Source organism: Rhizobium sp. P1_B8 (genome assembly GCF_056406515.1).
Map to the genome: position 1 here is coordinate 117,844 of NZ_JBFTZZ010000001.1, position 668,352 is coordinate 786,195.

Sequence of the window (668,352 nt, forward strand, 5' to 3'; positions counted from 1 at the left end):
CCTATGTCGTGCAGGAATACATAACCTCCGCCTTTCCTGAGCTTGCCGATTATTCGCTGGCCTTTGCTGTGCCTGCGGCCTTCGTCTTTACCGGCTTCGTCGGTCTGTTGATCGAGCGCGCCGTGATCCGCTATCTCTACGGTCGGCCGCTCGAAACGCTGCTCGCCACCTGGGGTGTGTCGCTGATCCTGCAGCAGGCGGTGCGCAGCATTTTCGGCCCGACCAACCGCGAGGTCCGCAATCCGACCTGGATGTCCGGCGTATTCGATCTCGGCGGGCTCTCCATCACCTGGAACCGACTGTGGATCATCGTCTTTTCGATGGTGGTCTTTGTGGCGCTGCTCCTGCTGCTCAAGCGGTCCGCCTTTGGCCTGCAGATGCGCGCCGTTACGCAGAACCGCCGCATGGCATCGTCGATGGGCATCCGCACCGGTTGGGTCGATGCCTTCACCTTCGCGCTCGGCTCGGGCATTGCCGGCATCGCCGGCGTGGCGCTCAGCCAGATTGACAACGTCTCGCCAAACCTCGGTCAATCCTACATCATCGACAGCTTCATGGTCGTCGTCTTCGGCGGTGTCGGCAATCTCTGGGGTACGCTGGTCGGTGCACTCTCGCTCGGCGTCGTCAACAAGTTCCTCGAGCCCTTTGCCGGCGCCGTGCTCGGCAAGATCCTGGTGCTCGTCCTCATCATTCTCTTCATCCAGAAGCGTCCCCGCGGGCTCTTCGCACTCAAAGGAAGGGCGGTGGAAGCATGATTACGGCCTTCCTTCTCCGATCACTCGATCGCAAGATCGTCATTGCCATCGCCCTCCTGCTTCTGGTCGCGGTCCTCGTGCCGGTCCTGAACCTGATGACGAAGCCGACCAATCCGCTACACGTGCCGACTTATATCATGTCGCTGTTCGGCAAGTATCTGACCTATGCGCTGCTGGCGCTGGCGCTCGACCTCGTCTGGGGCTTCTGCGGCATCCTCTCCCTCGGCCACGGTGCCTTCTTTGCGCTCGGCGGCTATGCGATGGGCATGTATCTGATGCGCCAGATCGGCACGCGCGGCAGCTACGGAGATCCTGTTCTGCCCGACTTCATGGTGTTCCTGAACTGGAAGGATCTGCCTTGGTTCTGGTACGGCTTCAACCATTTCTGGTTTGCGGCGCTGATGGTCCTCGTCGTACCCGGTCTGCTCGCCTTCGTCTTCGGCTGGTTTGCCTTCCGCTCACGCGTCAACGGCGTCTATCTCTCGATCATCACCCAGGCGATGACCTACGCGCTGCTGCTGGCCTTCTTCCGCAACGACATGGGCTTCGGCGGCAATAACGGCCTTACTGATTTCAAGGACATTATCGGTTTCAACGTACAGGCTGACGGCACGCGTGCAGCCCTCTTTGCCGCAACTGCGATCTTCCTCGCTCTATCGCTGATGATCGCTTCGGCGATCGTACGCTCGAAGTTCGGCAAGGTGCTGGTCGGCGTGCGCGATGCCGAAAGCCGCACGCGCTTCCTCGGCTACCGCGTCGAGCATTTCAAGCTCTTCACCTTCGTCGTCTCGGCGATGATGGCGGGCATTGCCGGCGCGCTCTACGTGCCGCAGGTCGGTATCATCAATCCAGGCGAATTCGCCCCTGCCAATTCGATCGAAGTCGTCATCTGGACCGCGGTCGGCGGGCGGGCGACGCTGATCGGGCCGATCATCGGCGCGATCCTCGTCAACGGCGGCAAGACGATCTTCACCGGCCTCTTCCCGGAGTTCTGGCTGTTTGCACTCGGCGGTCTCTTCGTCGCCGTCACGCTGTTCCTGCCGAAGGGCGTCGTCGGCACGATTTCGCAATATCTCGGCAAGCGGAAGCTTGTCTCCAAGGCGGCCCCACCGGCGGCTGAGGAAGACGGTATCGAGCCGAAAATCCAGGCAGCGGAGTGAGCGCCATGATTCCCGACGTCAAACCCAATAGCGTGCTTTATCTCAACGGCGTCTCGGTTTCCTTCGACGGCTTCAAGGCGCTGAATTCGCTGTCGATCGTCATCGAGCCCGGTGAACTCCGCGCCATCATCGGCCCGAACGGCGCCGGCAAGACGACGATGATGGATATCATCACCGGCAAGACCCGGCCCGATGAGGGTGAGGTGTTCTTCAACGGTACGATTGATCTCACCAAGAAGGATGAAGCCGATATCGCTCAGCTCGGCATCGGCCGCAAGTTTCAGAAGCCGACAGTCTTCGAAAGCCATACGGTGTGGGACAATCTGGAGCTGGCGCTGAACCGACGTCGTGGTGTGTTCTCGACGCTGTTCTACCGGCTTTCGGGCGAGGACAAGGCACGCATCGAGGAAATCCTCGACACGGTGCGGCTGACGCACCGCCGCGACGAATTCGCCGCCAATCTCTCGCACGGGCAGAAGCAGTGGCTGGAGATCGGCATGTTATTGGCGCAGGAGCCGAAGCTTCTGCTCGTCGACGAACCGGTGGCCGGCATGACCGATGCGGAGACTGCGGAAACCGCAATCCTGCTCAAGGATATCGCCAAGACCCGGTCGGTCGTCGTCGTCGAGCACGACATGGGCTTCATCCGCGACCTCGGCGTCAAGGTGACGTGCCTTGCGGAAGGCTCGGTGCTGGCGGAGGGGTCGATCGATTTCGTCAGCTCCGATCCGAAGGTGATCGAGAACTATCTGGGGCGGTGAGGGATGATGGGTCCATTGAATGTTGGGGAGGGGTCTATTGCGGACCCACAAAGATTCAGGAGACGGCATCATGCTGACAGTTGAAAACGCAAACCTGCATTATGGCGCCGCTCAGGCGCTGCGCGGCATCTCGATCAAGGCCGAGATGGGCAAGATCACCTGCGTGCTGGGGCGTAACGGCGTGGGGAAGAGTTCTCTTCTGCGCGCCGTTACCGGCCAGCATCCGCTGTCGGCGGGCACGGTCACCTTCAACGACACCAGGCTCAACGGCCTGCCGCCCTTTGCCCGCGCCAAGCAGGGCATCGGCTATGTGCCGCAGGGGCGCGAAATCTTCCCGCTGCTCACCGTCAAGGAAAACCTCGAAACCGGCTTTGCCCCGCTTGGCCGCCGCGACCGCAACATCCCCGATGATATCTTCAGTCTCTTCCCGGTGCTGAAGTCGATGTTGTCACGTCGCGGCGGCGATCTTTCCGGCGGGCAGCAGCAGCAGTTGGCGATTGGGCGCGCCATGGTGACGCGGCCTAGGATTCTCGTGCTCGACGAACCGACCGAGGGCATTCAGCCCTCGATTATCAAGGACATCGGCCGGGCGATCCGCTACTTGCGTGACTCCACCGGCATGGCGATCCTTCTCGTCGAACAATATCTGGATTTCTGTCGAGAGCTCGCCGACTACGTCTACATCATGGATCGCGGCGAGATCGTCCATGAAGGGCTTGCCGAAACGCTGGATACACCGGAGGCCCGCCGCCATCTGACTGTCTGACCGGCAAACGCCGCATTTTGCAGCAAGGGACACGGAGCCTGGAAAATCTTCCTCTGCCTCTGCTGGTCTGCTCCAGACGGCATAGGAATTGCTTGCTTTCCGTCATCCGCGCGATTGAATGAAAACGGTGGCGCGACCGAAAGGGACGATATGACGACCGTGGCGGCGAGTACGAGACCGCAGAGAGCGGAAGGGCGCGGGCATCTGGCGGCGAAGCTGTTCGATGGCCGCACGCGCATTCGTGAACTCTATCAGGAAGGGGCGGCGAAGATCCGCCTGCCGGATACCTTCGATGCCTCGATGGAAGCAGTCATCATCAACACAGCAGGCGGACTGACGGGCGGCGACCGGATGGACTGGAGCGTTGATGCCGGCACCGGCACGCGTATCGACGTTACCACCCAGGCTTGCGAGAAGATCTACAAGGCATCGGCCGGTACCGCCGAGGTGACGACCAGCATCAAGGTTGGAGCTCAAGCCCGTGTCGACTGGCTGCCGCAGGAAACGATCCTCTTCGACCGGGCAGCGCTTTCCCGCCGCTTGGATGTCGATCTTGACGAAGACTCCGAATTTCTGGCCGTCGAAGCCGTGCTGCTCGGCCGCAAGGCAATGGGTGAGACGGTGGAGACCGGGTTGTTTCGCGACCGCTGGCGCATCCGCCGCTCGGGGCGGTTGATCCATGCCGAAGAACTGAGGTTGTCCGACGGCGTAGCGGCCCTTGCCGCGCGCCAGGCCGTGCTCGGCGGGCAGGTGGCGTTTGCGACGCTGCTTTATGCCGGGCCGCTTTCGGAAGCCTATCTTGGCAAAGTCCGGCCGCTCGTCGAAGGATCGATGGGCGGTGCAAGCGCCTGGGACGGCAAGCTCGTTGTTCGCCTTGCAGCAGCCGACGGCTTCTCACTCAGAAAAATCCTGATCCCGATCATTTCCGCCTTGCGAAATGGTGCGCCTGTGCCGAAAGTCTGGAATCTATGAATCTGGAGCATGATGCCGAAAAGTGTGAGCGGTTTTCGGGCGACGTCATACTCTAACTCTTTAATGTAGAACAGGATCATCCTGTTCCAGGCATGAAGCAGATGGGCAAGCAATGAACCTCACTCCGAGAGAAAAAGACAAGCTGTTGATATCAATGGCGGCGATGGTGGCACGCCGGCGGCTGGAGCGCGGCGTCAAGCTGAACTATCCCGAAGCGATCGCGTTGATCAGCGATTTCGTCGTCGAAGGCGCTCGCGACGGTCGCCCGGTTGCCGAGCTGATGGAAGCCGGCGCCCATGTGATCGGCCGCTCCCAGGTGATGGAGGGCGTTGCCGAGATGATCCACGACGTGCAGGTGGAGGCGACGTTCCCGGATGGAACCAAGCTCGTCACCGTGCACGAGCCGATTCGGTGAGGAGATAGGAATGCTCGAGCTCAGGCCCAATTGCGAATGCTGCGACAAGGATCTGCTGCCTGATAGCACTGAGGCACGGATCTGCACCTATGAATGCACTTTCTGCGCGGATTGCGTGGACGGTGTGTTGAAGGGTGTCTGCCCGAACTGCGGCGGCAATCTCGTCGCGAGACCTATTCGGCCGGCGGCCATGCTTGCTAAAAATCCGGCTTCGAGGAAGCGTGTGCTGAAGGCCGAGGGCTGTGCGCCCAAGGCGGCTTAAGGAGGACGAGATGATTCCAGGTGAGATCATTGCCGCAAGCGGCGACATCGAACTGAATGCCGGCGCGCAGACGGTGACGCTGGAGGTTTCCAATACAGGCGACCGACCGGTGCAGGTCGGCAGCCACTATCATTTCGCCGAGACCAATGCCGGGCTTTCCTTCGATCGCGCGGCGGCGCATGGCAAGCGGCTCGATATTCCGGCGGGAACGGCCGTGCGCTTCGAGCCGGGGCAAACGCGCTCGGTGACGCTGATCCCACTTTCCGGCAAGCGCGAGGTCTATGGCTTCCGTCAGCTGGTGATGGGTAAGCTTTAAGAACAATAGGCTGGAGGAATGCATGCGTTTGAATGTCTGCCTCGTCGGGGCGGCGATGCTGCTGACGGCAGGTGCTGCCTCCGCTCAGGATATCGATTGCAACAATCCCAAGACGCAATCGGACATGACTGGCTGCGAGGCGGCGCGCCATGAGGTCGCCGACAAGGCGCTGAATGCGCAATACAAGAAGACCCGGGCCGCGATGGTGGCGATCGACAAGGATCTCGACGGCGATATGAAGGGCGCAGAGCAGGCGCTGGTCAAGGCGCAGCGCGCCTGGATCGATTATCGGGACGCCGAATGCGACGCCTTCGGCTTTCAGGCCCGTGGCGGCACGATGGAGCCGATGCTGGTCGCCGGATGTCTCGCCAACATCACGGACAAACGTACAAAAGAGCTGAAAGAGCTCGAAGACACGATGAGCAATTAAGGTGATCAGGAAGATCATGATCGTCGGCAATGGTGAGATCGCGGAGGCAGAGGCAGGCATCATCGATGCCGCCGATTTCGTCGTCCGCTTCAACGATTGCCGCTCCTATGACACCGGCGGCCGGCGCACGGATGCCGTCGCAGTCTGCAATACCGGCCGGCCGGCGAAGGCGATGCTCGGTTCTCTTGAGTGGCGCGCTCATCCCGGCGTCGTTTCGGCTCGCGAAATCTGGAGCGTGCGCGACCCGGAAAAATTCGCCTCGATGCGGGCGCCGCTTGCCGTCTCGCATCCGGAACTCGAAGATTTCTGCGACGACTATACCGATGAGTTTAGCGCCTTCTGCGTCGACACCGACAAGGCGCACATCGTCATCGGCAAATCGGTTCACGAGGCCGTCGATGCCTCGCTTTCGGCCCTTGCTCCGGCGCCCTATGTCGTGCCGAGCAGTGGCATGATCGTCATTGCCGAGGTTTTGAACACATATGCCGAGGCCGAGGTGGTACTTGCCGGCTTCGGCCACTCCGGCTGGGAATGGCACCCATTTGCGGCCGAACGACAGCTTGTCGATAGTTATATTGCCGCCGGCCGCCTCACGCGGCTTGGCGGAGATACACCTGTTTCTTCCTCCCAAGGAGCCTGATGGATGCCCTATAAGATCTCGCGCGCCGCCTATGCCGGCATGTTCGGACCGACCACCGGCGACAAGGTGCGCCTTGCCGATACGGAGCTTTTCATCGAGATCGAGAAGGATTTCACCACCTATGGCGAGGAGGTGAAGTTCGGCGGCGGCAAGGTGATCCGCGACGGCATGGGCCAGAGCCAGGTGACGCGGGCGGATGGCGCGGTCGACACGGTCATCACCAATGCGGTGATCGTTGATCATTCGGGCATCTACAAAGCCGATATCGGGCTCAAGGACGGGCGCATCGTTGCGATCGGCAAGGCGGGCAATCCCGACATGCAGCCTGGCGTCAATATCATCGTCGGCCCGGGCACGGAGGCGATCGCCGCCGAAGGCAAAATTATCACCGCCGGCGGCATGGACAGCCATATCCATTTCATCGCGCCGCAGCAGATCGAGGAAGCGCTGATGAGCGGCATGACCTGCATGCTCGGCGGCGGCACGGGACCGGCGCACGGCACGCTTGCCACCACCTGCACGCCCGGTCCCTGGCATCTCGCGCGCATGATCGAGGCGGCCGACGCCTTTCCGATGAACCTTGCCTTTGCCGGCAAGGGCAATGCCTCGCTGCCGGGGGCGCTGACCGAAATGGTGCTGGCCGGCGCCACCTCGCTGAAACTGCACGAGGATTGGGGCACGACGCCAGGAGCCATCGACTGCTGCCTGTCGGTTGCCGACGAATACGACGTGCAGGTGATGATCCACACGGATACGCTGAACGAAAGCGGTTTCGTCGAGGATACGATCGGCGCCATCAAGGGCCGCACCATCCATGCCTTCCACACGGAAGGGGCGGGCGGCGGCCACGCGCCTGACATCATCAAGATCTGCGGCCAGCCAAACGTCATTCCGTCGTCGACCAATCCAACACGGCCCTATACGGTCAATACGATCGCCGAGCATCTCGACATGCTGATGGTCTGCCACCATCTGTCGCCGTCGATTCCCGAAGACATCGCCTTTGCCGAAAGCCGCATCCGCAAGGAAACAATCGCTGCCGAAGATATTCTGCACGATATCGGCGCCTTCTCGATCATTTCGTCCGACAGCCAGGCGATGGGCCGCGTCGGCGAAGTGGCGATCCGCACCTGGCAGACGGCCGACAAGATGAAGCGTCAGCGCGGCCGGCTGAAGGAGGAGAAGGGTGACAACGACAATTTCCGCGTCCGCCGCTATATCGCCAAATACACGATCAACCCGGCGATCGCCCATGGCCTCAGCCGTGAGATCGGCTCGGTCGAAGTCGGCAAACGTGCCGACCTCGTGCTGTGGAATCCGGCCTTCTTCGGCGTGAAGCCCGACATGGTGCTGCTCGGGGGCTCGATCGCGGCCGCGCCGATGGGTGATCCAAACGCTTCGATCCCGACGCCGCAACCGGTGCACTACCGGCCGATGTTTGCCTCCTACGGCAAGAGCCTCACCAATTCCTCCGTCACCTTCGTCAGCCAGGCGTCGCTCGATGCCGGCCTGAAGGGCCGGCTCGGCGTCGCCAAGGAACTGGTCGCGGTGAAGAATACACGCGGCGGCATCTCCAAGGCATCGATGATCCACAACGACCTTACACCCGAGATCGAGGTCGATCCGGAAACCTACGAGGTCAGGGCGAACGGGGAATTGCTGACTTGCGAGCCGGCGACGGTGCTGCCGATGGCGCAGCGCTATTTCCTATTCTAGACCCACGTCCGATGTGCAACGGGCGGTTCCGATGAGGACAGGTATCCGCTGGTTGTTGCGGATCGTATTCCTGCTTGTGCTTTTGGTGGCCTGCGGAACCTTCATTCCCCGGCCGCTGATTGCGCCGGTCAAGGCGTCGTCCGTCGCAGTGACACATCGGATTCTTCTGCTGTCGGGACCAATCCATACCGATATTGCCATTCCGCTCGACGAGGAAACGCGGGCTGCCTTTTCCTTCCTCGGTAATACCGATTTTCCGCTCGCCCATCCGAATGCGGAGTGGCTCATTATCGGCTGGGGCGGTCGTGCTTTCTATCTGGAAACGCCCACATGGGCGGAACTGAAAGCACTGCCGGTGCTGCGCGCGCTGACGATCGACCGTTCAGTGCTGCATGTGGACCTTGCCGGTCATATCACCGAGCCGCAGTCCAACGTCGCGGCATTCAATGTCAGTGACGATCAATTGATGCGGCTGCGCGACTTTATCTCGGACAGTTTCGTGCGCGACGCGGGCGCGGTCGTGCCGATCCCGGATGCGGGCTACGGCGAGATCGACCGGTTCTTCGAGGCAAAGGGATACTTCAATGCGCTCTTCGGCTGCAATACCTGGACTGCCGCTGCCCTCCGCTCGGCCGGGCTTCGAACCGGCTTATGGAACCCGTTTCCACAAGCATTGCGATTGTCTGTTGCTGTCTACAATTGAAGCAACCGTCGGGCCATCCCGCTCTTAAAGTGAATTGTGAACAGCACTCTCCATCCGGTTGTAAAAATCGGTGAAAAAATCGCTGTTTTCCCCAGCTAAACCATTCTGGAACAACGGCACTGCACAATTGAATAAATCAGTTATATATCAATAGCTTAAGTGTATCTCGATAGTGTTCGATTCAGGGATTGGAAAGCTGCATCCCCTGCTAGAAAAATTCTGTCCACCGAATCGTCCAAAGTGGCTCGAATTTTAACGAGTTGATTAAGACCCCCGCAGCAATTGGGCTCTTATCAATGCCTTGAAACGCCGGGCAAGAAGGTTGATTCTCATGAGAAACTGGATTTCGCTGCAGGCCGATTTTGGCGATCTTCAATACCGCAGGAACGTCTATGTCTTCGCCCTGAAGATGAGCTTTCTTGCCGTCATTCTCTCCGGCGTCATTATTGCGCTGACGATGCCGTCGCTCGATCTTCTCGGACTTTTGCCGGTGACGCTCGCACACGCAATTGGCTTCAGCGCGATCTTTTCCTGGCTGATCGGCGGCACGGTTTCCGGCATGCTGTCGCTGTTTGCCGGCTTTGCCATGCGCGATCTTGCGCTCTCGCGGGCGGAATTCGAAAAGCTGAGCCGCACGGATACGCTTTCGGGACTGCACAACCGGCGTGCCTTTACTGAGGCGCTCGATAACGTCGATAGCAACGCGTCGCTGGTGATTTTCGACGTCGACCGTTTCAAGGCGATCAACGACCGCTTTGGCCACGGTTGCGGCGATGCCGTCATCATCGCAGTTTCGGCCATGCTGACATCCGCCTTCGATGAGATGTCCGTCGTCGCACGCCTGGGTGGCGAGGAGTTCGGCGTCATCGTCTCCGGCGAACCTCTAGAGGCGCGGATGGAGCGGATCGAGGGTGTCCGGGCTCGGATCGCTAGCGGCGCCATCAAGGCAGAGGGGCACGAGATCCGCATCACCGTTTCCGGCGGTGTTGCCGATCTGGTCACCGGGCGCCACAAGCAGGCGGTCTATGCCTCCGCCGACCGGGCGCTCTATCTCGCCAAGGCGCTCGGGCGCAATCGCGTCGTACACGAACGGGAAGGCCTTCATCACGCCTGGCACGGGCTCGTCGATAACGGCGTTGATGGCGAGAACAGAGGCCCGGAGAGCGACAATGTGATGCAGGCTTACGGAATATAAAAGCCCAAGCCGGACGAAAGGCCATTGGTGCTTGCATCGGGAAGAGCTATTTTGCATGGTCGTCCTCTCAGCAAAACGGACATGTCATGCAGCGCGTCACCTCCTATCTTCCCGCCGGAACCCCTTCCTCCCACCCGATCGCCCAGGTCAAGCTGCCGCATGATCTGCGCCATCTGCGCCGCAAGCTGCTGCATCTGGAAAATGGCGAGATGGTCATGCTCGATCTCAAGGATCCGGTGCTTTTCGCCAATGGCGACCTGCTGGTGCGCGACGACGGCGAACTGATCGAGATCCTCGCCGCCGACGAGAAACTTTTCGAAATCCGCGGTCGCGACCGCACCCATCTGGTCGAGCTCGCCTGGCATCTCGGCAACCGGCATCTTGCCGCTCAGATCGAGGAAGACCGCATCGTCATCCTCCGCGATCATGTCATCCGCACCATGCTGCAGGGCCTCGGCGCCGTCGTCCTCGAGATCGACGAGCCGTTCCAGCCGGCGCGGGGCGCCTATCATTCTCAAGGCGGGCATTCGCATGGGCATGATCACGATCACAATCATGACCACGGGCATGACCACGGGCATGATCATAGTCACAGCCATGACCATGATCACGAACATGGCTATGAGCATGAGCATGAGCACCGCCACGATCGCGGTCATGATCATGACCACAAGCACGACTGAGCCTTGATGACCAGGGATCGCGAGCTGCAGGCATTGCTGCGCCTGACGGCATGGCTGTCACCAGCCTTTCCGATCGGAGGCTTTGCCTATTCGGGCGGGCTGGAGCGGGCGGTGGCCGACGGGCTCGTTACGGATGCGGCCTCGCTTGCGGCCTGGATCGGCACGCTGGTCGGCAATGGTTCGGCCTGGAACGATGCGGTGCTTCTGGCCGAAAGCCATAGGCAACAGGCACAGCCCGCACGCCTTGCCGAAGTCGCTGCACTCGCCGAGGCGCTGGCCGGATCACGCGAGCGGCATCAGGAAACGATGCTGCTCGGCGAGGCTTTCCTCGCAGCGGCGCGGGCCTGGCCGGACGGGGTGTTCGAGCGGCTACCTGACAAGGTCGCTTATCCCATTGCGGTCGGGGCGGTTACAGGCGCCCATGGCATAATGCCCGAGAAGGCGCTCGCCGCCTTTCTGCATGCCTATGTCTCACAAGCGGTTTCATCCGGCATCCGCCTCGGTGTCGCCGGGCAAAGGGATGGCCTCGCCGTTCTTGCCGGTCTGGAAGACCATATCGCGGAGGTCGCCCGGCGGGCGGCAGCCTCGGCGCTTGACGATCTGGGTTCGGCGACGGTGCAGGCCGATATTGCCAGCCTGCGCCACGAGACGCAGGCGACGCGGCTGTTCCGTTCGTGATTGTCTGAAATTATCGCTGTGGCTGCGTCATTTGACGGTGGCGCCGGCGGGCGGCTTCGCTATCATCAAGGTTCGATTGGAGTAAGGAATATGAAATCAAGAAACGGACCTTTGCGTGTCGGCATCGGCGGGCCGGTCGGCTCGGGCAAGACGGCGCTGACCGAAAAGCTCTGCAAGGCGATGCGCGACGACTATTCTGTCGCCGTCGTCACCAACGATATCTACACGACAGAGGATGCCGAGGCGCTGGTGCGGATGCAGGCATTGCCTTCGGACCGCATCGTCGGTGTCGAAACGGGCGGCTGCCCGCATACAGCCATTCGCGAGGATGCGACGATCAATTTGCAGGCGATCGCCGGCCTGAACCAGCGGATTCCCGATCTCGACGTCGTCTTCATCGAATCCGGCGGCGACAATCTGGCGGCGACCTTTTCGCCCGATCTTGCCGATATCACCATCTATGTCATTTCCGTTTGCCAGGGCGAGGAAATCCCGCGCAAGGGCGGGCCTGGTATCACCCGGTCGGACCTGCTCGTCATCAACAAGAAGGATCTGGCGCCTTATGTCGGCGCCGATCTCGAGGTGATGGACCGGGATGCGACGCGCATGCGCGCTTCGCGCCCCTTCGTCTTCTCCGACATGAAGCGCGGCGACGGTGTCAGCTCGATCGTCAGCTTCCTCAGGGAGCAGGGCGGTCTCTAGATCCAGATTTTAGGCCGGATCAAAGTCGAAGAATTAGAGGATGATATCGTCCGAAAACCGCTCACACTTTTCGGCATCATGCTCTGACGGTTAGATCCGTCGGAGCAGGTTGACGTCGCTGATGGCGATCGTCCGGCCGCGCACCGTGACACCTTTCGTCTTCAACGCCGAGAAGGCGCGCGAGAGCGCCTCCGGTGCGAGGCCAAGTTTGCGGGCGAGCAGGTTTTTCGGAAAGGGCAGCCGCAGCGAAGCGGCCGCACCGTTCTCGGCGCAGTGGGTCAGCAGATAATGCGCCACGCGCTGCGGCGCGGTCTGCATGCGGTCGCTTGCCAGGCATTCCATCATCGAGATCAGATGCAGTGACAGGCTGCGCGTGATCGCCTTGCCGATCCGCGGCCGCTCCTCCAGCAACAGCCGAACCTTTGCGATATCAAAGCACGCCAGCACGGCATGATCCATTGCTTGCGCGCCGTAGTGATAGGTTTCGTCGGCGTGGATCAGGCATTCCGCGAAGCTGTCGCCGGGCTCGCAGATGCGGATATCGGCCTGCCTGCCGTCGCCGTTGCGACGATAGAGCCTGACATAACCGCTCAGCACGCAATAGAAATAGGCCGCCTTGTCGGCCTCCTCGATGAGAACGTCATGCGGGTCGCAGAGGCGAACGGTGGCGCAGGCGCGCAGGGCTTCAGCCTCGTTGTGGTCGAGCCCGGCCATGAGGGCGGCCCTGGCGAGCACAGCGGCCTCTTGGCCGTTGAATGTCAGCGTCCTGTTCATCTCCCGGTCTCCTGATATGGCCGGTCTTTCCAATTCCATGTGCATGCCGGGCAAAATACGGGAAGGAGATGGCGGTGGATTTGATTTCGGTCAATCGCCAGAAGTGAACAGCAAAAACGAAACGGGCCGGGAGATCGCTCCCGGCCCGTTCATTTCCTGGGCTTTGCCTATTCCGCCGCGAAGGGCGGCAGGCGCAGCACGTTGGTGTCGTTGCCCTTGGCGCTCTTGCGCTTGCCTTCCGGCTTTTCGATTGCGGTCAGGCGCTCCTCCAGCGAGTCGATTTCGCTGCGGTTCTCGCGGGTGACGCGGGTGAGATCCTCGCGCGACAGCGGCAGCTCCTCCTCGTCCTTCCTGCCGACCAGGCGGCCGAAAGCCCAGCCGAGCAGGCGGGACAGGTCGTCCATGATCAGGAAGAAGGAGGGCACGACGACGAGCGAGAGTACGGTCGAAACGATGATGCCGCCGATCACTGCAATTGCCATCGGCGCGCGGAACGAGCCGCCTTCGCCGACACCAAGCGCGGAAGGCAGCATGCCCGCCGACATGGCGATCGAGGTCATGATGATCGGCCGGGCGCGCTTGCGGCCGGCTTCGACCATGGCCTCGACACGAGGCATGCCCTGATGGCGCATCTCGATTGCGAAATCGACCAGCAGGATGGCGTTCTTGGTGACGACACCCATCAGCATCAGGATGCCGATCATGACAGGCATCGACAGCGGATTGCTGGTGAGGATCAGGCCGGCTGCGACGCCGCCAATGGCGAGCGGCAGTGAGAACAGGATGGTGAAGGGCTGGATCACGTCCTTGAAGAGCAGGATCAGCACCGTCAGCACCAGCAGCAGGCCCATCAACATGGCGTTAACGAAGCTCTGCTGCATCTCGGTCTGCACCTTGGTGTCGCCGCTTTCGGCAAGGTGCACCGTGGCCGGGATATTGGCGTCGTTGACGATCTGACGGAAGCGGGCCGAAGCCGTGTCGAGTGCTACGCCCTGCGGCAGGTCGGAGCCGATCGAGACGACGCGGTTGCGGTTGTTGCGCTTGATCGAGCTTACGCCTTCCGAATAGTCGATATTGGCGACGCTCGCGAGCGGAACGGTGCCGCCGCTGGCGGTCTGGATCTTCAATGTCCGGATGGCCGCCAGATCGCGACGCATGTCGAGTGCGGCCTGAACGCGGATCGGGATCTGGCGATCGTCGAGCGAGATCTTGGCAAGGGCGGCATCGACATCGCCGATGGTGGCGACGCGGATCGTCTCGGAGATCTGCTGCGGCGTAATGCCGAGGCGGGCCGCCTCATCCATGCGCGGGTGAACCTGCAGCTCCGGACGGGGCAGGGAGCCGTCGGCGCTGACATTGGCAAGCAGCGGATCGGCGCGCAGCTTGGATTCCAGAATGCCTACGGCGTCGTTCAGGTCCTTGTCGTTCTTGGAAAGGAAGTTGAAGGAGAGGTCGCGTTCGCCGCGGTCATTGAGCTTCAGGATCCGGACGTCGGGAATATCGCGCAGCTTGGCGAAGACTTCCTTTTCGATATCCCATTGCGGGCGTTCACGGCCGTGGACCTCCACCTTCGGCAGTTTCGGGCCAATGACGGGGATATGGCCGAGCACGTCGTTGACCATCTTCTTGACCAGCGATTGGTCGAGCTTGTCGAGTGCCAGCGTGATGGTCGCACGGCGCAGTTCGAGATCACCCTTCGGCGACGCGCCGCCGAGGACGAAGACGCTTTCGACGCCATTGATGTCCTTGACCCTGTCATAGATCGCATCCGTCGTCTTCTCGGTGTCGTCAAGGCGCGCATTGGGCGGCAACTCGACGGAGAGAACGATGCGTGAGGCATCTTCCGGCGGCAGGAAGCTGCCGGGAACCTGCATCAGCAGCAAAACGGAGCCGACCAGGAAAGCGAACGCGACAATCAGCGTCGCATACCGCGTGTACCAGCGTCCAGTCGTGCCACGTATGAGACGGGTGTATCCCCGCATCAGCAGGCTGTCATTGTCGTGATGGTCTTCCATGCCGTCTTCGGCGCGCATCAGATAAGCGGCCATCATCGGGGTGATCAGTCGCGCGACCATCAGCGAGAAGAAGACGGAGAAGGCGACGGTCAGACCGAACTGGATGAAGTACTGGCCCGGAATGCCCGGCATGAAGGAAACAGGCACGAAAACGGCGATGATGGTGAAGGTGGTGGCGATGACGGCAAGGCCGATTTCGTCAGCCGCCTCGATCGCCGCTCGATAGGGCGTTTTGCCCATCTTGATGTGGCGGGCAATGTTTTCGATTTCGACGATCGCATCGTCGACAAGGATACCGGTGGCCAGCGTCAGAGCGAGGAAGCTGACGAGGTTCAGCGAGAAGCCCATCATGTCCATGACCCAGAAGGTCGGGATCGCAGACAGCGGAAGGGCGATTGCAGAGATCAGGGTCGCACGCCAGTTCCTGAGGAACAGGAGGACGACGATGACGGCGAGCAGCGCACCTTCAAGGAGCGTATGAATGGCGGCCTCATAGTTGCCGTAGGTGAAATAGACCGAATCGTCGATCAGTTCGATCTTCACATTGGGGTTTTCGGCCCGCACCTTGTCGAGGTTCTGCGCCACGGTTTCGGCGACGCTGACCTCACTGGCGCCCTTGGAGCGGAAAACGCCGAAGGTAACGACCGGCGTATCGTTGAAGCGCGAGAAGGATTTCGGCTCCTCATAGGTGTCCTTGATGACGCCGAGATCGGACAGTTTGACGAAACGGCCGTTCGGCAGGCCGATCGTCGTGTTGGCGAGGTCGGCGACGTTGCGGGCGTCGCCGAGAACACGGATCGCCTGTTCGCTGCCCGCCACCTGGCCACGGCCTGAGCCGAGGTCGATGTTGGTGCCGCGCAGCTGCTGGTTCACGCTCGCGGCGGTGATGCCGTAGGCATTGAGCTTGTCAGGGGTGAGTTCGATGCGTACTTCGCGCTCTGCACCGCCGTAACGGTCGACACGACCGATGCCGGCCTGGCCCTGCAGTGAACGCTTGATCGTATCGTCGACGAACCAGGAAAGTTCTTCGAGCGACATGGCCGGCGAGGAAACGGCGAAGGTCTGGATCGCCTGTCCTTCGACATCGACCTTGGAGACGATCGGTGCTTCGGCCGTCGCCGGCAGATCGCTGCGGATGCGGTCGATCGCATCCTTGGTGTCCTGTACGGCCTGTTCGGTCGGCACTTCCATCCGGAACATGACGTTGGTTTGCGAGCTGCCGTCGGTCACCGTCGACTGGATTTCGTCGATACCGGTGATGGAGGCGACCGCGTCTTCGATCTCCTTCGTCACCTGCATTTCGAGTTCAGCCGGCGAAGCGCCGCTCTGCGTCACGCTGATAGAGACGAGCGGCACGTCGATATTTGGAAAACGCGTGATCGGCAGCGAATTAAAGGACTGCATGCCGATGAACACCAGCAGGCAGAAGGCCAGCAGCGGCGCAATGGGATTTCGAATGGACCAGGCTGAAAAATTCATCGCGGATGGTCTCTTTAGTTGGAAGCCGGGAGCTGTTCACGCACCGGCGTGATGTGGTCGCCGTCGCGGACGTAAGCGCCCGCCTTGGCCACGACCTCGTCGCCGGTCTTCAATCCATTGATGACCTCGACATAGGCGCCGTCCTGGATGCCGGTCTCGATCTTGGCGAATTTCACCACGCCGTCCTCGACTTTGCGGGCGGAGGAACCTTCGTTGCCGGTGAGTACCGCGGTCAGGGGAAGCGCTACGCCTTGCGTCTCGCGCACGATGATCTCGGCGCTGCCATACATGCCGGAACGCGCCTTGCTGTCATCATCGATGGAGATATGGACGAGGCCAAGGCGGGTAACCGGATCAACAGTCGGCGAAACCAGGCGGACGGCGCCGGAAAGCTTGTCGCGGCTGCCGGAAAGCGAAATCGTTGCCTTTTGGCCGGCCATGATCCTGACAACATCGCTTTCGGCGACCTCAGCGACAAGCTCGATATCGCCGTCGCGGATGATGGTGAACAGCGGATCGCCATTGCCGGCGGCAATGGCGCCGACCTTGGCGTTCTTTGCCGAGACCGTGCCGGCGACCGGCGTCTTCACATCGGTGCGCGCCAGCTTCAAATCTGCATCGGCGATCTGGCTGTCGAAGACCTTGAGATCCGCTTCGGAGACCTCGATCGCCTGTTCGGCGGAGACGACGCGGGCATTGGCTGCGGCGGCAGTCGCATCGGCCTGTTCGACCTGGGCGGTGGAAACGGTGCCCTTCTTGCCCATTTCCTGAGCGCGGGCCTGCTGCTGCCTTGCCTGTTCGGCATTGGCCTGCGCCTCGATGAGCTGGGCGCGCAGCTGGGCGAGGCTTGCCTCGCCCTTGGCCTTCGTCGCCATCATCTGACTCTTTTCCAAGACCAGCGCGTCATCGTTGAGCGTCGCCAGCGTGCTTTCCGCCTGAACCTTGTCGCCGACATCGGCTTTCAGCGTGCGAATCGAGAGGCCTTCGACCTGCGGCTGGATATAGACTTCCTCGACGGGCTTGACCGTTCCGGTGCCGATGACACGGTCGACGAGGGTGCGGTTCACCGCCGTGGTGACGACGATCGCCGGCAGGTTCTGCTGCGGTTTTGCGACCGGCGCTTCCTGCGATAATGCGGTAGATGCAGCAAGTACCGCTGCAAAAAGAGTAAAGGCGCCTAGAATTCCAATCGGCTTGCGTGCCATGCGTCTTCGTCCAATCTTATGATAAGGTTGGCCGAACTCGAGCGTCTGCCACTCAGCGCGCGATCAGGCCACTGCCCTTCCTGCATTCTCAGAGGTATCCGCCGATCCTTTGCCGTCTTCATCCCTCGTCGGCAAATTCGGCCTGTAGGTGGTATCGATTTGCTCGATCTACAAGTCCGGCAGAAAACAATTCCCCATTAGGCGATAATAATTACCATTCTGACGTCAATCAATCACCGCAAGGTTATGTCAACATTACGAAGATTGATCGCGCCTCTATCTCTAAGACGTTTGACGCCCGATAAATGCGACAGTTGCAAGGGATTTTTTTCGGTTGCCGGCTGCTGATGATTTAGGCCGACCGGCCTTAACTCTGAATCACCATCCAAATCAAATAAATAGAGCACGATGTCGTCCGAAACCCGCGTACACTTTTCGGCATCATGCTTTAGCGCATGTCGCGCAAAAGTGTGCAGCGGTTTTGCGATATCGACATGCGTAAAAACAAAGACCTAAAGCGCAACAAGCGAAATTGAAAGATCGCGACGCGCTTTAGAAAAAGATAAAACGCGCGGGAAAACTCCCGCGCGTTTCGCTTAGCATCTTGCCGAAACTACTTGGAAGCGGCGTCGGTGATGTCGTGCGTCCAGGCGCCTGATGGCTCCTTGCTGATGATCTTCTGGTCGAGCAGCGCCTTTGCCGTGCGGGCATAGAGCGCCTCATCCAGCTTGCCGGAGCTGTCGCCGACCAGCTTGGCGACTTCACCCATCATGCGCTTCTGATGGTTGTCGTCCTGGCCGCCATTGTCCATGACGATCTCGGCGGCTTCGTCGGGATTCTCGGTGGCATATTTCCAGCCCTTCATCGAAGCGCGGACGAACTTGACCATCTTCTCCTTGAAGGCCGGGTCCTTCAGCTTGTCTTCCATGGCATAGAGGCCGTCTTCAAGAAGGTCGTTGCCCATTTCAGTGTAATTGAAGACCGTCAGTTCTTCCGGCTTGAAGCCGGCATCGATCGCCTGCCAGTATTCGTTATAGGTCATGACGGAGATGCAGTCGGCCTGCTTTTGGACAAGCGGCTGCACATCGAAGCTCTGCTTCAGCACGGTGACGCCGTTCGGACCGCCTTCTGTGGATAGGCCGAGCTTGTTCATCCAGGCGAAGAAGGGATACTCGTTGCCGAAGAACCAGACGCCGAGCGTGTGGCCCTTGAAGTCGGCTTCGGTCTTGATCGGGCCGTCCTTGCGGCAGACCATTTCCAGGCCAGCCTTCTGGTAGGGCTGGGCGATGTTGACGAGCGGAACGCCCTTTTCGCGGGCAACCAGGGCGCCGCCCATCCAGTCGACGATGACATCGGCGCCGCCGCCGGCGATCACCTGCTCGGGGGCGATATCGGGGCCGCCTGGCTTGATGTCGACGTCGAGGCCTTCTTCCTTATAGAAGCCCTTGTCCTTTGCGACGTAGTAACCGCCGAACTGGCTCTGCGTGACCCATTTCAGCTGCAGCACCACCTTGTCGGCGGCCATGGCATGGGCCGATGCAAGCGACATCGCGCTCGCCATCATTGCAACCATCAACTTTCTCATTTTCTTATCCTTACCCTCTGAAGTTATGCCCGGACCCGTTTCTGGAGTCCGTGCGCGCCTAGCCACCACGGATAGACGGATGCCAGAACGTCACCGCCCGTTCGGTCAGGGCGATGATGCCATAGAAGATCGAGCCGGCCAGCGCCGCGACGGCGATTTCCGCCCAGACCATGTCGACATTCATGCGGCCGATCTCGGTGGAGATGCGGAAGCCCATGCCGACGATCGGCGTTCCGAAGAATTCCGCAACGATGGCACCAATCAGCGCCAGCGTCGAGTTGATCTTCAGTGCGTTGAAAATGAAGGGCATTGCCGCTGGAAGCCTGAGCTTCAGCAGCGTCTGCCAATAGCCTGAGGCATAGGTGCGCATCAGGTCGCGCTCCATGCTGCCGGAGGCGGCAAGGCCGGCGACGGTATTCACCAGCATCGGGAAGAAGGTCATGATGATGACGACGGCGGCCTTCGACGGCCAGTCGAAGCCGAACCACATGACCATGACAGGGGCGACGCCGATGATCGGCAGGGCCGAAACCATGTTGCCGATCGGCAGAAGGCCGCGGCGCAAGAAGGCGATGCGGTCGGCGAGCACCGCGACGACGAAGCCACTGAGGCAGCCGACGATATAACCGATCAGCACCGCCTTGAAGATCGTCTGCCTGACGTCCGCGCCGAGGATCGGCAGCGACGCCATGAACCGCGCGCCGATGGCGCTCGGTGGCGGCAGCAGGATGAAGGGAACGCCGGCGCCACGCGTGACCGCCTCCCAGAGAATGAGGATCCAGGCGCCGAAGATCGCCGGGATCAGCAGCTGCAGTGTCGACTTGCCGAAAGTGGTGACGGGCTGCAGTTTCGACAGCTCGGTGACGCATCGCCAGGCAAGCAGCCAGCAGGCGAAGAGCAGTAGGAAGAAAGCCCGCGTCCCTGCGCCCTCGTTGCCGGAAAGAGCGGAAAGCAGCATCCAGGCGGCGCCATGCGCGCCGATAAACAGCACGGTGGCTCGATAGGCCGGCGGTTGCGGCGCTAGGGACAGCAGGGCAGCCGCGATGACGATGATGAAGATGAGGCTTGCCGTGCCGTCGGTGAGGGGTCGCGTCGCGCCCTCGGCCAGGAGCGGCAGGGCCGTCAGTGCCCCGATGCAGAGGAGGAGAGCAACCACGCCTTGCCAGGAGAAGGTCAGATGTCTCATGCCGGCCTCCCGCCCATGGCGCGGTCGACGATTTTCGCCGCAACGCCGACAATCGCAACCAGGATGCCGGCCAGCAGCGATCCGGCGACAAGCGCCGCCCAGATATCGATGGTCTGGCTGTAATAGGAGCCGGCGAGCAGCTTCGAGCCGATGCCGGCGACAGCACCCGTCGGCAACTCCCCGACGATGGCGCCGACGAGGCTGGCGGCGATCGCAACCTTCATCGAGGTGAAGAGGAAAGGGATCGACGCGGGAACGCGCAGCTTCCAGAAGGTCTGCATCGGGCTGGCATAGTAGGTGCGCATCAGGTCGAGATGCATGATCTCGGGCGAACGCAGACCCTTCACCATGCCGACGGCGACCGGAAAGAAGGAGAGGTAGGTGGAGATTAGCGCCTTCGAGACGAGGCGGGAGGCGTCGGAATCGAGATTGAGGAGATGTGCAACGGCATTGTCGCCGGTCAGCACGTTATAAGAGATGATGACGATCATCGGCGCGATGGCGAGGATCGGTATGGTCTGGCTCGCCACCAGCCAGGGCATCAGCGAGCGGTCCATGGCGCGGTTATGGACGATCAATACGGCGAGAAGGATGCCGAGCAGCATGCCGAAGCCGAAGCCGAGCAGAGTGGAGGAGAGCGTTACCCAGCTGTGATAGACGAGGCTGCGGTTGCTCGAAAGGCTGCGCAGGAAGGTGTTCTCGTAGACGTTCTGCGCCACCTGATGCGGCGCCGGCAGGATCGGCTTCGGCTGGGCGAGCGTCTTGCCGATGAATTCGAGGGTCGAAGGTGTGGCGCCGGCGCGGCCGTCCATGTCGCGCTGGAACGGCGCGTTCATGAGGATGGCGGCGACATACCAGATGGCGACGAGCGCCAGCAGGATGGTGGTGACGGGGACGATCTTGTCCTTGAGGGTGTCGGCTTTCATGGGATTCGCTCCCATGTGGTGTTGAGCCTGCAGAGCCCGGAAATCAAACCCCTATTCCTCATGCGTGCCCCGTCCTCAGCCCTTCGCGGACGCGGTGGGCAATCTCCAGGAACTCGGGAGTTTCGCGGATGTCGAGCGGGCGCTCGGCCGGCAGGGTCGAGTCGATGATATCGGTCACGCGGCCCGGGCGCGGAGACATCACCACGATCTTGGTCGAGAGATACACCGCCTCGGGAATGGAATGAGTGACGAAGCAGATTGTCTTGTTGGTGCGGGTCCAGAGTTTCAGCAGCTCTTCGTTCAGATGGTCGCGCACGATCTCGTCCAGGGCGCCGAAGGGCTCGTCCATCAACAGCAGGTCGGCGTCGAAGGCGAGCGCGCGGGCGATCGAGGCGCGCTGCTGCATGCCGCCGGAAAGCTGCCAGGGGAATTTCTTCTCGAAGCCCGAAAGACTGACGAGATCGAGCGCTTCGGCGACGCGCCTCATCCGGTCGGCGCTGGAATAGCCCATGATCTCCAGCGGCAGGGCGATGTTGTTTTCGATGGTGCGCCAGGGATAGAGCGCCGGCGCCTGGAAGACATAGCCATAGGCACGGGCCTTGCGGGCTTCCTCCGGCGTCATGCCATTGATCGAGATCTCGCCCGACGTGCTCTTTTCGAGATCGGCGATGACACGCAGGAAAGTGGTCTTGCCGCAGCCCGATGGACCGATGAAAGAAACGAAATCGCCCTTGCGGACGTCGAGATTGACATTGCTCAGTGCACGCACCGGGCCGTCATTCGCCTGGTAGGTGAGACAGAGATCCTTGGCGGATACGACGGAGGGTGTTTGCATCAATGCGACCAGTCTTGTTTTCCCCGCGGGAGCGCGGTTTGCATGTTATCATTACCGCCGGTTTTATCGACGACACACTCCATGGAGGATGAGGATGGACGCGACATCAAAGCCCACCTGCCACATCGTTCGCCCCAATCATGCCTATGACGGCAAGCAGGGGCTCAGCTATTTCGCAGGTATCGCCGCCGAGACGGTCGGCGCCAAGGGTATCTGCATGCACCTTCTGACGATCCCGCCTGGCGTGCGCGCCAAGGCGCATCTGCACGAGGCGCACGAGACGGCGATCTACATGCTCTCCGGCGAGGCCCATACCTGGTACGGAGACGAACTTGAACATCACGTCATCGTCCATGCCGGGGAACTTTTCTATATCCCGGCCGGTGTGCCGCACCTGCCGGCGAACCTCAGCAGCACGCCGTGCACGGCGATCATCGCGCGCACCGATCCGAACGAGCAGGAAAGCGTCGTGCTTCTGCCGGAGTTGGACGCTTTGGTGCCGGCGTGAGGTCATTGGCATAGAGGAAGCGGTCTCCGATTGATGGCCGTATCGTCATGCGCCATCGTCATACGCCGCTTGCCGGAATGCCGCTGCGAGTCACCTTGCGCGGCGCGGTGATGTCCTTCCACTGGGAAAGCGCCTTGCTGACAGCCGTGACCGGCTCGCGCCTGACGAATTCGCCGTGGCCCTCGCGGGTCTTGATCGCGCCTTCCTCGATCGCCACGACGCCGCGTGTCAGCGTGTAGCGGGGCAGGCCGGTTACTTCCTTGCCTTCGAAGACGTTGTAGTCGATCGCCGACTGCTGGGCCTTGGACGAAATGGTCTTGGAACGTTGCGGGTCCCAGACGACGATGTCGGCATCGGCGCCGACAAGGATCGCGCCCTTCTTCGGATAGATGTTGAGAATCTTGGCGATGTTGGTCGAGGTGACGGCGACGAATTCGTTCATCGTCAGCCGGCCGGTGTTGACGCCATGCGTCCAGAGCATCGGCATGCGGTCTTCGAGGCCGCCGGTGCCGTTGGGGATCTTGGTGAAATCGCCGACGCCGAAGCGCTTCTGGGCCGTGGTGAAGGCGCAATGGTCGGTGGCGACCACCTGCAGCGAGCCGGAGGCAAGGCCTGCCCAAAGCGAGTCCTGATGCTGCTTGTTGCGAAAGGGTGGCGACATCACCCGGCGGGCCGCATGATCCCAGTCGGGATTGGAATATTCGCTCTCGTCGAGCGTCAGGTGCTGGATCAGCGGTTCGCCATAGACACGCATGCCTTTGGCGCGGGCGCGGCGGATCGCCTCGTGTGCCTGTTCGCAGGAGGTGTGGACGATATAGACCGGGCAACCGGCCATATCGGCGATCATGATGGCGCGGTTGGTGGCTTCGCCTTCCACCTCGGCCGGGCGGGAATAGGCATGCGCCTCGGGGCCGTTATTGCCCTCGGCGAGCAGCTTTGCCGACATCGAGGCGACGACGTCGCCGTTTTCGGCGTGCACCAGCGGCAGAGCGCCGAGTTCGGCGCAGCGTTGGAAGGAGGCGAACATCTCATCATCGTCTACCATCAGCGCGCCCTTGTAGGCCATGAAGTGCTTGAAGGTGTTGATGCCCTTGTCGCGGACGATGGTCTCCATCTCCTTGAAGACCTGCTCGCTCCACCAGGTGACCGCCATGTGGAAGGAATAATCGCAATTGGCGCGGGTCGATTTGTTGTCCCACATGGTCAGCGCCTCGAGCAGCGACTGGCCGGGGGCGGGCAGGGCGAAATCGACCACCATCGTCGTGCCGCCGGAAAGGGCGGCGCGCGTGCCGCTTTCGAAATCGTCGGAGGAATAGGTGCCCATGAAGGGCATTTCGAGATGCGTGTGCGGATCGATGCCGCCCGGCATGACGTAACAGCCGGTCGCATCCAGCGTCTCGTCGCCCGAGAGGTTCGGCCCGATCTCGATGATCTTGCCGCCGTCGATTTTCACGTCAGCCTTATAGGTCAGGTCGGCGGTGACGATGGTGCCGTTTTTGATGACTGTGGTCATGATTATTCCCCGTTCTTGTCTGCACATTCGGCTGGCGAATAGAAGCCGGGCAGTTCTGAGCTGACCTCGATCCGGCCCTGCAAGGCCGCTAGAATCGTTTCGAGTACTGAGCGGCGTTCGCGCGAGATTTCCCGATTCCAGAAGCGCAGGACGGAATAGCCATTCACATTGAGCCATTCGGTTCGGCGTTGATCGGAGGCGCTATCGGCATGCTGGAAGCCGTCGACTTCGACGATCAATTGTTTTTCACGACAGAGGAAATCGACTATAAATGGGCCGAGGGGAACTTGCCTCGCAAACTTATAGCCGTTCAAGCGGCGGGCGCGCAGGTCGCTCCAGAGGTGGTATTCCTCTTCAGTTTCGTTGCGGCGAAGAGTTCTCGCCTGGTCGGTCTTGTTGGTGCGATGCTTCCGGATATCCTGCTTGATAATTTTCGTTGCGCCCGGGGCCCCCTCATCCGCCCTTCGGGCACCTTCTCCCCGAGGGGAGAAGGGGGAGACCGCTACGTCTACCGATCCCTTCTCCCCAGCGGGGAGAAGGTGGCCCGAAGGGTCGGATGAGGGGGCTCCGGGCGCTACATAAGCCATCACACCACAATCTCCGCCGTCTCCACCACCGCATGGAACAGCACATCGGCTCCCGCCATCGCCCATTCCTTGGAGATTTCCTCAGCCTCGTTATGCGAGAGTCCGCCGACGCAGGGGCACATGACCATCGTCGCGGGTGCGACCTTGGCGGCCCAGCAGGCGTCGTGGCCGGCGCCGGAGATGATGTTCATGTGGCTATAGCCGAGCCGCTCGGCGGCTTCGCGCACCGACGTGACCAGTTTCGGATCGAAGGTGATCGGCTCGAAGTGGCCGATCGCTTCGATGGAACAGCCGACACCGAGCGCATCGGTGATCTCAGGCGCCTTCGCCTCGATCTTTGCCCGCATGCGATCAAGCTTCTCCTTGTCAGGCGAGCGGATGTCGACGGTGAAGACCACTTTGCCGGGCAGCACGTTGCGCGAATTCGGCGAGAAGAATACCTGTCCGACGCCGCCGACGGCGCCCGGCTGTTCGCCCATCGCCACGTCCTGGACCATTTCCAGAATGCGGGCCATGGCGAGACCGGCATTGACGCGCAGGTTCATCGGTGTCGAACCGGTATGGGCTTCCTTGCCGGTCAGCGTGAATTCCAGCCACCAGAGGCCCTGGCAATGGGTGACGACGCCGATCTGCTTTTCCTCGGCTTCGAGAATCGGCCCCTGCTCGATGTGATATTCGAAATAGGCGTGCATCTTGCGGGCGCCCACTTCTTCATCGCCGACCCAGCCGATGCGCTTCAGTTCGTCGCCGAACAGATTGCCGTCGGGGTCCCTGCGGTTATAGGCAAAGTCCAGGCTGTGCACCCCGGCGAAAACGCCTGACGCCAGCATGGCAGGGGCAAAACGCGCGCCTTCCTCATTCGTCCAGTTGGTAACGACGATCGGATGTTTGGTCTTGATGCCGAGATCGTTCATGGTGCGGACGACTTCGAGGGCCGCAAGTACGCCGAGCACACCGTCATATTTGCCGCCGGTCGGCTGGGTGTCGAGATGCGAACCGACATAGACGGGCAGGGCATCGGGATCGGTGCCCGGGCGGGTGGCGAACATCGTGCCCATGCGGTCGATACCCATGGTCAAACCGGCATCGTCACACCATTTTTTGAAAAGGCTGCGGCCCTGCGCATCGGCATCCGTCAGCGTCTGGCGATTGTTGCCGCCAGCGATGCCGGGGCCGATCTTCGCCATGTCCATGAGACTGTCCCAGAGACGGTCGCCATTGACGCGCATGTTCTCGCCTGGTGCTGCCACCATTCTTTATGCCCTCACCTGTTTGCGGCAGTCATGCAAAGAGGCATGCCCGCCTGTTCCCGTGGTCCTTTCCTGCGCCCCCTTATTGGTTTTGTCGAGCGCCGGAAAATCGCCAGTTGCCTTTGTTTTGCATCTGACGGATAATTTGACCGATTGGTAAACATTACAACTTCCACCGCCGGGCTCAAGACGAAAATCACGAAAATTGCTGATAAAAATGCGGGCAGTTGCTCAAGGACGCGGCGAGGGTCGTCCCCAACCCAAATTTGAGCGAAGAAGTTGAATTTCAAGGGGAAACGACAGCCTGTGACCATACCGAGAGCAGCGAAAACCCTGAGGCGGACGCGAATCCAGGAGGAGAAGGAAGAGCAGATCCTGGAAGCGGCGCTCGACGTGTTTTCGGCAAGCGGCTTCCGCGGCTCGACCATCGACCAGATCGCCGAAGTGGCCGGCATGTCGAAACCCAACCTGCTCTATTACTTCCGCACCAAGGAAGCCATGCACCGGGCGCTGATCGACCGGGTGCTCTACACCTGGCTGGAGCCGTTACGGGCCTTCGACGCCGAGGGCAATCCCGAAGCGGAAATCCGTAGCTACATCCGTCGCAAGCTGGAAATGGCGCGCGACTTTCCGCGCGAAAGCCGGCTCTTCGCCAATGAGGTGCTGCAGGGCGCGCCGCATATCGAGGACGAGCTGAAGGGGCCGCTGAAGGAGTTGGTCGATGAGAAAGCCGAGGTCATCCGCGCCTGGGCGAAAGCCGGCAAGATCGTCAAATGCGATCCCTACCACCTGATCTTCTCCATCTGGTCGACGACGCAACATTACGCCGATTTCGACGTCCAGGTGCGTGCCGTGCTGGGGCAGGAACATTCCGGCGAAGGGCGTTTCGAGGATGCGGCGCGGTTTCTGGAACAGCTCTTCATCGGCGGGCTGCGACCGGATCCCCTTGGCGGCTGAGAGTTTTACCCTCTCCTCGGAAGCGGCACCCGGGCAAGAATATCCGTCACGCCTTCCATCGTATAAGGCTTCTGTAGCACAGGCGCGTCCGAGTGGCTGTTTGCCTGGGCGATGCCTTCCCCATACCCCGTGGCAAAAACGAAGGGCACGCCATCGGCTGCCAGCCGGTCGGCAATCCCGAAACTCGTCTCATCGCCAAGATTGACATCGAGAAGCGCCAGATCGAAGGACTGGCCGGCGAGAATTTCCATCGCCTCAGTGACACTTGGTGCCGTTGCTACGTCGGCGCCCAGGCGGCGCAGGATGTCTTCGCCATCCATGGCGATGATCAGATTATTTTCCACCAGTAGCACGTTCAGGCCGGAGAGCGGCTGATCGTCGGGAATCGTCTTGCGTCCGGTCGCTCCGACCGGAAGCGGATTTGACCGTTCGCTCGTCGGGCCGACGACATGTCGTGCCGGAATAGAGAAATCGGCCTCGAGCCTATCCTCGACGTAGCGGACCTCCGCCTTGCCGCCAAGGTCATAGGGGATCGAGCGGCGGATGATGGTCGAACCGAAGCCATGACGTTTGGGTTCGACGACGGGCGGGCCATCCTTTTCGCGCCAGCCAATGCGCAGATTACCCTCGTCGTCGCGATGCCAGCGGAGTTGGACCGTGCCGCTGCCGGTACCGGAAAGGCTGCCATATTTGGCGCTGTTGGTCATCAGCTCATGGAAGACAAGGGCGGCGGTGGAAAAAGCCTGCGGTTCCAGCAGCACGTCCTCGCCGCCCATCTGAATGCGTTGCGCATTTTTCCCCAGATAGGCGGCGGTCTCTGCCAGCAGCAATTGCCGGAGCGAAGCGGGCGCCCAATGATCGCGGGTGATCTGGTCATGGGCGCGGGCGAGCGACTGGATGCGGCCCTCGAGCTGGCGAATGTAATCGCCAAGGCTGACCGACGTTGCCTGCGACTGCCGAATGATGCCGGTGATGAGGCTCAATATGTTGCGGACGCGGTGGTTCAGCTCGGCGATCAGCAATTCCTGACGCTCGTTTGCCGTCTGGCGCGCCATGCTGACCTCGTCGGTGAGGCGCAACACCACCTCGATCAATGTGACGCGGATGGTTTCGGCGACACGGCGCTCTGCTTCCGTGAAGGGGAGGGAGCGGCCACGCACCAGTTCCGACCAGGCCTCGAAACTCTTGCGCGGTGTCAGCCGCGGGCCATTGGGCCCGTATTCCACCGGCTTGTGCGGGTCGCCGCCCCAGCGAACGGTGCGCACCAATTCCTGACGGAAAAGCACGACATAGTCGCGCGGCGATCGTGAGATCGGGATGGCGAGCATGCCTGCCACCGCATCGTCGACCTCAAGATCCGGATAGGTTTCCGCGAGCCTGTCCACGGCGTAGATGCGGCCGGCGGCGTTGCGGTTGAGGTGTCGGACGAGGGCTGCGAAACTTCTCTCATCCGGCCCGATGCCGGCAAGTGCCAGCCGGCCGTTGATCCAGACGCCGATCCCGTCGGCAGGAATGGCGTCGGCGAGCGCCTCGATCAGCCAAGCCGGATCGTCGAGCAGGCTGGCATTGTCTGCGACGGAGGTGAGGAGCCGGTCGGCGATGCGGCGCGCCTTGGTCTCGTAATCGAGAGCCAGTCGCCGTTCGCGGCTTTCAAGGCGCGAGGCAAACATCTGGCCGAAGAGTTCGGCGGTGGAGCGGCTTTGGGCCGAAGGCAGACGTGGACCGTAGTGATGGCAGGCAAATAGCCCCCAAAGCTTCCCGTCGACGACGATCGATATGGAAAGCGAGGCGCCAACGCCCATATTTTTCAGATATTCGATATGGATCGGCGAGACTGAACGCAAGACCGACATGGAGAGGTCGAGCGGCTGGCCGTGCTCGTCCAGCGGCGGCAGGATCGGGACCGCGATGGCGTCGACATCGGCAATGATGCGGAACAGGTTGCGCAGATAAAGCGCGCGCGCCTGTATCGGAATGTCGGAAGCCGGATAGTGCAGCCCGAGGAACGATCCGATGCCGGCCCGAGCGGCTTCCGCCACCACTTCGCCGGAACCGCTTTCGTCGAAACGGTAGACCATGACCCGATCGAAGCCGGTGAGCGCCCGCGCCTGTCTTGCGCCTTCGCGGAAGAAAGCTTCCAGTGTTTCCGTGTGATCGAGGCGGGACATCATGCTGCGCATGGAGAGCGACGCAGCGTCGTGCCGGTCTTCCTGGCAGCGCTCGCCTTCGATGATGACCTGACCTTCGTTCAGATGCACGGCAAGGTCGAAACTGTTTTGATCGGGCGTCAGAGCAATGCCGAAAATACGCTCGACGACGTCGGAACCGCGCAGCGTGGTAAGTTTGTTGCGGATTGCGTGGAGTGCTTCGGGGCTGATCAGAGAGATAACGGGACGGCCGAGCGCATTGGCCTCTGTCACTCCGAGAAACTCCGCCAGATTTGCGGAGGCGCGGATGACAATCCAGTCTGAGGATACCGCCAAGAGAAAGCCGAAGGGCTGGACCGAGCCGAGCTGGTGGATCGGCTCACGGTCGCAATTGGTGAGATCGACGGGTTCGTGCGTGCCGCTCATGGGACGGCTTCCAGTTCGACTTGCCCCGCTTTGAGGAAGAGATCGAAGACATCGCGGGCTGCGGCGACAGCAGCACCGGGATCGTCCACCTTGCTCGCGTCAAGACGATCCATGAAAAGCCGCATGGCGCCCTTCGGCCCTTGCGGGCTCAAGTAGCTGCTGGGCAGGTGGTCAGGCACGGCCTTGGCGAGCAGCGCGCCGCCGAGCTTGGAGCCCTCAAGGACATAGGCGGCACCCCAGACTGCCGCTTCGCAGCGCAATGCCGGTCGCGGAAGCGGTACGGGCAATCGATCATCGAGTTCCCTTATATCGGCGGCCAGCAGATGCGCGCGTCTTCGTTCCGGCCAGTCCGGCAGCAGGCTGTTGATTCCGGCTTCCTCAAGCGCATGTTCGACTGATGGTACGACCCGGGCATGCGCGCGCAGGAACGCTTTGTAATCCTGGGTGCGTGAGAGGTTGAAACTGCCGAAGAGGGTGTCGACCACGGCGTGGCAATCTGCAGTTTGTGCGCGGAGGGCGCTGCGAAGTGACATGCTGACGTTTTTCCGAGTGATATGGCCGCCGCCCAAAAGGGACGACGAACTAGCGGATATACTGCGGCATCGCGTTATTTCCAGAGAAACGCCTAGGAATAACATGGGTTTCTCGCCGCTCGCAGACGCGTGGCGAGCGCTTCAGCCCATCATTGCCGGCAGCCCCGCGGCGAGCGTATCAATCGCGAGCCGCACCTTCGGCAGCATCACCGGGGAGCGCAGCCAAACGGCATGGGCATCGAAGACATTGGCCGGTTCATGCTTCAACACCTGAATGAGCCGGCCCGCCAGCACCTCCTCGCGGACCAGCCAGCAGGGCAGCCAGGCAAGACCGCGCCCGGCGACGGCCGCATCGGAAATCGAAGCGAGGTCGTCGAGCCGCAGTCGCGCCTTTGGCGCCAGCCGCCGCCCGGGATCGGCTGCAGTCGGAAAGATCCAACCCTTGTCATCATCGCCCCGCCTGTAGACGATGCCCTCATGCTGGGGAATATCGAAGACTGTCTGCGGTGCGCCATGTTTTTCCAGATAGGCGGGCGATGCGCAGACGGTCATGCGCTGGCGGGCGATCGCCCGGGCCATCAGATCCGGATTGTCCTTCAGCGGTCCGTTGCGGATCACAAGATCGAAGCCGTCCTCGAGCAGGTCGACGATGCGGTCGTTGAAGGAAAGGTCGAGTTCGAGGTTCGGATGTTCATCGAGCAGGCGTGCGAGAATCGGCGAGATGCAATGGCGGCCGAAGAGCACGGGCATCGAGATGCGCAATCGGCCGCGCACATCGCGCCGGCCGGATTCCAACATGGCTTCGCCCAGGCGGATTTCCTCGACCGCCCGCAGGCAGCGCTCGTAGAAGAAGCGGCCTTCCTCGGTCAGGCTCTGCATGCGCGTCGTACGGTTGAAAAGCCGCACGCCGAGACGCTGTTCCAGCCGTGCGATGGTCTTGCCGACCGCCGAACGCGTGAGATGAAGCCGCTCGGCAGCAGCCGAAAAGCCACCGGCCTCGACGGCTTCGACAAAGATCGAGATACCCTTCAACTGCTCCATTTGTTTCCTCTTTGGAACCATTCTGGAGAATTAATATCGCAACTGGTGCGAAATATTCAACGGTATGGTTTCGGCTCCCTGCAATGGACAAGGAGCAAGACAATGCAGACAACACGGCAATGGCAGATCGACACGATCGGACCGGAGCGCCAGCTGACGATCGGCGAGCGGAGGCTCGAACCGGTTTCGGGAAACAGGGTTCTGGTCCGGACGGAAGCCGTTTCGCTCAATTTCCGCGACCGGCTGGTGCTGGAGAGCGGCATGGGATTGCCGCTGCAATTTCCCTTCGTACCAGCTTCCGATATGGCGGGGGTTGTGGAGGCGGTCGGACCCGAAGTCAGCCGTTTCAAGCCGGGCGATCGGGTCATCTCGACGTTTTCGCCCGACTGGATCGACGGACGCGGGTTGGGCGATGCGCGCACGCCACCCTACAGGACACGCGGCGGCTTCTATCCTGGCGTGCTCTCGCAATATACCGTGCTTTCCGAGGAGTGGTATTCACGCGCGCCTGACACGCTCGATGCGGCGCAGGCGAGCACCTTGCCCTGCGCCGGGCTGACTGCCTGGTTCGCACTGATCGAATGCGGCGGTCTGAAGGCTGGCGACAAGGTGCTGGTGCAAGGCACCGGCGGCGTGGCGCTCTTCGGTCTGCAGATCGCCAAGGTGCATGGTGCGGAGGTCTTCATCACATCAGGCAGCGCCGAGAAGCTCGGGCGCGCCGCTGCCCTCGGCGCCGATCACGTGATCAACCGCCATGAGGGCGACTGGGTCGAACAACTCTATCAATTGACCGGCGGCTATGGCGCCGATCACGTGCTTGAGATCGTCGGCGGCCCGCATCTCGGCCAGGCGCTGAAGGCGGTGGCGATCAATGGCCGCATTTCCGTTATCGGCGTGTTCGAGGGGTTCGAGGTTTCCGGCCCGGCCGGCCCGCTGTTGCTCAAGGCGCCTGTTGTGCAGGGCATTTCCGTCGGCCATCGCCGTGCGCTGGAAGACTTGGTGCGGGCAATCGACCAGACCGGGCTGAAGCCCGTGATCGACAAGCGCTATGCCTTCGACGAATTCCCTGAGGCGCTCGATCATCTCTATCGCGGGCCTTTCGGCAAGGTGGTCGTCGAGTTCTGACGGTCGCGATTTTCCCTTCTCCCTGCTGCATAAAATTATGCCGCAATTCAAAGTGCGACAGCGCCGCGCGTCTGAAAAGATGCGCGGCGCTGTCGGCGGAGAAGGGAGGCTGCTCAGGCGGCGGCGGGAACGCCCTCTTCGAAGGCGAAGCCTTCATCGGCCCAGCCGGTCACGCCGCCGATCATCAGTTTCACCGACAGGCCGAGGCGGGAGAGGCGAAGTGCGGCCTTATCAGCGCCGTTGCAATGCGGGCCGGCGCAATAGACGACGAAAAGCGTATCGGAGGGCCATGCCGACATGCGATGCGCAGTCATCTTCCCATGCGGCAGGTTGATGGCGCCGGGAATGTGGGACTGTGCAAAGAGCGTCGGCGAGCGCGCGTCGAGCAGAACGAAATCGACCTTGCCCGATGCAAAGGCGGCGTGGACATCGGAGCAATCGGTCTCGAAGGCAAGCTTGGCTCCAAAATGGGCGGCGGCGATTTCAGCGGCGGCGGCGGGGATTTCTGCGACGGGGCTTGGCATTGCGATTTCCTTTTGGGTTCGAATTGCCGCCTGGTATCGCCGATGCTAAAGCTTTGCGAAATTGGCCATCATGACTGACAGCGTAAAGATCATGCCAAACTCATCGCCACAGCAGACGAAAGGACCGCTGGTCGCAGCGCTTGCCTATGACGGGCTCTGCACCTTCGAATTCGGCATCGCTTACGAGGTCTTCGGCCTGCCGCGCCCGGAGATGGGTGAGGATTGGTATCGCTTCTCCGTCTGCGCCATCGAGCCGGGGCCGCTTCGCGCTGCGGGAGGACTGACGGTCGCGGTCGACAAGGGCCTGGAGGTGCTCGATGAGGCGGACCTGATCGTCGTGCCCGGCTGGCGGGCAATCGATGCGCCGGTGCCAGCACCACTCGCCACAGCGCTCAGGGCAGCGCATCAGCGCGGCGCGCGCATCATGTCGCTCTGCTCGGGCGTTGCGGTTCTTGCCGGATCGGGGCTGCTTGCCAACCGCAGGGCGACGACACATTGGCGCTATGTCGCCTCGATCGCCGCACGTTATCCCGACATCACGCTTGATGCCGACGTTCTCTACATGGACGAAGGCAGCCTGCTGACGGCGGCGGGCAGTGCGGCCGGCATAGATCTTTGCCTGCATGTGGTGCGCGGCGATTTCGGTTCGGAAGCCGCAAACAGCGTGGCAAGACGCCTCGTCGTGCCGCCGCACCGCGAAGGCGGACAGGCGCAGTTCATTCATGCGCCGGTTCCCGAGGAGCGCGAGGGCATCCGCTTGGGGCCGCTGATCGAATGGATGCGCGAAAGCCTGTCCGAGGACCAGCCGATCAGCCTGCTTGCCAAAAGAGCCGGCATGAGCATGCGCACCTTCCAGCGGCGCTTCGAAGCGACAACGGGTGTCAGCGTCGGCGAATGGCTGCTCACGGAGCGGCTGCGGCATGCCCGCGATCTGCTGGAGAGGGAACTTGCCGTTTCGCTCGACGATATCGCCGCCGCCAGCGGCTTTGGAACACTGGCGACGATGCGCCATCATTTCCGCAGGCGACTGGGGACGAGCCCCAATGCCTATCGGAAGTCATTCGGCGGTTAGAGCATCCCATGCTTGCATTTCTTTGCCACTTCACTTAAAGGGGCGCTCTCGATTGTTTCTGGAAAGGGAGCGCCACGATGACAAATATCTCAGTACGCCCCGAGAGGGTTTCGGCTTAACTCGGCCAACCGGCCGATGAATGCCGGTTGAACATCGCCATTTTGGCGATGAAAGACCACTCACATCCAGAGTTCATTATCATGGGCAATTCCATTGGGAGCGGAAGCTCTCCGATGACGTCGTCGGCACATCCGGCAGTCATCAATCATTTCTTTTCCGGTAGCGCATGGATCGAAGGCGCCGCTTTAGACCAACTTGACGAAATGTCCCGGCTGCCGGGTGTTTTGGAAATCGCCGCCTTTCCGGATCTGCACCCCGGAAAATATGGTGCGACCGGCGTTGCATTGTTGTCGTCCCAGCTGCACCCGCTGTTGATCGGTAACGATATCGGCTGCGGCATGTCGCTCTTCGGCCTGGACCTGCCTTTGCGCAAGCTGAAGGTCGACAAGGCGGCGGAACGGCTTCGCCGGCTTGAGGCGCAGGCGATCGCAGATGTCTCCGACCTGCTTGCGCAGGCGGATTTGCCCACCGATCTGGCACCCAACGCTCTGGGCACGATCGGTGGCGGCAATCATTTTTGCGAATTGCAGGCGGTGGAAGATCTTGCCGATGGTGGATCTGCTGCCGGCTTCGACGATCAGGGGCTCTATCTGCTGGTTCACTCCGGTTCGCGGGCTCTTGGCGCCACTGTATTTTCGGAGACGGTGGCCGGTCATTCAAGGCTCGTTGACGGTCTCGACCCCGGTTCGGAGGCCGGTGCCGCTTGGCTTGCGAATCATGACAGGTGCGTAGCCTGGGCATCACTGAACCGTCAGCTGATCGCTGCGCGGGCTGCCGCGGCGCTTCGGGCCGATCTGCGCCTCATCAGCGACGTGCCGCACAATCTCGTTCGCCCGTCCAATCGTGGTTTCGTGCACTACAAGGGCGCGGCGGCGGTTGGAGCCGGCGAACTCGCGCCGATTGCGGGATCTCGTGCAAGCCTCAGCCATCTGGTCCTTGCGACCTCAGGCGTTGTCCGCTCGCTGGGCGGCATCTCTCACGGGGCCGGTCGCAAATACGACCGCGCCACCATGCACGGGCGTGTCGGCCGCAATCGGTCCGAACGAGAACAACTGCTGCGCAATTCCTGGGGCGGTATCGCCATCTGCGACGATCGCTCCCTTGTCGTCGAGGAGGCGGCCTCCGCATACAAGGATGCTGAGCAGGTGGTGACTGATCTGGAAAACGAGAGCCTTGTCGTCAGGCACGCCAGCTTGCGGCCACTTGTCACCTTCAAGAAGGCCGTTGACGAAGCGGAGGTCGAGCAGCGCCGGCGAAAACCTGAATATCGCAGGGAGGGAGGGCGTGGCCATGAGCGCTATTGATCTTCTCATTACCTCAGGCAACGGTCCGGTGGAATGCCGCATGGCGCTCACTGCGCTTCTCGGCATCATCGAGCGGGAGGCTATCCGGTTTGATTGCTCTTTCGAGACCAGCCTTGGCCCGACGCCGGATCAACACGGTGCGAAGTCGGCGATCGTCAGCTTGGACGGTTCCGAGGCGGAGCGGATCGCCAGTGACTATTGCGGTACGATCCGGTTCACCTTCAAGAGCCCGATACGTTCGGGCCACAAACGGCAGAACTGGTACGTGGCTGTTCAGCGTATCGATTCACAACCAGATGGTGGCGAGGTGACGATCAATCCGGCGGACCTGCGTTTCGAGACGCTGAGGGCGGGCGGACCGGGTGGGCAGCACCAGAATACGACTGATAGCGCGGTTCGCGTTCTGCATCGGCCGACCGGTCTCGTTGTGACGGCGCGCGACGAGCGCTCCCAGCACCGCAATAAAGCCTTGGCGCTCCGGCGTCTTGAGGCGATGTTGCGCCATCTCGAAGTGGAGAAGCAGGAGGCGGCCAAATCCGGACGCTTCATCGCCAACCGAACCATCGAGAGAGGCAACGAAGTTAGGAGTTTCAAGCTGTAATCCGCAATCGTATGGACTGACCACAAATAACAAACGGCGCCCTTCCGTGAAGGGCGCCGTTTTCACAAGTCACGACATGCCGCAGATCTCCGCGGCGTTGCAGATCCTTACTCCGCCGCCTGGCGCGCCATCGGGTTGTTCGGGTGCGTCGTCCAGTTGGCGTAGTTGGGGTCGACGACGCGGCCGGTGCGCTTGTCGAGAGTGCCGGCGGGAAGCTGCTCCATGGTGATGCAGTTCTCCACCGGACAGACGCTGACGCAGAGATTGCAGCCGACGCATTCCTCGTCCATCACCTCGAAATGACGCGCGCCGTCGACGAAGTTGGTGATCGCCTGGTGCGAGGTATCCTCGCAGGCGATGTAGCAGCGGCCGCATTTGATGCAGGCGTCCTGGTCGATCTTCGCCTTGGCGATGTAGTTGAGGTTCAGATACTGCCAGTCGGTGACGTTGGGGACGGCGCGCCCGGTAATGTCGTCGAGGCTGCGATGGCCTTTTTCGTCCATCCAGTCGGAGAGGCCAGTGATCATCTCCTGGACGATCTTGAAGCCGTAGGTCATCGCCGCCGTGCAGACCTGAACGTTGCCGGCCCCGAGCACGAGGAATTCGGCCGCGTCCCGCCAGGTGGTGATGCCGCCGATGCCGGAGATCGGCAGGCCGTAGGTTTCGGGATCACGGGCGATCTCGGCCACCATGTTGAGCGCGATCGGCTTTACCGCCGGGCCGCAATATCCACCATGACTGCCCTTGCCGCCGACCGTCGGGTTGGGGGCGAAGTTGTCGAGATCGACGGAGACGATCGAATTGATCGTGTTGATCAGCGATACGGCATCGGTGCCGCCGGCCTTAGCGGCGCGGGCAGGGCGGCGGACATCGGTGATATTGGGCGTCAGCTTGGTGATGACGGGCATGCGGGTGTACTGCTTGCACCAGCGCACGACCATCTCGATGTATTCCGGCACCTGGCCGACCGCCGACCCCATGCCGCGCTCCGACATGCCGTGCGGACAGCCGAAATTGAGCTCGATGCCGTCGGCGCCGGTCTCTTCGACCAAGGGTAGGATCGCCTTCCAGGCCTGCTCCTCGCAGGGTACCATGATCGAGGCGATCAGTGCCCGGTCCGGCCAGTTCATCTTCACCTGCTTCATTTCGCGAAGGTTGGTGTAGAGGTCGCGGTCGGTGATGAGCTCGATATTGTTCAGACCGAGCAGGCGGCGGTCGGCGCCCCAGATCGCGCCGTAGCGCGGGCCGTTGACGTTGACGACGGGCGGGCCTTCCTCGCCCAGCGTCTTCCAGACCACGCCGCCCCAGCCGGCCTTGAAGGCGCGCTCGACATTGTAGGCTTTGTCGGTCGGCGGCGCAGACGCCAGCCAGAACGGGTTCGGGGATTTGATGCCGACGAAATTATTGCGGAGATCAGCCATTGTTCATTCTCCCCTTCAAGCAACCGCGACAGCCGGAGCGGCTGCTGCGGACAGGGCACGATGGATGGATTCAGCCGCGTCGCGACCGTGGGCGACGGCGGAAACCGTGAGATCTTCACCACCGAAGACGCAGTCGCCGCCCGCCCAGACGCGGTCGAGCGAGGTATGGCCTTCGCCATCGACGGCGATACGGCCGGATTCCATGCGCAACGAACCGAGTCCAGAGGCGTCAAAGGTCTGACCGATCGCCTTGAAGATCTGGTCGGCGGCAATGACACCGGTTTCGCCGGTGCCGACCAGGCGGCCTTCGCGAATCCTCGTATATTCCACCTCGATGGCGGCGACTTTGCCGTCCTGTGACAGGATCGATTTCGGCGCCAGCCAGTGGCGGATGATGACACCCTTGGAGCTAGCCAGATCCTGCTCGAATTCGGAGGCGTTCATGTGTTCCTTGCCACGGCGGTAACAGATCGTCACCTCCTCGGCGCCGAGCAGCTTTGCCTGCACGGCGGCGTCGATCGCCGTCATGCCACCGCCAAGGACGACGACGCGGCGGCCGACGGCGATTTCGCTCTTGTTTTCGGCCTGACGGAGAGCCGCGATGAAATCGACGGCGTCGTCGACGCCTGCGAGGTTCTCGCCCTCGATGCGCAGCGCGTTGACGCCGGCAAGGCCGATACCGAGGAAGACGCCATCATATTGCCCTTCCAGATCGGAAAGCGAGAAATCGCGGCCGAGACGCTGCCCATGCCGGACCTCGATGCCGCCGATCGAGAGGACGTAATCGACTTCCTTCTGGGCGAAGTCGTCGACGGTCTTGTAAGTGGCGATGCCGTATTCGTTGAGGCCGCCGGATTTTTCCCTGGCATCATAGATAGTGACGGAATGGCCCTTGACGGCCAGGCGATGGGCGGCGGCAAGGCCGGCTGGGCCTGCGCCGACAACGGCGATCGTCTTTCCGGTCGGTTCGGCCCGGGCATAGAACTGCTTGCCGGCCTGCATGGCGGCATCGGTCGCATAACGCTGCAGGCGACCGATCTCGACGGGCCGCTCCTCGGCCGTGTTGCGCACACAGGCCTGTTCGCAGAGTTCTTCGGTGGGACAGACGCGGGCGCACATGCCGCCGAGGATGTTCTGGTCGAAGATCGTCTTTGCCGAGCCGATCGGATTGCCGGTCGAAATCTGGCGGATGAACAGCGGAATGTCGATCGAGGTGGGACAGGCCGTCATGCACGGCGCGTCATAACAGAAATAACAGCGGTCGGCGGCGACCAGCGCCTCGTGATTGTCGAGGCGCGGATGAAGATCGGAAAAATTAGCCTCATACTCGGCGGGCGAAAGCCGGCCGGCATGAATCCCCGTTTCCAGTCGTTCCATTGAAGTTCCCTCATTATTGGTAAACGGCCTGTGAGGGAAAGCGTAACTCAGGTTTAAAAATTTATCAAACGGTAAAATTTTGACGATTTTCTCTTGCCGTCACGCCAGTAATCCGCTGTTTTTGCTGGAAGAATTTATTCGGCCTGCATCGGCAAAACGGCTGAACGCGCGACGAGGGAAGGGCATCCGAAAAAAGATTCAAAAAAGTCGAATTTTTTTCGGATGGCAGGGAACCAAAGTTTGATGTCGTCGTTATTGCGATATCCGGATGGTGATCGCATCGACCCAACATGCGCGCCCCCAACCCACTATCCGGACGTACTCACGGTCCCCTCCCGGTGAGTGAAGACAGCCGGTGCGCCGCCCTCGCACCGGCTGTTTTTCGTTCTCGATTGTCTCCAGGGCTTTTACACTCGCTTGAAGATCTCGAATTCGGTTTCCGGAATGGTCAGACGATATTCAATGCGGCCGGGAACGAGGTTCAACTCCGCCTTGCCATTGACCGACGATGGCACGACACGCTCCAGCACGGTGCGGCCGAAGCTGTTGTCGCTAAATTCGTGGACTTCCGACTGATCGTGCAGAACTTCCGCCCAGGCGACTTCGATTGCCTTCCTGTCGTTGATCATGGCTTCGCGGCAATTCAGCGTGATGGAGGCGGCGCCGCCTGATATCGCGCCAAAGGAGGCGGAGTTGACGATGAGTTCGTGGAGGGCGAGCCCGAGATGCACGGCGGCATTCGGTGTCAGGTGAGCGTTGATGCCATAGATCGGCATGGAGCCGGCCGTCTCCGGCCAATAGGGGGCGAACTGCTTTTCGGCGAGTTCGAAGAGGTAGGCGCCGCGCCAGCTGGAATCCGTGATCAGGTCCTGCGAGTTGGAAAGTGATTGCAGCCGTCCGCGGAACTTGAGGAGGAAGCTGTCGAGAGAGAGCGTGTTGCGCGCCGTCTGCGTGGCAATGCCCTGGATGATGGCGAGAAGGTTCTTCGAGCGGTGCGAGAGTTCGCGAAGCAGCGATTTCAGAACTTTTTCGCGATGCCGGCTTTCGGTGACTTCAGTCATGACGGACAGAAGTCCATGTACGCGTTCGCCGGTGCGCTGGATCTTCAGTTCATACGTGCGCCTTTCGCCGTCGACGTCGATCTCAACTTCGGCATTGTTGGGGATGCCGGTTTCCAGCACCTTGTGTTTCAGCGCGGTCAGATATCGCCCATGGGCGTCGCCGAAAAGGGCGGCGTCGCTGCAGCCGGGCATAAAGAGCGCTGCGAAATGCGGCGGCAGATTTTCGGCGTAGAAGATCGACAGCCGGGCGTCCTGGCAGAGGATCGAAATCCCGGCGCTGCCGAGCGCGCGTTCCATCATTGCGGCTTTGCCCTCGAAGGTGAAAGGCATGCCGGACAATGGTTCAGTCGTATTCACGCGGCCGCCTTTCCTTGTGACATCTTGAACGTCGCTGAAGGGAGCGCCCTTACAGACACCGCCTGCCAACTCTAGAACAAAGCGCTGCAAAAACCGTTAAAGCCACCGGAGCGTCCCGGTAGCACCGGAACGCCTGCCTTGGCGATTTGGTTCCGAAGGCCGGAAAATTGCGTCTTAGGCGGCTACTCTGGTCGATTCATTGAAGAAAAGCGCTTGGCTGATCAGTGCCTTGACCATGTCGGGATTGAAGGGCTTGGTGACAAGGAAAGTCGGTTCCGGGCGCTCGCCGGTCAGAAGCCGTTCCGGGAAAGCGGTGATGAAAATCACCGGCACGCTCGACGTCTTGAGGATGTCGTTGACTGCGTCGATACCGGAGCTGCCGTCGGCAAGCTGGATGTCGGCCAGCACCATGCTCGGCTTGGTCTTGTTGTAGAGCGCCACGGCCTCGGCATGCGTACGGGCAATGCCGGTGACGCGATGGCCGAGGCTCTCGACCATCTGCTCGATATCCATGGCGATCAGCGGTTCGTCCTCGATGATCATGATATCGGTTGCGACCTGGCGGGAAATCTCCTGCGACGCCACGTCGAGCAGATGCATGACATCCTGTTCTTCGGTTTCCAGGATTTCGGCGATTTCAGCGACGCGGAAATTCTCTACGGAGGCGAGCAGGAAGGCCTGACGGGCGCGCGGCGAAACCTTGGCAAGGTTCAGCGTGGCGCGTTGCTCCCAGGCATAGGGCGAGGTCGGCTCTGGAATCTGGACTGCGGTGGAACCAAACAGTTGCGTGAACAGTTTGTAGAGTGCGACCCGGTCATTCGCCGTATCCGGGAAAATCGACAGATCGGCGATGATGGCTTCGAGAACGGCGGCGACGTAAGCGTCGCCCGAAGTCTGAGTGCCGGTAAGGGCGCGGGAATAGCGGCGCAGATAAGGAAGGTGCGGCGCAATCCGAGTAGAAAGTGTCATTCATGGCTCCTGCATACAGGCCGGCATTGGCTTCAATGAGCGGTTAACGCCGCCTTGGTAAAAAAGTTCCGGAATGGCAGGAACTTTTTTCGTCGCGCCGCATTATTCCAGCCGACGAAGAAAGGGCGTAGCGTTGTGACCCATGCAGCGGCAAATACCAGCGACATCGACAATCGAACGTTCGATGTCGATGGTTGAAATTGTGATTGATCCCATCCACGCCCCGCGAACAGACAACCGGCGAGAAGACGAATTGATGACTACACGCAAGAAAGAAGCAGCCGATCAGCGAAAGCTGGAGCTGCGGGCAAGCGACATCTTGGACCCGAACAATCAGATCGGCGTCAGGCTGAGGTCGCTTTATGCGGCCGCACAGGATGAGGCGATCCCCGATCGTTTTCTCGACCTTCTCGAAAAGCTCGACCATGCTGAAATGATGGCTTCTGCCAAGATGGCCGAATAGGATCGCCCGCATGGAAGATAAATCGCAACCCAGCTTCAAGCGGGAACTGCTGGCGGCACTCCCAAGTCTTCGCGCTTTCGCAATCTCGCTCATCGGGCGGCACGACCGTGCCGACGATCTCGTCCAGGACACCATCATGAAAGCCTGGGCCAAACAGGATCATTTCGAGATGGGCACCAATATGAAGGCCTGGCTCTTTACGATCCTGCGCAACGAACTCTACAGCCAGATGCGCAAGAGCGGCCGCGAAGTGCAGGACAGCGACGGGCTGTTCACTGAATCGATGGCGATGCACCCCTCGCAATATGGCGCTCTCGATCTGCAGGACTTCAAGAAGGCGCTCGACCAGCTGCCGCCGGATCAACGCGAGGCGATCATCCTCGTCGGCGCCTCGGGTTTTTCCTACGAGGAGGCGGCCGAAATCTGTGGCTGTGCCGTGGGCACCATCAAGAGCCGCGTCAACCGGGCCCGCCAGCGGCTGCAGGAGTTGCTGCAGATATCAGGCGAGGCTGATTTTGGCCCCGACGCCACCTCGGCGCCGCTAACGTCGAAGGCCTTCGCGTTCTGACAAGAGTTATATTTGGGAGGAAAGCCGGTCGCCCCTCGGGGCGCCGGCTTTTTTGTTTTGGGAGAAGGGCGCATATCCAAGTCGTGGATAGCTGTTCAAGGCAACTACCTCACGCTCCCTCATTCCTGTGACACGCGCACAGCGTGAGGGAGCGTGAGATGGCGCCCTTGCCTAATTTTCCGCTCGTATGTGAGGGGGAAAGTGTTCACTCTCTCCATTTTCGTAGCGAGTACGCATAGAGCGAGTCCCTCAATCAATCGTCGCGCTTCGAGCCCACCAGATTGGCTGCGACGATTGCTGCCAGAACACCGGCGGTCAGCAGCGGCTGGGCGCGGATAAGGCCGAGTCCGACCGTTGCCAGAGATTCCACCGCAGCACGGCGTTCACGGGCGCGGCGTGCTTCCCGGGTGTTGATGATCGACATCGCGACCAGGGCGATGATGGCGATCAGCAGCGCGCAGGCGGCCAGGAAGAGGGCAGCCCCGACTGGGCCGTAGATGCCGGCGAGCCAGATGGCGCCGGCGGTGACGGCCAGCGCGTAGGCGGTGAGAAGGAAGAGCACGGCAAGCGCAATGAAGATGCCATTGCGCTTGGCGCGCGCAACGGTCCGGTGCACGCTTGCGCCCGTCAGCAGGCTGAGGATCGAAAACAGCATCGCGCTTCCTCAGCGCCGGGCGAGGAAGGCGATGGCAAGGCCGAAAGCGGCTGCGGCGCCGATGGTTGCCAGCGGATGCTTGCGTACGGTATCGCGCATTTCCGTCGCGCCGCGCTCATAGCCGTGCTGCAATTCGCGCAGCAGATCCTCGCTGCGGCCAAGCAGTTCTTCGTAACCGGCGCCGGCCTGGCTGCGGATTTTCTCGCCTTGGTGGCGCGAGCTCTTGCCGACGAGGCGCGTCAGTTCCGCGAGTTCGTCGCGCAGCGCCTCGATCTGCTCCTCGATGCCGGATTCCAGATTGTGGAAGGTGCCGTTGCGGCGGCTGCGGGCGGACTGGAAGATAGAATAGCTCATGGCTGTCTCCATTGGCTGGGGCGCGCGCAAGCCCGCCTGTTTCGCACGAGGGTCACCACCGTCCGTTGCATGAATGATATCGCCCGGCATTGACCCAGATCATGCCGAAAACGTGCCGGACGATCAAAAGTTCCGCCGGAGCAGTGCTCAGGGGCGGGAAACGGCACTGTGGGCGAGCACGAAGGGCGTGCCGTCGGCCGGCACCTGGTTGATGCGCAGCGCGCAACCGAATACCGACAGCATCGTTTCGTCCGTCAGCACTTCAACGATCCTGCCGGCGGCCGCGAGCCGGCCGGATTTCATCAGCACGATGCGGTCGGCAAAGAGCGCCGTCAGATTGAGATCGTGCATGACGGCGATGACACCGCCGCCGCGTTCGCAGAAATTGCGGGCAAGCGTCATGATGGTCAACTGGTGGCTGATGTCGAGGCTCGAGACCGGTTCGTCGAGCAGCAGCCAGGAGGGCTTGCCGTCGACGACGGGCTCGGCGATCTGGCAGAGAACGCGGGCAAGCTGCACACGCTGCTGCTCGCCGCCGGAGAGCTCCTGATAGAAACGGCCTTCGAAGCCGGTCAAGTCGACGGAGGCTAGTGCTGTGGCGGCCGTTTGCTCGGCCTTGTCGGGATGCAGGTTGAGGCCTGATGTCAGGCCCATGCGGACGATCTCGCGTACGGTAAAGGGAAAGGAGATGGTGCTCGCCTGCGGCAGCACACCACGAATGGCGGCAAGCTGCCAGGGTTTCAGCCCCTTCACCTCGTCGCCGCCGATGCGCACCGAGCCGCTATAGGCAAGTTCGCCGGAGATGGCTTTCATCGTCGTCGTCTTGCCGGAGCCGTTCGGCCCGGCAATCGCCGTCAGTTCGCCGGCCTTTGCCGTGAAGGCGACGTCGCTGATGATGGTCTTGCCGGAAAGGCGCACGGAGACGCCGGAAACTTCGATCATCGCAATGTCACTCACGGGGTCACTCACCGGGGTCACTCACAGGGCAAGGCGCGAACGCTGTCTCAGCAGGATCCACAGGAAGAACGGGCCGCCGACCGCCGCGGTGATGATGCCGATCGGCAGCTCGGCCGGGGCAACCAGGGTGCGAGCCAGGACATCCGCGAAGATCAGAAGAGAGCCGCCGAGCAGTGCTGCGGCCGGCAGCAGGAAACGATGGTCGGGGCCGATCGCCATACGCAGGATATGCGGCACGACGATCCCGACGAAACCGATACCGCCACTGACGGCGACGGACGCGCCGGTCGCCGCGGCGACGCCGACGATCGCGACATTCTTCAGCCGCTGCACCGGCACGCCCATATGAAAGGCGGCCGCTTCGCCGAGCGTGATGGCATTGAGGCCGCGGGCCATGAAGGGCAGGGCGATGAAGGACAACAGGATGATCGGGCTGGCGGCAGCGATTTTCGTCCATGTGGCGCCGGCAAGCGAGCCCATGCTCCAGAAGGTCAAGTCGCGCAGCTGCTGGTCGTTGGCCATGTAGATCAGCAGTCCTGTTATGGCGAGGGCGAGCGCACCGAGCGCGATGCCGGCAAGCAGCATTGTCGCAACCGAGGTCTGGCCATGACGGGTGGCGATCCTGTAGAGCAGTAGCGTCGTGACGAGGCCGCCGCCGAAAGCGGCCGCCGGCAGAGCGTAGATGCCGAGAAGCGCCTGGAGTGGAGCTGCAAGGCCGCCGCCGAGCACGATCATCGCCACCGCGCCGAGGCTTGAGCCGGCGGAGACGCCGACCAGGCCGGGATCGGCCAGCGGATTGCGGAACAGGCCTTGCATCACCGTGCCGGAGACGGCCAGCGAGGCGCCGATCAGGAAGCCGAGGATCGCCCTGGGCAGGCGGATATCGAAGATGATGATCCGGTCACGCGTGCTCAGCGCAGTCTCAGAGCCGGACATGTTGCTGATGACGTCGAGAATCGAGGCATCCGAGGCGCCTGTCGTCACGGAAAACAGCATCGAAAAGACCGAGCCGACGACGAGCAGCGCGATCGCCAGCAAGGCGAGCCGCGTCCTGTCGCCCGCCTGCCTGATTTCGCGGATGTCCGCCATCGGGAATGGTCGCCTTCGTTCCGTCATGGCTTGCGGCAGGGCCATGATCAGCCCCCGTAGATCGCCGTGTTGAGCTCCCGCGCGGCGGCTGCGGTGCGCGGGCCGAAGCCGAGCAGGTAGACGCCGTCCATTCGGATGATCGCTTTTTTCTCGCCAGCCGGCGTCAGCGCGATCGCCGGCTGAGCCAGCAGGTCCTCGTTCTTGGTGCCGGCGCCATCGCCGCGGTTCATCATCAGGATGATGTCGGGCTTGGCTTCGATGATCGCCTCGTCCGTCAGCGGCTTATAGCCCGGGAATGCGCCGACGGCGTTGATGGCGCCGGCGAGCTTGACGATGCCATCGGCGGCCGTGCCGGTGCCCGATGCCATGATCCGGCCGTTCTGGGCGCTGAGGATGAAGAGAACGCGCTTGCGCTCGGCCTCCGGGCGCTTTTCGGCATCGGCGATCGCCGCGTCGAGATCGGCCGCGACCTTTGCTTCAAGTGCCTTCGCCTTGTCGGGCACGCCAAGCAGCGTGCCGACACGGTCGATCTTGGCGATGATACCGTCGCGGGTAAAAGCGCTCGGCACGGTTTCGAAGGGCACGCTGGCATTCTTCAGCACGGTCAGCGCCTCCTGCGGGCCTGAACCGTCGACGGCGATGATCGCCGTCGGGTTCATGGCGAGGATGCCTTCCGGCGAGAGCGCGCGCATGTAACCGACGTTGGGCAGCTTCAACGCCGCCTCCGGATACATGCTCGTCGTGTCGCGGGCAATCAGCCGGCTTTCTTCGCCGAGCGCATAGACGATCTCGGTGATGTCGCCGCCGACCGAAACCAGGCGCGAGGTGTCGAGCTTCTTTTCTTCAGCGTGGGCGGCGCGGACGAAGGCGAAGCCTTCGATTGGGCGCGCCGTCGGGATCAGCGGCAGCGCCATGACGGCCGCCGTCAGGGCCAGTTCCCAAGGGCGGATCCGGCGCAGATTGTTACGCATCGTCATCGTTGCGATCCTTATGCGGCCACGCTTGCTGCCCGCGGCAGGTTTTCCATGATCTCGCGCCATGCGGCGCGTTCGTCGGAACCTTCCTGCCGCTTGCCGAAGAACTGGATGATCATCTCGCCTTCTGCGTTGTAAGCCTCCAGCGAGGTGACGTGGCCGTCCGTGGTCGGCTTGCGCACGGCCCAGGTCTCGGCGATGTGATCCTGGCGCAGATGCAGGTGGAAAGTCGGGTCCATGATATTGATCCACGGTCCCATCGACTGCACGTTGAAGATCGGGCCGGAATGGATCTGGACGATGCCGTCATTGGCGACAAAGCACATGATCGGCAGGCCAGATTTCACAGAGGCATGCATCATGTCTGCCGTTGCGCTGTTGTCGAGCCTCCAGGCATAGTCGTCGCCGACAGTGCGCACCGCCGCCTGGCGGCCGATCTTCAGGCGCTTCAGCATGCCGAAGAACTGATGCGTATCGGTGAGCTTGCTCCAGTTGTCGCGCAGTTCGTCGCGGCTGACGTCGGCAGTATCATCGGCGGCGTTCGAGGTTTCAGCCTCGACAAATTCCTGCGATTGGTCTTCCAGCTTCAACTCGGCGACGATCGCGTGATAGGCCTCGAGATTCGAGCTCGGGCGCATGTGCACCTTGTGCACGGCGTTGCCTGTCTTGTCGAAATATTGCAGGCTGAGGCGCTCCTGGTCGCCATCCTTCTTGGATACGGCGAAACCATGCTCCCAGCGGCTCGGGAAGATGCGCAGGTCGATATTCTCGCCGAGAACGATCGCGGCCTGCGCACCGCTCTTGATGTTTTCGAAGACACCGATCTTCTCGTGCACGGCACTTTCGTTGCGCGACAGCGCCATCACTTCGCCGAGGCCTGCCACGCGTTCGAGAAGCTTCAGTGCACTGCCATCGATGCGGGTCACGCTGATGCCGGTTTCGGCGGCGACGAGGGCTGCCTCGGAAATCTTCAGCTGCGCGGCGATATCGCGCTCGCGCATTTTCGGATTCTCGGCGCGAAACGCGCGGATTTCGGCTGGCGCCGGTCTTGTCTGTTCGGTCATGTCCTACCCTACTTATTGAGAATGAGCTTGCCCTGACGGGTGATCTTCAGGCGATAGACCAAGCCGTCGTGTCTAATCATGATCTCGTTCGTGCCGCGGAAGAGATCCGCGCTTTCGACGATCCGGTGCTGCGCCGCAGGCTCGCTCTGCAGCGGCACGTGCTTAAAGTTATCTGGCTTTTCAACCATCATTTCAGTTGGCAATTCCGTGAGACCGGTGATCAGGGTCCCCTGTTGTGATGACAATTATCTTGACTTTCTTACTCATAGTTTTTTAAAGACGCAATAGGAGACTAATACAGTCAAGTTTTTGAGATTGCTGATATGAAGCCGCCTGGCGGCGGTTCGCGACAATGGCGGAGAAGATGATGACGGTTAGGTTTGCGGCTGTTGCAGCCGGCATGGTGATGGCGGTTTCAAGCGTATGCCAGGCGCAGGATGCGGCAACCGCCAAGCTGGATGTCGAACTCAACGCTTTGGCGCCGTCGCAAAAGGGCTGCATGATGACCTTCGTCGCCGAGAACAATCTTCAGGCGCCGATCAACAAGATCTCCTTCGAGCTCGCTTTCTTCAACGACAAGAATGCCGTCGACCGCATCACCGTGCTCGACTTCCGCGATCTGCCGCAGGGCAAGAGGCGCGTGCGCCAGTTCGATATGCCGAATGTGAAGTGCGAAACGGTCACGCGCATCATCATCAACGACACGCCGGTCTGCGACGGCCCGGCGACGGGCGAATGCATGAAGGGTCTTGTTACCCGTTCACAGATTTCCGTTCCCTTCGAGGGCTAAGAATACGCCGGGAATGAATCCCGGCGGGCATGGTCAGACTGTCCGAGGCATACAAATGGCAATTTCAGCGAAGTCCAGATCGAGACAGGTGCTCATCGGGGAGCCGGACGCTGACGGCAGTCTGAACGACAATAACATACATCCCGGCCACGAGCTTTCCGACCTGCGCAATGTGCAGCGGCAGCCGGCTGGCGAGGCTGTGGTCCACTATGCGCGTTTCGCGCAGATACCCTCCTTTCCCGATCATCCGGTAGCCGAGCCGATAGCCTCCGTTCCTGCGCCGCCGCTGGATGCGGCGGTGGAAAAGCAGGAGGACGAGAAAGCGCCGGTGCGGCGACGGATGGCGCTGACTTGTATTGGTTCGTTCTTTTTTCATGCAGGTCTGGTGGTTGCGCTTAGCGTGTTCATGCCGACGCCGCCGAACGAAGCGATTGAAGATGCTGGTGAGGCTGTCAGCGTCGTCGTGTATGGCGACTCTGACGTTGACCAGACATCGGCCGGCGATCCAGAGTTAGAGCGCCAGCCCGAGCAAGTTGCCTCTGAGGAGGTTGAGCCGGATACAGTTCAATCGGAGGAGGCCACCGAACTAGATGCCACGACCGTGCCGCCGGAGCAGGCCCAGCCGGTCGAAACTGAAACGATGGAGACCGTTCAGTCGGTGCAGGAAGTTACGCGGGTTTCCCCTGAGGCCGTTGTTGCCGCCGAGCCAGAGGTGCTTGTCTCCGAGAGCCCTGCAGAATCTTTCGTCGCTCAGCCGATGGCAACGGCTGTGCCCGAACAGCCCATGCCTGATATCGCGCAGGCAACAGTACCGGAAGAAGTAGTGCCAACGGCTGTCCAGCCCACCGCAGTTCCGCCGGAAGAAGTAAAGCCTGTCGAGACTGTCGAAGTCTCGCCGGAACCTGAAGACAAGCCGGTGCCGAAGGCTGAAAAACCGAAACCGGTTGAAAAGAAGCAGTCTCAGAAGAGGGCCAAGCCTGCTGGTGGGAAAGAGGGCTCAGATCGTGAGGACTCGACGAGGGGCATGGTCAACGGCCAGGACGGGCCGCAAACTGACGGCACGTCAACCACGACAGGCGGAACTGACGGTATGGGAAGTGCTGCCGTAGCCAACTACCCAGGTAAGATACAGAAGCGGATCCGTCGCGCTGTTCGCGTGCCTGATGAATACAAAAACAAGAGCGGCGGTATGACCGTAAGGATTCAATTGACGATTAGCGGAACAGGCAGGGTAGCGTCGGTCTCTGTTGCTCGCAGTTCGGGTATTGCAGAATTGGATAAAGCTGTTCTGGATGGTGTGCGGCGCGCGGCGCCGTTTCCGCCGCTGCCCTCCGAGTGGGGTAAGCCTAGCTGGACTTTCGCCCAGGAAGTTCAGGTCACTAGATAATATGATAAAAATAATCAACTTTATACTTTACTCTAAAAATCAAGTTTAATAAGGTCCGCTCGCACACGCAGGAATCGTGTGACGATCAACGAGCGAACGGGTGGTATATGGCTCGCAAGGGCAAGAAGGGTTCGAACCGGGAGGTCCGCGACAGCGCGGGCGAGGACGCCGGTCAGGCATCCCTTGGGCGATCCAAACTGGATGGCCGCAGTTTCCTCTATGTCGGCGGCCGTGACTGCCAGGTGGCGCATCTTCGTCAGATATGCAGCAATTTCGGTGCAGAGCTCATTCATCACGACGGGGGCTTACGCGAAGCGGTTTCGCGCATCGATACCGTCCTTCCCTCGGTCGACTGCGTGTTCTGCCCGATCGACTGTATCAGCCACGATGCCTGCCTGCGCGTGAAGACCGGCTGCAAGAAGTTCGGCAAGGCCTTCATCCCGCTTCGCAACGGCAGCAAGTCCAGCCTGGAGCGTGCGCTGCAGACGATGAACGAACGAGACAATTCCCGATGAACGACCAGCGCCCCGACGGCTTCACCATGATCGGCCTGCACAAGCTTGCCGCGCAGACAGGCGAGGGCCTCGTGCCCGAACTCTACGAGCTTTTCCAGCAGCATGCCGAACGCCAGCAGATCTACCAGAATGTGATGTTCTTTCCGACCTGGGAAGCGCGCATGCCCGGAGAGGCGGCAACAAGACCGCTTGGCCCGGCGGCGGCAAACGGCGATAATGTTCTCGCCTTTCCCTCGCGTGCGGCAAGGGCGGGCAAGAGGAAGGCGTAAGGAGATTTCATGTATATCGCAATGAACCGCTTCAAGGTTGCAACCGGGAGCGAAGGCGATTTCGAGACGGTCTGGCGCAATCGCGATTCCAGCCTGCCCGAGGTGCCCGGTTTCGTCGAATTCCGCCTGCTGCGCGGCAAGGTCAACGACGAGGAAGGCTACACGCTCTATTCCTCGCACACGGTCTGGAAAAGCGAAGCGGATTTTCAGAACTGGACGAAGTCCGAGAGCTTTCGTGCAGCGCACCGCAATGCCGGCGATCACAAGGCGATCTACAAGGGACCGCCAGTCTTCGAAGGCTTCAACGTCGTCGACGGCATATGAACGAAGGGCCGGATCGCATCGCGGTTCTGCCGGTCCTGCCGTCGCTCGATATCGATGAGACGCTTGCCTTCTACCGCGATGCGCTCGGCTTTACCGAGATCGTCTATCGGGCGGCGGACTATCTCGTCCTGCGGCGCGACGACATGGAGCTGCATTTCTGGCGGACGCAGGATGCCACGCTTTGCCAGAACAGCTCCGTCTATCTCCGAGGCGGCGGCATCGGCGCCCTCCACGCGGAATATCGCGAAAAGGGCGTCGAGCGCCTGAGCAATATGGAGGTGCGGCCATGGAACATGGAGGAGTTCTACATCCATGATCCGCACGGCAATCTGCTGCGCTTCGGCCGTGTGCCGCAGCCGCGTGACTAGAGCAACTCCAGCCAAAGTGCGCAGCGGTTTTGGGTCCGGATTGCGAGAAAACAAAACATAGAGAAATTCCCTCGCTCGGGAATAACGGAAATGCCCTATGCCTTGACGCGGAAGACAGCGCCTGCCGCAACGGCCAGCCAGCCAAGCATCATCGCCCAGCCGCCGGTCGGCGCGGCATAGGGGAAGAGGCCGGAGCCGGTAAAGCGCAGGGTGACGAGATCGCCCGCAAAAAGCAGCGTTCCGACAATCAACAGGAAACCGGCCAGCCAGGCGGTTCTGAGCCTGGTGTTGCCGAGAGCCAATGCCAGCAGGGCAGGGGCGTGGGCAAGGCACATGGCAGATGCGGATGCCGCAAGATTGGCCTCGCCGCCGCCATGGGCAGCAAGGGCGGCAAGCGCCACGCCGGCTACGCCGAACAGGCCGGCAAAGAGATAGAGCACCGGTTCCAGACGCGCGTTCAAGCTCATGGTTGTTCCTTGTGGTCAGGCGCCTTGTTCTGCATATGGTAGGCGAGTCGTTCCACCGGCGCCCAGATGAGATCGCGCAGCGCTTGGCTTGCGATCGTCTCGTCCAGGGCGCGGCGGAAGCAGAGCAGCCATTCGTCGCGTTCGACAGGGCCGATCTCGGCGACGAAATGGCGGCTGCGCAGGCGCGGATGGCCGCGCTTATCGGTATAGAGCGGCGGGCCGCCGATATAACCGCTCATATATTCGTAGAATTTCTCTTCACTGCCGGTAAGGCTCGGCGGATGCACGGCGCGCACGTTTCTCGCCTCCGGCAGCGTGTCCATCAGCTCATAGAAGCGGTGCGTCAGCGCCCGTACGACAGGATCGCCGCCGATCGCCTCATAGAGTGTGGTGACCTTCTCCGTCACGAAACCATCCCATGCCATCCTAATACCCAGGCCCTTCATGCACCGGGCGGAAAATGATCGCAACTGTCATCAAGGTGCCGCGGCATTTCGCGCATAATGCAGGCACGGCAGGGGTTGTGGCCGATTCTCCTTGACAAAACCGTCCGGACGGTATCTTTTAATTTGCATGTCGAACGCTCATCATCGCAAGAAGCAGCCCGTCCTCGTGCGCCAGCAGTTGCTGGAGGTCGCCGCGCGCCTTGCTGCCAGCGAAGGCATGGCCGCCGTCACGCTCGATGCGGTTTCCGCTGCGTCCAGCGTCAGCAAGGGCGGGCTGCTGCATCACTTCCCGACGAAGAATGCGCTGCTCGACGCCTTGTTCGAGAGCCTGCTCGAAAAGTTCGACGCCGATATAGAGGAACTGATGCGCGGCGATCCGCTGCCGCAGGGCCGCTTCACCCGCGCCTATCTCAGGGCGGTATCCGGTCTCAAGGATCGTCCCGACGATTCCAGGAATTGGACGCAGGTGACGATCGCGCTTCTTGCCGAACCCCGGTTGCGTCTTCGCTGGCGCCAATGGGTACAGGCGCGGGCGGAGGAATATATCGGCACAGACTCCTCCCTCGACGCACAAGTCGTGCGTTTCGCCGCCGACGGACTTTGGTTCGCAGATACGTTGGAAAGCCATGATATCAACGGCGTTCTGAGGCGGGATCTCATCGATCGCCTTGTCGAACTGACCGGCAAGTAATTCGAAAGGGATTCGCCATGAGCCAGGCCGCCGTCTACGGGCTGCTGTTTGCAGCTATTGTGCTCGAAGTCATTGGCACGACCGCGCTGCAGCTATCGCAGCAGTTCACCCGCATCGGGCCGACGGCACTCGTCGTCGCCTGTTATGCGGCTGCCTTCTATTGCCTGTCGCTGACGCTGAAAAGTATCCCCGTCGGTATCGCCTATGCGATTTGGAGCGCTTTGGGAATCGTGCTGATTTCCTCGGTCGGTCTGGTTTTCTTCAAGCAGCGCCTCGACCTGCCGGCAGTCGTGGGGCTCGGGCTGATCATATCGGGCGTTGTGGTCGTCAATCTATTCTCGAAATCCGTTTCGCATTGATATTGCTGTGATATTTTCAGGCCGTTTCTCCGCCTCAGGCCGGTAAATTTTCCCCTTTGTCAAAATACCGACAAAGGTCTATGTGTTCTTTGGACGTGGAGGAGACGAGGCGCAGCCAGCGCCATTTTCCAAAGCGCTTTGAATCCTGCCTTCCCGCCTATCGATACTTCCAGGTTCTACAGGAGCACATCATGGCCATTCGCACCGTCGTCTGGGGAGAGAATATCCACGAGAATACCAATGCCATCGTCCGGGATATTTATCCCGAAGGCATGCACACGACGATCGCCAACGCGTTGAATACCGATTCCGATATCTCGGCGACGACAGCGACGCTGCAGGAGCCGGAACACGGCCTCAGCGAAGCCCGCCTTGCCGAAACCGACGTGCTGAGCTGGTGGGGCCACAAGGATCACGGCGCGGTCTCCGACGTCGTCGTCGAGCGTGTTGCCAAGCGCGTCTGGGAAGGCATGGGCCTGCTGGTGCTGCATTCGGGGCATTTCTCCAAGATCTTCAAGCGGCTGATGGGTACGCCCTGCGCGCTGAAATGGCGCGAGGCGGGTGAACGCGAGCGGCTGTGGACAATCAATCAGCGCCATCCGATCGCAGCAGGCATCGGCGAGCATTTCGAGCTCGAGAACGAAGAAATGTACGGCGAGCAGTTCTCGGTGCCGGAGCCGCTCGAAACGGTGTTCATCTCCTGGTTCCAGGGCGGCGAAGTGTTCCGCTCGGGCCTGACCTGGCGCCGTGGCGCCGGCAATATCTTCTATTTCCGCCCCGGTCACGAGACCTATCCGACCTATCACGACGTCAATGTCCAGAAGGTGCTGATCAACGGCGTGAAGTGGGCCTATAACCCTGAGGGGGCGTTGACTGGTATCACCGACGCTCCAAATGTCCCGGTAGAAAAAGCACTGGAGCCGATCGTCGAACGCGGCCCGAAACTGCACCAGGCCGGCGAAGCCGGTTACCGCTGAGGAGCATCCATGCGATTACTCGTTCTTGGCACCGGGGTGATGGCGAAAAACCAGCTCGCCCGCTTCCCCCTTATCGACGGCGTGACTGTGGTCGGTGCCGTCGACACCGATCCTGAGCGGCTTTCGGCCTTCGCCGACAAGTTCAACATCGAAAAGCGGTTTCTTTCACTGGAGGAGGCGATCGCCTGGGGTGAATTCGATGCGGCGACGAACGTGACGCCCGACCGCATCCATCACCCGACGACGATGGCTCTGATTGCCGCCGGCAAGCACGTCTTCTGCGAAAAGCCGCTGGCGGAGAACTATGCGAAGGCGCTGGAGATGACGGAGGCGGCCGAGAAAGCCGGCGTCATCAACATGGTCAACCTGACTTATCGCAACGTCGCGCCGCTACAGCGCGCCCGTGAGATGGTGCTCGCCGGCGAGCTCGGCACGATCAGGCACGTGGAAGCCTCCTATCTCCAGAGTTGGCTCGTGTCGCGCGCCTGGGGCGACTGGCGCACGGAATCGACCTGGCTGTGGCGGCTTTCCACCGGCCACGGCTCGAACGGCGTGCTCGGCGATGTCGGCATCCATATCCTCGATTTCGCCGCCTATGGTGCGGCGACCGACATCGACCACGTCTTTGCGCGGCTGAAGACCTTTAACAAGGCGCCGGGCGGCCAGATCGGCGAATATCTGCTCGATGCCAATGACAGCTTCACCATGTCTGTCGATTTCGCCAATGGTGCACTCGGCGTCATCCATGCCAGCCGTTGGGCGACAGGGCATTTGAACGAGTTGAAGCTGCGGATTTATGGCGAGAGGGGCAGCCTTGAGGTCATCCATCGTCCCAGCGGTTCCGAGCTGCATGGCTGCCTCGGCGAGGATGTCGAAACCGCCACCTGGACGAAGATCGAGGTTGAACCGGTGGCGACCAACTACGAGCGTTTTGCCGAGGCCGTGGCAAGCGGCATCCAGCCGGATCCGAACTTTCGCCACGCCGCCAACCTGCAGAAGGTGCTCGATCTTGCGATGGTGACCGAGCGCGAGCGGCGCGAGCTGAAGGTCTGATCCTGCTTGACTGACAAGCCGCCGTTCCAACGGCGGCTTTTGCAATGCATCAGCGCGTCGATCCGCTTTCAGTTTGCGAGATTTTCACGCTATGCTTCTGCATGGGCAGCTCGACGCTTTCCTTTGGTCCGTTCCTTTACGATCCCGTGACAGGAAGCCTGTCGCGGGAAGGGAAATCCGTTGCGACGGGACCACGGCCGGCAGCTCTGCTCGGTTTGCTGCTGGAGGCTGAGGGCCGCGTCGTCACCAAGGCGGATCTGATGGACCGGGCCTGGCCGGGGCTTGCCGTGGAGGAGGGCAACCTCACGGTTCAGATTGCCACGCTCAGGAAGATTCTCGGCGCAAGACCCGATGGCACGGAGTGGATCGTCACGGTTCCCAGGGTCGGTTATCGCCTGCCGCGCCAGGACGATGCCGGGATGGCGCCCGTGGCGCCGCAGCCGCCCTCCGTCGCGGTTCTTCCCTTCGTCAATCTCGGTGGCGATGTCGACCAGGATTATTTTGCCGATGGCGTGGTGACGGAGATCATCACCGCCCTTGCGCGCTTCCGCTCCTTTTCGGTCGTCTCGCGCCATTCCGCCTTTATTTACAAGGGACGCAGCATCGATGTGCGACAGGTGGCGGCGGAGCTCGGAATACGCTACGTGCTCGAAGGCAGCATCCGGCGGGAAGGCGGGCAGGTGCGTATCAATGTGCAGCTGGTCGACGGCGTGACCGCGACCAATCTCTGGGCCGATCATTTTGAAGACGGCATCAGCCACATCTTCGCCTTCCAGGACCATATCACCGAACGCGTCGCCTCGATCGTTGAGCCGGCGATCGAGATCGCCGAAATCCAGAGGTCACGACGTGACCGGCCGAACAGTCCGGCAGTTTACGATCTCTATCTGCGTGCGCTTGCCGCGATCATCGACGAGTCGATCGAAAGTAATGCCGCCGCCTATGCCTTGCTGCAGGAAGCGCTCGCCATGGAGCCGGAAAATGCGATGCTGCTTTCCCATGCCGCATGGGCGCTCGAACATCGCATTACCATGGGTTGGCCACGGCTCGGGACGGACGACAAGGCGGAATGCATCAGCCTTGCCCGTCGCGGGCTTCAGCATTCGGCCGGCGATCCCCGCGTGATGGCCCATTGCGGCATGGCATTGCTGCAGACGGGCAAGGATTATGAAGGCGGCATGGCTGTGTTGGAGGCCGCCGCAGCCGCTAATCCCAACGATCTTATGGTCGCGGCATGCTCCGGAATTGCAGCCTTGCACTGTGGCGATATCGATCAGGCGCTCGAGCGCCTGCACCGTGCCGTGAGATTGGGACCCCGCGATCCGGATGCGCGTTTTTCGCTGACGGGCATCGCCATGGCCGAAATCTTTCGCGGCAATTACGAGGCGGCAATTTCATACGCCTCTCGTTCGCTGGCACTGAACGCCCATTTCGACCCGACCTACTGGATGCTGATCGCCGCACATGCGCATCTCGGCAATATGGAGCAGGCGCGCCAGTTCCTCCATGCGCTCGAGGCGATGGCACCTGATGTGACGCTGGAAGGCATTCTGGCGGGTCAGCCGGCCAAGGATCCGCAGCGTTTTGCGCCGGTTCTGGAAGGGCTGGCGCGCGCCGGGATGCGGCCGCGGCTATAGGCTTTTGCAAGTTTTTGCAGCTTTTAGTCGGACTTTAAAGACCCAGCCCCGTCGCTTCGGCGACGCTGATCCCATCAATCAGGATGGAGGATCGGCTCATGCTTTCCAGCATGCATATTCTATCGCTCAAACAGGGCAAGCTTTACGGCGACCGAATTCCGATAGAGGCGCTGCCACAGGGGTTTGGAGCCTTTCCTAGGAAAGGCTCCAAGTTGCCACGGCACCTTGTCGTTCTGTTCTCGCTGATCGGCAGGTGGCGCAAGCGCACGAAAAAAGGCCCCGCCGAAGCGGGGCCGGAAGTTGCCGAGCCGCAACAGGCGGCTTCGGTTGCCTGATTATTCTATGACCTGCACCACACGGTGGCTGCGGGGTTCGACAATCACGCGTTGATTGTTGATGACCGTGTAGGCATATTTCGGATTGTCAGGCACCGGCGTCACGACGACGTCTGCCGGAAGCGGCTTGCCGACGACGATCGGTTCCTGGACTACCACGGAGGCGGTCGGGGCCGGCTGCTGCTGGACATAGGTAACGACCTCGCGCGGCGGCGGATCGACAACGGCACCGGCGACACCACCGGCCACGCCGCCAATGGCAGCACCCACGGGGCCGCCGACGATTGCGCCGGTGATGGCACCACCGGCTGCACCGGTCACGGCTCCATCAGCGAGCGCATTGGTTGCAAGTGACGACAGCGCAAGGGCGCTGGAGACAAGTAGGACCTTGTACATTTTGCTTCTCCTTTGCTGGGGTTGCGTTTGGGTAACGACCACGCCAATCCGAGGTTCCAGCAGGAGAGAGTCACGCTTTGGAAGGCCGGTTCACATTATGTGAGGCGGCTGAAGCCGGGGTTGGGAGGCGTTATTCCAGCCGCCGGCGGAAGAGCCAGGCGGCGGCGCTGAGCGTAACGGTGGCGATCAGCGCCAGCGGGATCGTCTGGTTCACCACCTCGCTCAGCGGAATATCCTTGAGGAAGACGCCTTTGACGATCACCAGGAAATAGCGCAGCGGGTTGATCAGGGTCACCGGCTGCAACCACCCCGGCATGTTCTCGATCGGCGTCGCAAAGCCTGAGAGCAGCATGGCCGGAACCATGAAAAGGAAGGCGCCGAGGATCGCCTGCTGCTGCGTCATCGACAGTGCCGAGATGAAGAGGCCAAGGCCGGCGACCGAGCCGAGATAGAAGATCGCGCTGCCGTAAAGCAGGAAGAGCGAGCCGCGCAGCGGCACTTCGAAGAGGAAGACTGCGGCCAGGATATAGACGGTGATGTGGAAGAGGCCGATCATCATCGGCGGGATCAGCTTGCCGATCAGGATCTCGTGGATGCGCAGCGGCGAGACCATCAGCTGGTCGAAGGTGCCGAGTTCGCGTTCGCGGGCGATCGACAGCGCCGTGACGATCAGGCCGATCAGCAGCGCGATGCTGGCGATCAGGTTCGGCACCATGAACCATTGGTAGGTGAGGTTCGGGTTGAACCAGTTGCGCGGCACGGTCGACACGATATCGGCGCCGGCGCGTTTGCCGGCCGGGGTCTCGGCAGCGAGCGCTGCACCGATCTGCGAGAGATAGCCCGCGACGATCTGCGAGGCGTTGGAGCGGCGACCATCAAGCACCATCTGCAGGTCGGCCGGCGCTCCCGCCTCGATATTGCGCGAAAAGTCAGGGCCGATCTCGACGGCGGCAATGGCCGTCTGGTTGTCGATCGCCACCCGGACCTCCGCTTGGCTGGAGGCGATCTCGATCTTCCGGAAAGTCGGCGAGCCATCGATGCGCTCGATCAGTTCCTGGCCCCAGTGGCCGCTGTCGCGGTTGAGGATCAGGACGTCGACATTGCGGACCTCGAGCGTCGCCGCATAGGAGAAAACGAGAAGCTGGACGATCGGCGGGCCGATCAGGATGGCGCGGCCCTTGGGGTCGCGCAGGACGGCAAGCAATTCCTTGACGATCAGGGCGTAAAGCCTTGTCCACATCTCAGCCGATCCTTTTTCTGGTGCTGCGGGCGGCAAGCATGAACATGATGGCGCCGATCGTCAGCATGACCGATATCGCCCGCAGGAACATCGGCCAGATGTCGCCGGCGAGGAACACCGTCTGCAGGCTGGGGATCAGGTAACGCGCCGGCACGATGAAGGTGATCCACTGGATCACGGTCGGCATGGAATTGATCTCGAAAAGGAAGCCAGACAGCAGGAAGGCCGGTAGAAAGGCGGTTATCAGCGCCAGTTGCGAGGCGAGGAACTGGTTCTTCGTTGCCGTCGAGATCAACAGGCCCTGGCCGAGCGCCGGGATCAGGAAGGCGGCCGACAATGCGTAAAGCGCAGCGACAGAGCCGCGGAACGGCACGCCGAAGAGGAAGACCGCAAGCAGCACGCAGAGCGTCATCGAGGTGAGGCCGAGCAGGAAATAGGGCAGGATCTTGCCTGCGAGCAGCTCGACCGCCGTCACCGGCGTCGCCATCATCGCCTCCATTGTGCCGCGCTCCCATTCGCGAGCGACGACGAGCGAGGTCAGGAGCGTGCCGACCAGCGTCATGACGATGGCGATCGAGCCCGGCACGAGGAAATTGCGGCTGGTCAGTTCGGGATTGAACCGGAAGCGTTGCTCGACCGAGATGGCAGGACTCTGCACGGCGACGTCCGCCTGCCTCTGCCGCTCCCAGTTGGCGACGGCGCCTTGGGCATAATTCTGCACGAAATTCGCCGTGTTCGGATCGGAGCCGTCGACGATCACCTGGATATCGGGGCGATTGCCGGCGGTGTAGCGCGTGGTGAAGTCGGCCGGAATGACGACGATGCCGCGCACCTTGCCGAGCACGAGGTCTTCCTCGAACAGACGCCGGTCGCGTCCCATGGCGACATCAAAATAGCGTGAGGCCTGGAAACTGGCCGACAGATCCTGCGTCAGCGGCGTCATATCCTCGGTCACGAGGCCGATGCGCGTGCGGGTGGTATCGAGCGAGACGCCGTAGCCGAAGAGAAAGAGCAGGATCAGCGGCAGCACGAAGGCGATGAGGATGCTGCTCGGATCGCGGATCGCCTGCAAGCTTTCCTTGCGCACCAGAGCTGAAAGACGCCGAAGCCTGCCGGAAGAGGCGCTCATGCGACATCCTCCGCTTCCGATTGCTGGACGAGGGCGATGAAGGCATCCTCCATCGTCGGGTCCGGCTGCTCCTTGGTCGCGACCCGGGCCTTCAATTCATCGGGCGAGCCGAGCGCAATCGAGCGGCCGCGGTAGATCAGCGAGATGCGGTCGCAATATTCCGCCTCGTCCATGAAATGGGTGGTGACGAGCACGGTGACGCCCTTTTCGACCAGCGCATTGATATGCGTCCAGAATTCGCGCCGGGTAATCGGATCGACGCCGGAAGTCGGTTCGTCGAGGAAGAGGGCGCGCGGCTCGTGCATGACGGCGCAGGCTAGCGCCAACCGCTGCTTCAGGCCGAGTGGTAGGTCCTTGGCCGGTTGGCCGATATGGCGGTCGAAATCGAAGATGCCGGCCATGAGATCGATGCGCTCGCGCCGGTGTTTTCCGCGAAGCCCATAGACACCAGAGAAGAATTCGAGGTTCTGCATGACTGTGAGATCGCCGTAGAGCGAGAATTTCTGCGCCATATAGCCGAGCTGGTTGCGGGCTTCGGCGGCATCGCGGCGAAGATCGAAACCAGCAACACGGCCTTCGCCGCCGGTCGGCTTCAGTAGGCCACAGAGCATCTTGAAGGTGGTGGACTTGCCGGCGCCGTTCGGACCGAGCAGGCCGAAGATCTCGCCACGGCGGATATCGAAGCTGATGTCATCGGCAGCGGTGAAATCACCGAAGCGCTTGGTCAGTCCCTTGGCCTCGATCACCGGCCGATCGCCATCATCCTTCACTGGCTCCTGCGCCTCTGCCAGCCGCGAGCGGCCGCCGGGACCGCCGCCCAGCATGTCGATGAAGGCATCCTCGAAGCGCGGCGGGGCAGGGGCGAGCGTTGCGCCATCGCCCGCCTTGCCGATATCGGGCTTCTTGCCCTTCGCCGCGACGATGCGGATCGCCTCGCCCTGGATCACGCCGTCGATGACGCCATCGGCCTGCAGGAGTTCGGCGAGCACCTGCCGGCGGCGGCCGCTGACATCGGATACCCTGAAGACCCGGTCCTTGACGCGCTCGGTCATTTCCATCGGTTTTCCCGAAAAGAGCAGCTTGCCCTGGTTCAAAAGCAGCACGTGATCGCAGGCTTCCGCCTCATCCAGATAAGCGGTTGACCAGAGCACGCCGATGCCTTCCTTCGTCAGGTTCTCGACCATCTTCCAAAGGTCGCGGCGCGAGATCGGATCGACGCCGACGCCCGGCTCGTCGAGCAGCAGCAGGCGCGGCTTCTTCAGAAGCGCGCAGGCAAGGCCGAGCTTCTGCTTCATGCCGCCGGAGAGTTTTCCGGCCAGCCGGCCGGTGAAGCGTTTGAGGTCGGTGAAGGTGAGCAATTCGTCGAAGGCGCCTGCTCGTTCGCTCTTCGGCAGGCCGCGCAGATCGGCATAGAGATCGAGGTTTTCCTGCACCGACAGGTCCTCATAGAGACCGAAGCGCTGCGGCATGTAGCCGATCGCCGCCTGGATGCCGGCAGCGTTTTTGCGCGTATCGAAGCCGAGAACCTCCATCGTTCCCACGTCGGGCAACATCAGACCGGTCATCAGGCGGATCAGCGTTGTCTTGCCGGCGCCATCAGGGCCGACGAGGCCGGTGATCGCGCCGCCGCCGATCGCGCCGGAGACGGCGTCAAGGGCGGCCGGCGCGGTGCCGAAGCGCTTGGTGACGCCGTCGATCCGGACGAGCGGCTTGTCGTCCCGGCCGGTTTCGGCGGCGCTCATTGTCCGCCCGCTGTCGGCGTGGGAAAGCGAACGGTGACCGGCATGCCTTGGCGCAGATCCGGGCCGGGCTTGTCGATGACGATCCTCAGGCGATAGACGAGGTCGGTCCGGAGCTCCGGCGTCTCCACCGATTTCGGGGTGAACTCGGCGACCGGCGAGATGAAGCCGATCGTGCCTTCATAGGGCTTGTCAGGCGACGTATCGGAGGCGACAGAAACCTTCATGCCGGGATGGATGCGGCCGAGATCAGGCTCGGCGACATAGCTGCGCACCCAGACAGGTTCGGTCAGAGATAACACGAAGACCGTGTCCGCCGGCGAGACGATCGCGCCATTTTCCCGCACGCGCGAGAGGATGACGCCGTCGTTCGGGGCGCGCAGCTCGGTATCATCGAGCGAAGTGCGGGCGGAGGCGAGTGTTGCCTGAGCCGCCTTCAACTGGGCGTCGGCGGAGGCGATATCCTCAACACGGGAGCCTTCCAGCAGCAGTTTCAGTGCTTCGTTGGCGGAATCGGAGCGTGCGGCGGCCATCGCCCTTGCGGCAGTCGCCTGGTCGAGGCTCGCCTCAGAGATTGTGCCCTGCGGGCGCAACTGGCGGGCGCGGTCATAGGCGAGGTTGGCATTGCGGAGATCGGCGAGACTTTCGTCATAGGCGGCGCGCGCTTGGGCGATCTCGGTCGGCCGCGGACCGGCCTTCAGCTTGTCGAGCGTCGCCTGAAGGGCTGCGGCATTGGCCTCGCCCGAGCGGACCGCGAATTCATAAGGAGCTGCATCGAGCTTTGCGAGAACGTCTCCGCTCTTGATGACGTCGCCTTCGTCGGCGTGGAGTTCGGCGAGGCGGCCGCTGACACGGAAGCCGAGCGAGACCTGACGGATATCGACATTGCCGTAAAGGACGAATTCGCGGCTGGCCTCTGGCAACCAGCCGAGCTTTTGGGGCAGGGCGTACCACCAGGCAGCGGCCCCTGCCGCAACGAGAAGAAGGATGGCGATGGGAAGGATGCGTTTCATGCTGCACTTCCATTCAGCGGGCCGATGGCATCGACCAGCTCTGCGGCCAGGCAGCGCACGGTTTCCACCTGTTCGGGGCCGACGCCATCCCAATCCATCTGGGCGAGCACGGCTGCATGGGCAACGCGGAAGACGAGGATGCTGCCGAGAAGGGTGAAGGTGCGCAGGCGCACATGTTCCGAGGCGGGATCCTCATGAAGGATGGCGCCGATCAGCCGCCGGCCCATCTCAATCATCGGCCGCATGAGGCCCTGATAGACCCGTGTGAAGGCTTCCGTCGGTTCCATCTGCTCGCGGATCAGGAAGCGCGCCCAGGATTCGGATTCCCTGCCGACGAACAGCGTCACCATGGTCTGCAAAATCTCGGTCAGGAAATGGCGGGCCTCAGCTTCACCAAGCGGTTTGCCCGCAGCATCGAGCGCCAGCAGATGCGCGCCGACGCGCGCCCTCATGTCACCGATATGCGTATTGATCCGCATCATCAGATATTCGGCCGTGGCGATGTAGAGGCCTTCCTTGCTGCCGAAGTAATAGGGGATGGCCTGCAGGTTGACGCCGGCCGCTTCCGTGAGCTGGCGCGTCGAGGCGCCGTCGAAGCCATAGCGGCCGAAGACGTCGAGGGCAGCGGACAGCATCTTCTGGCGTGCGATCTCTGCACGGGCGGAGGCCGGTGGCTGGTTGTCGTGTTCTTGGGTCATGACAATTTTATAACATTGACAGGAAAATAAGTCAATCGATTGATATAGTTTTAGGCGGCGCTATCACTCTTGCCTTCGCTGATGCGAAGGCAAGAACCAGAAGAAGGCATCCGCTATCCGGATGTCTTCAATTCGATGGACGCAATGCTTGGGTGGCGATCAGAGGCCTAGGAAGTAATCCCGGCTCGACGGAGCCTTGGCAGGGGCAAACCAACGCCCCTGCCAGCTTGCCTTGGCGTTGAGGAAGCCACCCGATTCCGCCTTGGGCGGCCGGCCCGTGGCAATCAACGACTGGCGCAATTCCTCCTGCAGCTTGGCGCGCAGGACATAGTGGTCATAAACGTCGAGAATGTGGATCGCATAGGCGACGGCAAGCGACTGGTTGCCGCGGACGATCAGCAGGTTCTCGTCGTTCTGGTAGGAGGCCTTGTAACCCAAGTTGTGGCTGCCGGTGATGACAGTGCAATTGTCAGGATGGAGCGGGTCGATGACGACGATCTTGTCGTGGATGATCGCGTGGCCGGCGCTCAGCAATTCGGGACGAAGATCGCCGAACTGGGCGGAGATGGCCGCTGCGCGCACCATGACGACACGGCCGGTATCGCCGTCCGGCCACCAGATCGCCCGCTGCGGCAGGTCCCTGACCTCGCCACCCGGCTGATGGACATAGGTTGTGGGTTCACCGGGTTTTGCCGGCGGCAGTGCTGCCGGATTGCTGATCGCGCCCTGGACGAGCAGGTCCGGTCGCTTGACGGCAAGCTCCGCTGCCTGGCCGATGACGTTCTGTTCGCCGCGCACACCGGGATAGAAGGTGAGGAACAGGATGGCGCTGTCGGCATGCTCCATCAGCGAATAGACGCGGCTGAGATCGACGGGTGTCGGTGAAGTCTTGTTCTTGCTCGGCGCCTTGGTGTTGGGTGAAAACAGGATTTCGACGGTGGTCTTTCCGTCCTTCAGCGTCACCGGCCCGGTCGGCGCGGCATTCGCCAAGCGCAGGGCGGGGCCCTGGACGCCCTTGCTCGGGGCAAAGCCCTCGGCGGTCTCCCCATGGTTGGAAACGGTCAGCGGAACGCCCACAGGTTGCGGATCGTCCCGCAGAAGCTTCCAATAGGCGAGGAAACGGGCGGCGACATTCTTGTCCTCGATCAGGATGACGTTGTTCGACTGGGTGCAGAGGCCGGTTTCGGTCCAGTTGGTGCTGCCGGTCATCACGGCTCGCGCGACGCCACCCTCGACATAGACGGCGAACTTGTTGTGGCCGATATGGCTGTTGTTGTTGAAGAGGCGATCCTGCATGCGCTCTGCCGCGGGAGCAGCGGCATGGAGGCCGATGCGTGCATCATGGTTGCCGGTGTCCCAGACGACCGGTTTCCTCGGCAGCGGGTCGCCCTTCTTGTTGAGATCGGTCGAGCCCGAGGTGGAGAGGATCACATGCGCCTTGCCGGCCTTGACCAGTGCCGTCAGCCGCTCGATCAGTTCGGGGTCGTGCAGCTCGTAGAGTGCGAGATAGAGCTCGCCGTTGCCCGTCTCGGCGCGGTCGATCAGCATCGTCAGGAAGCTCAGCACATCGGCGGTCAGGAACAGGCGGATCGGATCGCCCTTCTTTGGGATGTGGGCCTTCAGCGTCTTCAGCAGGCCTTCGGTAATGCGCATCGCCGGGCCGGGGGCAATATTCTCCGGCTTGACGCCCTGGACCTTTTCCAGCTGGCGCAGCAGGTTCTGCGTCGAAAGGATGCCGTTGGTATAGGTCGCCTTGATGGCGCCGCCGCCCGGGAAATCATGGGTGACGTCGATGCTCTCGGTCTTGAAGGGTTCGTCCAGCAAAAAGAGTGGCCGTGGCGGCCCCACATAACGCGGCTTGCCGTTTTCGTCGCGATAGGGGGCGGTGTCGGAGGCAGGAACCGGTTTCCGGCCGGGGCCCGCAAGGCCGACCGGCGTAATTTCATAGTGAATCCTGAAATCGATCGGCCGAACGGTCGCCTCGTCGCGGGAGCGGCGCAGCGTCAGGTCGCGCCATTGATATTGCTGGATCGGCCAGACCGAACTGTCCTGCTCCAGCCAGTCTGGATTCGACTGGTCGGTAAAAGCGATCCAGGTCGGCAGGATGCGCCGGGCTCCGGCCTCCGGCCCGGTCTCGTGTACGCGGGTGATCATGAAGCCGAGGCAATCGGCAATCGGGCCGTCAGCCATCCAGGCGAGGTAGGCGACCTCGCCGTTGCACCATGCGCCTGCCTTGGTAATCCTTCCCATGCCTGCCTCCCGCCCGTTGTTTGCTCAGACCACGATTGCATCCGCCATGACGATGAAGATCGCATGCGCCTGCCATGCCACCGGTTGCCGGGGCAATTGGCTCTGCAGGCATGCGCACCCCAGATCTCGAGTGAACCAACTCTATCGTCGGTTGAGTCCATTTCAACACATATAGGCTAACGATACTAAAGTAACGTGACATCGCTCATGGCGGGACGCGTGCCTGATTGGGATCGAGATGCGCGGTTCAGCGTCTATCGGATCTGGCGATCTCAGCTGTTCCGGAAAGAAGGCAAAGAGGCCCGTGGAGAACGGACCTCTCAGGGTTCTCGGGGTGGGAAGAGGAACCAAGCCTCGGGGTCGGCTGCTAACAGGTAGCGATACAATATCGCTAATTTTCACGACACTAATATGTCTGGCGCCTGCCGGCTGCGAAATAAAAGAAGTGCCACTTTTTGTGATTCCTGTGGCTATGTTTTGACACAAAACTGCCTTGCTCTTTCCGTATCGCCGGTTCGATGCGTATTCAGATTTATATCATCGCGCTGCTGCTCAGCGCCATCATGTGGTCGATCTCGTTCGATGCGGCGCGAGAATCCTATCATGCCGCGCAAAGCGCAGGATTGATGCCGAACCTGCACCTCAACAAGAAGCTGGATCGCATTCTGTAGACTGCGATGCAGCGTCCAGGTCATCAACACGTTTTCTGATGTTGCGTTGTTGGCCTGCAGGCCAGCAGAGATATTTCCTTGTGCGTCCCGAGCCCTTCCGGACAGAAAGTCAAATTTCGTAAAATTTGACCGATCCGCTTAAAAGCCCTGAAAATACTGATGTGTAGAGTGCCTCATGAAAGCGACCGAGGCGTGGACAGACGCATCGATCGTTCGGAGCCGGGCAAACCGAAAGCCCGCCGATCCGCAAACGGGGACTTCGACATGCACAGAACTCTTGCCGCCATCGCCTTGACTCTGACCATCGCCGCCGCTTCCGAGCCGGCCTTCGCCATCGGTCCAGCCAGCCTTGCCCGCGACCTAATGTACACCTCCGCCATCGGCCATTCACCCGAAGTTCCGTTGACGACACGCGCCGGTTTCGTGCGCCCTGGCGTTCCTTTCGTCCTGCGCAGCCCCGCGACCGTCGAGGGCGAGGGCTCCCGGCTCAAGACCTATTCGCAGAGCCTCACCGTTGTCGTCGGTTACGTGTTTTCGACGGCGGTCGAGGCCGTGCAGGCAGTTGCGTTTCTTCGCTGACACTTAGCCAGAACTTAGGCCGATCCGACCTACGATCGTCCGCACCTAGAGCAATTTCAGCAAAAGTGCGCAGCGGTTGCGTGAAAACAGAGAGCTCTAGGTGTCGAGCTCACCGCGCACGTCGAGATACCAGTCGACGAAGGCCTTGACGCCGACCTCCAAGGTCGTATCGGGCTTGTAGCCCGTCAGTGCGACGAGCAGATCGGGGGCGGCGAAGGTACGCGGCACATCACCCTTTTGCATCGCCAGCATCTTGCGGATGGCAGGACGGCCGAGCGCCTTTTCTACCGTTTCGACGAAATCCATCAGGCTGACCGGCTGGCCTCCGCCAATATTGACGACGCGAAAGGGCGCCTGGCGCGAAAGCGTTTCGACAGCCGCGTCGTCGAGACGGTTTTCCTCGCTCGGGCCGATTGCCGACAGTCTGACGATCGCTTCAATAAGATCGTCGATATAGGTGAAGTCACGGCTCATCTTGCCTTCGCCGTAGATCTCGATCGGTTGGCCTTCAAGCATGTTCTTGGTGAATTTGAACAGCGCCATGTCGGGCCGGCCCCACGGACCATACACGGTGAAGAAACGAAATGCCGTAGTTGGAATCTTGTGAAGATGGGCATAGCTATGCGCCATCAGCTCCATCGATTTCTTGGTCGCAGCATAGATGGTCAGCGGCTCGTCGGCGCGATCGGTCTCGCGAAAGGGGACGGTCGCATTGGCGCCATAGATCGATGATGTCGAGGCCAGCATCAGATGGCGGATTTCGACGCGCCGCGCGATTTCCATGATGTTCCACGAGCCTTCGACGTTCGAACGAAGATAGGCCTCTGGATTTTCCAGGCTGTAGCGCACGCCGGCCTGTGCGGCGAGGTGGATCAGAATGTCGGGCTTGGCTTCCAGAACGGCCGCTTCCAGTGCTGGGCGGTCCTCGAGCATCGCGATGACGGGTTTGAAGGTCGGAAACTGGGAGAGTGCCGCATGGCGCATCTCCTTGAGCTTGACGTTGTAATAGGGAGTGAGGCCATCGAAGCCTGTGACGTCATGCCCTTCTTGCAGCAGGCGCCTGGCCAGATGAAAACCGATAAAGCCGGCAGTCCCTGTAATGAAGTAGCGCATTCCCACCTTTTCTCGGCTCCCTGCCGGCGGCAAAGAGCCGATTCCGTATCAAGTGACCCCACTTACAAGATAAAAAGAGGCCGAGTCGATAGGTCTTTGAAAGAGAAGGTCACAGCGCTGTCTCTACTGTCGGCGGCCTGTCCGCCGCTGCCTTGCCGGATGAGGGCGAGACCATCGATATCGTCTGCCGATCAGCCGCGGCTCTCGGCCGCTATGCTGCATTGCAACATGATTGCTTGCATGTTATGGCCGGCCGGTCGTCTGCAAGCAGGTCAGGATCGATGAGAGATATAATTTATTGGATTCTCTGCGCGTTTCTGACCGTTGCCATCGCGATCGTGTCGTTACGCTATGTCACGAACTTCTGGCTTCTGTCCTTCGTCTACAGCTTTCAGGTTCACCTCGGCGTCGTGTTCGTCGCCGCGAGTCTCGTCGTTCTGGGCATCAAAAGGCAGATTTACGGCTTTATCCTTCTGCTTGCCTCGCTTTTTCTCGCCGCTCACGGCGTCATCATGCTGGGCGAGTTCTCGCAGGACGACAGAGCGATGAAAAAGCCGCCGCTTTTTCGTCTGATGTCGTTCAACATCGCGATCGATAACTGGAAAAACTCGACTGAAATCACCGACATGGTGATCGCGTCGAATGCCGATGTCGTCAATCTGCTCGAAGCCAAGCCGCTGACGTTCCACCTGCAGCAATTGTTCAAGGCCTATCCCTACCATATCGGCTGCGATGCCGGGAAGGATACATGCGATACGCTGGTGCTCTCCAAACGCCCGTTCGTCAGCCGGCAGGTCGCAAGTATGGGCAGTCTGCGAAAAAACAGGCTTGTTATAGCAAGCGTCGACTTCGGCGGCGAGACTATCAATCTGGTCTCAGCGCACCTGACCAAACCATATTTCGACGATTTCCAGATGGCTGAATTGGACGATCTCGGCAAAGCGCTTGGCTCGATCGACGGCCCTCTGGTGCTGTCAGGTGATTTCAATTCCTCGGCGATCGCCCCGAGCATCCAAGCTTTCCTGCGTGAGCAGAAGCTGAAAACGATCACGCCAGAACCGGCAACATGGCCGATCGGCGCCGGCGCGCTCGGGATCGCCATCGACCACATATTTGCGCGCGCGCCGCTTCATCTGACATCGCTGAAACGTCTCAAGGATAATCTCGGCTCGAACCATTCTGGCCTGGTCGCCGACTTCGTTCTCGACAAGGACGGCGAAACCTCACCGGCAAAATGACTTTGCCTGGGCAAGGAAATCTTGCCGAGGCTACAAATCAGAATCTGGTTCGGCCGCCTTTTTTGTCGATCATTTGAAACGTCTTGCCGTCGGTCTTCACGTTGACGCAATCGGTCTTCTTGCTCGGGAACAGGACGCACACTTGGCCATTGGTTATCTTGTAGCCATTCTTATTGCCGTCGCGATATTCGTAGCCGTTCTTGCCTTCTTTCAATTCGGACGTACCGGGCAGGTGCTGGCGAATTTCCGACTCGCTTGCGGTTCGCATGATTGCCGTTTCGGCAAACGCCATTCCCGCCACCATGATTGCAAGAAATCCGGCGAGGACGGGCAAGGTACGCATCAAGGGGATATCTCCGGTCATGTCTGTCGGTACATCCATTCTACGAGAACCCCAAGAGGAAATTCAACAGTGAGGATGGTTGCGCCGGAAAAGGCCCGACCATCGCTCCGGCTGCGATTTTACGTTCTTCCAAACTCATCGACGATGCGGATGATGTCGTCCTCGCCGAGATAGGAGCCCGTCTGAACCTCGATGAGCTCGAGAAGAATCTTGCCGGGGTTGGCGAGGCGGTGGACTTCGCCGAGCGGAATATAGACGCTTTCGTTCTCGCGCAGCATCCGCACGGTCTCGCCGACCGTCACCTCAGCCGTTCCCTTGACGACGACCCAGTGTTCGGAGCGATGGTGGTGTTTTTGCAGCGACAGCTTCTTGCCCGGCGTGACGAAGATGCGCTTCACCTGGAAACGATCGCCGTTGAAGATGGAGGTATAGCCGCCCCAGGGGCGATAGGATGTCGGATGGGTTTCGGCGAATTTCGCCGTGGCGGACCTAGAGGCCAGCATCTTGACCAATTGGCCGACATTCTGGCTGTCTTTGAGCGGTCCGACATAGACGGCGTCTTCGCTGGCGATGACGGCGACATCATCCATGCCCTGGACGGCAAGATGCACGCCATGGGTCATGACGAGCGAGTTGCGGGTATTGACGACGGTGGTGTTTGCGGCGGCGACGTTGCCGTTTTCGTCGCGTGCGCCTGATTTCCAGACGGCATCCCAGCTACCCATGTCCGACCATTTGAACGGCGAGGGGACGATTGCGGCCTTGGACGTCTTTTCCATGATCGCATAGTCGATGGAGATATCGGGGCTCTTGGCGAAATGGTCGGCGTCGAGGCGGGTGAAATCGAGGTCGCGGCTTGCTTTCGAAACGGCCTTGCTGGCCGCCTTCAGCACATCGGGCGCATATTCCTGCAGTTCGGCGATGAGTTCCGGCACCGGGAACATGAAGATGCCTGAGTTCCAGTAGAAGCCGCCGTCGGCGAGCATCTGCTCGGCCTTCTCAAATGCCGGCTTTTCGACAAACCGCTTGACCTTGTGTGCACCGTTTTCGAGGGCATCGCCGATCTCGATATAGCCATAACCCGTCGCCGGCTCCGTCGGGGTGATGCCGAAGGTTACGAGCTTGCCATCGGCAGCGGCATCGCGGGCGATGCGGATGCAATCGAAATAGCTCTTGTCGGCAAGGATCTCGTGATCCGAGGCGAGCATCTGGATGATGGTGTGCTTGCCGAACAGGTCGGCGGCAAGCGTTGCGGCCGCGGCCACCGCTGCGGCTGTGTTGCGGGCGACTGGTTCGAGCAGGATCGCTGCGAGCGGGATGGCGCGCTCGCGAGCTTGTTCGGCGACCAGGAAGCGGAATTCCTCATTGGTGACGACGATCGGGGCTTCATAGAGTTCGGGATCGGAAACGCGTTCGAGAGTTTCCTGAAACAACGTCTTGTCGCCGACAAATTGGATGAATTGTTTCGGTGCGGTGGCACGGGAAAGCGGCCAGAGCCGCGTGCCTTTGCCGCCGGCCATAATCACGGGAATGATTTTCTGCGTCATAGGCGGGTTCCTTGAAATAAACGGCTTGTTCGTCGCATGTTGCCGGGCGCCTGCCCAGTCTCTTATTCGATTGAGCCCGGCATTCAGCAGGTCCCGGGCTGCAGCTTCGCTGCCGGCCTCCGTGTAGCAGCGCATTTCCGGCGCATTGCCCGACGGGCGGAAATGAATGATCCCGCCATCCCTTAGCGTCACGCGAAGTCCGTCGATGTCGGATTTTGTCGCTACCTCGCCGATCGGCTGCAGGAAAGCCGAGAGATTTTCTTCCGAAGCGCGCAGATGCGCCATCAGCGCGGCACTCGTCTCCAGCGGAAAATTCTCCAGGCGATCGGCCGCGGCAAAGGGCAGGTGATAGGACGCGGCAACGGCAGAAAGCGGCTGCCTGCGAATGGCAGCGAGCGAGAGGATCGCGAGCATCGGGATAAAGCAATCGCGCGTCGGCAGGGCTCGCACGGCTCTGTCGTTGATGTCGAATGGGGTTGCAGTCAGCAGCCCGCCATTGGCTTCAAAGCCCATGACATGATCTTCGCCGGCCGCTACGGCCTCTTCCATGCCAGCGATGACGAAGGGCGAGCCGACGCGGGTGCGCCTGACGGCGAAAGAGCCCGCGGCCTCGATGCCCGAATTGGAGGTAACCGGTGTCACCACCGTGCCGGCGCCGAGGAAATTGGCTGCCACAAGACCGAGTAGGTCACCGCGCAGCGGTGTGCCGGTTTCGTCTGCGACCAGCGGGCGGTCGCCGTCGCCATCAGTCGAGACGATCGCATCGAACCTGTGCTCGGACACCCAGCGCTTCATCAGCGTGATCGTCTCGTCGGAAACGGCTTCGGTGTCGACGGGAATGAAGCTCTCCGAACGTCCGAGAGCGGTGATCTCGGCGCCGTAATGGGCGAGAACGTCAACCAGCAGGTCGCGGGCGACGGTGCTGTGCTGGTAGACGCCGATCTTCAGGCCGGACAGCGCGCCTTGCGGAAGCAGGGCGGCATTGCGTTCGAAAAAGAGCTGCCGGCAAGCGGCCTCGTGGTCTTCCGTCACGGCCGGTGCTTGTACCACCGTTTCGCCGTTTCGTTCGATCTCGGCAGCCAATGCGGTAATCGCCGCCTCGTCCGATTTGTCGATCTCGCCATCCGGCCGATAGAACTTGATGCCGTTGCGGTCCGCCGGAATATGCGAGCCCGTGATCATCAGGCAGCCGGCGTTTCTTTCAAGGCCATAGAGGGCGAGTGCGGGTGTGGGTACATTGCCGCAGTCGAATATCCGGAAGCCGAGCGCAGCGAGTGCATCGGCGCAATTTCCCGAGATTTCAGGGCTAGAATCGCGAAAATCGAGGCCGATCAGAATGGCATCGCCAGCTTTGGCCCTGCCAGTTCCGATCAGATATTTGCCGAACGCTGTGGCATAAAGGGCGGAGGCATGTCCCTTTAGATCCACTGAAAGTCCGCGAAGGCCGCTCGTGCCGAATTTCATAGGAAGACATGACTCCGATTTCACAATCAAGGTTCTACTCAGGCCGCCTGCCGGCGTAAATACCGAAGCTATCATATAGTTAAACACGGACGACGGTGCCTCGGACAGCCTCTCGCAATCCTCGCTCACCGAATTCTCAAGGTGTGAACCTATCGCCGAGCCGGCAGGCATTGCAGCGTAGATCGATTTTGTTAGAACCGTGTGTCCGTTGTTTCGTCCTATGCGAAGGATTTTCCTAGATGAGCGATACATCCGTCAGTCTCGAGGAGAGCTGGAAGGCTGCGCTGGAGGGGGAGTTTTCAAGCCCCTACATGCAACAGCTCAAATCCTTCCTCATCGCGCAGAAGCAGGTCGGCAAGCGGATATTCCCCAAGGGCAGCGAATATTTCCGCGCTCTTGATCTGACGCCAATCTCCAACGTCAAGGCCGTCATCCTCGGCCAGGATCCCTATCATGGACTCGGGCAAGCCCATGGGCTGTGCTTCAGTGTCCGGCCGGGCGTGCGCATACCGCCCTCCCTCGTCAATATCTACAAGGAAATGGAGACGGATCTCGGCATAGCACCGGCACGTCACGGTTTTCTCGAACATTGGGCAAGACAGGGCGTGCTTCTGCTGAACAGCGTGCTGACCGTCGAGGAAGGGCAGGCGGCTGCCCATCAGGGCAAGGGGTGGGAACGCTTCACCGACGCCGTCATCCGCAAGGTCAACGATGAATGCGAATCCGTCGTCTTCATGCTCTGGGGCTCCTATGCTCAGCGCAAGGCCGCCTTCGTCGATACGAAGCGCCATCTTGTGCTCAGGGCGCCGCATCCCTCGCCGCTTTCGGCCCATAACGGCTTTTTCGGCTGCGGGCATTTTTCGAAGGCGAATGCCTTCCTGCAATCGCGCGGGCGCGCGCCGATCGACTGGCAATTGCCGGCCAATCCCCATGATGCTTAAAGCGCGTCGCAATCGTTCAGATACGCTCCTCGCGCTTTAGCTCTTTGTTTTTACGCATGTCGTTATCGCATAAACCGCTGCACAGTTTTGCGCGACATGCTTGAGATGTGAACGCGAGTCGGTGTTCGTTCACTAAAAGAAGACAATGCGTTTTGGTCTGCGGGTCTGTTCTGTGGGCGCTTCAGCGCGCATCTTAGCCTCATCGAAAGCCCGCAACGGCGGGCATGAAAGGGGTTTCATATGCTCGATCAGATCAAGGGTCTGCACCACGTCACGTCAATGGCGGAGGACGCCCGCACCAACAACCAGTTTTTCACCAATGCGCTCGGCCTGCGCCGCGTCAAGAAGACTGTGAACTTCGACGCGCCTGATGTCTATCACCTCTATTATGGTGACGAGACCGGTGCCCCCGGCACGGTCATGACCTATTTCCCGTTCCCGAAGATGGCGCAGGGCCGCCCCGGTACCGGCGAAGTCGGCACGACGGTGTTTTCCGTTCCACAGGGCTCGATCGGCTTCTGGAGCGATCGGTTTGCCACGCTTGGTGTCGGCGGCCTGAAGGCCGAGGAAAGTTTCGGCGAAAAGCGGCTGGACTTCTCCGGGCCCGATGGCGACGGCTTTGCGCTCGTCGAGGTCAAGGATGACGCCCGTCAGGCCTGGACACATGGCGGCATCAGCGAGGACCATGCCATTCGCGGCTTCCACTCCGTCGCCATGCGGCTGAGGGACGAGGGCGCCACGGCCGAACTCCTGAAGTTCATGGGCTATGAAGTTGCCGAGGAAAGGGACGGCGTCAAGCGGCTGATCATGCCCTCCGGCAATGGGGCGCATCGCATCGATCTCGAGACCATGCCGAACATTGCCCGCGCGCTTCCCGGCGCCGGCTCGGTCCACCATGTCGCCTTTGCCGTCGAAAACCGCGAGAAGCAGCTCGAAGTGCGCAAGGCGCTGATGGACACCGGCTATCAGGTCACGCCGGTGATCGACCGCGATTATTTCTGGGCGATCTATTTCCGCACGCCGGGCGGCGTGCTGTTCGAGGTCGCGACCAATGAGCCCGGCTTCGACCGTGACGAGGATACGGCCCATCTCGGCGAAGCACTGAAATTGCCGCAGCAGCACGCCCATCTTCGCGCGCTGCTCGAGCAGCACCTGCAGCCGCTCGAAGCATAGGGAGAGGCGATATGACCGAAACTGGATATGTGCACCGGCTGCATGCCGGCGCACCTGATAAACCCATCCTGCTGCTGCTGCACGGCACCGGTGGCGACGAGAACCAGTTTTTCGACTTCGGTCGGCGCCTGCTGCCCGAAGCGACGATTCTCTCGCCGCGCGGCGACGTTTCTGAACATGGCGCGGCGCGGTTCTTCCGCCGCACCGGGGAGGGGGTCTACGACATGGCGGACCTTTCCCGGGCGACGGAGAAGATGGCGGCCTACGTTAAGGCATTCGCGGACGAGTACCAGGCTTCCGATATTCTCGGCCTGGGTTTTTCGAATGGCGCAAACATTCTTGCCAATGTGCTGATCGAGAAGGGTATCTTCGATGCCGCGGTTCTGATGCACCCGCTCATTCCGTTTCAACCCGAAGCCCAGTCGACGCTGGCGGGAAGAAAGGTGCTGATGACGGCCGGGCAGCGAGACCCGATCGCGCCTGTTTCCATGACCGAGGCGCTGTCCGAACATCTGAAACACCGAGGGGCGGAGGTCAGAACGGTCTGGCATCCCGGCGGTCACGAGATTGCGCCGCTCGAGATCGATGCGGTTCGCGATTTCCTCGGCGGTTATTGACGCGTGCACCGCCGCTCGGCGGGAAAACGATTGCGGGACCGGGAATGCCGGTCCCGCATCTTTGCTGGAACAAGGATCCTATCGTCGTGATCGATAGGACATTAGGGGCGAGGAGGATATTTGCCCCTGATTGCCTTCATGTAGAAATTTCCCGGTGATTCCGCCATCGTCAACCCGACGACGACGCCCTTGGGAACGCCTTCATATTCTCGCCTCTGACCATTGGTCAGATAGACCCGTAGATGCCGGCTGTCTTCGTCGTAGGTGATCGCCTCGATAAGTTTCGAATCAACCGCAGTTTCCACTTTGCACCCCGCAGTTTTGGATCTGAGATTCCTGATCAAGAAATGTCATTCACACTCGCAACGCGCCATCATTATGCTGCGCCGCGGGGGCGTCAAGCATGATCTTCTTTAACGTTTATTTTTTCCTGATGGCTCTCGTTATAGTTGATTTTTACAGCTTTTTCGGACGCCTTGCCTGTGGATATTCGATGCCTGCGCCTCCTCCATTTGGGGAATATTGGCCGATAAAGTCGCGAGAAACGCAATAATCGCCGGTTTAACGCCGGATTAACCATCATATAGCAAATTATAGCGTAATATTAACCGCAGCACTCCCAAGTATGAATGATTACAAATGGCCGTTTCTCGCGACAGTCGGCTTACTTTCGTTGGCGAGTTGCGTGAGCGGCCCTGCCCACCTGGTCGTTCGGGCCACCCTGCCGATTTTCAATGGCGGACGGCTGCGCGCGAATGTGGAGATTACTAGATCCGATTCGAAGATGCAGTATCTCGCGTGGCAGCAAAGCGTTCTGACCGCCATCGAAGAGGTCGAGAAGGCATTGTCGTCCGTTCACCGCGACACACAAACCGTTCAGGCGCAGCGCGCTCAGGTGAAGACCACGCAGGAGACTCTTGCGCTTTCAATCGGGAGCTACAAGGATGGACAATCATCCTTGCTTGATGTGCTGGATGCGCAGCGTTCGGTGGCGACCGGCCAGGCGAACGTGGCGCAAGCGGCGCAGCAAATGGCGAAGAACTATGTCGCCACCAATGTGGTGGTTCCGGTTACAACTTCGGTGGGGCCGCGATCAGGCCAACTTCTTATGGAATACTGAGCCTCATGCCGTTGCAGCGATGGATAAGAGATGGATTATTTCAGACAACCCACCATTCGGTCGGGTCTCATAAATGGGTTACATGTTTAACTATCTAGGGCCGTGGCGACAACAGATACCGATACTGGCTGGCAACCGCAAAGGACGCGCTCGGTTGACGTTTGCCGAAGGCGAATTCGCTGCGGTCTACGCGATGAGCGATGTTCACGGATGTTATAATGAGCTCGTCAAGGCGCAACGCCGCATCGAGGAGGACGCCGCGCGCATTCCGGGACCGAAACTCATCGTCATGCTCGGCGATTATGTCGATCGCGGGCCTGATTCGAGCGCGGTGCTGGAGTTCCTGAGCAAGACCCCGCCGCCGGGATTTCAACGTTTCGTCCTGTGCGGCAATCACGACGCGGAGCTGGTGAAGCTCTATCGCAAACCGGCGCGCATTCTCGAATGGCTCGGCTTTGCCGGACCGGAGACGCTGCACTCATACGGTATCGATATCGAGCATCTGCTGCAGTCGGCGGCTGGAAACGAAACAATTGCCCGCGTCATTCGCAACATGATACCCGAACGACATATCCAATTCCTGGAATCGCTGCCGATCATGCTGCGGATAGGAAGGGTCCTCTTTGTTCATGCGGGCATCAAGCCGGGCATCGACCTCAAAAAGCAGAAAGACAGCGACCTCATGTGGATCCGTCAGCCCTTCCTGGATGAAGGACCGCAGCTTCCTGTCCTCGTGATCCACGGGCATACTCCGGCGCGAACCCCGACATTCGGGCCGCAACGGATCGGTATCGACACTGCGGTTTCGGCGACGGGCCGGCTGACCGTGCTGACGATAAAGGGAACACGGGTCGGGATCCTCTAGCGACCTGCTTCCCAAAAATCGGAATCGATTTTCGGGGAGCAGGATGCGAGGATTGAAAGAGTTAGTGCGTCCTTTGCGCGTCTGAAAGACGACGGTGCTGTAAAACCAAACGCCGCGGATTGTGTTCCGCGGCGTCAGGAAGATCAGCTCTTCAGCAGGCTATTTCAGGTGTTGGTCACATCCTGATAGAGATTGGTGCCGATGCCAGTATAGGTAAACCCGTACTTCCGGACCTCGTCGCTGCGGTAGATATTGCGCAGATCGACCAGGATCGGAGCGCGCATCGACTGCTTCAGGCGGTTGAAATCGAGCGCGCGGAACTGGTTCCATTCGGTGACGATGACAAGCGCATCCGCACCAGCCGCCGCTTCGTAGGGTCCGCTCGCATATTCGATGTTCTCGATCACCTTGCGGGCGTTTTCCATGCCCTCGGGATCGTAGCCGACCACTTGCGCGCCGTTGTCCTGCAGGGTCTGGATGACTGCGATGGCCGGGCTGTCGCGCATGTCATCGGTGTTCGGCTTGAAGGTCAGCCCAAGGATCGCGATCTTCTTGCCGCGAATGTCTCCGCCGACGGCCGAAATGACTTTGCGTCCCATCGCCCGCTTGCGGTTGTCATTGATCGAGATGGTCGTCTCGATGAGACGCATCGGCGCATCGTAATCCTGCGCCGTCTTGGCAAGAGCAAGCGTATCTTTGGGGAAGCACGAACCGCCGTAACCCGGCCCGGCATGCAGGAACTTGGAGCCGATACGGCCATCGAGACCGATCCCGCGCGAAACGTCCTGGACGTTTGCGTCGACCCGTTCGCACAGATCGGCGATCTCGTTGATGAAGGTGATCTTCATCGCGAGAAACGCATTGGCCGCATATTTGATCAGTTCCGAGGTGCGGCGGGTGGTGAAGACCAGGGGTGCCTGGTTGAGGTAAAGCGGGCGATAGACCTCGGTCATGGTTTCGCGTGCCCGGTCGTCGTTCAGCCCGACGACGATACGGTCAGGACGCTTGAAATCCTCGATGGCGGCGCCTTCGCGGAGGAATTCTGGATTGGAAACGACGGCGACATCCGCCGTGGGATTGGTTTCGCGCATGATACGCTCGACTTCGTCTCCTGTGCCGACCGGTACCGTCGACTTGGTGACGATAACAGTGAAGCCTTCCACATAGGTGGCAATCTCGCGCGCAGCGGCGTAGACATAGGAGAGATCCGCATGGCCGTCGCCGCGCCTGGAGGGCGTGCCGACTGCGATGAACACGACGTCAGCGCTGCGGACACTTTCGCCGACATCCGTCGAAAATGACAGCCGGCCGGTGCTGGTGTTTTCAGCGACCAATTGCTCCAGACCCGGCTCGTAGATCGGAATGCGGCCTTCGCGAAGGGCTTCGATCTTACTCAGATCCTTGTCGACGCAGATGACGTCGTGGCCGAAATCCGCAAAGCAAACGCCTGAAACGAGGCCGACATAACCTGATCCAATCATCGTGATGCGCATATTTCCCTCAAATCATTAGAGTAGAACGTCATGCTGCGTCGCAGCATGACGATCGTCATAGTTAATCTGGACGAAAAGACAATACCGAAGATCGCCTGAAACCCACATCGAAAATCGAACTCCGGGCACCGCAGCTTGCCGCGCGCTGCCCCGTCGATAGCCAAAACATAGGTTTGTGTGGGCGATATGACAAGTCGAGCGGCTCGTCAGAGCAGGCTCGACTTCAATCCGGAAACAGGATCAATCAGTCTATGTCGCTGCCTCGGCCGTTATAGCCGGTACCAGACGTAGGGGTCTGTCCCCGATTGAATCTTGTCCCAGCGCAGATCGGTATCGCGCCAGTTCTTGATGCTGCTTTTCCTGTTGTCGAGGACGAGATCGCCCTTGTCGGTTCTGACGACGAGGACCGCATGTCCTTCACCGGAGGGCGTATATGCCGTCGCGATCCGCAACGCGCGCGACGACCAGCCCATCGCGATCAGCCGGCTGCGTTTGGTTAATGCGAAATCTTCGCAGTCGCCGCTGCGCACATTCACCTTCCAGACGTCGCCGTTCAGTTCGCTGCTGGAGTCGTTGCGCCCGATCATCGTCCGATTGACCGTGCTGTTCACATTTTTCAGCTGCAGCATCTGCTCGTCGGTGAGCGCAACGACCGAGAGCCCATTGTTGTCACGGCATTCGGCCGGGTTCTGGGCGCAGAACAATACCTGGGCGAAGGGTGGGATGATCTTGCCTTTTTCGGAGATATAGCTGACCGCCGAACTACCGGTCAGACCGCGGGCAAAACCTGCGGGACCGGCGGCAAACGCCGAGCACGCATTGCCGGCTGTAAGGGCCAGCGCCAGAAGTGTAACGAATGTTTTCTTCATCTCTTAAATCCCCGTCAGGACAACCGATTGAGATCAGGCTTGCCTTTTTTCTCGGTCAATGGCATGGCGATCTGATGATCTGCCAAGTATTGGGCGCAGAATATCTGTCCCGTTTCTGCTGCTTGGAAGGAGCATAGCCGGGCCTTGTCTCGATTGGCTTAAACCTTTCGCGACAATTTTAAACGATGTGGAATTCTGTTACACTTTAGCACGCAAGTGCTTGATGTTCAACTTATGTTAGTACGAGTAAATTAATCTCTTTGGTTGCAATGGCTTTGGTCGCCGTCTACTCTGGTAAACGAATTCACATGTTCTCCAACCTCATCAATAAGCGGGTCTTGCGAGAGGTTTTGCTTTTTGCCTTCATCGGCCTCGTTATATTGACGCTCATACCGTTCGGGAGCGTTACACCCTTTCCCTTCGCCTTCGCCGCGATCGGGATGTTTGCCCTCGCCATCATTTCGGGACTGCTGTTCGGAGAGCCGAGACAAAGCAGATGGGTTTTCAGTATCGCTTTGTTTCTACTCGTCGTCCTGGCGGGCTGGGCGTTCATCCAAACCATCGAACCGCCCGCCAATTGGTTGGCGAATCCCGCCTGGAATGCCGCGCGTGACCTGGCAGGTGCCCAGTCCGCGGCGATCTCGGTCGAACCGGCCGACACGCTCGCGTCGATCCTCTGGGTCGCCCTGCCTTTCGTCACATTTCTGACCGGGCTTCTCTTATGCGATACCGATCAGCGCGCGCGGAAAGTGCTCACCGGGCTCGGGCTTACCGCGGGCATCATCGCTGTTTTCGGCCTGCTGCAGTTTTTGCTGTTTCCCAACATCCTGATCGTCGTGGAGAAACGCGCCTACCTCGACAGCCTGACCGCGGTCTTCGTCAACCGCAATACCGCCGCGACCTTCCTCGGGCTTGGAACGCTGCTGATGCTGACCCTGGTCAGGGACATTACCCGAGCCTATTCGAACTATCCGCCCGGCGAGCCGGGCCGAAACGCGCTTCTCTTGAGATCGTGGATCTATATCCTGCTCTTGTGCGCATGCTTCACCGCGCTGATGCTGAGCCGCTCGCGCGCCGGGATCTTTGCGACCTTTGTTGCCGCTCTCATCTATTTTCCATGGCTTGTCATCAATTGGAACGGCTCGAGACGTCAGCTGAGACCGGCGCCAAGATGGCGTTCGATGCTGAAGCTCCTCTCGGCGATTGGGTTCGTCGTAGTGTTACTGACGGTGTTTGCAGGCCAGGCGATTTTGCGCGCGCAAGAGCGGCGGCTCGAGGATGATGATCGGTTCTGCATTCTGCCTGGCATATGGCGTGCCATTTCGGATCACTGGTGGACGGGGACGGGGCTCGGAACCTTCCGGACGGTGTTTTCCGCCTACCGCGATCCGGCTTGCGGAATTTTCGGGGTCTTCGACCGCGCGCATAATTTCTATCTTGAAGGATTTCTGGGCCTCGGAATATTGTTCCCGATTACGGCGGTCCTTACCTTCTCGGTGCTTGCCAGGGTGTTCTGGCGCGGGCTCGCCCAAAGACGGCGTCTGAGGCACTATGTTCTTCTTGGCCTGGCGGCGACGGTTTTGGTCGCCCTTCATGCGGCGGTCGACTTTTCGCTGCAGATACCGGGTTTTGCGGTGTTTTACTCCGCCTTCCTCAGTGCGGTTGTCGCGATAAGCCTCGGGCGCAGCAACGGAGAGGCGGACATGGCATATGAGGGGCCGTTAACCACTTAAAGTTTAAATGGATGGATTTTAATAAGATTTTCGGAAAAGATCGATTGTGCAGGTGCGAACGGTTGACTCTGAAACCCAAGAAATTTTATAGCGGGTGCAGCCTTCGGATTGTTGCGACGCCAGAAAAGTCGGACCGAAGTCGGTTTTCGCTTCCTAAAGGGCTCGGCGTTGCCAGCCTGCCACAGTTAGGGGAATGTTAATCGGCTTTCAGTGTTATTGATCGGGGATCGCCTTGTATTTTGTCAGATTGCGGAGCAGTAGCGTCAGGGGCGTCAACACAGGGTATTCTATGGGTTGTTCTCGTATCGGTAGTACACGCGTCGCCATTGTTGTAGCGCTAACGACTATATTGGCAAGCTGCACATCGTTGCCAAGATCCGGCCCCGATCACAAAGATGTTGATCGGGATGCAGCAGTGAAAGTGACAACGAAGGAGCGTCGGGTCGGTATCGACTACGCCCTGATTGATCTCAGCAAGAACGTCCTGTCGTATTTTTCCGCTCCCCAGCCGACCTCCTTCAAGGGGTTTGGCGGTGGTCGAGGCGGGGCGCCTGAAATTCCGCTCGGTTACGGTGACGTCGTTGAGGTCGCCATCTTCGAAGCTCAGTCCGGCGGTCTTTTCATTCCGTCCGATGCCGGTAGTCGACCGGGTAATTACATCTCTTTGCCGAGCCAGACTATCGATAGAAACGGGACGATCACAATTCCCTATGCAGGTCGGGTTCCGGCTGCCGGTCGCCTCAAGGAGACTGTGGAGCAGGACGTCGAAGATCGCCTGGCGAGCCGCGCGATCGAGCCGCAGGTGGTTATTACGACGACGACGAGCCGCTCCAGTCAGGTTGCCGTGCTCGGTGATGTCAACAATCCCCAGCGCATCGAGATCAGCCCGGCCGGTGAGCGTGTTCTCGATGTCATTTCCGCCGCGGGCGGTTTGACGACCAACAATATCGAGACGAATGTGACGCTGCAGCGTCGCGGCAAGACGGCAACTGTCGCCTACACGACGCTGTTGAAGAACCCGGCCGAAAATATCTATGTCGCACCGGATGATACGATCTCGATCGATCATGAGCGCCGTACCTATCTTATGCTCGGCGCCGCAGGCACGAGTGGCCGCTTCGATTTCGAAGAATCCGACCTGACCCTTGGAGAGGCAATCGCCAAGGCGGGCGGCCTGCGCGACGACCGCGCTGATCCGGCTCAGGTCCTGCTCTACCGCCTTGTCCCCAAGAAAACGGTTGCAGCGATGCACGTGGACGCGACGAGGTTTACGGGTGAAACGGTTCCGGTGATCATCCGCGCCAATCTTCGCGATCCGGCAACCTTGTTTGCTGTTCAGCAATTCAAGATGGAAGACAAGGATATTATCTATATTTCCAATTCGGACTCTGTTGAATTGGTCAAGTTCCTTGACATCGTAAACTCGGTATCGTCCACTGTTTCCGGCGTGACCGACGATGCGAATGATACCCGTAACGCGGTCCAGGATCTTGGAAATTGATTGAAATAGGCGGGCTGTCATCGATCGCGAACGATCAATGACGGCGGCCTATATAGCGGATTTGATGAAGGACGATGGTTATGGCAAGGTCTGGTGTTTATCGTAAGCTTGCGTATAGCGGAATTGTCGTCGCGATGTTTGCCGGCATGAATTCAAGCGCTTTTGCGGCAGCTTGCTTGGGTCCGGCAAGTCTGGCTTCCGGCGATATTAGTGGATTTTCAGCTAATCCCGCCGTTCTGCTCGACATGTCCGATCCGTTGGTTTTGTCATCGCGTGTTCGCGCGCTGGTCGGGAGTAGCAATGACGCGCTGTCGCTGGTGATCGAGCAGGCCAAGAAGGCTAGCGCCGCACAGATGGCGGCTATCGGCTCCGGTCTGGCGCGGGCCGCAAACAGCTGTCAGGTGCCGGATCCGCAGTTCAAGCTGGCGATCGAAAAAGCCGTTGCCGACGCCGCGATTGCCGATCCCAATCTCGCGCCGCTGCTTGCCGCCTTTGCGAAGGTTCTCGCCGAAGGCGGAACCGCAGCTCTTGGTCCGGGTGGAAGTGCTGCAGCAGCCGCATCCGGTATCGGCAATGATGGGTCGATTGGCCAGACGGGGCCTGGGGCAGACGACGGTACGCCGTTTGACGGCAGCGCGACGACCGCCGGTACGCTGAAGGTTTCAAATGCCGGCGCAGATAGTTCAACGACCACGACTACGATCGTCAGCACAGGAGCGGGAGGGCAGTCGTCCACCGATCCGACGCAGTCGACGAGTCAGAGTGTCCCGGTCATACAATAGCTGGAATTGCCCGTAGATCTTAGCACTTGACGCCTTTGTTGGAGATCGAAATTGCTATCGCCAGATAAACTTACGCCACGTATCGACCCCTCCCGCGATACGGGAAACGAAGCTGACTTCATCGATTTCGACAAGCTCATCGCAATCGCCCGCCGACAGTGGCGGATGGTTGCGGCGTGCGGTTTCGCCTTCGCCATTCTGGGCATTGTGTATGTCCTGACCTCGGTGCCTGTCTACACCGCCGACACAAGCGTGTTGATCGACCGCAGCGATAGCCAGGTGATCAACCAGCTGGCGGCTTTCGGCCAGATGGACGATGACGAAGGTACTGTCCTCAGTCAGGTCGAGCTTTTGAAGTCCGACACCATCGCCTATGCCGTCGTCGACAAGCTGAAACTCGTCGACAATCCCGAGTTCATGGGACCGAAAAGCTCGCTTTTTTCTGTCTCAACGTTGAAATCCTTCATGAATTTTCGGTCGTGGTTTGCCGATGACGTAGCCGTCGCACCTGATCCGGAAATGAGGCGGCGAGGCGCGGCGGAGACCGTCGCAGGCAATATCGACGTCGAACGCGTTGGCAAATCCTATGTTCTCGATGTCAGCTATACCTCGCAGTCACCGGATCTAGCGCGTGATATCGCGGCTGCCATCGCCGACGTCTATCTGGTCGACAAGCTCAATTCGAAATACGAGGCTACACGCCGGGCCGGCGAGTGGCTACAGGAGCGTATCGAAGAGCTCCGGCAGCAGGCGCTGGACACTGACCTGGCCGTGCAAAAATTCCGCAGCGAGCATGGACTTGTCGAGGCTGGATCCGGTACGCTGATTAGCGATCAGCAGCTTTCCGAGATCAATACCCAATTGATCAATGCGCAGGCCGAGACGGCGAAGGCCGAGGCAAAATATGCGCGCGTCAAGTCGATCATCGACGCCAAGCAGACCGATGCGATCGTCACGGATGTGCTCGATAGCTCCATTTCGAACGACCTGCGCAAGAAGTATCTGGAGGCTTCCAAGCTCGAAACTGAAATTGAGGCGCGGCTCGGTCCCGATCACGTCCAGGCGGTTCGGCTTCGTGCGGAAATGGAAGAATATAAAAGGCTCATGTTCGATGAGTTGAACCGCATCGCCGAGAGCTATCAAAGCGAGCTGCAGGTCGCGAAATCTCGGGAAAATTCTTTGCGCGACAGTGTCACACAGGCGACGGGCGTTGCTGCAACGGCTGGTGAAACGCAGGTGCAGCTTCGCGAACTCGAGCGCACGCGCGATACCTATAAGAATCTCTATCAGAGCTTCTTGACGCGCTATCAGGAAGCAATTCAACAGCAGAGCTTTCCGATTACGGCTGCGCGCATCATCACGACGGCGGAGACGCCAACGAAGCCGAGCGCTCCGAAGAGAGCTCTGGTCGTTGCTTTCGCGATGTTCCTGGGATGTGCATTCGGAAGTGGTATAGCGGCCTTCCGCGAATTCCGGGATCGGTTCTTCCGCACCGGCGATGATGTCCGGGACGTGCTTGATGTCGAGTCTCTCGGTGTCATGCCACTGATTGAAAATAACGTCGACGATCCGACGCTCGTTGATCCCAGCAATCCGCGAAGCATCGCCAGGGGCGGAAAGACCACGACCTATGTCGAGGAGCATCCGCTCTCGGCATTTGCCGAGACGCTTCGAAGCGCCAAGATTGCCATCGACCTCAGTGCTGCCGATCAGCGCTGCAAGGTCATCGGCGTCGTGTCGAGCTTGCCCGGCGAGGGGAAGTCGACGACATCCATCAATTTTGCCAAGCTTCTGGCAATGCAGGGTGCGCGTTGCCTGCTTATCGACGGTGACATGCGCAATCCCGGTGCCACCCGGGCGATTGGCCGCCATGCCGAGGCCGGCTTGCTCGAGGCGATTGTCGACAGCCGTCCGCTCAAGGATCTGATCCTTCTCGATCCCAAAACAAAGCTCGCATTTTTGCCGACGGTGGCACGGTATCGTGTTCCGCATTCGTCGGAGCTGCTTGCGTCACGCGGCATGGATCAGCTTCTCCAAACGGCGCGTCAAAGCTTCGATTATATTATCGTCGACCTGCCCCCCTTGGCGCCGGTTGTGGATGCACGCGCCATCAATTCGAAGCTCGATGCGGTGGTTTTCGTTATCGAGTGGGGAAAGACATCGCGCAAGGTCGTGCAGTCGACCCTGCTGTCCGAGCCGGAACTCTATGCGAAATGCGTCGGTACTATATTGACCAAGGTCGACCCATCGCAGATGAAACTTTACCGGACATTCGGTTCGAGCGAGTATTATTATAAGCGCTATTCGCGATACTATACCGAAAGCTGATGTTCCGCGGTCAGTTCGTTTCGGTTACAAGGATCGCTTTCGTTATCGTCACCGTTGTCTTTGTGGTGCTGGCCGGTCGAGAGCTGTACGCTTCGATAAGAACGGCCAGCATCTCGATCGTCGCCGAAAGAATCGAGCGTGGAGAGACCGTCGCGGACGATGTCGTGACCAAATATGCGTCGCGTAGTGTCGACGCCGTTGACGGTCATTATTGCCGATCCGACATTGTGGCTGCTGGCGTAACCCTCGTTCTGGCGCAACTCGATCGGCAGAATGTCAACGTCAACTACGACGCCTGGGCGGCTGCGGCGTCGAGTGCGCGCCAGTATCTACGGTATGCGCTTTCGTGTATGCCGACGAACAGTAATTTTTGGCTTCGTCTTGCGGCCGTGCAGTCGACAATTGCGGAAGAACCGGTCGCGATTGCGGGGATGATGAAGCGTTCGGTCGTGCTCGCGCCTTACGACCAGGTGATGATCCTGACGCGATTTTACTTCTGGAATGATTTCACCGATGCAACACTTGCCGCGGCAAAGAGCGCGCTTGACAGCGATCTCACGACGATGCTGAAACTGGGCGATCGTTGCAGGGTCAATGCCACGATAAGACAGATCAGTCCGCAGCTTCGTCCGATCTTCGATCGAACCTGGGCGAGCGTTGGAGACGCTGCGACGGCGCGGTTCCGACAGCGTTGCAGCAAGTAAATCAACGAAGCAGGCGTTTGGAGACAGTTCCAAGCTCAAACGGCACCGGACTGCATATAATTCGTGCGTTCCGGGGTGGTCGTTCCGAATATTGCAAAAAGCTCGAAGCGGTGTAAATGGTTGCCGACCGTTGAGCACCTACCGCTCATTCTCGTGACGCGGCTCAACTTATATAAAGCAACGCCCGTCCTCCGCGCGACGGGCGTTGCTTTTTAGTTGGTTATTGAATGATCAGACGTCTGCGTCCGCGCCAGTGATGTTGAGTGTCAGAACGCCGACGTCGGTGTGGCCTTGGCCGTCGGAGATCTTGTAGTACTGGACCGTTTCCGTCACGTGATCGCCCGGAGCGATATCTGCTGCCAGATCMTAGGTGAATGTTCCATCCGCCTTAACATGGAACGTGCCATAGGTGCCGGCGACGTCGGTCGTTACGCTCGGATTGCCATCTACGGCCTTGCCGTCGAACTGACGGAGGAAAAGCTTACCATTGTCGCCGGGAATATCGTTGTCCAGGGCGTTCCCACCGATGGCGTCGCCTTCGGTGAAGCTGTAGTGGTCGTCGACCGCGATCGGCTTTACCTGGGTTACGCCCTGGATGTTCAGGGTGAACAGGCCGAAATCGGTATGACCGCTGCCGTCTGAGATCTTGTACGAGACCTTCTCCTGGAGCAATTCACCATTGGTGAAGCCGATCTTGGCAGCGTCGCTCAAGACATAGGTGTAGCTGCCATCGGGCTTGACGAAGAAGGTGCCGTAGTCGCCCTGGATCTCTGTGATTTGGCTGTTGCCGCTCTTGGCGCCAACGCTCGCGCCGTCGAAGGCGCGCAGGAACAGGTGTCCGTTATCGGATGAATCGTTGGAAAGCAGATTTCCTGAAATGGCGTCGGTTTCCAGGAATGTTGCACTATCGTCGGTTGCGTGAACAGCCATCGGTTCTCTCCTTGAATAGTTCTTTGATAGGTCAATTCTGACCTTTAGCGAGCTGCCCGATTAAGGATATCTTAATACAGAGAGTCAAGGGCGTAATTAACAGCAAGTGAACATTTTCTGCTGTATTGTACAATAATGACACACCTGCAACTCGCATAAGATAATGAAACGCCTGGGGTTTGTTGCATTAATAATACGTGAAATTGTCAAATGAGAGATATGAATTCATATTTCTTCAGGAGGGAAGAATGTTTATTCAGCGGCAATTTATAAGAATACGTTGAGGTTCTGATGTGCAGATGAGATGTTTGATGTAATCACTACGGGCTATGGCGTGATATCGCTGTTTTGTTTGGTTGCCCGCTCTATCTCATGCTTTTCGGCGAAGTAACTGATGTTGTTCTCTTGTAACATGTGTTTATCAAGTAATGTCTCTTTCGAGGTGTAATTTTTACAAATTAAGATGCGTGTTCTAGGACATAATCTTATTGCCGCTGCCGATATCAGGTAACTTGTTCATAATTGTGCAGTGCAACTTTTTTTGCAATGCGAAATATCTGAGAAATGAAAGATATTTTGCAGCGAAGGTAAGAATTATCGCGAGATAGAACGCATTTTAGTGTTCCATTTTAGGAGGCAGAGAGAGGTCCGCGGGTAAAAGGTTTTCCAGTATCTTTGGGAGATCATGGCGTGACCGTCTACTATGTAAATTCGGCAACGGGATCCAATCAGAATAGTGGAGTGAGCGAGCAGGCGGCTTTCGCGACGCTTTCCGCTGTCGAGGCGCTCAAGCTCAATCCGGGCGATAGCGTGCTCCTGGCTGCCGGAAGCGTGTTCAACGAACAGTTCGATTTGAAATACTCCGGCAGCGTTGCCGCTCCGATCACGATCGGCCGTTACGGTGTTGGCGATGCGCCGGTCATTCACAGCAGCAATGACGGCATCCACGGTTCCAAGGCTTCGAACATCGTCATCGAGAACATCAAGATCGCCGATACCGGCGCCAACGCGATATATGCAGGGAATGTGTCGAACTGGACGGTTCGCAACGTCGAGGTGACAAATACAGGCCTTGCTGGAAAGCCCGGCTCGATCAGCTTCCAAAGCAGCCAGAACATTACGATTGAGAACAGCAAGCTGACCGGGGTGCATGCCGATGGCATCTGGATGGACAAGGTCAACGGTGTCACCCTCGTGAACAATACCGTCACCAACAGCCAGGGTGCAGCGGCAGACGCTATCCAGCTCAATGATAGCAGCAATATTCTGGTCAAGGACAATCATCTGGAGCAGACGGAGACCAATAGCGCCAAGGGTGTCCTCGTATTGGTCAGGGCTGTAAACGCCGTGGTCGATGGCAACACGCTCATCGGCGGTGGCTTTGGGTTGAGTGCCCAGGCGGGCACGAATATCGCCATCCACGACAACGACATCTCGGGATACGGGGGCTATATCTGGTCCTACGGTATCGGCCTTGGAGATCAGGGCGATGCGAAGAACTACGACATCAGCGGAAACTATGTGCATGGTGGCGTTTATGGCGTGCTGGTTAGCGCAGCGGGCTATCCAAACTACGTTCGTGAGAACATCGATATCCATGACAATGTCTTTGACGACCTGTCCTCGTCAGCGCTGAAGGTTGACAGGTCCGCATCGGGTTCTTTTCATGACAATATCATCGACAGCCTGGTATCGACGCTGACGATGCCGCTCGCAATTGCTGCTCAGAACACGTTCTCCATCGGCGAGAACAAGACGCTCGAACAAGCGCAGGCCGAGCTTGACGGCGCCGCTGGCAGCACGAACAGCAATACGTCATCCAACATTGAGCAGACGCCTACCGTGCCAGTCGTCGAGCAGCATGTGGAAGTACCAGCGCAGCCGCAAACAATTACCCCGGCACCCGCAACGGAAACGCATACCGCGCCGCTGGTTGCGACGCCAAGAATCGTCGCGGTTCATGACAACCTGAAAATCTCGACCGACACCGGCAGCGCCTATCACGGCAATCTTCTCGCAAACGACAATGCCTCCAACGGGACCGTGCTGCTCCGCCGCTTCGGTGACAGTGCTGTGGACAAGCATGGGCTGACGCTGACCGGGAAATACGGCGTCATCCATGTCGACAGCGATGGCGACTATACCTATACGGTCGATGCGGCAAAACTCGCCGGCATTAGCGGAAACGTCAGCGAATCCTTCCAGTACAAGATCTCCGACGGTGCTTCACACATCGATACGGACTCGTTGAGCGTCTCCATCAACGTGGATGCATTTCATGGCTCACATCTGCTGGTCTGAGTCAGACGGGACGGGTCGGCGGGGCCGCCTTGCCAGCCGTTTTATCTCGACATTAAAGCTCGATGATGAGTGCTCGCCGGCGGTCGAGTCGGGGAATGGTCGCTGACTTAATATTTCAGCCGTTCATCTTCAGAGTAAAATATGGACTGAATATATAGTTAATGCCCGAGTAAACATCGTGTTTAAGCACGCGGCACGGCTATCCCTTTGGCCCGTTATTGGGCGGTTTGCGATTTTCACTTGCTTGGGCCGGTATATTTAGCGTAGCGTCAAGTTAGAACCCCTGAAATCGCGCGCGCTATAAATTGGAATTTCTTGGCCATTTTTCGGTGGGATTCATATAATAGATGTGAGCTTGCAAGCGGAAGATCGGCACCGGTGCCGACAAGCCAGATGCGGCTGTGTTATTGATCGGGCTTGATGGACCCGTAGCTGCAGTGCGCTGGCATGTATGCCTGTGGGTTATGCGGTAAGAGAGGGATTACTTCGTGTTTCAGAGTTCAACAGCGGATGCGAGCGAGCCATCCAAAGCCTTGAGGAAATGCAAGGGGGGGCTTGTTTTCATTGGAATAGCAAGTGCGCTTATCAATATCCTCTATCTTACAAGTTCATTTTTTATGCTTGAGGTGTATGACCGGGTCATCCCCAGCAAAAGCATACCCTCGCTGGCTGCCCTGGCAATACTTGCGTTGATGCTTTACGCCTTTCAAGGAGCGTTCGAGGTTCTGCGAAGCAGGATGCTCGTGCGTGTTGCCGGTTCGCTTGACGAGATGGTGAACGGACGTGTGTTCCGGGCACTTATCAAGGCTCCGCTGAAGGTCAAAATCGGCGGCGACGGGCTTCAGCCGTTGCGCGACTTCGACCAGATCAGAACCTTCCTGTCCGGTATGGGCCCGACAGCGATGTTCGATCTGCCGTGGTTGCCTTTCTATATCGTGATCTGCTTCCTGTTCCATCCGGCGATCGGATATATCGCGATCGGTGGATCGCTGGTTCTCGCCATCCTGACGTTCATGACCAATCAGGGAACGCGGACGCTCTCGAAAAAGCAGTCTGACTCCGCCAATATGCGGAATGCCTTCGCGCAGACCTCGATCCGCAACTCCGAGGTCATTCACGCCATGGGCATGGCAGGCACGATGGCCGAAATCTGGGACCGCAAGAACAGCGAATACCGGACGATCACCCGGCAGGCATCGGACGTCGGCAATGGATATGCGACCTTGTCGAAGATTTTCCGTATTGCTTTGCAATCGGGAACGCTCGCGACCGGCGCAATCCTGGTCATTCAAGGGCAGGCCTCTTCGGGAATTATCATCGCCGGCTCGATATTGACCTCTCGCGCCCTGGCGCCTGTCGAAGCGGCGATCGGAAATTGGCGTGGATTCGTTTCTGCTCAGCAGAGTTGGGCGCGGCTTTCGAGCCTGCTGAAGACCATTCCTGAGATTCCAGCCCCTCTCGCGCTCGCGGCTCCTACCAAGCAAGTCACTGTCGAGGGCCTGGCGAGCGGACCGCCGGCGGGTCAGCGCCTGGTCATCTCCGATGTCAGCTTCGGCTTAAGGGCAGGGAGCGCGCTTGGGGTCATTGGTTACAGTGCCTCGGGCAAGTCGTCGCTGGCGCGGGCGATGATGGGCATCTGGCCGACCGTCAGAGGATCCATTCGCCTTGATGGCGCGGCACTCGACCAGTGGGACGGCGACGCACTTGGCCGGCATATCGGGTATCTCCCGCAGGATGTGGAGCTTTTCTCGGGCACCGTTGCTCAGAATATCTGCCGCTTCGCGAAGGAGATGTCGCCCGAGACAGTGGTTGCCGCAGCGAGGGCGGCGCGTGTACACGATCTTATCCTTCGTCTGCCGAACGGTTACGAAACCGAAATCGGAGAAGGTGGTGCCGCGCTTTCGGCCGGCCAGAGGCAGCGTATCGCGCTTGCAAGAGCGCTGTACGGCGAACCATTCCTCGTCGTGCTCGACGAGCCGAACTCCAATCTCGATGAAGAAGGCGAGCGAGCGCTGAGTGCCGCGATCATGAGCGTGCGGGCGCGCGGCGGCATTGTCGTTGTCATCGCACATCGGTCCGGCGTTCTGGCGGTCTGCGACTTCGTGTTGATGATGCAGGATGGCCGCATGATCGCGTTCGGTCCCAAAGAGGAAGTTCTGGCAAGGGTCAGCCGGCCGGAAGCGGCGCGCACGCCGATTGCCGAGCGCGTGGCTCAGCTTAAAGTCGTGGTCGACGGCATGAATGCGGCCGAATAGGCCAGAGGGAAGATTGTGAGTAAAGTTATCAGTGAATCGAAACGCTCCCTCAATCGGCATGTTGCCGTTGTCGGTGCGTTGTCGCTAGCCCTCGTTTGCGGCATTGGCGGTTGGGCGGCGACGACAGAGCTTTCGAGCGCAGTCATCGGCGAGGGCGTGATCGTCGTCGACGGCGATGTCAAGAAGGTTCAGCACCTGACAGGTGGTATCGTGTCGGAACTGCTGGTCGCCGAAAACGACCACGTGACGGCAGGGCAGGTGTTGATACGGCTCGATGGGACGACGACAAGAGCGAACCTCTCGATTGTCGAAAGCACGCTCGCTCAGCTTTATGCGCGCCGCGCCCGTCTGAAGGCGGAACGGATCGGCGCCGATTCGTTCGAGGTCGAGGAAAACATCAGTGATCTGACATCTAGCACCTCCGCGGAGAAGCTTCTCGATGGTGAGCAGAAGTTGTTCGACAGTCGCAGGACGGCGCTTATCGGAATGAAGAGCCAGTTGGCATCGCGCAAGGATCAGCTGGGCGAGCAGGTAAAGGGGTTGGTCGTTCAGATCAATGCCACCAATGATGCGTTGGGCTTGATCGAACAGGAGCTTGAGGGCATTGATACGCTCTACAAGAAGGGGCTCGTCACGCTTCAGCGTTTGAATACGCTCAAGCGCGCACGCGCCGATCTCCAGGGCAACAGCGGCCAGGAAATCGCAGCAAAGGCGGAGGCCGAGGGTAAGGCAATCGAGATCGATCGCCAGTCGATCCAGCTGGATGAGGATCGTCGTTCGGAGATCGCAAAGGACCTGACCGACGTCGAGGCACAGATTGCCGAATATGAAGAGCGCCGCGGAACCGCACTCGATCAGCTGCACCGTCTCGACATTACCGCGCCGCTGACTGGGCGAGTTCACGAACTTTCGGTTCACACCGTCAATGGCGTCATCGATCCCGGTCAGACGTTGATGCTCGTCGTTCCCGAAAATAACGAACTTACGGTCGAGGCGAAAGTCGCCACCCGCGATATTGACCAGGTTCACGTCGGCCAGTCCGTCGATGTGCGTTTCAGTGCTTTCGATCAACGCACGACGCCTGATGTGAGCGGTGAAATTACCTCAATCGCCCCTGATATCGTCAAGGATGAGCGCACGGGCATCAGCTACTATCCACTGCGCGTCAAGCCGAAAGCTGAAAGCATTGCCAGGATGAAGACGATAAAGCTCTATCCCGGCATGCCGGCCGAGGTCTTTATCAAGATCGGCGACCGGACCGTCATATCCTATCTGACGAAGCCGCTGACCGATCAGATGCAGCACGTATTTCGTCAGGAGTGATTGGCGGCTGTCTTCATTAAAGTCACCTAGAGCGATTCACGGCTCGGTGGCCGGATACTGGGAAGCATTGATCACAGCAAAGGCAGCGAAAAGAAAAGCCCGTCATGCGAAGTGACGGGCATTTCGTCATACAAGGTGCCCATCGCCGAAAGATGGTAGATCGCGCGATTTACGCTATGCTTTCTTGCTGCAATGCAATATCAAGGCTGTTTCTGAGCTGAAATAGCTGGGAGCCCGGACATGCGGCACATCAGGGAATACGACGGACTTCGCGGAGTAATGGCCATTTGGGTTTTGCTTGGTCATTTCACCTCATCCATTTTCCTTTCTATTCCCCACATTCCCGCGAACCTGTCCAATAGACAAGCGGTCGACGTGTTCATCATTCTAAGCGGGTTCGCCATTGCGGTCCTGATAGACCGGTCTCATGAGCCTTACGGCATCTACATTGCGCGCCGAGCCTTGCGCATCTTCCCTGTCTATTGGGTCTACCTGTCGGCCTCCGTCGCCATAACCTTGTTGCTGCCCTTTGTTTGGCAGGATGCCCCAGCTGGGGCGATGAAAGAGGCTCGATCGCATATTCTTGCTTCGTCGATCTCCTATTTTTGGCCGAACATCGCCACCCACATCCCCGCCCTTCACAGCCTCATTCCGGACCGCATCATTCCCCAAGGAGAATATGCGTTTCTTGGTCAGGCGTGGAGCATTTCGCTTGAATGGCAATTTTACCTAATCGCTCCGTTTGTCATTCCGGCGCTTCTCGCGGCGAGGCGATCATGGTCCATGGCCCTCGGACTTTTGGCGGTGTTTTTGGTCTTGGCCTTCATAGGCAGGGCGATGCCCATGGGCTTTGTCGGGAGATATGCCATCTTTTTTGCGATAGGCATCGCTACACATCATCTACTGAATTGGCAGAAAACGCGGTCGATTCAAATCTCCACGATTGCCACTATCGCCATTTTTGTTATCGGAGCCCTGGTCCTTCTCAGGGTGCCCAGCGTACTTCCGATCTCTATTTGGGTTGCCGTATCGGCTTGCGTATTGGCCCACATAAACGCTTACAAGTCGAGGCTGTCTCAGCTACTCACCAGCCGTGTTGCTTTGTGGATCGGTGAGAGATCGTATTCCGTCTATCTGGCGCACATGATCCCGCTCACCATCGGAATGAACGCTTTGGAGAAAGCCGGAATAGAGGAGCCGATAACGCATGCTGTCTCGTTGCTGATTATTACGGTTCTTGGAACGGTCGCCCTAGCTTACCTCTCTTTCAGGTGGATTGAGCAGCCTTTCCAACGGCTCGGAAAGCAGTTGTCAACTCGTGCTCAACAAGCTCCAGCGTAGGGTTTGGAGCCTCTTCCAGCCGGATCGGCTGCCGCGTAACGTGTAGGCTCCGCCGAGATATGGTGTCTTTATGATATATTTGCGGCTTTGGCGAGCGGTGCAAACTGAGAGACGACTGGTTTGTGAGCTCATTCTCTTTTTCGCCTGCCTCGTAATATTTTCAATGACTCGGGCTACCTTTGCCGAGAGCCTTCCGCCACTGAAAATAGTGGCTTTCGGAACATCCCTGACGGCCCGCGGGGGATGGCAGCCCGCTCTCGAGACAGGGCTTTCAGCCTGCCTGCAAAGGCCCGTGAAAGTCGAGAGCGTTGCAAAGAGCGGGGAGACGTCGCTATGGGCCCTGACCCAGATTGATCGCGTCGTTGCCGCGCAGCCGGATATTATCCTGATTGAACTCTACGCTAATGATGCGACATTGCATCGGTTCGTGTCGCTTGCGCAAAGCCGAAAGAATATCGGCGACATCCTCGACCAGTTCCGGCAGCGCCTGCCGCAAGCGCGGATCATCGTCATGGCCATGAATCCGTTTTCAGGATTGCGTGGGCTAATCCGCCCCTTTGCCGACAGCTATGTCTCTGCCCATCAGGCAGAGGCGGAAAAACGTGGTCTGGAGTTTGTCGACCACCGGCCGCACTGGGAGCGTCTCACGCCGGATGATCTGGCCGCGGCAATTCCTGATGGCGCGCATCCTCTGCCTGACATGGCCTCCAAAATCATCGCGCCTGAACTCGTCAAACGTATCGCCGGCAACAATTGCGGAGAATGAAAAATTCTCTCATGCCCGTCGCTGTCCCTGACGGCTCTCAAGGTTCAGACTGCTGCGATATAGTTTTTCAGGTAGGTGACTAGTGAAGCCCGACCGGCCTCCGACGAATCTTCGTGAGACGGGCTATCCAGGTCTTCGAGCAGATAGTTCCTGAGATCGTCATCGGTATGTGCAACGTAGATACCCGGTCGGCCTGCGAGTTGGCCTACCGTGGCAAGCTGATGATCGTTTCTATGCTCGCCGAGAGATGCCTGCCGGGGAACGAGAATGATCGGCTTTCCAAAACGTTTCGCCGTAAGCACAGTGCCAATTCCCGCGTGAGAGACGATGACGCTTGCATCGAAAAAGACTCTATCGAAGTCCGCGGGCTCGATATTCTTGATCCATTTCATGTTCTGTGGCGTGTAGGTGCCCTTGCCGATCTGCGCCAGAACCGGTTTGGACAGTTCCTTTGCGAAGGTGTCGACAGATTTGACGAGGCGATCAAACGGCAGCTGCGTTCCGACGGTGACAAGGATCAAAGGACAGCTCCTGCGTAGTGGGGGCCATCCGGCCGTGAAAGATGCTGCCATTGTGTGAGCCAGAGCGTCGCAATATGGCCAGCCAGTTTTCCTGATAGGGAGAGCTTCTCGACATTGGCGACGCTATCGATCCAGATCGTCCGCTTGCCCGTCAATTTACCGGCAAGCAGGCAAAAAAGCCCGGGCGCGGCACCGGTCGAGATGACAACGTCGGGCCTCTGTTTGATGACGATGGAAAAGGCGCTGAAAAAGCACCGGATCGACATGGTAATCGAGTCGCGGCTGCAATCGGGAAGCACTAGTCCGTCCCGAATATCGTATTTTGCAAGCAGTCCCGGGATGGTCGTTGCAAAGACGATATCGCAGCCCTCGAATGCGCCGCGCATGGCCATCAACTGCTCCCAGTGGCCGCCTCCTGACGATGCAGCGAGAACCTTCAATTTCTTCTCAGTCATAGACAGGCATCTCCTATATTTGACCGATGATAGGGGCGAAAAACCGTTCTGTACGAACAGCGATTGTGTCACGATAGTTCAATAGAAGTGTACCATTTTTGGCCCGGTTGATTGAAGCCTTGAAGTTCATGGACAGCCAATCACTCATTATATTTTCAACTGGAACATAATAAGGGTCAAAACTCTTCCAAGGGCGCTCGCGCAAACAAATATCAGAGAGCGGCATTGGGCTTGTATTCCTGGTATGCATGGCCGAGAATCCCGTTAACCATGCCCGCGCCGCGCAGAACATGGGTGAGGGCTCGCATGCCCCAATAGGGTGAAATCAAGATCGCCGGCAGCATGACCAGTCCGAGGATCACTCTCGTGGCGCCATAGGCCGCGCGATAGATCCGACGCTTGAGGTTACCATGCAGGACCTCGCTGACTGCGAAGGTATTGCCGAGCCGGTATTGTCTTTGCAATACCCATTTCCAGGTCATCCGGCTGGCCGGAACGATATCATGGACAAGCGCCTTGTCAGCCCAGAAGACCTGCATGCCACGGCGGATGGCTTGGTTGAAGAAGAGGTAATCCGTGCCCCCGGTGAAGCGCATCTTCTCTTCAAAACGCAGATTCCATGAGCGGATCAGGGGATAGTCGAACATGACGTTGTTCGAGGCCGCATAAGAAATGCGTTGACCGTCCGTGTTCTTCTTGCGCTCGAACACCTTTGCCTTGATGAAATATTCCGGCGGGTTTTCGGGATAGACCGGTTGGACGGGGCCATAGACGCAATCGGCGCGGTTTTTCTCCCGTGTCTCCAGCATCGCATCCAGCCAGCCGTCGACCGGCCATTCGTCATCGTCGAGAAAGCAGAAGAGGTCGGTGCCTGGAGGTGCCGAATCCAGTGCGCGATTGCGTGCAAAGGGTATGCCCTGGTTTTGTTCGATGACGTAGATCAGGTCGTAGGCACCTGTTTGGCCAAAGCTCTCTACCGTGGTCCTCGCGCTGCCCGCCGCATCGTTATCCACGATCACCATGGTGAGATGATAGGGGCGAGCCGGGTGCCTGACTTGGCGCGTCATGACGTCAAGCAGCTTGGCAATCCCGTCGAGGCGCCGATAGGTCAGCACACCGACGGCGATCTTCAGTGGTGCGACGCCTGCTTCTGTGCCGACGGATGAATGCGGAAAAGTCTCTTGCTGATTCATGACTGTCCTCTCCGCAGCATATTTCCCAAACGCTTGCGCGCCGCCATCAAGGCCACTTCGGTCGCGGCAGCATCGCCGAACGGACCGCCGGCCACCGTGTTGCGAGCTTCGCCCCGGAGTTTCAGCAGCGATGTCGTTTCGGCAATTCCGCCGGCCACGAGGCTCTTGCCGAGTGCCTGCAGCCCGTCGTAGCGGCGTGCCAGTTCGAGCCCTGTCGCGATCATGATCCGTGGGCGCAGCGTCTTTGCCCTGCTTGTGCCCGTGTATCGGTTCGACTCATGAATGCGCTGAAACGTCAGCGGTGTTTCGACGATCGCGCCGCGACCCAGAAAGGCAGCAGCAAACTTGATATAATTGTCGCTGAGGACGACGTCAGTCGCGACGGACATCGGCAGTATCTGGGACAACAGCCTGCGGCGGAAGCTCAGGCCGGATGTCGGCACCGGAAGCGACGGAAAGCCACCCCTGCGAAGCGTGTCTCGCTTGTCGAACAGTGTCACTTGCAGTTCTGCTGGAGGCTGGTCGCTTTCCTCAGTCGTCACCCGGTCGAAGCACCAGTCAATCTCGCTGCGGTCGTAGATTTCGGCTATACGAGCGAGTTTGCCAGGCAAAAATGCATCATCGGCATCGAGGAGAAAGAGGATATCACCGCTTGCGGCCGCAAAACCCGCGTTGAAGCTCGAGGCCTGGCCGCCATTTTCCTTCAACACGGTCAGGATCCGCTCGCCATAGGAAGCAAGAATCTCTTGGGAATCATCGGTGGAACCATCGTCGACCACGATCACTTCGAAGTCGGGGTATGCCTGCGACAGAACGCTGTCGATGCATGGGCGCAAAAAGCGGCCGTAGTTGAAGTTGTTGATCAGCACCGAGAGTTTCAAATTTACCGCCTCCTGGGCCACCGATCACCGCGCTAGCGTCGCGGGCGCGTATCTGCGAATTCCGGCACGATACCCACGCATGTAGTAATACTTCCAGATAGCCCAGAAACGCGTCTTCGATTGCGGCAAGAGATAAAGCATGGCTGCCCGCAGGGACCATTGCACGCTTTCGACCCAGGTCCGCAGCGGAACTCCGCGTAGCCTTACCCCTCCAGGAACCTCATCCGGAAAGAGCGCGGGAATACCGTATCCTAGCCGTTCGCCGCGCTTCTGAATCCAAAGTTCGTTCACGCTGGATGCAGGAATCCAGTGGTGAACAATTGCTTCAGCGCAATGATAGGGTTTCACGCCGCGTCCGGAAAGTCGCATGATGATTTCCTGATCTTCGCCCATGGCGAACATCCCCCCCGGCAGAGGTCCGATATCTTCCCGGTAGCGCACGCTTGTTCCAAGCAGCTCTCGCCGGATGATCGTGTTCGGGCCCCAGACCTTTGTCGGGTCACACGGCCCGCTTTGCGTTTCATTGGCGATCGCAAATGTCGATCCCATCGGAATCCAGTTGATAAAGAGGCCTTTGGGTTCTTTTTCCCAATCGGGGACAATCCGGCCGCCGAAGACGCCATAGCCCGGGTAGGCGACGGCGCAATCAACGATTGCTTTCAGCCAGTTAGGTTCCGCGCGGATATCGTCGTCAGTAATGACGACGATATCTCCATTCACCCGATCCAGAGCCAAATTGAGCGCCCCGGACTTTCCCGGCTTGCGCTGTTGCAGGATGGTGATCGGAAGCTTGTCGCTATACGACGTCAAAAGATCGAACGTGTCGTCATTGCTGTTGTTGTCGACCGCGACCAGTTCCCATCGGTCATGGGGAAGGTCCTGGCACACCAAGGATTCCAACATATGGCGCAGCCGGCGGCTGGCGCCGTTGTAGGATGAAAAGAGCACGCTGACGAATAGATCCGACATCAGTGACCAATCCTTTTGGTGAGGTCGAAAGAGAAAAGCCTCATGTTTTTGCCCGCTGAAACGCTCTGCTGCCACGTCAAAGCGGCGATCTTTGAGGTATTTTTCGATAGCGGCGGTATATTTTCGCAAGAACCTTCGCGATCTCGGCTTCAATGCCGATCTCTGAACGACCCCCAACTACCCATAGAAATGCGTGAACCCCGCAATAGACAATTCCACCAACAGAAATCATCCAGGCCAACGCATACGCCGCATCAAGGTGACTGGAAATCGGCGCGGAGTTCGCGCCTAATCCCAGAACGACCGCCGCCATCGCAAGACCACTGACCCAAGAACGCCAAGTGACGCCAAGTTGGTCCCACAACGTCAATCCGGTAAGTTTTTTAACCACGTAGATATTGACGATGGAAACAACGATCCCACCCGATATTGCTCTCGATATGAGCAGCCCGGGCAGTCCATAGAAATACAAGCCGATAAACACAATTGGCACTCTAAAGATCAGGAGAAGAAGCGTCCTGTTGAAGAGCATCTTTGTCTCGCCAAGGGCGGAAGCGAGCGCATTTGCCGGGCCAAAGACTATCTGCCAGCCCAAGATCGGAGCGATGACCTGGATTACGAGTATCGCTACGGGCCAATGAGGTCCCAAAGCAAGATACACAAAGGGCTCGGCAACCAGAGCTTGGCCGGCACCGACAGCCATGCCGATCGCGAAAAGCGAGGATTGACTCCTTTGAAATGCGCTTTGAACGCGTTGCTTGTCATGGGATATTTTCGCAAAACTCGGGAATAGAACGCGCTGTAGGGGCAAAATAGCTGACTGGGTTATCAAACCTGCAGTATTGTTACCAACGTTGTATGCGCCAAAGGTCGCGATGCCGAGCCACCCGCCGGCCAGGAAGTTATCAAATCTGTTGCCTACAGCTGAGACGGCTTGGTTCAGCGTCAGCCATATAGAAAAATGCAGAAGCTTGGATAGCGATCGGAATGAAAATTTCGGGACGTAAGGTGACGCCATATACGTCATGACCGTTCCGACAACGCTCGCCGCTACCGTTCCCGCAACGATTGCCCAGTAGCTGTCGGTCAGATAGGCCCATGCGACGGAAACGACGAATTGTATCGTGAAATTCAGCCCCTCTTGGAAGGCTACAGTCCCGAAGCTCAATTCTTTAGAGTAAGTGATGTACTTCGGGCTTCCGAGGCCGGTTAGCAGTGGTCGGACGGCCAAACCTGCACATACACCGATTAGGCGCTCATCATGGTAGGCTTCCGCCATTATGTAGCCACTCACCACCATAAGAGCTGCAAGCAAGACGCCTCTGATCGCCCCTAAGGTAAAGGCTGTATGAAAATCATCTTCCGTGATTTCCTTTTGATGAATGAGTGCGCTGCCGAGGGATAATTCGGTTATCGCAAGCAGAATCGTTAAAAGGCTCGTTCCCAATGCAACCAGCCCGAAGTCTTCCGGGGATAGAAGGCGAGCGAGGACGACCGTCGTTGCGAGGAAAACAGTGCGATTATAAATCACACCAAAAAGCAAGATCGCTGACGCATTTAGCGCCCTTGCCCCGATTTTTTCGTTCTTCTGGCCAGCCAAGTTTGCATTCTCCAATTGTTCAACGAGCCCTTGCTCAGGATACAAATTTTTCAACCGTCCTGATCGCCTCTTGCATCCTTAGGAGCTTCTCATCGAACAATGCCTGTGCACTTAGGTACTGAGGAGATTTCATAGCCTCTCCCAAGGCCCGCGTGGCGTTAGCTTTGCATAAAGGTTTGGTGATTCGAGCAAATTTTGAAGCGGCCTTTCGGATATACTGTATGGTGTTCGTGAGGTGGTGTAGTTGTTCGTAGCTTGGCGAAAATCGACGACTTAGGTAATCTAAGTATATGTTCCTATCTTGGCCCGGCCGAATTGTATCTGTGCCGTGGATGCCGATTTTCTTCAGGTTCCCGCGAAGGCCTTGATAATAAATAAAATCATCTGCGCTTATGGGCGGTAGTGATACTGGTCTGTAATCAAGGTCCATTGAATACGCCCAATCTTTCCATTTGAACTCATCAATGTGAGGATGAATCGTAACTGGAATCCACGGGATTCTCATCGTATCCGCGACGATAGCGCCATGCATGGCTTCAGTTATGACCAGCTTTGCCTCGCCGAACTTCCTCAAAATTTCGAGTGTATCTGTTTGAGGGCTGACATATTCCAAGCCCAATTCGGTTGCGATCGGTTCCCACGAACCTCTTTGAAGGGACGATCTATGTGGCATGAATATGATTTTTTCAGGCTTGTGGTGTTTTGTGTAAAGATTCTTGGTCAGGGCAAGCAGGATTGCCCCGTCAGTGACCGATAGATTCGGCTGACCCAAGACCGCAGCCGATAGGGGGCCTCTAACCGCCGCCAGACACCAGCCCGACATATCAGACGGGGGCGTTCCGTAAGATACTCCGGTACCTAAAACTGCTATTTTCCTGTCGCCGCCGACGAACTTCTCTAGGCGCTCTGAGGTGAGAATGCTCCCAATGCCAACGAGGGTCAGATCCGGCGATTCCAGGACGTTTTTTGGCAAAACCTCCTTCCAGACATAAGCATTCAGATCGTCTCCAAAATTGAGTTTCGGATCTTTGAAATAGAATAAGTCCATGGATGACGTCCTATACGTTCTTGAATTTGCTTGCGATCTTCTTGATGATCGCGCGGCTTAGAATCCTCGATGGAATATCCGCGTTCGAAAAATCGCCAAATACAGCGCGAACCAAAGCGAGATGGTTTCCGGATACCATATGGTGGTGACATGCTCGCTCTGTAGATAAGCGGAGGAGTGCCTTTTTCCTTGTTGAAAGAAGATGCTTTGCCGATTTGTCGGCTGCGACCCTTCGATCTTTCATCAGGCGGGCAGTCGCTTCAACCTGATCCCGATAGTCGACTGCCGTGCGACTCCATCCCGAGGATCTGGTCGTGTAGATATAGCCAGGTTCTCTCAAAAGCAGCATATGGCCCGTGTGCAGAAGAATGTTGACGTAAATAAGAAAATCTTCCCCGTGCCGCCACTCTGTCGGGTAAGTTATATCGCGCTCAATGAGGAATGAACGCCGATAGATTGGTTTCAGAAGGCCGTAGTCGGCTTCCGTTGCATAAGGGCGCGCTTGGCGTAGGAAACTATGAAGATCGACCAGTTCCTCTTTCGGCAGCGTGGAGAGGGCGGACCTTCCAATTTCTCCGGATTGGGCGTCAAAATAAAGGAAGTTGTCAGCTGCGAAGTCCACAGAATGCCGTTCAGCAGCTTCAACCAATCGGCTGATCCGTCCAGGCGCATATGCATCGTCAGCATCCAGCACAGAAATCCACGTTCCACGCGATGCCGAAATTCCAGCGTTGCGGGCGGCTGATGGACCGCCGTTTTTTTCAAGCTGAACAAACCGGACCCGCTTGTCTTGCTCCACCAGGGCGCGGACAACGTCGGCGCTGTTATCGGTGGAGCAATCATCAACCACGATTACTTCAATACGGACGTCCTCTTGCGACAGGGCGGAATTGATTGCTCGATCTACAAACGGCGCGCAGTTATACGCCGCAATAACGACCGATACGTCAATTCGTTGAAGTTCATACATCAGTTGAACGTACCTTAGTTACGAAGCCAAGTGTGGGGCACAGCGTCAGCTTATGCTGCTTAGTGCATCGAAGAGCTTTTGTGCTTGTTTTCGCTCGTCATAGTGTTCCTCGATAATGGCGCGCCCCTCGCGTCCCATCGATGCAATTTTTTCTGGTTGCTCCGCGAGCGCCTCCATGGCTGCACGTAGTGCCTCGACGTCACGTTCAGGCACCAACAAGCCAGATTTTCCGTCTGCCACGAGTTCCGGGATGCCGCTATGGTGCGTGCTGACAACGGCAAGCCCCAGCGCCATGGCTTCCATGATGGCAACCGGTATCCCCTCCATGTCGCCATCGGCAGCAATCACGCTTGGCAGCACAAATATATGAGCGTCGTTCAGAAGCGTTCGTACCTTGTCATGCTGTACGCTGCCGTGTAGGACCAAGCGGTCACCCAGCATAAAATCGTCGGCAAGTTCGCGAATATTTTTGAGCAATGGACCGTCGCCAATCATGTCCAGCCGAACATCAAGATCCGGCCTGTTCGCAACCAACCGAGCGAACGCCTCGATGACGTAGCGTTGACCTTTCTTTTCGGTCATGCGGCCAACTGAAATAAAGCGCAGGGGGGCATCGTGTCGCTTTACTCGTTCCTTAAAGCGGAAGGCGCTACAATCAATGCCAAGGCGCTGCGTCCGGATCTTCTCAGGTGATGCACCAAGTTCGATCAAACGGCGGTGCCACAGATCACTGATGGGCAAAAGAAGATCTGCCTGTTCGAGCAGATCGTCGTATATGTCCGCACGCTTGTCCTTCATATATTGTGTGAGGTCGTAACCATGAAAGACGGCGGTTAGCGGAGCATCCACCAGCCCTGCCTTCTTCAACTGCGCGACGACAAGACCGGCGGTACCGAAATGGCAATGGATGATAGCCCGATTTTGCTTTGGCTGCAGCATCGTTGCAAGTATAACTCTAGTCGAAAGTGGTGTGCCATTGCCACTGTGTCGCCGCCTAGCGATGGATGCCAGGAGGCGGTAAGATGTCTTTAGCGGCAGCTTGAACAGATTTCTCAGTAAGGAAGAGACCCTCTTGGCCCTATTGGATCTGCCTGTCCCGTCGATGGCATAACGAATGTCAGTAAAGCCATATTTCTTGGGTAGATCAGATGGGTTGCTGGTTTCCTGTTTCTGAGCCACAACATGAATTGCGACTCCGATGTCACGCAGCCCCCGCATTTCATTGTAAACGAAGGTTTGACTTAATTCGGGAAAGTTACAAGAAAAATACACAACATCAAATTTTGGCATATCTTTACTAATATGCTTGCTGTCATTTTCCATATCGACGGCAGCCAAATTATTTAACTCCCGCGGCAGATCTATTGTTGGCTTCATTGAACTGCTCAATGATTCCCTTCCTAAGTCCTTGATTCCATTTTATTTTAAAGGATAGTTTACTTCTTGGCACGTACCGCATCATCTGAATGACAGGTTTCATTGCCGTCCAGGTCAAAAATGCTCCGACGGGGACACCTTTAACTTTGAATTTTCTATCAAAAAGCTCCGGTCGAAGGATGACCATGCCCTTCCCGTATCGCTCTGCTCTTCCGAGAATCCAGCCCTCCGACACGTATTCTTTCTTGATTATATGCCTAATCCTAGGCTTCGTAGAGTGATAGGCGCGTCCACCCTTCTTCTCCAGGCGCAGCGCAAACGCAGTATCCTGTCCCATGGCGTATTGTTTAACGACTGCATTGGGGCCGAGATTGGCGTGAACGACATAGTCCTCGCCGATGATGGAGCGGCGAAACGCTGAATTCGGGCCAAAGATAAGATAGGCAGGGATGGGCCCGATCTCGAGCTCGCTGTTGACAGCGTAGAGAATGCTCATATGAGCATATTTCAAAACCCAATCCTCGGGCTGCTGTTCCCACTCCGGCAGAATTAGTCCGCCGAACATGTTGTAGTCTGGCTGCTCCTCGGCGAGCCTTACAAATTGCTCAACCCAATCGGGGTCCGGAATAACGTCGTCATCCGTTAAAATGGCGAGTTGGCCTTCTAGATGTTTGAAGCCTGTCGCAAGCGCGTTTTCCTTGCCTTGCTTGGGCTCGAAATAGACTTCCAATGGAAGCCTTGCCTGAAAGGTTTTAAGGATCTCGGCTGTGGCATCCTTGCTGTTGTTATCGACGGCCACGATCTTCCACTGGTCGCGCGGAAGCGTCGTTTGGGTTAGTGCCTCCAGCATCCGAGGTAGCGTCTTTGCGCCATTGTAGGTCGAAAAAAGAATGGTGACCTTGATCGCGCTCATCTTACTCGCTCCGACCCGTCCGAAGGTCGCACCACTTCCTTGAATTCCGCGGTGGGAGGATGACCACTGCCCTCTGCCATGCGTCCGTAACGCGAAATGATTTTGATGTCGCTGCGGATTATCTTTGCCGGATTGCCAGCGACGAGCGAGCGCGGCGGCACGCTCTTGGTTACCACTGAGCCCGAGCCGATGACGCATTCGTCGCCGATCTCGACGCCGGGCAGAATGATACTGCGGGCGCCGATGAAGCAGCGCTTGCCGATCCTCGTGTGGAGATAGAGCCCGCGCGTGAGATCGTGAGTCAGAATCGCTGCCTCAAAGGCGACGTAAGTTTCCGCGCCGATATGCAATCCCCTAGGGTTGGTCTTGTCGAAACGCACGCTCAAGGAAAAGCTGGCCGTCGGATCGATGTCCATTCCCCAGAATTTCGTATAGTAGAGCCACTTGGCCTTCACAAATCCGTTCCGCAGTGGCCGAAATACGTTCAGTCCCCACTTCGGCTTTTTTCCTGTCTGCACCATCAAGTCCGACCCCGGCTGGAAAATTCGTCTAGCACGGAACTGTAATAGTCCTCGAGCGTCCCCGTCTGACGACGTAAGTCGAAGCGCTCGGCCACCAGAAGCGGTGCCCGCGCGCTAAAGGCTGTCCACAGGGTCTGGTCGTTGAGCAGTCTTCCGACCGCGTCCGCCATTCCTGCGACATCCCGCTCCTCCACGAGATAACCAGTTTTCCCCTCTTCAATCGCTTCGCCGACGCCTCCCGAGCGAAATGCGACGACCGGAGTACCGACGGCTTCCGCCTCGAGATTTGCGAGGCCGAAAGCTTCGGCGTGACCATTGTCGAGGGTCACGCTTCCATGGAGATAAAGCTCCGCACTGGCGAGCAGATCTCTTATCTCCGTCTGCGACAGATTTTCATGGATCGTGACGCTTGGCAAGGAACGACGCGCCAGTGCTTCGATTTCCTCCTTCAAGGGACCCTGGCCGACCATGACGAATTCGACCGGGGTGCCGGCGGCAGCCACACGCGAAAGCGCATCGATCATGAAACGATGGCCCTTATAGTCGACGAAGCGGGCAATTGAAACCACGCGCCCTTTTTTTCGGGGACGGGGTTCCATTTTGAAGAGATCGAGATCGATGCCGATATGATGGCGATAGACGCGATCGGCTGGAAAGCCGAGTGCCAGCAACCGGTCTCGGATGAAATCGGAAACGGCGATGTTCCAACTGTTCCATCCGGCCATCTCACTCCGGCCCTTGGCGAAGAAACGCACCTGATTGAAGCCGCCCGGCTTTTTCGGATCGCCGCCATAGGTGGCGTCAAAGCCGTGAAACGTCGTGATCAGCGGCTTGCCGGCGGCCCGGGCCAGCGGGCCGATGACATAGCCGTTCTTTCCAAAATGGGCGTGAACGAGATCGGCTTTGCCGATCGCAGGAAAGAGGAAGGGAAGGCCGATCTGCGGGATTTTCAGTAGCAGTTCACCGGCCCGCGCAATGGGAGAGCGACGGATGTCATGAACCGGAACAGTGGATTTTTTTGTATGCGCCGAAGAAATTCGAGAGCCGGCAAGAATTTCAGCTTCGAAAGAACGAAACGCTACCGCCTGGTTGAGAACAAACGCCTGGCTGGCAGGCAAAAATTTTTCCACATAAATAACGGCTTTTTTCATGAATCTGTTCGCGTCTCCGTTGTCTTGTGCATCACATCGCCTCTATTGCCCGCCGGATACCGTCGATCGCACTTCTTGGCGCATTATTTTCGTCGTAAAGATTAACGCGCTTCGTGCAAGCCGCAGCGGGATCGGCCGCTTTCTCATCGCGCTCGCCGTATTTTTCCGACATGCCCCATACTGTCACGCCTTTCAAGTCGCCATGTTCGGCCGCCACGGTGATCACGTCACTAAAAATATCGGCGTAGGATGCCGGCGTGAAGGCTTTGTCGCGGTTCAGGAAGTGGCAGGACGCATCCAGTTCGGTGATGAAAACGCCGACACCCATGTCCTTCAGCGCCGCGCAGAAGCGTCCCATTCCTTCCGGATCGATCCGGTCGAGGCCGGGGCGGAAATGCGCCTGCAGCCCTACCGCATTGATCGGCGTTTTTTTGGCGACGAGATCCTCGACGATTTTCAGGATGCGCGCACGCTTCTGTTCGAACACGTCGGATTTTTTCTCCAGATGCGTTTCGTTGAGGACCAGCGTCGCGCCGGGATTAGCTTGGTGCGCCATGTCGAAACTCATACGGATATAATCGTCGCCAAGAAGGCGTCGGAAAACACAATCCCGCAGATCCGCTGCATCATACTCCAACGGCTCGTTCACCACATCCCAAGCATCGATCGAGTTCTTATAGCGAGTGACAACCTGTTTTATATGACGGTTCATGGCCGCCTGAATGGTCTTTGCGTCCGTGATATCAGACACCCAGCCCGGGACGCGATACCAGATCAGCGTATGGCCATAAACCCTCATGTTGTTTTTACGTGCAAATGCAACCATGCGGTCGGCGCTACCGAAGCTGAAAACACCCGGTCTCTTTTCCGTCGCATTCCACTTCAGCTCGTTTCGCGGCGTTATTGAATTGACGTTGTCGATGTAAATCTCGGAAGCGATTGGATCGTTGATGTTTTGCAGGTCGATTGCCGATCCGAATCGGAACGACTTCCTATCGGCGAGGGCGCGCAGCCCTGCAGAGGCAGGCACCTGCGCTAGGGCCTGGCCCGCACGAACATACAACAGAGCGAGCGGAACCGAGGCGAGGAAACGTCTTCTATTCATTCTATCTCTCACTGTTAGCTTTTTTCATGTCCGCGGTGGAATTTGAAGGGCCAGGCTCGTCGGCACCGATCCATCACGGGATTCGCGTTCAATTCAGCAGAGTAATGCAACCTCAAATATACTTTCGCCGCAGGGGATATTGTTGGTGTCTGCTAGACTTTTCAGCATATTCCAAGATATAAACCGCTCGGGGAGGGCGCTCGTGATGGAAGATTGGTCCAGCTATCTGATGAGCTATTTTTATATGGCAATTCAAAATGCCGTTTTTTTTATGGCGCCTGTTCGAAACGATCTATCGCTCCTCGATGACCGGCAGTTCGCAGCCCTTGTTCTCGGCATCATCGGCGTCATTTTCCTCCCGCTTGCAGCGCTCGTCAGAATGTCGTGGCGGCTGCGTCAATCGGAGATCGTCATTCGCTCGCTGAACGAAGACCTTGCGCAAGTCACGCAGGACCTCAATGTCGAGCGTGTCTGGCGCCTGGCGGGTGGGGACAGCACCGAAGGGCCGAGTGCGGACAGTTTGAAAGAGCTTTACAAGATTCTGGCCAGAGATCACGACGATGCAAGTTACATGGCGAGATAAGTCGGCGCGCGGCGGGAAGTCAGAAATCTAGAAGATGTCCGCCTTTTAGTGCTCTATCTCTTTGTTTTTGCACAATTTCTGTGAAGCCGGCGCACCATTGGAATTGCTCTAATGCCGATGCTCCGGACTTTCTGCCGGGGCCCCGGCATTGGAAGGCTCGGAGACTGATTCCGGTTGCGCGCTGTTGATGTCGACCGCATGGTCGGGCAATGGCAGCCATATTCTGCCGGAAAAGTAATTTCTCGTTCTTTTCTGTGGTCCTGAAGTCGCATCCAGCGAGAGTGTGAAATTGTAATTCCCGGGATTGAGCACCTCGCGGGTGAAGCTGATACTGGCTCCGAAGCCGTCTTCCTTGATATCCCTCAGGTTCTTGATGGCGTTCAGGGTCTCGTGAAAATCGAGCCATTGCGGTTGCCGCAGCATGATTTGGAAAATTCGCAGAATGCCGGGATCGAGCTGGCCATTTTGATCGGTCTCGGGATTGACGATCTTCACGCGCATATTGTTGATCGTGCCGGCGGCGTCGCCGCGAACGATGACGAAGATGGAGTTCGGGAGCTGATCCTTTTCCCGCTTGCCGCTCTGCTCGAAAAAGCATTCGAACGTATCAGCGTTGAAGCTCGTCGCCGCCCAATCGGTGGTTTCGATGCCGGCATTGCGCAGCGCCGCACACATTGCGGCGCCGGATATCCGCCATGTCCGTAGAAAAGTCGACGCGGTCTGTGCGGCCGGCGGTTCAATGACATGCAAGGGAAGCGCGAAGGTGGCTGGAGGCGCCGGACGGGGAAGAGCTTTGGGCGGCGGCGGCCTGACCTCAGGGAGAAACAGATCGAAGCTAAAATAACGGCTGACCGTCTTTAAGTGTTTCATGTCGTTGGAAAGCAGCACCGTTCCCATAACCAGCGAGAGGGAAATCGTCAGCAGCAACCAGAAGACAACGGGAATCCGCGGTTTTCTCACCGGCTGTTTCGCATATGCGGACGACGAAGTATCGGGCAAGCTTGTCTTCTCCGGCGTGCGAGAAGGGTTTCGATCGGGCGGTCTAGAGCATTTCCGTTTTTCTCCAAGCCACGGAACCCTCTATCTTTTTGTTTTTGCGCAATTCCGGACTCAAACCGCCGCGCACTTTTGCTGGAATTGCACCAAAGCATGTCGCGCAAAAGTGTGCAGCGGTTTTGCGACAACGACATGCGTAAAATCAAAGACCTAAAGCGCGAGGAGCGAATCTAAAAGATCGCGACGCGCTTTAGGCCAAGCATATACATTCAGCCGTTAAATATCTTTGGCTTCGTGTCGGCAATTGGGCACCTTTGTGTGTCATCAGGAAGCGAGCGCTGCAGATTTCGGCGGAGGCGCTTCAACCTGATGTCGATTGGGAATCTCCAATATAGCTAGGAGCAATCGCGGTGGCAGATGGCGAATGATCTCACCATTCGGTCTATGAATCGATCAGCGTTAGCTCGGCTTCCGCGTGATTTCGACGGATTATTCTTATCGTTATTATGATTAAGATGGGATATTCTGGATAATTTCTGAATTATTATATGATAACTATCCATATGTAAGTATATACTATATTCTCTGTCTATTTTCGCGCAAAAGTTTTTATTTTTATTATGAAACCATAGATTATATTTTGGATATCCTTGGAATCGGACGGGTTTTGGTGATTTCCATCAAATTTTCGACGTATTCTTCGATAGGGTTTGCCGCGCAATCGCCGAGGGGAAGGGATATGTCCGTCGAGCTAGACGCAACCAGCTATGTTCACGCCAAACCGACCACCGCGCACGCCTACATCTTGCCCGCCGTGCTCGATGTGCTGGAGAGCCATTTCGACGGTTCTCTTGAGAAAGACGTCTTTGATTTGGGATGCGGTACCGGCGGGGCAGCTGCGGCTCTTGCAGGAAAGGGATATTATGTCGTCGGCGTCGATCCTTCCAGCGATGGCATCGCGAAGGCCAATATCAATTATCCCGAACTGCCGCTGAATGTCGGCTCGGCGTATGACGACCTTTCCAGGGAATATGGCACATTCAATGCCGTCATCAGCCTGGAGGTCGTCGAGCATGTCTACGATCCTAAGGCTTTCACCTCGACGATGTACGATCTCGTCAAGCCGGGCGGCATCGCCGTGATTTCGACGCCCTATCATGGGTATCTGAAGAACCTTGCCCTGGCTGCGGTGGGGAAAATGGACGACCATTTCATGCCGTTGACGGATCATGGGCATATCAAGTTCTGGTCGAAAAACACGCTGAGTACGCTGTTGCTGGATGCCGGCTTCGACAATGTTCATTTTGAATATGTCGGAAGGATTCCCGTTTTCGCCAAGTCGATGATCGCTGTTGCGCAAAAGCCTCTTAGACACGGCGTCGGAGCTGCACTGATTTCGGACGGCATTCGTCCGCTGCGACGTGCGCGATAAAGCACGGCGCGCACCCGCGCCAAATGCCGCCCGTTGCAATAATCCACAGGTTGCTTTTACTGTCTGCACTGCTGAAAAAAACCCTTACGAAATATTTACTTTTAGTTGCATTCTTGCTTAAACTCTCCATTATACAGCTGGGCGTGCTGATAACGCGGGAGACTTATTCACATGAAGGCTAAATCGCCGAATTCGATCGACGTCTATGTTGGCAATCGCGTGAGAGTTCGGCGGAAGACGCTCGGGATGACCCAGAACGGCTTGGCCGAACTTCTGGGCATTACCTTCCAGCAGATCCAGAAATACGAAAAAGGAACGAATAGAATAGGCGCCAGCCGTCTTCAGCGCATATCCGAGATTCTTCGCGTGCCCGTCGGCTTTTTCTTCGAGAACGGCGGCGCCGGGCCGATCGATGGCGAGACGAGTGAATTGAACAGCTTTTTGTCCTCGAAAGAGGGACTGGCGCTCAACAAGGCATTCATCGCCATCGAGGACCCGAATATCAGGCAAAAGCTGGTGGCGTTGGCCAAAAGCCTGGCAGCCGCGGGATTGCCTGAAAGCGACATTGAGTTGCACGATTCGGTTATGAACAGCTGAGGACGTATCGTGCTCCATCTGCAGACATTCGGCGATCTGCGGTTGATCGAGACGAATGGCGATCCGGTTCGCTATCCGATCAAGGGCCTGTTGATGATGGCCCATCTCTATGCCGGCGCGGGCCATGAACACAGCCGCTATGAATTGGCTCAGTTTCTATGGAATGACGTCGAAGCTGATCTGGCGCGGCTCAATCTGCGCAAACTGCTTTCCCGCATCCGCGAGACAGACGGCGGACGCGCCGAAATGCCCTTCGATTTCACCGCCACCACGGTTCGTCTCAACACGCAGGTAGTTTCCAGCGATCTGGATATTTTTCGCGCCGGCGGTTCGCCGCTGGAGCGGCTGAACGCGATCGCCGAACTGACCCAGCGCGGGTTCATCGGAAATATCAAACCAGCGACAAAGTTGATAGATGCGTGGATCAGGGCGCAACGGGACACTCAGGCGCTGCAATTGCGGCAGGCATTGCTGGATGCGCTGCCGGATGCGCAAAAGCCCGGCGCGACGCGCACCATTTCCAACGCCGCCCTGCAGATCCTCGAACGGGATCCGAAAGACGAGCAGGTCAGAGCCTTACTGCACCGGCTATCTGGCAGTTCGTCCCTCAATGAGAGCTTGTCGAACGGCGACGATCATGCCCGGGTACAGGTGAAGCGGTCAGAGGCCGGTGGTGAGACACCTGCCGACATCGAGCGTATATCGCCGATGCCGCTGATCTTGCCTCGCCTGGTGCTGCTTCCCCCGACGTCGAAACATGCCGATGCCGGACTTGCGCTTGCCAACGCCCTGATCGAAGACGTCACGATCGAACTCTGCGCGCTCAGAAACATTTCCATCGTCGCGCCACATACGGCCGGCCAGATCCGCCGCGACTCCGAGAAGGCTGCCGTGGTCGCCCGTCATTCGATCGCCTATCTTCTGGATACAAAGCTTTCCGAAGAGGGATTATTCGCCCAGCTGGTTTATTTTCCCACGGACGAGATTATCTGGGCCAATCGCTTTGCGATGACGCCCGATATATTGCCGCGTCAGAGACGGCTGATCGCGCAGCAGCTGACCATGTCGGTGGCCCGCGAGCTGGCTGAAAACGAGGAAGAGCGCTTACGTTTCGAAGCCAATCCTGAGGCCTATCACGCCTATCTGGTCGGCTCGAGCCTGATGAGCAAGTTGACATTGCCGCATATCCGCCGGGCACGGAAGGCATTCAAGCAGTCATTGTCGCACAAGGCGGATTTTTCTCCGTCATTTACCGGGCTGGCGAGGACCTTCACCAGCGAGTGGCTCGTGACGGCGCAGGGAAACAATGAGCTGCTGCATCTGGCGGAACAGAATGCACTTCGGGCCATCGAGCGGGATCCGGCATCGGCGGCGGGCCATCGCGAGCTTGGCGTCACCAAACTCTATCTCGGCGATGTCGATGCCAGTGTCGCAGCACTTCATCTGGCGGAAGAACTCAGCCCGCATTTTGCCGATGTCATCTATAGCCATGCCGACACGCTCGTGCATGCATCCCGCCCCGGCGATGCGCTCGCCAAGATCAAAAAGGCGATTTCGCTCAATCCGATAGCGCCTGACGCCTATCTCTGGTGTGCTGCGGGAGCGAGTTTTTTCCTGGAACAGTACGAGGAGGCCATCGCCTATGTCGAGGCGATGAAAGACAAAGCGCCGGCCCATCGCATCGCCGCGGCCAGTTGCGCAATGATCGGCGATCGAAAACGGGCGCTCTTCCATCGGCAACGAGCCGAAAGCATCAACCCGGTCTTCGACGTCGAGAAGTGGCTCGCCATCGTCCCCTTCAAGGAACATTGGCAAAAAGAGCTATATCGGGAGGGCCTATTGAAGGCCGGTTTTTAACAATAACTTAGGGGCATTACATGGCGAAAGTTGTCATTTTAGGTATACCCGGCGAGGCGGGTCTCTGGCTTGCCGATCTCGGCGCGGGGACGGTCAAGCCTCTTAATCCGACGGGGGATTTGGGGACTGCGAACGACCTGCGCAAAGCCGGCGGCACATTTGTGAAGGGCGTCGACCTCGCCGTCGCCGTTTCGTCGGCGCAGGTTGCCCTTTCCGGTCACGTCGACGGCTGAGCCGGCATTCTGACGGACTGGTCCGTATATTCCGAGAGGGTTATGTCGCCGCGGGAAACCCTTTCCCGCGTCGAACCTCTTTTGGCCGGGTTCGGCATTACCAGAGTTGCGCGACATACTGGACTGGACGACATCGGAATCCCGGTCTGGTGCGCATACGCCCCGAATTCCCGCTCGATCGTGATTGCCCAGGGAAAGGGCCTGACCGATATCGACGCCAAAGTATCCACTGTCATGGAAGCCCTCGAACGGGCGGTTGCCGGCGAACCCTCCGTCGATCTCGTCCACGGCACCTCTTCCCGTCTGCAGGCGATGGGACGCAAGACCGACATGCTGAACTGCCTGACCGCTCTTCATAAACCCGATCTCGGACCGGACGAGGAGACGGAATGGGTTGCCGGCGTCAATATCCTCACCGGCGACGAGGTTTATGTCCCCTTTGAAGCGGTGGTGCTCGACCGCACCCGTGACGCGCGATACTGGATGTCTTCGGACGGCCTGGCGTCGGGTAACAATGCCGAGGAGGCGATCTTTCATGGCGTCCTGGAGCGCATCGAGCGTGACGCCCATGTGCTGTGGCAGGTGGGCGCGGAAGCGGATCGTTACGCTGGTTGCGTCGATCCTCGCGGCTTTAAGGACGGCGCTTTGGGCGGGCTGATCGACAAGATCGAAACATCGGGATTGGCGCTCAGGCTCTTCGATATCACCAGCGACATCGGAATCCCCTGTTTCACCGCCATGCTGGGCCCTGGGGATCTCATTCCGGGCCGTCGGGCTCTTCGCGGCGACAGGGACATTCGCCTCGTGGAGGTGACCGGCGGCACCGGCGCGCATCCGTCTCCCGTGCGCGCGGCCATTCGGGCGGTGACGGAGGCAGTGCAATCCCGACTGACCTATATCAGCGGAGCCAGGGACGATATTTCTTCCGCAACGTTCTCACGATGCTTGCCGCCGCTGATGCGGCAGGCCTTCGCTGCGGTTGCGGCACCGCCCACTGCCGCCATCGGCCATGACGAGGTGGCAGGACATGGGCAGCAGGATCTGGCCCACTTGCTGCAGCATGTGCTCGACCGGCTGCGCAACAGGCGGATCGCTTCGGTGATCGCCGTGCGCCTTAGCGACGACACGCTTCCCTTCAGTGTCGTCAAGATTGTCATTCCCGAGCTTGAAAATCCGGAGGGGGAGCGCGCCCGGCGGTTTGGAACGAGGGCGCTTGCCAGGGCAATAGGGTTTTGAAGATCATTTTCGCAGGGCCCAGTCTTTCCGATGCGGCGTCGCTTGCCGGCGAGAGGATAGGCGTCCTACCGCCTGCGACGCAGGGCGATGTCTTGGCTGCGTTGGAACAGGGCGCCAATGTCATCGGCCTGATCGACGGCGGCTTCGAATATGCCGCACCGGTCTGGCACAAGGAAATTCTCCATGCTCTTTCGCTGGGCGTCGCGGTTCTCGGGGCGGCAAGCATGGGCGCGCTGCGCGCTGCCGAATGCCATTCGTTCGGCATGATCGGGATCGGCCGCATTTTCGAAGACTATCGCACCGGCCGGCTGGTCGACGATGCCGCCGTCGCACTCACTCACGCGCCGAGCGCGCTGGGCAGCAAGCCGCTGACGGTTCCGCTCGTCAATGTCAGCGCAACGCTCGATGTGATGCAGGATAGCGGGCAGCTGGCCAGTGGGTTGCGTCAAGAGCTCGAAGATGCCGCAAACGCGATATTCTTCAAGAAGCGAACGTGGCGGGCGGTCGTCGAGCAATGTGCAGGGCTGGCCGAGCCGGATCGTCCGCGGCTGCTGGCGGCACTTTTGTCGAATGCCGTCGATCAAAAACGCATCGATGCCTTGGAATTGTTGAAAGCCGTGCAGGACGCCCGCGACATTCGCTCGAATGCAGATTTGCCGTGGAAACTGCACGAAACCGCATTCCCCACGCGCCCTGCATTGTGAATTGAACTCGGCATTTGTCACCGAGGGTTGTGTCACGCTTTTTTCACGGGCTGGATCACGTCCACAGGCGTATCATTCCTTCAATTCATTGGAGAAATGGGGCATGGGCGTGACATCGGTTGTCAAGATAAAAGCAGACCAAGGGGCAGAAGACGGACTGGAAGAACTCGTCGCATTGGCGCGGATGATCGCCTATGCGCGACAGGTCTCTCAGGATGTCAAACTGCCGTTTGCGACGAATTGCCTCGACCTTGCGCTTGAGGCGGTGAAGCAGGAGGTCGGGGAGGGCTTGACCAGGGAATTGGCCGAATTGAGCTCCCCGGTTCCGCAAGTGAGCGTGAGAAGCCATTAGACCGGCATGCGTCCGATCGGACGCACTGGAAACGCTCTACCACTTCAAACACATGCATAACCCCGAAAATCGGCACCGATTTTCGGGGTTATGCATGTGTTGCTGTGCAAGTGAGCGGTCAATCGAAGTCCATCTGTGAGCTGGCGCGAATTGTAGGTTGGGAGAAGCCCGCCTCGTTCTGGGCCGCGCGCGCGGAAGCGGCGGCGATTTTGGGTCTCACACATCGTGCGGACGATCGGCCGATTGGCGGCCGATCCGTTGACCTCAATGGGTCAAATTGCGCTTCTGGGCCAGCAGCAAAATGTAATCGTCGGCAATGTCTGCTATGGCCATGGCGACTTCCGCCGGATCGCATCCCTCGACCTTCGTATTTGTAATGAACTGATAGACCGCCTTTTCGATCTGCTTCCGGCAGATCATCACGCGCTCATCGTAACCAAATTCCGGAATCTGCGATGCCATATCACTCATCAGGTCGGCTCCCTCGCTACTTACAGTGACCATGACACAAATTATAAGTTGAGCAAGCAAATGCTTTATGAAGGGTTAATTCGCTGGCGAGGTGCGACCATTTCGACACAGGTCGGGGCATGTCGGGGCCTCCGATGTATTGAATCAGGACTGTCCAACTTCGCCCAAGCATATCTCGCCAAGAGGATAGGAATTTCTGACGCCGCAAGGACAGCCTCATATGCCGAGACTTGATGTGACAGGCCGAATGCTGTTGGCTGAATCGGCCAGTCCAGATCGTATTGAATTGTATAATAACTTTATTTATCAGGTTGTTAATATTTCGTGCGGCGGTGTTAAATTGCATCGGCAACTTTTCCACGCCCGGCCAGCCCAGGACTATTGGGCCATCGGCCGTAACAACCTCACCAGTGCGCCGGCAGGTTGTCGGACCGTTGAGAACCGGGGAGGGAAATAACTTTCGGGAGATTTCTCCGAAAGCTAAACGCCGATTCTTGTGAAATGAAGGAGCTAATAAAACCAATAACGATAATTGAGTAGAACAAATAAAATTTATCAAAAGGTAAATTTATTGTTTTCAGATAATGGTTGTATTTAAACATCAATTATAAGACGATTTAAATTATATCAAACTATAATCATAGGGTGCGTTCTTCTTGGGAACAGCAGCGATAATTATAAATTTCTATTGGAAAACAATATCAACTTCATGACGATTGCGCCGCTTCCGCAATTTCATTGCTGATCTCGAAATATCCGGAGATAAATTGCAATTATGGTCAAAATATTAAGCAGGGAAAGCCGGAAATTCGACCGTCACTTGCCGATGATGCGGGATTTTCTCATCAAGCCGATCTCAACAGCGTAATATCGTCATCCGAAGGAAGATCTATCTACGCTGATGCAGCGACAACGGCGACCGCATTTGTGCAACCAGCCGAGAAGCAAAGTTGAGGACCCGCCGGGGTGGGTGACGGGTCCTCCAGTCGGAATGCCTGCACTGTACGTAGGTATGATTTCAGTTAAATTCGACATTGTCGAAGATCATTATTGGGGTAGTTCTTTTTTTCTTTAGATTACTCTCTTTTTTAGCAATTGCTATTCTACATCAATATAAAATTTCATAGTACAAAATAGTGAGATAGTCACCAGGCTGATGGAAAGGGAGGGGTTTCAAACCTTTGGATGTTTGACGGCGCTCGATCTCTTCGGCGCGACAATAGCGGCCGAGCGGAAAACGCCGTCGACAGCCGTTCAGCCGACAGATTCAAGCCTCCTGCAATGAGGTCGCCGCAGCGCATTCGTCAGACCGATCGATCTCAGATAAGCGGCTGAGCAATGTCTTCGTTCTGAAGCGAGACCAACCGCCGACCAAGGGCAGAAGCGGGTCTATCTCTTCGAATTTCCTCAGATTCTTTTGCTTTTGCTCCCTCGCTGGCCAGATTTTCGACAACGCCCTGCGTGCGGCTCTGTCAGATTTTGTAAAGATCAATCTGGCGAGGACGCCGGAGGCGACCATAGGGCTATGATGATAAATGTGTTTGAGCGAGGTTGCAGCGCTGGGCCAATCTTTCAAAGCGGCAAATTTTGAAAATGCATAAAGATGCGCCGACGCGCGGGCGCAGCTGACGACAAATGCCGGAAGCTGGGGATTGCGAGCGATACATCGCTCGGTCACCGCCAGAAGCGATCGCGCCATCCGCGACCTGTCTGAAGACATGGCTGCGGAATGTGAGCGATAGCCCACCAGACCCAACGGCACCGTCTCGATCTTGAAATGTTCAGCGGTGCGGAGTTCGAAATCGAAATCCTCGCATCCTCCAATCCCCTTTCTGGCATAGCTTGAATCGTAGCCGCCGATCTTGTCGACGACAGCGCGGCGAACCATGAAGCCGCTGCCATTGCCGACGAAGCGGAATACGAGATGACGGTTGAGAATGCTGTCGCGGGCGTTCAGCGACGAACCGGATCTCGTGCAATATCCTTCGGTATCGATGAAGCGGTGAAGGGCATAGACCGCGCCCCAGGCGTCCGGCAGGGGATGGAGCGCCGCAAGCATTCTTTCGACATAGGTCGGATGCCATATGTCGTCCGCATCGAGGAAGGCGATATAGGCGGATTTCGATGCTTTTATTCCGGTATTGCGGGCCGCAGCGACGCCACGGTTTTCGGTCGACAGAATCCGCATCCTTGGGTCGCCCGCAGCGAAGCGGCGACAGATCGAGACCGTGTCGTCCGTCGAACCGTCGTCGATGATGACGATTTCCAGTGCCTTGTGGGTCTGGTTGCTGACCGACTGGAGCGTGTGGGCAAGGTAGCGGCTGGCGTTATAAGCAGGGATAATGACGGCCACTTGAATGCGGGATGTGGTTGGCATCTCCATCGCTGTCACCCGAGCTTGGATGTGGGGGTGGGGGGGCGGAGATCGATCCGGTTCTTCATCAGCCTGGCCACAGCGGGCCGATGGCTAACGACGATCAGCGTTCTGCCGGCGTCTTCTTTCATCGCCGAAAACACCCGCATTTCTGTCTCTTCGTCGAGTGCGCTTGTTGCTTCGTCCAGCAGCAGGATCTGAGGCCGGCCGGCGAGCGCGCGCGCCAGACCTATGCGCTGCCTTTGTCCGCCCGAAAGCCGGATCGCCTCGTCGCCCAGCCATTCATCAAAGCCATACGGCAGATCTTTGATGAATTCCGTTGCGCAGGCCACATCGGCCGCCCAGCGGATATCCTGCTCCGAGATATCACGACGAAACCGGATGTTGTCGAGGACCGTGCCTTCCATCAGTTCAACATCCTGGCCCGACACGGAGAGCAGTTGCAGCCAGCTGGAATGGTCGATGGTTGTCAGATCCCTGCCGTCGACTGTGATCAGCCCCTGGGTCGGCGGGTTGAGATCGAGAATCATATTGAGGATCGTGGTTTTGCCGGAGCCACTCGGCCCCGTCAGAGCCGTCGTCTCGCCTGCTCTGATTGCGAAGCTGAGATCGTGAACCGCCGGGGCGTTCGATCGCTCATAGGCGAACGAGACGTTGTGGAAGACAATCGCCTCCGCCAGGCGGCTTACCTTCTCCCCTTGCGATGCCTGCTTGATGTCATCCTTCTCTGAAAGCAGGGCCAGGACGTTTTGCAGGGACGCTTCCATCTCGTAAAGGCTGAGAATCTGGGAATCAAATCCCTTGATATGCGGCTGAAGCCTGTAGAGAAGGATCGTGGCCGAGAGCGCCGCCTTGAAATCGACCGGCAGGAATTCCGAGGACAGAATGATCGTCAGGATGACCCCGAAGGTCAGCATTTCGCTGAGAAGCGAGGTTATCGCTCCCATCCCGTCTGACCGGCGCCAGGTCTGGCCGACGTCGTTGGAAAGCGCCTCGAAGAGTTGTTGGTGGCGCTTTTCCATGCCGAAGCTTTTGACGGCCTTCAAAGTCTGCAGCGTTGTCCAGCTCAACTGTGTCAATGCTTCCACCGCAGCCAGTGCAGAGGCACCGAGACGGCGGTAGGCACCGGCAAAGAAACCCAATACAAAATTATGGATGAAGCCGAAGGCGAGAGCCAGCAACGCGATCGGCCAGGCCATTATCAGCATGCCGACGCCGAAAATCACAATCGTCCCGAAATTCACCCCCAGCCGTACCAGACTGGCATGCGCCGACGATACCGCATAGGATTCGGTCGCGATGACGTTGATCAGGTCGCTGCGCTCATAGTCTTGAAAGCGCTGGAAGGGCATGGTCAAGACCTTGGCGTAGAGGCGGTCTCGCATGCGGTCGCTAATTCGGTGGTTCACTGCGCTTGCAATGAGCGAATTGGCGCATCCCAATAAAATCCGGAACAGGATGGAGCCGATGAGGATGCCGATCAGGACAGGCTTCGAAAGACTGAGGTCGATGCCGCCAAAAATCGCTGGAAGCCATGCCACGGCGGAGCCGGAAACGGGACCTTGCTGCCCGAGAAGAAAGACGAGGCTGACCAGAAAGGTGATGCCGACCATTTCCGAGAACCCTGTGAGAATTCCCAGGATGATCATTACCGTCATCTTGAGCCGCAGCGCCGGTACGAGTTGCCGAAGCTCGCGAAATCGAGACGCAACGACCAGGTTGTAGGCTCTTGCGGGCATGGCGGAAGGCGGCTTTCGAAACCTATTCATTGTTGACCATCCGCGAAGAGGTCAGGCCAGTTGCTTCCCTGGCAGGCATGGCCGTGAAACGATCGCTAAATGCTGTTCCGGGTTGCGGAATGATCGCGCCGGCGAAGCGGGTTTTTGGCCGGGCCGGAGGTTTGCCGAGCGCGCGCTTTGCTATACCCCTGGCGTTGCGTTTCGCCTGGCGCCAGCCTTGCTGCACGCCATGGACGATGAGCTGTAAGGAGTATTTTCTTACCATCATCGGCGCCAGCTTGTTGACTTGCGCATAATCGTTGCCAAGAAACGCCTTCTTGAAATACCAGCTCGCCGTGTTGAATTCCGCTGTCCGGATATCGCGCGCAAGCTGCGGATAGCGTTCGATGATCGGGGCCATCACCAGCGCATGGGACTTCAGCATCCGGTAGGCGTTGCTGGACATATTTCCCTTGGTGAAGCGATAACCGGTCAGGAAATCGGGAACCAATGCGAAGGGCAGCGTCTCGGCCAAGGCCAGATAAAGTTTCAGATCTTCACATCCCTCGGCCCCGTTGTCGCGCAGGCCGGCGTCATAGCCGCCGCAGCGAAGGATCTCCGTGCGCGGCATCAGGGGTGTGCTGCCATTACCGATGAAATTTTCCCTCAGCAGAGGTTCGAAGATGTTTCCTTGATGCATGACCGGTCGTGAATGGCCGAAAATGATGCCGTTCTCGTCGATCGCCGCATACCAGTTGTAGGCGACCCCCTGTCCGTCGGGAAATTTCCGCAGCGCCTGAAGCTGGAGCTCGATCTTGCTGGGATGCCATGTGTCATCGGCATCAACCGGGGCGATGTAGGGGCCGCGGGCCTCCTGGATGCCGCGGTTGCGCGCGCGCGCAACCCCTCCATTCTCCTGGCGGAGAACCCGTACACGGCGATCGGTCAGGCCATAGTCGCTGGCAAGTTCGAACGTACTATCCCGCGACCCGTCGTCGACCACAAGGATTTCGAGCTTGTCGTAGGACTGGCTGGAGACACTTTGCAATGTTTCGGCAAGCGTCTTCTCGGCGTTGTAAGCCGGTATGACGACGGTGATGAGAGGGGCCGCAACGCCAGTCATGGTATTGTCATCCGATATAAGCTCCCGGCAGGCCCATAAGTTCAGGGAAGGCTTCAAGAGGGTGATCGCCACGGACTTCGAGGCGTGGCAGACCGAAGAGATTATCGGAAAATGTGGCTTTTGCCGGCCGTGTCGTGAAGCCGATCCCGTAGCCGGCAAGCGCCAGAATGCCCGGGACCCTGAAGTCTGTCCCGCCATAGGGAAGCGCGATCGATTCCACGGAGGTGCCGAGTCGGCTCTGCAGCGCATTGCGCGACAGCATGGCTTCGGCCAAAAAGACTTCGTTGTCCATCGCACTGGCTGGTGTGTGGGATGCGAGGTGGGAGCCGAAGCAGATGCCCTTTTGGTGCAGCTCCTGAATGTTCGACCACGACATCAGCGGCGCAGGTTCTCCATAGGCCGAATCCCAGTCTGACCGACCGCCGACTTTATCGGTCACGACGAACACCTCGGCGCTGAAATCATTCTCGGCAAGGATCGGGAAGGCGTCCGTCAGGAAGTCCAGGTAGGCGTCGTCGAAAGTCAGCATGACAGGCCGGCCCTGGATCGGCTTGCCGCTGCGCAGAAGATCCGCCAGGGTCTGCGCCGTCAGGGTATAAAAACCCTGTCGCCGAAGGAACTGCATCTGCCTGCGGAAGATCTCCGGCGGGGTGCGGAAGCGCCGGAGTGCCGTGGGTCCTCGCTCTGCGATCCTGTGATACATGAGAATGGGAACCGAGGTCGTGACCTCCGTCGTCCATGCTACCTCGCGGTTTACGCCAGCCGGTCCCCAGATGATGTGTTTCGCCACATCCGCATCCAATGGGGTTCCATGCCCCTCGATGCGCAGGACGGGATCGGCCACGGGGCCTTTTCGGAACCGGTGGATGGCGTAGAGTTCGGTCTCGATCGTCTCTTCCAGGGCCAGATCAGCTTGTGCGGCCAGGACCTGTTTGATCGTCCCGACACCGAAGGGATTGCCCCAGTCGAAGCCCGTCCGGGCGGGTTCGTCCTCACGGATATGCGCATGGGCGGAAATCAGATAGCCGTTCGGCTTCACCGCTGCGGCCATCTTCTGACAGACTGCCGCAAGCATCTCCTCGTCTTTCATGTAGTAAAGGACTTCGGAGCAGATAACGAGGTCTTGTTCGGGCGGAACATCGCTCTTGACGAAGTCAAGCACGCGAAGCTCGACGTTTCGATGGTCTCGGCAGCGCTCGACCGCCCTGTCAATTGCCCGCTGGGAAATATCGGTGGCCGTCAGCCGGCCGACCCTTCGCGCCAGCTTTTCGGTGAAAATCCCTTCGGCGCAGGCGAGTTCCAGGGCCTTCTCGATCCCTTCCGGGATCAGGTTCAACGTCTGCTCATATTTAACCTGCTCGTAGACCGAAACGTAGTTCCATGGATCGGGACGTTCGAAGATATGTTCCCAGTACTCTTCTTCCGAGCGAACGGGGGGAGCGGCGTTTCTTTCCTCCGGCTGCGGGCCAGAGGGGTCTGAAAACAGTGGGGCTGGATCTCGCTCGAGATTCCGAAGGATGTCGGACAGTCGGGCGTCGTTGTCTTGTTTGTCGCTTGGCGCGGAGGCAAGGAGAGCCTTGCGTCCGAGATGCGCCAAAAGCCGTTCGAGACGTCCTCGCCGACGGCCGTTCCGGATGATGAGGCCGCCGAAGGCTCTGTATCCGCGTAGCGCCTCCCTTGTCCAGGAACTGATATAGGCGAGCGTGGGCGGGTTTTGCAGATGCTCTTCGGCCTGCATCTCATGCATGATCAGCCTGATCTGCGCCCGGATCGATAGATCGCCCCAGAGCGGCCCGACAAAGGTGCCGACGTGCTGTCCGCCGGACAGGGCGTGCATGACGAGCGTGTCGGCTGGCTCGGCCTTGGGGATTCGCGAAAGCGTTTCGAGCGCGGCACTGACCACTTGGACATTGCCAAGCGCGAATGATCGCAAAGGGTTTGCGGCGGATATGTGCCAAGACACGGCCTCAATGATCTTGCGCCCAGTGCCGGGTAAGGAATTTTTCTCAATCAGCTGGATGAGCAAAAGGAACGCCGGCCGCCATTTGTCGAGCACATCAACGAGATCGTCGGCGCGATCCATAGAGAGCCCGGTCTGCAGGCCATGCAGGATTACACCGGCAAGAAAGTTTTCGTAGCCCCCAGCGTCCGGCATCTCAGGCAGAAGCGCTGCAAGGGCTGCAATATCCACCTTCGGGTCGAGCCCGGCCGACACGACCCAGGCGAGCATGCGCAGCTGGCTGACGGGGGGCGTTATCCAGCCTGTCTCCGGCCCCTCGGCCGACAAGCCTTGCTGCGTCTGCAGCGCTTGCGCCTTCGATGTCACGCGAATGGCATCACGCACCATCTTGATTGGATCGCCGGAGAGCGAGTCCACCTTCATGCGATAGAAAGCGAGGCATTGGTCGACGCGACGAAATTCGGCGCCGGAAAAGGCCATGCGAAGCCAGAGATCCCAGTCCTCGCAGGTCTGCAAGGTCTCATCCATGCCTCCCACTAGCTCAAAAAGGCTTCTGGGAAAGACAACCGTATGGATGGCGAGTGCACAAAAAGAGGAGAACTCACGCTTGGCGACGTCTCCCGTCAAGATGGGAGGTTGTTCTACCTGCATAAGCCTGCCGTCCGGGGCGACGCGGCGGAAGGCGCAATAGGCGATAACTGCTGGAGATGAATTCTCCGCCACTGGCTGCATGTTTTCGATGAAGGTCGGATCCAGCCAGTCGTCGGCATCCAGCATGCAGAGCAGGGGCGCGGCTGCCAGTCTTGCGGCGTGATTTCGCGCCGCGGCCGCACCAGCATTCGGCTGACGGGCGGGGAGAATGCGGCTGTCCGTGTTTGCGATGCTCTCGAGAACCTCCCAGGTGCGGTCGGTCGAGCCGTCATCGACAACGACGGCCTGCCAGTTCGATCGCGACTGCTGCTGCAGGCTGGCAAGACATTCGGCTAGCGTATCGGCTGCATTGAAGGCGGGGATGAGGAATGAAATGTCAGGCGTTGCGGCGATCACCATGCGGGCCTCTTCCATCGCCGCAGAACGTAGAGAGCGCCATTTACGCTTCCGAGCATCTCCTGCTTCAGGAAGACGTCGTGCGACGTCGTGCCTTTGCGAAGCCGTCTTCGGAGCCTTCCGGCGTAATATTTCGGAAACGAGAGCAGGATGCGCCGCAGATTGGCGTTATTTCCTGTGTTCTGATACTGGACCAGCAGGGCTGCGACATGGCCACTCATATATTGGTAGATTTGTTTGGCGAGCCCCTTCATATCCTTGCGATGAAAGTGCCAGGCGACCGCCGTCGGCTCGTAGCGGCAGACATGACCATGATGGAGGAGCCGGTTCCAGTATTCGGAATCGCCTGAGCATCCGGCAGCGCCCATGTCCAGGCGGACATCGAACAGGCCGATCTCGTCGAAGACCTTGCGGCGGATGGCCTGACTTGCGCCGGCTCCTATCGTCCAGACCGGAGCGCCGTAACGTGCATCCCTGGTGTAGAAGTCCTGATTGAAATCCTGCCGCAGATAGCCACGGCCGAAACCCCAATGCTTTTCGAAGATAAACTGCGCAGGCGTTGCGAGTTCTCCGGGAAGGACCAACCCGGTGACGCAGGCGATCTCCGGCAGATCGAACCCCTTCATCAGGTTCTCCAGCCATCGCTCATGGAGGACGACGTCATCGTCCGTAAACGCGACGAATTCGGTTCTTGCCGCACGAACCGCCGCATTGCGCGCATAATCCAGCCCGACTCGATCTTCACGGACATAGGTTGCGCCCGATTCCTCGACCACGCGACGCGTTGCCTCGCCTGCAGAGGCATTATCCACCACGATGATCTCGACGGGGCTGAGCGACTGTTTGGGGATCGAGGCCAGGCAACGGCGTAGTTCCTCCGGCCGGTCCTTTGTGCAAATCAGAATGCTGACGTCACGGTTGCCCACAGGGGTTTGCGCGACTTGAAGCGCATGCTCGAGCGTCTCGGGCCGCACGACACGCTCAGCGAGTGCCGCCGCCGCCTCGGGCCTTTCGATATAGGCTTGTCCTACGGGAAGACTATCCGACAGAAAGACCACGAGCCCATCGGAGACCGGGGGCGAATCGGCGAGGTGAGAGGTGGCGAGATCGAGATAGTGAATCGGTATGGGAAAACTTATATCCTTCAGATCGGACGGAATTGGTTCTCGCATCATTACTCTCTCAATCGCACCGTGAACATACGCCACCTGCATCCAGGACGCGAGTCTCGAAAGTCATCGTGGTTTATTCGGCCGCGTGCGCCTTCATTTGGTCCCTGAACCAATCGAGCGTCATCGCCACGCCCTGTTCGTAGGTGATTTTGCACGACCACTCGGGCATGACATAGTGCGCATTGGTCAGGTCCGGCCGTCTGTTCGTGGGGTCCTGCGGCGGTGACGGCTCGAAGACGATCGGCACGCCGCCGACGAGTTTGGAGACATATTGCGCGACCTCGAGAACCGAAATCTCGCGATCATTGCCGACGTTTAGGGGCCCCTTATAGTCGGTTTCATTTATCCAGAAATATCGTGCGAAACCATCGACAACGTCATCGACATAGCCCCAGCTGCGTGACTGAAGGCCGTCGCCGAACACGGTAATCGGGCGGCCCGAAAGGGCCTGGGTGATGAAATTGGAGACCGCGCGCCCATCGTCGGAGCGTGTCCGCGGACCGTAGATGTTGAAGGGGCGGACGACCTTGACGTCGAGCCCTTGGGTACGCTGCATCTCGAACAGCAGCGACTCCGTGCACCTTTTGCTCTCGTCGTAGGATGAGCGCGGTCCGGTGCAGTCGACCTGACCCTTGTAGGATTCCGGCTGCGGCGACACCAGAGGATCGCCATAGACTTCGGAAGAAGAGGTGAAACCGAAACGTCCGCCCTTCTTCAGCAAGTCGAGCAACCGGAACGCACCGAGAAGATTGGCGGAGATCGTTCTCTTCGGCTCCTTCATGTACCATGGCGGCGATGCGGGGGATGCAAGGTGATAGATTTCGTCGAATTTATCCGAGGTCTGCAGCGTCTCGACGTCGGATTTCACGAAGTGGAAACGGGGGTCCCGGATGTGGGCGATATTTTCGAAAAGCCCGGTCCAGAGGTTGTCAACAACGACCAGCTTCTGAATATCCGTCCTCAGCAAAAGTCGATCACACAAGTGGGATCCGATGAAGCCAGCCCCGCCAGAAATCAATACGCTTTTCATTGCTTCGTGCCTCGTGACTTGAGATTAACCAACTTGTTTATTAGCATTGCCTGTAATGCATGACAATTATTTAGAAGAGTTCTAAGAAATACTCACTTATTAATGTCAATTGTTAAAAGTACCTACTTTAAGGTGTTTCTGTCGATGCCGCGCTCGATGACGAGCAGCCGGGCCGGACCGGATGCTACAGCCGATCGTGGCGCGATCATGACGACCTGCCCGATCTCGACTATCCCCATGAGACGGTCTCCGCCATTTGCGGGTTCGATCGAAGGAGCCGGCATGGTATTGAGAACCTCTCCGACGAGTTCCGGATCCAGGGAGCTGAGGTTGCCTGTGGAAACGGGCATCCGAATGTCTGCTATATTTTCCAAAGGTCCGGTGCAAAGATTGTCAACAACAACCAGTTTCTGGGTCTCATTTTCTAAGTAGAAGTTGTCACGTAAATGCGATCCAATGAAGTCAACGCAGTTTCTCACATCGTCTCGCTTCGTTACTTGAGAATATATTATTGTTATTACAGTGATCGAACGTTTTGTATGGGCACGAAGTCCGGGGTGGATCGGACTTTGGTCTGAGTTTGCGGGCGCGGAAACGGGGGGCATCGTAGTTCGACCATCAAAATGACGGCGCCCGCGCGCCTTTTCAGGCAGGCAAGGATACCGCAACATTTTGCCGGGTTTATGCGTCTGGAAGTGTCTTCGCCTGTTCCAACGGAAATACGAACTCATTGGCGTACACGTCGACATGCTTGTCGCGCAGGCGGTGATATGAGCGCGAACCGGATAAGCCATATTTCGAAAGAGTTCATTCGTCTGGAGAAGGAAAGGGGAGTAGAATAGCGGAGGCCGGAGGAGTGTTCCCGTCGACCGAAGGATCCGCTAAGCGTGGCTTTCGTCACCTCGCTGGAGAGGATGACCATGGGAGACGATCATGCCGAGCGGCGGCTGGTTGCAATTCTCGCCGTCGATATCGTTGGTTATTCAAGACTTATCGAGGATGACGAGGCCGGTACGCTGGCCGCGATGAGGGCATTGCGCTCCGAAGTCTTCGACCCACTGCTCGCGGAATATCACGGACGCACAGTGAAGCTCATGGGCGATGGCGCGATCGTGGAATTTGGCTCCGTCGTGGATGCTGTCCTATGTGCGGTTGCCCTGCAAAAGCAGGTTGCAGCACGGCAAGTGGATATCCTGCCCCAACACCGGCTTCTCTTCCGCATGGGCGTCAATCTGGGCGACGTCGTCGTAGAGGGCGATGATTTGCTGGGCGATGGGGTCAACGTCGCTGCTCGCCTGGAGCAGATATGTGAGTCCGGAGGGCTTTTTGTATCCGGCACTGCTTTCGATCATTTGCAAGGCAAGCTCGAACTGCCGCTTGAATTTATTGGCGAGCAGCATGTCAAAAACATCGCGCGCCCCGTACGCACCTATCGCGTGCTGTTCGATGGAAACGCTCCTCGTTGGCAGTTCAAAATCCAGCGTCTTCGCAGTTGGGGACCGCTGGCGGCGGTGGCTCTGGTGCTGGTGGCTGCCTTCGTCGCAATATGGCTGGGTCCATGGACGACCAGTGCGGAAACGGCATCGATCGCACGCATGGCACTCCCGCTGCCTGACAAGCCGTCAATTGCCGTCCTGCCGTTCGACAACCTCAGTTCCGATCCGGAACAGGCCTATTTCGCCGACGGCATGACGGAAGATCTGATCACGGACCTTTCGAAGCTGTCCAGCATCTTTGTTATCGCTCGAAACTCCACCTTCGCCTACAAGGGCAAGCCCATCAAAGTTCAGCAGGTGGCCGAGGAACTCGGGGTCCGTTATATCCTGGAAGGCAGCGTGCGCCGCCAGGGCGACCAGGTCCGCATCAACGCACAGCTCATAGACGCGCTCGGCGGCCATCATCTATGGGCTGACCGCTATGACGGCGCGATGAACGAGATTTTTACGCTTCAGGATAAGGTCATCGGCGAGATCGTGTCTGCGCTCACCGTCAAGTTCACGATGGCGGAGCGATCTCAGTCCGAGCAGGCGGAGACGAATAGCCCGCAGGCTTACGACGCTTTGCTGCAAGGCTGGGATCACCTGCGCCACGACAGCGAGAATGAAACCCTCAAGGCAATTCCCTTTTTCGAAAGGGCGATCGAGCTCGACCCCGATTACAGCCGCGCTCATGCGGCGCTCGCTTCGGCGAATTGGAGGATTGCCGTTTCCAATTGGGAGGCCGCCAACCTTGGCTTCGAGAGGGCGATGGAACGTGTGGATCGGCACTTGGCTCTTGCGACCCGAGAGCCCAATTCGCTTGCCTATGCGATCTCCGCTGAGGTGCTCGCAAGGCAGGGCCGGTATGCTGACGCCTTTGCCAAAATCAGTCGTGCCATGGAACTCGATTCCAATGATCCCGAAAATCACCTCAGCAAAGCACGCATTTTGAACGCAACGGGCCAGGCTCCGGAAGCCGAACGCGAAGTGCAACGAGCTATGCGTGTCGACCCGCAATATCCGCCGAGCTATCTCAGGGTTCTTGCGATTTCACAATTCCACCAGGAGAAATATGAGGAGGCGGTGAAGAACCTCGAACTGCTGGTGATCAGGCAATCAGACGTCAGTGAAGACTACGCCACGCTGGTGTCGAGCTTCGGCCACCTCGGGCGGACGGACGGAGTTCAGGATAACATCGAAAAATACAACGCGCTCGCGGTTCCCGCCGGCTACTCCCCGCTGACGGTGCAGGAACTGGGATGGTACTGGTACGGCGACATTTTCAACTACGATTCGACCTATCGCGAGCGCCTGAAGGAGGGCTTGCGCAAAGCCGGCGTGCCGGAGGGAGCGGGCACAGATATTTCCTATGACGAATACGCTCGCCTGATCGGCAAAAGCAACGGGGAATACAATATCAAGGGAGCCACTGAAATAGACGCCCCGACGGCCAAGCGGCTGCACGACCGCGGCGTCAAGCTCGTCGATGTGCGCACCGCTCTGAGCTTTGGTCGCGGGCATGCGCCGGGAGCCATCAACCTATCGGTCGTGGAGGTTTTGGCAAAGGACACGCTGTCGAAGGCCGTGAGCAGGGAGGAGGAAGTGATCTTCTCATGCCATGGCAAATATTGCGGCGATTCCGCCTACGCATCGGCCAAAGCCTTGGTATGGGGGTTTAAGAATGTCTACCACTTTGCCGGTGGCTTTCCCGCGTGGGAGGATGCTCACTACCCCATAGAGACCGCTCCGGGACATTAAGCGGATACCGCGCCGAAGTCGCATGTCGTAAGAGGTGCTGCGCATCAAGCCTTGATGATTGAGGTCAGCCCTCTGGATGCGACGCAAACCGGCTGGCATCGAACAAGTCTGCGGCGGCGAGCGGAATGATGTTCTCACCGGATGTCGCGACATTGACCTCCCGATGAACCGTGCGGGGGGAAACGCGAGGCGCGTTCAATTCCATCACCTCGCCGGGAGAATGCAGCGCCCATTTCATCAGCGCCGCGTCGGACGTCGATTCAAAGAAATTTGCTTCTTCCCAGGAAGCGGTCATCGGCAGGGAGGCGATCATATCAGCGCCCTGCTTGGCGGCCTGGTGTGCAACACGGAGGGGTTCGAAGCGCGCGTAGCCCGGCAATGCAGGCGCCGGTTTATCCGGAAGCACATCAATTGGGCCGATCGATGCAGTCTCCAGTTTGTCATCCATATCAGCGTCGTGCTCGAGGGTGGGCGGCCGCATCGCCGGTATCGGAATCGGCAAAGATGAAACATCTGGAGCGGACCGTTTGTCATCCCGCTCGACCGCGCCGGTCTGCAGCGCCAGCGCATTCACTGCCCGGCTTCGGGGCGTGGGCAGAAGCGCCGTCACGAGGTTGTTATCTCTAGTGTCGCCGCCCGGCCTAGTCGAGGTTCCTGCGTCTTCGTCGTCTCCAGCGGTGCTGGCGATCTGGATCGAGGCGGGGCCGACGCGCTTCTTGTAGTTCGCAATCGCCTGATTGTATCCCGGCAGCGGCCGGCCATCGGCAGGCAGATGCATCGTCTGCCCATTCGGGAATAGTCGAGCGAGTTCCTGCCGGGACATGCGGGGCCAGGCCCTGACATTGCCGACGTCGAGATGCACGAAGGGCGATCCCGAGGTCGGATAATATCCGACACCGCCGACCTGCATCTGCATCGCAAGCGCACGCAGCGTCGAAAGCTTCACGCCGGGAACGTAGAAGTCCATCGCCTTACCCAGCATGTGCTGGCTCTTCTTGGCGACGCCCGTGCTGCGCGAGCGGTTGCGGAGCATGTTGTTGGTGGTGGGCGAACGATAGGCGGAGACGATATGGATGTAGTCCTTGCCGCCGCTGCGCTTGTACACCTCCCAGACCAGGTCGAGCAGCCGGGGATCCATCCGGGTCGGCTCGTTCCGTCGCCAGTCGCGCAGAAACCGATTGATCTGGGCGAGGCCTTTGGGATCGAACTTTCCGTCCCGCTTATAGGTAATCGTGGCCCTCTCGCCCGTATGGGTAAAGAACAGCTTCAGGGCCCGATCTTCCGCCGAGGCAAATGATGCAGAGCCGACAAGGGCCGGCAGCGCCAATAGAGCCGGCAGAATGGTCTGCGCGACCAACCGTTCCGCACGCGACAGTAGCGTGGCAATTCCGCCCAAGGCCCCGGCCGACAATCCTTGCACTGGATACTTCAACACGAACAAACCCGCCCACACCAAACACTCGACGACGGGCGGGAACCTCCGCATCCATCACGCTTAGTAAAGCCAGCTTATGGTCAACAAATTGCTAACGAGCGGATGCGTGAGCTTGGCGAATTGAGGATGCGGGCCCCAACCCGAGGCGAAATCGCGCCCCTGCGCCCATTCATGGGAGCTAAGCACAAATACGCTTCCACGACCGTGACGTACTGGTGACCGATTGCGGCCGCATCTGCATGTACCGCAAGAAGATCAATATCTTCACAGTCATGGCCGGCCAGAGCTCGACATCGAGGAGGTCGATGACGGCGTTTGGCTCGTCAGCTTCATGCGCTATGATCTCCGATACATCGATCTGGAGCAGAGGACTTTGCAAACCATCGAGAACCCGTTCGGCACAAGGTTGTCACCCATGTCTTAGGGACGTTCTGTTACCTATGTCTCCGGTATGGGCAGGCAGATCTCCGGAACGATGCGGCGGACTCGGATGCCCGACAATTAAGTCGCCGTTGCTCGCCCAGGTGACACCCAGTAGTCTCGCCGTCTCACCGACATATCGGCAGTGGCACGCAGCGATTCCATGGCAATTCTCTTCAAAACAACAATCACCGAAAACACGGCATTCGAGATGATCGAACGGTCACTGTCAGGCGCCTACCGATATGACGGTTACCTCAATGTCGTTAGCGATGCGGGCGAGACGGCATTGTCTTGGGGTCCGGCAATGCATGCCGAAGAGTTCAAGGCAGAGGTCAGCCAAATCCTACGGCAGACTTGGGATGCTGCCCGCTTCTGGGTCATCTATGAGCGCCGCGAAGACCGGAGGGATCCAGAAGGGACCGACATCCGCAACGCGGCTTTCCGCCTGACGCGCGGATACAGTGGCGTTATCGTTGTCACGCTCAGTCTCCTTGGGAAGCGCGACAGCGCCAATGACCTGGAACTCGTCTTCGTCTGCTTCGAGCAGGATTTTCACAGGAGGAATTTTCGCGTGCGCTACGAGGGTAAGCCGTTACCAAACCAGGGTTGATCTTGCTCGAAGACGTGTTGCTCACGCGCGCGACCGTTCTACGTTCGATTTGAAGGCGAGGGGCAGGAGAACAGGGCGACCATTGCTTCGCTCATCGAGCCGTCGATCCGCAGACCTATCTGACCGCCACGCTCACTGCCATCGTCAATAGTCACAAGCAGAGCCGTATCGATGAGCAATTGCTGTGGAAGGAATCACAGACTTCGACTTTGACGACCGCCCGCTTAAGATGCGATGGAACTGGCAACACCATCGCACGCAAGATGCCCCGACAGATTACCTATACCCTATGATCAATTGGAAGGTTGGCCGCCCGCAAACCGTCGGTGCCGAGGGTTAAGGGGGGATTCCCGAAAACGAGTTTGAAAAGGGTGCTCCGGATCAGGGGCAGACACCCTTTTCGTGCTGAGTTTTGCAGTCTCAGCGGAACGGAAATTAGCAGAGAGATTGCTGTCTACCATCGGACCGAAGTCCGACTCACTCGCGATAATTCGTCGATGTCAGCGCCGAGGCGACACCATCAATGTGATTATTCGGGTGGGAGAAGTCGACGGTCGCACGTGCCGGAATCGGTCGGAACTTCGTAATGCTCGTCGCAGAGCTAGATACCGCGAATTCGCCTGGAGGAGGCGCCTGCGGAGCTTATCCGCAGGCGGAGTCGCTAGATAGGTCTGCCGTCCACAACGCCGCTCGTCGAGGTAAACGCAACGGCGCTGCCTTAATGCAGAGGGCCACCCATACCACTGCCGGCTGGACTGCCGGCTGGACCTCCCATACCGTTGCCGGCTGGGCCCATACCGCTCGGCGGGCTTGAGTGGGTCGCCGAGTTAGGTTGGCTCGGCGCGTTTTCAGCACTGCTTGACGAGCCGCCTTTGTTCGAAAGAAACTTGTCGTTCGGTCTAAATGTTTGGGCGTTCCGTGTGTCACTCTGGCATCCCTGAAGGATGCTCGCGGCGCTTAGAAGAGCCGCCGAAATTACAAAAAAATATCGAGTCTGTCTTACTTGGATTGGCATGCGAGTATTGTCCCCGGCAAAATCGCGCGACCTTTGAGTCAACGCGGCAGAAAAAATCTACAACCACTTGTTGCTATTGCTCGCTACCAAATGGAATCCGGGAAGTCTAGGGCGAGTTCAGGCATAACTTGGTTGGACGTCCAAGCAATAAGGCCGGGACGTATCCCAGTTGCCTCGCAAATCACACCCGCGATCCTATACACGAATGGTTCTGTTTTCAAAGCCGCCACTGTTCAATAATCATTCTTAGTCAATTGCTTTTTGAGGTGTTGCTGTTGAACTGCGGTCGTGACAAAGCGCGCCTCGCAAGCCTTCCATGCCGCTGCTGCACGAAGGTGCGCTGCAAGTCTGGCGAGACCGCAGACACAAAAAAGGCCCCACTATGGAGCGGGGCTAAGGTTGAGGTGGGTCGCATGTAGCGAAGTGTAACGAATCTCCGCACGACCCGAAGGTTTTACGATCAACGGAGCATATTGTTCCCGTGCCGACAGATTTTTTTGAGTTCGTTTCCCTGTTTCGGGCTCCACGTCGTAGCGAAGCCTTACTTTCAGTTGAAGAGCGTTATCGACTTGCCGGCGACCGTGCAATTCCAGTAGTTTTTCAGGACGCGTCGACTCGCAAATCTGCGAGTGATCCATCGGCGACCGTCGAGCGAATGGCAGTCAGGTTTGGAAACATACGATAAACGTTTGAAAAGACTGGCGCACCCGACAGGATTCGAACCTGTGACCTTTGGAATCGGAATCCAACACTCTATCCAGCTGAGCTACGGGTGCATGCCGAAGGCGGTTTGAATCGCCTGTCCGATGGGTGGTTCTTAGCCTAGCTTGCGGCTGGCTTCAATCGCGAAATTCTCGGAAATACCGATGCTTGCGATTTGGCGGACGTTTTTATCCGTCAGTCCGGTGAATGCATATGAAAACTCCGCCGGCCTTGCGGGCGGCGGAGCGTGATTGTTGTCGACTGTCGCCTGGCGGCGGTCAGATCTGCATGGCGCCGGGGCCGGGGATGGCCTTTGGCGGCACCTTGCCGAGGATGATCATCCCCAGCACTTCGTCCTTGGTCACATCCTCGGTGCGGGCGTGGCCGACGACCTGGCCGTTCTTCATCACCGAGACGCGGTCGGCGAGGTCGAAGACGTCGTGGATGTCGTGGCTGATGAGGAAGATGCCGATACCTTCCTTCTTCAGTTGCTTGATCAACTCGCCGACCTGCGCCGTCTCCTGGGGGCCGAGTGCTGCCGTCGGCTCGTCCATGATCAGGATGCGGGCGTTGAAGAGGATCGCACGGGCGATCGCCACCGATTGCCGCTGGCCGCCCGAAAGCGCCTTCACCGGCTCCTTGAAGCGCTTGAAGTTGGGGTTGAGGCGCCCCATCACCTCGCGGGCCGAGGCCTCCATTGCGACGTCGTCGAGCGTGCCCCAGCGGGTCTTCAGCTCGCGACCGAGATAGAGGTTGGCGGCGGCGTCGACATTGTCGGCGACGGCGAGCGTCTGGTAGATCGTCTCGATCCCGTATTTCTTGGCATCGCGCGGATTGCGGATGTCGGCAGGCTCGCCATTGATCAGGATCTCGCCGCCATCGCGCTTGTAGGCGCCGGAGAGGATCTTGATGAGCGTCGACTTGCCGGCGCCGTTGTGGCCGAGCAATGCGACCACTTCGCCGGGGTAGAGATCGACCGAGGCATTGTCGACGGCGTGAATGCCGCCGAAGGAGATCGAGATGTTTTTCAGTTCCACGAGGGGAGTGCGTTGATCAGCCATATCTGGGGCTCCTCTCACTTGGCACGGGCGCGGTAGACGGTGTCGAGCCAGACCGCCACGACAAGGACGGTGCCGACGACGACGCTCTGCAGCGGCGTATCGACATGCGCGAGCACCATGCCCGATTGCAGCGACTGCATGACGAGCGCGCCGAGCATGGCGCCGGCGATGGTGCCGGTGCCGCCAGCCAGCGACGTTCCGCCGATGACGGCGGCGGCGATGGTGTAGAGCTCGTCGAGCGTACCCTGCGAGTTCGTCGCGGCGTTTAGGCGGGCGGTGGAAATCGCGGCCGCGATAGCGGCCAAAATGCCCATCAGCGCGAAGATGCGTACGGTGACCCAGCGCGTCTTGATGCCGGCGAGCTCGGCCGCTTCGGGATTGCCGCCAATTGCGAAGACATAGCGGCCGAAGCGCAGCCTTGTCGCGATGAAGGTCATGATGATGCCGACGACGATCGCGATCAACACCGGCACGGCGATGCCGTAGGGAATGTCCAGGCCGGTTTCGGGCCAGGGAATATTGTTGGTCTCGGCATATTTCTTGGCGATGTTGATCGGCCAGTAATAGCTGTTGGCAATCCAGACCGCGCCGAGGATGAGCACGCAGCTCAGGATGGCGAGGAAATATTCAGCCCACATCGGCCGGCGCGGGAAACCGAAGCGCCGGCGCTGCCGGCGTGAGCCGACGATGCTTGCGATGACGAAGAGGCAGGCGCCGATGCCGACGATCCAGCTCCAGGTGGCGCCGATCGAGCCCTCGGCGCCGCCGCCCATGATGCGGAAGGTCTGGTCCATCGGGGCAACCGTCTGGCCGCTGGTGACGAGCCAGGTGGCACCGCGCCAGACGAGCAGGCCGCCGAGCGTGACGATGAAAGAGGGAACGTTGAGGAAGGCGATGATGATGCCCTGGAAGGCGCCGATCAGGCAACCTGCCGTCAATCCGACCAGCAGCGTGATCGCCCAGGTGAAGGGGCTGTCGAAGCCGATATATTCCGGCAGGATCTTGGCCTGCGTCACGCCCATGATCATGCCGCAGAGGCCGAGCACGGAACCGACCGACAGGTCGATGTTGCGGGTGACGATGATCAGCACCATGCCCGTCGTCATGACGGCGATGTCGGTCGTCTGGACCGAGAGGTTCCAGAGATTGCGCGGGGTCAGGAAGAGACCGCCGGTGATGATGTGGAAACCGATCCAGATGATGATCAGCGCGCCGATCATGCCGAGCAGACGCGTGTCGATCTCGGTGGCGCGGAAAAAGCGGGTCACCGGACTGGCTTCCGCCGCTCGCGGTCCGCTTGATGTTGTGGATTTTACCATTTCGGCCATGGGTTTGCCGTTCCCCCACTTTGTTTGGACGGACGCGCCGGCGTGCTAGAGGCTGCCATCGGCGTCATGCGTCTGTTCTTCAACTCACCATCGCGATGCTTCCGGAAACCGGTCGTGTGGCGTCGCGACACCGTTCCGGCAGGGAATGAAAACCCGCGATGGTGCGGCGAGGCGGAGAAAACTTCGTCGTTGGAGTTCTCATCCGCATCCGGCGCCGCAACGGTGTTCCGCTGCGGCGCCGGCAATTTCAGTTTACAGCCCTTGGCTTACTTGCAGGCAGCGACGCTGTCTGCCTTGACGCCCTGGCACGCTTCAGCCTTGGAGATCCAGCCGGCGTCGATGACGACGTTCAGGTTTTCCTTGGTGATCGCAAGCGGCTTCAGGAAGACCGACTGCATTTCGACGCCCTTGGGGCCGCCCTTGAAAGCCTGGGCGCCGTCGATCTTGCTCATATCCTTGCCGCCGGCGAGGTCGAGAGCGATTTCAGCGGCGCGCTTGCCGAGTTCGCGGCTGTCTTTCCAGACGGAAACCGTCTGCGTGCCGAGAGCGATGCGGTTGAGTGCTGCCTTGTCGCCGTCCTGGCCGGAAACCGGAACGGAGCCGGCGAGGCCCTGTGCGTCGAGAGCAGCGATCGCGCCGCCGGCGGTGCCGTCATTCGATGCGACGACGGCGTCAACCTTGTTGTTGTTGGCGGTCAGGAACTGCTCCATGTTGCGCTGAGCGTTCTCCGGCAGCCAGCCGTCCGTATAGGCCTCGCCGACATTCTTGATCTTGCCGGCGTCGATGGCGGCCTTCAGCACTTCCTGCTGGCCCGAGAACAGGAAGTCAGCATTCGGATCGGAAGACGAGCCCTTGATGAAGACGTAATTGCCTTCCGGCTTGGCCTTGAAAACGCCCTCAGCCTGCAGGCGGCCGACTTCCTTGTTGTCGAAGGTGATGTAGAAGGCAGCCGGGTTTTCGATCAGGCGGTCATAGCCGACGACCGGGATGCCTTCAGCGGCGGCCTTTTCGATCGCCGGGCCGATTGCGTCGGAGTCCTGGGCGAGAATGATCAGCGCGTTGGCGCCCTGCGAGATCAGCGATTCGACGTCGGTAAGCTGCTTTGCGGCAGAAGACTGCGCGTCAGCGGAAATATACTTGGCGCCCTTGGCTTCGAGAGCCTTCTTGATGGCGGCTTCGTCCGTCTTCCAGCGTTCTTCCTGGAAATTCGACCAGGAAACACCGACGACGAGATCGGCAGCCATGGCAGCGGTATGCACGGAAACGAGGATGGCCGCACCGGCCATCAATTTCAAAATCGACTTCATAATGTCCTCCCGAGTGGATTGCGACCGGCCCAGCCCATGCTTCCTCCGGCCACCGCGAAAAGCTGTCGAGAAAGGTTCGGATTTTTTTCTCGACAGTCGAGAAATTTAGTGTCAGAGATTTTTTCAACTGTCAACACTGCACTGCCGGCTTAATTTCCTTGCGAAACATCGGCTGGAGATGCAGTGGAAACCAAGGGTGGAGCAAGCAGGGAGAGAGGGCGGCGTTCATGCTGACCAAGTCGAGCACGGAGCTGGTCCGGCAGAGAAACAGCGTGCTCGTGCTGTCCGTGCTGCGTCGCCACGGTGCGCTCGCGCATACCGAAATATCCGATTTCACCGGGCTGTCATCGGCCACCATCTCGGCCATCACCACTGAGCTGGAAAAAGCCCAGATCATCGAAAAATCTGAACATCAGCCGGCAAGCGGCCGCGGCCGGCCGCGCGTGCTGCTGCGGCAGCGACGCGATTGCGGCTATCTCATCGTCGTCATCATCTCCTCGGATGCGGTGCAATATTCGCTGGTCGATTATGCCGGCAAGCTGATCGACCGCTTCAGCGAGGAACGTTCGCATGATCCTGCGGGTGCTGGCCGCTTCGTCGCGGCAGTGCGGGCCGGGCTTTTGCGTATTCTCGATCGCTCGAAGATCAGCCAAGAAAAGGTGCTGCTGATCTCGATCAGCAGCAAGGGGCTGGTCAATTCCACCGAGCCGGTTCTCGTCTGGTCGCCGATTTTCGGCAGTGACCAGATCGATTTCGAATCGGCACTGCGGCCGGAATGGCAGGCCAAGGTGATCCTCGACAACGAGACGCTATTGGTCGCGGCAGCGCTCGGCGCGCGTGAAGAGATGGTGAAAGGCGCCGATTTCCGTTCGCTCGCCGCCCTTTCGCTCGGCCATAGCGTCGGGCTCGGCATCGTCAGGCGCGGAAACCAGACGGGCCAGGAGATATCGGCGCCGAATTTCGGGCACATGCTGCACATGGCCAATGGTGGGCTCTGCCGCTGCGGCACCCGCGGCTGCATCGAGGCCTATGCCGGTTTCTACGCGATCCTGCGCAGCGCCTTCGAGGTGCCGCTCGATACGATTCCGGCAAAGTTCGTGCCGGTGGCGGAACTGGACAAGATCGCCGCCAAGGCGCGCCAGGGCCACCGCGTCCCCGCCTTCGCCTTTCGCCAGGCAGGGCTGGCGCTCGGCAACGGGCTGTCGCGCATGCTGAGCCTGACGGAGCGCATGCCGATCGCCATCACCGGGCCGGGCACCCGCTATTACGACCTTCTTCGGCAGGGGATCGAAGAGGGTCTGGGGCAGTCGCATATCGTGCGCATGGAAGGCATGCCCGAGATCAGGGTGGTGGCCGACGAGCAGATCCTCGTCTTCGAAGGACATCTGAACCGGGCGCTGTCGGTGATCGACGAGGATATCGTGCTCTCGGGCGTGCAGGGATCGGCGGCCACTCAAGAGACGGATTGAGGGTTTCTTTCAACCGGCGTCTGGGGATCGCAGCAGCAACGGGCTAGTCTGTAGTATGCGACTTTGAGGGGGCGCGAGACAGCACGTTGCCTGATTGAATGTCTGCCGAACGCAAAATGGCCGGGCGGGTGCCCGGCCATCTCATGCATGGCTTCCGGTCGGGAGAGGGCCGTCAGCCGATCTTGATAAGCTTGCCTTCCTTAACGGACTGAACCGCGGCATCGGCGAGCGCGAGCGCTGCGAGACCATCGGCGCCCGAAGGCGAGATCTTGGAGCCCTTCTCGATGGCGGCGATGAAGGCTGCGATCTCGTTGGCATAAGCTTCGGTATAACGGGTCATGAAGAAGTCATGCAGCGGCGGGCGGGTGTAGCCTTCGCCGTTTGCGACTTCGATGGAGACCGGGCGCTGGTTTTCGGCCGAGACCAGGCCCTTGGAGCCGTGCGCCTCGATGCGCTGGTCGTAGCCATAGGTGGCGCGGCGGGAGTTGGAGATGATGGCCTGCTTGCCGGACTTGGTCTGCAGGATCACCGAAACGCTGTCATAGTCCCCAGCTTCGCCGATCGCCTTGTCGACGAGAACTGCTGCGGTCGCGAAAACCGACACCGGCTCTTCGCCGAGCAGGAAGCGGGCCATGTCGAAGTCATGGATCGTCATGTCGCGGAAGATGCCGCCGGAACGCTTGATGTAATCGACCGGTGGGGCGCCGGGGTCACGCGAGGTGATCGTCACCATTTCGACATCGCCGATCTTGCCTTCGTCGATGACTTTGCGCACCGCCATGAAATGCGGGTCGAAGCGGCGGTTGAAGCCGACCATCAGCTTGGCGCCGGTCTCTTCCACCACCTTGATGCAGGCCTTGACGCGGGCGACGTCGAGATCGATCGGCTTTTCGCAGAAGATCGCCTTGCCTGCGCGTGCGAAGCGCTCGATCAGATCGGCATGGGTATCCGTCGGCGTGCAGATGACGACGGCGTCGATATCCTTGGCTGCCTCGATCGCCTCGATGGTGCGGACTTCGCAGCCATAGGCGGAGGCGATCGCTTCGGCGGCCTGCGGAAAGGCGTCGGCGACCGCGACGAGCGTCGCATTGGCGTCGCCGCTGACGGCCTTTGCATGGACCTTGCCGATGCGGCCGGCGCCGAGAAGACCAAATCTCACTGTCATTCTAACCTCCCTTGAATTCGGAACAAATAAACCGAATTGCCAATATTCTGGAATTTTCATTCCATCTTCTGTGGACCGCGTCAAGCCCGCGGATCTTTCACATTTGCAAGATTCGAACCAGAGCCCTTCATGGTCGGCCAGAGCCTTTCATGGTCGGATTGACGTATTCTGCCGGAGCAGGTTTTGGTCAGGGCAGAGCCGATAGCCTCTGATCCTGGCGGAAAGTGCCCGGCCTTTCAGCCAAGAGACTACTTTAATCTGGCCAGGAAAGGCTCTAGAGACAATCGCGGCACGGGCCGAAGGCAGTGCGACAAATGCGACCGCGGGGCAGGAATGAAACTCATCGATCCGAATCATCCGGCATATCGGCGCCTCTGGGTGCGGATTGCCATCGTTGCCGTTTGCTTCGGCTGGGCCGTGGTCGAACTTGTCACCGGCGATCCGTTCTGGGCGGTGCTGGCCGGCGGGGCAGGCGCCTATTCCTTCTATATGCTGTTCTGGACCTTCAATCCGCAGCCTCCGGCCATCGAGCCGCCCGTGCAGCCTGACGCCGAGGACGAGGACGAACCCGCTGTGACCGATGAAAAACCTTCGAAGGACGGGCAGGCGGAATAGTCAGCGGCTCAATCGCCGCAGCGCTTCGTCGATCAGCAGATTGGCCAGCATCATGCGCTTCGTCGCATTGTCACGGAAGGGCAATTCTACGCCATCGGGATGATTGGCGCGGGCGAAGGCGCGGCGCTTCTCGCGGAGCGTCAGTGGCGTATCGGCGGCGGAGATCGCCAGTTCGGCGGCAACCTCCTCCGGTGCCGTGCGGGTGAGATGATCCGGCATGACGGGCCCGGCTGGAGGCGCAGACGCCGGTTTCTCCACGACCCCAGCGGCGGCATCGAGATCCAGATTGTCGAAATAAGCCTGGCCGACGCGCTGCGACGCGACTGAGACGCCCTCCATGACATCGAAGGCAAGCCCGGTGCCGAGGCCGGACACGCGATGGGCGGCCGGCGCTTCGGCGTCTTCGGCCATCTCGTCTTCCGCCTTCAGCCGCTCGAGGACTGATTGAAATACCGACTGCCCGAACAGCATCCGCCTTCCTTGAGAGCATTTCCGTTTTTCTTCGAACCACGGAAATGCTCATCTCCTTGTTCACGCAATTGCGGACGCAAAACCGCTGCACACTTTTGCTGGAATTGCTCCAGGCGCATTAGAAGAGAGCAAGATGGCGCAGGGCTTGCGGGTGTCGTCAGCCGGCCTGCTTGCGGCTCTCCTCGAGGATGATGTCGTAGAGCAGCCTTGCGCTCGGCGGCAGCGCCCGCTCCCTCGCCGTGATCATGCTGTAGGGCTTGACGTTGATGTCGAAATCGATCGGCAGCATGCATACGTCCGAGGCATTCGAGCCTTGGCTGGCAAGGAACTGGGCGACGTCGACGGCGACCGGAGCGATCGCATCGGATTCGCAGATGATGGCGCAGGTCAGAAGCAGCGAGGAGGTGTTGACGATATTTTCCGGCAGCGCCACACCCTGCGACAGGAAAACGTCCTCGATCGTGCGGCGCAGCAGCGTGCCCGGCGGCTGGAACACCCAGTCATAATCCCTCACGTCGGAAAGGCTGCTGGCCTTTTGCTTCATGAGCGGATGGCAGCTGCGCACGATCAGGCAAGCCCGCTCGATGCCGATCTCCGTCACCTCGAACAGGCGCGGGTTGAGATCATCGGGAATGCGGCCGATGATGAAGTCATGGCGGGCGGCGAGCAGCTCGCGGGCAAGCACGTTGCTCGTCTCCACCTGGATGTTGATCTCGATGCCGGGATAGGCCTTGCGCACCTTGTTGATCGCCGGCACGACGAGGCTCATGGCCGGCGCCGTCACCGAGCCGATGAAGACCGAGCCGCCCTTGCCGCTTTTCAGTTCGCCGATCTCGCGGCTCGCCTCGCGCAGTTCCAAAAGGATCTTCCGGGCTCTCCGGGCAAGGGCTGCGCCGAAGGTCGTCAGCACCACGCCGCGGGCCACGCGCTCATAGAGCGATGTCTTGGTGATTGATTCCATTTCGGACAACATCCGCGATGCGGCGGGCTGCGAAATGTTCAGAACCTCCGCTGCGGCGGAAATCTGTCCGCTATCTTCGATTGCGACGATCATCCGCAGGTGATTCAACTTAAGTCCTGCACGCAAAAGGCTGTCATCGCCGAAATTATCGCTGTGGATATCGACGTGATCCATCGAAAATGGCTCAGAAATAACCGTCATGGTTGCAGCCTCCTCGCTGCGCTCCATCAAAAGTAATACTTTTTAACGATATACCAAAATTGTTATGCACGTTAGCACTTATTCTATTTGACAGTTATAGGAATCCATACCAGTTTGCCGCCGTGTGCTGGTTGGCACTCAACACGTGTGAGATCGTGGAGGAGACCTACTTCGTTTCTCACCATCTGAAGTAACTATCCAATACGGAACCTGCCACAGTTTCGGGGCGGGCGATTTTTCGTCCGCTGCTTATTAACAAGGGAGAGAGAAATGAAATCCATTATCTCATTGATGGCCGCGGCTGCCTTCGGCGTCGCTTCGTTCGTTGCACCGGCTCTGGCCGCGGATAAGGGCACTGTCGGTATTGCGATGCCGACCAAGGCTTCTGCCCGCTGGATCGACGACGGCAACAACATCGTCAAGCAGCTCCAGGCTGCCGGTTACGGCACTGACCTGCAGTATGGCGACGACGACATTCCGAACCAGCTTTCGCAGATCGAAAACATGGTCACCAAGGGTGCCAAGGTTCTCGTCATCGCTTCGATCGACGGCACGACGCTTTCTGACGTTCTCCAGAAGGCACACGACGCCGGCATCAAGGTCATTGCTTATGACCGTCTGATCCGCGATTCGGGCAACGTCGACTACTACGCGACGTTCGACAACTTCCAGGTCGGCGTTCTGCAGGCTGGCTCCATCGTTGACGGCCTCGGCCTCAAGGATGGCAAGGGCCCGTTCAACATCGAACTGTTCGGCGGCTCGCCTGACGACAACAACGCCTTCTTCTTCTACGATGGCGCAATGTCCGTTCTGCAGCCCTACATCGACAGCGGCAAGCTCGTCGTGAAGTCCGGCCAGACCGGCATGGACAAGGTCGGCACGCTGCGTTGGGATCCGGCAACGGCCCAGGCCCGCATGGACAACCTGCTCTCGGCCAACTACACCGACGCCAAGGTCGATGCCGTTCTGTCGCCTTACGACGGTCTGTCCATCGGTATCATCTCCTCGCTGAAGGGCGTTGGTTACGGTACTGCGGCTCAGCCGCTGCCGATCGTCACCGGTCAGGATGCTGAAATCCCGTCGGTCAAGTCGATCATCGCTGGCGAACAGCACTCGACGATCTTCAAGGACACCCGCGAACTCGCCAAGGTCACCGTTGCCATGGTCGATGCCGTGATGTCGGGCAAGGAGCCCGAGGTCAACGACACGAAGACCTACGACAACGGCGTCAAGGTCGTCCCGTCCTATCTGCTGAAGCCGGTTGCCGTCGACAAGACCAACTACAAGCAGATCCTCGTCGACAGCGGTTACTACTCTGAAGACAAGCTGAAGTAATGAGAAGGACCGGAGCCCGCGCTTGCGGGTTCCGGTCTTCGATTTTATGATCGCCCAGCCGCTTGACGGCTGCAGGCGCTGGAACTTTGACTATGGACAATACTATCCTCGAAATGCGGAGCATCACCAAGACGTTCCCGGGCGTCAAGGCGCTGGAGAATGTGAACCTCAAGGTTCGCCAGGGTGAGATCCACGCATTGGTGGGCGAAAACGGGGCTGGCAAATCGACCCTGATGAAAGTGCTATCAGGCGTCTATCCCACGGGAAGCTATGAAGGCGACATCGTCTATGAAGGCGAGACGCGCAACTTCAAGGTCCTGAAGGACTCCGAAGAAATCGGCATCGTCATCATTCACCAGGAACTGGCGCTCGTGCCGTTGCTGTCGATCGGCGAAAACATCTTCCTTGGCAACGAGAATGCCAAGAGCGGCGTCATCAGCTGGGACGAGACATTCAACCGCACCAAGCAGCTGCTGAAGAAAGTGGGCCTGTCCGAATCTCCGAACACGCTGGTCACCGATATCGGCGTCGGCAAGCAGCAGCTCGTCGAGATCGCCAAGGCGCTGTCGAAGAGCGTCAAGCTGCTCATCCTCGACGAGCCCACAGCCTCGCTCAATGAACGCGATTCCGATGCTCTCCTCAACCTGCTGATCGAGTTCCGCAAGCAGGGCATCACTTCGATCATCATTTCCCACAAGCTGAACGAGATCCGCAAGGTCGCCGACCAGATCACGGTCCTGCGCGACGGGATGACCGTCAAGACGCTCGACTGTCATGCGGACGAGATCAGCGAAGACATCATCATCCGCAACATGGTCGGTCGCGATCTCGAGGACCGCTATCCGCCGCGTTCGGTGCCGATCGGCGAAACCATTCTCGAAGTGAAGAACTGGAACGCCTATCACCAGCAGCACCGCGACCGTCAGGTCCTGCACAATATCAACGTCACCGTCCGCAAGGGCGAAGTCGTCGGTATCGCTGGCCTGATGGGGGCAGGGCGCACCGAATTCGCCATGAGCCTCTTCGGCAAGGCCTATGGCCACAAGGTTTCGGGCGAGGCGCTGATGCACGGCAAGCCGGTCGACGTCAGCACCGTGCGCAAGGCGATCGATGCAGGTCTCGCTTACGTTACCGAAGACCGCAAGCAGCTCGGTCTCGTGCTCAACGATACGATCCTGCACAACACGACGCTCGTCAATTTGAAGGCGGTGTCGAATGCGTCCGTAATCGACAGCGTCAAGGAATCGAGGGTTGCAACCGACTATCGGTCGAAGTTGCGCATCCGTTCCTCCAGCATCTTCCAGGAGGCGGTCAATCTTTCCGGCGGCAACCAGCAGAAGGTGGTGCTGTCGAAGTGGCTGTTCTCGGATCCCGATATTTTGATCCTCGACGAGCCGACGCGCGGCATCGATGTTGGCGCAAAATACGAAATCTATACTATCATCAACCAGCTTGCCGCCGATGGAAAGGGCGTTCTGATGATCTCGTCGGAAATGCCCGAACTGCTCGGTACGTGTGACCGCATCTACGTGATGAACGAAGGACGCATCGTCGCGGAACTGCCGAAGGGAGAAGCAAGCCAGGAAACCATCATGCGCGCTATCATGCGCTCAGGGGAGAAGAAACAATGACGCCGATCAATCAACCCATCGCTGAGCAGGGGCGTGTCGTCTCCGTCGGAGACTACGTTCGCGGCAACATCCGCGAATACGGCATGTTTATCGCGCTCATCGCGATTATGGTGTTCTTCCAGTTCTCGACCGGTGGCGTTCTCTTCAGGCCGCTCAACCTGACAAACATCATTCTGCAGAACTCGTTCATCGTCATCATGGCGCTCGGCATGCTACTGGTGATCGTCGCCGGCCATATCGACCTTTCGGTTGGGTCCGTCGTCGGCTTTATCGGCGCTATCGCCGGCGTCATGACGGTGCAATGGCACACCAACTATGTCCTGGCGGGTATCGTATGTCTGGCCATGGGTGCGCTTGTCGGCGGCATCCAGGGCTATTTCGTCGCTTATCACAAGATCCCGTCCTTCATTGTCACGCTGGCCGGCATGCTGGTCTTCCGCGGCCTGACGCTGTTCGTGATGACGGCATCGGGGACCGGCACCAGCATCGGTCCTTTCCCGCCGGCTTTCCAGCTGATCAGCATCGGCTTCCTGCCGAACGCTTTCGATATGGGCGGCATCAACTCGACCTCGATCATTCTGACCGTTGTCGGCGCCGTAACCCTGTTCTATCTGGCATGGCGCAAGCGCCTATCGAATGAAAAGCATGGCAATGACGTCGAGCCGCTGGGCTTTTTCCTCGTCCAGAACGCCCTCGTCACCCTCGCCATTCTGGCGCTCGGCTACCAGCTGTCGATCTATCGTGGCTTCCCGAATGTGCTGATGGTCATGCTCGTTCTGGTGGCTGCCTATGCCTTCATTACCCGCCGCACGACGATCGGCCGCCGCATCTACGCCATGGGCGGCAATGAGAAGGCGACGAAGCTTTCCGGTATCAACACCGAGCGGCTGACCTTCCTGACCTTCGCAAACATGGGCCTGCTTGCCGGACTGGCCGGACTGATCGTTGCCCTGCGTCTCAATTCGGCGACGGCCAAGGGCGGCTTCGGTCTTGAACTCGACGTGATTGCGGCCTGCTTCATCGGCGGCGCATCCGCCCAGGGCGGCGTCGGCAAGGTGACCGGCGCTGTTATCGGCGCTCTGATCATGGGCATCATGAACAACGGCATGTCGATCCATGGTCTCGGCACCGACTCGCAGCAGATGGTCAAGGGTGCGGTGCTTCTCGCTGCCGTGTTCTTCGACGTTTACAATAAGAACAAGGGCTGAGCTTAGCTCGGCACCCGCATCGCAGTCATAAGAAACCTGAATTCCGGCTCCGCATGGAGCCGGAGAGGCGTAGCTGTGCCATCGCCAAAGGAAAAGGATGAGTAACGTGCTTATTTCACAGATCAAGGGTGCAAACGGAGAGATCATCGTCGCCGTGCGCGAGGCGGGCGGCGCTGCCAGGTCGATCAAGAATGCCGTCAGCGTCTATGCGCTGGCGATGGAAGCCGCAGACGGCGGCAAGTCGCTTGCCTCGGTCATCGAAGCGCATGGCTACGGCGATGCCGTCGATCTTGAGAAGGCCTATGCGGACGGCCGCTTCCTGCCGCCGATCACCCATCCTGACGCGGCCCACCTGCATCTGACCGGCACCGGCCTGACGCATTTGGGATCGGCGGCAACGCGCGATTCGATGCACAAGAAGACCACCGAAGCCGCCGAGGAAACCCTCACGGACTCGATGAAGATGTTCAAGATGGGCCTCGAGAACGGCAAGCCGAAGGCCGGCGAAAAGGGCGTCCAGCCCGAATGGTTCTACAAGGGCAACGGCTATGGCGCCGCAGCCCCCGGCGCGCCGCTCATCTCGCCCTCCTTCGCGCTCGACGGCGGCGAAGAGCCTGAAATGGCTGGCATTTACGTGATCGCCAAGGACGGCACGCCGTTCCGCATCGGCTTTGCACTGTCGAACGAGTTTTCGGACCACGTCACCGAGCGGATCAACTATCTCTTTCTGGCCCACTCAAAATTGCGCCCGGCCGCCTATGGTCCGGAAATCCGCGTCGGCGCGGCGCCGGACGATATTCGCGGCACCTCGCGCATCAAGCGCGGCGACAAGGTGATTTTCGAAAAGCCGTTCCTGTCCGGCGAGGCGAACATGTCGCACACCTTCGCCAATCTGGAATATCACCACTTCAAATACGGCCTCTTCCGTGTTCCGGGCGATGTTCACGTCCATATGTTCGGCACGGCGACCCTTTCCTTTGCCGATGGCGTCAAGACGGAAGAGGGCGATGTCTTCGAGATCGAAGTCGCCGATTTCGGCCTGTCGCTCCGTAATCCGCTCAAGATAGCCGCCGAGGAAGAGATCGCCGTCAGGCAGCTCTGAATTCAAGGCCTGGCCGCATTGGCGGCCGGATCTTTGCTCGTAAACGGTAAAGGAGGCTTGTTAAGCCCATGACCATTTATCAAAATCTGATCGCCGGCGAATGGGTCGGCTCGAACGCGACGAAGAACATCAATCCGTCGGATACGAATGAGGTCGTCGGCCTCTATGCCGACGGCAGCGCTGATGACACGAGAAACGCCATCGCTGCGGCCAAGGCCGCTTTCCCGGCCTGGTCGCGTTCGGGCATCTGGGAGCGCCACGTCATCCTGAAGAAGGCCGGCGACGAGATCATGGCGCGCAAGGACGAGCTCGGGGCGTTGCTTGCCCGCGAAGAAGGCAAGACCCTGCCGGAAGCCACCGGTGAGGTTATCCGCGCTTCGCAGATTTTCGAATTCTTTGCCGGTGAGGCGCTGAGGCTCGCCGGCGAGGTCCTGCCGTCGGTTCGTCCGAATATCGGCATCGAGATCACCCGCGAGGCTCTCGGCGTCATCGGCATCATCACGCCGTGGAATTTCCCGATCGCCATTCCCGCCTGGAAGATCGCGCCGGCGCTCTGCTACGGCAACACCATCGTCTTCAAGCCGGCCGAACTGGTGCCCGCCTGTTCCTGGGCGATCGTCGATATCCTGCATCGCGCCGGCCTGCCGAAGGGCGTGCTGAACCTCGTCATGGGCAAGGGTTCGGTCGTCGGCCAGGCCATGCTCGAAAGCGCCGACGTTCACGGCATCACCTTCACCGGTTCCACCGGCACCGGCAGGCGCGTTGCCGCTGCCTCCATCGAGCATAACCGCAAGTTCCAGCTGGAAATGGGCGGCAAGAACCCGATGGTCGTGCTCGACGATGCCGATCTCAACGTCGCCGTCGAGGCAGCCGCCAATTCCGGCTTCTTCTCTACAGGCCAGCGCTGCACCGCGTCATCGCGCCTTATCGTCACCGAGGGCATCCACGACAAGTTCGTCGCGGCGCTGACCGACAAGCTGAAGACGCTCGTCGTCGACAACGCCTTGAAGGCCGGCACCCATATCGGCCCCGTCGTCGATGAGCGGCAGCTGAAGACCGATACCGACTATATCGAGATCGGCAGAAAAGAAGGCGCGAAACTCGCCTTCGGCGGCGAGGTGATCGCCCGCGAAACGCCCGGCTTCTATCTGCAGCCGACGCTGTTTACCGAAGCGACCAACCAGATGCGGATCTCGCGCGAGGAGATCTTCGGGCCTGTTGTGTCGGTGATCCGGGTCAAGGATTACGACGAGGCGCTGGCGACGGCCAACGACACGCCGTTCGGGCTCTCTGCCGGCATCGCGACGACGAGCCTGAAACATGCGACGCATTTCAAGCGCAATTCCGAGGCCGGCATGGTGATGGTCAACCTGCCGACCGCCGGCGTCGATTTCCACGTTCCCTTCGGCGGCCGCAAGGGCTCGTCCTACGGCCCGCGCGAGCAGGGCAAGTACGCCGCCGAATTCTACACAACCGTCAAGACCGCCTACACGCTGGCTTGAGACAAATGCGATGAACCGGGCCGTACGAGGCGGTCCGGCGATATCCCGAAGGATAGAGACGATGAAAAAGAAAGCGGAATGGCCGCGCAAGCTGAGGTCGCAGGAATGGTACGGCGGTACGAGCCGCGACGTGATCTATCACCGCGGCTGGCTTAAGAACCAGGGTTATCCGCACGACCTGTTCGACGGGCGGCCGGTGATCGGCATCCTCAACACCTGGTCGGATATGACCCCGTGCAACGGGCATCTCAGAGAGCTCGCTGAAAAGGTGAAGGCGGGCGTATGGGAGGCCGGCGGCTTCCCGCTTGAGGTGCCGGTGTTCTCGGCATCCGAAAACACCTTCCGCCCGACGGCGATGATGTACCGCAATCTTGCTGCGCTCGCGGTGGAAGAGGCAATTCGCGGCCAGCCGATGGATGGCTGCGTATTGTTGGTCGGCTGCGACAAGACCACGCCGTCGCTTATCATGGGGGCGGCTTCCTGCGACCTGCCTTCGATCGTCGTCACCGGCGGGCCGATGTTGAACGGCTATTTCCGCGGCGAACGGGTCGGCTCGGGCACGCATCTGTGGAAGTTTTCCGAAATGGTGAAGGCCGGCGAGATGACGCAGGCCGAATTCCTCGAGGCGGAAGCCTCGATGAGCCGTTCGTCGGGCACCTGCAACACCATGGGCACCGCCTCCACCATGGCTTCCATGGCCGAGGCGCTCGGCATGGCTCTCTCCGGCAACGCCGCGATCCCGGGCGTCGATTCCCGCCGCAAGGTCATGGCGCAGCTTACCGGCCGGCGTATCGTGCAGATGGTCAAGGACGACCTGAAGCCCTCCGAGATCATGACGAAGCAGGCCTTCGAGAATGCCATCCGCACCAACGCGGCCATCGGCGGATCGACCAATGCCGTCATCCACCTGCTCGCCATCGCCGGCCGTGTCGGCATCGATCTTTCGCTTGACGACTGGGACCGCTGTGGCCGTGACGTCCCGACCATCGTCAACCTGATGCCGTCGGGCAAGTACCTGATGGAGGAGTTCTTCTATGCCGGCGGCCTGCCGGTGGTGCTGAAGCGCCTCGGCGAGGCGGGTCTCCTGCACAAGGATGCGCTGACGGTATCCGGCGAGACCGTCTGGGACGAGGTCAAGGACGTCGTCAACTGGAACGAAGACGTTATCCTGCCGGCCGAAAAGGCGCTGACAGCTTCGGGCGGCATCGTCGTGCTGCGCGGCAACCTCGCGCCGAAGGGCGCGGTGTTGAAGCCTTCAGCGGCTTCGCCGCATCTGCTGGTGCACCGGGGCAGGGCTGTTGTTTTCGAGGACATCGACGACTACAAGGCCAAGATCAACGACGATAACCTCGACATCGACGAAACCTGCATCATGGTCATGAAGAACTGTGGGCCGAAGGGCTATCCCGGGATGGCCGAGGTCGGCAATATGGGGCTGCCGCCGAAGGTGCTCAAGAAAGGCATCCTCGACATGGTGCGCATTTCCGACGCTCGTATGTCCGGAACGGCCTACGGTACCGTCGTGCTGCACACCTCGCCGGAAGCGGCGGTTGGCGGGCCGCTCGCGGTTGTGAAAAACGGCGACATGATCGAGCTTGATGTGCCGAACCGTCGCCTGCATCTCGACATTTCCGAGGAAGAACTGGCGCGGCGGCTCGCCGAGTGGCAGCCGAACCATGATCTGCCCACATCCGGCTATGCCTTCCTGCATCAGCAGCATGTCGAAGGGGCCGATACCGGCGCCGACCTCGACTTCCTCAAGGGATGTCGCGGAAATGCGGTTGGCAAGGACAGCCACTAGTCGGGTTATCCAAGATTGGAAAAGGCGGGGCATCACCCCGCCTCTTTCTTGTCTGCCGGTTTTCTCGCCTGATGGCGATCAGGCGTTCGAGACCGCGATGTGACGATCTTCATCGGCGCCATGTTCGAAGAGTGCGCGGATCGCCGGCCATTTGTCTTTGCGGTCGGCTCAACTCTGGCTCTGGCTTTGCATCTGTCCGCCGTCCTCGACCTTCACGGTAACCGACAGCGTTTCGCCCGGCGTGCCGATGCGCATGCCTGAAATCGGCGCGGCGTCGCGATAGCAGAGGCCGGAGGCGACTCTGATGTAGCGCGCGTCCGGGCAAATCTCGTTCGCGGGATCGAACCCGACCCAGCCGAGGCCGGGAATATGGGCCTCGGCCCATGCATGGGTCGCAGCCTGTTCGATCTTTTCCTCCATCATCAGATAACCGGAGATGTAACGCGCCGGTACCTGCAAGGCGCGGGCGGCGGCAATGAAAATATGCGCATGGTCCTGGCAGACGCCGCTCTTCTTCTCCAACGCCTGTTCGGCGGTCGTCTCGGTGTTGCTGGTGCCCGGCTTGTAGTCGACCGTTTCGTGGATTGCGGCCATTAGCGCGTGCATGCGGGCGAGCTCGTTATCGCCACCGACGCCCTTGATCAGTTCCTTGACCAACTTGCCGCCCTTGGTCAGCGGCGTGTCGCGCAGGAAGAGCCAAAGCGGGCAGAAGCCGGCATGCGGGCCGGTGACGCCGTTATTGTCCTCCGTCTCGACCTCGCCTTCGGCGAGGATGCGCGTCACATCCTGCTCGCCTTCCAGCGAGACCAGATTGACGTGATTGCCGTACTGGTCGTCATATTCCACTTCGGGCGTGGCGCCCTCGACGTTCAGTGCCCAGCCGAGCACTTTCTGAGCGGGGCTCGTCGGCGGCGTTAGCCGCAGCCTCTGTAGCGAGAACTGCGTCGGTCCGTCGTAGCGGTATTCGGTGAGGTGGCTGATCTTCAGTCTCATGTTGTTATCCGCTTATACATAGAACCGGTAGCCGTCGGAAATTTCCGCGCCGAGCTTGTTGTTGCGCGAGACGAAATCCTCCAGGAATTCGTGCAGGCCCTGATCCATGATATCCCGGATCGCTCTCGTCTGCAGTGTCTTGCGGATCGCATCCGCGGTATCGTGGGCAGGGAGCCGCTCCTCGTAATCCTGGGCGAGATAGCCGAGATTGCTGACGATCTTCTCGTAGCAATAGGCAAGCGAGCGCGGCATCTGGACATTGAGGGTCAGGAAGTCGGCGATGTTCATCGCCCGGTATTCGCCGTCATAGGCCCAGCTATAGGCGCGGTGGGCGGAGACCGAGCGCAGGATCGATTCCCACTGCACATTGTCGAGAGAGGAGCCGACGGCCGAGACCGAGGGTAGCAGCACGTAGTATTTCACGTCGAGGATGCGGCTGGTATTGTCGGCCCGCTCGATGAAGGTGCCGATGCGGGCAAAATTATAGAGCTCGTTGCGCAGTGTCGAGCCATGGAAGGCACCGCGGATGAGGCCCGCGCGGCGCTTGATGACATCGATCACCTCTGGCATTTCGGCCGCCTTGACGCGCTTTTCGAGCAGCGACTTCAAGTCGATCCAGCATTCGTTGGTGGCTTCCCAGGTCTCCCGCGTCAGCGCGGTGCGCACCATGCGGGCATTGTTGCGGCCGGACTCGATGCAGGACATGACGCTTGATGGATTGGCGCGATCGCGCAGCAGATAGTCGATCGCGTCGGCATTCGTCAGCTTCGTGTGGCCCTCGTCATATGCCTCGCGCACCCCAGCGCTTTGCAGCACGCCATCCCAATTGTCATCGCCTGCGCTGCTGCGGGTGAGCGACATGCGCAGCCCAGCATCGACGAGGCGGGCGATATTTTCGGCGCGCTCGATGTAACGGAACATCCAGTATAGGCCGTTTGCGGTTCTTCCGAGCATCAGTCCTCCAATACCCAGGTGTCTTTGGTGCCGCCGCCCTGGCTGGAATTGACCACCAGCGAGCCCTGCTTCAGCGCCACGCGGGTGAGACCACCCGGAATGATCTGAACCTTGTCGGATACAAGCACATAGGGGCGAAGGTCGACATGGCGCGGCGCGATGCCCTTGTTGACGAGGATCGGCACAGTGGAGAGCGACAGCGTCGGCTGAGCGATGTAATTGTTCGGCTTGGCCTTCAGCTTCTCGGCGAAATCGGCGCGCTCCTTCTTCGATGCCGTCGGGCCGACCAGCATGCCGTAGCCGCCGGAGCCGTGCACCTCCTTGACCACCAGCTCTTCCAGATGCTCCAGCACATATTTCAGGCTATCGGCTTCCGAACAGCGCCAGGTCGGCACGTTTTCGAGCAGCGCCTTGCGGCCGGTATAGAATTCGACGATCTCGGGCATATAGGAGTAGATCGCCTTATCGTCGCAAATGCCGGTGCCCGGCGCATTGGCGATGGTGATGTTTCCGGAGCGGTAGACATCCATGATGCCGGGAATGCCGAGCGCGGAATCGGCCCGGAAAGTCAGGGGATCGAGGAAGTCGTCGTCGACGCGGCGGTAGAGCACGTCGATCGCTTCGTAACCGCGTGTCGTCCTCATCTTCACCTTGCCGTCGATGACGCGCAGATCCGAGCCTTCGACCAGTTCGACGCCCATCATGTCGGCGAGGAAGGAATGCTCGTAATAGGCGGAGTTGTAAATGCCCGGCGTCAGCACGGCGACGCGCGGCTTGCCCTTGCAGCCAGGAGGGGCGAGCGAGGCGAGGCTCTGACGCAGCAGATAGGGGTAATCCTCGACACGCTGCACCTTGTTCTCATGAAAGAGTTCAGGGAACATCTGCATCATGGTTTCCCGGTTTTCCAGCATGTAGCTGACACCGGAGGGCGTGCGGGCATTATCCTCCAGCACGTAAAACTGGTCCTCTCCGGTGCGCACGATGTCGGTGCCGACGATGTGCGTATAGACGCCGCCGGGCGGCCGGAAACCGATCATTTCGGGGATGAAGGTGACGTTGTTCTCGATCAGTTCACGCGGAACGCGGCCGGCGCGGATGATCTCCTGCTTATGGTAGATATCGTCCAGAAAGGCGTTAAGCGCGATCACCCGCTGCTCGATACCTTGGGCGAGCTTGCGCCATTCGCGAGCGGAGATGATGCGGGGAATGATGTCGAAGGGGATGAGTTTTTCGGAACTGTCGGCGTGGCCGTAGACCGCGAACGTGATGCCGGTCTTCCGGAAGATGTTTTCCGCATCGCGTGACTTGGATATCAGATGCGCCCGGTCTTGGCTGTTGTACCACTCGAAGTATTTTTCATAAGGCGCGCGAGGACTTTCGTCCCCGGTAATCATTTCGTCAAATGCCAAAGGCTCGGCTCCCCTTTTTGTTCATTTGAATACAACGCAAATGGCAATGCAAGAACCATGCGCAGTTCGAGGAAAAGATTTTGCGCTGCGGGAAACGGGTGAAAATCTGGGCATTTAAGGTGATGCGGGGCGGCATGGCGGATAATCAATCGCAAGGGCTGCGCAAAATCTGAGCATGTGACCGTTTTTCGTTCGGCCAGGGCGATCGAATATGGTCATGTGCGCGAGCTTCGGCGCCCTCCGTGGCAACCGCCATCCGGTCGTTGCATCAGCGAAATTTCAAATAAGCATCAACGCTTCGCTTTTGACTGCAGCCGCCGGGTGGGGCTATCAGCACGGCGAACCCTTCTCTCCCGAGCCATGCCCCATGTCTCTCGATCGCCTTGCCCCCGCCGTTTTCGTCCTGCTCTGGTCCACGGGCTGGGTGGTGGCGAAATACGCCTCGCTGCATTCCGAGCCCTTCACCTTTCTTTCGATACGCTATGCGCTGTCGGCGGCGGCATTCCTGGCGCTCTGCCTGGTGGTGCGGGCGCAATGGCCCAGCCGGGCGGCGACGCTGCGCGCCGTCTATTCCGGCTTCTTCCTGCATGGTTTCTATCTCGCCGGTCTCTGGTGGGCGATCGCCAATGGCGTGCCGGCCGGCATATCGGGCATCATCGCGGCGCTGCAGCCGTTGCTGACGGCGATGGCAGCTCCCTTCCTCATCGGCGAACGGCTGCAGCAGGCACAGAAGCTCGGCCTTGCTCTCGGCTTCATCGGCATTGCCATCGCCGTTTCGCCGAAGCTGCTCGATCCGGCGACCGCCGATCTCACGCATGCCGCCCTGCCGCTGGCGATCAACCTGGTCGCCATGGCGTCCGTCACCTACGGCACGCTCTATCAGAAGAAGCACCTGCAATCCGGCGACCTCAGAACCATCGCGACCTTGCAATATATCGGAGCACTGATCCTCACCCTGCCGCTTTCGCTGATCTTCGAGCATCAGCATTTCGACGGCGCCGCACAGGCCTATGGCGCGCTTGCCTGGTCGGTCTTCGGCCTGTCGATGGGCGGCGTCGGGCTGCTGCTTCATCTGATCCGTCGGGGCCAGGTGTCACGCGCCGCCTCGCTGATCTACCTGATGCCGCCAGCGGTCGCTCTAGAAGCCTTCATCGCCTTCGGAGAACCGCTGACCCTGCCATTGATCGTCGGCACCGTAGTGGTCGTGACAGGCGTCTATCTCACCAACCGCAAGGCGTTCAGCGAGCATAGGCCTGCGGAGGTTTAGAGCGCCGTGCGTCCTTTCGGACGCACAAAGGACGCTCTAACTCTTTGAATCTACGCATCGTGCTTTCCGAAAATCGATTCCGATTTTCGGGCCGATGCGCTGGATAACAAAAAGGCCGGAGATATCCCCGGCCTTTTTGATTTTCGATCGTTCAATTATCAGGCGCGTTCGCGGCGCTGGCCGCCGCCGTTGCGGGAGCCGGAGCCACCGCGACGGTTGCCGCCGTTGCCATCCCGGCGCGGTTCGCCGGCCTGGGCCTGCTGCGCGCCGCGGTCCTCGCCGTGCTTGCGGGCCGGACGGCCATGGGCGTGACGGCTGTTGCCGCGGTGATGACCGCTCGGTTCACCATTGGCATGGGCGCCGTGATGGGCCGGACGCTGTGGCTTTGCAGAGGAGCGGAAATCGGAGGTCGAGGCCAGATCGTTGTCGGGGCCGAGATCCGGGGTCGCTTCACCGCGGCGCTGACCGCGGAAATCCTCGTTGCGGCTGGTCGGGCGCTCCGGACGCGGACGACGCTCGTCGCCGCCGGCGCGGACTTCGCTGCCTTCACCTTCGCGGCGCGGGCGGCGTTCCTGACGGTTGCCGCGATGCTCCGAACGGTTCTGGTCGCCACGGCCTTCGCCACGACCCTGACCTTCGCGACCCTGGCCGCCATTACGGCTGCGGTTGTTGCCATTGCCGTTGGCACGGCGGGGTCCGCCGCTGATGTTGGCCGGCGGTTCGCCGCTTGCGACAGCGATGTCGATGCCCATCAGGCGCTCGATATCACGCAGCAGCTTGGCTTCGTCGGGAGCGCAGAAAGCGATGGCGATACCGTCGCGGCCGGCGCGCGCCGTGCGGCCGATGCGATGGACATAGGCGTCAGGCACCTCAGGCAGGTCGTAGTTGTAGACATGGCTGACAGCAGGGATGTCAATGCCGCGGGCGGCGACGTCGGTGGCAATCAGCGTCTTGATGCTGCCGTCGCGGAAGGCCTTCAGCGCCCGCTCGCGCTGGCCCTGGCTCTTGTTGCCGTGGATCGAGGCGACGGAATAGCCGATATTCTCGAGATGCTTCATCAGCTTCTCCGCACCGTGCTTGGTGCGCAGGAAGACCATGGCGCGGCCGTCAGGGTTTTCGGTCAGCGACTTGCGGAGCAGTTCCGTCTTGTCGTTCTTGCCGCCGACGAAATGGACGTACTGTTCGACCTTGTCGGCAGCCTTACCCGGGGGCGTGACTTCGACCTTGACGGGATCGACGAGATATTCGCCGGCGAGATCGGCGATCGCCTTCGGCATGGTGGCCGAGAAGAGCATGGTCTGGCGCTTTTTCGGCACCATCTTGGCGATCTTGCGCAGATCATGCACGAAGCCGAGGTCGAGCATCTGGTCGGCTTCGTCGAGCACGAGATAGCGGACCGTGGTCAGCGTGATCGCGCGGCGATTGACGAGGTCGAGCAGGCGGCCCGGCGTGGCGACGAGGATGTCGGTGCCCTTTTCGAGCTGAAGCTGCTGCTTGTTGATCGAGACGCCGCCGACGACGACGTTGATGCGCAGCGACGACTTGCGGATGAACTTCTTCAGGCTCTCGGCGATCTGGTTCACCAGTTCGCGGGTTGGCGCCAGGATCAGCGTGCGCGTCGTGCGGTTGTCGGGACGCCGCTCGTCGGCGAGCAGCTTTTCAATCAGCGGCAGGCCGAAAGCGGCGGTTTTGCCGGTGCCGGTCTGGGCAAGGCCGATCAGGTCGCGGCCTTCGAGGAGGAGGGGAATGGCATGTTCCTGGATGGGCGTCGGCGTCTCGATGCCGAGCTGGAACAAAGTAGCGACGATCGGCTTGGAGACACCAAGCGATTCAAAATTAGTCAAGGTATAACCTTTCGGGGCGCCACAATGACTATCGCCGGAACGCACCATGCGATCCGGTTTCATTCTGGCGTCAAGAACCCCGCGTGAAGTGGGAACTTGTGAGTTGGAAAAAGCTTTCCAGCGCTTCTGGCCGCTCATGGGAGTGCGGCGCTCTATCGAAATGCGCTTTTGTCCCTTCTTCCTGCGTCTGTATTTTTCAGCAGGGGCACGCTCACGCGGCGGCCGGAAGGGTGAAAGCTGACCCGCATTTGGGCTAGTTCGCGTGGAAAGTCAAGTGCAGTGCACAAGAAAGCCTCAAGCCGGGTCAGGGGAGGGCATGACGAGGACGAAGCTTTGCGATGCGGTCTCAACGCCGTTGACGAGGATGGCGATGCGATGTTCGCCTGGATAATAGCGTCGCGTCGTGATTGGCCGCATCGCGTGGCGGCGCCCAATTGTATGGCTTTGCCCCGGAGCGAGCATTATTGCCTTGCACTTGAAGACCTTGGGTGAGAGCGAACCGTCGCTCTTCATATGGTGAATGGCGTAGTCGATCATCAGCGACTGCGCTCGCTCGCCGGCGTTTGTTACCAGGATTTCGAAATCCAGCCCTTCGCCGAACATCACCTCAGCATTCCGGAGCCGCAGTTCGCATTCGAGCGAAGCGGCCGCGGCGAAGCCGAAATTGGCGAGCGCCTGCGCGTGGCCTTTCTTCAGAAGCGTGCGCGAGGCGTGTTTCAGCAGCCAGCGACGTTCGGATGAAGCGCCGTCGATATGACTGGCGATGAAGGCGGCGACCAGGTCCGGGTGGTCCTTGGCGACGTCGTTCAGGCTGTTGGCCACGGAGCGGCGCACATAATCTTCCGGATCATCCATCAGCGCGGTCAGGATAGGCAGGATCGGCGCTGGATTCTTCACGAGCTGCGGCAGACGCATCGCCCAAGGCAGGCGCGGCCGCGTTCCTTCGCTCGCCAGCCGTCGCACATGCTGATCGGGATCGTCGACCCAGCCTGAAATGATGGCCAGCGCGCGCTGCTGGTCGCGGTGGATAAAGGGGCGGATGCCGTATTCGGCTGTGAAATGCGGCGTCAGCGACTTCAGGAGAGCAAGACCGAGATCGAAGTGATCGGGGCCGCGTGCGGCGATGAACTGATTGACCGGCAGCAGCATCCAGCCGGTGAGCCCCGGCCTGCCGGCGGCGGGCAGGCTCGCCTTGAGCATGGCTGCGGCCTCTCGGAAATCACCGGGAAGTGTTGCAAACAGTGCGTCGCGGATCAGGGCCGAGCGCTCCATCAGCTCCAACGCGGTGAGGCCCTCGGTCGCCAGCGTCACGAAGCGGCTTTTATCGAAAGTCGGCGCGTTGCCGGCAATGCGGTCGGCCATATCGCCGACCAATGCCTCATGCAGCAGGTTCTTGAGCGGTTCCGGCATGCTGGTCCTCCTACTTATCTGGCGGCCGCGAACGTTAAGTTCGGGTAGAGCCGTTTAGCGACGGCGCGCCTCATGGCGATAGCCAGATCGTCGTGGAAGATTTCCAGCGCTTTGCTCGCCTCCTTTGGTGCGAGCCAACCGTCAGCAAGACGCCAGCGGCGGAAGAACAGCCAGTCAAGTTCGGCCCGGCGTAGGAACTCCAAACCTCTTCTTGCCTGTTCAGGAGTGTCGGGTGGGCCTATAGAGGCGTTCGGCCCATACTTAGCGCGCGTCTCCTCTGCAGCTGACGCACTTCGCTTCACTGCGGCCGTAACATCCGTGTTGGTGATGGTGACAAGCTTGTCCATTTCGGCGCGGATATCAGCTGGTATCGTAGCGAGCGCTTGCTCGACGGCATCAGAGAAACGGGGATCGGAGTTGAAATCCATTTCCCATTCCTCTGGCCAGTCTCGCCAGAAGACGGTTTCAGCAATCTCGGTCCAACGGCCTTCGGTCAGTAACCCCAATGCCCGAAGGACCGTCAAAACCTCGGATGTTGCGAACGCGGGACCAAGACCGTTAGCAGCAGCGATGTTCGGTGGAGGCGGAGGTGGTGCGCCTATCCGGTAAATGCCCCAGTCACCCGTCGCTAGAGGCACACTGCCGTCAGGCAAGCGATAAAATAGCAACCTCTGCTGTGCCGCCAGTCGAAGCACTGAGACGCATAGGTCGTCCCAACGCGGCAACTCGTCAGGTAGTCGGGCATTCTTACGCGGGATCGTACCTCTGCTGGTTTCATCAGCCTGACCAAGCGCCACCAGAGCTTCGCAACCGATCTGATAGGCCGTTAGGAACATATGGTCCCATCCGTCTTCCTCATCGTTGCGAGGGAGGTTTCGGGATAGGAAATCGACGACGTCGGCCGCCCAACCGGCAGCCGGGATGTTCGCGGCCATTCCGTCTCTGCCCCTCTGCATGCTTAACGTCCGGCTGAATGCTTGAAATGCGATCGATAGCGAAAGCAAGATGCATGAACGCTACGAGCGGGTTACTAGCTGCCTTTTGCGATATTTGACAGAGCGACGAACAAATTGCCAATCGAGGATTTAGCGCGGAATTGTTGCTCTGGCATTGTGGAGCAAGGCGTTTTATCGAATTGAGTGATGTCGCGTGCATTGCGTTACCGGCATTGATGCCGAAGCTCATTGTTGCTTTGCCCCGGCGCCGCCGGAGGTCAAGCGGCGCCGGCTGCGGTTTTCCTATTCCGGGCAGACTTTGACGCGGTAGGGCTCGCCCCAGCGATCGTGCCGCCATTCGATATGGCAATATGACGGCCGGTAATAGGTCCTATAGACGGGATAGGGGCGATAAACAGGGTAAGCCGGATAGACCGGGTAGGCGGGACGGGCGGCCTCCGACAGCAGGGCGCCGCCAACGACGCCGGCGGCAAGGCCGCCCCAGAAGGCATCGCGTGGACGGGCATCGGCGGTGGTGGCGGTGGCGAGCGAGGCGCCGGCGAAGGTCAGGGCGATCAGGCCCGTCGCCATGGTCTTATGAAAAACGGACATGGTATTTTCCTTTCATGGGCATGGCTTCCATAAAGCCATGCCGAGACTCGGCCCGGATCGCGGCGGCGCAATGGCCGCGCAAGCGGCTCCGGCATTAAATTTTCGTCATGATTTCAAGGGATCCCGACGTCGAAAGAATTATTGCGGGCGTTCTTTCAGTCTCGTGCAAGCCGGGGCTGGTAATCTCGAATTATCTTCAGCTTGGTGAGCCGGCTCGTAAAATTCCGCTGTCGAAATTTATGGTTAAAACCTTGTTAAAAGCCTTGGCGTTATAGTTTTTGTAGTCGATATTTCATTCATTGCGGGAGCGATATTTTTTGAAATCAGCCGGGGAACTTTTGGAGTTGGCTTGTCGCCGGATCGCTGATCTGGATACCCCGGCCTATGTCAAGAACAGCGAGTTACGCTATGTCGCCGTCAACGAGGCCTATGCCCGTTTTCTGGGTCGCGAAATCTCCGATTTCATCGGCAGGCGCAGCCGCGAGCTTCTCGACCGTCCCGAGGAAGAGGATCGTGAGGACAAGGAGCGCCGCGCGCTGGTATTCGGCACTGAGGAAAACGCAATCTGCTTCGATGCGGCGGGCCTCAGCCATGAACGCATCCAGATAGAAAGCTTTTCGCCATCGCTGGACCGGGCTTACGTGCTCGGCATTTTCGAAGTGCGCGCCGCGCCGCGCCGCGCCGCCGACGATAGCGACGACGCCGCCGATTTCGCCCGCGTGCGCGAGGCGCTGGAACAGCTCGACCATCCGATTGGCATATTTGCCGAGGATGGCCGGCCGCTGGTCGTCAACGCCGCCTATCGCAACGACGCAAAGCCTGCGGCTGTCAGCGACACGGCCTGGCACGAGAGCGTCAATGAGCTCGACCTGCTGCGGACCATCCTGGAGGACCTCCCGGTCGCGGCCTTCGTGCGCGACGAGAAGCATCGCCTCGTCTATGCCAATCAATATTACGAAACCTTCAGCGGCCATAGCCGTTCTCGGGTCCTTGGGATGACCGAATACGAAATGTTCGGTCCGGAAGGGGGCGAGGCGATCTACCAGGAAAACCTGCTGGCGTTGGAGGGAGGCAAGTCGAAGGAGATCGAAAGCCTGCTGCCGAGCAAGGACGGCCATATCTATTCCGTCCTCTCGCGCGTCAACCGCGTCGTAACAGCGGATGGTCGGCCCTATGTCGTCGGCTCCTTTTCAGACATCTCACCACTCAAGGAACGAGAGAAGGCGCTGATCGAGGCGCAGAAGCAGGAAGAGGTGCTGCACCGGGATATCGAGAATATCCTACGCTCGCTTCCGATCGGCGTGCTGATCCTCGATAACGACCACCGGATCCTCTCCGTCAACGACGAGTTCTACAGCATCTGGGAGTTGCCGCTCGACGATCCCTTCGACGGCCGCCCCTTCATCGACGTCATCCGCCGCAATTATGAGCTCGGTCGCTACGACGGCACACAGACGCCCGAGGAAATCTACGCTTTTCGCAAGCACCTGTTCGAAACCGAGGAGCCCGAGCCGATCGAGCTCGGCTGGGCGGGTGGCAAATCCGTCATATTCGACAGCCGCCGTATCTCAAACGACCGGATACTGCTGACCTATGCCGACATCACGGCAGTGCGTGAGCGGGAAAATGAGGTCCACGAGGCCCGTGCCGCGCTGGAGCATCTCGGCGAGATGATGCGCGACGCGACACACGCCATGCCGCAGGGCCTCGCCATCGTCCAGGACGGCATTATCAAGATGTCTAATGAGGCGCTGGCTCATATCCTGGAGATTCCCGCCACCTATATCGAGACCGGGCAAGGTTGGCTCGGCATGTTCGAGTTCTGCGCTGCGCGCGGCGACTTCCACGAGGACGCGGCCGAGATTCTGCAGGGTTGGCGCGACAATATCGCGGCGAGGTTGCCCATCTCCACTGCCTTCCATGTCGGCGGCGAGCGCTGGGTGAACATGGATGCAACGGTCAGCCGGGGACAGCATTGGGTGGCGCTTTTTACCGATGTCACCGAACTCAAGAGCCGCGAAGAGGAACTGCGCCAGTTGCTGTCGCGCGCCGAAGCAGCCGACCGCGCCAAATCCGAATTCCTCGCCAATATGAGCCACGAGATTCGCACACCGATGAACGGCGTGCTTGGGATGGCGGAACTGCTTGCCAAGACCAATCTCGATACGCGCCAGAAGACCTTCGTCGATATCATCGTCAAGTCGGGCAATGCGCTGCTGACGATCATCAACGATATCCTCGACTTCTCGAAGATCGATGCCGGGCAGATGAAACTGCGCAAAGCCGCCTTCGATATCACCGAAGCGGTGGAGGACGTAGCGACACTCTTGTCCTCGCACGCCGCCGAGAAGAACATCGAGCTCCTGGTGCGAGCCGCGCCCGATTTGCCCGCTGCGGTCATTGGCGACGCCGGGCGCTTCCGCCAGATCGTCACCAATCTCGTCGGCAACGCCGTCAAGTTCACCGAGCGCGGCCATGTCTTTGTCGATGTCGGCTTCCAGCCGGCCGCCGGCGGCGAGATCATGGCGAGTATCCGCATCGAGGATACTGGTATCGGCATTCCGCCGGAGAAGCTCGAATCGGTCTTCGACAAGTTCTCGCAGGTGGACGCCTCATCGACCCGGCGGCATGAGGGTACAGGCCTCGGTCTTGCGATCACCGCCGGGCTCGTCGACCTCTTCGGCGGTTATCTCAATGTCGAGAGCGAATGGGGCAAGGGTTCGGTCTTCACCGTCAACCTGCCGTTTGCGGTTGCGGCCGCCCGCCTTGAGCCGAAGCCGTTGCCGATCAACGTGCAGGGTGCGCGCATCCTCGTCGTCGACGACAATGAAGTGAACCGGCGAATCCTGACCGAACAGCTGTCCCTTTGGGGCTTCGACGGCGTGGCCGCCGAAGGCGGCGGTACCGGTCTTGCGATTCTGGAGGCGGCGGCCAATCTCGGCGTCACCGTCGATGCCGTCGTGCTCGATTATCACATGCCCGATATGAACGGCGCCGATGTCGCGCGCAGGCTACGAGCCGATCCCCGCTTCGTCGAACTGCCGATCATCTTCCTGACGTCGATGGATATTTCCGGCACGGAAAAGGAATTCGCGGCGCTGAACGGCCACGCGCATCTGATGAAGCCGGCGCGCGCCAACGTGCTGCGCAACACGGTCGTCGAGGTGGTGCGCGCCAGCCGCGTCAAGCAGGCATCCGAGGCCGAGATTGCCCGGCTGCAGACGGAAGTGGCCGTGCAGGCGCCCGCGCCTGCGCCGCAGAAGCGAACCGCTGAATTCGTCGACGTGCTCGTCGCCGAGGACAACGAGGTCAACCAGATCGTCTTCACACAGATCCTGCAAGGCACGGGTCTTTCCTTCCTCGTCGTCGACAATGGCGAGGAGGCGGTCGCCGCCTGGGAGCGGTATACGCCGCGCATTATCATGATGGACGTCTCAATGCCCGTCATGAACGGCCATCAGGCGACCCAGACGATCCGCGCGCGCGAAAACGGGCAGGGGCACCGGGTGCCGATCATCGGCGTCACCGCCCATGCGCTCGAAAGCGACCGCGAGCTCTGCCTCGATGCCGGCATGGACGACTACATGTCGAAGCCAATCAGTCCCGAGCTGCTCGAGGAAAAAATCCGCCAGTGGCTCGGAACGAGCGAGCAGCAGCCGGAGCGCACCAGCTACTGATCTGCGCGCTGACTGGGGGATGCCTTGATGCCACAGAGCATTTCGCGCTTGCCGGCGAAGCCCTGGCGGCGCTCGACGGCAAAACCCGCGGCGATGAGATTGCGGCGCACGAAGCCGGCCGCCGCATAGGTGGCGAAAGTGCCGCCGGCTGCGCTTTTCTCACAGACGAGCCGCATCAGTTCCTCCGACCACATATCGCTGTTGCGCGACGGGGCGAAGCCGTCGAGATACCAGGCGTCGAAGTCGTCTTCGGCTGCCGCGACGCCGTCCAAGGCATAGCCGCATACGACGCTGAGCGTCGTCTGGGCGTCGAGATCGAGTCGCACGATACCGACCGGTATTTCCGGCCAAGCCGCCGTCAGCACCTGACGTTCGGCATCGATCTCCGGCCAGTGCGACAGCGCCCGGCCGATTTCTTCGCCGCGCATCGGGTGGAGTTCGAAGGAGGTGAAATGCAGGTGCTGGCCGTCGGCACGGTGGAGCTTCCATTGCCGCCAGGTTTCGGCGAAGTTCAGGCCGGTGCCGAAGCCGAGTTCTCCGATCCGGAATCTCTGCCCGTTCCAGCGTTCCGGCAGGCCGTTACCGGCGAGAAAAACGTGGCCGCATTCCAGCCGCCCATCGGTCTGGCAATAAAAATGATCGCCAAAGGCGGTGGAATAGGGCATATCGCCGTCGCGCCATTCGAGCGGCTGCGGCGCGCCCGCGCCAATCTGATCGGGGTTCACGTCTGTCATGGAAAAAGCCGATAGTCCTCAGCCGGTCTCAGGTCAATCATCCTCAGAATTGCTGATCGTCGGCGGCGGCATCATGGGGCTCTGGGCGGCCGTCCATGCCGAGCGCCGGGGCATCCGTACTCTTGTTGCTGACGCCGGCAGGTTGGGCGAAGGTGCAAGCGGCGGCCTGCTCGGCGCGCTGATGCCGCATATGCCGGACCGATGGTCGGAGAAGAAGCAGTTCCAGTTCGATGCACTGGTCTCGCTCGAAGCCGAAATCACAGCGCTCGAAGCCGAGACCGGGCTTTCCGCCGGGTATAACAGGTCCGGACGGCTGATCCCGCTGCCGAAGCCGCATCTCAAAAAAATAGCGCGCGGCCATTTCGAGGACGCTGAACAGCATTGGCGGGTGGGCGAGCGCCGCTTCCATTGGCATGTGCTCGACAGGCCACCGGTCAACGGCTGGATCGAGGCGTCCGCCGGCGAGAGCGGCTTCGTGCACGACACGCTCGCCGCGCGCGTTGCGCCCCGCTTGCTGATCGCAGCGCTTATCGCCTTCCTTCGGCGAGCAAAGCATGTTCGTATCCTGGAGCATGCGACGGTTGCGTGCCTTGACCCTGATCGCGGCACGACCGAAATCAACGGTGAAACGATCGCTTTCAGTCACTGCATCGTGGCCGCCGGCCATCGCTCCTTTCCATTGCTGCAAGAACTGACGCCGGGGCTGAAACAACCGCTCGGCCAGCCGGTCAAGGGGCAGGCAGCACTGTTGAAAGCCGATATTGACCCGGCGCTGCCGACGATCTTTCTCGACGGGCTCTATGTCATCGCGCATGAGGGCGGGCACGTGGCAATCGGCAGCACCAGCGAGAACAGTTTTGACGATCCCAGCTCGACCGACGCCCAGCTCGACGTGCTGATCGAGGCGGCGCGCGGCATCGTGCCGACGCTTCGCGACGCTCCCGTTGTCGAGCGCTGGGCCGGGCTTCGTCCGAAGGCGATCGACCGGGATCCAATGATCGGCCGCCATCCCGATCACCGGCGCCTGATCGCGCTGACCGGCGGCTTCAAGGTCAGCTTCGGCCTCGCCCACCGGCTGGCGGAGGCGGCGATATGTATCGCAGGCGATACAGACTGCGGATTTCTGCTGCCGGAAAGCTTCGCAATTTCAAGCCACATCGCCGCGGCTTCACGTTAAACGTGAATTAGGCGGCGCTGCGTTTCGTTATTCTGTCATGCAAATCACCTATCTGCTTGCGCATCGACAGCGCCGGATCTCACCGGCGCTCACTTCCTTGATGGAGGAAATTGCATGCGCTATGCCATTTGCTTCACGCCGCCGGCGAGCGATCCGCTGTCGCTCGTGGCCGCCAATTGGCTTGGCCGAAACGTGTTTTCGGGCGATATGATGGAGCCTCCGGCAGTCCGTGGCCTCGGCATTCACGAGATCGCCTTCCATACCGCCGTGCCGCGGCGCTACGGATTTCACGGCGTTTTGAAGGCGCCGTTCCACTTGTCCCGCGACATGCCCGAATCGCAACTCCTGCGCGATCTGATGCGTTTTTCCGGGACCTTTGTTCCCTTCCAGATTCCGCGCATCGAAGTCGCCCGGCTCGGCAATTTCTACAGCCTGCTGCCGAGCACTCCCTGCGAGCAGATCCAGTATCTCGCTTCGGCGATCGTGCAGGAATTCGATCGTTTCCGCGCGCCGCTCAGCGAGGCTGAGATCGAACGCAGCGATCCGGACGGGCTATCGGCGACGCAATTTGCCAATCTGCATCGCTGGGGCAATCCCTACGTGATGGAGGAATTCCGCTTTCATATGCCGGTGACGGGTCCCGTCAACGCGATCGACATGCCGCGCCTCGAGCCGGTGTTGCGGACAATCTTCGAGCCTGTCCTCACCGAGCCTGTCACGGTTTCGAACGTGGCGCTGATGATAGAGGAGGGCACCGGCGGCCCTTTCCGCGTTCACTCGCTGCATCCGATGGGCAAGGTCAGCGCGCGCAAAATCGCCTAAGGATGCTGATGAGCTAAAGCCTTGTGCCGCAAAGGCAAAATCCGGCCGAGCAGTTTCCGTCTCGACATTCCGGCTGCGGATGCTACCGTTCCCCGTCTTTTCAGAAGGTGATTTGATGGTATCCGAGACTTATCCGCGCAATCTCGTTGGTTACGGGCGTCTGACGCCCGATCCGAAATGGCCGGACGAGGCACGCGTCGCCGTGCAGTTCGTCATCAACTACGAGGAGGGCGGCGAAAGCTCGATCCTCGACGGCGATCCAGCTTCCGAAAACCTGCTGTCGGAGATCGTCGGTGCGGCCGCCTGGCCAGGGCAGCGCAACCTCAACATGGAATCGATCTACGAATATGGTTCGCGTGCCGGCTTCTGGCGGCTTTGGCGCATGTTCACCGATCTCAAGGTGCAGGCGACCGTCTACGGCGTGACGCTGGCGATGGCCCGCAACCCCGAGGCCGTTGCCGCGATGAAGGAGGCCGGCTGGGAGATCGCCAGCCACGGCTACCGGTGGCTGGAATATAAGGATTTTCCCGAAGATCTGGAGCGCAAACATATCCTCGAAGCCGTGCGACTGCACACCGAACTCACCGGCGTGCGGCCCTACGGCATGTATCAGGGCAAGCCTTCCGACAACACGCTGCGACTGGTGCAGGAGGAGGGCGGTTTCCTTTATTCCTCCGATTCCTACGCCGACGACCTGCCTTACTGGGTGAAGGGCGTCGACGGGAAACCCTTCCTGATCATTCCGTATACGCTTGAAACCAATGATATGCGATTTGCGACGCCGCAGGGCTTCAATGCCGGCGATCAGTTCTTCACCTATATGAAGGATGCCTTCGATACGCTTTATGAGGAAGGCAAGACGGGCAGCCCGAAGATGCTGTCAGTCGGCCTGCATTGCCGCCTCGTCGGACGTCCCGGCCGGGCAGCGGCGCTGAAACGCTTCATCGAATATGTGCTGAAGCACGACAATGTCTGGATTCCACGCCGCATCGAGATCGCCGAACACTGGCACAAGCACCATCAGCCGGAAGCGCTTTGATGGTGTCGCGCGAGGATTTCGTCTCCCGCTTCGGCGGCGTCTTTGAACATTCGCCTTTCATCGCCGAGCGCGCCTATGACGCCGGCCCCGTGATGGAGCCGCTGACGGCGGCCGGCGTGCATGCGTCGCTAACCGCCATCTTCCGCGCGGCAAGCCCGCAGGAGCGTCTCGGCGTGCTCAACGCCCATCCTGACCTTGCTGGGCGCCTCGCGATATCGGGCGAACTCACCGAGGACAGCCGGAAGGAGCAGGCCGGCGCCGGTCTCGATCGCTTGAGCCCAGCCGAGTATGCCCGATTCACCGAACTCAATTCGATCTATGTCGAAAAATTCGGCTTTCCCTTCATCATCGCCGTCAAGGGGCTTGGCAAGGACGATATCCTGTCGGCGTTCGAAACACGGATCGGCAATGATCGGCATGAGGAATTTGTGACCGCGACGGCGCAGGTCGAACGGATCGCGCTGCTGCGGCTGACATCGATGCTGCCGGAGGCTGAATGAAAGAGCGGCGCGCCATCGACTATCTCAATGAAATGTATGAGGCGGCATCCGAAGCGCTGTCTTTCGTCGGCGGAATGGATGAGGCGGCGTTCGCCGGGGACAAGCTCACCTTCAAGGCTGTTGCCTTCTGCCACTTCACCATCGGTGCGGCGGCGTCCCGACTGCTCGTCAACCATCCGGAATTTGCGACTGAGCATCCCGATCTGCCATGGACGAGAATCTGTGGCATGGGTAACCTTATCCTCGAGGAAGTCTTCGATCTCAGTCCGTCGAACATATGGGAGGCGACCTATCGCACGCTGCCGGAGCTTCTTTCCGCGATCGATGCGGTCCGTTACTGGCATGCCCAAGGCGAATGAAGCCATGTCCGAATTTCTCGAGATCCGCCCGCTCACCAAATCCGCCTTCGCTCCCTTCGGCGAGGTGATTGAGGCCGATCCGGCCTCGATGCGGTTCATCAATGGCGGCACGACGGAGCGTTTTCATGCGCTGGCCACCGCTGATGCGACGGGCGAGGGCGCAGGCGTCATCATCAACCTCTTTCGCGGACAGCCGCGCAGCTTCCCCTATGACGTCGGGATGATGGAGCGCCACCCCCTCGGCAGCCAGAGTTTCTCGCCGGTCTCGGGCCGTCCTTTTCTCGTCGTCGTCTCCGAGGACGAGAACGGCCGCCCGGGCAGGCCGCAGGTGTTTCTGGCGCGCGGCGACCAGGGCGTAAACTACCGCCGCAATGTCTGGCATCATCCGCTGATGGCGCTCGACCAAGCCTCAGACTTCCTGGTCGTCGACCGCGACGGGCCAGGCAACAATCTGGAAGAATTCTTCTTCGAAGCCCCTTTTATCATCAAAGAGCCAGCCCCATGACCGGACTGACCACGCATGTTCTCGACACCGCCCTCGGCAAGCCGGCCGAGGGCCTGAGGATCGATCTTTTTCAGCTCGACGGCGAGATTCGCAGGCATCTGAAGACGGTCGAGACCAATGCCGACGGCCGGGTTGATGGCGGCCCTATCCTCATTGGCGAAAATTTTCGAGCCGGTACCTATGAGCTGGTCTTCCACGCCGGCGATTATCTGAGGGCGAGCGGCACGCCTCTGCCGCATCCGGCCTTCCTCGATCTCGTGCCGATCCGCTTCGGCATTGCCGACGTCACGGCGCATTACCATGTGCCGCTGCTGATTTCGCCCTATGGCTATTCTACCTATCGAGGGAGCTAAAAAATGCGGTTTGCGGCAATTGCCGATATCCACGGAAACCATCTGGCGCTCGAGGCGGTGCTTGCGGATATTCGTGCACAGGGCATCGAGGAGATCGTCAATCTCGGCGATTTCTTTAGCGGGCCGCTCGAAGCCGGCAAGACGGCAGACTTGCTGATGCCGCTCGGCCTGACCTCGATCCGCGGCAATCACGACCGCTACCTGATCGAACAGGATCCGGCGGCGCTGCATGTTTCGGATGCCGCCGCTTATCACCAATTGTCGCCAGCCCATCTCGATTGGATCCGTAGTCTTCCATTCGATACCGTCTATTGCGATGAGGTCTATCTCTGCCATGCGACGCCGAAGGACGACAATCTCTACTGGCTGGAATCCGTTTCGCCGGAGGGTTTCGTCTTCCTGAAGCCGATCGAGGCAATCGAGGCGCTGGCCGACGGCATCGACCTGCCGCTGATCCTTTGCGGCCACAGCCACATCCCCCGCGCTATCAGGCTTTCCGACGGCCGTCTCATCGTCAACCCCGGCAGCGTCGGCTGCGCGGCCTATGACGACGAGCTGCCCTATTACCACAAGGTGGAAGTCGGCCATCCGCTGGCGAGCTACGCCATTCTGGAAAAGACGGCGGCCGGATGGATATGGCAGTTCCGAACGGTCGCCTATGACCATATGGCGATGTCAGCACTGGCCACCGAAAGGGGCCGTGCCGACTGGGCAGGCGCGCTGGCAACGGGTTGGGTGAGATAGAGCATGATGCCGAAAAGTATGTGCGGTTTTCGGGCAACATCATGCTCTAACTATTTAATTTAGAACAAGATTCAGATTTTAGGCCGAACCGGCCTAAAATCTAACCCGGAAAGGCTCTAGTCCAGACCCGCTTTCGCGGCGATCAGTCCTTCTTTGGTGCCGGCTTCGGGGCCGGAGGGATGATCGTTTGTGTCGGGGCTGGGGCCGGTGTTGCCGGCTTTGCCGGGGCTGCGGTGGTTGCCGGTCTTGCCGGTTTTGCGCCATCGAGATTTCCAAGAAGTGATGAGATGGCATCGTCGCCGTCGAAGCCGGCTTCCTTCAGCAATTTGTCGAGGATCGGTTTATTCGCCTGATAGGAGAGGAGCTGGCTGGCCAGCCCTTCGCCGAGCCCGATGCCGTTTCCGCCGGCCGCTCCGTTTCCGCGGCCGAGCATGCCGCCGGTATCGAATATCCTGATATCGGAGATCTTCTCGATCGGCTTGACCGCCTCGGCGAGCGCCTGCGGAATGATGCGGATACGTTCGCGGGTGATCTCGAACTCGATGATAGCAGAGCTCAGCTTGTTACGCGCGTCGTTGAGCAATGCTTCGCTCTCGGCCGCGGCCTTGCCGGTTTCGAGAATGCCCTTGGCCTTGATGATCGCCGCATCCGCCTCGGCGGTTGCGAGCGTCTTGATGGCCTCGGCCTGGTCGCTTGCTGCCTGCTTTTCGGCCTCCGCGCCGACGGTGACGGCGGTTGCTTCCGTCTCGGCTTTCTTGCGTGCGTCGATCACGGCAATCTGCCTTTCGCGTTCGGCAATCTCGATCGCCTTGGCGGTGCCGACCTTTTCTTCTGCCGCTATCGCCAGCGCGCGGGCCGCTTCCGCAGCCGCCTTCGCTTCGGATTCTTCACGGCTCTTGTTGGCAACGGCGATGGCGCTTTCCTGCGCCACGATCTGCAGGTCACGCTTGGCTTCGGTGTCGCGCTGCTGCACGGCCCGGGCGGAATCGATGTTGGCGCTCTCGCGGGCCTGCTTGGCGGATGCCTCGCGTTCGGCGATCGCCTGTTCGGAGGCGATGCGGGCTTCCTCCTCGGCGCGTTTTGCGGCCTGCTCCTGCTGCGCGGTTTCGGCGCGGGTCGCCGCGGATTTGTTGGCGATGTCTCTTTCCTGGCTGAGTTCGGCCTCTCGCTTCGTCCGCTCGATGGTCAGCGATTGCTGGCGGGCCTCGAGATCCTTCTGGGCGATGGCGACTTCGGTGTCGCGAACGATCTCATTTCGCTCCTTCTTGCGTCCCTCGGTGATGCGGGTCAATGCCGCCAGACCTTGCGCATCGAAGAAGTTGTTGGCGTTGAAATGCTTGATATCGGTCTGGTCGAGGCGTGTCAGGGAGACGGATTCGAGCTCGAGGCCGTTCGACTGGAGATCGGCGCCGACAGCTTCCTGCACGGCCTTGACGAAATCCATGCGCTGTTCCTGCAGCGCGTCGAGGTTCATCGTCGCGGCCACCGAGCGAAGGCCGTCGACGAATTTCGCCTCGATCAGGATGCGAAGCGCCTCGGCATCGTTGGTACGGTTGCCGAGCGTCTGCGCAGCAAGCGCAATCGAAGAGGCATCGGGCTTGACGCGGACATAGAATTCGGCGCCGATATCGACTCGCATCCGGTCCTTGGTGATCAGCGCATCGCCCTCGCCGCGGCGAACCTCGAGCCGCAGCGTCTTCAGGTTGACCCTGGCGATCGAATGGAAGATCGGCAGGACGACCGAGCCGCCGTCGAGCACGACCTTTTGGCCACCGAGGCCAGTGCGCACATAGGCCTCATCGCGGCTGGAGCGCGTGTAAAGAGAGGCGAGGACAAAACCGATGCCGAAGATCAGAACAATCCCAATGCCGGCTGGTAGAATAACGTCGTATATCATTGCTGCTCCCTCAAAGATTGATTGTCCGCATCGGTGGGGTCGACCGGCGCGGGAATGGCGATAAACACATTGGCCTTGTGATCGACGAGAAGAACCGAAGCGCCGATCCCGAGTGGATCTTCGCCCTTGGCGGCCCGGGCTCGAAGCACATGCCAGTTTCCATGCTGATCCTTGACGCGGACGCGGCCCGGCAGTCCCTGATCGAGCGGGCCGATCGACACCTCGGCGGTCCGGCCGAGCAAGGCGTCGAGATCGACCGCATAAGTTTCGTCGTGCGGTACGACCCGCGCCACGGTTCGGCTCGATGCCCTGACCATGGGGATGGTTGCGAGCGCGGCAGGTATGACGGCGATGAAGCTTGGCAGCGGCGCCCAGAAGGCGTTGGCGACGGCCTGCAAGGCAAAACCGGTCATCGCGAAGAAGCCAAGCGTCAGCATCATGAGAATCAGCAGGGGAACACCGCCGAGATTGAGCCAGGACAGGTATGCCAGGATGCCGTCATGGCCATGAGCCTCCGGCTTTCCCAGAAATTCGGTCATCGAAAAACCCATGACCATCGCGAGCATCTCGATCGCGGTCAGACCGACGAGGATCGCTGCGGCGATGGCGAAGGGCGCACATTCCTGCGAGAAAAGGAGCTCCATCGGCGTTACCGGTTATCCGCCTTGAAGCGGGCGAGGCGCGCCTCGATCGCCTGTTCGCGGTGCAACCGGTCGAGTTCGTCCAGTTCGGAACTATGGGCATGCTCGCCAGTAGGAACCCCGGTCAGCCGCGAGACTGCCGCGGCAGCGCGGGCAGCATCTGCACCCGGTGCGGGCTGGCTGTGGCCGGTCGCGGCGTGTTCGGGATGCCGCGCGATGCTGCGCTTGAAATCGGCAAGGCGAGCGTCCGCCTCGCGGCGCGTGGCGAGGACGGCCTGCAAGGCTTTCTGGCCTTCGTCCACCTGTTCCCTGGCATCGGCCAGCGCCTTGTCGAGCGCTGCGATCTGGGATTCGAGATCGATCTGGCGGGCAACGCCGGCCTTTGCCAGGTCATCCCGCTCTGACGAGACGGCGATGCGGATCTTCTGGTCGAGCGCGTTCAGGTCTTCGACGATTTCGTCCCTGCGGCTCTGGATGCGGTATTCCTCCGCGCGCGCCTTGCCGAGATCGGTGCGGGCCTCATCCGCCGCTGCATCGATCTCGCGGATCGCCTGTTCGATGACGGCGATCTTGTTTACGCCTTCGGCCTTGTCGATCGCCGCATTCGCGATGCCCGCGATCAGACGGCCCATGCGTGAGAGAATGCCTTCGTTCGTCATGTTTTCCTCCATCCGAGCGGAATTCGGCGTAACGCCGATGTGAATCTCGTAGCGATCCTGGCCTGCAACGAGGTAGGCCGGAAAAATACTCTCCCATCCCCTGGAATAACCCGCGACATCGAAGGGCACGGCAACACGTCCGTGCACCGTGGCGATCGTCAGGTCCGAGGGGCCTTTGATGGCGAAGAGCTTGTCATCGAGCGGCAGATGCGGCGGATCGGCGGTGACGCCGCGATTGGCGGCGAAATCGCGAAGGCCGAGCGTGACCAGCCTTGCCGGCAACCCCGTCTGCTCGCGGACGGTTTCATAGGCAAGGTCATGCAGCACGACGAGATTGGCGCCCGTCCTGTCGGAGACGAGGCCAGTCAGGATTTCGATCATCCTGAGATAGGCGGCAATGGTATCGTCCAGCGCCTGCCGGGCGTTGTCGTCAGGCGCCAGCGTGTAGCGCAGCAGCGATGGATGCGGTGTCTTGCCTGTGATAACCATAGGTAAAACATAAAGCACCGCTTTTGTGCTTTCAAGGGCTGGCGATAAAAATACAACCTAGGCTTAACGTGCGGTTAGAAGGACTGAGGCAGTGTCCATTATCGAGAGATGTCGCGAGCTGGCGGCAGTGAGCAGCCTTGTGAAAAGAGTCACGGACTCTTGAAGCCCAACGCGTGACCGGCAGCAAAAGCCTCGACACAATTCCAAATCACATGTGCCGATGAAAGAACCGGCAGCAGATCGGCTCCGTTCCCTATCGGGCGGCCGTATGCGCCTCGCGAATACCGGCGCTGATACGGTTGATGGTGGTCCATATGAGAAGTAGAGCCACCACCGCCCAGAGCCACGAAGTCCATGCTGCAAATGTACCACCAACCGCGACAAAGATGCCGAGCGCGCCGAAAAGGACCGCGCGGTCGCTCTTGCCCAGCGGCCCGTCGTAACGCCGGCTTGCCCCGACCGTTTGACCCAGAACGCCGGTAAATTCCGTCAGCGCCGAGAGGAATATGACCGCCATCGCCGGCACCAAGCCGTTCGGATCGATGAGCGCAAACGGCAAATACAGGGCGACATCCGACACGACATCACCGATCTCGTTCAGATACGCGCCTAAAATGCTCTTCTGCCCATGTTCGCGCGCGAGCATGCCGTCGATGGCGTTGAGACCCATGCGCAGGAGAAACCATACAGGCACCAGCAGGAACCAATGCGGCAGCGGGGCGACGCTCAGAAAAAAGCCCAATGCAACCGAGACGGCGGCGGCAACTGAAGTCACCTGATTGGCGGTGACGCCTCGCGCCGCGAGGGAACGCACCAGAGGGCGAAGAATATTCTGAAATCGGGACTTCAATTGATAGACAGACATGCTACCTCATTGGAATTTCGTGCATCGAAATAGTCTATCCCCGCCTCTCGCGGGTGCAGATCATCTTAGTTATGAGGAAAGCCACACTTCATATCGGTTCTCGTAAAGGACTTACATTTGCAACTAGACTTTTGCAATGCAGGCAAATCACTGTTCCCGCCAATGGTTGTAACCCACCCACCAATCAGAATTGGAGAAGACCGTGCTGCAAACTGCCGATAGTGGGCAACCGTCCTCGACGGCCAGACCAATGCATGAATCCGAATTCGCATCGCATGATGGCACTCGACTCTTTTATCGGGCGTGGCCTTCGACGGGCGCTGCACCGAAGGGTGTAATCATTCTTCTCCATCGCGGCCACGAGCATAGCGGCCGCGTCACCCACCTTGCCACCGAGCTCGGCCTCGATGATTTTTCCTTCTACGCCTGGGACGCACGCGGCCATGGACGCTCGCCGGGAGAGCGCGGCTATTCGCCATCCTTTGCTGCCTCGGCGCATGATCTCGATTGTTTCGTCCGCCATGTCAGCGAGACAAGCGGTACTGCTGTCGAAGACATCGCCGTCATTGCGCAGAGCGTCGGCGCGGTCCTCGCCGCCACCTGGGTGCACGACTATGCGCCGCCGATCCGTGCGCTCGTGCTTGCCTCACCGGCCTTCAGCGTCAAGCTCTACGTGCCTTTCGCCAAAGAAGGCATTGCACTCTGGGAAAAGGTTAAGGGGACATTCTTCGTCAATTCCTATGTCAAGGCGAGGTTCCTGACGCATGACCCCGAGCGCATCGCCTCGTACGAATCCGACCCATTGATATCTAGGCCAATTGCCTCCAACATCCTGTTGCAGCTCTATGAGGCGGCAGCCCGCGTTGTCGGCGACGCCCGCGCCATCACCGTCCCGACCCAATTGCTGATCTCCGGCAGCGACTGGGTGGTGCGACACGCGCCGCAGCACCGGTTTTACGAAAATCTCGGCAGCCGGATCAAGGAACGGCATGTGCTTGCCGGCTTCTACCATGACACGCTTGGCGAAAAGGAGCGCGCGATTGCCCTGGCCGAAGTCCGCCGTTTTATAGACGCGCGTTTCGCCGAGCCCCGGGCGCCTGCCAACCTTTGCACCGCCCATATCCAGGGCTATACAAAGGACGAGGCCGACCGGCTCGCGAGCCCGCTGGACGCCACATCCCCACGTGGCATCTACTGGGCGCTCAGCCGCCTCAACATCAAGATCGGTGCTTTGGTGTCTGAAGGCATAAAGACAGGGGTCAAGACCGGTTTTGATTCCGGCTCGACCCTCGATTACGTCTACGAGAACAAGCCGCGCGGGCTCGGTCCCGGCGGGCGATTGATCGACAAGGTGTTCCTCGATGCGATCGGCTGGCGCGGCATCAGGCAGCGCAAGCTACACTTGCAGGAACTGATCGACCGCGCGCTGCAGCGCCTGAAAGCAGTCGGCCGCAATACCCACATGCTCGACATAGCGGCCGGGCACGGCCGTTATGTCCTTGATGCGATCGAGACAGCTGCCGTGCGTCCCGATAGTGCGCGGTTGCAGGACTATTCCTCTATCAACGTCGATGCCGGCCGCAAGAGCATTGCGGCGCGTGGACTGAGTGATTTCGTCAGCTTCCGCCAGCAGGATGCCTTTGACTGCGAGGGGCTGGCTGCAATCACGCCGGCTCCGGATCTCGCGATCGTCTCCGGCCTTTACGAGCTGTTTTCCGACAATGCGATGATCGCCGCGTCGCTCAACGGGATCGCCCGCGCGATGCTGCCCGGTGGTCTGCTTGTCTACACCAACCAGCCATGGCATCCACAACTGGAGATGATCGCCCGCGCACTGACCTCCCACCGCGGCGGCGAGGCGTGGGTGATGCGACGGCGGACGCAAGAGGAAATGGACCAACTGGTCGCCGCAGCCGGTTTCCGCAAGATCGAACAGCGCATCGATCAATGGGGCATTTTCACTGTCTCGCTGGCCGAGAGAGTCTGAGGGCAAAGCGTGGAGAGGGCACGTTCTACTTTTTCCGCGGCAGCACCGGTCCCGAAGCGGGCGGCGCTCTGGCTCGTCTTCCTGGGACCGTTCTTCTATCTGAGCTATGGCGGCGCCAATTGGCTGGCATCGCAACGCGCTCATGTGCCGAACGTCGCCTTCGCATGGGAAAGCGCCATTCCGTTCCTTGGATGGACTATTATTCCATATTGGTCGATCAATCTGTTCTATGCACTCTGCCTGTTCATCAACACGACGCCGCGCGACGTGGATATGCTCGCGCGACGTTATCTGACGATCCAGATAGTAGCCGTCGCCTGCTTCGTCGCGTTTCCGCTCGAAGCGACTTTCGTACGGCCGGCAACGAGCGGCCTGCCCGGTTTCATGTTCGCCGTCCTCGGCGGCTTCGATAAGCCGTTCAACCAGGCGCCGTCGCTGCATATCGCACTCCTGGTGGTGATCTGGGATCATCTGCGCGGCCGGTTGCCGCGGAAGGCACGGCTTCTTTGGCACCTTTGGTGCCTCCTGATCGGTGTCTCCGTGTTGACCACGTGGCAGCATCACGTCATCGACATACCGACCGGCATGCTGCTCGGTCTGTCTGCCGTCTGGCTTTTTCCGCGCGATGCCGGGTCGCCTCTCGCGAACTTTACGATGAGCGGCGATCCAAAGTCGCGCCGTCTCGGCATCTATTATCTGTGCGGTGCCGTCGCATTTCTCGGCCTTGGAGCGCTCTGCACGCCTCTATCGGCCGCAGCGCTTCTGTTGCTCTGGCCGGCTGTTGCGCTGGCGATCGTCGCAGTCGGATATTTCGGCGCCGGCCCGCAGATATTCCAGAAACGCGTCGATGGCCGGGCCACGCTTGCCAGCCGCTGGCTATTGGCACCCTACCGGCTCGGCGCTCTCATCAACATTCGGCTCTGGACCCGGAGAATGCCGGCTTCTGTTGTGATCGCTGACGGCGTCCATCTCGGTCGTTTTCCGCGTGGCCACGAGGCCGACCGTTTTGCCACGGTGATCGACATTACCGGCGAACTTCTGCGCCCCGGCGGGACACGCGCGCGCTGGTGCAGCTTTCCCACCCTTGATCTTACAGCCCTCGACAAGATCCAGACGCTCGCCGCAGCGAACCTCGTCGAGGATGCGCGCCAGCAGGGACCGGTCCTCGTCTGCTGTGCGCTAGGTTTCCAGCGGAGCGCCTGCGTTATCGTGGGCTGGCTGCTCATCAGCCGACGTTGCGAAAATCCAGCCGAAGCACTGCGGCTGATCGAACGGGCGGGGTGGCGCGTTCATCTGCCGGCGGAAAGTATCCATGCCATAGCGGAGGGCGTGCAATGACGCAGTGGAATACCACGGCCTCGGCGGCTGCGCGAAATCTCGGCCGCAATTCAATCTTCTGCGGGCTGACAGCGCTGTTGCCACTGATTGTCGGCCCGATCACCGTGGGATATCGAGGCTTCGCTCCACCGCTCGGCTGGATTTTGATGCTCGTTTTCTGCGTGATTGTTCTTGCGCTGGCGATCCATCTCCTCTTCGATGCGCTGTTGTTTCGCCTCGCGGCGAGCTACGAGACCGAGACGGCCGGTCTTGCCGCCATCGACGACCTGTTGTCCCGAATGCAGCTTCGCAAGCCTGACGGGATACCGCCTGACCTCGAGAGGCGGATTGCCGGATCGCGCCGCATCGTCTGGCGGCAGCGTTTTGCGCTCGCCATCTCTCTCGTGATTTTCGCGATCCTTCTGCTCGATGCGACCGATGGGCAGCCGCCCTGCTGAATACGACGGCAGGCGATAGATGCGGGTGCTCTCCGGCACGCGTCTGGCAGGTCTTGCCCACGCCATTAGGGACGTTCAGCCAGTGCCGATTTCTCTCCTTGAGCCTCTTTGCTGTTATCTGGCGTTCGAGGTGGAATACCAGAAACGGACGCCCGGACAGCATGCTCTCAGAATCGTGTGCTCAATGACTCAGCAATCGCGACGGCGATTCCGGGATTGGTGACTCTCCTAAGCTGGCTTCTCAAGCAGGTCATTGCCGCCCTGCGATGATCGACGAATTTACGTCATTGATGTCGCGCCTGCCGCAGAGCGCCATGGTGATGTCCATCTCCTTGCGGATGATGCCGAGCGCCAGCGATACGCCTTCCTTGCCCATGGCGCCGAGGCCGTAGAGGAAGGGGCGGCCGATATAGGTGCCCTTGGCGCCGAGCGCCACGGCCTTCAGCACGTCCTGGCCGGAGCGGATGCCGCCGTCGAGATGGACCTCGATACGGTCACCAACGGCGTCGACGATCTTCGGCAGCATGCTGATCGAGGAGGGGGCGCCGTCAAGCTGGCGGCCGCCGTGATTGGAGACGACGATCGCATCGGCGCCGGTGTCGGCGGCCGCCTTCGCATCCTCCGGATCGAGTATGCCCTTGATGATCAGCGGGCCGCCCCATTGTTCCTTGATCCAGGCGACATCCGCCCAGGACAGCCGGGGGTCGAACTGCTCGTGCGTCCATGCGGAGAGCGAGGCAATATTGGAGACATTCTTCGCGTGGCCGACGATATTGCCGAAGGTGCGGCGCTTGGTCTGCAGCATATCCAGGCACCAGAAGGGCCGGGTCGCCATCTGCCAGACATGTTTCGGCGTGAATTTCGGCGGCGCCGACAGGCCGTTGCGCAGGTCTTTATGCCGCTGGCCGAGAATCTGCAGGTCGGCGGTCAGCACCAGCGCCGAGCATTTGGCGGCCTTGGCGCGGTCGATGAGGTTGAGGACGAAATCCTTGTCCCTCATCACGTAGAGCTGGAACCAGAAAGGGCGCGTCGTCACCGACGCGACGTCCTCGATCGAGCAGATGCTCATCGTCGAAAGCGTGAAGGGAACGCCGAACTCCTCGGCGGCGCGCGCCGCCAGCATCTCGCCGTCGGCATGCTGCATGCCGGTCAGGCCGGTCGGCGCCAGGGCTACCGGCATCGACACTTTCTGGCCGATCATCGTCGTTTCCAGCGTGCGGTCGGTCATGTCGACCATCACCCGCTGGCGCAGCTTGATCTGACTGAAATCGCTCTCGTTGGCCGCGTAGGTCGATTCCGTCCAGGCGCCCGAATCCGCATAGTCGAAAAACATCTTCGGCACACGGCGCTGTGCAAGCTTTTTCAGGTCAGCGATGGTGAGCGGAGCGGCCATGAATTGAACCTTCACATCTGAATGCGGCTATCGGCCATAACATGAATTTGGCGGGAGTGTTACGGGAAACTGGCCGTGCCGGGCAGCTTTCACGGTCCGATTTCAAGGGTGACAGGGCGTCTCATTGAAGCTCCTTCTTCGACGCAACGCCGGCCACATAGGTCTCGGCGATCGCCCGGTCGTCGCCCATCGTCTGCAGCAGGAAAAGCTCCTCGGGCAGCGTCTTCACCACTTCCATCTTCAGCGCCATGGCCGGTGTCGCCGTGGCATCGAGAACGACGAAATCGGCCTCGGTGCCGGGTTCCAGCGTGCCGATCCGGTCCGCCAGCGACAGGGCCTCGGCATTGCCGCGGGTCATCAGGTAATAGCTTTCCAGCGGGTTCAGCCGTTCGCCGAGCAGCTGCTGGATCTTGTAGGCCTCGTCCATCGTCCGCAGCATCGAATAGCTGGAACCGCCGCCGATATCGGTCGCCACGCCGATGCGAACCGGCTTTTCGCGCCGTGTCAGCGCCTTCAGCGGAAACAGGCCTGAGCCGAGGAAGAGGTTCGAGGTCGGGCAGTGGACGGCGATGGCACCCGCCTCGCTCAGGGCGTCGGCTTCGCGCTCGGACAGGTGGATGGCGTGGCCGAAGAGGCTTTTCGGCCCGAGCAGGCCATAGCGGGCGTAGATGTCGGTATAGTCGAGCGCGTCGGGATAGAGCTCGCAGGTGAATTTGATCTCGTCGTGGTTTTCCGAAAGATGCGTCTGGATGTGCAGGTCGGGAAATTCGCGGGCAAGCGCGGATGTCGCCTCCATCTGCGCCGGCGTGGAGGTGATGGCGAAGCGCGGAGTGATGGCGACATGGTTACGGCCCTTGCCGTGCCAGTCCGCTATCACTTGGCGGGTCTCATCATAGCCCATCTCGGGCGTGTCGAGCAGGCCTTGCGGGGCATTGCGATCCATCATCACCTTGCCGCCGACCATGCGCATATTGCGCCTCAGCGCCTCGGCAAAGAAGGCGTCGGCCGAGGTCTTGTGCACGGAGCAATAGGCGACCGCCGTCGTCGTGCCGTGGCGGATCAACTCGTCATAGAAATGCGTGGCGATCCTTTCAGCATGCGCACTTTCGACGAAACGGCATTCCTCGGGAAAGGTGTAGGTGTTCAGCCACTCGAGCAGGTTGGCCGCATAGGAGGCGATCACCTGCATTTGCGGAAAATGCAGGTGCATGTCGATGAAGCCGGGCATGATCAGATGCGGGCGGTGGTCGATCTCGACCATGTCCTCGGTTGTTTTTGCCTTGATGTCGGCATAGGGGCCGACTGCCGCGATCAGCCCATTCTCGATCAGCAGGCCGCCATCCTCCTCGTAGAGATAGCTTTGGCTGTCGGTAAGGCTTAGCGGCGCGCGACGGAAGGAAAGCAGGCGGCCGCGCAGGAGTGTCGTCGTCATTGTGTCTTGCCTTCGACTGCGCTCTCGAACCAGGCGACGAGCAGCTTGCGTTCATCCGGCGTGATGTCGGTGATGTTGCCGGGCGGCATGGCATGGCTGCGGCCCGCCTGTATATAGATTTCGCGGGCATGGGCGGCGATTTCCGCGTCATTTTCGAGCAGCACGCCCTTCGGCGGTCGCACGATGCCCTCATAGACGGGCTCGGCCGCGTGGCACATGGAACAGCGCGTCGAGACCAGTTGCTTGACGGCGGGGAAATGCGGATCGCCGGCGAATTGCTGGAAGGCGGGCGCGACCGCGGCCGCATCCGTCTCGCCCGTCAGCAGCTTCGGCGCGGTTGAAAGCCACATGATCAGGATGAACAGGATGACGGTGACGATCCACGTCCAGGTCGGCCGGCCCTTTCTGGCATGCGTGGTGTTGAACCAGTGACGGATGGTGACGCCCATCAGGAAGACCAGGGCGGCGATCAACCAGTTGAACTGCGTTCCGAAGGCCAGCGGATAATGGTTCGACAGCATGAAGAAGATGACGGGCAGCGTCAGGTAGTTGTTATGCAGCGAACGCTGCTTGGCGACCTGCCCGTATTTCGGGTCGGGCGTGCGCCCGGCGATAAGGTCGGCGACAACGATCTTCTGGTTCGGAATGATGATCATGAAGACGTTGGCCGACATGATCGTGGCGGTGAAGGCGCCGAGATGCAGGAAGGCGGCGCGGCCGGTGAAAAGCTGCGTATAGCCCCAGGCCATGAAGACGAGCACGACATAGAGCACCGCCATCAGCCCCCAGGTATTCCGCCCAAGCGGGGATTTGCAGAGCAGGTCGTAGACGATCCAGCCGAGGGCAAGCGACGCCAGCGAGATCAGGATGGCGACGGGCGGGCTGATATCGAGCACATGCCGGTCGATGAGGAAGAGGTCGGCGCCGCCATAATAGACGATGCAGAGCATCAGGAAGCCGGAAATCCAGGTGAAATAGCTTTCGTATTTAAACCAGGTCAGATGCTCCGGCATCTGGGCGGGCGCCACCAGATATTTCTGGATATGGTAGAAGCCGCCGCCATGAACCTGCCATTCCTCGCCATAGGCGCCGGGCGGCAGATGCGGGCGCTTCACCAGTCCGAGATCGAGCGCGATAAAATAAAAAGACGATCCGATCCAGGCGATCGCGGTAATGACATGGAACCAGCGCGCCGCGAAGGCGAGCCATTCCCATGCTATGGCATATTCATACATCGAGTTCCCCTATCTTCCTCCGACTCGTGACATTGCGGAAATTTTGGCGGGGAGGGAAGAGGAGATTGAAGAACTGCACACGCGCGACGACCGGCGCGGCCAAAGGAGCAATGGAATGATCACCGGCTCGTCGAGATCTTCAGCGGTTTTGCAGAAGCTGCCGATCGCGGACGGATCGCCGATCTGCTGTCGCGTGCCTAAAAGCTGCCGAGAAGGCTGTGCATTATCTCTGCCTTATACTGAATCTGCTAATTCAGCAGATCTGGAACTGCGACGACTCGATTACAGTTATTTTTGCAGGCCGCCGGAATAAAATAAGAACCCTTAGATCATCGGCGGCGCATTCATCGACGGAGAAGATGCCCATGCGCAGCATTCTGACGTGCGTGATGATTGCGTATGCGTCGTTGGCGACGGCTCACGACGCACCTTCGGGGTGGAGTTATGACCCCTATTGTTGCAACGGCGACAGTCATAATGGCGATTGTCAGATGATCCCTTCGAAAAGCGTGGCGGTGACGCCAGGCGGATATCGTGTGACGCTGATGCCGGGAGACCACCGGTTGGTGACGCATGCTCATGTCTTCCTGCTGCCAATGACGAAGGCAATGCAATCCGGCGATAACGACTATCATCTCTGTCTGTTCCCGAACGAGGATACGCCGCGCTGTTTCTATGCGCCGGAAATGGGATATTGAAGGCGGACCACAGCACCGGACCCGGCTCACCAACCGGGTCCGGTATGTCGTTGTCCGAAAACCGCTGTACAGTTTCAGGCGGCATGCATCAATTTCCGGCTGCCTTCATCTCCTCAAGGATCCAGTTGCGGAAGGCCTTGATCTTGGGCACGTTGCGACGGTTTTCGGGGTAGACGAGCCAGTAGGCCTTGCCGTCGCTACGGGTCAGTTCGAAGGGCTGGTAGAGCCGGCCGAGCGCGATCTCGGCCGCATAGAAGGCCGGATGGAGAATGGCGACGCCATGGCCGGCGATCGCCGCATCGGCTTCCACCGCCTGGGAGCCAAGCTGGTTGCGCGGGCGCCGATCGAGATCCGTCTCCGTGACGCCGGCTGCCTCGAACCATTGTTTCCACCAGATGTCGCCGGCGTCGAAGAGATCGAACTTCAGGAGATCGCGCGGCTCGCTGATGCCGCCTGCCGTCTCCGCCAGCTTTGGGCTCAGCATCGGGGTGAACTCCAGGCCCATCAGCCGGTGCAGCGTCAGCCCCGGCCAGTTGCCGTCGCCCCAGCGGATACCGACATCGATCTGCTCGCGGGCGAAGTCGATGATATCAGAGCTCGCCTGAAAGCGCACCGCGATCGCCGGATGTTTCAAGTGGAAGGAGCCGAGGCGCGGCGCCAGCCATTTCGAGGCGAAGGTATGGGTCGAGCTGATAGCGAGCGTGCCTTCGACGCTGTCGCGCGCCGTCGCCATCGCGTCGTGCAGCATGGCAAAGGCTTCGGTTACCTTCGGCGCCAGCCGCTCGCCGGTCTCCGTCAGTGCGATCTGGCGGGGACGGCGCAGGAAGAGCGGCTCGCCGACATTCTCCTCCAGCAGCTTGATCTGGTAGCTGACGGCCGTCTGCGTCATGCCGAGCTCGTTGCCCGCCTTGGTGAAACTTCCGAGCCGGGCAGCGGCCTCGAAGACGCGCAGCGCATTCAGCGGGAATTGTTTGGAGAGTTTCATGGATAAGTTCTCTTGATGCAGGCAGACGGTCGTTCGATTGGAATTGCAGCATTTTTACCGTCAAACTGCAACTCATACCATCAAACCATCAAGGTGATGTCATGGATTGCTATGCTATCGAACAGAGCCCGCCGCAGCAGACCATCGGAATTTTCCGGCGCATCGGCGGTCGGCTGACGCGGATCTGGCGCATGCCCAGCCTCGATCTCGACACGGTGCCGGATCGCGTCAAGCGCGATCTCGGTTTTCTCGACGGACGCGATCCCTATTACGAGGACGAGCGCATGCGGTAGGCCGCGAGCGCCGTCAGGATTTCGGCGGCGGTCATGGCGGCGATCACCTCAGGGCGCTTGTCCCTGACCGCCGAGCCGCCGATCGGCAGCGTCAGCCGCTCCATCCAGCCGCGCTCTCCGCCACCTTCGCGGGAAAGCCAGCTTGCAAAGGTGGCGCGTTTGGTCGCCGAGCCGATCATGCCGGTATAGGCGAGGTCGGTCTTTTCCAGCGCCTCGCGGGCGATGAGGAAATCCAGCGCGTGGTCGTGCGTCAGGATGACGACCACGCCGCCGGCCGGAATATCCCTGACCAGTGCTTCGGGCATCGGCACGAGCCGCGCCTTCGTCTCTGCCGGCAGGTTGGCGAGCTCTTCCTGCCGCGTTTCGACGACCGTCACCAACAGCGGCAGCGGCGCCAAGGCCGCAGCCAGCGCCCGGCCGACATGGCCGGCACCGAAAAGATAGACCTCCGGCAGACACTCGATCTCACTGGTTAGCCTGGCTTCGATTTCTTCAGCAACCGCCTTTGTCACCCGGCGAAACCGCAGCTGCGTGCGTCCGCCACAGCACTGGCCGATGTCGGGCCCAAGGGGGATATCCATCTCCGCCACCCCACCGGTTCCCGCGAGCATGTCCCGCGCATTCGCGATCGCCATGAACTCGAACTGGCCGCCGCCGACCGTGCCCCATAACGCGGTTTGCGATGCCAGCATGAAGGTACCGGCCTCACGCGGGGTGGAGCCCTGCGTACCGGTGATGTCGATGAGGATGCAGTCCGGGTGGGCGGCGAGGAAGCGGCGGATGTCTGTCATGGGTGGCTGACCGATGGGTTCGCCGCCGAGGCCAACAAACGAGCCGGACGCATTCGCATCTGCTACACCCGCTTCATCCGCTCGACCGCCATCAGCACCCGCTCCGGTGTCGCCGGTGCGTCCAGCCTCGGGCAGACCCGATAATCCGCGACACTGCCTACCGCCATCGACAGTGCCTCCAGCACCGAGATCGCCAGCATCAAGGGTGGTTCGCCGACGGCCTTGGAGCGGCCGATGGTGGCCTCAGTGTTCTCGGACCATTCGGCGAGGCGCACGTTGAAGATCTTCGGACGGTCGGAAGCGAGCGGGATCTTGTAGGTCGAGGGGGCATGGGTGCGGAGCCGGCCCTTGTCGTCCCACCAGAGTTCCTCCGTCGTCAGCCAGCCCAGGCCTTGGACGAAGGCACCTTCGACCTGGCCCATGTCGATCGCCGGATTCAACGAGCGGCCGACATCGTGGAGGATGTCGGTGCGGTCAATCAGATATTCGCCGGTCAGCGTGTCGATCGACACCTCGGTGCAGGAGGCGCCGTAGGCGAAATAATAGAAGGGCGTGCCGCGGCCGGCCTTGCGGTCCCAGTGGATCTTCGGCGTCTTGTAGAAGCCGGCGGCGGAAAGCTGGACGCGGGCGAAATAGGCCTGCTTGATGAAATCGGGGAAGGGGATCTCGATCTCGCCGACGCGCACGCGGTTCGGCAGGAAGACGACGTCGGCAGGCCCAACATCCCACTTCTCGGCGGCGAAGGCGACCAGCCGTTCTTTGATCTGGCGAGCAGCGTCATAGGCGGCCATGCCGTTCAAGTCCGAGCCGGAGGAGGCGGCAGTGGCCGAGGTGTTCGGCACCTTGGCCGTCGTCGTCGCGGTGATCTTCACCCTGTCGATATCGACCTGGAAGCTGTCAGCCAGCACCTGCGCCACCTTGGTATAGAGGCCCTGGCCCATTTCGGTGCCGCCATGGTTCAGGTGGATCGAGCCGTCCTGGTAGATGTGGACGAGGGCGCCGGCCTGGTTGAAGGCAGTCATGGTGAAGGAGATGCCGAATTTCACCGGCGTCAGCGCGATGCCCTTTTTTATATAGCGGCTGTCGCGGTTGAAGGCGATGATGGCGTTGCGCCGTGCCTGGTATTCGGACGTTTCCTCCAGCTCCTCGACGATGCGGGGGATGATATTGTCCTCGACCTCCTGATGGTAGGGGGTGAGCGTGCGCCCGGAGCCCGGCTGGCCGTAGAAATTCAGCTTGCGGACATCGAGCGGATCCTTGCCGACGGCATAGGCGATTTCCTCGATGAAGCGTTCGGCCCCGAGCATTCCCTGCGGCCCGCCGAAGCCGCGGAAGGCGGTATTGGAGACGGTGTGCGTCTTCAGTGGTTTCGACGTCAGATGCACATGCGGGTAGAAATAGCTGGAATCGGCATGGAAGAGGGCACGGTCGGTTACCGGCCCTGAGAGGTCGGAGGAGAAGCCGCAGCGTGCCGCATAGGTCGCGTCGACCGCGTGGATGCGTCCTTCGGCATCGAAGCCGAGCTCGTAATCGACGAGGAAATCGTGGCGCTTGCCGGTAGCGCTCATATCCTCGTCGCGGTCCGGGCGGAATTTGATCGCGCGGCCGAGCTTCTTGGCGGCAATCGCCGCAAGTGCTGCGAACTGATTGCCCTGCGTCTCCTTGCCGCCGAAGCCGCCGCCCATGCGGCGCACGTTGACGGTCACGGCGTTGGAGGGAATATCGAGCACATGGCCGACGATGTGCTGGATCTCGCTTGGATGCTGCGTCGAGGACCAGACGGTGACCTCGTCGTCCTCGCCGGGGATCGCCACGGCGATATGGCCTTCGAGGTAGAAATGCTCCTGTCCGCCGATGCGCATCTGACCTTTCACACGCATGGCGGCATTCGTCATTTCCGTATCCGGCTCGCCGCGCCGCAGCGTCATCGGGGTGATGACGAGCGGGCTGCCATTGGCGAGCGCCCCGTCGATATCGCTCCAATGCGGCAGGTCGCGATAGTCGATCTTTGCCAGCCGCGCGGCGCAGCGGGCGGCATCACGCGTCTCGGCGATGACGGCAAAGATCGGCTGGCCGTGGAACTGAACTAAAGTTTCGGCCAGCAGCGGCTCGTCATGGCTGCCGTTGGAGCTGACGTCGTTGACGCCGGGCACGTCTTTGCCGGTGAAGACCCAGACGACGCCGGGATAGGCGGCGACCGCGGAGAGATCGATAGCGGCGATTTCGGCATGTGCCCGGTCAGAGAGGCCGAGGGCGCCGTGCAGTAGACCTGCGGGTTCCGGAATATCGTCGATATAATCGGCGGTTCCGGTCACATGTTTATGCGCTGAATCATGTCGCTGCGAGCCGTGCATCGGGCCTGCGATGATGGCCTTGCGGTCTTCGAAGGTGGACTTGTCCATTAGCGCCTCCCTCCGCGAAGGGAGTGAGGGGAGGCGACCGCGACCGTTCCCATCGAAGCTTGCCACCAGGTCTTGGAGATCAGGCTGAAGATCGATTTTTCCATCACGCCACCTCCTCGAACCGCTTCAGTTCGGCCGGCGCGCCGACGGTCTCAAGATAGAACCGCGTCAACAGGTTCTTCGCCGTCAGCTGGCGGTATTCCGCCGTCGCGCGCCAGTCGGTCAGCGGCTGGTAATCGGCGTCGAATGCGGGGCGGGCTGCCTCGATCGTCACTTCCGTCCATGGTTTGCCAATCAACTCGGCCTCCACCGTGCGGGCGCGTTTCGGCGTCGCCGCCATGCCGCCGAAGGCGATGCGAATATCGGTGATCATCTCGGCATCGTCGAGCGTCAGCAGGAAGGCGCCGAGCACGGCAGTGATGTCCTCGTCGCGGCGCTTGGTGATCTTGTAGGCGGCAAAGCGGCTCATTGCTACGGGGTAGGGCACGAAGACGCTCTCGACGAATTCGCCGGGCTTCCGGTCCTGCTTGCCATAGGCGATGAAGAAATCCTCGAGCGGCATTCTGCGCTGGCCTTGCAGGGATCGCAGCGTCAGCGCCGCGCCGAGCGCGATCAGCGGCGGCGGGCTATCGCCAATCGGCGAGCCGTTGGCGATGTTGCCGCCGATCGTGCCCATGTTGCGCACTTGCTCGCCACCGATGCGATCGATCAGCCGCCCGAGCGCCGGGATTTTCTTGGAGATCGCCTCGAAGGCCCTGGTGTAGCTGACGCCGGCGCCGATGGTGACGCCGTCCTCGCCTTCCGTAACCGACTGCAATTCGCTGAGGTGATTGATGAAGACGACCGGGCTCAGCCTGCGCATCTGCTTCGTCACCCAGAGGCCGACATCGGTCGCGCCGGCGACGATAATCGCGTCGGGTTCCTGTGAAAGGACCTCGGCCAGCGCCTGGACAGAAGCCGGCACGATCAGCCGGTCTTCGCCATTCCCAATCCTGATCGTGCCGCTCGCCTGCATTGCCCAAAGCCGCGCGACGATTTCCGAGCGCGTCCGTTCCAGCGGGTCGAAGAGCGTACTCGGCCGCACCAGGCTCACCTGCTCGGCGGCCTTGACGATCGGCTCGTAGCCCGTGCAGCGACAGAGATTGCCTTGTAGCGCCTTTTCAATTTCCTGGCGGCTCGGCTTTTCCTTGGCGAGCCAGAGACCGTAAAGCGACATGACGAAGCCCGGGGTACAGAAGCCGCATTGCGAGCCATGACAATCGACCAATGCCTGCTGGACGGGATGCAGCGCGCCGTTCTTGCCGGCCAGATGCTCGACGGTCACCACATGGCTGGCATGCAGCGAACCCATGAAACGAATGCAGGCATTGACGGATTCATAGGCGAGCTTGCCGTCGGCCAGCCGGCCGACGAGCACGGTGCAGGCGCCGCAATCGCCTTCCGCGCATCCTTCCTTGGTGCCCGTCAGTTGTCGCTTCAACCGCAGAAAATCGAGAAGCGTCTCGGTTGGCCTGACATCGGTAAGCGTGACGTCCTCGCCATTCAGGATGAAGCGGATGCTGTCGTTCATGATGTTCCTGTTGTTGTTTTCCAAATGGTTAAGCCGCCGTCCAGCCACCGTCAATCGAGATGTGCGTTCCCGTCACCTGCCGGGCGGCATCGCTGGCGAGATAGAGCGACAGTGCGCCGATTTCTTCGGCCTTGACGAATTCATGCGTCGGCTGCGCCTTGAGGATGACCTCGCTCTTCACCTGTTCCTCGGTCATGCCGCGGGCCTTGGCGGTATCCGGTATCTGCTTCTCTACGAGCGGCGTCAGCACGTAGCCGGGGCAGATGGCGTTCACGGTCACGCCGAATTCGGCGAGCTCCAGCGCTGCCGTCTTCGTCAGGCCTAATATACCATGTTTTGCCGCGACATAGGCGGATTTGAAAGGGGAGGCGACGAGCCCGTGGGCCGAGGCGATGTTGATGATCCGGCCGTACTTCTTCGCTTTCATCAGCGGGATCGCGGCGCGCATGGTATGAAAGGAACTCGACAGATTGATCGCGATGATCTGATCCCATTTCTCGATCGGGAAATCCTCGACCTTCTCGACATGCTGAATGCCGGCATTGTTGACCAGGACATCGACGCCGCCGAAGGTCTTGGCCGCCGTTTCGATCAGGTCGGCGATCTCTGCGGGCTTGGTCATGTCGGCCGGATGATAGAGCGCCCGGCCTTTGGATAATGATTCAAGCCGTTCGACGATCGCCTTGATTTCATCAGCCTTTCCAAAACCGTTGATGACGATGTTGTCGCCCGTTTCTGCGAAGGCAGTGGCGATCGCAAGGCCGATGCCGCTGGTGGAACCGGTGACGACGACTGTTCTGCTCATGCTGTTCTCCCTGAAATGGCGATGCTGCGGTGCAGCGCTTAGCTGCGAGGTTATGCCCAAAGCCGGCGGGCTGGCAATTCCGCTTTATTCGCTTTTCTCGCTCCCATCCGTGTCCTATTGATTTGCTTCGACAATTGACATGCTGAGGGAGGGTTTTCATGAGCGGATATGTTCTGGCGATCGATCAGGGAACGACGTCGACGCGGGCGATCGTCTTCGATGGCGACATGCATGTCGCCGGCAAGGGCCAGAAGGAATTTACCCAGATCTACCCGCGCTCCGGCTGGGTCGAGCACGATCCCGAGGAAATCTGGGATTCGGTCGTCTCCACCGTCCACATGGCGCTGCGCGATGCCGGGATCGAGGCTAGGGATCTTGCAGCACTCGGCATCACCAACCAGCGCGAGACGGTGGTCGTCTGGGAACGCGAGACGGGTCGGCCGATCCAGAATGCCATCGTCTGGCAGGACCGGCGCACGGCAAGCTATTGCGACAATCTGAAAAGGCAGGATCTCGAGCGGCTGTTCACGAAGAAGACCGGCTTGATCCTCGATCCCTATTTTTCCGGCACCAAACTTTCCTGGATGCTTGCAAACGTGAAGGGCGCGCGGGCGCGCGCTGCCAGGGGCGATCTCTGCTTCGGCACGATCGACACTTTCCTGATCTGGCGGCTGACGGGTGGCAAGAGCTTCGTCACCGATGCCACCAATGCCTCGCGCACGCTGATGTACAATATTGCCGAAAACGCGTGGGACGAGGATCTGCTCGATATTCTGAGGGTCCCCGCCGCGATGCTGCCGGAGGTCAAGGATTGCGCCGCGGATTTCGGCACCGTCGATCCTGATATCTTCGGTGCTGCTATCCCCATCCTCGGCGTTGCCGGCGACCAGCAGGCGGCCACCATCGGCCAGGCGTGTTTTGCGCCGGGCATGATGAAATCGACCTATGGCACTGGCTGTTTCGCGCTGCTCAACACCGGCGCCGACATGGTGCGTTCCAAAAATCGGCTGCTGACCACCATCGCCTATCGCCTGAACGGCGAGACGACCTATGCGCTGGAGGGTTCGATCTTCATCGCCGGCGCCGCCGTGCAATGGCTGCGGGACGGGCTCGGCATCATCGGCAGCGCGGCGGAGACCAACGCGCTTGCCGAAAGGGCCGATCCGACGCAGGAGGTCTATCTGGTGCCCGCCTTCACCGGTCTCGGCGCGCCGCATTGGGATGCCAAGGCGCGGGGCGCGATCTTCGGGCTGACGCGCAACAGCGGCCCGGCGGAACTCTCCCGAGCGGCGCTGGAGGCCGTCTGCTATCAGACCCGCGATCTGCTCGACGCCATGCAGAAGGACTGGAAGAACGGCACTGAGGACACAGTGTTGCGCGTCGACGGCGGCATGGTCGCCTCCGACTGGACGATGCAGCGCCTTGCCGATCTGCTCGATGCGCCGGTCGATCGCCCGATGATCCTGGAGACGACGGCGCTGGGGGCTGCCTGGCTCGCCGGCAGCCGGGCAGGGGTGTGGCCGGACAGGGACGGTTTTTCGGCGACCTGGAAACGGGATCGGCGGTTCGAGCCAGACATGGACGAGAAGGTGCGGGCGGCGAAGCTCAAGGGTTGGAAGAATGCGGTCAAGCGGACGCTGAGCGAGGGCTGAGGCGCGATCAGCGCCCTCATGTAGCGCCGCTCGTCCCGGGAGATGCCAGCCATTTCTTCAGCTATGACGCCGTCCGTGCTCCGGAAGATCACGAATTTCCGGTCAATAATTTTTTGATGCGGCCTGTCGGGTAAGCGGTTACTCCTTCGTCATTCAAAAAGAGGAGTGAGCGATGCTTTATGCAATCCTTTGTTACGCCCATGAGGAAACTGTCTTCGCCTGGTCCAAGGAGGAAGAAGCTGCCGTCATGGAGAAACTCTACGCCGTGCAGGAGCCGCTTGCCGCAGCCGGCAAACTCGGCCCCGTCGGCCGGCTGATGCCGACGACGGCTGCGACCACCGTGCGCAAGGGCAAGGACGAGCCCTTGGTCATTGACGGACCTTTTGCGGAAACGAAAGAGGCGCTTCTCGGCTTCTACGTCGTCGACTTTGAAACGCTCGACGAGGCGATCGCCTTCTCGAAGCAGCTTTCATCCGTCAATCCAGGTTCCACCTCTTACGAAATTCGGCCTTTCTACGTCTTCAGGCCCGGAGATGCTTCATCATGACAGACATTGCCTGGATCGACCTCGCGCTTGCATCGGCCCGCCCGAAGGCGCTCGGCGCGCTGCTGCGCTATTTCCGCAATCTCGATACCGCGGAAGAGGCCTTTCAGGAAGCGTGTCTGAGGGCGATCCGAACATGGCCGGAGAAAGGGCCACCGCGCGATCCCACAGCCTGGCTCATCTTCGTCGGTCGAAACAGCGGCATCGATGCGGTGCGCAAGCGGGCGAAGATCCAGGCTCTGCCGGATGAGGACGTCATCTCCGATACCGAGGATGCCGAAAGCGACATCGTCGAGCGGCTGGACGATTCCAATTATCGCGACGATATTCTGCGGCTGTTGTTCATCTGCTGCCATCCCGATCTACCGGCGACCCAGCAGATCGCGCTGGCGCTGCGCATCGTCTCCGGTCTTTCGGTGCCGCAGATCGCGCGTGCCTTCCTGGTTTCCGACAGCGCCATGGAACAGCGCATCACCCGGGCCAAGGCGCGCGTCGCCAAGGCCGGCGTGCCTTTCGAAACGCCGAGCCCGCAGGAGAGGGCCGAACGGCTCTCGATCGTCAGCACGATGATCTATCTGATCTTCAACGAGGGCTACAGCCAGGCCGATCCCAGGCATGAGGCGGCTGCCTTCAGCGACGAAGCGATCCGGCTGGCGCGATTGATGCTGCATATCTTCCCATCCGAACCGGAGTTGATGGGGCTGCTTGCGCTCATGCTTCTGCAGATCTCGCGCCGGCCGGCACGCTTCAACGCCGGGGACGAGATCGTGCTGCTCGAAGATCAGGACCGGTCGCTGTGGAACCAGCCCTTCATCAATGAGGCCTTAGCGCTGCTCGACAAGGCGCTGCGTCATCGTCAGCCTGCCCCTTATCAGATTCAGGCGGCCATCGCTGCTGTTCACTCCCGCGCAAAACGCGCTGGGGATACCGACTGGGTGGAGATCGATCTGCTTTATCGCGCGCTGGAGCGTCTCCAGCCGTCGCCTGTCATAACGCTCAACCGGGCCGTCGTCGTCTCCAAGCTCCAGGGTGCGCAGGATGCGCTCGACCTCATCGATCCGCTTGGCGAAAAACTTGGCGGCTATTTCTACTATCACGGCTTACGGGGCGGGCTGCTGAAGCAGCTTGGCTTGACCAGTCAGGCGCGCGAAGCCTTCGACCGGGCCATTGCACTTGCCCATTCGGCGGCTGAGGCAGCCCATATCCGCCGACAGATCGACAAGATGCAGGAAGAGGCTACGCATCCGGTCGCAAAATAAAATGCGAAAAGAACTGCGCGCTGTCGGAACGGCGAACGTCGACACGTCCTTGTAGCAACCTGATAGGAAACAGGTTTCATTCAAATGGAGAGAATGTCGATATGACCGCCAGCACGCAACATGAACTCGTCCTCGTTCGCGAATTCGACGCGCCACGCGAGAAGATCTACAAGGCATGGACTAATCCTGATCTGCTGAAGCAGTGGTTCGTGCCACGTCCCTGGGGGGTGGAGGAAGCGACGCTCGACGTCCGCCCCGGCGGTTCCAGTGTGGTCGTCATGCATGACCCCGAGGGCAATCAGTACCCAAACCGCGGCGTCTATCTCGAGATCATCGAGAACGAGAAGATCGTCTTCACCGATGCCTATACAAGCGCCTGGGTGCCGTCCGAGAAACCTTTCTTCACGGGCGTCATCCTGCTCGAAGATCTCGGCAACGGCCGGACGAAATATACGGCCAAGGCGCTGCACTGGCGCGCCGAGGACAAGGAAGCGCACGAGAAGATGGGCTTCCACGAAGGATGGGGCAAGGCAGCGGACCAGTTGGCGGAGTTGCTGGCGAAGATGTAAGCGGGAGGCGAGGCTGCGCGGCGAGACCGCGTCGTCCTGACGCTTCAAGCAAGGTTTGAGACGGTTCGAAAGATGATTCCGCCGGCGCTTCGAAGTCGTTGAATTCAGATTCGGATTGGTCGCCGATCGGACTTCCGGATCCCCAAAGACATCATGCCGCCCATCGAAATTCTCGAACATTCCGTTCCAGAATTTGTATTTGCGCTCTATCCCCGGCATCCTTATCTCAGCCGAGAATTCAACAGGATGCAGATGATGGAACTGGGGCTTTACACATTCGCCGACGTCAATCCCAACCCTGCGGGCAGCAGAGGCGTCGAAGGGGCGGAGCGGCTGAAGAACCTGATCGAGGAGATCGAGCTTGCCGATCAGGTGGGGCTCGATGTCTTCGGGCTCGGCGAGCATCATCGGCCGGACTATGCGGCATCCGCTCCTGCAGTCGTCTTGGCCGCGGCCGCGGTCAAGACTAGGAATATCCGGCTGACCAGTGCGGTCACCGTGCTCTCTTCCGATGACCCGGTGCGCGTCTTCCAGCAGTTTTCGACGCTCGACCTGATTTCCAACGGCCGGGCCGAGATCATGGCGGGGCGCGGCTCCTTCATCGAGTCCTTCCCGCTATTCGGCTACAATCTCGAAGACTACGACCAGCTTTTCGAGGAGAAGCTTGATCTGCTGCTGGCGCTGCGCGACAACGAGGTTGTGGAATGGAAGGGTGAGCTTCGCGCGCCGATCAACGGGCGCGGCGTCTATCCGCGACCGCTGCAGGATCCGCTACCGCTCTGGGTTGCCGTCGGCGGCACGCCGCAGTCGGTGGCGCGCGCCGGCGCGCTGGGCCTGCCGGTGGCGCTGGCGATCATCGGCGGCGAGCCGCGGCGTTTCGCGCCGCTCTTCGATCTCTACCGCGAGGCGGCGCGCCGGGCAGGTCAGGACCCGGCGAAGCTGAAGACCAGCATCAACGTCCATGGCTTCATCGCCGATACAACGGAGGCGGCGGCCAATCAGTTCTACGGGCCTCAAGCCGAGGTGATGAACCGCATCGGCCGTGAGCGCGGTTGGGGACCGACGAACCGGGCGCATTTCGACATGTCGCGCGGGCCGAATGGCGCGCTCTTCGTCGGTGATCCCGAGGCGGTCGCCGAAAAGATTATCGCCCATCACGCCCTCTTCAAGAACGACCGCTTCCTGCTGCAGATGGCGATCGGCCTGATGCCGCATGCCGAGATCATGCGCGGCATCGAGCTTTACGGCACGAAAGTCGCGCCGATCGTCAGAAAGGCATTGACTGAAAGGGGCGAAGAGGCGAAAGCCACGGCCTGACGAGCGCACAACGTCGAACATCGGAATCGATTTTCGAAAAAGGATTGTGCGCCACTTCAACGTGATGAGCGTCCTTCGCGCGTCCTGTCGAACGCGCGGCGCTCTAGAACAGGATGATTTTAGACCGGGTCGGCCTAAAATTTGAATCCGGTTCTAAATTAGATAGTTAGAGCATCATGTTGTCCGAAAACCGCTCACACGTTTCGGCATCATGCTCTGAGGCGGCCGCGGCCGTCCTGCGCAAGGCCGGAACAGACGAATGGTTATCGCAAACGACGACGAACTGGTAAAGCTCAAGGAGATCGGCCGGATCTGCGCCAACGCCATCCAAGTGATGGCAGCGGCGATGGAGCCCGGCATGACGACGCTGGAGCTCGACCAGATCGGCCGCAAGGTGCTCGAGGATTCGGGCGCGCGCTCGGCGCCAGAGTTCTGCTACCAGTTTCCCGGTGCCACCTGCATCAGTATCAACGAGGAAATCGCCCACGGAATTCCCGGCCCGCGCGTCATCCGCGCCGGCGATCTCATCAATATCGACGTCTCGGCGGAAAAGGATGGCTTCTTTGCCGATACTGGCGCTTCCTTCGCGGTGCCGCCGATCAAGCCAAAGATCGAGCGGCTCTGCCGCGACGGCAAACGGGCACTCTGGGTCGGGCTCAACCAGGTCAAATCGGGCGAGCCACTGGCAAAGATCGGCACCGCCGTCGGCGCCTTTGCGCAGAAGAACCGCTATACGCTGGTCGCCAATCTGGCGAGCCACGGCGTCGGCCGCTCGCTGCACGAGGAGCCGGCCGAGCTCTCGACCTGGCCGGACCCTTCGGAAAAACGGATGATGACGGAAGGTCTCGTCTTCACCGTCGAACCTTTTCTCTCGCTCGGCGCAACATGGGCCGAAGGCGGCGACGATGCCTGGACGCTCTATGCCGATCCGAAGGCGCCGACCGTGCAATATGAGCATACGGTGGTCGCAACGCGCAACGGGCCGGTGGTTCTGACCTTGCCGGATGAGCGGGCGTAAGACCGGTACTGAACAATGAAGAAAGGCGGCGGGAGCTGACTCTGTCTCAAATCCCGCCGTACAGTCTTCGTCTCAGCTCCGCGTTTCCGGCCTGCCGCCTTGCAGGATTTCGGTGGCGGCGCGTTCGAGGATGCCGGCGATGCGGGCAGCTTCGGGTTTCGACCAGGGATAGCGCATGCGCATCGCCGAGCGCAGCAGCATACGGGCGGCGCGGATATCGCCGCCGTCCTGCATGAAGTCGCCGTCATCACTGTCGTCGGCGCCGTGACGGTCTGTTTCGAAGACACGCTTCACGTGGGCCATCTTCTCGCCGATGCGTTCCAACTTGGCGAACGTATGCAGGATCATGGCACGGTTTTCCTCGACGCGGCGGCGGCCGGCCTCGGTGATGCGATAGAGCTTCTTGGCGCCCTCAGCCTCCACCTCGGCAAGACTGGTTTCCTCGAGATAAGTGAGGGCGGGATAGATGACGCCCGGACTCGGCACGTAGAAGCCGCCCGAGCGCTCTTCCAATATCTTTATCAATTCGTAGCCGTGGCGCGGCTGCTCAGCGAGCAGTGCCAGGATGACCAGTTGTAGATCGCCGGCCGCGAATTTGCGGCCCATGCGGAAATCTCCGCCGAACATGCCGCCTTTAAAACCTCTCATGATTCTTCCTTTCATCGTTAGAAGTATCGTTAGCTATGTCGTAAAATATATATCGTAAGATATTCGCTTTCAAGCGCGACCGAAAATTTTTGACGTTTCTGGAAATTGATAGATCGATCAGAATTACTTGATTGTGATGCCGGTGCTGCAGCGCGATAAACGCGGCATGCTCGTCCGCACCCGTCACTCCCCGCCGAACCTTGTTTCCACTGCCGCTGCCGGCGCCGTTGCCATGGCCGCCGCCATGGGCTTCGGGCGCTTCTCCTACACGCCGATCCTGCCCGGGATGATCAGCGGCGTGCCGCTTTCGGCAGCGGATGCAGGCTTCATCGCGTCGGCCAATTTCGTCGGCTATCTCGTCGGCGCCGTGCTTGCAGCCTATGGCTGGGCGGCGGGGCGGGAGCGGCCGGTGGCGCTGTTGTCGCTGCTGGCAACCGCGATCCTGCTTGCCGCCATGGCCGCCACCGATTCCGTCGCCGTCTTTGCCATCATTCGTTTCTTGGCCGGCGTCGCCAGCGCCTTTGCGATGGTCTTCACCTCGTCGATCGTGCTCAGCCACGGGGCTGCCGCTGGCAACGATCATGTGCAAGCAGCGCATTTCGGCGGGCCGGGTGCGGGTATCGCGCTGTCTTCGGTCATGGTGCTGCTGATCGGCCTCGGCTTTCACGATGAACCGGGCGGCTGGCGGGCCGATTGGATCGGCGGGGCGCTCTATTGCGCAGCAAGCCTTGTCGTCGTCTTCCTGCTATTGCCGTCGGCGCCGGCGCAATCGGCGCAGGTGGGCAAGGAGCCGGCGCTCACCTGGAACCGGCCAATGGTGCTTCTGACGCTGTCCTACGGCCTGTTCGGCTTCGGTTACGTCATCACCGCGACCTTCCTCGTTACCATCGCGCGCCTTTCTGCAACCGGACCCTTCGTCGAATTCCTCTGCTGGTTCATCGCCGGCCTGACGGCGGCGGTGGCGCTGTTTGCCTGGAAGCCGCTGGTCAAGCCGCTCGGGCTTGGCGGGGTCTATGTCGCAGCGCTTCTGATCGAGGCCGCCGGTGTGCTTGCGACCGTAGCGCTGCCGCCTTCCGTCGCACCGCTGATCGGCGGGGCGCTGTTCGGGGCGACGTTTCTGGCAATCACTGCTTATGGGCTGCAGATCGGCCGCAAGCTTTCGCCTGACAGTCCGCGGCGGATCCTGGCGATGATGACGGCCGCCTTCGGCCTCGGCCAGATCGTCGGACCTGTTGTTGCCGGCTGGATCGCCCAGCGCAGCGGCAGTTTTACCGTCCCGACGGTGATCGCCGCGATCGCGCTCGTCGCCTGCGCGGCGCTGGTGATGCCCGTGATCAAGAAAATCTCTTAACCGGTTACATCTCCGTAACAATCGGCCGAACCCATTGCTGCTTCCTTCGAACTGCCTTAGTTTCCGGCACAATCAGTGTTCGACGACACTCCCGAGACTCACAGTTCAGGAAAGCAAAGCCTCCCGTGTTTCATTCCTTTTTTCCGCAGCCAAAGGCGTTCTTTAGTTCGCTCGTCGTTTGGACCCTGATTTCCATTGCCGGCTGGTATCTCTTCGCCGCGAGCCTCGGTGTATCGCTCGGTTATGCGCCGGTTGCCGAAGAGCAGCAGCCGATCGACCTTTCGTTCTTCCTGCTGCCCGAAAATGTCTGGTTCTACGGCTATTTCTTTCTGTCGGCGGTGGTCTTCTGCGGTGCATGGCATCTGAAGGCGCTGAACCACCCCTGGAAGATTTGGTCGATCTGGGGTTCGGCACTGATCATCTTCGTGACCTACTTTGGCGTCCAGATTAGCGTTGTGATCAATAACTGGCGCCGGCCGTTTGGTGACCTTCTGCAGAACGCATTGTCGAAGCAGCCAGGCATTTCCGTCGATAATTTCTACAGCCTGATGTGGGTCTTCTGCCAGATCGCATTCCTCAGCATGTTCGTATCGATCATGACCGACTTTTTCACCAGCCATTACATCTTCCGCTGGCGAACGGCGATGAACAATTTCTACATGTCGAAGTGGGAAAAGCTTCGTCACATCGAAGGCGCCTCCCAGCGCGTTCAGGAAGATACGATGCGCTTTTCGAGCACGCTCGAAGGTCTTGGCATCAGCCTCATCAACTCGGTGATGACGCTCGTGGTATTCCTTCCGATCCTTCTGGCCCTGTCGCATTACGTGACCGAGTTGCCGTTCATCGGGCCAGTGGCGAATTCGCTCTTTTGGCTAGCGCTGTTCTGGTCGGCTTTCGGCACGCTTCTGTTGGCGGTCGCCGGCGTCAAACTGCCGGGGCTGAATTTCCGCAACCAGCGCGTCGAAGCGGCGTATCGCAAGGAGCTCGTCTATGGTGAAGACCATGCGGAACGGGCTGAGCCGCTGACCGTCAGGGAGCTCTTCGGCAACGTTCGCCGGAACTATTATCGCATGTATTTCCACTACATGTATTTCAATGTCGCCCGTTATTTCTACATCCAGGCCGACGCGCTCTTCGTGGTCTTCATGCTGGTGCCGACGATCGTGGCGGGCACCATCACTTACGGTATCTTCCAGCAGATCTCGACCGCCTTCGGACAGGTCAGCAACTCGTTTCAGTATCTCGTCAACTCCTGGACAACGATCATTGAACTGCTCTCGATCCACAAACGCCTCAAGGCCTTCGAGGCTGCGATCGACGACGAACCGCTGCCTGAAATCGACCAGCGCTACCTGGAGCGTGAGACGGGGGTCGTGCACGCCGACGGCTGATGGGCAGGGAATCTTTGCGAGCATCGGAAGATTGGCGTTTGGGGCGCCTCCTCCTCGCTGGGTAGGAGGGGCAATCGCAGCGTCGCAACGAATCTCTTCTCCCCCGCGGGGAGAAGATGCCGGTAGGCAGATGAGGGGGCGGCCAGGCACGTCGTCTCGTTCAAGGGAACTTAGAGACACCCTGAAGGCTCGACAGCGCCATAGCCGCCATCAAAGACCTGACGTCTGCAATCTGCCGCGGGCCTCGATCATCGGGATCGCCTCCGAATAGCTGACGCAGGCGACGTCGGCGCGGTGGCAGACGTCGCTGACCAGGCGGTCGAGCGCCCGCCAATAGGCGCCGCCGTTCATTTCGACGAAGTGGAAGCCGAGCTGTAGCGGGACGCGGGCGCCGGCATACTGTTTGTCGAAAGCTTCCTTGAAGGCGGCATAGGCGCGATCCTCGAATTCCGCGGAATCGGCCGTATCCTCCTCACCCTTTGAATGGCGGACGAAGAGATTGTAGTCCATGCCGATGATCGGCTTCTCGTTCGGGCCTTCGGGGATCAGCGGCAGGCCGAAGCGGATGATGCCGTCTTCCTCGACAGGCATGGCAGGCCCTTTGGTGACCAGGCTCGCATCATAAGTGAAGCCCGCCTTCTTTTCGGCGGCGATCATGTCAGCGCCCGCGGTTGCCGAGAGATAGGGGGCGCGAAAGCCCTTGATGGCGTGATCGACCAGATCCTGCCAACCGGTCGGCTCCTGCAGGCCGACGCTCTTCCAGGCGTTTTTCAACGTCGCATGAAAGGTTGCGTATTCGGCCGACCAGTCGGCCTCGCTCCAGAGGCGGCCGTCGAAATGGCCACAGGCATGGCTCGATATGTCGTGTCCTTCGAGGTGGGCGTGCCAGATATTGCCGAGGCGCTCGCGGATCTCGTCGTCGCTCTGCGCGAAGCCGACATTGGATTTTCCGCGTTTCTGGTGCGGCGCCTGATAGGCCTTCTTCGCCGCCTCATTCATCAGGAAGGTGCAGGAGAGAAAATAGGTGAAGTGGGCGCCGTTTTTCGCCGCCATCTCGCGGCTCTTCAGCCAGAGCGCGTTGTCGTGGGCGCCGTCGAAGGAAATGATGACGAGCTGTTTCGGCCGGTCGGCCGCCTCGGCGATTGCCGGGAGCAGGAACGAGGCAGCCAGACAGGTGGAGAGGAGAAGACGGGACATGGACACCGCGACAATTTGTTCGCGGTTTCCCTCCGATAGAATTGCGGCGAAGCTGCGGTCGCGCTGGCATTTTTTCACGCCAGCCCTTAGAGCCTTTCCTGGTCAGATGTGACAAACGGTACGGAAGGGATCCGCAATGACATTGCTTATCGTCGGCATCATACTTTTCCTCGGGGTGCATCTGGTGCGGGTGGTGTCGCCCGACTTTCGCCGCTCGATGATTGCAAGCCTCGGCGAGAAGGGCTGGCGGGCGGCCTATTCGATCGCCAGCATCGCCACGCTGGTTCTTTTGATCTACGGCTTCGGGCAGGCGCGTGATGTGACCGGCATGCTGTACAATCCGCCGGTCTGGATGGCGCATATAGCAATCACGCTGATGCTGATCGCGATGATCTGTCTCGTCGCCTCGCTGCTGCCGGCGGGGCATATTGCAACCAAGACCAAACATCCGATGGTGCTGTCGGTGAAGATCTGGGCGCTGGCGCACCTGCTCGCAAATGGCGAGACGTCGTCGGTCCTGCTGTTTGCCGCCTTTCTCGGCTGGGGCGTCATCCTGCGCATTTCCTTGAAACGGCGGCAGCGGGCGGGCGAGATCACGCTCCGGCCGTTCGTCTCGGCCAAATACGACCTCTATGCCGTCGTCATCGGCATCGTCGTTTGGGCGCTGATCATCTGGAAGCTGCACGAATGGTTGATCGGGGTTTCGCCGCTCGTCATGTGACCGGCGCATAACCCCGAAATTCGATTCCGATTTTCGGGAAGGATTATGCGCGGATTCAAAGTGTTAGAGCGTCCTTAGCACGTCCTGTTGGACGCGCGGCGCTCTAATCTTTCACATCCCCCTTACAACGGCTGCAAAATGGGGTAGAAGGCCCGATAATATGCGTTTTGCATTGTGTATGGGTATTTCCGCGGCCGGAGACGAGAATGGCATTCAACGACGACAGCTTCATCCGTGAAGTCAATGAGGAATTGCGATCCGACCAGATGAAGGGTGTCTGGCGCCGGTTCGGCCGCTATATCATCGTCGTCGCCATTCTGATCGTCGTCGGCACAGCCGGCAAGGTTCTCTACGAGTATTGGGACGACAACCGTTCCTCCGGCACCGGCGACCAGTTTCTGGCGGCGATGAAGCTTGCCGACGAGAACAAGAACGACGAGGCGCTGGCCGCGCTCGACAAGCTCGAGAAGGAAGGCCATGGCGCCTATCCGGTGCTGGCGCGGATGCGGGCCGCGACCGTCCAGGTGCAGAAGGGCGATACCGCCGCGGCAATCGCCGCCTTCAACGAGATCGGCAAGGACAATGCCGTTCCGGCCGCCGTGCGCGATGCCGCCAAGATGCGTGCCGGCTGGCTGCTCATCGAGAACGGCGCTTACGAACAGGTTTCGGCCGCGATCGAGGAAATGGCTGTTCCCGGGAACGCCTTCCGTCATTCGGCGCGCGAGGCACTCGGCCTTGCCGCTTACAAAGCCGGCAACATGGCGCAGGCGCGGCAGTGGTTCCAGTCGATCGTCGATGATACCGACAGCCCACGCAATGTTGCCAATCGCGCCCATATGATGCTTGATCTGATTACCGCATCCGGCAAGGCGCCCGCCGCTCAGGGCTGATCGCGTTAAGGACAAGATATGAGTTTCACGGTCGCCATCGTCGGTCGTCCGAATGTCGGCAAGTCGACACTTTTCAACCGGCTGGTAGGTAAGAAGCTGGCGCTTGTCGACGACACGCCGGGTGTTACCCGCGACCGCCGGCCGGGCGATGCGCGGCTGATGGGCCTGACCTTCACGATCATCGATACAGCTGGTCTGGAAGAGGCCGACGCGGAAAGCCTGCAGGGCCGGATGCGTGCGCAGACGGAAGCGGCGATCGACGAGGCGGATCTTTCGCTTTTCGTCGTCGACGCCAAGAGCGGATTGACGCCCGTCGATACCGACCTTGCCGAAATGTTGCGCCGGCGGGGCAAGCCGGTGGTGCTTGTCGCCAACAAATCCGAAGCGCGGGGCTCCGACAGCGGCTTCTATGACGCCTACACGCTCGGGCTCGGCGAGCCGACGCCGATTTCGGCCGAACATGGGCAGGGCATGCTCGACTTGCGCGATGCGATCGTTGCGGCAATCGGCGAGGACCGGGCCTATCCCGCCAAGGAGGATGTCGCCGTCACAGATGTCGACATTCCACAGACGGAAGGCGAGGACAGCGACGCGGACGAAGAGCCGGCCTATGACGAGACGAAGCCGCTCAGGGTGGCGATCGTCGGCCGGCCGAATGCAGGAAAATCGACGCTGATCAACCGTTTCCTCGGCGAGGACCGGCTTTTGACCGGGCCGGAGGCAGGCATCACCCGCGACTCCATCTCGGTCGAATGGGACTGGCGCGGTCGCACCATCAAGATGTTCGATACGGCAGGCATGCGCCGCAAGGCGCGGGTGATCGAGAAGCTGGAGAAGCTCTCGGTTGCCGATGCGCTGCGCGCCATCCGCTTCGCCGAAACCGTCGTCATCGTCTTCGATGCGACGATCCCCTTCGAAAAGCAGGACCTGCAGATCGTCGACCTGGTGCTGCGCGAGGGCCGTGCCGCCGTGCTCGCCTTCAACAAGTGGGACATGATCGAAGACCGGCAGGCGGTGCTTGCGGATCTGCGCGAAAAGACCGACCGCCTGCTGCCGCAGGCGCGTGGCATCCGCGCCGTGCCGATCTCCGGCCAGACCGGCTGGGGACTGGACAAGCTGATGCAGTCGATCATCGACACGGACAGGGTCTGGAACAAACGCATCTCGACGGCGCGTCTCAACCGCTGGCTGGAGACGCAGCAGATTCAGCATCCGCCTCCGGCCGTTTCCGGCCGCCGCATCAAGCTGAAATATATGACGCAGGTCAAGGCCCGCCCGCCGGCCTTCATGATCTCCTGCACCCGCTCGGATGCGCTACCGGAATCCTATACACGCTATCTAATCAACGGGTTGCGCGCCGATTTCGACATGCCGAGCGTGCCGATCCGCATCCATTTCCGTTCGCCTGATAATCCGTTCGAAGGCAAGAAGAGGCGGACGTAGGGTTCAGGGGGCCGTGGTGGGAACACCCCTCTGCCTTGTCGGGCATCTCCCCACAAGGGGGAGATCGGATGGCCGTTGAGGCTTCCCAAAACAACTCCGCTTGGCGATTAAATATCGACAGAGAGGGACGAAGCGCTCGCCTCCTGCTGATCTCCCCTCCTATGGGGGCGATGCCCGGCAGGCAGGGGGCATACCACAAGCGCTGTGATACCCAGTCCGGTTAGCTGCTAAACCACGCTTCGATTCAGCGCCTCACGCAGCGCCACGATCTCGGCCTGCAGGCGGGTGAGATCAACTGCATCGCGACCGCTGGCAGCGGCGATGCAACCCGGGATGCCGATCGCCTTTTCCTTCAGGCGAATGCCTTCTTCGCTCAAGCGAATGACGACGACGCGTTCGTCCTCCCGGCTGCGTTCGCGTCTGACATAACCTGCGGTTTCAAGGCGTTTGAGCAGCGGGGTCAGCGTGCTCGATTCCAGGAAGAGCTTCTCACCCAAGCCGCCGACGGTCTGGCCGTCCTGTTCCCAGAGCGAAACCATTGCCAGATATTGCGGATAGGTGAGGCCGAGCGTGTCGAGCAGCGGCTTGTAGACGCGGTTCAGTGCGTGGCTTGCCGTATAGACGGCAAAGCAGATGAAATTGTCGAGCTTCAACTGATCCTGCATGGGAAATCTCCAAAATCAAGCGAATTTACATCGTGCGATAAATAATCGCAGCCGCTTTTTATGCATGGTAGCTATGCAGAAATATAAATTGTGCGATAAACAATCGTGCGCGATATAATGTCAGTGTTCACAACGAACATCGAAACCGAGAGGACAAGACAATGTCGACCATCAAGACCGTAGTTTCCGCAGCAGCACTGCTCGCAGCCTCCGCCGTTGGCGCGCTTGCCGATCCGGTACTCGAGCCGACAACGCAGAAATTCATCGACGGGCTTGCCGGCGGCAAGCCGATCTACACGCTGTCGCCGGCCGATTCCCGCAATGTCCTGGCCGGCGCGCAGAAGGGCGATGTGAAGAAGCTTGCTGCTAAGGAAGAGGACCGGGTCATCAAGGCTGGTCCGACAGGCAGCATCAAGCTGCGCATCGTCCGCCCGGAACATGCCAAGGGCACACTGCCGGTCATTCTCTATTTCCATGGCGGCGGCTGGGTGCTGGGCGATGCGGATACGCATGACCGGCTGGTGCGCGAGATCGCCAACGGCGCCGATGCCGCTGTCGTCTTCGTCGACTACGAGCGCTCGCCGGAAGCCCGCTATCCCGTTGCCATCGAGCAGGCTTATGCTGCGACCAAATATGTCGCCGAGCATGCCAAGGAGTTCAAGATCGACGCCTCCAGGCTCGCGGTCGCAGGCGATAGCGTCGGCGGCAACATGGCGGCGGTGGTGACGCTGCTTGCCAAGGAACGCGGCGGTCCTGCCATCGATCAGCAGGTGCTGTTCTACCCCGTCACCGACGCCAATTTCGACAATGGTTCCTACAACCAGTTCGCCGATGGCCCGTGGCTGACCAAGGAGGCGATGAAGTGGTTCTGGAACGCCTATCTGCCCGACGAAGCCAAGCGCAAGGAGCCGACGGCTTCGCCACTGCAGGCATCGCTGGAGCAGTTGAACGGCCTGCCGCCGGCGCTCGTCATCGTTGACGAGAACGACGTGCTGCGTGACGAGGGCGAGGCTTATGCCCGCAAGCTCAGCCAGGCCGGCGTGAAGGTCACGTCGATGCGATACAACGGCACGATCCATGACTTCGTGCTGCTAAACGCCATTGCCGAAACGCCTGCCGCACGCAGCGCGATTGCGGTCGCGAACGACACGCTTCGCAGCGCGCTTCACAAGTAAAACCAATCAGTCTGCGGACGGGAGGGGCCCGGCGGTTTCGCCGGGCTTTCTGCTTCTTGGAAGCGATTTGGCAAACTGCCACGCCTTCTTCCATTTCGGCGTGATGACGCCGTTGGCGGCGCGGATATTGTTGATGAACTGCAGTGTCGCCGCTTCCCAGGAATATTGCATGGCGAGTTCACGCGCCTTGCTGCGCGAGGCGGAGAGGGCGGCAAGGCAGGCGGCTTGCAGGTTGGCGTCGAGCGCCCCGACGTCACTGTCCTCGCCGATGATGTCGAGCGGGCCGGTGACCGGGTAGGCTGCGACCGGCACGCCCGATGCCAGTGCTTCGAGGATGGTGTTGCCGAAGGTGTCGGTGAGCGAGGGAAAGACGAAGACGTCGGCCTGGGCATAGGCTTTCGCCAGATCCTCGCCGAACTGCACGCCGGCGAAGAAGACGTCGGGATATTGCTTTTCGAGCTCGGCGCGGGCCGGACCGTCACCGACGACGACCTTGGAACCCGGCAGGTCGAGATCGAGGAAGGCCGGCAGGTTCTTTTCCAGCGCCACGCGGCCGACGGTCATGAAGATCGGACGCGGCAGGCCGAACGGGTTTTCCTCGAGCACCATCGGACGGAACTGCGTGGCGTCGATGCCGCGGCTCCAGGGCATGAGGTTGCGGATGCCCTTTTCCGACAGTTCGCGGGCAAGGCTCGGTGTCGCCACCATGCAGCCTGCGCCGCCATTGTGGAACCAGCGGACAAAGGAATAGAGCCAGCTCTTCGGTATGGGCAGGCGCGCGGAGACGTATTCCGGAAAGCGGGTGTGGTAGCTCGTCGAAAACGGCATGCGGTTCTTCAGGCACCAGCGGCGGGCGGTCAGCCCCAGCGGACCTTCGGTGGCAATATGCACGTAGGAGGGATTGTGCTTTTCGATCTCGCGGGCGATGCGGCGGTAATTGGCGATCGATAGGCGGATCTCGGGATAAGTCGGGCAGGGGATGCTGTTGAAGCGCTCCGGCGTCACCATCGAAACCTCGACGCCCATCTTCGCCAGTTCGCGATTGGTGTTCTCGATCGAGCGCACGACGCCGTTGACCTGCGGGTGCCAGGCATCGGTAACGATCACCAGCCTTTCGGGCAGGTTTCCGGCGGCTGCGGCATTCGCCCAGCTCTCGCCGCTATAAGTGTTTGCCGGACGTTGCAGCATGTCACGATTTCCATCCGCGTCGCAGTGATCTGGCAACGCTCAACCCCTCAGCGGGGTTCCGGAACGGCGATTCCCGCTTGCTTATTTTGAGGCATGACCATGATGGAAATATTACAGCCCATATTGCAAGGATTGCAGGGGCTTTCGCTGGCCTGATCGCCTCGATTATGTCGGCGGCGGGCGGCGGTTTCATGCATAGAGAATGACGGCGCCGGTCCAGGACCGGCGCCGTTTGGGAGGTTAAGCGGCAGCGGAAGCCGAGCTTGCTGTCGGAACTTCCGAGATCGTCTTCAGAACCTGCGAAGCGATCTGGTAGGGGCAGCCTTGTGAGTTCGGGCGGCGATCTTCCAGATAGCCCTTGTAGTCGTTCTTGACGAAGGAGTGCGGAACGCGGATCGAAGCACCACGGTCGGCAACGCCGTAGGAGAACTTGTTCCACGGTGCCGTTTCGTGCTTGCCAGTCAGGCGCTTGTCGTTGTCAGGACCGTAGACGTTGATGTGGTCCATCAGGTTCTTTTCGAACTGCGCCATCAGCGCTTCGAAATAGGCCTTGCCGCCGATTTCGCGCATGTACTTGGTCGAGAAGTTGCAATGCATGCCCGAGCCGTTCCAGTCGGTGTCGCCGAGCGGCTTGCAGTGATACTCGATGTCGATGCCGTATTTTTCGGTCAGGCGCTGCAAGAGGTAGCGTGCCATCCAGATCTGGTCGGCGGCTTTCTTGGAGCCCTTGCCGAAAATCTGGAATTCCCACTGGCCCTTGGCCACTTCGGCATTGATGCCTTCGTGATTGATGCCGGCAGCGAGGCAGAGGTCGAGATGCTCTTCGACGATTTCGCGGGCAACGTCGCCGACGTTCGAATAGCCGACGCCGGTGTAGTACGGACCCTGCGGAGCGGGGTAGCCCTGCTCAGGGAAGCCGAGCGGACGGCCGTTCTGGTAGAAGAAATATTCCTGCTCGAAGCCGAACCAGGCGTCTTCGTCGTCGAGGATGGTAGCGCGGGCATTCGATGCATGCGGCGTGACGCCATCCGGCATCATGACTTCGCACATGACGAGAGCGCCGTTGGTACGGGCCGGGTCGGGATAGATGGCGACCGGCTTCAGCACGCAATCGGAGCTGCGGCCTTCAGCCTGCTGTGTCGAGGAGCCGTCAAAGCCCCAGAGCGGAAGCTGTTCCAGCGTCGGGAATGCGTCGAATTCCTTGATCTGCGTCTTGCCACGCAGGTTCGGTACCGGAGTGTACCCATCGAGCCAAATATACTCGAGCTTATATTTTGTCATCGTGACTCTCTCAATGCTACGAAGGTGAGCAAATCCGGAGGTGATCTCGGCGCGCAAGCGCATCCGACCGCCAGGGATGACGCTTTAAAAGCACGTAGCGTGCCAGTTTTGGCGCCACGCAAAAGAAAAATCGCGAATCAGCGTGCCGGCCGATTTTTTCTCTTTTGGAAAATCGGGCTGTTTTTAACGCTCACAGGCGGTATCGCCCATCAAAACGCACTTTTCCCATCTGGAACTGGATGAAAATTGCGGCGTTAGGCTGAAATGATGAAGTGTTAAACAAATTATCGGAAGCTTTTAGCCGAGACAGCATGCCGACCGATCACAATTGTAACATTGCCCTTATTTTATGCAATTTGCATAAACTATGTGCATTGTGCTATGTAGATGGTCCTGAAATGTTGATGCGCCGAACTGAATGGAGGCGATCTCATGCCCACCGGTTTCCATCGTGAATCCGCAACGATCTACCAGTTTCCCGTTAAGGCGATACGAAACGCCAACCGGTTCGAACGCGCCAGGCTGATGGAGCGCGAGGCAGCAGACGTCTGCGATGCTGCGCTCGACAGCTGCTGGTACCATGACGAGGCAGTTCGCGAGTCCGATCGGCCGACGAAGTCCTGATTTCGTATAACCCTGAAATCGGATCGATTTGAGGGGGATCAGCGGAGCAAACGATGCCGACAAGGCGGAAGCGCCTGTGCATGGCGTTCGTACTGCGTCAGCATGTGCGGCTAGCCGCCATCCAATCCGAGCTTTTCCCTTACGACCAATGCACCATGTTCGCTGACGACACGGGCAGCGACCTTTGCTGCGAAGCGGGCGGCGGCAGGCGCATCGCCTGCTTCGAGGTATCGTGCGAGAAAGGCGCCGTTGAAGCTGTCGCCGGCGCTGGTGGTGTCGACCACCTTCTTCACCTTTTCAGCCGGAACGAATGTTTGCTCGCCGGCAAAATTCAGCGTGACACCGTCAGCGCCGTTCTTGACGACGATATCGACGGCGCCCAGTGCGCGATAGCGGTGGATCGTCGCCTCAATGGAATCATCGCCGAAATGGGCCGCCTCGTCGTCGAAGCTCGGCATGACGAGCACGGAGGAGCGGGCGCCTTCGCTGATTGTCGTGTGCATCACGTCGTAGCTCGACCAGAGGCGCGGCCGGATGTTCGGATCGAAGACGACGAGCTTGCCGGCGGCCTTGGCGCGACGGACTTCGGCAAGCAAAGTCTCGGCATCCTCATGTGGCAGGATGGCAAGAGTGATGCCGGAGAAATAGATGACGGCAGCGCTCTCCACCGCCTCGCGCAGGCGGTCCGGATCAGCCGCCAGGCTGCGGGCAGCCGAGCTGTCGCGCCAGTAGCTGAAGGAACGTTCGCCGTTCTTCAGATTGATCATATAGAGGCCGGGCGTCCTGCCCCTGATGCGGCGGATGAGGCTGGTGCCGATGCCTGATGTGTCGATGAAGGCCAGCATCTCATCCGACATGGCGTCGTCACCGAGGGCGGTGAAATAATCGACCGACCAGTCGGCGGCAAGGCAGGCGCGGGCATACCAGGCGGTGTTGAAGGTATCCCCGGCAAAGCCCTTGCGCAGCAGGCCGTCACCTGCCTGCGAGAGTTCCACCATGCATTCACCGATCGATAGAAACCGTCTGCTCACCTTGTCCTCCCGGCTTAGAGCGCTGCGGATCCAACAGGACGCGCTAGGGACACTCTATCACTTTGAATTGGCGGATTATCCGCAGGTCTTCATTCGCTGATACGCGGAGCCGGGCAGAGTGACAAGCGTCGATATTGCGGGAGATGAAAGCCCGTCTTCGCGGGCGAGGCGAAGGCGGGCTTTCAGAAGGACGCCTATTCGTGGATGGTGTAGCTGCCCATCGCGCAAAGATCTTGCGTATCTTCCGTGGTTGCGAGGTTTGAGCCTTCTTCGAATTCGAAGCGCATGTCGTATTTGCAGACGGTGCGGCCATCGGCGATGGTGATATCGATGCTTTCGCCCGGATTGAGAACGTCGTCACCGAAGACGTCTTCTTCCCATTCGCCGACGCCGGTCGGCGAGCTGTAGAAACGTGTCAGGACGGAGTTCGTCCCGTTGGTGAGCTTGAAGTTCAGATCTTCGGCATGCGACGAAACGGCGGAGGCGGCGATCATCGTGGCGGCGAGTGCGATCAAAGCTGATATTTTCGATTTCATGTATGCGTTCCCCTGGCTTGCGATTAGGCCGAAATGGGATAGCATTCGCTCATAAAATCTTTCTTATCGGGGACTTTAGATCCAAAAATAGTCCGCTTCGTCCCGGGATGGACGGCGGTCGGACATTCAAGGCGAGGGCCGCCTGGGCGGCCGTCTTTCCGTTCATGGCCTGTCCATATGATAGCAGGCGGCCTTCTGCCCGGGGCGGACCTCCTCGGTCGGCGGCATTTCGGTGCGACAGATGTCGGTCGCCTTCCAGCAGCGCGGTGAGAAGACGCAGCCCTTCGGCGGGTTGAGCGGCGAGGGCGGGTCACCCTGCAGGCGGATGCGTGTTCGCAGGCGCGCAAGCTTCGGATCCGGGATGGGCGCGGCGGAGAAGAGCGCCTGCGTATAGGGATGGGCCGGATGATCGAAGACGGTGGCGCAGTCGCCGGCTTCCACCACCCTGCCGAGATAGAGCACCAGCACATCGTCTGAGATCAGGCGGACGACGGAGAGGTCGTGGCTGATGAAGATCAGCGTCAGGCCGAATTCCTTGCGCAGCTTGCGCAGGAGCGTGATGACCTGACCCTGGATCGAGACGTCGAGGGCCGAAACCGGCTCGTCGCAGATGATGAGCTTCGGTTTGGTGACGACCGCGCGGGCGATACCGATGCGTTGCGCCTGGCCGCCGGAGAATTCGTGCGGATAGCGGTTGATCATCTCCGGCACCAGGCCGACGGCGGTCATGATCTCGCGGACACGTTCGGTGCGCTCGGCTTTGGAGAGTTTCGGCTCGAAGACGGTGAGCGGCTCGGCGATGATGTCGCCGACCGTCATGCGCGGGTCGAGCGAGGCGATCGGATCCTGAAAGATGATCTGCATGTCGCGGCGCGCGGCGCGCATTTCCTCATCCGACAGGTCGAGCAGGTTCCGGCCCTGCCAGAGGATGCGGCCCTTCTGCGATTTCAACAGCCGCAAGATGGAGCGGCCGAGCGTGGACTTGCCGCAGCCGGATTCGCCGACGATGCCAAGCGTGCGGCCTTCGCTGAGGTCGAAGCTGACATTGTTGACGGCGGTCAGGAAGATCGGCGGCTTGAAGAGGCCTTTTGTCGGCAGTTCGAATTGGGTCGTCAGGTTCTCGACCCTCAGAAGCGATCGTTCAGCCATGGTTCAACAGCTCCTCGCGACGCGGGAAGGGGTGGTAACAGGCGGCGCAATGGTGCGGTGCCAGCGTTTCGAGCGGCGGCGGCCGGTCGATGCAATCGTCCTGGACCTGCGAGCAGCGCGGCGAGAAATTGCAGCCCTTCGGCAGGTGCTTCAGGTTTGGCGGACGGCCGGGGATGACGACGAGGTCGTCAACATCCTGGTCAGGGCGCGGGATCGAGGCATGCAGTGCTGCGGTATAGGGATGGGCCGGATTGTCGAAGAGTTCGTCGACCGGAGCCTCCTCGACGATGCGGCCGGCATACATGACGGCGACGCGGTCGGCGAGGCCGGCAACGACGCCGAGATCGTGGGTGATCATGACGAGCGCCGTGTTCATCTCCGCCGTCAGGTCGTTGAAGAGATCGAGGATCTGCGCCTGGATGGTGACGTCGAGCGCCGTCGTCGGTTCGTCGGCGATCAGAAGCTTCGGCCGGGTGAGCAGCGCCATGGCGATGACGATGCGCTGGCGCATGCCGCCGGAGAGCTCGTGCGGGTAGAGATGGAAGCGTCGTGTCGGATCGGGGATGCCGACGCGTTTCAGCATGTCGAGTGCGGCGGCGGATGCCGCGCGCGCCGTCAGCCCGCCGTGAACCTCGAGCTGCTCCGTCAGTTGCCGGGAGATCTTCAGCGATGGATTGAGGGCGGTCATCGGGTCCTGGAAGACCATCGCCATGTCCTTGCCGCGGATCTGGTCGAGCTCGCGCGGTTTCAGCGCCAGCACGTCCTTGCCTTCGAGCAGCGCCTGTCCCGTCGTTTTGCCGTTCTTGGCGAGCAGGCCCATGATGCCGAGGAAGGTTTGGCTCTTGCCGGAACCGGATTCGCCAACGATGGCGATGCGCTCGCCGCGCTTGACGGTCAGGTTCATGTTCGAGACTGCCTTCACCTCACCGTCCGGCGTTTTGAAGGTGATCGAATAGTCTTTGAGTTCGAGGAGGGTATCCGTCATTTAACGATCCTTCGGGTCGAACGCGTCGCGCAGGCCGTCGCCGATGAACAGCAGGCTGAGCAGCAGGGCCACGAGGAAGCTTGCCGGGAAGACCAGCAGCCAAGGCATGCTTTCCATGGCATCGGTCCCCTCGGCGATCAGCGTGCCGAGCGAGGTCAGCGGTTCCTGCACGCCGAAGCCGAGATAGGAAAGGAAGCTTTCGGTGGCGATGATTTCAGGCACCGTCAATGCTGCGAAGATGACCACGGGTCCGACGAGGTTCGGGATAATGTGCTTGATGATGATTTTGAACGGCCGCTGCCCGGATGCGCGGGCCGCTTCGATGAATTCGCGATGCTTGATCGATAGCGTCTGGCCGCGAACGATGCGGGCCATGGTCAGCCATTCCAGCGCGCCGATGGCGGCAAAGAGCAGATAGACGTTGCGGCCGAAGATCACCATCAGCAGGATGACGAAGAGGATATAGGGAAGCGCATACATGATATCGACGAAGCGCATCATGATCGCATCCAGCCTGCCGCCGATATATCCCGATACCGCACCGTAGAGGACGCCGATGAAGACGGAAACGACGGTCGCCGTCAGCGCCACGGCCAGCGAGACGCGGGTGCCGTAAAGGACGCGGGCGAGAAGGTCGCGGCCGTTCGGGTCGGTGCCGAAATAATGACCGGTCTCGAACGAGGGCGGGATCCGGAAGGCCGCCCAGTCGGGATCTTCATAGTTGAAGGGAATGAACCAGGGGCCGATGAAGGCGACGAGGATCAGCAGCGTGAGGACGACGATCGACAGGACGGCTGCCTTGTTGCGGCCGAGGCGGCGCAACGCATCCTTAGTGAGCGAGCGGCTTTCGGGTGCAAGGCCTTCCGCCGCCAGCAGCTCCTGGGCAAGCAGCTCGCGTTTTGCGGGGTTGAGGATCATCTGTTTCTCACTTTCGGATCGAGCCACGCATAGGCGATATCAACGAGAAGGTTCAGGAACACGATCAGCACCATGTAGAAGATGACCGTGCCGAGAACCATGCCGTAATCACGGTTCAGCGCTGCGTTGACGAAATAGCGGCCGATGCCGGGCAATCCGAAGATGCTCTCGACAACAAGCGAGCCGGTGAGAAGATAGCTTGCTGCCGGACCCAAATAGGAGACGACCGGCATCAGGGCGGGCTTCAGCGCGTGGCGCATGACCGTCAGTCGAGGGCCGATGCCCTTTGCCTTGGCGGTACGGATAAAATTCTGGTTCATCACCTCGATCATCGAGCCGCGCGTGATGCGCGAGATTCGGCCGGCATGCGGCAGTGCGAGAACGACGATCGGCAGGATGAGGTATTTGATCGAGCCGTCACCCCAGCCGCCGACTGGAAACCACGCGAGATGGATGCCGAAGACGAGCTGCAGGATGGGCGCTATCAGGAAGTTCGGTAGCACGACGCCGATCAGGATGAGCGCGCCCAGAATATAATCCGGTGCCTTGTTCTGATAGAGCGCCCCAAGACAGCCGACGGCGACACCGACGATGATGGCAATCAGGAAGGCAGCCGTACCGATGGTGAAGGTGTAGGGCAGACCGATCATGATCTGCTGGGCGACGGTGAAATCTTCGCTGGCGAAGGAGGGGCCAAGATCGCCCCGGAGCAGGTCACCGACATAGATCAGGTACTGCTGGATGAGCGGCTTGTCGAGATTGTAGTGGATCGCAAGGTTCTTCAGGATCACCGGCGGCAATGGCCTTTCGCCATCGAAAGGGCCGCCGGGGGCAAGGCGCAAAACAAAAAACGAGGCTGTTACGGCGATCCACATGACGGGGATCGTCGACAGAAGGCGACGGAGTGCGTATTTGATCATGGTCGTGGGCCGGTCCTTTCCGCAACGCGCGGAAAGGACCGTTTTCCCTTACTCTTTCATCGACAGCCAGCGGGTGCGGTGGATGTCCTGGATGTTATCGACGAAGCCTTCGATTTTCGGCGAAACGACGTTCTTCGAGACATAGTAGTAGATCGGCAGGGCGGCGGAATCATCCAGCGCCAGCTGTTCGGCCTTCTTGAAGATCGCGGCACGCTTGGTGAGATCCGTCTCGGCGTTGCCTTCCTTGATCATCTTGTCGTACTCGGGATTGGACCAGCGGCCGTAGTTCATCTGGACGCCTGTCACCAGGAGGTTCAGGAAGTTGTCCGGATCGTTATAGTCGGCGAGCCAGCCGGCGCGGCCGATTTCGACCTGGCCACGCTGCATCTGGTCGTAATGCACCTTGGTTTCGGCGTTGACGAGCTCGACATCGACGCCGAGCGGCTTCCACATGGATGCGATGGCGACGGCGATGCGCTTGTGGTTGTCGTTGGTGTTGTAGCTGAGCACGGCGTGGAGCGGCTTGTCCGGGCCGAAACCGGCTTCGGTCAGAAGCTTCTTGGCTTCGGCGACCTTCTCGCTATAGGGCAGGTCCTTCCAGCTGACATAGGCCGGATCGCCGTAATTCGCCGTGCCCGGCGGAACCCAGGAATAGGCCGGCAGCTCGCCGGTGCCGAGGATCTGCGGGCCGATGACCTCACGGTTGATCGCCATGGAGAGAGCCTGGCGGACGCGCTTGTCGCTGAAGGGCGGCTTCTGTGAGTTGACGACGTAATAATAGAGGCCGGAGAAGGGGGCGACATGCGCCTGGCCCGGCAGGTTCTTCTTCATCCACTCGTATTGGTCGGTCGGGAAGTCGGTGAGGATATCGAATTCGCCGGCGCGGTAGCGTTTCAGCGCGGCTTCCTGGTCTTCGAGCACGAAGAACTTCGCTCCGTCGATCTTCAGGTCCTTGGTGTCATACCACTGGTCGTTCTTGACTGTGGTGACATGCGAGCCCGGAACCCATTCGACGGGCTTGTAGGGGCCGTTGGTGACGATGTTGCCGATCTTGACCCAATCCTGGCCCTTTGCCTCGACGACATGCTTCGGCAGCGGGTAGGCGGTGTAATGCATCAGGGCATTGATGAAATAGGGGGTGGCATTTTCGAGGGTGATTTCGAGCGTCTTGTCGTCGATCGCCTTGACGCCGAGCTGGTTGAGATCGGTGATCTCACCCTTGTTGATCTTTTCGGCGTTCTTGATGGTGAACTGCAGATAGGCATAGTCAGCGGCGTTCTTCGGGTCGACGAGGCGCTGGAAGGCGAAGACGAAGTCTCCTGCCGTTACCGGCTGGCCATCTGACCATTTGATGCCGTCGCGAAGCTTGAAGGTGTAAACCTTGCCATCAGGCGAAATCGTCCAGCTTTCGGCCTGGCCGGGGATCGGATTATCCTTGGCGTCCTCGGTAACGAGGCCTTCGAAAATGTCGCCGGCGATACGGTTTTCCCAGTCTCCGGAAAGCTTCTGTGGATCGAGCGACTGCGGGTCGCCACCATTGTGAATGTTGAGCGTAGCCGCATGGGCCGAAAACGCCAGCAATGTGCCAAGCATTGCAGAGGCGAGAAATTTTTTCGCGAAATGGTTCATGGTGGGTCCACCTTTCTAGGCTTTTCGCCTTTATTAGACATTTGTTCCCGGTGTTTGACCTCTTACGTGCAGGTCAGCGCGCACATTATCGCAAAGGCTTTGCGTTGCAACCCCAAATCCGGAGTGTGGAAACGGGTTGTGGACAAGCCTATATACGTCTCCCCCTTGTCGGATCGCGACGACGCGCCGTGACATCCGCCACGCTCTCATCACGGCTTCACCCGGTTGTCTTTTGTTTTGTCCGCTTTAGTGTGGCGAGCGCAAACGAGGCAGGAGATGTAGCCGATGGCATTGCAGGCAGGCGGGAGTGCGGACTGGTGGCGCGGCGCGGTGATCTATCAGGTCTATCCGCGCTCGTTTCAGGACACCAACAGCGACGGTCTCGGCGATCTCAGGGGAATCACCCGCCGGCTGCCGCATATAGCCAGCCTCGGAGTCGACGCGATCTGGCTTTCGCCCTTCTTCAAGTCGCCGATGGCCGACATGGGTTACGACGTTTCCGATTATTGCGACGTCGATCCAATCTTCGGGACGCTCGCCGATTTCGACGAGATGATGGCCGAAGCGCACAGGCTCGGCATCAAGGTTGTTATCGACCAGGTGATCTCGCACACTTCCGACCGGCATCCCTGGTTCGTCGAGAGCCGGTCGAGCCGGACCAATCCGAAGGCGGATTGGTATGTCTGGGCCGATCCGAAGCCGGATGGTACGGCGCCGAACAACTGGTTGTCGATTTTCGGCGGGCCGGGCTGGGAATGGGATGGCGTGCGCCGGCAATACTACCAGCACAATTTCCTGACCTCGCAGCCGGACCTCAACTTCCACAGCAAGGCCGTGCAGGATGCGGTCCTCGAGACGGTGAAGTTCTGGCTCGACCGCGGCGTCGACGGTTTCCGCCTGGATACGGTCAACTATTATTTCTGCGACAAGCTGCTCAGGAGCAATCCGCCGCATGAGCCGGATGAAGATGACGCCGGCCTCGATGCGCCCGACAGCAATCCCTACGGCATGCAGAACCACCTCTACGACAAGACGCAGCCGGAAAATGTCGATTTCCTCAAGCGCTTCCGGGCGCTGCTCGATCAGTACGAGGATCGCACGACTGTCGGCGAAGTCGGCGATGGCGCGCGTTCGCTGAAGACGGTTGGCGCCTATACGAGTGGCGGCGACAAGCTGCACATGTGCTACACATTCGATCTGCTCGGGCCGGATTTCACCGCCGAGCATATTCGCGGCTGCGTCGAGGCGTTCCACAAGGCAGTCACGGACGGCTGGGTCTGCTGGGCTTTTTCCAACCACGATGTCATGCGCCATGTCAGCCGTTTCGCGCGCACGGAGGAAGAACGGCCCGTCATCGCCAAGCTGGCGGTCTCGGTGCTTGCGGCGCTACGTGGCTCGATCTGCCTCTATCAGGGCGAGGAACTCGGCCTGCCGGAGGCAGAGCTCGCCTTCGAGGATCTGCGCGACCCTTACGGCATCCGCTTCTGGCCGGCCTTCAAGGGCCGCGACGGCTGCCGCACGCCGATGCCCTGGGAAGCCGGCAAGGCGCATGCGGGCTTCACATCCGCGGAAAAGAGCTGGCTGCCGGTGCCTTACGAGCAGGCAGCACTTTCCGTCGATACGCAGGAGGCGAGCGACAGCTCGGTGCTGCATCACTACCGCAAGACGCTTGCATTCCGGAAGAGCCATCCGGCGCTGGTCGACGGCGACATGACCTTCATCGGTACCAACCAGGACCTGCTCGCCTTCACCCGCGAAAAGGACGGAGAAAAACTGCTCTTCGTTTTCAACCTGACGCGCAAACCGGCGGAATTCCGCCTGCCTGATGGCATCGTGCTCGGAGAACCGCTTGATATGCCGGGCTTCGAGGCGGTAGTGGGCGCGGGATCAGTGAAGCTTGCGGCGCTCGACGGGTTTTGCGCGCGGGTTTGATGTTCGACTGCTGTGTCTCTGAAGGCGAACGTCGAGAGGTTGTCCACCGCGGAGCCAGCCCTGCTTCAATCGCATCACCCGATGAGCGCGAACTTGTCCACATCCACCATGCCGCGGTCGGATATCTTCAGGTGCGGGATGACCGGCAGCGGTAGAAAAGCGAGCTGGAGGAAGGGTTCTTCCAACGTGGCGCCGAGCGCGAAGGCGGCCTTGCGCAGATGGTGCAGGATGTCGCGAACCGTCTCATAGGGCTCGAGGCTCATAAGACCAGCGATGGGCAGGGCGATTTCGCCGGTGACCTTGCCGTCTTCGACGACGACGAAGCCGCCCTTGATCTCGCCGAGGCGGTTTGCGGCGCGCGCCATGTCGTCCTCGCTGACACCGACCACGCAAATATTGTGGCTGTCATGGCCGACGGTCGAGGCGATCGCACCCTTCTTCAGGCCAAAACCCTGGACGAAGCCGTTGGCATGGTTGCCGTTCTTGCCGTGGCGCTCGATGACGGCGACCTTGATGATATCATTGGCAAGATCGACCGTCGTCTCGTTGCCCCTGACGGGCAGGCGGTAGCGGCGATGCTCGGTGATGATCTTGCCCGGCATGACGCCGATGACAGGCGTTTCGCCCTCGGCGACCGGGACGCCGAAATGGGCGGCGTTGACGGGCCTGGCCTTGACGCTGTCGAGGCCGATCGGGGCAACCGGCCTGCGCGAGGAAAAGAGCGCATCGGTGACGCGGCGGCCGGCGGAAAAGACCATGTCGGCACGGCAGTTTTCCAGGGTGTCAAGAACCACCAGATCGGCGCGCCAGCCCGGCGCGACCAGGCCGCGGTCCCTGAGGCCGAAGGCGCGGGCGGCCGAAATCGAGGCGGCGCGGTAGATCGCCAGGGGCTCGACGCCGCTTGCGATCGCCGTGCGGATCATATGATCGAGATGGCCCTGTTCGGCGATATCGAGCGGATTGCGGTCATCGGTGCAGAGTGCCAGGTAAGGGGAAAGCCGCTCGGTGATAATAGGCATCAGCGCCGCGAGATCCTTGGATACCGAACCCTCGCGCACAAGGATATGCATGCCCTTGCGGATCTTTTCCAGCGCTTCGGCGGCAGTCGTGCATTCGTGCTCGGTGCGGATGCCGGCCGAGAGGTAGCCATTGAGGTCGTTGCCGGACAGTAGCGGCGCGTGACCGTCGATATGGCCGCCCTGGAAGGCATCAAGCTTGGCCATGCAGACGGGATCCTTGTGGATCACGCCGGGGAAATTCATGAATTCGGCAAGGCCGATGACCTTCGGGTGGTGGCGGTAGGGCAGGAGGCGCTCGATCGGCAGGTCGGCGCCGGAGGTTTCGAGATGCGTCGCCGGAACACAGGAGGAGAGCTGGACGCGGATGTCCATGATCGTCTCCAGCGCCGATTCCAGAAAGAATTCGATGCCGGCGGTTCCGAGCACATTGGCGATTTCGTGCGGATCGCAGATCGCGGTCGTCACGCCGTAGGGCAGAACGCAGCGATCGAATTCATGCGGTGTGACGAGCGAAGATTCGATATGCAGATGCGTGTCGATGAAGCCGGGAACGACGATCCTGCCCGATATATCGATTTCGGTCTCGCCATCATAATCGCCTGAGGTGCCGACGATGCGATCGGCGCCGATCGCAATGTCCGACAGGACGAGTTCGCCGGTAACGAGATCGAAGAAACGGCCGCCCTTCAGCACGATATCGGCCGGCACGCGGCCGACGCCCTGGTCGATGAGACGTTCGAGCTTGGTGGTCATGGCATTGCTCACATTACAACCGATTCCGAAACTTATAACCGATCTGCCGCCACAAGCGAGTGCCGCAAAACGAAACCGGGCGCCATAGGGGCGCCCGGTGGTCGACGGTCCGCGATGGTTTACTCGGCGGCGACGATCTTGCCGGCTTCCCATTTGTAGAGCGAGAAGCTCTGCGAGGTCAGGTCGCCGGTTTCGCCGTAGGTGACCTTGCCGATGGCGGTCGGGATTTCTTCGCCGCCCTTCAGCGCGGTTGCAACGGCTTCCGCATCCTCGGCGCTGCCGGCCTTCTCGATGCCGGCCTTCAGCACTTCGACGGCGGCATAGGCGTTGAGCGTGAAGGCCTCGGCCGGGATGTTCTTCGCGGCGAGCGCGTCGGCTGCGGCTTTGGAATCCGGGCTCTTCGTGGCGTCCGAAGCGTTGGTGAAGATGGTGCCTGCTACCGCATCGGTGCCGATTGCCCAGAATTCGGTGTTGGAGAGGCCGTCGCCGCCGATGATCGTCGCGTTGGCGGCGAGGTCATGCAGCTGGCGGGCGAGCAGGCCGCCTTCCGGGTGGTAGCCGCCGAAATAGACCACGTCGACCTTTTCCGACTTGATGCGGGTGGTGAGCGCGCTGAAATCCTTGTCGCCGGGCGTGATCGCGTCATTGACGACTTCGGTGATGCCTCCGGCGTTCAGCGTCGCCTTGAAGGCGTCGGCGAGGCCCTTGCCATAGGCGCCCTTGTCGTTGACGATGGCGACGCGCTTGTCCTTGAAATTCTTCAGCACATATTTGGCGGCGACTTCGGCCTGCTGGTCGTCGCGTCCGCAGGTGCGCAGCACGTTGGTGAGACCGCGCTTGGTCAGGTCAGGGGCGGTCGCGGTCGGGGTGACCATCAGCACGCCGTTTTCAGCAAGCACGTCCGAAACGGGAATGGCGACGCCTGAGGTCACTGGGCCGACGACGAAACGGATGCCGTCGCCGACGACCTTGTTGGCGGCGGAAACGCCCTGCTTCGGCTCGCCGGCATCGTCGGCCAGTTCGAGGACGACCTTCTCGCCGAGAATCCCGCCCTTTTTGTTGATCTCGTCGACGGCTGTCTGAGCGCCGTTCTTCACCTGGTCGCCATAGGCAGCGACGGGGCCGGTCAGCGGCGCGATCAGGCCGATGGTGATATCGGCGTGGGCAAGCGGCGCAAAGGCGAGTGACGCGACGAGGGTCGCCGTCAAAGTCTTGAGGGTCATTGTCTGTCTCCTTGGATGGGGTCATTCGACCCGCGATGAAGCGTCGCGCCGGCTTTTCCGGATCGTTCAACGGCCCTAAGGCCGTGCCAAGGACGATCGATATCGGCGCGATCAATGCGCCCTCCGGCCATATTTGGCTCGAATGGGTGCAACGGCAAGATTTCTAGGAATTTTGGTGAGATTTCGCAAGTTGATAGCAAAATGAAACGAGAATTGAGCCGATCCCGTGCGAAATCGTCCGAAATCGTCGATTTTGACGCCGTCTGCCGATTTCTAGAGGGTGCCGGTACCCCGCGTCAGCGATGCGCCGATGAAACCTGGCGAATTTCGCGGAGGCTCTCTTCGTCTTTCTGAATATTCGAATTCTGTTTCGAGATTAACATTTGATTCTACCAATTAGGGTAGAACCATTATTCGCGCATATATTGCTGCGATGCAAAAGAACGGTCGACAATAAACAGAGAGTTATTTCAGGAATAGAGAGCTGGATGCTCAAGCGGGTCGAAGCCAGGCAGGTGCGCACCGGAATGTTTGTAGAGGCCATCGAGGGTGCATGGCACGATCCCTTTCTGTCCAAGCGCAGATTTCTTCTGCGCCGTGAAATCGATGCCCAGAAGCTTCGCAAGAACGGCATGATAGGCGTGATCATCAACACCAGCAGAGGCCTGGATATTGACGGCCTGCCAGGTGGCAACATCGAGATCGACACCAAGGCGGCACGCGAGACCATCCAGAAATCCATGCAAGTGCTGGAAAGCGTTTTCGGTCGACTCCAGCATGGCGATGAGATCAGCGTCGATCAGGTGGCGCCGGTGATTTCCTCAGTCTCCAAGTCTATCGATCAGAATCCCACGGTCTTTCTGAGCGTTACGCGTCTGAAATCCAAGGACGAGGCGACGTTCCTGCATTCGATTTCGGTGAGCGCGCTGATGATCCTTTTCAGCCGTCATCTCGGACTTGACGAGACAACTGTTCAGATGCTCGGCACAGCAGGATTGCTGCACGACGTCGGCAAGCTCGAAATTCCGCTCGAGATACTCAACAAGGAGGGCCCCCTGGACGAGGACGAGATCAAGATGATCCGCGACCATCCGGAAAAGGGACACGCAATCCTGTCGCGCCAGGAAGGCATTTCGGAAATTGTTCTCGACGTATGCCTCAACCATCATGAGCGTATCGACGGCAAAGGCTACCCCCGCAAACTTTCCGAGGCGCAGGTCAGCCTCCATGCGCGTATTGCTGCGATTTGCGACGTCTACGACGCCATCACCTCGGTGCGGCCGTACAGGGCGCCATGGAGCGCGAGCCAAGCACTGAAATGGATGCTTGGTAACGAAGGGCATTTCGATCGCCGGCTGTTGAAGAAATTCGCCCTCTGCCTTTCCGTCGCCGCCGTGACCTGAGGTCTATCCAGCTTGGCAACAAACCGGCCTGCGTGGACTTATAGCGCCGCGCGTCCTTTCAGACGCGCGGCGCTATAACACTTTGACGTGCTGCATGCCCTTTTGCCGGAAATTTCAGAGCTTCTCAGATGTTGTTCTGCAGGATGGTCCGCAGCTTGTCGAAGAGCTCGTCGATATGGTGCTTCTCGATGATCAGCGGCGGCGAGAGCGCGATGATATCGCCTGTGGTGCGGATCAGCAGGCCGCTTTCATAGGCTTTCAGGAAAGCGGTGAAGGCACGCTTGGTCGGCTCGCCGGCGATCGGGTCGAGTTCGATCGCGCCGATCAGGCCGGTGTTCCTGATGTCGATGACATTGGGGCAGTCCTTTAGCGAATGCAGCGCGTCGGCCCAGTAGTCGGAAAGCTCGGCGGCGCGTGTCAGCAGCCCCTCTTCCTTATAGGTGTCGAGCGTGGCGAGTGCGGCGGCGGAAGCGATCGGGTTGCCGGAATAGGTGTAGCCGTGGAAGAACTCGATCATGTGCTCCGGGCCGTTCATGAAAGCATCATGGATCTCGGAGGTGACGAAGACGGCGCCCATCGGGATGACACCATTGGTCAGTCCCTTGGCGGCGGTGATCATGTCGGGCTTGACGTCGTAATACTGGGCGGCGAAGGGGGCGCCGAGGCGGCCGAAGCCGGTGATGACCTCGTCGAAGATTAGAAGGATGCCGTGTTTGGTGCAGATCTCGCGCAGCTTCTGCAGGTAGCCCTTGGGCGGGATCAAGACGCCGGTGGAGCCTGCCACCGGCTCGACGATGACGGCGGCGACGGTAGAGGCGTCATGCAGGGTGACGATACGCTCGAGCTCGGTGGCGATGTCGCCGCCATGCTCGGGCTCGCCGCGGGTGAAGTTGTTCTTGCCGGGTTGGTGGGTGTGCGGCATGTGATCGACGCCGGTTAGAAGCGTGCCGAACATCTTACGGTTGGTGACGATGCCGCCGACGGAGATGCCGCCGAAATTGACGCCGTGATAGCCGCGCTCGCGGCCGATCAGGCGGAACCGTGATCCATTGCCCTTCACCCGGTGATAGGCGAGCGCCACCTTGAGCGCGGTCTCGACGGATTCGGAACCGGAGTTGGTATAGAGAACGTGGTTCAGGCCTTCCGGGGCAATGTCGACCAGGCGGTTTGCCAGTTCGAAGGCCTTGGGATGGCCGAGCTGGAAGGCCGGCGCGTAATCGAGCTCGCCGGCCTGCTCGCGGATCGCCTCGGTGATCTTCGGGCGGCAGTGGCCGGCATTGACGCACCAGAGGCCAGCGGTGCCGTCCAGCACCTGACGGCCGTCATGGGTCGTATAGTACATGTCCTTGGCGCCAACGAACAAACGCGGCTCCTTCTTGAACTGGCGATTTGCCGTAAACGGCATCCAGAAGGCGCGAAGATCGTTCGGTGCGTTGAGGCGATTGGACATGCTGTTCTCCTGGCCGCTGTCGGCCCTTTCCCGGGGGCTTTACGCCCATATTTTTACTGCCCGGTCAAATTATCAGGGCTTCCCAAGGCGTCAACGGGAAAAGTCCCGAGAACGGTTCCTAACGGGAAGCTCAACTTGTCTGGGTCGATCACGCGGCGAGCGCTTCAGCGCGATCAGGCTGCAATTCTTTCCCCGCCGGCGAAAGGAGCAAAAGACCGGGCGCGCAAAGGCACGACCGGCAAATCGCAAATTTGCCGGTCGTGCCATAAGGTTCACGTGCTGAAATATCGTTGCCAAGCCTCCGGGAACATTCCCTTGCGGCATGGCATCGGCCGACTTCATGTCAGCGCTATCATTAAGCGGCGGATCTGTTCCGGTTCTGCACGAGGTAGATATCTTCGAGCGTTGCCAGGATCTTCATGACCGGCTCGGAGGTGCTCGAATAATAGATGGTCTGTGCGTCCCGACGGGTCTTGACCAGCTTTTGAGCGCGCAATTTCGACAGGTGTTGAGAGAGAGCCGACTGGCTGAGCCCGACCTGCGTCGCAAGCACGCCGACGGCCACTTCGCCCTTCACGAGGCTACACAAGATCAGCAATCTCTTCGGGTTTGCCATGGCCGACAATAAAGCTGCCGCCACGTTCGTGTGATCGGCCAAATCAGAGGTTTCCATATGTTATCTTCCTAATGCGAAACGTACATCAAGTGTGTTGGCGCAGGCCGCCAGCCGGGATTTTGACTGACATCAAAAACTAGCAACTGGGCTCGAAGATTGTATATACCTAAATTTAAGGTATCGAGTATGCTATTTTAGATATGTTTGAACAAATGTGATCGGCATCCACAGCGAGGGTTTCGAACTCGTATCGCAGCAGAAAATCGCCGGAAATCATGTCGAAACCTGAGGAATCCACACCACAAATGCGCCAAGAGCCCGATTCCGGCGCCTTTAGCCTAGTAGCAAGGCTTTCCTCCACATCGGGGTGGCGTTCTACTAAATCTCGCACTGTCTCTGTTGCCCTGGCGGCAATCTCCTCATTCGCGGCCGACTGGATTACGAGATCGTTCCCATCGAGTTGGTAGGCGCGGCCGAAACCGCCATTGAGGCTGGCCTGCTCAGGCTTGAGACGGAAGAACAGGAAATCAGGAAAGTCGATATAAAGTTTCGCCTTGGGGTGGCGAGCGAGAAAACGCGCGCGGATCCGCGCGTAGAATGGATTGCTGTGCTCGATGGGTTCTGCCAGGCATTGGGTCGTCAGACGGGGATAGGCAAGGGGATCCCCCTTGCCGGGCTCGCCGGTCAGGAGCGAGGCGCGCGGGTCTCTGGCGAGCGCCTTGGTATGAGCCGACAGCTGCGAAACCAGGATGACGGGGATGCCGTCGATATCGGTGGCGACGAGCACGCGGCTGGCGAAGGGAAAGCCGGTCTCGGGGGCGAGAACGGCAATCGCCGCGTGCCTGGCGGAGCGCAGAAGCACGCGGGCGAGCTTTCGGGCATTGTCGTCGGTTTCGCGTAGGGGCGAGGGCTGATCTTTCATATCCACTTTGTGACAAAGCGGATGGAAAACATCAAGCTTCCTGCTTGCGGCGATGGCGGGTGAGGCCGGCAACGATATCCTGAGCCGAGATGGTGCCGACGATCGCGCCGTTCTCGACGATGCCGATACTGCCTGGCTGGCGGGCAAGGGCATCGAGGATATCGATGAGCGGGGTCGCGGCGCGGGCCGTGGCGCTGACGCTCATGCCGGCGGCAGTCTGGCCAAGGCCCGGCTGCATGACGTCGGCCGCCGTCAGCATGTTGATCGGATTGAGGTTCTGCACGAAATCGGCGACATACTGGTCTGCGGGGTTCTTGACGATGTCGTGGGGCGTTCCGCACTGGATGATGCGGCCGCTCTCCATGATGGCGATGCGATTGCCGATGCGGAAGGCCTCGTCGAGATCGTGGCTGACGAAAAGAATGGTCTTCTTCAGCCGCCGCTGGAACTCCAGGAGCTCGTCCTGCAGGCGGGTGCGGATCAATGGGTCGAGCGCCGAGAAAGGCTCGTCCATGAGCAGGATCGGGGCGCCGGTGGCAAAGGCGCGGGCAAGGCCGACACGCTGCTGCATGCCGCCGGAAAGCTCGTTGACCTTGCGGCCCGCCCATTTCGTCAAGTTGACCAGTTCAAGCTGCTCGCCGACGCGGAGCTTGCGTTCGGCTTCCGGCATGCCGGCGAGCTCGAGGCCGAAGCCGACATTCTCGGCGACCGTGCGCCATGGCAGGAGAGCGAACTGCTGGAACACCATGGAGACGGTGTGCGTGCGCAGATCCCGCAGCGCCTTGGCATTGCATCTGTAAGGGTTGACGGGGCCGGTGGTCGTGGAGACGGCGACATCACCACGCACCACGGGAGCGAGCCCGTTGACGGCGCGCAGCAGCGTCGACTTGCCGGAGCCGGAAAGGCCCATCAGCACCAGGATCTCGCCTTCCTCGATCGTCAGCGAGGCATCGGCGACGCCGAGCACCAAGCCGGTGGCGGCGCCGATTTCGTCGCGCGATTTGCCCTGATCGACCATGGCAAGCGCGGTTTCCGGCCGATCGCCGAAGATGATGCTGACATTGTTAAAGCTTACCGCGGTCATGCACCGCCTCCTTCACCCGCCGTGCGGAACATCCGGTCGAGAATGATTGCCAGGATGACGATGCAGAAGCCCGCCTCGAAGCCCTTGGCGATATTGACGGTGTTCAGCGCACGGACGACGGGCACGCCAAGCCCGGGAGCGCCGACAAGGGCGGCGATGACAACCATCGACAGCGACAGCATGATGGTCTGGGTGAGACCCGCCATGATCTGCGGCGTGGCGTAGGGAAGCTCGATCTTGCGCAACACCTGTATCGGCGTCGCGCCGAAAGCGACGGCGGCTTCGACGAGGGACGGCGGCGTCGAGATGATGCCAAGGCGCGTCAGCCGGATCGGGGCGGGGATTGCGAAGATGACGGTGGCGATCAGGCCCGGCACCATGCCGAGGCCAAACAGGATGAGCGCCGGGATCAGGTAGACGAATGTCGGTATGGTCTGCATGAGATCGAGTACCGGGCGCATGGCAGCATAGATCCAAGGGCGGCGGGCGGCAGCAATCCCTAACGGAATGCCGATCACCATACAGACGAAGGTGGCGGCCAGCACGAGGGCGAGCGTCTCCGTCGTTTCCTTCCAATAGTCCTGGTTCACGATCAGCAGCAGCCCGAGACAGGTGAAGACGGCGACCGCGATCGAGCGGCGCAGCCAAAAGGCGATGGCGGTGATGGCCGCGATGACGATCAGCGGATGAGGCTTCTGCAGCACGAAGAGCAGGCCGTCTATGGCGCTCGACAGCAGGAAGGCGATCTGGTTGAAGAACCATTCGCCGTTCGAGGTCAGCCAGTCCACAAAGGATTTGGCCCAGGGGCCAACGGGAATCTTAAATTCGGTGATCCAATTCAAGGGCGCGCCCATCCAGAAAAACAACAATCGGACAAAAATGAAACGGGGCGGCGAGCCGCCCCGTTCGTATCATCAGAGGCCGAGGCCGGTCTTGGCGGCGGCGAGAGCGTCGCCCTTGCCATCGCGGGTCTTGACGCCCGCGAGCCAGGGCTCGAGTGCTGTGGGGTTCGCCTTCAGCCATTCGGAAGCTGCAGCCTCCGGCTCTTTGCCGTCGTTCAGGATTTTGCCCATGATGTGGTTCTCCATGTCGAGGGAGAACGTCAGGTTCTTCAGCATCGTGCCGACATTCGGGCATTCGTCGAGATAACCGGCGCGGACATTGGTGAAGACCTTGGCGCCGCCGAAATCCGGACCGAAGATATCGTCACCGCCAGTCAGGTAGGTCAGCTTGAAGTTGGTGTTCATCGGATGGGGTTCCCAGCCGAGGAAGACAACGGGCTTGCCTGATTTGTCGGCGCGCGCGACCTGAGCGAGCATACCCTGCTCGGAGGACTCGACGACTTCCAATTCCTTCAGGCCAAAGGTGTTCTTTTCGATCATGTCCATGACGAGGCGGTTGCCATCATTGCCGGGCTCGATGCCATAGATCTTGCCATCCAGCTCGTCCTTATGAGCGGCGATGTCCTTGAAGTCCTTGATGCCAAGCTCGGCGCCCTTGGCGTTGGTGGCGAGCGTATACTTGGCGCCGACGAGGTTGGGGCCGAAGGATTCGACCGACTTGTCGTCGAGATAGGGCCGGACGTCCTTTTCCTGTGTCGGCATCCAGTTGCCGAGGAAGATGTCGATGTCCTTGTTCTTCAGCGAGGTGTAGGTGACCGGCACCGAGAGAACCTTGATGTCGGTCTGATAGCCGATGCTCTTCAGGACGACGGATGCGGTGGCGGTGGTAGCGGTGATATCCGTCCAGCCGACGTCCGAGAAATGAACGGTGGAGCAGCTGTCGGGATCGGCGGCGAAGGCGGCGGTCGCGACGGAGAGGGCGGCGACGGCAGTTGCGGTAACGAGTTTGAACGTGCTTGTTGTTTTCATTTTAGACTCCCAGTCTTTAAGTTCCCAAGCCAACCATCAATAGCCGAGTTTGACAAGCGACCTCAGTGCGTTTGCGTCGTATCGACCCATGCGATTGCGACGTCGGTGGATTTTTTCGCGACGCCTTAGTTTCTGGGCTTTTGGCGGTTTTTGAGCGTGGATTCCTGTGATTATCGCCGTCACGGGGCTTTTCTTTGCCATTCCAAGCTTTCAATAAGCCGATTAAGGAGAAATCGGATGGCAAAACTCTATTTCAACTACTCGACGATGAACGCCGGCAAGTCGACGATGCTGCTGCAGGCCTCCTATAATTACCAGGAGCGCGGCATGCGGACGGTGCAGTTGATCGCCGCTTTCGACGAGCGCGCGGGCCGAGGCGTCATCGGCTCGCGGATCGGCTTGGAGGCGAGCGCCATTCCCTTCGAGCCGCACGAGGATCTGTTCCGGTTGGTTGGGACGCTGAGCGGCGAAGGAGCACCGATTTCCTGCATCTTCGTCGACGAGGCGCATTTCATGACGCCTGTCCATGTCTGGCAGCTTGCCCGCGTCGTCGACAGGCTCGGAATCCCTGTGATGGTCTACGGGCTGAGAACCGATTTCCAGGGCAAGCTGTTTCCGGCCTCGCAGGAACTGCTGGCGATCGCCGACGAAATGCGCGAAGTGCGCACGATCTGCCATTGCGGGCGCAAGGCGACGATGGTTGTGCGGCTCGACGGAGAAGGAAAAGTGTTGCACGAAGGCGCCCAGATCGATGTCGGCGGCAACGAGAAATATGTCTCGCTCTGCCGCAGGCATTGGGACGACGCGATGAACGGTGCCTGGATCGCCGAGCCGGTCTGAAGCCGGCGACGCCGCCTGTTTTCTTTGGCGCCGCAAGCGACTAGCTTGGGGTCAGGAGATTCCCTGGAGAGATCAGGTGCGCAAACCCCCGCCATTCGACAGCCAGTACGAAGCCGCCGACAGCCTTGCCGAGAGGATTGCGGCCGAGGGGTCCTATTGCGTGGCCGCGATCGGCGCCTTCGGCGGCGACGAAACACGGTCGGCCGACGAGGTCTTCCTCGAGCAGAATGCCCGCTTCCAAGCACATATCGCCGATGCTGCGACGCTTGACGCCCAACTGGCCGAGCTGGTTTTTTCCCTCGACCGGCTGACGGCCGAGGTTTCTGCCGATCTCGATAGTTTCCGGGGGCTGACGCCGCGTGAGAAGATGGCCGGCTGGGTGTCGCGCCAGCGGATGTGGCGCATGTATACGGAACGCGTGCGCGAGGCGCCGGTCATCGAACGGCTGCTCGACCTTCTGACGAAATCGGACGCGCTCGCCAGGCTGATCGCCGGCCAGCGCGCCGCGCTCACCGAACGGCACAGGGCAGCCGAACTCAACCTCGTCGACATCGTCGAGCAAAGGCGCCGACTGGTCGTTTCCATCGATATCGCCCGTCTCAAGATGAAGGAGCTCAATGCCAAGGCGCTGACGACGCAAGGCCGTATCGGCGTCTATGGTAACAGGGCGCACTGGGAGCAGATGGAGGCGGAGCGGCGGGCGCTGAAGGCGGAAGCCGAGCGGATTTCCGCCGGGGAACACGAGATGCGCGACGACAGCCAGCGGCGTGAGCGCTTCATCGGCCTGTTCCAGGCTTTTGTCGATTCGCTGAATGGTCGGATCGCTGCCTGCAACCTGCTGCTGCGCAAGCTGTTGATCGACGTAGAGGAGCGGCTGATCATCTACCAGGCGCAGGTCGATACCGACCGGCCAGGCATGAAGGTGAGGATCAAGCCGGAACTCTTTCCTGATATCGCTGCGCCGATCAGGCTGTTCGAGAAGGGCATGCTGGTCGCCCAGGATCTGGAGCGGCGCAAGAGCCGTGTCGATCTCGAATTCGCCAGAAGGTTCCCGACCTATGCCGAACTGCCGCCGGAAACATCGGGAGCACCTCTGATCGACACAGCGCGCAGGTCCTTCCGTTTCAGCCTGCCTTTCCTGCGCTCCTGACCCACAGGCGCAGACAATACCCCTCTTCCCAATGCTTTCATTCCGGAAAATCGAAGGGCTCGTGTTGTGCTCGGCCCATCGAGCGCATATGTGGGATGCAGCGGGGCGGCAATGTCCCGATGTTCGCCTCGCCTGACAGGAGACGACGATGCTTGACCGGATAGCCGGTTTTTTCAGGCTGATCGGCCAGATGATCGGCCGCTGGGCCCGCCTGTTTTCCGCCTGGGCCTTCTGGCCCTTTCTTGCCGCGCACGGCTGGTATCAGCGCCGGAGCTGGATGATCCGGTTGCCGGTCATCGCGTTCGTGGCGCTGCTGGTCGCGCTCTACGGCTATTTTTTCTGGGAGACGCAGGTCTGGTCGAATTTTAACACCGCCTTTGTCGACCAATATCGGCTTTCGGAGCGCAAGGTCGCCGCCGGGCAGGATGTGCCGGTCGCCGAGGGCGCCAATACGACGGCGCCGAAGACCTGCCAGCGCTCGGCGATCGTCGACGTCGCGGCCGATCTGACCGATTTCAATGTCAACCAGAACGCATGGATCTCCTCCATGGTGCTCTACAAGATGGGTTTCTTCGGCATCGACTGGGATCACACGCCCTTCCTCGACAACAAGGCGTCGTTCCAACGCGGCGTCAACCAGGCGGTCCGGCGAACCTCGGTGGAGCTTGTCGATACGCTCGGACGTGTGCGCGGCACATCGGGCATCAACAACGACCTGCAGAACGCACGTGGCAACCTGCAGTTCGACGAATATAGCTGGTATTTCGGGCTCAATCCCTTCGGGCCGAAGACGCCGACGCCTTCCTATTATCGCTCGGCGATCGGCAGCCTGCGCAAGTTCAACACCGATCTCGCCCTCTGCAACGCCATTTTCGACGGACGTGCCGACAATCTCGTCCAATTCATCGACCGCATCGCCAACGATCTCGGCGGCACCTCCGACATGCTCGCCGAGCGTTCGGAAAACCACAACCGTGGCTGGTTCGATACACGTGCCGACGACCGGTTCTGGTTCGCCTACGGCCAGCTCTACGGCTATTACGCGATCATGGCGGCGGCTCAGGCGGATTTCTCGCAGGTGGTGGCGGAACGCAATCTCGGAGCGATCTGGGGCGGGACCATGCGGCAGTTCCAGTCGGCGCTGCGCATTCAGCCGGCGATCATCTCGAACGGGCGTGAGGATGGCTGGATCATGCCGAGCCATCTCGCCACGATGGGCTTCTATATTCTGAGGGTGCGCTCGAACCTCGTCGAGATCCGTTCAGTGCTCGACCGCTAAAGCGCGTCGCGATCTTTCAGTCGCTCCTCGCGCTTTGGCTCTTTGATTTTACGCATGTCGGTGTCGCGCGACATGCTTTGGATCCTGCGCGTCCAGCAGGACGCGCTATCGTTGTTGAATCAGCGGGGTATCGTGTTGTCCTCGAAGCCGACGACGCGCAGTCTTTCGACGAATTCATAGGTGACGCCGACGATGCCGCCGCCGCTTTCATCGTCACGGAAGCGGCCGACGCTGCGCACCAGCTTATAGCCGCCAAGCCGATTGTCGACGCGATAGACGAAATGGAAGCCGACGCCGTGAAGGCTTGCTTCTTCGAAGGTTTGGGCGATCAGGCTGCGGTCTTCCTCGTGGATGCGCGACATCAGCTCTGTCAGGTTGACAGGGCCGTCGCTGTAAGGGAGGCCGAAGATCGCGTGGACATCCTCGCTTGCAAAGAAATGTCCTGTCTCGATGTCGATGCGCCAAAAGCCAAAAAGACGGTAGGCAGCGAGCATCTGGACGACGTCCGCATCGGTAATGCCGATGTGGGCGCGGGATTGTTCTGTCTTGTCAATGACGGGCTGTTCGAAGTGAAGAGGCACGATTCCCCCAGATCACGGGACGACGTGCCGACTCTCTTCCGATTCCTCAGTTGATCAGCTTCAATCGAATTGCCTTAGCTACCAACTGGGTGCGGTTGACGCAATCGAGTTTTTTGATCGCATTCGTCATATAGGCGTTCACCGTATGGTCCGAGAGCGTCAGGATCTGGCCGATTTCGATCGAGGTCTTGCCCTGGGCCGTCCATCGCACAACTTCTAGTTCTCGGTTCGATAGCGCGGTATGCGCGCATTCCTCGTTGCGCTTGACTGCATTGTATGCATCGAGTGCATGGAGAATGATCATTACCAGCTCGTTGATCTCGCTCTGGCCGAGTGCGGTGCGCTCGCCGCAGAACCAAAAGACCAGGCGCTGGCCGTCGGCTGCGATGGTCGGCATGGCAACGCCTGCCGGTATGGCATGGCGCAACATCAGGGCGCGCAGTTCGGCGGGAAAGGCCTGACCACTGACGGCGTCGTTGAGATGCCAAGCCGGCGGCACAGCGGACTGCCTCAGCCTTAGGCCGAAAGGGCAGCCGCGCATCATGTGGGCGCGGTCGAAATCCCTGACATAGGCGGCCGGAAGCGAGCTCTCGATCAGCAGAGGTTTCAAGAGAAGGTCTTCGGGGGAGGGGGCGTGCATCAGCGTCGCATGCGACAATCCGAAGGCTGTGGAAACCCTGCCGAGCGCCTGCGCAAAAAGGCTGCGCGTTCGAGCGGTCGCAAGCTCTGCCGAAAGCAATGACTGTCTTTCAGAGGTAGTCATGTAAGACATTTGTACGCCTCCGGCAGCCTCAATGTTACCGCTATCAAACACAGAAAATCTGCAGGATGCTAGCCCCAATTAACTTAAGGCAGGCCGATTCATTCAAATTGTGAGAAATTAGCCACGGGAGATCGCGCTCTGATTGAGTTTCGACTTGCAAAGATAACGTTGCGGTATCTTGAGGCGCTTCGTGACGGCATAGCTATGGCCTCACGCAGCAGGGCAGGCGGAGAATCACCTGAGTGAGTTCGATGAGAACTCCGGTCTTCTCGCACCGGCGTAAAGGCGATGGACCGGTCCACCTGCAGCGCTTTGCGCTGGAGCAGATGAACTGCGTGAACACTGCCGCAGCGGGGCGCCATGTAAGCCGGATTGCGAATGAGAGAACAAGCCTAAGAGGGCCGCAGCGGGCGTCGAAATCCGGCTTGCTGGTGTTCAATCCAATTGCTAAGCGTATGTTCAGTACAACTGAGGCAATTTAATCGTGCGCTTTGCAGTTTCCTTTTTGGTGAAGTGTCTATTTTCCAGATCATTACTTGTTTTTCTCCTTTTGACCTTACCGATCGGAGCGGTAACCTCGCAGGCTGCCGAGAAGAAGAAGGCAGCACAGCCGCCGATGAGCTTCATCCTCGTGCGTAGTTTTCTCTGCCAGGAAAACTGTCCGGAATGGATATCGGCGGAGGGACGCATAACGTCCGATACCCCCGCGCGGCTGAGAAAAATTCTCAAGAAGATCGGCGGCCGGAAGTTGCCTGTCGTCTTCCGTTCGGAGGGTGGCGATGTCGATGCCGCCTATGCGATGGGCCGGATAATTCGCAAGGCCGGGCTGGAAACGGCGGTAGGCGGTACGCGGCTGAAGGGGTGCCCCGTTGGGGATACGCGCTGCGAAGCCGCTATTGCGAAGGACGGTGCCTCGGGCGGCTACACTTATTCTGCTGGTGCATACTGTCTTTCCGCCTGTCCGCTGGCGTTAGCGGGCGGTGCGTCGCGTGTCTCGTCGCAATGGGCCTTTATCGGCGTCCACCAGATCACGACCGTCTACAACAAGGTGCGTGTTTCCTATCGCATCGAATACAAGATCGTGAACGGCAAGAAGAAGGAAATCTCCCGCAAGGAGGTTGGGCGCAAGGTGGCGGGGCAGAGCAGTTCCACCAAACTTGGAAAGAAGGCTACCGCTGCCTTGACGGCCTATTTGAAAGAAATGGGCGTCAGCGAAGATGTGATCGGTCTGATGATGAGCGCCACGCCTGACAACATCAATATCGTACCGGCTGCAGAGGCACTTCGAACAGGTCTCATCACGGACATGCTGTCTTACAATGAGTGGCCCGGCATGCCGCTCTGCGCGCCGGATGCAGCGGCCGAAGCTGTGTGTCACGGCCATCCGGTAGCCGAAGCGCCCGTGGCGGCTAAGGCGCCTGTATCTGAGACGCCGGTGTTTGAGTCGCCCGTGCAGGATGCGGCCGCAGACATAAGCGAGAGACTGCCGAGAACCCGACCGATGGACTTTCTCCTGATGTACAATGGCAATTGCCAGGAGGAGTGCACGCAGTGGATTTCCGCGGATGGAGACATCACGCCGGACACGCCGGCTCGGCTGAAGGCGATGTTGATGACGCTCGGCGAAAGAAAGCTGCCGGTCGTCCTTCAGTCTAATGGCGGGGACATGGATGCGGCTTTCGCGATGGGGCGTATGATCCGTGCGGCAGGTCTGGAGACATCAATTGGCAGAACGCAATTGCCGAATTGTCCTAAGCTGGATCCGCGTTGCATAGCCAGCATCGGCAAAAGCGGACCGACCGAAGGCGAAGTCTTTGCCGGCCGTGCGTACTGCCTTTCGACCTGTACGCTTGTCCTGATGAGCGGAACGCCGCGGATTGTCGGATATTCGGCGATCGGCCTCGTTAGGCCCACGACGGCTGAATATACGAGATTTTTCGCTTATTTCGACGAGATGGGCGTCAGTGCCGAAACATACGAGACGATGATGCCTGCCACATCAACTGAGCGAGGAAGTATCATGCTTCCTTCTCAGGCGCTCGAGCTTGGCATCATCAATGGGATCATCCCTTATGATGAGGAGCCCGGTTATCACCTGTGTGGGCCGGATGCCAAGGAAAGCCTTCGATGCCCCAGGAAAGCTGAAGCAGAGACCGTTCCTGCTGCTGCTTCGGTCAATTGATATCGGGACGCGAAAGAGCATAGCTCGGCGTTTTGCGTCGGGCAGCTGTTTGTTCACCCGCTCAAAGGGCCCCCTGTGCCGTCCTCTAAGCCTTATCCTTCAAATCGTTCTTTGACGTGACGCTCATGAGCTTCTCCAGGAAGCCGAGCATGACGGCGGAGGCGACGAAGGCGAGGTGCATCAGCGTGAGCCACATGATCTTGCCGTCCTCGTATTGGTCGGCGTTGAGAAAGACCTGCAGCAAGTGGATGGAGGAGATGGCGACGATCGAGGAGGCGACCTTGATCTTGAGGCTGCCTGAATCGAGCTTGCCGAGGAAGGAGACCTCGTTGTCGGCCTCGCTGGCCTCGTCGAAGCGGCTGACGAAATTCTCGTAACCCGAGATCATCACCATGACGATCAGGCTGGCGACGAGGGCCGCATCGATCAGGCTGAGCATGGCAAGGATCATCTCCGCCTCGTCGAGGGCGAAGACGCCGGAAGCGATCTTCAGGAGCTTGTAGCCGAAGGAAACCGCGTAGACGGCGAGCGCCGCTACCAGGCCGATATAGAAGGCGACGAGGATCCAGCGGCTCGACAGGATGATGCGCTCGATGATGAGTTCCAGTGCTTTCATGTCTTCACCCTGTAAAACCGCGATCGTTGCCCGCCACATAAACATCCGGCGTGGCGGCCGCAAGGCGCGGCGCTATTCACACCCCGCCGATATTTCGCTATCCCGATAAAGAGAGAACAAATAACTCCGCGTCTGCGGAGGTCGGGACGGGGAACATTCATGCCATCCATCAAATCCGATATCGAGATCGCGCGCGCCGCAGCCAAGAAGCCGATTTTCGAGATCGGGGCGAAGCTCGGCATTCCGGTCGAGCAGCTCGCTCCCTATGGTCACGACAAGGCAAAGGTCAGCGCCGAGTTCATCGCCGCGCAGACAGGCAAGAAGGACGGCAAGCTGATCCTCGTCACCGCGATCAATCCGACGCCGGCGGGCGAGGGCAAGACGACGACCACCGTCGGGCTCGGCGACGGGCTGAACCGGATCGGCAAAAAGGCGATTGTCTGCATTCGTGAGGCTTCTCTCGGCCCCTGCTTCGGCGTCAAGGGCGGGGCGGCCGGCGGCGGTTACGCGCAGGTCGTGCCGATGGAAGACATCAACCTGCATTTCACCGGCGACTTCCATGCGATCACCTCGGCGCACAATCTGCTGGCGGCGATGGTCGATAACCACATCTACTGGGGCAACGAAGAGAATATCGACATCCGCCGCATCACCTGGCGGCGGGTCATGGACATGAACGACCGGGCACTCCGCAGCATGGTCTCTTCGCTCGGCGGCGTTGCCAACGGCTTTCCGCGCCAGGGCGGCTTCGACATCACCGTCGCCTCCGAGGTGATGGCGATCCTCTGCCTTGCCACCGATCTCAAGGATCTGGAGCGGCGGCTCGGCGACATCATCATCGGCTATCGTTTCGACAGGACACCGGTGCATGCGCGCGACCTGAAAGCCGACGGCGCCATGGCGGTGCTGTTGAAAGATGCGATGCAGCCGAACCTCGTGCAGACGCTGGAGAACAATCCGGCCTTCGTGCATGGCGGGCCCTTCGCCAACATCGCCCATGGCTGCAATTCGGTAACGGCGACAAAGACGGCGCTGAAGCTCGGCGACTATGTGGTGACGGAAGCAGGCTTCGGCGCCGATCTCGGCGCGGAGAAATTCTTCGACATCAAGTGCCGCAAGGCCGGGCTGAAGCCGGATGCGGCGGTGATCGTCGCCACCGTCCGGGCGCTGAAGATGAATGGCGGGGTGAAGAAGGACGATCTCGGCACGGAGGATGTCGTCGCATTGAAGAAGGGCTGCGCCAATCTCGGCCGGCACGTCGCCAATGTCCGCCGTTTCGGCGTGCCCGTCGTCGTGGCGATCAATCATTTCGTCTCGGACACCGATGCCGAGATCGCCGCGGTGAAGGAATTCGTCTCGAGGCTCGGCGCCGAGGCGATCCTCTGCCAGCATTGGGCGCTGGGTTCGGCCGGCATCGAGGAACTGGCACACAAGGTGGTGGAACTGGCCGAGTCAGGACAGGCGAAATTCCAGCCGCTCTACGGCGACGATCTTTCGCTGTTCGAGAAGATCGAGATCGTCGCCTCGAAGATCTATCACGCCGGCGAGGTGACTGCCGACAAGGCGGTGCGCGACCAGTTGCAGACATGGGAAGAGCAGGGTTACGGCAAGCTGCCGATCTGCATGGCGAAGACGCAATATTCCTTCTCGACCGATCCGAACCTGCGCGGCGCGCCGGAAGGCCATATCGTCACGGTGCGAGAGGTGCGGCTTTCGGCGGGAGCCGGTTTCGTCGTCGCCATCACCGGCGAGATCATGACGATGCCCGGCCTGCCGAAATCGCCATCGGCGGAGCGGATTTTCCTCAACGATCAAGGTTATATCGAGGGATTGTTCTGATCCTGGGAGCGCTGGACGGGCCGTTCGGCCAGACGACGCGGGCGCTTCTCAAAGTCCGGATCGATGAACAGCCAGATGAACAGCTTTTCCAGAGGGGCGGAAAACAGCATTCCGATGACAAGGAACCAAGGCAGTTCGCCGGTAACCGATCCAATGGCGACGAAAAAGAGAGCCGCAATCAGGTATGCGATGATCTTCATTCGCCGCCAACCCTTGTCTTTGCTTTTGCATCTTTGATTTGGATATTTCACGGCCTGATTCAATCGTTGATTGCAGGCTTTTGAAACAATTATGTCCTCTGCTCACAAACAGCAACGTCCGGTTTCAGATGGATCGGACATAGACGGGCCGTTGAGGTATTTGCAGAAGCGCCAACGACCGCCATGCCCATCATGCTCGTTCAACGTTCAGTTCTCGGCCAAAGCCAAACTGGCAGGCCGCGATGCGTTTGCAGAAACCAGATGCTACATGAGTTAGATTTCTTCTGGAGGTTGTAAAATGAGAGACTGAACAGGTTTTGGCGGCGTGCTATGATTGAGGCCGCATTCACGACAACACGCCTAGAGATGACCGAGGACCGGGAGGCAGGGGTCCTGTCGTTGAGGCAGATCAAAGGATGCCCCGTCAGGCGATGTCAGTATGACGCGGAAGAAAAAGGGGGGAACGATGAAAAACACATCCGTGAAGCTGATTCTTGCCGGGCTCATCAGTCTGGGCTTTCCCTTGGCGACCGCAGCCCAGGAGGCCACGGATATCGGCGCGCTCGATAAGGCCACCGCCAATAGGGCGTTTGCCAGCAAGCCGGCCTATTCGCCCTATGCAGGGCGTAACTTTCCGACCCGGCCGTTTTTCGGCGACACTCATTTACACACCGGAGCGTCGTTTGATGCCGGGGCATTCGGTGCGAGGCTGACGCCCCGCGATGCATATCGCTTCGCGCGCGGTGAGGAAATCATGGCGTCGAGCGGCCAACCGGCCAAGCTGTCGCGGCCACTCGATTTCCTGGTGGTCGCAGACCATTCCGATAATATGGGCATGTTTCCTGATCTTTTTGCCGGTAAGCCGGATGTTATCGCCGATCCGCAGGCCAAGACTTGGTACGATATGATCAAGTCGGGTGACGGCGGCACGGCAGCGCTGGAGATCATCTTCAGCTTCGGCAAGGGAACGCTTCCTAAGTCGATGATCTATGGCCCGGAGACGCGTCCCTACAAGACAGCGTGGCAGGATACGGTAAAAGCCGCCGAGGAGTACAACGATCCCCGCCGATTCACCGCCTTTATCGGCTACGAGTGGACCTCGAACACTGCAGGAAACAATCTGCATCGCAATGTGATCTTCCGCGACAACGGCGACAAGGCGGATCAGGTCGTTCCCTACACGACCCTGAAGCCGTTGGGCAGTGACAACCCCCGCGACCTGTGGAAATGGATGCAGGCGTATGAAGAGAAGACAGGCGGCAATGTGCTGGCGATCGCCCATAACGGCAACCTGTCTAACGGTCGCATGTTTCCGATGATCGAGTCATTCACTGGCAAGCCGGTCGACAAAGAATATGTCGAGGAGCGTGCAAAGTGGGAACGTCTCTACGAGACAAGCCAGACGAAGGGTACCGGTGAGGCCCATCCCACTCTGTCTCCAAACGACGAGTTCGCCGATTTCGAGATCTGGGATTTCGGCAATCTCGATGCCAGCGTCCCCAAAACTCCGGATATGCTCGAGTTCGAATATACGCGGTCCGCATTGCGAAATGGCCTCAAGCTCGAAGCGCAGCTTGGCACGAATCCGTATAAGTTCGGCTTGGTCGGCAGTTCCGATGCGCATACAGGACTTGCGGCCATGGAGGAGGAAAACTTCTTCGGCAAGACCACGCCGCAAGAGCCAAGCCCGGAGCGTCTCACGGCGACTTTCGTAAAAAATCCTAAAACGAATATCATGGTCATGGATTGGGAAGTGGGTGCGTCGGGTTATGCCGCCGTCTGGGCGATGGAAAATACCCGAGAGTCGATCTGGGATGCGATGCAGCGCAAGGAGACTTACGCCACTACTGGACCACGCATGACCGTGCGCTTCTTTGGCGGCTGGGACTTCGAGCCGGCCGATGCCCAGAGCCGCAATCCCGGCGCTGTCGGATATAGCAAGGGCGTGCCTATGGGCGGCGACCTCACTACCGCCCCGGAAGGCAGGGCGCCGACATTCCTCGTCGCTGCGCTGAGGGATCCGATCGGGGCCAATCTCGACCGCTACCAGATTGTGAAGGGCTGGCTCGACGAGAACGGCGAGACCCGCGAAGAGGTTTACGACGTTGTCTGGGGCGGCGACCGCAAGCCGGGCGCCGACGGCAAGGTGCCGCCTGTCGGCAACACTGTGGACATCGGGAATGCCAATTGGACCAATACCATCGGCGCACCGGAATTGATCGCGGTCTGGAAGGATCCGGGCTTCGATCCGAAGCAGAAGGCCTTCTATTACGGGCGCGTCATTGAGATTCCGACACCGCGCTGGACCGCCTATGACGCCAAGCGGTTCGGCGTCAAGCCGCTGGAGGGGACGCGGATGACCGTCACCGAACGCGCTTACACCTCGCCGATCTGGTATACGCCTTGATGTAAGGGCATTTTTTCACGATGCCGGCGGCTATGTGGGCCGCCGAACCTTTCGGGCCCATTCACTCCGTAAACGAGCAAGTGCGATGGTGTTGAAGAGTGTTTTGAGGGAGCCGCTGGTCCACTTCCTGCTGTTCGCGCTACTAATTTTCGCGGCCTATGGGGCAATCGGCACCGACGCGAAAGACAGGCCGGACAGCATCGTGGTAACGGCACCGAAGATCGAGCAGATGGCCATCTTGTTCACCAAGACCTGGCAGCGTTCACCGACTGCGGAAGAACTCAAGGGCCTCATCGACGACTATGTGAAGGAGGAGATCCTCGTTCGTCAGGCGCTTGCGCTTGGGCTCGACAAGGACGACACGGTTGTTCGTCGCCGCTTGCGCCAGAAGATGGAGTTCCTGAACGTCGCGGACGCCGATGCGCTCGGTGCCACCGATGCTGAACTGGAGGCCTATCTGGCGGCCAATCCGAGGGCGTTCGATGTCGATGCGAAGCTGGCATTCCAACAGATCTTCCTCAACCCGGAGCGGCGTGGCGAGACAGTCGCACGGGACGCAACCTCCAACCTGCAGGTACTGCTGACCAATCCTGCGGTAGATTACACATCGCTCGGCGATGCCACTATGCTTCCGTCCGATCTGCCACTTACCGACAAGACATCGATCGCTCAGACTTTCGGGATGGATTTCGCCGAGGCACTCGACAAGGCTCCTGTGGGGCAGTGGACAGGTCCCGTCCTTTCGAGCTTTGGATTTCATCTCGTCCGGGTGGTGGAACGCAAGCCAGGCCAAGTGCCGAGCCTCGACGAGGTGCGCGACGCCGTGACGCGCGAGTGGATCAATGCAAAACGGAGGGAACTCGATGACCAACGTTTTGCGGAGCTTCTCAAAGGGTATGTCGTGCGCATCGAGAGCCTAACCGACGCGAAAACCAGCCCATGATGCGGCTCGGAGCCCTACTGGGCCTACTCCTCCTGGTATTTCTAAGCGAGCCGGGATACGGCCATGAAATTCGACCAGCTTATCTCGATATGCGGGAAACCGCCCCGAACGAGTTCGCGGTCGTCTGGAAGATCCCGGCGCAAGGCGAGATGCGGCTCGGCCTTTACGCTCGCCTGCCGGTCTCGTGCGGGGAGAAGGCCATGCGCACGAAGTCGATCGAAGGTGGCGCATATATCGAGCGATGGACGGTCACCTGCGCAGGCGGGTTGAAAGGTGGCGAAATCGGTATCAACGGGCTGCAGTCAACCATGACCGATGCCCTGGTCCGCATCGAATACGCGCGCGGCAATAAGGAGATTGCCCGTCTCAAGCCGGAAATGCCATCCTTCGCCGCAGCCGGCGCGCAAACCAGCATCGCGGTGGCGAAAACCTATTTCCTGCTGGGGGTAGACCACATCCTTTCCGGCATCGATCATCTGCTTTTCGTTTTTGCTCTCATCCTGCTTATTCGGGATCGATGGATGCTGATGAAGACGATCACGGCCTTCACCGTCGCTCACAGCATCACTCTGGCTGGAGCGTCGCTTGGATATTTCAGTCTGCCCCAGAAGCCGGTAGAAGCAACGATTGCCCTCAGCATAGCGTTTGTCGCCAGCGAACTGATCAAGATCAGGCCGGGCGAAACGCGACTTTCCGAGAGCTATCCGTGGGTCGTGGCTTTCGCGTTTGGGCTGCTGCATGGTTTCGGCTTTGCTGGCGCTCTCAAGGAGATCGGTCTGCCGCAATCGGATGTGCCGCTCGGCCTTCTGACATTCAACCTTGGCGTCGAGGCGGGACAGCTGATCTTCGTGGCCGCAGTGCTGATCCTGTTCAAGGTGGCGGGCGCCTTGAGCACAATACGGCCCACGCTGGCACGTCAGGGGGCAGCCTACTTCGTGGGCACGGCCGCGATGTTCTGGCTGGTCCAAAGGATCGCAAGCCTGGCGGCTTGAAACCGCGATCCACCGGAAAGTCTGCTTCACGCGCCGTAAGCGGAAGTCGGGGTGCTGAGCGGCAATGTCGCATCTGGAGGCCAAGCAGATTGCGCTTGGCCTTTCGGCCTGCCGAGAAGGACCATGCGATACGCAAGCTCGCCGCCATCCGGCTTTGCTTTCAGCATTATGCTTTAGTGACAATAACGATAGTTGCCCTTCCTCTCGATGACGTCGAGATGGAAATGCGTTTCGTGGGCGGCGTCGCTTTCCGGGTCGAGGACGGTGGTGAAGTAGAGGCAGCCGGCGGCGCTGACGGTGCGCTGGAAGGCGCCGGTGAGCGTCGGATCCTCGCGGCGAGAGCGGACGGCGACATCCTCGCCCTTTTCGAAATGGAAGCTCGCAATGTCGATGGCGTTGCCGCGGGCATGTTCGGAGATCTTGCCCGTTTCGGCGCCGTTCCGCAGGCGGCACATATAGGACGTTGCCTGGTTGACAGTGGTGATACGGCCCCGTTCCGGCAGAGCGGTGGAGGCCGCCGGGATGACGCTCTCCTTCATCCAGCGGGCAAGGGCAAGGGCTGCCGGGCAACGGATCGTCGCCTCCGGCTTCAGCTTGATGCCGGGCAGGGCTTCGGAGACGATGATCGGCTTGTCGATGCCGCAGCCATTGCCGTCGTCGATGCGCGGCGCGTCCTTGAAGACGACGCCCAGGGCCTGAAGCGCAGCCGTGCACTCGGCGTGTTCGGCATCGCTTTCGGGCTCGATCGTCAGATGCTGTTCCTCAAGTGTTTGTGCGGCGGGGGGCTTGTTCTCCTCAGTCGGACCCTGCGGGTTTTCCTTCCCTGGGGGAAGTGGCGGACCCTGCATTGGTTTGGCGGGTTCGGTTTTCGGCGTCGCCGGTTCGTTCGGCATCGATGTCTCTGGTTTTTGGGTCTCTGGTTTTTGATTGTCGGGCTTCGGTTCAGGAGTGGGCATTTCTGCGGCCGGCGGCGGTTGCGTGCCTCCGGCATTTGAAGCGGGGGTGGGTGCGGAAGTGCCCTCGATATCCGGCCTTTGTTGTGGCAGAGGGCCGTGAACGGGCAGGCGGGCACCGGCAAGAACGGCGGTTGCGGCGAGAAGGATCGCCAGTATCGCAAGTTTTCTCAACGCATCCGATTCCCTGGTGTCGATAGCTAGGGATAACGCAAGCGGGCGGATTTCGTTGCAATTTCGCAACGTCGGGAGAGATCATTAAAACTTGATAGTTTTATTCAACATAAGTCGCTGGTTTATGTTGACAATACTTCTCATGTTTTTTATGCGGCAAAAAGAAGGCGAAATTCTGCATCGTCTTCATCCGCAAAAGCCCAGCCAGCCCATCGAGCGTTCGACGCGCCACGACCAGCCAGCCCGGTAATCATCATTAAGGGGTAGGTTATGATCGTCCGGCATTGGCGTTCGGTTCTATTGGTCTGCACGGCAGCCACAGTTGTTCTTCCTGTTTCGCAGTCTTTCGCGCAAAGCGCTCCGGCAACCACGCCACAAGCCACGGCGGATGACAGCACCGTCCTGCAGAAGATCGTCGTCAAGGGCAAACGCGTGGCGCCGGGCAGCGTCGCCGACACGCCGCTTGCGACCGAGATCACCGCCAAGACGCTGGAAGAAAAGCAGGTCACCAATTTTGACGATATCGGCCGCAGCGTCGATGCAGGTGTGAACTATTCACGCGGCGACGCGGGCTTCAACCTGCGCGGCCTTTCCGGCGCTCGCATCCTGACCACCATCGACGGCATTCCGATCCCGTATCTTTCGAATAGTTCGCGCCAAGGCGCTTTCGCGCCGGCCAACGCCAATGGCGGCGGCGACACCTTCGATTTCGATTCGCTTTCCTCGCTCGATATTGTGCGCGGCGCGGATTCGAGCAAGGGAGGCTCGGGAATGCTCGGCGGCGCCATCGTTCTCAATACGCTCGAGCCGGAGGATCTTATTCCCGAAGGCCGGGATTGGGGTGCGATCGTCAAGTCGACATACGACAGCGAAGACCGCAGCATTTCCGGCTCGGCGGCGGCTGCCAAGAAGATCGGCAACACGTCGATCCTGTTTCAGGGCGGCTACCGCAAGGGCCATGAACGCGACAATATGGGTGACAATGACAGCTATGGCCGTCCTCGTACCGAGGCGGATCCCGCCGATTTCGACCAGCACAACCTGCTCTTCAAGCTGCGCCAGGAGCTCGAAGGTGGTCACCGCATCGGCCTGACGGCCGAACGCTTCCGGCGCGATCTCAAGACCGACCTGCGCGAGCTCCAGGGCGGCACTACGCCCCGCAACTTCCTGATCGACAATTATGACGGCCGCGAATTGCGCGACCGCGACCGCGTTTCTCTCGATTACGATTATGAGGCGCAGTCTTCCGACGCATTCTTCAGCAGTGCGCGAGCCACGCTTTACTGGTTGGATTTGAAGAAGGAAGCCGGCAGCAGAGGCCGTACGACTGCCAATGTGGCTTATGGCCGTAACAACCAGATAGAAAACGAAACCTGGGGCTTCAGCGGCACGGCGACGAAGGATTTCGAATATTCCGGTCTCAGCCATTCCGTTCGCGTTGGTCTCGACGTGGGCGTTTCGAGCTGGAGCCAGTATAGCTGGGCCCTTTGCCCGACGCCCACAACGTGCCCGGCGCTGAACAACCAGGCGGAGGTGCCCAATGTCGACAGCCAGAATCTTGGGCTGACCTTCGAAGACAAGATCGAAATCGGCAATACCGGCTTCGCGCTGACACCCGGCTTTCGCTTCGACTGGTTCAACTACAATCCCTCGACCGGCGGAAGTTTCGCAAACAATACCGGGCTTACCCGTTTCGGGGACCTGAACGATCGGACGGAAGCCGGCCTGTCGCCGAAGATTCTTGCGACATACGAGCTGACGCCTGACGTGCAGATTTACGCACAGCTGGCAGTCGGTTTCCGTGCACCCACCGTGGACGAGCTTTACAGCCGCTTCTACAACCCGACGGGTCGTTATGCCCAGCTTGGCAATCCTGATCTGGAACCGGAAATCGGCCGCGGCGTCGAAATCGGCGCCAATTTCGACACGGGCGATTTTACCGGTCGGATTGCGGCTTTCCACACCCGCTACCAGAACTTTATCCAGACGGTGACGAGCGTCGACGCGACCGGCTTCACGACATTTAATTACACCAACGTGTCTGCCGCCACGATTTCGGGTGTTGAAGCCAGTGCCGTCAAGACGTTCAACAACGGCATCAACCTGCATGCGTCGCTTGCCTATGCCTATGGCCGCAACGAGGATACAGGCAAATATTTGCGATCGGTTGCTCCCTTCAAGGCGATCATCGGCGGCGGTTGGAGCAACGACAACTACGGTTTTGATCTTTCCTCGACGCTTTCGGCAGCCATGCCTGACGACGATGTTACGACCACATTCGATGCGCCCGGTTATGGTGTCGTCGATCTGACGGCATGGTGGACGCCGGAACAGTTGAAGGGTCTGCGGATCCAGGGAGGTGTCTACAACATCTTCGATCAGGAGCATTACAATGCGCTCGCCGTGCGCGACGTCAACCTGACCTCGGTGACGGCGTCGCAGCCGCAGGAGTGGTATTCGGAGCCGGGCCGTACGTTCAAGGTGTCGATCACCAAGACTTTCTGATCGCGATCACCTCTTCAAGGCTGGGGGGGGGCGGCTTTCGGGCCGCCCTTTTTCATTCCCGCATTCGCCTCTTGCGCAATGGCTGATCTCAGGCTAACAATTTTTCCATGATCAAGTCCTTGAACATTGCAGTTTGGTGGTGGGTTCGCTAAGGCGGCCTCGACCAATCGTGTTCAAAGACGACGAGTGAGCCGCCCGAAACTTCGAGGCGGCTTTTTTTGTTTTATGGCCGCCTGTCGTCCAGGCCCCGATAACGGAGTGGAACAATGGTAACGATCCTGCGGGATGATGGTGCGGAAATCTACGAGACCAAAGGCGGCATATCAGTCACGCGGCAGCGGCGGGCGATCCCCTACGGCGATGCGGTCTCTTCCTATGTCGACAAGCTCGACGAGCGCCGCGGTGCGGTGTTTTCGTCGAATTACGAATATCCGGGCCGCTATACGCGCTGGGATACCGCCGTCGTCGATCCGCCGCTCGGCATATCTTCCTTCGGGCGCGACGTCTGGATCGAGGCCTATAATGAACGCGGCGAGGTAATCCTCGGCTTCGTGACCGAGCGGCTGAAGACGGTGTCCGACATCGTGCTCGGCGCTTCCTCCGCCCGTCGCCTCGACCTCACCGTCAAGACGCCGGACCGGGTGTTTACCGAGGAAGAGCGCTCGAAGATGCCGACGGTCTTCACCGTGCTGCGCGCCGTCACCGACCTGTTTTATTCGCAGGCTGATGCGAGCCTCGGGTTCTACGGCGCCTTCGGATACGACATCGCCTTCCAGTTCGACGCGATCGATCTGAAGCTGACGCGACCCTCCGACCAGCGCGACATGGTGCTCTACCTGCCGGACGAGATCCTCGTCGTCGACAACTACGCCGCCAAGGCCTGGGTCGACCGTTACGACTTCGAAAAAGACGGCGTGACGACGGAGGGCAAGGCCCAGCATATCGCAGCGGAGCCCTTCAAACACACGGATGCCATTCCGCCGAAGAGCGATCACCGGCCAGGCGAATATGCCGAGCTCGTCACCAAGGCGAAGGAAAGTTTCCGCAAGGGCGACCTCTTCGAAGTCGTGCCCGGGCAGAAATTCATGGAGCGTTGCGACAGCAAGCCGTCCGACATTTCCAAGCGGCTGAAGGCGATCAATCCGTCGCCCTATTCCTTCTTCATCAATCTCGGCCATCAGGAATATCTGGTCGGCGCCTCGCCCGAAATGTTCGTGCGCGTTTCCGGCCGCCGCATCGAGACCTGCCCGATTTCGGGCACGATCAAGCGCGGTGACGATCCGATCGCCGACAGCGAGCAGATCCTGAAGCTCCTGAATTCGAAGAAGGACGAGTCCGAGCTCACCATGTGCTCGGATGTCGACCGCAACGACAAAAGCCGTGTCTGCGAGCCGGGTTCGGTCAAGGTGATCGGCCGCCGGCAGATCGAGATGTATTCGCGCCTCATCCACACGGTCGACCATATCGAAGGGCGGCTGCGCGACGACATGGACGCTTTCGACGGTTTTCTCAGCCACGCCTGGGCCGTCACCGTCACCGGCGCCCCGAAGCTCTGGGCGATGCGCTTCATCGAGAGCCATGAAAAAAGCCCACGCGCCTGGTATGGTGGGGCGATCGGCATGGTCGGCTTCAACGGCGACATGAACACCGGCCTGACGCTGCGCACCGTGCGCATCAAGGACGGTATTGCCGAGGTGCGCGCCGGTGCGACGCTGCTCAACGATTCCATTCCTGACGAAGAAGAAGCCGAAACAGAACTGAAGGCCTCTGCCATGCTTTCCGCCATCCGAGACGCCAAGACCGGCAATTCCGGCAGGGTCCAGCGCGACGTCGCGAGCGTCGGCAAGGGCGTCAGCATCCTGCTCGTCGATCACGAGGACAGCTTCGTCCACACGCTCGCCAATTACTTCCGCCAGACGGGGGCGACGGTTTCCACCGTGCGCACGCCGGTGCCGGAGGAAATCTTCGACCGGTTGAACCCGGACCTCGTCGTGCTGTCGCCTGGACCTGGAACGCCCAAGGATTTCGACTGCAAGGCGACGATCAAGAAGGCGCGGGCGCGCAACCTGCCGATCTTCGGTGTTTGCCTCGGTCTGCAGGCGATCGCCGAAGCCTATGGCGGGGAACTGCGCCATCTGGCGCTGCCGATGCACGGCAAGCCGTCGCGCATCCGCGTGCTGGAGCCAGGTATCGTCTTCTCCGGCCTTGCCAAGGAGGTGACGGTTGGTCGCTATCACTCGATCTTTGCCGATCCCTCGACGCTGCCGCGCGAGTTCATCATCACGGCGGAAAGCGACGACGGCACGATCATGGGCATCGAACATGCCAAGGAGCCGATCGCCGCGGTGCAGTTCCATCCGGAATCGATCATGACGCTCGGTGGCGATGCAGGGATGCGGATGATCGAAAATGTCGTGGCGCATCTGGCACGCAAGGTGAAGACGAAGGCTGCCTGACCGCAATTTCGCCTGGCCCTTCCTACTGTGGGAAGGGCCGGCCATTGGGCCGTCGGGCCGCGACTTGACTTCTTCCGGCAAATCAGAACATTTCAGGAACGATCAATTGGAACCTATCGCCGTGGCCAATGCTGAAAAGTTCATCGTTCTCCCTTACCGCAAGAACCGCGGCAATCTCGTGCCCGGCGAAATGCGCCAGGCATCGAACTCCGTCAGCGCGGAAAAGATCGCTTCGGCGATGGCTGAGCGTTTCGTCGGCGTGGCCGCCTATGCCGTGATCGTCGACGAGGAAACCGGCGACATGTCGTCGCCGCGATTGCTTGCACGATATGGCGAGATTGCCGATCTCAACGCCGCCTGAGGCGCCGTTTTCACCATGGAGACGTCGCTCTACCTGCCGGTCAAAGCCTTCCTGGAGGCGGCCGGTTATGTCGTGAAGGGCGAGGTCGGCGGATGCGATCTCGTCGGCTTGAGCGGTGCCGAACCGCCGGTCGTGGTGGTCTGCGAATTGAAACTCTCCTTCAACCTCGAACTGCTTCTCCAGGCGGTCGATCGCGCGGCGTTGAGCGATGAAGTCTGGGTTGCGGCCCGCGTTTCCGCCAAGGGCCGCGGGCGAGAGGCCGATAGACGCTACCGCGATCTCTGCCGAAGGCTCGGTATCGGCATGCTCGGCGTCTCCGATGGGGGCGAGGTCAGCGTCATCGTCAGTTCCGTCTCGCCGATGCCGCGCACCAATCCGAAACGGCGCTCGCGCCTCGTCAAGGAGCATCAGCGCCGCCGTGGGGATCCCGCCGTCGGTGGTGGCTCGCGGGCGCCGATCATGACCGCCTATCGCCAACAGGCGCTGCTCTGTGCTTCAGCACTCGCCCAGGGACTGGTGCGGCCGCGGGATATGAAGGCGCTTACGCCCAAGGCCGGCTCGATCCTGCGTGACAACGTCTACGGATGGTTCGAACGCGTGGACAAGGGCGTCTACGCCCTGACGTCTGTAGGGCAGGCTGCTCTTTTGCGCTGGCCGCAATCTTTGCTCTCCGACCCCGCTCGTTGAGCCGCGCTGTACCGGGCATCGGGATCGCTCGTTGGGGCTGTTTTCCGGCCGGGGACGGTAACGCCTGTGAAGGGCGTGTCATTCCCCTTTGACAAATCCTCCATCATCGCCCATATCACCCTCAACTGAACCGCCTGCGCGACATTCGCGTGGGCGGTTTTGCGTTTCAACGGCTTAGATGCTGCAATTCATTCGCAACCGCAGGGGGACGATATGAGTGACAACGGCGATCTTACGGTTCGGAAGCTGGCGATGTGGGGGATCCCACTGTCGCTCGGCGTCATGGGTCTGAAGATGGTGGCGTGGTGGGTTACCGGGTCGGTGGCGCTGCTGTCGGACGGGCTCGAATCGTCGGTCAACGTCGCTGCCGCCTTCATCGCCTTCTTCGTGATCCGCTATGCGCAGAAGCCGGCCGATCACGATCACCCCTTCGGCCATCATAAGGCGGAATATCTGTCTGCCGTGACCGAGGGCGTGCTGATCGTCGTCGCTGCCCTGCTGATCGTCGACGAAGCCGTCGGTTATCTCGCCGCGCCGCGCATGCTGGACGCACCTGTGCTCGGGCTTGCGATCAATTTCGCGGCCGGTGTCATCAATGCGGTCTGGGCGCGGTTGCTGATCAGAACCGGACGCAGGCATCGTTCGGCGGCACTGACGGCGGATGGACAGCACATCATGTCCGACGTGGTGACCTCTGTCGGCGTGCTCGTCGGTCTGCTGCTGGCGCTGGCAACGGGCTATGCGATCTTCGACCCGGTGCTTGCCATTCTCGTTGCCGTCAACATCCTCTATCAGGGCTGGAAGGTGATCTCGCAATCGATTGGCGGGCTAATGGACCAGGCGGTGGAGCCGCAGGAGGAAGAAGCGATCAAGCAGGCGATTGCCACCCATGCGGCGGGTTCGATCGGCGTGCACGACCTGAAAACGAGGCGGGCAGGCACCGTCACCTTCATCGATTTTCACATGGTGGTGCCCGGTGGGATGTCCGTGCGGCAGGCGCATGATATATGCGACCGCCTTGAGGATGCCATCAGGGCAGTGCACGAGGGCGCCACTATCGCAATTCATGTGGAGCCGGAGGGCGAAAAGGCTCACGGCATCCGCGTCAAAGTCGTCAAGGAGGCATAATGCCGAGTACCGATGTTTCCAGCCTGTCGATGCTGGGTCAGCAGACCGAAACCGCGCAATCACCGGAGGAGGCGGTGCTTGAAAAAGTGCCGTCCAACCATGCCGGCACCGATTACGTCGTGCGCTTCACCGCGCCGGAATTCACCTCGCTCTGCCCGATGACCGGGCAGCCGGATTTCGCCCATATCGTCATCGACTACATTCCGGGCGAATGGCTGGTGGAATCGAAGTCGCTGAAGCTCTTCCTGCATTCCTTCCGCAATCACGGCGCTTTCCACGAGGATTGCTCGATCTACATCGCCAAGCGCATCGTCGAGTTGCTCGATCCCCGGTGGCTGAGGATCGGCGCCTACTGGTATCCGCGTGGCGGCATTCCGATCGACGTCTTCTGGCAGACGGGCAAGCCGCCGGAAGGCGTGTGGCTGCCGGAACAGGGCGTTGCCAGCTATCGCGGCCGTGGGTGAGTTGCGTTCGGGCGCAGCCCGAGCAATCGATCCAGTGAATCGATTGCAGCAGCGAACGCCCTGAGCCCAAGCGAAGGGCCGGGCGACGGTGCGGCAATGTAAAGCCAACGGCCGCCCATTCTTTGGCCGCTAGATCTCACACATCCGTAACGTCGTCGCTGGACGAGTCGTCGGCGTAATCGTCGCCGTCGTCGTAATCGGCCTGCTGCACGTTGGCGTTGTCGTCGTCCTTGTCGCCGGCGTTATCGGAGGCCTGGCGGGTGTCGTCATTGCCGTAATAGTTGTTGATGACGGTTTCCTCGGTGGGGGCGCTGGCATTGCCGAAGGGATTGGCGCCGAAGGGCGAGCCCCAGCCGAGCGAGGACATGTGGTTGCCGAAGATGCCGCTCAGCGAATTGGCAAGCAGCATGCCGCCGGCAACGCCCGCTGCCGTGCCGAGTGCGCCGCGCAGGAAGCTGCCGCCGGCCGACGGCGCATAGGCCTGCTGGCTCCAGGGGCCGGTCGGCTGTTGTGGCGTCTGGCGGACATTGCCGTCGCGGGGATCGTCATAGCTGCGGGACTGGCCCCAAGGACCGGGGTTGGACGGAACTGGGGCCGGCTGCTGCGTCTGGGTGTTGCCGAAGATCGAGCTCAGGAAGCCGCCGCCCTGTTCGGCCTGGCGGTGTTCGCTCACGCCGGCTTCCAGCTGGCGAACATGCTCCTCGAGTTCCTTGATGTGGTTGGCGGCCGCCTCCAGCCCCTTTTCTTGAACAATGACGGCCTGGGCCAGATAATAGGTGGCCGACGGCTGCTCACGCGTCGCTTGGTCGATCAGGGCTTCGGCGTCGCGGTCGCGCGGCGTGGCTGCGGCGGTGCGCACGCGGTCGAAGAGGGCGGTCAGCAATTGGCGTTCTTCGGGTGACATTGTCCTGCCTCCTAATGATCTGATGCGGCATTTGCCGCGTGAGGCTGAGGTAGGAACCGATTTAGGCTTTTCAAAGCCTTTCGCCGTTACAATTCAGTAAGGCTTGCAGAACCGCGCGCGGCTTCTTAAGGATATCTCCATCGCTTCGGTGCCTTGTGTTTTTCCCGCATTGTTTTAGGCATTGAGTCGCACTATGTGCGAGGAACCCGAATTCATCTCCAAGAGGTTCGAATGAACGACGAAGACCAGGACGACAAGACGAAGGAACTGCCGCTCGGCAAGGAAACGGAGGCGAATCTTTTCAAGTCGCGTTCGATCTTCATCTACGGACCGATCAATCAGGAATTGGCGCAGAAGGTCTGCTCGCAGCTTGTGGCGCTTGCTGCTGCCAGCGACGAGGACATCCGCATCTATGTCAATTCGCCCGGCGGCCACGTCGAATCCGGCGATTCCATTCATGACATGATCAAGTTCATCAAGCCGAAGGTCTGGACGATCGGCACCGGTTGGGTCGCCTCCGCCGGCGCACTGATCTATGTCGCCACTCCGAAGGAGCGGCGCCTGTGCCTGCCGAACACGCGCTTCCTGCTGCATCAGCCCTCCGGCGGCACGCGCGGCATGGCATCCGACATCGAAATCCAGGCGCGCGAGATCATCAAGATGAACGAGCGTCTGAACAGGATCATGGCAGCGGCCACCGGCCAGCCGCTCGACAAGATCGACAAGGATACGGATCGCGACTACTGGCTTTCGGCCGAAGAGGCGAAGGAATATGGCCTCGTTTCACGGATCGTGACGTCGCAGGCCGATATCTGAGTTTTCTCAGCCAAAACTGCAAGAACCCGCCCTTGCCTGCCGATCGCAGGTGAGGGCGTTCTGTTTTCGGACAGTGCTAGCGGCAAGGTCTGAACGGAAAGCAATGAATCCGGACTTGCGCCTGCGACAACCATCATGCTCCATGCGGCATTCGCGCAGCTCGAGTCCCGCCATGCTCAAAGATTTTTCCGTCCAAGCCCTGTTCATGGGGTTGCTGACCGCCTTCGTCGGTTCCGCCAGCTCCTTCGCCGTTGTGCTGCACGGGCTGCAGGCGGTCGGCGCCACGGATGTACAGGCGGCTTCCGGGCTGATGGCATTGTCGATTTCCATGGGCGTCTGCGCGATCGTGCTGAGTGCCGTGACCCGATTGCCGGTCAGCATCGCCTGGTCGACACCGGGTGCCGCACTGCTGGCAAGCACCGGAGCGATCGAGGGCGGCTTCAATGCGGCGGTCGGGGCATTCCTGATCTGTGCTGCGCTGATTATCGTTGCAGGGCTGTTCAAGCCACTCGGGAGAGCGGTTGCCGCAATTCCGGCACCACTCGCCAATGCGATGCTCGCCGGCGTGCTGATCGGCCTCTGCTTCGCGCCGGTGAAGGCGATCGGCTTCAATCCGCTGTTCGGCCTGCCGATCGTCGTTGCCTGGATCGTTGTCGGCGCCTTCAAGCGGCTTTGGGCGGTGCCGGCAGCACTCGCGGCCTTCGTGCTGGTGCTCGCCTTCGGCGTCGATATCCCTGACGATGCGCTCGGCTCGCTGGAACAATCACTGGTGCCGACGGTGGAGATTGTCCGGCCGGTGTTCAATCTTGCCGGCCTCGTCTCGATCGCGCTGCCGCTGTTCATCGTCACCATGGCCTCGCAGAACATTCCGGGTATCGCGGTGCTGAAGGTCAACCACTACGATCCAAAGCCCGGTCCGCTCTTTGCCGTCACCGGCTTCTTTTCGCTACTGTCGGCGCCGTTCGGCGGCCACGCGGTCAATCTGGCAGCCATCACCGCGGCAATGTGCGCCGGACAGGACGCCCATGCCGATCCGAAGCGGCGCTATTGGGCGTCACTGATCGCCGGCGTCGGTTATATCATTCTCGGGCTGCTCGCCGGCGCGGTGACGGCCTTCGTCGCACTCGCGCCTTCGATCCTGATCGAGGCGGTAGCGGGACTGGCGCTGGTCGGAGCCTTCTCGTCCTCGGCGATGTCGGCCTTCCAGGCGCCGGACTCGCGCGAGGCGGCGGCAATCACCTTCCTTGTCACCGCCTCCGGCGTTTCCTTCGGCGGCATTTCCGGTGCCTTCTGGGGCCTGATCGCGGGTGGGCTGATGCTGGCGCTGTCGCGGTTGGTGAAGATTTGGAAAGACCGAGCTCAGTCGAGGTAACGGAAGGTCGTTGTGCTCTCCAAATGCCGGATTCTGGCGCTTTCAAGCAGCTCCGCCGGCAATAGCTGGGCAGTTCGTCGAATGTTGGCGGCCACCAAAAGCCGGCCAAGGACTTGCCAGCTTTACCGTCCGAGGCTATAAGCGCGGGCATGAAGACCACTGGCGCCAGAATTTCTGACACGATTGCACGCGGCCGCATCGCCCTGCGTGACAATACGCGCGCCCTGACCTCGCTTCTTCTCCTCGGCCTTACGCGCGGTTGCCGGGTCCTTTGAGGAGCGCCCGGCGGCCGAAAGCCCGCCGGCCATCGCTCCTCGCGACTCACTTTCAAAATTGACCTAACGACCGACAAGGTCCGCATTTGGTTATCGCCAAGCCCGACGTGATCGGCTAAGAGCGGGCAAATGCCGGGACGAGGAGACGATACGATGGACGCGAAGACGCAATCTTCCCAAAATAAGGTGGCCTCCACAAACAAGACGGCCCCCGCAAAAGGCATGCCCGACGCCGCGGTGAAATACCGAGCCTATCCGCAGGTGAACATTCCCGACCGCACATGGCCGACGAAGACCATTACCAAGGCACCGGTCTGGTGCTCGGTCGACCTGCGCGACGGCAACCAGGCGCTCGTCGACCCGATGGGCCACGATCGCAAGGCGCGCATGTTCCAACTGCTGATCGAGATGGGCTTCAAGGAAATCGAGATCGGGTTCCCCTCGGCTTCGCAGACCGATTTTGACTTTGCCCGCTGGTGCGTGGAGGAGGGCAATGTGCCCGACGACGTCTCCCTGCAGGTATTGGTACAGTGCCGCCCGGAACTCATCACCCGTACCTTCGAAGCACTGGAAGGCGCAAATCGGCCGATCGTGCACTTCTACAACTCCACCAGCGAGTTGCAGCGCCGCGTCGTCTTCGCCAAGGATGTGCAGGGGATCAAGCAGATCGCCGTCGATGCCGCCAAGATGATCACCGATATGGCCACCAAGGCCGGCGGCGGTTACCGTTTCGAATATTCGCCGGAGAGCTTTACCGGCACCGAACTCGATGTGGCGCTGGAGATCTGCAATGCCGTCATCGAGGTCGTCAAGCCGACGCCCGATAACAAGCTGATCATCAACCTGCCGTCCACCGTCGAGGTGGCGACGCCGAACGTCTATGCCGACCAGATCGAATGGATGTGCCGCAACCTCGACAATCGCGAGAACCTGATCGTTTCCCTGCATCCGCATAACGATCGCGGCACCGGCATCGCTGCTGCCGAATTGGCATTGCTGGCAGGTGCCGACCGCGTCGAAGGCACGCTGTTCGGCAATGGCGAGCGTACCGGCAATGTCGACATGGTGACGATGGCGCTGAACATGTTCACGCAGGGCGTCGATCCCGAGATCGACTGCTCGAATATCGAGCGCATCAAGGAAGTGTTCGAATATTCGAACCAGATGGCGATCGGCGAGCGTCATCCTTACGTCGGCGAACTGGTCTACACCGCCTTCTCCGGCTCGCATCAGGATGCGATCAACAAGGGTATGAAGGCAGCACAGGTCGCCAATCATCCCGTGTGGGAAGTCCCGTACCTGCCGATCGATCCGCGCGATGTCGGTCGTTCCTATGAGGCGATCATCCGCATCAACTCGCAGTCCGGCAAGGGCGGCATCGCCTATATCCTGCAACAGGATTACGGGCTGAACCTGCCGCGCAACCTGCAGGTGGAATTCCGCGAGGATATCCAGCGCATCACCGACGTAGAGGGCAAAGAGCTTCCATCCCGGCGCATCTACGACCGCTTCATCGAGCGCTACGTGACGCAGCCGGAAGGGCGCCTGCGCTTCGTCGACCATCACACCTATCCTGACACTGAGCACAAGGGCCAGCGGATCGTCGCAGCCGAGATCACCGACAATGGCGAGATCAAGCGCATCGAAGGGCGCGGCAACGGTCCGATCGACGGCTTCATCAATGCGCTGTCGCATTATCTCGGCATCGAGATGTCGGTCGAGGACTATTCCGAGCATTCGCTCCAGCATGGCTCGAACGCAGCGGCAATCTCCTACGTCGAGACCTCCTATCCCGGCGGCAAACTCTTCGGCGCCGGCATCAATACCAACATCGTCGCAGCTTCGCTGGAGGCGATCGTCTCGGCCGCCAACCGCGTGCTCGACGTGAAGGCTGGCAAGGCCTGATTTCGGCAGGTCTCAGGCCGCGATCGCACTACTGCATAATTCCTTAGATTGGAATCGATTTAAGGATAAAATTATGCAGCAATTCAAAATGTTACAGCGCCCTTTACGCGTCTGAAAAGACGCGCGGCGCTGTAGCGCGGCGCGGCCTGACGATGCAGTCGGCGATCTCGTCGGCCTCGTCGCGCGCCTCGGCGTGCCGCTGACCCCATTGGCAGAGCGCCAGCAACACCGGTTCGAGACCGAGACCGAGTTCGGTCGCGCTGTATTCGACGCGGGCGGGGACTTCGGCGAAGATCTGGCGGGCGACCAGCCCGTGCTCCTCCATCTCGCGCAGTTGCTGGATCAGCACCTTCTGGGTGATGGCGGGCATCATCCGCTTCAGCTCCGACAGACGCTTCGGGCCGGAGAAGACGTAATAGAGGATGACTGGCTTCCAGCGCCCCGAGATCACCTTGAGCGCGCGCTCGACCGGCAGTTCCGGCAGTCTTTTCATCGGCTCAGCCATGGTCACCTCCTGGTGGGTAGGGCACGAAAGAGTGTGTATTTTTGCCTGATATCCTATTGCTAAACCTGCCCCACGCCAATCAGACGTGAGGTTCATCTGCCATGAAAGCCGTTCAATTCACTCGCTTCGGTCCACCCGATGTCCTCGAGCTCGTGGAACTGCCGGTTCCCGAGCCGGGCCCGAGCGAGGTTCTCATCCGCGTTCACGCGGCGGGTGTCAACTTCTTCGAGGTGTTGATGCGGGCCGACCGCTATGCCGCAACGCCTGACCTGCCGATGTTTCCCGGTGTCGAGGTCGCGGGTATAATCGAGCGAGCAGGGCCTGGTGCCGACCGCTCGCTGATTGGCACGCGGGTTGCCGTTCCTCTCTTTGCGATCGGGCGCGGTTCGGGCGGTTATGCCGAGTTCGCCGCGGTCGATGGCGGGGCGGTGGTGCCGCTGCCCGACGCGGTCTCCTTCGAGGCGGCTGCTGCGCTGATGGTGCAGGGGTTGACGGCGCTGCACCTCCTACGCCGCAGTCCCGTGAAAGGCAAAATCGTTCTCGTCAACGCAGCAGCCGGGGGTGTTGGTTCTCTGCTCCTCCAACTGGCGAGGCGCGACGCGGCGAAGATGGTGATCGCAGCGGCGAGCAGTGACGAAAAGAGGGCGCTTTCCCTATCTCTCGGCGCCGATCATGCGGCCGATTATACGGCGCCCGGCTGGCAGGAGGACGTCAAGAGGCTGACCGGAGGGCTCGGCGTGGATATCATCTATGAAACCGTCGGCGGGGCGTTTTCACGGGCGGCGGTCGATGTGCTGGCGCCTTGCGGCGAGCTGGTGCTGGCGGCGATGGGGCGGTTTGGGCTTGAGGCGGCCGATGTCGAGCACATGCTTGATGACAATCAGTCAATCAAGGGATTTTCGCTATTGCCGCTGCTGACGCCTGAGGGTGTGCGGGAGGATCTTGCCGCGCTCTTCGAGCTTGCCACAGCGGGCGCCTTGACGGTTACCGACGGCGGTCGTTTCCCACTGCATCAAGCGGCGGAAGCGCATCGCGCCATCGAGGAGCGGAGGGCGGTCGGCAAGGTGGTGCTGGTGCCTTAAGTCAAAGAAGGCGAGCACGACGTCGTGCGAAACCGCTCGTCATCATGCTCCGGCAATCAGATCGCGGTGGCGATCTCCATGGCAAGCTGGCCGAGCGTTGCTTCGGCGGAAGGGCCGGCTAGCACGTAGGAGGTGCCGGCATTGTGCCAGGTCACGAGGCCGATCTCGTCCTTGATCGTTTCCTTGAAGTCGTCGGTCTCCGGCGGCTGCGCGTCCTTGCGGAAGCAAATGGAAATGATGTCGCCATCGGCATTCGAATAGACGAGCTGCCCGACAGGGCGGCTGTCGCCGAGGATGACGCGCGCGCCCTGGAAGGTCCAGGCTTCGGCGCTCAGATCCGGCACGCGGAAGGGCACACCGATCGCGGTCGTCAGCCAGCTGGAGATTTCCTCGGCCTGCGAAGCGGGCACTTCGACGAGATGACGGGGCTGGCGGATCAGCAGGCGCTGATAGGCGGTGACGTCGCCGAGCCAGTCGTTGGTATTGGCCGGAGCCGTATTGGTGGTAGCCGTGGTGGCAATCTCGTCGGCATCCGGGGCGGTGCCGACAAAATAGCCGATACCGCAACCGACGGCAAAGAGGATGAGGGCGGCGGCCAGCGCCTGCGGGCCGCTCGGCGCCAGTTTCACTTGCGGGCGCGTGGCGCGCTGGGCGATCGACGTTTTCGGCGGTTGCGTGCTCTTGATGGAACGGACGAGGGCGAGCGGCACCGGCTCCTTCAGTATATCGTCCAGGCGGCGGCGGCCGAAATCAGCCCCATGGCGCAGCTTCTCATGCAGCCGGCGCGCATTCTCGTCGCTTGCCAGACGCTGCTCCAGTTCGTGCCGCTGTTCGGGCGAGACTTCGCCATCGAGAAGGGCGGTGAGCTGGGCTTCGAGCGGCAGTTTCCTAAGATCGAGCAAATTCAGAACCTGTGGATCGGGTGGGTGCCGGCAAGCCCGGCAAATTGCAGCCTTGCGGTGGCAAGTTGCGAGACGACGTTTGCCACCGGAATGCCCATGATGTCGGCCGCCTGCTGGTAGCTGTGGCCTTCGACGTCGACAAGCAGGAACATGCTGGAAACGCCATCCGGCATATCGGAAATCATGTGATGGATGGTGTCGGGATCGACTGCGGCCGAGCGTTCACGCGCGGCTTCGCGAATATCGGTGACGTTGCCACGGCCGGAAGCCTTCGGCTTCCGCTTGCGGTTGTCGTCGGTCCATTGCTGGCGGGCAAGCGTGTAGATCCAGCTTTCCAGCCGGCCTTCGCCGCTCCATTGATGACCTTTGGCGATGGCGCGCTGACAGACGGACTGAACGAGTTCATCGGCCACAGCAACCTCACCCGCGAGCGTGATCGCGAAGCGGCGGAGGCGGGGCAGGAGGCCGACGAGATCACGCCGGAGATCGATGGTCGTTGCGGGCTGACGCATTGTCTATCCAAGAAGCATTCACAATGGTTTCGCGGTCGAAGGGTTCGCCCTCGGCGCGAAGCCGACATGGTTGGCGCCGGCGATACATGTGCTTTATGAAACAAGTCTCCTGCACTTCGCAAGCATCCGGTCGTCTTCATCCCTCTTTCCCAAGGGATTTTCGTATTGTGGCCCGCAAAGCTTGCGTCAATATGTCTTGTAGCCGTTCAAGCTTTGCAGCAGAGCGCGATAGGCCCAAGTGCCTTCGCCGCCGCGATCACGGATTTCGACAAGCTGGACGCGGGCGCCCTGGATATCTCCCTGTTCCACCAGCGCCATGCCCATGTAGGAGCGGGCGAGGATGTAATTCTCATCCGCCTGCAGCGCCTTGCGGTAGTAGGACATGCCGAGCTCCACGCGGCCGGCCTTGCGGTTGGCGTAGCCGAGATAGTTCAGGATGCGCGGGTCGTTCTGGTTGCGGGCGAGATTGAGCACGGTGATGGCGTTGTCATACTGGCCGGCATAGGCAAACTCGCGGGCGAACTTATAGAGATCGTCGTCGTTGAAGCTGCTCTTCTTCGGGTTGACACATTCCTTCTTGGCCTTGTCCCAGACCTTGCCGCCGGTGCAGGTCTTGGTCGTCTGGGTCTTCGGCGGCGGATTGGTGTCATCGTTGTTGTCGCCGACCGCGAAAGCGGCCGTGGCGATGCCAAAGGCAAAGCCGGCGGCGAGCGAAAGTCTGGACAGGTGACGGAAAGAAGAAGTCATCGGCGCGCTCCGTTCTCAGGCAATGCAGTTGCTCGGATTGTACGCTTACCACTAAAAATACCAAGAGGGTAAGCAACCTCCATGGCAAATGTTGCGACGGTGGCCGGATGTCCTCGCAGATCGATTCAAGTGCTGCATAAAAGGAGTCCGGACCCGGCGCTAAGGTGCGAAAATATTGGCACTTTCCGGCATCACCGCGTCGCCGGTCCTGTTGAGGCTGAAGCGCTCGCCGCTGAGCTCCCAGGCGCCGGGAGAGCCGTCGATGGAGAAGAGGTTGTAGGCGGCGGGCGGCTTGATGCTGCCCGGTCCCTGCGAGGCTGACGCGATGCCGACGACCGGCACTGGCTGCACCTGGCCGCGCAGCCAATGCAGCGTGTTCAGGTGCGTATGACCGTGCAGCACGAGTTCGGCGCCGCCCGTCGAAATCACGGCAGCGAAGCGGCGGATGCCGATCATCCGTTTGTAGAAGGCCGTGGCGCCGCGGATCGGCGGGTGATGGATCATGACGACGCGGAAGAGACCGGCTTCGCCAGCCGCACGCAGTATGTTGACAGTATCGCGGGCCTGTCGCGCGCCGAAAAAGCCAGATGCGGCGAAAGGAGGGGTGGCGACCGCCGTCGAACAGCCGACAATCGCGACTTTGCCGCGGACGCGCAGATAGGGGAAGATATGGCGGTCGTCCTGCCATTGCGGCGGGGCCAGATCGCCGCGGACATAGTCGTACCAGGCGCGCATCGACTTCTCATAGGCGCCTGGCACATAGGCGTCATGATTGCCGGGAACGACTGACGTGTTCGCGGGATCGCCGAGCGCGCGCAGCCATGCGGCGGCAGCGCGGATCTCAATGCCGCTCGCCAGATTGACGAGGTCGCCGGTGACGGCCACGTGATCGGCCTGATGGGCGCGGATGTCGTCGAGCAGCAGATCCAACGTGCTGCCGAAAAGGTGCTTGCGTCGATTTCGATGCCAGTTCACAAAGCCTGTTATGCGTTTTGAAAACAGCTCCTGAATGGAAAGACTGGGCAACGGCCCAAGGTGGACGTCGGAGATATGCGCGAGCTTGAACATGTTACGAGACATAGACCAGCTTATTGACAAATCAAACACATCGGGCGCGATGAAGAGCTGAAACGGAGCGATATGGATAAAGAGAACAAGCCCCTCTACACGAGGCTGGCGTTGCGCCTGCTGCATGTCTATTTCAGTTTCGTCCGCAGCATGACCGTGGGCGTGCGGGCCGCCTGTTTCGATGAAGACGGACGCATCTTTCTCGTGCGCCACAGCTATATCGGCGGCTGGCATATGCCGGGCGGCGGGCTGGAGCGCAACGAGACGGTCGAGGAAGCGCTTGTCAAGGAATTGCGCGAGGAGGGCAACCTCAGGATCATCGGCAAGCCGCAGCTGATCCAAGTCTATTTCAATACCACGACGACAAGGCGCGACCATGTCGTCTTCTACCGGGCGACCGTCGAGCAGACGGCGCCGCGGCCGCCGGACTGGGAGATATCCGACAGCGGCTTCTTTTCCCTCGACAGCTTGCCCGAGGGTACGACCAAGGCGACGCATCGCCGCCTCGCCGAGCTTCGGGGCGAGCAGGAGCCCGATCACTGGTGGTAAGAAGTATCAGGCGGCATTTAGCCTGGCGCGGCCATGCGGGCTGTCGAGATCGAGCGCCGGACCGACGGGGACGATGCCGGTCGGATTGATCGTCTTGTGGCTGCGGTAATAATGCTGCTTGATGTGGTACAGGTTCACCGTCTCGGCCACGCCTGCCGTCTGGTAGAGGTCCCTGAGATAGCCGGGCAGGTTGCGGTAGTCGGCGATGCGGCGGATGTTGCACTTGAAATGGCCGACATAGACGGGGTCGAAGCGCACCAGCGTGGTGAACAGGCGCCAGTCGGCCTCGGTCAATCTGTTGCCGAAGAGGTAGCGGCCCTTGCCGAGGCGTTCGTCGAGCGTGTCGAGTGTTTCGAACAGCTTGCCGACATTTTCCTCATAGGCTTCCTGGGTGGTGGCAAAGCCCGCTTTGTAGACGCCGTTGTTGACGGTGTCGTAGACGGTCGCGTTCAGTGCATCGATGTCGGTGCGAAGGTCCTCGGGATAGAAATCAGCTGTCGAGCCGGTCAGCCCGTCGAAGGCACTGTTGAACATGCGGATGATTTCGGCGGATTCGTTGCTGACGATCGTGCCGGTCTTCTTGTCCCAGAGCACGGGAACGGTGACGCGGCCGGAATAGTGCGGATCGGCCCTGACATAGATCTGCCAAAGCGCGGACGCTCCGAAGAGGTGATCGCCGGTGGCGCCGTCGCCGACCTTAAATTCCCAGCCGTTCTCGACCATCAGCGGATCGACGACGGAGACCGAGATCAGCTCTTCGAGCTTCTTTAGCTTGCGGAAGATCAGCGTGCGATGCGCCCAGGGGCAGGCGAGCGAGACATAAAGATGGTAACGCCCGGCCTCGGCCTTGAAGCCGCCGCTGCCGGAAGGGCCGGCCTCACCGTCTGATGTCACCCAGTTGCGGAACTGCGAGGGCTGCCGCCTGAAATGGCCCTTGCTCTCCTTCGTGTCGTACCAGGCGTCATGCCAAACGCCGTCCACCAGCATTCCCATGGTCTTCATTCCCTTGATTGCGTGTTGGAATGGAAGATATCGCAGATGGCAGGGCTTTACAGGCGGCAAAGATTGAACAGTGCGTCACGTCGTGCATTTTGCGTTGGACGGCGGAAATTTTTCCTGCTATCGGCCTTTTCACGATTTTCGGACCCCTGCTTGATGTTCATTTCCAGAAACCCGCGACGACGCTGATGCTCCCGAACGCCCAAGGCGTGTTCGAGACCCATCAATCTGTCCATCCGGTTTCTGTCATCATGTACAAGCACGATCTCGTCTACCTCACTGAAGACGCGTCCCATGACGCCGCCATCGAACACATCAACGAAGAAGCCTTCGGTCCAGGCCGCTTCACGCGCGCCGCCGCGCGCATCCGTGAGCAGGGACCGCATGACCTGTCGCTTTCCTTCATCTGCACCGATAACGGCGAGACGATTGCCTCCGTGCGCATGACGCCGGTACTGGCCGGTACAGTGAAGGGCCATCTGCTCGGCCCGCTCGCCGTCCGTCCCTCTCACAAGAACAAGGGCATCGGCCGGGAACTGGTGCGGATCGCAGTGGAGGCGGCAAGACGCAAGGGCTCGGAAGCTGTCATCCTCGTCGGCGACCCGCCTTATTACGGACCGCTCGGCTTCGAGAAGGTCGCCTACAACGCGCTTTCTTTTCCAGGCCCGGTCGATCCCCGTCGTGTGCTCGTCGTTCCGATCGCCGAGGGCGTGCACGAGCGGCTGAAAGGCACGATCGCCTGGCGCGAATGATTTAGAGCGCCGTGCGCGGACGCACAAAGGACCTCTAACTCTTTCAATCCTCGCATCCTGCTAGAGGCTTTTCCGGAGGAAGCTGCGCGTGCGGCCTTCCGGGAAATCCTTGAGCTCTCCGAAAATCTCATAACCCTGACGCAGATAGACGCGCAGAGCCTGAGGGCTGAACGTGTCGATCCAGGCGCCGCGGCACCCTCGCGCCCTGGCCTCTTCTTCCGCCTTTGCGAGGATATTGCCTGATATACCGGTGCCGCGCAGTGTATCGGGAATATAGAGCATCTGGGTGAAGAGCCAGCCCCAGGCGGTAAAGCCGGAAAGACCGCCCGTCACCTTTCCGTCGGTGTCGCGGATGAGGACCACAAGCGGCCGGCGATTCGAGGGGCCGACATCGCTGTTGTTGAAGGCCGAGAGCGCATCGGTGATCGCCGCCAGTTCCTCCGGCGAGGGCGAAGCGGTGAGCTCGAATTCCGGCATGAGATTACCGCCCCTCGCGCCACCACATGGCGCCGAAGGCGAGAAGCAGGATGCCGACGCCAGCGAACCCGGCAAAGAGCGGCAGCGTGTTGATGCCCTTCAAGACCGTCTCGCTGGTCATGCGGATCATCATGCGATCGTTGTCGGAGACGCGAACCTGGCCGCGCACCGGCAGGATCGGCGGGACGGAGATCGCGCCATTTGCATTGGAAACGCGGGCGACGAGACCCTTGCTTCTGTCGGCGACCGGCTGCAGCACATCGGTTGTCGAGATCATCGCCTTGAATTCCGGCGCGTCGACGGCGCCGATATGGACAAGCGTCGACAGCTTGCCGTTGCGGATTTCGAAGAGGCCGATCTCGTCCATCCTCTTCTCGGCCTTGTAGAGGCCCGGTTCGGACTGGGTGAGCGGCAGGGTTTCGGTCTTGCCGGAGGGATAACGCACGGTGGCGTTGCCGGGATTGTCGCCGATCGTCTGGCGCGTGACCTCAAGGGTCCGGCCGGAGGCGCGCGCCGTCAGCGCTTCTTCCTCGAGCGCCGGCTCCTTCATCAGCCAATGGGCGATACGGCGATAGAGCGAAACGTTCGGACCGCCGCCTTCGAAGCCGCGCGCCCAGAGCCAGCCCTGATCGGAAAGCAGCATGGCGACGCGGCCCTGGCCGGCGCGGTTCAGCACCAGCAGCGGGTGGTTGTCGGCGCCGAGCATGATCGTCTCGCCCTGCGGCCGGTCGACATCGACGCTGCGGAACCATCGGCCCCAATGCGGCGGCTCCTCGCCCGAACCATCAAGGCCGCGCGTGACGGGATGTTTGCGGCCTTCCTCGGAGAGGCGGGGATAGAAGGCCTTTTCGATCATCTCTCCGGTGGGCGTTGCTGGCAGGACCGAGGAGAGTGGCGTCAGTGCAATGGAATCGGGGCCGGCGTGCTCGGGGCCGGCGGCGATCAGCAGCGCGCCGCCATTGTCGACATATTGCGCGATGTAATCGTAATAGAGCAGCGGCAGCACGCCGCGGTGCTGGTAGCGATCGAAGATGATCAGGTCGAAATCCTTGATCTTGTCGACGAAGAGTTCACGCGTCGGGAAGGCGATCAGCGACAGCTCGTTGATCGGCGTGCCGTCCTGCTTTTCCGGAGGACGCAGGATGGTGAAGTGGACGAGATCGACCGACGCATCGGATTTCAGCAGGTTGCGCCAGGCGCGCTCACCGGCATGCGGCTCACCGGAGACAAGCAGGACGCGGAGATTCTGGCGGATGCCGTCGATGACGTGGACGGCACGGTTGTTGGCGGTGGTGACTTCGCCAGGAAGTGCTGCGACCGAGAATTCGAGCACATTGCTGCCGCCACCCGGCACCTTGAAGGAGAAGGGCGTATCCTGCCCTGGTGTCGCCTGCAGGGTGGCGATCTCGTCACCATTCAGCTTCACCGTGACATCGGCCGCGCCGCCCGGGCTCGGACCGTCGTCGAAGACGCGCAAGATCACCTGCTGCTCCTCGTTGACGATGCCGAAGCGCGGCCCCTTGATGACTTCGATGCGGCGATCGAATTCGTTGGCCTTGCCGGTTATGAGGCCATGGATCGGCGCGTCGAAACCGAGCGCCTGATTGGCGGCCGGAACATCATGGACCTCACCGTCGGTCAGCATGATTGCGCCGCCGATACGGGCGGGCGGGACATCGGCGATGTTGGCCGACAGCGCGTCGAACAGGCGCGTGGACGGCACGTCGGAATTGACGTCGCCTTCGACATCGACGAAGCGGGGCTCAATCTGAGGGAAGCGGGCGAGCTGTCCCTTCAAGGCCGCAAGCGCATCGTCGGTCATCTTGACGCGATCGGGCGTCTGCTGGCTCTGGCTTCGATCGACAAGAACCGGGACGATCGTCGACAACTGATCCCGGTCTTCCTGCAGGAGCACAGGATTGGCAAGGGCGGTCAGCATGGCGAGTGCTGCGAGCGTTCTGATCCAGGCGCCGCGAATGCCGCGCCAGATCGCGAAGGCGGCGATAACAGCGCTGACGACGGCAAGTGCAGCCAGAACCGACCAGGGGAGGAAGGGCGAAAAGTCGAACGTCATCTCATTGTCCTAACCGTTCGAGGAGGTCGGGAACATGGACCTGGTCGGTCTTGTAGTTGCCGGTCAGCATATACATCATGATGTTGACGCCGGAACGGTAGGCATATTCGCGCTGCGTTTCATCCGACGGCACGGTCGGCAGTATCGGTACGCCGTTGTCGTCGATCGCCCAGGCGCCGGCGAAATCATTGCCGGTGATCAGGATCGGCGAAACGCCGTCGGCCGTTGCCGCCGATTTTTCGCTCGGCCCCTGACCACCCTGCCGGGATTCGATCCAGAGGGGGCTGCCGGTATAACGACCGGGAAAGCTCGACAGGAGATAGAAGGATTTCGTCAGCACATGGTCTGATGGAACCGGTTCGAGCGGCGGAATGTCGAGATTGGCGAGGATTGCCTGCAGCCTCTCACCGTTAGCGCTGACATTGCCGCCATTGTCCAATGCGCTGATCTGATCGCGCGTATCGAAAAGCACGGTGCCGCCGTTGCGCATATAGGCATCAATACGGCTGATCGCTGCGGTCGACGGCATCGGCGCCGTTGCCGAAACCGGCCAGTAGATGATCGGATAGAAGGAGAGCTCGTCTTTGGTGAGGTCGATGCCCACGGGCGGTGCCGGCTCCAGCGTCGTGCGGAAAGTCAGGAACTGGGTGAGACCCTCGAGACCGCGCTCGGAAATATTGTCCACGTCCTGTTCGCCGGTGACGACATAGGCGAGGTGCGTGTTATCAAGCCTCTGCAAGATGAGGTCGTCGCCGGGCTGGGAGTCGTCGGCGTGAAGCGTGCCGGGTTGCACGAGAAAGCCGGCGCCGACGGCGACCGCGATCATCGCGGCGGTGCGGACAGCCGGGCGCAATCGCGAGAACGCGCCATTCATGAAGAGGACGATCAGGCTGTCGGCCAGCAGCAGCAGAAAGGCTGCGAGAAAGAGTGCGGGTTTTGCCGACCAGCTTTCGCCGCCGATCAGGCCTTCGCGCACGGCATTGGTCCCTGCCGTGTCGAGCGGCGTCAGTTCGGCGTTCTCGGGCAGCACGTTCAGGGAAGTGAAACCGTCCTCCGAACCGTAGAGCCCGGGCGGGTTGTCGAAATTCGCCGTCGGTTCAGCTCCGGCCTGCGGAATGAGCGGCCGCGCCGAACCCGTCTCGGAGACCAGCGTGCCCTTGGCCGTCAGCATACGGAATGGCGGCAGGGTTTCGGAGACACGCGCATTGCCGCGCGCCTCCGACGTCACGCCGCCCGAGCGCGATATCTGCAGGAGGTGACGCAGCATGTCGACGAAAGTGCCTGAGATCGGCAGATCGGACCAGGTTGCTTCCGCGGTGACATGAAACAGGACGATCTGGCCGGATGCGATCTGCTTCATCGTGACGAGCGGCGTGCCGTCAGCCAGGCTAGCCCAGGTGCGCTCGGCAAGATCGGGCGTCGGTTCGGCAAGCACCTGCCGCTTGACGACGACATCGGCAGGGCGCGCTATGCCGGCAAAAGGCCCGAAACTCGGAAATTCGGCAAGCGACTGCGGCTCGCTCCAAGACAATGTGCCGCCCAGCGCCCGTTCTCCCTGGCGCAGGATGACAGGGATCAGCGGATCGTCTGCGGGAGCCGCCGCCATGCGCGGGCCGGCAAAACGCAGGAGCATGCCGCCATTCGATATCCAGCGCGTCAGAGGTTCGTAGGTCTCCTCCGGCAGCCGGCCGATATCGGCCATGATGATGATGGAGGGATTGTTGGCGAGAAGTTTTGGTATCGCGACCGAGAGATCGGAATCGGCGGGCTGGATCAGATCCGCATAGGGCTGCAGTGCCCGCTGGATATAATAGAGCGGCGAGAGCAGCGGCTGGAACTCATCCCCTCCTTCGCCCGACAGCAAGACGACACGGCGACGCTTGAACGCGTCGTCGAGAAGATGGACGGCGCCGGCCGTCGCGCCATTGTCGACGCTGACGCGCGCGAAATCGTTGCGCATCTCGAAGGGTGCTGTGATCGAACTTGTCGCAACACTCTGGCCGGGGCGGAAATCCACCCTGCCATTGGCAATCGAGCGCCCCTGGCTATCGACGGCGTTCAGCGCCACGGATGCGGCCTGCGATGTATTGAGCCGCGTGACCTTGACGGCCATGGCATCAGCCGCATTGTTGGCCGCGGTGATCGCGACCGTCCTTGCGGCATCGCCCTCAATCAGGCGCAGATCAGCGGGCTGGAGTTCGGCCAGCCTGCGCACCGTCGTGTCGTCGGCCTTGGCGGCGGCACCGTCGGTCAGGAAGGCGAGGGTGCCGGGCTTTATGCCGTTCAGGGCGGCGCGCAGCGCCTGGAAGGCGCGCTCACGGTCCGGTACCAGCGGTCGCGGCTCGGCAGCGCGCAGCTTGTCGCGAGCGGCAGCGGCGGTGCCGGGCACGGCGTCGTTGGTCGGATCGGCGGTGAAAGCGATAGACACGGGTGTGCCGGCGGATTCGGCATCGTCTATCAACGCGTCGGCGGTCTGGATGCGGCGCTCCCAGTCGGGTGCCGCCGCCCAGCTGTTATCGACGAAGAGGACGAGCGGGCCACCTGATGCGAGCGAACTGGTGCGCGGATTGAAAACCGGATCGGCGATCGCAAGGATGATGGTGGCGGCGAGCAGCATGCGCAGCAGCGTCAGCCACCAAGGGCTTTGCGCCGGCGTCTCCTCGCGCTTCAACACCAAGGCGAGGATCTTCAGCGGCGGGAAGACCTCGGTCTTCGGACGTGGCGGTGTCAGCCGCAGCAGCCACCAGATGACCGGCAAGGCAACGAGCGCGCCGAGAATGGCGGGATAGGCGAAAGCGAAGGGAAGGGCGTTCATAGCTGCCCTCCATGTGTTGCTTTGGCCGGCATGCCGGACAGATACATGTGCACCGCGACCAGCGCTTCCGAAGCAAGATGATCGGTGCGGTGGGTCGCGAAGGTCCAGCCGAGATGGCGCAGCGACTGTCCGAGGCTGTCCCTGCGGGCGAGGTAGGCGTTGCGATAGGCCTCGCGGATGTGTTCGGCGCGGCCGGAAACGAGCCTGGCGCCGCTCTCCGGATCGGTGAATTCGGTGCGGCCGCTATAGGGGAATATCTCTTCGGCGGGATCTGATATCTCGACCACGTGGCCACGCAGGCCGCGGCGGGCGAGCGGGCCGAGCCGTTCCATGATTGCCGGCGCATCGTCGAGGAAATCGCCGATGAGGACGAGGTCGCTCCAGCCGCGGATCATCGCCGTTTCCGGCAGGCCGCCGGTCAGCGGCGTGTGCATGAGCGCGGCTGCGAGGCGTTCGGCGGCGTTGCGGGCGGAGGCGGGTTCCATGATGCCGGGGCAGCCGATGCGCTCGCCGGAGCGGGCGAGGATTTCGGCAAGCGCCAGCATGATGACCAGCGCGCGGCTTTCCTTGGACACGTTGCCATAGCTCGACTTGTACATCATCGAGGGCGACATGTCGCACCAGAGCCAGATCGTGTGCGCCGCCTCCCATTCGCGCTCGCGCACATAGGTGTGGTCGTCCCGGGCGGAGCGGCGCCAATCGATGCGCGACAGGCTCTCGCCCTCGGCATAGGGACGGAACTGCCAGAAATTCTCGCCGATGCCGCGCTTGCGGCGACCATGCCAGCCGGCGATCACTGTGTTGGCGATGCGCTTGGCTTCCACCAGGCAGTCCGGCACCAGGGCGGCCCGCTGCCTGGCGCGAGAAAGGGCATCGCTGCCGGGTGTCGGATTGACGATCTGTCCGATAGATGCCACGCGTCCGGCTTCCTTATCCCTTTGCCTGCTTGACCAGTCCGGCGATGACGTCACGCACCGACATGCCTTCGGCGCGGGCGGCGAAGGTCAGCGCCATGCGGTGCTGGAGAATGGGTTCGGCGAGCGCGAAGATATCGTCCAGAGACGGTGCGAGACGGCCTTCGTAGAGCGCGCGGGCGCGTGCGCAGAGCATCATTGCCTGGCCGGCGCGCGGGCCTGGACCCCAGGCGACGTTCTTGTCGGTCGAGGCATTGCCCTGTCCGGGGCGGGCGGAACGCACCAGCGCCAGGATGGCATCGACGACCGTGTCGCTCACCGGCATCTGGCGCACCAGGGTCTGGATCTCGATCAGCCGCTGCGCATCGATGACGGCTTCCGGCCGGGTTTCGCCCAAGCCCGTCGTCTCGAGCAGGATCTGGCGCTCGGCGGCGAGTTCGGGGTAGTTGACGTCGACCTGCAGCAGGAAGCGGTCGAGCTGGGCTTCGGGCAGAGGATAGGTACCTTCCTGCTCGAGCGGGTTCTGGGTGGCGAGCACATGGAAGGGCGCCGGCAGGTCGTAGCGCTGGCCGGCGATTGTGATGTGATATTCCTGCATGGATTGCAGAAGGGCGGACTGGGTACGCGGCGAGGCGCGGTTGATCTCGTCGGCCATCAGAAGCTGGGCGAAGACCGGGCCCTTGACGAAACGGAAGGAGCGGCGTCCACTGTCGTCCTGGTCCATTACCTCGGAGCCGAGAATATCCGAGGGCATCAGATCCGGCGTGAACTGGATGCGGTTGGCGGCAAGGCCGAGCACCTCGCCGAGCGTGGTCACCAGTCTGGTCTTGGCAAGACCGGGAACGCCAACGAGCAGGGCATGACCGCCTGACAGCACAGCGAGAATGGTGTTCTCGACGACGCTTTCCTGACCGAAGATCACTTTCGAGACTTCCCCGCGGATGGCGGCAATATCGGAGAGCGCCTTTTCGGCGGCGGCGACGATCGCCTTTTCATCGAGGCTGGCTTCGGTCTTCATCATACCCATGCGTATCTCCAACGGCTGAAATCATTCGGCAGCGAATCGGCGGACTTATACATGTGCCTCATACCCGATAGAGTTATGGAGATGTGACGGGCTGACAAGTTCGTTGCGAATGACTATCTCGTGACTTTACTTCGTTAAGGACAAACCGGGACGGAAGAATGGCAGCCGAGGAAATCAGCGGACAGGCGGATGCGGCGGGACTTGCCGCACTGATTTCGCGTGCGTCTGAGGAAAGTGGCGAGAAAAAACGAGGGTTGCCGCCGGTCGAACGGTGGAATCCGCTTTTCTGCGGCGATATCGACATGGAAATCCGGGCTGACGGCACCTGGTTCTACATGGGCACGCCGATCGGCCGGCCGGCGCTGGTGCGGTTGTTTTCGACGGTTTTGAGGAAAGACGACGACCAGAAGACCTATCTCGTAACTCCTGTGGAAAAGGTTGGGATAAGGGTCGTCGACGCGCCTTTCATCGCCGTGGAGATGAGCGTGACGGAGAGCGAAGGCCAACAGGTGTTGACCTTCCGCACCAATGTCGGCGATGTCGTGGAGGCGGGAGGGGAGCATCGGCTGCGCTTTGCCATTGCTGACGGCAACGCCGAATTGAAACCCTATCTGCATGTGCGCGGGCGGCTGGAGGCGCTGGTGTCGCGTGCAGTGATGTATGAACTGGTCGCGCTCGGCGAGACTTTCGACGTGGAGGGGCGGGCGATGTTTGCGATCTGCTCCGCCGGCGAGGTCTTCCCGGTCATGCCGGCCGACGAACTGGATGCGCTTTGCCGATGAATGATGCGATCACCCACCGCTACCCGCTGTTTTCCGCAACCGAATTCCGCCGCCGTGCGCTCAATCAGAATGGCGGGCCGGTCGACCATGCCTGGCGCGATCACGGGGACCATATCCTCAACCCCGACATCGTCGCCGAGGTCGAGACCTTCAAACTGCGCGACGCCGCCGTGCTCGTGCCCGTCGTCGACGACGGCGAAGAGGCGCATGTGATCTTCACCAAGCGCACGGCGACGCTGCGCAAACATTCCGGGCAGATCGCCTTTCCCGGCGGCTCGATCGATCCCACCGATATCTCCCCTGAAATGGCGGCGATCCGCGAGACGGAGGAGGAGATCGGACTGGCCGGTTCCTTCGTCGAAACCGTCGGGCGGCTGCCGAATTACCTTGCCTCGACGGGCTTTCGCATCACGCCGGTGCTCGGCGTCGTCACGCCGGGCTTTGCGCTGACGCTGAACCCGACCGAGGTGGACGACGTGTTCGAGGTGCCGCTTTCCTTCCTGATGGATCCTGCCAATCACACCCGCGACAGGCGTGTCATCGACGGCATCGACCGGCATTTCTACCGCGTGCCCTATGAAACCAGAATGATCTGGGGCATCACCGCCGGCATCGTCCGCACGCTTTACGAAAGGCTTTATGCATGACCGGCCTTGCCGACCAAGCATGGTTCCGCGACCCGGCGCTCGGCCGGATCTTAGCACTTCTCAGCGCCGATGGCGGGGAAGGGCGTGTGGTTGGCGGGGCGGTGCGCAACAGCCTGATGGGCCTGCCGGTCAATGATGTCGACATAGCCACGACACTCAGACCGGAGGCGGTGATGGAGCGGGCGGCGGCGGCCGGCATCAAGGCAGTCCCAACCGGCCTGGAGCACGGCACGGTGACGCTCGTGATCGACGGCAAGCCCTTCGAGGTGACGACGCTTCGCACCGACGTCGAGACCGACGGACGCCACGCCAAGGTTGCCTTCAGCACAGACTGGAGGGCGGATGCCGAACGGCGGGATCTGACGATCAACGCGCTTTATGCCGATGCCGAGGGCGAGGTGGTGGATCTCGTTGGCGGACTTGCCGACATCGAGACGCGCAACATCCGCTTCATCGGCGATGCCGCAAGGCGTATTGCCGAGGATCATTTGCGCATCCTGCGCTTCTTCCGCTTTTTTGCCTATTACGGTTCCGGACGGCCGGATGCCGAGGGGCTGAAGGCGTGTTCCGCGGCGCGTTCGAAACTGACGACGCTTTCAGCAGAACGCGTCTGGTCGGAACTGCGAAAGCTGCTTGGCGCCGGCGATCCCGGCCGGGCGCTGCTCTGGATGCGGCAGGTGGCGGTGCTGACGGAAATCCTCCCGGAATCGGAACGATGGGGGATCGATGCGATCCCTTCGCTGATCACCACCGAAAAGGCGCTCGGCTGGACGCCCGATCCGTTGCTGCGCCTTACGGCGATCGTGCCGCCCGATGCGGCGCGCATGGAGGCGCTCGCAGCCCGGCTCAAGCTCTCGAATGCGGAAGCGGCCTATCTCAAGGCCTGGGCAATGGCAGCGCCTGTTAATGACGACGTGTCGTCGGCGGCCTTCGAACGGCTGCTTTACCGCAACGGTGCCGATGGCATCACGACACGGCTGAAGCTGGCGCTTGCGGTTGCGCGCGGCAAGGCTGAAAGCGATTTCGACGAAATGGCGCGGTCGGCGCGGCTTATCAAGTTGCTGGACAAGGCAATGCACTGGAAGAAACCGCAGTTTCCGCTGAATGGCGGTGACGTGATTTCGGCAGGAATCGCGTCCGGTCCGCGCGTCGGCGAGTTGCTTGCCGGCCTGGAAAACCAGTGGGTGGAGGAAAACTTCGTTTCCGACCGGGCGGCGCTGCTCGCCCGGCTGCAGGAACGCGTGCAATAATCAGGCGGCGGTCGCTTCGTCACGGATGCGAGCCTTGATATTATCCACCATGTTCTCGCGGATCGTGGTTTCGCCGTGAGCATCTTTCAGGTGCTCGACGGCACGGCGAACCACCTCGGCGTCGCTATCCGCCCGTGTATGCCAGGCGCAGCCCGGAACGAGAGTGCCGCATTCGAAAAGTCGCATGGTCTTCTCCTCTGTTCAAAACACAACGACGATCGCGATCTTACACGATTTAAGAATGTGCGGGGGGAGGGAAGGTTCCGGCCGGCATCGACATGCCGGCCAGTAAAGGCCGTATCAGTCGGGCATCGCCCAGGCTTTGTAGGTATCCGAAAGCTGACCGGGCATGTTGCTGTTGGCGGCCGCTGCTTCGTTCTGCAGCTGTTCCGGCGACTTCCCGCCGGCCAGTTGCAGCTTGACCTGCTCGATGAAGCAGGACAGCGGCAGATCCGAGCCGCTCTTGGTCCGCAGTTTCTCGGCGATGCGCGTCAGAAACTCGGATGTGTCAATCGTGCGGGATGTTTCCTGGACATCCGTAGACGCTGGCGAGCCACTTTGTATCGTCATGACAATCCTATTGTTACGCACATACTATAAAGTTAGGACGCACTGAATTTTCGTGAAGGTCTATCACCTCGAATTTATCGACGAGATATCACAGTTTCATGGCCAGCGGACGACGGGGGGCAACGAAGAGAGAATGGATTCAACGTTGCCGCCGGTCTTCAGGCCGAAGATCGTGCCACGATCATACAGCAGATTGAATTCGACGTAGCGGCCCCGGCGGATCAATTGTTCGTCGCGATCGGCCTCTGTCCACAATTTGTTGAAGTTGGAGCGGACGATTTTTGGATAGACCATGGCGAAGGCCCGGCCGACATCACGCGTGAAGGCGAAATCGGCGTCCCAGCCGCCGGCTTCCTCGCCTGAATGCAGCCAGTCGTAGAAGATGCCGCCGATGCCTCGGGCCTCGTTGCGGTGTTTCAGGAAGAAATATTCGTCGCACCAGGCTTTGTACGCATCGTAATCGGCGACGGCATGATTGCGGCAGGCGATCTCCATGGCCTTGTGGAAGAGCTGGCTGTCTTCGTCCTCCTGCGTGCGGCGGCGTGACAGCACCGGCGTCAGGTCGGCCCCGCCACCGAACCAGCGGCTGGTGGTGACGACCATGCGAGTGTTCATGTGCACGGCCGGAACGTTTGGGTTCACGGGATGGGCGATCAGCGAGATGCCCGAGGCCCAGAAACGCGGATCGTCCTTGGCGCCGGGTATCTGGGCGCGGAAATCCGGGGCAAATTCGCCGTAGACGGTGGAGGTATGGACGCCGACCTTTTCGAAGACGCGGCCTTCCATCATCGACATCCGGCCACCGCCGCCGGCGCCGTTTTCGCGCGACCAGTCCTTGGCGACGAAGCGGCCGGGCTCCTGGTCGGAGAGTGGCCCTTCCAACTCATCCTCGAGGGTCTCGAAGGAGGCGCAGATCGTATTGCGCAATCCCTCGAACCAACTGCGGGCGGCAGCCTTCTTCTCTTCGATATCGTCAGGCAAGCCGATCGGCAGTTCCGGTCTTTCCATTTACGCCTCCGACGGTCGACATCTCCTTCGGAGGCGACTCGCTCATTCTTGATTGCGCGCCATGATTAGCAGTTGGTGCTGCATCTCGCCAAGCGTGGCCAAGCACCGCTGAGCGCTTCCAAGATTCGACTCGCAAATCAAGAATTTCGATACTACCTTTTCCGAGGAGGTAGGTTTGATGAAAAAAGTTCCAGGGCCTCCGTCCTTCGACGGCCTGAAGCGCAGGATAGCGAGACATCGGGCGGAAAATCCCCCGAGCAGGAAAGACCATTTCGTGCGTGAGACATATTGCCTCGGCCTCATGGACGCACGCGCCAAGGCGCGCGAATGGTTCGACGAATATCCGAAAGCCGCCTACTGGACCGAGGTGGAGAGCTGGCGTCAGCTCGACGGCGATCAGATCGAATTCACCATGCGCCGCCTGCCTTCGGCCGACTGACGGTCACTTCGTAGTCGCCCGCACACGGCTTTCGATCAGCAGGCCGTTTTCGTCCATGATCGGATGCGCCACCGAGACGATGTGGGCGTTGAGGCGCTTCAGGTCGCGCAGCATGTCGAGATGCAGAGAACTCGTCTGCAGGCTGTCGGCGCGGCCGTCACGCAGACGTTCAAGGTGGCGCTCGGCAGACTGTTTTTCCATCCGGCGCACCTCGACCTTTACCTCCATCATCTGGCGCGCGAGATTGAAGTCACGGGTGACGAAGATCGTCTGAGCGACGCGCAGATTGTCGATCGTCAGATCGAACAGCTTCCGCAGTTCCTGATGACCGTCCTCGGAAAATTTCAGTCCGAGGGAGATTTTCTTCGCCACCTGCTCCAGCAAGCCCTTCTCGATGATGTCGCCCATATGTTCGAGGTTGATCGCATAATCGATGACGACGATCGAGCGGCGTGCGTTCTCGTCGCTGAGACCCTCGCGACCGAGCTTCGAGAGATAGACCTTCACCGCCTGCTGCAGTCGGTCGACGCGCTCTTCGAGGGCGGATATCTCGGCAAGCTTCGATGCGTCGTTACGCTCGAAGGCTTCGGAGACCCGGATCAGCATGCGCTCGATCAAGTCGCCGACGCCGAGCACTTCGCGGGTAGCGCTGGCGAGGGCCACGACCGGCGTCGAAAGTTCCTGCGCATCCAGATATTTTGGGGCGCTGTCAGGCTCGGCCTGATCCGGCACCAGGCGGGCCATCAGGGTGGCGAGCGGCCGGGAGAATGGCCAGGCCAGCGCCGCCAGCAGAAGGTTGAAGGCAAGATGCGCATCGACCGGCAGCTTGGCAGGACCGAAGGGCAGCAACTGGATGAGTTCCGCCCCATAACCCGCCAGCGGCAAGGCGATAAGGCAGCCGAGCGTGCGGACGGCGAGATTGCCGAGGGTGACGCGCCGGGCCGAAACCGGACCGGACAATGTCGCGACGACAGGCGGTATCGCGCCGCCGAGATTGGCGCCGAGCACGAGCACGATGACGAGTTCGGCGGAGACGACGCCGGCCGAGGCGAGCGACAGGATGAGCACCACCACCGCAAGGCTCGACGAGGATGCGAAGGCAAGTGCTGCCGAGACGATCATTGCCACGGGCAGGGCGCCATCCAGCAGGCCGATGAAGGCGGCGAGAGCAGGGGAGGCGCGCATCGGCTCCGTCGCAAGACCGAGGAGGTGCAGCGACAGCAGCATCAGCCCGATACCGATCAGCGCTGTGCCGCCGCCCTGGCTGGTGCTTGAACGGCCGCGGTAAAGCACAATGCCAACAAGAATGAGAAGAGGAGAGAGCCATTCTATGCCCGTTGCCACGATCCAGGCGGTGATCGCGGTGCCGACATTGGCGCCGAGCAGAACAATCTGCGCCATGCGCGGCTTGATCAGGTCACGCTCGACGAAGGAGGCAGTCATCAGCGCCGTTGCCGTCGAGCTCTGCAGTGCGACGGTCGCAACGAGGCCCGACAGGAAGGAACGAAGACTGCCGCGTGTGCCGGTCGCCAGCCCCGTTCTCAGGCGGGCGCCGAAGGCTCTGGATACGCCATCCTTCACCTGCGCGAGGCCGAACAGCAACAGAGCCACGGCGCCGAACAGGTTGATCATGATGATTGTAGAGTCCATTTTGTTGTTTTTATTCTTCTTTCACAGATCTGGAGAAATGCGGTTTTCCTCACATGGCCATTCCAACGTGTTGGAATCATGGAGGCCAATACTGAATTTTTGATTGCCCGGCTAATAAATATACGCCGGTTTGAGAGATAGACAACGCTATTTTGCGACATAGTCTGGAGCGGATCGGCAATTCCGCGGGCTTTGCTCCCTCGGCGCCGGTGTCCGTCAGGCCCAGACGGTTTGGCGCATCGCCTCGCCGACGATCATGGCGGCCGAGACGGCGACGTTGATCGAGCGCTGGCCTTCGAGCATCGGGATCAGAATGCGGGCGTCGGCCCTCTGATGCACCTGATCCGGCACGCCGGCGCTTTCGCGACCGAAGAGCAGGATATCGTCCGGGCGAAAGGCAAGATCGGTGTAGCGCGCCGCAGCCTTGGTCGAGGCGAGGATCAGGCGGCGGCCGGTGGTCAGACGCCACGCCTCGAAGCGGTCCCAGCTGACATGGCGGGTGAGGGCGGCGGCGGCAAGATAATCCATACCGGCCCGTTTCAGGTTGCGGTCGGAGATGTCGAAGCCGGCCGGTTCGATCAGATCGACCGCGAAACCAAGGCAGGCGGCAAGGCGCAGGATCGTGCCGGTATTGCCGGGAATATCCGGCTGGTAGAGTGCCAGTCTCAGTGAAGTCATGATGCGCTATCTTTCCGCTTTCACCGCAAAAGGCCTAATGCAACTGTGATTTCGACGCAACAGGGCGCGTTTGGACCCGAAAAGATGAATTTTTCGGCAGAACAGGGCTGGAAAATTCCTCGTTTTCGCGTTATCGGTGCATATCTTTAATCGCCAGCAAGGAGCGCCAGAATGAATATTTTGCTGTATGTGCGCCTCCCGGCCGTGATGCCAAGCGGTGCGATTTTCCGCCGATAGTGCGGGTTTCTTCCCTGAATTTCCTTTTTTGATCCATTGTGCGGCTGTCTCAGCCTCGCCCCTTGAACGTTCGGTTCCCATATGTGCTTGCAGTGCGCTGGGATGGCGCGAAGCCGGGAGCCGGAACGGTGACGTTTCGGAGCAATTTCATGTTTGGCTGGTTCGAACAGCGACTCAATCCCTTTCCAAGCGAGGACCCTGTCGCCCCGCCGAAAGGTCTTTTTGCCTTTTGCTGGCACTACAGTAAACCAGCTGCGCCCTGGCTCGGCCTGATGGCCGTGCTCACCGCGCTGATCGCGATCGGCGAAGTGGCGCTCTTCCAGTTCCTCGGCGACATCGTCGACTGGCTGACCAATGCCGACCGCGCCACATTCCTGGAGAGAGAAGGCCACAAGCTTTTCTGGATGGCGGCGCTGGTGCTGGTCGGCCTGCCGCTGACGGCCGGGCTCGATTCGCTCATCATGCATCAGATGATGCTCGGCAATTATCCGATGATCGCACGCTGGCAGATGCACCGCTTCCTGCTGCGCCACAGCATGTCGTTCTTCGCCAACGAGTTTGCCGGGCGTGTCGCGACCAAAGTGATGCAGACGTCGCTTGCCGTGCGCGAGACGGTGATGAAGATCCTCGACGTCTTCGTCTATGTCGTCACCTACTTCCTGACGATGATCATCGTTATCGCAGCGGCCGACTGGCGGCTGATGATCCCGATCCTCGTCTGGCTCGCGGTCTATATCAGCATCGTCGCCTATTTCGTGCCGCGGCTTCGCAAGATTGCGGCGGCGCAGGCGGATGCGCGCTCGATGATGACGGGGCGCGTGGTCGACAGCTATACGAATATCGCGACCGTCAAGCTGTTTTCGCATGCGGGCCGCGAGGAGGTCTATGCCAAGGAGGGCATGGACGAGTTCCTGCAGACCGTGCACAAGCAGATGCGCAAGGTGACGCTCTTCCATATTTGCGTCTACGTGAACAACTGTGTTGCGCTCTTCGTCATCTCGGGCCTGTCGATCTGGTTCTGGCTGAACGGCGCGATATCGGTTGGCGCCATCGCCATCGCCATCGGTCTTGCCATGCGCGTCAACGGCATGTCGCAATGGATCATGTGGGAGGTTTCGGCGCTGTTCGAGAATATCGGCACGGTCTATGACGGCATGGAGATGATGAGCAAACAGCACGACATCGTCGACAAGCCGGGTGCACCCACCTTGACGGCGAAGAAGGGCGCGATCCATTACGACCGCATCCGCTTCCACTACGGCAAGAGCAAGGGCGTCATCGACAACCTGTCGCTCGACATCAAGGCGGGGGAGAAGGTCGGCCTGGTCGGCCGTTCCGGCGCCGGCAAGACGACGCTGATGAACCTGCTGCTGCGCTTCTACGACCTGGAGGCCGGTCGCATCACCATCGACGGGCAGGACATCGCCGGCGTCTCGCAGGAAAGCCTGCGCTCGCTGATCGGCGTGGTGACGCAGGACACCTCGCTGCTGCATCGCTCGATCCGCGACAACATCGCCTATGGTCGTCCCGAAGCAACGGACGACGAGGTGATCGAGGCCGCCAAACGCGCCAATGCCTGGGAGTTCATTGAAGGCCTCGTCGACATGCAGGGCCGCGCAGGGCTCGACGCACAGGTCGGCGAACGCGGCGTCAAGTTGTCCGGCGGCCAGCGGCAGCGTGTCGCGATCGCCCGCGTCTTCCTGAAGGACGCGCCGATCCTGGTACTCGACGAGGCGACCTCGGCGCTCGATTCGGAAGTCGAGGCCGCGATCCAGGAAAACCTCTTCGCCCTGATGGAGGGCAAGACGGTGATCGCGATCGCCCACCGGCTTTCGACGCTGACGGAGATGGACCGGCTGATCGTGCTCGACAAAGGCCGGATCATCGAGGCCGGCTCGCATATCGAGCTGGTCGAAGGAGGCGGCATCTATGCCGACCTCTGGAACCGCCAGTCCGGCGGCTTCCTCTCCGATCACGCCGAGGAAGCGGAGGTGGCGGCGCAATAAGATGCAATGGGGCCCTCCCTGCGAAAGCGGGGAGGGCCTCTTGAATTCTTAGGATGGCTATAAGCTTGCCGGACGGTTGCTGAAGAACTGACTCCGTTTGCCTCTTATCCGTTCAAAGGCTGTCGGCCCAATCGATCACGCGGTGATGCTCGACGACGACCATGGTGTTGACAGCCGCGATCGTGCGCAGGGCGACAAGGCGGCGGTGCTCCTCCTGATCGATCCAGGTGGTGATGGCCTCGGCGATGATCTCGTCGCGCGGCAACCCCAGGGCGAATGCCAGGGCATCCAGCCTTTCTGCAAGCGGAAGCGGAACATGCACATCGAGCATTTTCGTTTCCATGGAAGTGGTCTCCGGTAAACCGCGATCGTAACGTGAGATTGTGACCAGTTCGGGGGCATTCAATGGGTATGCCGCCGATGTTACCGATAATTACCAAAATATAACATTCTGTCCGCTTTTCATTCCCTTTGCCGGCTCGGCTAATCCGCCTATATCGCTTCTATGTTGCTGAACCCCATCCTCCGCCGGTTCGAAACCTGGATCGATCCGTTCCGCCCACGCGCCAATCTCCAGCCGCCGCGCTCGACGCTCGGATTCATCTGGTTCTATATCGGCCAGGCGAGGATGCCGTTCGTCGCCATGCTCGTTCTGGGCGGCACGTCGGCGGCGATCGAGGCCGCACTGTTCTGGTTCGTCGGACGCCTGGTCGATATCCTCGGCAGCATCACGCCTGGGGCCGGCTGGAACGGTCTTCTCGCCGCCCATGGCGGCGAATTGTTCGGCATGCTCGCCCTCATCGGGCTCGTGCGTTTCGTCGTCGCCTTCCTGATTGCCCTCGTCGACCAGCAGGTGATCACGCCGGGCTTCTATAATCTCGCACGCTGGCAATCTTATCTCCACGTCTCCAGGCAGTCGTTGTCGTTCTTCCAGAGTGATTTCTCCGGGCGCATCGTCACCAAAGTCTGGTCGGCCGGGCAGGCAACCGGCGATCTTGTCACCTCGCTGATGGAAAGCGTCTGGTTCGTCGGCATCTATGCCGCAACGACGCTTGTGCTCGTTGCCCGGCTGGACTTTTCCCTGGCTGCCGTCGTGCTGTTCTGGCTTTGCGCCTTCAGCCTGCTTGCCCGCCACTTCGTTCCGCGGATTCGTCATCATTCTCGCGAAACGGCGGAGGCCGGATCGATGCTGAATGGCCGGATGGTCGACTCCTACAGCAACATGCAGACGCTGAAGCTGTTTGCCCGCGACGAGGAGAGCGACCGCTATATGCGGCAGGGTTTCGATATCTATCAGGATACGGTGCTGCGCTTCACGCGGTTCATCACGGGCGTCAGGGCCTCGATGGCGCTGCTCTCCGGCCTGATGATCGTGACGATGGCGGGGTTGAGCGTCGATCTCTGGTTGCGCGGCCTGGTCAGCTCCGGTGCCGTGGCATTCTCGTTGGCACTGGTGCTCAGGTTGAATTTCCTGCTCGGACGGCTGATGACGCAGTTCAACGGCATCATGCGCAATCTCGGCACCATCCAGAACGCCGCCGAGCTGATCTCCCAGCCTCTGGGGCTCGTCGATCGGTCGGATGCCAGAGGCCTGGTGATCCGGCAGCCCGGCATCCGCTTCGACAATGTTTCCTTCCGCTACGGCAAGGGTCATCAGCCGGTCGTCGAGAATTTCTCCCTGACCATTCGGCCGGGCGAAAAAGTCGGGATCGTCGGCCGTTCGGGCGCGGGGAAATCGACGCTGATGAACCTGCTGCTGCGCCTCTACGATATTCAGGACGGGCGCATTCTAATCGACGGCCAAGATATTGCAGCCGTGACGCAGGAATCTCTCAGGATGCAGATCGGCGTCGTCAGCCAGGATACCTCGTTGCTGCATCGTTCAGTGCGCGACAATATCCTATTCGGACGGCCCGATGCCGGCGAGGAGGGGCTGGTCGAGGCGGCCGGGCGCGCCGAAGCCATCGAGTTCATCGAACGCCTGCAAGATCAGCAGGGCCGCAGAGGTTTCGATGCGCATGTCGGCGAACGCGGCGTCAAACTGTCAGGCGGGCAGCGGCAGCGCATCGCGATTGCCCGCGTCATGCTGAAGGACGCGCCGATCCTCGTTCTCGACGAAGCGACGTCGGCGCTCGATTCGGAAGTAGAAGAAGCAATCCAGTCCAATCTCCATCGGATCATGGAAGGCAAGACGGTGCTTGCGATCGCCCATCGGCTGTCGACGATCGCAGCGCTCGACCGGCTGATCGTCGTCGATCTCGGCCGGATCATCGAGGAGGGCAGCCATGACGAACTGCTTCGCCGCGGTGGACTCTATGCGGAACTTTGGGCGCGCCAGTCTGGCGGCTTCCTCGCTACGGATGAGGATGCGGGCCTAGGGGTTGACGACGAATTCCGCCATCAGGCCAAAATGATTTGATCCGAAGCCGTTCTCGATGCGGCGAACCGATTTCAGCCGCAGGGGCGCGCGGGTAAAGATATGATCGATCGGAATGCCGAAAGCACCGGCGCGGATCGGCCATGTCGCGGGCTCCAGCGATACCGTGCCCAAGCCCTGGCTACGCATGAGATACTGCACGTCGGGCGCCAGAATCGACGTATTGAAATCGCCGGCAAGAACGAGCGGTCCCGAAAGGGAGGGAATGATCTCCGCAAGATCCTCGATTTCCAGGCCGTGGAATTCGTCGTAATAAGGTTTGGTCAGATGCGCGGCGAGGAAATTGATCTTCTGGCCATCGAAATCGATCGTCGAGATCGTCAGCCGGTTGCGCCAGAGCAGGCCGAGATTGCGGATACGGGGTTCGATTAACGGACGCTTCGACAGCACCAGCGTATCGCATTGCTCCATGCCGACACCGCAGCCGATGTAATAGGGATAGATCTTCAACAACCGCGGCAGTTCCGACAGCAGCGGTTCGGCCTCCAGGATGCTGACGACGTCGGCGCCTGAGGCAATGACCATATCGGCGATGTCAGGGCCGTTTGCGAAATTATCATTCTCGATATTGAAGGACATCAGCCTGAAGAGGGCGGGGCGGCTCTCCTCGACAGCCGGCTCGACGAATTCGCGCATCATCACGACACCATGGACGGCAAGGACCACCGATACCGCGAGGGTCAGCAGCGCATACCAGTGCCGCTTGACGAGAAGGGCAGCGACCGAGGCCACGGCGCCGGCCACCGCCAGATGGACCTGGAAGCTGTAAAAGAAGGACAGCAGATAGAAATCGGTGAAGTATCGGAGGGAGACAATGGCGAGAACGAGCGTCGTGAGAACGCTGAATACGCAAAAAATCGTGTCTCTCATCCGCTCCGGTCCGGCTCGCTGGCATGGCTGCGACTGCGCCTATCACGGGGGCATTTTTGTTGCAATGCAACATAATGGCAAGCGCGTGTTTGCCTTAAAAAATTCATCCGAAATTTCCCGCGACATTGTGCCCTCATCCCCTTGCCAAGGCTGGACATAATTTGCGATCAAGCATAGAACGCGCCGGATTGCCGGGGAATCTATGGCCGAATTGTGTCCAGAGAGATTCGCCGGTAGAGGGGGCAGGGCGGAATTCCGCGAAAATTGCGCAGAGGATGTTAGCCGTGAGCGAACACGAAACGACAAGCGAGGGCATGGGCGAACCCACTCGCCGTGATTTCCTTTATCTCACCACTGGTATGGCAGGCGCCGTCGGCGCCGTTGCGGTCGCTTGGCCGTTCATCGATCAGATGCGTCCTGATGCTTCGACGCTCGCTCTCGCCTCCATCGAAGTCGACGTTGCCAGCCTTGAGCCCGGCATGTCGCTGACGGTCAAATGGCGCGGCAAGCCGATCTTCATCCGCAATCGCACGCCTGAGGAAGTGGAAGCGGCAAACGCCGTCCAGCTTGCTGATCTAAAGGACCCGATCGCGCGCAATGCAAACCTTCCTGTCGACGCTCAGGCAACGGCTGTTGACCGTTCGGGCGGCAAGGGCAAGGAAAACTGGATCGTCATGATCGGCACCTGCACGCATCTCGGCTGCGTGCCGCTCGGCCAGGCCGGCGAATACAATGGTTGGTTCTGTCCCTGCCATGGCTCGGTCTACGACACGGCCGGCCGCATCCGCAAAGGCCCGGCGCCGCAGAACCTGGCGATTCCGACCTTTTCATTTTTGTCCGATACCAAGATCAAGATCGGTTGAGGGGAGACTGATTAATGAGTGGCCATTCCAGCTACGAGCCATCAACCGGCCTCGAGAAATGGGTCGATGCGCGCCTTCCGCTGCCGCGCATGGTCTATGACAGCTTCATCGCCTATCCGGTTCCGCGTAACCTGAACTATGCCTATACGTTCGGCGCCATGCTCGCCGTCATGCTGGTGGTGCAGATCCTGACGGGCGTCACGCTCGCCATGCATTACGCCGCCGAATCGTCGGTCGCCTTCAACTCCGTCGAAAAGATCATGCGCGACGTCAACCACGGCTGGCTGCTGCGCTATATGCATGCCAACGGCGCATCCTTCTTCTTCGTCGCGGTGTACCTGCACATCGCCCGCGGCCTCTATTACGGCTCCTACAAGGCGCCGCGCGAGATCCTCTGGATACTCGGCGTGGTCATCTACCTCCTGATGATGGCGACCGGCTTCATGGGCTACGTTCTGCCCTGGGGCCAGATGTCCTTCTGGGGCGCCACCGTCATCACCGGCTTCTTCTCCGCCTTTCCGCTGGTTGGCGAATGGGTGCAGCAGTTCCTGCTCGGCGGCTTCGCGGTTGAAAACCCGACGCTGAACCGCTTCTTCTCGCTGCACTACCTGCTGCCCTTCATGATCGCCGGCGTCGTCATCCTGCACATCTGGGCGCTGCACGTCGTCGGCCAGACGAACCCGACGGGCGTCGAGGTCAAGACGAAGACGGACACGGTGTGCTTCACGCCTTATGCGACGATGAAGGATGCTCTCGGCGTCTCGATCTTCCTGCTGGTCTATGCCTATTTCGTCTTCTACCTGCCGAACTTCCTTGGCCATGCCGACAACTACATCCCGGCCGACCCGTTGAAGACGCCGGCCCATATCGTTCCGGAATGGTACTTCCTGCCGTTCTACGCGATGCTGCGTTCGATCACCTTCAACGTCGGCCCGATCGACTCCAAGCTCGGCGGCGTGCTCGTGATGTTCGGCGCGATCATCGTGCTGTTCTTCCTGCCGTGGCTCGATACCTCAAAGGTCCGTTCCGCCGTCTACCGCCCCTGGTACAAGCTGTTCTACTGGCTGTTCGTGATCAACGCGATCATCCTCGGCTGGCTCGGCTCGCAGCCGGCGGAAGGCTTGTTCACCACGATCTCGCAGATCTGCACGCTCCTCTACTTCGCTTTCTTCCTGGTCGCGATGCCGGTTCTCGGCTTGGTGGAAACACCGCGCCGCATCCCGAACTCGATCACCGAAGCGGTGCTCGAAAAGCGCAACAAGACCCTAGCGGTCAAGGCATAAGCGAGCGACGGAAGGGAATAGAAATATGAAAACGCTTGTTACAAGCATTCTCTCGTTCGCATTCGCTGCCAGTCTTGGCAGTGCCGTGCTGGCCCAGGAGGCGACGCCCGCCAACGGCGCGGCTCCTGCCCATCACGCGGAAAGTGAGACGCCGCACTATCCGCTGAAGGAGCCGAAGGAGGAGGAATGGACTTTCGCCGGTCCGTTCGGTCATTACGATAAGGGTCAGCTTCAGCGTGGCCTCAAGGTCTACACCGAAGTCTGTTCCGCCTGCCACTCGATGAACCTCGTGCCCTTCCGCATGCTCGATGAGCTCGGTTATTCCGAGGCGCAGGTAAAGGCTTTCGCTGCGAACTACGAGGTTCAGGACGGCCCGAACGCGGCCGGCGAGATGTTTAGCCGCAAGGCCGTCCCTTCCGATCACTTCCCGGCGCCTTTCCCCAATGCAGAGGCCGCTGCTGCTTCCAACAACGGTGCGGCTCCGCCCGACTTTTCACTGATCGCCAAGGCCCGCGAGGTCGAACGCGGCTTCCCGCAATTCGTCTTCGACATCTTCACGCAGTATCAGGAGGGTGGCCCGGATTACATCCACGCGCTGCTGACCGGCTATGAAGAGCCGCCAGCCGGCTTTCAGGTGGCGCAGGGCTCACATTACAATCCATATTTCCACGCTGCAGCCGTCCTTGCCATGCCGAAGCCGCTCTCCGACGGGCAGGTGACCTATGACGATGGCGCGCCGGCGACGGTCGACCAGTATTCGAGAGACGTCTCCGCCTTCCTGATGTGGGCCGCAGAGCCGCATCTCGAGGAGCGCAAGCGCACCGGCTTCATGGTCATGATCTTCCTGGCGATCTTCACGGTGCTGATCTACCTGACGAAGCGCTCGATCTACGCCAACAAGGAACACTGAGCGGTTTCCGATCGACATTCAAAAGGCGGCCTCGGGCCGCCTTTTTTGTTGGTTCCACCCCTGGCAATTGATAGGGTGCGGCCAGTTTCATGCCCTCGCAGAATATGGACTTTCCATGGACAATACGACTTCGGAGCTCGCAGCCAGCATCCGCTCCATTCCCGACTATCCCAAGCCCGGCATCATTTTCCGTGACATCACCACGCTGCTCGGCAACCCCCGTGCGTTCCGCCGGGCGGTCGACGAACTCGTGCAGCCCTATGCGGGCATGAAGATCGACAAGATCGCCGGCATGGAGGCGCGGGGCTTCATCCTTGGGGGCGCGGTGGCGCATCAGCTTTCTTCCGGCTTCGTGCCGATCCGCAAGAAGGGCAAGCTGCCTCACGAGACCGTGCGTATCGCCTACAGCCTGGAATATGGCGTTGACGAAATGGAGATGCATCGCGATGCGGTGCAGCCTGGAGAGAAGGTGATCCTGGTCGACGACCTGATCGCCACCGGCGGTACGGCTGTGGGTGCCACGAAACTGTTGCGCCAGATCGGCGCTGAAGTGGTCGGCGCCTGCTTTGTTATCGATCTGCCGGACCTTGGCGGCCGCAAGAAACTGGAAGAGCTCGGCGTTGTCGTGCACACTCTGGTCGAATTCTCCGGGCACTGAACCCTCGTCCGACCGCCTGCAGTGTCAGTCGAATTCGAGCACGCCGCTTTCGAAGCGGATAACGGGATCGCTGTTTTGATTGACACCCTCGCAGAGGATGGTGTTGAGGTGCCAGCCTGGTCGCGATGCGAGCGGCCGGCTGGAGAGGAAGGCGACGGAATAGGTGACGACGTCGCCGACGAAAACCGGCCGCAGCCATTGCAGTTTCTGGAAGCCGGGTGAAGGGCCGAGGTTCGGCGATGTCAGACCCTTTTGCGCGAGGGCGGCGCTCTGCCTTTCCCAAAAGGCGAGGAAGGTCCGCATCCAGGCGGCGGTGGTGTGCCAGCCCGAGGCGCAGAGGCCACCGAAGAGGGTGTCTTTGGCGGCTTCTTTGTCGACGTGAAAACGCTGCGGATCGTAGCGCGTCGCGAAGCGGATGATGTTTTCCTCGGTAAAGGTGTAGCTGCCGATCTCGGCCTTTTCGCCGACGGTGTAAAGCTCGGACATCCTCATGCGGATGTCTCCGGGCTTATGCCGATATCTGCGGGCCGGACGCGCATGCCGAACATGACCGAGTTCTCGGAGACGCAGACGAGTTCGCCGCGCTGGTTTTCCACCTCGTGGCGAAACTTGACGATGCCCATGCCGGGGCGCGAGCGCATCGGCCGGGCTTCGAGCACGGTCGAGCGGCCCGACAGCGTGTCGCCGGCAAGCACCGGCTTTCGCCATTCCATCAGATCGACGCCCGGCGCACCCTCGCAGAGCGAATGCAGCACATAGCTCTCGGCCATCATTCGCATGAACATCGAAGAGGTATGCCAGCCGGAAGCGGCAAGCCCGCCGAGAATGCTGGCGCGACCGGCAGCCTCATCGAGATGCATCGGCTGCGGGTCGAATTCGCTTGCGAACTCAATGATCTCCTCGGTGGTCACCAGCTTCGGGCCGAGCGTGAAGCGGCGGCCGGGCTGGAAATCCTCGAAGGAAAGCTTTTCTGCCGACATTCGCTCCTCCCGCCATATGCAGCGCACAATGCTTACAATAGCATCCGCGCGGGCTCAATGATTCCGGGGAGATAAACCGGCATGACTGAACTAAGGTCGATACTCGATGAGGCCGTGCGCCAAGAGCTGATCTCGCCGGAGGCCGGCGGGCGGCTTTTGCCGTTCCTGACGGAGCGCGGTGTCGGCGTCGCTGAGGCGCAGCCGGCAATGGCGGCGGAGGGACAGGTCTGGTCGGATACCGAGACGCCGCGCTTCGTGCGCGGCTTCCACGATGTGCTGATCACCATCGGCGTCGCCGTGGCGCTCGGCGGTCTCTGGGGGCTTGCCGCGCTCTATGCCGTGCTGCCTGCAATCATCGTGCTCTCGGAAATCCTGGTACGCCGCCAGCGGCTTGCGCTGCCGGCCGTCAGCCTGACAATCGCGCTGTTCTGTTGGACAGTCCTGCTGATGTCCTTCTTCTTCAAGCCGGGAACAGCCTTCTTTAACGACATCGGGGCGGACATGACGCAGTTCGTCGCCGGCTTCCCGATCATACTCGGCCTCTATTATGCCCGTTATCGCGTGCCGCTGTCGCTGGCGCTCTGCATCATGTCGGCCCTTGCCCTCGTCCTCGCCCTGCTTTTGCGGCTCGTGCAATGGGCGAGCGGGGATCCTGCGTTTTTCGGCAACCATCCCATGGTGCTGGCGGTGGCCTTCCTCGCTTGCGCGCTGGGCTTGTTCGCGACGGCGCTCTATTTCGACCTTGGCGATCGGCTGCGCCGGACGACACGCTCCGATATCGCCTTCTGGCTTCATCTGGGTGCTGCGCCGGCGCTGCTCTTCAGCGTAAGGCTGCTGATTTCGTTCGACGGCAGTTGGCTGGATGTTGCCCAGTCGGTGTCGATCAAGACGCCCGTCGTTGTTATCAGCGTGGCGGTGTTGATGCTGATCGGCCTTGTCATCGACCGCCGTGCCTTCGTCACGTCAGGCCTGCTGTCGCTCGGTTTTGCGATCTATGGCATTTTCCGGCAGGGGAGTGCGACTGTTGACACCTATATCTACACGACGCTAATTGTCGTCGGAGCGATCGTACTCATCATCGGAACAGGCTGGATGCCGCTGCGCCGCATCGTGCTGCGGGCGCTGCCAGCCGCTATTTCGCAAAAACTGCCGCCTGCTGTCTTAGCGGCGACGTCGTAAAACAAATGTCGCCCAATCTGCTCAGCAGTTGGGCGACAAGCATTGGTCGAGATAGCAGCGATTTCCGGTTAGAGCGGTTCAGCTTTTCATGGAAGCACAGAACCGTTCTAACCTTTTGTTTTCACGCAATTCCGGCAAAATCGCTTTGCGCTTTGCCTGGGAAAATCACTTCGCACTTTTCCTGGAATTGCTTTAGGTGTTGAAGCGGAAATGGATGACGTCGCCGTCCTGGACGACGTATTCCTTGCCTTCGTCGCGCGCCTTGCCAGCATCCTTGGCGCCGACTTCGCCGTTGTATTTGATGTAGTCGTCATAGGCGATGGTGTTGGCGCGGATGAAGCCGCGCTCAAAATCCGAATGGATGACGCCGGCGGCCTGCGGCGCCTTGGTGCCGCGCTCGATCGTCCAGGCGCGCGTTTCCTTAGGGCCGACAGTGAAATAGGTGATGAGGTGGAGCAGCTTGTAGCCGGCGCGGATCAGCCGGTCGAGACCTGCCTCGTCAAGGTCGAGGGCGGAGAGGAATTCCTTGGCTTCCTCTTCAGGAAGCTGGGCAACTTCCGCTTCGATCGCCGCCGAGATGACGACGGTTTCGGCACCCTGTTCCCTAGCCATCACGGCGACGGCTTCGGTGAACTCATTGCCGGTCGAGGCATCGCCTTCGGCGACGTTGCAGACGTAGAGCACCGGATGCGAGGTCAAAAGATTGAGGCTCTTGAGGATGACGATCTCTTCCGCATCGAGCGTCGAGAGCAGCGTGCGCACCGGCTTGCCTTCGTTGAGCAGCTTCAGCGAGGCTTCCATGATTGGCAGCATCGCCACCGAATCCTTGTCCTTGCCGGTGGCACGCTTGCGCGTCTGCTCGGTGCGGCGCTCCAGGCTTTCGAGGTCGGCGAGCATCAGCTCGGTCTCGATCGTCTCGGCGTCGGCGACAGGATTGATGCGGCCCTCGACATGAGTGATGTCGCTGTCTTCGAAGCAGCGCAGCACATGGACGATGGCATCGACCTCGCGGATATTGGCGAGGAACTGGTTGCCGAGGCCTTCACCCTTCGAGGCGCCGCGCACGAGGCCGGCGATATCGACGAAGGAGATGCGGGTCGGGATCAGTTCCTTGGACTTGGCGATGTCGGCAAGCTTGCGCATGCGCGGATCGGGAACGGCGACTTCACCGGTGTTCGGCTCGATGGTGCAGAAGGGATAGTTCGCCGCCTGTGCGGCGGCCGTCTTGGTGAGCGCGTTGAAGAGGGTCGATTTGCCGACATTCGGCAGCCCGACGATACCGCATTTGAAGCCCATGGCTTGATCCATATCTGTTTGCAACTTTGCCCTGCCTATGCGGGAATGGCCGCCCTGGGTCAAGGGTTCGCAACAGGAATTGAAGTTCAACGGCTCTCCGGATGACAGGAAGGCTGCGGCGATTCTCGAAAAACGTGGCCGGGATTGCCTCCGCTTTCCGCTGAGTGATATTTACGTCATTGAACTGCCGTGCTTACGGTGCAATATATTGTCGGCGGACGTTTTCTCCGCCTTTTCCATGTCATCAACGGGTGGATTTTTCCGATGAGTGACAATGACGTTGCCCTGAAACCGAAGACCAAGGTGAAGCCGAAGCTGGATAAGCCGAAGCTCTACAAGGTCATTCTGGTCAATGACGATTATACGCCGCGCGAACTGGTGATCATGATCCTGAAGTCCGTCTTCCGCATGAGCGAGGAGACCGGCTACCGGGTGATGATGACGGCGCACAAGCTCGGTTCCTGTGTGGTCGTGGTCTGCGTAAGGGACATCGCCGAGACCAAGGCCAAGGAAGGCATCGACCTCGCCAAGGGCATGGGCTTTCCGCTGATGTTCACCACAGAGCCGGAAGAATAGGCGCTTTGCCGGGGGCAGTCCCGAGAGGGGCTCAGCGTCGGCGGATCTGGTAGCCGGTCTTGTCCTGAGCGAAGCCACAATTCTCGTAGAAGCGCAGCGTGGCCGGATTCTTGGAGCCGGTGAGCAGCATCACCTTGTAGCAGCCTGCGTTCCAGGCGTCTGCGATCGCGTGGCGGATAACGGCGCCGGCGTAACCGCGCTTGCGATGATCGGCGTGGGTAACGACGTTTTCGATGAGCCCATAAGGAGCGCCGCTCCGCGTCAGGTTCGGCACGACGACGGTTGTGACGGTTGCGGCGGCGACATCACCGGCATAGCCGATGAACACGGTCATGCCCGGCTGCAAGAGGATGGCGGAGAAGCGTTCCTCGGCAAGTGCCTCGTCGAGAACCGGATCGGTCGGGTTCAGGTGACGGTAAAGCGTCATGAGACTGGGGAGATCGCTGCGGGCAGCAGGGCGGATGACGAAGTCCCGGTCCGTCATGGCTTCAGTCGCCCTTGTTGCCGAACATCTTCTTCAACATGTCGGCCATCGGCCCTGATGTCAGCAGCTTCGGCTGATTGTGGTTGCGGGCCTGATGGATATGCGACTGGCCGGCCGGCTTCTTTTCGGTACTCTTGTTTTCCTTTCGCGGTTTCTCCTCCTCGGCCTTGTCGCCGAGCGCCAGCGCGATCTTGTTCATCAGCTGCGAATCCTCGTTTCGTACCAGCATGTCGGCATTGTCGGCGAGCGTGTCGAGAAGCGGTTCCAGCCAGGCCTTGTCGGCTTTGGCGAAATCGCTGAGCACATGGTTCTGCACCATTTCCTTGACGCCGGGATGGCCGATACCGAGGCGTAGCCGCCGGTACTCCCTGCCGCAATGGGCGTCCAGCGACTTGATGCCGTTGTGGCCGCCATGGCCGCCGCCGGTCTTGAGCCGCGCCTTGCCCGGGGGGAGGTCGAGTTCGTCGTAGATCGCGACAAGGTCGGCGGGCTGGAGCTTGTAAAAGCGCATCGCCTCACCGACGGACTCACCGGAGAGGTTCATGAAGGTCTGCGGCTTGATCAGCAGCACCTTTTCGCCGGCGATCTCGCCCTCGGCGATCTCGGCCCTGAACTTCTTCGACCAGGGCGAGAAGCTGTGGCGCCGATGGATGGCGTCGACGGCCATGAAACCGACATTGTGGCGGTTGCCGGCGTATTTGCCGCCGGGATTGCCGAGACCCGCGATGATCAGCATGGCCTGTCTTCCCTCGCTAAAACTTCCCGCCGTTCACCACCGCGAAACGAAAGCAAAGTCAAGCGGAAAGGGCAGCAGCCCGCCGAGCAGGGTCATTCCGAGAGGTTCATACCGTATTTCAGGAAGATCTGCTTCTGGTCGCCATCGGCGATCAGCTTGTCGAGGGCAGCCTGCATCCTGGTGAGCAGATCGTCCGGAAAGTTCTTCTCGCAGGCGATGCCCATCGGCTGGGCGGAGAGCACGGTCACCATTTCCACCGGCTGGTCGACCTTCAGCTTTTCGAAATAGAGTTCGGAGATCGGCATCATGTCGATGCGCCCGCCAAGCAGTTTGCGCAGCGTCGCGTTGAAGTCGCTGGCGACATCGAGCTTGGTGAAGCCCTTCTCCTTCAGGATCGTCTCGGTGTAATCCTCGCGCTGAGTACCAACCGTATATTTCTTTGCCTCGTCCAGATTGCCGGCGGTGACGCCCGAACCCTTGCGAGTGATCAGGATGTTGCGGTCGATGAGCAGCGGCTCGACCCATTTGAACAACGGGTCGCGCGCGCCGTTGTGGGCGGTCGCGAAGACACAGGTCATCGGCGCCGTGCGGGCAAGGCTAAAAGCGCGCGCCCAGGGCATGATCTCGATCGTGTAGTCGACGCCGATTGCGGCCATTACCTTTTCGACCTGCTCGACGGTCGCGCCCTTGATCTCCTTGCCTTCGCGGTAGTTGAAGGGGGCATAATCCTCGGTCGTGAAGGTCACACTTTGCGCATGGGCGGTGCAGGGCAGCGCCAGGCATGCGAGAAGCAGGAGCTTTTTCATCGGCATCATCTCCTTCGTTCTTCGTTTACGAGGCGCGTGCGACGGCCGATTGCGAGGCCATCAGGTTCTCGATCAGTGAGGCTGCATGCTGCGGACGGTGGAAGAGGTAGCCCTGACCATAGTCAAGCCCCATCTGGTGGAGCGTGCGGCATTCCTCTTCGGTCTCGATACCCTCGGCAATGACGGTGCAATTCATCTTGTGGGAGAGCGTGGTGATGCCTTCGATTAACATACGGCTTTTCTGGCGCACGTCGTCGTCGCCGTCGTTGATGGCGCGGGTGAAGGACTGGTCGATCTTGATGATGTCGACGGGGAAGCGGTTGAGGTAGCTCAGCGACGAATAGCCGGTGCCGAAATCGTCGAGCGCGATACGGCAGCCAAAGCGACGAAGCTCCGTGACGATCATGCGAATCTCAGGATTGTCGTGCATCAGCACGGCTTCGGTGATCTCGACGACGATGCGCTCGGGGCGGATGCCGTGGCGACCGACGAAGGCGGCAAGACGGGCCGGCAGCGCCGGCTCGAACTGCAGTGGCGAGAAGTTGATGGCGAGATAGGTATCCTGCATGCCTGATATGCGGGAAATTTTTGCGAGGTTGGCGATCGCCTTTTCCATGATGACGTTGCCCACCCGGACGATCTTTGCCGTCTCCTCGGCGACGCTGATGATCTCGGCCGGCGGCATCAAGCCCTTCTGCGGATGGTTGAGGCGCATCAGCGCCTCGAAACCGGCAATCCCGCGGCCGTTCAGGTTGACGATCGGCTGCAGGAAGGCCTCGAACCAGTCGTCGACGAGGCCGGCTTCGATGTTGGCTTCGATTTCGGCGCGGCTGCGGGCACGGTCGAGCATGGCATTGTCGAAGAGCTGCGCGCCGTTCTTGCCGTCGCGTTTCTTTGCATACATCGCCATGTCGGATTTCTGCAGCAGTTCGGCCGCGGTTGCAGCATGATGCGGATAGATGGCGATGCCGACGGAAGCGCTCAGATGCATGTCGGGGGCGAATGGCGTTTCGAAGATCGAGGCAATCTGCTCGCACATCACCCTGGCGCGTTTTTCTGCATCCTTCGCCGGCAACAGGATGGCAAATTCGTCGCCGCCGAGACGGGCTGCCTCGTCGGAAGGGGCAAGATGGGCCTTCAGGCGCTCGACGAGCTCGACCAGCGCCATGTCGCCGGCGGCATGGCCCATATTGTCGTTGATCCACTTGAAGCGGTCGAGATCGACGAAGAGACAGGCGAGTTCCTGGCCGGCGGCGTCGGCGGCGGCGATCTTGTTGTCGAGGACGGCTTCGAAGCCCTGGCGATTAAGAAGCCCAGTCAAGTGATCGGTGATTGCCTGGCGGTGGTTGCGGTCTTCGGAGGCCTTGAGTTCGGTGACATCGGTCATGACCGATAGCGAGAGGCGGTCGTGAGCGCCGGCTCCCGCCTCCGATTCCATGATGAGGACGTCCATCGTGCGGCCGTCCAGGCAGACAAACTTGACGGTGACGGTCAAGCCGCTTTCGGCCCGGCGGCGCTTAACGAATTTGTCGCGGGTGGTGGGGGTGACGAGATCGGCGAAGTTGCGGCCGATGACGGCAGCGCGGTTGTAACCTGTGGCAAGCAGCCAATAATCGCTGACGGCGGTGATGCGATCCTCCTCGTCGAGCGAGAAGAGCATGGCGGGAGTCAGATTGTAGATGTCGGTGGCGCGGCGGTGGGCGAACTTCAGCTCCTTTTCCTCGCTTTCGAGCTTGGTCTGCATCTCGTTGAAGCTATGGGCAAGTCGCCCCATCTCGTCGTTCGACTGCCAGTCGACATGATGGCGGGAGCCCAATTGGCGGGTGGCTTCGATCGCTGCCGTCAGCCGCATCAGCGGCTGGATGACGAAGAAGCGGTTGCCGATCAGTGCCGTGCCGAAAACGGTCAATACCGCAAAGATGAAGATCGAGATGAAGACGACCTCTTCCTGCTTCAGGCCGGAAAACAGGCCGAGCGCGGGATAATAGACGCTGATGCTGCCGAGGTTCCTCGGACCGTCGACGGTGTTGTAGATGATGGCGCGCGACACCTGCACCAGCTTGCCGTCGAATGAGCGCGGAATGGTGGACTGGCTGACGTCGAGCTGGCCTGACTGGTCACGCACTTCGACCTTGACGATGGCGCCTTGGGAAACGACCGTCGCGCTGATCTGGGTAACGCTGTCTTCATCGAGGTCCCACAGGGGTTTGGCCAGCGCCTGGGCATTGGCGACAAGAAGAACGGAGATATGGTCACGTATTTCCTTGTCGGCCCGTTCCGAGGAAAGAAAAAGGAAGAGAACAAAGAGGGGAGCGACAAAAACGAGCAGCGCTCCGCAAACTATCGCAAAAAATCTGTTCTCAACGGAATTGTTCATGGTTCCGTCTACTCCCCAGGCCGACCATATTTGCTGTCGCGCGTTGAGGCGGGCTTCTTCGCAGCTGACGGATCATGCTTTCACGAATTTGTTAAATGTTGCTGAAACGGGGCATTTCCGGGCAATGAAAAGCCCGCCTTCCAGGGGAAAGCGGGCCATATGCTTTATAAATTGGTCGAAGCGATCAGGCTTCGGCTTCGCCTTCCGCGGCGCTCTCGTCGATGCCGGCAGCCGGAGCGATAATCGTCGCGATCGTGAAGTCGCGGTCGATGACCGGGGTCACGCCCTTCGGCAGGGTGACTTCCGAGATATGGATGCTGTCGCCGATCTTCTTGCCGCTGAGGTCAATGTTGAAGAACTCAGGGATCGCATCGGCCGGGCAATGAACTTCGACTTCATGGCGAACGATGTTCAGAACGCCGCCGACCTTGAGGCCCGGGGACTTCTCTTCGTTGATGAAGTGAACGGGGATTTCGACGGTCACCTGGGTGTTGCCGGAGACGCGCAGGAAATCGACATGCAACGTGAAGTCACGGACCGGATCGAGCTGGTAGTCCTTCGGCAGAACCTTGTGCTTCTTGCCGTCGATTTCGATCGTCGCCACGGTGGTCATGAAACCACCGGCGTGAATGCGCTTCGTCACCTCATTGGTGTTGAGAGCGATGGCAATGGGGGCCTGCTTGTCACCATAGATGACAGCGGGAATCAAACCGTTGCGGCGAAGTTCACGGGCGGACCCCTTACCAACCCGTTCGCGCGCCTCGGCCTTGAGCTCGTAAGTTTCCTGGCTCATGGCTATTCCTTTCGAGGTTATATGGAGAGTTCGGCGGCGGGCAAAAGCCTTGTTCCGACGAACCGGAGGCGGTATGACCCGACCTCATCCGCGTTGCCTCCAAGGGTGTCTACACGGACCGGTGGCCTATATTATAAGTCGATCGGAAACGCAAGTTGCGGATTCGGGCTGTTTTCCGGTGATATACACGCTTCGACAAGCCGAAACCGCATTCGAGCATTGCGTCGATCGTCAACGGCGAGCCGAATGGCGCATACGAGGAGGCGATATCCTCGCCCGTCCGAAATACGCGGCCGTATGAACGGCGAAATTGCCATTCTCTGCCACAGCTGAGGTTGACATCGGCGCGCTTCGCATCTTTGGATGGCCGCATTCAAAAAAGGGGCTGAGGAGAAATCGGACTATGCGTCTCAAACTTGTCACGGCAACGAGCTTGCTGGCACTTTGCCTTGTCACCACGGCTCAGGGTGTCGAGATCAATCAGGATGGCGCCAATGCGGTCAAGGACAATCTGACGAAGCTGCTTCCCGAGGATCTTGCGAAGAGCGGCCTGCTTACCGTCAATCCGGCAGGTACTCGCTACGAGATCATTTACGATCTGGCGAAGCTGCTTGCCAAGGCCGATCCGGCGACATTCGCGATCAACGGGCTGACGCCGTTCTCGATGTTCGCTACGCCGCTCGACAGCGGGCTCTGGAACATTGAGGGTGACAACAAGCTCAACGTCTCCGGCCATTTCAAGGGCCCCGACCAGAAGCCAACGGATTTCTCCTACTCCATCGCTTCGCTTGTCTACACCGGCGTCTTCGATCCGGCGATCAGCTATCTGCGCTCCGGCACTTTCACCGCCAAGGACATCAAGGTCGCCAGCAAATCCGACACCGAGGAAGTCCATGCCAGCTTTGCCGGGATGGACCAAAAGCTGACTTCAACGGACAGCGCAGGCGGCAATGGGCGTATCGATTTTGCCGGTAGCGGCTCGATGTCGACTTTCGTCGAGCAGGTTTCCGGCCTGCAAATGCCGCCTGTTGAAATCCGTGCCGACTCCATTGATTTCGATGCCAAGGTGAACGGCCTGCCGGCCAAGCAAATCCGCGAGATCGTCCTTTTCATTCTCGACCATCTCGAGGAGAAGGAACTAAGCCCGGAGAACAGCGACAAGATAAAGGGAATGCTCAAGCAAGCCTTTCCGATTCTTGCCTCGTTCAGCGAGACAATCGGGGTCAATAACCTGACCATCAGCAGCCAGGTAGGCAATGGCGGCGTCAAGGCGTTCGGTTACAACCTGGCCATCGATGGGCCGAGCGATGCCATGCGTTTCGGCTTCGGTATCGACGCTCAGGACATCAGCCTCGACAGCCCGGCGATGCCGGCAAGTTATTCGCCCTTCGTGCCGACCAATTTCGATCTGCAACTCGCCATTCCGAATCTGGATTTCGCAACCTTCGGCGACGCGCTCATGGCGATGGATTTCAACGCCAAGCCGCCGGAGCAAAGCGGCGACGAGATGGCGAAAAAGCTCTTCCGCGATGGCCGGCTCACCGTCGAGTTTCCGAAGGTCAGCGCCAAGTCCGATGTCTACGACGTCGACATGACGGGCAAGATCGAGGGACGCGTCGATACTCAGAAAGACTATTCGATGGAGGCGACCATCCTTGCCCGCGATCTCGACAAGACGATCGCCGCGGTTCAGGAGCTTGCCAAGACAGATCCCGACCTCAACCAGGTCTCCTTCGGCATCATGATGGTGAAGGGCTTTGCCAAGACCGATGCAGATGGCCGCTCGCGCTGGGACATCAGCATCAGTCGCGATGGTTCCGTGGCGATCAATGGCCAGCAGATCAAGGGTCCGGATGGTCCTGATCAGGATCAAGATCAGGAGCTGGAGCCAGACCAACAGGAACCGGATCAGGGTCAGGACGCGGTACCTGCGCCGCCGCAGCAGCCTTGAGCGTTATCAATTGGGATCAGAAATGAAAGAGGCCGGCCTTGTGCCGGCTTTTTGCGTCTTGCGTCACAAGCCCTGCGGAGACCAACGATCGGGACGGCGGTTTGCGCGGCCCGCGACGATCAACGGCCAGCAATTCATGCGGCTCGGAGAGCATGCCCGGCAATAGCTTGGTCCATCTGAAGTAGAAATTGAAAGAGCCGGTCGAACGCCGGCTCTTTTAATCGAAGAGGCTGGAGACGGACTCTTCCTGAGCCGTGCGGCTGATGGCTTCGCCGATCAGCGGCGCCGTCGTTACGACGCGGATATTGTGGGCCGAGAGGACGGCCGTGGTCGGCTGGATGGAATCCGTGATGACGAGTTCGCGCAGCTTCGAGGAGGTGACGCGGGTGACCGCGCCGCCGGAGAGAACGCCGTGGGTGATATAGGCGGTGACGCTGGATGCGCCCTTGGCCAGCATCGCATCGGCCGCGTTGCAGAGCGTGCCGCCCGAATCGACGATATCGTCGATCAGCAGGCAGTCCTTGCCGGCAATGTCGCCGATGATGTTCATGACTTCGGATTCACCCGGCCGATCGCGACGCTTGTCGACGATGGCCAGAAGACAGTCCAGGCGCTTCGCGAGCGCGCGGGCGCGAACCACGCCGCCGACGTCGGGCGAGACGACCACGACGTTGCTGAGGTCATAGTGGCTCTTGATGTCGCGGGTCAGCACGGGCATGGCAAAGAGGTTGTCTGTGGGTATATCGAAGAAGCCCTGGATCTGCCCGGCATGGAGATCGAGCGTCATGACGCGGTCGGCGCCGGCTTCGGTAATGAGGTTTGCGACCAGCTTGGCGGAGATCGGCGTGCGGCCGGAGGCCCGGCGATCCTGACGGGCATAGCCGAAATAGGGTAGGACGGCGGTGATGCGGCGGGCTGACGAACGACGCATCGCGTCGATCATGATCAGCAGTTCCATCAGATGGTCGTTGGCGGGAAAGGCGGTCGGCTGCACGAGGAAAACGTCCTCACCGCGCACATTTTCCTGGATTTCCACGAAGATTTCCTGATCGGCAAACCTTCGAACACTGGCTTTCCCCAAGGGAACATTGAGATAGTTGCAGATCGCTTCGGCGAGTTGCCGGTTCGAATTGCCTGCGAAAACCTTCATTTTGGTCCGCCTGTTACGCGCTGATAGCCGCGCTTTTTAGTCAGCTTCCCCGTGAATGCAAGGGCAAAGGCGCCACAGGCTTCCATATTTGCAAAAAGTTTGTGACTAACCGCCTTGAGTCTGCCGCCAGGAGGAGAATTCCGCGATGGTTTTTGAGCCGATTTGCTGCATCACCGAGGCTGGAACGCCCGCCCAGGGATCGGTCGCGGCCGTCGGCACGCTTTCCTGTCCCTGGATGCGATGCAAGCGGCCGCCGCCGCTGTCGAGAACGTCCCAGACATAGACAACGGTAACCTTGCCGTCGTCGCTGAAGGCGGAGAGATAGCCTTTGAGGATGTAATCGCTGCTCGCATCGTTCGAGCTCTTGATGGAAAGGCCGTGCGCGCGCGCCTCGGTGCCGAGCTGGCGCGAGAGCGGTGTCACGGCCTGCACCGGCGCGCCGATGATCGGCAGGAAGCGCACGGTACTGCCGCGAACGGAGGAGGAACTGGAGGGGAGGGCGGCGGTCTGCTGCGGCTGTTGTGCCTCGGCCGGCTGAGCCGACTGTGCGGGAAGCCCACCACTGGCCACCGGCGGTGGCAGCGATTGTCCGTCGATCGGGGCGGAGGCGGCCGGCGAGGAGCTGCTCCTCGACAGGGCGTCTGCCTGCTCCTGCATCGTCGTCGGCGGCGCGCCGGTGCCGGGCCGATAGGCCTGCTGTGACTGATCATAGGCTGGATGGTAGCCGCCCTGCTGCGAGCTTGCCGAGAAACTCGGCTGGCGGGTGCCCGCCAACCGCTCGGCTTCGCTCTGCGTTACCGGGCTCGATGACGGGCGGCCGGAGGAATCGCCGATATCGACCTGCGGCGTCAGCGCATCGGTGGTGTTGCAGGCGGTCAGCAGAGCCATGACGAACAGGAACGTGGGCACAATCGCAGCTCGCGTCATCCCTTGATCCGTCCTTCCCACAATCGCAATCAGCCCCACCCGAATTTATGCGGGTGGGGACGGTCGTCTGTCAATTCCGGATTCTCACCGGTCAAAGCCCGATGAAATCGAGCGGATGGCGCGACAAGGCGCGCGGCGCATCCGCTGTTGTCAGATAAGTTTGGCCGAGCGTCATCGCCGTGCCCGTATCGGAATCGGCGATGATCATGTGCACGAAGAGCGACATGTTCGGCTCGATCGGCTGCGGATTGCCGACATGGAACATCTGATGCTCCATCCAGGAGGGCGAGAAACGGGCGCCGAGCGAATAACCGCAGGCATTCAGCCGGTGGCGGGCCAGGCCGCGCTCATCGATGATCCTGGCGTGCATATCGAAGACATCGCCGAAGGTCTGGCCGGGCTTCAGCACGGTCTCGATCGCCTCGATGGTTTCGCGGCAGGCGTTGTAAAGCTCGCGATGGCGATGCGTCGGCTCGCCGATGACGATCGTCCGCATCATGGCGGCATGGTAATGCGCATAGGCGCCGGCCCATTCGAGCGTCAACTGGTCGCTGGCGTCGAGCTTACGGCGGCCGGCCTTGTAGCGGCAAAGCAGCGCGTCGGCGCCGGAGCCGATGATAAATTCGTTGGCGGGATAGTCGCCGCCGCCGGAAAAGATCGCACCCTGCATGGCGGCGAGGATATCGGCCTCGTCGGCGCCGGGTTTTGTCAGCCGGATCGCAGCATCGAGCGCATCGTCGGCGAGAGCGGCGGCGCGCTCGACATAGGCGACCTCCGTCGGGCTCTTGATCAGGCGCAGGCGGCTGACGAGGTAGGAGGCGTCGACGATCTGGCCGAAGGTGGTCAATTGCGCGTCCAGCAGGCGGGCGACGCGGCCGGTCATGCCATGCGTATCGTATTCGACGCCGATGCGGGCGCCGAGCAGATCCATCTCGACCAGCAGGTTCTTCAGGTCGAGCGTCGGGTCGGCATTGACCCGGTCGACCCAGATATGGATGTCCTCGAGGATTGAGGTATGCCTGGCCTGGCGAAGATCAGCCGAGCGGGTGATCAGCGCCATGGTGCCGTCGCTCTTGACGACCAGCGTCTGGAAGAAGCAGTAGCCGAAGGTGTCGTAGCCAGTCAGCCAGTACATGCTTTCCTGGGCGAAGAGCAGCAAGGCGTCGAGCTTTTCTTCCTTCATCTTCTCGGTGAGGCGCGCAAGCCGGCTTGCGAATTCGGCCTTTTCGAAGTGCAGTGCCATTCTGCTCAAGTCTCCCTGATTGATATCGCGGAAATCTGGCGGCCGTAATCCGGCTCCTTGCGATGTGTCGTCCTGCGGTAGGAAAAGAAGCGCTCGTTGTCCGGATAAGTGCAGAGGCCGAGGCTTTCGGCCCGCACGCCGGCTTTCGCCAGCCGGTCGACGGTCAGCGCCGGCAGGTCGAACATGGCGTGGCCGGGCGTTGCGGAAGGCACGAAAAAGCGCTCGTCGTCCGGGTTTTCGGCGACGAAACGCTCGACGAATTCGGGACCGACCTCATAACTTGCCTGGCTGATCGAGGGGCCGAGGCAGGCGACGATGCTGCCGCGGTCCGCACCCAGCGCCTCCATGGCGGCGACGGTATTTTCGAGCACGCCCGTCAATGCGCCCTTCCAGCCGGCATGAGCGGCGCCGATGACGCGATTGTCCGGGTCAGCAAACAGGATCGGTCCGCAATCGGCGGCAAGCACGCCAAGCACAATACCAGGGGCTGCCGTTACCATCGCATCGGCGTCGGGGCGGATGCCGTCATAATCGGCGCCGATCGTCACGACATCGGGGGAATGGACCTGATGCACGGTTGCCAGCCGCTCGACCGGCAAGCCGAACCAGGCGGCGACGCGACGGCGATTTTCCAGGACCTTGTCGCGTTCGTCGCTGGAGCCGAGACCGACATTAAGGCCGCGATACAGCCCTTCGGAAACGCCGCCGGCCCGAGTGAAATAACCGTGCCGGATCGTGCTGCCCGCCGCCTGGTTCAGCAGCGCGCTTTCGATCGGTGCGGGAGAGGCCGCGTCCTGCATCTGTGATTCCGGGGTTTTCGAGGGGTTTGTCATGATCCCAAGCGCATCGCATATGCGGCGCGCTTCAAGTTCTTGTTTCGGGCGGATGTTGAACCAGCCGCGTGCGCCCTGTCAATCCACCGGACGAAAGGGCATGAGATCGACGGCGGGATAGGAGACCGCCATCACCTTGAAGAGTTCGCCCATCCGGCCTTCACCGGCGCCGGCGAGCCTTTCGACCGCCGTCTGGATGACCTGCTGGGTTTGCAGCTCGCGATCGCGGCCGAGGGCGGTTGCGCGCTCGAGGATGCCGAGGCCGGTCAGAAAATCACCCTGATGCAGGGCGCCGTTCAGATGGAGGCCGGCCGCAAGCGCCGTTTCGGCGAGCTGCTGGAAGTCGACATGACTCGTCAGATCGGCTTCACCTGGATGGGCGAGCGGCGGGTCGAATTCATGCATGCGCACGGCCTGCAGCGTATCGCCGAAGCCGGTGACGAGATGGCCGTAGTCGATCGTAAGCGCCGTGCCGCCGAAGGCGCGCAGCCGCTCGCAGATCGCCATCATCACCGCCTGGCGGGCAGGCGAGATCTCGAAGAGCGTGCCGACCGGCACGTTCTGCACCGGTTCGGGCAGCAAGGTGGGGTCGATGCCGGCGACGCCGGCGGCAAAGGTCAGCTCGCCATCGGTGTCGATGCCGACCATGCGCTCGCGGAAACCCGTCGGCATGCGAACGAACTGGCGGATGGGGATGGCATCGAAGAGTTCGTTGGCGGCAATCAGCGTGAAGCCGGGCGGTACTTCATCGAAGCCATCGTGCCAAGTGATCTTCTCGCCGTGGGGTTCGAGCGTCTGGCTCTGGACGTCGCGCAGGCGCTCGCTGGTTTCGACGAGATGCACGGTCATGGCGTCGAAAAGCGGTGGAGCGATGCGGGAGATGACGCGCAGCATGTCGGCCATCATGGTGCCGCGGCCGGGGCCGATCTCGACGAGGCGGACGTCCGTCGGTGTGCCGTGGCGCTGCCATGCATGGACGATGAAGACGCCGATCATCTCGCCGAAGATCTGGCTGACCTCGGGCGCGGTGACGAAATCACCGGAACGGCCGAAGGGCTCGCGGGTGCGGTAATAGCCGTGTTCGGGGTCTGCGAGGCAGAGCGAGAAATAATCGGTGACGCTGATCGGGCCGTTGGCCTGGATGATCGCCTTGATCTTTTCGCCTAGAGCGGTGGTCATGTCGCGCGTCCTGCCGTTTTCAGAGCTGCAGCGCAGCCTGGCGGCGGGCCCGCAGCATCGCCCAGAGGCCGAGTAGGATCATCGGGGAGGAGAGCACCATGCCCATGGTCAGCCAGTTCGTGCCCAGGAGGTAGCCGAGCTGGGCGTCAGGCTCACGGAAGAATTCGACGAAGATGCGCGACAGCGCATAACCGCAAACGAAGACGCCTGTAATGAAGCCGGGGCTTTTCAGCGCGCGCATGCCGTAGACCAAGGCGGCCAGCACCAGGAGCAGAACGATGCCTTCGAGGCCGGCTTCGTAAAGCTGGCTCGGATGGCGGGCGAACGGGCCGCCAGTCGGGAAGACCACGGCCCAGGGCACGTCGGTCAACCGGCCCCAGAGCTCGCCATTGATGAAATTGGCGATGCGGCCGAAAAACAGGCCGAAGGGAACGACGGTGGCGACGATGTCGAACAGGCTCCAGATCGGGATGGCGTTGCGGCGGGCAAAGAGGATCATGGCGATCGTCGTGCCGGTCAGGCCGCCATGGAAGGACATGCCACCGTTCCAGATCTCGAGCGCACGGACGGGACTGCGCAGGACGGCAGGGAGATCATAGAAGAAAATATAGCCGAGACGGCCGCCGAGGACGACGCCAAGCGCTGCCCAGACGATGAAATCATCGAGCTGCGTCCTTGATATCGGCGAGACGTTGCCGGGCCAGAGACTTTCATTGGCGGCGAGGCGGCGCGCATAGGCCCAGCCGAGCAGGATGCCGGCGACGTAAGCGAGGCCGTACCAGTGAATCGCCAGCGGACCGATCGAAAAGGCGATCGGATCGATATCCGGGAAAGGCATGATGGCAAGGAGATCGGCTGTTATCGGCAAGGTTTTCCACCTGTTGAGTTGCGCGGAACATGCCGCTGCGATCCCGGACGGTCAAGTCCATTGTTCGTGATGGCTCGTTCCCGGCCGGTTCCGGCAAGCTTATCCCGTGCAAAGCGCTTGCATCGTCGATGGTGAAGCCCTACCTCAACTCTTGAAGCCCTGAAGGGCTGAATTCACCTCATGCGAAGGGAGAAAACCGCCATGACGACCGGAACGAACCGCATCATGGACGAATTCGCCAAGCTGATGACCGATGCGGCCGGTGCCGCCCAGGGCGTCCGCAAGGAGATCGAAACCGCCTTCAACGCCCAAGCCGAGCGTTGGCTGAACAGCATGGACATCGTCAAGCGCGAGGAGTTCGAGGCTGTGCGCGAGATGGCGATCAAGGCACGCGACGAGAATGAGGCGCTTGCCGCCCGCATCGCAGCACTCGAGGCAAAGCTTGCCGGCGAGGGCGCTTAAATCCTAGTACGACACAGATGCGGCGTTGCCTTCATGCCACACGCCGCATCTTCCGTAAAAAAACCAGGTGAGTTTTCCACCTGTGGACACTGCCAAAAAAGCCAATTCGCAGAGTCGCTTATTCTCCCTTCTGAATTGAATTTCGAAGAGCCTTTCCACAGTGGCCGGTCCTATTTTCCGTTCGGGGGGCTGGCAGGGGGCAAGGGGCGCTATACACTGATTTTAAATGATGATTCGAAGCGACTTGGTAAGCTCCGGGCAGGTTATCTGCGTTAAGTCTGGCAGCGGTTCAACGATCATCCGAGTGGTGGTTTCCGGTATTTGCGTGTGTCTTTCTTGTGTTCGTACACCAAGTTAGGTCGCATTCGTTCCGGTCAAGAAGGTGCTGCATGAACCTGATGGAATTGGAAGTCGAGCGTCAGTCGAACCCGGTCGACATGATCGAGTACGTTGCCTCCAACAACGACTGGTCGTTCGAACGGTCCGGCGAGGACGAGATCGCGATGACGGTCGAGGGGCGCTGGACGGACTACCACGTCTCCTTCTCCTGGATGGAGGAATTCGAGGCGCTGCATCTTGGCTGCGCCTTCGATATCAAAGTTCCCGACATCAGGGTCAACGAGGTGGTCAAGCTGCTCTCGGCGATCAACGGGCAGGTGCTGATGGGTCATTTCGATCTCTGGCGCCAGGAAGATGTCGTCATTTTCCGCCAATCGCTGCTGCTTGCCGGCGGTGCGGAGCCTACCAATCGCCAGGTTGAGGTGCTGCTTTCCAGTGCGCTTGATACCTGCGAGGCCTATTTCCAGGCATTCCAGTTCGTCGTCTGGTCCGGCATGGAAGCGACGAAGGCGATGGAAGCCGTGCTGTTTGAAACGGTCGGCGAGGCTTGAGATGCCGACGAAGGCTTTCTCCTCGACACATCCCGTCGTTCTGATCGGCGCCGGAAATATGGGCGGGGCGATGCTCTCCGGCTGGCTGAAAAGCGGCGTTCCGGGCTCAGCCGTCATCGTCGTCGATCCCGGCCCATCGCCGGCGATGCTGGCGACGATCAACGAGGCTGGCGCCACCCATCTGACGGCGCTTCCCAGGGACTTGAAGGCAAGCGTGCTGTTCCTGGCGGTCAAGCCGCAGGTGATGGAGACGGTGCTGCCGGCGGTGAAGAGCGCCGTCGGGCCGGACACGGTCGTCGTCTCGGTCGCGGCCGGCAAGACGCTCGGTTTCCTCGAGAAACATCTCGGCAAGGCCGCCATGGTGCGGGCCATGCCGAACACGCCGGCCATGGTCGGGCGCGGCGTCACCGGTGCCTTTGCCAATTCAGGGGTCAGCGACCCGCAGCGCGAACGCGTCCATTCCCTTCTGCGCGTCTCGGGCCCGGTCGAATGGGTGCCGGCGGAAGCCGATATCGATGCCGTGACGGCGCTTTCGGGCAGCGGTCCGGCTTATGTATTCTATCTCGTCGAATGTATGGCGGAGGCAGGCCGTAAACTCGGTCTGCAGGCGGACCTCGCCATGCGTCTTGCGCGGGAAACAGTCGCGGGGGCTGGTGAACTCATGCACCAGTCCCCCGACGACGCTTCGCGGCTGCGGGAGAATGTAACCTCTCCCGGTGGCACGACGGCGGCGGCGCTGGCCGTACTGATGGCCAAAGACGGCATGCAGCCCTTGTTCGACGCAGCACTCGCGGCGGCGCGCAAGCGGGCCGAGGAACTGGCCGGCTGACGGAGACCATATGGCCGAAGAGATCACCTACGCCGATTTCGAGCGTGTCGACATTCGCGTCGGCACGATCATCGAGGCCAGTCCCTTTCCGGAAGCGCGCAAGCCGGCGATCAAGCTGGTGATCGATTTCGGCCCTGATATCGGCACCAAAAAATCCTCAGCGCAGATCACCGTGCATTATACGCCGGAAAGCCTGCTGGGCCGGCAAGTGCTCGGCGTCGTCAACTTCCCGCCGCGCCAGATCGGACCTTTCCGCTCGGAAGTGCTGACGCTGGGATTCGAGGACGAGAACGGCGCGATCGTGCTTGCTGCCGTCAAACAGCCGGTCCCGAACGGCCGAAAGATGATGTGAGCTCAAGCTCACACTTAAGCGCGTCGGGTCGAATCGGATTCATGCGACGCGCTTTAAGTCCTTGTTTTATGCATGTCGCCCAAAACCGCTGCGCACTTTTGGGCGACATGCTTTAGTTGTTCGGGGCTTCGCCTGATGTGCCGGCATCGGATCCTCCACGAGGTCTGATCTCCCGTAGAAATGGATTGCTGCGCCGCTCGTCGCCGATGCGGCTGCCCGGGCCGTGGCCGCAGATGAAGCCGACGTCGTCGCCAAGCGGCAATACCTTGTCGCGGATCGAATCGAGAAGCTGCTGATGATCGCCGCCCGGCAGGTCGGTACGGCCGATCGAACCGTTGAAGAGGACATCGCCGAGATGGGCGAAATTCTGCGCACGGTTGAAATAGATGACGTGGCCGGGGGCATGGCCGGGCGTGTGATAGACCTCGAATTCATGGGCGCCGAAAGAGATCTTGTCGCCGTCTTTCAGCCAGCGGTCGGGCACGACGTTACGCAATCCTGATATGCCGTATTTCGCGGCCTGGGTCTCGATCCGCTGCAGCAGTGGCAGGTCGTCCTGATGCGGGCCAACCACGTCGATGCCGAGAGCTTCCTTCAGTTCACTGGCGCCGCCGGCATGGTCGAGATGACCGTGTGTCAGCCAGATTTCCTTGATGGTTAGGCCGTTCTGGGCGATCGCCTGCAGGATGAGCGGCACGTCGCCGCCGGGATCGACGACGATGCCTTCCTTGGTATCGGGATCGAAGAAGATCGTGCAGTTTTGCTGGAAGGGTGTCACCGGAATGATGCCGGCCTGGAGCATGCCCATAAGTGCCTCGCTAGGTGTCTCTGCTGCTTCGGGTATAATCCGAAACCGCGGCAAGGACAGCCGGAATCTTGTGCCATGGGCGGTGTGCCTCACGGTAAAAAGACGGACTGCAACAAGAATTTATGCCCCTCTTTGCCATCGTCGCAGGGTGATAAAATCGTTTTTCTCTCAATTCTTCCAAACATTTGCATGAAATCTCCCGCAGGTAGTGTTTCGCTCGGCGGAGCACAGGGGAACATCGTGGAACCCCGTGCGTTGTCAGCCCATCGAAACCAAGGAGACGCTCATATGACCTTGAAGAGAAACATTCTGCTGGCAGGCGCGGTGCTGATGGCTAGCGCCGGTCTTGCGCAGGCGGAGATGATGGCGACGACGGTCAACGATCTCAACGTCCGTGCTGGCCCCGGCCCACAATATCCCTCGGTCGGTCTTGCCACCCGCGGCTCCACCGCAGTCCTCGACGGCTGCATCGAAGGCAGCCGCTGGTGCCGTGTCGACGTCAACGGCATGCGTGGCTGGGTCTATGCCGATTATCTGCAGGTCGATCACGGCGGCAGCTCTGTCATGGTCGAGCAGCACCGCTCCGAGATCGGCGTTCCCAGCGTGACCTACGAGTCGACCGCGAGTGTCGTTCCGGCCGAGCCGCAGCCGGCGCCGGGCGACGAGTTGCTCGGCCCCGTCGGGTCGGTCGAGACTATCGCCCCGCCGGAGACGGTCCGCACCTATATCGACACCAACCCGGGTGAGACGGTGCAGCTTGGCGGCGACGTCGTCGTCGGCGCGGAAGTGCCTGCCGATGTCACCTTCCAGACGATTCCCGACTACGAGTACCGCTATACGAGGATCAACGATCGGCCGGTGCTGGTCGATCCCGGTACGCGCCGGATCGTCTACGTCTATCAATGACGTGATCGGCAGAAACTCAGGCGAGGCGGACGTCGGACCGCCTCGTTCCGGGGCGCTTCTTCCTGCCTTAATCCCGCATCGGTTGATTTTTCTTAACGCTTTCCTCTGAAATATGATAAAATACTAATACGCCAAAGATCGGCGTAGCCGGGCGATCGGGGAGATCGCCAGAGGAGGAAATCATGGAAGCCCTACTTCCGCTCATCACACAATTGATTGCCGGTGCAATCGGCGGCAACGCCGCGAGCGCCGCTTTGAAGCAGCAGGCGATCAACGTCGTCGCCCGTACGATCGCAGGTGCGATCGGTGGCGTTGCCGGCGGTATGCTGCTCAGCATGGTCGGTGGGGAAGCGGCTATGACCGGCCTGATCGCCGACGGCATCGGCGGCCTGATCGGCGGCGGCATTCTCTCGACGCTCGCCGGACTGGTCATGGCACGGGCACATAGGTAAAAAGGCCCGGCAGGCGTTTATCTCCAGCGCCGCGCGTCTTTTGAGACGCGCAAAGAACGCTGTAGCACTTTAAATTGCTGCATAATTTTATCCTTACATCGATTCCGATTTAAGGAATTATGCAGTAGCCGGCCGATTTCCTGAGGGTCTTATTCGGCGGCGATCACTGCCGGATAGACTTCCTTCATGTAGTCGTTCATTTCGGAGATCGTCGACGGCGTGAAGCGGTACGGGCCGGTTTCGGGAACCGGGGTCACTTCCGCAGCCGAACCGGTGAAGAAGCACTCGCTAAAGCCGGGGAGTTCCTCCGGCAGGATCGCGCGTTCGATCACCTCGATGCTGCGGCGTTTTGCAGCCAAGGGCTACGCCGATGCTATGGTGCTCGATTATCGCGGCCAGGTCGCCGAAGCGACCGGCGCATCCCTATCTCCTCCGGCGCTTCACGCGCCATGCCTGTTGATTGTTGTCCCCATTACGTTTTATCCACAGACGCAAGGGGAAATCGCGTATTGCGTCGGAGTTGCCGGACGGGCCTTAGCTTCCAGGGAAGTGCCAGGGAAATGATAGACCGTGCGGGCCTCCCGCAGAGTTCGAGGAAGCTAAGCGGCAAATTTATGTCAATAAAGCTGACATATCTTCGCGAAAGTTTCACGTAGCGCGCGGAACGAGAAAGGAATGCCGAGTGTCACGACAGACCGGCCCGAAAGTAGGCAAGCCAGAGCCGCTGGGCACGCCGATGGAAGATACTGATATCATCGATTTCGAGATCATCGAGCTGTTCTTCTTCGCCTATCGCGACTTCGTTTCCGATCCGGATGCCATCCTCGAAAAGAGCGGCTTCGGCCGGGCGCACCATCGCGTCGTGCATTTCGTCAACCGCAATCCCGGCATGACGGTGGCTGATCTTCTCGATACCTTGAAGATCACCAAGCAGAGCCTCGCAAGGGTGCTGAAACAGCTGATCGATTCAGGCTATATTCGCCAGGTGGCAGGTCCCGAGGATCGGCGGCAGCGCAAGCTTTATCCGACGCAATCGGGACGAGAGCTGGCGCTTGCCCTTGCCGAGCCGCAATCGCGCCGCATTGAGCGGGCATTCGAAGGGGCTTCTGCGGAGGTGCGGGAGGGCGTAAAAGCTTTCCTCAGCGGCATGCGGGACAGACAGAGGGCGGATTGAATGGCGGTCAAGACAGGTATTTCCGACGATGCGGCGCATTTGCTGGTGGTCGATGACGACTCCCGTATCCGCGCGCTGCTCAATCGTTATCTCGCCGAGAACGGCTTCCGCGTCACCGTCGCCGCCGACGGCGCCGAGGCGCAGCGCAAGCTTGCGGGTCTCGATTTCGACCTGATCATCATGGATGTGATGATGCCGGGCGAATCCGGCATCGACGTCACCCGCGGGCTTCGCGCCATCAAGAACGTCCCGATCATCATGCTGACGGCGCTGGCAGAATCGGGCAACCGCATCGAAGGCCTGGAGGCGGGCGCCGACGACTATCTTTCCAAGCCCTTCGACCCGCGCGAACTGGTGCTGCGCATCAACAACATCCTGCGCCGCAACGCCGGCGGCGAGGGACCGAAGATCGAACAAGTGATGTTCGGCCCCTACACCTTCTCGCTGACCCGCAAGGAGCTGAAGAAAGCCAGCGAGGTGATCCGGCTCACCGACCGCGAGCAGGAGATCATGCTGCTCTTTGCACGGCGCGCCGGCGACACGATCCCCCGCCATGAACTGATCGGCAACGATACCGAAGTCGGCGAGCGGACGATCGACGTGCAGATCAACCGGCTGCGGCGTAAGATCGAGGACGATCCCGCCAATCCCGTCTGGCTGCAGACCGTGCGCGGCATCGGATACAGGCTGAGCATCGACTAAACTCAAGGTTCGGGACCGGCGCTGATGGTGACGATCGACAGCTTGCGGCGGGAAGACCGCACTTCTGCGCCGGGCTGGCGCTGGATCGTCCGGTGGCTGCGCCGCCGGCTGCCGACCGGACTTTACGCGCGCTCGCTGCTGATCATCATCATTCCAATGGTGCTCTTGCAATCCGTCGTCGCCGCCGTCTTCATGGAGCGCCACTGGCAAATGGTGACGGAGCGGCTGTCGCTTGCCGTCACCCGTGACATCGCCGCCATCATCGAAATCATCGAGACCTACCCGCAGAACTCGGACTATAGCGAGATCATCCGCATCGCCCGCGACCAACTCAGCCTGCAGATCTCGATCGAGCCGGACGGCGATCTGCCGCCGCCGCGCGTCAAGCCTTTCTTCTCGATTCTCGATGGCATCCTCAGCGACGAGATCACCGACGAGATCCACCGGCCTTTCTGGATCGACACGGTCGGCAATTCAAACCTCGTCGAGATCCGCATCAAACTCGACAACAAGATCCTGCGGGTGCTGACCAAACGCAGCCAGACCTATGCGTCGAACACCCATATCTTCATCGTTTGGATGGTTGGCACCTCGCTGGTGCTGATCGGCATCTCGATCCTCTTCCTGCGCGGGCAGATCCGGCCGATCCTGACCTTGGCGCGCGCGGCCGAAAGCTTCGGCAAGGGGCAGAAGCCCGATAATTTCTATCCGCGCGGCGCCGACGAGGTCAGGCGCGCCGGTCTTGCCTTCATTCTGATGCGGGAGCGAATCGAACGGCAGATCGAACAGCGCACCGCGATGCTCTCCGGCGTCAGCCATGACCTGCGCACCATCCTCACCCGCTTCAAGCTGCAACTGGCGCTGGCTGGCGACAATCCCGACCTGCATGGGCTTAACGATGACGTCAACGACATGCAGACCATGCTGGAGGCCTACATGGCCTTTGCACGCGGCGAGGTCGAAGAGGATGTCGGCGAGCTGAAACTCAGTGAGATCTTCGCGAAGCTGGAATCCGATTTCGCCCTGCACGGCAAAAAATTCAGCTATTCCATCGAAGGCGATGACGACATATCCGTCAGGCCGAACGCTTTCATGCGGCTCGTCACCAACCTTGCCTCGAATGCTCGGCGTTATGCCAATAGGCTCGACATCGAAGCCAAGCACAACGCCAAATGGCTGACCGTCGTCTTCGACGATGATGGGCCGGGCATTCCTGAGAAGAACCGCGAGGACGTGTTCAAGCCATTCTTCCGGCTGGATACGGCGCGCAACCTGGATGCGTCGGGCACCGGCCTCGGCCTTGCGATCGCCCGCGACATCGCCCGCAGCCACGGCGGCAACGTCACGCTCACCGACAGTCCGCTCGGTGGGCTGAGGGCAACGATCCGCATTCCGGCTTGAAGGCATGTCGCGCAAAAATGTGCAGCGGTTTTGCGATAACGACATGCGTAGAAACAAAGACATAAAGCGCAAGGAGCGAATCTGAAAGATTGCGACGGGCTTTAGACGCCGGCGGCCGTCAGCTTTACGGCTTTGCGCGCATCGAAATCATCCAGGTGTTCGACGATCCAGCGCCAGAGCGTGACGACTTGCATGAGGAGGTCGCGTCCGAGCGGCGTCAACTCATATTCGACGCGCGGCGGCACTTCGGGATAGAGCGTGCGGATGATGAGGCCATCTCTTTCGAGGGTGCGCAGCGTCTGCGTCAGCACTTTCTGGCTGATGCCCTCGACCCTCTCCATAAGGCGTGAGAAGCGCAGGGGTGCGCCGGCATCGGAGAGTACGTGCAGGATGCGCAGCGGCCATTTCGCCGCCGCCCGCTCGATCAGTTCACGGGCCCGCCCATCCTGTTCGTCCGTCATACTGCTGCAGAAATCGAAGATGTCACTGGTCAAGTCAGTTACCTCAAGGTGTGTATAGATCGTCCGGGTACCTTCTTTCGATTGGATACAATAGACCATACATGAGCCGGGAACCAAAGCAGGAGGGTTTCCGATGTTCAGAGTCTGGTTGATAACAGGGAGTTCGCGCGGTCTTGGCCGGGCGCTGGCGGAGGCGGTTTTGGCCTCCGGCGACAATTTGGTGGCAACTGCGCGCGATCCCGGCCAGCTTGCCGATCTTTCCGAGCGGTATGGCGATCAGGTCCTGACGCTGGCGCTTGACGTGACCGACGAGGTGGCGGCAGCGGCAGCAGTCGAGGCTGGTGTGAAGAGGTTCGGGCGCATCGACGTGCTCGTCAACAATGCCGGCTACGGCAATGTCGGCTCGATCGAGGATACCAGTCTTGCCGATTTCCGCGCCCAGATCGAGACCAACCTCTTCGGCACCATCATCATGACCAAGGCTGTCATCGCCCTGATGCGCGGGCAGGGGGCGGGGCACATCATCCAGTTCTCATCGGTCGGCGGCCGGATCGGACCCGCCGGGCGCGGCGCTTATTCGGCGGCGAAATTCGGTGTCGAGGGCTTTTCCGAGGTGCTGTCGAAAGAGGTCGCGCCGTTCGGCATCAGGGTGACGGTGATCGAGCCCGGCGGCTTCAGGACCGATTTCGCCGGCTCCTCGACGGTGCTTGCCGAAGGGCGGCAGGACTATGCGGAGACGGTCGGTGCTACGGTGCGTTTCCAGCGTGAGTACGATGGTCGCCAGCCCGGCGATCCTGCCAGAGCGGCGGCAGTCGTCATCCACATCGCCGGTCTCGACGAGCCGCCGTTCCGGCTGCTGCTTGGCAGCGATGCGGTACTCAATGTCGAAAAGGCGGATGCGGCGCGTATCGAAGCCGATCGGATGTGGCGCACCGTGAGCGTCTCGACCGATTTTGATGCTGAGGCTGAGTTCATGCCCTGGAACAAGAAGACCGGCTGACGCAGGCAAAACAAAAGCGCCGCTGAAAAGCGGCGCTTTGCATCAGGGATATTCGACGATTCAGCCGGCGGTGCAGAAGTGGCTGCGGCCGTCATTGCCGACATAGGTGCCGCTGCGCGGATCGAAGGAGCGGTAGCGGTAAGAGCAGTAACGCTCCCATTGCGGCGACCAGGGCTCCACCGCCGTGCGGACCGGCGCGTAATATTGCGGCTGATCGACATAGACGCGGCGGGGCGCGCGATAGACCGGGGCGGGCTCGTAATAATCCGGCTCGTAGGCCGGGTCGATGTAGCGGCGTTCTTCGTAGACCGGACCATTATTGGCGTTGGCGATGGCCGAACCGACGATCAGGCCGGTGGCAAGGCCGACGGCGCCGCCGACCCACGCATCGTTGTTGCCGTGATTGCCGTGGCGCCAGTGGCGGTCGCGGGCCGACGCTTCACCGATGGCAGAAAGCGTGAGTGCGGCAGCGGTTGCCGTCAGCAGAATGGTCTTGGCGAGCCTGTTCATAAGCATAAATCCTAATCCCGGGAACCGAACGCCGGCCCCTTTCTCGATGATGAGAGAAGTACGGATTTGTAGCTGAACGAAGGCTGAACGACAAAACCCGGCATTGCTGCCGGGCTTCAACTCGAACTCGCCAGCCTTGTTAAGGGTTCAGCCCGCAATCTGCAGATTGACGGCCTTCGGGCCCTTGCCGCGGCGATCCGGCTCCGTGTCGAAGCTTACCTTCTGGTTTTCCGTCAGACCGGCCAGGCCGGAGGCCTGAACGGCAGAAATGTGAACGAAGATATCGGCGCCGCCCCGGTCCGGCTTGATGAAGCCGAAGCCTTTGTCGGTATTGAAGAATTTTACAGTGCCAGTCTCTGCCATGCCTCAGGTCCTTTTCTCTCTGCCCGCCATCCACACGGGCAGCATCATAGCATTGCCTCCTTGCGGAGGTGTTGGCAGGCAATTCTTGAAATGTGAGAAAAAGGTCCCCTCTACCTCGGCCTGTTCCAGGCAGGACTTTCGCCCGCCATTTTCGGAACCGGCTGACCGGAATATTAGCGTTCCCGGCGCGCAAATACTTAAGGACTTCCCATGCTCGCAAAATGCCCGAACGCGCTGAGAGTGCTGCGTTTAAAGGATTTTGGCAAGCAAAAGTTTTTTAACGTGTCGTTCCGGGCACACCCCTGCCGACATCCAATTTGCGAAAAAACGCAAAATTTCCTTCGCTGATAGGGAATGATTAACGTTTTATATCGTCTGCAATATAAGTTCCGAGCAGATTTTCCCAAAAATGCAACGTGAACGCGTCTCTCGCGGCAAATGAATTTTTTTTCCGATGCGTGACTCACCCATATTTGGACGCGTGTTCACGCGGCTGGCAAGCGCCGGCGGGTCAGTCCCGGCACGAGTTCGACTACAAGCATAGCGATAAACATTAGCGCGCAACCTGCATAGCCTGTTACCGGCATCGTCTCGCCGAGCAGCAGGGCAGCGAGTGAGGCGCCAAAGAGTGCTTCGGAAGAAAGGAAGATCGCGGCCTGCGAGGGCGTCGTGTAGCGCTGGCCGATCACCTGCAGCACGAAAGCCACGCCCGAGGAGAAGATACCGACATAAAGGATCTCCGGCGCCGCGGCCCGTATCGCCGAAAGGCTGACCGGTTCGACGGCTGCGGCAACGGCCAGCGCACAGACTGCGGTGACGGCGAATTGCACCGCGGAGAGCGCGAGCGGCCTTCCGGTCTCCGAAACGGTCGTGCCGGCAAGGGTGATCTGGATCGCCCAAAAGGCGGCGCAGACGACGGTCAGCAGATCGCCTGGGGTCAGTGCCGAGAGATGGCCGCCGGACAGGAGATAGATGCCGGTGACCGCCATCAGCGCGCCCGGCCAGATGACCCAATGCGGGGCACGGCGCAGGAAGAACACGGCGATCAGCGGCACGAAGACCACATAGAGGCCGGTGATGAAGCTGGAATTCGTCACCGTCGTCGTCTGCAGGCCGACCTGCTGCGTGGCCGCGCCGCCGAAAAGGGCAAGGCCGATCAGGATATAGAGCTTCGCATGGCGTGCGCTGGTCTTCTCCTTTGCCTTGCGCGCTTCGAAAAGGACGAAGGGCAGCACGGCCAGCGTGGCGACGGCAAAACGCAGGCCGATGAACCAGAAAGGGCCGATCGCCTTCATCGCCGTCGACTGCGCGACGAAGCCGCCGCCCCAGATGGCGGCTGCAAGCAATAGGAGGAGGTTCGCCTGAACGCGCGTCACGTCGTCCTCGATGGGGAAGGGAGATGTGCGCAAGCGGTTAGCAGTTGCGTTTCCTTTCGGCAAGGGTGAAGACTTCGTGCCGGTTGACGGAGGTGAAGGCATGCGAGGCGAAGAACGGAAGCCGGCCGGCGACGTGGCCGCGCCGAGGGCGGCAGGCTATTCCGGCACGCCGCTCGTCAGGAAACTCGGCCTTGCACAGGGGCAGTCAGCCGCTCTTCTCGGCATTCCCGAAACGATCGGCGACATCAATGGTTTCGACGGTTTTGCCTCGGTCGTTCGGGCGCTTCCGGAGACGCCCGCACGCGTATTCGACTATGTGCATCTCTTTACGACCGAACGGGCCGTGCTAGAGCGGACCGCGCCTGCGCTCCTGCCTGTTCTGGTGCCGAATGGCATGGTCTGGATCTCCTGGCCTAAGAAGAGCTCGAGGGTGCCGACTGATATCACCGAGGACGTGCTGCGGGAGGTTCTGCTTCCGATGGGCCTCGTCGACATCAAGGTCTGCGCCGTCGACGAAATCTGGTCCGGGTTGAAATTCGTCATCCGCAAGGAACTGCGCGGCGCGTTGTGACGTCTCAGCCGTTGCGGGCCTGCGCTCTGGAGATCCTGAGCAGCGCGCCGTTGTCCTCGTCCGTCACCATCAGCAGGGCGCCGTCGGGTGCGACGACGACGTCGCGGATGCGGCCGTATTCGCCCTCGAACAGACGTTCTTCGGTGACGAAGGCGCCGCCGTCGTCGCGCTGCATGCGCGAGAGCAGTTGGAACTTCAGCGCCGCGACGATGAAATTGCCGTCCCATTCCGGGAACATGGCGCCGCGATAGACGACGAGCGCGCCGGGTGCGATCGAAGGATCCCAATAGTGCAGCGGCTGTTCCAGCCCTTCCTTGGCCGTGCCTTCGCCGATCTCGGCACCCGAATAATCGCGGCCATAGGTGATAACAGGCCAGCCGTAATTCTTGCCGGCCTCGGGCTGGTTGATCTCGTCGCCGCCGCGCGCGCCGTGCTCGACGGTATAGAGCTTGCCATCCTTGGCGTCGAAGGTGATGCCCTGCGGGTTGCGGTGGCCTTTCGACCAGATTTCCGGCAGCGCCTTGCCGCCGTCTTTGAACGGATTGTCGGCAGGGATGCTGCCGTCGGCATTGATATGGATGATCGAGCCGGCATCGTCCTGCCAGTCTTGCGAGCGGTCGCGGTCGCCGCGGTCGCCGACGCTGATGAACAGCGAGCCGTCTCGGGCAATCGCGATGCGCGAGCCGTACTGGATGTTGCCTGACGTGAAGCGCTGCATGGTGAAAACAGGCGTCACGGCGTGAAGCGTCTTTTCGTCATTTGAAAGCGTGGCGCTGAAGGCTTCGGTGCCGGAGCCCCGGCTGTTGGCGATGGCGGCGGTGAAATAGAGCTTGCGGCTCGTCGCAAAATCCGGTGCGAGCGCCACGTCCATCAGGCCACCCTGGCCACGGGCGCTGACCTTAGGCACGCCGCCGATCGGGTCGGAGACCTTGCCGTCGCGGACGATGCGCATGCGGCCCGGCCGCTCGGTGACGAGATAGGCGTCGTCGGGCAAGACCTCGACCGCCCAGGGATGTTCGAGGCCGTCGGCGAGCTTGTCGACCCGCACCGCGAGATCCTGCGTGTTGACAGTATCAGCTGCATCCGCCGATACGGTGCCGAACAGGACCAGCGCTGCGGCGAAATGGAAGGCGGACATTCTCTTCATCGTGCATCCCCGTCGTCTCTCAGGCTGAACGTGGAGCGGGCAGGGGAGGGCTTCAACCCTCATTCGACCTGCAATAACGGCTTTGTGTTTACCGGTTGAACTGATCCCGTTATCCAGATTCAAAAGAGGTAGAGCGTCCTTTGTGCGTCCAAGAGGACGCACGGCGCTCTAGCCATCGACCAATTCCGCCTCGAGGATGTAGCGCAACGGCCCGCGTTCCGTCGCGTCGAAGGGCCAGCAGGTGGTCAGCACCAGGCGGCGGCCATCGGAGGTGGGATCGATGCCGCTTGCATCCCACGGGGCGATGCGGCCCTCGCCGGCCTTGAAGGTCAACAGTTTGCCGTCGCGGCGCGTGACTTCAATCGTATCGCCGGGCCTTATATATTGCAGCCAGCGGAAATGCGTGTCGCGATGGGCAGCAATCACGGAGGTGCCTTCCTCTCCGGGCTGTGGCGTGTTGACGAGCCAGGCCGGACCGAAGGCGAGAGCTTCGCCGGAGGCGCCGGAGAGCACGATCGCCTCCTTGCCGAGGCGCGGGGCGCGTACCTTGGCCTCCGTGGTGAAATCCGCCCAGGGCCAGGGTTTTGTTTCTTCGCCCCGCAATTCGGCGGCGAAGGCGCGTTTCAGCAGAACCTGGGAAAGCTCCGCCTTCGCCTTCAGCAGGAAGCCGTCGCCGATCAGCGCCAAGCCATAGAGGGCAAGGCCGGCGATGGCAAAGGCGATTGCTTTTTCGATCGAGGAAAGACGCCAGAGGAAGAAACCCTTCTTCTGGCGCATCTTCGGTCGGTCATAGGCCGTGGCGGCGGCCATGGCGAGTTCCAGATAGGTCGGAAGCGGCTCGAATTCGGCCACTTCCTCATTCTGGCTTGCAGAGAGCCTAGAGACCATTTCGTTTGGCTCCGACGGCAATAATGCCCTTGAGGCGCCGCCGCCAGACGGCCAGCCCGCTTGCCGCCATCAGCGCGAGGAGCAACATGGTCAGCCCCCGGATGATCTGCTCGTCGGCGCGCGTCGCCGTCTGCGGCAGGTTCACGGTCGTGCTTTTTTGCGCGATCATGGTGGCGGCCTTGGCGGTCGGGGCTGCAGCCATCATGTTTGCGATCTCAGGCGATGCGATGAGTTTCTGTGTTTCGGCCTCAGCCTGCTCCGGTCTGGCGCTTCCCGTAGGCGTAGCCGAGCCATGGCGCTCTGCGTCGTCACGAGGGACAGGGTTTTCGCCGAGGACCTTATCAAAGTCCCAACCTTCCGGCAGGTTGAGCGGCAGCTTGGTCGAGCCGAGCGGCTGATCGACCGGGCGAGACGGGGTGACGTCGACGGCAACCAGGCTGGTGACGCGGGAGACGAGGTGATGGGCGAGCGCGACGGTCTCGATATCCTTGTCGAGCGCGGCCGGATCCTGACGTTCATAGGCGCGCGCCTCGAAATCGTCGATCTTGCGCCGCGCCCAGAGCTTGGAAATGCCGTTGCCGTTGGCGGCATTGGCGATATTCATCTCGACGCGCCAGGGCTGCTCGCCTGTCTTGCCGAAGATCTGCAGCTTGCCGGCGGGCTTATCGTCAGGCAGTCGCGCGGTCAGCACGACAGGCTCGCCGCTATAGAGGTCCGGCATCGGGTTTGGCGTGATATCCTCGGCAGCGATGCCTTCGAAGGTTGCGGCGATATCGGTTATGGCTGGGTTCTGCAGCTTGGCGAAAAGCTCGCCCATGCGGCTCGCCACCTGATCGGTCGAGCCGATCGCCGTAAAGGTGCCGCGGCCGACTTCGGCGGCCTTGGTCATGAAATAGGTGTTCGGCGCCGAGCCGATGCCGACGGTGAAGACGCGGGCATCGCCGCGGTTTGCGGTGATCTCCTGGAAAAGCTGCTGTTCGTTGCCGATCGCGCCATCCGTCAGGAACACGACCTGGCGCAGCGCTCCGGTTGCGACCGGTCCCTGGTTACGCAGCGCAGCCTGCAAGGCAGGTAGCATTTCCGTGCCGCCGTCGGCAGTCAGGCCTCTGACATAGGCAATCGCCTTTTCGCGATTGTCAGGGGTGGCAGTGACGAGACCCTTGAAATAATCGGTCATCGTATCGTCGAAACGGATGACGTTGAAGCGGTCGTCGGCGTTCAGCTTGGAGATCGCAAGCGCCAGGCTCTGCCTTGCCTGCTCGATCGACGGGCCGGACATGGAGCCGGAATTGTCGATGACGAAGACCACCTCGCGTTTCGCCGGCGGCGCTGCCGTATCGGGGGCAGTGGGCGGGGTGACGAAGGCGAGCAGATAGGTCTTACCATCAATCACTTCGCGGAAGAGGCCGGCACTCGGCATCTTGCCGGGGGCGGCCTTCCAGGTGAGCTCGAAATCCTTGTCGGCGGGAACGGAGTCCGCCTTCAGGCTGATCGTTCTCGCCTGGTCGCCGTCCTGGCTGATATCGACCGCGTGGAAGGAGGATTTGACGTCGCCGAGCGGGAAACCGGCCTTGAGATCGACGGTCAGCGAAACCGGATTGATCCTGGCGTTCTCACGCGGGTCAAGCACGGTGGCTTCGATCTTGTCGCGGTTTTCCACCGGGTCGCGCGGTGTGGCAAAACCGGCGCCGTTGTTGAACTCGACGGTCTGGACGATCGGCGCCGGATTGTAGCGCGGGGCGACGACCATCGGGACGCGCAGCGAGAACTCGCCGCCCGATTGGTGGATCATCTGCTGATACTCGATCTGGACGACGATGGTTTCGCCGGGACCGATATTGGCGACCTGGTTGGTGAAGATGTTCGGCCGCTGCTGTTCGAGCAACGCCGTCTTCTTGCCCTCGGCCTTGGCCTGCTCGTAGATCTCGCGGGCTTCCTGGCGCGGCTTGATCTGGCCTTCGATGAAGCGTTCGCCGATCTGCATTTTCAGGGTGTCGACGGCGGAATTATCCGGCAGCGGAAAGACGTAGGTGCCCTCGACCCAACCCTGGCTCGGATTCTGGAAGCGTTGCGTCACCTTCACCCTGGCGATCGGGCCGGAGACATCGATGGCGACATCACTCTTCAGCCGCGGCGCTTCGACATAGAAGCCCGGCTCCTTCGACGGAAAGAGCAGCGAGCCGCTGCGGACGTCGTTCGGCCGGACAAGTGCTGCGAGCTCAGCGGATGCCTGCGGCGTCTCGGCCGCGCGGGCGGCGGAGGCAAGTCCCAGCACCGCGGTGATGCAGGCCGCAAAGATAGTGAATGCAACAAGGACTGAAACGGAAATTCGGCGCGCGCGAATGCGCCCTATGGCAAACTCATCTTCCAGAAACATTGGCATACCCTCAATAACCAATTTCGGATGCCGGATGATGCGGCTTCGATCTCGGCGCGCTCGCGACCGAATTGCGGCGCGGCGCGGCATTTGTTGCGGCTTATTCGTGGCGATGGCCAAATTCGGCGATGCCACTGATTTCAGGGAATAAATCCGGATGACGTCAGAGATTGATTCAAGATCTGCGCATGGCGTTTCGACCAGGTGACGCAAGCCTCTCCCAAGGGCGCGGCATGCCGGGCTGATGGTGCGGCGAACCGATCAATAAGAATCATGCCACCATGACGCCTTTCCGCTTGAAATGCCGCCATACATTGGACATAGAGCTAACCGCAGAACTCCGGTCCCGGCTTTCTGCCCGTTTCAACCATTAGGACCGTTATCATGGCTTTCCTTGCCGATGCTCTTTCCCGTGTGAAGCCTTCAGCCACCATCGCCGTCTCCCAGAAAGCGCGCGAGCTGAAAGCAAAAGGACGTGACGTCATTGGCCTCGGCGCCGGTGAGCCGGATTTCGATACGCCCGATAATATCAAGAAGGCGGCCATCGACGCGATCAACCGCGGCGAAACGAAGTACACGCCGGTTTCCGGTATCCCGGAATTGCGCAAGGCGATCGCCGCCAAGTTCAAGCGCGAGAACGGCCTCGACTATTCCTGGGAGCAGACCATCGTCGGCACCGGCGGCAAGCAGATCCTTTTCAACGCCTTCATGGCAACGCTGAACCCCGGCGACGAAGTCGTCATTCCGGCGCCTTACTGGGTTTCCTATCCTGAGATGGTGGCACTGTGCGGCGGCACGCCGGTTTTCGTTTCTGCCACCCAGGAGCATAACTTCAAGCTTCAGGCGGCCGATCTCGAAAAGGCGATCACGCCGAAGACCAAGTGGTTCATCTTCAACTCGCCGTCCAACCCGACGGGGGCCGCCTATACGCATGACGAGCTGAAGGCGCTGACGGATGTGCTGATGAAGAATCCGCAGGTCTGGGTGCTGACCGACGACATGTACGAGCACCTGACCTATGGCGACTTCAAGTTCGTTACGCCTGTGGAAGTCGAGCCGCAGCTTTACGACCGCACGCTGACGATGAACGGCGTCTCCAAGGCCTATGCGATGACCGGCTGGCGTATCGGCTATGCGGCCGGCCCAATCCAGCTCATCAAGGCCATGGACATGATCCAGGGTCAGCAGACCTCGGGTGCTACGTCGATCGCCCAGTGGGCGGCTGTCGAAGCGCTGAACGGCACGCAGGACTTCATCCCCGAGAACAAGAAGATCTTCGAAGGCCGCCGCGATCTCGTCGTTTCGATGCTGAATCAGGCCAAGGGTATTGTCTGCCCGGTGCCGGAGGGCGCCTTCTATGTCTATCCCTCGTGCAAGGGTCTGATTGGCAAGACCGCGCCCTCCGGCAAGGTCATCGAGACGGACGAGGATTTCGTCTCTGAACTTCTGGAATCGGAAGGCGTTGCCGTTGTTCACGGTTCGGCCTTCGGCCTCGGCCCGAACTTCCGTATCTCCTATGCGACTTCGGAAGAGCAGCTCGAGGAAGCCTGCCGCCGCATCCAGCGCTTCTGCGGCGCCTGCAAGTAAGCGGGTTTTCAAAAACACCGATCGAAGGCCTGCCGGCGACGGCGGGCCTTTTTGTTTGCGGCGACGTTGGGCTGGCGCTGCGATTATCGCTCACATCCCGATTCAACATGCTGCGGAGTTGATTCCGCTTTGCCTCTCAAGTCGTTGAAATCCGATTCAAAACGTGACGGCAGAGTGACGGTCCGGCGGGTGATCTGCGGTTGCGGGTTGCCATCAAACCAACTAGATATCCGGCATCAAGTTTAAGTGCCGCTTCGGGAGGCCGGGATTTTGCAGCAGAGTGCCGTGATCGTCTGTTCGGATGTCAACATGCTGCCTGCCGCCTGCTGCACCCTGCTTTCCGTCAAGCGCAATCTCTCAGGTCCTGCCGTGGAGTTCCTGCTTCTCGGCATCGACCTCAAGCCGAACGAGATCGCCGAGGTGGGAAATTTCGCGCGGCTGCATGACATGGCGATCAGGGTGCTGCCCTACAATACGCCGGATACGGCGCTGCAGGCGCGGGGCCGCTGGTCGGGCGCGACATTGGCGCGACTCTACATGGATCTGCATATACCCGATCATATCGAGCGCCTGCTCTATCTCGACGCCGATGTGCTGGCGGTTTCGCCGGTCGACGAACTCTTCACGAGAAATTTTCAAGGCAAAGCGCTGGCTGCGGTCGACGATTATGTCATGGCCTTTCCTGAAAAGGCCGGTGCCCGGCAGCGGAAGATCGGCATGCGCGAGGGCGGCCGCTATTTCAATGCCGGCGTGCTGCTGTTCGACTGGTCGGCCTGCCGGGAGAGGGAGCTTTTTGCGAGGACACGGGAGATCTTCGAGGAGCGGTCGCATCTTTTCGAGAATAACGACCAGGATGCGCTGAATGTCATCTTCGACGGCGACTGGCTGGTGCTCGGTCCGCGCTGGAACACGCAGACGGGCCTGCTGCCCTTCGTCGACCGGCCGGCGATCCTTCATTTCACCGGCCGGAAAAAGCCGTGGCAGGCCACCGTGCCCTGGGTGCACCGGCGGATGGCCAAGCACTATATCGAGGATCTCAGCAACACACCGTGGGCCTCTTTCTGCGGGCAGCCGTCAATGGCGGGTCGAGTTGCGGGTTTCTTCTCGCATTTGGGAAAGCGCATCGGCGGGCTGACGCGGCTGGCACGAACGCGCGCCTATTTCAGCAACAGCTAGTAAGGCGGGCAGAGCGCATCGTCCTTGGAAAGTGCATGTGAGCCGGTATGGAAGCAATCCCCAGTGATACGCAGAGTGCCGCCGCCGCAGATGGCGGCTTCAACGTCCTGATGCCGGAGGCGTGGAAGGCGTTGCTGTCCCCCTATTCCCACGTCGTGCTGGTGGCAAACAGCGAGGCGGTCGATTTCGGACGGCTGCGAAGCGAATTGCCGGAGACAGCGCTCTACGTGTTCTTCAACAATGTTTATAAGGTGCTCGACGAACCCTTCGCCGGCCATGCGGTGCTGATTGCCCGCAGCGGCGTGATGGGCGCCAATATCGTTCACCGGCGCGAGGTGGTGGATGTCCTGCGTTTCTTTGCCGGCGACGATTTTCTGGGCGTCGTCAACATTCGCGTCTCCCCGGAGGAGAACTTCAGTGACGCGAGCGGCTTCAAGGGCGCCAGAACCCGCCATCTCGATCTGACGCAAGTGCTCGGCGACCTCTATCCGACAGGCAAAATCGCGACGAGCGGCTTTGCGATGGCGCTTTGGCTTGCCGAGTTGCAACTGCCGGGCAAGATCCTGCTCGCCGGCTTTTCGGCCAAGAGGAGCGAGAAGTGGAAGGTCTTCGACGTGCACGACTGGACGTTCGAGCAGATCTTCCTGCGTCTCTTTGCCAGGATGGGCACGATCTCGATGATGGGCGGCGTGGACGCCGGCCCCTATGCGGCACTCGCCAAACGCTTCCCACAGGTGCCGCCGATCGAGATCGCGATGACTGCGGCTGAAGTTCTGTCGGAACGGCTCCACAATGCGAACGGCCAGATCGACAGGCTGATGTCCGTCACCAAATCGATCCGCGCCATTGAGGGTTTCTTCCGGCGCTTCAAGCCGAAAACCCGCAAGCAGCGTTTCCTCGAAAAGTCGAAGGAATGACTGTCGAAAGCCCTCCCCAAAGGCGAGGCTGTCGAGAAAGCTGTCTTTGAGCTAACGTTCCGCGCGCGGATGGCTGCTCTCCATTCCCCTGTCGGGGAGAAGGGGAGCCCTCAAAGTCCCAGCGCCGTCAGCATGACGAAGGTGGCGAAGAGGATGAAATGCGTCATGCCCTCGATGGCGTTGGTCTCGCCGTCGTTGAGGTTGATCGCGGCGGCAATCAGCGTGATCGCCACCATCACCGTCTGCACCGGGGTCATCGCCATGATGAAGGGCTGGCCAGTATAGAGCGCGATCGCCTCCATGACGGGCACCGTCAGGATGACCGTCGACAGCGAGGCGCCCATGGCGATGTTGACCGTCGCCTGCATGCGGTTCCTGAGTGCCGCCCTTAATGCGGTCAGGATCTCGGGGGCCGCCGAAATCGCTGCGACGACGACGGCGGTCACGGCGATCGGCGCGCCGCTGTCGCGCAGGCCTTCGGTCATGAAGGCCGCCATGAACTCCGCCAGCAGGCCGATGATGACGACGCCGACGAGAATGGTGGCGATCGAGATTGCAGTCGACTCGTCGGCGCCATGCTCGTCCGGAGTTTCTTTCTTCCGTTCGGAGCGCGGGTAGCTGTAGCTGAAGAAATAGCTGTGCTGGCCAACCTGCATGCGCAGGAAGAGGCCGTAGAGCGCGATCATCGCGACGATGGTGAAGGCGGAATAATAGTGCCATTTGTCGCTCGGCACGAATTCCGGCACGATCATCGAGATGCCCATGGCGGTGAGGATCATCACGCCGTAGGTCTTGCCGGAATTGTCGTTATAGGGCTGTTCACCGTGCTTGAGGCCGCCGAGCAGGGCGGCAAGGCCGAGAATGCCGTTGATATCGAGCATCAGGGCCGAGTAGATCGTGTCGCGCACCAGCGTCGGCGAACTCTCGCCGCCCATCATGATGGCGAGGATGATGACTTCGACGGCAACAGCCGAGAGCGTCAGGATCATCGTGCCATAGGGATCACCGACCTTGACGGCGAGCAGTTCGGCATGATGGGCGACGCGGATCGAGGCGAGCACGATGGTGCCGACCAGGACGACGGCTGCGATCAGCGCGACCCCGCGCCCCATCCCAATCACGGCGTGTTCCAAGAGATAGGCGATCGCTGCAACGACAAGTGCGGCGACCAGAAACTTTTCTTCTTTAAAGCGTGACGCGATCCTCAAGCCTCAGCTCCTGTCCAGATTCACGCATTTTTATCTAAGTCGCTGATTTCGCCTATCAAGCGAGCTCCGGTCGAGTGCCATTTGCAGTCTTCGGCGTTTAATGGAATACTGAACGTCATCGGGGCCGGAAAGCAGATCGCGGCGTCCTCGAATTCTCGTCAAGCGGCCGCGATGATCCGGATCCTGTCCGGAAGCGTGCGAATGCGCAACAAGAAGATGAGGAGACGGATGCATGATCAAGGTGGTCTACGAAGTCGTGCCACATGACGGCGGCTGGGCCTACAGGCTGGGAGGTGTCTATTCCGAGGCATTCCCGACCCATGCCGAGGCGCTCGAAGCTGCGCGCATCGTCGCGGCCGAACAGCAGGTCGGCGGCGATTCCGCCGAGATCAGTTGGCAGGACGAGAACGGCAAATGGCATGAGGAATATGCCGAGGGCGGCGACCGGCCGGAAACCGAAGTGGTGGACGGTCTGTGGAAGGACCGTACGGCCGAGGCCTCGCAAGGCATTTGAAGCTAAGCATCGCCCGTCAATGCCCGCGCGACGATCGCATCGACGAATTCGCGCTTATGCGCAGTGTAGCGGTCGCCGTCCATCCTGAATTCGGCTGCCAGCCTGCGTTTGAGCGCGGTATAATCGGCCGCCGCTTGCGGATGCGCGATGAGATAATCCCGGAAAGCCAGCCTGTTTCGATGCGTGCCGTTGCCGGAAGGGCAAAGGTAGACCCGTTCCGCCGGCACTGAACCTCTCGATAGAAAAGCCCAAACCTCGTCGTCATAGCGGTTGCCGCGTGGCTCGTAGCCTTCTACCAGGAGCACGCGTGTGGCGCCCTCGATATGCCCGAGGTCGGGAAGAACGATGTCGATATCGATAAGCGGCTTGGCTGTCATGCCCGGTATGGACGTGCTGCCGATGTGATCGATGGAGAGCGCCTGCGGCAGCAAGGTCAGCAGCCTGTTGCGGATGCGCTGGAAGGCTTGCGGCCATTGCGGATCGTGAGGCACGAGTTCAACCGGGCTGTGCGTTATCATTTTCATCCCGCTGTGGTGCTCGACGCGTTAAGGAGGCTCTATCGCTTCGAAATTTGCGCATGATTCTTTGCGAAAATCGATTCTGATTTTCGCGATTATGCGCTGGTCGAATATCGGTGATAGTCCTGAAGTCCCTTGACCAATACATCAAAGGTAGCGCGGCAGCGCGGCGAAGACTTCAGGCTCTCATGCATCGCCACCCACGTGCCGAGCGGAATGCTGAAGGCATCAGGCAGGATGTGAACAAGGTCTGGATTTTCACGCGCGAGCCCTGTCTGGCAGATGCCGATGCCAACGCCTGCACGGATCGCCGAAAGTTGGGCAAGGTTACTGTCGGAGCGGAAGGAGAACTCGATGCCAGGCACCGCATAACGTTTCATCACCATGCGGACATAGGCCGTCTGCCGGTCGAAGCCGGTGAGCCGGTGGTTTGCGAGGTCAGCCAGGGTCTGCGGAATGCCGTATCGTTCGAGATAGCGGCGATGGGCGTGAAAGCCGAGCGGGATATCGCCGATTCGGCGCACGACGAGTGCGTCCTGCTGCGGTTCGGCCATGCGCACGGCAATATCGGCTTCGCGGTTCACCAGGTCCTCGATCGTATCGGAAGCCGAGAGCTCGATTTGAAGTTCCGGATAAGTCTCCTGCAGCGGTCCGAGAATCGCAGGCAGTACTTCGACGGCGATGACCTCGCTGGCGCTGACCCTGACCGTTCCCGTCACGCAATCGCGCTGGCCGGATGCTGTGCGCAAAAGGGCGGCGGTGGTTGCCGCCAGCGTTTCGGCATAGGGCTTGAGCGCCAGTGCGGCGTCGGTCGGCAGCAGGCCGTTCGGTGAGCGGGTGAAGAGTTCGGCGCCGATCGCCAGTTCCAGGGCGTCGACATGGCGGCCTATGGTCGGTTGAGTCAGCCCCAGTTCGCGGGCGGCGGCTGACAGCGACCCTTGCTGGAGCACGGTCAGGAAACTGCGGTAGAAATCCCAGCTTGGTTCGACGCTCATATATTTTTGTATAGCAGATGCATTTATTTCGTCAATTTCGTTTATTCCCTTCTGGGGGCATGATCCTCTCATCCGATCGAAGGAGATGATTGTCATGAGCAGCAAAATGAAGACGACGGCCCTCATTCTCGGCGCCACAGGCGGTATCGGCGGCGCGGTTGCCCGCAAGCTGCTTGCGCGCGGCTGGCGCATCCGGGCGCTGAACCGTGACGCCGCCAAAGCGTCGAGGAACGAGCCGGCTTTCGAATGGGTGCAGGGCGATGCGATAAATGCCGGCGACGTCCTGAGGGCCGCTGAAGGCGTCGGCCTGATCGTCCATGCTGTCAATCCGCCCGGTTATCGCGACTGGGAAACGCTGGTGCTGCCGATGCTCGACAATACCATCGCCGCTGCTCGCGTAGTCGGCGTGCGCGTCGTGCTGCCGGGCAACGTCTATAATTTTGGTCCCGATGCCCAGCCGGCGCCGACGGAAGAAAGCCCACAGAATCCGGTGACGAAGAAGGGGGCGATCCGCGTCGAAATGGAGAAGCGGCTGAAGGCGGCGTCGCAGTCCGGCGCCGGCGCCATCATCGTCAGGGGAGGGGATTTCTTCGGTCCAGGCACGACGGCCAATAGCTGGTTTTCGTCCGGCCTCGTGACCCCAGGCAAGCCGGTCGGCACGATCAGGAACCCGGCACGGCGCGGCATCGGCCATCAATGGGTCTACCTGCCCGACATGGCAGAAACCATTGCCCAACTCGTCGAGCGGGCCGATCGACTGCCGCCTTTCGCCGTCTATCACATGGAGGGCTTCTGGGATGCGGACGGCATGCAGATGGCCGAAGCGATCAAGCGCGTCGTCGGCGGTAGGGCGAAGATCGGCAACTTCCCTTGGTGGATCGTGCCGCTGACCGCTCCTTTCGTTCCCGTGATGCGGGAGATCAAGGAGATGCGCTATCTCTGGAAGGTGCCGGTGCGGATGCGGAACACCAGGCTTGTGGCCGAACTCGGCAAGGAGCCGCAGACGCCGATCGACGAGGCGGTCAGGGCTTCGCTCGTGGCGCTTGGCTGCCTGCCCGAACCGCACCGTCAAGCCGCGGCCGCCCTTATCGGGCACCCGTCGCAGAACGCGGGTTAGCTCTCGAGTTCGGCCAGCGCGATCCGGGCGATCGTCAGCGCTGTCTCTGCCTGCTGAATATTCGGATCGCCGAGGAACCAGGCGGCGGAAAGACCGGAATAGGCGGCGATCCATTGCAGCAGCCGCTTCGGCTCCAGCTTCGCCTCTGCTGAGACGATGGCGAGCTGGCGGCGGAAACGGGCGGGATCGGTGATCGTTGGCAGTTCCTCGTTGGCGAAGATATTGGCGAAATCGAAGCCGCGTTCGCCATGGAGCCGCTTCGGATCGATCGCCAGCCAGCCGCGTGCCTCGAAATCGAGGATATTGTCGTGGTGGATGTCGCCGTGGAGGATGGTGACTTCACGCTGATCGGCAATGAGGACGTTGGCGATCGCCGAGCAATCGGTAAGCGTGCCGCCATGCTTGCCTGCTGCCGGCTCCAGATCGCGGAACCAGCGGGTGAGGGGTATGGGATCGGGAAGCGGTTTTTCGCGCGGCGCATGCAGCCGTGCCGCTGTCCGGCAGAGGATGCGGCTTGCCTCGTCGTCCTCGCCGTTGATCGCCATGGCAAGCAACGAGCGTTTTCCCGTCGCCCTTTCCAGCAGCACGGCGTCGCCCTCATGGGCGTAGACATAGGCTGCGCCGTCGCCGTCCCACCATTGCATCAATAGCGCGCCATAACGTTCGTCGATATCGGCCGCCACTTTCAGCATGGCTGGCCTGCCCTGCCAGCGGACCGGCAGCAGACGGCTGGAATGGGTGATGATGGGTTCACCGTCTGATATCAGCGACCAGCGATCAAGATGGGGACTAAACATGGTGCAACTTACCGAGAGGTCGTGAAAATGGGAATCCCGCCTTTCGGCGGGATTCCCATTCGTGTGTGAAAGGTTCAGGCGACTTTTTCGAGAACGGGATAGTCAATATAGCCCTTGCCGGTGCCGCCATAGAAGGTCGACTGGTCGGGCGTGTTGAGCGGCAGATTGTGTACCAGGCGCTCGACGAGATCGGGATTGGCAATGAAAGGCTTGCCGAAGGCGACGAGATCGGCGCGGCCGCTTTCGACGACGTCGATCGCCAGATCGCGATCGTAGCCATTGTTGACCATCCAGTCGGCTTTGCCGCCGGCCTTTTCATAAGTCTGGCGCAGTGCCTTGTAATCGAAGGCGGGATTGTCGCCCTGCTTGTAGTCGCGGTCGCCGCCGGTCTGACCTTCGATGACATGGATATAGGCGAGGTCGTATTTGGCCAGTCCCTCGACGACATGGGTGAAGGTCGCCTGCGGATTGGAATCGTAGCTTTCACCGGACGGCGTCACCGGTGAGATGCGGATCGCCGTGCGGCCGGCGCCGATCTCCTTCACCACGGCATCGACGACTTCGAAGGTCAGACGGGTGCGGTTTTCGATCGAGCCGCCATATTGGTCGGTGCGATCGTTGATACCGTCGCGGATGAACTGGTCGAGCAGGTAGCCGTTGGCGCCGTGGATCTCGACACCGTCAAAGCCGGCGTCGATCGCCGCCCGGGCAGCCTTGCGGTAATCCTCGATGATGCCGGGGATTTCGGCGGTTTCGAGCGCGCGTGGTTCGGAGGTGTCGGCAAAGCTGCCGGTGCCGTCGGCATTGACCAGATAGGTCTTGGCCTTGGCGACACGATTGGTCGATGAAACCGGCTTGCCGTCGTTCGGCTGCAACGTCGTGTGCGAGATGCGGCCGACATGCCACATCTGGACGACGATCTTGCCGCCTGATGCATGGACTGCGTCGGTGACACGCTTCCAGCCGTCGAGAGCCTCTTTGGTGTAGAGGCCAGGCACGTTGGCATAACCCTGGCCCTGATGGGTGATCGCGGTTGCTTCGGTGATGATCAGGCCCGATGTGGCGCGCTGGCGGTAATATTCGACGTTGAGGTCGTTGGGGATTGCGCCCGGCGAGCGGTTGCGGGTGAGTGGCGCCATGACGATGCGGTTCTTGACTGATATGTCGCCGACTTTCGTGGGTTCGAAAAGCTTGGCCATGATGGTCCTTTCTTTTGCGGGAGGATCACTCGGCAGGGGCGAGGGCGGCCCGGCCCCTGGCGGAGAGATAGGTGAGTGCCGTGGCGCCGAGGCCTATCAGGGCCATCAAAGCTGCGGCGAGCGGAACGCGGGTGAGATCGAAACCGGCGTCGATGACCAAGCCGCCCACCCAAGCGCCGAGCGCATTGCCGGTGTTGAAGGCGCCGATGTTGATCGTCGAGACGAGATTCGGAGCGTGTTTGCCGAAGCCGACGACGCCGACCTGAAGCGCCGGCACGGCGGCAAAGCTTGCCATCGCCCAGAGGAAGAGGGTGATTTCAGCCGGGATGAAGAAGCGGCTCGTATAGCTGAAGGCGATCGAGGTGATGGCGATCGCGGCGAAGACGCCGGCAAGCGTCGCGCCGAGCCGCCAGTCGGCAAGCTTGCCGCCGACGAGGTTGCCGATGGTCAGTCCGAGGCCGATCAGAAACAGCGTCCAGGTGACGCCTTCCGGCGAAACGCCGGTGACGTCGCGCAGCAGCGGCGCAATATAGGTGAAGAGAGCGAACATAGAGGCGGCGAAGAAGACGGTGGTGGAGAGTGCCAGCCACAGGCCGCCATTCCTGAGTGCTGCGATCTCACGCAGGATGCTGCCGTTCTCTTGCTGCTTATCCCTGGGCAGGATGGCGATCAGGCCTGATATGGTGACGATACCGATGACGGTGACGACGCCGAAGGTGGCGCGCCAGCCATAGGCCTGGCCGATCGCGGTGCCGAGCGGCACGCCAAGAACATTGGCGAGCGTCAGGCCGGTGAACATCAGCGCGACGGCGCGGGCCTTGCGATCCTCGGCGACGAGGCCGGCGGCAACCACCGAGCCGATGCCGAAGAAGGCACCATGGCAGAGTGCCGTAACGACACGGGCAATCATCAGCACCCAATAATCGCTCGCCAGAGCGCAAAGCAGGTTGCCGGCGATGAAGAATGCCATCAGCGCAATCAGGGCGGTACGGCGCTTCAGCTTCGCAGTCGAAATGGCCATCACAGGGGCGCCGATCGCGACCGCCAGGGCATAACCGGTGACCAGCCACCCGGCCTGCGGGATGCTGACCGAGAGATCGGCAGCCACCTCCGGCAACAGACCCATGATGACGAATTCGGTGGTGCCTATCGCAAACGAGCTCAAGGCGAGAACGAGGAGGGCGAGGGGCATTCTAAAGATCCTGCGTCAGTTGCTTGAGGAAGGCGGCGATCGTTTCTTCGTTGCGCTTGTAAAAGATCCACTGGCCAACGCGTTTGGTGGTGACGAGGCCGGCGCGATGCAGCGTGCCGAGATGGGCCGAGACCGTCGACTGCGACAGGCCGCAGCGCTCGAACTGGCTGGCGCAGACGCCCATTTCGAAAGGGTGCTCCTGCGAGGGGAAATGTTCCTCGGGGTTTTTCAGCCAGCTCAGAATGTCCATCCGGGTGGGATGGGCGAGTGCCTTGATAATTTCGTCTTTGTCCATCGTCATTCGCCGAATTATAAATCGTGTTTAATCGATATATTGATCGTCAGGCTTCGATATGCAAATCACGGAGGCGTGAGGCCGTGGTTTTTAGTGAGTGCGCAAATTTTGGGCAAAAAAAGAGGGCCACCGGAAAACCAGGGCCCTTGTAATTGTGAAGGTCAAAAACCTCCAGAGGGGAACAGCTAATGCGGTGGTACTGGGAGAGAAACCACAAGATGCATCAGCTGAGAGAGATATGGTGCTTCCTTGAGCAGGTTTCAATGCTTTTTTGTGCATGTCTGCTATGCGCCGCACAATTTTTTTGCGGTGCGGCATTTATCGAGGAAGTAAGGGCAAAAAAAGAGGGCCACTGGAAAACCAGGGCCCTTATAAGTGTGAAGGTCAAAAACCTCCAGAGGGGAACAGCTAATGCGGTGGAACTGGGAGGAAAAGCCACCATGTGCATCAGCTATGTGCGATATGGTGGTTTATTGGGCAAACGGCAACCCTCATTTGTGCATGTCAGTCATGCACGTTCTGCATAGTCGGCGATTCATCAATAAAACCGGGCTCAAAAGTTCCAGTTTCTGGCCTTGCTGACGATAAAATCGCGGAAGGCTTTCAGCTTCGCGGCGTTCTTGATCTCGTCTGGATAGCAGAAATAGGTGTCAAAGGAGGGGACGTCGGCATTGATCGCCAGCTGAATCAGGCCGGGGTCGCGACCGACGATGTAATCCGGCAGGCAGGCGACGCCGATTCCGAGCAGGGCGGCGCGTTTGATCGAGGTCTGGCTGTTGATCTGCAGATGCGGGATGCGCTTGTTGTCGGAGGAGCGGCCGGCGACCTCAAGCCAATTGACATCCAGCAGGTAACTCGGCGCCGGCTCGCCAAAGGTGATGATGCGGTGATTGTCGAGATCCTCGACCTTCTGCGGCTCGCCGTGGCGGTTGATGTAGGACGGGGCCGCATAGACGTGCATGTGCACGGTGAAGAGCTTGCGCTGGATGAGGTCGGATTGCTGCGGCTGGCGCAGGCGGATCGCGCAGTCGGCATGACGCATGTTCACATCCACTTCCTCATTGTCGAGGATCAGCTGGATCTGCACATCGGGATAAAGCTGCAGGAATTCCTGGATCTTGTCGGTCAGCCAGCCCTGGCCGAGACCGACCGTCGTCGTGACGCGCAGCTTGCCGGATGGCGTCTCGGTCGTTTCGGTGAGCTGCATCTTCACGGTTTCGAGCTTCAGCAGCACGTCATGGGCGGTGCGGTAAAGCAGTTCGCCCTGTTCCGTCAGAATCAGGCCGCGTGCATGGCGGTGAAACAGCTTGGTGCCGACATCCTGCTCCAGCGCGCTGACCTGGCGGCTGATGGCGGATTGGGACAGATGCAGTTTATCCGCCGCATGCGTGAACGAACCCGCCTCGGCAGCTGCGTGAAAAATACGCAGCTTGTCCCAATCCAATGGCATTCCCCCACCCCTCATGCCGATCTTACTCCGCGGCCACGGCGACGGGCATGTGGCCCGTCAGATATCGCTCGGCTTCAAGTGCAGCCATGCACCCCAGGCCGGCGGCAGTGATCGCCTGGCGGAACGTATCATCCGTCACGTCGCCCGCGGCATAGACCCCGTCCAGGCTGGTCGCGGTCGAATCCGGCGCGGTCCAGAGATAGCCATTGTCCTTCAGCTTCAGCTTGTCCTTGAAGAGTTCGGTTGCCGGCGCATGGCCGATCGCGACGAAGACGCCATCGATCACCATGTCGGTGATCGTGCCGGTTCTGACGTCACGCAGGCGCGCGCCGGATACGGATTGCGGCATTGGCGGCTTGGCCGGTGTGCCTGTTATTTCGGCCACTTCGGTATTCCACAGCACCTTGACATTCTCCTTGGAGAACACGCGTTCCTGCAGGATCTTCTCGGCTCGGAAGAAGTCGCGCCGGTGCACTAATGTAACCGACTTGGCGATGTTGGAGAGATAGAGCGCCTCCTCGACGGCGCTGTTGCCGCCGCCAACCACGATCACGTCCTTGTTGCGATAGAAGAAACCGTCGCACGTGGCGCAAGCCGAAACGCCGAAGCCCTGGAAATGCTGCTCGCTCTCGATGCCGAGCCATTTGGCCTTGGCACCGGTGGCAATGATCAGCGTATCGGCGGTCCAGACCTGGCCGCTGTCGGTGCGGGCGACGAACGGACGCTGATTCATGTCGACTTCGGTCACGAGGTCGTTGACGATTTCGGCGCCGACATGTTTTGCCTGCTGCAGCATTTGTTCCATCAGCCAGGGACCCTGGATCGGATCGGCAAAGCCCGGATAGTTCTCGACATCAGTGGTGATCATCAGCTGTCCGCCCTGTTCGAGACCGGCGATCAAAACCGGTTTCAGCATGGCGCGCGCGGCATAGACCGCGGCAGTATAGCCTGCGGGTCCGGAACCGATGATGAGCACCTTGGTGTGGCGGGCGGGCATGTCATTTCCTTTCGACTGGCAGGAGGGCGGCGGCTAAGTGGCGATTGCGGCCGTTTCGCGGTCCATGCGCCATTTATGAACCTCCAATGCTTTTATTCAAGGGCAGCCTTGCGTTACCAACAAGGCAAATCGCCCAGATGTGCAAGAATCCGTCATCGGCGTGAAACTTTCTTGCGTATTCCGCGGCTTTATATAGAAGCTCCCCGCGGAGAATTAAAGAAAGGCAATGATGTGGGGCGTGCGGAACTCGACGTCATCGATATAAAGATCCTCCGGGAACTGCAGGCCGATGGCCGCATGACCAATGTGGAGCTCGCCGATCGCGTCGGCATCTCGGCGCCGCCTTGCCTGCGCCGTGTGCGCAAGCTCGAGGAAGCCGGCATCATCGAGGGCTACCACGCGATGCTGAACAGCCCGAAGCTCGGCTTCGACCTCGTCGCTTTCTGCATGGTCGGCCTCAAGCACCAGTCGGAAGGCAATCTCAAGGCCTTCGCCGCTGCCACCGCCGAATGGCCGCTGGTGCGCCAGGCCTGGATGGTCTCGGGCGACAGCGATTTCCTGCTGCATTGCGTGGCGGAGAACCTCACCCGCTTTCAGGATTTCGTCATCGAGGTGCTGACGGCGAACGAACATGTCGATACCGTGCGCACCATGCTGACGATCCGGCAGGTGAAGAAGCTGGGACTGGTTGAAGTCTAAAACGACCTTGGCAGGTTAATCGTCGTCACGGATTACTTGCGCGAGCTATAGCCGCCCCGGTTGATGCCGTGGCGCTGAAGTTTGTCATAAAACGTCTTTCTCGGAATGCCGAGCGCCTCGATGGTGCGGCGCACGTCGCCGTCATTGGCTGACAGCGTGTCGCGGATGATCTCCGCCTCGTAGCGTTCCAGCCGTTCGGGGAGCGTCGCACCCGTCGGCTGAGGAGGGACCGCTGCCGCTCCGCCGCCTTCCACGCCAAGCACCACGCGTTCGGCATAATGCGAGAGCTCGCGGACATTGCCTGGCCATGTGTGCGAGGCGAGATGCCGCCGTACATCAGGTGAAAGCGGTGGGACATCGCGACGGAAGCGCTCCGCGGCGCGAGCGGCGAAGTGGGAAAACAGCAGCGGAATATCGTCCCGCCGTTCTCTCAGCGGCGGAATGGAGATCGTCACGACATTCAGCCTGTAATAGAGATCCTCGCGAAAATCGCCGCGAACCGCGGGATCCCCGAGGTCGATCTTGGCAGCCGCGACGACGCGAAGATTGACGGGGCGCACCTCATTGGTGCCGAGCGGCGTGATCTCGCGCATCTCCAGCACCCTCAGCATCTTGACCTGCGTGGCGGCCGGCATGCTTTCGATCTCGTCGAGGAAAAGTGTCCCGCCGCTTGCATGTTCGATGCGGCCCGTGCGGCGCTTCTGGGCGCCGGTAAAGGCGCCGGCCTCGTGGCCGAACAGTTCGCTTTCGATGACGGTTTCGGGCAGGGCGCCACAGTTCAGCGCCACGAAATTGCCTTTCCGGCGGTGGCTCCACTGATGCAGGATCTGGGCGACCACTTCCTTGCCGCTGCCCGTTTCGCCGGCGACGAGTACGTCCACATCGGTATCGGCGATGTGGCGAAGAATGTTTCTGAGGTTTTCCATCACAGGCGTCTGGCCGATCAGCGGCAAATTCTCCTGCGCATCTTCGGCTGCTTTCCGCAGCATGCGGTTCTCCAGAACAAGCCGGCGCTTCTCGCTTGCGCGACGCACGCTCTGCACGAGCCGATCGGCTGCGAAGGGCTTGGCGATGAAATCATAGGCGCCGTCCTGGATCGCCTGAACGGCCATGGGAATATCGCCGTGGCCGGTCATCAGGATCACCGGCAGGTCGACGTCCATCCCTTGCAGCGTGGCGAAGAGTTGCAGTCCGTCGATCTCGGGCATGCGGATATCGGTGACGACGGGGCCGGCAAAGTCCGCCGGCAGGTCTGCCAGCGCGGCTTTCGCACCGTCATAGGCGGAAACGGAAAATCCGGCGAGTTCGAGCGTCTGCGCGGTGGCACGGCGCAGATCCTTGTCGTCGTCGATCAGCGCAACGGGCATCAGTGTGTCCATGACCTCAAGCCTTCCTCAGCTGAACGATAAACCGGGTACCACCGCTGTCGCTTGCAACGTCCATCCGGCCGCCGTAGTCGCCGACGATATCCTTGGAGATAACGAGGCCAAGGCCGAGACCGCTTTCCTTCGAGGTATTGAACGGCGTGAACAAGCCTTTGCGGATTTCCGTGGGAATGCCGGGGCCGTTGTCGGCGACTGTCACCGTTACCATCCCCGCGTCAGTTGATGTTCTGATCTCGACGCGACCCTCTCCGGCCTTCGGCGCCACCGCCTCCAGGGCGTTCTGAAGCAGGTTGATGAGGACCTGCTCGAGACGAATCCGGTTTCCCATCACCTGCAGTTCGTCGGGCGGCAGGTCGATGTCGAGCGTATCCATGCGGCCGGCAAACCGGCTGCGCAACAGCATCACCGCGCCCTCGATGACGTCTTTCAATCCTGTTGGTTCGGCGCTGCCGCGGCCCTTGCGGGCAAAGGTCTTCAGCTCCTCGGTGATCGAACCTATGCGCTCCGTCAGCGCCGCAATGCTTTCGAGATTTTCGCCGGCAGGCGCAGTCTGGCCGCGATCGAGGAAGGTGCGGGCGTTATCCGCATAGGCACGGATGGTCGCCACCGGCTGGTTGATCTCATGAGCGACGCCGGCGGCCACCTGGCCCAGGATGGCCAGCCGATTGGCCTGCACCAGATCCTGCTGCACCGCCTGCAGCTTTTGCTCGGTGCTCTTGTGGCCGATGATTTCAGCCTGCAGCCGGTCCCGCGCCTGGCTGAGATCCAGCGTCCGCTCGACTACCCGCCGTTCCAGTTCCTCTCGTGCTTGCTGTTCGCTCGAGATCCGCAGGGCGATCGTATGGCGGCGGCGCAAGAGGAAGGCTGCTCCAGCCAGCAGTGGCAGGAGTATGAGCAATGCCAGCATGCGGGCTTCGCGAATCCCCGCATCGACCGACGGCCCCAGCGCCACCAGATGCTGCAAATGCCATCCGGTCGCCGGCACCGACGTTGCGACATCGAGAAACCTGGTTTTCCCGGCATCGCCGGGCATGACGATCTCGACGACATCGAGCCCTTCGCCGAGGTTTCGGACCATGTCGAGGGGCAGGGGTTGAAGTGGCGCAGCGCCGAATTGGAGGCTTTCGCGGATCGCTGTCAGCCGGTCTTCGGCGATCCGGCCGATTGTCATGAACCGCCATGATGGAAGACTGGTGATGAGGACAATGCCACGCTCGTCAACGACGTAGGACGGGGTGCCGGAGGCATTCCAATCCGCCTCGACGTCGTCGAATTCGACCTTGACCACGACGACACCCAGCAAGCCATTGCTGCCCGAAATCCGCTGCGAGATATAAAGACCCGGTTTCTTGCTGACCGTGCCGAGCGCGAAGTGCTCGGCCTGTCCTCGTTCGACCGCCCCCTGAAAATACTCCCGGAAGCGGTAGTCATTGCCGACGAAGCTCGTCGGCTCGCGCCAGTTGCTGGCCGAAACCGCCATGCCGTCCTTGTCGATGACATAGATGACGGCGGCCTTCGTGCCCGCCGCCAGCATTTCCAGCTTCTGACTGAGCCGCTCGAACGTGCCGGCATCGTTTCCCACCAGCGCCGCGGCGAGCGCGGTGTCCTGCGACAGCACGAAGGGAAGCGCCCGGTATTTTTCGAGGACCGTGCGCAGCAACGCCGCATTCAGCGTCACATCCATGCGGGCCTGCTCCTCGAGGGCAGCCTCCGCCCGGTGCTGGCCGATCTCGCCGCTGGTCCAAAGGCTTGCGACGACTGCGAGGAAGGCGAGCGCGGCATAGGTCCACCACATCCGGCGGATGCGGTGTTGCAGGGGCAGGGAAGGCCACAATTTCTGCGACACGGACATGGCGGATTTGTGCATTTTTCTGCACGAAACGCAAATGGATTTGTGCGGATTTCCGCATTGATTAATGAGTTGTCAGCAGTCTCGTAAATTTTTCACTAATAAATTCAATCGGTTGGTTGGCGACTTAAAACTGGCACGGCGATTGCGAAGGAGGTGGCAACAACGGCTGAGCTGTTGGACTTGAAGCGAACGGCTCGGGAGGCCGGAGTTCGTTCCGGACGAGCCACTAGGAGGACATCATGATCGCAGCACCACTCGATGCAGTCGCAGGCAGCAAGGGCAAGAAGCCCTTTTATAGCCATCTTTACGTTCAGGTTCTCGTGGCCATCGCTGCGGGTATCCTTCTCGGTCATTTCTATCCCGAACTCGGCACCCAGCTGAAGCCGCTCGGCGATGCCTTCATCAAGCTCGTCAAGATGATCATTGCGCCGGTGATCTTTCTGACGGTTGCGACCGGCATTGCCGGCATGAGCGACCTGCAGAAGGTCGGCCGCGTCGCCGGCAAGGCGATGCTGTACTTCCTGACCTTCTCGACATTGGCGCTCATCATCGGCCTGATCGTCGCCAATGTCGTCCAGCCAGGCGCCGGCATGAACATCGATCCGGCCTCGCTGGATCCGGCCGCCGTCGCCACCTTTGCCGCCAAGGCGCATGAGCAGAGCATCGTCGGCTTCCTCACCAACATCATCCCGACGACGATTGTCGGCGCCTTTGCCGATGGCGATATTCTGCAGGTTCTGTTCTTCTCGGTGCTCTTCGGCATTGCGCTCGCCATGGTCGGCGAAAAGGGCGAGCAGGTCGTCAACTTCCTCAATTCCCTGACGGCTCCCGTGTTCAAGCTCGTCGCCATCCTCATGAAGGCTGCCCCGATCGGCGCCTTCGGCGCCATGGCATTCACCATCGGCAAGTACGGCGTCGGATCGATCGCCAACCTTGCCATGCTGATCGGCACTTTCTACATCACGTCTCTGCTCTTCGTCTTCATCGTTCTCGGTGCTGTTGCCCGCTACAACGGCTTCTCGATCGTGGCGCTGCTGCGCTACATCAAGGAAGAACTGCTGCTGGTCCTCGGCACCTCGTCTTCGGAAGCCGCACTTCCGGGGCTGATGAACAAGATGGAAAAGGCCGGTTGCAAGCGCTCGGTCGTCGGTCTCGTCATCCCGACCGGCTATTCCTTCAATCTTGACGGCACCAACATCTACATGACGCTGGCTGCCTTGTTCATTGCTCAGGCAACCGGCATCCATCTCTCCTGGGGTGACCAGATCCTGCTGCTGCTGGTGGCGATGCTGAGCTCGAAGGGTGCCGCAGGCATCACCGGCGCCGGCTTCATCACGCTTGCCGCAACGCTCTCCGTCGTCCCATCCGTGCCGGTCGCTGGCATGGCGCTCATCCTCGGCATCGACCGCTTCATGTCGGAATGCCGGGCGCTGACGAACCTCGTCGGCAATGCGGTGGCGACGATCGTCGTGGCACGTTGGGAAAACGAGCTGGATACGGTGCAACTCGCCGCAGCACTGGGCGGCCAGACCGGAGAGGATACTTCGGCTGCCGGGCTGCAGCCGGCCGAATAGTCAGCCGCTATCCCCTTATCCTTAAAAGTCCTGCAGCGGCCCGTCATCCAACGGGCCGTTTCTCTTTTCTGCTTCAGCTGCGATTGTCGCCGAGAAGACTGTTATAAACGGCGCCGATCGCACTTGCTTCCTTCTCCAGCGCGAAATTCGCGCTGACATGCCGCAGCGCATTCTCGCCATGCGCGAGCGCCAGAGCGGGATCTGCGATATAGGGCGCGATTGCCCGCGTCAGCGCCTCGCCATCGCCGGCGGCGACGACCGAACCTGTCTCGCCCGTGACGATGAGCTCGGCATAGGCGCCCGCATCCGATGCCACCACCGCGGTTCGCGAGGCCATGGCTTCGAGCGGCGTCAGGCCGAAGCCCTCGTTGCGGGAGGGGGCGACGTAAAGCGTCAGGCGGCGATACCAGATCTTGATGTCAGGCACTTCGCCGAGAAAGAGGATACGGTCGCTCAGTCCGGCGGCGACGACATCCGCCTTGAGTTTGTCTGCGAATGCCACGTGCTCCGCCGTCACGCGGCCGGAGACGACTGCCGTCCACTCAGTATGTTGCGGCAGCAGTTCGATCATCGCCCTGACGAAAAGATCAGTGCCTTTCTGATGGCGCACACGGCCGAAGCAGCCGACCAGATGGCGGCCGGGCAGGCCGGTGGCGGCGATGCCGTCCTCTGCGGTTTCCGGCGGATGGAACAGAGCAAGGTCGACGCCGTGCTGGATGACCGTGTGCGGCACCTCGAGGAACGAGCCGGAACGGTCGCTGGTCGCGATGACGGCGTCCATGCGACGGATCAGCCATTTCGTATAGGCGGTGTGGCGGCGTTGCGCGGCCGAGGTGAAGAGAAGCTTCAGCGGCATGCGCGTGAGATGGCGAAGCAGGATGCCGACGGCCATCTCGTTGTTGCGGCGAGCGTGCCAGACACGCCGGCGCCGGCGCGCCGGCGGGCGCCAAAGGCCGAGGAGCTGCCGCCACTTCAGTTTCGGCAGGTCCTCCGGCAGGCCGGGGCCGAGTGTCGCGATCTTGATGCCGAGCCGGATCTGGCACGGGATGAGCTGGACGATTGTCGACGTGACGCCGGAGAGCCGGCGCTTGAAATTGGGCGCAATGATCTCGACGTCACGGATATCAGGCAAGGGAGGGGTCTCGCGGCTCGCGGGCGATCAGCCCCAGGAAACCTGGAGGATTTCGTAGGCCTTGGAGCCGCCCGGCGCGTTGACCTCGATGGAATCGCCGACTTCCTTGCCGATCAGCGCACGGGCGATTGGCGAGGAGATGGAGATGCGGCCGGCCTTGACGTCGGCTTCCTGGTCGCCGACGATCTGGTAGGTCTTTTCTTCCTCGGTGTCCTCGTCGATGAGCTTCACCTTGGCGCCGAACTTGATCTTGTCGCCCGACATCTTGGTGAGGTCGATGACCTCGGCGCGCGCCGTCAGGTCTTCCAACTCGCTGATGCGGCCTTCATTGTGGCTCTGGGCTTCCTTGGCGGCGTGGTATTCGGCGTTTTCGGAAAGGTCGCCATGAGCACGGGCTTCGGCGATCGCCTCGATGATTCGGGGGCGCTCCTCCTGCTGGCGCCAGCGCAGCTCTTCCTGCAGCTTGACGAAACCGCCCGGTGTCATCGGTACCTTTTCAACCATTTTTCTGTCCTTCAATCCTCGTATCCGCACAATCAGCGGCGAACACAAAAGAAAACAGGTCCCGAAGGGGAGCTTCGGAACCGTGCCACAATCTTAGTCGGACGCTTATAGCAGATCGCCAAGGCCGATTTCCAGAAAATTCGCATAAGAGAAACGCGGCCCGCCCCGATATCAGGTGGTGCGCCTTGAAAATGGGCAGAAATCCGATCGTCCCAATTGACTCCGCTCAAGAGAACATATAGTGAACATACTAATGAAGAAGTCGCTCACAGAACGCTTGGCCATCCTTTCCGATGCCGCGAAATATGACGCTTCCTGCGCTTCCAGCGGCACGGTGACACGTGATTCCCGGGCAAGTGGCGGGCTCGGTTCGACCGAGGGGTCCGGCATCTGTCATGCCTATGCACCGGACGGGCGGTGCATTTCGCTTCTAAAAATACTGCTGACCAATTTCTGCATCTACGACTGCGCCTATTGCGTCAATCGCTCGTCGAGCAATGTCGAACGGGCGCGCTTTACGCCCGAGGAGGTCATCTGGCTGACGCTGGAATTCTACCGCCGCAACTATATCGAAGGCCTGTTCCTTTCCTCCGGCATCATTCGTTCGTCCGATTACACGATGGAAGAGATGGTCCGCATCGTCCGCGAACTGCGTGTGCCCCATAATTTCCGCGGCTATATCCATCTGAAATCGATCCCCGAGGCGTCACCGCGTCTGATCGAGGAGGCGGGGCTTTATGCCGACAGGCTGTCGCTTAACATCGAGTTGCCGACGGACAACGGCATCACCCGCTTCGCGCCGGAAAAGAAGCCTGCCAATATCCGGCGATCGATGGGAGATCTGAGGCTGAAGATCGAGGCCGCCAGCGAACCGACGCTGCGGACGAAGAAGCGTCAACGTTTCGTGCCGGCCGGCCAGAGCACGCAGATGATCGTCGGCGCCGACGGGGCGAACGATGCGACGATTCTTGCGACCAGCGGCCGGCTTTACAGCAGCTACGGCCTGAAGCGCGTCTATTATTCCGCCTTCAGCCCCATCCCGGACTCGTCGAAAAATCTGCCTCTGATCAAGCCGCCGCTGATGCGCGAGCACCGGCTCTATCAGGCCGATTGGCTCTACCGATTCTACGGTTTCGGCATCGACGAGATCACCGCGAACCAGGCGGGTGGCATGCTCGATCTCACGCTCGACCCCAAACTTGCCTGGGCGCTCGCCAACCGGGCCGAGTTTCCCGTCGATATCAACAAAGCCGAGCGTGAACGGTTGCTGCGCGTGCCCGGTCTCGGCACCAAGACAGTCAAAGCGATCGTTTCGGCTCGGCGTTTTCGCCGGTTGCGGTTGGACGATCTCCAGCGGCTCGGCATTTCGATCAAGAAGGTCCAATCCTTCATCTCGGCGGAAGGCTGGTCGCCGCGCCGATTGATCGAGCGCCCCGACCTTCGCGCCATGTTCGAACCGCAACCCGAACAATTGTCGTTGCTGTGATGCGCCGGGTCGTGCTTACGGGACGCGGGGAGCTTGCCGAATGGCGCGACGCCGCGCGCGCTTTCGCGGCTGCGGGCATCCTGCCGGAAGAGATCGATTGGCGCGAAAAAGGCGCGGAGGCGGACCTTGCGTTTCAACGCGACGCCATGCCGCCGGCGCCTATCATGGCACGCAAGCCGATGACGGTGCCGCCCGCCTTCATCGAGCTCGCGCAGACAGTTCTCTGCCATTCCGACCCGGCGCGCTTTTCCCTGCTTTACCGTCTGCTCTGGCGGCTGCAACTGGACCGGCAACTGCTTGAAGTGGCTTCCGACGAGGACGTTGCCCGTGCCAGGCTGTTGGCGAAAAACGTTCGACGCGACGCGCACAAGATGACGGCCTTCATCCGCTTCAAGGAGGTTGGTACGGTATCGGCTGACCGTCGAAAATTCCTCGCCTGGTTCGAGCCGGATCACCATATCGTCAGGCGCACTGCCCCCTTCTTCCAACGGCGCTTCACCGACATGGACTGGCTGATCGTCACGCCCAAGGGATCGGCCGCCTGGGATGGCGAGCGGCTGACGATGAGCGACGAGCCGTGCGAAAAACCCAATCTCACCGATGCTGCCGATGAACTTTGGCGCACCTACTACGCCAGCATTTTCAATCCGGCGCGATTGAAGCTGAAGGCGATGCAGGCGGAGATGCCGAAAAAATACTGGAAGAACCTGCCAGAAGCCGATCTCATCCCTGGGCTAATCGCATCGGCGGAGAGCAAGGTGCGGGCCATGGCCGCACGAGAGGCGACCCAGTCGTTGCCTTTTCATGACCGGCTTCAGCAGGCGGCACGCAGCCTTCCCGCCGAACCTGAAGCACCGGCGGGCACGCTGGAAGCGCTGCGCGCGGAAGCTGCCGCCTGCACCCGTTGTCCGCTTCATGCGAAGGCGACGCAAACCGTGTTCGGGGAGGGGCCGCGCGATGCCGAGGTGATGTTCGTCGGCGAGCAGCCGGGCGACCAGGAGGATATATCAGGGCGCCCCTTCGTCGGTCCCGCCGGCAGGCTCCTCGATCAAGTGATCACTGAAGCGGGCATCGACAGCTCATCGCTTTACGTCACCAATGCCGTCAAGCATTTCAAATATGAGCCGCGTGGCAAGCGTCGCATCCATCAGAAGCCCAATATGGGCGAGGTAAAGCATTGCCGCTGGTGGCTCGATCTGGAGATGGCGCTGATCAAGCCGAAGCTGGTCGTCGCCATGGGCGCGACGGCGCTTGCGGCGCTGACCGATACGAAACAGCGGCTGCAGGATGTCAGGGGGAAAGCGATCGCGATCGACGAGAGGCGAACGCTCTTCGTGACGGTGCATCCATCCTATCTGCTGCGTATTCCCGACGAGCGGCTGAAAGCGGATGAACTGGCACGATTTCGCGAAGATATGCTGACAATTCAGCGCCTTATGCTGGCGGCTGCATAAACTGATTCCGAAGCCTCCGGCGATGCCTCAGCGGCAAGGCTGGCGCCATCGCTCATCGAGCGGTGGCGTTCGGTATCTCAGGCGAAATAGCTCTGCAGCGGCCGCACTTCCAGATTGCCGGCTTTTAGCGCCTTGATCGCCTGGGCGGCGGCCTCTGCGCCTGCCATCGTCGTGTAGTAGGGCACCTTCTGCATCAGCGTCGCACGGCGGAGCGACTTGGAGTCCGAGATCGCCTTGTTGCCATCGGTGGTGTTGATGACGAGCTGGACCTGGCGGTTGCGGATCGCGTCCTCGATGTGCGGACGGCCTTCGAGCACCTTGTTGATCTTGGTAGCGGTGATGCCGTTTTCGCCAAGGAAGCGGGCAGTGCCGCCGGTCGCCAGCACTTTGAAGCCCTGCTCGACGAGGATGCGGATCGCCGGCAGCACGCGCGGCTTGTCCGCGTCGCGGACGGAGACGAAGACCGTCCCGTCACGCGGCAGCTCGACGCCGGCGCCGAGCTGCGACTTGGCGAAGGCCAGCGCAAAATCGGTATCGAGGCCGATGACTTCACCCGTCGAGCGCATTTCCGGGCCGAGCAGTGTGTCGACGCCGGGGAAGCGGGCGAAGGGGAAGACGGCTTCCTTGACGGCGATGTGCTTCAGCTTGCGCGGATCGGGCTTTTGCCCATAGGCGGCAAAGGTCGCATCGAGTTTCTCGCCGGCCATGACGCGGGCGGCGATCTTGGCGATCGGCGCGCCAATGGTCTTTGCGACAAAGGGCACGGTGCGCGAGGCGCGCGGATTGACTTCGAGAACGTAGACGGTGCCATCCTTGATGGCGAACTGGACGTTCATCAGGCCGCCGACATTGAGCGCCTTGGCCATGGCCTTGGCCTGGCGCTCCAGCTCGTCGAGCAGTTCGACCGACAGCGAGCGCGGCGGCAGCGAGCAGGCGCTGTCGCCGGAATGGATGCCGGCTTCCTCGATATGCTCCATGATGCCGGCGACATAGACATCGGTGCCGTCGGAGAGGCAGTCGACATCGACTTCGATGGCGTTGCTGAGATAGCTGTCGAAGAGCAGCGGGTTCTTGCCGAGCAGGGTGTTGATCTGGCCGGTCTTGTCGTTGGGATAGCGCTGCTTGATATCCTCAGGCACGAGTTCAGGCACGGTATCGAGCAGGTAGCTCTGCAACTGGCCTTCCGAATGCAGGATCTGCATGGCGCGGCCGCCGAGCACGTAAGAGGGACGTACGACCAGCGGGAAGCCGATTTCGGTGGCAACCATGCGGGCCTGCTCGACCGAATAGGCGATGCCGTTGTTCGGCTGATTGAGGTCGAGCTTCATCAGGAGCTTTTGGAAGCGGTCGCGGTCCTCGGCAAGGTCGATCATGTCAGGCGCGGTGCCGAGGATCGGGATGCCGTTCTTTTCGAGGGCCTCGGCGAGCTTCAGCGGCGTCTGGCCGCCGAACTGGACGATGACGCCGACGACTTCGCCCTTTTCCTGTTCTGCCCGCAGGATCTCGATCACGTCTTCGGCCGTTAGCGGCTCGAAATAGAGGCGGTCCGACGTATCGTAGTCGGTCGAGACGGTTTCCGGGTTGCAGTTGATCATGATCGCCTCATAACCCGCATCCTTGAGCGCGAAGGCGGCGTGGCAGCAGCAATAGTCGAACTCGATGCCCTGGCCGATACGGTTCGGGCCGCCGCCAAGGATAACAACCTTCTTGCGGTCCGACACTTCAGCTTCGGAGCGAGCGGCGCCGACGAAAGGCGTCTCATAGGTCGAATACATATAGGCGGTCGGCGAGGCGAACTCGGCCGCACAGGTATCGATGCGCTTGAAGACAGGCCGGACGTTCAGGCTGTTGCGGAATTCGGCGACTTCCTTCGGGCGCTTGCCGGTTAGCGTCGCCAGGCGCGCGTCGGAAAAGCCCATGGCCTTCAACTTGCGCAGGTTAGCGGCATCATCAGGCAGGCCGTGCTCGCGGATCCGGGCCTCCATCTCGATGATCGCCTTCAGTTCGGCGATGAACCAGGGATCGATCTTGCAGCCTTCGTGGACTTCGGCTTCGCTCATGCCCTGGCGCAGCGCCTGGGCGACCATGCGCAGGCGATCGGGCGTCGGCGTGCCGATTGCGGCGCGGATGGCGTTCTGGCTGGATTCGCCTTCTTCAAAGCCGGGGATCTCGATCTCGTCGAGGCCGGTCAGGCCGGTTTCCAAGCCACGCAGCGCCTTCTGCAGCGATTCGGCGAAGGTGCGGCCGATCGCCATGACTTCGCCGACCGATTTCATCGCGGTCGTCAGCACCGGCGAGGCGCCGGGGAATTTCTCGAAGGCGAAACGCGGGATCTTGGTGACGACGTAGTCGATCGACGGTTCGAAGGAGGCAGGCGTTGCGCCGCCAGTGATGTCGTTATCCAGTTCGTCCAGCGTATAGCCGATGGCGAGCTTGGCGGCGATCTTGGCGATCGGGAAGCCGGTGGCCTTCGAGGCGAGCGCCGACGAGCGCGAGACGCGCGGGTTCATTTCGATGACGACGAGACGGCCGTCCTTCGGATTGACGGCGAACTGGACGTTCGAGCCGCCGGTCTCGACCCCGATTTCGCGCAGCACCGCGATCGAGGCGTTGCGCATGATCTGATATTCCTTGTCCGTCAGCGTCAGCGCCGGCGCGACGGTGATCGAATCGCCGGTGTGGACGCCCATCGGATCAATGTTCTCGATCGAGCAGATGATGATGCAGTTGTCCGCCTTGTCGCGGACGACCTCCATTTCATATTCCTTCCAGCCGAGCACCGATTCCTCGACCAGCACTTCGGTGGTCGGCGAGGCGTCGAGGCCGCCGCCGACGATCTCGAAGAATTCCGAGCGATTGTAGGCGATGCCGCCGCCGGTGCCGCCGAGCGTGAAGGAGGGGCGGATGATGGCGGGCAGGCCGACATGGTCAATCGCCTGGGCGGCAATCGCCATGGCATGGCTCATATAACGCTGCTTGCGGTCGCTCTCGCCGAGGTTCCACTGGTTTTCCAGCTCGTCCAGCGCCTTGTCGAGATCGGATCCGGAGAGGCTTTCGCGCAGCTTGTTGCGCTCGGCCTCGTGCGTCTTGCGGTCGAGGTCCTTGATGTCGGTGGCGTTCGCCAGCATCGAGCGCGGGGTTTCCAGCCCGATACGGGCCATCGCCTCGCGAAACAGCGCGCGGTCCTCGGCCATGTCGATGGCGGCAGGCTTGGCGCCGATCATCTCGACATTGTAACGGTCGAGCACGCCCATGCGCTTCAGCGAAAGCGCGGTGTTCAGCGCCGTCTGGCCGCCCATGGTCGGCAGCAGCGCATCCGGGCGCTCCTTGGCGATGATCTTGGCGACGACTTCGGGGGTAATCGGCTCGACATAGGTGGCGTCGGCAAGGCCCGGATCGGTCATGATCGTCGCCGGGTTGGAGTTGACGAGGATGACGCGGTAGCCTTCCTCCTTCAGCGCCTTGCAGGCCTGGGTGCCGGAATAGTCGAACTCACAAGCCTGGCCGATGACGATCGGTCCCGCGCCGATGATGAGGATCGATTTGATATCTTGGCGCTTCGGCATGAGTGCTTCCGTTTTCTGGCTGCGCAGAAAGCCGGCCAGGGTGGGAGATCACCGGGTCGGGTCGCGCATGCTGGGTCTTTTCAGGCTAGAAGCGGCTTATAGGCAAATGTATTTGCAAACGGAACCCCATAAATCGCGGAATCGACAGGAATCCAACACGGCGCGAAAGACTATTTTCCATCAGACACGACCGCCACCCGGATTTCGCCGCCGCCCTGCTTCCGGAAGAGCGAAAGCGGGAGTCCCGTCAAGCGCTTGGCGCGTCTTCTTTAGGTGAAGCGGCGGCGCACATCCTCGATATAGCTGCGGCTAACCGGGATTCTCGTGCCGTCGCGGGTGAGGATCAGCAGCCTGCCATTGTCGCGTTTCAGGCTTTCGACATGGGCGTCGGCCACCCAGTGCGAGCGATGAACGCGAAGGCCCGGCGTTGCGGCGGTTTCCTTCAGCGCGTCGGCGAAACGCAGCAGCACCAGTTCGCGCCCGCGGCCGGTCACCACCTCGGTATAGTGATCCTGGACGGAAAGGCGCAGCAGCGAGCCACGGTTCTCAGGCTTCAGTCGGTCGAGGATCGAGGTGCCGGGGCTGGTTTCGTGAGGTGCTGCGGCTTCGGCGATTTTCTGGCTCATCGCCATGTAGGTCAAAAGGCAGAAGAGGGCGCAGAGCGGCACCGCAAAAAGCGCGCGCTGCAGGCCGCTTTGCACCGTAGTCGTTTCGCCGGTGAAGACATAGTCGACGAGGCCGATGGCAAAACCGATCGGCAGGGCGGCGGCGAGCGAACCCGTCATCATGCGGGCGAACATGGAAACGATCACCTCCCGCAGCAGTCTTTCGGCCGCGACCGCCCAGAGGATGGCGATCACCCAGGCAAGGGCATGCAGGCTCAGCCAATAGGCGAGGCGTTCGCCGAAGGCCATGCTTTGCATCGTGCCGTAGGGGCCGGTGAAGGCAAAGAGCAGGACGATCGCGGCAAAGGTTCCCCAGAAACGCCGGGAGTGGAGAAAGACCTGCAATTCGCGAAGCGTGGATTGCAAGAAGGGGTGAATCACGAAGTTTTCCTGCCGTTCGCGCGGTTCGGATTGAGGCAGATGAAGTCTTGGCGGAAAGAGCGATCGAATTCAACCGGATGCCGCTCATGACCCTCGAACCGCTCTTCGACGCCCCGCTCGCCGTTCAGATCCACGTCGCCGCTGTTACGCCGGCGGCCCTTCTCGGCGCCTATATCCTGCTGCGCCCCAAGGGCACGCTGCTGCACCGGCTGCTCGGCAGGATCTGGATGGTGCTGATGATTGTAACGGCAATATCGAGCTTCTTCATTCACCAACTCGATCTCTTCTACGGGTTCAGCCCGATCCATCTTTTGTCGATCTCAACATTGTTCGGCAGCTGGAATGCGATCGCGGCGGCCCGCCGCGGCGATATCCGTCTGCACAAACGCATCGTCGCCGGCCTTTATTTCGGCGGCATCATCCTCGCCGGCCTGTTCACTTTCGTGCCTGGCCGGATCATGCATGCGGTCGTCTTCACCGGAGCGGAATGGCCGGCTGCCCTTGCTGCGGCGGTGATCGGCTCGATCCTGGCCGCGATCGTGCTGCGCCGCCGACGCAGGCGCCTGATTGCCCGATGAAGTCGCTGGAATTCCAGCCGCCGACGGATATATAGACTCCTTGAGTGCAAGCACAGGCATTGCCGGGGAGAGCGAAGATGGAATGGAGAGGCCGGCGTCAGTCCGACAATATCGAAGATCGCCGCAGCGATCCGGCCGGTGGCGGTTTCGGCCGCGGCGGCGGCTTTAATTTCCCTTCCGGCGGCGGCGTTCGCCGCGCCGGCGGCGGCCTCAGCATCGGTACGATCATCTTCCTCGTCGTCATCTATTTTATCTTCAAGGCGATGGGCATCGACCTGATGCAGGTGCTCGATACCGGCGGCACGACGAGCGGTCCCGGCTACGAGCAGAGCCAGTCCGGCGGAACACGCACGCCCGCCAATGACGAGATGACTGCTTTCATGCGTACCGTTCTTGCCGAGACCGAAGATACCTGGCAGGGCATCTTCCAGGCGCAGGGCCAGAATTACGAGGAGCCACGCCTCGTGCTGTTCTCGGGCTCGACGGCATCGGCCTGCGGCTCCGCATCATCTGCAACAGGCCCGTTTTACTGCCCCAGCGACCACAAGGTTTATCTCGATACCGAATTCTTCCAGGAGCTTTCCGACCGCTTCGGCGCGTCCGGCGATTTCGCCGAGGCTTATGTCGTTGCCCACGAGGTCGGCCATCACGTGCAGAACCTGCTCGGCATCCTGCCGAAGTTCAACCAGGCGCGTCAGCGCATGAGCGAGGCCGAAGCCAACAAGATGTCGGTGCGCGTCGAGTTGCAGGCCGATTGCTTCGCCGGCATCTGGGGCAAATATACCCAGCAGAAGGGCCTGCTGGAGTCCGGCGATCTGGAGGAAGCGCTGAACGCCGCCCAGCAGATCGGCGACGACTCGCTGCAGAAGCGGTCACAGGGCTATGTCGTGCCGGAAAGCTTCAACCACGGCACCTCGGAGCAGCGCGTCAGATGGTTCAAGCGTGGCTTCGACAGCGGCCAGTTGTCAGCCTGCGATACGTTCTCCGGCCCGATTTGAGGAGTAGAGAGAAGGGGCGCATGGCACAAGCACATCGCAGCCCCTTCCATCCCTTGCTTACTTCTCGCTGTCCATATGCTGCAGCATATGCTCGGGATAACGCCCACCCGCGGCCGCGTCTTTCGGCACGGCGCGTTCGATAACTTCGAAATCTTCTGGCGACAGGTCGACGGCGCGTGAGCCGAGCGCCTCGCTCAGTCGGTCGCGGCGGCGAGCGCCGATGATCGGGACGATATCCTTGCCCTTGGCGGCGACCCAGGCGATGGCGATCTGGGCGACCGAGACGCTCTTTGCCTCGGCGATCTCGCGCAGCTTCTCCACCAGAGCGAGGTTCTGCTCGATATTGCCTTCCTGAAAGCGTGGGCTGTAATTACGGAAGTCGCCTGCCGTCGCACCCTGGCCCTTCTGCCAGTGGCCGCTGATCAGGCCGCGCGACAGCACGCCGTAGGCAGTGATCGAGATGCCGAGTTCACGTGTCGTCGGCAGGATCTTCTCCTCGATGCCGCGTGAGATCAGCGAATATTCGATCTGCAGGTCGACGATCGGGGCAACAGTGGCGGCGCGGCGGATCGTATCGGCGCCGACTTCCGACAGGCCGATATGCCTGACATAACCCGCCTTGACCAAATCTGCGATGGCGCCGACGGTGTCCTCGATCGGCACGTTCGGATCGAGGCGGGCGGGGCGGTAGATGTCGATATAGTCGACGCCGAGGCGCTGCAGCGAATAGGCGAGGAAATTCTTGACCGCGACCGGGCGGGCGTCAATGCCGTTCCAGCCGCCGACCGGATCGCGCAGGCCGCCGAACTTGACGCTGATGACGGCGTTCTCGCGCCTGCGGCCCTTCAATGCCTCGCCGATCAACATTTCATTGTGGCCCATGCCGTAGAAATCGCCGGTGTCGAGCAGGTTGACGCCGGCATCGAGCGCGGCATGGATCGTCGCGATGCTTTCTGCGCGATCTGAGGGACCATACATGCCCGACATGCCCATGCAGCCGAGGCCGATGGCCGAGACATCAGGTCCGGTCTTTCCCAAACGATAGGTCTGCATTGTCTTCTCCTTCTTTGCGCCGGAGCGGCGCGCTATCGGACGTCCGCGCCGGGGCGGCGCTGCCGGACACCGTTTTAGCGCTTTCGTATTTGTGCGATAATCCGGATAGTGTCGAACAGGCCGTACGGAAAAATGCACAATGAGCGATCTTCCCTTGAGTGATCTGGATGCCTTCACGGCGATTGCAAGGGAGCGCAGCTTTCGCGCCGCCGCCCGCAAGCGTGGGGTTTCGGCCTCATCGCTCAGCGACTCGCTGCGGCGGCTGGAAGAGCGGCTCGGCGTGCGCCTGCTCAATCGGACGACGCGCAGCGTCACGCCGACGGCCGCCGGGGAACGATTGTTGGCGCAACTAGAGCCGGCGCTCGGCGAGGTCGCCGCCGCACTCGGGGCGCTCGACAATTTCCGCGACAGGCCGGCCGGCACGCTGCGGCTCAACGTGCCGACGGTCGCGGCGCGGCTGTTCCTGCCCGACATTGCCTGCCGGTTCCTGAAGCTCTATCCCGAGATCGAGCTGGAGATCGTCGCCGAGGATACGTTCATCGACGTGCTCGCCGCCGGTTTCGACGCCGGCATCCGTTATGACGAGCGCATCGAGCGCGACATGATCGCCGTGCCGATCGGTCCGAGCCGGCAGCGCTATGTCACCGCCGCTTCACCGGCTTATCTGCAGGAAAGGGGCATGCCGCAACATCCGCGTGACCTGCTGGAGCACAGCTGCATCCGGCATCGCTTTCTCAGCGGGATCGGGCTCACCTGGGAATTCGAGCGCGGCGGGGAGACTTTTGCCATCTCGCCAAGCGGTGCGCTTACGTCAAATTCGATCGAGATAGAGCTCGCCGCCGCCGTCGCGGGGCTGGGCATCATCAGCTCATTCCAAGAGCTCCTGGAATCGGGCCTCGCCTCCGGTCAACTGGTCGCTATCCTCGACGATTGGGCCAGCGAATTTTCCGGTCCGTATCTTTATTACGCCAGTCGACGGCATATGCCGGCACCATTGCGCGCCTTCGTCGATTTTCTGAAGCTGGAACGGCAGCGCGCGCCCCTCGGTTGAGACGTCTCATAAACTTCCCGTTCTGCATTATCAAAAACTTTGAAATGTTCACGGATTGTTTCGGTTTCCTTTCTGAGCTATGTCACTTTCTTGGCGACGAGATCGTCTTTTCAGAACCGATCGCTGTAGAGATGCCTCATGCTTGACCCTAAATTCGTTCGCCGCGGCCTTTTTCTGGTCTTTATCATCCTCTTCCTCGACATTATCGGCATCGCCATCATCATGCCGGTGCTGCCCGCTTATCTGGAGCAACTGACCGGCGGCAGCGTCAGCGATGCGGCGATTGACGGCGGCTGGCTGATGCTCGTCTATGCCGGCATGCAATTCCTGTTTGCGCCGCTGCTCGGAAACCTGTCCGACCGTTTCGGCCGTCGGCCGATCCTTTTGCTTTCGGTGCTGACCTTCGCGATCGACAATTTCATCTGTGGCATCGCCACCAGCTACTGGATGCTGTTCGTCGGCCGCGTGCTTGCCGGCATCAGTGGCGGCAGCTTCGCCACCTGCTCGGCCTATATTGCCGATATCAGCACGGAGGAGAACCGCGCGAAGAATTTCGGGCTGATCGGCATCGCCTTCGGCGTCGGCTTCACGATCGGTCCCGTCATTGGCGGTTTGCTCGGCGAATTCGGCCCGCGTGTGCCGTTCCTCGGCGCGGCCGCGCTATCGCTGGTCAATTTCATCGCCGCCTGCTTCCTGCTGCCGGAAACGCTGGAGGCGAAAAACCGCCGCCGGTTCGAGTGGAAGCGCGCCAATCCGCTCGGCGCGTTGCGCCAGATGCGCCATTATCCCGGCATCGGTTGGGTCAGCCTCGTCATGTTCCTGTTCTTCCTGGCGCATGCGGTCTATCCCTCGGTCTGGTCGTTCGTCTCGACCTATCGCTACGGTTGGAGCGAGGGACAGATCGGTTTGTCGCTCGGCATTTACGGCATCGGCGCCGCGATCGTCATGGGCCTGGTTCTGCCGCGGATCGTGCCGGTGCTCGGCGAGTGGAAGACCGCTCTTCTCGGCCTCTGCTTCTCGGCCGTCGGGCTCACCGGTTATGCCTTCGCCTGGGAGGGCTGGGTCGTCTATGTCATCATCGTTGCGACTGTCATGGAAAACGTCGCCGATCCGCCGCTGCGCAGCATCGCCGCCGGCATGGTGCCGCCCTCGGCACAGGGCGAGCTGCAAGGCGCGCTCACCAGCCTCAGCAGCATTACCACCATCCTCGGACCGCTAATCTTCACGCAGATGTTCGGTTATTTCACGCGGCCCGAGGCGCCGGTCACTTTTGCCGGCGCGCCCTATCTTGCCGCCGCCCTGTTCATCCTGTTGGCCGCCGGCGTGTTCCTCATGCGGGTCCGGGTCCGTGAGCCTGCCCAGGCGCTGGAAGCGGCAGGTTGATCGATCAGAAACGCTGATGCGATGATGAATTTTTCATCATTTGCCTCATCTGGGGTAGTTCTTTGCGGGGCTTTGCTCTAAGTCCGGATGTTATTTCGCCGCAAGCTGCGGCGACGCATATTTCAATCACAGGACTGGTGTCATGGACACGCCGATCGACACGCGCAGGCTTGCGCCGACAGCCGATAATCGTTGGGGCGCACATTTCCGTGCAACGCTGGCGCTCGGCATTCCGCTGATCGGCGCGCAGCTTGCCCAGCTCGGCATCAACACCACCGACGTCATGATCGTCGGCCGGCTCGGCGCCGAGCATCTAGCGGCGATGGTGCTTGCGGCGCAGTTCCTGTTCACGATCCTGATCTTCGGCTCGGGCTTTGCCATCGCCGTCATTCCGATGGTGGCGCAGGCCTATGGCCGCGGCGACGTCGTGTCGGTGCGCCGGTCGCTGCGCATGGGTCTGTGGGTGGTGATCGCCTATTGGGTGATCATGCAGCCGGCCTTCTTCAATTCGGAGCAGATCCTTCTCTTCGCGCAGCAGAAGCCCGAGGTGGCCAAGCTCGCCCACGGCTACATCATGATCGGCCAGTTCGGCGTGCTGCCGGCGCTGCTCTTCAACGTCATGCGGGCGCTGGTCAGCGCCATCGGCAAGGCGGGTATCATCCTCAACGTCACCATCGCCACGCTGGTGATGAACGCGATCTTCGCCTATATCCTTGTCCTCGGCCATTTCGGCTTTCCGGCGATGGGGCTCGAAGGTGCTGCGATCGTTTCGGTCGTCGTGCAGACGGCCGGCTTCATCTTCATCCTGGCTTTCGTGCAGCGGCGGGAGGAGACTCGGCGCTACGAGATCTTCGTGCGGTTCTGGAAGCCCGACTGGCATGCGCTGCTGGAGGTCATCCGGCTTGGTTTCCCGATCAGCGTCACCATCCTTGCCGAGGTCAGCCTGTTCACGGTGGCTTCGCTCCTGATGGGCTATATCGGCACGATCGAGCTTGCGGCTCATGGCATTGCCCTGCAATGGGCCTCGATCGCCTTCATGATCCCGCTCGGCCTCAGCCAGGCGGCGACGGTGCGCGTCGGTGTCGCGCACGGGCAGGGTGATTATCAGGGGCTGGTGCGCGCTTCGATCACGGTGCTCGTCCTCGCCTGCGCCATTTCGGCGGTGGGTTCTGTGCTCTTTGCCACCATGCCGCAATTCCTCGGCAGCTGGTTCCTCGACGTCAATGCGGCCGAGGCGCCCGAGGTCCTTGCCTATGCCGGGCCGCTGATCGTCGTTGCCGGGCTTTTCCAGCTCGTCGACGGGCTGCAGGTGATCGCCAATGGATTGCTGCGCGGCCTCAAGGACGCACGCGTGCCGATGATCATGGCGTTGATCGCCTACTGGCCGATCGGCTTCTTCCTTGCCTGGGCCTTTGCCTTCCCGCTGGGTTTCGGCGGCATCGGCATCTGGTTCGGCTTCCTCGTCGGGCTGGCCGCCGCCGCCGTCATGCTCTGCGCGCGCTTCTACCTTCTCCTTCGCCGCGAAGGAGTGACGGCCGGCGCCTGATATCTCCTGGTCAGGCTGCGACCGGCTTGTAGCCGGCGATATCGGCGCGGATGCCGAGCCGTTCGAACGTTTCCTGCGGACTAAGGTTTGCCGTCGCCTGCGCGGCGGCGACCGCTGCCTGCGCCTGCTCGAACGCCTCGGCATTTTCCCATTCGGCGATCGTCACGAAGTTGAATTCGCCGGGGCCGGCGACCTGCTCCAGGACAGAGTGTCGGGTGAAGCCTTGCTGCGCCTGCAGCAAGGCATGTGTGCACACCATATGCATCAGGAACTCGTCGCGCGCCGGGGCCGGCACGGCGAACTTGTCGATCCTGTAGAAAACGCCGTTCATCCGGTTTTCTCCCGCATCAAATGTTTGCAGGCAGATCTGTAGTTCCTCAAGTTAAGTTGAGGTCAACAGGCGATTAAAGAAAAAGGCCCACTTGGGTGGGCCTTCATCTGAAATGGGCATTGTTTGAAATCAGCGCTCGGCGAGCGCCGGTTCGCCCTTCTTCTCACGCACCATGTTGATGAAGCGACGGAAGAGATAGTGGCTGTCCTGCGGGCCCGGAGAGGCTTCCGGATGGTGCTGGACGGAGAAAACCTGCTTGCCGAGGACACGCAGGCCGCAATTGGTGCCATCGAAAAGCGAAATATGAGTCTCTTCAACACCATCTGGCAGCGACTTCGAGTCGACCGCGAAGCCGTGGTTCATCGAGACGATCTCGACCTTGCCTGTGGTATGGTCCTTGACAGGGTGATTGGCGCCGTGATGGCCCTGATGCATCTTCTCGGTCTTCGCGCCGAGTGCGAGGCCCAGCATCTGGTGGCCGAGGCAGATGCCGAAGACCGGGATATCGGTCTTAACAAGCGTCTTGATCACAGGCACGGCATATTCACCGGTTGCCGCCGGATCGCCCGGGCCGTTCGACAGGAAGATGCCGTCCGGCTGCATGGCGAGCACGTCTTCGGCACTCGTTGCGGCCGGCACGACAGTCACCTTGCAGCCGAGGCCGGCAAACAGGCGCAAGATGTTGCGCTTGACGCCGTAATCCAGGCAGACAACGTGGTATTTCGCCTCCGTCGCCTTGAGTTCACCGTAACCTTCATTCCACACCCACGGCGTTTCGGTCCATTGCGAGGACTGGCCCGACGAGGCGATCTTGGCGAGGTCGAGACCTTCGAGGCCGCTCCAGGCTTTGGCTTCGGCCTTCAACGTCTCGATGTCGAAGACGCCGTTCGGGTCGTGGGCGATCACCGCGTTCGGGGCGCCGTTCTCACGGATCCAGGCGGTCAACGCGCGCGTGTCGATGCCGCAAAGGCCGATGACGCCGCGGGCCTTCAGCCATTGGTCGAGGTGTTTGGCGGCGCGGTAGTTCGAGGGGTCAGTGATGTCGGCCTTGAAGATGACGCCGACGGCGCCGTGACGGGCGGCAGGCGTCAGATCCTCGATGTCTTCATCGTTGGTGCCGATATTGCCGATATGCGGGAAGGTGAAGGTGACGATCTGGCCGAGATAGGAGGGATCCGTCAGGATCTCCTCATAGCCGGTCAGCGCGGTGTTGAAGACCACTTCGGCCGGCACCTTGCCGGTGGCGCCGATGCCCTTGCCTTCGATGACCGTGCCGTCGGCAAGAACGAGCAGGGCGGTCGGCTTCTCGATTGTCCAGGGTGCTGTCGCGGTCATCTTCATCCCGTTTCCGGCGTTCGGTGCGCGCGTTGCCGCGGCTCGCCGCCTTTTGATCTCGCAGGCGCGTGGACGCGGCAATGCCGCGCGCTTCAGGCCTGATCACGAATTTTGGTGCAGGTGGCGGTAAATAGCCACGCAATCGCTTAGCGTCAATCTTTGTAGCCGAGATTGCTGCCATTTTCCTGCGCTTTATCGCACTGACCGCGCAATTTATTTGATCCCCCGCATCAGCGTGGTTTATGAAGCGGCATCAAAACAGGAGTGAAGACCATGCTGCGCGATCAACTCGCCACCCAGCTGAAAGAGGCGATGAAGGCCAAGAATGCAGAGCGGCTTTCCACCGTCCGGCTGATCCAGGCCGCGGTCAAGGACCGCGATATCGCCAATCGCGGCATTGGCAAGGAACAGGCGAGCGACGACGAAATCCTGCAGATCCTCGCTAAGATGGTAAAGCAGCGCGACGAATCGGCAAAGATCTACGAGGAGAATTCCCGGCCGGAGCTTGCCGCCAAGGAGCGTGCCGAAATCATCGTCATTCAGGATTTCATGCCGAAGCAGCTTTCAGACAGCGAAGTGCGCGCCAACGTGTCGGCGATCATCGCCGAGACGGGTGCAGCGGGCGCCAAGGACATGGGCAAGGTGATGGCGGCGCTGAAGGAGCGTTATGCCGGCCAGATGGATTTTGCCAAGGCGTCGGCGACCGTCAAGGAACTGTTGAACGGATAAGCCTCAGATGACGAGCCTTGCCTGCGGTTCGTTACGAACCGCAGGCCCGAGCACCGCTTCCGCTGCGGCATCGATGATGGCGAATTTCGCCGCCTGATAATTCCAATATTCGCCGATGAAGTGGCCCGACAGCCAGAAGTCGCCCTTGCGGGAGGGTTCTGTCCAGCCAACGCTTTCCATGGTCGCTGCCTGCGTCAGAAGCCGCTTCAGGTGGGTGTTGGAGATCATGAACTGTTCACGGATTTCCCTGAGCGACAGAGGACCGAGAACGACGCGGTCGGCCGTCCTTGGAAATTCCGGAAGCCGCGAGATCAGGTAATCCATCACCAGGCCGCCGGAATTTGCCCAGTTGAAGAGGTTGAAGGTGGCGCCCGGATTGCGCACCGCTTCACTCCCGATGATCGCCCTTGCGATCAGCGGCTGGATTGCTGCCATCATCGCAGAGGGATCGGCGGTGATCTTATCGGCGCGCTCACCGCCGTCGAGACTGTCGAGGATCATCATATGGGCGACGAGCCATCGGGTGAAATGCTGCTCGGCGATTTCGGTGGGCTCGAGGTAGCGTGTGCGCTTGTCGGGGCCGGGAACCGGTCGCAGGAAGCGATAGGCCAGCATCTCCTGCATGAAGGCCGCGGCCGTGTTGCGGCTGGCGATGTCGTTCCTGACCGCAAAATCGATGAAGCGGCCGGAATAGAGGCCGCCGCTCTTCCCGTCGTCGGAATAACCGTAATGAAGCGCGAAGCCGGCATGGGCCATCAGCCAGCGCTGCTGCGCGGCGAAGATCGAGGCGATGCGCGGGCTCTCACGATAGATGGAGAGCATCTGATCGGCGCAATGCAGGATGGCAGCGAGAAAGCGATCGTCTGCTGCAAGATTGTCCGCGGTAAAAGCCATTTGGAGAGGTCCAGGGAGTTCGGCGCATACATCTTTCATGCGAGCGCCGCCTGTCAATGGTTTTGTCAATAAGCGGTTAATTTCAAAGGGAGAGTTGTCGCAGGGAGAGCCAAAAATTTAAGAAGGCAGGAGCTGGGGGCGCTCCTGCCTTCTTGCTCTTTGCTTCCACCGGCACGCAGGGCCGAAGCCCAAGCCGGAGGGTATTTGCAAAGGCACCCTTGCGAAGCGGCGCCGGGGGTAGGGATGGTGCTTCGCTCGGGGATCGCTTTGTTGAGATCGAACCTATTGCGGTGCGGCGGCTTATTCAAATTACAAAAAAATAATAATTGCCGGAATCGGCGGTTTGGGAGGCGTCGAAGCGGAGTCTCGGGAGGTGGCGCGGAGGTTGATGAGGTGCAATCATCAGAGGTGCTAATCTTTTGTTTCTAAAGGGGATTCTTCGTCTCCGTCAGAGACCGCTGCGCTTGCTGAAGTTTTTCTGCCGGCGGAATTCCGGCTCTGAAGGGACAATAATGTCGCACCCTGTCGCAGGGGGCGATAACGCGTTGTTGATCGGATAACCGGAGCCGCCGATGACGGCCACATAGCCTGTGAATAGCGGGTTTTCATGACAAGTTTCGTGGCATGGAGCGGCAAAGCAGCTTATATGGAGGTTGGCCAAGAGGTATAAATGCGCTTTTCCAACACCTTTCTCGATGATATCCGCGACCGCGTTCCGATTTCGAACGTGATCGCGCGCCGCGTGAGCTGGGATAAGCGCAAGACCAATGTGTCGCGCGGCGATTATTGGGCCTGCTGCCCGTTCCACGGCGAGAAATCGCCGAGCTTTCACTGCGAGGACCGAAAGGGCCGCTATCACTGCTTCGGCTGTGGCGTCACCGGCGACCATTTCCGCTTTCTCACCGAGCTGGAGGGCCTGAGTTTTCCCGAGGCGGTGCAGCAGATCGCCGATATGGCAGGCGTGCCGATGCCGCTTGCCGATCCTGTGATGGAGAAGCGCGAGAAGGAGCGCGGCTCGTTGATCGACGTCATGGAAATGGCGACACAATTTTTCCAGGATCAGTTGCAGACGGCGAATGGGGCGAGGGCGCGCGCCTATCTGCGCGACCGCGGATTGACGGGGCGCACCATCGAGACCTTCCGTCTCGGCTATGCGCCCGACAGCCGTAATGCGCTCAAGGAATTTCTCGCCGGCAAGGGTGTCTCCAAGGACCAGATCGAGGCCTGCGGTCTGGTCGTCCATGAAAACGTGCCGGTTTCCTACGATCGTTTCCGCGACCGCATCATGTTCCCGATCCTTTCGTCGCGGGAAAAGGTGATCGCTTTCGGCGGCCGCGCCATGTCGGCCGACGCGCCGGCGAAATATCTGAACTCCAACGAGACGGAGCTCTTCCACAAGGGCAACGTCCTTTACAATTGCGCCCGTGCGCGGCGCGCAATCCAGGGACCGGGCCGCGGCGATTCTCAGGATGACAATGCGACCGGCACCATCATCGCCGTCGAAGGCTATATGGACGTGATCGCGCTGCATCAGGCGGGCATCGAGAATGCCGTCGCGCCGCTCGGCACAGCGCTCACCGAAAACCAGCTCGAGCTGCTCTGGAAGATGGTGCCGCAACCGGTGCTTTGCTTCGACGGCGACGGCGCCGGCATCCGCGCCGCCAATCGCGCCGCCGAACTGGCGCTGCCGCATCTGAAGCCCGGCCGTTCCGTTCGCTTCGCGCTTCTGCCCGACGGCAAGGATCCCGACGATCTCGTGCGCGATGACGGGCGCGCGCCTTTCGACAAGGTGATGAGCCAGGCAAAGCCGCTCTCCGAGATGCTTTGGAGCCGGGAGATCAACACCGGCAAGTTCGATACGCCCGAGGCGCGCGCCGAACTGGAGGCGCGGCTGAAGCAACTGGTCGCCGTCATCGCCGACGAGAACGTGCGCCGCCACTACCAGCAGGATATTCGCGACCGCCTGAATGCCTTCTTCCAGCCGCAGTTCCAGAACCGCAACAATGGCGATCGCCGTGGCGGCTTCAACGGCAATGGCAATTACCGGGCGGGCCGCGACAATGCGGGCAAGGCAGGGCCGAAAAGCCCGAGCGTCATTTCCGAAAGGCTCGCCCGCTCGGGCCCCGTGCGCGGCCACCAGAACAATACGGCGCTGCGGGAAAGCGTGCTGGCGCTGACCGTCGTCAATCACCCCTCGCTGATGATCGACGATTATGACGAGATCGCCGCGATCGAATATGACAGCCGCGAGCTGCAGCGGCTCTGGTCGGCGATGCTGGGGGCAGCCGCGGCCGTCGCCGGCCCGCATCTGACGCGCGAATATCTGACCGAAAGGCTGGAATTCGAAGGCTTCGGCCCGCTCATCAAGAGCCTCGACCAGCAGGTGCGCAATGCCCGGCTGTGGATCGCGACCGAGGAGGCGGCGATGGAGGACGCGCGTGAGGGATACCGCCAGGCGCTGGCCTCCCACAAGCGGGCGAAGGCGCTGCGCCGGCAGAAGATCGAGCTCGAGCGCGAGATCGCGCTGGCGACCGAAGCCGGCGACGGCGAGGCGATCGTTCAGCTGATGCGAGCGCAGCAGGAAGTGCATTTCGAAGGGGTGCGCCTTGAGAACCAGGAGGCAATCATCGATGGCTTCGGCGTGCTTTCTGGCCGCGTCAAAGGGGCGGCGAACCACTGATGTCGCTGACTGAACGGAATGAACCGGGTTTTTCCGCTTCCGGCGCGTTGTTTTCTTCCGGCCGCTCGCCGCTCGATATTCTCAAGCAGGTCTATGGCTATTCCTCCTTCCGCGGCAAGCAGCAGCAGGTGGTCGAGCACGTGGTTTCCGGCGGCGATGCGGTCGTGCTCTTTCCGACTGGTGCGGGCAAATCACTGTGCTTCCAGATCCCGGCGCTTTGCCGCGATGGCGTCGGCATCATTGTTTCGCCGCTGATTGCGCTGATGCGCGATCAGGTTGAGGCGATGAAGCAGCTCGGCATCCGCGCCGCGGCACTCAACTCGTCGCTGTCGCGCGAGGAGTTCGTCGAGGTTCGCCGCGCGCTTTCGGCGGGCCAGCTCGACCTTCTCTACGTCACGCCCGAGCGCATTCTGACCGATGGTTTCCGCGAGCTGATCGCCAACGAGAAGATCGCGCTGTTTGCCATCGACGAGGCCCACTGCGTCTCGCAATGGGGCCATGATTTCCGGCCGGAATATCGCGCGCTAGGCCGGCTCGGCGAGCAATATCCCGGTGTGCCGCGCGTTGCGCTGACTGCGACGGCCGATCCGCACACACGCGACGACATCATCGAGCGGCTGGGGCTCGATGCCGCCCAGATATTCACCACCAGCTTCGACCGACCGAACATCGCCTATGAGATCGTCGAGCGTGACCAGCCGCGCCAGCAGCTGTTGCGGTTCCTGTCCGGCCACAAGGGCGACAGCGGCATCGTCTATTGTCTGTCGCGCGCCAAGGTCGAGGATACGGCCGAATGGCTGAACGGTCAGGGCATCCGCGCGCTTGCCTATCATGCCGGCATGGACAGGTCGGTTCGTGACGCCAATCAGGATGCCTTCCTCAAAGAAGAGAACCTTTGCCTGGTCGCCACCGTTGCCTTCGGGATGGGCATCGACAAGCCGAATGTGCGTTATGTCGCCCATCTCGATCTGCCGGGCTCCGTCGAGGCCTATTATCAGGAGACCGGGCGTGCCGGCCGCGACGGCCTGCCGTCCGAGGTCTGGATGGCCTATGGCATGGCCGACGTGATCCAGCGCGGCCGGATGATCGACGAGGGAAATGCCGCCGCGGAGATCAAACGGGTCGAACGCGCCAAGCTCAACGCATTGCTGGCGATCTGCGAGACCGCCTCCTGCCGCCGCCAGGCGATCCTTGCCCATTTCGGCGAGGCGCATGCCGGCCATTGCGGCAATTGCGACACTTGCCTGAAGCCGGTCGAGACCTGGGAGGGCACGGAGGCGGCGATCAAGGCGCTGGCCGCCATCTATCGCACCGGCGAGCGTTTCGGCGCTGGCCATGTCGTCGACGTGCTCCTCGGCAACGTCAACGAAAAGACCGAGCGTTTCGGCCATGCCGAAATGCCGGTCTTCGGCGCCGGCAAGGATATTTCGGCGCGCGTCTGGCAGTCGGTCTTCCGCCAGTTGCTTGCCATGGGATTGATCCGCGTCGATCATGAGGCTTACGGGGCGCTGAAGCTGGAACCGGAGGCGCGCGCCGTCTTCAAGCACGAGCGACAGGTGTTCTTCCGCAAAGACCGGCCTGCCTCGGAACGGCGCACGAAGAAGGCGGAGCGCAGCGAACGCAAATCGGGACTATCGGGCGCCGACGGCAGTCTCTTCGAGGCGCTGCGGGCCGAGCGTATGGCGATTGCGAAATCGCTCGGCGTGCCGCCCTATGTCGTCTTTCCCGATACGACGCTGATCGCCTTCGCCACCGAGAAGCCGCGCAGCCGCAAGGAATTGCTCGCCATATCAGGTGTCGGGCAGGCGAAGCTCGAACGCTACGGCGATGCCTTCCTGGAGATCATCCTGGCGCAGGACAACGGCCCGCCTGATCCTTGAGATCGGGCGAGGGGGCATGGTAGTGCTGCCTCTGAAGGAGGAGCGCCGATGGCCCAGAATATCTACGACCGACTGGAATTCTTCGCCGGATATAGCGGCATGAGACGATCCGTTCACGGGCTCGACGGGGCGTCCGAATGGCCGGCCGTGCGTGCGCTGCTGCCTGATCTTGCCGGCAAGCGTATCGTCGATCTCGGCTGCGGGTTCGGCTGGTTTTCGCGTTTCGCCATGAGCCAGGGTGCTGCAAGCGTGCTGGCGCTCGACATTTCGGAAAAGATGATCGCCAGAGCGAGGGCCGATACGGCTGAAGCCGTGATCACCTACGAGATCGCCGATCTCGAGCATCTGACGCTTGCTCAAGCTTCTTTCGATTTCGCCTACAGCTCGCTGGCCCTGCATTATATCGAGGATTTCGCCGGCCTGGTCGCGACGGTTTATCACGCGCTTTTGCCGGGATCGCAATTCGTCTTCACCATCGAGCATCCGATCTTCATGGCGCCGACCAACCCGGCCTGGACGGCCGATGCCGAGGGGCGGCGCATCTGGCCGCTCGACCGCTATTCCGTCGAAGGTCCACGAACCACCGACTGGCTCGCCAAAGGTGTCGTCAAGCAGCATCGCAAGCTCGGCACGACGCTCAACACCTTGATCGCGGCCGGTTTTGCCATTCGCCATGTCGAGGAGTGGAGCCCGAACGAAGATGAGCTCCACGACAATCCAGATTGGGCGGAGGAGCTGGACCGGCCGATGTTCCTGCTGATCTCGGTCCAGCGCTGAAGAAGACAAGCAGATGGTGATATGCTAACTCGGCTGGCGCATCGGCCCGAAATTGGAATTGATTTTCGGAAAGCACGATGCGCAAATTCAAAGTGTTACGGCGTCCTTTGCACGTCTGAAAAGACGCGCGGCGCTGTAGAGAAATCTTCACGAAGGGCCGCCCCATGACCTCGCAATTTCTCTCCCATCTCCAAGCTGAAATTTCGGCGCTGAAGGATGCCGGCCTCTATAAATCCGAGCGTGTCATCAGCTCCAAGCAGGCGGGCGAGATCGCGATTTCCACCGGCGAGCGGGTGCTGAATTTCTGCGCCAACAACTATCTCGGCCTTGCCGACAACGAGGAGCTGGCAGAGGCCGGCAAGAAGGCGCTCGACCGATACGGCTATGGCATGGCCTCGGTGCGCTTCATCTGCGGTACGCAGGAGGAGCATAAGCAGCTCGAAGCGCGCATCTCCGCCTTCCTCGGCATGGAAGACACGATCCTCTATTCCTCCTGCTTCGACGCCAATGGTGGTCTCTTCGAAACGCTGCTCTCGGAGGAGGACGCGATCATCTCGGACGCGCTGAACCACGCCTCGATCATCGACGGCGTCAGGCTTTCGAAGGCCAAGCGTTTTCGCTACGCCAACAACGACATGGCGGCGCTCGAAGAGGAACTGAAAAAGGCCGAAGGCAGCCGCTTCAAACTGGTCGCCACCGACGGCGTCTTCTCGATGGACGGCATCATCGCCAATTTGGGCGGTGTCTGCGATCTCGCCGAGAAATACGGCGCGATGGTCATGGTCGATGACAGCCATGCCGTCGGTTTCGTCGGTAAGAACGGTCGCGGCTCTGCCGAACATTGCGGCGTCGAGGGCCGGATCGACATCATCACCGGCACGCTCGGCAAGGCGCTCGGCGGCGCCTCGGGCGGCTATACCTCCGCCAAGGCGGAAGTCGTCGAATGGCTGCGACAGCGCTCGCGGCCCTATCTGTTCTCGAACACCCTGGCCCCCGTCATTGCCGCTGCCTCGCTCAAGGTGTTCGACCTCATCGAAAACGGCGATGCCTTGCGCAAGCGTCTTTCCGACAATGCGGATCTGTTCCGCACAGAGATGACCAAGCTCGGCTTCACACTTGCCGGCGAAGGCCATCCGATCATCCCCGTCATGTTGGGTGACGCCAAACTCGCCCAGGATATGGCCGGCCTGATGCTGAAGAAGGGGATCTATGTGATCGGCTTCTCCTTCCCCGTCGTGCCGAAAGGCCAGGCCCGCATCCGCACACAGATGTCGGCGGCGCATTCGCGGACGGATGTGGAGCGGGCGATCGCGGCCTTTGCCGAGGCAGGGCGGGAACTGGGTGTGATTTGAGAATAGCGTTGCCATCTCCCTCTTCTCCCCAGCGGGGGGTCCCAAGGACGGGTCGAGACCCGTGGCTCGACCCAGGCAGAGATGTCCGTCAGGATAGAAGAGGGGGAGGAGCGAAGCGACGTTTCGAGCGGTAAGCGAGGAACAAAGTAAGGTTTATATGGCGTGCCGTGCCGCCCCCTCATCCGCCCTACGGGCACCTTCTCCCCGACGGGGAGAAGAGGGAGTCGCAAAGTCGGGCACCAGAACAAGGCGGGATATCGTTGATGTCGAACATGATGAAGGCGCTGGTCAAAGCGAAACCGGAAGTCGGGCTTTGGATGGAGAATGTGCCGGTGCCCGAGGTCGGGCCGAACGATGTGCTGATCCGGGTGAAGAAATCGGCGATCTGCGGCACCGACGTCCATATCTGGAACTGGGACCAGTGGGCACAGAAGACCATTCCGGTGCCGATGGTAGTCGGCCATGAATTCTCCGGCGAGATCGCCGAGATCGGCTCGGCGGTCACCCGCTATCATGTCGGCGAGCGGGTCTCCGGTGAGGGGCATATCGTCTGCGGCAAGTGCCGCAACTGCCGGGCGGGCAGGGGGCATCTCTGCCGAAATACGCTCGGTGTCGGCGTCAACCGCCCGGGCTCCTTCGGCGAATTCGTCTGCATTCCCGAAAGCAATGTCGTGCCGATCCCGGATGATATATCAGACGAGATCGCCGCGATCTTCGATCCGTTCGGCAATGCCGTGCACACCGCGCTTTCCTTTGATCTCGTCGGTGAGGACGTGCTCGTCACCGGTGCCGGGCCGATCGGCATCATGGGCGCGCTCGTCGCCAAGCGATCCGGCGCCCGCAAGGTCGTCATCACCGATATCAATCCACACCGGCTGGAGCTGGCGCGCAAGCTCGGCATCGATCACGTCGTCGACGCATCGAAGGAAAACCTCACCGACGTCATGAAGGCGATCGGCATGACGGAGGGTTTCGACGTCGGGCTCGAAATGTCAGGGGCCGCACCCGCCTTCCGCGACATGATCGACAAGATGAACAATGGCGGCAAGATCGCCATTCTCGGCATCGCGCCGGCGGGCTTCGAGATCGACTGGAACAAGGTGATCTTCAAGATGCTCAATCTCAAGGGCATCTACGGCCGCGAGATGTTCGAGACCTGGTACAAGATGATCGCTTTCGTCCAGGGCGGCCTCGATCTCGCGCCCATCATCACCCACCGGATCGGCATCGACGATTTCCGTGACGGTTTCGAGGCGATGCGGTCGGGCAATTCCGGCAAGGTTGTCATGGACTGGATGTAGGGAGGACGACATGCGCTATGAAGGAAGCTGCCATTGCGGCAATGTGGCTTTCGAAGTCGAAGGCGAATTCACCGAGGCGCTCGACTGCAACTGCTCGCTCTGCCGCCGGCGGGGCGGACTTCTGGCCTTCGTGCCGCGCGAGAAGCTGGTGCTGAAAACACCGGAGGACAATGTCTCGACCTACACTTTCAACCGGCATGTCATCCGGCATCACTTCTGCGCCAATTGCGGCATTGCACCGTTCGGCGAAGGCGTGGCCCCGGACGGCGCGGCAATGGCTTCGATCAATCTGCGCTGCATTCCCGCGGTCGATCTCGGCGCGCTGACAGTGAAGGCGTATGACGGCGCGGCGCGTTAGCCACTATTTCTCAGGCCGGTGCATCGGCCCGAGAATCGGAATCACTTTCGGAAAGGACGATGCGAGGATTGAAAGAGTTAGAGCGTCCTTTGTGCGTCCGAAAGGACGCACGGCGCTCTAAAGGTGCATATACCGTCTGCACAACTGCAAAGATGATGGAAACAACTGGGTACGGCCGGCAAAATATTTGCTGCCCTTGTCTTTTGTTCGCCGCATCTTAAATAAGGGTTCGCAATCGCTGCCGCGGTTCAAAGCCTGTGGATAAGGCTTTTTCCGTATTTTTGTGGGCTTTTTTTCTGGAAAAGCTTGACGAGAACAAAAAATGTGGGAATCACCGTTCGACTTGTTGAATGGTGAACTGGGTCAAGGCGGATCGCGCAACCATGGCCGGAAATCCAAGAGCAAGAAAGCTTTGCTGTCCGGTGCCGGTAATCGTGGTTAATCAGGCTTTAAATGTCATCCCGTTAGGTGGGCAAAGGTGATTCGAGGGCGGCGCGTGCGGCGCGTCAGGCCCTGAGACAGCCCGTTCACCGTAGCGAGATTGGATAGCGTCAGGAAGGCGACGATATAAATGGCAACCAAGGTCAAAGAGAACGAAGACGCGGAAGTCGAACGCGACGGCGCAAGCGACGGCCCTCTTCTCGATCTTTCCGACGACGCGGTCAAGAAGATGATCAAGGCCGCCAAGAAGCGCGGCTATGTGACCATGGACGAGCTTAACGCGGTCCTGCCGTCCGAAGAAGTGACGTCCGAGCAGATCGAAGACACGATGTCGATGCTGTCCGACATGGGCATCAACGTCATTGAAGACGAGGAAGCCGAGGAAGCCGGTGCTTCCGGCGGCAGCGATGACGACGACGCCGGCGGCGACGAGGAGAGCGAAGGCGGCGAACTCGCGCCTTCGAGCGGCACGGCGCTGGCGACCGCCAAGAAAAAAGAACCGACCGACCGTACCGACGATCCGGTTCGCATGTACCTGCGCGAGATGGGCTCGGTAGAGCTTCTTTCCCGCGAGGGCGAAATCGCGATCGCCAAGCGCATCGAGGCCGGCCGCGAGACGATGATCGCGGGTCTCTGCGAGAGCCCGCTGACCTTCCAGGCGCTGATCATTTGGCGTGACGAACTCAACGAAGGCACGACGCTGCTGCGCGAGATCATCGATCTCGAAACGACCTATTCCGGCCCTGAAGCCAAGGCTGCGCCGCAGTTCCAGAGCCCGGAGAAGATCGAAGCCGATCGCAAGCTCGCAGAAGAGAAGGAAAAGACCCGTCGCGCCCGCTCCGGCGACGACGACATCACCGATGTCGGCGGCGAAGGCCTGCCTCCCGAGGAGGAGGAAGAGGACGAGGACGAATCCAACCTTTCACTGGCGGCGATGGAAGCCGAGCTTCGCCCGCAGGTGATGGAGACGCTCGATACGATCGCCGAGACCTATAAGAAGCTGCGCAAGTTGCAGGACCAGCAGGTCGAGCAGCGCCTGTCGGCTTCCGGCACGCTGTCCACTGCCCAGGAGCGCCGTTACAAGGAACTCAAAGATGAGCTCATCAAGGCCGTCAAATCTCTGTCCTTGAACCAGAACCGCATCGACGCCCTCGTCGAGCAGCTCTACGACATCAACAAGCGTCTCGTTTCCAACGAGGGCCGCTTGCTGCGTCTGGCCGAATCCTACGGCGTCAAGCGCGACTCCTTCCTGGAGCAGTACCAGGGCGCCGAACTCGATCCGAACTGGATGAAGTCCATCGGCAATCTGGCCGCCCGCGGCTGGAAGGAATTCGCCAGGGGCGAAAACACGACGATCCGCGACATTCGCCAGGAAATCCAGAATCTGGCGACCGAGACTGGTATCTCGATCTCGGAATTCCGCCGCATCGTCCATATGGTGCAGAAGGGCGAGCGCGAAGCGCGTATCGCCAAGAAGGAAATGGTCGAAGCGAACCTTCGCCTGGTCATCTCCATCGCCAAGAAGTACACGAACCGCGGCCTGCAGTTCCTCGACCTCATTCAGGAAGGCAATATCGGCCTGATGAAGGCGGTCGACAAGTTCGAATACCGCCGCGGTTACAAGTTCTCGACCTATGCGACATGGTGGATCCGCCAGGCGATCACCCGTTCGATCGCCGACCAGGCCCGCACGATCCGCATTCCGGTGCACATGATCGAGACGATCAACAAGATCGTCCGCACGTCGCGCCAGATGCTGCACGAGATCGGCCGCGAGCCGACGCCGGAAGAACTGGCCGAAAAGCTCGCCATGCCGCTCGAAAAGGTCCGCAAGGTTCTGAAGATCGCCAAGGAGCCGATCTCGCTCGAAACCCCGGTGGGCGACGAAGAGGATTCGCATCTCGGCGATTTCATCGAGGACAAGAACGCGCTGCTGCCGATCGACGCCGCCATTCAGGCGAACCTGCGCGAGACGACGACCCGCGTTCTCGCCTCGCTGACGCCGCGCGAAGAACGTGTTCTGCGCATGCGCTTCGGCATCGGCATGAACACCGACCACACGCTCGAAGAAGTCGGCCAGCAGTTCTCGGTCACCCGCGAACGTATCCGCCAGATCGAGGCGAAGGCGCTGCGCAAGCTGAAGCATCCGAGCCGCTCCAGAAAGCTGCGCTCGTTCCTCGACAGCTGAGGGACGACAAGATCTCTACGATTGCGAAAGCCGGGCTTCATGTCCGGCTTTTTCTTTCGATCTTTGCGCCACTGCCGCACACTTTTGGGCGACATGCCTAATACCAATGATCCCGGCGGCTTTCTTGTCGCTTGGTGGTGACAAGATTATAGTCCGGCCACGGGGGAAGAAATCGATCGCGATGCGCGAGCGAGGACCGACGCATGCCCGTGTCGGGCGAATCCTCCGCTGGGAGGTGCGAAATGACCACTTACATTGTGCTGATCAACTGGACGGACCAAGGTGTGCGCAACGTTCGCGACTCGTCAAAACGGCTGGATGCGGCGAAGAAACTGCTCGGCGACATGGGCGGCTCCTTCAACCAGTTCTTTCTGACGATGGGCGGCCACGACATGGTGGCTGTCTGCGAAGCGCCTGACGATGCCGTCATGGCGCGGTTTGGCCTCTCGCTGGCGATGGGCGGCAATGTCCGCACCCAGACACTGAAGGCATTCCCGGAAGCCGCCTATCGAGAGATCATCGGCTCGCTTGGTTGATCGCGACAAAGGAACGCTGTCGGCGATCATAAGCGTTGCGCAACTCGCGTCAGACTGGCACTGTCGCCCTGTCCTTAATTCCTCGTGGCGTATCGGCAGGGCTCTTGATGAAAGCGTTCCCGGGTTTTATGGCCGCCTTCGATTGTCCGACAGCTGCTTCCTGAGCGATGGCACTGGTGTGGGAAAATCGGGACGAAGGCATCGAGCGGGGCGCTTTCGCCTCGTTCGCTCTGCATGCCGTCATGCTTGCACTGCTGCTCCTGCTGCTTCCGAGACCTGAGCCGCCGGCACCGTTGCCGGATGACGGCATTACGGTTGATATCGTTCCCGAAGTCGCCAAACCTTCTGCGATAGCGCAGCGGGTCGCGACGCTTGCACCCACTACGGCAAAGCCGGACGCGAGTGCGTCGGTCCAGGAGATCGCTCCGCCGCATCAGGAGAAAGCGCCGACGGCCGCGAGGTCGCCTGAAGTGGCTTCCGTCCCTCCGGTGCCGCCGAAGCCTGGTGTATTCGTCCAGGCGGGCCAGCTGTTTTCGGAGACGGTGTTGTCAGATCCGCGCAGCCGGCGCGCCCGCGAGGCGCTACGCGGCCTTGCCGGCAGCGAGCGCAATCTACAGCTCTGTGATCTGGAGGCGATGGAGCAGGTGCGCCGCGCGCAGCCGGCGATGGCGCCTGATGCGCTCGCGCCCTATGCGATGGCGGCGGAGAAAGTCAGTGGCAACAGCGTCGAGGTGAAGGGTGGCGCCTTCCGCAGCAAACGCAAGTGGTACAATATTCAGTTCAAATGCCAACTCGATGCCGGCTCCGGCAAGGTCGCTTCCTTCGCCTTTCTCATCGGCGATGCCATTCCGCAAAGCGAATGGCAGGCGCATGATCTGGTGGCCGACGATGGAGCCGCCGACCAATGACACTATAGCGTAGCGCGTCTTTTCGGACGCGCAAAGGACGCCGTAGCACTTTAAATGGCTGTTGCGATCACGCGGTTTTTTTCTTTTGTGGCTTGATGCTGCCGGCTTTAGAGGCCACATCGCTGCTGTGACAGAAGAAGACGTGGAACCGGCGGAAACGCAGCACGAAACGGGAAAGCAGCGGCCTGAAATCCGCTGGGGCGTCGTTGCGTCCGTTGTCGCGCATATTCCTATCATTGCTCTTCTGATTTTCGGGCTGCCGAAGATCGAGTCGAAGCCTGTCGAAGACGAGAGCGTGAAGGTGGAGCTCGTTCCGCCGCCGGAGGAGAAGAAGCCGGAGCCCAAGCCCAAGGAAAAGCCACCGGAGCCGAAGCCGCCGGAAGAGGCCAAGAAGGAACCGCCACCGCCACCGCCTCCGCCGCCACCGCCTCCTCCTCCTCCTCCTCCACCTCCGCCGGCCAGCAAGACTCCCGAGCAAGCTAAGCCGAGGCCTATGCCGACTCTGAGCCCTGTCATCGAGTTTGGCGACAGGAATAGCGGCCCCGAAAAGTCGTTGGCGGGAAATTCTTCTCAGGGCGAAAACAAACCCGCAACAACTCCGCCGCAGCACGATGCCGAACCGGCGCAGATGCCGACAAAGGCTGCCGCAGAAAAACCAAAAACTGAGGAGCCTTCGTCAAAGCCGGTGCCGGACGATGTGAAGCTTCCTGAGGTCGCGACGACTGACGTTTCCCCAGAGCGCAATGGGCCGCCGACAGATGTCTCTGGCGAAGCCAATACAAGTATCGAGGAGGCCAAGCCGCCGGAGCAGCAGACCGCTGAGAAACCGAAAGTGATAGCTAAAGACGATCTGCCCAAGGCAAAAACTCTGTTTTCACGGACGGAAGATGGCAGTTTGTTTGCGCAAACTGCGGTCAGTGGTCTTCCGCGCAAAGAGCGAGTGGCCACGCTTTGCGCCACCGAGCTTCAGGGCCAACTCGTTCACGGTTCGCCGCGTTATTTCCCGTCCGCATTGCCTAGTTTTGGATTGCGAACCGGTACCATCCTTGATGTGAGAGATGCAGCCTTTGGCACAGTTAAGGGCTGGTACCAGGTTCGTTTCCGTTGCGAGGTGGATGAGGACGCCACGAAAGTCGTGTCGTTTGCCCACGAAGTTGGTGGATTGATCCCCCGCAGTCAGTATGCGAAATATGAAATTCGTGACTAGTCCTCGTGATCCTGGATTGCGTCTCACCGGCAACAGCCACGCGCAAGCAACCCTACCTAGCTTCTTCCCATGGCCGTGATGATCCGGTGAAGAAGAGGACAATGATATGTCGAATGAGATCGAGCGTTTCTTTGAGCGTCAGGACGAAGCCGTGAGCGCGCTGTTCCTGGAAAACAAGGGCGACGAGTTGACCGATATTCTGGTGGCTGCTCTGGAAGAGGCTTTCGAAATCCTTCTCGAAGCCGCGCCCGCCGACACCGTTCATTGAGGCCGCAGAGGGTTCAGTGCCGATGTGCGCTGACTGACCGTGCCGCTTGCGGTCTCCCGTCCGGTCGGGATAATGCCGCAGCATCGATGGCCTAGATATCATGTCGATTTTTCAAGAGGATCAACCGCCGTCGGCGGGCGCACTTGATGCCCGTTTGGCCGGTTACCGGTTCGAGCGCGATGCACTCGGCCGTTCCGCCGCGAGTGTCTTCCGGCTGGAAGCTCTTGGGTTGCCGACGCTTTATCTGAAGGTCGAAGAGGCTGGTGCTTTCTGCGAACTCGCCGACGAGGCAGCCAGGCTTCGCTGGCTCAAGACTTGCGGTCTGTCATGTCCCGATGTCATTGCGGAGGACAGTGACGGCGTGCACAACCGGTTGCTGATCAACGCGCTGCCCGGGAGTGACCTCGCCAGTGCATCGGCGCTGACGCCGATCGCGCGGGTCGAGCTGCTGGCTGCGGCGCTTCTTGACCTGCATCGCCTGCCGATCGCATCCTGCCCCTTCGACCATCGGTTGGAGACGCGTATCGCGGCCGCGAAAGCGCGGATGCAGGCCGGCATCGTCGACGAGACCGATTTCGATGAGACTCGGCTTGGAAAGAGTGCCGAGGTCCTGTTTGCCGAACTCGAAAGCGGGAGGCCGGGCCGCGAGGATCTCGTTGTAACCCATGGCGATGCCTGCCTGCCGAATTTCATCGCCTCGGAAGACGGGTTCTCCGGCTATATAGACTGCAGCCGGCTTGGCATCGCCGACCGCTATCAGGATATCGCACTCGCCTGCCGCAGCATCGCCTATAATTTCGGCGAGGCGCTGGTGCAGCCCTTCCTTGATTGTTATGGCATGCCGGCCACCGATCCGGCTCGGCTCGAATACTATCAGCTGCTCGACGAGTTCTTTTAGGCGTCCAGGCTGCAGCGATTGCGTCATGCCCATGCGGCTGGCAGAGTGCCCGGCGATCGGACCTGCGGGCAGACGATGGCGAAGAACCAGTTCAGGATGTTGCGCTCGGCGCTGGCTGGCGTCGAAGCGGTGGAAGCGGAAACGCCTCACAGCTTCGACCGGCACACGCATGAGCAATTCGGCATCGGCCTGATTTCCGCCGGCGCGCAATCTTCGCTCAGCGGCCGCGGCATGGTGGAGGCTGAGGCCGGCGACATCATCACGGTCAATCCGAACGAGGTGCATGATGGTGCCCCGATCGGTGAGGGGCGGTCGTGGCGCATCCTCTATTTCGATCCCGCCATCGTCACCGGTCTGTCGCAAGAGATCAGCGAAGGCGGGGCAGGGCGATCGGAAATCCCACATCCGGTCATCCGCAATGCGGCGATCGCCGCCCGTTTCGAAACGCTGTTTCGCGCAGTGACCGGCGGCGCGGCGGCGGATGGGCTGCTCTGCGAGGAACTGCTTCTGCAACTCGTCGCCGACGTCATGCGCGAGCGCTTTGCTACCGAAGAGCGGCCACTGGTGCCGGCGTCGATCCGCGCCGCCCGAAACCTGATTGACGACGATCCGCTTGCCGCCGTCTCGCTCGCCGATCTTTCCAGGGAAAGCGGGCTGAGCCGCTTCCAGGTGTTGCGCGGTTTTGCCAAGGCGACCGGTTTGACGCCGCATGCCTATCTCATCCAGGCCCGCATCCATATCGCGAGGCGGCTGATCGCTCAGGGCATGCCGCTGGCGGAAGCCGCCTTTGCCAGCGGCTTTGCCGACCAGAGCCACATGACGCGCGTCTTCGTGCGCAAATACGGTCTGTCGCCGCGCCTCTATGCCTGCGCCTTTATCTGAACGTCGATATTGCGGCTGCAATTTCGTTCAAGACCCCGACTGGCTCCTGCTATTTCCTCGGCGCTTCCAACAGGAGACGCTGGATGTCGAGGCAGGTTCATGGGTTTTTCTATCTGGCGCTGGCGATGCTGACGGTCGGAAGCACCGTCATAGCCAGCAAGCTGATCGCGTCGGGTCTGCCGCCGTTCAGCGCCGCCGCATTGCGCTTCGCCATCGCCTTTCCCGTCTTTCTTCTGCTGATGCGGGCGACCGGCGCGCGGTTGCCGAAGCTCTCCAGCAGCGACCGCCTCATCCTCCTCATTCAGGCGGGGGCCGGCAGCGTCGGTTATACGACGCTGCTGATCTCCGGCCTCAGCCTGACCTCGGCGGCCGATGCCGGCGTCATCATCGGCACGCTGCCGGTGGTGGCGGCCGCAATCTCCGTCCTGCTGCTTCGCGAACGGCCGCAGCGTGCCCTGCTTCTGGCCGTGGCGCTTGCGACGGCTGGCGTGCTGTCGATCGCTTTCACGCCGGATGCGGCCGGAGGATCGCTCTCCGGCAATGCACTGATCTTCCTGGCGGTCGTCTGCGAGGGATTGTTCATCCTGCTGAACAAAAAGCTGAAGACGGAGATTGCGCCGCTTGCGCAGTCGACGCTGATGACCGGCATCGGCTTCATCGTTGCCGCCATCCCGGCCGCTATTTTCGAAGCGCCTTTCGCACAGGGTATTTCCGCAAGCGCTGTCGCCGCCGTCTTTTATTATGCGCTGGTGCCGACCGTCGGTGGATTTCTGCTGTGGTATGCGGGGGCAGAAAGGGTGAGCGGCACCGAAGCCGCACTCTTCACCGCGGTTGCGCCAGTTTCCGCCGTCATGCTTGCCTTCATCATCCTTGGCGAACCGCTCGGGCTCCACCAGATCGCCGGCATCGCCTGCGTGCTCGCGGCCGTGCTCGGTCTCGCCTTTGCCGAGAGCCGCACGGTCAAACTTGCCGGCGGGAGATAGATCATGCAGTTCAGCCATTCCGATGCCATATGGCAGGCCTTTCCAGAGCTTCGCGCCGGCGCGCTGCATGCGAGAGGGATCCATGCGGATGCCGATGTCGAGGCGGCGATCGCAGACTTCAACACAATCGCCGAGGCCCGGCTGACGCAAGCGCAGGAAGGCGAATTCCCTGAAATCCAGGCCTGGCGGCGCGGCTTTTCCCGCATGGGGCTGAAGCCGACGCAATATCGCTGCGCTTCCGAGGCGCTGCTGCGCCGCTTCCGCCAGGAACATGCGCTGCCGCGCCTGCATCCGCTCATCGATCTCTGCAATGCGATTTCGCTTGCCTTCGCCATTCCGATCGCCGTTTTCGACGTCGAAAAGATCGTAGGCGATCTCCAGGTTCGTCGGGCTAGGGGTGACGAGTCCTATCTGACCTTTGGCGGCGAAATCGAACATCCGGAGCCAAACGAGGTGATCTTTGCAGATGGGGCGGAGAATGCGCATGCGCGGCGCTGGACGAACCGGCAGAGCGGGCTTTCGGCGGTGCGGGCGACGACGCGCTCGGTGCTGATCGTTGCCGAGGCGCTGCACGCCTCCGCCGGCGACGACATCGCCAGGCTGGTCGAAACAGTTGCGGATGCACTTGCACGGCACTGCCGGCGGCGGCGAAAACGGCGATGCTCAGTCCGGTATCGCCGCATTTCGAGTTCTGAGGGCGCAGCGTTTCAGGGAAAGCAACGTTCGGGGCCTTGGGCCGGCGGCATGCCCGCCCTATCTCTATGCGATCGATAGCTTCTGGAGACGAACCCGATGTCAGACAAGTCGTTCAAGATTCCGGGGCCGGACCATCCGATCACCGTCGAGCACAATCCCTCCCGCGTCGTCGTCACACTCGGCGGCAAGACGATTGCCGATACCCGCGATGCGCTGACACTGTGCGAGGCCTCCTATCCGCCGGTGCAGTATATTCCGCGCAGGGATGTGGACATGTCGCTGCTTCAGCGCACCGACCATAGCAGCCATTGCCCCTATAAGGGCGACGCTTCGTATTACAGCATCATTCCGGGCGGCGAGCGCTCGAAGAATGCCGTCTGGACCTACGAGGCGCCGAATGCCGCGGTCAGCAGCATCAAGGACCATCTCGCCTTCTATCCCGACCGTGTCGACGGCATCGAAGAGATGGCCTCGCCGGAAGCCGGCGCCTTCTGACGGCACGCATGACATTGAACCCGTTCCGGCGGAACATGTTTGCCGCCGGACCGTTAGGGTCATCTAGCGGGGAGATGTGTCGTGCCAAAATTCTATTTTCAGCTCTTCGATCGTGATGGCGCCGGGACGACCGAGACGGCATATGATTTTGAATCCATCGAAGCTGCGAAAGCGGAGGCACGGCGCGTGTTGGCGGAGATGGCCACCGAAGGTCTGCCGGCTGCACCTCTGAACATGATGTCGGTGGAACTCTTCGATGAAAGCCGGCGACCGCTCGCAGAAATCCGGCTGATTCTCGAAGAAATTGCGAAACAGCCACGATAGGCACGCCAAGCTGCGAATGCCGGTCGATCGAGCCAAAGCAATCAAAAGACTATGTCAAATTTAATTGCCGGCTATCAAGGCGGGTCTTAGCGTCGCGCCAACCGACCGAGTCGGATTGATGCGTAGGAGTGACCGGCGGCAGCCCCTAAACGGCAACCGCTATCGTAAGACGTCGAGCCATTCATTGTTGAAGACGAGGCTGGCAACCGTGACCGGATCGCCGCTCTCGTCGCGAACGGTGATGGCGATCGTCATTCGATCACCCGCGGGCAGTTCGTCGCGGGCCACATCCAGCAGGATGCGGGTCAGCTCCTTCGGAATGTCTTCACGAGATCTGAGCTCGGTACCGTGCTCGTCGCGCGTGGGGCCTTCCCCGTTGTGTAGATCGAAATAGTAGCGAGCCATGTTCTTTCCTGCGCGTCACAGGAGAAATCACAGATGAAGACAATTGTTCCCGAGGCTAGGCATTGATTCTTATAGAAAATATAGGTCGCATCGAAATGGATCAGGGCTCCAGCAAGATCGGGCGGGCAAGACCGTGATTGAATCCCTGCTGCTCAACCTTGGAAGCCGCGATATTTTGTCGGCCGAAGAGGAAAGCCATCTCAGAGCGATCATCGTCAAAGACAGGTATTTTGCTGCCGGGGAGGATCTTGTCTCCGAAGGGAGCAGGCCGGGTTACAGCACGCTGCTGCTTGATGGTTTTGCGGCGCGCTACAAGGTGATGGCCGATGGCAGTCGCCAGATCACCGCACTGCATGTCGCCGGCGATTTCGTCGATCTGCACGCTTTCCCGATCAAGAAGATGGATCACGGCATTGTTGCGCTGTCGTCCTGCCATGTCGCCTTCGCCGACCACGGCGATCTCAGGACGATCACCGAGCACATGCCGCACCTGACGCGGCTGCTCTGGCTCGACACGCTCGTCGATGGCGCCATCCACCGCGAGTGGATCGTCGCCATGGGCCGGCGCTCCAAGCGCGCCCATATCGCCCATCTCGTCTGCGAACTGTTCGTGCGGCTGCAGGTGGTGAAGCGGACGCGGGGCGCAAGCTTCCAGTTTCCGTTGACGCAGATCGAGATGGCCGACGTGCTCGGCGTTTCCGTCGTCCATCTGAACAAGACGCTGCAGGCGCTGAGGCGCGAGGGCGTGTTCATCTGGGAGAACCGGACGATCACCATCGTCGACTGGGAACGCCTGCAGGAAATCGCCGAATTCGATCCCGGCTATCTCAGCATCTCCAGGGAACCGCGCTAGGGCGTCATGGTTCTTGCATCTAAACGGGGTTTGCAACATGTTGCCGGTCGATAGTCGTCGACCGGGATCATCCACATCATGAATAACCTTCCAGCGGTCGATCTCAACCTCCTGGTCGCCTTCGACGCGATCATGGCAGAGCGCAGCGTCACCCGGGCCGGCGCCCGCATCGGCCGCACCCAGCCGGCGATGAGTGCTGCACTTGCCAGGTTGCGCCAGCTTTTTCAGGATGAGCTCTTCGTGCGCAGCCCGAGCGGGCTGGAGCCGACACCGCGCGCGCTCGATCTTGCCGAGCCGATCGGAAAATCTCTGCGGCATGCGCAGGAGGCGCTGGCTTTCAGCGGCGTCTTCGACCCGCGGTCGTCATCGGCTTCGTTCCGGCTCGGTCTCTCCGAACACCCAGCCTTCGTGCTTCTGCCGAAGCTGCTGGCCGCGATCAGGCAGGCCGCGCCGAATATCAGCATCGATGTCAAGGGTTTCATCGCCCGTGAAAAGGCGGTGGAAATGCTCGATGCCGGCGAGGTCGATGCGGCGGTCGGCGTGCCGGTTTCCACGTCGCCACGCATCCTTTCCCGGCTGCTTTTCGAGGAGAGCTTCGTTTCGATCGTCCGCGCCGATCATCCGGCGGCGGCAAGGGGTCTCGATCTCGATACTTTCGTCGCGCTCGACCACCTGCTCGTATCGCCGGAAGGCGATCGTTATGGCCATGTCGACCGTAAGCTTTCGGAACTCGGTCTGCGCCGCAGGCTCGGCCTGACGCTGCCGCAGATGTATGCGGCGCCGGCGATCGTCGCCGAGACCGATCTCGTCGCCACGCTGATGCGCGGCATCGTCGACGTTTCGGAAAGCCGCGCCCAGCTGTCGATCCATAAGCCGCCGATCGAGCTGCTGCCGGTCTCCTTTGCGCTGTCATGGCATCGCCGCAACGATTCCCATGTCGGGCAGCAGTGGTTCCGCGCGCTGATCGGGTCAGTTGCGGCGAAAAAGCAGGATCGGCTCGGGGAATCGAACTGATCCTGCTTCTGAAGTAGCCAGCTCGCCTTACACCATCAGCAGCGTCTTGCCGCGGGCGCCGCCCTTCGAAAGGGACCGCAAGGCCTCGACTGTGTCCGCAAGGGCGAATTCTTGGCCGATGACGCTTCGGAGACGGCCATCTGCGGCAAGTGCCGCCACTGCAGCCAGGCGGCCGGCATCGCTCTGGTGAAAGAGGAATTGCGCATCGATGCCGCACGCCTTCGGCCCTTCGGTGTCGAACGGTGCGGAAAGGCCGATGAGCTTGCCGCCGCGGCGGATGATGCCGAGTGAGCGCTCCAGCGTTTCGCCGCCAATCGTGTCGATCACCAGGTCGAGGCCCGTTGCGAAGGTGGTAAAATCCTGGTTGCGATAGTCGATCACCTTGTCGGCGCCGAGCGAGCGGACGAGGTCGAGATTGGCCGCGGAGGCTGTCGCCGTCACATGCGCGCCGGCACGCTTTGCGAGCTGAACCGCGAAGCTGCCGACGCCGCCGGCGCCGGCATGGATGAGCACCGATTGGCCGGGCTGGACGGCTCCGGCCTCGAACAGCGCCTGCCAGGCGCTGGCCGCAGCCGTTGGCAGGCCGGCGAGGCTTGCGAGCGGCAGATCGGCCGACACCGGAACGACCAATCGGGCAGGCACGGCCGCCAGTTCGGCAAAGGCGCCGCCGCTTGCCGGATCGGTGCGCGCGATCACCCTGTCACCCGGCTTGACGGTGGCGACGAGCGGGCCTGTTGCAACCACCGTTCCGGCGAGATCGGTCCCGAGCGTATAGGGGAAGGCGAGGGGGAAGAAGTCCTTCAGATATCCGGCAAGCAGCTTGTTATCCATTGGATTGAGGGCGGCGGCCTCGACACGGATGAGCACGTCGTCAAGGCCGGGTACCGGCGCGGGCACATGGTCGATCCGGATATCGTCTATCGCGCCATAGGCATGGATGCGGGCGGCCTTCATCACGCGCTCTCCGGATGAAGGGACGTCGTCTTCGGCCAGGCGCCAAGCTGGTGCAGCATGCCGAACCAGTCCTCGAGATGCCAGGTGTGAGAGATCCTGCCGCCTTCGAAGCGGTGGAATTCATGGAGCGCGATCTCGATTCGGCGGTTCGTCGCCGGAATGCCGAAGAGGGCGCCGCGTTGGGTGCCGACGATACGGGCGCGAACGCCGGCGCGGTCATTGAAGCCGATCACTTCGTCGACTACGATCTCCACATCCGGCAGGGATTCGATAAAGCCGAGGATGATCGGCTTCAGCCCAGCTGGCCCGGGACCCTGGCCGGGGGCGAGCGGAATATCCTGCCAACCTGATGTGACGGCCTCATCGAGAAGATCGGGATTTTTGCGCGTGAAGGCGCCGTAGAAGGTTTCAAGCGTTGCGTGCTGCTCTGCGGTCAGCGCACTTGCCGTTGTGTCGATGGTCATCGAAAGCCTCTTGGTTTGGTGACAGCAATGAGGCTACGGCCAGCCGCTCCATATCGGAAATTGATACCCGATATGTCATCCCATCCATATTTTGTATGAGTAAAGGCCCGGGCCTAACGCAATCCGGTGAGCGCAGCTCATTCCGATTGACAAGCCATCCATTCGAGCAGAACACCGTTCCGGCATTCAAAACTCTATAAAGGCTGGCGGACCCGCGCTGCCGGCCGGTGACATCACAATGGACATATCCCAAGGACCGGGGAGCGTTCTTCGCCACCCCGGCTATCTGAACTTCGCTGCCTCCCGCGTTTTTTCCTCGCTCTCCTTTCAGTCCATTGGCATCGCCATGGGATGGATGATCTACGATCAGACGCACAGCGCCTTTGCGCTCGGCCTCGTCGGCTTCTGCCAGTTCCTGCCGATGGCGGTGCTGACCTTCGTCGTCGGCCATGTCGCCGACCGGTTCGACCGGCGGCGCATCGGGCTTGTCTGCCAGTTGATCGAGGCGGTGACGGCACTGGTGCTGGCGATCGCCACCTGGCAGCAATGGCTGACGCCGGCCGGCATCCTTGCCGCCGTCACGGTGCTCGGCGCCGTCGTCGCCTTCGAGCGCCCGACCATGGCGGCGCTGCTGCCGAATATCGTGCCGGCCTCGATGCTGCAGAAGGCGGTCGCAACCTCGACCTCGATGATGCAGACGGCGCTGATCGTCGGCCCATCGCTCGGCGGCCTGCTTTATGGCCTCCATCCCGTCGCGCCCTTTGCTATAGCGGCGCTGCTTTTTGCCGTTGCGAGTTTCAACGTCATCTCGATCCGGATGCAATGGAGCCCTGCCAAGCGCGAGCCGGTGACACTAGCCTCGGTCTTTGCCGGCGTCTCCTTCATCCGCAGCCGGCCGGTGATGCTCGGCACGATCTCGCTCGATCTCTTCGCGGTGCTGCTCGGCGGCGCGACCGCGCTGCTGCCGATGTTTGCCCGCGATATCCTGCATGCCGGTCCGTGGGGGCTCGGCCTGCTGCGCGCGGCGCCCGCGGTCGGCGCGCTCGCCATGTCGATCGTGCTTGCCCGCCGGCCGCTCGAGAGCAATGTCGGGCGCAAGATGCTTGCCGCCGTCGCCGTGTTCGGCGTCGCCACCATCGTCTTCTCGCTCTCCACCAATATCGCGCTTTCCGTCGTAGCGCTGCTCGTCGTCGGCGCGTCCGACACGGTGAGCGTCGTCGTGCGCAGCTCGCTGGTGCAGCTTTTGACGCCGGACGAGATGCGTGGTCGTGTCAGTGCTGTCAACTCTCTGTTCATCGGCACCTCCAACCAGCTCGGCGAATTCGAATCCGGCATGATGGCGGCAGCCCTCGGGCCCGTCGCCACCGGCGTTGTCGGTGGGTTCGGCACGATCGTCGTCGTGCTCCTGTGGATGCGGCTCTTCCCCGATCTCACCAAGGTCAAGACGCTGCAGGGCTAGTGCATGCATGACGCGTTGAAAGCGGCGACCGCTGCCGTTAGGTTCGCCCCAAACATCATTCGGCGGAGCCGCGCGTGACGACAAATTTTCTATCCTGTGTGGTGGCGGCAGTTTTCACGTCGGTGCCGGCTATGGCGCTGGCCGAGTGGCAGGCGGTCGAAGAGGTGCGGCCTTATTCGATATCAGGCAAAACGGGCGCTGAGCTCTATGAATCGATTGGGGCGCGAGGGCCTGAAGCCGGTGCGGGCAGGGTGATCGCGCATACGACGTTCAAGTTGACCTGGACCCGGAAATACGAACCGCAGGGAAACGCCTGCATGATCACGACCAACCGGCCGAAGCTGATCATCACCTATACGCTGCCGAAGCCGGCGGCCGCGCTGCCGGCCGCCGTCAAGAGCAGCTGGCAGGCCTTCATATCAGGCGTGCAGGCCCATGAGCGGGTGCATGGCGAGACCATCAAGGAGATGGTCAAGGAAATCGAGGCGACGAGCATCGGCCTCACCGTTGCCGATGATCCCGATTGCAAGAAGATCCGGATCGAACTGACCCGCCGCCTCGGCGAGATTTCCGGCAGGCAGCGCCAGCGCGGCCGTGACTTCGACAAGATTGAAATGGGTGACGGCGGCAATATCCAGCAGCTCATTCTCAAGCTGGTGAACGGGCCCTGATTGCCCGTCGCTGCCGCGCGCTTTATCCCTGGACCTGTCCGGCCAGCCTCCTATCTCTCCCGCTAACGAGGGCAGGTGGAGGAGAAGCGCAATGTCCTATGTCGACGGTTTCATCGTGGCGGTGCCGAAGGAGAATGTCGATGCTTACAAAGAATTCTCGACCTTCGCCGGCTCGATCTGGAAGGAATATGGCGCGCTCGAATATGTCGAATGCATCGGCGACGACGTGCCCTATGGCGAGCTGACCTCCTTTCCCCGCGCCGTGCAGGCCAAGGAGGACGAGGTGGTGGTGTTTTCCTGGATCGTCTACCGGTCCCGGCAGGAGCGCGACGATATCAATGCCAAGGTGATGGACGATCCGAGACTCAAGGGCGACCAATGGCAGATGCCGTTCGACGGCAAGCGGATGATCTATGGCGGCTTCGAGATGATACTCAAGCTCTGATGCCGCCTTGCCAGGGCGCGTGTAGACTTGCGTGAGGCAAGCATTGACTTGGCCGTCACGGCGCGCCAACTCCCGGGAGATGTCATTCCAAGACGGGAGAGCGCCTTGCCTCAGACGATCCTCACCTTGTCCACACGCGGACAGGGCCTTTACGAATTCACCGACCAGGCGAGCGCTTTCGTCAACGCATCAGGGCGGGAGGAGGGGCTTCTCACCGTCTTCGTGCGCCACACTTCCTGTTCGCTGCTGATCCAGGAAAATGCCGATCCCGACGTGCGCACCGATCTTCTCTCCTTCTTCCGTCGCCTCGTGCCGCCGGCCTCCGATCCCTCGATGGGCTGGGTCGTGCATCGGGCCGAGGGGCCGGACGACATGCCGGCGCATATCAAGGCGGCGCTGACGCAGGTCTCGATCGGCATTCCCGTCGCCAGGGGGCGGCTGATGCTTGGCACCTGGCAGGGTATCTATCTCTACGAACATCGCGACCGGCCGCACCGGCGCGAAATCGTGCTGCATCTCAGCACCTGAAACCGGATTCATTCTTGTGAATGCAAACTGAATGCCCGGTTCGAACAGCGTTCAGTTTGCGGCGGTTACTGTCGAGACAATCCCTGAAGGGAGAGCTTAGGTAATACCAATCGACGGAGACACCCCATGACGCATTTCCTGACTAAGGCTTCGCTTGCCGCTTTGCTCGCCCTCTGCACCATTCCGGCCACAGTTTCCACGGCCGCCGCCGCAGGGCCGCAGACGAGCTTTGACGTTGAGGCGCAATACCATCGTCCGATACGCGGCTGCTCGCCGATGCATGCGGTGCGCAAGGCGCGTGATTTCGGCCTGCGGGACGCCCGCATCACCCGCATGTCGCCGCGGGTCGTTGTCGTCGCGGGGCGCGAACGTCGCGGCTGGGACAGGATTACCTTCGCGAATGTCCGCGGCTGCCCGCTGATCCGGCGCTGAGGACTCCGCGGCAAGCGCCCATGTGGTGCTTGCCGCCCCGTTTTTGCCTTGACGCTGACACTTTCAGCCGTCTCTTCTCTGACCTGTATGAGTGATTCCCAAATGACGCTTCGGCGTAATGCGGACGAATGGGGAGGGCGGCTTGACCGGCCCGACTTTCAAACGAAAGGTTTTTCGATGATGCAGTTTCTGGCAAAGGCGGGTCTTGCCGTCATGCTGACAGCCGGTACCCTGGCCGGCACGGTGGCGCCTGCCGCCGCCCAGTTGAATATCATTATTGGCGAGCCGGACCGGGGTCCGCCGCAGGACTATCGCCGTCCGCCTCCGGGTTATGACCGTCCGCCTCCGGGTTATGACCGTCCGCTTCCGGGCTATGGCCGCCCGTCGCGCGGCTGCAATCCGCAGCTCGCCGAAAACCTCGCTCGCGATTACGGCTTCCGCCGCGCCCGGGTCGTCGACATCACGCCGCGCCGCGTGATCGTCCAAGGTTGGACCCGTCGCGGCCCCGATGAGATGAGCTTCGGCAATGTGCGCGGTTGCCCCGCTCTGCGCCGCTGATATCAAGGTCGAATACCGCCTCGTCTCCCCGATGCGGCGGCCACAACCGCCTTTGCCAGTCTCCCCGGATCGGCAAGGGCGGTTTTCTTTGTGCGCTCAGTTTGACTGCGCTCTTTCCTCCGGCATCATCTTGGGTCTTGTGCCACGGCTGTCCGGTTGGCGCCAATGGCTGCCCCTCATCCGGCTGGTGGCGGCAGCCGGATGAGGGGCTGGTCTCGCCGATCTCCAGAGCCGAGATGTTGCGTGTCTCAATCAGCAGGAAGTCGGTAGACTTTGACAGCAGTTTGAGCGCCGTGCGCCTGAAAAGACGCGCGGCGCTTTCATTTTACTGCTCGATGGCGAAGGTCACGGTGACGCTGACATTGTAATTGTTCTCGCCGCTCTGGACGGGAACGGCAGCGTCGGAGGCTTCCTTCATCATCGTGGCGCGATAGACCGGCTGCGGCATAGCGCGCGGCACATTCTCGTTGATCTCGATGATGCGGCCGAGCTTGACGCCGGCGGCTTCGCTCAGCGTCTTCGCCTTTTTGACGGCTTCGGCGACGGCATCCTTGCGCGCCTCTTCGATGGCGGCATCCGGCTTGTCGTTGGTGAACTGGATGTCGCCGCCCTGGTTGATGCCGAGGCTGACGGACTGGTCGATCACCGCGCCGAGCTTGGCGAGATCGCGCAGCCGGACGGTGACCGAATTGATGGTCTGGTAGCCGATCAGCTGCGGCTGCTGCTGCTGGCCGTCGACCGGCTGCGGATAATTGTATTGCGGCTGGATGGAAAAGCCGGAGGTCTGGAGGTCGCGCTCGGCGATGCCGCCGCTCTTCAGCGCGGCAAGCACGTCGTTCATCGCCTTGTTGTTCTCGTCGAGCGCTTCGCGGGCGGTTTTCGCCTGTTTGACGACGGCGAAATTGACGATGGCCATATCGGGAGCGACGGACGATTCGCCATCGCCGGTCACCGAAATCACCGGCTCGCGCGGCTTCATCTCCTGCGCGAAGGCGGGCGCTGCGGCGGCCAGCGGCAGCGCCAAAAGGGCGGTCATCAGGACTGTTCTGGTATAGATCGGCGCCATGTTTTCATTCCTTGGTTGTCGTTTCCCGGAAGAGCTTTCTGTCGGTTGATTGTGAAGCTATTACGGCGGAAAAGACAGGCGCATGTGCAGCGAGAAAAAAATGTCAGGGATGCCTGTATCGGAGCCTGAACCTGCAGGACGTCCGCCGACCCTCAAGAGCCGAAACGGCTGGACCGGAACCGACGGCTCGCTATCATATGGCGACCATCGACAATGAGGAAGCAATGTTCGAAACGCTGGATCCCGTCCCGTCCGAGATCGCCACCGCGATTTCCGACGGCCTGAACGCCTTCAACGAGAGCGCTGAGATCAGACGCGAGGCTTTTGCCATCGTTTGGCGAGAGAACGGAGGGCTCATCGCCGGAATAACGGCGTCCGTTTCCTTCTCGGTTCTTTTCATCGGTAATCTGTGGGTCGCAAAATCGCTGAGGCTGGGCGGCATCGGCACGAAATTGATGGCGGCGGCCGAAGAAGAAGGGCGTCGCCGCGCCGCGGTCGCCGCCTGCGTCGACACGCTCTCGACCCAGGCCCCGGATTTTTACCCGAAGCTCGGATATGTCGAATTCGGCAGGATCAGCGGGCGTGCGGGAGGCCGGCCCGTTGACCGGATCTGGTTCCGCAAGGAATTTGCCGCCGTGGCTTGATCATGACCGCCGGCTGTGGCCGCTCCCCTCTGCCCGGGCCTGGGCAGAGGGGACTCACACGGCACGCCGGTAAAGCTGTAGCAAACAATGCTGCTCTGGCGCGACCGCTTCCCAAATCCTGCAAACCTGATAGCAAATGAGGCGGGTTAAGGAACAAACGGCGGCCGCGCTACTGTGGCCGGCAAGGGGGCAGCATGCGCTTCATGGCAATTCTTTCGATCAGCCTCGCCATCGGTCTGGCGGGGTGCTCTCAAGTGGCGGAAAAGGCGGAGAATGCTGCCAACCGCTCTTACACCAGCTATGCGCTGGGCAAGCCCTATGCGGAGGTCGCCAATCTTGGCCAGTCGCCAATGGCGCGGCTTTCAGGCTCCGACGCAACCTTCGGGCCGATGATCGGCGCGACGCCATTGAAGAGCGGCATGACGATCTACCGGCATATGGCGCCCGGCGCCCAGACCGAGACCGGGACGAATTTCGCCGGCCTGGTCGGCAGTTCCACGATTTCGCAGAACAACCGGCTTTCCTATTTCCTGGTGGGCGCCGACGGAATCGTCAAGGATTGGGCCACCGGCTCGGTACAGGGCAGTGCCAGCGACTGCGTGCAGTATATCGGCGGCATCATCAACCGCTGCAACGATATGCGGCAGCTCCAGGCTTCGCTCGCGCTCTATGACGTCAGGGTGGCGACCAAGGCCGGCCAGCCTATCTCCAGCTGGGGCGAACCGGCCGCACCCGTAGTCAACTGAGGATGCGCGCCAGCCGGGATGAGGTCACTACCTTACCCGGCGGCGAGCGGATGCCTTGGATGGCCAAAGCATGTCGCGCAAATGTGTGGAGCGGTTTCGCGATAAACAGATGCGCGAAACCAAAGGCGAAAGCGCGGTAAGCGAACTTAAAAGTTCGCTACGCGCTTCAGGCGCCGAAATCGTCCATGAAGGACGGATGGATGGCGGGCTTGCGCTCTTCGCGTGCGTCGCGAATACGCTGGGGAACCGCGCCGAGACCGGCAACGAAGCGGGTCAGGAGATTGCGGTGGAAAAGTTTGTGTATGGCACTCATGGCAGTTTACTCATTCTTTTTTTTGTTAGCTGGCAGCATATATTTTGCGCAAGCTGCTATCACAATGGGCAATTTTACATGACAGTTATGCGACAGTGCATGGCTTGAGGCAGTGGGGCTGAAAAACGATCACATTGGCGTTAGAAGGGGCCGCCGAGGCCGCTCAACCCCTATAAGTCCTCGCATACCCTCGTGATGGCGTGGTAGATTGCAAACTTCGGCTAAAGCCGTGCCCCTCCGAGGAGAAGCTCAGATGAACCGATTTTTCGCATTTATCGCGACCGGAACGCTGATCAGTCTTGCCACGATCATTTCGGCTTGCACTTCATCCGGAAGCCTCGACCAGACGTCGTCGATCGGCGGCGGTTATGGCGGTTATTATGAGCGTCAGCCGCTTAATCCGGCGTGCGGGGGTGGGTTCAGGCCGAGCGATGGCCGCTCTTGTAGCTATTAGAAATGTGCGTTGATCGGGCATGAAGCCGCCGGACGAAGTCGTGTGATACTGGCCATCCCCACAGACGAACAGTCGCGGCAATCAGACTTCTCATTTTCCAGCGCTAATAGCTGCACGGACGATCGTTGCCGAAACCATCGCGGCAGGCAGGCCGAAGGGCAAAGTCTGCGCTCTGAGCGGTATAGCCGACCGAACCCGTCTGCACCGAGTCGTTTGAGCTCGTGGTACACGACGACGCCGATAGGGCAATGACGAAGACGGCTGCCATGGCTGCCGATAGTTTGCGATTTTGAAGCATCTCCCCACCCCTTACTGGCCAAAGTGTCCGTATAATCCTGGCAAGTAGGGCCGATGAGGCGTCCTGATAACTGTCGTTGTCGATCAAGATTTTGTTATTGCGTGAAAACCCCTTAGCCAGCGCTCGCTGCCACGATCAAGGTTGTCTCGGCCACGCTCACAGATGTCGTTGTTTGGACAACGATATGGGGAGCCGCAGTCTGTTCAAAGGGGTCCCATTCACCCGGTCGATTTCGCTATTTGGTCTACGCGGGAATCGGCATCAATGCGAAGGAGCTAGACATTGAGGGCGGTGCCTTCGGCTTGATGAGAAATTGAATGAGCACGGCATTTGCCTTTCTAGGTTGGTTTGCCACCATTTACATGGGCTGGAACTGCTCACGTCTCTGTTCGTGCCGAGCCGAAGGACGTCCAAATTGAAGCGTGCTGGATCGCCTTTCTTGTCCTAACCGCCTCGATCTTGATCGGCGGCGTTCTGTTCGAATACGAAGCGCGGAGTGCGGGCTTCGAAAGTGTGAACGACAGGCAAGATGCCAATAGCGTCGGCATATACGATCCTGCAGTTTGGAAGGCCGAGAAGGCGGCGGATCTCTCTTCGAAACGGCGAAGCACGTAGTCCAGGTCGGTCTCATTCCACTGGACTGAGTAGTGCTGCGGTGGTGTGGCTGAAACACTGTAAACATCGGGCGAGGGCAGGCCATGCTCAGAGAAAAGCGCTTGCAACACTTCGATTGCAGTCTTGTCCATCCCGATGCGGCAATCTGAACGGCGCGAGAGCAGCCACATCTGCGGGCGTATGGTCAGCGTATAGGACCGTAGGCCCCGCGTTACTGGCGGACCTTCTGAGAGCCTTGTAACGAGGCCGTTGAAGGGCCGTCGAAGGCCTTCGGCGATCTCGACGTCGACGGTCACCAGGTTGCCAATCAGCTCTTCCGGCTTCACCACTTCACGTTTGGCACGAACGACGAGCTTTATCTCGAAAAGTTGATTTACCCCTTCCTCGACCGACATCCTCTCCGGTAGGAGCTGGTCGTCACCCAACGGTGACGTAAGCGTTATAACGCGATTTGCTTGGATGAAATCGGAAGACAAAAAGAGGTCGTTCATAACGTTCTCCGAATGAAATCCCTGAGATACGCTCAATCTAAGGTTATATAATCATCAATATCGGCGCAACTTCTGGGAAAGGAGGAGCCTCTGAGGGTCTGTCAACCCCGGCACTCGGAAAGCGTGTGGAGTCGATTGAGACCCGACGGCAGATCAAGTTGGAGCTGCTTACTAGCCGCACACGAAAGATATCATCGATACCTAGTGAAATGATTGAGGATGCTAACCTGCCCACATGAATAACAACTACATCATCGAGCAAGCTGCAGAGCTGATCAGACCCTATCAGACAACGGGAGGTCGCTTGTTTGGCGACGTCGGCGCCGTGGCGATATCAAGCACGGGAAACCGGTAATTGCGAACAAGTTATTGTTGCATTAGATATTCACCAAGACGAGATTTCGTCCACGGAGAAGGAGGACAGCATGACCGATCTGACCGCGCAAGGGAACGCCATCGTGGCGACTGCAAGCACGGCCGTTGCCACGGTTCTGAAGGAAGGCGGCGAAAAGCTGCAGCAGGCTATCGACATTGTGAAGTCGCTCGGTCTGCGTGGTGACGTTCGCAAGCCGCAGGCTATCGTGTCGATCATCGAAGAGATCAAGGACGCGGATCCGGACCTTGCCTATTTCATCGCACGCACGCTGTCTGAGCAGGAGGCTTTCGACGACCTGGTCGTCCAGAAGATTTCCGGCATCGCCGTCGGCGACGACTATAAGGAAATCACGGCAGCCTTCGACTCCATCCGCGCCGACGCCAAAAAAGCTGTGCTTGATGCAGCCGATGGCAATGAATCCATCTGGGGCAAGATCACCGGCTTCTTCAAGGAAGCGACCCAGGGCGACATCGCCGACCGTTTCTCAAAGATCGAAGATCGTTTCGAGCAGGTCACGACGACTCTTGCTGCCCAGCTGAAGGGTGAAAAGGAAATTCTCGAAGCCTACCAGCTGTTCCGTGGCGCACTCGGCCAGTCGCAGGTCGCGGCGCTCGCGATCAAGGCGAACCTGGAAGCGACCTGGAACGCGGCCAAGGAAAAGGCGGAAACTGCGCAGAAGGCTGTTGATGATGCCCAGGCTGCTGATGAGGCGACCAAGGTCAGTCTGCAGATCGCTCGCGACAGCGCCAACGACGCTCGGTCAAAGGCCGAAGGTCAGTTTGATATCGGCAAGGACCTCGCCGACAACCTGATGATCGCCTATAACATCACAGAAGTTACCATGAAGAAGCTGGAAGGCACCAGCAAGCTCAAGGACCGCATCTATAAGCGCTCTGTCAGCTTCTATGCCGCCAACCGTTCGACGCTTGCTTCGCTGAAGGCGAACTACAACGCCACCATCGGTCTGGCCGAGGGGACCAATGCCCTGGACTCCATGACCGGCGGCATCAATAAGTCGCTTTCCGATCTCGCGGATGTTTCCGGCGAGGTGAACGCCAAGGCAATCAGGAGTGGCTACGGAAAGACCATCGACGCTGATGTCGTCAAGACGCTGGCCGAAGCCCTTCTCGTCGAAGACGAAGAAAACGCCAAGCTCATCGAACAGAGCCGCGCGGAAGCTAGTCAGAACGCGGACGAAATTCGCACGTCGGTCGAGGACGTCAAGCGTCGCTATGCGGCAACGGCGAACAAAATCGCAGCGTAACGGGTAATATCCATGGCAGCTTCGTCAGCATCGGGCGCGAGCCCTTCCTTCGGCGACATGTTGGGTGTTTCCAACATCATCGACGATATTCGAGCCAGCGACCGGGTGGTTGACTTTGAGTTGGGGGCCGGTGAACGCCGGAAGGCCCTCATCCAGCGCCTCAAGGAGCAGAAGGCCAAGGAGGGCGTCGTCGTCAAAGATGACGTCATCGAATCTGCCGTGGAGCAATATGAAGAGCGGCGTTTCACGTTCACGCCGATGAAATCCGGGGCTAACCGGCTCGCGGCGACGGCTTACGTGCGTCGCGGCCGGTATCTCCGCAATACGGCCATTGCGGCGGCTGTCCTGGTGGTCGGTACGGTAGCGTACAACGTTGGCTACGATCAGTTCGTGATCAAACCGCGTGAGGCGGCCATCGCCCGCGAAGCGGCGGCAAAGGAAGCGGCGGCTCGCGAGCTTGAAACTGCGCTCACCGTTCGGCTCCCAGCCGAATTGAAGGCGGCAGTGTCGTCGGCAACCGTCGCCGCAGACCGCGTGTCGGATGTTCAGGCCAAGGCTGACATCGATAGCCGAAATACAGAGGCGCTGGCTGCCATCACCGCTCGCAACGTTGCGGGTGCTGAAACGGCAATCCGTCAAATTGGCACTATCGAAACGTCGATGCGTTGGAAGGAACAACGGGTACAGCAGGTGGCAGCCAAGCTTGCGATTCAGCCAAGCCAACTTCAGGCCGCCTACACTTCGGCCAAGGCACTTGCTGTGGCGGTCTCCGACAATCAGGCTGTCACCGACATCGAAAGCCGCAATACCGAAGGTCTCGGCGCGATTGCTGCGAAGAATGTCGAAGGTGCGCAGCAAGCTATCGCGGCTATCGGGGTGATTGAAAGTCATCTTCGACAGGTCCAGGCGCAAAAGCAGCTTACTGGTGAAGCGGCGAACTTCGTTGCTGATGCGGACGTGTCCCTGTCTCGTTATGTTAATTCGGGCAACCCTCTCGACGATGGCGCTCGTACCACGCTGACCCGTCGACTTTCGTTGATCACGGAAGCGGCCGAGGATGGCGACGGTCAGCAGATGCGTCAGGCTATGACGTCATACAAGAACCTCGTCACCTACGTTCAGAACGAAGCCAAGATTAGGATCGTCAATCGTCGTGGCGTGCGAGCCGGTGTCGAGCGGGATGGCACCCGCTGGTATCTTGTTGTCGAAGCACTTGTCGGCGGAAAGCCCGTTCCAGTCGAAGTTGGTAACAAGGAGGACGGCATTGCTGAGACGGTTCCCTACTGGGGTATTCGGGTTTCCAAGCGCCAATACACCAAAGTTCTGGACGATTACTCCGATGACAAGATCATCGACGACGACCGTGCCGGAACGAAACCCAAGGGCTCGCTCGATGTGAACTGGACCCTTGACGCCATCGACAATCAGACGATCACGCACTGGTAGGGAGATCGACCATGATCTCAGGATATGACGTTTACCGCCAGTTCAGCAGCATCCGTGACGATGTCGAGCGTGACCGTCGCAACATTTCCGAGAAAATTCTCGGCTTGCAGGGCGAAGTCGACAAGCTACTTCGCGAGCAGTCTGGGCTCTTCAAAAAGTTGGCGGCATTCCACGTTTCCGCAGGTGTCGCCCTCCCGGCTACCGTCGAGCGTGCGCTTGACGAGCGGAAAGCCAAGGTGGCCTCCAAGAAGGAAGAGGTCGGCGAACGGACCCGGCTGATCAGTGTCTCGAAGAAGCAGGTCGCGATCTTTGACGAGAAGATCAATGCCCTCACCGCCGAAATTGAAAGCGAAGAAGCCGCGATCCGTGAGCGCTTCATGGCTGACGAGCGGGTCAAGCCGATCTATGTTGATCTGGCGGCCGCCTCGCAGGCTCATGGCGACATGAATCGTGCGCTACAGGCTGCCAACGAAGAGTTGGCTGAAAAGCGCCTTGCGTTCGAAAAGGACGAACTGTTCGTCTACCTGCATAAGCGCAAGTTCGGCACGCCGGATTACAAGGGAGGTCTCCTTCCGATCACGCGGATGCTTGATCGTCGGCTTGCCAACAGCTTCAACTATGTCGTTCAGGCTGCCGACTACGATTTCCTCGTTGCCCGGCCGGGTATGATCGAAGATCGCATTGCGGCTCGCAAGCCGGAGCATGAGAAACTGCAGGCCCAGTATGATGTACTGGAAGCAGAATATTTCGACGTCACCAAGCCGAAGCGCGATGAGCTGGAAACTCTGAAGGAACAGCGGCAGCAGGCAATCGACAGCGGTAAGAGCCACGCCGATGCACTTGCTACGATCAATCAGTTCCTGGCCGACGCCGCACTCGCTGAGGACGCCGACCTGAAGTCGATCATCTCGAATTTTGCAGACTTGCTGGCAAAGCCGGATTTCCAGTCGAAGATGCGTGCGATGGCCGAGCAGACGCCTTCAACCGAAGACGACGCGACGGTTTCACGCATCCAGGCAATCGCCTCTGAGGTCGCAACCCGCGACAGCCAGATCGACGACGAGAAGCGCAATCTCTCTTCGTGCGAGAGCAAGCTTGAAGGTCTGCGCCGCATCGAAAGTGAGATCGACCACAATAACTGGCACGCGACTGGTCATACGTTCAGCGGTGTTAACGTTGGCACGCTCGCGGACGCCTTCCTTCGCGACATGATGACGGACGCGAGCGTCATTGGGCAGCTGAACGATGCGCACCGCGACCCGCCTCGACCGCGTCCGACACCATCGTCGGGCGATTTCGGTGGTGGCTTTGGTGGCAGCTCGTCCTCCAGTTCCTCCGGTGGCTTTGGCGGCTTCGACGATTCGTCGACCACCAGTTCGTTCGGTGGCAGCTCGTCCCACACGACGACCGGCGGGTTCGGTGGAGATTGATTGGCAGTGGGCGATGAAAGTCACCTTCCATTTGGCAGGCGGGAGCATGTCGTCTATCCTCTCAGTACGATATCTCCCGATGAAATAGTGGACGTTCGCGTAATCGAGCCGTTTTAAAACCTCGAATACTTTGGACATCGGCCGCCTCCTTCTGGTCCGGAAAATCAGCCGAATGATCGGCGCTTCGCGAGCGACCAAAATGGCCGCTCCTGAAAGGCGACGGGTTAATGTTTCCTGGCGGCCGAACGCGGTCATCGTTGTTCGCGCCGCTCTGCTGGCACCCCAGCGCGAGGGTCTTATTCTCCGAAATAGCAAGTTGGTAGGGTATGTTGTTCTTTATCCTTTTTGTTTTGCCGTACATCGTCGGCTTCGTCGCGCTTGCGTTCTGGCGACAGGGGTGGACGCTTATGGCGGCAACCGTCGCAATGATTGTTGTCTATTTCTTTTCCATAGTATCAGGGGATGGCCCAGGCGCGTTCGCGGCGGATGCCCTTCCAGCTGTCCTCGCGGCTGGAATTGCAGCCGGGCTAGTAACCAGCGTCATTGCCATGACGTCGAACTATCGACCTGGCTACATTGTAGCGGCAATGTTCCCACTCGGATATATCGCTGGTTATACGGTGATCAGGTACTTCTGAAGTCATCATGGATATCGCGCCCGTTCGGAAACTACGTGGGAGCGGAATCGGACTCTTTGGCCCAGCCGACCTGGCACCTGCGCTCAGTGGCGATCTGCAACATCGCCGAGTAAAGCCGTTGACGGGCTTTCGACGATGGCTCGGACGAACGTACATCATTTGTTACTTCGCACCTGCGGTAATTGTCATACGATTCAAAACGCTAATTAATAACAAAAATCAGTTGCTTACTCGAAGTTTCTCGACTACGTTTTTTACAGAATAGTTCCGAAATAACCGGCCCCTCGCCGGCGATACTCAGCGGTCGTTTGACCTCGCTTGAGGAGGATGATGACGTTGTTTGCCCGACTTCGTTTCTTCGCAATGGTGCATCCAGTGCGTGATCTCGTCTCGATCCGATACCGAACTACGACGGCAATCTGACGCGTCGTAAACCCTTTGTTCCACTTTTCTAAGATGGTGCTCCCGTGTGGCGCGCCCGAGGTTTGTTATGCAAAAGCAAGCTGTCGTATTCAACGGTCAGGAAGTCGGGATCGCGGTCCCTGTCGAAAACCGCCTCAAATTCATCGCTGTCCGCTTCAATGTCATCGACTTGGACAACAGGCTCTTCGACACGGTTACCGAAATCCGGCGCGCCATTACAGAGCATCTCGCGTCCAGCGGTCGTGCGATCACCTCGCACTGAATGGCAGGAGATATTTTTCTACCCCATGCGGCGTCCGTCATCGGAGGCCGCATGAACGCAATCCCCATCTGCTTCACAACGCTGCCCGATTACGAGAACTCAAAGGTGAAGAATAGTGGACGAAAGACCATCAGCCGAGGCGGTTCAATGCCCTACGTCTCAACCATGAAACTCCCGAACACCATCATCGAACTGAATTCTCTCGTGGCTCCGAGGCCGGTTGTCGTGTTGATGTCCGATTGAGGTTCCTTGGGCCCAGAAAGCTGATCGGCCAGTGCTCAGGGCTCTTGCTTCCTACTCACGAACTTCAAGCTTGTCGCCATATTTCAAGGCGAGCCGACGGCAGTCCTCGCAATTCAACATAATGCCCTCCGCAACGACACTCCGCTGGAACTCCGCGAGTGGAATCCCGCCTAGCCGCCGCAGGACGGGGCGGTTAGAACCGGCGCTCGAACGGCAGTCAGGCATTCCAAGGCAAAAGCAGCTCAGCGTCGTGCAGGAGTGACCAATCCAGCGGCTCACTAAGGGTTTGAAAACACCGCTCATTTCCTGCAAAATATGCGGGACAGGAGGCGATACAAAGCCGTCGTCCTGTTGACCAGGGGAAGCCGGCGATACGGGCCGCACGGCGCAAAACCCTGGAAAAAGTGGTGGGCCCGGAGGGACTCGAACCCCCAACCAAGCGGTTATGAGCCGCCGGCTCTAACCATTGAGCTACAGGCCCTTGGCGTCGGGTGGCCGGCGCCGTGATGCCGGGGCAATGGTTCCCGCGAGCATCGGTTCGCTCTAACGCAAATTGCAAGGAGCCACAAGCGGGCAGCGCAAGCATCTGTGGACGATGCATAATTCGTGGGCAGCCACTGGAACCTTCTCGCGCGGGCTACACTTATCCAAGTCACATTCCGCATGAAGAGGGCGATCGCAGATGGTGGCTTCGAACACTGCCGTGGTGCTCATCGTGGAGGACGAGCCGCTGATCCGGTTCAATATCCTCGATGTGCTGGAGGAGGTCGGCCATGTGGCGCTGGAGGCGGCGAATGCCGACGAGGCTCTGGTGGTGCTGAAGGGCAGGCAGGATGTCGATATCCTGTTCACCGACGTCAACATGGCCGGCTCGATGGACGGTCTCCAGCTTGCCAAGCGGGTGAGGGCGATGCGGCCGAACATCGGCATCATCATCACCTCCGGCATGGTGCGGCTCGACCCGATGGCGCTGCCCGCCAATACCGCTTTCCTGCCGAAGCCCTATCTGCACGACGCGCTGATTTCGACCATCAATTCCCTGATGACGTAACGGCAATGTCCTGATGACATGGCAGGGGCGCGCAGCCGCAAAACGGGGACTGTTTTTGCGGCTTCTTCTCGTAGATCGTGAACAGCGCCATCGAGAGGAGATAGGAGAGGAAGGGATCCCCTATCTGCGTGGCGATGTCGCGGGATGCGAGAACATGGCGCTCCAGCGCGCCGATATCCTTCTGCATTGAGGTCTGCGTAGCGGTTTCAGCGAGGCGGTTCATGCTGCCATCTCCAGGAATTGGGTCACGACCGAGCGGGCCGGCACGTGCCTGACATAAAGGGGTAGGGTGAGGCCGAGGGCGGCGCGCATCTTGCGCAGCACGCGGTCCGAGACTTCGAAGGCGCCGCAGCAGACGGGATATTTGCCGTAGCCATCTGCGCGGCCGAGTTCTTCCACTTCGGCGCCGGCGCGCTTGTAGACGCGCTTGAGGTAGGGCTCGTAGTTGGAGATCATCGTGTGGATGCCGTGATCGAGCGCGCATTCGCAAAGCGCGAGCAGCATCATGGAGAAGGCGCGGCCGGCGTCGATCTCGGGGAAATCCTTGGCGATCGCCTCCTCGTCGATGCACATGCGCGTGCCTTCCCAGATGCCGGGGGCGATAAGATCGGCGGCATCAGGGAACGTCTCGCGGAAGACGTCGTAAAGAAGGGTCGGGCCCGTCGTCGGCATCAGGCGCATGCCGCCATAAAGACGGGTGCGGCTGTCGTTGCACCAGACGAGATAGGCGGGAGCAAGCGAATCGTAGCTGTCACGTTCGTAAGGGCCGATGACAGGAACGTCCCAGCAGAGCGTATCGGCGAAGACCTTCTTGCGCAGACGAAACATCTGGTCGAGTACGGCAGCGTATTTCTGATACTCATGTGCCTGAATGATAACGAACATTTTGCCCTCCAGCGTTTTCAAGTTCGTGGGAAGCAGAATGGTTCAGGCGAGCCGGATCGGAAATTCCCTCAGATAGGCCCCCTCAGATGAGGGGGCAGCATGTCGCGCAAAACTGTGCAGCGGTTTTGCGATAACGACATGCGCCAACAAAAAAACTAGGGATTGATGATGCGTAGTTGCACGGCCCGCGACGCGGCGGCCGAGATCGTGGCGCAGCCGAGCTTGAAGCGGGCGGTCTTCAGGTAATCGCGTGTGGTATGCTCTGATATGCCCAGGATGACCGAAATATCCTTGTAATCCTTGCCGAGGGCGGTCCAGTGCAGACACTCGATCTCGCGCGGCGACAATGCCGGCACCGGATCGTTTTCGCCATGCAGCTCATAGACCGCCTTGCGGTGGATCAGATGGGCGATCTCGATCCACTCGTTGCGGCAGCGGCGAACGAGCTCGGCCCATTCCTCGGCCGGTATGCGGGCATTCAGCGACAAGAGGGCGCGGCGCTGCGCCTTGTCGGCGACGGGGATGGAGTAGCCATTGCCGCCGATGCCGTGTTTCTGGGCGTCGACCAGCATGGCATAGGCCTCCGGCGTCGGTTCGACCTCGCTCCAGTCGAAGGGCAGCTGGCGTTCGAAGCCCTGCTTGACGATCGGATCGACCTTCACATAGCTGTTGAGGAGGTAGCGGGAAACCCAGGCATCCGGATAGGTGGTGCGCACGAAGGGCGAATCGATCTTGCTCGCGATCGTCTGGGCGAGATGGTAGGTGACGAAATCGAGGTTATATTCCGCCTGGAGAATACGGATGGCGGCATCCACGTTGGCCGCCGCCTTGATCTGTTCGAATGCGGACTCGAACTTTTCGCTATAGGTATTCTCAATCATTTCACTGCCCCAATTCCCTCAATCCTACCGCGAGGGCCGTCACAAATACAAGGCATCCCCACATATGCGGGGAATGACAATCCGGGTCCCATCTGCTAGCGCCTGTGATGAGGAGACCTCATATGGACAGCAAGAGACCATTCGAGATTGCCGAATGCCAACAGGCCGCCAAGGGCCTGAAATCCAGCTGGCAGGACATGGCAGGCTCCGAAGCGCTGATCCGCGCCCTCGTTGCCGAACGCAATGGCGACAGGCCGCTGGCGCTGTTCTGGACCGAGGTTCACCGGGCGCTCTGCCAGGAAGCCAACGCTTTCTGACGATCGGCCTTCCCGAACGGCTCAGCCCTTTCTCCGCAATTTAGGCAGGCCACCCACGCCGGTCGGCAGGGAAATTCCACCGCCCTTCTGCCCTGCAAAACTGCCAATGAACACGTCTTCATTCATGTCGTGATTCGTTTTGGCGGCGAAAGGATCGGACGCTGCGTTCTGGATATATGGTTAAGAAATCCGCATTAATTAATGGATTTGTGCCAAAACGGTTGACGGGGCGTTTGCGGCAGGAGCAAGGGTGTTTGTGGAAACGGTTACACTCCTTACCTGTGCCTTCATTGGCTGCAGATTGTTTTCGACTGTCATCACCGATGTGTGAAATGGAATGACCGAAAAGCGCGTGCATCTGGTCTTCAAGACCCATCTCGATATCGGCTTTACCGACCATGCCGAGAAAGTCCGCCGGCAATATCACGAGCGCTTCATTCCGCAGGCGATCGAGACGGCCAAGCATTTTCATGCCGAAAATCCCGACGAGCCGAAATTCATCTGGACGACAGGCGCCTGGCTGATCTGGGACCATCTGAATTCGCGCTCGGCGGGAGAAGTCGCCGCGCTGGAGCAGGCGATCGAGCGCGGACTGATTCGCTGGCACGGCCTGCCGTTCACCACGCATACGGAGCTGATGTCGCCGGATCTCTTTCGGGCCGGGCTTTCCTATTCGCAGGAGCTCGACCGGCGTTTCGGCAAGGCGACGATCGCGGCAAAGATGACCGATGTGCCCGGCCATACGCTCGGCATGGTGCCGCTGCTTGCCGAGGCGGGCATCCGCTTCCTGCATCTCGGCGTCAATACGGCCTCACCGCCGCCCGATGCGCCCGAGATCTTCCGCTGGCGGGCGCCCGGCGGCGAGGAGGTGGTCGTCATGTACCAGCGCTCCTATGGCGAGACCTGTTTCCCCGATGGTTTGGACGATGGCCTGAGCTTTGCCCATACCAACGACAATATCGGGCCGCAGAGCGTGCCGCAGACGGCCGAGGCCTATCGCGAATTGCGCGCCCGTGAGCCGGATGCGATCATCCGCGCAGCAACGCTCGAGGATTACGGCGCCATTCTCTGGAGCGAGCGTGAGCGTTTTCCTGTGGTCGAGCTGGAACTCGGCGACAGCTGGATCCACGGCAGCGGCAGCGATCCGGTGAAGACGGCGCGGTTTCTCGCGCTGCAGCGGCTCTACGACCGTTTCGCGGCGGATGGTCTCGATGCGCGGCGTCTCGCCTTCGGGCGCGGACTGGCGATGGTGGCCGAGCATACCTGCGGCGTCGATATCAAGTCCTATCTGCGCGACGACAAGGCGTGGTCGCGGGCCGATTTCGAGGCCGCGCGCCGATCCGATTATCGCTTCGCCTATACCGAAGCCTCCTGGGACGAGCAGCGGGCCTATCTCGACCAGGCGGTCTCGGAGCTCGACGAGACGGACCGGAAGGCGGCCCAGGCCGTGCTCGCCGAACTCGCCACGCCTGCCGTCATCGAGGACGGTGGGCGGGAGCTCCGCTTGCAGGCCGGTGGCTGGTCGATCGCGCTCGACGGCGTGAGCGGCGATATTGCCGAAATTACCTCGCCTTCCGGCAGGACGATCACCGGCCGCGACGGCGCGCTGATCGCCTATCGATACGAGAGCTACGATGCCGGCGACATCAACCGTCACATGCAGACCTATCTGACTCATCGGCAGGAATGGGCAGTGCTCGACCATGACAAGCCGGGGCTTTCCCGGTCGGGGGCGGCACTTTCGAAGATTTTTCTGCCGGTGCTGGAAGCGACTGATGAGGCGGGCATCCTTCTGTCGATGCCGGTCGAGGCCGTGCAGAAATATGGCGCGCCGCCGCATGTGATGCTGCATTTCACCGCCGAGGGTGATCGTCTTGATCTGCGTCTGACGTTGCTTGACAAGCCGGCCAACCGTATGCCGGAGGCAAGCTTCCTCTCCTTCACGCCTGATCGTGCCGCGGAGTGGAATTTCCGCAAGATGGGCCTCTGGCATCGATCGGGGAATATTGCGACGAGCGGCGGCGGACAATTGCAGGCGGTGACATCGGCACGCGGTGCTCTTGCCGATGGTCCGCTGACAATCGAAACCTTCGATGCGCCGCTCGTTGCGCCGCAAGGCTCAGATTTCATGACGTTTTGCAGGACGTTGCCGGATTTCACCGCCGGCATCCGTTTCAATCTGCACAACAATAAATGGGGAACCAATTTCCCGATGTGGTGGCAGGGAGATTTTCAGGCGCGTTTCCGGTTAAGGCTCGACTGAGTCACCCCTAACGGGGATGCGATCCCGCGGGGATTTGCCGCTCGACCCGGTACGGATTGAGCCGTCCGGGCCGAGACAGGAAGCGGTTCAGCCGACGCTTGCCGATCGGCCGAGCCAGCCGGTGCATAGCGCTTCGGGCTGCCTCGGGCGAAACTTCAGTACTTCGCGACCGTCGGAAGAGGCCTTGGTGCGCTCCAGTGCATCGCGTTCGGCAACTGCCTGGCGCCAGTGTTCGTCGTCGCGGCCGTGAGGACGGCCCTGTTCCTCCCAGATCGCGTAAGCTCTTTTGCTGATCCATTCGTGGCGTCTATTGCTCATCTATCCATCCCACTCGTCTAAAGTATTATTCGGCAATTTTGTCCTGCAGAACCGGTGGCCGGCGTTTGGCTGCCATCAGCAGGTCGAGTTCGATCGAGGAGGGTCCGAAACGGGTGAAAAGACTTTCGGCCTGATCGCCATGCAGGCCATATTTGGAGGCGAATTCGTCAAGGCTATAGGGGCGGCCGCGCAGGATTCTGCTTCGGCGCTCCGGCTCATGGATTTGCGTCATTGGTGATAACCCCAGACTGTTTTGCGAATGTGAGAACAAAACAAATTACAGAGACAAAAGTTCCGTGAATTTTCAGGGTTTTTTCGCCTCGGCGTGCCATTCCGGAGCGATCTGAAGCGGCTGGCATAGATTTTTAAGAATGCGGGACGCTCAGAAAATTTCGCCTAAAACATGCAGAAATATCAGGGTGTTATGGAATTCGTTTCCGCAGCGGTTGATAAATGGGCTTTACCCCGGCGCGTTACTCTATAGAATCAATCGTGTTATTCGGTCCGCAGGGGCAAATATTCGTTCCCCGCGTTGATGCCGACCGATACCGGAGGACTTGGCTTCAATCCAACAAGAGGAGACAGACATGATGAATGCACTGCCGCCACTTCATAACGGCCACGCGCCGTTTACCCTCCAGCAGCTGTTTCGCGAAGCGCTCTATGCCTTTGAGGAATGGGACAGCGAATTGACCGAGCCGATCGTGACCCACGAAGGAAGGGTCATTCCAATCAGCTTCGTTTTCGAAGCCATGCGCGAATGCACCGACATTGTGCCGATGAACATTGTCGGCGCCGTCACTGAACGGCTGACCAAGCCGTGGGAGGGCGAAGGCCCGCTCGACCAGATGACCTTCTCGACGGCGGCGCGCGTCATGCGCGTGCTGGTGCGCAAGCGCCTTCTCGCCACCGGTGCCGTGGATCTCGTTGCCGTTTCGGCCCACGCGTCCGAAGACCAGAGCCGCGACTGACAGGATGAGGATCGCGGCCATGGCTGCGATCCTTTTCCGCTTCCTGGCGGAACCTCACCTATTCCCAACCGTTTAATTCGGCAGGCACGGCCCGCCGCTACAGCGCCGCTGTGGCACTTTGAATTGCCGCATAATTTTATCCTTAAATCGATCCCGATCTAAGGAATTATGCAGTCGTGACGGGCGAGGAATAAGTACCATGCTAAAATCCATCGTTCATGAAATCATCGGTACATCCAGGCGTGAGCCTGACCTTCCGCAATCGCTCGAGCAGTTTCGCGACAGGAAGCGGGTGCTGATCATCTTCGCCGATGCGCAAGACGACCGCGCGCTCATTCAGGACGAATGGCTGCGCAAGTCGCATATGCGCCTCATCGAAGAAGACGTCGAAGTGTTCAGCATCGCCGGCGGCGGCGCGTTTGCGCTGTTCGACGATGACTGGGAACTCGATGCCGACGATATTCGCGAGCGGCTGCAGGGGCCGCCGACCGGCGAGTTCGGGTTGATCCTGATCGGACGCGACGGAACCGTGAAGCTGCGCTCGAGCGAGCCAATGACCGCGGAGGATATCTTCGCGGCCTTCGAGATGTTGCCGAAGAAGACGCCTTGGTAGTGTTTCGAGATTCCGTTTGAAGCGGAGCGCGGTGGAGCATCCGCGCCCGCAGCTTTGCATGTTCAGAGTTCGAAGGCTTCCTTCAGGCCCAGACTCTTGCGTTCGCGCAGGTCGAGATCGGCCTCGATATGGGCGATATGATGCAGCATCAGCTGGCAGGCGCGGTCGAGTTCGTTGGCTTCGATCGCCGAGATGATGTCACCATGTTCGGAGTGGCCGCAGCTCGATGCGGTCGACTGCCCATAGAGCGCAATCACCAGCGAGGAGCGGGCGACGAGTTCCTCCATGAAGCGCTGCATGATCGAATTGCCTGATATGAGCGCCAGCGTCAGGTGAAAATCGCCCGATGCCTTGATTTCGGCGCGGCGCGCTGTCTGGCCGCGCTCGCTCATCAGACGGCCTTCTTCCAGCAGAAGCTGTCTCAGATGCGCGATGTCATCAGGCGTGATCCGCGCCGCGGCCTCGCGCAATATGCCGGGTTCGACCAGGCGGCGGGCGGAGAAGATCTGGCGAGCCTCTTCCGGGGAGGGATAGGCGACGAAGGCGCCGCGGTTCTTCTCGACGCTGACGAGGCCTTCATAGGACAGCGCCTGCAGGGCGGCGCGCGCAAGCGTGCGGCTGACGTTGAAGAGATTGCCGACATCGCTCTCGGAAAGCTTGGTGCCGGGCGACAGCCTGCGCTCGACAATGGCTTCGCGAATGGCATCGCGAATCTGTTGCGCGCCTGTTTCGGCGGAGTCTTCGGCTTGCTGGGCCTTGGCGGCGGATTTCATGAAAATCGATTTCCTGATGACGAGAAACCATATCCGTGTTCGCGGCAAAAGTTAAACGGAATTTGTGCCCGAAATGATGGCAATATTGTATACGATTTTCTGCACAAACTGTGCACGATAGCCTAAATCATGTGCAGATTTCGTTGTGCATATAATTTGCTCTCGCAAGTTTTGCGTTGAAAAAAAGCTGATTTCGCAATGGCTTGACGCGAACAATGGAGTTTGGCACGGCAGATGCATTGTCTTTTCCGAACAGGGGAAGGCATGATGTCGAAAGCGGCAGAGATCGATATAGTATCCGTTTCGAAGGTCTATGGCGCGACGACGGCGGTCCATGCGATCAGCCTGAAGATTCCGGCCGGCTCCTATTGCTGCTTCCTCGGCCCGTCGGGCTGCGGCAAGACCTCGACGCTGCGCATGATTGCCGGCCACGAGAGCATCTCGTCGGGCGATATCAGGCTTGGCAATGTCGTCGTCACCGATTTTCCGCCGGCCAGGCGCGGCACGGCAATGATGTTCCAGTCCTACGCATTGTTTCCACATCTCGACCTGATCGACAACGTCGCCTTCAGCCTGAAGATGAAGGGCGTCGACAGGCAGGAGCGGCAGGCCAAGGCGCTCGAGATGCTGAAGCTGATGCAGATGGAGGCCTATGCCAACCGGCGTCCGGCCCAGCTTTCCGGCGGCCAGCAGCAGCGCGTGGCGTTGGCGCGCGCGCTGATCACCGATCCGGAAGCGCTGCTGCTCGACGAGCCGCTGTCGGCGCTCGATCCGTTCCTGAAGATCCGCATGCGCGCCGAACTCAAGAAGCTGCAGAAGTCGCTCGGCATCACTTTCGTGCACGTTACCCATAGCCAAGAAGAGGCGATGGCGCTCGCCGACGTCATCGTCATCATGAATGATGGCCGGATCGAGCAGGCGGCCGCCCCGCGCGAGGTCTTCGAACGGCCGGCGACTGCCTTCGTCGCGCGCTTCATGGGCGACCACAATGTGCTGTCCGGCCGGGTGACATCGAGCGAGAACGGCGTGCTCGTCATGACCGTGCCGGAAGGTCAGAGCTTTTCCGTGCGCGGGACGGGCAGGGAGGTCGGCGAGCCGGTCGACATCGGCATCCGCACCGACCGCGTCCGCCTGCAGGTGGCGACCGAATGGACGCTCGGCTTCGACGGCATCGTCTCCAACATCGAATATCGCGGCTCTTCCGTGAAGATCACCGTTATCGGCGCGGGAAGCGACGATTTCACCGTCATTGCCGACGACGGCGACTATTTCGCCCGGCCGGTTGCCGTTGGCGACACCGTCTCGCTCAGCTGGGCGCTCGAAGATGCCGTGCTTCTCGGCCGCTCTTCCGCATGAGCCATTACCACCAAAAACACTGAACCTTCCATCCAAGAAAAGGGGAACTGACATGACGACTGAAACGACATCGACCAAAGCGGAGAAGGGACTTTCCCGTCGCACGCTGCTGAAGACGGGTGCTGCCGCCGTCGGCGCCATCGCCGGCTCCGGCGCCATCACCGGCTTTCCCACAATCTGGGCGCAGACGAACATCACGCTTCGCCAGTTCGGCACCGGCGTTTCGAACATCAATGCCATCGCCGAGAAGTGCAAGGCCGATCTTGGCATCACGCTGGAGATGACGGCAACCGATTCCGACGCCGCCGCCCAGCGCGCCGTCACCCAGCCCGACAGCTATGACATTGCCGACATCGAATACTGGATCGCCAAGAAGGTGTTCCCGACCGGCGTCATGCAGCCGATGGACGTCAAGAAGCTGAAATATTACGACAAGATCGTGCCGCTGTTCATCAACGGCAAGCTGAAGCCGGAAAGCGTCATCGCCCAGGGTACGGCGCCGCACACGGTCGGCTTCGTCGAGGCGCAGGGTTCCAAGAAGTTCGCCAAGGAGCCGACGCAGTGGATGACGATGGTTCCGACCATCTACAACGCCGATACGCTTGGTATTCGCCCCGACCTCACCGGCCGTCCGATCACCAGCTGGGCCGATATTCTCGATCCGGCCTTCAAGGGCAAAACCGCGATCCTCAACATCCCGTCGATCGGCATCATGGATGCGGCGATGATCATGGAAGCCTCCGGCAAGATCAAATATGCCGACAAGGGCAACATGACGAAGGAAGAAATCGACAAGACGATCGACTTCCTGATCAAGACCAAGGGTGACGGTCAGTTCCGTGCCTTCTGGAAGTCGTTCGACGAAAGCGTCAACCTGATGGCCTCGGGCGAAGTCGTCATCCAATCGATGTGGTCGCCGGCCGTCGCCGCTGTCCGTTCGAAGGGCATCGCCTGCACCTTCCAGCCGCTCAAGGAAGGCTATCGCGCCTGGGGCGGCGGTCTCGGCCTTGCCTCGCACCTCAAGGGCGCGCAGCTCGATGCCGCCTATGAATACATCAACTGGTACACGTCGGGCTGGGTCGGCGGCTACCTCAACCGCCAGGGTTACTATTCCGCCTGCATGGACACCGCCAAGGAATTCATGTCGGCCGACGAATGGGGCTACTGGATCGAGGGCAAGCCGGCGCAGGGCGATATCCTGTCTCCCGAGGGCAAGGTGATGGAGAAGGCCGGCGCCGTTCGCGACGGCGGTTCCTTCGAAGCCCGCATGGGCGCGGTTGCCTGCTGGAACTCCGTCATGGACGAGGACCGCTACATGGTCCGTCGCTGGAACGAGTTCATCGCTGCCTGATCTCCGCAGAGAGGGTGGAGAGCCACTGTCTTTGGCGATGCTCAAGACGTGGCTTCGCTCCGCCCACTCACCTGCCCTTCGGGCATCTGACCGGGGTCGACCCACGGGTCTCGACCCGTCCTTTGGACCCCCGCTGGGGAGAAGAGGGAGTTCGCGGTTTGGCCGCGAGACGAAACTGAGGTGCGCGGTGGCTTAGGTGCCGCCGCGATTCTCTTCTCCTCGGCGGGGAGAAGGTGCCGGCAGGCGGACGAGGGGCGGGGCACGAGCCCTCGGTCGTCACGCTTGACAATGAGACAACGGAGAACCGGATCATGGCGACCATCGCGGCGGAAACGGAGGAGGACGGCCAAGGCGCGCGCGGCGGGCGCGGACTGAGGCTTTCCCCATCGGCGATATCCTATCTCCAGGCGACGCCGCTGTTCGTCATTCTCGGCTTCTTCTTCCTGCTGCCGATCGCCATGATCGGCGTCGTCAGCTTCTGGGACTACGATTTTGCCGGTCTCTATCCCGATTTCCTGACAATGAACTACACCGACACGCTCGGTTCGTGGGTGACGTGGAAGACCTATCTTAACACCTTGAAATTCACTGCGATTGTCTGGTCGCTGACGCTCGTCATCGGCTTCTGGGTCGCCTATTTCTTGGCCTTCCACATTCGCAAGACTTCGACGCAGATGATCCTCTTCCTCGTCTGCACCGTGCCGTTCATGACGTCGAACATCATCCGCATGATCTCGTGGATCCCGGTGCTCGGGCGCAACGGCCTGGTCAATTCGACGCTGATCAATATGGGTATCATCCCCAAGCCGATCGAATGGCTGCTCTATTCCGATTTCGCTGTCGTGCTCGCCATGGTGCATCTCTATACGCTGTTCATGGTGACGCCGATCTTCAACACGCTGATGCGTATCGACCGATCGTTGTTCGAGGCGGCGCGCGATGCCGGCGCCTCCGGCTGGCAGGTGCTGTGGAATGTCGTCATCCCGCTTGCCAAGCCCGGCATGGCGATCGGCACGATCTTCGTCGTCACGCTTGTCATGGCTGATTTTTCGACGGTGCAGGTGATGTCCGGCGGCCAGAGCGCCTCGGTGGCACTGATGATGAAGAACCAGATGTCGCTCCTGCAATATCCGGCGGCTGCCGCCAATGCCGTGGTGCTGCTTGCCGTCGTGCTCCTGATGGTCGCGGCCATCCTGCGTGTCGTCGACATCCGCAAGGAGCTTTGAGATGAACCACGAAAAACGCGGCCTGGAATTCTACCTGCTGGCGATCTTCTTCATCATCTTCGTGCTGTTCCTTTACGGCCCGCTTTCGGCGATCCTGATCCTCTCCTTCCAGGGGCCGGATGGCGGCCTGACTTTCCCGATGAACGGTGTTTCCACGCACTGGTTCTTCAACCTGTTCGAGAAGCAGGCGGTCGGCGATTTCGGCGCTTCTTTCCGCCGCTCCTTCACCCTCGGGCTGATGGTGATGGTGGTGACTGTCGTCGTCTCGCTGCTCGCCGGCCTTGCCTTCCGCCGCCGCTTCCGTGGTTCCACCGCGCTGTTCTACGCCACAGTTGCCAGCCTCGTCGTGCCGTCGATCATCATCTCGCTCGGCATCGGCGTCGTCTTCCAGGAGGGAGGGCTGAAGCCTGCCTGGTATTCGTCGGCCCTCGGTGCGCATCTGACCTGGACGCTGCCGTTCGGCGTGCTGATCATGTTTGCCGTCTTCAACCGCTTCTCGCCGGCCTATGAAGAGGCGGCGCGTGACCTTGGCGCCAGCTCCTGGCAGACGTTCCGCCATGTCGTGCTGCCGATGATCGCGCCGAGCCTGGTCGGCGTCGGCCTGTTCGGCTTCACGCTTTCCTATGACGAATTCGCCCGCACGCTGATGACGTCAGGCACCTACAATACGCTGCCGCTCGAAATCTACGGCATGACCACCAACGTCACGACGCCGGTGCTCTATGCGCTCGGCACGGTGACGACGCTGTTCTCCTTCACCATCATTCTCGTCGCACTCGGCATCATGACGATGCTCAGCCGGCGGCAGGCAAAGATAAACTGACATGCGCATCCTCATCGTCAATCCCAACACCACGGCCTCCATGACCGAGAAGGCCGCGACCGCCGCGCGTGCGGTGGCCGCATCCGGCACGGAGATCATCGCCGCCACCTCGCGCATGGGACCGGTCTCCATCGAAGGACATTACGACGGTGCGCTGGCGATCCCCGGTCTGCTCGCCGAACTCAGGGACCGGCAGCCGGCGGGTTATGATGCGGCCGTGATCGCCTGCTTCGATGATACCGGGCTCGAAGCGGCACGAACCTTCGCCGATGTGCCGATCCTCGGGCTTTGCGAATCCGCGGTGGTGACGGCGGGCTTTCTGGCGCAGCGCTTCACCGTGGTGACGACGCTGGAGCGGTCGCGGGTGCTGATCGACAATCTGGTGCGCCGCTACGGCATGGGCGACCGCGCCAAGGTACGCGCCTCCGACATTCCGGTGCTCGAGCTGGAAGATGCGGCCTCCGGCGCGATCGGCAAGCTCAGGGCCGAGATCGAGCGGGCGCTTTCGGAAGACGGCGCCGAGGCGATCGTACTCGGTTGCGCCGGCATGACCGATCTGGCCCGTGAGCTGCAGGAGATCTACGGCGTGCCTGTCGTCGATGGCGTCGCCGCCGCCGTCAAGCAGGCCGAAGCGCTGGTGTCGCTCGGACTTTGCACCAGCAAGCGCGGCTCCTACGCCTCGCCGCTTCCGAAACCCTTCACCGGGGCGATGAGCGCGTTCTCGCCGATCCTGAAGGTCGGCTGACCGATGTCCGTTTCCTTCGATTTCGAGCAGCTCACCGAGCGCCAACGCTACAAGCTGATGATCGGCACGATCATTCCGCGGCCGATTGCGCTGGTGACGACGGTCGACGAGAATGGCCGGATCAACGCCGCGCCCTTCAGTTTCTTCAACTGCCTGTCGGCCGATCCGCCGATCCTTGCGATCGGGGTCGAGAACAATGCCGACATGTCGTTCAAGGACACCGGCCACAATATCCGCATGACCGAGGTGTTCACGGTCAATATCGTCTCCTTCGCGATCGCTGAAGCGATGCATGTCTGCGGCGCCAAATATCCGCGCGGCGTCGACGAGCTGAAGGAAGCCGGCCTGACGGCGATGCCGGGCGAGAAGGTGGCCTCGCCCTTTATCGCCGAGGCGCCGGCCGCCTTCGAATGCCGGCGGCATGTGACGTTGGAGCTTGGCCGCTCGCGGCAGATCATCATGGGCGAGATCGTCTATGCGCATTACCGCGACGGGGTCGTCGATCCGGAACGGCTGCATGTCGATCCGGCCGCCGTCGATGCCATTGCGAGGCTCGGCGGCGATACCTGCGCCACCATCCGCGACCGTTTCGAGATGTTGACGCCGAAGCTCTGACATAGAGCATTTCGGTTTTCTTCGCGCCACGAAAATGCTCTATCTCTTTGTCTTCGCGCAATTCCGGACGCAAAACCGCTGCGCACTCTTGCTGGAATTGCTCCAGGGATAGGCCCAAGTTTTTGCTTTACTTTTTCGGCTCCCGCGAGAATGGTCGGCTACGGTTCATCGCGGCAGAGGAGCGCTTTACCCATGACAATCGACGACGATCTCAGCCGCATCGCGGAGCAGGAGAAAGTCCTGAGCTTCGACGCTTTCGACCTGACGACGGCATGGCAGCTCGGCAAGCTCCTGCAGGAACTCGCCACCGAGCGCGGCCTCGGCATCGCGATCGACGTGACCCTGCATTCGATGCCGGTCTTCTATGCGGCACTCCCAGGTGTCACGCCCGACAACGTCAACTGGGTGCGTCGCAAGCGCAATATGGTGCTGCGTTATTTCCGCAGCAGCTACGCCTCCGGCCTGAAGCTGCAGAAGGACGGCAAGACGGTCGAGGATAACGGGCTTTCCGGCGCCGACTATGCGCCGCATGGCGGCAGTTTCCCGATCAACGTCAAGGGCACCGGTTGCATCGGCGCCGTCACCGTCTCGGGACTGCCGCAGCGCGACGACCATAATCTCGCGGTCGAGGCGCTGGCGCTGATGCTGGCGAAGGATCTGGATACGCTCCGGCTCGCTCCGCTCCTCTGATACGTCCCGCCGTAATTTTGACAGAAAAAAGCCATGAAAACTGCAAATTTGCGCCGCCGTGCCGGTGACGCGGGCTTGTCGTGCGGCTAAGCTGCGGCATCGCACTCCTCATCTTACCCGGGACGCCATGATCCGCTTGTTTCTTGCGCTTGCCGCCACCATCGGCTTCGGTCTTTTGCTTGCCTCCTGCAACACGCTTTCCAAGGAGGAATGCGTCGCCGCCGACTGGCGGGTGATCGGCGAGAGCGACGGCGCGACGGGCTACGAGCCGCAACAGCGCTTCGCCGCACATGCGAAATCCTGCGAGCGCGTCAAGATCGTGCCCGATCAGACGATCTGGTTTCAGGGATATCAGGCCGGTCTCGTGCGCTATTGCACGCCGCTCAGCGGGCTTGCGCGCGGCCAGGCGGGCAGCGGCTACGCCAATGTCTGCCCGCCCGAGACCGCGCCGGGCTTCCTGCGCGGCTTCAACCTCGGCAGCAAGCAGCACGAATTGCAGGCGCGGCTCAGCTCGATGCAGAGCGATTATAGCAATAAGGAAACTGATATCGACGAGCTTTCCGACAAGCTGAGGGATGCCAAGGACGGCGACCGTTCGGAATTGCGCCGGCGGATCGAGGATCTCGAAGACGACATGCACGACATCCGCCGCGACCAGCGCGACGTGCAGGACGATCTCGACCGTGTCAACGAGGATGTCGAGTGGTTCCAGCGGAACCCGAGTGCCGAACTGCCGGCGCCGGGTTACTGATCCTTACAGCGCCGCGCGTCTATTTAGAGCATGATGTCGTCCGAAAACCGCTCGCACTTTTCGGCACCATGCTCTGCTTCAGAGCTTCCCGCCGGCCTCGGCGATGCCCTTGGTCAGGCTGCCGGTCGCCGGGAAGAGCGGGATGAGGCAGGCCTGCAGGGCGTGATAGATATCGCCCTTGCCGGGGAACAGTGAGTGTGAGGGGACGAGATCTTCCGTCAGCTCCTCGTGCCAGCCGCCATTCTTGTGATCGATGAAGGCGCGTTCGATCACGTTCCAGATCTTGCGGTAGCTCTCTTCGTGGTAATCGCTCGGCAGGTGCTCGTTGAGGAAATGCGCGGCGGCCGCACCCTCGCAGGCCGGCCACCAGAGCTTGTTGCGCTTGGCGGGCTTGTCGTCCCAATCGAGCGTATAGAAGAAGCCGCCCTTGTCGTTATCCCAGCCGAGCGCCATGGATTGCGCAAAGAGCGCCTTGGCCGCATCCGGCATCCATTCGATGCGTTTGCCGCCGAGCGCCCAGAGCTGCAGGATGAGGCGGGCCCATTCCAGCCAGTGGCCGGGCGTCGTGCCGGCCGGGCGGAACATTTCGTTCGGATGATAATACGTCTTGTCGAGATTCCATTCGGCGTCGAAATGCTCGGCGACGCGCCAGTCAACCGAACCGGCGGCGCGGCGGATGACGAGATCGGCGATGCTTTCGGCCTTGGTCAGATAGTCCCGGTCGCCGGTGGCTTCGAAGGCCGCCATCAGCGCTTCGGTCAGGTGCATGTTGGAGTTCTGGCCGCGATAGGCGCCGCCGTCGAGCGGCTGCCAGTCGGCGGTGAATTCCTCGGCAATCGCGCCGTGCTTCGCTTCCCAGAACTTCGTATTCAGGATCTCGGTGATGTCATCAAGCATGCCGTCGGCAAGCGGATGGCCGATCGTCTTTGCGGCTGAGGCCGCGAGCAGCACGAAAGCATGGCCATAGCCCTGCTTGTTGGAATCGACGGGACCGTTATTGTCGAGGGACCAGAAATAGCCGCCATTTTTCCGGTCGCGATGATGATTCCAGATATAGTCCATGCCGTGGTCGACGACATCGGCAGCACCAGGACGGCCGAGCAGGGCGCCGATCGAGAAGCAATGCACGGCGCGCGCGGCGATATGGATGCCGCGAACCTGGCCCTCGGCGTCGAGCGGCCCGCCTTGGTCGTCGAGATCGTAGAAACCGCCCTTGGGGTTGACCGAATTGTGCTGGAAGAAATCGAAAAGACCGTTCGCCTGGGTCAGCAGCCAGTCGCGATGATAGGCGCGGGTCGTCCAGTTTCCAAGCGCGGCGTTGCCGGTTGCGGGTGCCATGATGCTCCTCCGATTTCGTGCACAAGCGTCGCAAACGCCTATATAGAGGTCGGGCAAGCCTGTCATCTGGCTAGCGCATCGTGCTTTCCGAAAATCGAATTTCGGAAAACACGATGCGCAGATTCAAACTGCTACAGCGTCCTTTGCGCGTCTTAAAAGACGCGCGGCGCTGTAGACTTGCAACGCACGAAATCGCCAGGCATATATTGACATAAAGATATCTTTATGTGATTTGGAAGTCTGGTCTTATGACGTCAAGGAGCCCTCCCGTGTTTGACAATCTCTTTGGTCCGGAAACGGGCAAGCGTGACGGCAGTGAAGTGTTCGCAGCTTTGAAACAAGCCGCGAGCGAACGCATCCTTGTTCTCGACGGCGCCATGGGCACGCAGATCCAGGGGCTCGGCTATGACGAAGACCAGTTTCGCGGAACGCGCTTCATCGGCTGCGCCTGTCACCAGAAGGGCAATAACGACCTTCTGATCCTGACCCAGCCGGATGCGATCGAAGAGATCCATTACAGATACGCCAAGGCCGGCGCCGACATTCTCGAGACCAACACCTTCTCCTCGACCCGCATCGCGCAGGCCGATTACGAGATGGAAGGTGCGGTCTATGACCTCAACAAGGAAGGTGCCGAGATCGTGCGCCGGGCGGCACTGCGCGCCGAGCGCGAGGACGGCCGCCGCCGCTTCGTCGCCGGCGCCATCGGGCCGACCAACCGCACCGCCTCGATCTCGCCCGACGTCAACAATCCGGGTTTCCGCGCCGTCACCTTCGACGATCTGCGTTCCGCTTATGGCGAGCAGATCGACGGGCTGATCGACGGCGGCGCCGACATCATCCTCATCGAGACGATCTTCGACACGCTGAACGCCAAGGCGGCGATCTTCGCTTGCGAGGAGCGCTTCGAGGCCAAGGGCGTGCGCCTGCCCGTGATGATCTCGGGCACGATCACCGACCTTTCCGGCCGCACGCTGTCTGGCCAGACGCCATCGGCCTTCTGGAATTCCGTGCGCCACGCCAATCCCTTCACGATCGGGCTCAATTGCGCGCTCGGCGCCAATGCGATGCGTCCGCACCTGCAGGAGCTTTCGGGTGTTGCCGACACCTTCATCTGCGCCTATCCGAATGCCGGCCTGCCGAACGAATTCGGCCAGTATGACGAAACGCCGGAGCTGATGGCGGCGCAGATCGACAGCTTCGCCCGCGAGGGCCTGGTCAATATCGTCGGCGGCTGCTGCGGCTCGACGCCGGAGCATATCAAGGCGATCGCCGAGACCGTTGCCAAGTACAAGCCGCGGCCGATTCCCGAGCATCGACCCTTCATGTCGCTGTCGGGTCTCGAACCCTTCGAACTGACGAAGGACATTCCCTTCGTCAATGTCGGCGAGCGCACCAACGTCACCGGCTCGGCCCGCTTCCGCAAACTGATCACCAACGCCGATTTCACCGCAGCGCTCGATGTCGCCCGCGACCAGGTCGAGAACGGGGCGCAGGTGATCGACATCAACATGGACGAGGGGCTGATCGATTCCGAAAAGGCGATGGTCGAGTTCCTCAACCTGATCGCCGCCGAGCCTGACATCGCCCGTGTGCCTGTCATGATCGACTCGTCGAAGTTCTCGATCATCGAATCCGGCCTGAAGCGCGTCCAGGGCAAGCCGATCGTCAACTCGATCTCGCTGAAGGAAGGCGAGGAGAACTTCCTCGCCCAGGCGCGGCTGCTGCACAATTACGGTGCCGCCGTCGTCGTCATGGCCTTCGATGAGACGGGGCAAGCGGACAGCTACGAGCGCAAGGTGGATATCTGCACGCGCGCCTACAAGCTGCTGACCGAGAAGATCGGCTACCCGCCCGAGGACATCATCTTCGATCCGAACATCTTCGCGGTCGCCACCGGCATCGAAGAGCACAATAATTACGGCGTCGATTTCATCGAGGCGACTCGGACGATCCGCGAGCGCATGCCGCTGGTGCATATTTCGGGCGGCGTCTCCAACCTGTCCTTCTCGTTCCGCGGCAACGAGCCGGTGCGCGAGGCGATGCATGCCGTGTTCCTCTACCACGCCATCCAGGCTGGCATGGACATGGGCATCGTCAATGCCGGCCAGCTTGCCGTCTACGACAATATCGATCCCGAACTGCGCCAGGCCTGCGAGGACGTGGTGCTGAACCGCCGCCCCGACGGCACCGAGCGGCTGCTCGAAGTGGCCGAGCGTTTCCGTGGCGCCGGTGCCAGGGAAGGCCGTGTCCAGGATCTCTCCTGGCGCGAATGGAGCGTCGAGAAGCGTCTCGAACACGCGCTGGTCAACGGCATCACCGAATATATCGAGGCCGATACCGAAGAGGCGCGCCAGCAGGCCGCCCGGCCGCTGCACGTCATCGAGGGGCCGCTGATGGCCGGCATGAATGTCGTCGGCGACCTTTTCGGCTCGGGCAAGATGTTCCTGCCGCAGGTGGTCAAGTCGGCGCGCGTGATGAAGCAGGCGGTGGCCGTGCTGCTGCCCTACATGGAAGAGGAAAAGCGCCTCAACGGCGGCGATGAACGCCGGTCGGCCGGCAAGATCCTGATGGCGACGGTCAAGGGCGACGTGCACGATATCGGCAAGAACATTGTTGGCGTCGTGCTTGCCTGCAACAATTACGAGATCGTCGACCTCGGCGTCATGGTGCCGGCGACGAAGATCCTCGAAACGGCCATTGCCGAAAAGGTCGACGTCATCGGCCTTTCCGGCCTGATCACGCCGTCGCTTGACGAGATGGTGCATGTTGCCGCCGAGATGGAGCGGCAGGGTTTCGAGATCCCGCTTTTGATCGGCGGGGCGACGACCAGCCGCGTGCATACGGCCGTGAAGATCCATCCGGGCTACAACAAGGGACAGACGGTCTACGTCACCGATGCGAGCCGCGCCGTCGGCGTTGTTTCGGCGCTGCTGTCGCCGGAGACCCGGCAGAACTATGTCGACGATATAAGAGCCGAATATGCCAAGGTGGCGGCCGCCCATGCGCGCAGCGAGGCCGAGAAAGTGCGCCTGCCGTTGCCCCGGGCTCGCGAGAATGCCCACAAGATCGACTGGTCTGCCTACCAGCCGGTGAAGCCGCAATTTTTCGGCACGCGGGTGTTCGAGGATTACGATCTGGCCGAGCTTGCCAAATACATCGACTGGACGCCGTTCTTCCAGACTTGGGAACTGCGCGGTCGTTACCCCGCCATTCTGGAAGACGAGAAGCAGGGCGAGGCAGCCCGCGCGCTCTGGGCGGATGCGCAGGCCATGCTCAAGAAGATCATCGACGAAAAGTGGTTCCGTCCGCGCGCCGTCATCGGCTTCTGGCCGGCCGGCGCCGTCGGCGACGATATCCAGTTGTTCACGGACGAGAGCCGGAAACAGGAGCTTGAGACCTTCTATACGCTGCGCCAGCAGCTTTCGAAGCGGGACGGGCGGCCGAACGTGGCGCTCTCCGACTTCGTCGCGCCTGTCACAAGCGGTGTTCAGGATTATGTTGGCGGCTTCGTGGTGACGGCGGGTATCGAGGAAATCGCCATCGCCGAGCGTTTCGAACGGGCGAACGACGATTATTCGTCGATCCTCGTCAAGGCGTTGGCCGACCGCTTCGCTGAAGCTTTTGCCGAGCGCATGCATGAGCAGGTGCGACGCGAATACTGGGGCTATGCCAAGGACGAGACGCTCAGCAAGGAGGATCTCATCACCGAAGCCTATGCCGGCATCCGCCCGGCGCCCGGTTATCCCGCCCAGCCTGACCACACCGAAAAGGCAACGCTGTTCAAGCTGCTCGACGCTGAAAAGGCGGCCGGCGTGAAGCTGACGGAGAGCTATGCGATGTGGCCGGGCTCCTCGGTCTCCGGCCTCTATATCGGCCATCCCGACTCCTATTATTTCGGCGTCGCCAAGGTGGAGCGCGATCAGGTGGAAGACTATGCGGCCCGCAAGGGTATGGAGGTCTCCGAAGTCGAGCGCTGGCTCGGACCGGTGCTGAACTACGTGCCGCGCAAGGTCGAAACCGAGATCGAGGATGCGGCGTAACCAGCCGTTTGGCGTCGTCCGCTGATAAAGTGATTCAAGAAATGATGGAGCCGGAAAGTGATTCACTTTCCGGCTCCATGCTTTTGAAAATCAAGAAGATTATTCCTTGGAGCCGATGCTGTCGGCTTTGCGGTTCAAGTCACCGCGATCGTCAACTCCGCGACGAAATCATAGGCGTCGCCGCGATAGAGCGAGCGGGTGAATTCGACGGCGCGGCCGGAGCCGAGATAGGAGATACGCTCGATCGACAGGCCGGCCGCACCCACGGAGACGCCGAGAAGCTGGGCGTCGGCTTCCTTCATGTTGGTCGCCGAGATGCGCTGCACGGCGCGCACCGGGCGAACCTGGAGGCGTTCGAGTTCGGCATAGAGTGAATTGGTGACGGCTGAGGGATCGGGCAGGAATTCGCCGGAAACGCTAGCGTTCTCGATCGCCAGCGGCTGGTCGTCGGCGATGCGCAGGCGGGAGAGGCGCGAAACCTTGACGTCGGTACCGAGGCCAAGGATCATCATCTCGTCGGGCGAGGGGGTGTGGATGCCCTTGTGCAGCCATTCGGAGCGGGAGGACATGCCGCGGCGCGCCATATCCTCAGTAAAGGAGGTGAGCTGCGACAGGCGTTGCTCGACCTTGGAGACCGGCTTGGCGACGAAGGTGCCCGAGCCGTGGCGGCGCACCAGCAGGCCGTCGGCGACAAGATCGTCGATCGCCTTTCGCACGGTGACGCGGCTGACGGCGGCGAATTCGGCGATGTCGCGTTCCGGCGGCAGCGCATCGCCGTGGCCGAGCGTGCCGGTGCGCACGGCCTCTTCGAGCATGCGGCGCAGCTTGACGTAGAGTGGGCCGGTGCCGGCAGCCTGCAGGCGCTCCAGGGACAGGATGGTAGCGAGGTCGTCGCTCATGCCGCACCTCTCTGTCGATCGTTCAGGAGCTTCACCGCAAGTTCCACTGCGCCGTGCAAGGCATCGTTCTTCGGTCTGGCAAGCCGCGGCCTGTAGCGTTCGGAAAGCCAGGGTTCATAGGCTTCGGCAAGACCTCCGAGCAGGCAGATCGACGGGCATTCGGGCCAGAGCAGCGCGTCGAGGCTTTCCCCGATTGCCGTTGCGGCATCCGTGACGATGCCGACCGCGACGGCATCGCCCTTGGCCGCATGTTGGAAGACGATCGGTGCGTAGCCGGCAAAGTCCTTCGGTCTTGCCGAATGCGCGAATTCGACGATGCGCTCCGGATCATTGCCATATTCGGTCATGACAGCTTCGGTGATCGGCGATGCCGGGCGCACTCCGTCATGGGCCAGCAGCGATCGTTCCAGGAGGTCGCGGCCGAGGCGGGCGCCGCTTGCCTGGTCGCCGACGACGAAACCCCAGCCGCCGATGCCATTCAGTCGGCCATCCCTACGGGCGTTATAGACCGAGCCGGTGCCGAAGGCGCCGACGATGCCGTCGGCATCGCCGAGCGCGCCCTGCAGCGCGATCAGCGCATCGGTGACGACGCGGCCTTCGGCGAAGGGCAGGGCCTTTTCGATTCGCCTGCCGTAATCCCCGACATTGGCGCCTGCGACGCCGACGACGGCTGCGACGAAGGAAATGGTTTCTGCAGCAAGCCCGGCATCGCGCAGCGCCTGCCGGGCGGATTCAACGATATTGAGAAGAGAGTTTTCGAGATCCGACAGAATGTTGGCAGGGCCTGATTTGCCGCGGCCGATGATATTGCCGTTTCTGTCCGCGACCGCGGCTCGGCAGCTTGTTCCGCCGCCGTCTATGCCGATTGCAAGCTCCGTCATCGGGCCTCCGAATATGCCGTTCCCCATGTTTTTTAATACAATACCAAAAAAATACCATTTACCAAGTGGGAATGAAGGAGAAAATCAATCTTTTTATCATATTGATTTTGCTTGATAAAATTTTTTAATGAATTTTTGGCAGCGAAAAAGTTAAATTCGGCTGGACAATTGGTATTTTTTTGGCCTTAATTCGATCAAAGGGAACAGCGTTTCGAAGCCCACGAAAACCGGCAGTAAAGCCAAGCCGGAACCGCTTCGAGGATGATTGCAAGGACACCTGCCGGCCCGTGTGGCCAGTGGTTGAGTTCAGGCATCCATCGGCTTTCCCTCGTCATTTCGCCACGCCCGGTGCAGGCCACCGGGAAGGCGCGCACTTCCGGCCGCAGGCGATCCGCCTTTGCGTCCACGAGCTTTCGGGGCCGGCAGTCGCTGGCGGTCCTCCAAGGGGCATTGGGGTGTTTCCTCAGACACGCCAATTGCTTGTTTCAGATCGAAAAACGGCGCCTTCGGCGCCTGACAACAGGAGAGGGAAATGAAAAACACTGCTCTGAAAAGCTTGCTGCTTGCCTCTAGCCTGCTGACGCCGGCAGGTCTCGTCCATGCCGCCGACGTCACGCTGACGCTCGAAAGCTGGCGTAACGACGACCTGCAGATCTGGCAGGAAAAGATCATTCCGGCGTTCGAAGCCAAGAACCCGGGCATCAAGATCGTCTTCTCGCCGACCGCGCCGACCGAATACAATGCTTCGCTGAACGCCAAGCTCGATGCCGGTTCCGCAGGCGACATCATCACCTGCCGTCCGTTCACCTCGCTCGAGCTCTTCAACAAGAAACAGCTTGTCGACATCACCAGTCTGCCGGGCATGGAGAACTTCTCTCCGGTCGCCAAGGCCGCCTGGGCGACCGACGATGGCAAGTCGACCTTCTGCGTGCCGATGGCATCGGTCATCCACGGTTTCATCTACAACAAGGATGCCTTCGATAAGCTCGGCATCTCCGTGCCGAAGACGCAGGACGAGTTCTACGCAGCGCTCGACAAGATCAAGGCCGACGGCACCTACATCCCGCTCGCCATGGGCACCAAGGATCTCTGGGAGGCCGCCACCATGGGCTACCAGAATATCGGCCCGAACTACTGGAAGGGTGAGGAAGGCCGTAAGGCCTTGATCGAAGGCAAGCAGAAGCTGACCGACGCCGAATGGGTCAAGCCCTATGAAGAGCTTGCCAAGTGGAAGCCCTATCTCGGCGACGGTTTCGAAGCCCAGACCTATTCGGACAGCCAGAATCTCTTCACGCTCGGCCGTGCCGCCATCTACCCGGCCGGTTCGTGGGAAATCTCGCTGTTCAACAGCCAGGCGCAGTTCAAGATGGGCGCCTTCCCGCCGCCGGTTCCGAAGGCCGGTGACACCGGCTACATCTCCGACCATCCGGACATCGGCGTCGCCTTGAACGCGAAGAGCACACATGCCGAGGAAGCCAAGAAGTTCCTCAGTTGGGTTGCTTCGCCTGAGTTCGCCGACATCTATGCGAACTCGCTGCCGGGCTTCTTCAGCCTGAACTCCACCCCGGTCAAGATGTCCGATCCGCTCGCTCAGGAGTTCGTCTCCTGGCGCGGCCCGTACAAGTCGACCATGCGCTCGACCTATCAGATCCTGTCGCGCGGCACGCCGAACCTCGAAAACGAGACCTGGGTCGAATCGGCCAATGTGATCAACGGCACGGATACGCCTGCGGTTGCTGCCGAAAAACTCCAGAAGGGCCTCGACAGCTGGTACAAGCCGGCCAAGTGATGTGATCAGGGGCGGCGTTTGCCGCCCCTCGTCCGGCCTGCTGGCCACCTTCTCCCGCTTGCGGGGAGAAGGAGACTCGCAGCGACCTCCCAGCCCGACATGGCATTTCAGCAGGGCACGTTCCTTCTCCCCGCAGCCGGAGAGAAGGGCAGGGTGAGGCGCAATGTTTTCCATCTGTGCTGCGCCTTGCGGCCAGTCGACAAGAACAGGCAAAAGCCATGAGCGAAACCGACAACGCGGTCGATATCGTCCCGATCAGGCGCCCGGTGCGCTGGCACATCTTCGTCTTCATGCTGCCGGCCCTGATCGTCTATTCCGCCGTCATGGTGCTGCCCCTTATCGAAACGCTCCGGTTGTCGCTCTACAATACGGTCGACGGGCAGCCGGCCTTCGTCGGACTGGCGAATTTCAAGGTGCTGTTCGGCGATGCGCGCTGGGCGCGCGATTTCTGGAATGCCCTTGTCAATAACCTGATCTTCTTTGCCATCCACATGTGCGTGCAGAACCCGATAGGCGTGGCGCTTGCCGCCCTGCTTTCGGTGCCGAAGCTGCGCGGCGTTGCCTTCTACCGCACGGCGATGTTTCTGCCGACGCTCCTGTCCTTCGTCATCGTTGGCTTCATCTGGAAGCTCATCCTCTCGCCGATCTGGGGTGTGGCGCCCTGGATGCTCGATCTCATCGGCTTGAAATTCCTGTTCGCGCCCTGGCTCGGTAAGTCCGGATCGGCGCTGATCGCGGTGTCGCTGATCTCGAACTGGCAATATATCGGCATTCCGATGATGCTGATCTATGCCGCACTGCTCAGCATCCCCGAAGAGGTGATCGAGGCGGCCGAATGCGACGGCATCACCGGCTGGGCCCAATTCTGGAAAATCAAGCTGCCGCTCATCCTGCCGGCGATCGGCATTATCTCGATCCTGACTTTCGTCGGCAATTTCAACGCCTTCGACCTGATCTATACCGTGCAGGGGGCGCTTGCCGGGCCAGACATGTCGACCGACATTCTCGGCACGCTGCTCTACCGCACCTTCTTCGGTTTCCAGCTTCAGCTCGGCGACCGCTCGATGGGCGCGACCATCGCCACGGTGATGTTCCTCATCATTCTCGCCGGCGTCTCGCTTTATCTGTTCGTCATCCAGCGGCGCATGCGTCGCTACCAGTTCTGAGGAGCGCGCATGTCCAAGGCACGCACATCTCCCATCCGCACCGGCCTCGTGCATCTGGCGCTGAGCGCCTATACGCTGGTCGCGCTGTTTCCGGTGTTTCTGACCATCGTCAACTCGTTCAAGGATCGTGCCTCGATCTTCCGCGAGCCGCTGATGATCCCGACGCCGTCGACCTTCAGCCTCGTCGGCTATCAGACGGTGCTCGGGCAGGGCGATTTCGCCACCTATTTCCAGAACAGCTTCATCGTCACGATCGTCTCGATCTTGCTGGTGCTGCTCTTCGGCGCCATGGCGGCCTTCGCGCTCTCGGAGTATCGCTTCCGCGGCAATATGCTGCTTGGTCTCTACATGGCGATCGGCATCATGATCCCGATCCGTCTCGGCACGGTGGCGATCCTGCAGGGCATGGTCGCGGCCGGCCTCGTCAATACGCTGACGGCGCTGGTCCTCGTCTATACCGCGCAGGGCATACCGCTGGCGATCTTCATCCTGTCGGAATTCATGCGCACGGTTTCGGACGATCTGAAGAATGCCGGGCGCATCGACGGGCTTTCCGAATATGCGATCTTCTTCCGTCTGGTGCTGCCGCTGGTCCGCCCTGCGATGGCGACGGTCGCGGTGTTCACGATGATCCCGATCTGGAACGACCTCTGGTTCCCGCTGATTCTCGCGCCCTCCGAGGCCACCAAGACGGTCACACTCGGCTCGCAGATCTTTATCGGCCAGTTCGTCACCAACTGGAACGCGGTGCTGGCGGCGCTGTCACTGGCGATCCTGCCTATCCTCGTCCTCTACGTCATCTTCTCGCGGCAGCTGATCCGCGGCATCACGTCAGGAGCCGTCAAGTGACAGTAAAACCGATCCGTGTCCTCGTTGCCGGCCTCGGCAATATGGGTCGCAGCCACGCGCTCGCCTATCACAACAATCCCGGCTTCGAGATCGTCGGTCTCGTCAACCGCTCGACGCCGCAATTGGAGCCTGAGTTGCAGGGCTATACGATCCATCCCGACTTCACGGCGGCGCTGGCCGAGCTGAAGCCGGACCTCTGCTCCATCAACACCTACTCCGACAGTCATGCCGATTATGCCGTCGCCGCCTTCGAGGCCGGCTGCGACGTCTTCGTGGAAAAGCCGCTTGCAACCACCGTCGCCGATGCCGAGCGCGTCGTCGCGGCAGCTAAGAAGGCGGGGCGCAAGCTGGTGATCGGTTATATCCTTCGCCATCATCCTTCCTGGATGAAGCTGATCGAAGAGGCGCGCAAGCTCGGTCCACCTTACGTCTTCCGCATGAACCTCAACCAGCAGTCCAGCGGCCCGACGTGGGCGACGCACAAGTCGCTGATGCGCACCACCTCGCCGATCGTCGACTGCGGCGTGCATTATGTCGACGTCATGTGCCAGATCACCGACGCCAAGGCTGTCGAGGTGCGCGGCATGGGGCTGCGTATGTCGGAAGAGATCGCCGCCGACATGTATAATTACGGTCACCTGCAGGTGCTGTTCGAGGATGGTTCGGTCGGCTGGTACGAGGCCGGCTGGGGCCCGATGATCTCGGAGACCGCCTTCTTCGTGAAGGATGTGATGTCGCCGAAAGGCGCGGTGTCGATCGTCATGGATCCGAACGCCAAGTCCGACGATATCGACACACACACCAAGACCTCGGTGATCCGGCTGCACACTGCCGAGACCGGGCCTGACGGCAAGTTCATCCGACCCGACCAGGACATGACGATGGAAGGCGAACCCGGCCATCAGGCGCTCTGCGACCTGGAACAGGCCTTCATGCTGAGGGCGATCCGCGAGGATCTGGACCTCGACCGCCATATGGCGGATGCGGTGGCGTCGCTGCGCATCTGCCTTGCCGCCGACGAGAGCGTGCGTACCGGCCAGCCGGTCAGATTGTAAGGGAAAAACAGTGGGATCGCTTCAACTCAAATCCATCCGCAAGACCTATGGCACGCATGAGGTGCTGAAAGGCATCGACCTTGAGGTCAAGGACGGCGAATTCGTCATCTTCGTCGGGCCGTCGGGCTGTGGGAAATCGACTCTGCTGCGCAGCATTGCAGGCCTCGAAGACGTCACGTCAGGCGCCGTCGTCATCAATGGTCGCGATGAGACGCTGACGCCGCCGGCCAAGCGCGGCATCGCCATGGTGTTCCAGTCTTACGCGCTCTATCCGCATCTGACGGTCAAGGACAATATGGGGCTTGGTCTCAAGCAGGCCGGCACCGCCAAGGACGAGATCGACAAGCGTGTCGGCAAGGCATCCGGCATGCTTTCGCTGGAACCCTATCTGGCGCGGCGGCCGGCCGAGCTCTCCGGCGGCCAACGCCAGCGCGTCGCCATCGGCCGTGCCATCGTACGCGAACCCGAACTCTTCCTGTTTGACGAACCGCTGTCGAACCTCGATGCGGCGCTGCGCGTCCAGACCCGTCTCGAAATCGCCCGGCTGCACCGCAGTCTGAAGGCGACGATGATCTATGTCACCCACGATCAGGTCGAGGCGATGACGCTTGCCGACAAGATCGTGGTGCTGAATGCCGGGGCGATCGAGCAGATCGGTTCGCCGATGGAACTCTATAAACGACCGGCCAATGTTTTCGTCGCCGGCTTCATCGGCTCGCCGCAGATGAATTTCATCGCGGCCGAGAAGGTTGGCGATCACAGCGCCAAGACGATCGGCGTGCGTCCCGAACACCTGACGTTGTCGCGCGAACAGGGGACTTGGGCTGCGAAGGTCGTGCATGTCGAGCATCTCGGCGCCGACACGATCATCTATCTCGAATCTGATCAATGCGGCCTGTTGACGGCGCGTCTTTTCGGCGAGCATCAGTATGAGCCGGACGAGATCGTCTATGCGACCCCGGACCAGGCGCATGTGCATCGCTTCGATGTAGACGACCAGGCGATCCGCTAAGCGCATGACAGAACGAAAAAGCCCCGCCAGCCAGCCTGGCGGGGCTTTTTCGTTTCCCTTCGTGTGCGGTTCGCTCAGCCGAGCACGGGCCGCATGAAGCTGCGTTCATAGCTGACGATACTGCGGTTGCGTTTGTCGAGTTCGAAAGCGGCCTGACATTCCGGATCGCTCGCCATGCGTGTGCGATAGTCCTCGTAGGTGGCAAGGCTCGGGAAGGAAAACAAGGCAACGGCAATGTTGTTGGCGCCTTCGGACGGCAGGAAATAACCGTGATGGGTGCCGCCCATTCTGTTGACGATCGGAATCCAGAGCTGGGCATATTCCTCGAATTCGGCAAGCTTGTACGGATCGATCACATAACGCAGGTGGCAGGTAATCATTGACATATCCCATCGCGTAAATGCCGGGCGGAGGGCTGCCCGGCTCATTTGGTCTATTCAACTTCTGGCACTGGGCTGGGAGAGTTCAAGTGCTTTACGGTGATGGCTGCATCACGTTTGCTGACAGGTCGGCCGGCCTGAAATGAAAAAAGCGCCGCGTCGGCGGCGCCTTCCAGGCGAGGTCGCGCTACGCTGGTTAGTCGCGGATGATGAGCAGGTCGGCTGCCATGAAGCGCAGCGTTACCGTTTCGCCGGCCTGCGGCGGGGTGGTGCCCGGGCTGTTGAACATATCGAAGGAGATGACGTTGCCGCCAACATTCATGCGGGTGCGGATGACCGACCCCAGAAAATGGGCCGAAACGACCTGACCGGTCAGCGCCGTGTCGCTCTTGACGCTGTCGGAGAGCGAGCCGGCTTCCGGACGCAGGGCTAGCGAAATGGTTTCGCCGGCCTTGTGGGCGGCGACGGACTGCTTCAGCGTTATGCCCTGATCGCCGATCTGGATGCGGTTGGTATCGGGATCGACGACCTTGGCCTCGATGAGGTTCAGCGTGCCGACGAAGGAGGCTACGAAGCGCGTCGCCGGCGTATTGTAGATCTCGAAGGGCGAACCGATTTGGTCGGCCTTACCGGCATTCATGACGACAATGCGGTCGGAGATTGACAGGGCTTCCTCCTGATCGTGGGTGACGAAGACCGTGGTGATGCCGAGTTGCTGCTGGATCTGGCGGATTTCCTCGCGCAGCGACACGCGGATCTTGGCGTCGAGTGCGGAGAGCGGCTCGTCGAGCAGCAGCACCTGCGGCTTGACAGCAAGCGCACGGGCAAGGGCGACACGCTGCTGCTGGCCGCCCGACAGTTGATAGGGGAAGCGGTCGGCCAGGTGATCGAGCTTGATCAGGCCGAGCATTTCCTTGACGCGGGCGTCGATCTCAGGCTTCGGCGCGCCTGCCACCTTGAGGCCGAAGGCGACGTTGTCGTGCACCGTCATGTTGGGGAACAGCGCGTAGGCCTGGAACACCATGCCGATATTGCGCTGGTTCGGCTTCAGCGAGCTTTGATCCTTGCCGTTGATGGTCAGCGTGCCGCCGGTCGGCGTTTCAAAGCCGGCGATCATGCGCAGGACGGTCGTCTTGCCGCAGCCCGACGGTCCGAGGAAGGAGATGAACTCACCCTTCTCGATCGTCATGTTGAAGTTCTTGACGACCTGAACCGGGCCGAAGGATTTCTGAATGTTGTTCAGCGTGAGAAAAGACATGAGCCAGATACCTTAAGCCTTTGCCGGGGCGGCTTTGCCGAAGCGGGAAACGAGGTTGAGCAGGCCCATGCTGAGCCAAGTGATCGAGAAGGCGATGACGGCAAGCGCCGAAGGCTCATAGGCCTTGTTGGCGCCGACGAGCTGCAGGTAAGGACCGAAGGCCGGACGGTTGAGAAGTGCGGCAAAGGTGAATTCGCCCATGACGATTGCGAGCGTGATGAAAGCGCCTGAGAGCACGCCGCTCATGACATTCGGGAAAATGCACTTGAACATGATGGTCGTCCATCGGGCGCCGAGGCTTTCGGCCGCTTCCGTCAGCGTGCGGACGTCGATGGCGCGCATGGCGGTGTCGACGGCGCGGTACATATAGGGCAGGGACAGCGTGATATAGGAGAAGACCAGCAGGATGTTGGTCCCGGTCGTCGAACCCGTCAACGGTAAGTAAGAGGACGAATTATACATTCTGAGGTAACCGAAGACGATGACGATCGCCGGAATGACAAGCGGCAGTAGCGTGATGAATTCGACGACCGGACGCATCTGCGGCAGGCGCAGGCGCACCCAATAGGCCGTCGGCACGACGAGCAGCATGCCGAAGACGATGGTGAGCAACGCCATCAGCATGGAATAGCCGAAGGTCTCGCGGAACTGAATGTCGGAGAATACCGACTCATAAGCGTCGAGGCTGTATTCGCCGCGGCGCATGCGCAACGAAAACTCGATTGTGCCGATCAACGGAATGACGAAATAGGATGCACCCAGAATGACAGCGATCCAGGCTCCGAGACGTTGAGCTTTCATTTCTGCCACCGTTCGGCGCGCATGCGCAGCATGAGGTAAAGGACGTTGGAGACGCCGGTGATGACGATCATGCCGAGCGCGATGGCGTAACCGAGATTGGCATTGTGCAGAACGTCGCCGCGGATCTGCGCGTAGAGCAGGATCGGCACGATGTTCAGCGAGCTGCCGGTCAGCGCGAAAGCGGTGGCGATGGCGCCGAAAGCATTGGCGAAGAGCAACAGCGTCGTGCCGAGCAGGCTCGGCCAAAGGATCGGCAGCGCGACCATCGTCCAGTACTGGCGGTTGGTGGCGCCGAGGATCTGCGAGGCTTCACGCCATTCCTTCTTCATGCCGTCGAGGGCCGGCGTCAGGATCAGCACCATCAGCGGTATCTGGAAATACATGTAGGTGATGGTGAGGCCTAAGAAGGACAGCAGATTGAAGCCGGTGCCGTAGAGATTGAAGCCGAACCATTCGCGCAGGAAAATCGTCACAAGCCCGGTGCGGCCGAGCGTTGCGAGAAAGGCGAAGGCAAGCGGCACGCCGGCGAAATTCGAGGCGACACCGGAGAAGGTCAAGAGCGTCGAACGGACGGAGGCGGGCAGGCCACCGAGCACGACGGCCCAGGCGAGGAAGAAGCCGATCAGCGCACCGCCTAGAGCCGACGCCACCGAGACACGGATACTGATCGAGTAGGCGCTCATGATGGATGGGGTAAAGAGATCACCGATATTCTTCAGCGTGAAATCGCCCTCGGGCGTCAGGAATGCGCCCGCCACAAGATAAAGCGTGGGGATGATCAGGAACAGCAGGGAGAAAATGATGAAGGGTGCAATGCCCAGCCAGTCGATCACGCGATCTCTGTTGATCAAGGGGGCACTGCGCACCATAGGCGTTGAAACGGTGCTCATGGACAAGCTCATCCTGGGGCGTCGGAGTGAGAAAACCTCCCCGCCTTGCGGCGGGGAGGCAGGATTAGAGGCTACTTGACGGCGGCGCCGACGACGGAATCCCAGTTCTTGGTGATGGCTTCCTTGCCAGCGGACTGTTCTTCGAGCGTCGGGAAAACGGCCTTTTCATAGGCTGCAGCCGGCGGCAGCTTGTCGAGCAGTTCCTTCGGGATCTTGTTGTTCTTGGCAAGATCGTTGAAGCGGATCGGGTGGCAATAGCCCTTCAGCCAGCCGAGCTGACCTTCGTCGGAATAAAGGTATTCCATCCAGAGCTTGGCAGCGTTCGGGTGCGGAGCGAAGGCTGAGATAGCCTGGACGTAGACACCGGCAACGACGCCCGACTTCGGAACGACGACCTCGAACGGAGGATTGCCCTTGAGGCTTTCTCCCCAGGAGAGGGCGTTGTAATCCCAGGCAACGATGATCGGCGTCGAGCCCTGCGCGAACGGAGCCGCCTTGCCGACGACCGGCACGAAATTGCCGTTCTTGTTTAATTCGGCGAAGAATTTCAGACCTTCTTCGCCGGCCTTGGCAGCGTCACCGCCGGATGCGGAAAGACCTGCGGCATAGACGCCCTGGACGGCCTGGTTGGCGGTGCGCGGGTCGCCTGCGAGGGCAACGCTATTTGCGTAGTCGCTCTTTTTCAGGTCGGCCCAATCGGCCGGCGATTCCTTGACGAGATCCTTATTCACGAGGAACGAGAGAACGCCGTAGTAGTCGCCATACCAGTAGCCTTCGGCATCCTTGGCGGTATCCGGGATGGAGTCCCAGGTGGAGACCTTGTAAGGCTGGATCAGGCCGTCTTTCTTTGCAGACGGGCCGAAAGAGAGGCCGACGTCGATGACGTCAGGAGCCTGCGGGCCGGTGTTGCCCTTATTGGCCTTGATGGCTTCGACTTCGTCGCCCGAACCCGCATCCGGGTTGAGCTCGTTGACCTCGAGGCCATACTTGGCCTTGAAGCCGGCAATGACTTCGCCGTAGCCGCACCAGTCGTGCGGAAGAGCGATCGTCGTCAGCGTGCCTTCCTTCTTGGCGGCGGCGATAAGTTCAGCGCTCGGCTCGGCAGCGGCAATCGCGGTCGAAGCCACGATCATCGCAGTAGAAAGCGACAGTAGTCGAGAAATGTTAGAGATCACTGTTGTTCTCCTTCGGGTTTTCAGTGTCTGGCGATGCTGTTAATGAGCTTACATGAAGCTTGTATGACGATTGGATGACGTTCATTTCACCCTAAATAGCAGGCGGTTGCGGCAATGTTTCGTTTGCGACAGCGCGCTGTGGTTCCGTGAAAATCCGTCATTGTTTTTCTTCTGTTTTAATCTTGTCCTCCTAGCCGGGTTTACGGAAAAGCCTGGTCTGCTCGAACAGGCCTTCCAGTGTCTTCATGCGCTCCTTCGTCTCGTCCCAGGTCGAATTCTGAACGGCCTCGATCAGCGCTTCGACGATGAAAAGGGTGACGACGGAGGAATCCCAGGCCGACGGCGCCTCGATCCGGACGCGAAAAGCATGCCTGGCGAGCTTGGCGGCGGGCGAGGCCCACTGGTCGGTGAAGACGACGATTTCGGCGCCACGCTTGCGGGCGGCGGTGGCGAGGCTCACCATCTCCTGCTCGTAGCGGCGGATGTCGAAGATGATCAGGATGTCGCCGGCATTCATGTTGAGGACATATTGCGGCCAGCTGCTGGAATTCGACGATAGCAGTGTCGTTGCCGGCCGGATGACCTGCATATGGGTGAAGAAATATTCGGCAAGCGCGCCAGTGATGCGACCGCCGACGAAATAAAGGCCGCGCTTACGGTCGGAGAGCAACGCGGCGACGCTGTCGAAAGTCGCGGTGTCGAGATCGGTCAGCGTCTGGCGCAGATTGCCCATGATCGCATCGGCGAAACGGTTGAGAATATGGGTGCCTGGGGCGTTCTGCGCCCAGCGGTCATGTTTGGCGATGGGGTTCGAGATCGTCGCCTCGACTTCCTGATGCAGATGCGCCTGAAAGTCCGGATAGCCCTTGAAGCCGAGCTTCTGCACCATGCGCACGACGGTCGGCGTCGAGACGCCGGCGTTCTCGGCGATCGTGGTGATGCTACCGAGCCCGGAGACCGGATAATTGTCGAGCAGGCTCTCGGCCAGCTGCTTCTCGGCACGCGTCAACACCCCCAAATGCGAGTGTATGACGTCCGAAACCGTCTTCGACGCAACTGTCACGTACTTATGCTCCCCGGGATGGTCTGGCGCCACTTTCCCACTCAAAGTTAACAACGCTGTCATAATCCATGTCAACCACTGTCATGAAAAGAAATTTTCAGTGGATGCTTGACACAGGTTGAAACCTGAAGAATTCTTTTCTTCATAAGGAATTTGTTAAGGGATAAGGAGTGGCGCCTTTGGTGCTAGCCCGACCGAAAATCCTCAGCGAAGCGGACGGTGACTGCGTCGGGATCGAGCGCATCCACGGCCGGAGTCCGGTGCTTCTCATCTGCGAGCACGCTTCGAATGCGCTTCCAGCCCTTTTCGGCGATCTCGGCCTGCCCAGCGAGGCGCTCACCAGCCACATTGCCTGGGACCCGGGCGCGCTTGCGGTCGCCCGCAGCATATCGGAAGCGCTCGACGCGACGCTTGTTTACCAGCGGTTCTCGCGGCTTATCTATGACTGCAACCGGCCGCCCAGTTCACCCGGCGCCATGCCGGAAACCAGCGAGATCTACGCCGTTCCCGGCAACAAGGATTTGAGCCCTGAAGAACGGCTTGCGCGCACCGACGCGCTCTACGTTCCTTTCCATGACGCCATTCGCGGACTGATCCGCGATCGCCGGGCGAGGGGACAAGACAGCGTCATCGTGACGATGCACAGCTTCACGCCGGTCTATCACGGCCGCGAACGTGCCGTCGAACTCGGCATATTGCACGATGAGGACAGCCGGCTTGCCGACCGTATGCTGGAGGTCGCGGCCGAGGCGCCGCTTTACAGGACGGAACGCAACCAGCCTTACGGGCCTGAGGACGGCGTGACCCACACGCTGATCCTGCACGGGCTTTCGAACGGCTTGCGCAATGTGATGATCGAGGTCCGTAACGACCTCATCGCAGACGATATCGGCCAAGGGGTCATGGCCGACTATCTGAAAGGGCTGCTCCAGCAAAGCCTGGACGCCTGACATAAAAAGAAGACCCGAGGGAGCAGTTTAACTGCGGACGTCCGCACGGCGAAAATGCCGCGGACAATTGGCACTGAACCGGCCGCAATCCCGCGGCCGATCGTGAACAGGGGGAAGTCATGTCGGATTATTCCGAACTGGACAAGAAGCAGGATGTGCACATCCTGCATTCCATGGGTTATGCCCAGGAACTCGAACGACGCATGAGCTCGTTCTCGAACTTCGCCGTATCATTCTCCATTATCTGCATCCTCTCTGGCGGCATCAATTCGCTGGCGCAGGCAACCTCGGGCGCCGGCGGAGCCGCGATCGGCATCGGCTGGCCACTCGGCTGCTTCATCTCGCTCGTCTTCGCCGTCGCCATGGCGCAGATCAGCTCCGCTTATCCGACGGCCGGCGGCCTCTATCACTGGGGCTCCATCCTCGGTAACCGTTTCACCGGCTGGCTGACCGCCTGGTTCAACCTGCTCGGTCTCGTCACTGTGCTCGGCGCCATCAACGTCGGCACCTACTATTTCTTCATGGGTTCGTTCGGCACCAGCTATTTCGGGCTGACGGATACGACGATGGTGCGCATCGCCTTCCTCGTTGTCATCACAGGCGCGCAGGCGCTCGTCAACCACATGGGCATCGGACTGACCGCGAAGCTGACGGACTTTTCGGGTTATCTGATCTTTGCAACAGCAATCGCGCTGGCGGCCGTCTGCCTGATCGCAGCGCCCTCCTACGAGATCGGTCGCCTCTTTACCTTCGCCAACTATTCCGGCGAAGTCGGCGGCAATGTCTGGCCCTCCACTTCCGGTGCTTGGGTCTTCCTTCTCGGCCTGCTTCTGCCGATCTACACCATCACTGGCTATGACGCCTCGGCGCATACGTCGGAAGAGACAGTCAAGGCTGCCGAATCGGTCCCGCGCGGCATGGTCGCGTCGGTTCTCTGGTCGGCGCTTTTCGGATACATCATGCTGTGCGCCTTCGTTCTGATGCTGCCGAATATGGATGATGCGGCAAAGCAGGGCTGGAACGTGTTCTTCTGGGCGATGGACAGCCAGGTGAACCCGATCGTCAAGGATATTCTCTATCTTGCCATCTTGGTCAGCCAGTGGCTGTGCGGGCTTGCGACCGTCACCTCGGTCTCGCGCATGATCTTTGCCTTCTCGCGTGACGGCGGTCTGCCGGCATCGAAGGCACTGTCGAAGGTCAGTCCGCAGTATCGCACGCCGGTGGCTGCGATCTGGACCGGCTCGATCCTGTCGGTTCTGTTCGTCTGGGGTTCCTCGCTCGTTTCGATCGGCGATACGCCGGTCTATACGATCGTCGTCTCGTGCACGGTCATCTTCCTGTTCTTCTCCTTCGCGATCCCGATCACGCTCGGCCTGTTCGCCTGGGGCACGTCGAAGTGGGACAAGATGGGGCCATGGAACCTCGGCGAAGGCGTCTTCAAGCTCTTCGCGGTGCTGACTGTGATCGCGATGATCCTGATCTTCATCCTCGGCATCCAGCCGCCGAATGAATGGGCGCTCTACATCACCGTTGGTTTCCTGGTGCTGACCGCGATCGTCTGGTTCGGCTTCGAAAGCCGTCGCTTCAAGGGGCCGCCGATCGGCGCCGAAGTGGCAAAGCGTCAGGCCGAGATCGCGGCCGCCGAAGCAGCCGTCGGCGAAAGCGGCGAAAACTAAGCATCAAGGCTTCCCTCTCAAATGGCGGGGCCGCATCCTGCGGCCCCATCACGGTTCAACGAAAAGGCATCGGGCCGAAAAGTCCGGCCGAGCGCATGCGATTTCGTTGCCCCGATTTTGTCAATCCAATTCAGGCGGATCAATCATGAGCAGCAGCTACACAATCGACGACCTCAGGAAAGATGTTGCCGAAGGGCGCATCGACACGGTTCTGGCCTGCCAGGTGGATATGCAGGGCCGGCTGATGGGCAAGCGTTTCCAGGCGGAATATTTCGTCGAGAGCGCCTGGAAGGAAACGCACAGCTGTAACTACCTGATCGCCACCGACATGGAGATGGAGACCGTCTCCGGCTACAAGGCGACGAGCTGGGAGAAGGGCTACGGCGACTACACGATGAAGCCGGATCTTGCGACGCTGCGTCGAATTCCCTGGCTGGAAGGCACCGCGCTGGTGCTCTGCGATGTGCTTGACCATCATACGCATGAGGAAGTCGCTCACTCGCCACGCGCGATCCTGAAGAAGCAGGTGAAGCGGCTCGAGGATATGGGCATGAAGGCCTACATGGCCTCCGAGCTCGAATTCTTCCTGTTCGACCAGAGCTATGAGGCGGCGCAGACTTCCGGCTACCGCAACCTCAAGCTCGCCAGCGCCTATAATGAGGACTACCACATCTTCCAGACCACCAAGGAGGAAGAGGTGATGCGGGCGATCCGCACCGGGTTGCAGGGCGCCGGCATCCCGGTCGAGAACTCCAAGGGCGAAGCTTCGGCCGGCCAGGAGGAGATCAACGTGCGCTACGCCGATGCGCTCGCCATGGCCGACCGCCACGCAATCATCAAGAACGGCTGCAAGGAGATCGCCTGGTCGAAGGGCAAGGCCATCACCTTCCTGGCCAAGTGGAATTACAATGCGGCCGGCAGTTCCTCGCATATCCACCAGTCGCTCTGGAGCCTGGAGGAAAAGCCGCTGTTCTTCGACCATACCGGCAAGTACGGCATGTCGCCGCTGATGCACAATTACGTCGCTGGGCTTCTCGCCCATGCGAGCGAGATCACCTATTTCCTGGCGCCCTACATCAACTCCTACAAACGCTTCATGGCCGGCACGTTTGCGCCGACCAAGGCGATCTGGAGCAAGGACAACCGCACCGCGGGCTACCGGCTCTGCGGTGAGGAAACCAAGGGAATTCGTATCGAGTGCCGCGTCGGCGGCTCCGATCTCAATCCCTATCTCGCCTTCGCCGCGCTGCTTGCCGCTGGCATTGACGGGATCGAGAACAAGCTGGAACTCGAAGCCCCCTTTGTCGGCGACGCCTATGGCGGCAAGGGCGTTCGCGAAATCCCGCGCACGCTGCGTGCGGCCACGACCGAAATGACGGAATCGGCAATGCTGCGCAAAGCCTTCGGCGACGACGTGATCGACCATTACACCCGCGCTGCCGAATGGGAGCAGGAAGAATACGACCGCCGTATCACCGACTGGGAAGTGGCGCGCGGTTTCGAAAGAGCTTAATAGGCATTTGCGGGTTGCTTGCCCTTCACCCTAACCCTCCCCTCGTAAAAACGGGGAGAGGGGACGTGCCAAACGCAGCGTCGATGTTGGGGAAAGCCGGTGCGGCATATCCCCTTCGCCCCGTTTACGGGGAGAAGGTGCCGGCAGGCGGATGAGGGGCTACGGCCTTCGCAAAGATTTTGAAGAATACGAGGACAGGATTCGATCATGGCAATGATCCAATGCATTTCACCGGTTGACGGGTCGGTTTATGCCGAACGCGCAGCCCTTTCTTTCGATGCCGCCAGGGACGTGGTGGCGCGCGCGCGCAAGGCGCAGAAGGCCTGGGCGAAACGGCCGCTCGAAGAGCGTGTGCAGCTGGTGCTGAAGGGTGCTGCGCGGCTGAACGAGATGTCCGACGTCGTCGTGCCGGAGCTTGCCTGGCAGATGGGCCGGCCGGTAAAATATGGCGGCGAATACAAGGGCTTCAACGAGCGCTCCAACTATGTCGCTTCGATCGCAGCGGATGCGCTGGCGCCTCTCGTTGTCGAAGAGAGCGAGCGTTTCGAGCGCCGCATCGAGCGCGAGGCGCATGGCGTCGTCTTCGTCGTCGCGCCGTGGAACTATCCCTATATGACGGCGATCAACACGATTGCGCCGGCATTGATGGCCGGCAATACCGTGGTGCTGAAACATGCCTCGCAGACGCTACTGGTCGGTGAGCGGCTGGTGCAGGCCTTCACCGAGGCCGGTGTTCCCGAGGATGTGTTCCAGAACGTCTTTCTCGACCACGAAACGACGTCGGCGCTGATTGCCGCCGGCAGCTTCAATTTCGTCAACTTCACCGGATCGGTCGAAGGCGGGCGGTCGATGGAGCGGGCCGCCGCCGGCACCTTCACCGGCCTTGGCCTCGAACTCGGCGGCAAGGATCCGGGTTATGTCATGGAGGACGCCGATCTCGAGGCAGCCGTCGACACGCTGATGGACGGCGCGACCTACAATTCCGGCCAGTGCTGCTGCGGCATCGAGCGCATCTACGTCCATGAATCGCTCTATGACGCCTTCGTCGAGAAGTCGGTTGCCTGGGTGTCGAACTACAAGCTCGGCAATCCTCTCGATCCCGATACGTCGCTCGGGCCGATGGCACATAAGCGCTTCGCCAAGGTGGTGCGCGAGCAGATCGCCGATGCGGTTTCCAAGGGCGCCAAAGCGCTTGTTGATCCCAAGCTTTTCCCCCAGGATGACGGCGGCGCCTATCTTGCACCGCAGATTCTCGTCGACGTCGACCACTCCATGGCCTTCATGCGCGAAGAGACTTTCGGTCCGGCGGTCGGCATCATGAAGGTGAAGAGCGACGAGGAGGCCCTCGCTTTGATGAACGACAGCCAGTATGGGCTGACGGCCTCGCTCTGGACCAAAGATGTCGAGCGGGCAGGGCGGCTCGGCCGCGAGATCGAAACCGGCACCGTTTTCATGAACCGCGCGGATTATCTCGACCCGGCACTTTGCTGGACCGGCGTCAAGGAGACTGGCCGCGGCGGCTCGCTGTCGATCATCGGCTTCCAAAATCTGACGCGTCCGAAATCCTTTCATCTGAAGAAAGTCACAGCATGAGCAGCAACATCACCGCAAATTGGAGCTACCCGACATCGGTCAAGCTCGGCCGGGGCCGCATCACGGAACTGGCCGACGCCTGCAAGAGCCTCGGCATCAAGAAGCCGCTGCTCGTCACCGACCGCGGCCTTGCCTCGATGGCGATCACCAAGACTGCGCTCGATATCCTCGAGGATGCAGGTCTCGGCCGCGCGATCTTTGCCGATGTCGATCCGAACCCGAACGAGAAGAACCTCGAAGCCGGCGTCAGGGCCTTCAAGGACGGCGGCCATGACGGCGTCGTTGCTTTCGGTGGCGGCTCCGGCCTCGATCTCGGCAAGTGCGTCGCCTTCATGGCCGGCCAGACGCGGCCGGTCTGGGACTTCGAGGATATCGGCGACTGGTGGACGCGTGCGAGTCTCGAGGGCATCGCCCCGATCGTTGCCGTACCGACAACGGCAGGCACCGGTTCGGAAGTCGGGCGTGCCAGCGTCATCACCAATTCCGAGACGCATGTGAAGAAGATCATCTTCCATCCGAAGTTCCTGCCTGGCGTCGTCATCTCCGATCCGGAACTGACGGTCGGCATGCCGAAGATCATTACGGCCGGCACCGGTATGGATGCCTTCGCCCATTGCCTGGAGGCCTATTCCTCGCCCTTCTATCACCCGATGTCAGCCGGCATCGCGCTCGAAGGCATGCGGCTCGTCAAGGAATTCCTGCCACGCGCCTACAGGGAAGGCACCGATCTCGAAGCCCGCGCGAACATGATGGCCGCCGCCGCCATGGGCGCCGTCGCCTTCCAGAAGGGGCTCGGCGCCATCCATGCGCTCTCGCATCCGATCGGCGCCGTCTACAACACCCATCACGGCATGACCAATGCGGTGGTGATGCCGGCGGTGCTGCGCTTCAACCGCAAGGCGATCGAGGAGAAGATCGGCCGCGCCGCCGCCTATCTCGGCATTTCGGGCGGGTTCGACGGATTCTACGACTATGTGCTGAAGCTCCGCTCCGAACTCGGGGTGCCGGAGACGCTGTCGGCGATGGGAATCGCTGCCGACCGCATCGACGAATTGTCGGCCATGGCGATCGAAGATCCGAGTGCAGGCGGCAACCCGGTTGCAATGACGCTCGAAAATACCAAGGTCCTTTTCAGGGATTGCTTCTGACAATATTAGAGCGGACCTTCTGACTGGCCTGGAAAACCTCGGTTTTCCGGGCTTTTTTCGTTGCCGCGATATCCCTGGAGCCTTTCCTGGTCAGCTTGAAGCATTCTGTTGGCTCAAGCGGAGTCGGATGGTCGACCGGCCGGCGCGCGTCGTAGCCAAGCTCTACGGCCAAGCCGGCCGGTCGATCAGCCGGCCCGTTTCAGCCAACCCGAAGGGCCGGGCATCTTTCCGCCAGGATCAAAGGCGATCGGCTCGGACGTACCAAGGGGTATGCCCTTCGCCAATCGCCTCTGCCCTGACGAAAACCTGCTCCGGCAGAATGCTTCAAGCTGACCAGGAAAGGCTCTTGTTTTAGGGATGTGAAAAATACCGGCTGCAATTTCGCCGCGCGTGTTTCGAATTTGTTAACCATGATTAGAAAGGATGGATTAACCGCACGATGCTCCGAGGGTGCGTAAAAGAGCGATTCCGGCTCGCACCTCTTTCCTTCCGAGGACCGAACATGCCTGTTATCACATTCGCAAATACCAAGGGAGGCGCCGGCAAGACGACCGCTGTTCTCCTGCTCGCGACCGAGCTTGCCCGCAAAGGCTATCGCGTCACCATTCTCGACGCCGATCCGCAGCACTGGATTTCACGCTGGCACGAGATCTCTGGTCACGTGGTCAATCTTTCGGTGATCGATTTCGTGACAACCGCCTCGTTGCCGCAGCATATCAGCGAGAACAAGCACAATACCGACTATTTCATCGTCGACCTGCCGGGTGCACGCAATCCGCTGCTTGCCACAGCCGTCGGCCTTTCCGACCACGTGCTGATTCCGATCCAGGGCTGTGCAATGGATGCGCGCGGTGGCGCGCAGGTGCTCGAACTGCTGCAGTATCTGGATGAGAAGGCCGGCATCAAGATTGGCCATTCGGTGGTGCTGACCCGCGTCAACTCGATGGTGACGACACGGGCGCTGCAAGTCGTCAAGTCGCTGCTCAGCGAGCGGCATGTGCCGGTGCTGGACACCGCAATTATCGAACGCTCCGCCTTTCGCGACATCTTCGACTGTGGCGGCACGCTGCACACGATCGATCCCGGGCGCGTCAGCAATCTCGACAAGGCCCGTGAAAACGCCACCTGTTTTGCTGAGGAAATGATGCGCAAGCTGCCGGTGAGGCTGGTGGCGTCCGCCCGCATGGCGACGGCAGCCTGAGTTCCCGCATCCTCGAACGAAGTGCGTCCGGTTGGCTCCGCGACGCATTTCGTTTTTCAGGCGCTTGCCGTGCGGCTGCCATCATTGAGAGAATGAGCCAGAAGGTCGGAAAGACGCCTTTTGACTTCGGCCAATTCGTCCGACATGCGATTGCGTTGTCGCGGCAGGCCTATATCGACCACCTCTAGAATGCGTCCCGGCCAAGGGCGCATCACGACAACGCGATCCGCCAAAAAGGCTGCCTCTTCGATATCGTGCGTGACGAGCAGCATCGTCGTGGCATTCACGCGCCATAGATCGATCAGATGATCCTGGAGTTCGACACGCGTCATCGCATCGAGTGCGGAGAAGGGCTCGTCCAAGAGGAGAACGGCCGGCTTCGTCACGAGTGCTCGCGCCAGGGCCACGCGTTGCGCCTGCCCGCCGGACAGCTCCTTTATCCAGCGCTTCTCGTGGCCGCGAAGGCCAATCTTCTCCAGGGCCGCCGATACCTGCTCATCCCGTTCGCTGCTTGCCAGATGGCGCAGGCCGAAACCGATATTGTCCGCGACTGTCAGCCATGGAAAGAGCCGGGGCTCCTGGAAGACGATATTCACGAGCGAGTCCGGCTCTGTCAGCAGCCGTCCCTCCAAGCTGATTTCGCCCTGTGTAGGGCCTTCGAGGCCCGACAACAGTCTCAGAAGGGTGCTCTTGCCGCAACCCGATCCTCCGATGACCGCGACCAACTCTCCCTTGCCGATACTGAGGGAGAAGTCTTGCAGAGCATGTGTTCCGTTGGGATAGATCTTGGATAGGGAGCGGATGTCAAGCATGTCAGATCCCGCTCGCATGGGTGTCGCGCCAGCGCAGGAACGGCGCGCTCGCAATCAGAAGCAGGCTATCGGTCGCCTTGCCGACAACGGCAAAGATCAAAATAGCCGCCAGAATCTGATCCGGCTTTCCGAGTTGCTGACCATCCACCAGAAGATATCCCAGGCCTTCGGATGCGCCCATGAATTCCGCCGCAACGACGAACATCCAACCGAGGCCCAGGCCTGCGCGCAGGGCAAGGATAAAGTCCGGAAGGACCGCCGGCAGCAAGATCAGACGAATGAGCTCGAAGCCCGAAAGCCGAAAGACGCGACCGACCTCTACGATGCGCCTGTCGACGCCGACGACGGCGCCATAGACTCCTAGATAGACCGGGAAGAAGACGCCAACGGCAATGAGGGCGACTTTGGAGGCTTCGAAAATACCGAACCACAGGATGAACAGCGGCACCCAGGCAATGGAGGGAATGGCTCGCAGAGCCTGCAGGGTCGGATCCAGCAGACGTGCGAGCGGTCTGGAGTACCCGGTCAGCGCCCCAAGAGCGGTCCCCGCCAGGGACCCGAAGGCGAAGCCGATTGCCACTCTGCGCAGCGTCGCGCCGACATGCGTTGCCAGATCGCCGGAGGCCGCCAGCGCATAGACCGTATAGAGAATTTTCGAGGGCGGGGGCATCAAACGACCTCCGACTATTCCCGCACGAACGAGGATTTCCCAGGCGGCAAACAACGCAACCGGAAACACGATTCCGACAATCGGGCGATCGAAAGGCGAAACCCGGCGCTGCCGGGTCTCCCTTCCTGTTTCCGTATTGTGCCATGACAGCGCGATGTGCACCAAGGACATGGGAACGTTCTTTCTATCGCTTCACTGGCCGAGAGCGGCCGAGGCGTAGCTGGGATCGACCAGCGACGATACGGTCTTGACGACATCGACATCCGCTTTGATGACGTCGGCCTTTTGCAAAGCGAGACCCGCTGCTTCGATCGTCTCGCGCTGTGCATCGCCGATCACGGAATAGGTGAGGTTCGTGCGCTCCAGCTGGCGCTCTATCACCGTGTCGGGCAGCTTGGTGGCGGCAACGAGGGCGGCTTTGAGCTTGGTCGGATCTTTCAGAGCTTCAATGCGCGCCTTCTCGTAGGAAGCAAGCACGCGTTTGACGAGATCAGGATGCGCGATAGCAAACTCTTCGCGCACGTTAAGCACGCCCCAGCTGTTGTTTTCCGGCTTGCGATAGAACAGCACATCGCCATCTTCAATCTCGGCGGAGGCCATGATCGGATCGAGGCCGGCCCAAGCGTCGACGTCGCCCCGCTTCAGCGCAAGGCGGCCGTCCGCGTGCTGTAGCAGAACAAGCGAAACGTCCTTTTCAGTCAGGCCAGCATCGGCAAGGGCGCGCACCAGGAAAATGTGCGGGTCGGTGCCGCGCGTCACGGCGATGGACTTGCCCTTGAGGTCCTGGACCTTGGCGATGCCGGTATCCTTGCGTGTTACGAGCGCAGTCCATTCCGGACGCGAATACACATAGATGGATTTGATCGGGTTGGCGTTGACGCGGCCGATCAATGCAGCCGCACCCGCCGTCGAGCCAAAGTCGAGGGAGCCGGCATTCAGGAATTCCAGGGCTTTGTTGGAGCCTGCGGACTGGACCCAGGTTATCTTGATCCCATCCTTTTCGAATTCCTTTTCCAGGATGCCTTCATCCTTCAGAATGAGGCTGACCGGGTTGTAGGTCGCCCAGTCCACGCGAATTTCCGAGACATCGGCAGCCTGCGCCGTGCCGACTGCGACCAAACCCGCCAAAACGCTTAAAGCCAATCGAACAAGCGATTTCATACGACCTCCAAAATGTTAGGAAGTGAAATCTACAGATTTAATAGCTTTTGGCGCGCTTTCGGGTTCCAAACTTTGGTGCGGAAGAGCAATTTTGAACTGCCGTCGCGGCCCGCGCTAGATTGTTGTGTCAAAGTGCGGGGCAGCGCCGATCCCGCCGCGTATTGGTCGATCCAGTCGCGCGACATTGTTGTCTGTTCGCTTTGCGGTCATTCCGCCTGTAGACGCGATGGTATGTTCAGTCGACGAATTCGACCGTCACTCCCGGCTTGACCATCTTGGCAAGTTCGGTGGCATCCCAGTTAGTCAGGCGGATGCAGCCGTGGCTCTGGGTGCGGCCGATCTTCGAGGGTTCGGGCGTGCCGTGAATGCCGTAGGTCGGCCTGGAAAGCGCCATCCAGACGGTGCCGACGGGACCGTTCGGGCCGGGCGGGATGTTGAGGATCTTGTCGTTGGCACCCTGCTGGAAATTGATCTTCGGATTGTAGGTATAGCCGGGATTGAAGGCGACACGCTCGACGTTCACCAAGCCTGACGGAGAGGGCGTGTCGGTGGAGCCGATCGATGCCGGGTAGGCGGCGAGGAGATTGCCGGCGCCGTCATAGGCGAAGACCTGCTTGCGGCCCTTGTCGGCGATGATACGGGCAACCTCACCGCTTTTCGGCTCACCCGGATTGACGACCTTGATGACGGTGCCGGGAACGCTGAAATCGGCGCCGGGGTTCATCTCCTTGAGAAAGGCCTCATCCATGTGGAAGCGTTCGGCCAGCATTTCGGTAGTCGAGGTATAGGCGAGCGACGGCAGCAGCGCCTTGTGCGAATAATCCTCCGGGATCTCCGCGACGAAGGGACCGGCGGCATCGGCCGGCGTGATCGTGTAACTGACGACGGGCAGGCCGCCGTTCATGCGCAGCTCTTCCAGAATGGCATCGGTGTCGTTGGGATCGAGCTTCGATCCGGTCATCTGGTCATAGGCATAGATCCCCTTGGTGACGTTCGAGCCCATATGGCCGTCGATGACACCCGGAGAGATGCCGGCACGATCGAGGAAGACCTGCAGCGCGACGATTTCGGGCTTCGACTTGTTCTTCAGCGTGATGACGGGCTCATCAGGCGCGGTCTTGGGCGCGTCGGCGGGCGGGATCTGCTGATCGGGGTCGATCGAGGCATAATCGTCGCCGGGCTGCGGATTACCGATACTGTTGTCATCGGGATAGGGCTGCTCGCCAAGCGGCCGGCGTTCGATCGCCGCATCGCGCGGAATGCCGCCGGTGACGGCGCCCCGCTCGGAATAACGCGTATCGCCATCGGGATTGTTGTCGGAATAATAGGGGTCGTCGCCGTACTGGTCGTTGTAGACCTCGCGCGGGCCGGGCCGCGGCGGATAGTAGCCCCGGGCGCGCATCTCGGTAGCGACGACGTTGCCATAGGCATCGATCAACACGCGATTGCCGCTACGATCCCGGGCGTAGGCATAGCCAGTTGGAACGTAGTCGAGGATTTCGCCGTTCGGCGTCACGAGCACGATATCGCTCTGGCGGCGGTCGCGGAACTGCTGCGCGCCTGCCTCCGGCGCTATAGCCGCAAGGGCAGCCAAGCTGGCTGCGAGGCAAAATGCCGATTTTAAAAAGCGATTCACGTCTCACACCTCGAACAGTGACTGGGCAGACACACACATGCGAATTTTGACGCTAGTGTGGAATTTATGAAACCGTGCTGAACAAAATATGAAAATCACTAAGATTTCCTTTTACTCATAAACGTTTGCGTCCTTGTGGCAGTTCCGCGAATTCCACGGTTGCTGCAAAACCACAAGATAGGAACGGCACCGATTGACGAATGGCGGCGCGAAACCTAACGCTAGCGCATCGTGCTTTCCGAAAATCGGAATCAATTTTCGAAAAGCACAATGCGTCGATTCAAAGTGTTAGAGCGTCCTTTGTGCGTCCGAAAGGACGCACGGCGCACTAAGGGGCCGACAATTCCCCCGAGGAGACCGTGATGATCGAATTTGCCGCCGCAAGCGGGCCGCGCCTTATGCTGGACGAAACATCGGTGCTGGATATCGGCGGATGCATTGTCGACGGCGTCGACATCGCGCCGAAACGTGCCATTCCCGACGACGGTGATGCGCGAATCGACCACTCGCTCGAAGGCTTTCTCTTCACCTGCGGGCCGGATCATATCCGCCACCGCCAGCCGATTCCCGGCCGGGACGACGGCAAGGTTTATCCGCTGCACGGATCGGCCTCCGGCCATGCGGCAAAGGTGCTGTGGACGAAGTTCGAGAACGGCAATGCCGAATGCCGCGCCGATATCGACATCACCACCATCGAGGGACTGCCGCAGCGCATCGAGCGGCTGTGGCGGATCGATGGGGCGACCGGCGAGGTGCGGCTCGAGGACCGGGTCGTCAATATGAGCGATCGGGCGGTGCCGACCTTCCTGATGTACCACATAAACACTGGCGGCAAATGGCTGGACGAGGGCACGCGGCTCGAGGGCCAGATGCTGGAGAATGGTGGTTTCCCCTGGGCGTTCGGCGAGGAGCCGGGCGGCATCTTCTGCGTCACGGCGCCGGCGACGGAGGAGGGCTTCGCAGAGGTCCGCCTCGGACCGATCGCCGCAATCGGCGGCAGGACGCTGCGTGTGCGCTTCCGCGCCGACACGCTGCCCCATCTGCAGGTCTGGCGGAACCAGAAGGCGCCCGCCCATATCATCGGTATCGAGCCGGTTTCGCATCGCTGGATATCGCGCGACGAGCTTCAGGCCGCTGGTGAGTTCAACATGTTGGCGCCCGGCGAGAGCCGAAGCTATGTGCTGACCTTTACCTTCCTGTGAACGAAGTGTTGTTGACGCTGGCAGACCTCCGTCGTAGACCTTCAGCCCACGATTTTTGAGGAGACAAGACGATGGATATTCGCCAGATCGACGATGAATATTCGGTTTCGGGCCAGATCACGCTGGACGAGCTCGACGAGATCAAGGCGCTGGGGTTCAAATCGATCGTCTGCCACCGCCCCGATCACGAAAGTCCCGACCAGACGTCGTTCTCCGTCATCGAGGCGCGCGCCAAGGAGCTCGGCCTCGAGATCGCCCATGTGCCGGTTGGACCGATGGGCGTGACCGAGGAAGCCGTGCAGGGCATGGTCGACGCGCTCGATGAATTCCCGCGGCCGATGCTCGGCTATTGCCGCTCTGGCGCGCGCTCGACGGCGATTTACCAGAAGACCCACCATATCCGTAATTGAGCCCGTTCCGGGGGGGCCGATTTTCCGGCGTTGAACCTCAGCGCCGCCACCTTCCATTCACTCAGGAGACTATAATGAGCATTAAGCGTATCGACGTCGGCTCGCGCATGAGCGGCGCCGTCATTCACGGCAACACGGTCTATCTCGCAGGTCAGGTCGGCGAGGGCGAAAGCGTCACCGATCAGTGCAAGTCCTCGCTTGCCGAAGTCGACCGCCTGCTGGCTGCATCAGGCAGCAGCAAGTCGAAGATCCTGCAGACGATCATCTACCTGTCCGATATCGCCGATTTCGCCGAGATGAACGCCGTCTGGGAAGGCTGGATCGATCCGGCCAATCCGCCGGCCCGCGCCACCAGCGAAGCCAAGCTCGCTGCGCCGAAATACAAGGTCGAGTTCATCATCACGGCGGCACTCGACTAAGTCGCACCATACCGATTGCCTGAAGCCGGTGAGCCCTGCGCGTGCTCACCGGCTTTTTGTTTGCGCGATTTCGGAGAGCGTGCGTGTCGGCGTGATCGCTTCGGGATCGAGTTTGACCTCGATGATTGCAGGTTTGCCGCTGGCGCGTGCCCGCTCGAAGGCGGGAGCGAATTCCGCTGTCGTTTCCACCGTCTCGCCGTGGCCGCCATAGGCGCGGGCAAGGGCTGCGAAGTCGGGATTGGTCAGATCGGTGCTGCTGACGCGGCCTGGATACTCGCGCTCCTGATGCATGCGGATCGTGCCGTAGATGCCATTGTTGACGACGACTGCGATAATCGGCAGGCCGTAGCGGATGGCGGTGGCGAATTCCTGGCCGTGCATCAGGAAGCAGCCGTCGCCGGCAAAGCAGATGACTTCGCGCTCGGGAAACAGCCGCTTGGCGGCCACCGCCGCCGGCAGGCCGTAACCCATCGAGCCTGAGGTGGGGGCGGCCTGGGTGTTGAAACGGCGAAAACGATGGAAGCGGTGCACCCAGGTGGCGTAGTTGCCCGCACCATTGGTGAAGATCGTCTGCGGTCCGGTATTGGCCTCCAGCCATTCCATGATCGGCCCCATATGGACGGCGCCCGGACCTGTCGATGGCGGCGTCGACCAGGCGAGATAGGCCTGGTGCAGGCGTGCGGTGCGCTCGGTCCAGTGCGGTTCGCCCGGCGCTTCCAGGTCAGCGAGCGCGGCGACGAAATCGGCAGGTGCGGCGCAGATGGCAAGATCCGGGCGATAGACGCGGCCGAGCTCGGAAGGGTCGGGATAGATGTGCACCAGCGATTGCTGGGGATAGGGGATATCGATCAGCGTATAGGACGAGGACGGCATTTCCGACATGCGACTGCCGAGGAGGATCAGCAGGTCGCTCTCCTTGATCTCCTTCGCCAGAGAGGGATTGATACCGATGCCGACATCGCCGGCATAGCAGGGATGAAGATGATCGAACAACATCTGCCGGCGGAAGGAGCAGCCGATGGGCAGTTGGAAACGCTCGGCGAAGCTCTGAAAATCGGCGACGGCATCGGCATCCCAGCGTGTGCCGCCCAGGATTACCATCGGCCGCTCGGCCTTCAGCAAGCGGAGATAGAAATCGTCGATCTGGCGGCGGCCGGGGTGGGCCTCGACGTTGGCATAATGCCTGGCGCGGGGTGCCTCGACCTCATCGCGCAGCATGTCCTCCGGCAGCGTCAGCACGACAGGGCCGGGCCGGCCGGAGGTTGCGACCGCAAAGGCGCGGGTGACGAATTCGGGAATACGAGCGGCATCGTCGATCTCACCCACCCATTTGGCGAATTCGGTGAAGGCGCGGCGGAACTCGACCTCCTGGAAGGCCTCGCGCTCGCGTGCTTCCCGCTGCACCTGGCCGATGAACAGGATCATCGGGATCGAGTCCTGCCTTGATATATGCAGGCCGGCGGAGGCGTTGGTGGCGCCGGGGCCGCGGGTCACCATGCAAATGCCGGGTTCGCCGGTCAGCCTGCCCCAACAATCCGCCATCATCGCCGCTCCGCCCTCCTGGCGGCAGACGAGGACGTCGATATCGCTGTCGCGCAACGCATCGAGCACGGCGAGGAAACTCTCGCCGGGCACGCAGGAGAGACGCTTGACGCCATTCGCCTTCAGCGCCTCGACGATCAGTTCTCCGCCCGTCTTCTTCATGACAATGCCTTCTTCATGACAATGCCTTCTTCATGACGATGCCTTCCTCTCGAGCTCGACGAGTTCCGCCAGAACTTCGGCCTGATGTTCGCCAAGACGCGGGCTCGGCCTGATGTAACGCAGCGGCGTCTCCGACAGCACCACAGGCGTCCTGACACCGGGGATCACGGTGCCCGCGGCATCTGCAAGGTCGATGCGCAGGCCGCGGGCCTGCACCTGCGGATGGGCGAACATTTCCTCGATCGTATTGATGGCGCCTGATGGAACCGCGTTCTCCTCGCAGGCCTTCAGCAGATCCGCCTTCTGCCATTTCAACGTCTCGGTGGAGACGAGGCGTCGCACTTCGCCGCGATTGCCGACGCGGGCCTTGTTGGTGGCGAAACGCTCGTCGCCGGCGATGGCCTCCAGGCCAAGGATGGTGCAGAGGCGACGGAACTGCCCATCGTTTCCAACTGCGAGAATGAGGTAACCATCCGCCGTCGGCACGACCTCATAGGGCGAGATATTGGGATGGGCGTTGCCGAGGCGGGTCGGTGCCTCGCCGGAAACCAGATAATTCATGTTCTGATTGGCGAGCACGGCCGATTGCACATCGAGCAGGGCCATGTCGACCAACTGGCCTTCGCCTGATTTGAGGGCGTGAATCAGGGCGGCTTCGATCGCCGAGACGGCATAAATGCCGGTGAAGATATCGGCGATGGCGACGCCTGCCTTCATCGGCTGGCCGCCTGGTTCACCAGTGATCGACATGAAGCCGGACATGCCCTGGACGATGTAATCGTAGCCGGCGAGGCTGGCATAAGGGCCGTTCTGGCCGAAGCCGGTGATCGAGCAATAGACGAGCTTCGGGTTCACCTTGCGCAGGCTGTCATAATCGAGCCCGTATTTGACGAGGCCGCCGAGCTTGAAATTCTCGATGACCACGTCAGCGGTGGAGATGAGGCGGCGGACGAAATCCTGGCCTTCGGCGCTCTTCAGATCGGCAGTGACGGAGCGCTTGCCGCGATTGGCGGCGTGGTAATAGGCGGCCGAGAGGTTCTCGCCATCGGCGTCCTCGACGAAGGGCGGCCCCCATTGGCGCGTGTCGTCGCCGCCGTCGGGATTTTCGACCTTGATGACGTCAGCGCCGAGATCGGCGAGCATCTGTCCCGCCCAGGGGCCGGCGAGCACGCGGGCAAGCTCGATAACCCGGATGCCGGCAAGCGGTGGTTTTTTCATCACGGTCTCTGTCATGTTCCTCCCGGCAATTTCTATGGCGCCAGCGTCACCTCAGATGTATCGGATACAGGCTTTGAAGCAAAGCGGCGCTCGCGCCAGAGGATGTAGAAGCCTGATGCCACGATGATGGCAATGCCGAGCCATTTGACCGCATCCGGAAAGTCGGCGAAGACCAGCCAGGCGAAGATTGTCGCCGAGACGATCTCGAAATATTGCAGCGGCGCCAGCGTCGAGGCCGGTGCTGCGCGATAGGCGTAGACGCCGAGGATGCCGGTGATTGCGGCCATGGCGCCGACGCCGGCGACATAGAACCAGGCGCGGCCTTCCGGCATGACCGGATCGAAGAGGTCGGAGCCGGTTCCCTGACCGAGGAAAAGCAGGAGGACACAGAAGAGCAGGCCCCAGATGCTCATCTGGAACTGCATCGACCAGGGGTCTTCCCTGCGCGAGAGGGCGCGGGTCATCAGCACGAAGATGGCGATGCAGAGCGCGCTGACGACAGGCAGAAGCGCGATGTAGCCGACCTCTTCGAAACTCGGCTGGATGATCAGCATCGCCCCGAAGAAGCCGACGCCGCAGGCGGTATACCGCCGCCAGCCAATCGTCTCCTTCAGGAAGATGCCACCGAGGATCGTCACCATGATCGGCTCGACGAAGAAGATCGCGATCGCGTCGGCGACCGCCATATATTTCAGCGTCGTGACGAAGGAGATCATCGAAACGGTGATGATCGCGCCGCGGATGGCATGGAAGAGGCTCTGTCGCCAGGAAAAATCGGCGAAGCTGCGCCGCCATATCACAAGTGGCAGCATGCAGAGCGCCTGGACGATGAAACGGCCGGCGGTGATCTCCCCGGATGGCACGGTCGTGATCGCAAGCTTGGCAAAAATATCGATGAGCGGCGAGACCATCACCGAGAGTACCATCAGCACAAGCCCCATCGTCACGTCGGAGGCGGACGAAACGGGGCGGGCGGAGGAGCTGCTCATGATGAAATCCCTGTACTCAGGATATTGGTCGCTCAGGATCTTGCGACGGCCCTGTCGCACCACTCGCCAAAGGCTGCGATCGCCGCATCCGCGCCGATCTCATTCAGTGTTTCGTGCCGCATGTCCTGATATATCTCACTGCTGATACGGGAGAAGCCTTGGTCTTTCAAATGGTTTGACAGCCAGAGCACCGCTTTTCCATGCTCCGTCGCCGGGTCCACTCCACCGCCGACCAGATGGATCGGCATATCCCGCGGCAGCCGGTCTAGATGGATTTTCTGCGGCGCGCGGAAGGTCAACTCGAAGAGATCGAGCCAGAGAGAGACTGAGGCGTCGAAGCCGCAGAGTGGATCGGCGACATACTTGTCAACTTCATCAGGACGACGCGACAGCCAATCGAACTCGGTGCGGCGGCCGGCAATGGATTTGCCCCAGGTGCCGAAGGTGAGCTTCGGCAGCAGGCCGCTCGGCACGTCAGAGCCCTTCAGCATGCGCTCGGCAAGCAGGATCGCCTGGGCGGCGCGGCCGGCAAGGCCAACGGCGAAATTCGAATTCCAGACGGCGACAGCATCGAAGTCGGCCGGAGCCGTGACGGCTGCATTGAGGGCGATGAGGCCGCCCATCGAATGGCCGAAGAGGATCACCGGCAGGCCGGGATGGCAGGAGGCCGCATGGCCGCGCATGGCGATGACGTCGCCAATCACCCTTTCGACCCCACCACGCCGGGCAAAGCGGCCGATCGGCGCATCGGCTGCCGTCGTCTCGCCGTGGCCGCGATGATCGTGGGCATAGACATGATAGCCGCGCACCGCCATCGCCTCGGCAAAGGAGCGGTATCGTTTCGAATGTTCGGCCAGGCCATGCGATATCAACAGGATGCCGCGTGCCGCAGCTTCGGCCTTAGCATGGTGATAGGCCAGCGACGCCCCAGGCACGACGAGCCTTTGCGTTTCAGAAAACATGTGGGTCCTCCCGGCGGCAACAGACCAGATCGCCGGGTAATTGCAACATCGGCGTTTGGTTATCCGATAACAAATTGCAGCCTTGTTGCGATTCAGGGTTGCTGCCTTTTGAATTTGATGCTTATTTGTTCCTGTATTGTTCTTTTTGGGGGTTGAAATGAGCAGCATGCAATTGCGTACCTTGTCGTTCGCTGTGTCGATGGTTATTGCCGGCGCCGCCGTGGCGCAGGAGGCCGGCGGGCGCACCCGCTTCATTCTGGCGGCGAGCTGGCAGCCGGCTTTTTGCCAGACAAACCAGAAGAAGGCCGAATGCGCGAGCCAGACCGGCGAGCGCCCTGACGCGACGAACTTCTCGTTGCACGGGCTCTGGCCGATGCGGCAGGATTATTGTGGTGTGAGCGCCGATCAGAAGACCGCCGACAAGGACGGCGACTGGAACAAGCTGCCGGAGGTCACGCTTGCAGCGGAGACGAAGACGGCGCTTGCCAAGGCGATGCCCGGCACGCAATCCGGCCTGGAACGGCATGAATGGGTGAAGCACGGCACCTGCACGAAGATGAGTGCCGACGACTATTTCGGCGTCGGTGTGCATCTCGTGGGCGCACTCAACGCGTCGGCTGTGCGTGATCTCTTCGCTGCCAATATCGGCAAGCCGGTCAAGGCCGAAGCCATCAAGGCGGCTTTCGACAAGAGCTTCGGGCCGGGTGCCGGCGATCGTGTCAAGATGAGCTGCCGGCGGGCCGGCAATGTCAGGATGATCAGCGAGCTGACGATCGGGCTTTCGGAAGCTGCCGGAGCGGCATCGGCGAAAAGTGCCGGGCTTGCCGATCTGATCCAGGGTGCTGGAAAAACGTCGTTCGGCTGCGACGAGGGCGTCGTCGACGCTGCGGGCTTTTGACCGGAAATCCTGAGTAAACCGGGTTTCGGCGTTGCCCGGAGGCGCTGTTTCGCCTACATAGCGGCACAATCAAAGTTTCCCGCCCGGAGCAGCGCAGCATGGCACGTCAGTTCATTTATCATATGTCCGGCCTCAACAAGGCCTATGGCAACAAGAAGATCCTGGAGAATATCCACCTTTCGTTCTACCCGGATGCCAAGATCGGTATCCTCGGTCCGAACGGCGCGGGTAAATCCACCGTACTGCGCATCATCGCGGGCCAGGACAAGGAGTATACCGGCGAAGCCTGGCTCGCCGAAGGTGCGACGGTTGGCTATCTGGAGCAGGAGCCGCATCTCGATCCCAACAAGACGGTGTTCGAGAACGTCATGGAAGGCGTTGCCGCGAAGACGGCTGTCCTTGATCGTTACAACGAATTGATGATGAACTATTCCGATGAGACGGCGGAAGAGGGCGCCAAGCTTCAGGACGTCATCGACAGCCAGAACCTCTGGGATCTGGAAAGCCAGGTCGAAATGGCGATGGAAGCGCTGCGTTGCCCGCCGCGCGACGCCGAAGTCACCAGCCTTTCCGGTGGTGAGCGTCGCCGTGTCGCGCTCTGCCGTCTGCTGCTTTCGCAGCCGGATCTGCTGCTGCTCGACGAACCGACCAACCACCTGGACGCCGAAACCATCGCCTGGCTCGAAAAGCATCTACGCGACTATCCGGGCGCCGTGATGATGATTACCCACGATCGCTACTTCCTGGACAATGTCACCGGATGGATCCTCGAACTCGACCGCGGTCGTGGCATTCCTTACGAAGGCAACTACTCGGCCTACCTGCAGGCGAAAGCCAAGCGCATGCTGCAGGAAAGCCGCGAAGACGCTTCGCGCCAGAAGGCGATCAGCCGCGAACAGGAATGGATCGCTTCCAGCCCGAAGGCCCGTCAGGCCAAGTCCAAGGCCCGTATCAAGTCCTACGAGCAACTGGTGGATGCCGCCGAGAAGCAGCGTCCCGGTGACGCGCAGATCATCATCCCGGTCAGCGAGCGCCTCGGCCAGGTGGTCATCGAGATGGAAGGCATCACCAAGGGCTTCGAGGGCCGCACGCTGATCAACGACCTGTCGATCAAGCTGCCGCCGGGCGGCATTGTCGGCATCATCGGCCCGAACGGCGCCGGCAAGACAACCCTGTTCAAGATGATCACTGGTCAGGAAAAGCCGGATGGCGGTTCGATCCGTATCGGCGAGACCGTGCATCTCGGTTATGTCGACCAGAGCCGTGACGCGCTTGCGGCTGACAAGACGGTCTGGGAGGAAATCTCCGGCGGCGCCGAAATCATCAAGCTCGGCAAGTTCGACATGAACTCCCGTGCCTATTGCGGCGCCTTCAACTTCAAGGGCGGCGACCAGCAGCAGAAGGTCGGCAATCTCTCCGGCGGTCAGCGCAACCGCGTTCACCTTGCCAAGATGCTGAAGGCCGGCGGCAACGTTCTGCTGCTCGACGAACCGACCAACGACCTCGATACGGAAACGCTGGGTGCGCTGGAAAACGCGCTGGAGAATTTCGCCGGCTGCGCCATCATCATCAGCCACGATCGCATGTTCCTTGACCGTCTGGCGACGCATATCCTCGCTTTCGAAGGCGACGGCCATGTCGAATGGTTCGAAGGTAACTTCGAGGATTATGAACAGGACAAGGTGCGCCGCCTTGGCCCCGACGCCCTTAACCCGGGCAGCCAGGCCCACAAGCGTCTGACGCGCTGATTTATTCCATCTGTTTTCGCTTGCGAGAGCCCCGGTTCGGCCGGGGCTTTTTCATGCCTGGCTCTGTCGCAATCTGAGCAGGCAATTTCGTGGAGAGAGCGAATTCTCGCTTGCCAGCGCTTTTCAAATCACATAAAGATATCTTTATATCTTGATTGGATCGAAGATGAGCGAACCCTTGAAGCTTGGACTGGATGCGCTGGTGGACGTCTTGAAGGCGGCCGGCGAGCCCACGCGCCTGCGTCTTCTGGCGCTTCTTGACAGCGGCGACCTGACGGTGACCGATCTTACCGAAATTCTCGGCCAATCCCAGCCCCGCATCTCCCGTCACCTGAAGCTGCTCGGCGAGGCCGAACTGATCGAACGCTACCAGGAGGGCGCCTGGGCCTATTTCCGCCTCAAGCAGGACGGCAAGGCCGCCATGCTGGTGAGGGCGCTGCTCAAGCATGTTTCCGAGAACGATCCGACCATCCTTCGCGACGGCGAGCGGCTTTCGCAGGTCAAGCGCCAGCGCGCCGAGCGGGCGCAGGCCTATTTCAGCCGCAACGCGGCCGAATGGGACGAGCTTCGCCGCCTGCATGCGGCCGACGAAGAGGTCGACGCCGCCGTCATCCGGCTGCTCGGCAGCCAGCCGATCGACTCGCTGCTCGATCTCGGCACCGGCACCGGCCGCATCCTCGAACTCTTGTCCGGGCTCTACCGCCGCGCGACCGGCGTCGATGCCAGCCGCGACATGCTGAGCGTGGCGCGTGCCAATCTCGACAAGTCCCGCATCACCAAGGCCACCGTGCGCCATGCCGATATCCTGAACCTGCCGTTCGAGGGACAGGATTTCGATCTGGTGACGATCCATCAGGTGCTGCATTTCTTCGATCAGCCGGAAATTGCGATCGCGGAAGCGGCGCGCATGCTCCGACCGGGTGGCCGGCTCGTGGTCATCGACCTTGCGCCGCACACGCTCGAATATCTCCGCGACGAGCATGCGCATGTCCGTCTCGGCTTTTCGCACCAGGCAATGTCCGACTGGCTGCGCAAGACCGGGCTCGACGTCGAGCAGGTCGTCGATCTTCATCCGGGTCAACAAAGCGGGCAGGGGTTGACGGTCACCGTCTGGCTCGCGCGCGATCCGAGGCGCCTCATGGCTTCGCAGGCGAGCGAAGGTGCCGAACCTACATTTGCCGGGAGGGTATGACATGGTTTTGAAAAACGAAGCGCGCGGCCGCAACATCAGGGTCTCCTTCGAATTCTTCCCGCCTAAATCGGAGGAGATGGAAGGGCAGCTCTGGCATACCGTCAGCCAGTTGCAGGACTGGGACCCGGATTTCGTCTCGGTGACCTATGGCGCCGGCGGCACCACCAAAGCGCCGACGCTGACCACCGTCACGCGGTTCCTGTCGCAGACGCCGCTTGCCACCGCCTCGCATCTCACCTGTGTCGGTGCGACCAAGGAAGAGACGCATCAGGTGGTCGACACGTTCCGCAAAGCCGGCGTGACGCATTTCGTGGCGCTGCGCGGCGATGCGCCCGGCGGCGCCGGCGCGCCCTACCAGCCGCATCCCGGCGGTTACGCCAATGCGGCGGAGCTGGTTGCCGGCCTCAAGGAAATCGGCGATTTCGAGATTTCGGTCTCCGCCTATCCGGAAAAGCACCCGGAAAGCCGCGATACGGCGGCCGATATCGACATGCTGAAGCGCAAGGCCGACAATGGCGCCGACCGGGCGCTGACGCAATTCTTCTTCGACAACGACAATTTCGAGCGTTACCTGGAGCGGGTGCGCGGCGCCGGCATCTCGATCCCTGTCGTGCCCGGCATCATGCCGATACAGAACCTGACGCAGCTGAAGCGCTTCGCCGGGGCCTGTGGCACCATCATCCCTACCTTTCTCGACGAGCGCTTTGCGGGCTTCGACGACAAGCCTGAGGAGCGGGCGAAGGTCGCGGCCGAAGTCGCTGCCGAACAGATCGAGGATCTCGTCCGGCGCGGCATCCATGATTTCCATCTCTATACGATGAACCGTGCGCCGCTGGTTTCCGCCGTGCTCGACAATCTCGGCATATCCCGCCGGGAAACAAAAAGTGCGGGCGCAGCCGCCTGATCCTTTCGGGACGTTCAAAAGTAAAAAGCGCATGTCGGGCGGGACATGCGCTTTCTCGTTGGCGGATTGATCAGCTATTCAGGAGTTTAGGCACTATCAGTCATTACACTTTCGTCGGCCAGCTCAGATGAAGAGCATAGACAAGACGAAAGCAAATGCTGCACTGACCAACAGAACATTCAAGGATTGCGTGAGTCCCATGTCTGTCTCCTCGCGTTAACCGGCCGATAATATGTCTGAAATATGTCGGTTGGGAAGCAGATCTTATGCTGCGCTGCAGAACGGTTCGGTGGATAAGTCGAATAGCGCTCTTGCAAGCCTTTGAAATAAATCAATAATTCGCGACAAATTTTTGTTCACACAATTTAACATGCCGTTAAATCGGGCGATTGAGCATTTATCTATGCGCCTAAAACATGGCGGGCTCACAACCGGTTGAAAACATATGGAATTCGCAACCGGTTTCAGGCGGCCCTTGCCAGCATGCGATAGGCGCGGCCGTCGAGAATGACCAGGCCGAAACCGATCAGCGCCATGCCGGCGAATTCACCCAGTGCAAGCCTTTCGCCGAGGAAGAGCACGCCGAGAAGGATGGCGCTCGGCGGCACCAGCAGGGTGACGAGCGAGGCGTTGGTGGCGCCGGCCGACGTCATGATCCTGAAATAGAGGATGTAGCCGAAGGCGGTCGACAGCAGTGCCAGCGCCAGGATGGCGAGGAAGGCATCGAGCGGCGGTGCAGTAAGCGTCCAGGGACGATCGGCCAGTAGCGACAGCGGCAGCGCAATCAGCGAGGAGGCGGTCAACTGGCCGGCTGCGGTGACAGGGGCAGGAACATTCTTGAAGCGTTTGCCGTAAGTGGCGGCAAAGCCATAGGAGATCGCGGCAAGTACGGGAAGAAGCAGCGCCCAGAGGGGGGCTTCGCCACCGGCCGACATGCCGGGGCCGATCAGCACGATCGTTCCGACCAGGCCGACAAGACAGCCGGCGATCTTTGCCGGCGACAGCTTCTCGTCTGAGGTGAAGTAGTTGGCGATGAGCACGGTCCAGATCGGTGTCGTCGCATTCAGGATCGCCGCAAGCCCGGCGCCGATGCGGGTTTGGCCGAAGAAGATCAGCGCATGCGGCAGGGCATTGTTGATGAGCCCGAGGATCAGGAATTCGCGCCAACGGGCCTTGAGGATCGCATAGAAGTCGAAACGGCCGGCGATATAGACATGCAGCGCCAGCGCTGCGAGCAGCAGCCTGAAGAAGACGAGGGTCAGCGGCGGCACATGCTCGACGGCGATGCGGGCAAAGAAGAAGGAGCCGCCCCAGATCAGGCCGAGCAGGACCAGCAGACCCCAGGTCCAGGCATTCATTCTGCTGTCCATGCCGATTGCTCCACCGCAAGCTGCTCGTTTTGCCGAAAATCGGCACCGGTTTCGGCTTGATGCTTTAGCGCAAGCAGCGGATCGCGCCACCCGTTTCTTGCGAAGCGGGCGGCGGTAAAGTGTCAGCGGAGATCAGAGAGCGTTGAGAAGGGCAGGCGTTGCCCATCCATCGGCCGGCATGCCGAGGCGCTGCTGTTCCTTCTGGATTGCGACACGCGTGCCGGAGCCGAGGATGCCGTCGATCTCGCCGACATCATGGCCGAGCGACTGCAGCTTGGTCTGCAGCGCCTTCATCTGGTCGCTGGCGAGCCCCTGTTCCGGCACCCCCTTGAGATAGGGCTCGGCGCCCGAAAGGCGGGTCCCGAAATAGGCGGCCGAAGTCGTGTAGATGAACGACTTGTTCCATTCGAGATAGATCTTGAAATTGGGATAGGCGATGAAGGCCGGTCCCATGCGGCCCTGCGGCAGAACGAGATCGCCTTCGAGGTTACCGAAGGCGGTATTGCCGTCGCGCGGCTTGACGCCGAGCGCGAACCATTCGCCCGCTTTCATCGTGCCGCCGAGACCGGATTTTTCCCAGGGCAGATTATCGGGCAGGGTCACTTCCTGCAGCCAGGGCTGGCCGCGCTCGAAGCCGAGATGCTGGATGAATTTGGCCGCCGTCAGAATGGCGTCCGGGCCGCTCTGCTTCAGGCGGATATGACCGTCACCGTCGCCATCCATGCCATAGGCAATGATGTCGCGCGGCAACATCTGCACCTGGCCGATCTCGCCGGCCCAGGCGCCGGTATTGGTGGCGGGGTCGAGGTCGCCGTGCTGAACCATCTCGACGAGGGCGATGAGCTGCGGACGAAAGAGTTCCGGGCGGCGGCAGTCGTGTGACAGCGTCACCAGGGCATTGCGGGTGTTGAAATCGCCCTGGACGGCGCCGAAATCGGTTTCCATTGCCCAGAAGGCGGTGATGACGCCCGGGGGGACGCCGAATTCCTGCTCGGCGCGGGCAAAGACGTCGGCATATTGCTTCATCTTCTGGCGGCCGATGTCGAGGCGGGCCTGGCTGACGGTGCGCTGGGAGAACTCGAGGAAGGTCTGCTTGAAGACGCCCTGGGCGCGGTCCCGGCTCAGCACCTTGGGGTCGATCTCGGCGCCGGCGAAGGCCTCGTCGGCGGCTACCGCACTGGCGCCGGCTACGACCGCATCTTTCTTGACGCCTTCGAGGAAGGTGGACAGATCGCCGCCGCAGGGCGCTGCCGGGGCTGCGTCTGGCGCCTGCTGGGCGGCCGCGCCGCCTGCGAGGGCGAGGGCAAACAGAAGGGCGAGTGCAGAGCGGCTTGCGAGCGAGCGGTGCATGGATGTGGTCCTTATATCAAACAGAATGCCGTCGCTTTCACAGACGAATGTGACGGAAGCAAGAAATATCGCAAGACGTTACTAAGAATTTCTATCCTTGGAAACGGCCGCGACCCAATTGTTCCAGTTCTTTGCGCTGCCGGCAAAGACATTGATATCGGTCGGCCCACTGATGCCGGGAATAACGCCGGTCGAGGTATATTGCCAGAAGGCCCAGCGGCGGTCGGAATAGGTCACTTCGGGGTGTTTTGCCACCGAACGGACCCAGAAATGATAATCCTGGAAGTAGCCGGCGAGATTGTCGCGATGGAAATCGACCGAGGTATAGATGATCGGGCGCTTGCCGTAGTAGGCCTCCAGCCGGTCCATGAAACGCTGCATTTCGGCGCGCACCGTTTCAGCGTCGGGGCGGTAGCGGCAGGTCTTCGATTCGGCGTTCCATTCGACGTCGAGCACTGGCGGCAGGCGCATGGCCTCCTTCGGCACGTTGCGGATGAACCAGTCTGCCTGCTGATCGGCCGAAGAGCAGAAATAATAGAAATGATAGGGGGCATGCGGGATGCCGGCTGCGCGGGCTTCGCGCCAGTATTCGTCGAAGCGCGGATCGACCCTGTCCTTGCCTTCGGTTGCCTTGATGAAGGCGAAGGCGACACCGGAATTCTTTACCGTGGCCCAATCGATATCGCCCTGCCATTTGGAGATATCGATGCCGTGGACCTGGTTCTGCTGCGGATGCTTCGGACCGAAATCCTGCGGATCGGTATCCTTGAAGCGCGTCTTTGGCTTGATCGATGCCGTTTCGAGATAGTCATAACCGGAAGAAGTGCAGCCAGCCAGCATGATGGCCAGGGGCAAAACGCAAAACAAAAGCCGGCGCATGGGCGTCCCGTCGTAACTCGAATGATCTTTTTGCCCCACAACTTGACCTTCGAAAAAGACGAGTCAGCAGAGGATAACCCTCTTTTCACCATATCAACGTAAAAAATCGGTTAGTTTCAAGCGAATTATAAGCGCTTGCTGATAATGGCAGCCCGCCAGGCATAACCACCGCCGACGGTATCGAACAACAATATCGCGTTGTTTTCATGGGCTTGCGCTTCCAGAACCTCACGCAGATCGGGGCGCGGGGTGACGTGGAATTTCGCAAGCCAGGACTGCAGCATGCGCCGGAACCAGGCCGGCAAGCCTTCCTGCTGGCCGAAATCGACGATGTGCAGCTGTCCGCCGGGATTGAGTGCGGCGATCGATGCATCGACGGCGCGCTCCCAGTCCGGGATCATCGACAGGGCATAGGAAATCAGGATGCGGTCGAAGCCGCTGACGCCGAATTCGCGCGGCGTGAACGCCGTGGCGTCGGCGACGCGGAATTCCGGGATCGTCGCCTTGGTGGCGAAGGTCTTGCGCGCCGAAATCAGCATTTCCTGGGAAATGTCGAGGCCGAACAGCTTGGCGGTCGGGAAATGCCTGTGGGCGAAGGCCATGTTGCGCCCGGTGCCGCAGCCGACTTCAAGCAGGGTGCCGCCTTCGGGAACGTCGAGATTGCGGATCGTGCTGTCGCGGCCGAGAAGATAATATTTGCGGGTCAGGTCGTAGATGTGTCGCTGGTAGCGGTACATGCCATCCATGAGGCTGGCATGTTCATCACTCTTTCCTGCCGTCTCAGTGCCGACCTTGCTCACGCCTTCTTCCCGTAAATGTGGAAGCCGCCGTAGATTGCCGAGCGATCGAGCGCGGTCAGTTCAAGCGACTTCTCCTCGAAGTAATCCCATTGGTCGCGGATCGCCGGAGCCAGACGGCCTTCGATGATGCTTTTTTCGGCGGCGGTGCGGAAGATCACGCGGGCGCCGTCGCGCGCCGTGCGGGTGATTTCCGTCCAGACGTCGTTCAACTGCTCGTCCGTCATCCAGTCCTGTGCGTCGAGCAGGATGTAGCGGTCGCGCGAGGCGGCCGGCTCGCGAGCCAGAAGCTCGGTGAAGCTTGCGTGGTGGACGTTGACGCGGTCGACATTGGCGCGGATCACCTGATAGTGCTCCGACTTCAAATAGGTCGGCAGCGGGCCTTCCGTTTCGGTGCCGTAGCGGCGGCCGAAGGCCTGCCAGGCAAAATAGTTGTCGCTCATCGGGAAATGACAGGCGAGCTTTTCCAGGCGGTGCTTCAGCACCGGCGCGATCGAATGATCGGCGGCAAGGCTCGCAAGTTCGTCATATTGCTGCGGCGGAATGCCGAGGCCGAAGAGCGAGCTCTTGCGGCCGGTGATCCAGCGCACGACCGGCTTTTCGAAGAGCGGCGCGATCTGCTCGTCGAAGAACTGGCGCTGCTCGCGGATCGAGCGGGTTTTGGTCATCTCGCGCAGTTTGACGCCATGCAGGCGGGCAAGAAGGTGGGCAGCGCCGATGAAGCGGCCGAGCAGGCCCGTTTCGTAAATGTTGCGGTCGAAGACGCTGACGCGGCGGCGGCCGAACTTGCGGCCGTTCCAGTAGCTACGGGTCGCCTCATCGAGACGGGCGGCGAGATGCTGGTCGTAAGCGCGGCTGTTCGACTTCTCGTTCGGCATCGCCAGGAAGCGGACAAGATCGGCATGGCCGGGAAGATGCTTGAAGGCGGCAAGCTTCAGGCGGTTCAGCGCGATGTGGTGCGGGTTGAGATCGACGACGTCGATCGAGGCCGGCGCCTTGGAGAGATAGGCGAGCATGTTGCAGCCGCCAGAGCCGATGGTGACGATGCGATGGTTGGGCTTCAGCTCCATCGCCTGCATGTCGAGATCCGGATCCTCCCAGATCTGCGGATAGACGAGGCCGGAGAAGAGAAGGCCGAAGAGACGCTCGGAAAAGCCATCCTTCGAAAAAGCCTTATGGCGGAGAAGGGCGTCCTTGAGTTTCCGGTTCTTGCGGAAGCCGGCATCCGGTGCAAATTCTGACATGAGTCTGTCACCTTTTTAGCGTTTAGGGCGTGTAGCGCGCCTCTGCTACAGTTTGATGACGTGGGCTGTGGGCGCCGTTCTTCGGAGGCTTCGACCTCCTCGGGCGAGCAACCGGGATGGCTCTCCTGGGAAAGTGATCGGGACGATGGCCGTTCTTCGCTTCGGCCCCTTTCCGGCGCGTGTGATTCCTGCTTTTCTCCCGCCATGGAGGAATGCCATGCGATTTGTCCTGCGTATCCTGAAGGCGCTTGCTCTCCTTCTCGTTCTCCTCGTCATCACTGCCGCCAGCTGGCTCTTCATCCGGCCGCCGGAACTGCTCAGCGTCGGCGACGGCTATGCCGCCAAGATCGTCTGCTCCAATGTCTTCATCGCCGGTCGGGGGGCCGAGGATGTGCTTCATGACGATGTCCAGGCGCCCGGAAATCCGCTGCTGCGGCTCGTGCGTGTCAGCGTCGACCGCGACAACGACCGCGTGACGGCGCGCTTCATGGGACTGTTTGCGCCGAGTTATGCGCTCTATCGCGGCGCTTTCGGCTGCGCGAGCGTGCCGGACGGCAATTTCGAGGCGGCGGCGAATGCAGCGCCCTTCGATCCACCGGCCAAGATGCAGCCGAATGACGCCTTGTGGCCGGAGGGCGAGGGCACCGGCAACCCGGCGGACGGCAAGATCGCCGCGCTGCTTGCCGATGCCGGCGTGGCCGGCCCTGCAATGCGGGCGATCGTCGTGGTGCGCGATGGCCGCATCGTCGCCGAAGCCTATGGCCCCGGCTTCTCGGCAAAGACGCCGCTCATCGGCTGGTCGATGACGAAGACCGTGAATGCGGCGGTCCTCGGCCGGCTGATGCTCGACGGCAAGATCTCCTTCGACGATGATAACCTGCTGGCGCAGTGGAAGAACGATGCGCGCGCCAGGATCAAGGTTTCCGACCTGCTCGGCATGGAGAGCGGCCTTGCCTTCAACGAGGACTATGGCGACGTCGCCGATGTGACGCGCATGCTCTATCTCGATCCCGACATGGTATCGCTGCCGGCCAATGCGCCGATGGAGGCAGCACCCGGCCAGCGCTTCCGCTATTCGAGCGGTACGGCCGTGCTCTTGTCACGCATCTGGATGGACAGGGTCGGCAATGCGCAGGCCGCCTTTTCCTATCCGCACGACGCGTTGTTTTCGCCGCTCGGCATGACGAGCGCGGTGTTCGAACTCGACGCGCGCGGCACGTTTGCCGGAAGCTCCTATCTCTATGCGACGGCGCATGACTGGGCGCGCTTCGGGCAGTTCCTGCTGCAGGATGGCGTGTGGAACGGCCAGCGGCTGCTGCCGGAGGGTTTCGTCGGCGCCATGCGTACCCCGACGGCAGCGTCGAACGGGCGGTATACGCAAGGCCAAGCCTGGCTCGCTCCTGGCGGCCCAAGCGCCGCGTTCGGACTGCCGGAGGATACGTTCTGGCTGACGGGGCATGACGGGCAGAGCATGGCGATCGTGCCTTCCGCCAATCTGGTCGTCGTCCGGCTCGGCCTGACGCCAAGCCGGCTCGACTATCAGCCGCAGACGCTGCTCAAGAAGATCCTGGCCGCCGTGCCGCAACCGGGGGAGCCGAAACAGCAGGCCGGGTCACAACAAAAGGCGCAGCCGCAGCCATAGGCCGGAGCTGCGATCGCCGTTTCAGCAATTGCCTTGGTGTCAGTAGTTGCCTTGGGCGATGTCGGTCATGCCCTTGCGCTTGGCGTCATAATAATAGCCGCGCGCATAGAGGCGGACGGCATCGTCTTCCTTATTGTCGGAGACGAGCCAGGCGCCGCGCAGATATTTCGCGGCATATTTGATGTTGGTCTCGGCATCGAAGAGGCCGCCCGGGGCACCGTCATAACCCATGGACTTGGCGGTGTTGTACTTGATCTGCATGAGGCCGAAATAGCCGCGCTTGTTGTAGGCCTTCGGATTATAGCGGCTCTCGCGATGGACGATGCGGTGGAGCAACGTCTCGGGAATCTCGTAGACCTTCGAATATTTGGCGATGAGTTTGGTGACGAAGCTCTTTTCGACCGTCGGCGCATCGTCTTTGTCGTCGTCGCTGAACATCGGGGGCGCCGTCGGCGGATCGATCGGCCCGGATTCGTCGAAACCGTAATCCATGCTGGCGCGTGGCGTGGTGTCAACTGCGGCAAGTGCTGCAAGCGCACTGTTTTGCGGTGTCGCAGCAAAGGCAAGCTGCGTCGTCGGCTGTGCGGGCGCTCCTGGACGCGGCGTCGGCACGACGGACTGGATCGCCGTCATCTCGGGCGTCAGCGGAATCTGCGCGTAGGCTGCCGGCTGTATGCCTGCCTGCATGGCGAGATCGGCAGGCTGAGAGGTCGCCACGGCCGGCATCGCCGTTGCGGTCAGGGAGGGGGGTGATGCCTGAGGGATGGTCGCGCCAGCGACAGCTGCGCCTTCGGCTGTCGGGATCGCGGCAAGTGTTGCATCTTCGCCGGGCTTCGGCATCGGCACGACGGTCTGGGCGGCTGTCAGTTCGGCCTGGGACGTGTATTCGACGCTCGCACATCCCGTCATCACGCCGCAGAGTATCGTGGAAACGACAAGACTGCGTTTCAGGCCGGATAATCCGATCGCTACCATTCCGCCACTTTCGTGAAATCGCGCCGCCCCGGCAGCGTATAAAAGTTACCAAAAACCTTAAGCCTTGGTGACCCATTAACCTATTCGTGGCATTCCGGCAACCACGGAGTATTACTAGGCTGCAATACGACGATACCCGGCCGTTACGGCACCTGCAGCGATCAGCAGAGTGCCTCCGGTTCGGTTCACGGCGCGCTGGATGCTCGCCTTGCGAATCAGTCCGCGCGCGGCATGGGCGAGAAACGCGTAGGTGGAAGCGTTGAGGATCGCCAGCACGAGGAAGGTCGCTTCCATGATCGCCATCTGGCCGAGGAAGGGCAGGGCCGGATTGAGGAACTGCGGCACGAAGGCGACGAAGAAGATGATGCTCTTCGGATTGAGGGCGGTGACAACATAGGCGTGGAGGAAGATCTTGAGGGACTTCTCCTCCGGCAGATTGTCGTTGTCGGCAATCGGTTCGCCGATGATGGGAGCCCGCCAGAGCTTGAGTCCCAGCCAGATCAGGTAGGCGCCGCCGATCCACTTCAACACGGTGAAGAGGGTCGCGGAGGCGGCCAGAACAGCACCGAGACCGAAGAGAGAAGCGGTCATCGCGGTGAAGTCACCGAGCGCCACGCCGCCTACCGTCGCAAACGCCGTCCTGCGTCCATGACCGAGCGCATAGGATACGACGAGCAGTATCGTCGGCCCCGGTATGGCCAGCATGATGGCGGATGCGGCCGCAAACGCGAGCCAAGCTTCAAGTGACATGGTGTCTCCTCCTATTCCTCGGGAACAAGCAAAGACATCATATTAACCATCCGTCAATCACGCTTCTTTGTATTTCTGGCCTATATTGTCCATGACTTCGGCAAACCATGCCGTCGAAAGGTCAAAAGCCTTGCCGCCCTTGATGCGCGGGAATTCTATAGTGCGCAATTTACCGTTCTGGCCTTCATCATGGCCGGTGACGCCGGAGACTTTATTGAGCGCGCTTTCGACGGCGAGATCGACCATGCTCTGGATCAGCCGCAGGTCGTCGCCGTTGGCGGGCGCCGAGCGGGCGAAATAGCCTGATTTCTGCACGAGGGAACGCTCGGCGTTCAAGAGATTGGCGAACTGCTTCTGGAACCATGCGCCGACATTGATCGTGTCGATCTTCACATGGCCGAAGGCATCGCGCTTGACGGTCTCGCCGGCGGCTTCGCGCTCGGCGACGATGGCGTCGAGGCATGCGCCTTCCGAGACAAAGACCGTGGCATGGCCGTTGCGGTCCATGCTTTCCGTCAGGCGGGCGGCTTCGGCGTCGAGGTCGAAGGCCATCTCAGGCAGGTAGACGGCGTCGATGCTTTTCAGATGCGCGTCCATCATCAGGCCGTCGACATACTGGTTGCGGCTGGTGCGCTGGAGATAGGCGCGAGCGGTGGCGGCCGTCAGCCAGCCGCAATGGCGGCCCATGACCTCGTGGATGACGAGGGTGCGGGGTGCGGCCGTCTGTTCGTTGCTGACATTGTCGAAGAAATGCGCGCCGACTTCGGCGGCCGTCCAGGCGCCGAGCGACTGGCGGATCGGCACGACGTCATTGTCGACAGTCTTCGGCAGGCCGACGACGGTGAGATCGTAGCCGTTGGCGGCGAGGTAGGCGGCAAGGTCGGCGGCCGTGGTGTTGGTGTCGTCGCCGCCGATCGTGTGGAGAATGGTGATGCCGTCATTGGCAAGACGTTCGGCGGCGACCCGCAGCGGGTTCTCGCCTTCCTTGACCAGGCCGCGCTTGACGCAGTCGGCGGCATTGGTGAGCTTGACGCGGCTATTGCCGATCGGCGAGCCGCCGTAGCGGTGCAGCAGCGGCGCCTTTTCGCGCATCTGGCGGGTGATCTCGAGGCTGTCGCCGATCAGCACCCCTTGGTAGCCGGATTTGTAGGCGACGATGTTGAGATCGGGTGCGATGTCGCTGTAGCGTTCGATGAGGCCGCCGACGGCGGAAGAAAGACAGGGCGCCAGGCCTCCGGCGGTCAGCATTGCGACTTTCTGTTTGGCCATGATCCCTCCTACGGTGTTTCGGTGCGGCAGCGTTAGCTAACGCATGGATGCGGCAGGGAAAGGGCCCTGTAAAGTAAAGAATTTACGAAAAATGCGCCTTTCTGCAGTGTTGAACTGCAAAGGCGACCGGAAGTGCGGATATAATCGTTTCAAGCCCGGTCTGCCTGTCGGGGATCTGTTGTGGAAATTTCCATCGCGCGCTCCGCAGCCTACGTGCCTGGCCAATGGCGGCGACCGCTAGCCAGGCCTTAAGGTAAGATAAAGCGGGGCGATGAATCGTTTGCTGCGGTGCGACAATTACCAAATCGTGAAAACTGTGTTCGGCCCTACGACCAATAGTCGCCTTGCAAAGGCTGCGATTCTTTGGTCAAGCTGTTTGTTATAAGTTGACAAGTGTGTGAGATTTTCGATGTCCTTCTGGGAAAAGCTGTTGAATGCCATTGGCAATACCGCAGGCAATGCGCTGTCTGCGGTGGTCGAGGCTATCCGCACGGTTTTCGAAGGCGATCCCGAGACCCGGCGTAAAGTGGCTTTCTCCGTGGCGATCATCGCGCTGTCGGCCAAGATGGCCAAGGCCGACGGCATCGTTAGCGAGAAGGAGGTCGAAGCCTTCCGCGAAATCTTCGAATTCCCGCAGGATCAGGCAAAGAACGTCGCCAGGCTTTACAACCTCGCGCGCCAGGACGTCGCCGGCTACGAAGCCTATGCCGAACGGCTTTCCACGCTCTGCGTTACTTGCGCAGCCAATTGCACAGTGCTGGAAGACGTGCTCGACGGCCTCTTCCACATCGCCAAGGCCGATGGGCTGATCCACGAGAAGGAACTGAATTTCCTGCGTCATATCGGCGAGATCTTCGAGATGAGCGAGACCCGCTTCGAGCAGATCGCTGCCCGCCACGTCTCGTCCGGCGGCGATCCCTACAAGGTTCTCGGCGTCTCGCCTTCGGACGATTTCCCGACCATCCGCCGCCGTTACCATGGCCTTGTCAGCGAACATCATCCCGATCGGCTGATCTCGCGCGGCGTGCCGAAGGAATTCCATGTGATCGCCAATGAGCGCATGGCGGCGCTGAACGCGGCCTATGAGGCGATCGAGAAGGAACGCCGCGCGGCATGACCTCTTTCGAGGCCGACTGCAGAAGCGCTCGCGTGCAGCCCTCGCCGAACCATGGCGAGCGGGCGGACGGGCGCCATCCCGATATGATCCTGCTGCACTATACCGGCATGCCAACGGCTGATGGCGCGCTCGACTGGCTCTGTCGCGCCGAGAGCCAGGTTTCCAGCCACTATTTTGTGCATGAAAACGGCGAGGTGGTGCAGCTCGTGCCGGAAACACGGCGTGCCTGGCATGCGGGAAAAAGCAGCTGGCACGGCGAGACGGACATCAATTCTCTGTCGATCGGCATCGAGATCGCTAATGCCGGCCATCCCGGCGGACTCCCCGATTATCCGAAAGAGCAGATCGCCGCGGTGATCGAATTGTGTCGCGACTGTGTCAAACGTTGGTCGATCGTGCCGGAACGGGTGCTCGGGCATTCCGATGTCGCCCCCATCCGCAAGGTCGATCCGGGCGAGAAATTCCCCTGGGCCGAGCTCCACCGGGCGGGCATCGGGCACTGGGTCGAGCCGGCAACGATCACCGGCGGGCGCTTCTTCCAGCGCGGCGATACTGGCCAGCCTGTCGAGGCGCTGCAGTCGATGCTGTCGCTCTATGGTTACGGCACTGAAATCACGGGTGAATTCTCCGAGAAAACGGCGGGCGATGTGGAAGCTTTCCAGCGCCATTTCCGGCCCCAACGGGTAGATGGCATCGCCGATTTCTCGACGATCGACACGCTGCACCGGCTGCTGTCGTCGCTGCCGCGTTATACCTGACCGGAAGAACCGGATATCAGGACGGATTTCTCGCGGCCGGCGAGAAAACCGCCTCGCCACATCATTTCCCTATTATCTCCTCATTGCGATGGTCTAAGAACGCCCGCTGAACAGCGCTCGCGGCTGTTTTCAAGTGTAACCATGAGCGCCAAATGAAACGATAAGAATTGCTACGGAACGCGACCAGTCCTGGGTCGCGTGTGACCGGATGACGGCGAGGCGCGCAGTCCTGCAATTCTTTGGGTCGGAGTGAAGAGACTACATGAAGAATATGATTGTTGGTGCTGCGGCATGCGTTGGCATGCTGCTGGCGGGATATAGTGTTGCCTTGGCTGGTGATGACTGGGGTGTCCGGGCCGAAACCATCTCGCTGAAAACCGTCGATCGCCAGAGCGGCTATGCCATGCCGGATTTTTCCACGAGCATTCCCTATGCCGCACTGATCAACAAATATGCCGCTGAATACGACGTGCCCGTCGCACTCGCCCAGGCTGTCGTGCGCGTCGAGAGCAATTTCAATCCGAACGCCCGCGGCAGCGCCGGTGAAGTCGGCCTGATGCAGATCAAGCCGGCGACGGCGCGGATGATGGGTTATTCCGGCTCGAAGAAGGGCCTGTTCGATCCGGAGACCAACATCAAATACGGCATGAAGTATCTGGCGGCTGCCCATCAGCTCGGCGGCGGGCAGACCTGCAACACTATCCTGAAATACAATGCCGGCCATGCCGCCACGCGCATGAACCCGGTGTCGAAGACCTATTGCGGCAAGGTCCTGGCGATGCTCGACTGAGCATAGTCTGACGCGTCCTAACGAAATTCCCTTGCGGCAATTTTGCGATGTGAATCAGTGCGCTTGCCGTGATATCCCACCTTGAAACGAGGTGGGATATGGCAGTCGATTTCAGGTTTATCATCATCGGACGCGGCATGATGGGGGCTGCCGTCGCACGGCATCTCTCCTCGATGGCCGACGGCATCGCGCTGATCGGCCCGCGCGAGCCTGAGGAGCGCAAGGCTCATCACGGTGTCTTCGCCAGCCATTACGACGAAGCGCGCATCACCCGCACCTTCGACGGCAATCTTGCCTGGGGAACCTTCGCCGCCCGCGCGCTCGACCGCTACCGCGAGATCGAGGCAAGGAGCGGCATTTCCTTCTATTCGGAGGTCGGCTGCCTCTTTGCCGCTCCTGAGAAGGGCGAGCAGGACTATATCAAAAGGGCGCTGACCGTCAGCCGGACACTCGGCAGCGATATCGAGACCATCGCGCCGTTAGACCTTCGCCGGCGGTTTCCCTATCTTGCCGTCGATCCGGATTTCAGCGGGTATTTCGAACGCAGGCGCGCCGGCTACATCAACCCGCGGGCGCTGGTGCGGGCGCAGACCATGCTTGCCGAACAGGGCGGCGTCTCGCTTATCGAGGCAACCGCGACATCCGTGCGCGATACCGGTTCCCATGTCGAGGTGACGGCAGGCTGCAGAAGCTACGGCGCTGAACGTGTGCTGGTGGCCGCCGGCGGATTCAGCAATTTCCATACACTGCTGCCGCGTCCCGTCGATACCAGGGTGATGGCGCGCACGGTCGCCTTCTACGAACTCGGCGAGCGCGAGATGGCGGTTTTCGGCGGCATGCCGTCGACGATCGTGCTCGGTGACCGAGAAGAGGATCACATCTATATCCTGCCGCCGGTGCGTTATCCCGACGGCAAGACTTATCTGAAGCTCGGTGGTGACACTGAGGCGCTTTCTTTCAGCCAGTTGGAAGATGCCGGCGCGTGGTTCCGTTCCGACGGCAGTGCTCCCGAGCGCGATCATCTCGCGCGTGTCGCCCTGCAGCTGATGCCGGAGCTTGCCGGCTGCCCTGTCACATCGGCGCCCTGTGTGGCGAATTTCACGCCGACCGGTTATCCCTATGCTGGATTTACGCAGTCGCCGCGCATCGCGGTGCTGACCGGCGGCAATTTCGTCGCGGCCAAATCCTCCGACGAGCTCGGGCGGCTGGGAGCGGTGCTTCTGGCGGAAGGAAGGCTCGGGGATCAGGATTTCGGCGGCGAGCTGACGCCGGTCTTTGGTTGAGGGGAAATGTTATGGCAGTCGATTTCAAATACATCGTCGTCGGCCGCGGGCTGATGGGGGCAGCGGCGGCGCGGCATCTGGCGCGCCAAGTGGACGGTGTCGCGGTGATTGGGCCGGACGAGCCGGATGATCGCAAGGCGCATCAGGGCGTCTTCGCCAGCCATTATGACGAGGGGCGCATCACTCGTACCATCGATCCCGACCGCAATTGGGCACTGCTCGCCAACCGCTCGATCGGCCGTTATGGCGAGATCGCCCGCGACAGCGGTATCGATTTCTATCGGGAGGTGGGCTGCGTCGCCGTCGCGCCGACGGGAGGCGATTATATCGAGAAGACCCGGCGGGCCGCCATTTCGCTGAACGTCGAAACCAGCCTTCTCGATGAGGCCGGGCTGAAGGCCGCCTTTCCCTTCTTCGCCTTTCCTGATGGGGGCACGGGCGTCTTCGAGGCGAGGGGGGCCGGCCACATCAGTCCGCGCAAGCTTGTGAAAGCCCAATCGCTGCTGGCGGAAAAGTCAGGTGCTGCCGTCATCCGCGATCATGTCATTTCGATCCGCAGCGAGGGCGGATGGGCCGCCGTCGAGACGGCCGGTGGCCTGACCTATCGCGGTGCAAAGGTGCTGCTGGCAGCGGGCGGATTTTCCATTGCGAAGAATCTGTTGCCGCGGCCGGTTGCCATGACGGTTTATGCCCGGACCGTGACGCTCTTTGAAGTAAGCGAGGCCGACGCGGTGCGCCTGGCCGCGATGCCGTCGCTCATTCTCAGGGCGCCCGGCATCGATATCTACCTGCTGCCGCCGATCCGGTATCCCAACGGCAAATTTTACCTGAAGATCGGCGGCGATCCTGACGATCTGGCGCTTAGCGACGAAGCGGAGATGCGCGCCTGGTTCAAGACCGAGGGGCGCGATACGGTGCGCGCGCATCTCAAACGCATCGTTGAAGGTCTTGTGCCCAATATCGTGCCGCTTTCGATTTCGACGGCCGCTTGCGTCGTGTCGCATACGGAAAGCGGCTATCCGATGATTGGCTATACTTCCTCGCCCGAGATCGCGGTGCTGACGGGCTGCGCCGGCACGTCGGCCAAGAGCTCGGACGAAATCGGCCGGCTTGGGGCCGAGCTGCTTTTATCAGGCGGAATCGGCGAAGAGGGCTACTCCACGGATTTCACACCGCAATTTCGCTAGAGCATTTCCGTTTTTCTCCGAATCACGGAAGTGCTCTCTCTTTTGTTCCTACGCAATTGCGGACGCAAAACCGCTGCGCATTTTTGCTGGAATAGCTCCAAGCGATATCATTTATTTCGATAGCAATTGCGATCTCTCTCGTTTATGGGAGCCCTGCCAGTTGGCTGGGCAGCCGCGCTTTACCAATGCCGAAAGGCGGTAGGGTGAGGAAAGTCCGGGCTCCACGGAAACACGGTGCCGGATAACGTCCGGCGAGGGCGACCTCAGGGAAAGTGCCACAGAAAGCAAACCGCCTGTCATGGCAGGTAAGGGTGAAAGGGTGGGGTAAGAGCCCACCGCATCTCCGGCAACGGAAATGGCACGGTAAACCCCACCGGGAGCAAGACCGAATAGGGATGACGCGGCAGGCCGAAAGGCCTTCCGGCTGGTTTCCAGGCCAGTCATCCGGGTGGGTTGCGCGAGGCAGCGTGCGAACGCTGTCCCAGAGGAATGGCTGCCACGTTCCGGTTCACGCCGGAGCCTTACAGAACCCGGCTTACAGGCCAACTGGCGATTAACATCTTGCGGCGCGTCGGCCGGATTTTCACCGTAAGTCGCTGAAACTGACTGTTATCGAGCGGATGTTAATGCATTCAGGGGTTGATTTTTCTCGCTTAGCCACCACTACGTGTCGTTTGTAAGATGGCGATGCTAACCCTTTGTTAAACTTAACGGCTTATAAATTTTTGATCATGCGTCCATTGCAAAATGGGCGTATCCCATTGACGCCCATATGGTCCCATGCTATCCCAAATGTGCACTGCACCAGGGCAATCACCTGCCCATTCATCGCAAAGCAAAGGCGTCTTCCTCTCCGGAAGCGTCGGAGGGGTTTTGGCTCATCCGGCTTGCGAAGCTGTGCCTGATATCGGGAGTTTCGGGCGTCTTTTGGTCCGGATCCCTGCGGGAACGGATGTTTCGTGTCATGAACCGCTTCCTTTCGAACGCGACCAACAGGATCGATGCCAAGGGCAGGGTTTCCGTGCCTTCGGCTTTTCGTTCCGTGCTGGCGCAGCGCAATGTTCAGGAGCTCTATTGCTTCCAGGACTTTGTGTTTCCGGCGATCAGCATCGGCGGTCCGGATCTTCTCGAAAGATTCGAACGGCAGATTGCTGCGGAGGATCCGTTTTCGCCGGATGCGAACGAGATGTCGCTTCTCATTCATGGAGGCGGGGTCTTCATGAAGCTCGATGCCGAGGGGCGGCTGATGGTCACGGATTTCATTCGCGGCTTTACCGGTATCTCGGACGAAGTGACCTTCGTCGGTCGGGCGGATCATTTTCAGCTCTGGCAGCCGCAGGCTTTTGTGGCCGCACAGGCGCAAGCACGAGGGGAGCGCAAGCTGGCGGGCAAGCGTTCCTGAAAGAACGAGGGAACGGAATGGTGGCGAATCCTGGCGGAGGTTCAACTGATGCCGGTGGCGGACCGGTTCGTCACATTCCTGTTCTACTCGAAGAAGTGCTTGCGGCGCTGGCGCCCGCGCCCGGCAAGCTCATCCTCGATGGTACATTCGGTGCGGGCGGTTACAGCTCGGCCATCCTTGCGGCCGGCGCCGAGGTGATTGCGCTCGACCGCGATCCGACGGCGATTGCATCGGGGCAGGCGATGGTCGCCGCCCATGGTGGTCGTCTCAAGCTTGTTCATTCGCAATTCTCGCATCTCGCCGATCATGCGCCGCAGGGCGGGCTCGATGGTGTCGTGCTCGATATCGGCGTCTCCTCCATGCAGATCGACGAGGCCGAGCGCGGCTTCTCCTTCCAGAAGAACGGACCGCTCGACATGCGCATGTCCGCCGAAGGTGTTTCGGCCGCCGATGTCGTCAACCGCGCCAAGGTCGCCGATCTCATCCGCATCTTCCATTTTCTCGGCGAAGAAAGCCAGGCGCCGCGCATCGCGCATGCGATCGAGAAGCGTCGCGCCGAAAAGCCATTTGAGACGACGCGCGATCTCGCCGGTCTCATCGAGCTCGTTACGCCGCGCAAGATGAAGGACAAGATCCATCCGGCAACGCGCGTCTTCCAGGCATTGCGCATCTTCGTCAATGACGAGCTCGGCGAACTGGCGCAGGCGCTGTTTGCGGCGGAAACGGCGCTGAAGCCCGGCGGGCGGCTCGTCGTCGTCACCTTTCATTCGCTGGAAGACCGCATCGTCAAGAAATTCTTCTCCGACCGCGCCGGCAAGGCGTCGGGTTCACGGCATCTGCCGGTCGCGCATGAGCGAGCGGCAACTTTTGCGGCTATCGGCAAGGCGATGGTTTCGGCAAGCGAGGCGGAGGCCGAGATCAATCCGCGCGCCCGCTCCGCCAAGCTGCGCGCTGGCCTGAGGACGGACGCCGCCGCCGAAGCCGCGGATATGTCGCTCTTTGGGTTTCCCAATCTTGCCAGTCTCGGAAAGCTTGGTGGTTGATATGCTGAAAACCTTCGATCTCATGCTTATCGGCGTCATGACGGCCACCGCCGCCGTGACCTACACGATCAAGCACCGCGCCGAATTGAAGCTCGAGGAGGTTCATCGCCTCGAAGCCGAGATCAAGCTTGAGAAGGACACGATCGACCTTCTCAAGGCCGACTGGGCGCTGCAATCGCAGCCGAACCGGCTGGAGCGGCTGGTCAAGTCCTATAATGACGAATTGAAGCTGCAGCCGACGGAATCGACGGCGCTCGTGCATGCCAAGGAATTGCCGATGCTGAAATCCGAGGTTCCCGTGCCTGACGTGACGGAGGCCAAGGCCAGCGCCAAAGGCACGACCGTGGCCAGCGCCAAGAGCGCGACCGTGGCCAGCGCCAAAGGCGCACCGGACACCGCCAAGGGCGCGCAAGCCAACGCCAAGGCGCAGCCCATTCCGATGTCAGCGCCACGCGGCGAGGCAGAAGATGCAGACCAGATCGAAACCGGATCGGTGGAGGAATAATGTCGTTTCTTTCCCGCATCATGGTTTTGAAGAGCCAGGCGCATTTCTCCGCCGGCGTCTATAACCGGTTCGGCGGTCCTTCCCCCGCCGGCCTGGCGATCGAGGGATCGCGCAAGAAGAAATCCGGGCAGGCGAAAAGCCGCGTCGGCCTGCTGATCCTTGGCTTCATGGGCGTCTACGCCGTCATCGGCGGCCGTCTCGTCGAATATGCGATGAAGGATCAGGAGGTCGTCTCCAGCATTCTCCCGCCCGACCGGCTGATGGCCTCGCGCCCGGACATTCTCGACCGCAACGGCGAGGTACTGGCGACCGACATCCGCACCGTCTCGCTGTTTGCCGAGCCGAACAAGATCGTCGACGCCGACGAGGCAGTGGAGAAGCTTGCAACGGTGCTGCCCGAGCTCGACGTCAGGGACACTTATAAGAAGCTCTCGGTCAAGACCTCGCATTTCGCCTGGCTGCGCCGGCAGCTGACGCCGAAGCAGCAGAGCCAGATCCTGGCGCTCGGCATTCCCGGCATCGGCTTCCGGCCGGAGAAGCGCCGCTTCTATCCGGGCGGCTCGACCGCCGCGCACATCCTCGGTTACGTCAACATCGACAACCGCGGTGTCGCCGGCATGGAGAAATTTATCGACGACCAAGGGCTTGCCGATCTCGCCTCGGTCGGCATGACCAGCGACCAGCCGCTCGAGCCGGTGCGGCTATCGATCGACCTGCGCGTGCAGAACATCGTGCGGGACGCGGTCGTCAACGCCGTTAACAACTTCCAGTCCAAGGGCGCCGGTGCCGCGGTCATCGACGTGCATACGGGAGAAGTGCTGGCGATGGCATCGGCGCCGGATTTCGATCCGAACGATCCGCAGGAAGGCGCCAAGGACGGTTGGCTCAACCGGATGACCAACGGCACCTTCGAAATGGGCTCGACCTTCAAGACCTTTTCGCTGGCCATGGCGCTCGATAGCGGCAAGGTGAAGATGACCGACAGTTTCGATGCCAGCAAATCGATCTATATCGGCGGCTTCACCATCCACGATTTTCACGGGCAGCGCCGCTGGCTGACTGTTCCCGAGATTTTCCAATATTCTTCGAATATCGGTACGGCGCGCGTCATCGACATCGTCGGCATCGATGCGCAGAAGGACTATCTGACCAAGTTCGGCCTCTTGACGAAGATGCAGACGGAACTGCCCGAAGTGAAGATGCCGAGCCAGCCGCGCGTTTGGAAGAAGATCAATTCGATCACGATTTCCTTCGGCCATGGCGTCTCGACGACGGCGCTGCAGACAGGGGTGGCCGCCGCCGCCCTCGTCAATGGCGGCAAGCTGATCGAGCCGACATTCCTGCCGCGCACGCGCGAACAGGCCGATCAGATCGCTACGCAGGTGATCAAGAAGTCGACCAGCGACAACATCCGCTATCTCCTTGATTTCAACGGCTACAAGGGATCCGGGCGTGTTGCCCGCGTGCCGGGCTTTGCCGTCGGCAGCAAGACCGGTACGGCCGACAAGGTGGTGAACGGGCGTTATTCGGCGACGCTGAACTTCAATTCCTTCATTGCCGCATTCCCGATCAATGATCCCAAATATGCCGTGATCACCTTCTGCGACGAGCCGAAGACCGGTGAGAAGCAATATGGCGGAACGATCTCCGCCGGCACCGCCGGCCCGATCGCTCGTGAGATCATCAGCCGCGCGGCCCCCATTCTCGGCATCGAGCCGAAATTCGGGGAGGGCGGATCGGCCTTGCTGGTGTCTTATTGAGTGTGAATGAATATCGACGCCGATTCGCGAGGGGTGAACCGGCTTCAAGAGAGAAAAGTGCGTTCGATGAAATTGCGAGACCTGGCCGGAGATCAGTTTCCGGAACTTGAAGCACAGCTCGAAGGCCCGGCAGGCTTGCTTGATATCTCAGGCCTGTCTTCGGATAGCCGCAAGGTGGCGCCTGGCAATGCCTTCGTCGCAGTCGCCGGCACCAAGGCGGACGGCGCAGGCTTCATCGCGGATGCCGCCGGCCGTGGCGCTGCCGTCGCGATCGCCTCCCAAGCCGTCGATGCTTCGATCCCCGTGCTTGCGGTCAAGGAGCCGCGCCGCTTCCTTTCCATCGCCGCCGCGCGTTTCCACGGCAAGCAGCCCGATACCATGGTCGCCGTCACCGGCACGGCGGGCAAAACCTCCGTCGCTTCTTTCACCCGGCAGATCTGGGCGCATGCGGGCCACGCGGCTGCGATGATCGGCACGACGGGCGTCGTTTCGCCGACGCGCAACGAATATGGCTCGCTGACGACGCCCGATCCGGTGTCTCTGCACGCGCTGCTGGCGGAACTCGCCGGAGAAGGCGTGACGCATGCCGCGATGGAAGCGTCCAGCCACGGCCTCGACCAGTGCCGGCTCGACGGCGTGAAGCTTGCTGCCGCCGCCTTCACCAATCTCGGCCGAGACCACATGGATTATCATCCCACGATCGAGGCCTATATGGCCGCCAAGATGCGGCTTTTCGATACGCTGTTGCCGAAGGGGTCGCCGGCAGTGATCTTCGCCGACGATCCGTGGTCGTCGCAGGCGATCAAGTCCGCGACCGATGCCGGTCACGACATTCGTACCGTCGGGCGAAAGGGCGATTACCTCTCGTTAAAACGCGTCGAGCACTTCCGCCACAAGCAGATGGCCGAAATCCATATCGGCGGCGAGATCTTCGAGGTGGACATTCCGCTGGCCGGCGATTTTCAGGTGGCCAATGCGCTGGTCGCAGCGGGGCTTGCCATGTCGACCGGCGTTGAGGCGAAGGTTGCGATGGCCGCGCTCGAGAAACTCGTCGGCGCGTCCGGCCGTCTCGAACTCGTCGGCCATACAAAAGACGGCGCGCTCGCCTATGTCGACTACGCCCACAAGCCGGATGCGCTGGAAAACGTGCTGGGCTCGGTCAGACCCTTCACCACCGGCCGCGTCATTGTCGTTTTCGGCTGCGGCGGCGACCGTGACCGCGGCAAACGGCCGATCATGGGCGAAATCGCCTGCCGACTTGCCGACGTCGTTATAGTCACCGACGATAATCCGCGTTCTGAGGAGCCGGCCTCGATCCGGGCGGAGATCATGGCAGCAGCAAGCTGCGCCGCGGAAATCGCCGATCGCGCCACGGCGATCCGCGAGGCTGTTGGCATGCTGAGATCCGGCGATACGCTGATCGTCGCCGGCAAGGGGCATGAGGAAGGGCAGACGATCGGCGGCGTCACCCTGCCGTTCTCCGATCATGCGGAGGTGCGCAAGGCCTTGGAGGAGTTGAAATCTTGAGCTGGCTCTGGACGACGGAAGACATGATCGCAGCGATGGCGGGGCGCCCTTTCGGCACGCTGCCCGAAGGCATCACCGGCATTTCCATCGACAGCCGCTCGATTACTCCAGGCGAAGCCTTCTTCGCGATCAAGGGCGACCGTGTCGACGGTCACGACTACGCATCGATGGCGACGGCGAACGGCGCTTCCCTTCTCGTCGTCAGCGAGGCGAGGCTTCCCGCCATGGGCCGCCTGACGGTGCCGATGATCGTCGTGGAAGACGTGCTCGCGGCACTTGGCCGGCTCGGCCTTGCCTCGCGCGAGCGCTCGCGGGCCCGGATCATCGCGGTGACCGGATCTGTGGGAAAGACGACCACCAAGGAAATGCTGCGGCATGTGCTGTCGCCCTCCGGCAAGGTGCACGCCTCCGTCGCCTCCTTCAACAATCATTGGGGCGTGCCGCTGACGCTGGCGCGCATGCCTGAGGATACGGATTATGGCGTTTTCGAAGTCGGAATGAACCACCCCGGCGAGATCCGGCCGCTGGTGGGGATGATCCGTCCCGATGTCGCCATCATCACCACGATCGCGCCGGCCCATCTCGGCAACTTCAAGAACATCAAGGAAATCGCCTCCGCCAAGGCTGAGATCTTCGAGGGGCTCGAATCCGGCGGCCATGTCGTGCTCAATCGCGACAACGACCAGTTCAATTTCCTCGACCGCACGGCGCAATCGCTCGGCATCGAGCATATCCATTCCTTCGGCCAGCATGCCAAGGCCGAATTCCGGCTCGCAGAATTCAATGGCTCCGACGAGAATTCGACGCTGTGGCTGACGATTGGTGGCGAGACGCTGGAAGTCGCGCTCGGCGCGCCGGGCCGCCATATCGCCGAGAATGCGCTCGCAGCACTCGGGGTCGTCAGGATCGTCGGCGCCGATATGCAGAAGGCGATCGAAGCGCTTGCGACGCTGAGGCCGGAAAAGGGCAGGGGCAAGCGCCACCGGCTTTTAATCGGCGGCGGCAGCTTCACGCTGATCGACGAGAGCTACAATGCGAATCCAGCCTCGATGCGCGCGGCGATCGCGCTGTTGGCGGCCTCCGAGCCGACCGGCCGCGGACGCCGTATCGCCGTGCTCGGCGACATGCTGGAGATGGGCGAGTATGCGCAGAAGGTCCATACCGACCTTGCCGTGCCCCTGCTTGCGGCCGGCATCGAGCATGTCTGGATGGCTGGAGCCGAGATGGCTGCGCTGAAGGAATCGTTGCCGGAAAGCGTGCATGTCGAATATCGCGAGAACACGGACGAATTGACGGATTATGTATTGAACTCGGTCGCGCCAGGCGACGTGTTGATGGTGAAATCGTCTCTGGGCATCGGTTTCGGCAAGATCGTCGCCGCGCTCCTTGACAAGTTCCCGGCATTTGCCGACACGCAAAGCGAATTTTGATCGGGTAAACAAGGGGCCCTGAATGCTGATCTGGCTTGTCGAACTGTCGGAATATTTCAAATTTCTGAACCTGTTCAGATATATTACCTTCCGCACGGGGGCTGCTCTCTTCACCTCAGCACTGATCGTCTTCCTGTTCGGGCCGACGATCATCAATTCGCTGCGCGTCCGGCAGGGCAAGGGCCAGCCGATCCGCGCCGATGGGCCGCAGACGCACTTCAAGAAAGCCGGCACGCCGACCATGGGCGGGCTGATGATCCTCGCCGGCATCGTCGGCGCATCGCTGCTCTGGGCCGATCTTTCCAACGTCTATGTCGTCGCCACGCTGCTGGTGACGCTGGGCTTCGGCGCGATCGGCTTCTACGACGATTATCTTAAGGTCACGAAGCAGAGCCACATGGGCTTTTCCGGCAAGGCGCGTCTCGGCATCGAATTCGTCATCGCCGGCATCGCCGTCTATTTCATGATGCGCACCGCCCTTGCCTCGGGGATTGCCGGCTCGACCTTCGGCTCCTCGATTGCCTTTCCCTTCTTCAAGGACTTCATGATCAATATCGGCATCATGTTCGTCGTCTTCGGCGGCTTCGTCATCGTCGGGGCCGGCAATGCCGTCAATCTGACGGACGGTCTCGACGGACTTGCCATCGTGCCTGTGATGATTGCAGCCGCCTCCTTCGGCGTCATCGCCTATCTCGCCGGCAACGTGGTGTTTGCGAACTACCTGCAGATCAATTTCGTGCCCGGCACCGGCGAGCTCGCCGTCGTGCTCGGCGCCGTCATCGGCGCCGGCCTCGGCTTTCTCTGGTTCAATGCTCCGCCGGCCGCCATCTTCATGGGCGACACCGGGTCGCTGGCACTCGGCGGCACGATCGGCACCGTCGCCGTCGCCACCAAGCATGAGATCGTCATGGCAATCATCGGCGGCCTCTTCGTCATCGAGACGCTCTCGGTCATCATCCAGGTCGGCTTCTTCAAGATGACCGGCCGGCGCGTCTTCCTGATGGCGCCGATCCATCATCACTTCGAGAAGAAGGGCTGGACCGAGAGTCAGGTGGTGATCCGCTTCTGGATCGTCGCCGTCGGCCTTGCCATGCTCGGTCTCTCGACGCTGAAGCTCCGGTGAGGCGGCGATGATCCCGGTCACGACGCTCAAGGACAGGAAGGTCGCGCTCTTCGGGCTCGGCGGCTCCGGCTTTGCCACTGCCCGGGCGCTGATATCAGGCGGTGCCGAGGTGACCGCCTGGGACGACAATCCCGACAGCGTCGCCAAGGCCGCGGCCGAAGGCATCAGAACGGAAGACCTGCACAACATCGACTGGAGCCAGCAGACGCTGTTCGTGCTGTCACCCGGCGTGCCGCTCACCCATCCGAAGCCGCACTGGACGGTCGATCTTGCGCGTGCGGCGGGCGTCGATATCGTCGGCGACGTCGAGCTCTTCGTGCGCGAGCGCCGCGCTCATGCGCCGGACTGCCCCTTCATCGCCATAACAGGCACCAACGGCAAGTCGACCACGACGGCGCTGGTCGCCCATATCCTGAGGTCATCAGGCTACGACACGCAGCTTGGCGGCAATATCGGCACGGCGGTGCTGACCCTCGATCCGCCGAGGGCCGAGCGCTTTTACGTCGTCGAATGCTCCTCCTACCAGATCGATCTGGCGCCGACGCTGGACCCGTCGGCCGGAATCCTGCTCAACCTGACGCCCGATCATCTCGACCGTCACGGCACGATGCAGCATTATGCCGATATCAAGGAGCGGCTGGTTGCCGGCAGCGATGTCGCGATTGTCGGCGTCGACGACAGCCATTCCGCCTTGATCGCTGACCGCGTCCAGCGGGCGGGTGTCAAGGTGGTGCGCATTTCGCGCCGCAACGTGGTGGCGGACGGCATTTATGCCGAGGGCACCAAACTCATCCAGGCCGCCGGCGGCGCTATGCTGCCTTTCGCCGATCTCGACGGTATCCAGACGCTGCGCGGCAGCCATAATGCGCAGAACGCCGCCGCCGCCGTCGCCGCCTGCCTCGCTGTCGGGGTTTCCGCCGACGACATCCGCGCCGGCCTTGCCTCGTTCCCCGGACTCAAGCACCGCATGCAGCCGGTCGGACAGCGTGGCCGCGTCGTTTTCATCAACGATTCCAAGGCGACTAATGCCGATGCCGCAGCACCCGCTCTTTCGAGTTATGATCGCATCTATTGGATCGCCGGCGGCCTGCCGAAGGCTGGCGGCATCACGACGCTCGCTCCCTATTTTCCGCGCATCGCCAAGGCCTATCTGATCGGCGAGGCGGCCGCGGAATTCGCAGCGACGCTCGGCGAGGCCGTGCCTTACGAGATTTCGGGTACGCTGGAGCGCGCGGTCGCGCATGCGGCAGCCGATGCCGATCGCGACGAAAGCAGTGCTTCGGCCGTGATGTTATCCCCGGCTTGCGCAAGCTTCGACCAGTATAAGAATTTCGAAGTCAGGGGCGATGCCTTCGTCGGCCACGTGGCAGCGCTTGATGGGATTGCGATGCTGATCGGCGGTCCGGCAACAGGAGAGAAATGACATGGTAAGCCGCGCGGAACGTGGGCCTCTGGCCGATTGGTTCTGGACCATCGACCGCTTCTTCCTGGCGATGTTCATCTTCCTGATGGGCATCGGCTTCATGCTGTCGTTTGCGGCATCTCCTGCGGTCGCCGAGCGCATCGGGCTCGAACCCTTCCACTTCGTCAAGCGCCATGCGGCCTTCATGATCCCCTCGATCGGCGTCATGCTCGGGCTCTCGTTCCTGACGCCGCGCCAGGTGCGGCGAACCGCTATCCTGATCCTGATCATCTCCGTCGCCATGATGGTGCTGGTGCTCTTCGTCGGGCAGGAGGTCAAGGGTGGCAGGCGCTGGATCTGGATCGCCGGCCTTTCCATCCAGCCGTCGGAATTCATGAAGCCCGCCTTCGTCGTGGTCTGCGCCTGGCTGTTTGCCGAACATGCGCGCCAGCCGGAGATCCCCGGCAATCTCTTTGCGATCATCCTGTTCGGCATCGTTGCGGCACTTCTTATCGCGCAGCCGGACCTCGGCCAGACCATCCTGACCACGGCCGTCTGGGGCGGGATGTTCTTCATGGCCGGCATGCCATGGATCTGGATCATGCTGCTCGGCATCGGCGGTGCCGGTGGCCTGCTCAGCGCCTATTACGTCTTCCCGCACGTCGCCGGCCGAATAGACAAGTTCATGACCGGCGAGGGTGATACTTTCCAGATCGACACCGCGCGCGAGGCGATCATCCGCGGCAGCTGGTTCGGCCAGGGACCGGGTGAGGGTATCGTCAAGCGCATCATCCCGGATGCGCATACTGACTTCATCTTCTCGGTCGCTGCCGAAGAATTCGGGATCGTCTTCTGCATGGCGCTCGTTGCGCTGTTTACCGTGCTGGTGCTGCGCGGCCTCTCGCATGCCTATCGCGAGCGGAACGACTTCAACCGCTTCGCCGTCGCCGGCCTCGTGCTGCAGATGGGCATCCAGTCGATCATCAATATCGGCGTCAATCTCGAACTGCTGCCGGCGAAGGGCATGACGCTGCCGCTGATTTCCTATGGCGGCTCGTCCATGGTGGCGATCTGCGTCACCGCCGGCTTCATTCTGGCGCTGACGCGGCATCGACCGGAAAAACGCGCGCAGGACCGGAGCCTCTTCCGCGTCCCGCACGGCATGCCGGCGGAGTAGAAGACTATGAGCAAAGGCATCGTGCTGCTTGCCGCCGGGGGAACCGGCGGCCATGTGTTCCCGGCGGAGGCGCTGGCCTTCAAGCTGAAGGAGCGCGGCTATTCGGTGCATCTCGTCACGGACAGCCGAGCCGAGCGTTATGCCGGCAAATTCCCGGCCGAGGAGATCCATGTCGTGCCGTCGGCGACGATCGGCTCGAAGAACCCGGTTGCTGTGGCCCGCTCGCTGTGGACGCTCTGGAGCGGCATGCGGGCCGCAAAGAAACTGATCCAGCGGCTGCAGCCGGTCATCGTCGTCGGTTTCGGCGGTTATCCCACCGTGCCGCCGCTGCTTGCCGCTACCCGGCTCGGCGTGCCCTCGATGATCCACGAGCAGAACGCCGTGATGGGCCGCGCCAACAAGGCCTTAGCAACCCGTGTGCAGGCCATCGCCGGCGGTTTCTTGCCGGAGGGCGGTGCCGCCTTTCCAGACAAGACGGTGATGACGGGTAATCCCGTCCGCCCGGCGATCATTGCCGCGGCCGAGGTGCCTTACACGCCGTCGCATCCGGGTGAGGCCTTCAACCTCGTCGTCTTCGGTGGCAGCCAGGGCGCGCAATATTTTTCCAAGGCGCTGCCGACGGCGATCAGCCTGCTCGACGACGCGCTTCGCGTGCGCCTGCGCATCACCCAGCAGGTGCGTCCCGAGGACATGGAGATGGTCAGCGGCTGCGTCGCCAAGCTGGAGATGGGGGCCGATATCGCACCCTTCTTTACCGACATGGCCGAGAGGCTGGCGAGGGCGCATCTTGTCATCTGCCGTTCGGGCGCCTCGACGGTTTCGGAAATCTCCGTCATCGGGCGGCCTGCCGTGCTCGTGCCTTACCCGCACGCCCTCGATCACGACCAGGCGGCGAATGCCGCGGCACTCGCTGCGACCGGCGGGGCGAAGGTGATCGCCCAGTCAGAGCTTTCGCCGGAGAAGATTGCGGCGATCCTGACGGCTGTCATGAACGATCCGGAAAAGCTTTCGCACATGGCGGCGGCAGCGAAACTCGCTGGGAAACCCGACGCCGCAAACTTGCTTGCCGACATGGTTGAGGCTATTGCCGCCGGACGGACAATTGCGGAATTCAAGAGGACACGCGCATGAAACTGCCGAAGACGATCGGTCTCGTCCATTTCATCGGCATTGGCGGCATCGGCATGAGCGGTATTGCCGAGGTGCTGCACAATCTCGGCCACAAAGTGCAGGGATCGGACCAGGCCGACAGTGCCAATGTCCAGCGCCTGCGCGACAAGGGCATCGAGGTGTTCGTCGGTCACCGAGCCGAAAACCTGGGTGAGGCCGAAGTCGTGGTCGTCTCGACGGCGATCAAGAAGAGCAATCCGGAGCTCGTCGCCGCGCGCGAAAAGCTGCTGCCGGTGGTGCGCCGTGCTGAAATGCTGGCCGAGTTGATGCGCTTCCGCAATGCGATCGCCATCGGCGGCACGCATGGCAAGACGACGACCACCTCGCTGGTCGCCACACTGCTCGAAGCCGGCGGGCTTGACCCGACCGTCATCAATGGCGGCATCATCAATGCCTACGGCACCAACGCCCGCATGGGCGAGGGCGAGTGGATGGTGGTCGAGGCCGACGAATCCGACGGCACCTTCCTCAAGCTTCCGGCCGATGTCGCCGTCATCACCAATATCGACCCGGAACATCTCGACCATTACGGCAATTTCGACGCCGTGCGCGCCGCCTTCCGGCAGTTCGTCGAGAACGTGCCGTTTTACGGCTTCGGCGTCATGTGCCTCGACCATCCCGAGGTGCAGTCGCTGGTCGGCCGCATCGAGGACCGCAAGATCATCACCTATGGCGAGAACCCGCAGGCCGACGTGCGCTTCAAGAATGTCCGCATCGACGGCACGCGCTCGATCTTCGACGTCGAAATCCGCCGCCGCCGCACCGGCCAGGTGATCGAGCTCAAGGGGCTGGTCATGCCGATGCCCGGACGGCATAATATCTCCAACGCGACGGCGGCGATTGCCGTTGCCAACCGGCTCGGCATATCGAGCGCCGATATCGCCAAGGGGCTTGCTTCCTTCGGCGGCGTCAAGCGGCGCTTCACGCTGACCGGCGAATGGAACGGGGTGCAGATCTTCGACGATTACGGTCACCATCCCGTCGAGATCAAGGCTGTGCTGCGCGCTGCCCGCGAATCCTGCAAGGGGCGCATCATCGCGGTCCACCAGCCGCACCGCTATAGTCGTCTTGCGAGCCTGTTCGAGGAATTCGCCGCCTGCTTCAACGATGCCGACAGCATCTTCCTGGCACCTGTCTATGCAGCGGGGGAGGATCCGATCGAGGGTATCGATTCCGTGTCGCTGGTTTCGCGCATAAAATCCGGCGGCCATCGCGACGCCCGCTTTCTCACCTCGGCGGAGCTTTTGCCGCAGATGGTCGCGGAGGTTGCAAAGCCTGGCGATTTCGTGGTTCTGTTGGGGGCTGGGAGCATCACATCCTGGGCAGCGGCGCTGCCCAAGCAACTGGAAGGCCTATCGGGAAAGTCCGTATGAAACAGGTGAATGGGGAAAAGCTTCTCGCGTCTCTCGGAGAGGGTGTAAAGGATATCCGCGGCCGTATCACGCCGGATGCCCCGATGGACCGCGTCACCTGGTTCAGGGCCGGCGGCCTGGCCGAGCTGATGTTCCAGCCGCATGACATCGACGATCTCATCGCCTTCCTGAAGATATTGCCGGAAGAGGTGCCGCTGACGGTGGTCGGCGTCGGCTCCAACATTCTGGTGCGCGATGGCGGCATTCCCGGCGTCGTGCTGCGCCTGTCGGCCAAGGGGTTCGGCTTCGTCGAACTTGCCGGCGAAAACCGCATCCTGGCCGGCGCCATCTGCCCTGACAAACATGTGGCGGCGATGGCGATGGACAACGGCATCGGCGGCTTCCATTTCTTCTACGGCATTCCCGGTGGCATCGGTGGCGCGGCGCGCATGAATGCCGGGGCCAATGGCGTGGAGACGCGCGAGCGGCTGATCGAAGTCCATGCGGTCGACCGCAAGGGCGACAAGCATGTGCTTTCCAATGCCGAGATGGGCTATTCCTACCGGCGTTCGACCGCATCGACAGATCTGATCTTCACCTCCGTGCTGTTCGAGGGCTATCCGGAAGAGCGCGCGCAGATCCGCGCCGAGATGGACGCCGTGCGCAATCATCGCGAGACGGTGCAGCCGGTGCGTGAAAAGACCGGCGGGTCGACCTTCAAGAACCCCGCCGGCCATTCGGCCTGGAAACTGATCGACGAGGCAGGCTGCCGCGGCCTCGTCATCGGCGGAGCGCAGATGTCGTCGCTGCACTGCAATTTCATGATCAACATGGGGCAGGCGACCGGCTACGACCTCGAATATCTCGGCGAACAGGTGCGCCGCGAGGTCTTCGAAAAAGACGGCATCAAGCTCGAATGGGAAATCAAACGTCTCGGCGTCTTCATGCCCGGCCGTGAGGTGCACCCGTTTCAGGGTGTGACGAGCGAGTAACGGTTACTTCACCGCAAGCTTCAGGCCTTCGCGCGGCGTGACCAGGGGCGACCAGCCAAGCACGTCGCGGGCACGGGATATGTCGACCTGGAGGGAGCCACAAAGACGTTGGTAGACGGCGTCCTTTCCGGTGACTCTCGCGCCCATCTGCAACAAGGCGGGGGGAAAGGGGAGCAGCATCGGTTTGACACCCAGCCCCGCGGCAATCCCTTCAATAAGCCCTGGAGTCGAAAGATCTTCTCCATCGCCTGCGAGAAAGGTCTCGCCGGCTGCGCCGGGATGCTTCATCCCGGTGATGATCAGATCGACGAGATTTGGAAGCGCGACCAGTGTTCGGCGGTTCTTCAGCGACGCGAAGGGGAGCGGTATCCTCTTCCGGACAAGTCCGACGAGCAGGGCAAAATTGCCCCTCGCACCGGGTCCATAGACGAGCGGCGGGCGAACGACGACGACCTCCATGCCTGTTCGGGCGGCGATTTCACGCAACCCGATTTCAGTTTCCAGCTTCGAGATGCCATAGGGATCGATCGGCATTGGCGTATCGTCGTGCCGGAAGGGCCGATCGTTCTCCTCACCATTGACCTTGATGCTGCTGATGAAGACGAACCTTTTTACGCCCGCGCGGGCGGCCTGCTCGGCGAGGTTCAAGGTGGCGGCGGTGTTGATCCGACGAAATTCCGCAAGCGGATCGGCTGCGCGGTCGTTCATGATGTGAACACGAGCGGCGAGATGGACGATGACATCAACACCCTCGAGAACTGCCGCCCAATCGGTTTCGCTTGTTATCTCAATGGGGAAATGCCGCACAGATGTCGGGAAGCTGGCGGTTGCAGATCGCGTCGTCACCACAAGCTCGCATATCCGCTCTCCGTGCAGTCTTTCGACGAGAGGCCCACCGACAAAGCCGGCTGCGCCGGTAATGAGGCATCGCATGATCTGTTCCCCGTTTTCCGTGAGTGTTCCGGTTAACCGGAAGTGCTCACGGCATCAATAAAAAAGCCGCGACGGTGGCCGTCGCGGCTTGTTGTTGACTTGCTACTCGAGGTTCAGACTTCCTCGCGGCCCGACAGCCGGATGCAGACCAGCGAAATCACCGCCGAGGCGGCGAGGTAGTAGCCGACATAGTCGAGGCTGTAATGGGTGGCGAGCCAGGTGGCGATATAAGGAGCGAGGGAGGCGCCGAAGATGCCACCCAGATTGAAGGTCATCGAGGCGCCGGTGTAGCGCACCATGGTCGGGAAGGGCGCGGCAAGGGCAGCGCCGATCGGACCGTAGGTGAAGCCCATCAAGGCGAGGCCGATGATCGAGCATAGGAAGGCGCCTGTGAGACCGCTGGTCAACAGCGTGGCGTAGAAGAAGCCGAAGATCGCGATGGCAATCGTCGTCAGCGTCAGGATGGTACGGCGCGAATAGAGATCGGAGAGCCAGCCGGAGAGCGGGATCGTCAGGCCGAAGAAGACGACGCCGACAAGCTGGACGACCAGAAACTGTTCTCTCGTATAACCGAGCCCACCCTTTTCCAAGGGTGTCGTGCCCCAGGAGAGCGTGAAGACTGTCATGAGGTAGAACAGCACGAAGGTCGCGACGGCAATGAAGGTGCCGAGGATCAGGCTGCGCAGATGACCGCGGAAGACCACCTCGATCGGCACGGCGACGCGCTCGTGCTTTTCGACGACTTTGCGGAATTCCGGCGTCTCGGCAATCTTCAGGCGGACATAGAGGCCGACGGCGACGAGGGCGAGGCTGGCGATGAAGGGAATGCGCCATCCATAGTCGAGGAAATCCTCGTTGCTCATCGTTTCCGCCAGGATGAGGAAGAAGCCGGAGGAAAGGATGAAGCCGATCGGCGCGCCGAGCTGCGGGAACATGGCGTACCAGCTGCGCTTGCCGGGAGGAGCATTTTCGGTGGCAAGCAGGACGGCGCCGCCCCATTCGCCGCCGAGGCCGAGGCCCTGACCGAAGCGGCAAAGCGCCAGCAATAGCGGCGCGGCGATGCCGATCGCATCATAGCCTGGCAGCATGCCGATCAAGACGGTCGAAAGCCCCATCGTCATCAGCGCGGCGACGAGCGTCGCCTTACGGCCGATGCGATCGCCGAAATGACCGAACACCACGGCGCCGATGGGGCGGGCGAAGAAGGCGATCGAGAAAGTGACGAGCGACTGCAGCGTTGCGGCGTTCGAATCGCTTGCCGGGAAGAAGAGATGCGGGAAGACGAGGACGGCTGCCGTCGCATAGACGTAGAAGTCAAAGAATTCGATGGTGGTGCCGACAAGGCTGGCGATGAGGACGCGAGCCGGGGAATTGACTTGTGCGCTGTTCGAGGCAGGAGTCGGCGATGCGGAGATCGCGTCTGTCATTTTCAATCCAATCAGTATTTTTATGAATCGCCTTGGGAGGCCGGCGGGTCTTAACGCAATTTCAGGCCTGAGAAAACGTCTCCTTGCGCCGCAGGTACCGCATCTCCACCCGCTTCTCGATCCTTGCGTGAAGCTTGCCGCGGCAATGTCCGCGCGCTTGACCGGAATCGAATTGTAACGGATTCACTTAAACTCTTGGTTGAGGTTAAGGAGGCGCGCATGCAAAAGAGTCTAGTTGCCGAGTTTCTCGGCACGTTCTGGCTGGTCTTCGGCGGATGCGGCAGCGCCGTGCTGGCCGCGGCCTATCCCGAGCTTGGGATCGGTTTTGTCGGCGTGGCCTTTGCGTTCGGTCTGACCGTGCTCACCATGGCCTATGCCGTGGGCGGCATTTCGGGCGGTCATTTCAATCCCGCCGTCTCGCTTGGCCTTACGGTTGCCGGACGGTTTCCCGCGGCGCGCCTCGTTCCCTATGTCGTCGCGCAGGTTGTCGGCGCCATCGCCGCCGCGGCGCTGCTTTATCTCATCGCCAGCGGCAAGGCGGGTTTCGAACTCGGCGGCTTTGCCGCCAACGGATATGGCGATCATTCCCCGGGCGGTTATTCACTGCTTTCGGCGCTGCTGATCGAAGTGCTGCTGACCGTGTTCTTCCTGATCATCATCCTGGGATCGACCAGCAGCCGGGTGCCTGCCGGCTTCGCGCCGCTTGCGATCGGCCTCGGACTGACGCTGATCCATCTGGTTTCTATCCCCGTGACGAACACCTCGGTCAATCCGGCGCGTTCCACCGGCCAGGCGCTTTTCGTCGGCGGCTGGGCGCTGCAGCAGCTCTGGCTGTTCTGGATTGCGCCGCTTGCGGGTGGGGCGCTTGGCGGGCTCGTCTGGAAATTCCTCGACGACACCGACTGACTACAGGACATCGAACTATCCCATTGAGCCCGCGCGGTTTTTCCGCGCGGGCTCTTCTGTTTCCACGGATCGGCGGGCACCTTCGCTCCGACACTCCCGAAGACGCGAAGGTTAAAAAATCATGGGCGCGGCAATATGGAGTTAACGAAAGTAAACACTTCATTAACCATAATGATGCTCTAATGCACCCAGGTCGGACAAAGGCCTGAAACGGCGCAGACAGCTTCGCGCAAGCGTCGATTTCGAAAATGAAAGTTATTTTTGGGGGTGTTGATGAGTCGCAAGCATGTCGCTGTCCTGATGGGCGGATTTTCCTCGGAAAGGCCTGTCAGCCTTTCCTCGGGAAAGGCTTGCGCAGAAGCCCTCGAGGCGGAAGGCTTCGACGTGACGCGCATCGACGTGGCGCGTGACGTTTCAGAGAAACTTGCCGCGCTGAAGCCCGATGTCGTCTTCAATGCGCTTCACGGCCCATTCGGCGAGGACGGTACCATTCAAGGCATCCTCGAATATCTCGAAATCCCCTATACGCATTCGGGCGTGCTTGCCTCGGCGCTGGCGATGGACAAGGCCAAGGCGAAGCGTGTCGCTGCCGCCGCCGGCATTCCGGTCGCCGAATCGCAGGTGGTCAACCGTTTCGCTTTTCCCTCGACGCATCCGATGAAGCCGCCTTATGTGGTGAAGCCCGTCCGCGAGGGGTCGAGCTTCGGCGTTGTCATCGTCACGGAAGATCAGGCGCATCCGCCACAGATCGTCAGCTCGCCCGAGTGGCGTTACGGCGAGGAGGTGATCGTCGAGCGCTATGTTTACGGTCGCGAGCTCACCTGCGGTGTCATGGGCGAAACGCCGCTCGGCGTCACGGAAGTGGTGCCGCAGGGACACAATTTTTATGATTACGACTCCAAGTATGCGGCGGGCGGTTCAAAACACGTCATCCCCGCGAAAATTTCACCGAATATTTACCAAAAAATACAAACATTGTCCCTAAGGGCGCATCAGGCAATCGGTTGTCGCGGCGTCAGTCGGTCGGACTTTCGTTACGACGATCGTTTCTCCGAAGACGGCGAAATCATCTGGCTGGAGGTCAATACCCAGCCAGGTATGACCCCAACCTCGCTCGTGCCCGAAATGGCCGGTCATGCCGGTTATTCGTTTGGTCAGTTTCTCCGGTGGATGGTGGAGGACGCGTCTTGTTTGCGTTGACAGTCAAGAGGATTGGGCGCCCCAGCCATCATGCCGTGCTTCCGATCATGGAAGCCGAAGAGCGGTTCGTGCTGCCGCGTCCACTGCGCCGCGTCACGCGCTTCCTGATCAGCCTCTGCAGCGGCCGTATCCATATTCCTGTTCATACGGGCACGGTCTCGGCGCTCGCCTTCCTGGCTGCGACGGGGTTTTACGGTATGTCGCTTGGCGGCCACACCGAAGCTGTCGCGCAGGCGACGACGACGGCGGCGGGTTTTGCGATCGAGGACGTCAAGGTCTCCGGCAATTCGGAGACCTCCGAAATCGAGATCCTGCAGCTGATCGGCCTTGACGGCACGACCTCGCTGGTAGCCCTCGACGTCGATGCCGCCCGCCGGAAGATCGCGCATCTTCCCTGGGTCGAAAGTGTCGAGGTCCGCAAGATCTATCCGAAAACGATCGAGGTGAAGCTCAAGGAGCGCCAGGCCTATGCGATCTGGCAGCACGGGCAGGAGCTTTCCCTGATCGAGAAGAACGGCAGCGTCATTGCACCGCTGCGCGACAACAAGTTTTCGGCGCTGCCGCTCGTCGTCGGCCGCGATGCCGAAACGGCGGCGGCTTCGCTCGACGACGCCTTCTCGAAGTGGTCCGACGTGAAGGCCCGCGTGAAGGCCTATGTCTGGATATCAGGCCGTCGCTGGGACCTGCACATGGACAATGGCGTCGTCGTCAAGCTGCCGGAAGATGGCATCGACCAGGCACTGGCGACGCTTTCGAAGTTCGACAAGGAGCACCAACTCCTGGAGCGGGACATTGCCGCAGTCGATCTCCGACTGTCCGACAGAACCGCCATCCAGCTGACGCCGGAGGCGGCGGTCCGCAGGCAGACGGCAGTGACGGAGCGTACGAAAGAATTGAAGAAGGCGGGGCAGAATATATGAGCTTGTTCGGTTCATCCCATTTCGGATTGCCGCGCCTGAAGCCGCTTTCGTCGAAGCGGTCACATGTCGTTTCGGTGCTCGACATCGGCTCGACCAAGGTCGTCTGCATGATCGGCCGGCTGACGCCGCGCGAGGAAAGCCAGATCCTGCCGGGCCGCACGCACAATATCGAAATCATCGGCATCGGCCACCAGCGTTCCCGCGGCATCAAGACCGGCGTCATCGCCGATCTCGACGCGCTGGAAGGCGTCATCCGCCTTGCGGTCGACGCGGCGGAGCGCATGGCAGGATTGACCGTCGAGAGCCTGATCGTCAACCTGACGGCTGGCCGGCTCGGCAGCGACATCTACACTGCGACGATCGATTTGGGCGGCCAGGAAGTCGAGCTCAACGATCTGAAGAAGGTGCTGTCGGCCGCTTGCCAGCAGTCGCTGCGTCAGGACCGTTCGGTGCTGCATTCGCTGGCGACCGGCTTCTCGCTCGACGGCGAGCGCGGCATCCGCGATCCGCTGGCGATGTATGGCGATGCGCTCGGCGTCGACATGCATGTGGTGACGGCGGAGCGATCGGCACTGAAGAACCTCGAACTCAGCGTCAATCGCGCGCATCTGTCTGTCGAGGGTATCGTCGCCACGCCCTATGCATCGGGTCTTGCGGCTCTCGTCGACGACGAGGTCGAACTCGGCTGCGCGGCGATCGACATGGGCGGCGGCACGACGACGATCTCGGTCTTTGCCGAGGGCAAGCTCGTTCATACGGACGCCGTCGGCCTCGGCGGCCATCACGTCACCACCGACCTGGCGCGCGGCCTTTCGACCCGCATCGAGGATGCGGAGCGGCTGAAGGTCGTGCATGCCTCGGCGCTTTCGAATTCCTCCGACGAGCGCGAGCTGATCTCGATCCCGCCGATCGGCGAGGACGATCGCGACCAGCCGTCGCAGGTGCCGCGGGCCCTGGTTTCGCGCATCGTATCGGCCCGAATCGAGGAGACGATGGAACTGATCCGCGACCGTATCCAGCGCTCAGGCTTCAGCCCGATCGTCGGCAAGCGTGTCGTGCTGACCGGCGGGGCGAGCCAGCTGACCGGCCTTGCCGACGTGGCGCGGCGCATCCTTGCCCGCAACGTCCGCATCGGCCGTCCGATGGGCGTCTCGGGGCTGCCGACGGCTGCCAAGGGTCCGGCCTTTTCGACGGCCGTCGGCCTGATGATTTATCCGCAGGTCGCGGACATGGAGACACATGCGTCACAGAGCGGTCTGCTCATGTCGCTTGGGGGAAATAACAGCCGCATAGCCCGCATGGGCCAGTGGCTGAAGGAAAGTTTCTGAAATTGAGTAATTGGCCGGCGTGGCGATGCGGCCAGAGAGAGAAGGAACAGGTACCATGACCATCAAGCTGCAAAAGCCTGACATCACAGAGCTGAAGCCGCGCATCACCGTGTTCGGCGTTGGCGGCGGTGGCGGCAATGCCGTCAACAACATGATCACCGCCGGCCTCCAGGGCGTCGACTTCGTCGTCGCCAACACGGATGCGCAGGCGCTGACGATGACGAAGGCTGAGCGCATCATCCAGCTCGGCGTCAATGTCACCGAAGGCCTCGGTGCCGGCTCGCAGCCGGAAGTCGGCCGCGCGGCCGCCGAGGAGTGCATCGACGAGATCGTCGATCACCTGAACGGCACGCATATGTGCTTCGTCACCGCCGGCATGGGCGGCGGCACCGGCACGGGCGCTGCACCCGTTGTCGCGCAGGCGGCCCGCAACAAGGGCATCCTGACGGTCGGCGTCGTCACCAAGCCGTTCCATTTCGAAGGCGGGCGCCGCATGCGTCTGGCCGAGATGGGCATCCAGGAACTGCAGAAGTCTGTCGACACGCTGATCGTCATTCCGAACCAGAACCTCTTCCGCATTGCCAACGACAAGACGACCTTCGCCGATGCCTTCGCCATGGCCGACCAGGTTCTCTATTCGGGCGTTGCCTGCATCACCGACCTGATGGTTAAGGAAGGCCTGATCAACCTCGACTTCGCCGACGTCCGCTCGGTGATGCGCGAAATGGGCCGCGCAATGATGGGCACCGGCGAAGCCTCCGGCTCCGGCCGCGCGCTGCAGGCAGCAGAGGCTGCGATCGCCAACCCGCTGCTCGACGAAACCTCGATGAAGGGCGCTCAAGGGTTGCTGATCTCCATCACCGGCGGTCGCGACCTCACCCTCTTCGAAGTCGACGAAGCCGCGACCCGCATCCGCGAGGAAGTCGATCCTGACGCCAACATCATCCTCGGCGCCACCTTCGACGAATCGCTCGAAGGCATCATCCGCGTCTCGGTCGTCGCAACCGGCATCGACCGGGCGATGAACGAAGCCGCCGAGCGGAACCTCCAGCCGGCAGCAAGGCCCGCTATCCGTCCCTCCGCGGCTGTTGCTCCGGCAGCGGCCGCAGTTCAGCCTGTCCCCGTGATGCAGGCACCGAAGGCCATCGATCCGATCGCGCAGACCATCCGCGAAGCCGAGATGGAACGCGAGCTCGAAATTCCGGCCCCGCGTGCTGCCGCACCGCTGCAGCAGCCCGTAGTACAGCAGGAAACCTTCCGTCCGCAGAGCAAGATCTTCGCGCCTGCACCGGAAGCTCCGGCAATGCGTCCGGCCCCGGTGCAGCAGCAGGCTCCGGCGCCCGTCATGAGCCAGCCTGTCATAAGCCAGCCGGTTCAGCAGCAGCCGGTCCGGCAGGAGCCGACCATCCGCCAGGCGCCCGAACCGGTGCGCATGCCGAAGGTCGAGGATTTCCCGCCGGTCGTCCAGGCCGAACTCGACCACCGCACGCAGCCGGCTTCCGCGCATGCGGCGGAGGAGCGCGGTCCGATGGGCCTGCTCAAGCGAATCACCAATTCGCTTGGCCGCCGCGACGACGACGCCGTTGCCGCCGATATGACCGCCGCACCGCCGGCCGCTTCGCAGCAACGCCGTCCGCTGTCGCCTGAGGCAAGCCTCTACGCACCGCGTCGCGGCAATCTCGACGACCAGGGCCGGGCAGTTCCGCAGGCCCGAATGATGCAGGAAGACGACCAGCTGGAAATCCCGGCATTCCTGCGTCGCCAGTCGAATTGAGTGCGTGCTTCGGCACCGTTCATGCCCGGGATCAAGGTCCCGGGCATTGCTGTTTTTCAGCCCGTGATTCGCGAGCAATTTCAATTGCGTGACTTCGTAACAAAGCGAAAGAAACAGTGATTTGGATTGGAGCGCCGGCGCACGTAAGTATGGTGCAAGGAAACTGCACTAGGAGACCTTTCGACAGGCTCCTTGTGCAGAATGAACGATGACCGTGCCGATCGGACAGACCGCCGGTACGGAAGAATAAAGGCAGAATTTATGGCAATTGGCTTGCTGGGTTTTCAAACGACGGTATCGCGTCCGGTGACGCTTTCGGGCATCGGGGTGCATTCGGGCGCTAACGTCTCGATCACCCTGAACCCGGCCGAATCGGACACCGGCGTCATTTTCCAGCGCCTGCATGACAATGGCGACATCACCGAACTGAAGGCCGTCTCCTCGCAGGTCGGCAATACCGATCTCTGCACCGTGCTCGGCTTCTCTCCCGCCCATTCGGTCGCGACGATCGAGCATGTCATGGCCGCCGTCTATGCGCTCGGCCTCGACAATGTGGTGATCGAAGTGCAGGGCTCCGAAATGCCGATCATGGATGGCAGCTCGCTGCCCTTCGTTGAGGCGATCGAGCAGGTCGGTCTCGTTTCGCTCGGCGTCAAGCGCCGCTATATCCGTATCACCAAGCCGGTGCGGATCGAGCATGGCGGCTCCTGGAGCGAATTCCGCCCCTATGACGGTACGCGCTTCGAAGTTGAGATCGATTTCGACTGCCCGCTGATCGGCCGGCAGAAGTGGGCCGGTGACATGACCGCCGCCGTCTTCAAGGCCGAGCTTTCCCGCGCCCGCACCTTCGGGTTCATGCGCGATGTCGAGCGCCTCTGGGCGTCGGGCCATGCGCTCGGCTCCTCGCTTGAAAATTCCGTCGTCATCTCGGACGACAACACCGTCATCAACGTCGAAGGGCTGCGTTACGCCAAGGATGAATTCGTCCGCCACAAGACGCTCGATGCCGTCGGCGATTTGTCGCTTGCCGGTGTCCAGTTCATCGGTTGCTACCGTTCCTATCGCGGCGGTCACAAGATGAATGCCAATGCGCTGAAGGCGCTGCTCGCCGATCCTTCCGCCTACGAGGTTGTGGAGACGTCGACGCCGCGCCAGCGTGTCGCTGCCCGCGAACTGATTGCAGTCAGCGCTTCGGAATTCGCTCCCTGGTCGGCATGACCTCCAGCATATTCTCAAGACCAGGCCGCCTCTTTCCCGGAGGCGGTTTTTTTATGTCCGGCCATATCTGCGGCAATAAACCGATGCTTGGCCGCCACAGGTCGGGAAGAAGTTGAAAAGCCGATCATTCTGCGGCTGCTGCCACAAAAATGCGTTAATGCCTTATCATTGCGTTGCTCTTGATGCACATTTGTGGCTAGAAACGCCAGCGAGGCGTGGCTGCCGTGGAGAGAGCGGCAGCAGTGGGGTTCTTTCGAATGGGTTATGCAGGATCTGAAGGTATGATGAAGACAGCGCGCGCTTTGTTCGCATCGCTTCTGGTGCTCAGCGCAGGCGCCTCGATCTCCGGTTGCCAGTCGGATCCCGACATCGACATCACCAAGCTCGGTCTCGAAACCGATCCGCCTGACGTGCTCTACACCCAGGGTCTTGCCAATATGAAGGCCGGCAACATGGCGGAAGCGGCGCGCAAGTTCGACGCGATCGACCGCGAGAACCCGTTCTCCGAATGGGCGCGCAAAGCGCTTGTGATGAGCACCTTCGTCAAATACCGCCAAGGCCGTTTGGACGACGCGCTTGCTTCGGGCAACCGCTACATGTCGCAATATCCGAAGTCCCAGGATGCTGCCTATGTGCAGTATCTCATCGGTCTCACCTATTCCAAGCAGATCGTCGACGTGACGCAGGACCAGCGCGCCTCGGCCAAGACGATCGAGGCGATGCAGGCCGTCATCGACAATTATCCGAACTCCGAATATGTCGACGATGCACAGGCCAAGATCCGCTTCGCGCGCGACCAGCTCGCCGGCAAGGAAATGCAGATCGGCCGCTACTACATGGAGCGGAAGGAATATCTCGCCGCGATCTCGCGCTTCCGCATCGTCGTCGAGAAATATCCGAATACGAACCAGATCGAAGAGGCCTTAGCGCGTCTCGTCGAAGCTTATTATTCCATGGGCATCGTCGACGAGGCGCAGACAGCCGCTGCCGTTCTCGGTCACAATTACCCCGACAGCCAGTGGTATGCTGATTCCTACAAGCTGCTGCAGAGCGGCGGTGCCGAGCCGCGTGAAAACAAGGGCTCGTGGATCGCAGCAGCGGGCAAGAAACTTCTTCTCGGTTCCTGAGGCCAATGCTGATCCAGCTTTCGATCCGCGATATCGTCCTGATCGAGCGGCTGGATCTTGCCTTCGAGACCGGCCTCTCCGTGCTGACGGGCGAGACCGGGGCGGGCAAATCCATCCTGCTCGACAGCCTGTCGTTGGCGCTCGGTGGGCGCGGCGACGGCGACCTGGTGCGCCACGGCGAGGATAAGGGCCAGGTGACGGCGGTGTTCGACGTCGGCATGGAACACGGCGCCCGCATACTCCTGCGTGAAAATGGCATCGACGACGAGGGCGACCTGATTTTCCGCCGCCAGCAATCGGCGGACGGGCGCACCAAAGCCTATGTCAACGACCAGCCGGTCAGCGTGCAGCTGATGCGCCAGGCCGGGCAGATGCTGGTCGAAATCCATGGACAGCACGACGATCGCGCCCTTGTCGACACCAATGCCCACCGCACCCTGCTCGATGCCTTCGCCGGCCTCACCGACGAGGTTTCAGAGGTCTCCAGGCTCTATCGGCTGTGGCGCGACAGCGAGCGGACGCTGAAGAACCACCGGGAGAAGGTGGAAAGCGCGGCGCGCGAAGCCGACTACCTGCGCTCGTCGGTCGAGGAACTCGAGAAGCTCTCGCCGCAGGATGGCGAGGAGGAAGAGCTCGCCGATCGCCGGCAGAAGATGATGAAGGCCGAGCGAATCGCCGGCGATATCGCCGAGGCGTCCGAATTCCTGAACGGCAATGCCTCGCCGGTGCCCCATATCGCCTCGCTGGTGCGCCGGCTGGAGCGTAAGAGCCATGAGGCGCCGGGACTGCTCGAAGACACCGTGACGCTGCTCGATGCCGCGCTCGATCAGCTTTCCAACGCGCAGATGGAAGTCGAGGCGGCACTCCGCAAGACCGAATACGATCCGAGAGAGCTGGAGCGGGTGGAAGAGCGGCTTTTCGCGCTCAGGGCCGCCTCGCGCAAATATTCTGTGCCCGTCACCGAACTGCCGGCGCTTGCCGTGCGGATGATTGCCGATCTTGCCGATCTCGACGCGGGCGAGGAGCGGCTTGCTCGGCTCGAAGCCGAGGTTGGCCTGGCGCGGGAAAATTACGATGCAGCGGCGCGCTCGCTGTCCGACAAGCGCCATCATGCCGGCACCGCACTGGCTGCGGCTGTCATGGCCGAGCTGCCGGCGCTGAAGCTCGAACGGGCCCGTTTCATGGTCGAGATCAGCACGGATGCGGGGGAGGCGGCGGCCGAAGGCATCGACATCGTCGAGTTCCATGTCCAGACCAATCCCGGCACGCGGCCGGGCTCGATCATGAAGGTCGCTTCGGGCGGCGAACTCTCGCGTTTCCTGCTGGCGCTGAAGGTGGCGCTCGCCGATCGCGGATCGGCCCCGACGCTGGTCTTCGACGAAATCGATACCGGCGTCGGCGGTGCGGTGGCCGATGCGATCGGCCAGCGACTGAAGCGGCTCTCTGAGCGGGTGCAGGTGCTGTCGGTTACGCATGCGCCGCAGGTCGCGGCACGGGCCGCCACGCATCTCTTAATCTCCAAGGGGCCGGTGGCCGACGGTTCGGAAAAGATCGCCACGCGCGTCGCGACGATGGCGCAGAAGGACCGCACGGAGGAGATCGCCCGTATGCTGGCCGGGGCTTCGGTGACCGAAGAGGCGAGGGCGGCGGCCAAGCGGCTGCTTGCCGGCAACGGCTGATTTTTCTTCCGACGTTCTTTCTGCCCGGGCCGGCGGGATGACAATCACCGCGCATAGCGATATGCGCTGAAGCTTCCGGATCGGCGGCGAGCTCAAGCCATGCGACTTTTCCATTTCAGCGACGATCCCGGTATCGTAGCGTTCGAACCGCGCCCGGTTCGCATTCCCTCCGCCCGCGCGCCCGGCCGGGAATGGCTGAACGGTCCGCTCGTCTGGGCGATCGATGCCGATCATGACTTTATGTATCTCTTTCCGCGTGACTGCCCCCGCATCCTGATATGGGCGAAACCCGAGACGCTGGAGACGGAGCGGCGGCGCTGGCTGGCGAGTGGCGGGCTGCGGCTTTCATCGAGCGCCGGTGGCTGGAAAGGCTTTCGGCGGAGACGATCCATCGCTACGAGATGGCGGCCGAGGCCTTCGAGAATCTGGATGATGCGGGCATGTGGGTAGCCCGCAGACGCGTCATTCCCATGGCGAGGACCGCCATCTCGCGGCTCGACCAGGAGTTTGCGCCGCGCGGGGTGGAGCTTCGGGTGGTCGATAGCCTGCGGCCGTTGAAGAACCTCTGGAACACCAGCCTGCATGTCAGCGGCATCCGGCTGCGGAATGCCAGGGATTGGGAATAGGCCGGGTAGACAATGGGCCGGGTAGGCCGATCTTCCTTTCGAAGGACCGCGGCCTCCCTTTTCATCCGGCAATTTTGCTCTAAAAACAATCCAGATTTTCTGACCAGATTCTCTGGAGTGATGTTCCATGTCCACCGAAGGTTCCGCCGTCGACACGTTGACGATCGAAGAGGCTGCCGCCGAGCTTGAACGGCTGGCAAAGGAGATCGCGCATCACGATGCGCTCTACCACGGCAAGGACCAGCCGGAGATTTCGGATGCCGATTACGACGCGCTGAAGCGCCGCAATGATGCGCTCGAGGTGCGCTTTCCTGAGTTGATCCGCGAAGACAGCCCATCGCGGCATGTCGGTGCGGCGCCCTCCGTCACCTTCTCGCCCGTCATCCATGCGCGGCCGATGCTGTCGCTCGACAACACTTTCTCGCAGGAGGACGTGCAGGATTTCGTCGCCGGCGTCTATCGCTTCCTCGGCCGGCTGCCCGACCAGTCGATCGCCTTTACCGCCGAGCCGAAGATCGACGGTCTTTCGATGTCGATCCGTTACGAGAACGGCAGGCTGGTGACGGCTGCAACGCGTGGCGACGGCACGACGGGGGAGAACGTCACTGCCAACATCCGGACCATCGCCGAGATCCCCAACGAGCTGCCGAAGGGCGTGCCCGCGGTCGTGGAGATCCGCGGTGAAGTCTATATGGCCAAGAGCGATTTCCTGGCGCTGAACCGGCAGATGGAGGCGGAGGGCAAGCAGACCTATGTCAATCCGCGCAACACCGCGGCCGGATCGTTGCGCCAACTCGACGCCAAGGTGACGGCGAGCCGCAAGCTGAAATTCTTCGCTTATGCCTGGGGCGAGATGTCGGAGATGCCCGCCGACACACAGTTCGGTATGGTGCAGACCTTCAAGGACTGGGGTTTTCCCGTCAATCCGCTGATGAAGCGATTGAACTCGGTCGCCGACATCCTGGCGCATTATGACGAGATCGGCCTCGAGCGCCCGGATCTCGACTACGACATCGACGGCGTCGTCTATAAGGTCGACAGTCTCGAGCTGCAGGCTCGTCTTGGCTTCCGCTCGCGTTCGCCGCGCTGGGCGACTGCGCACAAGTTTCCGGCGGAGCAGGCCTTCACCGAGGTCGAAAAGGTCGAGATTCAGGTCGGTCGCACCGGGGCGCTGACGCCGGTGGCGCGGCTGAAGCCGATTACGGTTGGCGGCGTCGTCGTCACCAATGCGACGCTGCACAACGAGGATTACATCAAGGGCATCGGCAATAGCGGCGAGCGCATTCGACCGGAGGAACACGATATCCGTGAGGGCGATACCGTCATCGTTCAGCGCGCCGGCGACGTCATTCCGCAGATCCTCGATGTGGTGATGGAAAAACGCGCGGCCGACGCCCGGTCATACGAATTCCCGAAGACATGCCCGGTCTGCGGTTCGCATGCCGTGCGCGAGGTCAACGAGAAGACCGGCAAGATGGATTCGGTGCGCCGCTGCACCGGTGGCTTCATCTGCCGGGCGCAGGCGACGGAGCATTTGAAGCACTTCGTTTCGCGCAACGCTTTCGATATTGAAGGGCTCGGTTCGAAGCAGATCGACTTCTTCTTCGAAAACGACGACGCGTCGCTGCAGATCCGCACCGCGCCCGATATCTTCACGCTGGAGAAGCGCCAGCAGCAATCGCTGACCAAGCTGGAGAATATTGACGGTTTCGGCAAGGTCAGCGTCGGCAAGCTCTATGCGGCGATCAACGAACGGCGCAGCATTGCGCTCCACCGCTTCATCTACGCGCTCGGCATCCGTCACGTCGGCGAGACCACGGCGAAGCTGCTGGCGCGCTCCTACGGCACCTATGCCGCCTTTGAGACGGCGATGCGGGAGGCCGAGACGCTTGCCGGCGACGCCTGGAACGATCTCAACGCCATCGAGGGCATCGGCGAGGTCGTGGCGCGGGCTATCGTCGAATTCTACAAGGAGCCGCGCAACGTGGAGGTGATCACCCGGCTTATCGAGGAGGTGACGCCCGAGGAGGCCGAGCAGCCGGTGACGACAGGCAGCCCGGTCGCCGGCAAGACCGTGGTTTTCACCGGCTCGCTGGAAAGGTTTACCCGCGACGAGGCGAAGGCGAGGGCGGAGAGCCTCGGCGCCAAGGTGGCGGGATCGGTCTCCAAGAAGACCGACATCGTCGTCGCCGGCCCAGGTGCTGGCTCCAAGCTCGACAAGGCACGCGAGCTTGGCGTGCAGACGATGGACGAGGACGAATGGCTGGCACTGATCAGCGGGTGAGGGGCTGACAGCAAGCCGCCAGCCCGTTTGCTCATAGCCTGAGCCGCGCCATCGTATAGGCGTCGACATACTCCCCGGATCGAAAGCCGAAGGCCCTTAGCAGGCCTTCCCGTTCGAAGCCGAATTTCCGGTAGAGGCCGATGGCGACATCGTTGTCGGTGTAGACGGTCAGTTCCAGCCGTTTGATATCAAGCCAGTCGTCGGCGGCGTCGACCATCGCGCCGAGCAGGATCCGTCCGAAGCCGCGGCCGGTGAAATCGTCATGCACGCCCATGCCGATACTGGCGACGTGCTGCCGACGGCCGGAGAGGCGGTTGAGGCCGCCATTGCCGACGATCTTGCCATTTTGGGTGACGACGAGGTTGAGCGCGCCTGGCGACTGGTTTTCCATGTGCTTGCGAACCTCCTCGACCCGCTGGTAGGGCGGCCTCAAGGTGCCGGCCCTGTAGCCCGGCAGATTTATGAGATCCGTGATCTCCTCCGCATCGGACAGGCGGACGGCGCGCACCAGGACGCCATCCGGCAGGCGCGCTCGGCCGCGAGGTTCATTCTCTTCGTTTTCGGACATTCATGCTCTCCATCGGTGTCAGGAGGAGAGCCGGTTTCCGAAAACCCTGCTCGCCTCGGCAGGGTTTCGGGATGATGATCGGATCGCTGCTAACGCGCCATCGCTCCCGCGTACCCTTCAAGGGTCGTGGTGTGATGGATAAGCGCTGCCATGGTCACGGAACTGATCATGGCGGCAAGTTTCGATATGGGGGTTAAAAAGTCAACCATGCGTCGTGTCGAATTTGCGCGGCCGGAAGCGGGGCGGTATTCCTGTTCCTGAAGAAACGATTCGGGTTGCTGATTTGAAGACCATCGCGATTGACTTCGAGACGGCGAACGAACAGCGCGGCAGCGCCTGTTCCGTCGGCCTTGCCTGGATCGAGGAGGGCAGGGTCACGCGCGTCGAAGAGCGGCTGATCCGACCGCGGGAGATGCGCTTTTCCGGGATGAACATCGCAATCCATGGCATCCGGCCGGAGCATGTCGAGGACGCGCCCGAGTTTCCCGAGGTGATGGACGAGTTCGAGGAGGATTTTCGCGGCGCGACGATGATCGCGCACAATGCTTCCTTCGATTTCAGCGTCTGGCGGGCGAGCCTCGATCTCTACCGGCAATCCTATCCGGAGCTTACCTATCTCTGCAGCCTGAAGATGGCCCAGCGAATCTGGCCGCATTTCCTCTCGCACCGTTTGAACCTGATCGCCGAGCATCTCGGCCTGCGTTTCGTGCACCACAACGCTGCCGAGGATGCTGTGGTCTGCGCGGCCGCGGCGATCGAGATGGCGAAAGCCGTCAAGGCCAACGCCGTTCACGCGATACCGGCGCTGATCGGCATGAGGCCCGGCCGGCTGACTGCGCGGGCCTACGAGCCCTGTACCTGCCGGAAAGGCTGATCCCTTCCACGAGCCCCATTTCTTGCAAAGCATGGGTGCATGCTTATCTAAAATGCGGATTATTCAGGGAGCCGCCATGTCCAGACTGCGCAATCTTCTCCTCGCCGCCTTTTCCTTCGCCGTCCTTTCCGCAGGCGCTGCCTCAGCCGAAGTCGTCGGCAAGGTCGGGGTCGACTGGATCGGCAACGACATCATTGTCGAGGCGGTCTCCGACCCTGAGGTCAAGGGCATCACCTGTCACGTCACCTATTTCGATCGCAGCTTGATCGACCGGTTCAAGAACGGCAACTGGTTCGAGGACCCGTCCAATAATTCCATCGCCTGCCGGCAGACCGGGCCGATCGAGATCGGCAGTATCGATCTGTCCAAGGATGGCAGCGAGGTGTTCCGCCAGGGCATGTCGCTGATCTGGAAGACGCTGGTCGTCAACCGCATCTACGATAAGACGAACGACACGCTGATCTATCTCGCCCATTCGCGCGAACTGACCGACGGCTCGGCGAAGATGTCGATCTCGACCATTCCGCTCTATGGGCAGAACGTTGTCTGGAAGAATGGGAAGCCGCAATAGAGCTTCTGCTGTGAGATATTTGGAAAGAGCGCTGCTTCCCTTTTTCTCTCATTGCAAAATCAAAAAGGGCCCGGACTAGCCGGGCCTTCGAATTCCAGATATGGATAGCCCTCAGGCGGCCTGCGTCAGTTCGTCGGCAATGACCGTGTCGAGATTCAAGAAGCAGACCATGGTCTTTTCGAGCGCGACGATGCCGCGGCAGAAGGCGCGCTGGGCTTCCGGGATGATTTCCGGCGGCGGCTGCAGATCTTCGCTCTTGATGGTCATCATGTCGGAAACCTGCTCGACCAGCAGACCGACCAGCTTGCCCGCAATGTCGGTGACGATGATCGCCGAGCGCTCGGAGGGCTCGGTCATCTTCATACCGAGGCGGCAGGCCATGTCGATGACGGGGATCACCGCACCGCGCAGGTTGATGAGTCCCAGCACATAGGGCGGGGTGTGCGGCATCGGCGTCACCGGCGCCCAGCCGCGGATTTCGCGGATGGCCATGATGTCGATGCAGAACTCCTGGTCGCCCAGGTGGAACGAAACGATTTCGAGATAAGCGCCCGACTGCTTGATGGCGTTGTTGTTCATGGTCAGAATTCTTCCCAGTTGTCCCCGACGGGAGAAGCGATGACTTTGGCGGCAGTGCCGCCGTTGAATGCGACCGCGATTTTACCGATCAGGCTGCGCGCGGGTGATGGTCTCGAATGCGAGGCGGCAGGTCCCTCTCGCGGCGTTTGCCGGGCGCTCATGCCCTCGCCAGTCTTGAACTGCATGACCAGTTGCATCAGGTTTGCCGCGTCGATGGCGAGCCTATGGCTTACGGCCTTCGTCTGCGTGACCTGATCCATCTGGCTGATGGATGTATTGATTTCGTTCAGTCCCACGGATTGTTCGCGCGCAGAGGTTACGATTGATTTAACATGTTCATGGATGCGCAAAACATCTTCGCCGATCTGGCGAAGCGCTTCGTACCAGCCGGCGCCGATCATTGTTCCGAAACCTGGAAACGCCGCGCCGTCGAGCGTCGAAAGCCGCTGGCTGGCCGACAGGCTCTTGCGCGCCGCTGAGTTGGTCACGAAATACCCCTTCCGAAAGCCGCTCGGATTCGTGTTTGTCTTCCCTCATGCGGAGTCCGGGGTTTTCGCCACGCGGCAGACATCATGTCAGAACGGCAGAAGAGCGCCGCACGCGATTGCTAATATAGATACAACGGCTTAAGCCTTTGCTAACGATATCTATCTCGAAACTGCTTGTTCGGCTGAGAACACATCATCAAAACGTGTTGCTTTCGATTTTTGGCCGATCCGACCGAGGGCACGGCGTCGTCTCCGGTGAGACAATCGATCGCGGGTTAGAAAACATATTGTTGAATTGCGCCCGTCCGGTCGAGACTATAATCACGCGGGGCAAGGGGCGGGCGGTACATATCCGCCTGGATCGAGGATCATGCCAATGAAGACATTCCGCATCGCCGTCTGGATCGGTGTCCTGATACTTGCCGGGTTTCTTGGCGGGTTCACGTACTATCTCAACAGATCGGGGAATGTGGTGGCGGAGGCTCCCTTCGGCGTTCCCTTCACCCTGGTCTCCCAAAGCGGGCAGCCGATCACCGAGCAGGCGCTGCGCGGCAAGCCGACGGCGTTGTTTTTCGGCTTCACCCATTGCCCGGAAGTCTGCCCGACGACGCTTTTCGAGCTGAATGGCTGGATGGAGAAGGTCGATCCGAAGGGCGACAAGCTGCAGGCCTATTTCGTGACCGTCGATCCGGAGCGCGACACGCCCGAGATCATGAACGAATACGTCTCCAACGTTTCCAAGCGCATCACCGGCATTTCCGGCGCGCCTGACAAGATCGCCGAGGTTATCAAGGGGTTCCGCGTCTACGCCAAGAAGGTGCCAGTCGACGAGAAGGATCCGAACGGCGACTATACGATGGATCACACCGCTTCGGTCTTCTTGCTCGATTCGGCCGGGCGCTTTTCCGGAACGATCGCCTATGGCGAAAACCCGGACACGGCGGTAAAGAAGCTGGAGAATCTCGTCAGCAAGGGGTGATGGTTTCAGCGTGATGGGGCGTTGGCTCGACCGATGGCGGGCAACGGAAACGGGAAAGACCGCCTATCGTGAGTGAAATCCGCCTTTACGTGACGACGACCGAAAGCAAGGCCGAAGAGATCCTCGACCTTCTGAGTGCGGTCTTCGGTGAAGAAGACTTTGCCATCGGCACCACCGAGATCGATGAGAAGAAGGATATCTGGGAAGCCTCGATCTATATGATGGCCGAGGACGAGGCGGAGGTGCATTCCCGCGTCGAGGAGGCATTGAGGACCTCTTTCCCTGATGCCCGGCTGCAGCGGGAAGTCATCCCGGATGTCGACTGGGTGGTGAAATCGCTGGAGGGGCTGAAACCCGTCAGGGCAGGGCGCTTCCTGGTGCATGGTTCGCATGACCGCGACAAGGTTCGCTCCGGCGACATCGCCATCGAGATCGATGCCGGCCAGGCCTTCGGTACCGGTCATCATGGCACGACGGCGGGCTGCCTCGAGGTGATCGATGCCGTGGTGCGCTCGCGCCCGGTCCGCAACGCGCTCGATCTCGGCACCGGCAGCGGCGTACTGGCGATTGCGGTGCGCAAGCTCAGGAACATACCAGTGCTTGCGACCGACATCGATCCGATCGCGACGAAGGTGGCGGCCGAGAACGTGCGCCGCAACGGCATCGCCTCGGGCATCGTCACCAGGACCGCGCCGGGATTTCATTCAACGGCCTTTTCCGAGCACGGTCCCTTCGATCTCATCATCGCCAACATTCTCGCCCGGCCGCTGATCCGCATGGCGCCGAAGCTTGCGACGCATCTTGCGCCTGGCGGATCGGTCATTCTCTCCGGCATCCTTGCCGGGCAACGCTGGAAGGTGATTGCCGCCTATAGCGGCGCGAGGCTTCGCCATGTCAGAACCATCTGGCGCAACGGCTGGGTGACCATCCACTTCGACCGACCCTAATGCGCGTCGCATAGAATTTGATTCATGCGACGCGGTTAGATCCTTGTTTTTATGCAATGTCGTGATCCCCAAACTGCTGCACGGTTTGGGCGGCATGCGTCGCATCCGGAAACGGCAAAAGAAAAAGGCGGTGCCGATGGCACCGCCTTGGACCGGTCTATCCGGTCAATGCCCGCGAGCTCAAGGGGAGGAGCGCTCGAGCGGGCTCTACTGCATTCCAATAGGCCGGTCCGGGAGGGAGGAGACGGACTGGCTTTCAGGCTTAGAACGCGTAGCTGAGGGCGCCCTTGTGGCGCGTGGCCCGCTGGCCGGCGCCGAGCAGCTTGAGGCTGTCCTCGTTCTGCGGGCGGCGGGCGCCGATCACGTGACGCACGGTCTGGCGTTCGCCAGCCTGCACCGGGCTGCTATATGCGAAGCGCGAGAGAGAGGCGGTCATTTCAAGAATTCCTTTGTTTATAGGTTCATCGCGAACCGTTCGATGACGCCTATATAGCTATTCTGAAATGCGGAGGCAGAGGGTTTCGCTCATGGGAGCCATGCGGCCAATGCATAAAGCGTGCCAAATTAACTTTTGGCGTCACAGTTCTGTCAAAATGTTGAGCGGCCCCAGAGGTTTCGACTCGTTTGGTCGCTTTTTCTCCCCATCGGTTGAAATTTCGCTAACATGGCCAGCATCCCATTAACCGGATTCGTCTCAATCATTCGGGTTTCCAGCATGTTCCAGTCTTTCGAGGTTACCTCCACGCCGCAATTCGGCAGGGATCGTGTATCGGCGCTGCGGGCCGGTTTCGATTCGCTCGGCATCGACGCCTTCCTCGTGCCGCGCGCCGACGAGTTCAACGGCGAATATGTTCCTGCAGGTTCCGAGCGTCTCGCGTGGCTGACGGGCTTTACGGGTTCCGCAGGCATTGCGCTCATCCTGCGCACGCAGGCGATCGTCTTCGTCGACGGGCGCTATGTAACGCAGCTTGCCGAACAGGTCGACGGTTCGGTCTTTTCGGGCGGCGATCTCGTCAATGAGCCGCCGCATGTCTGGCTTGCGGCAAACGGCAGCAACGGCCTGCGGCTCGGCATCGACCCCTGGCTGCATGCGGGTGCCGAGGTGCGCCGTCTGGAAAGAGCCCTTTCGCAGATCGGCGGCACGCTGGTCTTCCTGCCGCACAATCCGCTCGACAGGCTTTGGAGCGACCGGCCGGCCGAGCCGCTCGGCGCGGTCAGCATCCAGAACGTCGCGCAGGCCGGCGTGCTGGCGAGAGAGAAGATCGCGACGATCGCCGCCGATCTTTCGAAGAAGAATCTTGCGGCGGTTTTGATCGCCGATCCCTCTTCTGTCGCCTGGACCTTCAATATTCGTGGAGCCGACGTGCCGCACACGCCGCATCCGCTGGCGCGCGCCATCATCCATGCTGACGGCCGGGCCGAGATCTTCCTCGACAAGCGCAAGACCGGCATCGAGCCGGAGGCCTATCTTGCGCAGATCTGCACGCAGCTGCCGCCCTCGGCGCTGGAGGAGAGGTTGGCTGCCGTTTCGAGGGATGGCGGCCGCGTGCTGATCGACCCGGATATCGCCTCCTATGCGCTGGCGGAGATCATCCGCAAGGCGGGCGGCGAAGTGGTGGAGGGCGCCGATCCCGCCAAGTTGCCGCGCGCAGTGAAGAACGACGTCGAGATCAACGGCTCGGCCGCCGCGCATCTGCAGGACGGTGCGGCGATGGTGGAGTTCCTCTATTGGCTGTCGCAGACAAAACCCGGCACGGTCAGCGAGATCGCTGCTGCCGAGCATCTCGAAGCGGCGCGCGCCCGCGTCGGCCAGAGCATGCAGAACCCGCTGAAGGACATTTCCTTCGACACGATTTCGGGAGCCGGCGAACATGCGGCGATCATGCATTACCGTGTGACGACCGAGACCAACCGGATGATCGAGGCCGGCGAACTCTTCCTGATCGATTCCGGCGCGCAATATATCAACGGCACGACCGACATCACCCGCACCGTCGGCATCGGCGCGGTGGCGGAAGAGCATCGGCGCTTCTTCACGCTGGTGCTGAAAGGGATGATAGACATCAGCACCGCGCGTTTCCCTAAGGGCACGCGCGGCTGCGATCTCGATCCGCTGGCGCGCATCGCGCTGTGGCGGGCCGGCGCCGATTTCGCTCACGGCACAGGCCACGGCGTCGGCTCCTATCTTTCGGTGCATGAGGGGCCGCAGCGCATCTCCAGGCTTTCGACGCAGGAACTGCTGCCCGGCATGATCCTTTCAAACGAGCCGGGCTATTACCGGCCCGGCAGCTTCGGCATCCGCATCGAGAACCTGATCTACGTGCGCGGGGCCGAAGAGATCGAGGGCGGCGATGCGCCTATGCTCGGATTCGAGACGCTGACTTTCTGCCCGATCGACCGCAGCCTCGTCATTCCCGAGCTGCTGACCCATGACGAACTGCACTGGTTCAACGACTATCATCGCCGCACCTGCGAGGCGCTGATGCCGCTCATCCATGATCACGATGTCAGGGCGTGGCTCGAAAACGCGACGCTGCCGCTGGAATACTAAGCTGGAATACTAAGATGTCTCGGCACCGGCCCCGGGCCGGTGCTCAGAACCCGCCGGCATGGCGCCAGATCATCACGACGATCCAGGCGGCGACCAGCATCCATGTGTGGGTGAAGCGCAAGCCGATGAAGAGGGCGACGATCAGCGCCAGCTTCGATTCCCAGCCGCCGATGAAGAAGGCGGGTGCAACCAGCGTCGTCAGCACGGCGGCCGGCACGGCATTCAGCGCCGCCTCCATGCGCGGCGGAATGCTCTTCATTCGGGTGATGAGGATATATCCGCCGATGCGGGTGGCGAAGGTGGCAGCTGCTGCGGCCAGGATGACGAGCGCCATGTGAAGATCGAATTCCATGGCTCAGACCTCGTGCACTTCGGATTGAAGGGCGTCGGCTTCGAGATCAGGCTCTTGCTGCGGCAAAGGCAGCACGGCGGCGAGCACGATGCCGACGGCGGCGCCGAGGCTGACATGCCAGGGCGAGCCGACATAGCGGTAGGCGAGCACGGAAGCCACCGCGCTGACGAGCGCCACCGGCAGGAAATTGTCTCGCTTACGGAAGCCGAGGACGATGCCAAGGAAATAAGCCGGCAGCAGGATGTCGAGGCCGATGGCCTTGGGATCGCCAATGAAGCCGCCGAGCATGCCGCCGGCGACGCTGATCAGCACCCAGGGGACGTAGATGATGATGGCGAAGCCGAAATACCAGGCGAAGGTGAGTTGCCGGCCGGCCTCGCCGCGCTTGACCGCTTCGGCGAATTGCGGATCGACGAGTAGGAAAAAGGTGAAGAATTTCTGCACCGGCGTGAAATGGCCGATGTAGCGCGCCAGGGCCGCCGAATAGAGCACGTGGCGGAAATTGACGGCGAGGATCGACAGCACGATCAGCCAGGCGTGGACATTGTGACCGAAAAGTTCGATACCGACCATCTGGCTAGCGCCGGCGTAGACGGTGGCGCTCATGAAGGCGGTTTCGGAGAGCGACAAGCCGTTTTCGACCGCAAGCGCTCCGAAGAGAGCGCCAAAGGGCGCGGATGCCAGCGCAACGGCGGAGCCACCCCGCAAACCTTCAACAAAGTCGGCGCGATTCATGCGATCTTGTCCAGTTGGAATACAAGTTTTCCCTTATGGTCTATGGCTTGCAACAGCAATTGAATTTCCTTGATTGACCAATCGATTTTGCTGAACCATCAAAGTCCCGATCGCATTCGGCAAAGAGGCAATGATGAAGAAGATCGAATTTTCGAAGGAGGCGAAGGCGACGATCGTTGCCAGCATTCGCCGCTATTTCGAGGCCGAGCTCGACCAGCCGATCGGCGTGCTGCCGGCGGAATTCCTGCTCGATTTCTTCGCGGACGAGATCGGCGCCCATTATTATAACCAGGGCCTTCGTGATGCGCATGCGGCGCTTCTGAGGAAGATGGAGGACCTGGCCGAGGACATCTATCTGCTGGAGCGAGACGACAAGAGCAAAGGCACTGCTGCATAGTTTTAAGGCGTTCCTTGCGCATTTGAAGGGACGCGCGGCGCTGCAGCCGATAACGGGACGCGGCGGCGCCGCGCCCCGCAAAGATTGCGGAAGGCAGAAGGCATCAGCCCTCGCGCTTCATCCTCTCCCGGCGGGCGATTTCGGCCTCGGAGGGCTGCGCCAGTTCGAACGTGCCTGTCTTGATTGCGCCAGCACGCTCGTAGACGCTCATGATGACGCCTGTCGTCGATACCGTGTTGGCGGTGAGCTTCAGCGCCTCCGGCTTGGCGCCTTGACCGAACAGGCGTTTGCCCGGGCCAAGCACGAGCGGGAAAGTCAGAAGCCGCAACTCGTCGATCAGGTCATGCGCCAACAGGGTCTGCAACAGGCCGCTGCTGCCCTGTGTCAGGAGGACGGGGCCATCCAGCTGCTTCAACCGGGCGATTTCGGCAGCTGCATCGCCGCGCAGGGCGACGGAATTTGCCCAGGTGAGCGGCTCTGCGGAAGTGGTCGCGACATATTTGGTCACGGCGTTGAAGACTTTGCCAATCGGATCGTCTTTCCCGACGAAGGGCCAGTGCGCGGCGAAGATTTCGTAGGTCTTGCGGCCGAGCAGCAGTTCGAAGGGATCGGTAAAGATCCCGCCCATGAACTGGCCCATCGGCTCGTCCCAATAGTTGACGGTCCAGCCGCCCTGAGTGAAGCCGCCGGTCGGATCCTCCCGCGGCCCACCGGGCGCCTGCATGACGCCGTCCAAACTCACGAAGGCGGCAGCAACTAACTTTCTCATCTCTCAACTCCCATTGTTGGTGCGTTCAGAGCCAAGGACGGATTGACTTGCACCGATCCGACATTCGATGCGATTTTTTCGGGCGTTATCCGAGCTAAACTAGCCGGCTAGGACCTTGGCGCTGTCGATGATCGCGATGCCATGCGCCCGCATTTCCTCGATGGCGGCGGCGACGCCTTCGGGGGTGATGCCGCGGCTTGCATCCTTGATGAAGCGCACGCGGACACCAGGCATCATCTCCAGCGCGTCGAGCGCAGAGAATTTGACGCAATAGTCGGTTGCCAGTCCGCAGACGTCTAGGTCGGTGACGCCCTGGTCCTCGAGGAAATCGGAAAGGCCGGTCGAGGCGTCGCGGTCATTGTCGCGGAAGGCCGAATAGCTGTCGATATAGGGATTCTCGCCCTTCTGCTGGATCAGGTCGATCTCTTCGGATTTGAGCTCGGGATGCAGTTCGGCATCAAGCGTACCCTGAATACAGTGGTCGGGCCACATCATCTGAGGTTTGCCCGACAGTTCCCCCATCTCGAAGGGGGCGGCACCCGGATGGGCGGAGGCAAAGCTGCCATGGCCAGACGGATGCCAGTCCTGCGAGGCGACGATCAAATCGTATTTGCCGCTATCGATCAGTCTGTTTGCGACGGGAACCACCTTGTCGCCCTCCGGCACCGGCAGATTGCCACCCGGACAGAAGCCGTTCTGAATATCGACGAGCAGCAGCGCTTTCATCAAGGCCAATCCCTTCGCTTTATTGCAGTGCAAGACGCCAAGCACACTGAATGGATCAACTAGTGGATTTCCAGGCGCGGACGCGCAAGTGTTAATTCTGGCACTAGCGGTAGTAAGTCGTCGAAACAGAATGCTCTAATGCAATCATTGCGTTAGCTGGTGGCGGTTCTCGTGTTGAAATGGAGCGGAGGGATGGGAACGGCTCGTGCATGGTTTCCGGATCGCAGCCCGCGACGGTGGCAATTGCCGGCAAATCGATCTGCCTGCGTAGGACGCCTTTGTGCGGCATCGATGGATCGAGGCTCCCCCGGCAGAGCCCGGTTCTTGGCCAGCTAGACCGCCGCCACGTCATCGGCTGCGGAATCACCTGCTGCGGCGGAAGCGCCGTAGGTATTGCGGTAGGCCTGAAGGGCCGTCTGCATGTCGCTCAACACCTTGGTGAGGAGCGGATCGCTATCACCTGAAGTCTTGATGCTGTTCGGATCGGCGGCGAGGAATTCGGACTCGGTCAACTTGCCGTCGCCATTCGTATCCATCGCTGCGAAGACGCCCTTGGAATCGTCGTCGCTCTGATCGCTGCCGTCGCCCTGATCGTCGCTGCCGTCGGTCTTCTGCATGGACAGCATCAGCGACAGGATATCGGCGGTGATCTTCTTGACGATATCGGTGCTGCTGTCGTCGCTGTCGGTCGACGTCGTGCCCGATGTCGATGACGGCGAGGCGGCGGCCAACTCGTCCGCCGAAATGACACCGTCGCCATTCTTGTCGAGGCTGGAAAGTGGAGACTGGTACTGGGTCACTGTGCTGCCGAGAGATGAAACACTGGTCACTTGAACCTCCTTTGAAAAGTTCGTCGTGAAGCCTGCCTTTCATGGGCGGGCAGCCTTTGGGCTAAGCTGATTTGCGCAAAGCGTCAAAGCGACGTTTTGACAGGGTAGAAGTGCGATTGACGGCGCGGGGCGACGCACGTTAACCTTTCGGTTACCAAAACTGTTTCATTGGAATTATTGGCTTTTTTTGGCGGCCCATGGGTTCTGGCGAGCGGAAGCACATGCCTGCGATAGCAGGAGATCGCGCCGGTGCGGCTTGCGGAAGGGGCAATGGGCGATATACCAGCTCTCCGCCGCTGCGGCATTTCGTCCGCCTTCTCGAAGCGCTACGCCAGGTCGATCTTGCTCCCTGCCGCGATTTCTGCCTTTCTTGCCTCAGCAGCAAGCCGGAGCGAAGCCATGTCCGAGCCCGATCCAGACGAAAAGATCGATGCGACGTTCCGCAACGGATCGCTGACGGCGGCCGGGATCATCCTCGGCTTCTCCCTTAATTTTATTAGTGTCTGGGTTTCCAATCCCAACGACTGGAGCCGCATCGATATTCCGCCGATGCTGTTTCTGACCATCGGCATCGCCGTCCAGGTGAAGGTCTTTGCCGATCTGCTGGCGCGCGATTCTCTCTTTGCCGTCAAATATGATCGGTCTCGCCGGCTCTTCCTGATTGGATTGGGAATCGTCGCCGCCGGAATCGGCATTGCCCTGATCAACGATATTCTCGGGCTCGGAAGGATGCGGATGCTCGGGTGAAGGTTTTCGCGCCGTGTTGATGCGAGGTCACACGCGCTCGACGAACCCGTCCAAGACCCGCTTCTGTCCGGCCCGGTCGAATTCGATCGTCAGCTTGTTGCCTTCGATGCCGGTGATGTTGCCGTTGCCAAATTTCAGGTGGAACACGCGGTCGCCGAGCGTGAACCTCGACGGTTCCGATGAGGTCGATTTCGCCACCAGCTCGCCTTCGATGGTGCGCCCCTTGGGGCCGCTCTCGCCGTAGCCGATACGTTCGACGGCGTGGCCGGAGCGGGTGCCCCAATTGTCGCGCGTGGCATCGGTCTTGTTGGCCTGGGCGCGTTTCCAGCCGGGAGTGGAATAGGAGTTGGCGAAGGGTTCGGCCTTGTCGAAGCGGGACTGGCCGTAGCCGCCGCGGCCGTACCCGCCGTAGCTCTGCTCCATTTCGGCGACCTCGACATGGGTTTCCGGCAGTTCGTCGAGGAAACGCGAGGGCAGGGTCGATTGCCAGAGGCCATGGATGCGGCGGTTGGAGACGAACCAGATGTGGCAGCGGTGCTTGGCGCGGGTGATGCCGACATAGGCGAGGCGGCGTTCCTCCTCCAGGCCGGCGCGGCCGCTCTCATCGAGCGAGCGCTGGTGCGGGAAGAGGCCTTCCTCCCAGCCGGGCAGGAAGACGGTGTCGAATTCCAGGCCCTTGGCCGAATGCAGCGTCATGATCGAGACGGCGTCGAGGTTCTCGTTGGTCTCGGCATCCATCACCAGCGAGACGTGTTCGAGGAAGCCTCGCATCGACTCGAAGCTTTCCATCGAGCGGATCAGTTCCTTGAGGTTCTCAAGGCGACCGGGGGCTTCGGCGCTCTTGTCGTTCTTCCACATGTCGGTATAGCCGGACTCTTCGAGGATCTGCTCGGCAAGTTCGGTATGCGGTGTGTTTTCAAGCAGTTCCTGCCATCGGCGGAAAGATTGAATCACGTCGAAGAGCGCCTTTCGCGCCTTCGGCTTCAGCTCGTCCGTCTCGATAATGTCGGCCGCCGCCGCAAGCATTGGTATATCGCGGGCGCGGGCATAGTCGTGCAGCGCACGTACCGTCGTGTCGCCGAGGCCGCGCTTCGGCGTGTTGATGATGCGTTCGAAGGCGAGGTCGTCGGAGGCTTGAGCGACCAGGCGAAAATAGGCCATGGCATCGCGGATTTCCAGGCGCTCGTAGAAGCGCGGGCCGCCGATGACACGGTAGTTGAGGCCGAGGGTGACGAAGCGGTCTTCGAATTCACGCATCTGGAAGGAGGCGCGCACGAGGATCGCCATGTCGTTCAGCAGATGCTTGCCGCGCTGGAGCTGCTCGATCTCCTCGCCGATGGCGCGGGCTTCCTCCTCCGAATCCCAGGAGGCGTGGACCTGCACCTTGACGTCGTCGGGATCGGAGCGGTCGGTGAACAGCGTCTTGCCGAGGCGGCCCTCATTATGGGCGATCAGATGGGCAGCGGCGCCGAGGATATGTTCGGTCGAGCGGTAGTTGCGCTCGAGCTTGATCACCTTGGCGCCGGGGAAATCCTTTTCGAAGCGCAGGATATTGTCGACCTCCGCGCCGCGCCAGCCATAGATCGACTGATCGTCGTCGCCGACGCAGCAGACGTTCTGCGGCTCGCCCTTGGGGCGCTGGGCGAGAAGCCTGAGCCACATGTACTGAGCGGTGTTGGTGTCCTGATACTCGTCGACGAGGATATAGCGGAAGCGGCCGTGATATTCCTTCAAGAGATCCGGGTTCTTGCGGAAGATCGCGATCGGATGCATCAGCAGGTCGCCGAAGTCGCAGGCGTTCAGCGTCGTCAGGCGCGCCTGATAGGCAAAATAGAGATCGCGGCCGCGGCCATTGGCAAAGGCGCGGGCGTCGCCCTCGGGGATGTCGGCGGGGCCGAGACCCTTGTTCTTCCAGGTGTCGATCATGCCGGCGAACTGCTTGGCCGGCCAGCGCTTGTCGTCGAGGCCTTCGGCCTGGATCAACTGCTTGATCAGGCGGACGACGTCGTCGGTATCGAGAATGGTGAAATCGGAGCGCAGGCCGACGAGCTCGCCGTGGCGGCGCAGAAGTTTGACGCCGATCGAATGGAAGGTACCGAGCCAGGGCATGCCTTCGACGGCGCCACCGACGAGCAGCGCGATGCGCTCCTTCATCTCGCGTGCCGCCTTGTTGGTGAAGGTGACGGCGAGGATCTGCGAGGGGAAGGCACGGCCGGTGTTGAGGATATGGGCAATGCGGGTCGTCAGTACGCGCGTCTTGCCGGTGCCGGCGCCGGCCAGCACGAGGACGGGGCCTTCCAACGTTTCGACGGCTTCGGTCTGCTCGGGGTTCAGCCCGGCGAGGTAGTCCGGCCGCTTGCCACCGTCGCGAGCCGCCATGGCGCGCGCCGCGATGCCGCCGCCGGCGACGGGCGCCCTTTCGGCGGGTGCGGCAGGCGGCTGCGGCTTGCGCGCCATCTCGCCCGGCTCTTCGTCGAAGAAGGGCATATCGTCGAAACTATTGCTCATGGCGCGTAATGTAGTGATTCGGGAAGGAAAGACCAGAAAAGATGTTCTGCTTTCATTCCCGAGCCGCCGCTGTTCCGGGCGGTAGGTTGCGGGCAGCAATGCCGCCGCAGAGCGCGGCCATGGTGGTCACGCGGGCGAGCGGGGCTAAAATTCGGTTCGCGGCCTGTCGGAACCGGCGCCGATGGGGCGTCCTTGGGTCATCGGACAGCAGTCCGGATCAATACCGTCAACAAGGAGGCCGTTTCATGCCGAAGGTCGTTTCAAATCTCTGGTTCGCCGAGGAAGCACGCGAAGCCGTCGAATTCTATGTGTCTGTTATCCCGGACTCCAGGATCGGCCGCACCACCATTTTGCCGGCGGAAACGCCGAGCGGCCCTCCCGGCAGTGTTGAACTGATCGAATTCACGCTCGCCGACCAGGCCTTCCTGGCGATGAAGGCCGGCCCGCTCGATAGCTTCAATCATTCCTTCTCGATCGCGATTCTTGTGGAAAGCCAGGCCGAGATCGATCGGATATGGGAGGCATTTCTCGCCAATGGCGGCACGCCGGAGGCCTGCGGCTGGCTGAAGGACCGCTGGGGTCTTTCCTGGCAGATCGTGCCGCGCATGCTGTCGGAAATGATCGCCGACAGCAACCGCGAGCGGGCCAGGCGCGTAACCGAAGTGATGCTCGGTATGGTCAAGATCGATGTCGCCGCGCTGGAGAAGGCATTCAACGGCTGAGTCGCGCGGTTAGCGTATGATCACGATGACGGGCGCATAGTCGCGATGCGTCCGTTTCCATCATGTCCGAAGCGGATCGGCACACGCTGTCCTGCATCGACTTTGCGCAGATTGGCTGCCAATCGTCGATTTCTCCAGTGCTCGAATCACGGGCGACATTGCACACCTTTTTCATCTTTCTGTCACGTCGCGAAATGTGCTGATACCGCGATGGCACCCTTCTCCACTACAATAAGGAACAGTTTCGTAGAGTAAAAAAATAACCGGTGCATGCACGTTTTTGTGCATTGCCAGAAACAGCCGGTGAGCGTGGAATATACCTGCGAAACTATTGATTCTTAGGAATGTCGTGTCCATCTCCTTGGTATGACGACCTAGAGCCTGTGGCATTAACCTTGAATGGAGGGCCCATGCTGAGTGAATCCGTATTTGATGCGTTCACCCGCACCTATGATGCGCGTCGCGAAACCGATATGTCGATCGCGGAGTATCTCGACCTTTGCAAAAAGGAACCACTTGCCTATGCCAATGCGACCGAGCGCCTGCTCGCCGCGATAGGCGAACCGCAGATGGTCGACACCGCCAGGGACACGCGCCTCGGTCGGATATTCATGAACCGGACCATCCGGATCTATCCGGCCTTTGTCGGCTTCCACGGCATGGAAGAGACAATCGAACGCATCGTTTCCTTCTTCCGGCACGCGGCCCAGGGGCTCGAGGAGCGCAAGCAGATCCTTTATCTGCTCGGCCCGGTCGGCGGCGGCAAGTCATCGCTGGCCGAGCGGCTGAAGCTGCTGATGGAGCTTCATCCGATCTACGTGCTGAAGGCGGGTGACGAGATCAGCCCCGTTTTCGAAAGTCCGCTCAACCTGTTCGACCCGGACACGATGGGATCGCTCCTGCAGGAGCAATACGGCATTCCCCTGCGACGCCTGAGCGGACTGATGAGCCCGTGGTGCCTGAAGCGGCTCGATGATTTTGGGGGTGATATTTCCCGCTTCCGTGTCGTCAGGGTACAGCCTTCGCGGCTGCGCCAGATCGCTATCGCCAAGACCGAGCCTGGAGACGAGAACAATCAGGATATCTCGTCGCTGGTCGGCAAGGTCGATATCCGCAAGCTGGAGACCTATTCCCAGAACGATCCCGATGCCTACAGCTATTCGGGCGGCCTCAACCGCGCCAATCAGGGCGTGCTCGAATTCGTCGAGATGTTCAAGGCGCCGATCAAGATGCTGCATCCGCTGCTGACGGCGACGCAGGAGGGGAACTATATCGGCTCCGAGAATATCGGCGCCATACCCTTCTCCGGCATCGTCCTTGCGCATTCGAACGAAGCGGAATGGCAAACCTTCAAGGCCAACAAGAATAACGAGGCGTTCATCGACCGTATTTGCGTGATCAAGGTGCCCTATTGCCTGCGCGTCACGGAAGAGCAGAAGATCTACGAAAAGCTGATCGAGGGATCGGAACTGGCCGATGCGCCATGCGCCCCCGCGACGCTCGAAATGCTGGCCCGCTTCTCCGTGCTTTCGCGTCTGCGTAAACATGAGAATTCGACGTACTTCTCGAAGATGCGTACCTATGACGGCGAGAGCCTGAAGGAGACGGATCCGCGCGCCCGCAGTGTCCAGGAATATCGGGATGCCGCCGGCATCGACGAAGGCATGGACGGCATATCGACCCGCTTCGCCTTCAAGGTGCTCGCCTCCACCTTCAATCACGACACCACGGATATTGGCGCCGATCCGGTTCATCTGATGTATGTGTTGGAGCAGTCGATCCGCCGCGAGCAGTTTTCCGACGATGTCGAGAAGCGCTATCTGGAGTTCATCAAGGCCGATCTTGCGCCACGTTACGCAGAGTTCATTGGCAATGAGATTCAGAAGGCCTATCTTGAGTCCTATGCGGATTACGGGCAGAATCTGTTCGACCGCTACGTGGATTATGCCGATGCCTGGATCGAAGACGTGGACTTCAAGGATCCCGATACCGGCCAGCTTCTCGATCGCGAGCTCCTCAACCAGGAACTGACGAAAATCGAAAAGCCGGCGGGAATCGCCAATCCGAAGGATTTCCGCAACGAAATCGTCAAGTTCTGCTTGAGATCGCGGGCAGCCAACGGCGGAAAGAATCCGTCATGGACAAGCTACGAGAAGATCCGGGAAGTCATCGAGAAGCGAATGTTCTCGCAGGTCGAGGATCTTTTGCCGGTCATTTCCTTCGGTTCGAAGAAGGATTCGGAAACAGAAAAGAAACACAGCGAGTTCGTCTCGCGCATGGCTGCGCGGGGCTACACGGAGAGGCAGGTTCGGCGCCTCGTCGAATGGTACATGCGCGTCAAACAGGCAAGTTAATGTGGAGCCAATATGCACATTGTCGACCGTCGGCTAAATCCGCGCGGTAAAAGTCTGGAAAATCGGCAACGGTTTCTTCGGCGCATGAAAGGCGCCGTGCAGCAGGCGGTAAAGCGTTCTCTGCAAAACCGGAACATTCGCGATGTGCTCGACGGCGGTGAGATCAGCCTGCCGATCGATGGAATGGCCGAACCGAGCCTTCGAAGGGGCGACGGCGGCGTCGCCGATCACATCCTGCCGGGAAACAGGGCCTTTGTCGAAGGCGATATCATTCCACGGCCGCCGGGCAGGAAGGGTGGAAAACCAAAAGATGCAGGCGAAGGCGATGGCGAGGACGGCTTCCGTTTCGTGCTGACGCGCGAGGAATTCCTCGATGTGTTTCTGGATGACCTGGAACTGCCCGACCTTGCCAAGCGGCGTCTGACCGAAACCGAGGAGGAAACTCCGTCGCGGGCCGGCTATTCCGTATCGGGATCGCCGTCCAACATCGCCGTCGGTCGCACGACGAGGCTCGCGATGATGCGCCGCGTCGCGCTTCACCGTCCGCGTCGCGAAGAGATAGAAGCCCTGCAGCGACAGATCGAGGAATGCGAGGACGACGAAAGCCGCCTGACGCTTGAGGCAAAACTCAAATCCCTGACGGAAAAAAGCCGGCGCATTCCCTATATCGATCCGCTCGACGTGCGGTATCGCCGCTTCGAAAACGAGCCGAAGCCTGTGGCGAAGGCCGTGATGTTCTGCCTGATGGACGTCTCAGGCTCCATGTCAGAGCACATGAAGGACCTTGCGAAGCGGTTCTACCTGCTGCTCTACCTTTTCCTGTCGAAGCGATACAAGAAAGTGGAGATCGTCTTCATCCGTCATACCGACAAGGCCGAGGAGGTCGACGAGGAAACCTTCTTCTATGGTCCGGCGACGGGCGGAACGCTGGTATCCAGCGCCCTTGCAGCAATGCGCGGGATCATCGCGGCGCGTTTCGATCCGGCAGAGTGGAATATCTACGGCGCCCAGGCTTCGGACGGCGACAACGCCCATTCGGACGGAAACCTGACCGGGCAATTGCTGCGCGAGATTTTGCCGCTGTGCCAGTATTTCGCCTATATCGAGGTCGGCGAAGAGGGCGGCGACTCCTCAATATCCCGTTCACCGCTTTGGATGCTCTATGACGGGATCCGTTCCGAGCTATCGCTTTCGATGCGCAAGGTCTGCCGGCGGAGCGAAATATTCCCTGTTTTCCATGATCTCTTCCAGAAACGTGACGCACAGTCGAGGGTGACGCCATGACCACGACCATGAGACCAAGAGAGCGGCTTTTGTTCCAGGGAGCCGACTGGGATTTCGCAACTCTCCAGCGCATCCACGACGCCTGCGAGGAGATCGCGCTTAACGAACTCGGCCTCGACGTCTATCCGAACCAGATCGAAGTCATCACCTCGGAGCAGATGCTCGATGCCTATTCCTCCACCGGCATGCCGCTCTTTTACCGCCATTGGTCTTTCGGCAAGCACTTCGCGCATCACGAAACCTTCTACCGCCGCGGGATGCGCGACCTTGCCTATGAAATCGTCATCAACAGCTCTCCATGCATCTCCTACCTGATGGAAGAGAACACGGCGACGATGCAGACGCTCGTCACCGCGCATGCGGCCTTCGGCCACAACCACTTCTTCAAGAACAACTATCTCTTCAAGCTCTGGACCGATGCGGAGGGTATCCTCGATTACCTCGATTTCGCCAAGGGTTATATCACCCGCTGTGAGGAGCGTTACGGCGAGACGGCCGTCGAGCGTACGCTCGACGCAGCCCATGCGCTGATGTCGCACGGCGTACATCGATACGCGGGCAAGACCACCATCGATCTTCGCCAGGAGGAGAAGCGGCAGCAGGAGCGCCGCGCCCACGAGGAGCAGATGTTCAACGACCTATGGCGCACGGTTCCGGTCGGCAAGGCCCGGAAGGCGGGTGACATCGGCCTGGAAAAGCGCCGCGCCGCCCTCGGTCTTCCGCAGGACAACATCCTTTACTTCCTTGAAAAATCGGCGCCGCGGCTGCAGCCGTGGCAGCGCGAGATCCTCCGCATCGTCCGCCACGTCGCGCAATATTTCCATCCCCAGCGGCAGACCAAGGTGATGAACGAGGGAACCGCCACTTTCGTCCACTACCAGATCATGAACCGGCTTCACGAGCGGGGGCAGATCAGCGACGGAAACTTCCTCGAATTCCTGAAGTCGCACGCTAACGTCGTGTTCCAGCCGAGCTACGACGACCGGCGGTTCTCGGGCTTCAACCCCTATGCGCTTGGTTTTGCGATGATGCAGGATATCGAGCGGATCGTCACGAAGCCGACGGAAGAGGACCGCACATGGTTTTCCGATATCGCTGGACGAGGCGATGCGATGGCGGTCCTGCGCGACATCTGGGCCAATTACCGGGACGAGAGCTTTATCAGCCAGTTTCTGAGCCCGAACCTGATCCGGCAGTTGCGGCTGTTCCATCTCTACGACGATCCTGAACAGACCGAGGGAGTGCTGGTTTCGGCGATCCATAATGAGCGTGGATACTTGCGCATCCGCCGCCAGCTCTCCCGCGAATATGATATCGGCTGGACCGATCCGGCAATCGATATCGTCGATGTCGATCTCGCCGGCGACCGCCGGCTGTTGCTGCAACACATCATGATGAATGGCTGCTATCTTCAGGAAAATGACACGAAGCTCGTCCTGCAGCATCTCGCCGATCTCTGGGGCTATGACGTATTGCTTCAGGAAATCGACAGTTCCAGCACGGTGGCGAGAGAACACACGGCGAGCCCGCGCAAGATCGTTCAATAATCACTCGTTGTGCTGACGGGCGATAACGTGAACAATTATCGGTGGCAACAAACACAAAGCCTTAGTAGTTTACCGCCGTTGCAATCGCCCACTTGATCTCGACCAGTTTCAGCCTTTGCAGCGATCTTTCCCGGGGCGGATGGCGCGGAGACGAGAGACCATGAGTGAAACGCGGCGCAAGCTGACGACGATCTTCTGTGCTGACGTGCAGGACTATACGCGGCTGATGGGGGCTGACGAGGAGGGCACGCTTGCGAGCCTGAAGCGCTGCCGAGAAGCGATGGGGCGCCTCATCGAAAGCCATGGCGGCCGCGTCATCAATACCTGGGGCGATGGGCTGATCGCCGATTTCCCGAGCGTGGTCGAAGCGGTGCGCGCGGCCGTCGACACCCAGAACGAACTCGCGGGGTTCAACGCCCGCCGTCCGGCCGACGGGCGCATGCTCTTTCGCATCGGCATCAATCTCGGCGACGTGATCGTCGAAGGCGACGACATCTATGGTGACGGCGTCAATATTGCGGCGCGGCTGCAGGCTTCGGCTGCGGCCGGCGGCATCGTCATTTCAAGCACTGTCTACGATCAGGTGCGCAACAAGGTGGCTGTTGGTTTCGAGTTTCTCGGACCGTTGATGGTGAAGAATGTCGATGAAGGCGTGCCGAGCTACGCGGTGAAGATCGGCGATGCCAGGGACGAGACGCCGCCTGCCGAACGATCCGGCCCCGCGCGTCCGCAGCCGGCGGTTATGGCGGCGGCAATCTCCGAGGCAAGGCCGGCACCGCGCGGGAGTAGGCTCTACGGCGTGCTCGCCGTCATCGCCGCTGTCCTGATCTGCATCAATCTGCTGTCATGGCAGGGCATTTTCTGGGCGCGCTTTCCCGTGCTGGCGCTGGCCGTCGTCGCGGCGCTCGCCTGGAATCGCGACCAGACGCTGTTCAACCGCAAGATCACCTCGCTGGCGATCGTGGCGCTCGGCATTGCCGGCATCAACCTCTTCACCTGGACGGGGCAGTTCTGGGCGATGTGGCCGATACTGGGGATTGCGGCCGTCATGGGCGTGCGATGGTCGATGCGCCGATAGACATCCAATCTGCATCGTCAGAGATTTGTGCAATATTTCGCCCGACAATCGGTGGTGTCAAAGACAGCGGCGAGTGTTCGTTCAAGCAAAAGTGAGCGGTCGGGTTATTTCCATTCTTTGCTGATATTACAAATCGGTAATGCCGGCTGCTTATGCTTGCCGGTAAGCTGTAAACGCGCGATATTGTCGCATCAGACGGGAATCTTGATCCCGCAGCGCCTCTTTCGACCGACCCTGGTCCAACCTCGAGTCCCTCTGGAGACGTGAATGGCCTTTTGGAAGCAGTTTATACTGTCGCTCATCGTCATTGTTGCCGGCTTTGCCGCGTGGGTTTTTTTTGTGCCCGGCGCCGGCGATACGATGCGCGATGCAGGTATTCCAGACAGCATCGTTTCCAAGATCGCGCCGAAGGCTGAGGAGACTGCGGATGCCGACGCTCCCGCCCGGGCGCAAGGGCAGCAGCGCGGCGACGGACAAGGGCAGGGACAAAACCGCCGCAATGGCGGCGGGCGCAACAGCGCCATTCTCGTCGCGACGCAGGCTGTCGTCCAGGGCGTCGTCAACGACCGGCTGAACGCCATCGGCACGGGGGACGCGATCCGCTCGGTGGCGGTCACGCCGCAGGCATCGGGCACCATCCGCGAAATCCTCATCAAGTCTGGTGACAGGGTGAAGGCCGGGCAGGTGCTCGCCAAGCTCGACAGCGAGGAGCAGGTGATCGCCCGCGGCCAGGCTGATGTGGCGGTCAAGGCCGCCGTCGAGAAGTCCAATCTCTATCATAATATCAAGTCCAGCGTGTCGCGCATGGACGTCTTCGATTCCGAGATTGCCGAGCAGGGCGCGCGGCTGCAACTGCAGGCCGCCGAGCTCAATCTCGCACGGCGCAACATCACCGCGCCGATCGACGGCATCGTTGGCATCGTGCCGGTTAATATCGGCGACAACGTCACGACGAGCATCCCGATCGTCACGCTCGACGACCGTTCGGAAATCCTCGTCGATTATTGGGTGCCGGAGCGTTTCGCCAATACTGTGTTGGTCGGTCAGCCGGTCGAGGCGATGTCGGTGGCGCGGCCGGGACAGGTCTTTTCCGGCGTGGTCGAAGCCGTCGACAACCGCATCGACGCGGCAAGCCGCACACTTCGCCTGCGCGCCAAGATCGACAATAGTTCGGATGAGTTGCGCGCCGGCATGTCCTTCAGCGTCAGCATGAAATTTGCCGGCGACAAATATCCGGCGGTCGATCCGGTCTCCGTGCAGTGGGATTCACAAGGGTCATTCGTCTGGCAGGTCAATGACGACAAGTCGCGCAAGGTGCGGGTCAGCATCGTGCAGCGCAACCCGGATTTCGTGCTCGTCAAAGCTGACCTCAAGGACGGCGACAAGATCGTGACGCAGGGCCTGCAGCGTGTGCGTGAGGGCGGGGCTGTGCGTGTGAGCGCCGATGTCGCCGCGACTGCGGAGGTCGCCACCCAATGAGCGTGACCGAGATTCATCAGGACAGGGCCTCGGGCAAGCAGAGCTTCACCGCACTTTTCGTTCGCCGGCCGATCCTGGCGCTGGTGTTCAACACGCTGATGGTCGTCGCCGGCCTTGCCGCCTATGTCGGCGTCGAGGTGCGCGAACTGCCGGATGTTGACCGTCCCGTCGTCACCGTGCGCACCACCTTCGACGGCGCTTCGCCGCAGACGATCGACCAGGAGTTGACCAAGGTGATCGAGGGGGCGGTCGCGCGCGTCAGCGGCCTGAAGTCGATTTCGTCGACCTCTTCCTTCGGCCAGAGCCGGGTCACTCTGGAATTCTCGGATGCGATCGATCTCGCGGTCGCCGCCAACGACGTGCGCGACGCGATCGGCCGCATCACCCAGAACCTGCCCGACGAAGCGGACGCGCCGCAGATCGTCAAGGCGGATTCGGATTCCTCGGCGATCTTGCGACTTGCCGTCACCTCCACCAAGCTCAACATGGACGACCTGACGCAGCTCGTCGAAAACGAGGTGATCGATCGCCTCGCCTCCGTCGACGGCGTTGCCGACGTCGAGGAGTATGGCGACCAGGAGAAGGTCTTCCGCGTCGACGTCGACCAGGGCGCGCTCGCCAGCCGCGGGCTGACCATCGGCGACCTGACGAAGGCGCTCGACAATGCCGCACTCGACGTGCCGGCCGGATCGCTGAAGAGCAATACGCAGGATATCGTGGTGCGCGCCACCGCCAACCTGCAGACGCCGGCGGATTTTTCCAACGTGATCCTACAGGACCGCGTCAGGCTCGGCGACGTCGCGACGGTGATGCTCGGGCCGCGCGACGGCGAAACGGCGCTGCGCTCCAACGGCAAGCCGGGCATCGGCCTCGGCATCATCCGCCAGGCGCAGTCGAATACGCTGAACATCTCGACCGGCATCAAGGCGGCCGTCGACCAGCTGTCGAAGACGCTACCCGAGGGCACGACGATTGCCATCACCAGCGACGACGCCGTCTTCATCCAGGGTGCGATCCACGAGGTGGTGCTGGCGCTGGTGCTCGCCGCCGTCATCGTCACCGCCGTCATCTATCTCTTCCTGCGCGATTGGCGGGCGACGCTGATTCCGGCGGTCAGCATGCCGGTGGCGCTGATCGGCACGCTGGCGGCGATCTATATGGTTGGCTTCTCGATCAACATCCTGACGCTGCTCGCGATCGTGCTGGCGACCGGTCTCGTCGTCGACGATGCGATCGTGGTGCTCGAAAATATCGTGCGCCGGCGCGCTGAGGGCATGGGACCGCGCGCGGCCGCGGTGCTTGGCACGCGTGAGGTGTTCTTCGCCGTGATCGCCACGACGGCGACGTTGGCGGCGGTGTTCATTCCGCTCTCCTTCCTGCCGGGACAGGTCGGTGGACTCTTCCGCGAATTCGGCTTCGTGCTCGCTTTCTCGGTCGGGCTGTCGTCGATCGTGGCGCTGACGCTGTGTCCAATGCTTGCCTCGCGCATGCTGACGAAGCCGATGCTCGAAGATCACGGCGTGCTCGGCCGCTTCGGCGGAGCGCTTGCCAATCTCTACAAATGGGTTCTGCACGGCTGTCTCAACGCGCCCTTCGTGGTCATCCTGTTCTCGGTGATCTTTGCCGGTGCGGCGCTCGTCGCCTTCTCGACGGTCAAGAGTGAGCTGACGCCCGAAGAGGACCGGTCGATGGTGATGATGCGGCTGACGACGCCGCAGGGATCGAGCCTCGAATATACCCGCGACAAGATGCAGCTCGTCGAGGAATATCTGCAGCCGCTGGTCGACAGCGGCGACATTCGCAACGTCTTCTCGATTTCCGGCCAGGGCGGTTCGCTGAACAGCGGCTTCATGGTGCTGACGCTTGCCCCCTGGGGAGAGCGCCAGAGGACGCAGGCGGAGATCGTCGGCGATATCAACCAAGCGGCCTCCAGGGTGCCGGCTCTGCGCGGCAATGCTATCTCATCGAACAGCCTGCGCATCCGCGGCGCAGGCAGCGGCGTGCAGATGGCGCTGATCGGCAATGATCACGAGGCGCTGACGGCGGCGGCCGCCAAGCTGGTGCAGGCGCTCGAGGCCACTGGCCAATACGAGACGCCGCGCCTGACCAACGAACCCAGCCAGGCGCAGGTGTCGGTGACAATCGACCGCGAGCGCGCCTCGGATCTCGGCATCGACATAACCGGGCTTTCGACGGCAATCCAATCGCTGCTCGAAGGGCGCTCGGTGGTCGACGTCTTCGTCGACGGCGAATCCTATCCCGTGCTTCTGACCTCGACGACGCGGCCGATCGACGATCCGACCGACCTCGAGAACGTGTTCCTGAAGACCGGCGATGGAAAGATCGTGCCGATGTCGGTCATTGCCACGATGAAGGAGGGGTCGGTCGCGCCGCAGCTCAACCGCGAGCAGCAGCTCGCCTCCGTCGCGATCACCGCCGGCCTCAGGAACGGCATGTCGCTCGGCGATGCCGTCAGCCGAGTGACGGCTCTTGCCGAGCCGCTGCTGCCGCCAGGCTCTCGCTTGCTGCCGCTAGCGGAAGCGGCGACTCTCGAAGAGAATTCGAGCGGCATGGCGCTGACCTTCGGCTTCGCCATCGTCATCATCTTCCTGGTGCTGGCTGCGCAGTTCGAAAGCGTGCTGTCCTCGCTGATCATCATGTCGACGGTGCCGCTCGGTCTTGCCTGTGCCGTCTTTGCGCTGGTTATCACCGGTTCCAGCCTCAACATCTACAGCCAGATCGGCCTGGTGCTGCTGGTCGGCGTCATGGCGAAGAACGGCATTCTGATCGTCGAATTCGCCAATCAGCTGCGCGACCGGGGCGAGGATGTGCGGTCCTCGATCGAGAAGGCCTGTGCGCTGCGCCTTCGCCCGGTGATGATGACGATGATCGCCACCATCCTCGGCGGCGTGCCACTCGTCTTTGCCCATGGCGCGGGCGCCGAAGCGCGTGTTGCGCTCGGCTGGGTGATCGTCGGCGGTCTCGGTTTCGCGACGCTGGTGACGCTGTTCATCACGCCGGTCGCCTATCTGCTGCTTGCCCGCTTCGCCAAGCCGCACGCCCATGAGGAGGCGCGCCTGCACGAAGAGATGTCGGTCGCCACGCGGCCGCGCGGTGCGCCCGATGACGAGCAGCTGCAGGCCGCCGAATAAGGCGTTCATCCGATTTCGAAGGCTGCCGGACTGCCGCGCAACCCTTTAAATTGGAACGGATTTAAGGATAAATTTTGCAGGAATTCAAAGTGCTACAGCGTCCTTTGCGAGTCTGAAAAGACGCGGGGCGCTGTAATCCGGCGGCGCTTTTCATGGTGTATGAAACCTTGCGAAATAAGATAAATTACTTCTGAAGTTTAGTCGTTTGTTAAGCATAAACGGCAATGATTGTTATCAGTAACCGACTGGTCTTCTTCGTTTCTTGGAGGCCGCAACGCGCTGGAACTCCAGCGACCCCGGACATGAGAGTCCGCGCGGACGGTTCATTTCTTGTGCAGTTTGCGTCCTGTTGTGTTTTTGGAGTTTAGTTCCGTGAGTATTTACCAGCGCGTCTCGGTGGATGCGGCGCTTCATGTGCTGCGCGATATCAACCGCAATATGGCGGTCACGCAAAACCACATCACCACCGGCAAGCGCGTCGCGGAGGCCAGAGACAATTCCGTCTACTGGTCTGTCGCGACCACTGCGCGAACCGACAACAAGGCGATTTCAGCAATCCAGGATGCGCTCGGTATGGCGGCGGCGACGATGGGAACGGCCTATACCGGCGTTCAGAACGTCATCGATGTCGTCTCGGAGATCAAGGCCAAGCTGGTTGCCGCGACCGAAGATGGCATCGACAAGAACAAGGTCAACGAAGAGATCAAGCAGTTGCAGGAGCAGTTGCGCAGCGTCTCCGAGGCGGCGACTTTCAACAGCGACAACTGGGTGGTTCTCGACAACAACGCGACGCCGACGCAGCCGCGCCAGATCCCGGCCTCCTTCATCCGCAATGCCGACGGCACGATCTCGGTCGGCATGCTGAGCTACCATATCGACACGACGCCGACCGGGAGCACCTCCTCCAAGGACGCGCGCTACCTGATTGACGATCGCGCCACCGGTTCGGGCGAATACGGCGTGCTGACATCGGCCTATTTCGCCACCGAGCTCGGCGCCTCGCAGAATTATGTGCTGATGGAGAGCAAGAACGGCACGACCACGGGGCAGGTGGTGATTTCGCTCTCGGACGTCACCACGAAAGGACAGGTCAGCGAAATGATCAGTGTCGTCGATGCGGCACTGACGCAGCTGACGACAGTCGGTTCAGCCTTCGGCGCGTTGGAGAAGCGCATCAACCTGCAAAACGACTTCGCCACGAAACTCCACGACAACATCACCGCCGGCATCGGACGGCTTGTCGATGCGGACATGGAGGAAGAGTCCAGCAAGCTCAGGGCGCTGCAGACGCAGCAACAGCTCGGCCTGCAATCGCTGAATATCGCCAACGCGACCTACGATACGGTCAGGCAGTTGTTCCAGAATTTCTAAGAGTGCGGTCACCCCGCCATCCGCCCTCGTGGTTCGAGACGGCCTTTCGGCCTCATGACCATGAGGGCTGATTGTCGCGCTGGCCGCAGAGGCTATCGTTCTGCCATAACGTCGCGCAGGCGCACTACTCGCTAAAACTGGTGATATCTGCGCATTCCCGCAACATCGCTTCTGTTTCGGCGCCTGAAATTCCCCTATCAAGGGAACATCTTCATTTTCTTGCCGCAATCCTTGCCATTTGCTCGGATCAGTCGAACGGAGACCGTCCTGTCCATGATCAAGAAATTCGTACTTCTAGCTATTGCCGCAAGTTATCTCAGCGCCTGCACGACGACCGATCCCTATACCGGTGAACAGAAGGTTTCCAATACGGCCGGCGGCGCCGCGCTTGGTGCCCTCGGCGGTGCGCTCGTCGGCGTGGCCGTCGGCGGCGGCGGTCACGGCAAGCGCAATGCGGCGTTGATCGGCGCCGGCGTCGGCGCTCTCGCCGGCGGCGCGATCGGTAATTACATGGACCAGCAAGAATCCGAGCTTCGCGCCCAGCTCGAAGGCACCGGCATTTCGGTGACCCGCAACGGCGACAACATCATCCTCAACATGCCCTCGAACATCACCTTCGACGTCGACCAGGACGCGGTGAAGCCGGGCTTCTATCCGACGCTGAATTCGGTGGCGATCGTGCTGCGCAAGTTCAACCGCACGCTGATCGACGTCAACGGCCATACGGATTCGACCGGCAGCCTGCAGCACAATCAGGACCTGTCGCAGCGCCGCGCGCTGTCGGTTGCCGATTATCTCGGCGGCCAGGGCATCGACCAGCGCCGCGTCTCCGCCGTCGGTTTCGGCCCGTCCCAGCCGGTCGCCTCCAATGCGAGTGAGGCCGGCCGGGCGCAGAACCGCCGCGTCGAGATCCAGATCGCTCCGATCACGCAGAGCTGAACCGGATTTTCTGCCTTTGAAGCGGCCGGGCTTAGCCCGGCCGTTTTTGTTAATGCTGCATCGTCGCACCCTTGGTGATCTTGTCGACGATCTTCTTTTCGGCGCGCAGCGCGATGCCGACCACCTTCGCGTCTTCGGGAGCAAATTCGGCGAAGACGGCGCGATTGGCTGCGTCGTAGCCGGTCGCAAACATCTCCTCGATGAACAGCGAGCTGGTAATATCGCGATCCAGCGCGCGGCGGTGAACGGCTGACATCGTCGCCTCGTCGGCAGAGAGCACGATGATCGGCTGGATCGATAGCGGATTGTAGAGATTGCCGGCGCGGTCCCTATAGGCTTCGCCGATGATCTCCGGATGCCGGCCGGCGATGCCTGTCATCAGGAAGGCGGTGACGTTCAGCTTCTGCCAGCCGGCAAGATTGTTTCGCAGGACGACGGCAATTTTGGTATCAAACATCGGACGGTCTTTCACCTAACTACGGGTTATGGAGTATCGGGCGCGTTGAACCAGGATTTACATCCGCAGGTCTTCGAAGGTCTTGAACGTTTGTGCGTGGGACCGTCCGGCAACGCCATCCTGGCTGCGCCGGCCTTTCCCGGCATCGAGCGCATCGCGGCGCAGTTCTCAGGCAATGCCTTCGAGCCGCACCGACACGATACCTATGCGCTCGGCGTGACCCTGAAGGGGGTTCAGACCTTTCGCTATCGCGGCGAGCGGCGCTTCAGCCTGCCGGGGCAGGTGATCGTGCTGCATCCCGATGAGGAGCATGACGGCGGGGCGGGAACCGAGGACGGGCTGCAGTACCGCATGCTTTATCTGGAGCCGTCGCTGCTTCTTGAGTGCCTGGAAGCCGATGGCGTCGGCCTGCCTTTTGTCGATGAACCCGTTATCGGCGATCCCGCGCTGGCGGGCGTGCTGCTGGCAGCACTCGGCGAACTCGACCGCGAACTGGACGAGCTTTTCGTCGACGATTTCGTATCGCGGGTGACCGGCGGGCTGTCACGGCATGCGCGCATGCCGCGCCGGCCGCTCGACGGTGTCGCCTGGCGGCAGGCGCAGGCGGCGCGAGATTATCTTGAGGCGCATGCGACCCGGGCAGTGCATTCCCTAGAGCTGGAAGCGGTAACGGGGCTCGACCGTTTCGCGCTGTCGCGGCATTTCCGGGCGGCCTTTGCCACCAGCCCTCATCGGTACCTTTTGATGCGGCGGCTGCAGCGGGCGCGGGCGATGATCGGCGCGGGCGAAGGGATTTCCGATGTGGCGGCGGCGACCGGCTTTGCCGATCAGAGCCATCTCAATCGCCATTTCAAGAAGGCATACGGCATGACGCCCGGCCAGTGGGCAGCGCTCGCGCATAACTCCGCGCCGCGCTCTAAAGCGCGTCGCGTCAATCCGGATTTATGCGACGCGCTTTAAGTCTTTGATTTATGCATGTCGTTATCCCAAAACCGCTGCGCACTTTTGGTGCGATATGCATCAAGCGGGATTTTCCGCAAGGCCGGAACGGCGCGCGATGAAACGGGCGAGCATCGGGCCGATCATCAGGATCACCAGGAAACGGCCGGTCTGCATCGCCATGACGAAGGGCACGTCGACATCGCTGGAGGCGGCGATAATAGCGACGGAATCGGCGCCGCCGGGGCTGGTAGCGAGATAGGCGGTCAGCGGATCTATGCCGGCGAAGACGTGAAGCGCCACCGCCATGCAGCCGCAGAGCGCCATCAGCAGCACGATGCAGGCCGATACCCTCGGCAGGGCGCGCGCCACGTGCTTGAGGATCGAGCGGGTGAAACGCAGGCCGATGCTCCAGCCGACGAGCGCATAGGCGATGGCGAGCAGCCACATCGGCAGCTCGATCTTCAGGAGGCCCGTGCCCTGCAGCAAGGCGCCGAGAAAGAGCGGCACGATGATCGTGCCGCCCTGGAGGCGCAGGCGCCAAACGCCATAGGCACAAAAGGCCGCAAAAGCCATCGTCGCTGCAAAGTCCGGCCAGTCGATCTCGGGAAAGAGGACAAGCGGCGGCGGCTCGGCGCCGTCGGCTGCCACCCACAGGCGCGAGATCACCGAGGCGCCGACGGCGACGAAGACGACGCGCAGATACTGCATGAAGGCGACGAGACGGCCATCGGCGCCATAGGCTTCTGACATGATGACCATGGCGGAGGCGCCGCCCGGCGAGGAGCCCCATACCGCCGTCGTTCCCGGCAGCACCTGCCAGCGCGTCAGCAGCCAGCCGAGGCCGGTGGCGATGGCGATGACCGAGAAGATGAACAGCAGGAAGAGCGGCGCGTCCTTCGCCATGGTGCCGAGAATGTCAGGGGTGATGGTGCGCGCCATCATCAGGCCGACGAGGACCTGGCCGAACTGCAGCGGCCAGAAGGGCACGCGAAGCTTTCCCTTGCCGACGGTCAGCGCCAGTGCGATTGCCGCGACCATCGGTCCGATCAGCAGCGAGGCCGGCAGGGCGAAGAGCTCGAGGAAGACGACAAGAGCTGAGGAAAGCGCGAGCAGCAGCGCCCATTTCGGCAGGCCGGCATCCCGCAGCAGGCGGCTTGCGTCGCTGAGTGACATGATCCCCGTGTCTTTCCTGGCCGGCGCCAAGCCCTGAGGCTGAATATGGGAGGGGCTCCGGCATGACGAAGAAAGGCCGGCTACGAGAGCCGGCTGGCGCGGGTCCGGTATAGGCGGGTGGAAGACGAGCGGTCAATTGCGAAATTTGGCTACTCGGCGCCTTAAGATGCGAATTTGATTCATGTTGCCGCGCTAACTAATTGTTTTTATGTATGTCTCCCTCTTGAGTCACTGCGCGGTTTTGGGCGGGGTACGTCACAAACGCACATGGCCGGCGAGAAAATCAAGAAGGGCGCGTACACGCGCCGGCAGTGGCCCGCCCTGGCCCATATAGAGGGCGTAGAACTCCTCGAGATCGCCGGGATTGGCCTCTTCGAGCACCGGCACCAGGCGCCCGGCATCGATATCGGCGCGCACGGTGAAGGCGGCAAGGCGGGCAAGGCCGGCGCCTGATAAAGCGAGGTGGCGCATGGCTTCGCCGTCTCCCACCTGTACGCCGGGGGTGATCGGGATCATCAGCGTTTCGCCGTCCTCGCGCAGCGGCCAGCCCTCTACGGCGCGGGCGTAGGAAAAGCCGATGCGGCAATGGCGGCGGAGATCGGCAGCCGAGCGCGGTTCGCCGTGGCGCGATAGATAATCCGGCGACGCGACGACGATCTTGCTGGTGGCGCCAAGCTTGCGGGCGATCAGGCTGGAATTCTTCAACGGGCCGGCGCGGATCGCGACATCGGCGCGTTCTTCCATCAAGTCGACTATCCTGTCGGTATGGGAAATATCCAGCGTCACGGCCGGATGAAGCGCCATGAAGGCAGGCACGAGCGGCGCCAGCACATGGTTGCCGAAGGAGCCGCTGGTGTTGATGCGGATTCGGCCCGAGGCCTGTTCGCCTGTCGAGGCCTGACGTTCGGCTTCGGCGATATCGGCAAGGATGGCAATGCTGCGCTCGTAGAAGGCGCAGCCTTCCGGCGTCAGTTGCAGCCTGCGGGTCGAACGGTTGACGAGGCGGGCGCCGAGGCGTGTCTCCAGTCGGGCGACGAGCTTGCTCACAGCCGACGGCGTCATGCGCCGGGCCGTAGCGGCGGCGGAAAAACCGCCACGTTCGACGACGCTGACGAAGACTTCCATTTCGCCGGAGCGATTGATGTCCTGACGGCTCATGATGAATTCAAGTCACAAATGATTTGCTTTTAGGCAATCTATATCATCGAGCGACCAAGGTCTATCTCATAGGAAATACAGGAGACAGATCCATGGACTACAGAAATCTTGGCGCCTCCGGCCTCAGAGTGCCGGTCTTGAGTTTCGGCGCGGGCACATTCGGCGGCAGTGGCCCCCTGTTCGGCGCTTGGGGCAATACCGATGCGGAAGAGGCGCGGCGGCTCGTCGACATCTGCCTTGAAGCCGGTGTCAATCTCTTCGACACTGCCGACGTCTATTCGGCCGGCGCCTCCGAACAGGTGCTCGGCCAGGCCATCCGCGGCCGGCGCGACGCTGTGCTGATCTCGACGAAGACAGCACTGCCGATGGGCGAGGGGCCGCAGGACTGGGGAACGTCGCGGGCGCGGCTGATCCGCGCGACCGAGGATGCGCTGCGCAGGCTCGGAACCGACTATATCGACCTCTTGCAGCTTCACGCCTTCGATGCCTCGACGCCGGTCGAGGAGGTGCTGTCGACGCTCGACGGGCTCGTCGCCGCAGGCAAGGTCCGCTATGTCGGCGTTTCCAATTTTGCCGGCTGGGAACTGATGAAGTCGCTCGCCGCCGCCGAGCGCCACGGCTATCCGCGTTATGTCGCCCATCAGGCCTATTATTCGCTGGCAGGACGCGATTACGAATGGGAGCTGATGCCGCTTGGCGCCGACCAGGGTGTGGGAGCCCTCGTCTGGAGCCCGCTTGCCTGGGGACGGTTGACCGGCAAGATCCGCCGCGGCCAGCCGCTGCCCAAGGCAAGCCGGCTGCATGAGACGGCGCAATACGGTCCGCCTGTCGACGACGAGAAGCTATTCGACATCGTCGAGGTGCTGGACACCATCGCATTAGAAACCGGCCGGACGGTGCCGCAGATCGCCATCAACTGGCTGCTTAACCGGCCGACGGTATCGAGCGTCATCATTGGCGCCCGCAACGAGGAACAGCTCCGGCAGAACCTCGACGCGGTCGGCTGGAGCCTGTCGAGGGAGCAGATCGAAAGGCTCGACGCCATAAGCTCTGTCACGGCGCCCTATCCCTATTTTCCCTATCGCAGGCAGGAGGGTTTTGCGCGGCTCAATCCGCCTATTGTCTGAGGTGCGGGGACTGCGGACTTGGCTATAGCAACCGGCCTATAACAAAGTAGGAATGAAATCTTCTGCCAATCTTAACTGGACAGCCGCTTTGACTTGCCGCATACCCAGCCTGACCTGCGGAACACGATATGGTTTCTGCGGAATGGCAGGGAGATCAAAGGGATGGCGCTGAAGGACGCGAAGGCGGGCACACGCAACGAGGCCGGAATTGCCGCGGTGCTTGGTATTCTCAAGCAGAGCTTCGGCGAGCGTTTCCAGACCGGCCAGTCCTTCCGCGAACAGCATGCCCATACGACCACTTACATCCCGCCGCAGCTCCCGGACGGTGTGCTCTTCGCCGAGAGCGCCGAGGATGTGAAGGTGGCGGTCAGGGCGTGTGCGACCCACAAGGTGCCGGTGATTGGTTTCGGTGTCGGCACCTCGCTGGAGGGCCAGGTCAATGCCGCCAATGGCGGTATTTCGATCGATTTCAGCCGCATGAACCGGGTGCTCGAGGTCAATCCGGAAGATCTCGACTGCACCGTCGAGCCGGGTGTGACACGCGAGGCGCTGAACATCCACCTGCGCGATACCGGCCTGTTCTTCCCGATCGATCCCGGCGCCAACGCCTCGATCGGCGGCATGGCCTCGACGCGGGCCTCCGGCACCAATGCCGTGCGCTACGGAACTATGAAGGACAATGTGCTTGCCGTCACCGCGGTCACCGCCAATGGCGAGGAGATCCGCACGGCCCGGCGCGCCCGCAAATCTTCCGCCGGCTACGACCTGACGCGGCTTTTCGTCGGCGCCGAGGGCACGCTCGGCATCCTGACCTCGGTAACGCTGCGCTTGCAGGCGATTCCGCAGAAGATCGCCGGAGGGGCCTGTGCCTTTCCGAGCATCAAGGCCGCTTGTGATGCCGTCATCATGACGATCCAGATGGGCATTCCGGTGGCGCGCATCGAGCTGCTCGACACGGTACAGATGCGGGCCTGCAACGCCTATTCCAAGCTCTCCTATGCCGAAAGCCCGACACTGTTCCTCGAATTTCACGGCACCGACGAGACGGTGCCGTTGCAATCGGCAGCCTTTGCCGAGATCGCGGCGGAATGCGGCGGCGGCGAATTCCTGTGGACGGCCAATGCCGAGGAACGGACGAAGCTCTGGAAGGCGCGCCACGACGCCTATTGGGCCGCAAGGGCGCTTGCGCCTGGGCTTGCCGCACTTTCGACCGATGTTTGTGTTCCGATATCGAGGCTCGCCGATTGTGTTTCCGAAACGCAGGCGGATATCGAGGAGCACGGGCTGTTGGGGCCGATTGTCGGCCATGCCGGCGACGGGAACTTCCATGTGCTGCTGTTGTTCGACGATAAAAGTGCCGAAGACATCGCCAGGGCTGAGAGCTTCGTGCAGCGGCTCAACCAGCGAGCGCTCGACCTAGACGGGACATGCACCGGCGAACACGGGATCGGGCAAGGCAAGATGGCGTTTCTGGAACAGGAGCTCGGCGGCGCGGTGGATCTGATGCGACAGGTGAAACAGGCGCTCGATCCAGACGATATCTTCAATCCCGGCAAGATTTTCCACCATGGCTGAAAACGGAATATTCTCATGAACTTGGGCCTTGCCCCCGGCATGAATAGCGCTAGAACAGAATGATGTTGGGCAAGCTCAACCTGAAATCTGAATCCTGTTCTCAAATAAAGAGTTAGAGCATGATGTCGTCCGAAAACCGCTCACACTTTTCGGCATCATGCTCTAGTGTCGGCAACAGAATCCCGAATGGAGACGCTTTGCATTGGTAGGCCGGTTCCTCGTCTTTCTGGGGGGAGTGATCGTCGTAGTGCTGTTTGTGGCGCTGCTTGCGCCGCTGTTCATCGACTGGACGGATTTCCGCAAGAATTTCGAGGATCAGGCAAGCCGCATTATCGGTAAGAAAGTCACCGTCTACGGCACGGTGGATGCGCGCCTGCTGCCGTTTCCATCGGTGACGCTGCATGATGTGCGCGTCGGCCAGGAAGCGGACGGCACGCCGATCGTCAAGGTCGAGCAGTTCTCCATGGATGCGGAGCTCGCACCTTTCCTGTCCGGCGAAGCGCTGATCTTCGACATGCGCATCGTCAATCCGAAGGTGCGCTTGAGACTGCTCAAGGACGGCACGCTCGACTGGATGCGCGGCAGCCGCGCGGAAATACCGGCAAGGACCGTCGTTCTCGAAAACGTGCATGTCAGCGGCGGCGAGGTCGAATTCATCGACGACCAGTCGGGCCGCTCGCGTCGCATCACCGGACTCAATGCGGAAATGTCGGCAAAGTCGCTGGCCGGCCCCTGGCGCATCGAGGGCGACGCTGCGCTTGACGGCGAGCACGGCGGCTTCTCGATCTCGAGCAGCCAGCCGGACGACAAGGGCGTGCTGCGCATGCGCACGAGGCTTTCGCCGGACAAGCACCCTGTCAGCGTCGATCTCGACGGCGAGCTGAAGCTCGTAGACAGCAAGCCGAATTATCAGGGCCAGCTTTCGGCGGCGATCGAGATCCGCAACAGCGCCAAGCCCGCCAACAAAAAAGAGCAGCCGCCGCGCGTCAAGGGCCGCTTCGAGCTCACCAATGAACGCATCCGCATTCCCGAATACCGGATGGAGATCGGCCCGACCGACGATCCCTATGTCATAACCGGCGAGGCGACGCTCGATACCGGCAATGCACCGGAATTCCTGCTGACCGCCGACGGGCAACAGATCGACGTCAACCGTATCGGCAATCAGGGCACTGCCGGCAAGACGACGCGCGATGCGGCTGTTTCGGCGCGCCAACGGCTGAATTCGCTGATCGATATCGTCGGGCAGGTGCCGATCCCGCAGGTGCCGGGCAAGGCGAGCGTCAAGCTGCCGGCGATCGTCGCCGGTGATACGACGTTGCGTGACGTGCAGTTGGAGCTCGAGCCGGCCGGCACCGGCTGGATGATCGACAGCGCCACCGGCACGCTGCCGGGGCGCACGCAGGTGGAAGGCAAGGGCAAGCTCCTGCTTCAGGGTGAGGCCTCGTTCAACGGCCAGATCGTGGTGGCTTCCAGCCAGCCGACCGGGCTTGCCTCCTGGCTTGCCGGCTCGGTCGATCCGGCCATCCGGCAACTGCGGCGGGCGGGCTTTTCCGCCAATGTCAGCCTGACGCATGAATTGCAGCGTTTCGAAAATCTCGAGATTGCCATCGGACCGGCGACGCTGAAGGGCCGGCTGGAGCGCCAGGCGATTTCCGGCCAGACGCCGACGCTGTCGGTGGCGCTAAACGGCGATACGCTCGATCTCGACGCGCTGCAGGCGCTGAGCGGGCTCATGACCGGCCAGGATGCCGGCGACAACGTGCTCGACCACAAGATCGCCGCCCAGCTTAAGGCCGACAAGTTCACCGCCTTCGGCGTCAGTGCCGACAATGTCGAGACCACCTTTACGATCGCCGATGGCGCGCTTGCCGTCGACCGGCTGTCGATCAAGGATATCGCAGGCGCCGAGCTGACGGCGACGGGCAGAGCGGAAGGCTCATTGCTCGACTACAAGGGCGCGGGTGAAATCACCTTCAAATCGGCCGATCCCGGCGGCTTCTTTACCATGCTGCGCGAGCACCTGCCGCGTCACCCGGTGCTCGACCGGCTGGTGCGCAATGCCGGGTGGTACGGCAATACGGCGCTTCGCGGCGCGCTGACGCTCGGCGGCGACGAGGGCAACGCGCTGACGGTGACACTTGCCGGTGTCTCGAACGGCAGCCGCGTCAATCTCGACTACCGCATGTCCGACCTCTTGGCGCTGACCGGCAATGGCACGACGAGCCTTGAGGCAACGCTCGAAAACGCCGTGCCGTCCATCCTGTTCGGCCAGGCCGGGCTCGACCCGCTGCCGGTCGATGTCGGGGCCAATGGCCGCCTGACGCTGAAGGTGAAGGCATCGGGCAATGATCCCGCCGATGCGGCCCTGAGCTTTGCGACCGACCGGACCTCGTTCACCGCCAACGGCAAGGTCGATGTTCGGCCGGAGACCTTCATGAACGGCCAGATCGGGCTTTCGCTGGACAGTGCCGATATCGACCCCTATCTCATCATGAACGGCATCGCCCTGCCGCAGACCGGAACCGGGTTGCCGCTCGGCCTGCAGGTCAATGCCGCCGTCGACAGCGACAGGATCGTCTTTTCGGATCTCAAGGGGCATGCGGCCGATAACGAATTTTCAGGTGCGCTGACCTTCGACCGGAAGGCTGCGAAGACGACCGCGAGCGGTGGGCTGACACTCACCAAGGCCGATGCCGGCTGGCTCGGCGAGGCGGTGTTCGGCCAGATCGTCGATCCCGCCAACGGTCAGCTGACGACGGCGCCGCTGGGGCTGCCCATCTTCAAGGATCTCGACGTCAACGTGAAGCTGATGGCCAAGCAGTTCTGGCCGGGCCTGCCGGATACGGCGGTGTCGGACTTCACCAGCAACGTCGCCTACAAGGGCGACGAGTTGCAGCTCAACGACATGGCCGGCAACTGGGACGGTGGAAAGCTTTCCGGCAACCTGCTCTTCACCAATGCCAACGGCACCGGCTTCCTGCAGACGAAGCTTGCGCTTGCCGATTCCGATCTTTCCGGCGTCGTCTGGCTGCGCGACGGCGCGCCGATCGCCAACGGCAAGTTCGGATTGTCGCTGTCGATGGAGGCCTCGGGCAAGACGATCGGCGAAATTGCCAGCTCGCTCAATGGTTCGGGCGAACTGAGGCTTGGCGATACCAGCATACGCGGGCTGAATCTTGCCATCCTTCCGCCGCTGCTTGCCGCGACCGATACGATGCAGGAGCAGATCAATGCCGGCAAGGTGCATCCGATCATCGAAACGCTGCTCAGCAACGGCGAGGCGAAGCTGCCGCCGCTCGGCGTCCCCTTCAACATCACCGACGGGACGCTGAGGGTGCAGAATGTCACCGTCGCCAACGATCTCGCCCGCATCACCGCCGATGCGCAGATCGCGCTGCCGGAAGAGCGGGTCAGCGCGACGCTGGGTGTCGGGTTCAATCCGGGCACCGAAGCGCTTTCTGGTGCGGAGCCGGCGCTCAGGCTGAATTTTTCCGGCATGCTGCCATCACCCGGCAAGACGATGGATGTGACCGATATCACCAGCTATCTGTCGCTGCGCGCTTTCGAGCGCGAGCGCCGGCGGGTCGAACGGCTGCAGGCGATCGTGCTCGAAAAACAGCGGCTGCGCCGCGAGGTGGCGCTCTATCGGTTCAACGACGCCGAGCGCATCAAGGCGGCCGAGATCGAGCAACAACGGCAGGCGGAGGAAGAGCGGCTGCGTGCACTGGCGCAGCAAGCAGCCGCTGTGAAGGCTGCTGCCGAGGCAGAGGCTGCACGCGCGGCGGAAGCCAAAGCGAAGGCGGATGCGCAAGCGAGGGCTGCCGCCGAGGCGGAAGCGGCACGGCGCAGCGGGCAAGCACAGCCGGGTCCACTCAATTTTGACCAGTTGCCGGGCGTTCAGGCGCAGTGAGATTGCGTAGAATTTGATTCATGCAAGGCGTATCAGATCTTTGTTTTCATTGATTTTTCGCCCCAAATCGCCCCACGGTTTTGTGCAGCACGCATGAGGCCCGGGTCACGGCTGGCGGTCGCCCCCAGCCTTCAGCCAGGAAAGCACATGCAAGCGCAGCGCCGAGGACAGGTTGCTGTCCGGCGGGCGGTGGTCGTCGATTTCGGAGATCAGGGCGGCGAGCGGTATCGAACGGCCCGCGGCAATCATCTTCAGCTCGGCCCAGAACTCATCTTCAAGCGAAAAACTGGTGCGATGGCCGTGCAATGTCGCCGAATGCTTGCGGATCATGGAGCGCCTTCACATCCCGGTTAGAGCGCCGCGCGTCCGCGAGGACGCGCTCAGGACGTTTTGTCAAATCATGCGTGGGTTGGCAGATCGATTCAAGGAAACCGCGCAAGTGGCTGATCGCAGAATCCATTCCAGCTTTTCAAGCTTTGTGTGAAACCCTCACGCGCCGTCGTCATCAGTCTCGATCCGGCCGTCGCGATGGATCTTGTCGGCCTTGTCGTTCAGGCTGCGGGTCAGTTGCTTTTCGGCCTTGGCGCGGCCGAAGGAAATACGGTTCTGTTCGGCCTGCTCCTCCTTTTCGGAGCGAGCCTGCTTCTTGCGGAACTGGCGCAGATTGATGATTTCGGCGCTCATGCGTTTGCCTGAATTCCCTATGAAAAAGGGAGGCTTGGCCTCCCTTCAAATCACTGTTTCTTGCGGAAGGAGTCGAGTGAGACGACGGAGCCCGGTTTCTTCTCTTCGCCGTCGGCGGGTTTTGCGCCAGCGGCGTCATCCGACTTTCCAGCCGCATCCACCGGATAGGCGGTGATTTCACCGGACGGCAATTCCTCGCCATCGGCGAGAGGCACGTCGAATTCGAGCTCGAAGTTGACGGAGGGATCATAGAAGCCGCGGATCGCATTGAATGGGATGACCAGCTTTTCCGGAACGTCCGAGAAGGAAAGGCCGATCTCAAAATGCGTCTCGGTGATCTTCATGTCCCAGAACTGGTGCTGGATGACGATGGTCATCTGCTCGGGGTATTTCGACTTCAGATGCTGGGAGATGCGCACCCCGGTCGCGCCCGTGAGGAAGGTGATGAAGAAGTGATGATCACCGGGCAGGCGGCCCGTGGCTGCGACTTCCGCCAATACCTTGCGGATGACGCCGCGAAGTGCATCCTGTGCCAGAATGTCGTAGCGGATATGATCCTGCCCCATGCTTTTCCTGTCTTTCGTCGGTTCGGAGTCTTTTCACAAGGTTGTATGCCACGTCCGGGCGCCTTGGGAAAGACCGGAGCCGAGTCACGTTTTTAAGCAGCATACATGATTTCGGCGGCAGGGAGAAGGTGAAGGCTTCTGTTGCCAGGTGCCTTCGGACCCCGCCTAGAGGTGCGAACCACTAGGACTTTGATTGAAGTGTCACACCGCGATTAAGCAGCGAGACGAGCTTCCGCATAGTTGTCGTTTGCAACTACAATTTTAGCCCGATAACGGCGGTACAATGCCGAGCAAAAAGACGATCTTTACACCCTTGTCGATCCTGTTTCGCCCCCATCAAAAGCCGGCCTTCGAGACCGCCGGTTTTTGGTGGAGGCGCCGGGTACCGCCCCCGGGTCCAATAGGTTTATTACACCGCTCGTTTATCGCCATAGCCGGCCCGAAAGCCGGCATGGGTGATATAGTGGTTTCCTCAGCCCAAGGAAAGGGCAAACGTCATAAAAGCGTAATGCGACCCATCAGAAACATTGGGAAAATGCCCGGCGGTGATTGGTTTCCCGATGTTGAAGGCTTAAATTAGCCGAAACGGAATCAGCGCGACATGAAGCAATATCTCGATCTCTTGAATTATGTGATGGAAAAGGGCTCCGACCGGGGCGACCGCACCGGCACCGGCACACGCTCAGTCTTCGGCTACCAGATGCGCTTCGACCTGGAAGAGGGCTTCCCCGTCCTCACCACGAAGAAGCTGCATCTGCGCTCGATCATCCACGAGCTTCTCTGGTTCCTGAAGGGCGAGACGAATATCCGCTATCTCAAGGAGAATGGCGTTTCGATCTGGGACGAATGGGCCGATGAAAACGGCGATCTCGGGCCTGTTTACGGCGCCCAGTGGCGCTCCTGGCCAGCGCCCGACGGCGGCCATATCGACCAGATCGCCAATCTCGTCAAAGGCATCGTCAACAATCCGAATTCGCGCCGCCACATCGTCTCGGCCTGGAATCCGGCCGAAGTGGACGAAATGGCGCTGCCGCCCTGCCATTGCCTGTTCCAGTTCTATGTGGCTGATGGCAAGCTTTCCTGCCAGCTCTACCAGCGCTCGGCCGATATCTTCCTCGGCGTGCCGTTCAATATCGCTTCCTATGCGCTGCTGACGATGATGGTGGCTCAGGTGACCGGACTGAAGCCTGGCGATTTCGTCCACACGCTCGGCGACACCCATCTCTATCACAACCATTTCGACCAGGCGAAACTGCAGCTTGCACGCCGGCCGAAGCCGCTGCCGTTCATGCGCACCAATCCTGAGGTGAAGGACATTTTCGGCTTCACCTTCGACGATTTCGAGCTGATCGGCTACGAGGCCGATGCCAGCATCAAGGCGCCGATCGCCGTCTGATCCAGGATATTCCATGGCCGACATCCGCAGGACCATTATCGCCGCCGTTGCCCGCAACGGCATTATCGGCCGCGATGGCGACATGCCGTGGCGGCTTTCGAGCGACCTCAAGCGCTTCAAGGCGCTGACATTGGGCAAGCCTGTGGTGATGGGCCGCAAGACCTACGATTCGATCGGCAAGCCGCTGCCGGGACGGCCGAACGTCGTCATCTCGCGGCAGGCGGCGATAGACCATCCTGATGTCTCCATGGCCCATACGCTGCCGGAGGCGATGACGGCGGCCGAAAGGCTGGCGCTCGAAACCGGCGTCGACGAAATCTGCATTCTGGGCGGCGGGCAGGTCTATGCCCAGGCGATCGGCCTTGCCGACCGGATGTGCATCACGCATGTCGAGGCTGATCTCGATGGAGACGCGTCGTTTCCCGTGATCGATCCCGACACCTGGCAGGCGGGGGAGGCGATCGCGGTTCCGGCCGGCGAAAAGGACAGCTATCCCACGCGTTTCATCGTCTACGAACGCCGTCACGCCTGAAAATGAACTATTTTCCAATTAAATTGACCAAGTTTCTCACGCTGCGTTGAAAGGCGATGCGGCGATACCTATAACGGTCACCAACGCGTCCGCCGGTCAGCCCCCACGGTTTCGGATGCGTGGAGACTTAACGAACAACGAGGTTTTGATGCCCTGGAGCAATCAGAATGGCGGCGGCGGCCCTTGGGGCGGCGGCGGCGGTAATAATCAGGGACCATGGGGACAGGGGCCGAACCGGCCGCGCGGTGGCGGCGGCAAGGGCGGACCGCCTGATCTGGAAGATATCATCCGGCGCGGCCAGGACCAACTGCGCAACATCATTCCCGGCGGCTTCAACGGCGGCGTGGCGGTGATCGTCGCGGCGATCGTCGCCGTCTTCTGGCTGATCCAGTGCATCTATGTCGTGCAGCCGGACGAACGCGGCGTCGAACTGCGGTTCGGCAAGCCGAAGGCCGAGATTTCCATGCCGGGCCTGCATTTCCACCTGTGGCCGATGGAGACCGTGGAGACGGTCAAGGTGACCGTGCAGCAATTGAACATCGGGGCGACTTCGGCATCGTCTTCGAACGGCCTGATGCTGTCCAGCGACAAGAGCGTCATCAACGTGCAGTTCGCTGTCTTCTACACCGTCAGCGATCCCAAGGCCTATCTCTTCAACGTCGAAAATCCGGCAGAGACGCTGCAGCAGGTTTCCGACAGTGCCATGCGTGAAATCGTTGGCCGGCGTCCGGCGCAGGACGCCTTCCGCAGTAATCGCCAGCCGATCGAAGTGGATGTGCTCAATATCCTGCAGGACACGATGAACCGCTATGGCGCGGGCGTGACCGTGACCGGCGTGACGATCCAGAACGTGGCGCCGCCGCGGGAAGTCGCCGATGCTTTCGAAGAAGTGCAGCGTGCCGGCCGTGACCGCGATAGCACGATCGAAGAGGCCAATCGCTACACGAACCAAAAGCTCGGCCAGGCGCGAGGCGATGCGGCCAGAATCCGCGAAGATTCAGCCGCCTACAAGGACCGTGTCGTGAAGGAGGCGGAAGGTGAAGCGCAGCGGTTCACGGCGATCAACGACGAATATTCCAAGGCGCCCGATGTGACCCGCAAGCGGTTGTACCTCGAAACGATGGAGCAGGTGCTGAAGAACTCCCGGAAGGTCATCATCGACGAGAAGCAGGGCGTCCTGCCCTATCTGCCGCTCAATGAGCTCGGCAAACCGGCGCAACAGGGAGGTTGAGTCATGACATCGAACAGACTTCCCATCATTCTCCTCATCCTCGCCATTGTGCTGGTCGGGCTTTATTCGTCCATCTTCGTGGTGAATGCACGTGAGCAGGCCATCGTCGTCCGCTTCGGCCAGATCCAGTCGGTCAAGACCGAGCCTGGGATTTATTTCAAGCTGCCTTTCGGCTTCATGGATGCCGACCGCGTTCAGTTGGTCGAAAAGCAGGCGCTGAGGCTCGATCTCGACAATATCCGCGTTCAGGTCCAGGACGGCCAGACCTTCGACGTCGATGCCTTCGTGATCTATAACATCTCGGATGTTCGCCGTTTCCGCGAAACAGTATCGGGCGATCGCGAAGCCGCAGAAGCGCGGTTGAGGGCGCAGCTCGATTCATCGCTTCGCCGCGTCTACGGTCTGCGTGACTACAATGCCGCGCTCTCGGAAGAGCGTGTCGCAATGATGCTGGAGATTCGCGACGATCTGCGCACGGATGCCGAAAATCTCGGCCTGCATATAGACGACGTTCGCATCCGCCGCACCGACCTTTCGCCGGAGGTTGCGCCGAACACCTATAATGCCATGCGTTCGGAACGCCTTGCCGAGGCGGAGCGCATCCGTGCTGAGGGCAATGAGGAAGGCCAAAGGCGGCGCGCCATCGCCGACCGTCAGGTTGTCGAGCTCACCGCGGGCGCCCAGCGTGATGCGGAAATCCTTCGAGGCCAGGGCGATGCGGAACGCAACCGCGTCTTCGCCGAAGTCTTCAGCAAGGATCCAGCCTTCTTCGAGTTCTATCGCTCGATGGCGGCCTATTCCTCCGCTCTCTCGTCGCAGGACACGACGCTGGTGCTGTCGCCGAATTCGGAATTCTTCCGCTATTTCGACAATGCCGCCGGCACCCTGCAGCCGTCGCCAGCAAGCCCGGCAGTGCCGGCTCCGGCAGCGCCTGGGGCACCTGCCCAGCCGACGAATTGAAGCAGGGGGTACCCCGATAATCCTGGAAGGGCCGGCCCGAGTGCCGGCCCTTTTTTCGTGGAATGGTCGCGATAATTGGGCTTTTGCGAGGCCACGTCACATTGCACGGGGATTTCGCGAAAAGGTGATTTCGCCCTCCATCATTCCGCCTTATGCTGGTGCTCAATGTGCGCATGACCCCTTATGAGGAAGCTTGATGGCCCCCACGATTCGCTCGCCCTTCAGACGAACGCTCGCGCTTATGGCCAGCGCTGCAATTCTTGCGCATGCCGGCATGAACGGGGTCGCCTACGCCCAAACCGCGCCTGAGACGACAGCACCCGGGGTTGCGACGCCCGCTCCGGTTACTCCTGAGCCGGCTGCTCCCGCACCCACACCGCCGGCCGCGGCTGCACCGGGAACAGCTGCTCCCGCTCCTACGCCTCCCGTACCCGCCGCACCGCAGCAGGCCGCCGCGAGCCAGGCCGTCGTGCCGAATAACGGCCCGGATTCGGTCGCCGATCTTGCCGAGGGGCTGCTCGACGCGGTGGTCAACATCTCGACCTCGCAGAATGTGAAGGACGACGAGGGTGCAGGCCCGGCGCCGCGCGCCCCCGACGGCTCGCCTTTCCAGGAATTCTTCAACGATTTCTTCAACAAGCAGCAGGGCAACAAGGGCGGCAACCACAATGTCAGCTCGCTCGGCTCCGGCTTCGTTATCGATCCGGCCGGCTATATCGTCACCAATAACCACGTGATCGAGGGCGCCGACGACATCGAGATCAATTTCGCCAACGGTTCGAAGCTCAAGGCGAAGCTGATCGGCACCGATACGAAGACCGATCTTTCGGTGCTGAAGGTCGAGCCGAAGGCACCGCTGAAGTCCGTGAAATTCGGCGATTCCAGCAAGATGCGCATCGGCGACTGGGTGATGGCGATCGGCAATCCGTTCGGCTTCGGCGGTTCGGTGACGGTCGGCATCATTTCCGGGCGCGGCCGCAACATCAATGCCGGCCCCTACGACAACTTCATCCAGACGGATGCGGCGATCAACAAGGGCAATTCCGGCGGCCCGCTCTTCAACATGAAGGGTGAAGTGATCGGCATTAACACGGCGATCATTTCGCCGAGCGGTGGCTCGATCGGCATCGGTTTCTCGGTGCCGTCGGAGCTTGCCTCCGGCGTTGTCGACCAGTTGCGCGAATATGGCGAGACGCGGCGCGGCTGGCTCGGCGTGCGCATCCAGCCGGTGACTGACGATATCGCCGACAGCCTCGGGCTCGACACTGCAAAGGGCGCGCTGGTCGCCGGCGTCATCAAGGGTGGCCCAGTCGACGACGGCTCGATCAAGGCGGGTGACGTCATTTTGAAATTCGACGGCAAGACCGTCAGCGAAATGCGCGACCTGCCGCGTGTCGTGGCGGAAAGCACAGTCGGCAAGGAAGTCGATGTGGTGGTGCTGCGCGACGGCAAGGAGCAGACCGTCAAGGTGAAGCTTGGCCGGCTTGAGGACAGCGATCAGGCGGCTGCATCCGATGATGCGGCGCCTGATGGTTCGCAGGATGACGGCGTGATCACCCCGGACCCCGGCGAGAACAACGACATGGACCAGCCGGATACCGGCGATCAGGCCCAACCCGCACCTGATACACCCGACCAGCATAAGGGCCAGGTGTCGCCGGATGCGGCGACGCCGAAGAACGTGCTCGGGCTGTCGCTGTCGCTGTTGAGCGCCGAGACGCGCAAGGCCTTCGGCATCGCCGAGAGCGTCGACGGCGTCGTCGTCACAGAGGTGACGCCCGGCTCCGCCTCCGCCGAAAAGGGGTTGAAGCCCGGCGACGTGATCGTCGAGGTGGCGCAGGAGTTCATGAAGTCGCCGGATGCGGTCGCCGCCAAGGTGCAGGCGCTGAAACAGGAGGGCCGCCGCAACGCCCAGCTGATGATCGCATCGGCGAATGGTGATCTGCGGTTCGTGGCGGTGCCGATGGAATAGGGGAGCTACGGCGGTAGTGAATTAGCCGCCGTACTCTCCAACTCTCCCTCATTCCTCTGCTTGTCATAGGAATCCAGTGCGCCTAAGTCCTTGGGCGCAGAAAACTCTTCTCTCCTGACGTAAGTCACTCACCGCGCAGACGCGCGGTGGCTGGTTTCCTGTGACGAGCACAGGAATGAGGGCGGAGAGGGTGTGCCGGGGGGCCTTTCGAAACGGAATCGGTGGCCTAACGGTCCGGAGGTGACAGGCTATTTGGCGGGTTTACGGAGGTTGCCTTCCGTACGAGCCACCAGCGATCAGCCCCGATTGGGAATGTCGCTGGTATCGCGCTCATACCGTCACGAAATCCGTCTTCCGGTAGCCCTGGATGTAGAGCAGTGCGGTCAGGTCGCCGTGGTTGATGCGCATCTGCGCTTCGGCAGCGACTGCCGGCTTGGCGTGGAGGGCGACGCCGGAGCCTGCAAGGTGCAACATGCCGAGATCGTTGGCGCCGTCACCAACGGCGATCGCTTCTTCCGGCGAAATGCCGAGGCGAGCCGAAATCTCGTTCAGCGCATCGACCTTCGCCTGCTTGCCGAGGATTGGTTCGGCGACGAAGCCGGAGAGAATGCCGCCGTCTTCGAGCAGTGTGTTGGCGCGGTTCTCGTCGAAGCCGAGAGTGGCGGCGATGCGGCTGGTGAAGACGGTGAAGCCGCCGGAGACAAGCGCGGTGTAATGGCCTTTCGACTTCATGGTGGCAAGCAGTTCCGGGCCGCCCGGGGTGAGCGTGATGCGCTTGGCGATCACCTCGTCGACGACCGATATCGGCAGGCCCTTCAGCAGCGCAACACGCTCACGCAGGGCAGGCTCGAAGGCGATCTCGCCGTTCATGGCGCGGGCGGTAATGGTCGCGACCTTCTCTTTCAGGCCGACTTCGGCAGCGAGTTCATCGATGCATTCCTGGCCGATCATCGTCGAATCCATGTCGGCGATCAGCAGCTTCTTGCGGCGGGTTTCCTGCTCCTGGATGACGAGATCGATCGGTGCGTTTGATATGACGGCAAGGATATTGGCCTCGGCCGCTTGCGCATCGGTGCCGTCGCGCAGCGCGATGTCGCAGGCAACGCCATCGGCCAGCCAGTAGAGACCGGAAGCGTTCACGGCCTCGGCCGCCTGCTCGGCGATTTCGGGTGTCAGCACGGGATTTGACGGATTGGCAACAAGCGTGGCAACGAGGGCCATGATGGAAAACCTTCTGAGCACAGTGAACGCGATCCTGATAACCGGGCCGACCGCCAGCGGCAAGTCCGCGCTCGCCGTCGAATTGGCCAAGCGCCATGATGGCGTGGTCGTCAACGCCGACAGCATGCAGGTCTACGACACGCTGCGGGTGCTGACCGCGCGCCCGTCGGAAGAGGAGATGCAGGGCGTGCCGCACCATCTCTACGGCCACGTGCCGGCCGGTGCGGCCTATTCCACAGGCGGCTGGCTACGGGATGTCTCGGCATTGCTGCCGACGCTCAGGGCCGCAGGGCGGCTGCCGGTCTTCGTCGGCGGCACGGGGCTTTATTTCAAGGCGTTGACCGGTGGTCTCTCAGATATGCCCGAGATACCGGAGGCCCTGCGGAAGGCACTCAGGTCGCGGCTGCTGGAGGAGGGCCCGGACGGGCTCTATGCCGAACTCGCGGTGGCCGATCCCGCCATGGCGGCAAGCCTCAACCGCCAGGACGGGCAGCGGATCGTGCGGGCGCTGGAGGTGATGAAGGCGACGGGGCGGTCGATCGCCGATTTCCAGGGCCAGTCGGGACCGGTGATCATCGACGCCGCCCAGGCCCGCAAGATCGTCGTGCTGCCGGATAGGGCGGTGCTGCATCAGCGCATCAACGGGCGTTTCGAAAAGATGCTGCAGCAAGGCGCGGAAGACGAAGTAAGGGCGCTGCTTGCGCTCGACCTGCCGGCCGAGGCGCCTGTGATGAAGGCAATCGGCGTGTCGCAGATTACGGCGATGGTCAGGGGTGAGATGACGCGCGACGAGGTGCTGGAGAAGGGAGCTGCGGTGACGCGGCAATATGCCAAGCGGCAAATGACATGGTTCCGCAACCAGATGGACGATAGCTGGGAACGGCTGACAGTTTAGGTTTCAGTTTGTTGCGGGCCTCCTGCTTGAGACATCTGCTGGTTCAACAGTTTGACGAGTTCGCCAACCGCCGCCTGTAGCTGGTCCGCCAGAAATCCGCCGAAGCCCAGCATCAGGCCGGGGCGTGCCGGCCGCGCGGAATACATCGGGGAGATCGCACGCACGGCAAGGCCGGCCGACAGGGCACCGGCTGCGAGTTGCACGTCATCGACCTCCTCGGGCAGCCATAGAAGAATATGCATGCCCTGGTCGCTCTGCTGAACGCAGCACCCCTCCGGCAAGGCCCGCTCGAGCGCCGAGAGCAGAACAGCGCGGCGTTCGGCATAGAGGCCACGGATGCGCCGGATATGCGCTTCGAAATAGCCTTCCCGCATGTAGGCCGCCAAAACGTGCTGTTCGGCGATCGGCGAATGCCGGTCGAGAATGGCACGGGCGCCGGCAAAGGCTTCTGCGAGCTGAGGAGGGGCGATGACGTAGCCGAGGCGCAGGGAGGGAAAGAGCACCTTGCTGAACGTGCCGAGATAGATGACGCGTGACGGACGCAATCCCTGCATTGAGGGAAATGGGTGTCCGGCATAACGCAGCTCGCTGTCGTAGTCGTCCTCGACGATCCAGGCACGATTTTGGTCGGCCCAGGCGATCAGGGCATTGCGTCGGGCCATGCTGAGCGGCATGCCGATCGGATATTGGTGCGAAGGGGTCACGAATGCGGCGCGCGCCTGCGGACATAGCTCGAGGCCGCGTTCCACGTTCATTCCCTGTGCATCGACCGGCAGGCGGTGCGTCCGGACGCCGAGATCGTCGAGCACTGCCGTCAGGCCGGGGTAGGCCGGGTCCTCGGCCCATACCGGATCGTCACGCGAGAGAAGGACCCGCCCCGCCATATAGAGACCTTGCTGAGTGCCTGATGTGACGATGACCTGTTCCGGCTCGCAATGAACGGCCCGCGCACGGCGGACGTGGTCGGCAATGGCAAGCCTGAGTTCGAGCAGACCCATCGGGTCGTGGTAACCCGAGGGTGCGGCCTGTCTCGACGCGCGCACGCGGTTGCCGAGACGGCGCCAGTTGTCGTCGGGCGCAATGCCGGAAGCCGGGACGGCGATGGCAAAGGGAACGGGCGGGTGCGGGGTGAGCGCACGGGCGATGGCGATCAGCCGAGCAGCCTGGGAAGGCAGATCGACGGCATCCACGGCAGACGGCACCGCCGGTGCAGGCGGGGGTGCCGGCGTGGTGTCAATCAGATCAGCGGCAACACGGGTTCCGGCTCCGACCCGCGCTTCGAGATAGCCTTCGGCGGTCAACTGATCGAACACCTCGACGACAGTGCCGCGCGCGATCTTCAGCGAAGCTGCAAGGCTACGCGTCGAAGGAAGGCGTTCGCCTGGCCTCAGCTCACTGCAGGCGATTGCGTTCCGCAGGGCCTGCGCAAGCTGGCGACCGACATTGTCCGTTCGGTCGATTGCGTTGAGCGATGGGATTTCGATAGTGCTGCGCCGTTTGGACATCGCAAAATGGTCCATAGAGATTCTTCAAAAATGGCGCTTCATGGTGAACCAATTTTCGAAGAAAAGGAAGCAGATCGGCGGCTTCCCGATGGCGCATTCTTCGTCTTCGCGGTCGTGCCGTGCGCGGGCGCAAACTTCTGGAAAAACGCAAATGCAGGATCTTCTCGTCGTCTACATCGCCTACGCAATCGCTGCAGGCAGTCCCGGACCAAGCAACATGGCCATCATGAACGTGGCGATGCGGCAAGGGCGTCGACCGGCGCTCGCCCTTGCTGCCGGGGTCATAACGATGTCGACATGCTGGGGGCTGGTCGCTGTCACCGGCATTTCCACACTCATGGTCCGCTATGCCCATGCGCTGCTGTTCCTCAAAGTCGCAGGCGGGCTTTACCTCCTCTGGCTCGCCTGGAGGGCGGCTAGCTCGGCAGCCACCCCGGATAGGCCGGCAAGCGAGGCCGTCCAACCTGCCGCGCAACTCGGCGCGCTCTATCGTCGCGGTATTCTGATGCATCTCGGCAATCCGAAGGCGGTTCTGGCCTGGGTCGCGATCATGTCGCTCGGCCTCAAGCCGGGCGCTTCGCCGGAGATGGCCGTCACAGCTTTCGGCGGCTGCGTGCTGCTCGGGATCTCGATATTTACCGGCTATGCCGTGCTCTTCTCGACGGCCCCGATGGTGCGCGGCTACGCCCGTGCGCGGCGGTGGATCGAGGGAAGTCTCGCCGTCTTCTTCGCGGGCGCCGGATCACGTCTTCTGTTCTCACATTGACCGATTTTTCAGGATCGCATCATGTCTGTTGCTTCTCCGTTTCATGGACTTTCGGCCTTTCCGCCAACGCCTGCCGATAGGGGTGGCCGGGTCGACACGGAAGCCCTCTGCCGCCTGCTGGAACGCCTGTGTGATGCCGGCGTCGCTTCGATAGGCCTTCTTGGCAGCACCGGGATCTACGCCTTTCTCACACGTGAGGAGCGACGGCGAGCCGTCGAGGCCGCGGTCGAGTGCGTGCGCGGTCGTGTTCCGATCGTCGTCGGTGTCGGTGCTCTGAGGACAGACCACGCCCAGGCCCTGGCGAGGGATGCCGAGGCCGCTGGTGCTGACGCGCTCCTGCTTGCGCCGGTGTCCTACACGCCGCTTACTCAGGAGGAGGCCTATCAGCATTTCCTTGCCGTCACGCAGGCGGCGAAGCTGCCGCTTTGCATTTACAACAATCCCGGCACGACCCACTTCACCGTCAGCCGGGATCTTCTGCAGCGCCTGTCGGACATCGAGACGATCAGGGCGGTGAAGATGCCTCTGCCAGTTGACGGCGATTTCGCAGGCGAACTGGCGGCATTGCGTGAGAAGAGCAAGCTTGCGATCGGCTATAGCGGCGACTGGGGCGCTGGCGAAGCGCTGCTTTCAGGTGCCGACGCCTGGTACAGCGTCATCGGCGGATTGCTTCCGCGCGTCGCTTTTACCCTGACCAAGGCCGCGATTGCAGGCGAGGACGGCGAAGTGCGTCGGCTCGATGATCTTCTCCAGCCGCTCTGGCAAACGTTCAAGGCGTTCGGAAGCCTTCGCGTGATCTATACGCTGATCGACCTTCTCTCGCTCGCCAAGGCCGAGCTCCCACGCCCTCTCTTGCCGCTCGGACCGATGGATCGGCAGCGTGTACTCGAGGCCGTCGAGCCTCTGATCGCACTGGAGAGCGAGTGGAAGGCTTATTCCTTGTTGTAAAGGCTGCTCAGCGGTTTTTTCAAAATGCTTTCGCGCAGCGACGTGCCGGGCTCGCGGCGGGAGATCGCAGGCTGATCCGTCGCGGGTGCCGGCCGGGGAAAGACCGGCTCCTCGCGGCGCATTTCGCGACGCAGCGCGTCCAACCGGGGATCGATCGCCGGCACCGCAGCCGGGTCCAGCCGCGGCGTTTGCGGCAGCAGTTCCCGCCGATAGGTTTCGAGCGGTGCAGCGGAGGAGGCGGGCGGCGCGCACGGCTTGGCGTCGAGATCCTCGTCGGCCGCATCAGCCTCGTCCAAGCTTGCCACGGACGCGGCATAGCTCTGCTGAAAATTCGAAATGTCGGGTCCGACCGTCACCGCCCGCATGCGGGTGACGATCTTGCGCAGATCGACCGTATCCGGATCTTCCTCGCTCTGCTTGCTGTTGGCGCTGCTGGCCTTCGGCAGGAGGTTTTCGTCGACGCGGGAAAAGCGCATGCGCATCGGCACGCTGATCGCCTCGCCGAAAGCGATCGCCTCGCCGTTGCCGATCGAGGAGATGAAGCTCGTCGTCGAGATCGACGAATTCGGAATGGCCGAGCGGATGATTTCCTGGTCTCGGTCGTTGGCGAGGCGCATGGCAAAGAGCGTCGAACACTGCGACAGGATCGTCTGGTCGAGTTCGCCCGGCCGCTGGGTGATGATGCCGAGCGAGACGCCGTATTTGCGGCCTTCCTTGGCGATGCGGGCGATCGCCTGGCGCGTCGGCACGAAGCCGAGGCTCGGATCGGAGGGGATGTAGCGGTGCGCTTCCTCGCAGACGACGAGCATGTGGATGGCGCCCTCGCTCCACAGCGCCACCTCGAAGGCCATGCGGCAGAGCACGGAGGCGACCGAATTGACGACTTCTGAGGGGATGCCGGCAAGCTGGAAGGTGCAGATCGGCCGGTTCTCGCCGGGGATGCGGAAGATCTGCGCGATGGTTTCGGTGATCGTGTCGCTGATCGTGTTGTTGGAGAACATGAAGTGATAGCGCGGATCGTTGATCGCAGCGATGAGGCGCATCTTCAGCGACCGCAGGAAGGGCTTTTCCGAGCGGCCTTCCAAGCGGCCGATGCGCTCGTCGATCAACGCCAGCAAATCGGCCATACGGTAGGGGACCGGCGTATCGGCGGTGATCGAACTCTTTTCGGTCGTGCGGCGCACCAGCGAGTTGTCGCTGCCGCGGAAGGCGCGTTTGGCCTCCGGCAGGATATCGCGCAACATGTCGAGCTCTTCGGGCACCGGCGGGCGGCCGCGAAACACGACCTCGGCAAATTCCTCCAGCCGCATCAACCAGAAGGGCAGGTCGAGCGTATCGGTATCGATGGTGACGGCGTGCTCGGGAAAGGCGGCAGCGAATTCATTATGCGGATCGAGGATCAGCACGCGCAGCTTCGGATCCGCCGAGATCGCCTTGTGCAGGAGCAGCGACACGGCCGTCGACTTGCCGACGCCGGTGGAACCGACGACGGCGAAATGCTTGGAGAGCATTGAGGGGATGTGGATCGCCGCATCGATGCTTTCGTCCTGCGTCAGCTTGCCGACAACGGCGGTCGTACCCTCGCCGGCGTCGTAGATGCGCATCAGGTCGGCGGATCGGATGCGGTGGGCGATGGCGCCGAGATAGGGATAACGCGAGATGCCGGTCGAGAATTCCTCGCGCCCGTCCTCGTCGACACGGACTTCGCCGAGCAGTTCCGTCTCGATTCTGAACGTATTGTCTTCGCCTTCGCCCCAGGCATGGCTGCCGGTGTTCATCTGATAGACGAGGGCGACGACGCGGTTGCGGCCGACGCTGATCGAAATCAACCGGCCCACGGACCACAGTTCCGTCAGATCGGTGCCGCCCTGTTCGGCGACGGCGGCGATGGTCGCCCGCGAACCGCTGCATGCAACGACGCGGCCGAGAAAGCGGTTCCCCGGTGTATGGCCATCGCGGCGATCCTGTTCACCCGCCTTACCAGGCGCGTGCAAGTCGTTGTTAAGCAAAGGGCCTACTCCTGCAATGGGAAGCGAGAATAAAGCCCTTCCTTTAACAAATCCTTCCGGCCATGGATTTTAGGGATGCGGGGAGCCGGGAGTTTTTTATTGCGGCATGCGTTGACGCTGCGAAATTTTCTGTCTATCACTTCCGACCATGAAAATCGCAACGGCTCTTATCGTGGTGGGAAAGCGCATGGGCAGGATGGTGTAACCATCCGGCGATAGCCACCCATGCGCTAGATGACAGGCTCCTCCGGGGCCTTTTTTTATGCCCGAAATTCGGGCTTCCGGCCACAAACGCAATCCCAGCATCAAACGGAACAGACAGATGAGCACGGACAATCAGGCGGCAGGCAATCGGATGACGGGAGCGGAGATCGTTCTCAAGGCGCTGAAGGACAACGGCGTCGAACATATCTTCGGCTATCCCGGCGGCGCGGTCCTGCCGATCTATGACGAGATCTTCCAGCAGGAGGATGTCAAGCACATCCTCGTCCGCCACGAGCAGGGGGCAGGCCATGCGGCCGAAGGTTACGCCCGCTCCACCGGCAAGGTCGGCGTCATGCTGGTGACCTCGGGTCCGGGCGCCACCAATGCCGTCACACCGCTGCAGGATGCGCTGATGGATTCGATCCCGCTCGTCTGCCTGACCGGCCAGGTTCCAACCTCGCTGATTGGCTCCGACGCTTTCCAGGAATGTGACACGGTCGGCATCACCCGGCCCTGCACCAAGCACAACTGGCTGGTCAAGGACGTCAACGAGCTCGCCGCCGTCATTCACGAGGCCTTCCGCATCGCCCAGTCCGGCCGTCCGGGACCTGTCGTCGTCGATATTCCGAAGGACGTGCAGTTTGCGACCGGTACCTACACGCCGCCCGCCGACTACACGATCCAGAAGAGCTACCAGCCGAAGATCCAGGGCGACCTCAACCAGATCCATGCGGCGATCGAGCTGATGGCGAATGCGCGCCGTCCAGTCATCTATTCCGGCGGCGGCGTCGTCAATTCCGGCCCCGAGGCTTCCAAGCTGCTGCGTGAGCTGGTCGAGCTCACCGATTTCCCGATCACCTCGACGCTGATGGGCCTCGGTGCCTATCCGGCTTCCGGCAAGAACTGGCTGAAGATGCTCGGCATGCACGGCTCCTACGAGGCCAACATGGCGATGCATGACTGCGACGTCATGGTCTGCATCGGCGCCCGTTTTGACGACCGCATCACCGGCCGTCTCAATGCCTTTTCGCCGAACTCGAAGAAGATCCATATCGATATCGATCCATCCTCGATCAACAAGAATGTCCGCGTCGATATCGGCATCCGCGGCGATGTCGGCCATGTCCTCGAAGACATGGTCCGCCTGTGGCGGGCGCTGCCGAAGAAGCCGGAAAAGGGTCGCCTGGACGACTGGTGGACCGATATCGCCCGCTGGCGGGCACGCAACTCCTTCGCCTATACGAAGAGCAATGACGTCATCATGCCGCAATATGCGCTGGAGCGGCTCTTCGCCCACACCAAGGACCGCGATACCTACATCACCACCGAGGTCGGCCAGCACCAGATGTGGGCGGCGCAGTTCTTCGGTTTCGAGCAGCCGAACCGCTGGATGACCTCGGGCGGCCTCGGCACGATGGGCTACGGCCTGCCGGCGGCGCTTGGCGTGCAGATCGCCCATCCCGACAGCCTCGTCATCGACATTGCCGGCGATGCCTCGATCCAGATGTGCATCCAGGAAATGTCGGCGGCGATCCAGCACGATGCGCCGATCAAGATCTTCATCATGAATAACCAGTATATGGGCATGGTGCGCCAGTGGCAGCAGCTGCTGCATGGCAACCGCCTGTCGAACTCCTATACCGAGGCGATGCCCGACTTCGTCAAGCTGGCGGAGGCCTATGGCGCCGTCGGCCTGCGCTGCGAAAAGCCGGATGCGCTCGATGACACCATTCTGGAGATGATCGAGGTCAGAAAGCCTGTCATCTTCGATTGCCGCGTCGCCAATCTCGCCAATTGCTTCCCGATGATCCCCTCGGGCAAGGCCCATAACGAAATGCTGCTGCCGGACGAGGCCACCGACGAAGCGGTCGCCAATGCGATCGACGCCAAGGGCCGCGCGCTCGTCTAATAAGGGAAGGGACCAAGGACATGAACGCTCACCTACAGCCCACGGGCTCCGCTTACTTCATTTCGCCGGAAACGGCGGCCGTCGAAAGCCACACGCTTTCGGTTCTCGTCGACAACGAACCGGGGGTTCTTGCCCGGGTCATCGGCCTGTTTTCCGGCCGCGGCTACAATATCGAGAGCCTGACGGTCTCTGAGACCGAGCATCAGGCGCATCTTTCCCGCATCACCGTCGTCACACGCGGCACGCCGCAGGTGCTGGAGCAGATCAAGGCGCAGCTGGAACGCATCGTGCCGGTGCATCGCGTCGTCGACCTGACGGTGCGCGCCCGCGAACTCGGCCAGGACCGGCCGATCGAGCGCGAAGTGGCACTGATCAAGGTGATCGGCGAGGGCGAGATGCGCGCCGAGACCCTGCGCCTTGCCGATGCCTTCCATGCCAAGGTGGTGGATGCGACGGTCGGTCACTTCATTCTGGAGATCACCGGCAAATCGTCGAAGATCGACCAGTTCGTGGCGATCATGAAGCCGCTTGGCCTCATCGAGGTCTGCCGTACCGGTATCGCGGCGATGAATCGCGGCGTGCAGGGCATGTAAAGATTACAGGCCGGGCATGTAAGGCAGATGCTGTAATCATTGGGAAAGCCGCTGAAGGTCAGAGCATCTCCAGCGGTTTTTTCTTTGTAGGCGGCGGAAAGGCGGCGTCGAGCGCATCCCAGTCGTCGTCGGTGATATCGAGCGAGACGCAGTCGCGGTTTTCTGCCGCGCGTTCGGCATTCGAGGTCTTCGGGATGACGATGACGCCGTCGCGTTCCAGCAGGAAGGCGAGCGCCAGCTGGGCGGGTGTCGCCTGATAGGCCTTGGCGATGCGGATCAGTTCGGGATGGTGCAGGATATTGCCCTGTTCGATCGGGGAATAGGCCATGACGGGAATGCCGCGGCTCTGGCACCAGGGCAGCAGATCGAATTCGATGCCCCGGCGGGAAAGGTTATAGAGCACCTGGTTGGCGGCGACATTGGCGCCGTCGGGCACTCTAAGCAGTTCCTCCATGTCGTCGGTGTCGAAGTTAGAGACGCCCCAAGCGCCGATCTTGCCCGATGCCTTCAACGTTTCGAAGGCCGTGACGGTCTCAGTGAGCGGATAGTTGCCGCGCCAGTGCAACAGATAGAGATCGATGCAGTCGGTGCCCAGCCGTTCGAGACTGCGCTCGCAGGCTTCGACCGTGCCTTTCAGGCTGGCATTCCAGGGATAGACTTTGCTGACGATGAAGACCTCGTCGCGCCGTCCCCTGATCGCCTGACCGACGATCTCCTCGGCGCCGCCGTCGCCGTACATTTCGGCGGTGTCGATCAACGTCATGCCGAGATCGATGCCGGCCTTGAGGCTTTCGATCTCGGCCTTGGCATGGCCGGCATCCTCGCCCATGGCCCAGGTGCCCTGGCCGAGCGCCGGCACCTCAGTGCCGTTCGGAAATGTGATCGATGGAATCGGGTCGTTCTGCATGGGTTTCTTCCTACAGCGCCGCGCGTCCTTGAGATGGACGCTGTAGCACTTTGAATTGCTGCATGATTTTATCCTTAAATCGATGCCGATTTAAGGAATTATGCAGTCGGCAAGAGATTGGGCCGGGTCGCCATCTTTCAAGTAATCCTGTCACCATGACAATGATGCGATGGTATCGCCGGTTTAGGACAGTTAGGCTGACCTAAATAAACAGGCCGCGGAAAAGCTGGCTTCGGGAGGTCGCATGCCACTGGATACATTTCTCGCCCTCGTTCTGTTCGCCTTCACGACCTCGATCACGTCGGGGCCGAACAATATGATGCTCTTCGCATCGGGCGTGAATTTCGGCTTCCGCAGGACGATCCCGCATATGTTCGGCATCGGCGTCGGTTTCTTCTCGCTGCTCATCGGCGTCGGCCTTGGGCTCGGCGCGCTGCTGCACACGGTGCCTGTGGTCTATACCGCGCTGAAATTTGCGGGCGGCGCCTATCTCGTCTGGATCGCCTGGAAGATCGCCTCGTCGCGCTCGCTCAGCGAAGGCAGGAGCGGCGTCGAGCCGATGTCCTTCCTGTCGGCCGCTGCCTTCCAGTGGGTCAATCCGAAAGCCTGGGTGATGGCGGTCACGGCGATGGCGACCTATACCAATCCGCAACTCTACCTCGTGAGCGTGCTGATCGTCGGTCTCGCCTTCGCGGCGGTCAATGTGCCCAGCGTTTCGACCTGGGCAGGCTTCGGCTCGGCGCTGCGGGAATGGCTTTCCGATCCGGTGCGGTTGAAGTGGTTCAATATCAGCATGGCGATACTCTTGGTGCTAAGCCTCTGGCCGATGCTAAAATAGAGTGATCGCCGGTTTTGTCAGCATCAGCCAGAAAATGCCGAGGACGGCTGAGAAGGCTGGAAATCCAAAAGCAAACCAGATGCGGTAGAGGCTGAAATAGGCTGGCGGCAGGGCTTTTCCCGCCGCTGCTGCGGCGCGGGCGAGGTCGCGCAGCCGGATCTGGATCCAGACGACCGGCAGCCAGAACAGGCCGGTGACGACATAGAGCAGCAGCGACAGCGCAATCCAGCCCTCCGACAGGTCCCAGCCGATCGATCGGGCCAGCAGATAGCCGGTCACCGGCTGGAGGATGGCCGCGGTCGCGGTGAAGATCGTGTCGGCGATGACGACGGTGCCGGCGACATGGGCAATCAGTCTGGGATCGCGCGTCCGGTGCGCCATCACCATGAAGAAGGCGATGCCGGCGCCGGTGCCGAAGAGTACGGTCGCGCCAATGACATGGGCGAGCAGCAGCCATTCTTCAAGCATCAGCGTTCATCCAGGGTGGCAAGGGCTACGAGCGTCAACAGGATCGACGGCAGCACCTTGACGAGGGGGCCGAGCGGATCAAGCCAGAGCGCGGTTTCGAGCAGGCTGGCGCCGGCGAGATAGGCGAGCGATACACCAAGCATGCCGAGAAGGGCGCGTTTCGCCAGGGGACGGACAAGGACGGCGGCACCGAGGACGACATCGGTCAGGCAGGTCGCAAGCGTCAGCGCCGTTGCCGAGGCCTGAGGCATGAACGGCAAGAAGTGAGCAGACGTCTTCTCCAGTGCCAGCAGCGGGATCAGACCGGACAGCAGCCAGAAGACGGATAGGCCCGATATGACGAGTGGCTTCAGGAGATAGAGCCGGGCAAACCAGAGATCCTGGACGCCGGAGGGATTGGCCGAGAGCGCTGCGGCCGCGGGTGTCGCGACGAGGCCGCTTCCTGCTTTCGAGCTTTGCACGCCTTCCGACATCACTGTCAGCGCTGTCGAACGCAGCGGCGAACGCCAGCCGAGCAGGCCCGATAGATCGGCCAGCCACGTCACTGGCCTGGCCAGCCAGGGGGGGCAGGGCGAAGACGCGGGCGGGCGGCAGGCCCAACCACTGCCGGTGCAGGTGAACGAGATCGGCGAGCGTCAGGACTTCATTGGCGGCGAGATCGATATCCTTTGAAGGAAGGCCGCCGGAGACTGCCCGCGACACGGCTTCCGCCACATCGTCCACCGAAAGTGTTTCGACCGGGCTTTCGGCATGGATCAGTGGCAGCACCAGGGGAAAGGCGGCAAGCGCCCGTAGCAGCGCCGAGCCGCCATGGGCATTGCGGCCGAGCACGAGGGCAGGGCGCAGGATGAGGTAAGGCAGGCCGCTTGCCGCGAGCGCCTCGTCGGCGCGGCGCTTCGTGGCGAGAAAGGGAAGGTCGCCGGCCGCTCCTGCCGTCCTTGCCGATATCTGCACAATGAGCGGGCGCGACGAGCACTTTGCTGCAGCATAGAGCGCCAGCATCGCCGCTGCCTGGGTGGCCGCCAGATCGTCCGACATGCCGTCCTGCAGGGCGCCGGCGCAATTGACGACGACATGCTGTTCCTTGAGGATATCGTCCCAATCCGCGGGTTTCGTCATGCGCGATAGATCTGCGCGCCGCCAGTCGATCGCCGGCTGTTTCAAACGGGCACGTACGGGATTGCGGCCGAGCCCGGTTACGACGTGGCCGTCGGCAACGAGCCGGGCCGCGACGACGGAGCCTATGAAGCCGGTTGCGCCGAGAATCAGGATGTTCATGGCAGGAGATTAGCGGAAAAGCGGATGAGACATAGAAGGGCTTGGCGGGCCTGCGGCATATGTTAGAAAGAGCGGGCAGTTTCGGGAGGGCATCGCTTTGCACGACCATGACGACGACCACGCTCACGCAGATGAGCACGCCCATGGGCACGATCATGACAATCATTATTCCGACATGCAGGCGCGCGTGAAGGCGTTGGAAACGCTGCTGACGGAGAAGGGGCTGATCGATCCGGCGGCGATCGATGCGATCGTCGATACCTACGAGACCAAGGTGGGACCGAGAAACGGCGCCCATGTCGTCGCCAGGGCTTGGAGCGATGCCGATTTCGCCGACTGGCTGAAGCGCGATGCGACGGCGGCGATATCAAGCCTCGGTTACACCGGCCGGCAGGGCGAGCACATGCGTGCCGTCTTCAACACGGCCGAGACCCATAACCTCGTCGTCTGCACGCTTTGCTCCTGTTATCCCTGGTCGGTGCTCGGCCTGCCGCCGGTCTGGTACAAAGCGCCGGCCTATCGCTCGCGCGCCGTCATCGATCCGCGCGGCGTGCTGGCCGAATTCGGGCTGATGCTGCCTGAGAACCAGAAGATCCGCGTTTGGGATTCGACGGCGGAGCTGCGTTACCTCGTCATTCCCGAGCGGCCCGAAGGTACGGAAGGCATGGACGAGCAGTCGCTTGCCGATCTCGTCAGCCGCGATGCGATGATCGGCACGGCCGTTGCCCGCAAGTCGGAGAGCGCCACATGAACGGACCGCACGATCTCGGCGGGCAGATGGGCTTCGGGCCTGTCGCGCCCGAAAAGGACGAGCCCTATTTCCATGCCGATTGGGAAAAGCGGGCACTCGGCATCACGCTTTCCTGCGGCGCTTTCGGCGCATGGACGATCGATGAAAGCCGGCATGCGCGCGAGAATATTCCGCCGGCCGATTACCTCGCCGCCAGCTATTACGAGATCTGGATCCGCGGCATCGACAAGCTGATCGAACGGCATGGCTTTGCGACGCGTGCGGAATTGCTGTCTGGTCATGCGCAGCAGGCAGGAGCGGTTCCAAAACGCGTGCTGAAGGCGGACATGGTGCCCGCCGTGCTGGCGAAGGGCGGGCCTTGTGATCGTCCTGTCGAGACCGCGCCGTTCTTCGTGGTCGGTGAGGCGGTGAGGACGAAGAACTTCAATCCGGCGACGCATACGCGCCTGCCGCGTTATGCCCGCGCCAGGACCGGTGTGGTCGAGGCGGTGCAGGGTTCGTTCGTCTTTCCCGACGACAATGCGCATGGCAAGGGCGAGAACCCGCAATGGCTCTATACGGTCGTTTTCGACGGTGCGGAGATCTGGGGCGAGGATGCCGATCCAACGCTGACGGTGTCGATCGATGCCTGGGAGGGCTATCTTGAGCCGGCATGAGACATCGCCGTTGATGCAATCGTCCGGGCTGCCGAGGTCGCCGAAGGGCGAGCCGGTTTTTCCCGAGCCGTGGGCGGCGGAAGCTTTTGCCATGACCGTGCACCTGCACGCAAAAGGCCTCTTCAGTTGGAGCGAATGGGCTGAAACGCTTTCCGCGCAACTGCACAAGCCTGGCCGGGCCGAAGATGGCAGCGACTATTTTGACTGCTGGGTGGCTGCTCTCTCGGACCTCATCGTCAACCGCGGCATCGCCGATGCGGATACGATCCAGGCACTGCAACAGAGTTGGCAGCGGGCGGCGGAAGCGACGCCGCACGGCCGGCCGATCGAGCTCGGCAACGATCCCTCACGCTGATCCTCACGACGGGAATTGCTTGTAGCACTCTTCTGCTACCTCCCGCAGCGTCTCGCGGGAGATTTCGCCGGTGACGGCATAACCGAGTTCGCCGTCGATCCAGTAAAAGGTCTCGATATTGCCTGATGAGGCGAAGCGGAAGCTCGTCGTGCTATTTTCCGTGTTGCGGCCAACCAGGACAGTCAGGCGCTCGCCAGCCTGGTTCTCGTACATGAACATGGCGCCTGGCCGGCCATCGACCGGCAGCAAGCGGCCGCCAACCAGCTTGAAGCCGAGCGGCTGCAGGTTCGGGATCTTGAGATTCTGGATTGCCAGACGCTTGCCGAGCCAGGTGGCAAGATGAGCCTCCTCGTTTGCGAAGACCTCGACGGGGTGGCGAACCTCGGCGGCATAGACCGTGAAGGCGGTCTCAGCCTGTTTCGGCAGGGTTTCGGAGCCGGCAAGCTGCAGCTCCGGCTTTTCCAGAAGTGCCGGGCCATAATGGCCGCTGACGGCGCCGAGCGTGAAGACGAGGAGGGCTGATGCGGCGATCGCCCAGCGTTTCTGCCCAGATGAGACGGCGCGCGGGGGGGCGACGAGCAGAGGATCGGTGTCCTTCGCCTTCTCATAACCGGCAAACAGCGACCGGATGGCCCCATTCTGCGCCTGCCATTCGGCGAGCATCGCCGCCTCGTCGGGATTGTCGGCCAGGAAGGCCTCGATGCGGGCGCGCGCCGTTTCCGGCAGTTGGCCGTCGGCATAGGCGTGGAGGTCGGCTTCGGTGACGCTCGGATTGGTCTCGTTCATTTCGGTCTCCGAAGCGTAATTATGTTGTCGGCCTTCAATCGCTCGGCGACGCGCCGGCGGGCGCGTGACAGGCGGGACATGACGGTGCCGATCGGGATATCGAGCGCGGCGGCGACCTCGCCATAGGTGTATCCTTCGATGACCACGAGCATCAGCACGGCGCGGTGCTCCTCTGAAAGGCTGTTCAGCGCATCATCCAGGCGGGCGCGCTCCATCGGATCGGCCGGCGGTTCGGACGCGGCCAGATCCTCTGCGGCGTCAAGCTCGACGAGGCCGTCGCGCGCCTTGCCGCGTCGGCCGTTGCGGTAGAGATTGGTCATGATGGTCAGGACCCAGCCGCGCAGGTTGAGGCCGCGCCATTGGCCGCGGCGCGTGAGAACCTTCTCGACGCAATCCTGGAGCAGATCCTCGCCATCGGTATCCGAGCGTGTCAGGCTGCGCGAATAGCGCCTGAGCGAGGGCAGGAGGGCCAGGATCTGGCCCTCGAAGGTTTCGGGTGCGGGTGTTTTCACGCCGGCAGCTTTCTTGTGGTCGGGGTCTTCGCGATCAAGGTTTGGCAAGATCCCAGTTGCCGCCGACGCCATCGCCGGTGATGTCGCCGGCCTTCTTGTCCTTGACCCAGAAATAGAGCGGCATGCCGTCCTTGGCCCATTGTTTCGTGCCATCCTTGCGATCGACGATCGAATATGCACCATCGGCCTTGGCATCACCAGCGGCCATCAGCGGCGGCCAGTTCTTGGCGCAGTCGTCGTTGCAATTGGAAACGCCCTTGACGTCCTTCTTGAAGGTGTAGAGCGTCATGCCGTTTTCGCCGGCAAGCACCTTGCCCTTTTCGGATTCGACTGTTTTGACAGGAGGCGCGGCGAGAGCAGCGGTCGCGGCAAAGGTGGCAGCCGCCACGACGGACAGAAATTTCAAGGATTTCATGGTGTCTCTCCTCAGATTGGGCACGCAGTCTTGCGATACCTGAGATGAGACACGAGGCGAGGCGGTTTTATTCCATAGCGCCGGAAAAGTTTTGATGGCGGGCGTGGTAGGCCGAAGCCGGTTTCGTCGCGCACATCGCGCCCGGCGCCTTGCCGGCTATTCTCCGGTGGCGGCCGCAGCCGCCGCCATGTCGACCCACACTGCTTCGAATATATGGCCATCGGGATCCTCGAAGGCGCGATTATAGAGCCAGCCCATGTCCGTCGGCGCGCGCGGATCGGCCTTGCCGCCGGCCACTCCGGCCGCCTCGACGATGGCGTCCACCTCTTCACGGCTGTCTATCGTCAGCGCGATCAGCATCTCGCTCGTCTTCTGCGCTTCGGCAACGGGTTTCGGCGTGAAACTCGCGAAGAAATCGCGCGTCAGCAAGTGGAAGATAATCGCTTCGGACCAGACCATGTTCGACGCCTGGTGATCGCTGAACTGTTCATTCTTGCTGCACCCGATCGCTTCATAGAAGCGGGTGGAAGCGGCAAGGTCTTTCACCGGCAGGTTCACGAAGATCATCTTGGGCATGGCAGTTTCCTCCTCTTCCTTCCCCTTTCGGGGCGACGGTTTCTTCTCACACAAACTCCTGCACGATCGTATCGCTGGCATGAATGCAGACGATTTCGAGCCGTCCCGTGCCGACATTCTCGAAACGGTGGGGAATGTTGGCGGCTACGACGACGATATCGCCTGGAAAGGCGCGGGTTTTGGCGTCGCCCACGGTGAACTCGGCTTCACCCTTCCTGACCGCCCATGTCTCGGAATAGGGATGGACGTGCAGGTCGGGCCCCTGGCCGGGCTCGTTGTCGACGAGGAAGAGCGATATCTCGCCGCCATAGTCGCGGCCTTCGAATCGGACAGTGCGGCTGTGATTGGGTCGCACTTCCTGGTGGCGAAGAATCCTGAACATCACGTGCCTCCCGCTCGTTCTGTCTATGAATACAAAACTATCTTCTCGAGAAGATATATTCTTAAAACTATCTTCTTGTCAAGATATCTTCCGTGACTCGCGTGGAAGGTGTATGTCTCGCTTGTGTTGATATGAGGCAGAGAATGATGAATGGAACTGAAGGGGACCGCGACCGCCCGGGGGACGAGGACCGCCCTGGGGATGACCATGTCGACCGGCTGCGCCGGCAATGGGCGGTGGAACTGCCGGACCTCGACACGGAGCCGATGGCGATCCTGGGGCGGGCCTTTCGGTTGTCGAACCTGGTGCGCCCCAGCATCGAGGCGACCTTTGCCGATTTTGGCCTCGACCGTGGCGAATTCGACGTGATTGCAACGCTTCGCCGTTCCGGAACGCCTTACCGGCTGACGCCGACGGAGATGTATTCGGCGCTGATGATCTCCTCGGGAGGCCTGACCCACAGGCTTGACCGGCTGGAGAAGGCGGGGCTGATCCGCCGGGAGAAATCACCACGCGATGGGCGCAGCGTGCTAGTGGCATTGAGCGAAGCGGGTGCGGCACTCGCCGAAAAGGCTTTCCGCACCGACATGGCGAGCGAAGCTTCTTTTCTGCAGGCTCTTGACGGAAAGGAGCGCGAGGCGCTCGCTGCGCTGCTGCGCAAGCTGATCGCCGGAATTGAAAATGAGCAGGCGCGGGGAGAGGATGAGAACGCGGGCTGAGTGGAGATCGGAGCCCGCATCGCCGTTCAGGCAACAACACGCTGCTTTTGCGGCTCATTTACATCGTGTCGGTTTTCGGATATGATATGTCCTTAATTCCATTGGCAGAGCCAGCCATCACACGAGTTGCTGAATGATCCTGAAAAGCCAGGTCGAGTGGGCGCTTCACTGCTGCGCCATTCTCGCGGGCCTGCCAGAGGGCAGGTATCTTTCCACCAAGGCGCTCGCCGAGCTTCATGGTCTGCCGAAGGAATATCTCTCCAAAGCACTGCAAAGCCTTTCGCAGGCATCGCTTGTCGAGACCACGCTCGGCCCGAGTGGCGGCTACAGGCTTGCCAAGACCCCCTCGGATATCAATTTTCTCGAGATCGTCGAGGCGGTCGAGGGGAAGGCCCGCAGCTTCACCTGTACGAACATCCGGGCGAACAATCCCTGCCGGCCGGAAGGATACTGCGACAGCAAGCCATGCGCGGTCGCGCGCATCATGTGGGAGGCCGACGAGGCCTGGCGGGATACGCTGAGGCGCGTCCGGCTTTCCGATCTGGTCGGCACCTTGTCCGAGGAAGTGCCGGCCGACATTTGGCGGAGCACGTTCGAATGGGTGCTCAAGCGCGCCGGCTGAGCGGGGGTGCCGATCTCTACGCCTTGAAGATGGTCCTGATGGTCTTCAGGATGGCATGCGCACTGCGGGCATGTTCCGGGGGCAAGGAGGCGCCGTTGCGGAAACGCTCGGCGCGGCTGGCGAGATGGTCGGCGACTTCTTCCGCCAGCGCCGGGCGTTCGCTTAGCAGCGGCGCGAAGGCCTCTTGATCGATCTCATACGCGGTCACGGAGGTCAGAGCTTCCAGGGTGCAGGCTTCCTGCATGCCCGCGAGCAGGCCGGTCTCTCCGAAAAAATCACCCGGCGCGAGCCGCCCGCGCTCCTCATCTCCGTGCCGCGCCGCGATGATGCCCGCCCGCACCATCATCAGCGACGGGAGCATTTCGCCCTCCCGCACGAGGACATCGCCCTTGCGGAATTCCCGCACGGCCGTGGTCTCGGCGAGTTTCTGCTTTTCATCTGATGTCAGCGTCGCAAAGATCGGAATGGCCTCGATCAGTTCGAGCGGCGTTACACGGGGCGGTCGTGCGCTTTCTTCGGTCGGCAGATCGCCCGTCAGGACTGAGGCCGCGGCCGGAACAGCCAAAAGCAGTCCGGCCGATTTGCAGTGACGATAGACGAGATCGAGCACCTCGTTTCGTGCTGTCACCCGTTGGCTCGGGCTCGTCACCCGGAACTGCAGCTCGACCTCCAGCGCCGTGGCATCCAGCCCCTTGAGCGCCACGACCGGCGGCGGCTCGCGCACGATCGAATTGCAGCTCGCCAGCGCCGTTGCCATGACGTGCCGGACTGATGCCGGCATCCGCGTCGGAGCGATGCGGATAGTGAGGACCAGGAGATGGGTCTCGTCCGGCCGGCTTACATTCGTCAGGCCGAGCTTTGCCAGAAAACTGTTCGGCAGAACGACGACATTGTTTGCGCTGGTCAGGATGTGTGTCGCGCGCCAGTTGCTTTCGACGACGCGCCCCTCCGTACCGTCGCTGAGAAGGATCCAGTCGCCGATGATGTAGGGCCGGCCGAGCGTCAACGCGATGCCGGAGAAGACGTCGGCGAGCGTGTTCTGGAGCGCCAGGCCGAGAATAATGGCGACGACGCCCGAGGTCGCGACGAGCGTGCCGATCGGCACGCCGAAGACGAAGGCCAGAACTGACAGGGCCATGCCGATATAGACGACGCCGATGACGAGATCCTGGAGCAGGCGGGCCTCTCGCGGACTGCCCTCCAGCACCAGATACAGCCTGATGAAACCGATGACGGCCCATGCCAGATGGATCCACCAGAGCGATTTCGCGACGATGACGAGCAAAGCCTGCGGATCCTCGGACTCATATCCTTGAAACCGGTGTGGTTCGATGCCGCTGACGACGAGGATCAACGTCATCATCGCGAAGAAGAGGATTTGCACCACCAGTCGCGTCGTCGGCCGTTGGCGGGAGAGAAGATGCCAGACGACGATACCGGCCAAACCTATCGTAATGAGGGATATCAGAGGTTTACCGAAGAGCGCGTCGTCAATCATCTCTCTGTCTCCGGAATGGGGCGAGCCGCCCATGATTCAGCATCTAGACCGCCCGCGCAAGCATCGGGGCTTGCGCAGGCGGTATCGCATCGGCCCGAAAATCGGAACCGGTTTTTGGAAAGCACGATGCGAGGGTTGAAAGTGTTACAGCGTCCTTTGCGCGTCTGAAAGACGCGCGGCGCTGTAATGCGGATCATCACTTCTTGAGCGGATAGGTCAACTCTTTCTGCTTGGTATCGACGACAAAGACGGCGAGCAAGCGGGCTGGCTTCGTTTTGCTGCCGTTGGCGCTGACACCATGGCGGTCGCCCGGCATTTCGGAGAAGCTCTCTCCGGCATGATAGACCTTGACGGGGCCGTCGTTGACCTGGCTGCGGATCGCTCCTTCGAGCACGGTGGCGTAGATGAAGGCCGTATCGGGATGGGTGTGGCCTTCGGAGAAGCCGCCTGGGCCGTACTCGACCAGCACGCCCTTGATGCTCTTGCCCGGTACGTTTGGAAGTTCGTGTTCATAGACGAGCGTCACCTTGGCAGCTTTGCTGCCCTCATCGGCGCTAGCGCCCGTGGCTGCCAGAAGGGCGAGCGCACCGGCGAGGAATGATGTTCTGATCATCGGAATCTCCATGGTTGCAGGGTGGGGCAGGATGCGCCCGAGTGGCCGCGTCCTCAGGGCAAGTCGGATCACTTTGGCTGGGCGGACTTTGCGAACCACTGCTCGAAGGTGATCGAGCCGAGCCGCGGGTTGTTGTCGGAAACGAGCGACTGATCGTTGAGTCTCGCGCCGAAATATTTCGCCTCGGCATCGGCCTCGACGGTGCGCGGGTCCTTCATGGCCTTCAGATACCGGGCGACGAGTTCGCTGAGGCGCGCCCGTTCCGGACCTGATATCTCGATCGTCGCATTGGCGGGCGGTGCGAGAGCCACATCCGCCATGACATCGGCGACGTCGTCGGAAACGATGGGCTGCACATAGGCCGGCGACAGGCGGACCGTCTGGCCGACCGTCCCCGATTGGGCGATGCCGCCGAGGAATTCCATGAACTGCGTCGAATGCACGATGGTATAGGGAATGCCCGATGCCTTGATCAGCTTTTCCTGAGCGAGCTTGCCGCGGAAATAGCCGCTTTCCTGCAGACGCTCGGTGCCGACGACGGAGAGGGCGATATGGTGCCTGACGCCGGCGAGTTTTTCGGCGGCGAGAAGATTGCGGCCCGAGGTCTCGAAGAATTCGAGCACGGCCTTGTCTTCGAAGGACGGCGAATTGGCGAGGTCGAGCACAACTTCGGCGCCTGAGAGCGCCTCCGCCAATCCTTCCCCGGTGATTGTGTTGACGCCGGAGTTCGGCGATGCGGCAATCACGTCATGTCCGCGCTTGCGCAGGCGTTCGACAGTCTTCGAACCGATGAGGCCGGTTCCGCCGATGACAACGATTTTCATAATGGATCTCCGTTCGCCGCCGGGGTGCGGCAGCGTCAAAGGTGAATCTTCTCAAGGAATTGCGCGGTTTAGTTCAGGCCGGCCTTATCGAGGCCGTAGGCCTTGTCGGCCGTGCCGGGCACGGTCTTGAAACCGACATTGACACGGTTCCAGGCATTGATGGCCATGACGACAAAGGTCAGGTCCGAGATTTCCTTCTCGGAAAGCTGGCCGCGAACCCGTTCGTAAATCTCGTCTGGAATGCCGCCCTCGGGAAGGTTCGTCAGCGCTTCAGTCCAGGCAAGGGCCGCACGCTCGCGGGGAACGAACAGGTTCGATTCCCGCCAGATGGCGACGTGATAGAGACGCAGTTCGGTCTCGCCGTGGATCTTTGCCTGCTTGACATGCATGTCGAGGCAAAAGCCGCATCCATTGATCTGCGAGGCGCGGATTTCGACGAGGGCCTGCAGCTTCTCGTCGATCACGCTGCTGCGCAGAGCCATGCTGAATTCCATGAACTTCTTGAAAAGCTCGGGGGACTGCTGGGCGTAGTTCAATCGCTGGGTCATGTCATTTCTCCTCTAATTAAGGATATTAGATATCTTTATGGATAAAAGATATCCTTAATTGCTGGACTGTAAAGCCATTCTCGCTTAGTCTGGCGGCATAAAGCCTATGCGCAGAAGTATGAGGGGGCAGGGATGGATATCGTTTCGGCATTGCGGACCTTTCAGCGCGTCGTCGAGACGGGCTCGTTTTCGGCGGCGGCGCACGATCTCGATGTGACGCAGCCGGCGGTCTCGCGACAGGTCGCGGCCCTCGAGGGCCATTTCAACATCCGCCTCCTGCATCGCACGACGAGCGGCCTGTCGCTGACGGCGGAGGGGGAGCGCATGCTGCCGATGGCGCTCCGGATTCTCGAAGCCGTGGAGGAGCTTGGCGATGCCGCCGGATCGGATGGAGCCGTGGCTTCGGGAAAGGTGAGGCTGAGCGTTCCCGCGCCGCTCGGCCTCTATCTCAGCGAACGGCTCGGCGATCTTCTTGCCGCCCATCCGAAACTCTCTGTGGAACTGCTCCTCAGGGAACAAAGCTCCGATATGATCGAGGAACGCCTCGACGTCGAAGTGCGTCTGGGTTCCGTCGCAGACAGCAGCCTCGTTTGCCGGCGGATCGGCTGGACGACGGCATTCCTCGTCGCCTCGCCCGCCTATCTCGCGCGCAAGGCGTCTCCGAGGACGCCGAAGGACATCAAGGACCATGAATGCCTGTGCTACAGCAGAGCCGGCGATGCCTGTTCATGGTCGTTCTCGAACGGCTCGGAAGACATATCCGTCAGGATCTCGCCGCGGCTGACCGCGTGCAGCGCCGTCGCTATTCACAGGGCGGCCCTTGCCGGCGCAGGCCTGGCGGTGCTCTCCCACATCGTCGCCGTGCCGGATATCGTCGCCGGTCGGCTGATCCCTGTCATGAACGACTTTCAACCGACCCGGCTGCCGATCTATGTCGTCTATCCCTCACGAAGAAACATACCGTTGCGCGTCAAAGCGGTTCTGGACTTTCTGACCGATGCCATCGGGCAGGACCCGTCAATGTGCGCGAGCAGCGCGGGCCGGCGGTGGGAGGGATGACTGTCGGCCGGCGGCTTATCGTGCACGGTGGAAGCTGCAGCGGGTTTGGCGCCGGGCGGATTTGCCGTCATTGGCCTTGCCTCGCCAGTTTCCGCCTTGCCTAAAGGCCGCGAATCCTGCCAAGTCCTGCGATCATGCAATTTGCGCCGCAACAAGACGAAGCCCTGAAGGCTGTTTCGAAATGGCTGAAGGAAGGGCGCTCGCCGCTCTTTCGCCTGTTCGGCTACGCCGGGACAGGGAAGACGACGCTTGCCAAGCATTTCGCCGAGAATGTCGATGGCGACGTGCTGTTTGCCGCCTTTACCGGCAAGGCGGCGCAGGTGCTGCGCTCGCGCGGCGCCTCCAACGCCCGGACGATCCATTCGCTGATCTATCGGCCGCGCGGCGAGGAGGCGGTGGAAGACGAGGAAACAGGCAAGACCTCGATCGCGCCGATGTTTTCGATCAACCGGCAGAGCCCGGTCGCGAGGGCGGCGCTGATCATCGTCGACGAATGCTCGATGGTCGACGAGGCGCTCGGCAAGGATCTGATGAGCTTCGGCACGCCGATCCTGGTGCTCGGCGATCCCGGCCAGCTGCCGCCGGTCACCGGTGGCGGCTACTTCACAAATCAGGAGCCGGACTACCTGCTCACCGATATCCACCGCCAGGCGCGCGACAATCCGATCATCAAGCTCGCCATGCAGGTGCGCGAAGGCAATGAGGTAATGTACGGTGACTACGGCACGGCCAAGGTGATCTCGAAGAACGAGGTGACGCAGCAACTGGTCCTCGACGCCGATCAGGTGCTCGTCGGCACCAATAGGACGCGTCGGCGCTACAATCAGCGCCTGCGCGAGCTGAAAGGCTTCAATGCCGATTATCCCCAGACCGGCGACAAGCTCGTCTGCCTGCGGAACGATCCGGCCAAGGGCCTGCTCAACGGTTCTCTCTGGCAGGTGATGACCTCATCCAAGGAAACAACGAAGCCCGGCATCAATCTGCTCGTCCGCCCCGAAGACGATGACATGGACCGGGGGGCTGCCAAGATCAAGCTGCTGAAACAGGCGTTCGAGGATGTCGAAGGTGAGATTCCCTGGAACACCCGCAAACGCTATGACGAGTTCGACTACGGCTATGCGCTAACCGTTCACAAGGCGCAGGGTTCGCAATGGAATGATGTCGTGCTCTTCGACGAGAGCTGGGCGTTTCGCGATACCCGGGAACGCTGGCTTTACACTGCGATCACGCGCGCGGCGGAGACGCTGACGATCGTCCGCTGACTCGATCACATCCGGGATCTCGATCACACTCGTGATCCCGGTCGCACCCGCGACCAGATCGTATCTGCTGATCGGGCAGAAGAAAGAGGAGACGGTGGCGGCCGTCGGGGGCGTGATTCAGGCCTGCACGATGCCGAGCAGAACTGCCTTGGCGATGGCCTGGAAGCGGTTGTTAGCGCGGAATTTCAGGATGATTCCGGCCTCCAGGTCACGGGTTTCGTCATGTTTCAGGTCGAGCGCCCGGGCGATGCGCTGGGTGGAATAACCCTCAGCCATCAGTTCCAGGCAACGCCGCTCCTGCGGGGTCAGGCTTGCACTGTCCTGATTGTCGTTCAGCGGCGGCTCCTCGATGCTGCCGTCGTAATCCAGGAGGTCGCCGACCTGCTGGAGCTGGCGGTGCAGCGTCGACATCTCGGCCGTCAGTTCGCGCTTGCGCACCTGCAGGGCCTCGCGGAAGATCGTCTCGGCCGCTTCCTGCGAATCAGCGTTGCGGAGTTCGTCCATCAGTTCCTGGATGACGGCGATTGGCATGCCTGTATCGCGGCATACCGTGATCACGGCCATGCGCATCACGTCGTCCTGTCCGTAGACCCGCATCAGACCGATGCGGTTGGCTGAAATCAACCCTTTCTCTTCATAGAAATGCAGTGTCCTGTGTGTGACGCCGAATGCGTTTGCCATGTCGGCAATGGGCACCGGACCGTCCGGTAGATCCGGCGGTAGCGCGGCCGAAGGCAGGAACCGATATTTCGATCGGGCCTCCGAAGCGATACCGGCGGTGGCAAACAGGCGTTTGGAACCGTCTGGCATGAACCCTCCTGGGGCATGTTGTTGCACCTCATGCGGTTTTGCCAGTTGCTTCCCATGCGCGGCGAGTGGGGTTTCCTCTAGGCGTTCTTCTCAGTGGGAAAGAAGCAGTACGCGGCGTACTCTACGCGATACGATGTCCACGTTATGCGTGAACGATCTTTTTTATAAGTGCTAAAAATAATCTCTTTTAAATGGGATAGCAACTTTACCGGCATATTTTGCCGGGTTCTTGGGTGTGTTGCACAAAAACATGTGCTGCACTGCGGGATCTCGCGGTCCTCTTCAAAGGTGACGGGATTTACTATATGCGGTACGCGTGCGGCAAATGCTCAGCGTAATTTCGGTGCCCATCAGCGATTGGCATCGCATCCATTTGTGAATCTCGTTGGCCATCGCGGAGCACTTGGCTTAAAAGCAGGCCTCCCATTTCCGTGACCGATGGATCTCGCCATGCCCGCCAAGCTCTCCGTGAACCTCAACGCCGTCGCCATGCTGCGCAACCGGCGCGACCTGCCCTGGCCGAGCGTCGAAGCGCTCGGGCGTATCGCGCTGAAATCCGGTGCGAGCGGGCTGACGGTGCATCCGCGCCCCGACCAGCGGCACATCCGCTTTTCCGACCTGCCTGTGATCCGCAACCTGATCGACGACGAATTCCCCAAGACCGAGTTCAATATCGAGGGCTATCCCACAGAGGAATTCTTCGAACTCTGCGCCGGCGCGGTACCCGAGCAGGTGACGCTGGTGCCTGACGATCCCGCCCAGGCGACCTCCGATCACGGCTGGGATTTCCGCAAGCACCAGGCGTTCCTGACCGATGCCGTCGCGCGGCTGAAGACGATGGGATGCCGGGTGTCGCTGTTTGCCGATGGTGACGGGGACGCACAGGCGGTTGAGATCGCCAAGGCGGTCGGCGCCGATCGGATTGAACTCTATACTGGCCCCTATGGCGGTTGCTTCGATGCGCCGGAGCGGGCAGGCCCGATCCTCGAAGCGCTTGGACGGACGGCGGATGCAGCCGTCGCAATCGGCCTCGCCGTCAATGCCGGCCATGATCTGACAGTGGAAAACCTGCCGGCGCTGGTGAAGCGCATTCCCGCTCTTGCCGAGGTTTCGATCGGCCATGGGCTGACCGCCGATGCGCTGGAATACGGCATGGCGGAAACGGTGCGGCGCTTTTGCCGGGCCTGCGGTCAGACGATCTGAGGAAGATCGTTTCCTTCCTGCGTATTGGGCGGCGACTAACTTGCCCTGCAAGGGTCTCTCGTGCCGCGAATGAGGGCGCAGGATTCCTGTGTTCGTGACATCCGACTTGCGGACCGGCCATATTTCCAACACACGAGCATCTCCTAGTTCTTTCAACCGGGGGGCGCTAGGATGAGAGTTGTTACGCGTCAATTTATGTTTGTCGCGGCGGCATGGGCGTGTTTGCTCTGCTCCGTTGGAGCCGGGGTCGCCGATCCCCGGCCGGAAAGATGGGTGGAAAGGTGCGGCGGCGTCTACGCTCTTTGCGGCTATATCGACAGAGCGACGTTAGAACCACGGATCGATCGCAAGTTCGAAGTTGGACTTCCTTTCTCGGAGGGGCTGGCCGCCGTGCGCTCCGAGGGGAAATTCGGCTATATCAATTCGAGTGGCGATATGGTGATCGCGCCTGCGTTCGACCTTGCCCGTGCATTTCGCAAAGGCCATGCCGAGGTGGTGCTCGGTGACAAGGCAGGAATCATCGACAGGGCGGGAAAGCTTGTACTGCCGCCGAATTACGCGCGTGCCATCCCATTCGCGGCCGACGCGGCACTCGTTCGTCCCGGCAAAGCGATCGTGCCGGAATCTTTTGGCTTCCCGCGTTTCATGATCGGGGAACTGCTCTTCGAGAGGGACGATCCACGCTATCTGCTCGTCGATCTGTTCTCGGGAAAGATCCTGAAGGACGAACTGGCCATTAAAGAATTCGACTTCGGTACTTTCGTCTGGGCCGCTCAACCGGGAGATAAACGATACGGATTGCTTGCTCCCGACGGAACCTGGAAGATCGAGCCTCGCTTCGAAACAGTCGCTAAACTCCATGGAGGAAGAGCAATTGTCTGTTATGGCCGGCCGGCCGGACACAAAGATCGGTCCGCCCAACATGGCCTGGCCGACGCCACTCAATGCGGCGTGATCGACCGGGACGGTCAAACTATTCTCACACCACAGCGGTTTAGGATCCAGGGCTATCGAAACGGTTTTTACCGTGTGGCCGAAGACAAGAAAGCCGGCCTCCTTGATGAGGCGGGACGGTTGCTCGGCGGGCGTCTGTTCGACGATGCGAGACTGCCGGATTCCGGTGATGTGGCCACAATATTGGTCGATGGCCGGTGGGTTGGGCTCAACCGGGCCGGAAACGTGGTACCCGACCCGGAGGATGGGAAGGTGCTGGTGGCATGTCCGTCGGGCATCAAATTCATGCACAGCGGCAACCGTATTCAGGTCGTCGGAGCGGACGAAAAGCCGACGGTTTCGTATCTCTTTGACGACACGCACATGACTTGCGAATTCCCCGTATCGGTTCGGTACAATGGAAAATGGGGATTTCTCAAGCAGGACGGCAAACTGTTTGTCGATCCGCCGTCATTTCAGAGCCAATTTGGTTTCAGCGGTGGCTATGCCAGCGTCAAGGTTGACGGCAAGTGGGGAATACTGGACAGCAGCGGTGTACTGGCCCTCGCTCCCCAGTTCGATGAGATGCAGCCCGATTCCGGCGCCTATGCGGTATCGAAGGATGCGCGGAAGTTTTGGATCGACGCATCAGGACGTGAAGTCGCCGAACCGCGCCGCCGGGAGGATCGGCAATCAAAGTTGCGTTGCGAACCAGACGGCGGACAGCGCGTCTCCAGGAATTCGAACGGAACCTTGCTTTGGGGCATCGCGGATGCCGCCGGGAATATCGTCGTCGAGCCGAAATATCACGCCATCACCTGTTTCCGGGATGGTCTCGCATGGGTTCCGTTCGACGAGAGACGAGAATGGTGTGCGATCGACCGGAACGAGCGGAAACGCGAGAACGTCGCGTGCGTCAAGAACTGGCCTGACAGCAATGTCGCCGACGCGCGAACTGAGACAATGTCTGACGATCCCTATGAAAGCGGTGTTCTCTGGATGCGGGCCGAGCTTGAATACGGGCTGGACCTTAGGGAAAAACCGCCTCGCTTCGTCTCGCAATTCTAAGGATCGGCTATTTCCCGCGTCATGAAGCTGTCGGGCGATCTCGTGTCGAGAAGCAGCGCGGTATTCTCCAGCGGTCCCTCGGTCACGTTATTGTTGCAGAACCCAGCCGCGGGGCTTCTTCGTCGTGAATGGCGCACCTGGAATGAAGCTTTTTTGCAGTCAAGATCGGTGTCTACTGCACCCCTGTCCTTAGGTTAAACGCAAAGGACAGGGGCGACAAGCGTTGCCTCAGGCGGTCAGAGCCGCCTTGTGCTCGACGAAGAAATCCTTCAGCGGCTGCGGCTGTTTTCCGGTCAGCTTGGTGAAGTCTTCGGTGACGATGTCGAACTTGCCGGCGCGGGTGTTGGCGTCGGCCGAAACCAGCATGTCGGCGACGAAACCGGGAAGGCCGGCGCCGCGCATGCCCTGGCCGAGCTGCTCATCATTGACGTCGATCACCTCTAACGGCTTGCCGGCGACATCGGAAACGATGGCGGCGATCTGCCGGTTGTTCAGCGATTGCGCGCCGGTCAGCGTATAAGTGACGCTCTCCGAGGTGCCGGAGGCAAGGGCTGCGGCGATCGCCAGCGCGCAGTCGTCACGCGAGATCGTCGAGATCTTGCCGTCACCCATGGCGCTATACCATTTGCCGCCCTGCAGGTTGTGCGGCATGCCGTGCAGGTAATTGTCGTGATACCAGGCGTCGCGAATGATCGTATGGGCGATGCCGCTTGCCTTGATGGCGTTTTCGCTGCCGAGATGATCGGGCGCGAAGGTGACAAGCGAATCGTCCGGCGCCGGCATCGAGGTGTAGGCGATGTGCTTGACGCCAGCCTTGACGGCCGCTGCAACGGCGCCCTTGTGCTGGGCGAGGCGCTTGCCGGGAGTGTCCAGCGCATCGGTGCTGATGATCAGCAGCCGGTCGACGCCGGCGAAAGCCTTCTCCAGCCCTGCCCCGTCATCGAAATCGGCCTTGCGGGTGACGACGCCCTTCTTTTCGAGTTCGGAGAGCTTTTCCGGGCTGCGCGTCGCCGCGACGATGTTGCCGGGGGCGACCTTGTAGGTCTCGATGAGGTGATGGATGACACGCTGGCCGAGCTGCCCGGCAGCGCCGGTGACCAGGATGATTTCGCTCATACGTCGTTTCCTTCTGTGTTGTGCAGGTGGTCTCGAAAAGAGAGTAACACTAGAATAGGAATTGACTAGGCAGTGTAAAGGAGGCAGTTTTTCAGCTCTACGTTACCAAAAGGGAACCAGCAGATGAGCGGTGCGGTCGTTAGTCTGAAGAACAGGGTGCCGGGGGCGCGGCGCGAGATCGATCTCGCCGGCCTCGATTTCGGCAATTGCCCGGTCAGGGACATGATGCAGCAGATCGGCGGCAAATGGTCGACGCTGCTACTCGAGGTGCTGGCGGATCGGCCTTATCGCTTTGGCGAGCTGCGGCGGATGATCCCCGATATTTCGCAGCGCATGCTGACGCAGACGCTGCGCGACCTGCAGAGGGATGGTTATATCGACCGCGAGGTATTCCCGACCAAGCCGCCGAGCGTCGAATATTCGATGACCGAACTCGGACGCTCCCTCTACCAGCCGCTGTCGCAGCTTCTGAACTGGGCGGAAGCGAACCACGTTGCCGTTCGCGCCGCCCGTTCTCAATTTGATTCCGCCGACAAATAGGCCGCTTTCCTCTACTTGCCGCGTCCTTCCGTCAGGAACAGCAGGAAGGCCAACGCCGGGAAGCAGAAGCCGATCCAGGCCGTCATTGTCCAGCCTCCGGTCGCATAGGCCCAGCCGCCGAGCGCCGAGCCGAGCGCGCCGCCGGCAAAGAAGGTTGCCATGAAGAGGCCGTTGAGCCGGCTGCGGTGTTCCGGGTTCAGCGCATAGATGGCGCGCTGGCCGCAGACGAGATTGGTGGTCACGCCGAAATCGAGAAGGATTGCCGCTGCCGTCAAGAGCAGCAAAGCACCAAGCGAGCCATCGCTGGCGAAATGGCCGATCAGGAAGGCAGCCATGCCGAGCAGCATGGCAAGCGTCGAGGCGATCTTCGTCATGCCGCGGTCGGCAAGCCGGCCGGCGATCGGCGAAGCGACGGCGCCGGCCGCGCCTGCAAGTGCGAAGAGGGCAATGCCGTTCTGCGTCAGGCCGAAGGCCGGGCTTGCGAGCAGCAGCGGCGTCGTCGTCCAGAACAGGCTGAAGGCGCCGAACATGCCGGCCTGATAGAGCGCCCGGCGCTGCAGCACGCGCGAGGTGAGCGCCAGATGGCCCATCGAGGCGAGCAGCTCGCCATAGCGCAGCTTCGTTTTCGGCAGGCGAACCGGCAGGTTGATGCGCAAGACGACGGCGAGCACGAGCATGAGCGCTGCGGTGACGTAATAGACCACGTGCCAGGAGGAGGCCTCGGCGACGAAGCTTGCGAAGGGGCGGGCGAGCATGATGCCGCAGAGCAGGCCGCTCATGACGTTGCCGACGACCTGGCCGCGCGTTGCATCCGGCGCCATGTTGGCAGCGAAGGGAACCAGGACCTGAACTGCGACCGATGAAAGACCGATAGAGAGCGAGGCGACGAGGAAGGCCGTGGGCGTCGACGACAATGCCGCGCCGATGAGCGCGACGGCGGAGACGGCGATCAGCATCAACACCAGACGGCGGTTTTCGGTGAGGTCGCCGAGCGGCACGATCAGCAGCAGGCCGAGGCCGTAGCCGATCTGCGTCAGCGTGACGATCAGACCGGTGGCGGCAGGCGTGAAGCCGAGATCGGCACTGATCGGGCCGGCCAGCGGCTGGCCGTAATAGAGATTGGCGGCCACCAGCCCGCAGGCGGCGGCGAAAAGGAAGGTTAGCCAGGGGGATAGCGCCCTGGGAATGGCCTCATCCGGCGTGGTGGCTGAAATGCTCATCAGAAACTCCGGTATTCAAAGATTGAAAGGATTGAATGCAAAATGCTGGCTGCGGCCACCCGATCCTTGACCGAATGCCGGTATTTCTCTCGTCCACGGTGTGGACTGTTCAGGTCACGAGCTTCATCGCGGCCTCGGCCGCAGACATCATCTCTTCTCTGCTGCGTCCCGTTTTGCCGATGACGCGTAGGCCCTTGGTAAAGCAGAGGAAGGCGAGGGCGGCGGCATCCGGGTCTACTGTCTTCGGAATGGTGCCATCTGCCTGGCCGGTGCGGATGAGATCGGCCATCAGCTTTTCGTCCGCGGCAAAGGCCGTCACGACGTGGGCAGCGGCTTCTTCGTCAAGCAGGGCGAAGTCGTTGGCGCCGCCAACGACGAGACAGCCTTTGCGGCCGGCTTCGCCATAGGAGAGCTCGGTATAATACATCACCATCTGGAAGACCTTCTCGCGACCGGTCTTCGCAGACGCGATCATCGCTTCCAGCCGCCGTCGGCCGAGTTTTCGATAATGGGCGAAAGCAGCGAGAAAGATGCCGCGCTTATCCTTGAATGCTTTGTAGATGCTCCCCGAAGCAAGGCCCATTGCTTCGGTCAATTCGCTGATGGAGGCGGCATGGTAGCCGCGTTCGGAAAAGACGCGCAGCGCTGCATCGAGTGCTGCGTCCATATCGAACTCGCGCGGACGGCCACGGCTGCGGGTCTTTGCTTCTGGTGTGAGAGTGGGAACGGTCATGGCGCCTAATTAGGGAATGAACGTTTCCAAATCAAGTGAAATTTCTGCGACGCAGCCAATTCAGAGGTCGAGCACCCAGTTCTGGCCGTTCGCCTCGGGGCCGAACATCTTATGTCTCTCCTCGGAGACAACACGAAAGCCCGCCTTGACGTAGATGGCGCGGGCGGTCTCCAGCATGTCGTTGGTCCAGAGCGAGAGTTCGCGGTAGCCCTTCTGCCTGGAGAAGTGGATGCATTCGTCGACCAGCAGTTTGCCGAGCCCGAGGCCGCGGGCTGATTTGTCGACATAGAGCAGGCGGAGCTTGGCGATGCCGTCGCCGCCATTGGTGACGAGGACCGAACCGACATTGATGCCGCCGCGTTCGGCGATCCAGCAATATTCCTTGGCCGGATCGAAATTGGCGAGGAATTTTCCGGCGACCTCGGCGACCAGCGCCTCGAAGCGCAGATCCCAGCCATACTCTTCTGCGTAGAAGCGGCCCTGGCTCTGAACGATCCAGCCGATATCGCCGGCGCGGTGGGCGCGGATGATGGCCGGGGCGGGCTTCGCCGCCGGGTCGAGCAGGGCGCGGATCGTGTGCATGGCGGAGACGGCGGCCTCCGGTTCGCCAGTCGCCAAGCGATCGAAACGAGCGGCGATCTGCGCATTGGAGCGTCGGCCGAGTTCCTCGAACGTCTCTCGTCCCTGATCGGTGACAATGATGACCTGGCTGCGAAGATCTGCCGGGTCAGGACTGGTTTCGATCAGCCCTTCGGCGCGAAAACGCTTTAGAATGCGGCTGAGATAGGCCGGGTCGAGCTGCAGGTCGCGGGCAAGCGTTACAGCGCTGATGCCCTCATGCGAGCCAATCTCGAAGAGGATGCGGGCATCGGTCAGCGTGAAGGGCGTGTCGAGATAGGCCTTGTTCAAGAGGCCTAGGAAGTTCGTATAGAAGCGGTTGAAATCGCGGGCGGTTTCGATGAGCGATAGGTTAGACATGATGATCTCCAAATGGAGATCTTGTCAGACCGCTGATAAAGTCGGCCAACTACTCTCTCGTCATGCTCGGGCTTGTCCCGAGCATCTGCAGCAGATCCTCGGCACGAGGCCGAGGATGACGCCGAGTCAAGAACGAGGTGTGTCAACAAGCTGACAAGAATCTCCAGATGGAGATCTTGTCCTGTATTTAATGGACTGAGTCAACTAATTCCCTGATGTCAGGCGGCTTCCTCTTCCGCCTCTTCGTCCGTGCCGAGTGCGAAATCAACTGCCGCGCGGGCGTGGATCGCGGTGGTGTCGAAGCCCGGCAGCGGCAAATGGTCGGGATCGAGGATCAGGCAGATCTCGGTGCAGCCGAGAATGATGCTGTCGGCGCCGTTGTCGATGGCGTGTGCAATCACCGCCATGAGCTTGTCGCGAGAGCTGTCGAGCACCTTGCCGGCGCAGAGTTCGTTGAAGATGATGTCATGCACGGTCGTGCGGTCGCCAGCATCGGGCACCATGATATCAACACCAAGGCTCTTCATGCGGTCGCTGTAGAAGCCGTGCTCCATCGTGTAGCGAGTGGCGAGCAGCAGCGGGCGCTTGCGGCCGGCCGCATGCAGCGATTTCGCCGTCTCGTCGATGATGTGGATCAGTGGCACGGAGATCTTCTCCGCGACCTTGTCGGCGATCAGATGCATGGTGTTGGTGCAGATGAGGATGCAGCCCGCGCCGGCGATCTGCAGGCGCAGCGCCACGTCGGCGAGGCGGCGGGCAGCCATATCCCAGTCGCCGGCCTTCTGAAGCGCGACGATCTCCTCGAAATTGACCGAATGCAGGATGAGTTCGGCAGAGGCGAGGCCACCCTTGCGGTCACGCACCATCTCGTTGACGACACGGTAATAGACCGCCGAACTTTCGAAACTCATGCCGCCGATAAGGCCGATCGTTTCCATTTCTTCATGCTCTCCATGCTTCTGAACTTCGAAAATGATGCAGCAATCCCGGCGCGGCGTGTTTGCGTTGTTTGTCTCTCGTGTCAGATTGGTGATGGGATTTTGCGCTATTTTGTGAAATCGTGCAAAAAGGAGGCGAGAGGATTATGTTCCACACATGCTTGATGATCGCGACAGACGCATTCTGGACATGTTGCAGAAGGATGCGGGCATATCCGTGACCGATCTTGCCGAGCGCGTGGCTCTTTCGGTGTCGGCCTGTTCGCGGCGCATCCAGCGGCTGGAGGAGAGCGGCCATATCGCCCGGCGTATCGTCGTGCTCGACCGGGAAAAGATGGGCGTGCCGACGACAGTTTTCGCCCTGGTCAAGACGGCGCACCATTCCGACGAATGGACGGAAAGCTTCCGCAGGATCATCAGTAACATTCCCGAGATCGTCGAGGCGCACCGTCTGACCGGCAATCACGATTATATCCTGAAGATCGTGCTACCGCGCGTCGAGCACTACGATGTGATCTATAAGCAGATCGTGCGGAAGATCGAGCTCTTCGACGTCTCGGCCTCGATCTCGATGGAGCTCCTGAAGGGCGGCACGGCGATCCCCGTCGGATATGCCGATTGAGTCAGTTCCACCGACCGGGATGCAGGGGAGGTATGCCGAAACGACAGTTGCAACCTTCGCGGCGAAGGCCACATTGGCTTTGGCGAAATGGCGCAAAGGGGTAGGTCATGAGCGATCATCATGTCGTCGTTGTCGGCGGCGGTTTCGGCGGGCTGCAGCTCGTCAACGGGTTGAAGGGTGCCGGCGTCAAGATCACTCTGGTCGACCGGCGCAATCACCATCTCTTCCAGCCGCTGCTCTATCAGGTGGCGACCACCATTCTCTCCACCTCCGAGATCGCCTGGCCGATCCGCCGCCTCTATGCCGACCGGCCTGACGTGACCGTGCTGCTCGGCGAGGTCACGGGCGTCGACAGCGGCGCCAAGACGGTTTCCCTACGCAACGGCATGACTCTCAGCTATGACACGCTGGTGCTGGCGACCGGGGCGACGCATGCCTATTTCGGCCATGACGAATGGGAGCCGGTGGCGCCGGGCCTGAAGACGCTGGAGGACGCGACGACGATTCGCCGGCGCGTGCTGCTCGCCTTCGAGCGAGCGGAGATGGAGAGCGATCCCGCCGTGCGCGACGCGCTGCTGACCTTCACCATCGTCGGGGCCGGGCCGACCGGCGTCGAGTTGGCCGGCATCATTGCCGAGCTCGCGCATTTCACGCTGCCCAAGGAGTTCCGCAACATCGACACGCGCAAGACCCGCGTCGTGCTGGTCGAGGCCGGCCCGCGGGTGCTGCCGACCTTCGCCGAAGAGCTTTCGGCCTATGCGCAGAAGGCGCTGGAGAAGCTCGGGGTCGAGATCCATCTCGGCAAGCCGGTGACCGAGTGCACCGCCGACGGCGTGAAGATCGGCGAGACCTTCGTTGCCAGCCGGACGATCGTCTGGGCAGCCGGCGTCACCGCCTCGCCGGCGGCGCAGTGGCTGGGTGTTACGGCCGACCGGGCAGGGCGCGTCGTGGTCGAGAAAGATCTGCGCGCGCCGGGGCTGCCCGAGGTCTTCGTCGTCGGCGATACCGCATCGGTCATGCGCGAGGACGGCAAGCCGGTGCCGGGCATTGCGCCCGCCGCCAAGCAGCAGGGCGGATACGTCGCCAAGGTGATCCGCGCCCGCATATCCGGCAAACCGGCGCCGGCGCCCTTCCGCTACTGGCATCAGGGCAGCTTGGCGACGATCGGCAAGAGTGCTGCGATCATCGATTTCGGCCGGATCAAGCTGAAGGGCTGGCTCGCCTGGTGGATCTGGGGACTTGCCCATATCTACTTCCTGATCGGCACCCGCTCGCGCTTCTCCGTCGCCTGGAGCTGGCTGTGGATCTATCTGAGCGGCCAGCACAGCGCCCGGCTAATCACCCAGCGAGAGACGATGCGGGAGGAGCGGTAACTCTTCTCCCGTCCTTCAGAGGCCAAGCCTCGAAGCAGCGATGTAGCCAAACTTGACATATCTTCGGATCCGCCCTTAGGGTTTGCCCCGCGTCTTCCGAAAACCATCAGGGTTACGCATCCAGCCGTAGCTACAGCGAGTAGAGGTTCCAATGCGCCGATTCACTTCTCACGAAAATCACATTCGAAATTCTGAGAAGTTGGTGGTTCATGCGCACTTTGAATCTGGGCATCCTCGCCCATGTGGATGCAGGCAAGACTAGCCTTACCGAAAGACTGCTTTTTGACGCCGGCGTCATCGACAAGCTCGGCAGCGTCGATACCGGCAATACACAGACGGACACTCTCGAACTCGAACGGCAACGTGGCATCACGATCAGAGCCGCGGTGGTGTCGTTCACGATCGGCGACAGGATCGTCAATCTCATCGACACGCCCGGTCACCCGGATTTCATTGCCGAGGTCGAGCGGGTGCTCGGATTGCTGGATGCCGCTGTCGTCGTCGTTTCGGCGGTCGAAGGCGTACAGGCCCAGTCGCGGGTGCTGGTGCGGGCGCTGCGGCGGCTTGGCGTTCCCTTCATCTTCTTCGTCAACAAGGTCGATCGTCTCGGCGCGCGATATCAAGAGGTTGTCGAGGCCCTTGCCGCGCAGCTGGCGGTCCGCCCCATCGCCATGTCTTCGGTCATCGATGCGGGAGCCAAGCTTGTCCGGGTGGAGACGCTTGCTCTGGGAGACGAGCCGCTCTTTTCGGCGCTCTGCGAGACCCTCGGGGAAAACGATGAGGCGCTGCTCGATGACTATGTACTCGCTCCCGATTGGCTGACGGAGGAAAGGCTCGGGCGCTGCCTGGCCGATCAGGTGGCGAGCGGCCTCGTGCATCCCGTCTTCGCAGGAGCCGCGATGACCGGCGTCGGCATCCCCGCCCTGGCATCGGCCATTGCGAAGATCCTGCCCGAGCGGCGCCCCAATCCGGATGGTCCGGTCGCGGGCAAGATCTTCAAGATCGAACGCGGCTGGGGCGGGGAAAAGCTCTCCTACATCTACCTGGCCTCAGGCACGGTGCGGCTTCGGCAATATCTGGACCTGCCCAGAGGCCCGGAACGGGTGACCGCCATCCATGTGTTCGAGGCCGGCCGGGTTCATGGCGCCGAGAGCCTCCGCGCCGGGCAGATTGCGCGCATCAGCGGCCTTGCCGGTGCCCGCATCGGGGATGCGGTGGGCGGAGATCCCGCGGGCGGGTGGGCTCATTTCGCGCCACCTACGCTCGAAACCCGGGTTCTTGCCCGGCGGCCTTCCGGCAAGGCGGCGCTCTGGCTGGCGCTGAACCAGATGGCCGAACAGGATCCCTTGATCAATCTGCGCCGGAACGAGGAGGCGGACGAAGTCTTCGTGTCGCTCTACGGCGAGGTGCAGAAGGAGGTTATCCAATCGACCCTGCTGACGGATTTCAACCTTGAGGCAAGGTTCGAGAAAAGCACTGTCATCCTGGTCGAGAGGCCCGTCGGGACCGGGGCCGGCCTGCAGATCCTTTTCAAGGAACCCAATCCCTTCCTGGCAACCGTCGGCCTGCGCGTCGAGCCGCGCCCTCCCGGGGCGGGCAACAGCTTTGCGCTCGAAGTGGATGTCGGCCAGATGCCCGCCAGCTTTTACAGGGCAGTCGAAGAAACCGTGTTCGAAACGTTGAAGCAGGGCGTTTTCGGCTGGCAGGTCATCGATTGCCACTTGGCGATGACGGCGGCCCGGCACAGCTCGCCTGCAAGCACTGCCGCCGATTTCCGGCAGCTCACGCCTTGGGTGCTGGCAATGGCGCTATCGGCCGCGCAGACCGTCCTCTGCGAGCCGATCGACCGCTTTCATCTCGAAACGCCCATGGAGAGCTTGAGCGGTGTGCATACATTGCTTGCGAAATCGGCAGCGACGACGATGGATTCGGTGATCGCCGATGGCGTCGCCCGGCTCGAGGGCACCATGGCGTCTCAGATGGTCCAAAGCGTCCAGCAGCAATTGCCGGGCCTGACCAGCGGGGCGGGGACCATGGAAACCTCTTTCGATCACTACGCCCCGATCGCCGGCCCGCCGCGCCTGCGGCGGCGTTCGGGGCCAGATCCGTTCAACGGCACCGAATATCTGCTGCGCCTAAGGGTTGTTCCCATTTAAGTAGTAGTGTGGCGACGCATAGAGAACGTAGATGTAGAGCTATTCCCTCGCCAAAGGTCTCTACATCGAATAACCATAGCTCGCTGGCCGGGAAGAGAGCGTGAGATCTTTGCATGACAAGCGACGTATCTGCTGACGGAAAGCATCGTTTCTGGATGCTCGACTTGTTGCGTGGAGCGTCCGCAATACTCGTGCTTATCTATCACTCCAGCAGTGCGTTTCCCGTCGCTTATGCTGCCGTCGATCTTTTCTTCATGTTAAGCGGCTTCGTTTTGGCGGAAAGATACGGCGAGAGCCTGTTGCAGGCGGACGGCTGCCGAAACTTCATTAGCCACCGTATTGCGCGATTGTACCCCGCCTACCTGGTTTGCACGTTGCTGGGCGCTGCTTCGGTTTTTCCACTGATTGGTCATCTTGAAAACTGGAGCTTCAGCACTTTTGCCGTTTCCTCCGTTGCCAGCCGGCTCATGCTTCCCGCGCCGTCGGACACTGTTCTCGGCATTCTGCCCTTGAACGGCCCGGCGTGGTCGTTGTTCTTTGAAGTCGTGGCCAACGCAGTCTTTTTATTCACTGCGGCTCGTCTCCGAGTGGCCGTTTCTATTGTCGCGTTATCGGCGCCGGCGTTCGTCGTTGCGCTGTGGTACTTTCGGTACCCGCCGGGCTCTGTTTGGGGTGATATTGTCGGGGGCTTTCCCCGGGTTCTGGCATCTTTCTATGGCGGAGTGCTTCTCAGTTGTCTTTGGCGACGAGGCTTCCGCATCAGGCTTGCAGCCTGGCCTGGCTGGATTTTGGTGGCTGCTCTTGCGGTGCTTTATTCGGGATTCGTCCTCACCGAGAGAAAATACTATCTGCTCCTGACATTTGCCGCTCACCCAATGATCATATGGTTTGGCTTGTGTCTGGCAAGAAATGCGCGGTTTGAACGCATCGCCACCTGGATGGGCGAGATATCCTACCCTCTCTATCTCGTGCACGTACCGCTGCTCATTCTTCTCGCAACGTACGGAGTGGGCGATTGTTTTGCTTTGCGCAATTATCTCGGGCTCGGAAACACCTCCTGGGGCGGCGAATGCCATCGAGACGCAATTCCCCTGGTGGCATTCCTTTTACCCCTGTCATCGTTGATGGCGTACCTCATTGCTATCTCGATACAGACCCCTGGTCGAAAATTGTGGCTTCGTTGGAGGCCTATCTAGCCGTCCAGAATTGACGACCTACACTTCGAGACGGCCGTTTGCAGGCAGTCCGCGCCGGATGGACAGGCGGCCCCCGCGGGAGCCGCCCCTCGTTCCTCAAGCCGCCAGCGAGGCGATGTCGATGACGAAGCGGTAGCGGACGTCGCTCTTCAGAACGCGTTCATAGGCTTCGTTGACCTGCTGGATGTTGATCTTCTCGATCTCGGAGACAATGTTGTGCTCGCCGCAGAAGTCGAGCATTTCCTGGGTTTCCTTGATCGAGCCGATCATCGAGCCCGAAATGCTCTTGCGGCCGGGGATGATCGAGAAGGCATGCACGGGGATCGGGTTTTCCGGCGCGCCGACTACCACGAAGGAACCATCCACCTTCAGGAGGCCGAGATAGGCATTCCAGTCGATCTCGGCGCTGACGGTGCAGATGATCAGGTCGAACGTGCCGGCAAGCTTCGTGAAGGTTTCCGGGTCGTTGGTGGCGTAATATTCCTTGGCGCCGAGCTTCAGCCCATCTTCCTTCTTGGAAAGGCTCTGGGAGAGAACGGTGATATCGGCGCCCATGGCGGCGCCGAGCTTGACGCCCATATGGCCGAGGCCGCCCATGCCGACGATCGCGACCTTCTTGCCGGGGCCGGCATTCCAGTGGCGCAGCGGCGAATAGAGCGTGATGCCGGCGCAGAGCAGCGGCGCGGAGGCATCGAGCGGCAGATTGTCCGGAATGGACATGACATAGCCTTCCCTGACGACGATCGAGTCGGAATAGCCGCCCTGGGTGCGTGTCTTGCGGTCGGCTTCGAAGTCATTGTAGGTGCCGGCGAGCCCGGGCATATACTGTTCCCGATCGAGGTCGCGCTCGGCGCAGCCGATGCAGGAATCGACGAAGCAACCGACGCCGACGCGATCGCCGACCTTGAACTTGGTCACATCAGAGCCGACGGCCGAGACGATGCCGGCGATCTCATGGCCCGGCACGATCGGATAGACGGCGTTCTTCCATTCGTTCCGGACAGTGTGGATGTCCGAATGGCAGATGCCGGCAAACTTGATGTCGATAACGACGTCATCGGGGTTCGGATCGCGGCGTTCGAAGGTGAAAGGGGTCAGCGGCTTGGAAGCGTCGGTCGCGGCGTAGCCTCTTGCAATAGGCATGGGAACCATCCTTTTCGATTGTGGGTGGGGGTTGAAAGAGATGGTGGACTATTGCCCGGAACGGCGGCAGAAGGTTAGAGCGATCCTCTCAGCTTTTTGCACGATCCTGCAAAAGTGGGGCGCCAGCCTGTTTGCGAAATGGCGAAGGCACTCTAGATAAGAGCGGTATCGCCGGCGTCAGAGAGTTGACAGAAAGAGTTGCCGCATGACCTTGCCCTTCAGCCCCTATCAGGAAATTGTCGATATCGCGATGCGCTTCGCGACCGGTGACGGCGAGTTCGCGACTGATATCGGCAATCTTCACATCAGCCGTCGGTCCAAGCCCAGCGATCCGCTGCACAGCAGCTATCGGCCCTGTTTTGCCTTTGTCCTGCAGGGGGCCAAGAGCCTACGCCTCGGCGCGGAACTTATCAGCTATGGGACTGGCGACTATCTGCTGACCTCGCTCGATCTGCCGGTCGCCTGGCGCGTCACGGAGGCGAGCCCTGAGGTTCCGCATCTCTGCATGGGGCTGGCAATCGATTCCGAAAAGCTGCTGGAGTTGCTCAGTCGCATCGATATTCCGCGCCCAGCCGCCGATACCGACGGGCAGCGCGGGATGGCGGTGAACGTCGCTCCGCCTGAGCTCCTGGATGCTGCCGTCCGCCTCTTGCGCTTGCTCGATCGTCCAGGCGACATTCCTGCCATGGCGCCGCTGATCGAACAGGAAATCCTCTACCGGGTGCTGACCGGGCCGGATGGCGCGCGGCTGATCAACATCGCCACTGCAGACAGCCACAGCAATAGGGTTGCGCGCGCGGTGGCATGGCTGAAGGAGAATTTCGCGCGGCCACTGCGCATCGAAGACCTTGCCGAGCGCGTCAGCATGAGCGTGTCGTCTTTCCATCATCACTTCAAGTCGGTCACGGCGATGACGCCGGTGCAGTATCAGAAGCAGCTTCGACTGCACGAGGCGCGCCGTCTGATGCTCGTGGAGCGCCTCGATGCGGGCACGGCCGGCCACCGCGTCGGTTACCAAAGCCCGTCGCAGTTCAGCCGCGAATACAGCCGCCTCTACGGCGCCTCGCCGGCTCGCGATGTCGACGGCGCTCGCGACATCATGGCGGCGGAGTAGCGCGGCGGGCGTCTGGAAGCCATGTATTGTCGAGATTTGTCGTCCGATCGGTCGAAGCAAAGCGACTTCCCGCTGGCTGCGGACAGGATAGCCCTGCGACAGGCATCCAATCGTTAAAGGATGTTTGACCTTTCGTCGCTAGTCTGGCGCCACCATCAAGCAGGCGCCGATGTCCGCATGACGCAAATACCATTTCTTTCCATCGTCGCGCCTTGTCATAACGAGGAAGAGGGCCTGCGCGAGTTCTGCCGCCGCGCCGCGGCCGCTGCTCACAGCGTTGCCGGCGACGCCTTCGAGCTCATTCTCGTCGACGACGGCTCGTCCGACCGCACCTGGGAGATCATTTCCAGTCTGGCGGCTGATGTGCCGCAGGTGCTCGGTATACGTCTTCTGCGCAATCACGGCCACCAGCTGGCGTCGACGGCTGGTCTTTCCGCGTCGCGGGGCGAGCGCGTGCTTTTGATCGATGCCGATCTTCAAGATCCGCCTGAGCTGCTTTTGATGATGATACCGATCATGGAGCGCGGCGCCGACGTCGTTTACGGCCAGCGCACGCGCCGCCAGGGCGAAACCTGGTTCAAACTCGCCTCCGCTTCGCTTTTCTATCGCGCTTTGTCCAAGCTCGCTTCCGTGACCATCCCCCGTGATACCGGTGATTTTCGGCTGATGCGCCGTCGCGTCGTCGATATCCTGCTGGCGATGCCGGAGCGCGATCGCTTTATCCGTGGCATGGTCAGCTGGATCGGCGGCAGGCAGGTGGCGCTTCCCTACGAGCGCGACGCCCGTTTTGCCGGCACGACGAAATATCCGCTGCGCAAGATGATCAATTTCGCGCTGGATGCGATCACCAGCTTTTCGACGACGCCGCTGCGCATCAGCACATGGCTTGGCATGATGAGCGCCGGCGTCGCGATCGCATTGCTCGTCTACACCTTCGTTCGTTGGCTGCAGGGCGAAACGGTCACCGGCTGGTCGTCGATCATGGCCGCCGTCAGCGCCTTCAGTGCCATCCAGTTGATCTGCATCGGCATCATCGGCGAGTATCTCGGCCGGCTGGTACAGGAGAGCAAGAAGCGGCCGATGTTCATGGTCGAGACGATCGTGCGCGGCAGTGAACACGCAGAACTGTCGATCGCTTTCTCGGAGATGAGCGCCAGCGACAGGCGCACGGCGCTGGATGCGGCCTTTGCATCCGGTGAGCCGCGGTCGCAAAGGAGCAGTCGGATCGGATAATGGACCGGATTGCTGCGCCAGCTTTGGCCGCTGCCGGGCCTGAGAAATTGATTGCCAGGCAGGACTCCACCGTTGCGATCGTTGCTTTCGTCGGGCTTGCCGCGGCTTTGGTCCTCCTGTTTCCTTTTCCGCCAGTTCTCGATTACGCCAATCACTACGCCCGTATCTGGCTCCTTTCGGGCGGGATAGGCGAGCAACCGTTTCCTGAGATCTATACGGTCGATTGGAGCCGCACCTTCACCAATGTCGGGATCGATGTTCTGGCCACCTGGCTGGGGCCGCTTGTCGGCGCCGACAGGCTTGCGCGGGCTTTGCTTTTCCTGGCGATCGTGCTGCCGCCACTCGGGGCGATCGGCCTGCACCGCGCGCTTTTCGGTGGCCGGCACCACTGGCAGACCGCGATGCTGTCGCTCGGCTGGTGCGCCACCATGATCGGCGGCTTCATCAACTTCCAAATCGGCCTCGGCATGGCGCTCGGCTTTGCCTGCGTCGATCTCCGTCTGCAGGGCGGAAATCCCACGCTGCTTTTTGCCTGGCGGCTCGCCGCCGCGCTGCTGCTGACAGTGATGCACATCTTTGCGCTTGCCTTCTATATGGCGATCGTCTGCGGCCTCGAATATTCCTGGCGCATCGACATAGTGCGATCGAAGGCGGGTCTGATGAGGCTCGCCGGCCGGTTGGTGTTGGCGCTTGGCGCCTGCGTCCTGCCGCCGCTTGCGCTCTACCTTCATACGGCAGCTCTGCCCAACGCCGGCGGCAATGGCCTTGGGCTTGCCTGGAATGACGGCGCTGTCCTGATCGTCATGAATCTGCTCTCCGCCATCACAACCTATGTCCCGGTGGTGGATGTCGTTCTGGTTCTGCCGCTGATCCTCATCTGCACACGCGCCATACGCGCGGGCGATATCCGCATGCATGCGGGGCTTGCCGTCGCCGCCTGTGGCCTGCTGCTGCTCTCCTGTGTTTCACCGCGCCACATGCTGGGCACCGGATGGATCAGTTGGCGCTTTCCGATCATGACGGCGCTGGTCGCCATGGCGATGGTTTGCCCCTTTGCCAATCTCACGCGCCGGCATGCGCTGCTGCTAGCGCTCACCATCAATCTCGCAGTGTTCGGCCGCACCGGCTGGGTTGGCTGGAACTGGTGGCTGGCACAGAAGGATGTTGCCGCCGTCGAGACTGCGCTTAAAAAAGTGCCGGGCGGTGCAGCCGTGCTGCCTCTGGGACATGAACCCGAGACAGTGAGCGGTCTTGCCCACTCCAACCGGCATTTTGCCTGGGGGTTGGATACCTTCCGGCACCTGCCGACGCTTGCCGTGCCCTTCTCGCATGCTTTCGTGCCGACGCTCTTCACGGCAAAAGGCAAGCAGCCGCTCTCCGTTCTGCCGCCATGGTCGGAGATCGCAGTTCCTGAGGGCAATCTAGTGTCGATTGGCGTACTTTCATGCCCGGCAATGATGCAGGAATATAGAAACTTCACGCCTTATCTGTCGGATTGGCGCAGACGTTTTGACTTCGTCCTCGTCGCCAACGCCGATATCCCCGACCGCTATGTCGGCACCTTGATGCCGGCGGGCTTGACGCTGGTCGAAGATGCGGGTTTCGCAAAGCTTTACGCGATCGACAAGACGATGCCAGCGGAGCCTCTTTCGATCCCCGCTGGTTGCGCCAGGGCGTCATAGGCTGCGGCTCTTCGCGGACCGACTGCCTGGACGATTGGGCCATGATCGCGGCCACCACCCGGTATACGGGCGATGAGTTGGTCAGCCGGGGAATTTCAGCGCCTTGTCGGCACGGCATTTGGCGAGCTTTAGCTGGCGGAAGGAGAGGATGCGGGTGATGCGGTCCTTGCCATCGGTTTCCACACTCATGCAGGCGCAGGCGTAGCCGTAATTGCCGTTGGTTCTCACATACTCATGTTCGGAGATGTCTGAGATCAGCTCCATGCCTTCCACCTCGCCGACATCGTCGCCCTGGGTCATGATCGTCCAGGTGTTCTCCGCGTCCTCCAGCCACCAGTTGGCGGGCGTCGGATTCTCGATCCAGCCGCAGCGCGTTTCGGCCGCCTGTGCGTTTGCGGCCATGGCGAGAGCTGTGGTGATGACTGCTGTGACTATCTGGTATTTCATCGGCTTTCCCTCATCGCCAGATTTCAGTTGTTGATCGCGATGATCGCCCAATGGCTCGCCTCGCAGGCGGTGTCGTCGCAGACCGCGCCCATCCAGACGGCGCCGCCGGCCATCATGACGCCGTCGCTGTTGACGAAGAGATCCTCGTATTGCTGGCGTCCGACAGCGCGGCGCGTCTCGGGCGTCACGAGATCGTCGAAATTGTCGATGAAATCCTCAGCGTTCTCGACGTCGTAGGTCTCGCCGTTGGCCTTGACCGTCAGCGGGTATTCGGCAAGGCCGGCGATGGTCTCGGCGTCGCCTGAGCGCATCGCCCGAACAAGTTGGCGCAGCGGCCGGTCGAAGCTTGCGGCATCGCCGTGTAGTTCCTCGATGCGGTTATAGACGTCGCTGTCGGACTGCGCGAGAGCGCTTGAGCCGCCAAGGAGGATTGCTCCGAGCAGGAGAAGAGCTGCAGACAGGCGTGACATCGAAGCCTCCGGGCAAATGGTATAGCGCGACATTATGCGGTCGCCGAGGATTCGCGCCTATCCAATTCTGGTGTTTCATCGCGGTTTCACGTATTAAAAAAATCTATCTGGACTTCTTGACGACCTGATCGGTTTATCGCATAAACCTCACGAACCGTACCGTACGGTACGCATATGGGAGTCATGACCGTGTCTGTCGATACCGCAGAGCCGAGCGAATTTTCGCCGCGCCAGAACGCCGTTCTGGAGCAGGCGCTGCGATTGCTCGTCGATGGCGGCGAGAAGGCGCTGACGACTTCGGGCGTCGCGCGCGCCGCCAATTGCTCGAAGGAAAGCCTCTACAAGTGGTTCGGCGATCGCGACGGTCTGCTATCGGCGATGATTGCCTATCAGGCGAGCAAGGTGCGCACCTTCGAGCGCAATGGAGAGCGGCTGACGGCGGCGAGCCTGCACGACCATGTCGTCATTTTCGCGCGTGACCTGCTCGAGGTGCTCGCCGGCGACGTCTCGCTGGCACTGAACCGGTTGGCGATCGGCCAGTCGAACCGTGACGGCTCGAAGCTCGGCAAGCTGCTGCTCGAGCGCGGCCGTCGCCAGATCGACCGGCGCGCCATGGCGCTGATCGATGCCGGGAAGAGGGCAGGGCTCCTGCGTTTTTCCGATGCCGACGAGGCTTATCACACGCTTTACGGCTTGATCGTTTCCGACCTGCATGTGCGCATGCTGCTCGGTGAGCCAGGCCTCAAGGATACCGCGCGCCAGGCGGAGAGGGCGGTCACCGCCTTCCTCAGGCTTTATGGCACGGACAAGGTTCTGGCGGAGATGCCGGTTCTCGGTTGATTCCGCTTTAATGACAGTCAACAAGACAAGCAAAGGGAAGGAACTTCAAATGCGCGTCTATTACGATCGTGATGCCGATCTCAACCTCATCAAGTCCAAGAACGTCGTCATCGTCGGCTACGGCTCCCAGGGTCGCGCGCACGCGCTGAACCTCAAGGACAGCGGCCATGCAAACGTGGTCATCGCTCTCAAGGCCGGCTCGCCGACCATCAAGAAGGCAGAGGCCGACGGCTTCAAGGTCATGACCGTTGCCGAAGCTGCCAAATGGGGTGACCTCCTGATGATGGCTACGCCTGACGAACTTCAGGCCGACATCTACAAGGCCGACATCGCCGGCAACATCCGCGACGGCGCTGCGATCGCTTTTGCACACGGCCTCAATGTTCATTTCGGCCTCATCGAGCCGAAGGCATCGCTCGACGTCGTCATGATCGCGCCGAAGGGTCCGGGCCATACGGTTCGCGGCGAATACCAGAAGGGCGGCGGCGTTCCCTGCCTCGTCGCCGTTCACCAGAACGCGTCCGGCAATGCGCTTGAACTGGCGCTCTCCTACGCCTGCGGCGTCGGCGGCGGTCGCTCGGGCATCATCGAAACCAACTTCCGCGAAGAATGCGAAACCGACCTCTTCGGCGAACAGGTCGTTCTCTGCGGCGGTCTGGTAGAGCTCATCCGCGCTGGCTTCGAAACGCTGGTTGAAGCCGGCTACGCGCCTGAAATGGCCTATTTCGAATGCCTGCACGAGGTGAAGCTGATCGTCGACCTGATCTATGAAGGCGGCATCGCCAACATGAACTACTCGATCTCGAACACGGCCGAGTGGGGCGAATACGTCTCCGGCCCGCGCATCATCACCGCCGAGACCAAGGCCGAGATGAAGCGCGTGCTCAAGGACATCCAGACCGGCAAGTTCACTTCCGATTGGATGCAGGAATACCGTGCCGGCGGCTCGCGCTTCAAGGGCATCCGCCGCATGAACGACAGCCACCAGATCGAGGAAGTCGGCGCCAAGCTGCGCGGCATGATGCCCTGGATCGGCAAGAACAAGTTGGTCGACAAGTCGGTCAACTAAGCGGTTTCAAGATTCTGCGGTTGGAGGCCGGGGCGAAAGCTCCGGCCTTTACCGTTCTGCGCTCACGGTCAGCCAGCGGGTTGGCTTGCCGTCATAGCCGCCGCCGTCGCTCTCGCTGATGGCGATGTTCCCCCAGCCGCCGTTCGTCAAAAGCTCCGACAGCCATTCGGCGGAGGGATAGTTGTAATACCGCCCAAAGCCGTCATGGCCTTCCGCATCGCCTGCCTTGAAGGTCGCATGAATGATGCCGCCTGTCCTCAGGGCGCGCCGGATGCGGGCGAAGACATCGGGCAACTCGGGCCTCGGGACGTGGAGAAGGCTTGCCTGCGCCCAGACACCGTCGAAGGCGCTGTCGGCGTCGAGCTCTTGGAACAGCATGACCCTGACCGGTCTGCCGATCAGAACTTCCGCTTGTCTTGCAAGCTTGGCCGAGCCATCCGTCGGCATAACGTCGAAACCCTGCGACAGCATGTAGGCGCTGTCCTGCCCGCCGCCGCAGCCGAGTTCGAGGATTGCCGCACCGGGTGCAAGGCCAGCGAGGAAGGCATCGAGCCGCTGCTTTGGCAGGCTGCGCGCCCGGTTGGCATACGTCTCGGCATTTTCCTCGTAGAAGGCGGAGGTGCAGTCAGGAGGCATGCTGTTCGGCCGATCGCGGGCGTCGGTTGGATTGAAGATGTTTTTCGGGAAGCCGGTCCGCGTCGATGATGTCAATGACGACAATCCCTTCCGATGCCACCCGGTAGAAGGCGACGTGGCGCATGTGGAGGAGCCGGCGAAGGCCAGCACCGAGTTCGTCGCACTCTTCTCCCATGGAGGGAGCGTGGGAAAGAAGCACGAAAATCCTGTCCCAGTCGAGAAGATAGGCGTCTGCCTGCGCCTCGCCGAAGTTGAGGCAAGCATATTCGTCGATGCCTGATAGCACGGCGTCCGCGGTTCGGGTCAGCCTATAGGTTGTTGTCACGCAGCTTGGCCTTCGTTTCCGACAGGATGTCGGGAATGCGTCGATCGCTCGGGCCGCTTTCCTCAGCCTGCCTCAGGATGTTGCGCAGTTCTTCGTCGTCTAGTTTGTGATGGAGCTGATCCTTCAGAATGAGCTCCGCCAGGAATGCGCCGGCACTGCTGTATCTGCCGCTTGCGACACGATTTTCGACGTATTCCGCCAGATGATCCGGAAGCGAGATCGTCATTTTCGCCATTGGATTCGTGCCGCCCGCACATGCCGGTTTTCAGCCATTTCAGATGCCAGATTACCATTTTCCATTTTGTGATAGAAGCGTTGTGCTGCGCCGTCGAGGGCTTGGGTCACATGAGGATAAGTCTTTTTATCGAAAGGGATGGCGCGTTCGAGATCCTTGAAATGGGCGTCGCACGGCAGGATATCGGCATCATGGTGTTCCGCGGTCGCATAAATGATCGCATCGGCAGTGGCGAATTTATGAGTTGCCGTTATTTCGGCAGCACGGCGGGCAAGTGTCGTGTCGAGCGAAACAACCATGCATGTCGCGGTATAGGCGATGAAGCTGTCGACGGCTTCTTCGTCCTTTTCGCTTGCCAGCCATTTGGAAAGCTCGCGCGGAATATATCGCCAGCCCGACGACTTTGCGGGCGAGGCGGAGAGCGGCGCCCACCATGTGGGTGTTGACGCCGCCGTTCGCGTGGAACGTCTGGAGTTCAGGTCGGGATGAGGCGGGTCCAGTCGTGCTCATCGTTCGTTACGCCCTTCTGCAGACTGACGAGCTGCTGGCGCAGTTCGCTGGTCAACTTGCCGGTCTGTCCGTCTCCGACCAGAAACTCGCCGCCGGCATGTCGAACCAGGCCGATGCCCGCCAGGACTGCGGCAGTGCCGCAAGCGAAGGCTTCGACGAGCCTGCCACTGGCAGCGTCTTCTTGCCATTCCGCTAACGAGTAGGGGCGCTGCTCGACGCGCAAGCCCCTTTCTTCGGCGAGCACGATCACGGAGGCCCGGGTGATGCCCGGCAGGATCGTGCCACCAAGGGGCGGGGTCACCACTGATCCATCGTTCATCACGAAGAAGACATTCATGCCGCCGAGTTCTTCGACCCAGCGATGCTCTGCGGCGTCCAGGAAGACGACCTGATCGCAACCCTTCTTCGACGCCTCGGCTTGCGCCACGAGGCTGGCTGCGTAGTTTCCGCCGCATTTTGCAGCGCCAGTGCCGCCGCTGGCTGCACGGGTGTATTCGGTCTCGACCCAAAGGGAGACGGCCTTCGCGCCACCCTTGAAGTAGGCGCCGACCGGAGAGGCGATGATGCAGAAGACATATTCCAGAGCCGGACGAACGCCGAGAAACGCCTCATTGGCGAACATGAAGGGGCGAAGGTACAGGCTGGCGTCGCCGGACGGAATCCAGGCCTTGTCAACGCGGACCAGTTCTTCGACCGCTTTCAGGAAGAGTTCTTCGGGCACAGGAGGCATCGCCATGCGGGTCGCCGACTGCGCGAAGCGGCGTGCGTTCTCTTCAGGCCGAAAGAGCAGGATCCGGCCATCGTCTGACTTGTAAGCTTTCATGCCCTCGAAGATTTCCTGAGCGTAGTGCAGCACGGCGCTCGCAGGATCGAGCTCCAGGGGCCGCCTGGGCGTAACCTTCGCATCGTGCCAGCCCTTGTCGGCAGTCCATCGTGCCAGGACCATATGATCCGTGAAGACCTTGCCGAAGCCGGGCGTCTCCAGTGCCTGGATGCGATCGGCTTCCGAGACGGGAGACTTGTGGAGTTCGATTTTGATTTCAGGAGAGGCCGACGTTACGGTCATTGCTGGCACCTTGATAGTAAATTGAATAGTGGCGGCGACACTACCGCCGCCGAGCTGGTCTTGGAAAGGTCTGAATCAGCCGGTTTCGGCTTTGATCAGAGGAATAATCGCTTGATGTGGCTGACGTCGAGCAGCAAATTCGGGATCGAGCGCCGTCGCAAAGACGTTCGCTAATCTCGCACCAAGACTTTGGAATATAAGATTTCCAACTTGTCACCATAACAAGAAATTAGGTCAGCATTATTGACATAATTTCCACCGCATGGTTTGTCGACGGTATAGAAAATACGAGGAAACCCCATGCTGAACTGGGACACCATGTTTGCGTCGCGCTCGTCGCGCATGCGCGCATCCGAAATCCGTGAACTCCTGAAGCTTCTCGACAGGCCCGACATCATCTCTTTTGCCGGCGGCATTCCGGATCCGGCGCTCTTTCCGGATCGGGAGTTCAAGCAGGCCTATGCCGACATCTTCGACGGCGCCGCTGTCAATTCGGCGCTGCAATATTCGGTCAGCGAAGGCTACAAGCCGCTCCGCGAATGGCTGGTCGGGCAGATGGCCGCTCTCGGCATTCCCTGCGAGCTCGACAATGTTTTCATCGTCTCCGGTTCGCAGCAGGGCCTGGATTATCTCGGCAAGCTCTTCCTGTCACCAAACGACACCGCGCTCGTGACATGGCCGACCTATCTCGGCGCGCTGCAGGCCTTTAACGCCTATGAACCGGCCTACGACCAACTGACGCCGAACGGCAACCGGACGCCCGAGTCCTACCGCGCGGCCGCTTCCGCTGCCGGCGGCAAAGTGAAGTTCGCCTATCTCTCCGCCGACTTCTCCAATCCGACCGGCGAAACCGTCGATCTTGATGGCCGCAAGAAGGTCCTGGCGCTGGCGGAAGATCTCGACATCGCCGTCATCGAGGATGCGGCCTATCAGTCGCTGCGTTACGACGGCGATCCGATCCCGCCGATCCTGGCGCTTGAAATCGCCGAGAAGGGCCATATCAACGATACGCGCACGATCTATTGCGGCAGCTTCTCGAAGACGCTGGCGCCCGGCCTTCGCGTCGGCTTCATCGTCGCCAATGCGCCCGTCATCCGCAAGCTGGTGCTGATGAAGCAGGCGGCCGACCTGCATTCTTCGACGATCAACCAGATGGCGATATCAGATGTCGCCGAGCGCGGCTTCGATGCGCAGGTCGCCAAGATCAAAACCGCCTACAGCCAACGCCGCGACTGCATGCTGGCCGCACTCGAAAAATACATGCCTGAAGGCATCAGTTGGACGAAGCCGGAAGGCGGCATGTTCATCTGGATTACGCTGCCGGAGGGCATGGACGGCGCCAAGCTGCTGGCGAAATCACTCGAAACCGCCAAGGTCGCCTTCGTGCCCGGCAAGGCTTTCTTCGCCGATGGTTCCGGCGCCAACACCTTCCGCGTCAGCTTCTCCTGCGCCAACGAGCAGATGATCGAGGACGGCATCGGCCGCTTGGGCGCGCTGATCTCAGCCGAAATCGGCGGCTGATCCAGGCTGTCAAGGGGCGGGCGCCGATCAGAAGATCGTCGTCCAGCCTTCGTTCGCCGTCTCGCTCTTGCCGTAGCCGACCCGGTCCGCTACGGCGCCGTCGGCATTGCGCAGGATGATGTCGCCGCCCCTGTTGGCAAGCTGCGGGCCGCCGGCTGCGGCATCGAGCGCTATGGTGCGCAGCTCGCCCGCGCTCAACGACCCCGATAGCGTCTGGGTCCTGCCGTTTTCGTCCTCCAGCTTCCAGCCGTCGAGCGACGCCTGCATGTCGGAGCGGTTGATGATCGTCACTGTTTCGGCCTCGGTGCCGCCTTCACCGTTCACCGGGTTGATCAGCGCGGCGACGATGCGCAACGACGAGGCTACGATCGGCTGCGGCCGGCGTGTGCCTTCGCCGCGGCCCTGGCCGCCGCGACTGTCGGAAACCGGATGGCCGGTCGCCGCATCGGTGTTCCAGTTCTGCGACTGGAAGCAGAGGAAGATCGCCGCCCATTCGTCGGTATCGTTGAAATGGACGAGCAGGGCGCCGTCCTGGTTCGGCCCGTTGGTGGCCTTGAAGCTGCCGCCGTCGCCCTGGTTCATGTGAATGTCGTGGATGCCGTTGCCCGGCTCGAAACGGAAATATTGGTCCGGCTTGTTGTTCTCAGGACCCCAGGCTTCGCCGAAGGCGTAGAAATGCACGTCGGAATCGGCAATGCCTTCCTGGACGATCGGCTCGATGAAGTCACGCAGGTCGTTCTTCGGCCCGGAGAGCTGGAAGGGCGCGACATTCATGTCCTCGCGCTCGATCAACCCGCCCCGGACATAATCGATGGCAAGCTCCGGACGGTCGTTGCGGATGTCGGTCAGGCCCATCGGCAGCGCCTCGAGTGCCTCCGTCAGCGACGAATGCTTGAAGTCGACGATATTGGCGTAGAGCAGGTCGTGCGGCGATTCCTTGGAGCGGACGTTGAGCGCGATACGGTAGCTGATGCCGTTCGCCTCAATGCGGATTTCGATATGGGGATCGTTGTCGTCGTCGAGGGCAAGGGCGCTCGCCGTACCCTTCAGGACCTTGTAATTCTTCAGCATGGAGAACCTCGCAGCGGGTGGCGGGGTTTTACGATAACACGGCGAAAGTGCATCTTTTGTGACGTCTGTCTTTCGCCGTGCAATGCTTGATCCATGATCGGCTATTGCTGGAGATGCGGACCGAAAAGCTCGAGATCGGCTTCACCAAGCCGGTCGCTAACCGTATTCAGCTGGTGCCAATAGGGATAGATCACTGGCGGCAGGCTGACCGCGTCGAGGCGCTTGCGCTCCTCGTCCGTGAGTTTCAGCTCGGCGGCGGCGATGTTGTCGCGGAACTGGGCTTCCGTGCGGCCGCCGATGATGACCGAGGTGACCGCCTTGCGGCCGATCAGCCAGGCGAGCGCCACCTGTGCGGCCGAGACACCGCGCTCTTCGCCGATCGCGACCAGTGTCTCGACGATGTTCCAGAGGCGGTTCTCATCACGGATCGGCGGTTCGGTCCAACCGGCGAACTGGCGCGTGCCTTCTGGCGCTGCCTGGTTGCGGCGATGCTTGCCGGACAGCAGACCGCCGGCGAGCGGGCTCCAGACCAGTACGCCGAGGCCCTGGTCGATCGAGATCGGCAACAGCTCGTATTCGGCGTCGCGCGCTTCCAGCGTATAATGGATCTGCTGGCTGACGAAGCGTTGGTACCTGTGATCTTTGGCGATGCCGAGCGCTTTCATGATGTGCCAGCCGGAATAATTTGAGCAGCCGACGTAACGCACCTTGCCCTGCCTGATCAGGGTGTCGAGCGCTTCCATCGTCTCTTCCAGCGGCGTCTGGCCGTCCCATTCATGCACCTGGTAAAGGTCGATGACATCGGTCTTCAGACGCTTGAGGCTCGCCTCGCATTCGCGGATCAGGTGGTAGCGCGACAGGCCCTGGTCGTTCGGGCCGTCGCCCATGCCGAAGCGGGCTTTGGTGGCGAGCAGCACGCCCTGCGGCCGCTTGCCGGAGAGCACATCGCCGATGATGTTTTCGCATTCACCCGCTGAATAGGCATTGGCGGTGTCGATGAGGTTGATGCCGGCATCGATGCATATATCGATCATCTTGCGGGCCTCGGAGACGCCGAGGTCGCCGACGGTCTTCGCCCAGCCGACGCCTCCGAAGGTCATCGTGCCCATGGTCAAAGTCGAAATCTTCAGGCCGGAACGGCCGAGTAGACGATATTCCATTGAAATTCCTCCTTCATCGAAACGTGAGTGACGTAGCGCAAAGCCCGGCAATGGCAAATCGCCGGGTGTTCACGCCTGTGTGAGATCGCTTGCGCGCGAGGATACCAGATGATCGCCTCTTTCACAGGGTTGAAGACAACGCCGGCGAGATTGCGGGAAAGGCGATCGCCCCGATTGTGGGCACAGCCGGTGGACATCAACGAGGGTTGTGAAACCGGGGCCCGGTGGGCTGCGGCGCGCTGTCACATCTCTGTCAACGACCCCTAATAAGGGAGGGGTATCGAAATCGAGGATCCTTCCCATGAAAACGATCGTTTCCGCCGCAGCACTTGTCGCTGCGAGCCTCTTTGCCATTCCGGCTTCGGCCGCAAACCTCGTTCTCTATACTAGCCAGCCGAACGAGGACGCGCAGGCGACGGTCGACGGCTTCATGGCCGCCAATCCCGATATCAAGGTCGACTGGGTGCGCGACGGCACGCCGAAGATCATGGCGAAGCTCCAGGCCGAGATCCAGGCCGGCAACCCGGTGGCCGACGTCCTCCTCATCGCCGACGTGGTGACGCTGGAGCGCCTGAAGGAAGACGGCAAGCTCCTGGCCTACAAGTCGCCAGAAGCTGCCCAATACGACGCCGCCCTTTATGACACCGACGGCTATTACTACTCGACCAAGCTGATCACCACCGGCATCATGTATAACACCTCGGCCGCGATGAAGCCTGCGAGCTGGAAGGACCTGACGAAGCCGGAAGCCAAGGGCCTCGTCACCATGCCGAGCCCGCTTGCCTCGGGTGCGGCCCTGATCCACGCCCAGACGCTTGCCGCCGTTCCCGGCCTCGGTTGGGACTTCTACAAGTCGCTTGCCGAAAACGGTGCGATCGCGGCCGGCGGCAACGGCGCCGTGCTGAAGTCCGTCGCCTCGGGCGAAAAGGCCTACGGTATGGTCGTCGACTACCTGCCGATCCGCGAGAAGACCAAGGGCGCGCCGGTCGAGTTCGTGTTCCCGAGCGAAGGCGTTTCGGCCGTCACCGAGCCGGTCGGCATCCTCGCCAGCACCAAGAACGCCGATGCCGCCAAGAAATTCGTCGATTACGTGCTCTCCGAAAAGGGTCAGGAAGGCTTCCTGAAGCTCGGCTACATCCCGGCTCGCAACGGCATGAAGCTGCCGGAAGGCTTCCCCGCGCGCGACACTATCAAGGTCCTGCCGATCAAGGCCGCAGACGCTCTGAATAATACCGATCAGGATCTCAAGATCTTCTCGGGCATCTACGGCTCGAACTGATCCTTTCATGCACGGATACATCAAAACCGGAAACAGCCAGCCCGCCTGGCTGTTTCCTTTTGTCGTCATCGTCGTCCTGATCCTCAGCGTGCTGCCGCTCGCCCGCCTCGCCATGGTCGGGATCACTGCCTTTGCCGATGGCGGCGTGATGACGGTTCTCGGCGAAGCCTCGCTATGGTCGGCGACCTATTACACGGTCGTCACCGCCATTCTGGGCACGGTGATCTCGCTTGTTATCGGCTGCCTCTTCGCCTTCCTGCTGACGCTGACCGATATCCGCGCCAAGGGGCTGCTCAGCTTCTTCTTCGTGCTGCCGATGATGATCCCGCCGCAGGTGACGGCGCTTGCATGGGTGCAGATGTCAGGCCCCTCCAGCCCGCTGTTGAAGGCGCTGCATATCGCCCCGCCGCTCGGCTCGCCGCAGCCTCTCTATTCGGTGGGTGGCATCGCGCTGCTTTATGGCGTGCAGCATGCGCCGCTGGTCTACCTGGCGCTTCGGGCCGGGCTGACGACGCTGCCCCGCGACGGCGTCGAGGCAGCACGGCTTTCCGGCGCCTCCAGCCTGCGGGTGTTCCGCGATATCATTCTGCCGCTGTCGCTGCCCGGCATCATCACGGGAGCGGCGATCTCGTTCGTCTCCTGCACCGGCAATTTCGGTATTCCCGCCATTCTCGGCATTCCGGCCTCGATCTTCACGTTGCCGACGTTGATCTTCACCAAGTTTTCCGCCTTCACCAGCCGCACCTTCGGCGATGTCACCGTGCTCTCGGCGATCATCGCCGTCATCTCGGTCATAGGTCTGATGGTCCAGGACCGGGCGCTGCGCGGCCGTGACTATCGTGTCATCGGATTATCCGGGGCGAGTGCCGCCTTCGAACTCGGCGTCTGGCGGTTTGCCTTTACGCCGCTCGTCTGGGCGATCCTGTTCTTCATGCTGGCCGCGCCTTTCTTCGCGCTTCTTGCCGGTGCGCTGGTGCCGGCCTATGGCGTGCCGCTCACCTTCAAGACGATGTCGCTGCATGCTTTTGAGGAGATCCTGTTCCGGCAGGCGGTGACGCGCACGGCTTTTATCAATTCGCTGTCGCTTGCCGGCGCCACTGCGCTTTGTCTCCTCGTGGTGACGGTGCTTGCGGCCTATGCGCTGACGCGGCGCAAGGATGTGGTTTCCCGTATCGTTTCCAGCCTGATCGAAATACCCTATTCGCTGCCCGGCATCGTCATGGCCGTTTCTTTCATTCTGGTGTTCGCTGCACCCATCCCGATCCTGCACGTCTCGCTTTACGGCACGATCTGGATCATCCTGATCGCCTATTTCTCCTCGTTCTTCGCCGTCAGCCTGAAACCCGTGGTCAGCGCCTTCCACCAGCTCGACCCGGCGCTCGAGGAGGCGGCGCGGCTTTCCGGCGCCGGCTTTTTCCGCCGGCTTGCCGATATCATCGTGCCGCTGATTGCGCCGGCCGCCGGCGCCTCGGTCATCCTGGTCTTCCTGATCGCCTGCAACGAGCTGACGATCTCGGCGCTGCTCTGGTCGGCCGGCACCCAGACGCTCGGCGTCGCCATCTACAATCTCGACGATAGCGGCAGTTCCGACCTTGCGTCGGCGCTCTCGGTGCTCGTCGTCCTCATGGTCGTCGTGCTGATGCTGCTGCTTGAGCTTCTGGCCAAACGACTGCCGAAAGGAGTGGTCCCGTGGCGAGGCTGATCCTCAACCAGCTCGGCAAGGATTTTGGCAGCGGGCGGGCCGCCGTCAGCGGCTTTTCGCTGGAGGTGCGCGAGGGCGGCTTCCTCGCGCTGCTCGGGCCTTCCGGCTGCGGCAAGACGACGGTGCTGCGCATGATCGCCGGTTTCGAGACGCCGAGCGATGGCTCGATCCATCTCGGCGAGCGGTTGCTTGCCGATGCCGCGCAGTCGCTGCCGCCGGAAAAGCGCAACATGGCGATGGTCTTTCAGTCCTATGCGCTGTGGCCGCATATGAGTGTCGCCGACAATGTTGGCTACCCCCTCAAGGTGCGCGGCATCTCGGGCGAGGTCTACCGGGCGAAGGTGCGCGACGCGCTCGGCACGGTGCGGCTTGCCGATTATGCCGAACGGCGGCCGGCCGATCTCTCCGGCGGTCAACGTCAGCGCGTGGCGCTCGCCCGCTGCCTGGTGACATCGCCGGACGTGGTGCTGCTCGACGAGCCGCTTGCCAATCTCGACCGGCACCTGAAACAGGAGATGGAGGAAACCTTCCGCGAATTCCACCAGCGCTCGGGCGCGACTATGATCTACGTCACCCATGACCAGAGCGAGGCGATGGCGCTTGCGACCGACGTAGCCGTCATGTCGGAGGGTCGGCTGCTGCAAGTGGCCCCGCCCGCTGAAATCTATGCCCGGCCGGAAGGCCGCGTCGTTGGCGGGCTGATCGGGCGAGGCGCGATCGTGACGCTGCCTCGTCCCTTCGGCGATGGCAGGGCGCTCGACTGGCCTGCGCTGGAGCCGATGTTTGCTGCTGCTGCCGGGGCAGCCAGTGGCGACAGGGTGGATGTCCTCGTCCGGCCGGAGGATGTCGTCTCCGGCGAGAATATCGCCGCCGGCGAGGGGATCGCGGCGACGGTCGAGTCCGTTCTCTTCGAGGGTGAGCGTTACGCGCTGAAGCTGGTCCTCGCCGATAGTCAGGTGCTGCGGGCCTATACCCGCTTTCCCGTCCGAACGGGTGACAGCCTCCGGCTATCGGTGCGCGCGGCGTGGCGGCTTTGAGGCGCCGCACTCAACCAGAATCATTCGTTCTCCGAACATTGCCAGCGGATGACGCGGCAGCTGCCGGTTTGTTTTCGGCAGCTGCGGATTGCCTGACGCTGGGCCTCACGGTTGTCGTAACCCCAGCCGGAGCCCCAGCCGCCGCGATGGCCGACGGCCACCGCGCCGCAGGCATTGCGGAACCAGATGGCGATCCGGCAGTCATTGGCGCTGCTGTGGCAATTGCGCCGGGCAACGATTTCGGCGTCGCCGCGATTGTCATGGGCATAGGACCAGCCGAGAGCGCCTATTGATGGCGAATAGGCGATGGCACCGTAGCTGTCGGCAAGTGCCGGGCCGGCGCCGGCGAGGACGGTCAGAATCGCCAGCGATGCAGAAATCCGTTTCATGAAATGCCTCCCGCCGGAACTGGTGAATGTCGTCCGGGACGAATTATTCGGGGCTTGCTGGAGAATGTCAGCGGCCTAAGTCACAGGCAATCGCGTCCGGGGCTGCAAGAGGGGTGGTTGTCCGCATATTTCTTGGCCTCGCCATCTTTTCCTGCGGCTTCTGCTGGTTAAGGTACTCCCCGCAACCGGATCCTTCCCATGTCGCTTCGCCTCGCCACCTTCAATGTCGAAAATCTCCTGACCCGTTTCGATTTCACCGGTTTCCGCAACCAGCTGCGCCAGGACCGGGTCATCAAGCTTTTCCAGGTGTCGAGCGAGGGCGTCTATCAGCAGCTCGAGCAGGCCCGCGTGATCGCGGCGACCGACGACACGCGGCAGATGACGGCGCTTGCGATCGCCGACGCGGATGCCGATATCCTCTGCCTGCAGGAAATCGACAATATGGCTGCCCTTCAGGCCTTCGAATACGGCTATCTCTTCCGGATGGTCGGAAATGGTTACCGGCAGAAATACCTCGTCGAAGGCAATGACAGCCGCGGCATCGATGTTGCTGTCCTGATGCGCGAGGAAACGCGCGACGGCCAGAAGATCGAGCTCAGGGACATCAAAAGCCATGCGATGACGACCTATCGCGATCTCGATCTTTTCGACGAGGAGCTGGCGCTCACCAACCGTATCGACGACAAGATCTTCAAGCGCGATTGCCTGGAGCTCGATCTTCTGATCGGCGGCCGGCCTTTTTCGCTCTACGTCGTGCATTTCAAGTCCATGGGCAATCCGCGCGACGGACTGGACGGGCGGCAATCGACCATGCCGATTCGCCGCGCCGAGGCGCGCGCCGTTCGCCGCATCATCGAGGATCGCTTCGGGGCGGATCAGGCCGGCACGAAGAGCTTCGCTATCTGTGGCGACATGAACGATTATCAGGAGCGCATCGATGTCATCGGCCGCCGGGGCGCCGGCTATCGTTTCGAGCATCAGGATGAGGCCGAAAGCGCACTCGACGTTTTCAGCCGCGATGGCTTTGCCGAAAATGTGATGCGCCGTCGCACCGCCCTCGACCGCTGGACGCTCTATCACGCGCGCGGGCCGCAGGAGCAGTGGCTCTGCCAACTCGATTATCTCTGGCTCTCGCCAGCACTCGCCGCCCACAATGTCGGCCGCCTGCCGGAAGTCATCCGCAGTGGCCAGCCTTACCGCACCATCTTCCCGCCGGGGCAGGAGGTGGAGCGTTATCCGCGTACCGGCTGGGACAGGCCGAAGGCGTCCGATCATTGCCCCGTCGTTATGACACTGGATCTCCCATGAATGCGAATTTGAACGCGAATTTCACCAACAGCAATATTTCCGATGATTTCGCCGGCTGGCCGCCGGAGGCGACGGTCTTCCCGATTGCCGGGGTGGATCTGAGCATCCTGCCCGGCCCCCATCCTTTGGTCGCCGCCGAGGAAGCAGCGATCCGCGAGAACTGGGCGCGGGAGACCGCCGCCAATCCGGCGCTGTTCGACGGGCGCATGGTGTTTCAGCAGCGGCTCTCGCTCAGTGAAAACGGGATTGCGGGCAAGGGCCATGTCATTCCCTTTTCCGCCTTCATGTGGTGGCGCCGACAGCCGCAGCGTCAGGGCGGCGTTCACATCTTCGCCTATCCGGTGCTCGAAACCTCGGACGGCGCGCTGGTGGCGATCCGTATGGGCGCCCATACCGCCAATCCCGGCCAGGTCTATTTCGCCGCCGGCTCGCTGGAGCCGGAGGATATCGTCGACGGGCGTTGCGACATCGAGGCGAACATGCGCCGCGAGGTCCATGAAGAAACCGGATTGGATCTTGGCCGTTCGGTGGCGGGGCAAGGGCTCTTTGCCAGTCATTCCAACCGAACGGTGACGGTGTTGCGGCTCTTCCGCTTCGATATGACGGCGGACGAGATGGTCGAACGGATCGAGAGCCACATGCTCGTCGCCGAGGATAAGGAGATCGCGGGTGCAGCGGCGATCCGCTCGGCCGATCATTCGGCGCACCCCTATAATATCGCCATGCTGCCCGTGATCGACTGGTATTTCGGCAAGGTCGAGCGGAGTTGATCTATGCCGCCTAAAGCCGTGTAGCGTTTTGGGATAACGACATGCATCACGTAAAGATCGAAAGCGCGACATGTGAATCCGGTTGGCGTGACGCGTTTTAGCGCCTTGCACTCGCTCGTCCGGTCGGGCAGGTTGGCGGCGCGATGACGATTCAGGGAGGCCGATGTGGCGCGGAGCTACAGCGTCTATGACGTGTTCACCGATCGAAAGCTTGCGGGCAACCCGCTGGCGGTGATCTTCGACGGAGACGATCTCAGCGACGAGGCAATGCAGGCGATCACCCGGGAGATCAATCTCTCGGAGACGGTCTTCGTGCAGCCTTCAACCAACCCCGCCTATGCGGCGCGTCTGAGGATATTCACGCCTGGGCGCGAGTTGCCGTTTGCCGGCCATCCCACGGTCGGCACGGCGGTGGCGCTGGCCGAACGGGCGCACGGTGCTGCGACGCGCGATCTCGTCACGGTGCTCGAGGAAAATGTCGGGCCGGTGCGTTGCGCGGTGCGGCTGAGGGAGGGCGAGGCGAGCTTTGCCGAATTCGACCTGCCGCGCAAATCGCAGCCCGCCGTCATGCCGCTCGACAAGCTCGGCATCGCCGATGCGCTATCGCTGAAGGTGACCGAGATCGGCTTCGAAAATCACGTCCCGTCGATCTGGAGCGCCGGCGTTCCCTTCCTGCTCATTCCGGTGCACGATGTCGGAGCCACGCAGCGGGTGGAATTCGATCCGCAACTCTGGGAAAAGATCGTGCCCTTTGTCGATGGCGCCCTTGCCTCGGCTTATGTGTACTGCCGTGGCGGCGTCAACCACGTGGCAAAGTTCCATGCGCGCATGTTCGCAAGCGGCATGGGCATCGTCGAAGATCCGGCCACCGGCTCGGCGGCGGCCGCACTCTCCGGCGCGATCCACCATTTCGACCGGCTGACGGACGGGCATCACCCGATCATGATCGAGCAGGGCGTAGAGATGGGCCGGCCGTCCTTCATCCACCTGCATATCGATGTCGACGGCGGAGCGATCTCCAACGCGCGGATCGGCGGCCAGGCAGTGCGGCTGGCCAGCGGCACGCTCGACCTTTGATTTCACCAGACCGCCGCGCATGCGATAGGCCGCGCGTCCGACAGGACGCGCTTAGGACGCTCTATCACTTTGAATCGGCGCATAATCCTTTCCGAAAATGGATTCGGATTTTCGGGGTTGTGCGCCGCATTTCAGCCATGCCGAAAAATCTTCGCGATTAACCAAAGAAATTTCGCCTATGCGCTGGACAAGCCTGCCGATCCTGTTTATACGCCCCGTCACACCGCGCAGCCAAGCGCGAACGGGTGATTAGCTCAGTTGGTAGAGCAGCTGACTCTTAATCAGCGGGTCGTAGGTTCGAGCCCTACATCACCCACCAAATCTCTTGAAAAGATTGACATATTTGAACACAGACCGGATTTTCCGGTCTGTGGGAAACTGTCGCGAAGCAAGCGGCATGGTTCGCGTTATCCGCAGGACTGGCCGCGTCGATCCGCGCGCCCTATCTCCCTCTCGCGTATCAGGAGGGGTCCATGAGAAGCGTTGTTTTTGCCGTCGCATTGTCTCTGCCGTTGCCTGCCTTTGCCGCAGGCGCAATTGAGGTCAAAGCGGGCGATCATAGCTGCGGCGAGCTCGCGCAGATCATCCGTCAGAATAAAAAGGTCTTTGTCCGCGTCGGCTTCGGCGGTCGCAGCTTCCGCTATCCGCCGGCCCAATGCAGCATGGGCGAAAAGCGCACCACGACCAGTTTTCGCGATGCCGAGGGAAAGCAGTGCATGCTCGATTATGCCTGCGTCTTTGATCCTGCGTCGCCTTATAATTTTCCCTAGCGCATCGTCCTTTGTGCGTCCGAAAGGACGCACGGCGTTCTCGGCGCTTCCGGTTGAGACAGGGAGCGAGCGGGAAGTGCATGCGGCTGTGCTCAGGCGTACAGTTCGGAGGGTTTCTGGACTGGCGGCATGGGGTGCGATGCCCTAACTTCGCTCTCTCACATTCAGGAGTTTCCATGAAAAGCGTTGTTCTGGCCGTCGCACTGTTGTTTCCGTCCGCGGCTCTTGCCGTCGAGGCGGTGGAGGTCAATGCCAGGGATCACAGTTGCGAAGAGCTTGCGCAGATCATCCGCAAGGACAAGGCAGTTTTTGTGCGGATGGGCTTTGGCGGCCGCAGCTTCCGTTATCCGCCGGCTAGGTGCAATCTCGGCGACAAGTACGACACCGCACGCGTGAGGGACGCCAATGGCAAGCTTTGCGTACTCGACTACGAGTGCGTGTACGATCCGCAGTCCTTCTATAACAGAATTCCCAAATAATATCCCGATCCAGGCGCTGCCAACGCGCTGTTCGGCATGGATGACGGGTCAAGAAAAAAGGCCGGGCGAAACTCGCACCGACCTTCCTCGACCGGTCTCGATAACGACTGCCAGTACCTCCGTGGTCAGCCGTCAGAGACAGATTCAATATCCCCTAAATAGGGTTTACTTAAACATCTTCAAGAGTTCGCAGCAGAAAGGAAGCCGGCATATGGCCGGCTTCTTTCGGCCGAGCAGGCGTTACTGCTGGGCAGGGGCAGCCGGCGGAGTTGCCGGTGCTGGTGCCGGTGCGGGCGTTGCATTGTCGGGAGCGATCGGCTTGGCCGGCGCCGGCTCGGATTGGGTCGTGGAGGCTGTCGTATCCGGCGATGTGCCGGGGGTGCTCCACTGCGAATAGGCGAATGCAGCGACAGCGATCACGGCCAATGCAGCGACCCAGACAACCCACGTATTAGTGCTGCGCGCGCTCGGCGTGGTGCGCAGATCGAGATTTGGGTTCAGCGGGCGGTTGGGGTCGTTGGCATTATTGGGGTCGTACGTCATGGTACTTTCTCCTCTTTCGGTGAAACAATAATGGCGGAGCGGGCTTTTTGTTCCATATGGGTGCAGGGAAGCGGTTGTTATCAGGGATTTCCGGGCTGCCACCGGCCAGAATCGGCAGCCAATGCCGCTCGGCTTCCCGAGGCGATGGGCCTCCACGGAAGTAATTTCCGTCTCTACATCAACATTGTGCGTGCCGGTTCGATGCAAGCGCGCGCTTGACACGACGGGGTCTGTTTGCGCATGGTTTCTGCATGGGGTCGCGATCACCCCACGAGGCGTCATGCTGAAGAATCGCGTCCAGTAAAACCGCTCAACGGAGGGACGCGTCATGCCGTCATTTCTCGAAATTTCTCCCGACAAGCTGAGCCGCCTCATCGGAACCCCCGGTGCGCCCTGCATTATCGACGTTCGCACTGAGGAGGACTTCGCGCTCGATCCGCGCTTGGTGCCGGGCTCGATCCGGCGCGCTCATGCCGACGTCGCGTCCTGGTGTGGCGGCGTCGATGCCGAAGCCGTCGTCGTGGTCTGCCAAAGAGGCGGCAAGCTCAGTCATGGTGTTGCCGCCTATCTCCGCCATGCCGGGATTGACGCGGAAAGCCTCGAAGGTGGCTTCGAGGCGTGGATCGCAGGCGGACCGGCCGTGCCCGATGCAAAGCTGCCGCAACGCGACGCTGGAGAGCGCACCGTCTGGGTGACGCGGGCGCGGCCGAAGATCGATCGCATCGCCTGTCCCTGGCTGATCCGGCGCTTCGTCGATCCGAACGCCGTGTTCCTGTTTGTGCCTGCGCCCGAGGTTTTGGCCGTCGGCGAGCGCTTCGGGGCGACGCCCTTCGATATCGAAGACGTGTTCTGGAGTCATCGCGGCGAATTCTGCACTTTCGACGTCATGATCGAAGAGTTCGGACTGGCGTCGGAACCGCTTCTGCGCCTGGCGCGGATCGTCAGGGCGGCAGATACAGCAAGGCTCGACCTCGCGCCTGAGGCGGCGGGCCTGCTTGCGGCATCGCTCGGCCTCTCCAGGATGTATTCCGACGATCTGGAGCAACTCGAGGCTGGGATGCTTCTCTACGACGCTTTTTTCCGCTGGTGCCGCGATGCGACCGAGGAAACCCACAATTGGCCCGCGCCAAAGAAGAGGGTGTGAGATGGTCGAGATGACGGATAGTGCTCCCGGCGGCAAAATGGCGGAGGAAGACGCGGGAGAGGGGCATCACCACGGCGTTTCGTTTGGCGAGGCCTTCAGGGTGTGGCTGCGCGTCGCCGCCCTGAGTTTTGGCGGCCCCGCCGGCCAGATCGCCGTCATGCACCGGATCATCGTCGATGAGAAGCGATGGATCGGTGAGCACCGTTTTCTGCATGCGCTGAACTATTGCATGCTGCTTCCCGGACCGGAGGCGCAGCAGCTCGCCATCTATATTGGTTGGCTGATGCATCGGACAGTGGGCGGTCTCGTCGCCGGCCTGCTGTTCGTGTTGCCGGGCTTCCTGTCGATCCTCTGTCTCAGCTATATCTACGCGGCCTACGGCAACGTCGGCATCGTCGCCGGCCTCTTTTTCGGGCTGAAGGCGGCAGTGCTTGCTGTCGTCGCGCAGGCCGTCATCCGCATCGGCGGCCGTGCGCTCAAGAATCGCGTCATGGTCGGAATCGCGGCCGCGGCCTTCATCGCCATCTTCTTTCTCCATGTCCCGTTCCCGCTGATCGTGCTCGCGGCCGCCATTGCGGGCTTCCTCGGCGGCAGGTTCGGGCTTGCCGCCTTCCAGACGGGCGGCGGCCACAAGGCCGGGAGCGGCCCGGTGCTGTCGGATGCCGAGTCGGCGCTCGGCGAAGGCATACCGGCGCATGCGCGCCCGAATCTCGCCTGGTCGCTGCGTATGTCGGCCGTGCTGATCGCCCTTTGGCTCGCTCCACTTGCAGCGCTCTACGTAACCTTCGGTGCTGACAATGTCTTTACCGAGATCGGCCTGTTCTTCAGCAAGATGGCGGTCGTCACCTTCGGCGGGGCCTATGCCGTACTTGCCTATGTCGCGCAGGAGGCTGTGCAGCATTTCGGCTGGCTGAAACCCGGCGAGATGCTGGATGGTCTCGGCATGGCCGAGACGACGCCGGGGCCGCTGATCATGGTCGTCCAGTTCGTCGGCTTCATGGGCGCCTACCGGGATCCGGGAGCGCTGAACCCGATGCTTGCGGCAACCCTTGCGGCGATACTGACGAGCTGGGTCACCTTCGTGCCCTGTTTCCTCTGGATCTTCCTCGGCGCGCCGTTCATCGAAAAACTGCGCGGCAACATTGCGCTCGCCGGCGCGATGTCGGCCATAACCGCGGCGGTAGTCGGGGTCATCCTCAACCTCGCTATCTGGTTTGCCCTGCACACGCTGTTTGCCGAGGTTGCGACCGTCCGCCTTGGCGGCTTGCGGCTCGATATTCCCGTGCTGCAATCGGCCGTGCCGGCGGCAATGGCGCTGTCTGCCGCCGCCGCCGTCGCGATCTTCCGCTTCAAGGCTTCCGTGATCGCGACGCTGCTAGCCTGCGCAGCCGCAGGGATGATCTGGACGCTGGCAGTCGGCTAGGCCTCCGCCCCATCCGCGGGAATGCGCGTCGCGAGCATCTTGTCGATGCGCATGCCGTCCATGTCGAGCACCTCGAAGCGCCAGTTGTCGAAGACGAAGGTTTCGCCGGCTTCGGGGATGTGCTGGAGCTGATGCAGCGCGAAGCCCGCAAGCGTATGGAAATCGGCATCCGGACGATCGCGCAGGCCCAGCCGTTCGAAGGCGTCGAAGGCCGGCATCATCGCATCGATCAGGAGCGACCCGTCTTCCCTGACGACGATATCGGGCTCTTCATTGGATCCCGGCAGATCGCCGGCGATGGCTTCGAGCAGGTCGGTCTGGGTGACGATGCCTTCGAGGCTGCCATATTCGTCGATGACGATGGCGAGGCGAACGGGTGAGGCCTTGAAACTGTCGAGCACGCGGACGACCGAGGTGCCCTCATGCAGCACCAGCGGCTGCTTGATCACCTCCATCGGCCGGACCTTGCCGCCGTCGAGAACCTGGTCGAGAAGGTCCTTCTTCAACACCATGCCGATCGGCTCGTCGATCGAGCCGCGGGCGACCAGCAATTGCTCGTGGCTGCATTCGCGGATGGTCTTCAGGATCTCGGTCTCGCTGTCGTCGGCATCAAACCATTCGATATCGAGACGCGGGGTCATGATGTCGGAGATCGGCCTGTCGCCGATGTTGAACACCCGCTCGACGAGCTGCTGCTGCACCTGGTTGAGAAGGCCGGCCTCCTGGCTCTCGGCGACCAGCAGCTTGAGCTCCTGCGGCGAATGAAACGACGATTCGCCGGTTCCGGCGCGAAGACCCACACCCCGCAGCACGAGGTTGCCCATGCCGTTCAGGGCAAAGATTGCCGGCTTGAACAGCACCAGGAAGAACCCGAGCGGACGCACCACGGCAAGCGAGGTGGCTTCGCTGCGCTGAAGCGCCAGGCTTTTCGGCGCGAGCTCGCCGAGCACGATGTGCAGCGCCGTGATGATGACGAAGGCAATGACGATGGCGACGGTATGCGCGCCTGTTGTCGCCCATTGCCCCGGCAGCCAGGACAGCAGAGGCTCGATAAGGTGGGCAAGCGCCGGTTCGCCGACCCAGCCGAGGGCGAGCGACGAGATGGTTATGCCGAGCTGGGTGGCTGCAAGGTTGGCGTCGAGATTGTCGACGGCGCGCTGAAGTGCGGAGGCATTCATCCGGCCTGCCGCGGCAAGTTCGGTAACACGGCTGCGTCTCACAGATACCAGCGCGAATTCGGCGGCGACGAAGAAGCCATTGGCGGCCACGAGAAGTAACACGGCTAGTATCCCGACATAGTCGAAGAGCCCGCCCGCGGATTCGGACATATTTCCCTACCTCTGAATTGATGCGAGTCCGACCCTACACGCTCGCACACCGGTGGCAAGGCGCAGCTGGTATTCTCGCGGAGGAGCCCGCCGTGATCGAGATCAAGGCACCGGTCTGCGGATGCGGAGCGCAGTTGTGTCGCGCACCGCATGATCGGGCTTATGCGCGTTCATGTGGAGCGCAAAAATGTGTGGCAAACGACGTGACCGGCGTCGCGCCATTCATCGCTTGGGCGCCTCGAAGAGCTCGATCGGGTTTCCGGCCGGATCGTCGAGCAGGATTTGCTTGCCGCCTATGCCCCGCACGATCTCGTTGCGGAAACGCGCGCCGGCTTGACGCAGCGCGACGACGTCTGCTTCCAAATCCTTGACCTCGATCTGGATGCGATTCCAACCGCCGGGCTCCGGCTTTCTCCCATCTGGCATTGCTTGAGATGCTCCGCCGGGTCCCGTCATGCCGCTGACGAACAGACGAAAACCGTCCCTGGTCAGGATGGCGAAACTCGGCGCGGGACGAAGTGCGACGGAGAAGCCGAGATGTCTCGTGTAGAATTCCACTGCGGCGTCGACGTCGTCGACGATGTAGCGCATGCTGATACCGGGCATGTTTTCCTCCATTGTGGTCTTCGTTGTCTTGATCTGATCGTCCCTTCGCGGGCGCGCATCCAGAACTCTCCTGTTCCTAGGATGTGTCGCTTCGAAACTCGATTATGCGCCCGTTTCAAGTTTTTTATGTATCTCGTTATGCCAAATCGCTGAGCACCTTTGGGCGAGACGAGATCGAATGGAGAGCATACCGCCTGCCGCGGGGCAACCCTCCACGACCGCGCCTTCTAGGCAATGAGCACCAGAGGCCGAAGGGCTTCAGAGGAACGAACCCAGCCGGCCGCGCTAAAACCCGATCACCGTGTATAAGCCTAACCTAAAGTATAAGCTTCGACCCGTAGCTATTGGATTTCATTACAAAAATTTAATTTTTATTTCAGTTTCAGTTCATCTTTTCGGCCCTAGTTTGGTCACGTGCCCAACATGAGGAACCCCACATGAAAAAGATTTTTGCAGCTCTTCTTTCCGCCTCCTTCCTTCTTTCCCCGATGGTTGTTTCCCAGGCCAGCGCCGACGATCATCGCCGTCCCCCCGTCGTCGTGCAGAAGAAGGTGATCGTCCGGTCGCATTGGAAGAAGGGATACCGCGTCAACGCCAGCGAACGTCGCCGGTTCTCCGATGTCAACGACTACCGCCGCTACCGGCTGGCGCCTCCGCCCCGCGGTTATCGCTGGGTGCGGGCCGATAATGACTACCTGCTGATCGGCGTCACCAGCGGCATCATCTCCAGCATTATTGCCGGCCGTTGATCGGTCGATATATGAGGAAAGGGCGGCTTCGGCCGCCTTTTTGACTCTGGGAGGGCGCGTAGCCGTTTCGCACCCTCCTCCTCCTTCATTCCTGTGACGAGCATAGGAATGAAGGAGGAGGAGGAGGAGGAAGGGCCGGCGGCAGGTATGACCTGCTTTAGGATTGCCTGCGTGAAGGTATGACCCGTTCAGCAATGATGCCGAGAAAACCTCTTGGTCTTCCGACTTCAGCGTCGGTGTCCTGCTCGTGCGTCAGCGGATGAAGCCCTTCGATCGGCGGTAGCGGCTCGCATTCGGTGCAGACGCAGCGATAGCGTTTGATTGCCTTCGCCTTCATGCCGCCTGCCGGTTCCAGCTGGCGAAAGGATCGGGCAGGTCGCGCCAGCGCTCGGGCGCGAAGGCATCTGTCCTGATAAGACAGGCGTCGAGTTCCTTCCTGATCCAGGTCTCGTCCATCGGATCGGCGCCGATAAACACGATTTCCTGGCGGCGGTCGCCCCAGACGGGGTCGAGATAGGGGCCGATGGCGCGCATGAAGGCCGGTTCCTCAGGCCATTGTTCGCGCGGCACTGCCGCCCACCAGAGGCCCATCTTGCCGGTGCGCACGATCGCGCCCGCCTGGCTGATCTCGCCGACATGGTGCGGGCGCGTCGCCAGCCAGAAGAAGCCCTTGGCGCGCACGACGCCCGGCCATACGCTATCGAGGAAGGCCTGCAGCTTTGCCGGATGGAAGGGCCGCTTCTCGCGATAGACGAAGGAGCGGATGCCGTATTCTTCGGTCTCCGGCAGGTGGTCGCGGAAGCCGTGCAGTTCCTTGTACCAGAGCGGATGGGTCTCGGCCTTGTCTATATCGAAGCGGCGAGTGCCGAGCACGTCTTTCAAGGCGACCTTGCCGAAATCCACCTCGATCAGGCGTGCATCCGGGTTGAGACCGGTGACGATCTTGCGCGCGGCGTCGCGCTCCTCCTTGGCTGCCGTGCCGATCTTGTTCAACACCACGACATCGGCGAATTCGATCTGCTCGACCAGCAGGTCGACGATGGTTCTGTTGTCGCCATGGCCTGCCTTTTCACCGCGGTCAGCAAGGAAATCGGCCGAAGCATAATCGGCAAGCAGATTGGCGGCGTCGACGACGGTCACCATGGTGTCGAGCCTTGCGACGTCGGAAAGGCTTTGGCCATTCTCGTCGCGAAACTCGAAGGTGGTGGCGACGGGCAGGGGCTCGGCGATGCCGGTCGATTCGATCAAGAGGTAATCGAAACGGCCCTGATCGGCGAGTTGGCGCACCTCCTTCAGCAGATCGTCGCGCAGCGTGCAGCAGATGCAGCCATTGGTCATCTCGACGAGCTGTTCCTCGGTGCGGGAGAGATTGGCGCCGCCGTCGCGCACCAGGGCGGCATCGATATTCACCTCACTCATGTCGTTGACGATAACGGCGACGCGTAAGCCTTCGCGATTGGTCAACACATGGTTGAGCAGTGTCGTCTTGCCGGCGCCGAGGAAGCCTGAAAGCACCGTGACGGGAAGTCTGTTGTCCATGGGAACCTCATAAGATCGTAGTTTATGTTATATCATTACATTTGATGTGCCGAAAAAAGGCGGAACGGGGTTGTCCGCCTTTTTCCGGTCTCTCCTGAGCGTCGCGTGTCCGGCAGGACGCGCGGAGCGCGCATGAGAGTCATGTGCTGGAGAGGCAGTCCTTCATGCTGTCGGCGATGCCGCGCATGAGGGTGAAGTAAAGATCGGGGCCGGCCTTCAGTGTTGCCGCTTCGGGATCGAGCACGCCTGACTTGGCGCGTGTGCCTTCGATGACCACATTGACGAGGCGCGGCTCGAACTGCGGCTCGGCAAAGACGCAGGTGGCGCCGAGTTCACCGACCTTGTGGCGGATTTCCGAAACACGCTCGGCACCGGGAATGGTTTCGGGGCTGACGGTGATCGAGCCGGCGACGCGGATGCCATACCGGTGCTCGAAATACTGGTAGGCGTCATGGAAGACGATGAAGGGCTTGCCCTTGACGGGAGCGACGATACCCTTGATCTCGGCGTCGAGCGCATCCAGCCTGTCGTTTAGCGCCTTGGCGTTGCCCTGATAGGTCAGTGCATTGGCGGGATCGGCGGCAACCAGTGTCGTGGTGATCAGCGCCGCCATTGCCTTTGCATTCATCGGGTCGAGCCAGAGATGTGTGTCGAAGGCGTCGTGGTCGTGGTCAGCCTCGGCGTGATCGTGTTCGTGCTCCGGGGCGTCGGAAGCACTGTCATGCTGACCGGAAGCACTTTCGTGCTCCGGGGCGTCATCATGCGGCTCGAAGGCGCCGCCTTCGCGGAAGGGCAGCTTGAGGAGGCCGGGGGCATTGTCGAGTTCGGCGATGCTGGCATCCCGACCCAGCGCCTGCAGCGGCTTTTCGAGAAAGGCCTCGAGGCCGGGACCGACCCAGAAAATCACCCTGGCATCCTGCAGGGCGCGGGCGTTGGACGGCTTGAGATTGTAGGTATGCGGGGAAGCGGAGCCGTCGACGATCAGCTTCGGTTCGCCGACACCCTGCATGATCGCCGAAACCAGCGAATGGATCGGTTTGATCGAGGTGACGACGACAGGCGCATCGGCTGCGCGCATAGTGCTGCCGAAGAGCAGGACGGGGATCGCCAGGGCCGGGATTGCGAGGGTGGGCATTCTGAAGGCCAAAATTTTAAGGGCAGGCCCCAAGGCGCGTTTCATCAACATGCTCCGCTTGAATTGCAACTGTTATGTTATTACATCAATTGCGTTATGCTATAACGTGTGCAATAGCAGGACGCAACAGCACTTTCGGAAAATTTGATGCTCTCTCCCGCAAAGACCGCCGCTGGTATCAGGGCCGAACCGCTGGTTTCGCTTGAAAATGTCGGCATCCTGCGCAATGGCCGGTGGCTGGTGCGCGGCGTCGATTTTTCCGTCTCGCGGGGCGAAATCGTCACGCTTATCGGGCCGAACGGCTCGGGCAAGTCGACCAGTGCCAAGGCGGCGATCGGCGTGTTGAAGGCGGATGAGGGCAGGGTGGAGCGCAAGGCCGGCCTCAAGGTCGGCTATGTCCCGCAGAAGCTGTCGATCGACTGGACGCTGCCGCTTTCGGTGCGCCGGCTGATGACGCTGACAGGATCGCTGCCGGAGCGCGACATGCTCTCTGCGCTCGAATCCGCCGGCATCGCCCATATGCTCGATGCCGAGGTCCAGCACCTCTCCGGCGGGGAGTTCCAGCGGGCGCTGATGGCCCGGGCGATTGCCCGCAAGCCCGATCTGCTGGTGCTCGACGAGCCGGTGCAGGGGGTCGACTTTTCCGGCGAGATCGCGCTCTACGACCTCATCAAATCGATCCGCAATGCGACTGGCTGCGGCATCCTGCTGATCTCGCACGATCTCCACGTCGTCATGGCCGAGACCGACACGGTCATCTGCCTCAACGGCCATGTCTGCTGCCGCGGCACGCCCGAAGCCGTCAGCCGCAGCCCGGAATATGTGCAGCTGTTCGGCAGCCGGGCGGCGCAAACACTTGCCGTCTATAGCCATCACCACGATCATACGCACCTGCCGGACGGCCGCGTGCAACATGCCGACGGCACGGTGACCGATCATTGCCATCCCGATGATGGCCATCACGCGCACGGGCATGGGCATGACGGTCATGAACATGGTCACGATCATACCGACCATGCCCATCCGCACGCGCATGCAGCGGGAGAGCGCCATGCTTGATGATTTCTTCGTGCGCGCCATTCTTGCCGGCGTCGGCCTGGCGCTGACGACGGGGCCGCTCGGCTGCTTCATCATCTGGCGGCGCATGGCCTATTTCGGCGATACGATCGCCCATTCGGCGCTGCTCGGCGTCGCACTGTCGCTGCTCTTCGAACTCAATCTGACACTGGCTGTCTTTGCCGTCGCCGCCCTCGTGTCGGTGCTGCTGCTCTTCCTGCAGAAGCGCCAGGCGCTGTCGGCCGATGCTCTGCTCGGCATCCTCTCGCATGCCACGCTGGCGATCGGCCTCGTCATGGTCGCCTTCATGAGCTGGGTGCGGATCGATCTCATCGCCTTCCTGTTCGGCGATATCCTTGCTGTTTCCACGACCGACATTGCGCTGATCTGGGGAGGCGGGCTCTTCGTGCTCGTGGCAATGGTCTGGCTCTGGCGGCCACTCTTGGCTGCGACCGTCAATGCCGAGCTCGCCGAGGCCGAGGGGCTGAAGCCAGAGCGGGCGCGGCTGTTCTTCATGCTGCTGATGGCCGTCGTCATCGCCATCGCCATGAAGATCGTCGGCATCATGCTGATCACCTCGCTGCTGATCATTCCGGCGGCTGCGGCCCGGCGCTTCTCGCCGACGCCGGAGATCATGGCGGTGCTCGCCTCGCTGATCGGGGCGGTCGCCGTCGTCGGCGGGCTGTTCGGCTCGCTTACCTACGACACGCCCTCGGGTCCCTCGATCGTGGTCGCGGCGCTGATCCTCTTCATGCTCAGCCTGCTTCCCGTCAGGCGCCACCGCGCGCTCATGCAAGGACAAGGCTCATGACGACACCGCAATTGACCAAGAACCAGTCGCTGGTCTTCGACGTGCTCGAAAAGGCCGAAGGGCCGCTCAGCGCCTACACCATCCTCGACAAGCTGCGCGACCACGGTTTTCGCGCGCCCCTGCAGGTCTACCGTGCGCTCGAGAAGCTGCTTGAATACGGCGTCGTGCACCGGCTCGAAAGCATCAACTCCTTCGTCGCCTGCGCCCATCCGGGCGACGACTGCCACAGCCACGGCATCGTCGCCTTCGCCATCTGCGAAAGCTGCGGCCAGGTGACGGAGTTCCACGACCATGAGATCGACCACAGGCTGATGAGCTGGGTGCGCGGGCAGAAGTTCAAGCCCGAGAAAACGACGATCGAGATCCGCGGTCTATGTGAGGCTTGCGCGGCGTAAGTTCGGCTCGTGTTCGCTAGACGATCGCCACGCGCTCGCCGAAAGGCGTGTCGTGAACTTGCGGGTGTCGATCCGTTCATAGGCATGATCTGCCGCGGATGGCTCGATGGCCGAGGACACTATTGCCTGACGGGCGGGTATTGTGATGGCCGAGCCGCCGGGTCATCCCGCTAGGCTCGCTCCTGCGTCTGGCCGCCTTCCCGATCTCGCTTGCCATACAAAGCCGACGATCCCCAAAAAGGTGAGGCCGGAGACGGCCTCACCTTTCACGTTTTTTCGCTGATCGGCTTAGTTCGGCTTAGATCCCGAGCCGCCTTTGCCGGAACCGCCTTCGTGCGAACCGTCATTGCCACCCTTGCTTGGGCCGTCATTGCCGCCCTTGCTCGGACCGTCGTTGCCGCCATTGCCAGGGCCGTCATTGCCGCCCTTGCTCGGACCGTCGTTGCCGCCATTGCCAGGGCCGTCATTGCCGCCCTTGCTCGGACCGTCGCTGCCGCCATTGCTTGGGCCGTCATTGCCGCCCTTGCTCGGGCCGTCGTTGCCGCCATTGCCAGGGCCGTCATTGCCACCCTTGCCTGGACCGTCGTTGCCGCCCTTGCCCGGACCGTCATTGCCGCCCTTGCTCGGGCCGTCGTTGCCGCCATTGCCAGGGCCGTCATTGCCACCCTTGCCCGGGCCGTCGTTGCCGCCCTTGCCGGGACCGTCGTTGCCGCCCTTGCCTGGGCCGTCGTTGCCGCCCTTGCCAGGGCCGTCATTGCCACCCTTGCCTGGGCCGTCGTTGCCGCCCTTGCCGGGACCGTCGTTGCCGCCCTTGCCTGGGCCGTCGTTGCCGCCCTTGCCGGGACCGTCATTGCCACCCTTGCCGTGACCGTGATCTTTTCCGCCCTTGTCGTGGCCGTGATGATCGCGGTCCTTGCCGCCGTGATTGTCTTTTCCGCCGTGGCCCGGACCGTCCTTGCCGTGCCCGTGATCTTTCCCGCCCTTGCCGCCGCCGTGATGATCATGGCCCTTGCCGCCGTGATCGTCCTTTCCGCCATTGTCGCCGTCGCCGTCGCCGTCACCATTGCCGTCGCCACTGCCACTGCCATTACCATTACCATTATCGCCATCATTCCCATTGCTGGCGAGGGAGCCGGTGCTGGATGTCTTCTTGCCGCCGCCAATGTTTGGGCTGCCGCGATCGTTATCGTTCGGGCTGAACCTGCTATCGTACTGAATTGCTCTGGTCGGCATGCACAGTCTGTATTCGAGTGTACCGCGAACTGCGGCCTTGCAATTGACGACTGCCGGGGCTGCCGTTGCCAAGCTGCTGCTTGCCAGAAGGGTAGCAACGGCGACGCTGAATTTCGCTGCTCTGCTGATCATTTCAATCCATCTCCCAAGGTTAACTGAATGTTAATGGGGAGAACTCTTATACTAACAATCAATTAACCCGAAGAATAGATAGTGGTTAATCTGTCTCATTCGTCTAATACAGTTAAATTCGCAAGTATAAAATTTTACTAAATTTTTATTTCGCCTATGTTATCGTCTTGCAATAAATAAATGGAATCGGCTATGAGGCGCCTCTTTTCGCTCGCTGGCTTTTTATTCATTCTTCTGCATTTTCAAGCTGTTGCGGGATCATCGCTTCCTGTGACGCGAAGCATCGGCGCACCCGTGGGATTCGCCGCAGCCTGCGCCAAGTACAAGTGGCTGTGCGGCAGGATGGCGGCGCAACAGCTGAATGATCAGGCAGGAACAGCGCTTCTTCAAAAGGTCAATCGTGCCGTAAATGGACGTATCATTCCCGCGGAAGATCGCCCGTCTTCCCGAAATAAGGATGTTTGGTCTCTGCCGGTTGCCGGCCGTGGCGACTGTGAGGACTACGCTCTCCAGAAGATGAAGGACCTGATCGAAGCTGGTTTTCCATCGAACCGGTTGGCGCTTTCCGTCGTGATTGGACCGCACGATCAAAACCATGTCGTTCTGATTGCCCGGACGGACGGCGGCGATTATGTGCTCGACAATCTGACCAGTGCCGTGAGGCTCTGGCGCACGACGGGCTATACGTTTCTGGCCACTCAGGATTTCCAATCGCGAACGGGCTGGCGCGTGACGCTTGCTGGTCCCCGCGCAGGTGAGTTCTCTTGAACTGAAAGTCTCAAGGCGGTGCGCTCGCCGCTGGCAAGTGCAGATCCTGGCGCTATCTTTGCCGCAGAGCGCAAGCCAGGGACGATCGGGTGACGAAAACCGAACTCGCGGAGATATACCGCGGCTACATCGCCTGCCTGAACAGTCAGGACTGGACCAATCTCGGGCAGTTCGTCGGCGACGATGCGGTTCATAATGGCCGGCGGCTCGGGCTGTCGGGTTACGTCGCTATGCTCGAGCGAGACTTCGATGAGATTCCCGATCTTTATTTCAAGGTGCTGATGCTCCTTGGCGATCCGCCATACATAGCCTGCCGGCTCGGCTTCGATTGCAGGCCGAAGGCAAAATTCCTCGGCCTCGATGTGAACGGCAGGCGCGTTGCCTTCAGCGAGAACGTCATCTACGAATTTCGTGACGGCAAGATCGTCGAGGTCTGGTCGGTCATCGACAAGGCGGCGATCGAGTCCCAGCTCGCGGGCTCGAATTGATCGCGCGGACGATTTCCGGTCTGCGTTTTGATCAGATGATGGCGACGCGTTCACCGAAGGGCGTGTCGTCGTCGAAATTGCGAGTGCCGATCCGGTCGCTTTCGCCTGACAAGACCGGCTCTTCCGCCTGTTCGCCAGCCTCTTCCCCTTCTTCCAATGCCGCATGCCCGTGCCGCTTTTGCGGATGCGCCTCGTTTTCGACGATCAGATCCGCGTGCGGGATGAGATCGCTTGCGGCTTCCTTCTCCACGGCCCTCTTCGCTGCCAGTTGATCGGCGGTGATCTGCGACTGGCGGGCGGCGACCCAGGCATTGTCGGGTTCGGAGCCGATCGAGGTGCTGGTGCCGACCTTGGTGGGTTCGGACGGGGCGGTGGCGGAGATGGGGTTGATCGCGTCGACCATGAAACTCTCCTGCGGTGACCAACTGGCGAAACAGCCGGCTGTTTCGTGGGATGAAAAACGGCGCGGTCTTGGGACCAATCAGGGAGACATATCGAGCCCGCGCCGAAAAACACAAGGGGACATTGACGTGACTGCCACCTCGGACAATGACGAAATCGGTAGCAGGTCGCGGGAAATTCGACGAAGAATTGTGTGCACAAGGGGATGCTCGGCGCGTGGTTAATGTAAGAATCGGAAACACTTTGTGACTAAGTGTCTCCAAAAGCAGCGTTTTTTGACTTGCTGCGCGCGAAAACATGACGGATATTGTTTAAACGTTGAGGAAGCCGTCATGATTAGAATGATTGAAAACCCTGCCGAACTGGCTGGCGAGGATATCACCGGCAAATATATTCTCCGGAGGCTGAACTATCATTGGTTCGCTTACGGCAAGGCGGCTATCGTGACCGCCTGCAAGGGAACGATCCTGCAGCTCGAGCGGGAAGAGACGGTCTATTCCGAGCGTTGGGGCCGCCGCGCCTACACGGGCACCGGCAAGCGTTATCCCGGCGGCATCTGTCCCATTTCGGCGGTCGCCTGCGTTTGCGATACGCCCGACGACGTCAATGCCGTTATTCAACTGGATGTCGAAGCGCAGGACGAATTTTATCAGCTGATCGCCAAGGCCGAAGCCAGAGTTCAGGCTCTTGCCTCTTCATCACGAAACAGCCAGTTTCTGGAAGCTGCCGAGTAGGCGGCTCTTTACCGAATCCGCCCTGAGCCGTTATTGCGGCAACGGCAGAATTTCTCCAACATCTCGAATCCTGGATGCAAAGGCGTCGCTGCGATCAAGGCAGCTTTCGTCGCTACGCTGCCATTAGGGAGCGTTCCGTCTCCTCAATCCGGTGCGGTAGTGTTAGACTCGGGCGGCAGCCGTTGGGATGCAAACAGCTCGTTCCCGGTTGAACGGAGAGCGGTCATGACAGAGCAAGACACTCGGCCCAATCACTCGTTCGCAGCGACGGCGCCATCGCTCGGCTCGCTCGCCATCACCATTGCCGTGATGTTTGCCGCGCTATTCTGGCCGGCCGGTACGCTCGACTGGCCGCGTGGCTGGATCTTTCTGGGCCTCTTCCTTGCACTGACATGTGTCGCGATCGTCTGGATCTGGCGGACAAATCCGGAGCTGTTTGCGGCGCGCAGCCGATATCAGAAAGGCACCAGGCCCTGGGACGCGGTGGTGGCGACGCTGACAATCATTCTCTTTGCCGCCATTCTTCCGGTCGGTGCGTTCGACGATGGGCGTTTCCATTGGGCGCCGCAGCCCGGTTGGATCGTCCTCATCGGCTATCTCCTGATGACATCAGGTTATCTCGGCCTAACCTGGGCGCAATCCGTCAACCGGCATTTCGAGCCGACGGTGCGCATCCAGACCGACCGCAACCACAAGGTAATCGACACCGGACCCTACGCCGCCATCCGCCATCCCGGATACGCAACCGCTATCGTGCTCAGCATCGGCATGGCACTGTCGCTTGGATCGCTCTACGCGCTGATCCCCGCCGGCCTGCTCGTTATCGTCCTCTTCGGCCGTACGCTCGGCGAGGAAGCCGAACTGCGCAAGGGCCTCGAAGGCTATGCGGACTATATGGCGCGTGTGCGTTGGCGCTGGATTCCGGGCGTGTGGTGAACGCCTTGGCAGGCGCAAAGGGCGCCTGACCACCAGCCTCGCGTTATCCTATCAACCGATCTGCCTGAGATCGCGCGCGAAGCGTTGCCAGTTTGCGACGTAGTTTTTTGCCGAGCGGCGGATGGCTTCGATTGCCGCCTCGTCGAGCACGCGCACCGCGCGGGCAGGTGTTCCGACGATCAGGGAATTGTCGGGGAATTCCTTGCCTTCGGTCACCAGCGCATTGGCGCCGACAAGGCAGTTGTTGCCGATCTTCGCACCGTTCAGGATGGTCGCACCCATGCCGATCAGCGTGTTGTCGCCGATGGTGCAGCCGTGGAGGATGGCGTGATGGCCGATGGTGCAGTCTTTGCCTATCGTCAACGGGAAGCCCATGTCGGTATGGGCCATCACGCCTTCCTGGATGTTGGTGCCTTCGCCGACGGTAATCGGCTCGTTGTCACCGCGCAGCACGGCGCCGAACCAGATACCGACATTCTCGCCGAGCTCGATCTGGCCGATGATATTGGCGTCCGGTGCGATCCAATAGAGGCCGGCGGCGGGCAGTTTCGGCGTCGATCCGCCAAGTGCGTAGACGGGCATCGCTTTCTCCTCAGACGACCTCGACCGATAGGGTGGCGACGCCGTCGATGCCGCAGTTGATGCGATCGCCCCTGGCCACCGCGCCGACGCCGGCGGGCGTGCCGGTCATGATGATATCGCCTGGTGCGAGGGTGAAGAGCTTCGACAGTTCTGCGATGATCTCCGGCACCTTCCAGATCATCTGGTTGAGATCGCCGTCCTGCACGCGCTTGCCGTTCTGTTCCAGCCAGATCTTGCCTTCAGCGGGGTGGCCGAGGCGGCTTGCCGGAATGATCGACGAGACGGGGGCGGAATGTTCGAAGGCCTTGCCGACTTCCCAGGGACGGCCGAGCTTCTTTGCCTCGCCCTGTAGGTCGCGGCGGGTGAAATCGATGCCGACGGCATAGCCGTAGATGCAGTCGAGCGCGTCGGCGGCCTCGATGTTCGCGCCACCCGATTTCAGCGCCAGCACGCACTCGACCTCGTAATGCACGTCGTTCGACAGCGGCGGATAGGGAAAGGCCTTGCCCGCCGGCAGCAGGTTGTCGGCATTCTTCTGGAAGAAGAAGGGCGGCTCGCGGCTGGGATCATGGCCCATCTCGAGCGCATGGTCGGCATAGTTACGCCCAACGCAATAGACGCGGCGCACCGGAAAACGCTCGGCGCTGCCCTCGACCGGCAGCAGCACCGGTTGCGGAAGCGGGATAACGGTGACGGGATCGGACATTGGCGGGTTCTTCCTGTTTACGAGTCTTGCGCCATCTTAGACGGAAAACATCGCGCCGGGAAAGCCGTCCTTGGCGTCCGGCTTCGGTGCATTGACGCTCTCACGGTGGCGGGTTAACCTTAGCCATGAGCAGGATTTTTGCAATTTCGACGACGTCTACGACCACCGCGCCGCGGTGGGTGGTAGACGCGTGAACTGAATTCCGTTCATCGCTGCTAAGACCAACCCGCCGGAGACGAGCGGGTTTTTTGTTCCCGCCCGTGTCCGCATTCGAGGACGAGATCGTGGACGATATCCAGAAGCATATTCTTGCGGAGCGGGCGCTGGCCGCTGCCCGCAACTGTGTCGCCAGCCGCTTTGCCGGGGCTGCTTTCACTTATGTAGCCGGCTCCCTCATGCGCGGCGAAGGGACCGCCTTTTCGGATATCGATCTGGTCGTCGTGTTCCCGTCTCTCGAAAGAGCCTGGCGGGAATCGTTCACTGAGGACGCTTTCCCGGTCGAGGCCTTCGTCCATGATCCGCAGACGCTGGCGCATTATCTCCATCAGGATGCCGACAGCGGCTATCCGATCATGGCCAACATGGTCGCGACGGGCTGTATAATGGGATCGGATATCGACAGCGCGCGCGTCATCCAGGCAAAGGCGGCAAGGATGCTTGCGGCGGGGCCGAAACCTCTTGCCGGGGTAGATTACGACTTGCTGCGCTATCAGGTCACCGATCTGGCCGACGACCTGCGCGGAACGCGCCCGCCCGAAGAGATCGCCGCCATCGCCGCGCTGCTCTATCAGAAGCTCGCCGACCTGATCCTCCTCGGGCGTGGCGCGTGGGCTGGCCGGGGAAAGTGGGCGCCGCGTCTGATGAGAGAGCTCGACGCGCAATTGGCGGCCGAATTCGACATGGCATTCGGGCTGGCGGCAGCGGGTGACGGCGCTCGATTCCTGGCTTTGGCCGACCGAGAGCTTGCCGTGCATGGTGGCCGCTATTTCGAGGGATTCAGGCAGAACGCGCCGCTGGAAGCGCGCCGCCTGGAATAGTTTGGTATCGGTCACATTGCCGCGTTTTGAAAATTGGATGGAAGATGCTTGAGTATGAATTCAAGGGTGCCTTGCCGTCGGCGGTAAGGCGTACCGCCAGATTGCGTCTCAGAATTCCCGTGGAAGGGGATATCGATTTCCTGACCCGACTTTTTTCGCAGCCGGAATTGGTCGCGCACCGACCGGTACCACGGCCGGACTCGCGCGAGGAAAGTGCAGCGCGGCTTGCGCGCGACATCGGGCATTGGAAAGATCACGGGTTTGGGCGCTGGGCCGTCGAGGCGAACGGTGCGCTGATCGGTTTCGGCGGCGTAACCCTTTCCAAGGAATTCGACGGCCTCAATCTTTCCTATCATCTGCAACCCGAAAGCTGGGGGCAGGGGTATGCCACGGAATTGGTCAGGGAAGCCCTGGTGTTTGCCTTTGATGATCTGCATGGGGAGCGGGTGATCGGATTGGTTCGTACCGCCAATGCCGCTTCAAGACGTATTCTTGAGAAGTGTGGCTTCAACTTCGAGCGGGAGGTGATGCTGCATGGCGCGCCAACCAACATGTACGCCTTTGGCAAAACGAGCGGCTTATGAACGAACATCCGTGCGCAATTATCAGGCGTGACGAGACGTCGCCGCCGGTCATTCCTCGCCGGATTCAGCCAGCGCATCGCGGACGATCGCGTAATAGGGGGCAAGCTCGGGGATATCGGCGGCCAGCCTGTCGAAGGCGGAGTCGGATGGCGCAAGGGTGCCGGCGTATTTCGCTTGCGTGAAGGCCCGATGGGCGGCAAGGGCTTCGGCCTCGGCCTTGTGCACGACGGTATAGACGGGCGAGGGGACAGTGCGGCCTTTGACGATGATGCGATCGAGCTCGACGACGGTGTGGGTGCCGGCGACCAGCCTTGCGGTCTCCTCGCCGAGCAGCAGTGCTACGCCATAATTCTTCGAGGCGCCTTCGAGGCGGGAGGCGAGGTTGACGCTGTCGCCGAGGCAGGAATAGTCGAAGCGGCGGGTCGAGCCCATGTTGCCGACGATGCATTCGCCGGTGTTGATGCCGACGCCCATCTTCAGCACGTGCGGCTTGCCGCCGCGCGCCGCCGCCTCCCGTTCCAGCTCACGGTTCAGGCTCGATATCGCCGCCTGCATGGCGAGCGAGGCGGTGACCGCGTGGAGCGCATGGTCGGGATCGTCGAGCGGGGCGTTCCAGAAGGCCATGATGCAGTCGCCCATATATTTGTCGATCGTGCCGCCATGATCCATCACGACGTCGGAAAGCGGCGTCAGCAGCCGGTTGATCAGGCCGGTCAGTTGCTCCGGATCGTCCTTCAGCGTCTCGGCGATGGTTGTGAACCCACGCACATCCGAAAACAGCACGGAGAGCGTGCGCCGCTCGCCGCCAAGCTTCAACTGCGAGGGATCGTTCGACAGGCGCCGGACCAGATCGGGCGAGATATATTGGGCGAAGGCGCGGATGATCTGCCGCTTGTTGCGGCGCTCCTCGGCATAATCGAAGGCGGCCTGGCCGAAGGCGACCGAGACATAGGCAACGACTGGCCCGAGTGGCGAGACGAAGACATGGGCAAAGCGGATACCCGCAAAACTCGCCGCTGCGAAGGCAAGCACTGCCGCGGCGCTGGCGACGATCGTCAACCATCCCGTCGAGCGCCAGACGGTGGCGGCGGCAAGCAGCACGGTGATCAGGATGCAGGCGGCGACCAGCGGCAGGCGGGCTTCCGCGATCGACAGGCCACGACGGATATTGTCGTAGATCGTCGCCTGGATCTCGACACCGGAGACCAGCTTGCCGGTGTGAACGGTATAGGGCGTGGCAAAGGCATCGACGCCACCCTTGTCGATGGCAGGCGCATTCTGCAGGCTGAGGCCGACCAGCACCACGCGGCCCTTGAAATAATCCGGTGGCAGCAGGTTCTCAGGGTCTAGCGCCTGGTAGTAGGAGACGGTGGGATAGCTGCGGGCCGGGCCGAAGGATTGGATGAGTCGGCCGGCCGACAACACCTCGGCCGGACCTCCGGACGCCTTTGCCAGCATAGCGGCGAAGCCGTCCTTATAGCCGGGAATACGCCGGAACGTGCCGTCGCCGCTGAGATCGATCGAGGCAATGCCAGTCACAGCACCCGCTTCGGTCAGTTGCGGCAGCGGCGTCGCGCGGATCAGCTGCGAAGCCTGTGGCGTCTCGATTAGTGTTTCGTCGCCGGCGAGCACGACATCGGGGCCGACGGCCTTGGTGATCGCATCGTCGTTGTCGGGGTTCGAGGGTTCGGCCATGATGATGTCGAGGCCGATGACACGGGCGCCGGCCGCGCGTAACTGCCTGATGAGTTCGGCATGCAGGCTGCGCGGCCAGGGCCATTGCGCATTGATATCGGCAAGCGAAGGTTCGTCGATCGCGACGATGACAGGCCCGCCTTGCGGTGGGCGTGGATCGTCGACGGTCGAGAGATAGTCGAAGCTTCTGAGTTCCAGCAACGACCATGCCGGCAGGCGCGACAGCAGCGAGATGGTGACGAGGGTGGCGAGCGCCAGCACCAGCAGCCTGAGATGACGGCTTTCAGCTTGCCCGCCGGCCGGCCGAGGCTTGCCTCGCACCGGCATCAGAAGCGGACTTTGAGCGTGCCCTTGAAGGCGCGGCCCCAGCCGGGCACGCCGGGCGTGAGCTCGAAATCCTCATCGAGCAGGTTATAGGCGGCCGCTTCCAGCGCGATGCGTTTGTCCAGGGGTTCCCAGATCAGGTGGGCATCGAGACTCCAATAGTCGTCGAGTTTCGTGCCGAGGTCGTCACCATCGCGCTCGCCGACATAATTGGCCGCCACAGTCGCCTTGACCTTGGCCTCATTGACCCAGGTCAGCGCGATCTGGCCAGAGTTGCGGGGAATGAACGGCAGCGAGCCGCCGTAGTTCGGCTCCAGCGGGTCCTTGTTCTCCGCTTCCATGTAGGCGTAAGTGGCGGAAAGGCCGAAACCATAGCCGAGCGCGACGTTGGCAGTCACGGCGGCGCGGTCGACGCTGCCGCGCGACAGCGGCAGGCTGTCGGCCGCCGGAAGCGAGATCAGCGGGAAGTCGATCGAGAAATCATGCAATTCCTGGTGCTGGTATTCGACCGAGGTGAAAAAACGATCGGTCCACTCGGCATCCCATTGCAGCGCGACCGTATCGCTATAACCTTCGATACCGACCGAGAACTGGTTCGACTGCAGGCCGAGGATGCCGATCGGGGCGAGGGTGGGAACGCCGGTATCGACGCTCTGACGCATGAAGGCGGCGCGCAGCCAGTGGTTCTGAACGGGCGACCAGGCAAGGCCGAAGCGCGGCTCCAGCCGGCTGACATCGACGCCGTCGCCTGACATGTGCGTGCCGAACAGCGCATATTCGCCCTTCAGATCAGGCGCGATCTCGTGCAGCACGTCGACATAGGCGCGGGCGATATCGACGCGATTGTCGGCCTCCGTGGGGCCAAGCGTCGTGCCGTCGAGGAAGCCCGGAACGATATCCTCGATGTGCAGGAAGCTGCTGTTGTGGGCATCGATCCAGCCGCCCTCGATGCCGTAGCGGAAGGTCAGCGGTCCCGCCCCAATGTCGTGATTGAGGGCTGCGACATAGGTCTTCGAGCTCTGGTCCTGGCTGATCTGCGCGAAAGGGCGGATATCGGTGCCGGGACCGCCAAGGAACGGCACAGTCTCCCAATCGAACGCCAGTTCGTCGGTGGTCTTCGTTCGCGTGCCGGAATAGAGCAGCGCTGCATTCAGCACGTTTTCGTAGCCAAATGTGTGGCTCCAACCGATGCCGGCATTGGTCGCCGTAATGATGTCGCGCCGGGTCTGATAAAGCGGCAATTCGTCGGGCACACGCGGGATGCCGAAAAAGGGGACGAGGATGGGATCGAACAGCCCGTCGTTCAAAATGGTCGACAGCTGGGAATTGCTGCTCAAGGTATCGAGGTCGAAATCGCGTTTGGCGCCGTTGAAATAGGCGACGACACGATCATCAGGGGTGATCGTCGCTGTGAGATAACCGTTGCCGCTCAGGATCTTGTTCTCGGTGGAGAAGCCGCCGAAATCCGTATAGTCGCCATCGCGGGCGATCTCCTCCCAGTTCAGGTTGCCGTAGAAGCTGAGCGGGATGGTCTCGTTAGAGAAGCCCTGGATCTCGGCCTCACCGATGCGCCTAGTATGGCCATCGACGCTGTTGATGCCGCCGCCGAGTGAACCTTCGATGAAGGGGGTGCGCAGAAGCGTTGCCGAGCGCGAACGGCCCGACAGCATGTGCGGATCGAGCAGCAGTCCCTGGAACAGGGAGGAGAAGCTCGACGTGTTGACGCGATACTGGCTGATGTTGTCGTCGCCGAAATCGGTCGCATTATTGAAGGGGAAGATGCTGCCCTTGATCGACTGGTCGGTATAGCCGCTGCCTTCGAAGGGACTGAAGACGGCATCGCCATAATAACGGCCCCACGCGTCCAGGCCCTGCAGGCGGAAGGCGTTGTTCAGCGTCGAGCCAGCATCCTGGTTGGCGCCGAGCGCGCTGTAGTCGCCGCCGCGCGCCCTGGAGCGGCGGAGAAATTCCTGGGCGTTGCGGATCGCGCCGTCGGCGTCGTAGTCGTCGATGTCGACGGCGGTGCGGAAGGAGGAGATGACGGGATCGTTCTTGTCGAGCCTGTCAGCATTGTCGACCGCCTGTGCGGAGGGGATGCGGTCACCCTTTTCGTAATGGGCGGCGGCGAGCATCAGCTGTGACTGCGAATGGGCCGGATTGGCGGTGCTGGCTGCCAGCAGGTCCGCCAGCGCCTTGTCGCGTTCGCCGGTCTGCAGGTAGTAGCGGCCGCGGGCGAGGAGAGCGATGTCGTAGGATGGATCGACCGCGAGCGCCGCATCGATCTCGCGCTTGGCATCCTTCATCCTGGACTGGTCGAGATAGAGAATGGCAAGATTGCCGTGGGGAACCGGGTCCTGCGGATCGAGCGCGATCGCCTTCAGGAAGGCCGCCTCGGCCTCGCCATTGGCGTCGCGGGCGCTCTGCAGCAGGCCCATCGAATTCAACGATCCTGATGCACCGGGCGCAAGCTCGATGGCGCGGTTCAGATCGGCCAGGGCGCCGTCGATGTCGCGTTCGTAGCTCGCCTTGTAAGACGCACGCGCGGCAAGGGCGATCGGATGGTTCGGATCGAGCGAGAGGGCGCGGTTCACCGCCTCCTGCATCTGGGCGCGGTCATCGATCAGCTGCGCCAGCTGTGCGCGGATCGCGGGCAGGGTGGGATCGTCGGGAAAACGCTTCTCGGCGTCCCTGATCACATCGACAGCGGCGCGCGGGTTTTGCAGAAAGCCGGCGGTGTAGGCCTGCATGATCGCGCCATAGGGGCCGACAGCTGATAACGGCGGCTTTTCGACATGGGCGGGATCGGCAAGCGAACGGGCGAAATAGCCGCCATATTGCGCCATGTTCCGGCGGTTGGCGTCGAGATGCGGCAGTGCTGCCGCAAATAGCCTTGCGGCTTCGTCGTATCGTTTTTCGGAGCCGGCGATCGTGGCATCGATCAGGTCGACACGGGCCTTCTGGGCGGTCGTCAGCTTACGGCCCCGAACTTCCTGAAGCGTGGCGGCTGCAACCTGCCGGCCATCGAAGGCGCTCTGCACTTCGGCAAGCTCCAGCCAGTCCTCGGTGGTGCGACGCTCCGGCGGCAAAGCCAGCAGCCGGCGGCGCTCGTCGGCCATGCGGCCTGCCGGCAGCGGCGAGGTCGGCATCAGCCCGAAGCCGTCACGCAGGTTCAGGTAGAACAGCATCTGCTCGCGATCGTCGGGTGTGACGATGACGAGCTTGCGCGGCGCCTGGCCGATCGTGGCGACCGCTCCTTCCCCCTCGTTCACCTCGACGCTGCCCTGCGGGTTGGTGAGCGCGACGCGGCCTTCGAGCACGATCATCGAGGTCTTGGCGCCCTCGACGGTCATCGTCCAGTCGGTGCCGCGGATGGCGGCTGCTGCCGCCGGCGTTTCCACGGTCAGGCCCTGGCCACCGCGCTCGGCGCGCGCCCAGATCGTTCCCGATTGCAGCTCCAGCGTCGTGTCGCCACTCGCGGCCATCTTCTTGACCTGCAGCGAGGAATTGCGGCCGAGACGGACCTGGGTGTGATCGGAAAAGACGATGGCGAGCTGGCCGTTGGCATTGGTGCGCAGCACGTCGCCAGTCAGGAGATCCTGATTGATGTCGACGACACGCCAGTTCGACACGTCGATGAAGCGGACCTCCTCGCCGGTCTTGCGGGCAATGACGGATCCGGCAACCGGTGTTGCACGCTGAACAGGGTCGGCCGCCGCCGGCGGCGAAAAGCCTGGCAAGACGAGCGCAAGCGCCACCCCGGCGCGACAGATGTTTTTCCAGCGACCCAGCATGACCCAACCCCAACTCCCACATCCCCTTTGTCCATGTAGAAAAGAAAAGTCAAGCGCATTGCACACGTGTTCTTGAATTCGCCGTGCAGTGTAATATCAGGGAAACACTTTGTAGGTGGAGTATTCAGGTGAGCGATTTCGAAAATGCAACTGATCTTATGCTGAGCGCGCCGTCGAGCGGTGATATCAGTTCCGAGTATTTCGACCATATCAAGAAAATCAACGACATATTCTACGACCAGGTCAAGATATCTGACCAGAAGGCGGCCTATATCTTTACTTTCATGCTAGCCTTCCTGGTGAGTTCGAGCGAGGTGAGGGCAGTCTTCAGCCCGGCACGCTACGCGAGCGGGGCGCCAGGGAGCATGCTGTTCTCGGGCCTGCTTGCTGCAGCCTCGGTCTTTTCCATCCTTTCGGCGATCCTCGTCGTGTTGCCGCGCCGTTTGGACAGCTCGACCTCGCTGTTCTGGGGCGCCTGGCAGAACCACCGCGACCTGTTCTTCGAGGCGGCACTGAGGCGCGACGAACGCTATCTCTTCGACCAGTATCTCGAAAACGCCAACATCCTCTCCGCCATCGCCCGCAGCAAATATCGTTGCGTTACCTTCGCGTTCCGCGGGCTGATGGTGAGTGTGATCGCTTACGTGCTGCTGTTGGTGGCGGTGTGAGCGCAACATGGCTCAAGAGAGCCTCGGCCCTGAGGTGGCCCGGAGGGGCCTCGAAGGGCGAGGCATGCTTTCGCCGGGCACGCAGAAACGTGCCCGGCTACTTTCAATCCTCGACTTCGAGGATGAGTTCAAGTTCGATCGGCAGGCCGAGGGGCAGGCTGGCGACGCCGAGCACGACACGGCCTGAGAGTTTTTCCTCGCCGAAGACCGTAAGCAGCATTTCGGATGCTCCGTCCGCAACCTTCGGATGGTCGCGGAAATCGCCTTCGGTCGCGATATAGACGCCCAGCTTGACGACCCTAACGACCCTGTCCAGTGAACCGAGATAGTCCCTGGCGGCGGCGAGCGCACTCAGCGTTGCCGTTTCGGCCGCCTTCTTGCCGTCTTCGGCCGTCAGAGCACCGCCGACGCGGCCGATATAGCGCGGCTCATGGCCGACGACCGGCAGCATCCCGCTGAAGAAGACCAGGTTACCGGTCCTTATCGCTTCGACGTAGGCCCCAAAGGGTGTCGGCGGCGGGGGAAGCGTGATGCCGAGTTCCTGCAGCCGCCGTTCCGCGCCGGTTGCCTGCGCTTTCGCATGGTCTACCATCTGCCCAGATGTGCGCCGCCGTCGACGTGCAGCACCTCCCCGGTTACGCGCGGCGCTTCGGTGAGGAAGACGACTGCGTCGGCGATCTCCTCGACGTTCGATATGCCTGCCATCGGCGACAACGTCTTCAGGAAATCCTTCGGATTGTCCTTGTGCAGCGGCGTGTCCACCACACCGGGAGCTACAATATTGAAGCGAATTCCTTGGTTCGCATATTCCATCGCCAGGTTCTTGGAGATGGCGTTGATACCGCCCTTTGTCATCATCGACACCGAAGCGGAGAAACCGGCGATCGGATGATCGGTCAATGGCGTGGTGATGCTGACGACGCTGCCGCCGGTTTTCTGTGTGAGCATCTGCCTGACGACCAGTTGGGTCAGGTGGATGAAGCCCTCGAGATTGGTCGAGGACAATTTTTTGAAGTCGTCCATGGTGAAATCGACGAACGGCTTGGCCAGGAAAATGCCGGCATTGTTGACGAGGCCGTCGATCGAGCCGAACCGGTCGATTGCGGTCCTTGCCACCAGCGCGGCGGTTTCGGCATCGCCAATGTCACCATCGATGAGCGCCAGCTTGTCGGAGGCTTGGAAGGCGTTCGAAGTGCTGACCTGGCGCGAGGTGGCGACCACATTATAGCCGCGCTCGATGAAGGCGTTAACGAGGCCGGCTCCGATGCCCTGCGAGGCGCCCGTGACGATGACTGTTTTTTTCGTAGTCATGCTGATCTCCATAAACTGGTTCGGGCAACGCGGGCCTTGCATTTGCGAAGGCCGGGTCGCTCGAGATGGGGCTGCTGCGAATGCGCCTCCATCGGGTTGTCTTGTTTTCGCAAGGTGAATATGGCGAAAACTCCATTACCCGATTAGATGGAAATATCTGGATTCTCTTTTGCATCCATGCAAAAATATCGCCATGGCTGATCTGAACGATATCGCAGTCTTCGTGAAGGTGGCGCAGTACGGCAGCTTCAGCCGTGCTGCCCATTCCCTCGGCATGCCGGTATCGACGGTCAGCCGGAAGGTGACGTCGCTGGAGGAGCAGCTCGGCGTGACGCTGCTGCAGCGGACGACCCGCAAACTGAGCCTGACCGCCCAGGGCCGGGCCTATTACAACAGGTGCAGCGAACCGCTCGCCCATCTCCTCGACGCCGAGCAGGTACTCACCGAGACACAGAGAAAACCGGAGGGTTTGCTGAAGATCTCCGTGCCTGTCATCTTCGGACAGGAGGTCTTTTACGAATTCGTCTCGGCCTTCCTGAAGGCATATCCGAAGATCCAGGTCGATCTCTTCGTCACCAACCTGTTCCTCGATCTGATCGCGGAGAACATCGACCTCGGCATCCGTTTCGGCGAACTCAAGGATTCGACCATCGTCGCGCAGCGGCTCGGGAAGAGTGTGCGCTATCTGGTCGCTGCGCCCGAGTATCTGAAGGGCAGGGTGCTTCCCTTGAAGCCCGAAGACCTGAAGGACCATCAGTGCATTCTGTTGAACGGCCGCAACGGCGAAGCGGAATGGGATCTCGTGAACGGGCGCAAAACGGTTCGCCTGCATGTGTCGGGGCCGGTATCGAGCCGGGATTTCGATGCGGTGAGCGCCTTCACCTATCGCGGACACGGCATCGGCCTGCTGCCTTCGACCTATTGCGACGAACAGATCAGAAGTGGCGAACTCATCCGCCTGCTGCCGGACTGGTCGTCCGAGGAAATTTTCGTGCACGCCGTCTATCCCACGCGCCGCTTCCTGCCTTCCCGATTGCAGGTCTTTCTCGATGCGCTGAAGGCATGGAAGAACCCCTTGTGGCTTCCCTTGCATTGAAGGCCTTCCGCTCCATCACCGAAAATTGAAGCCGTGCGCGTGGGCGAGCGTCCTGCGTCGGCCAAGCTGTGTTAGAGTTTGCTGGCTTGGATGGCGCAGGGATTGGATTACCAATGCTGACGACACTTGCGGTGCTTATGGGGCTGACAGGCATTACCCCGGCCGCGCAGGCGGGGGGAAGCGAGGTCGACGTGACGCTGGTGCTCGCCGTCGACACCTCGCGGTCGATGGATTTCGAGGAGATCGGCATCCAGCGCGAGGGCTATGTCGAGGCGCTCAAGCACAAGGAATTCATCGACGCGGTGAAGGGCGGGCTGACCGGCCGCATTGCCATCAGCTATTTCGAATGGGCAGGCTATGTCGTCCAGGATTCCGTGATCGACTGGCAGGTGATCGAGACGGAAGAGGATGCGATCGCGTTTGCCGACAAGCTCGAAGCCAGGCCGATTGCCACGCAGCGGCGCACATCGATCTCCACCGCGATCGCCCAGGGCGCCAGCATGATCGTTTCCAGTCCCTTTCAGTCCAGGCGGCAGGTGATCGATGTCTCCGGCGATGGGCCGAACAACTCAGGCGATCCCGTCACCCCCGCCCGCGACAAGGCGGTGGAAGCAGGCATGATCATCAACGGCCTGGCCATCATGCTGCGGCCCTCCGATGCGCCGAACGGGCTCGACAAATATTATGCGGATTGCGTGATCGGCGGCCCCGGCGCCTTCGTGCTGCCGGTCCGCAAGATCGAGGATTTCGCCGTTGCCGTGCGCCGCAAGCTGGTGCTGGAGATCAGTGACCTTTCCCGGCCGGCGACGGTGCAGAAGATCGCTGGCGCTGAGGCGGGCACTGACTGCCTGATCGGTGAGAAGCAGTGGCGGGACATCTTCGACCGCTGATGCCAGAACAGGATGATTTTAGGCCGGGTCGGCCTAAAATCTCAATCCTGTCCTGAATTACATAGTTAGAGCATGATGTCGTCCGAAAACCGCGCACACTTTTCGGCATCATGCTCTACCGGGTCAGCGCGCGGAAGTTATATCCGTCAGTATTTGGTAAGCGGCAGAGACTCGATCCTCGTTGGGATAGTTTTTATTGGCCAAGATGACGATGCCAACTCGCTCTTTCGGGATGAACGCGACATAGGCGCCGAAACCATTCGTTGAGCCGGTCTTATTTATCCATACATCGTCGCGCGGTTCCATTGCGAGCTTCAGTTGCTTGACGGGAATGGTTTTCAGCATCGCGCTGGAATTGTTTTCCATCAACGTCGTCAGCGTCGCGGGATAAGAATACTGCTCCCAAATAAGGTCTTGGGTCATTGCGCCGACATCGAAATATTCGCGATGCGTATTCGTGATCGCCTGCTGGAGCTTTTCGTCCAGCTCGACGAGGCCCATGTTCGCGTCGATGAACCGGATCATGTCGCTTGCTGTGGATTTCACTCCATAGGCCTCGGATGAAAGAATGGCAGGTGTCATACGAACCGGCTCACCGCTTCGCTTGTAACCTTGGGCATAGTCGGCCATCCGCGATTTCGGCACATCGATAAACGTGCTTTTCAATCCAAGGGAGGGAAACAGTTTGCCTTCCATCAAGGCGACGAAACCATCGTCCATGCTTTTCGCCGTTATATAGCCAAGCATCCCGATGCTTGGATTGGCGTAAGTTCGATGGGTTCCAGCCTCGTATGAAGGATGCCAGGCTTCAAAATAGTCCATCAGTTGTTTTTCGGTTTTGACGTCATCAGGAATTTGCAGCGGAAATCCGCCAGCCGTGTGGGTGCCCAAATTCATCAGCGCGACATCGCCGAAGGGGCTTCCCTTCATCGATGGAAGATATTTGCTTGCCTTGTCCGACAGCGAAAGTCGGCCGGTCACCTCAGCGTAGGATGTGAGGGTCACTGTAAACGTTTTGCTGATTGACCCGAGTTCGAACATGGTGGCCGCAGTGACGGGCTTGTCGGTGTCCTTCGACACGACGCCGTAGTTGAAGATGTGGTCCTCTCCGTCAACGGTAATGGCAACGGCCATGCCCGGGATGCCGTATTTATCCATGATCGGTTTGATCGCGTTGTCCGAGATGGCTTGCAGTTTCATCTCGTCAGCCGCAAAGCCATTTGAGGAAATGCATGTCGCGACCAGGGCGGCTGATAGAATTCCTATCCAATCAAGCTTCATTTTTTCATCCTCCAGACGCGGTTCAATCAGCGCAAAGGCGCATGAGGACGGCGTTTAATGGCACTGTTTTGCGGCAGCAAACGATGATATCTCGGAGGAGATACAAGAAAATCTAGGGCTAAGATGGTTCGGCAATTCCTCCCTTTGAATGGCTTGAGAGCCTTCGAAGCTTCGGCGAGACATCTCAGCTTCACCCGCGCCGCAATCGAACTTTGCGTTACTCAGGCCGCCGTAAGCCAGCAGGTCAAAAGCCTCGAGAAGCGATTGGGCGTTGCGCTTTTCCAGCGCCTCCCAAAGGGTTTGAAAATCACCGCGGAAGGTGAAGCTCTTTTGCCGACGTTGACCAATTCCTTCGATCAAATGGCAATCACGCTGGACAGGATTGAAGCCGGGCAAGTTCGGGAATTGCTGTTTTTGGGCGTGGTTGGAACCTTTGCTGTCGGCTGGTTGTTGCCAAGGCTTCCGGATTTTCAACAGCAGCATCCATTCATCGACGTGCGCATTTCGACAAACAATAATCGCGTCGATATGGCCGCTGAGGGGCTGCATTTTGCCATTCGCTTCGGCAGCGGCTCCTGGCACGGCACAGAAGCACTGCGTCTGTTCGACGCTCCGCTTTCGCCTCTGTGCACCCCCAGACTGGCAGACCGTTTAAGCTCGCCCGCAGATCTGGCCGAAGCGACGCTTTTGCGGAGCTATAGGGCCGACGAGTGGAGTACCTGGTTCGCGGCAGCTGATGTTCCGCCGGCGGCACAGGTCAACGCAGGGATCGTTTTTGACTCTTCCCTCGCCATGATGGAGGCGGCCATGCAAGGATTGGGAATTGCTCTGGCGCCGCCGTCGATGTTTTCCAGGCATCTGTCATCAGGGGCTATATTACAACCTTTTCCCACGACCATATCATTGGGCAGCTATTGGCTGACTCGACTTCAATCAAGGCCGCCAACGGCAGCCATGCTCGCATTTTCAGATTGGATAACGTCGCAGATCTCTTCCGCATCTCAATGACAGCTTCTGGCGGATCGCGATCCTCGACCTGACGTCGGCAAGGAGATCGGTGAATTTGGTGAGGCATAGACACGATAAAACATTTCGGTATGGCGCGCGCCATACCGAAATGCCCTTGCTTCTCAGAGGATGTTGCCGCTTTTGCCTATAAGGGCAGCTGCTTGCCGGCCTGTTCGCTGACCATGTATTCCGCGTACCAGTCCGGCCAGCCTTCGTCGTGCTTGCCGCCGTTTCGCTTCTCGTGTTCACCATGGGCAGTTGCCGCACGGCGGAGTGCTGACGCAAGCTCGGTCGACGTCGTGAATTTCGTCTCGTCGGCGTCGATGCGCCCCGGTAGCCGCGTGGTGACTTCCTGGAACAGCCAGCCGTTGCCGTCGGGATCCTTGAATGAGGCGAAGGAGCGATAGCTGCGGTGATCGGGATCGCGGCCGGCGATCCGCAGGCGGCCGAACAGATAGGGTTCGTCCTTTCCGGCATAGACGCCGGCAGCGTCATGGAACACTTCGCTCACCTCGATGCCGCGGGCGATGAGATCGCGGCGGGCGGCCTCGATGTCGGAGACGATCAGGTAAAGCCCCTGGGCGGAACCGGGGGCCGCGGCGGTGACGTTCTTGCCGAAGATGATCGCGCAGCCGGAGCCGGGCGGGGTAAACTGAATTACACGGAAATCGGCATCATTGGCGAAGTCGGCGTCGAGCCGCCAGCCCAGGCCGTCGTAGAAACGTTTGGCACGATCGACGTCGGAAACAGGGATGACGACCACCTCGAGCTTGGTGTCGACGGGCTGTGTTCTCGGGGTCTCAATGGGGGTTTCACTGCGCATTGCATTGCTCATCTTCAGCTCCTTGGGGTTTTGGATGCGTTAAGAATGGCGATACATGTCAGTGGCCAGTGGACCACAGCGCGGTGAGGCCGTCGAATCAATTATTCTGTCTGATTTGGCCGTGTAGCGGATTTGTATCGAAGCGGCGGGACTGTTCCCGCCGTCTTCTGCTCGTCGAACCGCTGACTACGCGGCAAGAGCGGCGCGGGTTTTGCCGATCGTCAGAGCTGCCTTTGCCGCTTCACGGCCTTTCTCGACGAAGTGCGCGCGGTAGATCTGCTTGTGATGTTCGGTTTCCTGATACTGGTGCGGCGTCAGTGACACCGACAGCACCGGCACGCCCGTATCCATGCCGGCGCGCATCAGCCCATCGACGACGGCCTGGGCGACGAATTCGTGGCGGTAGATTCCGCCGTCGACGACGAAGGCGGCGGCAATGACGGCGCCGTAACGCCCGGTTGCCGCAAGATCGCGGGAAAGCAGCGGCATCTCGAATGCGCCGGGAACATCGAACACGTCGACCTGCTCGGGCGGAACGAGTTGGTAGAAGCCATCAAGTGCGCGGTCGACGATGTCGGCGTGCCAGCTGGCTTTGACGAAGGCGTAGCGGGTGGGTGTCACGGTAATCTCCTTTGGCGAACAGACACATCACCCAAGGCGATCACGAACGTTCCCGACAGCCGCAAGGGCGGCAGGAACGCACGTTCTCTTTCATCCGGACTATGACCGTCGGCTCAGGCATCTCACCTGATCTGCTGACCCTTCCTGAGAAGGCGCTCGCGGGCTCGCAATCAAAATTGCATACCGCCGGTAGGGACTTTCACCCCGCCCTGAGAACGGCGCGAACAATAGTGGGAAGGCGGCGGGCTGGCAATAGGTCGAATGCTTTCGCGACCGGAGCTGGATCAGGGCTCTCCAAGCGGCGCTTTCGCTCGTTCGCCGATGGCGACGGGCAATCCCTCTTGCGGAGGAGGGGCTTGCGCCTACATGCTCTCTGTGAGGACATCTAGGTCAGAAATACCACGACAAGACAGGACGCGCTGTCTCCGCCTGGGCGGGGCCGTGACAACCATGGGAGAGAGTGATGCCAGAATCTTTCGTCGTTCACCGCGAGGCGCATATCGCGGCGCCGCCGGCCGCGGTGTTTGCGCTGATGACCGATCCGGAGAAGATCCTGCGCTGGATGGGAACGGAAGCGCAGGTCGAGCCGCAGCCCGGCGGACTCTATCTCGTCAACGTCACCGGCGCCCGCTTTGCGCGCGGCTCGTTTCGTGAGGTGGTGCCGGTTCATCGCCTTGCCTACAGCTTCGGCTGGGACGGCAGCGAGGTGGTGCCGCCGGGGTCGAGCCTGGTCGAGATCGACCTGATCGAGCAGGGGGGCGGAACGCTGTTGCGGCTCACCCATAGCGGCCTGCCCAGCGCCGATCAATGCGCCGGCCATGCGGAAGGCTGGGCCCATTACCTCGGGCGGCTGACCGAAGTCGCCGCCGGGCGTGATCCAGGTCCTGACCCTTTTTACGGCAGGACGTAGCCCGGCTTTTCCGCCTTCAACATCGCCCGCTGCCAGAACAGGATGATTATAGGCGGGATCTGCCAAAAGTCTGAATTCTGTTCTAAATTAAAGAGTTAGGGCATAAGGTCGTCCGAAAACCGCTCACGCTTTTCGGCATCATGCTCTAGCGCCAAACATGAACACGCAGTTCATCTCCAGTTCAATTTAGTGGCCATAAAGTGGGGACGGCTGGATTGAAAATGGAGTTCTCGATGAAAGCGCTTTCTATCGCGGCCGCCTTGCTCGTTGGCGGCCTCTCGATCGGCACAGCTGAGGCGACGCCGATGGGGACAATCAATGTCCAGAGCAATGTCACAAAGGTCGACTACGCCTGCGGTCGCGGCTGGCATCTGACGCGCTGGGGCGAATGCCGGCGAAACTGGAGACGCCCGCCGCCGGTAGCTTTCTACGGTGGTCCGCCCCGCTGGGGCTGGGAGCGGCGTCACCGGGATTGGGATGATGGCCCGCGCTGGCGCCATGAGAGGCGCTGGGATCGCGACCGGCGTTGGCGGGATGACGACTAAAGGTCTCGCTTAGATGTAATGGATGAAGGCCGGAGCGATTTTCGCCCGGCCTTTTCTAATGAAACAGCTTCGCCCACGCTGACAGCCAGCGTTCTCCCGATTTGCCCGAGAGGGTCAGATCCTGCCGACGAGCCAGTGCTTGTCGTCGATCAATTCCTCGAGCTCGATGGGATCCTTGACGCCGAATTCGAACCATTCGACGAGTTCTTTCGCCTTGCGGCTGCTCTCCTCCGCCGTCAGCTCGACCTGATACCTTTCGCACCATCGCCAAAGGATCGACGTCAGCAGCGTCATGTCATTCCCATCCAGCGGATCTTTCGGCCAGAATATCGTGCCCATCGTACCCCTCAATCACACGATGACGAACGGCCCTATAATGGAATCAAACTCGCGCAAGTTTAAAGTGTTTATTTTTTGTTTTCCACCGTGGCGAATGGTTTTCGACAGGGGAGCGGACGTCCTTTTTCGAATCCGGGGATGACCGCAAGCGGTCACTCCGGGGATGTCCTTGCGGCCGCCCCGGTGAGCGTGCGATGTTAAGCCATGGATCTGCCGTCCCCCCTTGCCTGGCTGATTGACGAGGCCGGCGCCTCGCCTGGTCCCGAACGGTTTCTGGCCGAACTCGGGCGCCGGCTGCTGGCCGATGGCCTGCCGCTTTCCGGTGGCGCGCTGACGCTTTCGGTGCCGCATCCGATCATCGCGCGGCGCACCTGGCTGTGGCGGGCCGAGACCGGTGCTGTCATCGAGGCGTTGGCCTTCGCCGCGGCTCCGCAGAGTGAGGCCGGGCGCGAGTGGCTGGCCGGGCTGGGACCGGTATGGGAGGACAGGATCGGGCCTGCACAGGACAATCAGATATCTGACAGACCGGTGCTCGGCTGGGCGGGTATCGCCAATGGGGCAGGGGCCGGTGCATTCGGCCCGGCTGAGGCTGGCCTGCTGCGCGAGGTCGCGCGTTTTGCTGGAGCGCCGCTCGCGGCCTTGGCGGCGCGGGAGGCGAAGGCCGCGCTGCTTGAAGCCTATCTCGGCCGGCGCAGCGCCGCCCGGGTGCAGGCCGGCGCCCTTGCCCGCGGCACCGGCGAGACCATCCGCGCAGCCCTTCTCTGCGCCGATCTGCGCGACTTCACCGCGCTCTCCGAGGTGACAGAGCCTCACGTGATGATCACTGCACTAGACGCCTGGTTCGACCGTGTCGCAGGCGCCGTGCATGCCTTCGGGGGCGAGGTGCTGAAGTTCATCGGCGACGGCGTGCTGGCGATCTTTCCGGTCACGGCCACGTCGAGCGAGGGCGACGCCGCCCGAGGGGATTGCGAGGCCTGCGAGGCAGCACTGCGCGCGGTCGCCGCCAGCCGCGCCGGCATGGCCCATCTCGATCAGGTGCGCCAGGCGCAGGGGCTGGCGCCGCTGCCCTTCGGCGCAGCATTGCATTTCGGCGAGATCCTGTGGGGCAATATTGGTGCTGCCGACCGGTTGGACTTTACCGCCATCGGCCCCGCCGTCAATCTGGTCAGCCGGCTGGAAGGGCTGTGCAAGCCGCTCGGCCGAAGCGTGCTGATCTCGGGCGCGGTTGCGGCGAATGCGGCGACGGCACTGATGCCGCTCGGAGAGCACACCTTGCGTGGCATCGCCGACCCTTGCGCGGTCTTCACCCTGCCTGAGGATTGAGCTGCGGATAGGGCACTTGCATTTATGCAAAGAAAGCTTTGCAAAGATATATTTGCAATAGTAGGCTTCCGGCATGAAAAATCCGCGCCCGCAGCCTGCTCAATCCGCCACCGCACCCCGCACCCTCAGCCGTGTCGTGCCCGATCCAACCGCGCTGAAGGCGCTGACGCATCCTGTCCGGCTACGCATGCTCGGCATGCTGCGGGTCGATGGACCCGCCACCGCGACGCAGCTTGCGGCGCGGCTCGGGCTGAATAGCGGCGCGACCAGCTATCACCTACGTCAGCTCGCCCAGTACGGCTTCATCGAGGAAGCGCCGCATGCTTCGCGGCGCGACCGCTGGTGGCGCGCCAGCCACGAGCTCACCTCGGTGCCGGCAAGCGAGGTTGAGGGCGAAGGGTTGGATCTCGATCTCGCCTTCAACCAGGCGATACTCTCTCTGCAGGTCGGCCATATGCAGCAGGCGCTGGAGGAATATGCCGAGCTGCCGGCGGAATGGCGCAAGGCGAGTACAGCCAGCGACATCATCATCCCGATGACGGCGGAACAGGCCGAAGCCCTGACCAGGCGGCTGACCGATATCATTCTCGAAGCGATGCGGGTGGCTCCGCCTTTGGGAGAGCTCGCACCCCCGGATATGGTTCCTTTCTCGATCATGCTGCACGCCTTTCCCTATCCGGGCCGGCTCCCGCATCGCGAGGGGGATGATGGGTCATGAAGAAGGGCGGGCCATTCCTGGCGCTTGCCGCGGCCGAGACGCTTTCGCTTTCCGGCACGCGGCTGTCGACCATCGCTATTCCCTGGCTGGTGCTGAGCACGACGGGCAGCCCCGTTTTAACAGGGCTGACGGCGATGATGGAGATGCTGCCCTATGTCGCCGCCAAGGCGCTCAGTGGGCCGCTGATCGACCGCGTCGGCCCGAAGCGCATCGCTGTCGTCTGCGACATCGCTTCGGTGGCCGTGGTGATGCTGGTGCCGATGCTCGACTGGTTCGGCCTGCTTGGTATGCCGCTGCTGCTGCCTGTTGTCTTTGCCATGGGTGTGCTGCGCGGTCCATCCGATGCTGCCAAACAGGCGATGGTGCCGGATATTGCCGAATTGGCGGCCGTGCCGATCGAACGGGTGACCGGCGTCGTCGGCGCCATCGAGCGGCTGGCCTCAACGGCGGGTGCTGCGGGTGCCGGAGCGCTGATCGGCTTGATCGGCCCGGGCCAGGCGCTCGTCGTCAATGCCATTACCTTCGCTGCCGCGGCGCTGATCGTTGGAGTGGGCATCCCCCGGCTCAGGAGTATGTCTGAGCTACGCGACGCGCCCGAGGCCCGGCCGGGCGGGATGTCGTCCTATCTCGGCGATCTCAGGGAAGGCTGGCGCTTTCTGCGCGGCGACGCGGTCCTCGTCAGCATTGTCATCATGGTGGCGACCACCAACCTGCTGGACCAGGCCTATCACGCGGTGCTGCTGCCCGTCTGGACGCAGAGCTCAGGCCATGGCCCGGAATTGCTGGGGGCGATGTTTTCGGCCTTCACCGGCGCCTCGATCGCGGGTGCTGCGATTGCCGCTGCGATCGGCGAGCGGATGCCGCGCCTGATGGTTTATACCGTGGCCTTCCTGCTGACCGGATTTCCGCGCTTTCTCGTTATTGCGCTGGATGCGCCGCTCTCCCTCATCTTCCTCACCCTGACAATCGCGGGATTTGCCTCGGGCTTCCTCAATCCGATCCTGTCGGCAGTGATCTTCGAGCGCATCCCCAAGCCGCTGACCGGCCGTGTCACCGCGATGAACGCCGCCCTCTGCTTCGCGCTCATCCCCTTCGGCGGCCTCGTCGGCGGCGCACTGATCAGCATGATCGGCCTTGCCGCGGCGCTCTCGCTCACCGGGGTCGCCTATCTCGCCGCAACGCTCTTTCCCCTGGCGCTGAAGAGCTTCCGCGGCTTCTACAAGCCTATCACCCAGAGCTAGCGTCGCGGTTGCTTGCCTGGCCCAGGTGCCCAAGCTCCTCGACCATCAGATCGATGAAACGGCGGACACGCGGTTCCAGCAGGCGTTTGTCGGGATAGAGAGCGACGATCTTTGCGTCGTCAGTTTCGAGGCCGGGCAGGACCTGCCGGAGGCGCCCGGCGAGGAGATCATCGGCGACGAGAAAATCGGGAAGGAGGGCAATCCCTAGTCCCGCCAGGGCGGCGTCGCGGATCGCCTCTGCGCTGTCGAGCCTCAGACGGCTGCGCCCTTGCGCTTTGACCCAGGGACCGCCTTCCCCGCGAAAGCGCCAGCCCTGCCTTTGATTGCGGCTGGCAAAGATCAGGCAGTCGTGGGCCGTGATATCGTCGATATCGCCCGGCTCCCCGCGCTCTGCGAGGTAAGACGGCGAAGCGCAGAGCCGCGCCTTGTATCTGGCGACCGTGCGCGCGATCAGGCCGGTGTCCGTCGCCGTCGCGCCGATCCGGATTGCCAGATCGAAGCCGTCCTCGACGATGTCGGCCGGGCGATCGGTGAAGCTCACTTCGACCTGGATGTCGGGCCAGGCCCGAAGATATTTTTTAAGCAGGGGCAGCATGACGAGCCGCCCGAAGGCATCGGGAACAGTGAGCCTGAGAACGCCTCGCGGCGTGCTGTTCTGCCCTGCCACGCTCGCCTCCGCCTCGTCGACCGATGTAAGAATCTGCAGCCCGCGCTCGTAGAACATCCGGCCTTCGTCGGTCAGGCTCAGCGTCCTCGTCGTGCGGTTGAGCAGGCGCGCGCCGAGCCGGTCTTCCAGGCGGATGACCGCCTTGCCTGCCGCCGAACGGGAAAGGCCCATGGCTTGGCCGCCGGCGATAAAGCTCCCCGCATCGACGACGGCCATGAAGATCAGGATATCGTTCAAGTTTGTACGCGGCATGAGGCAACTCGAGCGGTTCGGCTAGATCAATAAGTCGGGCAGTCATGGGATCGTTCAAGGCCCGGACCATCAACGCCCATCGCGGCAGTAAGGTCCCCTACGCTTCGCTTCTATGTAGACGTCCTTTCGCCAATCAACCTGCTATAGCAGCCATTGCACCGGATCGCAGGCAAAGATGGGCACTGGAAAGCCGGGCTACAGCATGTCGCCGAGGCTCCAGTGGTTGTTCCATCGGACGTCGATCTCGTCGTCGACATTCTGATATCTTATGTCGGTGGAGAGGCGCAGCCGCCGGCTGCGGTCCTGATTGATGGTCGAGGCGTGGATCATGTAGGGCGAGTGGAGCACCACGTCACCGGCCTCATAATCGGCCGCGAGCCAGCGGGTGTCGAAGCGCTCCGCCATATCCGGGAGATCCTTCGAGACCCAGCCGCCTTCCGCCATGTGGCTGTTATAGGCGCTGATCCGCTCGTCCGGGGAAAGATCGCCACTCCTGGCCCGGAACTCGGCTTCCATCTTGACGCCCAGCGCGTGCGAGCCTTCGAGGTAAACCAGGCCGCCCATCTCGGTGGGGATGTCGCCGATTGGAATCCAGGCCGTCACCAGGCGGCTGGTGCCGCCGCGGAGATAGACGAGATCGTAGTGGGCGGGCGTGGCCGTCGACGATCCCGGCTGGACGAAACGCATGAGCTTGCGCTTATGCAGATAGGAAATGCCCTGCAGGAAATCGTCCATGAAGCGGGCGAGCGGCGGTTGCGCACAAAAGCCTTCATAGGCGGCTGAGCGGACGAGCGACATCAGGCGGCGATCCGCCAGGCTCCTGTCGAAGTCACCGGCAGACGCAATGCCAAGGGAAAAATCGCTGCCGGGCTCGATCAGTCCGGTTTCGGCGAGATGTTCGAGGACCCAGCGGCGGAAGTCGATCACGCCAGCCTTCGGCAGAAGGCCTTTCAGCCAGACATAGCCATCGTCCTGGTAGCGGCGGCGGATGGCGTCGACGCCGATGGCGGGATCGGTCGGCGTGAGCCAGCCCGTTCGCTCCGCAGGCAAGGTCTTGCCATCGGCGGCAAGGGGAAATTCCGGCTTTCGGACCTGCATGACCTCCGCAGCAATTGACATTTCACTCCTCCGTCGCTTGAGTTGGTTTGTCATCAATTACCTGATCCTGCGCGCCAACCGACATAGAGGAAATTCACACCTGGACTTTTCGCTCATCATGAGAAACACTGAAGCCATCTATAGAACGCCGCTTGCCGCTGCCGGCGGACTTGCGGTCACCGGCAGCGGCAGGCAGCAGGCCCGCCGTGCGGTGACGGAGCGAAAACTCCCGAGTTTCGCCGTTGTCCTGGTAGAGCGCGGGCAGGGCTGGCTGGAAACCGCCGCCAGCGGCCGCCTGAGCCTGACTGGACCTGCATTGTTCTGGCTGTTTCCCAACCGGGTGCATTCCTATGGCCCCGACGAAGGCGGCTGGGACGAGCGCTGGGCGCTTTTCGAAGGATCTTTCACGCGGGACTTCGTGAGGTTGAGGATCATCTCCGAGCGACATCCCGTCGTGGCTTTGCATCATCTCGATGAGATGGTCCGGCTGTTCGGCAAGCTTCATGCCGATCTGCTTGACGATACCAATCTCGGGCAGGCATCGGCGGCATTGATGCTGCATCGCATCGTCATATCAGTCGCCAGACAGGCAAGTGGCGCGGCCGATCGACGCCAGGAAAGGCCGCCCGACATGGCGAAAATCGTGGAAACGCTACGGCGGCGGGCGATGCAACCGTTGGACCTCGCAGCCTTTGCCGCCGAGCACGGCATGTCGCCGGCCACGCTGCGCAGGCGGTTCACGCTCGAAACCGGATTGCCTCCCAAGGCATTTCAGCTTCGGGCGCGCATGGATCATGCCAAACAGTTATTGGCAACCACCGACGAAAAGATCGAAACGGTGGCCGCCATGATCGGCCTGGACGATCCGTTTTATTTTTCGCGTGTTTTTCACGAACGTGAAGGCTGCAGCCCTCGCGAATTCCGCGAGAGGTATCCGCGAGTTTGAGAGGCCGGCAGCTGTGGCCGGAGCGTCAGCGCCAACCCATCGCAGGCGCGACATGGGTCAGGATAGCTTCGATGACATGAGCGTTGTAGTCGACGCCGAGCTGGTTGGGGACGGTGAGCAGCAGCGTGTCGGCTTCGGCGATTGCCTCGTCCTCGGCGAGCTGCTTGATCAGGGCATCGGGTTCGGCGGCATAGCTGCGACCGAAGATCGCCCGGGTCTTCTCGTCGATGAAGCCGATCTTGTCCTCACCGTCGTTGCCGTAGCCGAAATAGGCGCGGTCGCGATCGTCGACGAGCGCGAAGATGCTGCGGCTGACCGAGACGCGAGGCTGGCGCGTGTGGCCGGCTTCTTTCCAGGCCTCGCGGTATGCCCGGATCTGGTCGGCCTGCTGGACGTGGAAGGGCTCTCCCGTCTCATCGTCCTTCAGCGTCGAGCTCTGCAGGTTCATACCAAGTTTGGCTGCCCACACGGCGGTGGCATTGGAGCTGGCGCCCCACCAGATCCGTTCACGCAGGCCCTCGGAATGCGGCTCGAGGCGCAGCAGGCCAGGCGGGTTCGGAAACATTGGCCGCGGGTTCGGCTTGGCAAAACCTTCGCCGCGCAACACTTCGAGGAAGACTTCGGCATGGTGGCGGGCCATGTCGGCCTCGCTCTGGCCTTCGGGCGGGGCATAGCCGAAATGGCGCCAGCCATCGATCACCTGTTCGGGCGAACCGCGGCTGATGCCGAGCTGCAGACGGCCGCCGGCGATGAGGTCGGCCGCACCGGCATCTTCGGCCATGTAGAGCGGGTTTTCGTAGCGCATGTCGATGACGGCAGTGCCGATCTCGATGCGGCTGGTTCTCGCGCCGACGGCTGATAGCAGCGGGAAGGGTGCTGCCAGCTGTCGGGCGAAGTGGTGCACGCGGAAATACGCCCCGTCAGCACCGAGCTCCTCGGCCGCGACGGCAAGGTCGATCGACTGCAGCAACGCATCGCCGGCCGAGCGCGTCTGCGATTGGGGCGAGGGCGTCCAGTGCCCGAACGAGAGAAAACCGATCTTCTTCATACCGATGCCGCACCTTGATCCGTTGTATCTGGGGTCGACCGGTCATCGCACAGTTTCGGCCTGGAAGACAATCGGAACCGAAAGGGGCCGAGCGCGTGCAGCGCTTTTCCCGCACGACCACATGGCGCTGCTCGGCCTATGAATACCGGGCGGTGGCGACGGGCGCGATGAGCTTTGCCCTGAACGCCGAGCTCAAACCCTGGGACCACGCCGCCGGCGTCCTGATCCACCACGAAGCCAGCGGCTATAGTGCGCTCCTCTCCGGCGAAGCCTATCGGCCGGCGATGACCAAGGGCTGGCTGCTGTTGGCGCCGGATGCCGAAAGCTGGGAAGCGATCCGGCGGAGTTTTGCCGAGGGGTGATGGCGGTTGGCACGCTGGCGGAAAATCTAGCGAAGGCGCCCACTTGAAGCGGGAGGCGCAAGACGCGGCCCTTGACCCAACCCTCTTCCAGTACACGGGGCGAGGGGACGTGGCATGCGGGAGGTGGGCAGGGAACGGAGGAAGTGCAGGCAGACTGATGAGGGTTTTATTTTGTGCCGATAGCGGTCGCTCGAACATCGTAACGACTAGCGGAAACCTGAGCTTATTTGTATCGTCGCTTAGCGGGGTTGCGCCATTTGCATGACAGGGTGATCCCATCAAGGCGCTTACTACTCGCCAGAGGCTGCATGAAAATCATAGATAATACAACGACGTCCCGTGCAATCGGTTGTATTCTCGGTCAACTGGCAGGAGATGCGCTTGGCTCGCTGGTGGAGTTTCAGACGCCCCAAGAAATACGCCAGAAATATCCCCGTGGCGTCCGCGAAATTCATGATGGCGGCGCATGGAACACCATTGCCGGTCAACCAACTGATGACTCCGAGATGGCGCTGGCTTTGGCCAGATCGATTGTCGCGGAAGGAGCATACATTCAAGACGCTGCCCGACGGGCCTATGAAGACTGGCTGGCATCCAAGCCTTTCGACATTGGCCGGACGGTATATAGTGGAATTCGCTACGAGCCTGATCATCAAAGCCAAGCCAATGGTGCGCTCATGCGCGTGTCACCTCTCGGCATTTTTGGATCTCAGTTTCCAACCGAACGGGTCGGGTTCTGGGCGGAACAGGACGCCATCATCACACATCCGAACCTTGTGTGCCGGCAGATCAACAATCTCTTTGCTCGCGCGCTATCGTACGCAATTGCCGAGGGCCCGACGCCTCGAGATGTTTATCAGACGATCAGAAAATGGTCCGATGAGCTTGGTGTCCATGACAGCATTCGTGATGCAATCGCCGCCGCCGAAAAGGAACCGCCAAAGGACTTCGTGAATCAGCAAGGCTGGGTCCTGATCGCGTTTCAGAATGCCTTTTTTCAATTGCTGCATTCGAATTCCTTGGAGGACGGCGTAGTGAGCACCGTCTCAAATGGTGGTGATACTGATACGAACGCAGCGATTGCTGGAGCTCTGCTCGGTGCGATTCATGGGGAGTGCGCAATTCCCAGCCGATGGCGTGAATCGATACTTTCCTGCCGACCACACGAGGGAAACCCAAAGGTCGCGCATCCAAGGCCTGAACTATATTGGCCGGTTGATTGCATCGAGCTTGCCAGTCAGTTGTTGAAGAGGGCTGGTTAGCAATCCCGTACCCATCCATGGATCGGCACCCTCGATGGCCGATGCGCCGATCAATATGCGAACTCAAGCCAAAGGCGAGGCAATCGCCGTAAGTGCCGGGAAATGAGTCGGATTTTCTGTCGGCAGTATTGAGATCTGCCGCGGCGATCCGGACTTCACTTGACCCCCGACAGGCGCTAAAAATGAAACATGCGCTACACGTTCGCCATAGGTGATATCCACGGCTGTATCGATCCGCTGAACAGGATGATCGATCGGGTCGAGGCTTATGCGTCTGAAGGGACCGTCGTCTTCCTTGGCGACTATGTCGATCGCGGGCCTGACAGCAAAAGCGTCCTCGACCGGATCATCGCCGGTCCATCGGACCCGTGGCGATGGTTCTGCCTGAAAGGCAATCATGAGGACCTGATGGTTGCTGCCTATGCCGATAGCGACAGCAGAGACGTCTGGATCGGCATCGGCATCGGCGGACTTGAAACCGAAATGTCCTATGGCGGCAGAGTTCTGCCCCAGCATCTGCAATGGGCGGCCGATCTTCCCTTCATGCACATTGATCGATATCGCATCTTCGTCCATGCCGGCGTCGATCCAGCATTTCCGCTGGAGCAGCAGAGCGAGCACGATCTTCTCTGGTTACGGTTCCCTCCCGGTGAGTCCAGCGACTATTGGGGCAAGCACCTGGTCCACGGCCATACACCGTCGCTGTCCAACCCAGTGACGACAGGAAACCGCACCAACATCGACAGCGGCTGCGTCTTCGGTGGCAAACTTTCCTGCGCGGTCTTCGACGACGAGATTGCCGGCGGGCCAATCGACTTTATCGAGGTGAGGGCATGAACTTGGTCGCGCCGGTAGGAGGTAAAGCCGGACGCGGCTGAGTGGGAGTGCGGCTTGCTCCCTCTTCTCCCCGCTGGGAAGAAGAGATACCGGTGGCGTCGTGGAGCGTTATGGGGGGCTTGTGCCCCGCCAGCCAGCGGCGAGCCGCAGCCAGGGTGCCAAGTGGAAGCCGCTCATCAGCAGGTACATCGGCACCATTCCGCCGATCGGGAAGGCATCCGGCATTGTCGTGCAGATCATCTCGGCGCTGCCGGTCGTGGCTGTCAGCACCGCCATGATCGCGAATGTCGGAGCGGCTGCAAGCGACAGCCAATCGGCGGCGCGGCCGGTGATCCGGCTGCCTGGGCTAGCCATGCCACCGCTCGGTTTCCCAGCTGATCCATCCGCGGCGGCAGCCAGCGAGAGCCATTCGGCGGCGTTGAGAGCGACGTTGCCGTCGCCTCTGCTTGGAGTGTGGGCGGAGAACAGCATCGGCGTCACTCCTTGCCGTACCGGTCGTGGTGGCGCCACCAGATGCCGGTTTCGTTGCGGCCCTTGGGGGCGCGGTCGAGCCATTGATACATGCCCCATAACCCGTCCAGCCCGCGCGCATAGCTGGAATAGCTGTGGTAGACGGCACCGTCGATGAGCTCGAAGGCGCTGACACCCGGGCGGTCGCGGGTATAGGTGGGGACATCGGTGCCGGTCATGGCGGCGATCTGGGTGATCGGCGCCTCGCTGTCGCGGGGCTGCCGCTCCTGGACAGTCCTTGCAGCGAGCGGTTGGGGGGCGGGCGGTTCGCGGCGGTAATTATAGTCTACATCGCCCTGGTGCTGCTGCTCGGCAGAGAACCAGACGCTGAAATCGCCGTTGAAGTCGCTGCCAAAGGACGACGCCCAGGGAAAGCTCCAGTCCATCCGTCGCTTGAAAGCTTCGAGCTTTGCCAACGGCGCGCGGGAGACCGCCCAAAAGGCGACGTCGTGGTTCTCCAGGTGAACGAAGAAGCCGTTGAAGCCATCGGCGATCGACGAGCAGGACGGGCATCCCGCGGTATAATCCGGCCCAAACATGAAGTGATAGACGAGAAGCTGCGAGCGCCCGCCGAAGAGATCCTTCAGCGAGACGTTGCCGCCGTCGGTGTCGAAGCGATATTGCTTGTCGATCCTCACTCGCGGCAATTGCTGGCGCTTCATCGCCAGCGCGTCGCTCTGCCGGGTCAGTTCCTTCTCCTCCTCGAGCAGATCGAGCCTTGCTGCCAGCCACTGCTGTCGTGTTGCGTTCAGCTGTTCCGTCATGGGTCTTCTCCTTTGCCTGTCTCTCGTCGTAGCATCCGGCGCAGGCTTGCTTGCCGGTCGACGACAAATCTAAGGCCAGGTGGGGAAATGGTGGGAGTGACAAGTGTGACGGGATTTGAATGGACTCGCTGATCACGGCGGCGGCGCGGGCGCTTGCAGCGGGAGATGCGCTTGGCGCGCTGAAGCGGGTGGCGCTGCGCGACGATGCGCCGGCGCTGGCGCTGCGCGGCATCGCGATGGCGCAGCTCGGTGATCTCGTCCGCGCCAAGGCGCTGCTGAAGAGTGCGGCGCGTGCCTTCGGCCCGCGGGAGGCGATGGCCCAGGCCCGCTGCGTGGTCGCCGAGGCCGAGATCGCGCTCGTCTCGCGCGATCTCACCTGGCCGCCCAAGGCGCTGGAGGCGGCGCGCAAGGTGCTCGAAGCGCATGGCGACAGGGTCAATGCCGCCCATGCCAGGAATGTCGAGCTTCGCCGGCTGGTGCTGATCGGCCGGCTCGACGAGGCCGAGCGGGCGCTGGAAACGCTCGATCCAACGCCGCTGCCGCCGGCGGCAAGGGCCGCTCATGAGCTGGTGGTCGCGGGCATCGCGATCCGGCGCCTGCAGACGAATACGGCGCACGAGGCTCTCGACCGGGCGAGGCGGGCTGCACGCGAGGCCGGTATGCCGGTATTGACGGCGGAGGTGGAAAATGCCGCCCACGTGCTCAGCGCGCCGGTGGCGCGGCTGATCTCGCGCTGGCGGGAAAGCCCGCTGTTGCTCGAGGAGGTGGAAGAGCTGCTGGGTTCGGGCACGCTTGTCGTCGATGCCTGCCGCCACGTCGTGCGCGACGACCAGCTGTCGGTGTCGCTGGCAAAGCGGCCCGTGCTCTTCACGCTCGCCCGGACGCTTGCCGAAGCCTGGCCGACGGATGTGGCACGCGGCACACTCATCGCGCGCGCCTTCCGCGGCAAACATGCCGATGAATCGCATCGCGCCCGGCTGCGCGTCGAGATCGGCCGGCTGCGCGCCGAACTGCGGGGACTGGCGGAGGTTTCGGCGACGAAACGCGGCTTTGCGCTTTCGCCGCGGCGTGCCGAAGAGACCGCCGTGCTGGCGCCGCTGGTCGAAGGTCAACACGGGGCGGTGCTCGCCTTTCTCGCCGATGGCGAGGCGTGGTCGAGCTCGGCGTTGGCGATCGCGCTCGGCGCCAGCCCGCGCACCGTGCAGCGGGCGCTGGATTCGCTCGCCGATGAAAGCAGGGTGCAGTCCTTCGGGCGCGGGCGGGCGCGGCGCTGGATGAGCCCGCCGTTACCCGGTTTCCCGACGATCTTGTTACTCCCGGGACCGTTGCCAAGCGATTAGTATGGCCTGACTGATGAGGATGGCCCTACGGGCGAATAGGATGGAAGAGATGAAAAAATCGGCTGCGACGATCATCCGTGAATATGGACCTTTTCCCGGTGCCGAGCGCGTCAACGGCGTCACCTTCGACGGTGAACACGTCTGGTTCGCCTCGGGCGACAGGCTGAACGCGCTCGATCCCGCAAACGGCGAGGTGGTGCGCTCGATCGAGGTCGCATCGCATGCCGGCACGGCCTTCGATGGCGAGTTCCTCTATCAGATCGCCGAGGATGTCATTCACAAGATCGACCCGAAGTCCGGTCGTATCCTTTCCACCATCCCGGCGCCGGGCAATGGTGGCGATTCCGGCCTTGCCTGGGCCGAAGGCTCGCTTTGGGTCGGCCAGCACCGCGGCCGTAGGATCCATCAGATCGACCCGGAAACCGGCAAGATCCTCCGCACCATTGAATCCAACCGCGTCGTGACAGGCGTCACCTGGGTCGACGGCCAGCTCTGGCACGGCACCTGGGAGGGCGATGACAGCGACGTCAGGCGCATCGACCCGGAAACCGGAGAGGTGCTGGAGCGGCTGGAGATGCCCGAGGGCACCGGCGTCTCCGGTCTCGAATCCGACGGCGGCGACTGCTTCTTCTGCGGCGGAGGCGGCAGCGGCAAGATCCGCGCGGTGCGCCGGCCGGGTTGAGCGCGATGCGCCACCGGGGTGAGCGCGATGCGCCACCGTGGTGAGGCCCGGTCCCGCGAAGCGGGAGCAATCGATCCAGTGAATCGATTGCAGGGCCGAACGCCCTGAGCCATGCGAAGGGCCGGAAGGGGCAAGGTTGAGGGGAAGTAGTCGATGCGGCGTATCTTCCCCCGGCGACAGTCAACTCGCCAAGCCGGACGTCGATATCAAGGTCTGTCGTAAGAATTTCGATCAAGTGAGCGATTGATTTCATCACGTCACGATCTACTTTCGCGGCAGTGTCGAGGCTTGGGTCGAAGGCTGTACGCAAAGCCGATATGCCCGTGGGGGGAGAGACTTTGAAATATCTGCGCACGACGCTCGGGCCTAAGAGCAGATCCGAACTTGGGATGATCCTCCCGCATGAGCACGTTTTCGTCGACCTCAGGACGCCGGACCAGCCCGGTTATGCCGAAGCGGAGACCGAAGACGTCGTCCGGCTGATGGCCCCCGAAATCGAGCGGATCAAGAAGCTCGGGGTGACGGCACTGGTCGAATGCTCGACGGGTGGCGTTGGACGCCGTGCGGATATCGATCTTGCCGTGTCGCTCGCGACGGATTTTCCGATTGTCGTGCCCACCGGCAATTACCGTGAACCCTGGATTCCCAAATGGGTCCGTCAGGCTTCCGAGAAAGAGCTGGAGGCATGGATGCTTCGCGAGCTGACGGAGCAGATCGACGAGACCGGGTTCCAGGCGGGCTGGATCAAGCTCAGCGCCGGCGATGACGGCATGACGGCGCTCGAGACGAAAATCCTGCGGGCAGCCGCGCGCGCCGCGGCGCAGACAGGCGCCGTCATCGGCAGTCATACGATCAGGGGACGGGTCGTCATGGATCAGCTCGATGTCATCGAGGCAGAGGGCTACAGGGCTGACAGGTTCATCTCGATCCATACGCAGGAAGAGAAGGACTTTGCCTATCATGTCGCCGTCGCCGAGCGAGGCGCTTGGATCGAGTACGACCATGTCGGCCGGGGCGGAGACAACGAGGTGGCGGAGCTGGTGATCAAGGCGCTGGAGGCGGGCTGCGGCGATCGCCTATTGTTGAGCCATGACCGTGGCTGGTTCGATCCGGCGCTGCCGATGGGCGGGATACCCAAACCGTACACCCATCTTTCCACCGTCTTGCTGCCCGAGCTGAAACGGCGGGGCGTAGACGACGGAACCCTGATGCGCCTGACCCACGACAATCCATTCGAGGCATTCGCCCGATAGGGGAGTGCCTGGCCTAATTGCTCGAAAGGGCATTTGTTTCAAGTTCAGGCCGAAATGTTGATCAGCCGGGCTCGCGGGGGCCCATTCAGAAATCGACGCGATACCTGGATCTATGCCGCGCCGCGCTCGTCGAACAAAAGCGCCATGCTGATCGCATCGATGAACTGACCGTCGATGCGTGCCGCACGTCGGACGATGCCTTCGCGTGCAAATCCCATCTTTTCGTAGAGAGCGATAGCACGGGCGTTGTCTTCATAAACATCGAGTTCAACCCTTGCAAAACCGCTTTTCTGCGCGGCTCTCAATGTCGTCTCGATGAGCCTTCGTCCCAGACCCTTGCCCCGATAGGCGGGAAGAATCCCCATTCCGAGTTTTCCGCGATGCGCGTGGGACGGGAAAAAATGTCGGCTGATGTCGCACCAGCCGAGGACCTGGTTTTCAGCGGTGGCAACGAATTGCGGATTGCCTTTTGCTATCATGCCCATCACGAACTCCCGTGTTTGCGGCAGCGGCGTTGCTTCCAGCATGGACAGGTATTTTTTCTCCCGTGCGACCACGTCGAGCGCATGATGAAAGCTGTCGATATGGACGGCGGCGATCGGCTCGATCCTGATGCCTGATGTATCCGACGATGCTGCATCCATGTGCTTCTCCTTCAACGATTGCGATGCCTATGGGGGGACCTGCCGCAGACCCGCACGGGAGCGCATAATTCACGGTCCGTCAACCTTTGCGTGTCAATTTCTCGGCAGCGGGCGCCATCAAAAGGTTGCAGGTATTGAAGGTCGGGCTCACATCGCACATTACGTTCGTCCTGGTGACGCTCACCTGCGCGGCGGCTGTCTTGTTGTGCGGATTTGCGTGGCTCGCAGCGGTGAAGGTCGATGATCTCTCGCTCCGTCGGCAGGCCGATTTCGTCCGGCAGGGGCTGGAAGAGCAGATCGCGGCACTTCCCCGGGAGCAGGAAAGCGTCACCAAATGGGACGATGCCTTCCTCTATACCAAACAGCGGAACCATGAGTGGCTGCTCGACAATGTCGGCCAGTGGACCAACCGCTATTTCGGGCACGACAGAACCTACATCTTCGACGACACCAATCGCCTGATGTTCGCCTTCCGTGACGGCGCCGATGCCATGCCGCCGCGGCTCGGTGACGACGACGGCCAAGAAATGACTGCTCTCGCCGGAGAGATGCGCGCCGTTCTCGTCGAGCGGGCTGCAAAGCCCGGCGCTGAAGCGCTTGGTCAACTGGCCAAGGTTCGGACGATTATGATCGGCAACAGACCGGCAATTGCCAGTGCGCGTCCCATTCTGCCGAGCTCGGCCAGGATGCAGATCGAGGCGGGCCAGGAGTTCATCGCCATCTCGGTCAAGTTCATCGATGGAAAAACTGCCGAAAACATCGCCCATCATGCGCTGCTCGAAGGGTTGCATTTCGCGCCTTCGAAAGGTGAGGACGAGCGGGCGCAAGTGTTGGTGTCGTCCCATAACGGCGGCACGATCGGCTATCTCGTGTGGCCGCCTATCCTGCCCGGTTTTATGCTGCTTCATCAAATCGCGCCGGCAGGGCTCGGTTGCCTGGCGCTGCTGATCACCGTGGTGTTCTGGCTCGGACGAGGTCTGCATCGCACCTCGCTGACCCTGCTGGACAGCCAAGAGCAGCTCACGCACCACCGCAACCATCTGGAAGAGATGGTGGCCGATCGAACGGCCGAGATCGAAAGGCAGAGAGAGGAACTGGACCGCCTGCTGGTGCACGAACGCCAGGTGAATGCGCTCCAGCGCCAGTTCGTCGCCATGGCCTCGCACGAGTTTCGCACGCCGCTCGCCATCATCGACGCCGCTGCGCAGCGGCTCTGCCGCTCGACCACCAACGTCAGCGGCGATTACGTTCACGAAAAGGCCGGCGTGATCCGCAGTGCGGTGGTGCGCATGGTCGATCTGATGGAGAGTATCCTCGCCAGCGGGCGGCTCGAAACCGGACAGATCACACTGAAGCGGAGCGAAGGTGACCTGAAAGCGGTGCTCGTCACGTGCTGCGACAGGCAGCGCCATCTCAGCCGCACGCATGTGTTCCATCTCGATCTTGAGCCCATACCGGATGTATTGACGTTCGACCGCAGCGCGATGGAACAGGTCTTCACCAACCTGATTTCGAACGCCGTCAAATATTCACCCGACGCGCCTGACATTCATGTTCGCGCCCGGGCCGACGACAAGACGGTGGAGATCGCCATCTCCGACAGCGGCATCGGCATGGATGCGGAGGATCTGCCGAAGCTGTTCCAGCCCTATTATCGCGCCCGCAGCGCGACGGGCATTGCCGGGACGGGCATCGGTCTCAACGTCGTCAAGCAGGTTATCGAACTACACGGCGGCACCGTCGAGGTGACGAGCGAGCTTGGCAAAGGCACAACATTCACCATTCTTCTGCCAATAGAGTTTCTATTGTCGGATCAACAAGTCGCAGCTTAAGGAAGAGCTCATGGTTACAGTCCTGTGCATAGAAGACGAAGTCGAGATCCGGAACCTCCTCGTCGAAGAGTTGAGCGAAGCCGGCTACAGGACGCTCGAGGCCTCGAACGGCGCCGAGGGACTGGAAATGATCCTGTCGAAATGGCCCGATATCGTCATCAGCGACATTTCGATGCCGGTCATGGATGGGCACCAGCTTCTGGCGGAAATTCAGATCAACCACCCCGAGCTCTCCAACATTCCCTTCATCCTGCTGACGGCACTGACCGATCGGGAAAACACGCTAGCCGGCCTGCGCGGCGGAGCGGCGGACTATCTGACGAAGCCGCTCGACTTCGATCTGCTGCTCGCCAAGCTCGAAGGCTGCGTGACCCGTCTTGCCAACGACAAGGCGGTTCACCGGTCGTTCTGATGATCGATGGCGTTAGGGGTGTCTGCGTCAATTCCACGCCTCGCGCGATTTTGACATTGGCGGCTCAGCCGGCAATGGTTCCCTGATGGAAGACGATTTTCCAGCTCCCGCCAGAGCTTTGCCAGATGGTGGTTCTGAGCGTCGTCCTGCCGGGTTCGTCCAGCGTGTAGCTCAGCAGATAGAGGTTTTCGGCGAGTCGGCGGATCGAGAAGTCCCGGCAGGGCCAGTCATGCCTTTCCGGCTGCTGGTAGCGCTCCAGTAGGTTGGCGATGACGAAGTCGCGCCGATAGATCCTGCCGCTTGCGCCGATCTCGAAGAAATCCTCCGCCGTCATCGAAACCAGATCGTCGCAGCTCGTGCCGAGGCGCGGCGATGGAATATCGGCTCCCTCTGCCGGAGTTCATCGAGGATGGTTTCCAGATCGAGATCGGACATCGTCAAATTCCGTGAGAGCGAATGTCGAACAATATCAATTTTGTTCTGTCGCGATGTTATCGCGACGTTCCGCCTGCTCAGCAACCTCAGTTTGGACCGACGACCGATGATCATGCAACGACGCTGCGGCCCGCATTCCTGTTCGAGGCCGATAGACCCCGTGTTTTGCGTGCCGATCGTTCCTTCGGCTCAAGCCGTTCTGCGAAGGGCGTAGGCGCTTTCCTGCGCGGTCTCGTTCAGATTGAACTGCCTGATCAACTGGCGAAGCGTGGCGCCTTCGTCGGCAAGCGATGCGGAAGCGGCGCTCGCCTCCTCGACCATGGCTGCGTTTTGCTGCGTGGTCTGGTCTAGGCTGTTGACGGCCGTATTGATCTCCGCCAGGCCGACGGATTGTTCCCGGGCGGAGACGGCGATTGCCTCGACATGGCGGTTGATGGCAACGATCAGCTCGCCGATGGTTTTCAACGCTTCGCCGGTTTTCGAGACCAGTCCGACGCCGGCTGCGACTTCTCCCGCCGATGCATGGATCAGCGTTTTGATTTCCTTGGCCGCCTGTGCGGAGCGCTGCGCCAGTTCGCGGACCTCCTGCGCCACCACGGCAAATCCCTTGCCTGCCTCGCCGGCGCGCGCGGCCTCGACACCGGCATTGAGGGCCAAGAGATTGGTCTGGAACGCGATCTCGTCGATCACGCCGATGATGTTGGAAATCTGGCTGGAGGATTGCTCGATCCGACTCATGGCCTGGACCGCCTGGCTGACGATCTCACCTGATGTCGTCGCACCGGCATTCGCCTGCGCGGCCACCTCGCGGGCTTCCTCGGCGCGCTTGGAGGCGGATGCGACATTGGCTGTGATTTCATCGAGAGCAGCGGCTGTCTGCTCGAGCGCCGCTGCCTGTTGTTCGGTTCGTTTCGCCAGGTCGTTTGCGCTGTTGGCGATTTCATTCGAGCCGCCGTCGATATTGACGGCTGATCCCGCCACTTTGGCGAGGGTCTGGCAGAGTTTTGCGACGGCGCCGTTGAAATCCCCGCGCAGGCCCTCGAAATCCGCATCGAAAGGCTCGCTGATCTGAACGGTGAGATCGCCGCCGGCAAGTTGTTTCAGGCTCTCTGCCAATCCGTTCGTGGCTTGCGCCATCGCTGCAGCCCGCGCGCGCTCCGTCTGCTCGCGGCGCTGCCGCTCAGATTCCGTCAGCACCCGATTCGTTTCGATATTTTCGTCGGCTCTGATCTTGGCGAGCGCGGTCTGCCGAAAGACCTCAACCGCTGCCGCCATCGCACCGATTTCGTCCGTGCGGCTGGAATAGGGAATCTGCGTGCAGGTGTCGCCAGCGGCCAGCCCGGTCATCGATTGCGTGATCTTCTTGATCGGACGCGAGATCTGGATCGCCACATAGGAGATTGCGCCAGCAACGATTGCAATCACGAGTGCCGTGAACACCGAGGTTGTCCAGAGAATGCCCAAGTACGTGGATTGACTGTTTTCGTAGGACGCCTCGGAGCCATTGACGTTTATCGTCAGCAATTCATTGGCCAGTTCTTCCGCGCGGTCGACGAATGGCTCCATGTCGGAATAGAAGATCGTCTTGGCAACATCGTTGTCGTTCTTGCGGGATTTTTCCAGCATAGGCTCGGACGATTTCTGGTAGCTCGCGGCCTGCTCCTCGATCTGCTGCAGCAATTGGCCTTCGCGCGGCGAGGATATAAGCGGCCGATAGGCTGCTATCGCATTGTCAAGCTCAGTGCGCTGAGAGGTAATCTTTACTTCTGCAGCGGCGATAGCCTGGTCGCTGATCGACATGATATGGTTGGCGTAGGCAAACTTCATGCGTTCCAGCTCGAAGCCGATATTGCGGGCTACCGAAACACTCGGCAGCCAGTTCTTGGCGATTGCCGTCGTGTCCTGGTTAACCTGCTGTACGCTCCTGAGGGAAAACAGCCCAAAGCTCAGGAAGATGAACGCAAATGTTACATTGATGATTGTCAGCGAGGTTCGAACCTTTGGCTTGCGCATGCAACACCTTCTTCGGAGCAATGATCAGGCCAAAATTCTAGATTTGGTGATCGTTTGGCGTGTGCGAATTCTAACTCTCTGCATTTAAAGAAAAATGAATATATGTATGAGGCATAGCGGGCAGGCGGCTGTGTTCCCCGCGTCTTACGCGGATGACCACTAGTACGAGGACGGTTGCCGCCGAAGAGCCCCCTTGTGTCTAATGCCTCTCTTTCGCCAAGAAGTTGCGGAGCGCCTCGAAGACGCGTGGGTCGAGCGTTTGAGACACGTTGAAGCGCATGAAATTCGTTGCCGATTGCGACAGGCTGAATGCATTTCCGGGCGCCAAAACGATCCTCTTTTCGAGTGCGGCCCGCGCCACGTCAGCCGCATCGATGCCATCGGGTAGCCGGCACCAGAGGAACATTCCAGCCTGGGGCTCCAGCCAGGGCGTTATGCCGAGATTCTTCAGCCGGGCCGAGACCTCGCTCATCGCTCGGGAGAGCCGGTGTCTCAGCGTCTCCATGTGTTTGCGATAGCTGCCGTCGCTCAAGACGTTCAGCACCAGTTCCGCCGTCAGCCGGCCGCCGCCGAAGGAGGTGGCGATCTTGAGGTCTGTCAGGCCGTCGATCCATTCCGGTTTCGCCACGACGAAGCCGCAGCGGGCCGAGGCCGACAGGGTCTTCGAGAAGCTGCCGATGTGGATAACCCGCTCGAGCCCGTCGAAGGCTGCAAGGCGGGGAGCCGGCGAATATTCAAAATCGGCGAAGATATCGTCCTCGATGATGGTCAGGTCGAACTGGTCGGCGAGTTTTAGAACGCGGTGGGCGGTAACAGGAGACAACGTCGCGCCTGTGGGATTGTGGATGGCGGAGTTGGTGATGTAGAGCCGCGGACGCTCATCGGCGACGACTTGCGCAAAGGCTTCGATATCGGGACCGGACGGCGTGTAGGGCACACCAACGATCTTTGCCCGATGGGCGCGCAGGAGCGCATGGAAATTGAAATAGCAGGGATCGTCGACCAGCACCGTGTCGCCGGGTTCCAGCAGGAAACGGCAGAGCAGATCGATTGCCTGCGTGCCGGAATCGGCCAGCATGATTTGGTCCGGGGAGGCTTCGATCCCCCGTTCGCCCAGGCGGCGGGAAATCAGCTGGCGCAGTTGCGGCAAGCCGAGCGGCGAGCTGTAATCGGCGAGCGCCGGCCCGTCGGCGCGGGCAAGCGTTCTGAGCCCGCGGCGCATGCCGTCCCCCGGTAGCCAGGAGGGCGGCAGCCAGCCGCAGCCGGGCTTCAGGTCGGCTTCGGCTGCCTCCAGCGATTGCCGCGATATCCAGAACGGATCCACCGCGCGGTCGAGCTTCGGTCCGGTCTCGGCAAGCGCAAAGGGCGCTGCCTGGTTGGCGACGTAGAATCCCGAGCCTGGTCTTGCCAGGATCGCGCCTTCGGCGACTAACCGCTCATAAGCGTCGACGACTGTCGATGTTGACAGCTTCAACGTCGCCGCCAGCCCCCGCACAGAGGGTAGCTTTGCGCCCGGCGTCAGGCTGCGCCCGGCGATGCGCTGCCTGATCGTCGCGGCGACCATCTCCACACGCGTGCGTCCTTCGTTCATCCGTATTGCTTTCCGCACCATTACAGTTTCGCGAAATTGTATCAGACTGTGACTGTCATAACCATCCGTGTTGGCCGATAAGAGCGAGAGAATGAAGGAGTGCAGTGCATCATGGAGCGCGAGATGGACCGCATGGCATCGGGATGGATCAATGGTTTTATCGGGGTGGTGATCTTCAGCGGATCGCTGCCGGCGACGCGCGTGGCGGTGATGCAGTTCGATCCGGTCTTTCTCACCGTAGCGCGCGCGGCGATCGCCGGCATTCTCGCCCTTGGCCTGCTGATCGCTTTCAGAGAGAAGCGACCGAGCCGGCGTGACATCTTCTCCCTTGCCGTCGTGGCGCTGGGCGTCGTTGTCGGCTTCCCCCTGCTAACGGCGCTGGCGCTGCAGCATGTCACGTCAGCCCATTCGATCGTCTTCATCGGCCTGCTGCCGCTCGCAACGGCGATCTTCGGCGCGGTCCGTGGCGGAGAACGGCCGAAGCCGGCATTCTGGCTCTTTTCGGTTCTCGGCAGTGCGCTGGTGGCGGGATTCGCACTGACGCAGGGGCTGACGGCCTCGCCGGTCGGCGATCTCCTGATGCTGGCGGCAGTCGTCGTCTGCGGCCTCGGCTATGCCGAAGGCGGCAGGCTTTCGCGCACGCTCGGCGGATGGCAGGTGATTTCCTGGGCGCTCGTGCTGTCGTTGCCGGTGACAGTCGCGGTCGCGCTTTTCCATAGGCCGGAGACCTTCTCTGGCATCGAAGTGCCGGCGCTGCTCGGCCTTGCCTATGTCTCGCTGTTTTCCATGCTGATCGGCTTCATCTTCTGGTATCGCGGCCTGTCGCAGGGCGGCATCGCCGCCGTCGGCCAACTGCAGCTGCTCCAGCCGTTCTTCGGGCTGGCGCTCGCCGCAACCCTGCTGCACGAGCCCGTGACCTGGGCCATGCTCGCCGTGACCATTGCCGTCATCCTCTGCGTCGCCGGTGCCCGCAGGTTTGCACGGTAGGCTTGTCCGTCGCTTTACAGAGGATACGTTTTAGGGGGCAAGCTTCTTCAAGGAGCCAACTCATGTCTCTTCAATATTGAATCCATAGGTTCGTGTGACGAGCGCAACACGGATTTCGTACCGAGTATACCAGTCTGACCGACCGCGATTTTGCGCCTGAATGTGATCGACGACTGATTTCCAGGCTCGAATGCTATCCTCATCCTTCCAATAGGAGATGAGTATTCCGAAACCGTCTGCCCCGCGAGCACTTTCGAAGCCGAGATAACCTGGCTGCTGTTTTGCAAGTTCCGTCATCGCATAACCCATCTCGCCATAGCCGTTGTCGAGCTTTGTTCGTTGAGAGGAAAAACTGACCATATAGTATGGCGGTTCAGGCAAAGCGGCGGTGGACATTTGGGCTCCGATCGATTGCTATGTGTGTGGCTTATCGCCGCGATCGCAATGACTGCTGTCGGCATACTGCGAAAGCGAGCAATCTTAGGCGCGGCGGATTGCCCCTCATCGTGAGTCATCCATCTGCCGTGACAGCTCGATGCCGTTTCGCCATCGCTGCGCCGGGGCTTCGGACTGAATACCATCCATCATGGTTCGACAAGTTCTCTTTGATCGGTACCAGCGATCCGTGGTGACGGCTGGGCCCTCGCTCGCTCAATGTCGGGAAAGCGCAAGAGTTGCTCTTATGGCTATGGCCCCCGGCCAGGTCTGCCAGCGGCAGGTGCTGGCCTCGACAATTTCGCTCACCCGTTTTCGTCGACCGTGGCAAACTGCGATGGCGGTGATTGCGGCATTTCTCGCGAGGTCACCATCCACCCGCTGAATTCAGACGGAGGCACCGCAATGACCCGTCGAAGCTCCAAGCAGGCGTTGGTCTCCGCTTTGCGCGACGCCGACATTGCGACAAGCAATCACTCTGGCCGATCTATTCGCTGTTTCCGCGCCCCTTTGCTTCCCGCACCAGGTCCGGCATTCCATCGTGGGGACCGAGGGCGTGGGTGGGATGGCCATCCCACCAATCATCGTGCAGCGGTCGGCGGTGAGGGTGGAGCGGATAGAAAATGCGGTTCTCGGCCTTGTGGCGCTCGCCGACGACGAGGAGATGCACCTCGGCTTGCGTATTGTTGAGGAAACTATGGGCGATGCCGGTGCCGGCCGGAAATCCGACGGCGTCGCCCTGTTTCAGGCGATAGAGATGGCCGTCAAGCCAGACATCGGGCTCGCCTTCGAGAACGTAGACGAATTCCTCCTCGGCGCTCTCGGCGTGCGGAAAGGAGGTGCGCCGGCCAGGCGGCAAGCGCTCGTGATGAATGCCCAATTTTGCCAGACCGAAATATCGTCCGAAAGGCGCACCAATGCTCATCAGTTCGTCGTCATCGTCATAGTGCGAGTCGTCCGGCCGTTCGATCTCGCTCCAATGGACGATAAAGGACGGCCGCTCCAGCGTTGCCATGGTAATCCTCCTGAGTGTGAGAGGTTCAGATGACTGGGGATGCGAATTCCATCAATCCGTATGGCGATGCTGCCGTGAATGGAAAGCGACCGCAAGGGCGAAACGGCGCTCCCACGCAAGCGGCGCGGTCCTGAAGGTTCTGGGGCCAGCGCTTCGTGCAGCGGCGGCTCCCGATCCAGACGCGGGTTTCTACGACTGACTCACTTCGCAGGCACGACGAGCGTCTCTCCCTTGCGGACGATGTAGGTTGCCAATTCCGAAGCCTTGCCGCTGCCGACGTTCTTCGCCGAGTGAACGACGCCTGATGGAATGAAGAGGGATTGGCCGGCTTTAAGGGTAACCGGCTGTCTGCCTTCGAGCTGGTATTCCAGCGTTCCCTCAATGACGAAAGCGATCTCCTCGCCAGGATGTGAGTGATCGGGGGCGAGAACGCCCGGCGCGAAATCGACGCGGACCTGAATGGCCTCGTGGCCGGGCACGTCGATATCGTTCCTGATGAGATCGGTGCGCTGCAGCGGTTGTTCTGCATGTGCTGTTGCTGCGCCGCCGAGAGCAAAGGCGAGCGCGATAGCCTGGATCATTTTCATGTGGTCATCCTTTCTGGATTTAAACCAATCTCGACCATTGGGTCGCGTCCGGATTTCACCTGAGGATTGAACCAGGGATGTGTCTGAAACCTCCTATTTTTGTAATCCAGTGTATCACTACG

At 60.9% G+C, this 668,352-nt stretch carries 631 protein-coding genes, 3 tRNA genes, 2 other RNA genes, 11 pseudogenes and 1 riboswitch (1 of these 648 only partly in view); of the genes and pseudogenes, 349 read left to right on the plus strand and 298 right to left on the minus strand.

The window, feature by feature from the left end; all coding sequences use genetic code 11:
- The 16 genes from urtB to ureG form a co-directional block, all read left to right on the plus strand.
- Window positions 1–755, plus strand: the 3' end of a protein-coding gene (urtB, locus tag AC1D2N_RS00530; protein ID WP_018446882.1) for an urea ABC transporter permease subunit UrtB. 883 nt of this gene lie to the left of the window's left edge; 755 of the gene's 1,638 nt are visible here — the last part of the coding sequence; the start codon falls outside the window, past its left edge; its stop codon occupies window positions 753–755.
- On the plus strand, window positions 752–1,915 hold the full coding sequence (gene urtC, locus AC1D2N_RS00535; protein ID WP_446949300.1) for an urea ABC transporter permease subunit UrtC: 1,164 nt from the start codon (window positions 752–754) through the stop codon (window positions 1,913–1,915). The genes urtB and urtC overlap by 4 nt, the downstream gene beginning before the upstream one ends.
- Window positions 1,916–1,920: 5 nt before the next feature.
- Window positions 1,921–2,676: an urea ABC transporter ATP-binding protein UrtD gene (gene urtD, locus AC1D2N_RS00540; protein WP_018446880.1), complete on the plus strand. Its 756-nt coding sequence runs from the start codon at window positions 1,921–1,923 to the stop codon at window positions 2,674–2,676.
- Window positions 2,677–2,746: 70 nt separating this feature from the next.
- Window positions 2,747–3,442 (plus strand): urea ABC transporter ATP-binding subunit UrtE, encoded by a 696-nt coding sequence (urtE, locus tag AC1D2N_RS00545; RefSeq protein WP_003581844.1) that lies wholly within the window; start codon window positions 2,747–2,749, stop codon window positions 3,440–3,442.
- A gap of 150 nt (window positions 3,443–3,592) precedes the next feature.
- Window positions 3,593–4,414: an urease accessory protein UreD gene (locus AC1D2N_RS00550; RefSeq protein ID WP_130758888.1), complete on the plus strand. Its 822-nt coding sequence runs from the start codon at window positions 3,593–3,595 to the stop codon at window positions 4,412–4,414.
- Window positions 4,415–4,526: 112 nt separating this feature from the next.
- Window positions 4,527–4,829: an urease subunit gamma gene (locus AC1D2N_RS00555; protein WP_018243290.1), complete on the plus strand. Its 303-nt coding sequence runs from the start codon at window positions 4,527–4,529 to the stop codon at window positions 4,827–4,829.
- Between the two features lie 10 nt (window positions 4,830–4,839).
- Window positions 4,840–5,091, plus strand: a complete 252-nt coding sequence (locus AC1D2N_RS00560) for a DUF1272 domain-containing protein (RefSeq protein WP_018446878.1) — start codon at window positions 4,840–4,842, stop codon at window positions 5,089–5,091.
- A gap of 10 nt (window positions 5,092–5,101) precedes the next feature.
- The gene (locus AC1D2N_RS00565) at window positions 5,102–5,407 is read left to right on the plus strand and encodes an urease subunit beta (RefSeq protein WP_018243288.1); all 306 of its coding nucleotides are present in this window, start codon (window positions 5,102–5,104) and stop codon (window positions 5,405–5,407) included.
- A 22-nt stretch (window positions 5,408–5,429) separates the two neighbouring features.
- The gene (locus AC1D2N_RS00570; protein ID WP_130758887.1) at window positions 5,430–5,837 is read left to right on the plus strand and encodes a lysozyme inhibitor LprI family protein; all 408 of its coding nucleotides are present in this window, start codon (window positions 5,430–5,432) and stop codon (window positions 5,835–5,837) included.
- A gap of 16 nt (window positions 5,838–5,853) precedes the next feature.
- Complete coding sequence (locus AC1D2N_RS00575; protein ID WP_130759089.1) at window positions 5,854–6,477, plus strand: Urease operon accessory protein; 624 nt, start codon at window positions 5,854–5,856, stop codon at window positions 6,475–6,477.
- A gap of 3 nt (window positions 6,478–6,480) precedes the next feature.
- On the plus strand, window positions 6,481–8,193 hold the full coding sequence (gene ureC, locus AC1D2N_RS00580; RefSeq protein WP_018243285.1) for an urease subunit alpha: 1,713 nt from the start codon (window positions 6,481–6,483) through the stop codon (window positions 8,191–8,193).
- A 31-nt stretch (window positions 8,194–8,224) separates the two neighbouring features.
- Entirely contained in the window at window positions 8,225–8,896 is a 672-nt protein-coding gene (locus AC1D2N_RS00585; protein WP_130758886.1) for a TIGR02117 family protein, read from the plus strand.
- A gap of 331 nt (window positions 8,897–9,227) precedes the next feature.
- The gene (locus AC1D2N_RS00590) at window positions 9,228–10,091 is read left to right on the plus strand and encodes a GGDEF domain-containing protein (RefSeq protein WP_130758885.1); all 864 of its coding nucleotides are present in this window, start codon (window positions 9,228–9,230) and stop codon (window positions 10,089–10,091) included.
- 86 nt (window positions 10,092–10,177) lie between these two features.
- Complete coding sequence (locus AC1D2N_RS00595) at window positions 10,178–10,774, plus strand: urease accessory protein UreE (RefSeq protein ID WP_018446872.1); 597 nt, start codon at window positions 10,178–10,180, stop codon at window positions 10,772–10,774.
- Between the two features lie 6 nt (window positions 10,775–10,780).
- Window positions 10,781–11,452 (plus strand): urease accessory protein UreF, encoded by a 672-nt coding sequence (locus AC1D2N_RS00600; RefSeq protein ID WP_018243281.1) that lies wholly within the window; start codon window positions 10,781–10,783, stop codon window positions 11,450–11,452.
- Window positions 11,453–11,542: 90 nt separating this feature from the next.
- A complete protein-coding gene (gene ureG / locus AC1D2N_RS00605; RefSeq protein WP_003590582.1) occupies window positions 11,543–12,154 on the plus strand; it encodes an urease accessory protein UreG in 612 nt (203 codons plus the stop codon).
- A gap of 90 nt (window positions 12,155–12,244) precedes the next feature.
- On the opposite strand, the gene AC1D2N_RS00610 is transcribed toward ureG, so the two are convergent.
- From AC1D2N_RS00610 to AC1D2N_RS00640, 7 genes are all read right to left on the minus strand, one after another.
- Complete coding sequence (locus tag AC1D2N_RS00610; RefSeq protein WP_130758884.1) at window positions 12,245–12,928, minus strand: Crp/Fnr family transcriptional regulator; 684 nt, start codon at window positions 12,926–12,928, stop codon at window positions 12,245–12,247.
- 167 nt (window positions 12,929–13,095) lie between these two features.
- Entirely contained in the window at window positions 13,096–16,422 is a 3,327-nt protein-coding gene (locus AC1D2N_RS00615) for an efflux RND transporter permease subunit (protein ID WP_018446868.1), read from the minus strand.
- Between the two features lie 14 nt (window positions 16,423–16,436).
- Entirely contained in the window at window positions 16,437–17,627 is a 1,191-nt protein-coding gene (locus AC1D2N_RS00620) for an efflux RND transporter periplasmic adaptor subunit (RefSeq protein ID WP_018243278.1), read from the minus strand.
- A 613-nt stretch (window positions 17,628–18,240) separates the two neighbouring features.
- Window positions 18,241–19,212, minus strand: coding sequence for an ABC transporter substrate-binding protein (locus tag AC1D2N_RS00625; RefSeq protein ID WP_018243277.1), 972 nt, complete (start codon window positions 19,210–19,212; stop codon window positions 18,241–18,243).
- 58 nt (window positions 19,213–19,270) lie between these two features.
- Window positions 19,271–20,398, minus strand: a complete 1,128-nt coding sequence (locus AC1D2N_RS00630; RefSeq protein ID WP_018243276.1) for an ABC transporter permease — start codon at window positions 20,396–20,398, stop codon at window positions 19,271–19,273.
- The gene (locus AC1D2N_RS00635) at window positions 20,395–21,324 is read right to left on the minus strand and encodes an ABC transporter permease (RefSeq protein ID WP_130758883.1); all 930 of its coding nucleotides are present in this window, start codon (window positions 21,322–21,324) and stop codon (window positions 20,395–20,397) included. The genes AC1D2N_RS00630 and AC1D2N_RS00635 overlap by 4 nt, the downstream gene beginning before the upstream one ends.
- A gap of 58 nt (window positions 21,325–21,382) precedes the next feature.
- Window positions 21,383–22,159: an ABC transporter ATP-binding protein gene (locus AC1D2N_RS00640; protein WP_130758882.1), complete on the minus strand. Its 777-nt coding sequence runs from the start codon at window positions 22,157–22,159 to the stop codon at window positions 21,383–21,385.
- Window positions 22,160–22,253: 94 nt separating this feature from the next.
- Here AC1D2N_RS00640 and AC1D2N_RS00645 point away from each other — a divergent pair, with 94 nt between their 5' ends.
- Entirely contained in the window at window positions 22,254–22,667 is a 414-nt protein-coding gene (locus AC1D2N_RS00645; protein ID WP_018243273.1) for a cupin domain-containing protein, read from the plus strand.
- Between the two features lie 58 nt (window positions 22,668–22,725).
- Here AC1D2N_RS00645 and hydA read toward each other — a convergent pair whose 3' ends face one another.
- The 3 genes from hydA to AC1D2N_RS00660 are packed head-to-tail and all read right to left on the minus strand — an operon-like array spanning window position 22,726 to window position 26,020.
- The gene (gene hydA, locus AC1D2N_RS00650; protein WP_012758671.1) at window positions 22,726–24,180 is read right to left on the minus strand and encodes a dihydropyrimidinase; all 1,455 of its coding nucleotides are present in this window, start codon (window positions 24,178–24,180) and stop codon (window positions 22,726–22,728) included.
- Between the two features lie 2 nt (window positions 24,181–24,182).
- Complete coding sequence (locus AC1D2N_RS00655) at window positions 24,183–24,767, minus strand: endonuclease domain-containing protein (RefSeq protein ID WP_130717620.1); 585 nt, start codon at window positions 24,765–24,767, stop codon at window positions 24,183–24,185.
- Entirely contained in the window at window positions 24,767–26,020 is a 1,254-nt protein-coding gene (locus tag AC1D2N_RS00660; RefSeq protein ID WP_130717618.1) for a Zn-dependent hydrolase, read from the minus strand. Before AC1D2N_RS00660 ends, AC1D2N_RS00655 begins: the two co-directional genes overlap by 1 nt.
- A gap of 276 nt (window positions 26,021–26,296) precedes the next feature.
- Here AC1D2N_RS00660 and AC1D2N_RS00665 point away from each other — a divergent pair, with 276 nt between their 5' ends.
- On the plus strand, window positions 26,297–26,974 hold the full coding sequence (locus AC1D2N_RS00665; RefSeq protein WP_018243269.1) for a TetR family transcriptional regulator C-terminal domain-containing protein: 678 nt from the start codon (window positions 26,297–26,299) through the stop codon (window positions 26,972–26,974).
- Between the two features lie 5 nt (window positions 26,975–26,979).
- On the opposite strand, the gene AC1D2N_RS00670 is transcribed toward AC1D2N_RS00665, so the two are convergent.
- From AC1D2N_RS00670 to AC1D2N_RS00680, 3 genes are all read right to left on the minus strand, one after another.
- Window positions 26,980–29,547: an HWE histidine kinase domain-containing protein gene (locus AC1D2N_RS00670; protein ID WP_130758881.1), complete on the minus strand. Its 2,568-nt coding sequence runs from the start codon at window positions 29,545–29,547 to the stop codon at window positions 26,980–26,982.
- The gene (locus AC1D2N_RS00675; RefSeq protein WP_130758880.1) at window positions 29,544–30,080 is read right to left on the minus strand and encodes a biliverdin-producing heme oxygenase; all 537 of its coding nucleotides are present in this window, start codon (window positions 30,078–30,080) and stop codon (window positions 29,544–29,546) included. The genes AC1D2N_RS00670 and AC1D2N_RS00675 overlap by 4 nt, the downstream gene beginning before the upstream one ends.
- 141 nt (window positions 30,081–30,221) lie before the next feature.
- Window positions 30,222–31,121: a LysR family transcriptional regulator gene (locus AC1D2N_RS00680; protein WP_018243266.1), complete on the minus strand. Its 900-nt coding sequence runs from the start codon at window positions 31,119–31,121 to the stop codon at window positions 30,222–30,224.
- A gap of 102 nt (window positions 31,122–31,223) precedes the next feature.
- On the opposite strand from AC1D2N_RS00680, the gene AC1D2N_RS00685 reads away from it, so the two are divergent.
- On the plus strand, window positions 31,224–32,246 hold the full coding sequence (locus tag AC1D2N_RS00685; RefSeq protein ID WP_113542508.1) for a zinc-dependent alcohol dehydrogenase family protein: 1,023 nt from the start codon (window positions 31,224–31,226) through the stop codon (window positions 32,244–32,246).
- Between the two features lie 113 nt (window positions 32,247–32,359).
- Here the strand turns inward: AC1D2N_RS00685 and AC1D2N_RS00690 are convergent, their stop codons facing one another.
- Window positions 32,360–32,770, minus strand: a complete 411-nt coding sequence (locus AC1D2N_RS00690; RefSeq protein WP_018446860.1) for a rhodanese-like domain-containing protein — start codon at window positions 32,768–32,770, stop codon at window positions 32,360–32,362.
- Window positions 32,771–32,840: 70 nt separating this feature from the next.
- Here AC1D2N_RS00690 and ftrA point away from each other — a divergent pair, with 70 nt between their 5' ends.
- The 3 genes from ftrA (at window position 32,841) to prfH (ending at window position 35,867) form a co-directional block, all read left to right on the plus strand.
- Window positions 32,841–33,842 carry a transcriptional regulator FtrA gene (gene ftrA / locus AC1D2N_RS00695; RefSeq protein WP_113542510.1) on the plus strand — a complete coding sequence of 334 codons (1,002 nt, stop codon included), beginning with the start codon at window positions 32,841–32,843 and terminating at the stop codon, window positions 33,840–33,842.
- A 233-nt stretch (window positions 33,843–34,075) separates the two neighbouring features.
- Window positions 34,076–35,266: an RNA ligase RtcB family protein gene (locus AC1D2N_RS00700; protein ID WP_245484564.1), complete on the plus strand. Its 1,191-nt coding sequence runs from the start codon at window positions 34,076–34,078 to the stop codon at window positions 35,264–35,266.
- Window positions 35,253–35,867, plus strand: a complete 615-nt coding sequence (gene prfH, locus AC1D2N_RS00705; protein WP_026230744.1) for a peptide chain release factor H — start codon at window positions 35,253–35,255, stop codon at window positions 35,865–35,867. The genes AC1D2N_RS00700 and prfH overlap by 14 nt, the downstream gene beginning before the upstream one ends.
- Window positions 35,868–35,974: 107 nt before the next feature.
- On the opposite strand, the gene preA is transcribed toward prfH, so the two are convergent.
- The 4 genes from preA to AC1D2N_RS00725 all read right to left on the minus strand — a co-directional run bounded on the left by preA (window position 35,975) and on the right by AC1D2N_RS00725 (window position 41,052).
- On the minus strand, window positions 35,975–37,288 hold the full coding sequence (gene preA / locus AC1D2N_RS00710) for an NAD-dependent dihydropyrimidine dehydrogenase subunit PreA (protein ID WP_018243262.1): 1,314 nt from the start codon (window positions 37,286–37,288) through the stop codon (window positions 35,975–35,977).
- 15 nt (window positions 37,289–37,303) lie between these two features.
- Complete coding sequence (locus tag AC1D2N_RS00715; protein ID WP_130758879.1) at window positions 37,304–38,665, minus strand: NAD(P)-dependent oxidoreductase; 1,362 nt, start codon at window positions 38,663–38,665, stop codon at window positions 37,304–37,306.
- Window positions 38,666–39,072: 407 nt separating this feature from the next.
- Window positions 39,073–40,065: a sensor histidine kinase gene (locus AC1D2N_RS00720; protein WP_197728327.1), complete on the minus strand. Its 993-nt coding sequence runs from the start codon at window positions 40,063–40,065 to the stop codon at window positions 39,073–39,075.
- A gap of 192 nt (window positions 40,066–40,257) precedes the next feature.
- A complete protein-coding gene (locus tag AC1D2N_RS00725) occupies window positions 40,258–41,052 on the minus strand; it encodes a response regulator (protein ID WP_018243259.1) in 795 nt (264 codons plus the stop codon).
- A gap of 256 nt (window positions 41,053–41,308) precedes the next feature.
- Between AC1D2N_RS00725 and AC1D2N_RS00730 the strand changes: the two genes are divergently transcribed.
- Both AC1D2N_RS00730 and AC1D2N_RS00735 read left to right on the plus strand, forming a co-directional pair.
- On the plus strand, window positions 41,309–41,515 hold the full coding sequence (locus AC1D2N_RS00730) for a NepR family anti-sigma factor (protein WP_024319398.1): 207 nt from the start codon (window positions 41,309–41,311) through the stop codon (window positions 41,513–41,515).
- A gap of 10 nt (window positions 41,516–41,525) precedes the next feature.
- Window positions 41,526–42,083, plus strand: a complete 558-nt coding sequence (locus AC1D2N_RS00735; protein WP_003542247.1) for an RNA polymerase sigma factor — start codon at window positions 41,526–41,528, stop codon at window positions 42,081–42,083.
- A gap of 253 nt (window positions 42,084–42,336) precedes the next feature.
- On the opposite strand, the gene AC1D2N_RS00740 is transcribed toward AC1D2N_RS00735, so the two are convergent.
- The 7 genes from AC1D2N_RS00740 to hemP all read right to left on the minus strand — a co-directional run bounded on the left by AC1D2N_RS00740 (window position 42,337) and on the right by hemP (window position 47,367).
- The gene (locus AC1D2N_RS00740; protein WP_047618870.1) at window positions 42,337–42,738 is read right to left on the minus strand and encodes a hypothetical protein; all 402 of its coding nucleotides are present in this window, start codon (window positions 42,736–42,738) and stop codon (window positions 42,337–42,339) included.
- 9 nt (window positions 42,739–42,747) lie between these two features.
- Window positions 42,748–43,092 (minus strand): DUF883 family protein, encoded by a 345-nt coding sequence (locus tag AC1D2N_RS00745; protein WP_018243255.1) that lies wholly within the window; start codon window positions 43,090–43,092, stop codon window positions 42,748–42,750.
- Between the two features lie 147 nt (window positions 43,093–43,239).
- Complete coding sequence (locus AC1D2N_RS00750) at window positions 43,240–44,034, minus strand: heme ABC transporter ATP-binding protein (RefSeq protein WP_047618868.1); 795 nt, start codon at window positions 44,032–44,034, stop codon at window positions 43,240–43,242.
- A gap of 36 nt (window positions 44,035–44,070) precedes the next feature.
- Window positions 44,071–45,183 carry a FecCD family ABC transporter permease gene (locus AC1D2N_RS00755; RefSeq protein WP_130758878.1) on the minus strand — a complete coding sequence of 371 codons (1,113 nt, stop codon included), beginning with the start codon at window positions 45,181–45,183 and terminating at the stop codon, window positions 44,071–44,073.
- Window positions 45,184–45,185: 2 nt separating this feature from the next.
- Window positions 45,186–46,115: a heme/hemin ABC transporter substrate-binding protein gene (locus tag AC1D2N_RS00760; protein ID WP_130758877.1), complete on the minus strand. Its 930-nt coding sequence runs from the start codon at window positions 46,113–46,115 to the stop codon at window positions 45,186–45,188.
- A gap of 11 nt (window positions 46,116–46,126) precedes the next feature.
- Window positions 46,127–47,176 (minus strand): hemin-degrading factor, encoded by a 1,050-nt coding sequence (locus AC1D2N_RS00765; RefSeq protein ID WP_130758876.1) that lies wholly within the window; start codon window positions 47,174–47,176, stop codon window positions 46,127–46,129.
- A gap of 8 nt (window positions 47,177–47,184) precedes the next feature.
- Window positions 47,185–47,367 carry a hemin uptake protein HemP gene (gene hemP, locus AC1D2N_RS00770; protein ID WP_012758649.1) on the minus strand — a complete coding sequence of 61 codons (183 nt, stop codon included), beginning with the start codon at window positions 47,365–47,367 and terminating at the stop codon, window positions 47,185–47,187.
- Between the two features lie 176 nt (window positions 47,368–47,543).
- On the opposite strand from hemP, the gene AC1D2N_RS00775 reads away from it, so the two are divergent.
- The 6 genes from AC1D2N_RS00775 (at window position 47,544) to AC1D2N_RS00800 (ending at window position 50,829) form a co-directional block, all read left to right on the plus strand.
- Window positions 47,544–47,966: a hypothetical protein gene (locus AC1D2N_RS00775; RefSeq protein WP_130758875.1), complete on the plus strand. Its 423-nt coding sequence runs from the start codon at window positions 47,544–47,546 to the stop codon at window positions 47,964–47,966.
- 55 nt (window positions 47,967–48,021) lie between these two features.
- Window positions 48,022–49,353 carry an energy transducer TonB gene (locus AC1D2N_RS00780; RefSeq protein ID WP_130758874.1) on the plus strand — a complete coding sequence of 444 codons (1,332 nt, stop codon included), beginning with the start codon at window positions 48,022–48,024 and terminating at the stop codon, window positions 49,351–49,353.
- Window positions 49,354–49,460: 107 nt separating this feature from the next.
- Window positions 49,461–49,868, plus strand: coding sequence for a DUF2325 domain-containing protein (locus tag AC1D2N_RS00785; protein WP_018243248.1), 408 nt, complete (start codon window positions 49,461–49,463; stop codon window positions 49,866–49,868).
- The gene (locus AC1D2N_RS00790) at window positions 49,865–50,137 is read left to right on the plus strand and encodes a hypothetical protein (protein ID WP_028733298.1); all 273 of its coding nucleotides are present in this window, start codon (window positions 49,865–49,867) and stop codon (window positions 50,135–50,137) included. Before AC1D2N_RS00785 ends, AC1D2N_RS00790 begins: the two co-directional genes overlap by 4 nt.
- A gap of 9 nt (window positions 50,138–50,146) precedes the next feature.
- Entirely contained in the window at window positions 50,147–50,461 is a 315-nt protein-coding gene (gene hmuQ / locus AC1D2N_RS00795) for a heme-degrading protein HmuQ (RefSeq protein ID WP_017994942.1), read from the plus strand.
- Complete coding sequence (locus tag AC1D2N_RS00800) at window positions 50,458–50,829, plus strand: bleomycin resistance protein (protein ID WP_047618857.1); 372 nt, start codon at window positions 50,458–50,460, stop codon at window positions 50,827–50,829. The genes hmuQ and AC1D2N_RS00800 overlap by 4 nt, the downstream gene beginning before the upstream one ends.
- 95 nt (window positions 50,830–50,924) lie before the next feature.
- Here the strand turns inward: AC1D2N_RS00800 and AC1D2N_RS00805 are convergent, their stop codons facing one another.
- Both AC1D2N_RS00805 and AC1D2N_RS00810 read right to left on the minus strand, forming a co-directional pair.
- Window positions 50,925–51,296: a DUF423 domain-containing protein gene (locus tag AC1D2N_RS00805; protein WP_047618855.1), complete on the minus strand. Its 372-nt coding sequence runs from the start codon at window positions 51,294–51,296 to the stop codon at window positions 50,925–50,927.
- Window positions 51,293–51,703 (minus strand): group II truncated hemoglobin, encoded by a 411-nt coding sequence (locus AC1D2N_RS00810; RefSeq protein ID WP_130758873.1) that lies wholly within the window; start codon window positions 51,701–51,703, stop codon window positions 51,293–51,295. Before AC1D2N_RS00810 ends, AC1D2N_RS00805 begins: the two co-directional genes overlap by 4 nt.
- 166 nt (window positions 51,704–51,869) lie before the next feature.
- Between AC1D2N_RS00810 and AC1D2N_RS00815 the strand changes: the two genes are divergently transcribed.
- The 6 genes from AC1D2N_RS00815 (at window position 51,870) to AC1D2N_RS00840 (ending at window position 56,794) form a co-directional block, all read left to right on the plus strand.
- Window positions 51,870–52,433, plus strand: coding sequence for a TetR/AcrR family transcriptional regulator (locus tag AC1D2N_RS00815; protein ID WP_028733302.1), 564 nt, complete (start codon window positions 51,870–51,872; stop codon window positions 52,431–52,433).
- Window positions 52,434–52,450: 17 nt separating this feature from the next.
- The gene (locus AC1D2N_RS00820; RefSeq protein ID WP_018243243.1) at window positions 52,451–52,792 is read left to right on the plus strand and encodes an SMR family transporter; all 342 of its coding nucleotides are present in this window, start codon (window positions 52,451–52,453) and stop codon (window positions 52,790–52,792) included.
- Window positions 52,793–52,983: 191 nt separating this feature from the next.
- Window positions 52,984–53,769, plus strand: coding sequence for a ThuA domain-containing protein (locus AC1D2N_RS00825; protein WP_028733303.1), 786 nt, complete (start codon window positions 52,984–52,986; stop codon window positions 53,767–53,769).
- 9 nt (window positions 53,770–53,778) lie between these two features.
- Entirely contained in the window at window positions 53,779–54,822 is a 1,044-nt protein-coding gene (locus AC1D2N_RS00830; protein ID WP_018073767.1) for a Gfo/Idh/MocA family protein, read from the plus strand.
- 101 nt (window positions 54,823–54,923) lie between these two features.
- Entirely contained in the window at window positions 54,924–56,459 is a 1,536-nt protein-coding gene (locus AC1D2N_RS00835) for a winged helix-turn-helix domain-containing tetratricopeptide repeat protein (RefSeq protein ID WP_130759086.1), read from the plus strand.
- 98 nt (window positions 56,460–56,557) lie between these two features.
- Window positions 56,558–56,794: a hypothetical protein gene (locus AC1D2N_RS00840; protein ID WP_018243240.1), complete on the plus strand. Its 237-nt coding sequence runs from the start codon at window positions 56,558–56,560 to the stop codon at window positions 56,792–56,794.
- Here AC1D2N_RS00840 and AC1D2N_RS00845 read toward each other — a convergent pair whose 3' ends face one another.
- The 7 genes from AC1D2N_RS00845 to AC1D2N_RS00875 form a co-directional block, all read right to left on the minus strand.
- Window positions 56,795–57,190, minus strand: a complete 396-nt coding sequence (locus tag AC1D2N_RS00845; protein WP_018243239.1) for a DUF1236 domain-containing protein — start codon at window positions 57,188–57,190, stop codon at window positions 56,795–56,797. It abuts the gene before it with no gap.
- Window positions 57,191–57,320: 130 nt separating this feature from the next.
- A complete protein-coding gene (locus AC1D2N_RS00850; RefSeq protein ID WP_018243238.1) occupies window positions 57,321–58,430 on the minus strand; it encodes an ABC transporter permease in 1,110 nt (369 codons plus the stop codon).
- A 1-nt stretch (window position 58,431) separates the two neighbouring features.
- Window positions 58,432–59,559 carry an ABC transporter permease gene (locus tag AC1D2N_RS00855; protein WP_130758872.1) on the minus strand — a complete coding sequence of 376 codons (1,128 nt, stop codon included), beginning with the start codon at window positions 59,557–59,559 and terminating at the stop codon, window positions 58,432–58,434.
- Window positions 59,556–61,301 (minus strand): ATP-binding cassette domain-containing protein, encoded by a 1,746-nt coding sequence (locus AC1D2N_RS00860; protein WP_130717582.1) that lies wholly within the window; start codon window positions 61,299–61,301, stop codon window positions 59,556–59,558. Before AC1D2N_RS00860 ends, AC1D2N_RS00855 begins: the two co-directional genes overlap by 4 nt.
- A complete protein-coding gene (gene hlyD / locus AC1D2N_RS00865) occupies window positions 61,298–62,311 on the minus strand; it encodes a secretion protein HlyD (protein WP_018243235.1) in 1,014 nt (337 codons plus the stop codon). The genes AC1D2N_RS00860 and hlyD overlap by 4 nt, the downstream gene beginning before the upstream one ends.
- Window positions 62,308–63,009, minus strand: coding sequence for a CerR family C-terminal domain-containing protein (locus AC1D2N_RS00870; RefSeq protein ID WP_130748879.1), 702 nt, complete (start codon window positions 63,007–63,009; stop codon window positions 62,308–62,310). Before AC1D2N_RS00870 ends, hlyD begins: the two co-directional genes overlap by 4 nt.
- A 159-nt stretch (window positions 63,010–63,168) precedes the next feature.
- A complete protein-coding gene (locus AC1D2N_RS00875; protein ID WP_130717578.1) occupies window positions 63,169–65,259 on the minus strand; it encodes a phospholipase D-like domain-containing protein in 2,091 nt (696 codons plus the stop codon).
- Between the two features lie 518 nt (window positions 65,260–65,777).
- On the opposite strand from AC1D2N_RS00875, the gene AC1D2N_RS00880 reads away from it, so the two are divergent.
- Both AC1D2N_RS00880 and AC1D2N_RS00885 read left to right on the plus strand, forming a co-directional pair.
- Window positions 65,778–65,930 (plus strand): hypothetical protein, encoded by a 153-nt coding sequence (locus tag AC1D2N_RS00880; protein ID WP_018243232.1) that lies wholly within the window; start codon window positions 65,778–65,780, stop codon window positions 65,928–65,930.
- 192 nt (window positions 65,931–66,122) lie between these two features.
- Window positions 66,123–66,509, plus strand: coding sequence for a hypothetical protein (locus AC1D2N_RS00885; RefSeq protein WP_130717576.1), 387 nt, complete (start codon window positions 66,123–66,125; stop codon window positions 66,507–66,509).
- Between the two features lie 96 nt (window positions 66,510–66,605).
- On the opposite strand, the gene AC1D2N_RS00890 is transcribed toward AC1D2N_RS00885, so the two are convergent.
- Window positions 66,606–67,622 carry an NAD-dependent epimerase/dehydratase family protein gene (locus AC1D2N_RS00890; protein WP_113542522.1) on the minus strand — a complete coding sequence of 339 codons (1,017 nt, stop codon included), beginning with the start codon at window positions 67,620–67,622 and terminating at the stop codon, window positions 66,606–66,608.
- Between the two features lie 281 nt (window positions 67,623–67,903).
- Here AC1D2N_RS00890 and AC1D2N_RS00895 point away from each other — a divergent pair, with 281 nt between their 5' ends.
- Window positions 67,904–68,860 (plus strand): endonuclease/exonuclease/phosphatase family protein, encoded by a 957-nt coding sequence (locus AC1D2N_RS00895; RefSeq protein ID WP_130717574.1) that lies wholly within the window; start codon window positions 67,904–67,906, stop codon window positions 68,858–68,860.
- 37 nt (window positions 68,861–68,897) lie between these two features.
- Here the strand turns inward: AC1D2N_RS00895 and AC1D2N_RS00900 are convergent, their stop codons facing one another.
- The 3 genes and pseudogenes from AC1D2N_RS00900 to AC1D2N_RS00910 form a co-directional block, all read right to left on the minus strand.
- Window positions 68,898–69,203, minus strand: a complete 306-nt coding sequence (locus tag AC1D2N_RS00900; protein WP_028733312.1) for a hypothetical protein — start codon at window positions 69,201–69,203, stop codon at window positions 68,898–68,900.
- Between the two features lie 119 nt (window positions 69,204–69,322).
- A complete protein-coding gene (locus AC1D2N_RS00905) occupies window positions 69,323–70,750 on the minus strand; it encodes a mannose-1-phosphate guanylyltransferase/mannose-6-phosphate isomerase (protein ID WP_028733429.1) in 1,428 nt (475 codons plus the stop codon).
- Between the two features lie 42 nt (window positions 70,751–70,792).
- A pseudogene (locus AC1D2N_RS00910) lies at window positions 70,793–72,214 on the minus strand (phosphomannomutase); the annotation flags it as partial.
- Between the two features lie 239 nt (window positions 72,215–72,453).
- On the opposite strand from AC1D2N_RS00910, the gene ung reads away from it, so the two are divergent.
- The 3 genes from ung to AC1D2N_RS00925 all read left to right on the plus strand — a co-directional run bounded on the left by ung (window position 72,454) and on the right by AC1D2N_RS00925 (window position 74,945).
- Window positions 72,454–73,155 (plus strand): uracil-DNA glycosylase, encoded by a 702-nt coding sequence (gene ung / locus AC1D2N_RS00915; RefSeq protein ID WP_130729378.1) that lies wholly within the window; start codon window positions 72,454–72,456, stop codon window positions 73,153–73,155.
- Between the two features lie 240 nt (window positions 73,156–73,395).
- Complete coding sequence (locus AC1D2N_RS00920; protein WP_130729377.1) at window positions 73,396–74,328, plus strand: VOC family protein; 933 nt, start codon at window positions 73,396–73,398, stop codon at window positions 74,326–74,328.
- An 11-nt stretch (window positions 74,329–74,339) separates the two neighbouring features.
- Window positions 74,340–74,945, plus strand: coding sequence for an alpha/beta hydrolase (locus AC1D2N_RS00925; RefSeq protein ID WP_130729376.1), 606 nt, complete (start codon window positions 74,340–74,342; stop codon window positions 74,943–74,945).
- Between the two features lie 101 nt (window positions 74,946–75,046).
- On the opposite strand, the gene AC1D2N_RS00930 is transcribed toward AC1D2N_RS00925, so the two are convergent.
- The gene (locus AC1D2N_RS00930; protein ID WP_012758625.1) at window positions 75,047–75,289 is read right to left on the minus strand and encodes a KTSC domain-containing protein; all 243 of its coding nucleotides are present in this window, start codon (window positions 75,287–75,289) and stop codon (window positions 75,047–75,049) included.
- A gap of 377 nt (window positions 75,290–75,666) precedes the next feature.
- On the opposite strand from AC1D2N_RS00930, the pseudogene AC1D2N_RS00935 reads away from it, so the two are divergent.
- A pseudogene (locus AC1D2N_RS00935) lies at window positions 75,667–76,065 on the plus strand (TolC family protein); the annotation flags it as partial.
- A 73-nt stretch (window positions 76,066–76,138) separates the two neighbouring features.
- Window positions 76,139–76,930, plus strand: coding sequence for a metallophosphoesterase family protein (locus AC1D2N_RS00940; protein WP_018243224.1), 792 nt, complete (start codon window positions 76,139–76,141; stop codon window positions 76,928–76,930).
- A 164-nt stretch (window positions 76,931–77,094) separates the two neighbouring features.
- Here the strand turns inward: AC1D2N_RS00940 and AC1D2N_RS00945 are convergent, their stop codons facing one another.
- Together AC1D2N_RS00945 and AC1D2N_RS00950 are read right to left on the minus strand one after the other, a co-directional pair.
- Entirely contained in the window at window positions 77,095–78,423 is a 1,329-nt protein-coding gene (locus tag AC1D2N_RS00945) for a UDP-glucose dehydrogenase family protein (RefSeq protein WP_018243223.1), read from the minus strand.
- Window positions 78,424–78,692: 269 nt separating this feature from the next.
- Entirely contained in the window at window positions 78,693–79,292 is a 600-nt protein-coding gene (locus tag AC1D2N_RS00950; RefSeq protein WP_130729375.1) for a transglutaminase-like cysteine peptidase, read from the minus strand.
- Window positions 79,293–79,600: 308 nt separating this feature from the next.
- Between AC1D2N_RS00950 and AC1D2N_RS00955 the strand changes: the two genes are divergently transcribed.
- The 5 genes from AC1D2N_RS00955 (at window position 79,601) to AC1D2N_RS00975 (ending at window position 86,340) form a co-directional block, all read left to right on the plus strand.
- On the plus strand, window positions 79,601–81,025 hold the full coding sequence (locus tag AC1D2N_RS00955; RefSeq protein WP_130729374.1) for an O-antigen ligase family protein: 1,425 nt from the start codon (window positions 79,601–79,603) through the stop codon (window positions 81,023–81,025).
- Window positions 81,026–81,314: 289 nt separating this feature from the next.
- Window positions 81,315–82,526 carry a polysaccharide biosynthesis/export family protein gene (locus tag AC1D2N_RS00960; RefSeq protein ID WP_105007099.1) on the plus strand — a complete coding sequence of 404 codons (1,212 nt, stop codon included), beginning with the start codon at window positions 81,315–81,317 and terminating at the stop codon, window positions 82,524–82,526.
- Window positions 82,527–82,600: 74 nt separating this feature from the next.
- On the plus strand, window positions 82,601–83,308 hold the full coding sequence (locus tag AC1D2N_RS00965) for a sugar transporter (RefSeq protein WP_105007098.1): 708 nt from the start codon (window positions 82,601–82,603) through the stop codon (window positions 83,306–83,308).
- Window positions 83,309–83,359: 51 nt separating this feature from the next.
- Window positions 83,360–85,636: a polysaccharide biosynthesis tyrosine autokinase gene (locus tag AC1D2N_RS00970; protein WP_130729372.1), complete on the plus strand. Its 2,277-nt coding sequence runs from the start codon at window positions 83,360–83,362 to the stop codon at window positions 85,634–85,636.
- Window positions 85,636–86,340, plus strand: a complete 705-nt coding sequence (locus AC1D2N_RS00975; RefSeq protein WP_130729371.1) for a hypothetical protein — start codon at window positions 85,636–85,638, stop codon at window positions 86,338–86,340. Before AC1D2N_RS00970 ends, AC1D2N_RS00975 begins: the two co-directional genes overlap by 1 nt.
- Window positions 86,341–86,571: 231 nt before the next feature.
- On the opposite strand, the gene rapA2 is transcribed toward AC1D2N_RS00975, so the two are convergent.
- Entirely contained in the window at window positions 86,572–87,270 is a 699-nt protein-coding gene (rapA2, locus tag AC1D2N_RS00980) for a calcium-binding lectin RapA2 (RefSeq protein ID WP_477980588.1), read from the minus strand.
- 690 nt (window positions 87,271–87,960) lie between these two features.
- On the opposite strand from rapA2, the gene AC1D2N_RS00985 reads away from it, so the two are divergent.
- The 5 genes from AC1D2N_RS00985 to AC1D2N_RS01005 all read left to right on the plus strand — a co-directional run bounded on the left by AC1D2N_RS00985 (window position 87,961) and on the right by AC1D2N_RS01005 (window position 95,256).
- A complete protein-coding gene (locus tag AC1D2N_RS00985) occupies window positions 87,961–89,571 on the plus strand; it encodes a right-handed parallel beta-helix repeat-containing protein (RefSeq protein ID WP_130729369.1) in 1,611 nt (536 codons plus the stop codon).
- A 488-nt stretch (window positions 89,572–90,059) separates the two neighbouring features.
- Window positions 90,060–91,826 (plus strand): type I secretion system permease/ATPase, encoded by a 1,767-nt coding sequence (locus AC1D2N_RS00990; protein ID WP_130729368.1) that lies wholly within the window; start codon window positions 90,060–90,062, stop codon window positions 91,824–91,826.
- 15 nt (window positions 91,827–91,841) lie between these two features.
- On the plus strand, window positions 91,842–93,149 hold the full coding sequence (locus AC1D2N_RS00995) for an HlyD family type I secretion periplasmic adaptor subunit (RefSeq protein WP_130729367.1): 1,308 nt from the start codon (window positions 91,842–91,844) through the stop codon (window positions 93,147–93,149).
- A 240-nt stretch (window positions 93,150–93,389) separates the two neighbouring features.
- Window positions 93,390–94,490 (plus strand): acyltransferase family protein, encoded by a 1,101-nt coding sequence (locus AC1D2N_RS01000; protein ID WP_130729366.1) that lies wholly within the window; start codon window positions 93,390–93,392, stop codon window positions 94,488–94,490.
- Between the two features lie 70 nt (window positions 94,491–94,560).
- Window positions 94,561–95,256 carry an SGNH/GDSL hydrolase family protein gene (locus AC1D2N_RS01005; RefSeq protein ID WP_130729365.1) on the plus strand — a complete coding sequence of 232 codons (696 nt, stop codon included), beginning with the start codon at window positions 94,561–94,563 and terminating at the stop codon, window positions 95,254–95,256.
- Window positions 95,257–95,300: 44 nt separating this feature from the next.
- On the opposite strand, the gene AC1D2N_RS01010 is transcribed toward AC1D2N_RS01005, so the two are convergent.
- The 13 genes from AC1D2N_RS01010 to AC1D2N_RS01070 all read right to left on the minus strand — a co-directional run bounded on the left by AC1D2N_RS01010 (window position 95,301) and on the right by AC1D2N_RS01070 (window position 107,960).
- Window positions 95,301–95,777, minus strand: coding sequence for a glycosyltransferase (locus AC1D2N_RS01010; RefSeq protein ID WP_128400022.1), 477 nt, complete (start codon window positions 95,775–95,777; stop codon window positions 95,301–95,303).
- Window positions 95,774–96,232, minus strand: coding sequence for a glycosyltransferase family protein (locus AC1D2N_RS01015; RefSeq protein ID WP_027683437.1), 459 nt, complete (start codon window positions 96,230–96,232; stop codon window positions 95,774–95,776). Before AC1D2N_RS01015 ends, AC1D2N_RS01010 begins: the two co-directional genes overlap by 4 nt.
- Window positions 96,233–96,444: 212 nt before the next feature.
- Window positions 96,445–97,425, minus strand: coding sequence for a glycosyltransferase family A protein (locus tag AC1D2N_RS01020; RefSeq protein ID WP_130729364.1), 981 nt, complete (start codon window positions 97,423–97,425; stop codon window positions 96,445–96,447).
- A complete protein-coding gene (locus tag AC1D2N_RS01025) occupies window positions 97,422–98,306 on the minus strand; it encodes a glycosyltransferase family 2 protein (protein WP_130729498.1) in 885 nt (294 codons plus the stop codon). The genes AC1D2N_RS01020 and AC1D2N_RS01025 overlap by 4 nt, the downstream gene beginning before the upstream one ends.
- A 24-nt stretch (window positions 98,307–98,330) precedes the next feature.
- Window positions 98,331–99,275: a glycosyltransferase family 2 protein gene (locus AC1D2N_RS01030; protein WP_130729497.1), complete on the minus strand. Its 945-nt coding sequence runs from the start codon at window positions 99,273–99,275 to the stop codon at window positions 98,331–98,333.
- A gap of 76 nt (window positions 99,276–99,351) precedes the next feature.
- A complete protein-coding gene (locus tag AC1D2N_RS01035) occupies window positions 99,352–100,929 on the minus strand; it encodes a lipopolysaccharide biosynthesis protein (protein ID WP_245484563.1) in 1,578 nt (525 codons plus the stop codon).
- Complete coding sequence (locus AC1D2N_RS01040; protein WP_130729363.1) at window positions 100,910–101,923, minus strand: polysaccharide pyruvyl transferase family protein; 1,014 nt, start codon at window positions 101,921–101,923, stop codon at window positions 100,910–100,912. Before AC1D2N_RS01040 ends, AC1D2N_RS01035 begins: the two co-directional genes overlap by 20 nt.
- Window positions 101,924–101,933: 10 nt before the next feature.
- On the minus strand, window positions 101,934–102,893 hold the full coding sequence (locus tag AC1D2N_RS01045) for a glycosyltransferase family 2 protein (protein WP_130729362.1): 960 nt from the start codon (window positions 102,891–102,893) through the stop codon (window positions 101,934–101,936).
- A gap of 45 nt (window positions 102,894–102,938) precedes the next feature.
- Entirely contained in the window at window positions 102,939–104,282 is a 1,344-nt protein-coding gene (locus AC1D2N_RS01050; protein ID WP_245484562.1) for a glycosyltransferase, read from the minus strand.
- Complete coding sequence (locus tag AC1D2N_RS01055; protein ID WP_130729361.1) at window positions 104,233–105,183, minus strand: glycosyltransferase; 951 nt, start codon at window positions 105,181–105,183, stop codon at window positions 104,233–104,235. The genes AC1D2N_RS01050 and AC1D2N_RS01055 overlap by 50 nt, the downstream gene beginning before the upstream one ends.
- Complete coding sequence (locus tag AC1D2N_RS01060) at window positions 105,180–105,704, minus strand: acyltransferase (protein ID WP_130729494.1); 525 nt, start codon at window positions 105,702–105,704, stop codon at window positions 105,180–105,182. The genes AC1D2N_RS01055 and AC1D2N_RS01060 overlap by 4 nt, the downstream gene beginning before the upstream one ends.
- A complete protein-coding gene (locus AC1D2N_RS01065) occupies window positions 105,704–106,855 on the minus strand; it encodes a glycosyltransferase (protein WP_128408351.1) in 1,152 nt (383 codons plus the stop codon). Before AC1D2N_RS01065 ends, AC1D2N_RS01060 begins: the two co-directional genes overlap by 1 nt.
- 31 nt (window positions 106,856–106,886) lie before the next feature.
- Entirely contained in the window at window positions 106,887–107,960 is a 1,074-nt protein-coding gene (locus AC1D2N_RS01070; RefSeq protein WP_018446806.1) for an endo-1,4-beta-xylanase, read from the minus strand.
- A 139-nt stretch (window positions 107,961–108,099) separates the two neighbouring features.
- Between AC1D2N_RS01070 and AC1D2N_RS01075 the strand changes: the two genes are divergently transcribed.
- Window positions 108,100–108,543 (plus strand): hypothetical protein, encoded by a 444-nt coding sequence (locus AC1D2N_RS01075; RefSeq protein ID WP_130729360.1) that lies wholly within the window; start codon window positions 108,100–108,102, stop codon window positions 108,541–108,543.
- Between the two features lie 108 nt (window positions 108,544–108,651).
- On the opposite strand, the gene AC1D2N_RS01080 is transcribed toward AC1D2N_RS01075, so the two are convergent.
- Window positions 108,652–109,542, minus strand: a complete 891-nt coding sequence (locus tag AC1D2N_RS01080; protein WP_130729359.1) for a DUF6030 family protein — start codon at window positions 109,540–109,542, stop codon at window positions 108,652–108,654.
- Window positions 109,543–110,278: 736 nt separating this feature from the next.
- Between AC1D2N_RS01080 and AC1D2N_RS01085 the strand changes: the two genes are divergently transcribed.
- The 7 genes from AC1D2N_RS01085 to AC1D2N_RS01115 all read left to right on the plus strand — a co-directional run bounded on the left by AC1D2N_RS01085 (window position 110,279) and on the right by AC1D2N_RS01115 (window position 115,950).
- Complete coding sequence (locus AC1D2N_RS01085) at window positions 110,279–110,971, plus strand: class I SAM-dependent methyltransferase (RefSeq protein ID WP_130729493.1); 693 nt, start codon at window positions 110,279–110,281, stop codon at window positions 110,969–110,971.
- A gap of 171 nt (window positions 110,972–111,142) precedes the next feature.
- Complete coding sequence (locus tag AC1D2N_RS01090) at window positions 111,143–111,568, plus strand: helix-turn-helix domain-containing protein (protein ID WP_018243196.1); 426 nt, start codon at window positions 111,143–111,145, stop codon at window positions 111,566–111,568.
- A gap of 9 nt (window positions 111,569–111,577) precedes the next feature.
- On the plus strand, window positions 111,578–113,425 hold the full coding sequence (locus AC1D2N_RS01095; RefSeq protein WP_130729358.1) for a peptide antibiotic resistance protein: 1,848 nt from the start codon (window positions 111,578–111,580) through the stop codon (window positions 113,423–113,425).
- 20 nt (window positions 113,426–113,445) lie between these two features.
- Entirely contained in the window at window positions 113,446–113,658 is a 213-nt protein-coding gene (locus AC1D2N_RS01100) for a hypothetical protein (RefSeq protein ID WP_065277193.1), read from the plus strand.
- Window positions 113,659–113,700: 42 nt separating this feature from the next.
- On the plus strand, window positions 113,701–114,894 hold the full coding sequence (locus AC1D2N_RS01105; protein ID WP_065277192.1) for a YcaO-like family protein: 1,194 nt from the start codon (window positions 113,701–113,703) through the stop codon (window positions 114,892–114,894).
- On the plus strand, window positions 114,891–115,598 hold the full coding sequence (locus tag AC1D2N_RS01110; RefSeq protein ID WP_065277191.1) for a TfuA-like protein: 708 nt from the start codon (window positions 114,891–114,893) through the stop codon (window positions 115,596–115,598). The genes AC1D2N_RS01105 and AC1D2N_RS01110 overlap by 4 nt, the downstream gene beginning before the upstream one ends.
- 103 nt (window positions 115,599–115,701) lie before the next feature.
- A complete protein-coding gene (locus AC1D2N_RS01115; protein ID WP_065277190.1) occupies window positions 115,702–115,950 on the plus strand; it encodes a hypothetical protein in 249 nt (82 codons plus the stop codon).
- A gap of 264 nt (window positions 115,951–116,214) precedes the next feature.
- Here AC1D2N_RS01115 and AC1D2N_RS01120 read toward each other — a convergent pair whose 3' ends face one another.
- Window positions 116,215–116,421 (minus strand): hypothetical protein, encoded by a 207-nt coding sequence (locus AC1D2N_RS01120; RefSeq protein WP_032980530.1) that lies wholly within the window; start codon window positions 116,419–116,421, stop codon window positions 116,215–116,217.
- Between the two features lie 220 nt (window positions 116,422–116,641).
- Between AC1D2N_RS01120 and AC1D2N_RS01125 the strand changes: the two genes are divergently transcribed.
- Window positions 116,642–116,878, plus strand: a complete 237-nt coding sequence (locus tag AC1D2N_RS01125) for a hypothetical protein (RefSeq protein WP_130729357.1) — start codon at window positions 116,642–116,644, stop codon at window positions 116,876–116,878.
- Window positions 116,879–117,688: 810 nt separating this feature from the next.
- Here the strand turns inward: AC1D2N_RS01125 and AC1D2N_RS01130 are convergent.
- The 7 genes from AC1D2N_RS01130 to AC1D2N_RS01160 form a co-directional block, all read right to left on the minus strand.
- The gene (locus tag AC1D2N_RS01130) at window positions 117,689–118,813 is read right to left on the minus strand and encodes a glycosyltransferase family 2 protein (RefSeq protein WP_047618777.1); all 1,125 of its coding nucleotides are present in this window, start codon (window positions 118,811–118,813) and stop codon (window positions 117,689–117,691) included.
- Entirely contained in the window at window positions 118,810–120,564 is a 1,755-nt protein-coding gene (locus AC1D2N_RS01135; RefSeq protein WP_130729356.1) for an ABC transporter ATP-binding protein, read from the minus strand. The genes AC1D2N_RS01130 and AC1D2N_RS01135 overlap by 4 nt, the downstream gene beginning before the upstream one ends.
- Entirely contained in the window at window positions 120,557–121,636 is a 1,080-nt protein-coding gene (locus AC1D2N_RS01140; RefSeq protein WP_130729355.1) for a glycosyltransferase family 2 protein, read from the minus strand. The genes AC1D2N_RS01135 and AC1D2N_RS01140 overlap by 8 nt, the downstream gene beginning before the upstream one ends.
- Window positions 121,637–121,643: 7 nt before the next feature.
- A complete protein-coding gene (locus tag AC1D2N_RS01145) occupies window positions 121,644–124,646 on the minus strand; it encodes a trifunctional glycosyltransferase/class I SAM-dependent methyltransferase/polysaccharide deacetylase (RefSeq protein WP_130729354.1) in 3,003 nt (1,000 codons plus the stop codon).
- The gene (locus tag AC1D2N_RS01150; protein WP_130652891.1) at window positions 124,640–125,857 is read right to left on the minus strand and encodes a glycosyltransferase family 2 protein; all 1,218 of its coding nucleotides are present in this window, start codon (window positions 125,855–125,857) and stop codon (window positions 124,640–124,642) included. Before AC1D2N_RS01150 ends, AC1D2N_RS01145 begins: the two co-directional genes overlap by 7 nt.
- 31 nt (window positions 125,858–125,888) lie before the next feature.
- Window positions 125,889–126,845: an NAD-dependent epimerase/dehydratase family protein gene (locus AC1D2N_RS01155; protein WP_047618767.1), complete on the minus strand. Its 957-nt coding sequence runs from the start codon at window positions 126,843–126,845 to the stop codon at window positions 125,889–125,891.
- A 122-nt stretch (window positions 126,846–126,967) separates the two neighbouring features.
- Window positions 126,968–127,195: a hypothetical protein gene (locus AC1D2N_RS01160; RefSeq protein WP_130652890.1), complete on the minus strand. Its 228-nt coding sequence runs from the start codon at window positions 127,193–127,195 to the stop codon at window positions 126,968–126,970.
- A gap of 570 nt (window positions 127,196–127,765) precedes the next feature.
- Between AC1D2N_RS01160 and AC1D2N_RS01165 the strand changes: the two genes are divergently transcribed.
- Window positions 127,766–130,081 (plus strand): rhodanese-like domain-containing protein, encoded by a 2,316-nt coding sequence (locus tag AC1D2N_RS01165; protein ID WP_130653558.1) that lies wholly within the window; start codon window positions 127,766–127,768, stop codon window positions 130,079–130,081.
- Between the two features lie 64 nt (window positions 130,082–130,145).
- On the opposite strand, the gene AC1D2N_RS01170 is transcribed toward AC1D2N_RS01165, so the two are convergent.
- Window positions 130,146–131,567, minus strand: a complete 1,422-nt coding sequence (locus AC1D2N_RS01170; RefSeq protein WP_130652889.1) for a peptidoglycan L,D-endopeptidase MepK — start codon at window positions 131,565–131,567, stop codon at window positions 130,146–130,148.
- Between the two features lie 138 nt (window positions 131,568–131,705).
- Between AC1D2N_RS01170 and AC1D2N_RS01175 the strand changes: the two are divergent.
- The 3 genes and pseudogenes from AC1D2N_RS01175 to AC1D2N_RS01185 all read left to right on the plus strand — a co-directional run.
- A pseudogene (locus AC1D2N_RS01175) lies at window positions 131,706–131,940 on the plus strand (IS481 family transposase); the annotation flags it as partial.
- Window positions 131,941–132,099: 159 nt separating this feature from the next.
- Window positions 132,100–132,549: a hypothetical protein gene (locus AC1D2N_RS01180; RefSeq protein WP_047618758.1), complete on the plus strand. Its 450-nt coding sequence runs from the start codon at window positions 132,100–132,102 to the stop codon at window positions 132,547–132,549.
- Between the two features lie 60 nt (window positions 132,550–132,609).
- Window positions 132,610–132,746 (plus strand): annotated as a pseudogene (locus tag AC1D2N_RS01185) (transposase domain-containing protein); the annotation flags it as partial.
- A gap of 1,517 nt (window positions 132,747–134,263) precedes the next feature.
- Here the strand turns inward: AC1D2N_RS01185 and AC1D2N_RS01190 are convergent.
- The 4 genes from AC1D2N_RS01190 to xylF form a co-directional block, all read right to left on the minus strand.
- Window positions 134,264–134,340 (minus strand) — tRNA-Arg (locus tag AC1D2N_RS01190).
- A gap of 204 nt (window positions 134,341–134,544) precedes the next feature.
- Entirely contained in the window at window positions 134,545–135,327 is a 783-nt protein-coding gene (locus AC1D2N_RS01195) for an ATP-binding cassette domain-containing protein (RefSeq protein WP_003542059.1), read from the minus strand.
- Window positions 135,328–135,341: 14 nt separating this feature from the next.
- Complete coding sequence (locus tag AC1D2N_RS01200) at window positions 135,342–136,655, minus strand: sugar ABC transporter permease (protein ID WP_047618756.1); 1,314 nt, start codon at window positions 136,653–136,655, stop codon at window positions 135,342–135,344.
- Between the two features lie 266 nt (window positions 136,656–136,921).
- A complete protein-coding gene (xylF, locus tag AC1D2N_RS01205) occupies window positions 136,922–137,962 on the minus strand; it encodes a D-xylose ABC transporter substrate-binding protein (protein WP_018073829.1) in 1,041 nt (346 codons plus the stop codon).
- Window positions 137,963–138,189: 227 nt separating this feature from the next.
- On the opposite strand from xylF, the gene AC1D2N_RS01210 reads away from it, so the two are divergent.
- Window positions 138,190–139,431: an ROK family transcriptional regulator gene (locus AC1D2N_RS01210; RefSeq protein WP_028733330.1), complete on the plus strand. Its 1,242-nt coding sequence runs from the start codon at window positions 138,190–138,192 to the stop codon at window positions 139,429–139,431.
- A 172-nt stretch (window positions 139,432–139,603) separates the two neighbouring features.
- On the opposite strand, the gene iolG is transcribed toward AC1D2N_RS01210, so the two are convergent.
- Window positions 139,604–140,596, minus strand: coding sequence for an inositol 2-dehydrogenase (iolG, locus tag AC1D2N_RS01215; RefSeq protein WP_018243177.1), 993 nt, complete (start codon window positions 140,594–140,596; stop codon window positions 139,604–139,606).
- Window positions 140,597–140,929: 333 nt separating this feature from the next.
- On the opposite strand from iolG, the gene AC1D2N_RS01220 reads away from it, so the two are divergent.
- A complete protein-coding gene (locus tag AC1D2N_RS01220) occupies window positions 140,930–141,211 on the plus strand; it encodes a hypothetical protein (protein ID WP_028733331.1) in 282 nt (93 codons plus the stop codon).
- On the opposite strand, the gene AC1D2N_RS01225 is transcribed toward AC1D2N_RS01220, so the two are convergent.
- Window positions 141,212–141,682: a hypothetical protein gene (locus AC1D2N_RS01225; RefSeq protein ID WP_130652888.1), complete on the minus strand. Its 471-nt coding sequence runs from the start codon at window positions 141,680–141,682 to the stop codon at window positions 141,212–141,214.
- 157 nt (window positions 141,683–141,839) lie between these two features.
- Window positions 141,840–142,844: a LysR family transcriptional regulator gene (locus tag AC1D2N_RS01230; protein WP_130652887.1), complete on the minus strand. Its 1,005-nt coding sequence runs from the start codon at window positions 142,842–142,844 to the stop codon at window positions 141,840–141,842.
- 270 nt (window positions 142,845–143,114) lie between these two features.
- On the opposite strand from AC1D2N_RS01230, the gene chvE reads away from it, so the two are divergent.
- The 6 genes from chvE (at window position 143,115) to araD (ending at window position 151,423) form a co-directional block, all read left to right on the plus strand.
- Entirely contained in the window at window positions 143,115–144,179 is a 1,065-nt protein-coding gene (gene chvE / locus AC1D2N_RS01235; RefSeq protein WP_003561803.1) for a multiple monosaccharide ABC transporter substrate-binding protein, read from the plus strand.
- A gap of 92 nt (window positions 144,180–144,271) precedes the next feature.
- Window positions 144,272–145,810, plus strand: a complete 1,539-nt coding sequence (gene mmsA, locus AC1D2N_RS01240) for a multiple monosaccharide ABC transporter ATP-binding protein (RefSeq protein WP_018243173.1) — start codon at window positions 144,272–144,274, stop codon at window positions 145,808–145,810.
- Window positions 145,807–147,018, plus strand: coding sequence for a multiple monosaccharide ABC transporter permease (gene mmsB, locus AC1D2N_RS01245; protein WP_018243172.1), 1,212 nt, complete (start codon window positions 145,807–145,809; stop codon window positions 147,016–147,018). The genes mmsA and mmsB overlap by 4 nt, the downstream gene beginning before the upstream one ends.
- 106 nt (window positions 147,019–147,124) lie before the next feature.
- Window positions 147,125–148,120, plus strand: coding sequence for an AraD1 family protein (gene araD1 / locus AC1D2N_RS01250; RefSeq protein WP_165403097.1), 996 nt, complete (start codon window positions 147,125–147,127; stop codon window positions 148,118–148,120).
- A gap of 68 nt (window positions 148,121–148,188) precedes the next feature.
- A complete protein-coding gene (locus AC1D2N_RS01255) occupies window positions 148,189–149,622 on the plus strand; it encodes an aldehyde dehydrogenase family protein (protein ID WP_130652885.1) in 1,434 nt (477 codons plus the stop codon).
- A 61-nt stretch (window positions 149,623–149,683) separates the two neighbouring features.
- Entirely contained in the window at window positions 149,684–151,423 is a 1,740-nt protein-coding gene (gene araD / locus AC1D2N_RS01260) for an L-arabinonate dehydratase (RefSeq protein ID WP_018243169.1), read from the plus strand.
- Window positions 151,424–151,591: 168 nt separating this feature from the next.
- Here the strand turns inward: araD and AC1D2N_RS01265 are convergent, their stop codons facing one another.
- From AC1D2N_RS01265 to AC1D2N_RS01275, 3 genes are read right to left on the minus strand one after another with little or no spacing between them, the layout of a single operon-like run.
- Window positions 151,592–152,416, minus strand: a complete 825-nt coding sequence (locus tag AC1D2N_RS01265; RefSeq protein WP_130652884.1) for a transglutaminase family protein — start codon at window positions 152,414–152,416, stop codon at window positions 151,592–151,594.
- A gap of 12 nt (window positions 152,417–152,428) precedes the next feature.
- Entirely contained in the window at window positions 152,429–153,370 is a 942-nt protein-coding gene (locus AC1D2N_RS01270; RefSeq protein WP_018446778.1) for an alpha-E domain-containing protein, read from the minus strand.
- Window positions 153,370–154,779 carry a circularly permuted type 2 ATP-grasp protein gene (locus AC1D2N_RS01275; protein WP_018446777.1) on the minus strand — a complete coding sequence of 470 codons (1,410 nt, stop codon included), beginning with the start codon at window positions 154,777–154,779 and terminating at the stop codon, window positions 153,370–153,372. Before AC1D2N_RS01275 ends, AC1D2N_RS01270 begins: the two co-directional genes overlap by 1 nt.
- Window positions 154,780–155,146: 367 nt before the next feature.
- Here AC1D2N_RS01275 and AC1D2N_RS01280 point away from each other — a divergent pair, with 367 nt between their 5' ends.
- Entirely contained in the window at window positions 155,147–156,046 is a 900-nt protein-coding gene (locus AC1D2N_RS01280) for a DMT family transporter (protein ID WP_112906634.1), read from the plus strand.
- Window positions 156,047–156,204: 158 nt separating this feature from the next.
- Here AC1D2N_RS01280 and AC1D2N_RS01285 read toward each other — a convergent pair whose 3' ends face one another.
- From AC1D2N_RS01285 to AC1D2N_RS01300, 4 genes are all read right to left on the minus strand, one after another.
- Window positions 156,205–157,938 carry a DEAD/DEAH box helicase gene (locus AC1D2N_RS01285; protein WP_130653557.1) on the minus strand — a complete coding sequence of 578 codons (1,734 nt, stop codon included), beginning with the start codon at window positions 157,936–157,938 and terminating at the stop codon, window positions 156,205–156,207.
- Window positions 157,939–158,184: 246 nt separating this feature from the next.
- Entirely contained in the window at window positions 158,185–159,300 is a 1,116-nt protein-coding gene (locus AC1D2N_RS01290) for a DNA alkylation repair protein (RefSeq protein WP_130652883.1), read from the minus strand.
- Window positions 159,301–159,314: 14 nt separating this feature from the next.
- Complete coding sequence (locus AC1D2N_RS01295; RefSeq protein WP_028733338.1) at window positions 159,315–160,235, minus strand: hypothetical protein; 921 nt, start codon at window positions 160,233–160,235, stop codon at window positions 159,315–159,317.
- A gap of 303 nt (window positions 160,236–160,538) precedes the next feature.
- On the minus strand, window positions 160,539–160,847 hold the full coding sequence (locus tag AC1D2N_RS01300; RefSeq protein ID WP_065276685.1) for a hypothetical protein: 309 nt from the start codon (window positions 160,845–160,847) through the stop codon (window positions 160,539–160,541).
- A 317-nt stretch (window positions 160,848–161,164) separates the two neighbouring features.
- On the opposite strand from AC1D2N_RS01300, the gene AC1D2N_RS01305 reads away from it, so the two are divergent.
- Window positions 161,165–164,524 (plus strand): PAS domain-containing hybrid sensor histidine kinase/response regulator, encoded by a 3,360-nt coding sequence (locus tag AC1D2N_RS01305; protein WP_026230725.1) that lies wholly within the window; start codon window positions 161,165–161,167, stop codon window positions 164,522–164,524.
- Here AC1D2N_RS01305 and mnmC2 read toward each other — a convergent pair.
- Window positions 164,518–165,258 (minus strand): tRNA (5-methylaminomethyl-2-thiouridine)(34)-methyltransferase MnmC2, encoded by a 741-nt coding sequence (gene mnmC2, locus AC1D2N_RS01310; protein WP_130652882.1) that lies wholly within the window; start codon window positions 165,256–165,258, stop codon window positions 164,518–164,520. The genes AC1D2N_RS01305 and mnmC2 overlap by 7 nt on opposite strands.
- Here mnmC2 and AC1D2N_RS01315 point away from each other — a divergent pair.
- From AC1D2N_RS01315 to AC1D2N_RS01350, 8 genes are all read left to right on the plus strand, one after another.
- The gene (locus AC1D2N_RS01315) at window positions 165,257–166,435 is read left to right on the plus strand and encodes an NAD(P)/FAD-dependent oxidoreductase (RefSeq protein ID WP_130652881.1); all 1,179 of its coding nucleotides are present in this window, start codon (window positions 165,257–165,259) and stop codon (window positions 166,433–166,435) included. The two genes, mnmC2 and AC1D2N_RS01315, sit on opposite strands and share 2 nt — an antisense overlap.
- Window positions 166,436–166,549: 114 nt before the next feature.
- Window positions 166,550–167,257 (plus strand): DUF1045 domain-containing protein, encoded by a 708-nt coding sequence (locus tag AC1D2N_RS01320; protein ID WP_130652880.1) that lies wholly within the window; start codon window positions 166,550–166,552, stop codon window positions 167,255–167,257.
- 115 nt (window positions 167,258–167,372) lie between these two features.
- Entirely contained in the window at window positions 167,373–168,296 is a 924-nt protein-coding gene (gene puuE, locus AC1D2N_RS01325) for an allantoinase PuuE (RefSeq protein ID WP_130652879.1), read from the plus strand.
- Window positions 168,296–168,796: a 2-oxo-4-hydroxy-4-carboxy-5-ureidoimidazoline decarboxylase gene (gene uraD / locus AC1D2N_RS01330; RefSeq protein ID WP_130729353.1), complete on the plus strand. Its 501-nt coding sequence runs from the start codon at window positions 168,296–168,298 to the stop codon at window positions 168,794–168,796. The genes puuE and uraD overlap by 1 nt, the downstream gene beginning before the upstream one ends.
- The gene (locus AC1D2N_RS01335; protein WP_130652877.1) at window positions 168,793–169,155 is read left to right on the plus strand and encodes a HepT-like ribonuclease domain-containing protein; all 363 of its coding nucleotides are present in this window, start codon (window positions 168,793–168,795) and stop codon (window positions 169,153–169,155) included. Before uraD ends, AC1D2N_RS01335 begins: the two co-directional genes overlap by 4 nt.
- 4 nt (window positions 169,156–169,159) lie before the next feature.
- A complete protein-coding gene (locus tag AC1D2N_RS01340) occupies window positions 169,160–169,660 on the plus strand; it encodes an ureidoglycolate lyase (protein WP_032980743.1) in 501 nt (166 codons plus the stop codon).
- A complete protein-coding gene (gene uraH, locus AC1D2N_RS01345) occupies window positions 169,657–170,013 on the plus strand; it encodes a hydroxyisourate hydrolase (protein WP_003541961.1) in 357 nt (118 codons plus the stop codon). The genes AC1D2N_RS01340 and uraH overlap by 4 nt, the downstream gene beginning before the upstream one ends.
- A gap of 3 nt (window positions 170,014–170,016) precedes the next feature.
- Window positions 170,017–170,757, plus strand: a complete 741-nt coding sequence (locus AC1D2N_RS01350) for a metallophosphoesterase family protein (protein WP_130652876.1) — start codon at window positions 170,017–170,019, stop codon at window positions 170,755–170,757.
- A 142-nt stretch (window positions 170,758–170,899) separates the two neighbouring features.
- Here the strand turns inward: AC1D2N_RS01350 and AC1D2N_RS01355 are convergent, their stop codons facing one another.
- The 4 genes from AC1D2N_RS01355 to AC1D2N_RS01370 form a co-directional block, all read right to left on the minus strand.
- Window positions 170,900–172,654 (minus strand): flotillin family protein, encoded by a 1,755-nt coding sequence (locus tag AC1D2N_RS01355; RefSeq protein ID WP_130652875.1) that lies wholly within the window; start codon window positions 172,652–172,654, stop codon window positions 170,900–170,902.
- On the minus strand, window positions 172,651–173,298 hold the full coding sequence (locus AC1D2N_RS01360) for an OB-fold-containig protein (RefSeq protein ID WP_130652874.1): 648 nt from the start codon (window positions 173,296–173,298) through the stop codon (window positions 172,651–172,653). Before AC1D2N_RS01360 ends, AC1D2N_RS01355 begins: the two co-directional genes overlap by 4 nt.
- A 5-nt stretch (window positions 173,299–173,303) precedes the next feature.
- Complete coding sequence (locus tag AC1D2N_RS01365; protein ID WP_130652873.1) at window positions 173,304–174,461, minus strand: PspA/IM30 family protein; 1,158 nt, start codon at window positions 174,459–174,461, stop codon at window positions 173,304–173,306.
- A gap of 235 nt (window positions 174,462–174,696) precedes the next feature.
- Window positions 174,697–175,308: a CDP-alcohol phosphatidyltransferase family protein gene (locus AC1D2N_RS01370; RefSeq protein ID WP_018446759.1), complete on the minus strand. Its 612-nt coding sequence runs from the start codon at window positions 175,306–175,308 to the stop codon at window positions 174,697–174,699.
- A 202-nt stretch (window positions 175,309–175,510) separates the two neighbouring features.
- Between AC1D2N_RS01370 and AC1D2N_RS01375 the strand changes: the two genes are divergently transcribed.
- The 3 genes from AC1D2N_RS01375 to AC1D2N_RS01385 are packed head-to-tail and all read left to right on the plus strand — an operon-like array spanning window position 175,511 to window position 179,070.
- Window positions 175,511–177,295, plus strand: a complete 1,785-nt coding sequence (locus AC1D2N_RS01375; RefSeq protein WP_130652872.1) for a bifunctional alpha/beta hydrolase/class I SAM-dependent methyltransferase — start codon at window positions 175,511–175,513, stop codon at window positions 177,293–177,295.
- A gap of 9 nt (window positions 177,296–177,304) precedes the next feature.
- On the plus strand, window positions 177,305–178,633 hold the full coding sequence (locus AC1D2N_RS01380; RefSeq protein ID WP_130652871.1) for a phosphatase PAP2/dual specificity phosphatase family protein: 1,329 nt from the start codon (window positions 177,305–177,307) through the stop codon (window positions 178,631–178,633).
- The gene (locus tag AC1D2N_RS01385; protein WP_130652870.1) at window positions 178,630–179,070 is read left to right on the plus strand and encodes a hypothetical protein; all 441 of its coding nucleotides are present in this window, start codon (window positions 178,630–178,632) and stop codon (window positions 179,068–179,070) included. Before AC1D2N_RS01380 ends, AC1D2N_RS01385 begins: the two co-directional genes overlap by 4 nt.
- Before the next feature lie 250 nt (window positions 179,071–179,320).
- Here AC1D2N_RS01385 and AC1D2N_RS01390 read toward each other — a convergent pair whose 3' ends face one another.
- From AC1D2N_RS01390 to puuD, 3 genes are all read right to left on the minus strand, one after another.
- Window positions 179,321–180,463: an alpha-hydroxy acid oxidase gene (locus tag AC1D2N_RS01390; protein WP_018517005.1), complete on the minus strand. Its 1,143-nt coding sequence runs from the start codon at window positions 180,461–180,463 to the stop codon at window positions 179,321–179,323.
- Between the two features lie 121 nt (window positions 180,464–180,584).
- Complete coding sequence (guaD, locus tag AC1D2N_RS01395; RefSeq protein WP_130652869.1) at window positions 180,585–181,895, minus strand: guanine deaminase; 1,311 nt, start codon at window positions 181,893–181,895, stop codon at window positions 180,585–180,587.
- On the minus strand, window positions 181,892–183,130 hold the full coding sequence (gene puuD / locus AC1D2N_RS01400) for a urate hydroxylase PuuD (protein WP_047618708.1): 1,239 nt from the start codon (window positions 183,128–183,130) through the stop codon (window positions 181,892–181,894). The genes guaD and puuD overlap by 4 nt, the downstream gene beginning before the upstream one ends.
- Window positions 183,131–183,495: 365 nt before the next feature.
- Here puuD and AC1D2N_RS01405 point away from each other — a divergent pair, with 365 nt between their 5' ends.
- Window positions 183,496–183,828, plus strand: coding sequence for a hypothetical protein (locus tag AC1D2N_RS01405; RefSeq protein ID WP_018243137.1), 333 nt, complete (start codon window positions 183,496–183,498; stop codon window positions 183,826–183,828).
- A gap of 88 nt (window positions 183,829–183,916) precedes the next feature.
- Here the strand turns inward: AC1D2N_RS01405 and gcvA are convergent, their stop codons facing one another.
- Entirely contained in the window at window positions 183,917–184,813 is an 897-nt protein-coding gene (gene gcvA, locus AC1D2N_RS01410) for a transcriptional regulator GcvA (protein WP_018446750.1), read from the minus strand.
- Between the two features lie 101 nt (window positions 184,814–184,914).
- On the opposite strand from gcvA, the gene AC1D2N_RS01415 reads away from it, so the two are divergent.
- The gene (locus tag AC1D2N_RS01415) at window positions 184,915–185,106 is read left to right on the plus strand and encodes a hypothetical protein (RefSeq protein ID WP_018243135.1); all 192 of its coding nucleotides are present in this window, start codon (window positions 184,915–184,917) and stop codon (window positions 185,104–185,106) included.
- Here the strand turns inward: AC1D2N_RS01415 and xdhC are convergent.
- The 4 genes from xdhC to AC1D2N_RS01435 all read right to left on the minus strand — a co-directional run bounded on the left by xdhC (window position 185,082) and on the right by AC1D2N_RS01435 (window position 190,674).
- Window positions 185,082–185,897: a xanthine dehydrogenase accessory protein XdhC gene (gene xdhC, locus AC1D2N_RS01420; protein ID WP_130652868.1), complete on the minus strand. Its 816-nt coding sequence runs from the start codon at window positions 185,895–185,897 to the stop codon at window positions 185,082–185,084. The genes AC1D2N_RS01415 and xdhC overlap by 25 nt on opposite strands.
- Window positions 185,898–185,959: 62 nt before the next feature.
- A complete protein-coding gene (gene xdhB / locus AC1D2N_RS01425) occupies window positions 185,960–188,299 on the minus strand; it encodes a xanthine dehydrogenase molybdopterin binding subunit (RefSeq protein WP_130652867.1) in 2,340 nt (779 codons plus the stop codon).
- Between the two features lie 103 nt (window positions 188,300–188,402).
- Window positions 188,403–189,869, minus strand: coding sequence for a xanthine dehydrogenase small subunit (gene xdhA / locus AC1D2N_RS01430; RefSeq protein ID WP_130652866.1), 1,467 nt, complete (start codon window positions 189,867–189,869; stop codon window positions 188,403–188,405).
- A 28-nt stretch (window positions 189,870–189,897) separates the two neighbouring features.
- Window positions 189,898–190,674 (minus strand): 3-hydroxybutyrate dehydrogenase, encoded by a 777-nt coding sequence (locus AC1D2N_RS01435; protein ID WP_018243130.1) that lies wholly within the window; start codon window positions 190,672–190,674, stop codon window positions 189,898–189,900.
- A gap of 158 nt (window positions 190,675–190,832) precedes the next feature.
- Here AC1D2N_RS01435 and glpK point away from each other — a divergent pair, with 158 nt between their 5' ends.
- From glpK to map, 6 genes are all read left to right on the plus strand, one after another.
- Entirely contained in the window at window positions 190,833–192,326 is a 1,494-nt protein-coding gene (glpK, locus tag AC1D2N_RS01440; protein WP_018446746.1) for a glycerol kinase GlpK, read from the plus strand.
- Between the two features lie 172 nt (window positions 192,327–192,498).
- On the plus strand, window positions 192,499–192,873 hold the full coding sequence (locus AC1D2N_RS01445) for a YciI family protein (protein WP_130652865.1): 375 nt from the start codon (window positions 192,499–192,501) through the stop codon (window positions 192,871–192,873).
- Window positions 192,870–194,129, plus strand: a complete 1,260-nt coding sequence (locus tag AC1D2N_RS01450; protein WP_130652864.1) for an RNA polymerase sigma factor — start codon at window positions 192,870–192,872, stop codon at window positions 194,127–194,129. Before AC1D2N_RS01445 ends, AC1D2N_RS01450 begins: the two co-directional genes overlap by 4 nt.
- Before the next feature lie 101 nt (window positions 194,130–194,230).
- Window positions 194,231–194,698 (plus strand): SRPBCC family protein, encoded by a 468-nt coding sequence (locus AC1D2N_RS01455; protein WP_130652863.1) that lies wholly within the window; start codon window positions 194,231–194,233, stop codon window positions 194,696–194,698.
- A gap of 255 nt (window positions 194,699–194,953) precedes the next feature.
- Window positions 194,954–196,015 (plus strand): LLM class flavin-dependent oxidoreductase, encoded by a 1,062-nt coding sequence (locus AC1D2N_RS01460; RefSeq protein WP_130653556.1) that lies wholly within the window; start codon window positions 194,954–194,956, stop codon window positions 196,013–196,015.
- 259 nt (window positions 196,016–196,274) lie between these two features.
- Window positions 196,275–197,033 (plus strand): type I methionyl aminopeptidase, encoded by a 759-nt coding sequence (gene map, locus AC1D2N_RS01465; protein ID WP_018243123.1) that lies wholly within the window; start codon window positions 196,275–196,277, stop codon window positions 197,031–197,033.
- A 72-nt stretch (window positions 197,034–197,105) separates the two neighbouring features.
- Here the strand turns inward: map and AC1D2N_RS01470 are convergent, their stop codons facing one another.
- Complete coding sequence (locus AC1D2N_RS01470; RefSeq protein WP_018243122.1) at window positions 197,106–197,681, minus strand: PadR family transcriptional regulator; 576 nt, start codon at window positions 197,679–197,681, stop codon at window positions 197,106–197,108.
- Between the two features lie 166 nt (window positions 197,682–197,847).
- Here AC1D2N_RS01470 and AC1D2N_RS01475 point away from each other — a divergent pair, with 166 nt between their 5' ends.
- The gene (locus AC1D2N_RS01475) at window positions 197,848–199,032 is read left to right on the plus strand and encodes a YbfB/YjiJ family MFS transporter (RefSeq protein ID WP_197728287.1); all 1,185 of its coding nucleotides are present in this window, start codon (window positions 197,848–197,850) and stop codon (window positions 199,030–199,032) included.
- A gap of 125 nt (window positions 199,033–199,157) precedes the next feature.
- Window positions 199,158–200,423, plus strand: a complete 1,266-nt coding sequence (gene sbmA / locus AC1D2N_RS01480) for a peptide antibiotic transporter SbmA (protein WP_027683515.1) — start codon at window positions 199,158–199,160, stop codon at window positions 200,421–200,423.
- 210 nt (window positions 200,424–200,633) lie between these two features.
- Here the strand turns inward: sbmA and AC1D2N_RS01485 are convergent, their stop codons facing one another.
- A complete protein-coding gene (locus AC1D2N_RS01485) occupies window positions 200,634–201,620 on the minus strand; it encodes a polysaccharide deacetylase family protein (protein WP_026230718.1) in 987 nt (328 codons plus the stop codon).
- Window positions 201,621–201,756: 136 nt separating this feature from the next.
- Between AC1D2N_RS01485 and AC1D2N_RS01490 the strand changes: the two genes are divergently transcribed.
- The 3 genes from AC1D2N_RS01490 (at window position 201,757) to der (ending at window position 204,674) form a co-directional block, all read left to right on the plus strand.
- Window positions 201,757–202,341 (plus strand): NnrU family protein, encoded by a 585-nt coding sequence (locus AC1D2N_RS01490; protein ID WP_130652862.1) that lies wholly within the window; start codon window positions 201,757–201,759, stop codon window positions 202,339–202,341.
- Window positions 202,342–202,547: 206 nt separating this feature from the next.
- Window positions 202,548–203,231, plus strand: coding sequence for a tetratricopeptide repeat protein (locus tag AC1D2N_RS01495; RefSeq protein WP_028732950.1), 684 nt, complete (start codon window positions 202,548–202,550; stop codon window positions 203,229–203,231).
- An 18-nt stretch (window positions 203,232–203,249) separates the two neighbouring features.
- Window positions 203,250–204,674, plus strand: a complete 1,425-nt coding sequence (gene der / locus AC1D2N_RS01500; protein WP_018243116.1) for a ribosome biogenesis GTPase Der — start codon at window positions 203,250–203,252, stop codon at window positions 204,672–204,674.
- Window positions 204,675–204,901: 227 nt separating this feature from the next.
- Here der and AC1D2N_RS01505 read toward each other — a convergent pair whose 3' ends face one another.
- Window positions 204,902–205,339, minus strand: a complete 438-nt coding sequence (locus AC1D2N_RS01505) for a MarR family winged helix-turn-helix transcriptional regulator (RefSeq protein ID WP_130652861.1) — start codon at window positions 205,337–205,339, stop codon at window positions 204,902–204,904.
- Between the two features lie 161 nt (window positions 205,340–205,500).
- On the opposite strand from AC1D2N_RS01505, the gene AC1D2N_RS01510 reads away from it, so the two are divergent.
- Window positions 205,501–206,514 (plus strand): alpha/beta hydrolase, encoded by a 1,014-nt coding sequence (locus AC1D2N_RS01510; RefSeq protein ID WP_130652860.1) that lies wholly within the window; start codon window positions 205,501–205,503, stop codon window positions 206,512–206,514.
- A gap of 6 nt (window positions 206,515–206,520) precedes the next feature.
- Here the strand turns inward: AC1D2N_RS01510 and AC1D2N_RS01515 are convergent, their stop codons facing one another.
- Together AC1D2N_RS01515 and AC1D2N_RS01520 are read right to left on the minus strand one after the other, a co-directional pair.
- Window positions 206,521–207,702: a glycosyltransferase family 4 protein gene (locus AC1D2N_RS01515; protein WP_130652859.1), complete on the minus strand. Its 1,182-nt coding sequence runs from the start codon at window positions 207,700–207,702 to the stop codon at window positions 206,521–206,523.
- A gap of 240 nt (window positions 207,703–207,942) precedes the next feature.
- Window positions 207,943–208,983: a glutamine synthetase beta-grasp domain-containing protein gene (locus tag AC1D2N_RS01520; protein ID WP_018243112.1), complete on the minus strand. Its 1,041-nt coding sequence runs from the start codon at window positions 208,981–208,983 to the stop codon at window positions 207,943–207,945.
- 432 nt (window positions 208,984–209,415) lie between these two features.
- Between AC1D2N_RS01520 and gstI the strand changes: the two genes are divergently transcribed.
- Entirely contained in the window at window positions 209,416–209,607 is a 192-nt protein-coding gene (gene gstI / locus AC1D2N_RS01525) for a glutamine synthetase translation inhibitor GstI (protein ID WP_018243111.1), read from the plus strand.
- A gap of 110 nt (window positions 209,608–209,717) precedes the next feature.
- Here the strand turns inward: gstI and AC1D2N_RS01530 are convergent, their stop codons facing one another.
- The 7 genes from AC1D2N_RS01530 to AC1D2N_RS01560 form a co-directional block, all read right to left on the minus strand.
- Window positions 209,718–210,638, minus strand: a complete 921-nt coding sequence (locus AC1D2N_RS01530) for a sugar kinase (protein WP_113542379.1) — start codon at window positions 210,636–210,638, stop codon at window positions 209,718–209,720.
- Window positions 210,639–210,832: 194 nt separating this feature from the next.
- Window positions 210,833–211,174 (minus strand): hypothetical protein, encoded by a 342-nt coding sequence (locus tag AC1D2N_RS01535; protein WP_130652858.1) that lies wholly within the window; start codon window positions 211,172–211,174, stop codon window positions 210,833–210,835.
- Between the two features lie 162 nt (window positions 211,175–211,336).
- Window positions 211,337–212,323, minus strand: coding sequence for an ABC transporter ATP-binding protein (locus AC1D2N_RS01540; protein WP_130652857.1), 987 nt, complete (start codon window positions 212,321–212,323; stop codon window positions 211,337–211,339).
- Window positions 212,316–213,308, minus strand: coding sequence for an ABC transporter ATP-binding protein (locus tag AC1D2N_RS01545; protein WP_130652856.1), 993 nt, complete (start codon window positions 213,306–213,308; stop codon window positions 212,316–212,318). The genes AC1D2N_RS01540 and AC1D2N_RS01545 overlap by 8 nt, the downstream gene beginning before the upstream one ends.
- On the minus strand, window positions 213,309–214,226 hold the full coding sequence (locus AC1D2N_RS01550) for an ABC transporter permease (RefSeq protein WP_018243106.1): 918 nt from the start codon (window positions 214,224–214,226) through the stop codon (window positions 213,309–213,311).
- Complete coding sequence (locus AC1D2N_RS01555) at window positions 214,223–215,146, minus strand: ABC transporter permease subunit (protein ID WP_017965401.1); 924 nt, start codon at window positions 215,144–215,146, stop codon at window positions 214,223–214,225. Before AC1D2N_RS01555 ends, AC1D2N_RS01550 begins: the two co-directional genes overlap by 4 nt.
- Window positions 215,147–215,194: 48 nt before the next feature.
- Entirely contained in the window at window positions 215,195–216,775 is a 1,581-nt protein-coding gene (locus tag AC1D2N_RS01560; protein ID WP_130652855.1) for a peptide ABC transporter substrate-binding protein, read from the minus strand.
- A gap of 285 nt (window positions 216,776–217,060) precedes the next feature.
- Here AC1D2N_RS01560 and bglA point away from each other — a divergent pair, with 285 nt between their 5' ends.
- The gene (bglA, locus tag AC1D2N_RS01565; protein WP_130729352.1) at window positions 217,061–218,707 is read left to right on the plus strand and encodes a beta-galactosidase BglA; all 1,647 of its coding nucleotides are present in this window, start codon (window positions 217,061–217,063) and stop codon (window positions 218,705–218,707) included.
- Between the two features lie 74 nt (window positions 218,708–218,781).
- Here the strand turns inward: bglA and ade are convergent, their stop codons facing one another.
- Together ade and AC1D2N_RS01575 are read right to left on the minus strand one after the other, a co-directional pair.
- Window positions 218,782–220,479 carry an adenine deaminase gene (gene ade / locus AC1D2N_RS01570; protein ID WP_130729351.1) on the minus strand — a complete coding sequence of 566 codons (1,698 nt, stop codon included), beginning with the start codon at window positions 220,477–220,479 and terminating at the stop codon, window positions 218,782–218,784.
- A 119-nt stretch (window positions 220,480–220,598) separates the two neighbouring features.
- Window positions 220,599–221,702: a branched-chain amino acid ABC transporter substrate-binding protein gene (locus tag AC1D2N_RS01575; protein ID WP_018243102.1), complete on the minus strand. Its 1,104-nt coding sequence runs from the start codon at window positions 221,700–221,702 to the stop codon at window positions 220,599–220,601.
- Between the two features lie 488 nt (window positions 221,703–222,190).
- Between AC1D2N_RS01575 and AC1D2N_RS01580 the strand changes: the two genes are divergently transcribed.
- Window positions 222,191–223,105: an HD-GYP domain-containing protein gene (locus AC1D2N_RS01580; RefSeq protein WP_130652852.1), complete on the plus strand. Its 915-nt coding sequence runs from the start codon at window positions 222,191–222,193 to the stop codon at window positions 223,103–223,105.
- Between the two features lie 124 nt (window positions 223,106–223,229).
- Here AC1D2N_RS01580 and aptA read toward each other — a convergent pair whose 3' ends face one another.
- From aptA to AC1D2N_RS01610, 6 genes are all read right to left on the minus strand, one after another.
- Window positions 223,230–224,555 (minus strand): omega-aminotransferase AptA, encoded by a 1,326-nt coding sequence (gene aptA / locus AC1D2N_RS01585; protein ID WP_018446724.1) that lies wholly within the window; start codon window positions 224,553–224,555, stop codon window positions 223,230–223,232.
- 355 nt (window positions 224,556–224,910) lie between these two features.
- Complete coding sequence (locus AC1D2N_RS01590) at window positions 224,911–225,228, minus strand: ArsR/SmtB family transcription factor (protein WP_003561417.1); 318 nt, start codon at window positions 225,226–225,228, stop codon at window positions 224,911–224,913.
- A 115-nt stretch (window positions 225,229–225,343) separates the two neighbouring features.
- Window positions 225,344–226,093 (minus strand): HugZ family pyridoxamine 5'-phosphate oxidase, encoded by a 750-nt coding sequence (locus AC1D2N_RS01595; RefSeq protein WP_026230716.1) that lies wholly within the window; start codon window positions 226,091–226,093, stop codon window positions 225,344–225,346.
- 31 nt (window positions 226,094–226,124) lie between these two features.
- Window positions 226,125–227,177, minus strand: a complete 1,053-nt coding sequence (gene choV, locus AC1D2N_RS01600) for a choline ABC transporter ATP-binding protein (RefSeq protein ID WP_018243097.1) — start codon at window positions 227,175–227,177, stop codon at window positions 226,125–226,127.
- Window positions 227,174–228,019 carry a choline ABC transporter permease subunit gene (gene choW / locus AC1D2N_RS01605; protein WP_026242356.1) on the minus strand — a complete coding sequence of 282 codons (846 nt, stop codon included), beginning with the start codon at window positions 228,017–228,019 and terminating at the stop codon, window positions 227,174–227,176. The genes choV and choW overlap by 4 nt, the downstream gene beginning before the upstream one ends.
- 72 nt (window positions 228,020–228,091) lie before the next feature.
- Window positions 228,092–229,048 carry a choline ABC transporter substrate-binding protein gene (locus AC1D2N_RS01610; RefSeq protein WP_018446721.1) on the minus strand — a complete coding sequence of 319 codons (957 nt, stop codon included), beginning with the start codon at window positions 229,046–229,048 and terminating at the stop codon, window positions 228,092–228,094.
- Between the two features lie 237 nt (window positions 229,049–229,285).
- Between AC1D2N_RS01610 and AC1D2N_RS01615 the strand changes: the two genes are divergently transcribed.
- The 3 genes from AC1D2N_RS01615 to AC1D2N_RS01625 all read left to right on the plus strand — a co-directional run bounded on the left by AC1D2N_RS01615 (window position 229,286) and on the right by AC1D2N_RS01625 (window position 232,317).
- Window positions 229,286–229,888, plus strand: coding sequence for a thymidine kinase (locus tag AC1D2N_RS01615; RefSeq protein ID WP_028732940.1), 603 nt, complete (start codon window positions 229,286–229,288; stop codon window positions 229,886–229,888).
- A 76-nt stretch (window positions 229,889–229,964) separates the two neighbouring features.
- Window positions 229,965–231,038 carry a hypothetical protein gene (locus tag AC1D2N_RS01620; protein WP_018446719.1) on the plus strand — a complete coding sequence of 358 codons (1,074 nt, stop codon included), beginning with the start codon at window positions 229,965–229,967 and terminating at the stop codon, window positions 231,036–231,038.
- 148 nt (window positions 231,039–231,186) lie between these two features.
- Complete coding sequence (locus AC1D2N_RS01625) at window positions 231,187–232,317, plus strand: DUF2333 family protein (protein ID WP_018446718.1); 1,131 nt, start codon at window positions 231,187–231,189, stop codon at window positions 232,315–232,317.
- A gap of 119 nt (window positions 232,318–232,436) precedes the next feature.
- On the opposite strand, the gene AC1D2N_RS01630 is transcribed toward AC1D2N_RS01625, so the two are convergent.
- Together AC1D2N_RS01630 and AC1D2N_RS01635 are read right to left on the minus strand one after the other, a co-directional pair.
- A complete protein-coding gene (locus AC1D2N_RS01630; protein ID WP_018243092.1) occupies window positions 232,437–232,898 on the minus strand; it encodes a PAS domain-containing protein in 462 nt (153 codons plus the stop codon).
- 46 nt (window positions 232,899–232,944) lie between these two features.
- Window positions 232,945–233,670 carry a helix-turn-helix transcriptional regulator gene (locus tag AC1D2N_RS01635; protein WP_018243091.1) on the minus strand — a complete coding sequence of 242 codons (726 nt, stop codon included), beginning with the start codon at window positions 233,668–233,670 and terminating at the stop codon, window positions 232,945–232,947.
- Window positions 233,671–234,145: 475 nt separating this feature from the next.
- Between AC1D2N_RS01635 and AC1D2N_RS01640 the strand changes: the two genes are divergently transcribed.
- The gene (locus AC1D2N_RS01640; protein ID WP_026230715.1) at window positions 234,146–235,843 is read left to right on the plus strand and encodes a COG3904 family protein; all 1,698 of its coding nucleotides are present in this window, start codon (window positions 234,146–234,148) and stop codon (window positions 235,841–235,843) included.
- An 85-nt stretch (window positions 235,844–235,928) separates the two neighbouring features.
- Here AC1D2N_RS01640 and AC1D2N_RS01645 read toward each other — a convergent pair whose 3' ends face one another.
- Window positions 235,929–236,459 (minus strand): TIGR00645 family protein, encoded by a 531-nt coding sequence (locus AC1D2N_RS01645; protein ID WP_018446715.1) that lies wholly within the window; start codon window positions 236,457–236,459, stop codon window positions 235,929–235,931.
- Window positions 236,460–236,618: 159 nt separating this feature from the next.
- Between AC1D2N_RS01645 and AC1D2N_RS01650 the strand changes: the two genes are divergently transcribed.
- On the plus strand, window positions 236,619–238,298 hold the full coding sequence (locus tag AC1D2N_RS01650; protein WP_018446714.1) for a formate--tetrahydrofolate ligase: 1,680 nt from the start codon (window positions 236,619–236,621) through the stop codon (window positions 238,296–238,298).
- Here the strand turns inward: AC1D2N_RS01650 and AC1D2N_RS01655 are convergent.
- Complete coding sequence (locus AC1D2N_RS01655) at window positions 238,277–238,498, minus strand: hypothetical protein (RefSeq protein ID WP_018446713.1); 222 nt, start codon at window positions 238,496–238,498, stop codon at window positions 238,277–238,279. The genes AC1D2N_RS01650 and AC1D2N_RS01655 overlap by 22 nt on opposite strands.
- Before the next feature lie 466 nt (window positions 238,499–238,964).
- Here AC1D2N_RS01655 and AC1D2N_RS01660 point away from each other — a divergent pair, with 466 nt between their 5' ends.
- From AC1D2N_RS01660 to AC1D2N_RS01670, 3 genes are all read left to right on the plus strand, one after another.
- Window positions 238,965–240,905 carry a DUF3604 domain-containing protein gene (locus AC1D2N_RS01660; RefSeq protein WP_026230713.1) on the plus strand — a complete coding sequence of 647 codons (1,941 nt, stop codon included), beginning with the start codon at window positions 238,965–238,967 and terminating at the stop codon, window positions 240,903–240,905.
- 85 nt (window positions 240,906–240,990) lie between these two features.
- Entirely contained in the window at window positions 240,991–241,848 is an 858-nt protein-coding gene (locus AC1D2N_RS01665; protein ID WP_032994462.1) for a peptidyl-prolyl cis-trans isomerase, read from the plus strand.
- Entirely contained in the window at window positions 241,845–242,840 is a 996-nt protein-coding gene (locus AC1D2N_RS01670) for a HupE/UreJ family protein (protein ID WP_026230712.1), read from the plus strand. Before AC1D2N_RS01665 ends, AC1D2N_RS01670 begins: the two co-directional genes overlap by 4 nt.
- A 173-nt stretch (window positions 242,841–243,013) precedes the next feature.
- On the opposite strand, the gene AC1D2N_RS01675 is transcribed toward AC1D2N_RS01670, so the two are convergent.
- Entirely contained in the window at window positions 243,014–243,967 is a 954-nt protein-coding gene (locus AC1D2N_RS01675; RefSeq protein ID WP_130729350.1) for an extensin-like domain-containing protein, read from the minus strand.
- Window positions 243,968–244,237: 270 nt separating this feature from the next.
- Here AC1D2N_RS01675 and AC1D2N_RS01680 point away from each other — a divergent pair, with 270 nt between their 5' ends.
- The 6 genes from AC1D2N_RS01680 to queF all read left to right on the plus strand — a co-directional run bounded on the left by AC1D2N_RS01680 (window position 244,238) and on the right by queF (window position 251,568).
- The gene (locus AC1D2N_RS01680; RefSeq protein WP_130729349.1) at window positions 244,238–246,472 is read left to right on the plus strand and encodes a TonB-dependent hemoglobin/transferrin/lactoferrin family receptor; all 2,235 of its coding nucleotides are present in this window, start codon (window positions 244,238–244,240) and stop codon (window positions 246,470–246,472) included.
- A 266-nt stretch (window positions 246,473–246,738) separates the two neighbouring features.
- The gene (locus AC1D2N_RS01685) at window positions 246,739–248,928 is read left to right on the plus strand and encodes an anthranilate synthase (protein ID WP_018243080.1); all 2,190 of its coding nucleotides are present in this window, start codon (window positions 246,739–246,741) and stop codon (window positions 248,926–248,928) included.
- 121 nt (window positions 248,929–249,049) lie between these two features.
- Window positions 249,050–249,289 (plus strand): hypothetical protein, encoded by a 240-nt coding sequence (locus AC1D2N_RS01690; RefSeq protein ID WP_003561395.1) that lies wholly within the window; start codon window positions 249,050–249,052, stop codon window positions 249,287–249,289.
- A gap of 15 nt (window positions 249,290–249,304) precedes the next feature.
- Window positions 249,305–249,976: a DUF2161 domain-containing phosphodiesterase gene (locus AC1D2N_RS01695; RefSeq protein WP_028732928.1), complete on the plus strand. Its 672-nt coding sequence runs from the start codon at window positions 249,305–249,307 to the stop codon at window positions 249,974–249,976.
- 213 nt (window positions 249,977–250,189) lie between these two features.
- On the plus strand, window positions 250,190–251,104 hold the full coding sequence (gene emfA / locus AC1D2N_RS01700; RefSeq protein ID WP_026230710.1) for a CDF family cation efflux transporter EmfA: 915 nt from the start codon (window positions 250,190–250,192) through the stop codon (window positions 251,102–251,104).
- On the plus strand, window positions 251,104–251,568 hold the full coding sequence (gene queF / locus AC1D2N_RS01705; RefSeq protein ID WP_018446703.1) for a preQ(1) synthase: 465 nt from the start codon (window positions 251,104–251,106) through the stop codon (window positions 251,566–251,568). Before emfA ends, queF begins: the two co-directional genes overlap by 1 nt.
- A gap of 136 nt (window positions 251,569–251,704) precedes the next feature.
- Here queF and AC1D2N_RS01710 read toward each other — a convergent pair whose 3' ends face one another.
- On the minus strand, window positions 251,705–252,472 hold the full coding sequence (locus AC1D2N_RS01710) for a DUF2076 domain-containing protein (RefSeq protein WP_018243075.1): 768 nt from the start codon (window positions 252,470–252,472) through the stop codon (window positions 251,705–251,707).
- A 231-nt stretch (window positions 252,473–252,703) separates the two neighbouring features.
- On the opposite strand from AC1D2N_RS01710, the gene AC1D2N_RS01715 reads away from it, so the two are divergent.
- The 3 genes from AC1D2N_RS01715 to leuA all read left to right on the plus strand — a co-directional run bounded on the left by AC1D2N_RS01715 (window position 252,704) and on the right by leuA (window position 256,840).
- Entirely contained in the window at window positions 252,704–253,288 is a 585-nt protein-coding gene (locus tag AC1D2N_RS01715) for an ATP-dependent Clp protease proteolytic subunit (protein ID WP_130729348.1), read from the plus strand.
- 142 nt (window positions 253,289–253,430) lie between these two features.
- On the plus strand, window positions 253,431–254,660 hold the full coding sequence (locus tag AC1D2N_RS01720) for a benzoate/H(+) symporter BenE family transporter (RefSeq protein WP_130729347.1): 1,230 nt from the start codon (window positions 253,431–253,433) through the stop codon (window positions 254,658–254,660).
- A gap of 428 nt (window positions 254,661–255,088) precedes the next feature.
- Window positions 255,089–256,840 carry a 2-isopropylmalate synthase gene (gene leuA / locus AC1D2N_RS01725; protein WP_130729346.1) on the plus strand — a complete coding sequence of 584 codons (1,752 nt, stop codon included), beginning with the start codon at window positions 255,089–255,091 and terminating at the stop codon, window positions 256,838–256,840.
- Window positions 256,841–256,943: 103 nt separating this feature from the next.
- Here the strand turns inward: leuA and AC1D2N_RS01730 are convergent, their stop codons facing one another.
- Complete coding sequence (locus AC1D2N_RS01730; protein ID WP_197729035.1) at window positions 256,944–257,441, minus strand: winged helix-turn-helix transcriptional regulator; 498 nt, start codon at window positions 257,439–257,441, stop codon at window positions 256,944–256,946.
- Between the two features lie 5 nt (window positions 257,442–257,446).
- Between AC1D2N_RS01730 and AC1D2N_RS01735 the strand changes: the two genes are divergently transcribed.
- Window positions 257,447–258,427, plus strand: coding sequence for a quinone oxidoreductase family protein (locus AC1D2N_RS01735; RefSeq protein WP_130729344.1), 981 nt, complete (start codon window positions 257,447–257,449; stop codon window positions 258,425–258,427).
- A 56-nt stretch (window positions 258,428–258,483) separates the two neighbouring features.
- On the opposite strand, the gene AC1D2N_RS01740 is transcribed toward AC1D2N_RS01735, so the two are convergent.
- The 4 genes from AC1D2N_RS01740 to AC1D2N_RS01755 form a co-directional block, all read right to left on the minus strand.
- Window positions 258,484–259,329: an anti-sigma factor family protein gene (locus AC1D2N_RS01740; RefSeq protein WP_130729343.1), complete on the minus strand. Its 846-nt coding sequence runs from the start codon at window positions 259,327–259,329 to the stop codon at window positions 258,484–258,486.
- Between the two features lie 2 nt (window positions 259,330–259,331).
- Window positions 259,332–259,841, minus strand: coding sequence for an RNA polymerase sigma factor (locus AC1D2N_RS01745; RefSeq protein ID WP_130729342.1), 510 nt, complete (start codon window positions 259,839–259,841; stop codon window positions 259,332–259,334).
- 186 nt (window positions 259,842–260,027) lie between these two features.
- Window positions 260,028–260,588, minus strand: coding sequence for a tetratricopeptide repeat protein (locus tag AC1D2N_RS01750; RefSeq protein ID WP_130729341.1), 561 nt, complete (start codon window positions 260,586–260,588; stop codon window positions 260,028–260,030).
- Between the two features lie 159 nt (window positions 260,589–260,747).
- Window positions 260,748–261,656, minus strand: coding sequence for a metallophosphoesterase family protein (locus AC1D2N_RS01755; RefSeq protein ID WP_130729492.1), 909 nt, complete (start codon window positions 261,654–261,656; stop codon window positions 260,748–260,750).
- A gap of 72 nt (window positions 261,657–261,728) precedes the next feature.
- Between AC1D2N_RS01755 and AC1D2N_RS01760 the strand changes: the two genes are divergently transcribed.
- Complete coding sequence (locus tag AC1D2N_RS01760; protein ID WP_018446696.1) at window positions 261,729–262,205, plus strand: NUDIX domain-containing protein; 477 nt, start codon at window positions 261,729–261,731, stop codon at window positions 262,203–262,205.
- Between the two features lie 6 nt (window positions 262,206–262,211).
- Here the strand turns inward: AC1D2N_RS01760 and AC1D2N_RS01765 are convergent, their stop codons facing one another.
- Window positions 262,212–263,198 carry a glutathione S-transferase family protein gene (locus tag AC1D2N_RS01765; protein WP_028732926.1) on the minus strand — a complete coding sequence of 329 codons (987 nt, stop codon included), beginning with the start codon at window positions 263,196–263,198 and terminating at the stop codon, window positions 262,212–262,214.
- Window positions 263,199–263,392: 194 nt separating this feature from the next.
- Between AC1D2N_RS01765 and AC1D2N_RS01770 the strand changes: the two genes are divergently transcribed.
- Window positions 263,393–263,956, plus strand: a complete 564-nt coding sequence (locus AC1D2N_RS01770) for a GNAT family N-acetyltransferase (RefSeq protein ID WP_080763986.1) — start codon at window positions 263,393–263,395, stop codon at window positions 263,954–263,956.
- Between the two features lie 60 nt (window positions 263,957–264,016).
- Here the strand turns inward: AC1D2N_RS01770 and AC1D2N_RS01775 are convergent, their stop codons facing one another.
- Genes AC1D2N_RS01775 through AC1D2N_RS01795 form a run of 5 tightly spaced genes read right to left on the minus strand, consistent with a single transcriptional unit; the run spans window position 264,017 to window position 271,263 of the window.
- The gene (locus tag AC1D2N_RS01775; protein WP_130729340.1) at window positions 264,017–264,433 is read right to left on the minus strand and encodes a GNAT family N-acetyltransferase; all 417 of its coding nucleotides are present in this window, start codon (window positions 264,431–264,433) and stop codon (window positions 264,017–264,019) included.
- A 4-nt stretch (window positions 264,434–264,437) separates the two neighbouring features.
- Window positions 264,438–266,507: a hypothetical protein gene (locus tag AC1D2N_RS01780; RefSeq protein WP_130729339.1), complete on the minus strand. Its 2,070-nt coding sequence runs from the start codon at window positions 266,505–266,507 to the stop codon at window positions 264,438–264,440.
- A 1-nt stretch (window position 266,508) separates the two neighbouring features.
- Window positions 266,509–269,322 carry a DUF4159 domain-containing protein gene (locus AC1D2N_RS01785; RefSeq protein ID WP_130652841.1) on the minus strand — a complete coding sequence of 938 codons (2,814 nt, stop codon included), beginning with the start codon at window positions 269,320–269,322 and terminating at the stop codon, window positions 266,509–266,511.
- Entirely contained in the window at window positions 269,319–270,239 is a 921-nt protein-coding gene (locus AC1D2N_RS01790; RefSeq protein ID WP_018243060.1) for a DUF58 domain-containing protein, read from the minus strand. The genes AC1D2N_RS01785 and AC1D2N_RS01790 overlap by 4 nt, the downstream gene beginning before the upstream one ends.
- Window positions 270,240–270,252: 13 nt before the next feature.
- Window positions 270,253–271,263, minus strand: coding sequence for an AAA family ATPase (locus AC1D2N_RS01795; protein WP_003541786.1), 1,011 nt, complete (start codon window positions 271,261–271,263; stop codon window positions 270,253–270,255).
- 158 nt (window positions 271,264–271,421) lie between these two features.
- Between AC1D2N_RS01795 and AC1D2N_RS01800 the strand changes: the two genes are divergently transcribed.
- Genes AC1D2N_RS01800 through AC1D2N_RS01810 form a run of 3 tightly spaced genes read left to right on the plus strand, consistent with a single transcriptional unit; the run spans window position 271,422 to window position 273,942 of the window.
- A complete protein-coding gene (locus tag AC1D2N_RS01800) occupies window positions 271,422–272,045 on the plus strand; it encodes a DUF1285 domain-containing protein (RefSeq protein ID WP_130729338.1) in 624 nt (207 codons plus the stop codon).
- Entirely contained in the window at window positions 272,042–272,692 is a 651-nt protein-coding gene (locus AC1D2N_RS01805) for a CoA pyrophosphatase (protein ID WP_018243058.1), read from the plus strand. The genes AC1D2N_RS01800 and AC1D2N_RS01805 overlap by 4 nt, the downstream gene beginning before the upstream one ends.
- Window positions 272,689–273,942 carry a CCA tRNA nucleotidyltransferase gene (locus AC1D2N_RS01810; protein ID WP_130729337.1) on the plus strand — a complete coding sequence of 418 codons (1,254 nt, stop codon included), beginning with the start codon at window positions 272,689–272,691 and terminating at the stop codon, window positions 273,940–273,942. The genes AC1D2N_RS01805 and AC1D2N_RS01810 overlap by 4 nt, the downstream gene beginning before the upstream one ends.
- On the opposite strand, the gene AC1D2N_RS01815 is transcribed toward AC1D2N_RS01810, so the two are convergent.
- The 3 genes from AC1D2N_RS01815 to hemF all read right to left on the minus strand — a co-directional run bounded on the left by AC1D2N_RS01815 (window position 273,943) and on the right by hemF (window position 275,520).
- Window positions 273,943–274,128 (minus strand): DUF1059 domain-containing protein, encoded by a 186-nt coding sequence (locus AC1D2N_RS01815; RefSeq protein ID WP_003561358.1) that lies wholly within the window; start codon window positions 274,126–274,128, stop codon window positions 273,943–273,945.
- A 114-nt stretch (window positions 274,129–274,242) separates the two neighbouring features.
- Window positions 274,243–274,512: a hypothetical protein gene (locus tag AC1D2N_RS01820; protein WP_018243056.1), complete on the minus strand. Its 270-nt coding sequence runs from the start codon at window positions 274,510–274,512 to the stop codon at window positions 274,243–274,245.
- Window positions 274,513–274,608: 96 nt separating this feature from the next.
- Complete coding sequence (gene hemF, locus AC1D2N_RS01825; RefSeq protein WP_130729336.1) at window positions 274,609–275,520, minus strand: oxygen-dependent coproporphyrinogen oxidase; 912 nt, start codon at window positions 275,518–275,520, stop codon at window positions 274,609–274,611.
- 178 nt (window positions 275,521–275,698) lie between these two features.
- Here hemF and AC1D2N_RS01830 point away from each other — a divergent pair, with 178 nt between their 5' ends.
- Entirely contained in the window at window positions 275,699–275,959 is a 261-nt protein-coding gene (locus AC1D2N_RS01830; protein WP_018243054.1) for a hypothetical protein, read from the plus strand.
- Between the two features lie 3 nt (window positions 275,960–275,962).
- On the opposite strand, the gene AC1D2N_RS01835 is transcribed toward AC1D2N_RS01830, so the two are convergent.
- Window positions 275,963–277,609, minus strand: coding sequence for a Na/Pi cotransporter family protein (locus AC1D2N_RS01835; RefSeq protein ID WP_018243053.1), 1,647 nt, complete (start codon window positions 277,607–277,609; stop codon window positions 275,963–275,965).
- Between the two features lie 216 nt (window positions 277,610–277,825).
- Window positions 277,826–278,287 carry a tRNA (cytidine(34)-2'-O)-methyltransferase gene (locus tag AC1D2N_RS01840; protein ID WP_477980633.1) on the minus strand — a complete coding sequence of 154 codons (462 nt, stop codon included), beginning with the start codon at window positions 278,285–278,287 and terminating at the stop codon, window positions 277,826–277,828.
- A 386-nt stretch (window positions 278,288–278,673) separates the two neighbouring features.
- Between AC1D2N_RS01840 and AC1D2N_RS01845 the strand changes: the two genes are divergently transcribed.
- Window positions 278,674–280,530 carry an ABC transporter ATP-binding protein gene (locus AC1D2N_RS01845; RefSeq protein WP_018243051.1) on the plus strand — a complete coding sequence of 619 codons (1,857 nt, stop codon included), beginning with the start codon at window positions 278,674–278,676 and terminating at the stop codon, window positions 280,528–280,530.
- Window positions 280,531–280,642: 112 nt separating this feature from the next.
- On the opposite strand, the gene AC1D2N_RS01850 is transcribed toward AC1D2N_RS01845, so the two are convergent.
- Window positions 280,643–280,873, minus strand: a complete 231-nt coding sequence (locus AC1D2N_RS01850) for a CopG family ribbon-helix-helix protein (RefSeq protein ID WP_018446685.1) — start codon at window positions 280,871–280,873, stop codon at window positions 280,643–280,645.
- A gap of 162 nt (window positions 280,874–281,035) precedes the next feature.
- Between AC1D2N_RS01850 and AC1D2N_RS01855 the strand changes: the two genes are divergently transcribed.
- Complete coding sequence (locus tag AC1D2N_RS01855; protein WP_130729334.1) at window positions 281,036–282,949, plus strand: ABC transporter ATP-binding protein; 1,914 nt, start codon at window positions 281,036–281,038, stop codon at window positions 282,947–282,949.
- Here the strand turns inward: AC1D2N_RS01855 and AC1D2N_RS01860 are convergent.
- Window positions 282,905–283,837, minus strand: a complete 933-nt coding sequence (locus AC1D2N_RS01860) for an endonuclease/exonuclease/phosphatase family protein (RefSeq protein WP_130652838.1) — start codon at window positions 283,835–283,837, stop codon at window positions 282,905–282,907. The two genes, AC1D2N_RS01855 and AC1D2N_RS01860, sit on opposite strands and share 45 nt — an antisense overlap.
- 284 nt (window positions 283,838–284,121) lie before the next feature.
- On the opposite strand from AC1D2N_RS01860, the gene petA reads away from it, so the two are divergent.
- From petA to AC1D2N_RS01880, 4 genes are all read left to right on the plus strand, one after another.
- Window positions 284,122–284,700, plus strand: coding sequence for a ubiquinol-cytochrome c reductase iron-sulfur subunit (gene petA / locus AC1D2N_RS01865; RefSeq protein WP_026188482.1), 579 nt, complete (start codon window positions 284,122–284,124; stop codon window positions 284,698–284,700).
- A gap of 14 nt (window positions 284,701–284,714) precedes the next feature.
- Window positions 284,715–285,983, plus strand: coding sequence for a cytochrome b (locus tag AC1D2N_RS01870; protein ID WP_130729333.1), 1,269 nt, complete (start codon window positions 284,715–284,717; stop codon window positions 285,981–285,983).
- A gap of 25 nt (window positions 285,984–286,008) precedes the next feature.
- A complete protein-coding gene (locus tag AC1D2N_RS01875; protein ID WP_047618577.1) occupies window positions 286,009–286,893 on the plus strand; it encodes a cytochrome c1 in 885 nt (294 codons plus the stop codon).
- A 115-nt stretch (window positions 286,894–287,008) separates the two neighbouring features.
- A complete protein-coding gene (locus AC1D2N_RS01880; protein WP_018243044.1) occupies window positions 287,009–287,551 on the plus strand; it encodes an adenine phosphoribosyltransferase in 543 nt (180 codons plus the stop codon).
- Window positions 287,552–287,575: 24 nt separating this feature from the next.
- On the opposite strand, the gene AC1D2N_RS01885 is transcribed toward AC1D2N_RS01880, so the two are convergent.
- Together AC1D2N_RS01885 and AC1D2N_RS01890 are read right to left on the minus strand one after the other, a co-directional pair.
- A complete protein-coding gene (locus AC1D2N_RS01885) occupies window positions 287,576–288,043 on the minus strand; it encodes a MaoC family dehydratase (RefSeq protein WP_130652837.1) in 468 nt (155 codons plus the stop codon).
- Entirely contained in the window at window positions 288,040–288,531 is a 492-nt protein-coding gene (locus tag AC1D2N_RS01890; RefSeq protein ID WP_130652836.1) for a MaoC family dehydratase, read from the minus strand. Before AC1D2N_RS01890 ends, AC1D2N_RS01885 begins: the two co-directional genes overlap by 4 nt.
- An 81-nt stretch (window positions 288,532–288,612) precedes the next feature.
- On the opposite strand from AC1D2N_RS01890, the gene AC1D2N_RS01895 reads away from it, so the two are divergent.
- Window positions 288,613–289,710 (plus strand): hypothetical protein, encoded by a 1,098-nt coding sequence (locus AC1D2N_RS01895; protein ID WP_130652835.1) that lies wholly within the window; start codon window positions 288,613–288,615, stop codon window positions 289,708–289,710.
- A gap of 192 nt (window positions 289,711–289,902) precedes the next feature.
- Here AC1D2N_RS01895 and ychF read toward each other — a convergent pair whose 3' ends face one another.
- Window positions 289,903–291,006, minus strand: coding sequence for a redox-regulated ATPase YchF (gene ychF / locus AC1D2N_RS01900; protein WP_026188481.1), 1,104 nt, complete (start codon window positions 291,004–291,006; stop codon window positions 289,903–289,905).
- 264 nt (window positions 291,007–291,270) lie between these two features.
- On the opposite strand from ychF, the gene clpS reads away from it, so the two are divergent.
- On the plus strand, window positions 291,271–291,582 hold the full coding sequence (gene clpS / locus AC1D2N_RS01905) for an ATP-dependent Clp protease adapter ClpS (RefSeq protein WP_026188480.1): 312 nt from the start codon (window positions 291,271–291,273) through the stop codon (window positions 291,580–291,582).
- 31 nt (window positions 291,583–291,613) lie between these two features.
- Here the strand turns inward: clpS and AC1D2N_RS01910 are convergent, their stop codons facing one another.
- The 5 genes from AC1D2N_RS01910 to AC1D2N_RS01930 form a co-directional block, all read right to left on the minus strand.
- Window positions 291,614–292,066: a GNAT family N-acetyltransferase gene (locus tag AC1D2N_RS01910; RefSeq protein WP_047618566.1), complete on the minus strand. Its 453-nt coding sequence runs from the start codon at window positions 292,064–292,066 to the stop codon at window positions 291,614–291,616.
- Window positions 292,067–292,070: 4 nt separating this feature from the next.
- Entirely contained in the window at window positions 292,071–292,802 is a 732-nt protein-coding gene (pth, locus tag AC1D2N_RS01915; protein ID WP_047618563.1) for an aminoacyl-tRNA hydrolase, read from the minus strand.
- A gap of 92 nt (window positions 292,803–292,894) precedes the next feature.
- Window positions 292,895–293,608, minus strand: coding sequence for a substrate-binding periplasmic protein (locus AC1D2N_RS01920; protein WP_018446677.1), 714 nt, complete (start codon window positions 293,606–293,608; stop codon window positions 292,895–292,897).
- Between the two features lie 25 nt (window positions 293,609–293,633).
- The gene (locus tag AC1D2N_RS01925) at window positions 293,634–295,985 is read right to left on the minus strand and encodes a putative bifunctional diguanylate cyclase/phosphodiesterase (protein ID WP_047618560.1); all 2,352 of its coding nucleotides are present in this window, start codon (window positions 295,983–295,985) and stop codon (window positions 293,634–293,636) included.
- A gap of 184 nt (window positions 295,986–296,169) precedes the next feature.
- Window positions 296,170–296,778, minus strand: a complete 609-nt coding sequence (locus AC1D2N_RS01930; protein ID WP_018243034.1) for a 50S ribosomal protein L25/general stress protein Ctc — start codon at window positions 296,776–296,778, stop codon at window positions 296,170–296,172.
- Between the two features lie 403 nt (window positions 296,779–297,181).
- Between AC1D2N_RS01930 and AC1D2N_RS01935 the strand changes: the two genes are divergently transcribed.
- Window positions 297,182–298,729, plus strand: a complete 1,548-nt coding sequence (locus tag AC1D2N_RS01935; protein ID WP_130717365.1) for a hypothetical protein — start codon at window positions 297,182–297,184, stop codon at window positions 298,727–298,729.
- A gap of 217 nt (window positions 298,730–298,946) precedes the next feature.
- Here AC1D2N_RS01935 and AC1D2N_RS01940 read toward each other — a convergent pair whose 3' ends face one another.
- The 6 genes from AC1D2N_RS01940 to lgt all read right to left on the minus strand — a co-directional run bounded on the left by AC1D2N_RS01940 (window position 298,947) and on the right by lgt (window position 304,929).
- On the minus strand, window positions 298,947–299,879 hold the full coding sequence (locus AC1D2N_RS01940) for a ribose-phosphate pyrophosphokinase (protein WP_018073974.1): 933 nt from the start codon (window positions 299,877–299,879) through the stop codon (window positions 298,947–298,949).
- A gap of 105 nt (window positions 299,880–299,984) precedes the next feature.
- Entirely contained in the window at window positions 299,985–300,806 is an 822-nt protein-coding gene (locus AC1D2N_RS01945; protein WP_130729331.1) for a hypothetical protein, read from the minus strand.
- Between the two features lie 91 nt (window positions 300,807–300,897).
- Window positions 300,898–302,049, minus strand: coding sequence for a M24 family metallopeptidase (locus tag AC1D2N_RS01950; RefSeq protein ID WP_130729330.1), 1,152 nt, complete (start codon window positions 302,047–302,049; stop codon window positions 300,898–300,900).
- Window positions 302,050–302,054: 5 nt separating this feature from the next.
- Window positions 302,055–302,849: a peptidoglycan editing factor PgeF gene (gene pgeF / locus AC1D2N_RS01955; protein WP_018243030.1), complete on the minus strand. Its 795-nt coding sequence runs from the start codon at window positions 302,847–302,849 to the stop codon at window positions 302,055–302,057.
- A 111-nt stretch (window positions 302,850–302,960) separates the two neighbouring features.
- Window positions 302,961–304,061: a class I SAM-dependent methyltransferase gene (locus AC1D2N_RS01960; RefSeq protein ID WP_130729329.1), complete on the minus strand. Its 1,101-nt coding sequence runs from the start codon at window positions 304,059–304,061 to the stop codon at window positions 302,961–302,963.
- A 19-nt stretch (window positions 304,062–304,080) separates the two neighbouring features.
- Complete coding sequence (lgt, locus tag AC1D2N_RS01965; RefSeq protein ID WP_047618549.1) at window positions 304,081–304,929, minus strand: prolipoprotein diacylglyceryl transferase; 849 nt, start codon at window positions 304,927–304,929, stop codon at window positions 304,081–304,083.
- A 201-nt stretch (window positions 304,930–305,130) separates the two neighbouring features.
- On the opposite strand from lgt, the gene AC1D2N_RS01970 reads away from it, so the two are divergent.
- The 4 genes from AC1D2N_RS01970 (at window position 305,131) to AC1D2N_RS01985 (ending at window position 307,462) form a co-directional block, all read left to right on the plus strand.
- Window positions 305,131–305,391, plus strand: a complete 261-nt coding sequence (locus tag AC1D2N_RS01970; RefSeq protein ID WP_003541711.1) for an accessory factor UbiK family protein — start codon at window positions 305,131–305,133, stop codon at window positions 305,389–305,391.
- A gap of 389 nt (window positions 305,392–305,780) precedes the next feature.
- Window positions 305,781–306,281, plus strand: a complete 501-nt coding sequence (locus AC1D2N_RS01975) for a type III secretion system chaperone family protein (RefSeq protein WP_003541709.1) — start codon at window positions 305,781–305,783, stop codon at window positions 306,279–306,281.
- Between the two features lies 1 nt (window position 306,282).
- On the plus strand, window positions 306,283–307,110 hold the full coding sequence (proC, locus tag AC1D2N_RS01980) for a pyrroline-5-carboxylate reductase (protein ID WP_130729328.1): 828 nt from the start codon (window positions 306,283–306,285) through the stop codon (window positions 307,108–307,110).
- A gap of 10 nt (window positions 307,111–307,120) precedes the next feature.
- On the plus strand, window positions 307,121–307,462 hold the full coding sequence (locus AC1D2N_RS01985; RefSeq protein ID WP_130729327.1) for a tRNA-binding protein: 342 nt from the start codon (window positions 307,121–307,123) through the stop codon (window positions 307,460–307,462).
- A 112-nt stretch (window positions 307,463–307,574) separates the two neighbouring features.
- Here AC1D2N_RS01985 and AC1D2N_RS01990 read toward each other — a convergent pair whose 3' ends face one another.
- Window positions 307,575–308,270 (minus strand): MBL fold metallo-hydrolase, encoded by a 696-nt coding sequence (locus tag AC1D2N_RS01990; protein ID WP_130729326.1) that lies wholly within the window; start codon window positions 308,268–308,270, stop codon window positions 307,575–307,577.
- Window positions 308,271–308,558: 288 nt separating this feature from the next.
- On the opposite strand from AC1D2N_RS01990, the gene AC1D2N_RS01995 reads away from it, so the two are divergent.
- Window positions 308,559–309,176 (plus strand): DUF1236 domain-containing protein, encoded by a 618-nt coding sequence (locus AC1D2N_RS01995; RefSeq protein WP_130729325.1) that lies wholly within the window; start codon window positions 308,559–308,561, stop codon window positions 309,174–309,176.
- A 182-nt stretch (window positions 309,177–309,358) separates the two neighbouring features.
- Window positions 309,359–309,628, plus strand: a complete 270-nt coding sequence (locus tag AC1D2N_RS02000) for a hypothetical protein (RefSeq protein ID WP_003541697.1) — start codon at window positions 309,359–309,361, stop codon at window positions 309,626–309,628.
- Window positions 309,629–309,777: 149 nt separating this feature from the next.
- Here AC1D2N_RS02000 and AC1D2N_RS02005 read toward each other — a convergent pair.
- Window positions 309,778–309,981: pseudogene (locus AC1D2N_RS02005) on the minus strand (branched-chain amino acid aminotransferase); the annotation flags it as partial.
- 329 nt (window positions 309,982–310,310) lie between these two features.
- Between AC1D2N_RS02005 and AC1D2N_RS02010 the strand changes: the two are divergent.
- The 3 genes from AC1D2N_RS02010 to AC1D2N_RS02020 are packed head-to-tail and all read left to right on the plus strand — an operon-like array spanning window position 310,311 to window position 312,905.
- On the plus strand, window positions 310,311–310,802 hold the full coding sequence (locus AC1D2N_RS02010) for a MarR family winged helix-turn-helix transcriptional regulator (protein WP_026230704.1): 492 nt from the start codon (window positions 310,311–310,313) through the stop codon (window positions 310,800–310,802).
- Window positions 310,803–311,504, plus strand: coding sequence for a response regulator (locus AC1D2N_RS02015; protein ID WP_003581129.1), 702 nt, complete (start codon window positions 310,803–310,805; stop codon window positions 311,502–311,504). It abuts the gene before it with no gap.
- Between the two features lie 24 nt (window positions 311,505–311,528).
- On the plus strand, window positions 311,529–312,905 hold the full coding sequence (locus tag AC1D2N_RS02020; RefSeq protein ID WP_047618532.1) for an ATP-binding protein: 1,377 nt from the start codon (window positions 311,529–311,531) through the stop codon (window positions 312,903–312,905).
- 101 nt (window positions 312,906–313,006) lie between these two features.
- Here AC1D2N_RS02020 and AC1D2N_RS02025 read toward each other — a convergent pair whose 3' ends face one another.
- Entirely contained in the window at window positions 313,007–313,465 is a 459-nt protein-coding gene (locus AC1D2N_RS02025) for a winged helix-turn-helix transcriptional regulator (RefSeq protein WP_018243020.1), read from the minus strand.
- A gap of 34 nt (window positions 313,466–313,499) precedes the next feature.
- Here AC1D2N_RS02025 and AC1D2N_RS02030 point away from each other — a divergent pair, with 34 nt between their 5' ends.
- Window positions 313,500–314,366: an oxidoreductase gene (locus tag AC1D2N_RS02030; protein ID WP_130729323.1), complete on the plus strand. Its 867-nt coding sequence runs from the start codon at window positions 313,500–313,502 to the stop codon at window positions 314,364–314,366.
- 60 nt (window positions 314,367–314,426) lie between these two features.
- Here the strand turns inward: AC1D2N_RS02030 and AC1D2N_RS02035 are convergent, their stop codons facing one another.
- From AC1D2N_RS02035 to AC1D2N_RS02045, 3 genes are all read right to left on the minus strand, one after another.
- A complete protein-coding gene (locus tag AC1D2N_RS02035; RefSeq protein ID WP_026230703.1) occupies window positions 314,427–314,882 on the minus strand; it encodes a BA14K family protein in 456 nt (151 codons plus the stop codon).
- A gap of 141 nt (window positions 314,883–315,023) precedes the next feature.
- Window positions 315,024–315,239 carry a cold-shock protein gene (locus AC1D2N_RS02040; protein ID WP_003561293.1) on the minus strand — a complete coding sequence of 72 codons (216 nt, stop codon included), beginning with the start codon at window positions 315,237–315,239 and terminating at the stop codon, window positions 315,024–315,026.
- A 485-nt stretch (window positions 315,240–315,724) separates the two neighbouring features.
- Window positions 315,725–316,615 carry a DMT family transporter gene (locus tag AC1D2N_RS02045; RefSeq protein WP_130729322.1) on the minus strand — a complete coding sequence of 297 codons (891 nt, stop codon included), beginning with the start codon at window positions 316,613–316,615 and terminating at the stop codon, window positions 315,725–315,727.
- 100 nt (window positions 316,616–316,715) lie between these two features.
- Here AC1D2N_RS02045 and AC1D2N_RS02050 point away from each other — a divergent pair, with 100 nt between their 5' ends.
- A complete protein-coding gene (locus AC1D2N_RS02050) occupies window positions 316,716–317,186 on the plus strand; it encodes a hypothetical protein (RefSeq protein ID WP_026230701.1) in 471 nt (156 codons plus the stop codon).
- A 4-nt stretch (window positions 317,187–317,190) separates the two neighbouring features.
- On the opposite strand, the gene AC1D2N_RS02055 is transcribed toward AC1D2N_RS02050, so the two are convergent.
- From AC1D2N_RS02055 to AC1D2N_RS02065, 3 genes are all read right to left on the minus strand, one after another.
- On the minus strand, window positions 317,191–318,333 hold the full coding sequence (locus AC1D2N_RS02055; RefSeq protein ID WP_130729321.1) for a PQQ-dependent sugar dehydrogenase: 1,143 nt from the start codon (window positions 318,331–318,333) through the stop codon (window positions 317,191–317,193).
- 168 nt (window positions 318,334–318,501) lie between these two features.
- Window positions 318,502–319,221 carry a class GN sortase gene (locus AC1D2N_RS02060; RefSeq protein WP_018446660.1) on the minus strand — a complete coding sequence of 240 codons (720 nt, stop codon included), beginning with the start codon at window positions 319,219–319,221 and terminating at the stop codon, window positions 318,502–318,504.
- The gene (locus AC1D2N_RS02065) at window positions 319,211–321,598 is read right to left on the minus strand and encodes a marine proteobacterial sortase target protein (RefSeq protein WP_130729320.1); all 2,388 of its coding nucleotides are present in this window, start codon (window positions 321,596–321,598) and stop codon (window positions 319,211–319,213) included. The genes AC1D2N_RS02060 and AC1D2N_RS02065 overlap by 11 nt, the downstream gene beginning before the upstream one ends.
- Before the next feature lie 384 nt (window positions 321,599–321,982).
- Here AC1D2N_RS02065 and AC1D2N_RS02070 point away from each other — a divergent pair, with 384 nt between their 5' ends.
- From AC1D2N_RS02070 to AC1D2N_RS02080, 3 genes are all read left to right on the plus strand, one after another.
- Entirely contained in the window at window positions 321,983–323,185 is a 1,203-nt protein-coding gene (locus tag AC1D2N_RS02070) for a pyridoxal phosphate-dependent aminotransferase (RefSeq protein ID WP_018243012.1), read from the plus strand.
- A 270-nt stretch (window positions 323,186–323,455) separates the two neighbouring features.
- Complete coding sequence (locus tag AC1D2N_RS02075) at window positions 323,456–324,361, plus strand: glycosyltransferase family 8 protein (protein ID WP_130652828.1); 906 nt, start codon at window positions 323,456–323,458, stop codon at window positions 324,359–324,361.
- 47 nt (window positions 324,362–324,408) lie between these two features.
- Entirely contained in the window at window positions 324,409–325,278 is an 870-nt protein-coding gene (locus AC1D2N_RS02080; protein WP_130652827.1) for a 3-deoxy-manno-octulosonate cytidylyltransferase, read from the plus strand.
- Window positions 325,279–325,388: 110 nt separating this feature from the next.
- Here the strand turns inward: AC1D2N_RS02080 and AC1D2N_RS02085 are convergent, their stop codons facing one another.
- The gene (locus tag AC1D2N_RS02085; RefSeq protein ID WP_130652826.1) at window positions 325,389–326,486 is read right to left on the minus strand and encodes a calcium:cation antiporter; all 1,098 of its coding nucleotides are present in this window, start codon (window positions 326,484–326,486) and stop codon (window positions 325,389–325,391) included.
- A 232-nt stretch (window positions 326,487–326,718) separates the two neighbouring features.
- Here AC1D2N_RS02085 and AC1D2N_RS02090 point away from each other — a divergent pair, with 232 nt between their 5' ends.
- Window positions 326,719–327,000, plus strand: a complete 282-nt coding sequence (locus AC1D2N_RS02090; RefSeq protein ID WP_017965291.1) for a DUF2188 domain-containing protein — start codon at window positions 326,719–326,721, stop codon at window positions 326,998–327,000.
- 2 nt (window positions 327,001–327,002) lie between these two features.
- Here the strand turns inward: AC1D2N_RS02090 and AC1D2N_RS02095 are convergent, their stop codons facing one another.
- Window positions 327,003–327,518, minus strand: a complete 516-nt coding sequence (locus AC1D2N_RS02095; RefSeq protein ID WP_130652825.1) for a GrpB family protein — start codon at window positions 327,516–327,518, stop codon at window positions 327,003–327,005.
- Between the two features lie 95 nt (window positions 327,519–327,613).
- Window positions 327,614–328,513 (minus strand): LysR family transcriptional regulator, encoded by a 900-nt coding sequence (locus AC1D2N_RS02100; protein ID WP_130729319.1) that lies wholly within the window; start codon window positions 328,511–328,513, stop codon window positions 327,614–327,616.
- A gap of 94 nt (window positions 328,514–328,607) precedes the next feature.
- On the opposite strand from AC1D2N_RS02100, the gene AC1D2N_RS02105 reads away from it, so the two are divergent.
- Window positions 328,608–329,630 carry an NAD-dependent epimerase/dehydratase family protein gene (locus AC1D2N_RS02105; protein WP_130729318.1) on the plus strand — a complete coding sequence of 341 codons (1,023 nt, stop codon included), beginning with the start codon at window positions 328,608–328,610 and terminating at the stop codon, window positions 329,628–329,630.
- On the opposite strand, the gene AC1D2N_RS02110 is transcribed toward AC1D2N_RS02105, so the two are convergent.
- From AC1D2N_RS02110 to trxB, 6 genes are all read right to left on the minus strand, one after another.
- Entirely contained in the window at window positions 329,627–330,427 is an 801-nt protein-coding gene (locus AC1D2N_RS02110; protein ID WP_130729317.1) for an aminoglycoside phosphotransferase family protein, read from the minus strand. The two genes, AC1D2N_RS02105 and AC1D2N_RS02110, sit on opposite strands and share 4 nt — an antisense overlap.
- A gap of 74 nt (window positions 330,428–330,501) precedes the next feature.
- Complete coding sequence (locus AC1D2N_RS02115; RefSeq protein ID WP_130717327.1) at window positions 330,502–331,626, minus strand: alkene reductase; 1,125 nt, start codon at window positions 331,624–331,626, stop codon at window positions 330,502–330,504.
- A 25-nt stretch (window positions 331,627–331,651) separates the two neighbouring features.
- Window positions 331,652–332,818, minus strand: coding sequence for an MFS transporter (locus tag AC1D2N_RS02120; protein WP_130717325.1), 1,167 nt, complete (start codon window positions 332,816–332,818; stop codon window positions 331,652–331,654).
- Window position 332,819: 1 nt separating this feature from the next.
- Window positions 332,820–333,113 carry an ArsR/SmtB family transcription factor gene (locus AC1D2N_RS02125; protein WP_018243002.1) on the minus strand — a complete coding sequence of 98 codons (294 nt, stop codon included), beginning with the start codon at window positions 333,111–333,113 and terminating at the stop codon, window positions 332,820–332,822.
- Window positions 333,114–333,666: 553 nt separating this feature from the next.
- On the minus strand, window positions 333,667–334,563 hold the full coding sequence (locus AC1D2N_RS02130) for a LysR family transcriptional regulator VtlR (protein ID WP_018446649.1): 897 nt from the start codon (window positions 334,561–334,563) through the stop codon (window positions 333,667–333,669).
- Between the two features lie 22 nt (window positions 334,564–334,585).
- On the minus strand, window positions 334,586–335,560 hold the full coding sequence (gene trxB / locus AC1D2N_RS02135) for a thioredoxin-disulfide reductase (RefSeq protein WP_130717321.1): 975 nt from the start codon (window positions 335,558–335,560) through the stop codon (window positions 334,586–334,588).
- Window positions 335,561–335,791: 231 nt separating this feature from the next.
- Between trxB and AC1D2N_RS02140 the strand changes: the two genes are divergently transcribed.
- Window positions 335,792–336,259 carry an Lrp/AsnC family transcriptional regulator gene (locus AC1D2N_RS02140; protein ID WP_003541645.1) on the plus strand — a complete coding sequence of 156 codons (468 nt, stop codon included), beginning with the start codon at window positions 335,792–335,794 and terminating at the stop codon, window positions 336,257–336,259.
- Between the two features lie 32 nt (window positions 336,260–336,291).
- On the opposite strand, the gene AC1D2N_RS02145 is transcribed toward AC1D2N_RS02140, so the two are convergent.
- Window positions 336,292–337,638 (minus strand): sigma-54-dependent transcriptional regulator, encoded by a 1,347-nt coding sequence (locus AC1D2N_RS02145; RefSeq protein WP_018243000.1) that lies wholly within the window; start codon window positions 337,636–337,638, stop codon window positions 336,292–336,294.
- Window positions 337,639–337,642: 4 nt separating this feature from the next.
- A complete protein-coding gene (locus AC1D2N_RS02150) occupies window positions 337,643–339,511 on the minus strand; it encodes a sensor histidine kinase (protein ID WP_130717319.1) in 1,869 nt (622 codons plus the stop codon).
- A gap of 224 nt (window positions 339,512–339,735) precedes the next feature.
- Here AC1D2N_RS02150 and AC1D2N_RS02155 point away from each other — a divergent pair, with 224 nt between their 5' ends.
- Window positions 339,736–341,070 carry a dicarboxylate/amino acid:cation symporter gene (locus AC1D2N_RS02155; RefSeq protein ID WP_018242998.1) on the plus strand — a complete coding sequence of 445 codons (1,335 nt, stop codon included), beginning with the start codon at window positions 339,736–339,738 and terminating at the stop codon, window positions 341,068–341,070.
- Between the two features lie 73 nt (window positions 341,071–341,143).
- On the opposite strand, the gene AC1D2N_RS02160 is transcribed toward AC1D2N_RS02155, so the two are convergent.
- Together AC1D2N_RS02160 and greA are read right to left on the minus strand one after the other, a co-directional pair.
- Window positions 341,144–342,202, minus strand: coding sequence for a glycosyltransferase family 4 protein (locus tag AC1D2N_RS02160; protein WP_130729316.1), 1,059 nt, complete (start codon window positions 342,200–342,202; stop codon window positions 341,144–341,146).
- 27 nt (window positions 342,203–342,229) lie between these two features.
- Window positions 342,230–342,706, minus strand: coding sequence for a transcription elongation factor GreA (greA, locus tag AC1D2N_RS02165; RefSeq protein WP_003541639.1), 477 nt, complete (start codon window positions 342,704–342,706; stop codon window positions 342,230–342,232).
- Window positions 342,707–342,959: 253 nt separating this feature from the next.
- Here greA and AC1D2N_RS02170 point away from each other — a divergent pair, with 253 nt between their 5' ends.
- Together AC1D2N_RS02170 and AC1D2N_RS02175 are read left to right on the plus strand one after the other, a co-directional pair.
- Window positions 342,960–344,192: a putative DNA modification/repair radical SAM protein gene (locus AC1D2N_RS02170; RefSeq protein ID WP_130729491.1), complete on the plus strand. Its 1,233-nt coding sequence runs from the start codon at window positions 342,960–342,962 to the stop codon at window positions 344,190–344,192.
- Window positions 344,192–345,646: a UdgX family uracil-DNA binding protein gene (locus AC1D2N_RS02175; protein WP_130729315.1), complete on the plus strand. Its 1,455-nt coding sequence runs from the start codon at window positions 344,192–344,194 to the stop codon at window positions 345,644–345,646. Before AC1D2N_RS02170 ends, AC1D2N_RS02175 begins: the two co-directional genes overlap by 1 nt.
- 77 nt (window positions 345,647–345,723) lie before the next feature.
- On the opposite strand, the gene carB is transcribed toward AC1D2N_RS02175, so the two are convergent.
- Together carB and AC1D2N_RS02185 are read right to left on the minus strand one after the other, a co-directional pair.
- Window positions 345,724–349,212 (minus strand): carbamoyl-phosphate synthase large subunit, encoded by a 3,489-nt coding sequence (gene carB, locus AC1D2N_RS02180; protein WP_130729314.1) that lies wholly within the window; start codon window positions 349,210–349,212, stop codon window positions 345,724–345,726.
- Window positions 349,213–349,481: 269 nt separating this feature from the next.
- Window positions 349,482–350,258: a LytTR family DNA-binding domain-containing protein gene (locus AC1D2N_RS02185; protein ID WP_130729313.1), complete on the minus strand. Its 777-nt coding sequence runs from the start codon at window positions 350,256–350,258 to the stop codon at window positions 349,482–349,484.
- A gap of 47 nt (window positions 350,259–350,305) precedes the next feature.
- Here AC1D2N_RS02185 and AC1D2N_RS02190 point away from each other — a divergent pair, with 47 nt between their 5' ends.
- Together AC1D2N_RS02190 and ypfJ are read left to right on the plus strand one after the other, a co-directional pair.
- Window positions 350,306–350,836: a DUF2306 domain-containing protein gene (locus AC1D2N_RS02190; RefSeq protein WP_130729312.1), complete on the plus strand. Its 531-nt coding sequence runs from the start codon at window positions 350,306–350,308 to the stop codon at window positions 350,834–350,836.
- Window positions 350,837–350,913: 77 nt separating this feature from the next.
- Window positions 350,914–351,834 (plus strand): KPN_02809 family neutral zinc metallopeptidase, encoded by a 921-nt coding sequence (ypfJ, locus tag AC1D2N_RS02195; protein WP_028732913.1) that lies wholly within the window; start codon window positions 350,914–350,916, stop codon window positions 351,832–351,834.
- 57 nt (window positions 351,835–351,891) lie between these two features.
- Here ypfJ and AC1D2N_RS02200 read toward each other — a convergent pair whose 3' ends face one another.
- Window positions 351,892–352,887: an aldo/keto reductase gene (locus AC1D2N_RS02200; RefSeq protein ID WP_113542320.1), complete on the minus strand. Its 996-nt coding sequence runs from the start codon at window positions 352,885–352,887 to the stop codon at window positions 351,892–351,894.
- A 139-nt stretch (window positions 352,888–353,026) separates the two neighbouring features.
- Between AC1D2N_RS02200 and AC1D2N_RS02205 the strand changes: the two genes are divergently transcribed.
- The 3 genes from AC1D2N_RS02205 to AC1D2N_RS02215 all read left to right on the plus strand — a co-directional run bounded on the left by AC1D2N_RS02205 (window position 353,027) and on the right by AC1D2N_RS02215 (window position 356,867).
- Window positions 353,027–353,938, plus strand: a complete 912-nt coding sequence (locus AC1D2N_RS02205) for a LysR family transcriptional regulator (RefSeq protein ID WP_113542319.1) — start codon at window positions 353,027–353,029, stop codon at window positions 353,936–353,938.
- A 138-nt stretch (window positions 353,939–354,076) separates the two neighbouring features.
- On the plus strand, window positions 354,077–355,321 hold the full coding sequence (locus AC1D2N_RS02210) for a TCR/Tet family MFS transporter (protein WP_018242986.1): 1,245 nt from the start codon (window positions 354,077–354,079) through the stop codon (window positions 355,319–355,321).
- 142 nt (window positions 355,322–355,463) lie between these two features.
- Window positions 355,464–356,867: an MATE family efflux transporter gene (locus AC1D2N_RS02215; protein ID WP_018242985.1), complete on the plus strand. Its 1,404-nt coding sequence runs from the start codon at window positions 355,464–355,466 to the stop codon at window positions 356,865–356,867.
- Window positions 356,868–356,877: 10 nt separating this feature from the next.
- On the opposite strand, the gene AC1D2N_RS02220 is transcribed toward AC1D2N_RS02215, so the two are convergent.
- Together AC1D2N_RS02220 and carA are read right to left on the minus strand one after the other, a co-directional pair.
- Entirely contained in the window at window positions 356,878–357,198 is a 321-nt protein-coding gene (locus AC1D2N_RS02220; protein WP_065276157.1) for an antibiotic biosynthesis monooxygenase, read from the minus strand.
- A gap of 129 nt (window positions 357,199–357,327) precedes the next feature.
- Complete coding sequence (gene carA / locus AC1D2N_RS02225) at window positions 357,328–358,533, minus strand: glutamine-hydrolyzing carbamoyl-phosphate synthase small subunit (protein ID WP_026230698.1); 1,206 nt, start codon at window positions 358,531–358,533, stop codon at window positions 357,328–357,330.
- Between the two features lie 273 nt (window positions 358,534–358,806).
- Between carA and AC1D2N_RS02230 the strand changes: the two genes are divergently transcribed.
- Window positions 358,807–359,262, plus strand: coding sequence for a GatB/YqeY domain-containing protein (locus AC1D2N_RS02230; RefSeq protein ID WP_018242983.1), 456 nt, complete (start codon window positions 358,807–358,809; stop codon window positions 359,260–359,262).
- A gap of 3 nt (window positions 359,263–359,265) precedes the next feature.
- Here AC1D2N_RS02230 and AC1D2N_RS02235 read toward each other — a convergent pair whose 3' ends face one another.
- Window positions 359,266–360,156: a hypothetical protein gene (locus tag AC1D2N_RS02235; protein ID WP_130729311.1), complete on the minus strand. Its 891-nt coding sequence runs from the start codon at window positions 360,154–360,156 to the stop codon at window positions 359,266–359,268.
- Between the two features lie 670 nt (window positions 360,157–360,826).
- Here AC1D2N_RS02235 and dnaG point away from each other — a divergent pair.
- The 17 genes and pseudogenes from dnaG (at window position 360,827) to AC1D2N_RS02320 (ending at window position 378,330) form a co-directional block, all read left to right on the plus strand.
- Entirely contained in the window at window positions 360,827–362,836 is a 2,010-nt protein-coding gene (gene dnaG, locus AC1D2N_RS02240) for a DNA primase (protein WP_130729310.1), read from the plus strand.
- A complete protein-coding gene (recQ, locus tag AC1D2N_RS02245; RefSeq protein WP_130729309.1) occupies window positions 362,836–364,716 on the plus strand; it encodes a DNA helicase RecQ in 1,881 nt (626 codons plus the stop codon). The genes dnaG and recQ overlap by 1 nt, the downstream gene beginning before the upstream one ends.
- A gap of 48 nt (window positions 364,717–364,764) precedes the next feature.
- Window positions 364,765–365,493 (plus strand): class I SAM-dependent methyltransferase, encoded by a 729-nt coding sequence (locus AC1D2N_RS02250; protein WP_130729308.1) that lies wholly within the window; start codon window positions 364,765–364,767, stop codon window positions 365,491–365,493.
- A 164-nt stretch (window positions 365,494–365,657) separates the two neighbouring features.
- Window positions 365,658–366,845, plus strand: coding sequence for a glycine C-acetyltransferase (locus tag AC1D2N_RS02255; protein WP_130729307.1), 1,188 nt, complete (start codon window positions 365,658–365,660; stop codon window positions 366,843–366,845).
- A 263-nt stretch (window positions 366,846–367,108) separates the two neighbouring features.
- Window positions 367,109–368,146 (plus strand): L-threonine 3-dehydrogenase, encoded by a 1,038-nt coding sequence (tdh, locus tag AC1D2N_RS02260; RefSeq protein ID WP_105006842.1) that lies wholly within the window; start codon window positions 367,109–367,111, stop codon window positions 368,144–368,146.
- Window positions 368,147–368,156: 10 nt separating this feature from the next.
- Window positions 368,157–368,504 (plus strand): GFA family protein, encoded by a 348-nt coding sequence (locus tag AC1D2N_RS02265; protein WP_130729306.1) that lies wholly within the window; start codon window positions 368,157–368,159, stop codon window positions 368,502–368,504.
- Between the two features lie 571 nt (window positions 368,505–369,075).
- Complete coding sequence (rpoD, locus tag AC1D2N_RS02270; RefSeq protein WP_018074040.1) at window positions 369,076–371,133, plus strand: RNA polymerase sigma factor RpoD; 2,058 nt, start codon at window positions 369,076–369,078, stop codon at window positions 371,131–371,133.
- Between the two features lie 242 nt (window positions 371,134–371,375).
- On the plus strand, window positions 371,376–371,669 hold the full coding sequence (locus tag AC1D2N_RS02275; RefSeq protein ID WP_018242976.1) for a GYD domain-containing protein: 294 nt from the start codon (window positions 371,376–371,378) through the stop codon (window positions 371,667–371,669).
- Between the two features lie 167 nt (window positions 371,670–371,836).
- Complete coding sequence (locus AC1D2N_RS02280; protein WP_130729305.1) at window positions 371,837–372,577, plus strand: DUF930 domain-containing protein; 741 nt, start codon at window positions 371,837–371,839, stop codon at window positions 372,575–372,577.
- Window positions 372,578–372,662: 85 nt separating this feature from the next.
- Complete coding sequence (locus tag AC1D2N_RS02285) at window positions 372,663–373,784, plus strand: DUF930 domain-containing protein (protein WP_442156331.1); 1,122 nt, start codon at window positions 372,663–372,665, stop codon at window positions 373,782–373,784.
- A 106-nt stretch (window positions 373,785–373,890) separates the two neighbouring features.
- Window positions 373,891–374,052, plus strand: coding sequence for a hypothetical protein (locus AC1D2N_RS02290; RefSeq protein ID WP_018446623.1), 162 nt, complete (start codon window positions 373,891–373,893; stop codon window positions 374,050–374,052).
- Between the two features lie 100 nt (window positions 374,053–374,152).
- A complete protein-coding gene (locus AC1D2N_RS02295; protein ID WP_065276148.1) occupies window positions 374,153–374,950 on the plus strand; it encodes an APH(3') family aminoglycoside O-phosphotransferase in 798 nt (265 codons plus the stop codon).
- A gap of 75 nt (window positions 374,951–375,025) precedes the next feature.
- Window positions 375,026–375,832 (plus strand): AraC family transcriptional regulator, encoded by an 807-nt coding sequence (locus AC1D2N_RS02300; RefSeq protein WP_130729304.1) that lies wholly within the window; start codon window positions 375,026–375,028, stop codon window positions 375,830–375,832.
- 83 nt (window positions 375,833–375,915) lie between these two features.
- On the plus strand, window positions 375,916–376,815 hold the full coding sequence (locus tag AC1D2N_RS02305; RefSeq protein ID WP_130729303.1) for a DMT family transporter: 900 nt from the start codon (window positions 375,916–375,918) through the stop codon (window positions 376,813–376,815).
- A gap of 3 nt (window positions 376,816–376,818) precedes the next feature.
- A pseudogene (locus AC1D2N_RS02310) lies at window positions 376,819–377,510 on the plus strand (B3/B4 domain-containing protein).
- Window positions 377,511–377,607: 97 nt separating this feature from the next.
- Entirely contained in the window at window positions 377,608–378,006 is a 399-nt protein-coding gene (locus tag AC1D2N_RS02315) for a DUF427 domain-containing protein (RefSeq protein ID WP_003541590.1), read from the plus strand.
- 81 nt (window positions 378,007–378,087) lie between these two features.
- Complete coding sequence (locus AC1D2N_RS02320; protein ID WP_018242968.1) at window positions 378,088–378,330, plus strand: DUF6894 family protein; 243 nt, start codon at window positions 378,088–378,090, stop codon at window positions 378,328–378,330.
- A gap of 159 nt (window positions 378,331–378,489) precedes the next feature.
- On the opposite strand, the gene AC1D2N_RS02325 is transcribed toward AC1D2N_RS02320, so the two are convergent.
- A complete protein-coding gene (locus tag AC1D2N_RS02325) occupies window positions 378,490–378,735 on the minus strand; it encodes a DUF6894 family protein (RefSeq protein ID WP_018242967.1) in 246 nt (81 codons plus the stop codon).
- 133 nt (window positions 378,736–378,868) lie between these two features.
- On the opposite strand from AC1D2N_RS02325, the gene AC1D2N_RS02330 reads away from it, so the two are divergent.
- Together AC1D2N_RS02330 and AC1D2N_RS02335 are read left to right on the plus strand one after the other, a co-directional pair.
- A complete protein-coding gene (locus AC1D2N_RS02330) occupies window positions 378,869–379,588 on the plus strand; it encodes a Crp/Fnr family transcriptional regulator (protein WP_130729302.1) in 720 nt (239 codons plus the stop codon).
- Window positions 379,589–379,666: 78 nt separating this feature from the next.
- Window positions 379,667–380,602 carry a LysR family transcriptional regulator gene (locus AC1D2N_RS02335; RefSeq protein WP_130729301.1) on the plus strand — a complete coding sequence of 312 codons (936 nt, stop codon included), beginning with the start codon at window positions 379,667–379,669 and terminating at the stop codon, window positions 380,600–380,602.
- A gap of 27 nt (window positions 380,603–380,629) precedes the next feature.
- Here the strand turns inward: AC1D2N_RS02335 and AC1D2N_RS02340 are convergent, their stop codons facing one another.
- Window positions 380,630–381,556, minus strand: a complete 927-nt coding sequence (locus tag AC1D2N_RS02340; protein WP_130729300.1) for an NADP-dependent oxidoreductase — start codon at window positions 381,554–381,556, stop codon at window positions 380,630–380,632.
- Window positions 381,556–382,020, minus strand: a complete 465-nt coding sequence (locus AC1D2N_RS02345; RefSeq protein WP_113542302.1) for an ester cyclase — start codon at window positions 382,018–382,020, stop codon at window positions 381,556–381,558. Before AC1D2N_RS02345 ends, AC1D2N_RS02340 begins: the two co-directional genes overlap by 1 nt.
- A gap of 238 nt (window positions 382,021–382,258) precedes the next feature.
- Between AC1D2N_RS02345 and AC1D2N_RS02350 the strand changes: the two genes are divergently transcribed.
- From AC1D2N_RS02350 to AC1D2N_RS02375, 6 genes are all read left to right on the plus strand, one after another.
- Window positions 382,259–383,479, plus strand: a complete 1,221-nt coding sequence (locus tag AC1D2N_RS02350; protein ID WP_026230697.1) for an MFS transporter — start codon at window positions 382,259–382,261, stop codon at window positions 383,477–383,479.
- A gap of 74 nt (window positions 383,480–383,553) precedes the next feature.
- A complete protein-coding gene (locus AC1D2N_RS02355) occupies window positions 383,554–384,150 on the plus strand; it encodes a DUF922 domain-containing Zn-dependent protease (protein WP_065276141.1) in 597 nt (198 codons plus the stop codon).
- 91 nt (window positions 384,151–384,241) lie between these two features.
- The gene (locus tag AC1D2N_RS02360; RefSeq protein ID WP_065276140.1) at window positions 384,242–384,595 is read left to right on the plus strand and encodes a DUF1428 domain-containing protein; all 354 of its coding nucleotides are present in this window, start codon (window positions 384,242–384,244) and stop codon (window positions 384,593–384,595) included.
- 105 nt (window positions 384,596–384,700) lie between these two features.
- Window positions 384,701–385,123, plus strand: a complete 423-nt coding sequence (locus AC1D2N_RS02365) for a secondary thiamine-phosphate synthase enzyme YjbQ (RefSeq protein ID WP_065276139.1) — start codon at window positions 384,701–384,703, stop codon at window positions 385,121–385,123.
- Window positions 385,124–385,249: 126 nt separating this feature from the next.
- Window positions 385,250–385,555: a hypothetical protein gene (locus tag AC1D2N_RS02370; protein WP_065276138.1), complete on the plus strand. Its 306-nt coding sequence runs from the start codon at window positions 385,250–385,252 to the stop codon at window positions 385,553–385,555.
- Window positions 385,556–385,732: 177 nt separating this feature from the next.
- Window positions 385,733–386,113 carry a hypothetical protein gene (locus tag AC1D2N_RS02375; RefSeq protein ID WP_018446610.1) on the plus strand — a complete coding sequence of 127 codons (381 nt, stop codon included), beginning with the start codon at window positions 385,733–385,735 and terminating at the stop codon, window positions 386,111–386,113.
- Window positions 386,114–386,438: 325 nt separating this feature from the next.
- On the opposite strand, the gene AC1D2N_RS02380 is transcribed toward AC1D2N_RS02375, so the two are convergent.
- Window positions 386,439–387,179, minus strand: coding sequence for an SIMPL domain-containing protein (locus tag AC1D2N_RS02380; protein ID WP_018242956.1), 741 nt, complete (start codon window positions 387,177–387,179; stop codon window positions 386,439–386,441).
- 197 nt (window positions 387,180–387,376) lie between these two features.
- Between AC1D2N_RS02380 and AC1D2N_RS02385 the strand changes: the two genes are divergently transcribed.
- Both AC1D2N_RS02385 and AC1D2N_RS02390 read left to right on the plus strand, forming a co-directional pair.
- Window positions 387,377–387,823 carry a GNAT family N-acetyltransferase gene (locus AC1D2N_RS02385; RefSeq protein WP_130729299.1) on the plus strand — a complete coding sequence of 149 codons (447 nt, stop codon included), beginning with the start codon at window positions 387,377–387,379 and terminating at the stop codon, window positions 387,821–387,823.
- 194 nt (window positions 387,824–388,017) lie between these two features.
- Entirely contained in the window at window positions 388,018–388,569 is a 552-nt protein-coding gene (locus AC1D2N_RS02390; protein ID WP_115157198.1) for a hypothetical protein, read from the plus strand.
- 166 nt (window positions 388,570–388,735) lie between these two features.
- Here AC1D2N_RS02390 and AC1D2N_RS02395 read toward each other — a convergent pair whose 3' ends face one another.
- Window positions 388,736–388,882, minus strand: coding sequence for a hypothetical protein (locus tag AC1D2N_RS02395; RefSeq protein ID WP_164902606.1), 147 nt, complete (start codon window positions 388,880–388,882; stop codon window positions 388,736–388,738).
- A gap of 253 nt (window positions 388,883–389,135) precedes the next feature.
- Between AC1D2N_RS02395 and AC1D2N_RS02400 the strand changes: the two genes are divergently transcribed.
- Window positions 389,136–389,336, plus strand: a complete 201-nt coding sequence (locus tag AC1D2N_RS02400) for a hypothetical protein (protein WP_028732885.1) — start codon at window positions 389,136–389,138, stop codon at window positions 389,334–389,336.
- A gap of 103 nt (window positions 389,337–389,439) precedes the next feature.
- On the opposite strand, the gene AC1D2N_RS02405 is transcribed toward AC1D2N_RS02400, so the two are convergent.
- Window positions 389,440–389,634 (minus strand): hypothetical protein, encoded by a 195-nt coding sequence (locus AC1D2N_RS02405; RefSeq protein ID WP_130729298.1) that lies wholly within the window; start codon window positions 389,632–389,634, stop codon window positions 389,440–389,442.
- Window positions 389,635–390,224: 590 nt separating this feature from the next.
- Window positions 390,225–390,740: pseudogene (locus AC1D2N_RS02410) on the minus strand (contractile injection system protein, VgrG/Pvc8 family); the annotation flags it as partial.
- A gap of 425 nt (window positions 390,741–391,165) precedes the next feature.
- Between AC1D2N_RS02410 and AC1D2N_RS02415 the strand changes: the two are divergent.
- The 5 genes from AC1D2N_RS02415 (at window position 391,166) to AC1D2N_RS02435 (ending at window position 396,579) form a co-directional block, all read left to right on the plus strand.
- Window positions 391,166–392,380, plus strand: a complete 1,215-nt coding sequence (locus AC1D2N_RS02415) for a hypothetical protein (protein WP_130717279.1) — start codon at window positions 391,166–391,168, stop codon at window positions 392,378–392,380.
- Window positions 392,381–392,392: 12 nt separating this feature from the next.
- Window positions 392,393–393,826, plus strand: coding sequence for a DUF6384 family protein (locus tag AC1D2N_RS02420; protein ID WP_130729297.1), 1,434 nt, complete (start codon window positions 392,393–392,395; stop codon window positions 393,824–393,826).
- 11 nt (window positions 393,827–393,837) lie between these two features.
- The gene (locus AC1D2N_RS02425) at window positions 393,838–395,256 is read left to right on the plus strand and encodes a coiled-coil domain-containing protein (RefSeq protein WP_130717275.1); all 1,419 of its coding nucleotides are present in this window, start codon (window positions 393,838–393,840) and stop codon (window positions 395,254–395,256) included.
- Window positions 395,257–395,582: 326 nt separating this feature from the next.
- Window positions 395,583–395,894, plus strand: coding sequence for a hypothetical protein (locus AC1D2N_RS02430; protein ID WP_130729296.1), 312 nt, complete (start codon window positions 395,583–395,585; stop codon window positions 395,892–395,894).
- A 490-nt stretch (window positions 395,895–396,384) separates the two neighbouring features.
- Window positions 396,385–396,579, plus strand: coding sequence for a hypothetical protein (locus tag AC1D2N_RS02435; RefSeq protein ID WP_003577126.1), 195 nt, complete (start codon window positions 396,385–396,387; stop codon window positions 396,577–396,579).
- 648 nt (window positions 396,580–397,227) lie between these two features.
- Here AC1D2N_RS02435 and AC1D2N_RS02440 read toward each other — a convergent pair.
- Window positions 397,228–397,303: transfer RNA gene (locus AC1D2N_RS02440), tRNA-Ile, on the minus strand.
- A gap of 201 nt (window positions 397,304–397,504) precedes the next feature.
- Between AC1D2N_RS02440 and AC1D2N_RS02445 the strand changes: the two genes are divergently transcribed.
- Window positions 397,505–397,873 (plus strand): response regulator, encoded by a 369-nt coding sequence (locus AC1D2N_RS02445; RefSeq protein WP_130729282.1) that lies wholly within the window; start codon window positions 397,505–397,507, stop codon window positions 397,871–397,873.
- On the opposite strand, the gene AC1D2N_RS02450 is transcribed toward AC1D2N_RS02445, so the two are convergent.
- The 3 genes from AC1D2N_RS02450 to AC1D2N_RS02460 form a co-directional block, all read right to left on the minus strand.
- Complete coding sequence (locus AC1D2N_RS02450; RefSeq protein WP_477980662.1) at window positions 397,854–398,096, minus strand: hypothetical protein; 243 nt, start codon at window positions 398,094–398,096, stop codon at window positions 397,854–397,856. The genes AC1D2N_RS02445 and AC1D2N_RS02450 overlap by 20 nt on opposite strands.
- Window positions 398,093–398,758, minus strand: coding sequence for an acyl-homoserine-lactone synthase (locus tag AC1D2N_RS02455; RefSeq protein ID WP_018242930.1), 666 nt, complete (start codon window positions 398,756–398,758; stop codon window positions 398,093–398,095). Before AC1D2N_RS02455 ends, AC1D2N_RS02450 begins: the two co-directional genes overlap by 4 nt.
- A 155-nt stretch (window positions 398,759–398,913) precedes the next feature.
- Window positions 398,914–399,639, minus strand: coding sequence for a LuxR family transcriptional regulator (locus tag AC1D2N_RS02460; protein WP_018446602.1), 726 nt, complete (start codon window positions 399,637–399,639; stop codon window positions 398,914–398,916).
- 122 nt (window positions 399,640–399,761) lie between these two features.
- Between AC1D2N_RS02460 and AC1D2N_RS02465 the strand changes: the two genes are divergently transcribed.
- Window positions 399,762–399,956, plus strand: a complete 195-nt coding sequence (locus AC1D2N_RS02465; protein ID WP_112904230.1) for a hypothetical protein — start codon at window positions 399,762–399,764, stop codon at window positions 399,954–399,956.
- A 337-nt stretch (window positions 399,957–400,293) separates the two neighbouring features.
- Window positions 400,294–402,219 (plus strand): DUF5054 domain-containing protein, encoded by a 1,926-nt coding sequence (locus tag AC1D2N_RS02470; protein ID WP_130729281.1) that lies wholly within the window; start codon window positions 400,294–400,296, stop codon window positions 402,217–402,219.
- Between the two features lie 87 nt (window positions 402,220–402,306).
- Here AC1D2N_RS02470 and AC1D2N_RS02475 read toward each other — a convergent pair whose 3' ends face one another.
- Together AC1D2N_RS02475 and AC1D2N_RS02480 are read right to left on the minus strand one after the other, a co-directional pair.
- A complete protein-coding gene (locus tag AC1D2N_RS02475) occupies window positions 402,307–402,537 on the minus strand; it encodes a DUF2934 domain-containing protein (protein ID WP_018446600.1) in 231 nt (76 codons plus the stop codon).
- Between the two features lie 25 nt (window positions 402,538–402,562).
- The gene (locus tag AC1D2N_RS02480) at window positions 402,563–402,769 is read right to left on the minus strand and encodes a hypothetical protein (RefSeq protein ID WP_018242926.1); all 207 of its coding nucleotides are present in this window, start codon (window positions 402,767–402,769) and stop codon (window positions 402,563–402,565) included.
- A gap of 355 nt (window positions 402,770–403,124) precedes the next feature.
- Between AC1D2N_RS02480 and AC1D2N_RS02485 the strand changes: the two genes are divergently transcribed.
- Both AC1D2N_RS02485 and AC1D2N_RS02490 read left to right on the plus strand, forming a co-directional pair.
- Window positions 403,125–403,508: a BRA0787 family protein gene (locus AC1D2N_RS02485; protein ID WP_018446599.1), complete on the plus strand. Its 384-nt coding sequence runs from the start codon at window positions 403,125–403,127 to the stop codon at window positions 403,506–403,508.
- Between the two features lie 199 nt (window positions 403,509–403,707).
- Window positions 403,708–404,121: a DUF4174 domain-containing protein gene (locus tag AC1D2N_RS02490; RefSeq protein WP_018446598.1), complete on the plus strand. Its 414-nt coding sequence runs from the start codon at window positions 403,708–403,710 to the stop codon at window positions 404,119–404,121.
- Window positions 404,122–404,183: 62 nt separating this feature from the next.
- Here the strand turns inward: AC1D2N_RS02490 and AC1D2N_RS02495 are convergent, their stop codons facing one another.
- Window positions 404,184–404,894 (minus strand): GntR family transcriptional regulator, encoded by a 711-nt coding sequence (locus tag AC1D2N_RS02495; RefSeq protein WP_018242923.1) that lies wholly within the window; start codon window positions 404,892–404,894, stop codon window positions 404,184–404,186.
- A 267-nt stretch (window positions 404,895–405,161) separates the two neighbouring features.
- On the opposite strand from AC1D2N_RS02495, the gene AC1D2N_RS02500 reads away from it, so the two are divergent.
- From AC1D2N_RS02500 to AC1D2N_RS02535, 8 genes are all read left to right on the plus strand, one after another.
- Complete coding sequence (locus tag AC1D2N_RS02500) at window positions 405,162–406,250, plus strand: ABC transporter ATP-binding protein (protein WP_065276129.1); 1,089 nt, start codon at window positions 405,162–405,164, stop codon at window positions 406,248–406,250.
- A gap of 52 nt (window positions 406,251–406,302) precedes the next feature.
- Entirely contained in the window at window positions 406,303–407,601 is a 1,299-nt protein-coding gene (locus AC1D2N_RS02505; RefSeq protein WP_018074083.1) for an ABC transporter substrate-binding protein, read from the plus strand.
- A gap of 311 nt (window positions 407,602–407,912) precedes the next feature.
- The gene (locus AC1D2N_RS02510) at window positions 407,913–408,827 is read left to right on the plus strand and encodes an ABC transporter permease (RefSeq protein WP_018242921.1); all 915 of its coding nucleotides are present in this window, start codon (window positions 407,913–407,915) and stop codon (window positions 408,825–408,827) included.
- 1 nt (window position 408,828) lies between these two features.
- Window positions 408,829–409,650, plus strand: a complete 822-nt coding sequence (locus AC1D2N_RS02515; protein ID WP_477980666.1) for an ABC transporter permease — start codon at window positions 408,829–408,831, stop codon at window positions 409,648–409,650.
- Window position 409,651: 1 nt separating this feature from the next.
- Window positions 409,652–410,395 (plus strand): aspartate/glutamate racemase family protein, encoded by a 744-nt coding sequence (locus AC1D2N_RS02520; RefSeq protein WP_018446595.1) that lies wholly within the window; start codon window positions 409,652–409,654, stop codon window positions 410,393–410,395.
- Window positions 410,396–410,398: 3 nt separating this feature from the next.
- Window positions 410,399–411,010 (plus strand): flavin reductase family protein, encoded by a 612-nt coding sequence (locus AC1D2N_RS02525; RefSeq protein ID WP_028732875.1) that lies wholly within the window; start codon window positions 410,399–410,401, stop codon window positions 411,008–411,010.
- A gap of 192 nt (window positions 411,011–411,202) precedes the next feature.
- Complete coding sequence (locus AC1D2N_RS02530) at window positions 411,203–411,700, plus strand: heme-degrading domain-containing protein (RefSeq protein WP_130729279.1); 498 nt, start codon at window positions 411,203–411,205, stop codon at window positions 411,698–411,700.
- A 127-nt stretch (window positions 411,701–411,827) separates the two neighbouring features.
- Complete coding sequence (locus tag AC1D2N_RS02535; RefSeq protein WP_130729278.1) at window positions 411,828–412,451, plus strand: DUF2799 domain-containing protein; 624 nt, start codon at window positions 411,828–411,830, stop codon at window positions 412,449–412,451.
- Window positions 412,452–412,529: 78 nt separating this feature from the next.
- Here AC1D2N_RS02535 and AC1D2N_RS02540 read toward each other — a convergent pair whose 3' ends face one another.
- Window positions 412,530–413,789: an AGE family epimerase/isomerase gene (locus AC1D2N_RS02540; RefSeq protein ID WP_028732873.1), complete on the minus strand. Its 1,260-nt coding sequence runs from the start codon at window positions 413,787–413,789 to the stop codon at window positions 412,530–412,532.
- Between the two features lie 269 nt (window positions 413,790–414,058).
- Here AC1D2N_RS02540 and metH point away from each other — a divergent pair, with 269 nt between their 5' ends.
- On the plus strand, window positions 414,059–417,832 hold the full coding sequence (gene metH / locus AC1D2N_RS02545; protein ID WP_047623440.1) for a methionine synthase: 3,774 nt from the start codon (window positions 414,059–414,061) through the stop codon (window positions 417,830–417,832).
- Between the two features lie 134 nt (window positions 417,833–417,966).
- Here the strand turns inward: metH and AC1D2N_RS02550 are convergent, their stop codons facing one another.
- Entirely contained in the window at window positions 417,967–418,731 is a 765-nt protein-coding gene (locus tag AC1D2N_RS02550; protein WP_018242914.1) for a GntR family transcriptional regulator, read from the minus strand.
- Window positions 418,728–419,612 (minus strand): glucosamine kinase nucleotide-binding domain-containing protein, encoded by an 885-nt coding sequence (locus tag AC1D2N_RS02555; RefSeq protein ID WP_047623439.1) that lies wholly within the window; start codon window positions 419,610–419,612, stop codon window positions 418,728–418,730. Before AC1D2N_RS02555 ends, AC1D2N_RS02550 begins: the two co-directional genes overlap by 4 nt.
- A gap of 532 nt (window positions 419,613–420,144) precedes the next feature.
- Here AC1D2N_RS02555 and AC1D2N_RS02560 point away from each other — a divergent pair.
- The 5 genes from AC1D2N_RS02560 (at window position 420,145) to AC1D2N_RS02580 (ending at window position 425,483) form a co-directional block, all read left to right on the plus strand.
- Window positions 420,145–421,401, plus strand: a complete 1,257-nt coding sequence (locus AC1D2N_RS02560; protein WP_018242912.1) for an ABC transporter substrate-binding protein — start codon at window positions 420,145–420,147, stop codon at window positions 421,399–421,401.
- A gap of 218 nt (window positions 421,402–421,619) precedes the next feature.
- Entirely contained in the window at window positions 421,620–422,567 is a 948-nt protein-coding gene (locus AC1D2N_RS02565) for a carbohydrate ABC transporter permease (RefSeq protein WP_018242910.1), read from the plus strand.
- Between the two features lie 9 nt (window positions 422,568–422,576).
- Window positions 422,577–423,416, plus strand: coding sequence for a carbohydrate ABC transporter permease (locus tag AC1D2N_RS02570; RefSeq protein ID WP_018074095.1), 840 nt, complete (start codon window positions 422,577–422,579; stop codon window positions 423,414–423,416).
- Window positions 423,413–424,471 carry a Gfo/Idh/MocA family protein gene (locus AC1D2N_RS02575; RefSeq protein WP_028732869.1) on the plus strand — a complete coding sequence of 353 codons (1,059 nt, stop codon included), beginning with the start codon at window positions 423,413–423,415 and terminating at the stop codon, window positions 424,469–424,471. The genes AC1D2N_RS02570 and AC1D2N_RS02575 overlap by 4 nt, the downstream gene beginning before the upstream one ends.
- Before the next feature lie 10 nt (window positions 424,472–424,481).
- Entirely contained in the window at window positions 424,482–425,483 is a 1,002-nt protein-coding gene (locus tag AC1D2N_RS02580) for an ABC transporter ATP-binding protein (protein ID WP_017988986.1), read from the plus strand.
- 74 nt (window positions 425,484–425,557) lie between these two features.
- On the opposite strand, the gene AC1D2N_RS02585 is transcribed toward AC1D2N_RS02580, so the two are convergent.
- The 6 genes from AC1D2N_RS02585 to AC1D2N_RS02610 all read right to left on the minus strand — a co-directional run bounded on the left by AC1D2N_RS02585 (window position 425,558) and on the right by AC1D2N_RS02610 (window position 431,050).
- Window positions 425,558–425,863 carry an NIPSNAP family protein gene (locus tag AC1D2N_RS02585; protein WP_028732868.1) on the minus strand — a complete coding sequence of 102 codons (306 nt, stop codon included), beginning with the start codon at window positions 425,861–425,863 and terminating at the stop codon, window positions 425,558–425,560.
- Between the two features lie 196 nt (window positions 425,864–426,059).
- Window positions 426,060–427,121, minus strand: coding sequence for an ABC transporter ATP-binding protein (locus tag AC1D2N_RS02590; RefSeq protein WP_028732867.1), 1,062 nt, complete (start codon window positions 427,119–427,121; stop codon window positions 426,060–426,062).
- 12 nt (window positions 427,122–427,133) lie between these two features.
- Complete coding sequence (locus AC1D2N_RS02595) at window positions 427,134–427,922, minus strand: ABC transporter permease (protein WP_003561111.1); 789 nt, start codon at window positions 427,920–427,922, stop codon at window positions 427,134–427,136.
- Window positions 427,919–428,812: an ABC transporter permease gene (locus AC1D2N_RS02600; protein ID WP_018242905.1), complete on the minus strand. Its 894-nt coding sequence runs from the start codon at window positions 428,810–428,812 to the stop codon at window positions 427,919–427,921. The genes AC1D2N_RS02595 and AC1D2N_RS02600 overlap by 4 nt, the downstream gene beginning before the upstream one ends.
- Window positions 428,813–428,883: 71 nt before the next feature.
- A complete protein-coding gene (locus tag AC1D2N_RS02605; protein ID WP_018242904.1) occupies window positions 428,884–429,987 on the minus strand; it encodes an ABC transporter substrate-binding protein in 1,104 nt (367 codons plus the stop codon).
- A gap of 190 nt (window positions 429,988–430,177) precedes the next feature.
- Complete coding sequence (locus AC1D2N_RS02610) at window positions 430,178–431,050, minus strand: MurR/RpiR family transcriptional regulator (protein WP_018242903.1); 873 nt, start codon at window positions 431,048–431,050, stop codon at window positions 430,178–430,180.
- 179 nt (window positions 431,051–431,229) lie between these two features.
- On the opposite strand from AC1D2N_RS02610, the gene AC1D2N_RS02615 reads away from it, so the two are divergent.
- From AC1D2N_RS02615 to AC1D2N_RS02640, 6 genes are all read left to right on the plus strand, one after another.
- Window positions 431,230–432,000, plus strand: coding sequence for an N-formylglutamate amidohydrolase (locus AC1D2N_RS02615; RefSeq protein ID WP_047623428.1), 771 nt, complete (start codon window positions 431,230–431,232; stop codon window positions 431,998–432,000).
- 119 nt (window positions 432,001–432,119) lie between these two features.
- Window positions 432,120–433,676, plus strand: coding sequence for an amino acid permease (locus tag AC1D2N_RS02620; protein ID WP_028732865.1), 1,557 nt, complete (start codon window positions 432,120–432,122; stop codon window positions 433,674–433,676).
- A 145-nt stretch (window positions 433,677–433,821) separates the two neighbouring features.
- A complete protein-coding gene (locus AC1D2N_RS02625; RefSeq protein WP_018446579.1) occupies window positions 433,822–435,189 on the plus strand; it encodes a glutamine synthetase family protein in 1,368 nt (455 codons plus the stop codon).
- Window positions 435,190–435,396: 207 nt separating this feature from the next.
- Entirely contained in the window at window positions 435,397–436,782 is a 1,386-nt protein-coding gene (locus AC1D2N_RS02630) for an aldehyde dehydrogenase family protein (protein WP_130729277.1), read from the plus strand.
- Window positions 436,779–437,930, plus strand: a complete 1,152-nt coding sequence (locus tag AC1D2N_RS02635; RefSeq protein ID WP_018242898.1) for an iron-containing alcohol dehydrogenase — start codon at window positions 436,779–436,781, stop codon at window positions 437,928–437,930. The genes AC1D2N_RS02630 and AC1D2N_RS02635 overlap by 4 nt, the downstream gene beginning before the upstream one ends.
- Before the next feature lie 502 nt (window positions 437,931–438,432).
- The gene (locus tag AC1D2N_RS02640) at window positions 438,433–439,131 is read left to right on the plus strand and encodes a ParA family protein (protein ID WP_113542697.1); all 699 of its coding nucleotides are present in this window, start codon (window positions 438,433–438,435) and stop codon (window positions 439,129–439,131) included.
- Window positions 439,132–439,187: 56 nt separating this feature from the next.
- Here the strand turns inward: AC1D2N_RS02640 and AC1D2N_RS02645 are convergent, their stop codons facing one another.
- From AC1D2N_RS02645 to AC1D2N_RS02660, 4 genes are all read right to left on the minus strand, one after another.
- Window positions 439,188–439,943, minus strand: a complete 756-nt coding sequence (locus AC1D2N_RS02645; protein WP_018517480.1) for an ABC transporter ATP-binding protein — start codon at window positions 439,941–439,943, stop codon at window positions 439,188–439,190.
- Window position 439,944: 1 nt separating this feature from the next.
- Entirely contained in the window at window positions 439,945–440,784 is an 840-nt protein-coding gene (locus AC1D2N_RS02650) for an ABC transporter permease (protein ID WP_113542698.1), read from the minus strand.
- A 21-nt stretch (window positions 440,785–440,805) separates the two neighbouring features.
- Window positions 440,806–441,774: an aliphatic sulfonate ABC transporter substrate-binding protein gene (locus tag AC1D2N_RS02655; protein WP_130729276.1), complete on the minus strand. Its 969-nt coding sequence runs from the start codon at window positions 441,772–441,774 to the stop codon at window positions 440,806–440,808.
- 235 nt (window positions 441,775–442,009) lie between these two features.
- The gene (locus tag AC1D2N_RS02660; protein ID WP_028732858.1) at window positions 442,010–443,410 is read right to left on the minus strand and encodes a L,D-transpeptidase; all 1,401 of its coding nucleotides are present in this window, start codon (window positions 443,408–443,410) and stop codon (window positions 442,010–442,012) included.
- Between the two features lie 362 nt (window positions 443,411–443,772).
- On the opposite strand from AC1D2N_RS02660, the gene AC1D2N_RS02665 reads away from it, so the two are divergent.
- The 3 genes from AC1D2N_RS02665 (at window position 443,773) to AC1D2N_RS02675 (ending at window position 445,441) form a co-directional block, all read left to right on the plus strand.
- Window positions 443,773–444,612, plus strand: a complete 840-nt coding sequence (locus tag AC1D2N_RS02665) for an aldose 1-epimerase family protein (RefSeq protein ID WP_113542700.1) — start codon at window positions 443,773–443,775, stop codon at window positions 444,610–444,612.
- Window positions 444,613–444,683: 71 nt separating this feature from the next.
- Complete coding sequence (locus AC1D2N_RS02670; RefSeq protein ID WP_018446573.1) at window positions 444,684–445,022, plus strand: protein tyrosine phosphatase family protein; 339 nt, start codon at window positions 444,684–444,686, stop codon at window positions 445,020–445,022.
- A 74-nt stretch (window positions 445,023–445,096) separates the two neighbouring features.
- The gene (locus AC1D2N_RS02675) at window positions 445,097–445,441 is read left to right on the plus strand and encodes a RidA family protein (RefSeq protein WP_018446572.1); all 345 of its coding nucleotides are present in this window, start codon (window positions 445,097–445,099) and stop codon (window positions 445,439–445,441) included.
- A gap of 45 nt (window positions 445,442–445,486) precedes the next feature.
- Here AC1D2N_RS02675 and AC1D2N_RS02680 read toward each other — a convergent pair whose 3' ends face one another.
- The 4 genes from AC1D2N_RS02680 to AC1D2N_RS02695 are packed head-to-tail and all read right to left on the minus strand — an operon-like array spanning window position 445,487 to window position 450,314.
- A complete protein-coding gene (locus AC1D2N_RS02680) occupies window positions 445,487–447,145 on the minus strand; it encodes a thiamine pyrophosphate-binding protein (protein ID WP_113542701.1) in 1,659 nt (552 codons plus the stop codon).
- Window positions 447,146–447,175: 30 nt separating this feature from the next.
- Window positions 447,176–448,378, minus strand: coding sequence for a succinate--glutarate CoA-transferase (caiB, locus tag AC1D2N_RS02685; protein WP_113542702.1), 1,203 nt, complete (start codon window positions 448,376–448,378; stop codon window positions 447,176–447,178).
- Window positions 448,379–448,395: 17 nt separating this feature from the next.
- Window positions 448,396–449,352 (minus strand): DMT family transporter, encoded by a 957-nt coding sequence (locus tag AC1D2N_RS02690; RefSeq protein ID WP_130729275.1) that lies wholly within the window; start codon window positions 449,350–449,352, stop codon window positions 448,396–448,398.
- Window positions 449,353–449,384: 32 nt separating this feature from the next.
- On the minus strand, window positions 449,385–450,314 hold the full coding sequence (locus AC1D2N_RS02695) for an alpha/beta fold hydrolase (RefSeq protein ID WP_113542703.1): 930 nt from the start codon (window positions 450,312–450,314) through the stop codon (window positions 449,385–449,387).
- Window positions 450,315–450,471: 157 nt separating this feature from the next.
- Between AC1D2N_RS02695 and AC1D2N_RS02700 the strand changes: the two genes are divergently transcribed.
- From AC1D2N_RS02700 to metF, 4 genes are all read left to right on the plus strand, one after another.
- Entirely contained in the window at window positions 450,472–451,212 is a 741-nt protein-coding gene (locus tag AC1D2N_RS02700) for a ribonuclease T2 family protein (RefSeq protein ID WP_047623414.1), read from the plus strand.
- A gap of 98 nt (window positions 451,213–451,310) precedes the next feature.
- Window positions 451,311–452,960: an energy-dependent translational throttle protein EttA gene (ettA, locus tag AC1D2N_RS02705; RefSeq protein WP_130729274.1), complete on the plus strand. Its 1,650-nt coding sequence runs from the start codon at window positions 451,311–451,313 to the stop codon at window positions 452,958–452,960.
- A gap of 166 nt (window positions 452,961–453,126) precedes the next feature.
- The gene (locus tag AC1D2N_RS02710; protein WP_130729273.1) at window positions 453,127–454,152 is read left to right on the plus strand and encodes an ArsR/SmtB family transcription factor; all 1,026 of its coding nucleotides are present in this window, start codon (window positions 453,127–453,129) and stop codon (window positions 454,150–454,152) included.
- Between the two features lies 1 nt (window position 454,153).
- Entirely contained in the window at window positions 454,154–455,056 is a 903-nt protein-coding gene (gene metF / locus AC1D2N_RS02715; RefSeq protein WP_018446564.1) for a methylenetetrahydrofolate reductase [NAD(P)H], read from the plus strand.
- 464 nt (window positions 455,057–455,520) lie between these two features.
- Here metF and AC1D2N_RS02720 read toward each other — a convergent pair whose 3' ends face one another.
- The 5 genes from AC1D2N_RS02720 to AC1D2N_RS02740 form a co-directional block, all read right to left on the minus strand.
- Window positions 455,521–456,426 carry a DMT family transporter gene (locus tag AC1D2N_RS02720; protein ID WP_130729272.1) on the minus strand — a complete coding sequence of 302 codons (906 nt, stop codon included), beginning with the start codon at window positions 456,424–456,426 and terminating at the stop codon, window positions 455,521–455,523.
- A 132-nt stretch (window positions 456,427–456,558) separates the two neighbouring features.
- Window positions 456,559–457,776, minus strand: a complete 1,218-nt coding sequence (locus tag AC1D2N_RS02725; protein WP_130729271.1) for a lytic murein transglycosylase — start codon at window positions 457,774–457,776, stop codon at window positions 456,559–456,561.
- A gap of 81 nt (window positions 457,777–457,857) precedes the next feature.
- Window positions 457,858–458,655, minus strand: coding sequence for a glycoside hydrolase family 25 protein (locus AC1D2N_RS02730; RefSeq protein ID WP_018242881.1), 798 nt, complete (start codon window positions 458,653–458,655; stop codon window positions 457,858–457,860).
- Between the two features lie 125 nt (window positions 458,656–458,780).
- Window positions 458,781–459,455 carry a class I SAM-dependent methyltransferase gene (locus AC1D2N_RS02735; RefSeq protein ID WP_028732849.1) on the minus strand — a complete coding sequence of 225 codons (675 nt, stop codon included), beginning with the start codon at window positions 459,453–459,455 and terminating at the stop codon, window positions 458,781–458,783.
- Window positions 459,452–460,696, minus strand: a complete 1,245-nt coding sequence (locus tag AC1D2N_RS02740; RefSeq protein ID WP_047623411.1) for a BtaA family protein — start codon at window positions 460,694–460,696, stop codon at window positions 459,452–459,454. Before AC1D2N_RS02740 ends, AC1D2N_RS02735 begins: the two co-directional genes overlap by 4 nt.
- A 217-nt stretch (window positions 460,697–460,913) precedes the next feature.
- Between AC1D2N_RS02740 and AC1D2N_RS02745 the strand changes: the two genes are divergently transcribed.
- On the plus strand, window positions 460,914–462,338 hold the full coding sequence (locus tag AC1D2N_RS02745) for a serine hydrolase domain-containing protein (protein WP_130652776.1): 1,425 nt from the start codon (window positions 460,914–460,916) through the stop codon (window positions 462,336–462,338).
- Between the two features lie 39 nt (window positions 462,339–462,377).
- Here the strand turns inward: AC1D2N_RS02745 and AC1D2N_RS02750 are convergent, their stop codons facing one another.
- The 3 genes from AC1D2N_RS02750 to AC1D2N_RS02760 form a co-directional block, all read right to left on the minus strand.
- Window positions 462,378–463,313 carry a lytic transglycosylase domain-containing protein gene (locus AC1D2N_RS02750; protein WP_065276109.1) on the minus strand — a complete coding sequence of 312 codons (936 nt, stop codon included), beginning with the start codon at window positions 463,311–463,313 and terminating at the stop codon, window positions 462,378–462,380.
- 114 nt (window positions 463,314–463,427) lie between these two features.
- Window positions 463,428–464,063 carry a LysE family translocator gene (locus tag AC1D2N_RS02755; RefSeq protein WP_018446558.1) on the minus strand — a complete coding sequence of 212 codons (636 nt, stop codon included), beginning with the start codon at window positions 464,061–464,063 and terminating at the stop codon, window positions 463,428–463,430.
- A 57-nt stretch (window positions 464,064–464,120) separates the two neighbouring features.
- On the minus strand, window positions 464,121–465,332 hold the full coding sequence (locus AC1D2N_RS02760) for a pyrophosphate--fructose-6-phosphate 1-phosphotransferase (RefSeq protein WP_130729270.1): 1,212 nt from the start codon (window positions 465,330–465,332) through the stop codon (window positions 464,121–464,123).
- Window positions 465,333–465,741: 409 nt separating this feature from the next.
- Between AC1D2N_RS02760 and AC1D2N_RS02765 the strand changes: the two genes are divergently transcribed.
- The 18 genes from AC1D2N_RS02765 (at window position 465,742) to murB (ending at window position 485,350) form a co-directional block, all read left to right on the plus strand.
- Window positions 465,742–466,449 (plus strand): J domain-containing protein, encoded by a 708-nt coding sequence (locus AC1D2N_RS02765; protein WP_018242874.1) that lies wholly within the window; start codon window positions 465,742–465,744, stop codon window positions 466,447–466,449.
- Window positions 466,446–467,207, plus strand: coding sequence for an N-acetylmuramoyl-L-alanine amidase (locus AC1D2N_RS02770; protein WP_018242873.1), 762 nt, complete (start codon window positions 466,446–466,448; stop codon window positions 467,205–467,207). Before AC1D2N_RS02765 ends, AC1D2N_RS02770 begins: the two co-directional genes overlap by 4 nt.
- Before the next feature lie 262 nt (window positions 467,208–467,469).
- Window positions 467,470–467,997, plus strand: a complete 528-nt coding sequence (locus tag AC1D2N_RS02775; protein ID WP_018242872.1) for a lytic transglycosylase domain-containing protein — start codon at window positions 467,470–467,472, stop codon at window positions 467,995–467,997.
- 98 nt (window positions 467,998–468,095) lie between these two features.
- On the plus strand, window positions 468,096–469,280 hold the full coding sequence (locus tag AC1D2N_RS02780; RefSeq protein WP_130652774.1) for an NAD(P)/FAD-dependent oxidoreductase: 1,185 nt from the start codon (window positions 468,096–468,098) through the stop codon (window positions 469,278–469,280).
- An 11-nt stretch (window positions 469,281–469,291) separates the two neighbouring features.
- On the plus strand, window positions 469,292–470,467 hold the full coding sequence (locus AC1D2N_RS02785; RefSeq protein ID WP_130729269.1) for an NAD(P)/FAD-dependent oxidoreductase: 1,176 nt from the start codon (window positions 469,292–469,294) through the stop codon (window positions 470,465–470,467).
- 156 nt (window positions 470,468–470,623) lie between these two features.
- An RNA gene (gene rnpB / locus AC1D2N_RS02790) (RNase P RNA component class A) lies at window positions 470,624–471,021 on the plus strand.
- A 410-nt stretch (window positions 471,022–471,431) separates the two neighbouring features.
- Entirely contained in the window at window positions 471,432–471,869 is a 438-nt protein-coding gene (gene mraZ / locus AC1D2N_RS02795) for a division/cell wall cluster transcriptional repressor MraZ (protein ID WP_026188472.1), read from the plus strand.
- A 17-nt stretch (window positions 471,870–471,886) separates the two neighbouring features.
- Window positions 471,887–472,912, plus strand: coding sequence for a 16S rRNA (cytosine(1402)-N(4))-methyltransferase RsmH (gene rsmH / locus AC1D2N_RS02800; RefSeq protein ID WP_018242868.1), 1,026 nt, complete (start codon window positions 471,887–471,889; stop codon window positions 472,910–472,912).
- 1 nt (window position 472,913) lies between these two features.
- Window positions 472,914–473,417: a cell division protein FtsL gene (gene ftsL, locus AC1D2N_RS02805; protein ID WP_130729489.1), complete on the plus strand. Its 504-nt coding sequence runs from the start codon at window positions 472,914–472,916 to the stop codon at window positions 473,415–473,417.
- Window positions 473,417–475,177, plus strand: a complete 1,761-nt coding sequence (locus tag AC1D2N_RS02810) for a peptidoglycan D,D-transpeptidase FtsI family protein (RefSeq protein ID WP_018242866.1) — start codon at window positions 473,417–473,419, stop codon at window positions 475,175–475,177. The genes ftsL and AC1D2N_RS02810 overlap by 1 nt, the downstream gene beginning before the upstream one ends.
- A 6-nt stretch (window positions 475,178–475,183) precedes the next feature.
- Window positions 475,184–476,704: a UDP-N-acetylmuramoyl-L-alanyl-D-glutamate--2,6-diaminopimelate ligase gene (locus AC1D2N_RS02815; protein WP_130729268.1), complete on the plus strand. Its 1,521-nt coding sequence runs from the start codon at window positions 475,184–475,186 to the stop codon at window positions 476,702–476,704.
- Window positions 476,701–478,134, plus strand: coding sequence for a UDP-N-acetylmuramoylalanyl-D-glutamyl-2,6-diaminopimelate--D-alanyl-D-alanine ligase (locus tag AC1D2N_RS02820; RefSeq protein ID WP_130729267.1), 1,434 nt, complete (start codon window positions 476,701–476,703; stop codon window positions 478,132–478,134). The genes AC1D2N_RS02815 and AC1D2N_RS02820 overlap by 4 nt, the downstream gene beginning before the upstream one ends.
- Before the next feature lie 22 nt (window positions 478,135–478,156).
- Window positions 478,157–479,257 (plus strand): phospho-N-acetylmuramoyl-pentapeptide-transferase, encoded by a 1,101-nt coding sequence (gene mraY / locus AC1D2N_RS02825; RefSeq protein WP_130729266.1) that lies wholly within the window; start codon window positions 478,157–478,159, stop codon window positions 479,255–479,257.
- A 7-nt stretch (window positions 479,258–479,264) separates the two neighbouring features.
- Window positions 479,265–480,680 carry a UDP-N-acetylmuramoyl-L-alanine--D-glutamate ligase gene (murD, locus tag AC1D2N_RS02830; RefSeq protein ID WP_130729265.1) on the plus strand — a complete coding sequence of 472 codons (1,416 nt, stop codon included), beginning with the start codon at window positions 479,265–479,267 and terminating at the stop codon, window positions 480,678–480,680.
- Between the two features lies 1 nt (window position 480,681).
- The gene (gene ftsW / locus AC1D2N_RS02835; protein ID WP_018242862.1) at window positions 480,682–481,836 is read left to right on the plus strand and encodes a putative lipid II flippase FtsW; all 1,155 of its coding nucleotides are present in this window, start codon (window positions 480,682–480,684) and stop codon (window positions 481,834–481,836) included.
- A 6-nt stretch (window positions 481,837–481,842) separates the two neighbouring features.
- The gene (murG, locus tag AC1D2N_RS02840; protein ID WP_018242861.1) at window positions 481,843–482,967 is read left to right on the plus strand and encodes an undecaprenyldiphospho-muramoylpentapeptide beta-N-acetylglucosaminyltransferase; all 1,125 of its coding nucleotides are present in this window, start codon (window positions 481,843–481,845) and stop codon (window positions 482,965–482,967) included.
- Window positions 482,964–484,379, plus strand: coding sequence for a UDP-N-acetylmuramate--L-alanine ligase (gene murC, locus AC1D2N_RS02845; protein ID WP_018242860.1), 1,416 nt, complete (start codon window positions 482,964–482,966; stop codon window positions 484,377–484,379). The genes murG and murC overlap by 4 nt, the downstream gene beginning before the upstream one ends.
- Window positions 484,376–485,350 carry a UDP-N-acetylmuramate dehydrogenase gene (gene murB / locus AC1D2N_RS02850; protein WP_130729264.1) on the plus strand — a complete coding sequence of 325 codons (975 nt, stop codon included), beginning with the start codon at window positions 484,376–484,378 and terminating at the stop codon, window positions 485,348–485,350. The genes murC and murB overlap by 4 nt, the downstream gene beginning before the upstream one ends.
- 3 nt (window positions 485,351–485,353) lie before the next feature.
- Here the strand turns inward: murB and AC1D2N_RS02855 are convergent, their stop codons facing one another.
- Both AC1D2N_RS02855 and AC1D2N_RS02860 read right to left on the minus strand, forming a co-directional pair.
- Entirely contained in the window at window positions 485,354–486,283 is a 930-nt protein-coding gene (locus AC1D2N_RS02855) for a UDP-glucose 4-epimerase family protein (protein ID WP_113542717.1), read from the minus strand.
- A 113-nt stretch (window positions 486,284–486,396) separates the two neighbouring features.
- The gene (locus tag AC1D2N_RS02860) at window positions 486,397–487,710 is read right to left on the minus strand and encodes an MFS transporter (RefSeq protein WP_130729263.1); all 1,314 of its coding nucleotides are present in this window, start codon (window positions 487,708–487,710) and stop codon (window positions 486,397–486,399) included.
- A 195-nt stretch (window positions 487,711–487,905) separates the two neighbouring features.
- On the opposite strand from AC1D2N_RS02860, the gene aqpZ reads away from it, so the two are divergent.
- The 10 genes and pseudogenes from aqpZ (at window position 487,906) to ligA (ending at window position 500,772) form a co-directional block, all read left to right on the plus strand.
- Window positions 487,906–488,616, plus strand: a complete 711-nt coding sequence (aqpZ, locus tag AC1D2N_RS02865) for an aquaporin Z (protein WP_281034333.1) — start codon at window positions 487,906–487,908, stop codon at window positions 488,614–488,616.
- 273 nt (window positions 488,617–488,889) lie between these two features.
- Window positions 488,890–489,816 carry a D-alanine--D-alanine ligase gene (locus tag AC1D2N_RS02870; RefSeq protein ID WP_018242855.1) on the plus strand — a complete coding sequence of 309 codons (927 nt, stop codon included), beginning with the start codon at window positions 488,890–488,892 and terminating at the stop codon, window positions 489,814–489,816.
- The gene (locus AC1D2N_RS02875; protein WP_477980686.1) at window positions 489,804–490,736 is read left to right on the plus strand and encodes a cell division protein FtsQ/DivIB; all 933 of its coding nucleotides are present in this window, start codon (window positions 489,804–489,806) and stop codon (window positions 490,734–490,736) included. Before AC1D2N_RS02870 ends, AC1D2N_RS02875 begins: the two co-directional genes overlap by 13 nt.
- Window positions 490,733–492,064 (plus strand): cell division protein FtsA, encoded by a 1,332-nt coding sequence (ftsA, locus tag AC1D2N_RS02880; protein ID WP_003561012.1) that lies wholly within the window; start codon window positions 490,733–490,735, stop codon window positions 492,062–492,064. The genes AC1D2N_RS02875 and ftsA overlap by 4 nt, the downstream gene beginning before the upstream one ends.
- 55 nt (window positions 492,065–492,119) lie before the next feature.
- The gene (gene ftsZ / locus AC1D2N_RS02885; protein WP_028732836.1) at window positions 492,120–493,838 is read left to right on the plus strand and encodes a cell division protein FtsZ; all 1,719 of its coding nucleotides are present in this window, start codon (window positions 492,120–492,122) and stop codon (window positions 493,836–493,838) included.
- Window positions 493,839–494,099: 261 nt separating this feature from the next.
- Complete coding sequence (gene lpxC, locus AC1D2N_RS02890; RefSeq protein ID WP_018446543.1) at window positions 494,100–495,056, plus strand: UDP-3-O-acyl-N-acetylglucosamine deacetylase; 957 nt, start codon at window positions 494,100–494,102, stop codon at window positions 495,054–495,056.
- A 257-nt stretch (window positions 495,057–495,313) separates the two neighbouring features.
- Entirely contained in the window at window positions 495,314–496,183 is an 870-nt protein-coding gene (locus tag AC1D2N_RS02895) for an outer membrane protein assembly factor BamD (protein ID WP_018242851.1), read from the plus strand.
- Window positions 496,184–496,188: 5 nt separating this feature from the next.
- Window positions 496,189–497,862, plus strand: coding sequence for a DNA repair protein RecN (gene recN / locus AC1D2N_RS02900; protein WP_130729261.1), 1,674 nt, complete (start codon window positions 496,189–496,191; stop codon window positions 497,860–497,862).
- 99 nt (window positions 497,863–497,961) lie between these two features.
- A pseudogene (locus AC1D2N_RS02905) lies at window positions 497,962–498,488 on the plus strand (DUF6886 family protein).
- Window positions 498,489–498,615: 127 nt separating this feature from the next.
- Window positions 498,616–500,772 (plus strand): NAD-dependent DNA ligase LigA, encoded by a 2,157-nt coding sequence (ligA, locus tag AC1D2N_RS02910; RefSeq protein WP_130729260.1) that lies wholly within the window; start codon window positions 498,616–498,618, stop codon window positions 500,770–500,772.
- A gap of 31 nt (window positions 500,773–500,803) precedes the next feature.
- Here the strand turns inward: ligA and AC1D2N_RS02915 are convergent, their stop codons facing one another.
- Window positions 500,804–501,340 carry a GNAT family N-acetyltransferase gene (locus AC1D2N_RS02915; RefSeq protein WP_130729259.1) on the minus strand — a complete coding sequence of 179 codons (537 nt, stop codon included), beginning with the start codon at window positions 501,338–501,340 and terminating at the stop codon, window positions 500,804–500,806.
- 283 nt (window positions 501,341–501,623) lie between these two features.
- Here AC1D2N_RS02915 and AC1D2N_RS02920 point away from each other — a divergent pair, with 283 nt between their 5' ends.
- Together AC1D2N_RS02920 and AC1D2N_RS02925 are read left to right on the plus strand one after the other, a co-directional pair.
- On the plus strand, window positions 501,624–502,214 hold the full coding sequence (locus tag AC1D2N_RS02920; protein ID WP_028732831.1) for a 3'-5' exonuclease: 591 nt from the start codon (window positions 501,624–501,626) through the stop codon (window positions 502,212–502,214).
- Window positions 502,215–502,290: 76 nt separating this feature from the next.
- On the plus strand, window positions 502,291–502,785 hold the full coding sequence (locus tag AC1D2N_RS02925; protein ID WP_130652762.1) for a CreA family protein: 495 nt from the start codon (window positions 502,291–502,293) through the stop codon (window positions 502,783–502,785).
- Between the two features lie 111 nt (window positions 502,786–502,896).
- Here AC1D2N_RS02925 and AC1D2N_RS02930 read toward each other — a convergent pair whose 3' ends face one another.
- Together AC1D2N_RS02930 and AC1D2N_RS02935 are read right to left on the minus strand one after the other, a co-directional pair.
- Complete coding sequence (locus AC1D2N_RS02930) at window positions 502,897–503,364, minus strand: chemotaxis protein CheW (protein WP_017965084.1); 468 nt, start codon at window positions 503,362–503,364, stop codon at window positions 502,897–502,899.
- 2 nt (window positions 503,365–503,366) lie between these two features.
- A pseudogene (locus tag AC1D2N_RS02935) lies at window positions 503,367–503,744 on the minus strand (methyl-accepting chemotaxis protein); the annotation flags it as partial.
- A gap of 484 nt (window positions 503,745–504,228) precedes the next feature.
- On the opposite strand from AC1D2N_RS02935, the gene AC1D2N_RS02940 reads away from it, so the two are divergent.
- Window positions 504,229–504,831 (plus strand): SCO family protein, encoded by a 603-nt coding sequence (locus AC1D2N_RS02940; protein ID WP_026188469.1) that lies wholly within the window; start codon window positions 504,229–504,231, stop codon window positions 504,829–504,831.
- A 68-nt stretch (window positions 504,832–504,899) separates the two neighbouring features.
- Window positions 504,900–505,778, plus strand: coding sequence for a 50S ribosomal protein L11 methyltransferase (locus AC1D2N_RS02945; protein WP_130729257.1), 879 nt, complete (start codon window positions 504,900–504,902; stop codon window positions 505,776–505,778).
- Window positions 505,779–506,040: 262 nt separating this feature from the next.
- On the opposite strand, the gene AC1D2N_RS02950 is transcribed toward AC1D2N_RS02945, so the two are convergent.
- Window positions 506,041–506,214: a hypothetical protein gene (locus tag AC1D2N_RS02950; RefSeq protein ID WP_012758267.1), complete on the minus strand. Its 174-nt coding sequence runs from the start codon at window positions 506,212–506,214 to the stop codon at window positions 506,041–506,043.
- 279 nt (window positions 506,215–506,493) lie between these two features.
- Between AC1D2N_RS02950 and AC1D2N_RS02955 the strand changes: the two genes are divergently transcribed.
- Window positions 506,494–508,329, plus strand: a complete 1,836-nt coding sequence (locus AC1D2N_RS02955; protein WP_032998409.1) for an aminopeptidase P family protein — start codon at window positions 506,494–506,496, stop codon at window positions 508,327–508,329.
- A 43-nt stretch (window positions 508,330–508,372) separates the two neighbouring features.
- Here AC1D2N_RS02955 and AC1D2N_RS02960 read toward each other — a convergent pair whose 3' ends face one another.
- A complete protein-coding gene (locus tag AC1D2N_RS02960; RefSeq protein WP_018242840.1) occupies window positions 508,373–508,681 on the minus strand; it encodes an AzlD family protein in 309 nt (102 codons plus the stop codon).
- A gap of 3 nt (window positions 508,682–508,684) precedes the next feature.
- On the minus strand, window positions 508,685–509,416 hold the full coding sequence (locus tag AC1D2N_RS02965; RefSeq protein WP_018242839.1) for an AzlC family ABC transporter permease: 732 nt from the start codon (window positions 509,414–509,416) through the stop codon (window positions 508,685–508,687).
- Between the two features lie 133 nt (window positions 509,417–509,549).
- Here AC1D2N_RS02965 and AC1D2N_RS02970 point away from each other — a divergent pair, with 133 nt between their 5' ends.
- On the plus strand, window positions 509,550–509,813 hold the full coding sequence (locus tag AC1D2N_RS02970; RefSeq protein ID WP_026188468.1) for a DUF2164 domain-containing protein: 264 nt from the start codon (window positions 509,550–509,552) through the stop codon (window positions 509,811–509,813).
- A 103-nt stretch (window positions 509,814–509,916) separates the two neighbouring features.
- Here AC1D2N_RS02970 and AC1D2N_RS02975 read toward each other — a convergent pair whose 3' ends face one another.
- The 3 genes from AC1D2N_RS02975 to AC1D2N_RS02985 all read right to left on the minus strand — a co-directional run bounded on the left by AC1D2N_RS02975 (window position 509,917) and on the right by AC1D2N_RS02985 (window position 512,138).
- Complete coding sequence (locus AC1D2N_RS02975; RefSeq protein WP_018242837.1) at window positions 509,917–510,582, minus strand: dihydrofolate reductase family protein; 666 nt, start codon at window positions 510,580–510,582, stop codon at window positions 509,917–509,919.
- 99 nt (window positions 510,583–510,681) lie between these two features.
- Complete coding sequence (gene pncA, locus AC1D2N_RS02980; RefSeq protein ID WP_026188467.1) at window positions 510,682–511,308, minus strand: bifunctional nicotinamidase/pyrazinamidase; 627 nt, start codon at window positions 511,306–511,308, stop codon at window positions 510,682–510,684.
- Window positions 511,309–511,640: 332 nt separating this feature from the next.
- Window positions 511,641–512,138 (minus strand): EF-hand domain-containing protein, encoded by a 498-nt coding sequence (locus AC1D2N_RS02985; RefSeq protein WP_018242835.1) that lies wholly within the window; start codon window positions 512,136–512,138, stop codon window positions 511,641–511,643.
- 399 nt (window positions 512,139–512,537) lie between these two features.
- On the opposite strand from AC1D2N_RS02985, the gene AC1D2N_RS02990 reads away from it, so the two are divergent.
- Window positions 512,538–512,885, plus strand: a complete 348-nt coding sequence (locus AC1D2N_RS02990) for a hypothetical protein (RefSeq protein WP_026188466.1) — start codon at window positions 512,538–512,540, stop codon at window positions 512,883–512,885.
- Between the two features lie 27 nt (window positions 512,886–512,912).
- On the opposite strand, the gene AC1D2N_RS02995 is transcribed toward AC1D2N_RS02990, so the two are convergent.
- Window positions 512,913–515,393 carry an ATP-dependent helicase gene (locus tag AC1D2N_RS02995; RefSeq protein WP_018242833.1) on the minus strand — a complete coding sequence of 827 codons (2,481 nt, stop codon included), beginning with the start codon at window positions 515,391–515,393 and terminating at the stop codon, window positions 512,913–512,915.
- Between the two features lie 245 nt (window positions 515,394–515,638).
- Between AC1D2N_RS02995 and AC1D2N_RS03000 the strand changes: the two genes are divergently transcribed.
- The 9 genes from AC1D2N_RS03000 to AC1D2N_RS03040 all read left to right on the plus strand — a co-directional run bounded on the left by AC1D2N_RS03000 (window position 515,639) and on the right by AC1D2N_RS03040 (window position 529,319).
- Window positions 515,639–516,115 carry a VOC family protein gene (locus tag AC1D2N_RS03000; RefSeq protein ID WP_018242832.1) on the plus strand — a complete coding sequence of 159 codons (477 nt, stop codon included), beginning with the start codon at window positions 515,639–515,641 and terminating at the stop codon, window positions 516,113–516,115.
- 410 nt (window positions 516,116–516,525) lie between these two features.
- Window positions 516,526–518,469 carry a PrkA family serine protein kinase gene (locus AC1D2N_RS03005; protein ID WP_018242831.1) on the plus strand — a complete coding sequence of 648 codons (1,944 nt, stop codon included), beginning with the start codon at window positions 516,526–516,528 and terminating at the stop codon, window positions 518,467–518,469.
- A 12-nt stretch (window positions 518,470–518,481) separates the two neighbouring features.
- Window positions 518,482–519,753 (plus strand): YeaH/YhbH family protein, encoded by a 1,272-nt coding sequence (locus AC1D2N_RS03010; RefSeq protein WP_018242830.1) that lies wholly within the window; start codon window positions 518,482–518,484, stop codon window positions 519,751–519,753.
- Window positions 519,750–521,300, plus strand: a complete 1,551-nt coding sequence (locus AC1D2N_RS03015; protein WP_018242829.1) for a SpoVR family protein — start codon at window positions 519,750–519,752, stop codon at window positions 521,298–521,300. The genes AC1D2N_RS03010 and AC1D2N_RS03015 overlap by 4 nt, the downstream gene beginning before the upstream one ends.
- A gap of 160 nt (window positions 521,301–521,460) precedes the next feature.
- Entirely contained in the window at window positions 521,461–522,378 is a 918-nt protein-coding gene (locus AC1D2N_RS03020; protein WP_130729256.1) for an adenylate/guanylate cyclase domain-containing protein, read from the plus strand.
- Window positions 522,379–522,645: 267 nt separating this feature from the next.
- Entirely contained in the window at window positions 522,646–523,857 is a 1,212-nt protein-coding gene (locus tag AC1D2N_RS03025) for an efflux RND transporter periplasmic adaptor subunit (protein ID WP_112904114.1), read from the plus strand.
- A complete protein-coding gene (locus AC1D2N_RS03030) occupies window positions 523,854–527,009 on the plus strand; it encodes an efflux RND transporter permease subunit (RefSeq protein ID WP_130729255.1) in 3,156 nt (1,051 codons plus the stop codon). The genes AC1D2N_RS03025 and AC1D2N_RS03030 overlap by 4 nt, the downstream gene beginning before the upstream one ends.
- A 372-nt stretch (window positions 527,010–527,381) precedes the next feature.
- The gene (locus AC1D2N_RS03035) at window positions 527,382–528,380 is read left to right on the plus strand and encodes a flagellin N-terminal helical domain-containing protein (RefSeq protein WP_018242826.1); all 999 of its coding nucleotides are present in this window, start codon (window positions 527,382–527,384) and stop codon (window positions 528,378–528,380) included.
- A gap of 273 nt (window positions 528,381–528,653) precedes the next feature.
- Window positions 528,654–529,319, plus strand: a complete 666-nt coding sequence (locus AC1D2N_RS03040; protein WP_065276333.1) for a YiaD family glycine zipper/OmpA-like lipoprotein — start codon at window positions 528,654–528,656, stop codon at window positions 529,317–529,319.
- A gap of 49 nt (window positions 529,320–529,368) precedes the next feature.
- On the opposite strand, the gene AC1D2N_RS03045 is transcribed toward AC1D2N_RS03040, so the two are convergent.
- Window positions 529,369–529,776, minus strand: coding sequence for a DUF2000 family protein (locus AC1D2N_RS03045; RefSeq protein WP_130729254.1), 408 nt, complete (start codon window positions 529,774–529,776; stop codon window positions 529,369–529,371).
- A 45-nt stretch (window positions 529,777–529,821) separates the two neighbouring features.
- On the opposite strand from AC1D2N_RS03045, the gene AC1D2N_RS03050 reads away from it, so the two are divergent.
- Window positions 529,822–530,736, plus strand: a complete 915-nt coding sequence (locus tag AC1D2N_RS03050; RefSeq protein WP_130729253.1) for an AraC family transcriptional regulator — start codon at window positions 529,822–529,824, stop codon at window positions 530,734–530,736.
- Window positions 530,737–530,796: 60 nt separating this feature from the next.
- Here AC1D2N_RS03050 and AC1D2N_RS03055 read toward each other — a convergent pair whose 3' ends face one another.
- A complete protein-coding gene (locus tag AC1D2N_RS03055) occupies window positions 530,797–531,891 on the minus strand; it encodes an AbrB family transcriptional regulator (RefSeq protein ID WP_018242823.1) in 1,095 nt (364 codons plus the stop codon).
- A 255-nt stretch (window positions 531,892–532,146) separates the two neighbouring features.
- Window positions 532,147–533,049 carry a LysR family transcriptional regulator gene (locus tag AC1D2N_RS03060; protein ID WP_028732818.1) on the minus strand — a complete coding sequence of 301 codons (903 nt, stop codon included), beginning with the start codon at window positions 533,047–533,049 and terminating at the stop codon, window positions 532,147–532,149.
- Window positions 533,050–533,141: 92 nt separating this feature from the next.
- On the opposite strand from AC1D2N_RS03060, the gene AC1D2N_RS03065 reads away from it, so the two are divergent.
- From AC1D2N_RS03065 to AC1D2N_RS03075, 3 genes are all read left to right on the plus strand, one after another.
- Window positions 533,142–534,176, plus strand: a complete 1,035-nt coding sequence (locus AC1D2N_RS03065) for an aldo/keto reductase (RefSeq protein ID WP_130729252.1) — start codon at window positions 533,142–533,144, stop codon at window positions 534,174–534,176.
- A 162-nt stretch (window positions 534,177–534,338) separates the two neighbouring features.
- Entirely contained in the window at window positions 534,339–535,751 is a 1,413-nt protein-coding gene (locus AC1D2N_RS03070) for an FAD-binding oxidoreductase (RefSeq protein ID WP_018242820.1), read from the plus strand.
- A 202-nt stretch (window positions 535,752–535,953) separates the two neighbouring features.
- A complete protein-coding gene (locus AC1D2N_RS03075) occupies window positions 535,954–539,664 on the plus strand; it encodes an AsmA family protein (RefSeq protein ID WP_130729251.1) in 3,711 nt (1,236 codons plus the stop codon).
- Between the two features lie 105 nt (window positions 539,665–539,769).
- On the opposite strand, the gene AC1D2N_RS03080 is transcribed toward AC1D2N_RS03075, so the two are convergent.
- The 4 genes from AC1D2N_RS03080 to ssrA form a co-directional block, all read right to left on the minus strand.
- Complete coding sequence (locus AC1D2N_RS03080) at window positions 539,770–539,994, minus strand: ribbon-helix-helix domain-containing protein (protein ID WP_018242818.1); 225 nt, start codon at window positions 539,992–539,994, stop codon at window positions 539,770–539,772.
- Window positions 539,995–540,153: 159 nt separating this feature from the next.
- Window positions 540,154–540,348, minus strand: coding sequence for a DUF4169 family protein (locus tag AC1D2N_RS03085; protein ID WP_477980695.1), 195 nt, complete (start codon window positions 540,346–540,348; stop codon window positions 540,154–540,156).
- Between the two features lie 50 nt (window positions 540,349–540,398).
- Window positions 540,399–540,914, minus strand: coding sequence for an SspB family protein (locus tag AC1D2N_RS03090; protein WP_018242816.1), 516 nt, complete (start codon window positions 540,912–540,914; stop codon window positions 540,399–540,401).
- 127 nt (window positions 540,915–541,041) lie between these two features.
- Window positions 541,042–541,404: a transfer-messenger RNA gene (ssrA, locus tag AC1D2N_RS03095) on the minus strand.
- A 111-nt stretch (window positions 541,405–541,515) separates the two neighbouring features.
- Here ssrA and AC1D2N_RS03100 point away from each other — a divergent pair.
- The 5 genes from AC1D2N_RS03100 to AC1D2N_RS03120 all read left to right on the plus strand — a co-directional run bounded on the left by AC1D2N_RS03100 (window position 541,516) and on the right by AC1D2N_RS03120 (window position 547,005).
- Window positions 541,516–542,310, plus strand: a complete 795-nt coding sequence (locus AC1D2N_RS03100) for a thymidylate synthase (RefSeq protein ID WP_130729250.1) — start codon at window positions 541,516–541,518, stop codon at window positions 542,308–542,310.
- A 13-nt stretch (window positions 542,311–542,323) separates the two neighbouring features.
- Window positions 542,324–542,842, plus strand: coding sequence for a dihydrofolate reductase (locus AC1D2N_RS03105; protein WP_018446517.1), 519 nt, complete (start codon window positions 542,324–542,326; stop codon window positions 542,840–542,842).
- A 148-nt stretch (window positions 542,843–542,990) separates the two neighbouring features.
- Entirely contained in the window at window positions 542,991–544,073 is a 1,083-nt protein-coding gene (hflK, locus tag AC1D2N_RS03110) for an FtsH protease activity modulator HflK (RefSeq protein ID WP_018446516.1), read from the plus strand.
- 3 nt (window positions 544,074–544,076) lie between these two features.
- The gene (gene hflC, locus AC1D2N_RS03115) at window positions 544,077–545,033 is read left to right on the plus strand and encodes a protease modulator HflC (RefSeq protein ID WP_018242812.1); all 957 of its coding nucleotides are present in this window, start codon (window positions 544,077–544,079) and stop codon (window positions 545,031–545,033) included.
- 196 nt (window positions 545,034–545,229) lie between these two features.
- Window positions 545,230–547,005, plus strand: coding sequence for a Do family serine endopeptidase (locus AC1D2N_RS03120; protein WP_026230683.1), 1,776 nt, complete (start codon window positions 545,230–545,232; stop codon window positions 547,003–547,005).
- Window positions 547,006–547,335: 330 nt separating this feature from the next.
- Here AC1D2N_RS03120 and serB read toward each other — a convergent pair whose 3' ends face one another.
- The gene (serB, locus tag AC1D2N_RS03125) at window positions 547,336–548,226 is read right to left on the minus strand and encodes a phosphoserine phosphatase SerB (protein WP_018242810.1); all 891 of its coding nucleotides are present in this window, start codon (window positions 548,224–548,226) and stop codon (window positions 547,336–547,338) included.
- Between serB and miaA the strand changes: the two genes are divergently transcribed.
- Window positions 548,225–549,121 (plus strand): tRNA (adenosine(37)-N6)-dimethylallyltransferase MiaA, encoded by an 897-nt coding sequence (miaA, locus tag AC1D2N_RS03130; protein ID WP_130729248.1) that lies wholly within the window; start codon window positions 548,225–548,227, stop codon window positions 549,119–549,121. The genes serB and miaA overlap by 2 nt on opposite strands.
- Here miaA and pdxR read toward each other — a convergent pair.
- The gene (gene pdxR, locus AC1D2N_RS03135; protein WP_197729039.1) at window positions 549,118–550,626 is read right to left on the minus strand and encodes a MocR-like pyridoxine biosynthesis transcription factor PdxR; all 1,509 of its coding nucleotides are present in this window, start codon (window positions 550,624–550,626) and stop codon (window positions 549,118–549,120) included. The two genes, miaA and pdxR, sit on opposite strands and share 4 nt — an antisense overlap.
- A gap of 151 nt (window positions 550,627–550,777) precedes the next feature.
- Between pdxR and AC1D2N_RS03140 the strand changes: the two genes are divergently transcribed.
- Together AC1D2N_RS03140 and AC1D2N_RS03145 are read left to right on the plus strand one after the other, a co-directional pair.
- A complete protein-coding gene (locus AC1D2N_RS03140; RefSeq protein WP_130729246.1) occupies window positions 550,778–551,392 on the plus strand; it encodes a LysE family translocator in 615 nt (204 codons plus the stop codon).
- Window positions 551,393–551,413: 21 nt separating this feature from the next.
- Window positions 551,414–552,340 (plus strand): dihydrodipicolinate synthase family protein, encoded by a 927-nt coding sequence (locus AC1D2N_RS03145; RefSeq protein WP_130729245.1) that lies wholly within the window; start codon window positions 551,414–551,416, stop codon window positions 552,338–552,340.
- Here the strand turns inward: AC1D2N_RS03145 and AC1D2N_RS03150 are convergent.
- Window positions 552,325–554,349, minus strand: a complete 2,025-nt coding sequence (locus tag AC1D2N_RS03150) for an ATP-binding protein (protein WP_130729244.1) — start codon at window positions 554,347–554,349, stop codon at window positions 552,325–552,327. The two genes, AC1D2N_RS03145 and AC1D2N_RS03150, sit on opposite strands and share 16 nt — an antisense overlap.
- Before the next feature lie 322 nt (window positions 554,350–554,671).
- On the opposite strand from AC1D2N_RS03150, the gene AC1D2N_RS03155 reads away from it, so the two are divergent.
- Together AC1D2N_RS03155 and ilvN are read left to right on the plus strand one after the other, a co-directional pair.
- Window positions 554,672–556,462, plus strand: coding sequence for an acetolactate synthase 3 large subunit (locus AC1D2N_RS03155; RefSeq protein ID WP_028732805.1), 1,791 nt, complete (start codon window positions 554,672–554,674; stop codon window positions 556,460–556,462).
- A gap of 20 nt (window positions 556,463–556,482) precedes the next feature.
- Window positions 556,483–557,055, plus strand: a complete 573-nt coding sequence (gene ilvN / locus AC1D2N_RS03160) for an acetolactate synthase small subunit (RefSeq protein ID WP_003541288.1) — start codon at window positions 556,483–556,485, stop codon at window positions 557,053–557,055.
- Between the two features lie 58 nt (window positions 557,056–557,113).
- Here ilvN and AC1D2N_RS03165 read toward each other — a convergent pair whose 3' ends face one another.
- Window positions 557,114–557,962, minus strand: a complete 849-nt coding sequence (locus tag AC1D2N_RS03165) for an aldo/keto reductase (RefSeq protein WP_130652745.1) — start codon at window positions 557,960–557,962, stop codon at window positions 557,114–557,116.
- 244 nt (window positions 557,963–558,206) lie between these two features.
- On the opposite strand from AC1D2N_RS03165, the gene AC1D2N_RS03170 reads away from it, so the two are divergent.
- Window positions 558,207–558,800, plus strand: coding sequence for a LysE family translocator (locus AC1D2N_RS03170; RefSeq protein WP_130729243.1), 594 nt, complete (start codon window positions 558,207–558,209; stop codon window positions 558,798–558,800).
- Here AC1D2N_RS03170 and AC1D2N_RS03175 read toward each other — a convergent pair.
- Together AC1D2N_RS03175 and AC1D2N_RS03180 are read right to left on the minus strand one after the other, a co-directional pair.
- The gene (locus tag AC1D2N_RS03175; RefSeq protein ID WP_115157213.1) at window positions 558,792–559,268 is read right to left on the minus strand and encodes a DUF2269 family protein; all 477 of its coding nucleotides are present in this window, start codon (window positions 559,266–559,268) and stop codon (window positions 558,792–558,794) included. The two genes, AC1D2N_RS03170 and AC1D2N_RS03175, sit on opposite strands and share 9 nt — an antisense overlap.
- Window positions 559,268–560,546 (minus strand): annotated as a pseudogene (locus AC1D2N_RS03180) (SDR family oxidoreductase). Before AC1D2N_RS03180 ends, AC1D2N_RS03175 begins: the two are co-directional and overlap by 1 nt.
- Window positions 560,547–560,643: 97 nt before the next feature.
- On the opposite strand from AC1D2N_RS03180, the gene nthA reads away from it, so the two are divergent.
- The 3 genes from nthA to AC1D2N_RS03195 are packed head-to-tail and all read left to right on the plus strand — an operon-like array spanning window position 560,644 to window position 562,308.
- On the plus strand, window positions 560,644–561,297 hold the full coding sequence (gene nthA / locus AC1D2N_RS03185; RefSeq protein WP_130729242.1) for a nitrile hydratase subunit alpha: 654 nt from the start codon (window positions 560,644–560,646) through the stop codon (window positions 561,295–561,297).
- Window positions 561,294–561,953, plus strand: a complete 660-nt coding sequence (gene nthB, locus AC1D2N_RS03190) for a nitrile hydratase subunit beta (protein WP_130729241.1) — start codon at window positions 561,294–561,296, stop codon at window positions 561,951–561,953. Before nthA ends, nthB begins: the two co-directional genes overlap by 4 nt.
- Complete coding sequence (locus AC1D2N_RS03195) at window positions 561,940–562,308, plus strand: nitrile hydratase accessory protein (RefSeq protein ID WP_018242796.1); 369 nt, start codon at window positions 561,940–561,942, stop codon at window positions 562,306–562,308. The genes nthB and AC1D2N_RS03195 overlap by 14 nt, the downstream gene beginning before the upstream one ends.
- Window positions 562,309–562,311: 3 nt before the next feature.
- Here the strand turns inward: AC1D2N_RS03195 and AC1D2N_RS03200 are convergent, their stop codons facing one another.
- The 5 genes from AC1D2N_RS03200 to AC1D2N_RS03220 form a co-directional block, all read right to left on the minus strand.
- Window positions 562,312–563,094 carry an anti-sigma factor family protein gene (locus AC1D2N_RS03200; protein WP_130729240.1) on the minus strand — a complete coding sequence of 261 codons (783 nt, stop codon included), beginning with the start codon at window positions 563,092–563,094 and terminating at the stop codon, window positions 562,312–562,314.
- Window positions 563,091–563,606 carry an RNA polymerase sigma factor gene (locus tag AC1D2N_RS03205; protein ID WP_028732800.1) on the minus strand — a complete coding sequence of 172 codons (516 nt, stop codon included), beginning with the start codon at window positions 563,604–563,606 and terminating at the stop codon, window positions 563,091–563,093. Before AC1D2N_RS03205 ends, AC1D2N_RS03200 begins: the two co-directional genes overlap by 4 nt.
- Window positions 563,607–563,640: 34 nt before the next feature.
- Window positions 563,641–564,021, minus strand: coding sequence for a COG4315 family predicted lipoprotein (locus AC1D2N_RS03210; RefSeq protein ID WP_130729239.1), 381 nt, complete (start codon window positions 564,019–564,021; stop codon window positions 563,641–563,643).
- A gap of 156 nt (window positions 564,022–564,177) precedes the next feature.
- Complete coding sequence (locus tag AC1D2N_RS03215) at window positions 564,178–564,597, minus strand: VOC family protein (protein ID WP_477980704.1); 420 nt, start codon at window positions 564,595–564,597, stop codon at window positions 564,178–564,180.
- A 46-nt stretch (window positions 564,598–564,643) separates the two neighbouring features.
- Window positions 564,644–564,979: a cupin domain-containing protein gene (locus AC1D2N_RS03220; protein WP_032980482.1), complete on the minus strand. Its 336-nt coding sequence runs from the start codon at window positions 564,977–564,979 to the stop codon at window positions 564,644–564,646.
- A gap of 143 nt (window positions 564,980–565,122) precedes the next feature.
- Here AC1D2N_RS03220 and AC1D2N_RS03225 point away from each other — a divergent pair, with 143 nt between their 5' ends.
- Both AC1D2N_RS03225 and AC1D2N_RS03230 read left to right on the plus strand, forming a co-directional pair.
- Window positions 565,123–565,698 carry a MarR family winged helix-turn-helix transcriptional regulator gene (locus tag AC1D2N_RS03225; protein WP_018242790.1) on the plus strand — a complete coding sequence of 192 codons (576 nt, stop codon included), beginning with the start codon at window positions 565,123–565,125 and terminating at the stop codon, window positions 565,696–565,698.
- A gap of 133 nt (window positions 565,699–565,831) precedes the next feature.
- Entirely contained in the window at window positions 565,832–566,320 is a 489-nt protein-coding gene (locus tag AC1D2N_RS03230) for an RrF2 family transcriptional regulator (RefSeq protein ID WP_012758212.1), read from the plus strand.
- Between the two features lie 16 nt (window positions 566,321–566,336).
- On the opposite strand, the gene AC1D2N_RS03235 is transcribed toward AC1D2N_RS03230, so the two are convergent.
- The 4 genes from AC1D2N_RS03235 to AC1D2N_RS03250 form a co-directional block, all read right to left on the minus strand.
- Window positions 566,337–567,818, minus strand: coding sequence for a mechanosensitive ion channel family protein (locus tag AC1D2N_RS03235; RefSeq protein WP_018242789.1), 1,482 nt, complete (start codon window positions 567,816–567,818; stop codon window positions 566,337–566,339).
- A gap of 196 nt (window positions 567,819–568,014) precedes the next feature.
- Window positions 568,015–568,431 carry a cupin domain-containing protein gene (locus AC1D2N_RS03240; protein ID WP_018242788.1) on the minus strand — a complete coding sequence of 139 codons (417 nt, stop codon included), beginning with the start codon at window positions 568,429–568,431 and terminating at the stop codon, window positions 568,015–568,017.
- 68 nt (window positions 568,432–568,499) lie between these two features.
- The gene (locus tag AC1D2N_RS03245) at window positions 568,500–569,255 is read right to left on the minus strand and encodes an SDR family oxidoreductase (protein ID WP_130652736.1); all 756 of its coding nucleotides are present in this window, start codon (window positions 569,253–569,255) and stop codon (window positions 568,500–568,502) included.
- Between the two features lie 68 nt (window positions 569,256–569,323).
- Complete coding sequence (locus tag AC1D2N_RS03250; RefSeq protein ID WP_018242786.1) at window positions 569,324–569,803, minus strand: carboxymuconolactone decarboxylase family protein; 480 nt, start codon at window positions 569,801–569,803, stop codon at window positions 569,324–569,326.
- Window positions 569,804–569,935: 132 nt separating this feature from the next.
- Between AC1D2N_RS03250 and AC1D2N_RS03255 the strand changes: the two genes are divergently transcribed.
- Window positions 569,936–570,862, plus strand: a complete 927-nt coding sequence (locus AC1D2N_RS03255; protein WP_130729238.1) for a LysR family transcriptional regulator — start codon at window positions 569,936–569,938, stop codon at window positions 570,860–570,862.
- A gap of 134 nt (window positions 570,863–570,996) precedes the next feature.
- Window positions 570,997–572,124: an ATP-dependent DNA helicase gene (locus AC1D2N_RS03260; protein WP_130729237.1), complete on the plus strand. Its 1,128-nt coding sequence runs from the start codon at window positions 570,997–570,999 to the stop codon at window positions 572,122–572,124.
- 117 nt (window positions 572,125–572,241) lie between these two features.
- Here the strand turns inward: AC1D2N_RS03260 and AC1D2N_RS03265 are convergent, their stop codons facing one another.
- A complete protein-coding gene (locus AC1D2N_RS03265; RefSeq protein WP_018074217.1) occupies window positions 572,242–572,934 on the minus strand; it encodes a MerR family transcriptional regulator in 693 nt (230 codons plus the stop codon).
- Window positions 572,935–573,384: 450 nt separating this feature from the next.
- Here AC1D2N_RS03265 and AC1D2N_RS03270 point away from each other — a divergent pair, with 450 nt between their 5' ends.
- Together AC1D2N_RS03270 and AC1D2N_RS03275 are read left to right on the plus strand one after the other, a co-directional pair.
- Window positions 573,385–574,137, plus strand: coding sequence for a pyridoxine 5'-phosphate synthase (locus AC1D2N_RS03270; protein WP_130729236.1), 753 nt, complete (start codon window positions 573,385–573,387; stop codon window positions 574,135–574,137).
- A 171-nt stretch (window positions 574,138–574,308) separates the two neighbouring features.
- Window positions 574,309–576,138 (plus strand): WG repeat-containing protein, encoded by a 1,830-nt coding sequence (locus tag AC1D2N_RS03275; RefSeq protein ID WP_245493215.1) that lies wholly within the window; start codon window positions 574,309–574,311, stop codon window positions 576,136–576,138.
- A gap of 228 nt (window positions 576,139–576,366) precedes the next feature.
- Here the strand turns inward: AC1D2N_RS03275 and AC1D2N_RS03280 are convergent, their stop codons facing one another.
- Window positions 576,367–577,254 (minus strand): SDR family oxidoreductase, encoded by an 888-nt coding sequence (locus AC1D2N_RS03280; RefSeq protein WP_130729235.1) that lies wholly within the window; start codon window positions 577,252–577,254, stop codon window positions 576,367–576,369.
- A 123-nt stretch (window positions 577,255–577,377) separates the two neighbouring features.
- Between AC1D2N_RS03280 and AC1D2N_RS03285 the strand changes: the two genes are divergently transcribed.
- Window positions 577,378–577,794 (plus strand): winged helix-turn-helix transcriptional regulator, encoded by a 417-nt coding sequence (locus tag AC1D2N_RS03285; RefSeq protein ID WP_130729234.1) that lies wholly within the window; start codon window positions 577,378–577,380, stop codon window positions 577,792–577,794.
- 11 nt (window positions 577,795–577,805) lie between these two features.
- On the opposite strand, the gene AC1D2N_RS03290 is transcribed toward AC1D2N_RS03285, so the two are convergent.
- From AC1D2N_RS03290 to AC1D2N_RS03305, 4 genes are all read right to left on the minus strand, one after another.
- Window positions 577,806–579,014, minus strand: a complete 1,209-nt coding sequence (locus AC1D2N_RS03290) for an MFS transporter (RefSeq protein WP_130729233.1) — start codon at window positions 579,012–579,014, stop codon at window positions 577,806–577,808.
- Window positions 579,015–579,123: 109 nt separating this feature from the next.
- Window positions 579,124–579,747: a TetR/AcrR family transcriptional regulator gene (locus AC1D2N_RS03295; protein WP_130729232.1), complete on the minus strand. Its 624-nt coding sequence runs from the start codon at window positions 579,745–579,747 to the stop codon at window positions 579,124–579,126.
- A 60-nt stretch (window positions 579,748–579,807) separates the two neighbouring features.
- On the minus strand, window positions 579,808–580,725 hold the full coding sequence (locus AC1D2N_RS03300; protein WP_130729231.1) for a bifunctional helix-turn-helix transcriptional regulator/GNAT family N-acetyltransferase: 918 nt from the start codon (window positions 580,723–580,725) through the stop codon (window positions 579,808–579,810).
- 218 nt (window positions 580,726–580,943) lie between these two features.
- Entirely contained in the window at window positions 580,944–581,663 is a 720-nt protein-coding gene (locus AC1D2N_RS03305; protein WP_130729230.1) for an aspartate/glutamate racemase family protein, read from the minus strand.
- Window positions 581,664–581,820: 157 nt separating this feature from the next.
- On the opposite strand from AC1D2N_RS03305, the gene AC1D2N_RS03310 reads away from it, so the two are divergent.
- The 4 genes from AC1D2N_RS03310 to AC1D2N_RS03325 all read left to right on the plus strand — a co-directional run bounded on the left by AC1D2N_RS03310 (window position 581,821) and on the right by AC1D2N_RS03325 (window position 587,010).
- Window positions 581,821–582,285 (plus strand): Lrp/AsnC family transcriptional regulator, encoded by a 465-nt coding sequence (locus AC1D2N_RS03310; RefSeq protein WP_075224071.1) that lies wholly within the window; start codon window positions 581,821–581,823, stop codon window positions 582,283–582,285.
- 107 nt (window positions 582,286–582,392) lie between these two features.
- Window positions 582,393–583,658 (plus strand): NAD(P)/FAD-dependent oxidoreductase, encoded by a 1,266-nt coding sequence (locus tag AC1D2N_RS03315; RefSeq protein WP_130729229.1) that lies wholly within the window; start codon window positions 582,393–582,395, stop codon window positions 583,656–583,658.
- 209 nt (window positions 583,659–583,867) lie between these two features.
- A complete protein-coding gene (locus AC1D2N_RS03320) occupies window positions 583,868–585,814 on the plus strand; it encodes an elongation factor G (protein WP_130729228.1) in 1,947 nt (648 codons plus the stop codon).
- Between the two features lie 113 nt (window positions 585,815–585,927).
- On the plus strand, window positions 585,928–587,010 hold the full coding sequence (locus tag AC1D2N_RS03325) for an acyltransferase family protein (RefSeq protein WP_130729227.1): 1,083 nt from the start codon (window positions 585,928–585,930) through the stop codon (window positions 587,008–587,010).
- Between the two features lie 96 nt (window positions 587,011–587,106).
- Here the strand turns inward: AC1D2N_RS03325 and AC1D2N_RS03330 are convergent, their stop codons facing one another.
- Window positions 587,107–588,153, minus strand: a complete 1,047-nt coding sequence (locus tag AC1D2N_RS03330) for an NAD(P)-dependent alcohol dehydrogenase (protein ID WP_018242772.1) — start codon at window positions 588,151–588,153, stop codon at window positions 587,107–587,109.
- 205 nt (window positions 588,154–588,358) lie between these two features.
- Here AC1D2N_RS03330 and AC1D2N_RS03335 point away from each other — a divergent pair, with 205 nt between their 5' ends.
- The 3 genes from AC1D2N_RS03335 to AC1D2N_RS03345 all read left to right on the plus strand — a co-directional run bounded on the left by AC1D2N_RS03335 (window position 588,359) and on the right by AC1D2N_RS03345 (window position 592,182).
- A complete protein-coding gene (locus AC1D2N_RS03335; RefSeq protein ID WP_130729226.1) occupies window positions 588,359–589,267 on the plus strand; it encodes an AraC family transcriptional regulator in 909 nt (302 codons plus the stop codon).
- 177 nt (window positions 589,268–589,444) lie between these two features.
- On the plus strand, window positions 589,445–590,500 hold the full coding sequence (locus tag AC1D2N_RS03340; protein WP_130717117.1) for a glycosyltransferase family 2 protein: 1,056 nt from the start codon (window positions 589,445–589,447) through the stop codon (window positions 590,498–590,500).
- A complete protein-coding gene (locus tag AC1D2N_RS03345; protein WP_130717115.1) occupies window positions 590,500–592,182 on the plus strand; it encodes a hypothetical protein in 1,683 nt (560 codons plus the stop codon). Before AC1D2N_RS03340 ends, AC1D2N_RS03345 begins: the two co-directional genes overlap by 1 nt.
- Before the next feature lie 81 nt (window positions 592,183–592,263).
- Here the strand turns inward: AC1D2N_RS03345 and AC1D2N_RS03350 are convergent, their stop codons facing one another.
- Window positions 592,264–592,629, minus strand: coding sequence for a DUF4087 domain-containing protein (locus tag AC1D2N_RS03350; RefSeq protein WP_130717113.1), 366 nt, complete (start codon window positions 592,627–592,629; stop codon window positions 592,264–592,266).
- Between the two features lie 23 nt (window positions 592,630–592,652).
- Window positions 592,653–593,132 carry a hypothetical protein gene (locus tag AC1D2N_RS03355; RefSeq protein ID WP_196251477.1) on the minus strand — a complete coding sequence of 160 codons (480 nt, stop codon included), beginning with the start codon at window positions 593,130–593,132 and terminating at the stop codon, window positions 592,653–592,655.
- A 141-nt stretch (window positions 593,133–593,273) separates the two neighbouring features.
- Here AC1D2N_RS03355 and AC1D2N_RS03360 point away from each other — a divergent pair, with 141 nt between their 5' ends.
- Both AC1D2N_RS03360 and ilvC read left to right on the plus strand, forming a co-directional pair.
- The gene (locus tag AC1D2N_RS03360) at window positions 593,274–593,939 is read left to right on the plus strand and encodes a TetR/AcrR family transcriptional regulator (RefSeq protein WP_183619152.1); all 666 of its coding nucleotides are present in this window, start codon (window positions 593,274–593,276) and stop codon (window positions 593,937–593,939) included.
- 49 nt (window positions 593,940–593,988) lie between these two features.
- Entirely contained in the window at window positions 593,989–595,008 is a 1,020-nt protein-coding gene (gene ilvC / locus AC1D2N_RS03365) for a ketol-acid reductoisomerase (RefSeq protein WP_130729225.1), read from the plus strand.
- 48 nt (window positions 595,009–595,056) lie between these two features.
- Here ilvC and AC1D2N_RS03370 read toward each other — a convergent pair whose 3' ends face one another.
- From AC1D2N_RS03370 to AC1D2N_RS03390, 5 genes and pseudogenes are all read right to left on the minus strand, one after another.
- On the minus strand, window positions 595,057–595,644 hold the full coding sequence (locus tag AC1D2N_RS03370; RefSeq protein ID WP_130729224.1) for a class I SAM-dependent methyltransferase: 588 nt from the start codon (window positions 595,642–595,644) through the stop codon (window positions 595,057–595,059).
- Window positions 595,634–595,969 carry a type II toxin-antitoxin system RelE/ParE family toxin gene (locus AC1D2N_RS03375; protein ID WP_018242766.1) on the minus strand — a complete coding sequence of 112 codons (336 nt, stop codon included), beginning with the start codon at window positions 595,967–595,969 and terminating at the stop codon, window positions 595,634–595,636. The genes AC1D2N_RS03370 and AC1D2N_RS03375 overlap by 11 nt, the downstream gene beginning before the upstream one ends.
- The gene (locus tag AC1D2N_RS03380; protein ID WP_018242765.1) at window positions 595,953–596,204 is read right to left on the minus strand and encodes a ribbon-helix-helix domain-containing protein; all 252 of its coding nucleotides are present in this window, start codon (window positions 596,202–596,204) and stop codon (window positions 595,953–595,955) included. Before AC1D2N_RS03380 ends, AC1D2N_RS03375 begins: the two co-directional genes overlap by 17 nt.
- Window positions 596,205–596,326: 122 nt before the next feature.
- A pseudogene (locus AC1D2N_RS03385) lies at window positions 596,327–596,578 on the minus strand (PIN domain-containing protein); the annotation flags it as partial.
- Between the two features lie 101 nt (window positions 596,579–596,679).
- Entirely contained in the window at window positions 596,680–597,780 is a 1,101-nt protein-coding gene (locus AC1D2N_RS03390) for a branched-chain amino acid aminotransferase (RefSeq protein WP_130729222.1), read from the minus strand.
- A 300-nt stretch (window positions 597,781–598,080) separates the two neighbouring features.
- Here AC1D2N_RS03390 and AC1D2N_RS03395 point away from each other — a divergent pair, with 300 nt between their 5' ends.
- On the plus strand, window positions 598,081–599,301 hold the full coding sequence (locus tag AC1D2N_RS03395; RefSeq protein WP_018242760.1) for an aminotransferase-like domain-containing protein: 1,221 nt from the start codon (window positions 598,081–598,083) through the stop codon (window positions 599,299–599,301).
- Window positions 599,302–599,328: 27 nt separating this feature from the next.
- Here AC1D2N_RS03395 and AC1D2N_RS03400 read toward each other — a convergent pair whose 3' ends face one another.
- Window positions 599,329–600,372 (minus strand): DUF2278 family protein, encoded by a 1,044-nt coding sequence (locus AC1D2N_RS03400; RefSeq protein ID WP_018242759.1) that lies wholly within the window; start codon window positions 600,370–600,372, stop codon window positions 599,329–599,331.
- Between the two features lie 101 nt (window positions 600,373–600,473).
- Complete coding sequence (locus AC1D2N_RS03405; RefSeq protein WP_018242758.1) at window positions 600,474–601,532, minus strand: aldo/keto reductase; 1,059 nt, start codon at window positions 601,530–601,532, stop codon at window positions 600,474–600,476.
- Between the two features lie 301 nt (window positions 601,533–601,833).
- On the opposite strand from AC1D2N_RS03405, the gene AC1D2N_RS03410 reads away from it, so the two are divergent.
- The 3 genes from AC1D2N_RS03410 to AC1D2N_RS03420 are packed head-to-tail and all read left to right on the plus strand — an operon-like array spanning window position 601,834 to window position 605,550.
- Window positions 601,834–602,811 carry an ABC transporter substrate-binding protein gene (locus tag AC1D2N_RS03410; RefSeq protein WP_130729221.1) on the plus strand — a complete coding sequence of 326 codons (978 nt, stop codon included), beginning with the start codon at window positions 601,834–601,836 and terminating at the stop codon, window positions 602,809–602,811.
- Between the two features lie 7 nt (window positions 602,812–602,818).
- The gene (locus tag AC1D2N_RS03415; protein WP_130729220.1) at window positions 602,819–604,513 is read left to right on the plus strand and encodes an ABC transporter permease; all 1,695 of its coding nucleotides are present in this window, start codon (window positions 602,819–602,821) and stop codon (window positions 604,511–604,513) included.
- Complete coding sequence (locus AC1D2N_RS03420; protein WP_130729219.1) at window positions 604,501–605,550, plus strand: ABC transporter ATP-binding protein; 1,050 nt, start codon at window positions 604,501–604,503, stop codon at window positions 605,548–605,550. The genes AC1D2N_RS03415 and AC1D2N_RS03420 overlap by 13 nt, the downstream gene beginning before the upstream one ends.
- A 20-nt stretch (window positions 605,551–605,570) precedes the next feature.
- Here AC1D2N_RS03420 and AC1D2N_RS03425 read toward each other — a convergent pair whose 3' ends face one another.
- Complete coding sequence (locus AC1D2N_RS03425) at window positions 605,571–605,939, minus strand: DUF4189 domain-containing protein (protein ID WP_130729218.1); 369 nt, start codon at window positions 605,937–605,939, stop codon at window positions 605,571–605,573.
- Window positions 605,940–606,137: 198 nt separating this feature from the next.
- On the opposite strand from AC1D2N_RS03425, the gene AC1D2N_RS03430 reads away from it, so the two are divergent.
- The 6 genes from AC1D2N_RS03430 (at window position 606,138) to AC1D2N_RS03455 (ending at window position 610,343) form a co-directional block, all read left to right on the plus strand.
- A complete protein-coding gene (locus AC1D2N_RS03430) occupies window positions 606,138–607,247 on the plus strand; it encodes an endonuclease/exonuclease/phosphatase family protein (RefSeq protein WP_130729217.1) in 1,110 nt (369 codons plus the stop codon).
- Window positions 607,244–608,017, plus strand: a complete 774-nt coding sequence (locus AC1D2N_RS03435; protein ID WP_130729216.1) for an NUDIX hydrolase — start codon at window positions 607,244–607,246, stop codon at window positions 608,015–608,017. The genes AC1D2N_RS03430 and AC1D2N_RS03435 overlap by 4 nt, the downstream gene beginning before the upstream one ends.
- A gap of 165 nt (window positions 608,018–608,182) precedes the next feature.
- Window positions 608,183–609,094: a PhzF family phenazine biosynthesis protein gene (locus tag AC1D2N_RS03440; protein ID WP_018242751.1), complete on the plus strand. Its 912-nt coding sequence runs from the start codon at window positions 608,183–608,185 to the stop codon at window positions 609,092–609,094.
- A gap of 243 nt (window positions 609,095–609,337) precedes the next feature.
- Window positions 609,338–609,413: transfer RNA gene (locus AC1D2N_RS03445), tRNA-Lys, on the plus strand.
- A 154-nt stretch (window positions 609,414–609,567) separates the two neighbouring features.
- Complete coding sequence (locus AC1D2N_RS03450) at window positions 609,568–609,864, plus strand: hypothetical protein (protein ID WP_130729215.1); 297 nt, start codon at window positions 609,568–609,570, stop codon at window positions 609,862–609,864.
- Window positions 609,865–610,040: 176 nt separating this feature from the next.
- Window positions 610,041–610,343: a hypothetical protein gene (locus AC1D2N_RS03455; RefSeq protein WP_018242749.1), complete on the plus strand. Its 303-nt coding sequence runs from the start codon at window positions 610,041–610,043 to the stop codon at window positions 610,341–610,343.
- A gap of 240 nt (window positions 610,344–610,583) precedes the next feature.
- Here AC1D2N_RS03455 and AC1D2N_RS03460 read toward each other — a convergent pair whose 3' ends face one another.
- The gene (locus AC1D2N_RS03460) at window positions 610,584–610,886 is read right to left on the minus strand and encodes a hypothetical protein (RefSeq protein ID WP_115157228.1); all 303 of its coding nucleotides are present in this window, start codon (window positions 610,884–610,886) and stop codon (window positions 610,584–610,586) included.
- A gap of 328 nt (window positions 610,887–611,214) precedes the next feature.
- Between AC1D2N_RS03460 and AC1D2N_RS03465 the strand changes: the two genes are divergently transcribed.
- Together AC1D2N_RS03465 and chrA are read left to right on the plus strand one after the other, a co-directional pair.
- The gene (locus AC1D2N_RS03465; RefSeq protein WP_047623357.1) at window positions 611,215–612,030 is read left to right on the plus strand and encodes a chromate resistance protein ChrB domain-containing protein; all 816 of its coding nucleotides are present in this window, start codon (window positions 611,215–611,217) and stop codon (window positions 612,028–612,030) included.
- Between the two features lies 1 nt (window position 612,031).
- Window positions 612,032–613,453, plus strand: a complete 1,422-nt coding sequence (gene chrA, locus AC1D2N_RS03470) for a chromate efflux transporter (RefSeq protein ID WP_130652720.1) — start codon at window positions 612,032–612,034, stop codon at window positions 613,451–613,453.
- On the opposite strand, the gene AC1D2N_RS03475 is transcribed toward chrA, so the two are convergent.
- Window positions 613,450–614,781 (minus strand): hemolysin family protein, encoded by a 1,332-nt coding sequence (locus tag AC1D2N_RS03475; protein ID WP_112904012.1) that lies wholly within the window; start codon window positions 614,779–614,781, stop codon window positions 613,450–613,452. The genes chrA and AC1D2N_RS03475 overlap by 4 nt on opposite strands.
- 222 nt (window positions 614,782–615,003) lie before the next feature.
- The gene (locus tag AC1D2N_RS03480) at window positions 615,004–615,387 is read right to left on the minus strand and encodes a VOC family protein (RefSeq protein WP_130729214.1); all 384 of its coding nucleotides are present in this window, start codon (window positions 615,385–615,387) and stop codon (window positions 615,004–615,006) included.
- 437 nt (window positions 615,388–615,824) lie between these two features.
- On the opposite strand from AC1D2N_RS03480, the gene AC1D2N_RS03485 reads away from it, so the two are divergent.
- Window positions 615,825–616,136, plus strand: coding sequence for an RcnB family protein (locus tag AC1D2N_RS03485; RefSeq protein ID WP_130729213.1), 312 nt, complete (start codon window positions 615,825–615,827; stop codon window positions 616,134–616,136).
- A 157-nt stretch (window positions 616,137–616,293) separates the two neighbouring features.
- Here the strand turns inward: AC1D2N_RS03485 and AC1D2N_RS03490 are convergent, their stop codons facing one another.
- From AC1D2N_RS03490 to AC1D2N_RS03500, 3 genes are all read right to left on the minus strand, one after another.
- Window positions 616,294–616,473, minus strand: a complete 180-nt coding sequence (locus tag AC1D2N_RS03490) for a hypothetical protein (RefSeq protein ID WP_018446459.1) — start codon at window positions 616,471–616,473, stop codon at window positions 616,294–616,296.
- Complete coding sequence (gene zigA / locus AC1D2N_RS03495; RefSeq protein ID WP_130729212.1) at window positions 616,470–617,675, minus strand: zinc metallochaperone GTPase ZigA; 1,206 nt, start codon at window positions 617,673–617,675, stop codon at window positions 616,470–616,472. The genes AC1D2N_RS03490 and zigA overlap by 4 nt, the downstream gene beginning before the upstream one ends.
- A 139-nt stretch (window positions 617,676–617,814) precedes the next feature.
- Window positions 617,815–618,855, minus strand: coding sequence for a zinc ABC transporter substrate-binding protein (locus tag AC1D2N_RS03500; RefSeq protein WP_130729211.1), 1,041 nt, complete (start codon window positions 618,853–618,855; stop codon window positions 617,815–617,817).
- Between the two features lie 102 nt (window positions 618,856–618,957).
- On the opposite strand from AC1D2N_RS03500, the gene AC1D2N_RS03505 reads away from it, so the two are divergent.
- Genes AC1D2N_RS03505 through AC1D2N_RS03515 form a run of 3 tightly spaced genes read left to right on the plus strand, consistent with a single transcriptional unit; the run spans window position 618,958 to window position 621,072 of the window.
- Window positions 618,958–619,869, plus strand: coding sequence for an ATP-binding cassette domain-containing protein (locus AC1D2N_RS03505; RefSeq protein WP_130729210.1), 912 nt, complete (start codon window positions 618,958–618,960; stop codon window positions 619,867–619,869).
- The gene (gene znuB / locus AC1D2N_RS03510) at window positions 619,862–620,677 is read left to right on the plus strand and encodes a zinc ABC transporter permease subunit ZnuB (protein ID WP_047623352.1); all 816 of its coding nucleotides are present in this window, start codon (window positions 619,862–619,864) and stop codon (window positions 620,675–620,677) included. The genes AC1D2N_RS03505 and znuB overlap by 8 nt, the downstream gene beginning before the upstream one ends.
- Window positions 620,674–621,072: a Fur family transcriptional regulator gene (locus AC1D2N_RS03515; protein ID WP_130729209.1), complete on the plus strand. Its 399-nt coding sequence runs from the start codon at window positions 620,674–620,676 to the stop codon at window positions 621,070–621,072. The genes znuB and AC1D2N_RS03515 overlap by 4 nt, the downstream gene beginning before the upstream one ends.
- 288 nt (window positions 621,073–621,360) lie before the next feature.
- On the opposite strand, the gene AC1D2N_RS03520 is transcribed toward AC1D2N_RS03515, so the two are convergent.
- On the minus strand, window positions 621,361–622,437 hold the full coding sequence (locus AC1D2N_RS03520; protein ID WP_477980724.1) for a hypothetical protein: 1,077 nt from the start codon (window positions 622,435–622,437) through the stop codon (window positions 621,361–621,363).
- Between the two features lie 192 nt (window positions 622,438–622,629).
- Between AC1D2N_RS03520 and AC1D2N_RS03525 the strand changes: the two genes are divergently transcribed.
- Together AC1D2N_RS03525 and AC1D2N_RS03530 are read left to right on the plus strand one after the other, a co-directional pair.
- The gene (locus tag AC1D2N_RS03525; protein ID WP_018446353.1) at window positions 622,630–623,205 is read left to right on the plus strand and encodes a transglutaminase-like cysteine peptidase; all 576 of its coding nucleotides are present in this window, start codon (window positions 622,630–622,632) and stop codon (window positions 623,203–623,205) included.
- A gap of 89 nt (window positions 623,206–623,294) precedes the next feature.
- Window positions 623,295–623,693 (plus strand): ester cyclase, encoded by a 399-nt coding sequence (locus AC1D2N_RS03530; RefSeq protein WP_018242737.1) that lies wholly within the window; start codon window positions 623,295–623,297, stop codon window positions 623,691–623,693.
- 31 nt (window positions 623,694–623,724) lie between these two features.
- Here the strand turns inward: AC1D2N_RS03530 and AC1D2N_RS03535 are convergent, their stop codons facing one another.
- A complete protein-coding gene (locus AC1D2N_RS03535) occupies window positions 623,725–624,096 on the minus strand; it encodes a hypothetical protein (RefSeq protein WP_130729207.1) in 372 nt (123 codons plus the stop codon).
- Between the two features lie 331 nt (window positions 624,097–624,427).
- On the opposite strand from AC1D2N_RS03535, the gene AC1D2N_RS03540 reads away from it, so the two are divergent.
- On the plus strand, window positions 624,428–624,829 hold the full coding sequence (locus AC1D2N_RS03540) for a hypothetical protein (RefSeq protein ID WP_032980478.1): 402 nt from the start codon (window positions 624,428–624,430) through the stop codon (window positions 624,827–624,829).
- Window positions 624,830–625,054: 225 nt separating this feature from the next.
- The gene (locus AC1D2N_RS03545; protein ID WP_026188458.1) at window positions 625,055–625,765 is read left to right on the plus strand and encodes a methyltransferase family protein; all 711 of its coding nucleotides are present in this window, start codon (window positions 625,055–625,057) and stop codon (window positions 625,763–625,765) included.
- A 51-nt stretch (window positions 625,766–625,816) separates the two neighbouring features.
- Here AC1D2N_RS03545 and AC1D2N_RS03550 read toward each other — a convergent pair whose 3' ends face one another.
- Window positions 625,817–626,347: a gamma carbonic anhydrase family protein gene (locus AC1D2N_RS03550; RefSeq protein ID WP_018242733.1), complete on the minus strand. Its 531-nt coding sequence runs from the start codon at window positions 626,345–626,347 to the stop codon at window positions 625,817–625,819.
- A gap of 10 nt (window positions 626,348–626,357) precedes the next feature.
- Entirely contained in the window at window positions 626,358–627,053 is a 696-nt protein-coding gene (locus tag AC1D2N_RS03555) for a fumarylacetoacetate hydrolase family protein (RefSeq protein ID WP_018242732.1), read from the minus strand.
- A gap of 284 nt (window positions 627,054–627,337) precedes the next feature.
- On the opposite strand from AC1D2N_RS03555, the gene AC1D2N_RS03560 reads away from it, so the two are divergent.
- Window positions 627,338–628,090, plus strand: coding sequence for a nucleotidyltransferase domain-containing protein (locus AC1D2N_RS03560; RefSeq protein WP_026188457.1), 753 nt, complete (start codon window positions 627,338–627,340; stop codon window positions 628,088–628,090).
- Window positions 628,091–628,134: 44 nt separating this feature from the next.
- Complete coding sequence (locus AC1D2N_RS03565; protein ID WP_018242730.1) at window positions 628,135–628,674, plus strand: GNAT family N-acetyltransferase; 540 nt, start codon at window positions 628,135–628,137, stop codon at window positions 628,672–628,674.
- A 48-nt stretch (window positions 628,675–628,722) separates the two neighbouring features.
- Here AC1D2N_RS03565 and AC1D2N_RS03570 read toward each other — a convergent pair whose 3' ends face one another.
- The gene (locus AC1D2N_RS03570) at window positions 628,723–630,696 is read right to left on the minus strand and encodes a CHASE2 domain-containing protein (RefSeq protein ID WP_018242729.1); all 1,974 of its coding nucleotides are present in this window, start codon (window positions 630,694–630,696) and stop codon (window positions 628,723–628,725) included.
- The gene (locus AC1D2N_RS03575) at window positions 630,696–634,484 is read right to left on the minus strand and encodes a FecR domain-containing protein (RefSeq protein ID WP_130729206.1); all 3,789 of its coding nucleotides are present in this window, start codon (window positions 634,482–634,484) and stop codon (window positions 630,696–630,698) included. The genes AC1D2N_RS03570 and AC1D2N_RS03575 overlap by 1 nt, the downstream gene beginning before the upstream one ends.
- 128 nt (window positions 634,485–634,612) lie before the next feature.
- Between AC1D2N_RS03575 and AC1D2N_RS03580 the strand changes: the two genes are divergently transcribed.
- The gene (locus AC1D2N_RS03580; RefSeq protein WP_018242727.1) at window positions 634,613–635,152 is read left to right on the plus strand and encodes a Pycsar system effector family protein; all 540 of its coding nucleotides are present in this window, start codon (window positions 634,613–634,615) and stop codon (window positions 635,150–635,152) included.
- 103 nt (window positions 635,153–635,255) lie between these two features.
- On the opposite strand, the gene AC1D2N_RS03585 is transcribed toward AC1D2N_RS03580, so the two are convergent.
- Together AC1D2N_RS03585 and AC1D2N_RS03590 are read right to left on the minus strand one after the other, a co-directional pair.
- Window positions 635,256–635,744 carry a RidA family protein gene (locus tag AC1D2N_RS03585; protein ID WP_115157240.1) on the minus strand — a complete coding sequence of 163 codons (489 nt, stop codon included), beginning with the start codon at window positions 635,742–635,744 and terminating at the stop codon, window positions 635,256–635,258.
- The gene (locus AC1D2N_RS03590) at window positions 635,738–636,463 is read right to left on the minus strand and encodes an SDR family NAD(P)-dependent oxidoreductase (protein ID WP_130729205.1); all 726 of its coding nucleotides are present in this window, start codon (window positions 636,461–636,463) and stop codon (window positions 635,738–635,740) included. Before AC1D2N_RS03590 ends, AC1D2N_RS03585 begins: the two co-directional genes overlap by 7 nt.
- Window positions 636,464–636,656: 193 nt before the next feature.
- Here AC1D2N_RS03590 and AC1D2N_RS03595 point away from each other — a divergent pair, with 193 nt between their 5' ends.
- Complete coding sequence (locus AC1D2N_RS03595) at window positions 636,657–637,559, plus strand: LysR family transcriptional regulator (RefSeq protein WP_115157652.1); 903 nt, start codon at window positions 636,657–636,659, stop codon at window positions 637,557–637,559.
- Between the two features lie 113 nt (window positions 637,560–637,672).
- Window positions 637,673–638,449, plus strand: coding sequence for a DUF1194 domain-containing protein (locus AC1D2N_RS03600; protein WP_028732776.1), 777 nt, complete (start codon window positions 637,673–637,675; stop codon window positions 638,447–638,449).
- A 123-nt stretch (window positions 638,450–638,572) separates the two neighbouring features.
- Here the strand turns inward: AC1D2N_RS03600 and ampC are convergent, their stop codons facing one another.
- Window positions 638,573–639,730: a class C beta-lactamase gene (ampC, locus tag AC1D2N_RS03605; RefSeq protein WP_115157242.1), complete on the minus strand. Its 1,158-nt coding sequence runs from the start codon at window positions 639,728–639,730 to the stop codon at window positions 638,573–638,575.
- A gap of 123 nt (window positions 639,731–639,853) precedes the next feature.
- On the opposite strand from ampC, the gene AC1D2N_RS03610 reads away from it, so the two are divergent.
- Window positions 639,854–640,738, plus strand: a complete 885-nt coding sequence (locus AC1D2N_RS03610; protein WP_018242721.1) for a LysR family transcriptional regulator — start codon at window positions 639,854–639,856, stop codon at window positions 640,736–640,738.
- A 145-nt stretch (window positions 640,739–640,883) separates the two neighbouring features.
- Here AC1D2N_RS03610 and AC1D2N_RS03615 read toward each other — a convergent pair whose 3' ends face one another.
- Together AC1D2N_RS03615 and AC1D2N_RS03620 are read right to left on the minus strand one after the other, a co-directional pair.
- Window positions 640,884–641,573 carry a VOC family protein gene (locus tag AC1D2N_RS03615; RefSeq protein ID WP_028732774.1) on the minus strand — a complete coding sequence of 230 codons (690 nt, stop codon included), beginning with the start codon at window positions 641,571–641,573 and terminating at the stop codon, window positions 640,884–640,886.
- Window positions 641,574–641,747: 174 nt separating this feature from the next.
- Window positions 641,748–642,182 (minus strand): 6,7-dimethyl-8-ribityllumazine synthase, encoded by a 435-nt coding sequence (locus tag AC1D2N_RS03620; protein WP_018242719.1) that lies wholly within the window; start codon window positions 642,180–642,182, stop codon window positions 641,748–641,750.
- A gap of 78 nt (window positions 642,183–642,260) precedes the next feature.
- Window positions 642,261–642,403, minus strand: a riboswitch (FMN riboswitch).
- Window positions 642,404–642,645: 242 nt separating this feature from the next.
- Here AC1D2N_RS03620 and AC1D2N_RS03625 point away from each other — a divergent pair.
- Together AC1D2N_RS03625 and AC1D2N_RS03630 are read left to right on the plus strand one after the other, a co-directional pair.
- Complete coding sequence (locus AC1D2N_RS03625) at window positions 642,646–643,092, plus strand: SRPBCC family protein (RefSeq protein ID WP_018242718.1); 447 nt, start codon at window positions 642,646–642,648, stop codon at window positions 643,090–643,092.
- 233 nt (window positions 643,093–643,325) lie between these two features.
- Window positions 643,326–643,637, plus strand: coding sequence for a GCG_CRPN prefix-to-repeats domain-containing protein (locus AC1D2N_RS03630; protein ID WP_028732772.1), 312 nt, complete (start codon window positions 643,326–643,328; stop codon window positions 643,635–643,637).
- A gap of 114 nt (window positions 643,638–643,751) precedes the next feature.
- On the opposite strand, the gene AC1D2N_RS03635 is transcribed toward AC1D2N_RS03630, so the two are convergent.
- Window positions 643,752–643,976, minus strand: coding sequence for a hypothetical protein (locus AC1D2N_RS03635; protein WP_130729204.1), 225 nt, complete (start codon window positions 643,974–643,976; stop codon window positions 643,752–643,754).
- A 204-nt stretch (window positions 643,977–644,180) separates the two neighbouring features.
- Between AC1D2N_RS03635 and AC1D2N_RS03640 the strand changes: the two genes are divergently transcribed.
- The 3 genes from AC1D2N_RS03640 (at window position 644,181) to AC1D2N_RS03650 (ending at window position 647,258) form a co-directional block, all read left to right on the plus strand.
- A complete protein-coding gene (locus AC1D2N_RS03640) occupies window positions 644,181–645,299 on the plus strand; it encodes an adenylate/guanylate cyclase domain-containing protein (protein ID WP_477980731.1) in 1,119 nt (372 codons plus the stop codon).
- 73 nt (window positions 645,300–645,372) lie between these two features.
- Complete coding sequence (locus AC1D2N_RS03645) at window positions 645,373–646,017, plus strand: winged helix-turn-helix domain-containing protein (RefSeq protein ID WP_130717063.1); 645 nt, start codon at window positions 645,373–645,375, stop codon at window positions 646,015–646,017.
- Window positions 646,014–647,258, plus strand: a complete 1,245-nt coding sequence (locus tag AC1D2N_RS03650) for an MFS transporter (RefSeq protein ID WP_130729202.1) — start codon at window positions 646,014–646,016, stop codon at window positions 647,256–647,258. The genes AC1D2N_RS03645 and AC1D2N_RS03650 overlap by 4 nt, the downstream gene beginning before the upstream one ends.
- On the opposite strand, the gene AC1D2N_RS03655 is transcribed toward AC1D2N_RS03650, so the two are convergent.
- Complete coding sequence (locus AC1D2N_RS03655; protein WP_018242712.1) at window positions 647,245–648,177, minus strand: LysR family transcriptional regulator; 933 nt, start codon at window positions 648,175–648,177, stop codon at window positions 647,245–647,247. The genes AC1D2N_RS03650 and AC1D2N_RS03655 overlap by 14 nt on opposite strands.
- A gap of 195 nt (window positions 648,178–648,372) precedes the next feature.
- Entirely contained in the window at window positions 648,373–649,296 is a 924-nt protein-coding gene (locus AC1D2N_RS03660; RefSeq protein ID WP_130717059.1) for a phytanoyl-CoA dioxygenase family protein, read from the minus strand.
- A gap of 97 nt (window positions 649,297–649,393) precedes the next feature.
- Between AC1D2N_RS03660 and AC1D2N_RS03665 the strand changes: the two genes are divergently transcribed.
- Entirely contained in the window at window positions 649,394–650,221 is an 828-nt protein-coding gene (locus AC1D2N_RS03665; protein ID WP_115157251.1) for a helix-turn-helix transcriptional regulator, read from the plus strand.
- 25 nt (window positions 650,222–650,246) lie between these two features.
- Here the strand turns inward: AC1D2N_RS03665 and AC1D2N_RS03670 are convergent, their stop codons facing one another.
- Window positions 650,247–651,269 carry an LLM class flavin-dependent oxidoreductase gene (locus tag AC1D2N_RS03670; RefSeq protein WP_113544282.1) on the minus strand — a complete coding sequence of 341 codons (1,023 nt, stop codon included), beginning with the start codon at window positions 651,267–651,269 and terminating at the stop codon, window positions 650,247–650,249.
- A gap of 44 nt (window positions 651,270–651,313) precedes the next feature.
- Here AC1D2N_RS03670 and AC1D2N_RS03675 point away from each other — a divergent pair, with 44 nt between their 5' ends.
- The 3 genes from AC1D2N_RS03675 (at window position 651,314) to AC1D2N_RS03685 (ending at window position 653,730) form a co-directional block, all read left to right on the plus strand.
- Window positions 651,314–651,631 carry an inositol monophosphatase family protein gene (locus tag AC1D2N_RS03675; protein WP_376774316.1) on the plus strand — a complete coding sequence of 106 codons (318 nt, stop codon included), beginning with the start codon at window positions 651,314–651,316 and terminating at the stop codon, window positions 651,629–651,631.
- Window positions 651,632–651,939: 308 nt separating this feature from the next.
- The gene (locus AC1D2N_RS03680; protein ID WP_115157252.1) at window positions 651,940–652,893 is read left to right on the plus strand and encodes an ADP-ribosylglycohydrolase family protein; all 954 of its coding nucleotides are present in this window, start codon (window positions 651,940–651,942) and stop codon (window positions 652,891–652,893) included.
- Window positions 652,894–653,082: 189 nt separating this feature from the next.
- Complete coding sequence (locus AC1D2N_RS03685; RefSeq protein WP_115157253.1) at window positions 653,083–653,730, plus strand: metallophosphoesterase family protein; 648 nt, start codon at window positions 653,083–653,085, stop codon at window positions 653,728–653,730.
- A gap of 108 nt (window positions 653,731–653,838) precedes the next feature.
- Here AC1D2N_RS03685 and AC1D2N_RS03690 read toward each other — a convergent pair whose 3' ends face one another.
- Both AC1D2N_RS03690 and AC1D2N_RS03695 read right to left on the minus strand, forming a co-directional pair.
- The gene (locus AC1D2N_RS03690; protein WP_130729201.1) at window positions 653,839–654,201 is read right to left on the minus strand and encodes a hypothetical protein; all 363 of its coding nucleotides are present in this window, start codon (window positions 654,199–654,201) and stop codon (window positions 653,839–653,841) included.
- Between the two features lie 5 nt (window positions 654,202–654,206).
- Entirely contained in the window at window positions 654,207–655,004 is a 798-nt protein-coding gene (locus tag AC1D2N_RS03695; protein WP_115157254.1) for a DUF899 domain-containing protein, read from the minus strand.
- Window positions 655,005–655,123: 119 nt separating this feature from the next.
- On the opposite strand from AC1D2N_RS03695, the gene AC1D2N_RS03700 reads away from it, so the two are divergent.
- The 3 genes from AC1D2N_RS03700 to AC1D2N_RS03710 all read left to right on the plus strand — a co-directional run bounded on the left by AC1D2N_RS03700 (window position 655,124) and on the right by AC1D2N_RS03710 (window position 658,279).
- Window positions 655,124–656,344, plus strand: coding sequence for a helix-turn-helix domain-containing protein (locus AC1D2N_RS03700; RefSeq protein WP_130717055.1), 1,221 nt, complete (start codon window positions 655,124–655,126; stop codon window positions 656,342–656,344).
- A 49-nt stretch (window positions 656,345–656,393) separates the two neighbouring features.
- Window positions 656,394–657,026, plus strand: coding sequence for a Vgb family protein (locus tag AC1D2N_RS03705; protein ID WP_026188454.1), 633 nt, complete (start codon window positions 656,394–656,396; stop codon window positions 657,024–657,026).
- A 338-nt stretch (window positions 657,027–657,364) separates the two neighbouring features.
- Window positions 657,365–658,279 carry a phosphotriesterase family protein gene (locus tag AC1D2N_RS03710; RefSeq protein ID WP_130717051.1) on the plus strand — a complete coding sequence of 305 codons (915 nt, stop codon included), beginning with the start codon at window positions 657,365–657,367 and terminating at the stop codon, window positions 658,277–658,279.
- A 110-nt stretch (window positions 658,280–658,389) separates the two neighbouring features.
- On the opposite strand, the gene AC1D2N_RS03715 is transcribed toward AC1D2N_RS03710, so the two are convergent.
- Complete coding sequence (locus AC1D2N_RS03715) at window positions 658,390–658,923, minus strand: GNAT family N-acetyltransferase (protein WP_018242701.1); 534 nt, start codon at window positions 658,921–658,923, stop codon at window positions 658,390–658,392.
- An 86-nt stretch (window positions 658,924–659,009) separates the two neighbouring features.
- Here AC1D2N_RS03715 and AC1D2N_RS03720 point away from each other — a divergent pair, with 86 nt between their 5' ends.
- Window positions 659,010–660,755 carry a sensor histidine kinase gene (locus AC1D2N_RS03720; RefSeq protein ID WP_130717049.1) on the plus strand — a complete coding sequence of 582 codons (1,746 nt, stop codon included), beginning with the start codon at window positions 659,010–659,012 and terminating at the stop codon, window positions 660,753–660,755.
- 10 nt (window positions 660,756–660,765) lie between these two features.
- On the plus strand, window positions 660,766–661,167 hold the full coding sequence (locus tag AC1D2N_RS03725; RefSeq protein WP_018242699.1) for a response regulator: 402 nt from the start codon (window positions 660,766–660,768) through the stop codon (window positions 661,165–661,167).
- 64 nt (window positions 661,168–661,231) lie between these two features.
- On the opposite strand, the gene AC1D2N_RS03730 is transcribed toward AC1D2N_RS03725, so the two are convergent.
- The 3 genes from AC1D2N_RS03730 to AC1D2N_RS03740 form a co-directional block, all read right to left on the minus strand.
- Entirely contained in the window at window positions 661,232–661,501 is a 270-nt protein-coding gene (locus AC1D2N_RS03730; protein WP_130729200.1) for a nuclear transport factor 2 family protein, read from the minus strand.
- Between the two features lie 290 nt (window positions 661,502–661,791).
- Window positions 661,792–663,615: a HAMP domain-containing methyl-accepting chemotaxis protein gene (locus tag AC1D2N_RS03735; protein ID WP_130729199.1), complete on the minus strand. Its 1,824-nt coding sequence runs from the start codon at window positions 663,613–663,615 to the stop codon at window positions 661,792–661,794.
- 199 nt (window positions 663,616–663,814) lie between these two features.
- Window positions 663,815–665,227 carry an aminotransferase-like domain-containing protein gene (locus tag AC1D2N_RS03740; protein ID WP_130729198.1) on the minus strand — a complete coding sequence of 471 codons (1,413 nt, stop codon included), beginning with the start codon at window positions 665,225–665,227 and terminating at the stop codon, window positions 663,815–663,817.
- A 102-nt stretch (window positions 665,228–665,329) separates the two neighbouring features.
- On the opposite strand from AC1D2N_RS03740, the gene AC1D2N_RS03745 reads away from it, so the two are divergent.
- Window positions 665,330–666,193 carry a DMT family transporter gene (locus AC1D2N_RS03745; protein ID WP_130729487.1) on the plus strand — a complete coding sequence of 288 codons (864 nt, stop codon included), beginning with the start codon at window positions 665,330–665,332 and terminating at the stop codon, window positions 666,191–666,193.
- 60 nt (window positions 666,194–666,253) lie between these two features.
- Here the strand turns inward: AC1D2N_RS03745 and AC1D2N_RS03750 are convergent, their stop codons facing one another.
- The 3 genes from AC1D2N_RS03750 to AC1D2N_RS03760 form a co-directional block, all read right to left on the minus strand.
- Window positions 666,254–666,589 carry an antibiotic biosynthesis monooxygenase family protein gene (locus tag AC1D2N_RS03750; protein WP_113544274.1) on the minus strand — a complete coding sequence of 112 codons (336 nt, stop codon included), beginning with the start codon at window positions 666,587–666,589 and terminating at the stop codon, window positions 666,254–666,256.
- Window positions 666,590–667,115: 526 nt separating this feature from the next.
- Entirely contained in the window at window positions 667,116–667,643 is a 528-nt protein-coding gene (locus AC1D2N_RS03755) for a cupin domain-containing protein (RefSeq protein ID WP_130729197.1), read from the minus strand.
- Between the two features lie 200 nt (window positions 667,644–667,843).
- Window positions 667,844–668,230: a cupin domain-containing protein gene (locus tag AC1D2N_RS03760; RefSeq protein WP_130729196.1), complete on the minus strand. Its 387-nt coding sequence runs from the start codon at window positions 668,228–668,230 to the stop codon at window positions 667,844–667,846.
- Between the last annotated feature and the right edge of the window lie 122 nt (window positions 668,231–668,352).

Bases quoted from the DNA above. Each gene is read 5' to 3' on its own strand.
- urtC (WP_446949300.1), top strand. From the start codon at position 752: ATGATTACGGCCTTCCTTCTCCGATCACTCGATCGCAAGATCGTCATT.
- urtD (WP_018446880.1), top strand. From the start codon at position 1,921: ATGATTCCCGACGTCAAACCCAATAGCGTGCTTTATCTCAACGGCGTC.
- urtE (WP_003581844.1), top strand. From the start codon at position 2,747: ATGCTGACAGTTGAAAACGCAAACCTGCATTATGGCGCCGCTCAGGCG.
- AC1D2N_RS00550 (WP_130758888.1), top strand. From the start codon at position 3,593: ATGACGACCGTGGCGGCGAGTACGAGACCGCAGAGAGCGGAAGGGCGC.
- AC1D2N_RS00555 (WP_018243290.1), top strand. From the start codon at position 4,527: ATGAACCTCACTCCGAGAGAAAAAGACAAGCTGTTGATATCAATGGCG.
- AC1D2N_RS00560 (WP_018446878.1), top strand. From the start codon at position 4,840: ATGCTCGAGCTCAGGCCCAATTGCGAATGCTGCGACAAGGATCTGCTG.
- AC1D2N_RS00565 (WP_018243288.1), top strand. From the start codon at position 5,102: ATGATTCCAGGTGAGATCATTGCCGCAAGCGGCGACATCGAACTGAAT.
- AC1D2N_RS00570 (WP_130758887.1), top strand. From the start codon at position 5,430: ATGCGTTTGAATGTCTGCCTCGTCGGGGCGGCGATGCTGCTGACGGCA.
- AC1D2N_RS00575 (WP_130759089.1), top strand. From the start codon at position 5,854: ATGATCGTCGGCAATGGTGAGATCGCGGAGGCAGAGGCAGGCATCATC.
- ureC (WP_018243285.1), top strand. From the start codon at position 6,481: ATGCCCTATAAGATCTCGCGCGCCGCCTATGCCGGCATGTTCGGACCG.
- AC1D2N_RS00585 (WP_130758886.1), top strand. From the start codon at position 8,225: ATGAGGACAGGTATCCGCTGGTTGTTGCGGATCGTATTCCTGCTTGTG.
- AC1D2N_RS00590 (WP_130758885.1), top strand. From the start codon at position 9,228: ATGAGAAACTGGATTTCGCTGCAGGCCGATTTTGGCGATCTTCAATAC.
- AC1D2N_RS00595 (WP_018446872.1), top strand. From the start codon at position 10,178: ATGCAGCGCGTCACCTCCTATCTTCCCGCCGGAACCCCTTCCTCCCAC.
- AC1D2N_RS00600 (WP_018243281.1), top strand. From the start codon at position 10,781: ATGACCAGGGATCGCGAGCTGCAGGCATTGCTGCGCCTGACGGCATGG.
- ureG (WP_003590582.1), top strand. From the start codon at position 11,543: ATGAAATCAAGAAACGGACCTTTGCGTGTCGGCATCGGCGGGCCGGTC.
- AC1D2N_RS00610 (WP_130758884.1), bottom strand. From the start codon at position 12,928: ATGAACAGGACGCTGACATTCAACGGCCAAGAGGCCGCTGTGCTCGCC.
- AC1D2N_RS00615 (WP_018446868.1), bottom strand. From the start codon at position 16,422: ATGAATTTTTCAGCCTGGTCCATTCGAAATCCCATTGCGCCGCTGCTG.
- AC1D2N_RS00620 (WP_018243278.1), bottom strand. From the start codon at position 17,627: ATGGCACGCAAGCCGATTGGAATTCTAGGCGCCTTTACTCTTTTTGCA.
- AC1D2N_RS00625 (WP_018243277.1), bottom strand. From the start codon at position 19,212: ATGAGAAAGTTGATGGTTGCAATGATGGCGAGCGCGATGTCGCTTGCA.
- AC1D2N_RS00630 (WP_018243276.1), bottom strand. From the start codon at position 20,398: ATGAGACATCTGACCTTCTCCTGGCAAGGCGTGGTTGCTCTCCTCCTC.
- AC1D2N_RS00635 (WP_130758883.1), bottom strand. From the start codon at position 21,324: ATGAAAGCCGACACCCTCAAGGACAAGATCGTCCCCGTCACCACCATC.
- AC1D2N_RS00640 (WP_130758882.1), bottom strand. From the start codon at position 22,159: ATGCAAACACCCTCCGTCGTATCCGCCAAGGATCTCTGTCTCACCTAC.
- AC1D2N_RS00645 (WP_018243273.1), top strand. From the start codon at position 22,254: ATGGACGCGACATCAAAGCCCACCTGCCACATCGTTCGCCCCAATCAT.
- hydA (WP_012758671.1), bottom strand. From the start codon at position 24,180: ATGACCACAGTCATCAAAAACGGCACCATCGTCACCGCCGACCTGACC.
- AC1D2N_RS00655 (WP_130717620.1), bottom strand. From the start codon at position 24,767: ATGGCTTATGTAGCGCCCGGAGCCCCCTCATCCGACCCTTCGGGCCAC.
- AC1D2N_RS00660 (WP_130717618.1), bottom strand. From the start codon at position 26,020: ATGGTGGCAGCACCAGGCGAGAACATGCGCGTCAATGGCGACCGTCTC.
- AC1D2N_RS00670 (WP_130758881.1), bottom strand. From the start codon at position 29,547: ATGAGCGGCACGCACGAACCCGTCGATCTCACCAATTGCGACCGTGAG.
- AC1D2N_RS00675 (WP_130758880.1), bottom strand. From the start codon at position 30,080: ATGTCACTTCGCAGCGCCCTCCGCGCACAAACTGCAGATTGCCACGCC.
- AC1D2N_RS00680 (WP_018243266.1), bottom strand. From the start codon at position 31,121: ATGGAGCAGTTGAAGGGTATCTCGATCTTTGTCGAAGCCGTCGAGGCC.
- AC1D2N_RS00685 (WP_113542508.1), top strand. From the start codon at position 31,224: ATGCAGACAACACGGCAATGGCAGATCGACACGATCGGACCGGAGCGC.
- AC1D2N_RS00690 (WP_018446860.1), bottom strand. From the start codon at position 32,770: ATGCCAAGCCCCGTCGCAGAAATCCCCGCCGCCGCCGCTGAAATCGCC.
- ftrA (WP_113542510.1), top strand. From the start codon at position 32,841: ATGACTGACAGCGTAAAGATCATGCCAAACTCATCGCCACAGCAGACG.
- AC1D2N_RS00700 (WP_245484564.1), top strand. From the start codon at position 34,076: ATGACGTCGTCGGCACATCCGGCAGTCATCAATCATTTCTTTTCCGGT.
- prfH (WP_026230744.1), top strand. From the start codon at position 35,253: ATGAGCGCTATTGATCTTCTCATTACCTCAGGCAACGGTCCGGTGGAA.
- preA (WP_018243262.1), bottom strand. From the start codon at position 37,288: ATGGCTGATCTCCGCAATAATTTCGTCGGCATCAAATCCCCGAACCCG.
- AC1D2N_RS00715 (WP_130758879.1), bottom strand. From the start codon at position 38,665: ATGGAACGACTGGAAACGGGGATTCATGCCGGCCGGCTTTCGCCCGCC.
- AC1D2N_RS00725 (WP_018243259.1), bottom strand. From the start codon at position 41,052: ATGACACTTTCTACTCGGATTGCGCCGCACCTTCCTTATCTGCGCCGC.
- AC1D2N_RS00730 (WP_024319398.1), top strand. From the start codon at position 41,309: ATGACTACACGCAAGAAAGAAGCAGCCGATCAGCGAAAGCTGGAGCTG.
- AC1D2N_RS00735 (WP_003542247.1), top strand. From the start codon at position 41,526: ATGGAAGATAAATCGCAACCCAGCTTCAAGCGGGAACTGCTGGCGGCA.
- AC1D2N_RS00740 (WP_047618870.1), bottom strand. From the start codon at position 42,738: ATGCTGTTTTCGATCCTCAGCCTGCTGACGGGCGCAAGCGTGCACCGG.
- AC1D2N_RS00745 (WP_018243255.1), bottom strand. From the start codon at position 43,092: ATGAGCTATTCTATCTTCCAGTCCGCCCGCAGCCGCCGCAACGGCACC.
- AC1D2N_RS00750 (WP_047618868.1), bottom strand. From the start codon at position 44,034: ATGATCGAAGTTTCCGGCGTCTCCGTGCGCCTTTCCGGCAAGACCATC.
- AC1D2N_RS00755 (WP_130758878.1), bottom strand. From the start codon at position 45,183: ATGGCCCTGCCGCAAGCCATGACGGAACGAAGGCGACCATTCCCGATG.
- AC1D2N_RS00760 (WP_130758877.1), bottom strand. From the start codon at position 46,115: ATGACGATGCGTAACAATCTGCGCCGGATCCGCCCTTGGGAACTGGCC.
- AC1D2N_RS00765 (WP_130758876.1), bottom strand. From the start codon at position 47,176: ATGACCGAACAGACAAGACCGGCGCCAGCCGAAATCCGCGCGTTTCGC.
- hemP (WP_012758649.1), bottom strand. From the start codon at position 47,367: ATGATGGTTGAAAAGCCAGATAACTTTAAGCACGTGCCGCTGCAGAGC.
- AC1D2N_RS00775 (WP_130758875.1), top strand. From the start codon at position 47,544: ATGACGGTTAGGTTTGCGGCTGTTGCAGCCGGCATGGTGATGGCGGTT.
- AC1D2N_RS00780 (WP_130758874.1), top strand. From the start codon at position 48,022: ATGGCAATTTCAGCGAAGTCCAGATCGAGACAGGTGCTCATCGGGGAG.
- AC1D2N_RS00785 (WP_018243248.1), top strand. From the start codon at position 49,461: ATGGCTCGCAAGGGCAAGAAGGGTTCGAACCGGGAGGTCCGCGACAGC.
- AC1D2N_RS00790 (WP_028733298.1), top strand. From the start codon at position 49,865: ATGAACGACCAGCGCCCCGACGGCTTCACCATGATCGGCCTGCACAAG.
- hmuQ (WP_017994942.1), top strand. From the start codon at position 50,147: ATGTATATCGCAATGAACCGCTTCAAGGTTGCAACCGGGAGCGAAGGC.
- AC1D2N_RS00800 (WP_047618857.1), top strand. From the start codon at position 50,458: ATGAACGAAGGGCCGGATCGCATCGCGGTTCTGCCGGTCCTGCCGTCG.
- AC1D2N_RS00805 (WP_047618855.1), bottom strand. From the start codon at position 51,296: ATGAGCTTGAACGCGCGTCTGGAACCGGTGCTCTATCTCTTTGCCGGC.
- AC1D2N_RS00815 (WP_028733302.1), top strand. From the start codon at position 51,870: ATGTCGAACGCTCATCATCGCAAGAAGCAGCCCGTCCTCGTGCGCCAG.
- AC1D2N_RS00820 (WP_018243243.1), top strand. From the start codon at position 52,451: ATGAGCCAGGCCGCCGTCTACGGGCTGCTGTTTGCAGCTATTGTGCTC.
- AC1D2N_RS00825 (WP_028733303.1), top strand. From the start codon at position 52,984: ATGGCCATTCGCACCGTCGTCTGGGGAGAGAATATCCACGAGAATACC.
- AC1D2N_RS00830 (WP_018073767.1), top strand. From the start codon at position 53,779: ATGCGATTACTCGTTCTTGGCACCGGGGTGATGGCGAAAAACCAGCTC.
- AC1D2N_RS00835 (WP_130759086.1), top strand. From the start codon at position 54,924: ATGGGCAGCTCGACGCTTTCCTTTGGTCCGTTCCTTTACGATCCCGTG.
- AC1D2N_RS00840 (WP_018243240.1), top strand. From the start codon at position 56,558: ATGCTTTCCAGCATGCATATTCTATCGCTCAAACAGGGCAAGCTTTAC.
- AC1D2N_RS00845 (WP_018243239.1), bottom strand. From the start codon at position 57,190: ATGTACAAGGTCCTACTTGTCTCCAGCGCCCTTGCGCTGTCGTCACTT.
- AC1D2N_RS00850 (WP_018243238.1), bottom strand. From the start codon at position 58,430: ATGTGGACAAGGCTTTACGCCCTGATCGTCAAGGAATTGCTTGCCGTC.
- AC1D2N_RS00855 (WP_130758872.1), bottom strand. From the start codon at position 59,559: ATGAGCGCCTCTTCCGGCAGGCTTCGGCGTCTTTCAGCTCTGGTGCGC.
- AC1D2N_RS00860 (WP_130717582.1), bottom strand. From the start codon at position 61,301: ATGAGCGCCGCCGAAACCGGCCGGGACGACAAGCCGCTCGTCCGGATC.
- hlyD (WP_018243235.1), bottom strand. From the start codon at position 62,311: ATGAAACGCATCCTTCCCATCGCCATCCTTCTTCTCGTTGCGGCAGGG.
- AC1D2N_RS00870 (WP_130748879.1), bottom strand. From the start codon at position 63,009: ATGACCCAAGAACACGACAACCAGCCACCGGCCTCCGCCCGTGCAGAG.
- AC1D2N_RS00875 (WP_130717578.1), bottom strand. From the start codon at position 65,259: ATGGGAAGGATTACCAAGGCAGGCGCATGGTGCAACGGCGAGGTCGCC.
- AC1D2N_RS00880 (WP_018243232.1), top strand. From the start codon at position 65,778: ATGCGTATTCAGATTTATATCATCGCGCTGCTGCTCAGCGCCATCATG.
- AC1D2N_RS00890 (WP_113542522.1), bottom strand. From the start codon at position 67,622: ATGCGCTACTTCATTACAGGGACTGCCGGCTTTATCGGTTTTCATCTG.
- AC1D2N_RS00895 (WP_130717574.1), top strand. From the start codon at position 67,904: ATGAGAGATATAATTTATTGGATTCTCTGCGCGTTTCTGACCGTTGCC.
- AC1D2N_RS00900 (WP_028733312.1), bottom strand. From the start codon at position 69,203: ATGCGTACCTTGCCCGTCCTCGCCGGATTTCTTGCAATCATGGTGGCG.
- AC1D2N_RS00905 (WP_028733429.1), bottom strand. From the start codon at position 70,750: ATGACGCAGAAAATCATTCCCGTGATTATGGCCGGCGGCAAAGGCACG.
- ung (WP_130729378.1), top strand. From the start codon at position 72,454: ATGAGCGATACATCCGTCAGTCTCGAGGAGAGCTGGAAGGCTGCGCTG.
- AC1D2N_RS00920 (WP_130729377.1), top strand. From the start codon at position 73,396: ATGCTCGATCAGATCAAGGGTCTGCACCACGTCACGTCAATGGCGGAG.
- AC1D2N_RS00925 (WP_130729376.1), top strand. From the start codon at position 74,340: ATGACCGAAACTGGATATGTGCACCGGCTGCATGCCGGCGCACCTGAT.
- AC1D2N_RS00940 (WP_018243224.1), top strand. From the start codon at position 76,139: ATGGGTTACATGTTTAACTATCTAGGGCCGTGGCGACAACAGATACCG.
- AC1D2N_RS00945 (WP_018243223.1), bottom strand. From the start codon at position 78,423: ATGCGCATCACGATGATTGGATCAGGTTATGTCGGCCTCGTTTCAGGC.
- AC1D2N_RS00950 (WP_130729375.1), bottom strand. From the start codon at position 79,292: ATGAAGAAAACATTCGTTACACTTCTGGCGCTGGCCCTTACAGCCGGC.
- AC1D2N_RS00955 (WP_130729374.1), top strand. From the start codon at position 79,601: ATGTTCTCCAACCTCATCAATAAGCGGGTCTTGCGAGAGGTTTTGCTT.
- AC1D2N_RS00960 (WP_105007099.1), top strand. From the start codon at position 81,315: ATGGGTTGTTCTCGTATCGGTAGTACACGCGTCGCCATTGTTGTAGCG.
- AC1D2N_RS00965 (WP_105007098.1), top strand. From the start codon at position 82,601: ATGGTTATGGCAAGGTCTGGTGTTTATCGTAAGCTTGCGTATAGCGGA.
- AC1D2N_RS00975 (WP_130729371.1), top strand. From the start codon at position 85,636: ATGTTCCGCGGTCAGTTCGTTTCGGTTACAAGGATCGCTTTCGTTATC.
- AC1D2N_RS01000 (WP_130729366.1), top strand. From the start codon at position 93,390: ATGCGGCACATCAGGGAATACGACGGACTTCGCGGAGTAATGGCCATT.
- AC1D2N_RS01005 (WP_130729365.1), top strand. From the start codon at position 94,561: ATGATATATTTGCGGCTTTGGCGAGCGGTGCAAACTGAGAGACGACTG.
- AC1D2N_RS01015 (WP_027683437.1), bottom strand. From the start codon at position 96,232: ATGACTGAGAAGAAATTGAAGGTTCTCGCTGCATCGTCAGGAGGCGGC.
- AC1D2N_RS01020 (WP_130729364.1), bottom strand. From the start codon at position 97,425: ATGAATCAGCAAGAGACTTTTCCGCATTCATCCGTCGGCACAGAAGCA.
- AC1D2N_RS01030 (WP_130729497.1), bottom strand. From the start codon at position 99,275: ATGTCGGATCTATTCGTCAGCGTGCTCTTTTCATCCTACAACGGCGCC.
- AC1D2N_RS01040 (WP_130729363.1), bottom strand. From the start codon at position 101,923: ATGGACTTATTCTATTTCAAAGATCCGAAACTCAATTTTGGAGACGAT.
- AC1D2N_RS01045 (WP_130729362.1), bottom strand. From the start codon at position 102,893: ATGTATGAACTTCAACGAATTGACGTATCGGTCGTTATTGCGGCGTAT.
- AC1D2N_RS01055 (WP_130729361.1), bottom strand. From the start codon at position 105,183: ATGAGCGCGATCAAGGTCACCATTCTTTTTTCGACCTACAATGGCGCA.
- AC1D2N_RS01060 (WP_130729494.1), bottom strand. From the start codon at position 105,704: ATGGTGCAGACAGGAAAAAAGCCGAAGTGGGGACTGAACGTATTTCGG.
- AC1D2N_RS01065 (WP_128408351.1), bottom strand. From the start codon at position 106,855: ATGAAAAAAGCCGTTATTTATGTGGAAAAATTTTTGCCTGCCAGCCAG.
- AC1D2N_RS01070 (WP_018446806.1), bottom strand. From the start codon at position 107,960: ATGAATAGAAGACGTTTCCTCGCCTCGGTTCCGCTCGCTCTGTTGTAT.
- AC1D2N_RS01085 (WP_130729493.1), top strand. From the start codon at position 110,279: ATGTCCGTCGAGCTAGACGCAACCAGCTATGTTCACGCCAAACCGACC.
- AC1D2N_RS01090 (WP_018243196.1), top strand. From the start codon at position 111,143: ATGAAGGCTAAATCGCCGAATTCGATCGACGTCTATGTTGGCAATCGC.
- AC1D2N_RS01100 (WP_065277193.1), top strand. From the start codon at position 113,446: ATGGCGAAAGTTGTCATTTTAGGTATACCCGGCGAGGCGGGTCTCTGG.
- AC1D2N_RS01105 (WP_065277192.1), top strand. From the start codon at position 113,701: ATGTCGCCGCGGGAAACCCTTTCCCGCGTCGAACCTCTTTTGGCCGGG.
- AC1D2N_RS01115 (WP_065277190.1), top strand. From the start codon at position 115,702: ATGGGCGTGACATCGGTTGTCAAGATAAAAGCAGACCAAGGGGCAGAA.
- AC1D2N_RS01120 (WP_032980530.1), bottom strand. From the start codon at position 116,421: ATGAGTGATATGGCATCGCAGATTCCGGAATTTGGTTACGATGAGCGC.
- AC1D2N_RS01125 (WP_130729357.1), top strand. From the start codon at position 116,642: ATGCCGAGACTTGATGTGACAGGCCGAATGCTGTTGGCTGAATCGGCC.
- AC1D2N_RS01135 (WP_130729356.1), bottom strand. From the start codon at position 120,564: ATGAATAGGTTTCGAAAGCCGCCTTCCGCCATGCCCGCAAGAGCCTAC.
- AC1D2N_RS01140 (WP_130729355.1), bottom strand. From the start codon at position 121,636: ATGACTGGCGTTGCGGCCCCTCTCATCACCGTCGTCATACCGGCTTAC.
- AC1D2N_RS01145 (WP_130729354.1), bottom strand. From the start codon at position 124,646: ATGGTGATCGCCGCAACGCCTGACATTTCATTCCTCATCCCCGCCTTC.
- AC1D2N_RS01150 (WP_130652891.1), bottom strand. From the start codon at position 125,857: ATGCAGGTGGCGTATGTTCACGGTGCGATTGAGAGAGTAATGATGCGA.
- AC1D2N_RS01155 (WP_047618767.1), bottom strand. From the start codon at position 126,845: ATGAAAAGCGTATTGATTTCTGGCGGGGCTGGCTTCATCGGATCCCAC.
- AC1D2N_RS01160 (WP_130652890.1), bottom strand. From the start codon at position 127,195: ATGCCCGTTTCCACAGGCAACCTCAGCTCCCTGGATCCGGAACTCGTC.
- AC1D2N_RS01165 (WP_130653558.1), top strand. From the start codon at position 127,766: ATGGGAGACGATCATGCCGAGCGGCGGCTGGTTGCAATTCTCGCCGTC.
- AC1D2N_RS01170 (WP_130652889.1), bottom strand. From the start codon at position 131,567: ATGCGGAGGTTCCCGCCCGTCGTCGAGTGTTTGGTGTGGGCGGGTTTG.
- AC1D2N_RS01180 (WP_047618758.1), top strand. From the start codon at position 132,100: ATGGCAATTCTCTTCAAAACAACAATCACCGAAAACACGGCATTCGAG.
- AC1D2N_RS01195 (WP_003542059.1), bottom strand. From the start codon at position 135,327: ATGGCTGATCAACGCACTCCCCTCGTGGAACTGAAAAACATCTCGATC.
- AC1D2N_RS01200 (WP_047618756.1), bottom strand. From the start codon at position 136,655: ATGGCCGAAATGGTAAAATCCACAACATCAAGCGGACCGCGAGCGGCG.
- xylF (WP_018073829.1), bottom strand. From the start codon at position 137,962: ATGAAGTCGATTTTGAAATTGATGGCCGGTGCGGCCATCCTCGTTTCC.
- AC1D2N_RS01210 (WP_028733330.1), top strand. From the start codon at position 138,190: ATGCTGACCAAGTCGAGCACGGAGCTGGTCCGGCAGAGAAACAGCGTG.
- iolG (WP_018243177.1), bottom strand. From the start codon at position 140,596: ATGACAGTGAGATTTGGTCTTCTCGGCGCCGGCCGCATCGGCAAGGTC.
- AC1D2N_RS01220 (WP_028733331.1), top strand. From the start codon at position 140,930: ATGAAACTCATCGATCCGAATCATCCGGCATATCGGCGCCTCTGGGTG.
- AC1D2N_RS01225 (WP_130652888.1), bottom strand. From the start codon at position 141,682: ATGCTGTTCGGGCAGTCGGTATTTCAATCAGTCCTCGAGCGGCTGAAG.
- AC1D2N_RS01230 (WP_130652887.1), bottom strand. From the start codon at position 142,844: ATGACGGTTATTTCTGAGCCATTTTCGATGGATCACGTCGATATCCAC.
- chvE (WP_003561803.1), top strand. From the start codon at position 143,115: ATGAAATCCATTATCTCATTGATGGCCGCGGCTGCCTTCGGCGTCGCT.
- mmsA (WP_018243173.1), top strand. From the start codon at position 144,272: ATGGACAATACTATCCTCGAAATGCGGAGCATCACCAAGACGTTCCCG.
- mmsB (WP_018243172.1), top strand. From the start codon at position 145,807: ATGACGCCGATCAATCAACCCATCGCTGAGCAGGGGCGTGTCGTCTCC.
- AC1D2N_RS01255 (WP_130652885.1), top strand. From the start codon at position 148,189: ATGACCATTTATCAAAATCTGATCGCCGGCGAATGGGTCGGCTCGAAC.
- araD (WP_018243169.1), top strand. From the start codon at position 149,684: ATGAAAAAGAAAGCGGAATGGCCGCGCAAGCTGAGGTCGCAGGAATGG.
- AC1D2N_RS01265 (WP_130652884.1), bottom strand. From the start codon at position 152,416: ATGAGACTGAAGATCAGCCACCTCACCGAATACCGCTACGACGGACCG.
- AC1D2N_RS01270 (WP_018446778.1), bottom strand. From the start codon at position 153,370: ATGCTCGGAAGAACCGCAAACGGCCTATACTGGATGTTCCGTTACATC.
- AC1D2N_RS01280 (WP_112906634.1), top strand. From the start codon at position 155,147: ATGTCTCTCGATCGCCTTGCCCCCGCCGTTTTCGTCCTGCTCTGGTCC.
- AC1D2N_RS01285 (WP_130653557.1), bottom strand. From the start codon at position 157,938: ATGGTGCGTTCCGGCGATAGTCATTGTGGCGCCCCGAAAGGTTATACC.
- AC1D2N_RS01290 (WP_130652883.1), bottom strand. From the start codon at position 159,300: ATGCCGGAACCGCTCAAGAACCTGCTGCATGAGGCATTGGTCGGCGAT.
- AC1D2N_RS01295 (WP_028733338.1), bottom strand. From the start codon at position 160,235: ATGGCCGCGAACATCCCGGCTGCCGGTTGGGCGGCCGACGTCGTCGAT.
- AC1D2N_RS01300 (WP_065276685.1), bottom strand. From the start codon at position 160,847: ATGTCCGTTTTTCATAAGACCATGGCGACGGGCCTGATCGCCCTGACC.
- AC1D2N_RS01315 (WP_130652881.1), top strand. From the start codon at position 165,257: ATGGAAAAAGCCGATAGTCCTCAGCCGGTCTCAGGTCAATCATCCTCA.
- mnmC2 (WP_130652882.1), bottom strand. From the start codon at position 165,258: ATGACAGACGTGAACCCCGATCAGATTGGCGCGGGCGCGCCGCAGCCG.
- AC1D2N_RS01320 (WP_130652880.1), top strand. From the start codon at position 166,550: ATGCGCTATGCCATTTGCTTCACGCCGCCGGCGAGCGATCCGCTGTCG.
- puuE (WP_130652879.1), top strand. From the start codon at position 167,373: ATGGTATCCGAGACTTATCCGCGCAATCTCGTTGGTTACGGGCGTCTG.
- uraD (WP_130729353.1), top strand. From the start codon at position 168,296: ATGGTGTCGCGCGAGGATTTCGTCTCCCGCTTCGGCGGCGTCTTTGAA.
- AC1D2N_RS01335 (WP_130652877.1), top strand. From the start codon at position 168,793: ATGAAAGAGCGGCGCGCCATCGACTATCTCAATGAAATGTATGAGGCG.
- AC1D2N_RS01340 (WP_032980743.1), top strand. From the start codon at position 169,160: ATGTCCGAATTTCTCGAGATCCGCCCGCTCACCAAATCCGCCTTCGCT.
- uraH (WP_003541961.1), top strand. From the start codon at position 169,657: ATGACCGGACTGACCACGCATGTTCTCGACACCGCCCTCGGCAAGCCG.
- AC1D2N_RS01350 (WP_130652876.1), top strand. From the start codon at position 170,017: ATGCGGTTTGCGGCAATTGCCGATATCCACGGAAACCATCTGGCGCTC.
- AC1D2N_RS01355 (WP_130652875.1), bottom strand. From the start codon at position 172,654: ATGATATACGACGTTATTCTACCAGCCGGCATTGGGATTGTTCTGATC.
- AC1D2N_RS01360 (WP_130652874.1), bottom strand. From the start codon at position 173,298: ATGGAGCTCCTTTTCTCGCAGGAATGTGCGCCCTTCGCCATCGCCGCA.
- AC1D2N_RS01370 (WP_018446759.1), bottom strand. From the start codon at position 175,308: ATGTCTGTCTATCAATTGAAGTCCCGATTTCAGAATATTCTTCGCCCT.
- AC1D2N_RS01385 (WP_130652870.1), top strand. From the start codon at position 178,630: ATGACGCAGTGGAATACCACGGCCTCGGCGGCTGCGCGAAATCTCGGC.
- AC1D2N_RS01390 (WP_018517005.1), bottom strand. From the start codon at position 180,463: ATGGCCGCTCCGCTCACCATCGCTGACCTGAAAAAGCTTGCACAGCGC.
- guaD (WP_130652869.1), bottom strand. From the start codon at position 181,895: ATGACGACGACACTCCTGCGCGGCCGCCTGCTTTCCTTCCGTCGCGCG.
- puuD (WP_047618708.1), bottom strand. From the start codon at position 183,130: ATGTATGAATATGCCATAGCATGGGAATGGCTCGCCTTCGCGGCGCGC.
- AC1D2N_RS01405 (WP_018243137.1), top strand. From the start codon at position 183,496: ATGCGCAGCATTCTGACGTGCGTGATGATTGCGTATGCGTCGTTGGCG.
- gcvA (WP_018446750.1), bottom strand. From the start codon at position 184,813: ATGAAACTCTCCAAACAATTCCCGCTGAATGCGCTGCGCGTCTTCGAG.
- AC1D2N_RS01415 (WP_018243135.1), top strand. From the start codon at position 184,915: ATGGATTGCTATGCTATCGAACAGAGCCCGCCGCAGCAGACCATCGGA.
- xdhC (WP_130652868.1), bottom strand. From the start codon at position 185,897: ATGACAGACATCCGCCGCTTCCTCGCCGCCCACCCGGACTGCATCCTC.
- xdhB (WP_130652867.1), bottom strand. From the start codon at position 188,299: ATGGACAAGTCCACCTTCGAAGACCGCAAGGCCATCATCGCAGGCCCG.
- xdhA (WP_130652866.1), bottom strand. From the start codon at position 189,869: ATGAACGACAGCATCCGCTTCATCCTGAATGGCGAGGACGTCACGCTT.
- AC1D2N_RS01435 (WP_018243130.1), bottom strand. From the start codon at position 190,674: ATGAGCAGAACAGTCGTCGTCACCGGTTCCACCAGCGGCATCGGCCTT.
- glpK (WP_018446746.1), top strand. From the start codon at position 190,833: ATGAGCGGATATGTTCTGGCGATCGATCAGGGAACGACGTCGACGCGG.
- AC1D2N_RS01445 (WP_130652865.1), top strand. From the start codon at position 192,499: ATGCTTTATGCAATCCTTTGTTACGCCCATGAGGAAACTGTCTTCGCC.
- AC1D2N_RS01450 (WP_130652864.1), top strand. From the start codon at position 192,870: ATGACAGACATTGCCTGGATCGACCTCGCGCTTGCATCGGCCCGCCCG.
- AC1D2N_RS01455 (WP_130652863.1), top strand. From the start codon at position 194,231: ATGACCGCCAGCACGCAACATGAACTCGTCCTCGTTCGCGAATTCGAC.
- AC1D2N_RS01460 (WP_130653556.1), top strand. From the start codon at position 194,954: ATGGAACTGGGGCTTTACACATTCGCCGACGTCAATCCCAACCCTGCG.
- map (WP_018243123.1), top strand. From the start codon at position 196,275: ATGGTTATCGCAAACGACGACGAACTGGTAAAGCTCAAGGAGATCGGC.
- AC1D2N_RS01470 (WP_018243122.1), bottom strand. From the start codon at position 197,681: ATGAGAGGTTTTAAAGGCGGCATGTTCGGCGGAGATTTCCGCATGGGC.
- AC1D2N_RS01475 (WP_197728287.1), top strand. From the start codon at position 197,848: ATGCTCGTCCGCACCCGTCACTCCCCGCCGAACCTTGTTTCCACTGCC.
- AC1D2N_RS01485 (WP_026230718.1), bottom strand. From the start codon at position 201,620: ATGTCCCGTCTTCTCCTCTCCACCTGTCTGGCTGCCTCGTTCCTGCTC.
- AC1D2N_RS01490 (WP_130652862.1), top strand. From the start codon at position 201,757: ATGACATTGCTTATCGTCGGCATCATACTTTTCCTCGGGGTGCATCTG.
- AC1D2N_RS01495 (WP_028732950.1), top strand. From the start codon at position 202,548: ATGGCATTCAACGACGACAGCTTCATCCGTGAAGTCAATGAGGAATTG.
- der (WP_018243116.1), top strand. From the start codon at position 203,250: ATGAGTTTCACGGTCGCCATCGTCGGTCGTCCGAATGTCGGCAAGTCG.
- AC1D2N_RS01505 (WP_130652861.1), bottom strand. From the start codon at position 205,339: ATGCAGGATCAGTTGAAGCTCGACAATTTCATCTGCTTTGCCGTCTAT.
- AC1D2N_RS01510 (WP_130652860.1), top strand. From the start codon at position 205,501: ATGTCGACCATCAAGACCGTAGTTTCCGCAGCAGCACTGCTCGCAGCC.
- AC1D2N_RS01515 (WP_130652859.1), bottom strand. From the start codon at position 207,702: ATGCTGCAACGTCCGGCAAACACTTATAGCGGCGAGAGCTGGGCGAAT.
- AC1D2N_RS01520 (WP_018243112.1), bottom strand. From the start codon at position 208,983: ATGACAAAATATAAGCTCGAGTATATTTGGCTCGATGGGTACACTCCG.
- gstI (WP_018243111.1), top strand. From the start codon at position 209,416: ATGCCCACCGGTTTCCATCGTGAATCCGCAACGATCTACCAGTTTCCC.
- AC1D2N_RS01535 (WP_130652858.1), bottom strand. From the start codon at position 211,174: ATGAAATCGAAAATATCAGCTTTGATCGCACTCGCCGCCACGATGATC.
- AC1D2N_RS01540 (WP_130652857.1), bottom strand. From the start codon at position 212,323: ATGGCTGAACGATCGCTTCTGAGGGTCGAGAACCTGACGACCCAATTC.
- AC1D2N_RS01545 (WP_130652856.1), bottom strand. From the start codon at position 213,308: ATGACGGATACCCTCCTCGAACTCAAAGACTATTCGATCACCTTCAAA.
- AC1D2N_RS01550 (WP_018243106.1), bottom strand. From the start codon at position 214,226: ATGATCCTCAACCCCGCAAAACGCGAGCTGCTTGCCCAGGAGCTGCTG.
- AC1D2N_RS01555 (WP_017965401.1), bottom strand. From the start codon at position 215,146: ATGATCAAATACGCACTCCGTCGCCTTCTGTCGACGATCCCCGTCATG.
- AC1D2N_RS01560 (WP_130652855.1), bottom strand. From the start codon at position 216,775: ATGAACCATTTCGCGAAAAAATTTCTCGCCTCTGCAATGCTTGGCACA.
- bglA (WP_130729352.1), top strand. From the start codon at position 217,061: ATGGCATTGCAGGCAGGCGGGAGTGCGGACTGGTGGCGCGGCGCGGTG.
- ade (WP_130729351.1), bottom strand. From the start codon at position 220,479: ATGACCACCAAGCTCGAACGTCTCATCGACCAGGGCGTCGGCCGCGTG.
- AC1D2N_RS01575 (WP_018243102.1), bottom strand. From the start codon at position 221,702: ATGACCCTCAAGACTTTGACGGCGACCCTCGTCGCGTCACTCGCCTTT.
- AC1D2N_RS01580 (WP_130652852.1), top strand. From the start codon at position 222,191: ATGCTCAAGCGGGTCGAAGCCAGGCAGGTGCGCACCGGAATGTTTGTA.
- aptA (WP_018446724.1), bottom strand. From the start codon at position 224,555: ATGTCCAATCGCCTCAACGCACCGAACGATCTTCGCGCCTTCTGGATG.
- AC1D2N_RS01590 (WP_003561417.1), bottom strand. From the start codon at position 225,228: ATGGAAACCTCTGATTTGGCCGATCACACGAACGTGGCGGCAGCTTTA.
- AC1D2N_RS01595 (WP_026230716.1), bottom strand. From the start codon at position 226,093: ATGAAAGATCAGCCCTCGCCCCTACGCGAAACCGACGACAATGCCCGA.
- choV (WP_018243097.1), bottom strand. From the start codon at position 227,177: ATGACCGCGGTAAGCTTTAACAATGTCAGCATCATCTTCGGCGATCGG.
- AC1D2N_RS01610 (WP_018446721.1), bottom strand. From the start codon at position 229,048: ATGAAAACAACAAGCACGTTCAAACTCGTTACCGCAACTGCCGTCGCC.
- AC1D2N_RS01615 (WP_028732940.1), top strand. From the start codon at position 229,286: ATGGCAAAACTCTATTTCAACTACTCGACGATGAACGCCGGCAAGTCG.
- AC1D2N_RS01625 (WP_018446718.1), top strand. From the start codon at position 231,187: ATGCTTGACCGGATAGCCGGTTTTTTCAGGCTGATCGGCCAGATGATC.
- AC1D2N_RS01635 (WP_018243091.1), bottom strand. From the start codon at position 233,670: ATGTCTTACATGACTACCTCTGAAAGACAGTCATTGCTTTCGGCAGAG.
- AC1D2N_RS01645 (WP_018446715.1), bottom strand. From the start codon at position 236,459: ATGAAAGCACTGGAACTCATCATCGAGCGCATCATCCTGTCGAGCCGC.
- AC1D2N_RS01650 (WP_018446714.1), top strand. From the start codon at position 236,619: ATGCCATCCATCAAATCCGATATCGAGATCGCGCGCGCCGCAGCCAAG.
- AC1D2N_RS01655 (WP_018446713.1), bottom strand. From the start codon at position 238,498: ATGAAGATCATCGCATACCTGATTGCGGCTCTCTTTTTCGTCGCCATT.
- AC1D2N_RS01660 (WP_026230713.1), top strand. From the start codon at position 238,965: ATGAAAAACACATCCGTGAAGCTGATTCTTGCCGGGCTCATCAGTCTG.
- AC1D2N_RS01665 (WP_032994462.1), top strand. From the start codon at position 240,991: ATGGTGTTGAAGAGTGTTTTGAGGGAGCCGCTGGTCCACTTCCTGCTG.
- AC1D2N_RS01670 (WP_026230712.1), top strand. From the start codon at position 241,845: ATGATGCGGCTCGGAGCCCTACTGGGCCTACTCCTCCTGGTATTTCTA.
- AC1D2N_RS01680 (WP_130729349.1), top strand. From the start codon at position 244,238: ATGATCGTCCGGCATTGGCGTTCGGTTCTATTGGTCTGCACGGCAGCC.
- AC1D2N_RS01685 (WP_018243080.1), top strand. From the start codon at position 246,739: ATGGTAACGATCCTGCGGGATGATGGTGCGGAAATCTACGAGACCAAA.
- AC1D2N_RS01695 (WP_028732928.1), top strand. From the start codon at position 249,305: ATGGAGACGTCGCTCTACCTGCCGGTCAAAGCCTTCCTGGAGGCGGCC.
- emfA (WP_026230710.1), top strand. From the start codon at position 250,190: ATGAGTGACAACGGCGATCTTACGGTTCGGAAGCTGGCGATGTGGGGG.
- queF (WP_018446703.1), top strand. From the start codon at position 251,104: ATGCCGAGTACCGATGTTTCCAGCCTGTCGATGCTGGGTCAGCAGACC.
- AC1D2N_RS01710 (WP_018243075.1), bottom strand. From the start codon at position 252,472: ATGTCACCCGAAGAACGCCAATTGCTGACCGCCCTCTTCGACCGCGTG.
- AC1D2N_RS01715 (WP_130729348.1), top strand. From the start codon at position 252,704: ATGAACGACGAAGACCAGGACGACAAGACGAAGGAACTGCCGCTCGGC.
- AC1D2N_RS01720 (WP_130729347.1), top strand. From the start codon at position 253,431: ATGCGGCATTCGCGCAGCTCGAGTCCCGCCATGCTCAAAGATTTTTCC.
- leuA (WP_130729346.1), top strand. From the start codon at position 255,089: ATGGACGCGAAGACGCAATCTTCCCAAAATAAGGTGGCCTCCACAAAC.
- AC1D2N_RS01730 (WP_197729035.1), bottom strand. From the start codon at position 257,441: ATGAACCTCACGTCTGATTGGCGTGGGGCAGGTTTAGCAATAGGATAT.
- AC1D2N_RS01735 (WP_130729344.1), top strand. From the start codon at position 257,447: ATGAAAGCCGTTCAATTCACTCGCTTCGGTCCACCCGATGTCCTCGAG.
- AC1D2N_RS01745 (WP_130729342.1), bottom strand. From the start codon at position 259,841: ATGCGTCAGCCCGCAACGACCATCGATCTCCGGCGTGATCTCGTCGGC.
- AC1D2N_RS01750 (WP_130729341.1), bottom strand. From the start codon at position 260,588: ATGACTTCTTCTTTCCGTCACCTGTCCAGACTTTCGCTCGCCGCCGGC.
- AC1D2N_RS01755 (WP_130729492.1), bottom strand. From the start codon at position 261,656: ATGTTCAAGCTCGCGCATATCTCCGACGTCCACCTTGGGCCGTTGCCC.
- AC1D2N_RS01760 (WP_018446696.1), top strand. From the start codon at position 261,729: ATGGATAAAGAGAACAAGCCCCTCTACACGAGGCTGGCGTTGCGCCTG.
- AC1D2N_RS01765 (WP_028732926.1), bottom strand. From the start codon at position 263,198: ATGGGAATGCTGGTGGACGGCGTTTGGCATGACGCCTGGTACGACACG.
- AC1D2N_RS01770 (WP_080763986.1), top strand. From the start codon at position 263,393: ATGCTCCCGAACGCCCAAGGCGTGTTCGAGACCCATCAATCTGTCCAT.
- AC1D2N_RS01775 (WP_130729340.1), bottom strand. From the start codon at position 264,433: ATGCCGGAATTCGAGCTCACCGCTTCGCCCTCGCCGGAGGAACTGGCG.
- AC1D2N_RS01780 (WP_130729339.1), bottom strand. From the start codon at position 266,507: ATGACGTTCGACTTTTCGCCCTTCCTCCCCTGGTCGGTTCTGGCTGCA.
- AC1D2N_RS01785 (WP_130652841.1), bottom strand. From the start codon at position 269,322: ATGAACGCCCTTCCCTTCGCTTTCGCCTATCCCGCCATTCTCGGCGCG.
- AC1D2N_RS01795 (WP_003541786.1), bottom strand. From the start codon at position 271,263: ATGGGTATGATGAAGACCGAAGCCAGCCTCGATGAAAAGGCGATCGTC.
- AC1D2N_RS01800 (WP_130729338.1), top strand. From the start codon at position 271,422: ATGGCAGCCGAGGAAATCAGCGGACAGGCGGATGCGGCGGGACTTGCC.
- AC1D2N_RS01805 (WP_018243058.1), top strand. From the start codon at position 272,042: ATGAATGATGCGATCACCCACCGCTACCCGCTGTTTTCCGCAACCGAA.
- AC1D2N_RS01810 (WP_130729337.1), top strand. From the start codon at position 272,689: ATGACCGGCCTTGCCGACCAAGCATGGTTCCGCGACCCGGCGCTCGGC.
- AC1D2N_RS01815 (WP_003561358.1), bottom strand. From the start codon at position 274,128: ATGCGACTTTTCGAATGCGGCACTCTCGTTCCGGGCTGCGCCTGGCAT.
- AC1D2N_RS01820 (WP_018243056.1), bottom strand. From the start codon at position 274,512: ATGACGATACAAAGTGGCTCGCCAGCGTCTACGGATGTCCAGGAAACA.
- hemF (WP_130729336.1), bottom strand. From the start codon at position 275,520: ATGGAAAGACCGGAACTGCCGATCGGCTTGCCTGACGATATCGAAGAG.
- AC1D2N_RS01830 (WP_018243054.1), top strand. From the start codon at position 275,699: ATGAAAAAAGTTCCAGGGCCTCCGTCCTTCGACGGCCTGAAGCGCAGG.
- AC1D2N_RS01835 (WP_018243053.1), bottom strand. From the start codon at position 277,609: ATGGACTCTACAATCATCATGATCAACCTGTTCGGCGCCGTGGCTCTG.
- AC1D2N_RS01840 (WP_477980633.1), bottom strand. From the start codon at position 278,287: ATGACTTCACTGAGACTGGCACTCTACCAGCCGGATATTCCCGGCAAT.
- AC1D2N_RS01845 (WP_018243051.1), top strand. From the start codon at position 278,674: ATGTTTGGCTGGTTCGAACAGCGACTCAATCCCTTTCCAAGCGAGGAC.
- AC1D2N_RS01850 (WP_018446685.1), bottom strand. From the start codon at position 280,873: ATGGAAACGAAAATGCTCGATGTGCATGTTCCGCTTCCGCTTGCAGAA.
- AC1D2N_RS01855 (WP_130729334.1), top strand. From the start codon at position 281,036: ATGTTGCTGAACCCCATCCTCCGCCGGTTCGAAACCTGGATCGATCCG.
- AC1D2N_RS01860 (WP_130652838.1), bottom strand. From the start codon at position 283,837: ATGAGAGACACGATTTTTTGCGTATTCAGCGTTCTCACGACGCTCGTT.
- AC1D2N_RS01870 (WP_130729333.1), top strand. From the start codon at position 284,715: ATGAGTGGCCATTCCAGCTACGAGCCATCAACCGGCCTCGAGAAATGG.
- AC1D2N_RS01875 (WP_047618577.1), top strand. From the start codon at position 286,009: ATGAAAACGCTTGTTACAAGCATTCTCTCGTTCGCATTCGCTGCCAGT.
- AC1D2N_RS01880 (WP_018243044.1), top strand. From the start codon at position 287,009: ATGGACAATACGACTTCGGAGCTCGCAGCCAGCATCCGCTCCATTCCC.
- AC1D2N_RS01885 (WP_130652837.1), bottom strand. From the start codon at position 288,043: ATGAGGATGTCCGAGCTTTACACCGTCGGCGAAAAGGCCGAGATCGGC.
- AC1D2N_RS01890 (WP_130652836.1), bottom strand. From the start codon at position 288,531: ATGTCGGCAGAAAAGCTTTCCTTCGAGGATTTCCAGCCCGGCCGCCGC.
- AC1D2N_RS01895 (WP_130652835.1), top strand. From the start codon at position 288,613: ATGACTGAACTAAGGTCGATACTCGATGAGGCCGTGCGCCAAGAGCTG.
- ychF (WP_026188481.1), bottom strand. From the start codon at position 291,006: ATGGGCTTCAAATGCGGTATCGTCGGGCTGCCGAATGTCGGCAAATCG.
- clpS (WP_026188480.1), top strand. From the start codon at position 291,271: ATGAGTGACAATGACGTTGCCCTGAAACCGAAGACCAAGGTGAAGCCG.
- AC1D2N_RS01910 (WP_047618566.1), bottom strand. From the start codon at position 292,066: ATGACGGACCGGGACTTCGTCATCCGCCCTGCTGCCCGCAGCGATCTC.
- pth (WP_047618563.1), bottom strand. From the start codon at position 292,802: ATGCTGATCATCGCGGGTCTCGGCAATCCCGGCGGCAAATACGCCGGC.
- AC1D2N_RS01920 (WP_018446677.1), bottom strand. From the start codon at position 293,608: ATGAAAAAGCTCCTGCTTCTCGCATGCCTGGCGCTGCCCTGCACCGCC.
- AC1D2N_RS01925 (WP_047618560.1), bottom strand. From the start codon at position 295,985: ATGAACAATTCCGTTGAGAACAGATTTTTTGCGATAGTTTGCGGAGCG.
- AC1D2N_RS01930 (WP_018243034.1), bottom strand. From the start codon at position 296,778: ATGAGCCAGGAAACTTACGAGCTCAAGGCCGAGGCGCGCGAACGGGTT.
- AC1D2N_RS01935 (WP_130717365.1), top strand. From the start codon at position 297,182: ATGCGTCTCAAACTTGTCACGGCAACGAGCTTGCTGGCACTTTGCCTT.
- AC1D2N_RS01940 (WP_018073974.1), bottom strand. From the start codon at position 299,879: ATGAAGGTTTTCGCAGGCAATTCGAACCGGCAACTCGCCGAAGCGATC.
- AC1D2N_RS01945 (WP_130729331.1), bottom strand. From the start codon at position 300,806: ATGACGCGAGCTGCGATTGTGCCCACGTTCCTGTTCGTCATGGCTCTG.
- AC1D2N_RS01950 (WP_130729330.1), bottom strand. From the start codon at position 302,049: ATGGCACTGCACTTCGAAAAGGCCGAATTCGCAAGCCGGCTTGCGCGC.
- pgeF (WP_018243030.1), bottom strand. From the start codon at position 302,849: ATGCAGGACGCGGCCTCTCCCGCACCGATCGAAAGCGCGCTGCTGAAC.
- AC1D2N_RS01960 (WP_130729329.1), bottom strand. From the start codon at position 304,061: ATGACCACCGCTCTAGGCGAAAAGATCAAGGCGATCATCCAGGCCAAC.
- AC1D2N_RS01970 (WP_003541711.1), top strand. From the start codon at position 305,131: ATGACGACCGGAACGAACCGCATCATGGACGAATTCGCCAAGCTGATG.
- AC1D2N_RS01975 (WP_003541709.1), top strand. From the start codon at position 305,781: ATGAACCTGATGGAATTGGAAGTCGAGCGTCAGTCGAACCCGGTCGAC.
- proC (WP_130729328.1), top strand. From the start codon at position 306,283: ATGCCGACGAAGGCTTTCTCCTCGACACATCCCGTCGTTCTGATCGGC.
- AC1D2N_RS01985 (WP_130729327.1), top strand. From the start codon at position 307,121: ATGGCCGAAGAGATCACCTACGCCGATTTCGAGCGTGTCGACATTCGC.
- AC1D2N_RS01990 (WP_130729326.1), bottom strand. From the start codon at position 308,270: ATGGGCATGCTCCAGGCCGGCATCATTCCGGTGACACCCTTCCAGCAA.
- AC1D2N_RS01995 (WP_130729325.1), top strand. From the start codon at position 308,559: ATGACCTTGAAGAGAAACATTCTGCTGGCAGGCGCGGTGCTGATGGCT.
- AC1D2N_RS02000 (WP_003541697.1), top strand. From the start codon at position 309,359: ATGGAAGCCCTACTTCCGCTCATCACACAATTGATTGCCGGTGCAATC.
- AC1D2N_RS02015 (WP_003581129.1), top strand. From the start codon at position 310,803: ATGGCGGTCAAGACAGGTATTTCCGACGATGCGGCGCATTTGCTGGTG.
- AC1D2N_RS02020 (WP_047618532.1), top strand. From the start codon at position 311,529: ATGGTGACGATCGACAGCTTGCGGCGGGAAGACCGCACTTCTGCGCCG.
- AC1D2N_RS02025 (WP_018243020.1), bottom strand. From the start codon at position 313,465: ATGGTCTATTGTATCCAATCGAAAGAAGGTACCCGGACGATCTATACA.
- AC1D2N_RS02030 (WP_130729323.1), top strand. From the start codon at position 313,500: ATGTTCAGAGTCTGGTTGATAACAGGGAGTTCGCGCGGTCTTGGCCGG.
- AC1D2N_RS02035 (WP_026230703.1), bottom strand. From the start codon at position 314,882: ATGCTTATGAACAGGCTCGCCAAGACCATTCTGCTGACGGCAACCGCT.
- AC1D2N_RS02040 (WP_003561293.1), bottom strand. From the start codon at position 315,239: ATGGCAGAGACTGGCACTGTAAAATTCTTCAATACCGACAAAGGCTTC.
- AC1D2N_RS02050 (WP_026230701.1), top strand. From the start codon at position 316,716: ATGCGAGGCGAAGAACGGAAGCCGGCCGGCGACGTGGCCGCGCCGAGG.
- AC1D2N_RS02055 (WP_130729321.1), bottom strand. From the start codon at position 318,333: ATGAAGAGAATGTCCGCCTTCCATTTCGCCGCAGCGCTGGTCCTGTTC.
- AC1D2N_RS02060 (WP_018446660.1), bottom strand. From the start codon at position 319,221: ATGGTCTCTAGGCTCTCTGCAAGCCAGAATGAGGAAGTGGCCGAATTC.
- AC1D2N_RS02065 (WP_130729320.1), bottom strand. From the start codon at position 321,598: ATGTTTCTGGAAGATGAGTTTGCCATAGGGCGCATTCGCGCGCGCCGA.
- AC1D2N_RS02070 (WP_018243012.1), top strand. From the start codon at position 321,983: ATGGCTTTCCTTGCCGATGCTCTTTCCCGTGTGAAGCCTTCAGCCACC.
- AC1D2N_RS02080 (WP_130652827.1), top strand. From the start codon at position 324,409: ATGGAAGCAATCCCCAGTGATACGCAGAGTGCCGCCGCCGCAGATGGC.
- AC1D2N_RS02090 (WP_017965291.1), top strand. From the start codon at position 326,719: ATGATCAAGGTGGTCTACGAAGTCGTGCCACATGACGGCGGCTGGGCC.
- AC1D2N_RS02095 (WP_130652825.1), bottom strand. From the start codon at position 327,518: ATGATAACGCACAGCCCGGTTGAACTCGTGCCTCACGATCCGCAATGG.
- AC1D2N_RS02100 (WP_130729319.1), bottom strand. From the start codon at position 328,513: ATGAGCGTCGAACCAAGCTGGGATTTCTACCGCAGTTTCCTGACCGTG.
- AC1D2N_RS02105 (WP_130729318.1), top strand. From the start codon at position 328,608: ATGAGCAGCAAAATGAAGACGACGGCCCTCATTCTCGGCGCCACAGGC.
- AC1D2N_RS02110 (WP_130729317.1), bottom strand. From the start codon at position 330,427: ATGTTTAGTCCCCATCTTGATCGCTGGTCGCTGATATCAGACGGTGAA.
- AC1D2N_RS02115 (WP_130717327.1), bottom strand. From the start codon at position 331,626: ATGGCCAAGCTTTTCGAACCCACGAAAGTCGGCGACATATCAGTCAAG.
- AC1D2N_RS02120 (WP_130717325.1), bottom strand. From the start codon at position 332,818: ATGCCCCTCGCCCTCCTCGTTCTCGCCTTGAGCTCGTTTGCGATAGGC.
- AC1D2N_RS02125 (WP_018243002.1), bottom strand. From the start codon at position 333,113: ATGGACAAAGACGAAATTATCAAGGCACTCGCCCATCCCACCCGGATG.
- AC1D2N_RS02130 (WP_018446649.1), bottom strand. From the start codon at position 334,563: ATGCCATTGGATTGGGACAAGCTGCGTATTTTTCACGCAGCTGCCGAG.
- trxB (WP_130717321.1), bottom strand. From the start codon at position 335,560: ATGCCCGCCCGCCACACCAAGGTGCTCATCATCGGTTCCGGACCCGCA.
- AC1D2N_RS02145 (WP_018243000.1), bottom strand. From the start codon at position 337,638: ATGGACACACTGATGCCCGTTGCGCTGATCGACGACGACAAGGATCTG.
- AC1D2N_RS02150 (WP_130717319.1), bottom strand. From the start codon at position 339,511: ATGCACAAATCCGCCATGTCCGTGTCGCAGAAATTGTGGCCTTCCCTG.
- AC1D2N_RS02155 (WP_018242998.1), top strand. From the start codon at position 339,736: ATGATCGCAGCACCACTCGATGCAGTCGCAGGCAGCAAGGGCAAGAAG.
- greA (WP_003541639.1), bottom strand. From the start codon at position 342,706: ATGGTTGAAAAGGTACCGATGACACCGGGCGGTTTCGTCAAGCTGCAG.
- AC1D2N_RS02170 (WP_130729491.1), top strand. From the start codon at position 342,960: ATGAAGAAGTCGCTCACAGAACGCTTGGCCATCCTTTCCGATGCCGCG.
- AC1D2N_RS02175 (WP_130729315.1), top strand. From the start codon at position 344,192: ATGCGCCGGGTCGTGCTTACGGGACGCGGGGAGCTTGCCGAATGGCGC.
- carB (WP_130729314.1), bottom strand. From the start codon at position 349,212: ATGCCGAAGCGCCAAGATATCAAATCGATCCTCATCATCGGCGCGGGA.
- ypfJ (WP_028732913.1), top strand. From the start codon at position 350,914: ATGGAATGGAGAGGCCGGCGTCAGTCCGACAATATCGAAGATCGCCGC.
- AC1D2N_RS02200 (WP_113542320.1), bottom strand. From the start codon at position 352,887: ATGCAGACCTATCGTTTGGGAAAGACCGGACCTGATGTCTCGGCCATC.
- AC1D2N_RS02205 (WP_113542319.1), top strand. From the start codon at position 353,027: ATGAGCGATCTTCCCTTGAGTGATCTGGATGCCTTCACGGCGATTGCA.
- AC1D2N_RS02210 (WP_018242986.1), top strand. From the start codon at position 354,077: ATGCTTGACCCTAAATTCGTTCGCCGCGGCCTTTTTCTGGTCTTTATC.
- AC1D2N_RS02215 (WP_018242985.1), top strand. From the start codon at position 355,464: ATGGACACGCCGATCGACACGCGCAGGCTTGCGCCGACAGCCGATAAT.
- AC1D2N_RS02220 (WP_065276157.1), bottom strand. From the start codon at position 357,198: ATGAACGGCGTTTTCTACAGGATCGACAAGTTCGCCGTGCCGGCCCCG.
- carA (WP_026230698.1), bottom strand. From the start codon at position 358,533: ATGACCGCGACAGCACCCTGGACAATCGAGAAGCCGACCGCCCTGCTC.
- AC1D2N_RS02230 (WP_018242983.1), top strand. From the start codon at position 358,807: ATGCTGCGCGATCAACTCGCCACCCAGCTGAAAGAGGCGATGAAGGCC.
- AC1D2N_RS02235 (WP_130729311.1), bottom strand. From the start codon at position 360,156: ATGGCTTTTACCGCGGACAATCTTGCAGCAGACGATCGCTTTCTCGCT.
- dnaG (WP_130729310.1), top strand. From the start codon at position 360,827: ATGCGCTTTTCCAACACCTTTCTCGATGATATCCGCGACCGCGTTCCG.
- recQ (WP_130729309.1), top strand. From the start codon at position 362,836: ATGTCGCTGACTGAACGGAATGAACCGGGTTTTTCCGCTTCCGGCGCG.
- AC1D2N_RS02250 (WP_130729308.1), top strand. From the start codon at position 364,765: ATGGCCCAGAATATCTACGACCGACTGGAATTCTTCGCCGGATATAGC.
- AC1D2N_RS02255 (WP_130729307.1), top strand. From the start codon at position 365,658: ATGACCTCGCAATTTCTCTCCCATCTCCAAGCTGAAATTTCGGCGCTG.
- tdh (WP_105006842.1), top strand. From the start codon at position 367,109: ATGTCGAACATGATGAAGGCGCTGGTCAAAGCGAAACCGGAAGTCGGG.
- AC1D2N_RS02265 (WP_130729306.1), top strand. From the start codon at position 368,157: ATGCGCTATGAAGGAAGCTGCCATTGCGGCAATGTGGCTTTCGAAGTC.
- rpoD (WP_018074040.1), top strand. From the start codon at position 369,076: ATGGCAACCAAGGTCAAAGAGAACGAAGACGCGGAAGTCGAACGCGAC.
- AC1D2N_RS02275 (WP_018242976.1), top strand. From the start codon at position 371,376: ATGACCACTTACATTGTGCTGATCAACTGGACGGACCAAGGTGTGCGC.
- AC1D2N_RS02280 (WP_130729305.1), top strand. From the start codon at position 371,837: ATGGCACTGGTGTGGGAAAATCGGGACGAAGGCATCGAGCGGGGCGCT.
- AC1D2N_RS02290 (WP_018446623.1), top strand. From the start codon at position 373,891: ATGTCGAATGAGATCGAGCGTTTCTTTGAGCGTCAGGACGAAGCCGTG.
- AC1D2N_RS02295 (WP_065276148.1), top strand. From the start codon at position 374,153: ATGTCGATTTTTCAAGAGGATCAACCGCCGTCGGCGGGCGCACTTGAT.
- AC1D2N_RS02300 (WP_130729304.1), top strand. From the start codon at position 375,026: ATGGCGAAGAACCAGTTCAGGATGTTGCGCTCGGCGCTGGCTGGCGTC.
- AC1D2N_RS02305 (WP_130729303.1), top strand. From the start codon at position 375,916: ATGTCGAGGCAGGTTCATGGGTTTTTCTATCTGGCGCTGGCGATGCTG.
- AC1D2N_RS02315 (WP_003541590.1), top strand. From the start codon at position 377,608: ATGTCAGACAAGTCGTTCAAGATTCCGGGGCCGGACCATCCGATCACC.
- AC1D2N_RS02325 (WP_018242967.1), bottom strand. From the start codon at position 378,735: ATGGCTCGCTACTATTTCGATCTACACAACGGGGAAGGCCCCACGCGC.
- AC1D2N_RS02335 (WP_130729301.1), top strand. From the start codon at position 379,667: ATGAATAACCTTCCAGCGGTCGATCTCAACCTCCTGGTCGCCTTCGAC.
- AC1D2N_RS02340 (WP_130729300.1), bottom strand. From the start codon at position 381,556: ATGAAGGCCGCCCGCATCCATGCCTATGGCGCGATAGACGATATCCGG.
- AC1D2N_RS02345 (WP_113542302.1), bottom strand. From the start codon at position 382,020: ATGACCATCGACACAACGGCAAGTGCGCTGACCGCAGAGCAGCACGCA.
- AC1D2N_RS02350 (WP_026230697.1), top strand. From the start codon at position 382,259: ATGGACATATCCCAAGGACCGGGGAGCGTTCTTCGCCACCCCGGCTAT.
- AC1D2N_RS02360 (WP_065276140.1), top strand. From the start codon at position 384,242: ATGTCCTATGTCGACGGTTTCATCGTGGCGGTGCCGAAGGAGAATGTC.
- AC1D2N_RS02370 (WP_065276138.1), top strand. From the start codon at position 385,250: ATGACGCATTTCCTGACTAAGGCTTCGCTTGCCGCTTTGCTCGCCCTC.
- AC1D2N_RS02375 (WP_018446610.1), top strand. From the start codon at position 385,733: ATGATGCAGTTTCTGGCAAAGGCGGGTCTTGCCGTCATGCTGACAGCC.
- AC1D2N_RS02380 (WP_018242956.1), bottom strand. From the start codon at position 387,179: ATGGCGCCGATCTATACCAGAACAGTCCTGATGACCGCCCTTTTGGCG.
- AC1D2N_RS02385 (WP_130729299.1), top strand. From the start codon at position 387,377: ATGGCGACCATCGACAATGAGGAAGCAATGTTCGAAACGCTGGATCCC.
- AC1D2N_RS02390 (WP_115157198.1), top strand. From the start codon at position 388,018: ATGCGCTTCATGGCAATTCTTTCGATCAGCCTCGCCATCGGTCTGGCG.
- AC1D2N_RS02395 (WP_164902606.1), bottom strand. From the start codon at position 388,882: ATGAGTGCCATACACAAACTTTTCCACCGCAATCTCCTGACCCGCTTC.
- AC1D2N_RS02400 (WP_028732885.1), top strand. From the start codon at position 389,136: ATGAACCGATTTTTCGCATTTATCGCGACCGGAACGCTGATCAGTCTT.
- AC1D2N_RS02405 (WP_130729298.1), bottom strand. From the start codon at position 389,634: ATGCTTCAAAATCGCAAACTATCGGCAGCCATGGCAGCCGTCTTCGTC.
- AC1D2N_RS02415 (WP_130717279.1), top strand. From the start codon at position 391,166: ATGACCGATCTGACCGCGCAAGGGAACGCCATCGTGGCGACTGCAAGC.
- AC1D2N_RS02420 (WP_130729297.1), top strand. From the start codon at position 392,393: ATGGCAGCTTCGTCAGCATCGGGCGCGAGCCCTTCCTTCGGCGACATG.
- AC1D2N_RS02425 (WP_130717275.1), top strand. From the start codon at position 393,838: ATGATCTCAGGATATGACGTTTACCGCCAGTTCAGCAGCATCCGTGAC.
- AC1D2N_RS02430 (WP_130729296.1), top strand. From the start codon at position 395,583: ATGTTGTTCTTTATCCTTTTTGTTTTGCCGTACATCGTCGGCTTCGTC.
- AC1D2N_RS02435 (WP_003577126.1), top strand. From the start codon at position 396,385: ATGCAAAAGCAAGCTGTCGTATTCAACGGTCAGGAAGTCGGGATCGCG.
- AC1D2N_RS02445 (WP_130729282.1), top strand. From the start codon at position 397,505: ATGGTGGCTTCGAACACTGCCGTGGTGCTCATCGTGGAGGACGAGCCG.
- AC1D2N_RS02450 (WP_477980662.1), bottom strand. From the start codon at position 398,096: ATGAACCGCCTCGCTGAAACCGCTACGCAGACCTCAATGCAGAAGGAT.
- AC1D2N_RS02455 (WP_018242930.1), bottom strand. From the start codon at position 398,758: ATGTTCGTTATCATTCAGGCACATGAGTATCAGAAATACGCTGCCGTA.
- AC1D2N_RS02460 (WP_018446602.1), bottom strand. From the start codon at position 399,639: ATGATTGAGAATACCTATAGCGAAAAGTTCGAGTCCGCATTCGAACAG.
- AC1D2N_RS02465 (WP_112904230.1), top strand. From the start codon at position 399,762: ATGGACAGCAAGAGACCATTCGAGATTGCCGAATGCCAACAGGCCGCC.
- AC1D2N_RS02470 (WP_130729281.1), top strand. From the start codon at position 400,294: ATGACCGAAAAGCGCGTGCATCTGGTCTTCAAGACCCATCTCGATATC.
- AC1D2N_RS02475 (WP_018446600.1), bottom strand. From the start codon at position 402,537: ATGAGCAATAGACGCCACGAATGGATCAGCAAAAGAGCTTACGCGATC.
- AC1D2N_RS02480 (WP_018242926.1), bottom strand. From the start codon at position 402,769: ATGACGCAAATCCATGAGCCGGAGCGCCGAAGCAGAATCCTGCGCGGC.
- AC1D2N_RS02485 (WP_018446599.1), top strand. From the start codon at position 403,125: ATGATGAATGCACTGCCGCCACTTCATAACGGCCACGCGCCGTTTACC.
- AC1D2N_RS02490 (WP_018446598.1), top strand. From the start codon at position 403,708: ATGCTAAAATCCATCGTTCATGAAATCATCGGTACATCCAGGCGTGAG.
- AC1D2N_RS02495 (WP_018242923.1), bottom strand. From the start codon at position 404,894: ATGAAATCCGCCGCCAAGGCCCAGCAAGCCGAAGACTCCGCCGAAACA.
- AC1D2N_RS02500 (WP_065276129.1), top strand. From the start codon at position 405,162: ATGTCGAAAGCGGCAGAGATCGATATAGTATCCGTTTCGAAGGTCTAT.
- AC1D2N_RS02505 (WP_018074083.1), top strand. From the start codon at position 406,303: ATGACGACTGAAACGACATCGACCAAAGCGGAGAAGGGACTTTCCCGT.
- AC1D2N_RS02510 (WP_018242921.1), top strand. From the start codon at position 407,913: ATGGCGACCATCGCGGCGGAAACGGAGGAGGACGGCCAAGGCGCGCGC.
- AC1D2N_RS02515 (WP_477980666.1), top strand. From the start codon at position 408,829: ATGAACCACGAAAAACGCGGCCTGGAATTCTACCTGCTGGCGATCTTC.
- AC1D2N_RS02520 (WP_018446595.1), top strand. From the start codon at position 409,652: ATGCGCATCCTCATCGTCAATCCCAACACCACGGCCTCCATGACCGAG.
- AC1D2N_RS02525 (WP_028732875.1), top strand. From the start codon at position 410,399: ATGTCCGTTTCCTTCGATTTCGAGCAGCTCACCGAGCGCCAACGCTAC.
- AC1D2N_RS02530 (WP_130729279.1), top strand. From the start codon at position 411,203: ATGACAATCGACGACGATCTCAGCCGCATCGCGGAGCAGGAGAAAGTC.
- AC1D2N_RS02535 (WP_130729278.1), top strand. From the start codon at position 411,828: ATGATCCGCTTGTTTCTTGCGCTTGCCGCCACCATCGGCTTCGGTCTT.
- AC1D2N_RS02540 (WP_028732873.1), bottom strand. From the start codon at position 413,789: ATGGCACCCGCAACCGGCAACGCCGCGCTTGGAAACTGGACGACCCGC.
- AC1D2N_RS02550 (WP_018242914.1), bottom strand. From the start codon at position 418,731: ATGAGCGACGACCTCGCTACCATCCTGTCCCTGGAGCGCCTGCAGGCT.
- AC1D2N_RS02555 (WP_047623439.1), bottom strand. From the start codon at position 419,612: ATGACGGAGCTTGCAATCGGCATAGACGGCGGCGGAACAAGCTGCCGA.
- AC1D2N_RS02560 (WP_018242912.1), top strand. From the start codon at position 420,145: ATGAAAAACACTGCTCTGAAAAGCTTGCTGCTTGCCTCTAGCCTGCTG.
- AC1D2N_RS02565 (WP_018242910.1), top strand. From the start codon at position 421,620: ATGAGCGAAACCGACAACGCGGTCGATATCGTCCCGATCAGGCGCCCG.
- AC1D2N_RS02570 (WP_018074095.1), top strand. From the start codon at position 422,577: ATGTCCAAGGCACGCACATCTCCCATCCGCACCGGCCTCGTGCATCTG.
- AC1D2N_RS02585 (WP_028732868.1), bottom strand. From the start codon at position 425,863: ATGATTACCTGCCACCTGCGTTATGTGATCGATCCGTACAAGCTTGCC.
- AC1D2N_RS02590 (WP_028732867.1), bottom strand. From the start codon at position 427,121: ATGTCTTTTCTCACGCTGAACAACATTCAGAAATCCTTCGGCCCGGTT.
- AC1D2N_RS02595 (WP_003561111.1), bottom strand. From the start codon at position 427,922: ATGAAAGCTCAACGTCTCGGAGCCTGGATCGCTGTCATTCTGGGTGCA.
- AC1D2N_RS02600 (WP_018242905.1), bottom strand. From the start codon at position 428,812: ATGAGCACCGTTTCAACGCCTATGGTGCGCAGTGCCCCCTTGATCAAC.
- AC1D2N_RS02620 (WP_028732865.1), top strand. From the start codon at position 432,120: ATGTCGGATTATTCCGAACTGGACAAGAAGCAGGATGTGCACATCCTG.
- AC1D2N_RS02625 (WP_018446579.1), top strand. From the start codon at position 433,822: ATGAGCAGCAGCTACACAATCGACGACCTCAGGAAAGATGTTGCCGAA.
- AC1D2N_RS02630 (WP_130729277.1), top strand. From the start codon at position 435,397: ATGGCAATGATCCAATGCATTTCACCGGTTGACGGGTCGGTTTATGCC.
- AC1D2N_RS02635 (WP_018242898.1), top strand. From the start codon at position 436,779: ATGAGCAGCAACATCACCGCAAATTGGAGCTACCCGACATCGGTCAAG.
- AC1D2N_RS02640 (WP_113542697.1), top strand. From the start codon at position 438,433: ATGCCTGTTATCACATTCGCAAATACCAAGGGAGGCGCCGGCAAGACG.
- AC1D2N_RS02645 (WP_018517480.1), bottom strand. From the start codon at position 439,943: ATGCTTGACATCCGCTCCCTATCCAAGATCTATCCCAACGGAACACAT.
- AC1D2N_RS02650 (WP_113542698.1), bottom strand. From the start codon at position 440,784: ATGTCCTTGGTGCACATCGCGCTGTCATGGCACAATACGGAAACAGGA.
- AC1D2N_RS02655 (WP_130729276.1), bottom strand. From the start codon at position 441,774: ATGAAATCGCTTGTTCGATTGGCTTTAAGCGTTTTGGCGGGTTTGGTC.
- AC1D2N_RS02665 (WP_113542700.1), top strand. From the start codon at position 443,773: ATGATCGAATTTGCCGCCGCAAGCGGGCCGCGCCTTATGCTGGACGAA.
- AC1D2N_RS02670 (WP_018446573.1), top strand. From the start codon at position 444,684: ATGGATATTCGCCAGATCGACGATGAATATTCGGTTTCGGGCCAGATC.
- AC1D2N_RS02675 (WP_018446572.1), top strand. From the start codon at position 445,097: ATGAGCATTAAGCGTATCGACGTCGGCTCGCGCATGAGCGGCGCCGTC.
- AC1D2N_RS02680 (WP_113542701.1), bottom strand. From the start codon at position 447,145: ATGAAGAAGACGGGCGGAGAACTGATCGTCGAGGCGCTGAAGGCGAAT.
- caiB (WP_113542702.1), bottom strand. From the start codon at position 448,378: ATGACAGAGACCGTGATGAAAAAACCACCGCTTGCCGGCATCCGGGTT.
- AC1D2N_RS02690 (WP_130729275.1), bottom strand. From the start codon at position 449,352: ATGAGCAGCTCCTCCGCCCGCCCCGTTTCGTCCGCCTCCGACGTGACG.
- AC1D2N_RS02695 (WP_113542703.1), bottom strand. From the start codon at position 450,314: ATGTTTTCTGAAACGCAAAGGCTCGTCGTGCCTGGGGCGTCGCTGGCC.
- AC1D2N_RS02700 (WP_047623414.1), top strand. From the start codon at position 450,472: ATGAGCAGCATGCAATTGCGTACCTTGTCGTTCGCTGTGTCGATGGTT.
- ettA (WP_130729274.1), top strand. From the start codon at position 451,311: ATGGCACGTCAGTTCATTTATCATATGTCCGGCCTCAACAAGGCCTAT.
- AC1D2N_RS02710 (WP_130729273.1), top strand. From the start codon at position 453,127: ATGAGCGAACCCTTGAAGCTTGGACTGGATGCGCTGGTGGACGTCTTG.
- metF (WP_018446564.1), top strand. From the start codon at position 454,154: ATGGTTTTGAAAAACGAAGCGCGCGGCCGCAACATCAGGGTCTCCTTC.
- AC1D2N_RS02720 (WP_130729272.1), bottom strand. From the start codon at position 456,426: ATGGACAGCAGAATGAATGCCTGGACCTGGGGTCTGCTGGTCCTGCTC.
- AC1D2N_RS02725 (WP_130729271.1), bottom strand. From the start codon at position 457,776: ATGCACCGCTCGCTCGCAAGCCGCTCTGCACTCGCCCTTCTGTTTGCC.
- AC1D2N_RS02730 (WP_018242881.1), bottom strand. From the start codon at position 458,655: ATGCGCCGGCTTTTGTTTTGCGTTTTGCCCCTGGCCATCATGCTGGCT.
- AC1D2N_RS02740 (WP_047623411.1), bottom strand. From the start codon at position 460,696: ATGTCAGAATTTGCACCGGATGCCGGCTTCCGCAAGAACCGGAAACTC.
- AC1D2N_RS02745 (WP_130652776.1), top strand. From the start codon at position 460,914: ATGCGATTTGTCCTGCGTATCCTGAAGGCGCTTGCTCTCCTTCTCGTT.
- AC1D2N_RS02750 (WP_065276109.1), bottom strand. From the start codon at position 463,313: ATGGTAGCGATCGGATTATCCGGCCTGAAACGCAGTCTTGTCGTTTCC.
- AC1D2N_RS02755 (WP_018446558.1), bottom strand. From the start codon at position 464,063: ATGTCACTTGAAGCTTGGCTCGCGTTTGCGGCCGCATCCGCCATCATG.
- AC1D2N_RS02760 (WP_130729270.1), bottom strand. From the start codon at position 465,332: ATGGCCAAACAGAAAGTCGCAATGCTGACCGCCGGAGGCCTGGCGCCC.
- AC1D2N_RS02765 (WP_018242874.1), top strand. From the start codon at position 465,742: ATGTCCTTCTGGGAAAAGCTGTTGAATGCCATTGGCAATACCGCAGGC.
- AC1D2N_RS02770 (WP_018242873.1), top strand. From the start codon at position 466,446: ATGACCTCTTTCGAGGCCGACTGCAGAAGCGCTCGCGTGCAGCCCTCG.
- AC1D2N_RS02775 (WP_018242872.1), top strand. From the start codon at position 467,470: ATGAAGAATATGATTGTTGGTGCTGCGGCATGCGTTGGCATGCTGCTG.
- AC1D2N_RS02780 (WP_130652774.1), top strand. From the start codon at position 468,096: ATGGCAGTCGATTTCAGGTTTATCATCATCGGACGCGGCATGATGGGG.
- AC1D2N_RS02785 (WP_130729269.1), top strand. From the start codon at position 469,292: ATGGCAGTCGATTTCAAATACATCGTCGTCGGCCGCGGGCTGATGGGG.
- mraZ (WP_026188472.1), top strand. From the start codon at position 471,432: ATGAACCGCTTCCTTTCGAACGCGACCAACAGGATCGATGCCAAGGGC.
- rsmH (WP_018242868.1), top strand. From the start codon at position 471,887: ATGGTGGCGAATCCTGGCGGAGGTTCAACTGATGCCGGTGGCGGACCG.
- ftsL (WP_130729489.1), top strand. From the start codon at position 472,914: ATGCTGAAAACCTTCGATCTCATGCTTATCGGCGTCATGACGGCCACC.
- AC1D2N_RS02810 (WP_018242866.1), top strand. From the start codon at position 473,417: ATGTCGTTTCTTTCCCGCATCATGGTTTTGAAGAGCCAGGCGCATTTC.
- AC1D2N_RS02815 (WP_130729268.1), top strand. From the start codon at position 475,184: ATGAATATCGACGCCGATTCGCGAGGGGTGAACCGGCTTCAAGAGAGA.
- mraY (WP_130729266.1), top strand. From the start codon at position 478,157: ATGCTGATCTGGCTTGTCGAACTGTCGGAATATTTCAAATTTCTGAAC.
- murD (WP_130729265.1), top strand. From the start codon at position 479,265: ATGATCCCGGTCACGACGCTCAAGGACAGGAAGGTCGCGCTCTTCGGG.
- ftsW (WP_018242862.1), top strand. From the start codon at position 480,682: ATGGTAAGCCGCGCGGAACGTGGGCCTCTGGCCGATTGGTTCTGGACC.
- murG (WP_018242861.1), top strand. From the start codon at position 481,843: ATGAGCAAAGGCATCGTGCTGCTTGCCGCCGGGGGAACCGGCGGCCAT.
- murC (WP_018242860.1), top strand. From the start codon at position 482,964: ATGAAACTGCCGAAGACGATCGGTCTCGTCCATTTCATCGGCATTGGC.
- murB (WP_130729264.1), top strand. From the start codon at position 484,376: ATGAAACAGGTGAATGGGGAAAAGCTTCTCGCGTCTCTCGGAGAGGGT.
- AC1D2N_RS02855 (WP_113542717.1), bottom strand. From the start codon at position 486,283: ATGCGATGCCTCATTACCGGCGCAGCCGGCTTTGTCGGTGGGCCTCTC.
- AC1D2N_RS02860 (WP_130729263.1), bottom strand. From the start codon at position 487,710: ATGACAGACGCGATCTCCGCATCGCCGACTCCTGCCTCGAACAGCGCA.
- AC1D2N_RS02870 (WP_018242855.1), top strand. From the start codon at position 488,890: ATGAGTCGCAAGCATGTCGCTGTCCTGATGGGCGGATTTTCCTCGGAA.
- ftsA (WP_003561012.1), top strand. From the start codon at position 490,733: ATGAGCTTGTTCGGTTCATCCCATTTCGGATTGCCGCGCCTGAAGCCG.
- ftsZ (WP_028732836.1), top strand. From the start codon at position 492,120: ATGACCATCAAGCTGCAAAAGCCTGACATCACAGAGCTGAAGCCGCGC.
- lpxC (WP_018446543.1), top strand. From the start codon at position 494,100: ATGGCAATTGGCTTGCTGGGTTTTCAAACGACGGTATCGCGTCCGGTG.
- AC1D2N_RS02895 (WP_018242851.1), top strand. From the start codon at position 495,314: ATGGGTTATGCAGGATCTGAAGGTATGATGAAGACAGCGCGCGCTTTG.
- recN (WP_130729261.1), top strand. From the start codon at position 496,189: ATGCTGATCCAGCTTTCGATCCGCGATATCGTCCTGATCGAGCGGCTG.
- ligA (WP_130729260.1), top strand. From the start codon at position 498,616: ATGTCCACCGAAGGTTCCGCCGTCGACACGTTGACGATCGAAGAGGCT.
- AC1D2N_RS02915 (WP_130729259.1), bottom strand. From the start codon at position 501,340: ATGTCCGAAAACGAAGAGAATGAACCTCGCGGCCGAGCGCGCCTGCCG.
- AC1D2N_RS02925 (WP_130652762.1), top strand. From the start codon at position 502,291: ATGTCCAGACTGCGCAATCTTCTCCTCGCCGCCTTTTCCTTCGCCGTC.
- AC1D2N_RS02930 (WP_017965084.1), bottom strand. From the start codon at position 503,364: ATGAACAACAACGCCATCAAGCAGTCGGGCGCTTATCTCGAAATCGTT.
- AC1D2N_RS02940 (WP_026188469.1), top strand. From the start codon at position 504,229: ATGAAGACATTCCGCATCGCCGTCTGGATCGGTGTCCTGATACTTGCC.
- AC1D2N_RS02950 (WP_012758267.1), bottom strand. From the start codon at position 506,214: ATGACCGCCTCTCTCTCGCGCTTCGCATATAGCAGCCCGGTGCAGGCT.
- AC1D2N_RS02955 (WP_032998409.1), top strand. From the start codon at position 506,494: ATGTTCCAGTCTTTCGAGGTTACCTCCACGCCGCAATTCGGCAGGGAT.
- AC1D2N_RS02960 (WP_018242840.1), bottom strand. From the start codon at position 508,681: ATGGAATTCGATCTTCACATGGCGCTCGTCATCCTGGCCGCAGCAGCT.
- AC1D2N_RS02965 (WP_018242839.1), bottom strand. From the start codon at position 509,416: ATGAATCGCGCCGACTTTGTTGAAGGTTTGCGGGGTGGCTCCGCCGTT.
- AC1D2N_RS02970 (WP_026188468.1), top strand. From the start codon at position 509,550: ATGAAGAAGATCGAATTTTCGAAGGAGGCGAAGGCGACGATCGTTGCC.
- AC1D2N_RS02975 (WP_018242837.1), bottom strand. From the start codon at position 510,582: ATGAGAAAGTTAGTTGCTGCCGCCTTCGTGAGTTTGGACGGCGTCATG.
- pncA (WP_026188467.1), bottom strand. From the start codon at position 511,308: ATGAAAGCGCTGCTGCTCGTCGATATTCAGAACGGCTTCTGTCCGGGT.
- AC1D2N_RS02990 (WP_026188466.1), top strand. From the start codon at position 512,538: ATGTCCGAGCCCGATCCAGACGAAAAGATCGATGCGACGTTCCGCAAC.
- AC1D2N_RS02995 (WP_018242833.1), bottom strand. From the start codon at position 515,393: ATGAGCAATAGTTTCGACGATATGCCCTTCTTCGACGAAGAGCCGGGC.
- AC1D2N_RS03000 (WP_018242832.1), top strand. From the start codon at position 515,639: ATGCCGAAGGTCGTTTCAAATCTCTGGTTCGCCGAGGAAGCACGCGAA.
- AC1D2N_RS03005 (WP_018242831.1), top strand. From the start codon at position 516,526: ATGCTGAGTGAATCCGTATTTGATGCGTTCACCCGCACCTATGATGCG.
- AC1D2N_RS03010 (WP_018242830.1), top strand. From the start codon at position 518,482: ATGCACATTGTCGACCGTCGGCTAAATCCGCGCGGTAAAAGTCTGGAA.
- AC1D2N_RS03015 (WP_018242829.1), top strand. From the start codon at position 519,750: ATGACCACGACCATGAGACCAAGAGAGCGGCTTTTGTTCCAGGGAGCC.
- AC1D2N_RS03020 (WP_130729256.1), top strand. From the start codon at position 521,461: ATGAGTGAAACGCGGCGCAAGCTGACGACGATCTTCTGTGCTGACGTG.
- AC1D2N_RS03025 (WP_112904114.1), top strand. From the start codon at position 522,646: ATGGCCTTTTGGAAGCAGTTTATACTGTCGCTCATCGTCATTGTTGCC.
- AC1D2N_RS03030 (WP_130729255.1), top strand. From the start codon at position 523,854: ATGAGCGTGACCGAGATTCATCAGGACAGGGCCTCGGGCAAGCAGAGC.
- AC1D2N_RS03040 (WP_065276333.1), top strand. From the start codon at position 528,654: ATGATCAAGAAATTCGTACTTCTAGCTATTGCCGCAAGTTATCTCAGC.
- AC1D2N_RS03045 (WP_130729254.1), bottom strand. From the start codon at position 529,776: ATGTTTGATACCAAAATTGCCGTCGTCCTGCGAAACAATCTTGCCGGC.
- AC1D2N_RS03055 (WP_018242823.1), bottom strand. From the start codon at position 531,891: ATGTCACTCAGCGACGCAAGCCGCCTGCTGCGGGATGCCGGCCTGCCG.
- AC1D2N_RS03060 (WP_028732818.1), bottom strand. From the start codon at position 533,049: ATGAGCCGTCAGGACATCAATCGCTCCGGCGAAATGGAAGTCTTCGTC.
- AC1D2N_RS03065 (WP_130729252.1), top strand. From the start codon at position 533,142: ATGGACTACAGAAATCTTGGCGCCTCCGGCCTCAGAGTGCCGGTCTTG.
- AC1D2N_RS03070 (WP_018242820.1), top strand. From the start codon at position 534,339: ATGGCGCTGAAGGACGCGAAGGCGGGCACACGCAACGAGGCCGGAATT.
- AC1D2N_RS03080 (WP_018242818.1), bottom strand. From the start codon at position 539,994: ATGATCCGCAAGCATTCGGCGACATTGCACGGCCATCGCACCAGTTTT.
- AC1D2N_RS03085 (WP_477980695.1), bottom strand. From the start codon at position 540,348: ATGAGCGCCGAAATCATCAATCTGCGCCAGTTCCGCAAGAAGCAGGCT.
- AC1D2N_RS03090 (WP_018242816.1), bottom strand. From the start codon at position 540,914: ATGGGGCAGGATCATATCCGCTACGACATTCTGGCACAGGATGCACTT.
- AC1D2N_RS03100 (WP_130729250.1), top strand. From the start codon at position 541,516: ATGAAGCAATATCTCGATCTCTTGAATTATGTGATGGAAAAGGGCTCC.
- AC1D2N_RS03105 (WP_018446517.1), top strand. From the start codon at position 542,324: ATGGCCGACATCCGCAGGACCATTATCGCCGCCGTTGCCCGCAACGGC.
- hflK (WP_018446516.1), top strand. From the start codon at position 542,991: ATGCCCTGGAGCAATCAGAATGGCGGCGGCGGCCCTTGGGGCGGCGGC.
- hflC (WP_018242812.1), top strand. From the start codon at position 544,077: ATGACATCGAACAGACTTCCCATCATTCTCCTCATCCTCGCCATTGTG.
- AC1D2N_RS03120 (WP_026230683.1), top strand. From the start codon at position 545,230: ATGGCCCCCACGATTCGCTCGCCCTTCAGACGAACGCTCGCGCTTATG.
- miaA (WP_130729248.1), top strand. From the start codon at position 548,225: ATGATGGAAAACCTTCTGAGCACAGTGAACGCGATCCTGATAACCGGG.
- serB (WP_018242810.1), bottom strand. From the start codon at position 548,226: ATGGCCCTCGTTGCCACGCTTGTTGCCAATCCGTCAAATCCCGTGCTG.
- pdxR (WP_197729039.1), bottom strand. From the start codon at position 550,626: ATGTCCAAACGGCGCAGCACTATCGAAATCCCATCGCTCAACGCAATC.
- AC1D2N_RS03140 (WP_130729246.1), top strand. From the start codon at position 550,778: ATGCAGGATCTTCTCGTCGTCTACATCGCCTACGCAATCGCTGCAGGC.
- AC1D2N_RS03145 (WP_130729245.1), top strand. From the start codon at position 551,414: ATGTCTGTTGCTTCTCCGTTTCATGGACTTTCGGCCTTTCCGCCAACG.
- AC1D2N_RS03155 (WP_028732805.1), top strand. From the start codon at position 554,672: ATGAGCACGGACAATCAGGCGGCAGGCAATCGGATGACGGGAGCGGAG.
- ilvN (WP_003541288.1), top strand. From the start codon at position 556,483: ATGAACGCTCACCTACAGCCCACGGGCTCCGCTTACTTCATTTCGCCG.
- AC1D2N_RS03165 (WP_130652745.1), bottom strand. From the start codon at position 557,962: ATGCAGAACGACCCGATTCCATCGATCACATTTCCGAACGGCACTGAG.
- AC1D2N_RS03170 (WP_130729243.1), top strand. From the start codon at position 558,207: ATGCCACTGGATACATTTCTCGCCCTCGTTCTGTTCGCCTTCACGACC.
- AC1D2N_RS03175 (WP_115157213.1), bottom strand. From the start codon at position 559,268: ATGCTTGAAGAATGGCTGCTGCTCGCCCATGTCATTGGCGCGACCGTA.
- nthB (WP_130729241.1), top strand. From the start codon at position 561,294: ATGAACGGACCGCACGATCTCGGCGGGCAGATGGGCTTCGGGCCTGTC.
- AC1D2N_RS03200 (WP_130729240.1), bottom strand. From the start codon at position 563,094: ATGAACGAGACCAATCCGAGCGTCACCGAAGCCGACCTCCACGCCTAT.
- AC1D2N_RS03210 (WP_130729239.1), bottom strand. From the start codon at position 564,021: ATGAAATCCTTGAAATTTCTGTCCGTCGTGGCGGCTGCCACCTTTGCC.
- AC1D2N_RS03215 (WP_477980704.1), bottom strand. From the start codon at position 564,597: ATGCCCAAGATGATCTTCGTGAACCTGCCGGTGAAAGACCTTGCCGCT.
- AC1D2N_RS03220 (WP_032980482.1), bottom strand. From the start codon at position 564,979: ATGTTCAGGATTCTTCGCCACCAGGAAGTGCGACCCAATCACAGCCGC.
- AC1D2N_RS03225 (WP_018242790.1), top strand. From the start codon at position 565,123: ATGATGAATGGAACTGAAGGGGACCGCGACCGCCCGGGGGACGAGGAC.
- AC1D2N_RS03230 (WP_012758212.1), top strand. From the start codon at position 565,832: ATGATCCTGAAAAGCCAGGTCGAGTGGGCGCTTCACTGCTGCGCCATT.
- AC1D2N_RS03235 (WP_018242789.1), bottom strand. From the start codon at position 567,818: ATGATTGACGACGCGCTCTTCGGTAAACCTCTGATATCCCTCATTACG.
- AC1D2N_RS03240 (WP_018242788.1), bottom strand. From the start codon at position 568,431: ATGATCAGAACATCATTCCTCGCCGGTGCGCTCGCCCTTCTGGCAGCC.
- AC1D2N_RS03245 (WP_130652736.1), bottom strand. From the start codon at position 569,255: ATGAAAATCGTTGTCATCGGCGGAACCGGCCTCATCGGTTCGAAGACT.
- AC1D2N_RS03250 (WP_018242786.1), bottom strand. From the start codon at position 569,803: ATGACCCAGCGATTGAACTACGCCCAGCAGTCCCCCGAGCTTTTCAAG.
- AC1D2N_RS03255 (WP_130729238.1), top strand. From the start codon at position 569,936: ATGGATATCGTTTCGGCATTGCGGACCTTTCAGCGCGTCGTCGAGACG.
- AC1D2N_RS03260 (WP_130729237.1), top strand. From the start codon at position 570,997: ATGCAATTTGCGCCGCAACAAGACGAAGCCCTGAAGGCTGTTTCGAAA.
- AC1D2N_RS03265 (WP_018074217.1), bottom strand. From the start codon at position 572,934: ATGCCAGACGGTTCCAAACGCCTGTTTGCCACCGCCGGTATCGCTTCG.
- AC1D2N_RS03270 (WP_130729236.1), top strand. From the start codon at position 573,385: ATGCCCGCCAAGCTCTCCGTGAACCTCAACGCCGTCGCCATGCTGCGC.
- AC1D2N_RS03275 (WP_245493215.1), top strand. From the start codon at position 574,309: ATGAGAGTTGTTACGCGTCAATTTATGTTTGTCGCGGCGGCATGGGCG.
- AC1D2N_RS03280 (WP_130729235.1), bottom strand. From the start codon at position 577,254: ATGAGCGAAATCATCCTGGTCACCGGCGCTGCCGGGCAGCTCGGCCAG.
- AC1D2N_RS03285 (WP_130729234.1), top strand. From the start codon at position 577,378: ATGAGCGGTGCGGTCGTTAGTCTGAAGAACAGGGTGCCGGGGGCGCGG.
- AC1D2N_RS03290 (WP_130729233.1), bottom strand. From the start codon at position 579,014: ATGAGCATTTCAGCCACCACGCCGGATGAGGCCATTCCCAGGGCGCTA.
- AC1D2N_RS03295 (WP_130729232.1), bottom strand. From the start codon at position 579,747: ATGACCGTTCCCACTCTCACACCAGAAGCAAAGACCCGCAGCCGTGGC.
- AC1D2N_RS03300 (WP_130729231.1), bottom strand. From the start codon at position 580,725: ATGTCTAACCTATCGCTCATCGAAACCGCCCGCGATTTCAACCGCTTC.
- AC1D2N_RS03305 (WP_130729230.1), bottom strand. From the start codon at position 581,663: ATGGAAACGATCGGCCTTATCGGCGGCATGAGTTTCGAAAGTTCGGCG.
- AC1D2N_RS03310 (WP_075224071.1), top strand. From the start codon at position 581,821: ATGCTTGATGATCGCGACAGACGCATTCTGGACATGTTGCAGAAGGAT.
- AC1D2N_RS03315 (WP_130729229.1), top strand. From the start codon at position 582,393: ATGAGCGATCATCATGTCGTCGTTGTCGGCGGCGGTTTCGGCGGGCTG.
- AC1D2N_RS03320 (WP_130729228.1), top strand. From the start codon at position 583,868: ATGCGCACTTTGAATCTGGGCATCCTCGCCCATGTGGATGCAGGCAAG.
- AC1D2N_RS03325 (WP_130729227.1), top strand. From the start codon at position 585,928: ATGACAAGCGACGTATCTGCTGACGGAAAGCATCGTTTCTGGATGCTC.
- AC1D2N_RS03330 (WP_018242772.1), bottom strand. From the start codon at position 588,153: ATGCCTATTGCAAGAGGCTACGCCGCGACCGACGCTTCCAAGCCGCTG.
- AC1D2N_RS03335 (WP_130729226.1), top strand. From the start codon at position 588,359: ATGACCTTGCCCTTCAGCCCCTATCAGGAAATTGTCGATATCGCGATG.
- AC1D2N_RS03340 (WP_130717117.1), top strand. From the start codon at position 589,445: ATGACGCAAATACCATTTCTTTCCATCGTCGCGCCTTGTCATAACGAG.
- AC1D2N_RS03345 (WP_130717115.1), top strand. From the start codon at position 590,500: ATGGACCGGATTGCTGCGCCAGCTTTGGCCGCTGCCGGGCCTGAGAAA.
- AC1D2N_RS03350 (WP_130717113.1), bottom strand. From the start codon at position 592,629: ATGAAATACCAGATAGTCACAGCAGTCATCACCACAGCTCTCGCCATG.
- AC1D2N_RS03355 (WP_196251477.1), bottom strand. From the start codon at position 593,132: ATGTCGCGCTATACCATTTGCCCGGAGGCTTCGATGTCACGCCTGTCT.
- AC1D2N_RS03360 (WP_183619152.1), top strand. From the start codon at position 593,274: ATGGGAGTCATGACCGTGTCTGTCGATACCGCAGAGCCGAGCGAATTT.
- ilvC (WP_130729225.1), top strand. From the start codon at position 593,989: ATGCGCGTCTATTACGATCGTGATGCCGATCTCAACCTCATCAAGTCC.
- AC1D2N_RS03370 (WP_130729224.1), bottom strand. From the start codon at position 595,644: ATGCCTCCTGACTGCACCTCCGCCTTCTACGAGGAAAATGCCGAGACG.
- AC1D2N_RS03380 (WP_018242765.1), bottom strand. From the start codon at position 596,204: ATGGCGAAAATGACGATCTCGCTTCCGGATCATCTGGCGGAATACGTC.
- AC1D2N_RS03390 (WP_130729222.1), bottom strand. From the start codon at position 597,780: ATGACCGTAACGTCGGCCTCTCCTGAAATCAAAATCGAACTCCACAAG.
- AC1D2N_RS03395 (WP_018242760.1), top strand. From the start codon at position 598,081: ATGCTGAACTGGGACACCATGTTTGCGTCGCGCTCGTCGCGCATGCGC.
- AC1D2N_RS03400 (WP_018242759.1), bottom strand. From the start codon at position 600,372: ATGCTGAAGAATTACAAGGTCCTGAAGGGTACGGCGAGCGCCCTTGCC.
- AC1D2N_RS03405 (WP_018242758.1), bottom strand. From the start codon at position 601,532: ATGGAATATCGTCTACTCGGCCGTTCCGGCCTGAAGATTTCGACTTTG.
- AC1D2N_RS03410 (WP_130729221.1), top strand. From the start codon at position 601,834: ATGAAAACGATCGTTTCCGCCGCAGCACTTGTCGCTGCGAGCCTCTTT.
- AC1D2N_RS03415 (WP_130729220.1), top strand. From the start codon at position 602,819: ATGCACGGATACATCAAAACCGGAAACAGCCAGCCCGCCTGGCTGTTT.
- AC1D2N_RS03425 (WP_130729218.1), bottom strand. From the start codon at position 605,939: ATGAAACGGATTTCTGCATCGCTGGCGATTCTGACCGTCCTCGCCGGC.
- AC1D2N_RS03430 (WP_130729217.1), top strand. From the start codon at position 606,138: ATGTCGCTTCGCCTCGCCACCTTCAATGTCGAAAATCTCCTGACCCGT.
- AC1D2N_RS03435 (WP_130729216.1), top strand. From the start codon at position 607,244: ATGAATGCGAATTTGAACGCGAATTTCACCAACAGCAATATTTCCGAT.
- AC1D2N_RS03450 (WP_130729215.1), top strand. From the start codon at position 609,568: ATGAGAAGCGTTGTTTTTGCCGTCGCATTGTCTCTGCCGTTGCCTGCC.
- AC1D2N_RS03455 (WP_018242749.1), top strand. From the start codon at position 610,041: ATGAAAAGCGTTGTTCTGGCCGTCGCACTGTTGTTTCCGTCCGCGGCT.
- AC1D2N_RS03460 (WP_115157228.1), bottom strand. From the start codon at position 610,886: ATGACGTACGACCCCAATAATGCCAACGACCCCAACCGCCCGCTGAAC.
- AC1D2N_RS03465 (WP_047623357.1), top strand. From the start codon at position 611,215: ATGCCGTCATTTCTCGAAATTTCTCCCGACAAGCTGAGCCGCCTCATC.
- chrA (WP_130652720.1), top strand. From the start codon at position 612,032: ATGGTCGAGATGACGGATAGTGCTCCCGGCGGCAAAATGGCGGAGGAA.
- AC1D2N_RS03475 (WP_112904012.1), bottom strand. From the start codon at position 614,781: ATGTCCGAATCCGCGGGCGGGCTCTTCGACTATGTCGGGATACTAGCC.
- AC1D2N_RS03480 (WP_130729214.1), bottom strand. From the start codon at position 615,387: ATGCCCGGTATCAGCATGCGCTACATCGTCGACGACGTCGACGCCGCA.
- AC1D2N_RS03485 (WP_130729213.1), top strand. From the start codon at position 615,825: ATGAAAAAGATTTTTGCAGCTCTTCTTTCCGCCTCCTTCCTTCTTTCC.
- AC1D2N_RS03490 (WP_018446459.1), bottom strand. From the start codon at position 616,473: ATGAAGGCGAAGGCAATCAAACGCTATCGCTGCGTCTGCACCGAATGC.
- zigA (WP_130729212.1), bottom strand. From the start codon at position 617,675: ATGGACAACAGACTTCCCGTCACGGTGCTTTCAGGCTTCCTCGGCGCC.
- AC1D2N_RS03500 (WP_130729211.1), bottom strand. From the start codon at position 618,855: ATGAAACGCGCCTTGGGGCCTGCCCTTAAAATTTTGGCCTTCAGAATG.
- AC1D2N_RS03505 (WP_130729210.1), top strand. From the start codon at position 618,958: ATGCTCTCTCCCGCAAAGACCGCCGCTGGTATCAGGGCCGAACCGCTG.
- znuB (WP_047623352.1), top strand. From the start codon at position 619,862: ATGCTTGATGATTTCTTCGTGCGCGCCATTCTTGCCGGCGTCGGCCTG.
- AC1D2N_RS03515 (WP_130729209.1), top strand. From the start codon at position 620,674: ATGACGACACCGCAATTGACCAAGAACCAGTCGCTGGTCTTCGACGTG.
- AC1D2N_RS03520 (WP_477980724.1), bottom strand. From the start codon at position 622,437: ATGATCAGCAGAGCAGCGAAATTCAGCGTCGCCGTTGCTACCCTTCTG.
- AC1D2N_RS03525 (WP_018446353.1), top strand. From the start codon at position 622,630: ATGAGGCGCCTCTTTTCGCTCGCTGGCTTTTTATTCATTCTTCTGCAT.
- AC1D2N_RS03535 (WP_130729207.1), bottom strand. From the start codon at position 624,096: ATGGTCGACGCGATCAACCCCATCTCCGCCACCGCCCCGTCCGAACCC.
- AC1D2N_RS03540 (WP_032980478.1), top strand. From the start codon at position 624,428: ATGATTAGAATGATTGAAAACCCTGCCGAACTGGCTGGCGAGGATATC.
- AC1D2N_RS03545 (WP_026188458.1), top strand. From the start codon at position 625,055: ATGACAGAGCAAGACACTCGGCCCAATCACTCGTTCGCAGCGACGGCG.
- AC1D2N_RS03550 (WP_018242733.1), bottom strand. From the start codon at position 626,347: ATGCCCGTCTACGCACTTGGCGGATCGACGCCGAAACTGCCCGCCGCC.
- AC1D2N_RS03555 (WP_018242732.1), bottom strand. From the start codon at position 627,053: ATGTCCGATCCCGTCACCGTTATCCCGCTTCCGCAACCGGTGCTGCTG.
- AC1D2N_RS03565 (WP_018242730.1), top strand. From the start codon at position 628,135: ATGCTTGAGTATGAATTCAAGGGTGCCTTGCCGTCGGCGGTAAGGCGT.
- AC1D2N_RS03570 (WP_018242729.1), bottom strand. From the start codon at position 630,696: ATGCCGGTGCGAGGCAAGCCTCGGCCGGCCGGCGGGCAAGCTGAAAGC.
- AC1D2N_RS03575 (WP_130729206.1), bottom strand. From the start codon at position 634,484: ATGCTGGGTCGCTGGAAAAACATCTGTCGCGCCGGGGTGGCGCTTGCG.
- AC1D2N_RS03585 (WP_115157240.1), bottom strand. From the start codon at position 635,744: ATGGTAGACCATGCGAAAGCGCAGGCAACCGGCGCGGAACGGCGGCTG.
- AC1D2N_RS03590 (WP_130729205.1), bottom strand. From the start codon at position 636,463: ATGACTACGAAAAAAACAGTCATCGTCACGGGCGCCTCGCAGGGCATC.
- AC1D2N_RS03595 (WP_115157652.1), top strand. From the start codon at position 636,657: ATGGCTGATCTGAACGATATCGCAGTCTTCGTGAAGGTGGCGCAGTAC.
- AC1D2N_RS03600 (WP_028732776.1), top strand. From the start codon at position 637,673: ATGCTGACGACACTTGCGGTGCTTATGGGGCTGACAGGCATTACCCCG.
- ampC (WP_115157242.1), bottom strand. From the start codon at position 639,730: ATGAAGCTTGATTGGATAGGAATTCTATCAGCCGCCCTGGTCGCGACA.
- AC1D2N_RS03610 (WP_018242721.1), top strand. From the start codon at position 639,854: ATGGTTCGGCAATTCCTCCCTTTGAATGGCTTGAGAGCCTTCGAAGCT.
- AC1D2N_RS03615 (WP_028732774.1), bottom strand. From the start codon at position 641,573: ATGAGCAATGCAATGCGCAGTGAAACCCCCATTGAGACCCCGAGAACA.
- AC1D2N_RS03625 (WP_018242718.1), top strand. From the start codon at position 642,646: ATGCCAGAATCTTTCGTCGTTCACCGCGAGGCGCATATCGCGGCGCCG.
- AC1D2N_RS03630 (WP_028732772.1), top strand. From the start codon at position 643,326: ATGAAAGCGCTTTCTATCGCGGCCGCCTTGCTCGTTGGCGGCCTCTCG.
- AC1D2N_RS03635 (WP_130729204.1), bottom strand. From the start codon at position 643,976: ATGGGCACGATATTCTGGCCGAAAGATCCGCTGGATGGGAATGACATG.
- AC1D2N_RS03640 (WP_477980731.1), top strand. From the start codon at position 644,181: ATGGATCTGCCGTCCCCCCTTGCCTGGCTGATTGACGAGGCCGGCGCC.
- AC1D2N_RS03645 (WP_130717063.1), top strand. From the start codon at position 645,373: ATGAAAAATCCGCGCCCGCAGCCTGCTCAATCCGCCACCGCACCCCGC.
- AC1D2N_RS03650 (WP_130729202.1), top strand. From the start codon at position 646,014: ATGAAGAAGGGCGGGCCATTCCTGGCGCTTGCCGCGGCCGAGACGCTT.
- AC1D2N_RS03655 (WP_018242712.1), bottom strand. From the start codon at position 648,177: ATGCCGCGTACAAACTTGAACGATATCCTGATCTTCATGGCCGTCGTC.
- AC1D2N_RS03660 (WP_130717059.1), bottom strand. From the start codon at position 649,296: ATGTCAATTGCTGCGGAGGTCATGCAGGTCCGAAAGCCGGAATTTCCC.
- AC1D2N_RS03665 (WP_115157251.1), top strand. From the start codon at position 649,394: ATGAGAAACACTGAAGCCATCTATAGAACGCCGCTTGCCGCTGCCGGC.
- AC1D2N_RS03670 (WP_113544282.1), bottom strand. From the start codon at position 651,269: ATGAAGAAGATCGGTTTTCTCTCGTTCGGGCACTGGACGCCCTCGCCC.
- AC1D2N_RS03680 (WP_115157252.1), top strand. From the start codon at position 651,940: ATGAAAATCATAGATAATACAACGACGTCCCGTGCAATCGGTTGTATT.
- AC1D2N_RS03685 (WP_115157253.1), top strand. From the start codon at position 653,083: ATGCGCTACACGTTCGCCATAGGTGATATCCACGGCTGTATCGATCCG.
- AC1D2N_RS03690 (WP_130729201.1), bottom strand. From the start codon at position 654,201: ATGCTGTTCTCCGCCCACACTCCAAGCAGAGGCGACGGCAACGTCGCT.
- AC1D2N_RS03695 (WP_115157254.1), bottom strand. From the start codon at position 655,004: ATGACGGAACAGCTGAACGCAACACGACAGCAGTGGCTGGCAGCAAGG.
- AC1D2N_RS03700 (WP_130717055.1), top strand. From the start codon at position 655,124: ATGGACTCGCTGATCACGGCGGCGGCGCGGGCGCTTGCAGCGGGAGAT.
- AC1D2N_RS03705 (WP_026188454.1), top strand. From the start codon at position 656,394: ATGAAAAAATCGGCTGCGACGATCATCCGTGAATATGGACCTTTTCCC.
- AC1D2N_RS03715 (WP_018242701.1), bottom strand. From the start codon at position 658,923: ATGGATGCAGCATCGTCGGATACATCAGGCATCAGGATCGAGCCGATC.
- AC1D2N_RS03725 (WP_018242699.1), top strand. From the start codon at position 660,766: ATGGTTACAGTCCTGTGCATAGAAGACGAAGTCGAGATCCGGAACCTC.
- AC1D2N_RS03730 (WP_130729200.1), bottom strand. From the start codon at position 661,501: ATGACGGCGGAGGATTTCTTCGAGATCGGCGCAAGCGGCAGGATCTAT.
- AC1D2N_RS03735 (WP_130729199.1), bottom strand. From the start codon at position 663,615: ATGCGCAAGCCAAAGGTTCGAACCTCGCTGACAATCATCAATGTAACA.
- AC1D2N_RS03740 (WP_130729198.1), bottom strand. From the start codon at position 665,227: ATGGTGCGGAAAGCAATACGGATGAACGAAGGACGCACGCGTGTGGAG.
- AC1D2N_RS03745 (WP_130729487.1), top strand. From the start codon at position 665,330: ATGGACCGCATGGCATCGGGATGGATCAATGGTTTTATCGGGGTGGTG.
- AC1D2N_RS03750 (WP_113544274.1), bottom strand. From the start codon at position 666,589: ATGTCCACCGCCGCTTTGCCTGAACCGCCATACTATATGGTCAGTTTT.
- AC1D2N_RS03755 (WP_130729197.1), bottom strand. From the start codon at position 667,643: ATGGCAACGCTGGAGCGGCCGTCCTTTATCGTCCATTGGAGCGAGATC.
- AC1D2N_RS03760 (WP_130729196.1), bottom strand. From the start codon at position 668,230: ATGAAAATGATCCAGGCTATCGCGCTCGCCTTTGCTCTCGGCGGCGCA.